Origin of the sequence: Roseovarius sp. THAF27, assembly GCF_009363655.1 — a bacterium.
In the GTDB taxonomy this organism is placed as follows: Bacteria; Pseudomonadota; Alphaproteobacteria; order Rhodobacterales; family Rhodobacteraceae; genus Roseovarius.
This window is the reverse complement of record NZ_CP045393.1, coordinates 1003677-1915897: the sequence shown is the minus strand read 5'-3', so window position 1 is coordinate 1915897 and position 912221 is coordinate 1003677. Positions and strand designations below refer to the sequence as shown.

The window sequence follows — 912221 nt, the reverse complement described above, 5'->3', positions numbered from 1 at the left end:
TGATCCTCGGTGCGCACAGCGAGGCGCTTCTGCGACGGATCGGTCGAGGGGCCCTTGGTGACGGCCCAGGACAGCAGCACACCGCCCAGTTCCAGGCGAAAGTCATAGTGCAGGCGGCTGGCATCATGTTTCTGGACAACGAAGGACAGGCGCTCGCCGCCGGCGTCGACAAGCTCGGCGCGGGGCTCCGGCGTGACGTCGAAATCCCGCTTCTCGCGATATGCGTCCAGGGACCTCACGAGGCCTTCTTGCGGCGGGTGGACTTGCCGCCCTTGCTCTGCTTCAGGCTCTTCTTCAGCGCATCCATCAGGTCGACCACGTTTTCCGCCTCGGCAACGCCACCGTCATCGGCGGCCTTGGCGCGGGGCGTCTTCTTCGATTTCATCTTGGCAGCGATCAGGTCCTTCAGGGCCGCCGCGTAGTGATCCTCGAAGGCCGAGGCATCGAAGGGCGCGGTTTTCTTGTCGATCAGCTGGGTGGCGACCTCGAGCAGTTCCTCGTCCGAGGCGTCGTCCTCGATCCCGGAAAACAGCGGGTCGGCGTCGCGGATGTCCGCCTCGTAATGCAGCGTCTCCATCAACAGCCCGTCGCCGCAGGGGCGGATGGCGCACAGGTATTCCTTGCCGCGCATGGTCAGCTGACCGAGACCCGCCTTCTTTGTCTGCCGCAAGGCATCGCGAACCACGCGATAGGCATCCTCCGCAAGCTCGTCGGAGGGAACGACGTAATAGGGCCGGTCGAACCAGATGGGCGCGATTTCCGAGGTCTCGACGAACTGCACCAGCTCCAGCGTCTTCTTCGTTTCCAGCTTGATCGCGTCGATCTCGTCCGGCTCGAGCAGGATATAGTCCCCATCGTCGGTCTCATAGCCCTTCATGATGTCATCGTTCTCGACGGGGCCGACCCCCTGAACCGTCTTCTGATAGCGCACGGGCTTGCCCGAGGGCTTGTGGATCTGGCGGAACGACACGCGCGAAGAGGAATTGCGGGCGGAATGGATTTCCACCGGAATGGACACCAGCGACAGGCGAAGCTGTCCTGTCCAGAGAGCGCGTGATGCCATGATCCTTGCCTTTCCTGCCGCGCGGGGTGCAACGTCGGGGGGACAACGCCCGAACCGGCGCAGGAGTTCAACGCGGGCCTTTCCAGGGCGCGGCGCGGGCGGCACCCGTGGAAACATCCGGTGGGAATGCGGGTTTGGGTTCGATAGGAAGGACGTCGTGCGGCAGGCCCACCTTGCCGCCACGCGCAACGAAGCGACGGACAGACCCGGGGGGGTCTGATCATGGGCAGGATCTACTGCGGACAACCGCCGCCGCCCGCGGAGCTTTGGGCAAGCTGGAACCTCGATCCGGCGGTTCTCGCAGCGCTCTGGGGCTGACGGCGCTGCTGCGCCGCGAGCCTGCCGGGCTGGCGGCTGTCGCGGTGATGTTCGTCGCGTTCGTTTCGCCCTTGTGTGCGCTTTCCTCTGCCCTGTTTTCGGCACGGGTGCTGCATCACGTTCTTCTGGTGGCGGTGGCGGCGCCGCTTCTGGCAGTGGCCTGGCGCGGGCGCGGCGGGCCCGGCCTGGCCCTGCCCTTTTCGGTTTCGACGGCGGTCCTGTGGATATGGCACGTCCCGGCAAGCTATGACTTGGCGTTGTCCAACGTGGCGGTCTACTGGCTTATGCAGCTGACGCTGCTGGGCAGCGCCGTCTGGTTCTGGCGGGACCTCTTCGCCACCCAGGATGCGCCGGTCGACCGGCTGGTCTTCGTGGTGGCGGGGTTTGCGCAGATGGGCATGCTTGGCGCGATCCTGACATTCGCCCCCGCGCCGGCTGCATGTCGCCGGGCTGACGCTGTGGTGCGGCGGACTGCTGGTTCTGCCCCTCATGCTGGCCCGCCACGACCTTGCCGTCGTCGCCGACGATTATCGCATCATCCGGCACGCCACCCGTATGACCTACACCATGATCGTCACTCCCTCCGCCGTGCTGACCGTCATCGCGGGAACCTGGCTGATCTTCCTGTGCGAGGTTTTCGTGCCGTGGCTTTATGCCAAGCTTGCTTTGGTTGCGCTCCTTGTCGCCGTCCACGCCTGGATCGGCCACGTTCTGGTGAAGGTCGCCGAGAAGCCGGGCCGGGAGAGGTGCTTCGGATCGACGCCATCGCCTATGACTGGAAATGGCTGTTCGTTTACCGCGACGCCGGTGTCGCTTCCGCCGATCGGCTGGCGCTGCCCGTGGGGCGGCCCGTCGAGCTGCGGCTGACCAGCGGGACGGCGCTGCAGGCCTTTTCGGTGCCCCGGCTCGGCGGGCAGATCTACGCGATGCCGGGCATGGCTTCGCGGTTCAACCTGCGGGCCGATGCCGAGGGGCAGTTCGCGGGGTTGAACACGCAATACAACGGGGCGCAGTTCGCGCGTCAGCATTTCGTGGCCGAAGCGGTGGCGCCCGCCGCCTTCGACGCCTGGATCGCCACCGCCCAGGCAGCGCCGCCGCTCGATGCGGGAACGCTCGCCAGGCTGGCCGAACCCGGCGTGCTGGATGCGCCAGTGGCCTTCGGGCGCGTCGAGGGCGATCCGTTCGACGAGACTGTGAAGCGGCTGAAGGCGGGTAAGGCGCCGTCTGACGATGGCTGAGCCTGCGCACCCCCGTCTCGGCCTGCTCGACTGGGGCGACATCGTCTTTGTCATCCGCAACGACACGCGGGAAGCGGACCTTCCCTTCCCCTTCGATCAGCGCTGGACGCTCAGGGGCTGGAAATGGCTGGCCCTCGACGGGCCGGGCTTCCGGGCGGATGCCGACGATCCGGTTCTGGCGCGCGGCGAATACATCGTCGAAGGCCCGGGCCATTGCGGCGCCTGCCACACACCGCGCAACGCCATCATGGCCGAGGCGGCCGTCGATGCCTCGGACGAGGCCTTCCTCACCGGGGGCGAGATCGCGGGCTGGACGGCCCCCGCCCTGCGCGGCCCCGGCAGCGCCATAGCCGGGTGGAGCCCGGAGGACCTGGTCGCCATCTTCTCGACCGGGCGCAACGCCCATGCGGCGGTCAACGGCGAGATGCAGTTGGTCATACGGGATTCCACCCAGTTCATGAGCGAAGAGGACCTTGCCGCCATGTCGGCCTTCCTCGTGGGGCTGAACGACGGCGGCGCGGCGCCGGACCGCCCCGGCGACAGGACCGGGACCGAGGCCCTGATCGCCTCGGCCGACCCGGACATGCCCCTGGGGGCCCGGCTCTACATCGACAACTGCAACGCCTGCCATTTCGCCGACGGGCGCGGCGCCGACGAGGTCTTTCCCGAGCTCGACGGCAATGCGCTGGTCACGGCGGAAAGCCCGACGGGGCTGATCTCGATGATCCTGAACGGGTCGGAACTGCCCTCGACACCCAAGCGTCCCCACAGCCTGCGGATGCCCGGATTTGCAGACCGGCTGACGGACGAAGAGGCGGCGGAACTGGCCAGTTTCGTCCGGCAGGGCTGGTCAAACGACGCCGCGCCAGTCAGTGCGGACGATATCGCCGACCTGCGCGGGGACGCGGACGCCAAGGTCGAGTGACCTGCAGCCGCCCGACTGGATGCGCAGGGCCTATTCCTTGCGCATCCACAACCGCGTCACCACCCAAAGCACCACGCCGATACCGATCAGCACCGCAGCGATGAGGTACTGCGCCGGGTCGCGGCCCGTCCACGGGCCGACAAGAAAGGCGCATGTCGCCGCGCCGGCCACGGCCACCCAGACCGGCGTGCGGAAATGCTCGTGATCGACCTTGTCGCGCTTGAGCACCAGCACCGCGATGTTGACGATGGTAAAGACACCCAGCAACAAAAGCGCCGTCGTGCCGCCCAGTTCCGGCACAGCGCCGACGAAGGTGATCAGCCCCGCCGCCAGAAGCGTCGTGAAGATGATCGCCGTCACCGGCGTTTGCCGCGCCTGGTTCACCTTGCCCAGAACGGCAGGAAGCACCCCCTCCTCGCTCATGCCGTAAACAAGCCGACTGGCCATGAGCAGGTTGATCAACGCGGAATTCCCCACCGCGATCATAGTGATCAGGCCGAAGATCCACGGCGGAAAGCCCGGAGCGCCCGCTTCCACGACCTTCAGCAGCGGCGTGTCACCCTCGGCCAGGTCGTCGATCGGAACGATCGAGATCGCGACAATCGACACCACGAGGTAGAGAATCGCCGCGATGGCCAGCCCGGCAAACAGCATCCGTGGAAAGATCCGGCTCGGCTCCTTGGTCTCCTCGGCCATGTTCACGGAATCCTCGAAACCGACCATGGCAAAGAAGGCCAGCGTGGTACCGGCGATCACCGGCCAGAAGACGCCGTCCTCGTTTTCTCCAAATTCGAAGGCCTTGCCGATGTCGGCCTCGCCGTTGCCGAACACCATCATGCCGATGACGACGATGATGATCAGCCCGGTCAATTCGATGCAGGTGAAGACCGCGTTGACCATCACGCTTTCTCCGACGCCGCGCATGTTGATCAGGGCAATCGCGGCGACAAATGCCAGGCCGATCAGGGTCACCGCCCAAGCTCCAAGCTCCAGACCGAACCCGGTCGAAAAGTTCTCGGCAAAGGCACGGGCGGCGGTGGACGAGGATGTCAGCCCCGAGGACATGACGGCGAAGGCAACGAGGAACGTGACAAAATGGATTCCAAAGGCCTTTTCCGTGTAAAGCGCCGCCCCGGCGGCCTTGGGATATTTCGTGACGAGTTCCAGGTAACTGCAGGCCGTCAGCGTCGCGACGACGAAGGCGACAAGGAAGGGCAGCCAGACGATGCCACCCACCTCTTCGGCGACTTTGCCGGTCAGGGCGTAGATACCCGTGCCAAGAACGTCGCCCACGATGAACAATAAAAGCAGGCCGGGGCCGATCGCACGCTTGAGCTTGCCCTTTTCGTCACCCGACCCTTGCGCGGCGCCCTTGGCCGCGCCATCGCTCACGGCAAGTCCTCCGCCATCGGGCGCCGCCCATACTTGTCCTGCTCATCTTCCAGAATGCGCCGAACCTCTGCGAGCAATGCCGCGGCCTTGCGGTCGGGTGCGCCAGGCTCGGCGCTCTCTGCCGCCAGGTCGGTCAGGACCGAGTTCAGGAAGTTCACTCTTTCGCTACAGGAATATCCCTCTTCGGCGAGAACCTCCTGCAACTCCTGCGGGGAAATCCAATCTCCATGCCGCGTTCGCAATTGACGGCTGTTTTCCTGCGTCATCACCCGGATCCTCCTGAAAGGGTAACCCCCTGTGATCGCGGCGGTTCCCGGCAGCGCGCGCCCTGCCCCGATGCGGCGTCTTTCCGCTCAATCCATCCGGTCTCCGGCTAGGGCGAGGCCGCCGTTGGGGCCAATACGGTTTCCGTCTTTCAAGGTGAGGCAAACTCGTGCGCTCCGTTTTCGGGTAGGGAGATTTCGGTCGAGGATGTGGTCGATACGCTTGGTCACTCTTCCTTCGCCGCGCTGATGCTGGCCTTCTCGCTGGTCCCCACCTCGCCGGCCAGCGCCATCCCCGTGATCACCGCCGTGGTGGCGGCGCTGGTCTTCATCCTCGTGGCGCAGATGATGGTGAGGCGAAAGAGCGTCTGGCTTCCGGGTTTAGTCACCCGTCGGAGGCTGTCGACCGGGAAGCTCTGCAAGGGCATCCGCTGGCTGCGGCGACCCGTCCGCCTTGTCGAGCGTTTCGTGAAGCCGCGACTGACCTGGTTGTTTCACCGTCCCTGGATGTGGCTGCCGCTGACCCTCGTGATGGCGCTCACGCTGTTCATGCCGTTCATGGAGATCGTGCCCACGTCCGGCTCCATCGCTTCGGCCGTGATCGCGCTCTTCGCCGCCAGCCTGTTGACCCGCGACGGCGTGCTGGCTCTTGTTTCGCTGGGCCTGCTGCCGATTTTGCCCGTGGCGATCTATTATTGGGTCTGACACGAGAGCGGGCAATTCGGCTTTTGCCACTGTCTGAACGGTACGGATTGCCGAACCTGTCGTGGTCGATGCCACGCGACCCTGCCAGGCGCTTGGCGCACGGCGCTTGCCGACCGAGCCTGCCGCGCGAACGGACCCCGCAGCGCTCTGAACTTCGATCTCATACGTCTCCCGGCCTAGACGAACCCTTGGCACGCCGTGAACCATCGCCATTCCTTCGACCGTTTCCGACCGGGGCGATGTCATGGCCCCGGTGCCGAAAACGCCCCGTGAAACAGGCCTCTACCCGATCCGGTAATTCGGAGACTCGCGGGTAATCTGCACGTCGTGCACGTGGCTTTCCTTCAGCCCCGCCCCGGTGATCTTGATGAACTCGCAATTGCTGCGCATCTCCTCGACCGTGGCGCAGCCGGTATAGCCCATCGCGGCCCGCAGGCCGCCCACCAGCTGGTGCAGCACCGTGGCCGCACTGCCCTTGTAGGGCACCTGCCCCTCGACGCCCTCGGGCACCAGCTTGTCGCTCGCCGCGTCCTTCTGGAAATACCGGTCGGCCGAGCCGCGGGCCATGGCGGCCAGGCTGCCCATGCCGCGATACGCCTTGAAGCTGCGCCCCTGGTAGAGGATCACCTCGCCGGGGCTCTCGTCCGTGCCCGCCAGCATGCTGCCGACCATGGCACAGGACGCGCCCGCCGCGATCGCCTTGGCGAAATCACCCGAGAACTTGATGCCGCCATCGGCGATGACCGGGGTGTCGCCCGCGGCCGCCGCGCAATCCATCACCGCCGTCAGCTGCGGCATCCCCACGCCGGCCACCATCCGCGTGGTGCAGATGCTGCCCGGCCCGATGCCGACCTTCACCGCGTCCGCACCGGCTCCGATCAGCGCGCGCGTGGCCTCGGCGGTGGCCACGTTGCCGGCGACGACCTGCACCTCGTTGGACAGTTTCTTGGCCCGCTCGACGGCCTGCGCCACGCCCTCGGAATGGCCATGGGCGGTGTCGATCACCACCATGTCCACGCCCGCGTCGATCAGCGCCTGGGTCCGCTCGAAGCCCGCATCGCCCACGGTCGAGGCCGCGGCCACGCGCAGCCGGCCCAGCCCGTCCTTGCAGGCGGTCGGGTTCAGCACCGCCTGCTCGGTGTCCTTCAGCGTCAGAAGGCCGGTCAGCTTGCCCTCGGCATTGGTGACCAGCAGTTTCTCGATCCGCCGCGCCTTCATCAGGCTCTTGGCCTCCTCGCGGTCGGCAGGCTCGGTCAGGATCGCCAGGTTGTCGCTTGTCATCATCACGTGCACGGGCGTGTCGTCGCTGGTGGCGAACCGCATGTCGCGGTTGGTGACGATGCCCACCACGTGGCCCTTCTCGTCCACCACCGGAAAGCCGGTGAAGTTGTAGCGCTCGATCAGTTCCTTGGCATCGCCCAGCGTCTGGTCGGCGCGCAGGGTCACCGGGTTGTAGACGATCCCGCTCTCGAACCGCTTGACCCGGCGCACTTCCTTGGCCTGCTCGTCGACCGTCAGGTTGCGGTGAATGACGCCCATGCCGCCCGACTGGGCCATGCAGATCGCCATGCGCCCCTCGGTCACCGTGTCCATCGCGGAACTCAGAAGCGGGATGTTGAGGTCGATCGACGGGGTCACGCGGGTGCGCGTGTCCGCCGTGGTGGGCAGCACGCTGGACTTCGCGGGAACCAGCAGAACATCGTCGAAAGTGAGGGCCTCACGAATCTCCATGGCGCATCTCCTTGGGGTGGCTCGTTTGGCGGTTCCCTATTGCACGCGCCGGAGGGAATGGAAAGGGCCGATTGGCGGGTGCGCGCAGATGACAGGGCCAAGAGGTCCGCAACTCAGCCCGCGCGGGATCAAGGCGCGGCCCCGCCGCGCCGCCGCGCCATCGCCCGCTGACCGAAAGGCGATTGCACGCAATCGCCGAAAGGGGGGCCGCCAACCGGGCTGGCGATTGGTTGCCGTATGTGCATCGGATTGGAGGTCTTGCGGAGTTGGCTGCCATAAAGTGCTCCGAAGAACCGTTGATCGCCACCCCGCGGTCTGGCGATCGCGCGGCTCTTGGTTCGTCCGAAAACCCACGCGCCACCCCACTTGCCAATACGTCCCGCGCCAAGCTAGCGTCGGCTCAACCAAAGGACACCGCGCATGAGCACACACGGATACGAAAGCGGCCGGCTCGACCTGCCCTTCGTCGGCATCTCCACCTTCGGAAAACGCCCCTATGTCTCGGACTGGGCCCGGATCGACGCCGACGTGGCCATCCTCGGCGCGCCGTTCGATGCCGGCACCCAATGGCGCTCAGGCGCCCGCTTCGGCCCCCGCGGCGTGCGCGAGGCCTCCACGCTGTTCTCTTTCGGCCACGCCGGCGCCTATGACCACGAGGACGATGCCACCTATCTGCCCGGCGAGGTCAGCATCGTCGATATCGGCGACGCCGACATCGTCCACACCGACACGGTGAAATCCCACGCCAATATCGAGACCGGCGTGCGCGCCATCCTCGCCGCGGGCGCCCTGCCCGTCACCATCGGCGGTGACCATTCCATCAACATCCCCTGCATTAACGCCTTTGACGACCAGGGCGACATCCACGTCCTGCAGATCGACGCCCATCTCGATTTCGTCGACGAGCGCCACGGCGTCCGCTTCGGCCACGGCAACCCCATGCGCCGCGCCGCCGAAAAGCCCTACGTGACCGGCCTTACCCAATTGGGCATCCGCAATGTCAGCTCGACCGCCAAGGAAGGCTATGACGACGCCCGGGCGCGCGGCTCGGATATCCTCTCGGTCCGCCAGGTGCGTGCGCTGGGACCGGAGGCCACCGCCGACCGCATCCCCGCGGGCGCACGCGTCTATGTCACCATCGACATCGACGCCTTCTGCCCCTCCATCGCGCCCGGCACCGGCACGCCCAGCCATGGCGGGTTCCTCTATTACGACGTGCTCGAGATCCTGCAACAGGTGGCCCGAAACCACGAGATCGTCGGCATCGATCTCGTCGAAGTGGCCCCGGATTACGACCCCACCGGCTCCACCTCGACCCTCGCCGCGCAGGTGCTTCTGAACCTCTTGGGCTTCATCTTTCACGCCCGCGGCTGACGACTCGCCCTTTCGGTACAGTTTTGGATCACCCTCCAACCTTGGCGCGACGCAAACTCGCGCCTGTTTTCCACCTCCAGCCATTTTTTCCTTCACATACGCCATTTTCTGCGCAACATTTAATCAAAACTAAAAACAAAGCGGGACCCGCGCCTTACTCCGGTTCACTTTTGGTTCGCCACTTGCGCGCCAATCCCGACCGGCGACGGACGGACCCGAAACCCAACAGTGGAGGACACACCCAAAATGGATCTCGCAGCCATTCAGGCCGACCAGGTCACCCTGAATTCCCTTGTCCAGAACCTCGTCTATCTCTCCGGCACCGTCGGCGCGATCACCGTCGTCGTCGGCCTTCTGATGATCGACGCCGGCACCACCCGGCGCAAAAGCCTGTTCAACTCGACCATCGAAAAGGTCATGGGCTTCTTTCTGGGCTTCGCCACCTATTTCGCCATCGGCTTCGGTTTCTGGGCGGCGCAGTATTACATCATGGAAGGCGCCACCATGGGCGACAGCTTGCGCGACTGGTGGCTCTTCGGCGGGATGCTGAACGCCAACGCCTCCACCACCGATCCGGCGACCTTCCCGGGGCTGAACACCTTCCAGATCTTCGTCTTCTTCCTCGCGGTCTTTGCCGGGATCGTGAACATCCTCTTCCACTTCGCGGTGTCCGAACGCATCAAGGCCTCGGCCTATTACGTGCTCTGCGTCGTGGCCGCCGTGGCCTCGTCGATCCTCAGCTTCTACACTTGGGGGTCTGTCGGCCCGCTCACCAATGCGGGCTTTCACGACTTCTTCGGTGTGGGCTTCGTCTATCTCTTCCCCACCGGCATGGCGCTGGCTCTGGTGCCCATGCTGGGCCAGCGCCCTGGCATGTTCAACCCGCACCCGATGGTGTCAGGCTACCACGCGCCCAGCATCGGACTGGCGGCGGTGGGCCTGCTGACCATCTTCGCGGGCCTGCCGATGGTCATCGTCTCCTGTCTCTTCTTCTTCGACCCCGAGGCGCTGGCGGTCAGCGTCACCATGGCCGACACCAGCGTGGGCCTCGCCGTGAACAACTACGCCATGGCCTGGGCCGGCGGCGCGGTGACGGGCGGGATCCTCGCCTATGCCACGCGCAAATACGCTTACCTGCTGCTGGGGCCACTGGCGGGCTACGTGGCCGGCGCCTGCGGCTTCGACGTCTACCAGCCGGGCGAGATGTTCCTGGTGGCGCTTGGTGCGCCGGTCATCTCCTACATCGTCTATGAATTCACGCTGAAGCGCGAGTTCGACGAGCACAAGCTGCTGCCGCTCTTCCTCGGCGCGGGCAGCTATGGCCTTATCATGGTCGGCATCCTCGAGGCCGGCACGCCGCGCGGCGGCTATTTCGGCATCACCGAAGGCGAATACGCCTTCCAGCACGGCCAGATCGGCCTGACCATGCAGCTGATCGGCATCGTGGTCTGCCTTGGCGCGGGCCTGGTGACCGGCCTCGTCACCGCGCTGATCCTCAAGGTGACGATCGGGTTGCGCAACACCGACGATGAAATGGCCGCCGGTCTCGACGGCCTGCGCTGGGGGCTGGAGCCCGACGTGCCGACGCGCGAGGACACGCCCATCGTCAAGGGCTGACCCGGAACCACACTCACGGTGTCGCGGCGGCGGGGTCCTTTCCGTCGCCGCGATGCGTTTCCGGCTCCCGTCCCGGGCCCGACCCGGGACCTCGTAGGGTGGGTGAAAACCCACCTGCGCATCGGTTAACAATCCGTCACGACCGGCCGCCGCGTCAAACCGTCGAAACGCGAAAATCCGCACCGTCGCGATACCACTGGAATACCGACGCGATGCCGACATGCCGTTTCGGGCCGAATCGAAGCGGTTAACCCACCCGTTTCCGCGCCCGGTGCCTCAAGGCCCCGTTAATCTTCCAACGCCGTCAGCACGTCCTCATAGCTCTCCAGCCCATGCGCCGTGCCCATGGTCTCGCGCCATTTGGCGGCATAGGCCTCATGCATCGCCGGGCTGACCTGCGCCCGCCCGGCGCCGGCGCGCCCGCTCACCACCTTGCTGGCCTCACCGCCCGGCGGCAGGCCACAGGCCGCGTCGCGCGCCTGACGCACAAGGTGATCGTCGAACTGCCGCCCATGCGCCGTCATGAAATCCAGCGTCGCCTGCGCCTGCGCCACGGCGCGTGTCCGCTCATCGGATATTCCCATGAAATCCGCCACTTGCGCGACACTCTTCACCAGATCTTGCTTCATGTGCTCATAGGCCAGCAGCAGCACGTCGTCGTGGTCGCGCACGCCCCACCAGGACACCGCATGGCTCCAGTAATCCTCGCGGCCCATGCGATCCAGGTAGTACTCCGCGAAATCCTCCAGCGAAATCGCCCCGCGCTCGAAGGTCCAGCCGTCGAAAAAGCGGTAAAGCGACACCATCGCATCCACCGGGTCGCGCAGCACGACGATATAGCGCCCGCCTTCGGGAATCACCCCCCAGGGCAGATGGCTCTTGAAGAGCCGCGGACGGTAGGGTTGCGGGTCGTTAACGTTCCGCCCCATATCGTGGGCCAGCTCCAACCACGGCACAATTTCGGTTATCTCGTCAAACGCCATGTCGCCGCCGGACCGCAGGCCGTGGGCGATCTGGCTGACCCAGGTGGTGCCGCACTTGCTGTAGGGCGAAATGAAGATGTCCGAAGGACCCGGGCGATAGGCCAGCCCCGTCTCCACGCCATGCTCCGTGGCGAAGCGCGCCAGCGCCGCGTTCATCTGCGCCAGTGTCTCAGGGCGCTTCATCGCGCGCCTCCCTTTTGCCCGGCACCGGGTCGTAGCCGCAGCCGCCCCAGGGATTGCACCGCGCGATCCGGCGCGCGGCCAGCCACCCACCCTTCAGGCCCCCGTGGGTGCGCAGGGCGTCGAGCGCGTACTGGCTGCATGTCGGTTGATAGCGGCAGTTGAACCCCACCCAGGGGCTGAAAATCAGCCGGTATCCCTTGACCGGCAGGGCCAGGATATGCGCCAGCGGACTCATCCGTGCACCGTGGCCAGCGCCCGCCGCAGATCCTCGCACAGGCCTTGGAAATCGCGGTCCACCGTGGTCCCGGCGCGCCCGATCAGCACATAGTCATGCCCGGGTTTTCCATTTGCCGTCAGCACCTTGCGCGCCACTTCGCGCAAGCGCCGCTTGGCCCGGTTACGGGTGACGGCATTGCCCACCTTCTTGGAACAGGTGTACCCCACCCGGATCTTGTCGCTGTCGTCCCGCCGGTCCCGCATTTGCAGCACCAGGCCCTTCATCGCCTGCCTGCGCCCCTTGGCGGCGGCCAGGAAATCGGGGCGTTTCTTCAGGACCTCCAGACAAACGGAAACCGCCGGGGGCGTTTTCCCCGTGTCATCCACGAGGGCCTCCGGCGGTGTCATGTCCGTACAGGTCCTGGCTGGCGCTTACGCGCTCAGCGACTTGCGGCCACGCGCACGACGCGCGTTCAGGATCTTGCGGCCGGCCTTGGTGGCCATGCGCGCGCGGAAACCGTGGCGCCGCTTGCGGACCAGGTTCGAGGGTTGATACGTGCGTTTCATCGCTCGGCTCTCCGGTGTTCTTGGCCTCGCTCAGGAATCGCGAAAGCCGGAATTCGTATTGAAGCCCGGTCTATAGGGGCCTGCGGGACCCAAGTCAAACATCCGATTGGCTTTTGCAACAAAAACCCTGCCCCGATGGCCGGCTTTGTTACAAAGCCCCCCGAATCCCGACATAAACGCCCCGAACCAATCACCCCGCATCACCCCCGCGTGAAGCGTCTGGCGCGGCGCCCGAGGATCGCGCATCTAGGGAAGGACAGTCAATCGTACCGGACCCCGACATGGCCACTGCCGACGACACCAGGCGCCCCGCCTATATCCGCCACGCGCCCCTGGTCGTGATCCTGATCGCCGCCGTCGTGGGGTATTTCACGCTGGGCGACTACCTGACATTCGACACGCTGGCCGAAAATCGCGAGGCATTGCTGGCCTTTCGCGACGAAAACCACATCCTTCTCGCAGGGATATTCATCGCCGTCTACGTGAGCATCGTGGCCTTCTCGCTGCCGGGTGCAGCGGTCGCATCGGTGACCGGCGGATTTCTCTTCGGCCTCGCGCTTGGCACCGTCTTCAACGTCACAGCCGCCGTGATCGGCGCCTCGGCCATCTTCATGGCCGCACGGTGGGGCCTTGGCCGCACGCTCGCCGCCAAGATGGACGCCTCCGAAGGCACGCTGAAGAAGATCAAGACCGGCCTGCATGAACATGAAATCAGTGTCCTTTTGCTGATGCGTCTCGTGCCCGTGGTGCCGTTCTTCGTGGCCAACCTGCTGCCCGCGCTGGTCGGGGTGCGCTTCGTCAATTTCCTCTGGACGACCGCAATCGGCATCATCCCCGGCGCCATCGTCTTCACCTGGATCGGCGTTGGCCTCGGCGAGGTCTTCGACCGCGGCGAGCGTCCTGACCTGTCTCTGCTGTGGGAGCCGCAGGTGATCGGCCCCATTCTCGGGCTTTGCGTGCTGGCAGCACTACCTATCGTGATCAAGACCGTGCGCGGCAAGAAGGACATCTAGGCCATGGCCGATATCAAGACTGACATCCTCGTCATCGGGGCCGGGTCCGGCGGCCTCTCCGTCGCCTCGGGCGCGGCACAGATGGGCGCCGACGTGGTCCTTCTGGAAGGCCGCGAAATGGGCGGTGACTGCCTCAACTTCGGCTGCGTGCCCTCCAAGGCCCTCATCGCCTCGGCCAAGGCCGCCCATGGCCAGGCACATGCCGCCCCTTACGGCGTCGCCGATGTCGCGCCCAAGGTGGACTACGCCGCCGCCAAGGATCACGTTCGGGACGTGATCGCCACCATCGCCCCGCATGACAGCCAGGAACGGTTCGAGGGCCTTGGCGTTAAGGTCATCCGCGACTACGGCCAGTTCATCTCGCCAACCGAGGTCAAGGTCGGCGACACCACCATCCGCGCCCGGCGCATCGTCATCGCCACCGGTTCTTCGCCCTTCGTTCCCCCTATCCCGGGACTGGAGGACGTCCCTTACGAGACCAACGAAACCCTGTTCGATCTGCGCGACAAGCCCGATCACCTGCTGGTCATCGGCGGCGGCCCTATCGGCATGGAAATGGCGCAGGCGCATCTGCGCCTGGGTTGCAAGGTCACCGTGATCGAAGGCGACAAGGCCCTTGGCAAGGACGACCCCGAGGCAGCGGCATTGATGCTGGATCAGTTGCGTGAGGAAGGCCTTGAGATCGTCGAGGGCGCCACCGCGGCGCAGGTGCGCGGCACCGCCGGGGCGATCGAGGTGGAAACCAAGGACGGGCAGGTTTTCAAGGGCTCGCACCTTTTGGTGGCCGTGGGCCGCAAGCCCAATATCGACCGGCTGAACGTCGAGGCGGCAGGCATCAAATCCACCAGGTCCGGCATCAAGGTCGACGCCAGCCTGAAGACCAGCAATTCAAAGGTCTACGCCATCGGCGACGTCGCGGGCGGCCTGCAATTCACCCATGTGGCGGGTTATCACGCGGGCATCGTCATCCGTTCCGCCGTGCTGGGCCTGCCCGCCAAGACCAGCACCGCGCACCTGCCCTGGACCACCTACACAGACCCCGAACTCGCCCAGGTCGGCCTGACCGAAGCGCAGGCGCGCAAGGAACACGGACAGAAGCTGGAAGTCGTGCGGGCCGAGTATGACGGGAACGACCGCGCCATCGCCACGCGCAAGACCACGGGCTTCGTCAAGGTCATGGTGGTCGGTGGCCGTCCTGTCGGCGCCACCATCGTCGGCGCCCAAGCGGGCGAGCTTATACACACTTGGGCCTTGGCCCTCGCCAACAACTTGAAAATGAAGCATATCAGCGCCATGGTTGCGCCTTACCCCACGTTGGGGGAACTCAACAAACGGGCCGCGGGGGCGTACTTTACGCCACGGCTGTTCGAAAGCGACGGGGTCAAGCGGATCGTGCGGCTGGTGCAGCGCTGGCTGCCCTGAGGGACAAGGCGACGGAACGGCAAAGATGGGGTTTCTGAAATCACTCTCGGGACGGTTCCTGATCCTGACCGTGGTATTCGTCATGCTGGCCGAGGTCCTGATCTTTTTTCCGTCCATCGCCCGATTCCGCGAAGATTTTCTGATGGACCGGCTGGAACGTGCCCAGATCGCCTCCCTGGCACTGTTGGCCAGCGACGAGATCTCGAACGAGCTGCAGGAAGAACTGCTGCAGAATGCCGGCGTCTTCAACGTGGTGCTGCGTCGTGACGAGGCGCGTCAGCTGATGCTGTCGGCGCCCATGCCCTCGCCCATCGTGGAGACGTACGATCTGCGCGATGCCACGCCTCTGGAACTGATCGGGGACGCCGTGACCCGGCTGGCCACGCCTGAACCCGAGATGATCCGGGTGATCGGTGATCCGTCGCAGATGGGCGGTCTTCTGATCGAAATCACCCTGCTGACGGACGAGTTGCGCGCCGCAATGCTGGATTACGGCCTGCGTATCCTGTTCCTGTCGGCGATGATCTCGGTCGTGACCGCCGCCCTGCTTTATTTTGCCGTGCGCGGCTTCCTGGTGCGGCCCATCGCCAGCGTCGCGCGGCACATGACCCGCTATGCCGAAGCCCCCGAGGACGCGAACCGGGTGATCACGCCCCGGTCCACCACCACCGAGATTCGCCAGGCCGAAGAGGCGCTGCACAAGCTTCAGACCCAGCTGACATCGTCCCTGCGCCAGCGCGAACGCCTCGCCCAGTTGGGCGGCGCGGTGGCCAAGGTCAGCCACGACCTGCGCAACATCCTGACCTCGGCACAACTTTTCACCGACCGGATCGAAATGAGCGAGGACCCGGCGGTCAAGCGCATGGCGCCCAAGCTGGTCAACTCCATCGCGCGCGCCGTGCACCTGTGCGAATCCACGCTGGCCTATGGCAAGGCCGAGGAACAGCCGCCCACCCTGGGCCGGTTCGCGCTGATCGACGTGGTGTCGGACGTCATCGAAAGCGAGCGTCTGGCCGTGGGCGACGCCGATATCAGCTTTGCCGAGGACGTGCCGACGGCGCTTGTCGTGCGCGCGGACCACGAACAGCTCTACCGCGTGATCGCCAACCTCGTACGCAATGCCCGGCAGGCCATCGTCAACAGCGGCAAGCCCGGAGAGATCGCCATTTCAGGACAGGAAACCGGCGACGCATGGCTGATCCATGTCTCCGACACCGGCCCGGGCCTGCCGGCAAAGGCGCGGGAACATCTGTTTCAGCCCTTCCATGGCGGCGCAACCAAGGGCGGCACCGGGCTGGGTCTGTCGATCGCCGCCGAGTTGATCCGCGGTCACGGCGGCACGCTGGACCTTGAACGGACCGACGACAGCGGCACGGTGTTTCGAATTTCGTTGCCCCGCGGCGGCCTGAAACTGGACTGACGGATTTTCCTCGGATTTTCCGCGCCGGCCCCCTTGCATTGCTCGGCGCTTGGGTCTAGATGCTCGTCCTCACGGACCGATAGCTCAGCTGGATAGAGTACCTGACTACGAATCAGGGGGTCGGGGGTTCGAATCCTCCTCGGTCCGCCATTTCACCCCGAATAAGCTAATAAATACAGAAGCTTACGCGATTTTCGGGGTGGGCGTTCCCCCACCATTTCCCCCAAACTTCTGAGACTAAATGGGACAAATTAGGTGATTTGCCTACGCGTGCCCGTGGGTGATTTGCCCCGTGATTCCGTGTGTCAGACCCAAATGCGCCAGAGGCGCTGTACGGCCCGCACAGGGCGGTCTCGGGGGTGCTGGTAGGCTGCCCTAGCCGGGAATGGCGAGAAGGCCCCCTGCTGGCGCTGCCAGCGCCTCCCCTGCGGCGCGGGGTGCCCGGCTCCTATGGCAAGGCCGCTGCGCGGCGGGGGTGGCGTTGCTGCGCTTCGCGCGTGTGGCGTGGGCGCTGCCCCATGGCGAAGCCGATGCCATGGAATTGAGGATACCTGCCGTAGCTGCGAACGGCGCACCGCGCCGGGTGCAGCAATGGTTCTCTCTATCTTCTGTCCTAATTATCTTGTCCCTGCCATAAAAGATAGAAAGAACCATTCAAACGTGGTTGAGATATACAGAGAAGACAATTCGGACAGTTATTGCCACGGCGGGCATTTTTGCCCGGTTTCCTGCCGGTGCGCCATGAATACGTCCAACGCCACGTGATGGAATTTCCGCAGGAAACCTAGGTTGGGGTGACGCAGGCGGCGGCCCACGTCGAATTGCTCACCCGGAAACATGCGTGCTGTAGCCAGCAGCGGGTCGGCCATGGCCTCCGGCGAAAACACGTCCTCGTCCAGACTGGCGTTGGCCACTGTCATTTCCAGCTTGGCCGCCCCCACGAAGTCGCCCCACCGCACCAGCGTGTGTGTCAGGATGCGCGGTTGCCAGCCCTCCGGCCACACCTCGGCTAGCCCGAACAGCAGACCGTACTCGCGGTGCGTCGTCATTTCGCGCTCCATGTGGGTGCGCCACTGCTTCGACAACGTGTTGGCCACCTTGCGCAGGTTCTGCCCCGTGGCGGGCTGTCCTATCCGCAGTAACGTCACCTTTTCGCGTGACATGCCGCGCGTCGTCGCCACCACCGGGGCGGTCTTGATGTAGCGCCGCAGGGTCCGGGGGTGCACCCCTACCCTGTCCGCCCATTCCTGCTGCGACAGCGGCGGTGCCCACGTGTACCCCTCGAAGCTGTAGGGCTGCGCCGCGCACAATTCGCGGATCAGGTCACACAGATGGTCAAACTTCGCCTGCGCGTCAGCGCGGAATGCCGGAGTTTCCTTCACTCGGCGGCGAATGTTCGGCTTGCGCTGACCTATGCTTTCGGATAGTGTCGTCACGTCATTTTCCTTGCTGTAACTGGAATGACCTCTTTGTTGGTGAAGGCCCGCTCATGTCCCGAGCGGGCCTTTTTCATGCGGCGTCCCTGTGCAGCAGCCGACGCACCGCCGCCAAGTCGATCTTGTAGACGAACGGCGGCGGACCCGCGTTGACCCGCTTTCCCCTGCCGTCCGTCCTGAACCGGATCACCACGCCCGCAGCCAACAGGCGGCCCAGAGCCGTTGTGACAGACGGCTGGGATAACCCGGTCTCCCTGAGAAAGTCCGTGCGTGAGATGGGCGCGAAGTACCGCAACTCGCCCAGCGTGTGATCGTGCACCACCGTCAGGCACTCAATCTCAGAGTTGCGGAACCGCCCCTTGCTGCGGAAAACCAGTTCCATGACCGCAGCCGATGCCTGCGTAAATTCCAGTGCTTTTTCCTCGTCCATATCAGCCTCCAAGCAATGCGAGAGAGGGCAGTGTAGGATAAGAGGCGCACGTAATCAGTGCTAAACATCGCATGTCCGGGTTATACTACAAACCGGCTTATCGTGTAGCACATGTTGTGTTGTAAATAAATTTACAACCTATATGTGGTGCTAGTTTTTGCGCACCCGGTGCGCTGCCTCCATGGAGTGTATGGCCGCGACAAGCACTTGCGGCAACGAAAGCTGGTACCCCACCGCCAGCTTGCGCAGCGTCGGCAGCCGTGGATTTTTCCCGACACCGGGAGCGCCCTTTTCGAGATCGTCTAATACGGACTTAGCGATACCGACACGTCGCGCCATGCTGGAACGACTGATACCAATTTGCGACCGGCGGGCCGTCAAAAGCGCGGACAGCGGGACGTTGCAAAGTAGGCTCTGCCGCCTGCCTACTAGAAGCCCGGCCACTTGCTCACCTATCCCGTGCTCCTCGGCCAGCGCCAAAAGCATTTCCTGCGCGGGATTAGGGTACTTCATCTTCCACCACGGGCGCATCGCCTGCCCAGCGTTTGACCGCCAGCCGCGTGCCCACGCCCAAACTGTCCTGCCCCAGCGCTCCGGTCACGCTGTACCACTGCCCGGTTTCGTCGCGAAGCGCGGCAGGCGTGAACGCCCACTCGGTCAGCAAGGTCACCTGCCCCTCGCCAACCTCACCGCCAAGGGTGCGATTGAGTTGGTCGGTATCTGCGAACTTAACCCGTCCGTGCACCTGCCCCTCCACGGCCACGAAGCGCCCCGCGACGGGCCGCCCGTGGGTCGCGTCAGTGGCCTGCGTGTAGAGCGTGAACAGATGGTAAGAGGGGCTGTGCTCGGCGGCCCGGATGAACGCTTGGCGGATATGGTCAGTCATCGGACCAGCCCACCAAGCGCATGGCCCGCTCCAAGTCCACGCCCGCCTTGACCAGTGCCCCCACAGACCGCGCCCGGCCTGCCGTGTCGCTGGCCATCATCGAAGCAGACGACATGCCCGTGACGCCAACCTTGGCAAATTCGCTGGCAAGCTGGCGTGCGATAGGTTCAAGGGTCTGCAAGACAAAGAGCCGGTACGCCTCGCGCATGGCCCCGGCGTTACCCTGCCCAGTGACAAGCGCAGGGGGCACCCCCGCCGCCGAAAGCACGCGTTGGTGCAGCGCGTCGGTAAAGGGGTTGATATCAGCCTTGCGAAGATCGGGGCCAAGTTCCGTGCGTGACCAGTCTTGCCTGTTGGGCTGCCCCACGTTGGTCGCAAAATCCGCCTTGGACCGGATCGCCGCCAGCGTTCCGCCAGCTTTGAGACCGCGTAATGCCGCCGAAGATTGATCTTCCGGCACACTGTCGGGAAAGGGAAGCAAGCCCCGTCCCATCCATTCCGTAGACCGACTGATAGCCGCCTCGATTTCCGCCACCAGCGACGGCGAACCACCGGCCATGACCAGCGGACTGCGGCCAACCCACGGGGTTTCAGCGGCGCTGTTGATCGTCAGCAGCAGCACCTCGTCAGCCAGCGCCTTCACCGTTTCGGTTTCGTTAGGCCGGGCAAGGTGAAGGTGGTACCTGTTCCGTCCAACGTGGTCCCAATACGCGACCCGGTGCAGGGTCAGGCTGTTGCCCTCCACCCTGACGTGCCAGCAGCTTTGCCCGCGCAAGCACAGGTCAAGGCCAATGGCGGCCAGCACGTCAGCCGTCAGCGGCCCAGCATCGGGGCTGGGGTCTAGCATGGCAAAGCCTCGCGACCAGAAGCCCGCGCACGTGGCCACGGTCGCAGACAGGGCCGCCCTGCCATCGCTTTGCAGGGTGGTCTGTCTATGCGACAGATAGGCTTCTGTTACCGCCGGAAAGGCCGCACGCTGTTCCATGTCGGGCTTAGTTTTCGTCTTGAAGGGCCACATCGGTTCCCACTCCCCAAATTACGTCACCGGCCAGCAAAATGCCCGCGCCCGACTGCTGGAAAAGCGGCCCCAAGGCTTGCCGCGTCAAAATGCTGTCCCCGGCTTGGATCACGCGAAACTCGCGCCGCGCCGGGCTGTGGATCAACTGGTACAAGGCGAGGCAACGCACCGCCTCCAGCACGTGAGCGCCCGGCGTTGCATCATCGTACACCTGCCCGGTGAAAGCCTCTGCCAGCTTCCAGCTTGCCGCAAGCACCGCCTCGGCGCGCTCGGCAGACACGCCTGCTTCCAGAGCGATTTCGGTATGGTCAATCTCTGGGTAACTCATGGCAACCACACCCCCGGCTTGTTGCGCACCGGGTGCGCGGCTTGCTGCAGTGCCCGCAGTTCGGCCTGACTGGCCTCGTATGCAGGCCGCGTGACCAGCGATAACTCGTAAAGAACCAGTGCCAGAATGGTCCTAATAAGAACTTTTGGATTGCCGGGTTCCGGGTCCAGCCGTTCGTTATCCGGCACTGCTTCTTTCGGTGGTACCCGAAAGCCCGGCGAAATTCCGGTTACAAGCCCAGCCCCCAGCATCGCCAGCGCATCACGGATGTGCGTCACGTCCTCCAACGCAGGATCAATCGTGGCGTCAAAGGTCAAAGCTTCATCGTCTGCCCGCAGCACCAGCGACCCGTTGCGGCGGGACGCTAGAGGCATGTCGAAAGAGTGCCCAAAGAGAAGGTTCACTTCGCGGTCCTCATTCCGCAACGTGAAGTCGAAAGCACCGGGCGCAATCCGCTCTTTTCTCACCCGCCCACGGTCCGCCAGCGTGGCTAACTCATTGAAATTAAAACGCCCCGCAATCACGGGCCGTTTCCCTTGGCGGCGGAGTTCAAGCCCCGCCGCCCATGTTGCCCGATTTTCCATGGTTACGCGCGGTCCTGCACGCCGGTCAGCTTGAAGTAGTGCGTGGCCGTGCGCTGAATGAGCACGTCGAGGAAGGCGAACATCGTCAACGCCACCTTGCCCGTCTTGCTCTCCGAATACGGGTCCACGATCAATTCCGGGCTGCCCCACGTGGGCACATAGGCATTGTTGGAACCGGCCCCGAAGTAGACGGTGGACGCGCCCTTGTCGGTTTCATCGCGTGCCCCACGGGCAGATACCTGGCTGGACCACAAAGTGGCAAAGCCTGCCCCTTTCAGCCGGTCCAGTTCGGACACAGCAGTGCCGCTGATCAGAGTATCCGCCAGCGTTTGGTGGACAATCGGCGCACCGGCAATGCGCACCTGCGACGGGGTGCTCAGCTTGGCGGTTTCCTGAATTTCCGTGGCCCGCAGCAGGAAGTCCGAAAAGCTGGCCACGTCGTCCAGAGCAGCCGTGCGCCCGCCTGTCAGGACAGTCTCAAAACCTGCCGGTTGTTCATCCGCCCCGGTGCCTTGGAAAATGGCAAGGTCGATGCCCTCGCGCAGCACCTCCGCCAAATCGCGGCGCAGGATGGATTGCAGGGCACTGTTTTGGCGGATTGCCTGCCGCGAAAGCAGGTAGCGGCCCGTCGCCGTATGAATGGCAGGCTGCTTCGCCGTGGTGCTGATAGCGTCCGCGTCGGCACCCTCGCCCTCCGCGACCCACGACAGGCCAGCGCCGCCGGTGATTTCCGGGAAGCTGGGAGCACCCGTCACCTGCATGACGTTCACGCCGAACCGGCCAGCGGCAGAGGTTTCAAAGAACCGCTCCAAGGCGTTCATGGTCGGGCGGCTGGCCAGTTCCCCAGACGTGCCCGCGCTGCTGTCCGTCACGGCGTCGGCGCGGGTTTCCAGCAGGCTTTCCCACGGGAAGCGCACGCCCTTCTGGCCAACACCGTGGCGGCTTTCCAGTTCCTCGTTCACCTCGGCCTCGCGCCCGCTCAACGGCTTGCCGTCCACCAGCGAACCGATAACGGCGGTCAGGTCGAAGCTGCGACACTCGCGGTCGAAGTCTGTCTGTTGCTTGTCGGGTTCGGCGATTTTTTCGCGCTCGGCTTCTTCCAGAACCAGCGCTGCGCGCAGTTCGACTTCCCCATCCTGATACGCTTGGGTCAACGAACGCATTTCGGAGCGGCCTTCTTCCGACAGTTCTTCGGTGTTGGACAGTTCGGCAAGGCGTTCCCGACGCTTGGACTGTTCGAGTTGGATAGATTGGCTTTTCAACATGGTGTTTCCTCTTGCTCGATTTGAGGTGTGATGCCCGCAGCGTCGAGGAATGCACCTCGTCCCTTTAAGGCGGTTCGGCGGGGCACACGCGCCCGCTTCTCGCGGCCCGCGTTGCGTTCCGCATTGGTCTTGGTGCTGTGGCAGGACTGGCAAAGGTACTGGCAGTTGGAGGGGTCAAACACCCCGATGCCGCAAGCGTTGATTGCGGACCGGGGCACCACGTGGTCCACGTCGCCAGCCATGCCCAGAAAGACGTTGCAATGCTCACAACGGAACGAAGCCCGATGCGCCACGAACGCCCGGACGGCGGCCCAGCGGGCAGTCTTAAGAGGGGCGGTACTTGTCCGGGCCATGGCTAAAGCACCTCCACGGTGTATTCCGGTTTGACCGCATCCCGCGCCCGCAGCATCGCGCTGCACGCCAGTACAAGACTGGAAACCACGTCTATCCGCGCCGTCTGGTGGGCACGTTGCAGCTGGCACGCTCCGGTGGTCGAAACCTTCACGTCCGCCTCCGCAAGACTGCCCTCCAAAAGCAATGAACGCTTGAGCGTGACCGCCCCGGCGATGAAAAGACGGCGCGTCGCGCGAATGTCGGCGTCGCCGTCTTTGGGGCCGGTGCCGCGATAGATGATTGGCCATGCAATGCGCGACCGCGCGAGGGCCGTTTCAAACTCCGCCTGCCGGTATCGGTCGCAGGACACCGAACGCACCGGGTGCGGGCCGACGCGCTCAATCAACTCCGGCAGAAACTCCGCCAGATCGGAGACGGAACCGCTCGTCTCAATGAGTTCCCCGGCGGCGGCGCACCTCGCCCATAGGTCCCCCACCAGATCGCGCTTGCCGCGTTCTTCAAGGGACAACGCCGCGCCGGGAAACGCCCCCAGCACCTTGATGATGCCAGAGGTTTCGTAGGCCACCGTGGCCGCTGTCATGCTGGCAGACCCGCCAAGGTCGATGCCGATATGCACCGGCTCACCGGGGATCGGTTCAGCGTCTTTACGATACGCCTTGGCAAGTGTTTCGTAGTCGATCAGCAATTCCCTGCCGGGCGTCAAAGGCATGTTGAGGTTCCACGCGCCAAAGGCAGTCATGCTGCCCGATTGCTCCGCCTTGTCGTGCGCATCCTTCATGAAACGGACAGGCTTGATGGTCCCAAGGCCGGGGTTCGCCTTCCGCCACACGGCGGGGTCCGACATGTCGTCGCCCTTGTCGGCGGCGTAGAGTATGACGCAGGTGCGCGGGTCCGGGTTGTCCAGAATGTCGTTGAAAAACGCGCCGTCGCCTCGCGTCCCAACATACAGGATTTGGCCGTCACGCGTAGCGATTGCGTCTGTCATACCGTCAACCATTTCGGTCTGGTTCTGCGATAGAAGCCCACACTCGTCTATGCAGATCAGGTCACAGTCCTGACCGTGCCCCTGCGAACGTGTGCCGGTGGATAGCAACAGCGTGGCGTTTCCGATGTAGATGATGCCCGGCTTAGGGTCCGCCCTGCGCTTCAATTCCTCCGCCCGCCCGGCGGCTTCCATAAGGTCGCGCATGGCGTTGGGCACGAACAAGGCATGGCGTTCGGACGGGGCCGCGATACTGCCCCGAAAGTTCGGCTGGTGCGCCGGGCTGTCAGGGCACATGAGCGCCAGAAACAGCGCGGCCATGAGCATGGTCTTACCCTGCTTCCGGGCGATGCTGTAAGCAATGGCCCGCCATTTGGGGGATTGCCCGTCCTTGGCGAAAAACTCGCGCAGCAGTTCCATCTGGAAGGGCTGCAACTCAAACGGCTGGCCTTGGCTGATACCGGACGGGATCACGAACGTTTTAGCCAGCCACCGGGCAACACGCACCTCCATGGGGGCACGTTTCCTGACCCTAGGGGCCATGCGCACCGGGTGCGCTATAGCGGTCGTTGCGTTCATCCTCACCCTCGCGAGAGATTAAAGAGTTCCCGTCATCCCCGCTCCGGTGTCTGGATCATGAGCGGGCCAACAGGGTTCCCTTAATGGGGTATCATATTACCACCATCAGGACGCAAGAGGTCAGAGTGATTCGCCGGAGTTTACTTCATTTTGCTATTAGAGCTTCCGAGCACTGCCGAAGTATCCAAAGCTACCCTTAGGGACCGATACGCACTCATTGCCACCCAGTGGGACCTAATGGGATTTGCAACATTGCTAAACTAATCCAAGTAAGTGTCACATGCGGTGCACACTTTGCACCACCCGCAAGTCATTGAAATATATGAATTTTCAAGGGTTTCTTTTAAGAAGATCACTCGGCGAGTAATTTTAGCCTTTTCTTCAGCCTTTATAATGGGGGATGATCTAGCTGTGAGGTTCGGGAACCACTAGATATAGTGGCCCCCGAGTTTCACTGGCAGGGGCAAGGTCCGCCCTGTTACAGCGTGGTCTCACATCCATAGCTTAGTAGCAGGGCGGACCGACCCGCAACACCAAAAGTGGAGAGTGGCAACTCCACACTATCCGGCAACTAACCTGCTGATTTCCTTCCCGACCTCTTTCCAGAACACGCCCTGTTGCTTGCCCATCTCTTTGCGCAGGCCCAGCCGGGCGCGAACCCTCACCTGCTTCTTGAGGGCGTACAGGGGCACGTCGCGCCGTCCACGCTTCTGCACGATCAACAGCACGCCGCGCGGAGAACGGATCACCCGCGTATTCCGCCATTCCCTCGCCCGGACCTTGCGCGGTGTGCCGTCGGGCTTGCGGGCCGCCTTCAAGGGAATTGTCATGTAAGTGACATTCCGAGCGCGGATCACCCCCCCGGTCTCCTGTAGGCCCAGCCCGGGCGTGAGTGTTACCTTGCCTTCCACCGCACCGGGTGCGCTGGTCACGTCGTAATCGCGCAACCGCCTTTCGCCGTCGCTGCCCTTGCGGGTGCGCTTGGCCACGGTGTCGGTGACGCTTGCCAGATACTTGTCCATGGCGCGTTCGCCAGCACGTAGCAGGGCGGCGTCATTGATGCGGTCGAAGCGCGGCGCGGTCTTGCCGCCTTTGCGTTCAATTTCCAGCATGGCAGCCCCCTACGCCGCGAACAGGTCGTTGGTGCGCGTCCGGTAGCGGACCTGAAATTCCACGGTTGCAGCCGCGCAATTGTCCATGTCGTCGGTCAGGTCGGGTCTGGTGCGTATCGGGGTGAAGCCGTTGGCCAGCTTCTTGCCGCCCGTGCCCTTGCCGCCCTCCTCTATCGTGTGGTCGCCTGTGAACGCCTTGATAACCTCGGCAGCCACGTTGTTGGCCACGGCCTGCGCCTCCTCGCCCGCCGCCAGCGGCACCGCAAACGACAGAAACAGTTCAAATGTCATCTCCTGTACGCTGCCCGTGGTCGGCGTGTAGACCTCGTCACCTTCCAGCACCGCCAGCAGGCTGCCCCGGGTCGCGTCGTAATCTTCCGGGATATCTGTCCGAACAACGCGGTCAAAAGCGACGTTCTCAAATTCGCTGGCTTCGACACGGCGGATCAGTTCGCGCACAATGCGCTCACGAATAGAGTTCATCATGCAGTCCTCCTACGGCGCACGTTGGGTGCGGGTTTTGGGCCACGGCTTTTTTCAGCCGCCGCCGCAATCGTTTGCTCGATTTCGGATTGATACCACCGGGCCATGCCGCCCAGTTTGATCGGCTGGGGCATGACGCCGCTAGACACCCACCGCCAGAAAGTGGACCGGGCGCAGCCCAGCATGGCCGCCGCGTCCTTGTCGTTGATAAGCTGGGTCTGCATCGTTTCACCCCGTTCCGTTAAAGCCGGACTGTTTTAGACGGAACGAGATGAAAAGTCAATCGTAAGGCACTGTTTTTGCTATGTAAACCAATTGGTTGACACTGCCTTGGGTGCTAGCGTCTGGCCAGTTTGATCACGTCGCCAGACTTGCCCGTGACGTATTGTGACCAGATTTCAAGCAGTTCGCGGCGGCGGTCAAAAAGGTCGGACCGCGCGTAGGCCCGTTCGGTGTCGTCACCCACCGCGTGCGCCAGCACTTTTTCCGCCACAACGCGGTCGGCGTGGGCACTCTCCCCGGCCCAGTCACGGAACGAACTACGGAACCCGTGCACCGTGAAGCCCTCGCACTTCATGCGCTTGAGCAACGCCTTGAACACCATGTCGCTGGCAACCCTGCCTTGCCGGTTTGGGAACACCACGTCGCCATGCAGGCCGCGCAGTTGCTCTACCACCGCCTTGGCTTCCTCCGTCAAAGGCACCCGGTGCGTTTCCCGTGCCTTCATGCGTTCCGCCGGGATGGTCCACACGCCCTCCTCCATGTCGAACTCCTCCCACCGTGCGCCCCGCGCCTCGCCAGACCTCACGCCGGTCAGGATGATCAGTTCCAAGCAGCGGGCCGATACGCCCTCGCGCGTGCCCAACTCTCCAAAGAAGGCAGGCACGTTTTGCCACGGCATGGCAGCGTGGTGCTTGGCCTTGCGCTTGACCGTGGGCAGCGATGCCTTGATGCCGGTCAGCGGGTTTTCGTCGTGGTAGTGCCCTGCGCCCTTGGCCCAGTCGAATATCCGGGCCAACCGCTGGCTCAGCCGTTTTGCCGTCACGTGCTTGGTGGTCCAGATCGGCTCCAACACCCGCAGCACGTCCGCCCGCGTGACGTCCTTGATGGGCAGCCTGCCCAAGATCGGCAGTGCGTACGTCTCAATGGTGGTGAACCACTGCGCCCGCGCCTTGTCATTGGATAGCGTCTCACCAATCTTCTTGTGCACCCGGTGCGCAGCTTGCCGGAACGTCAGTTGATCGCAGCGCCGTGCCCGGCGCGGATCGGTGCCCAGCCGCGCCTCTTTGCGCAACCGCCTCGCTTCCTCGCGTGCCTCGGCAAGGGAGAACAGACGGGCAGACCCAAGCCCCACGTCTATCCGCCGTCGCTGGAACGTAGTGCGCAGCACCCACGATTTTTGAGACCCGCCGTTCTTCACCCGCAGGTACAGACCCTCGCCATCGAACAGTACACCTTCCGTGGCAGCATTCACTTTTTTGGCAGTTAGGTTTCCCACCTTTTTCGTTCCCCCAAATTTTCCCCCAACAGCCGGGAGAAGTGATAAGACAGGGTGGGACAGCATGAGACTACCCACTCTAGGAATGTCTCCCAATTGGTTGACAATATTGAATATTTTAGGACAATTTGAGACTTACCGCAACGCAAATTCCGGCGCTCCTCGGTCCGCCACTTCCCCCCTTGTTGGACGTCAGGCGAAATTGACTTTTGCGTCATGTCGCTGACCCGGCTTGCGAACTGCACACGAAGACGGACCTTCGTGGACAGTGCAGAGACTGACGGGAGGAGCCCATTATTGCCATAGTTACAAAGCACCTGCGCGGAACAAGGGCAAAGCCCGCCGCACATCGCCGTCAGAAAACAACGTCCGCTTCGACCTGTATAGTGGACCCTCGCCAGCTCCACGCCCAAGGTCTGGTCTGGGTCGGAAATTCTCGGCGGTTGGGTCCGGCCTGCTTGCCACGGCCCGCTGTCATAACCCAGAAAACCGTAGCTTCGAGTCGCTTTCGCCCGGCATTCGACACCCCTCTAAGACACCCTGCGATGCACGCCTTTCAGCGCCCATGTCACGTGGCGTCGCCCTCGACATCCGACCGCATGAGTATACCCTTGCCATGATGTGTTCGGCAAAGAGGTCGCCATGAAATTGACCGTAGACGGCACGGTGCACGATATCGACGTCGCCGAGGATATGCCGCTGCTCTGGGTGCTGCGCGACCTACTGGGCAAGACCGGCGTTAAATATGGCTGCGGGATCGCCCAATGCGGTGCGTGCACCGTTCATATTGATGGCGAGGCCGTGCGATCCTGCCAGGTTCCGGCGCAGGATGTCTGGGGTGCTGTCACCACGATCCATGGGCTTGGCACTCCCGAGTCGCCCCACCCGGTCCAGCAAGCCTGGATCGAGACGCAGGTGGCGCAATGCGGATACTGTCAATCCGGCCAAATCATGCAGGCCGCGGCACTGCTGTCGGAAATGCCCGACCCGAGCGATGAGGAGATCGACGACGCCCTGTCCGGCAATCTTTGCCGCTGCGGCACCTATCCGCGCATTCGCGCCGCCGTCAGGGTCGCGGCTGCAAAGCTGAAGAACGCCTAGGATGAGCCGGGCCGGAAAAATAGCGCGCCGAAGCTTCCTTGTCGGGGCCGTGGCAGCCGCGGGGGGCGTGGCCTTTGGCGTCTGGCGCTACAGGACGCCCTACGCCAATCCGCTTCTGGCTGGTCTCAACGATGGCGAGGCGGCACTGACGCCATACGTGCTGATCCGTCCTGACGGGATCACCCTGATCACACCCCGCGCCGACAAGGGCCAGGGCGCCTACCAGGTGCAGGCCATGCTGCTGGCCGAGGAACTGGACGTCAGGCCGGATCAGGTCTCGGTCGATCCCGGCCCGCCTGACGTGGCCTATTGGAACCGGGCGCTGGCCGAGGAAACCGCGGCCTTCCTCGTTCCAGGGGACGGCCTTGCACAAGACGCGGCCGAGACGGTCGTCTCCGCCGCATCCAAGTTCCTGGGTTTGCAGATCACCGGCGGCTCCACCACCACCCCCGACGGGTTCGACAAGCTGCGGGCCGCAGGCGCCTCCGCGCGTGAGACGCTCAAGGCTGCCGCCGCCCGCGCGACGGGCCATGCGGTCGATACGCTCTCGACAAGGGATGGTGCGGTGCTGCTGCCGGACGGATCGAAGCTGGCCTATACGGATCTTGCCGCGCAGCTGGCCGAAATCGAGCCCGTCACGGATGTCGCGTTGCGACAGCCCTCCGAATGGCGGCTGATCGGTCATGCGACGCCGCGGCTGGACATGGTGGCGAAATCGACGGGAACGCAGGGTTACGGGATAGATGTCGAACTGCCGGGCATGGTTCATGCCACGGTCGTTCTGAACCCCGCGCAGAACGGGGCCCTGGGCAGTTACGACACCGGCGAAACCTTCAAGATTCCCGGCGTTCAGTCCGTGGTCGAGATCACCGGCGGGCTGGGCGTTGTCGCCGACACCACATGGACCGCCTTCAAGGGCGCACGTGCTCTGGCCGTAAGCTGGCCAGACGGCCCGGTGCCGCCGAACATGGACGATCACTGGCAAGCCTTGTCGGACAGTTTCGACGACGACGCCCTGGACAGCCGCAAACGCGATGACGGAGACGTCGAAGCAGCGATTGCCGCGCGCGCTGGCAACGTGATCGAGGCCGAGTACCGTGCGCCCTACCTTGCCCACGCGCCGCTGGAGCCCGTCAATGCGACCGTCCGCGTCGACGAGGATTCGGTCGAGATATGGACAGGGACGCAGATACCGCGCTTCGTTCTGGCCAATGTGGCGCGGATCACTGGCGTTGCGGAAGAGAACATAACTCTCAACGTGCAGATGATCGGCGGAAGTTTCGGCCACCGGCTCGAAGATACAGTGGTCAGGCACGCCACCGAGATCGCGATGGAGATGAGGGGCACCCCGGTCAAGCTGACCTATTCGCGAGAGGAAGACATGACCCATGACTTCCCGCGCCAGATCGCGATGGGCAGAATGCGCGGCACCGTGCGCGACGGCCGCGTCGAGGCGTTCGAACTTGGCATCGCCATGCCCTCGGTCATCCTGTCCCAGATGGCACGGCAGGGCCAAAGCGTGCCCGGCCCCGACAGCCAGATCGTGGCCGGGGCGTTCGAGCAGCCTTTCGCCCTGCCCCATCAACGCGTGACGGGCTACCGTGCTCCGCTCTTGGCACCGATCAGTTCCTGGCGGTCGGTCGGTGCCTCCACGAACGGGTTTTTCTACAATGCGGGGCTGGACGAGCTGATCCATGCCGCAGGCGCCGACCCGCTGGAAGAACGGCTTCGGCTTTGTAACGATCCGCTGGCCCGCGCAGTGCTGGAGGCCGTGGGAGAGATGAGCGACTGGACAGGCCCCAATCTCGGCGATGGCGTGGGCCGGGGCGTGGCCTTCACCAAGTCCTTCGGCGTGCCTTGCGCCGAGGTGGTCGAGGTCGAAACGACGCAATCCGGCCTGCGAATCCGCCGCGCCTGGGTCGCTGCCGAAGTGGGCACGGTGGTCGATCCGCTGAATTTCGAGAACCAGGTCGCCGGCGGTGTCATATTCGGACTGGGCCACGCGATGAATTGTGAAATCACCTATGCCGACGGCCGCGCCGAACAGCAGAATTTCGACAGCTTCCAGGCGATGCGCCTGTACCAGACGCCCCGGATCGAGGTGCGCGGCCTGGAAAACGGCGACAGAGTGCGCGGCGTCGGCGAACCGCCGGTACCACCCGCCGCCCCGGCCCTGGCGGCGGCCATTTTCGCCGCCACCGGCACGCGCCTGCGGGAAATGCCGTTCAGCAAGTTCGTCGATTTCGCGTGACGCATAAGCGGCGAATGTGACGACGCCTTGCCGTTCCCCGCAGAGGGTGGTTCAAGGGGCTCATGCACTCCCTGCTGACCACGTTCATCCTGCTTGCGCTGGCCTGTGTCGCGGCATTCGCGGCACAGGCCATGGGGTTTCCGCTGCCCTTCATGATCGGCCCACTGGCGCTGTCCGGGGCTGTCGCGACCATTTTTTCCACGCGCTTGCCAACGGGTTATCGGTTTCCACCGCAGCTCCGGCTGGTGTTCATCTCGATCATCGGTCTGATGATCGGGGCGCAGGTGACGCCGGACCTTTTCGGCGAGGCGTCGCGCCTGGCGATTAGCTTTCTGGCACTGACGCTGTTCGTGGTCGTGGCTCATGCCTACGGATATGCCATCCTGCGGTTCATCGGAGGATATGATCGCCCCACCGCCTTTTACGGCTCGGCCCCCGGAGGTCTGTTCGAGTCGATCGCCCTGGGCGAGGAAGCTGGCGCCGACCCCGCCCGCCTGACCTTGCAACAGTTTCTGCGAATCATCTCCGTGGTCACGCTGTTACCGATCGGCCTGTCGCTCTGGGTCGGGCACCCGGTGGGCAGTTCTTCGGGCGTCACGCTGGCCCGGGGCGACGTGCCGTGGCAAGCGTTTCCCTGTATTGCCGTCGCCGGCGGGACGGGTCTTGCCCTTGGCCAGTTGCTTCGATTGCCGGCCAAGCAATTGACCGGGCCTCTTGCGGTGGCGGCGCTCTTGTCGCTGACCGGGCTGTACCATGTCGATGTGCCGCAATGGCTGGTGAACGTGGCGCAGATCGTTGTCGGAACAGCCCTTGGCATGCGATTTTCGGGATTGTCCGGCGGGCTGGTCCTGCGCGGGATTGGGCTGACGATATTGTGCGTCGGCGGGATGATGGGGCTTGCGATCATCTTCGCTCTGGCCCTGATGCAAGCGCTTGACCAGCCTTTCGATGTCTTGCTGATCAGCTTTGCCCCGGGAGGTGTCACCGAGATGTCCCTCGTGGCGCTCAGCCTGTCGGCCAATCCGGCTTTCGTGACGCTGCACCACATCTTTCGTATTCTGATCACCGTCGTGAGCCTGGGACTGAGCGCCAGCTTCCTGCGCCGCAAGCTTTGACAGCGCGGGTGTTCTGGATTATCTGAACGGCTGTTCATTTCAAAGTTCCGGAGGCCCCATGCAGATCACTGAAACCGCCGCGATCATCACCGGAGGCGCCTCGGGCCTGGGCGAAGCGACGGCACGGCATTTTCGCGCTCATGGCGCCCAGGTGACGCTGCTGGATCGCGACGCTGATCGCGGAGCGGCGGTGGCAGCCGAAATCGGCGCGGCTTTCGCAGAGACGGACGTGACGGATGAGGCCTCGGTCAAGGCTGCCATTTCCACCGCCAAGCGCGAGATGGGGCGCATCACCGCCGCCGTCAATTGCGCCGGCATCGCCACCGGGGAAAAGACGCTGGGCCGCGAGGGTCCGCACAGCCTGGACGGATTCCGCCGGACGATCGACATCAACCTGATCGGAACCTTCAACGTGGCCCGGTTGGCCGCCGAGGAAATCGCGCAGAACGCTGCGGCCCCGGACGGCACGCGCGGCGTGATCATCAACACCGCGTCGATCGCCGCCTACGAAGGCCAGAAGGGCCAGACCGCCTATGCCGCCTCGAAAGGCGGCATCGTGGGATTGTCGGTCCCCATGGCGCGGGACCTGAGCCGCGCCGGTATCCGGGTGATGGCAATTGCCCCGGGCATATTCGCCACGCCCATGCTGAAGGGACTGCCGCAGGACGTGCAGGACGGGCTGGCGCAGGATGTCACCTTTCCCAAGCGGCTGGGCGACCCGGACGAATACGCGTCGCTGGCGCGCTTCATCGTCGAATGCGATTATCTCAACGGCGAGGTCATCCGGCTGGACGGCGCGTTGCGGATGCAGTGAGGGTATCAGCCGCCTGCAAGCGCACCGAACTTGGTTTCCAGATAGCTCATCAGGGGCGCGGCAGACGGGGCGGCACCACAGGCGCGCGTGATGACGTCCTTCGGCTCGAATCGGCCCCCATTCCGTTGAACCCGCTCTTTCAGCCAACCCGTCGCCGCAGAGAGGTCCCCCACGGACAGTTGATCGTCCAGATCGGGGACATCCCGGCGCAGCGCCTCGTGCAGGCAACCGGCATAGACATTGCCCAGGCTGTAAGTCGGGAAATATCCGAAGAGGCCCACGGACCAATGGACATCCTGCAACACGCCATGTGAGGGCCGGTCCACGTCATACCCGAAATCGCTTTTGAAACGGTCGTTCCAGGCCGCCTCTAGGTCCTCGACCTGAAGGTCATCTGAAAACAGTGCCCGCTCGAGATCAAACCTCAGCATGATATGAAGGTTGTATTGAACCTCGTCGGCCTCGGTCCGGATATAGCCGCGATGGACGCGGTTCACGAGCGCATAGAACGCGTCCTCGTCCGCCACGCCGAAGTCTCCGAAGACGTCGCGCATCTGTCCGTAAAGATACCCGCAGAAGGCACGGCTACGGCCCAGCTGGTTCTCGTAAATCCGGCTTTGGCTTTCATGCACGCCCATCGACACGCCCTGCCCCGCCGGGGTCAGCAGGAAGGTCTCGTCGATGCCCTGTTCGTAACAGGCGTGACCGACCTCGTGGATCGTGGAATAAATGCAGTTGAACGGATCGTCCTCTACGGTGCGGGTGGTGATGCGGACGTCGTCGCCCGAGCCGCTGGAAAATGGATGCACCGCGCGGTCGATACGCCCGCGCGTCAGGTCGTAGCCGAACGTGCGGGCCAATTCCTGACCGAGAACCATCTGTTTATCCATGTCGAACCTGGCCGACAGGGGCGCCACGGGGGGTGCGGTCAAGGCACGTTCCCGTAGCGCGACCAGCCCGGGCCGCATCTCGTCGAAGATTCGCGCGAATTCGGCCGCCTTGCCGTTAGGCTCGAAATCATCGACCAGCGCGTCATAGAGATCGCCGCCCTCTGCCAGTGCAGAAGCCTCTTCGCGCCGCAGTTTGACCACCTCGGCCAGCGTGGGCAGGAATGCGGCCACGTCGTCATTGGCGCGCGCCTCGGCCCAGATGCCCTGGGATCGGCTGGTCAGTCGCGCGAGGGCCGTGGCGAGTTCGGACGGCACCTTGACCGCGCGATCGTAGCTGCGTCGGATCAAGCGCAGCTGCGCGGCGCCGTCCTCGTCAGGCGCGACGGCCTGTTCCAGCCACTCGCCAACCTGCGGGTTTGTGCGCCGCGCGTGCAGGACGCTTTCCATCGCACCGCTTTCCTCGGCCCGCTGTCCTGCGGCCCCGCGCGGCATGACGGTTTCCTGGTCCCAGCCCAGCCGCCCGGCGATGCGGGCTAGCGCCTGGGTTTCACGCTCATAGGCCATGAGCGAGTCGTATGCGGTCGGCAAGCTCATCCGCGCACCGATCGCACGACGGGGTACTGGCTGAGGAAGCGTGCTCTGAGGATAAGAACCCACAAAATCACGGCGAGAACCTGGTGCGTGATCGCCAGTTGCCAAGGCGCGATGTAGAGGACGGTCATGATCCCCAGAACGACCTGCAGGACCAGCGCGAGAAACGCGAAATTGAACGCCCCGCGCGTCAGGGCATGGGCAGAGCGGCGCCCTCGTAACCAGACCACGAGACCGAAGGCCAGCAGCAGGTAGCCGGTCATGCGATGCATGAACTGGACCAGGCCGGGGTTCTCGAAGAAGTTCCTGATCCCAAGCTCGGGCATCCAGAAATCGACCGGCAGGAAGCCGCCCGCCATAAGCGGCCAGTCGGTAAAGGTGCGGCCCGCGTCAATTCCCGCCACAAGGGCACCGATCAGGATCTGCAGGAAGGCGAAATGCAGCCAGCCGGTGGATAGGCCGAACAGCTTGCCTTCCCGGCTGCGCCGGGCCTGCATCAGTTCACGCTCTTCGCGGCCAAGGCACATCACGTACCATGCAATGAAGCCCAGGATCACAAAGGCCAGCCCAAGATGCACGGCCAACCGATAGCTGGCCACGTCTAGCATCTGGCCCGTCAGGCCCGAACTGACCATCCACCAGCCGATCGCACCCTGAAGCCCGCCAAGCCCTCCCAATAGCAGCAAGCGGCCCGCCCAGCCGGGCGGGATTTTTCGCGTGACCAGGAACACCAGGAAACCCAACGCCCAGACGAGTCCGATCACGCGGCCCAGTTGCCGGTGCCCCCATTCCCACCAATAGATCGTCTTGAACTCGGACAGGCTCATGCCCTTGTTCTGAAGCTGATATTCGGGGATCGCGCGGTACTTTTCGAACTCGGCCTCCCATGTGGCGGCGTCCATGGGGGGCAACGCGCCGGTGACGGGTTTCCATTCGGTGATCGACAGACCGCTGTCGGTCAGGCGTGTCAGCCCGCCCACGGCGATCATCACCACGACCAGTGCGAAGAGCAGCATCAGCCACAGCCGCACCGCGCCCCGCGCCCCGCGGCGACCTGCGTCTATCATGCCGCCTCGCGGCGTCTCCCGCGGGACATCGGCGTCGGACACCTCTTGGAAAATGCTGCGTTTTTCGCTCATGCTCCGCCCCCTTCAGATGGCGCGAAAGTAATCCGCGCCGCGCCGCGCTTCAACCGCGCTCCTTCCATCGCACCATTTGCCGCAGCACCCCGTGAAGCATCTGCACATCCGCGCGCGTCAGGGCCATACGGCTCCACATGTTGCGCAGATTGATCTTCATACCGCGGGCCTTGGCCTCGGGAAAGAAAAAGCCTGCGTCCTCGAGGCGTTCTTCATAATGCGACGAGAGGGCCTCGATCTCCTGCTGGTTGGCCCATTCGGTGCCGGCCATGTCCACGCGCGTAGCCTCGACCGCCTCCGAGGCGCGACGCCACTCGTACCCGCACAGCAAAACGCATTGCGCCAGGTTCAAGCTGGGAAAGTCCGGATTCACCGGCACGCTGATGATCGCATTTGCCCGCGCCACGTCCTCGTTTTCCAGCCCCGCGCGCTCTGGCCCGAAGAGGACCGACACACGCTCGCCGCGCGACAGGCGGCGGGCGGCCTCTTGCATCGCGCCTTCCGGGCTGAGGACGGGTTTCGTCAGGCCGCGTACGCGCGCCGTCGTGGCCATCACGAAGGTGTCTTCCTCGACCGCGGCCGCGAGGTCGGGGACCAGCCGCGCCTCGTCCAGCAAACGTCCCGCGCCGCTGGCCATTGCCACGGCTTTCTGGTTGGGCCAGCCATCGCGCGGGGCGACGACCACCATCCGGTCAAGACCGAAATTCCACATTGCACGGGCCGCGGCCCCGATATTCTCGCCCATCTGCGGGCGCACCAACACGAAACGCGGCTGCATCTTGTCGTCCCTCATCCAGACCCTCCACAGGCCCTGCCATAGTCGACGCGGTGACCACGGAAAAGCGTAAACCGGCGCAATCGCGACCCGTAGACGCTTGTTCGAATCCCGGTTATAGGGGCAAAAACAGGACGACAAGACCATGGCCGAGCCCGAGCAGCCCCAGATTTACCTGATCACCCCGCCAGAAATCGAACTGGCGCGATTTCCGCAGGCCCTGAGCCGGGTTCTGGACGACCACGAGATCGCCTGTGTCCGCCTTGCACTTTCAACGCATGACGAGACGGCGCTGTGCCGTGCGGCCGATGCCTGCCGCGAGGTGGCCCACGCCCGCGACGTGGCCATCGTGATCGACACGCATTTCGTTCTGGCTGATCGTCTGGGACTGGATGGTGTTCACCTGACAGACGGTGCGCGCACCGTGCGCAAGGCCCGCAAGGAACTGGGGACGGACGCGATTGTGGGCGCTTTTTGCGCCGCGTCACGGCACGAGGGCATGAGCGCGGCCGAGGCCGGCGCCGACTATGTCAGTTTCGGGCCGGCGGGTGTGTCCGCCCTGGGCGACGGGTCGCAGGCGGAGCCGGAGCTTTACGAATGGTGGTCGCAGATGATCGAGGTGCCTGTCGTCGCGGAGGGCGCGTTGGACAAGGCCACCATGGCGCATCTTGCCAGCATGACGGACTTTTTCGGTATTGGCGAGGAAATCTGGCGCGAAGATGATCCCAGTGCCGCGCTGGCCAATCTGATCGCAGCCGGGGCCTGACCCGGATCAGGGGGCTGCAGTCATCCGGGCAAAGCGCTTTCCGGGGGCATGGCACTTCTGACCCGAGTCTCCAGGGCTTGGGCCAGTTTCTTGCGGTCGGGAAAATCGCTGATCCTGAGCGGCTCGTGATAGATCACCCGCACGCCGCCTTGGGGAAAGCGCGACAGGACCTGCACCATATGCGGACCGAGATCCATGTCGCCCCACCAGCCGTAGAAGCGCGGCTCCTCGACGCCATCGGGAGCGATATAGACGACGGTGACAGGTTGAATGCGCATCCCGGTTTCCAGATCCGCAAACGCCGCAAACAGGCTGGATTTGAAAGGCAGCACGCGCATTCCGTCAGTCGAGGTGCCTTCCGGGAAGAACAACAGTTTACGCCCCGCGTCCAACTCGGCCTTCAATTGGTTACGTTGGGCATCGGCCTGCCGCGGGTTGCGATTGATGAACACGGTGCCGACCAGTCGGGCCAAAAAGCCGATACCGGGCCAGCCTGCCACTTCCGCCTTGGACACAAAAGTGATCGCCTGACCCGCCCCGAGCGCGAAGATATCCATCCAGGACGCGTGGTTGGCCACGACCGCCCCGTGATCGCGCATCGGCTGGCCTTCGCGAAGGTAGCGCAGGCCTATGATCCGCAACCCGGCCCAGATCGCCCAGCGTTGCAACCAGGCAGTCAAGGGACGGCGCCGGTCGAAGAAATAGGGCTCAATCAAGCGCAGGATCAGCACTACAAAGACGCCAGGCACAATGATCGCGGCCAAAACGATCAGACGGAGCGCGAGGATCAGCCAGCCAATCGGGTGGACCTTCGCCATCTTCGCAGGCTGTCGCGATTCCCAGGTCGGGCTCACAGGTCGGCTCCTTTCGAATAGATCGCCTTCTGCCGTGCGTTGAGCCGCCCGGTATCCATCACGAGGCACACGTCGGTTGTATTGAAGGTTTCGTCGATGAAAGCGCCGTCACCCACGAAACCGCCCAGTCTGAGATAGGCCTTGATCAGCGCGGGCACCTGCAGCATCGCCGCGCGCCGGTCGATCTGGTCTGCGGGCACGAGGTCCAGCGGTTGGTAGTGTTCCGCCACGGTGCGGACCCGCAGGGCCTCGGGCGCGAGATGCCTGTGATGCAGAAGCGAAAGCGGCTGTGCGAGTTTTGCCGGATCGGTGCCGTGAAAGCTGGCGACGCCGAACAGGATCTCGATGTCATGCTCGGCCACGTACCGCGCGAGCCCGTTCCACAGATGGTACATCGCGGCGCCGCCGCGATACCCTTCCGCCAAGCAGGAGCGGCCAAGCTCCATTATACGCCGCCCTGATCGCTTGAGAACCGAAAGGTCGTATTCATCCTCGGAGTAGAATTGACCGGCCTTGTCTGCCTGGTCATCGCGCAGGACGCGATAGACCCCCACGATCGCGCCGCCACGGGAATCGTCGGACAACAGAAGGTGGTCGAAATGCGGGTCAAAACGATCGCGCTCCAGCTTCGCTTCGTGATCCACGAGAGGACCGTCACCGCCAAGTTCGGAGACGAAAACATCGTATCTCAGGCGTTGTGCCGCCTGCAGATCGGCCTCGTCCCGGGCCAGCCTAACGGTGAAGTGCACATCGCGAGTATACATCAGGGTCCTGCTCAGAATGGCTGCGCGGGTTTTAAGGTGTTTCCGCCCCGGGCTGCAACCACAACAGACCGTTGGCGGCTCTTGCCTGCCGAGCCACGCGGACTTGCGATGTTCCCAAGACGTGTTAACGTTCCAGTAACCAAGATCATGGTTCAGTGATGGGCAGCAACTCAATGCGGGAGCCGTCAATAACAACCTTACCTACATCCTGGAAGTTCACGGTGATCTTGCCACCGATATTCGATTGGACTTGTCCGGTTCCCCAATCCGGCTGATCGGGGTGGACGACAAGCATACCGGGTTCGAGGATGCTGTTCAGATCGGACATCGGTGGACTCCGCGGGAAAGGATACGACTTGGTCAGTGATACCAACGCCATCGCCGCATTGATAGGCTCTCGGATCTGCCACGACCTCATCAGTCCGATCGGCGCTGTCAGCAACGGCATCGAACTGCTTGAACTTTCCGGGGCCGCCGCATCGCCCGAATTGGCGCTGGTTGTTGACAGCGTGGCCCATGCCAATGCCCGCATCCGGTTTTTCCGCCTGGCCTTCGGTGTCGCCAGTCCGGATCAGGACACCGGCGCCGAGGAGGTCAATTCGATTCTTCACGACCTCCACGCGGATGAGCGGACGGTGATCGACGCGTTTCCACCCGGTCATTATCCGCGGCGCGAAGTCAGGGCGGTATTGCTTGCCCTGCTCTGTGCCGAACAGGCGGTGCCCTACGGCGGTCGGATCACGATGACGCTTTCGGACGAAGGCTGGCTCGTGCGGGCGACGGCGGACCGGATGAACTCCGATCCGGAGTTGTGGGACCTGTTGAACGGCACGCAGGGCACGGCATTGCCGGCGCCCGCTCATGTCCAGTTCCTGATCCTTCCGGCGGCGGCCTGGGATGCGCGGCTCGACTGCTCTGCCAACCTGACCGACGAGGCGGCCGAGGTCCGGCTCAGGCGCGCGTAACCCCGTCGCCTTCAACCAGATATTTGAAGCTGGTCAGTTGCGTGGCGCCAACGGGACCGCGGGCGTGCATCTTTCCGGTTGCGATGCCGATCTCCGCGCCCATGCCGAATTCTCCACCGTCGGCGAACTGCGTCGACGCATTGCGCATGAGAATCGCGCTGTCCAGTTCGGCAAAGAAGCGCTCCGCCGCGGCATCTTCTTCTGTGATGATGCAATCCGTATGCTGGGACCCGTATTTCCTTATGTGTTCAATGGCTTCCGACAAGTCTTTCACCTGTTTTGCGGCCATGACCATCGCCAGAAACTCGAATCCCCAATCCGTATCGTTGGCCGGAACGGTGCCCGAAACCGATTGCAGCGCGGGATCTGCACGCACTTCCACCCCCTTTTCGAGAAGTGCCCGGATGACACCCTGTCCGATCGTGTTGGCGGCCTCTTCGTGGACCAGCAGACACTCTGCCGCGCCGCAGATCCCCGTGCGGCGGGTCTTGGCGTTCATCACGACGCGCAGCGCCTTTTCCGGGTCGGCGTCCTTGTCGATGTAGATATGCACGATGCCCTCGAGATGGGCAAAGACGGGAACCCGTGCCTCGCGCTGCACGAGGCCGACCAGTCCCTTGCCGCCGCGCGGTACGATCACGTCGATCGTGCCGGTCATCGTCAGCATGGCCTGGACGGCAGCCCGGTCACGGGTGGGCACAAGCTGGATGGCGTCCTCGGGCAGGTTGGCCTCTTTGAGCCCTTCGACGAGGCAACGGTGCAGCGCGCCCGAGGAATGAAAACTCTCCGAGCCGCCACGCAAGATCACCGCATTGCCGGATTTGAGACATAAGGCGCCCGCGTCCGCCGTCACATTGGGACGGCTTTCGTAGATCACGCCGATCACGCCCAAAGGCGTGCGGACACGGCGAATATGGAGGCCGTTGGGACGATCCCATTCTTCGATCACCTCGCCCACGGGGTCTTGTTGCGCCGCGACGGCCCTCAGCCCATCGCAAATCGCCCCGATGCGGGTTTCGTCGAGCATGAGCCGATCCATCATGGCATCCGAAAGACCTTTCTCCGCGCCGAAGGCGAGGTCCTTGGCATTTGCCTCGAGGATATCTGCGCGATTGTCCCAGACCGCTTGCGCCGCCGAGGTCAGCCCAAGCGCTTTCGCCTCTGGCGACGCCGTTGCCAGCACCACCGCCGCCGCCTTGGCGCGCTGGCCGATCTCTTCCATCACAGCCGGAATGTTCTCGAGGTCTTTCATCGCTTCACCTGTTCGTTCGTACCGAAACTATCAGCACGCCTGTCATATGGCCATATCGTCCCGATGTATGAGCGGCCCACGGGCAGGATAACCCAGCACCTCCTCGATCTGGTCCGAGCGCAGCCGCTTGATCCGCGCAGCGTCCGAGGCGTCGTAGCGCGTCAACCCCTGCCCTAGTACGGCGCCGGTTTCGTCCGCGACCTCGACCGCGTCGCCCCGACCGAACCGCCCGGTCACATCTGCGACACCGGCCACCAAAAGGCTGGAGCCAGCGCGCAGCGCCTTGACCGCGCCCGCATCGACGATCAGCCGGCCCTTCGGTTTCATGGCGGCGATCCATTGTTTGCGCTTTTGCTGCGGGTCGCCCTGCGCGGCGAACCACGTTGCCGGCGCGCCATTTTCCAGGGCACTGATCGGGTGCAGCACCGACCCTTCTGTAATCGCCATGTCGCATCCGGCCGCCGTGGCGGTCCGGGCGGCCAGCAGCTTGGTCTTCATGCCGCCCTTCGACAGGCCCGACCCTGCAGCGCCCGCCATCGCCTCGATCTCGGGCGTGATATGCGAGATCAGGTTGAAGCGTTTTGCGCCTGGATCGACCCTGGGGTTCGCGGAGTAGAACCCGTCCACGTCGCTGAGCAGGATCAACTGGTCCGCACCGGCGGTCACCGCGATCTGGGCCGCCATGCGATCGTTGTCGCCATAGCGGATTTCATCGGTCGCGACCGTGTCGTTCTCGTTCACGATCGGCACCACGCCAAGGGACAGTAGCTGTTCCAACGTTGCCCGGGAATTGAGATAGCGCCGCCTGTCGGCGCTGTCTTCCAGCGTGACCAGGACCTGAGCCGCGATGATGTCGTGCGTGGCCAAGACTTCGGTATAGGCGGTGGCAAGCTGGATCTGGCCGACGGCGGCAGCGGCCTGGGATTGCTCCAGCGACAGATCGGCGCCGGGCAGTTTCAGCACGCCCCGGCCAAGCGCGATAGACCCCGAGGACACCAGTATCACGTCGGTTCCCCGATTTCGCAGGCGCGCCACATCCTCGGCCAGCGCGATCAGCCAGTCGTGCCGCAGCTTGCCGCTGTCACGGTCGACAAGCAATGCAGAGCCGATCTTGACGACAAGCCGCTTCGCGTCGGCTACGGTTGCCACGGGGCGTCCTCGTCGTCACCCGACCGCTCGCGCAACCGGCCCTCGTCGATATAGGCCCGCAGCACGCGCAGCACGTCCGTTACCCCTTCGCGTGAGACGCCGGACATCAGCAGAACGCGCGATCCGGTCAGGGCCTCTAGCTCTTCCTTCAGAAAATCACGTTCTTCGTCGTCCAAAGTGTCTATCTTGTTCAGCACGGTGACGCGCGGCTTTTCGGCCAAACCACCGCCATAGGCCTCAAGCTCGTTTACGATGGTGCGGTAGTCGTCGAGAAGCGTGCCGGACGATCCGTCAACCAGATGCAAGAGGACGGCACAGCGTTCCACGTGACCCAGGAAGAGATCGCCCAGCCCCCGCCCCTCGGATGCGCCGTCGATCAGGCCGGGAATGTCCGCGACCACGAACTCGGTATTGTCGACGCCGACGACACCGAGATTGGGGTGCAGCGTGGTGAAGGGATAATCGGCAACCTTGGGCCGCGCGTTGGACGTGGCTGCCAGGAACGTCGATTTGCCCGCGTTGGGCAAACCCACCAGGCCCACATCCGCGATCAGCTTGAGGCGTAGCCAGATGGTACGCTCGACACCCTCTTGCCCGGGATTGGAGCGGCGCGGCGCCTGGTTCGTCGACGTCTTGAACCGCAGGTTGCCCCATCCGCCATTGCCGCCCTTGGCAAGGCAGACACGCTCGCCCACCTCGGTCAGGTCGGCGATCACCGTCTCCTGATCCTCGTCGAGGATCTCGGTGCCCACGGGCACGCGCAGCAAGATGTCGTCGCCGTCCGCGCCGGTGCGCTGCTTGCCCATCCCCGGCTTGCCATTGTCGGCGAAGAAATGCTGCTGGTAGCGAAAATCGATGAGGGTGTTCAACCCGTCCACGGCTTCGACCCAGACCGAGCCGCCGCCACCGCCGTCGCCCCCGTCGGGACCGCCGTATTCGATATACTTCTCGCGCCGGAAGCTGATGCATCCGTTGCCGCCGCTGCCCGAGCGGATGTAAACCTTGGCGAGATCGAGAAACTTCATGTCATGCCTCAGATGGCGTCAGGACCCGTGCGTAGTGCGAAATTCGATCCGGCTCAAGACTGCGGACGCAGGAACGTGCGGCTTGAGCTTGCGCCAAAGCTTGTCGCTCGGCCCTGTGAACCGACCCGCACGCCCGACGTGAACAAGGACCATGCCAACCATTCATACGGTCCGACTGTAGGTCCAGGTGGGCACCGTCGCCTTGCGCGCAACCGAAAAGCTTTCGGCATCGCCCAGATAGCGGAACCCACAATTCGTCAGGACACGGGCCGAGGACGCGTTGTCCTGAAAGACACTCGCGAAGATCGTGCTGGACTCCTGGGGATTGGCGTCGAGCAGTGCCATCACTGCCGCGCTTGCGAGGCCGCTGTTCCAGTAGGCGGGAGCGATCCAGTACCCGATCTCGGACTGGCTGCGGTCCATGCGAGTGAGGCCGATAAGGCCCATGACTTCGCCCCCGCCGATGCGCGTGCCATCCAGAACCCAGACATCCTCGGGATGCTCCAGGTCCATCACGCGGGCGATGAACGCCTCGGCTGTACCGGGGGGCATCGGATGCGGAATGGAGGACGTGAACCGCGCCACGCGCTCGTCCCCGGCATAAAGTCCCACAAGACCCGAATCCGATGCACGGATCGGACGAAGGTCAAAGCGTTCCGTTGCGATCAGCGTCTCGGGAACAAGCTCTTCGATTTTCATGTGCTGTCTCCTCCGAAAAGCACCATCACGTCCCAGGCCAAGGTTGCGTCGACAAAGCCGCGCACCATCCCAAGTGCAGCCTGCCTTGCCATGCGGATCGGCATCGTCCGGTCTACTCCGTTTGTCCGGAACGGATGCGGTCACGGCCTGGCACATTGAAAAAGGGGACCGGCGATGTGCCGATCCCCCTGAATATCTTGCCTTGAAGGTTCGGCTTACTCGGCGGCCTCCGCCACCGGGAGAACCGAAATAAAGGTACGGCCCTTCAGGCCCTTGCGGAAATGCACGGCGCCTTCGACAGTCGCGAAAAGGGTGTGGTCCTTGCCCTGCCCCACGCCGTCGCCCGGCCAGAACTTGTTGCCGCGCTGACGCACCAGGATGTTGCCGGGGATCACGGCTTCGCCGCCGTATTTCTTGACGCCAAGACGACGGCCGATCGAGTCGCGACCGTTTCTGGATGAACCGCCTGCTTTCTTATGTGCCATATCGTCTCTCCTTAGCCTTTAGCCAGTTCTTTGGCCTGTTCGACCCAGCCTTCACGCTCGATGCGGCCTTTGAAGGACAGTTTCTCGTCCATCTCGGCGATGTCATCGGCGGTCCATGCCGCGATCTGGGCAAACGTGGTCACGCCTGCCTCATGCAGTTTCTTTTCCAGCGCCGGACCCACGCCGGACAGCTTCTTCAGGTCGTCACCACCCTCGGCCTTGGCGGCTTTCTTGGGGGCAGCCTTCTTTTCCTCGGCCTTCTTCTCGGCTTTGGGTTCGGCTTTCTTGGCGACGCTCTTTTCCTTGGCTTCGTCGTTCTTCACACGCTTGGCCATCTCGGCCTGCTCGGCCTTGTTGTCGGCATAGCGGGTCTTGCCCATGCCGACGGCCAGTGCGCTGGCGCCGACCGCAGCCTTCACGCCCGACTTGTCCGCGCCTTTTTCAAGGATCTCGGTCACGCGCAGGAGCGTCAGCTGCTGGCGATGGCCGCGCGTCCGCTGCGAGCCGTGCTTCCGGCGGCGCTTGACGAAGTTGATGACCTTGTCGCCCTTGATCTGATCGACGACCTCGGCCTGAACGGCCGCGCCTTCGATCAGCGGAACGCCGACGACCGGGCTATCGCCGCCCAGCATCAGGATCTCGTTGAACTGGACTTTCTCGCCGGCATCCGCTGCCAGCTTCTCGACGCGCAGCATATCGCCCGACTGGACCTTGTACTGCTTGCCGCCGGTTTTCAAAACCGCAAACATCTTTCGCTTCCCTTTGTCTTCCGCGTTCTGTGGCCCCGGGATCAACCGGCGTTAGGTGCCTCGAACGGCGCGCCCCCGAGGGGCGTAAAAGATTAAATCCCGCACGAGTCACCCCGCCGGGATGGCCGCTTATCCTAGGGGTGCGCTCCAAAGTCAAGCCTTGCACCCGCCGCAAAAGCGGATTTTCAGGACCCTGCCGGCATTGGCCGACTGCCGGATGGCGTCAAAGTTCTTCGCTCCGCATGTGTTCAGCCACCGCCTGCCCCAGCAGATACGAAATTTCATCGTACATCCGGTCGTAGGCGTTGAATACGGCCGTGTTCAGAACTCGGCCCTCGTCGGTGCGGTAAAGCTCGGCGTAAGAGGCCAGTTCCTGAGCTTGCAACGGTCGGTAGGCGGTCATCAGGAATGAGCCCAGCCATGCCTCGGATTCCGCGCGTATGGACGACTCCTGCGCCCAGACATCGGCCAGCATGTCGGATTCTCCCAGGTCGATGGCGCCGCCGTCGGCAAGACCGCGATAGAACATCAGGTTGGCGTTCATCGCGCCCATGACGTTGTATTCAACAAGGTCGCTGTCGGCGATGATGGTCTCGACCTGTTTGAAAAGCTCGGTTTGCTGATCCTGCGCGTCCTGGTAGGCGTCGATCGCGGCAAGTTCGGTTTCTTCGCTCAGGAACGCTTCGCGGGCGTCGATTTCGAGACCAATGATTTCCTTGCCCAGGTCGCTTTCGAAGAATGAGACCAGAGGGGCGACATCCTCGCCGTCCAGCGCGGACTCGAATCCTTGCGTGATGACCGCTTCCATCTTCTCGGCGTCATAGATACGCGACACGGTCCGATTCCAGTCGTCGGGTGACACATCGGGAAGCATCTCGGCGCCGATCTCGGCCCCATAGCGCAAGCCTTCCTCGCGCATGATTTCAACTGTATCGCCAATGCGCATGAGGGCGATAAGTCGATCGCTGTCACTGTCCTGCGCCCGCACCGAACTGCAAAAGATCAGCGCCGCCGAAAGCGTGCCGATCACAAAAGATCCTGCGCCAGTCATTGCGGTTCAGAGCTCCTGTCCAGGGTGCATTTCGGCCATGCGGGCAGCAAGGACCTCAAAGCGGTTCGCCATGATCTCGTACTGCACCGCGTTCATCAGCTGATAGACGGTCTGCATGTCGGGATGCTCCAGCGCCTTGAGATAGGCCTGCAACTCGTCGTTCGAGAAATTCTGGTACGTATAGGCTGCACCTGCGAGGGCCGAGACCCGCATCGCCTGGCGCATTTCGTCCTCGCCCGCCTTCATGGCGGCACGAAGCGCCCGTTCATCAAGGTCCTGCTCGAGAATGCCGGCATTGGATGCGGCCATCAGAAACCGAACCTGGATCTCTTGAACGGCTCGTACCGAATTGCCGTCGGAATCCACCGCTTCGTTCAGATTCTGAAGGGTCTCGACCCGTTCATCGCCCTGTTCCACCGCATCGGCCACGAGCGCACGGCCCTCCTGCTGCTTGGCCTCATCATCTTCGACCATGTGCGAGGTGTTCTCGGCTTCGACCAGCCGCTGACCCAAAGGCGACGCATAGAACTCCGCGGCATGGGACAGGTGCTCGTCGCTCAGGGTTTCGGACAGGATGTCCAAAGCCATTTCCTGCATCTTTTCGGTGTCGAAAACCTGCTGTGAGACACGGCTCCAGTCCGATCCGAAGTCGCCGGTCTGCATCCCCAGCATCGCCGGCGCGTCGCCGGCCGCGAGTGCGATACTATCGAGGGCGACCCCGAAACCCGTCACCTCGAGGAAAGCCTCAAGCCTGTCGCGGTCGGCGGCACGGGCCTGCATTGCGGCAAGCAGCGCAACAGCCAGAGCGGCAATGAAAACAAGGGGACGAATTGTGCGTGATAGGGTCACGATACCTCCTGGGGTCTCACGGTTCCCCTCAACCTAGGCAAAATCCGAAACGAAACAAGGCAATCCCCTTGTCACTCCGTTCAAAGGCGATTAAACGCACCCTCCAGACCCCCGCGGAGAGGTGCCGGAGTGGTCGAACGGGGCGGTCTCGAAAACCGTTGACCCTTCACGGGGTCCCAGGGTTCGAATCCCTGTCTCTCCGCCATTTTATCTGCCAAAGTGAGATAATGACGCAGACATTTCTCGGGTTTGCGCAACGTTTCGTGGCCTTCGCTAGACCAGCCCCATGTCTCGCCCGAGCATCGCCGCATGGGTGCGATTCCTAGCGCGCAGTTTGCGCGACAACGTCTTGACGTGAAGCTTCACCGTTACTTCCTGGATCTCCAGATCCCGGGCGATTTCCTTGTTCAGCTTGCCCTCGGCCAGCCGTCTCAGGACTTCCTGCTCGCGCGGCGTCAACGACGCGGCGTTGGTCGCGGTCGGTGCGTCTGCAAGAAAATTTTCCGGCAGAAAGGTTTCTCCAATGAGCATTTTCCGGATCGCTGTTAACAGAGCCTGGGGATCGAGCGTCATGGGAAGAAAACCCGCGGCGCCTGCACGCAAGGCGCGCCGCGCGATATCCGGTGGGGCTGTGCCCGACAGGATCGCAACCGGGCAACCCGACAGGGCACACATCCGGGTAAGACCGGACAGCGCCCCCATACCCGGCATTGTGTAATCAAGCAGGATCAGGTTGAATGGGCCTCGTTCGGCGTTGATCTTGAGCGCCTCGTCAAGCGAGCCCGCCTGCTCGACGCGAAAACCGGCATTGGACGTCAAATAAAACGCAATCGTGTCCCGGACGAGGGCATGGTCATCGGCCAGCAGTATCTTGTTCATGACCGTGCTCTGTTTACATTATCGTTTTGCGCCGTGCTTCCGCGCCGGACAGGCTTCAACCGGGACGGGCACTCTTACAGCTCATATCATCGCACTATCGCCGGCACCAATCCTATCGCAAGCAGAGGCTGAGCCGGCTTTCAAGCTGCTTGTCAAACGGGCTCCAGGATGTCGATCCTTACAGACGCAAAGCCCGCGGCATGAAGATCTTCAGTAACGGTTATTTGATCACACGCGCGCCGACGATGATTGCAACAGCCTCACCGCAGGACCGCGAGTTGGCGTATATCGCCGATTGATACGTAATTGACCCTTATCAATCCCCAAAAGCTAAGCTGACAAGGAACTTCCACGATTGTGGATCTGCAATTCTAGCTTTGCCCACGTGCGACCCACACCAGACCGGGGGCAATTTTGCGTTCTCGGTTAATGGGGTCCGACCCTGCGCAGCGCTTGCTATTCAGTCCCGTTGGATTAACCTGCTGCAACCTTTCTGCCTCGTTCTTTTTTCGCGGCGGAAAGGAGCCATGGAGCCGCCGGATGTCCGTTTTCAAACAGCTTTTGCTGATCTGCCTCCTTGGGGGGATCGGATATGGCTGCTACTGGGGTTACGAAACCTATCTGGCACCTCCGGCAGAGGCTGCCGAAGCACGCGACTCCGGCCCGGTGACCATCGAAGTTGCGGCGGCAGAAACGCAACGTGTCTATCAGACCGTGGAAGCGGTCGGCACGACCCGGGCCGCCATCTCGATCGAGATTGTACCGGAGTCGGACGGACGCATCGTCGAGCTTGCGATAACGCCGGGCGCCCAGGTCGAGCAGGGCGCGCTTCTTGTCAGGCTGGATGATGCGATCGAACGCGCCGACCTCGCGGAAGCCGAAGCGCGACTGACCGAACGGCGCCAGGTGCTGGAACGGATAGAGCAGTTGCGCAGCACCAATGCTGTCAGTCAGGCGTCACTTGAAGAGGCGGTGGCTCGTCTAGCCGAAGCCGAAGCCCAGCTTGACCGAGCCAGGCAGCGTCTCGACGACCGGACCATCCTTGCACCGTTTGCCGGTGTGCTGGGCCTGGCCGAAGTGGATCGCGGCGCGCGGGTGACAAGCGACGACGTGATCACGCGCCTTGATGACCTCAGCGAGGTTGAGCTGGAATTTTCCCTGCCGGAGACACTTTTTGCACAGGTGCGGCGCGGCATGACGGTCGAAGCGCGCAGCGTGGCCTTCGACGACCACATCTTTGAAGGGCAAATCGATACCGTCGACAGCCGCATCGACCCGGTCTCGCGGGCGTTTCGCACCCGCGCCGTAATTCCCAACCCCGAAGGGCTGCTGCCTGCCGGCATGTTCATGTCGCTGACCCTGACCCTGTCCGAAAGCGACGCGTTGATGGTCCCGGAAGAAGCCATCGTGTTTCAGGCCGCCGAGACCTATGTATTCGGCGTGTCCGACGGTGTCGCGATACGCACCCCGGTGCGCACAGGTCAACGGCAGGATGGCCAGGTTGCCATCTTGTCGGGATTGCAGCCGGGCCAGGAGGTCGCGATACGCGGCCTGGGCCGTCTGCGTGACGGTGCGGCAGTGAAGGTCAAGGCTGCGGAGCTGTCCCCGGACGCGTCCGAGGGCGACACATGACGTTGTCCGACATTGCGGTCCGCCGCCCTGTTCTGGCTGCCGTGGCCAGCCTCCTGATTCTCGTCTTCGGCCTGGCGTCCGTTCAGGGCATTCCGGTCCGCGAATTGCCGGACGTGGACAACGCCGTCGTGACCGTAACGACGGACTACCGCGGCGCGGCGCCCGAGGTTATCGACACCGACATAACTGAAACCCTCGAAGGTGCCGTCGCCGCGATAACCGGCCTGCGCTCCATCAGTTCGGAATCGCGCCAAGGGCGCAGTCGGATCACCCTGGAGTTCGAAGCCTCGCGCGATTTGGACAACGCGGCCAACGACGTGCGCAATGCAATCGGCAGGGTCACGGGCCAACTGCCGGAGGAAGCGGAAGAACCGCGCGTGGTCAAATCCGACGCGGACGCCGATCCGGTCATGCGGCTGGCCGTCACGTCGGACCGGATGACCACCGCCGAGATCACCGACTATATCGACCGCTTCATCGCCGATCGGATCGCCACGGTCGACGGCGTGGCCGACCTGAACATCTATGGCGAGCGGCCGTTCGCCGTGCGCATCTGGCTCGACCGCCGCGCGCTTGCGGCCCGCAAGCTGACCGTCGCGGATGTCGAGACGGCCTTGAGGCGCAACAACCTGGAACTGCCCGCCGGAGAGGTCAAGTCACAGAACAGGCAGCTAACCGTCCGACTGAACTCGCGCCTGAGTAGTATCGAGGATTTCCGCGATGTCGTGCTGGACCGTGTGGCAGGCTTTCCGGTACGCTTGGGCGATGTGGCGCGGGTCGAGCCCGGCGTTGCCGACGACAGCACCATCGTGCGCACCGACGGAACCGATGCGGTGGGTATCGCCGTGCTGCGCCAGAGCAAATCCAACACGCTTGCCATCAGCCAGGCCGTACGTGCCGAAATCGCGGCCATCACGCCTACCCTGCCCCAAGGGATGACGCTGATCGTGGGCTCGGACGACGCTCTGTTCGTAGGTGCCTCGATCCGCGAGGTATTGATCGCGTTGAGCATTTCGCTCGGGCTGGTTGTGTTGGTGATCCTCGTGTTCCTGCGCAGCCCGCGCGCCACGCTGATCCCATTCGTGGCGATCCCCGTCTCGCTGGTCGGCTGTTTCATCCTGATCGCGGCCTGGGGATTCTCACTGAACACGCTGACGCTCTTGGCGTTGTTGTTGGCGATCGGCCTGGTGGTCGACGATGCCATCGTCGTTCTGGAAAACATACAGCGGCGGATCGAGATGGGCGAGACGCCACTCGCTGCCAGCTATCGCGGCGCTCGCCAGGTGACATTCGCGGTCATCGCAACCTCGTTGACGCTGATGGCGGTTTTCGTGCCGCTCTCGTTCATGCCGGGCCAGGTCGGTCGCCTGTTCGTCGAGTTCGGCTGGGTGATGGCCGGAACGGTCGCGATTTCGACCTTCGTGGCGCTGACCGCCTGCCCGGCACTGGCGTCCAAGGTCTTGCGACAGCGCGACGGTGTGTCCTCGGACGACAGCGAGAGACTAGGCTGGACGCAACGGGTCTACCAATCCCTGCTGCGGCGGGCCGTAGGCGCGCCGCTCGTCGTTCTTGCGGTTTCGCTGGCAGCGACCGGCGGCGCGGCCCTTTTCTATGACGACCTGCCACGCGAACTGGCCCCGCGCGAAGATCGCGGCGTGGGCTTCGTTCCCTTGACCGCACCGCAGGGCAGCACCGTGGAGCATTCGGATATCGCGGCGCGTCAGGTCGAGGAGATCCTCGAGCCGTTGCGTCTGTCCGGCGTGATCGAGACGGTTTTCACATTTACCGGATGGGGCAACCGTCCGTGGCGATCGTTCGTGGTGTTTCGGTTGGCACCCTGGGAAGAACGCGACATGACCGTGGCGGAGGTGGTCGGCCAGATCGCGCCTCAGATGGGGGACGTGACCATCGCACGGGGCTTTCCCGTCACACCTGCGGGCCTGGGACTGCGCGGCAACTCCACCCCGGTCCGAGTCGTGGTCGGAGGACCGGATTTCGAAAGCGTAAAGGAATGGGCAGAGCTCTTGCAAGCCGAGGCCGAGACCATACCGGGTCTGGTCAATCCCGAGATCGATTTCGATCAGAACCTGCCACAACTGGACATCTCCATCGACCGCGCCCGCGCCGACGATCTGGGGATTTCGGTCGAAACCATAGCCAACACGTTGCAGACACTTCTCGCCTCGCGCGAGGTAACCGGATTTGTCAGCCGGGGACGCGAATACCCGGTCATCCTGCAAGCCGAAGAAGCCGACCGCAACACGCCCTCGGACATCGACAATATTTTCGTGCGGGCCGGTGACGGGGATACACTTGTACCGTTAGGGGCTTTGGTAAACCTGCGCGAGAATGCCGCCGCGCCCAGCTTGCGGCGCTTCGACCGGCTTCCTTCGGTGCAGTTGTCCGGCGCGCTTGAACCCGGAGCGCAACTCGGTACCGTGCTCGACACGATCGAAACCGCGGCGCTCACCATATTGCCGGTCCAGGCAAAGATCGGCTACGAGGGACAATCGCGCACCTTCAAGGACACCTCCGCCGGAGTTGGCTTTGTTCTGGTCCTGTCTTTGCTGATCGTGTTCCTGGTACTGGCTGCCCAGTTCGAAAGCTTCGTGCACCCTGTCACCATCATGCTGACGGTGCCTGCGGGCCTGGCCGGCGCGATCTATGCAATGGCCCTCGGGGGGCTGACGCTGAACGTCTACAGCCAGATCGGGATCATCCTGCTGGTGGGCCTTGTGGCCAAGAACGGTATCCTGATCGTGGAGTTCGCCAACCAGTTGCGCGGCGAAGGGCTGGACATACGCGAGGCGGTGATCCGGGCTGCCGCTCTGCGCCTGCGCCCGATCGTGATGACGGTGATTTCGACGATTCTTGGCGCCCTGCCCCTGGTCATGGCAACCGGCGCCGGTGCCGAAAGCCGTCAGGCGATCGGCACGGTGATCGTGGCGGGCCTGTCTTTTTCGGCCGTGCTCATGCTGGTGGTGACGCCGGTGCTCTATGATCTTCTGGCCCGCTTCACCCGGCCGCAGGGCGCGTTGGAAAAACGGCTCGACCGGGATCTCTCGCAAGCCAGGGCGGCGATGTAGGTTCTATGCTGCTGGTGGGCTTTCGCGGTCCTCGGCAAATACGGCGATCATACAGCCCGTTTTGGTATGGGAGGTATGTTCCGTACCTGGCGCGAGCCAGACCACGTCGCCTTGACGATAGACCATGCCGTCATTGTCGATAAGCTCGCCTTCCAGCATCAGGAATTCTTCGGCGCCGCCATGACGATGCGGTGTGGTGCGCGCGCCAGGTTCCATGCGGTAAATATAAAATCCCACATCCCGTGGCAGGTCGGTGTTGAGCTTCAACATCGATGTGCCGGGTTCGGTGACAGGGTCATAGGGCTGAAACGCATCCTCGTCCCGGATATTGGCGACGCGGCGTTCTTCTTTCTGAATCGGTTTCATGCTGCCTCCTTGGCGGTCCCGAACAAGAAGATAGGCGAAACGCGACGATTCACAAAGCGCCAGTTCGACGATGTTCGCGACGCCACGCGCCGGAATTTCGTAAGTCTGCGCCACCGGAAACCGACAGGGTCAGCCGACCTGGTTTGGACCCGCCCGCTTTGATCCCGCAGGTCCATGCTGACGCCGCCAGCGATGCCCGAGCCTGGTCTCGCCAGCGGATGAAACGTTGGAAGCTGCGGTGCGATGCTTGAAGAAGCCTGGTTGGCCCGCTGCACGACCGCACCTGATCCCGTGCGTCCAAGTCGGACCCGGGGCGCTCGCCGGCCTCTTCTTGGCTCGGCACGAGGTCCACCACAGACGCCAGCTTGACGCGCCAACACATTTTCCCGAACAGTCGCACTGTCAGCAAAGGAGCCTGCCCTTGACGCAAGATCCCCTTCTCCAGCCGTTTCAACTCAAGCATCTGACGCTGAAAAACCGGCTGATGATCACCAGTCACGAACCGGCGTACCCCGAGGACGGTCTGCCCACCGATCGCTATCGCGCCTATCATGTCGAGCGTGCGCGAGGCGGCGTTGCATTGACCATGACGGCAGGTTCCGCCGTCGTGTCCCGCGACAGCCCGCCCGCTTTCAACAATATCCTGGCCTACCGGGACGAGGTCGTGCCGCACATGAAGGCGCTGACCGACGCGTGCCACGACCATGGATGCGCGGTGATGATCCAGCTGACCCACCTTGGCTGGCGCACGCGCTGGGACAAGGGGGATTGGTTGCCCAGTCTGGCACCCGGACACACCCGGGAACCCGCGCACCGGGCATACCCAAAGAAGATGGAAGACTGGGATATCGCGCGCATCATCCAGGACTATGCCGATGCGGCCGAGCGGATGCAGGCGGCCGGCCTGGACGGAATCGAACTCGAGGCATACGGACATCTGATGGATGCCTTCTGGTCCTCGCAATTGAATCACCTCGATGGGCCGTATGGCGGCGAAAGCTTCGACAACCGGCTGCGTTTTGCCATGGACGTCCTGTCTGCCATCCGGGCACGTGTCGGGGATGAATTCATCGTCGGCATGCGCTACGTCGCTGACGAGGACAAGCAGGGTGGCCTCACCCGGGAGGACGGGATCGAAATCACCAGGCGCCTCAAGTCCTGCGGAATGGTCGATTTCCTGAACGTCATCCGTGGCCATGTCGCGACGGACGCCGCCCTGACGGACGTGATCCCTGTTCAGGGGATGCGGTCCAGCCCGCATCTGGACTTTGCCGGCGAGATACGTGCCGAGGCGCAGATTCCGACCTTTCACGCGTCAAAAATCCAGGACGTGGCGACCGCCCGCCATGCCATCGCCACCGGCAAACTGGACATGGTCGGGATGACTCGTGCCCATATCGCCGAGCCGCACATCATCGCCAAGATCATGCGCGGAGAAGAGGAGCGTATCCGGCCTTGCGTGGGCGCGAACTACTGCCTTGACCGGATCTATCAAGGTGGCATGGCACTTTGCCTTCACAACCCTGCCACGGGGCGCGAAACCGAGCAGCCTCACGAGATCCCGCCTGCGGACACCCGCGGCAGAGTGTTGGTCGTCGGCGCTGGTCCGGCCGGTCTGGAAGCCGCCCGTGTATCGGCGGCGCGCGGGCACGAGGTTGTCGTGCACGAGGCCGCAAACGAACCCGGCGGGCAGGTTCGCCTGACCGCGCAGACAGACCGTCGCAAGGAAATGATCCAACTGATCCAGTGGCGCTTCGAGGAATGTCAGCGTTTGGGCGTTTCCTTTCGTTTCAACTCGTTGGCTGACGCAGACACCGTGCGAGACCACGCGCCCGATATCGCGATCATTGCCACGGGTGGATTGCCCCACAGCGAGGTGCCAGGCGGTGGCGAGGACCTGGTGATCACCGCCTGGGACATCCTGTCGGGTGACTCGCAGCCGGGCAGCAACGTGCTGATCTACGACGAGGCGGGTGATTTCGCCGCACTCCAGGCAGCCGAAAAAATCGCCGCGACCGGCGCGAAGGTCGAGATCATGACTCGCGACCGCAGTTTCTCACCCGAGGTCATGGGCATGTCCCTGACACCATCCATGCGGACCCTTCAGAAACACGACGTGACTTTCACGGTGATGTGGAGGCTTGACGCCGTGCGCCGCGAGGGCAACGCCCTTCTGGCCACGATCGGCAGTGACTACGGAGGCGTGCAACGCGAACGCAAAGTCGATCAGGTTGTCGTCAATCACGGGACGCGCCCGCTCGACGATCTCTATTTCGATCTGCGTCCCGGATCGTCCAACCTGGGGGAAGTCGATTACGACGCGCTGATCGAAGGCCGCGCGCAGGATCTGACGCGAAACCGCGACGGCGCCTATCGCTTGTTCCGCATCGGAGACGCCGTGGCCTCGCGCAATACCCACGCGGCGATCTTCGACGCGCTGCGGCTGTGCAAGGCGCTGTGACATGCGGTCGGTCAGGACGATCCATGTCGTGTCCGCCCATGCCGAAAGTGAGGTGGGCGATGTCATCGTCGGTGGCGTTCTGCCCCCGCGCTTGAAGCGTTTGCCAATGCTGCGTAGGCGGATTCTGGACATTTTCAGTGGCTCTGGACGCGGTGCGGTCGCTCAAGTCAAGTCTTGCAGGGTTTGACACGGTTGCGCCGCCTGCCCTTGTGCCCGTCGTCGAAACCCATGTCGGCAAGCGCAGGCCGACCAGTGAGCCCTGCCCTGCGATGGATGGCTTCAGACCGTGAAAGGGTCCGGCAAGCCGCTTGAGAGCCGGCGCCGCGCGACGTTGAATAACTCGGCGCACCTCCCATGGTATCCGGTGTTCATTGCGTTCGTTGTCACCCACCCGAAGAAACCTACCCGGTTCTCGGCGGTAGGGAATCTACGCACGGCGGCACACCGTGGTTCGAGCAAGGTTCTGGGAACCGTTCCAAACCCTCCGGGTCTTCGTCGCCCGACGCAATCCGGGTCCGACCCGCTATCTGCCTATCGGTTGCCGAACAAGCCTGGGATGGTAAATGCGCGAGATCGTCGGCGCGCGGACGTCGATTTGTCAGGGTAAGGCGGGTTATCGGCAGATGTGGCAAGTGGCGGAGGGAACGGGACCAGCATCGACCGTTCTCCGCGTTCCTGTGCGTCCAAAAGCAGGATACTCGGTACAGTGCCGTCTGGTACACCCGTAACTTTCATCAAGCTTTCCAAACGAGCATGTCGCTTAGGACTTATTCTGTTGAAACACTCTCGCTTGATCGGTGGGCATCACGCTGATTCAATTCCGCAACCAAGACGATGCTGAACCGAGTGACGGCGAAGGTCGACCTGACTCCTCAACGACTGATCGCGGATACCGCCTACGGCACCGGGCCGATGCTGGGCTGGCTGGTTGGCCTGAAAACAAGCGCAGGTGCAGAAGCCACGTTTGTCCCGGGTCATAGTGAAATCGCTTGGGCGAAGGCGCTTGCTGCCGCATTCGAGGTCAATCCGGCAATTCGAAGCGCCGAGCGAGTCTACGATTGCGAAAGCACTCTCGCGTCTGAATGGTCACGATTGATCGCCCACCATATCGGTTTCCATACAGCATAAACTTCCGCCGAAAGCCTCACCCGAGAAGCGAGTGTGCAGTTGGATAATTTGATCTAGCATGACAGAAGGTTCTGATAAGCGCTCGCTGCAGTGCGGAATTCTTAATCCGTTGAATGTCGGCAGTGGGCCGGTAGCTAACCAGTTCGACTACAATACGGTTTTGAGGGTACCCGTGCTTTGCTGCAAGCTTTAATTCTTGACCTGTCTGCGATGGAGCTTCGGCAACGGCCTATGCCATCTAGAAATGAGCTACATGTCCGTCGCCAGAGTACTTCGGAGTTCTGAGGCGTTTTGGTAACGGAGGCTCAACAACGACTAGCTAAGCGTCTTCGGGTTCACCTATATCTATCGCGTAAAGGTCTGCCTGAGTGCCGCAACATGCCGGAGAGAGCCGCACTGCTACAGGCTTTGAAGCAACCCTTGCGATGGAGTGCCTGTCACAGGTAGGCCGCGGCTTTCTTGGTAGGCGCGGATTGCAGCCTCCGTGTCGCGACCAATCACACCATCCGCGCCCTGGGTATCGAAACCACGCGCAGTCAGACGCTTCTGCAGGCGCACTCGATCAGCCTTGGTTAGGCCGTTGGCATCGGGTGGGAACGCCGTCCGCAAAGGACCACCGCCGCGAATACGGTCGGACAAATGCCCGACGCCGATCGCATAGGCGTCCGAGTTGTTATAGCGCTTGATCACACTGAAATTGCGCGTGGTGGCGAAGCGTGGGCCGCCGGGCTGTGGCTGAAGTGACCCATTGCTTGTCTCAGACCCCCAGCGAACACCGCGCTGCCAACCATTGCGTTGCAGATAAGCGGCCGCAGAGGCCAAAGCATCGCTGGGGTCATCAGACCAGATGTCGCGCCGTCCATCGCCAGTGTAATCAACAGCAAATTGCAGGTAAGATGTTGGGATGAACTGGGTGTGGCCCATCGCCCCTGCCCAGCTACCCGTCATCCGGCTGGCCGGAGTATCGCCATTCTGAACAATGCGCAGTGCCGCGATCAGCTGCTGTTCGAAGAACTGCCCGCGTCGACCATCAAATGCCAAGGTCGAAGTGGCCGATATCACAGGCACCTCCCCCCGCCTTTCACCGTAGAAGCTTTCCAAGCCCCAGATAGCGGCGATGATATAGGCATCCACACCATAGCGATCTTCAAGCGCCATTAGCGTTCCGCGATGGCGAGCAAAGGCGGCCCGTCCCTTTTGGACCCGCTCCTCCGAGGCGGCAATCGCGAGGTAGTCCTCCAGGCTGCGTTTGAACTCGGTCTGATTACGGTCCCGCGTAACAACCCCCGGTAGATAGCCGGTATCACGGAAAGCCGAGGCGAGAGTGCTTTGTGAAATGCCTTTCGTCGCTGCGCGCTCGCGGAAGGAAGCAACCCAAGCATCGTAAGTTACATTTGGTACGGGCCTGAGATCGGCCGGAAGACCACTCGGAATGGTGGATCTGACCGTGCCTGGCCCTGAACTGCCACAGGCGGATACGCCCAAAGCAATCGCCCCAAGCCCAAAGTTGCGTCTTGTTATTTGTATCCGTCTGCTCATCACTTGATGCGTTTTCCCTACTAAGGAGGCCCTCCGGGACTAAGACACCGAGTGGCCGTTCTTGATGCCTAATGCAGGATTGAGCCTCGGTCCATCTAGATATTCAAACTAGCTGTGGGAGCGGCACCGGTCTATGACGTTCGTCCAGTTTGTCACGGATGGTGTGAGGTCGCAATCATCGTACTTTGCTTTCGCAGTAAGCGGAAGGTTTTATGGGCCGCGAGGCAGTATCTAGCGGACCTTATGACCGGTAGTAATGTAGCGGGAGCGAGTATGTGCCAGCTTTCGGACCAACGTCAGCTGTGCGGACAAAGCTGACGTTCCTTCTGCGCCGAAAAATGACTAGTATTGGGAAAATGAATTGAGGGCAGCGCCTAAGCTGAGCTGAGCATGATAGAACTGCATGGCTGGTCTACAATCAGAGAAGCGTTTCGCGAACAAGATGAATCTGATGAAGTGTTGTCTTCTGCAATTTCGCAAATTGAGCAGGCTATCAGTAAGTTGAGCGATTTCAATCTGGCTGCAAAGCTAATGTCGCAGAACGGGATTAATAGCCTGCTGATAAATGGAAACTTTAATCATCGAGAAATGGTGACCTGCTCCCCTTGGAGTCCACATTTATCAGTTAGCTCTGTTCAGGGTTTGGTCCTCTTCTGACCGTTGGTGATACTCCCGCGGCGTGAGCCCGTCGAGGCTCGAATGCGGGCGGTGTTGATTGTAGTCTTCGCGCCATGCCGCAATCATGCGGCAGGCATGGCGCAGAGACGGGAACAGATGCTCGTTAAGGCATTCCTCGCGCATCCGGCCGTTGAAGCTCTCGACCAAGCCATTCTGCATCGGCTTGCCGGGAGCAATGTAATGCCAGTCGACCTTGCGGTTCTCCTGCCATTTCAGCATCGCATTCGAGGTCAGCTCGGTGCCGTTGTCGCTGACCACCATGCAAGGGTAGCCGCGCAGTTCTGCGATACGGTCCAGCTCGCGGGCGACACGTGCACCGCCGATTGATGTGTCGACGACAGCTGCCAGGCATTCCCGGGTGAAGTCGTCAATGACGTTCAGCACCCGGAACCTGCGACCGTCCTCAAGCGCGTCGGACATGAAGTCGAGTGACCACCGCTGGTTCGGTCCCTGCGGTATCGCCATCGGCGTTCTAGTGCCCACCGCACGCTTGCGACCGCCCCGTTTACGAACGGTTAACCCTTCTTCGCGGTAGACACGATAGAGCTTCTTCCAATTGAGCTCCCAGCCTTCGCGCCTTAGCAGAATATGCAGCCGACGATACCCGAACCGCCGCCGTTCAGAAGCCAGTTCCTTCATCCGAGCGCGCAGCTCTGTGTCCTGCGGTCGCTTCGTCTTGCGCCGATACACACGCGGTTCGATCCCGGCCAGCGCACAGGCGCGTCGCTGATTGTAGCCCTTGGTCTTCATAGCCCAGCCCACGGCATTCCTCCTCGAACCGGGCTTCAGAAGTTTTTTCCGAGCATCTCTTTCAGGGTGGCAACGTCGAGCATCTGCTCCGCCAGCATCTTCTTCAGCTTCGCGTTCTCAGCCTCCAATGCCTTCAGACGCCGGGCGTCAGACACCTCCATGCCGCCATACCTCGACCGCCACTTGTAGAACGTGGCGTCGCTGATCCCGTGCTTGCGACACAGCTCCTTCGCACCGAAACCAGCCTGGTGCTCCTTCAGGATGCCTATGATCTGCTCTTCGCTGAAACGGCTTCTCTTCATCATCTGTCTCCTTCGTTGGAGAACAGGCTAACCTTAAATCGAGGACATTTCGGGGGAGCAGGTCAGAAGTTCCGGATCAAACCAAAGGCCGATACGGTTTGACGTTAGTCGCTATTAGTCAATCGCGACCGAAATCGAAGGCAACAGGTAGCGCGTTTGGAATGGTATTTATTATCAGCCCCTTGAAAGGCTATTCACCAAATCGGCGCAGTCATCAGGTCCAGAGACTATCGGCCCTGAGAGACCGCTTCCGGGCCTCCTCGCGCCGGGGCCAGTGCTCAGCCTCTCCCGCATAACTCTCGAAAACAACGGAAAAATCAGTCCGCAACCGGAAGGGGAGAACGCTTTCGCGAGGGCAAGTGGCGGAGAGACAGGGATTCGAACCCTGGAGACGGTTTCCCGCCTACACGCGTTCCAGGCGTGCGCCTTCGACCACTCGGCCACCTCTCCGGTCTGGCCTCTTTATCGTCAGCGACAAGTCCAGTTCAAGCGCTTTCTTGCGCGTGACCGCACCCTCGGAGCACGGCCATCCTGCAAAGCCGATCAACGGCCGTCTCCCGCTCCGCCGCCGCCATCGGCGTCGCCGTCCATGTCCGGTGGCTCGTCCTTTTGGCGTGGGGCAGTCGGAACGTTGGGGCTGGACGGCTTGGTGGCTTGCGCAGCCACCCCGTCTTCGCGGGTCCCGCCGTTCAGGACCTCGGCATTGCGGATCCAGATGTCGCGCTGGGCGAACGGTATTTCTATTCCGGCTTCCGCGAAACGGTGTGCAATCTGATGGTTCATCTCCGAATGCACGGTCAGGATATAGTTGACGTCACGCAGGATCGCCCGGATCTCGAAATCCAGTGAGTCGGCACCGAAACCGCGGAACACCACAAAGGGCGGCGGGTTCAACAACACCAGCGGGTGCGCCTCCGCGATTTCCTGCAGGATCCTGTCGACCCTCTCGGTGTCTGTTCCATAGGCCACGCCGACCGGCACGATAAGACGCCCGACGGTGTTGCCGCGGGTATAGTTCGTCACGCGGCCCGACACCAGATCGGCATTCGGGACAATCACGTCCGAGCGGTCAAAGGTCTGGATGATCGTCGAGCGCACAGAGATATCCTTGACGTTGCCGTGAATGCCGCCGACCTCGATCCAGTCGCCTTCGGAAATGGGACGCTCCACCAGCAGAATGATACCGCTGACGAAATTGGACACGACGTTCTGCAGACCGAACCCGATACCGACGGACAATGCCCCGGCGACATAGCCGAGGGCGGTTAGGTCGATGCCCGCGCTGGTAATGGCGATCACGGCTGCAAGGAATATCCCGACATACCCCACACCGGAGAGGATGGCATGGCGGCCGCCGGTGTCGATCCTGGTCTTGGGCAGGATGGTATTCTTCAGCGCCCCCTGTAAAAGACGCGTGGCGAAGTAGCCCAGTACGAAAATGAACGCGAATGTAAGAAATATCGTGGGCGATATCCGCGTCTCACCGATAAAAAAACCTTCGGCGGCCCGGCTGTAAAGTTCCGTCAGGTCTGCAACCCGAGCGCCCCACAAAAGCGCGAAAATCGGCAATGAGAGAACAACCAGAACCACCCCGGCCAGGATCGGGATCAAAGATTCGGCCGCACCGGCACGGTTCTTGGTGATAAGGACGTAGACCTCGACCACGACACGCTGCAACACAAGCAGCATCGCCAGAAGCTCAATCGAACCCAGCGAAGGATACAGCAGGGCCTGCGCCAGCCGGAAATAGCCCACCGCGCCGAGCACCGGCACAATGATGGCCAGTGCGGTCATGAGAAAGGCCAGGATGCCAGTCATGCGCGAGCGGTAGGTTTCCTCACCGTCATCCTCGGCATCGGCCTTCACATGTTCGCGCAACAGATTCGCAATCCGGAACACGAGGAGGCAGCACAAGACCATCAACGGGTACAGGATCACGACCGAGGCAGGCCTGCTCCATTGCGCGATCTCGCCGACCTGTTGCAGAAAGAAGCTTCCCGCGGCCAATCCGCCGAGAAGCATCCCGTAGAACCGACCCTTGCGGCGGCTTTGCGGCGACAGGTTCAGAGGTAACGTGCGCGCTTCCTTTGCCGGGAAAACGCGCGAGGCAAGCCAACGCGCCAGAAGGAATGCGAAGACCAGCGGCCCGAACACGTCCAGAATCCGTCCGCCGCGCAATCCCACAAAGCCACTGCTTGAAAGCGCTTCGATCAGGAAATAGACCCCGAAAAAGGGCAGGAACAGGCTACCCATCGAGACTATGAAACCGATGATCCAGCGCGCCGCGCCCGGGTCTTCTCCGAGTATCTTGCGCGTCAGGGCGTGTGTCCATTTTCGTCCCCTGCCGACCAGCACGAGGCCGATCGCCGACAGGACGAGGATGACCGGAATATCCTTCCTGGTTTCATCGCGCTGGATCGGATTGCGCCAGGCTGCGTCGGCTTCGGATCTGAGGGCTGCGAAGGTACTGCCGAGCGCGGCCAGCCCTTCCGGCCAATGGACCGGGTTCAGCGGAGACGGCCCGAATTGCATAATCTCGTCTCTCTGACGCTCCCGGATGATCGCGTCGATCCCTTGGATCAATCCGTCGGCGCGGGTATGAGCCAGTTCGGCCAAGCGTACAGGTTCACGCAACCGCGCCATGCGATCGTTGAGAAGCTTGCGCGCCGAGGCGATTTCCGCAACTTCCGACTCGCCGTCCTCGGGTGGCGGACCCAGGGCTTCGAGTTGCCGCGTCACTGTCTGTATCGCGTTTCGATTGGTGTCCTGCTCGTCCAGGAACCGCTGTCGCCAATTCGCCAGCTCGCTGCGCAGGGTCTCCAGCGCATTGGTCGAGGCACGACCGGCCTCGATCGCCTCGTCGGCGCGGGATGCCACCCGGTCCCATGCCTCGTAGTCAATCTCGGTGGATGACCCCTGCGACTGTGCCATGGCAGGCGGCGCAGTCGCGACAAGTGACACGGTAACCGGGGCGGCAAGCCCGGACATCAACAGCGCTACGGCAATCAGGCAGCGCACGAGGTGGGTCATTCGACAAAGACCCCGGGAATGCTGCGCGGCGCCTCGGTCAGCCAGCCGGGTGTCGGCAGGTTTTTCTCGCGCAGGAATTCCGGGTTGAAGAGCTTGGACTGGTAGCGCGTGCCGTAATCGCACAGAATCGTGACGATCGTGTGCCCCGGCCCCATGTCGCGGGCCATGCGCATTGCTCCTGCCACGTTCACCCCGGTAGAGGCCCCCATGCACAGCCCCTCATGTTCAAGCAGGTCGAAGACAATCGGCAAAGCCTCTTCGTCCGGTATTTGGTAGGCGAAATCAGGCGTAAAGCCTTCGAGGTTGGCGGTAATCCGCGCCTGACCGATGCCTTCGGCGATGGAACTGCCCTCGGCTTCCAGTTCTCCGGTCGTGTACCACGAATAGAGCTTTGCTCCCATCGGGTCGGCGATACCCATCTTGACGCCCTTGGACTGAAGCGCCATCGAAACGCCCGCCAGTGTGCCGCCCGACCCGCAAGCACAGATGAAGCCGTCGACCTTGCCGTTCGTCTGGTCCCAAATCTCGGGGCCGGTGGTTTCGACATGGGCCTGACGGTTGGCGGTGTTGTCGAACTGGTTTGCCCAGATCACGCCCTTCTCGGCGGTCTCGGACAACTTCTGCGCCAGCCGCTCGGAGTAGCGCACGAAATTGTTGGGGTTCGAATAGGGCGCGGCCGGAACCTGAACAAGCTCTGCGCCTGCAAGCGTCAGCATGTCCTTCTTTTCCTGGCTTTGCGTTTCCGGGATCACGATCACGGTCTTGAAACCCATGGACGCGCCGACCAGCGCCAGCCCTATGCCGGTGTTACCGGCCGTTCCTTCGACGATCGTCCCGCCCGGTTTAAGATCACCGCGAGCGACAGCATCCGTGATGATCGACAATGCGGCCCGATCCTTGACCGACTGGCCGGGATTCAGGAACTCGGCTTTGCCATAGATGTCGCAGCCGGTTACTTCGCTGGCCTTGCGCAACTTGATGAGGGGGGTGTTTCCGACCGCGTCGGCCAGATCCTTGGCGATCCGCATCGCTGAGGCTCCTTAAATCGGGTATTCCAAGTCTGATTAAGGCGGAACCGCCGTGAACTCAAGCAGATGCGCGCAGGCGCGTGCGTTCCCGTTCGAGCCAGAGCAACAATGCAAAGAGCGGGCCTATATTCACTTCGCCCGTGCGCGTCATCGCCATGGCTGCGTCAAAGCCGATGACGTGGCGGCGCAGGTCCTCATGCTCGGCCTCCAGCCCTCCATGTGTCTCTCCTGTTTCCGGCAATTCGCACAGCCCGACATAGCAGTGAAACAGCTCGGTCGAGCATCCGGGTGAGCAATAATGGGAGCTGACATGCAACAGCTGGGTCAATTCCAGATCGGCCTCCTCGCGGCATTCGCGCCGCGCCGCCTGTTCGGGTGTTTCGCCGGCATCGACACGGCCCGCGACCGGCTCAAGCACCCAGGGCAGCGGATCACCACGGTCAAACGGACCCATGCGGAACTGCTCGACAAGCAGAATTCTGTCGCGGCGAGGATCGTAGGGCAGCACGACGGCCGCGTCGCTGGCGACAAAGACCTCTCGGCTTACGGTATTGCTCATCCCGCCATCGAACTGCGGGTGACGCAGGCGATAGCTGCGGGTCAGGTAGAACCCTTCATGCGGTGTGTCGTGGGAGACTATCTCGACCTCGGCGCCACGCGTCGCACTTCGAAGGTCCGCCGGTGCCGGCATCCGTTCGGCGGCGGCTTGCGTTGCGGCGCGCGCCAAGATCATCTGACGAAGAGGTGCCAACTCTTGCAGGGATCGTCGCCCGAAATATCCCATGATCTCGTCCGCGGCGCATTCCAGTACCCTTGCGGAAAGGGCTTCATCCGCCCGAAGCACGGTGTCGTCAGACCTCTCTTTGCGTGAAAGGCCGGCGACTTCGGCGAAAAAGATCGCACGATCTGCCGCCACCCCCTCCAGCATTCGCACTGTCTCGTCGGGCACCACGGTGGTGCCAGCGACGCGCCAGATCAAAGCGTCGGTCCACGCCGGACCGTCAAGAACCACCCGCGTCATCCGGTCAGCGCCAGCGTCGCGCAACCCATTCCGAGACCAGACCGATCACGATGCCGCCCACCACGAGCAGCACGATCAGCGGTATGTGCCACATCGTGAAAAGGTAATCTATTCCGATCTCGAAAATGGCGATGATCCCTTCGACGGGACCGTCATAGCGCTTTTCCAGCGCCAGCCGCAGCATCTCGTTGAAGCTCTGCAGGAAGAGCGCCCAGAATACCAGAGCGCCCACGCCTGTCAGCCCCGCACCGATGGCGTTGCTGTAGCCATAGTTCAAACGCGATCCGATCACGATCCACCCCGAAAGAAGCCCAAGCACGACATTGACCTCGTTGAACCAGCCAAAGCCGGTGCCCTCCGGCATAAGCGGCCGGAACATTTCGGACGCGTACCAGGCCAGGATCGCCATCAATATCGCAGCGACGCCTCTTCCGGTGGTGGGCATACTGTCGGTTACGGGCATTCCTTGCAGGGCCTTGCGATTGTAATCTGTGTTACATCGCAGTTACCCGTATGAAACGCCGCCGCACAAGAGGTGAGATAAAAATTCCACATCCGCCTGAAGCGGGTATCGAAGCCCATCCTGGCGATCTGGTCCCATTTCTCGTTGAAGGTGTCGTGCCAGCGACGCAGAGTCTGGCTGTAGCTTTCGCCGAACTCGACCGACTGCCGGAACAGCAGACCGGCCCGTTCCACCTGGGCTTTTAGCGCGCCGGGGCTGGGTAACATGCCGCCCGGAAAGATGTACTTCTGGATGAAGTCGACATCGTTTCGGTAGGATTCGAAGCGATCGTCCCCCACGGTGATTATCTGCAGCGTCGCTTGACCTCCGGGTTTCAGACGCTCGCGCACCGCGTCGAAATAGACCGGCCAATATTGTTCGCCGACAGCCTCGAACATCTCGATGCTGGCGATGCCGTCGTAATGGCCTGTCTCATCGCGGTAATCCTGCAACTTGAAGGTCACGAGGTCGGACAATCCGGCAGTCGCGATTCGGTCCTGCGCGTACTTGAACTGCTCTTCGCTGATCGTCAGGCAGGTGACCCGCAGCCCCCTCGTCCCGGCGGCATACTCGGCAAACCCGCCCCAGCCACAGCCGATTTCGAGCACGTGATCACCCGGCTTCGCGCCCATCTGGTCGACCATCGAGGCATATTTCGCGGTCTGCGCAGCCTCCAGGCTTTCCTGCCCGGTTTCGAAGATGGCACTGGAATACGTCATCGTCTCGTCCAGCCACAGACGGTAGAAATCATTGCCCAAGTCGTAATGATAGCTGATGTTGCGCCGAGCCTGTTTCCTGGTATTCCGCTGAAACCAGAAGCGGAGCTTTTCATAGAGTTCGACGATTTTCTGGCCGGGATAACCATTGTACATGTCGTCGTTGTCGCTGTTGACGAGGTCCATGAAGGCCTGAAGGTCCGGCGTGGTCCACCACCCGTCCAGGTAGGCATCGCAAAAACCCAGGTATCCCTCGCGCAGCATACGGGCAAAGAGGTCGTGATTGTGAACGTCGATCCGTGCCACGGGGCCCGGCGCCTGGCCCTCGACACGAAAAACGCGGCCATCCTCGAGGCCGATATCAAGTCGTCCGTGCTGAAGTGTTCCGGCAACCTCGAACATCTTGGTGAAATACCGTGGCAGCGCGGTCTGGCCGGCCGTGTCGGTCAGGATCGTCTCACGCGCCGCCTTCGCGGTTGCAATCGGCGGCGCGGCGCCGGCAGATGGTCTCGGGGAATTCAAAACGGTCTCTCTTCATAGGCTCTCAGCGCACGCTCACGGCCTTCTGAAAGGCTGATGATGCGCTCGGGATAGGTGTCGTCTGGCCGCATCGTCCAACTACGCGGGATCGCATCGAAATAGCTGAGGGCGGTTTTCGTCGGGCGGCTTCGCCCCTCTGCGATCCAGCGACGGCGGTACGCCCCGTCCGGATCGAACTTGTCCAGCTGGGTTTCGGGGTTGAAGACGCGGAAATAAGGCGTCGCGTCCGGTCCGCTGCCCGCCGCCCATTGCCAGCCCATCGCGTTCGACGCCACATCCCAGTCCGTCAGGCAGTCGTCAAACCATGCCCGGCCCACTTTCCAATGCGTCATCAGGTGCTTGGTCAGGTAACTGGCAACGATCATCCGGGCCCGGTTGTGCATTTTGCCCGTGACGTACATCTCGCGCATGGCGGCATCGACGAAGGGTTCGCCGGTACGGCCCTGCTTCCACGCCTTGACCTCCGCGCGGCGTTCATCGTCGTTCCACGGAAACGCGTCCCATTCCTCACGCCAGTTGCGGTCTTTTATCCGGGGTGTGTGATAGAGCAGGTGATACGCGAATTCGCGCCAGACCAGTTCCTGAAGCCAGGTCTCGGCGCCCTTGCCGCCGCCGTTCTGCAACGCACGCTGCCCGGCATGCCAGCATTGTGCCGGGGAAATCTCGCCGTAGGTCAGGTTTTCCGACAGCCCCGAGGTGCCGTCTTCCGCCGGAAAGTCGCGCTGTTTTCCGTAATCGGAGATCGCCTGGCCGGTAAACCACCCCAGCCGGCCATGCGCCGCCTCTTCACCCACGCGCTGGTGCGGCCGGCAGACCTCGGCGCCCCGGTCCATTGCGGCGCCCAGGTTCCAGCCGTCCAGATCGTCGGATTTCGGCCAGCTTGAAGGCGCGGGAATTTTCGAGGGGGTAGACAACGGCGCATCCACGTCGCGGTCGCGAACGGCCCGCCACATCGGCGTGTAGACCTTGTAGAAACCGCCGGCCTTCGTCTCGACGGTCCAGGGCTCGAACAACAGGTGGCCGGTATGACTTTCGGCCTCGATGCCTGCGTCCTTGAGGGACGATTTCACCTCGGTGTCCCGTTCGATCGCGTCCGGGTCATAGGCCCGCGACCAGTAGACCGCCCCTGCCCCGGTCTCTTTCGCCAGGTCCTCCAGAACATCGACAGCCTTGCCTGCGCGGAACACGATGCGGCTGCCCTTGTCGCGCAGCCGTTTGTCGAGGTCCGCCAGAGACAGACCCAAGCGCCATTTCGACGCCGCCCCAAGGTCATCCACCAGCTTGTCGCGAACAAACACCGGAACCACGGGACCGCCACGGTCGACCGCGGCGGTCAGCGCCGGATGATCCGACAGCCGCAGATCGCGGCGCAACCAAAGAAGTGTTGGTTTTGTATCTGCCAAGCTCGTCGTCCCCCCGCGTCAGTCAGGGGCTATACGGCCTGCATTTCCCCGTGGATCAAAGACAAGTTTCCAAAGCAGTCAACAGTTTGTCCACTTCGGCCTTGTTTGTGTAATGTACGAAGCTAAGCCTCAGAACGCCCTTGTCCAGATCAATCCCCATGGATTGCAACGGCCGCGCCCCGTAGAAGTCTCCACCACCGGCCATGAGGCCATGAGCCGCCAGTTTTTCGGCCATCTCGCGCCCTGAGCCGGGCAATTCGACCGCCACTGTGGGCGCTTTCAAAGCGGCGTCACTCGGCCCGATCAGGCGTAGCGTATTCCTGTCCGCCAGATAATCCAACAAGGGTTGAAGCAACGCTGTCTCATGCGCCCGCATGAGATCGTGCACACCGGCGCTGCGCTCTGCCGCGTCCCCGGTGCAGCCATGATGTTCCGCCAGTGTGTCGTAGTAATCTGCCATTCCGGCGCAGGCCGCCACCTGCGCGTGGTCGGGCCCCGCCGGCGTGAACCGCTTGTACAGGCTGTCGGCATTGAACCAATGTGCCTGGTTGGGCAGCATCTCGCCAAGCTCGCGTCGGATCGTCATGATCCCCTGATGCGGCCCGTATGTCTTGTAGGCCGAGAATAGGTAGATATCGGCACCCAAATCGCCCACGTTGACGAAGCCGTGCGGCGCGTAAGAGACGCCGTCCACGCAAACGAAGGCGCCGGCGGCATGGGCCGCGGCCGTGATCTCGACCACCGGGTTCACCGCCCCGACGATATTCGAACAATGCGGAAAACAGACCAGCCTGACCCTTTCGTCCAGCAAAGCCTCCAGATCGTCCAGCCGCAAGAGACCCGTTTCGCTGTCGATCCTCCATTCGCGAATCTCGATACCCGCATCGCCCAGGCGTCTCCATGGGCCGGAATTCGCTTCGTGATCCTGATCCGTCACGATGATTGCGTCGCCAGGGTTCATCCAGTCACGGAAGGCCTGCGCCAGGACATATGTGTTTTGCGTCGTGGAAGGCCCAAAGCTCAGCTCGTCGGTTGCGACGCCAAGCATCGCGGCCAACCGTGTTCGCGCCTCGTCCATCTCCTCGCCGCCAAGACGACTGGCCTCAAAAGGGCCATAAGGTTGAACCTTGCGCTGATGGTAGAACCGCGTCAGCCGCTCTATCACCGGCGCACAGGTGTAGGATCCGCCCGCATTCTCGAAAAAGGCCTGTCCGTTAAGGCCGGGTTCGGCGAAGGCTGGGAACTGCGCCCGCACGAAATCAATTTCCAAAGCTTTCGTCATCCATCCCTCCCCGATTGTTCGGGCTGACCAAACAGCAAAGCCCCCCGAGGTGCAAGAACTCGGGGGGCTTCAAAGTTATTGTGGTGCCAGCGTTGTCGCTGGCTGCGTCAGGCGCGTTTCTCGGACGCCAGACCGCGCCAGATTGCGTAGCACATGACCAGCAGTACCAAGGTGAACGGCAAGCCTGTCGAAATTACCGCCGATTGCAGCGAGGAAAGCCCCCCGCCGATCAACAGCACGACGGCCACGGCGCCCTCGAAGATGCACCAGAACACGCGCTGCGCCACCGGAGCATCGACCTTGCCGCCGGCCGTGATCGTGTCGATCACAAGGCTGCCCGAGTCCGACGAGGTGACGAAGAACACGATCACCAGCACGATGCCGATTACCGATGTGATCGTCGCTAGCGGCAACTGGTCCAGCATGTAGAACAGCTTCAGTTCCAGAGCCGCATCTTGTGCGCCGGTGTATCCGTCACTGACCACCTGGTTGAGCGCGGTGCCGCCGAAGACGGTCATCCAGAGCACGCAGACAAGCGTCGGGATGATCAGGACACACGTCACGAATTCGCGCACCGTACGACCGCGGCTGACGCGAGCGATGAACATGCCGACAAAGGGCGACCAGCTGATCCACCACGCCCAATAGAACGAGGTCCAGCCCTGGCTGAAGTTCAGGTCTTCACGGCCAAGCGGATTGGACAGGGCAACGAGGTTCTGCAGGTAGGCCCAGATGCTGTCGAAAAACAGCGTGATCAGGAAGATCGGCCCGCCCACGAAGAACACGAACAACAGCAACAACGCTGCAAGGCCCATGTTGATCTCCGACAGGACCTTCACGCCGCCATCCAGACCCCGGACGACCGAGACCAGGGCAACCGCGGTAATGGCCGAGATCAGGATCACCAGCAGAAGCGGGTTGTTCTCGACACCGCTTTCCTCGTTATTGCCATAGGCGATGCCCAGGAACGACCGCGTGCCTTCAGCCGCGTCACCGCTGCCGAAGAGATAGGTCAGACCCGACGCCGTTTGTTCCGCACCGAAACCCAGCGAAGTGGCGAGGCCGAAAAGCGTGGCGAAAACCGCCAGCGTGTCGATGATATGGCCGGTCCAGCCCCAGACACGATCGCCGAAGATCGGATAGAAGGCCGAACGCAGCGTCAGCGGCAAACCTTTGTTATAAGAGAAAAGTGCCAGTGCCAGTGCGACGACCGCATAGATCGCCCAGGGATGCAGGCCCCAGTGAAAGATGGTCGCGGCCATGCCCAGACGTTGTGCCGCCGCCTCGTCACCGCCCGCGGCTCCAAGCGGCGCCCAGTCCGTCCGCACGCCCTCTTCCATCGATGTTCCACCCAGCGAACTGGAGAAATGGCTCATCGGTTCGGACACACCAAAGAACAGCAGACCAATGCCCATGCCAGCAGCGAACAGCATCGCGAACCAGCCCAAGTAGGAATAGTCCGGCGTCGCATCCGTCCCGCCGAGTCGGACCGAGCCATAGGGCGTCACGATCAGGAAAAGGCAGAAAATCACGAAGATGTTGGCAGCGCCAAGGAAGAACCAGTCAAAGCCCTTGGTGACGGCGCTGAAGAGCCAGTCAAACAGGCCCGAGGCCTGCTCAGGCAGGGCCAGCGCGTAAAAAACGAACGCGACGATGGCGAGACCCGAAATCAGAAAGACCGGATTGTGGATATCAAGGCCGAACGGCCCGATCTTGGTTTCGATATTGTCCTGACCGATCTTGTAGTCGGTCTGTATGAGGTTCGTGGTGCCTTCCGGCTCCGGGATCCCCTGGGTTGTCGTTTCGTCGGCCATGCACGACCTCCTCTGTGTAAAACTTGATTTGGGCAGCGCTAGACGCGATCAGGTGCGGACAACCATGACCGAGCATTCGGCGTGTTCCGCGATCTTTCCGCCGTTGGACGGCCAAACGTAATCCATGATGTTCGGCACATGACTGGCCATCACGACCAGATCAGCGCCGGTGTCCTTGACCGCCTTCAGCAGGATGTCGTCCACGTCGGAACTCGGATCGTGGCTGACCAGCGCGTCGCCTGACGCGGTGAAGCCGTTGGCCGATCCCTGATCTTTCGCGAACGCGTCGAGCTTTTCCGCGTACTCGGCAGGCGTGTGGGCCATGGAACTCGGGGTAGAACTTGTGACGCCGACAAAAATCACTTCGGCATCGTAGTGCTTGGCCAGGTCTGCGGTACATTTGAGCGCCTTCTCGAGACGATCCATATGTGCCAAATCGACCGGAGCCATGATCTTTTTGAACATGTGTGTCCCTCCTGTTGCGCACCGTTTGTCGCGGCTCTTTTCGGCTGCGTGCGCAGGTCCCCAGGGATCCATGGCGAACCCACGGACTGCCCTGTCTGGGCAAGACTAACCCGTTTGACGACCGAACTTCAATGAAATGCGGCCTATTTCCTGGCGCATGCGACATGACACATGCACGGCAAAGGGGATTTGCGTGCTTGTCTAAGGGCGCACTGAACGGGTGCCATGCAATTTATCCAGGCGCATCGGCAACGGATTCGCCCGAATTTTCGGCATTCATGGTCCTGCATCCCGTTGCAAAATCCCATGACGTAACTATGTTGAAGGTGTCCTTCGGGACTATGGACATAAACGCGCTCGTAATAAGCGGATCGGACCCGGGGGCGGTACCCGGCGGCTCCACCAATCACCCGTCGTTGGAGGGATACGGGGCCGAAACAGGATCGACGAACGTCTAAAGGGGTTTGCTTTGTCCCGGTGAGATACCACCGTTATCGGTTCGCTAAGCATAATTGCCAACGACAATCGTGCTCCGGTCGCAATGGCTGCGTAAGCAGTCGGAGTAACCGAAAATTAAGTCCTGGCCTCTAGCAAGGTCAGGCGGGGTTCGCAGGCACCTGGCAACAGAAGCCTGCACTTCACCTAATTTCACAAAGCTTTGGGAAGCCCCTTGATGTCGCGTCAGCGCGCGTCAGTCGGCGAGGTGTCTCGCATCCTGCACCAGCCGTGCGACCTGCCCCCGCTGGCGGCTGAGAAGCGACAGATCCTCTTCATCGCGCGCTGCGGCCATCGCCTCGTGGTAAAGCTGCATGATCCGTTCCTCGCCTTTTATCACCGAATTGAGCACATCTTCGTCGATGTCATCAAAGACCGCACGGGTCTTGATGACGAGGCGCTGCACGGTGGAAAAGAAACTGCCGTCCTCGTCTGGCACACATCCATGCGTGCGCAACTGCGCCGACAAATCTGCCTCGTGCGCCGTATGCGTCGCGGTACTCGGCAGAAGTGTTCAGTGTCATGAAATAAGCCCCATCAATCCTTATTAACGCGCCGACGTCGCATCATGTTCCGACAGGCATTGCCCGACTTTCCAATTCGCCACATCAGGTTGTGGGGCACATCTGCGACGACCCCGTGAGGCTTTGACCCAAAGTCGCATGCACTGAACCTTGCGCAATCGCGTTTCGGTCGGCCTGTCACGACAGCTTCGAAACGACCATGTGCAGTTGATATCCGGAATTCCCATCCACGATGCACTGTACCGATGGGTCCGCGACGGGTATGACGAAGGCCATGACTGGCCAGTGACGCGAGATGCGCGATGACGGTATCGCTTAGCAAGATGTTCCGCGTGTTCGGGCGGATCGGGATATTGTCCTTTGGCGGGCCTGCCGCGCAGATTTCCCTTATGCAGACAGAACTGGTGGACCGCCACAAATGGCTGACCGAGACGCAATTTCTGCAAGCGTTGTCCTTCTGCATGCTTCTGCCCGGGCCCGAGGCGATGCAACTGGCCACCTACGCGGGCTGGAAGCTGCGCGGCGTTCCGGGCGGGCTGCTGGCGGGACTGTTGTTCGTGCTTCCGGGTGCCGCGGTCATCTTCGCGCTGGCGTTCGGCTACGCCTATTTCGGCCAGTTGCCCCTGGTGCAGGTCTTGTTCGCCGGCATCAAGGCCGCCGTGGTCGTCATCGTCTTTCAGGCCCTGTATAAGCTGTCGCGCCGGGCATTGAAAGGCGGGCTCGCCTATGCGCTCGCGCTCGCCGCATTCGTCGGAATTTTTTTCCTGTCGGTCCCCTTTCCCGCCATCATCGCGCTCGCGGCCACCGTCGGCCTCGTTTTCGCGTCCGCAAACCCGCCCGAAGCCAAGGCGTCGACGCCGGTGTACCCGGGCAATACCCTGCGCACGGTTCTGCTGTGGGGGGCGGTCTGGGCCGCGCCCCTCATGATTCTGTGGGTCGTGAACGCCTCTCTGCTTTTGCAGATAGGTCTGTTCTTCTCCAAGCTCGCCGTGGTGACCTTCGGCGGGGCTTATGCCGTGCTGGCCTACATGACGCAAGAAATCGTGCAATCCTACGGCTGGCTCAGCACGGACCAGATGATCGACGCGCTCGGGCTTGCGGAAACCACGCCGGGGCCGCTCATCCTCGTGACGCAATTCGCTGGTTTCATGGCGGGCTTCCTGCAAGTTGGCCCCGGACTGGCCACAGTGGCCGCGCTCGTGACGCTTTGGGTCACGTTCGTCCCATGTTTTCTCTGGATTTTTGCCGCCGCTCCCTATGTCGAGTCGTTGTTGTCCCGCCCCCGCCTGAAGGGCGCATTCGATGCGATATCCGCCAGTGTCGCGGGCGTGATCCTCAACCTTGCTGTCTGGTTCACACTGCACGTACTCTTCACAGAGACAGCACAGGGCGGATATGGCCCCGTCCTGCTGCTCGAAAACCTTTCGCCTCAGAATGCGCTTCTGGTCGCACTTGCGTCGTTTCTCTATCTGGTGATGCGTGTGCCGATGGTTGCCGGCCTGCTGATCATGGCCTTACTCGCATGGGGCGTGGATCTGTTGATCTGAGATGCGCGGCCTCTTTTGTTTTGCTTCGAATCCCTTATTGTGAGGTGCAAGAGGTTCGGGGACCAAGATGCCGCATTCGATTGATTATGGAAAACTGATGCATCGCGCCATGCGCGGCCTGATCCAGGAGGTGCTGTGCAGCGTGCGGGACAATGGACTGCCCGGCGCGCATCATTTCTTCATCACCTTCGAGACGACCCATCCCGACGCGGAACTCGCCGACTGGCTCCGCGAACGCTATCCCAGCGAGATGACCGTGGTGATGCAGCACTGGTTCGACGATCTGGACGTCACCGACGAAGGGTTCACCGTCACACTCAATTTCGGCGACAGCCCCGAGACGTTGTATATCCCCTATGACGCGATCCAGACCTTTGTGGATCCGTCGGTCGAATTCGGGCTTCGGTTCGAGTCTCAGGAAGACGACGAAGAAGATGAGGACAACGACGACAGTGCCGGCGAACCGGACGAAGCCGATAGTGTCGAGGTCGACGAAGATGACGTCGCCAAGCCTCGGGACGCCGAGGTCGTGAGTCTCGACAGCTTCCGCAAGTGACGTGCCGACAGGGTAATTCATAAGACACGGCGTTGATCTTTCCGCTTGGTCCGGTATGAAGCCCAAAAGCAGTTCCAGGAGACGCCGACATGACCTCTACCCGTACAGAATCCGACAGTTTCGGCCCGCTGGAGGTTCCTGCGGAAAAATACTGGGGGGCACAGACGCAGCGCTCGTTGATGAATTTTCCCATCGGCTGGGAAAAACAGCCGGTTGCGATCGTGCGCGCGCTCGGCGTGATCAAGAAGGCTTGCGCCATGGCCAACAAGGAGGCGGGCGTTCTGGACGCCAAGCTGGCGGACGCAATCATCGAAGCGGCGGGTGAAGTCGTCGAGGGCAAGCTGGACGACCATTTCCCCTTGGTGGTCTGGCAGACGGGTTCGGGCACGCAATCGAACATGAACGCCAACGAGGTCATCGCCAACCGCGCGATCGAGATCCTCGGCGGAACCATCGGCAGCAAGGACCCCGTTCACCCCAACGATCACTGCAACATGGGGCAATCCTCGAACGACACCTTTCCGACCGCGATGCATATTGCCACGGCCATGTCGGTGCGTGATGTCCTGCTGCCGGGGCTGGAGAAACTCGCCGCAGGGTTGGAGGAAAAGTCCAGCGAATTCAAGGATATCATCAAGATCGGCCGCACCCATACGCAGGATGCGACGCCGTTGACTCTGGGCCAGGAATTCTCGGGCTACGCCCACCAGGTCCGCCAGGGAATCGCTCGGGTCGAGACCGGCCTTCCGGGCATTTACGAGCTGGCCCAGGGAGGCACGGCCGTGGGCACGGGCCTCAACACCCGCAAGGGCTGGGGCGAAACGGTGGCGGCGAACATGGCCGAGATCACCGGCCTCCCCTTCGTCACCGCGCCCAACAAGTTCGAGGCGCTGGCGGCCCATGACGCGATGGTTTTCCTGTCCGGCGCAATCGCGACCGTGGCAGGCAGTTGCTACAAGATTGCCAATGATATCAGGTTCTTGGGAAGTGGCCCGCGCTCTGGCCTGGGCGAGTTGATCCTGCCGGAGAACGAGCCCGGATCGTCGATCATGCCGGGCAAGGTGAACCCGACGCAGGCCGAGGCACTGACCCAGGTCGCGGCGCACGTGATGGGCAACGATTCGGCGATCAAGTTCGCAGGCAGCCAGGGGCATTTCGAGCTCAATGTCTACAACCCGATGATGTCGTATAACCTGTTGCAATCCATACAGCTTTTGGGTGACGCGGCGGACAGCTTCACCGAGCGGATGCTGCTGGGAATCGAGGCCAACGAGCCCCGGATCGAGAAGCTGATGAAGGAAAGCCTGATGCTGGTGACGGCGCTGGCGCCGACCATCGGCTATGACAATGCCACCAAGGTCGCCAAGACAGCGCACAAGAACGGTACCACTTTGAAAGAAGAGGCAATTTCGCTGGGGTTCGTGGACGAAAAGACCTTTGACGAAGTGGTGCGGCCCGAAGACATGATCGGCCCGAAAGACGCATGAGCGAGTTCGTCAATCTCAACCGCGTTCGGAAGGCGAAGAATCGCGTGAAAAAGCGGGCACAAGCTGATGAAAACGCAGTGAAATTCGGTCGAACCAAGGTTGATCGAGAGGTTGACGAGGCAAGAGCGAAAAAGGCGCGGGAAGCGCTGCGGCAGCATCGCCTGGACGACGAGTGAGCCGGCCGGTCAAACGGTCTCTGACCCTGCGCGGGCACCGGACAAGCGTGTCCCTGGAAGATGATTTCTGGAAGGCTTTCAAGGAGATAGCCGGCGAAGAAGATGTGCCGGTAAACCTGCTGGCCGCCCGGATCGACGCGGCGCGGGGCGTGGAGATGGGGCTGGCGTCGGCGATCCGGCTCTACGTTCTGCGGCATTACCGGGAAAAAGGTTAACGGATCCGGTAACGCCGAAACCCACGTCGGTATCGCGTCGGTATCCGAGTGGTAATGCGGCGGTGCCGTTGTCATTCGACGGCCCGATTAACACACCGCACGGGCTTTACCCGTTCTTAATCCTGATTGCGTCAACTTGGGGCCATGTCAGAGCTTCGTCTTTTGTTGCCCGCGGACCTTTGGATGCGGAAGATCTTCGACGCGAAAGCGGCGCGGGCTGGCGGCGTTGTCCGACGCAGCGTGAGGGACATCGAGCGGATCGTGGGGCGTGAGCGGTTCCGGCGCGAGATAACGCGACGGGGCTATCATGCGGTCGAGAACGCGGGACAGGTCGAAATCTTTTGCAATAACGAGCGTGTGTCGGTTTGGTGCTGAAGCCAAAAGCTTTGAGAAAGCTTTTGGCAAATCTTTTCTCAAAAGATTTGCCCCGGCCCAAAGTGTTTCCGGGACACATTGAATCGCTTTAGTCGCGCGGCGTGACCTTGAGCCAGATGCCGTCCTTGCCGCGCACGGTCAGGTGCGCCACCGGTATGGCGGGGCGCTCGGACACCAGATCGAAGCGGTACGCGGCGACCAGCATGGACAACAGGAGCGGCCCCTCGATCATCGCGAATCCGGCCCCGGTGCAGACCCGCTGGCCGGCGGAGAACGGCATGTAGGCATTGCGCAAACAGGTCTTGCCGTTCTCGGTGGCAAAGCGGGCCGGGTCGAAATCGTCCGGGCGCTCCCAGAGGCGCTCGTGGCGGTGCTGGTGCCACGGGCTGAGGACGATCTGGCTGCCTTTCGGAACCGCGCGGTCGCGGAAGGTTTCAGGACAGGCGGCCTCGCGCACCATCATCGGCACGGGCGGGTAAAGGCGCAGGGTTTCGCGAAAGACATCGCGCGAGACGCGCAGTTTGCCCATGTCCGAAAAACCCATGGTGCCCTCCGTCAGCACGCCTTGCGCCTCGGCCGCCAGACGGTCCTGCCAGTCGGGATGCATGGCCAGCAGGTAGAGCGCCCAGGCGAGGGCCGAAGCGGAGGTTTCGTGCCCCGCAAGAAAGAAGATCGCCACCTGGTCGACCATCTCGGGCGTGTCGAAGCGGTCGCCGGTTTCGGAGTCCGTGGTGGTCATGATCTTGGTGGCCAGATCGTCGGGCGCGGTGCCCGCAGCGATCTCATCCATTCGGCGGGTCGTCAGGCGGGTGATAAGGTCGCGGATGGTGCGGGCGGTGGCCTTGGTTTTGGCTCGGTGAAAGCGGGGGAACCAGCGCGGCAGCGGCAGGAAGGCGGCAAGGTTCAGCATGGGCTGGGTGCGCTGGTGCTCGCGGAACTCGTTGAAGACGCGGGTGGCAATCTCGTCCTCGATCGGGATCGAGAAGAGCGTGCGGAAGATCACGTCGGCGGCGACGTGGCTGGTCTCGGCCTCAATCTCGACGGGCTGGCCGGTGGCGTGCCCGGCCAGACGGGCCACGGCGCCCTGCCCCGCGGCGAGCATGGCTGGGAAGGTATCGCGCAGGCGCCCGCCCTCGAAGGCCGGGTCGATGATACGGCGCTGGCGTTTCCATGTCTCACCGTTCGTGACGAAGACGGAATTGCCGAGAAGCGGCGTGAGGCCCTCACGCACGCGGTCGGACTTGGGGAAGTCGTCGGGGCGGTTTTTCAGCACGAGGTCAACAAGCTCTGGCTGGTTGCAGAGGTAGGAGCGGAAGAACGGCGTGCGGAATTCGGCCATCCACGCGCGGTAGAGCCGTGCGGGCTGGGCCGAGAGGATGTCCTGACGGAAAAGCCGCATGTAGCGCCAGAGTGAAACGCGGCCCTCGCGCGCCGGGGGCTTGGGGGGCTGCGTCATGCCGCCATGCTCGTGAAACGGGAGGTGGCGCGGGTGATGCGGCTGGGCGACGGGGCGCGGTCGGCGTAGCGGTGGCCCAAGGTCTGCGGGCCGGCGGTGATCTGGAAATAGTCGTAGTCGCCGGGGCGGTCGAAGGCGCAGAGATACTGGAAATGCAGGCGGAAGAAGCGCCAGCGCAGGGCTTTCCAGCGCTCGGGGCTGAGTGTTTGAGTGAAGGCGGCCGACAGGATCAGCGGCCAGCGCTGGTTTTCGGGGGCGACGCCCGAGACGCCGACGGGATCGCAGAGCGCGAAGGCGCAGCCGTCGCCGGGGGCGGTGACGTCGACCCAGGTGAGTTCATCGCGGATCGAAAGGTAATGCAGGTCGGCGCGCAGGCGGTGGGCGTTTTTGAGGAAAGAGACCATGGGGACGACCTGCCCCAGCGTGAGGAAAGAGAGTATCGGGCCGTTGTGCGGTACGCGGCCCTGGCGGATCAGGTCGGCGAGGATGGAGACACCCAGATGCGCGCCGGAGGAATGGCCGACCACCAGCACCTCGTCCACGTCCGTGGTGAGCGCCGCGGCGATCTCGTCGGTGAACTGGGCCATCCGCGCCTCCAGCTCGGGCGGGTTGGCGCCCTTGGATTGGGCCGAATAGGCGTAGTCGTGCATGAGGTAGTAGGCGAAGAGCTTGTTGTCGCGGGCCTTGAACCAGTGGAGCACGGGCGGGACCACCGCGAGGCCCGCCCAGGCCGCGTAGGGGTGCAGGAGCGCCAGCAGGCGGCCCAGGGCGTAGGCCAGCGCGAGGGCGATCATAAGCTGCACGATCAGGAACCCCACCGGGTAGAGCGCGGCGATGACCGGCCCCTTGCGCAGGCGCATCAGGCGGAAGAGCGCGCCCGAGGCGATATAGGTCCAGGCGGTGCGGATGAGTTGCAGGTAGGTGCCGGCGATGCCGCGTTCCATGCTGTCGCGGACGATGTCGGACCACACCAGCACGTCGAACTCGGTATGGATGTCGTGCCCGTCGATCTGCGCATCGACCTGCCAGCCATAGCGGCCTTCGGATTTGCGGGCGGAAAGGGTGAGGTCATAGCCCGAGAGGCCCGCCTGTTCCGCGCCCTCCTTGCGGTAGAGCTCGCGGTAGCGGCGCGGGTGGATGGGATCGTATCCCGGGATATAGAACACCCGGCGGCGGGTGACGGGGGCTTGGGTGGGGCTGCTCATGCCAGACCTGTCTTGGCCTCTTCTTTGGGGAGAGGTTAATCGAAGTCTTGGGCAAGAGTAAGGCTGTTGTGCGACAGAGGATCCGGGACCCGATCGGGGATCTCTTGCCGAGGCGCGGCTGGGCGAGGTCCCGGGTCGGGCCCGGAACGGGGGCGGACAGAGGCCCCTAGCCCATCATGGCCAGCGCCGGGAACATCTCGAGCAGCCAGTAGGAGAAGGCGGCGAACCCGCCGGTCAGCATCAGCAGGCCGATGGTCCAGAGCAGGAGCCCCATGATACGCTCGATCTGGTCCATGTGGCGTTTCATCCAGGCCATGAGCCCGGAAAGGCGCGGCAGGAAGGCGGCCACGAGCAGGAACGGGATGCCCAGGCCCGCGGCATAGACCGCGAGCAGCAGCGTGCCGCGCGTGACCGAGGCCTCGGAGGCGGCGAGCGACAGGATCGCGCCGAGCTGCGGTCCGATGCAGGGGGTCCAGCCGAAGGCGAAGGCGAGGCCGAGGATATAGGCGCCGAAACTGGTGCCGCCCTTGTCGCCCACGTCGAGCCGGGCCTCGCGGTCCATGATGCCGATGCGGAAGATGCCCAGGAAATGCAGGCCGAAGATCATCACGATGAGGCCCGCGGCGGTGTTGAACCAGTCCTGGTATTGCAGCAGCTCACGGCCCATGGCCGAGGCGGCGAAGCCCAGCAGAAGAAACACGGTCGACAGGCCCAGCACGAAGAAGAGTGCGGGCAGGATCGCCTTGTTGCGGGACGTTTGCGCGGTTTGCAGGTCGGTGACGGTGACGCCGCTCATGTAGGCGAGGTAAGGCGGAACGATGGGCAGCACGCAGGGGCTGAGAAACGAGAAGACGCCGGCCACCAGCGCGATGGCCATGGCGGGGATCAGGGTGGCGTCTATGAGATCGATTCCGAACATGGACCCCCGTGTATTGCAAAACGAAGGGGGCGTCACGCGACGCGGCGTCACGGGGCGGTCACATCTCGGTGGACAGGCTGTAACGGTTGGATTACCTCCCGAGCCATGAGCGAACCTGAGATCATCGACGCCGTGGGGCTCTTGTGCCCCCTGCCCGTGCTGAAGCTGCGCAAGCGGATGAAGCCGCTGGGCACCGGCGACGTGATCGTGCTGCGGGCGGATGATCCGGCGGCGGTGATCGACGTGCCGCATTTCTGCGCCGAGGCGGGGCATGAGCTGATCGAGACGGTCGAAGACGGGACGGCCACGCTTTACCGGGTGCGCAAGGGCTGAGCCGCACGGGGGGTGCGACAACGGCGCGGCCCCCAGCGGCCCGGTTGCGCTGTACCTCGGGCCGGCTACGTCATATAATTGTTACAGTTCCGAATGGCGCGAGGCGCATGTTTCGGTGTGGTGTGCCAGATCGGACGACATTCCCGCAAAGACCGCGCCACCGCGGCCTTTGCCGAAGCTCGGAAGGAGTGGCGCAAATGGCGAAATCGACGAAAAAGACCACCGAAACCCCGGACGCGACCGACCCGGCCCATGCCGGCATGGTCGCGGCGATGGCCGCGTTCAGCCCCGTGGCCACGACGGCGTGGTTCGACATGATGCAGGAGAGCATGCGCTTTGTGACCGAGCGGCTGGAGAAGGACCTGGAGGCGCAGCGCGCGATGCTGGCCTGCAGGACGCCGCAGGAGCTGATGCAGGTGCAGAGCGATTTCATGAAGAAGGCGTTCACGGACTACACCGAAGAGACGCGACGGATGATGGAGATGATGGGCGTGGCGTTGCGGGTCGATATCAAGGACACCACCCCCACGACCCGGCGCAATTACGACGACGTGCCGGTCTGATCCGAAACCCGCCGCAGCTTTTTCCGAATATCCGTTGAAATCACGGCGACGCTTCGCTAGCCTCCCGCTTACGCAGGGGGGTCCCGCCCAGGGGACTGAGAGGCTGACGAGGGCATATGCCCGGTGACGCGACCCTTTGAACCTGACCCAGTTGACACTGGCGTAGGAAGCTAGGATCGCATCCCCGGCCCGCCCGGGTTGTCGTCCGAAGACGGGGCGCATCGTCCCCGCGTTTCCCCCAAGCCACGACTCATCTGGTGTCTTTTCGAGTAACCGCTTGAGGAGCGCCAAAATGAACGTACCCAATCCCAAGATCACCACGGGCGAGTTGCCCGCGTCGCGCAAGATCTACGTGAAAGGCACGCAACACCCCGATATCCGCGTGCCGATGCGCGAGATCTCCGTGCATCCCACGTCCGGCGAAGACCCCCTGCCCGTCTATGACAGTTCAGGGCCTTATACCGATCCGAACGTGCTGACCGATATCCGCGAGGGCCTGCCCCGCCTGCGCCGCGACTGGATCGAGGCGCGTGGCGATGTCGAAGAGTACGAGGGCCGTCATGTGAAGCCCGAGGATAACGGTTTCGTCGAAGGCGACCGCCTGACGCCGGAATTTCCCAAAATCGCCGCTCCGATGCGGGCCAAGGACGGCAAACCAGTCACTCAGCTGGCCTATGCCCGTGCGGGCATCGTGACGCCGGAGATGGAATTCATCGCGATCCGCGAGAACCAGATGCGCGAGGTCGTGGCCGAAGCCCGCGACGGCAATGACTGGGGGGCCAATATCCCCGATTACGTGACGCCCGAATTCGTGCGTGACGAGGTTGCGGCGGGCCGGGCGATCATTCCGGCCAATATCAACCACCCCGAGAGCGAGCCGATGATCATCGGGCGCAATTTCCTGGTGAAGATCAATGCCAACATGGGCACCTCCGCCGTGACATCCTCGATGGAGGAGGAAGTCGATAAACTTGTCTGGGCGATCCGTTGGGGTGCCGATACGGTGATGGACCTCTCTACGGGGCGCAACATCCACAACACGCGCGAATGGATCATCCGCAACTCCCCGGTGCCGATCGGGACCGTGCCGATCTACCAGGCCCTGGAAAAGGTGAACGGCATTGCCGAGGACCTGACCTGGGAGGTGTTCCGCGACACGCTGATCGAACAGGCGGAACAGGGGGTGGATTATTTCACCATCCATGCGGGCGTGCGGCTGCACATGGTGCCGATGACGGTGGACCGGGTGACGGGCATCGTGTCGCGCGGCGGGTCGATCATGGCCAAGTGGTGCCTGCACCATCACCGCGAGTCGTTCCTGTATGAGCATTTCGAGGAAATCTGCGACATTTGCCGGGCCTATGACGTGTCGTTCAGCCTTGGCGACGGGCTGCGGCCCGGGTCCATCGCGGATGCCAATGACGAGGCGCAGTTCGCCGAGCTGGAGACACTGGGGGAGCTGACACAGATCGCCTGGGCCAAGGATTGCCAGGTGATGATCGAGGGGCCGGGCCATGTGGCCATGCACAAGATCAAGGAGAACATGGACAAGCAGCTGGAATGCTGTCACGAGGCGCCGTTCTATACGCTGGGACCGCTGACCACGGATATCGCGCCAGGGTACGACCATATCACCAGCGGGATCGGGGCGGCGATGATCGGCTGGTTCGGCTGCGCGATGCTGTGCTACGTGACGCCGAAAGAGCATCTGGGCCTGCCCGACCGGGACGATGTGAAGACGGGTGTGATCACCTACAAGATCGCGGCCCATGCGGCGGACCTTGCCAAGGGCCTGCCGGGGGCGCAGCGGCGCGACGATGCGCTGTCACGGGCCCGGTTCGAGTTCCGCTGGGAGGACCAGTTCAACCTGTCGCTGGACCCCGAGACGGCGCGCGAGTTCCACGACCAGACCCTGCCCAAGGAGGCGCACAAGGTTGCGCATTTCTGCTCGATGTGCGGGCCGAAATTCTGCTCGATGCGGATCAGCCATGACATCCGCGCCGAGGCGCAGAAGGAAGGGATGGAGAAGATGGCCGCGAAGTTCCGCGAAGGCGGGGATTTGTACGTGCCGGTGGACGAGGCGGAGGAGTGAGTGCCGGGTTGACCCGGCACTCATCCCGGACCTGATCCGGGATCTCTTCGCGTGGAGATCCTCGGGTCGAGCCCGAGGATGACGGCGCGTGGGGGGCGAGTGGCATCCCGGACTTGAGTCGGGAGCTCTGACCGATGAGGTCCCGGGTCAGGCCCGGGACGGCGTGGGCAAGAGGCGCGCTTCGCACCATGTGCATCAAATAAAAACGCCGGGGTCCTGCCCCGGCGTTTTTCGTTTTGGTCAGAGCAACTTAGCCGCCGAAAGACCACCAGCCCTTGCGCTTGGGCTTATCATCGTCCGCCGCTTGCTTGGCGGCCTCGCCCGTGTCCGCGGCTTCGGCGGCGACCGGCTCGGGCTTCTTGCGGGTCGAGGTCGAACGCGTGCGCGGTTTCCTGGCAGGCTTGGCCTCGGCTTCGGGTTGGGGCGCCGGATCCTGAGCCGTTTCGGCGGCTTCGGGGGCGGGTTCTGCCGCCGTTTCCGCCGCCACCTCGGGTGCAGGTTCTTCCTTTTTCTTGCTGCGCGAGCGCGGCTTGGGCTTTGGCTTCTCCGCAGGTTTGTCCCCGGACGCGGCCTCGGCATTCTCTGCCGGGGCCTCGTCCTGCGCGGCCTCTTCCTTGGGCGTGTCGTCGGTCTTTTTCTTGCGGGACCGGCTCACGCGCTTGGGCTTTTCGTCTTTCGGCGTCTCGTCGGAGGCTTCTTCGGACTTGGCCGCGACAGGCTCGGCCTCGGACGGTTTGTCTTCCGTCTGCGGCGCGTCCCGGCGCTCGGACTGGTCGTTGTCCGACGCGTCGTTGTTGTCGCGGGTTTCGCCGTTCTGCCCGTTTTCGCCATTGCCCGACTTGGAGCGCGAGCGCGACCGGCGGCGGCGCCGGCGCTTTTTCTTGGGCTGGCCGTCGCCGCCGTCGTTGCGCCCGTCATTGCCCTCGTTCTCGGGCGCGGGAGGCGCCTCGGCGGGATCGGGCGTCTCGGCCTCCTCGGCGGCGTCGATATCGTCCATCAGCGAGCTGTCGACGGACACCACCGCCGCGGCGGTCTGCTTGACGTTGCGGGTGGCGGTCTTGAATTTCTCGAGCGAGAAATCGGGGCTGACCAGCGAAGGGTCGCCCTCGATCCGCACCGACAGGCCGTAGCGGCCCTCGATCTGGGCCACGTGCTCGCGCTTCTGGTTCATCAGGAAGTTGGCGATGCCCACGGGGCATTTCACCAGCACCTCGCGGGAGCGGCCACGCGTGCCCTCCTCCTCGATCTGGCGCAGGATGCTGAGCGACATGTTGTCGTCCGAGCGAATGAGGCCGGTGCCGTGGCAGGCGGGGCACGGTTGCGTCGTGGCCTCGATCATGCCGGGGCGCAGGCGCTGGCGCGACATCTCCATCAGGCCGAAGCCCGAGATGCGGCCCACCTGGATGCGGGCGCGGTCGGTCTTGAGCCGGTCCTTCATGCGCTTTTCGACGGAGGCGTTGTTCTTGCGCTCGTCCATGTCGATGAAGTCGATCACGATCAGGCCGGCAAGGTCGCGCAGGCGCAACTGGCGGGCGACCTCGTCCGCCGCTTCCAGGTTGGTCTTGAGCGCGGTTTCCTCGATCGAGCCTTCCTTGGTGGCGCGGCCGGAGTTCACGTCGATGGCCACCAGCGCCTCGGTCACGCCGATGACGATGTAGCCGCCCGACTTGAGCTGCACGGTGGGGTTGAACATCCCCGCTAGGTAGCTTTCGACCTGGTAGCGGGCGAAGAGCGGCAGGGTCTCGCCATACTGTTTCACGTTCTTGGCGTGGGACGGCATGATCATCTTCATGAAGTCCTTGGCGATGCGGTAGCCGCGCTCGCCCTCGACATGAACCTCGTCGATATCGCGATTGTAGAGGTCGCGGATCGAGCGTTTGATCAGGTCGCCCTCTTCGTAGATCTTGGCGGGCGCGATGGATTTCAGCGTCAGCTCGCGGATCTGTTCCCACAGACGTTGCAGGTATTCGTAGTCGCGCTTGATCTCGGACTTGGTGCGCTTGGCGCCTGCGGTACGCACGATCAGGCCCGCGCCCTTGGGCACGTCGATCTCGTTCGCGATCTCTTTCAGCTTCTTGCGGTCGGTGGCGTTGGTGATCTTGCGCGAGATGCCGCCGCCACGGGCGGTGTTGGGCATCAGGACGCAGTAGCGGCCCGCGAGGGAAAGATAGGTGGTCAGCGCCGCGCCCTTGTTGCCGCGCTCTTCCTTGACGACCTGCACCAGCAGGATCTGGCGGACCTTGATGACCTCCTGGATCTTGTAGCGGCGCGGGCGCGGTTTGCGCGGCGGCCGGATATCCTCGTGGTCGTCGTCATCGGCGACGGATTCGATCGTCTCGTCCTTGGAGGAGGCGTCGGTGCGCTTGGTCTCGTCGTCGTGATCATGGTCATGGTCATGATCGTGGTCGCCGCGGTCCTCGTCGCCGCGGTCCTCGTCGCCGTTGTCCTCGTCGACGCCCTCGTCCGTCTCCGGCGGCGCGGCCTCGGCATCGTTGTCGCTGGGTTCCTCGACCGGGGTTTCGGCCACGGTTTCCATGGGCGACAGGCCCTCGTCGTTGTCCGACCCGGCATCATCGAGGTCGATCGTCTCCATTCCCTCGATGTCGGACTTGGCGACCGCGTCGCCGTTGTCGGCCTCGGCCGCCTTGGACGACCGCCGCCGGCGACTGCGCTTGGGCTTGGGTTTTTCGTCTTCCTCGTCGCGCGACTTCATCGCCTCGGCATAGGCGCGTTCCTCTTCCAGGAGCGCCTCGCGGTCTGCGACGGGGATCTGGTAGTAATCTGGATGAATCTCGGAAAAGGCGAGGAAACCGTGCCGGTTGCCGCCGTAATCGACGAAGGCCGCCTGAAGCGACGGTTCGACCCGTGTGACCTTTGCGAGGTAGATGTTGCCAGCTAGCTGGCGCTTGTTCTCCGATTCAAAGTCGAATTCCTCGACCTTGTTTCCGTCGACCACCACGACGCGGGTTTCCTCCGCGTGGGTGGCATCGATAAGCATTTTCTTAGCCATGTATGTCCGTTGCATGACGAAGGCCGCCGCCCCCCGGGGGGTGCGAGCGTGCGTTGGTCATGTCTTTTTCGAGCGATATGCGACGCGCGGCAGGCCCGACCGGATCGGGTCTTGCTTTGGAACATCGATGTTCTCGCGCGCGTCATCGCGGTTCTTCTCCAGGGCTGCGGGACCTCGGCCCCTGCCCCCGTTCATGTGCCGCATCATCCCTTGGAATGTGCCGGCGTCTCGTGGTCCCTGAGGGACCCAATCGGTTGCCTCACCACCCGTCGCAGGGTTTGAAGCAGCGAAACTCGGAATTGATCCACAGGGTGGATCGTCATACCTAAATAAGGGTTTCGTGCGGTAAAACACAATGGGTAATCTTGCGCTGGCCGCAAATCGCGGCCCGGCACCGATACACGTTTAGCGAGATTGCCCACAGAGGCGGCATCCCCGCGACGGTTGCACGGCGCGGGGACCGCAGGTGTCAGGCCGAGAAGTTCGGTTGGCCGTTCGACGCCGACAGGCCACCATCCACCGGCAGCACGACGCCGTTGACGAAGACCGCGTCGGCAGAGGCCAGGAACGCGATGACGCTGGCCACCTCCTCGGGCTTGGCGCCGCGGCCCATGGGAATGCGGTCGGTGAAGCGGTCCAGAAGTGCTGCGTCCTCGCGGATGCCCTTGGACATGTCGGTTTCGGTCATCGACGGGGCCACGGCATTGACGCGGATCTCCGGCGCAAGGTCCAGCGCCATGGCGCGGGTCATGTTGCTGACCGCGCCCTTGGAGGCGTTGTAGCCGAACATCTGCCAGTCGCCGCCGAGGCCCGACACCGAGGACGTGTTGACGATGCAAGCGCCGTCGGCCTCTTTCAGATGCGACAGCGCGGCGGTGACGCAATTGAACATGCCACCGACATTGATGCGCATCTGGGCGTCAAAATCCTCGTGGCTGAGTTCGCCGGGCGCGCCGCCGCGGGCGATGCCGGCGTTGTTCACCAGGCAGGTCAGGCCGCCGAACGTGTCGACCGCCGCCTCGACCAGCCGGGCGGCATCGTCAGGCTCCGCAACGTCGCCGGGCGCGATGTGGGTATGGCGCTCGGGCAGGTCCTTGGCGACATCTTCCAGCTTGTCCCGGGTGCGTCCGTTGAGGACGACGTTCCAGCCGTCCTCGGCAAAACGGCGGGCGGTGGCGGCGCCGATACCGGAGCCGGCCCCGGTTATGATCACGGTGCGGGTCATGCTGCTCTCTCCTTTTGTGTGTTGCAGGAGAAACGCATGGCCACGGGCCGGGTTCCGGCCGGACTAGAGGTAGTCCGACCGTTGCAGGCCGTATTTCGCCATCTTCTCGTTCAGGGTGCGGCGCGGCAGGCAAAGCTCGTCCATGACGGACGCGATGGAGCCCTTGTGGCGGCGCATGGTGTTGTCGATGAGCATCCGCTCGAACGCCTCGACATATTCCTTGAGCGGCTTGCCCTCGGTCGTCATCACCGGCTGCATGTCCTGGTGATCGGACATCAGCAGCGAGGCGATGGTGCCCGAGCCCCGGCGCGATTGCAGCACGGCGCGTTCGGCGATGTTGATCAACTGGCGCACGTTGCCAGGCCACGGTGCCTGCAAGAGTTGCGCGGCCTCCTGGGCGGAGACCTGTGGCGCCTCGCAACCGTAATCGTCGGCGAAGGCGTCGGAGAAGCGGGTGAAGAGGGTCAGGATATCCTCGCCGCGCTGCCGCAGGGGCGGCACCGTGATGCGCAGCGCGCCGAGGCGGTAGAAGAGATCCGAGCGCAGCGCGTCCTCGCAGGTGCGGTCCTGTTCCTGCATGTTGGAAATGGCAACCACGCGGGTTTCGGGCGGCGTGCCTTCCTCGTTGACGAAGGTCAGCAGCTTGGCCTGCGCGGCCTCGCTGAGTTTCTCGATATCCTCCAGCACCAGCGTGCCGCCGCGGGCCTCTTCCACCGCGGGCAGGCGGGTGTCCTCGGGCTGCATCGGGCCGAAGAGGCGCTTCATCAGGGCGTCTTCCTCCAGCGCCGAGCAGGAGATCAGGACGAATTTCTTGCCCGCGCGCGCGCCGACGGCGTGCAGGGCGTGGGCCACGAGGGTCTTGCCGGTGCCGGTCTCGCCCTCGATCAGGACATGGCCGTCGGCCTGGCCCAGATCCAGGATGTCCTCCTTGAGGCGTTCCATCACCGGCGAGGCGCCGATCAGTTTCTTCATCAGCTGACCGCCATCGGACAGCTCGCGGCGCAGCGCGCGGCTATCCAGCACCATGCGGCGGGCGTTGGTGGCGCGCTTGGCCAGCTCGTTCATCCGGTCGGGGTTGAACGGCTTTTCCAGAAAATCGTAGGCCCCCACCCGCATCGCCTCGACCGCCATGGGCACGTCGCCGTGGCCGGTGATCATGATGACGGGAAGCGAGCTGTCGGTGCCCATGAGCTTTTTCAGGAACTGCATCCCGTCCATGCCGGGCATCTTGATGTCGGTGACGACGATGCCGGGATAATCGGGCCCAAGAACCTTGAGCGCCTCCTCGGCGGAGGGGAATGCCTCGGTGTCGTACCCCGAAAGCGCCAGCCATTGGCTGATCGATTGGCGCATGTCCTTTTCGTCGTCGATGATGGCGATCTTCATGGCGGTCGGCATGTCCTTCTACTCCGCTGCTCTGGTCTCATCGGGCTGAGAGTCTTCACTTAATATGGGCAGCTGCATTTCGAATACAGCCCCACCGATCGTGGCATTGCGTGCCGTGAGCCGGCCGCCAAGGTCGTTGACGATGCCCGAGGAAATGGCAAGCCCCAAGCCGACACCGTCGCCGGGCTCCTTGGTAGTGTAGAAAGGCTCGAACAGGTTCTCGATATCGGCGATGCCTGAGCCGTTGTCGCGCACGGTGAGCACGGCGGTCTCGCCCGCGGCCAGCAGCACGTCGATGCGCGGTTCGGAGGCGTTCTGGGTGGCGTCCATCGCGTTGCGCAGCAGATTGATGATGACCTGCTCGATGCGCACCCGGTCGCCCATGACCCAGACCGGGTCTTCGGGCAGGGTGCGGGTGATGTCGACCTTGCGTTCACGCAGCTGCGGCTCCATCAGGGCCAGCGCGGAATAGATCGCATCGCCCATGTTTACTGGCTGAAACTGGTTCGCGTCGCGCCGGGCGTAGGATTTGAGCTGCTTGGTGATCGCGCCCATCCGCTCGATCAGGTCGTCGATGCGCTGGAACGAGCTGACGGCCTCGTCGGGGCGGTTGCGCGACAGCAGAAGGCGGGCGCCGGCGAGGTAGGTCTTCATCGCCGCCAAGGGCTGGTTCAGCTCGTGGGAAACCGCCGCCGACATCTCGCCCAGCACGGCCAGTTTCGAGCTTTGCTGGAGGGTCTGTTCGGCCACGGCGAGGTTCTCCTGCACCCGTTGGCGCTCGGCGATTTCCCGCTGCAGCCGCGCGTTCAATGCGCGAAGCTCCGCCGACTCGCGCTGGAAGAGCGAGGCGCGCGCCGCCGTCTTGCGGTTGAGAAAGTAGAAGGCGAGCGCCAGAAGGATGGCGAAGACCATGATTTCGAGCGCCAGGACGCCGTTCACCTTGTCCCGGACCGAGGCATAGGTGGTGAACGAGGCGATGCGCCAGCCTCGGAAGGCCACCCTGCCCTCGACCCGCATCACCGCCTCGCCCTCGACATAGGCGTCGGGCGGCAGGCTGGACCAGTCGGTGGTGGCCTGGATGGCACGGAAGATCGCGGAACTGGGCGGCTCGCGCGTCAGCGCCGCCTGTTCGGTCAGGCCGCGCCAGCGCGGCTCGGTCGCCAGGATGATGCGGCCCTGCGAGTCGGTGACCAGCACGGCGTCGGAAATGCCGGCCCAGGCGCGTTCGAACTTCTGCAGGTTGATCTCGACCACGATCATGCCGGCGAGCGTCTGGTTGCTGTCTACGCGGCGCGAATAGAAGAAGCGGAAGGCGCCGGTTTCGTCCTGCACGATGGTGAAGATGTTGTCGCGGCTGCGCAGGGTATCGACGAAGTAAGGCGCGTCGCGCGCGGATTGCCCGATGCGGGCGCGGTCGGTGGCGGCCACCACCCGTCCGTCGGCATCCAGAAGCGTCAGCGAGGCGGCCTCGATCTCTTCGTTGAAGGTGATGAGGCGTTGGGACGATTGCGTGAAATTGCCCGCGTCAAGCGCGCTGATGAGCGCGGGGTCGCGGGCCAGAAGCTGCGGCACGATGGCATTCTGGCGCAACTCGGACAGAAGGTTGCCGGAGTAGAGCGCCAGGCGCAGCTCGGCCCGGTTGCGGGTGTTCTCGGTAAAGCGGTCGGTCAGCAGGCTGTTGGTGACGGCGACGACCCCGATGGCGAGCGCCACCAGCGTCAACAGCGCCAGACGCGCCCGCCAGCCCAGCGTGCGCCCGTTCCTGTCCTCGCTTGAAAAGAAGCCCGTGGCCATGCCTCAGATTACGCTGTCGCCAAGGCCGGAACAAGGGCGGTCGACGGCGCCTTTGGCAGGTTGCCGCCGGCGCGGCGCTCAGGCGGTTTCGAGGCTGCCGACAAGGCCGGAAAAGAGCGTTGCGCCCTCGGTGTTGCCGTGGGTTTCCTCGGCCATCCGCTCGGGGTGCGGCATCATCCCGAGCACGCGGCGGTTTTCCGACAGGATGCCGGCAATGTCCTGCTGCGAGCCGTTGGGGTTTTCGACGTACCGGAAGGCGACGCGATCCTCGTCGTTGAGCCGCGCGAGCGTGTCGTCATCGGTGTAGTAATTGCCGTCGTGATGCGCGATGGGAATGGTGATCGTGGTGCCCGCATTATAGCCCGAGGTGTAAGCGGAATTCGAAGTTTCCACTTTTAGATCAAGGGCTTTGCAGACATACTTCAGGCCCGAATTGCGAAGAAGGACCCCCGGCAGCAGCCCGGTTTCGGTCAACACCTGGAAGCCGTTGCAGATGCCCAGCACGTAGCCGCCCTTGTCCGCGTGCGCCTTCACCGACTGGCAGATCGGCGAGTTGGCCGCAATCGCGCCGCAGCGCAGGTAGTCGCCGAAGGAAAAGCCGCCGGGCACGCCGATCACGTCGACACCGCCGGGCATCTCGGTGTCCTTGTGCCAGACCATCGACACCTTGGCGCCCGCGTTCTCGAACGCGACCTTCATGTCACGGTCGCAGTTGGAGCCGGGAAAGACGATGACGGCGGCGTGCATCAGGCGATCTCCACCGAATAGGATTCGATCACCGTATTGGCGAGCAGCTTTTCGCACATCGCCGTGACGGTCTCTTTCGCCTTGCCGGGATCGGTCTCGGTCAGGTCCAGTTCGATGATCTTGCCCTGGCGCACGCCCTCGACCCCGTCGAAGCCCAGCGACCCGAGCGCATGGCGCACCGCCTCGCCCTGCGGGTCGAGAACTCCGTTTTTCAGCATGACGTGTACGCGTGCTTTCATGTGTAATGCCTCACTGTGGCAGCCTCAATTGACTCGGGAAAGTGCCCCTCGCAGGTTCGATACCTTTCCGGGTAACCGAAAACAACAGATCTTCGTCTTCATACTTCACTTCGCCTAACGACGGAAATAGCATTCCCAGACCTGTGAAGCATCTGTGGAAGTGAAAGGCACAAGCACCAACCGTCTCTGTTTCAGAGAAATTGTAGCGGACCTCGAACTGCGCTTCCTCGGACCAACTTCCTTGTTTGAGCGTTGCATAGTTTGGCAACGCATCCAGAATTCGCTCTAGATTGTGTTTTTCCATCGGCTGCGCGTTGGAATGCCATGTAGCGTCGATTACTGAGCCTAGTGGTAGTGGAACGCCACGCGCTTCATAAAACTGCGCGGCAACCATCCTTGCAACTTGAAAACAAATGGTGAACTGGATGTCAGGATGATCAAAGCGTATACTGACACCCTTTCTTAGTAGGCCGTTTACATGGAAATAGTCTCGCCTGCCGTTTTTGACGATTTGCAGCGTCGCATCAGGAAACAATTTCACAGCATTCGAAATGAGGTTTTCAAGCCTACTATCTCGAATTCCTGAAAGAAATGACGCTTGAGTAAACGACAGCAGCGAGAAGAAACTGTCGAACCTTGCAAAAACCGAATTGCACCGGACACAAGCTGGAACTTCGAAACCTTTTGGTCGGCGTCGTTCGTAAAAGAACGTGCGAGCTGGTACATGATCCAGGCTCTCGGTTGCCGAAGTTCCACCACAGTAGCAACAATAGGGATTGCTCTGCTTGAATTTCTCCAACCGGGTCCGAGCCTGGCCCAAATTTTTTGTTTCCGTTAGTTGATCAGCGTCGGTTTGGTCACGGGCGGGTTGGTCTTGGGCATGACGCCCAGGCGCTTGGCCACCTCGGTATAGGCGTCGGTGAGGCTGCCGAGGTCGCGGCGGAAGACGTCCTTGTCGAGCTTCTGGCCGGTCTCGATATCCCACAGGCGGCAGCTGTCGGGCGAAATCTCGTCGGCCACGATCAGGCGCATGAAATCGCCGTCATAGACGCGGCCGATCTCGATCTTGAAATCCACCAGCTTGATGCCGACGCCGTACATGACCCCGGCGAGGAAATCGTTCACGCGCAGGGCGAGCGACAGGATATCGTCCATGTCCTGCTGGGTGGCCCAGCCGAAGGCGGCGATATGCTCCTCGGTAACCAGCGGATCGCCCAGGGCGTCGTCCTTGAGGCAATATTCCACGATCGGGCGCGGCAGTTGCGTGCCCTCGTCCATGCCCAGCCGCTTGGCCATCGACCCGGCGGCATAGTTGCGCACGATCACCTCGAGCGGGATGATCTCGCAGGCGCGCACGAGCTGCTCGCGCATGTTGATCCGCTTGAGGAAGTGGTTGGGAATGCCGACATTGGTCAGGCCGGTCATGAAGTATTCCGAGAGCATGTTGTTGAGCACGCCCTTGCCTTCGATCACATCGCGTTTTTCCGCGTTGAAGGCGGTGGCGTCGTCCTTGAAATACTGCACGATGGTGCCCGGTTCGGGGCCTTCGAACAGGGTTTTCGCCTTGCCTTCGTAGATTTTCTTGCGCCGCGCCATGGGCTCTCTTTCATCTGGGGCCGCGACAAGGGACTCGCGGCATCTGGCGTTCTCATAGTCTATGCGGCGAAATGGGGCAAGGCGGCCTTATGCCCTTGCGTCTTTGTGGCCGTGCGGCCATATCTTAGAGGACTGAAATACCTGCCCGGGGAGAGCCTGATGAGCACCTTCGACGATCGTGAAAACGCATTTGAAAACAAGTATGCCCACGACGAGGAAATGAAATTCAAGGCCGAGGCGCGGCGCAACAAGCTGTTGGGCCTGTGGGCGGCCGAAATCCTGGGCAAGACCGGGTCGGATGCCGACGCCTACGCGAAAGAGGTCGTGCTGTCGGATTTCGAGGAAGCCGGGCACGAGGACGTGGTGCGCAAGGTCGCGGGCGACCTGGGCGACATGGCCGATGCCGACACGATCCGCTCGAAGATGGACGAGCTGCTGCGCGTGGCGCAGGAACAGCTGATGAAGGAAACCTGACGGCGCGTGGGTTTTCACCCACCCTACGCGGGCGACGGCCGGGCCGAAAAGGTCCGGCGAGGCCCGGCACGGTGCGGGATTCGCATTCAATTTGACACGTTAAACCGGCGGTAACGCCGTGGTCTTACCCTGTGCCGACATGGGCCAGGGAAGGATCTGAACATGACATCACCGGGGCTGCACCTCGCGATGCCCGGCGCCGGAGGCTGGGTGCGGGTGGCCGCGCCGTTCGGCCTGGGTGCGATCTGCATCTGGATTCTCGCGGGCCAGATCGAGGACGGCGCCTTCGCCGGCCTGGGGGCCGTCATGGCGCAGCTGTCGGCCTGGCAGTGGCTCGGGGCCCTGCTGGCCACCGCGGCAAGTTTCGCCGCGCTGGGCCAGTATGACGTGATATTGCACCGGCACCTGCGAACGGATCTTCCCTCGGCACAGGCACGGATCAGCGGCGCCGCCGCGATCGCCATCGGTCAGACCGTGGGCTTGGGCGTGATTTCGGGCGCGCTGGTGCGCTGGCGCCTGTTGCCCGGGCTGAGCCTGGTCCAGGCGACGAAGCTGGCCACCGGCGTCGCGGTGACATTCCTGATCGGGCTCAGCTTTGCGTTGGGGCTGGTCGCGCTTTTCGCGCCCCGGGGGCTCTTTCCACCCGCCCTGCCCGCCCTTCTGATTTTGGTGTTCGGTGTCAGCGGGGTCCTGGTCTTTCTTCACCCGCGCATCCGGCTGAGGGCGCTGACCCTGCGGATGCCCAGCCTGGGTGCGCTGGGGGCAATCGCCGGGTTGACGCTGATCGACACGCTGGGTGCGGCGCTGGCGCTGTGGTGCCTGATGCCGGACGGCATGGCGGTCTCGTTCGCGGCGCTGCTGCCGATCTACATGATCGCGCTCGGTGCGGCGCTCCTGAGCGGCACGCCCGGCGGGCTGGGGCCGTTCGAACTGGTGCTGGTGGCGCTTCTGCCGCAGGTTCCGGACACCGAGCTGCTCTGTGCCATCGTGGCGTTCCGGCTGGTCTATTACGCGTTGCCGGCGGTGCTGGCGGGGGCGCTGCTGATGCGACCGCTGCGGGCCGGAGCCCGGCCCGGCACGATACGCCGCCCGTTGAGCGAGGCCGACCTGAGCGGGCCGTGCATGGCCGAGGCTGGCCTGTGCCGCCAGAGCGGTGCGGAAATCGTGGCGCTCGGCACGGTGCTGCTGCCGGTGATCCGCCCGGGCCAGACGCTGTGCCTGCTGTTCGGTCCGCTTGCCGCCCCGGGGGCCGCCGGATCGCGCAACGCGCTGACGCTTTTGCGACGCCATGCCGGACAAGAATCGCTCGTCCCTCTGGTCTACAAGGCCGATGCGAGGCTGGCCGCCACGGCACGGCGGTTGGGATGGCGGGCGCTGCATGTCGCCGACGACATGGTGCTGCACCCGGCCGGGTTCCGCCCCGAGGGCCGCGCCTATCGACAGCTGCGCCGCAAACTGCGCCGGGCCGACCAGTCCGGGGTGAGCGTCGCGCGGGGCGCCCGCCTGCCCTTGGCCGCGATGCGCGAGACGGATGCCGCATGGCAAGCGCGCCAAGGCACGGCCCGCGGCATGACGATGGGCCGCTTCTGCCCGGTCTACCTGAGCCACCAGGCGGTGTTCATCGCGCGCCAGGACGGTCGCGTCATCGGCTTTGCCAGCTTCCATACCGGACGGCGCGACTGGTGCCTGGACCTGATGCGCACGGGCGACGATGCGCCCGAGGGCACCATGCACGCGCTGGTCACCGCCGGTATCGCCGCCGCCCGCGAGGCCGGCGTCGCACAGCTGTCGCTGGCGGCCCTGCCCCCGGAAAACGGCCCCGTGGCGCGTCTGGCCGCGCGGTTCGCGCCTTCGTCCGGCCTGGCGCAGTTCAAGGCCAGCTTCGGCGCGATCCGCGTGCCACGCTACGCCCTTGCCCGCAGCCGTGCGGGCCTGTGGCTGGGCCTGCTGGACCTCTGGCTGGCGATACGGCGGCCCGCGTCTCGCTCGGGCCAGGCCGAGGCGTCCAGGGCCGATGGTATCCCGGCTCAGAATGATGATGAAGATTTTGGGTTTGCGCAGGCAAGGAATGTATGAGATTTCCTGCGCGAGACCACAAAGGGCTGCGCATGACCAACGCATTGAGCAAGATGATCGCCGAGCGGGACTGGATCCTTGCCGACGGGGCAACGGGCACCAATCTTTTCAACATGGGGCTCGGCTCGGGCGATGCGCCGGAGATGTGGAATGTCGAGCATCCGGACCGGATCACCCGGCTTTACGCCGAGGCGGTGGACGCGGGCAGTGACCTGTTCTTGACCAATTCCTTCGGCGGCAACGCCGCCCGCCTGAAGCTGCACGGTGCCGAAAAACGCGCCCGCGAGTTGAGCCGCATCTCCGCCGAAATCGGCCGCGACGTGGCGGACCGGCGCGACCGTCCGGTGGTCGTGGCAGGCTCGGTCGGCCCCACCGGCGAGATCATGGCGCCGATGGGCAAGCTGACCCACGAGCTTGCGGTGGAGATCTTTCACGAACAGGCCGACGGTCTGAAGGAAGGCGGCGCCGACGTGCTGTGGCTGGAGACCATCAGCGCCCCGGAAGAATACAAGGCCGCGGCGGAAGCGTTCCGGCTGGCCGACATGCCCTGGTGCGGCACGATGAGCTTCGACACCGCGGGGCGCACGATGATGGGCCTGACCTCGGCCGACATGGCGACGATGGTCGAAAAGCTGGACCACAAGCCGCTGGCCTTCGGGGCCAATTGCGGCGTGGGCGCATCGGACCTGATGCGCACGGTGCTGGGATTCGTGGCCCAGGGCACCGAGCGCCCGATCGTGGCCAAGGGCAATGCGGGCATCCCGAAATACGTGGATGGGCATATTCATTATGACGGCACGCCGGAGCTGATGGCGCAATACGCGGTCCTGGCTCGCGACGCGGGCGCGACCATCATCGGTGGCTGCTGCGGCACGATGCCCGAGCACCTGTCGAAGATGCGCGAGGCGCTGGAGAGCCGCCCGCGCGGCACGCGCCCGACGCTGGAACAGATCACCGAGGCGCTGGGGGCTTTTTCGTCCGACGTGGACGGCACCGAAGACGACAGCGGCGACACGCCCCGCCCGGCGCGGCGCAACCGGCGGCGGCGCGGGTAAGCTGCGACGCGGCTTCGGGCCGGAGCTTGCCGGGCGTAGGGTGGGTGAAAACCCACGCCTGTCGGCGATCAAGCCCCGCGCCCGTCGCCCCGAGGGCGTCGCACGAGTGCGGCATCCCGACAATGCGCCATGCCGAAGGTTCTCCGTCAGAACCGGACGAGCCGCCTGCTGGAGACCCGTTGAACCCTCGCTCAAGACGCCCGCGCCGGCTCCCTCGCCTGCGGGACAACGGGCGTCATCCACCTGCGCCAGGCCAGGTTTGAAGCCCCCCGACCGGCGCAGGCAATCCGCGTTTCAGGCGCGCAGCTTTTCGCCCTTGGGATCGAACGGCGGCTCGTGCAGGATGCGGGCCTTGTGCGGGCGGCCCAGCACCATCACCTGCACGTCGTCGCCGGGTTTGACCGTGCCGGACCTGACGTAACCCAGGGCAAGGCTCATGCCCACGGTATAGCCATAGGTGCCCGAGGTGACGCGGCCCACGGGTTTGCCATTCGCGTCGCGGATCGGCTCGCCGCCCGTGGCGTCGGCGTTCGAGGCATGGGTGTCTTCCTCGTCGATGTGGATCAGCACCAGTTCCTCGCGCGTGGGTTCGGCCATGGCCTTTTCCGCCGCCGATTTGTTGAGGAAGTCCTTGTCCATCTTGCAGAGCGGCTTGAAGCCAACCTCGTGCGGGAAGTATTCGGGGCTGTATTCCCGGCTCCACGAGCCATAGCCCTTTTCGACCCGCATCGACATGAGCGCGCGGGCGCCCACGGGGCCTGCGTTGAACTCCTTGCCCGCGTCCAGAAGGGCTTGGTAAAGCTTTTCCTGGTCCTCGGTCTTGCAGTGCAGCTCCCACCCCAGGTCGCCGGTGAAGCTGACCCGCAGGGCGAGGCAGTGCACACCCGCGATGTCGATCATCTTGGACCGCATGAAGGGGAAATCCTCGGTGGCGAGGCTTTCGTTGGTCAGGCGCTGCAGCATCTCGCGCGACTTCGGTCCGGCGACGTTGAAGCCGCACATGGCCTCGGTCTTGGACTCAAAGGTGGTGCCTTCGGGCAATGGCACCATGTCGAAGAACCGCTTGTGATAGCGTTCGGCCATGCCCGAGGAGACGACCCAGAATTCATCCTCGGCCACACGCGTGACGGTCGCGTCGCCCGCGATGCCGCCACGCACACCGATGAGCGGCGTGAGGCAGGAGCGGCCCACCGATTTGGGCATCCGGTTGGCGAAGACAGCGTTCAGCCACTCCTCGGCCCCCGGCCCCTTGACGTGGTACTTGGCGAAGTTGGAGATATCGATGATGCCCGCGCGGTCGCGCAGCATCCTGCATTCCTCGCCCACCGGCGCCCACCAGTTCTGGCGGATGAACCCGTTGGTGTCCTTGGTACCGGGTGCATCGGCGAACCATTGCGGATGTTCCCAGCCGTAGTTCAGGCCGAAGACCGCGCCCATCTCTTTCTGCATTTCGTAGACCGGGCGCGTGCGCAGGGGGCGGCCCGCCGCGCGTTCCTCGTTGGGGTAATGGATGGCGAAGCGGTGGGCATAGACATCCTCGACCTTCGCCTTGACGAACTTGCGGTCGTTGGCCCAGAGGCCGAAGCGCGCGATGTCCCAGGCGAACATGTCGTATTTCATCTCGCCCTCGACGATCCACTGGCTGACCATCAGGCCCATGCCGGCGGATTGCGAAAAGCCCGGGATGATGCCGCCGACCATGAAGTAGTTCTTGAGCTCCGGCACGGGGCCCAGGATCACGTTGCTGTCGGGCGACCAGATCATCGGGCCGTTGATGACCCGCTTGATGCCCGCCTCGGCGGCGACCGGGACGCGGTCCATCGCGCGCATCACGTTTTCCATGATGCGTTCCAGATCGTCTGGGAAGAGGTCATGGGCGAAGTCGAGCGGCGTGCCATCCTCGGCCCAGAAGCGCATGTCACGTTCATAGGCACCGATCAGCAGGCCCTTGCCCTCTTGCCGCAGGTAATATTCGCCGTCGCGGTCGGCGACGGACGGCAGGCGGCGGTCCATGCCGTCGATCTCGGCGATGGTCTCAGTCACGAAATACTGGTGTTCGGTGGGTTGCAGCGGCACTTCGATGCCCGCCATTTTCGCCACCTCGCGGCCCCAGAGACCGGCGCAGTTGATGACCCATTGCGTGTGGATCTCGCCCTTGGGGGTCTCGACGATCCAGCTGCCGTCCGGTTGCGGCACGGTGGCGGTGACGGGGGTGAAGCGGTGGATCTCCGCGCCGCGCTGGCGGGCGCCCACGGCATAGGCGTTGGTCACGCCCGAGGGGTCAACGTTGCCGCCATCGGGTTCCCACATGATGCAGCGGATGCCCTCGAAATTGACCAGCGGGTGCTTTTCCTCGGCCTCTTCGCGGGTGATCTCGTAGAAGTTCATGCCGTAGAGTTCGGCCTTGGCGGCCTGAAGTTTCAGCTGGTGCTCGCGGTTTTCGGTCTGCGCGAGGTAGAGCGAGCCGGGCTGGAAGACGCCGCAGCTTTGGCCGGTTTCCTCTTCCAGGCTGTTGTAGAGGTTCATCGTGTAGTGCTGCAGGCGGCTGATATTGGCGCTGTCATGCAGGCCGTGGATGTTGGCCGCCGCGTGCCAGGTCGAACCGGAGGTCAGCTCGTCACGCTCGAGCAGGACGACATCGGTCCATCCCAGCTTGGTCAGGTGATAGAGCACCGAGCATCCGATAACGCCCCCTCCGATGACAACGGCCTGTGCGTGAGTTTTCATGTTGCTTCCCATTTCGCTGTTTGGCGGTACACTGCCCCAGCGGGGCCGCGCGCGTGTGTCGGTTCCCGACATCATCGGTCGTGTGGAGGCATTTTGCCCTGTCGTTTCCGACAGGGGATTTCGGTTTGCGTCAGGGGATTAAAGTCGGGCGTATGTTACCCGTCGCAGGCGCATCCCACGCCTTTGTGGCAGTTCTTCTCGCGGCTGATGCAACTGTTGCCGCAAGCCTTGCCTTTTCGGCATGTCTTGCAGCAGGCGGCGCGAATGATCCTGTCTTTCCCCAGCGCAAAGATACGTTCGGAGGGACTTGGCACTTCACCGGATGGCAAGGATACAGGCGCGGCCTGAACAAATGAGGTTAAGGCTGCCAAAAGAGAAGCAATGACTAATGATTTGAAATGCATGAGAAATCCTTTGAATGCAGGAAATCTAGTGAAAAATTAACGTTTTGTTAACAGATTATTTTGCCGATCGGATCATGCAGCATATCCTGCCCTGCCACCGCCGGTCGATTGAACGTCTCAGGCAGGTGTCGCGTGCGCCTTCTCTTTACGACAAAACCCGTCGCAAACGGACATGCCGCCCGACGGCAGTCATACAGTCTGGTCGCAACAGCGGACTGAAAGGAATCCCCATGAAAACCACCACCCGAGTGGCCGTGATCGGCGGCGGCGTTGTCGGATGCAGCGTGCTTTACCACCTGACGAAACTGGGCTGGTCGGACGTGATGCTGATCGAGCGGTCGGACCTGACCTCCGGTTCGACCTGGCATGCCGCCGGGGGCTTTCATACGCTGAACGGCGACACCAACATGGCCGCGCTTCAGGGCTATACGATCAAGCTTTACAAGGAGTTGGAAGAGATCACCGGCATGTCCTGCGGGCTGCACCACGTGGGCGGCGTGACGCTGGCGGACAACAAGGATCGCTTCGACATGCTGCTCGCTGAGCGGGCCAAGCACCGATACATGGGGCTGGAGACAGAGATCGTCGGCCCCGAGGAGGTGCGCAAGATCGCGCCGGTCACCAATACCGACGGCATCATCGGGGCGCTTTACGATCCACTGGACGGTCACCTTGACCCGTCGGGCACAACCCATGCCTATGCCAAGGCCGCGCGCATGGGCGGCGCCACCATCGAGACGCACTGCAAGGTATTGGAAACGAACCCGAAACCGGATGGGACTTGGGAAGTCGTGACCGAGAAAGGCACGATCCTGGCCGAGCATGTGGTCAATGCCGGCGGCCTGTGGGCACGCGAGGTGGGCGCGATGGCAGGTGTTTACGTGCCGATCTACCCAATGGAGCACCAGTACCTTGTGACCGAGGAGGTGCCCGAAATCGCTGCCATCATCGATGCGGGCGGAGAGCATCCGCACGTGATGGACCCCGCGGGCGAAAGCTATCTGCGGCAGGAGGGGCGCGGGCTATGTATCGGCTTCTACGAGCAGCCCTGCCGCGCCTGGGCGGTGGACGGCACGCCGTGGGAATTTGGCCATGAACTGTTGCCCGACGACTTTGACAAGATCGAGCACTCCATTGATTTTGCTTACAAACGTTTCCCCGCGCTGGAACGTGCCGGGGTGAAATCGGTCATTCACGGGCCGTTCACCTTTGCGCCGGACGGCAACCCGCTGGTCGGGCCGGTGCCGGGTCTGCGGAACTACTGGTCGGCCTGTGGTGTGATGGCCGGGTTCAGCCAGGGCGGCGGCGTGGGCCTGATGCTGGCGCAGTGGATGGTCGAGGGAGAATGCGAGCGGGATGTCTCGGCCATGGACGTGGCGCGTTACGGCGATTGGATCACGCCGGGCTATACCCTGCCCAAGGTGATTGAGAACTACCAGAAACGGTTCTCCGTCAGCTACCCGAACGAGGAACTGCCCGCCGCGCGCCCCTTCCGCACGACGCCGATGTACGACATTTTCGATGGCATGGGCGCGGTCTGGGGGCATCAATTCGGGCTGGAGGTCGTGAACTACTTCGCGACAGGCGACGAGCCGCGGTTCGAGACGCCGAGTTTCCGCCGCTCGAACGCGTGGGAGGCCGCGGCGCGCGAGGTGAAGGCCGTCCGCGAAGCTGTTGGAATCAATGAGGTGCACAACTTCGGCAAGTACCTGGTGACCGGCCCCGCCGCGCGCGATTGGCTGGACCGGATCATGGCCGGGCGCATCCCGAAACCGGGGCGCATCAGCCTGACGCCGATGCTGTCGCATGCGGGGCGGCTGATCGGGGATTTCACGGTGTCCTGCCTGTCGGACGAGGCGTTCCAGCTGACCGCCTCCTACGGGGCGCAGGCCTATCACATGCGGTGGTTCGAGCAGAACGCGGCGGAGGGTGTGCGCGTTGAAAATATCTCGGACCGGCTGAACGGGTTTCAACTGGCGGGGCCGAAGTCGCGCGACCTGCTGGCGGCCTGCACGCGGGCGGATATCTCGGACATGGCGTTCATGGATCTGCGGCAGATCACCGTGGGAATGGTCGATTGCCTCGTGCAGCGCGTGAGCTATACCGGCGACCTCGGGTTCGAGATTTATTGCGATCCGATGGCGCAGCGGGCGCTGTGGGACGAATTATGGAGCAAGGGCAAGGGCTTCGGCCTGAAACCTTTCGGGATGCGGGCGATGATGTCGCTGCGGCTGGACCGCTTCTTCGGCTCGTGGCTGTCGGAGTTTTCGCCCGATTACACGCCGGGCGAGACCGGGATGGATCGCTTCATCAGTTTCAGGAAAAACGCCGATTTCAACGGGCGCGCGGCGGCCGAGACAGAGCGGGCCGAAGGCGCCAAGCGTGCGCTGGTGGCGTTCGAGGTGGAGGCCACGGATGCCGATGTGAACGGGTATGAACCTGTCTGGATCGACGGGACCGTGCAGGGCTTCTGCACCTCGGGCGGCTATTCGCACCACGCCGGAAAATCCGTCGCGCTGGCGCTGATACCGGCCGAACACGCCCAACCGGGCTTGCAGGCCGAGATCGAGATCCTGGGCGAGATGTGCGCGGCGAGACTGCTGACAGAGCATCTGTTTGACCCTGACATGAGCCGGATGCGAGGATAGTCCCCGGATCATCAGCGAAAGGCCCGGAAGACGTGACATTGGGGATCGTGCTGCCCGCCGCGGGGGCGTCGTCGCGGATGCGCGGCCGCGACAAGCTGTTGGAAGAGGTGGACGGCGTTCCCCTGTTGCTGCGGCAAACGCGGCGGGCGTTAAACCTCGGTTTACCTGTCCTTGTTACGTTGCCCGCAGGGTCCGGTGCGCGCGCCGCCAGCCTTGGGGCGGCAGGCACGGGGCTTGAGACGCGGCCCGTCGCCGATGCGGTGGCCGGGATCAGTGCGTCGCTGCGCGTGGCAGCGCATTGGGCGATGGAACGGGACCTGGCCGGGCTGATGATCGTCTTGCCAGACATGCCGGATCTGACGTCCGGGGACATGCGGGCGGTTGCGGCGGTCCACGCGCACCATCCGCGCGACGTGATCCGCGCCACGGACGAGGACGGGCAGTTCGGGCACCCGACCCTCCTGCCCGCCCGGCTGTTGCCGGCGCTGGTCACGCTCAGCGGCGATACCGGCGCGCGGGAGGTGATCGCGCGGGAAAAGATACGGCCCTGCCCCCTTGGCGGGACGCGGGCGACGATGGACCTGGATACGCCCGAAGCCTGGGCGAACTGGCGGGCGGCAAGGGATTGACGCGGCCAGCCCGTGACCCGGCGCGTTTGGGTCAGATATCCGCGCGCAACGCGTGCAGGCGGGGTGCGGGACGCAAGCGCTCGGACTCGGGCCTTTGGCGCAAGTCGGGTGCGAGGGGCAAGACCTGTGCAACGCGCAAGACCTGTGCGACACACGGGGCGGCCGCAACAAGCAAGGCGCGAGCAACTCACGAGGCGAACGGGACGCAAAACGCGACGCACAAGGCCGATGCAACACACGAGGCGCGAGGCGGATACAACACGCGACATGCAACGCGCGCGCAATACGCGCCCCGTGCAAGGCACGCTGTGCACCCAACGCGCGCGGGATGCGCAAGGCGCGTGCAACATGCCAATCGCGCGCGACGCGCAAGGGGCGTTAAACACGCAAGGCGCTAGCAGGGCGCAAAGCGCACGAGGCACGCAAAGCGCGTTCGACACGCAAGGCGCTCGGGGCGCGCCAAGTGTTGAGGTCGCGCGCGGATGCGCGGTGCGTGCAGGTGCTAGCGCAGTGCCTGGTCCACCAGCAGCTTCGCCTCGTGCGCCTTGAGCGACAGGCGGGCGGAGTGGTAGCCCGCCAACCCCGCCTGCGTGGCAAGCTCGGGGAAGAGCGTGAGGATCTCGTCGCGGCTTTCCTGCCCCACGCCGCGCATCGAGTAATCGCCAGGCTGGAAGCTTTCGGACCAGGCCGCGTCGGCCAGGATCACCTCGTGATGGTCGAACATCAGGTGGATGTAGCTGACCCTGTCGGTGACCGCGCGGTCGACACCGTCGAGCCCGGTCAGGTGCTTGGCGGCGATCAGAACCTCGCGCTCGCCGAACATGACCTCGGCCAGTTCGTTGGCCAGAAGCATCCGGTGGTTCGGGCTGACAAGCATGTCGCGGTCGGGCATGTCTGCCCCGAGCGCGCCCTTGCGGATCAGGATGGGCTGGAACTTGGGCATCGCGGCCAGGTCTGCCGCGCCAAGGTCGCGACGGCCCACCCAGCGGATCTCGCGGATGCCGTTGTCGCGGGTGAAGACGCGGTCGCCGGGGCGCAGCGTCTCGACCGCGCGGGTGCCCTGCGGCGTCGCGATCTGTGCGCCCGGCGTGAAGCAGACGATCAGCTCTTCGATATCCGTATAGTTGATATTGGCCGTCTCTTGGCCGCGCTGAAGCTGGATCTGGCCGTTGAAGCCCGGATTGCCATTCGTTTCGGGATTCTTGACGAAATTCGTCACGGTCCAGCCGTCATCCAGAAGCGGCGTGATGTCGAGCGTGTCGTAGTCGTCGCCGGTCGAGCCGCCGTTCACGGTGGTGTTGTTGACGCCCGACGTACCCAGCTGGTTGATGATGAAGGTATCGCGGTCGGCGCCGCCGTTCAGGTTGTCATTGTCGCCGCCGCCGAAGATCGTGTCGTTGCCCGCGCCGCCCTCGACGATGTCGCACCCGTCGCCCGCGTCGATCCGGTCATTGCCGGCGCCGCCGTCGATCGTGTCGTTGCCCGAGCCGCCCTCGATCGTGTCGTCGCCGTCGCCGCCGGACAGGCTGTCATTGCCGCCCTGCCCGAAGATCTGGTCATTGCCGGTGCCGCCGAAGATGGTGTCGTTGCCTTCGACGAAGGGCGTGACGACCGGGTCGTCGATAAGATCGCCCGACAGGGAAAAGCCGGATTGGCCGGTGCGGGTTTCCAGGGTAAACTCGATGAATTCGCGGTTCTCGAACGAGGCCGAGAACCACGCGTCCTGATCGGACGGGTCGTTGGTTTCCGTCCCCGCGGCATTGACCACGCCACCCGAGGTGGTGACGTTCAAGGACGTGTCGCCCGAGGTCGAGAAATCGGTGAAGCTGCCGGCGTCGATGATCACGGATTCCTGGTCGCCGGGGCTGTTGCGGTCGATGTCGTTCCAGGTGGCGACGGAGTTCAGCGCGACGTTCTGGCCGGTGGCCGGGTCGAAGAACTCCAGCCGGAACGAGGCGGTTTCGCCCACGTCACGCGCGTCGAAGTCGCCATTCAGAAGGATCTCGAACCCCGCGCCGCCGGACAGGTCCACGGCAAGGTCCTTGTCGGACTTGGCGGTCAGGATCAGGCGGGCAGAAATGGGGGTGCCGTCCTCGAGGGTGGCCACGTTGCTGTAGACCGCGACATCGCCGACCTGGGCACAGTTGTTGCCCGACGAACTGTCGGAGACGAGGTTGTCGATATCGAGCACCAGCGGCGAGGCGTCGGAGCCGAGCGCGGTGCCTTCGCCGGCATCGCCGAAGAGCACGTCATCGCCGGATCCGCCGTCGATGCAATCGCTGCCGCCTTCGCCGGAAATGCGGTCGTTGCCGCCCGCGCCGGTGATCGTGTCAGGATCGTTGGTGCCCTGCAACGTATCGTTGCCGGGAGTGCCGGGAATCGTCGCCATGGCAGTGGCCTCCTGAAGGAGCGGACGGACCTCCCCCGAGATGCGCCGCAATACCGTCTAATTTGAGTCAAGATTGAGACATCATCTACCTCTGCTTCAAGGAGAATTCGAGTAAAATCCTTCATACTGTGCATAATGCGGCGTTAATTTATGCGGACGTCAATTACTTGATCTCAAAAACGAAACAATCCCGGCCAATGGCCAGGATTGTTCATTGGAACTCGAGTCAGCCCCCGTAACCGATTCCATGTGACCGGCCCCGGAAAGGGCCGGTCGGCTGCAAAGCTGTTACTTGACCAGAAGCCGGGCTTCGTGCCGTTTCAGCGACCGGCGCGCGGCGGTGTAGGCCTTCAGGCCCTCTGCCTCGGAGAGTTCCGGGAAGAGCTCGAAGATCTCCTTGCGCTGGGCGTCGCCCATCGCGTCGAGCACCGTGTCGCCGGGCTGGAAGCTTTCGGTCCAGGCACCGTTGGACAGCACCACCTCGTGCTGGTCGAACATGAAGTGGATGTAGCTGACCGAGCTGGCCTCGACCGAGGTCACACCTTCCATGCCGGTCAGGTGCTTGGCCGCCGCCAGAACCTCGCGGTCCTCGAAGTAGAGCGCCGACTTCTCGTTGTTGATCAGCAGGCGGTGCTGCGGCGAGACCATCATGTCGCGTTCCGGCAGGCCGTGACCCAGCGAACCCGCACGGATCAGGACCGGCTGCAGGTGCGGCGCGCGCGCCAGCTCCTGCCCCGACAGATCGCGGCGGCCCACCCAGCGGATTTCCTGCAGACCGTTGTCGCGGGTGATGACCTTGTCGCCTTCGCGCAGCTCTTCGACCAGCCGCTCGCCTTTCGGCGTGGCGATGACCGTTCCCGGCGTGAAGCAGGGAATGACGTCCTCGATCTCGGTGAACTTCAGCGAGCCTTCGACATTGCCGTCGGCATCGAGGAAGTTGACCTGGCCGGTAAAGCTGTTGCCGTCCGGATCGTTCGGCGTGGTCAGGTCCAGCGGGGTGACGCCGTCGCTTTGGACGATCTCGAACCGGCCGAGACCGCGCAGGTCGAGCTGGTCGTTCTCGTTGTCGGTCGTCGGGTCGTTGTCACCATCCTCGGTGCCGCCGTCGATCTCGTCGCCGAAGGCATGTTCGCGCTCGTCGAAGTGGAACTCGTCCGAGCCGGCCTCGCCATACATCGTGTCGACACCCTGGCCGCCATAGATGGTGTCGCGGCCGTTGCCACCGTAGATCAGGTCGTTGTCGATACCGCCATCGAGCAGGTCGCTGCCGCCGCCACCGTAGATGGTGTCGTCATCGTCCTGGCCATAGACCGTGTCGTTGCCCGCGCCGGCGTTGATCAGGTCGCGGCCGTTGCTTTCGTCCGGGTCGGGGCCGAAGGTTCCGCCATCGGGGGCGTTCGGGATGTTGACCTGGTCGAAGGGCACGACGTTGGGATCGAGACCGCCGTAGATGAGGTCGTCGCCTGCACCCGAAGAGATCGTGTCGTCGCCTTCGCCGCCGACGATGGTGTCGTCGCCCCAGAGCGTGTTGATCTCGTCGTCGTCGATGCCCGCGTCGACATAGTTGTCGCCTGCGCCGGCATTGATGGTGTCGTCGTCGTCGCCGGTATAGATCGTGTCGTTGCCGTTGCCGGTGTTGACAAGATCGCGGTCGTCGTTCGGGTCGGCATCCGAGGGCACGGCCGGGAACGGGCCGTAGGACGGGAAGCCGTCATCGGGCAGCGGCAGGGCGCTGTTCTTGGAGGTGTCGATGTAGTTGTCGCCGTCGCCGCCATCGACCGTGTCCGAACCGTCGCCGGAGATGACCGTATCGTTGCCGTCGCCGGTGTCGATCTTGTCGTCGCCATTGCCGCCGTCGACACTGTCGTCACCTTCGCCGGTTTCCACGTCGATCGGGCCGTCGGCATCCTTGGCGTCGATGGTGTCATCGCCGCTGCCGGTGATGATGCGCTCGATCTCCTGGAAGGTGATGTCGGGCGTATCGTCGGCATCAAGGCCGTTGACGGTGCCGTTCTCGGGATCGGCATCTTCCAGGATGACGGTCAGGTCGCCGGTCTGGTCGCCGAGGTTCAGGATGTCGCCCTCGTCGCCGTTTTCCGGGCCGTCGGGGTTGCCGTCGGTGCCGTCCGAGCCGCCGTCGATGGTGGCGTCGATATCCGCCGTCGGATCGGTGGCGTCGACGGTGAACTCGTCGTCGCCGGTGCCGCCAGACGCCTCGTCGTCGCCGCCCACGGCGACGTCGTCATCGCCCTGGCCGCCGTTCAGCGTGTCGGTGCCCGCGCCGCCCGCAAGGGTGTCGGAGCCTTCACCGCCATCGACGCTGTCGTCGCCGTTGGCGCCGGTGATTTCATCGTCGCCGGTGCCGCCATCGACCGTATCGTCGCCTTCGCCGGCGTCGATCCTGTCGTCGCCGCCATTGCCGAAGATGGTGTCGTTGTCACCGTCGGCGCCGTCGATCTGGTCGCCCTCGGCATCGCTGTAGCCGGGGGTCATCACCTCGCCGGTGTCCTTGCCGTCGACCGGGCCGATCACGTCCGTCACCTCGACCGAGATCTGCGCGGTGTCGGTCAGCCCGTTGCCGTCGGAAATCGTGTATGTGATCGTCGCGTCGCCCACAAAGGCCGGTGCCGGGGTGAAGGTGACCGTGTCGTCGGTATAGGTCACGGTGCCCTGGCTGGACGGAACGCTGGCGTTGATGATGCGGATCGGGTCGCCATCAGGATCGCTGTCGTTGGTCAGCGGCGTGACGGTGACGGCCGTACCCTGCGGCGTGGAGCCGCCATCGTCGTTCTCGGCGACAGGTGCGTCGTTGACCGGGCCCACGTTGACCAGTGCGGTGCCGGTGTCGGTGCCGCCCTGCCCGTCGCTGACGGTATAGGTGAACTCGACCGGGCCGTTATAGTTCTCGGCCGGCGTGAAGGTGACGGTGCCGTCGCCGTTCAGGACCACCTCGCCAAGCGCCGGGTCGATCGGATCGACCGCGGACACCACCAGCGGATCGCCGTCGACATCGGTGTCGTTGGCCGCCGGGTTGAAGGTGATCGGCGTGTCCTCGAGCGTGTTCTCGATATCGTCCACCGCGACCGGGTCATCGTTGACCGGCGTCACGGTCACGTCGATCTCGGCGCTGTCGGTGCCGCCGTTGCCGTCGGTGATCGTGTAGCTGATCGTCGCCTCGCCGTTGAAGTTCTCGGCGGGGGTGAAGGTGACGGTGGTGGCGGTGAAGGTCACCGTGCCCTGTTCGGACGGGACGTTGGCGCCGGTAATGGTGAGCGTGTCGCCATCGGGATCGGTGTCATTGTCCAGCGGCGTCAGAACGATCGCCGTGTCCTCGGCCGTGGTGGCGGTGTCGTCGGCAGCCTCGGGCGCGTCCTGCACCTGGCCCACGTTGACCAGAACGGTGCCGGTGTCCGACAGACCGTCGGGGTCTTCGACCGTGTAGGTCAGCTCGACCGGGCCGTTATAGTCGGTGGCCGGGGTGAAGGTGACCGTGCCGTCGCCGTTCACGACCGCGCTGCCCAGGGTGGGATCGGTGACGGTGACCGAGGTCACGGTCAGCGTATCGCCATCGGGATCGGTATCGTTCGCCGCAGGGTCGAAGGTGACGGATTCGTCTTCCAGCGTCGAGACGGTGTCGTCCACCGCTTCGGGCGCGTCGTTGACGTTGTTCACCGTGACCGCGATCTCGGCGGTGTCGGTGCCGCCATTGTCGTCGGTGATCGAGTAGCTGATCGTCGCCTCGCCGAAGAAGTCATCGGCCGGCGTGAACTGGATCTCGGTGTCGGTGAAGGTCAGCGTGCCCTGGTCGGACGGGACCGTGGCCGCCGTGATCCGCAGCGTGTCGCCGTCCACGTCGGTGTCGTTGTCCAGCGGCGTGATCGTGACGGTGGTTTCCTCGTCCGTGGTGGCCGTGTCGTTGACCGCGTCGGGCGCGTCGTTGACCGGGGCGACGTTGAACGTGATCGTCGCGGTCGAGGTTTCGCCCGAGGGATCGGTGACCGTGTAGCTGACGCTGTCGGTGCCGTTGAAGTTCTCGTTCGGCGTGTAGGTATAGGTGCCGTCGCCGTTGTCGGTCAGCGTGCCGTTGGCCGGCGTGCCGATGCTGTCCACGGTCAGCGTGTCGCCGTCCGGGTCGGTGTCGTTGGCGGTCGGGTTGAAGGTGACGGTTTCGTCCTCGTCCACCGGGACCGTGTCGTCGACCGCGGTCGGCGCCTCGTTCTGGGGATCGGTCAGGATGGTCTCGATCTGGCTGAATTCCAGGGTCGAGCCATCGGCGAATGTCACGGTGCCGGCGCGGGCGCCGTCATCGGAGGCGTCCGCCGCATCGGTGATCGTCACCTTGCCGGTGCCGCGCAAGTCCAGCGTGTCGTTGTCCAGCGTGTCGTCCGGGCCGTTGCCGCCGACGATGGTGTCGCCATCGCCATCGGAAGACGTGGAGACGACGAACGTGTCGTTGCCGCCCTCGCCGTAGATGACGTCCGCGCCCGCGCCGCCGGTGATCACATCATCGCCGCCCTCGCCATCCTGGTCGGGATCGAAGCCGGTGTCGAAATACATGTCGGTGATGTGGATGCCGGAATTGTCATGGCCATTCTGCGTGTGCGAGACCTCGACCCTCGATACCGGGCCGGGAATGGTGACCTGGACGGTCGTGTCGGGATCGTTCTGATTCTGGTACGGGCCGTTGGCATCGGCCTCGTTGCCGTTGATGACGACTTCCTTGCCGCCCTGCAGGACGACTTCGATCGCGTTGTTGTCGGCGTCATAGGCCGTGACGGTGACAAGCCCGTCGCCGTCGAGGTCGTTGATGTTGAATTCCAGATCGCCGACCGGCTTGGAAAACTCCCATTGGAACTTGCCGGTGTTGCCCTTGCCGGAAGTTTCCGAATAGAGCGAGCTGTTGGTGTCGATCGACTCGCCGCCCGTGTCGATGCCGGCGGTGTTCAGGTTGGTGTGATTGTCGACGTCGCTTTCGTGGTGCCCGGTATCGAGGATCCGGGTGTAGGTGACGTCCACGCTGCCGGTATTCTGGGTGACGGTGTTGTCGGCCTGGTGGCTCGAGACCAGATCCCAGTTGAAGCTTTCGCGCGGGCCTTCGAATGTGCCGGCGTCACCGCTGTCACCGTAAATGGTGTCGTCGCCGCCTGCGCCGTCGATCGTGTCGTCGCCGCCATTGCCGAAGATCAGGTCGCCGTCGTTGGTGATCTTGTCGCCGCCCTGGTCGGTGGGCGCGTTGGAGTCGTCATAGCCGAGGGCCATGTCCTCGCCGAAATCCTCGCCGTCGACGGCGCCATCGGCCGGGGCGTCGGAGGTATAGCCGGCATCCACGTTGAGCGCGCTCTTGTCGCCCCCTGATTTGTAGGGCGCCGCAATGGGATCGGAGAACCCGGAGTGCTGATTGGCGTCGCTGTCCTCGTTCTCGGCGCCGACATTCTGCTTGACCAGCGGCTCGCCGTTCACCTCGGTGGGGAACTTCACCACGTAGGACTTGCTGTGATACGTGTGCAGGCCGGTGAACTCGTAGGCGCCCGACGCGTCGGTGTGCGTATATCCCAGGAAATACTTGTTGCCGTGGGAATCGACCTTGTAGAGTTCGACCCGCAGGCCCGCCAGGCCGGTGTCGTACCCGCCGGTGCCATTGTTTTCAGTGTTGTCGCCATCGCTGTCCGAGAACAGGCGCCCTGAAATCGTTCCGCCGCTTGAAAAGGTCATGAAATCATACTCCCGTGGTGGCGCGAGCGCCGAAGTTGAGGAAAGTGCCACCAGTGCCGGCGACGTGTGCAAACGAGGTCGGAGAAGCGTTCGAGCCGGTGCCCATCGCCCTGCCCTCATGCACGGGCATTTTCAGACTGATCGGGTCGGACCCATGTGTGGGAACAAAAGTCACCATCGTTTTCTCCATTCGACGCCCCGCATCGGCGGTTCGCCAGACCAATAACCAAGACCCACTGCCGACGATGTGACGGTCAGGGGCAACCTGCACGAACCTCATTTCAGGAGGGAAAGACCCACAATATCGCGGGAATGGCGCAACGTTCGCACGTCGCGTCCATTCGCTCTCGGCCAGCCGCCAAAGCAACCCGACGATCGCATCTTCCACGCACCGGAATGTTGGTGCGTCTCGTGCGGTCGCCCCCGTGACCTACAGACATCGCCCCCCAGTTGGGCTGAACTCGTTGTACGGGATTGCCCGGATCGCACAAAGTGAAATTTGTCAGAAAACTGTCGATGCAGTTTCCGAAATTGCCTTTTAAATGCGTGGATTATGGCAGCCGAAAAGCTGCAAATCTGGCGATTGTTTCCGCGCGCATCCGAGGCCGCCTTGGCGTGGAGCCAACAAAACATGAGGGTTGTGCCCTGCCATTTTGCCGCCCTGCAACCTTAAGCTGTGCATTGTTTCCGAACCACCCCGAAATCTAAATCGTTTTGAATGTGGCGGGAGTTTGATGGCCGTGAAATTCGGCTGTTGGCTGACCCTGCGTCAATCGGCATCGTTTCAGGCCTTTTGTTCCGAACCGGAAACGATCGCGCCACATTTTGCCCGAATCGTCACGTTTCGGGATTGAACCGCCCCCGCTGGAGCGACCGATTGCATGGCGCGCGGGCCTGCGGACCCGCCGCGGGGGATCGCAGACCGGCCCCGCCGCCGGTGACGCCGGGACGCTCGACGACACGCGAATTGCGGGAAATCGGCCACTAATATGACGCGGCCGGCCCGGCAGATCGGAAACCAGCAGCAAGTCCACGGGAAAGCCAAGGCTCTCTGCTGGTTCAGAATTAATTTATTTGAGCGCTCAATAAAACTTGATAAGGTATGCGCAGCGACCAACCTGGAGTTAGCCATGACCCCCCCTGCCACACAGGCCATAGACCTGCCCAATGACCATGACCGCAAGGGACTGCCCGCCTGGAGTTACTTCAACACCGAGATGCTGGAGATGGAAAAGGACCTGCTGTTCCGCGCGCATTGGCAGCTTGTGTGCCATGCCAACGACCTGCCGGAGGCCGGTGATTTCGTCACGCTGGACTGCGTGGGCGAACGCGCGCTGGTGATCCGTGGCAAGGATGGCGAGCTGCGCGCCTTTCACAACCTGTGCCGGCATCGCGGATCGCGGGTGGTGGCCGGCGAACAGGGCAATTGCAAGAACGCGATCATCTGCCCGTTTCACGGCTGGGTCTATAACCTGGACGGCACGTTGCGCGGCGCGGCGCAGCCCGACACCCTGCCCGAGCTGGATCCCGTCGCCTTTGGCCTGAAGGCGATCGAGCTGGACCTGTGGCGGGGGTTCGTCTTCGTGCGGTTCCGGCCCGGCCCGCAACCGGCGATATCCGAGGTGCTGTCGCGCTTCGACGACGAGATCGACCAGTACGACCTTGAAGGGCTGATGCCCTCGGGCGAAGGCTTTTATGCCGACGTGGCGGAGGTGAACTGGAAGTGCATTCGCGATGTGGACAACGAAGGCTATCACGTGCCCATGGCGCATCCGGGCCTGCAGGACCTGTTCGGGTCCAATTACTACGACGAGGATTTCCAGGACGGCGCCTCGCGCTCCTATTCCGAGTTCCGCGAAGCCAATCACCGCCTGTGGAGCGTGCGGGCCTATACGTCCATTCTGCAAGCGCCACCCGAGCTGGACGAGAGCCACGCCAAAGCCTGGCTTTATATCGGCATTTTTCCGAATTGCGTGCTTGGCATTTACCCCGATTGTGTCAAATTCTACCAGGAATTCCCGGTGGAGTATGGCAGGACCATGCAGCGCGGAACGACCTACAGGCTGGGCAACGAAGACCGCCGGATGCGGCTGTCGCGCTATCTCAGCAGCCGGATCGACAGGCTGACCTCGGAAGAGGACGAGGAACTGGTGCGCTGGTCGTGGGAGGCTGCGTTTTCGAGCGGCTATGACGGGGTGATCCTGTCGGACCTGGAAAACACCGTGCGCAGCTATCACGACTGCCTGCGCGAGCTGTTCCCGGTGCTGAACGAGAATGAGCCGCCCAAGGGCACGGTGGCCGCGCGCAACGCCGAGTTGCTGGCGCAGAAAGTCGCCGCCGAATGAGTACCGGACCCGTCTCCGGCAGAGGCGCAACTTGATGGCATGGCGCTTTGACCGAGAGGCGGGACAGGGCCTCAAGCTGATCAGCCCCACATTCGGCTATGTGCTGGTGATGCTGGCCGCGCCGCTGTTGATGGTGGTCACCTTCAGCTTCTGGACGCAGGATTACCTGACGATCGACACGACGCTGACGCTGGACAATTACCGCGAGGCGTGGACGCAGCCGCTGTACCAGGTGCTGATGTGGCGGTCGCTGAAGATCTCGCTGATCGTGACGGTGGTGACGGTGCTGCTGGCCTTTCCCATCGCCTATTACCTGTCTTTCCACGTCAGGAAGCGCAAGGCGCTGTGGCTGTTCCTGATCACGGTCCCGTTCTGGACAAGCTACCTTCTGCGGGTGTTCCTGTGGAAGGTGATCCTGGGCTATAACGGCGTCTTCAACACCACGCTGATGGGCCTGGGGTTCATCGAGGAACCGCTGACGTTCCTGCTTTACAACCTGAACGCTGTCGTCATCACGCTGGCCCATGCCTGGGCGCCCTTCGCGATCCTGCCCATCTTCGTGGCGCTGGAGAAGATCGACCGCTCCCTGCTGGAGGCGGCGACCGACCTTGGCGACGGGCCGGTGCGGCGGTTCTTTCGCGTGACGCTGCCGCTGGCGATGCCGGGCATCGTGGCCTCGACCCTGATCGTGCTGATCCCGACGGTGGGCGATTTCATCACGCCGCGGCTGGTGGGCGGCACCGACGGGCTGATGATCTCGAACATGATCCAGATCCAGTTCGGCAAGGCCAACAACGCGCCGCTGGGCGCGGCGCTGGCGGTGTCGGCGATGGTGGTGATCGGGCTGATCAGCGCGGGCATCTTCTTTGCCGGCAAGAAACTGGGAGGACGCGTGCGATGAAATGGCTCTCGGTCAAGTGGCTGACGATCTACGCCGTGGTCTACATGATCTTTCTCTATGCGCCGGTCATCCTGCTGCCGCTCTTTGCGTTCAACACCTCGACGATCATCGCCTTCCCCCTTTCGGGCTTTACGACCGAATGGTTCGTGGGCCTGTGGCACACCGACACGCTGCATACCGCGCTGGGCAATTCGATGATCGTGGGGCTGACCACGGCGGTGCTGAGCACGCTTCTGGGCGCCTTCGCCGCGCGCGCCTCGGCCCGGTTCATGTTCCCCGGCAAGACCGGGATCGTCGGGCTGATCATGCTGCCGCTGGTGCTGCCCGAGATCATCGTGGCGGTGGCGCTCTTGGTGATGCTGAACCAGTTGGGCATGCCGCTGTCGCTGTGGACGGTGGTGGCGGGGCATGTGCTGATCTGCACGCCCTTTTCCATCGCCATCCTCAGCTCGGCCTTCCGCGGGCTGGACCGCGAGTTGGAGGAAGCCTCGTTCGATCTGGGCGAGTCGCGCTGGGGCACGTTCCGGCGCGTGACGCTGCCCTTGGTGCTGCCGGGCGTGATATCCAGCCTGCTGATCACCTTCACCATCAGCCTCGACGAGTTCATCATCGCCTTCTTCCTGACCGGAACCGACGTGACCCTGCCGGTCTATATCTGGAGCCAGCTGCGCTTTCCGGCCAAGCTGCCGTCGGTCATGGCGCTGGGCACGATCCTGCTGGCCGTTTCGGTCCTGCTGCTGATCGCCGCCGAAGCGCTGCGCCGGCGCAGTGCCAGCCGGCAGGGTGTGGACACCACGCTGGCGGGGGTTTGAACCATGAGCGGAACGAGTGACATGCAAGACGATAAGACGCCGATGATCGAGATTCGCGACGTGGTCAAGAAATTCGGCAGTTTCACGGCGCTGCACGGCATCACCGCCGATATCCGCGAGGGCGAGTTCTTTTCGCTGCTGGGCCCGTCGGGCTGCGGCAAGACGACCCTGTTGCGCACCATCGCGGGGTTCGAGCCCACGACCACCGGCACCATCGCCATCGACGGCAAGAACATGGAGGGCATTCCGGCCAACGACCGGCCCACCAACATGGTGTTTCAGAGCTACGCGATCTTCCCCCACCTGAACGTGGAGGAAAACGTGGGCTATGGCCTGAAGACGCGGAAGATGCCGAAAAAAGACATCGCCCGCGAGGTGGCCGAGGTTCTGTCGCTGGTGGACATGGAAGGCTATGGCAAGCGCAAGGCGCACGAGCTTTCGGGTGGTCAGCGTCAACGCGTGGCGCTGGCGCGCGCGCTGGTGATGAAACCCAAGGTGATCCTGCTGGACGAGCCGCTGTCGGCGCTGGACAAGAAGCTGCGCGACCAGATGCAGGTGGAGCTGCGCAGCCTGCAACGCTCTATCGGGATCACCTTCATCCTGGTCACCCACGACCAGGAGGAAGCGCTGATCATGTCCGACCGGATCGCGGTGATGTTTGAGGGGCAGATCGAGCAGCTGGACACGCCCGAGGGCCTGTACCGGCGCCCGGTCAACAAGCGGGTGGCGTCCTTTATCGGGGTGATGAATTTCCTGTCGGCCAAGGTGACTGATCAGACCGGCACGCACCTGACGCTGGATATCGACGCCCTTGGCAAGGTCGAGCTGCCGCGCGACGGTCTGGGCGACGACATTACCCCCGACAGCATCGGCACCGTCGGCGTGCGGCCCGAGATGCTGACGGTGCTCTTCGACCAGAACGACTGGTCGCAAAACAAGGTCGAGGGCGAGGTGGTCGATACCGAGTATTACGGCGACATGACCTATTACAAGGTGCGCCTGCCCGGCCGGGACGCGCCGCTGAGCATCTCGATGCGCAACACGGCGGGCCGGTCGGTAGTTCCGCCCGGCAGCCCGGTCACGGTTGGCTGGGGGGCGGAATCGATCGTCGTATTCGGGGATTGATCCGATGCATGTCACCGACCTGATCGACGCCCAGCAGGACGGCCACGCGATGGCGCAGGCGTTCTATACCTCGCCTGCGGTGTTCGAGGCGGACCGCCGCGCGGTCTTTGGGCGCGAGTGGATGCTGGCCGGACACGTGTCGGAGATACCGGACTGCGGCGACTACCTCGTGTTCGATATCCTCAAGGACAGCGTGATCGTCTGCCGCGACAACGATGGCGACGTGCGTGCCTTTGCCAATGTCTGCAGGCACCGGGGCTCTCGCCTGTGCATCGAGGCACGGGGGAACGTGCGGCGTCTGACCTGCCCCTATCACGCGTGGGTGTTCAACCTGGATGGCAGCCTGTTCAGCGCGCGGATGCTGGAAGAGCATCACGACAAGAGCGCGCTGGGGCTATTTCCTGTTGCGGTCGAGATCATGGAAGGGCTGATCTATGTCTCGCTGGCCGACGATCCGCCGGATTTCGCACCGATGCGAACGCACCTGACGCCCTGCCTGGCACCATTCGACCTGGCAAACACCAAGGTCGCACACCGCGAGATCTATCCGGTTGCCGCCAACTGGAAGCTGCTGCTGGAGAATTACAACGAGTGTTACCATTGCACTCCGGCGCATCCGGAATTCTCGCGCAGCCATGCCACCCACATGTCGGACGAGCGCGTCACACCGTTAAACGAGGCGATGGCGGCCCGATCGGCCGCCTGCAACGTTCCCACCGATTTCATCGATCGGGTCGGAAAGCACGCGCCTGCGCCCGGGGCGGATTATGCCTATAACCGCTATGCCCTTTACGACGGGTTCCTGACCGGAAGCGAGGACGGCACGCCGCTGGCGCCCTTGCTGGGGCAGATCGGCGGCCATGACGGCGGCGCGTCGGATGTGTATGTGGGGTTTCTCAACCCGATGCTGCTCTATTGCGATCACGCGGTGCTGTATCGGTTTCTGCCCATCGACACGGACACCTGCGCGCAGGAGATCATCTGGATGGTCCATGCCGACGCGCGGGCGGGCCGCGACTATGACCTGGGTCGCCTGACATGGCTGTGGGATGTGACCACGAAGGCTGACAAGCGCATCGTCGAGGACAACGCGCGCGGCGTGGCATCGCGGCACTACGTGCCCGGCCCGCTGGTGCCGATGGAGGGCTATCTCGCGCGCTTCATCGACGCCTATCAGACCACCCTGCGGCAACACGAGGCCCGGACATGAGCGACCTGAACTACGATGACCGCCACATCGCCTTGCTCGAGGCGCTGTGGGGCGAGGGATATCTGTCCTCCGGAGGGCCGGAGGAAGTGGCGCGCGTGGTCGAGCACGCGCCGGTCGCGGGCGCCCGGATGTTGGATATCGGCAGCGGCTCCGGCGCTATCGCCATCTCGCTGGTGCGTGATCATGGCGCGGCGCATGTCACCGGCATCGACGTCGAAGCACCCGTCTGCGCGGCGGCGCGGCGTCGGGTCGAGGCCGCGGGGCTGAGCGACCGGATCGCGATAGAGCTGGTCGCCCCCGGCCCCCTGCCCTTTGACGACGCGACGTTCGACGTGGTGTTTTCCAAGGATTCGATCATTCACATTCCGGACAAGGAGGCGCTGGCCGCCGATGTCTTTCGCATCCTCAAGCCCGGCGGCTGGTTCGCCGCCTCCGACTGGCTGATGTCGCATGACGACGCCCCCTCGCCCGAGATGGCGGCCTATATCGCGATGGAGGATCTGGATTTCGCCATGGCCTCCCCGGCGCGATACGAAAAGGCGCTGGCCGATGCGGGGTTCCGGCACATCGCGCTGACCAACCGCAATCGGTGGTATCTTTCGCTGGCGCGGGAGGAACTGGCCGGTTTTTCCGGCCCGAAGCGGCCCGAATGGGAAAAGGCGCATGGCGCGGACCTGATCGCGTCGTCCATCGAGACATGGGGCGCGATGATCAAGGTCCTGGAAACCGGCGAGCATTGCCCGCATCACCTGCTGGCGCAGAAGCCCGGCTGACCGGGACCACCTGCCCCAAGAAACGAAAACCGCCGCACCCGGATGGCTGCGGCGGTCTTGTTTCGGATATGGCTCGGGGTCAGAACCCGGCCTTGATGTTCTCGAATTCCGCGATCATCTTCTCGCGCATTTCCGATCCCGGAGGCGCCTGCCAAAGGGTGTTTTCACGCAACGACTCGTTGCTGTCCAGCCCGACTGATTTCAGCATCTCCTGGTCCATTTCCGCCATCTGCGCAGCGTTGGAGTGGCCGTAGCCCCAGGCGTTGACGATGTAATCGGCCGTCTTCGGCTCCAGCCATGCGTTGATGAAATCGTAGAACTTGTCGTCGGACCCTTCACCATCCTTCAGCTTGACGTAGCCGCAGACCCAGCTTGACGCGCCTTCCTCGGTGTCGCGTTTCATCGCGATTGGATGGCCCTCGCCGCTCATGGTGGCCGAGGTTTCGTTCCAGGCCCAGGCCAGCTCGACCTGGCCCGATTGCATCAGCTGCGCCAGTGACGACGAACTGTCCCAGTAGGACAGCACGTTCTGATGCACCTTGCGCAGGAAGTCGGAGGCTTTCTGGAAATCCTCGTCCGTGGCGGTGGTCCAGTCCTGCACGCCCGTGGCCAAAAAGCCGAGCGCATAGGCGTCATCCACGCTGTCGCCTATCGACACCTTTCCCATCATCGACGGGTCGGCGAAGATCTGCAAAGAACTTACCTGCTCTTCCGTCAGCTTGTCGGTGTTGTAGGTCAGCGCCGTGTTGCCCCAGTCCATCGGGACGAAGTAATATTCGCCGTCCTTCTTGTAGGCTTCGATCTCGCGGAATTCCTCGTTGAGGTCGTCCCAGCGGTCGATGCGCGAGGTGTCGAGCGGCTCCAGCAGGCCCGCCTCCATCCATTTCGGCACCGACTGCGAACAGGGGTGCGCGGCATCCGCCTTGAAGCCCGAGCGCAGTTTCTGGAACGCCTCTTCTTCGTCGCCGAAGAAGGCGAAGGTGGGCGGCGCGCCGTGCGCCTCGGTATAGGCGGTGTAGAATTCGGGGTCCTCGTAGCCGGCCCAGTCGAACACCGTCAACTCGGGATCCTGCGCCATGGCCGTCGATGTCATCAGCGCGGCAGCTCCGGCGAGCGCGGCAATCTTCAATCGTGACGTGATCATCCATTTCTCCCTGTTTCCTATTGCACCGGCCCGTCCGGCACGGATGCGGCAGGCCTCTGGCTGCAAAGGCTACGGGGGAAAGCCGGTTGACACAACGTTTATTTGAGCGCTCAAATAATACGCGTGCCAGGCACCGGGCGGCGCGTCAGTCCGAGGCCATCTGCGCGGTCACGTCTTCCAGAGCGTCCTCGAGCAGGTCGAACATTTCGTCCACCTGCGCCTCGGTGATGATCAGCGGCGGCGAGAAGACCGCCATGTTGATGAGGGGTCTCACCAGGAGGCCGCGCTTTTCGCAGGCCTCGTCCAGCAGCGCGCCCAGCTTGCGCTCGGCCGCGAGCGACGTGCCAGGCGTGTCGGGCCGCCCCTCGATACAGCCCAGAAGGCCCATGCCGCGCAGGTCGCCGACGATGGGAAACCTCTCCAGCGCCCGCAGGCGGGCCTGGAACTTCGGCGTGATCGCGCGGGCGTGGTCCAGAATGCGTTCTTCTTCCATGATCTCGATATTCTTCAGCGCCGCGACACAGCAGACCGGATGCGCCGAATAGGTGTAACCGTTGGAAAACAGCACGTTCTCGTCCGGCCCGGTCATCCGCTCCATCACGCTGTCCGAGATGATGCAGGCCCCGAGCGGCAGGTAACCCGATGTCAGCCCCTTGGCGCAGGTGATGATGTCGGGCACGATCCCGAACACGTCCTCGGACGCGAACCAGTGGCCCAGCCGGCCGAAGGCGGTGACGACCTCGTCGGAAATGTAGAGGATGTCGTGCTTGCGGCAGATTTCGAGCGTGCGCTTGTGATAGCCCTCGGGCGGGATGATGACACCGCCGGAACACAGGATCGGCTCGGCGATGAAGGCACCGATCCTGTCGGCGCCGAGCTCGGCAATCATGTCTTCCAGATCCGCGACCTTGGCGGCGCACCAGTCCTCGACGCTCATGCCGTCGGGGCGGGTGTAGGGGTTCACGTCGGGGAGAAAGCGGACCAGGCGTTTCTCGACGTCGAAACGGCTCTTGTCGCGTTCCTTGCCGGTCACGGTCGAGGCCAGGTAGGTCGAGCCGTGATAGCCCTTTTCGCGGGCAATAACGATCTTCTTGTCGGGCCGGCCCAGGGCATTGTTCATGAAATGCATCGTGCGCAGGGCGGTGTCCACGGCGGTGGAGCCGCCGGTGGTGAAGAACACGTTGTTCAGGTCACCGGGCGCCAGATCGGCGATCTTCTTGGCGAGGATCGTCGAGGGATCGGTCGTCGTGGTCCAGGGCGAGGTATAGGGCAGCCGCATAACCTGTTCGGCGATGGCCGCCGCCATGTCCTTGCGGCCGTAGCCGATATTGACGCACCACATGCCGCCCGGTCCGTCGATATAGCGCTTGCCGTCGGCATCCCACAGGTAGATGCCCTCGGCGCTTTCGATCGGGTGATAGTCGCTCTCCTGCCAGGCATCCATGGCCGCCCAGGGGTGAATCTGGTGGTTGCGGTCCCATTCGTTCAGAAGGTCCGGCGAGGTGCCGTTGGTCATGGTGCGGGGAAGCGTTGTCATGTCGTGCTCTCCAAAGTCGTCAGAACGCCCCGGGCGGTGTCGCGCGGGCGCGGTCGGGCCGCCTTGGCCCGCCCCGGGCGAGGATCGCGTCACGTGTGTTCCCGGTCATGCGCCGTTTTCCTGAGCCTTGGCAACAGTCATAGCGAAGGGCCGATTTGGCGTAAAGTTTTTTTGAGCGCTCAAACAAAAACAATTAGAATGACATTGCCGTGCCGGTATGGAAAAAACGGCACCACCCTGCGGAGGAACGGGATTGACGCAAGAAACCACGAAAAGCACCGAAAAGCCACGCAAGGAGCGCAAGGCGAACGCGGACAAGCGCCGGCGGCAATTGCTGGAGGCGACGCGGCGCTCGATCATCGAGCACGGGCTGGCCAGGACGACGCTGGCCACTGTCGCGGCGGAGGCCGGGCTGTCGCAGGGGGTCGCGGTGTTCTACTTCAAGTCCAAGAACGGCCTGCTGGTCGAGACCCTGCGGGCGCATTACGAGTTCTACGACGACACGTGGCGCGCCGCGCTGTCACAGGCGGGGCCAGACCCCATGGACCGCCTGATGGCGCTGATCACGGCGGATTTCTCGGAAGATGTGTGCTCGGCGGAATCGCTCTCGCTCTGGTTCGCATTCTGGGGAGAGCAGACATTCGTGCCGCAATATGCCGAAGTTTGCCGCGAGTTCGACCGTGACCGCGTGGCGGCGATACGCGAAGCCTGCGCCGCGCTGATGACCGACGCGCCCGAGGAAGAGGTGCACCGGGTGGCGCAGTGGATCGACACGCTGACCGACGGGTTCTGGCAGAACCTGCACCTGCAACCCACGCGCATGACCCCGGCAGAGTGTCTTGCCTCGACCCGCGCGATGATCGACGCGCTGATCTGAGCCGGGCACGGCGGCGGGCGGACGGGTCCGTGCGCCGGGTCGCGCGACGGCAATTGCACGAACCGGGGCGCAGGGCGTTGATGGGAGGGATGTCATCTGCTACGCGGTTCGAGGTGACTTTCCCAACTTGAGCCCGGGCCGACCGATGCCAACGCCGCCGAAGGCCACATGCCTTCTCTTGACCTACCAACAGCAGGACCATGTCGCCGAAACGGTGCAATCCGCGCTGCAGCAGGACTGCGCGCCGATGCAGATCGTTCTGTCGGACGACGCCTCGCGCGACGATACGTTCCTGCGCATGAAAGAGGTGGTCGACAGGTATGACGGGCCGCACGAGGTCGTTCTGAACCGCAACGAGACCAACCTGGGCGTCAACGAGCATCTCAGGAAATGCCTCGAGATGTGCCGGGAGGACATCATCATCGCCGCCGCCGGCGACGACCTCTATTACCCGCACCGCAACCGGCGGATCCTCGAGGCATTCGCGGCGCACGACCCGCTATTGGTGTTCTCACACGCGGATGTGACCACGCTGGACGGGGCCCCTGCCCCGGCGCTGTATCGCAAGGCGACGTTCTATTCGACCACCGACCCGTTGGCCGCCGCGAAATCCCTGTCGCTCTACCTTGGGGCAACCTGCGCCTGGCATCGGTCACTGTATCGCAAGTACGGGCCGATGATGTTCGACAATACCTTCGAGGACCTGATCCTCGGGTTTCGGGCCGCTCTGGAAGGCCGGGCGCATTTTATCGACGAGGCGTTGCTGACATACCGGACGGGATCGGGGCTGACCAACACGAAACCTCAGCGGTTCACCGCAGAAAGCTACCGGACGCAGCGCCTGCGCGAGATCGAAAGCAACACTTGCGTCTATCGCCAACGCGCGGCCGACGCAAAGACCTTCGGGCTTGGCCCCGATCACGAAATTTCCAAACTTCTGGCCGACCGCGTGGCCGATGGAGAGGTGCGCGCCGCCTTTGTCGAGAAAGGCTGGGCGGGCCTGGCACCGTATTTCGGCCGTCACCCGCTGCAGGCCATCTCGCGCGGCGTGTCCGAGACCCGGCGGCGCAAGAAGCGCATGGCCGCGGCCTGACGCCTGATCCCGCGCCTCAGCCGAGGTCCCACCGATATTGAGGAATAGCGAGGCTGCGCGCGCCGAACATTTCCTTCTGGCGGGACAGCCCGACATTCAATTCGCGGCCTTCGGCCGTGGTCGAGATGCCGAAGCTGAACCAGTCGCGGTCCGCGAAAGTGTCGTTGACAAGGGTCTGCACCACCAGATCCAGCGCGCCGAGGTCGCGCCCATCCCCGGACGAGGCCATGTACTGGCAATGCACGGTGCGCCCGAAATCGAAGAGGACGACACCGGCCAGCATGCGCGCGTCCTCGAAGGCCGCAAATAGACGTATCCGCTTGGGAAAGGCGGCATTGAGGCGCGTGATCTCGTCCAGCGAATGGGTTGGCCGTGCGTCGTGGCGCTGATCAAGAACCTCGCCCAGGATATCCCAGAAGGCGGCAAAATCGGTGGTCTCAGAGGTTGTCAGCCCCGCCTTGGCGGCCTTCTTGGCCCCGTATTTGCGGCCGCTGCTGAATGACAGCTTGCGGCGCAGGGGAATGGCCGCGCTCAGGTCGGTGCGGACCTGCCGGGCGCCGGCGTTGCAGAGCGCGTAGATATCCGCCTCGGCGGGTTGTGCGTGGAATATATGCGGCACCGGCTTGTAGTGCAGCGCCCCGATCCCCTGCCTGAGAAGGTCGTCGCGCAGGCTGGCGAAAATCTGAACCACCTGTGCGGCCGAGGTCGCGGGCTTGACCAGCAGACCACCGAAGGTCAGGCCGCCATGGGATTGCAGCGTGTCGTCCACCCGGTTCGCGGGCAGGCAGGCGATGATCTTGCCGTCGCTTTCGAAGATCAGGGAATGATCGTCGAAACGGTCGGAATGGTAGTCCATGAAGCGGCGGTCATGCAGGAACGTGCCGTTGGTCGCGGCGGCAACGAAGTCGTTCCACGCAACGGAAAGATCCGGCGTGTAGCGCCTGATTTCGATGTCGTCGCTCATGCCGCCTGCCACTTCGCCAGGCCGACACCGGTGCGCCCCATGTCGTTGCCGTTGTAGAACAGGTACCGTGCCCCGTCCGGCGCCCTGATATGCGCGGGATAGCAGGTCATGTCGCTGTCCCAGCTTCCGGGCGATCCCAAGGGCAGCTCGACATCGTCCGTGCGGGTGAATGCAACGCCGTCCGGCGAGGTAAAGCGGAAGGCCGCATATTGCTTGGCGCGGGTGTCGGAGGTCGCGCGCAGTTCCCATGTGCCGTCCTCCAGCCGGGTCGCACGGGGGCGGCCGATGCGGTACTCGTCGCCCGAGGGCGTGATGATGCGCTGGGCGGCCGCGTTGTCGAAGCTCACGCCGTCAGGGCTGGTCAGCGTCCAGCAATCGTAACGGGGATAGAGCCGCCCGCCGATCTCCTCCCACCCGTCGCCACGGGAAATCCATGCGCGAAAGCTGCCATCCGGCAGTCGAGCGATCGAGTGCAGCGCGCCTATGAAAGGCCCGTCCGGGCAGCGATCAAGTACGGGCGTCGCGCTGACCCGTTCAAAGCTGTCGCCACGGTCCCGGCTGATGGCGAGGCCGGTGAAGGCAAGGAATTTCGCCTTTTCCACCAGCTGGAAGCCCACGTAATACAGCCGCAATTCGTCCGGCGCGACCTCGATCACGTCGCCCAGGATAAGGCCGTTGTCGTCGAACATGCCCGGTGCGCCGAGGTCCAGCACGGGGGCCGAGGAACTGGCCTTGACCCGGGTGGGATCGTCGGCGGCGACATCGACCCAGCCGATGCGGCTGATGCCGTGTGCGTCGCGCATCCCTCCGAAGATCCGTATCGTCTGCTCGTCGCGCAGCCACGGGCATGGCGTCATGAAGGAATGCTGCGCCCAGTCGAGGCTTCCGTCGGGGCTGAAGACATGTCCCTGTTTCACCCAGGCCATATCAGGGCTTGATCCGGTAGTAGCGGTAGGAGGACACCTTGGCGGCCTCGGCCGGATTGCCGTTCAGAATCAGGCCCGGTGTGTCGAAGCTCTTGGTGACGGCGGCGGCCATGCCGACAAGGCAATCCTCGGCCAACTGCACATTGTCGGCCAGGGCGGCGTTCACGCCCAGAAAGCTGCGCGCGCCAATGTCGCAATAGCCAGAAACCACGACATGCGAGGACAGGAAGCAGTTTTCCCGGATGCGTGTCTGGTGCCCGATATGGTTGCCCGACCATAGCACGCAACCATCCTCGATCGTCACGCCATGCTGCACCACGTTGTTCTCGAAGATAAAGACGTTCTCGCCCAGTTCGGCGGTGCGCCAGACCATCGCGCGCGGGCTGATGAAATTGGCAAGGTGGTATCCGTGCGCCTTGGTCGCCTCGATCAGGCGGGCGCGGATCCGGTTGAGCTTGGTCGAGGTCACCGCCACATGGGCGTCGGTCCTGGCCGGATCGAAATGCGACGGGGCCTCTTCGAGCGGGACCACGGGAAGGTCGAACTTGACGGTTTCATCAAGGTACTCGCGTTCCACCGCGAACCCGGTAACCGTGTAGTCGCTGTCGACGGTGAAATACTCATAGGCGATATCCGCGAACTCGCCGGCTCCCACGATCAGGATATCTTTTGACATTCCAAACCTTTCTGTGCCCGGTGGTCCGGGCCGTCTCTCTTCGGTGCCCGGCTATTTCAAATCGTCGTTGCGCGGTTTATAAACATGGACCAATGCAGAAGCGAGTCGTAATCCCTTGCCGCTAAGTGACTGTCGCCTAATAGATTTACCCAAGGTTTCGGACGCGCGGGGCAACCTGACCTTCGTCGAAGGACACAATCACATCCCGTTCGACATCAAGCGGGTCTACTATCTTTACGACGTGCCCGGCGGCGCCGACCGGGGCGAGCACGCGCACAAGGACCTGCACCAGTTCGTGATCTCGATGTCGGGCAGTTTCGATCTGCTTCTGGATGACGGGTTCGAACAGAAACGGTTCCAGCTGAACCGTCCCTACTACGGCATCTATGTCTGCCCGATGATGTGGCGCTACCTGGACAATTTCTCGTCCGGGTCGGTCTGCATGGTTCTGGCGTCGGGTCCCTATGACGAGGACGATTACATCCGCGACCGCGACGAATTTCTCAGAGCGGTGGGGGCGGCGTGAAGGTCCCCTTCCTCGATCTGGCGGCGGCCCGCGCGGGCATCCAGGCGGAGCTCGACCGCGAATTGCTGCGGGTCGCGCAGTCCGGCAGCTATGTCATGGGCCCCGAACTGGAGCGTTTCGAAGACGCCTTCGCGGCCTATGTCGGCGCCGGCGTCTGTATCGGGACGGCCAACGGGCTGGATGCGCTGCACCTGGGGCTTCGCGCGCTGGGCATCGGCCCGGGCGACGAGGTGATCGTGCCGTCGAACACCTATATCGCGACCTGGCTTGCCGTCAGTCAATGCGGCGCGGCGCCGGTGCCGGTGGACCCCGTCGAGGACACGCACAACATCGACCCCGACGCCGTCGCCGCTGCGGTCACCGGGCGGACCAGGGCCATCCTGCCGGTGCATCTCTACGGTCAGCCGGCCGACATGGACGCGCTGAACGCGGTGGCCGAAACCCATGGGCTGAAGGTGCTGGAGGACGCCGCCCAAGCGCATGGCGCGCGCTACAAGTCGCGCCGTGTGGGCAGCGACGGCACCGCGGCGTGGAGCTTTTATCCCGCCAAGAACCTGGGCGCGCTGGGCGATGCCGGGGCGCTGACCACATCGAATGACGACGTGGCGCAGAGTGTCAGATTGCTGCGGAATTACGGCTCGGAACGGAAGTACGAAAACGACATCCGTGGATTCAACAGCCGTCTCGATCCCCTGCAAGCCGCCGTGCTGGCGGTCAAGCTGCGGGTTCTGGACGACTGGACAGAACGTCGCCGCGCCATCGCGCGCGACTATTCCGATGCCTTTTCCCGCGCCGGGCTGCACGTGCCCTACGTGCCCAACTGGGCCGAGCCGGTCTGGCACCTTTACGTGCTGCGCCACCCCGACAGGGATCGGTTTCAGGCGCGACTTGCCGAGGCCGGCATCGGGACCGTGATCCACTATCCCATCCCGCCCCACCGGCAAAAGGCCTATGCCGACCTGGGCCATGCCCGGGGCGCATTCCCCGTGGCAGAGCGGCTGGCGAGCGAGGTCATCAGCCTGCCCATGTGCCCCGGCCAGACCGACGCGCAGACCGAGTATGTCATCCGGCAGGTCGTGGACCTCGCCTGAGCCGGCCGGCTTAGCCGCCGGTTTGGCGCAGCGCCGCGATCATCCCGGCAAAGCGCGCGGAATATTTCCGCCTTCGCCGTGCCGAGACGATGGTTGCCGGTGACAGGGTGCGCAACGCCGTCTTCAGCACCGCCGCGGCGCAGTTGGCGCGCAGCCCGTGTTTGCGCGCGGTGTAGATCTGGGAATACCCCCAGTGCCAGTTCTTGATGCGCTCGGCTTTCACCGACCCGCCCGAGGAAGCGCCCCCGGCGTGGTGCACCGCGGCGTCAGCCACATAGACCAGGCGGCCCTGGGATCGGGACAGGCGCAGGCTGAGATCGTCGTCTTCGAAAAACAGGAAGATCGCGGGGTCGAACCCGCCAACCGCCTCGAACGCGGCCCGGCGCACGAAAAGCGCGGCGCCCGACAGAACCGGGACGACCGTGTCCCCGGTCAGCTCACGCTTGGGCAGCCATTGGGCGCGATCCACAAGGTCGCTGCGGCGTTTGACGACCGCCCTGCCCTCGTGGTCCAGGATCCGGGGGTTGAATCCCGCCGCGTCGGGGTGCCGCTCTGCCGCATCGACCAGCTGTTGCAGCGTGTCGGAACACAGCGTCGTGTCGGGGTTGAGAAACAGAAGGAATTCGGTGTCGACGCCGTCGGCGCCCCGGTTGCACGCGCTGCCAAAGCCCAGGTTGCGCGTGTTCTCGACAAGCCGTGTCGGCCCGCGCCGCGTTGCCACGAGGCGGTGTAACTCCGCGCGGTCCTCCGACGCGTTGTCCACGATCACGACGGGCGTCGCGGGCGGCACGGAGGCCAGCATGTCGGGCAGGATCTCGGTGCTGTTATAGGCGACCGTGACAATCGTCACGCGCGCTTCGGCATCATTTCGAGGCATGCGAGTGCCGTCTTGCCAAGGCACGGATCCTGTGCCGGTAAAGCGGCCGCAGGATTTCACGGCGCAGTTTTTGCAACAGGCCCTCTTTGCGGCCGATCATGCTGCCGCCAAGCTCGGCAGAAATCTCGCGCACGCCGGACGGCCATACCGTCGCCACGCGGACATTGTGCACCCATTGCATCTGCAGGAAATTGTCCACCGGCCTGTCGAAGCGCTCGGACGCGGCGAGCAGCGCACGGGCGGCATCGCGCGTGACCAGTTGCGCGACCATGCCAAGCGCGATCCGGTCGTGGACGTGCAGCCCGATCTCGTCCGACGTGGCGATTTCCTTTGTCCGCTCCTCGCGCAGCTTTATGGGGAACCGGATGAAATCCCCCGGTTGGATGTTGGCCAGGGCGAGGTTCAAAGCCCTGGGAAAAACATCCTCCTGAAGGTGCAGGTCGTCTTCGAGGACAAGCGCGGCCTCCAGATCGTCATCGAGGATCCTCTGCCAGCACGCGCGGTGGCTGTGAAAGGCGGCGATCTCTGAGGGGCGCATCGTGAAGGGATAGGTCGGACGCATCAGTTTGCGGCGATAGGCGTCGGCGTGGGCCTCGCTCATCTGCTGCCCGTCGACGGCGCTGACGACGTGGCACGCAAGCGGGACGGCCTGCATCATGGCTTCGACCTGCGGCAAACGCGCCTCGGCGCGCGCAAGGTGGATGATCATGCACTCGGCTTCCACTGCCCCGGCCTTTCCGCGTAGATGCAAGCAACAGTCAAGACCTACAAGCTCGGGAACCGAGATGCCAGCGCGGGCCGTCCTTCGGCCCGCAAAAAGCGACGGCACCAGACGGCTGTTGCCGGCGGCGCGCCGAAGCTGGAAACACACCTTCGACGACTCGTAGCGAACTTTCACCAAAATGAGGCGGTCGGATCGTTGGAGAGACTGCACGAGCCACATCGCGCATTTCGGGTTTTCGGCCTGTCGCCGGAACATATTCACGCCACGGCGCGTTCAGGTGATGAAGGTTTACGTTTTGAGTGCATGGTGCATGGGGCGGTTAGACCTAAAAGCGGGAGTTTTACATGACCCTTAACAGTACGTTTTTGAAAACCAGCTCGGTCCTCGGCCTTGTCGTTGCTCTTTCGCAGCCGGCCTACGCGATGCGGTGCGCAGAGTTCAACGAGATGGATGAGGCCGGTCAGATGGAAGCACTCGAAACCATGGGTGGCCGCGAGAACATCCGCGAAGAAGCAGTCGGTGCCGACGAAGGCGCCGACACGGATTCGTCGAGCGCCACCGCGGAACTAGGCGACCCTGATGCTGACAATGGCGGCCGCGCCGCTGCCCGCGCCGCCGCAACCGGCTCGGACGAGGAATTGATGGTCGTGCTGAGGGAAGAATGCGCAAGCAACCCCGAGATGGACATGGCCGGCATGTTCCGCGACGAAGACGAGTCGAAATAAGCGACCCGCGTCATATTGGCGGCCCTTGGATTGGGGCCGTCAAAACTTCGGCCTTTCTACGGGCCGAAACCGCAGACCACACATCCATCAGTGATATCATCGGCATACGAGGCCGGTCGCCCGCGACAAGTTCGTGCGTCGGTCGGCGTGTGTGCCAAACTGCGTTCCTGACGTCTATCGGTACTTCACTGAACAAAGTTATTCAGAAAAGCTGATTAGTGCCTGTACAAAGGTGGCCCGAGCGAATAATGCCCGGCACTTGCCGACGGCCTGAATGCCGCTCGGCCCCCACCTCTTTCCCAAGAAAAGCATAGACCTCTTGAAACACACCCTTGCGAATGCGCTGGCCCGTAAGGGCTATGACGTTTTGACCCCTGTCCAGCAGGCCGTGACCCAACCGGAGTTGCAGGGCCGCGACCTGCTGGTCTCGGCACAGACCGGATCCGGCAAGACGATCGGATTCGGGCTGGCGATAGCCTCCACCCTGCTGGACGACGCGGACACATTCGGTCAGGCCGATGCCCCGCTGGCGCTGATCGTGGCGCCCACCCGCGAGCTTGCCATGCAGGTCAAGCGAGAGCTTGCCTGGCTTTACGCCGATGCGGGCGCGGTGCTGGCCTCCTGCGTGGGCGGCATGGACATGCGGGACGAGCGGCGGGCGCTGGCGCGCGGCGCCCATATCGTCGTGGCCACGCCGGGGCGGCTGCGGGATCACATCATGCGCGGGTCGATCGACCTGTCGGCGGTGCGGGCGGCGGTGCTGGACGAAGCGGACGAGATGCTGGACCTCGGCTTTCGCGAGGACCTGGAGTTCATCTTGGAGCAGACGCCGGAGGCGCGACAGACGCTGCTGTTCTCGGCCACGGTTCCTACCGCCATCGCCAAGCTGGCGCAAAGCTACCAGCGTGATGCCGAGCGGATCTCGACCGTCGGCGCGCAGGCGCAGCATTCGGATATCGCCTACCGTGCGATGTCGGTGGCGGCGCATGACAACGAGAACGCGGTCATCAACGTGCTGCGCTATTACGAGGCCCCCAATGCCATCGTCTTTTGCAACACACGGGCGATGGTCGCGCGGATGACGACGCGGCTGTCGAACCGGGGGTTCCCGGTCGTGGCCCTGTCGGGGGAGTTGACACAGAGCGAACGGTCGAACGCGCTGCAAGCCATGCGCGACGGGCGCGCGCGGGTCTGCGTGGCCACGGACGTCGCCGCGCGGGGCATCGACCTGCCAAAGCTGGACCTGGTGGTCCATGCCGAATTGCCCAGCAGCCATGAGACTCTTCTGCACCGCTCGGGCCGCACCGGCCGCGCGGGGCGCAAGGGGGTCAGTGCGCTCATTGTCGTGCCCTCGGCCCGCAAGAAGGCGGAGCGCATCCTGAAATTCGCCAAGCTGACCGCGGAATGGACCGCCGCGCCGTCGGCGGCGGATGTGGACGCGCAGGATCAGGTGCGCATGCTGGAGGCCGATGACTGGCAGGCGGAGATCACCGAGGGCGAGCGCGCGTCGGTGGATCAACTGCTTGAACGCTTCACGCCCGAGCAGATCGCCGCCGCCTACCTGCGCCAGTACAAGCTGCGCCATTCCGCCCCCGAGGACCTGAGCCCGGTCAGTACCGGCAAGCCTGACAAGCCGAAACCGCGTGCCGCGTTCGGCCCCAGCGTCTGGTTCTCGCTGTCCGAAGGGCGCAACCAGGCGGCCTCGCCCCGGCACCTGCTGCCGATGATCTGCAAAGCGGGCGGGTTGAGCAAGGACGATATCGGGGCGATCCGCGTCGCCGATGACCTGTCCTATGTCGAGATCCGCGAGGCCAGCGTGCCCGATTTCCTGGAGGCGATCGGCCCGGGGATGACGATAGAGGGACACAAACAGCTTCGTCGCCTCGACGCGGCACCGGACCTGCCGCCCTTCCGGCCCGGCAAGCCGGAGCGCCGGTCCAAGGGCGAGCCGGGGCCTCTCAAGGGGGACACAAGGCCCGTCGATTGGAACGACACGCCCGAACCGCGCCGCCGCAAACCCAAGCCCGAGGACCGCAAGGACACGAAATCCCCGGCGCAAAAGCGCGAGGCGAAGACGTCCGATCCGGCGGTGCATGGCCCCTTGGGCAAACCCCGACACGGGGCGCGGGTCGCCAAGGACACGCCGGAAGACGCAGGCAAAGCCGGGAAGGCCAAGGCCGGTGGCAAACCTGGCTCCAAGCACGCTGGCAAGGGTCCGCCGCCGCCCAAAGGCAAGCCCAGCAGCAAGAAGAACCGGGCGCGCGCGGCGCTAAAAAGAGCGTCGACGGAAAAACCGGGACCGAAGCGGCGCTAGCATCCATAAGACTGCGGGCAAGCCCGTCTTCGCCTGCACCGCCAACGCTGTTCACTCTGCCAGCGCGCGCATCACGTCGATCAGATCTGATTTGCCTTCGAAACCGATACCCGGCAGGTCGGGCATGAGGATGTGCCCCTCCTCGACCTGCACGCCGTCCGGGAAGCCACCGTAGGGCTGGAAGAGATCGGGATAGCTTTCGTTGCCGCCGAGACCGAGCCCGGCCGCGATGTTCAGGGACATCTGGTGGCCGCCATGCGGGATGCAGCGCGACGGGGACCAGCCGAGTTCATCGAGGACATCGAGCGTGCGCAGGTATTCCACAAGCCCGTAGGACAGCGCGCAGTCGAATTGCAGCCAGTCCCGGTCGGGCCGCATTCCGCCATGGCGGATCAGGTTGCGCGCGTCCTGATGCGAGAACAGGTTTTCGCCGGTCGCCATGGGAGCGGGGTAGAATTCGGCCATCGCGGCCTGTAGCTGATAGTCCAGCGGATCACCGATTTCCTCGAACCAGAAGAGCGGGTATTGCCGCAGCATCTTGGCATAGGCGATCGCGGTCTCGAGGTCGAAGCGTCCGTTTGCATCGACGGCCAGCTGCGCCTGGGTTCCGATTTCGGTCAGCACCGCCTCGATCCGGCGCTTGTCTTCGTCGATGGACGCGCCCCCGATCTTCATCTTCACCACGGTATAGCCGCGGTCGAGGTAGCCGCGCATCTCATTGCACAGCGCGGTATCGTCCTTGCCCGGATAATAATAGCCCCCGGCGGCATAGACGAAGACGCGCGGGTCCGCCTTGCGTCCCATGCGGTCGGCCAGCAGGCGGAAGAGGGGCTTTTCCTCGATCTTGGCGATGGCGTCCCAGACGGCCATGTCGATGGTGCCGACCGCGACCGAACGTTCGCCGTGGCCGCCGGGTTTTTCGTTCTGCATCATGGCCGCCCAGATCTTGTGTGCGTCCAGGTTGCTGCCCTCGTCGTTCAGCAGCGATGCGGGGTCGGCGTTTAGGATGCGGTCGCGGAAGCGTTCGCGGATGAGACCGCCCTGCCCGTAGCGGCCATTGGAGTTGAAGCCGTAGCCGACCACGCGGCGTCCGTCCCGGATCACGTCCGTCACGACGGCCACCAGGCTTGCCGTCATCTTGCTGAAGTCGATATAGGCGTTGCGGATGGGCGACGCGATCGGCTTGGTCACTTCCCGGATGTCGACGATTTTCATGGGCGTGTTCCTTGTTCGGGCTGGTGTCGCGCCAGTTTCTGTCAGGTGCCCGATGTCACGGAAGCGGGACGTGCAGGACGTAGCGGAACAGAGCGAGGAACGCGATCATCACCGCTGCGCCGCAGCCTGCGTAGAGCAGCGCGGTGATCGGCGTCCACCTGTCATGCATCGCCGCAATGAGCCCGCCCGCGAAGGCGATGGCGCCGCTGGCCAGAAAGCCGATATGCGGGATGGCAAGGCAGCCCGCGAACATGGCCACGACCAGCAGGACCCGGCGCCACCACGTGCCTGTGCCGAAGCCGCCGCTGTCGCTGGGATGCAGGAAGCGCGTGATCAGCGATAGGCCGGCCGTCAGGATCATCATGATCGCGACGGTGCGGGGAAACACCTGGCTGTCGCGGTCGGAATAGCCGGTGGTGTCGTAAAGGGCGATGATCCCCATGAGCACGAAAAGCGCGGAAATCACCAGCGATCCGATATGGCCGTCCGGGTGGCGTTGATGGTCTGGCATCAGGTCTGCTCCCGTTCTTTCCTGCGGCGCCGGCGTGCCGTGTAGAGCGGCAGGATGAGGGTGATCAGCGTGAACGCGATGATCCCCTGCGAGATGGGCCGCCCGAAGAACATCCCGAAAAGGTTGCCCGTGGCCGAGCCGATGGTCCAGCCCTGCACGAAGCCCTGTTCGGCGATGGGGCCGAGGATCAGGCCCAGCACGATGGGCGAGGCGGCGAAGCCGAAGCGCCCCACGACCCAGCCGAAGACGCCGAGGCCCAGCATCAGGATGACATCCGTCACGCTGTTGCGGATCGAGAACGTGCCGATGATGGTCATGAAGCCCACGGTGGGCACGAGAACGGCCTTGGGGATGTTCACGATCGACTTGTAGGCGTAGCGCCCGATCAGCAGGCCCGCGGGCAGCATCAGCACCGTGGCGATCAGGAGGCCGTAGATGAAGGTAAAGACGATTGAGCCGCTTTGGCTGAACATCGTGGGGCCGGTGCGCACGCCCTGCACCAACAGAGCGCCCAGCACGATGGCGTCGGGCGGCGTGCCGGGAATACCCAGCACCAGCGTCGGGATGAAGCCGCCGCCCACGGTGGCGTTGTTAGCGGATTCCGTGGCGAGGATGCCGTCTGGCTCGCCCTCGCCGAATTTCTGGTGCGGCTTGCCGGTGCGCTTGGCCTCGGAATAGGCGACGAGGCCGGCCACAGAGCCGCCCGCGCCGGGCAGGATACCGATCAGGGTACCGATGACCGAGGACCGGATCAGGTTGATCTTGGAGCGCGCGGCGATGCGGAACGCCTCGCCGATGCGGACCGAGCGCACGTCCTCTTCCATCTTGAGGTGGCGGTCGGGCGTCGCGACGAGGTCGATCAGCACCGGGATACAGTAAAGGCCGATCAGCGCGCCGATGACGCCGAAACCGCCGACCAGCATCTGGCTGCCGAAGGTCAGCCGGATATCGGCCGAGACCTCGGCCACGCCGACGGTGGACAGCAGCATCCCGAAGGCACCCCCCGCCAGCCCCTTCATGAGGTTGCCGGTGGACAGCGACGCGATGAGCGACAGGCCGAAGATCGACAGCCAGAAATATTCGATCGGCCCGAAGGCCAGCGCCACCTTCGACAGGGGCGGCGCCAGCAGCAAAAGCGAGAATGCCCCCACCAGCCCGCCGACGACCGAGGCGAAACAGGCGAGTGCAACGGCAAGGTCGCCGTCGCCGCGTTTCGCCATCGGGTAGCCGTCAAACGTGGTGGCGATGGCCGAGGGCGTGCCGGGCGTGTTCAGCAGGATCGCCGCGTAAGCCCCGCCGTAGATCGCCCCGGTATAGATCGCGCCCAGGAGGATCAGCGCCGAGGCGGGATCCATGCTGAACGTGATCGGCACAAGCACGGCCAGCGCCATCGTTGCGGTAAGGCCCGGAATCGAGCCGACGACAGTGCCCGCCACGACACCGAACAACGCCAGAACGAGGTTGAACGGTGTGAGGGCGGACAGGAAGTGACCGAATTCCATGTGTCGGGCCTTTGCGCGGTCAGCTTAGTCGATCAGGCCCGCTTCGCGCGCGTCGCTGAGATATTCCTCGCTGCGCGCGGCCATGAAATCGTCCATGCCGTCCGCTTCGACATCGAGCATCGCAAAGCCGTTATCCAGCATCTGCTGGCGGAACTCGGGGTCGTTGTTGATCTCGGCGATCATGTCGGACCACATCTGCGTGACCTCGTCGGTGGCGGAATTCGGCAGGGCGATCCCGCGATAGGCGCCGCCCACCATGTCATAGCCCAGCTCCTTGAAGGTCGGCACGTCCGGGAAAAGCGGGTGGCGTTCCTCCATCGCGACGGCGAGCATCCGCACCTCTTCGCCCTGGGTCGCGGCGACGGTGGAATAGCCCCATTCGGCCTTGACCTGGTTGCCCAGAAGCGCGGTCACGGCCGCTCCGGTGCCTTTGAAGGGCACATAGGTGGTCTGGATATCGGCCATCTTGTCGAACTTGATATGCGCAAGGTGGTTGGCCGTGGCCTTGCCCGAGCCCGACATGGTGACCTGCGCCGGGTTCGCCCTGGCGTCCTCGACCAGGTCTTCGAGCGTCTGGTAGGGGCTGTCGGCGCGCACGATGATCGCATCCGGCGTGAAGTGGAACATGTGGAAGACGTTCAGGTCCTCGGTGGTGAATCCCACGTCCTTTTGCGCCGGCTTGATGATGATATGGGGCAGGTTGACGCCCATGATCGTCTGGCCGTCATCGCTGAGGCCGTTGAGCGTGGCCCATGCCACCGCACCGCCGCCGCCGGGCTGGTACGAGATCACCATGTCCTGGCCGAACTTGTCCTTGAAGAACGGTTGCTGGAAACGTGCGGAAATGTCGGATTCTCCCCCGGGGCCGAACGGGATGATATAGTTGACCGGCCCGTTGAGTTCGGCGGCAGCGGCGCCCGTTGCCAGCGATGCGGTCACGGCCAGCGCCGCGCCCATCTTCAGAAATGTTCTTTTCAGCATGTTTTCCTCCCAGAGTTGCTGACTATCGGCGTTTTCGCCGTCTTGATTATGCGTTGGCCTCCTTCAACGCGGTCATGAACCGGTCGCGGATCACCACCGGATCAGTCTTGATGACCGACACGGGGATGTTGCCGCTTTCGCATTTGCACACGATCACGGTCATCCTGTCACTGTCCAGCGCGTCTTTCATGACGGCTGCGCAGTCTTCGGCCTGGCACTCGATGACGTTTTCGCATCCGCAGGCCTCGGCCACCTTTGCCAGCGAGGTCTTCATGCCGGCATAGGTCGGCTGGTCGCCGGTGGAGCCATAGCTGCCGTTGTCGATGATCAGCAGGATGAAATTGTCGGCCACGTTGTTGGCGATGGTGGGCAAAGTGCCGAAATTGGTCAGCACCGAGCCGTCGCCGTCGATCGAGATGACCTTTTTCGACTGCGCCAGCGCCACGCCCAGCCCGATGGACGAGGCAAGGCCCATCGTGCCCAGCATGTAGAAATTGGTCGGCTGGTCATCCAGCATGTGCAGTTCCTGGCTGGGCAGACCGATGTTGCAGACGACGAAATGGTCCGAGATCAGCGGGAGCAGCGAGCGCAGGACGTCGGATCGGATCATGTCAGTATCCTTTCCAGAAGGTGGCATCCGTCAGGATCGCGACCGGTTTCATGCACATGAAGGTGTATTGCAGGATCCGGTCCAGTTCTTCGGCGTCGGACTCATGATGGAAGTGATAGGTCGGGATGTGAAGCTGATTCAGCAGCGCCTTGGTGTGCACGGCCATTTCCACCTGGCAGGCCACCGGCTCGCCCAGTTCTCCGCGATAGGAGATCAGCATCGGCAGCGGCATCCGGTAGAACTGTGTCAGCGTCACCAGCGTGTTGACCGTCACGCCAAGCGCGGTGTTCTGCATGATGATCGCGGACCGCTTGCCGCCCATGAAGGCGCCGGCGCAGATGCCGATGCCTTCGTCCTCCTTGTTCGCGGGGATGTGGTGGATGTCCTCGCATCGGTCGATTTCCGCAATGACTCCGGCAAGCTGTTTGCAGGGGACGGTCGTGACCAGTCCGACCTCGTGCTTGACCAGATCCGCGACGATCTTTGCGTCGATGCTCACGCGCAGGCCTCCCCCTCGATACGTTCATGTTTGATGATCTTGCGCGATAAGAGAAGCTTTAACAAACCAACAATCTTTTCCCATTTGTAAATGTCTGCTTTAGTAAATCGTGCCTTTGATCCTGTTGTGAAAGCGCCCTGCCATGTCGATCACGCTGTTCAAGACCCTTATCGCCGTCGCCGAGGAAGGCAGTTTCAACGCCGCCGCGGACCGCGTCTGCGTCACCCATGCGGCGGTCGGCCAGCAGATGAAGCGGCTGGAGGAAACGCTGGGCGTGGCGCTGTTCGACCGCTCGCAGAAATCCCCGCGCCTCAATCAGCTGGGCCGCGCGATGGTGCCCAAGGCCAAGGAGGTTGTCGCCGCCTACGAGACGATCCTCGACGATCTGACCGGCGATCCGCGCCTGATCGGGGATATCGTGTTGGGGGCGGTGCCATCGACGCTGCGCGGGCTTGTGCCCAAGGCGATGAAGGGGCTGATCGGACAGTATCCCGACTTGCGCATCCGGGTTGTGCCGGGCCTCAGCCCGACCTTGCAGGAGATGGTCGAGACGGGCACCGTCGATGCCGCGCTGGTCAGCGCGCCAAGCCGGACGCCGGCCACGATGACCTGGACGCCCTTCGCGGTGGAAAAGCTGGTGCTGCTCACCTCGGTGGAGGTGACCGAAACCGACCCCGAGCGCATCCTGTCGGCCAGGCCCTTCATCCGGCACAGCGCGCTGTCGGCCATCGGGGTGATGGCCGAGGACTGGCTGGCGCGAAGCAGGCTGAAGGTGCGCGACATGATGGAGATGAGCTCGCTCGACACGATCGCGAGCATGGTGGCGCATGACCTGGGCGTGTCGATCGGGCCGGATTTCTGCGTGCCCGACCCGATCTTCGGCAGCCTGCGCAAGCTGTCGCTGGGGCCCACGGCGCCGTCGCGTACGCTGGGCGTCCTCAGCCGGGCGGATTGTTCGAAATACCGGCTGGTCGAGCGGTTTCTGGACGAGTTGACCCGGACGGTCGCGGCGCATGGCGGGCACACCGTTTCTAAAGAGATAGCTTAGATAATCGTAAATTATCTTGCCTTGCTAAAGATCATGTTTGCCACAGAATGAGCCCGAACGAGGATCGGACGACAGGAGCATCGGGCAGTTGGTGGCTTTCAAGACCGCGGAAGACAGAACTTTGAATGATATCAGGGCGATTGTCGGGGAGACCGCCTGCAAGTCGGGCCCGGATGCCGCGCGATACTATGAAGACCCGCGCGGCAGCTTCACCGGCAAGGACTGTATCGTTGTCCTGCCCGAAACCACCCAACAGGTGTCGCAGGTCGTGCGGCTGTGCAATAGCGCCGGCATCGCGATCATCCCCTATGGCGGGGGCACCGGCGTGGTCGCGGGGCAGCTTTCGCTGGACAGCGACGCGGCCATCATCCTGTCGCTGGAGCGGATGAACCGGGTGCGCAGCGTGTCGCCGGACGATTTCGTGATGGTGGCCGAGGCCGGCTGCGTGCTGGAGAACATCCACGCCGAGGCCGAGCGGCACGACCTGATGTTCCCGCTCAGCATGGCCTCGAAGGGCAGTTGCACCATCGGCGGAAACCTGGCCACGAACGCGGGCGGCATCCAGGTGCTGCGCCACGGCAATGCCCGCGACCTCTGCGTGGGGATCGAGGCGGTGATGCCGTCGGGCGACGTGCTGGAAGAGTTGAGCCCCCTGCGCAAGAACAACACCGGCTATGACCTGCGGCACCTGCTGATCGGCAGCGAAGGCACCCTTGGCATCATCACCGCCGCCAGCCTGACGTTGAAGCCGCTGGACCCCGAGGCCGTGACGGCCTTTTGCGCCATCACGTCGCCGGCGGATGCCTTGCGGGTGCTGCGGGCCCTGCGCACGGCCATCGGCAACCGCATGAACGGGATGGAATTGATGAGCGGCTTCGGCGTGGGCCTTGTTTGCGAACATTTCCCGACGCTGAGAAACCCCTTTGCCGACGACCACCCCTGGTACCTGCTGATCGATGCCGCGGGGAACCCGGGCGTGCGGGATGAGACCGAGGCGGTGCTGGCGGAGTGTATCGAGCAGGGTTTCGTCGTCGACGTCGTGATGGCCGAATCCGAGGCGCAGCGCAGCGCGCTCTGGTCGCTGCGCGAGCATACGCCCGACGCCAACCGCAAGACCGGCGCGTTCTGCAGCAGCGACACCGCGGTCCCGATCGGCCAGATCGACGCGTTCGTGTCGGGAACGCACGCGGCGATTACCGGCGTTCACGAGGGCTTGCGGACGAACAGCTATGGTCACATCGGCGACGGGAACATTCACCACAACGTGTTTCCGCCGACAGGCATCTCGAAGGCCGATTTCCTGCAGGCCCACCCCGGCATCGCCAACCGCGTGCGGGGCGCGATCAACGAGGCGACGCTGGCGCTGGGCGGGTCGATCAGCGCCGAACACGGGATCGGCCGCCTGAAACGCCAAGACCTGCAGAAACATGCAAGTCCCAGCAAGATGGCCGTGCTGCGCCAGATCAAGCAGGCCATCGACCCCAACAACATCATGAATCCCGGCGCGCTGATAGAATAGCGCGCCGCCGCGGTCCGGGTCGGGATGAAAGTCCCGTGAGCGAGTTGGATTTGTTCAGGTGTTTCTTGCGCCACGCAACGAACCATTCCTCGGCATCGCTCCACCTTCAGCCAAGGCGGCACCGCGTCCCTGCCCGCCTGCAATTGTTCGTCGCCCCCCGCGCAAACGCGGTTTTTCAAGGAATGATCTGGAAGTCCTGTGAGGGGGGAACGTACACCGCCATAAGGCAGGCGATTGAACACCCGGGGCGCAAGCCCTCGAAGGGGTTGGTACCCAAGGCCGGACTCGAACCGGCACGGTATCACACCGGGGGATTTTGAATTCTCACAAAATTCTGGAAAAACAAATTGTTACATTTTTCAACTCCCACATGCATCGCGCTTACGTGGCCTCATGTGGGAGTCAGAGGACTTGGACAATAGACCATCCATTTCGGCTACACTCTGAGAGAGCATGCAAGAATGGCCTCAATATCTTGTATCGCTTATCCCGCCATTGCCCAAAGCGACAAGCCCAATCCCAGGGTCGCGATGAAGATCCAAGCCGACCCACCCAGCACCAACGGGCGCAGGCCCTTTTGGCGCAGCCGGCGCAAGTCTGTCTCCAGCCCCATCGCTGCCAGCGCCGCCGTCAGCATCAACGCCGTCAGCGTCACCGTGGCATCGTGCAGCCGGCCCGGCAAGCTCACCAGCGAATTGACCCCCATCAGAATCACGAACCCAAGCACGAACCACGGCACGATCGTAATCTTGGAGCCGGAAGCCCGCTGACCGCCTCGGCGGAACTGCAAGACGCCCAGCGTCAGGATCAGAGGCGCAAGCAGCAGGACCCGGGTCAGCTTGGTCACGGTACCGACGTGCCCGGCGTCTTCGCCCATTGCGAAGGCAGCGCCCACGACCTGGGCCACTTCGTGCACTGTCGCGCCCGCCCAAAAACCGTAGGTTTCCGGTGTGAGCTCCAGCATGTGAGCCGCCATCGGCCCAAGCAGCATCGCGCTCGTCCCGAACAGCGTGACGCAGGCGATGGCATAGGCAACGTCTTCGTCCGATCCTCGTGTCACCGCGTTGCACGCCAGAACCGCAGACGCACCGCACACCGACGTCCCCGCAGCGATCAACTGTGCCAGCCGGTTTTCCACGCCCAGCAGACGGCCAAGCAGGCATGTGAATGCAAATGTCGCGGCCAGGGTCGTCGTGACCGCAACAACACCGCGCAAGCCCAGGGTAGACACCTCTCCGACCGTGACCTGAAGCCCCAGCAATACGATCGCAACGCGCAGGACTGGCTTGAGGGCAAACCGGATACCGGGCTGCAGCAAGGGCGGGCTGCCCACGGCGACACGCCAGCCGATTCCGAGCAGCAGGGCAACGACCAGCGGGCTGAGCGCCGCCAGCCCGGTCGCCCTCTGCACAAGCGTGGCGATGGCGGTGATCGCCATGACCAGTGCCAATCCGGGCAAGTGCGCGTAGAGGTCTTGGAGCGCACCGGGGTGTGCGCGTTGGCTCAGGGTTTGCATGGCGTACCTCCTCGGTGTCTGCGCCTGCAAACTGCCTTAATTGCATTGTTCATTAAATTAACTAATATCGAACGTATTAATCGATTGGATTGATGATTGACTCTGGACCAGCTCCGCATATTTCTTGAAGTCGCCGAACGCGCCCATGTCACCCGCGCGGCGGAGGCGCTGAAGATGACACAATCCGCCGTCTCGGCCGCCCTGCGCGCGCTGGAGAGCACTCATGGGGTGCAGCTTTTCGACCGTGTCGGCCGCGGCATCACCCTCACCGAAGCAGGCCGCAAGTTCGTGCCCGCCGCCGAAAGCGTTCTGAACCAAGCAGAGACCGCGGAACTGATCCTTGATGATCTCTCGGCGCGGCCAAGGGGGCGACTTCGGATCGAGGCCAGCCAGACGGTCGCGACCTATTTCCTCCCCCCGGTTCTGGTACGGCTCAGGCAGGCACATCCCGACCTCGCCGTGCGGCTGAGCGTGGGCAATACGTCAAGCGTTGCCAGGGCCGTGGCGGACGGTGCTGCCGACCTGGGTTTCGTCGAAGGCGAGGTCGTGCATGGCGACCTGCGTACACGGGTAGTGGCACGCGATGAACTGGTTCTGGTGATGCGGCGCGGACATCCCGCAGCCCGCGGCGCGATGTCAGCCCAAACCTATCGCAAGCTCGACTGGGTGATGCGGGAAGAAGGCTCGGGAACACGCGCCGAGGTCGAAGTTCACCTTGCCCAGTTGGGGCTGTGCCGGGATGACCTTGCGGTCCTGCTGGAGATCCCGTCGAACGAAGCGGTGTTGTCGGCAGTGGCGGGCAGCGACTGCGTGTCCATGGTGTCACGACGCGTCGTCGACGCGCTGGCGGAAGACGGTGCAGTCCACCAGCGCCGCGTGACCTGGGCACCGCGACCGGAGCGTCCGTTTACCGTGCTGTCGCATCCGGAACGGCATCGCACCCGGGCAGTCGAAGCGCTTATGGCGCTGATCGACGCGGGCTGAGCCGAAACCGCCCCGTGCGATGGCCGCACCGACCGGCCTCAGCCGCCGGTCAGTGCCGGGGACATCCGTTGCGACAGCTTTGCCGTCAGTCGCTTGCGGTCAATCTTGCCGACATGGTTTTCCGGCAGGCGGTCCACGCGTTCGATCCCGGCCAGACAATGGGCGCGGCCAAGTGCGTCCCGGATCTTTCGGTTCAAGTCGTCAAGAGCCTCGATCTGGCTCGTGCCTTCCACGAAAGCGAACGGCACTTCTCCGAGATCGGCATGTGGCGCGGGCACCACGCAAGCCGCCCGGATACCCGGGCTTGCAAGCAGCACATCCTCTATGCTTGCGGGAGCCAGGTTTTCACCACCGCGTATGATGATCTCCTTCAGGCGGCCGGTCAGGAAAAGATAGCCATCTGCGTCGAGATATCCCAGATCCCCTGATCTGACCCAGCCCTCCGGGTCGAACGGGGGATGGCCGACATAGCCAAGAGCGGACAACGGACCGCGGAACGCCACTTCGCCGCGGCTTTCGATCGGCAAGGGCGTGTCCCCGGCAGGTTCAAGAATTGCCACCTCGGCACCAGGAATGGCGCGCCCGACAGAGCCGCGCCGGGCCGCGCCCGGCGGATTGGCGGTCGATGTGCAGGTAAACTCCGTTTGCCCATAGCTCACCAGAACCTGGCAGCCCAGATGCGCTTCGATCCGGTCCTGTGTTTCGACCGCCAGCGGCGCCGAGCCGCAGCGAAGCATGCGCAGCCGGTCCGTCGACCCTTGCGGGATCGGATGATCCAGCAACCTTTGGAACATCGTCGGCACACCGGTGACAACGGTGGGCTTGAGGTCCGCCATCGCGTCCAGCGCGGCTTCCGGCGTGAAGCGCGGCAGCAAGGTAATCTGCGCGCCGCGCATCAATGGATAAAGCAGTTGGTTCAGAATGCCGTTGGTATGGCTCAGGGGCATCATGTGCAGGTAATGATCATCAGCACCCACCGGCGTGATGTCCGACAATCCCCGCGTATTCGCCGCGATGTTTCCGTGGCTCAGCCGCACGGCCTTAGGACGTCCGCTGGAACCGGACGTAAAGATCAGCAAAGCTTCCTCTTCGGCGCTTGGAACCGGGACCGTGTAGCGGCCGGTGGCATCTTCCGGCACAGGCGGTGTCACGACGCGCAATCCGGCCGCGTCGGCCAGCGCCTGCGCCGCCTCCCGGTTGGTGTCGTCACAGATCAAACCTGTAAAACCACCATCGACCAGCTTGGCCACGACCGAGCCTTGCGCCTCGCTCCGGCTCAGAACGGTCAGTGGCAGCCTGGCGTGCAGACAGGCCAGAAGGTCCGTGCAAAGATCCACGCTGCGATCCTGCAACAAGGCGACCCGGTCGCCGGGAACAAGGCCCGAGGCCAGCATTGCCCCGGCACGGGCCACGACCCTGGCGTGCAGCGTGGCATAGCCTACCGTCTGCCCGTCCGCGGACAATGCCGGCGCGTCTCCGCGTAGTCGCGCCTGTTGCTCGAATGCGGTGACGAAATCACTCATGCGGCCAACTCCGGCATTCGAACCGCCGCATCCGCTTCGAATGTCCCATCGGGATCCAGCGCCCGAAGCGCCGCAAATTCCGCCGCGGTGGGTTCGGGGGTTGGACCGGCCTGCGACATGTCGGTTTCGAAACCGGTCGCGGCCCGTATGTCGTCCAGCGTAACATCCGGGTGATGCGAGGCCACCGCAAGCCGCCCGTCCCTCTTGTCGAAGACGCACATCGGCGTGACGACGGATTGCAGATTGCCCTTTGCGGTCTGGAAAAACAGCGTGTTGACCAGCGTGCGCGTCGAATGTTCCGTCCGCCACGTGGCGGCCCGCTTCAGCGTCGGCATCATGACGGCCGATCCACCGCCGCCCGGCAGGCGCACCTTGGGGCTGTCCCAGTCACCGATGACCGAGTTGTTGGTCGCCCCGGTGCCGTCGATCTGACTCGCGCCCAGGAAACACAGGTCCATGCCGCCGCGCGTGCAAAGGTCGTAGAAATCCTCGTTGGCGAAGATCGAGCGCGAGCCCGCGGTAAGGGCCGCGTCCCCCGACGACAGCGGCACCGGCCCCGCCAGCTCCGCATCGACCCCGCCGGCGACGTTCAGCCATGTGAAGTCGAAGTCGTAGGCCCGTTTCGCGACCAGGCAGGCCAGCATCGGAAGGGTCGAGTTCACACCGGAGAAAGTCACCTCTGACGGGCGGATCAGGCGGGCCAGATTGATGACGATGTAGGAAAACGGGGTATAGCTGGTCATGCTGGCTCCTCCTGCCTGGCTTCGGGGGCTGCCGCCATGTGCCCTGCGATGGAACCACCGGCACTTTCTTCAACGTACCGGGCGACTGCATCGTAGTTGACGTCATAAATCGGGGCGAGCGATCCCGGCCAGGCGCCTTGCGGCGCATGAACGGCGGCGGCGGTCATGAAGCCGGGCACCAGGGTCAGTTCCGGCCGCTCTGAAAAGCTCTCGGACGGGGCAAGGGTTTCGGCGGTCACCAGAACCTTGCGGGCCGCGCGTGTCAGCGCCCGGTCCCAATGCGGCGACCCCTCGACGCGGGCATTGCCATCGCGGTCCACCGCATGGGCATGAATGACGGCGAAATCCGGGCGGATGGCAGGGATAAGCCAGACCTCTTCTTCGCCGCCGTAGGGGTCCGTCATTTTCTTCCAGCCGGACACCTCGGCGATCTGGCTGCCGTGCACGCCGCCGACCGGCATGAACGGCACGCCGGCTCCGGCCGCGCGCAGCCCGGCGGTCAGCGTCATGCAGGCGTGTTCCTCCAGCTTGACCGTCCCGCTTTCGATCGCCTTGCGATACCCGCCGGCGAGACCGAAATTGCCTTCCATGGCGACGATCCCGGCCCGCACGCGCGACACGCACCCGGCCCTGCACAGGATGTCGATGTCGTAACCGGGGGAGGCCTTGATGATTTCCAGGTCGCGCTTGCCCTGCCGGATCAACTCCCGGACAAAGGCAAAGGGGCCGCGATGCAGGAAACTGCCGCCCAGCCCGATGGACGCGCCATCCGGGATCGTGGCGACCATCTCTTCCAGGGTGGTGAGTTTTTCCGAACGGGTCATGAGGGAACCTTTCGTTTCGAAGTGTCAGTTGCGGCTTTTGCGTCTTGCCGTGCCGCTTTCTGGGCCGCGACGTAGGCGGCGATCCGATCACGCAGACCGGGCCGCGCGGCAGACGCGACGAACGCGGCCATATCCGCTTGCGGATCGGCCTTGGAAACTGTGGTCGACAGGTGCGCCGCCACGTGCGGGTCAAGCTTCATCACCCCTGCACTCCACTCCTCCAGCGCCTCTTCCGGCGCGGCCGGCGTGGCATGCACGAGGCCAAGCCTCAGCGCATCCTCCGCCGCGACGGGTCCGCCGGCAGCGAGCACCCTTTCCGCGGCGTTTTCACCGATCCGCAGCGAGAGGCGATGGGTGCCGAGGAAGATGCCGAAGCCAAGCCCGGGGAACGCCATGCGTCCCCCGTCGGACAGCACACGGTGCTGACAACAGACCAGGATGTCGGCCCCCGCACCAATCGCGGCTTTCTGCGCCAGGCCAAGTGTCCGGCACGGCAAGGACCACAGCCGCTGCAGCATCAGCTCGATACGAGTCAGCAGCCACAGCATGTCCGCGTCCGACCGGCTCTCGATCCCCGCAAGGTCGAGCCCGGCACAGAAGACTGGCCCCGCACCGGTGATCACCAGGCCGCGCGGCGTTTCGGCCTCGACCCGGTCGAAGGCCGCATGCAGGGCCTCGACCATGTCGAGCGACAAGGCATTGCGCGTGTCCGGCGCGTTCAGGGTCAGGCGCCAGACGGGGCCGTCGGTGTGCAACAGTACGGCGTCCGTCATGCCACTTTCTCCGCGTCCAGTTCGGCCAGGATCGCGTCGCGATCCCCGTCCAGCCCCGGCGGGCCGCTGCGGATCGTGAACGCGCGGCCGGACATCAAAACCGGCGGGCCGAAGGTCGAGATCTCCGCTCCGGAGGGAAGTTCCGTGCGCTGGACCCAGCCCTGCGCTTCGACCTGCGGGTCGGCCAGTGCTTCGGGGTAGGTATTGATCGGCGCACAGGGCACACCGGCCGCGCTGAACCGGGCCAGCCATTCCTCTGCATCTTCCTTGACGAAACGCTCTTCCAGCAACGGCTTCAGCTCCGCCTGGTTGGTCGCCCGGTCCGAGGTGGTCAGGAATCGCGGGTCATCTTTCAGGGCCTCCAGCCCGGTAACGGCGCACACCTTTTCCCAGAGACGATCATTGCCGGCCGCGATGACGAAATGCGTGTCCCGCGCCGCGTAAGCCTCGTAGGGAGAGTTGCGCGGATGCGCCGCCCCCAGCTTTCGCGGCACGTTCCCGGTGCCGAAATACTCGGAAGTCTGCAGCGCGGCGATGCCCAGCGAACAGCCCAGCATCGAGGCGTCGATATGCGCCCCCTGCCCGCTTTGCCGCGCGGCCATCAAAGCGGACGCCACGTTGAACGCGCCGTAGAGACCGGTCGCGAAATCGGCGATAGGCACACCGCACTTGACCGGCGGAACACCCTCGTGGCCGGTCACGCTCATGATCCCCGAAATCGCCTGCATGGTCACGTCGAACGCGCCCTGCGTCGCCTTGGGTCCGGTCTGACCGAAGGCGGAGATCGAGCAATAGACCAGCGCCGGATTCCAGACTTTCGCGGTTTCGTAATCCAGTTTGAGGCGTTCCATGACACCGGGCCGCGAATTCTCGATCACCACGTCGGCGCGCGCGATCAGCGCGCGGGCGGTGTCGTAGTCACCCTGATCCTTCAGATCGAGCGCGATCGATTTCTTGTTGCGATTCAACGACGCGAAGTTCTCCGAGTAGCCGTCGGTGATCGGCGGCCATGCCCGCATGGCATCGCCGGTGGGGGGTTCGATCTTGATGACCTCCGCGCCCATATCGGCCAGAAGCATCCCGCAGAAGGGCCCGGCCGCGATCTGGCAGATCTCGACGACGCGAACGCCGGCCAACGGAAGTGTACTTGTCATGAATTGTCCTTTCGTCCTTGCAACGCAACCGAAGCTTCCTCGGCTGCTGCCATCACCAGCGGAGCAAGCTCCGCGATCCTGTCGTCGGGCATGCGTTCAGCCGGGCCGGCAATGGACAGCGCCATGCGCACACGTCCGTTCCAGCCGCGGATCGGCGCACCGATGGCACGTACGCCACCGCGCCACTCACCCCGGTTGATCGAATGACCCCTGTCGCGGGTGGCCTTCATGTCGGCGGCAAAAGCCTTGTGATCGGTGATCGTTTCCGACCCGAACGCATCCAGTGTCATCGTTCTCCAGCGCTCTTCACCAGCGGGGTCAAAGGCAAGGACGGCCTTGCCGGTGGCCACGCAATGTGCCGGCGCCCTATCCCCCACGCGCGTGAAGGTCCGCACCGCTTCCGGGCTGTCGAGCCGGTGCAGGTACAAGATCTCGTCCCCGTCGATCAGACCGAGGATGACGGTTTCCCGGCTGAGATCGCGCAGCCGCTGCATCGCCGGCAGACAGGGCGAGACGCGGTCCGGTTGCTCGGACCGCATCATTGCCACCTCCCAGATCCGCATTGTCGCGGCATAGCGCGATGTTTCCGCGTCCTGATCGACGTAACCTTCTTCCGACAATGTTTGCAGCAGCCGGTGGGCCGTGGCCTTGCCAATCCCGGTCACGCGGGACAGATCGCCAAGGCTCATTGCGCCCCTCATCGAGAGCGCTTCGACAATGCGTAGCCCGTTGCGCAGCGTGGAATCACGTCGCGGCGTCGCATCGCTGGTCGTGGTCTGTTTCGATGAAGTCTTTTCTTCGGTCATGTTTCGATCCTCTGGCCGATCGGGTGTCGCGGACGCGTCCCCCAGGCGGTAACAAGGATCAGGACAGCCCCGCCAAGGTTCGCCCAGATATGGTATGGCAAGAAGGCCCCCATGGCACCAACCAACAGCCCGGCGTAGGCCCACCAGGTCAGCGGCCCTTCGGCATGGCGTTGCAGCAGGGCGGTAACCGCGTAGATCCCGAAACTGGCAAAGACCGCGACCCGCAAGGCCTCTGCCCCGTCCCCCGATATCAGTGGTGTGTAGGCAAAAAGCAAAGGCATGATGTAAAGCCCCTTGGCGATCTTCCAGGAGGTCAGCCCGGTTGCCATCGGCTTCGATCCCGCGATGCCGGCCGCGGTATAGGCCGCAAGGCAGACCGGCGGCGTCACGTTGCTGTCCTGGCTCAGCCAGAAGATGATAAGATGCGCGACAAGAAGGAAGGTCGACAACTGGCCTTGGTCCACAAGCGACGAGCGCAACACCGCGGACACTTCCATGGGCAGGCTGCTTACGACTTCGGCCGCGCGCTCTGCGCCGAGCCCGTTGGGCAGATCCGCCTGTAGAGATGGATCGAAGAGCGCGAGCGTCCCACTGACGGCCGCATCATTGACGCCCGCCGCCAGCGCGTCGATGACGATCCGGTCGGCCAGCAGCCCCGACAGCGCCGGCGCGAGCAGGATCGCGAGGATCACGTAGGCGGCCGTCACCGGCAGCCCCATGCCAAGGATCAGCGAGGCAAGCGCCACCAACGCGATCGCGATGATCAGCGATCCTTGTGACCACTGGATGATCATAAGGCTGAAGGCCCCGCCGACGCCGGAGGTCGTGATCGCGTTGTTTACCAGGCCAATGGCAGTCAGCAGCACGGCCGTCATCACCGCGGTCCGCATCCCGAAGATCAGCGCCTGCGCGATACGCTTCGGGGTCATCTTGGTGGGTGTTGCCCAACTGACGACCACCAGCACCGCGATGGCGACCGAGGCCGCATAGTTCGGTGTACGTCCGGTCATCAACAGCCAGATCATGACCCCGAGTGGCAGCACGAAGTTCAACGCACCGGCCGCCAGTTTCTTGCGGTCTACGGGGCGCGGCTCCGCAGCAGGGATACCCGACCGCAGGACCTCGATCCGCACGAAACAGGCGACCGACAGGAAATAAAGGATGGCCGGCAGTACCGATACCGCGACGATCGTGCTGTAGGGCAATCCGGTGTAACTCGCCATTACGAAGGCACCGGCCCCCATGATTGGCGGCACCAGCTGGCCGCCGGTCGACGAGGCTGCCTCGACCCCGGCGGCAAAGGTCGGCTTGAAACCGTTGGACGTCATCGTCGGGATCGTGATGACCCCGGTGGAGGCCGTATTGGCGACCGCGGAGCCGCTGATCGTGCCGGTCAGTGCCGAAGAGATCACGGCGACATAGGCGCCACCTCCGCGCAGGCGCGCGGCGACGATCCGGCTCAACTCGATGACGAAATCCGACGCGCCGGAGTAGATCAGGAAACCGCCGAAGATCATGAACAAGGTGATGTTGGCCGACGAGATCGTGGTGATGCCGCCGAACATGCCTTCGTCGTTATAGAGCGACCGGAACAGCACGTCCGACAGCGGCAGGGACGCGGACCGGAAAACGCCCGGCAACCAGGCTCCGAGGAAAAGGATATAGGCCAAGGATATCACGATCAGCGTCGGGATGATCCAGCCCGTAAGCCGCCGGGTCAGGTCCACGGCGGCAAAGATCACCAGCCCGCCGGCGATCCAGTCCATCGGACTGAAGATCCAGCCGGACCCGCGCTGGGCCATGGAGTTCACGTATACGCCATCCTCGGCATATGCGACCCAGATGGCCGCCCCGAAAATGGCAAACCCGTAGATCACGTCGAGGGCCAGCGCCCAACGACTGTCGCGTAACCGCTGCATGGGGGCTGTTGACAAGGCCGCGATCAGCCCGAAACCGCCGAAGTGCAACGCATTCTGCCATATCCCGGCTTCGTTGATGAAAAGGTTCGTGGCGATGTGCCAGAGCGCAAAGGCGATCACTGCCCAACGTATGACATGCGCGGTCCAAGCCCCCTGCCCCAGGCTTTCCGGGTCAAGCCAGCGCCGGCGTTTTTCAGACACCTGGTCGGCATCCGAGGATACCCCGGTCATAGCGGTCGCTGATACCGGGGCGTCGGAGGCGGCTTCGATCGAGTCTTTCGGGGCGGGCATGGGCTTCGCTCCTGTTTTGCGGTGGCGCGGAGACAAGGCGACCGGCAATCATCCCGGTCTGCTTTCGCAATGTGCCGGAGGCGGCAAACCGCCCCCGGTCGCGTCCTGCGATCAGTCCTGCATTTCCGGCGGGATCAGCCGCTCGGGAATATCCAGGCCAACCTCCCGGTAATAGCGCACGGCCCCCGGATGCAGCGGCGTCGGCAGGCCGGCAATCGCCGACTCCAGCGACATCGCCTTTGTTGCCGGGTGGATCGACTGCAAGAACGGCAGGTTTTCGTAAAGCGCCTTGGTCAGCTTGTAGACGTGGTCTTCGGACACGTCGTCGTTCACCGCAAGAAAGTTCGGCTGGGCGATGGTCTGGATCGCCTCGTCCTGACCGGGATAGCTGTTGGGCGGGATGGTATAGGCAGTCCAGAGTTCACGCCCGCCGTCCATCGCTTCCGCCTCTTCCGGCGTTACGTTCAGGATCGTCACGTCATCGCCGTTGGTGGCAAGAATCTGGGTGATCGCGCCCGCAGGCACGCCGGCCGGGATCGATGCGAAATCGATTTGTCCATTGGCCATGGCATCAAGTGTCGGGCCATAACCGGAATAGATCATCTGAAAGTCTTCTTCGGCAGTCAGCCCCAGACCTTCCATCAAGAGTGTCCCGGAGCCAAGGCTGCCCGAATTGCGCGCGCCCATGCCAGCGCCGGCGCCCTTGGCGGCGACGATATCGGCGGCCGTGCCGGTATCGACCAGGTCGTTGCGCAGGATGAAGTGCTCGACATTCTGCCACAGCATGGAAACCGAACGGATATCTTCCATCGGAGTGCTCAAAGGCCCGGTGCCGCGCGCCGCGTAATAGCCGAACAACCCCTGCAGGATCGAAAAGTCGGCCGTTCCGGACGCCATGGCCTGTAGGTTCGCGCCCGAGCCCGCCGAGTTCACCGCCGTCAGCGAGAAGCCCTCCGAAGGCAGCAGCTTGACCTTGCTCAGCGTCGAGATGGCGACCCCCACAGGGTGGAACGTGCCACCCGTTGACGCGGTCTGCATGACATAGTCTTCGGCCTTCGCCGCACCGGTCATCATCACCCCTGCCATCATCAGGGTACAAATTGTTTTTCTCATCAGGACCTCCCTTGTTTTCAATGCTGATCGACCTCCTATCGTTCAGCATATCTGAATGTTGTTCATCTTATTGAAACACGACGTTGTTGTAAACACGATTCCATCCGAGAACGCGCAAACCAGCGCGGGTTGCCCTGCGGCGACAGTCGGCCGGGCTGGCCGAAGGACCTGGCACCAAGGCCTGGGGCACTCCTGCCGCGGGCCTTCACTTGGGGCAGGATGTGCGGAACATGCGGCGGCAGGAACACCAGGCATTCGCAGAGCGTCTTGATTGCGCAATCACGGCCGTGGAACAATCTTCCTATTACGAAGGCTATGACCGCGGCTGGAGCCAGGAAGAAGCACTCAGGCGAGTGGGTCAGGCTTGCAAGTCAATCCGCATTATTCCTGAAATCAATGCGCCGGTCCGAGCGAAATAGGCCCGCTGGGTTTCGCCTTATGGAGGGAGAATTCGTTGCCAGCGTGTTTCCACCAGGCAACGACAATCTCACATTGGTAGTTGGAGCCCATCAGTCCCCAGTGGCACCACCAGGACGCACCCAGCACCCCGAAACATTGGTATACCGCCCCGGCTTGTATTCCCTTATGTGGGGGCGGCGGAAGAACGGAAGCCCTGCCGCCCTTCGGCGGATCGCTTTGCCCAAGGCGCGATCCCGGGTCTCCATGGTCGCTGTGAGTCCCATCCCTGCGAGAACGGAGATACCGCTTCGACCGCCCGGGATCATGTTGAGTCCCCTTGGTGCGAGCGTGTTGGGCCCCACCATGTCCTCCTCCAACGCATAGATCTCATCTGGACTTGCCCTGGAAAAGTGGAGAGCACCAACTGAGGAACCAGGAGGTGTTCTATGGGAAACGGAAACAGACCGACGCCGGAGTTCCGGCGTGAAGCGGTGCGGCTGGCGCTGACCAGCGGCCGGACGCGACGGGAGATCGCGGAGGATCTGGGGATCGGGCTTTCGACACTGACGCGATGGCTCAGTCGCGAGCGGGACGCTGGTGGGCCGGTCGAGGCATCGGTCGATCTGCACGCGGAGCTGAAGCGGTTGCGACGCGAGAACGCGGTTCTGAAGCAGGAGCGCGACATCTTAAAAAAGGCCGCAACCTTCTTCGCGAAAGACGCAAGTCGATGAGCTTCGCTTTCATAGAGGCGGAGAAGGCCAGCTTCCCGATCCGGCGAATGTGTCATGTTCTCGGTGTCAGCCAGAGCGGGTTCTTCGCTTGGCGGGACCGCCCTGCCTGTCATCGCCAGCAGCAGGACATGATCCATCTTGCCCACATTCGAACGGCCTTTGAGCTGTCGAACGGGACCTACGGCAGTCCCCGCATGCACCGCGACCTCGTCAATGAGGGGCTCAAGATAGGGCGGCACCGCACGGCACGACTGATGCGCGAGAACCAGTTGATCGCGCGGCAAAAGCGGCGCTTTAAACGGACGACGGACAGTGAACATGCCTGGCCTGTGGCGCCCAACCTCGTGGCACAAGATTTCGCGGCGGACTGTCCGGACAGGAAGTGGGGTGCGGACATCTCCTACATCTGGACGGCAGAGGGCTGGCTTTACCTTGCCATTGTCTTGGACCTCTTCTCGCGCCGCGTCGTCGGTTGGGCCACGAGTGATCGTCTGAAGCGTGACCTCGCCATCGCAGCCCTGCGCCATGCTCTGGCCGCTCGCAACCCTGAGCCAGGACTGGTTCACCATTCCGACCGCGGATCGCAATACTGCTCGGTGGACTATCAGGCGCGGCTCCGCAAACGTGGCATCTTGATCTCGATGAGCGGGCGCGGGAACTGCTATGACAACTCAATGGTGGAAACGTTCTTCAAAACCATCAAGTCGGAGCTGATCTGGCCGGTCGCCTGGAAATCCCGCCAACAGGCCGAAAACGCCATCGCCAGATACATCGACGGGTTCTACAATCCCGTCAGACGCCATTCATCGCTCGGCTTCCAAAGCCCGATAGCATTCGAGCGAAAGGCCCGCGAAGGGAGCTAAACGCTCTCCACCAAAACCGGGCAAGTCCAACTTGGGCTGAATGCATTCGCGAGTGGCGTAGTGATGCGCGGATCCAGATGAAACTCTCGGACGGCACCAAGAAGTCGTACAACCGTGAGTTTGAGAAGATTCTCGAAAAGAACGCTGATAAGCCAATGTCTTCGACCACCAAGTCAGCTATCCGAAAAAAGCACAACGGAATGTCAGCGACGCCGAGAGCAGCCGACTGGATGTTGCAGACAGTTTCCATTCTTTGGAATTATGCGAAAAACAAGATGGACTGGCCGCTTCGAGAGAATCCGGCCCAAGGCGTCGACAAGTTTGGCTCGCAACGTGAATTCTTGGCGTGGCCAGATTGGATGCTCGAGGCGCTTGCCACCGCGCCCGAAGATGTGCGGATTGCAGGTGAACTGATCCATGGGACCGGACAGAGGCCTGCTGCGGCGATCAAGACGCCCAGAAACGCCTTGAATGGCGATTGGATTGCAGTCACGGATGAAAAGGGCGATGAGACATTCGAGATCTGTTGCCCTGTCCGTTTGCGAACGCTGATCGAGAACCTTGAGGAAGGCCCAATGCATGTGCTTGCTAAGTCGGAGAACGCGCCGCGCTCCTATGACTCTGTGGAGAAGTCATTCCGAGCATGGCGCGCGACACTTCTCGACCTTGCCAAGGAGCACGACGACGACGCAAATCGTTACACTCTACATGGTCTCCGCAAACGCGCATGCGTTGAACTCGCGGAAGCCAACTGCTCCGACGCGGAAATCCAAGCTGTAACAGGCCAGAGCGCTGAAACAGTAGCATACTACCGGAAACAGGCGAACCGCAAAGCAATGTCGCGAACCGCACAGAAGCGGCGCTTCAAAGAATGATGTGGGAGTCGCGTGTGGGAGTCACACAACGCCTGAAGACCAGCACCTCATTGCTCAGCGTGCAACCCATTGAAATCATTGGTACCCAAGGCCGGACTCGAACCGGCACGGTATCACTACCGGGGGATTTTGAATCCCCTGCGTCTACCATTCCGCCACTTGGGCACGGACCCAACCTCTACCCAACTCGTCGCCCGAGGACAATAGCAGAACTGACGCTGGCGTCGGGCCATGCGATTTGCTACCGCAGAGCCGACGACCCCTTCGCCCCTCTCTGTCCAAGGACCCCAGAGCATGACCGAGACCGCCCCGGAAGATCTTGCGATCTCGGACCGGCTGGACCAGTTGACCGCCCGCGCCGAGGGCACCGAGGTCTCGCTGGCCTGGATCCTGGAGCAGTTGCACGAACGCGCCTTCGGGCTCTTCCTGCTGATCCTGGCCCTGCCCTGCTGCATCCCGTTCCTCTATGGCGTGCCGCAGATCGTGGCCCTGCCGCTGATGTTCGTCTCGGTCCAGATCATGTTCGGTCGGCGGGTACCCTGGCTGCCGGGAAAGCTGGCCGCGCGCCGCGTCGCCACGGCCAGCCTGCGCCGGCTGGCCGAACGCGCCGGCCCATGGCTGCGCCGGATCGAGGCGGTGAGCAGGCCGCGCCTCGGGGTTCTGACCCGCAGGCCGATGGATCACTTCGTCGGCGCCGCGCTGGTGCTGTTCAGCGCGTCGATTTTGGTGCCCCTGCCCGCCACCAACACCGTGCCGGGCTTTGCCGTGGTGGTGGTGGCGATGGGCCTGCTGCAACGCGACGGTATCCTGGTTCTGATCGGCGCCGTGCTGGGCACCGCGTGGATCGCCACGCTGCTCTTCGCCGGGGCAACGCTGGTCAGCCTGATCCGGGGATGGCTGGGCCTGTGACCCGGCAAGATCCTCCCTTGCGAAGCACCGCATACCCGGTCTAATGCGACCACCCCTTACCGTTCGAGGCAAACGTGACCCGTAACTCCCTTGTACTCCTCGCCGCCGTCGGCTCCCTGGCCCTGCTTCTGGGCGCTTTGGCCTTTCAGCACCTGGGCGGGCTTGCGCCGTGCAAGATGTGCATCTGGCAGCGCTGGCCCCATGGCGCGGCGGTCGTTTTCGGGGCGCTGGTGCTGCTGGTGCCTCTGGGCGTCGGGGCGGTGCGGCTCTTGCTGGGAGCCGGATTGCTGGCGGCGCTGACCACGGCCGCGATCGGCTTTTATCACACGGGCGTCGAACGCGGCTGGTGGGAAGGCCCCTCGTCCTGTTCGTCGGGCAGCACGGCGGGCATGAGCACGGACGAGCTGATGGAACAGATCATGTCAGCGCCGCTGGTGCGCTGCAACGAGGTGGCGTGGCAGATGCTGGGCCTGTCGATGGCCAGCTGGAACATGCTGGCCTCGCTTCTCTTGGCGGTGTTCTGGCTGATGGCGCTGCGCCGGGCCGCTTAACCTGCCTGTTTCTTGGTGCTCAAGAGCAGGCTCGTCTCGGACGTCGCGACACCCTCGAAGCGCCTTATCTCGGCCAGCACCGCATCGAGCTCCTCCAGCGTTTCGGCCCCGATCTCGACGATCAGGTCCCAGCGGCCATTGGTGCTGTGCAGGGCGCGCACCGCCGAAAGGCCGCGCAGGCGGCGCTCGACCCGCTCGGTGCCGCGCCCCTCGATGCCCAGCATCATCAGTCCGCGCACCGGATCGCGGATCGTGTCCTCTTTCAGCACGACCGTGAAGCCGACGATCTTGCCCGAGGCCTTCAGCCGGTCGATCCGCGAGCGCACCGTGGTGCGCGACACGCCAAGCGTCATCGCCAGTTCCGACAGCGACGCGCGGGCGTCGTGCCGGAGGGCCGACAGCAGTTTCTGATCCACCGCATCCATTTTGCAGACCATAGCCTCCGTTTTGCCGATATTGGTTTCGGTATGAACAAAATACCTGCTTCATTCCGACCATTTTAGCAACAACATTCTGGCCAACACCAAAAGGAGCCGTGCGATGACCCAGACCAACTGTATTCTGATCGGTGCCCCCGTGGACAGCGGCAAGGCAAGGCGCGGCTGCCTGATGGGCTCGGACGCGCTGCGCGTGGCGGGGATCGAGACATCGCTGGCCTCACTGGGCCACACGGTAGAGGACTGGGGCAACCTGACCCCTGCCCCGGCCACCGCGCCCGCCTCGCTGCCCGGCCACCTGGTGCAGCCGGCGGAAACCATCGGCTGGACCCAGAGCATTGCGGACGCCGCTGAAAAGGCAATGGACAGCGGCCTGCCTATTTTCCTCGGCGGCGACCATGCGCTGTCTTTGGGCAGCGTGATCGGCGTGGCCAACCATGCCGCCCGCGTGGGCCGCCCGCAATTCGTGCTGTGGCTCGACGCGCATACCGATTTCCACACTCCGCAAAGCACGGAATCCGGCAACCTGCACGGCACGCCGCTGGGCTATGCCACGGGGCGCGACGGCTTCGACGGATTTCCCGAGGTCGCCCACCCGGTCCCCTACGAAAACATCTGTTTCCTCGGCCTGCGGTCGGTCGACCCGGACGAACGGGAATTCCTGCAATCCACCCCCGCCCATCGCCACGACATGCGCAGCATCGACGAGCAGGGCATCGCGCGGCCCCTCGCCGCCTTCCTCGACACGGTCGCGGCGGCGAACGGGATGCTGCACGTCTCGTTCGATGTCGATTTCCTCGACCCCGGCATCGCGCCCGCCGTTGGCACCACCGTGCCGGGCGGCGCCACGATCCGCGAGGCGCATCTGGTGATGGAGATGATCTGCGACAGCGGCCTGATGACCTCGCTCGACCTTGTCGAACTCAACCCCTTCCTCGACGAGCGCGGCCGCACGGCGCAGGTGATGGTGGAACTGACCGCCTCGGCGCTTGGCCGCCGCATCTTCGACCGCCCCACCCGCGCCTTCGCCTGATTTCAAAGGAGCCTGACATGCCCATCCTCGCCCCCTCCGACAAGGCGCTCGTGCCGTTCGTCTCCGTCGAGAACATGATGCGCCTCGTGCACCGGATCGGCATCGAGAAGATGATGACCGGGCTGGCCGAGTATATCGCCGCCGATTTCGCCCGGTGGGAGCTGTTCGACAAGACGCCGCGCGTCGCCAGCCACTCGGACGTGGGCGTGATCGAGCTGATGCCCACCTCGGACGGCGAAGCCTATGGGTTCAAATACGTCAACGGCCACCCCAAGAACACCAAGGACGGGCTGCAGACCGTGACCGCCTTCGGCCTCCTGGCGGATGTGGACACCGGCTATCCGGTGCTGCTGACCGAGATGACGGTGCTGACCGCCCTGCGCACCGCGGCCACCTCGGCGCTGGTGGCGAAACACCTGGCGCCCAAGGGCGCGGACACCATGGCGATGATCGGCAACGGCGCGCAGTCGGAATTCCAGAGCCTTGCGATGAAGGCGGTTCTGGGCCTGAAAACCGTGCGCCTGTGGGACATCGACAAGGCGGCAACGCGCAAGGCGGCGCGCAACCTCAAGGGTTTGGGCCTGAACGTGGTGGAATGCGACAGCGCCGAAGAAAGCATGGAAGGCGCGCAGATCATCACCACCTGCACGGCGGACAAGCAATATGCCACGATCCTGACCGACAACATGATCGGCGAAGGCGTGCATATCAATGCCATCGGCGGCGACTGCCCCGGCAAGACGGAACTTGCCCCGGCGATTTTGACCCGGTCGGACATTTTCGTGGAATACCCCGAACAGACCCGGATCGAGGGCGAGATCCAGCAGATGGAGCCGGACCATCCGGTGACCGAGTTCTGGCAGGTCCTGACCGGGGCCGCACCGGGCCGGACCAGCGACCGGCAAATCACGCTCTTCGACAGCGTGGGCTTCGCCATCGAGGATTTCAGCGCCCTGCGCTACATCCGCGACCATATTCCCGGCACGGATTGCTTTCTCGACCTCGACCTGCTGGCCGACCCGGACGACCCGCGCGACCTTTTCGGCATGGTGCAACGCGCCACGCCGTAAGGCGCCGTCACTCATACGCGCTCGGCTCGGACAATGGACCTGAAGTTGATGCCGCCTCGGTCCCGGGTGAAACCGCGTGACCTTGGCTTCTGCGTCCGGGAAGAACGGTCGCTACGTCCCTGAGGACACAAGAAAAACGGGGGGCACAAGGCCCCCCGGTGCAAGTTTCGCCGCTCAGGCTCACTCTTTATGTACCGCCCGGTTTCTGCCTGCGGCCTGAGCTGCGTCAGGGGCGAGCGCACCCGCCCCGGATCAGGATGGGTCAGAGCGATAGTCTGCCCCCACCCTAGTCTTCAGACCGTCCGCGATGTCTCGCGCCTCTGGCCTGTCTCGTCGGGGCGGCCGGCCTAACGCCAAACCGGGACCGCCCCTGCACATCCCCCAGGGATGTGTGTCTCTCAGCTACACCCGCTCGTTGCGCCGCAGGTGTTGCACTTCATGCAGGTGCCGTTGCGCACCAGCGTGTAGTTGCCGCATTCGCCGCAGGCCTCGCCTTCGTAGCCCTGCATCTTGGCCTTGGTCGCCGCCGTCATGCCAACCGTGCCTGACGAGACCGCCGTGGTGGTGGTCGCAGCGACCGATGCCTTGGTTTCCGGCACCAGCGTTTGCAGCGCGGTTTCAGGATCGCCGCTGTCCAGCGCCGTGGCCAGCGCCGCCCCGCCGTTCAGCACCACCAGTTCCTGGGGCAGACGCTTGCGCAGGTAGCCCGTGGAGCTGATCTGCTTGAGCACTTCGAGGGACTTGGACGCAGCTTCGCCCGACATCTCCTTGATATTGCTCACGCCTTCCTCTTCGCCGCGGCCCAAATCGTCGAACGACGCGCCTTCGGGTTTGACATGCGCGAGGTCCGTGCGGTCGAGGTAGCTGACCGCCAGTTCGCGGAAGATATAGTCCAGGATCGACGTCGCGTTCTTGATGCTGTCGTTGCCCTGCACCATGCCTGCCGGTTCGAACTTGGTGAAGGTGAAGGCATCCACGAACTCCTCCAGCGGCACGCCGTATTGCAAGCCGACGCTGACCGCGATGGCGAAGTTGTTCATCATCGCCCGGAACCCCGCACCTTCCTTGTGCATGTCGATGAAGATCTCGCCAAGCGAGCCGTCACCATATTCGCCCGTGCGCAGGTACACCTTGTGCCCGCCGACGACGGCCTTCTGGGTGTAGCCCTTGCGGCGCTCCGGCATCTTCTCGCGGTGCGAGCGGACCATTTCCTTGACGATCACCTTCTCGACGATCTTCTCGGCCAGCACGGCGGCCTTTTCCTGGGCCGAGCCGGTCTCCAGCACCTCGGCGGCTTCGTCGTCATCCTCGACCAGGGCCGCGGCCAGCGGCTGGCTGAGTTTCGAGCCGTCGCGGTAAAGCGCGTTGGCCTTGACCCCCATCTGCCAGCTGCGCTCGTACGCTTCCTGGCAATCCTCGATGGTGGCGTCGTTGGGCATGTTGATCGTCTTGGAGATCGCGCCCGAAATAAACGACTGCGCCGCCGCCATCATGTCGATGTGGGAGTTCACCGACAGGAAGCGCTTGCCCTTCTTGCCGCAGGGGTTGGCGCAGTCGAAGACCACGTAGTGCTCTTCCTTGAGGTGCGGTGCGCCTTCCAGCGTCATCGTCCCGCAAACGTGGTCGTTGGCCGCCTCGATATCCTGCTTGGAATAGCCCAGCGAGGCCAGCAGGTCGAAGGTCGGGTCGTTCAGCTTTTCCGCCGGGATGCCCAGCACGTTGCGGCAGAACTCCTCGCCGAGGGTCCACTGGTTGAAGACAAAGCGGATGTCGAAGGCGCTGCCAAGCGCCGCGTCGATCTTGGCCAGCTCGTTGGCGCCAAAGCCGTGGCCCGCCAGCGTGGTGTGGTTGACGCCCGGCGCGTTGCCGATGGTGCCGTGACCCACGGCATAGGCCACGATTTCCTCGATCTGCGCACTGCCATAGCCCAGCTTTTCAAGCGCGGCGGGCACCGACTGGTTGATGATCTTGAAATAGCCGCCCCCGGCCAGCTTCTTGAATTTGACCAGCGCGAAGTCGGGCTCGATGCCGGTGGTGTCGCAATCCATCACCAGACCGATGGTGCCGGTGGGTGCGATCACGGTCGACTGCGCGTTGCGGTAGCCGTGCTTTTCGCCCAGTTTCAGCGCCTCGTCCCAGCTGGCCATCGCCAGATCGGCCAGGCGGCTGTCGGGCACGTTGGCCAGGTCCAGCGGCACGGGTTTCACCGCCAGCCCCTCATAGCCCTCGGTCGCGCCATAGGCCGCGTTGCGGTGGTTGCGCATGACCCGCAGCATGTGCGCCTTGTTGCGCTTGTAGCCGGCGAACGGTCCCAGTTCCTTGGCCATCTCGGCCGAGGTGGCATAGGCCACGCCGGTCATGATCGCTGTCAGCGCGCCGCAAAGCGCCCGGCCCTCGTCACTGTCATAGCCAAAGCCCATGTTCATCAGCAGGCCGCCGATATTGGCGTAGCCCAGCCCCAGCGTGCGGAATTCATAGCTGAGCTGCGCGATTTCCTGGCTGGGGAACTGCGCCATCGTGACCGAGATTTCCAGCGTCACTGTCCACAGACGCGTGGCGTGAACATACGCTTCCGCATCGAACGTGGTGCCGTCGAAGAACTGCAGCAGGTTCATCGACGCCAGGTTGCAGGCCGTGTCGTCAAGGAACATGTATTCCGAGCACGGGTTCGAGCCGCGGATCTCCCCATCTTCCGGGCAGGTGTGCCAGGCGTTGACGGTGTCGTGGTACTGGATGCCCGGATCGGCGCAGGCCCATGCGGCATGGCCCACCTTCTCCCACAGTTCGCGGGCGGGGATTTCCTTGACCACCTTGCCGTCAGTGCGGTTGGTCAGCGGCCACATCGCGTCGTCCTTGACCGCCTTCAGGAAGGCATCGGTCACGCGGATCGAGTTGTTGGAGTTCTGCCCCGATACGGAGGCGTATGCTTCACTGTCCCAGTCGGTGTCATAGGTCGGAAACTCGATGCTCTCGTAGCCCTGGCGAGCGTAGTCCAGCACGCGCTTGACGTAGGTTTCCGGGATGGCCGACTTTTTCGCGCCGCGAATGGCGTCCTTGAGTTGTGCGTTCTTGCTGGGGTCGACCGCATCCTCGGTGCTGCCGTCCCAGGCGCGGATCGCGCCGAAGATGTCGTTCAGCTTCGCCTCGTGCATCTTGGAGCCGGCGACGATCGACGCCACCTTCTGTTCCTCGATGACCTTCCAGTTGATGAAATCCTCGATATCGGGGTGATCGACGTCGCAGATCACCATCTTGGCGGCGCGGCGCGTGGTGCCGCCCGACTTGATCGCACCCGCCGCACGGTCGCCGATCTTCAGGAACCCCATCAGGCCGCTGGATTTGCCGCCACCCGACAGCGGCTCGTTTGCCGCACGCAGCGAGGAGAAGTTGGTGCCGGTGCCCGAGCCGTACTTGAACAGGCGGGCCTCGCGCACCCACAGATCCATGATGCCGCCGTCGCCGACAAGGTCGTCCTTGACCGACTGGATGAAACACGCATGGGGCTGCGGGTGCTCATAGGCGCTGCTCGATTTGGTCAGTTCGCCCGTCTTGAAATCCACGTAGTAGTGGCCCTGGCCGGGGCCGTCGATGCCGTAAGCCCAGTGCAGGCCGGTGTTGAACCATTGCGGGCTGTTGGGCGCCGCCATCTGCCGCGCCAGCATGAAGCGCATCTCGTCGAAATAGGCACGGGCGTCTTCCTCGGTGGTGAAATAGCCCCCCTTCCAGCCCCAATAGGCCCAGGCGCCGGCCAGCCGGTCGAAGACCTGCTTGGCGCTGGTTTCGCCGGTTTTCGGCGTGTCGTCGCTGGCGGGAACCGAGCGCCACAGGAACTCGGGCACGTCCTTTTCCTTGACCTTCTTCAGCTCGGTGGGCACGCCGGCCTTGCGAAAGTATTTCTGGGCGATCACGTCGCTGGCGACCTGGCTCCATTTCGCGGGGACTTCGACGTCATCCAGCTTGAAGACGGTGGTGCCGTCAGGGTTGCGGATTTCCGAACTCGTGGTGACGAAATCCAGCTCCGCGTAAGCGTCCTGACCTGCCTTGGTAAACTTTCTTTCGATCTTCATTGTGGCTGCCCCATGATCCAGCGTTTTATGACCTGCACGACCCTTGGCCGCGACCCTCGCGTCTCAGTGGATCAGGAGGCAAAACCCATCCCCGCCGATGCGCCGCATCCGGTCGCACCTAGCCGTCCCGGCCGTGCCGGTGGAAGTCTGTGGTGTTCGTCCCTCTCCAGATCCGCGCCACTATATCTTGTGGCTTGCTGATCCGCCCGCACAACCTGACGTATCCGGCCCTCACTGGTCAACGAATTTTTTACCTTGATTCCCGAAAAATTTCCGCGCGCCGGGTTATCCACAGCACCGGGTTTGGCCCGCTGGTGATTCCTTTCCCGGCCCCGTGCGACTGACCGCTTCAGCGGGGGCCGGAAAAGCGCTTTTATCCGTGTGGCTTAGCCGGTTCTGAACGAACGAGTTCGGCACACCCACACGCAATCGCCCAGGAATCCACCACATGTGGTATCCCAAACACGCAAAACACCCCAGATAGTGCGGGCGCATGCCTCGACAACGCTCTTGGCGGTGTTATCCACAGAATCGACCGCAGGCGGTGGTGCCCGCGTGTCGGCGTCGTCATGTCGGAAAGAAGTGGTCGGGGCGGCAGGATTCGAACCTACGACCCCCTGTACCCAAAACAGGTGCGCTACCAGACTGCGCCACGCCCCGGACCGTGGCGCCGATGTAGACAGCTTTGCCACGAATGGAAAGCCCCTTTGCGACGCGCGCGAAATCCGCACGACATGTCATCCCGGACTTGATCCGGGATCTCCCGGCACGAGGTCCCGGGTCAGGCCCGGGACGGGCGCACGCAGGCCTATTCGGTGTCGCAGGGCCAGGCGGCGGCGCCGGCCCCGATCGCCGGATGGCGCAGCTCGGTGCCTTCGGAAATGCCCAGTTGCCGTGCCATGCCGCCATTGATCTCCAGCACGTACTGGATCGCGTCGCCGCCGTAGATCAGCGACTCGTCGAGGGGCTGCGCCTCGTGATGCACCTTCTGCACCGTGCCGGTGTCGTCGAGAAAGATCATGTCGAGCGGGATAAGCGTGTTGCGCATCCAGAACCGCACCGGACGCGGGGCCGGATAGGCGAACAGCATGCCCGCCGAACGCGCCATGCTCTCGCGGTTCATCAGGCCCTGGGACCGTTCAGCGTTGTCGTCGGCCAGTTCCACGGTAAAGCTGGCCGAGCCCCAGTCGCCGCGCAGATCGACCTTGTCCTCGCGGCAGGCGCCCATCGCGGCCCCCGCCATCAGAACCAGCGCCGCAGCACCCGTCAGGAGCCTTTGGATTCCTTGACCGCCATTTCCCATCCACACACCTCCGTGGCCATGCGGCCGCGTTTACCTTCTATGACACGAATGGCAAGCGCCTCGCCCGGCTGCAAGTCCGCAAGACCCGACCGGCGCAACACTTCTATGTGAACGAACACGTCCTCGTCCCGTCCGAACGTGTTGGCGAAACCGAACCCCTTGCCCTTGTCGAACCACTTGACCCGCGCCGGTTCCAGCGGCGCGGCGCGGATCACCTCGGGGTCGATGCCTTCCAGATCCGCCAGCCCGGTCGCCTCGGCATCCTCCGGTGGCTTGATCTCCAGCACCTCCACCGCCTGGACGCCGCGTTCGGTCTGCTGGACCGTCAGCAGGATGCCGGCACGGTCGGCGACGGAGCTCTGACCGAAATTGCGCAGAACGTTGGCGTGCAGCAGGATGTCCGGACCGCCCTCGTCAGCCACGACGAATCCGAACCCCTTGACGGGATCGAACCACTTTACATGGCCATGCAATTGCCTGGTGCCGTTTGCCGAGTCTTCCACGCTCACTGTCCGGTTGGGCCGTGTTCACAGGCCGTTTCGGAATATTGCGCCGAAGTGAACCACGGTTTCAAGAGACTCCCATGGTATTCAACGCCGTGCATCCCTGAACCGCGCGTCCGCTATGGGCTCAACCGTTTGATTTCCCAAGCACTTCCCTGCGTATCGCGCCGCCAGACAAACCGATCGTGCAAACGGAAGGCGCCGTCGGCCCAGAATTCGATTTCAACCGGAGCGATACGAAACCCACCCCAAAACTCGGGACGCGGTGGATTCGGCCCCTTGGCGGCGGTCACGCGTGCCACCTCGGCCATCAGCTCGGTCCGCGAGCCCAGCGGTTGCGATTGCTTCGACGCCCACGCCCCCAGGCGGCTTTTCAGCGAGCGCGACGCGAAATAGGCGTCGGCCTCGGGGCCGTCCTCGCGGGTGACGGTGCCGCGCACCCGGATCTGTCGGCGCAGCGATTTCCAGTGCAGCACCAGCGCGACCTTACCGCTGGCCGCGATCTCGGCGCCCTTGGCGCTCTCGTAATTGGTATAGAACACGAAACTGTCCGGGCCGATGCTTTTCAGCAGAACCATCCGGACATTGGGCATCCCCTCGGGATCGACCGTCGCCAGCGCCATGGCGTTGGGGTCGTTGGCCTCGGTCTTCTCGGCCTCGGCCAGCCAGACGCGCGCGATCTCGAAGGGATCGTCGCCCGCGAATTTTCCGGTTCTGTCGGTCATTCGATCTTTCCCGTCCTGTCCCCTTCCCGCGCTAGACCGCGGCGCGCGATTGCGCAAGTACAACCTGATCGGCCCGCCACGCATTCTCGCCTGCATGCCGTCGCATCCGGTCTTTGGCTTGATGCACCTTTTGCAATCGCCTAAAGCAGTCAGACAAGCGAAGTGGGCCGAGGGCACTGAATGTCAAATCAACTGATGGCGGGCAAGCGTGGGCTGATCATGGGATTGGCCAATGACAAATCCATTGCATGGGGAATCGCCAAGGCCTGCGCCGACGCCGGTGCCGAACTGGCCTTTTCCTACCAGGGCGAGGCGCTGCTGAAACGCGTCAAACCACTGGCCGAGGAACTGGGCAGCGACACCGTCCTGCCTTGCGACGTGGCCGACATGGCCTCGATCGGGGCCCTGTTCGACGAGTTGGAAAAGAAATGGGGCAAGATCGACTTCCTGGTCCATGCCATCGGCTTTTCCGACAAGAACGAGCTGCGCGGCCGCTACGTCGACACCAGCCGCGAGAATTTCATCAAGACGATGGATATCTCGGTCTATTCCTTCACCGCCGTGGCCCATCGCGCCGAGAAATTGATGACCGATGGCGGCTCGATGCTGACGCTGACCTACTATGGCGCCGAACAGGTGATGCCGCATTACAACGTCATGGGCGTGGCCAAGGCAGCTCTCGAGGCGTCGGTGAAATACCTGGCCGAGGACCTGGGCCGCGACGGTATCCGCGTGAACGCCATTTCCGCCGGGCCGATCCGCACGCTGGCCGCCAGCGGCATCGGCGATTTCCGCTATATCCTGAAATGGAACGAGCTGAACTCGCCCCTGCGCCGCAACATCACGATCGAGGATGTGGGCAAGTCCGCGCTCTATCTTCTCAGCGATCTGGGCAGCGGCACCACGGGCGAGAACCTGCACGTGGACGCAGGCTATCACATCGTCGGTATGAAGGCCGTCGACGCGCCGGATATCGACAAGAGCTGATCTGCCCCGGACGGGAGACACCGCATGACCGACCGCCTGCCCCACGAAAAAGGCTTTCACGTCAGCTGGGACCAGCTGCACCGCGATGCCCGCGCGCTGGCCTGGCGGTTGCAGGACGAGGCGCCGGCCGATGCCGACTGGAAGGCCGTGGTCGCCATCACCCGCGGCGGCATGGCCCCCGCGATGATCGTCGCGCGCGAGCTGGACATCCGCGCGGTCGATACGATCAGCGTGAAATCATATGACCACCAGACCCAAGGCAAGCCGAAGATCCTGAAATCCCCCGATCCCGACCTCGTGGGCGATGGCGAGGGGGTACTGATCGTCGATGACCTGGTCGACACCGGCAAGACGCTGGAGGTGGTCCGCGCCGCCCTGCCGAAGGCGCATGTCGCCACCGTCTATGCCAAGCCGCAGGGGCGCGAGCTGGTCCATACCTTCGTGACCGAGGTCAGCCAGGACACCTGGATCTTCTTCCCGTGGGACTTGGCCCTGCAATATGTCGAACCCTATCGCGGGGCCTGAGGGGACAACATGTCAAGCCGCACCGAGACGACCTTTTCGCCCCCGGTGATGGAGGCGCGGCGCTGGCTGGAAGGCGTCACCTTCCCGCCCGAGCGCCCGCTGATCAACGTCAGCCAGGCCGCCCCGGTGGAGCCGCCGCCTGAGCAACTGCGCCGGGTCATCGCCGAGGCAGCGCTCAATGAGCCGCAAGCGCATCTCTACGGCCCCGTGCTGGGCCGCCCGGATCTGCGCGAGGAAGTGGCCCGCCAGTGGTGCGGCGCCTATGGCGGGGCCATCGCGGCCGACCAGGTCGCCATCACCTCGGGCTGCAACCAGGCCTTTGCCGCCACCATCGCCGGGCTGTGTACCGAGGGCGACGAGGTCATCCTGCCCACCCCGTGGTACTTCAATCACAAGATGTGGCTCGACATGCAGGGCGTCACTTCCGTACCCCTGCCCACCGACGACGCGCTGCTGCCCGACCCCGAGCGGGCCGAGGGGCTGATCACCCCCCGCACGCGGGCCATTTCGCTGGTCACCCCCAACAACCCCGGCGGCGTGGAATACCCCGCCGATCTGGTGCGCGCCTTCTTCGATCTGGCGCGCCGCCACAGCATCGCGCTGATCGTGGATGAGACCTACCGCGACTTCGACGCCCGTAGCGGCGCGCCGCATGACCTTTTCACCGATCCCGCGTGGGACGACACGCTCATTCAGCTTTATTCCTTCTCCAAGGCCTATCGCCTGACCGGCCACCGGGTGGGCGCGATGGTCGCCAGCCGCGCACGGCTTGCCGAGGCCGAGAAGTTCCTCGATACCGTCACCATCTGCCCCAACCAGCTGGGCCAGATCGCCGCCCTGTGGGGGATGCAGAACCTTTCCCAATGGCTGGCCGGCGAACGCGACGAGATCCTCGACCGCCGCGCGGCCATTTCCGACAACATGGCCAGGATCGACGGCACAGGCTGGAAACTGATGGGCTGCGGCGCCTATTTCGCCTATCTCCGCCACCCCTTCGCCATGCCGTCCGATGAACTGGCGCAGAAACTGGTGTCCGAGGCCGGCATTTTGCTCTTGCCCGGCACCATGTTTCAGCCCGCCGATGCGCCCCAAGGACAACGCGAATTGCGCGTGGCCTTCGCCAACGTCAACCGCGCCGAGATCGGCACGCTTTTCGACCGGCTGGCCGCGCTTGACTGGCCCCTTGCTCCTCGCTGAAACCGGCCTTAGACAGGCCTGAACCGCAAGAGCAGCCCCGGGGGAGGCCACATGGCAGCCAAAAGCATCACGAAACCGCTTGTCTGGATCTTGATGGGTCTTCTGATCCTCGGTCTTGGCGGCTTCGGCGTCACCAGCCTGTCGGGCACCCTGCGCACGGTCGGCACCGTGGGCGAGGCCGAGATCTCGGTCCAGGACTATTTCCAGGGCCTGCAGAACGAGATCCGCGCCGAAGAGGCCGACCGCGGCGAAAGCATCAGCTTTGCCCAGGCCCGGGAGTTGAACATCCCCGAAAAGGTGATGGGCCAGCTGACCGTGCAGGGCGCGCTGGACCATGAAACCATCGTCAACGACATCTCGGTGGGCGACACGAACCTGGCCGACCAGATCACCTCGATGCGCCAGTTCACCGGGCCGGGCGGCGAATTCGACCGCGAGGCCTACCGCTTTACGCTGGACCGCATGGGCATGAACGAGTCCGAGTTCGAGGACGACATCCGCCGCGAGATCGCCCGCAGCTTCGTGCAGGCCGCGGTGCTGTCCGGCGTCACCATGCCGGATGCCTATACCGACACCGTCAAGCAATACCTCGGCGAACGGCGGGGCATCGAATGGGCCGTGCTGGGCCGCGAGGACCTCGAGGTCGGCGTGCCCGAGCCCAGCGAAGAAGACCTCGCCGCCTTCCACTCCGAGAACGAGGCGCGGTTCACCCGTCCCGAGTTCAAGCGCATCACCTATGCCTGGCTGACGCCCGAGATGATCCTCGACACGGTCGAGGTGGACGAGCAGGCCCTGCGCGACGCCTACGAAGCGCGGCGCGACGAATTCGTGCAGCCCGAGCGCCGGCTGGTCGAACGGCTGGTGTTCTCCGACACCGCCGCCGCCGAAGCCGCGATGGCGCGCATTGAGGAGGGCGAGACCAGCTTCGAGGATCTGGTGGCCGAGCGCGGGCTGGCACTGGCCGATACCGACATGGGCACCGTCACCGCCGCCGATCTGGGCGACGCCGCCGACGCGGTGTTCGGCGCCGCGCCCTCGGAAGTGGTGGGTCCCCTGCCCAGCAGCGTCGGCCCCGCCCTGTTCCGCGTGAACGCGGTGCTTCAGGCCCAGGAAACCACCTTTGAAGAGGCCGAGCCGGAACTGCGCGACATCATCGCCGTCGACCGCGCCCGCCGCGTGGTCGAAGGCCGCGTCGATGCGGTCGACGACCTTTTGGCCGGTGGCGCCACCATCGAGGATCTGGGCGCCGAGACCGCCATGCGCGTGGCCAGCATCGACTGGCATCCCGGCATGTCAGAGGAAATCGCCGCCTACGAGGGCTTCCGCGCCGCCGCCGCGAACCTCGGCGAGGACGACTACCCGGAAGTGATCGAGCTGGAGGATGGCGGCATCTTCGCCATGCGCCTGGACGAGACCGTGCCCCCCACCCTGCAACCGCTCGACGAGGTGCGCGACGCCGTCGCCGAGGCCTGGACCCAGACCAGGATCAACCAGCTTCTGCGCGAGCAGGTCGCCGGCAAGGTCGGACGCCTGGCCACCGGCGAAAGCTTCGAGGAGGTCGAGCTGAGCATCGATGGCAGCGAAGAGGTCACCCGCCGCGGCTTTATCGAGGAAGCCCCGCAGGAGTTCATCCAGACCGTGTTCGGCATGGAGGCGGGCGAGGTCGAGGTGATCAACGGCAACGGCCGCATCTTCGTGCTGAAACTCAACACGATCGAGCCTCCCGACCCCGAGGATGGCGACCTGCAACAGATCGACCGCTTCCTGCGCAACGAGACGGCGGGCAGCCTGTCGCAGGACCTGTTCCAGGTGCTGGCCAACGACATCCGCACCCGCGCCGGTGTCAATTTCGACCAGGGCGCGCTCAACGCCGTGCACAACAACTTTCAGTAAAGGCGGACGCGTTGGACCTCACCCCGTCATTCGAGGATTTCGCCGCAGGGTATGAGGCCGGGCAGAACCAGGTCGTCTACGCCCGGCTGGCCGCTGATCTGGACACGCCCGTGTCGCTGATGCTGAAACTAACGGGCGCGGCCCGCGATGCGTTTCTGCTGGAATCGGTGACCGGTGGCGAGGTGCGCGGACGCTATTCGATGATCGGGATGAAGCCCGACCTCATCTGGCAGTGCCACGGGGACACCAGCCGCATCAACCGGCAGGCCCGGTTCGACGCGGACGCGTTCGAGCCGCTGGAGGGCTCGCCGCTCGACACGCTGCGCGCGCTGATCTGCGAAAGCCGGATCGACCTGCCCGAAGGCCTGCCCGCCGCCAGCGCGGGCCTCTTCGGCTATCTGGGTTATGACATGATCCGGCTGGTCGAACACCTGCCGGACGTGAACCCCGACCCGCTGGGCCTGCCCGATGCGGTGATGATCCGCCCGTCGGTGGTCGCCGTTCTGGACGGTGTGAAGGGCGAGGTGATCGTCGTGGCCCCCGCCTGGGCCAGCGACGGGCAAAGCCCGCGCGCGGCGTATGCCCAGGCCGCCGAGCGGGTGATGGACGCGGTGCGTGATTTGGAACGCGCCCTGCCCCAGCAGGCCCGCGACCTGGGCGACGCGCAAGAGGCGGGCGATCCGGTCAGCAATTTCACCCGCGAGGGCTACAAGGCAGCCGTTGAGAAGGCCAAGGAATATATCCGCGCCGGCGACATCTTTCAGGTCGTGCCCAGCCAGCGCTGGACGCAGGACTTTCCGCAGCCGCCCTTCGCGCTCTATCGCAGCCTGCGGCGCACCAACCCGTCGCCCTTCATGTTCTATTTCAACTTCGGCGGCTTTCAGGTGGTGGGCGCCAGCCCCGAAATTCTGGTGCGCGTCATGGACGGCGAGGTCACGATCCGCCCCATCGCCGGCACGCGCCCCCGCGGTGCAACCCCGGACGAAGACCGAGCCAACGAGGCCGATCTTCTGGGCGACCAGAAAGAGCTGGCCGAGCACCTGATGCTGCTGGATCTGGGCCGCAACGACGTCGGCCGCGTGGCCAGGATCGGCACGGTGCGCCCCACGGAAGAGTTCATCATCGAACGCTACAGCCACGTCATGCACATCGTGTCGAACGTGGTGGGCGAGCTTTCCGACGAGCACGACGCGCTTTCCGCACTGCTGGCCGGCCTGCCCGCCGGCACAGTCAGCGGCGCCCCCAAGGTCCGCGCGATGGAGATCATCGACGAGCTGGAACCCGAAAAGCGCGGCGTCTATGGCGGCGGCGTGGGCTATTTCAGCTGCACCGGCGACATGGATGTCTGCATCGCCTTGCGCACGGCGGTGGTGAAGGACGGCAAACTCTACATCCAGGCGGGCGGCGGCGTGGTCTATGACAGCGACGCCGAGGCCGAGTACATGGAGACCGTCCACAAGTCCAACGCCATCCGCCGCGCCGCCGCCGACGCCACCCGCTTCACCGGCAACGGCAACACGTAGGGTGGGGTTTCACCCCACCTTGACGGGGTTTCACCCCACCACCCCCCGCCCCCCATGCTGATCCTCTTCAACAAACCCATGGGCGTCCTGTCGCAATTCACCGACAAGGGCACGCAAGGCAGTCCGCGCCCCACGCTCTCGGCCTATATCGACATGCCGGGTGTGTACCCCGCCGGGCGGCTCGACCGCGACAGCGAAGGGCTCTTGCTGCTGACCGATGACGGCAAGCTGCAGGCGCGCCTGTCGAACCCGAAATTCAAGACCGAGAAAACCTACCTAGTGCAGGTCGAGGGCGACCCCGATGCCGCCGCGCTCGACGCGCTGGCGAAAGGCGTGACGCTCAAGGACGGTCCTACCCGGCCCGCCAAGGCCCGCCGCATCGACCCGCCCGACCTCTGGCCGCGCGACCCGCCGGTCCGATTCCGCAAATCCGTGCCCGATTGCTGGCTGGAAATCACCATATCAGAAGGCCGCAATCGGCAGGTCCGCCGCATGACGGCCCACGTGGGCCACCCCACCCTGCGGCTGGTGCGCTGGCGGGTGGGCGATTTCACGCTGGACGGGCTCGATCCCGGCACGTGGCGCGAGGCCTGACCCGGGCGGTCTTGTCCGCACCGTCGCCGGGCACGCCACGATCCGCCGCCGAGTCGCGCCGGTCCGGACCGCTCTACGCCGCCGCGGGTGTGAAGGTCAGCGTCGCCACGACCCCATGGGCGCCGTTGCGCAAGTCCAGGTCCGTGCCAAGCTCCAGGCAGATCACCTCGGCGATCTTCATTCCCAGACCGGCGGACTCGATCCCGTGGTCGGGCGGAAGGCCCACGCCGGTATCCGAACAGGTCAGCCGGACCTGTCCGTCCGGTTCGAGACCCAGTTCGACCGTCACGCTGCCAGTATGCCCGTCGCGAAACCCGTGCTTGAAGGAATTCGCGACGAATTCGTTCACGAAGGTCCCCACCGCCACGGCCTGCTGCGCCGGGACCGAGACCGGCGTCGTCGCCACCTCGAGCGTGACCCCCTCAGGCGCCAGCCCCTCCAGCTGCGCGCAGACGCTGGTCAGGAAGGCGCCCAGTTCTACCACGCCGTGGTCGTCGGACTGGTACAGCATCTCGTGCAACTGCGTGAGCGCGTCGATCCGGGTCTTGACCATCGATAGGGCCAGCTTCGCGTCGTCCGACGCAAAGGCCCTGGATTGAAGATTGGTGAAGGAAGACAGCGATTGCAGCGAATTCTTGACCCTGTGATCCACCTCGCGGCGCAGGATATCGGCCGACCGCAGCGCCTTGCGCATTTCCAGCAGGGTCACGACCTGCCGCGCCAGAACGCGCAGGGTGTCACGCTGCAACGCGGTCAGTTCGCGGGGCTCGTAGTCCAGAACGCAAAGCGTGCCCAGCGGCAGCCCGTCCTGGGTGGTCAGCAGCGCCCCGGCATAAAAGCGCAGGCCGGGCTCGCCACAGCACAGCGGGTTGTCCTGCATCCTCGGATCATCCAGCGTGTCCCGGATCTCGGCAAACTCGTCTTGCAGGATCACATGCGCACAGATCGAGGTCGCCAGCGGCGTCTCGCGCACCCCAAGCCCGGTTTCCGCCTTGAACCACTGCCGTTCGGCATCGATGAAGTTGACCACCGAGATCGCCGTGCCGCAGGTCGCCGCGGCCAGCTTCACGATCTCGTCGAACTCCTGCTCGGGATCCGTGTCGAGGATCTCGAAGTCGCGCAGCGCGGCAAGTCTGCGCTGTTGGAGCGGATGGTGAAGGGCTTGCATGGAAAATGCCTGTCCTGAACTGTGGTCAACTGGGAAATGGCGCTGCCGGGTCTGCTGCGCCGCGTATCGTGGAATATCCGTTTCGTGAAGATTCTTACGACATTCCCCGGGCGCGGCGCAACCGGGGGTGCGCGCACCGTCGCGTCAATCAGGGTTGGCCTACTCTGCCGTCAGCACCGCCGAGACCGGCGCCAGCGCCACGCTGGCCGCTCGGTCCTGCAAGCCCCACAAAAGCAGCGCGCTGATCGTGTCGGGGCGCAGGCGGCCCACCATGATCACACCGCCCTCTTCCTGGCCCGCGCGAAACGCCGCCTGGTCCAGGAACCGGCGCACCGCGCTGGCGCTCTGGCCGTTGGAATCGAAGTCCCGGAACACGGTGGCCGAGGGCACGCCCTGGCGCGCGATCAGCTTTTGCACGGTGTTCAGCCCGTTGGGGAACATCACCAGGCCATGACCGCTGTCTTGCAGGATCGGCGCCAGTTGCTCGGCCGCCTCGCGGCTGGATTGCAGGCCGGTGCCGGTGCCCTCGAAGACCGCGACCGCCTCGGGGACGGCCTCGAGGTAGATGCTCATGGACGTCTCGGCATCGCTGGCGGAGGCATTCTGCGGCAGGTCGACCATGACAAGCACCTCCATCCCCGCAGCGCGATACTTGGCGGCGGTTTCGGCGGCGTTGGCATCCGACGCATCCACCGCAAAGCTGAGCGGATAGGGGAAATCGGCCAATGCGGCCGGGCCGATCGGGCTGGTGCCGTCGTCGATCAGGATGATCGACATCAGCGGCTTGTTCTCGGGGTTCTCGAACGCGGTCGCGTAGCGTTCCAGTCGCGGCAGGTCCTCCGGCGTCGCGCCCTCGGCGGTCTCTGCCTCTGTCTCCGCCGCTTCGGCGGGCGCCGGCTCGGGCTCGGGGTCGTCGATGGCCGTGGGCAGGCGGTTGGTGGTCACGCCATCGGCCAGGTCGCCGATGGTGCCGGCCGCGCCCTCCTCGCTTGCCGTGTCCACGCCTTCGCCACCTGCCTCGCCCTCGGGCGCGGTCATGTCCGCAGGCGCATCGCCCTCCGGGGCCGCTGGCGCGGTGTCTTCCACCGCCTCCTGCGGCTCGGACAGCTCGGCGCCGTCCTGCGCCTCCGGTGCGGGCATGTCGCTGGCCGGTGCCTCCGGGGCGGTCTCCGGCGCGGCGTCGGCCTGCGCCTCGGGCGCGGTCTCGCCGTCCTCCGCGGGGGCCGCATCGCTTTCGCCCGCCGGGTCATCCGCGCCGTCGTCCTCCCTCTCGGGAAAGGCCGCGCTTTCGGTCTCCGGTTCCGGCATCGCGGGCTGCGCCGGCTCGGTGGAAATCGACAGGTCGTCCTCCCCCGTCGGCGCTTCGGGGGCCTGGGCCTGCGGATTGGGCAGCACCGGCTGTTCCGAGCCGACATCGACACCGCTCTCGCCCTCGGGCGAGTCCGGTATGTTCAGGCCGGTCTCGGGCGCGCCGGTTTCGGGCTGGCCCGACGAGGTGGTGTCGGCCCCTTCCAGCGAACTGAGATCATCGGGATCGGGTGCGGTCACCTGCGGCACCGCGTCGGGCGTCTGCGTGTCCTGCAGCTTGGGCAGGGACACCGCGTCATCCTCCCGCGACTGGTCGAATTCCGAGCCCGCGGGCACTTCCACTTCGGTCGCCTCGGGCGGCGCATCGCCCGGCAGGTCGCTCAACACGGAAAGCCCGCCCAGGAGAAGCCCCGACACCGCCGTTCCCGTCACCAATCCGGCAAGATATCCGCGTAACACTGCTTTTGCCCTCATATTTCTTTCTTAACAGTTTTGCGCCTCTTGACCCTGCCGCGCAACCCTGAGCATCTATATCGCGATTGAAAGCCCGGGTCATAGGCCCGAAATGACACGGCGCAGACGGGAAATTGGCGACATGTTGCTGCTCATCGATAATTACGACAGTTTCACCTACAACCTCGTGCAATACGTGGGCGAGCTGGGGGCGGACGTGAAAGTGCACCGCAACGACGCCCTGAACGTGCAGGAGGCGATGGCGATGAAACCCGCGGGCATCCTGCTGTCCCCCGGCCCCGGCACGCCGTCCCAGGCCGGCATCTGCAAGGCGCTGATCGAGGCGTCGGCGGATACCGAAACGCCGCTCTTGGGCGTCTGCCTTGGCCACCAGGCCATCGGCGAGGTCTTCGGCGGCACGGTCACGCGCCACTCGGACATCGTGCACGGCAAGATGGGCACGATGCATCACACCGCCTCCGGCGTCTTCGCCGGACTGCCCACGCCGTTCGAGGCGACACGCTATCACTCGCTCGTCGTGGCGCGCGAGACCTGCCCCGATGTGCTCGATATCACGGCGGAACTCGAGGACGGCACGATCATGGGCCTGCAACACAAGTCGCTGCCCATCCACGGCGTGCAGTTCCACCCCGAATCGATCCGCTCGGAACACGGGCACGCGTTGCTGAAGAATTTCCTCGACGTGATGAAGGTGCCCGCGTGAGCGACAGCCTGAAGCCCCTGATCGGCGCCGCCGCCGACCGCCCCCTGACCCGGGACGAGGCCGAGGCGGCCTTTACTACGCTCTTCGAAGGCGAGGCGACACCCGCGCAGATGGGCGGCTTCCTGATGGCCCTGCGCACGCGCGGCGAGACGGTGGACGAATACGCCGCCGCCGCCGCCGTGATGCGCGCCAAGTGCCACAAGGTCCGCGCGCCCAAAGGCGCGATGGACATCGTCGGCACCGGGGGCGACGGCAAGGGCACGCTCAACATCTCGACCGCCACCGCCTTTGTCGTGGCCGGCGCGGGCGTGCCGGTCGCCAAGCACGGCAACCGCAACCTCAGCTCCAAGTCCGGCGCGGCCGATGCGCTCACTCAGATGGGCGTCAACGTGATGATCGGGCCGGATGTGGTTGAAAAGGCTTTGGAAAAGGCCGGGATCGCCTTCATGATGGCGCCCATGCATCATCCGGCCATGGCCCATGTCGGCCCCGTCCGTGCCGAGCTGGGAACGCGCACGATCTTCAACATCCTCGGCCCGCTCACCAATCCCGCGGGCGTCAAGCGCCAGCTGACAGGCGCCTTCAGCGCGGCGCTCATCCGCCCCATGGCCGAAACCCTGGGTCAGCTCGGGGCCGAACGCGCCTGGCTGGTCCATGGCGGCGACGGCACCGACGAGCTGAGCATTTCCGCCCCCAGCCAGGTGGCGGCGCTGGAAGAGGACGGCACCATACGCGAGGCGGAAATTCACCCCGAGGATGCCGGCCTGCCCGTGCACCCGTTCGAGGATATTTTGGGCGGCACGCCCGAGGAAAACGGCCGCGCCTTCCGCGCGCTGTTGGACGGCGCACAAGGCGCCTACCGCGACGCCGTGCTGCTGAACGCCGCCGCAGCCCTTGTGGTGGCGGGCCACGCGGACGACCTCAAGCAAGGCGTCGAGCAGGCCCGCGACAGCATCGACAGCGGCGCCGCCCGCGCCCGGATCGAGACCCTTGCCAAAATCACATCGGAGGCCGCATGAGCACGCCGTCCATCCTTGAAAAGATCAAGGCCTACAAGCTGGAGGAAATCGCCGCAGCAAAGGCCGACAAGCCCTTGGAAAAGCTGGAATCCGAGGCCGCGAACGCCCCGCCCGTGCGGCCTTTCGGAAATGCACTCCTGCAGGCCAGCAAGACCGGCTTCGGCCTGATTGCCGAGATCAAGAAGGCCAGCCCGTCCAAGGGCCTCATCCGCGAAGATTTCGACCCCGCGGCGCTTGCCGCCGCCTATGCCGAGGGCGGCGCCACCTGCCTGTCGATCCTGACCGACACGCCCAGCTTTCAGGGCGCGCCAGAATACCTGATGCAGGCCCGCGAGGCCTGCGATCTGCCGTTGCTGCGCAAGGATTTCCTTTACGATCCCTACCAGGTGGTCGAGGCCCGCGCCTGGGGCGCGGACTGCATCCTGATCATCATGGCCTCGGTCAGCGACTCGCAGGCCATCGAACTGGAGGAGGCCGCCATCGCACACGGCATGGATTCGCTGATCGAGGTGCACAACGAGGAAGAGCTGGAACGCACGAACCTGCTGAAATCCAACCTTCTGGGCATCAACAACCGCGATCTCAACACCTTCGAGACCTCGCTCGACACCACCAAGCGCCTGGCCCGGCTGGCCCCCATCGAGCACCTTCTGATCTCGGAAAGCGGGTTCTACACCAATGACGACCTCGCGGAAATGGCACGCTACGGCACGCGCTGCTTCCTCATCGGCGAAAGCCTGATGCGGCAAGAGGATGTCACCGCCGCAACCCGCGATATCCTGTCCGGCTCCGCGCCGGCGGCGCATTGATGGCTGGGCTCACGCATTTCGACGGCAAGGGCGACGCCCACATGGTCGACGTCTCGGACAAGGACGTGACGGCGCGCGTCGCCGTGGCCGAGGCCCATGTCAAGATGGCCCGCGAAACCTTTGATATCATTACCGAAGGTCGCGCGAAGAAGGGCGATGTCCTTGCCGTTGCGCGGCTCGCCGGCATCATGGGTGCCAAGCGCACGTCCGAGCTGATCCCGCTCTGCCATCCGCTGCCCATCGCCAAGGTCGCGGTGGAGCTGACCCCCGACCCCGACTTGCCCGGCATCCGCATCACCGCCACCGTCAAGACCACCGGCCAGACCGGCGTCGAGATGGAGGCGCTGACGGCGGCCAGCAGCGCCGCCCTGACGGTCTATGACATGGCCAAGGCCGTTGACCGCGCGATGGAAATCGGCGGGCTGCGCGTGGTGCTGAAAGACGGCGGAAAATCAGGCCGTTACGAGGCGAAATGATCACCGTCGACGAGGCCCTTGCGCACCTCTTTTCGCTCGTCTCCCCGCTGGAGCCGGAAACTGTTCCCTTGCGCGAGGCGCATGGCCGCGTTCTGGCGCAGGATGCCGAGGCGCGGCGTGACCAGCCGCCGTTCGACGCCTCCTCGATGGACGGCTACGCCCTGAAGGCGTCCGAGGCCGCTTCCGGCGCCAGCTTCGAAATCATCGGCGAATCCGCCGCCGGGCATGGCTTTGCCGGCACCGTCGGCGCGCATCAGGCCGTGCGCATCTTCACCGGCGCGCCGGTGCCCGAAGGCGCCGACAAGGTCGTGATCCAGGAGGATGTCAGCCGCGACGGCGACCGCATCACCCTCGGCGACAGGCTTGAGGACAAGCCGAACATCCGCCCCCGCGGCGACGACTTCCGCACCGGCGACCGGATCGAGGCGCCCCGCCTGCTCTCGCCCGAGGACGTGGCGCTGCTGGCGTCGATGAACGTGGCCGAGGTCACCGTCACCCGCAAACCCAAGGTGGCCCTCATCGCCACCGGCGACGAGCTGGTCATGCCCGGCGAGGACCCCGGCCCCGATCAGATCATCGCGTCCAATTCCTTCGGCCTCTGCGCCCTGCTCGACACTCTGGGCGCCGAGCCCCGCATGCTGCCCATCGCCGGCGACACGCGCGAGGCGCTGGAAACCGCCTTCGACCTCGCCAAGGGCGCCGACCTGGTGGTCACCATCGGCGGCGCGTCGGTGGGTGACCATGACCTCGTCGGCGCTGTGGCGGGCGATCTTGGCATGGAGCGGTCGTTCTACAAGGTCAGGATGCGCCCCGGCAAACCCCTCATGGCCGGTCGCATGGGCGAGGCCGCCATGCTGGGCCTGCCCGGCAACCCGGTCTCGGCCATGGTCTGCGGGCACATCTTCATGGCCCCGATGATCCGCGCCATGCAGGGACTTGGCGCACACCCTGCCCCGCGCCTTTCGGCCAAACTCGCCGCCGACATGCCCCCCGGCGGCCCGCGCGAACATTACATGCGCGCCCAGGTCGAGAATGGCAGCATCCTGCCCGAACGCAGCCAGGACAGCGGCATGCTCTCGGTCCTGGCCCGCGCCAACGCGCTGCTGATCCGGCCCGCAGACGATGCCCCCCGAGCGCAGGGCGACCGGGTCGATTACGTGCCGATCTGACCCGTATATCCACAGACCCGTTGACACAAAACAAGAACATGCGTAGAACAAATGTAAACGCATGGACCGTGGAGGCGTGAGAAAATGCTGACCAAGAAGCAGCTCGATCTGCTGGAATTCATTCACAAGCGGGTGCAGCGCGACGGTGTGCCGCCCAGCTTCGACGAGATGAAGGATGCGCTGGACCTGCGCTCGAAATCCGGCATCCACCGCCTGATCACGGCCCTGGAGGAACGCGGCTTCATCCGCCGCCTTGCCCACCGTGCGCGGGCGCTGGAAATCATCAAGCTGCCCGAAAGCATGGGCGGAGACATGATCGGCGGCAGCGGCGGCTTCACCCCCCGCGTGATAGACGGCGACCGCCCCGAGGCCGCGCAACCCGCCAATGCCCAGCCGGTCGCGCCGGTGCATGCGCTGGAGCTGCCCGTCATGGGCCGCATCGCCGCCGGTGTCCCGATCGAGGCGATCGCCCATGCCAGCCACAACGTCGCCGTCCCCGGCGACATGATCGCCGGCCCCGGCCAGCATTACGCGCTCGAGGTCAAGGGCGACTCGATGATCGAGGCGGGCATCAATGACGGCGACGTGGTGGTGATCCGCGAGACGTCGACCGCTGATAACGGCGATATCGTCGTGGCGCTGGTGGACGATCAGGAAGCGACGCTGAAGAAATTCTATCGCCGCGGCAACGCCATAGCCTTGGAGGCTGCGAACCCCGCCTACGAGACCCGCGTCCTGCCCGAGGACCAGGTCAAGGTGCAGGGCCGCCTTGTGGGTCTGATCCGCACCTACTGAAGCGTACCAGACCGCCGCCGGCGGTCCGTATTCCAAAGCCGCGCGCCCGTCATGTCGCGGGCAGTGACGGCCCTGAGCCCGCCTTTCTCGCGCCAGATTGCCAGCGCCCCCGTTTCCTTCAGCGTATCCGGATGGATCGTCCGGCATGGCAATTGGGCCTGCGGCACGTTGTTGAACACCACCCAATCCTTTGGGCCGCACTCGGTGAATTCTTCCGCCGCGCGCTTGCCCCGCACGGCGGTGATCGGCCAGCCGTCGCCGCCCGCGACCTTGGTCCAGCGGGCAAAAGCGCCCTCCTGGTCCACCGGATCGCCGTCATTCTCCAGCCAGTTCGCGGCGACAAAGCCCGACGCGCGGCCCGTGGAGAGCGCCCGGCCCTCGGGCGTCATCACACCCACAAGGCTGCCAGTGTCCGAGACGAGGATATCCGGTCGCTCCGCCTCGGCCCAAAGGACAAAGGCCAGCGCCACCGGCACCACCCCGGCAAACCGCGCCCGCCCCTGCCAGAGCACCACGAAAAGCGCCCCCAGCGACAGAAGCGGCAGCACCCAGGGCCCCGGGCGCACCACCGTGCCCCGGGCGCCGTCCAGCCCCGAGACCCAATGCGCCACGCCCAGGATCCACTCCAGCGCGGGCTGCATCACGGCGAGCGCCAGCCCCTCCACCCCCAAGGGCATCAACAGCCCCGCCAGCACCGCCATGGGCATCACCAGCACACCCATCAGCGGCACGCTCATCAGGTTCGCCACCAGCCCGTAATGCGCGATCTGGTTGAAATGCGCCGCCGCAATCGGCGCCGTCGCCAGGCCGGCCACGAAGGACGACATGACCACGGCCCAGACGGGCCGCATCCATTTCGGCCCCAGGCGCCAGTCCCGGTCGCGCAAGGCCCCGAACACCGCCACCAGCGCCGTGGTGGCGGCAAAGGACATCTGGAACCCCGGCCCCATCAGCGCCTCCGGTCGCAGCACCAGGATAATGCAGGCCGCCAGCGCCACGGCCCGCAAGCTGAGCGCGCGCCGGTCCGCCAGCACCGCCAGCAGCATCACCGCCACCATCACGAACGCCCGCTCGGTCGCCACGTTGCCGCCCGACAGCGCCAGATATCCCGCCGCCGCCAGCAACGCGCCCACCGCCGCGATCTTCTTGGTGGGCAGGCGCAACCCCCAGCCCGGCACGGCGGCCATCCCCAGCCGCAGCGCGCCAAAGACGAACCCGGCCAGCAGCCCCATATGCAGCCCCGAAATCGCCAGCAGATGCGCCAGGTTCGACACGCGCAGCGCCGTCAGCGTCTCCTGCCCCATGCCCGAGCGGTCGCCGGTCATGATCGCCGCCGCGAACGCCCCGGACTCGCCCGGCATCTGCGCCTGGATACGGCCCGACAACGCCATGCGCGTCTTGAACAGGATCTGCCCGCCCGCCGCCGGTTCCAGCAGCAGGACAGGCGTGCGGGTATAGCCCACCGCCCCCAGCCCCTTGAACCACGCGTGCCGCTGGAAATCGAAGCCCCCCGGCTCTACAGGGCCGGCGGGTGGCGACAGGTGCGCGGTCAGGATCAGCGTCTCGCCCGGTTGCGGATCGGCGCCCTCCGCCGCGCCGTGAAACGAGACCCGCACGCGCCCCGGCGTCCGCTCGGGGGCCATGTAGCGCAGCACCACGCGGTCCAGCGTCACCCGCAGCGCGTCAGAGCCCGAGCGGTCGATATCCACCACGCGCCCCTCCACCGGGCCGTAATAGCGCCAGCCCAGCTTGGCATCGGCCACGCCATGCGCCCGGGCCGCGGCGATGCAGAGCCCGATCGCCACCAGTGCCACGGCCCAGATCACCGGCGCCAGCCGCGCGCCGACATAGCGCAGCAGCGCAAGCGCCATGCCGACGCCTCCGGCCAATGCGGCGTACACCCATAGCGGCGGCTCGGACTTCAGCCCGAAATAGAGCGCGATCCCGCAGGCCAGCATCACCGGCACCCATGCAAACAGGTGCCCTCGCTGATCCAGCCAGGCGGTGATGGCACGATGCCAAGGCACCAAGGCTTGTCTCCCTTTTCATGGGCCGATAGACAGGCACCGTAACGATACGTCCCCCATGCTTACCGAAAGGTTAACCGGCCCCATGTCGCAGCCAGTTGTCACCCGTTTTGCCCCTTCGCCGACCGGATACCTGCATATCGGCGGGGCGCGCACGGCGCTTTTCAACTGGCTTTTCGCGCGGCGTCACGGCGGCAGCTTTCTCTTGCGGATCGAGGATACCGACCGTGCCCGCTCGACCCCCGAGGCAACGCAGGCGATCCTGGACGGGCTGGCGTGGCTCGGCCTCGACCATGACGGCGAGGCGGTCAGCCAGGCCGCCCGCGCCGACCGCCACGCCGAGGTGGCGAACGAACTGCTGACCAAGGGCCAGGCCTACAAATGCTTTGCCACGCAGGAGGAAATACAGGCGTTCCGCGACGCGGCCAAGGCCGAGGGCCGCTCGACCCTCTATCGCAGCCCGTGGCGCGACGCCGATCCCGCCACGCACCCCGACGCGCCCTACGTCATCCGCATCAAGGCCCCGCTCGACGGCACGACCACCATCGCCGACAAGGTGCAGGGCGACGTCACCATCCGCAACGATCAACTGGACGACATGGTCCTGCTGCGCTCGGACGGCACGCCGGTCTACATGCTGGCCGTGGCGGTGGACGACCACGACATGGGCGTCACCCACGTCATCCGCGGCGACGACCACCTCAACAACGCCGCCCGCCAAATGCTGATCTACACCGCCATGGGCTGGCCCCTGCCGGTCTACGCCCATATCCCGCTGATCCACGGCCCCGACGGCAAGAAGATGAGCAAGCGCCACGGTGCGCTCGGCGTCGACGAGTACCAGAAGCAGGGGTACCCGGCCGCGGGCATGCGCAACTATCTCGCCCGCCTGGGCTGGAGCCACGGCGACGACGAGTTCTTCACCGACGACCAGGCGAAGGCATGGTTCGACCTCGACGGGATCGGCAAATCCCCCGCCCGGTTCGACTTCAAGAAGCTGGACAATCTCTGCGGCCAGCATATTGCCGCCAGCGACGATGCTGCGCTGCTGCATGAACTGAACGGCTTCCTTGACGCGACGGCATCCGATCCGCTGCCCGAAGCGAAACAGGCGCTGCTTCTGGACGGCATGTACTGCCTCAAGGAGCGCGCGAAGAATTTTCCTGAACTTCTTGATAAGGCAGAATTTATTCTGGCGGACCGACCGATCGAACCGGACACGAAGGCCGCCGCGCAGCTGGACGCAGTATCCCGTGGTATACTGAACGAATTGACGCCGCACTTGCAAAATGCTAACTGGTCGCGCAACGATCTGGAAGAGGCGGCGAATGCGTTTGCCGCCTCCAAGGATCTAAAGTTCGGCAAGCTGGCCGGCCCGATGCGGGCCGCGCTGGCCGGTCGGGCGGCAACACCGAGCGTGTTTGACATGATGCTGGTCCTGGGCCGGGAGGAATCCCTCGCCCGACTGAACGATGCTGCCTCGAAGAGTGTTTAACACTCTTGTAAGGTGCACTGGATTAAGCAGCCAAGACGCGCCGCGCGTCACGGCTTGACGAGGGAGACCCTGATGGCAGACAGTACCAAATCCGCGAAACTGACGATCGGCGACAAGGAATACGAACTTCCGGTCTATTCCCCCACCGCCGGCCCGGACGTGATCGACATCCGCAAGCTCTACGCGCAGGCGGGCGTCTTCACCTATGACCCCGGCTTCACTTCGACCGCCAGCTGCGACAGCACGATCACCTATATCGACGGCGGCAAGGGCGAGCTTCTGCACCGCGGCTACCCGATCGACCAGCTGGCTGAGAAATCGCATTACCTCGAGGTCTGCTACCTGCTGCTCTATGGCGAGCTGCCTTCCGCCGCCCAGCTGGAGGATTTCGAGAACCGTGTGACCAACCACACCATGCTGCACGAACAGATGCACTTCCTGTTCCGCGGCTACCGTCGGGATGCGCACCCGATGGCCATCATGGTCGGCGTGGTGGGCGCGCTTTCCGCCTTCTACCACGACAGCACCGACATCTCGGACCCGTGGCAGCGCGAGGTCGCGACGATCCGCCTGATCGCCAAGATGCCGACCATCGCCTCGATGGCGTACAAGTACACGCTGGGCCAGCCCTTCGTCTATCCGCGCAACGATGTGGACTATGCGTCGAACTTCCTGCGCATGTGCTTTGCCGTCCCGGCCGAGGATTACGAGGTCAACCCGATCCTCAGCCGCGCCATGGACCGCATCTTTACCCTGCATGCCGACCACGAGCAGAACGCCTCGACCTCCACGGTCCGGCTGGCGTCGTCGTCGGGCGCCAACCCCTTCGCCTGTGTCGCGGCGGGCATCGCCTGCCTCTGGGGTCCGGCCCATGGCGGCGCCAACCAGGCCTGCCTGGAGATGCTGCAGGAAATCGGCACGCCCGACCGCATCCCGGAATTCATCGCGCGGGCCAAGGACAAGGACGATCCGTTCCGCCTGATGGGCTTCGGCCACCGCGTCTACAAGAACTTCGACCCCCGCGCCAAGGTGATGAAACAATCCGCCGACGAGGTGCTCGACCTCTTGGGGATCGAGAACAACCCGACGCTGCAAGTCGCCAAGGAACTTGAGAAACAGGCGCTGGAAGATTCCTACTTCACCGAGAAGAAGCTCTTCCCCAACGTCGATTTCTACTCGGGCATCATCCTCGAGGCGATGGGCTTCCCGACCTCGATGTTCACGCCCATCTTCGCGCTCAGCCGCACGGTGGGCTGGATTTCGCAGTGGAAGGAAATGATCGGCGATCCGCAACTGAAAATCGGCCGCCCGCGTCAGCTCTACAAGGGCGAGACGCTGCGCGATTACGTGGACATGGAAAACCGCTGAGCGCGACCTTCCTGCCGTTCCGAAACGCCCCGCCAGCGCGGGGCGTTTTCTTTGTGCCCGCAGGATGGCTAAAATTGTAGCCAAGTGATGTGCGGCGGCCGGTCGCGCATTTACCGCCGGTTCAGTCTCCTGCGCCATGATGCCCGCAACCGGGCAACTTGGGGCGCATCATGGCGATACTCGGCATCCTGATACTGATCGGCGGCGCAATGGCCGGCCTCGTGGGGCTGGGCGGGATCGACCTGCCCGAGTTTGCACCGGACGACACAACCGAAGACTCCGCCGAGGCTGAGGCGCAGGCCGCCGCGCGCAGCGATCTCCTGCTGGGCGGCGACGGCGCCGAGCTTCTGGCGGGGGGCACCGGCGGCGACTGGCTCATCGGCTTCGATGGCGACGACACGCTGACCGGCGGCGCGGGCGGCGACGTCATCATTCCCGGCACCGGGCAGGACGCGGTTGCCGCCGGCGACGGCCACGATTTCGTCGAGGCGGCCAATGTCGTGGACGAGGCTGCCCTGCGCAGTTCCGCCGCCGGGGCCGACGATATCTTCGACATCGCGTTCGCCTACGACCTGCCGGCCGCGTCCGATGCCGGCGACCTGGTCGACCTCGGCGCGGGCGACGACACCGTGGTGGCAGGCTCCGACGACACCATCGCCGGCGGTCCCGGCGGCGACGAGTTTGCCTTGGGCGACTGGATCGCCGGCGACGCCCCGGTCGAGATCGCGGATTTCGACGCGGCGGAGGATATCATCACCTTCGTCTACGACCGGGACGGGGACGCCCCCGAACTGTCGGTCGCGCGGAACGAGACGACGGGCGTCACCACCATCATGGCCGATGGCCGCTCGATCGCCGTCCTGCGCGACACCAGCCCGGACTTCTCGTTGCGCAATGTCGCCATAGGCCGCTACACGGCCTGAGCTTTCCGTGGTCCCGCCCGAAAATCAACGCTTCTTCCAAATCGGAAAAATTGTTTCGCAAGTGGCGACGATGCACCGGGCAAATGGCCCGAAAACCGATGAATCCGGCCCGAAATCGACGAATGTTCACGACGGGCCGCCAATCGAAGAGTAATCTGCAAACATGTGAGTCTCTTGGGAATTCCTTCATGCTTGGTATAGTTTTGCTCAGTCTCCTGGGCATCGGCGCGACGGCTGCCCTGGCCATCGACCTCTTCGACGATAATGACGACAATGCCCGTGCCCCTGACACCCCGGGCGAGGAAGAGCCCGAAACCGGCGGACCCGGCCCGCTGCCCGAAGAGCCGGAAACCGGCGGCCCCGATCCCCTTCCGACCGACACGATCAATCCGATCACCGGCACGGCAGGCGCGGACTCGATCACCGGAACCGAGGCTGTCGACTTCATCGACGCCGAAGACGGCGACGATGTGGTGCGCGGCGGCGCCGAAGGCGACATCATTGATGCCGGCGACGGCGACGACCGGGTGTTCGGCGAAGACGGCCAGGACGTGATCGCGGGCAATGCCGGCAACGACTTCCTGCGCGGCGGCGCCGACGAGGATATCCTGGCGGACAGTGACGGAGCCGACACCTTGCGCGGCGACACCGGCGACGACCTGATCCTGTCGACCGGCCTTACCGATCAGACCGCCTTCATCGATGCGACCCGCACTGTGGCGCGCGATTTCGCCAATGGCGACGCGGCGTCGCTCGACGACCTGCCGGGCCTCGACCTGACCCGGGATGAAGACACCGAAGGCGACGAGGTCGATGGTGGCGCCGGAAACGATGTCATGATTTTCGGTCAGGACGACACTGTCACCGGCGGCGACGGCGCCGACCTGTTCATCGGCGGCAGCCCTCTGCTTGCCGGCAATCCGGCCACGATCACGGATTTCGAGGTGAACGAGGAACTGCTCGTGCTGACCTACGATGGCGGCGACCCGCCGGACCTCAGCCTGACGGATGTAAACGGCGACGCCGTGCTCAGCCTCGACGGCGCCCCCGCCGTCATCGTGGCCGGGCTTGGCGGCTCGTTCCTGCTCAGCGACGTGGAACTGATCGAGCTCGCCGACTGATCAGCGCCCCTCGTATTCCGGCTTGCGCTTGTCCAGGAAGGCCGTCACGCCTTCCTGGAAATCCCGCGTCCGACCGCATTCGCCCTGCAACTGCGCCTCGAGGTCCAGCTGCTTGTCGAACCCGTTTTCCCAGCTGCCGCGCACCGCGCGCTTGATCCCGCCATAGGCCGCCGTCGGCCCCTTGGCCAGATGGGCCGCCCGCGCCTGCCAGTGCATCTCGAACGCGTCATCCTCGACCGCCTCCCAGATCAGCCCCCAGGCATCCGCCTGCCGCGCCGAAATCGGTTCGGCAAACAGCGCCGCGCCCATCGCCTTGGCCGCGCCCACCTGACGCGGCATCCAGTAGGTGCCGCCCGCATCGGGAATCAGGCCGATGCGCGCAAAGGCCTGCAGAAAATAGGCGCTCTCGGTCGCGATCACCACGTCGAAGGCCAGCGCCAGGTTCGCCCCCGCCCCTGCCGCCGGGCCGTTGACCGCCGCGATCGTCGGCACCGGGCAGTCCGAGATCATCCGCAGCATCGGCTCGTACTCGTCGCGCAGCACGCGTTCCACGTCCAGCGCCGCCGCCGTGCCGTTGTCCGACAGGTCCTGCCCCGAGCAGAACGCCTTGCCATTGCCGGTCAGCACCACCACCCGCGCCTCGCGCCCGGCACGCTGAACCGCGTCGGTGATCTCGGCCCGCATCTGCGTGTTGAGCGCGTTCATCTTGTCGGCGCGGTTCATCCGCAGCACGGCAATCTCGTCGCTCAGGTCGTATGTCAGGGTCTGATAGGTCGTCATCGGGCGGGCCTCCATCTGGCGTGTGCCGCCAATCAACCCCGCCCGGCCCGGAAATGCAACGCGCGACGGCGCGTCAGTCCTTCATGATTTCGCGCAGCCGCGCCTCTTCCGCCGCGCTCAGCCCCGCCTCGCCCTCCGGTTTCGCGCCCGCGCGCCCCCAGATATAGACCGCGGCCAGCAGCCCGCCCAAAAGCAGCATCACCGGCCCCGCCAGCCACAGCACAAGGTTGCTGCCGCTCGCCACCGGGTTCAGCAGGACGTATTCGCCATAGCGATCCACGACGAAGTCGATGACCTCCTCGTCGCTGTCGCCGGCCACCAGCCGCTCGCGCACCAGCAGGCGCAGGTCGCGGGCCAGATCGGCATTGGAATCGTCGATGCTCTCGTTGCGGCACACCAGGCAGCGCAGGCCGGAGGATATCTCCCGCGCGCGTTCCTCCAACGCCGGATCGTCCAAAATCTCGTCCGGCTGCACCGCCCAAAGCGGCGAGGCCAGCAGGCACAGGATCAGCACAAGCCGCTTCATTCCGCCGGCACCCCCACGGCACGGGTCTTGCGCGCCCCCGCCGCCACGCGATAGCGCCGGTCCGAGAGCGACAGCGCGCCGCCGATCGCCATCAGGATCGCGCCGCCCCAGATCCAGTTCGCCAAGGGCTTGTAATAGGTCCGCACGGCCCAGCCGCCCGCCGCCTGCTCGTCGCCGATCACCACATAGACGTCACGCAGGAAACCATTGTCGATCGCGGCCTCGGTCGTGGGCATTCCGGCCACCGGGTAGACCCGCTTTTCCGGGCTCAGCCGGCTCACCACGGATCCGCCCTTCGACAAGGTCACATCCGCCATGGTCGACAGGTAGTTCGGCCCCTCCACTTCGCGCACATCGTCGAGCGTGATGGTCAGTCCCGACACTTCGAAACTGTCGCCCACCTGCGCCACGCGGATATCCTCGGCCTCCCAGGCCAGCATCCCGGCGATGCCCGCGATGGTAATGCCGAACCCCGCATGGGCCACCGCCTTGCCCCAGTCGGCGCGCGGCAGGCGCGTCAACCGCGACAGGCGCCCCCCGCCCCGACCCGTCCGGCTCCAAAGATCGACGGCCGCGCCCGTAACCAGCCAGGCCGCCAGAAACAGGCCCACCGGCCCAAGCGCGCTGCGCCCGGTCTGCATCGCAAAGGCCAGCGCGCCCACGGCGACGGCCAGCGCGAAGGCGCCCGCAAGCGGCCGCAGCACACGGCCCAGATTGCCGCGCTTCCAGGGCAGCATCGCGCCCACCGGCAGGATCAGCCCCAAAACCACCATGAACGGCGTGAAGGCCATGTTGAAGAACGGCTCGCCCACGCTCAGCTTGCGGTCGAACATGAGCTCCGAGATCAGCGGCCAGATCGTGCCCACGAAAATGACGAAGGCCGACACGCCCAACAGAACGTTGTTGGCCACCAGCATCGTCTCGCGGCTCACCAGGCCGAAGACCCCCTTGGCCTGCATCGTCCCCGCCCGCGCGGTAAAGAGCGTCAGCCCCAGCATCATGAAGAACCCGGTGATCATCAGCAGAAACACACCCCGTTCGGGGTCCGTGGCAAAGGCGTGCACCGAGGTCAGCACGCCTGAGCGCGTGATGAACGCCCCCACCATCGAGAATCCGAAGGCGATGATGGCCAGCAGGATGGTCCAGCTTTTCAGCGACTCGCGTTTCTCCACCACGATGGCCGAATGCAAGAGCGCGGCGGCAATCAGCCACGGCATAAAGGACGCGTTTTCCACCGGATCCCAGAACCAGAAGCCGCCCCAGCCCAGTTCGTAATAGGCCCACCAGGACCCCAGCGCGATGCCGATGGTCAGGAAGATCCACGCCGCCAGCGTATAGGGCCGCACCCACCGGCCCCAGGCCGCGTCCACCCGGCCCTCGATCAGCGCCGCCAGCGCGAAGGAATAGGTCATCGAAAGGCCCACATAGCCCAGGTAAAGGAACGGCGGATGAAACGCCAATCCGGGGTCCTGCAACAGCGGGTTCAGGTCGCGCCCGTCGAAAGGCGGCACGTCCATCCGCAGAAACGGGTTCGAAGTGAACAGGATAAAGGCAAAGAACGCCACCCCGATCAGGCCCTGGATCGACAGCACGCGGGCCTTCAGCGTCGGCGGCAGGTTGCCCCCGAACCACGCGGCAAAGGCCCCGAACAGCGTTACGATCAGCACCCACAGCAGCATCGAACCTTCGTGGTTCCCCCAGACGCCGGTGATCTTGTAAAGCATCGGCTTCGCCGAATGGCTGTTGGCCACCACCAGTTCCAACGAGAAATCCGAGGTCACGAAGGCCCACATCAGCGCCCCGAACGCGCCCAGCGTCAGCACGAATTGCAGCGTCGCGGCGGGCTCGGCCACCGCCATCCACCCCGCCCATCGCTTCTGCGCGCCGATCAGAGGCACGATGGACTGAAAGCACGCCACGAAGAAGGCGAGGATGAGGGCGAAATGTCCAAGCTCGGTGATCATGGCCTGGTTATAATCGCCCCGGGTCCGGTCTCCAACGCCTTTCGGGTGCGACGGGTGATCACATTGTCGCGGGAATACGCCGCGCCATCGATGCCCCCCGGGGTGGCGATCCAACGGCACATCGGCAGACCTTTATCCCGGCCAAATCCGAAAAACGTGCAAGCGAGGCGCCCGCATCGGCCCAATCGCCGCCCCCTGGGTGGGGGGCAGCGATGGCGCGGCGGCGCGTGCCGCGCCTTTGCTCCGCGCGGGTGGCGAGATAAGCAACGCCGTCCCGGACTTGATCCGGGACCTCGCCCGCCAAGAGATCCCCGAATCAAGTCCGGGGATGACGGTCAGGCCACACGGCGGGCGTCGTGTTATGCGCCACAGCCCGCGCGGCCTTACCGCCCCTGCCGCGCGTCTTCCCAGTCCATCAGCGCCGGGTTTCGCTCTGTTGCCTCCTCCTGCACCTGCAACGCCAAGCCCGCGTCATGCCCGGTATCGGCCACGCCCACGCTGCCCGCCTCCAGCGCGCGAAGGGATTTCAGGTTGCCTACCACCTGAGGCGTCCGGGCCATGGTCGTTGCGATGGAACGTTGAAACTCCTGCCCCTTGGCCTGATGCCGCGCTCCGAAATAGAAGCTGACGATCGCGCCCAACAGCCACCACAATGGCTCGGGCACCAGCGCGATCCCCTGCATCCGCTCGGAAAACCAGATCGGGTCCACCATCGCGGCCACGAACAGCCCCAGCGTCCCAAGCGCCATCGCGGGGCGCGGCACCCGGTTCAGCCCGTCGATGAACCGGTCGTACCAGCCCTTGCGCTCGGCCTTGAACTCCGCGGCCAGCTGCGCCAGCGCCGCGCCCTGCAATTCGGCGGCGCGTTGGTCGGATTTCTCGGCATTCACCCGGAACACTTCGGCGGTTTCGGCCACGGCATTGCGCCCGCCGCCGAAAACCAGGCTTAGAAACGTCTCAATCAGTCCCATTTCGCCACCCGGTCCCGAAATTCCGCCGGCGTCATGTGATAGCGCGACGAGATGAACGCCTCGGCCCGCCGAATCCATCCGCCCTTGCCGCCCGCCCGGGTGCGCGCAAACTTGCGCGACGCGGGACGCTGATCGGCCAGCCGGAAATAAAAATTCCGCCGCGCGATGCCGTAGGCGTCGGCGATATGCAGCGGCGCCACGCCATGGGCCAGCTCGGCCGCCTCGATGGTCTGAGGCCCGATGATGCCGTCGACGGCCACCTCGTGGCCCATCTGCCGCAACAGCCGTTGCAGGATCTTCACCGCGTTGGCCCCGGCATTCACATACATGTCGAACACGCTGGCCTGCAAAACCTGTGGCAGCCGGGCGATGCCGGGCCGGTGGTAATAATGGTCGATGAAAATGTCCTGCGCCTGCGCCCGGCTCAGGCGGCGCACATCGGCCACGTCCACATCCCCGTCGCGGTCAAGGTCCAGCCCCAGCCGCCGAATCGTGTGGATGGTCACGCCATGATTGGTGGCCCCGCCCGGGTCGTCGGGATCATTCACGAACCCGCCTTCCCGCGCCAGGATATCCTCTGCGATCTCCGAGACAGTCTGCATTCCGCGCCCCCTTGGCCAGCGATTTGAACTCGCCGGCAAGGGTCGTCAGGAATGGTTAACTCGCGGCTTAGCTACCGTCCGGTTCCTGGTAGACGCCCTGTTCCTTCAGCGCATCGACCACTTCTTTCGGCATGTATTCCTCGTCATGCTTGGCCAAGATCTCGGTGGCGGTAAAGACCCCGTCCTCGTAGCGGCCCAAGCCCACCATGCCCTCGTTCTCGCCGAAAAGATCCGGCAGAACCCCGGTATAGCGCACCGGCACCGACGCCCCGCCGTCGGTCACGCTGAAGGTCACAGTCTCGCCTTCGCCGCGCCTGAGCGTGCCTTCCTCGACCAGACCGCCGATGCGGAACGTCTCGGACGGGCTGGGCGGTTCGGCCATCACCTGGCTGGGTGAACGGAAGAAGTTGATGCCGTCGCGCATCGCATAGCCGATCAGACCCGTGGCCAGCACCAGAGCAATCGCCGTCACGGCAATGATCTGCACACGCCTCTGTTTTTTCAGTGATTTCATCGCGCTACCCCGTCCTCCTCAGGGAAACTCCACAGGGACATTCACGGAAACACCGGCGCCAGCATCAGCCCCGTCGTCTCGTCGAGTCCTAGCATCAGGTTGGCATTCTGCAACGCCTGCCCGCTCGACCCCTTGGTCAGGTTATCCAACGCGGCGACCACGATGGCCCGCCCGTCGATGCGGTCCGCGACCACGCCGATATGGCAGAAATTGCTGCCCCGCACATGCCGCGTGCTGGGTCCCTCGCCATAGGGCAGAACCTCGATGAAGGGCTCGTCGGCATACGCGTTGTAAAGCGTTTCAAAAACCGCCTTCGCCTCGCCCTTCACGTATCCAGTCGCCAGAATGCCCCGGTTCGCCGGCACCAGATGCGGCGTGAACTGGATGCGCACGTCGCGGCCCGCAATGGCCGAACATTCCTGGTCGAATTCGCCCAGGTGCCGGTGCGTGCCCCCCAGGGCATAGGCGTGATACCCCTCGGACAGCTCCGCGTGCAGCAGATTTTCCTTCAGGCTCCGCCCGGCCCCGGACACCCCGCATTTGAGGTCGAGGATGATCTCGTCAAGGTCGATCACCCCGGCCTCGATCAAGGGCCGCAGCACGTATTGCCCGGTCGCGGCGTTGCACCCCGTCCCGGCCACCAGCCGCGCCTCGCGGATGGCATCGCGGTAGAACTCGGTCAGGCCATAGACGGCCTCTTTCTGCATCTCCACCGCGGCGTGGGCGTTGCCGTACCATTTCTCATAGGCGTCAGGATCGCGCAGCCGGAAATCCGCGCTAAGGTCAACGATCTTCAGATCCTTGGGCAGGCCTGCGATGACCTCCTGACTGGTCTTGTGCGGCAAGGCGCAGAAACACAGGTCGATCCCGGTAAAGTCGATCTCGTCGATCGTCACCAGCGTCGGCAGGTCGAGGTGCCGCAAATGCGGAAACGCCTGCGCCATGGTCTGCCCGGCCTTGGAATTGGCCGACAGCGCGGCAATCTCCAGCCCCGGATGGGTTGCGATCAGCCGGACAAGTTCGGCGCCGGTATAGCCCGAGGCGCCCAGAATGGCGATTTTATGGGTCATGTCAGACCTCTTTCATCAGTTGTTAGTCATTTAGGGAAGTTCGTGCGCGCCCGCAATGCGACGCGCTGGCCTTAGGCGGCCTGAAACGTGATCCCTCGTCGCAGGAACTGCGTCGCCCGGTCCGAGGTCCGCTTGGGGTCGCCCGTGGTCAGGAACCGCACGCCGGTCCCTCCCTCGGCCATTTCAGGGTGCCGCGACAGGTAATCGGCCAGGCTCGCCGCCACCAGGTTGGGCTGCGAAAACACCTGCACCTCAGGCCCCAATGCCGCCTGAAACACGTCCTCGACCAACGGGTAATGCGTGCAGCCCAAAACGGCGGCCTGCGGATTGGGCATCTTGCGCTTCAGCGCGTCCACATGGCTGCGCACCAGCGCCTCGGCCAGGATCATGTCGCCGTCCTCGATCGCGTCCACCACCCCGCCGCAGGCCTGCGCCTCCACGTCCACGCCGATGGCCCGGAACGCCAGTTCGCGCTGGAACGCCCGGCTGCTGACGGTCGTGGGCGTGGCGAACAGCGCCGCGTGCTTCACCGCCACTTCCCGCGGCGGAGAGTTGTCGCCCCACTCCCGCTCTGTCAGCGCCTCGATCAGCGGTACGAAGACGCCCAGCACACGCTTGCCTTTGGGCACGCCTTCCTCCTGCATCCGGCGCAGCGCGGCGGCGGAGGCCGTGTTGCAGGCCAGGATCACCAAGTTGCAATCCTCGTCATGCCACAGCCGCTGCACATGCGCCTTGGTGCGGACAAAGATGTCCTGCGCGTCGCGCACCCCGTAAGGCGCGTTGGCGTTGTCGCCCAGATAGACCAGCGCCACCTCCGGCAACCGCGCCTCCACGGCGCTCAGAACCGTCAGGCCGCCAAGCCCGCTGTCGAAAATCCCAACTGCCATGTCAATCGCGCTGCCCGCGCCCCTAGTCGTATTCGAAGCCAATCTCGTCCGGGTTCACCGGACGCGTGCTAAGCTCATACGTCTTGTGCCGCAGAAACGCCATCATGGATTTCGTGTCGCCGGCCCGGGCGCGCAATTCGTCCTGCGCGATGGGCTGGCCCACCACGACCTGCACGCTGGTGTCCACGCGCTTGCAGAATTCCTTGATCAGCAAGCCCATGCGCAGGGTGTAATGCAGGTGACTGGCCAGCTGAAAGAGCCGGCTGGTATGCCCCTCGAAGAAGATCGGCACCACGGTCGCATCCGATTTCGCCACCATCCGCGCCGTGAACCCGCGCCAGCCCGGGTCCAGCGGTTGGGCAAAGGGTTTGGCCGCCGTGCTGACCGTGCCGCCGGGGAAAATCCCGATGGCGCCGCCGTCCTTCAGGTAATTCAGCGCCGTCTTGCGGGTCTCGACATTCAGCGCGACCGCCTCTTTCGTCTCGTCGAAGCTGATCGGCAGGATCACGCGGTTCAGATCCTCGGCCTTGCGAAAGACCTTGTGCGCCAGGATGCGGAAATCGCCCCGCGTCTGGCTCAGGATATGGCCCATCATCAGCCCGTCGAGGATGCCGTACGGATGGTTCGCAATCAGTATCAGAGGCCCGGTGCGCGGGATGCTGTCCAGGCTGCCACCCACCACGTCCAGCGTCAGGCCATAGCGCTCCACCATCACCTGCCAGAAATCGCGGCCCGCCGCGACCTCCTGCTCGTACCCCGCCGCGCGCTTGATAAGGCGAATACGCCCCGTCAGGTTTTCCATCGTGCGGATCATGGCGCGGCCCCCGCGGGTCTGCGCCGAGTAGGCATAGCTGATGTCACGGGCCACGTGGCGTTCCTGGCGCATCTTACCTTCCGTCTCGATTCGCGTGCACCCATCTACATCGCCCTGCCACGTAACAGGGCGATGAAATTTGGGTAACAAACGCGCGGGCGGCCTACTGTGCCGCGCGCGCCACGTCCTGTCCGCCCTCGCGGATCACCTGCAACAGATGCTCGCGCTGCTTGGCCGCCTTGCGGGCATTTTCCATCTTCACCGGACCAAAGCCGCGGATCTGCAACGGCAATTCCGCCAGCGCCAAGATGGCGTCCTGCGTCTTGCCGTCCAGCTTGGTCAGAACCTCTGCCATGTCGGCCTCGTACTCGCGGATCAGCGCGCGTTCCATCCGCCGCTCCTCGCTATAGCCGAATATGTCCAGCGGCGTACCGCGCAGCCCTTTGAACTTCGCCATCAGGCGCATCGGCTTTTCCATCCAGGCGCCGAACTGACGTTTCTTGGGCCGTCCGTCCGGGCCGGTCTTGCTCAGGATCGGCGGCGCCAGGTGAAAACTCATGTCGAAATCGCCCGAAAACTCCTCCTCGGCCTTCTTCCGGCTCTGGATCAGCAGGCGCGCGACCTCGTATTCGTCCTTGTAGCTCAAGAGCTTGTGATAGCCCATCGCCACCGCTTCGCGCACCTGCTCGTTCTCGATCCCGTCGACCAGCTTGCGATACCGCTTGGCCAGCCGCTTGGACTGATAGCCGATCAGGTGATCGGCACGGAAGGCGATCTTTTCCTCCAGCGATTTCGGCTTCTGCACCACGTTCGGCGTCACCATCCGGTCCGCCTCTTCGGGGTGCACGGCGGCCCACCGCCCGATGTCGAAGGCGCGCAGGTTGCGCTCCACCGCCGCGCCGTTCAATTCGATGGCGGCGTCGATCGAGGCCTTCGACAAAGGCACAAGCCCCCGCTGCCACGCCGCGCCAAAGATGATCATGTTGGAAAAGATCGCGTCGCCCATCGCCACCCGCGCCAGCTCACTTGCGTCGAACAGCACCACGTCATCCTGCATCCGCGCCTTCAGCGACAGCGCCAGCTGGTCGGTCGGCAGCGTGAACTCCGTGTCGCGGGTGAAATCGCCGGTCATGATCTCGTGGCTGTTGACCACGCCACCCGTGCGTCCCATCCGCGTCAGGCCCAGCGTCTTGGCCCCGGCGCTGACCACCAGGTCGCCACCAATGAGCGCATCCGCCTCACCCGTGGCGACACGTATGGCACTGATATCGCACGGCTTCTCGGCAATCCGGCAATGGATATGCACCGCGCCGCCCTTCTGCGCCAGACCGGCCATTTCCATCATGCCCGCGCCCTTGCCATCAATCTGCGCCGCCTGCGCCATCACCGCGCCGATGGTCACGACGCCCGTGCCGCCCACGCCGGTAATCACCACGTTATAGGTCCCGTCGATCCTGGGCAGCGTGGGCTCCGGCAGGTCCGGCAGGTCAAGATCGGCCGAGGCCTCTTTCCGGATCTTGGCCCCTTTCAGCGTCACGAAGGACGGGCAAAACCCCTTGAGGCAGGAAAAATCCTTGTTGCAGCTCGACTGGTCGATGGCCCGTTTCCGCCCCAACTCCGTCTCCTTCGGCACGATGGCGACACAGTTCGACTGCACCCCGCAATCGCCGCAGCCCTCGCAGATGTCGGTGTTGATGAACACGCGCTTGTCAGGGTCCGGGAAGGTGCCGCGCTTGCGGCGGCGGCGTTTCTCGGCGGCGCAGGTCTGCACGTAAATGATGGCCGATACGCCCTTGATTTCCTGAAACTTCTCCTGCACCTGCATCATCTCGGCCCGCTCGTGCCAATCGATGCCCGACGGGAAGTGCGACTTCTCCGGCTCTTCCTTCTCGTCATAGACCACAGCGATGTGCTGCACGCCCATCGACTGCAATTCCCGCGCGATCCGGTCGGGTCCCAAGCCACCCTCGTTGGTCTGCCCGCCGGTCATGGCGACCGCGTCGTTGTAGAGGATCTTGTAGGTGATGTTCACACCGGCCGCGAGCGCCGCGCGAATGGCCAGCACGCCCGAATGGTTATACGTCCCGTCGCCCAAGTTCTGGAACACATGCTCACGATTGGAAAACGGCGCCTCGCCGATCCAGTTCGCCCCTTCCGCGCCCATATGGGTGAACCCGCTGGTCTCGCGGTCCATCCACAGCGACATGATGTGGCACCCGATCCCGGCATAGGCGCGCCCGCCCTCGGGCACCTTGGTCGAGGTGTTGTGCGGACAGCCCGCGCAGAAATACGGCAACCGCGCCGCCAGCTCCTCGGCATTGTCCGATTTCTTCGCCTCGTCAATCAGTTGCAGGCCGGCCTTCACGCGATCCGTGCCGCGGCCTTCCTCCACCAGGATGGTCCCGATCTTCTCGGCCACCATTACCGGGTCCAGCGCCATGCGCGTCGGGAACAGCTCTTCGGAATGCAGGCCGCCCGCGCCGCCCTTGTACCAGCCATAAACGCGCCGCCCCTGCCGGTCGTCGAAAATCGCCTCCTTGATCTGGATCTCGATCAGCTTGCGCTTTTCCTCGACCACGACGATCAGGTCCAACTCCTCGGCCCAGTCGTGAAAGCCCTTCATGTCCATCGGGAAGGTCTGGCCCACCTTGTAGGTCGTCAGCCCCAGCCGCTCGGCCTCGGCGGCATCGATCCCCAGCATGTCCAGCGCGTGGGTCAGGTCCAACCAGTTCTTGCCGGCGGCCACGAACCCGATCTTCGCGCCCGGTTTACCCCACACCCGCTTGTCGATTTTGTTCGCATGGGCAAAGGCTTCGGCGGCGTACCTCTTGTGGTCGATCATCCGGGCTTCCTGCGCGATCCAGTGATCCCCCAGCCGGATGCTCAGCCCGCCCACGGGCATGTCGAACTCCGGCAAAACGAAATTCATCCGGTCCAGACCGCCATCGACAACGCTGGTCACCTCCACCGTGTCCTTCATCGTCTTCAGCCCGGCCCAGACGCCGGCGAACCGCGACAACGCGAAGCCGTAAAGGCCGAAATCCAGGATCTCCTGCACCCCCGCCGGCGACAGCACCGGCATGTAGGCATCCACCAGCGCCCAGTCCGACTGGTGACAGACCGTGGAACTCTCGCCCGTATGGTCATCCCCCATCGCCATCAGCACACCACCCAAGGGCGCGGTGCCGGCCATGTTGGCGTGCCGCATCACGTCGCCCGACCGGTCCACCCCCGGCCCCTTGCCGTACCACAGGCCGAAAACGCCATCATGCTTGCCCTCGCCGCGCAGCTGCGCCTGTTGCGTGCCCCACAGCGCCGTCGCCGCCAGATCCTCGTTCAGGCCAGGCTTGAAGGTGACATTCGCCTCGGCCAACGTCTTTTGCGCCCGCGCCATCTGCAGGTCCACCGCCCCCAGCGGCGAGCCGCGATAGCCGGTGACATACCCGGCGGTGTTGTGCCCCTCGGCGCGGTCCCGTGCGGCCTGCATCAGCATCAGACGCACAAGGGCCTGCGTGCCGTTCAACAGGATCTGCGACTTGGACAGGTCCAGCCGGTCATTGAGGGAAATCTTCTGATCGCTCATATCGTCCTCCCGTGGCGCTTGCGCGATTCCGCGCAATTGCTATGTATATAGGCGTGTATTAGGTCAATATATGTGACCTAATGCAGATTTTCACGCGAATTCCGCGCTATCGGCTGTGAACCGCAAATGTTTTTCTGCTATTGCGCACGCGGGCATTGGATCGAATTGAAAGTTGCGAAATGGATTGGGACAAACTGAGAATATTTCACGCGGTCGCCGACGCCGGCAGCCTCACCCATGCCGGGGACCAGCTTCACCTCTCGCAATCCGCCGTCTCGCGACAGATTCGCGGGCTCGAGGAATCACTCAACGCCACGCTCTTTCACCGCCACGCCCGCGGCCTGATCCTGACCGAACAGGGCGAGCTTCTGTTCGACGCCACCCGCGCCATGGTCAAGCGCCTGGACGCCGCCACCGCGCGCATCCGCGACAGCGAGGAAGAGGTGTTCGGCGAACTCCGCGTGACCACCACCATCGGATTCGGCACGCTCTGGCTCGCCCCGCGCCTGCCCAAGCTCTTTTCGACCTATCCCGACCTCAACATCGACCTCATGCTCGAGGAACGCGTGCTCGACCTGCCCATGCGCGAGGCCGACGTGGCCATCCGCATGAAGGAACCCAGCCAGGCAGACCTCATCCGCAAGCGCCTGATGATGATCAACATGTGCCTGTTCGCGACCCAGAAATATCTCGATGAGCGCGGCACGCCCGAAGGGATGGAAGACCTCGGAACGCACCGGCTGATCTGCCAGAACCCGCGCTCGGCCCAGGTCGGCGCCGGCGCCACGCTGGTCAACGAACTGGTGACCTACGACATCCCGTCGCTGCTGACCGTCAACAACTATTACGGCGTGCTGCAAGGCGTGCTCAACAACCTTGGCATCGGCGTCCTGCCCGACTATCTGGGCCAGGATTTCGACCAGCTTGTCCGCGTCCTGCCCGACGTGCAGTCCTCCGACGTGCCGGTCTTCCTCGCCTACCCCGAGGAGCTGCGCCATTCGCAGCGCATCAAGGCGTTCCGCGATTTCGTTCAGGAAGAAATTGTGGCCTATCGCAAAAACGTCGCAAAATAAGGCGTTTCGGGCAATTTGCGCGCGCCGGAACAGCAGCCATGCGGCAACAGCATAGCAGGTTTTCGCACAGTGCGACCTGTTTACCCTTGATCGCTCGAAAAACGGGCACTAATTCCACGGCATGACGGTGATCAACCCGATCACTTCATACCTCCCTGTTGGACTATGGCCGAGCTTATCAGCTCGGCCTTTTTTTTTGCTCAGATCAACGGGATGTCCGGGCCCGCCAGCGGCGACAGCGCCCGCGGCGCGCCGTCGGTGATCACGATATTCTCCTCATGCACCATGCACAGGCCCCCGGGCCGGTCTATCCCCGGCTCCAGCGTGATCACCATGCCCGGCTCCAGCACCGTCTGATCGCGTGGCGTCAGCGACATCCCCTCGGTCAGCTGCATCCCCAGCCCGTGGCCCAGCCGCCCCGCCGTCTCGCCCGTACCGACGACAGCAAACATGGCGCGCCACAGGTCGCAGGCGCGCGCTCCGGGCCGGGCGATCTCCATCGCTGCCGCCGTGGCCTCGACCAGCCGCGCATGGGCCTCCGCCACGCCGTCGCCCACGTGGCCCACGGCGAAATTCCGGTCGAAATCGCAGAAATACCCGTCATACACCGCGCCCGTGTCCAGCATCAGCACGTCGCCCGCCCGTAGCCGCCTCTCGGACGCGGGCGAGATCACGTCCGCATAGCCACCCTGCCCCGCGCCGCCCGCAATGTACGGCACCCAGTCTGCGCCTTCCTCCAGCAGCAGGCGCTGAAAGTCGCGGAAAACCTGCGCCAGCGGCCGGCCCTCGCCCGCGATCTCGGTCACCCGGGCAAAGGCGCGCCCTGCAATGGCACAGGCCGTTTCGATCTTGGTGATCTCGGCGGGCGACTTTACCGCCCTGAGGCCGGCGACGATCCCCGCATCGCCCGTGAACGGCAGACCCGCCAGCTCCTTTATCCGCGCGAAATCCGCCAGCGGCATCCGCAAATGTGTCTCGTATCCCGATGGCACCCCCACCGGACCGCCCACCTCGCGCAGCGTGGCCGCCAGCAGGCTCACACCGTCGTCGTCCGGATCGGGGGCCGACCACGTTCGGATCTCCTCGACCCATGTGCGCCCCATCAGCGCCGCGCCGATCGAGGGAATCACCGCCTTGGGCGGCCCTTCGCGCGGCACCACCAGGAACCACGGACGGCTCGGGCTTTCCCAGAATCGCGTCAGGAACCCGGTGAAATAGCGCAACTCCGCCTCGGTCGTCAGCAAGAGCGCCCCCAGCCCCGCGCGGTCCATCAGCACCTGCGCCCGCGCTGTGCGGGTCTCGTATTCCGCACGGTCGAAGCCCCGGTTCATGCCTCGGCCTGTTCACTCAGGATGCACAGCACCCGCGCCTCCGGCCCAAGGCCCATCAACCGCACGGCCGCCAGCCCCGCCGCACCGGATTCGGTGCTCTCCAGCCCCATCAGCGTCAGTTCCGGCAGCACCGCCGCCGCCTCCTCCTCGGTGATGGTCGCAAAATCGTCCGCATCCCGCGACAGCCCGCGCAGCGCGATCAGTGACGGCTCCTTGCAGTCCAGCCGCCCCATGGCCGAGACCGGACCTTCGGTCACCACCGGACGCCCCGCCTCGATACTCGCCTGCAACGCCGGGGCCGCCTCGGGTTCCACCACGACGATGCGCGGCGCGGCGCCCCAGCGCTGCCGAAACAGCGCCGCGCAGGCACCCGCCAGCCCGCCGACCCCGGCTTGCAAAAAGACATGCGTCGGCACCTCGGGCATCTGCCGCACCGCCTCCTCGGCCATCACGAGGTAGCCTTCCATCAACCGCCAGGGCAGGTCCACGTATCCCGGCCAGGAACTGTCCGACAAGAGCGTCCAGCCGTTGTCCGAGGCCGCCGTCTCTGCCGCCTTCATGCTGGCCGCGTAATCCGTCCCAGCCCGCACCACATCCGCGCCCATGTCTCGCAGCCGCCCGGCAAAGCCTTCGGGCACAGTCTCGGCGATATAGACCACCGCCTTGGCGCCAAAGACCCTGGCCCCCGCCGCCACCGACATCCCGTGATTGCCCGCACTTGCCGTCACGTATGTCCGCCCAGCCAGCGCACGCGCCAAGTCGTCCGCCCCCGTCGCCGCGGCCTCATGCGCAATCACGTAAGCCGCCCCAAGCGCCTTGAAGCTGCCCAGCCCCATGCGCCCGCGCTCGTCCTTCACGAATACCGTCGTGCCGAACGCCTCGCGCCGCTCCAGCGGCGCCTCCCCATGCGCCGGACATTCCGCCAACAGCCGCAACGGCGCGGCGGCGTCCACGCTCGGCCCGGGGATCTCGGCCAGCACGCCATCCATCAGCCCCTGCCCGCGCCACGGGTTCTCTATGATCTTCATGGCACCTCCTTTTCGCCCAACCCGACGGCATCGCGCGGCCTCCGTCAAGGCCCATGGCACGGACCGCGCCGCACCCCCTTCCCCCCGCTGCGTTCATGTCCTAATAGGGGCGCCATCTGCACCGCACCTTGGGGGACATGTTTCACATGCAGGAACCGGCCATCACGTCCGATCTGATCGCGGCCCACGGGCTCAAGCCCGACGAGTACGACCGCATCCTCGAAATCATCGGCCGCGAACCGAGCTTCACCGAGCTTGGCATCTTCTCGGCCATGTGGAACGAGCATTGCTCCTACAAGTCCTCCAAGAAGTGGCTGCGCACCCTGCCCACCGACGGCCCGCAGGTGATCTGCGGCCCGGGCGAGAATGCGGGCGTCGTCGATATCGGCGACGGTCAGGCCGTGGTCTTCAAGATGGAAAGCCACAACCACCCGTCGTATATCGAGCCCTATCAGGGCGCGGCCACCGGCGTCGGCGGCATCCTGCGCGACGTCTTCACCATGGGCGCGCGCCCCATCGCCTCCATGAACTCGCTCTCCTTCGGCGAAGTCGCCCACCCCAAGACCCGCCAGCTGGTGCATGGCGTGGTCGAGGGCATCGGCGGCTACGGCAACTGCTTCGGCGTGCCCTGCGCGGGCGGCGAGGTCCGTTTCGATCCCGCCTATAACGGCAACTGCCTCGTGAACGCCTTCGCGGCGGGCCTCGCGGATGCCGACAAGATCTTCTACTCCGCCGCCTCCGGCATCGGGATGCCCGTCGTCTATCTCGGCGCCAAAACCGGCCGCGACGGCGTCGGCGGCGCCACCATGGCCTCCGCCGAATTCGACGAAACCATCGAGGAAAAGCGCCCCACCGTGCAGGTCGGCGACCCCTTCACCGAAAAACGCCTGATGGAGGCCACGCTGGAACTCATGGCCACCGGCGCCGTCATCTCGATCCAGGACATGGGCGCGGCGGGCCTGACCTGTTCCGCCGTCGAAATGGGCGACAAGGGCGGGCTGGGCGTCAAGCTGAACCTCGACGCCGTGCCGCAGCGCGAGGCGAACATGACCGCCTACGAGATGATGCTCAGCGAATCCCAGGAACGCATGCTCATGGTCCTGCGCCCCGAGAAAGAGGCGGAAGCCCGCGCCGTGTTCGAAAAATGGGACCTCGACTTCGCCATCGTCGGCGAGACCATCGCCGAGGACCGCTTCCTGATCATGCACAAGGGCGAAGTCATGGCCGACCTGCCGCTGGCCACCCTCTCGGGCAGCGCCCCGGAATACGACCGCCAGTGGGAAGAACCCGAAACGCCTGAGGCCCTCGACGATGCGAACGTGCCCAATGTCGATCCCATCGACGGGCTGAAGGCCCTCATCGGCTCGGTCAACTATTGCGGCAAGCAGTGGGTCTACGAGCAATACGACACCATGGTCATGGCCGACAGCGCCCGCACGCCCGGCCAGGGCGCCGGCCTCATCCGCGTGCACGGCACCGACAAGCACCTCGCCTTCACCTCCGACGTGACCCCGCGCTACGTCAAGGCGAACCCCTTCGAGGGCGGCAAACAGGCGGTGGCCGAGGCCTACCGCAACCTCACAGCACTTGGCGCCGTGCCGCTCGCGACCACCGACAACCTCAATTTCGGCAACCCGGAAAAACCCGCGATCATGGGCCAGTTCGTCATGGCCATCAAGGGCATCGGCAAGGCCGTCGCGGCGCTCGACATGCCGATCGTGTCGGGCAACGTCTCGCTCTATAACGAGACCGACGGCTCAGCCATCCTGCCCACCCCCACCATCGGCGCGGTCGGCTTGATCAAGGACCCCGAGACGGCGATCACCGGCCAGGCCCGCGACGGCCACGTGGCCCTTCTGGTGGGCGAAACCACCGGCCACCTCGGCCAGTCGGCGCTTCTGGCCGAGGTCTACAATCGCGTCGAGGGCGACGCCCCGCCTGTCGATCTAGCGACCGAGAAACGCAATGGCGACTTCATCCGCGCCAACCACGCGCTGATCAAGGCCTGTACCGACCTCTCCGACGGCGGCCTCGCGCTGGCGGCATTCGAGATGGCCGAGGCGGCGGGCGTCGGGATCTGCCTGGACAACGACGAGACTGCGACGCTCTTCGGCGAGGATCAGGCCCGCTACCTCGTGGCCTGCAACTTCGACCAGGCCGAGGCGCTGATGATCGCCGCAGGCCAGGCCGGCGTGCCGATCCAGTCCGTGGGCCGCTTTACCGGCAGCGACGTGCAGATGGGCCGCTCCAGCGCGCCACTCACCGAGCTCGCCGCGATCTACCGCGGCACCTTCGGCGACACCTTCGCCTGACGGCAATTCGGTGACCCCGCCCCGGACTTGATCCGGGGCCTCCACCACCCAAGAGGTCCCGGATCAAGTCCGGGACGTGTCTCACAGACCTCGCCGCTCGCGCCCCATCACGTTTGCGTCGGGGGCGTTGGCGGGCCTGCCATGCTCTGCCATTCTTTCGGAACCTACCCTCCGAAAGGTTCCGACCATGCTCCGCCTGCCCCTGACCCTCGCCCTCGTCACGCTGCCCCTCATGGCCACCGCCCAAGACAGCGAAACGCCCACCCCGGACACTCCGATCGAAGCCCCCATGTCGCTTGACCGGTTGGACACCATCCTGAAATCACTCGACGAGAACATCCGGACCGACGGCCGCGTCTGGCAACTGACCATCGCCGACACGCCCGTACTGATCATCACCGATCCCGACAATGACCGGATGCGCGCCCTGTCCCCTGTGGCCGATCTCGAAGACGTGCAGGTCGACACGCTTCGACGCATGATGCAGGCCAATTACGACACCGCGCTCGACGCCCGCTACGCCATCGCCAAGGACATGGTCTGGTCCACCTATATCCATCCGCTCAGCCCGCTGGAAAAGGACCAGCTGATCTCTGGCCTCGGCCAGGTGGTCAACCTTGTTCAGACCTACGGCACGCTCTACACCGGCGGCGCGATGCAGTTCGGCGGTGGCGACAGCGGCACCTTGCAGCGCGACCTCATTGACGAGCTTCTGAAGAAGGGCGAGGAACTCTGACGCGGCGCACACCCGCACCACATCGTAGGGCGGGGTTTCACCCCGCCTCCGCACCCCGGTGCCGGGATGAAATCCCGGCCTACCCTGCCCCGCGTACCGGACGACGCCCTCTGTCCGTCGAAGACCTCCGCCCCACATCGTAGGGCGGGGTTTCACCCCGCCGCCCCACCCGGATGCCGGGATGAAATCCCGGACTGCCCCGCCACGGGCGACATCGCCGGAAACCACGTCCGTCGCTTGCATCCCGGCCCTGCCCTCTCTACATCAGGGGCAGACACCAAGGAGACGCGCACATGCCCATGCAAGTCCAGGAAATCGAGGATCTGATCCGCGAAACCTTCCCAGACGCCAAGATCACCATCACCGATCTGGCGGGCGACGGAAATCATTACGCGGCCGAGGTAATCGACGAAAGCTTCCGGGGCAAGAACCGCGTTCAGCAGCAGCGCGCCGTCTATGCCGCGCTCAAGGGCAAGATGGACGGCCCCTCGGGCGACCTGCACGCGCTGGCGCTGACCACCAAGGCCCCGGACTGAGACCATGAGCTGGACGCTGATCATCCTGCTGATCCTGGTTGCCGCCGCCATCGCCGCGGTGGCCATCGTGGGCCAGCGCAAATCCCCCGGCCAGCGCGGCAGTGAACCGGGGACCGGGATGCACGTCCTTGAATCCGACTACCAATCCGGCATGGGCGGCGGCAACGTCCGACGCTGGGAAATCCCCCGCGATCCGCAGGCCTATGCCAAACTCTTTGCACCGAAGGACACCAGGAAATGAGCGACCCGAAGACGCAAATCGAAGAAACCGTCAAAGCCAACGACGTGGTGCTTTACATGAAGGGCACCAAGACCATGCCGCAATGCGGGTTCTCGTCCCGCGTCGCGGGCGTGCTGAACTACATGGGCGTCGAGTATACGGATGTGAACGTGCTGTCCGATGACGGCATCCGTCAGGGCATCAAGGATTATTCCGACTGGCCCACCATCCCGCAGCTCTACGTGAAGGGCGAATTCGTCGGCGGCTGCGACATCATCACCGAGATGACGCTCTCGGGCGAGCTCGATACGCTCTTCGAGCAGAATGGCGTCACCTACGACAAGGACGCCGCCGACAAGATCCGCGAAGCCAACGGCTGAGCCGGGTCTTTCACTCCGGTTAATTCAAGGCGCGGTCCCGTTTCGGGACCGCGTTTTTCTTTGCAAATGCTTAACGGCGCGCGGTCCGTTCACACAAGCCTTCGGACAACGGCACCGACGCGAGGCCACCAAAATACCGACGCAATACCGACGCGGGTTTTTGCCCCCGATTCGCCGTTAAGACATTGGCCACAGGATCAAAAACAGCCCCGCCGCGAACGCCGCCGCGCGCAGCGGCCAACCTTTCTTCAGCACCAGCGACAAGCTGACCAGCGCCAGCCCCGCACCCACCTTGACCATCGCCAGAACCGCCCATCCCGGCGCCTCCGCCAGCGCCGTGATGCCGGGATTTGCCACCATCCCCAACGGGATCAGGTATAGCCCCACACCCAACGTCATCGCCGTCAGCGCGACGCGCAGCCAGTTCTCGCCGATCATCCCCGCCGCGATGAACACGGCCCCGCAGACGGGCGGCGTGATGGTCGACAAAAGCGCGTACCAGAAGACGAACAGATGCGCCTGAAGCGGCTCCATCCCCAGCTCGATCAGCGCCGGCCCCGCAACCGAAACGCAGATCACATAGGCCGCCGTCGTGGGCACCTCCATGCCCAAAATCAAGCAGGCACAAGCGGTTAACAGCAGTGACGGCCACAGCATCCCGCCCGAGGCCGACAGGATCAGCGAGGTGATCTTGACCCCCAGCCCGGTCACGCCCAGCACCCCGATGACCAATGAGGCGCAAAAGATTATCGCGCCGATCAGCGCCACCTGCCGCGCCGCGGTCATCAGCGCCGTCTCGGCCCGCTCCAGCGCGCGCGCGAGGTTCACCCGCAGGTCTGACCCCAACAAGAGCAGCGCCGCCCCGGCAAAGATCGACAGGCACGCGGCGTATTGCGGCGTCACCCGCATCACGAACATGCCCCACAGCAGGATCAGGAAGGGAACAAGGAAAAACCCTGACGTTATAATCACATCGCGCCGCGCGGGCCGGTCCGCATCCGCCAGCCCCCGCAGGTCGAACCGCGCCGCATAGCCGTCGATCCCTACCCAGACGGCCCAGAAATACAAGAGCGCGGGCAGTGCCGCGGCTGCCATGACGCCGGTATAGGGCACCCCCGTCAGTTCGACCATGACGAAGGCCCCCGCCCCCATCAGCGGCGGCATGATCTGCCCTCCCGATGACGCCACCGCCTCCACCGCGCCGGCGATCCGCTTGGGGTATCCCAGCTTCTCCATCGCCGGCAGCGTCACCGCCCCGGTCGAGGCCACGTTGGCCGAGGCCGAGCCCGAGATCGAGCCGAAGAGCGCCGAACTCAGCACCGAGACCTTGGCGGCCCCGCCCCGCAGACGCCCCGCGGCGGCAGCGGCCACGTTCATGAACCCCTGCCCCGCCTCGCCCGCGTTCAGCACCCCGCCGAAGATGACAAAGATCGCCACCACGTTCACCGACACCTGTGTCAGCGACCCCCAAAGCGCGCCTTCAGCAATGGTCAGCGTGCCCAGAAAGCTCTCAATCGGCGTGCCCGAATGGCCGAAACGGCCCGGGATATATTGCCCGAACAGCCCGTATAGAAGCGCGATAGCCGCCACCAACGGCAGAGGCCAGCCAATCGCCCGCCGGGCCGCTTCCAGCACCACGAGGATCAGCACGGCGGCGATGGCCACCTGCCCTTGGCCTTCCAGAAACCCGTACTGGTCCCCCAGCATGTTGCGGTTAAGGACCACCCACAGCGCCGCGCCCACGCCAAGCCCCGCCAGCACATACCCGCTATGGCGCATCAGCCCCGCCTGCCCCCAGATAAGCACCCAGGGCAGTACGAACACCAGGTGCATCGGACGGCTGACCAGGTTCGGCACCAGACCCCAGAACACCAGCCCGATGTGAAACACCACCGAGGCCAGCGCCAGGCCAAGCCAGAAAAGCCGCGCAGGACCGGCCTGCGCGGCGGGATCGGGGGTCGTCAGGCTCACGTGGTCACTTCTGGGCGTCGGTCAGGGCCATGCCTGCCTCTTCGTAATACCGCACGGCGCCGGGGTGGATCTGGCCGGTGATGTTCTCCATCAGGGCGTCGTCCACGCCGTTCCACCAGGCCGAGGATTCCGCCAGCTTGGCCTTGCTTTCCCAATAGGTCTTGGTCAGCTGATAGGCGGTCTCGTCATCCATCTTGGTAGTCGTGTAGGCCGCCACCGGCAGCGAGGTCGTCACAATGTCCTCGTCCTGCCCAGCATAAGTGCCCGCAGGGATCACCAGCTTGGTGCGCCCGGTCTCGGCGATCTGCTCGTCGCTCATCGACAGTACCGTCACGCCGGTCGAGGCCGCCGCCTCGACCACGTTCGGCGCGGGCCACGAACCTGCGGTCACGAACCCGTCGATCTGCCCGTTCTGAATGGCAGGAACAGCGTTCGACAGTTCCACGTCGGCGATCTCGACCTTGTCAGCCAGCCCGAAAAGGTCGAGATACTTCTCGCCCTCCGTCGCGCCGAAGCTTCCCTTGCCCAGCAGGATCGTCTTGCCTTCCAGGTCGGCCAGCGTCGTGGCCCCGCTTTCCTCGGACATGACGAAATGCATGGTCAGCGACGGGATCGGGAAGAGCGCGCGGATTTCATCAAAGGCCGGGTCGCCCTTGCCCTCGAACATGGCCTTGCCGCCCTGCGCCAGGCTGACCAGCACCGGGGGCGTGGTAAAGACGTAATCGCTGCCCCGCGCGCGCACCTCCATCACGTTCTGGACCGAGCCCTGGCTTTCCTCGACGGTGACGCTGATCTCGCCGTCCGAGGCCTCCTGCATGGCCTCGGCGATCTGCACGCCCATCTGGTAATAGGACGAGGCCGTCTTGGCCGATTTGTAGGTCACGCGGGTCTCGGCGGCGGCCGGCAGAGCCAGCATCGTGCCGGCCAGAACGGCGGCGGTCATACGGTGAAATGTCATGGTATCCTCCCAACTGTCTGGGGCGCATTTATGCCTGCGCCCCGGACAGGGTCAATGGTCAGATATCCAGCGTATGGTCCTTTTCCCACTGGCTGAAATGCGCCATGTAGGAATCCCACTCCTGCCGCTTCATCTTCAGGAACGCGGCCGAGAATTCCTCGCCCAGCATCGCCTTCAACTCGCGGTCCTTGTCGTAAAGACGCAAGGCATCCAGCATGTTCAGCGGCAGTTTCGGCGCGCCCCGCACCTTGTGGCCTTCGGCGTACATGTCGATGTCGTACCGCTTGCCCGGATCGGCCTTGGACCGGATCCCGCTGAGGCCCGCCGCGATGACCACGGCTTGCAACAGATACGGGTTCGCCGCCCCGTCCGCCAGCCGCAGCTCGAACCGCCCCGGCCCCGGCACGCGCACCATGTGGGTGCGGTTGTTGCCGGTCCATGTGACCGTGTTGGGCGCCCATGTGGCCCCCGACGTGGTGCGCGGCGCGTTGATCCGCTTGTAGCTGTTCACGGTTGGGTTGGTGATCGCTGCCATGCCGCTGGCGTGCTTCATGATCCCGCCCAGGAAATTTGCGCCCCGGTCCGACAGGCCCAGCTCCGCCGTCGGGCTGCCCTCGGCCTTGTCTGCGGCAAATACGTTGGTCTTGGCCTTGGCACCGGCCGCGTCCCAGACCGAAATATGTACATGCGCGCCGTTGCCTGTAAGCCCTTCGACCGGCTTGGGCATGAAGGTCGCGCGGAAGCCATGCTTTTCGGCCACCGACTTCGTCATGAACTTGAAGAACGAATGCCGGTCGGCCGTCACCAGAGCGTCGTCGAATTCCCAGTTCATCTCGAACTGGCCGTTCGCGTCCTCGTGGTCGTTCTGATACGGGCCCCAGCCCAGATCCAGCATGTAATCGCAGATCTCGCGCACCACGTCGTAGCGGCGCATCACCGCCTGCTGGTCATAGCACGGCTTCTCGGCGGTATCGAACTCGTCACTCAGCGAATTGCCATCGGGGGTCAGCAGGAAATACTCCGCCTCCACGCCGGTCTTGACGTGCAGCCCTTCCTCGGCGGCCTCTTCGATCAGACGGCGCAGCACGTTGCGCGGGGCCTGGGCCACGTCCTCGCCTTCCATCACCGGGTTGGCGGCCACCCACGCCACTTCGGGCTTCCACGGCAGTTGAATGACCGACTCCGGGTCCGGCACGGCCAGCATGTCGGGATGCGCCGGCGTCATGTCCAGCCACGTGGCAAAGCCCGCGAACCCCGCGCCGTCTTCCTGCATGTCGGCAATCGCCTGCGCCGGGACCAGCTTGGCCCGCTGCCCACCAAAGAGGTCGGTGAAGGATATCATGAAATACTTTATGCCGTTCTTGTCGGCGAATTTCGCCAGGTCCGTGGCCATTGTCGTCTCCCCGTTTCTTGTCTTTCTGAATATTGTCGCGATTACATACCGCCCTGCCCGGGAATCCAAGAGGTTCCCGCCAGAGGCACCCGCGCCATGGCGGCGGCCTCCACGGTAAGAGCTTGTAAATCTTCTGGCTCCAGATTGTGCACGTGGTTCTTGCCACAGGCCCGGGCCAGCGTCTGTGCCTCCAGCGTCAGGACCTTGAGGTAATTGTTCAGCCGCCGCCCGGCCTCGACCGGGTCCAGGCGTTTCGACAATTCCGGGTCCTGGGTGGAAATGCCGGCCGGGTCGCGGCCTTCGTGCCAGTCGTCATAGGCCCCGGCGGTGGAGCCGAGCGCGTTGTACTCGGCCTCCCACTTGGGGTCGTTGTCGCCGATGGCCACCATGGCCGCCGTGCCGATGCTGACCGCGTCCGCGCCAAGCGCCAGCGCCTTGGCCACGTCCGCGCCCGTGCGGATGCCGCCCGAGACGATCAGCTGCACCTTGCGGTGCATGCCCAGTTCCTGAAGCGCGGCCACGGCCTCGCGGATACACGCCAATGTCGGGATGCCGACATGCTCGATAAAGACGTCCTGCGTGGCGGCCGTGCCGCCCTGCATCCCGTCGATCACCACCACGTCCGCCCCGGCCTTCACGGCCAGCGTCGTGTCGAAGAACGGGCGCGCCGCACCGACCTTGACGTAAATGGGCTTTTCCCAGCCGGTGATCTCGCGCAGTTCCAGGATCTTGATCTCTAGGTCATCGGGCCCGGTCCAGTCCGGGTGGCGACAGGCCGAGCGCTGGTCGATCCCCTTGGGCAGCGTGCGCATCTCGGCCACACGGTCCGAGATCTTCTGACCCAGCAGCATCCCGCCACCGCCGGGCTTGGCGCCCTGGCCGACAACGACCTCGATGGCATCCGCTTTGCGCAAATCGACCGGGTTCATCCCGTAACGGCTCGGAAGATATTGATAAACAAGCGTTTTCGACTGCCCACGCTCTTCAGGCGTCATCCCGCCATCGCCCGTGGTGGTCGAGGTTCCGGCCATCGACGCCCCGCGCCCCAACGCTTCTTTCGCCTGCGCCGACAACGCGCCGAAACTCATGCCGGCAATGGTGATCGGGATCTTCAGCTCGATGGGTTTCTCGGCATAGCGCGACCCCAGCACCACGTTCGTGTCGCACCGCTCGCGATAGCCTTCCAGCGGATAGCGCGACATGGACGCGCCCAGGAACACCAGGTCGTCGAAATGCGGCACCTTCCGCTTGGCCCCGCCACCGCGGATATCATAAATGCCCGTGGCCGCCGCCCGGCGGATTTCCGCGTTAACGTCCGGCGTGAAAGTATTGGAATATCTCGGCAAAGTCCGCGGAGCGGATTTTTGATTGTCGCTCATTCGTCCGTCTCCTCAATAGGCGTTGTCGATGTTGAAATTATACAGCGTCCGGGCCGAGCCATAGCGCTTGAACTCGGACGGATCGGCGTCGATCCCGGCCTTGTCCAGCAGCTCGGTCAGCTTCTCGACATGCTCGGGCCGCATTTCCTTTTCGATGCAGTCGGCGCCCAGGCTTTTGACACTGCCGCGCACGAACAGCTTCGCCTCGTACAGGGAATCGCCAAGCGCGTCGCCCGCATCGCCGCAGACCACCAGGTGCCCCGCCTGCCCCATGAAGGCCGACATATGCCCCACATTGCCGCCCACCACGATGTCGATCCCCTTCATCGAGATCCCGCAGCGGGACGACGCATTGCCCTTGATCACCAGCATTCCACCATGCCCGGTCGCCCCGGCATACTGGCTGGCGTCGCCCTCGACGATCACAGTGCCACTCATCATGTTCTCGGCCACGCCGGGGCCGACATTGCCAGCCACGCGAACCGTCGCCTGTTGGTTCATGCCCGCGCAATAGTAGCCGGTCGAGCCCTTCACGGTCACATCGAGCGGCGCATCCAGCCCCACGGCAATCGCATGACTGCCGCGCGGATTGACGACTTGCCAGCCGGTCTCGTTGCCGCTGGCCCCTTGCAGCGCGGCGTTAAGCCCGCGCAGCCCATCCGCTTCCAAATCGTATGTCTGCATCTCAATGGCTCCAGAAATAAACGGTGGCAGGCTCCGGCTCCCACACGCGGGCGTCCTCGATCCCCGGCAGGTTCACCAGCGCGCGATACTCGCTGCCGAAGGCCACGTATTGATCGGTCTCGGCCATCACGGCCGGTTTGCAGGCAATGGGATCGCGCAGCACGCCGAACCCGTCCTTGGTGCCGACCACAAAGGTATAAAACCCGTCCAGGTCCGCCAGCCCCGCCTCCAGCGCTTCACCAAGTGTATGACCTTGCTGCATTTTCCACGTCAGGTAGGCCGCGGCGACCTCGGTGTCGTTCTGCGTCTCCACCTCGATCCCTTCACGCGCCAGTTGCCGGCGCAGCGCGTTGTGATTGCTGAGCGACCCGTTATGGACAAGGCACTGGTCGGACCCCGTGGAAAACGGGTGCGCCCCCAGCGTGGTAACCGCGCTCTCGGTGGCCATGCGGGTATGCCCGATGCCATGGCTGCCGGTGAGCTTGGGAATGTCGAAGCGTTTCGCCACGTCCCCCGGCAGGCCGACTTCCTTGTAGATCTCGATGATATCGCCCGCGCTCATCACACGAATATCCGGGCGCAGCCGCTTGATCGCCTGCCGCGCCGCCGACACCTTGTCCTGCGGCAGGTCCAGCACCGCGTGAGTATCGATCACCCGCTGGCTGAGGCTGGTACCCACCTCTTTGCCGATCTCCTCGGCAAGGCCCTCGAACTGGCTTGGCTCGGCGGCTTGCAGGGTCAGCTTCGCCTGCCCGTCGCGATCCGTGCCGTAAACCGCGATGCCCGCACTGTCGGGCCCGCGGTCGGACATTGTGATCAGCATGTCGGTCAGCATTTCGCCCAAGCGCGGCTCAAGCGTCTTGTCCTTCAGGAACAGTCCAACGATTCCACACATATCGGTGTCTCCTATGTTGCAGAGACGCTAATACGGCGGGAAAGAAGACGCAATGGGGTGAATTAAATATTCTTGTGGGGAATATTTATCGTTCGCCCTGCGGATAAGAGATTACCGACAGGTAGCGGATCGGCAAGCTCAGCAATTCGTCAGGGCCATGCGGCGCGTCGGCATCGAAAAACAGGCTGTCGCCGGGCCGAAGGTGAAATCGCTGGTCACCATGGCGATACCCCACCTCGCCCTCCAGAATATAGAGCAACTCTATTCCGTCGTGCTGAAAGGTGGGAAAGACGTCCGATTCCTCGTTGAGCGTGATCAGGTAGGGTTCCACCACGACACCGCTGTTGTTGGCGCCGATGTGGCCCAGAAGGTTGTATTGATGCCCCGCCCGCGTACCGGCGCGCTCCATCTCGACGGCCTCGCCCGCCTTGACATGCACCACTTCGCGCCGCTCCTCGAACCGGCGGAAGAACGCCGTGATCGGCACGCTCAGCGCGGTCGACAGCGCCTGCAACGTGGTCAGCGACGACGATGTGACGCCGTTCTCGATCTTCGACAGCATGCCGACTGACAGGCCCGTGACGTCCGACAGGTCCGACACGGTCATGCCACGGGTCTTGCGGAACTCGCGCACGGCCCGCCCGATGGCGGTTTCCAGGTTCATGTCCTGATGCTCACGAACCTTGTGCGGGTCCTGATTCAGCTTTCCGGGGGCCATGGTATCTGCACTTTTTCTCGTTTCGGAACTTACCCTTGCACGGTCTTGGACGCGATTACGATACAAATTTCACGGCGAATGCCGCAATCCCGCCACATTTCGGCCCAACTTAAGTCCATGTTGACGGCAACCCTGTTCGGATAACCAGGCGCCGGTCGGCGCTGTCCGGCCGGTCTGACCCAAAAAAGGAGCAGGCACATGGCAACGACCCCCGACCTCCCCCAGAAGTCACAGAAACCCGCACCGACACCGCGCAACGTCGTGCGCAAGGACGCCAAGGTGGTCATCTCGAGACAGGTCTTCACCGACTTCGCCGCGATCTGAAGCGCCCGGCGCAGACAAAAACGGCGCGACCCGAAGATCACGCCGTCTTTGCTCTTCTGTCTCGGTGCGGTCAGCCGACCAGTTCGAGACCTGAAAAGAAATAAGCGATTTCCACCGCTGCCGTCTCCGGCGCGTCGGACCCGTGAACCGAATTCTCGCCGACCGACTCCGCGAATTCCGCGCGGATCGTGCCCGGGGCCGCATCGGCGGGGTTCGTGGCGCCCATCACTTCGCGGTTCTTGGCAATCGCGCCTTCGCCTTCCAGCACCTGCACGACGACCGGCTCGGACGCCATGAATTCGCACAGTTCGTCGTAGAACGGACGCTCGGAATGCACGGCGTAGAACACACCGGCCTGCGCCTTGGACAGGTGAATCCGCTTCTGCGCGATGATGCGCAGGCCGGCATCCTCGAACTTGGCATTGATCTTGCCGGTCAGGTTGCGTTTGGTGGCATCGGGTTTGATGATGCTGAGCGTGCGTTCGACAGCCATAGTAGCCTCTTTTCGTATCAGTCGTGGCGCAGACCCCATGCCTGCGCCGTCATTCGGCGCCCCGATAGCATGGGGGTGCATGATTGAAAAGCTGCGATTGACGGCGCGGGCGCGATACGTCATGCGGTGCGCATGTTGCGTCTTGATGACATAAGTTTCTCGGTCGCCGGCCGCCCCCTGATCGAGGGGGCATCGGCCGTCATCCCCGCGGGCCACAAGGTGGGTCTGGTTGGCCGCAACGGCACCGGCAAGACCACGCTTTTCCGCATGATCCGGGGCGAACTGCCGCTGGACACCGGCACGATCTCCTTGCCCGAACGCGCCCGCATCGGTGGCGTCGACCAGGAGGTGCCGGGCAACGAGGTGTCGCTGATCGACACCGTTCTGGCCGCCGACACCGAGCGCAGCGCGCTGATGACCGAGGCCGAAACCTCGACGGACGGCACACGGATCGCCGAAATTCAGACGCGGCTGGCCGATATCGACGCCTGGAGCGCCGAGGCCCGTGCGGCGACCATCCTCAAGGGTCTGGGGTTCACCGACGAAGAACAGGCCCAGCCCTGCTCGGCCTTCTCGGGCGGCTGGCGGATGCGCGTGGCGCTGGCTGCGGTGCTTTTCACCGCGCCCGATCTGCTGCTGCTCGACGAGCCCACGAACTATCTCGACCTCGAAGGCGCGCTCTGGCTGGAAAGCTACCTCGCGCGCTATCCCCATACCGTTCTGGTCATCAGCCACGACCGAGGACTCTTGAACCGCGCCGTGGGGGCGATCCTGCATCTGGAAGACCGCAAGCTGACGCTCTACCAGGGCGGCTACGACACCTTTGCGGAAACCCGCGCCGCGCGGCTGGCCAATGCCGAGGCCGAGGCGAAGAAACAGGAGGCGCGCCGCGCGCACCTGCAATCCTATGTCGACCGCTTCCGCTACAAGGCGGACAAGGCGAAACAGGCCCAGTCCCGCATCAAGGCGCTGGAGAAGATGAAGCCGATCTCGCGCCCGCAAGAGGCCGCGCTGCGCCGCTTTACCTTCCCCGAGCCCGACCAGCTGTCGCCCCCTATCCTGAGGCTGGACGGTGTCGCCACGGGCTACGACGGCGTGCCGGTATTGCAGCGCCTGACGCTGAGGATCGACCAGGACGACCGGATCGCGCTTCTGGGGCGCAACGGCGAAGGGAAGTCCACGCTTTCCAAGCTGTTATCGGGTAAACTTGAGGTTCTGGACGGCAAGAAACACGCCGCCTCGAAACTGCGCGTGGGCTATTTCGCGCAGCACCAGGTGGACGAGTTGCATCTCGACGAAAGCCCCCTCGATCACATCCGCCGCCTCTATCCCGACGACGGCCAGGCCAAGCTGCGCGCGCGGCTGGGCGGCTTCGGGATCGGCGCGGAACAGGCCGACACATTGGTGGCGAAACTCTCGGGTGGGCAGAAGGCCCGGCTGTCGCTGATGCTGGCCACGATCGACGCGCCGCACATGCTGATCCTCGACGAACCGACCAACCATCTCGATATCGAGAGCCGCGAGGCGCTGGTCGAGGCGCTGACGGACTACACCGGCGCGATCATCCTCGTCAGCCACGACATGCACCTGCTGGAACTGGTGGCCGACCGGCTGTGGCTGGTCAAGGACGGCACGGTAAAGCCCTACGAGGGCGACCTGCAAACCTATCGCGCCGCCCTGCTGGACCAGAAGCCCCCGAAAAAGGAAGCGGCAACGGCGGCGGTGGAAAAGCCTGCGCCGAAGCCAAAACGCCCCCCTCGCGACACCGTTCTGGAGTTGCGGCATGACGTGAAGTCCTGCGAACAGCGCGTGGAAAAGCTGAACGTGATGCGCGACAAGATCGCGGCCAAGTTGGCCGATCCCACGATCTACAGCAATGCCAAGGCGAACGACATGGAAGCCTGGCAGCGCAAGTATGCCGAGGTGATGGAGGGACTCGACCGGGCCGAGGCGCTGTGGCTGGCTGCACTGGAACGGCTGGACGCGGCGGAAAACTAGTCACAAGCGGTTTACAAGCTGCGCATCGCATCGCAAACCACGCGTATGGACCCCAGTTTCCTCATCACCGCCTGGGTGGCGCTCTTCGTCATCATCGACCCGATCGGGATGACACCGCTTTTCGTGGCGCTGACCCAAGGCGACAGCCCGGCGCGCCGCCGCGCCATCGCCTTGCGCGCCTGCGTTGCCGGGGCGCTTATCCTGATCGTGTTCGCCAGCTTCGGCGAATCCGTGCTGGACTTCGTCGGCATTTCGATGCCCGCCTTCCGGATCGCGGGCGGGCTTCTGTTGTTTCTGACCGCGCTCGACATGTTGTTCGAACGGCGCACCAAGCGGCGCAAGGACCAGGCCGACGAGGAAGACGACCGCGACGACCCCTCGATCTACCCGCTGGCCATTCCGCTGATCGGCGGTCCGGGCGCGATCACCACCGTGATCCTGCTGGCCGGACAGCAACCCGGGATCGAGGGACTCGCCTGGGTCATCGGCGTGATGCTGAGCGTGGTGACGCTCGTGTTCCTGCTGTTCCTGACCGCCGGCCTGCTGGAACGCGCCCTGGGGCGGACCGGCATCAACGTCATCACCCGCCTTCTGGGGATGCTGCTGGCCGCGCTGGCGGTTCAGTTCGTGCTGGACGGATTGAAGGGGTTTGGGCTGGCGGGCTGACGCGCCGCTGTTTATATCTTGCGCCATGACCGGAGATGACACCGCCCGACTGATCTACCTCGCGCTGCTCGGCGCAGCAGTCGTCGCGTGGTTTTTTGCGCAGAACCGCACCTCGCTGGGCAAGAACATGCAATATGTCGTGGTCTGGGGTCTGATCTTCGTGGGCGCCATCGCCGCCGTCGGGCTCTGGGGCGATATCCGCAATACCGCACGCCCCGCATCCTACACGAGCTTGGGCGAAGACCAGATCGAACTGCGCCGGGCCTTGGACGGGCATTACTACGTGACCGCACAGGTAAACGGGGCCCCCGTGGACTTCGTGGTGGACACCGGCGCGACGCTGATCGTGCTGACCCGGGCCGATGCCGAGAGCGCCGGCCTGAACACGGACGACCTCGCTTTCATCGGGCGGGCCGGCACCGCCAACGGCACGGTCAGCAGCGCGCCGGTGCGCCTGGACAGCCTGAAGATCGGCCCGCTGGAGGACCGCGGCATCGCGGCTTCGGTCAATGGCGGCGAACTGGACCGATCGCTTTTGGGCATGAGCTATCTCGAGCGGTTCTCGAATGTGCAGATTTCCGACGGAAAGATGATCCTGACCCGCTAGACGGAAGCGCGTCCCTCACGCCTCGGCTTTCTTCTCCCACCGGCCCGACTCCTCGGACCAGTATTGCGCAGAACAACTCGCGCCAGTCAGGGTCTTCCACTGGCCACGGGCGTGGTTCAGAGCCTGGTCGTCGTTGCCGTCGAACAGGATGCAGGTCCGTTCCAGCGCCTGCACCTCGTCGGGTGACACCTCGGCGCCGTCGACGCTCATGATGCAGACGGCGCCGTTGGTCACCGCGCCGGTGCTCAGCAGGATCGGCTGGCGGGTATCATGCGGCCCGCCCGCGCGCCCGTGCGGAAGAAAGCCCTCCTCGGGCCCCAGCCACAGTTTTTCGTCCAGCCAGTCCAGCCGCGCCTCCTGCGTGCCGCGCACCAGTACGCGCCAGCCCGCGCCGCGCGCCTTGTCCAGCAGCATCGGCAGCGTCGCCTCCAGCGGACGGCGGGTCAGGTGATAGAAATAAACCGCGCCCATCACTCCCCTTCGTATTGATCGGCCACAAGCCGGTCGAGGCTCATGACGCCCCAGCCGGTCGAGCCCTTGGGGGCGAAATCCGTGTCCTTGGTCACCCGCGCCACGCCCGCGATATCAAGGTGGATCCAGGGCGTCCCTTCCTCGACAAAACGTTGCAGGAACTGCGCCGCGGTGATCGAGCCGGCGGGCCGTCCGCCCACGTTCTTCATATCGGCGATGTCGGACTTGAGCTGCTTGTCATAGGCCTCGCCCAGCGGCAGGCGCCAGGCACCCTCGCCCTCGTTCTTGGCGGCGCGCAGGAACTTGTCGCAGAAATTGTCGTCGTTGGAAAAGACGCCCGCATTTTCATGCCCCAGCGCGATGATCATCGCACCGGTCAAGGTGGCAAGGTCGATGATCGCGGCAGGCTTGTAAGTCTTCTGCGCGTACCACAGCACATCGGCCAACAGCAGGCGGCCTTCGGCGTCAGTGTTGATGATCTCGACCGTGTCGCCCTTCATCGAGGTAAAGACGTCACCGGGGCGATAGGCCTCGCCCGAGGGCATGTTCTCGACCAGCCCGACAAGGCCCACGACGTTGGCCTTGGCCTGGCGCAGCGCGAGGGCGCGCATCGTGCCGACGACCACGCCTGCGCCGCCCATGTCCATGGTCATGTCCTCCATGCCCGTGGGCACCTTCAGCGAAATGCCCCCGGTGTCGAAAACCACGCCCTTGCCGACCAGCGCCAGCGGCGCATCGCCGTCGCGGCCGCCAGACCATTCCATCACTGCAACCTTCGTGGGCGAAGCCGACCCCTGCCCCACGGCCAGCAGCAGCCCCATCCCCTGCTTTTCAAGCTCGTCTTCTTCAAGGATGGTGATCTTCAGCCCTAGGCTCTCCATCTCCTTGATCCGCTTGGCGAATTCGGTGGTGGTCAGGTGGTTCGCCGGTTCCGACACCAGGTCGCGTGTCATCAACACGCCCTCGGCCACCGCCAGGGCGGATTTCGCCGCCTCGGTGGCCTCGTCGGGCTTGCCGACCATGATTGACACCGCGCCCGGTTCCTCGGGTTGCTTCGACTTGCGCGCATCGAACGAGTAAGCCCGAAGTGTAATCCCCTGCGCCAGCTCGCCCAGCCGCCGCGCGGTGCCCGCCAGCACCAGAAGCGGCGCCTCGCCCTTCAACTTGCCCAGGGCCGCGCCGGCCTTGCGCGTCTCGACCGGGTCCGCCCCGCGCTCCAGGCACAGCACGTCCAGCGCCTTGGCAGCCAGGCCCGTGGGCCAGGCCAAGGTCACCACTTGCCCGGGTTTGGTCTTTTCCCACGCCTCGCTTTCCAGCAGGCGCTTGACCGCCCCCTTGGTCAGCCGGTTCACACGCCGCGCACCGGGGCCCATCTTGCCGCTGGGCGTGACGATCACCGCGACGCGGCCTTCCGCTGCGGCAATGGCGTCGAGGTCCAGGTCGGTGAAGGTGACGGAAACGGGCGTGCTCATGGGATGCTCCTTGCGCGGAAATTGTCTGTCTTTCGTCACCAGACCTAGCGCCTCGCGAAGTGGAAGGCCAGTGCTGGCCGCAAACCGCCGGCCCGCGTCGCTTTATCGGTTTTCCCCCGCAATCAAATCGCATAACTTCCCCTGAAATGCTGCTAGACCGCGGGGGGAAAGCGTGACCAGATTCGACAGGTACATGCTGTCGCAATTCATGGTGCTGTTCGGGTTCTTCGCACTTGTGCTGGTGTCGATCTTCTGGATCAACAAGGCGGTGCGGATGTTCGACCGGCTGATCGGCGACGGCCAGCCTGCCTGGATCTTCCTCGAGTTCACCGCCCTGACCCTGCCCGGCGTAATCGGCGTGGTCCTGCCCATCGCGACCTTCGCCGGGGCGGTCTATGTCACCAACCGGATGACCACGGAGTCCGAGATGACGGTGATGCAGGCCACCGGCTATTCGCCCTGGCGCCTGATCCGCCCGGTGCTGATCTACGGGATCCTGATCGCGCTCATGATGTCGGTGCTCAGCCACTACCTGATCCCCAAGAGCCTGAGCCAGTTGCGCCTGCGCCAGGCCGAGGTCAGCCAGAACATCACCGCCAAGCTCCTGACCGAGGGAGAGTTCCTGCACCCGGCCCCCGGCATTACCTTCTATATCCGCGACATCACGCCCGAAGGCGAATTGCGCGATGTCTTCCTGTCGGACCGGCGCAACGCCCAGACGCCGGTAACCTACACCTCCACCCAGGCCTATCTCGTTCAGGAAGGCGGCGGTACCAAACTGGTGATGGTCGAGGGGCTGGCACAGAACCTGCGCGCCGAGGGCAACCGCCTGTTCACGACCCATTTCGACGATTTTTCCTATGACATCAGCAGGCTCATCTCGCGCGATCCCACGAACCTGAACCGCGTGGACTTCGCGCTGACCGGCGATCTGCTCTTCCGCTCGGCCGAGATGGCCGAGATCACCGGCAGAACGGTGCCCGAGGTTCTCTACGAGGCGCATGGCCGCATTGCGCAGGCCCTGATGTGCATCGTCGCCGCCCTGATCGGGTTTGCCACGCTGCTGGTGGGCACCTACAGCCGGTTCGGCGTCTGGTGGCAGATCGTGGGCGCCTTCACCTTGCTGGTGATGATCAAGATGGTCGAGGGCGCCGTGTCGGGCGCGGTCCTTGCGAGCGCAACCGCCTGGCCCCTGATCTACCTGCCGACCGGCATCGGCGCGGGGCTGACCGTGATCCTGCTCTACCTTGCGGCGCATCCCGGCTTCGTGCGGCGGCTCTGGCCGTTCGGGCCGCGCCGCGGCCCCTCGGGCCCGGCGGAGGGCGCGGCATGATCCTGCACTATTATTTCGCCCGCAAGTTCCTGTGGACCTTCGTCGCCATCGCATCGGTCTTCGTGATCCTTCTGGCCTTGATCGACCTCGTGGACGAGCTTCAGGACTTTCCCGACCTGCCCTTCGTGGATGTGCTTGGCGTCGTATTGCTCAACGTGCCGCACGCCAATTACGAAATCCTGCCGCTGGTCGTGATCCTGTCCGCCGTCGCCCTCTTTCTGCGGCTGGCGCGGTCGTCCGAACTGGTCGTGACGCGGGCCGCGGGCCGCTCGGCCCTGCGCAGCCTGGCCGCACCCGTCACGGTGGCGGCGCTGATCGGGGTCTTGTCGATCACCATGCTCAACCCGCTCGTCGCGGCGGCGTCGAAACGCTACAATGACGTGGTGAACACCTACATGGGCGGCGGCACCAGCGTTCTGGCCATCGCGTCCGAGGGCCTGTGGCTGCGCCAGGGCAGTTCCGAGGGCCAGACCGTGATCCACGCCGCCCGGGCCAGTTCCGACGTCACTACGCTCTATGACGCGACATTCATCAACTTTTCCCCCGAAGGCGAACCCGAGCAGCGCATCGTGGCCGAGACGGCCAGCCTCGCGGCCGGCCAGTGGGACCTGAAGAACGCCAAGATCTGGGATCTTTCGCCAGGCCGGAATCCCGAGGCGTCTGCCGAGGAGATCGCGCAGCTCGAGCTTCCGTCTGCCCTCACGCAGGACCGCATCATCGACAGCTTCGGCAAGCCGGAATACATCTCGCTGTGGGACCTTCCCGCGTTCATCAATCAGCTGGAAGAGGCCGGATTCTCCGCCCGCAGATATGCCGTGTGGTTCCAGATGGAACTGTCGCGCCCGCTCTTCCTTGTGGCGCTCGTCATGGTCGCCGCCGCCTTCACGATGCGGCACGCGCGGCTCAGCAACACCGGCGTCTCGGTGCTGATCGCGGTGATGCTGGGCTTTACCCTGCATTACATCCGCAACTTTGCTCAGATCCTTGGAGAAAACGGACAGATCCCGGTCTACCTCGCGGCCTGGGCCCCGCCGGTGGCGTCCTTCATGCTGGCGGCTGGCATCCTGCTGCACCTGGAGGATGGATGAGGCGCGGGCTGGCCATATGCGCGGTGCTGACTGCACTTGCCCTCGGCTATGGCGCCGGCGCCGATGCGCAGGGCCGCGTCGACGGCGCGCTGCCGGCCGGGTCCGGGGAATCGGCGCAACCGGCGGTGCTGGTGGCCGATGACGTGTTCCTCAACGGAAACGAGCAACTGGTGGCCACCGGCAATGTCGAGGCGCTCTACGACGGTCGCAGGCTCAAGGCATCACGGATCGTCTATGACCGGACAACCGAGACCTTGAGTGTCAGCGGACCGATCTCGCTGGAAGAAGCCGACGGCACCATGTTCGTTCTGGCCGACAGTGCGGAACTGGACCGCGAGATGCGCAATGGCCTGATGACCGGAGCCCGGATCGTGATGGACGACCAGATTCAACTGGCCGCCAACGAGCTGGCGCGGGTTAACGGCCGCTACAACCAGCTTTACAAGGCCGCCGTCACCTCGTGCCGGGTCTGCAACTCGCAAAGTCCACCGCTCTGGCAACTGCGCGCGCGCCGGGTCGTTCACGACCAGCAGGAAAGGCAGCTTTACTTTGACGGTGCCCAGTTCCAAGTGCTGGGCACGCCGGTCTTCTACCTGCCCCGCCTGCGCCTGCCCGATCCGACGCTTGAACGCGCCACCGGATTTCTGGTGCCGACGCTAAACAACTCGTCGCTTCTGGGCTTCGGGGCGCGGGTGCCGTATTTCATCCGCATCGGCGATCACAAGGACCTGACCGTCACGCCGTATATCTCGACCGAAACCCGCACACTGGAACTGCGCTACAGGCAAGCCTTCCGCAACGGCCTGGTCGAGGTCGAAGGCGCGCTCAGCGACGATGATATCGGTGGGCGCAGCTTCAAATCCTACGTTTTCGCCGAGGGTACCTTTGCCCTTCCGCGCGATTTCACCCTGCGCTTCGACATCGAAGCCGTGAATGACGACACCTACCTGCTGGATTACGGGTATTCCGGCAAGGACCGGCTGGACAGCGAGATCTCGGTCGAGCGCGCCCGGCGCGACGAATACATCCGCGTGGCACTGACAGGGTTTCGGTCGCTGCGCGCCGGCGAGAGCAATTCGACCCTGCCCACAATCGTGTCGAACGGGGAGTACGAAAAGCGCATCCAGCTGGCCTATGCGCCGGGCGGAGAGATTCGCCTCGGCTTTCTCAGCCACGCGCATTATCGCTCGTCCGACCTTGCGATCGACGGGCCCGATTTCGATCCCTTCGCCGATGGGCGCGACGTGGGCCGCTTTACCCTCAGCGCGGACTGGCACCGAAGCTGGACCCTTGGCCCCGGCGTGCTGGCCTCGGCGCAGGTGGGCTTGGCAGTCGACAGTTTCCACATTAGACAGGCCGGTCTCACCAGCCAGTCGGACGCGGTCGAAGTCACGCCCTCCGCCTCGGTCGAGCTGCGCTGGCCGCTTGTGAAAACCACCTCGAACGGTGCCACGCACGTCGTTGAACCGGTGATGCAGCTGGCCTGGGTCGGGGGCAGCAACTCCTTTGTGCCCAATGACGAAAGCACGCGGATCGAATTCGACGAAGGCAACCTGTTCGCCACATCCCGCTTTACCGCGCCGGACCGGCGCGAACGCGGCTTCAGCTCCGCCTACGGGCTAAGCTGGACCCGCTATGGGAACAAGGGCTGGCAAAGCACGTTCGCCGTCGGACAGGTCGTCCGCGACGAGGTGCAACTCGATCCTGCCGGCGGGTTTGCCTTTACCAATTCCTCGGGCTTGCAGGACCGCTATTCGGACCTTCTGATCGCGGGACAATTCAAGACCGACGACGGCCTGGCCATCACAGCGCGCGGTCTTTTCGACGACGATTTCGTCACGACCAAGGCCGAGGCGCGGGCAAGCTGGCGCAACGACCGCGCCCAGGTGGGCGGCACCTATATCTGGCTGCGCAATGACGTGGCCGAGGCCCGACCGAACAATATCTCCGAATGGGCGTTCGACGCCTCCTACCGACTGTCCCGGCACTGGACCGGCAGCGCCGACTGGCGTTACGACGTGGCCAGCGACGAATCCGTCCGCGCCGGGATCGGGGTCACATACACCAACGAGTGCGTGGATATCTCGCTTTCGGCCTCGCGTCGGTTCACCTCTTCCACTATCCTCGTGCCATCGACCGATATCAGTTTCACGGTGGGGCTTCGTGGCTTCACCACCAAGACAAGAGACAAGAGTTACGTCCGGACATGCGAGCAATGATGCCAAGACCTTCCTTTATTTACTCCGCGCTTCTCGTGCTGTTCGCAATTGCGGCCGGCACATTTTCCGGCGCGGCGCAGGCGCAGCAAAACCCCTTCGAGGCCGTGATCAAGGTCAACGACCTGGCCATCACCCGCTACGAGGTCGCCCAGCGGGCGCGGATGCTTCAGCTGTTCCGCGCCCCGGGCAACCCGCAGAAACTGGCCCGCGAGCAGCTGATAGAGGACCGCCTGAAGCTGGACGCCGCCACCAACGCCGGTTTCGTCCTGGAGGATGAACAGTTGATGGCCGGGATGGAAGAATTCGCCAGCCGCGCCAACCTGAGCGCGGAAGAGATGATCACATCCTTGGGACAGGCGGGCGTGGACGAATCGAGCTTTCGCGACTTCGTCCGAGCCGGGATGACATGGCGCGAGTTCTCACGCGCGCGGTTCGCACCTCAGATCAACGTCGACGAAGAGGACATCGCCCGCGCCCGGCTGTCGATCGGTAACCAGACCAGCGTGCGCGTGCTTTTGTCAGAGATCATCATGCCGCTGGGCAACGGCGACCCGCAAGCGATCCAGGACCGCGCCAACCAGATCAGCCAGTACACCACCGAGGCGGAATTCGCCGCCGCCGCGCGCCGTTACTCGGCCACTGAGAGCGCCGGCCGTGGCGGCCGCATGGAGTGGGTCGCGATCAACGATCTGCCCGAAGGTCTGCGTCCGGTCGTGCTGGGCCTTGCCCCGGGCGAGGTCAGCGACCCCTTGCCGCTGCAGGGGGCCATCGCGCTTTTTCAGCTGCGCGACATCGAGGAAACCGACCAGCCCGCGCGCGAGTACGAGGAAATCGAGTATGCCGCCTATTACATCGACGGTGGCCGCACGGAGCAGGCCCTGGCCCGCGCCGCCCGGATCGACGCCGATACCGACACCTGTGATGACCTCTACGGCATCGCCCATGGACAACCCGAGCAGGTGCTGGAACGCGGCAGCAAGGCACCAAGCGAAATCCCGGACGACATCCGTCTGGCGCTGACAAAGCTGGATCCGGGCGAAATATCGACCGCGGTGACCCGGTCGGGCGGTCAGACGCTGGTCCTGCTGATGTTGTGCAGCCGAACACCCAAGACCGACGGCGAGGCGCCCGGCGTCGAGCAGCTCACCAATTTCATCCAAAGCCGCCGTCTGGACAGCTACGCCAGTGCCTATCTCGAGGAATTGCGGGCCGAAGCGCGGATCGTCGAACTGGAATGACCGCAAGGTCCGCCGCGCTGCCTGTCGCCATAAGCTGTGGCGAACCCGCGGGCATCGGGCCTGAAATCGCGGCCCGTGCCTGGCACGCGCTGAAAGAGGAGGTGCCGGTCCTCTACCTGGGTGACCCGGACCACTTGCCAAATGATGTGCCGGTTACCCGGATCTACGCCCCGGAGGACGCGCCTCGATGTGCGACAAGCGCCCTGCCGGTGCTCGCGCATCGCTTCGAGGGGCCTTTGACGCATGGGCAGCCAAACCCCGACCATGCCCGCTCGGTCATCGAGATGATATCGACGGCGGTCACCCTGCTGCGGCGCGGCGCCGTCAGCGCGCTTTGCACCGCGCCGATCCACAAGAAAGCGCTTCAGGACGGTGCGGGGTTCGCCTTTCCGGGACATACAGAGTTCCTGGCGGACCTTGCAGGTGCAAAGCATGTCGTGATGATGCTGGCCAGCGACCAATTGCGAGTCGTGCCCGCCACCATTCACATGCCGCTGTCTCAGGTGCCCGCCGCGTTGACGCCGGACAGCCTCGAACAGACGATCCGCATAACCCATGCCGGTCTGATCCGCGACTTCGGAATCGTGGTTCCGCGCATCGCGGTTGCGGGGCTCAATCCCCATGCAGGCGAAGGCGGCAAGATGGGGCGCGAAGACATAGAGATCATCGCGCCCGTTCTGGACAAGCTGCGGGGCGAAGGCATGGACCTGCGCGGCCCGCTCAGCGCCGACACCATGTTTCACGCCGGCGCCCGAACCGGCTATGACGCGGCGATCTGCATGTATCACGACCAGGCGCTCATCCCGATCAAGACGCTGGATTTCGACCGCGGCGTCAACGTCACGCTGGGTCTGCCCTTCGTGCGCACCTCGCCCGATCACGGAACGGCACTGGATATCGCCGGAATGGGGATGGCCAATCCGACCTCGATGATCGAAGCGGTCCGCCTGGCCGCCCGCATGGGCGCCGCCCGCGCATGAGCGCGATCGACTCGCTGCCCCCCCTGCGCGAGGTCATCGCCACGCACGGCCTGACCGCGCGCAAGTCGTTGGGGCAGAATTTTCTTCTGGATCTCAACCTGACAGCCAAGATCGCGCGTATGGCCGGTGATATCGGCACCGCCGATGTCCTGGAAATCGGCCCGGGCCCGGGCGGGCTGACCCGCGGATTGCTGGCCGAGGGCGCGCGCCGCGTTCTGGCGGTCGAGAAGGATGTGCGCTGCATCCCCGCGTTGAAGGATATTGCCGCCGCCTATCCCGGGCGGCTCGACATCATCAACGGCGACGCGTTGGAGATCGACGCGGCCGCTCTTTTGACGCCGCCCATCAAGATCGCGGCCAATCTGCCCTATAACGTGGGAACCGAGCTTTTGGTGCGGTGGCTGACGCCAGCCACGTGGCCGCCTTTCTGGGACAGCCTGACACTCATGTTCCAGCGCGAGGTGGCCGAGCGTATCGTCGCGCAACCCGGATCCAAGGCCTATGGTCGGCTGGCCGTGCTGGCTCAGTGGCGCAGCGACCCGCAGATCGTGCTGCAACTGCCGCCAGGGGCGTTCACTCCGCCACCGAAAGTGTCCAGCGCAGTCGTCCACATCAAGGCGCGGCAAACCCCGCGATTCGAGGCCGCCCCCAAGGTGCTGGAACGTGTCGTCGCCCGCGCCTTCAACCAGCGGCGCAAGATGATGCGGGCGGCGCTGAAAGGTCTTGCACCCGATATCGAGGATCGGCTGATCGCCTCTGGAATCCAGCCCACCGACCGGGCCGAAACCGTCGGCCTGGAACAGTTCTGCGCCCTTGCGCGCACGTTTGACGACTGAACCACGGAACGTCCCGGATCGCGAACGCGGTCCGGGCAACGGGCACGCGGCCCCAAGGCTGCCCGGGGGCTACTCTGCCGCGGCAGACGGCTCGGAACCACCCTTATCGCCCTGCTCGCCGCCACCACCTTCGTTGCCGCCACCTTCGTTGCCGCTTTCCGGCTTCTTGCGAGGCTTGCGGGCGCGCTTGGGTTTCTGCGGTTTGTCGTCCGACTGGCTTTCCGGGGTTTCGACCAGACCGCTGTCGCCGAAGGAGTCGCTTTGCAACGAATCCGTCGACGCGTCGTTGCCGGTATCGCTCTCGCCGTTCGACTCGCGCTCCTGGCGCTGTGCGCGTTCGCGGTCGCGTTCGGCCTGACGCTCCCGGTTCTGGCGCTCCTGCTCTTCGCGCTTCTGATCCTGCTCCTTCTGGGCCGATCCCAGAAGCCGCAGGTAATGTTCGGCGTGTTGCTGGAAATTTTCGGTCAGAACCCGGTCGCCCGCCAATTGCGTGTCGCGGGCAAGCTGGTTGTACTTGTCGATGATTTGCTGCGGCGTGCCGCGCACCTTTCCCTCTGGGCCGGAACTGTCGAACACGCGGTTGACGACATTGCCCAGGGGCGAACGGTTGCGGTTGGACTTGTTCCGCGAACGTGACTTCGATGATCTCATAAGTGGTTGTCAGCCCTATTGCTTGAAGCGCTGTTTGTTCCGGGTGACGCCCCTTGCGTCTGTGAAGACCGGATCAATGTGCTGGCTTGAATTCACATACGGGTGTCGCAAGGACCCACGGCGTTGTGATACGTCCAGTAAACATGCCGCGACGGTTTTCACAAGGGCTTAGGTCGAAATTTCGGCAAAAACCATGCAAAACAGCCCGATTCAGGGGGGTCCAGCCGGCATTTTGCCGCTGACGACGCGGTCGCGCCCCTCTAAATCGCGCATCACCGCGACCTCGCGAAAGCCCGCAGTTTCGAACAGCCGGGTCACATCCGCCGCTTGCGTGTGGCCGATTTCCACCAACAGGCGCCCGTCCGGGCGCAGATGCGCAGGGGCACCGGGCACAAGTCTTCGGTAAGCCTCAAGGCCGTCGCTTTCATCGGTCAGCGCGATCCGCGGCTCGTGCGACAGCTCGGGCGCAAGCCCCGTCATTTCGTCGACCGCGATATAGGGCGGATTGGACACGATGAGATCGAACCGGCCTTCGACCGCCTCGTACCAGTCCGAGCGCAAGAGCATGACGCGGTCGGCCAGGTTCAGCCTGCGGGCATTGCGGTCGGCCACGGCAAGGGCTTCGGGCGAAATATCCGTGCCCACCCCCGCCGCGCCGGGCCGGGCCGCCAAGAGCGACAGCAAGATACATCCCGATCCCGTCCCGAGGTCCAGCACGTGTTCGAATGGCTGCTCCAAAGCGGCCTCGACCAGCGTTTCCGTATCGGAACGCGGGTCCAGAACCGCACTGCTGACCTCGAAACGGTGACGATAGAAGTCGCGCCACCCGGTCAGGTGGGTCAGCGGAACACGCGCAACGCTGCGGCGCTCAAGCAAGGCTTCCAGGCGCGCCATGGCAGCAGCCGGCGCTGCGTCCCGTGCCATCACGCTGATCCGGTCGGCCTGTGTTTCCAGGGCAAGGGCCACAAGGCTGCGCGCCTCGCGCGGCGCGTCCTGGATGCCCGCGGCCTTCAGCACGACCCCGGCGTGGCGCACGAGGTCGGCAACCGTCTGGCTCACCCTTCCATCTCCGCCAGAAGGGCCGCCTGGGCATCGGCGGTCAGCGCATCGATCACCTCGTCGAGGTCGCCCTGCATCACCTGGTCCAGCTTGTAGAGCGTCAGGTTGATCCGGTGATCGGTCATGCGTCCCTGCGGAAAATTGTACGTCCGGATGCGCTCGGATCTGTCGCCCGAGCCCACCTGCGCCGCACGGCTGGCCGAGCGCTCGTCATGCATCTTCTGGCGTTCCATGTCGAAAAGGCGCGTCTTCAGAACCTGCATCGCGATCTCGCGGTTGCGGTGCTGCGATTTCTCGGAACTGGTGACGACGATGCCGGTGGGAATATGCGTGATCCGCACGGCGGAATCGGTGGTGTTCACGTGCTGGCCGCCCGCGCCGGAGCTGCGCATCGTGTCGATCCGCAGGTCGTTGGCGTCGATCTGTATATCCACGTCCTCGGCCTCGGGCAGCACGGCCACCGTCGCGGCAGAGGTATGGATCCGCCCGCCCGATTCCGTTTCCGGCACGCGCTGCACCCGGTGCACGCCGGATTCGAACTTCATCCGCGCAAAGACGCCCTCGCCCTTGATATTGGCCACGACCTCCTTCACCCCGCCCAGCTCGGTTTCGTTGAACTCGATGATCTCGAGCTTCCAGCCCCGCGCCTCGGCATAGCGCTGGTACATGCGCAAGAGGTCACCAGCAAACAGCGCCGCCTCCTCGCCGCCCGTGCCGGGCCGGATCTCGATGATTGCAGGACGCGCATCGGCCTTGTCACGCGGCAGAAGCGCCAGTTGCAACCGCTCCTCCAGCGCCGGGCGTTGCTCTTCCAGCGCGTCCAGTTCCTCGGCGGCCAGCTCCTTCATCTCGGGGTCGTCCAGCATGGCTCGGGCGCTCTCGATCCCGTCCAGCACCGCATTATAGGCGCGGATCTCCTCGACCACCGGGCGCAGCTCCGCGTATTCCCGGCCGAGCTGCGCGATATCGCCCGACCCAGCCGACATCTGCGCCTCGATATACTCGAACCGCTGCGTGATCTCGCGAAGTTTGTCCAATGGCACCATCCGCGCGGTGTTGCCTATTCGTGGCGCTTGGTCAAGTCGGCAAAGCGTGCTAGCATCGTATCATGAAACGGATTTTTATCCTTCTTTTCGCGTTCACTCCGGTGCTGGCCACGGCACAGGGCAAAACCGTCGAATGCTACTGCACCGACAAATCCGGCGCGCGGATCGAGATGGGTGAAACAGTCTGCATGCAGGTCGACGGGCGCAGCTTCATGGCACAATGCCAGATGTCGCTGAACGTACCGATGTGGCGCAAGGTGTCCGACGGCTGCCTCAGCTCATAGACGCGCCAGCCATCCGTCCAGCCGCTTGGCGTTGACACCCATGTCAGACTTGCCGAACCGCAGCCGACCATAGAGTACGATCTGACCGCCCTGTCGCGCGACCGTAGTGTAGTCGGGGAATCCCCACAGCGCCGAACGGGTGATGTAGGTAATCATCCCCTCGTCGACCGAGCCTGCCAGCACCGTGGTCCGCGGTGTGTCGCGGATGATCGCGTCCAGCCGTTCCAGCGTTTCCCCCTCATCCGGCACCACGCGCACGGCGCGGCCTTGGCCGTCTCCCGTGCCCAAGCCATCAGGCACGACATGCCATTTCGCCGGATCGGATGGAGCCAACCGCACGTAAGCGGCGAAGGCTCCGACAAACAGAATGAAGGCAGAAACAATTATAGCTAGAGTTTTCATAGGTATCCGTCTTGATCTCGCACATGTCCAACTTTGAAATTTAAACTGAGGTCTAGCGCGACTTCGAATAAGCTCCGCTTTTGAGTAGAGGCCATGCCTCTTCGTAAGACATTATTTCTTCGTGCTTGGAACGCCAATGCGCGTCGATACCATCCCATCCATTGCCCCTGAACACGTGACCGCATTCCGGACACTGTTTCTTTTGCTCAGATTGAGTAGATGAGACGATATCTTTCCGCGTCCAGCCCCAGAGGCACAGCATCTCCATCACCACATGCGCGCCCGCAATGGCCGTGGCCCCGGTCGTGTCGAACGGTGGCGAGACCTCGACCATGTCCCCGCCCACAAGGTTGATCCCCGCGATATCGCGCAGGATGGCGGCGGCCTGCCAACTGGCCAGCCCGCCCCAGACCGGCGTGCCCGTCCCCGGCGCAAAGGCGGGGTCCAGACAGTCGATATCGAAGGTCATGTAGGTCGGCGCGTCGCCCAGCACGTCCTTGATCCGCGCGGCCACGGCGGCGGGTCCCATCTCGTGAACCTCCCGCGCGGTCAGGGTCGGCACGCCCAGGTTATCCTCGTTCACCGTGCGGATCCCCACCTGGATCGAGCGTGCAGGGTCCACCAGCCCTTCCTTGACCGCCTTGTAGAACATGGTGCCATGGTCGATCCGCTCCATGTCGTCATCCGCCCAGGTGTCGGAATGCGCATCGAAATGCAGCAGGGACAGCGCCCCGTATTTCTCGGCATAGGCGCGCAGGATCGGGAACGAAATATAGTGATCCCCGCCAATCGCGATGCTGGCCGCCCCGCCCTTCAGGATGCCGCGGATATGGTCGGTCAGGGCGGCGGGAAACTCCGACACCTTGGCATAATCGAATGCCAGATCGCCGTAATCCACGATCGCCAGCGCCTCCAGCGGGCTGTAGCCGTCCCAGTAGACCGGCGGATCGAAAGGCTGCAGGCTCGACGCCTCGCGCACCGCGCGCGGCCCCAGCCGCGTACCGGTGCGATTGGTCACCGCCTGGTCGAACGGAATGCCGGTGATGGCCACGTCCACGCCGCTGAGATCCTTGCTGTATTTCCGCCGCAAGAAGGACGGCGCTCCGCCAAAGGCGTTCTCGAACGTGAGCCCACGCAAGTCGTCCCGCGTGAACGCCTGGTCCACCTGTTTCTTCGCATCCTCAAGCGCCATCCTTGCGCCCTCCCTCGTTATCCGTTCAGCGGTTGCGCCCGCTCCACCAGCCGGGCAAAGAACGATGCTCCCACCGGCGCCACGGCATCGTTGAAGTCAAAGCCGGGATGATGCAGCGCCGGTCCCTCGCCCTGTCCCAGAAACAAGTAAGCGCCGGGCCGCGCGTTCAGCATGAAGGCGAAATCCTCCGCCCCCATCTCGCGCTGGCGGTCGGTCTGCACCATGTCGGCTCCAGACACCTCGCCCGCCACCTCGGCGGCAAAGGCAGTCTGGTCGGCATGGTTCACCGTCGCCGGATAGCCTGTCTCGATCCGCAGCGCCGCCTCGACCCCGTAAGAGGCCGCCTGCCCCGCGACGATCTCTGTCAGCCGAGTGTGCACCATCTGCTGCACCTCCAGCGCGAAGGTGCGGATCGTGCCGTTCACATAGGCCGTCTCGGGCACGATATTCTCGGCGCTGCCGGTGTGGATCTGCGTCACCGAGACGACGAGGTCCTGCAAGGCATGGTGATTGCGGCTGACGATGGTCTGGATCGCCTGCACCATGCCCGCCGCCGCAACGACCGGATCGCGCGTCTCGTGCGGAAAAGCGCCGTGCCCACCCTGCCCGGTGATGTCGATATGGAACGTGTCCACCGCCGCCATGATCGGCCCCGGCGTCGTGCAGAACCGCCCTTCGGCATCGCCCGGCATGGTGTGCAGCGCATAGACCTGTTCGATCCCGAACCGCTCCATGATCCCTTCCTCGACCATGATCCGCCCGCCGCCCGGACCCGCTTCCTCGCTGGGCTGAAAGATCAGCGCGACCCGGCCTTTGAAATTGCGCGTCTCTACTAGGTACCGTGCAGCTCCCAACAGCATCGTCGTATGCCCGTCATGCCCGCAGGCGTGCATTGCCCCAGGCGTCTGCGAGGCATAGGGCACGCCCGTCGTCTCATGAATCGGCAACGCGTCCATGTCCGCCCTCAAACCGATGGTCGGCCCCGGCCCCTGCCCCTCGATCACCGCCACCACGCCGGTCCTGGCGATCCCGGTCTCGATCTGCATGATGCCGAACTCCCGCAACCGCTCCACCACAAATGCGGCGGTCTCAAAGCAGTCGAACCCAAGCTCGGGCCGCTGGTGCAGATGCCTGCGCCACGCCGTCATGTCCTCGGCAAATCCTGCGATCCGGTTGATGATAGCCAAGCGTCTGGACTCCTCTTTGCTCTGCGGTCAGGGTCCACTCAACGCCAGAACCAAGGAGGGTGCAATGCCCGATGACCTGATCCATGACCCCAAGGGCGGGATGCCCCGGCTGCGCGCGATCATGCGGGCGCTGCGCGATCCCGACACCGGCTGCCCGTGGGACGTCGAACAGGATTTCGGCACCATCGCCCCCTACACCATCGAGGAAGCCTACGAAGTCGCCGACGCCATCGAACGCGGCCAGTGGTCCGAGCTTCGCGACGAGCTGGGGGACCTCTTGTTGCAGGCCGTGTTCCACGCCCAGATCGCCGACGACAAGGGACTGTTCGACTTTGACGACGTCGCCAATGGCATCGCCGACAAAATGGTCGCCCGCCACCCGCATGTCTTTGGCGACGAGAGCCGCGACAAGTCCGCCGAGCAGCAGACGCTCGACTGGGAAACCGTCAAGGCGGCCGAGCGGGCGGCCAAGGCCCAGACCGGTGTGCTCGATGGCGTGGCGGTCGGCCTTCCCGCCCTCATGCGCGCGGTGAAACTCCAGAAACGCGCGGCTCGCGTGGGCTTCGACTGGCCCGATGCCTCGCACGTCCTGGACAAGATCACCGAAGAAGCGCAGGAACTGCAAGAGGCCGCCGACACGCTTGGCCCCGACGAGGTCGAGGAAGAATTCGGCGATCTTCTGTTCGTCATGGCCAACCTCGCCCGCCACATGCAGGTCGACCCCGAACAGGCCCTGCGCCGCGCCAACGCCAAGTTCACCCGCCGGTTCGAGCGGATCGAGGCGCTGCTGGCCGAACAGGGAAAAACGCCGCAGGACTCGAACCTGGCCGAAATGGATGCCCTCTGGGACCGCGCCAAGACCGAGGAAAAGACCTGATCTCAGGTCGCCGCCGCGCCGTTCCGGTCGCCGCCAGTTTCGCCCGCGACACCCTCGTCGGCCGCCGCCACGATCAATCGGTAGAGGTGCCACGTGGCATGGCCCAAAAGCGGCAGCACCACGAATAACCCCAGGAAGGCCGGAACGAGTGCCACGAAGGTCAGCACGGACACGATCGCGGCCCAGCACAGCATCGGCGCCGGATTGCTCGCCACGGTCTGGATGCTGGTGATCATCGCCGTCACGAAATCCACCTCGCGGTCCAGCAGCAGCGGCAGCGCCACCACCGTCATGGAAAACAGCAACAGCGCAAAGGCGGCACCCACGGCGCTGCCCACGGCCAGCATCGTGATCCCCTCGCGCGTCAGGTAGATGTCGTAGGAGGTCGAGACGTTGGTCATGGTCGAATAGCCCAGGAACAGCGCAAAGATCATATGCGCCAGGAAGAACCAGAACAGGAACACCACGATCACCACGGCGCAGATCGACGGCAGCTGCCGGTGCCTCTGGTCAAAGATCACACCCAGAATGTCCCTCGCGACAAGTGGCTCTCCCTGCTCCAGCCGGTGACTGACCTCGTAAAGACCGACCGCCGCGAAAGGTCCCACCAGCGGAAAGCCCACGGCTGCGAAGACCAGCCAGTATGTCTGCCCCGTCACCCACGTAACCCAGATCATGACCCACCCGATGACCACGTACACGCCCGCGAACAGGATCGCATAGCCGGGCGCCCGGCACGTATCCCGCCAGCCTCGGCGCAATGCCGTGCCCAGCATGTCCAGCCGGACGTCGCCAAGCTCCGGCACACCCAGCGGCCGCGCGTGCTGTTCCCTTTCGGCCATGGCATCCTCCCTCGGGCGCCAAGCCTACAGCCTGCCCGCGCGTCGGCAAAGCCGAATTTGAGTTCGGCGCACTACAGGATCGGCGGCCGCGTCTCGGGCCAGCGCGTCGCGCGGTGGTAGGCCTCGGCCAGCTCCAGCAGCCGTGCATCATCGCCGTGCCGCCCGATCAGCTGCAGCCCCATCGGCAGGCCCTGCGGCCCGAAACCGGCGGGCACCGCAACCGCGGGCAGACCCAACAGGCTCGCGGGCACCACCACCTCCATCCAGCGGTGATAGGTGTCCATCCCCTGCCCCGCGACACTCTTCGGCCAGTCCAGCGTCTTGTCGAACGGCCAGACCTGCGCCGTGGGCAGCGCGATGACGTCAAACCGCTCGAAAAACGCGTCCGCAGCGCGCAGCCAGTCAGAGCGCAGCACACTCGCCGCATGCACGTCCAGCGCCGACAGCGCGCGGCCCTGCTCGATCTCCCAGATCGCCTCGGGCTTGAGATGCTCGCGAAGCGTTTCATCCTCGTACATCGGCGACTTGTCCGCCGCGACGGCCCAGCTGCGCAGCGCGGTCCAGGACTGCCACAGCGCCTCGCGGGAAAATGGCGCGGCGGGGCTGTCCACGGCGCAGCCCACCTGCCCCAGAACATCCAGCGCCGCCTCGCACAGGGGCAGGATACCGTCCTCGAACGGCAGCGCGCCGTTCCAATCCGCCAGCCACGCCACGCGCAAGCCTGCCGCCTCGCCGCGCAAAGCGCCGACCGGCGCAAAATCCGGGCCCCGCAGGCCACCCTTTTGCGGCACCGACATCACGTCCAGCTGCAACGCAAGGTCGCCGGGGCAGCGGGCCATCGGACCGTTGGTGGCCAAGCGATGCAAGAAGACATCGCCCTCCGACCCACCCGGCACCAGGCCCCAGCTGGGGCGCATCCCGTAGACGTTGCTCCAGCCCGCCGGGTTGCGCAGGCTGCCCATCATGTCCGAGCCGTCCGCGATCGACAGCATCCCCGCCGCCAGCGCGACCGCCGCGCCGCCCGACGACCCGCCGCAACTGCGCGTCAGGTCATAGGGGTTCGAGGTGACACCATGCACCGGGTTGTAGGTGTGGCTGCCCAACCCGAATTCCGGCGTGTTGGTCTTGCCGATGACAATCGCGCCCGCCGCGCGAAGGGGGGCGATATGCGGGCTGTCTTCGGCGGCGATCTGCCCGGCAAACGCGGGCGAGCCATGGCTGGTGGGCAAGCCCGCCGCATCCGCCAGATCCTTGACCGCGAGCGGCAGACCGTGAAGCGGGCCCTTCGCCTCGGTCTTGTCCGCCGCACATGCCTCGGTCAGCAACGCCTCACGCTCGCGCATCGACACGATGGCATTGAGCGGGCCGTTCACGGCCTCTATCCGGTCCAGTGTCGCCGCCATCAGGTCGGCCGCGCGCAACCGCCCCTCCCGAATCGCGCGCGCCTGGTCCGCGGCGGTCAGTGTCAGCGGATCACTCGACATCGGAACAGATCGGTGGACGCGGCGTGCCACGCTCGGTTGCGTTGATGCCCTCGACCCAGCCCGCGCCGATGGCCAGCATCATCATATCCATCATCGTCCAGGCATTGACCACTTCACCGTCCGTGACATCCGCCAGGGTCTGCCCCACCTCGACGGTGACCGGCGCCACGTTGGCGTCACACGTCACGCGGCTGGCATTGTCGCGCACCAGCGTGTCGAAATGCTCCAGCATCAGCGCCTGGCTGCGCCGGATGGCGTCGATTCTCGGCACATCCGCACAGGCGCCCGTCAGCACCTGAAACCCCATCGGCGTGCGCAGCGGATCGTCGGAGAAAAAGCTGACACGGCCCAACCGCACGCCCTCCGCGATGATCCTGTAATAGGCGGCCGCGGCCGCGTCGCGGGTGAGGCCGTCCTGCTGCACAAGCGCCTGCTGCATGTCCTCGCCCACGATGAAACAGCCGTATTCCTCGAACTCCGCATGGGCGTCGACCGCCCCGATCCCGCGCTGAACCACCGGCGAGGCGATGTCGTAGCGGGTGTCGATCTTCGGCGGCTGAATGGTGCAGATCCCGGGTCCAAGCACGATCCAGTCGCCGTGCCTCTCCGCCTCGCCCCGCGCCAGCGCCGCCTCGGCATAGGTTGTCAAAGTGGCGTGAAACTCCGGCGTCGGCATTTCCTGCGCCATGCGTGACTGCGGCCCGACGGCGCAGCCATTTTCCGACAGGTAGGCCCGCACCGAGGCGTCATCGGCCCAAGCGCCACCAGCGGCCAGCATCATCACGAGGCCCGCTGCGGCAATCGCCCTAGACATCCTCGCCCTGCGCCTCGGCCCGCGACTTGCCCGACACGTCCAGCGCCAGCGTGGCGGCCATGAATGGGTCCAGGTCGCCGTCCAGCACGCCCTTGGTATCGCTGGTCTCGTGCCCGGTGCGCAGGTCCTTAACCATCTGGTAGGGCTGCAACACGTAAGACCGGATCTGGTTGCCCCAGCCCGCGTCGCCCTTGGCCTCGTGCGCGGCGTTGATGTCGGCGTTCCGCTTGTCCAGCTCCAGCTGGTACAGCCGCGATTTTAGCGCCTTCATGGCAATATCGCGGTTCTGGTGCTGCGATTTTTCCGAGCTGGTCACGACGATGCCCGTGGGATGGTGGGTGATCCGCACCGCCGAGTCGGTCTTGTTCACGTGCTGCCCGCCCGCGCCCGAACTGCGATAGGTGTCGATGCGGATATCGTTGGGATTGACCTCGATCTCGATATTGTCGTCCACCACCGGATAGACCCAGACGGAACTGAACGAGGTGTGCCGCTTGGCCGCCGAATCGTAGGGCGAGATCCGCACCAGCCGGTGCACGCCCGATTCCGATTTCAGCCAGCCATAGGCGTTGTGCCCGCTGATCTTGTAGGCCGCCGACTTGATCCCGGCCTCGTCGCCCGGCGTCTCGGATTGCAGCTCGACCGAATAGCCGTGCTGCTCGGCCCAGCGGACATACATCCGCGCCAGCATGTTGGCCCAGTCGCAGCTTTCCGTGCCGCCCGCGCCCGCGTTGATTTCCAGAAACGTGTCGTTGCTGTCGGCCTCACCATTCAGCAGCGCCTCCAGCTCTTTCGCGGCCGCCTTCTTGGCCAACCGCCGCAGCGCCTCCTCGGCCTCGGCCACGACCTCGTTGTCGTCTTCCATCTCGCCAAGCTCGATCAGGCCGGTCTGGTCCTCAAGCTCCGCCTTGATCGAATCGTGCGTCTCGACCGCATCCACCAGCGCCTGCCGCTCGCGCATCAGCGCCTGTGCCTTGGTCGGGTCATCCCACAGGTTGGGGTCCTCGACGCGGGCATTGAACTCTTCCAGCCGGTGCTGCGCGGTCTCCCACCCCATGCGCTGGCGCAAAAGCTTCAGCGAGGTCTCTATCTCGGCAACAAGTGTCTGTATCTCGGCGCGCATTGTGGCGATGTCCTTGGGTCTGCTCAGGGCTTGGTGATATCAAGGCCCTTCGCCGCGGACAAGATCATGCGCACCGCCGCGACCCAGCAGGACGGCCCCTCAATAAAGCCCGCCCGAGCTCATGTTGCCGAAGCTGGATTTCTGACCCACCTGCGCCTTGTTCCCGGTCGAGGTCGTGACCTCGCGCACCTGCTCGGTCTCGCCCGCCTGGAACAGGTCGAAATCGCCGCCCATCGCGTAGCCGCCGTCGAACATGATCCCGAACAGCGGGTCTTCGCCCTCGCGGAAGCATTCCGACACGACGTTGGCGCCAGACGCGCCGTCGGGCAGGCGCGAGCCGGTATAACGGTCGATGTTGATGAAATCGCAGCCCTCGGGGACCTTGAACTCCGAGCCGCCGTATTTCTGGATCGCCTTCTCCATGAACGCCTGGAAGACCGGGCCGCACATCGACGAGCCATAAGCGCTCCGCCCCATGCCGCGCGGCTGGTCATAGCCGATGTAACAGCCCGCCGCGATCGTGGACGAAAAGCCCACGAACCACACGTCGCGCGCGTCGTTGGTGGTGCCGGTCTTGCCGGCAATCGGCACCGGAAGGTTGATCGCACCGCGGGCCGTCCCCCGGTCGACCACGCCTTTCATCATCGACGTCAACTGATAGGCCGTCACCGGGTCCATGACCCGCTCGCGGTTGGACACGATGCGAGGGCTGCGCGACCGCGGGATACCCGGATCGCCGCAATCGGTGCAATCCCGCGCGTCATGGCGATACACCGTGCGGCCATAGCGGTCCTGCACCCGGTCCACCAGTGTCGGCTGCACCCGCTCGCCGCCATTGGCGAACATCGAATAGGCCGCCACCATCTTGTACAGCGTAGTCTCCTCGGACCCCAATGCGTTGGCCAGGAACGGCTTCATGTTGTCGTAGACGCCGAATTTCTCGGCATAGCTCGCCACCGTCTCCATGCCGACCTCTTCGGCCAGGCGGACCGTCATCAGGTTCCGCGACTGCTCGATGCCGGTCCGCAGCGGCGTGGGCCCATAGAACTTGTTCGACGAGTTCTTGGGCCGCCACAATCCCTGCGGCGTATTGATCTCGATCGGCGCGTCCACGACGATCGTCGCGGGCGTATAGCCGCTGTCCAGCGCGGAGGCGTAGACGAACGGCTTGAAGCTCGACCCCGGCTGGCGCTTGGCCTGCGTGGCGCGGTTGAAGACCGAGTGCTGATAGGAAAACCCGCCCTGCATCGCCAGCACGCGGCCGGTGTTGACGTCCATCGCCACGAACCCGCCCTGCACCTGCGGCACCTGCCGCAAGGTCCAGCGAATAAAGCTGCCATCGCTGTCGGCGGTCATGCGCCGCACATGGACGACCTCGCCCCGCTCGAACGTCTCCTGGAAGTTTCCGGGCAGCCAGGCAATATCGTCGCGCGGTACCACGTGGGGCTCGGCCTCGGTCTCCTCGACACCCTCGATGCCCAGACGCATCTGCTGGTCTCCGATCTCCAGGATCACGGCGGGGTACCACGTTCCATCAAGCTCGATGTCGCGCGCAACCCGCGTTTCGGCCAGCGCCGCGCGCCACGCCTCTTCGCTTTCCAGCGCCTCTGCCGGCAGCGTCTTGCCAGTGCCGCGCCAGCGGCCTGTGCCCCGGTCATAGGTCTCGAGCTGTTCGCGTAGGGCTTCGGCCGCGATATTCTGCAATTCCCGGTCGATCGTGGCGCGCACCGCCAGCCCGCCCGAGAAAAACTCGCCTTCCCCGAAATCCTGGCTCAACTGGCGGCGGATCTCGTCGGTGAAATAATCGCGGGGCGGCAACTGTGCCGAAAACGGCTCGAAATCGCCGTTCTGAACCGACCGGAGCGGCATCACCACCTCGGTCTCGTAACTGGCCTCGTCAATATACCCGTTCTCGTACATTTCCTTCAGCACGAAGTTGCGCCGCTTCATCAGCCGCTCTCTCTCGCGCACCGGATGATAATCCGACGGTGCCTTGGGCATCGACGCCAGGAACGCCGCCTCGTGCGGCGCAAGCTCTCGCAGGGGCTTGTTGAAATAGGTCTGCGCCGCCGCCGTCACGCCATAGGAATTCTGGCCGAGGAAGATCTCGTTCATGTAAAGCTCGAGAATGTCCTCCTTGCTCAGCGTCTCCTCGATCCGCGTCGCCAGGATGATCTCCTTGATCTTGCGCTCGATCCGCCGGTCGCCCGACAGCAGGAAGTTCTTCATCACCTGCTGCGTGATGGTCGACGCCCCGCGCACGTTCTGCCCGCGCGAGCGCACCGCCTCGACCACCGCCGCGGCGATCCCGCGCGCGTCATAGCCGCCATGGCTGTAGAAATTCTTGTCCTCGGCCGAGATGAAGGCCTGCTTCACCAGGTCGGGAATGTCCTCGGCGGGCGTGAACAGCCGCCGTTCGCGGCTGAACTCGTCGATGATCCGCCCCTCGCCGGAATAGATTCGGCTGATCGTCGGCGGCGTGTAATTCGCCAGGCTTTCGTGGCTCGGAAGGTCCTTGCCGTAAATGTGAAACACCGCCCCGATCGACAGCGCGATCACCACGACGACAAGCGTCACGAGACTGAAGATCGTGCCCAGGAATGTGGTGATGGGTCTCAGCAAGATACGGGTCCTTTCAAGATCGCCTTCCTATAGGCGCCGCGCGATGCGCCGTCAAAACACATTCCGGTGCGCCCGGGCCGTCGGCGCCTCATTGCCGCACCAGTTCCGCGTTGGCCGCATCGGCCTGGCGCCAGGCCCGGACGGCGTCGCTGACCGCCTGCGCCATCCGGGCGCGCCATTCCGCGTCTGCGATGTTGGCACGGTCCCGGTCCGAACTCAGAAACCCCACTTCCAGCAGGACCGACGGAATATCGGGCGATTTCAGCACCGAGAACCCTGCCATCCGCATGGGGCGCGAATTGAGCGGCAACCCGTTCTCCCTTATGCTCATCTGGATCGCCTTTGCCAGCTGTTCGGCCCGGGGCTGCGTCTCCATCCGCGCCAGGTCCATCAGAACGTCGGCCACCACGTCATCCGATCCCGTCAGGTCGATCCCGGCCAACAGGTCGGCGCGGTCATGCCGCTCGGCCAGCGCCGCCGAGGCGCGGTCCGACGCGCTGTCCGACAGCGTATAGACCGTCGCGCCATGCGCCCGCCCCTCGATCAGCGCATCCGCGTGCAGCGAAATGAACAGCCCCGCCCCGACCTGGTGGGCAATCGCCACCCTCCGCTCCAGCGAGACGAAACTGTCATCCTCGCGGGTCAGCACCACCTTGACATCCGCCTGCCGCAACAGCACGTCCTTCAACTCGCGCGCGAAGGCCAGCATCAGGTCCTTTTCCGACAGGCCGTCCTTCTCCGCGCCCGGATCGATGCCGCCATGCCCGGGGTCGATCACCACCGTGAACAGGCCCGGATCCGCCGCGCGCGCGGCTTTGCCGGGCGACGGATCCTGCCTGTCCCAGCCCGGCACCTTCGGCGCCCCCGAGGCCGCGGCGAAGGCGGCTTCGGTCACTTCCGTCAATTCGATCGACAAGAGCGCCGCGCCCGTCTCCTGCTCAAGCGCCATGTCCGCGGCCCGCACCGCGTACGGCCCGGCCAGCGTGATCACCATGCGCGACCAGCCGGGCCGGAAACTGCCCATGCGCACCTCCCGCGCCCGTTCGGCCATGTCCAGCAGGGCCGCGTCCACACCGCGCCAGTCCACCTCGCGGAAATCCACCACCAGGCGCTCCGGCGCGTCCAGCGTGAACACCCGCCACGGCACGCCCTGGCTCAGCGCCAGTTCCAGCACCAGGCCCTGCCGCGTATCCGACAGCCGCGAGCCGTCCATGTCGACCCGCGCCAGCCCGCCGAAAGAGGACTGCGCCGCCGCCGCCACGGCCCAAAGGCACATCATCATTGCCAGAAACACCCGGATCATACTGCTCAGCCGCTTTTCGGTCTTGGTTGTCGCCAGTCTACACCAGCACGACCGATTCCCACAGCCCGCTTTTCCCCTGGCCGGAAATATCCCGGGGAGGAGGCCGAAACCCGGTTTCGGCCGGAGGGGCAGCGCCCCTCCTCTCCCGAAACCTGCGCGCCGCAGGCGCACACCCGGATCACCGCGTCGCCATGAAGGCCGCCAGCCGCCCCAGGCCATCCTCGATATCCGCCGTCGACCTCGCATAGGAAAACCGCAGCGTGCCGCCACCGCGCACCGGGTCGAAATCCAGCCCCGGCGTCACCGCCACCCCGGCCCGCTCCAGGATCTCGGCGGCAAAGGCCCGGCTGTCATCGGTCAGCTGGCTGACATCGGCATAGACGTAGAACGCACCATCGGGCGGCGCGATCCGGTCGAACCCGGCCTTCGGCAGGCCCTCCAGCATCAGCGCCCGGTTGGCGCGGTAGACGTCCATGTTGGCCTGCAACTCCGGCCCGCACTCCATCGCCGCCAGCGCCGCCACCTGGCTGGCATGCGGCGGGCAGATGAACAGGTTCTGCGCCAGCCGCTCGATCCGGCGCACATGTGTCTCGGGCGCCACCATCCAGCCCACGCGCCAGCCCGTCATGCTGAAATACTTGGAGAACGAGTTGATCACGTAGGCCTCGTCGCTGACCTCCAGCGCGGTGACCGCGCGGGTGTCATACTCGATGCCGTGATAGATCTCGTCGCTGATGAACCCCGCACCGGCCTCTTGCGCCGCCCCCATCAGCGCCGCCAGCGCGTCCCTGTCCAGCATCGTCCCCGTCGGGTTCGCCGGGCTGGCCACCAGCAGGCCGTCCAGCTTGTGCGCCGCCACATCTCCCGGCACGGGCTGATAGCGGTGCCCGGGGGTGGTCTCGATGTCCACCGGGCAGAGGTCCAGCGCCTTCAGGATCTGGCGATAACTGGGATAGCCCGGCGCGCCGATGCCGACGCGCGCCCCGGTATCGAAAAGCGCCGTGAAGGCCAGGATGAACGCCCCGGACGAGCCCGGCGTGATCACCACCCGCTCCGGCGACAGGTCGATGCCGTACCACTCGCCATACAGCCGCGCGATCCGCGCGCGCAGAGCCGGCAGCCCCAGCGCCACGGTATAGCCCATCGGATCGTCCTGCATGGCCCGCGCCAGCGCCGCCCTTGCGCCCTCGGGCGCGGGGGTGCCCGGCTGACCCACCTCCATGTGGATGATGTGCCGGCCGTCCGCCTCGGCGCGCCGCGCGGCTTCCATCACGTCCATCACGATAAAGGGATCGACCTCCGAACGGGTTGAGTTTCGCATCCTTATATCCCTACATTGCCGCCACACCCGGGTTTCACAGGGAAAACGGACGCACGTCAATGCACCTGGCCCGCCACGGCTTGACGCCATCCACGCGAAGCCCCAAACACGCCACGTAATCCGCAAAGGAGAGCCCGGATGACCCGTCCCCTCGTTACCGCGACCGCCCTCGCCCTGGGCCTTGCCCTGCCCGCACAGGCGCTCGACCTCGATGCCATGACCGATGCCGAACGCGCCGCCTTCCGTGACGAGGTCCGCGCCTACCTGATGGAGAACCCGGAGGTCATCATGGAAGCCGTCGCCGTGCTGGAACAGCGCGAGGCCGACGCCCAGGCGCAGAGCGACAAGGATCTCGTGGCCGCCAATGCAGACGCGCTCTTCGATGACGGCCATTCCTGGGTCGGCGGCAATCCCGACGGCGACATCACCCTGGTCGAATTCCTCGATTATCGCTGCGGCTACTGCAAACGCGCCCATCCCGAGGTGACGAACCTGCTGAAGGAAGACGGCAACATCCGCTTCATCGTCAAGGAATTCCCGATCCTGGGCGAGCAATCGGTCACCGCGTCGCGCTTTGCCATCGCCACGCAGCAAGTCGCCGGCGACGACGCCTACCATGCCGTCAGCGAGGCTCTCATGGCCTATTCCGGCGACATCACCGAACCGGCGCTGCGCCGGATGGCCGAACCGCTGGACCTGCCCGTGGACGACATCATCGCCGCGATGGGCAGCGAAGAGGTCACCACCGTGATCGAGGAAAACCACGCGCTCGGCCGCGCCCTTCAGATCTCGGGCACGCCCTCCTTCGTGATGGAAAATCAGATGCTGCGCGGCTACGTCCCGCAGGAAGAAATGGAAATGATCGCCGACGAGATCCGCAACGAAGGTTGATCAGGGCGTTTCCGGGCCAACCAGCCTCACGGAATATCGCGAAACGCAGTGAAACGCGCATATGATACGCGCGAAGATCACCGCGCAAGCCATTGACCGGACATCATTCCGCGGCTTGCGCTCCCTCCCCGGCCGCCTCGATCTCGGCGGCCTTTTTCTCGACCTCCTCGACGATGTGCTCGATCATCTGATCGTTCGACATCTTGTGGCTGGCCTTGCCGGCAAGATAGACCATGCCGCTGCCCGCGCCGCCGCCGGTAAAGCCCACGTCGGTCATCAGTGCCTCGCCCGGCCCGTTGACCACGCATCCGATGATGCTCAGGCTCATCGGCGTCTTGATATGCTCCAGCCGTTCCTCCAGCGCCTCGACCGTCTTGATCACGTCGAATCCCTGCCGCGCGCAGCTGGGGCAGGAAATGATGTTCACGCCCCGGTGGCGCAGGCCCAGCGATTTCAGGATCTCGTAGCCGACCTTGATCTCTTCGACCGGGTCGGCGGACAGGCTGACGCGGATCGTGTCGCCGATCCCCATCCACAGCAGGTTGCCCAACCCGATGGCGCTCTTGATCGTGCCCGAGGTCAGCCCGCCCGCCTCGGTGATGCCAAGGTGTATGGGTGCGTCCGTTGCTTCGGCCAGGGCCTGGTAGGCTGCGGCGGCCATGAACACGTCGGACGCCTTGCAGCTGATCTTGAACTCGTGAAAGTCGTTGTCTTCCAGCACCTTGATATGATCGAGCCCGGATTCCACCATGGCCTCGGGCGTGGGCTCGCCGTACTTGTCCAGCAGGTGCTTTTCCAGGCTCCCGGCATTCACGCCGATCCGCATGGAACAGCCGTGGTCGCGCGCGGCCCTGATCACTTCGCGCACCCGGTCCTGGCTGCCGATATTGCCCGGGTTGATCCGCAGGCAGGCCGCGCCCGCCTCGGCGGCCTCGATCCCGCGCTTGTAGTGGAAATGGATATCCGCCACGATCGGCACCGGGCTTTCGCGCACGATCTCCTTCAGGGCGCGGGCGCTGTCCTCGTCCGGCACCGAGACCCGCACGATATCCGCCCCCGCATCGGCGGCGGCCTGCACCTGCGCGACCGTGCCCTTGACGTCGGTCGTCGCCGTGTTGGTCATGGTCTGCACGCTGATCGGGGCGCCGCCGCCCACCGGCACGTTGCCCACCATGATCTGGCGGCTTTCCCGGCGATAGATATTACGCCACGGGCGGATGTGGTTCAGCGACATCAGTACAGGTCCAGACAAGTTTCAATCCTGCGTCCAAGGTAAGGATGCAGCGCGGCTATGACAATGAAAGGATCGCGAATTAAGGGTCCGGCCCTTCAGGCGCGGATCAGTCCTGTGTCGGCGGTGTCTCGGCCCGCGCTTCGAGTTCGGCCACGTAGCGCGAAAGGTCCTGGTCGGAGTCCAGGTTCGCCACTGGCAGCGCATCGGCCAGCATCTTCGAATCCAGCGGCAGGCCAGAGGTCACCTGCCCGCGCTGCCCGGCCGGGCCATGGTGCACGCCGTTCACGGCGAAATAGATCGCGCCGCTTTCCCCGATCCGGATCGTCGGCGCATCTTCCATCACCGGCACGTCCCAGGTGTCGCCCGCGTTCATGATCGTCTCGTAGATGACACTGCCATCGGGTGCCTGCACCCGAACCCACGCGGGACGGACGGCCACCATCTTCACGCCGGCGGGCTGCTCGGCCAGAACCTGTGGCCCCTGGCGCTCTTCGCCGGTCCGGCCCGTCTGGCCCGTCCGGGGCGCATCGGCGATCTGCGCGGCACCGGCCGTGGCCGTCGCGTAATCGGGCGAGGTCCGGTCCGCCTCCGGCAGCGTGCCGCTGAACGCCCCCACATCGGCAGGGTTCAGCGTGGAAATCGGCGCGTCGCGCGCGACCATTACGGGCACATCCAGCGCCTCGGGCCGGTACAGCCGGTCCAGCCGCTCGTCGCGCGGGGCGTCGAACACCGACGCCGTCGTCGCGGGATCGTTCTCGCGCGTCTCGCCGTCGCTCTGGGCCGGTGCGACGGCGCCGTCCAGCGGATCGAGGTCGCTCAGGACCGCAGGTGTGTTCTCGACCGGGGCGAACTGCACGCGTTGCACCTCGTTCAGGATGCTCCACGCGCCATAGCCCAGGCCGCCGATCAGCAATGTCAGCACCATCGCCGACCCGATCGCGCCCGGCTCGATCCGGGCCAGAAACGATTCAGTGGCCGGCACGAACGGTGTCTTCGGCAAGGCGATGGGATCTTCGCTGCGGGCCTTGCGCCGCATCGGCATCGCGTCGGGGCGGCGGATACTGCTGGCCTCGGCCGACATGCCATGCGCGATGGAGAACCCGCTTTCCGCGCAGAAGCCGGCAAAGGCCCGGTCGGGATCCATGTTCAGATAGCGCGCGTAGGACCGCACATAGCCGGGGATGAAGCCCGGCGTGTCGAACGCATCGGGATCGCAATTCTCGATGGCGGCGATGTAGGAGGCCTTGATGCGAAGCTCGCGTTCAACATCCAGAAGGGATTTGCCCAAAGTCGCTCGCTCACCGCGCATAAGGTCGCCCAAGCGCAACTCAAACGCGTCGAAACCACGCGGCTCGACGTCCGGTTCCCCAGTATATCGCTTGGATCGGAACCCTATCATCAGGTTCTGCCCTCTAACTTCGTGCCTGCGTTTATCCCGCCGCGCGAAACCCTTCATCCGGGTCTGTCCGATTCGCGCGATGCCCTTTTTCTTTATGCACTCTTAGCATAGCGCAAGAAACAATGCACCTGTGACGAAATTATGCTGACAGTTCGGCACGATTCAGCGCGCAATGACTCCAGAGTTCATCCATCGCGTTAACCAGATGGTCCATCTCGCGCGGGCCATGCACCGGCGAGGGGGTAAAGCGCAGCCGCTCGGTGCCGCGCGGCACGGTCGGGAAATTGATCGGCTGCACGTAGATGCCGTAGCGCTCCAGCAGCATGTCCGACAGTTTCTTGGTGTGCACCGGATCGCCCACGATCACCGGCACGATATGCGTGCCGTGGTCGATGATCGGCAGGCCCAGCCCCTTCAACCGCAGCTTCAGGATACCGGCCTGGGTCTGGTGCCGGTCGCGCAGGTCCTGATCGTGCTTGAGATGCGCAACCGACGCGGCCGCACCGGCGGCGACGGCCGGCGGCAGCGACGTGGTAAAGATGAAGCCCGGCGCATAAGACCTTACCGCATCGCACATTTTCTCGCTCGCGGCGATATAGCCGCCCATCACGCCGAACGCCTTGGCCAGCGTGCCGTTGATGATGTCGATCCGGTGGGTCAGCCGGTCGCGTTCGGCCACGCCGCCGCCGCGGGGTCCGTACATGCCCACCGCGTGCACCTCGTCCAGGTAGGTCAGCGCGCCGAACTCGTCCGCAATGTCGCAGACCGCCTCGATCGGGCCGAAATCGCCATCCATCGAATAGATCGATTCGAAGGCGATCAGCTTCGGCGCCGCGGGATCGTCCGCCGCCATCATCTCGCGCAGATGGTCCAGGTCGTTGTGCCGGAAAATCCGCTTGGACCCGCCGTTGCGGCGAATGCCCTCGATCATCGAGGCGTGGTTCAGCGAGTCCGAATAGATGATCAGCCCGGGAAACAGCTTCGGCAGCGTCGATAGCGTGGCATCGTTGGCGATATAGGCCGAGGTGAACAGCAGCGCCGCTTCCTTGCCGTGCAGGTCCGCCAGTTCGGCCTCCAGCCGCTTGTGATAGACCGTCGTGCCCGAGATGTTGCGCGTGCCGCCCGACCCTGCGCCGGTGGCATCGAGCGCCTCGTGCATCGCCGCCAGGACGACAGGGTGCTGCCCCATCCCGAGATAGTCGTTGCCGCACCAGACGGTGATCGGCTGCTCGCCCCCGTCGGGCCGCTTCCAAGTCGCGTGCGGGTACTGGCCATTCGTCCGCTCGATATCGATGAAGGTGCGGTACCGCCCTTCCTCGTGAAGTCGGTTCAAGGCGATATCGAGCTTGGCAGTGTAATCCACGCGGATCTCCTCCTGGCAGTCTGACGAGGCGCGGCGCGGAGGCGGCCAGCTTCGCCCTTGTTGCGCCGGATATAGTTTTAAGGCTTGGCGCGCAACAGGTTACAAATTGCCACGCCCCTGCCCCCGTGACAACCGCGCCCGGCCCCTCCTTTGGTCGCAGGCGCAAGGGGCTCGCGCCCCGATCCCGCTGGACAGTCCGGCGCGCGGTGGTAGGGTCCGGCCAACATTTCCTTCAGACCGGAGTTCGCGCATGTCCCTCGACGCCATCCTCACCCGTATCGACGACCAGTTGCCCGACGCGATGGACCGCCTGACGGATCTCCTGCGCATCCCTTCCATTTCCACCGATCCGGCCTTCAAGCAGCCCACCGAGGACGCCGCCGACTGGCTGGTCGCCGACCTGCAAAGCCTGGGCATCAAGGCCGAGAAGCGCCCCACCACCGGCCACCCCATGGTGGTGGGCCACGCCGACGGACCCAAGGGCGGCACCGGCCCGCACCTCCTGTTCTATGGCCATTACGACGTCCAACCCGTCGACCCGCTTGAGCTGTGGAAGACCGACCCCTTCGATCCGCAGATCCAGGACACCGACGCAGGCAAGGTCATCCGCGGCCGCGGCGCCTCGGACGACAAGGGCCAGCTCATGACCTTCGTTGAGGCCTGCCGCGCCTATAAACACGTCACCGGCGAAATGCCCTGCCGCATCACCTTCTTCTTCGAGGGCGAAGAGGAATCGGGCTCGCCCTCTCTCATCCCCTTCATGAAGGAAAACGCCCAAGAGCTTCAGGCCGATCTCGCGCTGATCTGCGATACCTCGATGGTCGCCCCCGGCGTGCCCTCCATCGCGTCACAGCTGCGCGGCATGATGAAGGACGAATTCACCATCCACGGCCCCCGCATCGACCTGCACTCGGGGCATTACGGCGGCCCGGCCCTGAATCCGCTGCGGGAAATCTCGCGCCTCATCGCCTCGTTCCACGACGACACCGGGCGCGTTGCCGTCGACGGCTTCTACGACGGCGTGCAAGAGGTTCCCGCCGAGCTTCTGCGCCAATGGGAAAGCTGCGGCTTCGACGAAAAGGAATACCTGTCCTCGGTCGGCTTCACCCAGGCGCATGGCGAGGAAGGCTACAGCACGCTCGTCCAGCAATGGGCTCGGCCCACGCTGGAAATCAACGGTCTCTGGGGCGGCTACCAGGGCGCTGGCACCAAGACGGTGATCCCCGCCGAGGCGCATTGCAAGCTGACCTGCCGGCTGGTCGATGACATGGACCCCGACGCCCTGCGCGAGAACATTCGCAAGCATGTCGAGGACCGCCTGTCGCCCGACGCCCGCGTCACCTGGAACGACGATCTCGACGGCTCGCCGGCGGCGAAGATGAACATCGACCGCCCCGAATTCGAGGCCGCCCGCCAGGCGTTGTCCGATGAATGGAACCGCGAGGCGGTCTTTAATGCGATGGGCGGCTCGATCCCCATCGCCGGCTTCTTCAAGGAAATCCTGTCGCTCGATTCCATGCTGATCGGCTTTGCCCAGGAAGACGACGCGATCCATTCGCCCAACGAGAAATACAACGTCGAGAGCTTTCACAAGGGCACCCGCAGCTGGGCGCGCGTGCTCGACCGGCTGTCGCGCTAACCCGTGCCCATCCCCGGCTTTCGCCACGCGACCGCGCAACTCAACGGCACCCGGATCGCCTACAGCATCGGCGGCTCCGGCCCGCCGCTGCTGCTCTTGCACGGTTTCCCGCAGACCCGCGCGCTCTGGGCCCACGTGGCCCCGGCACTGGCCGAGACGCACACCGTGGTCTGCCCCGACCTGCGCGGCTATGGCGACAGCGGAAAACCCCGGGATGTCGCCGCCTACAGCTTTCGCGAAATGGCCCGCGACCAACTGGCGCTGATGTCCCACCTTGGCCACGACCGCTTCGCCGTCGCAGGCCATGATCGCGGGGCGCGCGTGGCGCACCGGCTCGCGCTCGACGCGCCCGACGCCGTGACCTCGCTATGCCTGATGGATATCGTCCCCACGCACACCCTTCTGACCGAATTGCGGATGGACGTGGCGCAGACCTATTACCACTGGTTCTTCCTTGCCCAGCCCGGCGCCCTGATCGAGGACATGATCGCTGCCGACCCGGACGCCTATTACCAGTCCTGCCTCACCGGCTGGGGCTCCGCCGCCCTCGATGATTTCGCCCCGGATCAACTGGCCACCTACCAGCGCAGCTGGCGCAACCGCGACACCATTCGCGGCATGTGCAACGATTACCGCGCCGCCATTGCCCATGACGTCACCGACGATGCCGCCGATCTCGACGCCCGCATCGCCTGCCCCACGCTGATCCTCTACGGTCGCGACGGGGCGATGGCCCGCCACTATGACGTGCCGGCCACGTGGGAGCCGAAATGCGCCGACATGCGCTCCGGTACGGTCGAAGGCGGCCATTTCTTCATCGACACGGCGCCCGAGGCGACCATCGCGGCGCTGCGCCGGTTCTTCGACTGAATGTAGGGGATGACGTGGCGCGGTTGACGGGGCTCGAACCCGCGACCCCCGGCGTGACAGGCCGGTACTCTAACCAACTGAGCTACAACCGCGCGAAGGTCGTAATGTTTTGCAGCGGTGGCGCGGTTGACGGGGCTCGAACCCGCGACCCCCGGCGTGACAGGCCGGTACTCTAACCAACTGAGCTACAACCGCCCGCTGCAAACCCGAAGCCATGCCCCGAGCGTGAGAGGGTGTTTAGGCGGCGCGGCCCGTCCCGTCAAGCGTTCACCGCGTCAAATCGACAGGTTTTTCCACACCCGCTCCGACGCAGGTTTTCAAGCGTTTCGTGACGTTGCGTCAGTCTTCGGAAACAGTGTTTTTCTTTGGATTCAGGTGCACAGGTGCCAAGCGTTGGGGCTAAATACTTTACTGGCGAAGTGTCAATCGCTATTTGACGTTACTGCAATAGACCTCTTATAAATGACTCGTGATCCGTAAAACAGGATTGGTATCTCGTGCTGGATTTCCATGATCGCCTGAAGACCTACATCAAGGGCTCGTCCTACGATTACAAAGGCCTGTCTCTCGAGATCGGACAGGGCGAGCGTTATATTTCCAACCTCCTGTCCTCGAAAAGTGACCCGGGCTATTCCAGCGTGGTCAAGATCTGCTCCGCCCTCGGCATCACGCCGAACCAGATCGCCGGTCTCAACGACCAGATCACCCTGGCCGGCGGCGAGATCGACAACCGCATCGTCACGGCCCAGGCCGAGCGGATCCTGACCTCCGTCACCCGCGAGGCGCATCGCAAGCTGTCGCAACGCGGCGCCCGCCCCCTTCTGGACGACGTGCTGACCTGGTGGCACCAGCAGGGGGGCGTTCTGACCAATTTCGACACGCTCAGCGAACATGTCGATCTCTACCTTGCGCCGGACGAGCACTCGCGCCTGCCCGAACCCTACAAGATCGGCCACCAGAGCCTTGCCGCGCAAAGCTTCGGCATCCAGACGGCCGAGCACCTGCGCTATCTCTTCACCACCTTCGATGACAAGCTGTGCGAAAGCGTCCGGCTGGCCCATGTCGAGGCCACGCGCGGCGAACCCAAGCTGACGATCGAGGAAATCGACGTCATGCTGCCCGGCCACAGCTTTCCGCTGCGCTTCACCTACAAGCGGCTTTTGCTGCCGGTGCGTGATGGCGAAGGCAACAAGTACGTGCTGAACTACTCACAAGCTCTCGAGTGAGCCGGCGTAATACGCCATCATGTGCGACAGGTGCTCCGACGACAGCGCCACCAGCCATTCGCTGTCGCCCCGCCCCGCAGGCGCCGGATCGGCCCATCTCGCCACGCCCGGCACCTGCACGGTGAATCCATACGTGGTTGCGAAACCCGCCATCACGTCCCGGTCTCGCATCATCGCATAGGTCCAGTCCACCGGCCATTTCGTGGCGATACAGCAATGCAGCAGCAACATCAGCTGCCGCAGGCGCTGCCGCGACCCCCGCTGCCCCGGGGCGACGAAAAGCTCTCCGATATAGGCCATGCGCCCGTGAAACCCCGGCGGTAGCGCCGTGGTGAAGTCCAGCAAGGTGTCGCCGGACGGGTGCGGATAATGCCGGCGCATCGTCCGGCGCATGTAGTCGCCCATGTTCTCGCGTCCGACATTGTCGAACCGCGTCGCCACCGCGGCCACGAAGGTCTCGCCCTCGCGCAGCACCAGCCAGAAGCCGGACTCTTCGGTGAAATCGTTGTAATGCGCCGACAGTTTCGCGGTGACGCTGGTCTTGCCATGCTCCCGCACCAGCTGTTCCACGGCCTCGAAATCCGACACCGTCTCGATAGCGTACCCGTTGCGCGCCAGGCCCGAGACGCAGGCCCCGCCGACCTTGATCAGGTCCAGTGAATTCTGCATGTGCTCCTGCTTCCCCTGCATCGAGCCTTGCCGTGGCAACCGTCGGCCCACCGGCATCCGCAAACATGGTTAACAGCGTGGAATGCAGGTTGGAATGACTCCGATCCTCAAAAACGGAATGTTTCTCTAAGCGAAACAACCCCCGGCACGTGTTTCGACATCGGAAAGCGCGCGTCTGTCAGCCTGTTTCCATTAGGGGGAATGGTGGGCGGTGAGGGACTCGAACCCCCGGCATCTTCGGTGTAAACGAAGCGCTCTACCAACTGAGCTAACCGCCCCTCGTTGCGCTCCTCTAGCAACACCGCACTGGCCTTGCAAGATGCTTCGCACCCGACCGCCCCGCCGACTGCGCGGTCGAACTTTCCCGCAACAGGCCGGTCGAAAATGCACACGGGCCTGCCGAAATCTATTCAGAACGCCTGTGCCCGTGCCTAAGGTCGTCGGCAACGAAGAAAAAGACTGCGCACGAGCATGGCCCTCACTCTTCTTGCATTCGCACTCCCGGCGGCGCTCTTTCTGGTGCTGGCCCTCCTGCCCCATGGCCGGCCCGCCCTGCTGGCCGCCCTGGCGGTGGCGGCAGCCCTCATAATCCTGTGGGGCGCGCATTATCTCGACGTCCTGGGGCTGGGCACGCACGGTCAGGGCAATGCCCGGATCATCGCATTCTTCATGCTTCTCGGCCTCACCCTCGCCTGGTTCATGGCAACGTCGCTTCAGATCCTGCGCCAACGCTTCCCGCCGCACTGGCCAGGCTGGAGCTGGCCCGCCGTGGTCGTCGTGACCCTGCTGGTCATCGGCTACGGGCTCTGGCGGATGCTGAACGTATAGAGTGGGAAATGGTGGGCGATAGAAGATTCGAACTTCTGACATCTTCGATGTGAACGAAGCGCTCTACCACTGAGCTAATCGCCCGCCGGAGCCGCTGTTTAGCGCCCCTTCGAGATCGGTGCAATAGCAAAGCCGCATGATCCGCGCAGGGAATTTCACCCTGCAGGCGGATCCAGGCAAACCTAGCCGTTGCCGCTGGTGTCGTCGTCCTTCGATTGCCGGATCTTCGCCACGGTGACCCGCGCGTTGCCGACCTCTTTCTGGCGGTTGATCTTCACCTTGCCCAGCGGCTTGAGGTTCAGTTCGCGCCCTTCGGCCAACGCCTCGCCCAGTACTTCCAGCATGGCCTCGACCACCGGCTTCACCTTGTTCTTGTTCAGATCGGCACGGTCCGCCACCAGCTGAAGCAGCTCCTGCTTCTTGAGTTCGGTCGAAACGATCTCCGCCGCGGTCGTCTCCGTGACCACGTCCAGATCCGCCTTGGCCGGGGCGGCGGGCGCCGTGGCCGCGGCCTTGGATTTCGGGCTTGTCGTACTGCGCGATGCCATTTTGGGCCTCTAATATTTGCACTTTTGACACACGATACCGGATTTGGAACGGAATACCACCGCCGAGTTGACGTGCCGGCAACCGGGCCGCATAAACTGTCGCCAATTATCACTGGGGATCACGCAATGAAGAAAGTTATTGTCGCCGCCGCTGTCGCCTCGCTGCTTTTCATCGAACCTGGCCTTGCCGGAAACTTGTCAGACCCCGTGCTCGATCAGCAGGTTATCGCGGATGCCGCCGTCGAAGATTCCACGGCCAAGGTCGATGCGCTGATGCTGACGTTGTTTTACGTCTTCCTCTTCGCGGCGGCCGGCGGCGCGTTCTAGACTGCGAAACCGCGCAATCGGGCCCCCGAACCGACCGGCCGGCCATCCGGCGGCTGCGCCTGCGCGGCCTGCGGCAGGCGGCCTTGAATAAATCTGCCCGGATGAAAAAAGGCGCCCGACCGGGGCGCCTTTCTCTTTTCACTGAACGGTTGGGCCGGCCTAGTGGGTCACCGCCCCTGCCCCGTCATCCCGCGACTTTCGCGCGGCCTCGGCGGCAGCCGCCTCCTCGGCGGCTTCGTCCCATTCGACTGGCTCGGGCGCCTTGACCAGCGCCAGCCGCAACACATCGCTGACATGTTCGACCGGGATGATCTCCAGCCCCTCCTTCACGTTGTCGGGGATTTCGGTCAGGTCCTTCTCGTTTTCCTGCGGGATCAGAACCGTCTTGATCCCGCCGCGCAGGGCCGCCAGCAGCTTCTCCTTCAGCCCGCCGATGGCCAGCGCATTGCCGCGCAGCGTGACCTCGCCTGTCATGGCGATGTCCTTGCGCACCGGGATCCCGGTCAGCACCGACACGATCGACGTCACCATCGCCAGGCCCGCGCTGGGGCCATCCTTGGGCGTGGCGCCCTCGGGCACGTGCACGTGGATGTCCCAGTTCTCGAACCGCGGCGGTTTCACCCCGATCTGCGGACTGATCGACCGGACATAGCTTGAGGCCGCATCGATCGATTCCTTCATCACGTCGCCCAGCTTGCCGGTGGTCTTCATCCGGCCCTTGCCCGGCAGGCGCAGCGCCTCGATGTTCAGCAATTCGCCGCCCACCGACGTATAGGCCAGCCCGGTGACGACACCCACCTGGTCCTTCTCCTCGGCAAGCCCATAGCGGAACTTCTTCACGCCCAGGAACTCGTCGATATTGTCGCCGGTCACGTCGACGCGCTCGGCCTCTTTCTTGATGATCTTGGTCAGCGCCTTGCGGCAGACCTTGCTGATCTCGCGTTCGAGGTTCCGCACGCCCGCCTCGCGGGTGTAATGCCGGATGATCGCCGTCAGCGCAGAGTCGTCCAGGCTGAACTCCTTCTGCTTCAGACCGTGGTTCTTGATCTGCTTGGCCAGAAGGTGCTGCTTGGCGATCTCGCGCTTTTCGTCCTCGGTGTAGCCGGCCAGCGGAATGATCTCCATCCGGTCCAGCAGCGGCCCCGGCATGTTGTAGGAGTTCGCCGTGGTCAGGAACATCACGTTCGACAGGTCGTACTCGACCTCAAGGTAGTGGTCCACGAACGTCCCGTTCTGCTCGGGGTCCAGAACCTCCAGCATGGCCGACGCCGGGTCGCCCCGGAAATCCTGACCCATCTTGTCGATCTCGTCGAGCAGGATCAGCGGGTTGGTCGTCTTCGCCTTCTTCAGCGACTGTATGATCTTGCCCGGCATCGAGCCGATATAGGTCCGGCGGTGACCGCGGATCTCGGACTCGTCGCGCACGCCGCCCAGGCTGATGCGGATGAACTCGCGGCCCGTCGCCTTGGCGACGGATTTGCCCAAGCTGGTCTTGCCCACGCCCGGCGGGCCGACAAGGCACATGATCGGGCCTTTCAGCTTTTTCGAGCGTTGTTGCACCGCGAGGTACTCGACGATCCGCTCCTTGACCTTCTCAAGGCCATAGTGGTCGTGGTCCAGCACGTCCTGCGCCCGGCTCAGATCCTTCTTCACGCGGGATTTCGTGCCCCACGGAATCGACAGCATCCAGTCCAAATAGTTGCGCACGACCGTCGCCTCGGCACTCATCGGGCTCATGTTCTTGAGCTTCTTCAGCTCGCCCTCGGCCTTCTCGCGGGCTTCCTTGCTGAGCTTGGTGTTCTCGATGCGCTCTTCCAACTCGGCAATCTCGCCTTCGCCGTCCTCGCCATCGCCCAACTCCTTCTGAATGGCCTTCATCTGCTCATTCAGGTAATATTCGCGCTGCGTGCGCTCCATCTGGGACTTCACGCGCGTCTTGATCTTCTTCTCGACCTGCAACACGCTCATCTCGCCCTGCATCAAGCCATAGACCTTCTCCAGACGCTCGCTGACGCTCAGCGTCTCCAAGAGTTCCTGCTTTTGCGCCACCTCAATGCCCAGGTGCCCCGAAACGAGGTCGGCCAGCTTGGCGGCATCGTCGGCCTCGGTCACGGCGGCCAGCGCCTCTTCGGGGATGTTCTTCTTGACCTTGGCATAGCGCGCGAACTCGTCCGAAACGGTCCGCAGCAGCGCCTCGATCGTCGCGGCGTCGCCCGGCATCTCGGCCAGGTACTCGGCCCGCGCCTCGAAGAAATTCTCGTTCTCAAGGTACTCGGTGATCTGCACCCGCGCCACGCCCTCGACCAGCACCTTCACGGTGCCGTCGGGCAGTTTCAGCAGTTGCAGCACGTTGGCCAGCACGCCGGCCGTGTAAATGCCGTCCGAATTCGGGTCGTCCTCGCCCGGGTCGATCTGGCTCGACAGCAGAATCTGCTTGTCGTCCTGCATCACCTCTTCCAGCGCCCGGACGGATTTCTCGCGTCCCACGAAAAGCGGCACGATCATGTGCGGGAACACCACGATATCGCGCAGCGGCAGCACGGGGTAAGAGGCGTTAAGGGGATCTTGCATGCTCGGTATCCTGTATTGGCAAGAAGGCTCCGGTCCCGACTTGGCGGCAACCACCGGCCTTCTCCGTTTCGATAGGCTTAATCTGGGCGCTCTCGGACCAGTTTCAACCTCGGCCCTCAAGGGGGCTGGTGCCAGCATGACTCGCGGCGCAGACAGGCACAAGCACCAAATATACGCGTTCTTAACAGTGATTGCGCATTTTCGCGCAGGCGCGGCCCATGCGTGGACGCGCGTTCTGGCGCGTCCCTGGCGCGTCCCTGGCGCGGCACGGTCAGGCCAGCAGCACCGCCGCAAGAACCGCCATAGAGGCCCAGGTGAAGGTGAAAACCGCATATGTCATCTGATCGCTCCCAGCCTGTCACGGTGTCGTGATGCCTCTGGGTCGCGCTCTGCCGGCAAAGCGTTCAAAAAAATGAATCGGCCCGGTGCGTGGTGCCGGTCTGAAATTCAGGGCTCGGAGGGTCCGTCGCGTGCCTGAACTAGGCGAGCAGCACGGCCGCGAACAGCGCGACGGACATCCAGCTAAAGGCAAAGGCAGCATAAGTCATTGTAATAGTACTCATTTCCCCAGTAATGACATCAGGATAAGCGGAAAACCGCCCACCACCTAGAGAAATCGGATCACGTTTTGGAAACAGTTTGGAGCCAAAAGCCGGTGGATCGGCCAAGCCATTGCGATTGCAGTCAAATCGGCGGGATATCCCCCTCGGCCCGCCCGGCGTGAAACTCAGCTTCCCAGGCGGCGAACCGGCCCTCGGCGATGGCCTCGCGCATCCCCGCCATGATCTCCTGGTAGTAATGCAGGTTGTGCCAGGTCAGCAGCATCGAACTGATGATCTCCTGGCTGCGAAACACGTGATGCAGGTAAGCGCGCGAATAGTTGCGGCAGGCCGGACAGGTGCAGGCCTCGTCCAGGGGGCGCGGGTCGTCCTGGTGCCGCGCGTTCTTGATGTTCAGCACGCCGCGCCGGGTGAACACCTGCCCCGTCCGCCCCGACCGCGACGGCAGCACGCAATCCATCATGTCCACCCCGCGCTTCACCGCGCCCACGATGTCGTCGGGCTTGCCCACCCCCATCAGGTAGCGCGGCTTGTCCTCGGGCAGATACCCGGTGGCATAGTCCAGCACGCCGAACATCGCCGTCTGCCCCTCGCCCACGGCCAGGCCGCCCACCGCGTAACCGTCAAACCCGATATCCACCAGAGCCCTGGCGCTTTCCTCGCGCAGCGCCTGCGTCACGCCGCCCTGCATGATCCCGAAAAGCGCATGGCCGGGCCGGTCCCCGAACGCGTCCTTCGACCGCGCCGCCCACCGCATCGACAGGCGCATTGCCCGCGCCACCTCGTCGTCGCTCGCCGGCAGCGCGGGGCATTCGTCGAAACACATCACGATATCGCTGCCCAACAGGCGCTGGATCTCCATCGACCGCTCGGGGGTCAGCTCGTGTTTCGACCCGTCGATATGGCTCTTGAAGGTGACCCCCGCCTCGGTCAGCTTGCGCAACCCCGCCAGGCTCATCACCTGGAACCCGCCACTGTCGGTCAGAATGGGCCGCTCCCAGTTCATGAACCGATGCAAGCCGCCCAGGGCGTCGATCCGCTCCGCCGTGGGGCGCAACATCAGGTGATAGGTGTTGCCCAACAGGATATCCGCCCCGGTCTCGCGCACGCTTTCAGGCATCATCGCCTTGACCGTGGCGGCGGTCCCCACCGGCATGAAGGCCGGCGTGCGCACCTCGCCGCGCGGCGTGCGGATCACCCCCGTCCGCGCCTGCCCGTCCGTTGCGCCCAGCTCGAAAGCGAACCCGTTCGTCATGTCATCACCCTCTGACCTCACCGCGCCCTCCATAACGCCTTTGGCGAAAGCTTCAATCACTCCGGTTATCGACCCCGCACCGGGCCGCGCGGAAGAAAATGAACCAAATCGGCACGGGCCGGGTTATGCTGGCACGAAAACGACGGGACCCGTGACCAGACCGATGCACATTATCGCCGCCTCGCTGCGCAGCCTCTTGGCGGCGCTCCTCATCCTCGTGTCCGGTGCGGTCGCGTCACTTGCGCAGGAGCCTCATTTCGAGATCGACCTGCTGAATCCCGGCCTGCCCCAGCCGCCTGAATCCCTCGACCGCGACACGCCCCGCTCGACCGTGGAATCCCTCCTCGCCTTTTTCGACAAGGAAGAGTACGGCGCCGCGGCCCACCTGCTGGACCTGGGCGATCTGCCGCTCGAAATGCAGGCCAACCGCGGTGCCGACCTCGCGCGGCAGCTGAAGATGATCATCGACCGCCAGGTCCTGATCCCCTGGACCGACCTGTCGGACCGTCCCGACGGCTGGCTCGACGGGGCCGAGGAAGACCCCGGCGCCGGCCGCGTGCGCCGCTCGATCCTGCTCAACATGCTGGAGCTGGACAAGCGCCCCGTGCCCCTGCGCCTCAACCGCGTGAAACCCGCGAACGGCGATGCGGTCTGGCTCATCTCGCGGCAGAGCGTGCGCGACATCCCCGCGCTTTACGAGCGCTTCAAGCCGACCGAGCTTGAAATGGCGATGCCCCCCTGGGCGCGCGAACGCGGCCCGTTCGGGATGTATATCTGGGAATGGCTGGCGCTGCCCGTCATCACCGTCGTCGCGTTCCTGCTGGGCTACATCGCCTATCGCCTCGTCGGCTGGCTGGGCCAGTTCTCCAGCCGGCGGATCGTGCAGGCCTGCGTCCGCGCCTTCCGCCTGCCCGCCACGATCATGGTGATTTCCGCCGTCATCGGCTTCACCACCAACCGCCTGCTGGTGGTCACCGGCCCGATCAGCGTCGTCGTCGGCCCCCTGGTCCTTCTGGGCTATGTCATCGGCTTCGCCCTGGCGGCCGTGCGCGTCGCCGACGAGATCTTCGACCGCGTCAGCCTCAACAGCCCCGAGGAACTCGCCAACCCGGGCAACGCGCATTATCGCAACATGGCCACCATGCTGTCGGGCTTCCGCAAGTTCGTCATCATCCTCGCCGTCATCGCCGGCGCCGCCACGCTGCTCAGTTCGGTGCAGGTCTTCAACTCGCTGGGCTACACCCTGCTGGCCGGGGCGGGTGCGATCACCATCGTACTGGGTTTTGCCGCCCGCGAGGTGCTGGGCAACCTCCTGGCCGCCGTGCAGATCGCGCTCAACCGCTCGGCCCGGATCGGCGACCAGATCATCTTCGAGGACCGCTTCTGCACCGTCGAGCGCATCCATTTCACCTATGTCCAGCTGGCGATCTGGACCGGCAACCGCTTCATCGTGCCGGTCAGCCACTTCGTCAAGCACCCGTTCGAGAACCTCTCCGCCGGCGACCGCGAGATGACCCGACCGATCCGCCTGACCTTCGCCCAGACCGCCGATGTATCCGCCCTGCGCACGGCGTTCTTTCAGATCATGGACGAGATCGACGACGGCACGCTGGGCTCCAAGGACGACGCCGGCGTCTGGGTCGAGGACCAGGACATCTTCGGCAAGAAGGTCCTCTTCGCCCTGCCCACCCCCGACCAGTCCACCTTCTGGGATCTCGAAACCGCCTGCCGCGAACGCCTGCTGACCCGCGCCGCCGAGCTTGAACAGGAAACCGGCAAGCCCTTCCTGCCGCAGGGTCCGGTGCAGGATTATCCCGGCGGCTGACCCCGCGCGCCCGACGGATCGAAGCCTTGCATTGGCGCGCGCGCTGGCCCTATTAAGCCGGGACCTTTTCAACGGGGATCCCGATGACCGAAGACCAGATTATCGACCTGCTCTCTTCCAACCTGTCCTACATCCTGCTCGCCCTGCTGCTGTTCCTCGTGATCTTCAAGGGCGTGAAGATCGTGCCGCAATCCGAACAGCACGTGGTCGAACGCTTCGGCCGCCTGCGCTCGGTGCTGGGGCCGGGGATCAACTTCATCGTGCCCTTCCTCGACAAGATCCGGCACCGCGTCTCGATCCTCGAACGCCAGCTGCCCAATGCCAGCCAGGACGCCATCACCCGCGACAACGTGCTGGTCGAGGTCGAAACCTCCGTCTTCTACCGCATCACCAACCCGGAAAAGACCGTCTACCGCATCCGCGACGTGGACGCTGCCATCGCCACCACCGTGGCCGGGATCGTGCGGGCCGAGATCGGCAAGATGGATCTCGACGACGTGCAGGCCAACCGCTCGCAACTGATCGACACGATCAAGCAGCATGTCGAGGACGCCGTCGACAACTGGGGGATCGAGGTCACCCGCGCCGAGATCCTCGACGTCAATCTCGACCAGGCCACCCGCGAAGCCATGCTGCAACAGCTCAACGCCGAACGCGCCCGCCGCGCCCAGGTGACCGAGGCCGAGGGCAAGAAACGCGCCGTCGAACTGGCCGCCGACGCCGATCTCTACGCCGCCGAGAAAACCGCCGAGGCCCGCCGGATCCAGGCCGACGCCGAGGCCTATGCCACCGGCGTCGTGGCCCGCGCCATCGCCGATAACGGGCTGGAAGCCGCGCAATACCAGGTCGCCCTGAAACAGGTCGAGGCGCTCAACGCCCTGGGCCAGGGGCCGTCGTCGCAGACCGTGATCGTCCCCGCCCACGCGGTCGAGGCCTTCGCCAATGCCTTCACCATGCTGAAGGGCAAGCCATGATCGACCTGCTGTCGCACTGGTGGGTCTGGCTCTGCGCCGCGCTGGCCATCGCCATCCTCGAACTGCTGATGCCGGGCTACATCTTCCTCGGCATTGCCGTGGGCGCCGCGGTCATGGCCCTGCTGGTGGCTCTGCTCGGGCCGTTCGCGGCCCCCACTCTCGTCGCTCTCTTCGCCGGCGTCTCGCTCGTCGCATGGCTGGTACTGCGCCGCCTCTTTCGTGCGCCCGACGACCAGACCCGCTACTTCGACGAAGACATCAACAAGTAGCTTCACGCGCCGCGCCCGCGACCGTCATCCCAGCGTAACCTTGTGCCGACATGGATTACGTGGTGAAACTTGCAGTTCCACCGTCGACCGATCCACAATCAAAAGGCCACCCCATGACAGCATCCGCCGACAGCCCCGAGATCCTGAACTTTGGCTGGGAAGAATGGATTTCCCTGCCCGGACTGGGCGTGCCGGCGTTGCGGGCCAAGGTCGATACCGGCGCGCGCACCTCGGCGCTCCACGCCTTCGACATCGAAACCTTCGGGCCGTCCTCGAAACCCAAGGTCCGGTTCACCGTGCACCCGATCCCGGGCCGCGACGACCTCGTGATCCCCTGCTCGGCCCCCATCGTCGACCGGCGCGAGGTCGCGTCCTCGAACGGCGAGAAGGAACTGCGCTACGTCATCGAAAGCAAGCTCGAGGTCGCGGGCCAGTCCTGGCCGATCGAGATCACGCTGACCAACCGCTCCACCATGAACAGCCGGATGCTCCTGGGCCGCACCGCGCTCAAGGACCACATCTCGATCGTCGCCACCGACCGCTTTCTTCAGCCCGAGCTCAACTACGACGTCTACCACACCAAGAAGATGCGCGAGGCTCAGCCCAACCGCTCCTTGCGCATCGCGGTGCTCTCGCGCGAGGACAACTACTCCACCCGCCGCCTCGTCGAGGAAGGCGAGAAGCGCGGCCATTCCGTCGAGGTGATCAACACCACCCGTTGCTACATGGCGATCAACACGCTGGCGCCCGAGGTGCATTACGACGGCAAGCGCCTGCCCCGCTACGATGCCGTGATCCCGCGCATCGGCGCCTCGATCACGTCCTACGGCGCCGCCGTGGTCCGCCAGTTCGAAACCATCGGCACCTATTGCGTGAACCCTTCGGCCGGTATCTCGTCCAGCCGCGACAAGCTCTATGCGCATCAGCTTATGGCCCGCGCCAAGGTGGGTATGCCCAACACCGCCTTCGCCGCCTCGCCGCAGGACACCGGCAACCTCATCGGCCTCGTCGGCACCGCGCCCCTGATCGTCAAGCTGCTGGAATCGACCCAAGGCAAGGGCGTCGTGCTGGCCGAAACCAAGAAGGCCGCCGAGTCCGTGATCGACGCCTTCCGCGGCCTCAAGGCCAACTTCCTCGTGCAGGATTTCGTCAAGGAGGCCGCGGGCGAGGATATCCGCTGTCTCGTGATCGGCGGCAAGGTCGTGGCCTCGATGAAACGCACGGGCGCCGAGGGCGATTTCCGCTCCAACCTGCACCGCGGCGGTTCGGCCAAGTCTGTGCGCATCACCAAGACCGAGCGCGAAACCGCCCTGCGCGCCGCCCGCGCCTTCGGCCTGGGGCTGGCGGGCGTCGACCTTCTACGGGCCGAGGCGGGGCCCAAGGTGCTCGAGGTCAACTCCTCGCCCGGCATGGAGGGGATCGAAAATTCCACCGGCAAGAACATCGTCGGGATGCTCTACGACGATATCGAGGCCCGCGTGCGCCCCGAACCCGTGCGGCGGCGACGCACCAGCAAGTGACCCCGGGGAACGCAACGTCACCCGGCGCGCGTTAACCCTTTCGGGCCGCCCGATGCCGCGCCGCGGCGGTGCACACCCGGTGCACGCGGGGTGCACGCATGTCACCCCCGCCCGATCCGGCCGAAACCCGGGCGTTAATCCACCGCACCCCCTCTGGACGCGGCGCTCTCATATCCTTATATATTCAGTCGGATAACGGCACAGGACGTGACATGACCCAACAGCCAGAACCCCTCGAAGGCGCGCCGCTGATCGCGCCCTCCAGCACGGATCACCCGCTTTACGACCAGATCGTCGAAGCGTGCCGCTCGGTCTATGACCCTGAAATCCCTGTGAATATCTATGACCTCGGGCTGATCTACACGATCGACATCACCGCCCAGAACGAGGTCAGCGTCATCATGACCCTGACCGCGCCCGGCTGCCCCGTCGCCGGCGAAATGCCCGGCTGGGTCGCCGAGGCGATCGAGCCGTTAGCAGGTGTGAAACAGGTTGATGTTGATCTGACCTGGGAGCCGCCCTGGGGCATGGACATGATGAGCGACGAGGCAAGGCTCGAACTCGGGTTCATGTAAGGCAAGCAAAAACGCTTGCATTTTGCAAAAGCAAGTAATATTACTTGCATATGATTTGGACCGTCCTCACCGGCGATATCGTCGACTCCTCCGCCCTTTCGGCGGACCGCCTGGACGATGTCATGGCCTGCCTCGACCGGCTGTCAGATGACATTTCCGCTTGGGGCCAGGGCGCCACGATTGCCTTCGGACGACGCGGCGGGGACGGCTGGCAACTGGCGGTCAATGCGGCTGAATACACCTTCAGATCAACGCTTTACCTGCAATCCAGCCTGATGGCGCTGGATCCTGCAGTGCAAACGCGCATCGCCGTGGCGACCGGCAAAGGCACCCTCCCCGACGGACCTGACGCCAACCCCAACAGCGCCCACGGCCCCGCGTTCAGTGCGTCTGGCCGTCTGCTGGAAACGCTCTCGGGCAACACGCTCCTGGCACACGCCGACGGTGGCCCGCTCGACGCCACCTTCCGGCTTGCCGACCATATCGCGCAGGGCTGGACCCAGGCCCAGGCCCGCGCCGTGGCCGCGATGCTGCCCCCCGGAACCGGGCCGCGCCGCGTCGCCGCCGACCGCCTCGGCATTTCCCGCCAGGCCATTGACCAGGCCCTGCACGCCGCCGGTTACCCGGCCCTGCACGATGCCCTGACACTGCTGGAGACGTCGGAATGATCGAAACCCTGACCGCCCTCCTCTTTGCTCATGTCTTGGCCGATTTCGTCCTGCAAACCGACTGGATCCACCGCCACAAGCGCCATTTCGGCGTAATGCTTCTGCACAGCGCGCTGGTTCTGGTGGTCTCCATGGCCGCGCTGGGCCAGGTGGACGCTTTGCCGGTTCTGGCGCTGGCCGCCCTGCACCTCGCGATCGACTGCGCCAAAACCTACGGCAATTTCAAGGGCCTGACGGCGTTTCTCGCCGATCAGGCCCTGCACCTACTGGTGATTGTCGCCGTCGCGTTTCACGCCCCCACCCTCTGGGCCACCGGCGCCTGGGCCGACATGCCCACCCTGTTGCCGTTGATGGCGCTTCTCTCCGGCCTGATCGCGACCCTGGTCGCCGGACAATACGCCATCGGCCTGTTGATGCGCTCGCATGGCACGCTGATCCAGCAACGTGGCCTGCGCAATGGCGGCCGCCAGATCGGGCTGATCGAACGCGGGCTAATCTTCTTTTTCGTCATGGCAAATCAACCGCTTGCCGTCGGCTTTTTGATCACGGCCAAGTCCATCCTGCGCTTCGGCACCGCCGCGCGGGATCAGAAAACGGCGGAATACGTGATCATCGGCACGCTGGCCTCCTTTGCATGGGCGTTCCTCGTGGCCGAGACCACCCGCGCCTGGATGGAATTGCTGCCGCCGCTTGAGATTGCCCGGTGGCTTGCTTAGATTGAGGTCAACGCAGCGAGAAAGGCAGCACCATGTTCGGAATTCCAGGCAAGCAGGCGGTCACCATGACCCCCAAAGCGGCGTCGATGATTGCCCGCCTGATGGACAAGGACGGCCACCAGGGCCTGCGCATCGGCGTCAAGAAAGGCGGCTGCGCGGGCATGGAATACACCATGGACTACGTGACCGAGGTCGACCCCAACGACGAGGTGGTCGAGCAGGATGGTGCGCGCGTGATGATCGCCCCCATGGCGCAGATGTTCCTTTTCGGGACCGAGATCGACTACCAGACCTCGCTTCTGGAATCGGGCTTCGTCTTCAACAATCCCAACGTCACCGAGGCGTGCGGCTGCGGCGAGTCGATCAAGTTCGAAGGCATGTAGCCGTTGCCCAGCCCGGCTCGAGCCGCTACCACTCCGGTCAATTAACCGGGAGGTAAGGAATGGCGCGTAAGCTGGCGGCTGGTAACTGGAAGATGAACGGCACGCGCGGTGCCTTGCAGGAATTGTCCGCTCTCGCACAGGCGCATCCCGATCCGTCCGTGGACATTCTCATCTGCCCGCCCGCCACGCTGATACATCCGGCTGCGGCGCTTATGGCGGACGCGTCCGTTCAGATCGGCGGACAGGATTGTCACGCGCAGGTCAGTGGCGCCCATACCGGCGATATCTCTGCCCAGATGCTGGCCGACGCCGGCGCCACCAGCGTCATCCTCGGACATTCCGAACGGCGCGAAGATCACGGCGAAAGCAGTGACGCCGTCAACGCCAAGATCCGCGCGGTCCACGCCGCCGGGCTGGTCGCCATCGTCTGCGTGGGCGAGTCGCTGGCGCAGCGCGAGTCGGCCAGCACGCTCGAAATCATCGGCGGCCAGCTCGCCGCGTCCCTGCCCGATGCCTGCACCGCGGCCAATACGGTGATCGCCTACGAGCCGATCTGGGCCATCGGCACCGGCAGGATTCCCACGACCGACCAGATCGACGAGGTTCACGATTTCATCCGCGCCGACATGATCCGCCGCTTCGGCGCAGAGGAAGGCGGTGCGATCCCCCTGCTCTACGGCGGATCGGTGAAACCCGACAACGCCGCCGAGATTTTCGCCACCGACAATGTCGATGGCGCCCTCGTCGGCGGCGCAAGCCTCAAGGCCGCGGATTTCTCGCCCATTATCAAGGCGCTGGAGCAATCGACATGATCGGCTAGACCGGCAACATCGTCGTCGATTTGATCTCTTCCATCGACAAGAGCGCGGTCACGTTGTGCACTTTCACCTCTGAAATCAGCGCCTGGTAAAAGGTGTCGTAGGCCCGCGCGTTGCTGACCACGACCTTCAGGATATAGTCGATATCGCCCGCCAGCCGGTGCGCCTCCATCACCTCGGGCCGGGTTCTCAGCGCATTCAAAAACCTGTCCTGCCACTCCTTGTCGTGCTCTGACGTGCGGATCAGGACAAAGAAACAGGCCTCCAGTCCCAAGGCTTCTGGATCCAGCAGAAAAGTCTGCTGGCGGATCACACCGCCTTCCCGCATCTTGCGAATCCGGTTCCACACCGGCGTCTTCGAACTGCCCACGGATTTGGCGATATCGTCCAGCGACTGCCCGCCGTCCTTTTGCAGTTCCAAGAGGATTTTCCGATCCAGTTCGTCAAGGCGAACACTCATTCCACAATTTCCCTTTTCCCGGAACACGCCCTGTCCGCTGAAAGCATTTTGGAACGCATGTCCTTATTCGCGCCGACCAGTGGCGCAATACCGGGAATATTTTCTATATCTAAGGGCAAGTCAATCGCAGCCGGAGGCAAGCCCCCGTGAAACATTTTCCCATCTTCGTCGCGCTCGAGGGCCGTCGCGTCGTACTGTCCGGAGGCGGCGACGCGGCCCTGGCCAAGCTGCGCCTGCTGCTGAAGACCGAAGCGCACCTGACGGTGTTCACCCCGTCTCCCGCGCAAGAGATCGAAGACTGGCACGTAGCCGGCAAGCTGCGCCTCGTGCGTCGCGCGATGGAGCCGGGCGACACGACCTGCGCCGTTCTGTTCTACGCCGCGGACGAGGACGAGGCCGAGGATGCCCGCACCTCCGCCATCGCCCGCGCCGATGGCGCGCTGGTGAATATCGTCGACAACCTGCAGGACAGCGCCTTCATCACGCCCGCGATCGTGGATCGTGACCCGGTGACCGTCGCCATCGGCACCGAGGGCGCGGCCCCCGTTCTGGCCCGCGCGATCAAGGCCGATCTGGAAGAGCGCCTGCCCGCCACGCTGGGCACTCTCGCCCGGATCGGCAAGGCGTTCCGCAAGGCGGTCGAGGTACTGCCCATGGGCCGCAAACGCCGCGACTTCTGGTCGGAGTATTACTTCGGCACCGGCCCGCGTGCGATGGATGAAGGCGGCGAAGAGGCCGTCACCAACGCCCTGCCCGCCCTTCTGGACAAACATGTGAAGGCCGAAGAGCGTAAGGGTTATGTGGCCTTCGTCGGCGCCGGCCCCGGTGACCCGGAGCTGCTGACCCTCAAGGCCCGCAAGGCGCTCGACGCCGCCGACGTGGTGATCCACGACCGGCTTGTCACGCCCGAAATCCTTGAACTTGCCCGCCGCGAAGCGACGCTGATCGACGCCGGCAAAACCGGCTTTGGCCCGTCGATGTCGCAGGAGGATATCAACGCGCTGATCGTCGAACACGCCGCAACCGGCGCGCAGGTGGTGCGCCTGAAAGGTGGCGATCCGACCGTCTTCGGCCGCCTCGACGAAGAAATCGACGCGGTCGATGCCGCCGGGATCGGCTGGCACATCGTGCCCGGGATCACCGCCGCCTCTGCCGGTGTGGCCGCCATCGGCCAAAGCCTGACCAAGCGCCAGCGCAATGCCGCGGTGCGTTTCGTCACCGGCCATGACATGAAAGGCTATGCCGAGCAGGACTGGGCCACGCTGGCCCAACCCGGCGAGGTGGCCGCGATCTACATGGGCAAGAAATCCAGCCGCTTCATCCAGGGCCGCCTGCTGATGCATGGCGCCGACCGCGCCACCCCTGTCAGCATCGTCGAGAACGCCTCGCGCCCGGAACAGCGCATCGTCGCCACCACCGTGGCCCGCATGGCGCAGGATCTGGAAGCCGCCGATCTCGACGGCCCCGCCCTTACCTTCATCGGCCTGGCACCGCGTGCCGCCGAGGCAAGTCTTTCCCTCTCGACCCAGGAGTTCGCCTGATGCCCAGAGAATTTACGCCCAAGGTCGTCACCGCCAATGCGTTGCTCGAAGGCGACGTCGTCTATCAAACTGCCGATGACCGCTGGTCGCGGCACCTTTCCGAGGCTGAACTGATCAGCGACGAGGCGCTCGCCAAGCTGCGGCTGGCGCAGGCCGAAGGCCAGCCCGAACTGGTCGTCGGGCCCTATCTGGCCGATGCCAAGCCCTCTGACAACGGCCCGCAGCCGACGCATTTCCGCGAGGAATTCCGCCGCACCGGCCCGTCCAACTATGACCATGGCAAACAAGCCGAGGTAAACTGATGTATTCCTATTCCGAATTCGACGCGGCCTTCGTGGCCGAGCGCAACCGCCAGTTTCGCGCCCAGGTCGAGCGCCGCATCGCCGGCAACCTGACCGAGGACGAGTTCAAGCCGCTGCGCCTGATGAACGGCCTTTATCTGCAACTGCACGCCTACATGCTGCGTGTGGCGATTCCCTATGGCACGCTCAATTCGCGCCAGATGCGCCAGCTCGCCCATATCGCCGAGACGTGGGACAAGGGCTACGGCCATTTCACCACGCGCCAGAACATCCAGTTCAACTGGCCCGAGCTGCGTGACGTGCCGGAAATCCTCGATGCGCTTGCCGAGGTCGAGATGCACGCCATCCAGACCTCCGGCAACACCATCCGCAACGTGACGGCTGACCATTTCGCAGGCGCCGCCGAGGACGAGATCGCCGATCCGCGCCCGGTGGCCGAACTCTTGCGGCAATGGTCCACCGATCACCCGGAATTCCAGTTCCTGCCGCGCAAGTTCAAGATCGCCGTGACCGGCAGCCCGAACGACCGCGCCGTGATCAAGGCGCATGATATCGGCATCCAGATCGTCGAGCGTGACGGCGAAATCGGTTACCGCGTTCTCGTCGGCGGTGGCCTTGGCCGGACGCCGATGATCGGCAAGGTACTGTCCGATTTCGTCAGCCAGGAAGACCTGCTGCCCTATATCGAGGCCACGGTCAGCGTCTGGAACCTGCTGGGCCGGCGCGACAACAAGTACAAGTCGCGCATCAAGATCACCGTGCACGAGCATGGCATCGACGATATCCGCGCCCGGGTTCAGGAGCGGTTCGAGATTATCCGCCCCGCGTTTTCGGGCATCGACGTCGCTCTCTTCGAAGACATCAAGACCGCCTTCGCCCCGCCCGTCTTCCGGCAGGACGGCACCGAGGTGTTCGAGACCACGTACAAGACCGACCCGATCTTCCGGTCCTGGGCCGACACGAACCTCGTCGCCCACAAGGCGCCGGGATATTCAATCGTCCAGATCAGCCTCAAGGCCCATGGCGCCACGCCCGGTGACGCCACGGCGGACCAGATGCGGGTGATGGCCGACCTTGCCGAGTTCAACGGCCATGACGAACTACGCATCAGCCACGAGCAGAACGTGATCCTGCCGCATGTGCATAAGTCGCACCTGCCCACGCTGCACGCCATTCTGAAAAAGCACGGGCTGGCCACGGCGAATATCGGCCTGATCTCGGATATCATCGCCTGCCCCGGCATGGATTACTGCGCGCTTGCCACAGCGCGATCCATCCCGATCGCCCAGCAAATCGCAACCCGCTTCGACGAGTTGAAGCTGGAGCATGATATCGGCGAGCTGAAGATCAAGATCTCGGGCTGCATCAACGCCTGCGGCCATCACCACGTGGGCCATATCGGTATCCTCGGGCTCGATCGCGCAGGCGTCGAGAACTACCAGATCACGCTGGGTGGCGACCACACCGAGACCGCGGCTATCGGCGACCGTACCGGACCGGGCTTCTCGGCCGACGAGATCATTCCGGCCGTCGAACGCATCGTCGAGACCTATCTCGACCAGCGGCAGGACCGGGACGAGACGTTCCTGCAATTCTACCGCCGTGTCGGCATGGCGCCGTTCAAGACCGCCCTCTACGAACAGGACAAGGCCTATGCTGCAGAGTAAGATCGACACCAGCCTGCCGACCCGGGTCTCGGGTCTGAACGAGTGGTATCGCCTGAACTCCGCCACCGCCGTGCTGCGCCATGCGCTGGCCAGCCCCGAGGCGGGCAAGCTGGCGCTCGTGTCCAGCTTCGGCGCGGAATCCGTGGTGCTTTTGCACATGATTTCGGTGCTGAAGCGCGACACGCCGGTGATCTTTCTCGATACCGAGATGCTGTTTGCCGAAACGCTGGTCTACCAGCAGGAACTGGCCGAGCGGCTGGGTCTGAAGGACCTGCGCATCATTCGTCCCGACACCGACGCGGTGGCCCGGCAGGACCCCAACGGGACCCTGCACCAATCCGACACCGACGCCTGCTGCACCCTGCGCAAGACGGTGCCTCTGCAATACGCGTTGCAAGGGTTCGACGGCTGGATCACCGGGCGCAAACGCTATCACGGCGGTGACCGGGCGGCGCTCGATTTCTTCGAGACCGAAGAGTCCACGGGCCGGATGAAGGTCAACCCGCTGGCGCATTGGACCCGCGAAGACGTGCAGACCTACATGGAAGAAAACCGCCTGCCCCGGCATCCGCTGGTGGCGCAGGGCTATCCTTCCATCGGGTGCAAACCCTGCACCAGCCGTGTGGCCGCCGGCGAAGACGCCCGCGCGGGCCGCTGGCGCGGCTCCGACAAATCCGAATGCGGCATTCATTTCGTCAACGGAAAACCCGTCAGAACAGGAGAAACGGCATGAGCGTTATCGTGACCGATCAAGGCTTTACAAGCGACGACTGGGATGGCCCCATCGCCGCGCTGAACGACGCGCATCCTGGCTGTGCCATCGATCTTGCGTCCAGCAACGACCCCAATGAACTGGCCGGGCGGATATCTGACATCCCGATGATCCGCGTCGACTTTCCCAGCTTTTCCGACGGGCGCGGCTTCACCATCGCGCGGCAACTCCGGCTGATGGGCTTCAAGGGGCGCCTGCGGGCGCGCGGCCATGTCATCGCCGACCAGTACGCGATGGCGCGCCGGGCCGGTTTCGACGAGGTCGAAATCTCGGACGACCTGGCCCAACGGCAGCCCGAGGACCAATGGCTGTTCCGGGCGGATTGGCAGGCGCATGACTACCAGGCGCGCCTGCGCGGCGCCGAGCGCGGCAGGATTCCCGCCGAATAACCCCTGTCATCTGACCTGAATCAAAGTATACGAGGAGGCGCCCGGGCTAAGACCCCGGGCTATGATTGCTGATGAACGAGACCGTGACCGTGACCGAAGCGAAACCCGTCAAAGTCCCCACCCTGCCCGATGCCCAGACCGTGACGGCGGTCAAACACTGGACCGACCGGCTGTTTTCCTTCCGCACCACCCGACCCGCCAGCCTGCGTTTCCGCTCGGGCGAGTTCGTGATGATCGGGCTGATGCAGAAAGACGAGAAGACCGGCAAGGAAAAGCCCCTGCTGCGGGCCTATTCCATCGCCTCGCCGTCCTGGGACGACGAGCTGGAGTTTTACTCGATCAAGGTGCAGGACGGCCCCCTGACCAGCCGCCTGCAGCATATCCAGCCGGGCGATGAGATCATCCTGCGACCCAAGCCCGTGGGAACGCTGGTGCATGACGCCCTTTTGCCGGGCAAGCGCCTTTGGCTTTTCGCAACGGGCACCGGCTTTGCGCCTTTCGCCTCGCTGTTGCGCGATCCGCAAACCTATACCGATTATGACGAGGTGATCATCACCCATACCTGCCGCGAGGTGGGTGAGCTGACCTATGGCAAGGAGCTGATCGACGGCATCCGCACCGACGAGATGCTGGCCGAACTGATCGGCGAAGGCTTTCACGAGAAGCTGCGCTATTACCCCACCACAACGCGAGAGGAGAGCACGAAGATGGGCCGCATCACAGACTTGATGCGCAAGGGCGAAGTCTTCGAAGACCTGGGGGTTGAGCCTCTTACGCCCGAGATCGACCGCGCGATGGTCTGTGGCAACTTGGCGTTCAACCTCGAGATCAAGGAAATGCTGGAGGAATACGGCCTGCGCGAGGGTGCCAACTCCGATCCGAAGGAATACGTGGTCGAAAAAGCCTTTCTCGACTGAACCTCGTCAGCAAACACGAAAAAACCCGCGCTGATCGCAGCGCGGGTTTTCTTGTTTCAGCAGCCTGATACGATCAGATGTTGAGCGCTTCACGCACCGCGTCCAGCGCGCTGTCCAACATATCGGGATTGTCCCGCGCGGCTTCCAGGCTGGATTTCAGCCCTGTCTTCTGCACCGGGCCAAGGTCGGAATTGTCGATGTAGTCCGCAACCTTGTCGTAATCGAACCCCTCGGGCGTCAGCAACTGCTCGATGGAGTTCTCGGACGCCTCCCCGGCTTCGGTCGCGGCGTCTTCGGTAGCGCTCGCGGCGTCTTCCGCCGCGTTTTCGGTTGCAGTTGCCGCATCGCTCGTCGCATCCGCGGCCTCGTCAGCCGCATCCTCGGCGGTTGCTTCCGTCGCATCAGCCGCGTCGCTTGCAGTGTCGGCGGCGGCATCTGCGGCGTCCGAGGCGGCTTGCGTTGTTTCTTCGGCGACTTCCTCGGCTGTCTGCTCGGTCGCATCCGCGGCGTCGGCGGCGGCTTCCGCCGCATCATCCGCGGCTTCACTGGCCGTGTTGGCGGCATCCGACGCGGTGTCCTCGGCGAAATTGGCCGCATCGTCGCCGGCCTCGACCGCGTCCTGCGCCGCTTCATCGGCCGCGTCCCCGGCAGCATCGACAGCACCTTCTGCGGCCGCCGCGGCATCTTCGGCAGCCTCCTCGGTCGCCTCGGCAGCCTCGTCGAGCGCTTGGCCGGTGTCCTCGACGGCGTTCTCGACCGCTTCACCGGCGGCATCGCCGGCACTTTCCAGCTCCTCGGGTGTCGACACGGTCTCGGAGACCTCTTCCACGACCTCCTGCGGAGACTTGCCGGTGAACAGCATGTAGCCGCCGGCAAGAATGGCGAAGGCGACGATCAGCCACAAAATGTTTCTCATTGGTATTCCCCTCAACTGGCAGGTATCTAGAGACAGTCACAGCCTGCCTTAACGTTGCTTCGAGATGAAGCGTAAAATCGGCGTGCGCAAGGGGAAATTACCTTCGCTTGGGGCACTGACAGCCCATTTTGCCGCTTGAAACACCCCTTGGCCGCAGTTACCTTGCGACCTCAAACTTGTTGAACGATCGAAGGACAAAAACCATAGCCCGCAGACCACACAACGCGCCCCCGACGCGCGACACCGGCCCCCGCATCAACGATAAAATCCGCGTTCCGGAAATCCGCCTGATCGGCGCGGATGGCGAAAACGTTGGCGTCGTGACGCCAGAACGGGCCATGGGCATGGCGGAAGAGGCCGGTCTGGACCTCGTGGAGATTTCGCCGAACGCCAATCCGCCGGTCTGCAAGATCATGGATTACGGCAAGTACAAGTACGAACAGCAGAAGCGCGAGTCCGAGGCGCGCAAGAAGCAGAAGGTCATCGAGGTGAAGGAGGTGAAGTTCCGCCCCAACACCGATACGCACGACTATGACGTCAAGATGCGCAACGTCTTTCGGTTTCTTGAGAATGGCGACAAGGTGAAGATCACGCTGCGCTTCCGTGGCCGCGAAATGGCGCACCAGGACCTGGGCCGCGACCTGTTGCAACGCGTGGCCGAGGACATCAAGGAAATCGGCAAGGTCGAGAACATGCCGAAGATGGAAGGCCGCCAGATGATTATGATCATCGCGCCGGGCGCCAGGTAGATCCCATAATTTGCGCAGACAGGTTTTGTCGCGTCTTCGGTCTGCCCTGACCGGGCTGACCGCTTGATTTTCCGCCGGGCAAATGGTCAGATGCCGTCGTCATACGCCCGGACCCCGTCACTCACACGACCCAGGGGTTCACGACAGGCCATTGTCGGCGTCGTGGGAGGTGGCACGAACCAAAAGGGGACACGGGGATGCAGTGGGGACAGCTGACCGCGGCGGCGATGCTTGCATGTAGCGTCGCGCAGGTCTGCGCCGCGGAACGGGCAAGCGATGGACAGGTCAACGTTATCTTCTGGCAGGCCCCTTCGATCCTGAACCCCTATCTGACAGGCGGCATCAAGGACATCGAGTCCGCCAGCCTGGTCCTCGAGCCGCTGGCGCGCTACGACGAGACGGGCACGATGGTGCCGTGGCTGGTGGACGAGATCCCGACGCTGGAAAACGGCGGCGTCAGCGAAGACATGAAATCCGTCACCTGGACCCTGACCGACGGGCTGCTTTGGTCCGACGGCACGCCCGTCACCTCCAGCGATGTCCGTTTCACCTGGACATACTGCACCGCCGAGGGTGGCGGTTGCGCGCATGCCGACAAGTTCGCCGGGATCACAGGCATCGATACGCCGGATGACCGGACGGTCGTCATACGCTTCGACGAGGCAAAGCCGTTTCCCTACGACGCATTCGTGGGATCCTCGGCCCCGATCCTTCAGGCACGGCAATTCGCCGATTGCCTTGGCGACCGTGCGCCGACCTGCACAGACGCCAATTTCTATCCCATAGGCACCGGCCCGTTCGTGTTGGAGGAGTTCCGGGCGGGGGACATCGTCAAGATGTCCGCCAACCCGAATTTCCGGGAGCCCGAGAAGCCTGCCTTCGCCAGCTTGCTGATCAAGGGCGGTGGCACCGCCGAAAATGCGGGCCGGGCCGTGCTGGAAACCGCAGACTACGATTACGCCTGGAACCTGCAACTGCCGCCCGAGGTGCTGGACGGGATGCAGGCGGCGGGCAAGGGCAGCATCGTTTCGGCGTTCGGGACGCTGGTGGAACGTGTCGTTCTCAACCTGACCGATCCCTCGGCGGCGCTTGGGGACGAGCGTTCGACCCAGGCGCATGACCACCCGTTTCTGACCGATGTCGCCGTGCGCCAGGCCCTGAGCCTGGCGATCGACCGGGCGATCCTCGTCGAGATCGGCTATGGCGAGGCGGGTGCGATGACCTGCAACATCCTGCCCGCGCCGGAAATCTATGCCTCCGACGCCAACGAGGCCTGCAAGACCCAGGACATGGCAGGTGCGAAGTCGCTGCTGGACGCGGCCGGCTGGACCGACAGTGATGGCGATGGCATCCGCGACAAGGACGGGATCGATCTGCGCATTCTGTTTCAAACCTCCACCAACGCGGTCCGCCAGACCTTTCAGGCGGCGATCAAGAGCTGGTGGTCAGAGATCGGGGTCGAAACCGAGCTGCGCAGCATCGACGGGAACGTCTTTTTCGGAAGCGATCCCAACAGTCCGGACACTTATCAGAAGTTCTTTGCCGACGTGCAGATGTACGCCCAGATGTTCGATGGCACGGACCCCGAGGCGTATATGGCCAGCTGGACATGTGACCGCATTCCGACACCGGAAAACCAGTGGCAGGGCACCAACATGCCGCGCTATTGCAACGAGGCATACGACGCCCTGGTGCAAGAGTTTCGCGAAACCGCGGGCCTGGAAGCTCGTGCCGAACTGGCGCGGGCGCTCAACGACATGCTGATGCAGGATTTCGCGATTCTGCCGCTGGTACATCGCGGGCGGGTTTCGGCCCATGTAGACAGCCTGGGTGGTGTCGTCATGAACACCTGGGACAGCGAATTGTGGAACGCGGCGGACTGGTACCGCAAGTCGGCGGAGTGATCCCGAAAAGGCTACGATGGGGGCCGCCAATGGACATGGCTGAATGCTGACATTCGCTTTGCGCCGATTGCTGCTGTCGATACCGGCCCTGATCCTGATCGCGTTGATCATCTTTCTGTTGCTGGAGTTCGCGCCGGGCGACCCCATGGGCAACCTGCCCCAAACGATTTCGCCCGAGGTAAAGGCCCGGATGCGCGAGGCGCTCGGCCTTGGCGAGCCCGTGCATGTGCGGTTCTGGAAGTGGATGGTGCAATTCTTCTGGATCGAGCCGCAAGTGCTGTTGGATAGCGTGTTCGGAACATCCCTCGCCGACGGAAAGCTGCGTGTCCTGAGCTGGCAGAGCCGTGCGCCCGTCATGGCCGAGATCGCCCGCGCCCTGCCCCAGACCCTCTGGGTCGTCGGCACGGCCTATGTGGTCGGCATTCTCGTGGCGTTGCCGATCGGAATCTACTCGGCCTACCGCCAATATTCGGTCTTCGACAACGCCGGCACCTTCGTGACGATGCTGGGCTATTCCCTGCCACCGTTCCTGACCGGCCCCTTGGTCATCTATGTCTTCGCGGTTCAGCTCGACCTGCTGCCCTTCATCTACGAGACGACGCATAGCGTGAGGGATTGGGACAGCTTCATCTATCAGGTCCGGCAGATGGTCTTGCCGGTGCTGGTCTTGTCGGTGCAGACCACGGCGCAGATCAGCCGCTACCTGCGCTCTGCCATGCTGGACAACCTCGGCCAGGATTACGTGCGCACAGCGCGGGCCAAAGGGCTTGGAGAGTGGGCGGTGGTGATGGTGCACGTCCTGCGCAATTCGATGATCCCGGTCGTAACCGTCATTGCACTGGGCGCCCCGGCGGTGTTCGGCGGGGCCATCATCACCGAGCAGGTGTTCGCGATAAACGGCATCGGCGCGCAGCTGATCGGGGCGATCAAGGCCAACGACCTGCCCATGGTTCAGACGCTGACGTTCCTGTTCGCTGTCCTGATCGTCCTCGCCAACCTGGTTGCGGACCTGCTCTATGGTCTGCTCGATCCGAGAATCCGTTATGACTGACCGCTCGCCCGCGAAAACCGGCCTCTGGCGCGACGTCCGGCGCCAGTTCCTGCGCCACAAGGGCGCCGTCTTCGGCGCATATCTTTTTGCCGGTATCGTGCTGGCCGTACTGCTTGGCCCGGCCTTGTGGAGCATCGCGCCCGATGCGCTGGATTTCTCCGCCCGCAACGCGGCGCCCAGCCTGGCGCATCCCTTCGGCACCGATCAGCTGGGCCGGGACGTGCTGGCACAGGTGCTGCTGGGGGGACGCATCTCGCTGGCGGTCGGGTTGGCGGCCATGGTGCTGTCGGTATGTCTGGGCACGCTGGTGGGTGTGTCCGCCGGGTTCTTTCCCCGGCTCGACGGGCCGTTGATGCGGCTGACGGACCTGTTTCTGTCCATGCCCCTTCTGCCGTTGCTGCTGGTCATCGTGATGCTGTTCCGCGAAGCGCTGAGTGCCGCGGTGGGGACGGAGATGGGAATTTTCCTTTTGGTCGTCGCCGCGATCGGACTGACCAGCTGGATGCCCGTGGCACGGATCGTGCGGGCCGACGTGCTGAGCGTGCGGGAGCGCGAATACATCCTGGCGGCACGCGCCGCGGGAACCACGCGCTTTCGCCAGATCACCCGGCACGTGCTGCCGAACGTCCTGTCGCCGGTGGTGGTTTCCGCCACGCTCGGGATTGCCAACGCGATCATAACCGAAAGCGCCCTGAGCTTTCTGGGCCTGGGTTTTCCATCCGACTTTCCCACCTGGGGGCGCCTTCTGAGCGATGGCGTGGTCTATCTGGCAGAGTTCCCCTGGCGCGTGTTCTGGCCGGGTCTGATGATCTCGCTCACCGTCCTCAGCGTGAATTTCATGGGCGACGGGCTGCGCGATGCGCTCGACCCCAAGCTGCGCGCCCGAACCGCGCGGCTTTGATCGCGATCAAGGCGGCACGGGCTTGGTTTGCGAATATGGAGCCCGCGAAAGGGAGGCCACCATGAAGCACGAAGCCCGGAAAATCGCGTTGTTAAAACGCCGAGAAACTCTGACCACGCATCTGAGCACCGTCGAACGCACGTTGGACGAGACACCACCCAAGGACTGGGAAGACCGCGCCTCGGAGCGGCAGGGTGACGAGGTGCTCGAGGCGCTGGGTTTGGCGGAACTGGAAGAGGTCCGCCGGATCGATGCCGCGCTGGAGCGGATCAAGGTGGGTACCTATGGTATCTGCACTGCCTGCGGGGAGAGCATCCCGGAGGCCCGGCTGAAGTTCCTGCCGGACACACCGTTCTGCGCCCACTGCGCGGCCTGACCGAATCAGGCCGGCATCCGCTGTTCGATGATTCCGGCCCACCAGCTGCAGCCGGCGGGGATGACCTCGTCGTTGAAGTTGTACTCCGGATGATGAACCGGGGCCGAGGCGCCGTTGCCGACGAGGATATAGGCCCCGGGGCGTTCCTCGAGCATGAAGGCGAAATCCTCTCCTCCCATCACCAGAGGCGCCGTATCGCATTGACCTGACACCGATTTTGCCACCTCGGCGGCGAACTCCGTCTGTTCGTCATGGTTGGCCATGACCGGGTAATTGTACTCGTAATCAAGCGATATCTCGGCCCCGAAGGCCGCGCCGATATGGTCGCAGATGCCCTTCATCCGGGTCGCGGCCAGCTCTCGCGTCTCGTTGCTGAGCGTGCGCACGGTGCCCATCAGCGTGACGCGGGACGGAATCACGTTGAATGTATGCGACGAGGTTTCCATCGAGGTCACCGAGACGACGATCTGCTGGATCGGATCGGCATTGCGGCTGACGATGGTCTGAAGCGCGGTCACCAGGTGGCCCGTGACGACCGTGGGGTCGATGGTTTCATGCGGCTTGGCCGCGTGGCCGCCCTTGCCTTCGACCACGATATCGAACTTGTCGGTGGCGGCAAAGAACGGGCCGGGCCGGATGGCGAACTGGCCCGGTTCGACCCCCGGCCAGTTGTGCATTCCATAGACTTCCTGGATGCCGAAGCGTTCCATCAACCCGTCGTCGCACATCTCCTTGCCGCCGCCGCCGCCCTCTTCGGCAGGCTGGAAGATGATCACGGCGGTGCCGTTGAAATTGCGGGTCTCCGCAAGGTACCTGGCCGCGCCCAGCAGCATGGCGGTGTGCCCGTCATGGCCGCAGGCGTGCATCGCGCCGGGCGTCTTGGAGGCATAGTCGAGCCCCGTCGCCTCGTGAATCGGCAGCGCGTCCATGTCGGCGCGCAGGCCGATAGTGCGGCCTGAAGAGTTTTCGCGCCCTTTGATGACCGCCACGACGCCGGTGCGGCCCAGCCCGGTGACGACCTCGTCACAGCCGAAGCTTTGCAATTTTTCGGCAACCAGGGCGCTGGTGCGGTGGGTATCGAAGAGGATTTCGGGGTTCTCGTGAATATCACGTCGCCATGCCGTAATCTCATCCTGCATTTCTGCAAAGCGGTTCTTGATGGGCATGGGCGGTCCTTTCAGTATCCACAATCCGAAGTCAGAACGACGTGATCCCGCGAAACCTCGCGATAGAGCGACGGGCCGGGGTCGTGATCCTTGGGGTGTATCGGAGACGGAATCGGTTTGAAACTCAAATCACTTATCTGCCGCCGTTGGGCCGGGTCGGCCACGGGGACAGCGCGCAGGAGCGCCCGCGTGTAAGGGTGCCGGGGATTTTCCAACACGGCGGCACGGGGCCCGCGCTCGACGATGCGCCCGGCATACATGACCGCGACGTGATGGCTGACCCGCTCGACCACCGCCATATCATGGCTGATGAAGAGGTAGGACAACCCCAGTTCGGCCTGCAATTCCATCAGCAGGTTCAGAACCTGCGCCTGCACACTCACATCGAGCGCCGAGACAGCTTCGTCGGCGACGATTAATTTCGGGTTAAGCGCAAGGGCGCGCGCGATTGCGACGCGCTGACGCTGGCCACCGGACAGCTCGTGCGGGTAGCGGTCGAGAAAGCTGCCTGGCAGACCGACCCGGTCGAACAGGGCTGTCACGCGGTCAGTGCGTTGCGCCTTGTTCTGATTGGTGAAATTGCGCAGGGGTTCGGCCACCTGCTCGGCCAGGCGCAGCACGGGATTGAGACTGCCGTAAGGGTCCTGGAAGATCATCTGCATCTGCGCGCGTGCGCGGCGCAGTTCGGCGGCGGGCAAGGCGGTTATGTCCTGTCCGCCCAGCGAGATGCGGCCGCGATCGGGCTCGACCAGGCGCAGAAGAGAACGGCCCACGGTGGACTTGCCACAGCCGGATTCACCAACCAAGGCAAGGGTTTGACCGGCATTGATGCGGAAGGACACATCCTCGACCGCGTGAACACGACCGACGATCCGCCGCAGAAGCCCACCCCTCACCGGAAACCGCGTGCTTAGGTGCTCGACCCGGAGAAGTTCGGTGCCCTGCCCCGGTATGGGCTTCGGCGACGCTTCGGGGTCGAGCGCGAACGGCTGTGGCGCAGGTTTTCCGCGCATGTCGCCCAGCCGCGGCACGGCGGCAAGAAGCTTGCGCGTGTAAGGATGCGAAGGCGCCGAAAAGACTTTCGAAACAGGGCCTTCCTCGACTTTTTCACCGTCCTTCAGAACCACGACGCGGTCGGCCACCTGGGCCACGACGGCCATGTCGTGGGTGATGAAAAGAACGGCGGTTCCGTGGTCGTGGCGGAGACGGTCGATGAGGGCGAGGATCTCGGCCTGGGTGGTGACGTCGAGGGCGGTGGTGGGCTCGTCGGCGATCAGGAGGCGCGGCTCGCAGGCCAGCGCCATGGCGATCATGACGCGCTGGCGCATGCCGCCGGAAAGTTCGTGGGGATATTGCGAGAGGCGGCGTTCGGGTTCGGACAGGCGGACTTCTTGCAGTAATTCCAAGGCCTTGGTGCGGGCGGCGGCGCGGCTGAGGTGCTTGTGTTTACGCAGACCTTCGGTCAGCTGACGGCCGATGGTGAAGACCGGGTTGAGGGCGGTCATGGGTTCCTGGAAGATCATGCCGATCCGGGCGCCGCGGAGGCTACGCATCTGTTTTTGCGTCAGTTTTCCGAGCTCGAGAGGCCCGGAACCGGCGTCGAACATCAACCGGCCGCCGGTGATCCGGCCCCCATCAAAGCCGACAAGACGCATCAGGGCGAGTGAGGTCACAGACTTGCCGGAGCCGGATTCCCCAACGATTGCAAGGGTTTCGCCGGGCAGAATGTCGAACGAGACGTCGCGCACGGCCACGGTGTCGCCGGCATCGGACCGGAACGTCACGCCGAGGTTTTCGATCTGGGCAAGAGGCATGTCGCGCATGTCAGGGAGTTAAGCAGCGGGTTAGGAAGAGGTCAATTTCACGATGCTCCTCGACACATTGCACGGCGAAAACCAGCGTCGGTATCGCGTCGGTATCCAAGTGGTATTGCGACGGTGCGATTTTCTGGATCACCGGAGCACCAGAGCGGCGCAGAATTTGCGCAAATTCTGCAACCGGAGAATATGTATTCTCCGGACCATTTTCTGCGCAGAAAATGGCGCGCGGACCATCAGGGGGCGGCGGGTGTCAGGCGGGTGATCCCGACCGACGCGGCGCGCGCGAGATCGGCGTCGAGCGACATCGGGATGTATTCCCCCCGGCGCCAGAGCTGGGCCATGTCGTCGTAGTGCCGGCTGAGAAAGTGGCCCGATTGCCCGGTCGCGGTGATGAACACGCTGCTGTCGGGATCGGCGAAATCGTAGACCCCGCGATAGCCCGCGCCGTGCACGTTCTGGAACGGGTCGGGTCCCTGCCCGCGCGTGCGCCCGCGCAGGAGCGTGTTGTCGCCGCCCGAGGTCGACTGGCGGATGTTGACGAAGTAGCGCAGCAGCGGCACCTCGCCCAGGACCTGGTGATCGTGCGTGGCCTGGTGCGCGTCGCCCCAGCGCAGGCTTTCCAGCGCGCTGCCATAGCGTTCGTCGATCCAGATCAGCGCCGCGTCGAGCGCGATGCGGGCGATGTCGGAACAGGTTTCCTCAACCGTGGACTGTCGGATGTCACACCAGGCCGACGCGCCGTCGATATCGCGGTAGACACGCTCGATGAAGACCGGGTCGGGATGGGTGAACTCGTCCGCCAGGGGGCCGAGTTCGTCGACAATCAGGCGGCGCTGCAATTCGCGCAGCCAGGCGGCGTAGATCAGCGGCTCGGGTAGGTGCTCGTTCATCTCGCCGTTCCACTCGGACAGCAGGGTGAGCGCGCGCTGGCGCTGGCGTTCCGGCGTGCCGTCGGGCGCGGCCTCGCCGGTGAACCACAGGTCCTTGCCGATGAGCGGCAAAAGCGAGCGGGCGGTGAAACTGACGGTGTCGAGCTGCGCCTCGATGAAGCTGTCGCGGGTGTGCACCTCGCGGTTCTGCATCAGGCGGCGCCAGCGGAAGACGCGCTGCGTGTCGCCCCACTTGTAGCTGACATGGTTGGGAAAGGGGCGGTCCAGGGTCTTGTTGTTGGTGTTGCCCAGGATGCCACCGGCGGGGGCCACGAATTCGGGGTTGGCGGAATAGGCCAGCGTGCCCTGCCAGCGGTTGGTGTCTTCCCATCCGCGTGAGGGGTAGCGGCCGCGGGTTTCATGATCGGCGTCGCGTCGGGGCATGGCGCCGATGGTCTTCATGGCGATGGTGGACTGGTCCACCAGCGTAAGGTTCTGCGACGGGGCGATATAGCTCTCGCCTGCCGCGATGGCCTCGTCCACCGACGCCGCGCGCATCAGGGCCATGGCCGAGGACAGCGTCGTGTCGCTGTCCGAGAGGGCCGTCCAGCCCAGCGAGGCGACGTGGCCAGGGGGCGTCACGTCGGCGAGATTATAATGCGAGCCGGGGAGCACGGGGCCATTTTCCGTCCAGCGCAGTGTGAGCGTGATGGGCGCGGCATCCGCGATGCGGATGATGGTGCTTTCGGTACGGAAGGGCTTGTAGCCGTCGGGTGTGAGATATTCCTGCGGGTTGTCAGGATTTAGACGCTCGATGAAGAGGTCCTGATCGTCGAGATAGGAGGACGTGACCCCCCAGCCCAGATCGGCGCTGCGCCCGGCCATGACGATGGGCACGCCAGGGATGGTGGCGCCGATGACGCCCCCCGTTTGAAGCTCCAGCCGGGCGAGATACCAGATGGCGGGCGCGGTCAGACCAAGGTGAGGATCGTTGGCCAGCAGCGTGCCGCCCGAGGCCGAGCGCTTGGGCGCGGCGGCCCAGGCGTTGGAGGCGCCGGCGAAGGCGCGTTTTTTGAAGGGCGACAGCGGGTGGTCAGGGGTGCCGGGGGCATTGGCATGGGCGAATTGCGTGCCTTCGGGGAAGAGGCTGGCGTAATCGGGCAGCGCGGCGATGCCGGTGCCGGGGGCGAGCGGCATGATGTCGGCCAGGCGGTCGGCATCGTCCAGCTCAAGGGCGGCGTGGGCGTAAAGCACTTCCTCTTCCAGATGCGCGGACAGCTGCACCGCCATGAGCTTGACGATGGCGATGGAGTCGGCGGGCGTCCACGGGGCCACGGGGTTATTGAAGAGGAACATCTCGGGCGCGCCCCGGCCCAGGGCGGATTCGTTGATTTCCTTGAGACGGGCGTTCACCCCGGCGGAATAGGCGCGCAGGGCGGCGAGCGTCTGGGTGTCCTGCGCCTCGACCGATCGCTGGGCCAGCGTGTAGAGGTCGAAGCGGCGCAGGATCTTGTCGATCTCGACGGTGCGGGGGCCGAACACCTCGGACAAGCGGCCCTGTACGGTGCGGCGCATCATCACCATCTGCCACAACCGGTCCTGCGTGTGGGCATAGCCCAGGCCATAGAACGTGTCGGGGTCGTTGGTGCCGAAGATATGCGGCACGTTGGCGTTGTCGCGGACGATCTCGACCGGCTCCAGGATGCCGATCACGTCGAGGTCCTTGGAATAGTCCGGCAGCGAGCGCGACAGCAGGAAATAGACGCCCAGCAGCGCGACCAGGCCGAGCAGGATCATCCCGCCCGCGATCCGCACCAGCCATTTGAACACTTGCGCCATGCCCCACCCACGTTAGGTTGCCATTCCGGTGGGGATAGTCACAAATCCCGGCATAGACAATGGGCCGCTCTTCACAATGCGGCGCGAAGGCACGAGGGAGATCAAGATGGCAAAGCTGGCATTTCTGGGACTGGGCGTGATGGGGTATCCGATGGCCGGGCACCTGGCCTCGGCGGGCCATGACGTGTGCGTTTACAACCGGACGGCGGCCAAGGCCGAGGCCTGGGTGAAGGAGCATGGCGGGCGTCACGCCCCCACCCCGCGCGAGGCCGCCGACGGCGCGGAGTGCGTGATGGCCTGCGTGGGCAATGACGACGATCTGCGGTCGGTCTGCCTGGGCGAGGATGGCGCGTTTGCGGGGATGGCGAAGGGGGCCACGTTCGTCGACCACACGACCGTTTCGGCGCAGGTGACCGAGGAGCTTTATGCCGCCGCCAAAGAGGCCGGGATCGGCTATGTCGATGCGCCGATCTCGGGCGGTCAGGCCGGGGCCGAGAACGGGCAGTTGTCGATCATGTGCGGCGGCGATGCGGAGGTTTATGCCAGGACCGAGCCGGTGATGGAGACCTACGCCAAGCTGTGTCGCCGCATCGGCGAAAGCGGCGCGGGCCAGATGACCAAGATGTGCAACCAGATCGCCATTGCCGGGCTGGTGCAGGGCCTGTCCGAGGCGCTGCATTTCGCCGAGAAGGCGGGGCTGGACGGGCGCGCGGTGGTCGAGGTGATCAGCCAGGGGGCGGCCGGAAGCTGGCAGATGGCGAACCGCTACGAGACGATGCTGGACGACCAGTTCGAGCACGGCTTTGCCGTGGACTGGATGCGCAAGGACCTGGGGATCTGCCTGAAGACCGGGGACGAGAACGGCGCGTCGCTGCCGGTGACGGCGCTGGTGGACCAATATTACAAGGACGTGCAGAACATGGGCGGCGGGCGTTGGGACACGTCGAGCCTGATCAAGCGGCTGCGCAAGCTGGGATAAGCGCGAGGCGGGGCCGGGATGCGTGGCCCCGCCTCGGGCTGTCTGTCGGGTGCGCCGCCGCGCGCCGTCATGCGCAACTTGGTGACGAGGCGGGCGGCTGGCCCGGCAGGGAGTGGTTTGAACCTAGGCGTCACAGCGGCGGACGTCGGTGACAAAGTCACGCAAGAGGCGGAAAGATGAGCGCGGACGGGACGACAGGCATCGCGGACTGGACCGAGCGGTTCCAAGGGACACGCGCCCTGCCCCGTGCCGTGCGCGACCGGCTGATCCGGGCGGCCCGGATCGTGCAGATCGACAAAGGCACCCAGGTTTTCGGGCCGGACAACGTGCCGGACCGGCTGTTCTTTCTCTACGATGGGCGCATTCGCGTGTCGCAAACCTCGGAAGGCGGACGCGAGATCGTGCTTTACCGGGTCGAGGCCGGGGACAGTTGCGTGCTGACGACCGCCTGCATGTTGGCCGAAGAAGCGTACAACGCCGAAGGGATTGCCGAGACGGACGTGACCGCCGTGGTGCTGCCGAAGCCCGAGTTCGACCGGCTGGTGGCCGAGGCGGAACCGTTTCGCAAGTTCGTCTTTGACGCCTATTCGCGGCGGCTGATCGACATGCTGCGCGTGGTGGACGACGTGGCGTTCGGGCGGATCGACGTGCGGCTGGCCGAACGGCTGCTGGCGCTGGCCGGCGACAGGAAGGAGGTCGCGGCGACGCACCAGGACCTGGCCAGCGAATTGGGCACTGCGCGGGAGGTGATCTCGCGCGTGCTGGCGGATTTCCAGAAACGCGGGCTGGTGCAGCAGTCGCGGGGGCGGATCAGCCTGGCGGACAAGCCCGCGCTGCGGGCGCTGGCGGAGAGCGCGTGATGTGCAAGTCGCCCCCCGTCCCGGTGCCCGGATCTGTGATATAGACGTCGGAACCTGCGCGATTTCTATGAAAGGATGCTGGCATGACGGCAACGCATGATGATCTCCGTCTCGTCCGGCTGGCCGGGGCGCTTTATCTTGTTATCATCCTGTGCGGGCTGACGGCCGAGCTGGTGCTGCGTGGTCCGTTGCTTGCGGGATCGCCCGAAGAGGTCGCCCGGGCGCTAGACGCCGGTATTGCGCAACTGCGGCTCAGTTTTCTGGCTGATACCGTGATGCTTCTGGCGGATATGGCGCTTGCGCTGGTGTTCTTTAGCTTGCTGCGTCATATTTCGGCGCCGCTGGCGCTGGCGGCGATGGTGTTCCGGTTGGGACAGGCGGTTCTGATCGGCGCGAGCCTGATGGCGCTTGGCAGCGTGCCGATGGTGCTGGCGGATGCGCCGCGCCTTGCGGTGCATATGACCGACCTGCACGCGATCGGATATGATGTCGGGCTGATCCTGTTCGCGGTGAACAGCGCGATCATGTCCGTGCTGCTGTGGCGGTCGGCGGTGCCGAACGTGATCGCGGGTGGCATCGCCGCGGCTGCCCTGGTTTACGCCGCGGGCAGCCTTGCGCGGCTTGTGGTGCCCGGTTGGGTGGACGTGATCGAACCCGCCTACGTGGTGCCGATGGTCGCCGAGAGCGCGCTGTGCCTGTGGTTGCTGGTCGCGGCGCGATTGTGAGGGGCGACGGATTGGACCGTTCGAAATGCCCCTCATCATGAGGTCCGGAGTTAGACATGAGTGACTATGTCACTGACACGGGCGAGGTCCGGCGGGCATGATCGGGGTATCATTTCCATGGAGGACACGATGACTGTCAATGTAGGCACTATCGACCGTATCCTGCGCGCGGCTTTGGGTGTCGTGCTGCTCTATCTTGCGTTTTTCAGAGGATTGCCTGCGTTCGAGGCGCCGGTGTGGAAGTATCTTGCCGCGATTGTCGGCGTCGTGATGCTGATCGTCGCGGCGGTGCGGGTTTGCCCCGTCTATTCCATCCTCGGCGTCCGGACCTGCGCGCGGTAAATCATGGAGACCGCGTTCACACCATTCGCGTCGCTGGCCGGCGGCGCACTGATCGGGCTGGCGGCGGTGCTGCTGATGCTGGGGCTGGGGCGCATTTTTGGCGCGACCGGCATCCTGTCGGGGTTTGTCTTTGCCGAAGGCCGCGAGGAGCTGTCTTGGCGCGCGGCGCTGATCCTGGGGATGGTGCTGGTGCCGGTGCTGATGTTTCTGATGACCGGGCGCTGGCCGCAGATCGACGTGCCGGTCAGCCCGGCGATGATCGTGATCGGCGGGATCGTCGTGGGATTTGGCGCGAGCCTCGGGTCGGGCTGCACCTCGGGGCATGGCGTCTGTGGGTTGTCGAGGTTGTCGCGCCGGTCCATCGTGGCGGTGCCGGTCTTCATGGGCACGGCGGCGATGACGGTGTTCAACATCCGTCACATTATGGGAGGCTGAGCGATGAGGCTTCTGTTCGCGGTTCTGACTGGCATGGTGTTCGGTGCGGGGATCACCCTGTCGGGGATGATCAACCCGGCGAAGGTTCTGAATTTTCTTGATATCGCAGGGACTTGGGACCCGAGCCTGATCTTCGTGATGGGGGGCGCCGTGGTGGTGACCTTTATCGGGTATCGGTTGGTCTGGCGGCGGTCTGCGCCGCTTTTCGCCGGGCGATTCCAAGTGCCCGGCTCGGCGGTGATCGACGGCAGGCTGGTGGGCGGATCGGCCCTGTTCGGGATCGGCTGGGGCATCGCGGGATTCTGCCCCGGTGCCGCGATTCCGGCGCTTGGCACTGGCCGCTGGGAGGTTATCCTGTTCCTGGGCGCGGTCGGCGTGGGTCTGGGTCTGGCGCGGCTGGCCAAGGGGTTGCCGCTGTGGCCAAGGCGGGCGGAGACGTGAAGGGAGGCATGAGATGAACGATTATCCCGTGAACATGGGTGTGAGGCCTCAGGTGCAGGGCTTTTTCGACGCGGCGACCAATACGATCAGCTATATCGTCAAGGACCCCGGCAGCGAGGCCTGTGCCATCGTCGACAGCGTGATGGACATTGATTACGCCGCCGGGCGGATCACCTATGACCATGCCGATGAACTGATCCGGCAGATCAAGGATCAGGGCCTGCGGCTGGACTGGATCATCGAGACGCATGTCCATGCCGACCACCTGTCCGCCGCGCCCTATATCCAGGAGAAGCTGGGAGGGAAGATCGGGATCGGGTCCAAGATCATGGTCGTGCAGGACACGTTCGGCAAGGTGTTCAACGAGGGCACCGAGTTTCAGCGCGACGGGTCGCAGTTCGACTCGCTGTTCGAGGATGGCGACACCTACCGCGTGGGCGAGATGGACTGTTTCGCCATGTACACGCCCGGCCATACGCCCGCCTGCATGGTGCACGTGATGGGCGACGCGGCGTTCGTGGGCGATACGCTGTTCATGCCCGATGGCGGCTCGGCCCGGGCGGATTTTCCGGGCGGGGATGCGGGGCAGCTTTACGACAGCATTCAGAAGGTGCTGACCCTGCCCGACGCGATGCGCCTGTTCATGTGTCACGACTATGGTCCCAACGGGCGAGATATCGCGTGGGAGACGACCGTGGGCGACGAGAAGACGCACAACATTCACGTGGGCGGCGGCAAAAGCCGCGAGGAGTTCGTGAAGTTCCGCACCGAGCGGGACGCGACGTTGGCGATGCCCAAGCTGATCATACCGTCCTTGCAGGTGAACATGCGCGCCGGAAAGGTGCCGACGGACGAACATGGGAACCCGGTGCTGAAAGTGCCGTTGAACGGGTTGTAGGGCCGCGTCAGTTCCACAGCATTCGGAAGGGAGAGTATGAGCGACGATATCCTGAGCAAGACATCCGCGTCGACCGGCGCCGGCAGCCCCGAGGTGATCGGGTTTTATGACGAGGATACAGGCAGTTGCCAGTATATCTGCATCTGCCCCGAAACGCGGCACGCGGCACTGATCGACGTGGTGCAGACGCTGGACCCGAAATCTTTCTCCACCGGGTTCGCGCCGGCGCAATGGGCGCTGGACACTATCGCGGAACGCGGGCTGGAGCTGGAATGGATCCTCGACACGCATCCGCATGCGGATCACCTGATGGCGGGGGCCTGGCTGAAGGAGCAGACCGGCGCGCCGACGGGGATCGGCGAGAAGGTGCGCGAGATCGCGGCGCTATGGCGGGATTATTACAACGCGCCGCACGCCTTTCCGGTCGATCCGCATTTCGACCGGCTTTTTGCCGATGGCGACAGGTTTAAGATCGGCAATCTGGACGTGAAGGTGATGCTGTCTCCGGGCCATACGCTGGGGTCCGTGACCTATGTGGTGGGCGACGCGATCTTTGCCCATGACACGTTGATGATGCCGGACGCCGGAACGGCGCGCGCCGATTTCCCCGGTGGGACGGCGGCGGAACTTTATGACAGCATCATGCGGATCCTGGACCACCCGGACGAGACGCGCGTCTTCATCGGGCACGATTACGGCACGGACAGCCGCGAAGAGCCTGCGTGGGAAAGCACGGTGGGGCAGCAGAAGCGCGAGAACATCCACCTGAAGGACGGGGCGAGCAAGGCCGAGTACGTGGCCCGGCGCGAGACCCGGGATGCGACGCTGGCCCTGCCCGACCGGATGCTGGCGGCGTTGCAGGTCAACCTGCGCGGCGGGCGCCTGCCCGAGCCGGAGGAAGACGGCAGGAGCTATTTCAAGATCCCGGCGAACAGGTTCTAGCGATCCCCCGCGCGTGAGTTTTTACCCACCCTACGCGGATGTCTGCAGGGGTGCGCGCCCTGCCCTTTTTCATGCAATGACCGCAATCGCGCCTCAAAATGGGGCGGCCCGCGTGGCATCCCACGCAGGCTGGAGATCACGGGGTTTGGCATGGACCGCATCGTAAACCGCATTTTCCTGGCCGTGACCGCGGCCATTCTTGCCTGGACCTGGGCCGCGCCGGCGGTCTCGTTGCGGCATTTCGCGGTGCCCTTGGTGCATTACACCGGGCTGGGCCTGAGCATGTGGGCGGCGGGGGCGCTGATCCTCGTGTGTTGCGGCCTGATCCGGCAGTCGGTGCGAGGCCCGGCGCCTGTGGACCGGCTGGGGTTCGTGAAGGATTGGCTGGCGCATCAGCGGCGGGCCAGGTTTCTGAACGTGGTCGTGCCGCTGGTGGCGTTCATCGTGACGATGGCCAGTTTCACCGTGCACAAGACGGTTGTTCTGCCGAACTTTGGGTTCACGTGGGATGCGGATTTTATCGCGTGGGACCGGGCGATGTTCATGGGGCATGACCCGTGGGTGCTGAGCCACGCGGTGTTCGGCAGCGCGGCGGCGACATGGTGGATCGACCAGTTCTACCACGCATGGTTCTATCCGATGATGATCGCCTATGTGATCTGCGGGCTGATGGTAACGGGGCCGCTGGCGCGGGCCTGTTACATCGGGACGTTCCTGATCAGCTGGTTCGTGATCGGCTGCGTGCTGGCGGGAATGTTCGCATCGGCGGGGCCGGTCTATGACGGGGCGTTGTTCGAGGCCGGCGTGTTCAACCCGCTGAAAGCCCGGCTGGCGGAACAGGCGGCGGAGGTGCCGGGGATCGCCTCGCAGGTTTTCCAGGCGGAGTTGCTGGCGGGGTACAAGGCCGGGGCGATCGGGCTGGGATACGGAATCTCGGCGATGCCGTCGATGCATGTGGCGTTGGCGGCGATGTGGGCGCTGTTGTTCTTCGGGGTTGGCCGCTGGCTGGGGCTGGCGGGCGTCGTCTATACGCTCTTCATCTGGGTGGGGTCGGTGCACCTTGGGTGGCATTACGCGGTGGACGGGATTGTGTCCTCGGCGCTGGTTGTGGGGATCTGGGGGGCCTTGCGGGCGGTGATCCCCTGGTTGGCGTCGGACAAGGCGGTGGAGGACGGCGCTTTGCAGGGGGTGCCGGGGGAGTAGCCGGGGGACGCGTGGGTTGTCACCCACCCTACGCGGGGACGGCGAAACTGCGTTTGATTGCGCCAGATGAACGGCGAAACCGCGTTGGTTTCAGAGGCTGAGCTTGTCGCGCATGAAGGCGAGCGCCACGGACAGGCCATCGGGGGCGATGCCGTGGGCGGTGCCTTTCATCACATGGGCATAGACCTCTTTCCAGCCGGCGGATTGCAGCGCCTCGGCGGCCTCTGGCAGCGACTGTGGCGGCACGACGTCGTCGGCGTCGCCATGGACCAGCAAAACCGGCGGGCGGCTGACCACCTCGTCGGCCAGAAGCTCGGGCTGCAGGAGACGGCCCGAGAAGCCGACGATGCCGGCGATCTCGTCCTCGCGGCGCGGGGCCACGTGCAGGGCCATCATCGTGCCTTGCGAGAAGCCGAAGAGCACGACCTGTTCGGGCAGCACGTCCTCGTCGACCATGAGCGCGTCGAGGAAGGCGTTGAGGTCTTCCGACGCCGCTTGCAGGCCGCGATGGGCCTCTTCCTCGCTCGATCCGTCGATCCAGGGGATCGGGAACCACTGGTAGCCGGTGGGCATCATCGGGATCGTCTCGGGCGCGTCGGGCGCGACGAAGAGCGTATCCGGCAGGTGTTCGGCCAGCGGGTCGGCGAGGCCCAGAAGGTCGGCCCCATTGGCGCCGTAGCCATGCAGGAACACGACGACGGAGCGGGTCGTGCCAGAGAGAGGTTCCTTGCGGCCGGCCTGAAGTACGCGGGTCATCTGATGCCTTCCCTTTGTTTCGCCACACGGTAGTAGGCCCAGAGCTGGCGGGCTGCAACCGATCTCCATGGGCTCCAGGCGGTCGCCATGGCGCGCAGGGCGCGGTCGCGGGGGCGGTCGGGCAAGTCGTATAGGAGGCGCGCGGCCTCTTGCAGGGCAAGGTCGCCGGGGGCGAAGACGTCGGCGCGGCCGAGGCTGAACATGGCATAGATCTCGGCGGTCCAGGTGCCGATGCCGGGGACTTGCGTGAGGGTGGCGATAACCTCGTCCGTGGGAGTATCGCGGAGGGCCTTGAAGTTGATCCCGGCGTCCGAGAGCGCGCGGGCATAGCGGATCTTCTGGCGGCTGAGGCCGACGGCGCGGAGGTTGTCGTCACTGGCCCATTTGATCTTGCGCGGGCCAGTGAGACCTGCAGTTTTCATGCGGTCCCAGATGGCGGCGGCGGAGGCGGTGGAGACCTGCTGGCTGACGATGGCTGACAGAAGTTCCGCGAACCCGTCGAGTCTGCGGCGCAGGGGAAGCGGGCCGGTCTGGGCGTGGGCATGGGCCATGCGGGGGCAGATGGCGGTGAGATGCGCCACGCCTTCCGCCACGTCCGCATCGGTGCGGATGATGCGCCCCGTCACAGCGAACGCACCCATGCAAGGGCGTCCTCGACAGTTTCGACGCGGCGTGCGTCCGGCTGGGGCGGACGGTTGATCAGCGCGACGCGCAGCCCGAGGCGGCGGGCGGCGTCGAGCTTGGTGCGGGGTGTCGTGCCACCCGCGTTCTTGGCAATCAGCCAGTCGATGCCGAGGGATTTGAAAAGGTCGTATTCCTGGCGCTCCGAAAAGGGCGGATCGCCTTGCAGAAAGCGGCCGTTCGGGAAGGGAAAGGGCGTGTCGGGCACGTTGATCTGGCGGCTGATGACGGTGCAGGCGGACAGGTTGGCGAAACGGTGCAGCGTCTGGCGGCCGGTGGCGAGAAAGACGGTGGAGCCGGGCGGGATGTGGGCGGCGGCCTCTTCCTCGCGGTCGATCAGGGTCCAGTCGTCGCCCGGCCCCGGTGTCCAGGGCGGGCGCAGTACCTGGCAGTAGGGCATGCCGAGGTCGGCACAGACCCGGGCGGTGCGCTGCGAGATGCGATCGGCGAAGGGATGCGTGGCGTCGAGCACGGCAGTGATCGCCTGATCGCTCAGGTAGGTGCGGAACGCGGCCTCGCCCCCGAAGCCGCCGCTGCGCGTGGGCAGGGCCAGTGGTGCGGGCGCGCGGGAGGCGCCGGCGAGCGAGGCGGTGGCCGCGATGCCGCTTGCGTGCAGGCGGGCGGCGATGGTCTTGGCCTCGCCTGTGCCGGCGAGCAAAAGGAGCGTCACGGGCTGGGCCTTTGGTGTGAGGGAACGGGTCGTCCGGGCATGGTCGGGCGGACTATAGGGGGGCAAGCCCTTCGCGCCAATCGGGAATTTCGCATTGCGCGTTGCGCAATACGACCGATGCGAGGGGCGCTGCCCCTCGCGCTCCCCGGGATATTTCCGGCCAGAGGAAAAGCAGGGGCTGGGATTGATTTCGGGTCTTGTGGGCCTCTCGAGAGGGGTCTAGCAAGGCGACATGACCGAGACCGCCCTGCCCCTTGAAGATGACCGCCGCGCGAAGCGTAACGTGATCGTGCTGGTACTGGCGCAGGCCCTCCTGGGGGCGCAGATGGCGATGATCTTCGTCGTCGGCGGGCTGGCCGGGCAGAGCCTTGCCAGCAACGTGTGTTTCGCCACGTTGCCGATTTCGCTGATCGTGCTGGGGTCGATGATTTCGGCCAACCCGTTGTCGATGGTGATGCAGCGGTTCGGGCGCAAGGCCGGTTTCCTGATTGGGGCCTTGGGCGGGGCCACCGGGGCGGCGATTGCGGGCTATGGCCTTTATCTGGCGTCCTTTCCGGTTTACCTGACGGGCAGTTTCCTGACCGGCATCTACATGTCGGCGCAGGGCTTTTACCGCTTCGCCGCCGCCGACACGGCGAGCGATGATTTCCGGCCCAAGGCGATTTCCTATGTTCTGGCGGGCGGGCTGGCGAGTGCCATCATCGGACCCCAACTGGTGAAGGTGACGAGCCAGGCGATGGTCGTCCCTTTCCTGGGCACGTACCTGGCGGTGATCGCGATCAACCTTTTGGGCGCGCTGCTGTTCTTCTTCCTGGACATTCCGAAACCCCCGCCGCCCGCGCCGGACAGTCCCAGGGGGCGCACCCGGTGGGAACTGCTGACCACGCCGCGAATCGCGGTGGCGGTGATCTGCGCCATGGTGTCCTATGCGCTGATGAACCTGGTGATGACCTCGACACCGCTGGCGGTGGTGGGCTGCGGGTTCACCGAGAGCAACGCGGCGGACATCGTGACAGGCCACGTGCTGGCGATGTTCGCGCCTTCGTTCTTTACCGGGCATCTGATCGCGCGGTTCGGGGTGGAGCGAATCGTGGGCGCGGGCCTTGTGATCCTGGCCGCCGCGGGAATCGTGGCGCTGCAGGGGGTGGAGATCGAGAATTTCTTCATCGCCTTGATCCTGCTGGGGCTGGGCTGGAATTTCGGGTTCATCGGGGCGACGACCATGCTGGCGGGCGCTCATGACGTGCATGAGCGGGGTCGGATGCAGGGGATGAACGACCTGTTGGTCTTCGGCGGTGTCACGGTGGCGTCATTGGCCTCGGGCGGGCTGATGAACTGTTCGGGCAGCACGGCGGAGGCCGGGTGGACAGCGGTGAACCTCGCGATGGTGCCGCTTCTGACGCTGGCGGGCGGGGCGCTGATCTGGCTGGTGATGCGGCCGAAGACAGCCTGAGGCTTTTTCTTGCCGAAAATACTCCGGGGAGTTTGAGGGGCAGCGCCCCTCATTCCCCTATAGAGCGCGCCGCAGGCGCTCCGTTTACCAGCGTCCGGTCAGGGCCCGGTGCATCAGCCCGAGGCGGGAGCGGAAGGGCGGCAGGGTCAGGCGGTTTTCCGAGACGGCGGCGGGGTCGCGGCGGGCTTTTTTCAGGATCGCGTCGGTCTGCCAGAGGGCCAGCATGGCCGGACGTACTTCCGGCGCAGGGCGCGTGCGGCGGGCCTCTGCGAGGTCTGTCAGCGCATCGTCGGCCAGGGCGCGGATGGCGGCATGCGTGCCTTCGACGAGCGGGATGCGGCCCTGGCGTTCGAGTTCCGGCACGGCGCGCAGCCAGTTGGCGACGCCCTGGGCGTAGCCTGCTTTCAGGATCGGCTCTTCCGGCGCGTCGCCGAGGGTGCGGGCGGCGGCGAGCAGCAGCAGACCGGACGTGTTGGTGAGGTGGCCGCGGAAAGCGCTCATGTCCTCGAACGGGTCGCGGTAGATGTCCCAGCGGCGGGCCTCGACCAGCGCATCCAACCGTGCGGCCATGTCCGTGTCCAGCACCCTGGCAAGCGGCGTGGCGACCTCGTGGCGGCGGACCTCGGCGCCCGTGCGGATCTCTTCCAGCACGTCGCGCCACCATTGCAGGCGCATTTCGGCGATCATGCTCTCCTGCGTGACCCACGGAGCACGGGAAACCTCGACATTGAAGGCGTAGAGCGGAAAGAGCTTTTCGCGCGCGGGCACCGGGGCGGCCATGGTGGCGGCGAAACGCTCGGGGTCGCCGCGATGGACGAGGCCCGCGCAGGCCATGATGTCTGGGTCGAGCGCCATGACCGTCAGGTAGGCCCGAAACCGGGGCGCGCAAGGATGAGCGCGTAGGCGATATCGCCGGGGGCCTGCCGCCAGAGGGTGATTTCGCGCAGCGCGGTGTCGAGGACTTGGTCCAGCGCGGCGTCGGCATCGGGGCGTAGGGCGGCGATGCGGCCGCCGAGTTCGGCGTAATACTCCGCCCAGGCCCTGCCGGTGACAAGGCGGTGGTTCAGCACGTCGTAGCCGGCTGCCTCGACCCGCGCGGTGATGCCGTCGAGGTCGGAGATTGCCGGGTAGTCGGCCCAGAAATCGCGGGCGGCCTGCGGTGCCTCGGGGCTGAGGACGGGTTCGGAGAAGGCGATTGCGCCATCGGTCGTGAGGGCGCGCCTCCAGAGTGTCAGCCCTTCGGTGACGCCTAGGAAATAGAGCGCGCCGGCGCACCAGATGAGGTCGTAAAAGCCGGTGATCTGCGCCATGTCGCCGGTCGATACGGTGACGTTGGTGAAGCGGGCGGTGGCCGTGCGGGCCTCTTCGACAAGGTGGGGCAGTTGGTCGATGCCTTCGATCTGCGCCCGGGGCAGACATTCGGCCAGGGTCACGAGATCCGCACCAGGACCGCAGGCGGCGTCGAGCACATTGGGCGCATCGGGCAGGTCAAGCTGGCTGAGGGCCCATCGGACATCCTCCGATGTGCCGGGGCCTTGACGCGTCATCTCGCGGTGGAGCGTCAGGAAGGCGTCGTCCACCGCTCAGGCCTCGCCGCCGTCGCGCAAAAGTTTCCAGTTTATTGCTTCGAGCAGCGCCTCGAAGGAGGCGTCGATTATGTTGGGCGACACGCCCACGGTCGACCAGCGCCGCCCCTGCCCGTCCTCGCTGTCGATGATGACGCGGGTGACGGCCTCGGTCCCGCCTTGGGTGATGCGCACCTTGAAGTCCACCAGCCGCATGTCGGCGATGGCGTCCTGGTAGCGGCCGAGGTCCTTGGCCAGCGCCTGGGCCAGGGCGTTCACCGGGCCACGATCGGTGCCGGTTTCGTCCATGGACTCGCTGACCGACAGTTTCTTCTCGCCGTCGACTTTGACGACCACGACGGCCTCGGACAGGGACACCATCTTGTTGTACTTGTTCTTGCGGCGCTCGACCGTGACCTTGTAGCGCTTGACTTCGAAGAATTCCGGCAGAAGGCCCAGTTCGCGGCGGGCGACCAGCTCGAAGCTGGCCTGCGCCATGTCGTAGGTGTAGCCGCGGTTTTCGCGGGTCTTGACCTCTTCGAGGATGCGCGGGAGCGCGGGGTTGTCCTTTTCGATCTCCAGCCCGGCCTCGGAGAGGCGGTTGCGCAGGTTGGACTGGCCCGCCTGGTTGGACATGGGGATGATGCGGGCGTTGCCGACGGTGGCGGGGTCGATATGTTCGTAGGTGGTCGGATCCTTGACGATGGCGCTGGCGTGCAGGCCCGCCTTGTGGGCGAAGGCGGAGGCGCCCACGTAGGCGGATTGCTTCATCGGGACGCGGTTGAGGATCTCGTCCAGTTGGCGCGAGGCCATGGTGATGCCTTCGAGCGCTTCGAGGGTGACACCCGTCTGGTAGTGGCTGGCGTAGGGTTCTTTCAACAAAAGCGTGGGGATGAGCGCGGTGAGGTTGGCGTTGCCGCAGCGCTCGCCCAGGCCATTGAGCGTGCCTTGTATCTGGCGCGCGCCTGCATCCACGGCGGCGAGGCTGCCTGCGACGGCGTTCTCGGTGTCGTTATGGGTGTGGATGCCCAGGCGTTCGCCGGGGATGCCGGCGGCGATGACGTCCGATACCACGTCGGCGATGCGGTGCGGGAGCGTGCCGCCATTTGTGTCGCACAGCACGATCCAGCGGGCGCCGGCCTGATGCGCGGCCTTCAGGCAGTCGAGCGTATAGGCGGGATCGCGGGCGTAGCCGTCGAAGAAATGCTCGGCATCGAACAGCGCCTCGCGGCCCTGTTTCACGATATGGGCGATGGAGGCGGAGATGTTTTCGAGGTTTTCGTCGGGGGCGATGCCGAGGGCGGTTTCGACGTGGAAGATATCGGTCTTGCCGACGAGGCAGATCGAGGCGGTGCCGGCATTCATGACCGCCGCCAGAACGTCGTCATTTTCAGCGCTTCGTCCGGCCCGCTTGGTCATGCCGAAGGCGGTGAGGCGCGCGCGGGTCTCGGGGGCGGCGTCGAAGAAGGCGCTGTCGGTGGGGTTTGCCCCGGGCCAGCCGCCTTCGATATAGTCGACGCCGAGTTGGTCGAGCGTGGTGGCGATGGCCTGCTTCTCGGCGGTGGAGAATTGCACGCCCTGGGTTTGCTGGCCGTCGCGCAGGGTGGTGTCGTAGAGGCTGAGGCGGGTTTTGGTCATTTGGGGGCCTCGTCGAATACTGGTGCTTCGCTCGAGCTGTTTCGCCCGGCGGCACGCCGGGCCGCGCCCGACCCTCCCCCCGGGAGGGCGCGTGGGTGATGTTGCGCGCCGAAGGGGTGTTTTGCGCGTGACACCTGTCGCCCATCAAAGGAGCGTTGCGTGCGCCCACCCAGGGTCGGGCGCGGCCCTTCGCTCTGATGTGTCTGTTGGAGGATCATTTGAGGGCCTCCAATTTGGCGGGGTCGAAGTTGTACCTAAGTTCTGCTGTCGCGCCGTTTACACCATTTTCTGATTTGTGAGCGCGCAGTTCGATACCGATCGAGGCTGCCTTACTGCGTAGGCTATCTGCGTCGTCCCATGACTTTTCCCTACGAAGGGTCAACCAAAAACGCGCAATATTCATGCATTCATCAATTACTTCTTTTTGAAAGCTTCCCCACCCCATGACGCCTATGGTCGGCTGAAAGTCCACACCTTCCTCTAGTTCGACCCCCGCCTCCATCTCGACCTTGAATGGTTTTGCCCAGTTAGCTTGTTGAAGTGCCGCAAGGTCCCAACCAAGCAGAGCAGCTGACGCTGTAAGCGAGCGAGCATCACCCGTTGCGTACAACTCATGCATTCTTTGAATTGCCATTGCGGTGTTCAGATCATCGGACAGCGCCTCAAGCACTATCTCGTCGACTTCCCCCGAACAATCGAGGTCAGCAGTTTCAATCCATTCTCTCAATGTAATTTCCGCCTCCCGCGCCTTTTCTGCCGTCCAGTCCATCGGCTTGCGGTAATGCGTGCTGAGGAACACGAAGCGGATCACCTCGCCGGGAATGCCCTGATCCAACAGATCCTTCACCGTGAAGAAATTACCCAGGCTCTTGGACATCTTCTTGCCCTCGACCTGAAGCATCTCGTTGTGCATCCAGACCTGCGCGAATTGCCCCTCGGGGTGGGCGCAGCAGCTTTGGGCGATCTCGTTCTCGTGGTGGGGGAACATCAGGTCGTTGCCGCCGCCGTGGATGTCGAAGCTGTTGCCGAGCAACTCGAAGGCCATGGCAGAGCATTCGATGTGCCAGCCGGGGCGGCCCCTGCCCCAAGGGCTGTCCCAGCCCGGTTGCGTCTCATCGGAAGGTTTCCAGAGGACGAAATCCATCGGGTCTTCCTTGAAAGGGGCGACCTCGACCCGGGCGCCGGCGATCATGTCGTCGACCGAGCGGCCGGAGAGTCTGCCGTAGTCGGCGTATTTGCGGACGCGAAAGAGGACATGGCCTTCCCTCTCGTAGGCATACTCATCCGCGATCAGTTTCTCGATCATCGCCACCATCTGCGGTATGTATTGCGTGGCGCGCGGCATCTCGTTGGGTTCAAGCGCGCCGAGGCTGCCCATGTCGTCCAGGAACCACTGGGTGGTTTCGGCGGTGATGTCCGAGATATCGCGCCCGGTCTCGGCGGCGCGGGTGTTGATCTTGTCATCGACGTCGGTGAAGTTGCGGACGTAGGTGACGTGATCCTCGCCATACACGTGCCGCAACAGCCGGTAGAGCACGTCGAACACCACCACGGGCCGCGCGTTGCCCAGGTGGGCGCGGTCATAGACGGTGGGGCCGCAGACATACATGCGCACATCGTCCTTGTTCAGAGGCTCGAACACCTCTTTCTTCCGGGTGCGGGTGTTGTGGAGTTTTAGTGTTGTCATGGCGTCCTCGCGCGCGTGGTCCCGCGGCGGGCTTAGCAACTAACATTCAAGGATGGAATAGAAGACCGGCCCGCCTGACGATGTCAGCGGGTAATGCAGCAAATGGTGATGGGTGCAACGGTCATGGGGGCGACCATAGAAGGCCGCCCCCGCCCGGTCAAGCGCATCCCGCGGAGGGCGCCCGCCGGGGGACCTCCGGCGCCGGGGAGAGCTGCGCGCGGATGGTCAGGGCAATGCCGATGGCGACCACCGCCGCCCCGGCCCAGGTGAGCGGGGCATAGACCTCGCCCAGCAGCACCGTGCCGGCGGCCAGCCCCACGGCGGCGGCGACATAGCCGATCTGGCTGAGCAGCACCGGGCCGCCCGCGCGTTGCAGGGCGAAATAGGCCGGGAAGGTCAGGCCCGCGACCAGCATCTGGGGCAGGACGAGATGCGGCACGGCATGCAGACGCTCGAGCGGCACGTCGCCGGTCAGGGCGAGTTGCAGCAGGCCCAGCGCCAGGAGCGCGAAGATATGGCTCCACGCCGCGAGGGCGGCGGGGTGTGCGCCCTCGGGCCAGTCGAGCGTGCGATAGACATTGCCGATGGCCAGGATCGCCGGAAGCGCGAAGCCCAGGACCGCCCAGCCCAGGCCCCCTGCCCCGTCCGTCCCAATCGCCCCGCCCCGCGTCAGCGCCACCAGCGCCGCTCCGGCAAGGCCCAGACCGATGCCGATGATCCCCAGCCGGGGCGGCGTGGCAAGGCCTGCCAGCGCCGTCACCGCCAGCGTCGCCACCGGCGAGAGGGCGAACATCAGCCCGGCATAGCCCGCGCCGACATGCGGGATCACCCAAAACAGAAGCGCGTTGACCGCGGCAAAGCTGAGCGTGCCGGATATGGCTGCATAGCGCAGCATCCGCCCCCGGGGCAGCGCGAAGCGCCGCTGGACCACCAGCACCGGCACCAGAACGCCGGCGGCCCCGGCGGAAATCACCATGGCCCAGACCAGCGGCGGCACCCCTGCACCGGACGCCAGCTTGCCCAGCGGCAGGCCGGCGCCCAGCAGCGCCCCGGTATAGAGCAAAAGGCCGATGGCGCGGGGGGTGTGGGCGCTGTCAGTCATAGGTCACCACCTCGAATTCGATCCCGTCGGGGCCGTCGAAATAGAAGCGCCGCCCCGGTTCGTAATCGGCGTGGTTGTGGGGCGTGTAGCCGGCGGCCTTGACCTTCGCCTCGGTTCCCCCGAGGTCGTCCACCGTGACGCCCACATGGTTCAGGCCGCCGATCCGTCCATAGGTCTCGCCCGTCGGCTGAAGGTCCTTGTCGGGCGCGTAGAGCGCGAGGTAGCTGTCGTCGTCGCCGACATGAACGGTAAAGCCGTTGTCCTTGGCCGCCCCCTGCCAGCGGACGTGCCAGCCGAAGAGATCGCACAGGATCGCGGCGCTGGCCCCGGGATCGGGGACGGTGATGTTGACATGTTCGAGTTTCATGGGGCGCTCCTTTGCAAGCTTGATTCCGTTGTGAAATCAACGTAATCCTTCAAGTTAACTTGAAGCCAAGAGGGAAAATTCTCATGCCCGTCAGACCCTTGCCGGATCGCGGCCTGACGATCGGCTATGTTGCCGAGCGCACCGGCCTCGCGCCGTCGGCCATACGGTACTACGAGGACGAGGGGCTGGTGCGCCCGGATCGCAACGACGCCGGGCACCGGCGCTATGCACGGTCGGACATCAGGCGGCTGAGCTTTGTGATGATCTCGCAAGGGCTGGGTTTCAGCCTGCCCGAGATCCGCGCGGCGCTGGCCGAGCTGCCCGAGCGCCGCACGCCGGGCAAGGCGGACTGGGCGCGGATCTCGCGCCGGTTCGGGGCGGTGCTGGACGAGCGGATCGCGCAGATGCAGGCGCTCAGGGCGCGGCTGGACGGGTGCATCGGCTGCGGCTGCCTGTCGCTGAAGACCTGCGCGCTTTACAATCCCAAGGACAAGGCGAGGGTGCGCGGGCCGGGGCCGCGCTATGTGATGGGGGACCGCTCGGACGAGATTTGAGAGGGCTGGCCACCTGCTTGACTTCGCGAAGGGTGCCGGGCCATGTGGCGGCGACGGAGCGAAGGAGGCTGGCATGGCATTGTCGAAGCGGATCACGGGGCTGACGGGCGGCGGATCGGACGGCTGGGACGTCTATTACAAGGCCAAGGACATGATGGACGCGGGCGAGGATGTCGCCATGCTGACCATCGGCGAGCACGATATCGGCACCGATGACAGCATCCTGGACGCGATGCATGCCGCCACCAAGGCGGGGCATGTGGGCTATTCGATGTTCAACGGCAACCTGAACCTGCGCGAGACGGTGGCCCGGCGGGTGACCGCGCGGACGGGTGTGGCGACCACGCCGGACAACGTCTTGGTCGTGCCGGGCGGCCAGGCGGGGCTCTTCGCGGCGCATCACGCGGCCTGTGACGAGGGTGACCGGGCGCTTTACATCGATCCGTTCTATGCCACCTACCCCGGCACGATCCGGGCGGTGGGCGCGAAGGATGTGGCGGTGGCCGCGCGGCCCGAGCGGATGTTCCAGCCCGATCCGGCGGATATCGCGGCAGCGGCGGCGCAGGGCGCGAAAAGCCTGCTGATCAACACGCCGAACAATCCCACCGGCGCGGTCTATGGCCGCGAGACGCTGGAGGGGATCGGCCGGGTTTGCCGGGATCACGACATGTGGCTGATCTCGGACGAGGTTTACGACACGCAGCTGTGGGAGGGCGACCACCTGAGCCCCCGGATGCTGGACGGGATGGCCGAGCGCACGCTGGTGATCGGGTCGCTGTCGAAAAGCCATGCGATGACCGGCAGCCGCATCGGCTGGGTCGTGGGACCGGAGGAGGCGATTTCGCATATGGGCAACCTGTCGACCCACACAACCTATGGCGTGGCCGGCTTCGTGCAGGAGGCGGCGTGTTACGCGCTTGGCAAGGGCCAGGATTTCGAGGCAGAGGTGGCGGCTCCCTTCCGGCGGCGGCGCGACCTGGTGCTGGGGCTGCTGGAGGGTCAGGACGTGGTGCGCCCGATCCCGGCGCAGGGCGCGATGTTCGTGATGCTGGACGTGCGGGCGACCGGGCTGTCGGGCGAGGACTTTGCGCTGCGCCTGCTGGAGCGGCACAAGGTGGCGGTGATGCCGGGCGAGAGTTTCGGCCGCGCCGCGGCGGGGCATGTGCGCGTGGCGCTGACGGTGGCGGATGACCGGCTGCGCGAGGCGTTGGCGCGGCTGGTGGAGATGGCGTCGGAGCTGGCGGGCGTGGCGGCCTGAGCGTGTGAGAGGTCCCGGGTCAGGCCCGGGACGGGGGCTGTGAAAAACCGGCGAAGCTGCATTGCGTAATGGCGGACATGGGTGTTCGCGCGCGGCTGCCTGCGACCGCCGGTCACGTCGAAACCCTTGGCTGACCGCACAAATCCAGCATGTAACCTGGTTCAAGCGGAGGAAACACGTGTTCAAGGGTCTGGGACTTTCGATGGCGATCATCCTGGGCGGCATGGTCGGGCTGCCCGCCGCGATCCTCGCGGCGCTGTAAAACGCATCATCCTGCGTCATCGAGGCCCGCGACAGGCGCGCGGGCCGTTTTCATGTTCGCTGCCCTGCGGCGTAAGATTCTGTCGTTTTTGGACCATGCGTCGCTTTCGGGACAGATCGGACGCGAGGCTGCCGCCTTAAATCGGCCATTGGGCCCGGCGGTGCGGTCACGTGCGTGCGGGCTGGCGATGGAGGCCGCGCATGGCGCAGCGCTGCAAGATAGTTCTGAAGGTCCGCACCATCGGGGCGGAACGCGGACGGGCCGCACGGGGGCGGCCGGGACGGGGCTGAGACGCATCTCGCCTTCCCTTTTTTCCCGCGATCCAAGGACCCAAGACATGAACAACCTTTCCCCCCGCCGTACCGGAGGCCGTGCCGCGCGCCGGGCCAGCCGGGCCGCCCCGCTCGATACCTTGATGCGCCCCGTACGCCCCGGTATGGAGGGCGGCACGCTGAAGGTGCTGACCGACGCGCAGGTGGTGCGCATTCACGAGGCGGCGCTTGATGCGCTGGACCGCATCGGGCTGTCGGGCGCGCCGGCAAGCGGGATCGCCTATCTGACCGCCGCCGGAGCCGTTCAGGGCGACGACGGGCGCATCCGCTTTCCTCGGGCGCTTGTGGAGGCGACCATTGCGCGCGCCAATCGCGAGATCACGCTTTACAGCCGCGACGGTCTGAACGACCTGCATCTGGGCGGTGCCCGTGTGCATTACGGCACCGCGGGGGCGGCGGTGAACATGGTGGACGTGGACGGGCGCAACTACCGTGAGAGCACGGTGCAGGACCTGCATGATGCGGCGCGGATCGTCGATGTGCTGGACAACGTGCATTTCTGCCAGCGGCCCATGGTGGCGCGGGACATTCCCGACAACATGGAGATGGAGCTGAACACCGTCTATGCCTGCTGTACGGGCACGACGAAGCATGTGGGCACGTCCTTTACCGAGCCGCATCACGTGGGTCCGGCGATGGAGATGCTCTATATGATCGCGGGCGGCGAGGATGAGTTTCGCGCGCGGCCTTTCGTCAGCAACTCCAACTGCTTCGTGGTGCCGCCGATGCGGTTCGCCACCGAATCCTGCGAGGTGATGGAGCGCTGCATCGAGGGCGGAATGCCGGTGCTGCTCTTGTCGGCGGGCATGGCCGGGGCCACCGCGCCCTCGACCATAGCGGGGGCGATCATGCAGGCCACGGCGGAATGCCTGGCCGGGCTCGTCTATGTCAACGCGGTGAAGCCGGGGCATCCGGCAATCTTCGGCACCTGGCCCTTTGGGCTGGACCTGCGCACGGGCGCGATGTCGATCGGGTCGGGCGAACAGGCGCTGCTGAGCGCGGGCTGCGCGCAGATGCACCAGTTCTATGGCGTGCCCGGCGGAGCGGCGGGGGGTGCCTCGGACAGCAAGCTGCCCGATATGCAGGCCGGGTGGGAGCAGATGTGCTCTAACGTGATGGCGGGGCTCGCGGGCGTGAACATGGTCTACGAAGCGGCGGGGATGCACGCGTCCCTGCTCGGGTTCTGTCACGAGAGCCTGATCCTGGGCGATGACCTGATTGGCCAGGCGCTGCGCTGTGTGCGCGGGATCGAGGTGGATGACGAGACGCTGGCGCTGGACCAGATGGAGGCGGTCTGCATCGGGGGGCCGGGGCATTACCTGGGCACCGAGGCGACGCTGGCGCGGATGCAGCGGGATCATTGTTATCCCAATCTGGGGGACAGGTCCTCGCCCAAGGAGTGGGTGGAAAAGGGCAAGCCGGACCTGGTGGCGAAGGCCGTGGCGCGGAAGGAGGAGATCCTGGCGCAGCGATCGGCGGCGCGGCTGAACCCGATGCTGGATGCGGAGATACGCAAGCGGTTCGCGATACATTTGAAGGGTTAGAGGCCGCGCGATGGCCAGACCGCGGGATGGCGAACTTACGGTTTTTGAGGGCACTTTATGGCTGCTGTATCCGCGAGACTTCTGATCGGCGTGCTGTCTTCAGCCAATCGCCAGCCCGGGGGGCGGTCCCCCTTTCGGCGATTGCAGGCAATCGCCTTTCGGTCAGCGGGCGATAGCGCGGCGGCGCGCAAAGCGCGCCTTGGTTCCGCGCGGGGCGTTTTGAGCAAGCGTTGACTTCGAGTTTTGACGACAGGAGGTCCCGGGTCAGGCTCGGGACGGGTGATCGGGGTGGCGAAGTCACGCGCATGTCAAAGGCGCGACGTCATCCCGGACCTGATCCGGGATCGCTGATAGCGGGAGATCCTCGGGTCAGGCCCGAGGATGACGGGCTACGGAAAGGCGCGTGAAGGCAGCGGTTCGCGACACATCTGAAGGCGTAGAGGTCCCGGGTCAGGCCCGGGACGGGTTGGCTTGGGCGCAGAGATAAGGAGCCGCGGTGCGGCGATTAAAGCGTGGTTCGGGGCACCTTATCCCGGCCAAATCCGTAAGACACGCGAGCGAAGCACCCGGCCTCACCAAATCGCCGTGCCATCGCACCAAAGGTGCGCCAATGTTATCGGCACGCCTTCGGCGTGACGGGGCGGCCCGGCGATGCGCGGAGGCGCGGCAAGCCGCGCTTTTGTTCCGCGCGGGTGGGACAACGTTCCCGGCCCGGGCCTGACCCGGGACCGCGTGGGCAAGAGATCCCGGATCAAGTCCGGGATAACGGCAAACAGTAAGTCCACTGAAGGCCCTAAAGCCGCGACAGGATCATGTCTGTGTCGACCGCGCCGATGGCGCCGGTGGTGCGGCCGCGCTCGCCCGCGAGCCGCGTGGCGACATAGGCTTCGGCCACCGCGGGGGGCGCGTGACGGATCAGGACGGAAGCCGTGAGCAGCGTGGCGAGGCTTTCGACATACCATCGGGCCTGGGCCTCGTCCGGCAAGCGGGGAAAGCGGGTGATGTGGGCGTTGAGCGCCGCGTCATAGCGCCAGTATTGACCGGCCACCGCGCCCAGTTCGCGGCTGAGGACCTCGCCCGACAAAGGCACCTTGCGCAGGGTGCGCAGGATGTCGAGGCAGATCACGTTGCCCGACCCTTCCCAGATCGAGTTGAGTGGCGCCTCGCGGTAGAGAAGCGGAAGGCCTGAATCCTCGACATAGCCCATGCCGCCAAGCACCTCCATCGCCTCGTAGACCAGATTGGGGCAGAGCTTGTTGCCCAAGTACTTGGCCAGCGCCACGGCGACGCGGGCGAATGCGCGGGCCGCGTCGGTGTCGCGGTCGAACTGCGCCGCCACGAACATCCCAAGCGCCAGCGTGCCTTCCCAGTCGAGCGCGAGATCCGCCAGCACCGAGCGCATCAGCGGCTGGTCGATCAGCGTTTTCTGGAAGGCCGTGCGATGGCGGGCCCAGTGGACAGCATGGGACAGCGCGGCACGCATCAGGCCCGCCGGGGCCATGGCGGTGTCGAGCCGGGTGTGGTGGACCATGTCGAGGATGGTCTTCACGCCCTCGCCTTCCTCTCCCAGACGGTGGGCCACCGCGTCGGCATATTCGATTTCGGCGGACGCGTTGGCGCGGTTGCCCAGCTTGTCCTTGAGGCGCTGGATGTGGATCGTGTTGCGCCGCCCCTCCAGCCAGCGGGGCACGAGGAAACAGGTCAGGCCCCCGGGCGCCTGCGCCAGCGTCAGGAAACCGTCGGACATGGGCGCCGAGCAGAACCACTTGTGACCGCGCAGCACGTAGGCGTCGCCATCGGGCGCGGCGCGGGTGGTGTTGGCGCGCACGTCCGAGCCGCCCTGTTTCTCGGTCATGGCCATGCCAAGCGTCGCGCCGGGCTTGCGCGCCAGCGGTTTCGGTGCCGGATCGTAGGCGCGGCTCAGGAGCTTCGGCGCCCAGGCGTCGAAGAGCCCGCTATCTGCCTGAAGCGCGGGTACGGCGGCATAGGTCATGGTCATGGGGCAGCACACGCCGGGTTCGACCTGGCTGGTCAGATAGACCATCGCGGCATGGGTTGCGTGCCCGCCCGCCGCGCCCTCCCAGGCGATGGCGGCATAGCCCGCGCCGATGCCCGCGCGCATGAGGTCGTGATAGGCGGGATGAAACCGGACCTCGTCCAGCCTGCGCCCGCCGGTGTCGAAAAGCGCCAGCTCGGGCGGGTTCCGGTTGGCCGCCCGGCCCGCCTCGGCCATGGCGGCGGTGCCGACGGTTTCGCCGTAGGTGGCAAGATGCGCGATGTCGGCCCCCGCCGCCCCGGCATGGTCGGCCAGGGCCGGATCGGTGGCAAAAAGGTCCACGTCGCCACGGGCCGCGGGCTGGTTCGTCACGTCATGGGTGAGCAGCGCGGCGTCGGGGGGCAATTGTGGCATGAATGACTCTCCTCAAGGACGAGTAGTAGCCTTTAAGCGCTTAGATGTGAAAGGGGATTCACAAAGCGATTCGCCTGTGTCATTGTGCACGGGCACCGCACGCGAAGAGGCGGGCACCAGAGGCAGAAAGAGCAGTCATGAAATCGCGCAGGCGCCCCGCATTCGGTGTGTTGATCTATTTCGCCATAGCCTTCGGGCTGGGGGCGTATTTCACGTTCGCGGCCGTGCAGGGCGATTACGGCGTGTTCCGCCGCGCCGAGATCGAATCGGGCGAGGCGGAATTGCGTGAACAGCTGGCCGTGCTGGATGCCAAGGTCGCGCGGATGGAGAACCTGACGCGGCGGTTGTCGGACACGTACCTGGATCTCGACCTGCTGGACCAGCAGGCGCGTGAGGTGCTTGGGATGCTGCGGGCCGACGAGATCGTGATCCGCTGAGCCCCGCCCTGCCCCGGTATCCGGCCGGTGCTTATGGAATTTTCAGGCAAGCGGAAGATCGTGGCGGATCGAGCCAGGCACGAGCGCATGGGTTTCCTTCGTGGCGCCGGTGATTTCCAGCACGCCCCCTGGCGGCGGCTCCCCTTGCTCGGCGCGCGCGACGCGCATGGTGCAGGTCACATCCTCGGCCCTGAGCGAGAGGGACGCCCACGCGGCGCCGTCGATCCATACCCAGTCGTAATCTCCGGTGACGTGCATCCCATCGACGCTGAACGCGATCCTCGGCGGGCCGGTGGGCGCGCCGAGGGAGAACCCGTAGACCAGGCCCGGCTGCAGGCTGACGCACAGCGTCTCGCCGGTCTCGGCGAGCCGCGCCAGCAAGACGATGTGTTCCTCCGGTCCGCAGGGCGGGTCAACGCAGTCGGGGCTTGCGGAGGATGGGCACATGATGTCACTTTCGATATCGCCGGTGCGCTGCACGGCCCCGGTCGAGTGCTGGACGTGTTGCAAGCGTAGGCTAGGTGATTGGACACGAGCAAATGTGCATGCGGGAACGGGACCCGACCGCCCGCGTGCGGGAACGGCAAGGAGAGGAGAGCAAGAAATGAGTGCGCAACTGTTGGCGGCCCTGATCGTCTCGCCCTTCGCGCTGGCCTTCGTATATGCCGGGTACCACGAGTATTCGCGCTACAAATCCGAGGGCCGCGCGACTTATGGGCTGGCCTATGACGAGGAAAGCGGCACGACCCACGTGACCGGGATCGGCGACGATGAAGAGGCCTATGATCCCGAAGACTTCGATCCCAACGGGTACAGGGATCCCGATATCAAGGACGACGGGCAAGCCTGACCCGGGTCTTCGCAGCGGGGACGCGGCCCCGCCTGCCGGATCTGACGCTGCGTCAAAAACCCTCTCGAAAAATCGGAGCGAGTCCTGTATAAGATAGTTTAACGCTAAACTATTCTTTTCAGCACAGGAGCCCGCCCGCATGGCTGCCAGGAAAACGACAAAGAAACCAAACGTTTCCGCCGACGAGTTGAAGAAATACTACCGCGACATGCTGCTGGTCCGTCGATTCGAGGAAAAGGCCGGCCAGCTGTATGGCATGGGTCTGATCGGCGGGTTCTGCCACCTCTACATCGGGCAGGAAGCGGTGGTCGTCGGGCTGGAAGCCACGGCCGAAGAAGGCGACAAGCGGATCACGACCTATCGCGACCATGGCCACATGCTGGCCTGCGGGATGGACCCCGATGGCGTGATGGCCGAGCTGACGGGCCGCAAGGGCGGTTATTCCAAGGGCAAGGGCGGCTCGATGCACATGTTCAGCCGCGAGAAGGATTTCTACGGCGGGCACGGCATCGTGGGCGCGAACGTGCCGCTGGGCGCGGGGCTGGCATTGGCCGACCAGTACAAGGGCAACGGGCGCGTGACCTTCACCTATTTCGGCGACGGTGCTGCGAACCAGGGCCAGGTCTACGAGACGTTCAACATGGCCGCCCTGTGGAAGCTGCCGGTGGTGTTCGTCATCGAGAACAACCAGTACGCCATGGGCACCTCGCAGAAGCGCTCGACCTCGACACCCGAAATCTACACCCGCGGCGAGGCGTTCGGCATCCCCGGCGAGGCGGTGGACGGCATGGACGTTCTGGCCGTCAAGGAAGCCGGGGCGAAGGCCGTGGCGCACTGCCGCAAGGGTGACGGGCCGTATATCCTGGAAGTGAAGACCTATCGCTATCGCGGGCATTCCATGTCGGACCCGGCGAAGTACCGCACGCGAGAGGAAGTGCAGAAGATGCGCGACGAGAAGGACTGCATCGAGCATGTGCGCGAGCTGCTCTTGGAGGGCAAGCACGCCAGCGAGGAGGACCTCAAGGCGATCGACAAGGAAATCAAGGATGTGGTGAACAAGTCCGCCGAGTTCGCCAAGGAAAGCGCCGAGCCGGACGTATCCGAGCTGTGGACGGACATCTATGTCGAAGACACGCGCGAGGACGCCTGATGCGCAAGCCTGTCAAGCTGCTTGCGGTGCTGTTGACCGTGGTCGGCGGGCAATCCGTCAACGCCAAGGACTTCGCACGTCACGCGGATGACCTGCGCGACCTTGTCCGCTACGACGGGCCGGCGACCAGCGGCGGGCTGACCCGGACCAGTTTCGATATCCGGCCGGACTGTGTCTTCACCCAGAAGGCGCAAGGCCGCATCGACGGCGTCGATGCGGTGGTCGTCATGACCGGGGACCTGCGCGACGTGGCGCCCCAGGACATCGCCTTTGAAACCGAAGGCGACGGGCTTGCGATCAGGTTCGACGTGGCGCCCCCCGCGCCGGCCTGGAAGGTGACGACGCGGATCGAGGCCGGCAACGAGCTTTACGACCTGCTGGTGGCGGAGCCCGAGGCGCTTGGCGCGCTCATGCCGGCGGACTGCACCCGGCAAGGGTGCGAGATGACGATGACGCTGCCCGATGACGGGAGCCAGCAATTTTTCAGACTGATACTAGCGGAAATCCTGACCGAGCCGCAGGCCGAACAGGCGACGGATGCGTTCCGTGACCTGGCCGAGCTGTGCCGGGGCAAGACCCAGTAGGGAGAGAGACGACGATGCCAACAGAAATTCTGATGCCCGCCCTGTCGCCGACGATGGAGGAAGGCACCCTGGCCAAGTGGCTGGTCAAGGAGGGGGACACGGTCAACTCGGGCGACATCATGGCCGAGATCGAGACCGACAAGGCAACGATGGAATTCGAAGCCGTCGACGAGGGCACCATCGGCAAGATCCTGATCGAGGAAGGCACCGAGGGCGTGAAGGTGAACACGCCCATCGCGGTGCTGCTGGAAGAAGGCGAGAGTGCCGACGATATCGGCGAGACCTCGTCGGGCGGCGGTGATTCCTCCGCCAAGGAGGAAGACAGCGGCGGCGATGGCGACGATGAGAGCCGGGCGAAATCCGAGCCGGTCGCGGCCTCGCCCGCAGCCCCCGTGCCGCAGCCCGACGCCAGCCCCGACTGGCCCGAGGGCACGGAAATGACCAAGATGACCGTGCGCGAGGCGATCAACGCGGCCATGGCCGAGGAGATGCGGAACGACGAGGACGTCTTCATCATGGGCGAGGAGGTGGCCGAGTACCAGGGCGCTTACAAGATCACCCAAGGTCTGCTGGACGAGTTCGGCGCCAAGCGGGTGATCGACACGCCCATCACCGAGCACGGGTTTGCCGGGATCGGCGTAGGCGCGGCCTGGGGCGGGCTGAAGCCGATCGTGGAGTTCATGACCTGGAACTTCGCCATGCAGGCGATCGACCAGATCATCAACTCGGCCGCCAAGACGAACTATATGTCCGGCGGGCAGCTGGGCTGTTCCATCGTGTTCCGTGGCCCCAACGGCGCCGCCGCGCGCGTGGCCGCGCAGCACAGCCAGGATTACGCGGCGTGGTATTCGCACGTACCGGGCCTGAAGGTGGTACAGCCCTACTCTGCCGCCGATGCCAAGGGCCTGCTGAAAAGCGCCATTCGCGACCCCAACCCGGTGATTTTCCTGGAAAACGAGATCCTCTACGGCCGCAGCTTCGAGGTGCCGGTGCTGGACGATTTCACCATTCCCTTCGGCAAGGCGCGCATCGCGCGGCCAGGGGACGACGTGACCATCGTCAGCTTCGGCATCGGCATGACCTATGCGCTGGAGGCGGCGGACAAGCTGGCCGAGGACGGCGTGAATGCCGAGGTGATCGACCTGCGCACGCTGCGTCCGCTGGATTATGACACGGTGCTTGCGTCAGTGATGAAGACCAACCGCTGCGTCACGGTCGAGGAAGGTTTCCCGGTGGCCAGCATGGGCAACCATCTCAGTGCCGTGATCATGGAGCGGGCGTTCGATTACCTGGATGCGCCGGTGATCAACTGCACGGGCAAGGACGTGCCGATGCCCTATGCCGCGAACCTTGAAAAGCTGGCGCTGACCTCGACCAAGGAAGTGATCGAGGCCGTCAACAAAGTGACCTACCGGTAAGGAGAGAGCGCGATGCCCACGGAAATACTGATGCCCGCCCTTTCCCCGACGATGGAGGAAGGCACGCTGGCGAAATGGCTGGTCAAAGAAGGCGATACGGTGAATTCCGGCGACCTTCTGGCCGAGATCGAGACGGACAAGGCGACGATGGAGTTCGAGGCGGTCGACGAAGGCACGATCGGCAAGATCCTGATCGAGGAAGGCACCGAAGGCGTGAAGGTGAACACCGCGATTGCCGTGCTGCTGGAAGAAGGCGAGAGCGCGGATGATATCGGTGACGTGAGCACCCCGGCCTCCGGTGGTGGCGGCGACACGGCCGAGGCCAAGGACGAAGCGCCCAAGAAAGACGCCGAGGCCAAGCAAGCGAAGCCCGAGAGCGGCGACGTGCCCCCTGCCCCGGCAGCGCCGGTGAAGGATGGCGAGCGTGTCTTTGCCTCGCCCCTGGCGCGGCGGATCGCCAAGCAGAAGGGCATCGACCTGACCGAGCTGAAGGGCTCGGGCCCGCATGGGCGGATCGTGAAGGCGGACTTGGAAAGTGCCAAGGCCGGTGCGGCGAAGCCTGCCGAAGAGAAGGCGGCACCTGCGGCAAGCGGCGGACAGGCGGCCCCTGCCCCGGCTGGCCCCAGTACCGATGCGGTCGTGGCGATGTACCAGAACCGCGAGTTCGAGGAGGTCAAGCTGGACGGGATGCGCAAGACCATCGCCGCCCGCCTGACCGAGGCCAAGCAGACCATCCCGCATTTCTACCTGCGGCGGGATATCCAGCTGGATGCGCTGCTGAAATTCCGCGGGCAGCTGAACAAGCAGCTGGAAGGGCGCGGCGTTAAGCTGTCGGTGAACGACTTCATCATCAAGGCCTGCGCGCTGGCCCTACAGGCGGTGCCAGATTGCAACGCGGTCTGGGCCGGGGACCGGGTGCTGAAGCTGAAGCCGTCGGACGTGGCCGTGGCCGTGGCGATCGAAGGCGGGCTTTTCACGCCGGTGCTGAAGGATGCCGAGATGAAGTCGCTCTCGGCCCTGTCGGCGGAGATGAAGGACCTGGCCAGCCGCGCGCGCGAGCGCAAGCTGTCGCCAGAGGAATACCAGGGCGGGACCTTCGCCATTTCCAACCTTGGCATGTTCGGGATCGACAATTTCGACGCGGTGATCAACCCGCCGCATGGCGCGATCCTGGCCGTGGGCGCGGGCGTGAAAAAGCCCGTGGTGGGCGATGATGGCGAGTTGACAGTGGCGACGGTGATGTCGGTGACGCTGAGCGTCGATCACCGGGTCATCGACGGGGCGCTGGGGGCGGAGCTGCTCGACAAGATCCGGGAGAACCTGGAGAACCCGATGGTGATGCTGGCCTGAGGGCGCGGCTTGGCAAAAATGTAGGCCGGGGATTTCCCCGGCCTTTTTCGTTCAGGGCGGTGGTGGGTTGAAACCCACCCTACGCGGCGCGGGAATTGGGTTCAGAACGCCGGCGTACCCGTCTGCTTGGCCTTCTGCGCCTTTTTCCAGGCGAAGACCTTGCTGCGCTCGGTCCAGTCGTAGCGGCCATCCTCGCGCACGAGGCCCCAGTAAAGCTCGCCCGCACCGCGCCACGGATCGAGCACCAGGCTGTTTTCCATCGAGTCGCCGCGGCGGCCCAGGATCGTGGTGCTGTGTTCTAGCCGTATGCTGTCGTAATTGGCGATGGCCCGGTGAATTTCCAGTGTCTTGAAGTTCTCGCGCTGCAGGCGGGCGTCCATGTCATGCGCCCAGTGCCAGCAGAGACCGCGCGGCTTGGTGCCGAAATTCACCCGCGTGTTGTGGGCGAGTGCGCCGCTGTCGATCTCGTATTCGACGACCAGCTGCGCGACATAGGTGTAGGCCACGTAGGCGGCGCGCCCGGCCTCTTCGGGATCGACACCGGGGCCGAGATCGAGAAACGCCTGCTTCAGCGCGGCGATATTGGCCGCCTCGCGCTGTGCGGCGGCCTGGTAGAACGCCTTGTCGAAGCTGTGGCCATAGCGTGCCAGTTGCGCCGAGCGTTGCCATACCGCGTCGGGCATGGAAATCGCCTCGGCCAGCACAGCGGGCGGCAGGCTCATGTTTTCGGTCGCGTTGCGCGACGAGGCGAAGGACGAACCGCCGTCCTCGGGAACCTCGGTGCAGGCGCCCAGAAGCACCGCGAAGGCCAGGGGCAGAAAGCTGATGGTCTTTGATATCATGGAGCGACACCTCCCGTGGGCAGACAGGCCCGTTTTCGATCTCTTTGGCGGGCTGTCTACTGTCCGGTCGTGGCGATGTCGACAGAGGGCACCATGCGATGCGGCCCCGAAGCCCCTTTTGTGCGTCTCTTTTGCATCACGCCGGTGCAGATGCCCTTTCTTGAGTTCTGCGCGCCGGGTGGCGCCACATCTTCACGTATTACCCGAAAGGGTGGCAAGATGTTCCGGGATCGCTCATTGCCCGTTGCGCGCGTCGCTGGCGGGGCCTTTCACGATGAGTACAACGCGTTCCAAGGGGCCATGCGGCGATCATGCTGCTGGGAAAGGCGCAACAGCCCAGCGCGCGATGCGCCCGACCGCGCCGCTCGACCTCACGAAAACAGCGGCGCACCGGGCGCCGCTGTCGGAACAAGAGTCATGATGGTCCGGCGAAGGCGCGCCTCAGCGCACGCCCAGAAGCTGGTCCATGGCCACGGAAGGCTGATCGCAGCCCGCCTCGCCCACGATCTTGGCCGGAACGCCGGCGACGGTCTTGCAGGGCGGCACCTCCTGCAACACCACGGAACCGGCGGCGATGCGGCTGCAATGGCCGACCTTGATGTTGCCCAGAACCTTGGCCCCGGCCCCGATGAGGACGCCGTCGCCGATCTTGGGATGGCGGTCTTCCTCTTCCTTGCCGGTACCGCCAAGCGTAACGGAGTGCAGCATCGAGACGTTGTCGCCCACCACCGCCGTCTCGCCGATGACGATGGAGTGGGCGTGGTCGATCATGATGCCCTTGCCGATACGGGCGGCGGGGTGAATGTCGACGCCGAAGACCTCGGAGCAGCGCATCTGGAAGAAACGCGCCATGTCGCGGCGATCGGTCCGCCACAGCCAGTTCGCCACGCGGTAGGCCTGGATCGCCTGGAATCCCTTGAAGAACAGCATCGGCAGGATGAAACGGTCGCAGGCCGGGTCGCGGTCGTAGACGGCGACGATATCGGCGCGCGCGGCCTGCCCCAGTTCTGGGTCGTCCGCATAGGCCATATCGCAGATCTCGCGCAAAAGCTGCTCGGGCATCTCTTCCGCGCCCAGCTTCATCGACGTGCGATAGGCCAGCGCGGCCTCGATCGTCTTGTGGTGCAGGATCGAGGAATGGATTAACCCGCCCAGGAGCGGCTCGTCCTTGATCGCGGTTGTCGCCTCGGTGTTGATCCGGGCCCAGACCGGGTCAAGCTCTGCCAGCTTTGCATGTGTTTCGGCCATGTGCATGCTCCTTGGTGCGCCTATCGGTTATACCAGATATGCTCGATCCGTAAAATGCAAAGGCGTCATGGGTGGGTTCACGAAAATGAATGAAGCAGAGCGACAGGATTTCCGGGCGCTGATAGAGACCCGGCTGGCGGAATTGAGCGAGGAGGATGCCCGCGGCGCGGCGGGCAAGGCGACGGTGGAGCTGGACCAGCAATCTGTGGGGCGTCTGAGCCGGATGGACGCGCTGCAGAACCAGGCGATGGCCAAGGCCACCGATGCGCGGCGCGCGGGAGAGCGGGCGCGGCTGGCGGCGGCCCTCGCCCGGATGGACGAGGGCGAATACGGCACTTGCGAGGATTGCGGCGAGGAAATCGCCCCGGGCCGGCTGCGTCTGGACCCCGCCGCGACGCGCTGCGTGGACTGCGCGCGGGGCTGAAGTCGCCGCGTCAGCCGGGCACTGTCAGGCTGGAAAAACGCCCAGGCCCGAAGCGGGCCGACAGCTGGGCCACCTGCAACTCGTAAAGGCCGCTAAGCGCGTCCGCGGCCTGCGCGGCGGCGCTGTAGGTCCAGGTTGGCGCCGCGACGGTGACCTCGCGGATCACCGCGTCTGCCTGGACCACGCGCACGACATATTCCTCCTTTTCCTCGCCCAGCGGCACCTCGGCGGTGTCCCAGCGGTCGCCGCCGATCCGCGTGCGCCGGATCCAGTTGAGCGACAGGTCGCCCCCCTGCCCGGGCGCGAGCCGCAGGTGCACCGGGGACAACGGGCGCAGGCCCAGCCCATCGAAGGCCAGCCGCACGGCGCTGAAGCTGGGATCGTCCACCGGGCGCCCCGCGGGGCCGATCCGATAGTAGCGCGCCAGCCCGCGCTTGGCCTCGGCCAGGTCGATCTGCTCGGCGGTGCCATCGAGGCGCACGAGGTAGCTGCCCTCCGGCCAGGGCGCGGCGCGCTCGGTGCCCACCTGCCCGCGCAGACGATGCCGCAGAAGGTACGTGTCTGTGTCCACCAGTTCGGCCTCGCGGAACTGGATCAGCTCCCACCCGTCCGGTGTTCCGTCGCCGATGGCGCAGAGGTTGCCGCCGTTCAGCAGCGCCAGGTCGCTGATGCTTTGCAGCGTGCCCGCCAGCATCCGCACCTGGAGGTCCGAACCCCGGTCGATGCGGCCCGGATCCGCGGGAAACAGAGGTGTTTCGAGCACGCCCACGGGGGTGCGGGCCGTGACCAGCGAATTCAGCGTGTAGTTCGCATCCTCGTCCGACGCATAGAGCGCCACCGATCCCGGCCATGGCCGGGCCGTGACCGCGAGGTGCGGCGCGTGCGGCACCTCTTCGCCCGTCAGCAGCGGCAGATCGAGGAAGAACGGCGCGACCGGGGACGGTGGCACGAAGGGGCGCAGGGTGACAGCCTCCTCCGCGAAATCGGCGGGGCGATAGCTTTCGGGTTCGATACGCACCGCTTCGAGTTTCTGCGCCGCGGCCATCTGGTCGATCCGGTCGATGCGAAAGAGACCGCGCCCCTGCCCTTCGGGCAAGGCGATGACATCGCCCGCGCCGGTGTCCAGCTGCGACGGCGGCAGGGTCAGCTGGACCGTGTCGGTGGCCACGCGCGCCTCGGACAGCCAGCGTTCCACCGTCTGACGCCCTTCGGCGCGGGTCATGGCCAGAGGAAATTCCGAGGTCGAGACGGCGTGGGTGGCGTCATCGGGCAGGATCGCCTCTTCGGCGATGACTTCGAAATCGCCGTCGGCCTCGACGAACCGCAGGCGGACGCGGCCCGCCAGTTCCACGGTGCTACCGCGGGTTTCCTCCAGCACGCCGTCACGCTCGGGGTCGCGGACCAGCGTGTCGAGGTCGATCAGCCGGTCGCTCTGACCGTCGCGCATCACGAAATGCAGGCGCCCGTCGCGATCCACCGCGTCGACGCCATAGCGCAGCATCAAGGGTTGCAGGGCGCCGCGGGCCTCGGACACCTGATCGACCGTATAGCCGCGCACCAGACCGTGGGCGCGGGAGGTGTCGCAATGTTCCAGCCCGGTACGCAGGCAGATCTCGTCGATCACCGACGACAGCGTACGCGAGGAGACGCGCCCGTTCAGCCAATGGCCCCGGGTGTAGTTCTCGCCATCGCTCCAGAGCCCGCGGTTGTTGGGGAAATAGGGATAGGGCCGCATGTCCCAGGCCCAGGCATAGGCGTGATCCATGTCCAGCATCGCACCCTCGTAGACATCCGATTGCGGATTGTTGTCGGGATCGTTCCAGTAGCCGAGGAAGGCGCGCAGGTATTGCTGCTGGATCAACTCGTCGCGGCGCCCGTCCGAGAAATGCGGCAGAGTGGATTCGGAGGATTTCGGATCGAGGAACTTGTTGGGCTGGTTGGTGCCCTTGTCCACGGCGGCGCAGCCATACTCGTCCACCCAAGCGCCGTCGAATTGCGGCCCGCGCAGGCTTTCCGGGTCATGCGCCGAGAACACCTGTGCGGTGGCCCCGTTGGGCCAGATCAGCCGTTTGCGCGTGGCTTGCCAGACCGGGCGGCGGTCGGGGGGCGAGCAGGCCAGGATGCCGCTTTCGCCAAAGATCATCACGTCGCGGACCTGGTCGATGGTCTCGCCCACCAGCGCCAGGCGATGGCAATGCCCGGCATCCAGCGGGCGCGCGCCCTCGACCTGGCTGCGCACCCATTCGGCACCCGCCCGCGTCTTGCCCGCGCCACGCCCGCCCAGGATGACCCAAGCGCGCCAGTCGCCTTCCGGCGTGCGCTGGTGGTCCATCGCCCAGAAATCGAACAGGTAGGGCAGCGACAGGATCTCGCCGTCACTCAGGCTGTCCAGAAACTCTTTCTGCGTCTCGGGCCCTGCGGAGACGAGCCAGTCGACATCCGATGCTTTCGCGGGCTTCATCGAGGTCGAGGGCATAGGCACCGGCGACACCAAGCTCTTTTTCTCTTCGTTTTTCAAGTTGTGTCTCCGCTTCTATCGCGATCCTCAGCCACTGCCGGATCTCCGACGTGGCGCGTGTGGCGTTTCTCAGGTCCTCGAACTTCCCTTCCCTGATCTGGGAATAGAGCGCCTCCAGATCCGCGCGCATGTCCGCCAGTTGCGCCTCGAGCGCATCTATGGACAGCGTCACGTTGGAAGGGGTCCGATCGTGCGTGATCAGTGGCATGCGGGCCGGTACCTCGAAGTTCTTGCATCGCGGAAAAAGTGTCTCTCAAAGCAAACAGGCGACCGATGGTCATGCCACGGGTCGCCTGCAGTTTCAGAGATCTCGGTTAAACAGTCGTCGCAGCACCGTGCGGTGCCGCGCCTGCCGCCAGCTTTCGCCTACTGGTTGGCGCGCTCCGCCTCCAGCGCGCGATAGGCCGCGACGTTGCGGTTATGCTCTTCCAGCGTTTCGGCGAACAGGTGACCGTCGCGCGGGTCCAGCGTACGGGCCACGAAGAACACGTAATCCGTGTCTTCCGGGTTTACCGCCGCCTCGATGCTGGCACGGCCCGGGTTGGCGATGGGCGTGGGCGGCAATCCGTCGATGACATAGGTGTTATAAGGCGTCTCGGCGCGCAGTTCGCTCTGGCGCAGGCCGCGGCCCAGCACGCTCTCGCCATTCGTGATGCCATAGATCACGGTCGGGTCGGTCTGCAGGCGCATCCCTTGCAGAAGGCGGTTGGTGAAGACGCTGGCCACCTGCCCGCGCTCGGTGGGCACGCCGGTTTCCTTTTCGATGATCGAGGCAAGGATCAACGCTTCCTCGGGGGTCTCGACGGCGATATCCGACGCCCGGTTCTGCCAGGCTTCGGTCAGGATCAGGTCCTGCGCCTCGCGCATCCGGGTCAGGACGCTCTCGCGGGTGTCACCCACGCTGAACTCGTAACTGTTGGGCGCAAGGCTGCCCTCGGGCGGCACCCCCGCCACCTCTCCGTCCAGCGCGTCGACCGCCCCCAGCGCGTTCACCACCTGCCAGCTTGTCACCCCTTCGGCGACGGCGACGCGGTAGCGGGTGTCGGCCTGCTCACGCACCTCGGTGAACTCGGCGGGCGGCGTGACCTCCTCGGCCTGCGGATCGAAGGCCGCGACCTCGACAAATCGGTTCGTCGCCGGGTCCAGTTCGCGAACCTCGACTTCGCTGGCGTTGACGCCGATCCGGTACACCACCTCGGTGCCACAGGTGCTGGCCCCGCCGCGGGTCACGATATCGGCGATCTCGTCCATGCTGGACCCTTCGGGAATCAGCCAGCTTCCGGCTTTCAGCAACTGGGTCTTTTCACCGTAATCCGTACCGATGCGAAAAATCCGCTCACTGGTGATCGCGCCCTGCGCGGCCAGATCACTGGACACGGCCCTCATGGAACTGCCGCGCGGCACCTGTAGGCAGATGGGATTTTCCAGCGGGCCGGTGGCCTGGTACTGGTTCTGCCCCCACAGGATGACCCCGCCCAGCAGGAAGATCATCACCACCAGGAAGGTCAGGAAGTTCGACGCGATATGCCGCCACATCAGCGCACGGCCCCCAGGCAAAGACAGGCGTTGGTGCCGCCAAAGCCGAAGCTGTTGGAAATCGCCACCTTGATCTCGCGCTCGTGCTTGGCGTTCGGCGCCAGGTTCAGCGGGGTGTCCACCGCCGGGGTATCGAGGTTGATGGTGGGCGGTGCCACCTGGTCACGGATTGCGAGGATCGAGAAGATGCCCTCGATCGCCCCCGCCGCGCCCAGAAGGTGCCCGGTCGAGGATTTGGTCGAACTCATCGTCGCCGTCGAGGCCGCGTCGCCCAGCAGTTTCTCCACCGCTTTCAGCTCGATCGTGTCGGCCATGGTGCTGGTGCCGTGGGCGTTGATGTAATCCACGTCCGCCGGCGTGATCCCGGCATTGCGCAGCGCGCCCTGCATGGCGCGGAACCCGCCATCGCCGTCCTCTGCGGGCGCTGTGATGTGATAGGCGTCGCCCGACAGGCCGTAGCCCAGCACCTCGGCATAGATCTTGGCGCCGCGCGCCTTGGCGTGCTCGTATTCCTCCAGCACCACCATGCCGGCGCCCTCGCCCATCACGAACCCGTCGCGATCCGCATCATACGGCCGGCTGGCCGCCTGCGGGTCATCCGCGCGCTTGGTGGAAAGCGCCTTGCAGGCGTTGAACCCCGCGATGCCGATCTCGCAAATCGCCGCCTCGGCGCCGCCCGCGATCATCACGTCGGCATCGCCATGCTGAATGAGCCGCGACGCGTCACCGATGGCGTGGGCGCCCGTGGAACAGGCCGTCACCACCGCGTGGTTCGGCCCCTTGAAGCCGTAGCGGATGCTGACCTGGCCGCTGATCAGGTTGATCAGCGCGCCCGGGATAAAGAACGGCGACACCCGCCGCACGCCACGGTCGCGGATCAGCAGCGTCGTTTCCTCGATCGAGCGCAACCCGCCGATGCCGGAGCCGATCATCACGCCGGTGCGCAGGCGGCTTTCCTCGTCCTCGGGCAGCCAGTCCGCATCGCGCACCGCCTGTTCCGCCGCCGCCACGCCGTAGAGGATGAAATCATCCACCTTCCGGCGCTCTTTCGGCTCCATGTAATCGTCCGAGTTGAACGTGCCGTCGCTGCCATCGCCCAGCGGCACTTCGCAGGCGTATTTCGTGGCCACGTTCACAGGGTCGAACCGCGTGATGGTGCCCGCCCCGGACTTGCCATCCAGAATGCGGCGCCAGCTCTCCTCCACGCCAGATGCCAGCGGGGTCACAAGACCCAGACCTGTCACGACCACTCGACGCATGATACCTGCCCTCTTGTCCTATCTTCGTCGGTGTCCATACCGCGCCTTGGCCACCGGGGGCAAGGCCAACGACAAGGGGGCGCGGCCTTCCGCGCCCCCTTTTTCGAACCCGGGCTTCGGCTTACTGGAACGCGGCGACCGGCTCGCGCTCACCCTGCGCCACCTCCAGCGCCTCTTGCAGCGACACGTCGCGCGACAGAAGCGCCCGGCCGATCATCGTGCCCGAGATGTTGGGCACGTATTTCAGGCGCGACACGTCATCGACGCTGCGCACCGTGCCGCGCGCGATGACGGAGTGCCGGGTCAGCCCGGCAAGCCCGCTGATCACCCCCAGCGTGCCGTCGCTGTCCTCGATATCGGCGTCGATATCGGTCAGGATGATACCGGCCAGCGGCGCGTCGTCGAACGCCGCGATATAGCTTTCTGGCGTGAACGCGCTTTTCGTGCGCCACCCTTCCGTCATGACCGAGCCCTGGAAGATATCGACAGCCAGCACGATCTGGTCGGGATGGAACTTTGCCAGTTCACGCAGCGTGTCGGGGTCATAGGCGGCCATGGTGCCGACGACGATACGGCCCGCGCCCTTGTCGATCCATTTCGTGACGCTGTCGCGCGACCGGAAACCGCCGCCGACCTGCACCGGAATGCCGACCGTGCGGATGATCTGCTCGATCAGCGCGCTGTTGTCGCCTTGACCCGCCAGGGCGTCGATGTCGGTGACATGCATCCACGACGCGCCCGACGCCACGAAGGATTTCGCGGTCTCGACAGGGTCGACATGCCAGATGACGGGTTCTTCGAGACGACCGCGTGTCAGCGACACGCATTTGCCTTTGTGCAGTTCGATGGTGGGGTAGATGATCATGCGTCAGTCACCTTCTGATTCGGGCGGGTCCCGCCTTGTGTACAGGCTCCGGCCCTGTTTAGACCGGCGGCCCTGGCACGCTGGTCTCAAATCGGCATGATACAGTCTGTTCCCGAAGTTTTCTAACCCGCAAACGAAAAGACCCCGCCATCGCGGCGGGGCCTTTCCTGAAATCTGTCGCGCGTCGCGGCTTACGACGCTTCCTTGATGAACTTCACCGCATCGCCGAAGGTCTGGATGTTCTCGGCCGCGTCATCGGGGATCTCGATGCCGAATTCCTCTTCGAACGCCATGACCAGTTCGACCGTGTCCAGGCTGTCCGCGCCCAGGTCGTCAATGAAAGAGGCGTTCTCGGTGACCTTGTCCTCTTCGACGCCCAGGTGTTCCACCACGATCTTCTTTACGCGGTCTGCGATATCGCTCATGTTTCGTTCCTCATCTTCAGCCGGGTCATTCGCCCGTTTTATGTGCCCCCGCCCGACCGGACAAGCGGCTAAGTATGCCCCTGTATCGGGCGGCTTGCATGACCCGTATAACGGGCATTTGCGGAGTAATACAGTATTACCCCAGCGTAAACTGCGCCGCCTATAGCATATGCGGCGCGATTGGCAAATGGATTCCCCTGCCCTTGTTTCGTAACGGCGCGGCGGCGCGTCAGAGCATCGCCATGCCGCCGTTCACGTGCAGCGTGGCCCCCGTGACATACCCCGCCTCCGGGCTGGCAAGATAGAGCACGGCCGCGGCGATTTCCTCTGGCGTGCCCATGCGGGCGGCGGGAATCTGCGCGTTGATCTTGTCCTTCTGATCGTCGCTCAGCTTCTCGGTCATCGCCGTGGCGATGAAGCCGGGTGCAACCGCGTTGGCGGTGATCCCGCGGCTGGCCACCTCATAGGCGATGGACTTGGTCATGCCCACCATCCCGGCCTTTGAAGCGGCATAGTTCACCTGGCCGGGGTTGCCCGTCGCGCCCACGATCGAACTGATGTTGATGATCCGCCCCCAGCGCGCCTTCATCATCGGACGCATCACGCCCCGGCAGAGGCGCATGGTAGCCGTCAGGTTCACGTCGATCACGTTCTGCCACTCTTCGTCCGACATGCGCATGAAGATCTGGTCGCGGGTGATCCCCGCATTGTTCACCAGGATGTCGACGCTGCCCATGGCCTCGGCGGCCTGTTTCGGCAGCGCGTCCACCGCCTCCGGGTCGCTCAGGTTGCAGGGCAGCACATGCGCCCGCTCGCCCAGCTCGCCCGCCAGCGCCTCCAGCGGCTCGACCCGCGTGCCCGACAGGCCCACCGTTGCCCCTGCACTGTGCAGCACCTTGGCAATCTCTCCGCCGATGCCTCCCGATGCGCCGGTCACCAGCGCTGTCTTTCCCGTCAGGTCGAACATATGTCTTGTTCCTTCTCGTCTGGCGCCAAATTTCTTTCACAAAGAAATTTGACAAGAAAATCCCATTTTCTTGGTCCCGGCTCAGCCGGCCATCGACTCCGCGGCCGCTGTCACGTCCTCGGGCGTGCCGACCGCACGGGTGGCGATGTCGCGGTTGATCCGGCGGACCATGCCAATGAGCGCCTTGCCCGCGCCGATTTCCCAGATATCGTCGACACCTTGCGCGCCCATGTATTCAACCGACTCGCGCCAGCGCACCGATCCCGTCACCTGCTTGACCAACAGCTCGCGTATCTTGGCCGGATCCTGCACCGCGCCGGCCGTCACGTTGGCGACCACAGGCACGCGCGGCGCCTTGATCGTGACCTCCGACAGGGCGGCGGCCATCGCATCGGCGGCAGGCGCCATCAGCGCGGAATGGAACGGCGCACTGACCGGCAGCAACATCGCTCGCTTGGCGCCCTTTTCCTTGGCCAGCTCCACCGCTTTTTCCACTGCGGCAGCATGGCCCGAGACCACCACCTGCGCCGGATCGTTGTCATTAGCGGCCTGCACCACGCCGCCATTCGCGGCGGCGGCCTCGGCCACCTCGCTCACCGTGGCGAAATCCAGCCCCAGGATCGCGGCCATTGCGCCTTCACCCACCGGCACGGCGGCCTGCATCGCCTGGCCCCTTGTGCGCAACAGGCGCGCACAGTCGCGGATGCTCAGCGCCCCGGCAGCGGCCAGCGCGGAATATTCGCCCAGCGAATGCCCCGCCACCAGCGACGCGGCCTCGATGCCCACGCCCTCGGCCTCCAGCGCCCGCATCGCGGCCAGCGACGTGGCCATCAGCGCCGGCTGCGCGTTCTGCGTGAGTGTCAGCGTCTCCTGGTCGCCCTCCCAGATCAGCGCGCTCAGCTTTTCGCCCAGTGCGTCGTCGACCTCGTCGAACACGGCCCTTGCCGCCGGATAGGCATCGGCCAGCGCCTTGCCCATCCCGACCGTCTGCGCGCCCTGCCCGGGAAATACGAATGCCTTGCTCATGATGCGTGAACCCTCCCATTCATCGCACCCGGATAGCGTGACGCGTCGGGCGGTGCAATGACGCGGGCCGAAAAACCGACCCATCCGCACGTCCCCTGTGCGCAGGCTATCATTGCCCCTGCCCCGCGCTCGGCTAGATTGCTGCCAAAGTTTCCGACACAGCAGAGCCTTCACCATGCCCCTCGCCAATGCGCACGACCGTTACGGTGCCGTTACCAAGACCTTCCACTGGCTGACCGCGCTACTGATTCTCTCGGCCATTCCGCTCGGTCTTATCGCCAACGACCTCGCCCATGCGGTCCGCAACCCGGACATCGCCACCACCGACGCCGACGTCTCGCGCGCGGCCTTCCTGTTCTCGCTGCACAAGACCATCGGCGTCACGGTCTTCTTCGTGGCCGTGCTGCGCATCCTCTGGGCCATGGGCCAGACCAAGCCCGGCCTGCTGAATGGCGACAAGCCGGTCGAGGCACGGGCCGCCGAAACGGTGCACTGGCTGCTCTACGGCTCTCTGGTGGCCGTGCCGCTGACCGGCTGGATCCACCATGCGGCCACCACCGGCTTCGCGCCCATCTGGTGGCCGTTCGGGCAATCGCTGCCCTTCGTGCCCAAGAATGACAGCCTGGCTCATACCTTCGCCTCCCTGCACTATATCCTGAACTGGGTGCTGTGGATCAGCCTCGCCGCCCATGTCGCCGGGGCCCTGAAACACCACGTGATCGACCGCGACGCCACCCTGCGCCGGATGCTGCCGGGTCGCACCACGGCGGAGCCGACGGTGCGTCAGCCGGGGCATGTCCTTCCCGCCGTCGCCGCGCTGGTGATCTGGGCCGCCGCCCTGGGCATGGGGAGCGCATCGGGCTATTTCCCGCACGAAACCGAACCCGCGCAGAGCGCCGGGGCCGACACCGCCGAACCGGCCGCCGAGACCGCCGGCGCAGAGACCGAAAGCGCCGACACCACCGCCCCAGCCGGGACCGCCGAGAACGCCTGGACCGTCACCGACGGCACGCTTGGCCTGACAGTGGTCCAGATGGGCTCCGAGGTGACGGGCCAATTCGAGGACTGGACCGCCGACATCGTCTATGACGAGACCGCCGACAGCGACGGCAAACACGGCACCGTCGACGTGACCGTCACCATCGCCTCGCTCACGCTCGGCTCGGTGACCAGCGACGCCAAGGGCTCCGACTACCTCGCTGCCGAAGACCATCCCACGGCCACCTTCTCTGCCGACATTGTCTCGCGCGACGCCGGGCATGTCGCCACCGGCACGCTGACGATCAAGGACAACTCCGTTCCGGTCGAAATGCCCTTCGAGCTTACCATCGACGCCGACACCGCCACCGCCTCGGGCGGGCTGACCGTGGACCGGCGCGATTTCGGGGTCGGCGGACAAAGTGAGGGCAATGTCGGCGCCTCGGTCGATATCCGCTTCGAGCTTACCGCCGAACGATAAGGCCAAGTCACCCCCCGTCCCGGGCTTGACCCGGGACCTCCCCAACCACCCGCACGCATGAAAAAGGCCCGCATCCTCGGATGCGGGCCTTGGCCGTACTGGAATGACCTGCAGGCTTATTCCGCCTTCTCGGCCTCGATCGAGATCATCACCTGAACCTCGTCGCTGACTGCCGGCGCGGCATAGTCCAGCCCGTAATCCGAGCGCATCAGAGTTGTCGTGGCATCGAACCCCGCCCACTGCCTTTCCTGCATCGGGTGCGCATCGGCCTTGTTCAGTTCAGCGTCCAGCACGACCGATTTGGTCACGCCATTCATCGTCAGGTCGCCGGTGATCTCGGCGGTCGTGTCGCCGGTCACCTCGATGCCGGTCGAGGTAAACGTGATCATGTCGCCCTCTTCCGCACCGAAAAAGTCATCGCCCATGAAGTGCTCCAGCCGCTTTTCCCAGCCGGTATACATCGACATCACAGGGATCGAGACCGAGACGCTGGAATTCGCCGGGTCTTCCTGATCGAACATGATCTCGCCCTCGAACCCGGTGAAAACGTTGTAGGTGGTCGAAAAGCCCAGGTGCTCGTAGGTGAACACCACCTGGCTGTGGCTGGGGTCCAGGTTGTATTGCTCCGGCGCGGCCAGTGCGGCAGTGCCGAGGCCCGCAAGGGCCATCGAGGTCGCGAATGCGATGGATTTCATGAAGTGCTCCTTCCGTGGTGCGTTGAATATCCCGACGGAAGATGATGCATTTGACGCATCACGCAAGGCGCAAGAATTGAACATTTCGTGTGGAGCGATGAACAGCCCCGCCCGGCGCGGGCGGGCCCAGTGTCAGCTGGAGCGCGGCATTGCGCTGCGGATGGCGCTGGCCTCCTCGTCCGAGCCGAGCGGCATTTCCAGCACCAGAACGCCGGACGCATCGCGGGCCCGCAACTTGCGCCGGTTGACGGAAAGCTCCTGCAGCGCGTCGATGTCGTGGCAGGTTTTCAGGGTCGAACGGCCCTTGGCGTCGTATTCATAGACCCGCAGCTGGCGCTTCACCGGGTCGATCTGCACCTCGGGCCCGGGCGCCTCGCGGTTCAGGCCGTTGAACAGGATCAGCCCGCCCAGCAGCAACACGACCGAGGCCAGAAGCTTGATCAGCTGCATCGCCGCATCCTCGGACGGCATCAGCCACAGCCCCCCCGCCGACATGCAGAGCGCCGCCCCGGCGAATGCGGTCAGCGCCCGGCGCGCCGCGCCTTCGGGGGCATCGGCCACCGCGCTGTCGTCTGCCGTTCTGGTGCTCTGAAAGCGCGCGTCGAGTGCATGTGTCATAGGCCTGTCCTTGCCCGGTTCGGTGTCAAGGCCAGCCTGCGCAGCAATCGCGACCAAAATGCGGCAGACCCTCGGCTGCATCAGGGCAGAGCGCGGGCAATTTCGCGGCGGCCAACGCCCCTTGCCAAGCGCAGGGATGCGTCGTATACGCCCACTTCCTTTCGCACGTATATCGAACCGCGCAGTCTCTCGTGGACGGGCCGTGAAAGGATCCAAGGCCCGCCTTTGAAATGCGCCCAGACAGAAGTGGAATCCACATGCCGCTCTACGAGCATGTTTTTATCTCGCGTCAGGACTTGTCCAACACGCAAGCCGAAGGCCTTGTCGAACATTTCAGCACCGTGATCACGGATAACGGCGGCAAGATCGTCGAATCCGAGTACTGGGGCGTCAAGACGATGGCCTACAAGATCAACAAGAACCGCAAGGGCCACTATGCCTTCCTGCGCACCGACGCCCCGTCGGAAGCCGTGCAGGAAATGGAACGCCTGATGCGCCTGCACGAGGACGTGATGCGCGTTCTGACCGTCCGGGTCGACGAACACGAGGAAGGCCCCTCGGTCCAGATGCAGAAACGTGACGAGCGTGGCGACCGCCGCGAACGTCGCCCCTGATCGGCTTGAAGAAAGGACACTAACCCATGGCTGCAAAACCGTTTTTCCGTCGCCGCAAGGTCTGCCCCTTCTCGGGCGACGATGCACCCAAGATCGACTACAAGGACACCAAGCTGCTGCAACGCTACATTTCCGAGCGTGGCAAGATCGTGCCCTCCCGTATCACCGCCGTCTCGGCCAAGAAGCAGCGTGAACTGGCCCGCGCCATTAAGCGCGCCCGCTTCCTCGCCCTGCTGCCCTACGCCGTGAAATAAGGAGAAAGACCCATGCAAGTCATCCTTCTCGAACGCGTGGCCAAGCTGGGCCAGATGGGCGATGTGGTCGAGGTGAAGCCCGGCTTCGCCCGCAACTACCTGCTGCTGCAAGGCAAGGCGCTGACCGCCTCTAAAGAGAACATCGCCTCCTTCGAAGAGCAGAAAGCCCAGCTCGAGGCGCGCAATCTGGACTCCAAGAAAGAGGCCGAGGCCCTGGCGTCCCGTCTCGACGGCCAGAAGTTCATCGTGATTCGCCAGGCCTCCGATGGCGGCAACCTCTACGGCTCGGTCTCGACCCGTGACGCCGCCGCCGTCGCCACCGAGGAAGGCTACTCGGTCGACCGCAAGCAGGTCCTGATCCGTCAGCCGATCAAGACGCTGGGCCTGCATGACGTCGAGGTGCACCTGCACCCCGAGGTCGAGGCGCATATCGTCCTCAACGTCGCCCGCTCGCCCGAAGAGGCCGAGCTTCAGGCGTCGGGCCGCACCATCCAGGACGTGGCCGCCGAGGAAGAGGAAGCCGCCGATTTCGAGATCGCCGAGCTTTTCGACGACATCGGCGCCGCCGCCTCCGAGGATGAGCACATCGCCGAAGCCGTCGAGGAAGAGACCGCGTCGGACGACGCCGGCTCGGACGACGAGAGCGAAGACAAGTAAGCGCAGGCATATCGCCGCGATTTAGGGCCGCCCGCTTAGCGTGGGCGGCCTTTTGCGTCGACGGTCGGGTTCTGCGCGGCCCCTGAGGCGAAAGCGGGGCATCATCCCGGATCAGGTCCGGGACGGGTCGGCAGTGAGGGAAGAAGTTGACGGTGGTTCGTTGTCGCCGCGCATCGCGCCATTGGCGCGTGATTTAATATGCGCGCCTCCGGCGCGACGGGCCGCGGCACGGCGATTCAACGACGGTTCTACAGCACTTCATTCCCGCCAAGTGCGCAAAACCTCCGAGCGGCGCACCCGGCCTCACCAAATCGCCGGGCCGGTGGGGCGGCCCGTCGCGCCAAAGGCGCGCATATAAAGTGACACGCCTCTGGCGCGATGCGCGGCGGTGCAGCAAGCTGCACCTTGATTCCGCACGGGTGCTTCGTTTGCAAGGTCGGCAGTGCGGACGGAACTGCCATTCGCCGCAGCTTTTCCAATGTCGGCATTGCAGTGCTGGGGGGCGTGTAGGATTCGTTGTTTTATATCTCCAACACGACATCCGTTAACTGTGCGACTGTGAATTCTTCAATCACAAAGCTTACACCCTGCTCGGAAAATATCACATCCGCTCCAGTTTGTGTCATATGCGCAAGCGCCTCGGTGTTTGATGCATAGCCGAAACCCTCCAACCTGAGAATATCCCACTCCTCAAAATCCAGTACTCGGTTTCCGGTGTCCGAATTAAGATCAAAAACAAAGACATCGCTAAGAAGGCCGCCAGTCATGATATCGGCCCCTTGGCCAGAAACAAGCACATCGTCCGGGCCAATCTCCTGCAACCACGCCAGAAGGCCGGGTACGCTACTAGCCGTGAATTCCTGGCTTTGCGCAAACCCTTCAACAATATCAGCTCTGCTTTGGCCTTCTGCCAGCCTGCCTAGCCAATCAGCCGCCCCGTCGGGATCCGCAGGGCGGCCCAATACGTTCAGATAAAGCAGATTGACGAAATCGTTGTCACTGGTCCCTCCATACTTGGCCAGGAACTCTGGACTGTTGACAAAGCCAGCAACAATATCAGTATAGTCGGTGTCGCCTGCCAAACGGAATGTCCAATCCTTCAAGCCCGCTACGTCTGGATCACGACCCAAAGTGGCGTGATATAGCCGGAAGACATCATCGAACAAAAGTTGCGGATCGGTCTCTGCTAAAAATGTGGTCGTTGCGGCCTTTGTGTTGGTTTTGAACTCTATCGATTCACTGAAACCAAGGACAACTTTCGCTCGACTGGCGCCCGCATCCAGTTGCCCAACCCAATGAGCTGAACCGGCCTGATCAGCTTCACGCTCGAGCACGTTGCGGTAGAGCAAATCCACAAAGGCATCATTGTTGAGAGCGCCGTAGGTGTTTGTGAAATCGGGGCTGTTGACGATCGCAACAGCCATATCTTTGATGCTATCTCGCCCGGTCAGCATCTTTTCCCCCCAGTTGGCGCGGTCCGTCGCGTCGGGCATACGGTCCAGAGCAGCGAGGTACAGCCGTGCGATCTGGGCGGCTTCATCAGGGTTATCGCCGGTCGAATAGCCATCGCCCAGCAGAGTGTCGTCCCCCCAAGAACCTTCCAGAACATTCCCAGCCGCATTGCCGACGAGCACATCGTCGTACCGGCTGCCGACGATGTTGTTCTCTGCATCTGCGGTCAACCGGATCTGATCCCAAACACCCCTGGCCTTGAGATCGGTTAGAAAAAGGGTTTCGCTAAAAAGGTTGTTTATGCCGGAAATATCTGGATCTGGGCCACTGACGACACGGTCATTCGGCACAAAAGACTTTGAGGATTGCCAAGCGACAAAACGCCCGTCAGCTGAAAGCGTGGCTGAACTCGCACCAGGTATGAGAAGGCCATTTTCATCCGACGAAACGATATGACGCGTACCGGAATACATATCCCGCAGGACAACATGCCCTTCCAAATCTTGGTAAATGACGAAGCGCCCATCCTGTGATATGCCGCCTGTGAACGCGTCGTAAAAACCGCCTGACGACCCAACGTATTCTGCGTCGCTCACCCACGTCACATCATCCGTTTGCATGTCACGCAAATACAACTGACTGGAGCCGTCGGCAGAATCAATGGTAGACAGGACTTCTTCTGTGGCTCTTCCAGAACTTGTGAACAGAACAAACAAATTGTTGTCGCTGCTTGCAATGACGTCGTTCACGCCTTGCTCGGAAACACTGCCGGCACCCGACCATCCGGCATCTCTTGCCAGGGTTTCGCTTTGCTGTGTCGCGGTATCATAGCGGATAACGTTCTGACTGGTTGCCTCGGACTCCGGTGCAACAAAAAGATACCGGGCGTCATCTGACACATGCAATAATCGCTCGTACCCGCCGGGTAAGGGGACTGGTTGCGCCCCGTTGGCAGATGTCCACAGAAACGGACCATTGGGATACTGGTCTTGTGTCGCATCAGAGCCGTCCAGATCGCGCACAAAGTAAACGCTGTCTGAAACTCTGTTATGCGACACGAGCACGGAATCATCGCTCGGCCCATATGACGCTTCGCCTTGCAAGGGTCCGCCGCTGATATTCAGCCAGCCAGAAGCGCCGGGCACATAAATGCCATCGTCGATGTGGACTGGGATCGGGTAACCATAGCTTTCTGTGATGATTGAGCCACCGGCAACCGCAACCACCTGTCCCTCATCATTAATTTGGAAATCGTCAATGGAGCGATCGCCTACGATGTAGAATTGCGCATAAAACTCATTACGCAGCGATCCCAAGTCAATTCCCGGTGTCACGTCACGGCTTTTTCCCGTGTCAAGATTGATTGCAGCAACGGTCATGCGGTCCGCCTCACCGCCGAAAACCTCGGTCCAGGACGTCGTGAAATAGAGAATTTTCCCGTCTGGCGAGAAGTGCATCGTGTTTCCGTGCACCCTGTTGTCGATCCCAGTCGACGGCGAAGCGGCTTGGGCATAAAGCGTACCGGTCACGCTTACAATCATGGGATTTCCGGGTAGATCAAATAGGGACATCTGAACTCCTTAATTCAAGAAACTTTCCGTTACCCTATTCTGACGAGACTAGAAACATGCGTACCCGCTCATTGGAATAGACTAGCACGCTATGGCGTAGGTCGGTTACAGCAGACCGTCGCGCAGCCTACAGCAACAGTCAATATGGGCTCGAAGCGGCCATCGCTATCAGACCCATCGCCTGCCCCAGAAAAAAAGGGCCGCCCCACCGGACGGCCCTTCCCTATCCCTCAAACCGGCAGACGTCAGTCTTCCAGCTTCTCGACCTCTTTCTCCAGCTCGTCCTTGGACACCTCTTTCTCGGTGATCTCGGCCTCGCTGGCGATGTGGTCGATGACCTTGTCCTCGAAGATCGGCGCACGCAGCTGCTGGCGCATCTGCGGGTTCTTCTGCACGAACTCGAAGAATTCGCGCTCCTGCCCGGGGTATTGCCGCGCCTGCTCCATGACGGCCTGCGTCATTTCCTGGTCGGTAACCTGCACCTCGGCCTTCTGGCCCAGGTCGGCCAGCAACAGGCCCAAACGCACGCGGCGCTCGGCCAGTGTCTTGTGCTCGTCCGTCGGCTCGATCTCGGGGTGATCGTGGCCTTCGACGTCGGGGTTTTCCTCGTGCCACAGCTGGTGCGCGATCTGGTTCGCCTCGGCTTCCACCATGCTCGGCGGCAGCTCGAAACTGACCAGCCCGTCCAGCTGATCGAGGATGCCACGCTTCATCACCGCGCGGGCGGCACCGGCATACTCGGCTTCCAGCCGCTCGGCGATCTGCTCTTTAAGCGCATCCAGGCTCTCTGCCCCGAACTTCTCGGCCAGCGCGTCGTCGATCTCGGCGGCCACCGGCTCCTTCACCGCCTTCACGGTGCAGGTGAACTCGGCATCCTTGCCCGCCAGGTGCGGCGCCTGGTATTCGTCAGGGAAGCTGACCTTGACCACCTTCTCCTCGTCGACCTTCACGCCGACCAGCTGTTCCTCGAAGCCGGGGATGAAGCTGTTGGAGCCGAGCGTCAGCGGATAATCCTCCGCGCTGCCACCTTCGAACGCCTCGCCGTCGACACGGCCCACGAAATCGATCGTGACCTGGTCGCCATCCTTGGCCTTGGTGCCTTTCTTGCGGTCCTTGAAGTCCTGCGCGCTGGACGCCAGGTTCTGCAGCGCCTCGTCGACCTCGGCATCACCGGCCTTCACGACCAGCTTCTCGGCCTTCACCTTGGACAGGTCCACCTCGGGGATGTCCGGCAGCGCCTCGTAGGTCATCTCGACCTCGACATCGTCACCCGGCTTCCAGTCCTCGTTGACCATCTTGACGGCCGGCTCGGCCGCGGGGCGCTCGCCCTTGTCCTCGAAGTGCTGGCTCATGGCGCCGTCGACGGCTTCCTGCATGGCCTCGCCCATGACACGCTCACCGAACTGCTTTTTCAGCAGCGGCAGCGGCACCTTGCCCTTGCGGAACCCTTTCATCTCGACATCGGGTTGCGCTTCTTTCAGCTTGTCCATGACCTTGTCGTCCAGCTCCTTGGCCGACAATTTCATCGTGTAGCCGCGTTTCAGCCCTTCATTGAGCGTCTCTGTGACCTGCATGTTCGTCCTTCCATTGCAAAAAGGCCGCGGAGGCGTCCGCGGCGGTCAAAATCACTCCGGCTATCTATTGATGGTGGCTGGGGCGTGCAAGCGGAGTCTTGGCGCATCCGCGCCAAGACTCCGTCCCGGACTTGATCCGGGACCTCCCAGCCACGTAGCACCAACACGTCCCGGACCTGATCCGGGACCTCCTAGCCCCCCACCACGTATTTCCGCACGATCGCACTCACCTGCTCGGGCGGCAGGACGGGCGGCAGTTGCGTCAGCACCTCGCCCGCCGGGTCCAGCAGGTATATGAAACTGCCATGGCTATAGATCGGCCCGTGCTCGGGATCGTCGAACAGGTGCTCGAACTCCACCTGAAATGCGTCATAGGCCACGTCCAGCGCCTCTGGCGTGCCGGTCAGGCCCAGAAGGTCATCCGAGACCTTGGCCAGCGACGGCCCCATCGTCTCGACCGTGTCGAGCTTTGGATCGATCGTCACCACCAGCGCCGACATCTTCACGCCCTCTGCCTCCAGCTCCGCCACCGCGTCCGCCATGAGCGGCAGCGCCGCGCTGCAAATCCCCGGACAGTTGGCATAGCCGAAAAACAAGAGCTGATGCCGGCCGTCGGGATCGGCCTGCGTCCGCACCCGTCCGGTGTGGTCGACCAGTTCGAACGGCCCGCCGACCTCCCACGGCAGCGCGACCGGCGCCTCCTTCAGCGCCGCCGCCAGCCGGTCTTCGGGCAAAGTCGTCTCGCCCTGCCCGTGGTCCTCGCCGTCATGGGCCTGCGCCGCGGCCGCCAGCAGGCACGCCGCGGCGGCCAGCCTGCCCCGCATCAGAACCACTCCTCGATAAAGGCTTCGTCCGCCTCCAGCCCGAGGCCGAGGTAGCCGCTTTCCCCGATCATGTCGTTCACCCGAGGATCGCGCCGGAACCACGGCCCCTTACCTTCGGCGTCTGGGTTGGCCTCGGCCCATTTCTTCGTCCAGCTGTTGGCGGTGACCCATTCGCTTTCGCCGACCTCGCGGATCTTCTGCACAAGGTAGATATTCGTGGCCCCCAACTCCGGGTCCTCGATCATCAGCCCGTCCACCTCGACCTCGGCCCCGCAATAGGGCGCCAGTTCCAGCGCCGCGCCGGTAAAGGCGGGCTGATTGTTCTTGTTGGGATAGACAAGCACGCCGTCAGCCGCCCTGACCAGCCCCATCTGCCGCTGGCCCCCGCCGCAATTCTCGGCGCAATCGCCGGTCAATTCGCACAGCATGTCCACCACCGTCGCCTCGAACCGCGCCGGTGTCTCGGCCGCCAGATTCCAGGTCTTCGCCTCGGAGCCGTCCGAGAAATCCTGCGCCACCGCGGGCAGGCCCAGGCAAAGCGCGGCGGTTGTCATGGCAATCCGTTTCATGGTCACACTCCTCATTCCGCCGGCTCGGGGATGGCAAAGCCCGGCACCGGGCCATAGATATCGTGGCTCAGGTTGGTGATGCCGTGATCGGTCACCACCTCCTCCACCACCAGGTAATTCAGCCCGTCACGACGATAGAGCATGCCGTCCGCCGTCACCTCGTGGCTCGCCAGCCGCAGCTGGGTGTCCCCGCTGGCAGAGGCGTCGTCACCCTCGATCTTGAGAACCATGTAGACGTCGCCATCCTCACCCAGGAGCCCCACGGGGATGCCCCCGGCCGAGCACCACAGCGCGCAGGTGTGATGCGCCGTGCCGACCACCGCGTCGGGCCCGCCCATGACGCCGGAATAATAGCACCAGGTGTCGATGATCTCGCCCCTGACCTCGACCCTTTCGCCCTCGGCGGCAATTGCCGAGACCGGGGCCGAACAAGCCAGCGCCACACTCACCCAAAATCGCTTCATCCCATGATCCTCCTCGCAATGACTTGATCCCTGAACACGCCGATTAAGCCCCGGGAGCCGATCACGCGTCCAATCACATTTTCGGAAAGACTTGGTGAAGACACGCGCCGCGCTTGTGCGTAACGCTCATTTCATGGGGGAATGGTGCGGGTGAAGGGACTTGAACCCCCACGCCTTGCGGCGCCAGAACCTAAATCTGGTGCGTCTACCAATTCCGCCACACCCGCATCGAGCCGGGTCTTAGCAAAGCCCGTGAAGGGATGCGAGGGGAAAGTGTCGGGCAACACGCGCCCTGAATCGTCCCCAAACCTCAACAAAAAGCGCGACATTTGCAAAATGTTAACGTAAGCTGTCCAACAATCTGAGGCAGAAAACAGAGCGAGACAGCCCATGGAACCGAAAACGGTCGGGGGCACAGGCGGGATCAACCCGTCCGGAGCCAGAGTGCAGGCCAGCGGCTTTGCCGCAGGTGCCATCGTCATGACATTGGACGGCGAGAAAGCGATCGAGGATCTTCGGCCCGGCGACCGCGTGATCACGCGCGACACCGGCATGGCGGTGCTGCGGGGCGTGGCGTCGGCCACCCTGCGGACACGCGCCATCCGCGTGCAGGCCGGCTCGCTGGGCCACACGCGCCCGGTGCGCGACGTGCTCTTGCCCGCGGGCCAACTGCTGCTGATCCGCGACTGGCGGGCCGAGGCGATGTTCGGCGCGAAACGGGCCGTGGCCGCGGTGTCGCGACTGGTCGACGGCGAATTTATCACCGACGAGGGCGAGGCTGACATGACGCTCTTCACCCTCGAGTTCGACACGCCACACGTGCTCTATGTCGACGGGCTCGAAGTCGCCAGCACGGCCGATATCCCGGCGCTGTCCCAAGCGGCCTAACCCCTCTGTCACCGGCCGTCCCAGGCCTGTCCCTCACGTGTCCCGGGCCTGACCCGGGACCTCTCAGCCGACCCCGTCCCGCAGCACCCTGGGCAGTTCCTCCGGCAAATCCTCCGCGATCAGGCCGGCGCCGAAACTGCGCGCGCAGTCCACGTGCAACCAAGCCGCGGCCTCCGCCGCCTGCATCGGCTCCACACCCCGCGCCAGAAGCCCCGCGATGAAGCCGGCCAGCACGTCTCCCGCCCCGGCCGTCGCCAGCCACGGCGCCGCACGGTCGTACTGCGCGGAATTGATGCTGCACCGCCCGTCCGGCGCGGCGATCACGGTGTCCGCGCCCTTGAACAGCACCACGCAGCCGGCCCGCGCCGCGGCGTCCCGCGTCGCGTCCACCTTGGAATAGGCCGGGCCTTTCACCGGGGTCGCGTTCAACCGCTCGGCGATATCGGGAAAAAGCCGCGCAAACTCGCCCCCATGTGGCGTCAGCACGCACGCCGCGTGCAGCATCCCGAACAGCTCGTCCGGCGCTTCGGCAAACGCCGTCAGCGCATCCGCATCCAAGACCATCGGGCGGGGCTCCACCCCGCCACGCCCCAACGCGACGGGCACCAGCTCCCGCGCCCGCTCCACGCCCAGCCCCGGCCCCAGGCAGACCGCGCTCAAACGCACATCCTGCAGGACGTCCGCCAGCCCGTCGCCGCCCTCGACCCGGGCCAGCATGATCGACGTCACCTGGCAGGCCGCTTCCATCTGCGCGGAGGGCGGCACCCCCAGCGTCACCAGCCCCGCCCCGATCCGCAGCGCCCCGCGCGCTGCCAATCGTGCGGCCCCGGTGCGCCCCGCGCCGCCCGACAGAACCAACGCGTGACCGTGGCCGTATTTGTGTCGTTCCGCGCGCTTCTCCAGATGACCGCTGCAAGGCCTCTCGACCAGACGCACCACGCCCTCGGCGCCCGCCCCCGGCTCCAACCCGATGCCCTTGACCCTCAGCTTCCCCGACTGGTGCGGCCCGCGCGACAGGTAATGGCCCAGCTTGGCGTCGTGAAAACTTACCGTCAAATCGGCGGTCGCAAAGGTGCCCATCGCGCGACCGCTGTCGGCGCATAGGCCCGACGGCATGTCCACCGCCACGGTTCGAACATGCCTTACTGCACGAAATCCATCGAACGCCGCCAGGACCTGCGCAAGCTTTCCCTCCACCGGGCGCGAAAGCCCTGTTCCGAACACGGCATCCACGAACAGGTCAGGTGTTGCCCCATGCGCGAGGTCACGGCTCATGTCGCCAACCGCCCCCATCTCCGACCACCGTTCGTAGTTCACTCGCGCATCCGGCGGCAGCTTGACCGGATCGCCGTAGAGAAACACCGCAACATCCCAGCCGCAGTCCTTCAACAGCCGCGCCACCACGAACCCGTCGCCACCGTTATTCCCCGGCCCGCACAGAACCACCGCCCGGTGCGACGTCGCGGCCAGGTCGGGCCATTCCTCGAACACCGCCTCGACCACGCCGCGCCCGGCGCGCTCCATCAGCTCCAGCCCGGTCACCTCGCCGGACGCCATGGCGGCCTCTTCGACGGCCCGCATCTGGGCCGCGGTCAGCAATTCGGTCATTCCTGCCTCACTTCGATTCATTTTCGTACAAAATTCAGGCATTCTGCCTAAATTTTAATCACGCAAATTTATCACCCTGCCACATACCCGCCCAAACTCCCTATCCGATTGTGCCGCGTTAACAGAAATGATCTTCAAATCCCGCAAGTCAGTCGGAGGAGTCGACCCATGAAAAAAATCGAGGCGATCATCAAGCCCTTCAAGCTCGATGAAGTCAAGGAAGCGCTTCAGGAGGTGGGTGTGCAGGGCCTCTCGGTGATCGAGGTCAAGGGCTTCGGCCGCCAGAAAGGCCACACCGAACTTTATCGCGGTGCCGAGTACGTGGTCGACTTCCTGCCCAAGGTGAAGATCGACGTCGTGCTGGACGACGATCAGGTCGACGCCGCGATCGAGGCCATCGTCGATGCCGCCAAGACCGACAAGATCGGCGACGGCAAGATCTTCGTCAGCCCCGTCGAACAAGCCATCCGCATCCGCACCGGCGAATCCGGTTCGGACGCGCTTTAATCTACACCTGGAACCACAACGAAGGGATCAATGGACATGAGCGCAAAAGATCTGCTCAAGACGATCAAGGACGAGGAGGTCGAATATGTCGACATCCGTTTCACCGACCCGCGCGGCAAGCTGCAGCACGTGACGGTCATCGCCGACGAGGTCGACGAGGATTTCCTCGAAGAAGGCTTCATGTTCGACGGCTCCTCGATCGCCGGCTGGAAATCGATCGAAGCCTCGGACATGAAACTGATGCCCGACACGACCAGCGGCTACATCGATCCCTTCTATGCCGAGAAAACCATCTGCGTGCATTGCTCGATCGTCGAACCCGACACCGGCGAAGCGTATGAGCGTGACCCGCGCGGCACCGCCGAAAAGGCCGAGGCCTACCTGAAATCCAGCGGCATCGGCGACAGCGCCTTCATGGGCCCCGAAGCGGAATTCTTTCTCTTCGACGACGTGCGCTTCTCCAACTCGATCAACAAGGTTTCCTACGAGGTCGACGCGATCGACGCCTCCTGGAACACCGACACCGAGTACGAGATGGGCAACATGGGCCACCGTCCGGGCGTCAAGGGCGGCTATTTCCCGGTGAACCCCACCGACGAGGCGCAGGACATCCGCTCGGAAATGCTCTCGACCATGAAGCGGCTGGGCATGAAGGTCGACAAGCACCACCACGAGGTGGCGTCGTGCCAGCACGAGCTTGGCCTGATCTTCGGCACCGTGACCAAACAGGCCGACGAGCTGCAGAAATACAAGTACGTCATCCACAACGTCGCCGCCGCCTACGGCAAGTCGGCCACGTTCATGCCCAAGCCCATCGCGGGCGACAACGGCACCGGCATGCACGTCAACATGTCGATCTGGAAAGACGGCAAGCCGCTCTTTGCCGGCGACAAGTACGCCGACCTGTCGGACGAGGCCCTGTGGTACATCGGCGGCATCCTGAAGCACGCCAAGTCGCTCAATGCCTTCACCAACCCGTCGACCAACAGCTACAAGCGACTGATCCCCGGCTTCGAGGCTCCCGTGCTGCGCGCCTACTCGGCCCGCAATCGCTCGGGCTGCGTCCGGATCCCGTGGACCGAGTCGCCGAAAGCCAAGCGCGTCGAGGCCCGTTTCCCCGATCCGTCGGCAAACCCCTACCTGTGTTTTGCCGCACTCCTGATGGCCGGCCTCGACGGCATCAAGAACAAGATCGACCCGGGCGAGGCGATGGACAAGAACCTCTACGACCTGCCCGCCGAAGAGCTGGAAGGCATCCCGACCGTCTGCGGCAGCCTGCGCGAAGCCATGCAGGAACTTCAGGCCGATCACGACTACCTGCTGGCCGGTGACGTGTTCACCAAGGACCAGATCGACGGCTATATCGAGCTCAAGATGGAAGAGATCGAAAAGTACGAACACACGCCGCACCCGGTGGAGTTCGGCATGTATTACAGCTGCTGATCCGGCAGACATCCTGTACCGACGCGGGCGCCTTTTCCGGAAGGCGCCCGTTTTCTGTCCTGCCCGTCCGAAATCACACGAAAAACTGCCCCAGACAGGCGGAATCCCGCCCGTTTCCGAAAAGTGCCCAATCGGTTCCATATTTGAAACACACTGTCTCCATTAACTCTTCGGATGATCCAGGTGTGAGAGTGAACAACCGGGGAGTGAAAGATGGCACAGAGCGATACCCGCGTCATGGCGGGGCTGATCTTCATGGAAGAGAAATCGATCGACCTCCTGGATGCGGTCACGCGCACCGCCGAGGCGTTGAAAGGCCTCTGCGAGGACGTCCGGTCGCTCGGGTTTCTGTCCGACAGGGACGCCGGGGTCGAGACCGAGCAATACCGGGTCTGCCTGACACTCAGCGACAATGTCGTGCTGCCGGGCCTGGAGGAAGAGGCGAACACCCTGCTGCGGATCGACGTCTGCCGACGGGACCCGGCGGAACCCGGCTCCGGCCCGGCGATCGACGCCGTGCTGGCCCGCGTGGCCATCGACCTCAGCGATCACCTGCGCCCGAAGCACCTGCAATGGGTCGAGCAAGAGGCGATCCTGTCGACCGAAGAGGTCTTCGAGGCCCGCGAGCCTGCGGCCTGCGATACGCCCGAAGCCGACACGCTCAGAGACCAGACCTTGCGCGCCCGCAGCGCCCTGACCGGAATAGGCGAGCTGCACAGCAGGCTGGACGAACAGCTCGAGCGCACGCCCCCGCCGGAAATGCCGGTCCTGCCCTGGAAGGATTTCCTGGGCGAATCCGAGGGCATTATCGAAGACACGCCGCAGATGGTCGTCCCCGCCATCGAGAACATCGCCGAAGAGACCGATCGCTTGCGCCTGTCGGCCTGGCTTCTGTCCCTCGCGGTGGCCTGCATCGCACTGCCGGTCGGTGTGGCGCTGGTGATCATCAATCTGGTCAAGGGCGAGAACCTGCGCCTCGCCGGACAGGCGGCGGCGCTGTCGGGGCTCTTCGTGTCGCTTCAGGCGAACGGCGCCACCGCCGCCGCCGCACAGGTGATCCAGTCCGTTCTGGGCTGATCGGCCCGCCTCCCGCACCCATGGATAACGTGCAGGAGGCATCTTCGCGGAACACACGCGCCCGATCGACCGTTGTCGTTCCGCACGGGCGCTCGCTGAACGCCCGTTCCGATGTGCCGAACCTCTTGGAGAATTGACTTTGTTCCCCTGTCCGGCTCGGCTAACATCCCGCTTGTCTGACCTGGAGCTGCTCAATGTCTTTGAAACTCAAATCCCGTTTTCTTGCGCTTGCCGTCGCCGGCGCCGCCACCTTGACCGCCGCAGCGGCGGCCCATGCCCAGTGCGGCAATAACGCCAGCGGGTTCGAACAATGGAAAGCGGGCTTCGCCCAGCAGGCCCAGGCCGCGGGCGTCGGCCAACGCGGCCTCCAGGCGCTGGCCCAGACCAGCTATGCCTCCGGCACCATCGCCGCCGACCGCAACCAGAAAAGCTTTCGCTACTCGCTCGACAAGTTCATGCAGGTGCGCGGCGCCAACACGATCATCGCGCAAGGCCGCAAGCGCAAGGCGCAGAACCCCGGCTTCTACAACTGGATCGAACAGAATTACGGCGTCCCCGCCGGCGTCATCATCGCCATCCACGGCATGGAGACCGGCTTTGGCGGCTTCATGGGCGACAGCTCGGTCGTCTCGGCCATCGTCACTCTGACCTACGATTGCCGCCGCTCGGATTTCTTCCGCCCGCACGCCATCGGCGCGCTGAAACTGGTGGATCGCGGCTCGATCACCATCAACACGCGCGGGGCCAAGCATGGCGAGCTGGGCCATACCCAGTTCCTGCCCGGCAACGCGCTCGCCTACGGCGTCGACGGCAACGGCGACGGGCGGGTGGATTTCTACAATCAGGCCGACGCGCTGGTCTCGACCGCCAACTTCCTGCGCCAGAAGGGCTGGCGTCCGGGTGCCGGCTACCAGCAGGGCCAGCCCAATTTCAACGTGATCAAGCAGTGGAACGCGGCCACCGTCTATCAACAGGCCATCGCCATCATGGCGGCCAAGATCGACGGCTGACGGCCCCGGGGCTTGACGCAACGGCACGGCGCCCCTATCTGCGGCATTCACGGGGCGTCAGGCCCCCGCCGCCCGCAGGCCGTAGCGCCATGGTGAAGCTCTGACAGATCATTGCATTGACCCGGGGCTTCGACCGGGCAGCAACGCGGGCCCTGCCGATCCGATTTCGCCCCATCTGGGAAAACTGCAATGACACAGACCATCCTGCCGTCGCGCGACGTGCTCAAAGGGCATGCGCGCAAACTTCGTGACACTCTCGCCCGCGCCGGAACCCCGGTCAGCCACTCCGCCGCGCTGGAACACCTGGCGCATCAATGGGGCTACCGCGACTGGAACAGCCTGTCCGGGGCCGCCACGCCCCCGCCAAACCGTGCCTGGACCCTCGGCCAGCGCGTCTCGGGACGCTACCTGGGCCACGCCTTTGCCGGCACGGTCAGGTCGGCCACGGCCAAGGGGCCGGATCATGTCGAGCTGACCATCGCCTTCGACACCCCTGTCGACGTGGTCGAGTCGCCCCGGTTCAGTTCCCTGCGCCGCCAGGTGTCCTGCACCCTCGGCCCCACCGGCCGCACGGTCGAGAAAACCTCCGACGGGCAGCCTCACGTCGTGCTGGACCTGCCCTGACACCCCCCGCGCCGCGCCACCAAAAGGCGCGGCGCGCCTTCCTCGTGCACGCTCCACAGTCCCCTATACGGGACGGCGTTCTTGATTTTGCCGCAGATTCTTCCAACGCCGGACGCAGTTGCTCCCTATTCGTGAGACTCTCCCGGATTGTCGCAAAGACCGTTCACCACGGAAAAAGAATGTTCCAAGACCAGCAGGCTTCCATCGCTCTGTTCAGCTATCGCCGCGCCCCCGCGGCGCAGGCCGGCGACATCGTGCGGGCCATCGACGGGATGCTGCAAGGCACCGACGCCCAGCCGCGCCGGATCAACTGGGTGGATGACGGCGTCGCGATGATCGACCGCATCGGCGTCCGCATCGCCATTGCCCTTCTGACGCCATGCCCGGAGGATCGCTATGCCCATCTCGTGCTGGCCGTGGGCGCCCCGCCCGACGCGCACGAAACGGGTGATCACTTCGACGTCTCCTACGCGCATCTCGCCGACCGGCTGGTCTACCGCGTCAAAGAGGACATGCCCTATGACGCGATCATGCGCGGCGAGACCCCCGAAGCGGTCGATCACGCCCTCGTCCTGTCGCTCTACGATCTTCTGCGCCAGTCCTCCCCCGTCGCCTCCCCCGTCGCCCCGCCCGCCGGCCTGGCCAATCTCGGCGCGCGGCCCCGGCCCGACGCGCCCAGCGCGTCATCGCACCCCCCGGTCGAAGAGCGCTTCGACATCATCCTGTCCGAAGACGTGCCCGGCATGACCACCTCCCCGCCGGAGTGGCTCCGCAAACGCGCCGCGCCCACCAAGCCGCTGCGCCTGACCGTGCACACCATGGCGCTTTCGATCATGCTCGTTACGCCGCCCCTGGGCGCGTTTCTCTTCACCTATTCCATGCTGCGGGACATCACTGGCGACAATTGACACCCCTGCTCCGGTGCAGGTCGCAGTGAAACGGGCGGCACCGACGGGTGCCGCCCTGCCTGTATGAAGCCTCTGTATCCGGCTTTATTCTGTGCCTGGCTCGGGTCGGATGCCATGCCCGCCCGGCTCTTGTTTTTGCTATTGTCTCTCGTACCGAAACAATTTGGCCGAAATAAGGCGTGTTGTTCGCCTTCACGGTCCCGTCAAGCGGGTGAACCGGCTAACCATCCGGTATTCCTTGCGCGGCCCGCGCACCTGCCACCGCGCGCTCCAGTCCGGCCAGTCCTCGAAATCGTAGCGAACCTCGTACATGTCCGGGTCGCACCAGTGCTGCGCCGCGCCGCCTTCGGTGATCCTGTGAAAGAACCGGCCATCCTCGAACGCCACGTCGATCCCGCCGCCTTCCCGCGCCCGCCACAGATACCCCCGCTCGGCCCGCATCGGCGGTTGTCCGGCCATGCTCAGCACACCCGCCTCGCGATAGACCAGCCCGCCCTTCCCCGGCACAAACCGCGCCTCGCCCTCGAACCGCGCCGGCGCCGCACCCGCGTGCACCACGTCGCGCTCCAACCGCCATGCGCCTTCGAACTCTGCCAGGTCCGGTACCAATCGCCACGCCCGTCTTGCCGCCATCCGTTCCTCCGTCTAAACCGCGCCCGACAGCCATTCAATCCAAAGGTCCGTTCGCATGATCCCTCGCTATTCCCGCCCCGACATGGTCGCCATCTGGGAACCCGCCACCAAGTTCCGCATCTGGTACGAGATCGAGGCCCACGCCTGCGACGCCATGGCGGATCTGGGCGTGATCCCGCGCGAGAATGCCCAAGCCGTCTGGAAGGCCAAGGATGTGGACTTCGACGTCGCCCGGATTGACGAGATCGAGGCCGTGACCAAGCATGACGTCATCGCCTTCCTTACCCACCTGGCCGAGCATGTGGGCTCCGAGGAAGCGCGTTTCGTCCACCAGGGCATGACCTCCTCGGACGTCCTGGATACCTGCCTGAACGTCCAGCTTGTCCGCGCCGCCGACCTTCTGATCGCCGACATGGAAGGGTTGCTTGCCGCCCTCAAGAAACGCGCGTTCGAGCACAAGATGACCCTGCGCGTCGGCCGCTCGCACGGCATACACGCCGAACCCACCACCATGGGCCTGACCTTCGCGCGCTTCTATGCCGAGATGGACCGCAACCTCACCCGCCTGCGCACCGCCCGGGCCGAGGTCGCCACCGGCGCCATCTCCGGCGCGGTCGGCACCTTCGCCAATATCGACCCGCGGGTCGAAGAACATGTTTGCAAGCAAATGGGCCTCGAACCCGAGCCCATCAGCACGCAAGTCATCCCCCGCGACCGCCACGCCGCCTTCTTCGCGACCCTCGGCGTCATCGCCTCGTCCATCGAGAACGTCGCCATCGAGATCCGCCACATGCAGCGCACCGAGGTCCTCGAAGGCGCCGAATTCTTCTCGATGGGCCAGAAAGGCTCGTCGGCCATGCCGCACAAGAAGAACCCGGTCCTGACCGAGAACCTGACCGGCCTCGCCCGCCTCGTGCGCATGGCGGTGATCCCGGCGATGGAAAACGTGGCGCTCTGGCACGAACGCGACATCTCGCATTCCTCCGTGGAACGCATGATCGGCCCCGACGCCACCGTGACGCTCGATTTCGCCCTCGCCCGTCTCACCGGTGTGGTCGACAAGATGATCATCTTCCCCGAGAACATGCTGGAAAACATGAACAAGTTTCCGGGCCTCGTGATGTCTCAACGCGTCCTTCTGGCCCTCACCCAAGCCGGCGTCAGCCGCGAGGATGCCTATGCCATGGTCCAGCGCAACGCCCTCAAGGTCTGGGAGCAGCGTACTGATTTCAAAGAGGAATTGCTCGCCGACGCCGATGTCGTCGCCGCCCTGGGCACCGACCAGATCGAAGAGAAATTCGACATGGATTACCACACCAAGCATGTCGACACGATTTTCACCCGCGTCTTCGGGGAAAGCTGAATTTTCGGGCAGAACGGGCCATCCAATGCGACAAATGGCCGGAAACACTGGCCCGGACGCGTTTTCGTGTTACCATCGGGGTTCTAGTGAAAAGGAGTTCAACCCATGAAGTCCAAGACCATTACCACGTCCCTGGCCCTCGTTCTGGCCTCCACCCTTTCCGCCGCCGCGATGTGCCCCGGCAAATCGCACCAGGCCGCGTCCTGCGCCGAAGGCATGGTGTGGGACCGCGCATCCGGTACCTGCGTCGAACAAACGATGAGCTGACCGGCGGGCCATATCCCAAGTCGAGGCGGCGCACCCGGGGACCGGGCGGCGCCGTTTCAAATTTTAGCTTTAGAGATTTCTTCACCACTCCCGCCCTAGTTTGCCGGCACGACATCCGGGGACTGGAATGAGCAGCAGCAATTTTGGGCAACTGGCGCTTCCGGGGCCGTCCGCAAACGCGGCGGCCCAGTTGACCCGCCGGCAGAAGGCCGCGATCATCGTGCGCTTTCTCATCAACGAAGGCGCGGATGTGCCGCTTCAGGACCTGCCCGACGAGCTGCAGCGCCGCCTGACCCAGCAGATGGGCACGATGCGCTATGTCGACCGGTCCACCCTGGCCGACGTCGTGGCCGAATTCGCCTCCGAGGTCGAGGCGATGGGCCTGACCTTCCCGCGCGGCGTGGCCGGGGCACTCACCGCCCTGGATGGGCGCATCAGCCCGCAAACCGCCTCGCGCCTGCGCAAGGAGGCCGGCGTGCGCCAGTTCGGCGAGCCGTGGGAGCAGGTCCGCACCGCCGACACCGACGACCTCCTGGACATTCTGCAATCCGAAAGCACCGAGGTGGCCGCCGTCCTGCTCTCCAAGCTCGACGTGGCCCGCGCCGCCGAACTCCTGGGCAAACTGCCGGGCGACACCGCGCGCCGCATCGCCGTCGCTATGTCCCAGACCGGCGCGGTGACGCCCGATGCCGTGGACCGGATCGGCCTGTCGCTCGCCGCCCAGCTTCACAACGTGCCGGAAACCGCCTTTCCCGACAGCGCGGTGGACCGCGTGGGCGCGATCCTCAACTTCTCCCCCGCCGCCACCCGCGACGACGTTCTGATCGGCCTCGACGAAAGCGATGAAAGCTTTGCGGCCAAGGTGCGCAAGGCCATCTTCACCTTCGTCAACATCGCCGACCGGCTCAACCCGATCGACGTGCCCAAGATCACGCGGGACGTGGACCAGGCCGCGCTGGTTCAGGCGCTGGCCCACGCCCGGACCGCCGAGGACACCAGGGCGTCCGCCGATTTCATCCTCGAGAACATGTCGAAACGCATGGCCGACGCCCTGCGGGAAGAGGTCGAGGCCCTGGGCAAGGTGAAACCCAAGGACGGCGAGGCGGCGATGACCGATGTGGTCAACGTCATCCGCACGCTCGAGGCCAGCGGCGAGTTGCAGCTGATCGTCCCGGACGACGATGAAGAGGACAACGCCTGAGCCTCAGTCCACCGGAAAGATGAAACACTTGTCCCGGCGAATGGTCAGCCACATCGCCGTGCCCGCCTTGGGCAGGAACACCGCCGGCACCGTCACCTTGAAGCGCGGCCCGCCGAACGCCATGTCGAATTCCACCAGGCTTTCCCCACCCATGAACCGCGCCCGCTTCACCACCCCGCGCACCGCCGTGCCGTCGCTGATCGTGGGCGCCGGGCCCTTGCCCGCGCGGTCGAAATCCAGCTTCACGTGCTGCGGGCGCACGACGATCTCGACCACCTGGCCATCGTCCACCCCGGGCGCCAGGAACTGGCCGAAGGGCGTCTGGGCCAGCGCGCCATGCACCTCCCCGCGCACCACGTTGACGTCGCTGAAGAACGACACCGCCGCACCGTCCGCCGGTGCGTTGTAGATGTTGTAGGGCGCGCCCTGCTGCACGATCCGGCCATCGCGCATCAGCGCGATCGTGTCGGCCATGCGCATCGCCTCCTCCGGCTCGTGCGTCACCAGCAGAACGGCGGTGTCCTGCTCGCGCAGAATGTCCAGCGTCTCGTCCCGTATCCCGTCGCGCAGACGGTTGTCGAGGCCCGAGAACGGCTCGTCCATCAGCATGATGCTGGGGCGCGGCGCAAGCGCGCGGGCCAGCGCCACACGCTGCTGCTCGCCTCCCGACAGCTCATGCGGAAAATTCTGCGCATACCCGCCCAGCCCGACGCGCTCCAGCAACTCGGCGACCCGGACGGCTTTCTCGTCCGCCGTCCCGCTCAGGCCGAACGCCACGTTTTCGCCCACCCGCAGGTGAGGAAACAGCGCGAAATCCTGGAACATCAGCCCGATATGCCGCCGCTCTGGAGGCACGCGGTACACCGTGTCGCAGACCAGCTTGCCGTCGACCCAGATCTCGCCCGCGTCCTGCATCTCGACGCCCGCGATCATCCGCAGCGTCGTCGACTTGCCACAGCCCGACGGCCCCAGAAGGCACGTCACCTGCCCCGGCAGCACGGACAGCGAGACATCGTCCACCACCGTGCGCCCGTCATACCGGCGCACCAGGTTCCTTGTCTCAAGGCGCGGAATCACATCTTGCACGTCTGCCTCGTCTTTTTCCCGACTGAATGCGTCGGACTTGATGTCGCAAATAGCAACCCCGCATGGTCCGCGCAAGATACCGCCGCCACCACGGCAAACACGCGAAAGTGTGCCAAGCGGTGGAAATCCTGACTATCGCGGCGCGACGACTGGGCCTATCTGAATCGTACTAACGAGCAGCAACGACAAAAAACGACGGAGCCTACCGATGCGGAAATTCATTATCGCGATACAGGTCGCCCTGATCGCCCTTCTGGCCATAACCGGCGCCCTGGCCGGCCCGGATACACGCCCGGCCTGCCCCCTCGGGGAACAGGCCACAGCCGCGCAGACCTGCGAAAAGTAAACCGGCCTCAGCCGCCCTGCGCGCGTTCGATCGCAGGGCGGATCTGGTTTACCGTGATGGGGCGCCGCATTTGACTATTTTGCAGCGAGAGCATTTTCCAGCGCAGGGCGGAAGCGTTGTTCGTAATCACTTCCTATAAGCGGACCGGTATACTTAAAAAGTATTGTCCCACTCCCGTCGATGATGAAAGTTTCCGGCGGTGCGACAACACCCCACTCGATTGCAGTTCTGCCCTTTGGATCATACGCAACTCCAAGAAAGGGATTACCTTCATTATCAAGATACGTATTTGCTTTATCCGAAGTATCTTTGAAGTTGACCCCGTACAAATTTATACCCTCTTCTCTAAGTGCATGAAGTGTCGGGTGCTCTGCACGGCATGGTGGACACCAGCTAGCCCAGAAGTTCACGACCGTGATCTCGCCCTCACGCATATGCTTCGGTAGAAACGGTTCGCGCCCCTCAAGCGTTGCATCTGGAAGAACAGGCGCCTCTTTTCCAATGAAGGTTGAGGGCAGCGCGTCGGGGTCCTCGCGCTGCATCCCGATATAGAACACCGCGGCCAGCGCCGCGAAGATCACCGGCGGCAACACCATCAGGAACGAAGTCTTAGACATCCGTTTTCCGCTTTCTTTCAACGTCTTTCAACGCGTTCTTGACGCGCACGGACCGCCGCCAGCTGAAGACGACCAGCGCGATCAGCAGCACCAGCGACACCGCGTAGGACGACAGCACCGCCTCGGCGTATTTTCCAAGCTCGGGCATCACGCCTCCATCCGATCGCGGGCCAAAAGCGCCCGCATCCGCCGCGCCCGGATTTCCGTCTGCGTGCGCAGGAACACCAGCGCGATGAACAGGAACACGAACCCCGCGATGCTGACCAGCAGCGGGAAATAGAACACATCCGCCACGTTCTCTTCCTTGTCCAGGCTCAGCGACGCCCCCTGGTGCAGCCCCTGGTTCCAGAACAGCACCGCGTAACGGCTCAAAAGGGCAAAGACCGACCCCACGATGCACAGGATCGCGGTCAGGTCGGCCGCCGTGTCGTCATTCTCGATGGCTTCCCACAGGGCGATATAGCCGAGGTAGAACAGGAACAGGATCAGGAACGACGTCAGCCGCGGGTCCCACGCCCACCACGTGCCCCACATCGGCTGTCCCCAGATCGCCCCCGTCGCCAGCGCGATCACCGTCATCACCACGCCCACGGGTGCGGCCGCGCGGGCCGCCAGCGCGCTCACGTGGTGCCGCCGCACGACCCAGATCAGCGACGCCACCAGCATCATGATCCACGCGTTTATCGCCATCAGCGCGCTCGGCACGTGCAGATAGATGATCTTGACGGTCGAGCCCTGCCGGAAATCGTCCGGCGTGAAGAAGAACCCCCAGACCAGCCCCGTCGCCAGGCACAGCACCGCCAGCACCGACACCCACGGCAGAACCTTGTCCGTCGTGTCGATGAACTTCTTCGGGTTGGCGTATTCCCAGAGTGATGCCACGCGCGCAGATCCTTTCGTTAACGCAGGTTGACCCTCAATACCGCAGCCGATGCAAAAGGCAAAAGCGCGATGGTGCCGCAGGTGATCCCTGCCAGCATCAGCATCGGCGTGGTGTAATCCTGCCCGTCCACGCCCCGCCGCGCCATCTCGGCGCCAAAGATCAGCGTCGGCACGTAAAGCGGCAGCACCAGCAGGCTCAGCAGCAGCCCACCCCGGCGCAGCCCCACCGTCAGCGCCGCCCCGAACGCCCCGATCATGCTCAATGCAGGCGTGCCCAAGAGCAGCGACAGCACCAACGGTCCATACCCCTGCACAGGCAGGCTCAACAGCACGCCCAGCACCGGCGCGGCCAGCACCAGCGGCAGGCCCGTCGTGATCCAGTGTGCCAGGCCCTTGATGGCCGCCACCGCCTCCATCGGCAGCGGGGCCGTGGCCAGCAGGTCAAGGCTGCCGTCCTCCCAATCCAGCGCGAAGATCCGGTCGAGCGACACGAGGCAGGCCAGCAGCGCGCCGATCCACAGGATGCCCGCCGCGATCCGGGCCAGCAGCTCCGATTGCGGCCCCACGCCGAACGGCACCAGCACCACGACGATCAGGAAGAATGCAAGGCCCAGCCCGAACCCGCCCCCGGCCCGCACCGCCAGCCGGATGTCGCGCAGCAGCAGCGCGGTCACAGGAACGCCTCGTCGAAATCGTCCAGCTCCTGCCGCACGGCCCGAAAGGGCGCCACGTCCAGCGCCGTCGCCTCGTCCAGGCCCAAGTCGATATGAGTGGCCAGCACGGCGATGCCGCCTTCGGCCAGATGCGCCCGCACCACGGCGGCGAACATCGCCACCGCGCGCGCGTCCAATGATACCGTCGGTTCGTCCAGGATCCAGATCGCGCGGCCCGTCACCAACAGCCGCGCCAGCCCGAGCCGCCGCTTCTGCCCCGCAGACAGGAATCCCGCCGGCCGGTCGGCCAAAGGCTCCAGTTCATAGGCCGCCAAAGCAGGGGAAATCTCTTTGCGGCCAAAGACCTGCGCCCAGAAGCTCAGGTTCTCCGCCACGCTCAGCGCCGGCTTTATCCCGTCCGCATGTCCTGCATACACAACGCTGTCCGCCGGATACTCGACGCCGCCCGACACCGGCGGCTGCAACCCCGCCAGCGTGCGCAACAGCGTCGTCTTGCCCGCACCATTCGGACCGCGCAGCACCAGCGCCTCGCCCGCCGCCACGGCAAAGCTCAGACCGTCCAGCACCCGCACGCCGCCGCGCGCCACGCAAAGGTCCCGAACCGTCAGGCGCATCGCCGGCCCACCGCTCTCAGACCGGCAACAGGGCCACGGCCACGCGCCGCCCCTCGGATATCAGCACGTTGTAGGTCCGCGCCGCGGCGGGCGAGTTCATCGCTTCCACCCCGAGGCCCGCCTCCTCCAGCGCGGTGCGGAAATCACCCGGCACATGCGCGGTCTCGGCGCCCGTGCCGATGAACAGCACGTCGATCTCGCCCGCGAGATCCACCAGCGACGCGCTGTCCTCGTACCCGCCCCAGGCACGCACGCCGTCGGGGCCGGCGCAGATCGCGCCCTCGATCGCCTCTCCGCCCACGCGGAAAAAACCCGGCCCGTAGCCGTCGATCGGTTTCACGCCGGAAAATGTTACCTCGTTCAGGCGCATCGCGTCCTCCTCAGTCCCACAGCGGCAAGCCCGAGATGACCGCCAGCGCGATCACCCCGTAGGCGGCCCAGCGATACAGGCGCTCGCGCGTGGGGTCAAACAGGGCCTGCCCGATCAGCGTCGTGATCAGGTAGGGCACCGCCATCACCACGGCCAGCAGGGTCAGCTCCCAGGTCACCACGCCCTGCCACAACAGGTTGGCGATCAGCACCACGTCGAGCGCGGCAAGGAACAGGATCGTGTTGCCCCTGACCGAGGACACCGCCGCCTGCCCCGACAGGTAGAACAGGATCACCACCGGCCCGGTCAACCCCGTCAGCCCGCCGACGATCCCTGCCGCGGCCCCGATGGCCAGCAGCCCCGGCCGGGTGATGACCCGGGCATAGCGCCAGCCCGCGATCAGCGCGGCCAGCATGCCGCCTGCGACGCCGGTGATGATCCAGCGCACCGTGTCGTTGTCCAGAAGGTCCAGCAGCGCCAGGCCCAGCGGCACGGTGACCAGCGCGGCCAGCACCAGTACGCCCACTTCCTTGGGCTGCCCCTGCTGCCACGCCCGGCGCAGGATCACCGCGTTGCTGGCAATGCCGGTCAGCATGATGACCACGATCACTTCCTTGGGCGACAGGAAGATATTGGCCACCGGCACCACGATCAGCGCCGTGCCGAACCCGGTAAAGCCTCGCACCAGCCCCGCGACCCCGATGGCGAAGCACAGCCACACCAGTCCCGGTGTGGCCAGCACTCCGCTCAGGAGTTCAGGCATCTATGTTCGCGAACTGCGTCCCTGCATTGGCGTCGGGCTTGGACCAGTCGCGCTTGACCCCGAGCCACATCAGCACCGTGCTGGCCACGAAGATCGAACTGTAGGTGCCCACGATCACGCCCCAGATCATCGCGAAGACAAAGCCGCGGATCACGTCGCCGCCCAGCGTGAACAGCGCCAGCAGTGCCAGAAGCGTGGTGACAGAGGTCATCATGGTCCGGCTCAGCGTCTCGTTGATCGAGATGTTCAGGACTTCCTTCAACGGCTTCTTCTTGTATTTTCGCAGGTTCTCGCGCACTCGGTCAAAGACCACGACCGTATCGTTCAGCGAATAGCCGACGATGGTCAGAAGCGCCGCGATGATGGCCAGGTCGAACTGGATCTGCACTTCCGAGAATATGCCGATGGTCAGCACCACGTCATGCACCAAGGCTATGACCGCGCCCAGCGCGAACTGCCACTCGAACCTCAGCCAGATATAGATCAGCACCGCGGCGATGGCCAACAGCACCGCGATCACGGCGGTCTGAATGAGCTCGCCCGACACTTTCGGCCCCACGCTTTCCACCGAGGTGAACGTGATGTCCGGCACCGCCTCCTGCAACGCCCCCTCGACCGCCGCGATCGTGTCCTGGGTCACCGCCTCCTGGTCGTCCTGCGCCTGGATGCGGATCATGGTCACGTTCTGGTCCGGGCCGAAGGTCGGGTCGAACACCTCGGTGATGCTGATATCGCCCAGCTCCAGCGGCGCGATGGCGTCGCGGTACTGCCCCACGTCCACCGTCTCGGTGCTCTGCGTGCGGATGGTCGTGCCGCCGCGGAAATCGATGCCGTAGTTCAGCCCCTGCAACAGGAACGATCCCAGCGCGATCACGATCAGAAAGCCGGACAGCCCCAGCGACAGCTTCCACCGCTTGAAGAAATCCCAGTTGGTGAAGGTCGGCACCAGCTTCAGCGACCGGCCCTGCAACACCGTCTTGGGCCGCTTGCGCTCGAACCACATGACCGCGATCAGGCGCGTGACGAAAATCGCCGTGAAGACCGACGTGATGATGCCCAGCCCCAGCGTGATGGCAAAGCCCCGCACCGGGCCAGAGCCCATGGCGTACAGGATCAGCGCCGTGATGAAGGTGGTGATGTTGGCATCCGTGATGGCGCTCAGCGCCTTTTCATACCCCAACTCGATCGCTCGCGCAGCGCCCTTGGCCGTCTTCATCTCCTCGCGGATCCGCTCGAAGACCAGCACGTTGGCGTCCACCGCCATCCCGATCGTCAGCACGATCCCCGCGATGCCCGGCAAGGTCAGCGTCGCCCCGATCATGCTCAGCAGTCCGAATATCAGCCCCACGTTGATGATCAGCGCGATATTGGCAAAAAGCCCGAAAATGCCATAGCTCGCCCACATGAAGGCCAGCACCAGCACGAAGGCCACGATACAGGCGATCTGCCCCGCCTCGATGCTGTCGGCCCCCAGTTCCGGCCCGATCGTGCGCTCTTCCAGGAACGTCAATTCGGCCGGCAGCGCGCCCGCGCGCAGAAGCACGGCCAGGTTGGTGCTGTCCTCGACGGTGAATTGCCCGGTGATGATGCCGGTGCCGCCGGCGATATGTGCCTGGATCACCGGCGCGCTGATCACCTCGTTGTCCAGCACGATGGCAAACGGGTTGCCGATGTTCTCGGCGGTGTAATCTCCGAACTGCCGCGCCCCCGTGGGGTTGAAGCGGAACGACACCGCCGGCCGCCCGTTCTGGTCGAAATCGGGCTGCGCATCCACCAGCTGTTCGCCCGTCACCACCGGCGCGCGTTCCAGGATATAGAACACGCCCTCCTCGTCCACCGAGGGCAGGATCTCGTTGCCGCCGCCGGGGGTCTCGTTGCCGTTGGTGGTCCGGCTCACCACCGGCTGGAATGTCAGCTGCGCCGTGGTGCCGATGATGTCCTTCAGCTCCGCCGCGCTGCCCACGCCCGGCACCTGGATCAGGATACGGTCCGCGCCCTGCCGCTGGATCGTCGGCTCGCGCGTGCCCATCTCGTTGATCCGGCGTTCGATGATCTCGCGCGCGGTGCGCACTGTCTGCTCGTCGCTGGCCTGCCGCTCGGCCTCGCTCAGCGTGACGACGATGGCGTCGCCATCCACATTCACCGAGATATCGTTCTGCCCCGCGCCGGTGACACTGGCGACCGGCCGCGCCAGCCCACGCACCAGGCTCGCCGCATATTCGGCCTCGTCCGCGTTCTCCACCAGCCGCACGCGCAGCTCCGGCGCGTCGGTGTCCTGCAACCGGATCGGCCCGACCCGGTCGCGTTCCTCGCGCAGCAGGTCTCGGATCTCCGGCCACATCGCCTCGATCCGCGCCTCGTAGACATCCTCGACCTGCACTTCGGCCAGCAGATGTGCCCCGCCCCGCAGGTCGAGGCCAAGGTTCACCAGCCCCGAGGGCAGCCAGTCCGGCCACATCTCGGCCTGCTCCTGCAACCCCTCGCCCTCGCCGCCCATCTCCAGCGCCATGGTGGCGTCGTTATGGGTCTCGACGCGGGTGTAGAACGCGTTGGGCATCGCCAACAGCAGCCCCAAGGCCACCAGGCCCCAAATCACCACGCGTTTCCAAAGGTCGATCTGAAGCATCTGAAGTGCCTTTTATGTCTGTCTTGTATCTATCGAAGGGGCGGAACGCGCCCCGAAATCAGGCGGCCGGCTCGGTCTTCGACAGGACCTGGGCGACGGTATTGCGCACGACACGCACCTTCACGCCCTCGGCGATCTCCACCTCGATCTCCTCGCCCTCTTTCACGCGGGTGACTTTGCCGATCATCCCGCCCTGCGTGACGATCTGGTCGCCCTTGCGCAGCGCCGCCACCATCGCCTGGTGCTCTTTCAGCTTCTTCTGCTGCGGACGGATCAGAAGGAACCACATGATCGCGAAGATCAGGATGAGCGGGATGAATTGGCCAATGGCTTCCATGCGAATCTTATTCCTTTTCGGGCTTTGCGGGCCCCCCGGCCCGCGTTTGCGCGAACCTAAGTCCGGCTTTTGGGTTTTGCAAGGCGCGAACCGGCGGGCCTGCGGCAATGTCGCAGCGGCACCGCAACCGCCCGTTACCGGAATAAATCAGCTATTATCCCGCGCGCTTTACTTGCTACAACCCACCCCACGACTCAACCTGACCCCAAGGACCAAGACGATGCACGACATCCGCGCCATCCGCGAAAACCCCGCCCAGTTCGACGCCGCCATGGCCCGTCGCGGGGTGTCGAACGCGTCGTCCGAGATCCTCGCGCTGGACGAGGACCGCCGCGCCAAGATCCAGGCCGCCGAAACCGCGCAGGCCGATCAGAACAAGGCCTCCAAGGAGGTGGGTGCCGCCAAGGCCAAGGGCGACGAGGCCGAGTTCGAACGCCTGCGCGCCCTCGTGTCCGAGAAAAAGGCCGAGGTCGCCGCGATGCAATCCGAAGCCAAGGCGCTGGACCAGCAGCTCACCGACCTTCTGATGACCCTGCCCAACCTCGCGCTCGACGACGTGCCCGAGGGCGAGGACGAGGACGACAATGTCGAGCTGAAACGCTGGGGCACGCCCCGCGAGTTCGATTTCACCCCGGTCGAGCATTATGACCTCGCGGGCGTCAAGCCCGGCATGGATTTCGAGCTGGCCGCGAAACTCTCCGGCTCCCGCTTCGTGGTGCTGTCCGGCGGCGTCGCGCGCATCCACCGCGCACTGGCGCAGTTCATGATCGACACCCATGTCGAGGAGAATGGCCTGTCGGAGACCTGGACCCCCGTTCTGGTCCGTCCCGAAATGATGTACGGCACCGGGCAACTGCCCAAATTCGGCGAGGACAGCTACGAGACCACCAATGGCTGGTGGCTCGTGCCCACCGCCGAAGTGACGCTGACCAACATCGTCAACGGCCTCGTGGTCGACGAAGATTACCTGCCGCGCCGCTATGTCGCGCACACGCAGTGCTTCCGGTCCGAGGCGGGCAGCGCGGGCAAGGACACCGCCGGAATGCTGCGCCAGCACCAGTTCGAAAAGGTCGAGATGGTCTCGGTCACCCATCCCGACAAATCTCTCGAAGAACACGACCGCATGACGGCCTGCGCCGAAGGCATCCTCGAACGGCTCGGCCTGCCCTACCGCACCATCGTTCTCTGCACCGGCGACATGGGCTTCGGCGCGCGCAAGACGCACGACATCGAGGTCTGGCTGCCCGGCCAGAACACATATCGCGAGATCAGCTCGGTCTCCGTCTGCGGCGATTTCCAGGCCCGTCGGATGAACGGTCGGTTCAAGCCCGCCAACGGCGGCAAACCGCAATTCGTGCACACGCTTAACGGCTCGGGCCTCGCCGTGGGCCGCTGCCTGATCGCGGTGCTGGAAAACGGCCAGCAGGCGGACGGCTCGGTCGACCTGCCCGAAGCGCTTCACCCCTACCTGCGCGGCAAGACCCGGCTGCTTGCGGACGGTTCGCTGGGCTGAGGCGGGTACACGCCCCGTCCCGGGCCTGACCCGGGACCTCTCCGACTCAGAGAGCCTCGGGTCTAGCCCGAGGATGACGTCGTGTCTGTAGCGGGGCACGCGGAACCAAGGCGCGGCACGCCCGCGCCGCCGCGCGATCGCCAGACCGCCCCCCGGGCTGGCGATTGGGTGACGTGGGCGCGTCGATCATAGGTTATGCGAGAACTCGGAAATTAAGTGCCCTGAACGGTGGTCGGCTCGCCATCCCGCGGTCTGGCAATCGCGCGGCCACCTTTAAACGTCATCCTCCGGCTTGACCCGAGGATCTCTCACCCCTCCCCCATTGACCAATCCTTAATCACCCCGCGGCATCCTTACCGCCATGAAACAAATTTTGTATATACGCCGTATTGACGCAAAATATACACGCGTCATAAATTCGTTACATGACAAATGAAAAGCACACCCTGGCGGCGGCGGCTTTTCTGATAACGAGCACGCTGGCCGCTCCATCGAACGCCCTCAGCCTTGCAGAGCAGGCAGAGGCCTTCGCCACCTGCGCCGGGCGCTACTCCGCCATGGCCACCCGCCAAAGCGCGACCCACAACCCCGACAGCGACGCGACCCGGGCATTGCAAAGCAGCTTCGAGTCGCTGCTCGAAGCCATGCTGCCCCATGCCGCCGAGGCCGGCATCGACCCGCGCCGCGCCCGCAGCTGGCAGGCCTCCGGCTGGTCCGAAATGGCGCAGCTCATGCGCCTGCAACAGCGCAGCGCCGACGCCACCCATGCCGACCGCGCCTCCCGCGACATGCACAGGCGCCTGTCGACCTGCCGCCAGCTCATCCTCTGACGCGGGGCAATTTCCGCCCCGCGCCCACTGGTCATTCCGCGCCCGTCAGCCTAGGTTGCATCCCTGAAACCGCAGCGTGACAGGGTCCCCACAGAATGGCGCACTCCGACAACCCCGCCGATCCCTTCAAAAAGGCGCTGGCAGAGGCCACCAAGGTGCTGGCCGACGACCCCGACCTTAACGTCTCCTACTCGGTCGATCCCGCCGGGGTTTCTGGCGATTCCATGCGGCTGCCCCAGATCAGCCGCCGCATGACCAAGGACGAGGTTTTGCAGGCCCGCGGCACCGCCGACGCGCTGGCCCTGCGCCACAAGTATCACGATGCGGGCACCCACACCCGCTACTGCCCTCCCGGCGACATGGCCCGGGATCTTTACGAGGCAATGGAAACCGCCCGGTGCGAGGCGATGGGCGCGCGCCACATGCCCGGCACCGCCGGCAATATCGATGCCAAGATCGGCGCCGAAGCCCGCCGCCGCGGCTATAACCAGATCACCGACGCCGCCGAGGCGCCCCTGGCCAACGCCGCGGGCTATCTCATCCGCCACCTCGCCACCGGGCGCGACCTGCCCGACGGCGCGCGCAATGTCATGGAGCTCTGGAAAGGCTTCATCGAGGAGCAGGCCGGCGGCACCCTCGAGGACCTGCAGAGCAAACTGTCCGACCAGTCCGAATTCGCCCGCTTCGCCCGCCAGATCATCGACGACCTGGGCTATGGCGACCAGCTGGGCGACGACCCCGACGCGCTCGACGACGAGGACGAGACCGAGGCCGAGGCGGACCAGGAGGAAGAGGAACAGCCCGACAGCACCGGCGAGGATGACAGCGACGAGGCCGAGGCCGACGCCGACCCCGAGCAATCCCAGGATCAGCAGCAGGACGAGGCCCAGGCCCAGGTCAGCATGGACGACATGGCCGACCAGGAACAGGGCGACGAAACCGAAATGCCCGAAGGCGAGGCCCCGCTCGATCCCCCCGCGCCGCAACCCTTCTCTGACGCCGACCCGAATTACGCCGTCTACAATTCCGCCTTCGACGAGGAAATCCACGCCGAGGACTTGGCCGAGCCCATCGAGCTGGAACGCCTCCGCGCCTTCCTCGACCAGCAGCTCGAACCACTCAAGGGCGCCGTCAGCCGGCTTGCCAACAAGCTGCAGCGCCGCCTTCAGGCACAACAGAACCGCTCGTGGGAATTCGACCGCGAAGAAGGCATCCTCGATGCCGGCCGCCTCGCCCGCGTCGTGGCAAACCCCACCACGCCGCTCAGCTTCAAGGTCGAAAAGGACACTGAGTTCCGCGACACTGTCGTCACGCTGCTCTTGGACAATTCCGGCTCCATGCGCGGGCGTCCCATCTCCATCGCCGCAATCTGCGCCGACGTGCTCGCGCGCACGCTTGAACGCTGCAACGTCAAGGTCGAGATCCTCGGATTCACCACCCGCGCGTGGAAAGGCGGCCAAAGCCGCGAGAGCTGGCTGAACGAAGGCCGCCCGCAACTGCCCGGCCGCCTGAACGACCTGCGCCACATCATCTACAAATCCGCCGACGCGCCCATGCGCCGCACCCGTTCCAACCTGGGCCTGATGATGAAAGAAGGGCTCCTGAAGGAAAACATCGACGGCGAGGCGCTGGAATGGGCGCACCGGCGGCTTGCCGGCCGGCGCGAGGCGCGCAAGATCCTGATGGTCATCTCCGACGGCGCCCCGGTGGACGATTCCACCCTGTCGGTGAACCCCGCCAACTATCTCGAAAAGCACCTGCGCGACGTGATCGCCATGGTCGAACGCCGCAAGCAGGTGGAACTTCTGGCCATCGGTATCGGCCACGACGTGACGCGCTATTACAACCGCGCCGTCACCATCACCGACGCCGACCAGCTGGCCGGGGTGATGACCGAACAGCTCGCCGCGCTCTTCGACAGCGACCCGCGCGCCCGCGCCCGGGTGATGGGGATGAGGCGCGCCAGCTAGGCCCCGGAATTTGCGCAAATTCCGGGATGGAAAATGCGCATTTTCCATCCCATTTTCCGCGCGGAAAATGGTCCGCTCTCACCGCCACACTTGCACTTCATCCCGCGCGGCCCTAGCACTTTGCCCATGACAGATCTGCCCGACACCGTCTTCCAGTCCTTCACCGAAACGTCTTCGCCCGAACAGGGCCCGCCGCGCCTGAAACTCCTGCGCGCGGAACTGGAGCGCGAGGGCGTCGACGGCTTCATGATCCCCCGCGCCGACGCGCATCAGGGCGAATATGTCGCGCCGGGCGACGAGCGCCTGGCCTGGCTCACCGGCTTCACCGGCTCGGCGGGCTTCTGCATCGTGCTGCAGGACATCGCCGGCGTCTTCGTCGACGGCCGTTACCGCGGCCAGGTCCGCGCCCAGGTCGACACCGATCACTTCACGCCCGTCGACTGGCCCGATACCCGGCCTGCCGGCTGGCTGAAGACGCACCTGCCGAACGGTGGAACGGTCGCCTACGACCCGTGGCTCTACACGCCCGAACAGATCGCCGCGATCGAGGAGGGCCTCAAGGGCAAGCAGATCACGCTCACCCCCACCGAGAACCTTCTCGACCGCACCTGGCCCGACCGCCCCGCCCCGCCCACGGGCGCGGTGCGCGTCTATCCCGACGATCTCGCCGGCAAATCCCACGCCGACAAGCGCCGCGAGCTTGCCGCGACCCTGCGCGCGGACGGCCACCGCGCCGCCATCCTCACCCTGCCCGATTCCATCGCGTGGCTCCTGAACATCCGGGGCAGCGACATCCCCCGCAACCCGATCCCGCACGCCTTCGCCATCCTGCATGACGACGCCAAGTTCGATCTCTACATCGACCCCGCCAAGCTCGACGACGCGGTGCGCGCCCACCTCGCCGAGGACATCCGCCTTGCTCTGCCGCAGGATTTCGAACCCGCCATCAGCGCCCTCTCCGGCCCCGTCCGGCTCGACCACGGCTCGGTGCCCCTGCGCATCGTGACGCTGCTCGAAGACGCCGGCACCGACATCGCCTATGCCGGCGATCCCTGCATCCTGCCCAAAGCCTGCAAGACCGACGCCGAGATCGCTGCCACCACCAAGGCGCATCTGCGCGACGCCGCCGCCATGTGCACCTTCCTTGCGTGGTTCGACGCCCAGGCCCCCGGCACGATCACCGAAATCGACGTGGTGAAAAAGCTCGAGGCCTGCCGCCGCGACACCGGCGCGCTCCTGGATATCTCCTTCGACACCATCGCCGGCTCCGGCCCGCACGGCGCCCTGCCGCATTACCGCGTCTCGGAGGCGACCGACCGCACCCTTCAGGACGGCGACCTGCTCGTCCTCGACAGCGGCGGGCAGTACCAGGACGGCACCACCGACATCACCCGCACCCTGGCCGTGGGCACGCCCGGCGACACCGAGCGCGCCGCCTTCACCCGCGTCCTGCAAGGCATGATCGCCATGAGCCGCGCCCGCTGGCCCAAGGGTCTGTCGGGGCGCGATCTCGACGCCATCGCGCGCATGCCGCTCTGGCAAGCCGGGCAGGATTACGACCACGGCACCGGCCACGGCGTCGGCGTGCACTTATGCGTCCACGAAGGCCCGCAGCGCCTGTCGCGCGCCTCGACCGAACCGCTCAGGCCCGGCATGATCCTGTCGAACGAGCCGGGATACTACAGCGAAGGCGCCTTCGGCATCCGCATCGAAAACCTCGTGGTGGTCACCCTCGCCCCGGCCCTGCCCGATGGCGACGATACCCGCCAGATGCTGCACTTCACCACGCTCAACTACGTGCCCATCGACCGCCGCCTGATCGACGCAGCCGCGCTCTCGGACCCCGAACGCGACTGGCTCAACGCCTATCACGCCACCTGCCGCGACCGCATCGGGCCGCGTCTCGACGACGCCTCGCGCGACTGGCTGACCGGGGCCACCGCGCCCCTCTGACATGAAACTGTGACATGCCTGCGCGACACCGCACAGGCCAACAGCTTGACACCGGGGCCTGTCCCGGTGCCTAAAGTGGCTTCACGAGGGAAGGAAAAGACATGGCAAAGATCACGATCCACAAGGCAGACGGCACATGGACGGTCCGCGCAGGCGGCGCGGTGCTGGTCGAAAGCAGGAACGCATTGGTTCTGGCCGAGGAGGGCCTGAACGACGTGATCTATTTCCCGCGCGAAGACATCGCCATGGCCTTCCTCGACGAAAGCGATCACCGCACCACCTGCCCGCACAAGGGCGAGGCCAGCTATTTCTCGATCGTCACCAAGAGCAAGACCCTGGAAAACGCCGCCTGGAGCTACGAGGACCCCAAGCCCGACGTGGCCCGGATCAAGGACCACCTCGCATTCTACTCCTCCGACGATGTCACCGTCGAACAGGTCTGACGCGCCAGATTATTCGCACGAATAATCTCACCTGAAATTCTTCGTACGAAGAATTTCAGGCCCGCACCGCCGCCTCGCGCGGGCTGCGATGGCGCGGAAACGGCACCAGTTTGCCGCTCTCCTCGTCCCACAGTTTCAGCCGGAAACTCGCCAGCGCCTCGCGCCAGCGGATCTCATCATGCACGCGCAGGTCGTCGGGCAGGTTCTTCTGCGCCCGGCGCAGGTTGTAGGACGGGATCTGCGGGTTGTAATGGTGCAGATCGTGATAGGCGATGTTGCCGGTCCCGATATCCCACCAATGCCCCAGGTCCAGGCTCGACGAACCTTCCAGCGTCGCCTTGCGGAAATCGAGGTCCGGCTTGCGATCCCAGTAGGTGTCCTCGAAATTATGCTGCAAGTAGACAAGGAACACCCCGATCACGCCGGCCAGCACCGCGCTTGCGCCCAGCACCACCAGCCCAGGCACCCCAAGCAGCGCCCAGACCGCCGCGACATAGGCGGCGACCGCGATGTTGTGCGCCACCACGCCCCACGGGCCCACCTTCATGGTGTTCACCGGCCAGCGATAGGCGATGAAATAGGCATAGATCCCGCCCAGGCTCAGCATCACGACCGGGTTGCGATAGATCCGGTACCACACCCGCGTCCAGGCTCCGGCATCCCGCCATTCCTGCAAGGTCATGGTATAGACCTCGGTGGTCTCGCGATGCTCCAGGTTGCCCAGGTAGGCATGGTGCTGATTGTGGTTGTACTGCATGACCCGGTAGGGCGTCAGCGAAAACACCGACAGCACATGCCCCGCCACGTCGTTCGCCCACCGCGTCGCGAATAGCGAATAATGCCCGCAATCATGCTGCAACACGTAAAGCCGCACCGACGCGAAGGACAACACCACGACACACGGCAGCACCGCCCACCAGGCCGGCCAGGCCCACGCGCCGAGGCCCAGAGCAGCGCCATAGACGGCGAAGGTCGCGCCAAGGCTCAGCGCGCCCATCCCATCGGACTTTTGCGCATAATCCCTAAGATAGTCTCGGATGGTCATGATCGACTGCCCCTCAAAGGACGGACAAGAAAAAACGACACAACAGGAATGATACCGTGGACAAGTGTAATTTGAAACTATTTCAGTGATTTGCAAGGGTCGTTCGTGAAATTTCATCGCGCGCGTCGCGGCGCCGAAAACAAGGAGGCAACATGCACAAGGTCAAGGCAATCTTCGCGTTGGTGGCCGCCATTCTCTTCGCCATGTCTCCGGTCTACATCAGCGGGTTCAACGGCTTCAGCGCCGGGCAGTTCCCGATCCCCCAGGACACCCCCCCGGTTCAGCCTGCCGGCTATGCCTTCTCCATCTGGGGGCTGATCTACATCTGGCTTCTGGCAGGGGCGCTGTTCGGATTGATCAACCGCTACGACGACCCGGCCTGGGACGCGATGCGTTGGCCCTACATCGTCAGCCTCGTCCTCGGCTCGGCCTGGATCCCGGTGGCCAATATCAGCCCCGCCTGGGCCACGGCGCTGATCTGGCTGATGTGGGGCACCGCTGCGCTGGCGCTCATCCGGGCGGGCACGCGCGACAGGATCTGGCTGCGCACGCCGATCGCGCTCTATACCGGCTGGCTGACCGCCGCGTCCTGCGTGGCGCTCGGCCTCCTGCTGGCGGGCTACGGGGTCCTGTCCCAACCGACGGCGGCCCTGCTGATGATCGCGCTGGCGCTGGCCCTGTCGGCGGCAATGCTGGCCCTGCGTCCCGACACGCCGGAATTCGCCGCCGCGGTCGTCTGGGCGCTGGTCGGCATCGCCGTCACCAACGCCGATCCCGTCAACTGGCCGGTGCTCGCGCTCAGCGGCGCGGGGGTGGTCGCCCTCGCGCTCCTCGTGCTGCGCGGCCGGCCCGACCGCCTCAGCTAGGGCCCCGCCCCTTGATGTGCTTGCGCAGCTTCGACGGCCCGGCCTTCTTCTTGGCCTTGTAGGGGTTCTTGTCCGATTGCGACCGCAGAGTCAGGCGAATGGGCGTGCCCGGCATGTCAAAGTCTTCCCGCAACCCGTTGACAAGATAGCGCGAATAGCTCGCCGGCATCTTGTCGGGATGGCTGCACATCACCACAAATCCCGGCGGCCGCGTCTTGGCCTGGGTCATGTAGCGCAGCTTGATCCGACGCCCGCCCGGCGCGGGCGGCGGATGCGCCTCCAGCACGCCCGTCAGCCAGCGGTTGAGCCGCGCCGTGCTGACCCGCCGGTTCCAGACGTCATAGGCCTTCTCGACCGCGGCGTGCAGCCGGTCCAGCCCCTTGCCCGTCTTGGCCGAGACCGTCACCAGAGGCGCGCCGCGCAGCTGCGGCAACAGCCGCTCGAACGCCTCGCGCATGTCGCGCAGCTTGCCCTGCTTGTCGTCCTCGATGTCCCACTTGTTCACCGCCACGACCACCGCGCGCCCCTCGCGCTCCGCGAGGTCGGCGATGCGCAGATCCTGCTGCTCGAACGGAATGGCGGCATCCAGCAGAACCACCACGACCTCGGCGAACTTCACCGCCCGCAAACCGTCGCTCACCGACAGTTTTTCCAGCTTTTCCTGCACCTTGGCCTTTTTGCGCATCCCGGCGGTGTCGAAGATCCGCATCGGCAGTCCGTCCCAGTCCATCCGGACCGAGATCGCATCCCGCGTGATCCCCGCCTCGGGCCCGGTCAACAGCCGGTCCTCGCCCAGGACCTTGTTGATCAGCGTCGACTTGCCCGCGTTGGGCCGCCCCACCACCGCCACCTGAAGGGGGCGCGCCTTGGTGGGCTTGCGCACGCCCTCGGGGTCCGCCTCGCCATCTTCGTCCACCGCCACGTCCACCTCGGGCGCCTCCGCCTCGGCCCGCTCGGCGTACCCGTCGGCCAGCGGCAACAGCGCCGTGTAAAGGTCGTGCATCCCCTCGCCATGCTCGGCGGACAGGCGGATCGGCTCGCCCAGCCCCAGGCTGTAGGCCTCCAGCACGCCGGCATCAGCGGCGCTACCCTCGGACTTGTTGGCGGCGACAAAGACGTGATCGGCCCGCTTGCGCAGGATCTCGGCGAACATCTCATCGAGCGCCGTCACCCCGGCCCGCGCGTCGATCAGGAACAGGCACACATCGGCCATGTCCACCGCCCGCTCGGTCAGCTTGCGCATCCGACCTTCAAGGCTGTCGTCGGTGGCATCCTCCAGCCCGGCGGTGTCGATCACCGTGAACCGCAGGTCGGCCAGCCGCGCGTCCCCCTCCCGCAGGTCGCGCGTGACACCCGGCTGGTCGTCGACCAGCGCCAACCGCTTACCCACAAGCCGGTTGAACAGCGTGGATTTGCCCACGTTTGGGCGGCCCACGATTGCCAGTGTGAAACTCATCTTTTCAGGCTCCGGATCGGATGAACCGCGCGGACCCTGCGCATCAGGGCCCCTGCGAAAGCGCCCTGTTACACCATGTCCGGCTTAACGGAAAGCCATCAACTGGCCCTTGGACGACACGACATAGAGCGTGTTTCCGGCCACCACCGGGTTGGTCGTCGCCCCGCCCGGCATCTGCACCTGTCCCAGAGATGCGCCATTGGTCGGGTCGAAGAACCGCATCAGCCCGTCGCTCGACGCGATGATCAGCCGGCCCCCGGCGATGATCGGCCCGTGATGGGCAAAGATCCGCGCCTGTTTCTTGGGCTTCGACTTGGTGAAGAACGGCAGCTTCACGCTCCACAGGCGCCGCCCGTCGGATTGCGCCAGCCGCAGAAGCTCGTTGCGGTCCGACACCATGAAGATCGAGTCGCCCGCGGGCCACACCCGATAAAGCGGCCCGTCTGCTGCGGTCCACAGCCGCTCGCCATTGCCAAGGTTCAGCGCCACGGTCCGTCCGCTGTGGTTGCCGGCAAAGATCGTGTTCCCCTCGATCACGGGCTCGCCGGTCACATCCTCGATGATCCCCGAGGAATAGCCCCGCCGCTTGCCCGCGATCTGCGTGGTCCAGCGGCGCAGGCCGCCCTTCAGGAACGCGCCTTGCACCTCGCCCGAGCCAAAGCCGAAGACCACGTACTTGTCCGAAACGGCGGGCGACGGCGCGCCCAGCACGTTGCGGATGTCCGAAGTCGCCTCCAGCTGCCACGCGATGCGCCCGTCCGTGCGATCCAGCGCCCAGGCCAGCTCGTCGCCCGCGACGGCATAGACAAGGTCCCCGGCCACGGTCGGGCTGCCCGATCCGGTGGCCCGCAGGTTCTGTTGCCACTGGACCTGCCCGGTGGCGGCGTCGATCGCCGTCAAAAGGCCAAAGCCCGACGACACGAACAGCTGTCCGTTGTCATAGGCCAGACCGCCGCCGCTGCCGTCGATGGCACCGTCATTCGCGGGCACCAGGTCGCGGGTCCAGATCACTTGGCCCGAAGTGCTGACCGCCGTCACCTGGGCGCGGGAATCCAGCGTGTAGACACGACCGCCCCCGACCACCGGATCGGCGGTGATCCGCGACTTGCGGCTGTCGCCCTGCCCGATATTCGCCGTCCAGGCCAGCTGCGGCGTGCCGCGCAGCGCCGGATGCGCCACCCGCGTGCGGGCATTGGAAATGCTCTGGGCCCAGCTGGCGTTGCTGCGTGCCGCCGGCAGCGCCAGCGGCGGTACCGCGCCCGAGACCGCCTGCGGCGCCAGCGCCGAGTCACCCGGCTCGGTCTGCAGAATGTCGCTGATCTCCTGGCGCTCGCCGGTCAGGATGTTTTCCTTTTTCGCACAGGCCGCAACAAGGCACAGCGCACTCAGGCCAATCACTCCCGCTAACGTCTTCACCGCCATCGCCCCCGTACTTTTCAGCCGGCGTTGCCCTCTGGGGCCGCCGGAACGCTTAGTTGCCGTCGGTCTCGCCGACCGGCTCCTCTTCAATGTCACCGTCCAGCGCAACAATCAACTGCTCGACGCGCCGACGCAAGCCCGCTGTGGCTTCCGCGCTTTCATAGAGGCCGCGCAGCCGCTCCAGCGCCGCGTCCCGGTCGCCCGCCTCCAGGTCGACCAGCGCCAGCTGCTCCTCGGCCAGAAGCCGCACGATGCCGCCGCCCGCCGCCATGCCCTCCAGCCGGGCGCGCTTGTCCTCGGGGCTCAGGCCCGATCCGGGCAGCGCCACGGCCTTCAGCGTCGCGATCTGCCGGTAGACCAGCGGCACGTCGGCCGAGTCGGCCAGGCGCAAAAGCTGCTCGGCGGTCTGGGGGGCGTTCTCGGCCCCGCCCTCGCCCGCCGCCAGCAGACCGACGATGGCACGCGCCCCGCCGGTTTCGGGCTGGATGGCGTCCAGCGCCGCGTTGCGCGCGGCCGCGTCCTCCTCGCCCAGCGCCGCGATAATCGCGTCGCCCAGCGCCTCGGCCTCGGCACGCTCCTGCGCCTTGCGCCACTCGTTGAAGGCCGCGCCCCCCACCAGCAGCAGCACCGCCAGGATGCCGATCCAGCCATACCGCTTGAAATTCCGGTACAGCCGGTCGCGGCGGACCTCCTCGGTCACCTCGTCGATGAAACTGTCAGACTGGCTCACTGCGCATTGCCCTTCTTCGAAATTTCGCCCCTCTTACCGCGTCACTCCGGCCCTGCCAAGGGGCGCCCCGCCACATCGCGCACGCGCGCGGGCGCCCACGCGTCGCGGCGGGTTGAACAATGCCGGCAAAGAGACTAATCTAAACCGGACAGTTCAGCGTAAACCGCGTTAAAGACGCATGGCGATCGACGCCAAGCGCCCGTAAACTCACGCAAACGACTCTTGGAAAGCTATTTCATGCGCCTGTTTCCCATCTTCGCCGCCATCCTGGTCTGCGCGGCCATCTACGCGCTCGTGATGGAACGCGACAGCATCGCAGCGCTCTTCGCGCCGGTCGAGGACACCGAACTGGCCGAGGCGGTCGCGCCGGACACCGATCAGGGCGACGACCCCCTGGCCGAAACCCCCGAGGAACGCGAAGGCACCGTCGGCGTCGTCGCCCTGCGCTCCACCGCGCGCACGATCGACACCGCCGTCACCGTGCGCGGCCAGACCGAGGCCGACCGCCAGGTCGAGCTGCGGGCCGAAACCCCCGGCCAGATCGTCTCGGAACCCATTCGCAAGGGTGCCTTCGTCGAAGAGGACCAGACGCTTTGCCAGATCGACCCCGGCACGCGCGAGGCCAACCTGGCCGAGGCGCTGGCCCGCCTGGCCGAGGCCCGGTCCCGCATCCCCGAGGCAGACGCCGCCGTCCCCGAGGCCGCCGCCCGCGTCGAGGAAAGCCGCGCCCGCCTGGTCGAGGCCCGCGCCGTGCTCAGCGAGGCCGAGATCAACGCCAACGCCGCCGACAAGCTCTCGACCGACGGGTTCGCCTCCCAGACCCGCGTGGCCCAGACCAAGGCCGCCGTCGAAGGCGCCAAGGCCCAGATCACCAGCGCCGAGGCCGCGCTCAAGGCCGCTGAATCGGGCCAGGAAACCGCCGCCGCGGGCATCGAGGCCGCCCGCTCGGGCGTCGAAAGCGCCCAGGCCGCCGTCGCCTCCGCCCGCAAGGAAATCGAGCGCCTGACGATCAAGGCCCCGTTCTCGGGCCTGCTGGAATCCGACACCGCCGAGCTTGGCAGCCTTCTTCAGGCCGGATCGCTCTGCGCCACCGTGATCCAGCTCGATCCGATCATGCTCGTGGGCTACATCCCCGAAACCGAAATCGCCAAGGTCAGCGCCGGCGCGCCCGCAACCGCGCGCCTCGCCTCGGGCGGCACGGTCGAGGGCGAGGTCACCTTCATCTCCCGCGCCGCCGACCCCACCACCCGCACCTTCCGTGTCGACATCCGCGTCCCGAACGAGGATCTCGCCCTGCGCGACGGCCAGACCGCCGAGATCCGCATCGAATCGGAGGGCGTGAAGGCGCACCTGCTGCCGCAATCGGCGCTCACGCTCGACGATGACGGCGCCCTGGGCGTGCGTATCGTCAGCCCCGACAAGACGGCACAGTTCAAACCCGTGACCCTGCTGCGCGACAGCCCCACCGGCGTCTTCGTCGCCGGCCTGGAAGAAACCTCGGACGTCATCATCCTGGGCCAGGAATTCGTCGCCGACGGCGTCCCGGTCGAACCCGCCTTCCGGGAGACCATACAATGACCGGCATCGTCGACTGGGCCTCGCAACGCGCCCGGATGGTGATCGCCTTCATCATCCTGTCGATCGTCGCGGGCACCACCGCCTACATCTCCCTGCCCAAGGAAGGCGAACCGGACATCGAGATCCCGGCCCTTTTCGTGTCGGTCAACTTCCCCGGCATCTCCGCCGAGGATTCCGAGAAGCTGCTGGTCAAGCCCATGGAAACCGAGCTGTCGGATCTCGACGGCCTCAAGGAAATGACCGGCACCGCGGCCGAAAACTATGCCGGCGTGGCGCTGGAATTCGAATTCGGCTGGGACAAGACCCAGATCATGGCCGACGTGCGCGACGCCATGAACGCCGCCGAGGCCGACTTCCCCGAAGGCGCCGAGCAATACACGATCAACGAGATCAACTTCTCTGAATTCCCCATCATCATCGTGTCGCTCTCCGGCCCGGTCCCCGAGCGCACGCTGGCCCGCATCGCCAAGGACCTGCAGGACCGGCTCGAAGGGCTGGAGCCCGTGCTCGAGGCCGGCATTGCCGGCAACCGCGACGAGATGGTCGAGGTGGTCATCGACCCCCTGCGACTCGAGGCCTACAACGTCACCGCCAACGAGCTTCTGAATGTCGTCCAGAACAACAACCAGCTGATTGCGGCAGGCGAGGTCGACAGCGCCCAGGGCGCGTTCTCGGTCAAGATCCCCTCGTCATTCGACGACACCGGCGACATCTACGACCTTCCGGTCAAGACCAATGGCGACCGCGTCGTCACGCTGGGCGATCTGGCGCGCATCAACCTGACCTTCGAGGACCGCGCCGGCACCGCCCGCTTCAACGGCGAGACGGCGATTGCCCTGCAGGTGGTCAAGCGCAAGGGCTTCAACATCATCGACACCGCAGCCCTGGTGCGCGACACCGTGGCCGAGGCCGAGGACACCTGGCCGTCCGAACTTCAGGTCGCGGTGCAGGTCGACACCTCCAACGATCAATCCCGTATCATCGCCTCGATGGTTTCGCAGCTCGAAGGCTCGGTGCTGACCGCCATCGCGCTGGTGATGATCGTCACGCTGGCCGCGCTCGGCATCCGCCCCGCCCTTCTGGTCGGCTTCGCCATCCCCACCTCTTTCCTGCTGTGCTTCGCGCTCCTGGCGGTGATGGGCGTGCCGGTCTCGAACATCGTCATGTTCGGCCTGATCCTCGCCGTGGGGATGCTGGTCGACGGCGCCATCGTCGTGGTCGAATACGCCGACAAGAAAATCGCCGAGGGCGAAGGCCCGATGCACGCCTATGTCGCCGCCGCCAAACGCATGTTCTGGCCGGTGGTCAGTTCCACCGCCACCACGCTCTGCGCCTTCCTGCCCATGCTCTTCTGGCCCGGCGTGCCGGGACAGTTCATGATGATGCTGCCCGTCACGCTCATCTTCGTGCTGTCGGCCTCGCTGCTGGTCGCGCTGGTCTACCTGCCCGTCATGGGCGGCGTCACGGGCCGCATCGAACGCTGGTTCACCCAGCGGATCGAGGCCATCGCCACCACCCGCTGGTACCTGCACATCGCGCTCGCCATACTGGCTGTCGGCGCCCTGATGCTCGCCGGACAGGCCATACCGCCGCTGGCCGCGCAAGCCGGCGCACAATTCGCCGGCATGGACGGCGGCGATATCCTCGGCTCCGTCATCCCGTCGCTTCTGACGGCCTTCGGCCTCGGGCTCGGCATGGTCGTCGCGGGCGGCGTGGCCCTCGCCGGCGCGCTCACCACGCTTCTGTGCGTACTTGCGCTCTTTCGCCGCCTGTCGCTCCTGTGGGACAGCCTCGACACCTGGCAGGCCCGCAAGCTGCCCTTCCCGGTCGCACGCGGCCTGATCTTCGCGGCGGCCGCCATCGGCGTCGCATGGGGGTCGGGCATGGGATGGACGGCGTCCATCGTCCTCGCACTCATCGTCTTCGCCGCCATCGCGATCCGGCAATACACCCGCCTGCACCGCGCCCAGCGGATCGACGCGGGCTATCGCCGCTCGCCCTTCGGCTGGATCATCCATTCCATCGCCGCCAACCCGATCATGCCGCTGGTGGCCTTCTGCGCCATCTTCGTCTTCGTCGGCTCGGTGCTGATGTTCTACATCAACAACAACAACGGCACCGAGTTCTTCGTCGACTCCGAACCCGAGAACGCCATCGTCTATGTCCGCGCCCGCGGCAACCTCTCGATCGGCCAGAAGGACGCGCTCGTGCGCGAGGCCGAGGAGGTCGTGCTGGAGCATCCCAACGTCCTCTCGGCCTTCTCCTTTGCCGGCGACGGCGGGCTGAACAACAACACCGGCGGCGCCGCCCCCCCGCTCGACACGATCGGCCAGGTCCAGTTCGAACTGATCAAGTGGGAGGACCGCCCGACCACCTACGAGACCTGGTTCACCATCCCGATCCTCGGCTACGACGTGCAGCGCCGCGTCAACGACCCCGTGGCGGGCGGCGAACGCACCATCGACGAACTGACCGCCCGGCTCGAACGGATCCCCGGCATGAAGGTCGAGATCCTGTCGCTCGAACAGGGCCCCGCCTCGGCCAAGCCCGTGCACCTGCGGCTCAAGGGCGACAACTGGCAGGAGCTTCAGGACTTCACCGCCCGCGCCCGCGAAAAGTTCGAAGAGACCCGCGGTCTGGACCTGGTCGAGGACACGCTCCCCCTGCCCGGCATCGACTGGCAGATCGACGTCGACGTGGAAAAGGCCGGCCGCTTCGGCGCCGACGTGGCCACCGTCGGCGCGATGGTCCAGCTGGTGACGCGCGGCATCCTGCTCGACACCATGCGCGTGCCCTCCTCGGACGAGGAAATCGACATCCGCGTCCGCCTGCCCGCCGAGGACCGCGTTCTGTCTACCCTGGATGAACTCAAGGTGCGCACCGATGACGGCCTCGTGCCGCTGTCGAACTTCATCACCCGTCAGCCGGTGCCGAAACTGGCCCAGATCGACCGCGTCGACCAGACCCGCTATTTCGACGTCAAGGCCGCCGTGGTGGACGGGCTCACCGTCACCACCACCGGCGAAAACGGCGAGGAAACCCAAGCGCCCCTCACCGCCAACGAACGCATCGAAACTCTTACCGCATGGCTCGAAAGCGCCGACATGCCGCGCAGCGTCTCCTACGAATGGACCGGCGACGCCGAGGACCAGGAAGAATCCGGCGCCTTCCTGCAACAGGCCTTCCTGGGCGCCCTGGGCCTGATGTTCATCATCCTGCTGGCGCAGTTCAACTCGGTCTACAACGCCGTGCTGGTGCTTCTCGCGGTGATCCTGTCCACCACCGGCGTGCTGATCGGGATGCTGGTGATGAATCAGCCGTTCTCCATCATCATGACCGGCACCGGCATCGTGGCGCTGGCGGGCATCGTGGTGAACAACAACATCGTGCTGATCGACACCTACCAGGAATATTCCCGCTACATGCCCCGGATCGAGGCGATCACCCGCACGGCCGAGGCGCGCATCCGCCCGGTCCTGCTGACCACGATCACCACCATGGCGGGCCTCGCGCCGATGATGTTCGGCCTCAGCCTCGATTTCTTCGCCGGCGGCTACACCTTCAACAGCCCCACCGCGCTGTGGTGGAAACAGCTGGCCACCGCGGTCGTCTTCGGCCTGGGCATCGCCACGGTACTGACGCTGGTCTTCACGCCTTCGATGCTGGCGCTGCGCATCTGGGCCACGACCTACGTGCTCTGGGGCGCCCAGCTGCTGGCCAAGCTCTCTTTCGGCCGCTCCAGCCGCGCCGCCCGCGACTGGGCCCTCTCGCGCCAGGCCGCCCGCGTCCGCGCGCCCGAGATCATCTGGACCGAAGGCATCCCCGATATCGCCGCCTACGAGGACGACACCACCCAGCCCGAACTCGCCCTCGACGACGTCAAGGGCGTGCTGGCCGACCGCAAGGCGGCGCAGTCCGACTCGGACGACGACGACGACACACCGCCCAAGGACAAATCCCTCCGCGCCGCCGAGTAAGCCCGCGTAGGGTGGGTGAAAGCCCACGCGCCACGACGCCCGGAGGCGCGCCGCGAGCAAGCCCGCGTAGGGTGGGTGAAAGCCCACGCGCCGCAACGCCCGGAGGCGCGGCGCTCACCCCTCGTCCTGCGGCGCGATCTCCAGCGTCACGACCGTTTGCGCCTCGTCCGTCCCGGTGCTGCCGACGACGGTCACCACCATACCGACCCGCAAGTCCGGCCATAGGTCGGGAAAATCGGACGCCCGCGCCCGGAACAAGGGGTTGCCGGCCTTCGCACACCAGATATGCGCGACGCCTCCGTCATCGGAAAAATACAGGATCGTACCGCGGAACATGTCGTCTCTTGCTTTGCGCGTCTTCAGCGTCGGCCGCTCGCACCAAAACCAGAAAGAACTCTTGAAAAACGGGCCGGGAAGCACCGCTTTAACGCAGGTCGCCCACCCACTTCCACAAGGAAATAGAGGCCTGACGCGACGTATCCAGAAAAGAAATCAAGGCCGCGCGTCCCGGGCAAAACCGTCCCCCGGAACACAAGCCGAACAGGGCGCCGTCCACGGGTCCGTCGCGTCCATCAGGCTGCCTCCGCCCCCCCCCCGCAAGGCGAGGCAGAGACAACGCCGCCCCGCGCGCCACAAGCCGCCTCAGGCCGCGCGCTCGCGTTCGCTGGCCTGCCGCGCCCAGAGCCCCGCATAGCGCCCCTCCCGCGCCAGCAGCTCGGCATGGGTGCCTTCCTCCACGATCCGCCCGTCTTCCAGCACCACGATCCGGTCCGCATCCGCCACCGTCGACAAACGGTGCGCGATGGTGATCACCGTGCGCCCCTCGCCCGCCCGGCGCAGCGCGTCCTGGATCTCTCGCTCGGTCTCGGTGTCCAGGGCACTCGTCGCCTCGTCCAAGAGCAGGATCGGCGGGTCCTTCAGCAGCGTCCGCGCGATCCCCACGCGCTGCTTCTCGCCACCCGACAGCTTCAGGCCCCGCTCGCCCACCTGCGTCTCGTACCCCTTGGGCAGGCGCGCGATGAACTCGTGGATCTGCGCCGCCTTCGCCGCCGCCTCGATCTCGTCTTGCGTGGCCCCGTCGCGGCCATAGGCGATGTTGTACCCGATCGTGTCGTTGAACAGCACCGTGTCCTGCGGCACCACGCCGATGGCGGCGTGCAGGCTCTCCTGCGTCACGCCGCGCACATCCTGCCCGTCGATCTCCAGCGCGCCGCAGCTCACGTCGTAGAACCGGAACAGCAACCGCCCGATGGTGGACTTGCCCGACCCCGACGGGCCGACCAGCGCCACCGTCTCGCCCGCCGCAACGCTCAGCGACACATCGTGCAGGATCGGTCTTTCCGGGTCATACCCGAAGGAAACCTCGCGAAACCGCACCGACCCACCTTCGATTTTCAAACCTTTTGCATCCGGATTGTCGGTCACATCCGGCGTTTGCTCTAACAAATCGAACATTTGCGCCATGTCGACCAGGCTCTGCCGGATTTCCCGGTAAACCGTGCCAAGAAAGTTCAGCGGCATGGTGATCTGGATCATGTAGGCGTTGACCATCACGAAATCGCCCACCGTCAACGCGCCGCTCTGCACCCCCATCGCCGCCATCACCATCACCGCCACCAGCCCGCCGGTGATCAGGAAGCTCTGCCCGACATTCAGGAAAGCCAGCGAATAGGACGTCTGCAAGGCCGCGCTCTCGTAGCCTTCCATCGCCCGGTCATACCGCGCCGCCTCGCGGCCCTCGGCGCCGAAATACTTCACCGTCTCGAAATTCAGCAGGCTGTCGATGGCCTTCTGGTTGGCATCGGTGTCCTGCTCGTTCATCCGCCGGCGCAGCTTGACCCGCCATTCCGTCACCTTGAAGGTGAAGACCGCGTAGGTCGCGATCACGCCCATCACCACGGCAAGATAGGAGAAATCGAACAGCGTCCACAGCACGACGCCGATCATCAGCAGTTCCAGGATCAGCGGCCCGACCGAGAACACCAGGAAGCGCAGCAGGAACTCCACGCTTTTCACGCCGCGCTCTATGATCCGGCTCAGCCCCCCGGTCTTGCGCGTCATGTGAAAGCGCATCGACATCTGGTGGATATGCTGGAACGTCTCCAGCGCCAGCCGCCGCAGACCGCGCTGCGCCACGGGTGCGAATATCGCGTCGCGCAACTGCTGGAAGCCCACGTTCATCAGCCGCGCCACGCCATAGGCCACGGTCAGCCCGATGGCCCCCGCGCCCAGCATCCACGCCGCCTCCTGGCCCTCTCCGGACAGCGAATCCACCGCCGCCTTGTAAAAGAACGGCGTGCCCACCGCCACGACCTTTGCCAGCACCAGCGCCATGAGCGCCAGCACCACCCTGCGCTTGGCCCAGCTCTGCCCCTCGGGCCACAGGTACGGCGCCACGCGCCGGATCACCTGCAGGGCGTTGTCCGGCATTTCCGTCGCTGTCGTGGGTCTGCGCCGCATCTGGTCTCCTTGGTTCCTCCGCTGACATAGGCCAAGCCCGCGCCCAAGGCCAGACGCGCCGCCGCACACTTGTGTCGCAGTTTCTGCAATCGCGTTGGAACCAAACCCGCCGCGCTGCGTTTCACCGCCAACGGCAGGCAACGTGCCCGTTTAATTGGAGAAAAAACATGCGTTTCATCGCAGCACTCACCGCCCTCTTCGCCCTCGCCGCGTGCGAGACGACCGAAGGGTTCGGGCGCGACCTGTCGAATCTCGGTGACAACATCGAGGAAGAGGCTGAAGAAAACGATTGAGCCCTCTTGTAAGCGGCGTCGTGGCCCCCGATCCAAACTTCGTCACGACGCTTGCCAAGGAAAGTTGCAAGGCCCCGGCGCGCACCCCGCGTCGGGGTTTTCCTTTTGCGGGCCTATTCCACCGCCACCTGGTCGGGAATGGTAAAGACCTGGCCCGGATAGATCAGGTCCGGGTCGCGGATCCGGTCGCGATTGGCCTCAAAGATCCGCACATATTCGATCCCCTCGCCGTAATTGCGCCGTGAAATCCCCCACAGCGTGTATCCCGGCTGCACCGTCACCGCCTGCACCAGCTTGCCCGCCTGCGTGGCGTCCGCCAACAGCGCCTCGTCCTCGCGCTTGAAAGGGGTCTCGACCCGGCTGGTGACATTGCCATCGGCATCCACCTCGTCGATCCGCAGGGTATAGACGCCGGTATCCACCTCCGGCAGGTCCGATTGCCAGCTGCCATCGGCGGCAATGCGCGAGGTCGTGACCGGCGTGTTGTCCAGGTAGACCCGCACGAACCCGTCGCTGGCGCCCCGCCCCGACAGTTCCACCGCGCCGGTGTCGGAATAGCTGATCGCATCCAGCGCCACCACCGCCATCACCTCGGGGCTAACATCGCCCGGCGCGGGCTGGATCACCCGCACGCCATCCGCGTCCGACATCAGCACCGCGGCCCCCGGCGCAGGATCGGGCTGATCGGTCGCGTCATCGCCCGTCCCGCCGCCCACACGGTCGACCGCGCTGTCGGTCGCGCTGTCGGCACTCTGGCCGCCGCTCGCGGCGTCCGTCCCCTGCCCCGTAGCGGCCCCGCCTGTCGCCCGGGCGGTCTCCGCGTCGCCAGCTCCCCCCCCCGTGGCGGCCTGTTCTGTGTCGGCCTGGGCGGACGCTCCCTCATCGCGTCCGGTCCCCGCGGCGGACGGCCCGGCGTCGTCCCCTGCATCCCGCGCGGTGGCCTGCTGCGTGCTAGCCTCATCCGCCGCAGCGCCCTCGCCAGCGGCCCCGACACTCTCGGTGCCTCCGTCAGACCCGCCGCCTTCGACCTGCTCGGGCGCGGCCGTCCGCGCCACGTCAGAGCCTTCGGTGCCGCTCTCCGGCACGCCCTGCTGATCCTCCTGCGCCGGTTCCGCCGGATCCGACAACGCGGCCGTCTCGACCCCGCCCGCAGCCTCCTCCGCCGCGCGCTCCTTGGTCATTTCCGCGGCCGTTTCCTGGGGCGCAATCGCCTCGACCGCCTCCGCCGCCTGCGTCACGGACCGATCGCCAGCGCCCGCTTGCCGCACCGCGGCGTCAGGCGTCACGCTCTCCGCTTCGCTCATCCCGGCGGTCTCCAGCGCCGCAACCGTATCCCCCGGCGCGGTCTCTGCCACGTCCCCCTGGGCCACGTCCGGCGGGGCCGGCGCGCGCAGTGGCGCGATGATGATTTCCCCTTGGCTTTCAATGTCTTCGCCGGTCTCGGGCGAGGTCATGCTCAGCGACAGAACCCGCGGTTCGGCGCTCGGATCTACGGTCACGAACTCCACGAACTGGCCATCGCCCTCGGGCACGAAACTGCGCAGCACGTTCCGGTCCAGACGGATCGCGGTTTCCCAGCCCGGCTCGGCCCGCCCGGCCACCAGCATCCGGCCATCGGGATCCAGCCGAAAGGTGCTGACCCTGGGCGGCGCCGGCGTCCCGGGCGCAGTGTCGTCGGTCTCGGCATCCGGTGTCTCCGCCGCGTCGGTTTGGGCCGTGTCGGTCGCCGCCTCGCTTCCGGCGTCGGGGGCCTGATCCGCCCCGGTCTCCACCGCCTCAATCTCCTCCGCCCCGGTCTGGCCCGCCCCGGCCTCGGGCGCGGCGGCGCTCTCTCGGGAGGCGCCCGTCTCCGGCGTCGGCGCGTCCACCTCCCGGTCGAATACCCCCCCGGCGAAAAGGCCGATCACCACAACCAGTGTCCCGACCGCCGCCGCGATCGCGGTGCCGTATCCTCCGATCAGGCCAGACAGTTTGCTCATGGTTTTCGTCCCCCGGGCCGCAGGACAGCTCTGCGGTTGCAGGAGTTTAGCAACACCGGCTAGAACGGTCAAAAGAAGCCCCGTCAGCCATTGGTGATTTTCATGCCCAAGCGTTCCGTCTGTGTCTTTTGTGGCTCACGCAAAGGGCGCAACCCGGCCTACGAGGCCGCGGCGACGGCGCTTGGCACGGCCCTCGCCGCGCACGACATGCGGCTGGTCTACGGCGCGGGCGACGTGGGCCTGATGGGCGCCGTGGCGCGCGCGGCCCAGGCCGCAGGCGGCGAAACCTTCGGCGTCATTCCCGATCACCTCGTGAAATGGGAAGTCGGCAAGACCGACCTCACCCGCTACATCGTCACCGAGACCATGCACGAGCGCAAGAAGGTCATGTTCATGAACTGCGACGCGGTTGTGGTCCTGCCGGGCGGCGCGGGGTCCCTCGACGAGTATTTCGAGGTCCTGACCTGGCGCCAGATCGGCCTGCACGAAAAGCCGGTTTTCCTTCTTGATACCGAAGGTTACTGGACGAGGCTCATCCAGTTGATCGACCATGTCATCGATGAAGGATTCGCCGACGCCTCCCTGCGCGACTACACCCAGGTCGTCGACACGGTTCAGGACCTGATGGAGGGCCTTGGCGCCACGGCCCGGTAACGCCAGCGCGCCACGCTGTAAAGCGCCAGCGCGCCCCAGATCATGGCAAAGGCGACCATGTGCCAGCCCGTGAAGGGCTCGGCAAAGATCACGACCGCTACGGCGAATTGCAGGCTGGGGTTGAGGTAGGACAGCACGCCGACACTCGCCAGGTCGATCCGCCGCGCGCCATAGCTGAACAGGATCAGCGGCGTCGCCGTCATCGGCCCCGCCAGCATCAGGGTCAGCGCCAGCGGCCATGACCCGCCCAGCACCGCCCCGCCCTGCGCCGCCTGCCACGCCAGCCAGCCCAGCGCCGGCCCGACCAGCAACAGCGACTCCGCCGTCACCGACACGACCGGCCCCATGTCCAGTCGCTTTTTCACCGCACCATAAGCGCCGAAACTCAGCGCGATGCCCAACGCGATCCACGGCGCCACCCCCAGGCCCGCGGTCAGCACGATCACCGCCAGCGCCGCCAAGAGCACCGCCAGCGTCTCGCCCCGGCCCAGCCGTTCGCCAAAGAACATCAACCCGAACAGCACCACGACCAGCGGGAAGATGTAATAGCCCAGCGACGCCTCCAGCGCCTGGTCCGACTTGATGGCCCAGACGAACAGCATCCAGTTGAACCCGATCAGCAGCGACGCCGCCGCCAGGATCCGCAACGTGCGCCCCGCACCCAAGGCCCGGAACGGCACCGCCACCCGGCCCTGCACGCCCAGGATGAGCAGAAAGAACACCGCGCCCCAGATCGTGCGATGCGCCAGCACGTCCAGCACGGGCAACCCGGCCAGCAGCTTGTAGAACAGGCCCGACAGCCCCCAGATGGTACAGGCCAGAACTATGGCGGCAACGCCCTTGGCGGTTTCGGTCATGCGGGAAGGCTCCGACAAGAAAACCCCCGGCCATCCGGCCGGGGGTTGAAATCAGATTTTCTGGACTGTCGCCGGCACTTACATGCGGCTTGCGACGTTTTCCCAGTTCACGAGGTTATCGAGGAAATTCGCCAGATAATCGGGCCGCTTGTTGCGGAAGTCGATGTAGTAGGAATGCTCCCACACGTCACACCCCAACAGCGCCGTCTGGTTGAAGCACACCGGATTCACGCCGTTCTCGGTCTTGGTGACCTTCAGGCTGCCATCGGTGTCCTTGACCAGCCACGCCCAGCCCGAGCCGAACTGACCGCCGCCAGCAGCCTTGAACTCGTCCTTGAACTTGTCGACCGAGCCAAAGCTGTCGTTGATCGCCTTTTCCAGCTCACCCGGCATCTTGCTGTCCTCGGGCGTCATCATTTCCCAGAACTGGTTATGGTTCCACAGCTGGCTGATGTTGTTGAAGATGCCCGATTGCGCCACGGCGTTGGGATCATAGGTGCCCTTGATGATCTCCTCCATGGACTTGCCGTCCCACTCGGTCCCCTCGATCGCCTTGTTGCCGTTGTTGACATAGGCGTTGTGGTGAATGTCGTGGTGGTATTCCAGCGTCTCCTTCGACATGCCTTTGCCGGCAAGCGCGTCATGTGCGTAAGGAAGGTCGGGAAGTTCAAAAGCCATTTCGGGCCCCCTTTTCTTTGAGGTGATATTTCGCGACTACATGGTAGCGTTAAGGGATCAACGTCAAGGCTGATGTTTTGTTCCTGCGCTGCGGGCGGGCTGTGCAGGGGTGCAGAAGAGAAGTAAGCTGCGCGATCGCCAGACCGCGGGATGGCGATCCAACGGCCTTTCAATGCACTTTATCTTGTCAACTGCCGGAAGCCCTCAGATCGAAGCGCCAACGGCACCCAATCGCCAGCCCGTCCGGGCGGTCTGGCGATCGCGCGGCGGGCCTGAAGGCCCTTGATTCCGCGCGAACAAAGCATCTGACCCGAAACCTCGTAGGGTGGGTTTTCAACCCACCCTTGTCCAAACCACCTATGCTGCGCGAACCCTTACGCGAAGAGCCCGGTCTCGCCGCCCGGCTCCGCCGCATCCTTCAACAGGTTGAACGCGTATTCCGCCACCGAGCGGAAGCACACGACCCGGATCGTCTCGGCATCCACCATCCAGAACGCCGCCGCGATCTGCGCCATGCGCGTCCGCCGGATCTGCCCCGGCTCGAACGCGCCGGGTGCCATGTCCACCGGGCACAGCTTGGCGATGATCTCGCGCGCCGACGCGCCCTGCACCTGGAACACCGCCCGCGCGTCCGACACGTTCACGGCCAGAAAATGCTCGCCTGACAACGCCTTCTCGACCGCCGCGAGTGCATCCCCGACGCCCTCGTAAGGAACCATCAGCAACAGCTCATCCGGCGACATCCACGCCGCGCCCTTGTCGCCCGCGACCGCGATCCCGCGCTGACCGGGCAGGTCCACGCCACACGCGTCCTTCACAGCTTTCTTCATCTTGGCCGAGGACAGATCCCCGCGCAGGGTGATCATGCCCTGAAGGCCCATCTCCCGGACCTCCACGTAGCCTTGATAAACTGCGCCTTGCAAAGCACTGACAGCCTTAGACATTCTGCTTCTCCCCTTCAGGGTCGTAAAAGACCGCGCTGACGATCCGGGTGGGCACCGTGGTGCCGTCCACCTTGGCGAACTCGATCACCTCGTCCATCCGGTCCGCGCCATGCCTGACCAGGCCCATGGCGATCCCGCGATCCAGCGTCGGCGAATAATAGGTCGAGGTCACCCGCCCCTGCACGTTGCGCTGCCCGTTGGCATTGTCGCCCTCGGCCACGCAATAGGCCCCGTCGGACAGGACCGATCCGTCGACCGTCTGCAAGCCCACCAGCTGCCACCGCTCGGGATCGGCCATATGGCTGCGCTGCTGCGCCCGCTTGCCGTTATAGTCGTCCTTCTTCTTCGAGATGGCCCACTGCATCCCCAGGTCCTGCGGAATGACCGTGCCATCCGTCTCGTCCCCGATCATGATGAAGCCCTTCTCGGCCCGCATCACGTGCAGCCCTTCGGTGCCATAAGGCATCACGCCGAACTCCTTGCCGGCCTCCAGCAGTTGATCCCAGAACGCCCGGCCCTGGCTCGCCGGCACCGCGATCTCGTAGCTCAGCTCGCCCGAGAACGAGATCCGGAACACCCGCGCCTTGACGTCGCCAAAGTCGATGTCCTGCCACGCCATGAACGGCAGCGCCTCGGCGCTCAGGTCCGCATCGGTCAGCTTCTCCAGCGTCTTGCGGGCTTTCGGCCCGACCACGCCGATCTGCGCATACTGCTCGGTCACGTTGGCGACATAGACTTTCCAGTCCCACCACTCGGTCTGCAACCACTCTTCCATATGCGCATGGATGCTGTCCGCGCCGCCCGTGGTGGTGTGGCACAGGAACGTGTCCTCATCCAGCCGTGCCACCACGCCGTCATCCATCAGGAAGCCGTTCTCGTTGCACATCAGCCCATAGCGGCACCGCCCCGGCTTCAGCGTGCTCATCATGTTGGTATAGAGCATGTCGAGGAACCTCCCCGCATCCGGACCCTTCACGATCAGCTTGCCCAGCGTCGACGCATCCAGAAGGCCAAGGCTCCCCCGCGTCTGGTTGATCTCGCGCTTGACGGCGGCCGAAATCTCCTCGCCCGGATTCTGCCGGAAGGTATAGGGACGCCGCCAATGGCCCACCGGCTCCCAGTAGGCGCCGTTCGCCTCGTGCCAGTCATGCATCGGCGTCTTGCGCAGCGGCTGAAAGATCTCGCCCCGCGCCTCGCCCGCGATCGATGCCATGGAAATCGGCGTATAGGGCGGGCGGAATGTGGTCGTCCCGGTCTGCGGAATCGGCTGGTTCAGCGCATCCGACAAGATCGCCAGACCGTTGATATTGCTCAGCTTGCCCTGGTCCGTCGCCATGCCCAGCGTGGTATAGCGCTTGGCGTGCTCGACGCTTTCATAACCTTCGCGCGCCGCCAGCTGCACGTCGCTGACCTTCACGTCGTTCTGGTAATCCAGCCACGACTTCATCCGCAGCTTCACGTTGGCGCCCTGCGGCATCATCCAGATCGGCTGAATGACGTTGCACTGCACGCCCTCCGCCTTCGGTTTCTCGGCCTTCTTCGGCGTCTTGCCCACGGCCTTTGCCGCCGCACGCCCCGCCTCCTCGGCATCGGCCAGAACTGCGCCCAGATCCAGTTCGCCGCTGGCGGTCCCGGCGGTCGACACATAGGCCTCGCCCGCCGCCCCCGTAGGCGCCTTGTCCGGGTCGGGCCGGAACATCGCCTGCGTCTCGTCCCACAGCAACTTGCCGCCGCAATGCGACCACAAATGCACCACCGGCGACCAGCCGCCGGACATCGCCACCGCGTCGCAGGCGATCTCTTCCAGGGCCGAGCCTTCGCCGGCTTGTGCACAGATACCCACACCCGTCACACGCTTGCCGCCCTTGACCTTTGCGATGCCCTTGCCGGTCTCCACGCGGATGCCCGCCGCCTTGGCTTTCTCGGCCAGCACACCCGCGCCCGCCGCCCGCGCGTCAATGATTGCAGGCACGTCGAGCCCCGCCGCCTTCAGCGCCAGCGCGGTCAGGTAGGCGTCGTCGTTGTTGGTCACCACGACCGTACGGTCCCCGACGGAAACCCCATAATTTACGACGTAATCGCGCACCGCCGAGGCCAGCATCACGCCCGGCACATCGTTCCCGGCAAAGCTCAGGGGCCGCTCGATCGCGCCTGTCGCGGTCACGATCTGGCCTGCACGAATCCGCCACAAACGGTGCCGCGGGCCCTTGGCTTTGGGGGTGTGGTCGTTCACCCGCTCGTATCCCAGCAGATAGCCGTGGTCGTAAACGCCCGCGCCCATCATGCGCAGCCGCATCTCGACATTGGGCATATCGCCCAGTTCGGCGACCAATTCATCCACGAACTTGTCCACAGGCGCATCGTTGACAGTCGCACTGTAAATCGGACCATCCACCGGCGTACGTCCGCCCCACGCGGCGGTCTGTTCCATCAACAGCACCTTGGCACCTGCAGCGCCCGCCGCGCGGGCCGCCATCAGCCCCGCGACACCGCCGCCGATCACCACCACGTCGTAGAAGGCGTAAAGATGCTCGTACTTGTCGCCGTCCTTGTCCTTGGGCGCCTTGCCCAAGCCCGCCGACTGGCGGATGAACGGCTCGTAGACGTGTTTCCACAAAGGGCGCGGATGGATGAACATCTTGTAGTAAAAGCCTGCCGGCAGGAACCGCGACAGCTTGGCGTTCACCGCGCCCACGTCGAACTCAAGGCTCGGCCAGTGGTTCTGGCTCGTCGCCTCCAGCCCGTCGAACAGCTCGGTCGTCGTGACCCGCTGGTTCGGCTCGAACGTCTCGCCCCGGCCCATGTTGACCAGGCCGTTGGGCTCTTCCCCGCCCGACGCCACGATCCCGCGCGGCCGGTGATACTTGAACGACCGCCCCACCAGCATCTGGTCATTGGCCAGCAGCGCCGACGCCAGCGTGTCGCCCTCGTACCCCTTCAACCGCTTGCCGTTGAAGGTGAATTCCATCGCGTGCGCCTTGTTAACAAGACGCCCGCCATTCGCCAGACGCGTGCTCATGAAAACTCTCTCCAGCTCCAGCCCGGCACCTTCGCCGAGATCTTGTCCTTGATGTCCTTCGGCGGCTCGGTGGTCTGCGCCGAATAGGTCCCGTACACCTCCAGCGTCACCGTGTTGCGCGCGGCGTGAAACCACTTGCCGCAACCGTTGGTGTGCCGCCAGCGTTCCAGGTGCACACCCTTGGGGTTCTCGCGCTTGAACAGGTAGGCGTGGAAATCGTCATCGCTGGAGTCCGGCCCGAAACGCTTCAGATGCGCCTCGCCGCCCCCCGCGAACTCGGTTTCCTCGCCCTTCACCCCGCAATAGGGACATTCCAGGATCAGCATGCCATCCACCTTTCCATGTTGCCTGCACCGGGCAGGACGTCGATTCCGCGTGCCTTCGGCACAACTTTGAGTCCGCGTGCACGTCGCACGACAAGGGCGGGCGCCGAGTGGCACCCGCCCATAACGTTGCGATCACCTCCGCCGAAGCGGAGCGTGTTATTCTTCGACAGCAGCCGTGCCTGCCACGCCGTCCGCGGACGTGTCGGGCACGATGAAACCTTCCGGTACATCGGACAGGTCCGGCGCGGTGCCGTTGCCCAGCGATCCGGCAAAGACCAGCGCCCCCAAGGCGACGACGACGACGAGGACCCAGAAGAGGCCCGCACTGCCCGCGTCATGGACAGGCATGCCGTAGCCGCGCCTTTGCTGCCATTGTTCTTGGTCAGACATCTCTCGAACTCCTCATGGTGGAAGTTCGACAATGCGCCCCTCGGGGCACGCGCGGAAGAACCGGCAAAACCCCGCGCAGGGTTTGGGCCGGTTCCCGCAACTTCGGCGCGATTGCGTGGGCCGCTTTCCGCCACGTGTGCACGCGGCGACACAGGGGCGTCACACGCCCCTGCGTTCCGCCGTGTTGCAGGCGCGAGGCCGACTGCGGCCCCGTAGGCGTTATTGCTGAGTTTCGCCTTCGACGTTGTCAGCCGCGTCCTCGACGTCCTGGGCAGCCCCTTCGACGTCGTCGGCAGCGCCCTCGACGGCGTCGGCCGTGTCTTCGGCAGCGTCGGCCACGTCATCGGCCGCGTCATCGGACGTCTCGACAGAGACATTGACGTCCGACGGCTCCGAACCGCCGATGAGGTCATCGCCGCCGCCGCCGCTGTCACCGAACATGACCCAGGCGATGACGCCCACTGCCACGACCAGCCCGCCGACGATGAAAGCCATCGTTGCGCCGCCTCCGCCACCGCCGGGATGCTGTGGCGGCGGGGTGTGGTTATTGTTATTGTGATCGGACATGTCGGTTCTCCGTTGCTTTTGGATTCCGACACTTCAACGCCCGATATGCCAAGGCGGTTCCCCATCAGTGCGCGACCCCCGCGGCGACGCTTTCGTCGATGAACCGGCCCTCGTAGAACCGCTCCAGCCCGAATTCGGCCGTCAGCGGCGAATAGCCCTTCGCCATCAGCTCGGCAAAGCCCCAGCCACTGCCCGGGATCGCCTTGAATCCGCCCGTGCCCCAGCCGCAGTTGATGAACACATTGTCGACCGGCGTCTTCGACAGGATGGGCGAACGGTCCCCGGTCATGTCCACGATCCCGCCCCATTGCCGCAGCATCTTCAGCCGCGAAATCATCGGGAAGGTCTCGATCAGCGCCCGCACCGTCTCCTCGATATGATGGAAGCTGCCCCGCTGGGTATAGTTGTTGTACCCATCAGCGCCGCCACCGATCACCATTTCGCCCTTGTCGGACTGGCTCATGTAGCCATGCACCGTGTTGGCCATCACCACCACGTCCATGCAAGGCTTGATCGGCTCGGAAACCAGCGCCTGCAATGCAACGGATTCGATCGGCAGGCGGAACCCGGCCATATCGGCCAGATGCCCCGAATGTCCCGCCACCACGATGCCCAGCTTGTCACAGGCGATATCGCCACGGTTGGTGCTCACACCCTTGACCTTGCCGCCCTCGGTCTGAATGCTGGTCACTTCGCATTTCTGGATCACGTCCATCCCCATGGCCGAGCACGCCCGCGCATAGCCCCAGGCCACCGCATCGTGCCGCGCGGTCCCGCCGCGCGCCTGCCACAGCCCGCCCAGCACCGGGTAACGCGGGCCCTCCAGGTTGATGATCGGGCACAGCTCCTTGACGCGGCTGGGGCTGATGAACTCGGTCTTCACCCCCTGCAAGGCGTTCGCGTGCGCCGTCCGCTCGTATCCCCGCACCTCGTGCTGGGTCTGCGCCAGCATGATCACCCCGCGCGGGCTGAACATGATGTTATAGTTCAGATCCTGGCTCAGCGTCTCATAAAGGCTGCGCGATTTCTCGTACATCGCCGCCGACGCATCCTGCAGGTAGTTCGAGCGGATGATCGTCGTGTTCCGGCCCGTGTTGCCACCGCCCAGCCAGCCTTTTTCCAGGATCGCCACGTTCTTGATGCCGTGGTTCTTGCCCAGGTAATAGGCCGTTGCCAACCCGTGCCCGCCCGCGCCGATGATGATCGCATCGTACTTCTTCTTGGGCTCCGGCGAGGCCCAGGCCCGCTCCCATCCCATGTGATATTTCAGCGCTTCTTTCGCGACGGCAAAGGCGGAATAACGTTTCATCAGGCGGGTCTCGCTCATGGCTTGCACAGTGTCGGGCCCGGGGGGATTCGCCCCCGGCCCTCGTCATTGCTCCCGTATGTATCAGACAGGGCGTATCGCCGACACCTCATGCGGCACGAATGGCGTGATTTGCGACACGCCGCCGACGATCCGCTCCTGCGACATCGCGGGCGACCACTTGCCTCTTTCGGTTTGCCCGCCCAATCGTTAAATCACCCTCGAAGACAGGGAGATCACATGACATTCTGGGTGCTCGCCATCGCCTTGGGCCTCGCCTGCGCCGCCATCCTCGGGCTGGTGCTGATCCGTGGCCGCGTCGGCGACGCGCCGCCTGCCGCCTACGACCTCCAAGTCTACCGCGACCAGCTACGGGAGGTCGACCGCGACCTCGCCCGCGGCGTCATCACCCCCGAGGACGCCGAGCGCACCCGCTCGGAGGTCTCCCGCCGCATCCTCGCCGCCGACGCCCAGCTTCAGGCCACGGGCGCGGCCGGCGCCCAGCCCGCGCTGGTGGGCAAGCTCTTCGCCGCCCTCGCCCTTCTCGGCCTCGTCGGCGGTGCCGGCTGGCTCTATACGCAGATGGGAACACCCGGCTACTCCGACCTGCCCCGCACCGCCCGCCTGGCCGCCTCCGACGCGGCCCGCGCCAACCGCTTGCCCCAGGCCGAGGCCGAAGCGCGCTTCAACGCGTCCCAGCCCGTCACCCCGGACATGGGCGAGGCCGACCCGCAATATCTCGAACTCATGGACCGCCTGCGCGAGGCCGTCGAGAGCCGCCCGGACGAGCTCCAGGGCTACATCCTGCTCGCCCGGAACGAGGCCGCGCTCGGCAATCTCTCCGCCGCCGCCAAGGCCAAGACCCGCGTGATCGAGCTCAAGGGCAACGCCGCCACCGCCGCCGACTATGCCGAGCTTTCGGACATGATGGTCTCCGCCGCCGGCGGCTATGTCTCGGACGAGGCCGCCGAGGCCATCCGCGCCGCCCTCGCCCGCGACCCCAAGGAGCCCCGCGCGCGCTACTACATGGGCCTCTACATGATCCAGGTCGACCGTCCCGACATCGCGTTCCGCACCTGGGACGGCCTCCTGCGCGAAAGCGCCCCCGACGCGCCCTGGACCGCCCTCATCCGCCCCCGGATCGAGGAACTGGCCTGGCGCGCCGGCGTCAACCGCTACGAGCCGCCCGCCCAGAACGCCGCCCCCGGCCCCTCGCAGGGTGACATCGACGCCGCCGGCGACATGAGCGCCGAGGACCGCGCCACCATGATCCGCGGCATGGTCGACCGCCTCGCCACCCGCATCGACGAAACCGGCGGCACGCCGGATGAATGGGTGCGCCTGTCGAACGCCTACGCCGTCCTGGGCGATTTCGACGCCGTGCGCGACCTCATCGCCCGCGCGCAGGAGCGCTTCGACGATCCCACCGTGATCGACACCATCACCAACGCCGCCAAGCAGGCCGGTTACTCCGAATGATCGTCGAGGACTTCGCCGAATTCGCCGCCGCCCTGCCCGGCTTCCGCGCGCTCCTGGGCCTCGACCTCGGCACCAAGACCATCGGCGTCGCGTCATCCGATGCGCTTCTCTCCTCCGCCAACCCGGTCGAGACCGTCAAGCGTACCAAATTCACCGCCGACGCCGACCGCCTGCTGGCCATCGCCGCCGACCGCACCGCCGCCGGGCTCATCCTCGGCCTGCCCCGCAACATGGACGGCTCCGAAGGCCCGCGCTGTCAATCCACCCGCGCTTTCGCCCGCAACCTCGCCGCGCGCACCGATCTGCCCATCGGCTTCTGGGACGAGCGCCTCTCGACCGTTGCGGCAGAAAGAGCACTGATCGAGGCCGATTTGACCCGAAAGCGTCGCGCAGAGGTGATCGACGCCGTCGCGGCGGCGTATATCCTGCAAGGAGCGCTGGACCGAATCCGCCACCTGAAAGCCGAGACATGAACGACAGCCCCGTCTGGAACCGCAACGAGATCGAAAGCCCCTGCGTGCGCATCTGCGTCGTCCACCCCGAGGCGCGGATCTGCACGGGCTGCTATCGCACCATCGACGAGATCGGCCGCTGGTCCAGGATGACGCCCCAGGAACGCCGCGCGGTCATGGCCGACCTTCCCGACCGCGCCGCCACCCTGACCAAGCGCCGCGGGGGACGCGCCGCCCGTCTGAAGCGCGGCTGAAACCGCCCGCGCGGACTGTCTCCCTCGGCGCACCGAAAAATTGCAATTTTTCGGCCCGGAATTTTTGCAAAATTCCGCTCGCTGAAGCGCTACGACACCCACGGCCTGTCTGGATAATGCGCCGACGATTGCACCGGGACAAACACTGCGCGCGGTCCTTTCATCCCGGAAAACGGCGATACGCGCACTGTCGCAATACCACTTGAATACCGACGCGATACCGACGTGCCGATTTCGCCGTCTCATCCCGAATTAACCTTTGAGTCGCGTCCCTTACGGCGCGGTCAGCCACTGATCCCCCAGGATCGTCCATTCGGGCCGGAAATAGACGATCATCCGCCCCTCCTCCGGCGCCTCCGCGCCGTCCTCCCACGGCGCCACGCCATGCAAGGCCAGCCGGTGCACGACATAAGCCTCCCCCGGTTTCGCCGGCAGCAGAACCCGCTCGCAAGTGTCGAAAACCTCGCGACGCGCGGCCTTGTAGATATCCGTCAGGTCGACCCTGTCCCACGTCTCCGGCGGCACGCCTTCCAGCGCCTCGGCAAACGCCGCGCGCATCACTTTATGACTGCCTTCCCAGACACTTAACGGGCTGGCCCCGGCACCGCATTCGGTCAGCGGAAGCCCCAGGATATAGGCGTGCCGCTCCTTCAGGAACCGCCGCCTGTCCGGCCCTTCCAACAGCAATCCATCCACATGCGCCGCATCCCGCCGCAGCCTGTAACCAAAGGCCGCGTCCCCCTCGCCATCCTTGGGCCTGGGATAACCCGGATACATCACCGACACCTGCCCCCGATGCAGCGGCATCGGGTCATACAGCGCCGACACCGCCGCCCAGGCGTCCCCTGTCAGCGGTCCGGCGTCGCCCACCGCCCCGTCGGGCGCGTTGGGCAGGGTATCGACACCGACGAACCACGTGCCTTGGCAATACAACCAGCGCTGTTCCTCGGGCGCCTTAACCCTCTCTTTTGCAACGGAAAATGCCGCCTCTGCCCAGGCGGACACAGCCGGATCGAACGCGAACCGCGCCCAGCCTTTCTCCAGGAAATCCTTCACGCGGCAACCCCCGTCACCTGCGCCAGCGCCTCCTCCAGCAGCGCCGTCCCGGCCCCCGGTTTCGTCGCGCCTTCCGACAACACCCGCCGCCACGCCCGCGCGCCCGGCTGACCGGCGAAAAGCCCCAGCATATGCCGCGTCACCTGGTGCAGCTTACCGCCTGATATCAAATGATTTTCGATGTATGGCAGCATGGCATGCACCGCGTCCTCGCCCGTCCGGTCCGGTCCGGTCTCGCCGAACACTCGCCGATCCGCCGCCCCCAGAATCTCCGCCGGCCGATGGTAAGCCGCCCGCCCCAGCATCACGCCGTCGAACCCGGCCTCCAGGTGACCCACCGCCTCGTCCAGCGTCTCCACCCCGCCGTTGAGCGAGATGTGCAGGTCCGGAAACCGATCCTTCATCCGGGCAACCAAGGCATAGTCCAGGGGCGGTATGTCCCTGTTTTCCTTGGGGCTCAGCCCTTGCAACCACGCCTTGCGTGCATGGATGGTGAACCGTCGGACGCCCACCGCGCTGACCCGCTCGAGGAAGTCCGGCAACACCGTCTCGACATCCTGGTCATCCACGCCGATCCGGCATTTCACCGTCACCTCGGTGTCCACCGCCCCGATCATCGCCGCGCAGGACTCCGCCACCAGACCTGGCTGCTTCATCAGCACCGCCCCGAAGGTCCCCGACTGCACCCGGTCGCTGGGGCATCCGACGTTGAGGTTGATCTCGTCATACCCCGCCCCGGCCCCCAGCGCCGCCGCCTGCGCCAGTTCGCCCGGTTCCGATCCGCCCAGTTGCAGCGCAACCGGATGCTCCTCCGCGGCATGGTCCAGCAGGTGCAGCGCCCCCCCTCGCACCAATGCCGGCGCGGTCACCATCTCGGTGTACAGCAAGGCGTTCCGCGACAATTGCCGATGCAGGAACCGGCAATGACGATCGGTCCAATCCATCATCGGTGCAACGGACAGACGGGAAGCATCAGTCATGCTGCGAATCCCTTGTTTCACTGGCTGGCCCTCCGTCGATGGCGGCTACGATTTGCGATCATTCGCGACTATTCGCGACGATTTGGACAGCTGGTGCTACAATTGTAGCACTCGGAGAACATCTTGTAGCACCGGTGCCAGCGGACGTCACGCACCCGCCTGCGGGAACGCTACCAGGATTTTTTGCTCCCCAATTTCCGGGCAAAATCACTCGAACCCATCGTCCTTCCCACAAGGAAAGGGCTGGAAATGGCAACTATCACGAAACGAAACAGAACGAACGGTAAACCGAGCTTCACCGCCCAGGTGCGCATCAAGAAGAGCGGGAAGGTGATCTTCTCGAAGTCAGAAACCTTTTCACAGCGCAAGTTGGCGGAGAAGTGGGCCGCCCGGACGGAGAAAGCTTGGCATGAGGGCACTTTCTCGCTCCCGACTCCAGACGGCACCTTCGCCGAGTTGATCAAGCGCTACCGGCTGGACATCGAAAAGGAAGTCGGAAAAACGATGATATAGTGCCTGCGGACCCTTGAGGGCATGGATGAGACTTATGTTGGCTGCCACGAGGTTGATCCAACATTTCTCATTGATCTTGCACGCGCTTTGAAAAAAGAGGGCCGGTCCGCCGCAACCGTCAACAATTACATGCAGCATTTATATGGCCTCTTCACCGTTGCAGAAACGGCCTACAAGATCCCTCTAAAATACGAGGATATGCAGAACGCGATGAGGACGCTTCGCAAACTCAAGATCGTCGGGAAGGCCAATAAGCGCGATAGACGGCCGACGCTCGGAGAATTGAACGTCCTGATGGGAGAGGCCATCGCTCGATCCTCGCGAAGTAATGCCGCTCCGCTACACAAGATCATTGCTTTCGCAATTGCGTCCTCGCGCCGGCTTTCGGAAATTACAAGAATTCGATGGGCCGATATTAACTACGAAGATAAGAAAATCCTTGTCCGTGATATGAAACATCCCGGTCAGAAGAAAGGCAATGACGTCTGGGTGCTGCTCAGCGACGAAGCGCTCCAAGTCATCAAGTCAATGCCGAAGGTCGACGAAAAAATCTTTCCGTATGCATCTGATAGTCTGTCAACCGCATTTACTCGTCTTGTTGGACGCTTCGAAGGTATTGAAGATCTACACTTTCATGATCTTCGACACGAAGCGATATCTCGAGCCTTCGAAATGGGCTGGTTGGACTTGCCCGGTTTTGGTGGAGAGCGTTTAGCTCACTTCGCGGGCCTTTCGCTCGAATGCTATCGGGCTTTGGAAGCCGAGCGATGAATGGCGTCTGACGGGATTGTAGAACCCGTCGATGTATCTGGCGATGGCGTTTTCGGCCTGTTGGCGGGATTTCCAGGCGACCGGCCAGATCAGCTCCGACTTGATGGTTTTGAAGAACGTTTCCACCATTGAGTTGTCATAGCAGTTCCCGCGCCCGCTCATCGAGATCAAGATGCCACGTTTGCGGAGCCGCGCCTGATAGTCCACCGAGCAGTATTGCGATCCGCGGTCGGAATGGTGAACCAGTCCTGGCTCAGGGTTGCGAGCGGCCAGAGCATGGCGCAGGGCTGCGATGGCGAGGTCACGCTTCAGACGATCACTCGTGGCCCAACCGACGACGCGGCGCGAGAAGAGGTCCAAGACAATGGCAAGGTAAAGCCAGCCCTCTGCCGTCCAGATGTAGGAGATGTCCGCCCCCCACTTCCTGTCCGGACAGTCCGCCGCGAAACCTTGTGCCACGAGGTTGGGCGCCACAGGCCAGGCATGTTCACTGTCCGTCGTCCGTTTAAAGCGCCGCTTTTGCCGCGCGATCAACTGGTTCTCGCGCATCAGTCGTGCCGTGCGGTGCCGCCCTATCTTGAGCCCCTCATCGACGAGGTCGCGGTGCATGCGGGGACTGCCGTAGGTCCCGTTCGACAGCTCAAAGGCCGTTCGAATGTGGGCAAGATGGATCATGTCCTGCTGCTGGCGATGACAGGCAGAGCGGTCCCGCCAAGCGAAGAACCCGCTCTGGCTGACACCGAGAACATGACACATTCGCCGGATCGGGAAGCTGGCCTTCTCCGCCTCTATGAAAGCGAAGCTCATCGACTTGCGTCTTTCGCGAAGAAGGTTGCGGCCTTTTTTAAGATGTCGCGCTCCTGCTTCAGAACCGCGTTCTCGCGTCGCAACCGCTTCAGCTCCGCGTGCAGATCGACCGATGCCTCGACCGGCCCACCAGCGTCCCGCTCGCGACTGAGCCATCGCGTCAGTGTCGAAAGCCCGATCCCCAGATCTTCCGCGATCTCCCGTCGCGTCCGGCCGCTGGTCAGCGCCAGCCGCACCGCTTCACGCCGGAACTCCGGCGTCGGTCTGTTTCCGTGTCCCATAGAACACCTCCTGGCGGGGCCAGAACTTCATCGTGTTCCATGATGCCTACCAGTATTTCGAGAACCGATTCGACTTCCCGGCGAGCGGCTCAATTACCCTCGGCGACGCCTCGGATCCCAGCGCAGCGCGGATCGAAGAAATCCAGCAGAAGGTTGCCGAGCTGGGTGTCAACTGCGCTTTCACCGAACCGCAATTCAATCCCGACCTCGTCACCACGGTTTTCCGGGGCACCGACGCCCAGACAGGCGTGATGGATCCACTGGGCGCAGATCTCGAACCTGGCAAGGACCTCTACCCGCAGCTGCTGCGCAGCCTCGCGTCCAGCTTGACGGACTGCCTCGGCTGACCTCTCGGGCGCCGCGACATGCGGCGCCCTTCTGCCGACGCGGCGTTGCCAAACAGAAGACTCCGCGAGACCGGCACCGGATGCTGGTCACAAACTTTCTCATGGCGCCAATATCCACGGTGACCGGACTTTGATGCGCAAATCGCATGATGACCGCAGGTCCCCTTCCCCGGCACGTGCTCGTGCCAACGCTTTCTTGTTGGATAGCCCTGCTGGAAGACGGCGCCCCAGAGGATCAGGACATTGATCCCGGAATACTGCCTCCCTGTGCTGGCATTTCGTGGCATGGCGAGCAACGCTTGCGCCACCGCCGTCCCCCAGGGCTGAACCCAGGGCACGGGCCTCTCCTCCAGCCCTCAACCCGTCACGGAAAACCCGCCCGCACTTTCACTCTCAGGGGACGTTGCGGGGTCTCCCGCTGATGGGGGTGTGTCGGTAACGCCAGTGCCGACCAGGGGGAAGCCGTTCCCCCAGACAAGCCTCGCATTCAGCCGAGTCAGGCGCAAAAAAATGCAAAAGCCAACACTCGCGAACCCCTATCCCCGACGTGTTGTAATCCCCAGGATATCTGCGCTTATCTGAGACGCAATCGCGGTGCCTACTTTCTAGCGCCGGACGCCTTCCTTCCCGAAAGCTCGGGATCAAAGCCAACGGGCAATAAAAGAGGACCAAATGACGGATATCGATCTTAACGCCTTGTCGCTCCCCGAGCTGAAGCAGTTGCAAGAGAATGTTGCGAAGGCCATCGTGAGTTTCGAGGCCCGTCGCAAGGCCGAAGCCCGCGCCAAGGTGGACGACTTGGCCCGCGAACTCGGTTTCAGTTTCGACGAGCTTGCGGAAGCCGCTCCCACCCGGAAACGCGCAGCATCTGCGCCGAAGTACCGCCATCTGGAAAACGCCGAAATCACCTGGTCTGGCCGCGGACGCAAACCGGCATGGGTTGCGGAGGCCCTAGCTTCGGGAAAATCGCTAGACGATTTTGCGATTTGATCGGGGAGACCTGCCTTGTACAAGCCCGCGAATGCCGTCCGCCTGCATGTCTCTCTGGCGGAGATTGACCCGCCGATCTGGCGGCGACTTGTCGTGCCGTCGGACTGGACGCTCGACAGGCTGCATCTGGTGCTGCAGGTCGCGTTCAGCTGGACCGACAGCCATCTGCATGAGTTCCGGATCGGCGGGTTGCGCTATGGTGACCCCGATCAGCTCGAGGATGGATTCGGGGGCCCGCAGACCTTCGACTACACCGGGGTCAGGCTGGCGAATTTCACCGGCCAGGATCTGACCTTCACCTACCTCTACGACATTGGGGATGACTGGACCCATGTGATCCGGATCGAGGAGTGGCTATCCCTCGATCCCCTGCCCCGCCACGCAGAATGCACCGAAGGTGCCCGTGCCCGGCCGCCCGAGGACGTCGGCGGCCCCTGGTCCTATGCCGATTTCCTCGACACCATCCGCGATCCGAACCATAAGGACCACAGCTCCAACCTTCGCTGTGCCGGCGGGCATTTCGATCCGGACTGGTTCGACATCGACCTCATCAACAAGGATCTGCGCAACACCTTCCGCAAGAATACCAGCCGACGCCTGCATCAGCCCAAGCCAAAGCCTTCTGGTCGGTGAGCACAGAGGGCTCGGCTGTCCGTCGTCAGATGATTTGGAACACGTTGGCCCGACGGTCAGCGGAGGCTCTGGCTCTTTCATGGTTTAGGCTACGCGGCGGAAGCCCTCGATCATTGGCGTCTCCACAGTGCCGGGGGCAATCGCATTCACCGTCACGCCCTTGCTCGCGAATTCCAGAGCGAGGCTGCGGGTCAGGCTGACCACCCCGCCCTTCGCCGCCGAATAGTTTGACTGGCCATAGCCGCCCAGCCAAGCGCGGGACGAGATATTGACAATCCATCCCGCCCCCTGCCGATCATCACTGGCGCGACGGCACGGCAGGTCAGGAATTGCGACTCGAGGTTTGTGTCGATGACGTCGTCCCAGTCCGCCTCGTTCACGGCGGTGATCTTCTTGTCGCGGACGATGCCCGCGTCATTCACCAGAACGTCGATGGAGCGGAGGGTCCGGTGAACTTCGACCACGGCAGCCGATACCTCGGCGACCGCGGTCACGTTCACTTTCATCGGCAGGATCCGCGCATTCTGAAAGTCGGCTTTGAGCCTGGCCTGCGCCTCCCCCAGAGCCTCCTGATTCAGGTCGAAGATGGCGACGGCGCACCCGGAGGCCGCCAGCGCCTCGGCGATGCCGAGGCCAATGCCCCGCGCGCCGCCTGTCACGATAGCTGTCCTCATCGGATAAGACTCCCAGCAGATGGACGGAGGATGCCGCGTGGTCCACGCCTGCAATGCCGCCGCCTGTGCACTGCTTCAGCCCGATCTTCGCGCCTTCGACCTGACGGTCGGCGGCACGACCCTGCAGCTGCCATGTGATCTCGACCATCTGCGCGACGCCTGTTGCCCCAAGCGGATGCCCCTTGGCTAGCAGTCCGCCGCTTGGGTTTGCCGGAACCCTGCCGCCAAGCGCCGTGTCACCACGGCGCAGCAGACCGGCGCCTTCGGCGGGCGGGGCCAGTTGCAGGGCTTCGTAGTAGAGCATTTCGGCGATGGTGAATGCGTCGTGCAGTTCCACGACATCAACGTCCGCAGGCGGAACGCTGGCCTCCTCATAGGCCTTGCGAGCAGTGCGGGCGGCGATTTCCGCATCGAGAATATCCTCGCAGCCCAGTTCCTGATGACCGGATTGGAAGGCGGAGCCGAGGATGCGAATAGCCTTCTGCCTGCCCTTCGGCTGCTTCGTCGTAAGCACCTCGGCGGCCGCACCATCGACCATCGACGGGCAGCATTGCAGCAGGGTCAGCGGTTTGGCCACGGGGGCGCGAGGTCAGGACCTCCTCCAACGTGACTTCCTTGCGCTGTTGCGCATAGGGGTTGCATATGAGGCGGATAGCAGGTTCACGAAACCGAAATACCCTGCTGCCGGAGTGAGCAAATGTAATTCTGCACCTGGACGCGCGAGCAGGCCTCGGTAAAAAGCGCTCGCTTGAAGCGGCTCCAGTACATGCAGTGTCCGATCATTGCCTGGGTCTCCAACTCCAAAGCGTTTTGTCAGGCCTCACCAGAGTGTCATCGACCGGGAAGTGATCGTTCGAAAGCACCGGCGCCATTTGCGATGCCCCGGAATTACGGCCAGGATCTTGCCCGACATGTCCGTTGCAGGCAGCCGGTCGCGGTTTTTCGTTAACACCGTGGGAATGCGCAGTCTCAAGAGCCATTGGGACAACAGGTTCTGGTCGATCTTTGCCTTGAACGCCGGTCGGATCGGATCGAGTAGAAGATCTGCAGAAGGCTGGCCGGATCAGCCGTCACGGCGCGATGGAAGGGCGGCGTTTATTACCGCAGAGACGGTCGAACTCGTCATTCGGCGGGCCCAGAGCATCGTTGATAGACCGCCGACTTCTTCAGGTGTTGCATCGTTCAGACAAGCGCCGCCACGACCGCATCCCCCATTTGAGTTGTTCCAACGAGTTCGCCTTCCAGAGTGAATATGTCTTGGGTTCGCAATCCAGAGTCCAGCACTCTGTCGACAGCTTGCTCAATCCTTGTTGCTTCTTCTTCCAACCTGAAGGACATCCGCAACATCATCGCCGCCGAGAGGATTGCTGCAATAGGATTGGCGACATTTCGTCCCGCAATTTCAGGAGCGGTCGCGTGAACCGTTGCAGCTGCATCGGACAGGATGTCCCCGAAGAGGTTTTCAGTCACCATGACATCGAACTGTTTGGGGTCGCGCAACAATTCCATCGCCGCAGCGTCCACATGAAGATGGGACAGTGCAACGTCCGGATACTCCCTGGAAACCTGGGAAACCACATCGCGCCAGAGCACCATGGTCTCAAGAACGTTTGCTTTGTCGACTGACGTCAACTTCCCGGTGCGCCGTCTCGCCAACTCGAATCCTGCCCGCGCGATCCGTTCGACCTTCGACTCGGAGTTAGTCAGCGTATTCGTTCCCGCCCGTTCGCCGCCTGGCAAAGCCGAAATTCCTCGCGGAAGCCCGAAATACAGGCCCGAACTGGTCTCGCGGACGACAACAAGATCAAGGTCACGGACAATCTCAGGTTTGAGAGTCAAAGCGCCGATCAGAGCCCATTCCGCTCGTCAAGTTGGGCGATTGTCGTTCTTGTATTGAGTAGCAAAACGCATCTTGGCCCCGACCGAGCTTTCTGCCGGGATAGAGCGAGGAAATGTATCGACTTGCGATCTGAGCACTGTGGGCCTACCCGGAAATGTCCCGGAAAATGGTGCAGGAACTGGCGGCCACCTCGCGCCCGCGGGCATGGGCCTGGCGGGATCCGTGGGCATGAAACAGTCTCCTCGGGCCGGACGCCAGCATGGGCCAGCCCGTAGGATTTTTCATATTGTTTCCCGAGCCAAGCGCCACCCATCGCCCGGCGTGTCCACCTTCAGAACGTTCGGCTGAGCGACACTTTCAGGGTCCGGCCCGGCGCCTTGCGGTTGGGCGAAGACAGGTGCCCCACGTAATCCGCATCGAAGGCATTCTCGATCCCGAAACGCACTTCGCTGCCCTCCAGCCAACGCGTACCGGGTGTCCAGGTGGCGCGTAGGTTATGCACGGTCGTATCCCCCAGATCCGCGCCAAGCGCGTCAAAGCGGTCGGCGGCGTGAATGACCTCCCAGCTGAGATCGAGGTAATCGCCAACCCGTTGACCCACCGTCAGCTGCACCCGGTCTGCCGCAGAGTTGCGCCATGTCCGCGAGGTGCCGTCGGGATTGTACTCGTGCCCCTCGCCCAGATGCCCGGCGAAGTCGACGTAGAAACCCCGGGCGGTCCCGTAGGACGCCTCAAGCTCGACCCCCTCGGTCGTGACACCGTCCAGATCACCTCCCATGGCGCCGGCCACTGTATAGGTCGTGATGTCCCACAGCTTCGTCTGGTACAGGTTCCCGCGCAGCGTGAACGAGTCGCCTTCCCGGAAGATGTCGGTTCCGGTGTAGGCGGCCCCGATCTCGAACGTGTGCGATTTCTCGGTCGTGGCCAGGCGGCGCTGCGCGGTGGCGGTGTCACCCAGATCGTCGATCGGCGGCAGCCCCTCGGTATAGGCCGCGCTGCCGAACACCGAAACGCCGTTGCCGAAATCATAAGCCACGGCCAAGCCGCCCATCAGCGCGTCACTTGAATAGCTGCGAGGCGCGCTCCCGAGCGCCCCCGAGCTTTTGATCCGCGATGTCTCGTATCGGATCGCGGGGGTCACGGTCGTCTGGCCGATGGTCATCTCGTTCACCACGAAGGCGGCGAAACGGTCGTCCGTCCCGCCCGGCGCGCTATTGGCATCAAGGCGCTTCTTGTGAATGCCCTCGATCCCCGCCAGCATGTCATGCTCGATCGTGCCGGTCGTGAACATCGCCCGGTTCGACAGGGTCAGCTTGGTCGTCTGGTAGCGGTTGTCGGCACAGATCACGCCAAAGAAAGGGTTGGCGCAGAACACGGCCACCGGCTGTCCGCCTTGAAGGGGCGAGCTTCCGTCGATGTAGGTATTGTCGATCTTCTGGTCCGCATAGGACAGGTTCGCGCGCAGGTCGACAAGGTCGTTGGCGGGATTGAACCGGTACTCGACGGTCGTCTGTTTCGTGTCGGTCAGCCGGTCGACCCGGCCGAAACTGCCGGGCGTCGTCTGGAACTGGTCATAGGGCACATCCTTGTCGTCCGCCTCTGTCCGCGAATGGCTGAACGTCAGCGAATGCGCATCATCCTGCCCGAATGTGAATCTGGCCTTGGCCAGGAACGACGGCGTCTCGAACGAACTGTTGCCGATCTTGGTGCCGTCCCCGGCCTCCAGCGTGCCTTGGTCGCGCCAGGTATAGTTCAGCAGGAACTCCGCTCCCTTCGCCGGCATCCACGCGAGGTTGGTCGAGCTCACGAACCCGTTGCCATTGGTGCTGAATTCCAGCGTCTGCGATCCGCCAAAGCCCAATTCCCCGCCCGTAAAGTCGGAGGCGTCCTTGGTTTCCAGCCGGACGACGCCGCCGACGATCCCCGAGCCGTAGGCAAAGCTGCCGATCGTGCCGCGCAGCACTTCGGCCTCTTTGTACAGGAACGGATCGGTGAAGAGCTGCGTGCCGATGCGGTAAAGCTCTTCCGACCCGACCGACGCGCCGTCGATCTGCACCGCGATCTTCTGATCCGATCCGTAGGTCGTGTTCGCGCCGAAGCCCCGGATGTTTATCCCCGACCCCTGCGGCGTGGTGCCGTTGACCAGCGTGACGCCGGGCACGGAATCGATCAGCTGCGCGACCGTGCTCGCCTGCCGGTCCTTGATCTCCTCTTCGTCGATGACGGTCCGCGACAACGCCGTGCCAAAACTGAGATCCCGTTTTCCGGGTGTCAGGATCAGCGTTCCTAGGAACCCCGGCTCCTCCTGCGCGGTGGCCGTTCCGGCCAGTGACAGACAGATCAGCGCGGTCGTGCCGCGCAACATCATGGTGAGCATGCGCTCGCTCCTTTTGCAAAAGTAGAACCGTTGCTTGCAAAAGGCTGGCGCGGCGTTTTCGCGATTTTTGATGATCCCCATCGCGACGGGTTGCAGCGCTAAACCAATCCGACTAAAACAGTCAAGTAAATTCACGAGCCACGCACCGTTGGAAGACCGGGCGCAGCCATCGGACCTGCACGCTTACCGAAGGATGCCCCATGAGCAACCGCACCTCCCCAACCCCAGAAGACATCCGCGCCCACCGGGCGGATAACCCCAAGCTACGCGCCCGCGACGCGGCACAGGCGCTGGCGATTTCCGAGGCAGAACTGGTGGCCGCCGAGGTGGGCCGGGGCGTGACGCGGATCGCGGCGCATCCCGACCGGGTGATTCCCGCCGCCGAACAGCTGGGCGAGGTCATGGCCCTGACCCGCGTCGAGGCCTGCGTGCACGAAAAGGTCGGTGAGTACGGCAATTATCATCCCGGCGATCATGCCGCGATGACCCTGACCGAGAATATCGACCTGCGGATCTTTCAATCGCACTGGGTACACGGATTCGCGGTCGAAACCGAGACAGAGACGGGACCACGCCGGTCGATCCAGATCTTCGATGCGGCGGGTGACGCCATCCACAAGATCCACCTGCGCGAGTCCTCGCGGCACGATGCCTGGGCCGGGCTGGTTGCGGACCTCGCCGTCGAGGATCAGTCCGACACGCAGGCGGTCGCAGCCCGCCAGCCCACCGAAGCGCCGAAGTCGCGCCTCGACAAGCGCGATATCCTGCGCGACGAGTGGGCCCGTCTGACCGACACGCACCAGTTTCTGCGCCTGTGTTCCAAGCTGAAGATGAATCGCCTCGGCGCTTACCGCATCGCTGGCGCACCCTTCGTGCGCAGGCTTGATCCCAAGGCGGTGGACGACATGCTGCACGCCGTGCGCGATGCCGGGATCGAGATCATGCTGTTCGTCGGCAACCGCGGCTGCATCCAGATCCATTCCGGGCCGATCGCCACGTTGCACCCGATGGGGCCGTGGCAGAACGTGATGGATCCCGGCTTCAACCTGCACCTGCGGCGCGACAAGGTGGCGGAACTCTGGGCTGTCGAAAAGCCCACGCAACGGGGTCCCGCCGTCTCGGTCGAAGCCTTCGATGCGGATGGCGGCCTGATCTTCCAGTGTTTCGGCGTCGGCAAGGAAGGGCGCGATTCCCGCCCGGCCTGGGGCGAAATCGTCTCGAAGCTGAATTCGGCCGAAGAGGTGGCGGCATGACCTGCAAATCGGGTGCAAGGGCGGCATTCCTCGCGATCGGCATCTCGATGGTGGGTGCCGTCGCGGCCTTCTCTGTCAGCGGACAGCAGGCAAAGACCTCTGAAAACCCGCATGCCACGGTCCTGTCCATTGGCGGCTCCGTCACCGAAATCGTCGCGGCGCTTGGACAGGAACACAGGCTGAAGGCGCGCGATACGACGTCGACCTATCCGCCGTCCGTCGAAAGCCTACCTGACGTGGGCTATATGCGGGCGTTGTCGCCCGAGGGCATCCTGTCGGTCGGTCCGTCGCTCATCCTGTCCGAGGAAGGGGCCGGGCCGCCAGAGGCCCTTGACGTGATCCGCGCGGCAGACGTGACATTCGTCGAGGTTCCCGACGCGCTGACCACCGAAGGCATCCTGCGCAAGATCTCGGTAGTGGGCGATGCGCTCGACGTACCGGACCGGGCGGGCGCCCTGGCCGCCAAGGTCAAGGCCGAGATGCAGGCTGCAATATTGGATGCCGCGCGTCCCGAGGGGGACAAGAAGCGCGTCCTCTTCGTCCTGTCCACCCAAGGCGGCAAGATCAACGCGTCCGGCACCGGCACCGCGGCGGACGCCATCATCCGCATGGCGGGCGGGCTGAACGCGATCTCCGCGTTCGAAGGCTACAAGCAGATCACGGACGAGGCCGTGGGCCAGGCCGCACCGGACGTGATCGTGATGATGAACCGGACCGGCGACCATGCCATCACCGATGACGCGCTCTTCGACATGCCCGCGATCCGCCTGACCCCGGCGGCCCGAGAGCGCGCGGTCGTGCGGATGGACGGGCTTTTGATGCTTGGGTTCGGCCCTCGCACCGCGGAAGGTATCCGCCACCTGAACGCCGCGCTTTACGAACAGGGCATCTAGGCGATGGCGGCGATCACCGATGTGCATAGCCGTCCGCGCGACCGGGTGGCACGCGCTTACAGGCTGCATTGGCTTCTGTTGGGGATGCTGCTGCTTGCCTGTCTTGCCGGCCTTCAGGTCGGCGCCACGGATGTGCGCCTGTCCGATGTCTCGGCCCGGATACTCCAAGGCCAGCCCCTCAGCCAGATGGAACGCGTGGTCCTGTGGGACATCCGTTTGCCGCGCCTTGTCATGGGCGTGCTGGTCGGCGCGGCGCTTGCCGTCTCGGGGGCGGTCATGCAGGGGCTGTTTCGCAATCCCCTGGCGGATCCGGGCATCGTGGGTGTCAGCGCCGGGGCCGGGCTGGGCGCGATCCTGGCGATCGTGCTGGGCGCGCAGGCACCGGCCTGGCTGGCAGGCGCGGTCGGCGCTCACGCGGTGCCACTCGCAGCCTTTCTCGGCGGTTGGGGATCGACCCTTCTGCTTTACCGTGTCGCCACGCGTCGCGGACACACCTCCGTCGCCACGATGCTGCTGGCCGGCATCGCGCTCGGGGCCCTGGCCGCCGCGCTTTCGGGGGTGCTTGTCTACATGGCCGATGACCAGCAACTGCGCGACCTCACGTTCTGGGGGCTCGGATCGCTTGCCGGGGCCAACTGGGCCAAGGTGCTGGCAGCAGGTCCCATGATCCTTCTTGCGACAGGCGCGTCCCTGACTCTCGCCCGTGGTCTCAACGGCCTGGCCCTGGGTGAGGCCACAGCCGCGCATATCGGCATACAGGTGCAGCGCGTGAAATTCCTGGCCATCCTCGCGGTCGCCGCAGCGACAGGGGCCGCCGTATCGGTATCGGGCGGGATCGGCTTTGTAGGCATCGTCGTGCCGCACCTGCTACGCTTGGCGTCGGGACCGGATCACCGCGCGCTGCTTCTGAACGCGGCGCTGCTCGGCGCGATCCTGCTGGTCTTTGCCGACGTAATCGCGCGGGTCGTCATCGCTCCCGCGGAATTGCCCATCGGCATCGTCACCGCCGTCCTTGGCGCGCCCGTATTCCTGTGGATCCTTCTCAAGCGACGGGGGCTCGTGGACCTGTGAGTCTCGTCGCAACGGACATTCATGTCTCTTACGGACGCCGCCGCGCGGTGCGCGGTGTCACCCTCGACGCCGCTCCGGGCGAGGTCACGGCGATCGTCGGGCCCAACGGCTCGGGCAAATCAACGTTGCTCGGTGCGATGACGGCCGCGTCCGCCTATCGCGGCACGGTCAGCCTCAACGGTCGGGACATCGCGGGGATGAAACCGTGGGAATTGGCCGCGCAGCGTGCCGTGCTTCCGCAAGCGTCACGGCTTGCCTTTCCCTTCACCGTGATCGAGGTGGTACGCCTCGGGCAGCAGGCCGGCACCGCCGGACAACACGCCGAGGTCGCCCTGGCGGCGCTGACGCGCGTCGGTCTGGCGGACTATGCCGACCGGACGTTCCAGGAACTCTCGGGCGGCGAAGCGCAGCGCGTGATGCTGGCCCGCGTACTGGCCCAGGTCTGGACCCCGGTCGAGAACGGCCAGCCGCGCTGGCTCTTGCTGGACGAACCTGTCAGCAGCCTTGATATCGCGCACCAGTTGCAGGTCATGGAAATCGCCCGGGATTTTGCCAGGGCGGGCGGTGGCGTCATCGCGGTCATGCACGATCTGAACCTCACCGCGCTCTACGCCCACCGGGTTGCCGTGCTTTCCGAGGGGCGGCGGCTGGCCTTCGGCACGCCTGCCGGGGTCTTGACCGACAGCATCCTGTCGCAGGCCTATGGCTGCAGCTTGAGGGTTTCCGCTCCTCCCCCGTCGGGAGTGCCCTATATTCTGCCGCACGCGGCCTCTGCCTGAAAGGATCGTCCATGCGCCTCGCCACGCTTCTTCTGTGTTTCGCGGCACCCGCGCTGTCCCAGCCGGCCGCCGATATAGTCATCCTCGGCGAAGTCCACGACAACCCGGACGCGCATCTCGGCCAGGCCGCGGTGCTGGAAGAGCTGCAACCGACCGCCGTCGTGTTCGAGATGCTGACCGCCGAAGAGGCAGACAAGGCCGACGCGGACCGGACCCGGATCGAGGCCGCCTGGGAGGCCAGCGGATGGCCCGACTATCCGATCTACGCGCCGCTCTTCGATCCATTGGACGAGGCCCGGATCATCGGGGCGGCAGCGCCGCGTGACAGCGTCAAGACCGTCTATAGCGACGGCGCCGCCACCGTGTTCGGCCCTGACGCCACGCTTTACGGTCTGGACGCCCCGTTGGCGCAAGAGGAACAGGCGACGCGCGAAGCGATGCAGTTCGCGGCCCATTGCGAGGCCATGCCGCTGGACATGATGGGTGGCATGGTCGCCGTGCAACGCTACCGCGACGCAGTCTTCGCCCGCGCCGCGCTTGAGGCGCTGGAGGCATATGGTCCCCCTGTCGCCGTGATCGCCGGCAACGGTCACGCAAGAACCGACTGGGGCATTCCCGCGATGATCGCGCGCGCCGCGCCTCAGGTCACAACCCACGCCATCGGTTTCGTCGAGTCGCAAACCGATATACCGTTTGACGAGACCCGGATCGTTCCGCCAGCCGACCGGGACGATCCTTGCGCGACACTGAACAATCAATGAGGCTTTCGATGTACCTTGCCATGAACCGTTTCACCGTCCCCGAGGAAAACGCCGCCGCGTTCGAAGAGCTTTGGCTGACCCGCGAAAGCAGGCTGAAGGACATGGCCGGCTTCGTGTCGTTTCACATGCTCAGGGGGCCGCAGGAGGAGGGCCGCGTCCTCTATGCGTCGCACACCGTCTGGGAAAGCGAAGAGCATTTCCGCGCCTGGACCACCAGCGCCGAATTCCGTGCCTCCCACGCGCGCGCCGGCGAAAGCCGCAAGCTGCATGAGGGTACACCGAAATTCGAGGGCTTCAGCGCGATCCAGAAGATCGACGCCGACGCACCCGCATGACACCCCGCGTCACCCGCACCGCGCCGGTCTTCCGCAGCTTCGACGAAGGCAAGGCGCGGTCGTTCTACGTGGACTGGCTGGGATTCGAATGGACCGGCGAGGTGCGCATCTTCCCCGACGCGCCGCTCTATGCCTTCCTGCGCCTGGGGGATTTCCACCTTCATCTCAGCGAACATCACGGCGATGCCACGCCCGGCTCGACCGTGATGGTTCATGTCGACAACCTGCGCGACTGGCACGCCACCCTGCCGCCCTACCCCAACATGCGGCCCAAACCCCAGCTTTTGCCCTGGGGCCTCCAGATGGAGGTGATCGACCCCTTCGGCAACCGCCTGCGCTTTCTGGATCAGGCCGCCGGTCGCTGAATGTCCCAGGCAAGCCCGCGGCGCAGCCCGAGATTTCTTGACTGAAACAATCGGAATATTGTACGCATGACACAAACCCGAGTCGAATAGTCGGGAAATTTCGCGCAGCGATCGTCACCCGTGGTCCGGCCACCGCGAATGGCAGCCCGCATGTCATTGGAAGGAAACATGAATGATGCTCCCCGACCTTGACGTTCACGCCACGGCCCGGGCCGCAGAACAGCTTGGCCGTCGCACAGCGTCAAGCCACGCGGTGAGGCCGTGATGAGTCGGACCAGCACCGTCCCCGAGCCGCGTCAGATCGTGGACCACGACGAAGGCGCCGTCTACGACGCCCGCGACCTGATCGTGAACGGGGTAAAGGCCAATATCGTCCTCGACGGCCAGACCTACACCTTGCGCATCACCCGCGCGGGCAATCTGATCCTGACGAAGTGAGACCCGCCGCCCCGACCACCTGAACCCCATGCCAGACAGTGCTTAAACCATCTTCCAGCGAGGCCCAATGTCAAAAGTCCCAAGTCCCTGTATCGACGTCTGCAAGTTCAAGCGTGACGGCCATTGCATCGGCTGCTCGATGACCAAGGCGCAGAAATCCGCCTTCAAGCAACTGAAGAAGGACAAGCAGCGCGAGGCTTTCGTGGAACTGGTCGTCGCGCAGCAGACCGTCATGGGCCGCTACAAACACTGGGATCAGGCCTACGCGAAGAAGTGCAAGAAAAAGAAAGTGTCCCTGACCGTTCTCGACGGCGGAAAAGCGGCCTGATGCGGCGCAGGTCACACCTGCGCCGATAGCAATTCGAACCCGAGAGACAAACCAAGAGGCTCTTGAATGACATCTGCCCTGCAATGCCGCCACGGATCCGAAAGCGGCTTTGAAACCCAAGCGCTGGCCGGGCCAGGCCCGCTGATCGACCACCTGCGGCACGTCGCTCGCGATGCGCGCTGCAAGAGCTACGTCGATCTTTTCGGGGCCTGCGCCACGCTGTCTGTCAATGGGCATGTGGCCAGATACGCGGCCTCGGAGATCCTCGTGCGCTGCTTGTCCCAGGCTCTGGGCCGGCGCCCGATCCTCTTTCGCGACGGCGAATGTGAAACCTCCTTCGACGAGGACTGGCTGATGTCGCTGGCCCGCAGTATCAAGTCGAACGACCAGGCAAGCACGACGTTCCTGCTGCATTCTCGCGTCCCCAAGCACGCCCACCGCAACCTCGTCTTTCTTCTGGGGACTGTCGCTGACAATTTCGCTCGGATTTAGAAAGATTCTAAATTGGCTTGCCGATCGGGTCATTGAGACCTAACTAGGTTGTGCAAGCCAGCCATTTGCCAGCCAGCACCTTTCCCGGACACCAAATCAGGAGGCACGAATGACCCAGACGGCCCAATCCCTTTCGACCGACGCCAACGCCCAGATCGCCGAGGCACTCAACCAGTGCGTCGCGGAAACCGCCGTCGCGACGATGCTGGCGCAGAATTTCCACTGGAACGTGACCGGCATGGCCTTTGGCCCTCTGCACCAGTTGTTCCAGACAATGTACGAAGATCACTTCGTCGCCCAGGACGACCTGGCCGAACGCATCAAGGCGTTGGACGGGCACGCCGAGGGGATGCTGGCCGGCATGCTGAAGCGCTCGAAAGTGCCCGAGGCCGAGGGGGTCCCCACCGCCGAAGAAATGATCCGCCTTTTGAAGGAAGCGCAGGAAACCCTGGCCGAAACCGTAGCCGGCGCCGGCGAACTTGCCGCCAAGCATGGCGACACGCTGACCGAGGACCTGTGCATCGCACGCGGGCAGACGCACGAGAAATTCGCCTGGATGCTTCGCGCGCACCTCAAGTAAGCGTCGATACCCGATGATCCGGGCGATCTGACCCCAGACACCATTTTGGATGGCGGGCTTGCGCCATCCAAGTCTTTCAGGGTCGACACAAGACCTCAGTTTGCACGCAATACAGTCTGTCTTGGCGTTTCGATCCGATGGTCCGGGCACATGTCCGAGCAGCCCCTCAATTTCCGAGTTTTTAAATCAGGAATTGAGGTATCCGACTATTTTTGTAAGAGTCCCGGCATCAACCGATTCTTACGGCTCAACGCCGCGATCGCTCATCTGACCGAATTGAGGGACTCCAATGCCACGTTTACTTCTCGCCGCAAGCGCGATCACACTGGGTTGTGCCGGCACTGCCCAGGCTCAAAGCGCACCCGAGGTGCTCGAAACCTACGCCGATATCGCACATGCCAACTACTCGGACAGCCTGACCACGGCAGAGGCGCTTGAAGCGGCCGTGGACGCACTGATCGAAGCCCCGTCCGCCGAAACGATGCACGCCGCCCGCCAGGCATGGCTCGAGGCGCGCGTGCCCTACCAACAGACAGAGGTCTTCCGGTTCGGCAATCCCATCGTCGACGACTGGGAAGGCAAAGTGAACGCCTGGCCGCTGGACGAGGGACTGATCGACTATGTCGACGGTGCCTATGGCGGACCGACCGATGCCAACCAGTTGGCCGCGCTCAATGTCATCGCCAACCCGACCTTCACCCTGTCGGGCCAGGAGATCGACGCATCGGACATCACGCCCGCCCTGCTGCAAGACCAGTTGCACGAGGCCGACGGCATCGAAGCCAACGTGGCGACCGGATATCACGCCATCGAGTTCCTACTCTGGGGCCAGGATCTGAACGGCCATGACGACGGCGCCGGCAACCGTCCGTGGACCGACTATGCCCAGGGCGATGACTGCACCGGCGGAAATTGCGACCGTCGGGCCGACTATCTCACGGCCGCGACCGAACTTCTGGTGTCGGACCTTGAATGGATGGTGTCTCAATGGGTCGATGGCGGCGCCGCCCGCGAAAACCTGACGCAAGATCCCATGGCAGGGCTTTCGGCGATCCTGACCGGCATGGGCAGCCTCAGCTATGGCGAGACCGCGGGCGAACGTATGCGCCTGGGCCTGATGCTGAACGATCCCGAAGAAGAGCATTCGTGCTTCTCGGACAACACCCACAATGACCATTTCTACGACGGCGTCGGCATCCGCAACGTCTATCTGGGCGAATACGTGCGCACCGATGGCACGCTGGTCTCCGGTCCTTCCCTGTCGGACCTCGTGGCGCAGGATCATCCCGAGCTTGACCGCGAAATGCGCACCCGCCTCTCCGACGCCGTCCTTGCCCTTGGCCGGATCAAGTCCGCGGCCGAGGCAGGGTTTGCCTATGACGAAATGCTGGCACGCGGCAACGCGGGCGGCGAGGCACTCATCATGGGCGGCGTCGAAGGTCTGATCGAACAGACCCGGTCAATCGAGCGCGTGGTCAGCGCGCTCGAGCTTGGCGGAATCGAGATCGAAGGCTCCGACAGCCTCGATGATCCGTCCGCTGTCTTTCAATAACGCCTGCGGGCGTCATGGGGGTGCGCCCGGCGGCGCGCCCCTTTCCCTTGATGAACGACCCCCGATGACATTCAAGCCTTCCCTTTTGCTGGCATTCGCAGCGGCATCTGTCCTTCCCGCCGTCCCCCTCGCCCAGGAAACGGCCGCGTCCGCATGGGCCAATTTGCAGGACATACATCTCGACGTCATTTCCCGCACCGAGGATGAACGCCGCCGGGTCGCCGCTGTCACCGCGCCTCCAAAGGACTTCTCCGCACCCTGGACCTTTGAGGAAAACTCCGGTGGAGCGCAGACCGTTCGCGCCCGGCAGACGCCCGACGCCTTTTCCCAGCCCGCCGACAACCTGACATTCGAACAGGAGCTCGATTTCCGCGTCGGCAACGGTCTCTTCCGGCGGCTCTGGGTGTCTCCCCCGGCATCGACGATCGCGTCGGACGGCCTCGGCCCGCTCTACAATGCCCGCTCCTGCCAGCGCTGCCATCTGAAAGACGGGCGCGGCCATCCTCCCGAAGGCCCCGGGGACAGCGCGGTTTCCATGTTCCTGCGCGTCTCGGTGCCCGCATCAGCCCCGCAGGACATCGAACGTTTCATAGCCGGGACCCACGCCACCAGCCCCGAGCCGACCTATGGCAGCCAGTTGCAGGATTTCAGCCTGCCCGGCCACGCCCCGGAATACCGACTTCAGGTCACCTACGAAGAGATCGAGATCCCGCTCTCGGGCGGCGAGACGGTCACCCTGCGACAGCCCAGCTATGACGCGGTTGATCTGGGCTACGGTCCGCTGGCCGAGGACGCCATGCTCAGCCCGCGGGTCGCACCGCAGATGATCGGCATGGGCCTGCTGGAGGCAATCCCCACCGCCGACATCCTCAGCCGCGCCGATCCGGACGACAGCGACGGGGACGGCATTTCAGGACGACCCCAGGTGGTCTGGTCCGACGTCCATGATCAACCCATGCTGGGCCGTTTCGGGCTCAAGGCCGGCAATCCGACCGTGCTCGAGCAGAGCGCCAGCGCCTTCGCCGGCGATATCGGCATTTCGAACCCGATCCATCGCGCTGGCGCGGGTGAGTGCACCGATGCGCAGACCGACTGCACCGCCGCCCGGCACGGCGGCGACCCCGAACAGGGCGGGCTCGAGATCGACCAGACCGGGCTCGACCTCGTTGCCTTCTACAGCCGGACGCTGGGCGTTCCGGCACGGCGCGACGTGGACGACCCAAAGGTTCTGCGCGGGCGCAAGGTTTTTTTCGATGCGGGATGCGCATCCTGCCACCAGCCCAATTTCGTCACGCATCGTCTGGACGGCGAAAACCCGGCCAGTTTTCAGTTGATCTGGCCCTACACGGACTTGCTTTTGCATGATATGGGTCCCGGGCTGGCCGATGATCGTCCCGAAGGCCGCGCCGATGGCCAGGAATGGCGCACCGCGCCGCTCTGGGGGATCGGCCTGACCGAGACTGTTTCCGGCCGCAGCACGTTCCTGCATGACGGGCGGGCACGGTCGCTGCTGGAAGCCGTTCTGTGGCATGACGGCGAGGCGCGCGCCGCCCGTGACAAGGTGGCGGAAATGCCGCCCCGGGATCGCGCGGCCCTGATCCGCTTTCTGGAGAGCCTATGAAATACCTGTCCGCCCTGATCCTCAGCTTCGGTCTTGTGGCCGCACCGGCCCATGCCGGGGTTGATGACGCCCTCGAACAGCACATCCTGCCGGGACTGGAACGATTTACCGAGGCGTCGGAGCAACTCGTCGAAACGGCCGAAAACGATTGCCGGGCGGATGCATTGCGTCCCGTTTTCCAGGACACGTTCGACGCGTGGATGCCGATTTCGGATCTCCGCATCGGGCCGTCCGAAACGGGCGCCCTGTCGGTCGGGTTCTGGCCCGATCCACGCGGCTTCACCCAGCGCGCCCTCAATGGTCTGATCGCCGACGAGGATCCGGTCGCGCACGACCCGGACGCCTATGCCGATGTCTCGATCGCGGCACGCGGATTGTTCGCGCTGGACATGCTGCTCTACGATCCGGACTTCTCGGACTACGCCGCACAGAGCTACACATGCGCCCTCGTGACCACGATCTCCGCCGATCTCGGCAGGCAGGCCGAGGCGCTTCAGTCCGCCTGGGAAACGGAGTTTGCCCCGGTACTGCGCACGGCAGGAGAGGCCGGCAACACGACCTACATGACCGACGCCGAGGCGAAGCGGGCGATCTTCACCCAAGTCCTGTCATCGTTGGAGTTCACGTCCGGAAAACGACTGAGTCTGCCAATGGGCGATTTCGACCGGCCGCGCCCCGCGCAGGCTGAGGCGCGGCGCTCGGGGCGGTCCCTGCGCAACGTTCGGCTTGCGGTTGGCGGTGCCGTCGATCTTGCCCGCGCCCTGGCCGACCGGGATCTGCCCCGCACCGAAGACGCCCATGCGCATTTCAGAAAAATCGCGGATCGCATCGAAGACCCCGCCTTGGGCGATGTCGCGACACCGCAGGGCCGGCTGCGGGTCGAGGTGCTTCAGCAGGCCGTGAAAGCGCTGCACGACACCATTGCAAGCGAGGTCGGTGAACCGCTGGGCATCGCGCCCGGCTTCAATGCCCACGACGGAGACTGACCATGCCGACCACCCGCCGAGGTTTCCTTGCAAGCCTGCTGGCCGCCGGCAGCGTCCCCCATCTTGGCTGGGCCGCGGCCGGCAATCCGCATTTCCTGGCAGCAGCCCGGCAACCCGATGGCCAATTCGCGCTCTACGGATTGACCGATGACGCCGAAGTTGCGTTCCGCATCCCCCTGCCCGCCCGCGGACATGCCGGGGCCGGACATCCGCACCGGGCCGAGGCCGTCGCCTTCGCCCGCCGGCCCGGCAGCTTCGCCCTGGTGATCGACTGCGCGCGCGGCATTGTCGTGCACCGGCTGACCCCGCCCGAGAGGCGCCAGTTCAATGGCCACGGCGTTTTCGCCGAAGGCGGCGCGCTGCTCTTCACCAGTGAACAAGCCAGCGACACGAGCCAAGGCTACATCGGCATCTGGGACGCCAGCGCGGAATACCATCGCATCGGCGAATTTCCGACCGGCGGCACAGGCCCGCATGACCTGCGCCTCATGCCGGATGGCGCCACTCTGGTGGCCGCCAATGGCGGGATCGCCACCGATCCCACCGACCGGACCAAGCTGAACGTCGACACGATGCGGCCCAATCTAAGCTACCTGTCACTCGATGGCGCGTTGCTCGAACAGGTCGCACTTTCAGACGACCTGCACCAGAATTCGATCCGTCACCTTGCCATTCGCGCCGACGGGCTGGTGGTCTTCGCGATGCAGTGGGAAGGCCTGCCCGACAGCGCCACGCCGCTTCTCGGCCTGCATCGGCGCGGCAGCACTCCGGTCCTCGCGTCCGCCCCGCTTGCGGATGAGTTGGCCATGCAAGGATACGCCGGCAGTATCGCGTTTCGCGGCGACGGGAAGGAAATTGCCATCACCTCGCCGCGGGGCGGCAGGCTGCATCGTTTCACCGACGACGGAGACTTCCGCGGCGCCCTGTCCCGCGCCGATATCTGCGGGCTCGCGACTCGTGGCGCGGGCTATCTCGCCAGCGACGGGCTGGGCGGTCTGATCGGCATCGGCGCGGACGGCCCGCGTGCGCTCGACCGGATCGACTGCGCCTGGGACAACCATATCGTGGCGCTCTGACGCGCGCCTCAGAACATCACTCGCGGCAGCCATGTCGCCAGTGACGGCCAAATCCAGACAACCGCCACACCCACGGCCTGCAACCCGATAAACGGCAGCACCCCGCGATAGATATGGCCCGTCGTGATCTCCGGCGGTGCCGCGCCGCGCAGATAGAACAGCGAAAAGCCGAAAGGCGGGGTCAGGAACGAGGTCTGAAGGTTGATCGCCAGGATGATCCCCAGCCAGATCGGATCGTGCCCTAGCAGGATGAGCGACGGCGTCACCAGCGGCAGCACGATCACCGAGATTTCCACGAAATCCAGGAAGAACCCCATGAAGAAGACGATGATCATCGTCACGATCAGCGCCCCCGTCGCCCCGCCCGGCAGGTTCGCCAGCCAGTAGGCCACCCGGTCCTCTCCGCCCAGCCCGATAAACACCAGTGAAAACATGCCCGCGGCCAGTATCGTGGCAAAGATCATCGCCGTCATGGTCATGGTCGAGGTGACGGCATCATGCGCCACCCGCTCTGCCAGCACGTTGCGCAGCGCGGCCAGCACGCCGATCAGCCCCAGCACCGCCAGCGCAATGTACATCCCGCCCGCCACATACGATCCTGCGCCCAGATCCCCCCGCTGCAACCGCACCGGAAAGACGCCCGCCGCGATCGCCAGCGCGATCAGCGCCACGGCCGAGATCAGGATCAAGCCGCGCATCCGGCCCAGCCGCGCACCGGACATCAAAAGCGCCCCCACGGCGCCCACCGCCGCGGCCTCGGTCGGCGTCGCCAATCCGCCCAGGATCGAGCCTAGAACGGCGAAGATCAGCAGCACGGGCGGCACGATGGCCTCCAGCACTTCGCGCCCGCTCGGCTTGGACATGGTCGCATCCGCCGGCGGCATGTCCTGCGGGCGCAGGGCGCCCCGGACCAGCACGTAGATCAGGTAGAGCGAAACCAGAACAAACCCGGGGATCAATGCGGCGGCAAAGAACTGTCCCACCGACAAGGCCTCGACCGAGAACTTGCCCTGCTCGTACTGCGCCTGCTGATAGGCGTTCGACATCACGTCGGCTAGGATGATCAGCAGGGTCGAGGGCGGAATGATCTGCCCCAAGGTTCCGGCGGTACACACGATCCCCGCCGACACGCTCGGATTGTATCCCGACCGCAGCATCGTCGGCAGCGCGATCATTCCCATCGCCACCACGGTCGCGCCCACGATCCCGGTCGACGCCGCCAAGAGCGCCCCCACCAGGATCACCGAAATGCCCAGGCCCCCGCGCAACGACCCGCAGGCGCGGCCCATCGTGTCCAGAAGTTCCTCGGCGATGCGGCTTTTCTCCAGCAATGCCCCCATCAGCACGAAAAGCGGTATGGCGATCAGCACCTGGTTCGAGATCAGCCCGAACACCCGTTGCCCGAACGCGCCCAACAGCGAGATATCCATCGCGCCCAGACCCCACCCCAGATAGGCGAACAGCACCGCGATCCCGGCGATGCTGAACGCCACCGGAAAGCCCGACAGGATCGCCACCACCAAGGCCGCAAACATCAGAAGGTCGAGATACTCGGTCACGCCGGTTCCTCCCCGGCGACAAGCCGCAGCAGGATCGCGATGGATTGCAGCGCCACCAGAACGCAGAAAACCGGGATCAGGGATTTCAGCAGGAACACCGCCTCGATCCCGCCCACCGAAATGGGCCCTTCAAGAATTTTCCACGAATTACGCACCGATGGCCACGACCAACACAGCAGCGCCGCCATCGAGGGCAGCAGCAAAAACAGGTGCCCGGCCATGTCGATCCACCGCCGCGTGGCGGGGGCGGCCTTGGCATAAAAGATGTCGACCCGCACATGCTTGTCGACCAAGAGGGTATAACCGGCGGCCAGCATGAACAGCGTCGCATGCAGGTACAGCACGCTTTCCTGCACCCAGATCGAATTGACGCCGAAGACATAGCGCCCGATCACGATTCCGAATTGCACCAGCACCATCACCAGCGCGAACCAGCGCACCAGATGCGAGACACCGCGATTGATCGCGTCGATGATCCCTGCAAGTGCCAGCATGACGCGGCCTTCCCTGCCCCTGTTTTCATGACGCGCGAAGCCACCCCCGCGCGCCCGCTTTCTCAGTAGCCCATCACCTCGGCGCGGGCATTCATCTGCCCGTTGTCGGCATAGGTCATGTAGCCACCGACACTGTCGCGATAGGCGACAAAGCTTTCGGTGATCCGCTTGACCAGGTCGTCGCTGTCCTGGCGCAGCTCGTCGATCACTTCTTTGGCCGCCTCGCCCATGGCGTCGATCACTTCCTGCGGGAATTTCTTGACCTGCACGCCGTCTTCCTCGACCAGCTTCTTCAGCGACGCCGCGTGCTTGGTGGTGTATTCGGTCCAGACCGGGTTGTAGAGGCTTTCGCACGCCACCGACACGACCTCTTTCAGATCGTCAGGCAACGCGCCGAACACCTCGGCATTCACGCCGCATTCCTCGGCCGAGGACGGCTCGCCCACGCCGGGCCAGTAATAGTTCTTGGCCACCTGCTGATAGCCCAGCGCGCTGTCGGTCCACGGCCCGATGAATTCGCCCGCATCCAGCGCGCCGGTCTGCAATGCCTGGAACATGTCCGGCCCGCCCATGGCCTCGGCCGCCATGCCCAGCTTCGCGCACATCTCGGACGCAAGGCCGGTGGTGCGGAACTTCAGCCCTTTCAGATCCTCGACCGAGTTGATCTCGTTGCGGAACCAACCGCCCCATTGCGGGCCGGAATTGCCGCACAGGAATGGCTTGATGCCGAACTGGCCGTACATCTCATCGTACAGCTCTTGCCCGCCACCGTGGTACAGCCAGCCCACCTGCTCATCCGCGCGCAGCCCAAAAGGCTGCGAGCCGAACAAAAGGATGCCTTTGGATTTCGACCCCCAGTAGGCCGGAACCGCGTGGTACAATTCTGCCGTGCCTTCGCTGACCGCGTCGAACACGCCGCGCCCGGGCACCAGCTCGCCCGCGGCGAACAGCTTCACCTCGATCCGCCCGCCCGACAGCGTGGTGATCCGGTCGGCCAGCATCTGCGCCGCCACACCGGGGCCAGGCAGGTTCTTGGGCCATGCCGTGACCATCTTCCATTGCTGCACGTCCTGCGCGATGGCCGGGGTGGCCAGCGGCGCGGCGGCAGTGCCCACGGCGGCGGTTGTCAGGAATTTGCGTCTGTCCATAATGTCTCTCCTTGTTGGTCAGTGGGTTATCGTTTGTGTCGAAAGCCTAGGCCTTGCCTTCCAGCCCGTCCTCGGCCGCGTCCGACGCATTCGGAATGCGCATCTCGAAGACGTCCTTGATGCAAGTGTAGTCGTAGTACCCCATACGCGCGATCGGCTGAATTTTCGCAATGTTCAGCTTGCCCTCGGGCGTCAGAACCGCGTCGTCGACATGAATTCGGGCAACCTGCCCAAAAACTACATCGACCCAGCCTGCGTTGCTGTCGCCGCGCAGGCGATGCGTCGAAAGATAGCGGCACTCGAAATGCGCCGGGCTTTCGGCCACGCGCATCCCCGGCGCGTCGATGCAGGCCGCGCGGGTGACACCCGCCGCATCGAACTCCTCCTCTTCCGGCGGCACGGCCATGGCCGAGATGTTGACCGCCTCGCGCAACTCAAATGTCGCCATGTTCCACACGAACCAGCCGGTCTCTTCCGCGTTGATCACCGTGTCCTTGCGCCGCCCGTCGGGGTACTGGTTGGCCGCGAACATCACCATCGGCGGATCGAAGGTCAGGTTCTGCCACTGGCTGTAGGGCGCCAGGTTGTGCACGCCGTCCACGCTGACCGTCGATAGCCAGCCGATAGGCCGCGGCACCGTACAGCTCTTGAAAGGCGAAAACGGCAGCGGGCAGTCTTCCTGTCCGGGAGCGTAGTGCATTCCTCAATTCCCCAGAATACCCGGCAAGCGCAGCCCGTGATCCTTCGCGCAGTCGATCGCGGTCTCATATCCCGCATCCGCATGACGCCACACGCCCGAGGCCGGATCGTTCCACAGCACACGCTCCAGCCGTTTCGCGGCCTCCGGCGTGCCGTCCGCCACGATCACGACACCCGCGTGCTGGCTGAAGCCCATGCCGACGCCGCCGCCGTGATGCAGGCTGACCCAGGTCGCGCCGCTCGCGGTATTCACCAGCGCGTTCAGCAGCGGCCAGTCGCTTACCGCGTCCGAGCCGTCCTTCATCGCTTCCGTCTCGCGGTTCGGGCTGGCCACCGAGCCACTATCGAGGTGGTCGCGCCCGATCACCACGGGTGCCTTCAACTCGCCGCTGGCCACCATCTCGTTGAACTTCAGCCCGGCGCGATGCCGGTCGCCCAACCCGATCCAGCAAATCCGCGCGGGCAACCCCTGAAAGGAAATCCGCTCGCGCGCCATGTCCAGCCACGTGTGCAGCTTCTCGTTCTCGGGAAACAATTCCTTCATCGCCTGGTCGGTCTTGTAGATGTCCTCGGGATCGCCCGACAGCGCACACCAGCGGAACGGCCCAATCCCCTTGCAGAACAAGGGCCGGATGTAGGCGGGCACGAAACCCGGGAAGGCAAAGGCATTCTCCAGCCCCTCCTCCTGCGCGACCTGCCGGATGTTGTTGCCGTAATCCAGCGTCGGCACCCCGTCGTTCCAGAAATCCACCATCGCCTTCACATGCACCTTCATCGACGCGCGCGAGGCTTTTTCGACCGCCTTGGGATCGCTCTCGCGCTTCTCGCGCCACTCGGCCATGCCCCAGCCCCGCGGCAGGTAGCCGTTCACCGGGTCATGCGCGCTGGTCTGGTCGGTCACGATATTAGGCCGCACGCCGCGCTTGTGAATCTCGGGAAAGATATCCGCCGCATTGCCCAGCAGCGCCACCGACTTGGCCTCGCCCGCCTTGGTCCAGCGGTCTATCATCTCCAGCGCCTCGTCGAGGCTGTCCGTCTTCTCATCGACATACCGCGTGCGCAGGCGGAAATCTATGCTGTCCGGGTTGCACTCCACCGCCAGACAGCACGCACCCGCCATCACCGCGGCCAAGGGCTGTGCCCCACCCATGCCGCCCAAGCCGCCGGTCAGTATCCACTTGCCGGTCAGGTCTCCGTCGTAATGCTGACGCCCGGCTTCGGCAAAGGTCTCGTATGTGCCCTGCACGATACCTTGCGACCCGATATAGATCCACGACCCGGCCGTCATCTGGCCGTACATCATCAGGCCCTTCTTATCGAGTTCGTTGAAATGGTCCCAGTTGGCCCAATGCGGCACGATATTGGAATTGGCGATCAGAACGCGCGGCGCGTCCGCATGGGTTTTCACGATGGCCACCGGCTTGCCCGACTGCACCACCAGCGTCTCGTCATCCTCGAGGTCCTTTAGCCCCGCGACGATGCGGTCGAAGTCATCCCAAGTCCGCGCGGCGCGCCCGATTCCACCATAAACCACCAGCTCGTGCGGGTTTTCGGCCACGTCGGGGTGCAGGTTGTTCATGAGCATCCGCATCGCGGCCTCGGCCTGCCAGCTTTTCGCGGTGATCTCGGTGCCGGTGGGCGGGTAGATGTCACGCAGGTTATGGCGGGGATTGGTCATTCGGGCCTCCAACGGATCAGGTCGTCTAGAATGGTTTTCAGATGCGGGCGCAGGCGGTCCGCGCGGTCGGGCGCATAGTCCCAGGGCGGGCTTTCCTGCATGTAGGTGGACTGCGCCAGTTCCATCTGGATCGCGTGCAGGCCCTCGCCGGGCCGCCCGTAATGCCGCGTCGTCCAGCCGCCCTTGAAGCGGCCGTTCAGGATGCTGGAATAGCCATCCGCCGCCTCGCAGGTGCCGACCACCAGCGCCTCGATCTGCGGCGCGCAGGTCCGGCCGGCATCGGTGCCCACGTTGAAGTCAGGCAGAACACCCTCGAACAGAAACGGAATCTCCGACCGGATCGAGTGGCAGTCATAGAGCACCGCAAACCCGTGAATATTCCGCACCCGCTCCAGCTCCGCCGCCAGCGCGGCGTGATAGGGCGCGTGATACGCCTCGCGCCGCCGCGCGATCTCGGCCGCATCCGGCTCGGCGCCCTCGCGCCAAATGGGCTGCCCGTCGAAATCGGTTACAGGGCACAGCGACGTGGTGTTCTGGCCGGGATAAAGGCTCGCGCCCTCCGGGTCGCGGTTCACGTCGATGACATAGCGGTGGATGGTCGTGCGCACCGTGGTCACGTCGCCCACCAACCCGGCATAAAGCCGATGGATATGCCAGTCTGTGTCGGCCAACGCCTGCCCGGTCTCGTTCAATCCTTCGGCCACGTCTTGCGGCACATCCGTTCCCGTATGCGGCAGCCCCAGAACCAGCGGGCTCTGCCCGCGCGTTACTTCGAGAAAACTCACAGCCCGACCTCCACGCCAGTCTCAAATGCCAGCGCATCCTCGCGCACCAGCGTCGCGGCCCTTTCCATGTCCGGCGCCATCATCCGGTCGGTGTCCAGTCGCGGCACCTCCGCCCGGATCGTCGCAATCGCGCGCTGTAAGGCGTCCGACGTCACCAGCGGCGCGCGCGCCTCGACCCCCTGCGCCGCACAGAGCGCCTCGACACCAAGGATCATCGACAGGTTCGCGTTCATCCGGCGCAGCCGCCGTGCACCATGGGCGGCCATGCTGACGTGATCCTCCTGGTTGGCCGAGGTCGGCGTGCTATCGGTCGAGCACGGGTTCGCCAGGTGCTTGTTCTCGCTCATCAGCGCCGCCGTCGTGACCTCGGCGATCATGAAGCCCGAATTCAGCCCCGGCGCGGGCGTCAGAAACGGCGGCAGGTCATGGCTCAGCGCCGGGTCCACCATCAGCGCCACGCGCCGCTGCGCGATGGCCCCGATCTCCGACAGTGCCAGCGGGATCTGGTCGGCGGCGAAGGCCACCGGCTCGGCATGGAAATTCCCGCCCGAGACGATCCCGGCCTCGATCACCAGCGGATTGTCCGTGACGGCATTCGCCTCGATCTCCAGCGTTGTCGCGGCAAAGCGCAGAAGGTCTAGCACCGCCCCTGCCACCTGCGGCTGACACCGAATGCAATACGGGTCCTGCACCCGGCTGTCGCCTTCGCGGTGGCTTTCGCGTATCTCGCTGCCTGCCATCAGGGCCGACATCGCTGTTGCCACGTCGATCTGACCTTTGTGGCCGCGCAAGCTGTGGATCTCGGGCTGCAACGGCTGGGTCGAGCCCATGATGGCGTCCGTCGACAGCGCCGATGTCACGATCGAGGCCCTCAGCGCGCGCACGCCGTCGAACAGCGCCGCCAGCGCGCAGGCGGTCGAGAATTGCGTGCCGTTGATCAGCGCCAGCCCTGCCTTGGGGCCCAGCACCACGGGCGTCAGCCCGACCTTTCCCAGCGCGTCGGCGGCGGGCATCCGAACGCCGTCCAGCAGCGCCTCGCCCTCGCCGATCATCGCGGCGGCCATATGCGCCAGCGGCGCAAGATCGCCCGACGCGCCCACCGAGCCTTGTGACGGGATCACCGGCACCACGTCTTTCGCCAGCATCCCCTCGATCAGCGCGCAGATCTCCCATCGCACGCCCGAAGCACCCCGCCCCAGCGACAAGAGCTTCAGCGCCATCATCAGGCGCGCGGTCTCGGGCTCGATCATTTCGCCCACGCCGCAGCAATGACTGAGGATCAGGTTGCGCTGCAACGTCTCCACATCCTCGGGCGGAATGCGCACCGAAGCCAGCTTGCCAAAGCCCGTATTCACCCCGTAAACCGGCACGTCCCCACGCGCCGCCGCAGCGACCTGCCCAGCCGCAGCCTGGATCCCCGGACGCGCCTCCGGCGTCAGCACCGCCGCCATACCGTCGCGCCACAGCCGCTCCAGCGTCTCCAGCCGGGTCTCTCCCGGCACCAGCGTCAGGGTCATGCCCGCCCTCCGAAGATCCGTTTATGCAGCGGGTTCACCCCGATGCGATAGCTCAGCTCCGCCGGCTCCTCGACATCCCAGATGGCCAGGTCCGCCCGCATCCCCGGCGCAATCTCGCCCCGGTCATAAAGCCCGAGCGCCTGGGCCGCATGGTGCGTCGTGCCCGCCAGTGCCTCGGCCGGTGTCAGGCCAAAGAGCGTGCAAGCCATGTTCATCGCCAGCAGGACGGACCCCATCGGCGACGATCCGGGGTTCCAGTCCGTCGCCACCGCCATCGGCACGCCGTGCGCGCGGAACGCCGCAACCGGCGGTTTCTGCGTCTCGTGCAGCGTGTAGAACGCCCCGGGCAACAGCACCGCCACGCTGCCCGCTTCGGCCAACGCCTTGGCGTCGGCCTCATTCGCATATTCCACATGATCCGCCGACAGCGCGCCGCGCTCCGCCGCAAGCTTTGTCCCGCCGATATTGCTCAGCTGCTCGGCATGCAGCTTGACCGGCAGGCCCAGCGCCGCGGCCTTGTCGAATACCCGCGCGATCTGGGCAGCGTCGAACGCGATCCCCTCGCAAAAGCCGTCCACCGCATCGACCAGCCCCTCGGCATGGGCCGCCTCCAGCGCGGGCAGGCAGACCTCGTCGATATAGGTGTCCGCATCCGCGCCCTTGGGCACCGCGTGCGCACCCAAAAACGAGGTCACCACCCGTACCGGACGCGCCTCGCCCACCGCGCGCGCCACCCGCAACATCTTCAGTTCCGTTTCGATATCAAGGCCATAACCCGACTTGATCTCGATCGTCGTGACCCCTTCCGCGATCAGCGCATCCGCGCGGCGCAACGCCTGCGCAAGCAGCAGGCTTTCATCCGCTTCCCGCGTCGCCGTCACGGTTGAAACGATCCCGCCCCCGGCGCGCGCCACCTCTTCATAGCTCGCCCCTTCGAGGCGCATCTCGAACTCCAGCGCGCGATTGCCGCCATGCACAATGTGGGTGTGACAATCGATCAGACCAGGCGTCAGAAGCCGCCCTCCGGCGTCGATCACCTGCGCCTCCGCAGACGTGTCGCCCAGATCCGCCATCGGCCCGACCCAGTCGATCCGCTCGCCCTGCACCCGCAGCGCCGCATCCCGCATCAGGCCGTACCCGCCTTCGGAGCCGTCCATGCAGGCGATGGTGGCATTGGTGATCGTCAGATGATCGGTCATTCTTCCCTCCTTGCCACACGGCCTACGGAACGTTAATATGTAGGTACATATTTTGTCAATGGAGATCGCCCGTGCAGGAAATCCAGTCTCGTCAGACCCTTACTCCAGACGGCTGGGTCAGCGACCTTTGCCTGACTATCGACCAGGGGCGCATCACGCGAATCTCCCGCACGCCGTCGCCCGGCGCGCACACCGTCGACCTGTTGCTGCCCGCGCCGGTCAACCTGCACAGCCATGCATTCCAGCGCGCCATGGCCGGGCTGACCGAAATCCGAGGCCCCGACCCGAACGACAGTTTCTGGACCTGGCGCAAGCTGATGTACCGCTTTCTCGACCGGCTGACACCGGACCACGTGCAGGCCATCGCCGAACTGGTGTTCATGGAGATGCTCGAGGCCGGCTACGGCGCGGTGGCCGAGTTTCACTACCTGCACCACGATATCGGCGGCATACCCTATGCCGAGTTGGCCGAAATGGCCGGGCGTATCACCACGGCCGCGACGAATACCGGCATCGGCCTCACCCTGCTGCCGGTGCACTACATGCAAGGCGGCTGCGACGGGCGCGCGCTGGAAGGCGGCCAGCGCCGGTTCGGCAGCGACCCGGAGCTGTTCGCCCGCCTGCACGTCGATAGCGCGAGGCTCATTGCCGAAGCCCCGGACGACTTTGCCATCGGCATCGCGCCCCATTCCCTCCGTGCCGTGCCACCTGGCGCGCTGGCCGAAGCCCGCCAAATCTGTCCCCGAGGCCCCATCCATATGCACCTCGCCGAGCAGGTCGCGGAGGTTCAGGAGGTCGAGGCCCACCTCGGCGCCCGCCCTGTCGAGTGGCTTCTGGACAATGCCGATGTGACGGCGGACTGGTGCCTGATCCACTGCACGCAGATGACGGACGCCGAGACCCGTGCGCTGGCCGGCACGGGCGCTGTCGCCGGCCTCTGCCCGATCACGGAATCGAGCCTGGGCGACGGTATTTTCAACGGGATCAGCTACCGCGACGCCGGGGGCCGCTTCGGCGTCGGCTCGGATTCCAATATCCACATCGCGCTCTGGGAAGAGCTGGCCACGCTCGACTACTCCCAGCGCCTGCGCGACCGCAGCCGCGCGGCGATGGCAACGGCGGACTGCTCAACGGGCCGGGTGCTCTTTGACGCCGCGGCGCAGGCCGGAGCACAGGCCGCGGGCCGAGCTTCGGGGCAGATTGCCGAAGGTCGGCTTGCCGATCTCATCGCCGTATCCACCGACAACGAGTTCCTGTGCAATCGCTCCGGCGACACCGCGCTCGACAGTCTTATCTTCACGGGCCGAGGCCGCAGTTGCGTCACCGATGTCTGGAGCGCGGGGCGCCACATGGTCCAAAACGGTCGCCACGTCGCGCGTGACCGGATCACCAACGCGTTCCTGGCTGTCACCGCGCAACTGGGACAGGCGATATGACCGCGCCGCCTCGCCTGTCGTGGAGAGATGTCCGCGACCGGATCCACGACCAGATCCTGACTGGGCAATACGGCCCCGGCGATCGCCTGCCGCGGGATGCCGACATTGCCGAAGACCTGAATTGCGCGCGCTCCACCGTACAGCGCGCCATGCAGGATCTTTCCGACAGCGGTCTGGTGGAGCGTCGGCGCAAGGGCGGAACACGGGTGCGGCCCGACCCGGTCACCCGCGCCACGCTCGACATCCCGATCACCCGCCGCGAGGTGGAACAGCGCGGCGGGCGCTATGGCTATCACCTGATCCGCCGCAGTGAAGCCAATGCGCCACGCGCGGTGCTCTCGGCCTTCGAACTCGACACGCCGCGCCCCATGGTGCGCGTCGAGGCCCTGCACCTGTCCGACAGCCGGCCCTACATCCTCGAAGACCGCTGGATCTGCCCCCGGACCTCGCCCGAAATTCGCGATCTCGATTTCACCGAGCAGAGCGCGAACGAGTGGCTTGTCCACAACAAGCCCTATACAAGGCTCGATCTGCGCTTTTATGCCATCTCGGCCGGCGAGGAGATCGCCGGCCTTCTCGAGACACCTGTCGGGGCCGCTCTTATGGTGATCGAACGCACGACCTGGATCGACGGCGCGCCCATCACCACGGTCAAGGCGATCACCCGGCCCGGCTATCAGATCCAGACCGGCAGTTGAGGCCTAAAGACACTCCGCCAGGGTCGTCGCAAGATTGCGCAGCAGCTGCGGGTAAAGCGCGCGTCCCGGCTCCAGGTCCGAGCCAAGCGGATCCAACACATCCGTCCGCGCTTGCGCATCCTCCATCACCGCGTCGACAATTCCGGGGGCGAACTGGGGTTCCGAAAGCACGCAGGTCACACCCTCATCACGCACCCGTGCCTGAATTTCGGCAATCCGCGCCGGGCTGGGGTCGGCCGCGTCCGAGACCGAGATCGCCCCGGCAGCAGGCATGTTCAAGGCATCCTCGAAATACTGGTAGGCATCGTGGAACACGATGAAATTGCCGCCGCGCACCGGCTCGAGGATCGCGTCGAGCTCGGATTTCAACGCGGCAATTTCGTCGACACCGGCGGCGGCGTTTTCGCGATAGGCCTCGGCGTTCGCGGGGTCGGCCTCCGATAGCGTGGCAGCGATTGCGGTCAGCCACGTGGCGGCATTGTCGGGCGACAGCCACGCATGCGGGTCCAGCCCGCCATGGCCGTGATCGTGCGCGGCGTGGCCATCCTCGCTTTCGCCGTGCTCGGCGCCTGTCTCGTGGTCGTGCTCATGATCGTGGTCGTGCTCATGCTCCGACTCCGCGTGAGCATGTTTCTCCTCATCACCTTCGTGATCGGCATGGTCGTCGTCATGCGCATGGTCATCGTGCCCGCGCGACCCATGAGCATGGTCATGCGCTTCGAACAAGGCACTTTCACGGACCGGCAGGGTTACCGTGCCATCGACCTGCAACAACTCGACCACATCGGCCTGTCCTGCCAGCGTGTCCAGCGCATCCTCCAGCCAGGGCGTAAGGTCAGGCCCGAGCCAGAAAACCACGTCGGCCTCCTGCAACGCCCCCGCGTCGGAAGGTCGCAAGCTGTATTCGTGCGGGCTTGCCCCCGGCGCCACGATCAACGCGGGCTGGCCCACGCCGTCCATGACGCGGGCAACCAGCGAATGGATCGGCGCGATATCCACGGCGACTTGTGGCGTTTCGGCACCGGCAGTGCCTGCAACGAACGCCATCGTGGCGGACAGGGAAAGAAGGGTTCTGGACATCACGGCCTCTTGTAATTACATAACATTGCATGTCGCATATACAAAACGTTATAATATGACAAGTACCGACAAATCAGGGCCCGCTGGCCCGAGCGAACCGCTCGGTTTCGAGACGCACGATCATGCCAATTGCATCTCTGCCGCGATCTCCGAGGCCGAGGCGCATTGCGCCCGTGAAGGGCTGCGCTTTACGCCCGTGCGCCGCAAGGCACTGGAAATCCTGCTGCAGGAGCACCGTGCGCTTGGCGCCTATGACATGCTCGACCGCCTGCGCGAGGCCGGATTCGGCTCCCAGCCCCCGGTGGCCTATCGCGCGCTCGAATTCCTCGTCGCCAACGGGTTCGCGCACAAGATCGAACGGCTGAACGCGTTCGTGGCCTGCTCTCACCCCGGCGCCAACCACTCGCCCGCCTTCATGATCTGCCGCCAATGCGACTCGGTGGCAGAGGCGCAGGCGACACCCGCCAGCGGCGAATTGGGCGAGACGGCCCGCGCGGCCGGGTTCCGGATCGAAAGAACCGTGGTCGAGGCCGAGGGCCTGTGCCCCGCCTGCTCCGACAAGGCCGACACATGAGCCTCGTCTCCGTCGAGAATATCAGCGTCGGCTACGGCGCCGTCCGGGTGTTGCGCGATGTCTCGCTTTCCGTCGAACCGGGCGAGATCATCACGATCGTGGGGCCGAACGGATCGGGCAAGACCACGCTTTTGCGCGCGCTCATCGGCGCCGTTGCGCCCCTGTCCGGCAAGATCGTGCGCAGCGCCGGCCTGCGTATCGGCTATGTGCCGCAGAAACTCCACATCGACCCAACGCTGCCGCTGACCGTGAAACGGTTTTTGCGGCTGCCTTCCGGCGCGTCCCGGGCCGCGATCGAGCAGGCACTGGACCGATCCGGGGTCCCGGATCTTTCGGACCGGCAGATGGCCGGCCTCTCCGGCGGCCAGATGCAGCGCGTCCTGCTGGCCCGGGCGCTGATCGGACGTCCGAACCTTCTGCTGCTCGATGAAGCGACCCAAGGGCTCGACCAGCCCGGCTCTGCCGCGTTCTACCGCCAGATCGAGGACGTGCGCCGCGAGACCGGCTGTGCCATCGTGATGATCAGTCACGAACTGCACGTCGTCATGAGCGCCTCGGACCGCGTAATCTGCCTCAACGGGCACGTTTGCTGCCAGGGCACGCCCGAAACCGTCTCGGCCGCCCCCGAATACCAGGCCCTGTTCGGGTCGGGCACCGGCGGCGCGCTGGCGCTTTACCGGCACGATCATGACCACGCCCATGACGAGACCTGCGCGCACGACCATCCGTCGAACAGCACCGAGACCGAGGCCGCCGAATAATGCTCGATGATTTCATGACCCGCGCCGCACTGGCCGGTATCGGTGTCGCCTGCGCGGCAGCCCCGCTCGGCAGTTTCGTCGTGTGGCGGCGGATGGCCTATTTCGGTGACGCCACTGCCCACGCGGCAATCCTCGGTGTGGCGCTGTCTCTTGCGCTGCAGATCTCGGTCTTCGCGGGCGCCGTGGCCGTTTCGCTTGCCATGGCGTTGACCGTCACCGGGCTGTCGGGACGGGGCTATGCCATGGACACGCTTCTTGGTGTGCTGGCGCATTCTGCCTTGGCTTTCGGGCTGGTGGCGGTGTCGTTTCTGTCCGGGATACGTATCGACCTGATGGCCTATCTGTTCGGCGACATCCTAGCGGTGTCCCGTGGCGACCTGATCGTGATCTGGGGCGGCGCCGCGCTGGTGGTGGCGTTGATCGGCTGGCGCTGGTCCGCCCTTCTGGCCTCGACGCTCAGCGACGAACTGGCCTATGCCAGCGGCATCGACCCCCGGCGCGAACGGCTGATCCTCACGCTGGCGCTTGCCATCACCGTCGCCGTGGCGATCAAGGTCGTCGGCGCGCTTCTGATTGCGGCAATGCTGATCATTCCCGCAGCCGCCGCACGACCCCTGTCGCGCAGCCCCGAAGAGATGGCGGTTGCCGCTGCCGCCATCGGCGCGGTCTCGGCGGTCGCGGGCCTGCAATCTGCGTATCTGCTAGACACCCCGACGGGTCCTTCCATCGTCTGCGTCGCCGCTGTTCTCTTCGTGGTGACCAGCGCGCTGCGCGGTGTACGCGGCTGAACGTGCGAGGGGCCGACCGTCTAAAGCGCGGGGGCGTAACGGACGCGGTGGCACAACGTGGACGGGTCCTCGAGGATCGCGCCGTAATCCTGGGCAATCTGATCGAAAGGTGACTCGCCCGACACCAGGACATCCAGCGCCGGGTCCGCAAGAAGATCCAACGCCTTTTCCAGCCGCCTGCGATAACTCCACCTGACGCGCCTGTCCGCGGGCACCTGTCCGACCTGGCTACTGACGATCTGAAGACGGCGCTGATGGAACGCACCCCCCAGGGGCACCTCGGGCGTCTTGGTGCCGAACCAGCTTGCCTCGACAACTCGTGCCTCCATGCCCGCCAGCGCAATGGCCGTTGCCAGACCCTCCGCCGTCGCCGACGCGTGGATGACCACGTCCCTGTCGCCTGCCGCCTCTGCCGGCTGCGAGAAACCGCAGCCCATCGCGTCGGCCAGTGCCGCCTTGCGCGGATCGACATCCACCATCGTCACCTCGGTTCCCGGGATCCGCGCGCAGACATAACCCGTCAACAGACCCACCACGCCGGCACCGATCACGCTGACCCTGTCGCCCGGCGCCACACGGGCGTCCCACGTGATGTTTAGCGCCGTTTCCATGTTGGCGGCAAGCACCGCGCGCGCCGCCGGCACCGTGTCGGGCACCGGGCACGCGGCCTCGGACGGCACGGCGAACTGCGTCTGGTGCGGATGCAGCACGAAAACGGTCTCGCCCGCCCGTTCGCCCCCCTGCACGGTACCCACCGCGGCATACCCGTATTTCACCGGAAAGCTGAACCCACCCTGCTGAAACGGGGCTCGCATGGTTTCGTGCTCGCTGGCCGGTACACCCCCGCTCCAGACAAGCCGCTCGGTGCCGCGGCTGATCCCGCTGAAGAGGGTCTCGATCACAACATCCTCCGGTCCCGCACGGACATCGACCGCCCGCAGCTCGACCGTCTGCCTGTCCACGATCCACAATGCCCGGGCGTCGTCAGTACTCAAAGTGCGTGCCCGGATTTCAGCGCTTTCACAGATAGATAGCCGCTGTTGTGAATGTTTTTTCCGACCCGCAGCGGCAGTTGCTCCACGACCTCGATCCCCTGTGCCCGGAAGGTCCGCACCTTGGCCGGATTGTTGGTCAAAAGACGCACCTTCCCGACGCCAAGCTGCCGCAGGATGACAGCGGCCACGCGGAAATCGCGCTCGTCGTCCTCAAACCCCAGCGTATGATTGGCATCCACGGTATCGAGGCCCTGCGCCTGCAAATCATAGACCCGCATCTTGTTGGCCAGTCCGATTCCGCGCCCTTCCTGATTGAGGTAGAGCAGAAGGCCGGCGCCTTCCTCGCCCATCCGCAGCATCGCGGCGCGCAGCTGCGGCCCGCAATCGCATTTCAGACTGCCCAGCACGTCCCCCGTAAAGCAGGCCGAGTGCAGTCGGGCCAGCACCGGCCCCGCCGGATCCGGCGTTCCGATTTCGAACGCGTAATGCTCGGTCCGCCCGTCCGGGTCGCGAAAAACGTGCAACCGGCCTGCGTCATGCGCCTCGACCGGCAGGCCGGCCGCCGCGACGTGCGACAGCACCGGCGCCTTTTCCAGATGTCCGAGCGTCTCTGCCACGTCCACGTGCGTCATGGCCAGCTCCACGGGCAAATCGGCGGTCCGCGCCACGTCGAACACCAACGCCGCCGGCAGCAGCTCTGCCGATTTCACCAGGCTCAGCGCCACGCCATGCAGGCGCGACTCCTCCGATCGCACGCGATGCAGCGGTGCGACAGGCCCCGCCGCCGCATCTTGTCCGGCATCCGCCAGGCGCATGAACCAGCCGATATCGGCCTGTTTCGGCGGGTGGATACGCACCGGGCCATCGGTCACATCGGCGCTTTGCACAGGTGCCATGGCCGCGCGCGCCCGGTTCCCGGTCAGGACAAGCTCGGGCACGCCGAACATCTCGCGCAGCGCATCCAGACGCTCTTGGGTCAGCGGTTCGATCGCCACCACGACCGCCCGCGCCCCCGCGTCGGCCACAAGGCATGGCAGACCAAGGCGCAGATCGGCGCTCATCCGGCTCAGGCGTTCCGCGATACTGGGTCGAAGACTTTCAGGTACTGGCGACATGGAACACACTCTCAGATTATCAGGGGCGGATAGGGACATTCGAAAAACAATTTCAGTGCCGCAAAGCCGGGCGGTCGCTCAGGCGATGCGGCCACAGCATTTCGGCAGGCGGCTCGGGCACCAGCGCACAGTCGAAAAGAACGTCGGAGCCAAGGCTGTAAACCTCGGTCTTGGGGCGCAACGCCTCGGCCAAGCAGGGCACCGGCGAGGTCTTGAGGCCCGCGGGCCCTGCCCCGATCAGCAGCGGAGCCACGGCCACGTGCAGCCGGGTCAGCAGACCGGCCTCGAGGAACTGCGCGATCGTGATCCCCCCGCCCTCGACCAGAACATGGTAAAGGCCCAGGCCGCGCAGGGCCGCCAGGATCTGCGCCGGCGATATCCAGGCGCCGCGCGGCAGACGGATCACCTCGACGTCGGCGGGACGCGGCGTGTCCACCGCCTGGATGACGATGCGCCGCGCGCTCGTGTCCGTCAGCAAGCCGGCGTCATTGGGCAGCCGTCCGTTCGGGTCGATCACCACGCGGGCCGGATTGCGCCCCTTGGCCAGCCTGACGGTCAGGCGCGGATTGTCGTGCAGCGCGGTCTTCACGCCGATCACCACCGCATCCGCCAGCGCCCGAAGGCGATGCAGATGCGCCAGCCCGTCCTTGCCGGAAATATCCTGCGCATCACCCGACTCGGTCGCGACGCGCCCGTCCAGCGACTGGCCGATCTGTGCCACCACGCTTTGGCCGCTCAATGTCCGCGTCAGCCCCCCGTAAAGCGTCAATGCGGCGCGCTCGCCGGAACTCCAGTCGCCGCAGCACAAGCACGCTTCGTCGTTCCGCGCGGCGAGGATACGGGCCCAGACCCTTGGTGTGACATCCAGTGCGTCCATGCTCATCTCCGGGGTTCCCGCAATGTCTCCGCAGGCGGTCCATCCGGGATCGCCAACAGGTCGCGGTGCCCTACCACGAGGGCTGTGTGATTGACTGTTCTGCGTCTCGCTTCGGCCCAGCTTTCGGCCTGCGTTTCCCCGGCCTCGGCGGCCGCAACCGCGACGCCGGCCACGAACTCTGCCTGCAAGGCCGCATCGTCCGGGCCAAGATGCCACGCGCTGTCCGCAAGCCTGACTTCGAAACCGTTTGCCTCAAAGGCCTGCGCCGTCTGCACGGCGGCGTCCGGCCCCATCGCGACCTGCCCCCCCTTGGCGCCGCGCTGATGCCGGTTGAACGCTTGCACGATGTCGGAATCCGCCGGCAAGCCCGGGTCCCACTCCATTCGGCCATCGAAGCTGAGTGCCGCGTAAAACGGGATGGATGCCGCCGCCAACCGTTTCGCCAACGCGTCCGCCCAAGCGGCGCTCATCAGGTCCAGAAGCGCGGACGTGGTGACAAACCCCGCATCCTCGAGCGGAAGCGCCTGCACATTCTCCACGCTGCACATCGCGCAGTCGGCCGCCGGATGCCGCGCCTTGGCCACCTGCAAGTGGCTTTCATCCGTGTCCAGAAAGCGCCAACTCATCGTCTCGAACCCTGCGGCGGCAAACGCGCGTGCCGTCGATCCGGTGCCGCTGCCAAGATCCACAACCCGCGTTCCGGGCGCCATCAATGACACGGCCTCGCGCAGCAATTCGGGGGCCCGCGCCGCGTGGTCCGCCGGTTCGCGCAGGCTCAGCCAGTCGGGCTGGAATTGCGTGTCAGATATCCGATTCATACCACCCACGCGCCACGTGACTTTCATGAAGCTGGACCCGGATGCGCCTGACACGTCCGTCATCGCCCAGGCCCTTCGATTTGACCGTATCCCGAAGCTGCGTCCATATGTGGTGACACAGGAACTCGGTCGTGGTGATCTTGCCTTCGAATTCCGGCTTGTCGTCGAGATTGCCGTATTTCAGCGGCTCCAGCGCCGCGTTCAGGGCTTCGGTCGCAAGGCCGATGTCGACCACCAGGCCATTCGGGTCCAGGTCCTCTGTATAGAACGCTGCGTCGACGACGAAGGTCGCGCCGTGCAGGCCTTGGGCCGGGCCGAAGACGGGGGATGGCAAGGAATGTGCGATCATGATGTGATCGCGGACTTCAACTGCAAACATGGAACTTCCATTTTTCGGGGTGATGCGGAACGAGCGCCGCGCATTTTCGAAAGAGTAACAGGCTCATGACCCAATCCGTTCCAGAACGTCCGCGAAAACACGCGCCGTATGTGTCCAGTCGGGCAGCGACGCCGCCCGGTCTCGCGCGGCGCAGGCATAGCTTCGGGCGGTTTCCGGCGATGTCAGCAAGGTTCTGATGGCCTCAGCCAGTGCCAGGGGCTCGTCCGGCTCCACCAGCAGCGCCGCCTCGCCTACGGTTTCGGGAACCGCGCCCACACGGGTCGAGACGACCGGCAAACCGTTCTGCATCGCCTCGCTCAACACCATGCCGTAGCCCTCGTAGCGGGTCGCAAGGGCAAACACGCTTGCGCGGCCATAGGCGCGTCGCAACGCGTCTTCGCTCACCTCCCCGGCGAACCGCACGCGATCCGAAAGCCCAAGCGCCGCCGCTTCGGCGCGCAGCTTCTCGGCGGTCTCGGGCTCATGCGCCTTGCCGACGATTTCTGCCTGCCAGTCCAGGTCGGTCAGCTGGGCGAGCGCTTTGAGAAGAACATCATGCCCTTTCCTCGGCGTCAGAAGACCCACCGAAAGGATCAACGGTGGCATCGCCTTGGCCGGCTCCGGCCGGGTGTCCTCGTCCAGTTGCTCGAACCCCGGCGGCGCCACGGTCAAGCGGTCCCGCGCGACCCCAAGCTCCCGCTCCACGGTGTCCGCGATGTGCTGGCTCGGCACGATCACATGTGCCACGTGACACAGCACCTCCGCCTCGTTGTCCAGAAGGCGTCGGGCGCGGTCTGCGGGCAGACCGCTTTCCAGACCCAGCGGGTGATGCACCATCCCGACGATCGGCGCGGCGACACGGCACAGTCCTGCCGGATCCAATGCGCCCAGCGCCAGCCCGTCCACAATTATCGGACAAGAGCGCGGGATCGCCGCCAGGGCATCGAACGTCTTCTGCATGTCCATGGAAGATGGGTCAGGAAAGCTGTCCGGCAACTGCACATGCGCGGTATCATGCCCCAAAGCGTTCAACCGACGCAGCACGGTCGCGTCATAGATGTACCCTCCGGTGCGCTGCTCCTTGTCTCCGGGAATGGCGAAAACGGCGCGGGTCATTGCGATGCGGCCTCCCCTGCCGCGGATGCGCTCGCACTCGGCGCCCAAAGAAGTACCAGCGCCGGCAAGGTCGCGATCAGCATCATCGCGCCATAGCAGATGCCCATGGCCACTCCCGCATCGGACGTGAGGCCGATCAGCGGGAACAGCGCCGCCGCTGCCCCTTCGCGCCATCCCCAGCCGGCAATCGAAAGCGGCACAAGCATCGCGCAGAAGACCAGCGGCAGAACCGTCAACAGGCCGGCGGCCGGTATGACCGACCCGGTGGCCCGCGCGCAGGCGTAGAGTGCAAAAACCAACAGCCCCGCGCCGAAAAATGCATGCAGAACGATCCTGCGGTGCCCGAGCAGCCGCCGGATCAGCCCCGGAAACGACCTGGTTGCGGGAAATTGCCGTGCCACCCACAGGGCCACGCCGCACAAAAGAGGCATGATCAGCAAAAGGGTCCAGACACCGCCCGGCCAAACCGTGCCGCCCGGCACGATCACGGCACCGACCAGACCAAGGCTCAGCAGGGTGAACATTGCCACCTGCCCCATCAGTCGCTCGGCGGCAACCGACTGTCCGGCACGCGCCCAATCGGCTTGACGGCGTACCCGCACAGCACGGCCCACATCTCCCAGAACGCCGCCGGGCAGGACCGAATTGATCAACTGCGCCAGGTAATACTCCCGCAACGCGACGCCAAATCCGATCCGGATATCCAGCGCGCGCGCGGTCAGTTGCCAGCGGCGGGCCATGGAAACGGTCGCAAGCGTCAAGGCCCCGAGACTTGCCGCCAGCCATGTCCAATCCGCCTTGGCCAGGCGTCCGGCCACTTCTTCCGTGTCCGTCCACCATAGCATCGCCGCCATCAATCCCGCCGACGCCAGCAGTTTCAGTGCCCAGGCCCTCATTCCCTGACACCTGCAATCTGTTCCATCGACGTGAACGCCCGGATGAAATCGTCGCGAAAGCTGTCCATCCGGCGCACCGGCACGGCGGCGGACGGGATCAGGCCATCGCTCCAGCCCCACGCCTCGACGAACCCCAAGACCTCCGGCGGCGCGATCATGTGTACCGGCACGTCCTTGTTGTCGCTGCCCGCCACGAACCCCGCCGCTTGATGGTCGCCGGCGACAATGACCAGCGGTGCGGCCTCCCCCAGACGCGCCACGTGGGAAAAGACCGCCTGCAGCGCGTAATCCACCGATCTTCGATACGCATCGCGCACCGCGTCGCGATCCTTCCACAGCTCTCGCGGGGACGGACCCTGCCCCGCCATGTCGCTGAACTCGGACCCGTCGCCGATGGCCTCCCAGGGCAGCATCCGCGGCACCGGCGTCCACGGCGCATGAGACGAAATCAACGCGATCTGCACGAAATCGGGGCGCGGGTCTTCGGCCAGAAGGTCGCCATAGGCGGCCAGCGTGAACTGGTCGGGCATCGTGACCCAGTTGAACGGCGCGCCCTCGTAGGGGATGTCCTCGGCCTCGAAGACAAGGTCGAACCCCATGGCCGCGCTTTCCGGCCAGGCCATCGTGATCGCGGGCATGACCGCGGCGGTGCGATATCCCGCCGCCTGGGCGAAGTGAAACAGCCATTTCTGCCCGCTGGCGATCATCGCGCTGTACCGCGCATTGTCCGACGTCCACAATCCGCTGTGCAGCGCGCCATGGGCAAGCCAGCTCTGACCACCCGCCGTGGGCGAGGTAAGCCAGCCGCTCTTCATCGCCAGACCTGCCTCACGCAGGTCCGCTTCAGCGGCGCGCAGCGTCGCGCTGTGCGTGCCTGCGTACTCCCGATTGTCGAAACTCGCGCGCCCATAGCTCTCGATCCAGATCAACAACACGTCCCGCCCCTGCAGCTGATCGAAAACGCCCGCGATGTCGCGCATCGGATCGTCCTGCGCCGCCCGTTTGAACCGCGCCAGTTCCGCCACGGTTTCCCGCGCATCGCCGATCCGCGCAACGGCAACCCGGGTCGTCCGGGCCGACCCCGGCGGACTTTGAGCGAACGACCAGTAGCCCAGGTGCTGCCCGGTATCGGCGACCGCCCAACCGCTCGTCGCCAGGACTCCAACCAATGCCAGCGCTCTCGCCGGCGCCGGAAGCGCCAGCCGTTGCCATGCCTTCAGACCGCCACGCAACAGCGTGAACAGGACCGCCGTCGCCATGAAAGCGCCCAGAACAAGCAGCACGGTGCGCATCGGCCCTATGCTGTCCCTCAGCAGGCTCAACCCGGCCTCCACCAGAAAGAGGTCCGACACTGGATTGAAGCCACGGTTGTAGGCCGCAAAACTCGCCATATCCGCCAGCTTCAGCGCCGTCACCGCGACCAGCGCCAAGGCTGTCGCCGTGGCCAGGCCACGCACCTGACCCGCCGCCAACATGGCGAACAGCAGAACCGACAACTCGATCGGCCAATAGGCCACGCCCGACAATGACATCTGCCCGGGATGGTTGGGCAACGCCAGCACGCACAGCATCAGCCCCGCCGAGGAGATCAGGATCAGCGCCCGCCTCATTTGCGGTGTCGCACCAACCAGATCGTGTCCACCGCGAATGACATCGCCAGCACGGCCGCTGCCGCCACCGCGATCGGTGTCACGAGGCCCGCCGGCAGCAGGGGAAACACCAACGCAATCAGAGCCGCGATCTGCACCACGCAGATGGTCTTGCGGCGCATCGATTCCGGCAAGTCCGCGCGCAGCGCGGGCCAGAACATACCTGCCAGCACGAAGCCATAGCGCATGAATCCCAAGACCAGGATCTCGGCTCCGGTCTTGCCTGAAATCAGCAACCATAGCGCAAGCAAGGCCCCCAGCGCCGCGTCCGTTTCCATGTCGAACCGGGCTCCGAAGGCAGACTTCAACCGCGAGCGGCGCGCCAGCCAGCCATCGACACCGTCGAGCGCGAGGATCACCAGTGCCAGCCAGAAGACCACCCAGGCCGACACCGCATTCACCTCGAACAACGCGCCGAACAGCACGGAAAGAAGCGCGGCCCGGCCCAGCGTCACGGTATTGCACAGGCCGAAAACCGTGTGGGGATATCCGCCGCGCAAGCCCACCGAGACCAGTCCGACGCAAATCCCGAAGGCCATGATGGACCACAGCGGCGTCGACAACACCGTGCTGGAGAGCACCAAAAGCCCCAGCCCCATCAGCGCCACTGTCGCGGCAAACTCCGCCATCGGCGGACGAACACTTATCCCGGGACCATTCTGTTGTGGGGTTACGTCGACCATGCTTTATCCTTGCCACTGGTGGGTTTACATAGAACGTGCAACACTCGCGGCCAGATCACATTTTGGTCACCACCGACCGATCATTTCGGCGCGTCCAGGTGCACGATACCCCGGATCGGCAAATGATCCGAGGCAAGCCGAAGTTGCGGCGTACGCACCGTTTCGACCTCCCTCACAGCGCCGGCCCGGTCCGTTAGGATCCGGTCGAGCGGCAACACCGGGCGTCCCGACGGAAAGCTGCGCCTTGCAGGTCCGCGAAACCCGCGTCCAAGCAGCCGGGAATTGAACATCAGCCCGCCCCAGGGGCGCCATTCATTGAAATCGCCCAGCAGGATGGTCTGCATCTCGGGGCGGCGATACAGGTATTGCCCAAGGATCCGCATCTGCACGACCCGCAGGGGCTGAAACAACGAAAGATGCATCGACATCACTCGAAATGCCGTTCCGTCGGCCTCGGCCTCGACAACGACCGCACCGCGATGACAATGCCCGGGCAGGTCGACGACGTCTCTATACAAGACGTCGAAGCGTGGATGCAGGAACATGATCGTCCCCAGGAACCCGTCGCTGGACGGTCCCCAGCGCAGTGCCGCGCTGTCGTGCTGGTACTCCAGCCCGGTATCCGCCGCGATCCCCGCCACATCGAGGATCCGGCCATGCGGACGGCATTCTTCGTCTGCCTCCTGCAACGCCAGCATGTCTGGCGTCCACGGCGCCAAGTCCGTCCGTATTGCTTCGCGCACACGCGCCGGGTCGACCCGTCCATCCGTGCCTTTCGCACGGTGCACGTTCCAACTCACACAGCGCAGACTGGTACCAGGCCTATCCGTTTTCACCGTTGCAGGAGCCACGTGCCGCTCTACCTTTCCATTAACCGTCATTCCCCGGATGCCACAGATAGGAGACAACATGCGAATTCAAATGCTGGCCGCAGCCTTGGCCGCCCTGCCCGCCGCCGCCCAGGCCGAGATGGCCCGGTACGAACTCGACCCCAGTCACACCTCGGTCTATTTCACAATTGACCATGTCGGCTATGCCAAGACCCTCGGCATCTTCCCCGGGATCGAAGGCAGTTTTCAATACGACAGCGAAACGCAGGAACTGGGCGAGGTCACCGTGGCCATCGACGCCACAAGCGTCGACACGTTTCACGATGCCCGCAACGAACATGTGCGCAAGGCGGATTTCCTCGACGTGTCCAATCATCCTGAAATCACCTTTACTGCGAATGGCGGCGCACCAACGTCCGACACCGAAGGCACGGTCGAGGGTGAACTGACCATCCTCGGCCGGACACAGCCGGTCACTTTGAATGTCACGTTGAACAAGGCGGAGGCATACCCCTTTGGTCACGAACGCTTCGTGCTCGGGCTGTCGATGGATGCCAGCATCCAGCGTAGCGATTTCGGCATGACCTACGGCGTTGAGAACGGATTGGTGGGAGACACGGTCGACATCAACATCGAGACCGAAGCGATGCGCATGGACTAGCCGGCACATGCGCCTCCCGGCTCGGCAAATGCAGTTGATCGCCCCTTGGCCATTCGTCCTCGGTATGGCAGTTACGCGCACAGGAGTCATGTTCAATTCGAAAAAGAAACCGTGATCAATGTCTGACGTCTCTGGCAAACCCTGCATCCTGTGCTGCGCGATCACCGGCTCCGTGCCCCGCACGTCCGACAATCCGGCGGTGCCGATCACCGTCACCCAACAGGTCGAAAGCAGCCACGCGGCGGTCGAAGCCGGCGCCACGATCATCCACGCCCATGTGCGCAACGACGACGAGTCGCCCTCCTCCGACCCCGAGAGGTTCGCGGCTCTCAAGGAGGGGCTGGAAAAGCACTGCCCCGGCGTCGTGATCCAGTTCTCGACCGGCGGGCGCTCGGGCGCGGGCAAGGCACGGGGCGGGATGCTGTCCTTGCGGCCCGACATGGCCTCGCTCTCGGTCGGCTCCAACAATTTTCCCAGCCGCGTCTACGAAAACCCGCCCGATCTCGTGGACTGGCTCGCGGTCGAGATGACGACATACGGCATCACCCCCGAGGTCGAGGCCTTCGACCTCTCGCATATCCTGCAGGCGATTGCCAAGCACGACGCGGGTGTCCTGCCCGGCCAGCTCTATGTCCAGTTCGTCATGGGCGTGAAGAACGCCATGCCCGCCGACAAGGCGGTGTTCGACTTCTACGTGAACACCATGCAGGAGCGTGTGCCAAACGCCAATTGGTGCGCCGCGGGGATCGGCGCAAATCAGATCGTCGTCAACGAATGGGCCATAGCCGCGGGCGGCCACACTCGTGCAGGGCTGGAAGACAACATACGCCTCGACCGCGACACGCTGGCACCGTCCAACGCTGCACTGATCGCGCGGGCCGCCGATCTCTGTGCAAAATACGACCGGCCCGTCGCCACAATCGCCCAGACGCGCGAAATCTTGGGGCTGCGTCCGGCGTAAAATTCCTGCAATTCAGAATGTTGCGGCAATTCCTTAAGGCGTTGCCTCAGGCTGATCTGGCGAATTCGGCGGTCTCATCCAGCATCTCGGGATACCACCGTTCCAGCACCGGCGCGAATTCTTCGCGGATCCGCCCCACCTGCGCCGGCGTCAGGTCGTCCTTCCACCCGCCTGCTTTGCCCTTGGCAAAAAAGCTTTTCATCCCCGCGGGCCGTTCGGTGAACCCGTGTTTTTCTTCCTGCTTCTTCATCGCCGCGAAACTGGTGGCCTTGATCGCTTTGGCCAGTTTCGGTCGGTCGGGCTTGATGCTCAGAAAGTCCAGCAACCGCTCCATCGTCTTGGCCGGCCGGTCAAGCATGTCCTCATACCGGATCAGGTGTCGCGGCATTCCAGGCACCGTAGCCCACCGGGTGACATGGTCGTCCCACCGCCCCAGAGCATCCAGAATACCCGTTTCCGTACCCATCACGTTTTCCGGGTCGCACATCTTGGTGATCGCGGCATCCATCGGGGCAGATGTATGCCGCGCAAAGGACGGCGCGACATCGAAGGGATTGCGCATGATGTAAAGCGCCCCCGCCGTGACCTCTGGCGGAATCAGGTCCACCGGGCCCACCCGGACGGGCGTGCAATGCGTCTTGACGAAATGCTTGCCCGGCTTGGATCCCGCGATCATGTGCAGCGCCTTGGTGCGCACCTTCAGCCAGTCTTCCACGCTTTTGCCCCGGAACGGCGCGCCATTGGCGGCGTCAAAGAAATCCTGCCGGATATCGGCGGTGGTGAACTGGCGCAAGTTATTGATATCTGGCGCCATTCCGGGCGGCATGAAGTAATGCGCCAGAAGGCTGCGCAGCCAAGTGTTGCCCGATTTCGGAAACGAAGCCAGCCAGATGATACGCCGCAGGTCAGACACTGTAATATCCGTGTTTCTTCATCATGCGTTTATGCTCCCGCCGCACCTTCGTCACCAGCGCGGGGTCGAGGTCGTCCTTCCACTGGCCCGACTGTCCCTTGGCAAAAAACCGCTCCGAATTCGGGGATTTTTCCTGGAAGCCCGATCGCTCTTCCTGCTTCTTCAGTTCATCGAAGCTTGCAAAGCGGATGGCCCGCTCGAGGCGATCAGGCACGACCGGCACACCCAGGAACTCGAGCGTCTTGGCGAAATGGGTCTGGGGCTCATCCAGCAGGTCCTCATAGCGCAGCGATAAGACCGGGAACGCACCGCCTTGCGTCCAGTCCTTGACGTGATCGCTCCAACTGCCCAGGAACTGCCAGGTGGTTGTAGCGTCTGCCTGATTGGCACTGTCTGTCCGGCCGATAAATTCAACGGTCTGCTCATGTGTCATGCCGTAATGCCGGGCGTATGACAAAACCATATCCAGAGGATTGCGCAGGATGTAGATCGCCTGTCTGGTATATCGCGCCGGAATAAGTTCATGACCGAATGCCTGATTCCGACAATTGTGCGTTTTTACGAAGTTCACGTCCGCGTTGTTTGCCACGATACCCTGCAACACCCGGTCACGCACCTGAAGCGTTGCTTCAGGATCGTTTATGTCGATCCTTCTGCCGGCCGCAGCCATGTAACGATCTGGTTTCGAGTCTCCAAACCCAAATCGCTGGATCTGGTTGATATTAAGAGGTTCTTTCGAATCGGACAGGTAATTGGCCAGAAAAATCCGCATCCATGTATTGCCGGATTTCGGGTAAGAGGCCAACCAGACAATACTTCGTTTCATGTCCATCCTTTGTGGCACATCAAAAAGGGAACGGTTGCCCGTTCCCTAAAAGAAAACGGCGGGAGAGTACACTCCCCCGCCGTTCAATCTCGTTCAAGCTAAGCTTAGAAGCTCAGGTTGATCGCGGTACCGATTGCGGTGCCGTCGATGTCGCCGTTCACGACCGAGTCGTTACGGGTCTCACCGTACAGCAGGTAGGTCGTCCAGCTGACGCCCGGTCCCAGGTCACGGTTTGCAGCGAGTTTGTAGTACTCGTAGTGGTCGTCGAGACCGCCGCCATCATTGATTTCACCGATGTAGGCTTCGAGGCCAAAGGTCCAGGGACCAGCCGCGTCGTAAGCCACACCAACGCTGTAACCTTCTTGGTCGGTTGCGCCACCGGCAAGGCCGTTGTCGTTCTCAGCGTATGCTGCACCGAAGGTGAAGCCGCTGAAGCCGACTTGGAAGCCAACACCCCAGGTTTCGGGATCCGAAACACCTACAACGTTGCTGTCACCGGTACCCCAGCGCGCGGCCAGAGTGATGTCGGTGGTGCCGAAGGACTGGCTGTAGTTCACACCGATGTCGAAGATATCGGTAAGAGCAGTACCACCAGCAGTGCGGTTAGCGATGCCGTTGGCAGCGTTGCCGGTTGTACCCGGAGCATACGAGATACCGGCCGTGAAGCCCGAGAAGCTCGGCGTGTAGTATGTGATACGCGCGATGTCGTTGTTGCCTGCGACCTCAGTGTAGGACGACAGACCGGCTTGACGGAACTGACCACCTGCGAACCCGGTGAACGGGATGAACGCCGAGGCGGACGGCGAGTTGATCGCCATGGAGCCGACTTGCGGTGCGCCAACCATCATCTTGTAACCGGCCGAGTTTTCGTAACCGGCGTCGATGCGGCCGAACGTGTCGCTCGAGATCGACATGTACGCTTCGTCGATACCGTCTGCACCACCACCGCTGTTCAGAGCTTCCATCTGAACGTTGATGCCGAAGGTCATGCCGTTGTCCAGCGTGATGTTCGGGGTGAAGATGATTTCGGCGTTCGTGAACATCTGGATGCCGTCGAAGTCAGGCGCGCCGACACCACCGGGGACGCTCACATCGGCATACGCGATGTGCTGTTGGAAGAAACCACCCCAATCCAGGTTCCAGTCCTGGGCCGAGGCAGGGGCAGCAGCGACGCCGAGGGCGATTGCGCTGGTGCAGAGAAGTTGCTTTTTCAAGGTTATCCCTCCTTAAAGCAGGAAAGTTTCAAGTTCCACCGCCCCCGATCCAGGACACGGCTTGGGAGGATGAATGCTGTAAATGCCCCCTCGCTGTCAACGAACCGCCCCCGGTGCGCCGTGTTGTTGGACGCTCTGTGACGTATTTCACACACAGATCTTTGCGGCACTTCGCAAAACCCGCTGAAAACACCGATTTGCCACGTTTTTTAAGGGTTTCCCGCAACCTTCGGCTGCAGCAGGCGGGCTGCGGGTTCGGCTTTCCGGGGCCGCGGGGCGACTCGCCGGACCGGGTATTGCGCGACTCGGCGCGGCGGCGCGACATTTCCGTCACACTGCCTCCACGCGTCCGGGGCCTCGTGGCCTCGGCCCGCGCACACGACACCGGCTCCGCGATCAACGACAGGCCCTTCCGGCAGATGCGCAATCACAAACGGACCGGGTTCGCGCCCCTCCTGCGGGTGCCCGCACAGCATGACGCGCGGGCCAGGGCTCCGCCGTCCCCACGCGGGACCGCCTGTAAAGGCGGCCTTGCCGTCACAGGCCCCGCTCTTCCAGCACCTTGCGCGCGTGGCGAAAGCATTCCAGTCCCTGCGGCACCCCGCAATAGATCGCCACGACATGAACGATGGCGCGAATCTCCTCCTTGGTGACGCCATTGTTCAGCGCCCCGCGACAGTGGATCTCGAATTCGTTCATCTTGCCCAGCGCCCCGATCATGCTCAGGTTCATCATGCTCCGGGTCTTGGCGTCGATCACCTCGTCGCCCCAGCCGAATCCCCAGCACCAGGCGGTCATCGCCTCCTGGAACGGCCGGGTGAAATCGTCCGCGGCGGCAAGGTTCTTTTCCACATACTCGGCCCCCAGCGTGGCCTTCCTCTGCTCCAGCCCTATCAGAAACAGGTCCTCATCGAACAGGCTCATCGACTATCCTTTCCGTTACAGGTCGATCGGACGCAGGGCATACAGGTCCTGCGCCGCCGTTTTGATCTTGTCATGGTCGTAAAGGCGCGCGCGCCACTCCTCGGGTATACCGCCATAGCCGTAAAGACGCCCGGCCATCTGCCCCACCACGGCGCCCACCGTGTCGGCGTCGCCGCCAAGGTTCACGCCGGCCAGCACGACATCGCGGAACGTATCGCCCTGCGTCAGCGCCCAGAACGCCGCGTGCAGCGTGTGCACCACGTAGCCGCTGGCCTCGTCCGGTGGCGCCTCCGGGCAAGGCAACAGGCTTCGGTCCCCCGTCACCAGGAACTCCGCCATGTTCGCCGCCGCCCGCTGACACAGCGGGCTGGCGTGGGTCAGGCGGCTTTGCAGGCGCGCCACCGCCATCGCGCTTTCCTTCGCCGCGCCGTAGGCGATCACCACCGGCGCCAGCCGCATGATGCCGCCGTTGCCACTCTTTTCGTCCTCCACCGCTCCGGAATACGGATTCCCTGTCTGCTGAAACCGGGTCAGGGCCGCGTCGGTCTGCATGCCGATATCGAAGCACACCCGGGTCGACGACAGATAACCGTTGTCGCGCCAGTTCACGAACCTCTTCATCGCATCCTCGGCATCCCAGCCATTGGCCGAGCGCAGCATCTGCGCCAGGCACATCGCCATCGAGGTGTCATCTGTCCACTTGCCGGGGGCGAGGTTGAACGGCCCACCGCCCACCATGTCCGTGATCGGCGCGAAGGTGCCGCGTTCGCGGAATTCCAGCGTCGTTCCAACCGCGTCGCCCACGGCCAGCCCCACCAGCATCCCCACGGCTTCGTCTTCGCTGAACGGCTTTTGCATCATGACCGTGGAGCCTCGCTGACACGAGGTTCGTGGATCGCGCAGCAGACGGCCCGCAACACCTCGCGCCCGCTTATTGACTGTCGCAATCCCGTCATGCCGCCTCCCTGTCACTCAGGACATACCCGTATTGGTGACCGGCGCTGCGGGAACGTGCAAGCCCCCTGCCTCCGGCAACTCTAAAAAGACGGGGCCTCATCGTTCCCGGAAAGCGGAACCGATTCCGTTCACCCTGCGTGGTGTAGCCGATCAAATCGGTGCCACCCAAAAACAGCGCCGCATGGCATGACGCGACCGAACGATTTCCGAAGCTGCAAACCAGCGCCTCCCAACAGATTTTTTTCTTCACGGGAATTTTTTATTCACTGCGTGATTTTTTTTAATAGCAAAATGCCCAATAATTACGCATCCTGCCTTTATCCGGCCGGTCAAAAAGTCAGGCCCCACCGGACATCGGCCCCGTTCAAGAGCGGCCGGCAAATGAAATAGGTGCACCCGCCGGCGCCATCCTCCTGTCGCCTAACGGGTCGCACCACACTGGGAGGACAGTAAATTGGATACCGATATCGGTGCACTTACGGTGATCTTCACCGAGTTCTATTATTGGGTGACCGTACCGCTCATGTTCCTGATCCACGTCGGGTTCTGCATGTACGAGGTCGGCGCCAGCCGCCACAAGAACCACATGCATACCGTGATGAAGAACACCATGCTCATGCCGCTGGTGACCATCACCTTCTTCTTCTTCGGGTGGTGGATCTACTTCGCCTTCCCCAACGGCCCCGGCATCACCGGCGGCCTCACGCAATCCGACAATGCCGTGCCATGGTCCGAACTGATGGGCACGCACCTTGGCGGCCCCGGACCGGCGCTCGAAAGCGCGCAAGGCTACGGCGCCGAATTGGGCAACGGCTTCTGGAACCGCCTGAACGGTGTCTTCTGGGCGGCCTTCCTGCTGTTCAGCTGGACCGCGGCCTCGATCGTGTCGGGCGCCACCATCGAACGCATCCGCCCCACCGCCTTCTGGATCCTGGCGGTGGTCATCGGCTCGGGCACCTGGATCATCGACGCGGCCTGGGGCTGGCACCCGGATGGCTGGATGGTCACACAGTTGGGCTATCACGATGCCTATGCGTCGGGCGTGATCCACGCCATCGCCGGAGGATTTGCCCTTGGCGTGATTGTCGTGCTGGGGCCAAGGATCGGCAAGTTCGCCCCAGACGGCACCCCGCGCAACATCAACCCGCACAACAAGTGGCTGGTCACGATCGGGCTCTTCCTGATCTATTGCGGCTTCTGGGGCTTCTACGTCGCCTGCAACGTACCGATCATCGACCACGGCACGCTGGGCGGCGCGGAAGGCGTGGTGAACTTCACCGCGACAACCATCTACCTCACGCCCACTACCCTGTCGGCCATCGTGTTCAACTTCCTGATGTCGCTCTCGGGTGGGCTTCTGGCAGGCTACGTCGTATCGAAGGGCGAAGCGTTCTGGACCTACTCCGCTGGCCTTGCCGGCGTTATCACCGCCTCTGCGGGCAACGACCTCTACCACCCGATCCAGGCAATGCTGATCGGCGCCGTAGGGGCGGTCTGCGCCTACAAGCTGCATTTCTGGGTCGAACGCCGCTTCAAACTCGACGATCCGGTGGGGGCGGTGGCCGTGCACGGCTACGCGGGCTTCATCGGTCTGGTCATCTGCGGCTTCATGCTCTGGGGCCACCCGGCCACGGCGGCCTATCATGAAACCGTCGCGGTCATCACGCCCTGGGGCCAGTTCGCAGGCGCGGTCATCATGTTCGGCGTGCTGGGCTTCCTGCCCGCCTTCATCGTGTCCAAGATCCTGATGGGCCTGGGCATGTTGCGCGTACCGCCCGCGGTCGAACTCGTCGGGCTCGACATGTCCGAGGAGATCGCTGAGGAAATGGATGCCATAGAGGTATCCGAAGCCGACATCGCCGAGGCCAAGCGCCTTGGCCTGCTGACTTGAGGAGGGTCACGACATGTCAACGACAGCTGTAGAAACCTGGGCAGGTGCGGACCTGTCGCAGATCGGCCCGATCTATCCCATGGTCGGCACCGAGATGATCCTCGTGATCGTCGGCGTCCTGTTCTGGCTTGGGTTCCATGTCCTGCAGGCCAGGATCGAACGCCGGGAACTCGACGGCGACGAGGCGGCGGCCCGCAGTCCTGAACGCATAAAGCGGGTCTTCGAAGAGGAAGCGCGGGAGTAACACCTCCTCCGCACAGGCTGAACGCCGGCCCCTCCCCGGGCCGGCGTTCTTGCGTTTCGGGACAGACGCAATACCGACGAGGCGCCGACGCCTATGGACACCTTCCCGACCCCCTGCCACTGATCGCGCCATGACAGCCCGCACCGCCCTGCCCGACGACATCCAGAACCGCACGCTCGGGCTTTTCGCCGCCTTCGGCGTCCTGGTGATCTGGTCCGGCTTCATCGTCTTCTCGCGCGCCGGCGTGCAGACGGCGCTGACGCCCGGCGATATCACCGCGCTGCGCTTCATGGTGACCGGAGTGCTGACCCTGCCCGTCGCATGGGCGTGGTGGCCGCGCCACCTGGGCCTCACCCCAATCGTTCTTATCGTGCTCTGCGGCTCCGGTGCGCTTTACGCGATGCTGGTCTACATGGGCCTCAGGTACAGCTCCGCGGCCTATGCGGGCGTTTTCACCAACGGGGCGCTGCCGTTCTTCACCGTGCTGCTGGTCACCGTCTTCACGGGGGCATTGCCCAATCGGCTGCAACTGGTCAGCCTCGTGATCGTCACCCTGGGCGCAGTCCTCGTTGCGGTCACCGGCATCCGGACCACCGGCGACGGCGCCGCGCTGGGGATCGTGCTTTTCCTGACCGCTGCGGCGATCCAGTCGATCTATATCTTCGGCGTCCGCCGCTGGCGGCTGACACCGCGACAGGCGCTGGTCGTCATCAACGTGCCCAACGCGATCGTCTTTCTGCCGTTGTGGTATTTCCTTCTACCATCCGGCCTGGCGCAGGCCGACACCGGCACAATCCTGTTCCAGGCCGCCTACCAGGGCCTGGGTCCGGGCATCCTCGCCATGGTGTGCTTCGCCATTGCCGCCAACCATCTGGGCCCGACCCACACGGCGGGCTTTTCTGCGGCCGTCCCGGCCTCTGCGACGCTTCTGGCGATCCCGGTCCTGTCGGAAATCCCCGGACCGCTGGAATGGACCGGCATCGCACTTGTCACCATCGGTCTTTTCATGCTCGTGCGGGCGCGCGACGGTTAGCGCCGGCCCCCTAGGGGCACCCGAACGGCACGAACGTACTGGCCATTCCCTAGTTCATCGTCATCTTCAGCAGGGTGTCGGCCAGCGTCCATTCCTCGGGCGTCATCGGACATATCTCGACGCGCACGGCACATTGCGCATCTATGAACTCCTGGTTGCTTGTCAGGAACGCCATCCGAAGCCCTTCCGGCCCCTGCAAGGTAATCGCGTCCCGCACGGCCTGCTGGTAGAGCTCGCATTTCCGCGCCGTCCAATCGTCCGCGAACGCCTCCGTCGCCGCCCCCTGGCCAGGCCCGGCAACCGCCAGACCCATCAGCCAGGCCAGCCAAAGGCGCGACGGCTTGATGCATGTGTTTCTCATCGCAACCGCACTTTTTGCCGGTGCAGACCCCTGCACTCGTTTCGCGGCGCGAACCTCGTCACGACCGCCGCGCCTGCCATGCCTCGGCCCGGTCCACCCAGTGACGAAAAACAAGGTCGGCGGCCTTCAGGAAATGCGGCCTGTCGAACGGATGCAGCACGTGACGCGGCAGGCGCGTTCTTGCATAAGCCGTCTCGGCGCGTGCATCCCCGACGGCCAGCCAGCCCGCCTTGGCGCCAAGATACGGCGCGATCACGGTGCCCGAGCCGCTGAAGCCCATGGCGAAGCAGACGCTGTCATGTTGGCCGACATGCGGCATTTGCGCGAAACTGAACCCGGTATAGCCGCTCCAGACATGGCTCAGCTTCGCCTCTGCCAACTCGGGCCAGACCTCCACCATCGTTTGCCGTTGCCTTTGCGCCGCGATGTGCAAAGGCACGTCCCGCATGGCCGCCCGTCCGCCGAAAAGCACCCGTTTGCCATCGGGCGATATCCTGAAATAGCTGTGCCGCGCGCGGGTTTCGACCATCATGCGCCGTCCGGGTGCAAGGTGCCCGATCAGGTTCTCGGGCAGTTCTTCCGTCGCAATGATGAAGCTCGGCAGCGGAAATACGCGCCGGAGGTGCCATTGAAAAGGCCGCGTCGTATAGCCGTTGGTGGCCAATACCACCTTCTCGGACCGGATCGGGCCCTTGGCTGTCTGCGCCACCAGTCGCGTGCCCTCCCGCGTCATTGCTTCGACCCGCGCGTGGCTGACGACGGGGACACCGCGCCGCCGAACCGCCTCCAGCATTCCGCGATGATACTTCGCCGGATGCAACGCCCCGTGCTGCGGAAAGAGAAGACCGCCGTGATAGAGACCCGTGTCGATCTCGCGTCCAAGGTCGGACCGCTCGACCAGTTCCACCTCCACCCGGCTTTTCTCGCGCACCTTGTCGGCCAGCCGCTTCTGCCCATCGAATTGCGAGCGCGTGTAGGCCAGTTGCACCCGGCCCGTGACCTCGAAATCGCACTGTATCTTCTCGTGCTCGATGAACGTCTTCGCCCAGTCCAGCGCGGGCGCCGCCTCGGCCAGCAGATCGTCGGCCACATCGGCGCCGAAGGCCGCCGCCATCTTGTCCCAGCTCAACCGGGGGTGCGCCCCGACCATGCCGCCATTGCGGCTCGAGGCCCCCTCGCCCGGAACGCCCGCCTCGGCCACGACCACCCTGGCGCCGCTGTCATGCGCCGCGATGGCCGCCGACAGCCCGGTATATCCCGCGCCGATGACCAGCACGTCGCAATGATCGGGCAAGCCGTCCTCGGTGGCTTCGGGCTCCACGGCCTCCCACCACCACGGACGGCCCGGGGCCGCTTCGCCTGTCCATTCGGTCATGCTCTTGCTCCTGTCGCTGGCGACAGAATGACCGGACCATGGTCAGCGTCAAGCCATGTTGCCGACATCCACCGCACCATTGCCGACCGCCATCCGCCTTTCAGCGCTCCACCCTCAGCAAAACAAGCTCCGGCGCGGGGCCGTCCACCGGCACCAGCCCCCCGGCCGCAAGCCCCCGGGCCAACTGCGTGGCAAAGGACGTGCCGTCTCCGTAATGCGCATCCCGGCACAACAACAGGTAGTCCGCCCCGGTACGCTCCAGCGCGGCACGCAGGGTTTGCTCATCGCCATCGAACGGCACGGCACCGTTCGCGATGGCGTCCGCGCTGCGGTGATAGGGGCCGGCCAACGCCGCGTGGCCGGTCAACAGCAACAGCGGTGGCCCATAGCTGCTGGAACTCAGGATGACGCCCTCGGGCACCGAGTTCAGGCTGCGCAGGATGTGGGGTTGTCGGCACGCATCCGCATCCACAGATTGCCCGCCGGAGGCCGTCATCGTGGCGCCGGCACCGCCGCCGCCATGTGCAAGGCCATGCAGCGTCGGCGTCATCAGGGTCAGCACGACCGCCAACAGCGCCGGCACCGACCTCAGCCGCCCGAAAAGGCCTTCCCTTCCCCACTCCAGCAGCGTTGCAACGACGACCCCGACCAACATCGGTATCGCCGCCGCACCCATCAATACAAGCCGGATCTGGAACAGCGCGCCGATCACGCCAAGCCAGCCAAAAAGCAGCAACACGCCCAATTTCGCCGGTGTCCCGGCGCCGGCCCTGCCCCGCAGGCTCTGCCAGCCCCAGGTCAGGCTGCCAAGCAGCACGGCCATCGCCGCGGGCGCCACGAACCGGAAACCCAGGCCATTGGCCTCCCACAGGTAAGGCAAGGTCGGACGCGCCTCGATGATCCGGCCGGTTATCAGGTCCTGCACCTCTTGCGGCAGGCTGTCATAGGGTCCGCTTGCGCAGGGGCCTATGAGGGGGCTCAAGGCCACGATCCCGGCCGCCGCCAGCGCTACCAGCAGCACCACGCGCAACGCCAGGCTCGGCAGGCGCGGCGACAGGGCCACCACGCCGATGCAAATCGCCGCGCCCGTCCATGCCAGCGCCAGGTAGGGCAAGGACAGCTCATCGCATCGCGGCACCAGCAATCCGCCCGGGGCCGTTTGCCCCATGAAGAATAGCGTCGCGCCCCCTGCCAGCGCCAGGCTGAAGCCGGCCAAATGCCGCGCCGCGCCGTCCTGCAACATCATCGCCCGCACCGTCAGGACCAGCCCGGCCAGGGCGATCGTTATCATGGTCTCCAGCCCCACAGCCAGCGACAGCGCCGCGGCAAGGCCTCCCACTATGCCGCCTCGCATCGAAGGAGCTGGCCAAACCACGCTGATCAGCATCAGCGTGGTCAGCAGGATCTGCACGTTGTGATGGTCAATGCGTGCGGGCGCGAAATAGGTCAGCCCCGTGGGCGGCCACAACAGCACAGCCACCACAGCCACAAGCGCCGCCATACCCCCGAAAAGCCGCCGCGCCGCCAGGCCTGTGAGCACGATCAGCGCCAGCAACAGCATTGTCGGCCAGGCCACAAGTGCAACCGCCGCCGCCTGCGCCTCGGTCATCACCAGCGACAGGGGCAGGATGATTGCCGCGATCGCAAGGTCGACATAGCGCGACCAGTGCATCTCCAGCCCCTCGGGCGGCAGCATCCGGTATTGCGTGGTGTCGTACCACCCCTGCCCCGCCAGCCAGTCGCGCACCATCAGGAAGCGCATGATGTCGTCGTTGTCCGAGACACTCAGGGTGTCTATCGGCGCCATCCCGGTCGCCACCGCCCGGAACACGACCATGCAGACCGCCAGCAGCAGCACGATTGCGAATAACCTGCTCTCTCTCGCCGTATCCTGCATCCCTCGGCCTCTCTTTTCTTGTGCTGGTCACTAACCCGACGAAGCCCCGACCGCGCAAGCCTTAATGCCCGGCCGGGCGCAACACCGTCCGAAGGTGTTCCCCCTGCGCCAGAGCATTGTTTCGAAGAACCTCACAAATCCGCAGATTTGCCGCATTTTGGCCTGTTTCACCGGCTTTTCTGCATCCCGAAACCGACCGCAAGAGCGCCGCACATGTCCGTCCTTTTTCCCAGCGAATTCAACGCCGATCCGAAAGCCACCGAGGGCTCCGGCCCGCGCGTCGCCGTTCTGATCCCCTGCTTCAACGAGGCGGCCGCCATCGGCACCGTCGTGCGCGACTTCCGCGCCGCCCTTCCGCAGGCCGATATCTACGTCTACGACAACAACTCGTCCGATGGCACCGCCGAGGTCGCCGCCCGCGCCGGCGCGATCGTCCGCCGCGAACCGCGCCAGGGCAAAGGGCACGTGGTGCGCCGCATGTTCGCCGATGTAGAGGCCGACATCTTCGTGATGGTGGACGGCGACGACACCTACGACGCCGCCGCGGCCCCCGCGATGGTGTCCCGGCTGGCGGATGAAGGCCTGGATCTTGTCAACGGCGTGCGGGTTGCCGGAACCGACACCGCCTACCGCCCGGGCCACAAGCTGGGGAACCAGGTCCTCTCGGGCCTCGTCCGGACGATCTTCGGTCGTGGCAGCAGCGACATGCTCTCGGGCTTCCGCGTCTTCTCGCGCCGCTTCGTCAAGACCTTCCCGATGATGTCGCGCGGCTTCGAGATCGAAACCGAACTGACCGTGCACGCGCTCGAGCTCGACATGCCCACCGCCGAGGTGCCGGGCCGCTTCAAGGACCGTCCCGACGGCTCGGAAAGCAAGCTCAACAGCATCCGCGACGGGCTGCGCATCCTCAGCACGATCACCAGGCTCCTGAAACAGGAACGCCCGTTTCTGGTCTTCTCGACCATTGCCTCCGTCTTCGCGATGATGTCGCTGACACTCGCCGGCCCGGTCTTCGCCGAATATTTCGCCACCGGCCTCGTCCCGCGTCTGCCCACCGCCGTGCTGTCGGCAAGCCTGATGATCCTGGCATTCCTGATGGGGGCTGTCGGTCTCATCCTCGATACGGTCACACGCGGACGGCAGGAAGCAAAGCGGATGCAATACCTTTCGGTTCCCGGAGTGCTCGGCCTGCGCAGCGCCCGCCGCGATGAACGCGGGCCCTTGTTCACCCGGAAATGACCCGCCCCGCCCGATCCTTCGTCCGGTTTCTCGCCGTGGGCAGTGCCGGCTTCGCGATCGACGCCGGCCTGTTATGGTCGCTGATCACCCTGGGCGGCGATCCCTACCTGTCGCGGGCGGTCAGCTTTGCCGTGGCCATGACTGTTACCTGGGCGCTCAACCGGCGCTGGACGTTCCGGTCAACGCGTCGGAAATCGCTGCACCACGAGTATGCCGGCTATGCGGCGGTTCAGAGCGCGGGCATAGCGGTCAACTTCGCGATCTACGCCCTGATCCTGTCTGCACTCGGCGCCACAGCCGCGACTGCCGTGGTTGCGCTGGCCGGCGGATCGGTGGTCGCACTCGCGGTCAACTATCTGGGCATGAAGCACCTGGTCTTCCGGACCGCCACCTCCTGAGCCTGTCGCGCGACAGGGGCGGCGATTGCAGCTCCGCCTTGGGACCACAGGTGATTCATCCCCCTCTGCCTTCCGTAAAGAAGCGCCCTGACAATGTGTCACAGGTTATGGGTGAGCCGTTTCAGGCGGCCGGTTGCACACAACGGCATACCCGTGCCGAAAGGCGCCCAACACTAGAGCGCGGTAAACACTCGAAAATAATCGTTCTTGTAAATTTCTTCTCAAACCATCAGCCGGGACAGGGAAATTATTTACAAATAAAAGTCAATGATCTTAATGGCTAACTATAAAATTTTACTAAACCCTTTATAACACCGCCAAAGCACGGATTGACTCGACAGGACGGCTGCGAGCGTGTCACGTGCAAAGGAGGAGACAAATGACAATGCAACCGGAAACAGAAACCCAATCCTATCCGCCGAGTTCCGATTTTGTATCCAAGGCCCATGTCGACGCGGCCAAGTATGACGAGATGTACGCGGCCTCGATCACCGACCCCGAGGCGTTCTGGGGCGAGCAGGGCAAGCGCATCGACTGGATCAAGCCCTATTCCAGGGTCAAGGATGTCGATTACACCTACGGCCAGGTCTCCATCAAGTGGTTCGAGGACGGCACGCTCAACGTCGCCGCCAATTGCATCGACCGCCACCTCGCGGATCGCGCCGACCAGACCGCCATCATCTGGGAACCCGACGATCCCAATGACGCCGCCCAGCACATCACCTACCGCCAGCTCCATGCGGAGACCTGCCGCATGGCCAACGTGTTGAAAAACCTCGGCGTCGGCCGCGGCGACCGCGTCGTCCTCTACCTGCCGATGATCCCCGAGGCGGCCTATGCCATGCTCGCCTGTGCGCGCATCGGCGCCATCCATTCCATCGTCTTCGCCGGCTTTTCCCCCGACGCCCTCGGCGCGCGCGTCAACGGCTGCGACGCCAAGCTCGTCATCACCGCCGACACCGCCCCCCGCGGCGGACGCGTCACCAAGCTCAAGGACAACGTCAACCAGGCGCTCCTGCACGACACCACCGACGTCAAGTGCCTCGTGGTCAAGCGCACCGGCGATCCCATTGCCTGGCGCCGCGACCTTGACTTCTGGCTGCACGAAGAGGCCGAAAAGGTCGAGGACACTTGCGAGCCCGAGGAAATGAACGCCGAGGATCCGCTCTTCATCCTTTACACCTCCGGCTCCACCGGCCAGCCGAAGGGCGTCGTGCACACCACCGGCGGCTATCTCGTCTACGCCGCCATGACGCACGAGATCACCTTCGATTACCACGAGGGCGACGTCTACTGGTGCACCGCCGATGTGGGCTGGGTCACCGGCCACAGCTACATCGTCTACGGGCCGCTCGCCAACGGCGCCACCACCCTGATGTTCGAGGGCGTGCCGACCTATCCCGACGCCTCCCGCTTCTGGCAGGTCTGCGAAAAGCATAAAGTGAACCAGTTCTACACCGCCCCCACCGCCATCCGCGCCCTGATGGGCCAGGGCGACGAGTACGTCACCAAGTGCGACCTCAGCGACCTCAAGGTCCTGGGCACCGTGGGCGAGCCGATCAACCCCGAGGCCTGGAGCTGGTATCACAACGTCGTCGGCAAGGGCACCTGCCCCATCGTCGACACCTGGTGGCAGACCGAGACCGGCGGGCATCTCATGACCCCCCTGCCCGGCGCCCATGCCACCAAGCCGGGGGCGGCGATGAAGCCCTTCTTCGGGCTGAAGTTCGAGGTGCTCGATCCTGAATCGGGCAAGACGGTGGAGGGCAACCCCGCCGAGGGCGTGCTCTGCATCGCCGACAGCTGGCCGGGCCAGATGCGCACCGTCTGGGGCGACCACGAGCGGTTCATGAACACCTACTTCCAGCAATACAAAGGCTATTACTTCACCGGCGACGGCTGCCGCCGGGACGAGGACGGCGACTACTGGATCACCGGCCGCGTCGACGACGTGATCAACGTCTCGGGCCACCGCATGGGCACCGCGGAAGTGGAATCCGCCCTCGTCGCCCACGCCAAGGTCTCCGAAGCCGCCGTGGTGGGCTACCCGCACGACATCAAGGGCCAGGGCATCTACTGCTACGTCACGCTGATGGCCGGCGAGGAACCCTCCGACGCGCTGCGCAAGGAGCTGCAGGACTGGGTCCGCCAGGAAATCGGCCCCATCGCCAAGCCCGACCTCATCCAATGGGCCCCGGGCCTGCCGAAGACCCGCTCCGGCAAGATCATGCGCCGCATCCTGCGCAAGATCGCCGAGGACGACTACGGCTCCCTGGGCGACACCTCAACCCTCGCAGACCCAGACGTCGTCGACGACCTCATCGACAACAGAATGAACAGGGGGAAATGATCATGGACGGCGCAAAGACACCCAACACCGCTCCGGTCCTGATCCTGCTTGGCCCCCCGGGCGCGGGCAAGGGCACGCAGGCCCGCCTGCTGGAGGAAAAGCACGGGCTTGTGCAGCTTTCCACCGGCGATCTTCTGCGCGCCGCCGTCGCCGCCGGCACGCCTGCGGGACGCGAAGCCAAGGCCGTCATGGACGTGGGCAATCTGGTCAGCGACGATATCGTCATCGCCATCCTGCGCGACCGCCTGGCCGAACCCGACTGCGCGCACGGCGTGATCCTCGACGGGTTTCCGCGCACCGCCGTGCAGGCCGAGGCGCTCGATGCCCTGCTGGCTGAAAGCGGGCAAAAGATCGACGCCGCCATCAGCCTCGAGGTGGACGACGCGGCCATGGTCGACCGCATCTCGGGCCGCTTCACCTGCGGCGGCTGCGGCGAGGGCTATCACGACAGTTTCAAGCCCACGGCCAAGCCCGGCATCTGCGACAATTGCGGCGGCACCGACATGAAACGCCGCGCCGATGACAACGCCGAAACAGTGGCGCAACGGCTGGAGGCGTATCACGCCCAGACCGCGCCGCTGATCGAGCATTACCAATCCAAGGGCGCGCTTTCCCGCGTGCCCGCCATGGGCGCGATCGACGAGATCGCCGCCCGGCTGGACACCGTCCTGTCGCAACGGGTGGCATGACGAAACGCCGGTCGGGCCGCATGTCGCGGCCCGGCCATTTCACTAGGAGGAGGGACCCCAAACATGTCTCTGGACAAAACAAGCGCGCAGTATTGGAAAGCCAATGTGCGTCTCATCCTGATCAGCCTCGTCATCTGGGCGCTGGTCTCTTTCGGGTTCGGGATCGTCCTGCGCCCGCTCATTTCGGGCATCGAGGTCGGCGGCACCGACCTTGGCTTCTGGTTCGCCCAGCAAGGCTCGATCCTCGTTTTCCTGGCGCTGATCTTTTTCTACGCCTGGCGGATGAACAAGCTCGACCGTGAATACGGCGTGGACGAGGTGTAAATCATGGATCAGTTTACTCTCAACCTGCTGTTCGTGGGCGCATCCTTCGCGCTCTATATCGGCATCGCGATCTGGGCCCGCGCGGGCTCGACCAGCGAATTCTATGCCGCCGGTCGCGGCGTGCACCCGGTCACCAACGGGATGGCCACCGCGGCCGACTGGATGTCGGCAGCGTCCTTCATCTCGATGGCGGGCCTCATCGCCTTCACCGGCTATGACAACTCCTCCTTCCTGATGGGCTGGACGGGCGGCTACGTGCTCTTGGCCCTGCTGCTGGCGCCCTACCTGCGCAAGTTCGGCAAGTTCACCGTGTCCGAGTTCATCGGCGACCGGTTCTATTCGCCCACCGCGCGCCTCGTGGCCGTGATCTGCCTGCTGGTGGCTTCCATCACCTACGTGATCGGCCAGATGCAGGGCGTGGGCATCGCCTTTGGCCGCTTCCTCGAAATCGACGCCTTCTGGGGTCTGATGATCGGGGCCTGCGTGGTGTTCGCCTACGCCGTGTTCGGCGGCATGAAGGGCGTGACATACACCCAGGTGGCGCAATACTGCGTGCTGATCCTGGCCTACACGATCCCGGCCGTGTTCATCTCGCTGCAACTGACGGGCAACCCGATCCCGGCGCTTGGTCTTTTCGGTGACACCGCCGAAGGCGAGCCGCTGCTGGCCAAGCTGAACCAGATCGTGACCGACCTCGGCTTTGCCGAATACACGGCGGCGCATGGTTCGACCATCAACATGGTGCTCTTCACCCTGTCGCTGATGATCGGCACCGCCGGTCTGCCCCACGTCATCATGCGGTTCTTCACCGTGCCGCGCGTGTCCGACGCCCGCTGGTCCGCCGGCTGGACGCTGGTCTTCATCGCGCTGCTGTACCTGACGGCCCCGGCCGTCGGCGCGATGGCGCGGCTGAACATCTCGGAACTGATGTGGCCCAACGGCACCGACGGCGCCGCCGTCAGCGTCGAGCAGATCGAGACTGCGCCCGAGTACGCCTGGATGGCCACCTGGGAACAGACCGGCCTCTTGGGTTGGGAAGACAAGAACGGCGACGGCATGATCCAGTACTACAATGATGCCAATCCGGATCTTCAGGAAAAGGCCGAGGCGAACGGCTGGGAAGGCAACGAGTTCACGAATTTCAACCGTGACATCCTCGTGCTGGCCAACCCGGAAATCGCCAACCTGCCCGGCTGGGTGATCGGCCTCGTGGCCGCCGGCGGACTTGCCGCCGCGCTCTCCACGGCGGCGGGTCTTCTGCTGGCCATTTCCTCGGCTGTCTCGCACGACCTGCTGAAGGGTCAGTTGACCCCGAACATGTCCGAGAGGTCCGAGCTTATGGCGGCGCGGGTCTCGATGGCCGCCGCGATCGTGGTCGCGGTGCTTCTGGGCCTCAATCCACCGGGCTTCGCCGCCCAGACGGTGGCGCTCGCCTTCGGGCTTGCGGCGGCCTCGATCTTCCCGGCGCTGATGATGGGGATCTTCTCGACCCGCATCAACAACTCCGGCGCGGTCGCGGGCATGCTGGCAGGTCTCACGGTGACGCTGCTCTACATCTTCCTGCACAAGGGTTGGTTCTTCATTCCCGACACCAACACCTTCACCGACGCAGACCCGCTCTTGGGTCCGGTCAAATCGACCTCCTTCGGGGCGATCGGTGCCGCGGTCAACTTCGCGGTGGCGTTCTTCGTCGCCAGCATCACGAAGGAGACCCCGCAGGAGATCAAGGACCTCGTCGAAAGCGTCCGCGTCCCGCGTGGCGCCGGCAGCGCCGTCGAAGGTCACTAAGATCAACGATGGCCCCGCCGCAACACCTTGCGGCGGGGCTTTCGCTTCAAATCCGGTCCGGCCCGCGCCAAGGTGGGCCCGACCACCCCCTCAAGAGGCTCCGACCATGCCCCTTTCGAGCGATCTGACGCAGTTCCTGCGCTCCGTTCACCCTTATGACAGCCTAGATGACAGCGATCTCGATGACCTGTCCACGCGCTGCGACGCCGCCGATTTTGCCGCCGGCGCCGACATCTTCAAACTGCGCGACACTGTCGACAGCCTCTACATCGTCGTCACCGGCGAGATCGAGATAAAGGACGAGGCCGACGTCCAGCTGTCCCTGCTCGGCCCCCGCAATTCCTTCGGCGAACGCGCGCTCCTGCGCGAGGATGTCGCCAGCCGCACCGCCACCGCCCGCACCGACGCCACGCTGATCGTGATGCCGGCGGACGCGCTCTTCGCCCTCATCAAGTCCTCCGCCAAGGTCGCCCGCTTCTTCGACCGCCGCCGCCCGGCGCGCAGCGACCGCAAGGACCTCACGACCCTGCGCGTGGCCGAGTTGATGACCCGCGATCCGCTCACCTGCACGCCTGCCACTCCGATCCGCGACGCGGCGGCGCAGATGCACGAACACCACATCTCGTCGATCTGCATCACCGAGGGCGGCGACCTGCGCGGCATCCTCACCGTGCGCGACATGAACGGCAAGGTCGTGGCTCAAGGCACCGATCCGTCGGCCCCGATCTCCAGCATCATGACCGAAGCGCCTTTGACGCTCGGCCCCGATGCGCTCGGCACCGACGTGCTGCACCTCATGATGGAGCGCGGCATCGGCCACGTGCCCATCACCGATGGCACGCAACTGGTCGGCATCGTGACGCAGACCGATCTCACCCGCGTGCAGGCGCTGTCCTCGGGCGCTCTGGTGGGCCGCATCGCGCGCGCCGACGACGCCGCCACCATGTCCCGCGCCACCGCCGAGATCCCCCAACTTCTGGCCCAGCTTGTCGGCTCGGGCAACCGCCACGACGTGGTCACGCGGCTTATCACCGATATCGCCGACACCGTTACCCGCCGCCTGCTAAGGCTGGCCGAAGAAGACCTCGGCGACCCACCCGTGCCCTACCTCTGGCTCGCCTGCGGCTCTCAGGGCCGGCAGGAACACACCGGCGTCTCGGATCAGGACAACTGCGTGATCCTGTCCGACGACGTCACCGACGCCGATATGCCTTACTTCAACAGCCTCGCCAAATTCGTCAGCGACGGGCTGGACACTTGCGGCTACTTCTACTGCCCGGGCGACATGATGGCGACCAACCCGCGCTGGTGCCAACCCCTGCGCGTCTGGCGCGGCTATTTCGACGACTGGATCGCCCGCCCGAACCCCGAGGCGCAGATGCTGGCCTCGGTCATGTTCGACCTGCGCCCCATCGGCGGCGACACCACGCTTTTCGACACGCTGCAAACCGACACGCTCGCCAAGGCCGCGAAAAACTCGATTTTCACCGCGCACATGATTTCCAACTCGATCAAGCACCAGCCCCCTCTGGGCCTCCTGCGGGGTCTCGCCACCATCCGGTCGGGCGAGCATCGGCGCCGCCTCGACCTCAAGCATAACGGCGTCGTGCCCATAACCGACCTGAGCCGCGTCTACGCGCTGCAAGGCCAGCTGCGTCAGGTCAATACCCGCGCGCGGCTGGTTGCCGCACAGGCCGCCGGTCACCTCTCGACCTCGGGCGGTGCCGATCTTCTGGATGCCTACGACCTCATCGCGACAATGCGGCTCGACCACCAGGCGGCACAGGTCAAGGCGGGCGATCTGCCCGACAACTTCCTCGATCCCTCCACCCTCTCAGATTTCGAGCGCAGCCACCTGCGCGACGCCTTCGTGGTGGTCAAGACGATGCAATCCTCGGTATCGTCGGGCAAAGGCATGTTAGGGTAAGCAAATGTTCATAGAACTCCTCGCCACGATTTTCGCGGGCGTCGCCGCCGCCGGTCTTTTGATGATCGTCAACATCGCCCTGGGCCGCCGCCTGCCGCGCTGGCTCACGCCCGTGGCGGCAGGTCTCGGCATGATCGCCGCGACCATCTCCAACGAATACACCTGGTACGACCGCACCGCTGACGCGCTGCCCGAAGGCATGCAGATCGCCGTCACGATCGACGAGCAAAGCTGGATCCGCCCTTGGACCCAGATCTGGCCCTATACCGAACGCTTCGCCGCCGTCGATACCGGCAACGCCCGGCGCAACGCCAACCAGCCCGGCCAGACCATCGCCGACATCTACTTCTTCGGCCGCTGGGCGCCGGTCAACAAGGCGCCTGTCCTCTTCGACTGCACTGCCAACCGCTCGGCCCTGCTGATCGACGGGGCCGAGTTCGCGCAAGACGGCGCCGTCACCGACGCCGACTGGCAACCCCTGCCCGAGGACGACCCGCTTCTCGGTATCGTCTGCGAGACCTGACATGCTCTCCCGCCTCAGCCTCCGCCTGCGCATCTTCCTGTTTTTCTGCCTTCTGGCGACGGGCGCGGTGGCACTGGCCGGCGCAGCGCTCTGGTTCGGCTGGTCGCGGGCCCAAGGCACGCTTCCCGCCGCGCCCTTTGTCACCGCCTTCATTGTCTTCGCACTTCTCAACACCGCGCTTCTGGCCGGTGTCTGGCTGCTGTTCGATGAAAACCTCGCCAAGCCCATCCAGATGCTCTCGACCAACCTGCGCCTGCGCGCCCATTCCGGCGTCGACAAGGACCTGTGCCCCGAAAGCACGAAATACCTCGGTGATCTCGCCACCGCCGCCGACGCCGTCACCCGCACGCTCAGCGCGGGCGTCATGGACACCGCCGCACAGGTCGCCCGCGAAACCGAACGCCTGCGCACGGAATCCAAGCGCCTGACAGCCTTGCTCACCGAGATCCCCGTCGCCACGATCCTCGTGAACCCGGCCCAGGAAATCGTGCTCTACGACGGACAGGCCGCCGACATCCTCCGCCAGATCGCCCCGCCCCGCCTCAAGGCTCCGCTCGGCGACTATTTCGATGCCGCCGGCCTCGCCGCCGCCCAGGACCAAATGAGCCGGACCAAGGCCGAAATCTCCACCGAACTGCACGACCACTCCGGCGCCCGACGCTACAAGGTCCGTCTTAAACCCCTTGGCGAAGGCGGCTACATGCTCCTTCTCGACACCCAGGAAACCGAGGTCGACCCGACCAAGGCCCGCCCGCTGGTTTATGACTTCGACCTGATGGAAACCGCGCAGGCCTGCGATATCCGCGACACGCCGCTGCGGTCACTCTGCTGTGTCGCCTTCGACACCGAAACCACCGGACTTTCGCCGCAGGACGATCACGTGATCCAACTCGGTGCCGTGCGCATCCTCAATGGGCGCCTCGTCGAGGGCGAGGTCATCGACACCTATGTCGACCCCAAACGCCCGATCCCGCCCGCCTCGACGAAAATCCACCGCATCACCGACGACGACGTGCGGAACGCCCCGGATTTCGACACCGTGGGCCGCGATTTCCACCATTTCGCCCGCGACGCCGTGCTGGTCGCCCATAACGCGCCCTTCGACATCGGCTTCTTCCGCCGCTCCGCCGACCGCATGGGCGTCGCGTGGGACCACCCCGTCCTCGACACCGTGCTGCTGTCCGCCGTCGTCTTCGGCACCACCGCCGAACACTCGCTCGACGCCCTCTGCGACCGCCTCGGGATCACCATTCCACCCGACCTGCGCCACACCGCCCTCGGCGACGCGCAAGCGACGGCCGAGGCGCTGGTGAAACTCACCCCCCTGCTCGAAGGCAAGGGCCTGACCACCTTCGGCCACGTCATCACCGAAACCCGCCGTCACGGCCGCCTGATCCAGGACCTCAACACCTCGCACGGCTGATCGGTGATCCGGATGGACACACCGGCCAACTGTGTTAGCACCGTGCCCGGACCCAACCGCGCGGATCACAGCCCATGAAAACCTTCCCTCCCGAACGCATCGTCTGCCTGACCGAGGAAACCGTCGAAACCCTCTACCTTTTGGGCGAACAGGACCGTATCGTCGGCGTCTCGGGCTATGCCGTGCGCCCCAGGGGCGTGCGCCAGGAAAAGCCCCGTGTCTCGGCCTTCACCTCCGCCGACATCCCAAAGATCCTCGCGCTCCAGCCGGACCTCGTCCTGACCTTCTCGGACCTTCAGGCCGACATCGCCGCAGCACTTCTGCGCGAAGGCATCGCCGTCATGGGCTACAATCAGCGTGACCTGCACGGCATCCTCGCCATGATCCGCCACTTGGGCGCCACCGTCGGGCAAGAGGCCAAGGCCGCTCAACTGGTCGATCACTATCGCGACCGGCTGGCACAGGTAGCCGCCAACGCGGCGGGAAAACCCCGCCCGAAAGTCTATTTCGAGGAATGGGACGAGCCGATGATCTCCGGGATCGGCTGGGTCTCGGACCTGATCGAGATCGCCGGCGGGCAGGACGCCTTCCCCAAACTGGCGGCCAATGAGAAGGCGCGCGACCGCTTCGTCACCTCCGATCAGGTCATCGCCGCCGCCCCCGACATCATCATCGGCTCGTGGTGCGGAAAGAAGGTCCGCCCCGAGAAGATCGCGGCCCGCCCCGGATGGGACGCCATTCCCGCCGTCCGCGACAATCGCATCTTCGAGATCAAGTCGCCCCTCATCCTGCAACCCGGCCCTGCCGCGCTGACCGACGGTCTCGACGCGATCGTGGCGGCTTTGGCGTGACTCGCAAGGCCATCCTGTCAGGGAGGCCCGGTTTTGCCGCGCCGCTGACGCCGCACCGTGGCGCGACCAATCCGCGCGACGGCAAGGCCCGCACCGATTTCAGCCTGTCCCGTCCGTGAATTGCCGCTTGCAAACCGTGGCAATACACTAATTATCGTGTTGATGCGCGAAACCTCACTCAATCTCGACGAAGTCATCGTCTGCCCGCAATGCGATGCGGCCTACAGCCTGCGCCGGCCCGAAGCTGGCGAGCGGGCCAAATGCGCGCGGTGCGGCACGGCGCTGATCACGCCCCGGCGCAAGGCCGGGCTCCAGATCATCGCGCTGTCGCTCACCGTGGCGATCCTGATCGTCTCGGCGACGGTCTTTCCTTTCCTGACGATCACGGCCGCGGGCACGTCGAACTCGGTCTCGATCCTGGACGCGGCGCTGGCCTTCAGCGACGGCCCCATGATCGCCTTGGCCTTGGCCACCGCGGCACTGATCGTCTTCATCCCGCTGGCGCGGGTTCTGCTGTCGATGTACGTGCTGATCCCAATCGTGCTCGACCGTCCACCAGCGCGGGGCGCGACGCAGGCCTTTCGCCTGTCCGAGGCGATGCGCCCATGGTCCATGGCCGAGATTTTCGCCATCGGCTGCGCGGTGGCCCTGGTCAAGATCACGGACTTGGCCGATGTCGGCTTCGGGCCCGCCTTCTGGATGTTTTGCGCCCTGGTTTTTCTCGTAGTCGTTCAGGATAATTTCCTGTGCAGGTGGTCGGTATGGAACTCTCTGGACAAACCCAAGACATAAAGAGCGCACGCGAACTGGGCCTTGTCGCCTGCACCCGCTGCACCAAGGTCTGGCCTGCCGGAACCGAATTCTGCGGCCGGTGCGGCAAGCCCTTGCAATCGCGCGACACCGGCAGCCTGCAACGGGTCTGGGCCTTCTGGATCGTCGGCTTCCTGTGCTATATCCCGGCCAACATGTACCCGATGTTGCAAACCCGCACGCTTCTGACCGTGCAGGAGGACACCATCGTCGGCGGCGCGATCGAGCTTTTCCACTACGGGTCTCCCGGTATCGCGCTCATCATCCTGATTGCCAGCGTCGCCATCCCCGTGGCCAAGTTCCTGGCCATCGCCTTTCTGGCCATCTCGGTCCGGCGCGTCTCCAGCATCTCCATGCACCAGCGGCAGCTGCTCTACGAAGTCGTTGAATACATTGGACGCTGGTCGATGATCGACATATTCGTGGTTGCCATCATGTCCTCCTTGGTGCAGTTGAATACATTGGCGGCCATCAATCCGGGTCGCGCCAGTTTGTTTTTTGCGCTCTCGGTGATTTTCACGATGCTCTCTGCCCAAGCCTTTGACAGCCGCATGATCTGGGATGTCCAGTCCCGCGAAGCGGACGCTCTCGACGACCACACCGGCGCAGACACCACGGACCGGACCGCCTGATGAGTGAGACACCGCCCCCCGTTCAGGTCGATAAACAGAGCAAGCCGCGGCTCAGCCGTGTCTCGATCGTGTGGATCATCCCGCTGCTCGCCATCGTGATCGCCCTTGCCGTCGCCTGGCAGACCTACAGCGAGCGTGGCCCCGTGATCGAGATCGTGTTCGAGAACGGTGCCGGCATCGCCGAGCGCGAAACCGAATTGCGCTATCGCGACGTGGCCGTCGGCATTGTCGAGGAGGTCCGCTTTTCCAAGGACCTCGAGGCGGTCGTGGCCGCCGTGCGCGTCGACAAGGACGTGGCCGACTTCATCGACGTGTCCGCCAGTTTCTGGATCGTCCGCCCCGAGGTTACGGCGCGCGGGGTGACGGGGCTCGATACCGTCCTGTCGGGCGTCTACATCGAGGGCACGTGGGACAGCAAGCCGGGCACGCCTCAGACCCGCTTCGACGGGCTTGCCGACGCGCCGCTCTTCCGGGCCGGCGGCGGTGGCCTCGAGATCGTGCTGCGGACCACGCCCGAGGGAAAGATGACCGATGACAGCCCGATCACATTCCGCGGCATCGAAGTGGGCCGCGTCGGCAAGGCCAGCATCTCGCCACAGGGCAACTACGCCGTGGCCGAGGCCCTGATCTACGAAGAGCACACCCGCCTCATCTCCAGCGCCAGCCGCTTCTGGGAAACCTCGGGCTTTACCTTTTCCGTCGGCCCCCAGGGCGCCGAGATCGACTTTTCCTCGCTCGCCACGCTGGTCAGCGGCGGTCTCACCTTCGACACGTTCGTGTCAGGCGGCGATCCCGTCTCCAACGGCACCGTCTTCGAGGTCTACGCGTCCGAAGCCGAGGCCCGCAACAGCCTCTTCCAGGCCAGCGAGGTCGAGACGTTGGAGGTTCGCGTCGTCTTTGACGAGAACGTGTCCGGCCTTGCCGTCGACGCCCCGGTCGAGATCAACGGGCTGAAGATCGGCGAGGTGCAAAACGTCCTCGGCGTCATCGACGAAGAGCAATTTGGCGACAGCCGCGTGCGCCTCAGTGTCGTGATGGCGATCCAGCCCGCCCGCCTCGGGCTGCAAGACGATGTCACGCCGGAATCCGCCCGCGCCTTCCTGCAAGAGCGGATCGAAAACGGCCTGCGGGCCCGCCTGACCAATGCCAGCATCCTGACCGGCGGGCTCAAGGTCGACCTCACCCAGGTCGACGACGCCGAACCCGTGACACCCGACACGTCCCAGGCCGGCCTGCTGAACATTCCGACCACGGAAAGCGACATCATCGACGCCGCCGCCACGGTCGAGGGCGTGGTCACCCGCATCAACAACCTGCCGATCGAGGAACTTCTGGGAAGCGCGATCGACTTTCTCGACAGCGCCCAGGCCCTAGTGGCCAACGAGGATCTTCAGGAAACCCCTGGCGAGGTGCGTGCGATCCTGTCCGAGATTCGCGGAATCGTCGCCTCCGAGGAAGTGAAGAACATTCCCGTCGCCCTCAACGCGTCCGCCACCCGGCTCGAGTCGCTGCTGGCGGATATCGAGGAAACCGAACTGACGGAGCGCCTCGTTGCCGCCGTCGATGCCGCCGCGGAGGCCGCCAACGGGGTCAGCACCTCGGTCGAAGGCATCCCCGCCCTCGTCGAACAGATCGAGGCCGTGGCCGCCAAGGCCGAAGCGCTTCCGGTCGAGGAACTGGCCGACCAGCTGACCGAACTGGCCGCCTCGGCCGAGGCCATTCTCGACACCGACGCAGCACGCCAGCTGCCCGCCGACTTGGGCGCGGCCCTGAACGAGATCAACGCCACCCTGGCCGAACTGCGCGAGGGCGGCGCGGTCGAGAACCTGAACGCCACGCTGGGCTCGGCCCGTGACGCCGCCGATGCGGTGGCCACCTCGGCCGAGGACCTGCCGGCATTGGTCGAGCGTCTCGGCAATGTCCTGAATCAGGCCAGCGTGACGATCGCCGGCTACAACAAGGGCGACACGCTCAGCCGCGAGGCCCAGGCCGCCCTGCGGGACATCTCGCAGGCAGCGGATGCCCTGACGTCGCTGGCCCGAATGCTGGAACGCAACCCCAGCGCGCTTATCCGAGGAAGATGACCATGACCCGTATCCGACCCTTCGCCCTTGCCGCCATGACCGCGCTGGCCGCCGCCTGTGGCGGCCCCTCCGCCGATCTTTACCCGGTGGCCGCGCCCCAGGTCGCCGACACGATCCGCATCTCGTTCCGAACGGTCGAGGTGCGCGAGGTGTCGCTGCCCGCCTATGCCGCGGCCGATGAAATCGCGGTCGAGGATGAGGACGGCAAGCTTGTGACCGACGCGAATGTCCGCTGGGCGGACGCACCGGAACGCGCCGTGGCGCTCGAGATCGCGCGCAACCTTGCGCGGCTTTCCGGCGCCCGTGTCGCGTCCGAGCCCTGGCCGTTCGAGGAACTGCCCGACGCGCGCCTCGAAGTGCGCTTCGAAAGCCTGGTGGCGGGGGCCGATGGCAACTTCCGCGGATCGGGTCAGTATTTCGTCGGCGTTCTCGACGGCCGCCGCGAACGCTCGGGCATCTTCGAGCTTGCGGTGCCCTATGATCTCGAGGGCGGCACCCCCGCGCTTGCCCGCGCCCGAGGCCAGCTGGTCCTCGACGTCTCCCGCGTCATCGCCCGCGAAGGCCTGCGATAAAAGCGACTTGACCGACAGACGGCAACCCGATGGCTCGGCCAGGACCGCCAGTTTAAGTGCGCTGGGGGCCGAGGGAAGGTTCGTATGCGAAGGAAACCCGCGTCCTGAAAAGCCTGAAGCGGCCCAAGTCGGTGTTGATCGGGAAAATGGTGCCCCCACACGGACTCGAACCGCGGACCTACTGATTACAAATCAGTTGCTCTACCAGCTGAGCTATAGGGGCACTGACGGTCTGATTACGCATCCCGGGCACGAACCGCAAGACGAAATCTTGCGGTCCCCTGCACGGTGCCGAAAGCGGTTTAACTGCACGCAAAAGCCTCTATATTGCGGCGGCACGCTCATGACCGGAAAGTGACAGAATGCAAGTGGTTATCCACGCCGGGGCGCATATGACGGACGAGGATCGCCTGATCGAGACGTTGATGGCGAACCGCGAGATGCTGGCCGAAATCGGCACCGACGTCCCCGATCCGAAATCCTATCGCAAGCTTTTGCGGGATATCCTCAACACCGTGTCCGATAGAGGACTCACCGCCGAGACGCGCAACGAGGTGCTGGCCGCGGTCGACCACGATCCGGGCACTGACCGGCTCGTCCTGTCGAACCAAGCCTTTTTCGGCACGCCCAAGATGGCCGTGGGCCAGGGCATGTTCTATCCCGCCGCCGAAACGCGGATCGCGGCCTTCCAGGAGATTTTCGCCAACGATCAGCTCGAACTCTTCCTCGGCCTGCGCGATCCCGCGACCCATCTGCCCGCGCTTTTCGCGAAAACGCCGCATGACACGATGGCCGATTTCCTGAACGGCGTGGAGCCTTCGGCATTCCGGTGGTCCGAAACCATCGCGCGCTTCCGGCGCACCTTCCCCGAAATGCCCATCACCGTCTGGTGCAACGAGGACAGCCCCCTGATCTGGTCACAGGTCGTGCGCGAGATGGCGGGGCTCGATCCCCACGCCCAATTCGAAGGCGAATTCGCGCTGCTTCAGGAAATCATGACGTCTGCGGGCATGAAACGGTTCGAGACCTACCTCGCGTCGCATCCCGGCATGACCGAGATCCAGAAGCGCCGGGTCATCTCCGCCTTTCTGGACAAGTTCGTGAAGGACGAAGAGATCGAGGAAGAGCTCGACCTGCCCGGCTGGACGGCGGAACTGGTCGACACCCTGTCCGAGGCCTACGACGAAGACGTCTACGAAATCGAGCGCATCCAGGGCGTCCAGTTCATCGCGCCATAGACGCGGACCGGCGCCGTATCCCGTAGGGTGGGTGCCAACCCACGCATGCCGGCCTGAACGCGGGCCGGCTCACATCCCCAGCGCTTCCTTGTACATCTCCAGGACCGCCTCTTCCTCGGCGATATCGTCCTTGTCGCGCTTGCGCAGCGCGATCACCTTGCGCATCACCTTGGTGTCGTATCCGCGCGCCTTGGCCTCGGCCATCACCTCTTTCTGCTGTTCGGCGATGTCCTTTTTCTCCTGCTCCAGCCGTTCGAAGCGTTCGATGAACTGGCGCAGCTCGTCGGCGGTGACACGATAGCTGCTGTCGGCGCTGCTTTGCGGAATCTGATCGTCCATGACGGCTCTCCAAGGTCCGGGGGATGGCCCCCTGACTACAAGCGCGCCCCCGGCCCCGCAAGCCCGTTTTCGCACCCTGCGCCTTGCGACCCGGGGCGCGATGCGCTACCCGAAACGGCACCGGCAAGACCAACGCGGAGACCCCTGATGGAAATTCTGATCTGGCTCGGAGCCGCAGTCACGCTGGCCGGCCTCGCCCTGCTGGTATGGTGCATCCTGCGCGTGGTCCGCGCCCGCCGCGCGGGCCTGTCCGATGAAGAGCTGCGCGCCGCCCTGCAGCGCATTCTGCCGGTCAACACGGGTGCCTTGTTCCTGTCGGTCATAGGCCTGATGCTGGTAATCCTCGGGATCACCCTTGGCTAGGGCCTGGGGCCGGTGCCGAAGAACCGCCGACCGTACTTGACCATCTCCTCCAGCTCAACGGGCGGTGTCCACAGCGCCGGGGCAAGCGGCATAAGCGCCTTCATGGCCCGTAGGTAGCGCAACAGCCCGTCCGCATCCGCCACCAGGATCGGACCGCCCCGCGTTGCGTCAAACCCATAGCCCCGCACCATGCACAGGTCGATATCCGAGGCGCGCGCAGCGGTCCCGTCCTCCAGCATCCGCCCGGTTTCGGCCAGGATCGCGGCGTGCAGCGCCACGTCCAGAGGCACGTCCGGAAGATCGGGCAGATCGCGCTGCCCCTCGCGCCATGCCCCTACCCAGTCAGCCAGCCCCGGATCGGGCACCAGCACCTGCCCGTGCGATGCGTAAAAGCCTTGGCCGGGCGTCTTGCCGGCGGCTACGGCGTCGGCTCGGGCGTCCAGCAACGCCAGTTCCGGCACGCCGCCGAAGATCCGCCGCAATCGCGCCACGGTCACGCCGATCCCGTCCACCTCGACCAGTTCCAGCGGCCCGCGCGCAAATCCGAACCTGCGCGCCGCCGCCTCGACCGCCTCCGCCGGGGCCCCGGCCCGCATCAGCGCCAGCGCCGCCCGCTGCACCGCCCCCATCAGGCGGTGGCCAAGCATCCCGGGCCGGTCCGCACTGCGTACTACGCAGCGATCGGCCCCGGCAAAATACTGCCTCACCGTCATCACCGCGTCCGGGTCCGCGGTCTCCGGCACCGCGAGTTCGACCAGCGGGCGCACATGCGCGGGGCGATAGGCGCGCAGCGCCAGCACCGGAACCCCCTGCCCCAGTTGCGCCCGGCGCGATGCCGCTCGGTCGCGTCCCGATACAAGGCACCAGACCGCGCCCTTGCGCACCGGATATCCCCCGACATCGCCGCCACCGCCATCCAGGACCAAATCCGCCGCCATCAGGACCGCCGGATCGCCGCCGTGGCTCAGCTGGGCCAGCCGCGCGTCGCGCTCGGCCTCGGTCATGCGCTTGCGCGCCACCGCGCCTTCATAGACCGCCCGCGCGCGTGCCGTCATCGCCTCGCCTGCCGGGCCGGCCGCCAGGATGGCCACGCGCCGGTCGTTGTCCAGCGCATGGACCGCCAGCTCCGGCAACACCGGATCGGACCCCACCAGCACCACTGTCTTGATCTGCCGCGCCGTGCCCTGCTGCGCTTCGAGCCAGACACCGGCCCGCCGTTCCGCGGCGTAAAGATGCCGGGCCGCCCGCGCGTCGGCACGCGTCAGGCGCGCCTCGAAGGTCGCGGCCTCGAACTGCAGCCCCTGCGCATACGGCAACAGCTGCGCCGCCTCGACGCAGCGGACGATATCGGCTTCGGCGCTGTCGCGCGTGTCGATCCTTGCGGCCACCTCGGTCACGGCCCGGCGATAGGCGGCCGGATCTGAGAATCCCCGCTCTATCTGCCAGACACGCGCGAAATCCGGCGCCTGCGCAAAGCGCCGCGCGATGCTCAGCGCGGCCTCCAGCGGCGCCTCCGTCGTCACCTCTGCGAAAAGTTTGGCCAGCCGTGGCTCTTCCACCGCGACCGACCGTCCCGTCAAAAGGAATTCCAGCGCCGCCTGTGCCCCCAGCAAACGCGGCAGGCGTTGCGTGCTGCCGCCGCTCGGCATCATGCCAAGCCCGACTTCGGGCAAGGCGACGCGGCTTCCCGCCCGCGCGACCCGCGCGTGACACGCCAGCGCCAGCTCGAACGCCGCCCCCAGTGCGCTGCCCTCCAGCGCCGCTATCACCGGCTTGGAATGGGTCTCGATCCGCTGTGTCAGAACGTCAAGCCATGGGGGCGCCAACGGGCCGTCGTATTCCGCCAAGTCGACACCCGAGCTGAACGTGCCCCCGGCTCCGGTCAAAACGACCGCCCGCACCTCTGCATCTTCCGCGGCACGGCTCAGCGCGGCGGCCAGCCCCGCGCGCATCTCGGGAGACAGGGCATTGGCCTCGCCCCGCGCCAGCCGCAGGACGGCGACGCCATCGGCCACCTCATAATTCACTTCGGACACGGCTCTTTGCGCCCCGTGGCAACTTGAAGACTGCCGCCACTAGACAGCGCGGCACCAGCTATATGCAAATGATTTGAGCCACTTGGACGCGGTTCAGACAGGCATATTCTCGAACTGTGCCTCAATCGCCTCATCCAGAAGCGTCTCGTTCAGACGCTGCATCGCGGCGGGCACCGGCTCTCCGGCGTGGCGCATCTGCCCCAGAAGCCCTGCCAGGCGCGGCTGCAGACGGTACCGTTCACCTTCGCTCAGATCCAGAATCTGACGGTGCAATTGCTTGATCTCCTGAGATAACTTTGTCATGGCAACTCCTCCCAGTGGCGGCCTGCCGCGTCCGGTCGACATGACCGCAGGCCTCGCGCCACAACCATAGCATGAACCGTCACCTCAATAGAAGCATGCCGACCCAGGAAAAGCTGGTTTTTCCCGGTTCCGGCTCGATCCCGCTAACGTTTTGGGCGCAGGCGCGCCTGGTCGGGCCGTCCATCGGCCCTCGGCCTCACCCCGCAAGGGGGTCCGGGCCGCGTCCGCCTCTGGGTGCGGCGCCTTGCATCCGGCACGGTCGGCGGGCCTGCGTCCAGACGCAAATCTTCGCCCACACAGCGCCGCGGGTCTCATGTCACCGGCGCGCCAAGGCTCGGTCCGCCCGGCATCGGCAGGTCGTCGTCTTCCCCCTCGACCTCGAACCGCGCAGCGGCGCGGGCCAGCTCTTCCTCGACCAGCGCGTCCAGTGCGCCGTCCTCCTCGCCATGCTCCCCCCGGACATCATCAAGTCCCGGCAACTCCGGCAGGTCGGTCTCACCTTCGTCAAGGTCCGGCAGGTCATCCAGGTCCGGCAGGCCAGGCAGATCGGGCAGATCCGTCAGGTCCGACAATGCGGGCGCGTCCGGATAATCGGGCAGATCCGTCTGATCCGGCGCGGCCGCGCCCTCCCCACTCGATCGACCGCCCGCCTCCTGCATGGCAGAGCCGCCGGACCCATCGCTGCGCTCGGCGACATCATCCCCGGGTTCGGATTTCAGCACCATGCGCACGGCGCGGAACCCGTTGAGCTGCCCCAGCGCCGCAGGCGCCACCTTGTGCCCTTTCGCCCCGATCACCCGCGCGCCGGTCACGGTCTCCGGCGAAAGCTTCAGAAGCGTTCCCGGCGCCCAGCCGCAAATCTCCTTCAACGGCAGGCGCAGCGGGGCCAGGACCGCGTCCAGCATCACCGGCGCGTTCATCGCGTTCTCTTCCAGCTTGCGGGCCAGCGTGGTGCCGTCATTCGTCTCTGCCTCCGGCTCGGGCGGGCGTTCGGGCAGGATCAGTTCCATCACGCCGGTCTTCGCCCCCGGCCCGAAATCCACGTTCAGACGGTAAAGGTCATAGTCCGGCGCCCAGAGCGCCAGCGCCAGGGCACGCCCGTTGTCCAGCCGGTCGCCAAAGCGGAAGCGCGCCGCCCGCGGCATCCGATCGCACGCATCCACCTGGTCGGCATACCCTTCCAGCACCGCGTTCATCAAAGGCTGGACGATCGCCGCATCGGTCGGGGTAAACGGGCGCGGTTTCGCCGCGCCTTGCCGGACCTCCCCCATGAGCTGCACCTCGATCAGCGCCATCACGAACTGCAGGTCCAGCTTGATCGCGCCGGGCGGACCATCCAGACCGTCCAGCAGGATCAGCAGGCCGTCCTCGCCGGCGAGGGATTCGATCCCGGTCAGCGCCACGCCTTCATGCTCGACCATCCGCACGACAAGCGACAGTTCGAACTGCGCCGAGGCCGCCTTGGCCAGGGCCAGCCGCAACGCCTTGGACGGCGACATTTCACGCGCGTCGAATTCGTCGCGGGCCACCTTGGCCTTGCGATGGATGACAGATGCACTCTCCGCGGGCTCTGCGCTCATGACCAGTCGCGTTCCTTCCTGTGGTGTCGCGCGTATCGCCGTCATACCGCGCCGGTCAGGTCAGGCCACGCCTGCCGTTCGGGCCCGGTGATCGGCGGAAGCTAAGCGCAAGAAGGTTACGATAGGATTGATATCGGCCCGCAGGCTCCGCGAAAAAATGCGCCGGCCGCCTATTGCGCCGCCTGGGCCGCGGCGCCCTCCGCCAGCGGCAGATAGACCCGGAACGCGCCGCCATCCTGCCCGGGCAGGTATTCGATGCCCCCGCCCAGCCGCGCCATGATCTCGCGGCAGATCGCCAGCCCCAGGCCCGCGCCTCCCGCCTTGGTCTCGCTGACGCGCGCGAACTTCTCGAAGATCGTTCCCTGCTGGTCCGTGGGGATGCCGCTGCCATTGTCGATGAAATCCACCAACAGCGTTCCGTTGCGCTCGGCCACGCGGATGTCCAGCCGCGGGGCTTCGGCATCGCAATATTTCCGCGCGTTCGACATGAGGTTGATGAACACCTGCGCCAGCCGGTCCGTATCGGTGTGCACGCGCACCCGGTCGGCTTCGGCATCGCGGTGCATGATCATGCCGCCCTCGCTCAGGCCCGCCGCCACCGCCGCCCGATCGAGCAAGGGACCAAGCTCGGCGTCCTCGAGGCTCAGGACGATCTGCGCGTTCTCCAGCACGCTCAGGTCCAGCAGGTCGTCCAGCAGCCGCGTCAGCCGGATCGCCTCGTCATGGATGATCGAGGCATAGCGCCGCTGTTCGGCCTCCGGCATGTCGCCCCCGTCGCGCAGGATTTCCGAAAACGCCCGGATCGACGTCATGGGCGTGCGCAACTCGTGGCTGATCTGGCTCAGGAAAGCGTCCTTCTGCACCGAAATCTGGGTCAGCTTCTCGTTCACCTGCCGCAGCTGCCGCGCGGTCCGGGCCTGTTCCTCGGTCTTCATCTCCAGCTGGCTGGAATATTCCATGATCTGCGCGGTCTCGTCCGCCACCGCCATCAGGTCTTGGACCGACACGCTGGCGCCACCGACGATCTGGCTGATCATCGCATGTGCCGTCGCGGCGCCCACCGAGCCCGCCAATGACCGCTCCAGCCGGCTCAGGAAATCCGGCGTCGGTTCCGGCAGGTAGCCGCCGACCCCCTGCTCGCGCGCGGCCTCGGCGAACAGCGCCTGCGCCTCCTTCGCGCCCATTATCCGCTGCGCCATGATCATCAGGTCCTCGCTCTGCGCCAGCCCCCCGGTCCAGCCGCCCGAGGTGGCGGAATGCTCGAACACGTTGACGAACTGCGCGCCCTGAAGCCGCTCCACCGGCTGCGGGAAACTGACCAGCGACACGACGACGAAAACAACGATGTTCAGCGACAGGCTCCACATGAACGCATGCACCACCGGATCCATGCCGGCGGCCCAGAACAGCGCCTGCGGCCGCAGCCACGACAGCCCCATCATCCCGTCGTCCAGAACCGCTTGCGGCATCACCGCCGACGCGCCGAAGCTGGGCAGGAACAGGCTGTACATCCAGATCGCGAAGCCCACCGACAGCCCGGCCAGCGCCCCGCGCCGGTTGGCCCCGCGCCAGAACAACCCGCCCAGCAGCGCGGGCAGGAACTGCGCCACGCCGACGAACGAGATCAGGCCGATGGCCGCCAGCGCCGTTCCGCCGCCCGACACCCGGAAATAGAGATAGCCCAAGAACAGGATCACGCCGATCGACAACCGCCGCGCGCGGATCGCCACCTGCCGCACGTCGCCCGAAATCACGGCACTTCCGCCGGACATCCACAGCCAGACCGGCATCACCACGTGGTTCGACACCATTGTCGACAGGGCAATCGCGGCCACGATCACCATCGAGGTGGCACTGCTGAACCCCCCCAGGAAGGACAGCACCGCCAGACCTTCCTGCCCGTTCTCCAACGGCAGCGTCAGCACGAATAGGTCCGGGTTGGCACCGACGGGGCTCAGGTCCAGCCCCACCGCCGCGATGGGCACCACGAAAAGGCTCATCAGCATGACGTAGGTCGGAAACGCCCAGGACGCCGTGCGCAGATGCCCCTCGTCCTCGTTTTCCACCACCATCACCTGGAACATCCGTGGCAGGCACATGAACGCCGCCGCCGAGAGCAGCGTCAGCCCCACCCAGCGGCTTCCGGGGACGTCCCAGCGGGCGATGGCGCTCTGGTCGATCCGCGCCAGGGTCTCGTCAACGCCTCCCGCAAGGCCCCAGACCACGAAGATGCCCACCGCCAGCAGCGCGCACAGCTTCACGACCGCCTCCAGCGCGATGGCCATGACCAGACCGTGATGCCGCTCGTTGGCATCGAGGTTGCGCGTCCCGAACAGGATGGTGAAAACCACCAGCCCCACCGCGACCCACAGCGCCGTCGCCGTCTCGCTGATCTCTCCGGTGTGGATCGGATCGGCGGCGGCGAAGGCCGCAAAGGATATCGTCACCGACTGAAGCTGCAGCGCGATATAGGGTGTCGTGCCGATCACGGCGAGGAGGGTCACGAAGACCGCCAGCGCGTTCGACTTGCCGAACCGGCTGGAAATCAGGTCGGCGATCGAGGTGATCCGCTGGCTGCGCCCCACCCGCACCATCTTGCGCAGGGTCCACCACCAGCCCACCATCACCAATGTCGGCCCCAGGTAGATCGTCAGGTATTCCAGCCCCGACCGCGCGGCGAACCCCACCGCCCCGTAAAACGTCCAGGCGGTGCAGTATATGGACAGCGACAGCGTGTAGACGATGGGCGAGCGCAGCCAGGTCCCCCGGCCCCGCGCGGCGGCGCGGTCGGCGGCGAAGGCCACGCAGAACAGCAGCGCCACGTACAGCAGGCTGACCAGGACAATGACGTTCAGCGCGCCCATTCACCCCTCCCGGGACGGGCGCACCTGGTGTTCGGACGCGGTGCCGGCCCAGGGCGCGTCCGACGCGTCCGCCGGGGAGAGCCGCCGCGAGACGATCCAGCCCAGGCCGATCAGAAGAACCCAGCACAGGAAGATGTAAAACATCACGGCGACCGTGCGTGCGCCCTCGCCCGACTTCCACAGGAGCGGCAGCACGAACATGCCCGCTCCCAGCACCGGCAAGAGCCGGGCCGCATCCATCATCCGGCGCTGGAAATAGGCCCGCCGCGCCAGGAATATCGGTCCGCCGTCACGGCTCATGACGGCACCAGAGCGCGCACCGCGTCCAGGACCTCTGCATTGGAAAAGGGCTTGGTCATGTAGCGGTCCGCGCCAGCGCGCTTCGCCATTTCCACGTCCTTGGCCTGCCCGCGGGCGGACAGCATCAGAACCGGCAGCCGCTCGAACCGCGCCTCGGCGCGGATCTCGGACAGGATGTCGAAGCCGCTCTTGCCCGGCAGCATCACGTCCAGGATCACCACGTCCGGCTCTCTCGCGCGCACCGCCTCCATCGCGTTCTGGCCGTTGGCATGGGTTTTCACCTCCCAGCCGTCGCGCGACAGGATAAAGCTCACGGCCTCGATGATGTTCTGCTCGTCCTCGATCAGAAGCACGGTCTTGCCCATCTAACCGGCCTCCCCTCCGATCAATTTCGTCTCCCGTCCGACGACTATTGCGAAACTCGTGTCGCCTGTCAAAAGGTCATCACTCAGAACGCGTCCCGCAGGACGGACCGCTCACGCCGCGCTGCGCAGCCCGCGATCGGACAGATGCGGCAGGTCACCCCCACCGGCCGCGCTTGCGCCCGGTCCGTCCCCCGTGGCTCGGGAAGGATCAGCATGTAGGCCCGCATCAACGGCGGGGAGGCAAAGCTGGCAGGCACCGTCTCCTCGGCCACGGCCATCGCGCGCACGCGCAGGTCGCCCTGCAGAAGCGCCGCCTGCACCGGGCGCCCGGGCTGGCCCAGAACTTCGTAAAGAGGCCATAGCGCACAGCCCGCCCCGCTGCGCGGCGTGGTGAATCCCATGACCGTCTTGCGCAGGATCAACGCGCCCGCCCCGTCGACCACGATCAGCCCCACGGGCCCGACCATGTCCTCCGGCAGCGAGGCCAGGCGGCGGAAGACCTGCGCCAGGCTTTTGCCGGTGGCGTGCGCAATCGCGTCCGGCGCCAGGCCATGCGCGTCCAGCGCGGTCTGCATGTCGTCGCGCGGCAAGGCGCGGGCGTCCTCCAGATACTGTGTCAGCGCCGCGCGCGACAGGGCCTGCGCGGCGCGGTTCTCGACCTGCGCCAGCATCGACTCGATCCGCGACTCGGCGCCCCATCCCTCGAGCTGCGGAAAGTGAAACCCGTGCCGTTCCAGAAACGCGTGCATCTCGTCCTGCGGCGAGGTCACCTCCGCCCCGGCCTCGGGCGCGGCCTCCAGGTAGCGCATCAGCGCCTCGGCCCCCTCGGCCAGGCGCGCACCGTCCTCGTTGATGTTGCGGTGGAAGCGCATCTGCCATTCCGGCTCCAGCTCGCGCGTCTCCGCCAGGATCGACGCGGTCGAGCGGATGGATGTCACCGCCGAAATGACCTCGTGCAGCGTGGCCGACAATTCCGGGTCATGCGCCAGCCGCTCGCTCAGTGCCTTGACGGTTCTCTCCAGCGCATCGCGTTTCCGGCCCAGGTCGGCCAGCCGCCCGGCCCAGCCCGGAAACCGCCCGACGAATTCCTCGATCCGGTCCAGTTCGGGCGCGTCATGTCCCAGATCCTCCTCGGCCTCGGCGTCCCCCGCCGCCTCCTGCAAGGCCGCCAGGAGTTCGGACTCCACGCCCTCGGTCAGTGTCGCCGGTTCCACGCCCAGCGCCTCGGCGATCTGCAACAGCGTGCGACCTCCGATTCGACGCCGGTTGTGCTCGATCAGGTTGAGATAGCTGGGCGATATTCCGGCCGCCTCGGCCAGCTCGGCCTGCTTCAGCCCGGCCACCAGCCGCCGCTGCCTGATGCGTGTTCCAGCCATCCCCGGCTCGGCCATGTCCGATTCCTCTTTAATTCAATCGCTTCCGCGACAGCTGAAAAGTAATTTACAGATTTCTGCGCTGCGTTGAAGATTTTATTTACAAAAAAAACGTTTGCGGAAAGGCCCTTGTTGATCGGTTTTCAGCCGCCTCCAATAATGACGATAGCACACCTGTGCGCCCGGCCGGGCCTGAGGAGCCCCGGCCGCGGAAACACTCAAGGGAGGGATTCAATGTCCAAAACTGACCTCACGCGTCGTGGCCTGCTGAAGACCAGCGCCATCGCGGGCGCCGGCGTCGCACTGCCGACCATCTTCACGGCAAGCTCCGCCGCGGCCTTCACCAACGAACCCACCGGCGACACCGTCACGCTGGGCTTCAACGTACCGCAATCCGGCCCCTATGCCGACGAGGGCGCAGACGAACTGCGCGCCTACGAGCTGGCGGTCGAGCACCTGAACGGCGGCGGCGACGGCGGCATGATGAACACGTTCTCGTCCAACGCCCTGCAAGGCAACGGCATCCTGGGCAAGAAGGTCGAATACGTCACCGGCGACACCCAGACAAAGGCAGACGCAGCCCGCGCCTCGGCCAAGTCGATGATCGAAAAAGACGGCGCCGTGATGGTGACCGGCGGGTCGTCCTCGGGCGTGGCCGTGGCCGTTCAGGCCCTCTGCCAGGAGGCCGGCATCATCTTCATGGCTGGCCTCACCCACTCCAACGACACCACCGGCAAGGACCGCAAGGCCAACGGGTTCCGCCACTTCTTCAACTCCTACATGTCGGGCGCCGCGCTGGCGCCGGTGCTGGCCGCAAACTACGGCACCGACCGCAAGGCCTATCACCTGACCGCCGACTACAACTGGGGCTACACCACCGAGGAAGCCGTGCGCGCCTCGACCGAGGCCATGGGCTGGGAAACCGTCGCCGCGGTGAAAACGCCGCTGACGCAGACGGACTTTTCCTCCTACATCGCGCCGGTGCTGCAATCGGGCGCCGACGTGCTGGTCCTGAACCACTACGGCGGGAACATGGTGAACTCGCTGACCAACGCGGTTCAGTTCGGCCTGCGTGAAAAGCAGGTGAACGGCAAGAACTTCGAAATCGTCGTTCCGCTCTACAGCCGCCTGATGGCCAAGGGCGCCGGCGCCAACGTGAAGGGCATCTTCGGCTCCACCAATTGGCACTGGTCGCTGCAGGACGAAGGCTCCAAGGCGTTCGTCAAATCCTTCGGCACCAAGTACGGCTTCCCGCCGTCCCAGGCCGCGCATACCTGCTACGTCCAGGCGATGCTCTATGCCGATGCCGTGGAACGCGCCGGCTCGTTCAACCCCTGCGCCGTGGCCGAGGCCCTGGAAGGCTTCGAATTCGACGGCATGGGCAACGGCAAGACGCTCTACCGCGCCGAGGATCACCAGTGCTTCAAGGACGTGCTGGTCGTGCGCGGGAAAGAGAACCCTGAAAGCGAATTCGACCTGCTCGAAATCGTCGAGGTGACCCCGGTCGACCAGGTGACCTATGCCCCCGACCACCCGCAGATGGGCGGCGCAGAGGCATCCTTGGGCGAATGCAACCCGGGCGCCTGATCGCACGGATGTGACCTGACAAAATCCGACGCGGGCGCGCCTGCCGCGCCCGCGTCCACCACCAAGCCGGACCACGCGCCCCGCGCGCGTCCGTCACCATAACCGGCATCTCTGCAAATCCGAGGGGCACTTCGATGGAAGCCATTATCCTGCAAGTTCTCAATGGCCTGGACAAAGGCTCGGCTTATGCGCTGATCGCGCTCGGCCTGACGCTGATTTTCGGCACGTTGGGCGTCGTGAACTTCGCGCATGGCGCGCTGTTCATGATCGGTGCGTTCTGCGCCGTCACGCTGAGCCGTATTCTCACGCTCTCCCGTACCGTCGTCGACGACACGCAAACCGACTTCCTCGGCAACCCGCTCGAAGTCCAGGTGCCGTATGTCTACGACTGGTTCGGCCAGGCCACGGGGGACGCGATCATCGACTGGGCCGTGCCGCTCTCGATCCTCTTCGCCATTCCGGTGATGATGCTGATCGGCGTCATCATGGAACGCGGGCTGATCAAGCATTTCTACAACCGGCCCCACGCCGACCAGATACTGGTGACCTTCGGCCTCGCCATCGTCCTTCAGGAAATCATCAAGTTCTATTACGGCGCCAACCCGATCCCGACGCCGGCCCCCGACGCCTTTCGCGGATCGTTCGATTTCGGCGCGATGCTGGGGCTCGATCCCAACGTGGTGATCTACCCCTATTGGCGGATCATCTACTTCGCCTTCGCGGCCGTGATCATCGGTGCCGTCTTCGCCTTCCTGCAATTCACCACCTTCGGGATGGTGGTCCGCGCCGGCATGGCCGACCGGGAAACCGTGCAGCTTCTGGGCATCAACATCGACCGCCGCTTCACCATCATGTTCGGCCTCGCCGCCGCGGTGGCGGGCCTTGCGGGCGTCATGTACACCCCGATCAACTCGCCGAACTACCACATGGGCATGGACTTCCTCGTGCTCAGCTTCGTGGTGGTCGTGGTCGGCGGCATGGGCTCGCTCCCGGGCGCCGTGCTGGCCGGGTTCCTTCTGGGCATCCTGGAAAGCTTTGCCTCCATGCGCGAAGTGCTCGAGGTCCTGCCCGGCATCAACCAGATCATCATCTACCTGGTTGCCATCATCATTCTGCTGACACGTCCGCGTGGCCTGATGGGTCGCAAGGGCGTCATGGAGGACTAAGCCATGCTCGGTCTCGACAAGAAAGACTTCCGCCTGCTGCTGATCGTCGTCGCGATCACCCTGCTGGCCCCTTTCATCCTGAACCCCTTTCCCGAAAACTCAGGCATGGCACAGTTCAACGCGGGCTATCCCGACCTGATGCAGCGCTTCGTGATCTACGGGATCTTCGCCATCGGCTTCAACATTCTCTTCGGCCTCACGGGATATCTCTCCTTCGGCCACGCGGCCTTTCTTGGCGTCGGCTCCTACGCCGCGATCTGGATGATGAAGCTGGTCACGCTCAACGTGATCCCGGCGATCATCCTCGGCGTGATCATCGCGGGCCTCTTCGCGCTCGCCGTGGGCTACATCTCGCTGCGCCGCTCGGGCATCTACTTCTCGATCCTGACGCTGGCCTTCGCGCAGATGTCCTATGCCCTGGCCTATTCGGTGCTTACGCCGATCACCGGCGGCGAGACGGGCCTTCAGATCAAGTCCACCGACAGCCCGCTTCTGTCGAACCTGGAGCCGGGCGAGATCGGCCGGGCGAACCTTTTCGGCATGGACATGCGCGCGGGCTTTGACCTGTCGTTCGGCGATTGGCTCTTTACCATCAACGCGGGCTACTACATCGCCGCCGTGTTCATGATCATCGCCTTTTACCTCTCGATCCGCATATTCCGCTCGCCCTTCGGCACCATGCTGCGCGCGGTGAAATCGAACCAGACCCGGATGTACTACACCGGCCTCAACGCCCGCCCCTACACGCTCGCGGCCTTCGTGATCTCGGGCATGTATGCCGGTCTTGCCGGTGGCCTTCTGGTGGCGATGGACACCCAGGCCGGCCCCGAACGCATGTTCTGGACCGCAAGCGGTGAGGTCGTGCTGATGACCATCCTCGGCGGCGCGGGCACCCTTATCGGCCCCGTCCTCGGCTCGGGCGCGATCAAGTACATGGAAAACATCCTGTCGAAGATCAACAAGGACATCCTGCACGAATGGTTCGCCTTCATGCCCGACGGGCTCGAGGATTTCGTCATCACCATCGTCTATCCCTTCATCGGCAAGGGCTGGCACCTGACCCTGGGCCTCATCTTCATGGCCGTGGTCATCTTCCTGCCGGGTGGCCTGGTCGAGGGCGGACAACGCATCGGCCGTCTGCTCCGTGGCAAGAAAGCAAACCCGGACGACGAAAAAGCCACCCAATCCACACCGGCCGAATAAGGAGCGACGACAATGGGTATTCTTGAAGTCAAGAACGTCAACAAACGCTTCGGCGGCCTGCAGGCTCTGGGTGACGTGAACCTGTCAGTGGCGGAAAACACCTGCCACGCCATCATCGGCCCCAACGGGGCGGGCAAGTCGACCCTGCTCAACTGCCTGATCGGCAAGCTCATCCCGGATACCGGCTCGGTCATGTTCGACGGCCAGTCGGTGCTGGGCCGCAAGGCCTACCAGATCAACCAGATGGGCATTTCCCGCGTGTTCCAGACACCCGAGATCTTCGGCGACCTCACGGTGCTGGAAAACATGATGATCCCGATCTTCGCGCGCCGCGACGGGGCCTTCCGGATGCACGCGCTGGAAAGCACGATGGACGAAAAGCACATCGTCGAACAGGCCGAGGACATGCTGGAAAGCCTCAATCTCGCGGATGCCCGCCACGATCACGCGGCGGCCATGTCGCGCGGCAACAAGCGGCGTCTGGAAATCGGCATGTGCCTCGCGCAGAACCCGCGCCTGCTGTTGCTGGACGAACCGACGGCCGGCATGGCCCGGGCCGACACCAACAACACGATCGACCTGCTGAAGCAGATCAAGCAAGAGCGCGACATCACCATCTGCATCATCGAGCACGACATGCACGTGGTGTTCTCGCTCGCCGAACGCATCACCGTGCTGGCCCAGGGCACGCCCCTGGTCGAGGACACGCCGGACAAGATCAAGGGCCACCCCAAGGTCCGCGAAGCCTATCTCGGCGAAAGCGCCTGACCGCCCCGCCGATTGCGCAGCAACCCATGAGGTCCCGGATCAGGTCCGGGACGGGAGGACCCCAAAAATGAACGTCAAACCCGACTTTTCCAAACACCGCAACCACGCCGAAACCGCGCCGGCCTTCCTGTCGGTCTGGGGGATGCAGGCCTATTACGGCGAAAGCTACATCGTCCAGGACATTTCCTTCAACGTCCACGAGGGCGAGATCCTGGCGCTTCTGGGCCGCAACGGCGCGGGCAAGACCACCACGCTGCGCGCCATCGCCCGGATGGACAATCCGCAACTCGCGCATGGCGAAATCTGGCTCGACCATCAGCCGTTGCACAACATGAAATCTGCGCAGGCGGCCACCTGCGGCATCGGCCTCGTCCCCGAGGACCGCTGCATCATTCCCGGCCTCACCGTCGAGGAAAACCTGCAACTGGCCCAGATCACGCCACCCATCGGCTGGTCCATCGACCGCCTCTACGAGCTTTTTCCCCGGCTGCGCGAACGCCGCCGCCAGGAAGGCGTGACGCTTTCGGGCGGTGAACAACAGATGCTCGCCGTCGCCCGCGCGCTGGCGCGGGACATCAAGGTCCTGCTGCTGGATGAACCCTACGAGGGCCTCGCCCCCGTCATCGTCGACGAGATCGAAAAGACCCTGCGCATCATCAAGGAACAGGGCATCACCACGATCCTCGTCGAACAGAACGCGGTCCGCGCCCTTGAACTCGCCGATCGCTGCATCATCCTCGATACGGGTGGCATCGCCTTCGACGGAACCGCGTCCGAAGTGCTGGAAAACGAAAGTCTTCGCGCCGAGTATCTGGCCATCTGACGCCAACCTCCCTAGGCTGCCACCAGGAGGATGCCCGCCCCCGCCGCGATTTCGCCGCCGGGGCGGGCCTGCAAGACATTCAAGACCACCGAGGGAGGAATCATGTCCGATAAAACCTATGCCCCCAGTGCCGATTTCACGGCGAATGCCCATGTCGACGCGGCCAAGTACGACGAGATGTATGCGGCCTCGATCAAGGACCCCGAGGCGTTCTGGGGCGAACAGGGCAAGCGCATCGACTGGATCAAGCCTTACTCCAAGGTCAAGGACGTCGATTACACCTACGGCCAGGTCTCCATCAAGTGGTTCGAGGACGGCACGCTCAACGTCGCCGCCAATTGCATCGACCGCCACCTCGCGGATCGCGCCGACCAGACCGCCATCATCTGGGAACCCGACGATCCCAATGACGCCGCCCAGCACATCACCTACCGCCAGCTCCATGCGGAGACCTGCCGCATGGCCAACGTGTTGAAAAACCTCGGCGTCGGCCGCGGCGACCGCGTCGTCCTCTACCTGCCGATGATCCCCGAGGCGGCCTATGCCATGCTCGCCTGTGCGCGCATCGGCGCCATCCATTCCATCGTCTTCGCCGGCTTTTCCCCCGACGCCCTCGGCGCGCGCGTCAACGGCTGCGACGCCAAGCTCGTCATCACCGCCGACACCGCCCCCCGCGGCGGACGCGTCACCAAGCTCAAGGACAACGTCAACCAGGCGCTCCTGCACGACACCACCGACGTCAAGTGCCTCGTGGTCAAGCGCACCGGCGATCCCATTGCCTGGCGCCGCGACCTTGACTTCTGGCTGCACGAAGAGGCCGAAAAGGTCGAGGACACTTGCGAGCCCGAGGAAATGAACGCCGAGGATCCGCTCTTCATCCTTTACACCTCCGGCTCCACCGGCCAGCCGAAGGGCGTCGTGCACACCACCGGCGGCTATCTCGTCTACGCCGCCATGACGCACGAGATCACCTTCGATTACCACGAGGGCGACGTCTACTGGTGCACCGCCGATGTGGGCTGGGTCACCGGCCACAGCTACATCGTCTACGGGCCGCTCGCCAACGGCGCCACCACCCTGATGTTCGAGGGCGTGCCGACCTATCCCGACGCCTCCCGCTTCTGGCAGGTCTGCGAAAAGCATAAAGTGAACCAGTTCTACACCGCCCCCACCGCCATCCGCGCCCTGATGGGCCAGGGCGACGAGTACGTCACCAAGTGCGACCTCAGCGACCTCAAGGTCCTGGGCACCGTGGGCGAGCCGATCAACCCCGAGGCCTGGAGCTGGTATCACAACGTCGTCGGCAAGGGCACCTGCCCCATCGTCGACACCTGGTGGCAGACCGAGACCGGCGGGCATCTCATGACCCCCCTGCCCGGCGCCCATGCCACCAAGCCGGGGGCGGCGATGAAGCCCTTCTTCGGGCTGAAGTTCGAGGTGCTCGATCCTGAATCGGGCAAGACGGTGGAGGGCAACCCCGCCGAGGGCGTGCTCTGCATCGCCGACAGCTGGCCGGGCCAGATGCGCACCGTCTGGGGCGACCACGAGCGGTTCATGAACACCTACTTCCAGCAATACAAAGGCTATTACTTCACCGGCGACGGCTGCCGCCGGGACGAGGACGGCGACTACTGGATCACCGGCCGCGTCGACGACGTGATCAACGTCTCGGGCCACCGCATGGGCACCGCGGAAGTGGAATCCGCCCTCGTCGCCCACGCCAAGGTCTCCGAAGCCGCCGTGGTGGGCTACCCGCACGACATCAAGGGCCAGGGCATCTACTGCTACGTCACGCTGATGGCCGGCGAGGAACCCTCCGACGCGCTGCGCAAGGAGCTGCAGGACTGGGTCCGCCAGGAAATCGGCCCCATCGCCAAGCCCGACCTCATCCAATGGGCCCCGGGCCTGCCGAAGACCCGCTCCGGCAAGATCATGCGCCGCATCCTGCGCAAGATCGCCGAGGACGACTACGGCTCCCTGGGCGACACCTCAACCCTCGCAGACCCAGACGTCGTCGACGACCTCATCGACAACAGAATGAACAAAAGCTGACCTCGCAGGGTGGGCCTCCTGCCCACCTCACCGCGACAAGGGGGCCGGTGCCACAGGCGCCGGCTCAATTCGTTCCGCTCCCCCGTTCGTTTCAGCGCGCCGCCTTCCGCGTGGCCAGCAGAACCCCCGTTCCCGCCAGCGCCATGCCGCCCCAGGCCACGGGCGGCATCACCTCGCCCAGCATGACCCAAGCGATCACCGCGGCCAGCGGCGGCACCAGGAAGAAAAGCGCCGACACCTTGGCCACGTCGCCCACCCGGATCATCGCCAGCAAGAGCCCCACCGCCACCAGCGAATTACCCACCACCAGGTAAAAGAGCACGCCCACGAACGGCCAGCTCCAGTCGATCGACAGATCCTCCTGCAACGCCAGCAAGGGCAATATTCCCACCAGACCGGCGGCATAGCCCACGAGGTTCGAGGTGACCGGGTGGTGCTGCAACCCGAACCGCTTTTCCCACAGCGATGCGGTGACGATCCCCGCCAACCCGATGATCGCAAAGACAAAGCCCATCACGCTCGGCGGCTCCAGCGTCGAGCGCGCGCCGATCACCACCGCCGCGCCGATCAATCCCAGGATCAGCCCGCACCACTGTTTCCAACCGACGCGCTCGCCCGTCCAGCGCGGCGCGATCAGCCCCACAGCGATCGGCTGCAACGTCATCAACAGCGCCACCGTGCCCGCCGCCACACCCGCCTCCAGCGCGTAATACGTCATTCCGAAATAGACCGACTGGATCAGCACCCCGACGATGGCCAGGTGACCCCATTCCGCCCGGGTTTTGGGCAAGGGCGGGCGCAGCGCCGCCCACAGCAACGCCATCGCCGCCACCACCAGCGCGAACCGCATCGCCAGGATGACCATCGGCGCGGCATAGCCAAGACCGACCTTGGCCACGCCATAGCCGCCCGACCACAGACAAAGAAAGATGACCGGCGCGAGCCGCAGCCAGATCGGGCGGTCGGGTGACATAAGGGGACGGGTCCTTCGGGTTGATCCACCGTCCGTTATGAGCCGTAAGCGCCCCGAGCAACAGCCTTTTCTGCCCGCACTCGACCGCCCGAACCGGCCGGTCGACCCGCCCGGCCCGCCGATTGACGAGACCCGGTCGCAATCAGGCAAGACAGCACACGCTGTTAAAGGGGCGTCTTCAAAGCCATCCGCTCCGAAAACTGCTGTCCGCCGCAATCGGCGCCGATGCGTGGCTCTTCATCGTCGCCTCGGGGCTTTGGACCAACGGCAAAGGACTCGGGGCGACGCAACGTCGCGACGACCCCGCGTTGAGGGGCGAAAGCGTATTTCCGCCGACCGCCGTCCCGATTATGCAGATTCACGCGGATGAAAATCATGTGATCTGACTTGGAACAAGATTGCCTCTAGCTCGTTAAGGGTACAGCAGAAAGAAAGAGGACCTCATGAAAACCAAGATTACAGCCCTTGTGACCGCAGCCGCCCTGACAGTGACGGCCTGCGACAACTTGTCCGACGAAGAGCAAGGCGCGCTCATCGGCGCCGGTGCCGGCGCCATCGCGGCACAGGCATTCGACGCCAACGCCGGCTGGACCGTGGTTACCGCTGCAGCTGGTGCCGCCGCCGGCGCTCTCATTGCCCGCAACCAGCGCACCAACCAGTGCGCCTATGCGGACGGCCGTGGCGGCTACGTGACGCGCCCCTGCTAAACGCCAGAAAATTCTACGAATTTTCTCGCCCCACATTCTTCGGACGAAGAATGTGGGGTTTCTCGTTTCAACCCCGTCCGCGATAGGGCGGCACGCCCTGATCCGGCACCCAGACCCCCTGCGGCATCTCGCCGGTCTGCCAGAAGACGTCGATCGGAATCCCCCCGCGCGGATACCAGTATCCTCCGATCCGCAGCCATTGCGGCTCCAGGAACGCCATCAGCCGTCGGGCGATCGAGATGGTGCAATCCTCGTGGAACGCGCCGTGATTGCGAAAGCTTGTCAGATACAGCTTCAGCGACTTGCTTTCCACCAGCCAATGGCCCGGCACATAGTCGATCACCAGATGCGCGAAATCCGGCTGCCCGGTCATCGGGCAGAGCGAGGTGAACTCCGGCGCGGTGAACCGCACGTTATAGGCCACGTCGGCCTGCGGGTTCTCGACGCGCTCCAGTTCGGCCTCCTCCGGGCTTTGCGGCACTTTCGTCTCACCGCCCAACTGTTTGAGATTCTTGTAGATATCTTCCGCCATTCCGTCCTCCGTCAGACCCCGCGCATGTTGCCCCACAGGGTCACGTGCAATTGCGGCAGCACCCGCGCGTCATACCACTTTTCTTCCGTCACCCGATCTACCAGCCAGCGCATCCGCGCCTCCAGCCCGTCGCGGTCCACGACCGCCGTGTCGTCATCGGGGGGCGGGGGCGTATGGTTGCCCGGCTGCAGGTAGACCGGCAATTGCGGGAACATCGCCGCCGCCTCGCGCGCATAGGCGAAATCCGCCTCGTCGAACACGACCAGCTTCAGCACCGTCTGCGTGCCTTGCCCCGCCTCCACGCATTCGGCCACCAGCCCCCAGTCGGTCGTCATCCCGCTAGACGGCGGCTTGGGCGACAGCACCAGCATGTCCAGCGCCTCGAACCAGCCGCGCACGACCGACCCCTGCGTTTCCATGGCAAAGTAACAGCCCTGTTCCTGCCCCAGCCGGATCAGCTCGGCCATCGGCTGGATCGCCGGATTGCCCCCGGAGAGCGTGATCAGGATCGGCGTGCCCCCCGACAGGCGCGCCACCTCCTCCATGATCGCCTCGGGCGTCATCGGCTTCCACGTGTCGCGATAGTCGTTGTCCACCGCGTGCATGCTGTCGCACCAGGAACAGCGGAAATCGCAGCCCCCCGTGCACACGAACACCGTCGGCTGCCCGATCAGGGCGCCCTCGCCCTGGATCGTCGGCCCGAAGATCTCGGACACGCGAATGAGGCGCTTGTCGCTCACGGCCGATACTCCGCCCATGTCTTCGGGGTCTCGCTGACCTTCGCAGCGGTGACTTCCGGCCAGCGCGCACGACACCAGTCGTGCAAATGTTTCGCCAGCCGCTCGGCGGTCACGCAATCATCCCCCAGCACATCGTTCAGGTGCCGGTGATCCAGCGTCTCGTCGACATACCGCTTGAACGCGCCCAGATCGTGGTAATCCCGCACGAACCCGTGCGCGTTCAACGCCTCGGCCCGCAACTCGATCACAACGATGTAATTGTGCCCATGCAGCCGCGCGCATTGATGGTCCTCGGGCAGCCCATGCAACTGGTGGCTGGCCGAGAAATGGAACTCCTTGGTAATCGTGTACATCACGCGATCCCCGTCGCCGCTTTCCAGAACTGCGCATCGGCATAGGCGGTCGGGTCTGCGACCCCGGCCAGGTGAAACGCCTCGCGCCGCTCCACGCAGGTGCCGCAGCGCCCGCAATGCACGTCCCCGCCCTTGTAGCACGACCATGTCTCGGCAAAGGGCGTTCCCCACTTCGCGCCCTCGGTCACGATATCCGCCTTCGACCCGGTCAGGAACGGCGTATACAGCTGCACCTCGGCCACGCCCTCCAGCGCCTCGCCCTGCATCGCCTGGAACGCCTCGACAAAGCCGGGCCGGCAATCGGGGTATATGAAATGATCCCCGCCGTGGACAGCGGCCGCCACCGCCTGCGCCTTCTCCGCCGCCGCCATGCCGAACGCGATGGCCAGCATGATCGCATTGCGATTGGGCACGATGGTGATCTTCATCGTCTCTTCCGCGTAATGCCCGTCCGGCACCTCGACATCATCGGTCAGGGCCGAGCCCGACAGCGCCGCGCCCACGCCCGAGATGTCCACAACCTTGTGCGGCACGCCCAGACGGCGCGCACAGGCCGCGGCGAATTCCACTTCCTTCACATGCCGCTGGCCATAGTCGAAGGACAAAAGCCCCCGCAGCGTGCCCTCGCCCGCCACCTTGTGCGCCAGCGACACGGAATCAAGCCCGCCAGAGCAGATCACGATCGTATCCATAGATTTGGTCCTTGTTTTTTAACGCGGGTAGGCTGCGACCGCAGGGCGCTCACCTAGCGGGTTCGGCGTCTTCTTGCAAGACCCGGGCCGCCACGTTGCGCGCCGACCACCACCAGAACCGCCACATCAGGAACACGCCCGCCAGCGCCAGCCCCACCGCCAGCCCCAGCCAGATGCCCACGCCGCCCCAGCCCAGCCAGAACCCCATGGCGTAACTGACCGGCACGCCGACGACCCAATAGCTGACGGCGGCGATCCACATCGGCACGCGGGTGTCCTGCACGCCCCGCAACAGCCCCAGCGCCATCACCTGCGCCGCGTCCACCAGCTGAAACAGCGCCGCCGCCGCCAACAGGCCCACGCCCACGGCGATCACCGCCGCCCGGTCGGGCTCATCGGGGTTCAGGAACGCCGCGATCATCGGCTCCGGCCCCGCCAGGAACAGCACGACCGTGACCAAGGCAAAGAGGCCCGACAATGCCAGCACCACCTTCGCGCCGTCCCGCAATCCCGGCCCGTCCCCGCGCCCGAACGCGTTGCCAGCCCGGATCGTGGCTGCATTGCTCAATCCCACATGCACCATGAAGGTCAGCGAACTCACCTGCAGCGCGATCCCGTGCGCGGCCAGCGCGATCGTGCCCAGCCAGCCCATCATCACCGTCGAGGCCGCGAAAAGCCCCACTTCGGCCAGGCTGGTGATCCCGATCGGCCAACCCAGGCGGAACACCTGCCCGAACGCCTCCCGATCCGGCCGCCAGACCCGGGAAAACAGGGCGTGTTCCGGCGTCACCTTCGCGGCATAGACCGCCAGCGCCACGAAACTGGCACTGGTCACCACCAGCGAGGCCACCGCGGCCCCGCGCACCCCCAGCTCCGGCGCGCCCCAATTGCCGAAGATGAGCGCGTAGTTCACCACCACGTTCAACCCCACGGCCCCCACCGTGACCCAAAGCACCACCTGCGTGCGCTCCAGCGCCGCCAAGTGCGATTTCAACACCATGACCAACAAAGCCGGAAACAGCGCGAACCCCACGATCTCGGCATATTCCCCGGCCAGTGCGGCGGTCCCCGCCTCCTGCCCCGACGCCAGGAAAAGCGGCCCCGACCAGAGCATCACCGGTAACGCGCAGGCGGCAAAAAGCACCGAGGCCCAGCCGCCCATCCGCGTCACCCGCCGCACTTGTGTCTCGTCTCCCGCACCCTGCGCCGCCGCCACCAGCGGCATCACCGCCCAGGCAAAGCCCGATCCGAAAATGAACAGCACGAAAAAGAGCGTGCCCCCCAAGACCTCCGCCGCCAGCGCCTCGACCGAGTACCAGCCCAGCATCAGCGCGTCGGTCAGCGTGATCGCCATCTGCGCCAGGTGACTGCCCACCAGCGGCAGCCCCAGCTTCAGCGCGGCGCGCCCGTGCTCACGATATGTCATCCCCCCGCTCATGGCACAGCCATTAGAGGCTTTCCCGGCCCGGCAAAACCCCTTTCGACCGGCCCGCCACGTTCCGCGCACCGCCCCCCTTTTTCTTGCCGAAAATACTCATGGCGCAGCGGCGCCTACAGCACCGCCGCCACCAGTTGCAGCGACACCGCGGCGATCACCGCTCCGGCAGCCATCTCGATCACCGGCAGCGCACGCGCGCCTGCCCCGCCCGTGGCCAGCCGCGCCAGCACGCCTGTCCGCAGACTAACAGCCGCCACCGCCACCACCATGGTCACGCTCGCCGTGCCCAGCCCCATGATGAAGGCGCCGGCGATGCCCGCCAGGTCGATCCCGAAGCGCCATGTCAGGATCAGCAGGAACAGCGCCCCGGTACAGGGCCGGATCGCCACCGCGCCCACCAACGCGACCGCCTCCCGCCAGCCGTGCACATTGGCCGCTTCCTCCACGCTCGGCCCGTGCCGATGCCCGCAGGTCGAACAGATACCGTCACCGAGATCATGTGTGTGCTCGTGAGCAGCTGCATGCCCCTGGCCGTGCTCCCGCGCCCGCCACAACTTCATCGCCCCGCGCAGTACCAGCCACAACCCCACCAGCGCAATCGCGCCATAGCTCACCGCCGCCAGTGTCCGGTCTGCCAGCCCCGTCACCGCCTCGCGCCCCAGCCCCAGCGCGTAAAGCCCCGCATAGACCAGCAGCACCGCCGCCGCCGCCTGCGCCAGGCTCGATGCCAGCGCCAGGCCCACCAGCCGCTTGACCGGCACCGCCCGCCCAACGCCGTACCCGCCGATCAGCAGCTTGCCATGCCCCGGCCCCGCCGCGTGAAAGAACCCGTAGGCGAAACAGATCCCCCAAAGACCCACCAGCGCCCCGGCCTCTCCGGCCCGCAGCTTTTGCAGGTAACCCGCCATCGCCTGTTGCACCTCGCGCTGCCCGTCCAGCGCCCAGGCCTGCAACGCGGACGCACCGCCAAAGCCCCACAGCCAGACCGCCAGCGCCACCACGCCAAGGCCAAGCGCCGTCACGACCCCGCGCATGTCACCTCGGCGGTAAAGGCATAGTGGACGCCGACCTTGGCCTCCTCGAAGAACATCTCGTCGTCGCTGTTGCCCATCTCGGCCACCCGCGCATCGGCGGCCTCCTTGTCCGGCGGCACGATCCGCGCCGCGCAGCCCTCGGGCAGGCCCTCCACCCCCACAAGGCTCAGCGACGCATAGTAATAGGGGTCATACGGCTCCAGCCGCAGCATCTCGCCCGCATCTAGCTCCAGCGCCTCCACCGGCCGCCGATGCCGCGTCACCAGCGCGCCGTCCCGCATCCCAACCGACAGCGCCTCGGCCGGTCCAAGCTCCAGCGCGCCCTCCGCGTGATGGGCAAAAAGCGCCCCGTCGAACCCCTCGGGCCAGTCCTCGAGGTCGAACCCCAGCAAAAGGGCTTTTTCCTCTTCTGTCAGAACAAGATCGGCATCCGGATCCAGCCCCCGGTCGCTCAGCACCAGCATGGTAAACAGCGGGTCGTAGACCCAGGTCACCTCGATCGCATCGACGCGCCCCTCGGCATCGGTCTCGAGTGTCAGCGTCACGTTGACGAAAACATGCGGATGCGCCCGCGCCATCGGCGCGGCGATCAGGCAGCAGATCAGGATCAGGCCACGCCACATGGTCCAAAGCTCTAGGTCCTGACCGCCCCCGCCGCAAGGGCGGCGTCGCACGCCACATGCCGCGACCGGAAAATGCGCATTTTCCGGCCCATTTCCTGCCCAGGAAATGGCCCCGGCCGCCCCCGTCGCGCGCCTCGGGATCACGGAGACAAACCGACGGGGCTTGCCGCCCGTCCGCCTCCTACCTCTCAGTCCCGCGCGGGCAGCAACGCCGCATCGAACTGCCCCGCGGACGCGACAAAACTCTGAACCCACAGCGCCGCCTCTTTATCGCCCGCCGCCAGGTCCAGAACCCCGTCCGACGCCGCCACCGCGTTCAGCCAGGCGATCAGCCCCCCGCGCTCCGCCGCGCCACAATAGCGCAGCGCGAACCAGTCCGGGGCAAGCTTTCCATGCGTGCGCCTCGGCCGGCGCATCACGGCGGCCCCAAACGCCAACAGGCCGGGCCTGCCCAGCTCCGGGTGATCGAAGATCGCGTCCAACGTCCCGGTCAGCACCTCCAGCGCCCAGCCGCCGCACAGCAACGTCTCCAGCAGCGCCGAGGGCGTGTAGACCGCCCCCTCCTCTGTCGTGTCGGCCCATGCGAAATGCCACATCATCGCCCGCGCCCACGCGTCCAGAACCGCGCGCTGGCCCAAAGTGAACAGCCCCGGGTTCGCCCGCACCGCATCCCCGAACCGCAAAAGTTCCGTGCCCACGCCGATGTCATCGACCAACCCGTCCTCGGCCATGATCTCCAGGTATCGCGGCAGGAACAGCCTGAGGTCGCCCGGATCCGCCGGCACCCCATGCGCCGAGTGGGAATAATCGCGGATCTGCGCCACGCTCAGCCGGTCGTTCCGCGTCGCGATAATCGCCTTGCGCGCCGCCTCGGTCATGCAGACAGGGCACAGGCACACCTCGAGCTGCGCACTCACATACCCGCGCCCGAACGCGTCATAGGCGGCCTCGACCGCCCGCAACAGCTCTGCCTTGTAGGGTCCGTCCGTCACCGGCCCGCTCTCCGGCGCAGCCGGTGCAACCGTCTCAGTGGGTCCAGGCGCCCCGGCGATTGGTGGCGAAATTCTCGCCATAGCCGCCCTTGCGAATGTTGGGCTTGCGCTTGTGCGGCTCGGCCACGACCACGTCGATGCCGTGCTCCTTGGCGTATTCCAGCGCCGCCTCCTTGCTGGCAAAGCGCAGCTTGACCTGCGCCTGCATGTCCGACGAACTGGTCCAGCCCATCAGCGGATCGACATCGCGCCCGGACTCGTTCACATGCTCCAGCACCCAGGAATTGCTGTTGCCCTGTCCCGATTGGGTGGCAGTCCGCGCGGGCTGGTAGATACGTGCTGGCATGGCGTCTCTCCATTCTGGTCTTGCCTCCCCGATTACCCCAAGCGCCCCTCATGTCACAAGAGGCCATTTGCGCGCGCCCCCCGGCTTTTTCTTGCTGAAAATACTCGAATCCCGACGCTTACCCCTGACGAAACCCGTCACCATTGCGGGCGCCGCACCCGGCCCGCCTTGAACTCGGGCGCGCAGGCAACAACTCTAGGACAAGTCTCAAGGATTCGCCCCATGCCCTACGCCCATTCCGACAAGTCCACCGCCCTGATGCACGCGCCCGCACCCGACGTGAAGGCGCGCGAGAAACTCGAGGGCGGCAAACGGTTCGAAATGGTCACCGAATTCTCGCCCGCCGGCGACCAGCCCACCGCGATCGCCGAGCTGTCCGCGGGCGTCGACGATGGCGAGCGCGACCAGGTCCTTCTGGGCGCCACCGGCACCGGCAAGACCTACACCATGGCCAAGGTGATCGAGGAAACCCAGCGCCCCGCCATCATCCTCGCCCCCAACAAGACCCTCGCGGCCCAGCTCTACGGCGAGTTCAAGAACTTCTTTCCCAACAACGCCGTCGAGTATTTCGTCAGCTACTACGACTACTACCAGCCCGAGGCCTACGTGCCGCGCTCGGACACCTACATCGAGAAGGAATCCCAGATCAACGAACAGATCGACCGGATGCGCCACTCCGCCACCCGCGCGCTTCTGGAACGCGACGACGTGATCATTGTGGCCTCGGTCTCCTGCATCTACGGCATCGGCAGCGTCGAGACCTACGGCGCCATGACGCAGGACCTCAAGGTCGGCTCCGACTACGACCAGCGCGCCGTCATGGCCGATCTTGTGGCCCAGCAATACCGCCGCAACGACCAAGCGTTCCAGCGTGGCTCGTTCCGGGTGCGCGGGGATTCACTGGAGATCTTCCCGGCCCACCTGGAAGACCGCGCATGGAAGCTGAGCTTCTTCGGCGAAGAACTTGAATCCATTACAGAATTCGATCCCCTGACGGGTGAGAAAACCGGCAGTTTCGACCAGATCCGCGTCTACGCCAACTCGCACTACGTCACGCCCAAGCCGACGATGCAACAAGCCATCATCGGCATCAAAAAAGAGCTGCGCACCCGCCTTGACCAGCTTGTCGGCGAGGGCAAACTGCTGGAGGCGCAGCGGCTGGAGCAACGCACCAATTTCGACCTCGAAATGCTGGAAGCGACCGGCGTCTGCAACGGCATCGAGAACTATTCACGCTATCTCACGGGCCGCGCCCCGGGCGAGCCGCCCCCCACGCTGTTCGAGTTCATCCCAGACAATGCCATTGTTTTTGCGGACGAATCCCACGTCTCCGTCCCGCAGATCGGCGGCATGTACAAAGGCGACTACCGGCGCAAGTTCACGCTCGCCGAGCACGGCTTCCGCCTGCCCAGCTGCATGGACAACCGCCCCCTCAAGTTCGAGGAATGGGATGCCATGCGCCCGCAATCCGTCTTCGTCTCCGCCACCCCGGCCAAGTGGGAGATCGAGCAAACAGGCGGCGTCTTCACCGAACAGGTCATCCGCCCCACCGGCCTTTTGGATCCGCAGGTCGAAATCCGCCCTGTCGAGATGCAGGTCGACGACCTGCTCGACGAGGTGCGCCGCGTGTCACAGGCCGGCTACCGCACGCTGGTGACCACGCTGACCAAGCGTATGGCCGAGGACCTGACCGAGTACCTGCACGAACAGCGCATCCGCGTGCGCTACATGCACTCCGACATCGATACCATTGAAAGGATTGAGATTCTCCGCGACCTGCGTCTCGGCGCTTTCGACGTCCTGATCGGCATCAACCTCTTGCGCGAGGGGCTCGACATCCCCGAATGCGGCCTCGTCGCCATTCTGGACGCCGACAAGGAAGGCTTCCTGCGCTCCGAAACTTCCCTCATCCAGACCATCGGCCGCGCCGCGCGCAACGCCGAGGGCCGCGTGATCATGTATGCCGACCGCATGACCGGCAGCATGGAACGCGCCATCGGCGAGACCAACCGCCGCCGCGAAAAGCAGATCGCCTACAATGAAGAACACGGCATAACCCCTGAAACAATCAGGAAAAATGTCGAGGACATCCTCGCCGGCCTCTACCAGGGCGATGTCGACATGAACCGGGTCACGGCCAAGGTCGACAAGCCCCTCGTCGGCGCCAACCTGCAGGCCCATCTCGACGGGTTACGCACCGAGATGCGCAAGGCCGCCGAAAACCTCGAATTCGAAGAAGCCGCCCGCCTGCGCGACGAGGTCAAACGCCTCGAAGCCGTCGACCTCGCCGTCCACGACGACCCCCTGGCGCGCCAGTCCGCGGTCGAGGCCGCGTCGGACGCCGCCACGAAGTCACAGGGCCGGTCTACGGCGGGACGGCCGGGGCAACGGGGTGGGAATGTGAAGCGGAAGAAGCGCTAGCGCTCAGTTCGAATATAGGAGTTGCTTATCCAGATCTGCATCCGAGCGTCTTTGCTAGCTTGGGCAAGCAAAAATTCAGCTTCAATAAGTGTCATAGCCTTTTCGAGGCGTTGGGCAGACTGAAATTCGTTGCAACGCAGCCAAATGCGGCTCAAGCCTTTGAATCTGGTTTTTTGCCCGTCTGGAATTCGGGGCGCAATCTTTTGAAAGTCACCATCGTGTGAGACTAGGACAGCTTGTTTGTCTTCGGCAACAAAAGCAACCAAGGGGTCAACGGAACCTTCGGGTATCAGATCTCGTATAAATTCAACATCATGTGCAGTCCCCATCAAATAGTTCTTGGCCGACATGGGAACATTTTCGTCAAGCATAAATCGCATGTGGTAATTTCATACAATTTATGCCGATTTATCAAAACAATTTTCATGATCCAGAGCCGCTTGAACATCGGCTGCTGTCAACGACGGGTACTCGGTCAGGATTTGCTCTACGCTGAAACCTGCCTCATAGTACCGACGAATTGTCGATGTTGGAATTCGAGTGCCAGAAATCACCCACGAGTTTCTCGCAACGAATTTATGTCGCTCGACCGCGCCGACTTTTTCTTGAGGTCGCGAACTAAGCTCCGCGACTTTTTCTTGGACATCGTTGATTACATCTATGACCGCCAGCATAGCAAGTTGACCGTCTCGGAGGCTTTCAATGTCCCCAGTTTGCGGATTCCTAAAGTGAACTTCTTTTTTCACCACGTAAAGGGTAGTGTCCGCCCAGTGATCGAAGCCTTTTGCTTTTAGCTCTTCAGCAACGTCTTTCAGCTTTTTGAAACCAATTTTGTATTTGGATCGGAGCGTTTCGATAGTTTTCAGACCAACAACGTCCTTGAACGAATAAAAACGGCTATATGCGGCTTTTCGATCATCATAAGCAAACTTAGGCTGGAAAAAACCTTTTCTATCCCAAGCTCTAAGCTGACCCTTGGTGAGACCAGTCACTCTAGAAACGTGGTCTTCAGTAAGTGCCACTACATTGGAATTTGCTTGCGAGGTGCCCATAACAATCATCTATTGCCTACGTAATCTATTATCCAATCAAATTTTGCTGCAAAGCATTCCTCAAAACACCCCCGCCACCTCATACATCACCGGCTCGAATCGCGTGCACAGCGTCGCGATCTCCCGGTTCCGCCGCCGCATCTCCTCGGACCGCAGCATCGCCTGGAAATCCTCCCGCCGTTCCCATTGCGAGTAATTGGCGATCCGCGTCTGCGCATCGTTCACATGCAGCCCCGCCGCGATAAACCCTGCCTGTTTCGAGATGAACTCCGCATAGGCCGCCTCCAGCGCTTCCAGCAAATCCGCGCAGGTTCCGGGCGAGCATTCGAACGTGGTCACGACGGTCTGGCACGTGGCCCCGGCCTCGATCTTCAACATGGCGATTCCTCCTCGCGTTAAGCCTAGCACAGCCCCGCCTCAAAACGAGATCGTATCCACCGGCCGCACCCGCACGCCCTCGATCACCTGCTCCTGCCCCGGCACGCGCGCGACCCTCGGCGCTGCCCCGCGACAGCGCTCACCACCGCCTCCAAACCGCGCACCGTATCATGACGGCACGTTTCCGCCGATTTTTGACCTGCGCGGGAACCGGCCATGCCGATACGCGGTTATGTCGCCGAACGCCTGGAGCGGTGCGCCACGGGGCCACCCGACGTTCGCAAAGAAGGAGTTGAATGATGAAATCGTTTCTCAGAACCACCGCGCTGGCAGCCGTGCTGTCCCTGCCGCTCGCCGCGACCGCCGCAGAAACCGCCGTGTCCGACATTTCCGTCGAGGCGGACCTGAGCTCCATCCAGAACGCCACCGCCGCCAGTGTCTGGGCCAACCTGCCCGCCGACCTGCAAAACACCCTCGCCGTCCGACTGGCCAACCAGATCGCCCCCGAGGATGAGGACGGCGCCGATGTCATGATCGACATCACCTCGGTCGAACTGGCCTCATCCTTCGAGAACGCGGCGAATCTCGCCGATTCGCGCATCACCGGCGACGTCATCATCGAACGGGCCGGCTCCGAGTATGACGAGGCCTACACGCTGACCGTCAGCGCCGAGCAGGCCGCTGTCCTGCTGCCGGCGGGTGCGGATATCATGCTGCTCACCCCCGGCAGCATGGAATTCTACACCGCGATGGTTGACGCGTTCGCCGGCAACATCGTCGAGAAGTTGCAGTAAGGCACCGAACGCAGGATGCGCCGCCCGCCCCGCGATGGCTCCGGGGCGGGCGGTGCCGCTTCAGACCCGCAGCGCCCGGTCCGACAGCTTTTGGAAATAAGGCGCATGATGGTGCAGGTAGTCCCGCAGATGCGGCGCGGTCCCGACCAGCGCCTCGAATTCCATTTCCTTGCGCAGCATCTCTTCGGGGTCCGCCGTGCGGATGCCCGATGACGTGCTGGCCTCTTCGTGCCAGGCACTGACATGCTCCCAGTCCTCGGGCGGCGCCTGCCAGTTGAACGCGGCCTCGGTATAGTCCAGCCCGATCCGCGCCCAGAGCGCACGCATGATGCCCTTGGGGTCGGCCCGCACCGCCTCGGCCTCGATCACCACCGGCGACAGGTCCGCGTCCTCCGCCGCCTGGTAAAGCTGCCATTGCGCCTCGATACCGACTTCCTCGCGCGTGAAATCCGGGTCCAGCTTGTGATAGCTCAGAAGCGACGCCACCGGCGGACGCACCAGGAACACATGCGTGATCCGGCGCAGCATCTCCGGGTCGTCCAGCATCCGCGGCACCACGTAGAACGCCATGTCCTTGAAAAAGACCGGCCCGCTCTCGGCCCGTTCCCGAAGCATGTCGCAGATGCCCTCATAGGTGGTCGGATGCCCCGGCACCGGCTCGAAGCCGGGAAAGTCACGCCCCTGGCCCACGTAATAGTCGTACATGAACGGCTCGTGCAGCACATCCAGATCGCCGCGTTCGCGCATGATCCGTTCCGTCGCCGTGGACATCGAGCGGGGATGCGCCCAAAGCGCGATGATCTTGTGCATACGAAAGCCCTCCTGCCCGGACCCTACAAAGAGCGCGCGGCAGGTGCTAGGGCTTTGTCGCGCCGGGATTTCCTGTCAGAGCGATCCCTCGTCGGTCAGTGACATGGGCCGCGTGGTCGAGCCATCGCGATAGGCGATGCACTGCCACGGCGCCTGCCCCGGCCCCACGCCCACGATCACCTCGGTACCGGCCTCGGAAAACGTCGAACTCAGCAGCACCACGTCGGCGTTGCCCGTCTCTTCCGTCACCGCTGTCAGGCAGGCCTGCGCGGCGGCATCCGGCATGTCCGTGGCCTGCGCAGCCGCGCCGCTCGTGCCTGCGGCGGGATCGTCGCTGCCCTCCACAAGGTAGTCGCCCGCAGCCCATCCCTCGACCCCCGGATCGGCCAGCGTCGCCACCCGGCACCAGCGCCGCGCCTCTTCCATCCGGCACCCGAGGTTGCGGACGTTCTGCCCGTTGTTCAGCACCGTCACCACGGCAGCGCCGCCCGACGGGGCCGCACGCAGGTTCAGCACGCCACCGCCCGAGGTCGCCACGCGATAGAAATCCGGCCCGCCCTGCAGCCCGTCGGCATAGTCGTTGCGGACCACGTCCTCCGTCGCGCCTTCGATGCTGATGGAAAGCTTGTACTCCGACACTTCCTCGCGCCGTGCGGCACTGCGCATCATGTAGACCGAGATCGTGTAGGTCCCCGACGCAGGCAGCACCCCGTCGAACTGGTTCAGGTCGGGCACCATCTCGCCCATCGTCCCGGCATTGGCAATCGCCTCGTCGCCCGGCCCCTTACCGGGGGCGTAGACGTTGAAGTACGTGGCCAGGTTCGATGGCTCCAGCCGCACCTGCATCCGCTGTCCGGCCTCCGCGCTCAATGTGTAAAGCACGCTCTCATACCCGGTGATCCTGTCGGTGATCGTCGTGCCGGACGTGCCTGCGGCGAAGCGCACCGTTTGGGTCCGCGCCTCGTCCTGCGCCACCAGGGCGGCGGGTGCCCCGCAGGCCATCGCAATGGCGAAAAAAAGATTCCCTGTATTCATCAGGGACCTCCCTCCATTGAAATCATGCAGCAAAAGGCCCTGAAACATATAGAGGTAACGCGCTTTCGAAAAGAACACGGGCCTGTCCGCCGAGCCACGGACAAGCCCATCATAGCACATTCCACGCCCCAGCGACCAAAGATCGGGCCAATGGTCGGCGCGGCAAATCCGCCGCGCGGGGTCAGAAGTCGAACAGGTCTTCCAGGAACCCGCCGCGCTTCTTGCGCTTCTCGGGGCGACTGTCGGCCTGCCACACGCGGGCATCCGGCGCCTCGGGGGTGGTCCGCTCGATGATCTTGTCCAGCTCGCCCCGGTCCAGCCACACACCGCGGCATTGCGGGCAATAGTCGATCTCGACACCGGCGCGATCGGTGATCACCAGCGTTTCTCCGTCAACCGGGCATTTCATCGGGCAGTCCTCCTGTAGCCAAACTGATGGCCTTCCAGATGGGCATCGCATGCCGGTTTCTCAAGCCTCGGCCCAGGACATGGCACCGCGCAGGCGGCATGTCGCACACCACGTAACACGATGGCCCAAGGCCGCGCCCGGCCGCCGTGACATGGATCACCCCCGCCGCAGCACCCGCCCGTCCGTCACCAACAACCCCAGCGCGATCAGGCAAAAGCCGCCCCAGGCCGCAGCCCCCAGCCGCTCGCCCAGGAAGGCCGCGCCAAGCCCTGCCGCGAAGGGCGGGATCATCAGCGTCACCAGCATCAGGTTCGCCGCTCCCGCCCGCCGCAGGATGGCAAAGTAAAGCAGGTAGGCCAGCGCCGTCGACAGCGCCGCAACCGACAAAAGCGCCGCCCATACATGCCCCGACAGGTCGAGGCGCGGCACCCCGTCCACCCAAAGCGCCAACGGCAGCATCAGGACGCTCGATCCCATCAGCATCCCCAGCGCGTTCATCTGCGGCGCCTGCCCCGCCAGTGCTCGCTTGGCCCAGACGCTCGCCAGCGCATAGCTCAGCGCCCCTCCAAGCACCGTCAGCTGCGCAAGGTTGCGCAAATCCACCCCGCGCAGCAGGTCCGGCCCCATGATCGCCGCCACGCCCATCAACCCCAGCAACGCCCCCACGATCTTGCGCGGCAACAGCGGCTCGTCGCGCAAGAGCAGCCCCGCCACCACCGCGCCGAAGACCGCCGTCGTGCCATTCAGGATCGACGCCAGGCCGCTTTGCAGCTCCACCTGCGCCCAGAAGATCAGCGAGAACGGAATCGCGTTGTTCAGCGCCCCCATCACCAGGTACGCGCCCCACACCCCCGGCGCGCGCGGCAACCGCAGCCCCAGCACGCACACGACGCCCAACAGGATCGGCACCGCCCAGAAAACCCGGTGCAGCGCGATGGTGAGGGGCGGCACCTCGGCCAGCGCGATTTCTGCGAAAAAGAACGACCCGCCCCAGACGGCGGCCAGTGACAGCAGCATCACGGCCGAGGCCGCGGATATCGAAGGGCTTGTGGTCATGCCCCTTGCTGGCACGACCGCAAAGGTGTCGCGACCCGTTTCTTGCGGGAAGCACCGCCCCGTCAGCCGGTCTCGATAAATGCCGCGCTCAGGCCATCCCCTCGCCGGTGCGCTTGAGACGCACGCCGTTGATCTTCCAGCCGCCGGGTCCCTGGATCATCTCGTATTCCAGCTCGTGATACACCCCGTCCGCGCCCCGAATCAGCACGTCCTGCATCAGCGCATCGCCTTTGTCCCGCTCGCCCAGGAACTCGACCTCCGCAGGCCGCCAGACCATCGGATAGCCGTTGCGCACCATCTGCCCGAACCGCTCGGATGAGCCGAAGATGCCCTGGATCATCGGGCTGGCATGTGTAAAGGCGGTGTCGAAATCGTCCTGCTGAAACGCATCCAGCTGGTCCGAGATCACCTGCCGCGCCGCATCATCCGCGCGGGCCGGCAAGGCCAAAAGGAAGATCACTAGGAAAAAAGACAGAAAACGGGTCATGACAAAACTCCTTTTCACAGGAAATAGCCCGTCCCGCCCCCGCATCAAATCCGGCTGCGTCTACGGCGCCTGGATCGACCGCAGGAACGCCACCAGGTCCGCCACCGGCGGCGTCACCATCACCGGCTGTCCCGCCTCGGTGCGCACCGCCACCTGCTCGGTACTATCGAAGAAATCGCCGTAGACCGGCATGCTCGATCCGTGCGCCACCAGCGGGTCGCGCCCGTCGATCCGCTGCGCCACCCGCTCGACGGGAAAGGCGCCGCCATGGCGCGCGGTCAGCGTCGTCAGGTCCGACGGCTGCACCAGCAGCACCTCGCGCATCGGCCCCCGGCCATCCGCCTGCGGCCCGTGGCAACTGACGCAATGCTGCGCATAAAGCGCGGCACCCGTCCCGGCGTTCCCCTCCGCCAGAACCGGCACCGCGCCAAGGACCAGACTTGCAACCGCCCCGCTCAGCCGCAGGTGTCTGGTCCAAACCTTCTGCAAACCGAACATTTTCATGCGCTCCTCCGGGCGTTTGGCGCCGCCGCGCTCCGCGACCGGAATTTGTGCTCCGGCACGACTCAAACGGCGTACACCGGCCAGTATGCACCGATCCGAGCACGCGCACCTTGATATGGATCATGCAGGCGCCGTTCCCGCTCCCGCTGTGCTCTAGCGCACCTGCAACCCCGAGATCCGGGCCTGGATCGTGCTGCCAGTGTCATCACTGTCTCCGGACACAGCCAATCCCACCAGCGACGTCGCCTGCCCGCCGAACGCACGGGCGTAATCAGACGCCAGATCGACGCTTTCGCGCGCCTCGCCCGTGCCCGCGCCGCGCAGCACCACCGTCTTGCCCCGCGCGCCCAGATAGGGGCTGTTCAGCACCGCGCCCCGCGCGTGTTCGCCACCCCAGACATAGACCAGCACCCGCACATCGTCGTTCGACAAGAGCCGGGTCACGCGGCTGCCCCGCACGCGCTCGGCCTCGGCTTCGGGCAGAAACACGAAGTACAGGGCCAGGTTGCGGTCGTCGCCGCCCTTGCGAGCCAGATCGGTGGGCGGCACGCTTTGCGACACCTGCCAGTTCCACGACGCGCCACTGGCCTGCCATGCGCTCTGTGGCAATTCGCGGTAAAGCAGCGACACCGCGCCGTCCGACTCCACGTCCAGTGCCCCGCCCCTCCGCGCATACTCATTCCTCGAAAACAGCGAGAACCGCTGATGTTTCCAGCTTCCATCAAAGGTCACCGGCGCGGACCATGCCGCAGGCGCCGGAAGGCAGGTCAGGGCGGCCAGGGCGGCCGACAGAACAATACGCATAACAGTTCCTCCTCGTTACCCGCGGTGACCTAGCCGGCCCGCCCGCACGCGCCAGTCACCCTTGCGTGAGCCTCAGATGATCCCGTTCGGCGTTTGAACCCCTCCGGCCGCGACCCCGACCCATCTGCATCCGACACGCCACGAAGGACACGCCGCCCATGCCACCGCCTCTCGCCTTTGCCTGGAAACCTGTTCTGCGCCTCGGCGCCAGCCTGCTTGTGATGGCCCTCACCGCGCCCGACGCCCACAGCGCCGCCCTGCCCTGCGCCACGGAACTGGACCGGCTGCCGCCCCCCGGCGCCCGGGCCGCTCCGGACGACACCTGCGACCTGACAGGCTGAAACCGCTCTTCTGTTTTCGGTATCCGCGCCCTATATTTCCGGTACCAGACAACAGGAGCCTTTTGATGTACCGCGTCCTCACCATGACAGCCCTCTGCGTCAGCCTTGCCGGCGCCGCCCGCGCACAGGATTACGAAGAGCCCGACCCGGCCGACCTGGTGCCCGCCCATTTCAGCGCCGCCACCTTCGCTGAACTCGATCAGTACGATCTTTACGACGTGACACTGGCGCTCAAGCGCGGTCGCAACATCCGGTTGGCCGATTGCACCCCGTCGCAAAGCCGTGCCATCATCGAGGCGTCCTACGACCGCCGCGCCCCCGCGATGGACATGCTGCGCGCCACCTGCTCCGGCTAATCCGCGCCCGCCAGCCGCTGCGCCAACGCCCAGACGTCGGGCTCGACCGTCACCGGATCGCTGACCGCGCGCGCCTGCCCCGGCATCCGCGCGCCCTCGTCTCGCTGCACGGCCTCTGAGACCTGTGCCAACCGATCAGAAAACGCCCCGCCCGACACCTCCGGATCCATGATCAGGTAGAAATCCCCGATGTCATGCGGCGCGCCCTCGGGCGCCTTCAGCGGCCCCAGGTCCACGCCCGCGCGGCTGCCGGTCATGCCCGCCGCCAGCAGCTCGGCCATCAGGCCGAACCCCCAGCCCTTGTAGCCCCCCATGCTGACCAGCGAGCCTTTCAGCGCCGCCTCGGGGTCGGTCGTAGGCCTGCCCTCGGCATCGACGGCCCAGCCTTCGGGGATCGTCTCTCCGGCGGCCTTGGCCATGGTGATCTTGCCCAGCACCACGGTGGTGGTCTACTGGCCGAACAGCATCGCCACGCCGCCCCTGCCATCCGGCACGGCAAAGGAAATCGGGTTGGTGCCGATCACGCGATGCTTGCCGCCCGGCGGCGCCACCACCGGCGTCGCGTTGGTCATGCCCAGCACGATGAACCCGGCCCGCGCGGTCTGTGCCGTGAAATAGCCCAGGCTGGTGCAGGTATGCGCGTGACAGACCGCCAGGCTGATCGTGCCCGCCTCGCGCGCGGCCTTCAGCGCTTCCGGCAGCGCCCTGGAAAACGCCGCCTGCGCGAAGCCGAACTTCGCATCCACCTCGACGACACCGGGCCGCGGCCTGCGCACCTCGGGCACCGCTTCCCCCTTGACGCGCCCCGTCCGCTATTGCCGGCAATAGCTTTCAAGATAGTAAAGCCCGCAGATCCCGTTGCCCAAACCTTCCGCCTCGCGCACCGCCGCCGCCACTTCGCCCGCGATCCAGTCCTCGGCGCCATGCCCGACCAGGGCCGCCTTCGCCGTCGCCTCGATCTCGTCAGGCGATACCTGCATGGCACCCGCCGTTCTCGCTTGCGTAGGGTGGGGTTTCACCCCACCACGATCCGACCGTTCTCCAACTTCACAACCCGGTCCATCCGCGCCGCAAGCTCCAGATTATGCGTCGCGATCAGCGCCGCCAGCCCGGTGCCCCGCACCAGTTCCATCAGCGCCGCGAACACCTGATCCGACGTGCCGGGGTCCAGATTGCCCGTCGGCTCGTCCGCCAGCAACAAGCGTGGGCTGTTGGCCAAAGCCCGGCAGAACGCCACCCGCTGCTGCTCGCCGCCCGACATCGCACTGGGCCGATGGCCGGCCCGGTCGGCAATACCGACCTGCGTCAGCAATTCCGCCGCCCGCGCCTCGGCCACCTTGCGGCCGATCCCGTCGGCCAGCTGCGGCAGCACGATGTTCTCCTCGGCTGTGAACTCCGGCAGCAGGTGGTGAAACTGGTAGACGAACCCCACCTCCTGCCGCCGCATGATCGTGCGCCGGCGGTCCGACCGGCCCACCATGTCCTCGCCGCCGATCTCGACCGTACCGGCGTCGGCGGTGTCCAGCAGCCCCGCGATATGCAACAGCGTCGACTTGCCCGCGCCCGAGGGTGCCACCAGCGCCACCATCTCGCCCGCGCCGATCGTCAGGTCGATGCCCGACAGCACGCTCACTTCGTTGGCCTTGCCCTTGTTATAGGCTTTCTCGACCCCCGCCAGCTTCAGCATCGCCTCACTCATAGCGCAGCGCCTCCACCGGGTTCATCCGCGCCGCCCGCCGCGCGGGGAAAATCGTCACCACGAAGCTCAGGAACAGCGACAGGCCCACCGCGCTCATCACGTCCCAGAACTCCAGCTTGGCGGGCAGGAAATAGATCCCCCGCGTGTCCGGCGTCCAGATCGGCTGCTCGCTGAAACTGTCCAGGATGCCGAAGATCTGGTCAATGTAGATGGCAAAGAGACACCCCAGAACCGTCCCCATCACCGTGCCGATGATGCCGATAAAGGCCCCGCACATGAAGAACACGCGCAGCACCGACCCTTCGGTCAGACCCATCGTGCGCAGGATGCCGATATCGCGCCCCTTGTTCTTGACCAGCATGATCAATCCGCTGGTGATGTTCATCGCCGCGATCAGCACGAGGATCGACAGGATGATGAACATCACGTTGTCCTCCACCTCCAGCGCCCGCAGAAACCCGCTGCTGGAATCCCGCCAGGTCCAGATCTGCGTGTTCTCCCCGGCGGCGCGCAACAGGTCCAGTGACATCTCGTTCACCCGCTCGGGCTCCTCGATCATCACCTCTATCTCGTCGGCCTTGCCTTCACTGTTAAAGAAACTCTGCGCCTCGGCAAACGGCAGATAGACCCGCACCCGGTCGATGTCGTACCGCCCCGCGCTGAACACATAGACCACGTCATAGGCATTCACCCGCGGGCTGGTGCCCAAGGCGGTGCGGTTGCCGGTAGGGTTGATCACCCGGATCTTGTCGCCCACGCCGATGCCCAAGGTGCTGGCCACGCCAGACCCGATAGCAATGGGAAAGACGCCATCCTCGGCCGGGTCCAGCGCGAAATCCTCGATATCACCCTGCGCCGTCTCGGGGTCCGCGATGCGCGGCAAGCCCTTCAGATCCTCCAACGTGATCCCCCGCACCTCGACCCCCGCGTTGCGGTCGCCCACGGTGGCCAGAACCTGGTTCTTGATCAGGGGCGCTGCCCTCGTCACCCCCTCGACCTGCCGCAGCCGCTCCGCCATCGCCGCGTAGTCGCTGATCTGCCGGTCGATACGGCCGGTCTGCTGGTCCACCGTGCCGGCATTGTAAACTGTCACATGCGCGTTCGACCCAAGGATGGTGTCCACGAACTCCGCCCGAAAGCCTGCGCGCACCGCCAGCGTGGCAATCAGCGCGAATACCGCCAGCGTGATGCCAATGAGGCTGATCCACGTCATGACGCTGACCCCGCCCTCGGCCCGCTTGGCTCTCAGATAGCGCCACGCGATCATCGTCTCAAAGGCGGAAAACGGCTTGGGCTGAACTGCCACGATAGGACCTCTGGGTATCTTATGTGTATCTGCGGTGTATCCGGTGCCGGGAAAAGGTCAACCCCGGTTTCGCAAAGCCCGCGCGGAATCAAGGCGCAGCTTGCTGCGCCGCCGCGCGATCGCCAGACCGCCCCCCGGGCTGGCGATTGGGTGACGTTGGCGCTTCGATCCGAGGTTTTCCGGAAGCGGCAAACATAAAGTGCATTCAAAACCGCTGGGTTCGCCATCCCGCGGTCTGGCAATCGCGCGGCTCATCCGCTGCCTGATCAGACACTCTGAACCTCTCGAAGGTCTGCGCCTTCCGCGCCCCACCTACTCCGCCGGCGTCGCCTCCGGCCTGCGCCGCACCATCCGGCCCAATCCACCCAGCAGCATCCCGATCAGCGTATACCCCGCCAGGAACCCTCCAAGACCGAAACCAGCCCCCGCAATCGTCACCGGCACCGCAGGCTCGAAATCGCCCCAGGTCTTCTGCGCCAGTTCCGGGTCCAGGTATTGCCACCCGATCAGCGCCGCACTGATCGAGTTGGTCGTCCGCAGGTGCTCCAGATGGGCAGACAATCGCTCATGCCGGATCAGGACCTGCCCCATGCTCTCGCTCCGCGCCCGCGCCATGGCGGTGCCCCGCGCCAGGTCGGTCAGCGCCGCGTCCCGGCTCAGGCCAAGTGCCGCGGCATCGGCATCGAACCGCTCCACAACCCAGGCCAATTCATCCACAGCGCCCGAAAGACGCTGCTTATACTGTTGGGAAAACTCGGGAAACTGCGACGCGGCCAGTGCACAGCACAGCCCGCCCGCCAGGGCCAGTCCCTTGGTAATCATTGCTCTGCCTCGTTATGTCGTCTTTTGTTTTGAGGCAAGTATAGCGCGTTTCGCGCAAATCCAGAAACAAGATTATCGTGACCGGGCGCGGCACCGGCTCAGGCCCCGCGCCGCAGGCCCTTACATCCAGGTGTGAAACGACCGATCCGCCATCGGCTCCACCGTGCCGGCCTCACCGCGATGCGGCGCGTAGATCTCGGCGATCCTCTCGACCGCCGCGTCGGGCGCCATTTCCTCGCTCTCACCCGTACGGCGGCTGGTCAGTTCCACCACCCCGTTCTTCAGGCCCCGCGGCCCCACGGTGATCCGCCACGGCAGGCCAATGAGGTCCATCGTGGCGAACTTGCCGCCCGCCCGCTCGTCGCGGTCATCATAGAGCGGATCCAGCCCCTTGGCCTTTAGCGCCGCATACAGCTTTTCACACGCCGCATCCGCCTCGCCATCGCCCTGCTTCAGGTTCACGATCCCGGCATGAAAGGGCGTCACGCCCTCGGGCCAGATGATGCCCCTGTCGTCGTGGCTGGCCTCGATGATCGCGCCCACAAGGCGGCTCACGCCGATCCCGTGGCTGCCCATATGCACCGGCACCGGCTTGCCGTCCGGCCCCTGCACCGTGGCGCCCATCGGCTCGGAATACTTGGTCCCGAAGTAAAAGATCTGGCCCACCTCGATCCCCCGCGCCACGCGGCGGCGGTCCTCGGGGATCTGGTTGAAGATCGCTTCGTCGTGGGTTTCGTCCGTCCGCGCATAGCGCGAGGTGAACTCCTCCAGCACCGCCTGGCACTGCGCCTTGTCGGTGTAATCGATCTCGCGCTCGCCGAATTTCAGGTCGGTGATCTCGCTGTCATAGAACACCTCGGATTCGCCCGTCTCGGCCAGCACCAGGAATTCATGCGTGTCATCGCCCCCGATCGGGCCGGAATCCGCCCGCATCGGAATGGCCTGCAACCCCATCCGCTCGTAGGTCCGCAGGTAGCTGACCAGGTGGCGGTTATAGGCGTGCAGCGCGTCCTCCTTCGTCAGGTCGAAATTGTAGCCGTCCTTCATGAAGAACTCGCGCCCCCGCATCACGCCGAAACGCGGCCGGATCTCGTCACGGAACTTCCACTGGATGTGATAGAGCGTCAGCGGCAGGTCCCGGTAGCTGCCCACATGCGACCGGAAGATATCGGTGATCAATTCCTCGTTCGTCGGACCATAGAGCATATCCCGGTCCTGCCGGTCGCGGATCCGCAGCATCTCGGGCCCATAAGCATCGTAGCGCCCGCTTTCCCGCCACAGATCGGCGGATTGCAGCGTCGGCATCAGCATCGGGATATGCCCGGCCCGCACCTGCTCCTCGTGGACGATATTTTCCAGCTTGCGCAACACCTTGAAGCCCAAGGGCAGCCATGAATAGATCCCCGCGCTGGCCTGCTTGATCATCCCCGCCCGCAGCATCAGGCGGTGGCTCGCGATCTGCGCCTCGGCAGGCGTCTCCTTCAGGACCGGCAGGAAATACTTGGACAGGCGCATGGCGAACCTCTGGTCATTGCGTGATCCCGCCCCGTTTATGGCCTCAGCGCCCGCCAGACAAGCCGGAAGGCGCTTGCAACGCTGCGCCCCTTGCGCGAAAAACAGAGCGACGCGTTTTGTTCCCCCGAGGTGGCATGGCCCTTCCCGTCCGGACACAATTTCAATTCTGGGGCATCGCGATCGCGCTGTTCCTCGTTGTCATGTGGTTCCTGGGCGACGTGATCCTGCCCTTCGTGCTGGGCGGCGCCGTGGCCTATTTCCTCGACCCCATCGCCGACCGGATCGAACGCTTGGGGGCGTCCCGGGCCATCGCCGTGACGATCATAACGCTGGTGGCCATCTGCATCTTCGTCATCATGGTGCTTCTGGTCATCCCCACGCTGGTCAACCAGACTGCCAACCTGATCGACATCGCGCCGAAACTCTTTCAGGACCTTCAGGACTTCCTGACCACCCGCTTCCCCGACATCGTCGACCAGGATTCGACCCTGCGGAAATCGCTGGCTAGCCTCGGCACCACCATCCAGGAACGCGGCGGACAGGTTGTCGAAACCGTGCTGGCTTCGGTGGGCTCACTCGTCAACGTGGTGGTCCTGCTGGTGATCGTGCCCGTGGTGGCCTTCTACCTGCTCTACGACTGGGACCGCATGGTCGCCGAAATCGACCGCCTCCTGCCGCGCGAACACGCGCCGGTCATCCGCCGGCTCGCGTCCGAGATCGACAGAACCCTCGCCAGCTTCATACGCGGCATGGGCACCGTCTGCCTGATCCTCGGCACCTACTACGCCGTCGCGCTTATGCTGGTGGGCCTGCAATTCGGCCTCGTCGTGGGGGCCTTCGCCGGCTTCGTCACCTTCATTCCCTACGTCGGCGCCGTCCTCGGCGGCGCACTCGCCATCGGCCTCGCCCTCTTCCAGTTCTGGGGCGACTGGCTGTCCATCGGCCTCGTCGCCGGCATCTTCGTGCTGGGACAGGTGGTCGAGGGCAATATCCTCACGCCCAAGCTGGTGGGCGACTCCGTCGGCCTGCACCCGGTATGGCTTATTTTCGCGCTGTCGGTCTTCGGCGCGCTCTTCGGCTTCGTCGGAATGCTGGTGGCCGTGCCCATGGCTGCCGCCATCGGCGTTCTTGCCCGCTTCGGCGTGCAGCAATATCTCGACAGTGCCCTATATAAAGGGCAGGACTCACGGGATACGGAATGATGGCACAGCAGCTCAGCTTCGACCTGCCCGCCAAACCGGCGCACGGGCGGGAGGATTTCTTCGTTTCCGCCGCCAACGCGCAAGCCGTCGCCATGGTCGACACCTGGTACGCGTGGCCCGCCCGCAAGCTGGTCCTCTACGGCCCCCCCGGCGCGGGCAAGACCCATCTCGCCCATGTCTGGTCGGCACAAAGCGGTGCCCTCATCATCTCCGCGGCCGACCTCGCACAGGCCGACATCCCGGCTCTCGCTCAGAACCACGTCGCCGTCGAGGATTGCGACGGCATCGCCGGCAGCGAACCCGCTGAAACGGCTCTCTTCCACCTGCACAACCTGACCCTGGCCGAGGGCCATTCCCTGCTGCTGACCGCCAATGCCGCGCCCAAGTACTGGAACCTCGCGCTGCCCGACCTTGCCAGCCGGATGCAGGGCACGCCCGCCGTCGAACTGGACCTGCCCGACGACCGCCTGTTGACCGCGATCCTCGCCAAGCTCTTCGACGACCGCCAGCTGACCCCCACGCCGGACGTCATCCCCTATCTTCTGCGCCGCATCGACCGCTCGTTCGAGGCCGCCCGCGAAGTCGTCGCCCTGCTCGATTCCGCCGCATTGTCGCGCAAACGGGCCCTCACCCGCCCCTTTGCCCGCGATGTTCTGGACAACGCAGGGCTGTAACGGCAAAGTCGTCACCTTATCGTTACGTCGCAATCCCATAAGGGCCACATGACAAACGCAGATTTCCTCAAATCCACCGCCCCGGCCCCCGTGACGATCGACGGTCTCGACGTCACCGGCCCCGGGCGCTTCTTCAACCGGGAACTCAGCTGGCTGGGCTTCAACTGGCGCGTCCTGGAAGAAGCGCAGAACCCCCGCGTGCCCCTGCTGGAGCGCCTTCGCTTCCTGTCCATTTCCGCCAACAACCTCGACGAGTTCTACAACGTCCGCGTCGCGGGCCTGCGCGAACTGGCCCATGCCGGCAACACCACGCCCGCCGCCGACGGCCTCACCCCCGCCGAACAGCTTGTCCTGATTGACGAGGACGCCCGCAAACTGCTGGCCCAGCAGCAAGGCACGCTCGAAGACCTGCGGCAGGAGATGGAGGCCGAGGGCATCACCATCCTCGACATCGACAGCCTCACGAAAGACGACCGCGCCCATCTCAGCGACATCTTCCTCGAACAGGTCTTCCCGGTCCTGTCTCCGCTGGCCGTCGACCCCGCGCACCCGTTCCCCTTCATCCCCAACCTGGGCTATTCGCTCGCGCTCCAGATGCAGCGCAAGTCAGACAAGCGCCCGCTTCAGGCGCTCTTGCCGATTCCCAATCAGATCGACCGCTTCATCACCGTCCCGTCCGAACCGGGCCAGTTCCGCGCCCTGCCGCTCGAGGACCTGCTGCTGCTCAACCTCGATCATCTCTTCCCGGGCTACACCTACAAGGCGCACTGCAACTTCCGCGTCCTGCGCGACAGCGATCTGGAAGTCGAGGAAGAGGCCGAGGACCTCGTGCGCGAATTCGAGGTGGCCCTCAAACGCCGCCGCCGCGGCGAGGTGGTGCGCCTGAAAATCTCCTCCGGCGCGCCCGAGGAATTGCGCCGCACCATCATGCAGAAACTCGAGGTCCGCCCCGAGGAGGTGGTCGAGGTCGACGGCATGATCGGGCTGGCGGATCTCAAGGAAATGGTGCTCGACACCCGCCCCGACCTTCTGTGGCCCAGCTTCACGCCGCGCGTCCCGGAACGCGTACAGGACCATGACGGCGACATGTTCGCCGCCATCCGCCAAAAGGACATGCTGCTGCACCACCCCTACGAGACCTTCGACATGGTGATCCGCTTCCTTACCCAGGCGGCGCGCGATCCCAACGTGGTGGCGATCAAGCAGACGCTCTACCGCACGTCCAAGGACAGCCCCATCGTCGAGGCGCTCTGCGAGGCCGCCGAGGACGGCAAGTCCGTCACCGCCCTCGTGGAACTCAAGGCCCGCTTCGACGAGGCCGCCAACATCCGCCAGTCCCGGCGGCTGGAACGCGCCGGCGCCCACGTGGTCTATGGCTTTCTCGACCTCAAGACCCACGCCAAGATTTCCACCGTGGTCCGGCGCGAGGGCGACAAGCTGGTGACCTACACCCATTACGGCACCGGCAACTATCACCCCATCACCGCCAAGATCTACACCGACCTCAGCCTCTTCACCTGCGATTCCTCGCTGGGCCGCGACGCGACCAAGGTCTTCAACTACCTCTCCGGCTACGCCCAGCCCGAAAAGCTGGAAAACCTCGCCATCTCGCCCACCACGCTGAAACCCCGCCTGCTGGAAATGATCGCCGCCGAGATCGACCACGCCAAGTCCGGCAAACCGGCCGAGATCTGGGCCAAGATGAACTCGATCATCGAACCCGACGTGATCGACGCGCTCTACGCCGCCTCACAGGCCGGCGTGAAGATCTGCCTTGTCGTGCGCGGCATCTGCGGCATCCGCCCGGGGATAAAGGGCCTGTCCGAGAATATCCGCGTCAAGTCCATCGTCGGGCGCTTTCTTGAGCATTCCCGCATCGTCTGCTTCGGCAATGGCGCCGGCCTGCCCTCGAAAAAAGCCAAGGTCTACATGTCCTCCGCCGACTGGATGGGCCGCAACCTCAACCGCCGCGTCGAAACCCTGGTGGAAATCACCAACCCGACCGTCAAGGCCCAGATCGTGGGCCAGGTCATGGCCGCCAACCTCGCCGACGTGGCACAGACCTGGGTCATGGCCCCCGATGGCAGCTTCACCCGCGACCTGATCGAGGAAGGCACCTTCGCCTTCAACTGCCACCGCTTCTTCATGGAAAACCCTTCGCTGTCGGGCCGCGGCTCCGCCGGGGCGGCGGACGTGCCCAAACTCACCCACACCGACGATTGACCCTCCCGGCCCCCTGACGCATATAGGGGGCCGAGACCAAGCCGGGGATGTCATGGACGGCACGACCGATCCCGAACACAGCGAATGGGGCCCTTTCGGGCGCCCGCTTTTCGACAAGGACGCGGCCAAGGCGCTCAGCCGCGTGGGCGTGGTCGACGTCGGATCGAACTCCGTCCGCATGGTCGTGTTCGACGGCGCCGCCCGCAGCCCGGCCTATTTTTACAACGAGAAAATCATGTGCGGCCTGGGCCAGGGCCTCTCTGAAACCGGCCGGCTGAACCCCGAGGGGCGCGAACGCGCGCTCGCCGCCATGAAGCGTTTTGCCCGGCTGGCCGAGAACATGGGCACCGGCCCACTTACCGCCGTGGCCACCGCCGCCGTGCGCGAGGCCACCGACGGCGACGCCTTCCGCGAAGAGATCGAACGCGAGACCGGCGTCCACCTCTGGGTCATCGACGGCCCCGAAGAGGCCCGCCTCTCGGCCCAGGGCGTGCTTCTGGGCTGGCCCGGCTCCTACGGGCTGGTCTGCGACATCGGCGGCTCCTCCATGGAACTGGCCGAAATCAACGGCGGCCAGGTCGGCAAGCGCCTGACCTCGCGCCTCGGCCCCTTCTCCCTGCAGGAGGTCAAGGGCGGCAAGAAGGCCCGCAAGGCCTATATCAAGGACACGCTCGAGCGGATGCACGACCAGCTGGGCGAACAGAAGAACCGCCTGTTCCTCGTCGGCGGCTCGTGGCGCGCCATCGCCAAGATCGACATGGAACGCCGCGGCTATCCCCTCCACGTCCTGCACGAATACCGCATGACCCCCAAGGACGTGCGCAAGACCGCCGATTACATCGCCAAGAACGACGCCGAGGAACTGCGCAACCGCGCCGGCGTCTCGTCCCAGCGCATGGCCCTCGTCCCCGACGCCGCCGAGGTGCTGCGCCGCCTGGTCAAGACCTTCGGCCCCCGCGACATCGCCGTCTCCAGCTACGGCATCCGCGAGGGGCTGCTCTACGAACAAATGCCCCAGCAGCTGCGCGACCGCGATCCCCTGATCGAGGCCTGCCGCTTTGCCGAGGCCAAGGATGCCCGCCTGCCCGGTTATGGCCGCGCCATCTATCACTTCGTCGAACCGCTCTTCCGCAGCGCCCGCCCCGACAAGCTGCGCATCATCCGCGCCGCCTGCCTCTTGCACGACGTCAGCTGGCGCTCGCATCCCGACTACCGCGCCGAGGATTGCTTCGACAACGCCACCCGCGCCAACCTCGGGGGGCTGAAGCATTCCGAACGGGTGTTCCTGGGCCTCGCCCTCCTGCACCGCTATTCCAACAAGCGCGAGGGCACCCGGTTCGAGAAACTGGCCGAACTGCTGGACGAGCGCGGCCAGCACCAGGCCGAGGTCTTGGGCAAGGCCATGCGCTTTGCCGCGATGTTCTGGCTACGGGCCGACACCCAGCTGGGCGAGCTGACCTGGCATCCCAAGAAGAAACAGCTGATCCTGCGCCTGACCGAAGAGGCCGTGCCGCTTTACGGAGAGGTGGCGCAAACGCGCCTCGCCTCGCTCGCCGACACGCTGGGTGCGGAATTCGACGTCAAGCTGCTGCGCCCGCGCCGCGCAAGGGCCACGCCGGGCAAGTCCCCGGGCTGATCGAAACGCCAGCGGCGCGCCGCCTCAGATCTCGATTTCCTCGTCCGGGTCGATTTCCTCTTCCAGCGGGGTCTTGCGGCGGATGATGATGTCGCCATTGGGCATCATCTCGGGCGCATGGTAATTGCTCAGATCGTCGATCTGCCCCATCAGGTCGGCAAAGGCCGGGCCCATTTCCTCGACGAAACTGCGCAAGGCCGGCTGCATCTCCTTCGCCATCCCCTCGATGTCGCGCATCGCCGGTTCCATCTCGCGCATGATGCCTTCCATGAACATCTGCGCCCCCCGCTCCATCAGGGAAAAACCTTCGTCCTCTTCCTCCTGCGCCAGTGCGGGCGCGGCGGCAAGGGACAGCGACAGGGCGGCGATGGGCATGATCCGTTTCATGACCCCAATATAGCGCGTCCCGGTGACGATTTTAAGATGTCAGGTCGATATCCAGCGTCACCGGAAAGTGATCCGACGCCGCCAAGAGCGCATCGCGCAGCTCCGGCACCTTCCAGCACCCCGGGTCCTCGAACGGGTGCCATATCCGCCATTTCGGCCCCATCGCCCGCAACCCCCTGGAAATCATGATGTAATCCAGAAGCGCCTGCAAATACCGCCCCTCGTCCTTCAGATAGAACCGCGCCGAACTGTGCTGCGCGCCGATCCGCTGGTTCAGCGCCCGCCGCGCGTGCGGATCGTAAAGCCGCATCTCGCCCGGCTCGGCCCCGCCCATGATCACCTCGATCGACGAACGCCCAAAGAGGTTCTCGTACTCGTCCAGCCCCGGCCCGTCGTTCAGATCGCCCAACAGCATCAGATGCTCGCCCGCTTCCAGATGCGCGCGGATGCGCTTGCGCAGCCACACCGCCTGCGCCTGCTGCTTGCGCCGGTTGGCAATGGACAGCCGCATCACCTCGTCCCGCGTGGTGGCCCCGTGCGGCGCCTTCGACTTCAGATGCGCCCCGATCATGCGAAAGCCGAACCCGCCCTTCACCTCCACCGCCACTTCCAGCGGCGGCTTTGAGAACACCACCAGATCCTCGGTCGCGTCGATGTCGAGGTCGATGCGGAACACGCCATCGAACCGCGGCGCCTCGCTCGACCCTTTCTTGCCGGTCTCCTCGCCCCTGGGATCATGCCGGCACGTCATCACGTCCGGGTCGTACAGCAGCGCGATCTCCTGCTGGGTGTCGTTGACGAACCCCATCAGCGCCTTGCGCGCCCGCAGGTCCATCATCTTGGCGAACCCTTCCAGAGCTTTCACGGTGTCGCGCTTGCTGCCACTGTCCGGCGCCTCGATCACCATCACCGCGTCGGCATCCATCGCCGAGAACACCACGCCCAAGGCGGCCAGCTGATCGCCCCGCGTCACGCCGTACCGCGCCGATGGCCCGTCATCGTCCAACACCCGGTCATGGGCGTCGAACAGCGCGTTGAACCACTCGACGTTATAGGTGGCGATGCGCATCGGTCAGGCCGCCTCGCGCTGGATCTGCTCCCACGCGTCATTGACGTCGGTCAGCCGCTTCTCGGCCAGCTTGATCGCCTCCTGCGGCACGCCCCGCGCCACCATCCGGTCGGGATGCATCTCGCGCACCTTCGCGCGCCAGACCTTGCGGATCTCGGGCAAGGGCGTCTCGGGCGTCACCCCCAGCACGGCATAAGGGTCAGGCTTGGCATCCGGCACGAAGCGGCTGCGCAACGTGTTGAACTCCCGCTCCGGCAGGCCGAAAATCGTGGCCACCTCCGACAGAAAGACATCCTCTGCGGGATGGTATACCCCATCGGCCACCGCGATGTGAAACAGCCCCTCCAGCAGATCGTTCAGCGTCGCTTCATCTTCGCGGAACATCGCCTTGATTCTCTTGGCATATTCCTCGAACCCCGCCACGTCCTGCCGGGCGAGGTTGAACACCTTCGCCGCGCCCGCCTCGTCATCGCGGGCAATCTGGAACACCTCGCGGAACGCCGTCACCTCGTCGCGCGTCACCTGCCCGTCCGCCTTGGCCATCTTGGCCCCCAGCGCGATCACGGCAATGGCAAAGGCCACCGTCCGCTCGGGCGGCGTGCGCAGGCGGTCGAACACGCTGGTCAGCGGCTCGCCACTGGCCAGCGCCGACAGCGCTTCGGATATGCGACTCCAGATCGACATGGGCCGCAACCTAAGACGTGCGGCCCCCGGGGGACAGGGGTTTCTGCATCAACACAAGGTCGATCCGCCGCCCGAATTTCAGCCCGGCCTGCGCCACGCGCCCCACCTCGACAAACCCGATCCTGCGGTGAAACGCGATCCCGCCCGCGTTCTCGCCACTGATCCCCCCGATCAGCGAATGCACGCCGCCCGCCCGCGCGTGGTCCTCCAGCGCGTCCATCAGCGCCCGGCCCACCCCGTTGCCCTCGGCCCCGGGGCGCAGCAGCACCGTATGCTCCAGCGTCTCGCGATAGCCCGATCCGTTGCGGTACGGCCCATAGGTGGCATAGCCCAGCAGCCCGCCCGCGTTCTCGGCCACCAGGAACCCGTGCCCGGCCTCGTCGCGCGTCTTCACGGCCAAGGCGATTTCCAGCACGGTCTTCTCGTCTTCGGTGAAGCTGACCGTCGTCTCGCGGATGTAATGATTGACGATCCCGGCCAGCGCCTTTGCATCGCCCGCCTCCGCCGGCCGGATCTTCATGCCAGCACGCACGCCCCGCGCGGCGTGGTCAACTCGGCCCGCAGGCCCGCCGCGCCGGTCTCATAGACCACCCGGGCGTCGCTCAGCACCGGCGCCAGCGCGTCCTCCAGCGCCTTCGCGTCAGAGTGCGTCACCACTAGCCGGTCCAGTCGGCAGCCCGACGCCGGCAACATCTGCGCCGGGTGCTGCGCGCACTGCCATTCGATCACCGCCGGAAAAAGGTTGTCCCACGGAAGCCGCCCGTCCTGCGGCACTGCCATCTGCCACCGCAGATCGCCGCGCGCCAGCGGCACCGGCACGCCCGCCTGCGGGAACCGCGCCACCACCGCGCCGAGGTCCGGCGTGTTGCAGATCCAGTTCGTCGGTCTCGGCCGCCCCCCAAAGCGATCCAGATCGAACCACCGCGCATACTCCGGCGCGGGTGCCTCGGGATCCACCGCGATCACCTCTAGGTAAAGCCCATCCTCAAGCCCCAACAGCATGTTATGTGTCCCGAAATGCGCGTGCTGCCCGCCCGGCCGCAACGCCACGCCCAGCGCCTCCTCGGCATAGGCGCGGCCCTCGTCCAGCGTCTCGGCCGCCACCGCGAAATGATCCAGTTTCAGCATCGCTTACCCCACTGTCAGTAGCCACAGCACCCAAAGCGCCGCCAGCACCGTGGGATAGAACGTCGCCGCAAATCCGAAGGCCCGCAAGGGCGGCGCCACGTGATACCCCACCCAGAACGCCACCCGCGCCACGGCAAAGCCGATTCCCAGCGCCAGCACGGTGCCCGCGCCCAGGAAAAACCCCACCAGCGGCCAGATGCACAGCGCCAGCACCGCCTGCTCGACCGTGTTCTGCAAGACCTTGGCGTCGATCGCAGCCTTGCCGGTCAACGCCTGCCCGTCGATTGCCGCGTCGCTATTGAACCGCCGCTGCGCCAGCACGCCGATCATCAGCGCCAGCACCACCCCGGGGCCAAAAGCCGCGCCCATCAGCGTCGGCTGCATCATCGCCATTGGCACCGGGATCTGGCGTCCGATCGACAGAACGGCCACGGCCCACACCAGCCCCGCCGCGGCGCCGGTCAGTATCTTCGGGCGCGTGCGCATCAGGCCGCCCGCGCCTCGCGGATCAGCCGCAGGATATCCTGCGCCGCCTCGGGGATGTTGGTGCCGGGGCCGAAAATGGCCTTCACGCCCACGCCTTTCAGAAACTCGTAATCCTGCTGCGGAATGACCCCGCCGCAGATCACGATGATATCGCCCGCGTCCTTTTCCTTCAGCGCGTCAATGAGCTGCGGCGCCAGCGTCTTGTGCCCCGCCGCCTGGCTGGAAATGCCAATCACGTGCACATCGTTGTCGATGGCATCCTGCGCCGCCTCGTCCGGCGTCTGGAAAAGCGGGCCCACGTCCACGTCAAACCCGATATCGGCGAATGCCGTCGCGATCACCTTGGCGCCCCGGTCATGGCCGTCCTGCCCCATCTTGACGACCAGCATCCGGGGCCGCCGCCCCTCGTCCTCGGCAAAGGCCTCGACCGATTTCTGGATCGCGGCAAAGCCCTCGTCGCCCTCGTAGGCCTTGCCATAGACGCCCGCCAGCGTCTTCACCTCGGCGCGGTGCCGTCCGAATTCCTTTTCCATGGCCATGCTGATTTCCCCCACAGTCGCCCTTGCCCGCGCCGCTTCCACCGCGGCCTCCAACAGGTTGCCGCCCTCCTTGGCGCGGCGCGTCAGTTCATCCAGCGCCTTGGTGCAGGCGTCCTCGTCGCGTTCCGCGCGGATGCGCTCCAGTGCCTCGACCTGCCCCTTGCGCACCTTGACGTTGTCCACGTCCAGGATGTCGATCGGGTCTTCCTTGTCCTTGCGGTACTTGTTGACGCCGACGATAACCTCGTCGCCCCGGTCGATCATCGCCTGCCGGGTCGCGGCACTTTCCTCGATACGCAGCTTGGGCATGCCGCTGGCCACCGCCTTGGTCATGCCGCCCATCTCCTCGACCTCTTCCATCAACTCCCAGGCCTTTTCGGCCAGCTCGGCGGTCAGGCTCTCGACGTAGTAGGACCCCGCCAGCGGATCGACCACCGCTGTCACGCCGGTCTCTTCCTGCAGGATCAGCTGCGTGTTCCGCGCGATCCGCGCGCTGAAATCCGTGGGCAGCGCGATGGCTTCGTCCAGCGCGTTGGTGTGCAGGCTCTGCGTGCCGCCCAGCACCGCGCTCATCGCCTCATAGGCGGTGCGCACCACGTTGTTGTAAGGGTCCTGCTCCTGCAACGAAACACCGCTGGTCTGGCAATGGGTCCGCAGCATCTTCGAGCGGTCGTTCGTCGCCCCGAATTCCGTCATGATCCGGTGCCACAGCAGGCGCGCCGCCCGCAGCTTCGCCGCCTCCATGAAGAAATTCATGCCGATGGCGAAAAAGAACGACAGCCGCCCGGCAAAGCGGTCCACGTCCATCCCCGCCTCGATCGCGGCCTTCACGTATTCACGCCCATCGGCCAGCGTATAGGCCAGCTCCTGCACCAGGTTCGCGCCGGCCTCCTGCATGTGATAGCCGGAAATGCTGATCGAGTTGAAGCGCGGCATCTCGTTCGCCGTGAACTCGATGATGTCGCTGACGATCCGCATGCTGGGCTCGGGCGGATAGATATAGGTGTTGCGCACCATGAACTCTTTCAGGATGTCGTTCTGGATGGTGCCCGACAGCACGCTGCGGTCGTGCCCCTGTTCCTCGCCCGCGACGATGAAGCTGGCCAGCACCGGGATCACCGCGCCGTTCATGGTCATCGAGACGCTCACCTGGTCCAGCGGGATGCCGTCGAACAGCACCTTCATGTCCTCGACGCTGTCGATGGCCACGCCCGCCTTGCCCACGTCGCCCACCACGCGCGGGTGGTCGCTGTCGTAACCGCGATGCGTCGCCAGGTCGAAAGCCACCGAGACGCCCTGCTGCCCGGCGGCCAGGTTGCGGCGGTAGAAGGCGTTCGATTCCTCGGCCGTCGAGAACCCGGCATATTGCCGGATCGTCCAGGGACGCCCGGCATACATCGTGGCCTTCACGCCCCGGGTGAACGGCGCCTGTCCGGGGATGGTGCCAAGGTGGTCCATCCCCTCGACATCCTCCTCGGTATAGAGCGGCTTGACGTCGATCCCCTCCAGGGTCTTCCACGTCAGGTCCTCCAGCGGGCGCCCCTTCAGCTCGCCTTCCGCGATCTTACGCCAATCGTCGGTCTTCGATCCCATCGTCTTGTCCTCTTTTCCTCTGGTCCGGGCGCGGGGTTGTCCCCGTCTTCACCGGGCCGGTTTCCTCTGTCAGCTGCGCCAATCCCTCCGCCCCGGCACGCAGCCAGAACAGATCATCGGCATAGGCCTCGCGCATGTCGCGCAGGGCGGCGTCGTCGAACGGTTGCCACTTGTCCGCCCCTTCGGGCAGTCGCGCGGGGTCGCCACCGCGCTCGCCCACGATCCGGCGCAACTGGCCCAGGCCGGGGCCCTGGTTCCTCCAGTCCCGCGCATGGGCGCGCGGCATCGCGCCAAGCCCGGTCATGTGTTCCAGCACCCGCTCGGGCAGTCCGCCGAAGATCTCGTAGGGCATCACGCTCAGCTCCACCCCCGGCAAGGCGCAGGCCACGTCCAGCACCACGTCCCGCCACAGCCGGGGCGCGGCCGCCAGCGCCTCCAGCGCGGCACGGTCCGGCACCCTGTTGCCGCGCGCGATGCTGTAGGACACGACCGACGCCCAGAACGCGTCATGACTGCGGACCGTCAGGTGCGCCCGCGTCACCTGGCCGTCGAAGGCATGGGCAAAGCGCGCCAGGCGCTGGCCGATATCGGGATAAAGCCGCCCCTGCCGCAGGCAGCGGCGCGGCGCCCCGATCATGTTCTCGTCGCTGATCACCAGCACCTTGGCCCCGGCCCTGCGTTCGCGGGCGATGTTGATCGCCACCCTCGCGCGGGCGCGGTCCAGCTGCTCCTGCGGCGGGCGCGCGCTCTCGATCGGTATCACCCCGGTCAGCAGACCGTCACGCGTCTGTTTCGGCCCCCAGACGGCAATGCCCATCCGCCCCAGCGCCGCCCGGTTCGCCGCCAGATAGGCCTGGAACGTGGTGGTGGCCGTCCGGTGAGCCCCGATATGCAGAACAACGTCCATGATCCCGCGCCTTTCCCGTGCGGCCCGCGGCCTGCGGGCGATCGACCTTGCGTCGCGCCAGCCTGCACCGCGGGACCTGACCACGGGATTAACGGTAAAATTTTCGCGGGCCTGCGGCCAAACGGCCTTCGCATTCGGCGCGTCGGGCCTTATATCTGGTCCAGCAGGAGGCCCAATGCGCAAGCTGATCGTTCTTTCTTTTCTGGCACTTACGTCGATATCACTCGTCGCGGGCACGGCCCGCTCGACCGACGGATCGCCGGAGGACGGGATCATACTTGACGGCGAAAGCGTCGATTTGAACGAATTTCTCTGGATAAAGCGCCCTATCGTCGTCTTTGCCGACAACGCCTCGGACCCGCGCTTCATCGAACAGATGAACTTCATCACCGACCGGCTGGACGATCTGGACCGGCGCGATGTCGTGGTGCTGACCGACACCGACCCCTCCGCCGACAGCGACCTGCGCCGCAGGTTGCGGCCGCGCGGCTTCATGCTGGCGCTCATCGGCAAGGACGGCAAGGTCGAGCTGCGCAAACCCGCGCCGTGGAGCGTGCGCGAGCTGTCCCGCGCCATCGACAAGATGCCGATCCGGCAACAGGAAATCCGCGACCGGCTGAGCGGCAACTGATCCCGCGCAGCGTTCATGTCCGCTCTCCCGCCGCGACCACCAGAACCCGGTTGGCGCGGTCCATCAGCATCAGCGTGCCGTCGGTCGTCTCATAGGCCAGCACGGTGTCCGGGCGCATCAGCAGGCGGCGGAACTCCACCCCCACCTTGCCCTCCATGCAAGGCCGCGCCTCCAGCCCCGCGCGGCGCATCCCCATGCCAAGGGTCCGCTGCGTGTTGACCGCGTCCACCATCGCCGCATCCGGCGTCGTCTCCGGGTCGTCCAGCGCCGCCACGCCCCGGCGGGGCAGCGCGCGCAGCATGTCGGGCACGTTGCGCTCCACCGGCACCGCGGCGCCGATATCGGCGCTCACCAGCCGGAACGCCGCCGCGGCACAGCGCGCCCTGGACGAAAACGCCAGCGTCTCGCCCAAGGCGAACCACGGCGACAGCCGCGCGCGCATCGACGCCTCGTCATCGCGCGCGCAGGCCCCCAGAAGGACCGCGCCCGCCATCGCCGCCGGCAGGATATGAGGACCGCGCAGGGTCACCGCGTCATTCGAACTCCATGATCACGTCATCCACCGCCAGGCTGTCACCCGGACCGGCGTTGATCTTCGTCACCACGGCCTTCTTCTCAGCCCGCAGGATGTTCTCCATCTTCATCGCCTCGACGGTGCACAGCGCCTGGCCTTCCTGCACCTCGTCGCCTTCCTCTACGTTCACGCTGACGATCAGGCCCGGCATCGGGCACAGCAGCATCTTCGATGTATCAGCTGCAAGTTTCTCGGGCATTAACAGCGCCAGTTCCGCTTGGCGCGGCGTGCGCACATGCACCTTCAGGTCCGCGCCCCGGTTGCGGATGCGGAACCCGCCCGACACCTTGCCGACCTTCAGCACCACCGTCTCGCCATCCACGTCCAGCACCGCCAGCGCGTCGCCCGGCGTCCAGTCGCTCGACACCCGGTGCGTGGCGCCATCCTCGAAGGTCACCGTGGCGCCACCGCGATCGGCGGCAACGCTGACCTCGTAACTCTGGCCCTGCAGGCTGACGACCCAGTCCTCGCCCACGCGGCGCTCGTGGTTGTCCATCCGGCCCGACACCCGCGTACGCCGGATTTCCGCCACCCGGTGCATCGCCGCGCAACCGGCCGCGATCCGCCGCAGCGCCGCCTCCTCCAGTTCCACCCCCTCGAACCCGTCGGGATACTCCTCGGCGATGAAGGCCGTGGTCATGTCGCCCGACACGAACTTGGGGTGATCCATCACCGCGCTCAGGAACGGCAGGTTATGCCCGATCCCTTCCAACTCGAAGCTGTCCAGCGCCACGCGCATCGCCTCGATGGCAGCGCCCCGGTCGGGCGCCCACGTACACAGCTTCGCGATCATCGGGTCGTAATACATGCTGATCTCGCCGCCTTCATAGACGCCGGTATCGTTGCGCACCGCCGTCTCGCCGGCCTCAGCCTCATCCTGCCACTTGCCCTTGTCCAGGAGCGGGCCCGCGGCCACCTCCACCGGCGGGCGATAGCGCACCAGCCGGCCAATGGAGGGCAGGAAGTTCCGGTAAGGGTCCTCGGCATAAAGCCGGCTTTCCATTGCCCAGCCCGTCAGCGTGATGTCGTCCTGGCTCAGCGACAGCTTTTCGCCTGCCGCCACGCGGATCATCTGCTCCACAAGGTCCACGCCAGTGATCAGCTCGGTCACCGGATGCTCCACCTGAAGCCGCGTGTTCATCTCAAGGAAATAGAAGTTCTTGTCGCCATCGACGATGAACTCCACCGTGCCCGCGCTGGAATAGCCCACCGCATGGGCCAGCGCCAGGGCCTGCTCGCCCATCGCCTTGCGGGTTTCGGCGTCCAGGAACGGGCTCGGCGCCTCCTCGATCACCTTCTGGTTCCGCCGCTGGATCGAGCATTCCCGCTCGCCCAGGTACACCCCGTTGCCGTGGCTGTCACACAGCACCTGGATCTCGATATGGCGCGGTTGCGTCACGAATTTCTCGATGAACATCCGGTCGTCGCCGAAACTGCTCGCCGCCTCGTTCTTCGACGCCTGGAAGCCCTCGCGCACTTCCTCGGCATTCCACGCGATCCGCATCCCCTTGCCGCCGCCGCCCGCGCTGGCCTTCAGCATCACCGGAAAGCCGATCTCTTCCGAGATCTTCAGCGCCTCCTCGGCGTCCTCGATCAGGCCCATGTGACCCGGCACCGTGTTCACATCCGCCTCGGCGGCGATCTTCTTCGAGGTGATCTTGTCGCCCATCGCCTCGATGGCCTTCTTGGGCGGCCCGATAAAGGCCACGCCGGCGGCTTCCAGCGCCTCGGCGAACTTGGGGTTCTCCGACAGGAAGCCATAGCCGGGATGCACCGCCTCGGCGCCGGTCTGGCGGATGGCCTCCATCACCTTGTCGATGACGATATAGCTTTCCGACGCGGGCGGCGGGCCGATATGCACCGCCTCGTCGGCCATTTCCACATGCAGCGCGTGACGGTCGGCGTCCGAGTAAATCGCCACCGTCTGAATGCCCATCTTGCGCGCCGTCTTGATGACACGGCAGGCGATCTCGCCCCGGTTGGCGATCAGGATTTTCTTGAACATCTCACGTCCCCTTCAGTCTTGCCCGCCCCGGCGAGCCTGCCGGACGGGGATGATACGAAAAAACCACCGCCCCGCTGGCGCGAGGGGTGGTTTCATGCAGGTTGAGCCGCCCGGTGAAGGGCGCGGAATTCAGGCTACAGGCATTTGTCCGGGTAGACCTGGCAGAACGCCACGTTGCCCGCGGCCCCCACCGCCGCCCCGGTAAGCAGTGATCCTCCCACGACGGCCGCCGCGCCGGTGCCCGCGGCCCCGCCGAACAGCGCCTGTTCCGGCACGGTGTTGCCGCAGGCCGCCAGGAAAACCGGAAGGCACAGGAAGAGAGGAAGGGATTTACGGAACTGCATCGGATGTCGCCTCGCGCGTCTTGTTCTGAATTGCGCTCACTCAACGCCAGTTCCGCGGCGGAATCAAAGCCCGTCCTCCGGCGCCGGGCGATTTGGGCGCAACCTCGCCTATCCGCGTAAGGCTTTGACTCGCACATAAAAAAGGGCGGCCTCTGCAACAATGCATAAGGCCGCCCATCAGGGGAAGGGTAACGGTTTAGACGGTATGTCTCGGCCCATTGGGGGAAGGCCGCCACTACGATAGTGACGGTGCACGCAATCTGGCATTGCGCCAACCCCCAAGTCTCATCCTGCGGGTGATCGGCTGCAATTCGCGTGAATCCGCGGGTCGTCGGCAAAAACGTGCCCAAATAAAGGACCGGAGCTGCGCCAATCATGCCGCCCCTCCCTCCTCGAACGCATCCGGAAAGGCGCGCCTTGCCGCCGCCACGTCCAGCACCAGCAGCGCTTCGTAGCTTTCCGAATCGAACGGGTCCTCGGCCGGCAGCACTTCGCGACCGTAAAGCCAGCTCAGCCGCCCGGCATCCAGGTTGCCCCGCTCGAAGGGCTGATCGCCGAAAGCCTCCCACAGGGCGCGGACAAAGGCGGTGTCGGCGCGCTTGTCGGCCGGACGCCGGTCGCGATAGCGCTCGCGCCGCACGATGGCGGTGGCGCCCTTGGGGTTGGCGCGGCGAATGGTGAACTGGAAATCGCTGCCGGGCAGACGCCCCGGAAAGCCGCGGTGCTTGATCATGACCCGCCTCCGCAACCGCGCAGGGACCGCCGGGTCTCGCCCTGGATCAGGACAGGGCCGATCGGGACAGAGTGGATCAGGACAGGCCCGAGGGCCTGCCCCTGTCGTGCGTTCGGGTGCTTACTTGAGCTTGCCGGTATAGGTCGGCTCGACCGAGATCGGCTCCGGATCGACCACGACGAATTCTTCTTCTTGCTGCTGCTGACCGCAGGCTGCCACGATGGCAACCAGACCAACCGCGAGGATGCTCTTGATGCTGTTCGACATGTTTGTCTCCTGTCTCTGTACTCCAGCACATGGCGCGCCAAACGCCCCATCTGCCCCTCGTTCGAGGAATGGGTCACGGATATGTAACCAAGTGTGACAATAGCGGAATCCGTCAACGTTTCATATCTGCCCGGCGCGATCCCGCCTGCCTGTGTCTGGAAAGCCTCAAACCCGCGCAGGGCTGCGCTTTGATCCGCAACATATTGTGTATTCATCAGAACAGCTCCAAGATACAGGTTGCGTCCTTGACCGAGAAACTCTCGAAAATCTGCGTCACATCGGGGTCGAACCGGCCGAATTCCGACGGCCTGTCGGCCACCGAGATCACCACCCTGTCGGGCGGGCTTTCCCCCGGCGCCAGACGTGGCAGGGCATAGTCGTTGCACAGGTATTCCAGGTCCGCGGTCTGCACCTCGAAATCCTCGGTGCCGGTGAAATCCTCCGCCACGAAGCGGAACCGCACCGTCATGCCCATCGCCGCCTCGCCGGTGATGGTCTCCTGCAATTCCGCCTCCAGCCCCGATGGCAGGACAAGACGCTCCTCCTCTTGCGCCTCGCCCTGCTCTGGGGCGGCCAGCGCCATCAGCGCGGCCAGCGTCCCTGCCAACATCCCCTTCATCGCGCCCACCGCGTCCAGCGCGCCACATGGCGCGGATCGGCCAAGAGCCCCGCGACGGTCTCCTCCAGCCGGGCGCGGTCATGCCGCCCCTCGACCTGCCCGCCTGCGGTCACGGTGACGCCATCCCCGGCCTCCACGACCCTGACGACCGGCGCAAACCCCCGCACGTTTTTCAAGGCGCGCCACAGGTCCTGCCGCACCTGCTGCGCCAGCGCCAGCTTGCGCAGCAGGCCAAAGCGCGCCTCGGCGCTCACGTCGAACCGCACCGGCACCCGCCGCGCCACGGTCACCGCGCCTGTCTCGCGCAGGATATGAAACCCCCGGCTCATCTCAATTCGTACCTTCGACCAATCTCGTAGGGCGGGGTTCACCCCGCCGCCCATGGCGGGATAAATCCCGCCCTACAACGGAATATTGTCGTGCTTCTTCCACGGCAGCTTGCGCTTCTTGTTGCGCAGCGCCGCAAAGGCCCGGCTCACCCGCTTGCGCGTGCTGCGCGGCTGGATCACCTCGTCGATAAACCCGCGCTCCGCCGCCACGAAGGGGTTGGCGAACCGCTCCTCGTAATCCGCCGTGTGCTTGGCGATTTTCTCGTCATCGCCCAGGTCGCCCCGGTGGATGATCTCCGTCGCCCCCTTGGCGCCCATCACCGCGATCTCTGACGTGGGCCAGGCATAGTTGATATCCCCCCGCAGATGCTTGGAACTCATCACCACGTAAGCCCCGCCATAGGCCTTGCGCGTGATCACCGTCACCTTCGGCACCGTCGCCTCGCCATAGGCAAAGAGCAGCTTCGCCCCGTGCTTGATGACGCCGTTATGCTCCTGACTGGTGCCGGGCAGGAAGCCGGGCACGTCGACAAAGGTCAGGATCGGGATCTCGAAACAGTCGCAGAACCGCACGAACCGCGCCGCCTTGCGCGACGAGTCGATGTCCAGGCACCCGGCCAGCACCATCGGCTGGTTCGCCACCACGCCCACCGTGCGCCCTTCCAGCCGGATGAACCCCGTGACCATGTTCTTGGCGAAATCCTCCTGGATCTCGTAGAAATCGCCCTCGTCGGCGACCTTCACGATCAGCTCCTTCATGTCGTAGGGCATGTTGGGGTTGTCCGGGATCAGCGTGTCCAGGCTCGTCTCGGCGCGATCCGGGTCGTCGAAGAACGGGCGCACCGGCACCGGCTCGCGGTTGTTCAGCGGCAGGAAGTCCACCAGCCGCCGCACCTCGGCCATCGCCTCCACGTCGTTCTCGAAGGCCGCATCGGCGACCGAGGATTTTTTCGTGTGGGTCGACGCCCCGCCCAGTTCCTCCGCCGTCACCTGCTCGTTGGTCACGGTCTTCACCACGTCCGGGCCGGTCACGAACATGTAGGAACTGTCGCGCACCATGAAGATGAAATCGGTCATCGCCGGCGAATACACAGCCCCACCCGCGCAGGGGCCGGTGATGACGCTGATCTGCGGCACCACGCCCGACGCCTCGATATTGCGCTGGAACACTTCTCCATAGCCGGCCAGCGAGTCCACGCCTTCCTGGATCCGCGCGCCGCCCGAGTCGTTGATGCCAATCACGGGCGCGCCGTTCTGCATCGCCATGTCCATGATCTTGCAGATCTTCATCGCGTGGGTATGCGACACCGACCCGCCCAGCACGGTGAAATCCTGGCTGAACACATAGACCTGCCGACCGTTGATGGTGCCCCAGCCGGTGACCACGCCGTCGCCATAGGGCCGGTTCTTCTCCATCCCGAAATCGGTACAGCGATGGGCCACGAACATGTCGAACTCTTCGAAACTGTCCTCGTCCAGCAACAGGTCGATCCGCTCCCGCGCGGTCAGCTTGCCTTTCTCGTGCTGCGCGTCGATCCGCTTTTGTCCGCCGCCCAGCCGCGCGTTGCCGCGGCGCGTGTCCAGTTCCTGAAGGATATCTTTCATCGAGGCCCCCTTGATTTGCTGGCGCGACCCTACCGGCTGCCCCCACCCCATCCAAGAGGATTTCCGCAAATTTGCCAAATCCCGCGAAGCCCTGCCTGCTAACTTGCAAAACTGCAAACCGCCGATTCCATCAGCAACCCGCCGGGCATCCCTCCCGTCGCGATGCACGGCCCCTGTCGCTCGCACGCCACGCCGATCACTTGGTATAGCCGCTGTCGCCGAATGCCGCCGGATCGAGAATGGCAACACAGGCATAGTGAGTGTCATACACGCCCAGTTTCTGGCAGACGTGCCGTGACACCATGTTGTCGGACCGCACCCCGGTATAGAATTCCTCGACACCGAATTGCGCGTGCATGCTGCACGCCGCCATCGCCCCCAGATACAGCGACAGGCCCTGGCCGCGATCTTCTGCGCGCGTCGCAAGCATGCCCCACCACGCGGCCTGTCCAAAGCGGCTGTCGGAATGATTGCGCATGCAGGCCCCCGCGCAGGCCGCAACACCTCCGTCCGGGGCTTCGAGGCAGAAGTAAGCCGCCTTGCGCAACTGCCCGAACAGAACGGGCGTCATGGGTGGCAACACACCGCAGGCCGATGCGGTCTGTTCAAGCGCGTCGAGAATGGACGCCGGCGTCTCCGGTCCGACCCGGTGCAGACGGTACCGATCCGGCACGGCAAATCCCTCAAGGAAGTCCGCGCAACGGGACAAACAGTTCCGCCCTCCCATGAACTGGTCCCATCTGTCATTCGCCAGACCCAGGCGCGCATAGTCCTCGGAAAATCGCGCTTCGCGGGATTTCGGAACATAATGGTTGACCGTGGCCCCCTGCAGCCAGGCAAGCGCGGCCACCTTGTGGGTCTCGGCAAACTCGGGCGCGTCGATCCCCCACATACGGCCTTCGGTGCCGAAGTCAGGATCGTCCTCCAGCAAGAAAGAAAGCTGAAAGGCCACCTCTTGCATGCGCCTCTGCGCATCCGTCCCGAAATATCTTGGGAACATGAAATACCTGCCCCGATCGAATAACCTTGGGGACATGCTGCTCCGGCGACGCGCGTTTATCAAGGGTCCGCACCGCGCCCGCCTTTGAGCCGGGCCATGGAGATCCACTGCAAACGTGCCGGCCCCGGCCGCCCGTTCCCGGAAATCACCCGGCGGACTCCGCCCCATCTGGACATCCCCCGCACTCCGGGATAGCGCCTTTGCCATGCCCACAGTTCGCTTCCTCGACCGCACGACTCCGCCGCACATCTTTACCCTGATCGTGCTGGCGGGGATCTCGACACTGGCGCTCAACATCTTCCTGCCGTCCCTGCCCGGCATGACCGCCTATTTCGAGACGGATTACGGCGTGATGCAACTCGCCGTCGCCGGATACCTCGGCATCAACGCCATCCTGCAACTGCTGATCGGCCCGATTTCCGACCGGGTCGGGCGCCGCCCGGTGATCCTCGGCGGGCTGGTGATCTTTCTGCTGGCGACGCTGGGCTGCCTTCTGTCGACCAACATCTGGGTCTTCCTCATATTCCGCATGTTCCAGGGCGGCATCGTGGCCGCCATGGTCCTGTCGCGCGCCGTGGTGCGCGACATGGTGCCCGCCGACCGGGCCGCCTCGATGATCGGCTACGTTACCATGGGCATGTCCGTCGTGCCCATGATCGGCCCGGCCATCGGCGGGATGCTCGACGCCGCCTTCGGCTGGCACGGCAGCTTCTGGGCGCTCTTCGCCATGGGCGCGGCCGTGCTCTGGCTGGTTTGGACCGACCTTGGGGAGACCGCCCCGCTGGAAGGCCGCACCTTCGGCGACCAGTTCGCAGAATACCCCGAGCTGTTCACCTCCTACCGTTTCTGGGGCTACGCGCTTGCCGCCGCCCTCTCCTCTGGCGCCTTCTTCGCCTATCTCGGCGGCGCGCCCTTCGTGGGCACACGGGTCTTCGGGCTCACCCCGTCCCAGCTTGGCCTCTTCTTCGGCGCGCCCGCCGTGGGCTATTTCACCGGCAACTTCCTGTCGGGCCGCTTCTCCACCCGGATCGGCATCAACCGCATGGTGTTCTACGGCGCGCTCGCCAACGCCATCGGCCACGGCATCAACCTCGCCACACTCTATGCCGGGATCGGCACGCCAGTCACCTTCTTCGGCCTGATGACGCTGATGGGCTTGGGCAACGGCATGACCATCCCCAACGCCACCGCCGGCGCGCTCTCCGTGCGCCCCAGCCTCGCCGGCACCGCGAGTGGCCTTGCCGGCTTCCTGATGATCGGCGGCGGCGCGGGCCTCTCGGCGCTGGCCGGCGCCCTGCTCGGCCCCGGCACCGGGGCCTTCCCGCTGGTGTGGCTGATGCTTCTGACGGCCCTGGGCGGCATCCTCGCCATCACCCTTGTCATCCTGCGCGAACGGCAGGTGGGCGTGCCCTCGATCTGAACGCCGCCCTTGCGCGCCCCGCTTTGCAAATTTAAACCTGCGCCCACGCGAACCTGCAAAGCGAGCCGCCCATGGCCACCCAGAAACTCTATGCCGGCGCCAAGCTGCGCGAAACGCGCCAGCGCCTCGCCCTGACGCAAAAGGATTTCGCCGCCAAGCTGGGGGTCTCCCTGCCCTACCTGAACCAGATGGAGAACAACAACCGCCCGGTCTCCACCACGGTCATCCTCGCGCTGGCGCAGGAATTCGGCTTCGACGTCACGGAACTGGCCACCGGCGACGCCGAACGGCTGGTGACCGACATGCGCGAGGCGCTGGCCGACGCCGTCTTCGCCGACGACATCCCCGGCCTCAGCGACCTGCGCCTGACGGCCTCCAACGCCCCCGCCATGGCCCGCGCCTTTCTCGAACTGCACCGCGCCTACCGCGACACGCACGAACGCCTCGCCTCCCTCGACGAGGCTCTGGGGCGCGAGGATGCCCGCCCCCAGATCTCCCCCTGGGACGAGGTGCGCGATTTCTTCCACTATTGCGACAACTACATCGACGCCGTCGACCGCGCGGCCGAGCATTTCGCCGGCCCCGCCTCCGGCCCTCGCCGCATCACCGATCTGGCCGAGGCGCGGCTGGATACGCTCGGCATCAAGGTGGTGGACAGCGACGACGCCCGCCTGCGCCACTACGATCGCGACGCCCGCATCCTCTACCTGTCGAACCACGCCGAACCCGAGACGCGCCGCTTTCAACTCCTCCTGCAAGTCGCTCTTCTGACACAGGAAAAGCTGATCGAGGCCACGCTCGATTTCGCCCGGTTCCAGTCCCCCGCCGCGCGCGACATCGCCAAGATCGGTCTGGCCAATTACTTCGCCGGGGCCGCGCTGATGCCCTACACCGCCTTCCTGCAAGCGGCGCAGGAGCACCGCCACGACCTCGAGCGCCTCGCCACCCGCTTCGGTGCGTCGATCGAGCAGGTCTGCCACCGCCTGTCGACCCTGCAACGCCCCGGCGCCAAGGGCGTGCCCTTCTTCTTCGTCCGCGTCGACCAGGCCGGCACAATCACCAAGCGCCACTCCGCCACGCGCCTGCAATTCGCCCGCTTCGGCGGCGCCTGCCCGCTCTGGAACGTCCACCGCGCCTTTGAGACCCCCGGCCGCTTCCTGCGCCAGCTGGCCGAAACCCCCGACGGTGTGCGCTACATTTCGTTGGCCCGCGACGTCTCCAAACGCGGCGGACACTATGGCGCACCCGTCCGCCGCTTCGCCATCGCCCTGGGATGCGAGGTGAAACACGCCGACGCGCTGGTCTATGCCGACGATCTCGACCTGACGCTCTCGCAAGCCTACGAGCCCATCGGAATCTCCTGCCGCATCTGCGAGCGCACCCACTGCCACCAACGCTCCGTGCCGCCCCTGGAACGCCGCTTGCAAGTCACCCCAGACGAACGTGGAGTCTTACCCTACAAGGTCGGATAGCCGCGCGATGGCACCTAGATACACCCGTCCCGGACTTGATCCGGGACCTCTCGCGTAGGGTGGGTTTCCAACCCACCTCCCTCCGCCAAAAGAAAAACCCCCGGCCAAACCGGGGGTCCTCCAAATCTCACGAATAAACCCGAATGTCAGGCCATCCACCAGCGCTCCATCCAGCGCTCGCCGTCCATGTCCCAGTTCGACGCCATCTCGCCATGGGCAACCTTGTCGCCCACCGCAAAGACGTAATTGGCGAACATCGGGATCACCACGCCGCCCTGGTTGGCCACCAGGTCCTGCATCTCGTAATACATCTCCCGGCGCTTGTCCTCGTCCAGCTCGGCACGGGCCTTGACCAGCAGTTCCTCGAACCGGTCATTGCACCAGAAGCTGTCGTTCCACGCCGCCCCGCACTGATAGGCCGTGGCGAACATCTGGTCCTCGACAGGCCGGCCACCCCAGTAAACGGCGGTGAAGGGCTTCTTCATCCACACGTCCGACCAGTAGCCATCCTTCGGTTCGCGCACCACGTTGATGTTGATGCCCGCTTCCTTGGCCGACGCCTGGTACAGGATCGCCGCATCCACCGCGCCGCCGAACGCCGCATCCGACGACGACAGGTTGATGTCGATGCTGTCCATCCCCGCTTCTTTCAGGAAGAACTTCGCCTTGTCGGGGTCATAGGTCTTCTGCTCAAGCTCGGAGTTGAAGAACCGCTGCCCCTGCCCGATCGGATGGTCGTTGCCGACCGAGCCGTAGCCGAACAGGATCTTCTCTACCAGCTCCTCGCGGTTGATTCCCCATTTCAGGGCCTGACGGATGTTGTTGTCTGTATAGGGATCGGTGTTGGTGGACATCGCGAAGGTGTAATGCTGCGTGCCCGCCACCGACTCGATGGTCACGCCGGGGTTGCGGCCCAAAAGGCCCGCAGCCTTCAGGTCGACCCGGTCGATCGCCTGCACGTCGCCCGAGACCAGCGCCGTCGTGCGCGCGTTCTGGTCTACCACAGCCAGCATCTCGACCGTGTCGAACCAGGCCACGTCGTCGCGCCAATGGTTCGGGTTGCGCTCGAACTGGCTGCTGACACCGGCGTTGAAGTTCTTCAGGACATAACTGCCGCAGCCATTGCCCGACTGCCAGTCGATGCCGTCCTCCGTCGCCGGGCAGATCACCAGGTGATAATCCGACAGGATGAAAGGAAAGTCGGCGTTGCCGCCATCCAGCGTGAACACGACCGTGTCGTCACCCACGGTCTTGACGTCCGTGATCGGCGCCACGATCGGCCCCGCAGCCGAGGTCGAATCCTCGCCGCGGTGGTGGTTGATCGACGCGACCACGTCATCGACGGTCAGTGACTTGCCGTCGTGGAACGTCACACCCTGGCGGATCTTGAACCGCCACTCGCTGGCATCCTCGGACGCTTCCCAGCTTTCGGCCAGTTCCGGCACCAGCGACCCGTCCGGGGCCACCTCGGTCAGACGGCCGTGAATGCCGAAGCCAAGCGCCAGCATGTAACCGTTCTCCCACTGGCCGGGGTCCAGCGTGTCCGTCGTCTGTCCGTGGCCCTTGGCCACGCGCAGGTCACCGCCGCGCTTTGGCGTGCTCTGGGCAAAGGACGCCCCTGGCAGACCCGCCGCGACACCCGCCGCGACAGTGGTTTTCAGGAATCCGCGGCGGTCCAGAAGTCCGCTCTTGATCAATGACATGTCATGTTCTCCCTTGTTGACACGATACTCTGTTATGCTCTGCGCATGACGCGCGTATGTCCGGGGCCGCCAATTTCAGGGCTGGCGTCAAAAGCCTCTTGGCTGCGCTGAGATCCCTCGGCGTGGCCCGAAAACGACATCCCGGCAACCTTAGACGCCACGTGCGACCCCGTGCAACGCGAAAGCTTCGCCTCTCCCATTCTTGATCCCTATCCCCTGTTGACGCAGACAATACGTTTATTGATTGACGAGTCAATCAAAACTCAATACCGCATGGGGCCGTCAGTCACGGAGGACCAATTGCCCAAGATCGGAATGGAACCGATTCGACGCTCCGCGCTGGTCGAGGCCACGATCCACGAGATCGGCGCGCGCGGCTCGCTCGACGTCACGGTCAGCCAGATCGCCCGCCGCGCCGGCGTGTCCTCGGCGCTGGCGCATCACTATTTCGGCTCCAAGGAACAGATCTTCGCCGCCGCCATGCGCCATATCCTCACCCTCTACGGGGCCGAGGTGCGCGGCGCTCTCATCATGGCCAAAACGCCCCGCCAGCGGCTCGAGGCCATCATCCGCGCCAGCTTCGCGCCGGGCCAATTCCGCGACGAGATGATCGCCGCCTGGCTCAACTTCTACGTTCAGGCCCAGAAATCCGACGCGGCGCGGCGCCTTCTGCATGTCTACCACCGCCGCCTGCGCTCCAACCTGCACCACGCCTTCCGCCAACTCGCCCCGGCGGAGGAGGCCCGCATCCTCACACGCGGTCTGGCCGCGATGATCGACGGTCTTTATATCCGGCAGGCGCTGCACAGCGCGCCACTCTCGGGCGAAACCGCCATCGGTGTGCTGTTGCACTACATCGACACCTCACTCCCGGAAGGCGCCCCCACATGACACGTCCCAACATCCTCATCTTCATGGTCGACCAGCTGAACGGAAAACTCTTTCCCGACGGCCCCGCCGACTGGCTGCACGCGCCCAACCTCAAGGCGCTGGCCGAACGGTCTACCCGCTTTCAAAACGCCTACACCGCCTCGCCGCTCTGCGCGCCCGGCCGCGCCAGCTACATGTCGGGCCTTCTACCCTCGCGCTCCCGCGTCTATGACAACGCCGCCGAGTTCTCCGCCGACATTCCCACCTATGCGCACCACCTGCGCCGCGCGGGCTACCAGACCTGCCTCTCGGGCAAGATGCATTTCGTCGGCCCCGACCAACTCCACGGCTTCGAGGAACGCCTGACGACCGACATCTACCCCGCCGATTTCGGCTGGACGCCCGATTACCGCAAACCGGGCGAACGCATCGACTGGTGGTACCACAACATGGGCTCGGTCACCGGCTCCGGCGTGGCCGAAATCTCCAACCAGATGGAATATGACGACGAGGTCGCCTACCACGCCACCCGCAAGGTCTATGATTACGGGCGCGGCCATGACGACCGCCCGTGGTGCCTGACCGTCAGCTTCACCCACCCGCACGACCCTTACGTGGCGCGCAAAAAATACTGGGACCTCTACGAGGGCTGCGAACACCTGCTTCCGCAAGTCCCCGCGATGGATTACGACGACCACGACCCCCATTCGCAGCGCATTTTCGATGCCAACGACTGGCGCAGCTTCACCATCACCGACGAGGACATAAGCCGCTCCCGCCGCGCCTATTTCGCCAACATCTCCTATCTCGACGACAAGATCGGCGAAGTGATGGAGGCCCTGCGCGGCACGCGCCAGGAAGACGACACCATCATCCTCTTCGTCTCCGACCACGGCGACATGCTGGGCGAGCGCGGACTGTGGTTCAAGATGTCCTTCTTCGAGGGCTCCTCCCGCGTCCCCCTGATGATCTCCGCCCCCACGATGGAACCGGGCCTCGTCACCGAGCCGGTCAGCAATATCGACGTCTGCCCCACCCTGTGCGACCTCGCCGGCGTGGACATGTCCGAGGTCATGCCCTGGGTCGCCGGCGAAAGCCTCGTGCCCTCGGGCCAGGGCGCGACCCGCAAAAGCCCCGTGGCGATGGAATACGCCGCCGAGGCCTCCTATTCGCCCCTCGTCTGTTTGCGCCACGAGCACTGGAAATACACCAACTGCGCGCTCGACCCCGAACAGCTCTTCGACCTCGACGCCGACCCGCTGGAGCTCACCAACCTGGCCGAGGACCCCGCGCACAAATCCACCCTCGAGCGCTTCCGCGTCGAGGCCGCCGCCCGCTGGGATCTCGAGGCCTTCGACGCCCAGGTCCGCGAAAGCCAGGCCCGCCGCTGGGTCGTCTACGAGGCGCTGCGCCAGGGCGGCTACTATCCGTGGGATTACCAACCGCTGCAAAAGGCGTCCGAACGCTACATGCGCAACCATATGGACCTCAACGTGGTCGAGGAAAACGCCCGCTACCCGAGGGGCGAATGATGCGCACCGTCTATGGCCGCGCCACCTCCTCCAACGTGCAACTGGTCATGTGGACCCTCGCCGAGCTCGGCCTCGACTGCGAGCGGCTCGACTATGGCCACGACCACGGCGGCCTCGACACGCCCGAATTCGGCTCCATGAACCCGCACCGCAAGGTCCCCGTCCTGCGCGACGGCGACCTCGTGGTGTGGGAAAGCACTGCCATCCTGCGCTACCTCGCGTCGCGCTACGGCGACGGCGGCGCCTTCTGGCCCGCCGACCCCGCCGGGCGCGCCCCTGTCGACATGTGGGCCGAATGGGCCAAGACCACGCTGGCGGCGGGCTTCACCCATCCCATCTTCTGGCCCCGCGTCCGCACCCCCGCCGCCGACCGCGACCAGGCCGCACTCGACGCCGCCATAACGCGCTTCGACGCCCATCTCGCGCGCCTGGCCGAGCACCTCTCCGACCACGATTACATCTGCGGCGACCACTTCACCGCCGCCGACATCGTCGCGGGCCACCTGCTCTACCGCTGGTTCACCATCGACGTCCCCCGCGCCGCCAACCCGACGGTCGAGGCCTATTACGACCGCCTCACCTGGCGCCCCGCCTACCGGGCCCACGTCATGGTCCCCTACGACACCCTGCGGGCCGAGGGCGCCTGATGCCTTTTCCTCTGGCGATAAATATCCCGGGGGGAGCGGTGAACCGCAGGTTCGCCGTGGGGGGCAGCGCCCCCCTTTCCCGGCCACCATCCAAGCGAGGTCCCTGATGCAAGCCGATTACGTCATCGTCGGGGCCGGCAGCGCCGGCTGCGCCATGGCCTACCGCCTGTCCGAGGCCGGCAATTCCGTTCTGGTCATCGAACATGGCGGCACCGATGCCGGCCCCTTCATCCAGATGCCCGGCGCACTTTCCTACCCGATGAACATGAAGATGTACGACTGGGGCTACCGCACCGAGCCCGAGCCCTACCTGAACAATCGCCGCCTCGCCGCCCCGCGCGGCAAGGTCATCGGCGGGTCCTCCTCGATCAACGGCATGGTCTACGTGCGCGGCCACGCCCGCGATTTCGACCATTGGCGCGACGAAGGTGCCACCGGCTGGGGCTATGCCGACGTCCTGCCCTATTACAAACGCCTGGAAAACTGGACGGACGCGGGCCATGGCGGCGACCCCGACTGGCGCGGCCATGACGGCCCCCTGCACGTCACCCGCGGCCAGATGGCCAACCCCCTCACCCGCGCCTTCATCGAGGCGGGTCGACAGGCGGGCTACCCCGTCACGCCCGATTATAACGGCGAACAGCAGGAAGGCTTCGCGCCCTTCGAGATGACCGTCCACAAGGGCCAGCGCTGGTCCGCCGCCAACGCCTATCTCAAGCCCGCGCTCAGATCGGGCAAATGCGACGTCATCCGCGGCCTTGCGGGCCGCGTCGTCTTCGAGGACGGCCGCGCCATCGGCGTCGAGGTCACCCGCAAGGGCCGTCAGGAAATCATCCGCGCGAATGCCGAGGTGATCCTCTCCGCCTCCGCCTTCAACTCGCCCAAGCTCCTGATGCTGTCGGGCATCGGCCCCGGCGCGCATCTCTCCGACCACGGCATCGACGTGATCGCCGACCGCCCCGGCGTGGGCGCCAACCTGCAGGACCATCTCGAGGTCTACGTCCAGATGGCCGCCTCCCAGCCGGTCAGCCTCTACAAATACTGGAACCTGCCGGGCAAGGCCCTCGTCGGCCTCACCTGGCTGCTGGGGCGCACCGGCCCTGGTGCGTCGAACCAGTTCGAATCCTGTGGCTTCATCCGCTCCGCAGCGGGCGTCGACTATCCCGACCTGCAATTCCACTTCCTGCCCATCGCCGTGCGCTATGACGGCCAGGCGGCGGCCGAGGGCCACGGCTACCAGGCCCATGTCGGCCCCATGCGTTCCGAAAGCCGCGGGGCGGTCACCCTCAATTCCGCCGACCCCGCCGCGCCGCCCCGGATCTTCTTCAACTACATGAGCTGCGACAGCGATTGGCAGGATTTCCGCCGCGCCATCCGCCTCACGCGCGAGGTCTTCGCCCAGGACGCCTTCGCTCCGTTCTCGAAACACGAGATCCAGCCCGGCGCGGACATGCAGTCCGACGACCAGCTCGACGATTTCATCCGCGAACACGCCGAAAGCGCCTATCACCCCTGCGGCACCTGCCGCATGGGCCGGGCCGACGACCCGCACAGCGTGGTCGACCCGCAAGGCCGCGTGATCGGCGTCGAGGGCCTGCGCGTCGCCGACAGTTCGGTCTTCCCGCGCATTCCCAACGGCAACCTCAATGCGCCCTCGATCATGGTGGGCGAGAAGATGGCCGATCACGTCCTCGACCGCTCGCTTCCGGCGGACAATGCCCAGGCCTGGATTCACCCAGAATGGCAGACCGCGCAACGCTGATCCTCGCGCCGGTTTGATCCGCATCAAGGTGCGCGCCCCGGCGCGCGCCTAACCTCTCCTTCGACACGCGAACACAAAGGAGGACGCCGGATGTCACACACCCCGCACGAACTGCACGACGACTTCCCCGACATGGCCGACCGCATCTCGGCGCTGAAAAGTTCGGACGCGCATTTCGCCCGGCTGATGGAGGAGTACCACACCGTCAACCGGCAGATCCACGCGGCGGAAACCAACGTGACCCCGGTCTCGCCCGCCGCCGAGACGGACATGCGCAAGGAGCGCGCCCGGCTGAAGGACGAAATATACACGGTGCTCACGGCCTGACACGCAAACATGGATCGCCCCTTGCCGCGCCGCCCTGTGCGGCAAGGCCGCCTCCCGCGAAAAATCGCACCGACGCGATACCACCCGGATACCGACGTTATACCGACGTGCCGTTTTCGGCGTTCTTGCCAAAATTAACCAAGTAATTCAGAACTTCGTCTGATGCGCCGCCGGGGTCACCGCGCGGCGCTTCAGTACCGCCTCCCGCCAGCTGATGAAACTGACCGATCCCACGATCACCAACCCGCCCAAAATCACCCACGGATCAAAGGGTTCGGCGAAAAAGGTCACCCCCAACAGCACCGCCCACACAAGCTGCAAAAACGTCACCGGCTGCGTCACCGCCAAGGGGGCGGCGCGAAACGCCAGCGTCATGGTGTAATGCCCCCCCGTGGCAAAGGCCGCGACCCCCATCAAAATCGCCAGTTCCCAAAGGGTTGGCGGCACCCAGTTACTCAGCGCCATGGGCGCCAGCCCGATCGTCACGGTGATCGACAGCATCGCCACCACCAGCCCGGGCGCACAGCGGTCGGACAGCATCTTGGCCAGCAGGTACGACCCGCCGAAGGCCACCGCGGTGAACAACATCGCGAAATGCCCCGGCCCCAGCTCGCGGAACCCCGGGCGCAGGATGATGAACGCGCCGATCAGGGCCACGACGATGGCCATGACCCGTCTCATGGCCAGTCTTTCCCCCAGAAAAAGCGCCGCCCCCAGCGTGACATAGATGGGCGAGAGATAGTTCATCGCCGTCACGTCCGCGAGCGGGATCCGTGCCATGGCAAAGAACCACAGGCCCACCCCGGCGGAATGCGCGAGCCCTCTCGCGGCGAACAGGCCCCAGGTGCCGCGGTCCAGCCGCAGGCGGCTCAGCGTACCCAGCATCGGCAAAAGAAAGATCAGCCCCAGCACGTACCGAAGAAACGCCGCCTCAGTCGCAGGGATTCGCGTGCCCAGAAGCTTCACCATGGCGGTCACACCGACAAACAGCACCCCGGTCACGACCATCCAGAAAACACCCCAGCCGGGCCGCGCATTCAACTCTGAACTCATGACGGCATAAAGCCCGCGGCGCGCCGGGATGTCGAGCGCAAAAGTACGGAATTTTCAGACCCCGTTAACCTCCGCCTGCCAGGATGGCGCCAAGGCACGCCTTGTCGCGGCGGCAAAATTTTTTCGAAAAAATTTTGCGCCCTGCGGCGCGGCAGGCGCTCAGATCTTCTGTTGCGTGTATTTGCGCAGTTCCGCCCGCGCGACCTGCCGCCGATGCACCGCGTCCGGCCCGTCGGCCAGCCGCAGGGTGCGCAGATGCGTCCACATCGCCGCCAGCGGCGTGTCCTGGCTGATGCCCTGCGCGCCGAACATCTGGACGGCCTCGTCCACCACCTTCAGCGCCACCTTGGGCGCGACCACCTTGATCTGGCTGATCCAGGGCGCCGCCGCCCGTGCATCGCCCCGGTCCATCATCCACGCGGCCTTCAGGCACAACAGCCGCGCCTGCTCGATCTCCATCCGGGCCTCGGCGATATAATCGAAATTCGCCCCCAGCTGCGCCAGCGGCTTGCCAAAGGCCTCACGCTGCAAGGCGCGGCGGCACATCAGCTCCAGCGCCGCCTCGGCCATGCCGATGGCCCGCATGCAATGGTGAATGCGCCCCGGCCCCAGCCGACCCTGCGCGATCTCGAACCCGCGCCCCTCGCCCAGCAGCATGTTCTCGGCCGGCACCCGCACATCGCTGAACCGGATATGCATATGTCCGTGCGGCGCGTCATCGGCGCCGTAGACCTTCATCGGCCTGACCTTTTCAACACCTTGCGTGTCGGACGGCACCACGATCATCGAATGGCGCTGATGCTTGGGCAGGTCGTCATCGCCGGTCTTGACCATCACGATATAGACCGCGCAACGCGGATCTCCGGCGCCTGTGGCCCACCACTTTTCGCCGTTCAGGACATAGGAATCCCCATCCCGCACACAGCTCAGCGAAATGTTCGTGGCGTCCGAACTGGCCACATCCGGCTCGGTCATCAGGTAGGCCGAGCGGATGTCTCCCTCCAGGAGCGGCGCCAGCCACCGCGCCTTCATGTCGTCGGTGCCGTATTTCTGGAACACTTCCATGTTGCCGGTGTCCGGCGCGTTGCAGTTGAACACCTCCGCCGCCATCGGCGTCTTGCCGATTTCCTCGGCGAAATAAGCGTACTCGACCGTGCTCAGCCCCACGCCGCCTTCACCATCGGTCAGCCAGAAATTCCACAGGCCCGCCGCCTTGGCCTGGGCCTTCAGCCCTTCCAGGATCTCAGCCTGGCGCTCGGTATAGCTCCAGCGGTCGCCCTTCTCGACCTCCGCGTGGTACGGGGCCTCCATCGGCATGATGTCATCGCGCACCATCGCCCGCACCCGCTCCAGCAGCTCCGCGACATGCGGTCGGATTTCGAAGTTCATGAGGCGCCCTCCCGGTCGTGGCCTGGCCAGGCTCTGGTGATCGCATGTTGCCATGGCAGGGTCCAGTGCCCACCGTCAAATCCCCGCAAAAGCGACACAATCCGGGGGTATCCCTTGTGCCAGGCCGATCGGCCGCCCGCTGTGCCCCGTTGTGTTTTCAGGGCGGTCGTGACGCCTCTTATCTCAGCAGCCGTCACGCCCCAGAACCATCACCCAGATCCGTCCCGGCGCCTCGACCACCGCCATCTCCCGGGCCCGCGGGGCCAGCATGTTCCTGCGATGCCCGGACGATCCGGCCCAACCGTTCAGAACCGCGTCCAGCCCACGTTGTCCCTTGGCGATGTTCTCGGCAATGAAACAATAGCCGTAGCCCACGCGCCGCGCCCTGTCCCCCACGCTGCTCTTGTCCGATCCGGTATGGCTGAAAACCCCCTTTCGGGCCATGTCCGCCGCATGGGTCGAGGCCACGCGGGTCAGCCTGTCGGAAAGGCTCACAGTGGAAAGTCCGCGCGCGGCGCGAAAGCTGTTGACCCAGTCCCGCGCGGCGGCGCTCCGATCGGTCGCGTCCTGGGCCACGGCCAGTTGGCATGTCAAGGCGACGATGACCGCAAGAAGGCAGATCCGGACAGGCATGAGCCGACCCTAACCGCTGCAGCCGGATCACGCCAGACGCCATCGCTCAGAGATGGCGCAAAAGGATCTCCAGGGCGGCCTCGTGCTGTTGGCGTCCCGCGGCCGCGACGGCGCGCCCGCCCCCGTGCGCCGGCCCGCCGCTCCAGTCCGTGACGATGCCGCCAGCGGCCTCGATCACCGCGATCGGCGCCTGGATGTCGTACGCGTTGAGCCCGGCCTCGATCACCAGGTCCACCTGCCCGCAGGCGACAAGCGCATAGGCATAGCAATCGAGCCCGTAGCGGGTCAGCTGCCCCTGGCGGGCCACGTCCCGAAAGGCCGCGCCCTCGGCCTCGGTGCCGACCTCGGGAAAGGTGGTGAAGACGGTCGATTGCGACAGCGGCGCCTCCCCCCTTGTCTTCAACGCCCGCGCGCCCTGCGGTCCGCGCATCACGGCGCGGCCGAAGCCGCCCTCGAACCGCTCCCCGATGTAAGGCTGGTCGATCAGGCCATAGACCGGGCCGCCCTGATCGGCGACGGCGATCAGAACACCCCATGTCGGCGCCCCGGCCACGAAGGCGCGCGTGCCGTCAATCGGGTCCAGAACCCAGGTCAGGCCGCTCGTGCCCGGGGTTTCGCCCATTTCCTCGCCAAGGATCGCGTCGTCTGGGCGGCGCTCGGCCAACACCTCGCGCATCGCGGCCTCCGCGGCCCTGTCGGCGGCGGTGACCGGGTCGAATCCCGCCAACGCCTTGTTTTCCACGTCAATCGCCCCGGCGCGAAACCACGGCAGGATGGCGGCGCGCGCCGCATCAGCAAGCGCGTGCGCCGTGTTAACAATTTCAGAGTCGTTCCGGGTCATTTTATCCCCACCTTGTAAATTCATGGCGGGGATAAACGGCTTCTAGGACCGGCTCAAGCGACGTCGCTGAGAACCCGTGCAAGATCGAACAGGCGACGGCGCTGGTTTTCCGGGATCGCGTAATAGGACCGGATCAGATCAAGCGCTTCCTTGTCGCCCAGCAAATCCGCCGGGATCATGTCGCTCTCGTTTCTTGCGTCGCCATCGTGATCGATACCGTCAAAAAAAAAGCTGACCTCCACGTCAAGGGCATCCGCGATGTCCCAAAGGCGAGAGGCGCTGACGCGGTTCGCGCCGGTTTCATATTTCTGAATTTGCTGGAATTTGATGCCGACGCTTTCAGCCAGCTGTTGTTGGGTCATTCCAACCAGCCAGCGGCGATGGCGAATACGTTTTCCGACATGCACGTCTACGGGGTGCGGCATGGGCAGTCCTTTCCTCAGGTGCCAACCCGGTTTGAAGTCATAATTTCCCGGGCGGGCGTTAAAAAAATAATAGGCCGCGCATCCCAGCGACACTGACGAGAAAATAAGTGCTGAGATTCTGTATAGCAAGAAGTATTGCACCCCGAATAAGGGATCGGTCCCTTATACCTACAATCTAAACGGGCATATACTTCTTTTGTATAGGTTGTCCACAACCAGAGCACGCGTTTGACATCGTTTCGGGACTTCGATTATCCGGGCAAGATGCCGGTCCGATCCGACAGTTATTGATGAGGAGCATCCAGATGCGCGCGTTCCGGATCGATTCGCACGATACAACCGCAACCCTCCAGGACGTCGAGGCGCCCCGGCCCGCCGCCGGGGAGATCGGATTGCAAATCCATGCCTGCGGGCTGAATTTTGCCGATCTGCTGATGCTGAAGGGCGAGTATCAGGACACGCCCGACACGCCGTTCACTCTCGGCATGGAAGTGGCAGGCACGGTAGAGGCGCTGGGGGACGGGGTCGAAGGACCCGCCATCGGCAGCCGCGTTGCCGTTTTCGGCGGTCAGGGAGGCCTGGCGGAACGGGGCTGCTTTCCCGCCGACCGCGCAGTGGTCCTGCCCGATCAGATGAGCTTTACCGACGCGGCGGCGTTTCAGATCGCCTACGGCACCAGCCATGTCGGCCTCGATCACAAGGCCCGTCTGCAACCGGGCGAGACCCTGCTGGTTCTCGGCGCGGCGGGCGGCGTCGGTCTGACCGCGGTCGAGATCGGCAAGCTGATGGGTGCCACCGTCATCGCCTGCGCCCGCGGTGCTGACAAACTGGAGGTTGCCCGCAAGGCCGGGGCCGATCACCTGATCGACGCCGAAACCGAGGATATCCGGGAGGCGTGCCGCGCCCTGGGGGGCGTCGATGTCGTCTACGATCCCGTCGGCGGAGACCAGTTCAAGTCCGCGATGCGCGCCTGCCGTCCCGAGGCCCGCATCCTGACCATTGGCTTTGCCAGTGGTGAGGTGCCGAAAATTCCGGCCAACCACCTGTTGGTCAAGAATATCTCGGTTCTGGGGCTCTACTGGGGCGGCTACCTCGCCTTCCGGCCGCAGGTTGTCACCGACAGCCTGGCGCAGCTGTTCGCCTGGTATGCCGACGGCCGGCTGAAACCGCATGTCAGCCACATCCTGCCGCTCCAGAAGGCGCAGGAGGGGCTCGACCTGATGCGCGCGCGCAAATCCACCGGCAAGGTCGTCATCACGACCGGCTGAGACCTCGCGCTCAGGCCTGCCGCAACAGGGTCGGCGTCGCGGCCCGGTATCCCTGCCGCAGCAGATCGGCCATTTCGCGCGTGATCTCGTCGCGATTGGCCGACCCGTACATGTTGATCTGCTGATAGCCCAGCTCCGGCAGCGCCCCTTGAGTGTTGATCGCTTCCTGATGCGGCGGGATGCTGGTCTCCAGCAGCGCCCCGACCGCAAGATCCGCGCTGATCAGCGCCTCCACAGAGCGGTCCTCGTCCGACTCTATCGCCAGTTCCCAGTCGATCCCCGCCGCGTCCAGGATGCGCAGCACCGGCGCCCGGAAGATGCAGAAATTGCAGAACCCCAGCCGCAAGGGCCGTTTTCGCCAAGCCTGGCCACCCAGGGCACCGACCCATTTCAGCGGGATTTTCGTCAATGTCTCTCCGCCCGGCGTCAACGCTTTCTCGGTCGTCAGGATCAGGTCGATCTCGCCTTTCTTCAACGCGTCGTGCAGCCGGACGGTGCTGGACGATTTCAGGACGACATTCACCCTCGGGAAAACGCTGTTGAACGTCTTCAGAACCCGCGGCACGACCGGATAGATGATGTCATGCGGCACCCCCAGGGTCAGCGTGCCCTCGTAAACCTCGTCCGAAAGCCGTCCCACGGCCTCGTCATTCAAATCGACGATGCGCCGCGCATAGGTCAAGAGCTGCTCGCCCGAGGCGGTCAGCGCGATGCGCCGGTTGCTGCGATCCAGCAGTTCGATCCCAAGCAGGTCTTCCAACCGCTTGAGCTGCATCGATACCGCCGACTGCGTCAGATTCAGCACCTGCGCGGCGCGCGTCACACCGCCTTGCTCGGCGACTTCCAGAAAGGACCGCAAGGTCGTCATGTCAAGATTACGCATTCATCATGTTCCTTGATGCAATCCAAGCCAAACATTCATTTTTCATATATGACCCGGCATGCCATTTATATCAACAGTAATAATGATGCGCGCCGCGCCATCACTGAAATTGAAAGGACGCACTCATGCTCACCTTGTCATTCCGTCGTCATGCGCCCTACGCGGCTCCTCGCCGCGCCCGCCTGCTGGATGCGCTCGAGATTTATCGCCAGCGCCGTGCCTTGGCGCGTCTCGACGATCACGCGCTTCAGGATATCGGCATCACCCGCCAAGAGGCGATGGCCGAGGCCCGCCGTCCGATCTGGGACATTTCATGTCGCTGACACGTGAACCGACTGTTTCCGCACGATTTCGGTGCGGATTTTCTTGAAAAGAGACGCCGGGCACACGATATTGTCTGCAAACCTCGGCTCGAGGTTTGAATGGGATACTTATTCGGAGGCTTGAATGGCTCAATTCGAAACGATCCGGTCGGCAACTGGTGCGCGTACCGCCGCGATCGACGAAGGCTTGCGCGCCCACATGAACAAGGTCTACGGCACGATGTCGATCGGCATGTTGCTGACCTTTGCGGCCGCATGGGCCGTGGGCAACAACGCCGCCATGATGGAAACGCTGTTCACCGGCTTCACACGCTATATCGTGATGTTCGCCCCGCTGATCATGGTCTTCGCCTTCGGCGCGGTGATCAACAAGCTGTCGGCGGCTGCGGCACAACTCTTCTTCTACGCCTTCGCCGCGGTGATGGGTGTTTCGATCTCGTACATCTTCGTGGTGTTCACCGATTTCTCGATCGCCCAGGTCTTCCTGGCCACGGCTGCGGCCTTCGCAGGTCTTTCGCTGTGGGGCTACACCACGAAAAAGGACATCTCCGGCTGGGGCAGCTTCCTGATCATGGGTGTGATCGGCCTGATCGTGGCGTCTATCGTCAACATCTTCATCGGGTCCAGCGAAATCATGTTCGCGATCTCGGCCATCGGCGTGCTGATCTTCGCCGGCCTGACCGCCTATGACACGCAGTCGATCAAGAACGAGTACCTGGCCCACGCCCACCACGGCGACAGCGAGTGGCTGGGCAAGGCGGCCATCATGGGCGCCCTGCGGCTCTATCTCGACTTCATCAACATGTTCATGATGCTGCTGAACCTGCTGGGCCAGCGCGAATAACGACAGCGCACCAGGTTGAAACGAACAAGGGGCCGGTCATCAGATCGGCCCTTTTTCGTGGCCCGCTGGCGTCGAGACCACCTGTCCCGGGCCTGACCCGGGACCTCCCGTCGCAACCCCCGGCTCAGGTCGCCGGCAGTCGCCACGTCTCGGCACGCAGCTTTTGAAAGTCCCAAAGCAAAAGGCCGCGCCCATCGGCACGGCCCTTGAAAACGCTCGGAGGGAAGATCCTACTTGATCTTGCCTTCCTTGTACTCGACGTGCTTGCGCGCGACGGGGTCGTATTTGCGCACCGACATCTTCTCGGTCATGGTGCGGGCGTTCTTCTTCGTCACGTAGAAGTGGCCCGTGCCGGCGGTCGAGTTCAGGCGGATCTTGATTGTGGTCGGCTTCGCCATGGGTATCTCTCCTGCGGCGGGATGTCAGCCACCCCGCGAAATTCGTCATGAAGCCCGCCTTTTAAACGCGCGGGCCTGCATGTCAACCGGATTCTCCGCCCCGCTCAGTTCGAGCTGACGCGCGTCGGCATCCGGTAGAAATGATGCACTCCGATCGTGGTGGTCCGGGCGAAATTGCGCGACCATTTCGGGCGCACGGCCTTGGTGTGGTAATGCGTCGCTCCGGCCGTCAGGTCGCGCCTGGCGCCCTTGACCATCAGGTACGCCACCTTGCCGGCCCGTTCAAAGGCACGTTTCTCGCTGATCCGGTCGCTGGCGCCGTCACAGGTGTAGGTGAACTGGCACTGGTACTTGCGGCCCGTGCCTTGATGCACAACGCCGCAGATCGTGTCGGGGAAGCGGGCGCTGTCGACCCGGTTCATGATGACCTCGGCCACCGCGAACTGACCCTTGACGCTTTCGCCGCGCGCCTCGTGGTACAGCGCTTCGGCCAGACAACGCCACTGCTCGCCGCCCGTCTGGGCCGACTGGGCGGCCAGCCAGTCGCGCGAATACGTCACGTCCACGCCCGGACGCTCCATGTAGCGCGCCACCATATCTTCGGGAATCGAACTCAGCACGCGGTTCTCGTGCGCATATAAACGGTTGATGTCCTGCTCTGCCGCGGCCGCGGTCCCAAGGCACATCATCAAGATCATCGCGAGGGTTCTCAAGGCTCGCCTCCTTCAAAATAAGACCCTACGGGCCCGTCAAGTCGCGACGAGGTACATAAAAGGGGTATGCGAGTCCAGCCTGCGGCGCTGCAAGGGCGATATGCAGCGGGATTGCAAGAGCGAAGATCGGCGGAATTATGGCAGATATGGCGAGAACCCGCCCGGGATCTACCCGATCTTGTCCTTCACGGCCAATTGTGCGGCAGCTAGTCGCGCCACCGGAACCCGGAACGGAGAACAGGACACATAGTCGAATCCCGCCGTCCGGCAGAAGGCAATCGATTCGGGGTTGCCGCCGTGTTCGCCACAGATCGACAGGGTCAGGTCGGGGGCCACCTCGCGGCCGCGCCGCGCCCCGATCTCCAGCAATTCGCCCACCCCGTCGACGTCCAGCACGTGGAACGGGTCTTCGGGGAACACGCCCTGCTTGACGTAATGCGACATGAACCGCCCCGCGTCATCGCGGCTGAGGCCATAGGTCATCTGCGTCAGGTCGTTGGTGCCGAAACTCAGGAACGCCACGTGCGGCGCAATCTCGGCGGCGCGCAACGCGGCGCGCGGGGTCTCGACCATCACGCCCAGCCGATAGGTGAAGTCGCGGCCCGTCTCGCGGCGCACTGCATCGGCCACGTTGTCGACATTCTCGCGCACCAGTTCGACCTCGCGCATCGCCGACACCAGCGGGATCATGATCTCGGGCACGACCGGATCGCCCTCCTTGCTGGCGGCGACCGTCGCCTCGAAGATCGCCCGCGCCTGCATCTCGTAGATCTCCGGCACCGCGATGCCCAGCCGCACACCGCGCATCCCCAGCATGGGGTTGTATTCTCCCAGCGATTCCACTCGCTCGGTCACATCCGCCACCGGCAGGTCCAGCGCGTCGGCCAGCTCGCGAATGCCCTCGCGGTCGGCGGGCAGGTATTCGTGCAAAGGCGGGTCGAACAGCCGGATGCAGACCGGCATTCCCGACATGATCCGGAAAAGGTCGATGAAATCCGCCCGCTGCATCGGCAACAGCACCTCCAGCGCCGAGGCGCGGTCCTCGCTGGTGTCGGCGAAGATCATCTCGCGCATCGCCACCAGGCGGCTGGGTTCCACGAACATGTGCTCGGTCCGGCACAGCCCGATCCCCTGCGCCTTGAAGGTCAGCGCCAGTTCGGCGTCGGCCTGGGTGTCGGCATTGGCCCGCACCTCGATGTCGCGCACCTCGTCGGCCCAGCTCATCAGCGTCTTGAACGTTTCGTCCCGCGCGGCCTCCAGCAAGCGCGGCTCGCCGGCCAGAACCTCGCCGCTGGTGCCGTCGATGGTGATCTGATCCCCGGCCATCAGGCTGCGGCCGTCGGGAAAGACCAGCCGCTTGCGCTTGATCTGAAAGGTGATCGCAGAGGCGCCCACGACACAGGGCTTGCCGATGCCCCGCCCGATCACGGCGGCATGGCTGGTGATCCCGCCCCGCTCGGTCAGCACACCGGCGGCGGCGTGCATCCCGCGAATGTCCTCGGGGCTGGTCTCTCGCCGCACCAGGATCGCCGCCTCGCCGCGCGACTCCGCCGCCTGGGCGTCTTCGGCGCTGAAGACGATCTTTCCCGCGGCTGCGCCGGGGCTGGCGGCGATGCCGCGCGCCAGGACGTCGCGCTTGACCTCGGGATCGATCTGCCGGTGCAGAAGTTCATTCAGCGCCCGCGGCTCGATCCGCATAAGCGCCTCCTCACGTGTGATGATCCCCTCCTCGGCCAGCGCCACGGCGATGGCCACGGCAGCGCGGGCGTTGCGCGACACGCGCACCCCGTCCAGCAGGTAGACCTCGCCGTTCTCGATCGTGAATTCGGCCTGCATTTCCTCGCGCAGCTTCTCGCGCATCAGCTTGGTGCATTGCTTCAGCCGCGCGAACGCCTCCGGTGCCAGCTCCTCCAGCGACGGACCGCGCGGATCCTTCTGCAGGTACAGCGCCTCGTTGCTGGCCTTCAGCGCCTCGCGCCCCTGGCTCTGGCTCAGGTAGCGGCCGGTGCAGCGCCGATCGCCCGTCGCGCTGTCGACCAGTTGCATCACGCCCGAGCCGCATTCGCCCTCGCCCAGGCCAAGCGCCATTTCCTGCACCACAAGGCCAAGGCCCGCATCGGCCGGCGCGCCCTTGGCCTGCCGCAAGAGCCGTGCCGTGGTGCCCTGCCACGCCCGCGCCATGGATCGCAGCACGCCCAGCAACTGCACTTTCGCATCCTGCGGGAACTCTTCCTCGACTTCCTCTTCGTAGGCGACCAGCGCCTGGCCCACCGCCTTGACCGGATCATCGTCCAGCTCGTCGAACATGTCCGGGTCGGCGCGGGCCACGTGCACCGCGTAGGCCTGCACGAACCGCAGGTAGAGCGTCGCCGCCGCCGGCTTGCCGATCCGGTCCGACAGGTCGACGAACCGCGCATCGTTCATCCCGATGTTCAGAACCGCCCCCGGCCCGCCCCAGTCGGGGTCCTCGGACGACGGGCGCACGCACAGCACCGGCAGTTCGTCGAACGGGTCCAGCAAGGAGGCCATGTCCGGCACCTCGCCGTCCGCGATGCCCCTCACCGCGTCGAAGGACAGCGCGACCGTGCGCGGGACCGGCAAGTCCAGCCGCACGAGGCGTTGCAGGCACTTGGCCCGCCCGCCATGCGTCGGGATCGCGATGGGCGCGTCGGGAGTGATCGGCGTGATATGTTCAGGGCCCTGCTGCACTGCGGCAATTCCTTTTCTGGCCCGCAGAATACGCAAGCCGAATTTTTAGGCAAGGCCTGTCGGGTCCACCGCTGCGGTTTGCCCCACTATCCTTCCAACCGCCGCAAATCCGCCGCCTGCAGACAGATCTGGCGGATGGAATGCAGCATGTTCAAACGGTTGCGCCGCAGGATCGCATTCTCGGAATTGATCTGCACCGCCTCGAAGAACGCGTCGATCGGTGCGCGCAGCGCGGCCATGGCGCCCATGGCGCGGGCGAAATCCTCGTCCTTCCCGGCCGAGGCGATGGTTTTCTCCGCATCCTGCAACGCCGCGAACAGCGCCTTTTCGGTCGCGTCCTCGGCAAACTTGGGATCGGCGCCAAAGGAGTACTCGACCCCGTCCTTCTCCTCGGCCTGCGTCAGGATGTTGTTCGCCCGCTTGAACCCCTGCACCAGGTTCTCGCCATCCTCGGTCTGCAGCACATCCTGCAAGGCCCGCGCCCGCTTTACCAGCAGAGCCAGATCGTCATTGCCCTCCATCGCGATACAGGCGTCGATCACGTCATGACGGATGCCCTGATCGCGCAGATAGACCTTCAGGCGGTCATGGAAGAAATCCATCAAACTCACGATTGAAACGCGATCATCAAGTTCCTTTAGTTCGACGTCTTTCCTATCTGGGCTGGCCTCTTCTTTGGCACGTCTCATGGCTTGATCGAAGAAATGTAGCATGCTCGTTGAGATGCCGTTCTCCAAGACCAACCGGATCACCCCCAACGCCGCCCGCCGCAGCGCGAAAGGATCCTTAGACCCCGTCGGCTTCTCATCAATCGCCCAGAACCCCGCCAGCGTATCCAGCTTGTCCGCCAGCGCCACGGTCACCGAGACCGGGTGCGAGGGCACCGCATCAGACGGCCCAAGCGGTGCGTAATGCTCCTCGCAGGCCGCTGCCACATCCTCGGGCAAGCCCGCCTCGGCGGCGTAATACCGCCCCATGATCCCCTGCAATTCGGGGAACTCGTAGACCATTTCCGAACTCAGATCGGCCTTCGCCACCTGCGCCGCCTGCTCCGCCAGATCAAGGTCGGCCCCCACCACCGGCGCGATCTCCCGCGCCAGCGCGGCAATCCGCGCGATCCGCTCGGCCTGACTGCCCAATTTGTTGTGGAAGGTCACGTTCTGCAGGCTTTCCAGCCACGGCCCCATGCCCTCTTTCGCGATGCGCAGATCGTTCTCCCAGAAGAACTTGGCATCCGCCAGCCGCGCGGCCAGCACCTTCTGGTTGCCCGCAAGGATCGTGGCGCCGTGATCCGCGGTCTCGCGGTTGGCAACGGTCACGAACTGCTCGATCCGGCCGGTCTTGGGATTGCGCACCGAAAAGAACTTCTGATGCTCCTTCATCGACGATTGCAACACCTCGGGCGGTAGGTCCAGGAACTCGGCCCCGATCCCGCCCATCAGCGGCACGGGCCATTCCACCAGCCCCGCGACCTCCTGCAACAGCCCCTTGTCCTCGACCACCTCAAGGCCACGGGCAAAGGCCAGGTTCGTGGCCTCCTGCCAGATATGACCGGCACGTTCCTCCGGGTTCAGCACGACCTTGGCGCGCTTCAGCTTCGCCGCGTAATCCTCGAAGGACGTGACGGAAAACCGCCCAGGCGCCATGAACCTGTGCCCTTCAGTGCTTTCGCCCGCCTTGATGCCGTCCACGTCCAGCGGCACGACCTGCGCCTCGCCCGCGTCGTCGGTCAGGATGCACAGGATCGAATGCAAGGGCCGCACCCAGCGCAGGCTGCCCGCGCCCCAGCGCATCGACTTGGGCCACGGGAAGTTGCGGATCGTGTCGTCCAGAACTTCGGCCACGATTTCCGCCGCCGGACGGCCCGGCTTGGTGATGGTCGCGAAATAGACCTGGCCCTTTTTCTCGTCGCGCACTTCAAGCGCGTCGCGCGTCACGCCGGCACCACGCAGAAACCCCTCGATCGCCTTTTCCGGCGCATCGACGCGCGGCCCCTTGCGCTCTTCGCGCAAGGTCGGGCTCTCGGACAGCAGCCCTTCCAGCGCCAGCGTCAGCCGCCGCGGCGTGGCAAAGGCCGCGGCCCCCGCATAGGTCAGGCCGGCCTCGACCAGCCCGTCGGTCATCCGCTTTTTCAGGTCCTCACAAGCCCTTGCCTGCATTCGGGCCGGGATTTCCTCGGAGAAGAGTTCGATCAGAAGGTCGGGCATGATGTCACCGGAACGTCTTGGGTCAACGTCCCGGTGCTTAACGGGCCTGCCGCGGCGCGGCAAGCCGATTGACGGCAATTAGCTGGCGGCAGCGCTCCGCGCCGTGGACTTGGCCCTCGCCTTGGCGGCCTGCGCCATGCTTTGAATGTCGCTGCTGTGGCCCACGCCCGGCACGATGCGATAGCGTGCCTCGACAAAGTTCTCGATGCCGAAGCCGATGATGCCCAGCGCGATCACGCCCAGCAGGACCCGCCCGCCGGTCATGCCGCGGATGTAGTCCAGCGCACCGCCGATCCCCATGGCCGAGGACGGATCGGAATTCATCGCCGCAAGGCCAAGGAACAGGCCGACGATGGCCAGGACGATGCCATAGCTCACGAACCCCCAGCGCAACAACGGCTCGAGCTTTTGCGTTGTCTCGTTGTTCTGGATGTACCGCTTGTACTTCTTCTTCCAGCCCTTGATCACATAGTGGACGCCCGCGCCCAGAATGCCGAGGGCCGCAGCGCCCACGATCCATTTACCGCCGGGCATCTGCATGACCTTCGCCGTCCAATCGGACGCGCCGCCGCCGCCGGAACTGCCGCCGACCCCCAGCGCCACTGACGCCATCGCGAACCCGAGACCCACGTGGATCAGCCCGGTCACCACCAGCGCAAGCCGCTGAAACAGGCCCTTTTCCTCGTCGCCGCGATTCTCAAGGTCGAAATAGGCCGCGATGAAGCGCCAGATGCCGTAGCACACGAACCCCAGCGCCACGAGCCACAGCAGGATCTGCCCGAACGGCGCATCGCGCAGCGTCTGCAACGCGCCCTTGGTCCCTTCGGCGTCGCCACCCCACAGGGCGGCGGACATCGTCAGCCCGCCGAGGATAAGGTAAACCAGCCCCCTTGCGGAATACCCCGCCCGCATCATCGGAATGACCCAGTCGGGTGCTCTCTGATCGGCCATTGCGCGTCCTCCGCGGCGTGTGGACATTGGTGGGACAGCGTGCGAAGCTGGTCTAAAGTTCCTTAATCTTCTGGATTATCTTCACGCGGCGGGCATTCCTCGCCCACCACGGTGCCGTCATAGGCCTTGTCGCCGCATTCGTTCAGCTCGTGCCAGGCATAGCCGCGCCCGTCCTCGGCGACGACGACGATGCGGTCGATTCCGTAATGGATGTTCTTCTCGCCCAGAAAGGCCAGCGCTGTGCCGGACTGCAGTTCCTCGGCAATCGCCTCGGCATCGAAACAGTCGAACCAGCCGGGTGCTGTCAGCGGCTCTGCGCCCTCGTACATCTCGTAGGTCTCGGTCAGCATCGCCTGGCTCATCTCGGTGGTGAAACAGGCGCGATAGCGGATCGGGCTGCTGGCGGCGTCGATGGCCTGGAAATCGTCGTAAAGCACCGGCTCGGGCGCGCCGGTGGCCAGATTCACCATGCGCACGTCATCGGTGCCGGTCGCCTCCACCGGCTCGTAGAAATGGTAGACCTGCAGGTAATACATGGCCGCCCCGGCCAGAAGTGCGATCATGACGATCCCGATCCCGATAACCTTGCCCATCAGTCGCCCCTTCCGCGCGGCGTCACGCGGCATACCCGGCATCGGCGGTCAGAACGTAGGCGTCGGCGCATTTCTTCGCCAGCGCCCTTACCCGCCCGATATAGGCCTGCCGCTCGGTCACGCTGATCACGCCGCGCGCGTCCAGAAGGTTGAAGATGTGGCTGGCCTTGATGCACTGGTCATAGGCCGGCAGCGCCATCACGATCCGGCGGCCGGTCTTGGGGTCGGTCTCGGGCTGGTCCAGGATGCGCTCGCATTCCTGTTCCGCGTCGATGAAATGCTGCAACAGCATGTCGGTGTCGGCCACGTCAAAGTTCCAGCGCGCATATTGCGCCTCGGCCTCGCGGAAGACGTCGCCATAGGAAAGCGGGATCGGCGCATCGGGGTCATTGAACGGCATCTCGTTGCCGTCGTCATAGCCCAGCACGTACATCGCCAGCCGTTCCAGCCCGTAGGTCAGCTCCCCCGACACCGGCGCGCAGTCATGCCCGCCCACCTGCTGGAAATAGGTGAACTGGCTCACCTCCATCCCGTCGCACCACACTTCCCATCCCAGGCCCCAGGCGCCCAGCGTCGGGCTCTCCCAGTCGTCCTCGACAAAGCGGATGTCGTGCAGGCCCATGTCGATGCCGATCGCTTCCAGCGACCCCAGGTAGATCTGTTGCAGGTTCGCGGGGCTCGGCTTGATGATGACCTGGTACTGGTAATAGTGCTGCCAGCGGTTCGGACTGTCGCCGTAACGCCCGTCCGTGGGCCGGCGCGACGGCTGCACATAGGCCGCCGACCACGGCCGCGCCCCCAGCGAACGCAAGGTCGTCGCCGGGTGGAACGTGCCCGCCCCCACTTCCATGTCGTAGGGCTGCATCACCGCGCAGCCCTGCGCGGCCCAGTAGGCCTGCAAACGCAGGATGATGTCCTGGAATGACCGCGGTTTGCCGGTCCTGTCACTCATGGAATGTCCTCCGGGTCGCCCCTCGTGATGCTCGGCCCTTCCCTACGGCGCTCTCACCCAAGGGTCAATTGCCCTGAAAGGCCATATTTAGGATGCACGCGCCCGCAGATTTGCTAAAAAGCGGGGAAGAGCAGAAACAACACCGAACTCGGCAAGGGACGTACATGTCGCGCATCTTTCTTACCTTCGTATTCCTGGCCGTCGCCCTTGTGGCGCCGGTCGCCGCCAAGGCCCAGGTTTTCATCCAGATCGAGGCGCAACCCAGCCTTGCCCAGGCCGAGGCCAGCCTGCGCCGATACGCCGGACAGATGCAGGACGTGAACGGCTTTGCCTTGGGCGGCGGCTGGTACGGCATCGCCCTCGGCCCCTACAGCGAGGCGGATGCCAACACGATCCTGCGCAACCTGCGCTCGGCCCGGCTCATCCCCCGCGACAGCTACATTGCCGAAGAAAGCGAGTACCAGCGTCAGTTCTGGCCGGTGGGCGCGAACGTGCTGAACCGTCCCACCCGGCAGGCCGCCGAAGACACCGAGGATGCCAGGACCGGCACCGGCGACCAGGACACGGCCCAGGCCGATCCCCAACCCCAGCCGCAGCCCGAAGCGTCGGATGAAACCGTCCGCGAGGCCCGCGCCGGCGAGGCGCTGCTGACCCGCGAGGAACGCGCCGCATTGCAGGAAGCCCTGAAATGGGCCGGCTTCTACGGCGGCGCGATCGACGCGGCTTTCGGGCGCGGCACGCGCGGCTCCATGGCCCGCTGGCAGGAGGCCAACAATTTCGAGGCGACCGGCGTTCTGACGACCCGTCAACGCGCCGAGCTGTTCCGCCAGTACAACGCCGTGCTCGAAGGCTTGGACCTGCGCGTCGTGCGCGACACCGGCGCCGGTATCGCCATGAAACTGCCCACCGGCGTGGTGGAATTCGCCAAGTACGAGCCGCCTTTCGCCCATTACGACGCCACCGGCGACATCGACGCCAAGGTCCTGCTGATCAGCCAGGAAGGCGACCGCGCCACGCTGGCGGGCCTCTACGACATCATGCAGACGCTTGAAATCGTGCCCGAGACCGGACCGCGCAATCTCGACGGCGACGCCTTCACCCTGATCGGCGAGAGCGCCTATACCATCTCGCACACCCAGGCATGGCTGCGCGACGGCCAGATCAAGGGGTTCACGCTGGTCTGGCCCGCCGGGGACGAGGAACGCCGCACCCGGATGCTGGGCGAGATGCAGGAAAGCTTCTCGCGCCTCGACACCGTGCTCGACCCTGCCGCGGGCAGCAACGAGGTCCAGAGCATCAACCTTGTCGCCGGACTTGAAATCCGCACGCCCAAGCTCTCGCGCTCGGGCTTCTACGTCGATCGGTCCGGCACCGTCGTGACCACCTCCGAGGTCGTCGCGTCCTGCGGCCGCATCACCCTGGACGAAACCATCGAGGCCGAGATCCAGACCGCCAACGACGACACCGGCATCGCCGTGCTGCGCCCGCGCACGCCGCTGGCACCGCTGGCCGTGGCCGCGTTTCAGCAAAACGCGCCGCGCCTGCAATCGGACGTGGCCGTGGCCGGCTATTCCTACGGCGGCGTGCTGGGTGCGCCCTCGGTCACGTTCGGCCAGCTGGCCGATGTGCAGGGTCTCAACGGCGAGCGCGAGATGAAGCGCCTGGCGCTCAACGCGCTGGACGGCGACGCCGGCGGCCCCGTCGTCGATACGGGCGGCGCTGTGGTCGGCATGTTGCTGCCCCACGACTCCGGCACGCGGCAACTGCCCGAAGGCGTCAGCTTTGCCGCCAATGCGGAAACGATACGCCGGGTGCTGGAACAGGCCGGCGTCACCCCCTCGGCCACCAACGGCGACGGCCAGATGCCGCCCGAGAGCCTGTCGGAACGCGTTTCCGGCATGACCGTTCTGGTCAGCTGCTGGGAATAACGAAAAACCGTTTAAAACCGATCACGAAGCCCGCCTTGACGCCACATTCCGGCCAAAGGCGGGCCACCGGCGGCCCCGATACCACGCGTCAGGTGGTGTGGGGCCACGGCCGCACGATGCGGCCCGTCAACCGGAGTGGATCGACATGTTCAAATCAACCGTTCTCGGCGCGCTCGCGCTCGGCTTTTCCTTCGCCACGACCGCAACGACTGCCAGGGCCGACCTGGCGGCGGATGTCGCGGCTTCCCTGCACCTCGCCCGCGATGGCGGGGCCGCTCCCGCGCTGTACCACCAAGGGCAATGGTGGACCCATCCCAAGGGCTGCGAATATTCCCGCGCCGGTCGCGGCGGCGAGGTTGTCTGGTACCTGATCATCAACACCGCCCGCCCCGGCTGCCCGGCCTATATCGTCAGCTACAGCCCCTATAACGACGTCTATTGAGCGTGTCGGGCCCCGCGACCTGGGTCTTCGAGAACCGATGAAAGCCAGGGATGCGCCGCGCGTTCACCGGCCCCGACATACGCGTCGCCCGCCGTCAGCCCCCGATCCCGGCCTTGACGTGAATCAGCGTCGGGCGGTCCGCGTCGAACGCCCCGCGCACCGCCCGCCCCATGTCCTCCAGGCTGCCGGGCTGCACGGCATGGGCGCCATAGGCCTGCGCCAGCGCACAGAAATCCGGGTTGCGCGCGACCACCGCGTTGGGCGCGATCTGGGACCGGATCATCGCGTCTTCGATCTCTTTCAGCTTCCCGTTGTCCCACAGGATGATCGGCAGCGGCAGGCCATGCTCGACCGCCGTGCCCAGCTCTTGCATGGTGTATTGAAATCCGCTGTCGCCGCAGATGGCCAGTGTCGGTTTTCCATCCCGCGCGATGGCCCCGCCGATGGCGGCAGGCATACCGTAGCCCAACGTGCCGTATCCGAAGGGATGATGCCAATGGCCGGGCCGGTCCATCGGCCAGACCTCCTTTGCGGCATAGGCAAACTGCGTCATGTCCGAATAGATCATCGTCTCAGCCGGGCAAGCCTGGTGGAGCGCATCGACCACGGGCACGATCCCAGGTCGCTCGGCCACCACCTCCGCCCGCCAGCGGGTCTTGGTGGCCGCCACCTCCGCCGCATCCCATTTCGGTTCGGCGCGCTCGGGCAGGCTCTCGGCCAGCGCCGCCAAGAACGCGCCCGCGTCGGACAGGATGCACAACTCCGCGCGGGGGTGCTCCAATTCGACGGGGTCGACATCCACCCGGATCATGCGGCCCTTGTGGCCCAATTCGTCCCGCCACAGATCGATCTCGGACAGCTCCGAACCCACGACCAGAACCAGGTCGGCCCGCGCCAGCACCTCGGCGCTATCGGGCCGCGCCAGGTAAGCCCCGAAATCGAGCGGAAGATCGGCCCCCACCACACCACGCCCGGCATAGGTGGTGATCGTCGCCGCCCCGCTGCGCTCGACCACCGCCCGGGCCGCTTCGCCTGCCCCTACGCTGCCGCCGCCAAACAGGATCATGGGCGTGCTGGCCTCTTGCAGTGCCTCGGCCACAGCTGCCACGTCCTCGGCCCGTGCCACGGGCCGCTTGGCGCGCGCCTCGACAGGGGTCGGTGCTGGATCGGCAAGGCTGCCGCCCAGGGCGATCGGTACCTGCAAGTGCTTTGTGCGCGGCCTGGCGGAGGTAAACTCGTTGAACGCGCGCTCGATCAGGCCATAGGTCGCCCCGGCCGATTTCACCTCAAAGCTCCAGTCGCAGATGCAGCGCGCCGCACCCTCCTGGTCGATCATCTGGTGCAACTGTCCGCGCCGCGCCGCCGTCTCGTCCAGGCAGCTCGAGATCACCAGCATCGGCACGCTGTCCGAATAGGCCTGCCCCATCGGCGTCATCACGTTGGTCAGCCCCGGCCCGGTGATGACATAGGCCACCCCCGGCTTGCCCGAGGCCCGGGCATAGCCGTCGGCCATGAACCCCGCCCCCTGCTCGTGCCGCGCCAGCACGTGGCGGATGCCGGCCTCCTCGATGCCGCGATACATCTCCACGTTATGCACGCCGGGAATACCGAAGATCACGTCGACCCCGCGGGCCTTCAACATGTGGGATATCTGCGCACCGAGCGGTCGTTGGGTCATCAGGCTCTCCAGAATGACAGTGTGAAAATGGCGTAGACGGCCAGCATCTCCAGCCGCCCGATCAGCATCGCGGCGATCAGGATCCACTTGGCCGTGTCGTTGAGCGGCTGGAAGTTCCCCGAAGGCCCGATCACCTCCCCCAGCCCCGGGCCGATATTGGCCACTGCCGTCGCGGCCCCCGACACCGAGGTGGTGAAATCCAGGCCCGTCATGCCAAGCGCCACGGCCACCAGGCCTAGCGTGACCACAAAGAACACGAAGAAGGACATGACCGACGTCAGAACGTCATCGGAAATCGGCCGGCCGTCATAGCGCGGCGTGAACACGCCATGCGGCGAATAGATCCGCTGCAACTGCGCCCTGACCGAGGCGAACAGCAACTGGTAGCGGAAGATCTTGATCGAACAGCTGGTCGACCCGGCGCAGCCCCCGATCAGGCCAAGGAAAAAGAACACCGCGATCAGGAAGGTTCCCCATTCCATGTAGTCCACGCTGGCATAGCCCGTGCCGCTGATGATCGAGGTGATGTTGAACGCCGCCTCGCGCAGCGCCTGTTCGGGATGGTGCGGAAAGATCGACATCAGGATGACGGCGGTGCCCACGATCAGGACACCGATGGTCATCAGGAAGGCCCGGACCTGACTGTCCTTCAACAGAACGTTGCTGCCGCCCAGCAATTGCACGTAACGCACGAAGGGCAGTGCCGCGAGGATCATGAACGCCGTCGCCACCCATTCCGCCGGCCCCTGGAAGGTGCCGAAGGACGCATCATAGGACGAAAAGCCGCCCGTCGACACCGTCGTCAGCGCGTGCATGGTGGCGTCGAACGCGTTCATCCCCGTCATCATGTAGCAGGCCGTACAGGCCAGCGTCAGCCCGAGGTAGATCACCGAGATGCGCGACGCGATCTCGGTCGCGCGCGGCAGGATCTTTCCCATCGTATCGAACGCTTCCGAGCGGAAGATCTGCATCCCGCCGACACGCAATTCGGGCAGGAACACCATCGCCACGATGACGATCCCGATCCCCCCCAGCCATTGCAGGATACCGCGCCACAGGTTCAGCCCCTTCGGCAGCGTGTCCAGCCCCGACAGGACCGTCGAGCCGGTCGTCGTGAGGCCCGACATCGCCTCGAAGAAGGCATCCACCAGGCTCGAATTGGTGGCCCCGAACATGAACGGCATCGCGCCGAAGATCGGCAGGATCACCCAGACCCCGGTCGTCAGAAGAAATGTCTGCTGAATCGTCAGGCCTTCGCGCACGCCGTTCCTGCACGACAGCGCCACAAGGCCACCGACCAGAACCGTCAGGATCGCGCTTTCCGCGAAAACCTGCCAGTGGCCGCGCCCTTCCGCGATATCCACCATCATCGGCAGGACCATCGCCAGGCCCAGCGCCATGACCGTCAGGCCAATCACATATCCAACCGGGCGAAAATCCACCATGGAGCAAAGCCTTGGCCCCGGTTCTGAGCTATGTCAAGCCGCTCCGCGGGGGCCCGGCCTGGCCGGAACCCCCAAGGAACGGGGAAAGGCAATCAGGCGTAGAACAGGTCCTGGAAGACGTGGCGCACGATGTCTTCGCGCTTGATGCCCATCTCTGCCAGTTCCTCGTCGCTCTTCGCGGTGAGTTCCTCGATCAGGCTGCGACGCGACATGATGCGCGCGTGCTGGTCGAAACGGTCCACGATGCCGTGAAACAAGCGGGTGAAAAAGCCGCCTTGATCAAGATTGGTTGTGCTAGTCGCCATTTGGAAACCTCAAGAATGTTGCTTCGGTTTCCTCCCTGACACCAAGGTAGGCCAAACGATCGGTCAGCACCACTGCCATACCCGAAACCCAGACTTGCAACTGGTGCAACCCCGCGAGGTGCGCCCGACCGGCAGGACCGCATCGGCCGCCTCCGAGCGCAGGGGTGGAACGCAAGTCCTTAATGTCATGTGGGAATTTCGTCAAAGCAGCGTCTCGCCGGACGGCAGACGACACGTTCGGGCCACCTCGACGCCCTCGCCCCGATGCCCCTGTTGCCCCGCTACCGCAAGAGCCTGGTCGCGACTCAAACCGCCCTCGGGACCAGGTGCCGTTGCAGGCGTCTCAAAGGGCGGCGTCGTCATCGGGCCGGTCACACGCCCTTTCGTTCGCGATGGGTCAGTGCGCCCTGCAAGGCGCTGACAGGCACCTGCCAGACATCCCGGTCCGGCAGCCTCCGGCGCTCAGGCCGCCCATTCGATCTGGGTCTTGCGCGTCATGGCCTGGGTCAGTTTCCGCAGTGCCTCGGGAATTTTGCGAAACAGGCGATTGAGACCGTGGTCATAGTTCAGGTTGGTTGTGCTGGTAGCCATCTTGGAAACCTCGTGTGTTGATCTTTCAGTTTCCTCCCTGGTCGACAGGTATACCTGCAGACCACGGACGACCACTTTCAAGGTGGAAGCCCCGGTTTGCATTCTGTGCAAGGCTCGAAGGTCCGGGCGGGTTTCCGGCGGCCACGACCTCACCGGAACAGGAAAGCGCGGCCACCGCTTCAGCAGGGGCCGCGCCATTTCAGTCTTCGCGTCATCCGATCCGGCTGACGCCGCGTGTTACGAATCCGCGGCCTTGTCCGGATCGGCGAACCGATCGGGCATCGCCGGCGGGGCCGAGGGCTGGCGCGGGCGCTTGGCGCCGCTGTCAGGTTCCGTGCCGGCCTCGGGCTTGGGAAAGGCTGTCACGTTGCTCGTCTCGGGTTTTGCCGCGGCCTGGCTGGCTGGCTGCGGGGCCGGCGTCGGCTCAGGTTTTGCCGGCGTGTCTGCCGCCTTTGCCGGGGCCGGCTTGCTCGCCGGTTTCGCGGGCGTCTTGTCCACCGCTGGTGTCGCAGCCGCCTTGGCGGCGGGCTTGGCCGCCGGCGTCGTGGCCGGTTTCTCTGCCGGCTTGGCTGCGGGTTTCGGGGTCGTTTTCGCCGCGGCCTTCGCGGCCGGTTTGGCCCCCGCCTTGGGCGCGGGCTTGGCCGTCGCCCTTGCCGCCGGTTTCGATGCGGTCTTTTTGGGGGCCGGCTTTGCCGCGGGTTTCGGCGCGGGCCGCGACTTGGCGGCCGGTTGCGCCCGCACCGGGGCCAGGGCCGGCAGGTCAAAGGCCAGACCCATGAACTGAAGCTGGGAGTCATAGGTGGCGCGTCCAAGCACCTGCATCACTCTCAGCTGCTTTTCCACGATCATGCCGCTCAGCTGCAGGCCCATCAAGGACGCCCTCAGCGGTGCCGAATACATATCCATTGCTCTATCCCGTTTTGAATCGCCCCTGCGGACAAGATTGCACGGGAGTTATACCAGCTTTGCACGTGCAGAAAAGGTTATGCCGCGTCGCAGCTAGCGTCGCGACCGATTCCGGCGGGCTTTTGCCAAAGGTTTCAGCACAAAGCGCGCCCAAGCACCGCCACGCGGCCTAACCGACGTGAAACAGCGTCGTGAACAGCTTCGGATCCAGGCTTTCCGACGCAAAGGTCGGGCCTTTCGTCGTGATGCTGACCGCGTCGTGGCTGTGCAGGCTTTCCTGGTGGCTCGCGATCACGCGGAAATCGCCGATCCGCGCGTCGTTCAGCAATTGCTCCGAAAACAGCCGCGCCGCATCCTCGACGAAGATCGGGTTGGCCGCGTTCAACTCGGCAAAGGCCTGTTCGTCCTCGCGCTTGACCATAACCTGGGTCTCTGTCGCCACCGCCGTGCGAGCCAGTCCGATCAGGTCCTCGAACCACAGGCACTCCTCGCCCACGACCTCGACCGAAATCCGCGCCACCGAGCGCTGCGAATGCGGCGTCGCCAGCTGCCCCCGCGCCTGCCGCGCGTGTTCGCTCAGTTCCAGCGAACAGGGGCAGGTCGAAGAATAGACATAGTCGAAATGCATGAACTTGCGCCGCACCCCGTCATGCTCGACCAGCTCCATCGCGATGTCGTAATACTGGTACCCGTCCAGCCCGGACCGCAGCGAGGTGATCTTCATCGGGAAGGAAAACCGCATCTGGATGCGCGCATCTATGCTGTCCAGGTCCGAGATATAATCGTCCAGCGCCGCCTCGATCACCTCGAAGCTGAAGGTCCGCTCGGCGTGCTTGTAAAAGCTGCGCATGATGCGGGACATGTTGATGCCCTTCTTCTCGGCCTCCAGGCTGACCGAGCCGGTGACCGAGGTTTCAAGCGTCAGGTCGCCGTTTTCGCGGGTGTGAAAGTTGATCGGCAGCCGGAAATTCGAAATCCCGACATGCTGCAACTGCTGCCGCGCCCCCTTGATCAACGACGACGGGCCGTTCTGCAGATCGGGCATGCTGGCCTTGTAGGCCGCGTCAGGCTTGAAATCCTCCGGGTAGTCGCGGCGCAGAGCCGGGTAATTCGACACCTCGCCCTGCGGCAGAAGCCGGGCAATCGCCGGATCGAGATCCGCCACCTCCTCTGGCGTGGCCGTTTCCGCCCACGCGCGCAGAATGTCCAACGCCTCCTTGGCGTCGCTGCGGTCCGCAACCTTCTTCATGTCACTCGGGTGCACATTCATGGTCGGGTCCTCGCTCGCTGCCGACAGCACCGTATCTATGCCAGATCACGGTAAATTACCACTTTGACATGAGATACGTCAGAAACGCTGTCTTGGATCACTGTTGGGTCACCGCCTCCAGCGCCTGGCTCACGTCCGCCACCAGGTCCTCGGTATCCTCGATCCCCACGCTCAGCCGTATGAGACCCGGCGTGATGCCCAGCGCGTCTTTCTGTTCGTCCGAGAGCCGCTGGTGCGTCGTCGTCGCCGGATGGGTCGCGATGGATTTCGCGTCGCCGAGGTTGTTCGAGATCACCACGATCTCCAGCGCGTTCAGGAACCGGAACGCCGCCGCCTGCCCGCCCTTGATGTCCAGCGCGATGACCGTGCCGCCCTTGCCCATCTGGCGCTTGACCAGATCGTGCTGCCCGTGGCTGGGGTGCCCGGGGAAGATCACCCGCTCCAGCGCCGGATGCCCCTGCAGCGCATCTGCGAGGGCCAGCGCATTGTCGGCCTGCGCCCGAACCCGCAGGTCGATCGTCTCCAGCCCTTTCAGCATCACCCAAGCGGTGAAGGGCGACATCGAACCGCCCGTATGCTTCATGTAAGGCTCGACCGTCTTGCGGATATACTCTTCGGTGCCCAGGATCACGCCGCCCAGCGCGCGGCCCTGCCCGTCGATATGCTTGGTCGCGGAATAGACCACCACATCGGCCCCCTGCGCCACGGCACGGGAAAAGACCGGCGTGGCAAAGACGTTGTCGACCACCACCTTGGCCCCCGCGGCATGGGCGATTCCGGCCACCGCTTCCACGTCCACGACCTCCAGCGTCGGGTTGGCGATGGTCTCGAAAAAGACGACCTGAGTGTCGTCCCGCACCGCCGCGCGCCACGCCTCGATGTCGGTGCCGTCGACAAAGGTCACCTCAACGCCATAGCGCGTCAGGATCTCCTCCAGCACGTAAAGGCAGGACCCGAAGAGCGCCCGCGCCGACACCACGTGATCGCCCGCCTTCAGCATCGAGATCAGCGCGCCGCTGACCGCCGCCATGCCGCTCGCCGTGGCGAACGCGGCCTCTGCGCCTTCGAGCGCGGCGATTCGGTCCTCGAACATGGCCACCGTCGGGTTGCCGTAGCGGGCATAGATGAACTCGTCCTCGCCCGCCTGCACGAACCGCGCCGCGGCGGCCTCGGCACTGTCATAGACGAATCCCTGCGTCAGGAATATCGCCTCGCTCACCTCGCCGTACTGGCTGCGTCGCGTTCCGCCATGCACCAGCTTGGTGCGTCTGTTCCATTCGTTTTTCATCATCGACCTCCGGGCGATCCGCCCAAAAAATAAAGCTCCCAAGCCGGTCAAGCGAAAGGGAGCTTTCATCCTGACCTTTTAGCGGAGATGTTTAACGTGGCCCGCAATCCGGTAACAAATCGCCACGTCTTTGCTCTACGCCCCCAAGCGCGGCCCGTCAACCGATAGCTGCGCCGCGCCGCTGTGGCCCGGTGGCACCGTCACGGTGATGTAACCCAAGCTTCAATCAACCGTCATATGGCTGGAGTAACTGCTGCCCACAAGATGTAGTAGAAAGGGTCGAAGATGCCGCTCTTGCAGATCGACGCCACGCCTCTTGGTCCGTGCCTGCACGGCAGCGAAGAGGCGCCGCTGCCCAGCCTTCGCCGCGCCTTGGTCCGCCCCGGCCCGATCATCGTCATGACGCACGGTTTCAAATACGCCCCCGGCCATCCCGCCGCCTGCCCGCACAAGCACATCCTCGCGCTCGATCCCGACATCCGCACGTGGAAGGCGAAAAGCTGGCCGCGCGGGCTGGGGTTCGGGGCGGACAGGCCCGACGAAGGGCTGGCGATCGGCTTTGGTTGGTCCGCCCGCGGCACCATCTGGAATGCCTACCGACAGGCCGAACGGGCCGGGCTGTGTCTGGCGGAGCTCGTGACGATGATACGCCGGGTGGCGCCGGACCGCCCCGTGCACCTGGTGGCGCATTCGATGGGCGCGCGCGTGGCGCTCGGGGCGCTGCCGCACCTGCGCGCCGGCGCGATCGGTCGCGTCCTGCTGCTCAACGGGGCCGAATACGGCACCGCCGCCCGGGCCGCCATCGAAAGCGAGGCCGGCCACGCCGCCGAAATCATCAGCGTCACCACGCGCGAGAACGACCTCTTCGATTTCCTGATGGAGCGCCTGATCTCGGCCCCCGAACACGGCGACCGCAGCCTTGCGCAGGCCCTGCCGCAACGCCCCAACACCCTGACCGTGCAGCTTGACCACCCCGACACCCTGCCCTCGCTGGAACGCGCGGGGTTCCGCGTGGCGCCGGGGCGGGCGCGATTCTACTGTCACTGGTCGACCTACCTGCGCGACGGGCTGTTCGATTTCTACCGCGCCCTGCTGCGCGAGCCTCGGCATGTCACGCTGTCGCGGCTTCGCGCGCAACTGCCCGACATGCCCGATCCGCGCTGGTCGCGGGTGCTGCCCTGGCCCCGACCCGCGCTGCCTGCCTGGCCGTTCCTGTCCCGGGCGTCTCAGGCGGGGCTGTCGTCGGGCGGCATCACCAGCAATACGGTGAACCAATAGGCGGCGTGGACCGCGAAGGCCGCGATCATCATCGCCGACATCCATCGCGGCGCATGTCATGCCGCCCTGCGTGCCGGATCAATGGGGCGACAGCTTGGCCCGCAGGGTTTCATGGCCCGGACGCGGCGAAACCGCCGCCAAAAGGATCAGGACTTGCCGCCGTCATCCGTGCCATGCTCGGCGATCAGCTTGCCCTGCATCATGAAGAACACGAACATCGCCGCCATCAGGCCGAAGGTCTTGAAATAGACCCAGGTTTCCTCGCTCTGCGTGCGCCAGACCAGCTCGTTCAGCGCCGCCATGGCAAAAAAGAAGATCGTGATTCGCCGGGTCAGGATCATCCAGCCCGCGTCGGTCAGCGGCATCAGCCCGTCCATCACGTATTGCAGATAGGACCGCCCCCGCAGCAGGCCGATGCCCAGAACCGTGCCAAAGAACAGGTATATGATCGTAGGTTTCATCTGGAAAAATTTCGGATCGTTCAGCCACACCGTCAGCCCGCCGAAGACCACGACCAGAACCGCCGTCAAGATCTGCATCTTCGACAGGTGCCCCGTCAGCTTCCACATCAGCGCGGTCGAGGCCAGCAGTACCGGGATGAATACCGCCGTGATGACGATGAAGCCTTCGTATTCGGTCCCGCCGATGGTGAACACGCGGTCCTTCAGCATCAGGTAGGCCACGAAGAACCCCAGCACCGGGCCGAATTCCAGCACCGCCTTCAGTTTGCCATTCGCGTTCTTGTCGTCCATCGCCTTGCCTTTCCGTTTCAGCCGCCACTCTCAACTATGACCGCGCCGGCTGCAATCAATGCCATCAGCGCGATCCGCCGCGGCCCCACCGTTTCCTTCAGGATCAGCCACCCGATCAGGGCGGCGAACACCGTCGAGGTCTCGCGCAGCACCGCCGCCTCGCCCACCTTGTCCAGCCGCGTGGCCATCATGATCGACCCGAAGGAGAAAAACGCGATGACCCCGCCGGCAAATCCGCGCAGCATTAGCGGGCCGGGCTCGGGCGGGGTCTCCATCCCGCGCCAGCGGCGATAGGCAATGACCGGAAAGGTCAGCCCGTCGATCATGAAGAACCACGCCAGGAACGTGAACGGGTCCGCGGTGGCCCGAATGCCATAGGCGTCGTAGGTGGTGTACAGCGCCACGAAAAGCCCGGTCAGCACCGCCAGCCCCAGCGCGGCGGGCATGGTCTCCCGGTCCAGCTTGATCGTGCGCAGGTTATAGATCGCCAGGCCGTAGATCCCGGCCAGCAGAACGCCCACGCCCGTCCATTGCACCGCGTTGAACGTCTCGCCGAACAGCAGGTAGGCCCCGATCACGGTAAACAGCGGCCCGGTGCCGCGCACCACCGGGTACACGACAGTGTAGGCCCCGCGCATGTATGCCATCGCCTGCAATATCTTGTAGAGCGTGTGGATCACCCACGCCGTGGCGAATATCGGCCACATATGCGGCTCGGGCCACGGCACCACGAACAGGGCGAACGGCGCCGCCATCAGCGCGTAGGACCCGTCGATCGCCCCCCGCGTCAGCCACGGATCGTGCCGCCCTTTCTGCAACGCCCCGAAGAGCGCGTGCAGGACCGCGGCCAGCAAGGCCAGCCCGAGGGCAAGCTGGTGACCGGCCTCGGTCCCCTCAAGCGAGACGATCCATTCGCTCATGCGCCGGTGTCACACCCCCCGCGCGGTCCCGTCCGCCCTTCAGCCTTCATGCGTGCCCCGGATGGGATAATCGTTTTCCAGCACGTACCTGATCCGCGACGGCAACTTCTCCAGCTCCGGGCGCAGGAACGGCGCGTTCGAGATATCCACCATGTGCAAATCGCCCTCCGGATTGACCAGGAACAGGCCGGGTTCCGCGAAGGGCCGGTCGGTTTCCTCGGGCGAGCGCGGGTCCGAGACATAGAGCCCCAGCGCCTGCATCTGCGCCACGTCCATCCCGTACCCCAGCGGTACCGAAAGGGAAAGGTCCGCCCGCATTTTCCGCGCCTTGGCTTCCGTATCGGCCGAGACGGCCACCACCTCGATCCCCATATCCGCGAATTCCTGCAGCTTCGGCTCCAGGTCCTGCAGGTACTGGCGGCAGATCGGGCAGTGGATCCCACGATAGACGAAAATCAGGTGCCACGGCAGTGCCTCGGGCTTGCCAAGGCGGATCGTCCCGCCGTCCAGGCGGTCGATCTCGGTCACGGGAAACGCGGCGGCGGATGACAGGGCGTCGGGCATGAGAAAGCTCCTATTCCAGGGGTGCGAGCCGCGGTCTGCGGCATCGACGTCAGGCTTACCTCGTCTCGGAAACCGGCAATTCAAGCCCTGCCTCCCGCGCCATGCGGGCAAACCCGCCAAACGGCCCCTTTGGCGACGCGACGGAACCCTGACAGCACTGCAAAGTTGATCCTCCATGCAACCCATGCTCGCGGCATTCATGGACCAGATCGTGAACGAGGTGCAGGGCACGTTCTCAGTGGTCCCGGCCTCGGTCGCCTTCGCGCGCCTGAGCGTCGCCGTCGTGCTCGGCGCTTTCATCGGGTTCGAACGCGAGATGCGCGAAAAACCAGCTGGCCTGCGCACGCATATCCTGGTATCCGTCGCCGCCTGTCTCTTCGTCATTATCGGCCGTGAACTGGCCGCGCTCGACTTCAGCGGCGGCAACAGCGAGCAGCGCAACGATCCCATCCGCATGATCGAGGCGGTGACAGCCGGCGTCGCCTTCCTTGCCGCGGGGCTCATCTTTACCGCGGGCGACAAGGTGCGCAACGTCACCACCGGCGCCTCGCTCTGGCTCGCCGGCGCCGTGGGCCTTGGCTGCGGCGCGGGCCAGATCCCGCTGGCCGCCATGGCCGCTGCCATCGTCGTGATCGTGCTCTTCGTGCTGGGCCAGATCGAGAAGTTGATGGGCACGCACTGACCGTGCCTTCCCCCGCGTCGGGTCTGCGTTTCAGTCCCGGGGGATCCAGGTCGCCTCGATTCGCACGCCGCTCAACAGCAGCGCGGCCGCATCCTTCACATCCTCGTCGCTGACACTTTCCCCAAGCTTCATTCCGCCCCCGGCCAACTGGATCATGCCCAGCCCCGCCTCCGACGTGGCGCGCAGCTCCAGCGTGCCGTCCTGCGCCGGTGCGGCCTCCAGAAACGCGACCAGCGCCGCGCGGCTTTCCTCCGACACGGTGTCGTCTGGCAAAGCGCGGATCACCTCGCGCATCAGCGCCAGTTGCTGTTGCCCCGCAAGGCCCGCGCTCAGCGCCCGCGACAGGTCCGGCGTGGTGTCCAGCGACAGCGCCGCCTCGCGGATCCGCAGCCCCCCGATGGTGATCTGCATCCGCTTCAGCCCCGACAGGTCGATCCCCCCGCCAATAAGGCTGAATTTGGCCGCGCCAAGCGCGCCGAAATCAAAGTCCATCGCCTGGATCGCGAAATCCAGCGTTTCGGGGTTACGCTCTGCCAACACGGTCAGGCCGGCCATCGCGCCCGCCCGCTCCTGCGGCAAGTCCATTCCGAACGCCTCGATCATGTCGATGCCGGAAAAACGCGCCTCCAGGCTTTCCGGAAATCCGCTGGCTTCGATCGCTTGCGTCACGCCAGTCGCGCGCCACTCCAATTCCGAGAAATCCTTGTCGCGCAGATCCGCCACGCTGCGGTCGATCCTGCACCAGCCGTCATCGGTGACCTTGGGCTCGATGGTCTGGAACCTTTCCGCCTGCCCCATCGCCGCGTTGACCGTCTGCCAGCCCGCGCGACAGGTCTCGCGATCCATCACCGGCTGGGCCTGCGCGGCCACCGGCAGCGCAAGGCCCATAATCATCGCGATCCGCCGCATCATCCCTCCAGCCCTGTCAGGGCGTTGGCGAAATCCTCCGGGTCGAACGGCGCCAGATCGTCGATCTGCTCGCCCACGCCGATGGCATGGATGGGCAGCCCGAACTTATCGGCCAGCGCCACCAGCACGCCGCCCTTCGCGGTGCCGTCCAGCTTGGTCATCACCAGCCCCGAGACATCGGCCAGTTCCTGGAACGTCTTGACCTGGCTCAACGCGTTCTGCCCCGTGGTGGCATCCAGCACCAACAGCGTGTTGTGCGGCGCATCCGGGTCCTTCTTGCGAATGACGCGCACGATCTTGGCCAGCTCCTCCATCAGGTCGGCCCGATTCTGCAATCGCCCCGCCGTGTCGATCATCAGCAGGTCCGCGCCGTCCTTCTCGGCGCGGTCCATGGCGTCAAAGGCAAGGCTCGCCGGGTCGCTGCCCTCGGGCGCGGTCAGCACCGGCACGCCCGCGCGGTCGCCCCAGACCTGCAATTGCTCGACGGCGGCGGCGCGAAACGTGTCGCCCGCGGCGATCACAACCGACTTGCCCGCCGCCTTGAACTGGCTCGCCAGCTTGCCGATGGTCGTGGTCTTGCCGGATCCGTTGACCCCCACCACCAGCACCACCTGCGGGCGCTTGGGGTATAGTGGCATGGGCTTGGCCACAGGCTCCATGATCCGCGTGATCTCGCGCGCCAGAAGTTCCTTGATCTCTTGGCTCGAAAGTTTCCGACCCATGCGCCCCTCGGCCATGTTGGCGGTGACGCGCAGGGCCGTGTCCACGCCCATATCGGCGGTGATCAGCAGCTCTTCGAGCTGTTCCAGCATGTCGTCATCGAGCACGCGGCGCACCACCGTCCGGGCCTCGCCACGTCCCAGCAGCCGCCCGAACAGGCCCGTTTTCGCGGCAGGCGCGGCCTCGCTCTTCGGCGTGTCGAGCGGGATCTCGATCGGCGTCGGCATGGGTTGCGGATCAGGCTTGCGCACCGGGTCTTCCAGGGGCGGCGTCTGCGGCACTTCCTGCGGCGCGGCTGGTGGCACCTCGCTGGGCGGTGCGGGAACTTCCGGTGGCGACGGGTCGGGGCGCGGCTCCGGCGGTGGCGTCGGACGCGGCTGAGGTTTCGGCTCGGGCTCGGGCTCGGGTTCCGGCTCTGGCTCTGGCTCTGGTTCAGGCGCAGGTTCCGGCTCTGGTTCTGGCTCTGGTTCAGGCGCAGGTTCCGGCTCTGGTTCTGGCTCAGGCTCGGGTGTCGGCTGAGGTTTCGGTTCCGGCGCAGGTTCGGGGTCCGGCGCAGGTTTAGGCTCCGGCTCCGACTCCGGCTTTGGGTCCGGCTCCGCCGCTTCGGTCAACTCCTCGACTTCGCCCCCGTCCTCGACAATCGCGTCCAGCCCTTCCTCCAGCTTCGAGGAAGACTTGAACAACCGGTCCTTCAACTTGCGGAAAAACGCCATTGAGACACCCCTGCTTTCTGACCTCTCCAGTTAAACCGCCCCGCCCCCGATGAAAACCCACCATTGACAAGCGCGGCCCGCGGGCAACCATGCCGACATGCTTCTTCGCCTCCTCCTTCTCGTCTCGATGCTGGTCCCCGGCCCCGCGCTGGCGACGCCGCCCGACACGATCTGTTCCACCGACAAGTGGGGGCCGCCCCTGTGCATCCGCAAGGCGCATTTCGTCTACGACACCTGCAACGCCATCGAGACCTTCGCCACCCGGCACGGGCTCGACCCGCATTTCTTCGCCCGCCTGATCTGGCAGGAAAGCCGTTTCGATCCCAACGCGCTCAGCCCCGCCAACGCCCGCGGCATCGCCCAGTTCATCCCGTCGACGGCCAAGCTCCGCGGCCTCTCGGACCCCTATAACCCCGCCGAGGCGCTGGAGCATTCCGCGCAGTACCTGGCCGAAATGGCCCGGCGCTACGGCAATCCGGGCCTCGCCGCCATCGGCTATAACGGCGGCGAGCGCCGCGCCGAAGGGCTGATCGCCGGCACCGGCGGGCTGGCGCAGGAGACCGTCGACTACGTTCGCATCATCACCGGCGTCCCCTACCCCAACTGGACCGAAGAGCCCGTGCCGACACCCGACCTGCGCCTGTCACAAGATCTGCCCTTCGACAAGGCGTGCTTTGACCTCGCCCGCAACCGCCGCATGACCGCGCTCAAATCCTACCTGCCCAAGGTCAAACCCTGGGGCATCCAGATGGCCTTTGGTGTTACCAAGAAAGCGTCCCTGGCCAAGTTCAGGGCCCAGACCCGCGCCTGCGCCGGCCTGATCGGCAAGGAAGACCCCGACCTGCTGTTCCAGAAAAGCCGCGCCAGCCCCAAGGGCGGCTATTTCATGGCCCGCCTCGGCCGCGACAGCCGCGATGCGGCCTGGCGCGACTGCGCGAAATTCAAGAAGGCGGGCTGCATCTGCGCCGTCTACCGCAACGACTGACCGGATCACGCCCGGCCCACGGCGCACGTCTAAGCTCCCACCCACAATCAAAAGCAGAGTACACGCCCCCAAAATCATCCCTAGGGGTATAAACCTTGCTCCCTCGTCACGCCGCCACAGGTTTATCCGGCCAACCCGACATCGAAGATTGAGCGAATCGTAATCGCCCCCATGTTAAGGGTTCCGGCAAAGAAAGATCCCAGAGGCCCCATGAAAGACCTGCGTCTTTTCACCATCGCGACATGCCTGCCCGTGCTGCTGATCGGGCTGGGTGCGGCGTGGGGCGGTGCCTGGGCGTGGCTGGCGCTGGGGTATCTCACGGTACTGACCTTCCTTCTGGACCGCCTAATCGCGGTCGAGGCCGCCAATACCGACCCCGAGGCCGAGTTTCCCGCCGCCGACACGCTGCTGGCCGCGCTCGGCCTCGCGCATTTCGGCCTTTATGCCGCCGCGCTCTGGGCCATTGCGGGGCCGTCCGGCCTGTCGGGGGTCGAACGGTTTCTCACGGGCTTCGCCACCGGGCTCTTCTTCGGCCAGATCTCGCACCCCGTCGCGCACGAACTCATCCACCGCAAGGCCCGGTCCCTGCGCCTCTTGGGCCGGCTGATCTACACCTCGCTGCTGGTCGGCCACCACGCCAGCGCCCACCTGCGGGTGCACCATGTCCACGTGGGCAGCGACGGCGACCCCAACAGCGCCCGGCCCGGCGAAGGGTTCTACCGCTACGCCCTGCGAGCCAGCGCGGGATCGTTCCGCGCGGGCCTTAAGGCCGAAACCCGCCTGCGGGCCGGCCGCAAGCCGCTCTGGAGCCATCCTTACGCGCTCTACATCGGCGGCGCCGCGGCGCTGATGCTGGCCGCGACGCTGATCGGCGGCGTCCCGGCGCTGGCGGCGCTTCTGGCACTCTCGCTTTATGCGCAGATGCAGATCCTCCTGTCGGATTATGTTCAGCATTACGGCCTGCGCCGCGCCACCCTGCCCGATGGCCGGCTGGAACCCGTCGGCCCGCAGCATTCGTGGAACACACCGCACTGGTTCTCCTCGGCGCTGATGCTGAACGCCCCGCGCCACTCGGATCACCATGTCACCCCCACGCGCGGCTATCCCGCGCTGCAACTCGACCCCGCGACCATGCCGATGCTGCCCCTGCCCTTGCCGCTGATGGCCACCATCGCGCTCTTCCCCACGCTGTGGCGCCGCATCATGGACCGCCGTTGCGCCAAATGGCGGGATCGCGCCCGCGTGACCGCGGCCAGGCCCGTGCCGGGCGAATAACCCGTGGTCTCCCCCGTCCGCATCTGTCAGGATCACGCCATGCGCCTCTTGCTTGCCTGCGTCCTTGCCGCCACACCCCTTTTCGCCGTCGCCCAGGACCTCATGTCCGCCGACGAGTTCGACGCCTATACCCGCGGCAAGACCTTCTATTACGGCGCCCAGGGCGCGCCCTATGGCGGCGAGGAATATCTCGACAACCGCCGCGTGCGCTGGTCCTTCCTCGACGGGGAATGCCAGGAGGGCGAGTGGTACGAGGATGACGGGCTGATCTGTTTCGTCTACGAGGGCAAGCCCGACCCTCAGTGCTGGAGCTTCCGGCGCTCCGGCTCGGGCCTCGTCGCGCAGTTCGAGAACGACCCGGCCCGGACCCAGCTTTACGAGACGGAACAGACCGGCGAGCCGCTCCACTGCCTCGGCCCCGAGATCGGCGTGTGAAACCGCGCTAGAACAGGCTGCCCTGCTCGGGCGGTGTCTTCTTGGGCTTCGGCGCGCGCTTCGCCGCAGGCTCCCGTTCGGCGGCCCGGGACGGGGTCGCGGCCGCATCGCCCCCACCGACCGCCAGCCGCCCGTCGGCAAACTCGATCTCCAGCGCGCCGGCCGCCCGTGCCGCGTCCTTCGTCGTCACCAGCGCCCCGTCGCCGCGCACCACGGCATAGCCCCGCTCCAGTGTCGCCTTGTAACCCAGCGTCTCGCGCAAGCGGTCCTGCGCGGCCAGCCGGTCGCGCCAGGCGGTGACCTGCCGTGCGCCCACGTCCGACAATCGCTGCGTGATGCGGTCGAACTCCGTGCGTTTCTGGTTGATGTCGCGCTGCAAGGCCCGCGTGTTCACCCGCGCGGCCAGCGACGCAAACCCCTCGCGGCGGTTCCGCACGCGCTCCCGCAGCATACCGGGCCGCAGCGCCCCGGCCTTTTCCGACAGCTTGACCTGCCGCACCTGGATCGACGCGCGCAACGCCCCGGGCAACTTGTCCGACATCCCGTCCAGCCTCTGACGGGGCCCGTCCAGCAGGGCCTCGCCCCGGGGCAGCGCCCGGCTCAGGTCGCGCAGCCGTTGCTGCCGGGCCGTCACCTGCCCCTTCAGCGCCTGCAACAGCCGGCCTTCCTGCCCGTCCAGCCAGGCCAGCAGGTCCAGCCGCACCGGCACCGCCAGTTCCGCCGCCGCCGTGGGCGTCGGCGCGCGCTTGTCCGAGGCAAAGTCGATCAGCGTCGTATCCGTCTCGTGCCCGACGGCGGAAATCAGCGGAATTTCCGAGGCGGCTGCGGCGCGCACCACCGATTCCTCGTTGAACCCCCACAGGTCCTCGATACTGCCCCCGCCGCGCGCCACGATCAGAAGGTCCGGGCGCGGCAGCGCCCCGCCCGGTGTCAGCGCATTGAAGCCTTGAATGGCCCGCGTCACCTCGGGCGCGCATTTCTCACCCTGCACGGCGACAGGCCAGATCAACACCTTGCGGGGAAAACGGTCGCGCAGCCGGTGCAGGATATCCCGGATCACCGCACCCGAGGGCGAGGTCACGACGCCGATGACTTCCGGCAGGTAGGGCAGCCGCTTCTTGCGCTCGGGAGCGAACAGGCCCTCACTCGCCAGCGCCTTGCGCCGCGCCTCCAGCATGGCCATCAACGCGCCCATGCCCGCCGGCTTCAGGTCTTCGATGACGATCTGATAACGGGACTGCCCGGGAAACGTGGTCAGCCGGCCCGTGGCCACGACCTCCATCCCCTCTTCGGGCTGCACCGCCAGCTTGCTGGCGACACCCTTCCAGATCACCCCGGCCAGAACCGAGCGATCGTCCTTGAGGTCCATGTAGACATGGCCGGAGCGAGGCCGGCTCACGCGCCCCACCTCGCCCTTCACGCGCACGTGGGAAAACTCTCCCTCGATCATGCGCTTGATCATGCCCGACAGGTCGGAGACCGAGAATTCGGGGGCGTTTGCGCCGGGGTCGGGATCGTCAATCAGGTCGGACATGACCGCATCTTTGACGCATCCCGCCCCGGTTGAAAAGGTCAGGCGGCACGGGCGTCGTGACGGCCTTCGCAGATTTCCTCGATCATCTTGCCGCAGAAGTTCGGCAGGTCGTCGGGATTGCGGCTGGTCACCACGCCCTGGTCGACCACGACCGGGCTGTCTTCCCATATCGCGCCGGCATTCTCCATGTCGGTGCGAATCGAATGGAACGAGGTCAGCTTGCGCCCCTTGGCGATACCCGCCTCGACCAGCAGCCACGGCGCGTGGCAGATGGCGGCGATGGGCTTCTTGGCCTCGAAGATCGCCTTGATGAATCTCACGGCGCTCTTGTCGTTGCGCAGCATGTCGGGATTGATCTGGCCGCCGGGCAACACCAGCGCGTCGTAGTCGGCGGGGCTGGCGTCGTCGAGCGTCTTGTCGACATTCACCGAGTCGCCCCAGTCGTTTTCATTCCAGCCACGGATCTGGCCGGAATGCGTCGAGACGATATGCACCTCGGCCCCCTCGCTCAGCAGCGCATCGCGGGGCTTTTCCAGCTCGGATTGTTCATAGCCATCGGTGGCGAGTATGGCGATTCGTCGGTTCTGCAGTTTGGGCATCTCATTACTCCTGGATAACATCTACGTTCTGACCCGAAAACGCCGCCTGCACCCGATCCGTTCCCTCGACAGACGGTCGCACCTGTCCGCTCGCGCGTGCGTGCGGCGCGCCCCTGGCAGCCGCGGCACGGGATCACGGCGTGCCTCGGGCGGGGTCCTTGCCACCCCGAAGGCGACCGATTAGAGAACCAACAAAACCGGAGTCTTGGTACAGATGAATATCCTCATTCTCGGCGGCGGCGGGCGCGAACATGCCCTGGCCTGGGCGGTGATGCAGAACCCCAAATGCGACAAGCTGATCGTCGCGCCGGGCAATGCCGGGATCGCGCTGATCGCCGAATGCGCCAGCCTGGACATCGAGAACGGGGCCGCCGTGGTCAATTTCTGCGAGGCCAACGCCATCGAGTTCGTCATCATCGGCCCCGAGGCGCCGCTCGCCGCGGGCGTGGGCGACCGGCTGCGCGACGCGGGCTTTCTGGTGTTCGGCCCGTCGCAGGCGGCCGCCCAGCTCGAAGCCTCCAAGAGCTTCACCAAGGAGATCTGCGACGCCGCGAACGCGCCCACCGCCGCCTATGGCCATTTCACCGACCCCGGAGCGGCGAAGGACTACGTGACTGCCCGGGGCGCACCCATCGTCGTCAAGGCCGACGGGCTGGCCGCCGGCAAGGGCGTGATCATCGCCCAGACGGTCGAAGAGGGGCACGCCGCCATCGACGACATGTTCGGCGGCAGCTTCGGCAGCGCCGGCGCCGAGGTGGTGATCGAGGAATTTATGGACGGCGAAGAGGCGTCTTTCTTCGTGCTGTGTGACGGCCAGACCGCCCTGCCCATGGGCACCGCGCAGGATCACAAGCGCGTGGGCGACGGCGACACCGGCCCCAACACCGGCGGCATGGGCGCCTATTCCCCAGCGCCTGTCCTGACCGACGCCGTGGCCGAAAAGGCGCTGGAGGAGATCATCCGCCCCACCCTGCGCGTCATGGCCGAGCGCGACATGCCCTACCAGGGCGTGCTCTACGCCGGGCTGATGATCAAGGACGGCCAGCCCCGGCTGGTGGAATACAACGTGCGGTTCGGCGACCCCGAATGCCAGGTCCTGATGCTGCGCCTCGGGGCACAGGCGCTGGACCTGATGCAGGCCGCCGCCGAGGGGCGCCTGCACCAGGTCGAGGCCAGCTGGGCCGACGACCACGCCCTGACCGTGGTGATGGCGGCAAGGGGCTATCCCGGCGCCTATGAGAAAGGCAGCGTCATCAGCGGGCTGGACGACTGCCCGGAAGACAGCTTTCACATGGTGTTCCACGCCGGCACCGGCGATACGGACGGAAAGATCACCGCCACGGGCGGCCGGGTGCTGAACGTGACCGCGCGGGGCGACACCCTGCGCGAGGCCGCCGACCGGGCCTATGGCATGATCGACAGGATCGACTGGCCCGAAGGGTTCTGCCGCCGCGATATCGGATGGCGGGCGCTGGACTGAGGTTCGGACCGCGCTGCGCCCGGTCCGACCGATGCGGGGGCCAGCCCCCGCACGCGGGTCCAAGCGGGGGCCAGCCCCCGCACCCCCGGGATATTTACAGCCAGAGGAAGGGGCGGGTCAGATCTGTTTCTCGGGCATCTGCACGACAAGGCCGTCCAGCGCGTCGCTGACCTTGAGCTGGCACGTCAGGCGCGAGCGCTCGGGGTCGGGCTCGAACGCGAAGTCCAGCATGTCCTCTTCCATGTCGTCCTTCGCCGGCAGCTTCTCGACCCAGGCCGGATCGACATAGACATGGCAGGTCGAACAGGCGCAGGCGCCGCCGCAATCGGCCTCGATGCCGGGAATGTTGTTGTCGCGCGCGCCTTCCATCACGGTCAGGCCGTTGGCGACCTCCACCTCGTGCTTGGTGCCGTTATGTTCGATATAGGTGATCTTGGCCATGAAATCGGGCTCCCGTCGCTTGCGTTCTTCAAGGGTTCCTAGCCGCGCCATGTAGGCGATGCCAGTCCCATTTGCGACATCGCCGGGAAAAGAGTTGCTTAAAATCCTGTATGTTCTACTTTTGTTCTCATGAGAGTTCTGACCGCCGCACCCCCCCATGACTGGCCCCGCCCGCCGGCCGCGCTGGTGGCCGCGCGCCTGGCCGATCCGCCCGAAGGCGCGCGTGTGACGGTGGCGGGCCTCGTGATCCTGCGCCAGCGGCCCGGCACCGCCAAGGGCGTGATCTTTCTGACGCTGGAGGACGAGACCGGCGTGGTCAACGTCGTGGTCTGGCGCGCGCTTTACGAACAATACCGCCGGGCCGTCATCGCCGGACGGCTGTTACGCATCACGGGCCGGATCCAGCGGCAATCGGGCGTGGTGCATGTCATCGCCGAGGAGGTCGAGGATATCTCGCCCCTGCTCGACCGCCTGCTGGAGAGCGCGGATGACTGCACGCTTCCCCAAGCGGGTGAAACCGGGTAAGATGCTGCAAAACACGCCTAAAAAGGCACGAGCAGATGATCCGACCGACCCTGATTGCCCCTTGCGCATTGCTTGCGCTGGCCGCCTGTGGCGAGGTGCCCCGCACCGCCGCCGCCCCCGACGCGGTGCAACGGCTGGACACCCCGCCCCCCGGCGCGGCCCCCGGCACCTGCTGGGCCCAGGATACGTCGCCCGCTGTGGTGGAGACCGTGACCGAACAGATCCTGGTCAGCCCCGCGGAGGTCGCCGGGGACGGCACCGTCACGCGCCCCGCCAGCTATCGCACCGAGACCGCACAGAAGATCGTGCAGGAACGCCGCGTGACCCGGTTCCAGGTCCCCTGCCGGGCCGAGTTGACGCCTGAATTCAACGCCTCGGTGCAGCGCGCGCTCAAGGCCCGCGAGCTTTATCGCGGGCCGATCAACGGCGAGATGGACCGTCGCACGCGCGCCGCCATCCGCAGCTTTCAAAAGCCGCAGGGGTTCGATTCCGATATCCTGTCCGTGGCCGGGGCACGCCAGCTCGGCCTGATCGCGGTGCCCCGCGACAGGCCCGGCTGACCGGGCCGCGTTAACCTGGCATTTACCAAATCTGACCAAGCTGACCGCGTGAGGTGCCATGCCGCTCAAGCGCGTCGTCATTCCGGTCCTGTTGCTCGCCGCCCCCGTCCCGGCGCTGGCCGGACCGTGGCTGCGCGCCGAGGACCGGACGTTTCTCAGCACCTCGATCGAGATCGACGCCGAGGGCGGCCTCTCCGACGGCGGCGGCTTCTACGGCTCGATTTATGCCGAACACGGGCTGACCGACCGGCTGACGCTCGGCCTCGACGCGGGCGGCCACGAGGACGACATGTCCAAGGCCATCGCCTTTCTGCGCTGGCCCGTCGGCGCCACCGACCGCCCCCTGCGCCTCGCCGCCGAATTCGGCCTCGGGATGGCGCGGGAAACCTTCGCCCTGCGCCCCGGCCTCAGCCTGGGGCGCGGGGTCGCGCTTGGGGACACGCCCGGTTGGATCAGCGTCGACAGCCGGGCGGTGATCATCGACAGTTTCGACGGCGTGCTGGAAACCGACATCACGTTCGGCCTCAGCCCCGGCCCCGACGCCAAGGTGATCTTGCAACTGCAGACGGGCATCCCGACCGACAGCGCCCCTTACGCCAAGCTGGCGCCGTCCTATGTCCACCGGATCGCCCCGGGATATCATGCCGAGATCGGCGTGGTCGCCGGCGTGGCAGAAGCCGATGATTTCAAGCTGAAAATCGGCTTCTGGCACCAGTTCTGACAGGGGTCGCGAACGACCCTCGCGTCAGATCAGGTCGTCGATCCTGACCCGCATCGTGACCGTCCCGCTGACCGCCTTTTCCCAGCGCAGGTTGACCTGATCCTTGTTCGGGCCTTCCTTGCCGTCATAATACGGGATGCCGAAATAGGCGTCGCCATTGGCCTCGCGGATCGGCCCTTCCGGCACGATCGCCTCGACCGTCTGCGCCCAGGCCTCGAAGGGCAGCTTGGGATGCGGCGCCACGACCCAGGTCTTCTGCGCGCTGGCCTCGGTATGTTGCAGGACCAGCGGGTTTTCCACCTGGATGTTCACGTTGAAATAGGCGTTGTCCTCGAAGCGGATGTTGCGGAACCGCTCGAAATTCAGCGTGGCAAAGCTGGTGTCGATCCCCTCGAAACGGTCGATCGGCCCGTCGATCAGCCGCACCGTATTGCCCGTCACCGTCAGCCCGTTGATGAAATGCCCCGGCCCGTAGGGCTTCACGATCAGAAAGTTGAACGACGGCGCGGTGCTCTGGCTGAGGAACACGTTGCTGGTGATCGACAGCGCGCTGAACGAGAACTCGCTCGAAAAATCCGGCGCCTCGTCATACTCGTTGGTCCACTCGACCGACCCGTCGCAGATGTAGTTCCCGGTGATCGTGCCGCGATTGTTGGTCCGCGCCAGCACGAAGATCGCGCTGCGCGGGCCGGGATCGGCGCTGTCGCCCTGGAAACAGTGGTTGCCCATGATGATGCTGGACGACCCCGCCAGGATCGCGAAATGCTTGAAGAAATTGCAGCGGCAGTTGCGGATCTTGATGTCGTTGCCGTTGCAGTTGACGCCGATCGTGGTCCGGTCCGGTACCAGCAGCGGGCTTTCCCGGGACAGGAACTGGCAGCGGTCGATCATCATGCCCTGGTCGCCCTCGCCGTGGCTGGTGATGCCCCGGTCGCGCGGCTGGGTGAAAAAGCAATCCCGGAAATGGATCGCCGATCCGGCGGGCGGCAGCAGCACGGCACTGCAATCGCCGCCGCACTGGAACTCGATATTGGACACCGCGAACTTCGAAACCTGGGCGAAGCCGCTGAAATCCCACATGTATTTGAAACGCTTGAACGTATAGTTCTGCGTGCCTTCCGCGTCGTAGAGCGGCTGGCTCAACGTCACCGTCTGGGCGCCCACATTCCTGGCCCGCACGTAAACCTCGCGGCCCACCCCGTTGCCGGTCACCAGCGACCCCACCTGGATGTTGGCCACGTTGGCGACATTGATCAGCCGCTTGTTGTCATTGGCGTTGTAGGTGGCTTGCGAGGTGACGGTATCGGTGTCCCAGTTCGGCCCCGGAAAGACTGAAAACTGCGCATTCTTGATCACGTGCCGCGTCTTGTAGGTGGTCCGGTTCGGCACGGCGGCCTGCATGTCCACGGGTTCGCGCAGCGCCACCTTGCGGCCTTTCATGTCCAGCTCCACGTGGCCGGGGTTGTTCAGCAGCGCCTGGTAGGCCTTCTTGAAGGCCATCTCCGTATCGCCGCCGAACGCATCCACGTACTTGGAAAAGTCGAAATCGTTGACCAGCTCGAAGATCTTGTCGACCGGCATCGTGACCTCGCCTTCGAAACTGACCTTGCTCTGCATGGTCAGGCTGTCCGCCAGGTAATAGGTCCCCGCAGGCACCAGAACCGTGCGGCCGTTCGCGGCGGCGTCGGCGGCCTCGAAGGCGGGCAGGTCATCGGTGCTGCCGTCGCCCTTCGCGCCATAGTCGCGCACGTCCACCAGGCCGATGATGTCGCGCAGGAACACTTCGGTCACATCCTCGATCCGCAGGTCGTCGATCCGCACCACGCCACCGTTCGGCCCCGTCAGGTCGATGCCGAAATGCCCGTACAGGGGCTCGGTGCCCCACACCATGTCCACGCCGCCACGGTCGCCGCTGCCGACGATGGCCCTGACCTCGAAAACCTCGCCGTAACTGGTCAGCGTCACGCTGGGGCCGGTCTCGGTCAGCCCGGTCACGTGAGTGCCGCCCGCACCGCCGGCCCACCCCGCGATGCGCACGTTGGGCAGGCTGCCGGACACCGCCTTCACCCGCGCGGTGATCTGCAGGTAACAGCCCGGCAGGATCGGCGTCTCGCCCATGTAGCGCAGCTTCTGCGTGCCCTGGACCTTCTGGACCTCCAGCGCGCCGCCGAAATCCTGGTCGGCGGGGACGAAGGCGGCATTGGCGGCGCCATCATAGGTGTCCGACCCCGGCGTGCCGTTCTCGCTCGACCAGACATCCAGCCCGTTCGCAAAAGGCGGCGGCATGAAGACGATGCCATCGGTGATTGCCTTGTTCATGAATTTCCCTTTCCGCGCCCGGGGGCCTTCCCCCAAGGCGTCACGTGATTGCCAGCAAAGGCGCGACACGGTCCGCACCCGGGCTTCGGGAAGTATCAACGGGGGGTTAACGGGGGATCAGGCCACCGTGACGGTGGGGGCACGCTCCTGCACGCACCGGCAGCTCAGCGGACCTTTCCGCCGTTCACGACGGAAGCGAGCGTCAGCGCCTGGGGTGGCGATCCGACGGAAATTCTGAAGCACTTTATGCCTGCCAAATACATCCTCGGAAGGGTTGTTGCGCCCGGCCTCAGACAAATCGCCAGCCCGAGGGAGGGGCTGACGATGGCCGGGCAGCTTCGCGGCTGTCAACCGGCCGGGGGCTCGATGCCAGTGTCTAGCAAGGGCTCGATCCCGACATGCGTTGCGGGCGGCACGAATGTTGGCTTTGCGGACGAGACGGCCGGTGGGTTGGTAGGGGTCGCGCATCGACGGGCCGCGGCGCGGCGATCCAACGATGGTTTTGCAGCACTTTATCCCCGCCAACTCCGTAAAACCTCCGAGCGGCGCACCCGGCCTCGCCAAATCGCCGTGCCGGTGGGGCGGCCCGGCGATGCGCGGCGGTGCAGCAAGCTGCACCTGGATTCCGCGCCGGGCGTTCGCGTTGGAAGTTCGCTTTGCGGACATAGAAGACGTCCGATCTATAGCCCCGGCGCGGAGTCAAGCCGCAGGCCCCGCGCCATCGACGGGCCGCCCCCACGGCCCGGCGATGGCGCTCGGGGATGTAGATCACACTTGTCCGCAATAAACCCACATCGGACTGTCGCTGCAAACCTCGCCGACTACGCCATCCCGCCCTGCACCAACCTTTCCGCCAGCCGCGCATAGGCGTCCGACACCGCGCCGTCCTCCAGCGCCACGGGCCGCCCGGCATCGCCGCCTAGCCTTGTGTCGAGGTCGATGGGCAACGCCCCCAACAGCGGCAGGCCCAGCCTCTCGGCCTCGGCCGCCACGCCGCCATGGCCGAATATCGCCGCCTCGTACCCGCATTGCGGGCAGTGAAACATCGACATGTTCTCGATCAGCCCCAGCACCGGCGTCTTCAGCGTGTTGAACATGTCGATCGCCTTGCGCGCATCCAACAGCGCCACGTCCTGCGGTGTCGACACCACCAACGCCCCCGTGGGCTGCGCCCTCTGGCACAGGGTCAGCTGCACGTCCCCCGTGCCCGGCGGCAGGTCGACCAGCAGCGCGTCCAGCTCGCCCCAGTCGACCTGGGCCATCATCTGCTGCAACGCCCCCATCAGCATAGGCCCCCGCCACACCACGGCGCGATCCTCCTCGATCATCAGGCCGATGGACATCATCTTGACGCCATGCGCCTCCAGCGGCGTCAGGATCTTGCCGTCCGGGCTCTGGGCGCGTTCGGTCACGCCCATCATGCGCGGCTGGCTCGGCCCGTGGATATCGGCATCGAGCAATCCGACGCGCCGACCCGCCCGCGCTAGCGCCACCGCCAGGTTCGACGCCACGGTCGACTTGCCCACGCCACCCTTGCCCGACGCCACCGCGAGAATCGATTTCACCCCGCTCGGCCGGATCGAGGCGCTGCCGCCCTCGGGATGCCGCCCGACCTTCAGCGTCGGCGCGGGCGCCTCGGGCGCCTCTGCGGTCAGCGCGACCTGCGCCGATGTCACCCCCTCGACCGACAGCGCCGCACGCTCGGCGGCGGCCCGCAGCGGTTCCATCCGGCGGGCCATCTCGGGGCTGGGCGCCTCCAACACGAATCGCACCTCGCCGCCTTCGAGTCGCATCGCGCGCACCATGTCGCGCGAAATCACCGTCCCGCCGTCCGGCAATTCCAGCCGGTCCAGCTCTCGGCGCACATTTTCGAGTATTTTCGTCATGCCCGGTCTCCATGCATCTGCGGCGTTGAAAGTGGCACTTCCAGAAGCAGGTGCAACCCCCGTTTCAACCCCGCCCAAAAAACTGGCAAAGCGGTGATTTCAAACGTAAAAAATGATCCGATCTTCTATGCGCCAACTGCATAGCTGCGTTGCAGCAAAACGTATTGTGCATGCGCAGCATATCGCTATCTTTAACTCAACAGCGAACGGAAACGGTCACAGCGCCGAACGCTCGCGAAAACAATCAGGTGCCTCTCCTCCCGTTTGGTACCTGTTCGGGATACCGCCTCTCCTCCCTTGTGCGGTCCCGGCAAGACCTGGGTTCCCTTGGAACCCAAACCTGACGAACGGTCCCTTCCTCCTCCCTGGGACCCGACGTAAAGAACGGCGGCGCCTCTCCTCCTCCCTGGCGTCGCCGTTTTTTCTTTTTTACCCCGACAGCGTTCGCAAGGCCCTCGCCGCACCGCCCCCGCGCCGGAAATCAGCCAGCGACCCCGCCGCCATGCGGCGGGATCAAGGCGTTGGGATCAATGCACCACCCTTGCGGCCCGCCCGCGCCGGCCCCGCGTCATCGGCGCGGCGTGGCGCGCCTCCTCCAGCACGCGGGCAAACGCCCTCGCCGCCGCGCTGTCGGCATTCCGGACCGCGGGTTCGGCCAGCGCCTCGCGCACGACCCCCGCCGTGACGGCGCCGGGATAGCCAAAGACCCACTCCAGGAAACCCAGCCGCGCCACGGCCTCGGCCTCGGCGCCGGTGGCCCCACTGCGCTCCAACCCGTTCATGATCGGTGTCAGGCTCATGCTTTCTGCTCTTCCTCCGGCCGCACCCCGGGCCGGACTGGGGCGAGGGAAGGCCGCGCGAGAACCGCTTTTCCGGTCCACCGCCCGCACCGCCCCCCGCGGTTCGACGTCGTCCCAAAGGCTGGTTTCCGGGCTTGGCGGGGGTGCGGATACGCGCGCCTTCCCGGGGCATGTCGCCCCAGTGGCCATCTGCGGTATCCCCCATCCTTACCGTTGCGGGGGCAGCGCCGGACTTGCACCGGCTTCCCAATTCTCCGCGACCTGCGCGGCACCTTCGGGACTCTCACTTTGCCGCCAAGCGGCCCCTGACGCAACCCGCGATTGCGACGTTGAAGCGCCGCGCGACGACACGCGCCACACCTTCTAGCTCAGGCCAGAACGTCCGCCCACTCCGGGTGCCGGCGAAACTGCGACGCGGCAAACGGGCAAAGCGGCGTGATCTTGCGCCCCGCCGCGCGGGCATCCTCCACCGCGCGGGTCACCAGCGCCAGGCCCACGCCCTTGCCGCGATAGGCGTCGGGCACGCCGGTATGGTCGATGATCATGCCCGCGCTTCCCAGCTTGGAATAGGTCAGCTCCGCCTCCGGCCCGTCGTCGATCCGGGTGACATAGCGCCCCTTGCTCTCTCCGTCTTCGTGTTCGATCTGCATGTCTATACTTCCCTGGCTGCGCGCAGCATGCCGCAGCGCCGCAAAAAGGTCCACAACTCGGCACAGCGCAGGCTCCGCGTACGAAACCGCCCCGAACGCAAAACGGCGCCCCGCCGGGGCGCCGCCTCAAACCCACGCGGCCCGGATCACTCCGCCGCCAGCTGGTCCATCACCTCGTCGCTGGCCTCGAAATTCGTCGTGACATTCTGCACGTCGTCATCGTCTTCCAGCGCGTCGATCAGCTTCATCAGCTTTTGCATGCCTTCCAGGTCCAGTTCGGTGGTGGTCGTCGGACGCCAGGCCAGCTTGGTCTCCTCGCTTTCGCCCAGCTCCGCCTCCAGCGCGGTCGAGACATCGTTCAGGTCCGTGTCCGCACACCAGATCACGTGGCCGTCCTCGCCCGATTCCACGTCCTCGGCCCCGGCCTCGATCGCGGCCATCATCACCGTGTCGCCATCGCCCGCATCCGAAGGGTAGGTCACCTGCCCCTTGCGCTCGAACATGAACCCGACAGAGCCGGTCTCGCCCAGGTTCCCGCCATGCTTGGTAAAGGTCGAGCGCACCGTGCTGGCGGTGCGATTGCGGTTGTCGGTCATCGCCTCGACGATCACCGCCACGCCGTTGGGCCCATAGCCCTCGTACCGGATTTCCTCGTAATCCTCGCCCTCGCCCGCGACCGATTTCTTGATCGCCCGGTCGATATTGTCGTTGGGCATCGACTGCGACTTGGCCTGCTTGACCGCCAGTCGCAGGCGCGGGTTCTTGTCGGGGTCCGGGTCGCCCATCTTCGCGGCGATGGTGATCTCTTTCGACAGCTTGGAAAAGAGTTTCGCCCGCTGGGCATCCTGACGGCCCTTGCGGTGCTGGATATTGGCCCATTTGGAATGGCCGGCCATGACGTGCCTCCGATGACATGCGTAAAGTTCACGCCTCTATAAATCAGGCGCAGGCCCCTGTGCAATCCCGCCAATCGCCCGCTCCGCGCAGCCGCGCTGGACCAGACCGGCGGCTATCTCTTGAAGGATGACAGGCGCGCCGCCCGGCCCCGGACCGCCCCCATGCCCGGCGTGTCATGTCGCGCGATCCGGGCCGCCCGGGCCGCGCCGCCTCAGCGGCAGTGCCGCGCGATCTCGCGCTCGCGCAAGCCGGTCTGAACCAGCAGGCACTTGTCCCGCGCGGCATAGTAATAGCCCCGCGCGTACCACATCACCGCGTCGGGCTCGCTGCCGTCCGACACCAGCCATGCGCCGCGCAGGTACTTCACCGCGTATTTCAGATTGGTTTCCGCATCCAGAAGGTCGCTCGGCGCGCCCTGAAACCCCATGCCCCGTGCGGTGGCGGGCAGGATCTGCATCATGCCGAAATAGGGCCCGTTGCGCGCCCCGGGCCGATAATCGCTCTCGCGCTGCACCACCCGGTGCACCAGCGACCGTGGCACCTCGTAGTCGTCGGCATACTGGTTGATCAGCGCCCGAAGCTGCGGCGTCTCGTTGGGATAAAGCGGCGGGCTGTGCGCGGCACGCGGCTCCGGCGCCTCCTTCGCACTGCATCCCGCAACCACGCAAACCAGCATGAAGGCCATCAAACGCCGCATCAGAGAATCCCTCGTTGTTTCGGGGTTTCTTCCCCAAGCCGGCATTTCAGGCAAGCTTCTTGGCATCCGACGCGCGAAAATCCGCCCGAAACCGCGCGCGCCCCGCAAGATTTCACACCGTGCATCTTGACGCAGGGGCAGCCTCAACCGATCTTCGCTGCATCCGGGTGCGAGGCTCCACCCGGCGGCTACAAGGCGCGGGGTCGCGCCAAGAGTGCTTTCCTCCCCTGGACATACAGACATGCGCATCATCATCGCAACGGCCCTTGCCGCGTTCGCGGCCCTTCCTGCATTCGCCGACCAGACCCAAGGCAACGTGGTCTCATTCGACCGCGACACCAACGTTCTCGTGCTCTCTGACAAGACAGTGTGGTACATTCCCGGCGACATCGTCCTGCCCGCCGACATTGCCGCTGGCGACCGGCTCCAGTTCGACTATGACACCGCGGGCGAGGATGGCCTCACCAAGATCCACGCGATCACCCGCGTCGCCATGGCCGCGACTCAAGGCGCGCGTGGCGGCAGCTGACAGGTAGACCCCACTGCATGGGCGGGCGGGGTTTCCCCGCCACGCCATGCAGCCGAATGATCAAAGCGGCGTCGGCTGATCCCGTCTGCGGCAAAGGCATCGCCTTCAGCCGCCCACCGGCCCAGCCCCGCCGCGCAACAGTACCCACGACCGAATGAGACCGGCCCTGCGGCTCTGCATCTTTGGGCACAACCGGATTTGCGATCGGGGGTCGAAGACACGCTACACCCACCCCACCGCCGCACGATAAAGATGCCATGTCGCGTGGCCCAACACCGGCAGCACTATGATCAGCCCAAGGAATAACGGCACCGTCCCGATCAGCATCAGGACGGCCACGATGGCCCCCCACCGGGCCACGATGGCCGGATTCTTCTGCATCACGCGCAGCGACGTCGCCACCGCGACAGCCAGCCCGACCCGGCGGTCGATCAGCATCGGAAAGGTCGTCAGGCTGACCGCCAGTACCGTCACAGCAAAGACCGCGCCGACGGCAATGCCGACAACGATCATCGTCCAGCCCGGCCCGGTCGTCAGAACGTCCGTCATGAAACCTGTCAGGCTCTGCGGCGGCTGCGGCCCCAGCGTCCAGTCATAGATCTTCATCGCGGCCAGCATCCAGATCAGGAAGACCGCCAGCAGATACACCGCCATCACCAGCACCGGCCCGATATTCTCGGCCCGGACCACCGACAAAGCGGCGCTCCAGCCCACCTCCTCGCGCCGCTCCGCCTGCCGGCTCATCTCGTAAAGCCCGATCGCCACGACCGGCCCCAGCAACAGAAAACCTGCCGCCAATGGGAACAGCATCGGCAGCATCGCCCTGTGGAAGGCAAAGAAGGACAGGCAAAGACCGATCGCCGGATAGATCATCACCAGGAACATCACGTCGCTGCGAAAACGGCTGAAATCGGCATAGCCCTTGTGCAGCGCATCGCTCAGATCCGCGCGAGACAGCGATCTGACCTTCGGCGTAGCATCTGCGTCGCCACTCAACGCGACGGTGGCATCGCCCACCGACCGGCTCGCGCCAGACACGCCCTGAAAGAACCATGACAGCGGGTTTCCGATTGTCTTGACCATGGGACACTCCCTTCCTCCGGTCGGCCGGGTACCCCCGGTCCGATTGGGTTTGGGCGGGTCTCCTCACTTGGCGGAACACCCGCCTGTGACTACAGCGTACCACAACCAAGGCGTGCGGGTGATCACGATTTGGGGACGTCACCCGTCAGGGACGGCGCACCGGATCTTTCACTGTTCCAAAAATACTCGAAGTCCCCGCGACCGCCCTATAGCGGCCAGATGAACGGGATCAGCGCACTGGCCAGCAGTCCCACGCTCAGGTTCAGCGGCACGCCGACCTTCAGGAAATCGGTGAACTTGTAGCCCCCCGGCCCGTAGACCAGCGTGTTGGTCTGGTACCCGATCGGCGTGGCGAAACTGGCCGAGGCCGCGACCATCACCGCCACAACCAGCGCCCGCGCGTCGATCCCCATCGCATCCGCCAGCCCGATGGCGATGGGCGTCACCACCACCGCCACCGCGTTGTTGCTCACCAGCTCCGTCAGGATCGAGGTCAGAAGGTAGATCGCCCAGACGATCAGGAAGGGCGGCAGGGACGACAGCCCCGGCGCCACGTAGTCGACGATCAGCCGTATCGCACCCGACGCCTCCAGCGCCGCCCCGATGGCCAGCATCGAGAAAATCAGCGCCAGCAGCCGCCCGTCGACAAAGGAAAACGCCTCGTCCGCGTCGATGCAGCGCGACAGCAGCACCACCGCCAGCGCGATCACCGTCAGCGCCAGGATCGGTGCCACGCCCAAAGCGGCCAAAACCACGATCCCCGCCAGGGCCGCCAACGCCACCGGCGCGTGCCCACGCCGGAACGCCTTGGCCGAGGGTTGGCTCACGTCCACCAGGTCCATCTCGCCCGCCAGCCGCTTAATGTCCTCCGGCGCCCCTTCCAGCAGCAGCGTATCGCCCACCCGCACGATCAGGTCGTCCAGCTGCCGCCCGATATTCTGGTTCCGCCGGTGCACCGCCAGCGGATAGACTCCGAAACGCCGCCTCAGGCGCAGCGAGCCGAGCGAACGCCCCACCATCTTGCAGCCCGGCGTGATCAGCACCTCCACCGTCGTCGTCTCCACCGCCGACACCTGGTCGACCCGCTTCAGCTCCTTGTTGCGCTGCAGGCTCAGCAGTTCCGTCATCTGCGTGCGCAGCACCACCCGGTCGCCCACCTGCAACTCGACCCCCTGCAGGTTGCGCCGCAGCGAGATATCGCCCCGCACCACGTCCACCAGCCGCACGCCCTCGCGTTTGAACAGCTGCACGCCCGTCACCTCGCGGCCAATCAGGTTGCTGTCGGGCGGGATCACAGCCTCGGTGAAGAACTTCATCTTCGAGCGGTCCGACAGCATGTCCGCCATGCTCTCGCGGTCCGGCAACAGGCGCGGCGCGATGAAATAGAGGTATACCGCCCCCCAGGCCACCAGACACAGCGCCAGCGGCGTCACCTCGAATATCCCGAACGGCTCCATCCCCTGCGACCGTGCCACCCCGTCGACCAGCAGGTTGGTCGAGGTCCCGATCAGCGTCAGCGTGCCGCCCAGGATCGCGGCGTAACTCAGCGGGATCAGCATCTTCGAGGCCGTCACCCCCAGCGTCCGCGCCAGTTGCACGAAAATCGGGATCATCACCACGACCACCGGCGTGTTGTTCATGAAGGCCGAGCCGAAAACAACAAAGACCATCAGCATCCCGATGGCCAGCTTGGGGTTCACCTTGGCCTGCCGGTCCGCGACCGTGGTGAACGCATCCAGCGCCCCGGTGCGCACCAGCGCCCCCATCACCACGAACATCCCCGCGATGGTCCAGGGCGCGGGATTGGCCAGAACCTCCAGCCCCGCGTCATAGGGCAGCACCCCCAGCGCCAACAGCACGGCGGCCCCGCTCAGCGCCACCACCTCGGTGGGGTAAACCTCGCGGATGAACAGCACGAACATCACCGCGACCACGACCAGGGCGACCAGCGGTTGGGCGCCCTGCGAAAGTTCCATGAATTGCATCAACTCTGCCCGTCCCGGTCCGATGTCATGCCAGCTTCGGCATTCTCATCTATCACGCGCCCCGGCACAAGAACCCGTGCCGCCCGGGGCTGCACCAGGAACATGCCCAGCATCATCGTACCCAGCGCCAGCCAAACCCAGATTGCATAGCTTTCCTGCAACAGGGCCATCGACCATAACACGCCTGCCGCCGTCACCATATAGGACGTCTGCGCGGTAAAGACCGACCCGGCCCGCCCGACCATCCAGACATAGGTCGCATAGACCAGCGCGTGCAGCGCCGCCCCCGCCGCCAGCGCCAGCTCGGGCACGCCGATCCCGTCCATCGGATTGATCCACTGCCCGCTCATCACCGCCGCCGGCAGGCAGATCACCAGCCCGACAAGCGACGCGCCCAGGATCACCTGCATCGGGTCCAGGCCCTGCGTGCCCCACAAGGCCACCAGGTTGCCCTCGGTTGCGTAAAGCGCCGGCGCGCACAGTGCCAGCAGAACGAACCCCGCCGAGGCCGCGCCCGGCAGGCTCGCCTCCGGCCCCACCAGCATCACGATGCCCGCAAGGCCGATCACCACCCCGACAAGGCGCTGCCACTCGAACCGCTCATTGCCCAGCGCCACCGCGATCGGCAGCGAGAACATCGCCACGCTCGAGACAACGATCGACATCACGCCACCCGGCAGTTTCGCCGCGGCAAGATAAAAGAACACGTCGGGCAGAACCGCGCCGCACAGCGCGACCATCACGAAGAGCCGCAGATAGGCCCGGCCGAAAATAATCCTGCGGCCCCGGATCAGAGTCACCGCGCCCAGGCAGAGCACCACCACCACCAGCTGCCAGAAAATCAGGCCGACCGGCTGGTGCCCGGTGCTGACGGCGATCTTGGCCAGCGGAATCGTCAGACCCCAGCCCAACCCCATCGCAATCAGAATGGCATAAAGCCAAAGATCCGATTTCATGGGCCACCCGGCGCCAGCCGCCCGCCCTCGCGGACCATCTCGACACGCGTGGCTTTGCCGGTGGCGTCATCCGTCTCGACATACAGGCCGCACAGCGTGACCTCGCCCAGCGCGGGCGTGAACCGCTCCTTGCCCATGCCGGTCACGAAGCGGCGCATCGGCTCGGTCTTCTCCATACCGATCACGCTCAGGTAGTCGCCGCACATGCCCGCATCCGACTGGAACGCCGTGCCCCCCGGCAGGATCTGCGCGTCGGCGGTGGGCACATGGGTGTGGCTCCCCACGACGATGCTCGCGCGCCCGTCGCAATAGTGCCCCATCCCCATCTTCTCGCTGGTGGCCTCGCAATGGATGTCGATCAGGCTGGCCTGCACCGCGCCGCCCGGCACATGGGCGCGCATCACCGTGTCGACGGCGCTGAACGGGTCGTCGAAGGCGCGTTTCATGAACACCTGCCCCAGCACCTGCGCCACCATCACCTTGCGCCCCCGCGCGTCGGAAAAAACCGCCGCACCGCGTCCCGGCGCCCCCTTGGCGAAGTTCAGGGGCCGCACGATCCGCGGCTCGCCCTCGATGAATTGCAGCATGTCCTTCTGGTCGAAGGCGTGATCCCCCAGCGTCAGGCAATCCGCGCCGGCGTCCAGCAGCGCCTTGGCATGTGCCCCGCTCAGGCCCATTCCGCCGGTCGCGTTCTCTCCGTTGACCACGACGAAATCCAGCTTCCACGCTTGGCGCAGGCCCGGCAAACGCTCCGCGACGGCCTGCCGCCCGGCCCGGCCCATCACGTCTCCAAGATACAAAATCCTCATGCCGAAACTGGTAGAGACACCGCCTCCAAAGGGCAAGAGCCACCGACGCTCCCCCGCCGTCCCGGGCCTGACCCGGGACCTCCCCGCCCCCGTTCAGCCCGCCGCCACCTCGTAGCGCGCCTCGTAGACAATCGGAAACGCCACCGACCGCGCGATGAAACAGACGTCGTGAATGCGCCCGTGGATCGCGTCCGCCACCTCCAGGTCCGTGCCCTCGGGCACCGTGATCACCGGGCGCAGCACGGCCCGCGTGAACCGCCCCTTGCCGGACGGCTCCACCTCCGCCTCGCCTAGCGGATCGTCGACATAGCCCTGCACCGCGATACCCGCATCACTGGCGAAATGCAGGTACCACAGCATGTGGCACGCGCTTACCGTCGCCAGCAACAGGTCCTCGGGATTGTGCAGCTTCGGGTCCCCGCCCAGCACCGGATCGTTCGAACACGCCACCACCGGCTTGCCCGCCGTCTCGATGTTCCACGTCCGGTCATAGCCCTTGTAGGTCCGGGTGCCGTCGCCCCGGTTGCCGGTCCAGACCACCTTGGCGGTGTAGTCGTGGGTGTCCATGTTCATCTCCTTGAAAAACGGCATCGGTACGCCGCGCGAACGCCAGACCGCGGGATGGCGACCCGACCGATGGTCAGGGCACTTTATCTCTGCAACTTCCGCAAGACCTCAAATCAAATCGCCAGCGTACCCCAATCGCCAGCCCGTCCGGGCGGTCTGGCAATCGCGCGGCTCAACACGGCAGGCCGGCGGTCCCCCGTCAAAACCCGATCACCTCTTTCTCCGTCACCACCATGTCCAGCGGCTGGTCCGTGGGCTCCAGCGGCAGCCCCTCGGCCTCTTGCGCAGCAAAGGCGAACCCGATGGCCAGCGTCGCCCGCTTACCCCTCAACAGCTCCAGCGTCCGGTCATAGAACCCCCCGCCATAGCCCAGCCGACCGCCATTCCGGTCGAACGCCACCAAGGGCACGATCAGGATCTCCGGCTCGAAGAAGTCATCCACCTCCGGCACCTTCGCGCCGAACGGCCCGTCGCGCAGGGCTCCGTCCGGCTCCCAGCGCGAGAATTTCAAAGGCTTCCCTTCGGCTTCGATCACCGGCACGCCCACCGGGCCATGCGCCGCCGCCTCGGCCATCGCCGGCAACGGGTCGATCTCGGTGCGGATGGGCATGTACCCCGCCAAGGGCACGCCGCGGTACCCGGCCAGCACGCCGGACAAGAGGCCCGCCCCCGCGCCACCTGCCGCGTCAAACGCCGCCTTGCGCCGCGCAAAGGCCGCCTTGCGCGCCGCCGCCTTCACCTCCGCCAGATCGCTCACAGCAGCACCACCGCCGCGAGCCCCAGAAAGGCGAAAAAGCCCACCACGTCCGTCACCGTGGTCACGAACGCCCCCGAGGCCAGCGCCGGGTCCACGCCCACCCGGTCCAGCACCACCGGAATCACCGTGCCCGCCAGCCCTGCCATCACCAGGTTGATCACCATCGCCGCTCCGATGACATAGCCCAGCTCCGGCCCGCCGAACCACAGCACGCCCACGATCCCCATCACCACGGCAAAGATCACTCCGTTGACCAGCCCCACCAGCACCTCGCGCCGGATGAACCGCCACACGTTCGACCCTGTAAGGTCCTTCGTCGCAATCGCCCGCACCGCCACCGTCAGGCTTTGCGTCCCCGCGTTGCCGCCCATCGACGCCACGATCGGCATCAAGACCGCCAGCGCCACGATCTGCGCAATCGCCGCCTCGAATTGCGCAATCACCAACGAGGCCATGATCGCCGTCACCAGGTTCACCGCCAGCCACGGGAACCGCCGCTTGGTGGTGCTGATCACGCGATCGCTCAGGGACCCTTCCTCGCTCACACCGGCCAGGCGCAGGATGTCCTCCTCGTGCTCCTCGTCCAGCACCGCCATGGCGTCGTCGATGGTGATCACGCCGACCAGCCGCTCGTCCTCGTCCACCACGGGCGCGGAAATCAGGTGATACTGGTTGAACGCATAGGCCACGTCGCCCTCGTACTGCTCGGCCGGAATGACGTGAAACGTCTCCTCCACCAGCGAGCTCAGCATCACCTCGCGTCTTGAGGCCATCAGCTTGCCCAGCGTCACGTTGCCCACGGGTTTCAGCCGCGGGTCCACCAGCACGATGTGATAGAACTGGTCCGGCAGGTCGTCCTGGTCGCGCAGATAGTCGATCGCCTCGCCTACATTCCAGTGCTCCGGCGCCATCACCACCTCGCGCTGCATCAGGCGCCCGGCGGAATACTCGGGGTAACTCAGCGACTGCTGCACCAGCGTCCGGTCGCTGTCTTCCAGCACACCCAGGATCTCGGCCGCCCGGCTTTCCTCCATGTCCTCGACCAGGTCGACCACATCGTCCGATTCTAGGTCGCGCACCGCGTTGGTCAGAACCTCCGGCGCCAGGATCGAGATCACCTCCTCGCGGATCGTCTCGTCCAGCTCGGTCAGCACGTCGCCGTCGAACTCGTGCCCGTAAAGCTCGATCAGCCGGCGGCGGTCGAAGGAATTGATCTGCTCCAGAAGGTCGGCGATGTCGGCGGGGTGAAACGGCTCCAGCTCCTGCCACAGCATCGCCTGGTCGCCGATATCCACGGCATACATGATCCGGCCAACGACCTTCTGATCCAGCACATAGGCGCTGTCCTCGCGCTCGGGCTCCCGCTCGGGCTCGGGCTCGGGCACCTGCGCGGGTTCGCGCTCTTCGGTCACGTCGTCCTGCTGGTTTTTCTCGGCCATCGCGCGCTCCCCGGTTCTGCGGCACCATGTAGGACAAAGCCGCGGGAAATCACAACGTAATATGCGGGATTTACGCCTGTCTTCCGCGCACCTATCCTGCCCCCGGACCGGCCCCGAGGACACCACACCGCATGCCCCCCCCGCGCATCCTGACCGGACAGGTCCTCTGCTTCACCCGCTCGCCGTTCCAGGGCGACCCCGCCGGCTCCGCCCACCTCGACGAGGCCGTCCTGATCGAGAACGGCCACGTCACCCGCACCGGCCCCCTCGCGGACCTGCGCACCGCCGCCCCGGACGCCCGGATCGAGCGTTACGACAACCATCTCATCTCGCCCGGCTTCATCGACGCCCACGCGCATTACCCCCAGACTGGCATCATCGCCAGCTGGGGCAAACGCCTGCGCGACTGGCTGGAAACCTACACCTTCCCGGAGGAAATGCGCCTCGCCGATCCCGCCTACGCGCACCGGATCGCCAACCGCTACCTCGACCTCACGCTGGCCAACGGCACCACCACGGTGGCGACGTTCTGCACCTCCCACGCGCACAGCGCCGACGCCTTTTTCGAGGCCGCGCAGAGCCGCAACCTCCGCGCCGTCGCCGGCAAGACCTGCATGGACCGCAACGCCCCCGCCGCCCTCCTGGACACCGCGCAATCCGCCTATGACGACAGCGCCGCTCTCATCGCCCGCTGGCACGGCACCGGCCGGCTGACCTATGCCATCACCCCGCGCTTCTCGCCCACCTCGACGCCCGATCAGCTCTCCGCCCTCGGCGCGCTCTGGGCCGAACACCCCACTTGTCTCATGCAAACGCATCTATCCGAACAGGCCGAGGAAATCGACTGGGTCAGGTCCCTCTTCCCCTCCGCCCGCGACTACTTCGACACCTACGAAGCGCACGGCCTTCTCGGTTCCCGCGGCCTCTATGGCCACGCCATCCACCTCACCGCCCGCGAACGCGCCCGCCTGGCCGAGACCGGCGCGGCGCTCATCCACTGCCCCACCTCCAACACCTTCATCGGCTCCGGCCTCTTCGACATGGCCGCGCGCCTCGAGGACGGCCACCGCATCGGCCTTGCCACCGATACCGGGGGCGGCTCGTCCTTCTCCATGCTGCGCACCATGGCCGCCGCCTACGAGATCGGCCAGCTTTCCGGCAACGCCCTGCACCCCGCGCAGCTATGGTGGCTGGCGACAGCGGGCAGCGCCGACGCCCTGCACCTCTCGGACCGCATCGGCACCATCGCCCCGGGAATGGAGGCCGACCTTGTCGCCATAAACCTCGCCTCGACTCCGGCGATTGCCCAGCGCGCCGCCCGCGCCGAGGACCTCTGGCAGGCCGTCTTCCCCACGATCATGATGGCCGACGACCGCGCCATCGCCCAAATCTGGGTGACGGGAACGCCGCAATCGTAGGGTGAGGTTCAACCCCACCACGCGAACGCCGATTTTCGAATGAACATCCATGCCGCCCTCCACCCTCGATCATCGCGCAACGCGAAAGGGTGTTCGGCACTGGTGCGGTCGGGGGGACTCGAACCCCCACGAGTGTTAGCTCACAGCGACCTCAACGCTGCGCGTCTACCAATTCCGCCACGACCGCCCGTGACCGAAAGACGCCCGGAACGAACGCCTTGGTGCAGCGCCGTATAGGCAATCGCGCCCGGCTTGTGAAGGCCAAAAACCACGGCTTTGACAAAATCCGCGCCACCTGCCAAAGCACGCCGATGACGGAATGGATCACCTCCCCCGGCCTCGTCGACTACGAGACCGCCTGCGCCGAAATGGAGGCCCGCGCCGAGGCCATCGCGCGGGGCGCGGCCGACGAGGCGATCTGGCTCCTGGAGCATCCGCCGCTCTACACTGCCGGCACCTCCGCCAAACCCGCCGACCTCACCGATCCCGACCGCTTCCCGGTCTACCCCACGAAACGCGGCGGGCAGTACACCTATCACGGTCCCGGCCAGCGCGTGGTCTACGTCATGCTGAACGTCGGCCAGCGCGGCCGCGACGTCCGCGCCTTCGTGCAACAACTGGAATCTTGGGTCATCGCCACCCTCGACCAGTTCAATGTCACCGGCGAGATCCGCGAGGGCCGCGTCGGCGTCTGGGTCACGCGCGACGACAAGCCGCTCACCGCCACGGGGCAAAAGCCCGAAGACAAGATCGCCGCCATCGGCATCCGCCTGCGCAAATGGGTCAGTTTCCACGGCATCTCGATCAACGTCGAACCCGACCTCGATCATTTCTCCGGCATCGTCCCCTGCGGCATCACCGACCACGGCGTCACCTCGCTCGTCGATCTCGGCCTTCCCGTCACCCTGGGCGACGTGGACGTGGCCCTGCAAAAGACCTTTCCCCGGGTGTTCGGCTAAAGCGTTTCCGGGTCAGTCCGAAACACGCATAGCTTCTGGCGTTCGAAGAGGCCGCGAAACGCGATCCGGTTTTTCCCGGAAGTACCCTGATCCACGCAGGAAAAGACCCGGACGAAGCACGATTCACGGTCTTGCCTCGCCCGGGCCCACGCCGGCAATAGGCCAGCCGTCAGGCCAGCTCGGTTTTCACCTCGATATTGCCTTGCGTCGCATTGGAATACGGACAGATGAAATGCCCGCGCTCCATGATCTTCTTCGCGGTGTCCTCGTCCACGCCCGGCATCGACACTTTCAGGTCCACCTTCAGACCGAATCCGCCGTCTTCACGCGGTCCGATCCCTACCTTGGCATCGACCGATGCATCCTGAGGCACCTCGCCCAGCTTCTCGCTCTGCGCGGCAAAGCGCATCGCGCCCAGGTAGCACGCGGCATAGCCCGTCGCGAACAGCTCCTCGGGGTTGTGCCCCTTGCCGGCCCCGCCAAGCGCCTCGGGCGTGTCCATGGTAAAGGTCAGCATCCCGTTCTTCAGGCGCGCCACCCCTTCGCGGCCACCGCCAGTGGCATGGGCTTCGGTCCAGTACTTGATATCGGTCGACATGAAGGCTCCCTTTCATCGCTCAAGATTAAATCGTACACGATACATATGTCGGCAACCCGATCTGTCAACGCTTGCGATCAAATCGCGCACGATATATCTTTCCTCAATGAGCACCCTACCCCCACCCGACATGCTGTGCTTCGCGCTCTATTCCACGGCGCACCGGATGCAGCAGACCTACAAGCCGCTCCTCGCCCCGCTGGGCCTGACCTATCCGCAATACCTGTTGCTCAGCGCGCTCTGGTTCGGCGACGCCCGCACGGTCGGCGCCCTGGGCCGCGAGTTGCAGCTTGAATCCAACACGCTCACCCCCTTGATCAAGCGCCTGGAAACCCGCGGCCTTCTGCGCCGCGAACGCGACACCGCGGACGAACGCCAGGTCCGCGTGCATCTCACCGACACGGGCCGCGCCCTTCAGGCCGACGCCGCGCATATCCCCGACTGCATCACCCGCGAAACCGGCATGGACATGACAGACCTCGCCCGCCTGCGCGACGAGATCCTCGCCCTGCGCGACCGGCTCGACCGCGCCTGACGCCCCGCGCCCCTCCCGGCGCGGCCACCTTCCTCTGGCCGAAAATATCCCCGCCGGAGGCCCCGGCCCGACAACCAGGCCCGCCGGGTGAACGCGTCACATCACCACCCGCGCCCCGAGACGCCGCCTGTCGCGGCGTCGAGACATCCTGCGCGCGCGCAGCGCGCCCCTTCGGATCACCGAACCCCGACCCCGTCAAAACGGAATATCATCCGCCCCGGTCACGAACCGCGCCACCACCTTCTTGATCCCGGCCTTTTCGAAATCGATTTCCAGCTTGTCGCCCTCGATCCCGATGATCGCGCCATAGCCGAACTTCTGGTGAAACACCCGCTCGCCCATCTCGTGTGCACTCACCGCCTGCGCGTCGATCACCATGTCGCGCGCCTCCTGCGGCTGGCTCACCGGGCGCTGCTGGCTCCGCGCCTGCATCCGCTTCCAGCCCGGCGAGTTATAGACATTGGCCTCCGCCACGCGGGATTCGATCGACCCGAGGCCCCCGCCCGCCGCGCCATAGCCCCCACCATAGAGCCCCGGCGGCGTCAACACCTCGACGTGATCCTCCGGCAGTTCGTCAATGAACCGGCTCGGCATCTGGCTCTGCCATTGCCCGTAGACCCGCCGGTTCCCGGCAAAGGAGATCGTGCACACCTCCTCGGCCCGCGTGATCCCCACATAGGCCAGCCGACGCTCCTCCTCGAGGCCCTTCAACCCGCTTTCATCCATGCTCCGCTGGCTGGGGAAGAGGCCATCCTCCCAGCCCGGCAGGAACACGGCCGGAAACTCCAGCCCCTTGGCGGCGTGCAGTGTCATGATGCTGACCTTCTCGCCCACCTCCTCGCTCTCGTTGTCCATGATCAGGCTGACATGCTCCAGAAACCCCTGCAGGTTCTCGAAGCCTTCCAGCGCCTTCACAAGTTCTTTGAGGTTCTCCAGCCGCCCAGGCGCCTCAGGCGTCTTGTCCATCTGCCACATCTCGGTGTAGCCGGACTCATCGAGCACCATCTCGGCCAACTCGACATGGGACACATCCTTGTCCCCCACCAGCCGCCCCCAGCGCCGCAGACCGTCCAGAAATTTGCCCAGCTCCGCCGCGCCCTTTCCGGTCAGCCCCTTTTCTTCCAAGAGGATCGCCGCGCCTTCCACCAGCGACACGCCATTCTGCCGCGCCGTCACCTGGATCTTCTGCTGCGCCTTGTCGCCCAGGCCCCGCTTCGGCGTGTTCACCACCCGCTCGAAAGCCAGATCGTCGGCCGGACTGACGACCAAACGGAAGTAGGCCATGGCATCGCGGATCTCCATCCGCTCGTAAAAGCGCGGCCCGCCGATAACGCGATACGGCATCCCGATCGTCAGAAACCGATCCTCGAAGGCCCGCATCTGGTGGCTCGCCCGCACGAGGATCGCCATGTGATCGAGGCTCATCGGGTCCATCCCCCGCGTGCCCCGCTGCATCGCCTCGATCTCTTCCCCGACCCAGCGCGCCTCCTCGTCACCGTCCCAGTGACCGATCAGGCGCACCTTCTCGCCCTCCTCGGCTTGCGTCCACAATTCCTTGCCCAGCCGGTCCTTGTTGCCCGAAATCACGCCCCCGGCCGCCGCCAGGATATGCGGCGTCGAGCGATAATTCTGCTCCAGCCGGACAACAGTGGCGCCCGGAAAATCCTTCTCGAACCGCAGGATGTTGCCCACCTCGGCCCCGCGCCAGCCATAGATCGACTGGTCGTCATCGCCCACGCAACAGATGTTCCGGTGCCCCCCGGCTAACAGCCGCAGCCACAAATACTGCGCCACGTTGGTGTCCTGGTACTCGTCGACCAGGATATAGCGGAACCAGCGCCGGTACTGCTCCAGCACGTCGTCATGGGTCTGAAAGATCGTCACCATGTGCAGCAGCAGATCGCCGAAATCCACCGCGTTCAACTCGCGCAGCCGGGTCTGGTACTGCTTGTAAAGCGCCACGCCCTTGCCGTCATAGGCACTGGCCTCGGCGGCCGGCACCTGATCGGGCGTCCACGCCCGGTTCTTCCACTGGTCGATGATCCCGGCCAGCATCCGCGCGGGCCAGCGCTTGTCGTCGATATTCGCCGCCGCCACCAACTGCTTCAGCAGCCGCAACTGATCGTCGGTGTCGAGAATGGTGAAGTTCGACTTCAGCTCCACCAGCTCCGCATGCCGCCGCAACAGCTTCACGCAGATCGAATGGAACGTGCCCAGCCACGGCATCCCCTCGACCGCCTCGCCCATCACCCGGCCCACGCGCATCTTCATCTCGCGCGCCGCCTTGTTGGTGAAGGTCACGGCCAGAATCTCGTTCGGCCTTGCGGTGCCCGTGTTCAGCAAGTGAACCATGCGCGTGGTCAGCGCCTTGGTCTTGCCGGTCCCGGCCCCTGCCAGCATCAGCACGGGCCCTTCCAATGCCTCCACCGCCTCGCGCTGCGCGGGGTTCAGGTCATCCAGATAGGGCGTCGGGCGGGCCGCCATCGCGCGCGTCGCCAGTGACGCGCTCTCGAAGGCATCGGATTCGTCGAAACTGCTCATGGCCCAAGAATAGCGAAGCCGCGTCCCGAGGAAAAGCCAATGTTCACACTGTGTTCCAACCCGTTAACACTTATTCACCCCCCTTGACGCCGCGTAGGGTGGGTGAAAACCCACCTTTCATGCGTGAATGTAACGCCCCACGCCTACGACCCCGCGTCCCGCTTCCGCCGCAACGTCTGCAAATCGCAACGGCTGGCAACGGCCCCCGGCCCCGGCAGGTCATCCGCCCCCGCCGCGCCCCGCCGCAGGCCCGACGTGGCCGCCCAGCGCTGGATCGCCCCTTCAGAACACCGCAGGTAAAGCACACCCGCCGCCTTGGACACATGGCGCATCTCGAACTCGAACCGGCCTTCATACCCGTCCCGGTCGATCAGGATCACCACGGGTTTCTTACCCGTCAAATGCTGCGCGAAGAGCGCCTGGTGCAGCGAATCCCGCGCGCTCGCGCTGCCGTCGAGGCCCAGCTCGATCACATGGTCCTCGGTCTCGCAATCCACGCGCACATAGCGCTTCATGCCCGCGATGTCGAAATAGTGCCGCTGCTCCTCGGCGCTTCCCGCCAGGAACGCGCACAGCAAAGCGGCCAGTTCAACCTCGCCCATCCAACGCACCCTCTCGCGCCCGAAACCCGTTAACAAAGGTCAACACGGCGCCCGCCAAACCATACCCCCGATTTCACTCCCACCGACCGGGCGCGCCCGCAATAACGTTTCTCAATCAATGTTAACGTCCGCGACCGCCCCACTTCCGCCCCACAAAAGATATTCCCCACGAAAATTCGTACGAATTTTCACCCATGCCACGAACCGACCGCCCGGATCGGATCGGCGCGATCCCGCCTTCCCTGCGGCACCGATTGGAACGAACCGGCGGTATCCCCGTTAGACAGGCAATGGAAAAAGGAGGAGGATCCCCATGAAACGCAAGATGACAAGTGTGCTCGCACTATGCACCATTGCCGGTCTTTCCGGCCCCGCCCTGGCGGATTGCCAGGATGAACTGGCACAACTCACCGGCGAGGCCGGAATGGAAGTCGAAGGCGGCATCTCCAAGGACGGCAGCCTCGCCCCGCTGGAAGACCCGGATGCAAACGCCGACGCGTCCGGTAGCGTGGACGGCGCCGCCAGCACCTCGGACACGGACACGTCCGACAGCAGCTCCGACACCGACCTGTCGGCACAGGCCGAGGACATGAACTCGGACGCGGCCGAAGGCGATGGCGAGGTCGTCAAGGACGGCGACACCGCCCCGCTCGAGACCGACACATCCACCGTGGCCACCTCCGGACAGGACGCCGCCGCGCAGCAGGACGGTTCGGGCGACGCCAGCGCCACGGCCAGCTCGGAGTCCGACATGTCGCAAGAGGCCAAGGATGCCATCGAAACCGCGAAAGCAGCGCTCGAAGCCGGCGACGAGAAAGCCTGCATGGACGCCGTCGAGGAAGCGCGCAATTCGTGACGCCGCGACGCGCCACTGAACGACGCCCGAACGCCGTCATCCCGTACCGGGGTGTCGGCGTCGGTCTGTCCGCAGCCGTCCCGGACCCGATCCGGGGCCTGCCCGCCCTATGCCCGGAAAACGCCGCGGGGCGGCCCGGGCGTTAACATTCCCTCAACATTCGCGGCCTCCGGCCCGTCGCGCACCGCGCGTCGCATTAACCAGAGCAAACGAGAAAATCCGCACCGTCGCGATACCACCCGGATACCGACGCGATACCGACGTGACATTTCGAATCGATCCGCACCGTTAACCCCGCCCCTCGGGTGTTTTCCCTTTCCGGGCGCATCCCGGCTTGCTATCGCTTTGCCATGTCGCTCGATGCCCGTTTTCCCGCCATCTCCGACCTGCGCGCCCGCGCCCGTCGCCGATTGCCGCATTTCGTCTGGGAATACCTCGACAGCGGCACCGGGTCCGAGGCCACGACACGGCGCAACAAGGCGCAGATCGACGCGGTCCGCCTGATGCCCTCGATCCTGCATGGCGAGATCGCCCCGGATCTGAAAACTTCCCTTTTGGGACAAGAGTTTGACCTGCCCTTCGGCATCGCTCCCGTAGGCATGTCCGGCATGATCTGGCCCGGCGCGGAACAACTTTTGGCCCGCGCCGCGGCACGGGCGAACATCCCCTACACGCTCTCCACCGTGGCCACGCAAAAGCCCGAGGACCTGACCGATTCACTCGGCCCGAACGCCTGGTTTCAGCTCTATCCGCCGCGCGATCCCGAAATCCGCAAGGACATGATCCAACGCATCAGGACGGCCGGGTTTTCCACTCTGGTCCTGACCGTGGACGTGCCCATCGCCTCGCGTCGCGAACGCCAGGTGCGGTCAGGCCTGACCACCCCGCCCCGGATCACACCGCGCGTCCTGGCGCAGATCGCGATACGCCCCGCCTGGGCCATGGGCATGTCCGGTCGCGGCATGCCCCGGATGCGCTTCATCGACGATTATGCGCCGGATACCAAGGGGTTACCCTCGAACAAGCATGCCGGCTACCTGCTGCGCACCTCCCCGGACTGGTCCTATCTTGCCTGGCTGCGCGAGCATTGGGATGGCCCCCTGGTCATCAAGGGCGTTCAGGATCATCGCGACGTGGCACGCCTGCAATCCGAAGGCGTCGACGCGATCTGGATCTCCAACCACGCCGGCCGCCAGTTCGACGCGGCCCCGGCCACGATTGAGGCGCTGCCTCTCATCCGCGCCGAAACCGACCTGCCGATCCTCCTGGATGGCGGTATCGAGAGCGGCCTGGACATCCTGCGTGCCTTGGCCCTGGGGGCGGATTTCGTCATGCTGGGACGGGCCTGGCACTACGCGCTCGCCGCCCTCGGGCGGGACGGCCCGGGGCATCTGGTGCATATCCTCAAGACCGATCTCGAGGCCAACATGGGCCAGTTGGGCCTTGGCCGCCCCCGGGATGCCCGCGGCCGCCTGCTGCCGGACCCGGACTGAGCGACCATAGCGCCCGACCTTCACGAAGCGTTAACCTGCGTACCCGTATAGTCTCGCGGCGACTCGGCTTCGACACAACCCCCCGGGATGCGGCGCCGGTCTCCCGATCGGGTAGCTTCACTACCCGCCCGGCCAAGAAAATCGCCCGGCGGTGGATGTACCCACTTTGTCGGATTGCGCTACCCTCTTGCAAAACCTAAAAACAGGCGCAACGCTGCACTGCGGCGCAAAAACTGCTGAGCAACCGCAGCGAACGACATGACGGGAGGACAGGCCATGGCCGAGTTCAAGAAAATTCTTATCGCCAACCGGGGCGAGATTGCCATCCGCATCATGCGCGCCGCAAACGAGCTGGGCAAACGCACCGTGGCCGTCTTCGCCGAAGAGGACAAGCTGGGCCTGCACCGTTTCAAGGCGGACGAGGCGTACCGGATCGGCGAGGGACTGGGCCCCGTGCAGGCCTATCTCTCGATCGACGAGATCATCCGCGTCGCCAAGAAATCCGGCGCCGACGCGATCCATCCGGGCTATGGCCTTCTGTCCGAAAACCCCGCGCTCGTGGACGCCTGCGAGGCCAACGGCATCACCTTCATCGGCCCCAAGGCCGAGACCATGCGCGCCTTGGGCGACAAGGCCAGCGCCCGGCGCGTCGCCATAGAGGCCGGCGTGCCCGTCATCCCCGCCACCGAAGTGCTGGGCGAGGACATGGACAAGATCCGCAAGGAAGCCTCCGAGATCGGCTATCCCATGATGCTCAAGGCCTCCTGGGGCGGTGGCGGGCGCGGGATGCGGCCCATCGAGTCGGAAAAAGAGCTGGCCGAGAAGGTCCGCGAGGGCCGGCGCGAGGCCGAGGCGGCCTTCGGTAACGGCGAAGGCTACCTGGAAAAGATGATCACCCGCGCCCGCCACGTCGAGGTCCAGATCCTGGGCGACAAGCACGGCAACATGTACCACCTCTTCGAGCGGGACTGCTCGGTCCAGCGCCGCAACCAGAAGGTCGTCGAGCGCGCGCCCGCGCCATACCTGACCGACGCGCAGCGCGAGGAGATCTGCAAGCTGGGCTACAAGATCTGCAAGCACGTCAATTACGAATGCGCCGGCACGGTCGAGTTCCTGATGGATATGGACACCGACCAGTTCTACTTCATCGAGGTGAACCCCCGCGTCCAGGTCGAGCACACCGTGACCGAGGAGGTCACCGGCATCGACATCGTCCAGGCCCAGATCAAGATCGCCGAAGGCAAGACGCTGGAGGAAGCCACCCGCAAGACGTCACAGGATCAGATCACCCTCAACGGCCACGCGATCCAGACCCGGATCACCACCGAGGACCCGCAAAACAACTTCATCCCCGATTACGGCCGCATCACCGCCTTCCGCGAGGCCACCGGCATGGGCATCCGCCTCGACGGCGGTACGGCCTATTCGGGCGGCGTCATCACCCGCTACTACGACAGCCTGCTGGTCAAGATCACCGCCCACGCGCAAACGCCCGAAGGCGCCATCGCCCGGATGGACCGCGCCCTGCGCGAGTTCCGCATCCGCGGCGTCAGCACGAACATCGCCTTTGTCGAAAACCTGCTGAAACACCCCATTTTCCTCAGCAACGAATACACCACCAAGTTCATCGACACGACGCCCGAGCTCTTCGACTTCGCTGCCCGCCGCGACCGCGGCACCAAGGTCTTGACCTACATCGCCGACATCACCGTCAACGGCCACCCCGAGGTGCAGGGCCGCGTGAAACCGCGCGACGATCTCGCCCTGCCCCGCGCGCCCAAGCCCAAGAACGACACGATCCAGGACGGCGCCAAGCAGATCCTCGACCGCGACGGCCCCCAGGCCGTGGCCGACTGGATGGCCACGCAGAAACAGGTGTTGATGACCGACACCACCATGCGCGACAGCCACCAGTCGCTGCTGGCCACGCGGATGCGCTCGATCGACATGATCCAGATCGCCGAGAACTATGCCCATGATCTGCCACAGCTTTTCTCGGTCGAATGCTGGGGCGGCGCCACCTTCGACGTGGCCTACCGGTTCCTCGACGAATGCCCGTGGCAGCGCCTGCGCGACCTGCGCGAACGCATGCCCAACCTGCTGACCCAGATGCTGCTGCGCGGCTCCAACGGCGTGGGCTACACCAACTACCCCGACAACGTGGTGCAGGCCTTCGTCAAACAGGCGGCTGAGAGCGGCGTCGACATCTTCCGCGTCTTCGATCCGCTGAACTGGACCGAGAACATGCGCGTGTCGATGGACGCTGTGCGCGACGCCGACAAGGTGCTGGAAGCGGCGATCTGCTACACCGGCGACATCCTCGACCCGAACCGTGCGAAGTACGACCTGAAGTATTACCTCAACATGGCGCGTGAGCTGAAAGAAGCCGGCACCCATATTCTGTGCATCAAGGACATGGGCGGCCTTCTGAAACCCGCCTCCGCCACGGTGCTTTTCAAGGCGCTGAAGGAAGAGATCGGCCTGCCCATCCACTTCCACACCCACGACACCGCCGGCGTGGCCTCGGCCACGATCCTCGCCGCCGCCGATGCGGGCGTCGATGCCGTGGACTGCGCCATGGACGCGCTTTCGGGCAACACGTCGCAGGCCACCATGGGCTCGGTCGTCGAGGCGCTGCGCCACACCGATCGCGACACCGGGCTCGATATCGACGCAATCCGAAAGATCTCGATCTACTGGGAAAACGTGCGCGAGCACTACGCCGCGTTTGAGAGCGCCATGCAGTCGCCCACCTCCGAGGTCTACCTGCACGAGATGCCCGGCGGCCAGTTCACCAACCTGCGCGCCCAGGCCCGCTCGCTGGGGCTTGAGGCCAAATGGCCGGAAATCGCCCGCACCTATGCCGACGTGAACCAGATGTTCGGCGACGTGATCAAGGTGACCCCCATCGCCAAGACCGTGGGCGACCTGGCGCTGATGATGGTCAGCCAGGGCCTCACCTGCGAGGACGTGCTCGACCCCAAGACCGAGGTCAGCTTCCCCGAAAGCGTTGTCACCCTGATGAAAGGCTACGTGGGCCAAGCCCCCGGCGGCTTCCCCGACGATATCGTGCGCAAGGTTCTGAAGGACGAGAAACCCATCACCGTCCGCCCCGGCACCCTGCTCGAGCCCGAGGACCTAGAGGCACGGCACAAGGAGCTTCAGGACAAGTTCGAAGACGAGGAGATCGACAACGAGGACCTGATGGGCGCGATGATGTATCCCAAGGTTTTTGATGCCTACATGGAGCGCCACCAGGTCTACGGTCCCGTGCGCACCCTGCCCACCAAGACGTTCTTCTACGGCATGGAACCGGCCGAGGAGATCTCGGCCGAGATCGACCCCGGCAAGACGCTGGAAATCCGGCTGGTCGCCGTGGGCGAAACCCACGAGGACGGCGAGGCGCGGGTGTTCTTCGAACTGAACGGCCAGCCGCGAACCATTCGTGTCCCCGACCGCCGCGTCAAGGAAACCGTCCAGGCCCGGCCCAAGGCCGAGGCCGGCAATGCCGACCATATCGGTGCGCCGATGCCCGGCGCCGTCGCCACCGTGGCGGTCAGCGCGGGCCAGCAGGTCAAGACGGGCGACCTGCTCCTGACCATCGAGGCGATGAAGATGGAAACCGGCCTGCACGCCGAACGTGACGCCACCGTCAAGGCCGTGCACGTCCAGCCCGGCGCCCAGATCGACGCCAAGGACCTGCTGGTCGAGCTGGAGTGACCCATCCCGGGCGAGGCGCGCAGGCCGACGCGCCCCGCCCGTCCCCGGCCAACAGCCCCCTTTCCAAAACCCGCGAATCCGACAAAGCTGCGCCGGTCTGAACGCCGGGGGATGTCATGCAGAAAATCATCGTCTTCACCGACATCCATTTCGTGCCCGAGGGCGAGACGATCATCGGCCTCGATCCCGCCGCACGCTTCGCCCAGGGCCTCGCCCACGCGCAGAAACACCACCCGGATGCCGCCCGTATCGTCATCACCGGCGATCTCACCCATCACGGGACCGACCCCGAGTACCGCCGCCTGCAAGCCGCGCTGGCGGACGTGCAGATCCCGGTGTCGCTCATGCTGGGAAATCACGACCGCCGCGCTCCCTTCCGGTCGGTGTTCACCGATGCGCCGCAAACACCGGAGGGATTTGTCCAGGATGCGATTGACCTTGACGACACCCGCCTTGTCCTGCTCGACACCCTCAACGAAGACGCCGACGACACCCATAGCGGGCTTTTGTGCGATGATCGACTGGACTGGATGGAAGCCGCCATCGCAGGCGCACAAGGCCGCCGGGTGATCCTCTTCCTGCACCATCCGCCCATCCTGACAGGGTTCGGCGGCATGGATTGGATCGGCCTGAAATCGCGCCGCCAGCTGGCCGCGCGGCTGGAAGGGCACGACTCCGTCCACCAGATCGTCGCCGGCCATATCCACCGCACGATCCAGGGCGGGTTCGCCACCGGCGCGGGCAACCACATCCCCACCGCGATTTTCAAAAGCCCATGTCACCAGATGCCCATGGCGCTCGGTTTTCAGGATCCCAGCCTTTCGGTGGACGAGCCGGGGGCCTACGGCCTTCTGCTGCTTGGCCCGGACGGGATCGTGGTGCACACCGAGGACTTCACTCTGCCGCCCGCAGACCGCGTCTGTTACGACACCCAACGCGGCTGACCTGCGGCTTCGCGGCTTGCCGGCATGGCGCCGGCGTCCGCGTTGTCGCCCCAGGGCCAAGCGCGCTTTTCCGCCACTTGGCACCCGCCCCCCGGTTTTGCTTGCCCGATGGCTGTCAGGATACTACCCTCAGTTGCACCCTGCTGCCTTTGCCGCAGTCTCTATCGAAGGAGACGTGACGTGACCGGATTGCATGATCAAGACCCGGATGTGCCGACGCCCCCGACGAAAAAGCGTCGTGCCCTGTTTTTCGCATTTTTGCTGCTTGCCTCCACCCTTGTCTATGTCGAGCTGATCCTACGCTACGGCAACTGACGGCCGCCGCGGCAAAAAAATCCGCCCAAGCTGCGATTTTCCCTTGCAGCCCCGCGCGAGACTTTATATCTCCGCCTCACCCAACGGACGCGGGCGTAGCTCAGGGGTAGAGCATTACCTTGCCAAGGTAAGGGTCGTGAGTTCGAATCTCATCGCCCGCTCCAATTTCTCTCCAAGTTGATCGACAGAACCGGCAGAATGCCGGTTCTTGTGCCAATCGGCACCACGTTCCTCCCGACCCGTTCCACCCCCCCTTGGCGCGCCTGCCAAGCCCGCCTATAACGGCGCGGCAAACACTCAGGGACGCACCCAATGCGCAGCGCCAGCATCACCCGCAAGACCGCCGAAACCGATATCTCGGTCACGATCGACCTCGATGGCACCGGCACCTACGACAACCGGACCGGCGTGGGGTTCTTCGACCACATGCTGGACCAGCTGGCCCGCCACGCCCTGATCGACATGGACATCCGCTGCGAGGGCGACCTGCATATCGACGACCACCACACTGTCGAGGACGTGGGCATCGCGCTCGGCCAGGCCCTGACGCAGGCCGTGGGCGACAAGAAAGGCATCCGCCGCTACGGCTCCTGCCTGCTGCCCATGGACGACGCGCTGGTGCGCGCCGCGCTGGATATTTCCGGCCGGCCCTACCTGGTGTGGAACGTCGCCATGCCCACCGCCCAGATCAAGACATTCGACACCGAACTGGTGCGCGAGTTCTTCCAGGCGTTCAGCACCCATGGCGGGCTCACGCTGCATGTCGACGCGCTGCACGGCATCAACAGCCACCACATTGCCGAGGCCGCGTTCAAGTCCGTCGCTCGCGCCCTGCGCGATGCGCTCGAAATCGACCCGCGCAAATCGGATGCGATCCCGTCCACCAAGGGCACGCTCTGAGCCCATGACAACCGTCATCGTCGATTACGAATCCGGCAACCTGCATTCGGCCGAAAAAGCATTTCAGCGCATGGCGTCCGAGGCCGGTGCCGGCAAGGTCGTCGTGACCTCGGACCCCGAGACCGTACGCACGGCCACGCGCATCGTGCTGCCCGGTGACGGCGCCTTCCCCGCCTGCCGGAACGAGCTTTACGACCATCGCGGCCTCTTCGAGGCGATGAAGGAGGCGGTCATCGACAAGGGCCGCCCCTTCATGGGCATCTGTATCGGGATGCAGATGCTGGCCACGCGCGGGCTGGAATATACCGAGACGGATGGGTTTGACTGGATTGCCGGGACGGTCGTTTCGGTCGCGCCGTCGGATCCGTCGATGAAGGTTCCGCACATGGGCTGGAACGACCTTGTGATCGACACGCCCCATCCCGTGCTTGACGGCGTCAGCACCGGCGACCACGCCTATTTCGTGCATTCCTACCATTTCGAGGTCGCGGACCTCTCCCAGCGGATCGCCCACGTGGATTATGGCGGGCCGGTGACGGCCGTGGTGGGCCGCGACAACCTCGTCGGCACCCAGTTCCACCCGGAGAAAAGCCAGGCCACCGGCCTGCGCATCATCCGCAATTTCCTGGCCTGGACGCCCTGAGGCCTACTGGATGCGGGTCCAGTTCTGCGACATGCAGACCGGCCCCATGCAGCCCCGGACCGTCATCCGGTCGCCCCGAAGGGTCATGCCCGCAGGATATTCGCGCTGATGGGCCGGGATCCAGGCGCGCCCTTCGTATTTGCCATTGCCGGTCGGCGTGGCGTTCCGGATCACCTTGTGCCCGACGCTCGCGGCCGCCACCTCCTGCCCTTGCGAATTGAAGGTACGGGTGATCTTGCCGCAGACGGCGTTGCCGCAGTCGTACACATTCACATGGGCAATGATGCCCTTCTTGTCGGGCTCGGTCTGCCACGTGCCCGTCGCCGGATCGGCCAATGCCGCACCCGTGGTTCCGATCAACAGTGCAAAAGACATAGCCATACGCATTGGCCGAGCCTCCTTTTTACCTGATTTCAACATATTACAGGTAAGACGTGCGGCCCGGCCAATTCGTTCAATCACAGTTCCGTATCAGGCGGAAAAGGGCTTATTTCACCTTTGTCCACGTGCCGCCGTCGCGGCCTTCGCAACAAACTATGCCATGGACCTCAGTTGACCCGTTTCCACGTCTGTTTCGCACAAATAAGCCCGCCGGCGACACATCCGCGCAGTTGCAACGTGTTCCCGTTCAAATCAAGCTTTCCAATGTAAACCTTGTTGTTGGACGGGCGCCAGACCTTGCCTTCGTAACGTCCATTGCCTGCCGGCTTCATCTGACGCACGACCTGCTTGCCGATATTCGGTGACTTGTATTCGCCGTTCTCATTGAAGGTCCGCGTGAACACGCCACAAATCGCGTCGCCGCATTTCTGCATTTTGACATGTGCGAAAGAGCCGTCGTCGGGTTCTGTCTGCCAAGTTCCCAGAACAGGGTCAGCCAAGGCGGCGCCGGCACTCATCAAGGTGGCCACGAAGGCCAGTGTCATCGTTCTCATGCGTATCTCCTCCCGCAAATGATGCCACGCAGCATGCGGCCACCGCCCGGCCCCTATCAAGCCTGACGCCACGTCGCGTTGCAAACGCCGTCCCGTCATGGCACATCGCGGCAAAGCCCTTTGCCCGGATGACCCACCCATGATCCTCTACCCCGCCATCGACCTCAAAGACGGCCAGGCCGTACGCCTCTTCAAGGGCGAAATGGAGAAAGCAACAGTGTTCAACGACGACCCCGCCGCGCAGGCGATGGAATTCGTGAACGCGGGCTGCGAATGGCTGCACCTCGTCGACCTCAACGGCGCCTTCGCCGGTGAGCCGGTGAACGCCGCCCCGGTCGAGGCGATCCTGGAACGCACAAAGGTGCCCGCCCAGCTTGGCGGCGGCATCCGCGACATGGCGACGATCGACCGCTGGCTCGGCAAGGGCCTCGCCCGCGTCATCCTAGGCACCGTGGCGGTCGAAAATCCTGCCCTCGTGCGCGAGGCGGCACAGGCCTTCCCCGGCCAGGTGGCCGTGGGCATAGACGCCCGCAACGGCCGCGTGGCGACCAAGGGCTGGGCCGAGGAAACCGATGTCATGGTCACCGACCTTGCCCGGTCATTCGAGGACGCGGGCGTCGCCGCGATCATCTACACAGACATCAACCGCGACGGCGCCATGCAGGGTCCGAATATCGAGGCGACAGCGGCACTCGCCAACGCCGTCTCGATCCCGGTCATCGCCTCGGGCGGTGTGTCGTCCCTCGACGACCTCGTCGCGCTGAGGGATTGCGGCGCCCCACTGAACGGCGCGATCTCGGGCCGGGCGCTCTACGACGGGGCATTGGACCTGAAAGAGGCCCTGCGCACCCTCTCCGCCTGACGCGAGACCGGCACGAGTACCCCGTGTCACTGTCCTTCAAGAAGGTCCGTCACGAATCCGTGCATCGCCCGCACACGCGCCTCGTTCGGGATGTTGCGATTGGCCAGGTAGACCACGCCAAGATCCTGCCCCGGCAGCAACACGACATAGGCCCCGAAGCCGAAAGTCGCCCCCGTCTTGTTCAGGATCACGTCCTGTCCCGGCGCCCGGGCCGGAGCGATGCGCTCCATCGGCTGCGGCTCCAGTATGAAGTCATAGCTGTTGCCTCGGACCATCCGGTCCGCATCGACCGGCCAAGGATACTCTTCCCAGATCAGGTTCTGGACATAAGCTTTGGTCGTCCCGAACCCTTCACGCGTCCGCGCCAAGGCTTGCGTCAGATCATCACCCGCCTGAGCATGTCCCAGGTAGAGGTCCAGCAGCCGCACCAGATCCCGAGCCGAGGACTTGACCCCGTAAGCCTCGTCATCCAGGACACCGGGACCGACGCGGATCGCCTCTCCCGTATCGCGATCCACTCCATACGCGTAGCGCGGCATCACCGCCTCTGGCACGTCCACAAACGTGTCGCGCAACCCCATCTCGGCAAACAGGCCCTGCTCCATCAGTTCGGCATAGCTCCTGTCGGCGATCCGCGATTCGATATGACCCAGCAAACCGATACTTATGTTCGAATAACTGCGCGCGCCCTTCATCGACGGGGCCCAGTCTTTCAGCCAGGAAATCAGTGCATCGATGTCACTTACCCCGTCCGGCACCTGAAGGGGCAAGCCACCGGAATGGTGCGTCGCAAGGTCAGCGAGCGACAGAGCGCCGAACGCGCTTCCCTTCAGCGGTTCAATGTAGGCTGACACCGGATCATCCAGGTCAAGTTCGCCCCGCACCTCCATCAACGCCGCCTGGGTTGCCGTGAAGAGCTTGCTGATTGATCCCAACTCGAACAGGGTATCCGGCGTCACCGCCACGCCGTCGTCCCGCGCCGCAAGCCCGATCGTAAAGAACTGGCTGTCCCCGCCATGGGTTATGCCCAGGGCAATACCCGGAATGTCGTGCGTCTCCATCAGCGGGCCGAAATGCCGAGTCGCCAGGGCATCGATGTCGGACTCCTCGGCCACTGCCGCACCGCAAGCCAAAACGGCGACAAACGCCCCCATCAGTTTTTTCATCATTTTCTCACTCACTGCCTCGATACTGTTGCCGCCCGTCAGTACCCGGCTTTCCCGCGACCGCCAATCCGGGTCTTGCCGCGTGAGCGGGTATTCACTCCGCCACCCGGCCGAATCAGCAAAGGCCGCACGAAGCGGCCCTTGTCATTGCAATTCGAACGCCGGTTTAGCCGCCCGCCGCCTTCTCGGTCAGCTTGCCGAGCGCGCCGGTCATCTGCTGGATATACTCCGCGTCGTCGTCGATCCTGTCCAGTTCGTCGAACATTTCCTCGGGGTCCTCGTAGGCCAGCCAGACCTGCCCATCCGCATCTTCGTACACCAGCACCTTCATCGGCAGGAACAGCCCCGCCAGCGGGTCGGCCTGCATTGCCGGCGTGCCCAGCTTGGGGTTGCCGAAGATCAGAACCTCCGAGGGGGCCAGTTGCATCCCGACACGTTCGGCCCCGCCGGCATGATCGACGCGGGCAAAGACCGTGGCACCGGCACCTTCCACCGCCGCTTCCAGCGCGTCCATCGTGCTGGCCACGTCGCTGCTGGACTGCACCTTCATCAGATCGTCATCTGCGAATGCGGGGCCGGCCAGCGCGGTCACGGCGGCAAGTGTCAGAAATCGTTTCATCTCGAATATCTCCTGCAAGGGGTCCGTCCACCCTTATAGCTAAGCCGACCGCACCGCGTGGAAACAGGTATTCGCGGAATCGGCTCGATCCCGCCGGGCCCCGCCTTCACGCACGCCAACACCCGGCCGAGGACCGGGTGCTGACTTTCCATTGAAGGCGGGCCATTGAAGGCGGGCCTACTGCCAGGTCGTATAGCCAAGCGACAGCGTCTTGGGCGATCCGCCCGACACGGCGTTCACGCGAAACTGGCTGATCCGCCCTTCGTTGGTCTTGGCGCAGATGTAGGACCCCACCGGAATATCCCGCAGCGACACCCGGTTCGCGCTGTACCGCGCAGCTCGACAGCCGTCAAAGCCCCGGTTGCGCCGGTCGCCCACACCCAGCTGCGCACCATTGCGCGGCGCCACGTACAGCAGTTCCGCCGTCTCGGCCTGGAACCAGATGTCCACGCCACTGCCGCGGCCCACCGCCCCACGGTCAAGATCCGCGGTCCAGGTCTGCGGGATCTCCAGCGGTCCGGTCGAGAAGGTCCGCGCCCCTGCGCCCGAGGCCGACCCGCGGCTGCACTCGAACTGCCGACCGCGCACCCGGCAGGTCGCTCCGTCCGGCGCATAGCGCTGGATCGACCCTGCGGGTCCGTAGATGCACTGCAGCGCCGCGCGCCCGCCGATATTGGTGACCCGCGCCTCGGTCAGCGAGTTGACGATCGGCGTGTTCCACCAGCCTCCCGGAAGGCCCGTGGTCACCTCGCGCCGGATCTGGCTGTGCGGGCAGGTGATGGTCTCGGCCTGCGCCGGTGCGGCCGGCGCGGCGACGGCGGCGGTCATGGCCAGCGACAGCATGGCAAGTGTGGATTTGAAAGACATCATGGCTTGGTCCTTTCGGAAGCATTGGGTTTAGGCGCAGAACCGCGCCGACACCTGTCCGTCGCCCATCCCCCCGGCGGGGTTCAAAAATCGCCGCCTGGAGATGCGCGCGCCCAAAGCCCCATTGGCACCGCCCGCCGCCCGCGCTAGAAGGCAGGCGCGAAAGGACGGCCCATGCTCAAGATCCGCATCATTCCCTGCCTCGACGTGGCCGATGGCCGCGTGGTCAAGGGTGTGAACTTCGTCAACCTGCGCGACGCGGGCGACCCCGTGGATGCCGCCCGCGCCTATGACGCCGCCGGTGCCGACGAGCTGTGCTTTCTGGACATCCACGCCACCCACGAAAACCGCGGGGTGATGCTCGACGTGGTCACCCGCACCGCCGAGCAATGCTACATCCCGCTCACCGTGGGCGGCGGTGTCCGTACCGTCGCGGATGTGCGTGCACTGCTGCTGGCGGGGGCCGACAAGGTCTCGTTCAACTCCGCCGCCGTGGCCGACCCCGACGTGGTTCGCCTTGCCGCCGACCAGTTCGGCAGCCAGTGCATCGTGGTGGCCATCGACGCCAAGACGGTCAGCCCCGGCAAGTGGGAGATCTTCACGCATGGCGGGCGCAAGCCCACCGGCATCGACGCCATCGAGTTCGCCAAGCTGGTCGAGGACAAGGGCGCCGGGGAAATCCTGCTGACTTCGATGGACCGCGACGGCACCCGTTCGGGCTTCAACCTGCCCCTCACCCGCGCCATCGCGGACGCGGTCTCGATCCCGGTCATCGCCTCGGGCGGCGTCGGCACTCTCGACCACCTCGTCGACGGCGTCACCAAGGGCGGCGCCTCCGCCGTGCTGGCCGCCTCCATCTTCCATTTCGGAGATCACACCATCGCCGAGGCCAAGGCTCACATGGCCGCGGCCGGCATCCCGATGAGGATCGGCGCATGACCCTCGAAGAGCTGGAACAGATCGTCGCCACCCGCGCCAGCGCCTCGCCCGAGGACAGCTGGACCGCCAAGCTGCTGGCCAAGGGCCCCGAGAAGGTCGCCGAGAAGTTCGGCGAGGAAGCCATCGAGGCGCTGATCGAAGCGGTCAGGGACGACAAACCGCGCTTGACGTCAGAGGCCGCCGACGTGCTCTTTCACCTGCTCGTCATGCTGCACAGCCGCGGTGTCTCCGTGGATGACGTCATGACGGAACTCGCCGCCCGCCAATCGCAGTCCGGCCTCGCCGAGAAAGCCGCCAGGTCCGAATGATTCGCCACATCGTTTTCTTCACCGCCAAGGATCCCGCCGACCTGCCCGAAATTCGCGCCGGTCTGGAAATGCTTGGCCAGATCCCCCACAGCACCCATTTCGAGGTCGGACAGAATATACATGCCGACACCCTGACCGGCGCGGAAGTCGATCTCGTGGTCTATGTGGAATTCCCCGACGAGGCCGCGCTCGCGGCCTACAAGGCCCACCCGATCTATTCCCGCGCCATCGCCCGCGTCAAACCGCTGCGCGAAATGCGCATCGCCGCGGATATCCCCGCCGCCTGAGCGCCGTCATGGCTCCTACAATTTCGATGAAATCACGCCGGTATTGAACCCGCCCATCCGCAACTCGCCGAACAGGCGCTGGTATTCGATCTTCGGACAACGGTTCATCACCACGTCGACGCCCCGTGCCCGCGCCTTTTCCGCGGCCTCTTCGTGCGATACGCCGATCTGCATCCAGATCGTCTGCAGCGCCGGGAACCGCTCCAGCGCCTCGTCCACGATCGCGGGCACATGCTCGGGCTGGCGAAAGATGTCGATCATGTCGACCTCGCCCTCGATGTCGCTCAGCGATCCCAGCACCATTGCCCCGAACGCGGTCTTGCCAGCGTGGCCGGGGTTGATCGGAACCACTTCGTAGCCCTTCAGCTTCAGATAGCGCGCCACGTAGAAGCTCGGGCGCACCTCGTTCATCGACACGCCGACGACCGCGATGCGCTTGGTGCGCTTCAGGATATTTCGCAGATGGGACTCTGTGTACCGTTCGTTCATGGCACCACCCTAGAGCGCTCGCGAAAAAGAAAAAAGCGCCCGGGATAACCCGGGCGCCAGTCGCGGAACGAGGGACAGTGAAGAGAAACGCCGGAGTTCCAGTTCGGCGCTTCTGACATGTGAGATAGGTACTGATTTTTAGATAAAAAGAGGTTGTAAAATACGTGTGAAGAATCGGTAAGAATCCGCCGGATCTCAGTCGATGATGTCTTCCACCACGTCCCAGACCTCCTCCAGCAGCCGTCCGAACATCGGCTTGCGCCGCTTTTTCGATTTCTTCTTGCGCCGCCTCGGGTCGGCTCCACCATGCCACTCGGGCTTTTCGGCCACGGGCCGTCCCTTGCGGCGATCCACCGGCGCCTTCTTCTGTCGGACATCCTGCGCCCGGGGGGATCGCGGCATCATCTTCATGTCGTGCAACGGTGCACCGCATGCCCGGCAGGTCAGTTCATGCAGCGTTTCGTCGAACACCAGAACAGCCCGCGTTCCGCAGTAACAGCACGTGGCGATCTTCCGGCCCATCAGCCCCCCGTCGGTTGGTCAGTCGGTTTGTCCTCTGGATGCATATAGGGCCACGGCAGCCGCATTTGAGACATTGAGCGACCCGAACGCGCCGGAAAAGCCGATCCGCACCAATTTGTCGCAGGTCTCGCGAGTCTTCTGCCGCAACCCGGGCCCTTCCGCCCCCAGCACCAGCGCCACGGGACGGTCCTGTACGCCGACCAGCGCCTCTTCGATCGTTTCCCCGGCCGTGCCGTCAAGCCCAAGCACGATGTACCCCATGCCCTGAAGCGCCGCGATGGCGTCCGACAGGTTGCGCACGCGCAGGTAGGGCTGCCGCTCCAATGCCCCGCTCGCCGTCTTGGCCAGCGCCCCGGTCTCGGGCGCGGAATGGTGGCGCGGCGCGATCACGGCCGAGGCGCCGAAGACTTCCGCCGAACGCAGGATGGCGCCCACGTTATGCGGGTCCGTCACCCGGTCCAGCATCATCACGCGCGGCGGCCGGGTTCCGTCGCCCAGGCAGACATCCTCCAGCGTTCCCCAGTCCAGCGGCTTAACCTCCAGCGCGGCGCCCTGGTGCACCGATTGCGGATCCAGCGGCGCGCTGAACTTGCGCGGATCGGCCATCTCTGCCGTCATGCCCGACGTTGCGATGGCGTCCGCCAGTTTGTCGGCGGCGTTTTTCGTCACCACCAGCCGCAGCTTGTGGCGCCGTGGATTCTCCAGCGCATCGCGCACCGCGTGCAAGCCGAACAACCATACCGTTTCCGACGCGGCGGCCTTCTTGGCCTGTTCCTTTTCCACCACCCACTTGGGTTTCTTCATCGCCATCCGGGGGCCTCCTTCACAGGCGCCGGACAATGGCCCCGCACCACCGCAATCGCAAGCGATTTTCCGGTTGACGGGGCAACGGCCCGCTTCTAAACACGCGCCTCAGTGGGCGACAGGCCGCAAGGTGTGGCAGGGGACTGTAACTCCCTCGCGGAGACGCACGCTAGGTTCGATTCCTAGGTCGCCCACCATTTTTCAGGACGCAACACCAAACTTTCGAACGTCGCGGTTGCACTGGAGATCCCCACGGGTCCGCTCCACCTGTGCCCGCCCCTCATCCCCGCGCCTGGATCGACGGTATTTAAGGCAAATCCACCGCAATCTGCCTGTTGCGGAAAGGAAAACATTAATCTCCAGCGCGTACGACCTTACCCGAGTGAAGGGACCATTGCGTGTGAGGATATGCCGTGACCAAGACCAGTACCACCGTGAAAGACGACGCTTCAGGCGACGTTCAGGCTGACCGAAACCACCTGACGCAGCTCGAAGGCCTCGCCGACGCCCTGCACCGCGTGCAGGCGGTGATCGAGTTCGAGCTTGACGGCACGATCCTGACGGCCAACGACAATTTCCTCTCCACGCTCGGCTATTCGCTGGACGAGATCGTGGGCAAGCACCACCGCATGTTCTGCAACAGCGACTACGTGCGCACCGATGCCTATCGCGATTTCTGGATGAACCTTGCCATGGGCAAGTTCGAGGCGGGCGAATTCAAACGCATCACGAAGGACGGCGGCGAGATCTGGATCAACGCCTCCTACAATCCGATCTTCGACTCCACCGGCAAACCGATCAAGGTCGTCAAGTTCGCCACCGAAATTACGAAAAGTAAGCTAGATGCGCTGGAAAAGAACGCCAAGCTGGCAGCCGTCAGCCGCGTACAGGCCATGATCGAGTTCACGCCCGATGGCAAAATACTGGACGCGAACGAGAATTTCTGCGCCGCGACCGGCTACACCCTGAACGAAATCCGCGGCAAGCATCACCGGATCTTCTGCGACGATGCATACAGCGCCTCGAAAGAGTACACGCGTTTCTGGGAAAAGCTTGCGTCGGGCGAACACGATGAAGGCAAGTACCGCCGCATCGACCGCGACGGCAAGGACCTGTTCCTGCGCGCCACCTACACGCCCATTATCGACGACGACGACAAAGTCCTGAAGGTGGTCAAGTTCGCCTTCGACATCACGCCCGAGGTCGTGCTGGAACAGAACGTGACGCGCATCTCGGGCCAGTTCGCCGAGAAATCCGCAAGCATCACCGAACAGGCTCAGAAAGTGGCGGCAGGCGCTCAGACGCTGGGATGCACCACAGAGGAAATCAGCGCCTCGGTCGAGGAACTCAGCGCCTCGATCGATTCCATCGCCCAGAACAGCCGCCTGTCCGACGACATCGCCCAACGCACCAAGCAGGAGGCCGATGTCGGCGCCGGCGCCATCGACCGCTCGATCGAGTCCATGGACCTGATCAACGCCTCGTCCGAGCAGATCAACGAAATCGTGAAGGTGATCAGCGAGATCGCGGGCCAGACCAACATGCTGGCCTTCAACGCCGCCATCGAGGCCGCGCGCGCCGGTGAACACGGGCTCGGCTTCTCGGTCGTGGCCGACGAGGTGCGCAAGCTGGCCGAGCGGTCCTCCCAGGCGACGAAGGAAATCACCAAGCTGATCAACGAAACGGTCAAGCGGGTCTCGCAAGGAAGCGACGTCTCACGCGAGGCCGGAGCGGCCTTCAAGAAGATCCTCGAAGGCATCGGCGAAACCACCGACTCCATTTCCCAGATCACCGTGGCCGTCACCGAACAGCAAACCGCCGCACGCGATGTGGCGGACTCGGTTCAGCAGATCGTCGAAGCCTCCGAGGAGGCCGTCATCGCCTCCGACAACATCGCGGCCGCCACCAACGAACTCAGCACCGGCGCGGAAGACCTCAAGACCGAAGTTTCCAAACTGGGCGTGTGATCAAGGACAGGTGATACACCATGACAGCAGAAAAAGAGCTTTCGCTCAGCGAGTCGCAATTCAACAAGATCAGGGGCATCATCCACGACAGCACCGGCATCACGATCGGGGACAATCGCACGTCTCTCCTGCTCAGCCGGCTGCGCAGCCGCTTGCGTGAAACCAGAGACGAGGACTTCAAGGCGTATATCGCGCGCGTGACCTCCGACAAGGCCGAGCTTCAGGAACTGATCAACCGGGTCACGACGAACAAGACGTTTTTCTATCGAACGCCCCGCATCTGGCAACATTTCCGCGATGTCGCCATCCCGGCCTTCATGGAACGCAACACAAGACGCCCGATGCGCATCTGGTCCGCGGCCGCCTCGACCGGCGAAGAGGCCTATACCGCGGGCATGATCCTTGAGCACACGCGCAGCACGCAGGAGGGGTTCGACTACAGGTGCACGGGCACCGACATCTCGTCGAAGGTCCTGAAACAGGCCGAGGCCGGTCTTTACGCCGTGCCGGCCCTCACCCAACTGCGCGCGGATGGCACGGACCTCTTTGATCGATTCATGGGCGGCGACGATACTGCCGGGTACAAGGTCGACACCCAGATAAGGGGGCGCACCACGTTCAAGCTGCACAACCTGCTGAAACCCTTGCCGGGCGGTGCCAGTTTCGACGCCGTTTTCCTGCGCAACGTGCTGATTTACTTCACCCCCGAGGATCAGGAGGCCATCCTGCGAAACGTGCACGCCGCGATGGCACCCGATGCCTTTCTCTATATCGGCGAAAGCGAAAGCATCGCCCGGCTTCGGACCGATTTCGCGATCATCGAACCCATGATCTATCGCCCCGCGCCCAAGCGTGGAAAGCCGCTGACATGATTGGTGAAGATCAGCTCCATGTCCAGATCGGCCAGGTCAAGATCGGTCGCCCGGGACAGACACTGAACGCCATACTCGGCTCCTGCATGGGCCTTGGTTTTGTGGACAAGAAAAACGGCATCTGCGGTCTCGCCCATGCCTTGCTGGCCAAGTCCGAAGGCCCTCCCAAAGCCAAGGGCAGCGGGCGCCATGTCGATCACGCGATCGAGGCGCTTCTGCGCCAGATGAACGTCGCCGACACCGAGCGCCGCAAGATGCGCGTTTTCATCGCCGGCGGCGCAAACATGACCCTGCCCCACGAGACCGAGCCCGAACGACTGGTCGGCCAGGTCAACGCCGATTTCGCACGCGCCGCACTGCGCGACGCCGGGCTTCGCATCGTGCATGACGATACCGGGGGCACACACGGTCGTCGCGTGGCGATCGACTGCACGACCGGCGACTTCACGATCACGCCCATTCCGCGCCTTGGAGAGGGATGATGTCGCACCCGCCTGAAACGCCCCCCAACGCGACCGCGCGGGGTGGTCCGGCCCCCATACCCGGCGCGTCCTGCAAGGCCGACGCGCCGGCCGCGGCCATGGAAACGGCGCCCGGCGTGCATGCCGCGCGCAACGTCGTCTATGGCTCCTTCTGGCTTGACGAGACAGAGTTCGCGTTGCCCGTCGATGTCATCCAGGAGGTCGTGAACGCCCCCGACAGCTATTCCGAGGTCCCCCTGGCCGCGCCGCACATGGTCGGGCTCTTCTGCCTGCGCAACACGATCGTCCCGGTGATCGACCTGCGTCACATCCTGGGAATTGCGCCCGCATCCGAAACCTCCGTGCGCAAGGTGGCCATCATCGAGAACGGGGACCTCTGCGTGGGGCTTCTGTTCGACGATACCGGGGCCATCATTCAGGGCATGAATGCCACGCGGGTCAATTTCCTGCGTGACGCCCAGGGATTGAAGGACATCATTGTCGAAGGGGTGCTGAAGCTGGACGACGGCGCCCGCATGGTGCAGCTTCTCGACCCCTACGAGATCCTGCAGATCGAGAAGATCCCGCGCGTCGCCCGGATCGATCACGCTCAGCAACGCAAGACCCATCTGGGCCAGCGCTTCAACTGCATTTCCTTTCAACTCGGTCACACGACCTGCGCCCTGGACCTGCGTTTCGTACAAGAAATCACCGATATGCCGCCGCTGCAGACCTCCCAGCTCGCCCACGGCTACGTCATCGGAAACGTGGAATTGCGCGGACGCACCCTGCCGGTGGTCGATTTTCGCGGGATGATCGGCAACGAGACGCCCTACAAATTCAAGGCCGGCATGCTGGAGAAGCGAAAGCTCCTTGTCCTCGACCTGCCCGCAGGCCGGATCGGCCTGCTGGTCTACTCGATCGACAGCATCATGACGTTCTATGAAAAGGACATCCTGCCCTTCGCGAACGTGGGCCTGCCGCGGCACGACGTCGTGTCCGGCTGCCTCGTGCGCCAGGACGAAACGATCGTCATCCTGCTCGACCATCACAGCCTGCTGAAGGACGAGATGCTGGCGCTCGCCGCGCGCTCCTGCCAGGAAATCTATCCCTCGACGGATGTCGAGACCAAGCCAAAGAACTTCAGGACGGAACGCGGCCGTTCGACCTTTATCCTGTTCTCCGTGGATATCGAGATGGGCTTCGACATCTCCGGCGTCAACGAGGTCATCGACCGCCCCTCGTCGCTTTTGAAACCGCCCTACGCGCTCGCCTTCGTCGACGGTATTCTCAACCTCAGGGGCGAGTTGATCACCCTCATCAACCTGCGTGTCCTCTACGGTTTTCCCGAGACCGGAGCGCAGGCGCACAAGGTGCTGATCTTCGAAAATGGCGGGCGGAAATACGGCATCACCGTCGACTCCATCGACGAAATCGTGACGACCGGCCCCGAGGACCTTTTCGAGGTGCCCACGATCCGCGATCCGGAAGCGGCCCGGCTCGTGTCAGGCGACCTCGCGGGATGCCTGCGGGTTCCCTCACGCCCGTCACACAGCAACCCGGTCCTCGTGCTGGATCAAGCATCGGTTGTCCGCCGCTGCATCGCCGACGCGAGATTCGAAGCGGCAGCACCCGACGTCGCAACGGAAACCTGACCGGCGTCTCCGGCCTGTTCGGTCACGGCCCCTGTCACAACGATCCGTGCACGCGCGCCCGCGCACGGATGCGGGTCTTCGTACCCGGCGAATCAGCGGAATCTTGCGCGGCTGCACCGAATGCGGTAGGATTATTGCATAAAAACAAAACAGGCACCGGGCAGGTCCATGAAATACGTGATCCATCTGGGCGTCCACAGGACGGCGTCCCTGCTGTTGCAGCAAAATCTTTCCTTCAATCGTGAGCAATTGCGGGCGCAACGGGTCTTCTACGTGAATGCCGAAATGCCCAAGGCCGTGCAAAGGCAGGTCCGCATGATCCGCCGACGGCACAAGCCCGGCTCCACGCCGCAGGACTATGGCGCTTTCGCCGAATTGAACGCCGCCATCACCAGCGCTGCCTCGAAGGCCGGCGCGGAAACCGTTCTAATTTCCGACGAAAACCGGCTTGGCCCCACGATGACGCAATCCCTGCTCTGGAACGAGACGAACCCCGCGTTCTATCCGCAGGCTGCGACCAATCTGCGATATGCCCAGGCTGGTCTGCCGCTGGAGGATACCCGGCTGCTGCTCTATACGCGCAACGCCGAAAGCTATCTCGTCAGCCTGTATTCCGACGCCATTCGTCAGAACCACACGACGCTGACGCTGGAACAGTTCTGTCGCAGCGTGAACTTTAATTCCATCGACTTCTCCGCGCTGGAGCAGACGCTTTGCGCGCTTCACCCCGGGCTCCAGGTCAAATCGCGCCAGTTCGAGCGCATCAAACTCGGTCCGGAAACCTATCTGCGCAGCTTCCTGCGCGACATCGGGCTCGACCCCAAGCCGTTCGTCCTGCATCCCGCCGCGCCGCGGCCGCAGCTTGACGCGATGCAGGTCGAGGCCCTTTTGCACATCATGTCCGGACGTCAGTCGAAGCGCGGCGAAATGATCTCCGCCTTGCGCGACCAGGTTCTGAATGGCGCTCCCAACCCGCTGGCTCCGCTGGTCCTGCCGGCTTGGGTGACGGACTCCATGCGCGTGACAGACCAAGGCCGTGTCCTCGACGCCCCCGAGGCAAGAAGCGCCTGACCGGGGTCTCATCCAGGGGGCGTCAGTCCCGGCGCTTGTCCTTCGGCCGCCAGGTATCCAGCCAGCGCCGGACGCGCCCGCGTCGGTCCTCTATCGCATTCCCGGCAGCGTCGAAACGGGCCTCGACCCCGTCCCAGACCGGGTCGAGCCGCCTGGCCCGGAACCCGCGCCAGACCCGCCAGGTGCCGAAAACCACGATGGCAAAACCCGTCAGGATCAGCAGGTTCAGCCACGGGAAGGGCTTGCCCGCATCCGGCCCCGCAACCGGCCAGATGCTCACACCGTTGGGAAAGATAGACAGGAACTCGTTGCGCCAGCCGTAATGTTTCAGCGCCGCCCATCGCGGCGCCTCGGCGGTGGATTTCAGATCGGCCGCCTCGGCCTGCAGGTTGGACGTGTCGAACTTGAAGTAAGGCGGCCAGCCCCACCCGGTATCCTCGTTGCGATAGACCATCGTGCTGCCATTCGCCCGCACCGTCTGGATGAAAAAGACGTCGCGGTTGATCGGCGTCATGTCGTTGCCGGCATCCGGACTGGCCCAGAACAGGCTGTTCTCGCCGAAATCTATGCGCTTTTCATAGGTGTCCGTCACCCGCACGATATCGGTCTGTGGCAGGGTGTAGTGGAAAAAAGCGGCCACCAGCACCCAGAAAACACTCCAGAACAGCCATTTCAAGTAAACCAACGTCCCACCCCCTTCAGTGAAAATTCGTGAAGTAGATGATCGCCGCCACGATGCTGAACGGCACGACATAGACCCCGAGGATCAGCTTGCGCCGGAGCGATCCGTCATACGCCTCCAGCCCCTTTTCGATGTAGGCGTCCAGGTCGCCGGGCCGGCCTTCCTCCTCCCACCATTCGCGCAGCTTGCCTTTTCGCACGCTCCGGGAATAGATCGACAGGACGACATACAGGATCGTGCAGACGATGAACCCGATGATCAGAAGTCTCGCCAGTGCCGCCATGTCCTATCTCCTCGTCTTCCTGTCCGCCGAATAGGGCGTGCCCTTGCCAGCCCGGCGCGTCACAGGCCCCCAGGGGCCGACCCGCCGCACAACCGCCTCGAACTCCGGCTCGGGCTCGGGCGGTCTCGGCGGCGCCGGCTCTTCCATTGGGGCCTCGTGCCCGAAAAGCGCCGCGCGCGTGCCCATCTTGTCCACCTGGTATTCGTTCAGCAACAGGTCCACCACATAGGCCCTCTTGGTATCCGCCCATGTCTCGTAACGGCGGTAGAAAAGGCTCTTGTGGCAAATGAACAGCTGCCTCACGTCCTTCGGCGCCAGCTCCGCCAGAAGCATGTTGACCAGGTCCGCATCCTTGTTCGCCGCGGCCCGCAGCGTGTAGAAGTACGCCGGATTGTCCGAGCTTATCACCGGCCAGGGGCCGCCATTCTCGGCCCAGTTCAGCAGCGCGTTGAGCGTGTGAAACTCCTCCGGCAAAAGGTCCGAGTGCCGCCGCGCCAGCCGGCGCATCTCGGCGCGGCTGCGGCCCGCGAACTCCACGCCTTCATCCGCCAGCGCATCGACCAGCATGAAATCCATCTTCTGCCGCAGGATCGCCGACGCATCTATGCCGCGTGCCTTGACGATCGGCTCCACCAGCCCGTTGAGATCGAGGAAACTGGCAATCCGGTTCCGCTCGTCGATGCCAAAGACATACTCGATCCGCTCGCTCTCGAAGGGGGTCTTGTCCGAGACGCAGATCACACCCGGCAGTTCGAGGTCCTGAAACAGGTACACGCCGCCGAAATGATCGGTCCAGTAATTGCGCTGCTCGAAACTCATTTCCTTCAGGTCGATGGGATTGCGCAGCACGTCCCCGGTCTGCCCGGCCAACTCGATCATCTCGGCGATCAGCACGTCGTCGAACCAGGCGTCCTCTTCCGACATGAACCGCTCGACCTTTTCGTCCAGCTTCTCGGCCTGCCGAAGCGCCCCGTTGGTGGTGTCCGCCTCGATGGTGATACGGCGGATATCGAACAGGCGCGCGGGGCTCGACATGTCATAGACCGAATTGACCAACTCGCCCGCCACCGCGTCCCGCGCCGTCAGAGCAAACAGCGCCGGCTCGTTTTCCTCGATGAACTGCTTCAGGATGCCCCGACTGGTCGAGAACTGCGCATTCAAGAGCGGCGCGCGCTTCTGCTCCGTGGTCAATAGGATGAACTGCCGGTTCACGCCTGCATGGTTGAGGTAAAGGTCATCACCCAGCTCATGCCCCACCTCCGGCGAAAAGCCAGAGATATCGACGTAGAAATCCGTCAGGCTCGTGGTCTTGCCCGTCAGGTGCTTCAGCGCGCGATTGTATCGCTCCACCAGCGCCGGGCTGGCCACATGCACCAGGTTGCCGAACATCAGGCCGGATCTGATCAGACGTTCCATGCATCCCCTCCGTAGGGTGGGTTTTCAACCCACCACCCCCGGCCTGCCCCAAGCGCCACCGCGCCCCGGACCCGATCCGGGGCCCCTCTTTTCCGAAGCTGAGGTCCCGGGTCGCGCCCGGGACGGCCAGGTGCCATGATTGCACACGCGCCTGTCACGGCTGCCCCCTCACAACATCCTTCTCCTTCAACCGCTCCACCCGCTGCGCCAGCCCCAGCCAGACGAAGGCCAGCACCGGACCCCATACCGCCACCGCCCCCAACGAACTGCGCAAGTACATCCACGCGATGATCCCCTGCCCGGCAAGCGTCTGCCCGCCCAGAAGGCTGCGCTTGTCGAACAGCGCAAACACACACGCGCTCGCCGCCAGCAGCAGAAGCACCGACAGCACCACCGACACCAGAACCCGGCCATGCGACCGCGTCCCCCGCGGCGTCAAAAGCCACGGCAGCAACGCCGCCAACCCGCCGATGATAGCCAGCGGCAAGCCGGTGTTCACCAATGTCACGCTCGTGTCGTTCATTGCCGCTTGGCGCAAGTGCTCTCACGCACCGCTCTCCTTCTCCGCCATGTACCGCCGCTTGGCCTCTTCCGTCCGACCGAAATCGCGCACCATGGCCTCGATCGCCACCTCGTCGGACTTGTCCGCATAGCGGAACTCGCTGTCCGCGTAGCGGTTGATCTCCTGGATCACCATTTCCACCGTGATCGGCTGACGCAACTCCTCGATCATCCCCTTCTTCTCGTCATAGGATTTGAACAGGAACAGGTCGGGCTTTTCCATCCACTCGTCCGGCAGTTCGAAATCCATCGCCCGCACCTTCACCGCGTCGGTGATGTTCTTGATCGCCCGGCCCGTAAAGCCTTCGTCCGCCTCCTGGATGCCTTTCAGATAGGTTCCCAGCTTGGCAATCGTGTCGAGCCTGCCGATATCCTTCTCTACTCGCTCATAGACCCGGATCAGCCCCTCCTCATGGGGCCGCGCGTGGCTCTCGAACGAGGCCGCCACGGCCTTCTTGATCTCCTGCGCGGCATAGACCTCGTGCTGGCCCAGCGGAATGTCATGGTTCTTGCCCATCAGCAGGTAAAGGATATCGATATAATCCTCCCGCGTCTGCGGCCCGTCCACCAGGAACCGCGCCCCTGCCCGCTGGCGCAGCGCGTCGTCCACGTTCTCGGGATAGTTCGAGAACATGCCGAAGGTGCAATTTCCCCGCACCACCGTGTTGGCCCCGGCAAAGCTCTCCATCAGCACGGCGGTGATCTCCAGCTGTCCCGCGCTCGATTGCCGGTCGCCGCGCTTGCCCGCCAGCTGGTCGATATCGTCGATCGTGCCGAACCCGATCACGCCGGGATCGATCACGGTGTTGATGAACGCCTTGGCGTTCTGCGCCGACTTGCCCTGGTAGCTGTCGATGCTCTCGGTGCTGAGGTTCTGATACCTGAACGGATAGCCTGCGTTGTCGCAATAGCCCTTGATCAGCCCCGCCATCATCTGGATCAGCGTCGTCTTGCCCGTCCCCGGCTTGCCGTCGCCCATGAAGGTAAAGATGAACCCGCCCAGTTCCGCGAACGGGTTCAGCTTTCGCTCGAAATCATAGGCCATCAGCATCTTGCTGAGCTTCAGCGCCTGGTACTTGGCGATATGGTTGCCCACCACCTCGTGCGGCTGCTTGAAGGTCATGGTCAGGGTGCTGGACTTGCCCTTCGATGCCGCGTCAAAGCCGCGAATGGTGAAATCATCCGCCTCGACGCGCCAGCTTGCGCCGGTGAAGGCACTCAACCGCCCGGCATTCTGGGCGCGCAGCGCGATCTTCTCCATCAACTGCTCGGCAAAGGCGCTGACCGTCGCCACCAGCCGCGCATCGTCGCCCGCATGGGCCGCGATATCCTGGTCCAGTTCCCACAACGCGCCATGCAGGGCAAGTTGCGAATTGTCGGTCAGAACCTCCTCGACCTCGCCCACCTCGACGCTCACCTCCGAGCCGTGCGGCGCCAGCAGGAAGGCCGTCGCGTTGGCAAAGACATGCCCCACCGCCAGAGCCTCGGCCCCCAGAAGCTCGGTGAACTCGGTCTTGCGATCCGCGCCCAGCGACCCGGCCAGGTTCGCCCGCCGCAGATCCGCCAGGCCCGTGGCGTCGGAAAACTGCTCTCCCACCGCCAGCGCGATCGCAATCGCCCGCCGCAGGCCATGCAATACCGTCGCCTGCATCGGGCTGACCAGCGGGTCGTCGCCATCGGCAGCCTCGATCCGCTCCACCAGATGCACGCCCTCGGGTCGCGCGGTCGAGCGTGTCACCAGCCCAGGCGTCGTCGTCCGAAACCGCCGCCGCGTGCCCAACCCGGCCGACTTCTCCTCCTGCGGCGCGTCGCCCGGCTTGGCGATGCGCGGCGTATGATCGAACCCCGCCAGCATCGCTGCGGCAGCATCGTAATGCTTGGCGATATCCTCTTCCCGCAATTCCATTGTGTCGGCCGTCAAACTCATCTTCTTCTCCCCGGTGGTGGGTTTGAAACCCACCCTACCAAACTGGCGCAGGGTGGGGTCTCACCCCACCTCGCGTTCAATATCTCAACACCCGGCCGCCCGGGCTGACCACGTACTTGGTGACCGACGAAAACCCCGGCGGGGTCTTCTCGGCCAGAACCTGATAGGGCCGCTCCGGCAGGATGATACTGCGCTCCATCCGCGTCGCCCCGGTCTCGGCCCCTTTCCCCGAGAAGGGGTCCAGCGCGAAAACCTCGCGCTCCACGGTGCCGAACCAGCCCGCGCGCTCCTCGATCACCCGTTCGCTTTCCAGCACCTCGTCGGTCCAGGCCAGTGCCCAGTCCTGCCCCACCGGCGCATCGGCCTGCGCCAGCACCTCGCTCAGCGGCCCGGTCTGCCGCGTGAAGGCATGGCTGTACATCGGACCGACGTGAAACCGACGCAGCCGCTTGGGATGCAGGTCGTCGAAGCTCTCGTCGAACCCCTTGGCGATGGTCAGCAACTTCAATCCGCCCAGGGATTGCGCCATCAGGTGCGCCTGGCATTCCGGCCAGCGCCGCTCGTCCTTGCCCAGCGGCGCGCGGCCCGTATCCTCGACCTCCATCAGGTAGATCGTCGGCAGGTTCACCTGGCTGTCATAGACCGCCCAGTGCAGCAGGTAGCGCCGCCGCTCGTCCAGCCCGCTCACCCATTGGATCTGTGGATCGTTCTGCGCCCAGAAAAGATGCCCGCGCAGCATCTCCTCGTAGTAAAGCCGTTGCGACAGCGCGAACTGAAGGCGCGTCGGAATGGTCCGCTCGGAAATGATCTGCTCGACCATCTCGCGCTTCAGCGTTTCGGTATCCGGCATCCCGTCCAGGTGCCGCCGCGCCTGTGCGGCATCATTGGCCATCACCATCAGCTCCGAGAACATCGGAAAACCGCTTTCCCGCACATCCATCGCCAGCGAGCCGAAAAACTGCCCGGTGTCGCGTCCGACCAGCAGGTATTTCATGCTCAGCGCCTTGAACGTATAGGCGATGCCCTGAACATAGGTGGTCAGAATCTCGACCTCCTGCTTGCCCAGGTTGCCCTCGGCCTGCATCACGGCGGCCACGCGATTCAGATGCCCCGTGATCCGCTCGAACTTGGCGAAGTACCGGCGTGACGCGAAAAGCTCGGTCAGGGCGGCCCGGTCAGATGTCGGAGCATCCGCGATCATTCGCCACCCCCGCCACAGGCGCCGCCACCGCCTCCGCTACCCGCATCGGCGCCGCCGCTGAAACCGCCCTCGGCTCCATTGCCGGACGCACCCCGGCTGGCGATCACCGACCACAGGATCGCGATGAGGCAGACACCCAGCAATACCAGCGCCAGGCTGAAATGCCCCAGCCAGCCCGCCAGCATCATACCAAGGAACGCACCGCAGATAACCACGACCTCGATTGGAAACGTCTCTTTTTCGGCCATCGCGACGCCTTTCTCAGCTGTTTGGGACAGACGCACTCACGTCCCGCCTCCGCCACGCCGGCGCGACAACCCGATCAGGATCAACCCTGCAATGCCGAACCCCACCCCGACAAGGTTCATCCAGGCCGGCACGGTAAAGACGAACGACACCACCAGGCAGACGACAGACAGACCAATGGCAAGCGTTCCAAGCCCCATGCCTTAGCCGCCATACGCGTTGGCGTCATGCTTCTCGATGATCTTGGAGAACCGCCGCGCGAACCGCTCGTCGGCCTTGGCCTTGGCCTCCAGCACTTCGCGGGCAAAGACCATGTGATCCTCGTGCGCCTCCAGCATGTCGGCCATCTTCTGGTTGGTGGCCGCGCCGATGCCGGCCATGGCGCTCTGCGCCTCCTGGTCGGTCTTGACTCCGATCTCGTTGATCCGGTGCGCCACGTCCTGCTGCTGCGCGGTCTTCAACGACTTGGTCAGCGCATCATAGAGCACGACCCGCTGCTTGGTGTCCGTCTGCAGCTTGTTGATCAGCACCATCTGCGTCGCCGCCTGGTTCTGCAGCGAATCGACCCAGGTCTTGCCCTTCTCGATATAGCGCTCCAGCGTCTGCGATTTGGCCAGCTTGACCTGCTCCTGCTGGACCATCTCGTTATACTTGGCGTTCATCTCCGCCAGTTCGCTTTCCAGCTTGGTGCGGGCGGCCGCGTCGGTCTCGTTGGCGATCTTGTTTTCCAGTTCGATGATCTTGGGGTCCATCCCCTGGATGTCCGCGCGCAGCGTTTCCAGTTCGCCCACCGTCGCCTCGCGCTCGTCCAGCGTCTCGGTAAGGTTCGTCTCGACCTTCACCTTGTGCTCTTCCAGCGTGCGCAACTGACCTTCCAGCAATTGCACGATGATGTCGGACTTGGAAATCAGGTCCTGCAACTTGTCGTCGATGCTGGCGGTGCGGATCCGCTCTTGCCGCATGCTGTCGGCCTTATGGCGGTTGAAGATACCGACGAAGCTTTCCCAGCCCGTCTTGGTACGCATCTCGTCGAAATCGCGCGAGAAGCCCGCGGTCACATCGTCCAGCCCCATGATCAGCTCGGCGATGTTGGCATTCATCGTCTCAGTATGCGCGTGCACTTCGTCCAGCGTCGCGTTCTCGATATCGAGGCTCGCATCCTCGCCGCCCTTGATCTTGGACCGCGCGCTTTCGATCTTGCCGGTCAGCTCGGCAATCTTCGCCTGCGCCGATGCGACCTGCTCCTGACTTTCGCGCACCTGCGCATCCAAATTCGCCATCACCGTTCCCTTTCGCGTAAAGTTAATTACCTTAACATCAATATAGGTACGCCACGGCTGATTTGAAGGCGCGCCCGCTCTTTGGGGTTTTCGCAAAACCTTTGGCGCGGGGCAAGAAAGACGTGCGCGTTCAGGGAATCAAAACCTCTTTCCGCCCGAACACCCCCTCCGCCGTGCCAAGGTCGTCATACAGGATCTCGACCGCGATGCTCTCGATCTCCCCCAGACCGAAGCTCTTGTAGATGATTGCGTCGTCCGGGAAAGCATTGGGGGCCGCGGTCTCGGTCTGGCAGGCCGGCATGTCCCAAACCTCCATCGCCCCGCCATTCACGCCGACACTGACCTGGTGCATTCCGCAACGCCAACTCAGCAGATGCGTCAGGTACAGCAGGTCCTGCCCATCATATTCGCGCACCGCCACCCAGTTGCCGCGCGTGGCCTCGATGATCGGCCTGATCTCGGCGGCGGTGGTGAACTTGCCGGCGGGCGTCTGGTCCTCGGCCTCGAACCCGGCGGGCGGTTGGCCCCCGTCCCCTGCCGATTGCGCCACGGCGGCCCCGTCCGGGCTCCCCGTTCCGCCGCCCAAGGCCACGGCAAGGCCAACGAAAATCCACTCGATCATCCGAAAATACCTTTCGTTTCAAAAATCTGCGCAACTGCCTCTCGCGCAATCGCAGCACACGGCCTATACTGGCGCCAAAGGGCAGTTCAGGCAGGCGTGACCGGATTATGGCCGCGAAAAAGGCAAAAAACCAAGCGTTCAATATCGTGGTGGTCGGCCACGCCGGCCGGCTTCAGTTCGAGGCGGTGCTGTTCGCCGCCTCCCTGCGCGCCCGCAGCCCCGACTTCAAAGGCCGCCTTTTCGTGGCCGAACCCCACCCCGGCCCGCTATGGAAGAACGACCCGACCATGCGCGGCGACATCCGCGCCCTCCTGGAAAGCTACGGTGCCGAGATCCTGCCTTTCGAATCCCGGCATTTCGGGCAGGCCTACCCCTATGGCAACAAGATCGAATGCCTGATGGCCCTGCCCGAGGGCGAGCCGTTCGTGTTCTTCGACACCGACACCCTGGTCACCGGCGACCTGACACAGGTCCCCTTCGATTTCGACCGCCCCACCGCCTCGCTCAAGCGCGAAGGCACCTGGCCCGAAATAGAACTCTACGGCCCGGGTTACACGGCCACATGGAAGTCGCTCTACGACAAGTTCGGGCTGGATTTCGAGTCCTCGCTCGACCCGTCCCTGCCCGACGAATACTGGCGCCGCTACCTCTACTTCAACGCCGGGTTCTTCTTCTACAAGTGCCCGCATGTCTTCGGCCAGCGTTTCCTCGACTATGCGCTGGCGATCCGCGACGACCCGCCGCCGGAACTGGTTTGCCAGTCGCTCGACCCCTGGCTCGACCAGGTGGCGCTTCCGCTCGTCATTCATTCGCTGGGCGGCGGGCGCGACACGCTGCCCGACGGTCTCCTCGACGGCGAGGTCACGTGCCATTACCGCATGTTCCCGCTGCTATACGCCCGCGAAAATGACGACGTGGTCGCACTGCTGGAAGACATCAGCGCCCCCAACCCGGTCAAGAAACTGCTCAAGAACTACGACGCCATCAAGTTCATGATCTACCACGGCCGCGGCCACAAGGTGCGCGACCTCTTCGACCGCGAGAACATGCCGCGCAAGGAGCAGGCGATCCGCAACACCATTCGCCGCAACGGCTTCTGGATGCGCTGATGGCCTTGCGAGACGTGCCCGGCCTGACCCGCATCGCCCAGGTCTTCGGCCCGTCCGACGCGATGCTGGCCGTCGCCGCCCTCGAAGGCGCAGGCTTTCGCGTCTTCGTGCCGGGCTACCACACGCTCTCGAATGCCCAGTACCTTTCGGTCGCCCTGGGCGGTGTACCGATCATGGTCGAAACCGCCCGCGCGGCCGAGGCCGCGGCCTTTCTCGACGCCCTGGAAACCTCCGACGTCGAGGTGCTTTCCCCCTCAGCATTCGACAGCATTCCCGATGACGATCTGCCGCCGCCCCGCCCACGCGGCCTCATGCGCCGGATCGTGGAAAGCGCGTTCTACCTTCTCACCGGAACCGCGCCCGCCCTGCGCGGACGCTACGGGCGCGTCCCGAAAAAATAGCCATTGGTCCGGCTCTTGTCCGCGCAAGACCATTTCAATACGCTTGTCCTGCGTCCCGCCATCGCTTACCCAAATGACAAACGCCATAAGGGAGGCTTTCCATGTCCGACGACGACCGCATCCACCAATTCGGCTTCGACACGCTGCAAATCCACGCCGGCGCCCGGCCCGATCCGGCCACGGGCGCGCGCCAGACACCGATCTACCAGTCCACGGCCTACGTGTTCCGCGACGCCGAGCACGCCGCCGCCCTCTTCAACCTCCAGGAAGTGGGCTACATCTATTCGCGCCTGACGAACCCCACCGTCGCGGTGCTTCAGGAACGCGTCGCCACGCTCGAAGGCGGTGCCGGCGCCGTCTGCTGCTCCTCGGGGCACGCGGCCCAGATCATGGCGCTGTTCCCGCTGATGGGTCCGGGCAAGAACGTGGTGGTCTCCACGCGGCTCTATGGCGGCTCGATCACCCAGTTCAGCCAGACCATCAAGCGCTTCGGCTGGTCGGCCAAGTTCGTCGATATCGACGACATGGATGCCATCAAGGCCGCCATCGACGACGACACCCGCGCCATCTTCTGCGAATCGATCGCCAACCCCGGCGGCCACATCGCCGACCTGCGCGCGGTGGCAGACGTCGCCGATGCCGCCGGCCTGCCGCTCATCGTCGACAACACCTCGGCAACGCCCTACCTCTGCCGCCCGATCGAACATGGCGCCACGTTGGTCGTGCACTCCATGACCAAGTTCCTCACCGGCAACGGCACCGTCACCGGCGGCGTCGTGGTGGATTCGGGCACCTTCGACTGGTCCGCGTCCGACAAGTTCCCCTCGCTCAGCCAGCCCGAACCTGCCTATCACGGCCTGAAGTTCCACGAAACGTTCGGCCCGCTCGCCTTCACCTTCCACGGCATCGCCATCGGCCTGCGCGACCTCGGCATGACGCTCAATCCCCAGGCCGCGCACTACACCCTGATGGGGATCGAGACGCTGTCGCTGCGGATGCAGAAACACGTCGAGAACGCCGAAACCGTCGCCGCCTGGCTGGAGAAGCACGACGCGGTCGAGGGCGTCACCTATGCCGGTCTCAAATCCTCGCCCTACCACAAGCGCGTCAAGACGGTCTGCCCCAAGGGCGCGGGCGGCCTGTTCACCGTGGCACTCAAGTCGGGCTACGAAGGCTGCGTCAAGCTGGTCGACAGTCTCGAACTCTTCAGCCACGTCGCCAACCTCGGCGACACCCGCTCACTGATCATCCACTCGGCCTCCACCACCCACCGGCAGCTGACCCCGGAACAGCAGACCGCCGCCGGCGCCGCCCCCAACGTGGTGCGCATTTCCATCGGCTGCGAGGATGCCGACGACATCATCGCCGATCTCGAACAGGCGCTGGCCAAGGCGGGCGCCTGACCGTCGGGGGTCTCCGCCGATCGCGGCAACCGTGATCGGTGTTTGCCTTTCCCTCGGCGGTAAGCTGCTGTAGAATCCACGTGCGGCAGGGGGCTACCCCTGCCGGGTCCGTGGTGCCAGAGCGTTGTGAATGAAACCGAATTTTGCCCTGACCCTGTCCTTCGAAGGCATCAGCCTTCTGCATCGTGCCTTCCCCGGTTGGCACATGGTGGGCGAGGTCAGTCTCGACAGCAGCGACCTCGCCGGTGCGCTGTCCGACCTTCGAAACCGGGCCGGGCAACTCGACAGCAACCCGATCCGCTCCAAGCTGGTCATCCCCAACGACCAGATTCGCTTCCTGCAGTTCGATTCCGAAGGGCTCGAAGCGGACGAGATCGCCTCGGCCGTGCACCGCGCCCTCGATGGCGCGACGCCCTACGCGGTCGACGACCTTGCCTATGACTGGTCGATTTCCGCCGGGCAGGTGCATATCGCCGCCGTCGCCCGCGAAACCCTGGCCGAGGCCGAGGCCTTTGCCACCGAACACGGCTTCAACCCGCTTTGTTTCGTCGCCGCCCCCGAGGGCCGCGATTTCGTGGGCGAGCCGTGGTTCGGCGAGACGAAAAGCGCCCCGTCTCTCCTGCCCGAAGGCGGACGCATAGAGCGCGACACCGCCGCCATCCGGGTCATCGGCACGGCCCCGCTGCACGGCGCGGCGGCCCCCGCTTCCGGCGCCGCGCCAGAGGCCGCCCTCGAAGGCGCGACCGACGCCGCCGATGCCGCGCGCCCCCCCGCACCCGAGCCAGACTTGCCGCCCGAAGTGCCGCCCGCGCCGGACCCCGAGATCGAACCGGAGATTCAGCCCGATCCCGAGCCTGTGCCGGAGGTGCCTCCGACACCACAACCCGACATCCCGCCGGAGCCGGTGCCGCAACCGGACCCGGACATTCCGCCGAACCCGACGCCCGGCCCCGCGGTCGCGGAAACGGACGTGCAAGACGGTGACGGTGTCGCAAATGCCAGCACGGATCCGGACGCGAAAGACGAGCGCACCGACGCTGCCGGAAACACGCCCGCAGCGCCTGTCGCCTTCAGCTCGATCCGCGCGCAGCGGGACACGTTGCCGACCGCCCCGCGCCGCCTCAGCGGCGCGACCCGCGACGGCGCGTCGCCTGCCGCCGAGGCCCCGTCCCGAGAGACGCCGCGCGCCGAACCCACGCTGACGGCCGCGACGCCGTCCGTCACCGGCGCAGGCACTGGCACTGGCGCCGCCGCCAAGGTGACAGGCAAACCGCAAGACGCGCTGCCTGCCGATGCCGCCGCCCGGATCGGCGCCACGCTACGCGCCTCCGACGACACGCGCCTCACCCCACCCGATGCGGAGCCTTCCACCGCCGAGGGGCCGCCCGGGCGCGCGCACACAGATGTCGAGGACGACGGCAGCGATATTCCGCCGCCCCCCGCCTTCATGGCCGACCGCACCGGGCCCGCGCCGTTCGACCTTCCCGAAGACACCCCCAACGCACCCCTCGCCGCGCCTGCCGCCGAAGGCCAGGCCGCCGCGTCCTCCGGCGCCCTGTCGTTCTTCTCGCGCCGCAAAACGCCCAAGCCCGACAAACGTCAGCCCGCGCGCACCGACGCTCGCCCCTCGCCCGAGGCCCAACGCGAGCAGGAGCGCCAGCGCATGACCGTCTTCGGCGCGCGCAAGACCGCCTCCGTCGGGGGCAAGCCGCGTTTTCTGGGGTTGATCCTGACCGCGGTGCTGCTGATCTTCCTCGTGGGCGTGGCCGCCTGGGCGTCGATCTTCCTCGAAGACGGCATCTCCCGCGTCCTGCGCGGCAGTCCCGACCCCGCGGAACAGATCGCCGCGACACCCGACGCGGAGGTTCCGCCCGGCGATACCGACGGCGCCTCCGCCTCGAGTAGCGCCCAGACGGACGAGGGCGAAAGCGTTCTCGCCGCCCTGCCCGGCGTCACCTCCGATGGCGCCGAGACGCCCCGCGCCGACCCGCAGCCCGCGCCGAACCCGGCCGAACTGACCGAGCAACAGGCCCGCACGCGCTATGCCGTCACCGGCATCTGGCAACGCGCCCCCGACGCGCCCACCGATCCCGGCACCCAAAACCTCGACGATTTCTACCTCACCTCGATCGACCCCAAGGTCGTCGAGCAGGACGCAGTTGCCCTGCCCGCGCCCGAAAGCCTGCGCGGCGACACGCGCCCCGACACGCCGGCCGATCCCGCCGCCGCCGACACCATGTTCACCATGGACACGCGCGGCCTGGTGCAGCCGACGCCCGAAGGCGCGCTGACCCCCGATGGCGTTCTGGTCTATGCCGGTCAGCCCGCGCTCGTGCCGCCGGACCGCCCGGCAGAGACCCTGGCCCAACCGGGCGAGGACCCCGCCGAGGCCGCCGCCCGCATCGAGGCGCTCGAACGCATCGCCGCGTTGCGCCCCCGTGTCCGGCCCGGCGACCTGTCCGAAACCAACGAACGCGAAACCCTGGGCGGCCGCACCCGCAACGAACTCGCCACCCTGCGGCCCCGCCTGCGCCCGCAAAGCGCGCAGGAACTGGCCGAAGAGGCCGCCGCGGCCTCGGAAGCGGCCACCGAAGCTGCTGCCGCGACGCCCGATGTCATCTCGCCCGATCCCGATGCGGTCACCGCCGCGCTTCAGGCCGCCGCCGCGGTCCCGGCCCCCGATCCCTTCGCCGGGGCGACGGCCCAGGCGGTCAAGGTCTCGGCCAAGCCCAACGCGCGGCCCCGGAACTTCAACCGAATCGTCCAGCGCAGCCAGCGCCTGGCCGAACAGCAGGAAGCCCGCACCGCCGCCGTCGCCGTGCCTCGCAACCAGCGCATTTCGCCCAGCGGCCCGACGCCCACCACCGTCGCCCGCGCCGCAACCGAAAAGAACGCGCTGCGCATGCGCCAGGTCAATCTCATCGGCGTCTACGGCAGCAATTCCAACCGCCGCGCGCTCGTGCGCCTGGCCAATGGCAGCTACAAGAAGGTCAAGGTCGGCGACCGGCTGGATGGCGGGCGCGTCGCCGCCATCGGCACCAGCGAACTGCGCTACGTCAAATCCGGGCGGCAGGTGACGCTCACCATGCCGCGCGGCTGAGCCTCGGCGGCGCCCGCGCCGTTTCCTTCCGGCCTGAAAAATCCTCGCCGAGGGCTCCGACGACGACAATCCGGACCAACGCCCGAAAAAACACCTCCCGTGTCCTCGCGCCCGCACCAAGTCGTTTGCACAAGCGTCACCTGCGCCGCATACTCTGCCTCAAGGCGGTGCCCCGCCCGTGCTCCGAATTCCGCAAAGGACCCCGATGGAAGGATTTTTCTTTCAGGCCACCGTGTTTCTCGCAGCCGCCGTGATCGCGGTGCCCCTGGCCGCTCGTCTGGGGCTGGGATCGGTGCTGGGCTATCTCGCCGCCGGTATCGCCATCGGGCACATTCCGGGCCTGCTGGGCGGCCACGACGCCGAGGAATTGCAGCATTTCGCCGAATTCGGCGTGGTCATGATGCTCTTCATCATCGGGCTCGAGCTGGAACCCAGGGCGCTTTGGGACATGCGGCACAAGTTGATCGGGCTGGGCGGCTTGCAGATCACGCTCACCACGGCCGCCGTCATGGCGGGCTGCATGGCGCTCGGCGTGGTGTGGTCCGTGGCGCTGGCCATCGGCATGGTCTTCGCCCTGTCTTCTACTGCCATCGTCCTGCAAACCCTGTCGGAAAAGGGCCTGATGCAGACCGGCGGTGGGCGCTCGACCTTTTCCGTGCTGTTGACCCAGGACATCGCCGTCATCCCGATGCTGGCCTTCCTGCCGCTTCTGGCCCTGCCGAAAACCCCCGACATGATCCTGGGCGAGACCCTGCAACGGCTGGCCGACGAAGGCCACGCCGCCGAGGGCGACCATGGCGGTGCCCCCGCACAGGTGGCGCAGTCCATGATCGACAGCCTCCCGGGCTGGGGTGTCACGCTCCTGACACTGGGGGCGGTGGCCGGCATCATCATCTTCGGCGTCTATGCCACGCGACCCGTCTTCCGCTTCATTCACCACGCCCGCCTGCGCGAGATGTATACCGCGCTGGCGCTCCTGATCGTGGTGGGCATCGCCTTCGTGATGAGCCTCGTGGGCCTGTCGCCGGCCCTCGGGGCGTTCCTCGCGGGCGTGGTCCTGGCCTCGTCGGAATTCCGGCACGAGCTGGAAAGCGATATCGAACCCTTCAAGGGCCTGCTCCTGGGCCTCTTCTTCATCACCGTCGGCGCGGGTATCAACTTCTCGATCCTCTTCGCCTCGTTCTTCACCATCATGGGGCTGGCCTTTGCCGTCATCCTGATCAAGGGCGGCATCCTCTATGGTCTGGGGCGCATCTTCGGCCTTACGGGCCGCAACCTCTGGCTCTTCACGCTGGGTCTGGCTCAGGCCGGGGAATTCGGCTTCGTGCTGATCAACTTTTCCGGCCAGAACAACGTGATCCCGCCGGAACTGCGCGAAACCCTGCTGCTGGTCATCGCCATCTCCATGCTGATCACGCCGCTCTTGTTCATCCTCTACGACTACCTGTCGAACCGCATGACCGACCCGTCCGAGGCACAGGAAGCCGACGAGATCGACACGAAAGGCCCCGTGATCATCGCCGGCATCGGGCGCTTCGGGCAGATCGTCAACCGCATGGTCCGCTCCTCGGGGTTCGAAACCGTCGTTCTGGATCATGACCTTGCCGCCATCCAGCGGATGCGGCGTTTCGGCATCAAGGGCTTCCTGGGTGATCCCGGCCGGCCCGACCTCCTGCACGCGGCGGGCCTCGCCGATGCCAAGGTGCTCGTGGCCGCGCTCGACGATCCCGACGCCACGACCCGGCTCGTGGCCTTCGCCCGACGCGAACGGCCCGACCTGCACATCGTCGCCCGCGCCCGCGACCGCACCCACGTCTTCCGCCTCTACAAGGCCGGCGCTGACGACATCGTGCGCGAGCTTTTCGACAGCTCCCTGCGTGCCGGCCGCTACGTGCTTGAAAACATGGGACTGACCGAGTTTGAGGCGGCAGAGCTGCAAAAGACCTTCTACCACCACGACCGCGATTCTGTCCGCGACCTGGCGGCCCTGTGGGACCCCAATATTCCCACCATCCAGAACGGCGCCTACATCAAGCGCGCCAAGGAACTGGAGGCGGAATTGCAGACCATGCTGCTGTCTCAGCTGGAGGAAAAGGCCGCAGAGGACATCTCGGACGACCGCAAGGAGGCGTGAGCGCCTCATTCGCGCGGCCCAACACCCTCACGTCATCCCGGACCTGATCCGGGATCTCTCGGCGCAAGACACGAAAAGAAAAAGCCGCGCCCACCGGCACGGCCCTTCCGTTTCAGATGTCGGCTCGCATCACGCCGCGCGCGAGATCAATACCTCGTCGACTTCCTTGGCCGCCTGCACCTCGTCGCCACCGCTCACGGCAGCCACTTCGCGGGTCAGACGCTCCAGCGCCGCCTCATACAGCTGGCGCTCGGAATAGCTCTGCTCGCGCTGGTCGTCAGTGCGGTGCAGGTCGCGCACCACCTCGGCAATCGCGATCAGGTCACCCGAGTTGATCTTTTGCTCGTATTCCTGCGCCCGGCGCGACCACATCGCCTTCTTCACCTTGGCCTTGCCTTTCAGCGTGGTCATCGCCTTCGATACCACATCCGGGCTCGACAGGCTGCGCATGCCGATTTCGGTCGCCTTATGGGTCGGAACCCGCAGAGTCATCTTGTCCTTCTCAAAGGAAATCACGAACAGTTCCAGTTCGATCCCGGCGATATCCTGCTTCTCGATCGACATGATCTGGCCGACGCCGTGCGCAGGGTATACGACGTAATCGTCAGGGCGAAACTCGGACTTCTTCGATTTGCTCATTCAGGTTTTCCTCACAAGCTTCCCAGTTCAAACTTGGCGGAGCATCCCCTCGGCAGCGGGCCATCGGGGCGTGGCGTCAAGCACAAAGAAATCCACCTCCCATGCGTCAGCGCGGGCAGATGGATAATATATGGGCGGTGTCTACATTTGTAACGGTAGTGTATCACAAAAAAGGGGCCCCTGAAAGCGGACTCAGCAGGTCAGGCTGATTATACCTGCGGCGTCAGGTGGTTACCGCGCGTTCTTGTCCCAAAACCTGAGCCATCGATCGTTTGATCAAACGAATCGGTTTACGCCCGCAGCCCCTTGCGTCAGCCGCCTTCGCCCGGCGCTTCCGAGAAGTACTTCTCCAGCTTGCCGTCTTCGCCGTCACGTTCGTCCGCCTCGGGCAGCGGGTCCTTCTTGGTGACGATGACCGGCCACATCTCGGAGTATTTCCGGTTGAACTCGACCCATTTCTCCATGTCCGGCTCGGTGTCGGGACGGATCGCGTCGGCGGGGCACTCGGGCTCGCAGACGCCGCAGTCGATGCATTCGTCGGGGTGGATCACAAGCATGTTCTCCCCCTCGTAGAAACAATCCACGGGGCACACCTCCACGCAGTCGGTGTATTTGCACGCGATGCAATTGTCATTGACGATATAGGTCATCTTTCGCCCCGGTCGTGATCTCCTCGCGCTGACCTAATCCAGTCCGGCTGATCATTCAAGCGCCAGACGCCCTTCCGCGGCGCACTATCGCGTTTCCTGATCCATCTTGCGGCGATCCTTTTTCGTCGGCCGCCCCTTGCCTTCGTAACGCGGGTTCAGCGGCTCGGTCGCATGGTCGCGCGGCTTCGGCGGATCGAGATCGTCGTACAGCGCCCGCGCTTCCGGCGCCGGCCCCCGCCTTTCGCCCACCGCGACGATGCGGATCACCCGGATGTCGCGCTCCTTCGGAAACGTCAGTACATCGCCCGGCTTCACCGACGACGATGCTTTCGACACCCTTTGCGAGTTGACCCTCACATGCCCGCCCGTGACCAATTTCGTGGCCAGGCTGCGCGTCTTGAAGAACCGCGCGTGCCAAAGCCACTTGTCCAGCCGTATCTTCGGCTGGCCCGCGTCACTCATGTCACGACTTGTCCTTCAGCCCCATCAGGGCGGCGGCAAAGGGGTTGTCAGGGTCGATCTTGTCTTTCTTGGCAGGCTTCGAGGAGAAGCTCTTGGCGCCCTCCTCGCGGCGCGGCTTGCCCTTGCCTTTGGGCTTGCCGCCCTTGGGCCTCGGCTTGCCACCCTGCGGCTTGCCACGCCCCTCGCTGCGGGCCTTCGCCGCGCGCCCGGCCCAAGTGAACGTGTAGAAGACCTCCATCTCGGTCTCGTCCTTGGCCGCATCCGGCACGTCACCGACCGGCACCTCGGTCTCGGACATCTCGGGAATATCCGGCGCGACCTCCGGTTCCTCGGGCGGCACCTCGGTGACGGGCGCAAGACCGTCTTCGGCGATCTTTTCCACCGCCTCCTCGGCGGTCGTAACCTCGTCCGGCGCGCCCGTCTCCGACGGCTCCGGCGCGTCGTCCAGCGCCGCATCCACCGGCTTGACCTTCTCGCGCTCGCCCTGCTCGGCCTTGTAGCCAAGGCCCTGCATCAGGTCGGCGAACTGTTCCAGCGTCATGCCGGTGATTGACAGCATATCAGCGTTGGCCTCGAACCCGCCGCGGCTGTCCTCGGACCGCAACATATCCGCCAGCCGCTCCAGCATGTCGATCCGGATGGCCCGCTCGCCGGCGGCGCGATATCCGGACATCGAGTGATACCCTGCCGGCGCACTGGTGCCGGCGGGCACCGTCACCAGACCCGGCGGTGGCGCCTCGGGGAACTCTTGCAGCCCCATCTTCAGCGACCACAGCACCAGCCGCAGACGCGTCGGCGCGGGCTTCAGCAAAAGCGGCATGAAAATCGTAAACTGGCCGAAGCGCACACCATGCTTGCGCAACTGCCCACGCGCATCCTGGTCCAGCGCCTTGACCTCGTCGGCCACCTCGCCGCGCGGGATGATCCCGAAATTCTCGACCAGCTGAAAGCCGAAGCCCCGCGCCAGCCCGCTCAGTTCCTCGTCGCGCTGGATGTTCAACAGCGGCTCGAACAGGGTCGCCACCTTGCGGTCGATGAAATGCTGCAGCCGGCGCTGCACCTTCTGCATCACCTCGGGCCCGGCGGTGTCGTCGACAAAGGCCTCGACCTGCGGTTTCAGCGGATCGGCACCGGCCACCAGCTTGCCGACAGCACTTTCGCCCCACATCAGGCCACCCTGCTCGGTGAAATCGATCTCGGTATCGGGCGCGTTATAGAACTTGTCCGCCCGCAGGTGGAAATGCGGCGCAAGGGCTTGCAGGCTCGCCTGCGCCACCGCCTTGGCCTCCTGTCCGCCCGACGTCTTGTCCTGGCGGAACCGGAACCCTTCCAACCGACCGACGAATTCGCCCTCGACGGTCACTTCACCCTTGTCATTCACTTCGGCCACGATGGCGTCCTTCTGCTTGAGCCGCCGCATCAGCACGCTGGTGCGCCGGTCCACAAATCTTTGCGTCAGCGCGTCATGCAACGCGTCCGACAGGCGGTCTTCTACAGCGCGGGTCGTTTCGCGCCAATGGTTTTCGTCCCCGACCCAGCCCTTTCGCTGGGCAACATAGGTCCATGTGCGGATATATGCCAAACGCTTGGAGAGCGTGTCGATATCCCCGTCCGTCCGGTCGATCCGCGCCACATGCCCGGCCAGCCACTCCTCGCCGACCCGGCCATGTTCGTGCAGGTCACTGAATATACGCTCCAGCAGCCCCGCATGTTCCGCATGGCTGATCCCGCGAAAGTCCGGAACCCGGCACACATCCCACAGCAGCCGCACCGAAGCGCCGTCGCTGGCCCGTGCCGCAATCTCTGCATCTTCGGCCAGCGTGCGCAGCACGACGAGGTCATCCGCCTCGCGGGCGCGCACCAGCCAGTCGTTCTCGGGCTTTTGTTCCAGCGACGCGATCAGCGCGTCGACCGTCCCGAATTGCAGCGCCGCGTTGCGCCATTCCACCTTGCGAATGGGGGTAAAGCGATGGTCCATGATCGCCTGCGCCATATCGTCGGGCAGCTCCGGCGCCTCGCCCGTCACCCCGAACGTGCCGCTGGTCATGCCGCGCCCCGCGCGCCCGGCGATCTGGCCCAGCTCGTTGGGCGCAAGGTTGCGCATCCGCCGCCCGTCGAACTTCGTCAGGGACGAGAACGCGACGTGATTGATGTCCAGGTTCAACCCCATGCCGATCGCGTCGGTGGCCACCAGGTAATCCACGTCGCCATTCTGGTAAAGATCCACCTGCGCGTTGCGCGTCCGGGGGCTCAAGGCCCCCATCACGACCGCCGCACCGCCCTTCTGGCGGCGCAGCAGCTCGGCAAAGGCATACACATTCTCAACCGAAAACCCCACGATGGCCGAGCGTGCAGGCATCTTGCTTATCTTTTTCGAACCTGTGTAGGTCAGCTGGCTCATCCGCTCGCGGCCGACGAACTCCACCCCCGGAACCAGCGCCGCAATCGCCCCGCGCATGGTGTGCGCCCCCAGAAACTGCGTCTCCTTCTGGCCCCGCATCCGCAAAAGGCGGTCGGTGAACACGTGCCCCCGCTCGGGGTCGGCACACAGCTGGATCTCGTCCACCGCCACGAAATCCGCGCCCATCCCTTCGGGCATCGCCTCGACCGTGCAGACCCAATATTGCGTCCGCGGCGGCACGATCCGTTCCTCGCCGGTGACCAGCGCCACCACCGACGGGCCACGCACCGCGACGATCTTGTCATAGACCTCCCGCGCCAGCAGGCGCAGCGGCAACCCGATCACGCCGGTGCGATAGCCCAGCATCCGTTCGATCGCGAAATGGGTCTTCCCGGTATTCGTCGGGCCCAGGACCGCCAGGATCCTCGACTGCTCGCCCATGGGACTTGCCCCTTGTCTTTGCTGTGCTTACAGGTCCCGGCCGCCGATCTCGCGTTCGACCATCGGCAGCACCTGCGCCACGTCTTGATGATGCGGATGCAGCGCCAGCACAAGGTCGAATGCCTGCTTGGCCTTCTCGTAATTCTCGACGTGGTAGAGGATACCGCCCAGGCTTGCGATGGCGTTGTAATGGCGCGGATTCAGCGCCAGCGCCCGCTCGATGTCCGCCAGCGCGGGGCCGAACAACTCGGCATCGGCATAGGCCATCGCCCGCATGTGAAACCCTTCGGCAAAATCCGGCGCATGATCGGTCAGGGCGGTGAAATGCTCGATCGCGGCGTTCGTGTCGCCCGCCTCCAGCGCGTCGCGCCCACGTTTCAGCAACAGGTCCGCCGTGGCCGAGCCTGACCGCGTCCAGGCCAGCTCGATTTCCTTGGAAATCCGGTTCGCCTCGCGCGGTTCGGCCTCTTTCAACTGCTCGAAAAGCGGATCAAGCGCCGAATCCTGCGCCATGCCGGGTAAGGAAAACATGACTAACGGCAAAACTGCCGCGACGATATATTTGGAAAGTCGGTTCATAACGCCCATAACGTACCCAGTTTAGCGCGCATGGCCGGGAATCAAAGCCCCCGGTCGATCAAATCTGGAGGAACTGACATGAGCGACGTAACCAAATCCGCGGTCGAGGCCCTGTCCGCCAAAATGAACGGCAGCTTCGACGGCAGCGCAAAGTTCGTGATCGAGAACGAAGGCTCCATCGTGATCGACGAATCCGGCGTGCGCGAAGGCAATGACGAAACCGACGTCACCATGACCGCCGACGCCGACACGTTCCAGTCCATCCTCGATGGCGATCTCGACCCCACGGCCGCCTTCATGTCCGGCAAACTGGCCGTCGATGGCGACATGGGCACCGCGATGAAACTCGGCTCGGTCCTGTCGTAACACCTATGCTGACGGACGCGCCCTTCTTTGCCGATATTGCCGATGGCCCCGACGGTGGCCGCGCCTTCTGGTGCGACACCGCCGACGGGGTGCGCATCCGCCTGGGGCTCTGGCGCCCGCAGCAGGACGCCGGCGAAAGTGCAGGCACGCTCCTGCTCTTTCCCGGTCGCACCGAGTATATCGAGAAATATGGCCGCACCGTCCGTCACTTCGCCGCCGCGGGCCTGACCACGCTGGTCGTCGACTGGCGCGGCCAGGGCCTGGCCGACCGTCTGATCGAAGACAAGATGTCGGGCCATGTCCTGCATTTCGACGATTACCAGCACGACGTCACAGCCATGGTCGACGCCGCGCGGCAGTTGGACCTGCCCAAACCGTGGTTCGTTCTGGGCCATTCCATGGGCGGCGGCATCGCGCTCAAGTCGGTGATGGACGGCCTGCCGGTGGCGGGCGCGTCCTTCTCGGCGCCGATGTGGGGCATCCGCATCTCCGCCGCGCTCCGCCCCGTCGCCTGGTCGCTGGGCTGGAGCAGCCGCAGCGTGGGGTTCGATCACGTCTACGCCCCCGGCACCTCGCCGCAAAGCTACGTGCTGGCCGAACCGTTCGAGACAAACCGCCTGACCACCGACGTCGAAAGCTATCAGCACATGATCGCCCAGGTCACCGCGCACCCGGAACTGACCATCGGCGGCCCGTCCCTGCGCTGGCTCTACGAATCGCTGATGGGCACACGCCGCATGTGGCGCCGCCCGTCGCCCGACCTGCCCTGCCTGTGCCTTCTGGGGTCCGAGGAGGATATCGTCGACGTCTCCCGCGTGCATGATCGCATGTCACGCTGGCCCGGCGGCGAACTGGAAATCGCCCGGGGCGCGCGGCACGAGGTGCTTCAGGAAGCGCCCGGGATCCGCGACGCCCTGATCGGCAAACTGATCGACTTCTACGCAAGCGTCAGGGATCGGCGCGCACCGTCTGGCGCTGACGCCCAAGCCCCTGGATCTCCAGCTCCATCACGTCGCCAGGCTTGAGATAGCGCTTGGGGTCCCGCCCCATGCCCACCCCCGGCGGCGTGCCGGTGGCAATGATGTCCCCGGGCTCCAGCCGCATGACCTCGCTCAGATGCGCGATGATCTGCGCGACGGTAAAGATCATGGTCGACGTGTTGCCGGTTTGCATCCGCTCGCCACTTACATCCGCCGACATATCAAGACTTTGTATGTTGCCCACTGCCTCCGGCGTCACCAGCCAAGGCCCGACCGGCCCGAACGTGTCGCAGCTCTTGCCCTTGGTCCATTGCCCGCTGCGCTCGATCTGGAAATGCCGCTCCGAGACGTCGTTGACGATGGTGTAACCCGCCACATGATCCAGCGCCTCGGCCTCGGTCACATATTTCGCCTCGCGCCCGATCACCACGCCAAGCTCCACCTCCCAATCCGCATGGGTCGACCCGCGCGGCAGGACCACGTCGTCATCCGGACCGACGATGCTTGACGTGGCCTTCATGAAAACAACCGGCTCTGCGGGCGGCTCGATCCCGATCTCCGCGGCGTGGTCGCTGTAATTCAGCCCGATCCCGATCAGCTTGCCAATCCCGGCAACCGGCGGCCCCAGCCGCGGCGTGCCCTCCACCAGCGGCAGCTTTTCCGGGTCCAGTTTCGGCAAGGCCCCCAGCACGGCACCCGAAATATCCGCCACCACGCCGCTCAGGTCGCGCACCCGACCTTCGGCGTCCAGCATTCCCGGCTTTTCCCGCCCCGGCTCTCCGTATCTGACAAACCGCATGGCATCCCCCCTGTCGCTTTTGCGTGACCATACCGGGACTCCAAGTGACGGCAAGCCTTCATCCTCTGGCCACCGCCTGCCGGCACGCTAACTCCCCCGCATGGTTCTGCAATTCAAACCCCAGGGCATCTACTGCCCCGCCGGCGATTTCTTCATCGACCCGTGGCGCCCCGTGGACCGGGCGCTGATCACCCACGGCCATGCCGACCACGCCCGGCCCGGCCACGCCCGCTATCTCTCCACCGCCGCCGCGGCGCCCGTCATGCGCCACCGCCTGGGCGAGATCACCCTCGACACGGTCGACTATGGCGAGACACGCCGGATCGGCGATGCACGCGTCTCGTTCCACCCCGCAGGCCACGTTCCCGGCTCCGCCCAGATCCGGGTCGAGGTCGAAGGCGAGGTCTGGGTCGTCTCCGGCGACTACAAGACCGAGGCCGACCGCCTGTCCGAGCCGTTCGAGCCGGTGCGCTGCCACAGCTTCATCACCGAATGCACCTTCGGCCTGCCGGTCTTTACCTGGACGCCCGAAGAAGATGCGGCGCGTCAAATCAACGACTGGTGGGCCGCCAACGCCGCCGCCGGCACGTTTTCCCTGCTCGGCGCCTACTCGCTGGGCAAGGCGCAGCGCGTCCTGTCGCTGCTCGATCCCGCCATCGGCCCCATCCTGACCCACGGTGCGGTGGAAAACACCAACGCCGTCCTGCGCGACCAGGGCCTCGCCCTGCCCGACACGCTTCACGTCACGCCCGACCTCAAGGCCAAGGGCCATCCCGGCGCGCTCGTGCTCGCGCCACCCTCCGCCCTGGGCAGCACATGGGCCCGCCGCTTCCGCCCGGCCTCCACCGGCTTCGCCTCTGGTTGGATGCGCCTGCGCGGAGTGCGCCGCCGCCGTGCCGTGGATCGCGGCTTCGTCATGTCGGACCATGCCGACTGGCCCGGTCTGATCTCTGCCATCAAGGCGACCGGCGCGGAAAACATATACGCCACACATGGTTACACCGATATCTTCGCGCGATACCTGAATGAGGAAGGCTGGAACGCCCAAGTTGTCCCCACAGAGTTTACCGGCGAGTCCCTCGACTCAGCCGATGACGATCAGGCAGGAGACTCAGCGGCATGATCCGACTTGCTGCCCTGCTCATTCTGCTGGCCGTTCCTGCCGCCGCCCAGCCTGTCTGCGTCTGCCTCAAATGCCTCACAGGCCCCTTTGACAGCTACTGGGCGCCCGCCGGCTCCATGAAGCCCACTATCCTGCCCGGCCAGTGCTTCATCAGCCGAACCGATGTCACACCCGCAGACCTTGTCCCGGGCGCCGTAATCACTTTTCGGCACCCGGTCACCGGCAAGGCCTTTTTCAAGCGCATCGTCGCCACCGCAGGCCAGACTGTCCAAATGCGTTCGGGCCGTCTCTTCATCAATGACGCGCCCGTCCTAACTGAGGAGTCCGGTCCCTTCACCGAACCGAACATACCGCAAGGCCCCGGCGGCGCCCGTCCGCGATGTTCCAACGCCCCGGTGGCGGACGGTGCAGACTGCCTCAAGAACATGCGCACCGAAACGCTGGGCGGTACGGCCCATTACATTCTCGACATCGGCCCGGGCCGCCTTGACGACACACAGGTCTTCACCGTGCCGGCCGGCCATCTCTTCGTGCTCGGCGACAATCGGGACAACTCCATCGACAGCCGCGTGCCGCAAGCCGTTGGGGGCCTCGGCTTCATCCCGGTCGAAAACGTCACAGGCATCCTCGAAGAGGTGCGCCCGTGAAACGCTTCACCGCTCTTTTCACCACGCTCGACCAGACCACCAAGACGAACACCAAGGTCGCCGCGCTGGCCGAGTATTTCGCCACCGCGCCCGACGCCGACAAGCTCTGGACCGTCGCGCTCTTTTCCGGCCGCCGCCCCCGCCGCGCCATCACCACGACGAAACTGCGCGAATGGGCCGCCGAACGCGCCGGCATCCCGCTCTGGCTCTTCGAGGAAAGCTACCCCATCGTCGGAGACCTGTCGGAAACCATCGCCCTCGTCCTGCCGCCTCCCGCCCGCGACCATGACGACAGCCTCGCCACCTGGATCGCCCGCCTCCGCGCCCTCGACGTCGAGACCGAAGAGGCCCGCAAGGCGGCCATTCTCGATGCCTGGGACCAGATGCAGCCCCATGAACGGCTGGTGTTCAACAAGCTTCTGACGGGGGGCTTCCGCATCGGCATCTCGCGCAAGCTGATGACCCGTGCCCTGGCACAAGCCACCGACCGCGACGAGGCCGAGCTTGCCCACCGTCTCATGGGCGACTGGACGCCCGACAGCACCTCCTGGCACGCGCTGATCGAGGCGCATGACGCCACCGCTGACCTCTCCCGACCTTATCCGTTCTGCCTCGCCTATGGCCTCGACGACGAAGAACCCGAGTCGCTGGGCGATCCCTCCGACTGGCTGGCCGAGTGGAAATGGGACGGCATCCGCGGCCAGCTGATCCTGCGAGGGGGCGAGCATTTCACATGGTCCCGCGGCGAAGAACTGATGACCGACCGCTTCCCCGAACTGGCCCGCGCCCGCGAGTACCTGCCGCCCGGCACCGTGCTCGACGGTGAAATCCTGGCCTGGCAGGACGAGTGCCCGATGTCCTTCAACGCTCTGCAAAAGCGCATCGGGCGCAAGACCGTGCCGAAAAAACTGCTGAAAGACGCCCCTGTCATAATCTACGCCTACGATTTGCTAGAGAAAAACGGCACCGACCTGCGCGGAACACCCTTTGCCGAACGTCGCGCCCGGCTCGAAACCCTGCTGCAAGACCTTCCGCCCGAGGCCCCCATTCGCCAATCCCCGCTAATACGTTTCCAGTCGTGGGACGATCTACGCGAGATCCGCGCAAAAGCCAGGGACGCGCGCGCTGAAGGCTTAATGCTCAAGCGCAAGGGGTCGCCGTACCATTCGGGCCGCAAGAAAGGCGACTGGTGGAAATGGAAACTCGATCCCCTGACCATCGACGCCGTGATGATCTACGCCCAACAGGGCAGCGGCCGGCGCGCCAACCTTTTCACCGATTTCACCTTCGCCGTGCGCGACGGCAACGACCTCGTGCCCTTCACCAAGGCCTATTCCGGCCTCACCGACACCGAATTTCGCAAGATCACCGCCTGGGTGCGCAAGAACACCCTGCAACGCTTCGGCCCCGTTCGGCAGGTGAAGGCAGAGCACGTTTTCGAGATCGCCTTCGAGGGCATCATGGAATCCACCCGCCACAAATCCGGCGTCTCGCTGCGCTTCCCCCGCATGAAACGCTGGCGCCACGACAAACCGGTGCAGGAGGCCAACACGATCGAAGACCTCCGCGACATGCTAACCCACTACGGCTAAAGAAAATTCGTACGAATTTTCTCCCCCAAGATTATTCGTACGAATAATCTACCCCGCTCACCGCAACAAATCATCCTCGAACGGAAAGCGCGAAAGCAGCTCCACGCCCGTCTCGGTGATCAGCACCTGCTGCTCCAGTTTCACGCCCTCCGTGCCGCCCTCGGCACCGATATAGCTCTCCACGCACAGCGTCATGCCGGGCGCGATCACGCCGTCATAGCCCGCATCCGGGAAATCCCCGTGGTGATAGAGGTACGGATACTCCCCCGTCATTCCGCAGCCATGCGCCGACAGGTAATAGCGGTTGGCGTAATACTCTTCCGGGATGTCCCAGGCCGCGTCGGCATAGTCGCGGAACGTCATGCCGGGCCGCAGGATGCCCATGTTGTGATGCACCTGCTCATACGCCACCTTGTACAGCTCGCGCTGTGTGGCGTTCGGCTTGCCAGGCCCCGAATGGAAGGTGCGCGAGAAATCCGAATAATAGCCGTGGCACCCCACCACGTCCGTATCCAGCGCAATCAGTTCATTCACCCCAATCACGTTCTCGCTCGTCTCCTGGAACCACGGGTTCGTCCGCTCCCCGGCATTCAGCAGGCGGGTCTCCACGTAATCCCCGTTCTGCGCGATGATCGACTGGTGCAGCACCGACCACAATTCCGCCTCGGTCATCCCCGGCCGGATCGCCGCGCGCAGCTTGGACACGCCGATCTCGGTCGCCCGCAGCGAGGCATTGACGCATTTCATCTCTTCCGCCGACTTGATTGCCCGCGCCATTTCGACTGGTTCCTGCGCATCCACGATCCTCAGCCCCGCATCGCGCAGCGCAATGGCACTCCCGGCATTCAGCCGCTCGATCCCCAGCGTCGCCCCCTTGCCCACCAGCGAGGTCACCAGGTCCGCCATCTCGGCGGCCCAGGCCCGTTCCCGCCTGGCAATATCCGGCCCCGCCGCCACGAAACTCGCCGTGCGCGCGGCGCGCACCTCGTCGATCGTCTCCAGCCCGTCAGCCAGATGCGCGCAGCCGGTGAACTCGAACAGGATCGAGCGGCTTTCAGTCAGCAGCAGGTACCGCGACGGCGCGTTCCGCTGGCTGAACACCTGCATGTTTCGCGCCCCCGTGGCATAGCGGATGTTGACCGGATCGGACAAAAGAACCGCCGCGATATCCCGCTTGCGCATCTCCGCCCGCACCCGGCCCAGCCGGTAGCCGCGCACCGCCACAAGGTCGATCCCCTCATCCTCCGGCGCTCGGTCCAGCAGAGCCAGCTCCGCAAGGTCCGCGCGTTCCGCGTGCCAGTCCAGTTCCGCCATGTCATCCTCCTCGGGGTCACGTTTTGTCATTCCATATCCGACCAAGCGCACCTCGAAAACGCTGGAAATTCTCACGCTCATGGATAACCTGGAGGAATGAATCAGGACCGCCGAGACCTTCCCCCGCTGGAAACTCTCATCTTCTTCACCACCGTGATGAAACGCGGCGGCTTCTCCGCCGCCGCGCCCGAGCTCATGGTCTCCCAGGCCGCCGTCAGCAAACGCATCCGCCAACTCGAAGACTGGCTCGGCACGCCGCTCTTCGACCGCGGCGCGCGCCACGCGGTGCCCACCGACACCGCCCGCCGCCTGGAAGAGCCCGTGCGCCTCGCGCTCGACTACCTGACGGCATCCCTCGATACGGCCCGTGTCACCGACACCCGCACCCTCCAGATCGCCGCCAACGGCGCGGTCTCGATGTTCTGGCTCTACCCGCGCCTCCAGGCCTTCGCCACCAGCCCGGATGCCTGCAATGTCAGCGTGCTCACCGCCGACGACCCCAGTGCCCTCACCGCCGACACGCTCGACCTCGCCATCCACTACGGCGACGCACCGCCGCCCGGCTGGACCGGCACACCCCTTTTCAACGAAACGATCACCCCCGCCGCCACGCCCGCCATCGCCGCCACCTTTTCCGACCGGCCCGATCTGCCCCTGCTGGACTATCCCCGTCTCGCACCCGACTGGATCAACTGGCGTATCTGGCACGACCGCAAGCCCGGCTCTCCCCTCTCCGCGCGCCCCGTCGAGACCTGCCGCAGCTATGGCCATAGCATCGGCCGCGCCCTGACCGGCGATGGCATCGCCCTGGCCAGCCTGCCTATGCTCGACACCCTCGTCAGCAGCGGCCAGTTGGTCCCGGTTGGCGACGACACCCTGACCACCACCCGCCGCTACTGGCTGAACCACCGTGTGACCGCGCCGCTCTCGCCCAATGCCCTGCTCCTGCACCGTGCCCTTGCGGGTCCCGACACCGTCTGAGGCGCGCCGCGGCCCTTGCCAATCGGCCCCGCGTCCAATCCACCGCTTGAGCCTGCCCGCCCCGCCCCTATGTCTTGGCCAGCCACGCATTTGAGGAGACCCGCATGTTCCAGCTTCCCACCCCCGCCTTCGACGTCAACGCCGGCTCCGGCTCCGGCAATCTGGGCGACCTGCCGGAATGGAACCTCGACGACCTCTACACCGGGCAGGACGCGCCCGAACTCAAGCGCGATCTCGACTGGCTGGAACAAGCCTGCGCCGACTTCGCCGCCGACTACGAGGGCAAGCTGGCCGACCTCGACGCGGCGGGCCTCCTCGAATGCATCCAGCGGAACGAAAAGATCTCGTCCATTGCGGGCCGCATCATGTCCTTCGCCGGCCTGCGCTATTACCAGCTGACCACCGATGGCGAGCGCGCCAAGTTCCTCTCCGACTGCCAGGAAAAGATCACCAATTACACAACGCCGCTGGTCTTTTTCACCCTCGAACTCAACCGGCTCGACACCGACACCCTTTTGGCGATGTATGCTGAAAACGCGGATCTGGCCCGCTACGCCCCGGTCATCCGCCGCATCCAGGCGATGAAGCCCTACCAGCTCTCCGACGAGCTGGAAAAGTTCCTGCACGACCTCGGCGTCGTCGGCGACGCCTGGGAACGCCTCTTCGACGAGACCATCGCCGGCCTCACCTTCGACGTCGACGGCGAGGACCTGGGCATCGAATCCACCCTCAACCTGCTCACCGAACAGGACCGCGCCAAACGCGAATCCGCCGCCCGCGAACTTGCCCGCACCTTCCAGGCCAATATCCGTACCTTCGCCCGCGTCCACAACACCACCGCCAAGGAAAAAGAGGTCATCGACCGCTGGCGCGGTATGCCCACACCCCAGACCGGGCGGCACCTTTCCAACGATGTCGAGGCCGAGGTGGTCGAAGCCCTGCGCAACGCCGTGGTCGACGCCTATCCCAAGCTCAGCCACCGCTACTACGAATTGAAACGCAAGTGGCTCGGCCTCGACCGGATGCAGGTCTGGGACCGCAACGCCCCCTTGCCGATGGAGGCGCCGCGCAAGATCGACTGGCCGGCCGCCCGCGGCATGGTCATGGACGCCTATTCCGATTTCGACCCGCGCATGGGCGACCTGGCCGAGCCGTTCTTTGACAAGGGCTGGATCGACGCCGCCGTCAAACCCGGCAAGGCCCCCGGCGCCTTCGCCCACCCCACCGTGACCGACGTGCACCCCTACGTCATGTTGAACTACCTCGGCAAACCGCGCGACGTCATGACGCTGGCGCATGAACTCGGCCACGGCGTGCACCAGGTGTTGGCCGCCGAACAGGGCGAGCTTCTGTCGTCCACCCCCCTCACCCTTGCCGAAACCGCATCCGTCTTCGGCGAGATGCTTACCTTCCGCAAACTGCTGGATGCCGCCAAGGACAATGCCGAGCGCAAGGTGCTGCTGGCCGGCAAGGTCGAGGACATGATCAACACCGTTGTCCGCCAGATCGCCTTCTACGATTTCGAATGCAAGCTGCACGACGCCCGCCGCGGCGGCGAGCTGACCGCCGAGGACATCGGCGCCCTCTGGATGTCCGTGCAGGGCGAATCCCTCGGCCCCGCCTTCGACTTCATGGACGGCTACGAGACCTTCTGGGCCTACATCCCCCACTTCGTCCACTCGCCCTTCTACGTCTACGCCTACGCCTTCGGCGACGGGCTGGTGAACGCGCTCTATGCCGTCTACGAGGAAAATCCCGCAGGCTTCCAGGACAAGTATTTCGACATGCTCAAGGCAGGCGGCTCGATGCACCACAAGGAACTTCTGGCCCCCTTCGGCCTCGACGCCTCGGACCCGGCCTTCTGGGACAAGGGCCTCAGCATGATCTCCGGCTTCATCGACGAACTGGAGGCGATGGAGGACTGAACCCTGCCCCGCCCACGCGGCCCCCACAGTCTGCGCACCCGTTTCAGACGCGCCCTCGTGCGCATCCGGTCGCGCGTGCCCCCGGGGCTGCGGCTGGTGCTTGGCATTCTGCTCATCATCGGCGGGATCTTCGGCTTCCTGCCGGTGCTGGGCTTCTGGATGATCCCGCTGGGCGTTGCCGTGGCCTCGCTCGACGTGGTCCCGGTCTGGCGCCGCCTCACCGGCCGTGCGCCCAGGCGCTGAGCCCATCTCTTCCTCTGGCCAAAAATATCCCGGGGGGAGCGGCGAAACGCAGTTTCGCCGTGGGGGGCAGAGCCCCCCGCGACAGCCGCCTATTTCAGCTGGCTGTCTTTTGAGCCCCGCCGGTTGATCCCGCCCCGCGCCTGCTGCGCGCCGTCACGCTCCTGGCTGCAATCGATGCACAGCTTCACGCCCGGCAACGCCTCGCGCCGCGCCTGCGGGATCTCCTCCTCGCATTCGGCGCAATGAGTCAGGCTCTCGCCCACCGGGCGTTTCGCGGCCTTCATTCGCGCCAATTCGTCCTCGATCGAGGCTTCGATCTGTTCGGAAACCGCGCCGTCGCGCGCCCATCCACCGGCCATGTCAAAATTCCTCCTGAACGGCACATATAGGATGCCGCGGGGCCCATGTCACGGTTGCGCCTCCAGCACCATGTAATCCTCGAACGCATCCCGCCCCAGTGACGCCTGCTCCAGCATCCCGTTCAGCACCGAAATCGCCGAGGGCGAGGTGATCGCCACCGCGTGGTCCAGCCCCTCGCCATCCGCCAGCGCGGTGAAGTCGATCACCTTCACCGGCAGCCCCGCCACCGCCTCCGGCCCGTCGATCACCCCAAGCCGCTTCTTGCGCCCGGTGATCAGGCTGGCAAGGCTCAGCGCCCGGTCCTGTTGCGTGACGAATATCAGGAACGGCTGCGGCAGCTCGCCGATCGCCTCGGCCTGCCGGCGAAACACATCGGGGTCGATGTCGGGCGACATCAGCACCACGCCGCTGATCCGGTCCAGAAGATGCCGGTCGCCTTTCAGCGCCGCCTGCCGCATCACCTCCATCACCAGCTGCGCACCCATGGAATGCGCCAGCAGCGTCACCCGGTCCCGCGGCCCGCTGGTCAAGGCGTTCAGCAGATCCTCCAGGTCATCGCGGGCATATAGCACGCTGTCGCGGTCATAGACATAGCCCCGCGGATCCCCGGCCGAGGCCCAGGCGAACAGCACCGACGGTGCCGCCACCTCGAAATCCTCGCGCATCTGCGCCAGCCGGTAAAGACTGTCGGACAGCGTCGTGTTGTAGCCATGCACGAAGACCTGCGTCTCGCGCCCCGGCCGCGCGCCCTTCACATCGCCAAGGAATGCCGCGGCGGACGGATAGACATCCGTCGCCGCCACGACGAAATCGGTCGCCGCATCAGGCGGCCCGTCGGGCCACTGGACGTGACCGGCCTTATGTGTCGGGGGGATCGAGATATCGGCCCGGAAATATCGCACCTCGCCCGAGCGCTTCGCGCCAAAGGTCTGCCCGGTACGGTCCAGCGCCTTCTGCGTCGCGACATAAAGCGTCTGCAGATGCGCCTCGGGCACGCTCGGCGCATAATGCGCCGCGGGACGCGGCGCGCAGGACGCCATCACGAACAGGCATAAAACAGACAGCGCGCGCAACGGACGCCTCCTTCGGTTCCGACTCACCTGGCAACAATAAGGCCCCTCCCGCAATGCGGAAGGGGCCAATTTTCGGTGCCGTCGCGTGAGTTGCGTGCGCTGCCCGGGATCAGGCGGTCGCCATCATGCCCTTCTCCGCGGCCAGCGACCGCATGCGCTTCTGCAGCTTTTCAAAGGCACGCACCTCGATCTGCCGGATCCGTTCCCGGCTCACGTCGTACTGGCCGCTCAGATCCTCCAGCGTCACAGCCTTTTCGCTCAGCCGGCGCTGGGTCAGGATATCCTTCTCGCGGTCGTTCAGAACGTCCATCGCCTCGGCCAGCAATTCGCGCCGCGCCTCCAGCTCGTCGCGCTTCTCATAGTCGCCGGCCTGGTCGGCATCCTCGTCCTCCAGCCAGTCCTGCCACTGCATCGTGCCTTCACCCTCGGCACCCACCGTGGCGTTCAGCGACGCGTCGCCCCCGGACATCCGGCGGTTCATGCTGATCACCTCGTCCTCGGTCACGCCAAGGTCGGTCGCGATCTGCTTCACCTTGTCGGGATGCAGGTCACCCTCTTCCAGCGCGCCGATGCGGGCCTTGGCCTTGCGCAGGTTGAAGAAAAGCTTCTTCTGCGCACTCGTTGTGCCCAGCTTTACCATCGACCAGCTGCGCAGGATGTATTCCTGGATGCTCGCCCGGATCCACCACATGGCATAAGTGGCCAGCCGGAACCCCTTCTCGGGGTCGAACCGCTTGACCGCCTGCATCAGGCCCACATTGGCCTCGGAAATGACCTCGGCCTGCGGCAGGCCATAGCCGCGATAGCCCATGGCGATCTTCGCCGCCAGGCGCAGGTGGCTGGTGACCATCTGGTGCGCGGCCTCGGTGTCCTGTTCCTCGACCCAGCGCTTGGCCAGCATGTATTCCTCTTCCGGCTCCAACAGCGGGAATTTCCGGATTTCCTGCAAATAGCGGTTTAGCCCGGCTTCGGGCGACGGCGCAGGAAGATTTGCATAATTGCTCAACCCTGTGACCCTCCAATGTTTATTGTCTTAACATCCATATGGGCAGCCATCAGCCCGGATTCAAGACAGGTGAACCGAATGGTTTAATTATTTATGAATCAAACCAGACCTTTTTTCCAGTGATGTGACGTTTGCTCACGCACACGTGCTGTGCTGTCATATTAACGTCAGGCTGCGGTGCCCAGTTCCTGCAGCAGGTTTGCCATGTCCTCCGGCAGCGCCGCCTCAAAGCGCAGCATCTCCCCCGTACCCGGATGCTCGAACCCCAGCAGCGCCGCATGCAACGCCTGCCGTGGGAAACTTTGCGCGGCGTCCAGCGCGCCCGGCGACAACGCCTTCGCATTCAGCTTGCGCCGCCCACCATAAACGGGGTCGCCGATCAGGCCATGCCCCGCATGCGCCATGTGCACCCGGATCTGGTGCGTCCGCCCCGTCTCCAGCCAGCACTCGATCAGCGCCACCTGCGGCGGCACCCCGAACGGTTTTACAACGCGCGCCCGTGTCACCGCGTGCCGCCCGCCTTCGAACAGCACCGCCTGCCGCTGCCGGTCGGTCTTGTGCCGCGCCAGCTGCGTCGTCAGCTTCAGAATATTGCCCGCCTCGAAACTGGCCCCACGCACGCCGCGCAGCCGCGGATCTGCGGCATCCGGCACCCCGTGCACTACGGCCAGGTACTTGCGCTCGACGCTATGCGACTCGAACTGCGCGGCCAGCCCGTGATGCGCCCGGTCCGACTTCGCCACCACCAACAGACCGCTGGTATCCTTGTCGATCCGGTGGACGATGCCGGGCCGTTTCTCGCCGCCCACGCCGGACAGGCTGCCGCCGAAATGGTGCAACAGCGCATTGACCAGCGTGCCATCCGGGCTGCCCGGCGCGGGATGCACCACCATGCCCGCGGGCTTGTCGATCACAATCAGGTCGTCATCCTCGAACACCACGTCCAGCGCGATCTCCTGCGCCACCACGTCCACCTCGGCGGCCACCGGCACGGTGATCTCGACGATGTCGCCTTCGGCCACTTTCGCCTTGGGATCGTCGACCACCACACCACCCACGCGCACCGCGCCCTCGGCGATCAGCCGCGCCAGCCGCGTGCGCGACAGCGACGCTGCCTCTGGCACATCGCGCGCAAGCGCCTTATCAAGGCGCGGCGGCGGATCGGCCCCGATCCGCACGGTGACACTGGATTCCAGGGGGGCTGCGCCCATGAACGACACTCCTCAGCCGCCGTCGGTCGACCCCAAGATGGTGCGCTACCTGCGCACCCTCGTGACCGTCCTGACGGGCGTGATGATTCTGGGATTTCTAGTCATCGTCGCGCTCTTTGTCACCAAGTTCTCCGGCGCGTCCGGCCCGGCACTGCCCGAAGAGATCACCCTGCCCGACGGCACCACGCCCACCGCCTTCACCCGCGCCGATGGCTGGTACGCGATCGTCACCGACGCCGACACGATCCTGATCTTCGACGAAACCACGGGCGAGTTGCGCCAGACCATCGACGTCACCGCCGACTAGCCGCGCAACGGGTTCGATCTGCAAGAAAGGGGGATGGTACCACCTCCCCGGCTCGAACGGGGGACCTCCTGATCCACAATCAGGCGCTCTAACCAACTGAGCTAAGGCGGCACGCGGCACGGATTTAACTTTCCCGGTCCGCGATTGCAAGCCTCTTTGACACTTCCCCGCCCATTCCAACCCGCTTGCCTTCACGCGGCCAAGGCGGTAGGCCATTCCAATTATCCAGGAGGCGGCCGTGGGCATCAACGACGAACGCGACATCGAGGCGAATCTGCAGATCGGTCCCACCGACCAGGGCATGGTGCGCCTGTTCATCATGGCGGGCTCTACCGAGATTCCCATGGATTTCGAGCCCGACGAGGCCCGCGAGATCGCCGAGGAGATCCTCGCCGCCGCCAAGGCCGCCGAGACGAAACGCTAGCCGGCCGCACCCAAAATTTACGCAAATTTTGGGATAGAAAATACGCATTTTCTATCCCGTTTTCTGCGCAGAAAACGCCCCCACTACAGCCCCGGATCGCGCGCGCCCTGCAACCGCAGCGCCGCCTGCCGCGCAAACCGCCGTGTCAATGCCGTGCGCCGCGCGCCCGCCAGCTTGTGCTCCGGCGCCATCCGGATGATCTGCGCATCATAGGCATCCGCGATGATCAACCCTGTGCCGTCCGGCAACAGGTCCGTCGGGAACGCTTCGTCCACCGCCCAGAAATACCGATCGCACCACTCAAGATATCCGTCCCATTTCAGGTCCGAAGTGAAATCGGCCCGGCTCGACTTGCACTCCACAACCCAGATCTCGCCCTTCGGCCCCAGCGCCATCACGTCCACGCGCTTGCCCCGCTCGGGCGAAAACTCCTCGACAGTGGCGAAATCATATCCCAGCAAATGCCGGCACACGCCCCGCGCCAAAAGCTGGCCGGGCTGCATCGCAATTATGTCGCTGGCTTGGTCCTGCATGACGCCAATTTACGAACAATACGTGAACATTGGCAAGCCCCTACACGGGAATTGCTGATCACGCAGGCTTGTCTTGTGTGATTAATTAACCATTTCATAGTGATGTCCCCGGGGTCAGGCACGGTCGCGCCCCTCTTTCGCTGTAAAAAGGTCCGCCATGCCCGATCCGAAAACAGACTCCTCCCGCACACGCGGCGCCCGCTATGCCCGCGATCTCGAAGGCCATATCGACTGGCTGGAAACCTTCTCGGGCACGGCCTTGGGCGTTCTTGCCGTGGCGTCGGGCATCTACACCTATCTCGGCGTCTCGTCCCTGCTGGACGACACCGGCGCCATGTCGACCTTCGCGGCGCTGGCCTATTCCGTCGCCGTCTCGGTTGGCATTTTCGTCTTCTGGTCCTACCTTCTGCGCCTCTTTCCCGCCGTCACCTCCGCCCGCGCCCGCGTCGGCCTCTTGGGCGCGATGGGCCTCGGCTCGGTCGCCATCATCGCCATGTCCAGCTGGCTCAACGCCGCCGCCCTCGCCGGCTCGGCGGCGGTCGAACAACACCTCGCGGAAACCGTGCAGGACTACCAGCAAAGCCTCGAACGCGCGCACGAGATTGCCCTCACCGGCCAGGCCCTGGGCCGCGACGTCGCCCGCGTGCGCCAATCCTTCGAGGATCTCAGCGAACAGGAAGCCACCGGCAACCTCTCGGGCCTTGCCGGCCGCGGCGCCGTCTTCCGGGTCTTGCGCCAGAAATCCGCCGAACTTGCCGCCCTCGAACAACAGATCGCAGAACAGACCCCGCTCGTCGACACCGCCTTCGCCGAAGGCAACACCATCCTCAGCCGGATGCGCTCCCTCACGGTCGAACCGGGGCCGGTCGAGGCCCGCTCGGTCGAGTTCTCCGAGGCCGCCGTGCGCCTGCAGGGCCTTATCACCCAGATGCGCCAGCTGACCGTCGCCCCCCTCGTGGAACGCGCCGCGCAGGATCTTTCGGCCTCTGTCGTGCTACCCGAGCTTGACAGCCGCACCGCCGAGGGCCGCGGCGACCAGGCCGCCACCATCACCTCGGTGCTCGAGGTCCTGGGCCAGCGCGCCGCCACACTGGAACGCGCCGCACAGGAGGTCGCAGCACTCGAACCCGCACCGGAGGTCACCTACACGCCCATCTCGTCGGCCGACGCGGTCATCCTCTATGCCCGCAACTTCGTCCCTTCCTGGGCCGGTGCAATCGCCATCGACCTTCTGCCCGCCGTCCTGGTGCTGATCCTGTCGATCACCCACGGCATGATCCGCTCGATGCGCGACGGCACCGATATCGAGGACACCATGACCGTCGCCGAACTGCGCGCCGCCATCGCCGTGGCCCACGAGATCGAGGACACGCCCGCCCCGCGCAAACCCGGGCAGGAGGACACGCGGGAGGATGGCCACAAGGTCAAGCGCATCACCGGAACCACGCCATGAGCGACGCCGACCGGGACGAAAAAACCAAGAGCAAGCACGGCCCCCCCGTCGCACGCATCCTCACCGGCGCGCTGATCTTCCAGATCGGCATCGGCGCCCTGCTGGTGCTGGGCGATGTCAGCGTCTCGGGCCTGCGCCTGCCGGGCATGGCCCCCGACGCCCCCCGCCTGACCGAACCCGTGCGCCCCGGCGACCAGCGCCGCCTCTTCCGCCCCGACCGCGACCGCCCCGCCACGCGCCCCGCCCGCGACCCCGGCGAGCTGCCCGAGCGCCTGGTGCTGACGCAGGAAGACGGCACTACCTACCGGCTCGAGGGCGGCATTGCCGAGGGCGACGCCGCCCGCATCATCAAGCGGCTCGACGAAAGCGAACCCGCCCCCGAGACCCTCATCCTGCAATCCCCCGGCGGCACCGTGACCGAGGCGCTGGCCCTCGGCCGGCACTTCCGCGACACGGGACTGACGACACAAATGCTCTCGGGGGAATATTGCTTCTCCGCCTGCCCCTACATGCTCGCCGGCGGCGCCACGCGCGAGATCGACGAAGCCGCCCAGGTCGGCGTCCACCAGCACTATTTCGGCGAAAGCACGATCCTCCCCGCTTCCTTCGCGGTCGAGGATATCCAGGCGGGCCAGGGCGAAGTCATGAGCTATCTCGACGAGATGGGCATCGATCCGATGGTCATGACCCACGCGCTCGCCACACCGCCCGATGAGATCTACGTCCTGCTCCCCGAGCAGTTGCGGGACTACGGATTTATTTCGGATGCCGCGGAATAGCCCCTTGCCGCACCGCCTCCGACGCCTTACCTCAATGGGGTGACGGGTGCTGCCCTTCTCGTGAACGGTTGCATTCCGGTGGCCTTAAGCAATTCCGAGGGAGCTGGCTCTGTCCGGGCCCTGGTCCGGTTACCCGGCGCCCACCTGTATATACAGGTCCTCGGGAATGAGAGAACCAAACGGTTGCGTGCGGGCCCGTCACACCTTCCGCACAGTGCGCCGCGCCGTGGCTTGGAATCATACCCTTATCCCGGATGGCCCGACGCCAGAGATCCTCGGGTCAAGCCCGAGGATGACGTGGATGACCGTAGGGTGGGTGAAAACCCACGCGCGCGACGCTTGCGCAACCCCGACGCAATCCGAACAGCGTGTCTCACAAATTCAATTCGAAAAAGCCTACCGCTTGCTCCAGAACGGACGCTCGCCCTGATCCACCCGCACCGGGATGGTCGCATGGTCCCGCCGCATCACGTGCTGGCGCAGCCCGCCACCGGGGCCGTCATCGTCGTCATCGTCCTTCATCCGCATCACCGTGATGCCGAACTGCACGCCCGCAAAGACGATCCCGTTCGACACCCACAGCAGCAGGACCGCCAGCCAGCCCTTGTCGGAATGGCTGACCAGGTGCCACAGGTTGGCGATATCGAACCACAAGAGCATCCCCACGAAGACCGCCGCAAGGCCAAAGCCGATGGCGACGTTCATGATATACATGCGGATGAGCTTGGGCATTGGACGACTCCTTTGCGCGTTGCACATAAGTGTAGCACAACGTTCCCGCTCCTCAAGGAAAAGCACCCGCGCCACCGGCTGATCGGTGCCGTTCCGCCGCGACATGTCGTCCGACGGACACCTCCGAACCCGTCAGCCGGGGGCCTTAACCCGACATCCCCTCTGGCCTTCCGCAAACCCCTGCGCTATCTGGCGGGCCTGTAACCCCAGAGGCGCCAGATGTCCGAAACCCAAGCTTTCGAAAAACCCGGTCCCGTCGAGGCCGAACTGCGCTCCGCGATCTCTCCCACCGAGGAAATCATCGCCGAGGCGCGGGCCGGCCGCATATTCATCCTCGTCGACCACGAAGACCGAGAAAACGAGGGCGACCTGGTGATCCCCGCCGAATTCGCCACGCCAGAGGTGATCAACTTCATGGCCACCCACGGCAAGGGTCTCATCTGCTTGCCCATGACATCCGAGCGCATCGACCGCCTTGGCTTGCCCATGATGGCCGTGAACAACTCGTCACGCCATGAGACCGCCTTCACCGTCAGCATCGAGGCCCGCGAGGGCGTCAGCACCGGCATCTCGGCCGCCGACCGTGCGCTGACCATCTCGACCGCGATCAACGAACAGAACACCCAGGCGCATATCGCCACGCCGGGCCACGTCTTTCCCCTGCGCGCCCGCAACGGGGGCGTGCTGGTGCGTGCCGGCCACACCGAGGCCGCCGTGGACATCTCGCGCCTCGCCGGTCTCAACCCCTCCGGCGTGATCTGCGAGATCATGAAGGACGACGGCACCATGGCACGCCTGCCCGACCTGGTGGACTTCGCCAAGACTCACGGCATGAAGATCGGCACCATCTCCGACCTCATCGCCTATCGCCACAAGCACGACAACCTCGTGCGCGAGGTCCGGCGCGAGACCGTCACCTCGTCCCATGGCGGCGAGTGGGAGATGCGCATCTTCGCCGACCAGATCACCGATACCGAACACGTGGTGCTGTCCAAGGGCGACATCACCGACGGCAAGCCCGTGCTGGCCCGCACCCACGCCCTCAACGCGCTCGAGGATGTGCTCGGCATCGGCCTTGATGCCAAATCCGACGGCCCCACCGGCAAACTGCCCCGCGCCATGAACATCATCGCCCGCGAAGGCCGCGGTGCCGTGTTCCTCTTCCGCCAGCCCCGGCCCAGCCTCGCCTCGGAAATGGAAGAGGACGACACGCCCCGGACAATCAAGCAGACGGGCCTCGGCGCTCAGATCATGTCGACGATGGGCCTGCACGAACTGATCCTCGTCACCGACAGCCCCAAGACCCGCTATCTCGGGCTTGACGCCTATGGCATCAGCATCGTCGGCACGCACCCTCTCAGCGAAGGATAACGCCATGGCCGGAACCGAATACACCCTGCCCCGCGCCACGTTCGACAAGCCCGTGAAACTGCTGATCGTCGTGGCCCCCTTCTACCGCGACATCGCCGACATGATGATCGAAGGCGCCCGCGCCGAGATCGAAGCCTCCGGCGCGACCTACGACCTCATCGAAGTCCCCGGCGCGCTGGAAATCCCCACCTCCATCGGCATTGCCGAGCGCCTGTCGAACTTCGACGGCTACGTGGCGCTTGGCTGCGTCATCCGCGGTGCCACCACCCATTACGAGACGGTCTGCAACGATTCCAGCCGCGGCATCACCCTTCTGGGCCTTCAGGGCCTCTGCATCGGCAACGGCATCCTTACGGTCGAAAACCGCGATCAGGCCGTGGAACGCGCCGACCCCGAGCAGATGAACAAGGGCGCAGGCGCCGCCGCCGCCGCCCTGCACCTCATTGCGCTCACCCGCAAATGGGGCACCCGCAAGGGCGTCGGCTTCATGCCGGACGCGGAAGAATACAGGCTCGCAGGCACGCCCAAGGATACGCCCACCGCATGACCGAACTCTCCGGCAACCAGAAACGCAAGATGCGCTCCGCCGCGCGGCTCTACGCCGTGCAGGCGCTCTTTCAGATGGAACATTCCAGCCAGTCCTACGAGACGATCATCCGCGAGTTCCTCGATTTCCGCTTCGGCCAGGAAGTCGAAGAGGGTATCGACATGGCCGACGGCGATATCGACCTCTTCCGCAAGCTGGTCGAACAGGCGGTGAACTGGCAATCGAAGATCGACCAGATGACCGACCGCGCGCTGGTGGCCAAGTGGCCCATCGCCCGCATCGACCCCACCTTGCGGGCCGTCTTCCGCGCCGCCGGGGCCGAATTCCTCGAAGGCGAAGCGCCGGTCAAGGTCGTGATCAGCGAATTCGTCGATGTCGCCAAGAGCTTCTATCCCGAGGGCAAGGAAGGCAGCTTCGTCAACGCCGTGCTCGACCACATGGCCCGCGAGGCGAAACCCGAGGCGTTCTGAGAGACGGGGGGGGGCCGGTTGGCCGGACCCTAAACCGGTTCGCCTTTCACCAAAGGCATCAACCAAAGGCAAAACACGTACGACGCTTGTGTGCGCCGCGGTCTTTGGCGGGTCAGCCGTGATCCGGGTTTACCGGAAGGCGCTTCAGTGCCCGCCGCCCCCGGCCAGCCCCACGCCCGAGATGATCGACCCCCAGACCTTCAGCCGCAGCCCCGCCGCCTTCACGACGCCCGTCGCGGCCACCAGGTGCCCGCCCATTCCCGGCAGGTCGGTGCGGTAGGTCTGAACGATGCAACCCGACCCATCCAGGACGATCTCCTCGTGCTCGGGATGGACCAGTTCCATGTAGACCAGAACCGACCCGCGCTGCCGCACGCTGTTGGGATCTAGCAGCTTCGCTCCCGGCGTCACCTGCCCGGTCGCGATGGCCGGTTGAATCGCCACCACCCGCGCCGGCAGGACCGCGTTGCGGAACGACAGGTTGGCATTGGCGTCACAGGCGATCTCGGCCGGCATCCCCTCGTGCAGGTTGGCCATCGCCACCTGCGAGAACCCGGCCACGATCCGCACCGGCGTGTCCGCGCTCCGTTCCGGGATGATCACCATCGCCGGGCTCAGGATCAGGGTCGAGGCCGGGCTGCCCTCGCTCATCGCCAGCTGCGTGACCGTACCGGCGGCAAAGCTGCGCACCACGGTGCGCTCCAGTGCCACCTTGGCGCTTTCCAGCCTGGTCTCCGCCGCGCGCCGCTGCGCCGGGATACCCTCTTCCAGGTCCGAGGTGGCCGCGTCCAGTTGCGCCTGCGCCGCCGCCAACTCGGCCTGCGCTGCGTCCAGCGCCGCCTGCGCCGTGCGCACGTCGTCCTCGCGCCCAACGTTGCGCTCCACCAGGGTCTGCGCATTCTGCAAGTCCACCGAAAGCTTGGCCAGGTTCGCCTCGACCTGGCGCACCTGCGATTCCGCAACCCGCAGCGCATCCTGCGCTTTGGTCTCGGACGCCGCGATCTGTTCGAACTGCGCCTCGGCCTCGGCCACGGCGGCCTTCTGCGACGCGTCTTCGATCCGGAACAGCACGTCGCCCGCCGCGACCCGCTGCCCGTTCACCACGTTCACCCCTGTCACCGGCCCGCTGGTCTGGGCCACGACCGACACGGTGCGGAATGGCACCAGCCCGGAATAGCTCTTGGGATGGAAATAGAAGATCACCAGGAACAGCGCAAAGGCCATGACGGCCCACATCACCACCGCCGTCTTCATGTTCCACACGCTCAGCGCCTCGCCCCGCCACTTCAGCTGGAAATACCGGATGATCACCGGAAACGATGTCAGAAGAAGCTCAATCATGCGCCGTCCCCCCCGGGCTGCGCCGGTCTCTCCGCATGTGCCGTTTCCCGCGCCGTCTCGCCGTGCCCTCGAGCCCCACCTCGACATGCCCCAGGTTGAACCGCGCCCAATCCGCCATCAGCGCGATCAGGATGGCGCTCAGCGGCAGCAGGATGTTGAAATGGTCCAGCGGAAAGATCTCGTACAGCAGCGCGATGGTCAGCATCGTCGGAATGGTCTTCGCCAGCGGCGTGCCTTGCGACTGATGCTCGGCCCACCTGTCGAACGCGGCATAAAGCACGACCATCCCGTAGATTGCCAGGCACAGCAGGACCACCACGAACCATGCCAGGTAATCGGTTTCCCCGGGCCCCACGAACCACGACGGGTTCGCGTGCGCCGACTCTGAATTTGCAGCCATTTCAATGTCCCCGGTGCGAGTTCCGAATTTGCAGGTACTAAAAAAGACGGGTACGAGAACCAATCCCTCGACCTAAGGCGAGTATGCGCAACCTGTAAAGCAAAAAGCAGGGCATCGGCCCCGCGCGTCAGGCGTCGGCGTCGTCTTCCCCCTGCTCCGCCGACCACGTGCCCGCCGCCTCGACCACGAAGGCCGACGAGGCCGGCAGCACGCCCAGGTAGCTCTCGGTCTCGTCCACCGGCGTCGCGGCCCGTTTCGTCATCCGGTAGGCGGCATAGGCCGCAATCGCCGCGAACGCCGCCGCCAGCACCAGCCAGAACGCCGCCGGCCCTGATACGTCCATCACCCAGCCCGCCGCCAGCGGGCCCAGGATGGCCCCGATCCCGAAGGTCAGCACCAGCCCGCCCGACGCCGCCGCCATGTCCTCAACCGGCAGGAAATCGTTGGTATAGGCCAAGAGCAGCGAATACAGCGGCGTCGTCACGCCCCCGGTCAGGAAGGCCGCCGCCATCAGCGGCCAGAACGTCCCGCCCATGGCCCAGCCCAGCAGGCAGAACGCAGCCCCCAGCGCCGCCGCACCGAAGATCACCTTGCGCCGGTCGATCCGGTCCGACAGCCAGCCGATGGGGTATTGCAGCACCAACGCGCCCCCGAACAGCATCGCGATGAACAGCGCGATCTCGCCCTTTCCCATGCCGATCTGCGCGCCGTAAACCGCGCCCATCCCGGACTGAGTCGCATAAAGACTGCCCAGCAGGAAGATCCCCACCGTGCCCAGCGGCGAGCCGGTGAAGAGCTCCCGCAACGGCATCGCACGGATCACCTCCGCCGCCGGTACCGGCGTCACCGACAGCAGGATCGGCGCAAAGGACACCGACACCAGGATCGACGCCCCGATGAACAGCGACGCCCCCGCCGTCTCGCCCAGGTTCAACAGCCCCTGCGCCCCGATGATGCCCAGCGTCTGCGCGATCATGTAGGCCGACAGAACCTTGCCCCGCGTCTCGTTCGTCGCCGCGTTGTTCAGCCAGCTTTCCGCAGTCACGTAAATGCCCGACATGGCAAACCCGATCAGGATCCGCAGGCAGGTCCAGGCCCAGGGCTCGGCCAGCAGCGGAAAGGCAATGAGCCCCGCCGACATGAAGCTGCCCAGGGCGGCGAAGACCCGCACGTGCCCGACCCGCCGGATCAGCCGCGGCGCATAGCGCGCGCCCAGCAGAAAGCCCACGAAATAGCCCGATGTCACCACCGCCAGTTCGCCCGAGGAAAACCCCTCGATATCCCCGCGCAGACCGATCAGCGTGAAATGCATCCCGTTGCCCAGCATGATCAGCACGATCCCGATCAGCAGCGCCCAGATCCCCGCAAAAGCCTGAAACATCGCGTGCCCCTTTTCGATTCGGCAGCCCCTATGCCCTGCCGTCACTCCTGCCAGCGTCCCCCACCGCCGTCGTCCCACCGACGCCGCTTTGGCGTCCCCCCGCGACACCGCCTAAATTGGACGACAACCCACGCCGCGCCGCTACGTAGGGTGGGTGAAAACCCACCTTTGGTGGGTGAAAACCCACCTATGGCGGGTACGCCGCCCCTAATCCAACTTGTCGCGCACCCGCTTGATCATCCACCACACCGCCGCCACCACCGGCAGCGCCACGATCGCCGTCAGCATCTCCTTCGACATCCCCGTCGGCTCGGTCAGCGGGTAGAGAAGATACCCCGCCAGCGACACCGCGTAGTAACTGATCGCCACCACCGACAGCCCCTCGACCGTGCGTTGCAGGCGAAGCTGCAAATCCGCGCGCTTGTTCATGCTCTCCAGCAAATCCTGGTTCTGCGCGCTCCGCTCCACATCCACCCGAGTCCGAAGCAACTCACCGGCCCGCATCGCCCGATCCGACATCGCGTCCAGCCGTTCTTTGGTCGACAGCACCGTGCGCATCGCCGGATCATAGCGGCGCATCATGAATTCACCAAAGGTCTGCCGCCCGTTGAACCGCTCCTCGCGCAGCACCGTGATCCGCTGCTTCACGATCTGCTCATAGGCCGAAGTGGCGCCAAAGCGATAGGACGACCGCGCCACCATCCCCTCCAGCTTGGCCGAGATCTCCAGCAGATCGTCCAGCGTGTCCTCCGCGGCCACCGACCCGCCCGGCATGTTGCTGATCAGATGCGTCAGCCGCTCTTCCAGCGCGCCCATGTCGGGCCGCATCTCGCCCACCCTGGCAAAGCCCAGCATCGACATGGTCTTGTAGGTCTCGATCTCGAACAGGCGCTGCACCACGCGCCCCATGCGCCGCGTGCCGATATCGGCCGACGCATTGACCATGAACCGCAGATGCCCCGCCGGGTCGATGCGGAAATCGCCCGCGATGATGGCGCTGTCGTCCAGCACCCGTGCCACGGCCACGCTGTCGGCCACGAACCAGTCGTGGATGTTCCGGCGCACCGTGTCCTCGTCCTTCTGCGTCTCGATCCGAACCATGGCCGAGGTCATCCGGTGCCCCGGCGCCTCGCTCAGCCAGTCGCCCGGAAAGACCTCGAACTCCGCCGGATCGAAGGGCCGGTCGCTGACCCCGTCACGGAACGCGGTATAGGTGACGAACTCGGTGTGCCGCTCCCATTTCAGATGGTGCTTGCCGATATCGCCGGAATAATGCGAGGCACCCGGCTTGGGATGCACCGCGCCATAGCGGTCCAGTAGCGCCGTCAGATGCGCCAGGTCATCGCCCCGGTCCCGCGCCGCCGCCCCCTCGACCCGCTTGATCGCCAGGAAGACTCCGGTCGCCGGTGCGCTCAGGTTGGGAAAGGGCCGCGCGTGCAGCTCGTTCGACAGCTCGTATCGCAGCGGATGATCTTCAATGGGCGGCATGGCTCTCGCGTCCTGACATGTCCCGGCACCCTAGCGACACGGCCCGGAGATGAAAATAGATTGAAGCGCACTTTCAATAACTTAGCGGAATGCAACTGTATACTGGCGCAAATTTAGCCGGTTTCGGCCCTGAACGCACGTTCTCCATCCACCGCTCGGTAGGGTGGGTGAAAACCCACGCGCGCACCACACGAAAAAGGGCGCCGAACCCACGCCCGACGCCCCTTTCCAATCCTGCCCGCTTATTGCTCAGGCCGCTTTCTTCAGCGCCTTCTTGGCCTTCTTCAGCTTGGCCTCCTGCTTGGCGACCTTCTTCTTGCGGTCTGCCACTTCCTGTTTCAGCGATTTGATCTTGGCTTTCTTCGCCATCGTGTCTTCCTTTCAGATATGTCCTGCGCCTCCTGCCGTACCTACGACGAGCGCATATTAAATCTATATTCATTGTATATACGTTTTGCAACCCGCAACGGCACCCGCCCAGACGTCCCGGACCTGATCCGGGACCTCCGCCGCGCCCCAACGAAAAAGGCCCGCCAGCCGGCGGGCCCTTTCCAATTCCATAAGGCCGGGCCTTACCCGATCTTCGACAACAGCGCCGTCACGCTGTCCTTGGCATCGCCATAGAACATCCGCGTGTTGTCCTTGAAGAACAGCGGGTTCTCGATGCCGGAATACCCCGTGCCCTGCCCGCGCTTGGACACGAACACGTTCTTGGCCTTCCAGACCTCCAGCACCGGCATCCCGGCGATGGGGCTGTTGGGATCGTCCTGCGCGGCGGGGTTCACGATGTCGTTCGAGCCGATCACGATCACCACGTCCGTATCGGGGAAATCGTCGTTGATCTCCTCCATCTCCAGCACGATGTCATACGGCACCTTGGCCTCTGCCAGCAGCACGTTCATGTGCCCCGGCAGACGCCCCGCGACGGGGTGAATCGCGAACCGCACTTCCTTGCCTTGAGCCCGCAGCTTGTTGGTCAGCTCGCTGACCGCCTGCTGTGCCTGCGCCACCGCCATTCCGTAGCCCGGCACGATGATAACGCTGTCGGCTTCGTTCAGGGCATTGGCCACGCCGTCGGCGTCGATCGGCACCTGCTCGCCCTCGACTTCCGCCGCCGGACCGCTGGACCCGCCAAAGCCGCCCAGAATCACGCTGACAAAGGACCGGTTCATGGCCTTGCACATGATGTAGCTCAGGATCGCACCCGACGAGCCCACAAGCGCACCCACAACGATCAAGAGGTCATTGCCGAGGCTGAAGCCGATGGCCGCCGCCGCCCAGCCGGAATAGCTGTTCAGCATCGAGACCACCACGGGCATGTCCGCACCGCCGATCCCCATGATCAGGTGATAGCCGATGAAAAGCGCCAGCAGCGTCAGAACGACCAGCGTCCAGCTGCCCGACCCGCTCAGGTACATGATCGCCAGCACCAGCGACAAGGCTGCCGCCGCCGCGTTCAGGATATGCCCGCCCGGCAGCTTCGTGGCGGCCGAGTCGACCTTGCCCGCCAGCTTGCCATAGGCAATCACCGACCCGGTGAAGGTCACCGCACCGATCCAGATGCCCAGCACCAGCTCGACCTTGAGGATCGACACTTCCACCGCCGTCTTCTTGGCGACGATCGCGGCGAATCCGGTGAACTGCTTGGCAAAGGCCACGCCTTCCGCCGTCACTTCCTCGGGCCGCGGGAAGGGCAGGCCCGCATCGGCGAACTGCGCCGCCACGCGCCCCAGCTCGATATCCGCGTTGAAGCCCACGAAGACCGCGGCCAGACCGACGAGCGAGTGCATGATCGCCACCAGCTCGGGCATCTGCGTCATCTGCACCTTGGTGGCCAGCTGATAGCCCACCACCGCGCCGCCCGCGATCATGATCAGTGACACCAGCCAGAGGCCCGCACCGGGGCCGATCAGCGTCGCCAGAACCGCAATCGCCATGCCGGCAATGCCGTACCACACCGCGCGTTTCGCGCTTTCCTGCCCCGACAGACCACCCAGGCTGAGGATGAAGAGAACTGCCGCGACCGCATAGGCCGCAATGGTAAATCCGAAATCCATCGTCCCTTACCCCCTTACGATTTCTGGAACATGGCGAGCATGCGCCGTGTCACCAGGAAGCCGCCGAAAATGTTGATCGCCGCCATGAAGATGCCGAGACCGGCCAGCAGCGTGATGAGGTAGGAGGTCGAGCCGATCTGTGTCAGCGCCCCCAGGATGATGATCGAGGAGATCGCGTTCGTCACCGCCATCAGCGGCGTGTGCAGGCTGTGCGCCACGCCCCAGATCACCTGGAACCCGATGAAGACCGACAACACGAAGACGATGAAATGCTGCATGAAGCTCGCCGGCGCCACGGTGCCGACCAGCAGCACCAGGAACGCGCCAACGCCCAGCAGGCCCACCTGGTTCATCGTCTGCTTCTTGAAGGCCGCCACTTCCTGCGCCTTCTTCTCTTCCGGCGTCAGTTCCTTGGGCTTTTCCTTCTTCGGGGCCGCGGCGATGGCCGACACCTTGGGCGGTGGCGGCGGATAGGTGACCTCGCCCTTGTGGGTGACCGTCGCGCCCCGGATCACGTCGTCTTCCATGTTGTGATCGACCTTGCCGTCCTTTTCGGGCGTCAGGTCGGTCATCATGTGACGGATGTTGGTGGCATAAAGCGTCGAGGATTGCGTCGCCATCCGGCTGGGAAAGTCGGTATAGCCCACGATGGTCACCTTGTTGTCGGTGACGATCTTCTTGTCCTTCTCGGTCAACTCGCAGTTGCCGCCGCGCTCGGCGGCCAGGTCCACGATCACCGACCCCGGCTTCATCATCTCGACCATGTCCTTGGTCCACAGCACCGGCGCGGGCCGGTTCGGGATCAGGGCCGTGGTGATGACGATGTCGATGTCCGGCGCCAGCTCGCGGAATTTCTCAAGCTGCTTTTCCTGGAACTCGGGGCTCGAGGGCGCGGCATAGCCGCCGGTCGACGACCCGTCCTTCTGCTCCTCCTCGAAATCGAGGAACACGAACTCGGCCCCCATCGATTCGATCTGCTCGGCCACTTCGGGCCGCACGTCGAAGGCGTATGTGATCGCGCCCAGGCTGGTCGAGGTGCCGATCGCGGCAAGCCCCGCCACACCGGCACCGACCACCAGCACCTTGGCCGGCGGCACCTTGCCCGCAGCAGTGACCTGCCCGGTGAAGAAACGGCCGAAATTGCTGCCCGCCTCGATCACCGCGCGATAGCCGGCGATATTGGCCATGGACGACAACGCGTCCATCTTCTGCGCGCGGCTGATCCGCGGCACCGATTCCATCGCGATGACGGTCGCGCCCTTCTCGGCGGCGATCTTCATCTGCTCTTCGTTGCCACCGGGGTTGAAGAAGGAAATAAGGGTCTGGCCCTTGGTCAGGCGCTTGACCTCGGTGTCGGTGGGCACGCGCACCTTGACGACGATGTCGCTGGCCTTCCACAGCGCCGCGGCCGACTTGATGATCTCGACACCGGCCTCCTTGTAATCGGCATCCGAAAAACCGGCGGCCTCGCCCGCTCCGGCCTCGATGGCACAATCATGGCCCAGCTTCTGAAGTTGCAGCGCCGAGTCCGGCGTCATCGCCACCCGCGCTTCGCCTTCCATCACCTCTTTTGGTGTTCCGATCTTCAACTTTCACTCCCCCCGTTTTCTGACGGTCACTTGTGGCGGCCCCTCGGCCTGTCGCTTTCCGCACCCTAAAGGTCGGGTACGCCTTATCACACAAAATTTATCACCTTGGAATGTAGCGATTGTCGCAGGGTGTCAAACCCAACGTCGGGTCTTATGACAGTATTGCGCGAAATTCATTCGAAACTTTCGTCGCAGTCGGTCCTCCTCGGGCAGGATGAAGCGCCGCTCGATCACCCAGAGGAAAATCGGTACCAGCGGCAGGCTCAGCACCGCGTCCCAGCGCAGGATCAGCCCCGCAAGGATCAGCGCGTCGCCCAGGTAGATCGGGTTGCGGCTGCGCTTGTAGATACCCGAGGTCACCAGCCGCTCTGCCTCCAGATGCGGAATCGGCGTGGTCCGGTGGCGCCTCAGCTCGATCAGCGCCAGCGCCATCAGCACCAGCCCCGCTCCCACCAGCAGCCCGCCCGCGAAATCCGCCCAGGCCCCGCCAAAGCTCAGCGCTGCCGGATAGTGCGACGCCTGCACCCACGCCAGCGCCGCCGCCCCGGCCAGCCACACGGGCGGTATGTCGATCCATTTCAGCACGCCGGTCTCCTTCTGGGCGGGTCCAAAATTTGTGCAAATTTTGGAATGGAAAATACGCATTTTCCATCCCGATTTCTGCCGCAGAAATCGCGCCCTTGGCAAGCCGTCCGGCCTGCGGCACAGTCATGCGCATGACACTGACAGGAAAACACGCACTGGTCACCGGCGGCGGCACCGGCATCGGTCTGGCCATCGCCCGCGCGCTGCAAGACAACGGCGCCGACGTCACCATCACCGGCCGCCGCCCCGAGGTTCTGGAAAAGGCCGCCAGCGGCCACGGCCTGCACCCGCAACCGATGGACGTGCGCGACGAGGCCAGCGTGGTCGAAGGCATCGCCGCCTCCGTCGCCGCACGCGGCCCGATCCAGATCTGCGTGCCCAATGCCGGCATCGCCGAGGGCCGCAGCCTGTCGAAGACCGATACCGATTTCTGGCACCGCACCATGGCCACCAACCTCGACGGTGCGTTCTGGACCATCCGCAGCGCGATGGCCTCCATGAAAACCACCGACTGGGGGCGCGTGGTGGCGATCTCCTCCATCGCGGGGCTCAGGGGCCTCAAGGGCGCCGCCGCCTACTCTGCCTCCAAGCACGGGCTGATCGGCCTCATCCGCGCCCTTTCCGAGGATTACATGGGCAGCCCCTTCACCTTCAACGCGGTCTGCCCGGGCTATGTCGACACCGACATCATCACCCGCAATGTCGATGCCATCAGCGCCCGCGCCGGGGTCGACGCCGACACCGCCCGTTCCATGATGGTCGACGCCAACCGCCACAAGCGCCTGATCGCCCCCGACGAGGTCGCCGCCGCCGTCGCGTGGCTCTGCGGTCCGGGATCCGAAAGCGTCAACGGCCAGACCATCGAAATCGCCGGCGGCCAAGTCTGACAATGCTGCCCCGCGACGCGTTCATGACCTTCTGCGCGGCGCTGCCCGCCACCAGCCATGTCGTGCAATGGGGCAACGCGGATGTCTGGAAGGTCGGCGGCAAGGTCTTTGCCATCGCCGGCTGGAACCAGGGGCGCGTCGCCTACACGTTCAAGGCCTCCGACATCGCCTTTGACGTGCTCCGGGACCAGCCCGGCATCCGCCCGGCCCCCTATCTCGCCTCCCGCGGCATGAAATGGCTCCAGGTGCATGCCGACCCGGGCCTCTCCGACGACAGCCTGAGGGACCATCTTAGGGCCTCCTACGACATGGTCGTGGCCGGCCTGACCAAAAAGAAGCGGGCCGAGCTGGGTCTCTGACGCTCGTCTGCCGCCCGACGGTCACGCCCGCAAAAAGACCCAATTTATCTCAAAATCGCCAAAAATCTCCCGCCTTCCGGCCACGGAGGCTCTGTATCCGCGTTGGAAACAACCGGCGCAAGAGCAGCAGACGAATGCGCCTGGGTCACGCGGCACAAGACCGCGGACGGATAAAGGAAGGCAGGAAGACCATGGCCACCTATGAGGTCAAGTTCTACAATTACAACCCGGCCGGCAACATCCCGACCGGCACGGGCAGCACCTTCACCTGGAGCGGTCCCGGCACCGCCACGGGCACCGCCGTCATCACCGACAACGAGACGGGCATCCAGGAATTCACCCTCGACGACGACAGCGCGGGCGGCGAATCCGCCACTGCGAATGTCACCGTGGGCGGCAACACCTCGGTCGCATCGGACGTCGACGCCGAACTTGTCTGGACCCTGCGCGACACCGTCACGGGCCAGACCTTCCAGGTCATCCAGTTCGAGGTCGAGGACGGTGCCGCCAGCGGCAACTACACCCTGTCCGAAGTGCCGCTGGTGGCCGGCCGCAGCTATCAGGTGCAGGCCTACGACTCCAACCCCAACGCCGCAGCGGGCGACATCGCCTTCAGCGCGCAGGATTACACCGACCAGATCGTCGACGGCACCGATGGCGACGACACCATCGACGGCAGCTATAGCGGCGATCCCCAGGGCGACGTGGCCGATGGCGGCGACGGCACCGGCGCGGGGCTCAATGCCGACCTCATCCATGCCGGCGCGGGCAATGACAGCGTCGTGGCGGGGCTCGCCAACGACACCGTCTACGGCGGCTCGGGCGACGACACGATCCTCGGCGGCTCGGGCAACGACATCCTCTACGGCGACAGCGACCCGCGCGAATCCAGCAGTTCGGGCGGCACCAATATCGTGGGCAGCACCTTCAGCGTGTTCCGCCTGGGCAGCGACGCGGATGTCGACCCGACCGAGACCAACACCGCCAGCGAGAACGCCGGCAACCTGAGCGGCACCTACGGCAGCAGCGACGACCCGCTCTACCAGCAGCTTCTGTCGGCCCAGACCTTCGACAGCAACAGCGACGGCACGCTGCAATCCGACGACAACGGCCAGACGCCCGAGACCATCGTCATCGACGGCGTCACCTACCAGATCGATTCCGGCCTCGTCTACAACGCCACCGTCACCTTCACCGACGGCACCTCACAACCCTTCACCGCCGTGGTCATCCAGACCACCACGGGCGAAACCTTCATGCTGCCCGAGCTGACGAACAACGCCGACAACGCGATCCTGACCAGCCAGCCGATCCAGTCGATCACGCTCGGCACGCTCAGCAACGACAGCGCCACCATCGGCGCCAACCGGCTCGACGCCGACTACCAGCTCGGCGACGGGGCCCCCGGCGACGACAGCATCGACGGCGGCACCGGCAACGACACGATCTACGCCGAAGGCGGCTCCGACACCGTCACTGGCGGCGACGGCAACGACGTCATCTACGGCGACGACGCGCCCGCCACGGGGCAATGGGACTACCAAGTCTACAACTACGACTTCGGGGCCACCAACGGCCAGGCCTTCGACATCGAGTCGGGAACGCTTGTCGGCTCGGGCCAGTCGGATGGCTTCGATTCGAATACCCTCGTGAACGAGGCCCGAGGCACGACCGGCGACCCCGATGACTTCGGCGTGATCTACACCTCGCAGTTCCTGGCGTCCCAGGGCGGCACCTACACGTTCTCGACAACCTCGGACGACGGCTCGACCATCCGGCTACTCGATAAAAACGGTGACCCCCTCACCTTCACCAACCAGGGCGGCGGCACGGCCGACTACATGAACAACGACTTCCACCAGGGCGCGACGACCCGGTCGGGAACAGTCGAGCTGGAAGCCGGCCGCATATACACCATCGAGGTCCGGCACTGGGAAAACGCCGGAGCCGAAGTCATCTCGGGGCAGGTCACGACACCCGGTGGCGTCACCTCGGACCTTGCGGACAGCAGCCACGTCATAGGACCGCCAGTCGCGTCCGGTGGCGATGACAGCCTCAGCGGCGGTGCCGGCAACGACGCCATCTTCGGCGGGGCGGGAAACGACACGCTGATCGGCGGCACCGGGGCCGACACGCTCCACGGCGGCCTCGGCGACGACGAGATGTACCTAGCCGAGGGCGACCGCGCCTTTGGCGGCGACGGCGACGACCTCTTCGTGCTGGGCGACCTGGGCGAGGCCGGCTCAGGCACCATCACCATCGTCGGCGGCGAAGGCGGCGAGACCAACGGCGACACGCTGCGCCTGACGCCCGACGTCAGCCGCAACGACATCACCTTCACCAACACCGATGACGATACGGGCGGGCTCTCGGGCAATTTCACCCTGCCCGACGGCACCACGGTAAGCTTCTCGGAAATCGAGAACATCATCTGCTTCACCCCCGGCACCCGCATCCTGACGCCGCAGGGCGAACGCGTCATCGAAACGCTGCGCCCGGGCGATCTGGTCATCACCCGCGACAGCGGCCCCCAGCCGATTCGCTGGATGGGCCATCGCACGGTCGAAGGCCGCGGCAAGTTCGCCCCCATCGCCGTCAATTCGACGGTCATGGACGGCGCGCGCCGCCCGCTCCTGGTCTCGCCGCAGCACCGGCTGATGTTCTCGGGCTACCGCGCCCAGCTTCTCTTTGGCGAAAGCGAGGTTCTCGTGGCCGCCAAACACCTTGTCGGTCTCGAGCACGACGTGCGCATCGCCGAACGCCGGCTGGTCACCTATTTCCACATGATGCTCGACCGGCACGAAATCGTGTATGCCGAAGGCGCGGCGACCGAGAGCTTTCACGCCGCCGACGTGGGCGTGGGCGCGCTCTCGGACGCCTCGCGCGAGGATATGTTCCGCGTCTTCCCGCACCTGCGCGGCGATCTCACGGCCTATGGCGACACCGCCCGCCTTTGCCTCAAACCCCACGAGGCACGTCTTCTGGTGGAAGGCAGGCAGCGCCTTGCAATGGCCGCGTGAAACTACCTCGCATTGCAGGCAAATTCCATTTTTTGGCCTCATTTACTGCTGAATCCCGTCACCGGCGGACCCTAGCCTGAGCTTCAAATGACCGGCCCCAAAGGGCTGGCGGTTACCCAGGCAGATCGAGCAGACAGAATGAGAAACCGGGCCCCTCACAGCCCCCACCTGCCGCTATCGGTCATGGCGTCCCACCACATGCGGGGTGTTGGAGTGCCATGACCACCTATGTCGTCACCATCGCCAACTGGAACGACCCTGCCTTCTGGGCCGCCATCTCCGAAGCCGCGGGCGGCCACGCGCTCGACGTCTCCGGCCTGCCGTCGCATTTCGACATCGACATCGACAAGGCATCGGGCCGGATCATCCTCAGCGATGGCACCACGACCTTTACCGTGGGCGAAGCGGGCTATGGCGGCACCTCCGACGCCACCCTCGGCGGCGGCACCCTGCTCGACTATTTCGAAACGCTTGATGTCGGGGACGGCGATCACCGTGTCATCGGTGACACTGCGGCGGAAACCATCACCACCGGCAGCGGCAACGACACGATCCACTATGGCGACGGCGCCGATACCGTCCGCGCGGGCGACGGCGACGATTTCATCGACGACGCGCCGGGCCTCGACTCCTCCGCGACCGGCAGCCTCGTCTTCGCCGACGGCGGCAACGACACCGCCTATGGCACCGCCGGCGACGATACAATGCACGGCGGCACCGGAGACGACTATCTGGGCGGCGACGGCGGGGCGGATCACATCTTCGGCGGCGACGGGGCCGACACCATCCTCGGCGGCACCGGCGACGACCGCATCTCGGCGGATGACGTCACGCCCACCGGCCCCAACCTGATCGTCAACGGGTCTTTCGAAGACACCACCGGCATGACGACCACGGTCTATGGCTTCCAGAGCACAACCGGCAGCGTGCCGGGATGGACCGACTCCGGCGGCAGCCTTGTCGATTTTCACAATGACGGCCGCGGCGGGCTTTCGGCCACCGACGGCGCCAACTGGCTCGACATGGAAGGCGACGCAGGCCAGCACCTCGCGATCTCGCAAACCGTCGCGGGCCTTCAGCCGGACAGGATTTACCAGCTCAGCTTCGACGCGGGCGATCTGTCCAGCGCCGATGACGGCACGGCGCAGGACAACACGCTCCAGGTCTACTGGAACGGCCAGCTGGTCGACACCATCGACCCGCCCGACGGCGGCTGGCAGACCTACACCTACACCCTCACCGGCGGCGCGGGCGACGGCACCGGCACGCTGGAATTCCGCGGCGCGGGCGCCAATGATGCCAACGGTGTCTCGGTCGACGCGGTGGAACTCCACGCCGCCACCGCCGCACCGGGCGGCGCCGATTCCGTCCTCGGCGGCGACGGCGACGACACGCTGCTGACAGGCGCGGGCGAAGATACCGTCGCCGGCGGCACCGGCAACGACCGCATCGACCTGGGCGCGGAGGACGGCGCCACCGACACGCTGGTTTTCTCCGATGGCGACGGCGCCGACACCGTCACCGGCTTCGAAGGGCCCACCGACAACGGCGACGGCACCTTCGCCGGCCGCGATCAGCTCGACCTTTCCGGCGCGACCGACGCCGCGGGCAACCGGCTCAACACCCGCGACATCACCGTGGGCGACGACGGATTCGGCAACGCGCTGCTCAGCCTTCCCAGCGGCGACAGCCTCACCCTTGTCGGCATCGCCCCCGCCGACCTTTCGGACGAGGACGCGCTGGCGGCCATGGGCATGCCCGCGCCCGACGACATCGTCACCGGCACGGGCGGTGCCGACCTGATCGACGCCGGATACACCGGCGACCCACAAGGCGACGCCATCGACGCCGCCGACAACGCCACCGGCACCAACGACGATTCGGTTCAGGCGGGTGCAGGCGACGACACGCTCGTTTCGGGCGCGGGCAACGACACGATCGACGGCGGCACCGGGGCCGATCAGATCGACGCGGGCACGGGCGACGACGAAATCCTCGTCGACCAGGGCGACACCGTGCAAGGCGGCGACGGCGACGACACGTTCCGCCTGACCGATCTCGACACCACCGGCACCGGCAACGCCGCCATCGACCTCACCGGCGGCGAGGGCGACGAAACCAATGGCGACACGCTGATCCTCACCCCGGACGTCAGCCGCGACTCAATCACGTTCTCCAATACCGACGACGCGGCGGGCGGCCTCTCGGGCAGCTTCACCATGGCCGACGGCACGCCCGTCACCTTCTCCGAGATCGAGAACATAATCTGTTTCACCCCCGGCACGATGATCCTCACCAGCCACGGCGACCGTCCCATCGAAACCCTGCAACCCGGCGACCTCGTCGTCACCCGCGACCAGGGCCTGCGCCCGATCCGCTGGATCGGCAGGCGCACCGTCGAGGGCCAAGGCCGTTTCGCCCCGATCCGCGTCGGCGCGGCCGCGCTCGACCCCACGCGCAAGGGCCTGCTGGTCTCGCCCCAGCACCGCATCCTCTATACCGGCTACCGTGCCGAGCTTCTGTTCGGGGAAAGCGAGGTTCTGGTGCCCGCGACACATCTGGTCGATGGCCGCGAGGTCCTGCGCCAGCCCTGCGACCAGGTCACCTATATTCACCTGATGTTCGACCATCACGAGGTGATCTACGCCGAAGGCTACGCCACCGAGAGCTTTCACGCCGGCGATGTCGGCCTGGACGCCATCGCAGAGCCCGCCCGCGAAGAGCTGTTCGCGCTTTTCCCCGAACTGCGCACCGCGCCGGGCCACCACCTGGAAACCGCCCGCACCTGCCTCAGGAAACACGAGGCCGCCCTTCTGATCGAAGACACCGGAGGCGCGTTCTACTAGCCCGGGGGTGCCGCCCGGTGCGTCTTCACGCCGTCCCGTTCACGCCAGGCGCAGCGCGGGGCCACGCGCGCCCGCCTGCCATTTGCGGGCGGCATCGCCCAGCGCCTCGAACAGGCAGCGGCTGACCGGATCGTTCTCGGCGTTCCATTCCGGGTGCCATTGCACCGCCAGCGCAAAGCCCGGCGCGCCGTCGATATAGACGGCCTCGGGCGTGCCGTCATGCGCGTGGCCGTCAACCACGATACCCTTGCCCGGCTTGACGATCCCCTGCCCGTGCAGCGTGTTGGTCATCACCTTGTCCGATCCCATCAGCCGATGGAAAACGCCGCCCTCGGAAAACGTGACCTCGTGGCGCAGCGCGAATTTCTCCTCCAGCGTGCCGTCGGGCGGCATCCGGTGGTTGTCGCGCCCCGGCAAGTCGCGGATCTCGGGATGCAGCGTGCCGCCCAGCGCCACGTTCACCTCTTGGAAGCCACGGCAGATCCCCAGGATCGGCTGCCCTTTCGCCACGCAGGCCCGCACCAGCGGCAGGGTCAGCGCATCGCGCTCGCGGTCAAAGGCGCCATGCGCCTCGGTGGGCGCCTCGCCATATTCCTCGGGATGGATATTGGGCCGCCCGCCGGTCAGCACGAACCCGTCGCAGATCGCCATCAATTCCTCGACGCTCACCAGCGCCGGATCGCTCGCCACCAGCATCGGAATGCAGTCCGACACCTCCGACACCGCTTCCGAGTTCATCCGCCCCACCGCGTGCACGGGATAGCGGTCGTCGATGGCGTAGCTGTTGCCGATAATGCCGATCACGGGGCGCGTCATGTGTGTCCTTCGTCTGCTGCGGTTGCGACTTTAGGATAATATCACCAACGAATAAGAAAACCTCAACAGGCGCACAAGCGGGACTGCAAATTTGCCGCCCTGTTAACCCTTTCCCAAGCCCCCTCGCCTAGTTTCAGGGCGCAGGCGGAGGCACCGCACCTGTCGGGGCGCCACATTGCATCCCGGGGCCCCGGGGGGCCGGGAGCGTCCGTCTGCACCTGCCTCCCGTTTCCACGTTGCCTCCCCTTTCGCATCGCCCTACCCTCCGCACGAACCTTCCCAGACGGAGAGACACGCGATGAAAGACGCCGCCCCCCAGCCGATCTATCTGGCCGACTATACGCCCCCCGCGCATCTGGTCGATCATGTCTCGCTCACCTTCCGTCTCGACCCGGAAAAGACCCGCGTCATCAGCAAGATCGCCTTTCGCCCCAATCCCGACGGGCCCGGCGGCCCCCTGCGCCTCGACGGCGAGGATCTGACCCTGATCGCCGCCCACATCGACGGCACCGGGGTCACGCCAGAGGTCACACCCCGCGGCCTCACCGTCGCCGCCCCCGACGCCCCCTTTACGTTCGAGGCCGAGGTCGAAATCGCCCCCATCCGCAACACCGCGCTCGAAGGTCTCTACATGTCGAACGGCATGTACTGCACCCAGTGCGAGGCCGAGGGTTTTCGCAAGATCACCTATTACCCCGACCGCCCCGACGTGATGGCCACCTTTGACGTCCGCATCGAGGGCGACGAGACGATCAAGCTTTCCAACGGCAACCCTGGCGCATCCGGCGACGGCTTTGCCGCATGGCACGATCCCTGGCCCAAACCCGCCTATCTCTTCGCGCTGGTGGCCGGTGACCTGATAAACCACCCCGACAGCTTCACCACGAAATCCGGCAAGCAGGTGGAGCTCAACATCTGGGTCCGCCCCGGTGACGAGCACAAATGCGCCTTCGGCATGGAGGCGCTCAAGAAGTCCATGAAATGGGACGAAGACGTCTATGGCCGCGAATACGACCTCGACATTTTCAACATCGTCGCGGTCGACGATTTCAACATGGGCGCGATGGAAAACAAGGGGCTGAACATCTTCAACTCCTCCGCCGTGCTGGCCAGCCCCGAAACCTCGACCGACATGAATTTCGAGCGGATCGAGGCGATCATCGCGCATGAATATTTCCACAACTGGACCGGCAACCGCATCACCTGCCGCGACTGGTTCCAGCTTTGCTTGAAGGAAGGCCTCACCGTCTTCCGCGACGCCCAGTTCACCGCCGACATGCGGTCCGAGCCTGTCAAGCGCATCGACGACGTCATCACCCTGCGCGCCCGACAGTTCCGCGAGGATAACGGCCCACTCGCGCACCCCGTCCGCCCCGCCAGCTTTGTCGAGATCAACAATTTCTACACCGCCACCGTCTACGAAAAAGGCGCCGAGCTGATCGGGATGCTGAAAACCCTCGTCGGCGACGCGGCCTATTACCAGGCCCTCGACCTCTATTTCACCCGCCACGACGGCGACGCCGCCACGATCGAGGACTGGCTGAAAGTGTTCGAGGACACCACCGGCCGCGACCTCTCCCAGTTCAAACGCTGGTACGAGGACGCGGGCACCCCGCGCGTCTCGGTCACCGACGATTTCTCGGGCGGCACCTACACCCTCACCTTCGAGCAGCACACACCCCCCACCCCGGGACAGGACGACAAGCCGCCCCGCGTCATCCCCATCGCCGTGGGCCTGCTGTCGCCCAACGGCGACGAGGTGCAGCCCACCAAGGTGCTCGAAATGACCGAAGCAAAACAAAGCTTTACCTTCGACGGCCTGTCGTCGAAACCCGTCCCCTCCATCCTCCGCGGCTTCTCCGCGCCCGTCATCATCGAACGCGACACCACCAACGACGAACGCGCCTTCCTGCTCGCCCACGACACCGACCCATTCAACAAGTGGGAAGCGGGCCGCGACCTTGCCCGCGACGCCCTTGTCGCCATGATCCGCGACGGCGCCGCCCCCGACGAGGCCTACATAGACGCCGTGCACACCGTGGCCCGCGACGACAGCCTCGATCCGGCCTTCCGCGCGCTGGCTCTCGGCCTGCCTAGCCAGGACGACCTTGCACAGACGCTTTTCGACACCGGCACCACCCCCGACCCGCAGGCCATCTGGGACGCCATCGAGACCCTGCGCCACGCCCGCGCCGAACGGATGCAGGACACCGCAACGCGCCTTTACGCCCAGTTCCAGGTGTCCGAGCCCTACCGGCCCGACGCCGCACAATCCGGCGCCCGGTCGCTCGCCAACGCCGCCCTCAGCCTGATCAACCGGCTCGACGGCGGCGCGCAGGCACAGAAACAGTTCGATGCCGCCGACAACATGACGCAACAGCTTGCCGCCTTCTCCTGCCTGCTTCAGGCCGGCAAGGGCGCGGCGGCCACGCAATCCTTCTACACCCAGTGGCAGAACGACCGCCTGGTGATCGACAAGTGGTTCATGATGCAGGTCGTCCACGCCGCCCCCGAAGACGCCGCAGCCACGGCGGCCCACCTCACAGAACATCCTGATTTCACGATGAAAAATCCCAACCGCTTCCGCGCCACGCTGGGCGCGCTCACCATGAACGCGGCGGGCTTTCACCACGTCTCGGGCGCGGGCTACGACCTTCTGGCCGACTGGCTGATCCGGCTCGATCCGCTCAACCCGCAAACCACCGCGCGGATGTGCTCGGCGTTCGAGACCTGGCGGCGCTACGACGAGACCCGCCAGGGTCTCATCACGTCCCAGCTCGACCGCATCCTGTCGACGCCCAACCTCAGCCCCGACACCACAGAAATGGTGACCCGCATCCGCGGCGACTGACCTTCGATTAGAACCTTTTCGGCCACACCGCGACTGACAGATCAAGCCGCCCCGCGCATTGCCGTTGCGTCATCATGCGGGGCCGCTTAACTGACCGCACGTTGCCGCAAGGGACTTTCAGCTATGCACATTATTCTCGGCCTGATCGGCCTCTCCACGGCGGCTTATTTCCTCGTCATCCGCGCCCGCAACGCCGCACATGTCGCCTCCGACCTCTCCGACATGGCCCGCGACGTGCGCTCCGCCGCCCGCCGCTTCGGCTTCAAGCGCCAGACCAACATCCACCCGGTCGAGACCATCGAGGAGCCGAACCTCGCCATCGCCGCCCTCGGCACCGCGTTTCTGGAAATGGACGACCTGCCCACGAAGGAGCAGCGCGACGCGCTCAATGCCGCCTTGCGCGAGCAGTTGCAGATGTCCGCCGCCGACGCCGACGAGGCGCTGATCCTCGGCCACTGGTTCGTCTCCGAATGCCACGGCCCGGAAACCGCCGTACCGCGCCTCGGCCGCAAACTCTACAAGCTTGACGGTCAGGCCAGCTTCGAGCCGCTCCTGTCGGTCGTCACCGCCACGGCGCAGGCTGGAACGGGCGATCTAAACGCCAAACAGCGCGAGGCGCTCGACGAGATCCGCCGCGCCTTCCGCATCAAATGATCGGGACTATTCGCTGACGGGAATCGGCTGCGGCTCGGGCGCGGCATCCGCCGCCGCCGGCACCTCCTGCGCCTCGGGCGTCTCCGCCTCCGGCGCGCGACCCACGACATCGGGCAGGTCCTGCACCGCGGGTTCGACCCCGATCGCCTCGGGCTCGGGCGCGGGAAGCGTGCGCACCACCACCAGGTCGTCGGGCCGCAGCCGCGGACGCACGGTACTCATCGGCTTGCAATAGGTCTGCCGCCGCGTCCACGCCATCATGTCGCGCCGCTTGCTGCCGCTGTGCAGCGGCCCCCAATCGGCCGCCACGCCGCGCATCCCGCGCGACACCACGCCGTCCCGCGTCACCGTCTTGGCCATGATCCGGATCGCGCAGCTCAGGTTCGTCGGCCCGTGCTTCAGGTCCCCCCCGCTCCGGCCGCGACACCCGTAAAGCCTTGCCGTTGCGGGCAAAATCTGCGTCAGCCCGTACCACCGCCCGCCGCCGCCCACGGCGCGGGACCGATAGGTGCTCTCGTGCTTGACCAGCGCCGACAGGAACCCCACCCAGAAGGCCCGCCGCTGCGCCGGGCTGGCATCGGGATAGGCCGGGCACCACTCCTCGATGTCGCGCGGCACCATGTCGGTCAGGGGCTTGCCGTGATCCTTCAGTGCCGCCAGCGCCGCACGCGTCCACAGGCGCGACTCGCCCACATGCTCCCACCGCGTGCGCGGCACATTACCGTCGCGCGCGGGCGGCGACACCCGTGTCACCACTCCGTCCCTCAGCACCACGCCGTCCTCCTCGGCCGCGGCAAGTGACTGAAAGCACAGGCATATCACAAGGGCAGCGAACCTGAGCATCGGCGCAGTCTGCCCGGAACCCCGCGCCAAGGCAAGACTATTGAGACCATGGGCAATTTCCCTCTTGTCTCCGCGTCCCTGCCGCTTTTTGGCCGGATTGCCCTGTCACAAAGGTCCCGACATTACGAGCAGGCCGAAGGTATGGCACGACAGTCCCGACATCACGGCGCGCAAGGCGGCGCGCCCCTCCCCCCGTCCACCAAGCCGCCCCGCGGCCTGCGCAAGTGGTTCGCCGCGCGCAGCGCGCCCGCCCGCCCGGGCCCGGCGCCGCGCCGCTCGACCGAGGATATCGATTCGCTGGCCAAGCGCATCATCGTGCCCTCGCTGCCGGTCTCGGACGAGGAAATGGCCCGCGCCACCCACCAGGATCGCGGCCAGAAACTCGCCCGGCAGGAAGCGTGGCAGGCCCTGTCGGACAAGATCCAGTACGCCGATCACACCCGTCTGGCCACGCCGGGCGGCGAAACCGCCTCGCTGCTGCTGGCCCAGGGCGCGCGCGGCGATATCGTCGCCGCCGCCGAGGATTCGCTGCATGACGGCCAGCCCCCGGCGCCCGAGGCCATCGAGGCGCTGGAGGAGGTGCTCGACGAGATGCCGGGCGACTACCCCACGGCCCTCGTCGTGGCGCTGGCGCATATCGACATCGCCTGGGCCTGGCGCAACATCGCCGCCCGCGACGATCCCGCCACCGCGGCCCGCGCCATTGCCGGCCATATCGCCAGCGCCGACGCCATCCTGGAGCCCTATGACGGCCCCGTCATCGACTCGCCCTCGATCGCCGCCGCCCGCTGCGCCCTCATTGCCGCCTGCGACAAGCGCGGCCGCCGCGTGGCCGAGGAATACGGGGCCCTGATCGCGCTCGATCCCGACGGCCACCGCCATATCCGCGCGCTTGGCCGCCACATCCTGCCGCCCTATGCCGGTGGCGTGAAGGCGCTCGAGGTCGCCGCCCGCCGCGTCGCCGCCCGCACCCAGGACACCTGGGGCGCCGGCGCCTACACCTGGGCCTATCTCGACGCCCTGGCGCTCGACCCGCGCGCGTTCGACCTGCTCGAACCGGGCTTCTTCGTCGAGGGGCTGCGCGACATCCTCGCCCGCAAGGACGACCAGCACGTGATAAACCTTCTGGCCGCCTTCTGCGCCATCGCCATGGCGCCCGGCGCGGGCGACCGGGTGCTCTCGCCCCATGCCGACCGCACACGAGCCGAGATCCACGACTGCGTCGACTGGATTCTCGAACATCACCTGCAGGAACTGCATCCGCTGATCTGGTCCCAGACCCTGCTGATGCCGGGCCACGCGCCGCTTCTGCCATCGCGCCGCGCGCTCATCGCCAAGGGGCGCCAGACCGCCCTGCGCATCATAGCCGCCCGCTTTGCCGGCCATATCGCCGACGGCTCCTCGCTCGCCTTCTCGCGCCAGGGCATGTACCGCCTGCCCGCGCTCTGACAGTTGGCGGGCGGGATCGTCGCGGCACCGCCGGCATGTCGGCAATGAGCCCAATGTGACCAATGACGCAACATCCGCGGATGTCTGATATTTTTTCTTGACGCAGCAATAGCCGACACAGAAAAATCTTGCGGAAATGATATTCAAAGCAAACCCTCGTATCTTTTTTTCAAATTTTATTGGACGTTAACTCACTATGAAATTTGATCAATCAGAGCAGTCAGCGCCGAGGAGACTGTGAATGAACAACGGGTCAATGTCTTGGATTAGTTTTTTGCCTTTTGTGATCACGCTAATTGTTGCAACTGGCGGCTGGCTATTCACATACTTTCACGCTCGCTACCGGTCGCAGCAGGAAGTGCGGCTTAAGCTAGTGAACGACAAACTAAGGCTCCTATACGGGCCGCTTTACGCGAGACTGCTGGCTGGAAACGAAGCATGGTCCTCTTTTTCGAAGACCAAATGGCCGAAACATGGTCAAGCGGGTTACTTCGCCGACGGGTACCATTTGACTGAAGAAGAGCTGGCTACATGGCGGCACTGGATGAGGCACGTGTTTCACCCAATGAATAAGAAACTTGAAGCCATAATCGTTGATCACATGGACCTAGTAGAGGATGATCAGCTGCCAAAAGTATTTACCGACGTTCTAGCCCATATTCACGTTTACGATGCGGTGATCAAAGCGTGGGATGAAGGTGATTTTTCTGCCCATACCTCAGTGACCAATTTCCCTGCTCACGAACTAATGCATGCCGTTGAGCCAATCTACAAAAAGCTGAGAAGTGAGCAAGCAACCCTGTCCGGTATGGAGTTAAGTGGAGGTTGATAGCAAAGCAGAAATTCAGTCATCAGGCAAACGCGACAGGACAATCCGCACAACCGCGATTCGTGAGCAAGACTCCTTCGAGGTAGATGTGCAACATTTTAAGACGACCAAGGACCCGGACCATTATTCCATGCCTTCAGGCGTCCCCATCCCCTTCTCCCACAACCACGTGATCCTCGGGGATATTCGGCTGCGGATAATCCGCCGTCGTCCCACGCCGCACAAAGACCGAGCCATGCACCCGCGCGCCCTGAGGAATATGCCGGTACTCGCAGAGCGGCAGGTAGAACCCCAGGAACGTCCTGCGCCGGCTCAGGCTGTAGCGCGTCTTAAAGAACGGCAGGAATTCGACCACCTTCCAGCCCCACGTCATCGACTCGTTGGGCCGCGCCAGCGGATCGGGCGCCACATAGCGCCCCTCCGCATCCTCTCCCAGAACCAGCCGCCGCACCGTCGGTTCCTTGAACATCACCCCCAAGGGACGCAGCTCGTCGATCATCCATGTCAGCGGAAACTTCGCCAGTTGGCTGCGCTTTTCGGGATAGCCGCCGCCCACGTCGCCATGCACGCCCGAGAACCACACCTCGTCCACGTCCTGCGGCGCGATCTTGCTCTCGTCTTGGGGCCGGAACGCGCTGCCCCAGTACTCGCCGCCCCCGGGCCAGGGTGTCGGCAGGTACATCGTGCGCCGCTCGTCGATCGCCAGCGCGTGGCGCACCGACCGCACGGACGGGTTCTCGGACACATGCGCATGGTTGCGGATCCGCGGCAGCCGCGCGCTCCATTCGATCACCGACCCCACCGTATCGAACAGGCCCAGCGCCCGGATCGCCGGCCGCCGCGGCCGCAGCATCCGCTCGAACAGCCGCACCTCGGCAAAGGGGTTGCGCTCGGGCTCGCGCGCATCGGTCACGTCCCGCCCCGTCGCCTGCCCGATATTCTTGTAGGCCCGGTAGGCATAGTTCAGCAGGTTCAGGTTGCGCGCCTCGATCAGCCCCAGCGCATGGATGAACCCCGCCAGGACCCGCGCAGTATAGGCCCCCCGGCTAAACCCGATGATATAGATGCGGTCCGGCGCCTCGTCCGCCACGTTCTCGCGCGTGCCGTCATCGTAATGCTCCACCAGGAAGCGGTACGCCTCCTTCACGTTGGCATCCAGCCCCCAGCCGGTGATCAGGCCCCAGATCTCCACCGCCCTGCGCCAGAAGCTCAGCCAGGCATTCTCGGCCCCGAAAGTCCCCACCCCGGGATCGTAGAACACAAGCTGGTCCTCGTCCTTCTTCAGGCAGCCATAAAGCCGCAGGATATTGGTCCGGTTGCGGGCAATCTCGTTCGACGTCCCGTCGCACAGCAGGATGATGTTCTTGGGCATGGCAAAGGCCTTTCTAGAAATGACGTGTCGCCGGAAAACCCGGCACAACCATAAAGCAATGCCATCATCCTACCCCTCAACCCCTCCGGTTGCCAAGCGCGCCGCCCGCAGCCGTCCCCTCACTGCGGCCGACGCAGCCGCCCGGCGGCGGCCCGGGCGCGGACCTCCGATGGCGTCGTCCCGGTCCAACGGCGGAACGCGCGGCTGAAATGCGCCGCGTCGCTGTAGCCCAGCCGCTGCGCGATATCGGTCAGCGGCACGACCCCCGCGCGCACCATCTCCAGGGCGCGATCCCGCAACATCCCGTCCAGCACGCCGCGGAACGACACCCCCTCGCGGTCCAGGACGCGCTGCAGCGACCGCCGGCTCATGCCCAGCTTGCCCGCCGCCCAGTCGATGCGCGGCTGCCCCTCCAGCAGCGCGATCGCCGCCAACGCCGCCACCTCGCCGGCCGGCCCCCGCGCCAGCGGCAGCTCCGGCCCCCCGCCGCCCTCGGCCCTGCGGGTCTGCGGACCGGGCGCCGCCAGCAGCGACAGGTCGAACTCCACCGCCGAGACCCGCGCGCCATGCCGCACCGGCGCGCCGAAGACCCGTTCCAGCGCCGCCGCCTCCGCCCGTCCGGCGCAGGTCGCGTGCACCATCGCCGGCCGCCAGCCCGGCCCGGCATAAAAGCGCACCGCGTCGATCAGATAGCTCACGCCCAACAATTCGTTCTGGAACCGCCCGTCCCCGCCCGGATCGAGAAACCCGATCGACCAGCAGGCCCGGTCCCCGCGCACCCGCAATGTCAGGTCCGTCGCCGTCTGCAGGTATCGGTTGAGGCACCGGTTCGCCCGGTCGATCGACCCCGCCAGGGTCGGCGCTTCCCCGATCCACCGGCCGAAGTCGCTCAGCTTCGCGGCTTTAACCTCGCGCCCCAAAGTCGCGCCAAAGAACGCATCGCCGGTTTCACGCCCCGCGGCACTCAGCAACCGGAACTGCTCCTGCAGGGGGAGCGCCATCTCGGGATTGTCCAGCAGCGCCAGCGGCAGGTCGACGCTGCGAAAGACCCGTTCGATCGAACCGCCCCGCCCCTCGACGACCTCGGCGATCGGCCCCAACGCACTTGCCCGTGTATAGCCCCGCATCCGCCGCGCCTCCCCGCGCCGCGCCGGGGCCACCGCGCGCCCGGCTTCGGCAGCAAACAGCCCCTGGCACCGATTGGCAAGCGTCGCCGCCCAGCGCCGTGCTATCCTGCCGGCATTTCCACCGGAGAACAGAATGACCGACACCAACCTCAGCCGGCCCCCGACCCCATCGGCGCCCGCCGCCGGCCTTCTCGACCAGTCCAACGTCACCTGGAACACGCTCGAAGGGTTTGACCACGTCTGGTATCACATCCTGAAAGTGGACCCGGACGCGACAACCGTCGACCTGCTGCTCAAGTTCGCGGCCAACCAGCGCATCCTGCTGCACCGGCACCACGCCGATTACAGCACCCTCATCCTGCAGGGAGAGCTGCGCCTCTACGACGCCTCCGGCACCCTGACCGAGATCCGCCCCACCCTCAGCTTCGTCGAAAAACCGGCCGGCGGCCCGCCGCACAGCGAGGGTGGCGGCGACATCGACTGCATCGCGTGGTTCAGCAATCGCGGCACCGACGGCATGATCTACGAAATCCTCGGCCCCGACCTCGAAACCGTCGCCACCCTCGGCCTGCCCGATTTCCACGCCCTCTGGCTGGCCCAGGTGCCGCCAGTGCAGCCCTCGCATCCCGATTAACGCGCCGTTCCCCGTCACGGGCCAAAGGCTCAGACGCCCTTGCCCGCGCCCGCGCTCTGGCCTAGAACCGCGCTGATACCTTGAACGGAGCGCGCAACCCATGCTGGACCTGACCTATGAGACCCCGAAACCCAAGGTGATCGCCGGGGCGAAACAGGACTGGGAACTCGTCATCGGGATGGAGGTCCACGCGCAGGTGGCCTCCAACGCCAAGCTCTTCTCCGGCGCCTCCACCCGCTTCGGCGCCGAGCCCAATTCCAACGTCGCTTTCGTCGACGCCGCCATGCCCGGCATGCTGCCCGTCATCAACGAATACTGCGTCGAGCAGGCGGTGCGCACCGGCCTCGGCCTCAAGGCGCAGATCAACCTCAAATCCGCCTTCGACCGCAAGAACTACTTCTATCCCGACCTGCCGCAGGGCTACCAGATCAGCCAGCTTTACGAGCCGCTGGTGGGCGAAGGCGAAATCCTCGTGGACATGGAGCCGGGCATCGCCCGCCTCGTGCGGATCGAACGCATCCACATGGAACAGGACGCGGGCAAGTCGATCCACGACATGGACCCCGCCATGTCCTTCGTCGACCTCAACCGCACCGGCGTGTGCCTGATGGAAATCGTCAGCCGCCCGGATATCCGCGGCCCCGAAGAGGCCGCCGCCTATGTGGGCAAGCTGCGCCAGATCCTGCGCTACCTGGGCACCTGCGACGGTAACATGCAGAACGGCAACCTGCGGGCGGACGTCAACGTCTCCATCTGCCAGCCCGGCGCCTACGAGAAATACCGCGAAACGGGCGATTTCTCACATCTCGGCACCCGCTGCGAGATCAAGAACATGAACTCCATGCGCTTCATCCAGATGGCCATCGACTATGAGGCCCGCCGCCAGATCGCCATCGTCGAAGGCGGCGGCACCGTCGATCAGGAAACCCGCCTCTACGACCCGGACAAAAACGAAACCCGTTCCATGCGCTCCAAGGAAGAGGCGCACGACTACCGCTACTTCCCCGACCCCGACCTCCTGCCGCTGGAAATCGAACAGGGCTGGATCGACGACATAGCCGCGTCCCTGCCCGAACTCCCGGACGAGAAAAAGGCCCGCTTCGTCAAAGATTTCAGCCTGTCGGAATACGACGCCAACGTCCTGACCGCCGAGCACGAGAACGCCGCCTTCTTCGAAGAGGCCGCCGCAGGCCGCGACGGCAAGCTGACCGCCAACTGGGTCATCAACGAGCTTTTCGGCCGCCTGAAAAAGGACGACCACGACATCACCGACAGCCCCGTGTCACCGGCACAACTGGGCGGCATCGTCGACCTTATCGCCTCCGACGCCATTTCCGGCAAGATCGCCAAGGACCTCTTCGAGATCGTCTATACCGAGGGCGGCGACCCCGCGCAGATCGTCGAAGAGCGCGGCATGAAACAGGTGACGGATACAGGCGCCATCGAAACCGCCGTGGACCAGATCATCGCCGACAACCCCGCCCAGGTGGAAAAGGCCAAGTCGAACCCCAAGCTTGCCGGCTGGTTCGTGGGCCAGGTGATGAAGGCCACCGGCGGCAAGGCCAACCCCAAGGCCGTCAACGAGATCGTCGCCCAAAAACTCGGACTGTAAGCGGCCAGAATTTTCGTACGAAAATTCTCAAGCCCAGAAAATTCGCACGAATTTTCTGGGCGCCCCGTTCACATCACTCCGCGTTGAACTGCTGCGGCTGCTGGCCCTGCTGCATCTGTCCCGCCGGCACGGTCTGGAACCCCGCCGCCTTCCAGGCCTCGATCCCGCCGCGATACCAAAGCACGTTGGTATACCCGAGGTTGATCGCCCTGAGCGACGCGTTGTAGGACATCCAGCATTCCACCGACAAACAGTAGAACACCAGCGGCGTGTCGGTCTTGCCCTGCGTCAGCTGGGTCAGGAACTGCCCCATCTGCTGTTGGGTCTGGTCCTGGAAACTGCCCGCCTGCGAGGCGCCCACCGCGGGGATCGCCCCCGGCAGCGTCTCGTTGCCGCCCAGCACGTCAAAGAGCGCATAGGGCATCTGCCGCTGGACCATCTCCGTCAGCCCCTTGGTGGTGATCAGCTGACCTCCGGGGATGGAATTGGGCGTGGGTCCGTGCATCGCCCCGCTGTGCAGCTGGTTCGTCGCCGGAACGCCCATGTCGCGCCGCTCCTGCTCGGCCAGCGCATCCAGCTGCGGGTTCCCGGTCGGCTGGGTGGTCGGGGTATTGGTGGGCTGCGTTGTCGGTTGCGTCTCCGGCAAGGTGGGCGGCTGGTCGGGCGGCGTCTGCGTCGCCTGCCAAAGCCCCTGAAGCGCGGGCACGTTGCCCGCCTGCGTCCAGTCGGCCATGCCATTGGCCCAGACCAGCGTGGTTTGCTGCAACGCGCCGCTCTGCGCCTTGGCCGCCAGCTGGTCCATCGAATAGGGTCCGCCCTGCTGGCCGTTTTCCACCACGTAGAACGGTTCCGACTGCGCCGCCGCCGCCAGCGGCAGCACCGCCAGCATCAACCCGGTCGCAATCCTCATCGCCAGTCGTCTCATGAACATTTTCCTCTCACATAAAAATCCAAGCACATCTAGATCTTGCGCCGCGACACCGTGCCTTGCGCGTCGCGGATGGTATTGTCGTCGATCACCTCGAACTCCGCCGGCGGCACCTCTGTCCGCTCGACCCGGTCGGCCTCGGCCGGATCGTCGCTCGGCAGGGTCATGACCAGCGGCGCGGCAAAGACGATCTCGAAACGGTCCGGCGCCTTGCGCGTCACGCTATAGCCGCCCTCCGACGCAAGCCTCATGGCCCGCGCCGAGCCAGCCGCGTCGGTCAGGTCGACCTGCCCGGTGAAACTGTAGATGCCATCGGCGCGAAAGACCGTCTCGCCGGTGGCCACGCCCCGGCCCAGGCCCGGCAGTTCGGTCGTGACCGGCTCCGACCTCCAGGTGCCCTGCACGAACCGGCCGAAATCGCGCTCCTTCGGGATCGGCGGCAGGGCGGGGTCGAACAGCGCGCCCACCTCCGGCACCTCCGCCGCCGGCTGCCACGCCGCCATGCCGGTCGTCCAGACCGGCGTGTCGCGCCTGAGCCGCCCCATCAACATCCGGGTGCGCAGCTCGTCGATGAAATACGGGCCCGCCTCCCGGCCCGCATGCGCCATGTAATATTCCGTCCGCTCCGCTTGCGCGCGGGCCGCCTCCGGCCCGGCGAGACCGGCAAGGCCCGTAAACAGGAAAGCGATCAACAGGCGCAAGACGGTCCCCCCGCGGTTTCGCGCGGCCCCGGCGCCGCGCTGCATCAGACCGACTATCGCGCCCCGGCGCAGCCGCGTCCTCACCCAATTGGGTGAAGCCGCCAGACCGCCTTTTCGGGTTTACTGTCCGTCAACCACCAGCGGCCAGCCGCACAGACCTATCAGGGGGAGGCCTCCGTGCCACGTTCTCGTCTTCCATACCTTACCGGCGTGCTTGCCTGCGCCCTCGTTCTTGCCCTGCCGCTGCCCGGCCACGCGCAATCGCCGCTCGATCCGCATCTGGGCCCGCTTTCCGGCGTCGTCGAGACCGGGCGGGACGACCCCTGGACCGTCGGCACCGAAGGCGGCTGGGCCACGTTCCGCAACACCAGCGATCCCGGTGACGTGCGCTATTACTGGACCGAATTGACCGACATGGCCGATACCGATTTCTCGGTCGCCGTGACGCTCTTTGCCCAGTCGGACGAGCCCGCGCCGATGCATGCCGGCATGATCTTCAATTACGAGGCCGCCGACAGCTACTTCGCCGTCAGCATTGCCAGCGACGGAACCCCGTTCGTGATCGTGCGCAACGCCGACGGCTTCAATCCGCAGCCGCTCGACACCACTTCCGCGCAGCTCGACGGCAGCGATGTCCTCAGGCTCGAGGTCGAAGGCACCGATGTCCACGCGACGCTGAACGGCGACACGCTGATCAACGCCAGCTTCGGCGGCCCGGTGTCGCGCCGCACCGGGATCATCACCTATGGCACCGGCGTCGCGGGCTTTACCGGCCTCACGGTCGAGCCGATCCGGACCGCCAGCCCCCTGCCGACACCGGGCGGCGACACCCCCCTGCCCACGCCCGGCGGCGACGACGATGGCCCGCCCACCCCGCCTGCAAATGACGGCGGCGACGGTCCTCCTCCCATTCCCAACACTGGCGGCGACGGCCCCCCGCCGATCCCCAATGCCGGCGGCGACGGCCCTCCGCCCATCCCCAATACCGGCGGCGACGGCCCGCCACCCATTCCCAATACCGGCGGCGACGGCCCTCCACCCATTCCCAACACCGGCGGCGACGGCCCGCCACCCATTCCCAATACCGGCGGCGACGGCCCTCCACCCATTCCCAACACCGGCGGCGACGGCCCTCCACCCATTCCCAATACCGGCGGCGACGGACCTCCGCCCATTCCCAACACCGGCGGCGATGGCCCTCCGCCCATCCCCGGCCAGCAGGAAGGCGGACAGCAGACACCCGGCACGTCCCCGATTGCCGGCCTCACCGCGGACCAGGCCCAGCGCCGCATGGGCGTCGCCCTCGGCATCTTCCTGCACGAGATGGCGCACGCCGTGATCGGCGAAACCGACCTGCCGGCCACCGGCCCCGAGGAAGACACGGCCGACAGTTTCTCGGCCTTCGCGATGGCCAGCGTGATGGAAGGCGCCACACCCCAGACCGCCGAGTACATCACCGGCATCATCAGCAGTTCGACGCTGTTGTGGTACTACTCCGCCAAGGCGCTCGAACAGCACCAGGTCACCCATGACTGGCAGGACGAGCACGCGCCCGACATCAAGCGCTTCCGCAACTCCTTCTGCATCATCTACGGCTCCGAGCCGCAGGTCTTCGACCCGCTCGCCAACAAGGTCGACTTCACCGACCGCTCCCGCCAGCGCTGCGCCCAGGAATACCAGACCAAGTTCGAAGCCTGGGAAGAATTGCTGGCCCTGCGCGGCCGCAACCTCGGCCCCGACCTGCCCGGCCGCTTCCCCGCCAACCAACCCGGCGGCAAGATCAACCTCGTTTTCCAGCCGACGCAGACGGACTACGGCCGCACCACCGAGGCGCTGATGAAATTCAACGATCTGATCCCGACGCTGTTGCGGGTCTTCGAGGAGTATTTCGTCTGGCCCCGCGACCTGACCGTCACCTTCCGCGATTGCGAGGAAATCAACGCCTGGTACAACCCGAACGACAGCTCGGTGACGATGTGCTACTCGGCGATCGAATTCTACGAGACCTTCCTGGCAAGGGGTCTCACGTCGGGCAACTGAACGGAATGCGGTGCCGCTCCGTGGGGGAGGAAAGGCGCGTTGCGCCTAACGCCGGCGCCGCAATCCCATGCCGCGTCCCGCCGTTTCGGGGCGCGGCAGTTTCCCGTGCTGCTCGGCCACCTGCCGCAGGCGCGCCAGGATCGCCTCGGGCATCGGCGCCACCTTCGGTCCCGACTGGTCCACATGCAGCGCGATCCCCTCGCCCGTCGCCACCACGGTGCCATCTTCGCGGATCAGCTCCTGGTAGCTGTGAAACCGCTTCTCGTCATGGTCGAGGATGCGGAACGCAGCCTGCACCCGGTCGCCCAGCTTCAGCTCGCGCAGGTAACGCACGTGAAACTCGGCAGTGTAGGTGGTGCAGCCGCTGGAGTCGCGATACTCCGGCCCGAACCCGATCTCGGCATAGGCCTCGTCGGCGGCGCGGTCGAACAGGACCGTGTAATACCCCATGTTCATATGCTGGTTATAGTCGATCCATTCCGCCTCGACGGCGTGAAAGCTGGACATCAGGGGCGCAGGCTCGGTCATGGAAGATGCCATAGCATGGGCCCTAAGCGCATGACCACGCTTTACGCGCCCACCAGACCAATTTATACCAGTTACACCGAAATTGGTCTGGTCCGATGAGCACAGAAACCCAAGACACCGCCCCCGAACTGCGCCTCGCCCATCCGGTCGGCGCCACCGTGCAGATCGTCGTCGACACGCTCTTCGCGCGCATCAAGTCCGAGGAATACCCCCGCGACACCCGCCTGCCGTCCGAGCGCACGCTCGCCGCCGAACTGGGCGTCGCCCGCAACACCGTGCGCGAGGCGCTCGACGTGCTCGAGGGCCAGGAGGTGATCCGCCGCCGCCCCGGCGCCGGCAGCTTCGTTACCTACCGCTCCACGCCCCAGGCCGCCCCCTCGCCCGATTCCGTCGCCGGCGAGACCAGCCCCCTCGACCACCTCGTTGTGCGCGGCATCCTCGAGCCCGAAATCGTCCGGCTGGCAGTTGTGAACATGACCCCGCGGATGCTGACCGCGCTGTCAGAAACCCTGTCGCGGATCGAGACCGTCACCACCGATATCGACGCCTTCATCGCGCTCGAGGAACAGCTCTACCTGCAGATCGCCGAAGGCACCGGCAACGCCCTTCTGGCCTCCTGCTACCGGCTGGCCATCGACACCTACCGCGAAAGCTATCGCACCCGCCTGCGCCGCCGCGCGCTCACGCCGCGCCGGATGCAGGACTACCAGAAACGCTACAACACGCTCTACAACGCCATCGCCTCGCGCGATGTCGGCCAGGCGGTGGAGTTCATCAAGCTGCATCTCGTCGAGGAACAAAAACTGCTTCTTCAGGATGATTGACGCGCATTAACCCCGGTTAACGCAAGGCCAAGACTTTTCAGAAAAGTCTTGGCAAAAGCCTTCAAAAGGCTTTTGCACCGCCCGCCCCGTTCACTTGCCAAATCAGCAAAAAACGCACCGTCGGAATACCACCCGGATACCGACGCAATACCGACACGCCGATTCGGCCCGATTCGCCCGCGTTTACCCTTCAGTCGCACCCTCGCCCTGCACCACGCGCGCCCCCAGCGCCAGCACCCGCTCATAGGACAGCCGCTGCTGCCACATCTGCCCCAGGTCCTGCATCTCTGCCCGCAACAGATCCTCGTGCCGCCGCAGCCATCCCGGCACCGACCCGAACGCCACGACCCTGGCCCGCCCCTCCTCGATACGCACCACCGGCCAGTCGCCCACCAGCGCGTTGTCAATCCCGAACATCTCCGTGCCCCACCACTCGGCGGGACCGAAAGCATGTGTGACTTCGCCCAGCTGTTTCATCGCCGCCAGCACGCTTGCCGGCGCCACGCTGTCGGCCTTTTCGACCGCGGCGTGCCAGATATCCAAGATCGCCGCGTATTCCCAACTCACGGCCGTCCAGCTGTCGGGATAGGCGGCGTTGTATTCCTCGTAGAACGCATGCGGCCGGTTGAAGAAAAACGCCTTCTCGCTCAGCGCCGGATCGTCGAAATCGGGGAACTGGAACACCACGCCTTCCATGAACTCCGCGCCCAGCTTCTCCACCAGGTGACCGTAATGATCGCAGGTGCAGGACAGGATTTGTCCTTTGAATCCCTTGGCATGTGCATATTCCGTCATCGCGTGCACCATTGGCGTATAGCTCGTGCACCAGCACAGGATATCGGGGTTCGCGGCCAGCATCGGCCCCACCACGTTCTCCGCCGGTGCGCCTTCCGCGGGGTACTGCACCTCGTGCACGATCTCGACCCCCGCCGCCTTGAACGCCGCGCGGTAGGTGGCCAGCGACGGAAGGCCCATGCCGTCCTGCTGCGCGCAAAGCGCGACGGTCTTCAGCTCCGGATGCCGCTGCGTCAGCCACTCCACTCCCGTGACCACGTAAACCGGATGCACCTCCGACGGCGCAATGAGGTAAGGCGCGTCCGGCGACAGGTCCGAGGGCAGCAGGGTCGAGGTCAGGATGCGCCTGTCCATCAGGTCCTGCCCCACCGCGCGATAGGCGTCGCCGCCCAGCATCATCATCAGCTTGATGTCGTGGTCGCGCATGAGCGCCTGCGCCCCCTCGCGCGCCGCGTCAGCACTTTCTCCACTGTCATATGAGTGAATGCGGATCGGATAACGCCGCCCCCCGATCAGCACCCCGCCCGCGTTGTTCAGCCACCGCTCCCAGATGCGGCAGCCCTGCAATCCGGGCAGCCCCCAGCTTTCCGCCTGCCCCGACAACGGCGCCAGGAAACCGATATCCACCGTGCGCGCCATGCCCACCGACAGGCGCGGCATCACCCCCGAAAGGGCCAATCTCTGAGCAAAACTTGATGTTTCCGCGGCCACCGCACGCTCCCTTAAGGAATCCTTGACAGACTGGTCCAGTCTTTGGCTTAGTAAAAGGAACCAAAAGAACCAAAGTCAATAATTGGTCCACACCAATCTAGGGAGATAAGATACAATGGCCAAGAAAAGAGTTGCCGTCATCGGCGCGGGACCGTCCGGACTGGCGCAATTGCGCGCCTTCCAATCCGCCGCCGACAAGGGCGCCGAGATCCCCGACATCGTCTGCTACGAAAAGCAGAGCGACTGGGGCGGTCTCTGGAACTACACCTGGCGCACCGGCGTCGGCGCGGATGGCGAGCCCTGCCACGGCTCGATGTACCGCTACCTGTGGTCCAACGGCCCCAAGGAAGGGCTCGAGTTCGCCGATTACACGTTCGACGAACATTTCGGCAAGGAAATCGCCAGCTACCCGCCCCGCGCCGTGCTCTTCGACTATATCGAGGGCCGGGTGAAAAAGGCCGGCGTGCGCGACTGGATCCGCTTCAACAACGTGGTCCGCGACGTGCGCTACGACGACAAGACCGAGAAATTCAACGTCACCGCCCGCGACTCCAGCTCCGACACCGAAACCGAGGAAGAGTACGACCACGTCATCGTCGCCACCGGCCACTTCTCCACGCCCAACGTGCCCCACTACCCGGGCTTCGACACGTTCAACGGCCGCATCCTGCACGCCCACGATTTCCGCGATGCCCGCGAGTTCGAGGGCAAGGACATCCTGCTGATGGGCGCGTCCTACTCGGCCGAGGATATCGGTTCGCAATGCTGGAAATACGGCGCCAATTCGATCACCACCTGCTATCGCTCCGGCCCCATGGGCTATGACTGGCCCGACAATTGGGACGAGGTGCCGGCACTGGAGAAGGTCGAGGGCAAGACCGCCCATTTCTCCGATGGCCACACCCGCGAGGTCGACGCGATCATCCTGTGCACCGGCTACAAGCACCACTTCCCCTTCCTGCCCGACGACCTGCGCCTGAAAACCGCGAACCGCCTGGCGGCGGACGACCTCTACAAGGGCGTCGTCTGGATCGAAAATCCCCGTATGTTCTACCTCGGGATGCAGGACCAGTGGTTCACCTTCAATATGTTTGACGCTCAGGCCTGGTGGGTCCGCGACTGCATCCTGGGCCGCATCGCCCTGCCGGACACCGCGACGATGGAGGCCGACTGGAAAAAGCGCCAGGCCGACGAGGACGCGCTCGAGGACGATTACGCCTGCATCCGCTACCAGGGCGACTATACCGAGGAGCTGATGGCCGAAACCGACTATCCCGGCTTCGATGTCGAGATGGCCTGCCAGCAGTTCTACGCCTGGAAGAAGCACAAGAAGAAGGACATCATGGCCTTCCGCGACCACGGCTATGTCTCGCCCATGACAGGCAAACAGGCGCCCGCGCACCACACGCCGTGGAAAGATGCGCTGGACGACAGCCTGGAAAGCTACCTGCAAACCAGCTGAACCGATTACACGCCGGCCCGCCATGCCGCGGGCCGGTGCGCTCCTTGCCACAGCTCTTCCTCTGGCCGGAAATATCCCGGAGAGCGCGAGAGGCAGCGCCTCTCGCCCCGGTCGGCGCGGGCGCAGCCCGCGGCGAAACCGCTCTTAACCGGCCTTCACCGCCGCCCCCAGCCGCGCCGCGCGGCGCCCCGGCTCTTCACGCCCGATCGACCGGCAGAGGATGATCACCGGCAACAACCCGAACGCCACCAGCACCAGCGACGGCACCGCCGCCTCGTGCAGCCGCTCATCGGCGGCCAGCCGGTGCGCCTGTACCGCCAGTGTCTGAAAGTTGAACGGATGCAGGATCAGCGTCGCCGGCAACTCCTTCATCACGTCCACGAATACGATCAGCAGCGCCGTCAGCACCGAGGATCGCGCCACCGGCAGATGCACCCGCATCAACAGCTTCGGCCCCGATTGCCCCAGCGACCGCCCGATGGCATCGAAATGCCCCGGCACGGTCGCCATGCCGCTGTCATAGGCATTCAGCGCCGCCGCCATGAACCGGGTCATGTAGGCCAGCACCATCAACCAGATCGACCCGGTGATCAGCAGCCCGGTATCGATGCCGAAATTGCTCTCCATGATCCGGTCGATCAGGTTGTCGAGCGCGGCCATCGGCACCATCAGGCCCACGGCGATGACGCCTCCGGGCACCGCGTATCCCAGTCCCGCGCCCACCACCAGCGCCTTGCTGCCCCGCGTGGGCCGGGTGCGCGCGCGGAACCCGATCAGGATCGCGCCCATCACCGTCAGGACCGCCGCGACCGAGGCCAGCAGGACCGAATTCTGCATGAAGCCGATATAGCGCGCCGCAAAGAGGTTCTGGCCCGACCCCACCGCCATCGTGCCCAGCATGATGACCGGGACAATGAAGCCCAGCAGCACCGGCACGAGGCAGACCAGTGTCGCGATCCATCCCGCGCCGCCGGTCAGCCGCGGCTTCTCCAGCGTGTCGAACCGTGCCCCGCGTCCCGCCGTCTGCGCGCGGCCCCGCTGCGCCCGCTCCAGGCCCGCCACCAGCAGCGCGAACATCAAAAGGCACAGCGACAGCTGCGCCGCAGCGGGCCGGTCCCCCAGGCTGAACCAAGCCTGGTAGATCCCCGTGGCGAAGGTCTGCACATTGAAGAATGCCACCGTGCCGTAATCCGCGATCGTCTCCATCACCGCCAAAAGCGCGCCGCCGGCAATGGCAGGGCGCGCCATCGGCAGCGCCACCCGCCAGAACGCCGCCATCGGCGAGCGCCCCAGCGTGCGCGCCACCAGGAATGCGTTCGACGATTGCTGCCGGAACGACGCCCGCGCCAGCAGGTAGACATACGGGTAAAGAACGATGATCAGCATCAGCGCCGCACCGCCCAGGCTGCGGATCTCGGGGAACCAGTAGTCGCGCGGCCCCCACCCCGTCACATCCCGCAAGAGGGTCTGCACCGGGCCGGGATGATCCAGCAGATAGGTATAGGCATAGGCCAGAACATAGGCCGGAAAGGCCAGCGGCAGCGCCAGTGCGATCTCCAGCCAGCGATGTCCCGGAAAGCGATAGACCGTCACCAGCCACGCGGTGACCGAGCCTATGACGGCGGTGGACAGCCCCACCACGACCACGAGGATCAGCGTCGTCGCGGTATAGCGCGGCAGGACACTCGACAACACGTTGCGCCAGGTGTCGAGGTCGCCGGTGAACGCCGCCAGCGCGGACGCGATGATCGGCGCCACGCAGAGCGCGACGACGATCCAGGCCAGGCGGTGCAGCAGGCTTTCCGACATGCGGCGAGCGGGTCCTCAAAGGGTGTTGGCGCCCTTCGCTGCCACATCCCGCCGCGACTTGCCAGCAAAAACCCGACAGAAACGTTTGGCCGGGCGTCACGTCGCGCGGCCGCCAAAGATGCAGAGCCATCCCGGACGTGATCCGGGATCGCCCGGACCGCCCTCACTTGGTCAGGATCAGCTTGCCCGCCCGCGTGATCCGCAAGGTGTAGACCTTGTCGTCCAGCGTGATCTGCGCGGTCGTGCGACCTTTCGTTAACTCCCTTGCGTCAAACAGGGCTTCGCTGGTTTCGGTATCGGCCACCAGCTGCGGCATCGCCTTGGTCTGTGCGCGGATCATGCCCGGACCTCCCCGGCGCGTTCCAGCAGCCGTTCGATCATCAGGTCAAGGCACAGCCCGCTGGCCATCGCCGACCCGAGAAGGGGAAAGTTCACGTCCGGCACGCCCGCGTGCCGCGGCTCCAGGCCTGCCGATTCTGTCTGTCGGATCACATGCATGATCGCGCTCCATTGCTTGCGATTTCAGGGGGTGGCTGACCGATCCGGCTGGCTTGACCTAATTTCTGATCGATTTAGTCAGAAATGTCAACTCGCAGGATCTACCCTGCCTGCGAGGGCACGGCACCGCCGATGCTGCCGCGCGGGATCGCGGTGGCGTTCAGGATCGCGAAACAGGCCTTGCCGGGGGCCAGGCCCATCTCCGACGCCGCCCTCTGGGTGATGCGCGCCAGGAACATGTCATCGCCCGCCCGCAACTGAACCGCCACCCCCGGCCCCATCCCGCGATGCAGCGCCACGACCCCGACCGGCAGCAGGTTGTGCGACGACAACCCCTCGGGCCGCGCCTGTGACAGCAGCACGTCCCCCGCCAGCACCCGCAGCCGGATCATGCTGCCCTCGGGCGCGGTGACGCCGGGCAGCAGCAACTCCCCGCCCGACAGCACCAGGCGGCTCAGCCCGTCGGCCCCGTGTTCGGCCACCCGCGCCGGCAGGATCGCCCCGGCCTCGCGCACGCCAACCAGGGGCAGCGCCTTGGGATCGCTCAGCACGGCCTCGGCCCTGCCCGACAGCACCACCTGCCCGCGCTGCATCACCACCAGGTCATCTGCCAGCCGCGCCACCTCGGCCAGGTTGTGCGAAACGTAGACGATCGGCACCTGCGCCACGTCCCGCAGCCGCTCCAGATAGGGAAAGATCTCGTCCTTGCGCGGCTCGTCCAGCGCCGCCAGCGGCTCGTCCATCAACAACAGGCGCGGCCGCGACAGCCAGGCCCGCGCCAGCGCCACCCGCTGCTTCTCCCCGCCCGAGAGCGTGCCGGGTCGCCGGCCCAGCAGCGCCTCCAGCCCCAACAGCCCCACGACCCGCCCCATCTCGGGCCGGTCCAGCCCACCGGGCGCAAAGCGGGCGCCGTATTCGATATTCGCCCCGACACTCATATGCGGAAACAGCCGCCCGTCCTGAAAGACATAGCCGATGCGCCTGCGCGCCGCCGGCACGTGCACGCCCCCTTTGCCGTCGAACAGCACCGTATCGTCCAGCGCGATCCGCCCGGCATCGGGACGCAGCAATCCGGCGATGGCATTGACGACGCTGGATTTCCCCGCACCCGATGGCCCGAAAAGCGCGGTCACCCCGGCCCCGGCCTCGAACGCCACGTCCAGCTCCAGCCCCGGAAATCGATGCCCGATCTCGACGCTCAGGCTCATCGCGTCACGTCCTGACCGATGCGCCGCGCCACGCGCCGGGCCAGCCATTCCGACACCAGCACCGCGCCCAGCGCCACGACGGTCGCCAGCACGACCAGCCGGATCGCCGCCGTCTCCCCGCCCGGAACCTGCAGAAAGGCATAGATCGCCGACGGCAAGGTCTGCGTCTCACCGGGGATGTTGGCCACGAACGTGATGGTCGCGCCAAATTCGCCCATCGCCTTGGCAAAGCCCAGCACGACGCCCGCCAGGATGCCCGGCGCGATCAGCGGCAGCGTCACGGTGCGAAACCGCGCCATCCGGCCCGCGCCCAGCGTCTCCGCCGCCTCTTCCAGCCTGGGGTCCACCGCCTCGATCGCCAGCCGTATCGCCCGCACCATCAGCGGAAATCCCATGATCCCCGCCGCCAGCGCCGCGCCGGTCCAGCGAAAGGCGAACACGATCCCCCAGTCGGCCAGCACCCGGCCCACCGCCCCGTTCATCCCGAAGGTCAAAAGCAGAAGATACCCCGTGACCACCGGCGGCAGGACCAGCGGCAAATGCACCAGCGCGCTTAGCAGCGCCTTGCCCGGGAACCGCTTGCGCGCCAGTACCCAGGCCATCGCGACAGCCAGCGGCAGGCTGACCAGCACCGCCCAGAACGACACCTTCAGCGACAGCGCCAGCGCCGCGGATTCCGCTTCGGTCAGGCCAAAGGTCACCGATCGTCCCCAAGCACCACGAATCCATGCCGCTCGAACGCCTGCCGCGCCGCGTCGCGCTGCAAATGCGACAGCACCCCGCGTGCGGCCTCGCTGTCGCGCCCCGCAATCAGGGCGGCCGGATACACGATCGGGGCGTGCAGGCGCGCGTCGATCTCCGCCAGCACCACGACGCCCGGATCGGCCTGCGCATCGCTGGCATAGACGACGCCCAGCGGCGCCTCGCCGCGCGACACCAGCGCCAGCGCCGCGCGGACGTTCTCGCTCTCGGCCAGTTGCGGGCGCAGCGCCTGCCAAAGGCCCGCCGCCTGCATCCATTCCCTGGCATAGATGCCCGCCGGAACGGCCTCGGTGTGGCCCACGGCCAGCCGCCCCCCGGCCAGCCTGCCCGTCAGCGCGGCGGCATCCGCGCGGTCCAAAGGCGCCGCGCCTTTCGGGCCCACCAGAACCAGCCGGTTGCCCAACAGGTCCCGGCGGCTGCCGGCGTCCACAAGGGCCTGCTCCTGCAGCCAGTCCATCCAGGCCACGTTCGCCAGGATCACCACGTCCGCGGGCGCTCCCTGCGCGATCTGCCGCGCCATGGTGCCCGACCCGCCATAGGACACGCGCACGTGCGTCTCTGCCCCCTCCAGCGCGGCATCGAGCGCCCCGCGCAGGGACGCGGCGGCGAAAATGGTGACCGGCGCATCCGCCCGCCCCGGGGCGATCGTCGCCAGCATCGTGCAAATGATTGTCAGAAGGCCGAAAATGCGTAACATCGGCGCAAGTATCCTGCACCTGCGGAGGCGACACAAGAGCCGTGGCACAGCACCATTTACGTTTCGGACCCGACGGCGCGCTGCATCGCGGCAAGGAAATGCGCGGCTATCATGGAAAATTCATGTGAATCGAATAAAATCGTGCTAATACTTCGTATATACATTCCGGTCTGAGCAGACGGGCAGGAGAGAACCCGATGACCCTACACAGCAAAGATCAGCTTCCCCTGGCGCTGCAGATTCCCGACAAGCGCGACGTGCGCACCCAGTTCGGCGCCTTGTGTTTCCGGATGAAGGCGGGCCAGCCGCAGGTCCTGATGATCACCTCCCGGCGCACCGGGCGCTGGATCATCCCCAAGGGCTGGCCGATCGAAGGCAAGACCCCCGGCGACAGCGCCCTGCGCGAAGCCTGGGAAGAGGCCGGCGTGCGCGGCAAGATTGCGGGCCCGTGCCTTGCGCTCTTTTCCTATTCCAAGGGCGTCGGCACCGTTGACAAGCTGCCGTGCGTCGTCATGGTCTACCCGGTGAAGGTCAACGCCCTGACCGATGATTTCCCCGAGGCCGGACAGCGCAAACGCCGCTGGATGAGCCTCAAGAAGGCCGCGAAACGGGTCAATGAGCCCGAGCTTGCGCACCTGCTGAAAACCTTCGACCCGCGCAAGTTGTAAATCGCCCGGCACCGCGCTTCTGCTTGATTGTACCGGGATTTTGCCTATTTGTTACACGTCGGATAGCGGAGCGGAACGGTGATCAAGTTCACCCTGAAATGCAAGAATGACCACCAGTTCGAAAGCTGGTTCCAGTCGGCTGCGGCCTTTGACAAGCTCGACGCCGCCGGCATGGTGTCCTGTGCCGTGTGCGGAAACGGCTCGGTGGAAAAGGCGATGATGGCCCCCAGTGTCCGCGCCAGCCGAAACGCCGCCCCGGCCCAGCAAGCCCCGTCGGCAGGCGGCGGCCTTTCCGCCCCCACCGACGACCGCGCCCGCGCCATTGAGGCCCTGAAACGGCAGGTCGAGGAAAACTCCGAATATGTCGGCACCAGTTTCGCCAAACGGGCCCGCGACATGCATGACGGCGTCACCCCGGACCGCCCCATTCATGGCGAGGCGAAACCCGAGGAAGCCCGAAAGCTGATCGAGGACGGCGTGCCGATCCTGCCCCTGCCCTTCGTTCCAAGCCGAAAGTCGAACTAGCCTCTCGCAATGCCGCCCCCCGGCATGGCGCAGACCCCCACCGCGACCCCAAGGAGCCTTGCCATGCATGTTGTCATAACCGGCGCCAACCGCGGCATCGGCGCCGCCCTCGCCAAGGGTTATGCCGCCCGGGGCGACGACGTCACCGGCACATCCCGCGACCCCGAGGCCGAATACACGCTCGACGTGACCGACCCGGCCAGTCACCGCGCCTTCGCCGCGCGGCTCGACGGCGCGCCGGTGGATCTGCTGATCTGCAACGCCGGCGTCTATCTTGACAAGGGCGAGACCCTGCCCGACGGCTACCCGGCCAAGATGTGGGCGGACAGTTTCGCCGCCAACGTGACCGGGGTCTTCCTGACCGTTCAAACCCTGCTGCCCTGCCTGCAGGCGGCACAGGCGGGCAGGATTGCCATCATTTCCAGCCAGATGGCCAGCCACGAACGCGCGCCCGGCGGCAGCTACATCTACCGCGCCTCCAAGGCGGCCGCCCTGAACCTGGGGCGCAACCTGTCGAAGGACCTGGCGCCCCTGGGGCTTGCGGTCGGGATCTACCATCCCGGCTGGGTGCGCACCGACATGGGCGGCGACAGCGCGGACATCTCGGTGGACGAGGCCGCCGCGGGCCTGATCGACCGTTTCGATGCGCTCGACACCGACAGCACCGGCTGTTTCAAGACCTGGGACGGCCAGGACCACCCGTTCTGACGCGCCATTTTCTTCACCGAAGAAAATGCCCAGGAAAATTCGTACGAATTTTCCTGGCCGCGCCCGACCCACGCTCCGCTCTTGCCCTTCCCCGCGCACCCGCGTAAAGCACCTGCGATCTGACCCAAGGACGCAGCCATGCCCCTGCTCGTGATGAAATTCGGCGGCACTTCGGTGGCCAATATCGACCGCATCCGCCGCGCGGCGAAACGCGTGGGCGTCGAGGTGGCCAAGGGCTATGACGTGATCGTCATCGTCTCGGCGATGGCCGGGCGCACCAACGAACTAGTGGGCTGGGTCGACGAGATCTCGCCGCTCTACGACGCCCGCGAATACGACGCCGTGGTCAGCTCGGGCGAGGCCGTGACCGCCGGTCTGATGGCCCTGACCTTGCAGGAAATGGACATCCCGGCGCGCAGCTGGCAGGGCTGGCAGGTGCCGCTCAGGACGAACTCGTCCCACTCCGCCGCCCGGATCGAGGAAATCCCCACCGACAACATCAACGCCAAGTTCGGCGAAGGCATGCAGGTCGCCGTGGTCGCGGGCTTCCAGGGCGTCAGCCCCGAGGGCCGGATTACCACGCTGGGCCGGGGCGGCTCGGACACGACAGCGGTGGCCTTCGCCGCCGCCTTCGGCGCGGAACGCTGCGACATCTACACGGATGTCGACGGCGTCTACACCACCGACCCGCGCATCACCGACAAGGCGCGCAAGCTCGACAAGATCGCCTTCGAGGAGATGCTGGAACTGGCCTCGCTCGGCGCCAAGGTCCTGCAGACCCGCTCGGTCGAGCTGGCGATGCGCTACAACGTGCGCCTGCGCGTGCTATCAAGTTTCGAGGAACAATCGGACGACGCAGGGACCCTGGTCTGCGCCGAGGAGGAAATCATGGAATCAAACGTGGTCAACGGCATCGCCTATTCCCGCGATGAGGCGAAGATGACCCTTATCTCGGTCGCCGACCGGCCCGGCATCGCCGCCGCCATCTTCGGGCCGCTGTCGGACGCGGGCGTCAACGTGGACATGATCATCCAGAACATTTCCGAGGAAGGCCGCACCGACATGACCTTCTCGTGCCCCACCAACCAGGTGGCCCGCGCCGAAAAGGCGCTCAAGGGCGCCAAGGAAAAGGGCGAGATCAACTTTCACGACCTCGTGGCCGACACCAACGTGGCCAAGGTCTCGGCCGTAGGCATCGGCATGCGCAGCCAGTCGGGCGTCGCCGCCAAGATGTTCCGGACGCTGCGCGACGAAGGCATCAACATCAAGGTCATCTCGACCTCCGAGATCAAGATCTCGGTGCTGATCGACCGCAAGTACATGGAACTGGCCGTGCAGTCGCTGCATGACGCGTTCGAGCTGGACAAGACCGCCTGACGGGCCGCCCCGGCGCCCTGCGGCGGGGCAGCGCCAGCGACGGCACGCCCGCTTTCGACAGCCCCGCGCCGGCCCGCTCTTGCGGCAGGGACAAGCGCGATCCGACACCGATCGGGCAATATAGAGGCAATTCACCGGGCTGCGCCGCCCCGCGCGTCGCCGCGTGACATTGCCATTTCACAATGCCGGCAACCTGTGATTTAAACGTCCCGGCTCCGGCCAGAACGGCCCAATGGAAAGGCTTCCGAACGCCATGTCACCTTCCGGCGATCATATCGAGACGGACAGCCGCCAGATGCTCTCGCGCCTGCGCGCGCTCATGGCCGAGGACGCCGCCGGACAGGCCCGGCTCGACGCGATCACCGCGCTCATCGCCGAGGAAATGCGCACCGAGGTGTGCTCGATCTACCTCTTCCGCGACGAGGACACGCTGGAGCTCTGCGCCACCGAAGGTCTCAACCGCGACGCCGTGCACCAGACCCGGATGAAGCTGGGCGAGGGCCTGGTAGGCCGCGTGGCGCGCACCGGCAAGGTTGTCAACACCGACAACGCGCCCGCCGCCCGCGGCTTTCGCTACATGCCCGAAACCGGGGAAGAGGCCTATTGCTCGTTCATGGGGGTCCCGATCCAGCGGCTGGGCGAAACCCTGGGCGTGCTGGTGGTCCAGTCCAAGCAGGCCCGCGAATATTCCGACGAGGAGCTTTACGCGGTCGAGGTCGTCGCCATGGTCATCGCAGAGATGGCCGAGCTGGGCGCCTTCGTCGGCGAAGGTGCGGCCATGTCGGCCCGCCACCAGCAGCCCGTCCTGTTCCGCGGCGGCATCGCCCAGGAAGGGGCCGCGCAGGGCCATGTCTGGCTGCACGAGCCGCGCGTCGTGGTCACCAACCCCATCGCCGAGGATCCCAACCGCGAACTGGAACGTCTGGAAGAGGCCGTGGACACCCTGCGCGTGGGCGTCGACCGCATGCTCTCGACGGCGGCCACCGGCGACAAGGAACAGCTCCAGGTGCTCGAAGCCTACCGCATGTTCGCCAATTCCAAGGGCTGGATGAAGCGGATGGAGGAGGACATCGCACGCGGCCTGTCGGCGGAGGCGGCGGTGGAAAAGGAACAATCCACCACCCGCGCCCGGATGACGCAAGTCACCGACCCCTACCTGCGCGACCGGCTCCACGACCTTGACGATCTCTCGAACCGCCTCTTGCGCATCCTCACCGGCCAGGGGTCGGAAACCGGGGCGGAAATGCCCGACGACCCGATCCTGATCGCCCGCAATATCGGCCCCGGCGAGTTGCTGGATTACGGGCGCAAACTGCGCGGCATTGTGCTCGAGGAAGGCTCGGTCGGTAGCCACGCCGCCATCGTCGCCCGCGCGCTGGCGATCCCGCTGGTCATTCACGCCAGCCGCATCACCAACGAGGCGCTCAACGGCGATTTCATCATGGTCGACGGCGATCAGGGCATCGTGCACCTGCGCCCCGACGACAACGTGGTCACAGCCTTCCGCGACAAGATGGCGATGCAGGCGCAGGCCCAGGAACGCTACGCCTCGATCCGCGACAAACCGGCGGAAACACTCTGCGGCACCCGGCTCGCGCTTCACATGAACGCCGGCCTCATGGCCGACCTGCCCAGCCTCGAAGGCTCGGGCGCCGAAGGCGTGGGCCTCTTCCGCACCGAGCTTCAGTTTCTCGTGCGCGCCCACATGCCCCGCCGCTCGGAACTGAGCGAGCTATATTCCCACGTCATGGACGCCGCCCGCGGCAAGCGCGTCTGCTTCCGCACGCTCGACATCGGCTCCGACAAGGTGCTGCCCTACATGAAGGTGGTGGACGAGCCCAACCCCGCCCTCGGTTGGCGCGCGGTGCGCGTGGCGCTCGACAAGCCCGGCGTCATGCGCATGCAGCTGCAAGCGCTCGTGCGCGCCGCCAAGGGCCGCCCCCTGTCGGTGATGTTCCCCTTCGTCGCCCAGCGAGAGGAGTTTTCCGCCGCCAATGCCGAGATGCAGAAGGCGCTGGACCGCGAACGTATCCTGGGCCACCCCCTGCCCTCGGACATCGAGGTCGGCGCGATGCTGGAAACGCCGTCGCTGGCCTTCGCGCCCGACGCCTTCTACAACGAGGTCGATTTCCTTTCGATCGGCGGCAACGACCTCAAGCAGTTCTTCTTCGCGGCCGACCGCGAAAACGAACTGGTGCGGCGGCGCTACGACACGCTAAACGTCAGCTTTCTGACCTTCATCGAATCCATCGTGAAACGCTGCGAGGCGCATGACACGCCGCTCAGCTTCTGCGGCGAGGATGCCGGCCGCCCGGTCGAGGCCGCCTGCTTTGCCGCGATCGGCCTCCGCAGCCTCTCGATGCGCCCGGCCTCCATCGGGCCGGTGAAATCCATCCTTCGCCGGGTCGATCTGGAGGAGCTCTACGAGGTGATCGACGGTGTGCGCATCGCGGGCGACCAATCGGTCCGTCCGGCGGTCATGGACTACCTCAAGGGCAAGCTCTGAGCCGCAGAAAATTCGTACGAATTTTCTCCGGCCCGGCCCTCAGGCGCGCTTGACGCTCGGAAGCGCCACCAGTTCGCGAAAATCCTCCAGCAGTTCGGCATGGTCGCGGTCGGCCTCTATGGCCAGGCGGCGCAGGCCGAAATGCACATGCGCCATCTGCTGGTAATAGCTGGTGAAGGCGTAATTCGTGGCGGCCCCCGCCGCCGCCCCCAGGATGGGGACCGTCTGCGCCGCCAGCTTCTGGCCCAGCACGGTGGCCAGCCGTGGCGCGACCTTGGCCACCAGCGCCTGAACCGCCTTGCCGGTCACCGCCACGCGGGTGCTGAGAAAGGCCAGATCGCTGCCGTCGTCGTGGTCCAACGGCCCGGCTGCAGCGAATACCTTGATACAGTCGTATTGCACGCCCGGCTCGTCCGGGTCGAAGCCGTATTCCGCCGCCACGTCCTGAATCGCGCGCAGCAGCACCGTCGTCGTGACGGGCAGTTCCGCCAGCGCCGTCGGCAGTCCGCCCGCGCCACCCGCCGCCCCCATCGCCGTGGTCATCGCGCGGCTCAGCCAGCCAGGGCTCTCAGCCACGTATCCGCGCGAGCGGTGCGCCGTGTCCATCGCCAGCCGCAGCGCCCGCTCGGTGCTGTCGTCCAGCCGCGACCGTACCGGCGCCGGCAGGCGCGACAACAGGCCTTCCGCCTGGCTGCCGATCATGTTGAGCACCTGGATGCCGACATTTCCGGCCCGCCGATGCCGCTCGGCCAGCGCCTTCAGGCGCGCCTCCACCGCGGTCGCATCAATCGCCGCCGGCAAAATCTCGGAATAGGTTCTCTTGCCCATACCTGAAAGATCGGGCACCGCGCCCGCATTTTCAAGCGTCGCGCACCACTTTACCGGCAATCCCGTCCCAGGCCCCGGGGGTCAGCGCGTATCCGAGCACCCGTTCGGGGTTGGTGGGCGGCGGCATCTTCACCTTGTCCAGCCGGGTAAACCCGAACCGCGCGTAATAGGGCGCGTCCCCCACCAGCATCGCCCTGTCCCAGCCGGCCTCATGCCCGATCCGCAACGCCTCGCGGATGAGGTACCCGCCCAGGCCCTCGCCCTGCCGCGTCGGGTGCACCGCGATGGGGCCCACCAGCAACGCCCGCGCCGTGCCGATCCGCACCGGCCAGACCCGGATCGCCCCGGCCAGGATGCCCCCCTCGTCGCGCGCCACCAGGCACAGCGCCGCCACCGGCGCCACGCCCTCGCGCAGCCGGTAGGACGACAGCGCCTCGCGTCCGGGCGCAAAGCACAGGTCATAAAGCGCCTCGACCTCCCACCAGTCCTCGCGTGTCTCTTGGTGCAACTCGTACACGGGGGCGCATTATCCTTCGAAAAACAGGTGGATCGTCGCGTAGCACGCGTTTAGGCCTATGTCCAAACGCATTCGTCCCAACCCGGAAAGTTGCTCATGTTCTACCGCCCCGAAGACGGCCACGGCCTGCCGCACAACCCGTTCAACGCCATCGTCGCACCCCGGCCCATCGGCTGGATCTCCACCCGCGGCAGCGACGGTGCGGAAAACCTCGCGCCCTATTCCTTCTTCAACGCCGTGGCCTATGTGCCGCCGCAGGTGATGTTCTCCTCGACCTCGACCAAGCCTGACCGGGGCGACACCAAGGACAGCGTCGCCAATATCCGCGACACCGGCGTCTTTTGCGTGAACATCGTGGAATACGCCCTGCGCGACGCGATGAACCGGACCTCGGGCCCCTGGCCCAGGGACACCGACGAGTTCACCGATGCCGCCCTCGAACGCGCCGCCTGCGAGACCATCCCCTGCTCCCGCGTGGCCGCCGCGCCCGCAGCGCTAGAATGCAAGCTGACGCAGATCGTCGACCTGCCCGGCGAGGCCAACAAGGTGGTGTTCGGCGAGGTCACCGGCGTCTACATCCGCGACGACTGCCTGAAGGACGGCATCTTCGACGTGCTCAGCTTCAACCCGCTCGCGCGGATGGGCTACAAGGATTACACCGTGGTGCGCGAGAAATTCGCCCTCGCGCGTCCGGGGGAAAACTGAAGAGACCGGCCGCGCATTGCCGGGCCGCGGTGCGGCGATCCAACGGCCCATCTAAAGCGCTTTATCGCTGCCAAATCCGAAACACCTGCGAGCGGAGCACCAAGCTGTACCAAATCGCCGTGCCGTTGGGGCGGCCCGGCGATGCGCGGCGGCACGGCAGAGCCGTGCCTTGACTCCGCGCGCAAGTGCAGGACGCGGGCGCCGTCCCGGGCCTGACCCGGGACCAAGATGGCAAGGAGATCCCGGATCAAGTCCGGGATGCACCGTTACGTAGGGTGGGTGAAAACCCACGCGCCCCGCCCCGGCAGACCGTCAATGCCCCGCGCCCAGGACCCCCGTCTTGACGTCGTAATCCACTGCCAGCCCGTAATCGGGGTCGTCGTCGCTGTCGACCATCAGGTGCCCGGCCTTGTTCAGCATCCGGTGGCAATCCCGTGTCAGATGCCGCAATTGCAACCGCTTGCCCGCCGCCAGGTACTTGCCCGCCACCGCCTCGATGGCCTGCAACGCCGACTGGTCCACGACCCGGCTTTCGGCGAAGTCCACGATCACCTTGTCGGGATCGCTGTCGGGATCGAACAGCTCAACGAACCCGCTGGCCGAGCCGAAAAACAGCGGCCCCTGCACGCGATAGACCTTGGTGCCGTCCATTTCCTTGCCGGTGATGGCATGGATGCGCTTGGCGTTGTTCCAGGCATAGGTCAGCGCCGACACGATCACGCCCACGACCACAGCGATGGCCAGGTCGTACTGCACCGTCACCACCGTCACCAGAACGATCACCAGCGCGTCCGACAAGGGCACCTTCCGCAGGATGCGCAGCGAGTTCCACGCAAACGTCCCGATCACCACCATGAACATCACACCCACCAGGGCGGCCAGCGGGATCTGCTCGATCAGCGGCGAGGCGAACAGGATGAAGATCAGCAGGAACACCGCCGCGCAGATCCCCGCGATCCGCGTGCGCCCGCCCGATCTCACGTTGATCATCGACTGGCCGATCATGGCGCAGCCGCCCATGCCGCCGAAGAACCCGGTCACGGTGTTGGCCACGCCCTGCGCGATGCATTCCTGGCTTGCCCCGCCGCGCTTGTTGGTCATCTCGCCCACCAGGTTCAGGGTCAGCAGGCTCTCGATCAGGCCGATGGCGGCCAGGATCACGGCATAGGGCAGGATGATCTCGAACGTCTCCAGCGTCAGCGGCACGGTCGGAACATGGAAGGGCGGCAATCCGCCCTGGATCGACGCGAGGTCGCCCACGCGCGGCACGTCCAGCCCGAACACCACGACGATCCCCGCCACCAGCCCGATGCCCGCCAACGGCGCCGGGATCACCTTGGTCACGCGCGGCATCAGCCAGACCACCGCCATGGTCAGCGCCACCAGCGCCAGCATGGTGTAAAGCGGCGCGCCCGACAGCCATTCGCCACCGCTCATCCCGTGGCCGGTGTTCTCCATAGTGCCTGGCACCTTGAACTGGCCCAGTTGCGCCAGGAAAATCACGATGGCGAGCCCATTGACGAAGCCCAGCATCACCGGATGCGGCACCAGCCGGATGAACTTGCCCCAGCGCAAGACCCCCGCCGTCATCTGCAAGATCCCCATCAGAACGACCGTGGCGAAAAGATATTCCACCCCATGCTGCGCCACCAGCGACACCATCACCACGGCCAGCGCGCCCGTGGCCCCGCTGATCATGCCGGGCCGGCCGCCGATCAGCGCGGTGATCAGCCCGACGATGAAGGCCGCGTAAAGCCCCACCAGCGGATGCACCCCGGCGACAAAGGCGAACGCCACCGCCTCGGGCACCAGCGCCAGCGCCACGGTCAGCCCCGACAACAGCTCGATCCGCAGCCGCGTCGGGCTCAGCCGCTCTCCGGGCGTCAGGCTCAGTTCGGACAGATCGAAGCGTTTGGCCCAGTCGGCCAGCAAGGTGCGTTTCACGGGGGGTATCCTGAATGGTATTTTTCGCGCGAGCGTCCCCCTAACGCGAACCCGCCCGTTTGACCATTGCCAATTTCAGGACCCCGCCATGAACGTGGCGGAATTACTTGCCGTAATACTCGCGGAACCACGCCACGAACTGCTTCACGCCGTCGCGCACATCCGTATCGGGGCGATACCCGGTCAGGCTGTGCAGCAGGCTGGCGTCGGCCCATGTGGCGGGCACGTCGCCCTTCTGCATGTCCATCAGGTTGCGCTCGGCGGTCATGCCCAGCGCCGCCTCGATGGCGTCCACGAAATCGGTCAGGCGAATGCTGTCGGAATTGCCGATATTGACCACCCGGTAGGGCGCCACCGGCGACAGGCTGTCGCCCTCGGCGATGTCCTCGGGGCGGTCGGGCCGCACCGGCGCTGCGTCCATCAACAGGCGGATGCCGCGCACCAGGTCGGTGACATAGGTGAAATCGCGGTACATTTCGCCGTGGTTGTAGACGTCGATGGGACGCCCCTCCAGGATCGCGTCGACGAACTTGTAAAGCGCCATGTCGGGCCGCCCCCAGGGCCCGTAGACGGTGAAAAAGCGGAACATCGTCGTCGGCAGGTTCCACAGGTGGGCATAGGAATGGCCCATCGCCTCGGTCGCCTTCTTGGTGGCGGCATAGATCGTCATCTGCGTGTCGGCCTTCTGCGTCTCGGCATAGGGCATGTCGGTCTCGGCCCCGTAGACCGAACTGGTCGAGGCCATCAGCAGATGGCGCACCTCGTGCCGCCGTGCGGCCTCCATCACGTTGAACGTGCCCACCACGTTGGCGTCGATATAGGCGCGCGGGTTCTCCAGGCTGTAGCGCACGCCGGCCTGGGCGGCCAGGTGCACGATGATGTCGGGCGCGCAGTCATCGACCGCGTCGTCCAGCGCCGCCACGTCCTCCAGCATCGCCTCGTGCGCCTTGAACTCGGGCGATTGCAACAGCATCTGGTGCCGCCGCGCCTTCAGCCGCACGTCGTAGTAGTCCGTCAGCCCGTCAAAGCCGTGCACGACCATGCCTTCGTCCAGCAGCAGCCTGGCCAGGTGAAAGCCGATGAACCCGGCGGTGCCGGTGATGAAGACCCGTGTCATATGACCGCTGTCCGTCTTGCCCCGATTTGCGCCCAACGGTTAAAGGGCACGGTCCCGTTGCACAAGACCCCGGCCCGTGCTCAGTCGCCCGTCGCGGCATCGACGGTATGCCGCGCGACCGCGCGGCGCAGGTCGGGCGCAAAGGCCACGTGACAGCCCCGCCCGGCCTCTTTCGCGGCATAAAGCGCAAGGTCGGCATCGTCCATCATCACCGCCAGCCGCGGCGTGGCGTAGTTCGCGCTGCGCGTGGTCCCGATGCTGCCGGAAATCCGCGCCATCTCGCCGCCGATGCTCAAGGGTTCCTCCAGCCGCCGGATCAGTCGCCGCGCCAGCTCGGCCAGCCGCGCGTCCGAAGGTGCCTCGGCGAAGATCAGAACGAACTCGTCCCCGCCGACGCGAATGACCGTGTCCTCGCTGCGGGTTTCCTCGCGCAGGATGCGCGCCACGCGGCGCAGCACATGGTCGCCCGCCGCATGGCCCAGCGTGTCGTTCACGGACTTGAAGTAATCCAGGTCCAGATGCATCAGCGTGAAATCCGCGCCGCGCGCGATCAGGCGGCGGATCACGGGGTCGAGCGCACGGCGGTTGCGCAATCCGGTCAGAGTGTCGGTATGGGCCTCTTCCTCGGCCGCGGCCTTCGCGCCCTGCAACCGCTGGCTCAGTTTCTGAAAGGCGTCCATGACGGCCGCTTTCGCCTCGACAAGGTACAGCATCTCGACCGCAAGGTCGGTCGCGGCGAAATCGCGGCTGGTCAGGTCGTGGCGGCCCACGGCGTCGATCAGGCCGATCCCGAAGGACAGGTCCACGATCAATCCGCCCGGCGGCCCGATCCCCCGGTCCCCTGGCAAGGGGGCCGCGACGCCTTTCAATTCGATTCCGGGCGCGCCGCGCAACACGCAGTGCAGCCGTCGGCCCACCGCCGCGCGCAGGCCCGCCACCCCCGGCGCCAGGCGGGGCCGCTTCACGTCGAAAAGCTCCAGGAACGCGCGGCCGACCGGGCCCGCAGGGCCCAGGACCTTTTGCGCGGTGGGTCCCGCATGGACGATCCGCCCGTCCGCATCCAGCACCAGGTGCATCGGACACAGCACATCCAGCAGCGTCCCCGACGCCGCGCTCCTGTCGCTCGTCACAGGGCCGCCCCCAGCGAAAAGCTCCGCCCCCGGGCAAAGGCCGTCTCCAGCACGCGCACCTCGATGGTCTCGACCCCGTCGCGGCGCCCCTTGTGATCCAGCGTCACCAGCACGCCGTAATCGTCCGCCATCGCCCGCAGCAACCCCAAGAGCACGTAACCAAAGGACAATCCGCCGGACCGCCCCGCGCCGACGGCGACCGAAAACCTGTGCCCGTCGTGATCGTGCAACTCGATCGGCGGCAGGATCAGTTGCGGCACCGCCAGACGCGCCCGCGCCGGCAGATCATCCAGGGAATGCAGGAAATCGGTGAAATCCGTGCCGGAAAACCGCAGCAGTCGCCGCAGCGCCTCGGCGGTGGGATGCGACACCAGGTAGGTGCCGATATCCTCCAGTATCGCGGCCTCGGGCTTGTCCAGAACCCGCGACACCCCGGCCAGCACGTCCCGCGTCACCGCGTCAGGATAGTCCAGCATCGCCTCGAAGTCCTGTGGCACCAGCTCCGACCGGCCGGCCACCTCGCCCCAGGTGTCCTGCCCATAGGTATCGCGGATGAAAAGTTCGATGGCCCGGTTGATCAGCCCGTGCATGTCACGCTCCTGCTTCCGGCAAAGCCTTTGCAGAACGGCGTTAACAAGCCGTGGACGTTTCCAATTGTCGCTATTTCCGGCCGGCGCACGCGTCAGAAATCGGTCGGCGCGCCGCCTTCCTCCTTGCGCCGGGCGACGAAGGCTTCCAGTTCCTCGCGCACCGCGTCGTCGATCGGGGGCGCCTCGAAACTGGCGATGATGTCGCGAAAGACCTGGTGCGCGCGTTGCGGGGTCCATGCCGCGCCAGACGCCTCCCATGCCTCGAAATTCCGCCAGTCGCTCAGGAACGGCTGGTAGAACGCCGTGGTATAGCGGTCCTGGGTGTGCTGGATGCCGAAGAAATGCCCCTGGTTGCCCACTTCGCGCACCGCCTCCAGCGCAATCTCGTCGGGGCCGGTCGCGGTCAGCATCGGGTCCATGTAGCGCTGGATATGCTGCAATATCTCGCAATCCATGATGAACTTCTCGGGGCTGGCGATCAGCCCGCCTTCCAGCCAGCCGGCGGCATGATAGACCATGTGCGCCCCCGACTGCACCGCCGACCACAGGCTGTTCGAGGTCTCCCACATCGCCTGCCCGTCCGGCACGTTCGCCGCGCACACACCTGACGCCCGCATCGGCAGCCCGTAAAACCGCGCCATCTGCCCCGTCATCTGCGTCGCGCGCATGTATTCCGGCGTCCCGAAGGCCGGCGCGCCCGATTTCATGTCGACATTGCTGGTGAACGTGCCGATGGCGCAGCCCACGCCGGGCCGGATCGCCTGCGCCAGCACGATCGCGCACAGCCCCTCGGCCAGGCTTTGCGCCACCGCCCCCGCCATGGTCACCGGCGCCATCGCCCCGGCCAGCGTGAACGGCGTCACCACCAGCCCCTGGTTGCGCCGCGCCAGGCGCATCCAGCCGTCCAGCATCGGGAAATCATGCTTCAGGGGCGAGGTGGAGTTGATGTTGGAATACATGTGCGGGCTGGCTTCGAACTCTGCATCCGTAAACCCGCCGGCAATGCGCACCATCTCCATCACATCCTCGACCCGCTCCCGGCCCAGGCAATAGGCATGCGCCACCTTGTCGGTCAGCGTCAGCTTGTCATAGAGCACATCGAGGTGCCGCACGCTGGCATGCACGTCCTGCGGCTCCACCGGGTAGCCACCGACGAAATGCACGCAGTTAAAATACTGGCTCAGTTTCAGCAGGTTGGCGCACATCTCGCGCGTGCCCGTCACCTTGCGCCCTATCCCCATGTCCCAGTAACTGGGCGGCGACGACACGTTCCCGAAATTCAGGTGCCGCCCCCCGATCGTGATGGCATGATCGGGGTTGCGCGGCGTGATGGTGAACTCGCTCGGCGCCTTGCCGATCATCTCCATCACGAAATCGCGGCCCATCCGCACGTTCTCGCCATTGATGTCGCACCCGCCGGTGCCGCGCAGAACCTCCACCGCCTCGGCGTTCAGGAACTCGATGCCGATCTCCTCGAGGATGCGCATCGCACCGTCATGGATCGCCTGGATCCCGGCCTCGTCCAGCGGCTCGACCGGCCGGTCGATGTTGATCGGCGGGTTCCAGGGCATCTGCTCGATGACGGCGGTGCCCCGGCGTGTCGCGTTTCCGGCCCGCCCGCCACTGCGTTTCCTGCGTAAGGCTGTCTCTGCCATGGTGAGTCTCCTCGAAAGGCTGCCTTCCATGCAATCACCGCGCGGGGGCGCTCGTTTGCCGCTTTGCGACAGAACCTGTCGCAGGTGAACTATCGCGGCACGATTAGCGCCGCCCGCCGCCGCAGGATCGACAGATACGCCGTCAGGCTGCCCACCACGATGGCACCGCCGACCAGCATCGCCACGGTCGGCCGCTCGCCCACGCCGATCCAGACCCACAGTGGCCCCAGCACCGTTTCCAGCAGCATCAACAGGCTGACATTGGCCGCCAGCGTGTGGCGCGCGGCCAGCGACAGCATGAAGAATGATACCGGCAGCACAACGCCCCCGGTGATCGCCATGGCCCAGACCCGGCCCTGAAACATCGCCTCCACACCGGTCACCGACCATCCGATCCCGCCCGCGATCCACGCGCCGACCCCGATGGCAAGCAGGATCGGCAGGTCGGGGCTGGCCCTCACCGTGACGAAATTCAGCGCCAGCACGAACGCCACGCCCAGGCCAAAGCCCGCCCCCGTCACCGCGGCCCAGTTCAGGGCCACGTCGCCATGCCCGCCGCCCAGCACGGCGATCCCGATTCCGGCCATCACCGCCGCGATGGCCGCCCAGGTCAGCGCCGAGGTCGTCTCGCCCGTCACCACCCGGCTCAGCAGCGCCGAAAAGACCGGCACCGCCGCCACGCCCATCAGCACCACCGCCGCCGGGGCCGACGCGATGCCCATACAGAACAGCATCGAGTTCAGCACCTGCGCCACGACGATCATCGCCCCCGGCCCGCTGCGCAGCCGGGCCATGTCGCCGCCGCGGTCCCGGCTGGAGACCGCCCAGGCCAGCAGCATCATCGTGCCCATGAACAAACCGCGCCAGCCGGTCATCTGGATGCCTTCCATGCCCGACAGCCGCATCAGCATCGCGTCCGGCGTCAGCACCAGCGTGCCGACCAGTGCCAGCAGAACCCCGCGCGAGACGCCCGAGCTCACGCGATCATCCAGGCCGGGATATGCCCGATATCCGGCAGCACGACATCGGCAAGGGGCGCCAGGTCGGCCCGCGTGGCCGTGCCGGTCAGCACCGCGACGGTCTGCATCCCCGCCGCGCGTCCCGCCAGCAGGTCATGGGTGCTGTCGCCCACCATCGCCACCCGCCCGGGCGCAAGGCCCATGGCGCGGGCGAAGGCCAGGCAGGGTCCCGGCGCGGGCTTGGCGCCGTGGCCCGAATCGAACCCGGCGATGAAATCGAACTTGTCCACCACCCCGGCCTTGCCCAGGTGCGCCCGCGCGCCATGCTCGGTGTCGTTGGTCGCCACGCCCAGCGCCAGCCCCTCGGCGGCCAGGGCCTGCAGGAACGCCGCCAGCGGCACGGTCTCGGCCTGCGGCGCGGCGGCCGAGGTCTCCATCAGGAAGATCTCCAGCTCTTCGACCTTGCGGTCTGGCACGGCACGCGCCACGCATTCGGCGGCCTCGCGGTTCGTGCCCGCGACGATCGGGCTCATCGGGCGAAACCGCCGCTCGTCCAGGTCGTAATGCATCTCAGACGCCAGTCTCGCCCGCACGGCGGCGTCGCCCTGCGCCAGGTCCTCGATCAGGTCACCGGCCCAGGCGCTCCAGGTGGTGTGGAAATCGAACAGCGTGCCATCCTTGTCGAACAGCAGCCCATCAACCTTTCTTGCGGGTTTGTTCACCTTATGGTCCTCGAAATTAATTTACGTCCAATGGGTCTGGACCCCGCCCGGAAGCGCGGCGCGGGCCTCGACAACCGCCTCGGGCGGCACGTTCGCGGCCTCGCTGAACTCCATGATCCACGCGTCGTCCATCAGCAGAAAATCCAGCAAAGAGGCAAGAAAATCAGGATCTTGCGCACCCGTGAGCAGATCGTCCCGCCCCGCCCCGGTCGCGCCCATGAACACGTCCAGCAGGTTTTCGTGCCCCGCGATCCACGTCAGCGCCTTGAGCGCGATCGTCTCGGCGGCTTCTCGCTGGTTGGCCATATTGCTTAACTCCCGGCAAGGATTTCTTAACCAATGACAGGGATAGTCTTGCCATAGCAAAGAGCAAGTCGGAAAGGCGGCGGCACATGCCGGGCACTGTTCTCATCGTCGATGGTCTGGCGACCAACCGGATCGTGCTGAAGGTCAAGCTTTCAGCCGCCTATTTCCACGTCGAACAGGCCGGCAGCGCGGCAGAGGCGCTGACGCTGATCGCGCACGACAGGCCGCAGGCGGTTCTGGTGACCGATGGACTGCCCGACAGCTCCGCCTGCGACCTGGTCCGCGACATCCACGCCCTGCCCGGCTGCGACCGGCTGCCGGTGCTGGTCCTGACCGCGAAACGGGCCCCCGACGCGCGGCGTGCCCTGCTGAAATGCGGCGCCTGCGACGTCTTGCTCAAACCCTACAGCGAAAAGGTGCTCCTGGCGCGGTTGCGCTCGCTGTCGCGGCAGGCGCCGGTCGAGGTCGATCTCGATCTCACCAGCGGCGCCGCCCACGCGCTCGGGCTGGCCGAGGCGCAGGCCGGTTTCGCCCCGCGCGGGCTGGTGGCGGCGCTGCACCGCGGGACGGCAACGGACCAGGCGCTGTGTCACCGGCTCGCGCAGGACATGCGCCACCGGCTCGAGACCTTCCGCATGGACCGCGCAGGGCAACTCTCGGGGCTGACCGCACCGCCCGACGTGCTGCTCGTCTCCCTGCCCGCAGATGCCGGCGAGGCCGCGCTTGTCCGCCTGGCCGAACTCTGCAGCGCGCCGCGCACCCGCCAGTCCCGCGTGCTTGCGCTGCTGGACGCCGCCGATGACAGGCTTGCGGTCAAGCTGCTGGACATGGGCATCGACGATTTCGCCACCCGCGATGCCGATCCCCGGGAAATCGCCCTTCGCATCGACGCGCTCTTGCGCGCGAAACAGGCCGACGACCTGCAGCGCGCCCGCCTGCGCACCGGCCTGAACGCCGCGGTTACCGATCCGCTGACCGGCCTCTACAACCGCCGATATGCGTTGGCGCAGATGGCCCGCCTGATCGAGACCGCCCGGGAGAGCAAACAGACCTTCGCGCTGATGGTCGCCGATCTCGATCACTTCAAGAGCGTCAACGACACGTATGGCCACGCCGCCGGCGACCATGTCCTCACGCGCGTCGCCAGCGCCCTGCGCGACGCGCTTCGCCCCGGCGACAGCCTGGCGCGCATCGGCGGCGAGGAATTCCTCGTGCTGATGCCCCAATCCGGGATCGCCGCCGCACGCGCCATGGCCAAGCACCTGTGCCGTACCGTGCGCGAGACCGCGATTGCCATCCCCGGGGTCGAGGCCCCGCTCTCCCTGACCGTCAGCATCGGCGCCACCGTTGCCAACCCGGCGGTGAAGGACAGCGACCTCGAACCGGAAAGGCTCCTGGCCGATGCCGACCACGCGCTCTACGCCGCCAAGTCGGGCGGGCGCGACACGGTCACGATCTCGCATTTATCCGCCGCCTGACAGCGGCCGGGCCTCAGCGTTTGCGCCGCTGCATCTCGGCCTCCAGCCGGTCGGCATAGGCGGCCCGGTCGGCCGCGCTCATCTCGCCCCAGTACTCGACCAGCAGACCCTGGGCCGAGGCCATCCGGCCGTCGAACATCTCCCGCAGCCGCGCCATCCGCTCTTCCGCCGCGGCCCCGTCGAACGTCTCGGCCCGCAGCAGCGCGACCAGCCCCTCCATCTCCTGGTGGAACGCCGCGCGTCCGCCCTTTTCGGCCCGGAACGTGCGGATCATGCGTTGCTTCAGCTCCGCCCGGTCCGCCTCGCTCAGCGCCCGGTGCATGGCGCCCGCGCCACCCGGCGGGCCGCCGCGCCACTTGGGGCCGCCCTTGATCGCGAAACCGGCAGCCACGCCGATGACCAACAGGTTCAACGCCAGCGACACCACCAGCAGGATCTTCATCCAGCGCGGTGCCCCCGTACGCGGGGTCATGTCCGTTCCGTCGCTCATGCTCATCCTCCCTCGCCGGGAAAGAGATCGGTGCCAAGGTCCGGCTCGAAGGCCAGCGTGACATCCTGGTCCCAGACACTCTGCGCCGCCGTGCTCAATCCCTCGGGCGGCGCGACCCCGATCCAAACTCCGGTCAGCGCCGCCGCGCCAAGCCCCGCCACGGCGGGCCATCCGCCCAGTGCCGCGAAGACCCCGCGCAGCCCGCGGGCCGGCGCAGGGTAGAGCCGCGCGGCCCCGGCCCCGGCACTGGCGCTGGCCATGTCCCCGGCCCTCTCCGCGAACCCGGCCTGCACGGCCTCCGCGTCGCCCAGCACCCGCGCCAGGAAATCCGCGTCCGGTTCCGGCGCGTGGGTGCGGGCCGCGGCGAACATCGCCTCCATCCCGTCGTCAGGTTTGCCGGTCTTGCTCATTCCGCGTACCCCAGTTCATCCTTCCTGGCGCCCAGCACCTCGCTCAGCGCCCGTTTCCCCCGCGCCGTCAGGCTTTCCACCGCCTCGACGCTGATCCCCATGATCTCGGCAATCTCCGGATTGCCCAGCTCTTCGATATGGCGCAGCACCACCGCCTGTCTCTGCCGCTCGGGCAAGGCCTGCAGCGCCGCCTGCAACGCATCTGCCCGGGCCCGCTCCTGCATGTCCTCGGCCGCACTGGCCCGGTCTTCCGCCGGATCGCCCGCCGCCTCCAGCGGCCTGGTGCGCCAGCCCCGGCGCAGCCGGTCGGTACAAAGATTCGCCACAACGCGGTAAAGCCAAGTGGTCACCTTTGCCTCCCCCTGCCGCCATTCCGGCGCCACCCGCCACAGCCGGAGCAGCGCCTCCTGCGCCACGTCCTCGGCCTCGGCCCGGTTGCCCAACAGCCGGAAGGCATGGGCCAGAACGCGCGGGCTCAGCCGCAATGTCAACGCCCGCGCCGCCGCCCGCTCTCCGTTCGCGAAGAGCACCAGCAGCGCCTCGTCGGGCACGTCGTCCATGGCATCGAGCGGCATCGTCATGTCCCGGTCGTCTATCCTGCCCCGTCACCTTGCGTCCGGTTCTTACGCCGGATCGGCCCGCCCCGGCCAGCGATTAAGCCATCGCCGGGGCGCAACCGCGCGGATCACTCCGCGTTCTGCCCGGTCTTCTTGCCGTGACGTTTGGCGTGCATCTCGCGCATCTTCTCGCGCGCGGCGTCGAACTCGGCCTGGCTGATCGCGCCATCACCATCGGTATCGGCCCGGTCGAACATCTTGCCACCGCGCCGCGCCTGCGCTTCCTCGAAGCTCACGCCGCCATCGCCATCGCTGTCCAGCCGCTCGATCATCTTGGCGGCACGCTTGGCCGCCCTTTCCTGCCCGCGGGCCTGCATTTCCTCCAGGCTCATCACGCCGTCGCCATCGGTGTCGGCTTCATCGAACCGCTCCTTCATGCGCGCCTGCATCTCGCCTTTGGTGATCTGGCCGTCCCCGTTCGTGTCCAGGTCCTCGAACGAATGGCGCGGGCCCTTGCCCTCGCCCGACGCGGCGACGCCCTGCACGGCCCCGCCCAGTGCGATCGTCATGCCAAGGGCGCTCATGATCATCAGGTTCTTCATCTCTATGCTCCATCTCGGTCAGGTCTGCTGCAACGCGATCTTGCGCCGCGTCTTGGGGTTTGCGACCGCGCCTGCCGTCGCGATCTACCTTCCTAAACGACAGCGCCCGCGCGTTCCGTCGCCCCGCACCGATATTTTTCCGGGCAGACCCGGCCCATCCTTTGCGACATCCCGACGCACAGACAGCCTGTCACCTTCCAATTTGGTCCCGGACGGCGCACCTCTGTTGCCATTGACGCGCGAGGGCACATGACCAGCACCGATCACGACACGCACGGCTCCACTTCCGTGGCGCCGACGACGCCGGGGAAACAGGACACCACCGAACGCGAGCTCTGGCCCGCGGTCTTTCGCGGATTTCGCCGCACATGCCCCAATTGCGGGTCGGGCCCGATCCTCAAGAGCTATCTCAAGCTGCGCAAGACCTGTCCGGTCTGCCGCGAAGATCTCAGCCATGCCCGCGCCGATGACGGCCCGGCCTACCTGACGATTCTGGTCGTGGGTCACCTCATGGCTCCGCTCCTGCACATCGCCTTCACCACGTGGCGGCCCGAACCCCTGGTGCTTTTCACCATTTTCGCTATTGGCTGCGTCACGCTCTCGCTTTACCTTCTGCCCCGGCTGAAAGGGGCCATCGTCGGCTTCCAGTGGGCGCGCCAGATGCACGGCTTCGGGGACGACACCTGACCCTTCGGCCCCGAAGGACAGGACTTGAATGACCGCAAGCTACCCGAAACATTCCGACAAGACCTCCATCCGCGACGCCGCCACGGTGATCGTGCTGCGCGACCGCATGACGGACCCGCGCGTGCTGATGGGCCAGCGCGGCGCCAGGGCCGCCTTCATGCCCAACAAATTCGTCTTTCCCGGCGGCGCTGTGGATGCGGGCGACGCGGACATCCCGCTGGCCCGCCCCATGCCCGACGGCTGCGCCGCCCGACTGCGCGACGACAGCGAAACCGACCGCTCGCACGCGCTCGCCGCCGCCGCGATCCGCGAACTCTGGGAAGAAACCGGGCAGGTTCTCGGCCAGCCCGGCGACTGGTCCGGCCCACCGCCCGCCGATTGGGAAGGTTTTGCCGCCACCGGCCACCTGCCCGACGCTTCCGCGCTGCAATTCGTCTTCCGCGCCATCACGCCCCCGGGCCGCCCCCGGCGCTTCGACGCGCGGTTCTTCCTGGTCGACGCCACGGCGCTCGCCTCGGACCCGGACGATTTCTCGCCCGCCTGCGACGAGCTCAGCCATCTTCAGTGGGTGCCGCTGGCCACCGCCCGCCACGACTATGACCTGCCCTTCATCACCGAGGTCGTCCTGGCCGAGATCGAGGCCCGCGCCCACGATCCCGCGCCGCCCGCCTCGGTGCCGTTCTTCCGCAATGACGACGAAAGCAACCTCTTCAAACGCCTTTACGGTGCGCCGCTTCAAGACTGACCTGCTGGCCTATCCCAGCAACACCAGCAACAGGATGCTGGCGCTCACCAGAACGATCCCGACCAGTTCGCGCCGCGTCACCGTCTCGCGGAAGAACAGCACCGAGGCTATCAGCGAAAAGATCACCTCCACCTGCCCCACCGCAAACACGTAGGCCGCGTTCTGCAAGGTGAAGGCCGTGAACCAGCCGACACTGCCCAGCAGGCTCGTCACCCCCATCCACACCGCGCGGCCCCGCGCCGCCCAGACGCGGGCCAACTGCCCCGGCTCGCCCCAACACAGATAGGCCGCCATGCCAAGGCTCTGCGCCGCCGTCACCGCCGCCACCGCGATCATCGCCCGCAGGAACGCATCGTCGCTGGCCACTTCCAGCGTCGCCCCCCTGTAGGTCACCGCCGACACGGCGAAAAACGCGCCGGAGGCCAGCCCCAGCGCCGGCGCCCGGCTGGTCACCCGACGCCACCAGCCGCCCGCGCCCCCCGGCACGTCCGACAACACCAGCACGCCGATCAGCCCAAGGAAAATCGCCACCAGCCCCGGCAGGCTGGTGCGGTCGCCCAGCACGATCAGCCCCACCAGGGCGGTCTGCACCACCTCGGTCTTCTTGAACGTGATCCCCACCGCGAAGTTGCGCTCGGCAAACAGCAGCACCACGCACCACGTCGCCAGTATCTGCGCCAGCCCGCCGCTCAGCACGTAGATCCAGAACCGCCCGCCCACCGCCGGCAGCCCCTGCCCGGACCATGCCGCATAGCCCCCCGCCAGCACCGCCGCCAGCGGCGCGGCATAGGCGAACCGCGCGAAGGTCGCGCCCAGGGCGCTCAACGTCCCCATGCTCAGCGATTTCTGCAACATGAAGCGCAGCGTCTGGAAAAACGCCGCCATGACGGCAAGAAGGATCCACGGTTCTAGGACCAATTGAGCTTCATCCCGCACCACCGGCGCGTGTCGGATTTTGCCGCCCGCCAGGAGATTTGCGCGCCGCGATCTGGTTGATCGCAAGCGCAGATCGACGCCGCGGGAGGCAAAATCCGCCGCGTCGCTCTGCGATTTCGCCAAAATTCATGCTCTCTGCGTTGTTTCCGCTTGAAAGGGGGCCACCCTTCCTGCGCGAAAACGCCTGGAGAGTCCGAATTTTGAACTGAAACCGGTGATGCGGGATGAAGGTCAATTGGTCCTGTCATGGGTCCCTATTGCCGGTCTTTTACTTCCTCCGCCAGAGCGGATGCGCCACCGGGTCCTTCGCCCGCAACAGGTGCCGCGCGAAAATCTCGGCGTAAGAGCGGTAGTAATACCCGCCATTGCGCCGCAGGTAGGTCTCGCGGTTCTGCCGCCACATCGCCGGCAGGCGGTACCACGCCACGCGCGGGTGCATGTGATGCACCACGTGCAGGTTGTTGTTCAGAAAGAGGAACGCCAGCGGCCCGCCATCCTCGACCACCACGGTGCGCCCGCTGGCGCGCTCATGCGCCCGGTGCTCCAGGAAGGTGCGGATCTTCAGGATCGCATAGGCCGCGTAGGCACTGACCAGGTAGGCCCAGACCGGCATCGGCGAGACAGCGACGACCCCCAGCACCGCCGCCACGCCCAGCCCGTGCAACGCCCAGGCCAGCGCGACGCCCCGGTCCCCGGCCCGGATCGCGGCCCAGTCGCCGCGCATGAACACCACCTGTCCCAGCACCGGACCCACGATCATCCGCCCCAAGAGCGTGTTGTTGAACCGCAGCACGGCACGGAACCAGCCCGGCAGCCGCCCCCAGACCTCCGGGTCCAGGTAGTTCGATTCCGGGTCGTCATAGGGATCGGTCAGCAGGCTGTCACGGTGATGCGCCAGATGCAGGTCCATGAACCGCCGGTAGGGCACGCACAGCCCGAGGCTGAAAAACCCAAGCGCCTCGTTGACCCTGTCGTTTCGGGTCGGGTGCCCGTGGATCATCTCGTGCACCAGCGACGAATGCAGCGTGATCCCGATCGCCGCCACCGCCACGCCTGCCGGCAGCCAAAGCCCTGCCAGCCAGAAAAGCGCCACGCCCCAACCCGCGTAACAGGCGGCCAACAGTCCCAGTGTCGGCCATTCCACGTCCGCCAGCGCACGCGCTTCCGGCCCCGGCACCGGTCCGGCGCCGCCTTCCAGTTCCACTTTCATCTTGTCCCCAATTCCGTCCTTCACAAAACCGTTACGACAAATCCTGTCAGCGGGGCAGTCAGAGAATGATTAACAAACCTCCCGTTTGTTGATAAAATCCAACATATGATCCAGAAATCCGACAAACGCGACCGCGCCACCCTGTTCCGCACCCGCCTGAACGAGGCGCTGCGCCTGCGCGGCACCTCGCAAAGCGCGCTGGCGCGGACCGTCGGTGTCGACCGTTCGACCATCTCGCAACTGCTCAAGGGCACCGGCGCGCGCCTGCCCAACGCACAGGTGGTGGGCGAATGCGCGAGGGCGCTCGGCGTCTCCGCCGACTGGCTCCTGGGCCTCACCGACCGGCCCGAGACCGCCGCCGACATCCTCGCCAACACGCTCTCGCTGACCGAGGCGCCCCGCGCGCTCGTCGACGAACAGATCTTCACTTGGCACCGCGAGGCTGCGGGCTACAAGATCCGCCACGTCCCCGCCGGCCTGCCCGACATGCTCAAGACCCGCGATCTGCTGGAATGGGAATACGCGCCCCACCTGGGCCGGTCCACCGAACAGGCCATCGGCGCGTCAGAGGACCGGCTCGACTGGATGCGCGGCACCCGCTCGGATTACGAGATCGCCCTGCCGCTCTTCGAGATGCACAGCTTCATCGCCGGCGAAGGCTATTACCACGGCCTGCCCCGCCAGATCCGCCAAAGCCAGGTCGACTACCTGCTCGAGATCACCGAACAGCTCTACCCGCGCCTGCGCCTCTATCTCTTCGACGCCCGCCGGCTCTATTCCGCGCCCGTGACGATCTTCGGCCCGCTCTTGGCCGTCATCTATATCGGCCGCAACTACCTCGCCTTCCGCGACACCGAACGGGTCGAGGCCCTGACCCTGCATTTCGACAACCTGGTCCGCGAGGCCGCCATCGGCGCCCGCGACCTGCCGGACCACATCCGCCATTGCTGGGCCGAAACCTCGGACTAGCTCCGCCCCGCCCCTTCCTCTGGCCGAAAATATCCTGGGGGAGCGGCGAAACACCGTTTCGCCGCGGGGGCAAAGCCCCCGGCAACGCCCGCCACAAAGGCGGTTTCAGTCGGATATCGCGTAGGCTGGGTGAAAACCCACCACCCCGACCCCGTCGCTCCCACGCTGCGTAGGGTGGGTGAAACCCACCACTCCCACGCCTCAATACGGCATCGGATGCGCCTTGTGCGTGTCGTTCAACGCCTCCAGAACCTCGTCGGACAACGTCACCTCCGCCGCGCCCAGCGCCAGGTCCAACTGCTCCAGCGACGTCGCCCCGAAAATGACCGAGGCCATGAAGGGCCGCGTCAGGCACCAGGCCAGCGCCATCTGCACCGGGTCGAGCCCGAACTGCCGCGCCACCTCCAGGTATGCGTCCACCGCCTCAAAGGCCCTGTCGGTCTTTCGCCCGCCCAACGTCTCGTTCAAAGACAGGCGCGAGCCCTCGGGCACCGCGCCGCCCTGGTACTTGCCGGTCAGCAACCCCGCCGCCAGCGGCGAAAACGCCAGCAGGCCCACATCCTCGTTCACGCTCAGCTCCGCCAAATCGGTGTCGAACAGCCGACACATCAGCGAATACTCGTTCTGGATCGAGGCCACCCGCGGCCCGCCCACCTCTTCGGCCACCCGCAACCACTGCGCCGTCCCCCAGGCACTCTCGTTGGACAGGCCAAAGGCCCGGATCGTGCCCCGCTCCACCTCGCGCTGCAACGCCCCCAGCGCATCCTCCATATGCGCCCGCGTCGCGGCCGGGTCTTGCCCCGACGGATCGAAGGTCCAGTTCTGCCGGAACATGTAGCTGCCCCGGTTGGGCCAGTGGAACTGATAAAGGTCGATCACGTCAGTCTGCAACCGCTTCAACGATCCCTCGATGGCCTGCGGGATCGTCGCGGACGAGATCGGCGCGCCGTCCCTCACATGCTGCATCCCCGCGCCCGAATGTTTCGTGGCCAGCACCACGTCACCGCGCCGCCCCGTCCGCGCGATCCACGTGCCGATGATCTCCTCGGTGCGCCCGATGGTCTCCTTGGCGATCGGGTTCACCGGGTACATCTCGGCGGTGTCGATGAAATCCACGCCCCGGTCCAGCGCCATGTCGATCTGGGCATGGCCCTCGGCCTCGGTATTCTGCGTGCCCCATGTCATCGACCCGAGGCAAAGCGCACTCACCTCGATCCCCGTCCGTCCCAATTGCCTGCGCTGCATGTCCCGCTCCGTCTTGCCTGTCGTCAAAGCCCCATATGTAGCGGCTCTGTCACGGGCGTCACCCCTATTTCGCGATTGAGAACAAAACACGAACAAACTACATTTAAAGGCATGGACACCACCCTGCTCACCCGGCGCAGCAGCCACCGCACCCGCCCCGCGCTCACCGTGCTGGGCGAGATGGCCCTGACCCCCGCCCGCCTGCATGAACTGTGCGGTCCGGCGCGGCACATGGCGGCGATGCTCGTGGCCGCCGCCACCCAAGGCCCGGTGTTCTGGATCGCGCCCGACTGGGCCGCCGACCGGCTCAACCCCGACGGCATGGTGGCGCTGGTGGGCCCCGAACGCTTCACCTTCCTGTCGCCGCGCCAGCCCATCGACCTGCTTTGGTGCCTCGAGGAAGTGCTGCGCTCCGGCGCCGTGCCCCTCGCCGTGGCCGAACTGCCGGACCTGCCCAACCTCACCCAGGTCCGCCGCCTGCATCTCGCGGCCGAAACCGGCGCGGCCGAAGGTGCCGGCGCGCCGCTGGGCCTCATTCTCACCCCCGGCGAGGGCGGCGCCCCCGGCGTCGAAAGCCGCTGGCACATGGCCCCCGCCCATGCGCCCGGGCGGCTGGGCTGGACCCTCTCGCGCCGCCGCGCCCGCACCCTGCCCCCGGCGACATGGGCCGTGACCCGCGCCAGGGGCCGCTTTGCGCTTGATCCCTGCAAGGAACCTGGCAATCCTGCCTAAGTGAAAGATGGGACACGCAAAACACCCGGCCTCGCCGCCGCGCTCTGGCGCGACCTGCTGGGGCGCCGCGCCTTCTGGGCGTCAGCCCTGCTGCTTGCGGGTACGCTTGTGCTACTCGCGATCTTCTTCGTCCGCATCCCGGCCAGCGTCGGCTTAATGATTGCCCGCATCGACAGCATCACCCAGATCGAGACCGATCTCGGCACCCGCCCCGCCTATACCGCCACCACCGACACCGGCCGGCATTTCCCGCTCGTTGCCCCGAACCGCCTGACCCCGCTGCTCGCGCCCGGCGACCGGATCTGCCTGCGGGTCCAGACCGACCGCTTCACCGGCCGCGTCATCGCGCGCCACGCCGTCGAGGCGCCGAAGTGTCGGCCCGCGTCGGCCACCTGACCGCCTTACGCCGCGCCGCCCATCTCGCGCAGCGCGGTCAGCAGCCGCGCCACCTCGACCTCGGTATTGTAGTGACACATCGAGATGCGGATGCAGTCGCTCAGCCCCAGCGGCTTCAGCACGTTACCGCTGTAATGATCGTCCTTGCGGATATGCGTGCGGATGCCCTGCGCGTTCAGCCGCTCCACCACCTCCGCCGAGGGCACGCCCGGGACCACCACCGACACCAGCCCCTCGCGCGCCGGGTTGTCGGCCCCGCCCAGGATGCTGACGTGATCCATGTCGCGCAGCCCTGGCAGGTTGCCGGTGCCCTTGATCATCGCGTCCGTCAGGTGCGTCTCGTAGGCATGTATGGCCCGCCCCGCCGCCTCGATCCGGCGGCGGCGGTCGGTCTCGCCCGACACCTCGCCGCCCAGCCAGTCGAAATAGGCCACCACGTCCGACACGGTGGCATAGCACCCCGCATCGCGCGTGCCCAGTTCCCAGGCGTCCTCGGGCGACCCGATCAGCCGCTCATGCGGCATCACCGCCAGCCGGTCCGAGATCCAGCCGATCCCGAACCCGTGCCGCGAAAACACCTTGTAGGGCGAAATCGCATAGCCATCGACGCCGTAGCTGTCGAGGTCCAGCTGCCCGTGCGCCGCGTGCTGTATCCCGTCCACGATGATCACCGCGTCGGGCGCCACGTCGCGGATCGCCGCGCTGATCGCTGCCACGTCCATGCCCATCCCCGTCACCGGCGAGGCATGCACGATGGTCGCCACCGCCACGTCGGGCGTCATCCGTTCGGCATAGGCCTCGGCGGTCACGACACCCAGCGCATCGTTATGCGGTACCTCGACATATTCGAGCCCCGCCACCTCGGCCCAGCGCCGCGCCGCGCTGCGCGACGCCGGATGCTCGATCGACGACCCGATCACCTTGCCCCCCTCGGGCACGTTCACGCAGGCCGTGCGGATCATCCGAAACAGCAACTCCGTCCCGCTTTCGCCCGCAAAGAACTGCCCCGAGGAAGCGTTCATGAACACCGCCAGATCCGCCTTGGCGCGGTCGATCACGTCCTGGATGCCCTGCCCCGCCGGGTTCGCCCGGCCCGGGTTGTCCGGGATCGCGGCGTAAAAACCGGATGTCTCAACCACCTTTTTCAGCGTCAGCGCCCCGCCCGCGTTCTCGAAGAAAATCCGCTCGCCCTGGAACGGGCAGCTCTCCACATGGGCAAAGCGGTCCCGGATGGCGTGGATCAGTTCGGGGGTCTCTTGGATCATGACGTCTCCTGTCGCATTGAAGGCTTTGCGCCATATGCCGGGATTCCCGCACCGCATACAAGCCGCCTGCCTGCCGGCCCGTGAACGCGGCAAAATCAGGCACTTGGCCAAAGCGGCGCACGCGTCAGGGCTTTGCACCCACATACGCCGAAAACGACGCCCTTCTGTCGAAAACGCGGCAGGACATCGCCGCGCCCGCATGCCAAGTTGGCCCCATGCGCATGATCATCTCCTTCGCGGCCCTTTTCCTGTCGGTCATCCTGTTGCAGCTCTCCACCGGCGGCGTGGCACCGCTCGATGCGCTGTCAGGGCTGACGCTCGACTTCTCCACGCAGGAAATCGGCTTTCTCGGCTCGGCGCATTTCTTCGGCTTCTTCATCGGCTGCTGGTTCGCGCCGCGCCTGATGGGCTCTGTCGGCCATTCCCGCGCCTTCGCCGCCTTCACCGCCGCCGGGGCCATCGGCCTTCTGATGCACATGATCATCATCGACCCTCTGGCCTGGGCGCTGATGCGCGTGGCCTCGGGCCTGTGCATCGCGGGCTGCTACACGGTGGTCGAGGCCTGGCTGCAAGCCAAGGTCACCAACGAGACGCGCGGCCGCACCATGGGCATCTACCGGGTGGCCGACATGGGCGCGTCGCTGGTGGCGCAAATGCTGATTTCCGTTCTGGAACCGGCCTCCTACGTCTCCTACAACATCCTCGCCATCATCTGCTGCGCCTCGCTCCTGCCGCTGACGCTGACCACCGTGCGCCAGCCCGAAACGCCCAAGGCGCCCCGCCTGCGCCCCATGCTGGCGGTCGAATGCTCGCCGCTCGCCGCCGCCGCCGTAATCGTCGCGGCGCTCTCCAGCGCCACCTTCCGCATGGTCGGGCCGCTCTATGGCCAGCAGGTAGGCCTCGCGCTCGACCAGATCGCCTGGTTCCTCGCCGCCTTCGTCCTCGGCGGGGCGCTGGCCCAGTATCCGGCGGGCTGGCTCGCCGACAAGTTCGACCGCCGCCACGTGATGATCGCGCTGTCGCTCGCCGCCATCCTGTGCTGCATCGTCACCGCGCTGGCCGGACCCACCTCGCCCAACGGCGCCATGATCGCCGCCTTCTTCTTCGGCTTCACCGCCTTTCCGATCTATTCCGTCGCCGCCGCCCACGCCAACGACTTCGCCACCTCCGAACAACGGGTCGAGCTCTCCGCCGCGCTGATGTTCTTCTTCGCCCTGGGCGCCATCGCCGCGCCCTACGTGTCCTCCGCCCTGATCGAACGTTTCGGCCCGCAGGCGATGTTCGTGATGATCGCCACGGCCCACGCCGTGCTCATCGTCTTCAGCTTCGTGCGGATGCTGGCCCGGCCCAGCGCCGGCGCCCGCACCCGCTATGTCTGGTCGCCGCGCACGTCCTTCCTGATCGGGCGGCTGACCCGCACCGCCCGCGAGGACGACACGCGCACCGATCCCTGACGCCAACCGCCTCTGGCACAGGCCGCGCCATTGCGTTACATGGACGCTCAAAGCCCCAAGGACGTCTCGCAATGGCCCGCCACCTCATCACCTCCGCCATTCCCTACATCAACGGGATCAAGCACCTCGGCAATCTCGTGGGCAGCCAGCTGCCTGCCGACCTCTACGCCCGCTATCTGCGCGGCCGGGGCCACGAGGTGCTGTTTCTCTGCGCCACCGACGAACACGGCACACCCGCCGAGCTGGCCGCCGCCAAGGCCGGCAAGCCCGTGGCCGAGTATTGCGCCGAGATGTGGCAGGTGCAGGACAAGTTGAGCCAGGGCTTTCGCCTGTCGTTCGACCATTTCGGCCGCTCCTCGTCCGAGCAGAACCGCAAGCTCACCCAGCATTTCGCCGGCAAGCTCTATGACGCCGGCCTGATCGAGGAAGTGACCGAGAAACAGGTCTATTCCAACGCCGACGGTCGCTTCCTGCCCGACCGCTATATCGAGGGCACCTGCCCCAATTGCGGCTTCGAGAGTGCCCGCGGCGACCAGTGCGACAACTGCACCAAGCAGCTTGACCCCGTCGACCTGATCAATCCGCGCTCGACCATTTCCGGCTCGACCGACCTCGAAATGCGCGAGACGAAGCACCTCTACCTGCGCCAGAGCCAGATGAAGGACCGGCTGGAAGACTGGATCGACACGCGAGACGGCTGGCCGGTGCTGACCACCTCCATCGCCAAGAAATGGCTTAATGACGGCGACGGCCTGCAGGACCGCGGCATCACCCGCGATCTCGACTGGGGCGTGCCGGTACAGCGCGGCGACGCGCCCTGGCCGGGCATGGAAGGCAAAGTCTTCTACGTTTGGTTCGACGCGCCCATCGAATACATCGCCTGCGGCGCCGAATGGGTCGAGGCCGGCAAGGGCGACGACTGGGAACGCTGGTGGCGCACCGACAAGGGCGCCGAGGATGTCCGCTACACCCAGTTCATGGGCAAGGACAACGTGCCCTTCCACACGCTCAGCTTCCCGGTCACGATCCTCGGGTCGGGCGAGCCGTGGAAGCTGGTCGACTACATCAAGTCGTTCAACTACCTCAACTATGATGGCGGGCAGTTCAGCACCTCGCGCGGGCGCGGCGTCTTTATGGACCAGGCGCTGGACATCCTTCCGGCCGATTACTGGCGTTGGTGGCTGCTCAGCCACGCCCCTGAAAGCTCAGATGCCGAGTTCACCTGGGAAAACTTCCAGGCAAACGTCAACAAGGATCTCGCCGACGTCCTGGGCAATTTCGTCTCGCGCGTGACCAAGTTCTGCCGCTCCAAATTCGGCGAAGCCGTCCCCGAGGGGGGCAACTACGGCCCCGAAGAGGCCGCGCTGATCGACACGCTCACCACCCGCGTCCGCGCGTATGAGAAACACATGGAAGCCATCGAGGTGCGCAAATCCGCCACTGAACTGCGCGCCATCTGGGTCGCGGGCAACGAGTACCTGCAAACCGCCGCCCCGTGGTCGACCTTCAAGGAAGACCCCGAAAAGGCCGCCATGCAGATCCGCCTCGCGCTCAACCTCATTCGGCTATATGCCGTGATCTCCGCGCCCTTCATCCCCGACGCCTCCGCTGCGATGCTGCAGGCCATGCAGACCGATGATTGCCACTGGCCCGACGACGTGGATCAGGCGCTGCAAAGCCTGAAACCCGGCGACGCCTTCACCGTCCCGGACGTGCTTTTCGCCAAGATCACCGACGACCAGCGCGAGGAGTGGGCGGCGCGCTTCGCCGGCACCCGCACCTGAGGGCACCCGGCAAATCTTTTCTGAAAAGATTTGCCAAAAGCTTTCTCAAAGCTTTTAGCCCCTGCCCGTGGTACCCGCGGCCGGACTCGAACCGGCACGGCCTTTCGGCCTGGAGATTTTAAGTCTCCTGTGTCTACCATTCCACCACGCGGGCTCAGGCCCCCGTCGTAGCGTGACACTTGCGCGATCACAACTCCTCTTCGCCCTGCTCCAGCACCGGCAACAGGTGCCGCTCGCCCAGCCACGGGTTCAGCGCCAGCGCCGCGCGCAACGCCAGCGCCGCCTCGCCGTTGCGGCCCAGCGCGTGCAGGGTCAGCGCCTGCCCTGTCCGCGCCGCCACGTGCCGCGGCTGCAACTCCAGCGTCCGTTTCAAGTCCGGCAAGGCCGCCTCGAAATCCTCTCTCAGGAAATGGATGAACGCCCGCTGGTTGTACCCTTCGGCATAATCCGGGCAATACGCCACCAACGCCTCGGCCGCCGCCATCGCCGCATCGTAGTCATAGACCTCACGCCGCGCCATCGCCTCGTCCAGCAGCCCCTGCGCCCTGGCGTCCGGCGCCTCGGCCCACAGCGCCCACATCTCGTCCGACAGCGCCCGCCCCGCTGCCTCGTCCGGCGCATCCTGCGCCGCCTCGATCAGTCGCGACAACTCCGCCGAATGGTCAGGCACGTCAGGACAGGTCTCGGCCCAGGCCGGGGCGGCCAGGATGCAGGCAATCAGCAAATGTCTCATGGACATCAATGATGCGCCGCGAGCCCGCAAAATCAACGCGCAAATGCGCCCCGCTCAGAACACCTCGGACAGCGCGTTCTCCTTCACCGCCTCCATCGCCACGTAGGTCGAGGTCTTCGACACGTGCGGCAAGGTGCTGATCTGTTCGGCCAGCACCCGGCGGTAATCCTGCATGTCCTGCGTGCGAATCTTCATCAGGTAATCGAAATTCCCCGCGATCAGATGCACCTGTTCGATCTCCGGGATCCGCTTCACCGCCGCGTTGAACTCCGCCAGCGCGCTTTCCCGCGTATCGGTCAAACTCACCTCCACAAAGCTCACATGGTCCAGCCCCAGCCGGATCGGGTCCACCAACGCCCGGTAGCCCGAAATCACGCCCTCGCGTTCAAGCTTGCGCAGCCGCGCCTGGGTGGGCGACTTCGACAGGCCGATGCGCCCGGCCAGCTCAGTAATGCTGATCCGCCCCTCCGCAACCAGCACACGAAGAATCGCCTTGTCGAACTGATCCAGCTCGCTTGCATCCATTTGACTTGCACCTCCGCCGAATTACCGTCTCTTTATCCCGCGAAATGACACCAATCGGGAAATCAGATCAGATATACAGTGGTACACTAGTCCAAACCGCCATCCCCCAGCAAGAGGACCGCAATGCCTTACGATTCCGACCTGCGCCGTGTGATCGACCAGACCACCTATGCCGAAGAGGCCGAAACCGTCGCCCGCCTGACCGAGGTGGCGGGCCTCACGGAAGAGGACCGCGTGCGCATCTCGAAATCCGGCGCCGACCTTGTCCGCCGCATCCGCAATCAGTCGGACCCCGGCCTGATGGAGGTCTTCCTGGCCGAATACGGCCTTTCCACCGACGAAGGCATCGCGCTCATGTGCCTCGCCGAGGCGCTCCTGCGCGTCCCCGACGCCGACACGATCGACGCGCTGATCGAGGACAAGATCGCGCCCTCGGACTGGGGCAAGCACATGGGCCACTCCACCTCGCCGCTGGTCAACGCCTCCACCTGGGCGCTGATGCTGACGGGCAAGGTTCTCAAGGACGACAACCCAGGCCCTGTCGGCCACCTGCGTGGCGCGATCCGCCGCCTGGGCGAGCCGGTGATCCGCACCGCCGTCGGCCGCGCCATGCGCGAAATGGGCCGCCAGTTCGTGCTGGGCGAAACCATCGAGTCCGCCATGGACCGCGCCGCGAAGATGGAAAAGAAAGGCTACACCTACTCCTATGACATGCTGGGTGAGGCCGCGCGCACCGACGCCGACGCCATCCGCTATCACCTGGCCTATTCCCGCGCGATCAGCGCCATTTCCAACGCCTGCACGCACAAGGAAATTCGCAAGAACCCCGGCATCTCGGTCAAGCTCTCGGCCCTTCACCCCCGTTACGAGGTCGCGCAAAAGCATCAGGTCATGGACGTTCTGATGCCCCGCCTGCGCTCGCTCGCCATCTTGGCGAAATCCGCCCGCATGGGCCTCAACATCGACGCCGAAGAGGCCGACCGCCTGTCGCTCTCGCTCGAAGTGATCGAGGCCACGCTCTCTGAGCCGTCGCTGGCCGGATGGGACGGCTTCGGCGTCGTGGTACAGGCCTACGGCCAACGCGCCAGCCACGTGCTCGACTATCTCCACGACCTCGCGCAAAAGCTGAACCGCCGCATCATGGTCCGTCTGGTGAAAGGCGCCTACTGGGACACCGAGATCAAGCAGGCCCAGGTCGAAGGCATCGACGGCTTCCCGGTCTTCACCTCGAAATCGGCCACCGACATTTCCTACATCGCCAACGCCCGCAAGCTCTTGTCGATGACCGATCACATCTACCCACAATTCGCCACGCACAACGCACACACCGTGGCCGCCATCCTCGATATGGCCAAGGAAATGGACAAAGGCGTTGAGACCTTCGAATTCCAACGCCTGCACGGCATGGGCGAGGCGCTGCACAACATCGTCATGAAGGAGCACGGCACCAACTGCCGCATCTACGCCCCCGTCGGCGCCCACCGCGACCTGCTGGCCTATCTGGTGCGCCGCCTTCTGGAAAACGGCGCCAACTCCAGCTTCGTCAACCAGATCGTGGACGAGGATGTCGCCCCCGAAACCGTCGCCCGCGACCCGTTCGAGGCGTACCGCGACGACCGCCCGAAACTGCCCACCGGGCCGGAACTCTTCCTGCCCGAACGCCCCAATTCCAAGGGCTTCGACCTCAAGCACCAACCAACGCTCGACGTGATCGAGGCCGCCCGCGGCCCCTTCGCCAACGCCACTTGGGAGGCTGCACCGCTGATCGCGGGCAAAGCCAACCCGGAAGACCCCGAAGCTGTTTCCAACCCCGCTGACCCCTCCGACAGCCCCGGCACAGTCGCCTCGGCCAGCAAGAATGACATAGAAAACGCCCTGTCCGCCGCCGCGCCTTGGGACGCCCCGATCGAGGAGCGCGCAAAAATCCTCAACGCCGCCGCCGACCTCTACGAGGAAAACTTCGGCGAGATATTCGCCATCCTCGCACGCGAGGCCGGCAAGACCCCGATGGACGCCGTGGCCGAACTGCGCGAGGCGGTGGATTTCCTGCGCTACTACGCCGCCAACGCGCCGCAGGACCCGCCCGTGGGCATCTTCACCTGCATCAGCCCGTGGAACTTCCCGCTGGCGATCTTCACCGGCCAGATCAGCGCCGCCCTGGCCGCCGGCAACGCCGTGCTCGCCAAACCGGCCGAGCAGACCCCCCTGATCGCCCATTACGCCATCTCGCTGATGCACAAGGCGGGCGTGCCGAGCACGGCGGTGCAACTCCTGCCCGGCGCGGGCGACGTGGGCGCCGCGCTCACCTCGGATGCCCGCATCGGCGGCGTGGCCTTCACCGGCTCGACCGAGACCGCGCTCAAGATCCGCGCCACCATGGCCGAGAATCTCGCCCCCGGCGCGCCGCTCATCGCCGAAACCGGCGGGCTCAACGCCATGATCGTCGATTCCACCGCCCTGCCCGAACAGGCCGTGCAGGCCATCGTCGAATCCGCCTTCCAGTCGGCGGGCCAACGCTGCTCCGCCCTGCGCTGCCTCTACGTACAAGAGGACGTGGCCGAAGGCTTCACCGAAATGCTCACCGGCGCGATGGACGCGCTTTCCATGGGCAAACCGTGGTCTCTGTCCACCGACGTGGGCCCCGTCATCGACGAAGAGGCCCGCCAGGGCATCGCCGCCCATATCGAACAGGCCCGCGCCGACGGCCGCCTGATCCACGAGATCCCCTCACCCAACTCGGGCTGCTTCATTGCGCCCACGCTGATCAAGGTGAACGGGATCGAGGACATGCAGCGCGAGATCTTCGGCCCGGTCCTGCACATGGCCACCTTCAAGTCGCGCAACCTCGACAAGGTGATCGGCGCCATCAACGGCACCGGCTATGGCCTGACCTTCGGCCTGATGACCCGGATCGACGACCGCGTCCAGCACGTGACCGAGGCAGTGCACGCCGGCAACATCTACGTCAACCGCAACCAGATCGGCGCCATCGTCGGCAGCCAACCCTTTGGCGGCGAAGGGCTTTCCGGCACCGGCCCCAAGGCGGGCGGCCCCAACTACCTCGCCCGCTACACATCCCGCCCGGCCGATCATACGGATGCCACCTGGGACGGCACGATGGACGCCAAGGCGGTCCAATCGGCACTCGACAAGGCCGCCAAAAACCACACGCCCCAGCCAGTCGAGGCCATCGTCCTGCCCGGCCCCACCGGCGAGTCCAACCGGCTCACGGCCCATGCCCGCCCGCCGCTTCTCTGCCTCGGCCCGACGAAGGAAATGGCCGAGGCGCAGGCCAAAGCGGTCGAAGCCTTGGGCGGCCGCGCCCTGCGCGCCACCGGCAAGGTGGACGCCGAGGCGCTCACAACGCTCTCTGGCTTCTCCGGCGCGCTCTGGTGGGGCGATACCGATACGGCCCGCGCCTATGCATCGGCCCTCAGCCAGCGCAAGGGTCCGATCCTGCCCCTGATCACCGGCCTGCCCGATACCGGCCATGTCATGGGCGAACGCCATGTCTGCGTCGACACCACGGCGGCAGGCGGCAACGCGGCCCTCCTGGGTGGCGTCGCCTGAGCCAAAGCCGACACCCCGGCTTTTTCTTGCCGAAAATACTCAGACCCCGCCGCCCGCCACCGGGCGCGGGGTCTGAGCCATGGCACAGCGCCCGCCACCCCGCCCATTTTCCGCGCGGAAAATGGCCTGGAGAATACGCATTTTCCAAAGCAGAATTTGCGCAAATTCTGCCCGCCCCACTCCACGCGCCCGCTTGACTGTCCCGCGGCGCGCGGCCACTTTGCGCCCATGATCCCGATCCGCGACCATAACCCCTCGGGGCGCACCCCATTCGTCACCTACGGGCTGATGGCGCTCAATATCGGCATCTTTCTCAGCTACTTCCCCGCACTCTCGGGCGATCCCCGGGCGCTGATGCTGTTCTACTACGACTGGGCCATGGTCCCGGCGCTGGTCACCGCCGAAGGCACCTACAGCACGCTTCTCACCTCGACCTTCCTGCATGGCGGCTGGATGCACCTTGCGGGCAACATGCTCTTCCTGTGGATCTTCGGCGACAACATGGAAGAGGAGTTCGGACACGTGGGCTATCTCCTCTTCTACCTTGCCTGCGGGTTGGCCGCCAGCGGGGCACAGCTGGTCTCGGCTCCGCTCAGCCAGGTGCCCACCGTCGGCGCCTCGGGGGCCATTGCGGGCGTGATGGGCGGCTATCTCCTCCTGTTCCCCAAGGCCAAGATAGACATCTTCATCTTCCTGGTCTTCATCATCCGCATCATCTCGGTCCCGTCCTGGATCATGCTGGGCCTGTGGTTCATCTTCCAGCTTTTCGGCGGCGCGGGCAGCAGCGCCGATGATGGCGGCGTGGCCTACTGGGCCCATGCCGGCGGCTTCGTCGCGGGGCTGATCCTGACCCTGCCGCTTTTCCTGCGCCGGGGCGGTCCGGCCTATTGGGACCGCACCGAAGGCCACCCGCCGCACCCGGAGGCGAAATACAAGCTCAGCCGCACGAACATCCCCAGGGTCACCCGCAAATGACCCTGCACAAGGCCAGCTGCCATTGCGGCGCGGTGCGCTTCACCGTCGATATCGACGGCACCATCGAGGGGGCGATGCGCTGCACCTGTTCCTTCTGCCGCCGCCGCGCCGCGCCCAATATCAGCGTGCCGCTCGACCGCCTGACCATCACCGATGGTACCGACAACCTGACGCTCTACACCTGGGGCACCGGCACGGCACAGCACTATTTCTGCAAGACCTGCGGGATCTACACCCACCACCAGCGCCGCTCGGACCCCACTGAATACGGCGTGAACCTGGGCTGCATCGACGGCCAGAACCCGGCCCATTACGAGCCGATCCCGTGGAACGACGGGATCAACCACCCCTCCGACGCGAAAAAGACCTAAGGCGTTTCCGGGTCAGTCTGAAACATGCATCGCTTTTTGCGTCTCAAGAGGCAGCGAAAAGCGATCCGGTGTGTCCCGGAAATGCTCTGGACCGGCCTCAGGTGTTGCGGATGATCCCGGCGAACTTGTCGAAAATCGCCTCGTTGGCGCACACCACGTCGCCCCGCTCCAGCAACTCGGCGCCCGGCGTCAGCGGCTCGACGAACCCGCCCGCCTCTTTCACGATGATCACGCCCGCGGCAATGTCCCAGGCGTTCAGCCTGCGCTCCCAGAACCCCTCGTAGCGGCCCGCCGCCACATAGGCCATGTCCAGCGCCGCCGAGCCCCAGCGCCGCACGCCGGCGCAGGTCGGCATCAGCCGCGCCAGGTCCTGCAAGGTCGCCGGCAGGTCGCCGCGCCCGCCGAACGGCACGCCGGTGGCAAAGATCGACTCGATCAGCTTGGACCGCCCCGACACCCGCAGCCGCTTTTCGTTGATGAACGCGCCCTCGCCCTTCTCGGCCAGGAACATCTCGTCCTTGGCGGCGTCAAAGATTACCCCCGCCACGACCTGCCCCTTGTGCTCCAGCGCGATCGAGACGCACCAATGCGGCAGCCCGTGCAGGAAATTCGTCGTCCCGTCCAGCGGGTCCACGATCCAGCGCCGCGTCGGGTCCTGGCCCTCTTCCTCGCCGCCTTCCTCGGCCAGCCAGCCATAGGTCGGCCGCGCGCCCATCAGCTCTTCCTTCAGGATCGCCTCGGCGGCGATGTCGGCGCGGCTGACGAAATCGCCCGCGCCCTTCATGCTGACCTGCAGGTTCTCGACCTCGCGGAAATCCTTGACCAGCGACCGCCCCGCCTTGCGCGCGGCTTTCAGCATGATGTTGAGATTGGCACTGCCGGGCATGTCTGGGGCTCCTTTGGGGTCAGGCCGCGCGTATACGCGGGCCTGCTCCAGCCTGCAAGAGGCCGCAGACGCCGGCGCGGCGACACCCCCTTTCCACGCAAGCACCCTGCCCCTAGGTTGGCGCCGAAACGGCAACAGGAGTCGGCGCCATGGACAAGGTCAGCTTCACCCAGATGAAGGACGGCACCAAAGAGGATTACGAGTTCCTCAACGAGCACGAGATCAACCACACGAAACACACCGCCAAGCGCCTGATGAAGGCGCTGGTGGAGCTGGACGAAAGCCTGTCGGGCTACCAGATCACGCGCCTCGGACATTCCCTGCAATCGGCCACCCGCGCCTGGCGCGACGGCGCGGATACCGACTGGGTCGTCGGCGCGCTTCTGCACGATATCGGCGACATCTACGCGCCCTACAATCACGACGAATACGCCGCCACGATCCTGAAACCCTTCGTGCGCGAACAGGTCACCTGGTGCGTCGCCACCCATGGCGATTTCCAGATGCTCTATTACGGCCACCACCTCGACGGGGCCGACCCCAACAAGCGCGACCGCCACGCCGGGCATGCGTATTTCGACGACTGCGCCGAATTCTGCGAACGCTGGGACCAGGCCTCGTTCGACCCCGGCTACAACACCTTGCCGCTCGAGTTTTTCGCGCCCATGGTCGAGGAGGTCTTCGCCCGCACGCCCTATGATCCTCAGGTGATCCGACCCGGCGCACGCGAACCACTGGTGAACCCGGAGGTGGCGGCGGCGCGCTGAGTCCGAAGACGGGTTAAAGGGGCCAGCCCCTCACGTTGAAACTGCGTTTCAACGCTCACCCCGGGATATTTTCGGCCAGAGGAAAAGCCTGCCTCTTTCCCTTGCCCCGCGCTTTCGGTATTCGACCCAAGACCTTATTTCCAAGCACGGGACCTGCATCATGGCGATGGAAAAGACCTTCAACGCAGCCGAGGCCGAACCGCGCCTCTCGACCGCCTGGGAAGAGAGCGGCGCCTTCAAGGCCGGCGCCAATGCCAGGCCCGGGGCCGAGACCTTTTCCATCATGATCCCGCCCCCCAACGTGACGGGCAGCCTGCACATGGGCCACGCCTTCAACAACACGTTGCAGGACATCCTGATCCGCTGGCACCGGATGCGCGGCTTCGACACGCTGTGGCAGCCCGGCACCGACCACGCCGGCATTGCCACGCAGATGGTGACCGAGCGCGACATGGCCGCCAACGGCGAGCCCACGCGCGTCGAGATGGGCCGCGAAGAGTTCGAGAAACGCGTCTGGCAACAAAAGATCAAGTCGCGCGGCACCATCATCGGCCAGCTGAAGCGCCTCGGCGCTTCCTGCGACTGGTCGCGCGAGGCCTTCACCATGTCCGGCGCGCCCTCGGCCCCCGAGGGTGAGGAAGGCAATTTCCACGACGCCGTCATCAAGGTCTTCGTGGACATGTACGAAAAAGGCCTGATTTATCGCGGCAAGCGGCTGGTCAACTGGGACCCGCATTTCGAGACGGCCATCTCCGATCTGGAAGTCGAGAATACCGAGGTTGCGGGCCACATGTGGCATTTCAAATATCCGCTGGCGGGCGGCGCGACCTACACTTATGTCGAGCGCGACGACGATGGAAATGTCGTGTTGGAGGAGACGCGCGACTATATCTCCATCGCCACCACGCGGCCTGAGACCATGCTGGGCGACGGCGCGGTCGCAGTTCACCCGTCGGATGAACGCTACGCGCCAATCGTGGGGAAACTCTGCGAAATTCCAGTCGGACCGAAAGAGCATCGTCGCCTCATTCCCATCATAACGGACGAATATCCGGACCCCGATTTCGGCTCGGGCGCGGTCAAGATCACCGGCGCGCATGACTTCAACGACTACGGCGTGGCGCAGCGCGGCGGCATCCCCATGTACCGCCTGATGGACACCAAGGGCGCGATGCGCGACGACGGCTCCCCCTATGCGAAGATGGCCGAGATCGCCATGGCCGTGGCCAAGGGCGAGCGCAGCCTTACCGAGGCCGAGGCCGACACGATCAACCTCGTCCCCGACGACCTGCGCGGCCTCGACCGCTTCGAGGCGCGTGAAAAGGTCGTCCAGCAGATCACCGATGAGGGTCTGGCGGTCATGGTCCCCGTCCAACACGAGGACAAGAGTAGGCCGGGGTTCACCCCGGCCCCCGAGGACGGCGCCGAGCCGGGGTCAACCCCGGCCTACCTCCCGCTCGTTGAATCGAAGCCAATCATGCAGCCCTTCGGCGATCGCTCGAAGGTGGTAATCGAGCCGATGCTGACCGATCAGTGGTTCGTCGCCACCGACAAGATCGTCGGCCCCGCCATCGAGGCGGTGAAATCCGGCGACGTCACCATCATGCCAGAGCAGGACCGCAAGGTATATTTCAACTGGCTGGAAAACATCGAGCCCTGGTGCATCTCGCGCCAGCTCTGGTGGGGGCACCAGATTCCGGTCTGGTACGGCTTTGACCTCAGCGCACCCGATTTCCGCGACCGCGAAGGCGATGGCGCGCTGGATCTCGTTGAAATGCTTGAGGTTCTCAACGAAAGCCACTTCGCCCCGCTGATGGAATGCGGCCACGATTTCGAGGCGACCGCACAGGCCTTCACCGCGCAGCTGACCGACCTGCCCACGCCGCTGGCCTCGATGACCGTGGTCGAGGCGAAGGACCGCGAGGATGCGCTGCACAAGCTCGCCTCCAGCCTTGCCGACTACACGGCCAGCCAGGATCCCACGCATCTGGTCTACCCGGTCTGGCGCGACCCCGACGTGCTCGACACCTGGTTTTCCTCGGGGCTCTGGCCCATCGGCACGCTGGGCTGGCCCGAAAAGACGCCCGAACTGGAAAAATACTTTCCCACCAGCGTGTTGGTCACCGGCTTTGACATCATCTTCTTCTGGGTCGCCCGGATGATGATGATGCAATACGCCGTCGTGGGCGAAAAGCCGTTCTCGGACGTCTATGTCCACGCCCTCGTCCGCGACGAGAAGGGCAAGAAGATGTCCAAGTCGCTCGGCAACGTGCTCGACCCGCTGGAGCTGATCGACGAGTACGGCGCCGACGCCGTCCGCTTCACCCTGACGGCCATGGCCGCCATGGGGCGCGACCTGAAGTTGTCGCCGCAACGCATTGCAGGATATAGGAATTTCGGCACCAAGCTCTGGAACGCCGCCCGTTTCGCCGAAATGAACGAGGCGGTTGGCAGCACCGGCGCCATTCCGCAACCGAAACAGACCGTAAACCGTTGGATTCTCGGCGAAACCGCCAAGACCAAGGCGCTCGTCGATTCCGCGTTGTCGCAATACCGCTTCAACGATGCCGCCAACACGCTTTACGCCTTCGTCTGGGGCACGGTCTGCGACTGGTATGTCGAGTTCTCCAAGCCGCTCCTGCTGGACGGCACGGGCGAGGTGAAGCAGGAAACGCAGGACACAATGGCCTGGGTCATCGACCAGTGCCTGATCCTGCTGCACCCCATCATGCCCTTCATCACCGAAGAGCTCTGGGGCACGCTGGCCAGCCGCGACGAGATGCTGATCCACGCCGACTGGCCCGGCTATGGCGACGAGCTGATCGACGCCGAGGCCGACGCCGAGATGAACTGGGTCATCGCCCTGATCGACAGCGTCCGCTCGGCCCGCGCGCAGGTCCATGTGCCGGTGGGCCTCTACACGCCGCTTCTGGTCACCGAGTTCTCGAAATCCGCGCGCCTTGCCTGGGACAACAACGCCACGATGATCAAGCGCCTTGCCCGGATCGAGGCCCTGGAAGTCGTCGAAAGCTTCCCCAAGGGCTGCATCACCATTCCAGCCGAGGGCGCCAGTTTCGGCCTGCCCCTGGCCGATGTCATCGACGTGGCCGAGGAAAAGGCCCGGCTGGAAAAGACCCTCAGCAAGCTGGAAAAGGAACTGGGCGGTCTGCGCGGCCGGCTGGGCAATCCCAAGTTCGTCGAAAGCGCCCCCGACGAGGTGGTCGAGGAAGCCCGCGAGAACCTCGCCGCCCGGGAAGAGGAAGAGAGCAAGCTGCGCGCCGCCCTCGACCGTCTGGCCGAACTGGGCTGAAAAATCCCGGCTTTTTCTTGCTTGAAATACTCATAACGCCACGTCCGCCCCGGGCGTGGCGTTAACCTTTCCGGGTGCCGGACAATGGCACCGACGCGATGCCACCCAAATACCGACGCGATACCGACGCGGGTTTCGGGCGTTAACCTCTCTCCCCTTCGCCTTGCACCCGGCCCGGCTTTGACGTTACCTCTCTGCATGACCGGCCCACGCTACACCGATATCGTCCGCGCCCTGCCCGCCTCGGTCCCCTTCGTCGGCCCCGAGGTCCGCGAGCGCGAAACAGCCACCCCGTTTGCCGCCCGTCTCGGCGCCAACGAGAACGTCTTCGGCCCCTCGCCCGAGGCCATCGCGGCGATGCAGGAGGCGGTGGGCGACATCTGGAAATACAGCGACGCCACCAGCCATGATCTGCGCCGCGCCCTGGCCGCGCATCACCGCGTGGACCCTGAAAATATCGTTGTGGGCGAAGGGATTGACGGGCTTCTGGGCTATCTGGTGCGCTTGCTGATCGAACCCGGCGATGCCGTCGTCACCTCCGACGGGGCCTACCCCACCTTCAACTACCACGTGGCGGGCTTCGGTGGCGACCTGCACAAGGTGCCCTACAAGGACGACCACGAGGATCCGGCCGCGCTCTTAACCAAAGCGAAAGAGGTTGGCGCGAAACTCGTCTACCTCGCCAACCCCGACAATCCGATGGGCACCTGGCATGACGGGGCGACACTCCGCGCCGCGCTTGACGACCTGCCACCGGGCTGTCTTCTGATGCTGGACGAAGCCTATATCGAATTCGCCCCCGACGGCACCGCGCCGGAGATACCCATATACGACCCGCGCGTCATCCGAATGCGCACCTTTTCAAAGGCTTACGGCATCGCAGGCGCCCGCATCGCCTATGCCATGGGCGCGCCCGACCTGATCCGCAGCTTTGACAAGATTCGCAATCATTTCGGCGTCAATCGCGTGGCCCAGGCCGGTGCCCTGGCCGCCCTTCAGGACGAGGACTGGCTGGCCAAGACGATCGCACGCATGGCCGAGGCCCGCGACCGCATCGCCGAGATCGCCGCCGCCAACGGCCTGCACAGCCTGCCCTCGGCGGCCAATTTCGTCGCCGTGGATTGCGGCCGCGATGGTGATTTCGCCCGCGCGGTCCTGAACGATCTGATCGGGCGTGGCCTTTTCGTGCGCATGCCGGGTGTCGCCCCGCTCAACCGCTGCATCCGCATCAGCTGTGGCCGCCCGCAGGACCTCGATCTGCTGGCAGAGACCCTGCCCAAGGCGTTGGCCGCAGCCCGTGCGTAGAAATTAACTGACAGCAGCGGGTCCTGCATTAAGATCACGGGCATGAGACGCCGCCAGATGCCCGAAGCACCGAATTACACCAATGCCGCACTGGTCATGGGGCTGGTCAATTTGCTTTGGATTTTCATGGCCTTGTGGATGGTGTTCGGCCTGCCGGTGGTGATGGCGGTGGGCTATGGGCTGAACCTGCTGATCACCCGATTCAGCCGCTCGAACGCCTAAGGCGCGGCCAGAACCTGCGCCGCCCTCTGCACCGCGCCGTCGCCATGCGCGATATTCAGCGCAGTCAGCCCCGCCTCGGCAGCCCCCAGCACGCCCAGCAGCGCGTGACCGTTCAGATGCCCCATATGCCCGATCCGGAAATAGCCGGTGCTGCGCGGGTCATCCTCGGTCTGCATGCCCAATCCGATCCCCAGCGTGACGCCCATATGCGCCTCGACCCACTGGCGCAGGTCTTCGCCCAAGGGCTTGCCAACCGCCAGCGAGGTCACCGCTCGACTGCGCTGTGCCGCGTCCGCAATGTTCAACCTCAGCGGCCCCTCCGCGCCCCAGACCTCGCACGCGGCCCAGACCGCGCGGGCCAGCCGCTCGTGCCGGGCCCAGACGGCCTCGACCCCCTCTTCTCCAAGCATATCAAGGGCTTCGCGCAGACCGTACAGGTGATGCGTCGGCGCCGTGCCACCGAAATACTGGTAGAACAATTCCGGCTCGGTGCGCGGCACCCAATCCCAATACCGGCTGACGCGCGGGACCGTCCGGCGCACATCCGAGGCCTTGTCGTTGAAAAATACGAATCCCAGCCCCGGCGGCGTCATCAGCCCCTTCTGGCTGCCCGCGACCATCACGTCGACGCCCCAAGCGTCCATCTCGAACCGGTCACAGGCCAGCGAGGCAATGCAGTCGGCCGCCAGCAGCGCGGGATGCCCCACCGCGTCCATCGCCGCCCGCACCGCAGGCACATCGTTCAGAACCGAAGAAGACGTGTCCACATGCGTGACCAGCACCGCCTTGATTTCATGTGCTTTATCCGCGCGCAGCGCGTCCTCGACCGCCTGACAGTCAACCGGCGCCTGCCGCCCGAAATCCAGCAACTGCACCTCGATCCCGCGCGCCTCGGCGACCTCGGCCCAGCCATGCCCGAACCGCCCCGTCGCCAGCACCAACACCTTTTCCCCGGGCTGCACCGTGTTGGCCAGGCTCGCCTCCCACGCGGCGTGTCCGTTGCCAATATAGATCGCCGCGTGGCCCCTGGTGCGCGCGACCCCGCACAAGTCCGCCACCAGCTTCGGCATCATGTCCACCAGCTCGCCCGCATAGATGTTGGGCGAGGCGCGGTTCATCGCGCGCAGCACCCGGTCGGGCATGACCGAAGGGCCGGGAATGGCCAGGTAGGGGCGTCCGCCGGCACCGCTCATTACACGTCTCCACGTCAAGAATTGCGTGCAACTTAGCCGCATCCCGGGCGCCGTCAATCGCCGTTCCTTGCCACGGGCGCGACCTGCCCCTACATGGGGGCGTCACCGGACCATGGCGAAGGGCCCAGATGAATTTCTTCAAGCGGATCAGCAACTGGGAACGCGACTTGCGCGCGTCTTACAACACCGACCTGTCGACGCCGGAAAACCGCCGCCGTGCGCGTATCTACAACCTGTGGTTCGACCACGAGATCCTGCGCACCGTCTGGACCAACTTCTTTCAGATCGCACCGGGCGTCTATCGCTCCAACCACCCGACGCTGAAACGTTTCGCCAGGATGAAGGCCAAGGGCATCAACACGGTGCTCAACCTGCGCGGCGATTACCCGTCGGCGCATTACCACACCGAGGTCGAAACCTGTCGCAAACTGGGCCTGAACCTCGTCAGCATCAGCCTTCAGGCCCGCCATGCCCCCCCTGCCGAGGACCTGCTGGCGCTGATCGACACGTTCCGAACGCTGGAGAAGCCGTTCGTCATGCATTGCAAGTCCGGCGCCGACCGGGCCGGCCTCGCCTCGGCGATCTATCTTCTGGTGATCGAAGGGGCACCGATCGACATCGCCCGCCGCCAGCTTGGCCTGCGCTATCTGCATGTCCGGCGCTCCAAGACGGGCACGCTCGACCATATCTTCGACGTCTACGAGGCCCGCAACGCGCAGGCGCCCATCTCGTTCGAGGACTGGCTTCGGACCGAATACGATCACCTGGGCCTGCAGGCCGATTTCCAGGCCACGTACAAACCGTGGTTCTGAACGCGCGTCAGTAGCGCCGCGCCAGCTCCTCGGGGCGCGCCCCCGCAAGATACCGCAGCAGCAACAGCAGGTTGCGCCCGCCCCGGCGCAGCCACCCCTCGCGCCTGTAGCGCTCCGCGCTGGTGGTCGCGACGGCACCAAGCAGCGTGATCCGCCGCCCCAGCGCCTGCGCCATGGCCACGTCTTCCATCAACGGGATGTCGCGGTAGCCGCGCGCCGCATCATACATTATGCGCGGGATCAACAGCCCCTGATCGCCATATGGCAACCCGAAGAGCCTGCTGCGCAGATTGGCCCATCCCGCCACCAGCCTTGGCGCCACGCCCCTGGCGTCGAACGCCAGCCGGAACGCCGCCGCGCCGCGCCCCGCCGCGATATGGTCCTTGACGATCTCGGCCCAGCCTGGCGACAAAACGCTGTCGGCATGCAGAAACAGCAGCCAATCGCCCTGCGCCACCGCTGCCCCGCGTCGCAACTGCCCCCCGCGGGACGCCGCCCCTTCGACCAGCCTCGCGCCGGCAGCCTCCGCGACCCGAACCGTCGCGTCGTCGGATCCCCCGTCGGAAATCACCAGCTCCCGGATCAGCCCGGCCTCCAGCCCTTCGGCCAGGGCGGGCAACGAGCGCCGCAGCCCGGCTTCGGCATTCAGTGTCGGCATCACCACGGAAAGTTTCGCGCGCATCGCTGCTGGCCCTGTCAATTCACACCGATTTTCTTATATGACGGCCATGACAAAGACGAGGCCCTCCATGACCCGCAGGATATTTCAGATCACCGGCCCCGAGGCGCGCGATTTCCTTCAGGGGCTGGTCACCAACGACATCAGGAAGCTGGACCACGGATTGGTCTACGCCGCGATGCTGACGCCGCAGGGCAAGTACCTGGCCGATTTCTTCCTTGTGCCCCGGGACGGCGAGATCCTCCTGGACGTCGCGGCAGACCTGGCCGATGGCCTGGTGCAGCGGCTCAACATGTACAAGCTGCGCGCCGATGTGCAGATCACCGAGACGGATCTTGCGGTCTGGCGCGGCACCGGCGAACGGCCCGACGGGGCCTTCGATGATCCGCGCCATTCGGCGCTTGGATGGCGTCTCTATGGCGCCGAGGCGGGCGATGACAGCAGCGATTTCGACGCGATCCGCGTCGCCCATTGCATCCCGGAAACCAACATCGAACTTACGCCCGACACCTTCATCCTGGAAGCCGGGTTCGAGCGGCTGAACGGCGTGGATTTCCGCAAGGGGTGTTACGTCGGGCAGGAAGTGACCGCGCGGATGAAGCACAAGACCGAATTGCGCAAGGGGTTCGCCTCGGTCGATCTGGAGGGCAGCGCCCCGGTCGGCACGGCGATCACGGCCGACGGCAAGCCTGCGGGGACGCTGTTCACCCAATCGGGCAATCGCGCCATCGCCTATCTTCGATTCGATCGGGCCACCGGAACGATGCAGGCTGAGGACGCAACCCTGCGCCTGCCCGACTGATGCGACGTCTCGCCGCAGCCGCCGAGGCGGCCGGGCGGTACCGGCTCAGGCGCGCTCGGCGTATTCCATCGTCTCGGTGTTGACGACGATCTCTTCGTCGGGTCCGACGAAGGGCGGCACCATGACCTTGACACCATTGTCCAGAATGGCCGGCTTGAAGCTGTTGGCGGCCGTCTGTCCCTTCACGACCGGCTCCGTCTCGACCACGCGGCAGTTCACTTTCTGCGGCAGGGTCGCGTTCAGCGCCTCGTTTTCATAGAATTCTACGGTGATTGTCATGCCATCCTGCAAGAATGGCCGACGCTCGCCCAGAAGGTCGGCAGGCAATTCGATCTGTTCGTAAGTCTCTGAATCCATGAACACAAACATACCGTCGGTTTCATAGAGAAACTGCTGATCCTTCTGTTCGAGGCGCACACGTTCGACTTTGTCCGCGCTTCTGAACCGTTCGTTAAGCTTTGATCCGTTACGAAGGTTGCGCAGTTCGACCTGGGCGAACGCGCCACCCTTGCCGGGCTTGACGTGGTCGACTTTGACGGCGCTCCAAAGGCCGCCATTGTGTTCCAGGACATTACCGGGACGTATCTCGTTTCCGTTGATTTTGGGCATTGTGGCGAAACCATGACAAGAGGTTGATCGATGTTCGCCCAAACCTATATCTAGTCGTGTGATGTCATGCAAGACGACGACATATCGTGCTGCATTCGCAGCAAGCCATGCAAACCGCGCAGACGTGTTATGCGTTTCGGGACTATCCGAATCGCTGAAAACCCGTCATAACCGGCGCCACGCCTGAGACACAAGAGCAATAAAAACAAGGACGAAACATGAAAGATTTCGTTGACGGTACGGCTTTCAATGCAGAGCAAGGAAACCGTGCCCGCAAACTTTTCGCAGCCGTCGTACTGGCTGCTCTGGACGACGCGATTGCCGACGACAAGAAATACGGCAATGGCCCGGAACAAATTGCCCGCTGGGCGCGCTCTCGCGATGGTCGCGAAGTGCTGTCCTGCGCGGGCATTGACCCGAACGAACGGGTGGTCTCCGGCCTGATGGATTTTGTGGGCAAGGGTGTGCGCACCTCGGTTGCCCTGTCGCGCGAGGAAAGCGAGCGTCGCAACGCCGCCGCGCAGGCCGAAGCCGCCTGATCCTCCACGTCGTCGAATTAGAATTTGCCCCGCCTCACTGGCGGGGCTTTTTCGTTCCTGGGGTCATGTTGCGACAACGAAGGCGCCACGGAACTCCAGCCAAGGCCGCAGCCCCCGGCCCGGCGCTCTCCGATCTTGTCCTGACACCCGGCAGCAAGGCCACCCTCGCCGTTCTGGCGGCACTCCGTGCCGATGGCAGGGATGTGAGCCTCGCCGCAAGTCTGCGGCAAGGCGCCGCGGCCATGTCCTCGGGCTTTGCGGCGGCGACCATGTACCTGGACGCACCCGGCATGGCTCCCGGTCTCGGCCACCTGGGCCACGCCCATCCTGCATTCGGAAAATTGCCTGACGCGCCTGCAAGCGGACGACGGGCGCCAGGCTGGATGGCTATGAATTCACCCCGGCCGGACCGAAAGCGTCGCCGTTATTCCAGTTCCTGGCCCATCAACGCGCGATGGATCTCGCGGCGTACCAGCTTGCGGACGTTTCTGGTGATACGCTCCCCCAGGGTGCCCTGCAATTCCTGCCGAACGATTTCACTCACCAGGTCGCGCAGGGCGTCCTCGTCGAGAACCGCATCGGTGTCTTCGCGGTACCAGGTCTCCGCGCCCCGGGCCGTGTCCGCGCCCTGCTCCTCCGGGCTCTCACCGAAAGACCCGTCAGCCTCGCCCGGCGATGTCGACTCGCCGGAGGCGGAGGTGTCGGGCGACGGCATTTCATCTGGGGCGTCGTCCTGCGACGACTCCGCCGTGTCGTGATGCGCGGCCCTCGGAATGAAAACCGGGGTCGCGGTCTCGACGTGATCTTCCCAGGGAAGAGGCTCGGTCCGTCCGCCGGCATAGGCGTCTTCGGAGGCGCCATCGGGCTCCCACTGGTCCTCACGGGCGGCCACGGCGGCTTCGACCTCCGCGATCCGCGCCTCGAGTTCCGATGTTTCCGGCTCGCGGTCCAGTGCTTCGGTTGCGTCCTCGGGCACGTCCGGATCGGTATAGTCGAAGGCCACGTCGTCGTCGACAAAAGCCGCGGTTTCGAAATCCGCGCCTGTTTGCGCATCCCCGTCGTCCGGCAGAGTATCATCCTGCCGGTCATCGGCGGAATCGTCAGACGTGTCTTCGGCCGTATCTTCGGCGGTCAGCCAGTCCTTGAGATGCGCATCATCCTCCGTCCGCATGTCGCCATGCGACGCGGCCATGGCATCGTCGTCGGCCTCGGGCCAGGGTTCGGCCGTCTCGCCCACCTGCGAGTCATCCTCGCTATGGTTGTCCCATGCGTCCGCGGATTGGTCATCAACCTCCTCGGTGTCTGACCCGGCGGCCTCGACAGTCGAGTCGGGCGTGACCTGCCACTGTTCCAGCGCCAGGTGCTCGGCGTCGTCCCCCGCTGGGTCGGCGGCGACATCTTCCTCCTCCGGCCTGACCCGGAATGACGGTGTCAGCACCAGCCGCGCTTCGCCAGGCCCGGCGGCACCCTGGGGTTCCAGCGCGCGGTCTTCCGCGTCTGCGCTCTGTGTCGATGTACTCGGGCCCGATGCCCCGTGCCGTGGTTCCGCCACGTGCGATTCGAAACGTTTATCAGCCGAGACCAGCCGGCGGATAGACGACAGGACGTCCTCGATTTCCGCATTCGAGACGGGATCAGACATGCTCAACTACCATTCTTGCCTGCGCGACAGTCTAGCGACTGGCGCAAATTCGCACAACATTTTAGAACGCCGCCTTTTAAACGCTTTTGCGCACCGGGCGGTATCGTCCCGGGCCGTTACTGCCGCCCGAGCGATTTCAGGACCCGGTCCAGCTGCTTGCCCTGCCTGCTGATCGGCACCGGAGCGTCCTTCACCAGGTTGTAATAGGCCGCCGGATCATAGGTCTGCACGTTGAGCTTCAGGTCCTTGGCCGTCAGCTGTCCGATGGCCGAAAGCACCTGGTAGGCTGCAACCGCCACGTCCACATCGGCCGAGATCAGGTTGCTGCGCGCGTTCAGAAGTTCCTGCTCGGCGTTCAGCACGTCCAGCGTCGTCCGCGCTCCCAGCGTCGCTTCCTCGCGCACACCGCGAAAGGCGACCTGCGCCGCACGCACCTGCTCGCGGCTCGCCTCGCGCACGACCCGCGCCGATTGCAGGATCGCAAAGGCGTTGCCCACATCCTGAATGACGGCGCGACGCACCACGTGCAGATTGCCACGCGCCGCGTCCCGCTGCGCCTGTGCCTGGCGCTTGGCCGAGCTCAGCAGACCGCCCTGATAGATCGGCGCCTGCATGTTCAGCCCCACACTGCCCGAGCGCGTGTAATCGCTGCTGTCCAGATCCTCGCCGACTCCCAGCCGCCCCTGGGCCGTGAACCGTGGCTTCATCGCGGCGTCGGCGGCAAGGATCGTCAAATCGGCCGAGGCAACCTGCCGCTGGGCCTGCAGGATATCCGGATGATTGCGGGCCGCGATGTTCTTCGAGGCCTCGATCCCGGCGGAAAGATTCGGCAACCCACCCGGCGTCCGCAAGGTACCCGGCGTGCGCCCGACGACGGCGCGGTATTCCTCCACCGCTTGCGCAAGATTGCCCTGCGCTTCCGCCAGTTCACCCTCGGTGCTGGCAACCCGCGCCTCGGCTTGCGCGACATCCGTGCGCGTGACCTCGCCGACCTCGAAACGGTCCCGCGCGGCCCTCAGCTCCTGCCGCAGAAGACGCAGGTTGTTTTGCCGCAAGGACACGAACTCGCGGTTGCGCTGCACATTGTAAAACGCCGCAACGGCGCGCAGCAGAACCTGCTGCTCGATGCTGCGCAACGACTCACGCGTCGCCAGAACCGTCTCTTTCGCCGCATCGATGCGGAATCGGGTCTGTCCGAAATCGAACAACAACAGTTCCAGCACGATGCCGGTGTTGAAATTCGTACTGCGGACCGGATTGATCAGGCCACTGGTCTTCGCCTTGCCGAAATCCCGCGTGATGTCCGCGGTCCAGTTGATGATCGGGCGCAACTGCGACACGGCCTGCGCGACATCCTCGTCGGCGGCCCGCAACAGGGCGCGGTTCTGTTCGAGCAACCCGCTGTACTCGTAGGCCCAGGCCAGCGCCTCGCCCAGCGTTTCGGATTTTGCAGCCCCCGCCAGGCCGGTCATCCCGGCCACCGCAACCGCACCCGCGAGCAAACACGCTCTGATCGACGACAGCGCGCGCCCCTTGGAAACGCGGCCCCTACCGGCCGTCACTTGCGCCCCGCAGGTCATAGCGAAAACGCCGCTTGTCGTTCGAAGCCCGGCAGAACCGGGGCCCCGGCGTTGAAGTCGAAACGCCAATTCATCGCGCCATCCACCTTGTAGCCCACACGTACCGCTCCCAGCCGGCCCTCGGCGAAGAGACAGGCCATGCGGCCGCCCTCCTTCAGCTGGTCGGTGATCGTCTCCGGCAGTTCGTCAACCGCGCCCTGGATCATGATCACATCGTAGGGCCCGTGCTCGGCCGCGCCCTCGGCCAGGGGGCCCTCATGCACGATGACGTTGTCGGCTCCACGCTCCGACAGGATCGAGCGCGCCTCCTCTGCCAGGTCTTCGTTCTCCTCGACCGCGACGACCGCCTCGGCCATGCGGGCCGCGACGGCAGAGGAGTATCCAAGCCCGCATCCCAGATCGAGCACCAGCTCGTTCGACCGGATATCCAGCGCATCCAGCATCTTGGCCAGGGTCCGGGGTTCGAGCACGACGCGCCCGCCCCCGAGGTCGATGTTCTCCCCGACATATGCCGCCTCTCTCAGGTGGCGGGGCACGAACGCCTCGCGGGCAACCGCGAGCATCGCATCGATGATTGGAAACTTGGTGACGTCGGCCGGGCGCACTTGCGTATCGACCATCATGGTCCGGCGTGCGGAGTAATCCGTCATTGGACGTTCCTGTAGCTGCATTGTCCTCACGGAGTTTCTGCCACAAACCCTCGACCCTCACAATGCCCATAACCCCGTAAGCGTCAGAGCGACCCTTTGAAGCAACACTGCGCGCGACGCCGCAAAGGCACGCCGCGCCCAGGTCCGACGTGACCGCCCGCGTCCCCCGTCCCACCCGGCGGACGCGATCCCCATGCGCGGATCGTCCCGGACGTCGTTATGAGCGCGGTGGTATCGCAGCGCTCGGAAGACCGAAACACCGGCCAGAACGCGTGCGTCACGCCGGTCTTCACCGACGGCAAAGGCGACCGCTGGCACCGAAGCTTTCCAGATCCGCGCGCGGGGTCTGGACAACGCCTGCACGAAACACTAATCAGGCATCTCAGGCCGATCGGCCCACCACGGACGGCGAGTTGGCGGAGTGGTGACGCAGCGGATTGCAAATCCGTGTACACCGGTTCGATTCCGGTACTCGCCTCCAAATTCTCCCCGTGAATGACAGCACCCTAGGGGGAACTTCCGCTGTCATTAACGCATTCAGCCCCATCTTTGGGCCTGATTTAGCAGATTACTTGCAGTAAACCCTCTTGAACAAGACCCGGGTCAGTGGCGCCGACACAAGGGTGCGGACACCGTGGTTGGCCTTCACGACGCTTCCAGAAACCGGCTGCCACGCGGATCATGCGTTGTCTGCCGGGGCGGCCCGCAGATGATCGGCCAGCCTGTGAGCCAGGGCAACGATCATCAGCGTTGGATTGGCATGCCCGCTGGTTGCGAAGACCGAAGCGCCCGCGATGTAAATGTTGGAAAAGCCGTGCACGCGGCAATCCGCGTCGACGACGCCTTTCCTCGGATCCGTGGCCATCCGCGTCGTACCGGAGGAATGCGCCATGTCGATGATCGTCGCCGGAGCATCGCCGCCATCGCGCACCCAGGGGTCAAGCCTCGGACATGGCAGCCCGGCACGCTCGAACTCAAGCGCGACCAATTCGCCCAGTCGCGCCAATGTGCGCGTTTCCCGCTCTCCCACGCGCCACTGTACGAGAGGCAGTGGCTGACCGAAGCGATCGACCCGGTCCGACAAGGATACTCTGTTCTCGGCATTCGGAGCCTGCTCGCATATCGCCTGAACGGCCAGACCCGTAAGCTTGTGCGGCATGCCGCCGGTAAGGTACTCCTCGGCGGCGAAATTCGGGCGGAAGCGAAGAACCTGTTCGACGGCGAAACGGGTCAAGCCGGTGGGAAATCGCGGGTGCTGCGCTGCCATGCGCGCGAGACCCTTTGCGATGATACCCGGTGAGCGCAGGACGTTCGCGATATCCTGCAACGTGTTTTCGCTTTGCCCTTTGAGAATCCGCTTCGCCGCCGGAAGCGGATCGTCAGCCGCGCGTTCGCTCGGCATGAACACCGCGCAGTTCAGCAATTCTTCCTTCTGCTGAACTGCGGCCGTCGGGGCCAGGCCCCGCATGTACATGCTGGTGCCGTGTTCGGTTCTCAGTCCGAAAAAGCCGAACATCCTGGACATTGGTATGATCGCGTCGTCTTCGAAATGTGCGACCACCGCACTTGGATGATCCATAAGATAGCGCCCGACGACACCATGACGGTTCCCCAGCCCACGACCGGGTTGGTCCGGGGAATTCAAAAGAAGCCGGGCGTTCTCGATCGCGCTCGCCGCGAGCACGACCTGCCGGGCAGGAATGACCCGGGTCGCACCTTTAGCATCGGCGACACGCATCCCCGTGACACGCCCGCCCGCGGCATCGCACAAAATGGTCAGCGCGGTCGCCCCGGTCACGACGCGGCAGTTCCGTGGCTGGTTCTTCCGAAATTCATGGCCCATCTGCATGACTTCCATCGGCGCGATACGCGAACGCGCGAACTGCCAGAAATACGAACCAAGCACATCCCGGTCCGGGCAAGGCACTGGCGCCTCTCGGTTCATCAGCGCCCAAAGCTCTTCGTCATAGCAGTTCGGACCCAGATTGAGGGTACGTGCCGCGCGCTCGAGCGGCTCGGCAAGGTCGCCGGCCGAGATGGGCCAACCACTGTCTGGCAACCAGCTACGGGCGGAGAAGTCGATCGCGTCGAAGGCTGCCGATTTGCCCGCCCAGGCTTGAGTGGAACCACCCAGCACACGGCAACGAACACCGAAGCCCTGCCTGGCGTGATCCCACAAGTCCGTTTGCGCACCGTGAAAATCGCGGCGACGGGCTTGCTGGTCCTCGTTCCAGAGCCCCGGCTCGGTATCGACGGCATTCAGGGCCTCGGCCGCTTCGGTTTCCTCCAGACCGCCGCTTTCCAGCACCAGCACCTCGCGCTCTGTCCCCGCGAGGCCCTGTGCCACGGTCAGCCCTGCGGCCCCGCCGCCGACGATCACGACATCCGACGGCAATTCCTCGCACGGATCGATCTCGTGCAGATCACGCATGCGCCACGTCTGCCGGCTCGGCCGGGCGGGCACGCGACGGGCGCCGTCGCCTTCAACCATGGCGAATCATGTCGTCGTCGACCTGCTGAAAGCCCGGATCGCGGGCGCGCAGCGACCTGTCGGCTTGCGCCAACCGAAGGTTGGCTCGCAGTTTTCGCAGCTTGTTGCGCGCGCGATGCGCCAACCAGGCGAGCCGCTCGCGCGGAGACAGCGGCCCATACTTGTTCATCGGCACCGAGCTCGCCGAGAAACGCTCGATCACCGGAAACGGATAGACCGAGTAGATCGGAAGCCCGGTCTTCCAGAACTCGTCAAGCGACAGATCCCAGGCCGTCTCGATGTCGCGGCATGTCTCCATCACGCGTGCCGCGCCTTTCCGGGAAAGCATATACGCCTGCGCGCCTGCCGGGGACGACCGATAGCGCACGATTGACCTGTCGAAAAAGAAATTTAGCTGTTTGGCCGCCGCGTAATACATCCCGAATAGCCGTATGTAATCGATCCCTGTGTCGCTGCAGTATCGGGTGAGTGCATCAAGAGGGAACGCGGTGTCGAAGAGCACGTCATCCTCAAAAACCAGCAGATAATCGCCTGCACCGTTTTCGGCAAAGTCGGCAATCGCGGTGTAATGACTGGAAAAAAGCGCAAGCTGTGATGGTGTCATCTGGCGCGCATAAGTGCGCAGGATCCGAGCGGGATCATACCGCAGAGCGGGGTTGGTGAGCGTCGTATGCGCCTCGAAGAACCGCCACGGGTGACCGAGCGTGGCGAACTGAGCCGTGATACGACGTCGTCGTTCCTCCGCCTGCCTCACGTTGATGACCACGATTTCGAGCGCCGGCGCGGACGGCAAGGTCACAGGTTTGCTGACCGATATGCTGGGTTCATGGATCATGCCAAAGCCTTGCCGGAAATGCCGGGTGCGCGCTGCAAAGCCCGCGCCACCGCGCGCCGCCGAAACTTCATTATCGGCAGCGGGTACTGCGCGCCTAGCGCGACCCGACAGGTGCGCCGCAGGATATCGAGTGTCCTCTCGAAGTCCTCGACGCGGTATTCGATGTCGCGCTTGGCCCACTGATAGGGGTTCATGCGCGGGTCGAACCAGCGCTTTGAAAAGATCACTTCCCAATTGGTAAAGACATGCCGATCGGTTTCGATCAACCGCTCGAAGCCGCGAAGCTGGCCGAAGGCCCGTGCATCCGCCTCGCGGTCGAAGATCACCGCCATGCCGACAGCGTTTTCCGGATCATGATGCGGTGACAGGCGCACACCGGGCGCGTCTTCAAAGACCTCCGCCATCATGCGGTGACGTCGGCGTAGTCGCGTCAGAAGCGGCTCCAGCCGTGCCAACTGCGCATCCAGCATTGCGCCCGTCAGCTCCGACACCCGCATGTTCAGACAGGAAAACAGCGGCTCGTTGTTTCGCTCGTGACCCCGGATGAAATTGCCTGGATCGTGAAACATCCGCGCCCGCGTGAAAAGCCGGTCGTCATTGGTCAGAACGGCGCCGCCTTCGCCGGACGTCATGTTCTTGTAATGGTTGAAACTGACGGCGTTGACGTCGCCGATGCTGCCGACCCGGCGGCCCTTGTAGGTCGCGCCGATCGCCTGGCAGGCATCCTCGATCACCTTCAGGTCATGGGCGCGTGCGATCTGCATGATCCGGTCCATGTCGCAAACGAGGTTGAGCATGTGCACCGGCATGATGGCCTTGGTCTGAGGCGTTATGTTGCGCTCTATGTCCTCGGGGTCGATTGTCAGGCTTTCGTCGATGTTCACAAGCACCGGCACGGCCCCGACGGCCATGGGGGCGATTGCCGTGGACACCCAAGTATAGGCCGGCACGAGAACTTCGTCCCCCGGCCCGATGCCGGCCGCGGCCAAAGCCGCGACAAGCGCGTTGGTGCCGCTGTTGACGGTCAGGACATGCTCGACGCCCATTGTCTCTGCGAAGGCGTTTTCAAACCGGCTGGTGTATCCGCGGTCTCCTTTCGCATAACGGAGCAGTTGTCCGTCGGCGACCACGTGAGCCAACCTGAAAAGTTCCTTGAATCCGACTCTCGGCATGGTGTTGTCCAATGATGTAAGGCGCCTTTTTTTTTGCGCCGAATAAGTATTAAAGCATCGTCGAAAGGCGTTGCCAGAGTGTCGCCCCGGCCTGATCCCAAGTCAATTGTTGCGCACGCACCCGCCCCCGGGCCTCAAGCGCCGATCGTGCGGCGTCGTCCCCCAGGTATTTCAGCACTGCATCCGCCCACGCATCGGGATCACGCGTCGGCAACACGCAAGCACCCGGGCCACTGACCTCCGGGATCGCGCCGCCGTCCGACACCAGCGCGGCCGTCCCGCAATGCATCGCCTCGATCGGAGGCAGGCCGAACCCTTCCGTGACCGACGGAAAGAGAAAGGCCGTTGCCTGCGTATAAAGCGCACGCAATTCCGCGTCGTTTACCGGCCCCACGAAGACTGCGTTTCTCGGCGGGGACCACCCGCGCGCCTCGTAGTCCCGGCGCCCGGGCTGCCCGACCAGCACCAATGGGACATCGGCCAGTTGCGGAGCCTCGAAAGCCCGGAACAAAGTCGCCAGGTTCTTGTGCGGTTGCAGCGATCCCAACGCCACTACAAAGCGCCGGTCGGCCAGGTTCATCCGTTGCAGTATCGTTTCGTCCGGGGCGGTGCGCAGGATATGGTCCGTCCCGTTATGCACCACGAACGTCTTGTCGAGAGGCGCAAAACCCAGCTCCGCGAGTGTCTGGCGCGAATGCTCTGACACGGTCAGTATCGCGCGCGCGTGCCGCGAGATCTGCCGCCAGAGCAGCCGGTACCCCAGCACCTGCCGCCGGCTGTAGGACTGGGGCTGTGTCAGGACCTGCGCGTCATGGATCATCACGACGCTGTTGCGATGCAGGATCGGACCCAGATTGCAGAAATTGACCAGAAGTTCCCCACGGGTCAGCGCCGGCAAGGTCAACATCTCCCACCCCTGGCCCTTGCCAAGCCGGCCGGCGAACACTTCAGGCTCCAGGCCAAGCATGCCTACGGTCCTCACATCGTTCACGTGCGGTGCCACGATCCTGGCCGGGATGACCCCTTGCGCCCGCCGCAGGATCTGGGCGGAGAAGTTCAGGGCGGTCCGGTGCACGCCGTTCCGCATCAGATCACCTTGCAGGAACTTGCCGTTGATCGTGATACGGCTGACAGACGAGACGCTGTCAGTGTGTGCAAGAGCGAGATCAGACCTCTGGAGCTGTGTCACCGTTTCAACCGATCGCATCGAGGCAACGCCTTTTACCGGGATCTATACGCCATCATACAGCACCGCGACGTGCCAGAACAATTCCGATTGTTTGAAGCAGGATCTTCAGATCCGACGAAAGGGATGCCGACCGAATATAGCGTACATCAAGTGCGACACGTTCGGGATAATCCGTATCGCTGCGTCCGCTGACCTGCCACAGGCCGGTCAACCCCGGGCGCACGGACTTGTAGTACGCTGCGTGCAATCCGTAGAATTCCAGCTCCGCCTGGGTGATCGGCCGCGGTCCGACCAGCGTCATGTCGCCGCGCAGCACGTTGATCAGCTGTGGCAGCTCGTCGATGCTGGTGCGCCGCAGAAACCGTCCAACCCACGTGACACGGCTGTCATTCTCGAACTTGTAGTTTGCCGTCCATTCGGCACGCGCGACCGGGTCCGTCTTCAGAATGAACTGAAGCAGGTTCTCGGCATCCGGAACCATCGTGCAGAATTTGAGGCAGCCGAATTGTTGCCCGCCGAGGCCCACCCTTCGATGCTGGAAGAACACGGGACCGCCAGTTGTAAGCCTGATCGCTACTGCTGCCGCCAGCATCACGGGAAAAAGAGCCAGAAGAGCGGAACCGGCAATGACCTTATCGAGCAATAACTTGGTTACAGATGCGGATCTTCGGGCGTCAGTGCGACCGCTCAAATATGACGGAACTTCGACCTTTCCATTAGGCAATACCTCAACTGGACCCTGCTTAGCAGGATCTTCAAACACAAACATAGTATTTCCCCCAATTTTCGGGCCGCTATCGCCCGAAACCTTTCCTTAAAATGACATCAAATTGCCGCAATCCAACATATCACATGTTTTAACTTTCCATTAAGGAAATTCGACTCCACACACGCAGAGCGCGCATCCGCCTCTCGCAACTCTTCTTTCGCGACAGATTGCACTGCAGGCTTGAAAAAGATTGTTTCCAATACCTTGTGACACCGCTTCAAACCGGGTGCTTGCGGACAAAAATCGTCCCTGAACAAGAGCGGTAGAGCAAAATCGCTCGATCGCGATGACCGTCGAAACGCCTTTAGAGCGAATCGATTCTGCCTGGAGTCGCCCGCCCGAGCAGCACATCGCAGAGACCGCGCCAGTTCCCACGCATCCGGCCCGCACGGTCGATCCACGGCTCCGGCCGGAGCGCCTTGACGTGGTTGGCCACCACGTTTCTCAGGACGAGGTTCAGGGCGTGACCGGCAGTGACCGTGCCCTTCCGCCACAGGTAGTGCAGGTTCACGACCTGGCTGTACCCAAGAAGCTCACCGCGACTCTCTCTTCCTGCCTTGGTTCCCAGATGCACACCCGTGAAGTTCTCGATCTGAACGCAGCGCCCAGGCAGTCTCGCACCGAAATCGACATCTTCCTGCCATCCATAGGCCGGCAGCACTTCATCGAACCGCAGACCATGAGCGGCACTGCTGCGTATGGCCATGTTGCAGCCGTAAAGCCCAAGTGTGTCCCGAACGATCCGCGGGGGGGCCTGAGGATCAGGGTCGAAAGCGGTGTCCCAATCGCTCAGCATGGTCGCGGCCTCCTGGGGCGACAGCCCGGGCCCGTTGATGCCGTCTGCGACAAGCGTCCCGGTAATGCCATCCACATCTTCGTGAAACTCGAAGCCCCGCACCAGTTCGGACAATGCATGACGGGACGGGTAGAAATCGTCGTCGTAGAAAACGCAAAAGTCGATGTCGTCCCCCAGCCTGTCCAGGGCGCGATTGCGTTGCTTGCACGCCCCGGCCGCGCTGATGATCACCTCACCCGAGATTGCCGGGTCCAGAAGGGTCTCAAGGTCGAAATCGGCATCGGCAGGACTGGTGACCGCGAAAACCAGTTTCGCCGGTTTCAGGGTTTGCCGGTTGATAAATGGAACAAGCCCTTGCAATACGTCCGATCGCCCCTTCGAAGCGACAATTATGGCAACACGGGCTTCGGACTGGGACGTGAACATCGGGCGAATTGCTTTCCTGCGAATGGCGCACCCAGCTAGAAAGAATTTGCCGCGCGCGTCAATCCATCGCCGCATACGAAACAAGGCAGCGCCCGCCCTGCGGGAACCCGGTTACACGCGTATCTCGGCAGGCCTTTTTCAAAGGGCCCCGAGTTTTGCTCACTATACGCACCCAATGCCGTCCACTACTGTTGCCGACATGAACCCTATCTCAAGCAAGCTCCGGCCTGGTATCGAATTGATCGACCCGTCAGACCTCGATTCCGGGCTCATGCAGACATGGCGCCAGCTGCAGGCAGGCAACCCTCTGTTGCGCAGCCCGTTCTTTTCGCTCGCGTTCCTTCAGGTCGTTGCCGACGTCCACAGTGACGTCAAAATCGCCATCCTGCGGGACGGCGACACCATAAAGGGGTTCTTTCCATTTCACCGTCGGCCCGGCGCGCGTGGGGCACCACTGGCCGCGCCGATTGCCGATTACCAGGGCATCGTGGGCGAGGCGCCAGAGACCGTGAGCCCGCGCGATTTATTGGTGGCGTGCGGCCTCACCACATACGATTTCGACCATGCGCTCCGCGACACGCCCTTGTTCGAAAGAAATGCGTTTCGACGGACCGGGTCACCATTGATAGACCTCTCGGACGGGATCGAGGCTTGGCGTGCGGGGCGGATGAACTCTGGCAGCGCACTCAAAAACGTCGAGCGCAAACTGCGAAAAATGGAGCGCGAACTTGGGCCGGTCCGGTTCGAAACGGATGACAAGGCAGCCGATACCTGGACAACCTTTCTGACCTGGAAGCGCGCGGCGATCGCTGCGATGGGCGCGCGGTTCGTGCTCGATCAGCCGTGGGCGATGCAGGTCCTCGAACGGATTCGCGGCACGGATCAGCCGGAATTCTCGGGCCGCCTCTCTTCGCTTTATGCGGGCGACCGCCTTGTTGCGGCGCATTTCGGAATGAGGTCGGAAAACACCTGGCACTGGTGGTTTCCCACCTACGACAACGCGGCGTCTCGGTACACGCCCGGGCTCGGGTTGCTGCTGCATTGTGTCCGGCAGGCCGCGAAAGAAGGACTGATCGAGATAGATCTGGGGCGCGGCGACGAGCGTTACAAAAAGGAATTCGCCAACGAGACGCGCGCGCTCTGCGAAGGGTCACTGGAACGCGGCCTGACACCGCCCGGCGCGGCGCGGCGTTTCCGCAAGTTCACCTATCGCACCGCGGAAACCGTGCTTCCGCCCCGGTATCTCGATCTCAAGCGACGCGCGTTCAACCGCCTTCTTCGGGCCGGAGAGGTATAGGCACGACGCCGGCTTTCCGTCACTCAACGCGCCACGGCAGCACCATAGAGTTCGACCAGCATGTCAGCCCAACTGTCCGGTGTCGTCGACAGGCGTGATCCGTCGGAGAAACCTCGTCTGCTCATTCCGGCGACCTCCGCGCTGTTCATATCCCGGATGCGTGACAGCTTGGCATCGACGTCCGCAGGATCGAACACATCAAAGGCCAGCCCGCAGCCCAGGCGTTCGACATCCGCGGCCAACGCCGTCTGGTCCGAGACAAGCACCGGAAGGCCGCATTGCGCGGCCTCGGCAATCACGAGACCAAAGGTCTCGGGATGTCGGGAGGGCATGACAAGCGCGCGCGCATCGGCGACCAGCGCACCGATCCGGTCCGCGGGCTGCCACCCTGCCAGTTCAACCATGGGATAGTCTCGTTCGATCCGGTCATGCAGATCGCCAACCCCGATCAGCCTCAATCGCTGGCCGGTGCGTGCCGCGGCCTCGACCAGGTCCATGACCCCCTTGTCCCGTTCCAAGCGGCCGACATAGACCAGAAGATCATTCTCCTCCGCCTCGACCCGCGTAGCGGTGTAGGGTTCGGCCGGGTTGCGCACGACCCGCAACAGACGTTCCGGGTACCCCGCGCGTCGGAACTTTTCCACCTGCTGCTCGTGGATCGCGATGACACCGGCCCAGGGTGCTTGCCGGTCAATGTGCCGGAACAAGACCGCGTGGCGTGCAGCACGCCAAAGCTTGTGCCCATAGTTGCGTTTGTCGCAGTTCGTCATCCAGCAGGCCGCGCTCAGCGGCACCAGCGGGCAACTATGACCACGGCGATAATTCATGTACATCCCGTTCGGACAGGCCAGAAAATTGTCGTGGGCATGCAGGAATACCCGGTCCGCGACCGGCCTCAGGGCCCGAAAGACCGACGGCGAAAAGATCTGGGACCAGTTATGCATGTGATAGACCGTTCCCGGCCCATCCAGCCCGGAAACGGCCCGGGCGACAAACTTCTCCGCCGCAGCGTCATGCAATCCCCGGGCAAGGGCCTCCCCCTTCGACCGGCTCAGCAGATCGCTGCCACCATATGCGATCACGTCGACGCCCAGATCGGCAAGTTCCGGATTGTCGCCCGCATCCCCGGTGACGAAACGTACGGCCAGCCCGCGTTCCCTCAGCTTCTGGATCAGAAGCAGCGCAAGGATCGCGGCCCCGCCGTTGCGGCTACTGTGATCGTTGAACACCACCACGCGCTCGACCCTGTCGTCAGCAGCGTACCGCGACTGCGTCGATGCCATGACCTCTGTCATTGCGCACTCAGTACGGTCACGCGCCAGCGCGTGTGGTCCCCCTCGGCGCTGCGGTTTGGCCCCAGGATGACCTCCACGCCTTCACCGGCACCAAGAGCTATCCCGTCGGATCGCAGGGTCGTCGGCGTCGAAACGACGGTCTTCGACAAGACGCGCCCCTCGTGCCGCACTGTCACCAGAACCCCGTCCGTGCTGTCCGCGTCCGGCGCGACCTCTACGCGCAGATCGACCTTGCGCGGCGCGCGCGTGTCGTACCGATAGACAACCGACACCGGGTCGTCCGGCCCCCAGGATGACGGCACGGTCCAATCCGCGCCAACCCGGACCGTCCCGTCCTGCGGCAGGGCCAGATAGGGGGTCCAGGGGACGCCGTCGCTCTCCTGCCCAGGACGCGGTTCCAGCGGCAGGTCGGTTTCACCCCGCCGGACGAACAGGGACCTGTCCTCGACCTCCAGGTACGAAAACCCGTCATAGCTGTCGGCCAGCACCCTCTGCGGACCGAGCCTGACCGTGTCACCCAGCTCGACCGGGGGGCCATCCGAAAGGATCAAGAGCGTCTTGTCGCGCGACAGCCGCAAAGGTGCCTCCAGCATGAGGCCCGCGCTGTTCAATGCCCGCAAACCCGGGGCCAACATGACCTCGCGCGGCGCGCCCCATATCACCAACGCGCTCTGGCCGAACTTGCACGCATAGGTAAAGGGGTCGGGTGCGACATCGCTTGCGACCCGGCCTTCGAGATGCGCACGGATAAGCGCGAAAGCCTGCCCCGTGGCCGTCGGCGTCCCGTCATCGTCAACGATAGGGACCAGCCCGTCGCCACGCGGGCTGAACGGATACCAGATCGCACGGTTCACGCCGCCAAGCGCCATCTGGCAATACATACGCACAAGATAATCCGGGGCCTGGTCGGCATCGGTGGTGCCGAACTCGGTGATGGCGATCGGCATGTCCGACAGGCCCGGCACCTGGCGCAGCACGTCGATCTGGCGCCCGATCATTTCCGGCTTACTCGTATAGGGGTGCAACACGAAGGCATCCATGTGCGCCAGACCACCGGCGGCAACCACGGCTTCGGCCCACGCCACGGGAACCGAATGCGCCGCTCCGCCCAGGATCTCGATCTCCGGCCTGATCGCTCGAACGGCGCCTGCGGTGGTCGCAAGCAGGTCCACATAGGCCTCCGCCCGCGCCTGAAGGTCGGGTGGCCAGCCTTCGAGCTCCGCAAACTCCCACGAATTGAACTCGTTGCCGATCTCGATCGCCTCTATGGCGGGAAACCGCTGCAGGATCCGCGTCTGATAATTCGCGAACGCCGCCTGCCCCTCTGCGTCTTGCGGCACATGCCCCTCCTCCCAGTTCGGGTGCCCGCTATAGGCCAGAAGAAGCAGATTCGCGCCAAGCTCCGCAAGCATCTCCGGGTATGCCTCGCGCATTGACCCGAACTCCAGCCGTCCGTCCGACTGTTCCACGTGGTTCCAGATCACCTCGTCGCGAAACACCTCGACGCCCAGCTTTCGACCTCCCGCGAGCGCCTCCGGCTGCCAGCTTTGGCCCAAATTCGACGCCGCACCCAGCAAAGGCCCCCGCAGCGGCTCGGCTGCAACGGCGCTCGTCATCGCCACGAAGGCCAGAACCCAAGGTCGCACGGCGCGGATCAAGGCACTTGCCTCTGGCGCAGTCCATGCGAGGGTCGCGGGTGCGCAAGCCACTGGGAGGCGTTGTCCGCCCGCACCACGATCCGGCTGCGCGACAGCCCGACAACCAGGCCCGCGAAGATGAAAAAGAGCGTGCCCAGGTTCGGCGTGGCTGCCGTCAGCATTGCCGCGATGATCTGCGCCAGACACGCCACCTTCAGGGCTTGAATGACGTTGTCGCGCGGTTTCGACCCGGTTCTTGCCGGTGCCGAAAACAACGAGGCCAGGAACAAGAGATAAAGTGCCGTACCAAGGACCCCCAGGCTGCCGAGGCAGGCCATGAACCAGTTCGATGCCCGCACACTGCCCAGCCCCGCCCCCATCAGCCACGTATCCGTGAAATTCTTGTACGCCTGGGCATTCCACGCCATCCGCTCGACGCCCGAATCGCTTTGAAGCTTGCTGAAAAGCGTTTCGTTCAGGAACCGCTCCACGACGTCGAACATATGGTACCCGACCAGCATCGCGATGCCGGCCAGCCACGCGACCGCGATTGTCGTGACAAGATAGAAGGCCACCCGTCTCGGGAACGCCCCTCCGGCCGATCTGAACAGTACCGCTATGGAATAGTATACCAGCAGCAATACCAGCGCGACATAGGCCCCCGACGAGGTCGAGCGCAGGACACAGAAAAGCGCGATCAGGAGCATCGCCGTGACCAGCCGTGACCTGGCCGACACCGTCCAGTAATGTAGCCAGAACCCGAAGAGCACGACAGAAAAGGAACCGAACGCCGAAGCTTCGGGCATGCCGCCCACCATGCGTTTGATACCCGCCATTTCATGGAAAACAGCCATGGCGTAATTCGCCGTCCGAAGCGGGTCCATCAGTGTCTTCAATCCGGCAGCGGCAGAGACCACGTCGATCATCCCGAGCGCGAAATTGACCGATGTGCAAATCACCAGTGCCTTGAACACCGCCCCTTCATCCGGCCGCAGGCGATAGAGCGTCGCCAAGGCCAGAAAGACGAGGGACGACAAAAGGAAATAAAAGCTCTGCGTGATGTTGCCGCTCGATGGCGCAAGAGGGATGGAGATGATCCGATCTTCGTTCACCGCGCGCGACAATCCGAAGATTTCCGTATCGCCCGCAAAGATCCGCGGAAAGAACACAGCCGAGATGAAGCAGTAGATCAGGAGCAGAAGCAGGAAGAAACCGGGCTGCAAGGGCCTCAGGGTCCCAAGAATACGATCCGGCCCGCCATGACGGGCAATGGCTATGAAGAAGACGATGCACAACGTGAATTCGAGCTGCCCTATCGTGGCCCCACCGAGCGCCGGTAGGTTGAAGGCGGCCGCGGCGCCGAACGGCGCCAGTCCGACGAATGCCCAAAGTCCCCGGAACGGGCCGATCCAAAGCAGCGTTGCGGCAGCAACAAGCGCAAGAAATGTGCTTGGAACGATTTCCAAATCAGGCCCCTACAAATAATCGACTGCGCAGTTCATCGACGAACTTTGAAAAAACGCACCGCCCCGCACCTTGGCGCGTGTCGCGGTACCAAGACTAGACGATCCCGCGCTCAAACAAAGAAAATTGTCCAATTTCGCTCAAACCGCGCGCCATGCACCCCAAGCGCGTAAGCAGTGCGGTGGCATCGCGTGAATTGGACATGATTTGGCAACGATAAGACCTTCGACCCCGGTCCGCGAAAGCGGCGCGAAAGCCGTATGCCGACAAGCCTCGATTATCGTGCGGCTACCAGGAACCAGACATGACAGATGGCGAAACCCAGCAGGTTATGCCACAGAATTGCCTTCACAAAGACACCAAAATGGTCTTGGGACGAGAGCGATCGTCGGCTCTATCGCACAGCGCGAATCATCATGCAGAACACCCGAAACCTGATTTCCCGAAACCCCGCTCAGCGTTCACTTTTACGCACGAATAGCAACAATTCTCCAAGACTGTTCACATTCTGACCCAAGATCAAATGCATTTCCCGGTATTCGTTGACTCGAAGCGGGGCTCCCAAGCTTAATTGGACGGGGGTTTTTACGAATTTAGTATCCCAGCCGCATTCGGATCGGCATGTATACGTGTCTGTCCGTCCGCTTGAAAAGCGGCGTGATTTTGACGGCAGGGGAAGACAAGTGATTGTAAACTGGAGTGGTCTCGGATGAATACGGTCTTCCCGGAGTCCGACCGGATGCGGGTCGACGCGTCGATGCACGGCGCAAGCAGATCGCGTGATCCTGACGCCGTCGACATGCGCGCGCTTCTGGGACAGTTCTTGCGCCGCTGGAAGCTGATCCTGGGCCTGAGCGCGTTGGCCGCATACACGGCATATTTCCTCGTCAGCCTTCTGCCCTTCTCCTATAGCGCGACAACGAAAATCCTGCTCGACCCCAGCCGTGCCCAGTTTCTCACCGGCATCGAGGTTCTTGAAAACCGCGAACCGTCGCAACAGGTGATCAACGGCGAAATCGCGATTCTGACCTCCAATCTCCTGCTTCAGGATGTCATCGAAACGGTCGGGCGCGAGCGTATCCTCGCCCTCGTTCCGGAACTGAACGAGCTGCCGCAGGAAACGCTCATGGACGGGCTTGTCTGGGCGGTGCGCGAACGATTGACGGTCTGGGCCGAAAACGAAAGCTATGTCATCGTGATGTCGTTTTCGTCGCGCGATCCACAGCTCACGATGGACCTGCCCAACGTGCTGGCAGAGCGTTACCTCGCCAATCAGGTCGACACCCGCAGGCAAACGATCCGACAAGCCGGAAGTTGGCTCGAAGAGCGGCTGGAAGCGCTTGGCGCTGAAGTGGCCAAGACGGAAGAAGATGTCGCCAAGATGCGGACCGAAAGCCTGCTTGCGAATGGCGGCACGCTGGAAAACGCCAGCGAACAGATATCGAGGCTGAACAATCAACTGGTCGAAGCGCGCGCCGCGCGCACGACGGCCGAGGCGCAGATGCTTCAGCTGCGTCAGGTCATGGAAAACCAGGGCCCGCTTGCGGCCGCGGCCCTGGTGCCAAGCACTGCCATGGACGACCTGCAAGAGCGCGCTGTCGATCTGCGTCAGCTTGATGCCGGATGGGCCGAAACCGTGGGGCCCGATCACCCCCGCCGCGCCCGCATCCTCCGCGATCTGAAACAGATCGAGGACGAAATCGCCCTGGAAGTGCGTCTCGAACTGGAGAATCTCGAAAGCGGATACGAGGTCGCGCGGCTGAGTGAGGACGCGATCGGCGAGACCATCAGCCAGATGGAACGGCGCGTCGTCGAAATGTCCCGCGGTGAAATCGCCCAGCGCAAGACCGAACGGCAGGCACAGGCCGCACGCCAGACCTACGAGGCATTGCTTTCAAAGCTCACCGACGCGCGCACCCAGGAACGCCTGCAAAACGCCGAGGCCAAGCTGATCGAGCGCGCCACCCTGCCGTTGAGCCCCTCTGCGCCGAGGCCGAAACTGATGGCCGCGCTGGCCGGCACCACGATGTTGGCCCTTGTATCCGTCTGGGCCTTCATGGCCGAATTGACCGCAACGACCTTCCGAACGCCGAGGGAGGTCGCCGACGAGATCGGCCTTCCCGTTGTCGCCACCTTGCCCGCCGAACGCTGGTTCTCGACTCGCGGTTTCCTGAAACACATTCGAAAGAAGCCGTATTCGCCTTTCGCCGAGAATATTCGCAAGCTCATGACGACGCTGCTGATGCGCGATGAATTCGCGATCTCCACAAGCGTGACGGTGCTGTCCACGAAGCCAGTCGAAGGCCGCACGACCACGGCGCTGGCCCTAGCGGAAGTGTCGGCGCGCTCCGGTCGCGCCGCGATTTTCGTGGATTTCGACCTGCGCCAGGCAACCGTGGCACGGCAATTCCATTGGAAGGTTCAGCATGACCTGGCAGACGTAATCGCAGGCGAGTGCGACCTGAAACAGGCCATCAGCACGCCTGAAGACATGCCGTTCGACGTTCTGGTGTGCGCACGCCCCTCGCCCGAAATCGCAGAGGAGCTTTCGAGCCTGGATATCGAGGCGATCGTCGAAGAACTCAAACAGCTCTACGACATGGTCATTCTGCAGGGACCTGCGCTCCTGTCCTCGGCCTTTTCCGTCATCGTCGCCAAGGCATCGGACAATCGCGTTCTTGTCATCGAAAGCGAAAAGACCAGGCGCAGCGAAGTGAAGGAAGGGCTGGCCATGCTGCAAAAGCTGCGACTGCCGGTCGAAGGCATTGTGTTAAACAAGTTGCGCACGTAGGCGAAAAGGTCCCAATGGCATGAGTACGGTCGACGCATCACTCGTTCAACCCCTCGATCCCGGGCAATCCGGCCGGTCCGAGGCCGAGGTGCGTGGCTCTGCGTCCCACGGCCCCGCAATTCTGCACGGGGCGCAACCGCGCGTCGCGCTGATACATTACTGGCTGGTCGGCATGCGCGGCGGTGAAAAAGTGCTTGAAGCCCTCTGCCGCCTCTTTCCCGATGCCGACATCTACACGCATGTCTACGATCCTGGCAAAGTCAGCTCCACGATCCGGCGCCACCGGGTCTTCACGACGAACATCGCGCGGCTGCCGATGGCGCGGCGCTTTTACACCAAGTATGTCTCGAAGATGCCGCGCGCGCTGGAAGACCTGGATTTGTCCGCCTACGACCTTGTGATTTCGTCCGAATCCGGTCCCGCAAAGGGGGTGATCCCGCAACCCAATGCCCTGCATCTAAGCTATGTGCATTCCCCCATGCGCTACATCTGGGACCAGTACGGCCTCTACCGCAAGAACACCGATCCGCTGACCAGGGCCCTGATGGGGCCCTTGACCAGCCGGTTGCGAAGCTGGGACGTCACGAGCGCTGCACGGGTCGATGATTTTGTGGCGAATTCGCATTTCGTGCAGCGCAGGATCATGAAGTACTGGCGGCGCACGTCGCACGTGATCCATCCGCCCGTCGACGTGTCGGCTTTCGCCCCTTCGCCCGATACCGAAGTCGGATCGTTCTACCTCTATGCCGGCGAACTGACCTCCTACAAACGCCCCGATCTCGCGATCGAGGCGTTCAATCGCCTCGACAAGCCCCTGATCGTCATCGGCGGACCTGACAAGGCGCGACGTGCCCTGGCCCGGGGCGCCGGGCGCAATATCCGCTTCCTGGGTCGTGTCTCGGACGACAAGCTGAAATCCTACTTTGCCGCGTGCCGGGCCCTGATCTTTCCCGGCGAAGAGGATTTCGGCATCCTGCCCGTGGAAGTCATGGCGGCGGGTCGGCCCGTGATCGCGTATGGTCGCGGCGGCGTGCTCGACACCGTGGTGGACGGAGAGACCGGCCATCTCTTCCACGACCAGACGGCCGATTCTCTGGTCGACGCGGTGCGACTGTTCGAATCCGAACAGCTGCAACGGCTGGACAGCCGGCTCATTATGTCGCATGCCGCGCGTTTCGACGAGACCCAGTTCCGAGACAGGTTCATCGACCTGTTGGAATCACACGGAATTCAGACAGTAAGGCCAAAGGGGCCCTGAGCCTTTGGCGCGATCGGATCGGGAAGGGATTTGATGCTGCGGACCCTCTTGTCGCCTTTCGCCGTCGGCGTCGCCTCCAGGGTGGTTTCTCAGGTCTGCGCCTTCGTGCTCATCCTCGTGGCGTCTCGCGCGCTGGACCTTGCGGAATTCGGCAGCTTCGCAATCGCCTCGGCACTGTGCGTCATCTTCACCACCCTCATGTATACCGGCGTCTATCAGACGATCCTGCGCACCAAGGACCTGATAGCGGATCGCGACACGCTATTCGCGTTGCAATTCGCGATCGGCGCCGCCGGGTCGATGACGATGGTTCTCATCGGTCTGTCCATCGGCAACCTGTCGGACCTTGGAACGGCCTTCGCCCTGGTCGGCCTCGCCCCTATTCCGGTCCTCGCCTCGTTCAGCGCATGGCTCGAAGCCCATCTGGTGCGCGACGGTCGGGTTCGGGCCACCGCAATCCTGGTTCTGCTGTCAGAGCTGGTGGCCCTGGCGACGGCTGTTGGCATGTTCCGGGCAGGCTTCGGCATCGAGGCTTTGGTCATGTCGCGTCTGACCTCGATGGCCTTCATTCTGGTGCTCTATGCAGCGCTCGTGCGCATCGTGCCGAAACCCCGCATCAAGCGTGCGACCATCCGCAGCGGCCTGCGCGAGGCCTGGCCGCTCTGGGGCTCGTCCTCGCTGGGCATGCTGTCGAACTATGGCGCGGACCTGATCCTCGGCGCCTTTCTCAATCCCGCAGCGGTGGGCGCCTACCGGGCCGGCTCGCGCATCGCGAACACGGCCGCGGACGTCGTGACACAGCCGATGGGCATCATCAGCTGGGCACAATTCGCGCGCAAGGAAGCGTCGGACAACCAATCTGACATCCGAACCCTCTGGAAGAACAATGTCGCGCTGTGCTTCGCCCTCATGGCGCCGGCCATGATCACCGTCAGCGTCCTGGCGTCCGATATCGTCACGGCTGTGTTTGACCCCTCCTGGGCGGCCGCCGTCACGATCATCTCGATCATCGCAATCGCGCGCCTCATAGAAAGCCTCAGCTTTCTTCTCGAGCCGACGCTGACATGCCTGGGCCGTTCAAAGCAGCAGTTCTTCGTGCGGCTGGGCGACACGCTGTTGCTTGTCACGCTGCTCCTTGCCATCGGCCGGCACTCCCCCGAAGCCGCGGCGCTGGCGGTACTGCTCAAGACCTGTGTGACCATGTGCGTATCGGTGACCCTGATGATGCGTGCCGCCGGAATCACCGTGTCCGACCTGGTAGAGATCACGCTGCCGGGGCTTGGCCTGACCGCCTTGTGCCTGTCGGTGATCTACATTGTCGGCCTGTTCCCGCTTGCGGGCGGTTCGGCGACCCTCTTGCTGGCCACTGCCGCAGCCGAGGTCACCGTCTGGTCGATCTGCATCGCTGCTCTGTTGCGCAGCCGGATACTGGTGATGCCCGCGATCTGACCTGCCCGTTCAGCGTTTGCGAACGTCGAAGATCACCTGTCCGTCCAACACGTCGATATGGTGGATGCCGATGGTCCCGGGCACCTCCCGCGGCGTGATATGGCGCACCAGCCTTTCCTGGTAGCGGTCCATGTCCAGCGCCTCGATCTCCATGATGTTCAGCCCGTACCCATACGTGCCATGCGAATTGTCCTGGCTCGGGCGAAACAACCGCCCGTCCTGCTGAAACACGCGCCCTCCCCCGCGTGCGGTGCGCGAGTTGACCACGACCGGGTTCATTGGATGCGGGGTGATCTCGGCCAGGTCCGGCCCATCGACACGAAACAGATGCAACTCGGAGCAGAAATCATCGAAACTGTCCTCGCAAAGATTGGTGAACAACCACCAATCCCCGCCCACCTTGGCCAACGTGCTGTCGGACGCGCTTACACCCTCCATCGCCGTTGCATGCAACGTCCACCCCAGCGGAAAGTCGGTCGCACGCCAAAGTTCCAGCCTTTTCCCTTCGCTCGTCTCGGGCAGCATGAAGATGTCGTCGCCGTGCTGAAACACGAACGGATAGGACAAGTGATAAGAGGTCCGGATGGCATCCCCGACGAAATGCAGCCGCCCCGCGTTCAGACGGCCTGCCGCGATATGTCCGCGCCCCGAGCGGTAATCGAACACCTCGAAAAACACATGGACCGCGCCCTGATGCGCAATCAGAAACGGATCTGCCCAGTACGACCCGGCAGGCGCGTCGAACTCGACCGCCGAAACCGGATCGAAGGTCAGCGCGGTGCCCTCCGCCAGCCGCAAGCAAAATCTCCCGGGACGCCCGCCCATGCGCGCACGGATCGTGTTGGCGCTGCGCACTGCGGCTTCCGCCGCAACGCGCCCGACATATTGCGGCAGCTGAAGAACCGACGCCGCCTTGTCGTCAGGCACCTCGTCCGGCAGCGCCTCCAGCGCCGGCACCTCGCACAGTGCAAGGCGCGCCAACTGGCCGGTCAGAAAGCGCACGGCCTTCTCTCGTTGAAACAGCAGGTTGCGCGAAGCGAGGAACTTGGTGTCGAACTCCGTTTCGGCAATCCTCCGCCAGCCCTCTTCCTCCGACGTGAAACTCCACAGGCGGACCGGCGTGACCGGCGCATTGGTCACCGCAGCATGAAACCCACTCTCCGGATCGACCGTCGAAAGCCGCCAAATTCCATGTTCCGCGTTTCCGGCAAGCTCTTCGACGGCGGGAATTCCCGAATCATCGAGGATAAGGTCAAGGTCCGGCACGATCCCGGGATCCGCGGGCAGGATGTCCCGGTCATGCAGGCCGGGTATCGGTACGTCCCGCGCGGTTTGCCGGGTGACGGCCGTTTCAAGCGCCAAAGCGGACGACATAAGGCTGGTTGCGCTTGTGGCCTCCTCGCCCGAGGCGACGATGCACACCAGGTCGACCAGGTCCATGTCATCGAGGATTTCGACCAGACGCGCACTGTCAGGTCTTGCCGCGTTGGGATCGCCGAGCACCAAACCGACGCGCAAGGCCCGTTGCTCATCCTGCATTGCAGTATCCGACTAGTCGACACGACTTACCGTCGCGGCCGCGGTCAACGCACCGTCGGCCCGTGTGGAATTTCAAATCGCTCAGATCCGTCACCGTTTTATCCCTGTGGCACTCGTTTCGACAAGTCACCTTGCATCCCTGACCCGCTCGCGTGCAGCCTGTCGAAAATGGTAGCTATCGCAAGCACACCAATCTACCCCAAAGGCGATCACACGCGACACTTCCCTTCGGCTTTCGGGTGACTGCTCCGGTCGAGGCGCACGCCCGGATCGGGCCGATGCCCTGCCGGATTCGCGTCCGATCCCGTCAGACCGGCGCCGACGCTCCATAGGTCCGATCCTTCAGCGCGGTCCGTGACAGGCTGTCCTCGACCGCCTCCAGGAACTTCGCCTCCGCCTCGGAGTGCCGTCGCGACGGGTTGCTCAGCAAGTATATGTCGACCATCGGCAGATCATCGAACGGGGGCAGCTGGCGGATTCGACCCGCCGCCACGTCCTGCGCCGCCACGTGCAGCGGCAGCGCCCCGATCCCCACATTCGCCATGATCATGCGCCGGATCTCGTTCAGGCTGGACGACACGCCGCGCCAGTTGCGCGACAGGTTCAGCCGGGCGCGCAGCTGCGAGATCGCCTCCAGCGGTCCGCCTTCCGCCTCGGTCTGGAAGGCCACGAACGGCTCGCCCTCCAGATCCTCCGGCAGGATCGCATCCGCCCCGAACAACGGATGCCGCGCGCCGCAGTAAAGGCCGAAATATTCGCGGTAAAGCACCATCGTCCTCAGGTTCTTGGGCATCGTCGTCAGCAGGCAGATCCCGAAACTGGCGCGGTTGAGCTTTATCATCGTCTCGACCTCGTCGCTCTCGAACACCGTGAAGGAATAGGTCACGCCGGGATGCGCCTGCGCAAAGCGGTTCAGCACACCGTCGAAATGTTCCGATATCACCGAAGAGGTGATCGCGATGGACAAGTGCCCGCGCAGCTCGGCCTTGTCCTCGTCCAGGATCGCCGGGATCTGCGACACCGTGCCGAAGATCGTCGCGCATTCGGTATACAGGACCTGCCCCGCCCGCGTGATGGTGAACTCGTTGGGTTTGCGGATCACCAGCGTCTTGCCGATGCTCTGCTCCAGCCGCTTCAAAGCCGCCGAGACCGTGGGCTGTTTCAGGCCCAGATGGCTCGCCGCCTTCGAGATGCCGCGCTGTTCGACGATCACCATGAAGGTGCGCAACAGGTTCCAGTCCAGGTTCCAGGGAAAGCGACGGCGCTGCGGCAGGCTCATAGATTTGCTCTATAATAAGAATGCTTATTATTTATTTGCGCGATAATTCAGACCATGCAAGGCTTTTGCGCAAGCGGCGCAGGCCGCCAATGCCGCACGGGCAAAAGACCCGGCGCCGAAAATCAACATGGAGACACATATGACAATCCGCCGAACCGTTCTGAAATCCGTTGTCGCGGCCATGGGCCTTGCCGTGGCGGGCCTCGCCCCCGCCGCCGCGGAAGAACTTGAAACCCTTAAGGAAAAGGGTGTCATCCGCATTGCGATGTCCGGCGCCTACCCGCCGTTCAACTTCGTCAACGACCAGAACGAGGTGGTGGGCTTCGACCCCGCCATCGGCACCGAGATGGCCAAGCGCATGGGGCTCGAGGCCGAGATCGTCACCACCGCGTGGGACGGAATCATCGGCGGGCTTCTGTCCAACAAGTACGACGTCATCGTCGGCTCCATGACCATCACCGAGGAGCGGGACGAGGTCGTGGATTTCGTCGGCCCCTATTATTCCGACAAGCGCGCCATCTTCACCCAGCCCGGCTCGGGCATCACCAGCCTCGAGGATCTCGAAGGCAAGAAGGTCGGCCTGACCCTGGGGGAAACCCACGAGGACTGGGCGCGCGAGCGTGGATACAACGTCAGCACCTACAAGGGCCTGCCCGAACTGCTCCTGGAGCTTGAAAACGGCCGCGTCGACGCCATCGTGAACGATTCCATCGCCGCCATCCTCGCCATGGGCGAGAAGGGCCAGGAATACGAGATGTTCGCCGACCCCACGACCGAACCCTTCGGCGCGGGCATCGCCATCCGCGAAGGCAGCCCCGAACTGGCCGCCGCCATGCAGGAGGCGCTGGATTCCATGATGGAAGACGGCACCTACATGGAAATCGCCGAAAAATGGGTCGGCGCGGACATCCGCTAAGCCCTTTTGCCCCGCCGCCATCGCAGGTTGGCGGGGCCTTCCGGACTCCTGCCCCGGATTGGACCGGCTGACGGCCCGGGCGCGGTGCGTCTTGCCCCTGACCCGTTCAGCCACGCTCCCGATTTCGCCGGAATGTCTTCGCCACGCCCCGGCCCCGCGACCTGCCAGAAGGACACGCCATGGACATAGAGTTGATGCAAAGGGTCTATCCCTTCTTCCTGCAGGCCGCCTGGGTCACGATCCAACTGTCCGTGCTGACCGCCCTGCTCGGCCTTACGTGTGGCGCGCTCGGCGCGGCGATGCGCCTGTCGCGCCTCGCGGTCTTCCGTTTCCTCGGCGCGGCCTATGTCAGCGTCTTTCGCGGCACGCCCGCGCTCATCCAGCTTTTCATCCTCTATTTCGGCGGCCCCCAGGTCGGCATCCAGCTCGACGCGTTCGAGGCGGGCGTCATCGGCCTCGGCGTCAACGTGGGCGCCTACATGACCGAAACCATCCGAGGCGCGATCATCTCGATCCCCAAGGGCCAGCGCGAGGCGGCCCGCACCCTCGGCCTCAGCCGCTGGCAGGCGTTCTACAACACGACCCTGCCCCAGGCCGCGCGCCTGATGGTCCGCCCGCTCGGCGTCAACCTCAACATGCTGATCAAGTCCACGGCGCTGGTCGCGGCCATCTCGGTCGTGGAACTCACCTACACCGCCCAGCGCTACATCGGCTCCACCTACAAACCGTTCGAAATGTTCCTGCTCGCGGGCCTTCTCTACATGATCATCATCTACGCCACCGGCCGGGCCGTCGCCTGGCTCGATCGCCGCGTCCAGATCAACTGACCGGAAAGGAAAACCAGAATGGGCCTCGACTTCACGGTTGTTCCGGAACACCTCGACGTGATCCTGCTGGGTTGCCTCTGGACGATCTTCATCGCCGTCGCCGCCGCGCTCGTCAGCTTCTTCGGCGGCATCATTTTCGCGGTCATCGCGCTTTACGCGCCGTGGATCATCCGCCAGCCCTTCCGCCTGCTGGAATGGGTCTTCATGGGCACGCCGCTGCTCCTGCAGCTCTTCCTGATCTATTTCGGCCTCGTGCAGATCGGCATCGACCTGCCCGCCTTTGTCGCCGGCATCATCGGGCTGGGCCTGCACTTCGCGGTCTACAATTCCGAACTGATCCAGACCGCCATCCTGTCCGTCGACAAGGGCCAGATGGAGGCCGCCCGCACCGTCGGCCTCAGCCGTGGCCAAGCGCTGCGCAAGGTGGTCATCCCGCAAGCCGTGCGCGACGTGATCCCGCCCATCGGCAACAACATGATCGCGCTTCTGAAGGACAGCGCGCTGGTGTCTGTGATCGGCGTCAGCGAACTGACCCTCTCGGCCCAGCGCGCGATCGGCGCGACCTATCGCCCGTTCGAGTTCTACCTCGTCGCCGCCGCCTTCTACTACGTCATCAACCTCTGCATGGAATGGGTGCAGCGCCGCATCGAGCGCCGCATCGCAATCTCGCGCTGATCGTCAGGAGACAGACCATGACCGACACCGAACATTTCGTCGAAATCAAGCACGCCCAGAAATCCTTCGGCAAGCTCGAGGTGCTCAAGGACATCAGCCTCAACGTCGCGCGCGGCCAGATCGTGGCGATCATCGGCCCCTCCGGCTCGGGCAAATCCACGCTTCTGCGCGCGATCAACGACCTCGACGCGCTGACCGGCGGCGAAATCTGGCTCGACGGTGTGCAGGTGAACCGCGATCTGCCCTACCGCCAGTACGAAAAGCACATCAACCAGATGCGCCAGGACATCGGCATGGTGTTCCAGCACTTCAATCTTTTCCCCCACATGACCGCCCGCGACAACGTCACCATGGCGCCCAAGCTGCTCAAGGGCCTTTCCAAGGCCGAAGCCGACGCACTGGCCGAGGAACAGCTCGACAAGGTCGGGATGCTGGAACGGATCGACTATTACCCCTCGCAACTCTCCGGCGGCCAGAAGCAGCGCGTCGCCATCGCCCGCGCGCTCGCCATGAAGCCCAAGCTGATGCTCTTTGACGAGGCCACCTCCGCCCTCGACCCCGAATTGGTGGACGAGGTGAACCAGGTCATGAAGAAACTGGCCGAGGAACACATGACTATGATCATCGTCACCCACGAGATGGATTTCGCGGCCTCGGTCTGCGACCGCGTGCTCTTCATGGACAAGGGCGTCGTGGTGGAGGAAGGCCCGCCCAGCGTGGTCTTCAAGAACCCCACCAAGGAACGCACCCGCGAATTTCTTCGCAAACATCTTGCAGGCGCCAAGTGACCGACACCACGTCCTACCTCTTCTACCAGTCGCGCAACCCGCGACCGTTCCTCGACCACGGCGAGGGGATCTACCTGATCGACGAGTCCGGCAAACGCTATATCGACGGATCTTCGGGCGCGATGGTCTCCAATATCGGCCACTCCAACCCGCGCGTGCTGGCCAAGATGAAAGCGCAGATGGACAAGGCCACCTTCGGCTATCGCCTGCATTTCCGCACCCACCCGTCCGAGGATCTGGCGGCGAAAACCGTCGCCATGACACCCGATGGACTTGACCGCGTCTTCTTCGTCTCCGGCGGCTCCGAGGCGGTGGAAAGCGCCGTGAAACTCGCCCGCCAGTATGCACTGACCCAGGGCCATAACGGCCGCTACAAGGTCATCTCGCGCTTTCCCTCCTACCACGGCTGCACTTTCGGCGCGCTCGACCTCACGGGCTATGCCCCCCTGCGAGACCCGTTCGCCCCGATGCTGAGCGGGATGCCCAAGGTCGCCGCCCCCACCACCTATCTCGACCGCGACAACCTGACGGAAGAGGCGCGCGGCCTGAAATACGCCGAGCTTCTGCGCGACAAGATCCTCGCCGAGGGCCCCGACACCGTGCTGGCCTTCATCATGGAGCCCGTCGGCGGCGCCTCCACCGGCGCGCTGGTCGCGCCCGACAGCTATTACGGCCGCATCCGCGAAATCTGCGACGAGTTCGGCGTGCTCCTGATCTACGATGAGGTCATGACCGGCGCGGGCCGCACCGGTAAATTCCTCGCCGCCGAACACTGGGGCATCACCCCCGATATCGTCTCCATGTCCAAGGGCTTCGGCGCGGGCTACGCGCCCCTTGGCGCTATGGTCGCGGGCCGCCGCCTCGTCGATCCGGTGCTTGACGCGGGCGGCTTCGCCCACGGCTTCACCTATGCCGGCAACCCGCTGGCCTGCGCCGCCGGCCTCGCCGTGCTGGAAGAGATGGAGGACCACGACCTCATCGGCAACGCCGCCCGGATGGGCGACGTCCTGATGACCGAACTGCGCGGCCTGATGGACCGCTACCCGTTCATCGGCGACGTGCGGGGAAAGGGCCTGCTGACCGCGTTCGAGTTCGTCTCCGACCGCACCACGATGGAACCGCTGGACCCCGCGCTCAACGCCCATGACCGGCTTGTCGAACTGGCCTACGAACGCGGTCTCATCCTCTATTCCCGCCGCACGCGCGGCGGCACCAAGGGCGACCATTTCCTCGTCGCCCCGCCCCTTATCATCACCGAAGACCAAATCGCCGAGATGATGGCAATCCTCCGCGACGCCCTCGACGCCTTCGCGTCAGAGATCGGCCTGCCCGTGGAGAACGCGGCATGAGGCTCCCCGACAAGCGCACCTCCATCGAGGCCGCTATCGCCCAGATCAAGGACGGCGCGACCGTCATGGTCGGCGGCTTCGGCGTCCCCGGCACGCCCATGACCCTGATCCGCGCCCTCGTCGCGCACGGCGCGCGCGACCTCACGCTCATCAAGAACGACGCCAACGAGCCCGGCATGGGCATCGACCACCTGCTGTTAAGCGGACAGGTCAAGCGCCTCATCACCACGCATCTCGGCCTCAACAGCCACGCCATCAGCCTGATGAATTCCGGCGCGATCGAGGTGGAGTTCAACGCCCAAGGCATCCTGGCCGAGCGCATCCGCGCAGGCGGCGCCGGCATCGGCGCGATCCTCAGCGATATCGGCATCGACACCGAACTCGCTCGCGGCAAGCAGGTGGTCGAGATGAACGGCACGCCCTACCTCGTCGAGCCTGCCCTGCGCGCCGACGTGGCCCTCATCCACGCCGACACTGCCGACCCGTTCGGCAACCTCGCCTATGTCGCCACCGCGCAAAACTTCAACCCGCTCATGGCCATGGCCGCGCCCTTGGTGATCGCCGAGGCCGAGCGTGTCGTGCCCCTGGGACAGCTTGACCCCAACGCCGTCCACACCCCCGGCGTCTTCGTCGACCACGTCACGGAACTGCTTGAGATATCAGAGGATTACGCTGTTGTCCGACGCTAGGGATCGCATGGTCGCCCGCGCCGCGCGCGAGATTGCTCCGGGCATGGTCGTCAACCTCGGCATCGGCCTGCCGACACGCGTCGTGAACCACCTGCCCGCCGATTTCCCCGTCTGCCTGCACACGGAAAACGGCATGACCGGCATCGGCCCCGCCCTCTCTCCCGACCGGGCCGACCGCAACCTGATCGACGCAGGCGGCGCCTATGTCACACCCGTTCCCGGCTCCGCCTACTTCGACAGCGCCACCAGCTTCGCCGTGGTCCGCTCGGGCCGGCTGGATCTCACCATGCTCGGCGCCTTCGAAGTCAGCCAGACCGGCGACCTCGCCAACTGGAAGATCCCCGGCAAGTTCAGCCCCGGCGCGGGCGGCGGCATCGAACTGGCGCAAAAGGCCCGCCGCGTTGCCGTGCTCACCACCCACACCGACCGCGCCGGAAACCCCAAGCTGAAGCAAACCTGCGCCCTGCCCCTCTCGGCCAGCGCCTGCGTCACTCGCATCTTCACCGACCTCGCCGTGATCGACGTCACCCCTGACGGCTTCGCCCTGACCGAACTCGCCGAAGGCACCAGGGTTGACGACGTGCAACGCGCCACCGACGCCCCCCTTTCGATTCCCGACACGCCAATTCCGACTTTCTGAGCCGCCCCATGACCGAAGACCTCAAGACCCGCCTCTGCGCCGCCGTTGATGCCGGTTTCGACCGGCAAGTCGCGTTCCTGACCGACCTCACGTCGCACCCCTCGACACGCGGCAACGAACAATCGGCACAGGACTTCATGGCGACCGAACTCGCCGCGCGCGGCTACGACATCGACCGCTGGCAGATCGACCTCGACGACATCCGGCACCTCCCCGGCTTCTCTCCCGTCCTCGGTCCCTACGAGGACGCCGTGAACGTCGTCGCCACCCACCGCTCCAAAACCTCCAAGGGCCGCTCCCTCATCCTCAACGGCCATATCGACGTGGTCCCCGCCGGCCCCCTCGATATGTGGGACAGCCCCCCGTTCGCGCCGCATGTGACAGACGGCTGGCTCTACGGTCGCGGCGGCGGCGACATGAAGGCGGGCCTCGCCTCCAACCTCTTCGCCCTCGACGCGCTCCGCGCCTGCGGCCTCGCCCCGGCCGCGGACGTCCACTTCCAATCCGTCGTCGAGGAGGAATGCACCGGCAACGGCGCGCTCGCCTGTCTCGCGCGCGGCTACAAAGCCGACGCCGCGCTCATCCCCGAACCCTTCGCCGAACAACTGGTCAGCGCCCAGCTTGGCGTCCTGTGGTTCCAGGTCCACCTCAAGGGCCTGCCCACCCATGTGGCCTATGCAGGCACAGGCGCCAACGCCATCGAGGCGGCCTTTCCACTGATCCAGGCCCTGCACGACATGGAACACCGCTGGAATGACGCGGCCAACCGCCCGCCCGAATACGCCCACATGGACCACGCGCTCAACCTCAACATCGGCAAGTTCCAGGGCGGCGACTGGACCAGTTCCGTCCCGGCCTGGGCCGTCTTCGACGTGCGCATGGGGCTATTCCCCGGCCAGTCTCTCGACAAAGCAAAACAGGAAATCGAACAGGTCATCCGCGACGCCGCACAACAAAACGCCTTCCTGCGCAATTCCCCGCCCGAGCTCGTCTATCACGGCTTTCACGCCGAAGGGTACGCGCTCTCCCGCGACACCTCGCAGACCGCCACCAACGCCGTCGCGTCACTGGAAAACGCCCACCAAAGCGTCACCGGCACCCCCCTCACCCGCGAGCCCATCACCGCCACCACCGACGCGCGCTTCTTCGGCCTCTACGCCGACACGCCCGCGCTTGTCTACGGCCCCCGGGCCGAGGCGATCCACGGCTTCAACGAACGGGTCGACCTCGAAAGCCTCCGCCGCGTCACCCAAACCACAGCACTCTTTATCGCCGACTGGTGCGGCACCGAGGAGGCCTGAGCCATGCGCGACTCCGTCATCGTCTCCACCGCCCGCACACCCATCGGCAAGGCCTATCGTGGCGCCTTCAACAATCTCACGGCCCCCAGTCTGGCCGCGCCCGCCGTCCGCGCCGCGCTCGCCCGCGCCGGGCTTGAGGGTGCCGAGGTAGAGGACGCCATCTTCGGCTCCGCGCTCACGCAAGGCACCTCCGGCGTCAACGTCGCCCGCCATATCGCGCAAGCATCCGGCCTGCCCGACAGCGTCGCGGGCGCCACCATCGACCGCCAATGCGCCTCGGGCCTGAACGCGCTCGCCATCGCCTCGCACATGGTCCGGGCCGAGGGCGTGGACGTGGCCCTCGCCGGTGGCCTCGACAGCATTTCCCTCGTCCAGAACGATCACTGGAACGCCCACCGCTACCGCGACCCATTGGTGCCCGACAGCTATTACATGGCCATGCTGGACACCGCCGAGGTCGTCGCCGCCCGCTACGGCGTCACCCGCGCCGCACAAGACGCCTATGCCCTGCAAAGCCAGCAGCGCACCGCCAAGGCGCAGGAAGCCGGCCTTTTCGCCGACGAGATCATCCCCGTCGAGACCACCAAGCTCGAAACCGACAAGACCACCAAGGAAACCTACGAAGAGCCCGTCCGCCTCTCCGAGGACGAGTGCAACCGCCCCGGCACCACCGCCGAGGGGCTCGCCAACCTCCAGCCGGTACGCGGCGAGGGCAAGACCGTCACCGCCGGCAATGCCAGCCAGCTCTCCGACGGCGCCGCTGCCCTCGTCGTGATGTCCGAAGCCGAAGCCACCCGCCGCAACCTCACGCCCCTGGGCGCCCTGCGCGGCTTCGCCGTCGCCGGTGTCGCGCCGCAGGAGATGGGCATCGGCCCCGTCCACGCCATCCCCCGCCTGCTCGACCGCGCGGGCCTCTCCACGGACGACATCGACCTTTGGGAAATCAACGAGGCCTTCGCCGCGCAGCTTCTCCATTGCCGTGACACGCTGGGCATCCCCGACGACAAGCTGAACGTCAACGGCGGCGCCATCTCCATCGGCCACCCCTACGGCATGTCCGGCGCCCGCATGGCCGGGCATATCCTGCTCGAAGGCCGCCGCCGGGGCGCCAGATGGGGCGTCGTCTCCATGTGTGTCGGCGGCGGCCAGGGCGCCGCCGGCCTTCTTGAAATCTTCTGAGGATCCCATGACCACGCTGCCCTCCAACCAGATCGCCTACCTCACCGCCCTGCGCCAGGACCTGCACCGCCAGCCCGAGGTCTCCGGCGACGAGGTCGAGACGGCAAAGCGCATCACCCGCGAACTTACCGCCCTCGGGGCAGACCGCATCTGGCAGGGCCTCGGCGGCCACGGCGTCGCCGCCGAATTCACCGGGCGCGCGCCGGGCCCCACGGTCCTTTTGCGCTCTGAACTCGACGGTCTGCCGATCCGCGAGATCAACGACATCCCCCATGCCTCGCAGATCGACGGCAAGGGTCACCTCTGCGGCCATGACGGCCACATGGCCACGCTGATGGGCGTCGCCATGCGCCTCGCAACCCGCCCCGCCAGGGGCCGCGTCATCCTGCTCTTCCAGCCGGCCGAGGAAACCGGCGCGGGCGCGCAGGCCGTCATCGAGGACCCGCAATGGCCCCAGATCCGGCCTGACTACGCCTTCGCCTACCACAACGTCCCGGGGCTGCCCTTGGGCGAGATCGGCCTGCGCTCCGGCCCCGCGAACTGCGCCTCGCGCGGGATGCAGATCCTGTTCACCGGCAAAAGCTCTCACGCCGCCGCGCCCGAGGACGGCCTGTCGCCCGGCCCCGCCATGGCGACGCTGATGATGGCCCTTCCCGCGCTCAGCCAAGGCACCATTGCCGACACAGATTTCGCCCTCGCCACCCTCACCCATGCCAACCTGGGCGAGCCCGCCTTCGGCATCGCCCCCGCCGATGGAGAACTGCGCGTCACCCTGCGCACCATGACCAATGAGGGCATGGACCGGCTGATCGAGGCTGCGACGGCGCAAGTAACAGCCGCCCGGGGCGATCTGACGCTCGATATCCATTGGCACGATGTCTTTCGCGGCGTGGTCAACGACACCGACGCCACCGACATCGCCCGCCATGTGGCCCATGATCTCGGGCACGAGGTCAACGAGATGCCCACCCCCATGCGCTGGTCCGAGGATTTCGGGCGCATCGGCGATGACGGCGCCAAGGCCACGATGCTCTATGTCGGCGCGGGCACCGACATGCCCCAGCTGCACAACCCCGATTACGATTTCCCCGATGCGCTCCTGCCCGTCGTGATCGACCAGTTCGCCGGCATCGTCGACCGCCTCCTGGGCCTGCCAGACACATGACCGACCCCGCGATCCCCGACGCCTGGTGCGAGGTGCATCGCGACCGGATCGACGCCAACATCCGAATCGCCCTGGCCCGCGTCCCCAAAGGCCGCCGGTTCTGCGCCGTGCTGAAGGCCGACGCCTATGGCCACGGCATCGCCACCGTCGTCCCGCTGGTCCGCGCCCACGGCATCGACTGCATCGCCATCACCTCGAACGCCGAAGCCCGCGCCGTGCGCGCCGCCGGCTACACCGGCCAGCTGATCCGCCTGCGCGCCGCCACGCCGATCGAGGCCCGCGCCGCCCTGCCCGACCGGGTCGAGGAACAGGTCGGCACGATCGAGGCGGCCGAGAACCTCGCCGCGCTGAAAAATTCCGGCGCGCCGGTCCGCGCCCACCTGTCGCTCAACGCCATGGGCATGTCCCGCGACGGGCTGGAAATCGGCACGGAAGAGGGCCGCGCCGCCTGCCGCGCCATTCTCGACCGGCTGGGCGACAGCATCACGGCCATCTGCACTCATTTTCCCGACAATGCGCCCGACGAGTTGCGCGCCAGCGCCGCGCTCTTTCAAAAGCACGCCGACTGGGTCCTGGACCAGGGCAACCTCTCGCGCGAAGGCACGCTCGTCCACGCCGGCAGTTCCCTGACGCTGGTCTCCGATCAGCCGGTCCGGACCGACATGTATCGCTGCGGCGCCGTGCTCTATGGCATCCTCAAGCCTGAATGGGGCTTTCAGACCACGATGACCCTCAAGACCCGCGTGGTCAGCGTCACCGATTACCCCGCGGGCGCCACGGTGGGCTATGACCGCACCTGCGTTCTTGACACGCCCCGCCGCCTGGCGTGCCTGTCCATCGGCTATGCCAACGGTGTCCGCCGCGCCGGTCAGAACACCGGCACCGTCCTGATCGGGGGGCACGAGGCCCCCATCCTGGGCCGCATTTCCATGAACACCACCGTGGCCGACGTCACCGGCCTCGACGGTATCTCGGTCGGCGACCCGGCGGCGATCTTCGGCGGATCGCACGACACGCGCGGCGCGCTGGACACGGCCGAGGCACAGTTCGGCACGATCATCGCCGATCTCTATACCGACTGGGGCCTGAGCAACCACCGGATCGTCCGGTAAGCGCCGTCAGCTGCCCTTGATGTTGATCGAGAAACTGGTGCGCGCGCCTGCGGGCGGCGGCGGGAAGGGCGCGGCGCGCTGCACCATCCGCAGCGCCGCCTGGTCCAGCTTGGCCGAGCCCGAGCTGCGGGCAATCGACAGTCCCGCCAGCCCGCCATTGCCGCCGATGCGGAACGCCACCACCGCCGTGCCCCGGCTGCCCACCCGCGGACGCGGCACGCGAGAGATCTTCCGCATCACCTGTCCGGGATAGTTGCTGGCGGCGGCATTGCCCGCGGCCTGCGACTTGCCCGATCCCTGCGCCGTCGATCTGGTCTGCGTCTGTGTCCCCGAGGCACTGCCCGCGCGCGCGTTCTGCTGCGCGTTGCCCTTGGGCTGGGTCTTGGGCTGGGTCCTGGGCTTTGACTGCGTCGTGCGCTGCGGCTTCGGTTCGGTCCGCTTCGGCTGCGCCTTCGGCGGCTCGGGCTTGTGCGCTTCCTCGAACTCCGCACTGCGCGGCTTGGGCCGCAACGACCGGGTCACCGCGCTCGGCGCCTCGTCCACCGGCTCCAGGATTTCCGCCTGCTCCGGCTCTGTGGGCTGCACGCTTTCCTCCGGCACGGGCTCCGACGGGGTCACGGGCACCAGCGGCACGTTCGGCGTGATCTCCGCCTGCTCGACAGGCTGGGTCTCGACCGGCTCCGGCACGTTTTCGACAGGCGTTTCGGTCGGCGTCACCGGCGCGGTCTCGGCCTGCTCGACAGGTTCGGCGGTCTCCTGCGGCGCGACTTCGGGCGACGTGTCCTCGGGCCGGTCCTGTGCGGTTTCCTCGGGCATGTCCTGCGCCGAGACCTCTTCCGGGGGCGTTTCCTCGACGACTTCCTCGGTGGCGTCGGGCGTCATCACCCCCGCCGCCATGTCGGCAAAGCTGTTGCCGATGCTGGCCTCGACGCCGCCCGCATCGCCCTCGATCTCTATCGCCTCGCCCTGGAACACCGCCGCCACCACGGTGCCGTGCACCACGAGCGCCGCCGTCACGGCCACGGTTTTCACGAGACGCGACGACGCGATCATTCCAGCCCCCTCTGCGTGACGATCACCACGCGCTCCGCCCCGGCGCCGCGCAGGTCCCGCGCCAGGTTCACCAGCGTCTGCGCCGACAACTCCTGGTCCGGCACCACGCGCACCAACGCGCGGTCTTCCTCGCTGCGCCGCGCCAGGAAGTCTTCTGCCGAGGCAACATCGTCGCCCCGGAAACTCATCCGCCCGTCGGGATGCACCACCAGCGTGTCGGGCGGCGACCGCCCTTCCAGGTCCGCCGTCCGCACCAGGCTCAGATCCTTGTCCAGCGGTTGCGACAGGGTGCCCGCCACCATGAAGAAGACCAGCATCAGGAACACGATGTTGATCAGCGCAATGGTCGGCTCCCGTCGCGAGGATGTCTTGACCTTGCGCATCTCAGGACCCCAGCACGCTGATGCTGACGCGCTCGATGCCGCGCAGCACGACCAGCAGATCGGTCAGGCGCTGCGCCGTCACGCCGTCGCGCAGGCTGACCACCACGGGCCGCGCCTCGTCGCTTTGCGGCATCTCGGCAAAGGCGGCGCTCAACCCGTCCAATTCGACCTGCTGTCCGTTCAGGCTCAGGTCCTCGTCGCTCAGGCGCAGAAAGCTGATCTTGGTCTCGCTGCTGCCGCTGCCCCCCGCTCCCGCTGCGGCCAGCTCGACCTCCGCAAAGCGCGAAAAGGTCGATGACAGCATGAAGAACAACAGCAGCAGGAAGATCACGTCGATCAGCGACGTCATCGACAAGCGCCTGCGCCGCGAGGTCTTACGCACGGCCCGGCTCCGCTTCGAAATCCGCCGCAGGCGCCGGGCGGCCCTGTGGATGCAGCACCGTCGAAATCGCCCGCTCTGCGGTGACACGCTCGCCGTCCATCCGGCCCTCCAGCCAGCTTAGCACCATCGAGGTCGGCATCGCCACGGCCAGCCCCACGGCGGTCGTCAGCAGCGCCACCCAGATACCACCCGCCAGAAGCGACGGATCGACCTGCGCCCCGGCTTCCTGCAGCGACTGGAACGCCTCGATCATGCCCAGAACCGTGCCGAACAGGCCCAGCAGCGGCGCCAACTGCGCCACGCTGTCCAGCAGGCGAAAGCCGCGCTCCAGCCGCGCGAACCGCGATTCCGCCTCCGCCTCCAGCCGCTTGCGGTCCTGGGGCTGCGCGGAAAACGCCATCTCGACGACCGGAGCGAGGTAGCTCTTCGATTGCTTCAGCGCCGCCAGCGCGGCCGCCAGGTCACCCTCGTCCCACGCCTCGACCGCCTCTTTCATCGCCTTGTGCCGTCCGACCCCGGCAGCCGAGAACTGCCACAGCTTGTAAAGCACCGTTGCCAGCGTGACCACCGAGACCGCCAGCAGGATCATGACGACCGGACCGCCCAGGTCCGCAACCTGGCGCAGGCTTTCCAGAATCCCGTTCATCCCGTCACCTCGATATTCGTGCGCGTCTCCAGCTTCAGCCCGGTCTCGCAGGCGGTGTCGGGCAGCTCGGCCGCCTCGCAGGTATGCGCCCCGTTGATCAGCACCTGGCCCAGCCCGTCACAGGCCATGCCGGGCACGGAAAACTGCCGCACACGCGGCCGCCCCGGGGGCAGCGCGCCGAAATCGAACAGGGTCAGGCGATCCACCTGGCCCTCGCTGTCGAACAGCACGGTCTCGTAAACCGCCTTGTCGATCTGGGTGGGATGGCCGTTTATCACCAGGAAGGTCAGCGTGCAGCTGCTCTCGTTCGCCTTGGTGGCGTTCAGCTCGATCAGGACGGCCTCGCCCAGCTCTTCTTCCTGCGCCACTGCGGCCTGCATGCCGGCGATCCCCGTCAGCATCGCCATGAGGGCGGTGGTGAACCTTTTCATCTCGCGTCTCCCTTTCACGTGATCCGCGCCGCATCCCGCAAGATGCAGGCCGGGCCACGTTTCAAACCAATTCTCGGCGCGGTCAAGCGCTTCACGGCCGTGACTATCGCGAAAGATGGGGGATTTGGAACGCCGCTTGCCCTGAAGTCGCGCTTTCGTGTGCATCCCCGGTCTTCTGCAGCCGGCCATGTTCGTGCGTCGGCCTGGCAAAAGACGGGTCTCGGCTTGGGGACGCTTTGGCGAATGTCTCTCACATCCGGCCCGGACACTCAATACCCAAACAAATCTATCAGAAATAGAAGTCGCCCGTCCTTGCCCCGGACGGCGCGAAACGAAAACGGGGCGCATCCACCGGATGCGCCCCGCAAATTCAGAATTTCAGTACAGTTATACCTTCGAGGCCGCCGCGCTGCGCGGGCCTGCGATCAGCCAGATGATGAAGCCGATAATCGGCAGGATGATCACCAGCAAACTCCACAGGACCTTCTTGCCGGTCGAGGCGCCCGAGCCGATGATATTCACCAAGGCCCAGATATCCAGGACCAGAACGATAAGGCCACCAAGGCCACCAATCTCCAACATGCTTGTCTCCTTTTCTGCGTGTCTAACGCGTCAGTCTCACGTTTGTTTCAGGCTTTGCGGATTTCGCTGGCACTTTTCAGCACCTCGTCGCCGTCTTCCTGTTGGATCAGGTACGCCGGGCAGTCGTCGTCGGCCTCCCGCGTAATCTCCGATCCTTTGATCTTGACGGTCGTCTTTTGGGTGTAGACTTTCTTGACCTCACCCTGACCGGTGCCATTGCCCCAGTCCCATTCAACGGTGTCGCCCTGGGAAAACGCCATCTCAGTCGCGCCTCAGCGCATCGATCAACTCTTCCTTGGTCATGTCCGACCGACCCTCGATGCCGACGTTCTGGGCCTGATCGTAAAGGTCGGCTTTCGACCATTCCTCGTAAGGCGGCGCCTTGCCGCCTTTCTTCGACGGGGCCATGTCGTCATTGGCCTGGGCATTGGCGATCCGCGCGGATTTGGACTTGCTGTAGCCCTTGTCGCGCAGCGCCTCGTAAGTGTCTTCGTCCTTGATGGACGAACCGTTCGACTGTGCCATGACGGTGTCTCCGAATAATGCTGGAGATAAAACGTCGCGCAGCCCTATTTGTTCCCGCAAACGTGGTGTAACCGCGATACGTGCAGCCAATGAGCCGATGACCGGAGTGGGTAATGTCGAAGTCCGATAACGATCTGATCAAGCAGGAAAAGGAAAAGGAAGCCATCGAGGAAGCCGCGGCGCTGTCACCGCGCCTGATCTTCGAGTCGATCCGCCGCAACGGCGAGGAAGAGCTCGAACGGCCGATGACCGCCCTGTGGTTCTCGGGCATCGCCGCGGGCCTTCTGATTTCCTTCTCGGTCCTGACCGAGGCGATCCTGCGCTCCCACCTGCCGGACGCGGAATGGGCCTACATCGTCGAGAATTTCGGCTATTCGCTGGGCTTCGTGCTGGTCATCATGGCCCGGCTTCAGCTGTTCACCGAAAACACCATCACCACGGTCGTCCCCGTCATGATCGACCCGTGCGCCCACACCATTGGCCGCACCGCCCGGCTGTGGAGCGCGGTTCTGGTGGCCAACATCGTCGGCGCCTTCATCGTCGCCGCGTTCTTCGCCTTCGGCGGTGTCCTGTCCGATGACGTCGCCGCCGCCTTCACCGATCTAAGCCGCCACGCCACCAGCTTTCCTCCGTTCGAAGGCTTCATGCGCGGTATTCCCGCCGGCGTGCTGATCGCCGCGATCGTCTGGATGCTGCCCTCGTCCAAGCGCAACGAGATCGGGCTGATCGTGCTCTTCACCTGGCTCATCGCGCTCGGCGACTTCACCCATGTCATCGCCGGATCCGTCGAAATGGCCTACCTCATGGTCCAGGGCCAGCTCGCGGTCGGCCCCGCCTTTCTGGATTTCTTCCTGCCCGTCCTGCTCGGCAACGTGGTGGGCGGCACGATGATCTTTACCGTTCTGACCTACGCCCAGGTCATGCCGGAAGTAGAAGAACAGCGCTGAGAAGCGCCGCGCAGGAAAAATGCGCGCGCCCGGGCTGCGGGCACGCGCATGTCGGGCGCTCAGTTCCAACGATTTCGTTCAGTTGAGCGAAGCCAGATCGACCTGCGCCTCGCCTTCATCCAGCGGGCCGCCGTGAATGTCGACATCGCGCAGCGCGTTGTTCCGGTCAAGAACGGTGTGAACGCTCAGCACCTTGTTGCCATGGCTTTTGGCCGGATCGTCCATGATGGTCCGAAGCTCGGCGCGGGCCTCGTCGTCCAGCGCGGCCACGTCCACAGCAACCACGTAGGCCTTCAATTCGTCCGCCAGTGATCCAGCGGTCGCGGTCACGGGCAGGGTTCCCATCAGTACGGCAAATGCAAAGCGTTTCATCGTTACTCCCCTCTCATAAGGTTCATCCTGTAAACGACTGAAATCAAATACGGTTCCCAGAAAATAAAGCACCGCAGTCTGGGACGGACTGCGGTGCTGGGCGCGTCGCGCGCGCCGCGCTGACAGGGGACGGGGATGCAGTCAGCGCTATGTCTTGGCGTCAGTCGCGCACTCCGCGCGCTCTTGCCGTTTCATTCTGTTCTTCGACGCGATGCCGAATGCGACGAGTACAAGGTTCAGAGCCACGAACAGACCCGGCACGATGATGTCTGCCGCGGTGCCGGTCTGCACCGCTCAGTTGGTGTCCTCGGCGGCTGCAGGTTCCTCGCTGGTCGCTGCAGGTGCGGAGGCACCGTCATCTGTCGGGTCGTCGCTGGTTGCGAAAATGTAGAACAGCCCGAACAGGATCGCGGCGAACGCAACCACCAGCAACATACCGCCAAGCGGACCGATATGGCGTTTCTTCTGCGTTTCCAGATTTGTTTCGGGTGCTGACATATCGTCTCCTATCCGTCTCGTTTCACTGGCCCAACGCCGCGGCTGGTGCGCGGTTCCGAAAAAATTGGCGATCACGAAAGAAACTTGATCAGCGCTTCCTCGCCGCGCCGAAACCCGTCCCGCGCGGTCTTGATTGGCGGCAATTTCCGCTTGCGCGCGCCCGTTTCCGCCCGCGCCAGATCCAGCACATCGGGGTGGACGTAACTTTTCTGCGCGATGGCGGGCGTGTTGTGCAGCCGCTCCGAGGCGGCGCCTGCCAGCATCTTGATGCTGATCTCCTCGGCGTCCTCCGCCGCCAAGAACGCCGCCAACGTGCCGTGCCAGGTGCGTAGCGTCTTGGCCGTGGCGCGCGTCTCGCACAGCGCCTCCAGGCGCGTGTTCAATTGCTCGGACGATACCGCGCGGGCGGCTCCGTCCTCATCCACCCACGACACCAGCGATGGCCCGGGCAGGTCCTGGCACGCTTCCAGCACCTTGGCCAGCTTGGTGCCTCTCAGGGTCTTCTCGACCGGCTCTCCGCCCTTCCCCTTGAACGACAGCTCGACCGAGTCTCCCTCGATGCTCATGTGGCGCGCCTGCAACGTGGTCGCGCCATAGGTCCGGTTCTCGTCCGCATAGCTCTTCGCGCCGGGCCGTAACGCCGCCCGGTCGATCAGCGCAAGCGCCGCGGCCACGGCCATGTCCTCGCTGCCCACGTCGCCCGACAGGTTGTGATCTATCCAGCGCCGCAGGCGCGGCAGGCTCCGGGCGAACGTGCCCAGACCGTCGAACTTGGTCTGCGACCGCTGCGCCGACCAGTCAGGGTGATACCTGTATTGCTTGCGTGTCCGCGCGTCACGCCCGGTGGCCAGCAGATGCGCATTGGCCATCGGTGCCATCCACACATCGGTATAGGCCGGCGGCACCGCCAGCGCCTTCAGCTCGCGACGCTTCCTGGGGCAGTCGATGCGCGTGCCGTCCACGTTGATATACGAAAAGCCCCGCCCCCGCTTCTCGCGGCGAATACCGGGGTTGCTGTCCGGGTAATAGACCAGCCGCTCTGCCACGGGCGATATCCTCCATCATTCAGATAAGAGGACGCAAAGAGATCGTATTGGGTTCCACGTTGCCCAGGCGGGCCAATTCCTGTTCCTTGTGCACGACCAGGAAATCGTCCTGCCATGTCGCCACGCCCGCTTCTCGCAGACGCGTCAGGGTCTTGTTTGTATGCACCAGCGACAGGCCCACCGCATCGGCCAGGTCCTGCTGGCGATAGGGCAGCGGAACACGGCCATTCTTCATCATGTCCAGCGCCCGCAGCCGCTGGAAGAACCTGTAAAGCGCCCAGGCCACGCGCGTGACCCCGTTCATCTGCCCGATCGTGACCAGCGCCTCGCCCAGCATCTGCTCTTCCCGCGCGGCCAGGTGCGTCAGGTCGAACGCCCGCCTGGGTTGCGACTTGAACAGCCGCCAGAAATCCGACCTGTTGAACACGCACAGCTTCATCGTCGTCGTGGCCTCGACCGAATGCTGCATTTCTCCCATGACGCCGCTCTGCAATCCGACAAAGTCGCCCGGCAGCACAAAGCCCACCACCTGCCGGCGCCCGTCTTCCATCGTCTTGTAGCGTATCCCCATCCCGCTCAGCGCGGTGTAAAGCTGCGTCGACGAGGCCCCCTCGGCCAGGATCTCGGTGCCCTGCTCGGCCGTCAGCTCGCCGGTCTTGAAACTTTTCATGAATTCAAGCTCTTCGTCCGACATCGGCGCGAACAGCTCAAGCTCTCTCAGTGGGCAGGCAGCGCAGTCGATGGCCATCTTCTCAATCTATGTCGCAGTTTAATGTGGACGTCATGATTCTGTGTCATATTCAACCAATACCGAGGGGGTAGTAAATGCAAAATACATCGCCGCGCGAGGACCTTGTGCTGGTGTCTTCACGTAAAACGCTCGAAGCCGCCGATCTGGCGGACTTCGCTCAGTCGCGCTCACTCGGAGAGGTGATCGTCGAGAGCGATACCGACCGTGCGCGTGTACTGCTCAGCGAAAGACACTTCTCCTTCGCCTTCATCGGCCTGCCCGATACCGAGGATCGCGGCACCCTGCTGACGGCGCTCAGCGCCGAACGCACGCACATCGTGCTGCTGGACGACAGCGGCGTCGCGGCGGGCTCTCCAAGCCTGCGCGTGGTGTCGCGGCCCTTCACGGACATCGATCTCGAAGGGGCGATTTCCGGCGGCATCACGGCCGTGGACGTGCAGGACCCGCAATAGGCAACTCTCCTCCAACGCGCGAAAATCCACCGGAACCCGCGCGCAGCTTGATCGTTATGGTCGCGTATCGACTGTAATCGAAGGATCGAGCAAATGTTTCATTGGGCCCTTATATTTCTGGTCGTGGCCTTCATCGCCGGGATTTTCGGCTTCGGCGGCATCGCGTCAGCTTCGGCCGGCATCGCTCAGGTGCTGTTCGTGGTCTTCATGGTGCTCTTCGTGATCGCCCTGGTGGCGCGGGCTTTCAACCGCACCCACTGGTGACCCGCCCGCACCACCGACGCAGCGGCAGGGGCCCGCGACACCGCTGGCCCTTTCTTGCGTCCCTGCCCAACGAAAAAAGCCCCGGCCTACGCCGGGGCTTTTTCAATGAAACGCGCTGACGCGGGTGTCAGGCCTTCAGCGTCTCGGTCGACGAAAAGAACATCGCCTGACTCACCGCCGAGCGGACCTGGTCCGACTGGTAGGGTTTCGGGATCAGGAATGCCGGCTCCGGCCCTTCGCCGGTCAGCAGGCGTTCGGGGAACGCCGTGATGAAAATGACGGGAACATCCGGCGCATTTTCCATAATGCCATTGACGGCGTCGATCCCGCTGGAACCGTCGGCCAGCTGGATGTCCGACAGGATCAGGTCGGGCGTTTCCTCGTTGAACAGCTTCAGCGCATCGGCCTCGGTGCGGGCGATGCCCGTCACGCGGTGCCCCATGTCGCCGACAATCCCCTCAAGGTCCATCGCGATGATCGCCTCGTCCTCGATGATCATCACGCGTCCCGACAGAACGCTCGACATCTCGTCATAGGCGATATCGACAAGCGACCGCGCCTCGTCTTCCGAAATGTCCATGATCACACCCACTTCGGCAAAGCTGAACTCTTCGATCGTATGAAGCAGCAAAGCCTCGCGCGTGTTAGTCGTCAACTTCGCCAGGTGCGCCTGGGCTTTCGCCTGAAGCCCGGTCTCGTCGTCCGAAAACACCGCGCCGGACGTCGCCCAGATCGGTTGAAAAACCTTGAACAGGGCCGTCTTGGACGCGATCGAGGCGTCGAAAACGCTGGGATCGCTCAGTACCGCTTCCAGCGCCGCCACCGCGTACTGATCGCCGCGTTCCTGCGACCCGGTCAATGCACGTGCATACCGGCGCAAATAAGGCAAATTTGCACCGATCTGTTCGCTAAGTTCCGCGGAGTTGGTTTCGCTCATTTGATAGCTTCCAGTTTTATTCTACTTTCATGGAACCCAACACGCATAGCGTGGTTAAGTTCCAGACACACTATACAAATGTGGCCAAAAGACAAAATGACTCGAGATAAACGGAATTCAAGAGTGCAAAATACCATCGACGAAAACCTCAAGCGCGCATTCGAGGATGTGGCCAGTGAGCCTTTGCCGTCTCGCTTCACTGACCTGCTGGAGCAGCTCAAGACAAGCGGGCACGGTGCGGACAAATCTTCCGGGACGGACGACAATTCATGAGCGACCCGCGTGAAGAACTGGTCGAACACCTCGGGCCCATGCGGGCGTTCGCCATGAGCCTGACGCGCAACTCCGCGCTGGCCGACGATATGGTGCAGGACGCCCTGGTTAAAGCCTGGACCAATATCGAAAAGTTTCAGCCCGGCACGAACATGCGCGCCTGGCTCTTTACAATTCTGCGCAACACGTATTATTCCCATCATCGCAAGGCGCGCCGCGAGGTGTCCGACACCGACGGCGAACTGGCTGCGTCGCTGGCGAAAAAGCCGGACCACGATGGCAGATTGCAGATGCGCGACTTTCACGTTGCCTTCGACAAGCTGCCCGACGAACAGCGCGAAGCCTTGGTGCTGGTCGGCGCCGGCGGCTTTTCCTACGAGGAAGCCGCGGAAACTTGCGGTGTCGCCGTGGGTACGATCAAGAGCCGTGTCAACCGCGCCCGTGCGCGACTGGTGGAATTGATGCATCTGGACGAGGATCAGGTACTCGAAACGACGGACGCGGTCACCGCGGGCATCGTATCGGCGAACAAAAGCGTTGCCTAAGAAGTCCAAAGCCCTGCTCGACGCATACGGAACGATGGTCAACCGGCTGTCGTTCCGTCTTTTTGCGTTGCTGGCGCTGGCGCTGTTCCCGCTCGGCGTCATCGCCGTCTATCAGACCGACCAGGTCCTGGACGAGACTGAGAACCTGCGCCGCAACGCACTTTTCTTCGAAACCACCTCTGCGGCCCGGGACGAACGCGAACTGATCCAGCAGACTCTCGGCTCTGCCGAAGGCCTGGCAGCGCTGTCGATCCTCGATGACGCCCCCGCCTGCCGCGAGGTCATGCGCGAATTCGCCGAAACCAACGCCCACATCGCCTTCGCCGGCTACACCAAGCTTTCGGGCATCATGGAATGCGGCTCCGAGGGAGACGAGGTGCGCGACTTCCGCACGCTCGAGCGCCTGCAACGTGCGCTCGACGCGGACGGTCCCAGTGTCTATGTCGCGCCGCTCGGCTCCATAAGCCAGCAACCCGTGCTGGTCGTGAACCATCCCGTCTACGTCGATCGCAGCCTGACGGGCATTGTCTCGCTCTCGGTTCCGCTACGCCTCACCTACCAGCCGCTCACATCGCCCCGGTACGACCATGAACTGCGCTTCGTCACCTTCACCAACGATGGCCAGACCATTTCCGCCAGCGGCGGCCGCGAGAATGCCGATGACATCCTGCCGCAGATGATCGACCCCGAGGATCTCACCCGCCATGTCGGCACCACCTTCACCGGCGAGGACGGCCTTGGCGAGGAACGCATCTACGCGGTGGCCAGCATCTTCCAGGACCAGGTCAGCGTCATCGCAAGCTGGCCCGCGCGCACCTCCGTCTGGGGCGGCGCGCTCGCATTCTACGTTCTGAATCTTCTGTTTCCCTTTGCGATCTGGGCGGCCGGGCTCGCCTTCGCCTGGTACGAACTGCGCCGCGTCGTGATCCGCCATGTCCGCGATCTGCGCTCGGCCATGCGCCGCTTCGCGCTGGGCCAGCGTGACGGCTTCCCCCTGCGCCTGCAAAACCCGCCCGAGGAATTTGCCGAGGCCGAACGCGCCTTCAACCGCATGGCGATCATCATCGCCGAATCCGAGGCGCGGCAGGACAAGGACCTCAAGGACAAGGAGGTGCTGCTGAAAGAGGTGCACCACCGCGTCAAGAACAACCTGCAAATGATCGCCTCGATCATGAACATGCAGCTGCGCAGCGCCAAGACGCCCGAGGCGAAGTTCATGCTGGCCAGCCTGCAACGGCGGGTCAATGGCCTCGCCATGCTGCACCGCACACTCTACACCACGCCCGACCTGCTGACGATCGAGGCCAACGAGCTGCTCGAAGCGGTCGTCACCGACATCTCCACCATGATGACCGTCCCCGGCATCAAGATCGAGCGCGAACTCGATGCGCTGCCGCTCTACCCCGACCAGGCGGTGCCGCTCTCGATGCTGCTGGCCGAGGCACTGACCAACGCGCTGAAATATGTCGGGGCGAAAAAGGATGAAACCCCGTCCGTCCGGGTTACGTTGAAAGAACAGTCCGGCGGGCAATATCAGCTCAGCGTCATCAACTCCAAGGGTCCGATCATGCTCCGGCCCATCCCCGAGGTCGAGACCATCAGCGGCCTTGGCACCAAGTTGATGAAGGCGTTTGTCAGCCAGCTTGACGGCCACCAGGAGGTGACGGAAGACGACGACCACTACGGTCTGCACGTCACGTTCGAACGAAAGGACTTCGAGTCGGCAACGTGATGCAGAATGGCGACGATCCAGACTTCCAGGTGATGATAACCGCGCAGGAGGCGTGGCCCGTGTTCGAGCGCGCCGTGCTTGCTGCCAAATCGCATATCTGGGGCTCCTTTCGCATCTTCGACCTGGCCACGCAGCTGCGCAGCCCGGAGGCCCGCGAAATCGGCGAGACGTGGTTCGACCTTCTGGAACACGTCCTCTGCCGCGGCGTGCGCATCCACATCACCGTCAGTGATTTCGATCCGATCTTCGCCACCGAACTGCACCGACTGACCTGGCGTACCGTGCGCCAGGCCGCCGCGCTGGCCGAAGTCTCCGATTGCTCGATCCACAATCTGCGTGTCACCCCGCACCTCCACCCGGCCAAGGCCGGGCGCCTCCCCTGGCTGGCCTTCCTTCCGGCTGTCCTGCGGCGCCGGTCCAAGCGGCTGATGGCGCTCAGCGACGACCAGAAACTGCGCGAGGCCGTGCGCCTGGACAATGGCGCCCTGCCCGAGCTGCACACCACGTCGCATCACCAGAAGATCGCCGTGATCGACGACGAGGTGGTCTACGTCGGCGGGCTCGACCTGAACGAACGGCGCTACGACACGCCCCAGCATGACCGGATCGCCGCGCATACATGGTCCGACGTCCAGCTTCTGGTACGCGGTCCCGAGGCGATCGAGGCGGCGCATCACGTCAAGACCTTCCTCACCAGCATCGACGCCTGCCGCAAGCCCGCGCCGATGAAATACATCCGGCGCACGCTCTCGGCCCCGCGTCCGACGCAACTGCCCTACGTCTCGCCCAAGACGCTGCTGCACGAGATCGAAGAGGATCATGTCCGCGCCTTCAAGCGCGCCAAGGACATGGTCTATATCGAGACCCAGTATTTCCGCGCTCGTGGCCTGGCCCGGCGGCTGGCCAAGGAAGGCCGCCGGCGGCCCGATCTCCACGCCATCCTCATCCTGCCCGGCCTGCCCGACGAGGTCGCCTATTCCAGCGAGATCGGCGTCGACGCCCGCTATGGCATGTCGCTTCAGCACGATGCGATCGAAATGGTGCGCGACAGCTTCGGCGACCGCATCATCGTCGCCACGCCGGTGCAGCCCCGGTTCGCCGCCCGCGACACGATCCAGACGCTCTCGGGCTCTCCGCTGATCCACGTCCACAACAAGATCCTCGTGCAGGACGACTCGTTCGCGCTGGTCGGATCGGCCAATCTCAACGGTCGCTCGCTCTACTGGGATACCGAAGCGGCGGTGCGCGTCACCCGGCCCGAGCGCATCCAGACCCTGCGCGAACGGCTCATGGCGCACTGGTGGTTCGAGGATCTGCCGCCCGAGGCACGCGCACATGACACCATGTTCCCCTGGTGGTCCAAGAAGATTGCCGAGAACAGCGTCATGACCCCCGAGAACCGCCACGGTTTCCTGGTCCATCATGACAGTGCCCAATTGCGCGATACTTGGCTCAATCTGCCCGGCGTGACGGAAAATATCGTCTGACGGCGGCAACGGCTGGAACTCCGGCCAGCGAATTGCGTTTTCCCTATACAGACGAGATGACGGGCCGCCCCGCGGTGGGACGGCTCAAACCCCTAGGATTATTGGAGAATTCGAGATGGACCAAGATCGCATCGAAGGCAACTGGACCCAGATCAAAGGCAAGCTCCGCGAGATCTACGGTGACCTCACCGACGACGACCTGGAAGAAGCGCGCGGCGAGCGCGAACAGATGATCGGCAGGCTGCAGGCCAAGGTCGGCAAGGACAAGGACGAGGTCCGCCGCGACGTCGACAACATTCTCTCGGGCTACTGATCTGACCCCGAACGACCCAGGAAGGGCGCCCTTGCGGCGCCCTTTTTCATGCGTCCTTCAAAACCGCGTCGACCTGTGCGCGTGACGCGCGATAGGCCCGTGCGGCGGCCACCAACGCCTTGAACAGCAGCCGCTGGCGCCTGGCATAGAACAGGTGTTCGGGATGCCACTGCACCCCCACCGCGAACGGGTCGGTCGGACGTTCTATCGCCTGGATCATGCCCCAGGTGTCGCGCGCCGCCACCCGCAATCCGCGCCCCAGGCTGTCGACGGCCTGCGTGTGCAGCGCGTTCACCCGCATCCGCTCGGGCCCGCAGATCCGCGCCAGAAGTGTGTCTTCCAGGACGTCCACATCGCGCTTTGGCAGGATCGTCTTGATCTTTTTCGCCTTGCCGAACGTCTGCCACGCATTCTGGTCAAGCGATCCGCCGAAGGCGACGTTCATCATCTGCGCGCCCCGGCAGATACCCAGGACCGGCACACCCTGGTCCAATGCCTCGGTCGCCAGTCCGCGCTCCAGGTCGTCGCGGTCGCGGTCCAGTTCCGCCGACAGGCCGATCGTGCCGCCGTAAAGCTCCGGTCCCACGTCGTCCCCGCCGCCGATGATCAGGCCGTCGACCTCTTCCAGGTTCGCCGGACGTCCCACCCCCCAGCGCACCGCGCCGCCACCGGCCAGCCACAGGTTGAACCACACCAGAGGAAAGATCCGCCACCCCGACCGCTGCGAGGTCGTCACGGCAATGACCGGCTTTGTCGTCATGCGTCGTCGCGGCTCAGGATATCGCTGGCGACTCGCACCCATGCGCTGTCGCGGCGCAACACGCCGTGCGCCCGCTTTCGCTCGGTCCACTCCTCCTCCAACCGCTCCAGCCGATCCGACGCCGCCACCTCCTCGACCGTGCGCCACATCTCCCACGGCTCCCGCAGCGACCAGCCCGGCTCGTTGATCCGGCTGTCGGGCAGGCGAAAATGAAAGGCCGGCCGCGCCGTCGTGCTCTGCTCGTCGGGATAGCTCGCCTCGAACAGTTTCGGCCGAGCGTGTTTCAGAAGGGGCAGCAGGTCCAGCGCGTGGTTGCGGCTGCGCACATACGGGTCGATGAGGTCGATCAGCGCCGCCAGGCGATCCGGCTTTTCCTCGATCAGAAGGTCCACCAGCGCCCTTGGCCAGGATGTCACGAAAGGCAGCACGCGGCGGGTCACGTCAATGCCCTTTTCGGCCCGCAGCACCGGGTCGAGCAGGGCAAAGGCCCGGATCGTGCGCATCGTGTGCGGGTCGGCCGGCGCCACCACCTCGGCATTGAGATGCACGCCGAAGCCCAGGAACACCCCGTCCCGTGATCCGCTCGCGCCCGCCTCGCGCAGCACCGGCATGACCGTGTCGAACAGCGCCACCTGGTCGGGAAGCAACGGTTCGGTGACGATCTCGACCGGCACCAGCCCGCGCAGCAGGTCCTTCAGCCGACTTTGGCTCTCCGCCCCCATCCCCGTCTTGCCAAGCACGGTGTCCAGCTCGACCTCCAGGTCGCCAAGCGCACCGCCGCGCACAAACAGCTGATGAGGGTTGCTGTCGTCAAGTTCTCCGCCGAAGGTCTCCTGCAGGATCGACGCGGCGCGGCGCTCGCTCAACCCCGAAAACTCCACCTCCACGCCGACACGCCGCGCCGCGCCTTGCGCGTTCGTCTCGATGGGCAGTGGCGGGAAACGATATGCGTCAGCGTCCTGACATGTCATGCAACCTGTTCCATCTTGTATTCGGACGCGGTCCCGCGCTTGGATTGCGCGGTGGTCAGGGCATAGGCCCAAATCACCACCGGCAGCGCGACGATACCGCCAAGTGGCCCCCAAAGCCACAGTCCGAATACGATGGACAGGAAAACGACAAGTGGATTGACCTTCAGCTGTGCGCCCACCAGCGCCGGTGTCACGAACTGCGCCTCGATCGCGTTCAGCATCAGGAACGACGCCGGCGCCACCATTGCATAGGCCGAACTGAAGGCGATCAACCCCGCCAGCAGCAGCGACAGCATGATGGCAAGCGGCCCCAGGTACAGCACGAAGTTGGCCAGGAACGCGGCCGCCCCCCACAGCATCGGATTTGGCATTCCGATCAGCATCAGGACGCCGCACAGCGCGGTGCCAAGACCCAGGTTGATCAGCGTGATCGTCACGAAATAATGCGACACGGCGCGATCCGCCTGTTGCAGCGCCACTCGGTACTGGGGCACCGCGCGGTAGATTTCGTCGCGGGTCAGCAGAAAGAAGAAGAGCGTACCCGAAAAGATCAGCAATTGGCCCAGAAGGTTCGGCGCCAGCCACAACGCTTCGGCAACCGATGGAATCGCTTTTTCGACCGCGTCCTCGCCCCCTTCCGAGATCGTCCGCTCAAGGTCGATCGTCATCCCGCCGAAACTGCGCAGCATGAACGTCAATTCGTTCATCCATCCGCGAAACTGCTGCTGGATGCGCGGGACCTGTTCGATCAGTGCCGACAGCAACGGCCCCAACGCGACAATCAGCAAGAAGATCAACGCGGCCGCCATGATCAGCGCACAGGCCGCGCTGACAGAGCGCGGCACGCCAAGACCGTGAAGCCGACTGGCGACAGGCGACAGAACGACGCCCAGCACGATGGCAAACGTCGCCGGAGCCAGCAGGTTCTGTGCCTGTCTGGCCGCGGCGACGGCTGCGATGAAGGTCAGGATGACAAGGCAGGTGCGAACCAGCTTTGACGACGCATGATCCATGGCCACCTTTGGTATTTACCCTGCCTTGGTCTGGAATTGCTCGGAACCGGCGCGAACCGCTTCGTTGACGGCAGCCTTGCCCCGGGTTTCGAGCTCGGCGATCTCGGCGCTCAGCCGTTCCTCGGCCGCGCGCAGAAACGCGTCGCGACGCGCCCCCATGATCTCGGCTTCGCGGCGGGTGCTGGGCAGAAGGGCGCCCAGAAGCCCGCCGATCCCGGCAGCGACCAGCCCGGTCACCAGCGGTTGCGAATTATGCGTGTCGACCGCCGATTTCGCGGCACCGCGGGCATAGCGCTCCGCAGCTTCCTGCGCGTCGACCGCTTTCAGCCGCATCGAGATCACGCGGTCGCGCGCCTCGGGTCCAAGCCGGTCCAGTCCGCTGTCCAGCATCCGGCGCATCCGCGAAGAGGACGGGCTGGCGCGGCCCACCGCGACCTGGGCGCGCTTGGCGTTCCGGTCGGCGGCCCGGGCAATGCGCTCGTCCTGGCTCAACTCGCTGTTGCGCCGCAGGTTCGGCAACGCACCTTTCTGATGCGCGGCGCCCCCGGCAACCAGCATGGCGGCACCGATGCCGACCAGCGCGAGGCCCACGGGATGGTCCTTGGCCGATTGCGCGATGCTGTGCGTGGCGCTGCGGCCGTACTCGGCGACGTCGTGCACCGTCTGGCGGCCCAACCGCGCCGGGTTCACGGTGTCGGCGAAATCACCGATCGCATCGGCCAGGCCGGTGCGATGCTCTTCTGCATCTTTCTCAAGCTTTTCCATAGACTTCGCGGTCATTGTGACTCTCCTCGAATATTGCAATGTCTGACTTCAGGCTGTCGATCGTCCGCCGCGGCATCATCGCGCGGGCAGACAGGCGCCGCATCCCGATCATGGCAAGCACGATCGTCACCACGACGAACACGCCGAACACGATCGCCGCCGCCGTACCCAGCCCCAGGCCCATGTCCGCCAGCGCCAGAACGGCGACGACGCCAAGGGCGTGGATGCTGACCAGGGCGAACAGCATCGCACCGGCGAGCAGGATAAGACCCGCCTTGGCCGAGCGAACGCTTTGACGCATCTCGCGCCCGGCCAGGTCGGCGTGGGCCGCCAGCAATCCCCGCGCCTCGCGCAGGATGCGGGCCACAACCACGCCAAGCGGTTGTTTCGGTCGGTCCGTCATCAGTCGCGGCTTTCCGCCTTCGGCGCTTCGGGCAGATAGCCCGACCACACGTCTTCATCCGCCGTGATCAGTTCGGGTTCGTCCTCCGCCGGGGCGCTTGCACTCAGGAAACGCGCCGCGGCGAACCCCGCCAGGGCGGCACCGCCCAGAAACAGCAGCGGGTTGCGGCGGGCAAAGGCCGACACATCGTCGACCAGATCGGGGATCGACCGTTCGCGCAGGCGGTTGGTCGCGTCTTCAACCGCTTCGCTCGCCTGGGTCAGGATCGAATTCACGGCATCGTAATCCTCGAACTCGCCAGCGGCCTTCCGGGCCGCACTCGAAACGGTATCGGCATGCTCGGCCATGTCGTCGCGCACGTCATCCATGCGGGCTTCGGCTTCCTTGGTGACGGCTTCTTTTCCGTCGTTCACCATATCTTTCACTTTGGTCTTCGCGTTCATTTTTCCGTCTCCTCACGTAGGTGTAACGTGTTGCGATCTGTATTGCTCTCACAACGCCCCCACCCGTCAGAGGTTCCGCTCCGGCCGCAATATCTTTGCCGTCGCCACCGGGCCCAGAGCACCGGCAAAACCGCGCTCAGAACACAAAAAAACCGGGGCGCCGAAGCACCCCGGTTCATACTCGCTACGTCACAGCTGGCGTTAGCCGCGGTTGATCGCGTCGGCAATGCGGTCACGCAGGTAGTCGACCGAAAACGCGTACTCGAGCGCTTTACCTTGGTTGGTCGTCTGCAGCGACTTCACCTGAATGCCGACGGTCGGCACCTGGTAGCCGGCTTCGGGGTCGAGGTCGACAAAGACCAGACCACCCATCTCACCGTTGTCCTCGGTGTAGGACACGGTACCGACCGGCTCGCCCGTCACGGTGAAGATCTGGGTGCCCGGCTCTGCGATCAGCAGGATGTTTTCGCCCTCGGTGTTCTCCGAGCCGGTTTCGTCCTGTGCGACCTCGTCGTCGACACCTTCATCGGCCGAACCCGACGTTTGCGATCCAATCACGACGATGTCGTCGCCATCTTCAGAATAAGTTTTCGTCTCGACGGTGGTCTTGCCGTCCGTCACTTCGGCGGCGTTTTCGAGAACCTGACCTTTGTTGGTCACATCTTCGCCGACGGTGGAATCAGCGTAGGCGGCAAGGGCGCCTGCGGTCGAGAATGCGGCTGCGAGTGCAATCGTACGGTTAAACATAGTAATCTCCTTCGCTAGTGCAGCACCGTGCTGCGATCTGGGATAAGAACCACGTGCCCTCGTCCGAGTTCCCAAAAATTTCTTGCATGGATGATTTTATCCGATTGCTCACGGTGAAGAGAACCGCTGGGGCTTGACATGAATCCCACATAAGCATCTAAAAATACTTTACTTTTTGTCTTGCCAAAGCAGATTCTCGTGCACGCTCCTCACTGGCGCAAACAATATCGTGAACCCGCGAAACCGCTGCAGACGTGCCGTCACCGCGCGCACCTGTGCATCTTTTCGCCGAGCCTCACGGTGTCATTCCCCGACGCTCCGGGCTAACCTGAGTGCCGCACCATCTCGAACGGGACCCGATCATGCACGCCTACCTCGCCACGGCCCAGTCCGATCACGCGCCGCAAACCTTCCTGCACCAAGGCGTGCCGAAGCCCTCGCCCGAGGCGCCCGAACGCATCGGCATCCTTCAGGAGGCCGCCCTGGCCGCGGGCTGCAGTTTTGCCGACCCACCCGATGCCGGTCTCGCGCCCATCGCCACGGTGCACAGTTCCGAATACATCACCTTCCTGCGCACCATCCACGCCCGCTGGTCGGTTCTCGACGGCGCCGCGGCCGAGGTCGTTCCCAATATCCACCCGCGCACGCGCGGCGACAGCTACCCCACCTCGCCGGTGGGCCAGGCCGGCTATCACCAGGCCGATACCGCCTGCCCCATCGGGCCGCACACCTGGGACGCCGCCTATGCCTCGGCTCAATCCGCCATCGCCGCCGCCGATGCGGTGGCTTCCGGCGCACCCCACGCCTACGCGCTCTGCCGCCCGCCCGGGCACCACGCCTATGCCGACCAGGCCGGCGGCTTCTGCTTTCTCAACAACTCCGCCATCGCCGCGCAGCGCCTGCTGGGCGCGGGCCACCGCCCCGCCATTCTGGATATCGACGTGCACCACGGCAACGGCACCCAGGGCATCTTCTACGACCGCGCCGACGTGTTCACCGTCTCGATCCATAAAGACCCGTCGGATTTCTACCCGTTCTTCTGGGGCCACGCACACGAACGCGGCACCGGCCCCGGCCTCGGCGCCAATCTCAACCTGCCCCTTCCCCGCCTGACGGATGACGACGGCTATGCCCCCGCCCTCGACACGGCACTGACCCGCGTCACCGATTTCGGCACCACCGCGCTGGTCGTGGCGCTCGGCCTCGATGCGCATCAAAACGACCCGTTTAAGGCGCTCGCCCTCACCACCCCCGGTTTCACCCGCATCGCCCGCACCTTGGCCGATACCGGCCTGCCGATCGTGCTGGTGCAGGAGGGCGGCTATGTCTCCGACCATCTTGGCCCGGCCCTCTCGGCCTTCCTCTCGGGCCTCTGACATCTGTCACGAAACCATCAAACTCCCCCGCTAGACCCGACCGAACCGCCACGAGGGACCGCTTTCATGATCCGCTTCACCGCCGCCGTGTTCGACTGGGCCGGCACCACCGTCGATTTCGGCTCCTTCGCGCCCATGGGCGTCTTCGTCGAGGCCTTCGCGCAGTTCGGCATCACCGCCACCATCGAACAGGCCCGTGCACCGATGGGCGCGCCAAAGTGGGACCATATCCGCGCAATGCTCGACATGCCCGACCTCGCTCACCAATGGCAGGATCGGCATGGCCGCGTGCCCACCGACGCCGATGTCGATGCCGTCTACAAGGTCTTCGTGCCGATGAACGAGAAGGTGGCGGCGGAGTACGCCACGCTGGTACCCGGCTGCGCCGAGGCCATCGCCGAGCTGCGCCGGATGGGCCTCAAGATCGGCTCCACCACCGGCTACACCCGCTCGATCATGACCCACGTCCTGCCCGTCGCGGCCGCACAGGGCTACGCCCCCGATAATCTGGTGTGCTCCGACGACCTGCCCGAGGGCCGCCCCGGCCCGCTTGGCATGTACAAATGCATGATCGACCTCGTCGCCTACCCGCCCTCAACGATCCTCAAGATCGACGACACCGCCCCCGGCATCAAGGAAGGCGTTGCGGCGGGCTGCGTCACCGTGGGCGTCGCCCTCTCCGGCAACGCGGTCGGCAAGACGCCCGAGGAACTGGCGGCCCTCACCGAGGCCGAGATCGACCCGCTCCGCGCTCACGCTACTGCCCTGCTGAAAGACGCGGGCGCCGATCACGTCATCGACACCGTCGCCGACCTACCCGCCCTCGTCCGCCGCCTGGGCCACGTCTAGCCACCCGTGATAGCGCAGCACCGGCGCGCGCCCCCAGGGCAACCCGATGGAGATCTCGAACAGGTACCGCCCCGCGTCGGGACGCTCGCGCGCCGCGACCTTCGGCGCGATCCACCCCGGCACCGGCAGCCCCAGGCACCGGAACCGCCAGTCTGTCAGGTCCAGGCCCCCCTCCGCAGGCACCAGCCTGCTGATGGCCACCATCGCCCCCAACCGCTCGGCCAGCCTGCCCTCGGGCGTGGCCCATTGCACGGTCTCCATCACCTGACCGTCCATGCGGCGCGTCCAGACGTCCCTGTCGCCGCGCCCGCGCTTTTCGAACCGCAGTTCCGCATCCTCGACCTCCAGCGGAAACCCCGCCATCCGCAGCGCCGCCCGCAGCACCGGGTTGCGCGTCACCTCCACCGTGATCCGCCCGTGAAACACCCCGTCGCCCTTGTGCAGCGCCAGACATTCCGGCGCCAGCGCGGCCAACCCGTCCGCGCCCAGAAGCCGCGCATAGACCGTCACCGCAGCAACCGTCTGTGAACTTCCGCATCCGGCAGAGCACACAGGTCCGAATATCCGAACACCGCGTACCTGTTCCGCGCGATCCGCGCATAGATCCAGTCGCGCAAGCCCACCGGCAACGCCCACACCAGCCGCATCGGCGCATAAGCCCAATGCAGCCGCGGAAACAGCAGCGCCATGCCCTCCAGCGACCCCCAGGCCCGCCCCTCCTCTATCATCAGCCAGGACGCCGGGTCCTCCGCATCCAGCCCGTAATGCTCCAGCAGCGCCCGCCCCAGCCCGCCCTGCATCGGCGCGATCCGCACCCGGTCCTCCTTGTCCAGCCGCGCAATCCGACGCGCCGCGCGGGAACAGAGCGCACATCCCGCATCCATCACCACGACGATGCGGCCGTCATCGAAACCCGGCACCGCCGGATCGTCCCGAAACGAATAGGGCTGCCGCGCTTCGGGCTGCATCACCGCAGCCCGGGCTTTTTCTTGCCAAAAATACTCACAATCCCTCCGCCCACGTCCCGCACCGCCGCCGGATCATCGCACCGGCAGGGTGTCACACTCCCGGAATTACTCAAGAGACGTCCTCAGTCCACGCCCAGCGTATCCAGAAGCGCTTTCAGCGCCGCGTGATCGTCCGGGTCATGCGCCACCCGGCGCGAGCGAAACAGCGTCGCCTGGCTGCGCAGGATCATCCCGTCCTCCAGCGTCTTCAGGTGATTGGCCCTGAGCGTATCCCCGGACGAGGTGATATCCGCAATCGCCTCCGCCGTCTCGTTCTTCACCGTGCCCTCGGTCGCGCCCTGGCTGTCGACCAGCTGGTAATCCGCCACGCCGTTGTCGCGCAGGAATTCCCGCACCAGCCGGTGATACTTCGTTGCGATCCGCAGGCGATACCCGTGTTTTTCCCGAAACGCCGCCGCCACCGCATCCAGGTCATCCAGCGTGCCCACGTCCACCCAGGCCTGCGGCACCGCCAGCACCAGGTCCGCGGCGCCAAAGCCCAGCACCTCGACCTCTTCCACGACCTGCTCCCAGCCGCCCAGCTTCTCGCGCACCAGGTCCTGCCCGGTCACGCCCAGATGGATGCGCCCGGCGGCCAGCTCGCGCGGGATCTCTCCCGCCGACAACAGCACCAGCTCGACATTCTCGACCCCGCGCACGAACCCCGCGTACTCGCGTTCCTCGCCGCTCCGGCCCAGCTCCACGCCCCGGTCCGCGAACCAGCCAAAGGTCTTCTCCATCAACCGGCCCTTCGAGGGCACACCGATCTTCACGCTCATGCCCCGCCTCCCAGCGCCAGCACCTGGTCGGGGCGGATCACGCCACCCACGGCAGGGATCTCGTGCCCCCCGCCCAGCCGCCGGGTCAGCGCGTCATAGCGCCCGCCCGTGGCCACCGGAGGCAGGTCCGGGCGCTTGGGCACCGAAAAGCCGAAGACGAAGCCGTCGTAGTATTCCATCTGGGTGCGGCCATAGCTGGCCTCGAACTCCAGGCTATCGGGCGCCAGTCCCGCGCGCTCCAGCGCCTCCAGCCGTTTGGCCAGAACCTCCACCGCCCCGGCAATCGCCGGCATGTCCACCGCGATGTCGCGCAACTGCTCCAGCGCGTTGTCGGCGGTCTCCCGCACCGCCAGCACGGCGTCCAGCAACTCGACCTCCCGCGCCGCCAGCGGCGCGGTCCCGGCGTCCTCGCGCAGCGCCTTGATCCGCGCCGCAATCTCGTCCGGCCCGCGCAGGCCGATCATCGGCGCATCAGAGGCCATCGGGTCCTTCGCCTTCAAGAGCGCCGCCCGGCTCTGCGGCACCGGCGCCCGGCCCGAGAACCGCTCGATCAGCGCGCGGAACCGCCGGGGCCGCCAGATATGACGGCGCAGCGCCACCTTGCGCCGCTCGGTCGTCTCCAGCCCGTCGACCGCGGCCATCAGGATGCCGATATCGCCGATCACCGCCTGCAAGGGCAGATCCTTCACCGCCTCGTGGATCACCGCGAAGACCCGCGCATCCGCCTCTTCGGGCGCGCGCCGGTCGAACATCTCGAACCCCACTTGCAGGTATTCGTTGGCCCGATCCCGGTCGTCTTCCTGCCGGCGAAAAACCTCGCCCGCATAGGTGTAACAGGCCGGCTCGGCCCCGTGCGCCATGTGCATCTGCACCACCGGCACGGTGAAATCGGGCCGCAACATCTGCTCGCCGCGCAGCGCGTCCGAGGTCACGTAGGCCCGCGCCCGGATATCCTCGCCATACAGATCCAGAAGCGTGTCCGCCGGTTGCAGTACCGAGGTCTCCACCGGCACCGCGCCCGCCGCCTCGAACATGTCGCGCAGCCGCGCCGCCTCGGCCTTGACCGCCGCTCGGTTGTCCGGGGTCGGTCCCATCAGCCCTGTCCGTTTTCCTGCCCGTCCAGCATCTCGCGCACCTTCGCGACCAGTTGGTCGCGCGGCACCTCGAACTGGCTCGGGCGTTCCTTCCATTCCTCCAGCGTGGCGTTCTCGGCAATCTGCGCGCCCAGGACCAAATCCTTGATCTGCACCTTGCCCGCATCGAACTCGTCGCTGCCCGCAATGACCGCGACGGGACTGCCCCGCCGGTCCGCGTATTTCATCTGGTTGCCAAAGTTTTTGGGGTTGCCAAGGTACACCTCGGCCCGGATGCCTGCGCTCCGCAACTCCGACACCATCGCCTGGTAATCCGCCATCCGGTCCCGGTCCATGACGGTCACCACCACGGGACCCTCGACCGAGCCCCCGATCCGCCCCTTCTCGCGCAAGGCCGCCAGCAGGCGATCCACACCGATGCTGACCCCCGTCGCCGGCACCGCCTGCCCGGTGAACCGCTTCACGAGGTCGTCATACCGACCACCCCCCGCGACCGAGCCGAACTGCCGCTTCCGGCCCTTGTCGTCAAAGATCTCGAAGGTCAGCTCCGCCTCGTAAACCGGCCCGGTGTAATACCCAAGACCTCGCACCACGCTCGGGTCGATGACGATCCGGTCCGGGCCATAGCCCTGCGCCGCCAACATGTCGGCAATCGCCTCAAGCTCCTGCACGCCCTCCGCGCCCATCGCGCTTTCGCCCACCGCGTCGCGCAGGTTGGCCAGCGTCTCCGCCGCGTCCTCGGCCTTGGAGGTCAGAAAGGCCAGCACCGGCTTGGCCTGCGCATGGGTCAGCCCAACCCCGTCGATATAGGCCCCCGACGCATCCAGCCGCCCTTCGGTCAAGAGCGCGCGCACGCCCTCCTCGCCCACCTTGTCGAACTTGTCGATGGTGCGAAGAACCGCGTCGCGCTGGTCGCCTTCGTCAAGGCCCATGACCTCCAGCACCCCATTCAGAACCTTCCGGTTGTTCACCCGAATGAGGTAATCCCCCCTCGGAATGCCCACCTCTTCCAGCGTATCCGCCAGCATCGCGCAGATCTCCGCGTCGGCGGCCATGCTGGCCGTGCCCACCGTATCCGCGTCGCACTGATAGAACTGCCGGTACCGCCCCGGCCCCGGCTTTTCATTCCGCCACACCGGCCCCATGGCATAGCGCCGATACGGCGTCGGCAGATCGTTGCGATACTGTGCATAGACCCGCGCCAGCGGCGCCGTCAGGTCATAGCGCAGCGCCATCCAGTCGCCCTTGTCGTCCTCGTCGAACTCCTGCCACGCAAACACGCCCTCATTGGGCCGGTCCACGTCGGGCAGGAACTTGCCCAGCGCCTCGACCGTCTCGACCGCGCTCGTCTCCAGCGCGTCGAAGCCATAGCGATGATAGACCCCGGCGATCTTGCGCAGCATGTCGGCGCGCTCGGTGACTTCGACACCGAAATAATCGCGGAACCCCTTGGGCGTTTCCGCCTTGGGGCGCGGGGCCTTCTTGGTCTTCGCCATGTCCTTAATTCCTTGGCTAAGGGCTTTGCGGCGCGGTCTAGCCCAAGGCGGGGTGCGGGGCAAGCACGGCGCGGGCCCGACTGTGACCTAGCGTCACTTGTTTTCCCCTTGATCGCGGGCAGACAAGGTTTGATCATGTTTTGGCACACAGCCCCAAGGTCGCATATGCAAGATCTCGAAGAGAAAATCGCCCACCTGATCCGGGCCGTGGACGACCTGTCCGACACGGTCGCCCGGCAGGAAACCGTGATCGCCCTGCTCAATCGCCGCGTTCAGCTGCTGCTGGAGCGCGAGGCCGAACGCGAGTCGACGATGGACGGCCAGAGCGTCGTCGGCGACAGCCGCCCGCCCCACTGGTAGGCAAGACCGGATGCGAAGGGCGCTCAGCCCCCCTTGCGGTCCTGCGCCACCACCGCGCCGTCATGCACCAGCACCGTGTTCCACTGCGCATTGCTGCCGAACCGCTCGTAGATGCTGACGAACACCGTGTCCCGCTCCATCCGGTTGATCCGGGTGCCGCAGGGCTTGCCCCGTCCCACCCGGCACACGCGAGACTTGAGGTCCTCATAGGCCTTGTCGGTCGTGCTGTAGGGCTGCACCTCCGCGGGCAGACCATAGCGCAGCTGCTCGTGCGACTCGGCCCCGGCCAGCACCGCGACGGCGGCCGAGAACTGCCGCGCGCAGCCGTCGTCGAACCCGGTCAGGTAAAAGCTCCGCAGCGCCGTGCTGCCCGGTGCGCTGTCGTAAAGCGCGTACCTGCCCCGCCCTTCCGGCAGGGTCTCGACCCGCTTGCCCATCTGCCTGTCGCTCAGCCCGCAGATCCGGGCGACCTTGCCATAGGGCAGCACCGTGCCCGGCGCGATCTCGCTCGTGGCGCCCTCGGCGGGGGTGTCGCTCCCGCCGCCGCCCAGCAGCCCGAAAAGACCGCGACGCTGCGGTGTCCGCTCGACCTCGCGCGTGGCGCCATAAGTTTCCGGGGGCGTCAGGCTGGCCGTCTCCACGGACGCACCGGCCTCCGCGTCTTCGGGATTGTCCGCGGCCTCCGCCTTTGGCGCGTTCCCGCCCAGAAGGCGCGCCAGGAACCCGCCGCTCTCGGCCTCTGCCCGCGCTTCGGGTCCGGGCACCGCGCCCATGGTCCGGGCATCCTCGGCCAGGTCCTGCTCGGACAACCGGCCGATCTCGGCCTCGGGCGCGCCACAGCCCGCCAGGGCCAGCACGCAAAACAACGCAATTTTCCGCATGGTCCTCCCGGGGTCCCATCGCATCCGGTCAACGACTTAGCCCAGAACCGCGATCCGGTCCACTGGCCCGCCGCCGCGCCGGTGAAGTGTTGCCGATCCGAATCACTCGGGCCCGGTTCAGAGGTCCTCGACCATCACCACGCCGTCGAGGCTCTTGATCGCGCCCTTGATCTGGGGCGTCACCGGAAACTCGCGGCCCGCGTCGATCTCCACTTCGCCGGGCAGTGCCTGATCCATCAGGCAGAACCGGATCGGCCCGCGCCCGCCGCGCGCCGCGGTCGCCGGCGCATTGCTCAGCACCTGCGCGACCGACCCGATCGCGGTCTCGCTGTCGACAAAGATCTTCAGCCCGCTGGCGCCCGCATCCGCGACCACCGCATCGGCGGGCTGCACCGACCGCGCCAACAACTTCAGCTGATCGCTTTCCATCGTCGCCTCGACCACGATCACCACCTGGTTGCCGGTTTCCAGATGCTCGCGCGCCACCTCCAGCGTGTCCGAGAACATCGTCACCTCGTAACCGCCCGTGACATCGCTCAGCTGCACGAAGGCAAAGCGGTTGCCCCGCGCCGATTTCCGCTCCTGCCGTCCGGCGACGACGCCCGCCATCTTAGCCACGACGGCGCCCGACCGCGCGGCCATCTCGTTGACCTCGTCCAGCGTCTTCACGTCCTTGCGCTTCAGCGCGGCCATGTAATCGTCCAGCGGATGCCCCGACAGGTAGAAACCCACGGCGGCATATTCCTCGGTCAGCCGCTCTGCGGGCAACCAGTCCTCGACCGGGCTCAGCCGCGGCTCCGGCAGGTCCTCCCCCGCCTCGCCGAAGAGCGACACCTGCGCCGAGCCCTTCTGCTCGTGGATCGCCGCCGAATAGCGCATCAGCGCCTCCAGGCTGTCGAACACCCGCCGCCGGTTCCGATCCAGCTCATCAAAGGCACCCGACCGCGCCAGCATCTCCAGCGGCCGCTTGCCCACCGCCTTCAGATCCACCCGCCGCGCGAAATCATAAAGCGTCACGAACGGCTTCTCGTCTGCCGCGCCCCGGACCTGATCCGGGGCCTCCTCGCCCCCCTCACGCCGCGCCGCCACGATCAGTCGCATCGCCTCGACGCCCACGTTCTTCAGCGCGCCCAAGCCATAATGCAGCACGCCGTCCTTCACCTGGAACGTCGCGTCCGACCGATTCACGCAAGGCGGCGCCCAGGGCAATTCCAGCCCCTTCTTCACTTCCTCGAAATAGACGGCCAGCTTGTCCGTCAGGTGGATATCGCAGTTCATGACGCCTGCCATGAACTCCACCGGGTGATTGGTCTTCAGCCACGCGGTTTGGTAACTGACCACCGCGTAGGCCGCCGCGTGCGACTTGTTGAAGCCATAGTTGGCGAACTTGTCCAGAAGGTTCCAGACTTCCAGCGCCTTGGCGTCGTCCACCCCGTTTTCCTTGGCCCCCGCGATAAACTTGGGCCGCTCGGCATCCATCGCCTCCTGGATCTTCTTGCCCATGGCCCGGCGCAAAAGGTCCGCACCGCCCAGGGAATACCCGGCCATCTCCTGCGCGATCTGCATCACCTGTTCCTGATAGACGATGATGCCCTGCGTCTCGTCCAGGATATGATCCACCGACTTGTGCAGGTAATCGCGCTCGCTCAGCCCGTTCTTCACCTCGCAATATTTCGGAATATTCTCCATCGGCCCGGGCCGGTACAGCGCCACCAGCGCCACGATATCCTCGATGCAGGTGGGCTTCATCCGCTTTAGGGCATCCATCATGCCCGAGCTTTCCACCTGGAACACCGCGACCGTCTTCGCCTTGGCATAAAGCGCATAGGTCTTCTCGTCATCGAGCGGGATCTGCCCGATATCGTTCTCCGCCCCCTCGTTCGGCTCGTAAATCTGGCTCCCATCCGCCGCCGTATGCAAATCCCGCCCTCCCGCGTGAATCTGCTCGATCGCGTTCTGGATCACCGTCAGCGTCTTCAGGCCCAGGAAGTCGAACTTCACCAGCCCGGCCTGCTCGACCCATTTCATGTTGAACTGCGTCGCCGGCATGTCCGAGCGCGGGTCCTGGTACAGCGGCACCAGCTCATCCAGCGACCGGTCCCCGATCACCACGCCGGCCGCATGGGTCGAGGCGTTGCGCAACAGCCCCTCCACCTGCATCCCGTATTTCAGCAGGCGGTCCACGACCTCCTCGTTGCGGGCCTCCTCGCGCAGGCGCTCCTCCTGCGCCAGCGCCTTCTCGATGGAAACGGGCTTCACCCCCTCCACCGGGATCATCTTCGACAGGCGGTCCACCTGCCCATAGGGCATCTGCAAAACCCGCCCGATATCACGCACCGCCGCCTTGGACAAAAGGGCACCGAATGTGATGATCTGCCCCACCTTGTCGCGCCCGTACTTCTGCTGCACGTACTGGATCACCTCTTCCCGGCGATCCATGCAGAAGTCGATGTCGAAATCCGGCATGCTGACCCGCTCGGGGTTCAAAAACCGCTCGAAGAGCAGCGAGTACCGCAGCGGGTCGAGGTCCGTGATCGTCAGCGCATAGGCCACAAGGCTGCCCGCGCCCGACCCGCGCCCCGGCCCCACCGGGATGTCGTGGTCCTTGGCCCACTTGATGAAATCGGCAACGATGAGGAAATACCCCGGGAAGCCCATACCCTCGATGATCCCCAGCTCGAATTCCAGCCGCTCCTCGTATTCCTCGACCGAGGCCGCGTGCGGGATGACCGCCAGCCGATCCTTCAGCCCCTCCTGCGCCTGCCGCCGCAGCTCGTCCACCTCGTCATCGGCAAAGCGCGGCAGGATCGGGTCGCGCCGATACGCGCCAAAGGCGCAGCGTTGCGCGATCTCCACCGTGTTCTCCAGCGCCTCGGGCAGGTCGGCGAACAGCGTCGCCATCTCGGCGGGCGACTTGAAATAATGCTCCGCCGTCAGCCGCCGCCGCGGCTCGGATTGGTCCACATAAGCGCCTTCCGCGACGCAGATCATCGCGTCATGCGCCTCGTACATCCTGGTGTCGGGAAAATAGACGTCATTCGTCGCCACCAGCGGCAGGTCCATGGCATAGGCCATCTCGACGAACCCGCGCTCGGTCTGGGCCTCGGCCTCCGGCACCCCGGCCTCGCCGCGATGCCGCTGCAATTCCACGTAGAGCCGGTCGCCGAAAATCCCGGCCAGCCGCTGCATAAGCGCCTCCGCCGCCGGGCGCTGGCCCAGCTGCAAGAGCTTGCCCACCGCGCCCTCCGGCCCGCCACTCAGGCAGATCACAGACGCGCCATGCGCCTCCAGATCCTCGACCGTCAGATGCGCCAGCTGCCCGTCCCCACGCAGGTAAAGCGCGGAATTGAGCTTCATCAGGTTCTCGTAGCCTTCCTCGTTCTGCGCCAGCAGAACCACCGGCGCGGGCGGCACGGGCCGCTTGCCCGGCTCGGGCGTCATGTATTGCAGGTCCATCTGGCAGCCCATGATCGGCTGCACGCCCGCCCCCTGCGCCGTGACGGAAAATTCCAAAGCGGCGAACATGTTGTTGGTGTCGGTCACGGCCACCGCGGGCATCTGATGCTTTGTACAAAGGTCGGCCAGCTTTTTCAGCCGAACCGCCCCTTCCAGCAGGGAATACTCGGTATGGACGCGAAGATGGATGAATCGGGGGGAACTGCTCATACCGACACACTATCCAGCGCCGCGCCCCTCGCCAAGCCCGACATCTGCCCAAATCCGCATCACCCGCACCCGCCCGACGCCGCGTCTCCCACGCGCGCCATTGCCGTGCCCGCCCGCCTTGCGCTAACAGGGACGGGGGACCGCGAAACCGGGGGGACAACGGCGCGTGACGGAACCGCTGCTCAGCATCGACGGGCTGACCAAGGCCTATCCCGGCGTGGTCGCCAACGAGGACGTCAGCTTCGACATCCGCGCGGGCGAGGTGCACGCCCTTCTGGGCGAAAACGGCGCGGGCAAGTCCACGCTGGTCAAGATGATCTACGGGCTGGTCAAGCCGGACAGCGGAACCATGCACCTGCATGGAGCTCTCTTCGCACCGTCCAAACCCAGCGACGCGCGGCAACAGGGCGTGGCCATGGTGTTCCAGCATTTCTCGCTTTTCGACGCGCTCACCGTGGCCGAAAACGTGGCGCTCGGCATGGAAGCCCCGCCGCCCATGCGCACCCTCGCCGCCCGGATCCGCGAGGTCTCGGAAACCTACGGTCTGCCGCTCGACCCCGGGCGCATCGTGGGCGAGCTCTCGGCAGGCGAACGCCAGCGTGTCGAGATCATCCGTTGCCTGCTTCAAGAGCCGCGCCTTCTGATCATGGACGAACCCACATCCGTCCTGACCCCGCAGGAGGTCGAAATCCTCTTCAAGACCTTGCGGAAACTCACCTCCGAGGGCGTGGCGATCCTCTATATTTCCCACAAGCTCGAAGAGATCCGCACGCTCTGCGACCGCGCTACCGTCCTGCGCAGGGGCCGCAACGTCGACACCTGCAATCCCGCGCAGACCACCGCGCAAGCCATGGCCGAGATGATGGTCGGCAGCGCCTTCGCCACCCCGGCAAAGCGCGACACGCAACCCGGCGCGCCACGCCTGACGCTCAATAAGCTTTCCGCCCGCGCGCCCTCGGCCTTCGGCACGTCGCTCCGGGACGTGTCCCTCACCCTGCACGCCGGCGAAATCCTTGGCATCGGGGGCGTCGCGGGCAACGGGCAAGATGAACTCCTCGCCGCGCTCTCGGGCGAGCTGCCGGTGACGTCCGACGCCCTGCGCCTCAACGAGAAACCCATCGGCCGCCTGCCCCCGCAGGCCCGTCGCAACCTCGGCCTGTTCGCCGCTCCCGAGGAACGGCTGGGCCACGCCGCCGCGCCCGAGATGAGCCTGACCGAAAACACCATGCTCACCGGCGCCACCAAGCAGAATCTCTCCAACCGCGGCTTCCTCCACTGGCCCCGCGCGCAAGGCTTTGCCGAAACGGTCATCGCCGCCTTCGACGTACGCACCCCGGGGCCGAATACCGCCGCGCGCGCCCTCTCGGGCGGCAACCTGCAAAAATTCGTCATCGGCCGCGAGATGGCGCACGACCCCGAGGTGCTGATCGTCAACCAGCCCACCTGGGGCGTCGACGCCGCCGCCGCCGCCTTCATCCGGCAGGCGCTGATGGACCTTGCCGCCAAGGGCGCTGCCATAATGGTCATCAGCCAGGATCTCGACGAGCTGATGCAGATCTCCGACCGCTTCGCCGCGCTGAACGCAGGTCGCCTGTCAGAGATCCATCCCACCGCCGACCTCACGACAGAGCAGGTCGGCCTGATGATGGGCGGTGCCCACGACATGGAGGTGGCACATGTCTGAACCCGCGCAGAAAGAGTATCTTGCCTCCGGCGGGGATATTTTCGGCCAGAGGAAGACACGGGATTTCGCCCCCCGTACAGGACAAACCCCATGCTGAAACTCGAACGCCGCCCCCAGCCGTCCCGCACCTGGTCCGCGCTGGCCCCGGTGCTGGCCGTGCTGATCACCATGATCGCCGGCGGCGCGATGTTCGCCGCCCTGGGACAAGACCCGGTCGCGGCCATCCGCACGATCTTCTGGGAGCCGCTTTTCGGTGAATTCGCCTTCTACTACCGCCCGCAACTGCTGGTGAAGGCAGCGCCGCTGATCCTCATCGCCATCGGCCTCGCGCTCGGTTTCCGGGCGAACATCTGGAACATCGGCGCCGAGGGGCAATACATCATCGGCGCACTCACCGCGGCGGGCGTGGGGCTGGCCTTCTATCCCATCGAGTCCGCCCTGATCTTCCCGCTGATGGTCGTCGCAGGCGCGCTGGGCGGCTGGGCCTGGGCGATGATCCCGGGCCTCCTGAAGGTGCGCTTCGGCACCAACGAGATCCTCGTCTCGCTGATGCTGGTCTACGTGGCGGAACAGCTTCTGGCCAAGATGTCGCTCGGTCTTCTGCGCAATCCCGAGGGGCGCGGTTTTCCCGGCTCGCGCAACCTGCGCGACTATCCGTCGGCCCACAATGCCGAGATCTTCGCCGATACCGGCATCCATTGGGGGGTCGTGGCCGCCACAATCGCCGTGATCTTCGCCTATGTCCTGCTGACCCGGCACATCCTCGGCTTTCATATCAGGCTGACAGGCCAGGCCCCCCGGGCCGCGCGCTTTGCAGGGGTAAACCCGGCCCGCCTGACGCTGATCTGCCTCGGGATTTCCGGCGCGCTGGCGGGCCTTGCCGGCATGTTCGAGGTCGCAGGCCCCGCGGGCCAGATCAATATCGAGTTCAACGTGGGCTACGGCTTCACCGCCATCATCGTGGCCTTCCTCGGGCGCCTCCACCCCGTCGGCATCCTGCTGGCCGGGCTCTTGATGGCGCTGACCTATATCGGCGGCGAGGCTGCCGAGTCGAACCTCGGCCTGCCCGCCGCCGCCATCCAGATGTTCCAGGGAATGCTGCTCTTCTTCCTGCTGGCCGTGGACGTGCTGACCCATTTCCGCCTGCGGTGGAAATCGGCGGAGGTGGCCTGATGGACCTCTCCGCGATCGACCCCATCCTGCTTCTGGCCTCGCTCATCGTGGCCTCCACCCCGATCCTGCTGGCCGCGCTGGGAGAACTGGTGGTGGAGCGCGCCGGTGTCCTGAACCTCGGCGTCGAGGGCATGATGATCACCGGCGCGATCTGCGGCTTCGCCATCGCGGTCAACACCGGCTCGCCCTTCATCGGCTTCGTGGCGGCAGCCCTCGGCGGGGCGGTCCTGGCGCTGCTCTTCGGCCTCCTGACCCAGGTCGCGCTCGCCAACCAGGTCGCCTCGGGCCTTGCCCTCACGCTTTTCGGCCTGGGGCTCAGCGCGCTCCTGGGACAGGGCTACCAGGGCATCAAGCCGCCCCCCACGCGCAGCCTCGACATCCCCGTCCTGTCGGATCTGCCCGTCGTCGGCCGCATCCTCTTTTCCCACGACCCGATGGTCTACCTCGCCCTCGCGCTTGTCGTCGCCGTCTGGGCGATGCTCAAATACACGAGGCTGGGCCTCATCCTGCGCGCGGTGGGCGAGAACCACGATGCCGCCCATGCGCTGGGCTACAAGGTCGTGCGCGTGCGCCTTCTGGCCATCCTCTTCGGCGGCGCCTGCGCGGGGCTGGGCGGCGCGTATCTCAGCCTCGTGCGCGTCCCGCAATGGACCGAAGGCATGACCGCCGGCTACGGTTGGATCGCGCTGGCTCTCGTGGTCTTCGCCAGCTGGAAGGCCGGCCGCGTCCTCCTGGGTGCCTGGCTGTTCGGCGGCATCTCGGTGCTGCAACTCAACCTTCAGCCCACCGGCATCCCGATCCCGGTCGAATACCTCTCGATGTCACCCTACTTGATCACCATCCTCGTGCTGGTCATCATGTCCGGCGACAAATCCCGCGCGCCCGGCTCGCTGGGCCGCACGTTCCATGCCTCGCAATGAGGCCAAAAACCTTAACAGGGAGACCTCAATGATCCTCACCCGAATTCTGGCAACGGCGGCGCTGTCGCTCGGCCTCGCCCTGCCCGCGCAGGCGCAGGACAAGACCAAGGTCGGCTTCATCTATGTCGGCCCCGTCGGCGACGGCGGCTGGACCTATGAACACGACCGGGGCCGCCTCGCCGTCGAGGAACATTTCGGCGACCAGGTCGAGACAGTGTTTCAGGAAAGCGTCCCCGAAGGCGCCGATGCCGAGCGCGCCGTCACCCAGATGGCCCTGCAGGGCGCGGATCTCATCTTCACCACCTCCTTCGGCTTCATGGACGCCACCATGGCCGTGGCGCAGAAATTCCCCGATGTGAAGTTCGAGCACGCCACCGGCTTCAAGACGGCGGACAACGTCTCGGTCTACTCCGCCCGCTTCTACGAGGGGCGCGCGATCCAAGGTCACATCGCCGGCAAGATGACCGAATCCAACATCATCGGCTACATCGCCTCATTCCCGATTCCCGAGGTCATCCGCGGCATCAACGCCGCCTATATCCACGCGAAGAAGGTCAACCCGGATGTCGAGTTCAAGGTGATCTGGGCCTACACCTGGTTCGATCCCCCGAAAGAGGCCGACGCCGCCACCGCGCTCATCGACCAGGGCGCCGACGTGATCCTGCAACACACCGACTCGACCGCGCCCCAGGCGGCGGCGGAAAAGGCCGAGGGCGTCATCACCTTCGGGCAGGCGTCCGACATGGCCGAATACAAGCCCGCACCGCGCGTGAGTTCCATTATCGACAACTGGGCGCCCTACTACATCGCCCGCACCCAGGCAGTGATCGACGGCACCTGGGAAAGCACCGAGACCTGGGACGGCATCGCCCCCGGCATGGTCGAGATCGGCGAGATCACAGACGCCGTGCCAGCAGACGTCAAGGAAGAGGCGCTGGCGATGAAGGACGCCATCGCGTCGGGCGAGTATCACCCCTTCACCGGTCCGCTGAACCGCCAGGACGGCTCGAACTGGCTGGCGGAGGGCGAAGTGGCCGATGACAGCACGCTCCTGGGCATGGATTTCTTCGTCGAAGGCATCACCGCCGAGATCCCGCAATAAACATCAAGGCCCCGCCAACCCGGCGGGGCCCACGGTCATCCTCGGGTCCAATCGGGAATGACCTCCGCGCTTTCGTAGGGTGGGTGAAACCCACCTCTTTGATGGGTGCCAACCCGCCTCTCTGGTGGGCGACAACCCACGCGCCGCGCCGTCCGCCAACTCCGACACCCATCGGCGCCCTATGCCTCCCGCGCCCACCCGTCCCGGGCCTGACCCGCGACCTCCTGTCCGCAAAATCGCCCTTGCACCATGGCGCGATCCCGTCCCAACTGTCCCCCATGACAGACACGCCCCCCCGCATCTCCGTCGCCCACAAGGGCACAGGCGCCCGCCTGCACGCCCCCGCCGCCGAGCGCAACGCGGGCGCACTTCTCGACCTGCTCAAGACCCACGCTCCGGCGTCGGGCACGGCGCTCGAACTCGCCAGCGGCACCGGCCAGCACGTCACTCATTTCGCCACCCATCTGCCCGGTCTCACTTGGCAGCCCACCGACATCACCGACGACCGCCTCGCCTCCATCGCCGCCTGGTCCGCCGACGCACCCCAAGGCGCGATCCTGCCGCCGCTTGCCCTCGACGCGACCCGAGCCGGCTGGTCTGGCACCCACAACGGATTTGCCCTCGTCCTGCTGGTCAACCTGCTGCACCTCGTCTCGACCCAGGCCGCCCGCACGCTGATCGCCGAGGCCGGCCAGGCCCTCGCCCCGCAGGGCCGCTTCATCACCTACGGCCCCTTCCTGCGCGATGGCCGGGCTACATCTGACGGCGACGCCCGGTTCGACGCGGCGATCCGCGCCGATCATCCCGAAGCGGGCTACAAGAACGACGTCGACATGTTACGCTGGGCGGGCGAGTCAGGTCTGGACGTCATCGCGCGCACCGAGATGCCGGCCAACAACCTCGCCCTGGTAATGGTACGATCAAAGGACACTGCATGATCCGGTTTCTTGTCGCGGCACTGACCCTTTGCCTGCTCACCCTGACCTCCGCCTGCGCAGGCCCCCAATTCGGCGACAACGATCCGGTCGACTGGGACGGCCCTCCGCCCTGGGCCTACGACATTCACGGCATCGACGTCGCCCGTTTCCAGAACGACATCGACTGGGCCCGCGTCCGCCAGTCCGGCATCGAGTTCGCCTTCATCAAGGCGACCGAAGGCGGCGACAGGCTCGACCCGAAGTTCGCCCGCAACTGGGCCGGCGCGGGTCAGGCCGGCATCCCGCGCGGCGCTTACCATTTCTACTATTTCTGCACCCCGCCCGAGGTGCAGGCCCGCTGGTTCATCCGCAATGTCCCCCGCGAAAGCGGCGCCCTGCCGCCGGTGATCGACCTGGAATGGAACCCCTATTCGCCCACCTGCACCACCCGCCCGCCGGGCGCCGAGGTGCGCCGCCAGGCGCGGGTCTTCATGGACATTCTTGAACGTCACTACGGCCAGCGCCCGATCATCTACACCACGCTGGAATTCTACCGCCAGACCGGCATCGGCCAGCTGAACGAGGAGTTCTGGCTGCGCTCCACCGCCCGCACGCTCGCCACCACCTATCCGGGCCAAAGCTGGAGCTTCTGGCAGTACACCGGCACCGGCGTGGTGCCGGGCGTGGCGGGCGGCGTCGACATCAACGTCTTCGCCGGCAACAGCAGCACCTGGCAACGCTGGCTTCGGGCGCGCACGCGATAAGGCGCGCCCAGGTTAGATCGCCTTAAGTCACGCGGCTCTTTCCCGATGGTGTCGATAGACCAGCGCCATCGACGGGCCGCGGCGCGGCGATCCGACGGTGGTTCGGCAACACTTTATCCAGGCCAAATCCGAAACAGGATCGAGCGATTCACCGTATTTCACCCAATCGCCGGGCCGTGGGGGCGGCCCGTCGATGGCGCGGGGCCTGCGGCCCGTTTCCGCGCCGGGGCTGTCGATCGAGCGTCTTCTTTGTCCGCAAAGACCACATCCGAAGCGACGACGCCCCTATTCCATCTGCGCCGACGGGGTGGAGCGTGAAATCTCCGCCTCCTCCTCGGTCATCTCCTCCGGCACGCCCTCGAACAGAGGCGTCGACAGGTACCGCTCGCCCGTATCCGGCAGCATCACCAGGATCACCGATCCTTCAGGCGCGGTCTCGGCCACCTGCATTCCCACGGCGAAACTCGCCCCGCCTGAAATGCCGGTAAAGATGCCTTCCTCCGCCGCCAGCCGACGCGCCCATGTCACCCCGTCCGCCCCGGCAACCGGGATCAACTCGTCATAATAGCTGTTGTCGATCGCCTCCTGGATCACGTAGGGAATGAAATCCGGCGTCCAACCCTGGATCGGATGCGGCTCGAAATTCGGGTGGCTTTCCGTGGGCTGATGCTGGTCGTTGCGGGTATTGACATACCCCGAAGAAATGATCGCCGCATTGGCCGGCTCGCTCAGGATGATCTTCGTGTCGGGACGCTCGCGGCGCAGCACCCGCGCCACGCCCGTCACCGTCCCGCCCGTGCCATAGCCCGTAACCCAGTAATCCAGCCGCTCGCCCTCGAAATCGCCCAGAATCTCGCGCGCCGTCGTGGCCTCGTGGATATCGGCGTTGGCCTTTGTCTCGAACTGGCTCGCCAGGAACCAGCCGTTCTCCTCGGCCAGTTCCTTGGCCTTGGTGTACATCCCGAACCCCTTCAGCGCCTTCGGCGTCAGCACCACCTTCGCCCCCAGCATCCGCATCAGCTTGCGCCGCTCGACCGAGAAACTCTCGGCCATCGTCACCACCAGCGGATAGCCCTTGGCGGCGCAGACCATCGCCAGCCCGATCCCGGTATTGCCCGACGTGGCCTCCACCACCGTCTGCCCCGGCTTCAGGCTGCCATCGGCTTCGGCGGCCTCGATGATGTTCAGCGCCAGCCGGTCCTTGACCGAAGCCGCCGGGTTGAACGCCTCGGCCTTGACGTAGACGGTCACGCCCTTGGGCACGATGCGGTTCACCCGGATCACGGGCGTGTCGCCCACCGTGTCCAGAACGCTGTCATAGCGGCGGCCGCGGCCCTTTGTTGTTCGGCGTGTCATGGTATCCTCCCGGGGTCTGGTTTCCCCCGAGTCTTAACACAGTTTTAACCGCTTTTGGGACGCTCCATTAAGAAACGCGCCGGTGCGCAAGGCACCGACGCGTTACCACTGAAATACCGACGTGATACCGACCCGGGTTTCAGGCGTTAACACCCCGAGTCGCGCACCCCTCACCCATCCTTGCGGATGGTCTCGTTTTTCGGGTCATACGGGCTGTCGCAGGTCACGGTCGCGTCCCACAGCTTGTCGAACATCTTGACCTTCAGCCTGGTGCCTTCCACGGCCAGATCGGGGGTGACATAGCCCATCCCGATGGACTTGCCGAAATGCACCGAATACCCGCCCGAGGTCAGCCGCCCGACCCGCGTGCCGTCTTCCGAATAAAGCACCTCGCGGCCCCACGGATCGGCATCCTCCGGCCCGTCGATCAGAACGGTGCAGCACTTGGAACGGACACCCGTCTCCTGCAATTTATCCTTTCCGTGGAAGTCTTTATCCAGATCGACAAAGCGCGGCAGGTCGGCCTCCAGCGGGGTCGCGTCGCGGCCCAGCTCGTTGCCAAAGGCACGATAGGACTTCTCCTGCCGCAGCCAGTTCTGCGCCCGTGCCCCGACCAGCTTCATGCCGTGCTTCTCGCCTGCCTTTTCCAGCAGATCGAACAGGTAGTTCTGCATCTCCATCGGGTGATGCAATTCCCAGCCCAGCTCGCCGGTATAGGCCACGCGGATCGCCTTAACGGGGCACATGCCCAGCTCGATCTCGCGGCACGACAACCACGGAAAACGCTTGTTGCTCAAGGCCGTAGCCGGATCCGCGTCCTTGATCACCTCGTTCAGAACGGCACGCGATTTCGGCCCCGCGATGGCGAAGACACCCCATTGGCTCGTCACGTCCTGGATCTCGATATACCCGAACTCTTCGGCCTTGTCGGCGGCCGCCTTGCGCAGGTAATCGGCGTCATATTCCGTCCAAGCCCCTGCAGAGACACAGTAATACGCGTTCTCGCCGGTCCGGACGATGGTGTATTCCGTGCGCGTCGTGCCATGATCCGTCAGCGCGTATGTCAGGTTGATACGGCCCACCTTCGGCAGCTTGTTGCAGGTGAACCAGTCCAGAAACGCCGTCGCCCCGGGTCCCTTCACCACGTGCTTGGTGAATGCGGTCGCATCGATCAGGCCCACGCCGTTCCGCACCGCTTCCGCCTCGGCCTTGGTGTGCTCCCACCAACCGCCGCGGCGGAACGAGCGCGCGTCGTGATCGAAATTGTCATCGGCACCCAAGGGCCCGAAATAGTTGGGTCTTTCCCAGCCGTTGACGAATCCGAACTGCGCGCCACGCGCCTTTTGCCGGTCATAGGCTGGCGCCGTGCGCAGCGGACGGCAGGCGGGCCGCTCCTCGTCGGGGTGGTGCAGGATATAGACGTGCTCGTAGGCTTCCTCATTCTTGCGCGCGGCGAACTCGGTCGTCATCCAGTTGCTGGAATACCGCTTGGGATCGAGGCTCGCCATGTCGATCTCGGCCTCGCCCTCGACCATCAGCTGCGCCAGGTAATAGCCCGTGCCGCCAGCCGCCGTGATGCCAAAGCTGAAGCCCTCTGCCAACCACATGTTGCGCAGCCCCGGCGCCGGCCCGACCAGCGGGTTGCCATCGGGGGTATAGCAAATCGGACCGTTGTAATCGTCTTTCAGACCAACGGTTTCCGTCGACGGGATCCGGTGGATCATCGACATGTATTCTTCCTCGATCCGCTCCAGATCCAGCGGGAAGAGGTCAGCGCGGAACGTGTCCGGCACCGAATACTCGAACCGCGCCGGCGCGTTCAGCTCGTAGGGGCCAAGGATCCAGCCGCCACGCTCCTCGCGGACATACCACTTGGCGTCGGCGTCGCGCAGAACCGGGTGCTCCTCGCCGCCGTCCTGACGGTACTTGACCAGCTCGGCATCAGGCTCGGTCACGATGAACTGGTGCTCCACCGGGATCGCCGGCATCTTGATGCCCAGCATCCGCGCGGTGCGCTGCGCGTGGTTGCCGCTGGCGGTCACAACATGCTCTGCGGACACGACAATCTGCTCGTCCGAGGACACCAGGTTGCCGCCCTTCTCGACCATCTTGGTCAGCGTCACATCCCAGTGATCGCCCTTCCATTCAAAGCCGTCGGCCTGCCACTTGCGCTCGATCATCACGCCGCGCTGGCGCGCGCCCTTGGCCATCGCCATGGTCACGTCGGCGGGGTTGATATAGCCGTCGGTCGGGTGATAGATCGCGCCTTCCAGATCGTCGGTATTGACCAGCGGCCACCGCTCCTTGATCTGCGCGGGCGTCATCCACTCATACGGCACGCCACAGGTCTCGGCGGTCGAGGCGTAAAGCATATATTCATCCATACGCTCTTTGCTCTGGGCCATGCGCAGGTTGCCCACGACGGAAAAGCCGGCGTTCAGCCCGGTCTCTTCTTCCAGCGTCTTGTAGAACTTGATCGAGTAGTCATGAATATGCGTCGTCGCATAAGACATGTTGAAATACGGCAAGAGACCCGCGGCGTGCCAGGTCGAGCCGGAGGTCAGCTCGTCACGCTCGATCAGCATGACGTCTTCCCAGCCTGCGCGGGCCAGATGATAGGCGATCGAGGTCCCGACGGCACCGCCGCCCACGATCAGTGCTTTTACTTGGGTTTTCATGACATCCGACTCCCTTGGCAGGCATGCTGGCGAGCGTTGTATCACGCCTGTAAACATGCGGCGGGTCCATCCGACATGTCACCGAACAAAAACGACGCGCCGCGCCCATACTCGGGCACGGCGCCTTCAGGATTCGTTAAGACAGCTCTGGTCTAGTCGCAAAAACTTCCGACGCAGCGTTGGCCGGACTTTCCGCTGCCACTGGACAACTCGAGCCGCTTGGGCATGGCCGCGGGTTCCGTGGGTTGGGGCGTCAACGACGCGGCTTCCTCGCCGCCGGTGACCTGGGTGATCAGCTTGGACAGCAGGCCGCCGGGTTGTATTCCCTTCGACGTGTCGCATTCCACCCGCAGCGCAGCCATGTCAAAGCCGCAACTGCCCTGCGGCAGGTCGTGCCTGCTTTCGAAGCCCGAGGCGGCGATGGCCATGCCCATCTCCATTTCCTCGTCACTGGCATTGCGCGCAGCGCGGAATGTTTCGAATTCGACAAGGCCGATAGCCTTGGAAAAGATCATCCCGGCGTCGCGGTCGCTGTTTTCCTCGTCGACCTGCATCAGGATCTTGCCGCCCGCCGATGCCTCCATGTCCCGTGCCCGGTTGGCGGCGGCAATCGCTTCCGTGCCGAGCGCGTTCGATGCCGGAGCGGTCTTGAGCGGCATGTTCGTGGCCTCGCTCAGCGCGCCAAGCTCGGCCTGCAGCTCGGGCGACATTTCCGGCTCGGGCGCGTTGGCGGCGCGGGCTGCCGCGGCTGCGGTCTCGGCATCGGCCACCATCATCACGGTGTCGACCATCTGCTTGACCTCGGCCTGCACCTCCTCGGCGGATTTGCCCGCCATCACGGCCTCACGGCCCCGGTAATAGCCGAGCTCGATCAACCCGCTCAGATCGGTGACCTTGCCGCCTGTGATGTCGATGTCGCCGCCCATGCCGCCAAGGCGCGTCGAATAGGCACTGAGAACCATGGCGCCGGTGTCGATATTCTGGATCTTGTACTGCGCCTCCAGCGCCCGCAGGCCCAGGAACTCCGTCTTCAGGCGGCGCAACTCCAGGCTCAGCGCGACCGGGTCGATGCCGTCGGGCAGGCCCACGTCATTGCCCACGCTCGGCACCGGACGCGGCAGCAGGCTGTTCAGGCCGTCATAGTCGATCCGGCTCAGGATTTCCTGCGTGGCGTCGCGCGACGCGTTGGCGTGGACCCGCAGGTGCACTTCGTTGCCGAAGCCGATCGACCCTTCGAGATAGCGGAAGTGATAGGGCCGCTCGCCGTCATGCGCCAGCTTCTCGGTCAGGCCGAACCCGCCGGTCACGCCGTATCCCACATTGCGCTCGAAGGCGTTCATCATGGCGCCATCCATCGCACTGGCCACGACACCGAAAAGCGAGTTCGAGCTGGGCCGCTTCACCAGCCGCACCTCGACAAGGACGGTTTCGGTTCCGCGCTGATAGATCCAGGACTGCTTGGCGCGCTCCTTGAGCTGCTTGACGTGGTCGCGCGCCTCCATCTGTTGCAGAAACCCCTTGCCGGCAGAGCTGCTCATGGAGCCGTCCACCCCGGCCTCGGGCGGCAGGATCGCACTGTCGTCGCCTTCCAGCAGGGCGCGCCGCTCCCAGCCTTCGGGTGCCTCGGGCAGATAGAGCTGGCCGCCCTGCCGCCAGCGGCTCTGGCGCTCGCGCTCGGCCTGCTCGGCCAGCTTCTCATCCTTGGCGGCGCTGAACCTGTTCGGAATGGTCTCGATATAGGCCCCAGGCGTCATTTGCCCGAACGAAAAGCCGGCCCTGTTCGATTGATCGTAATAATCCACACCGGCCAGGATGGTCCCGGCGGTCAGAACGAACCCGATGGAATATGCGTTAATCATGCCCTGCTCCGCAACGTGTTTGCGACATGGCATGCCAGTCAATTCGGGCAGGATTGGGATGGCTGCGGGGCGATTTCCCGGCGCGGTTTATTCGCCCAGGGCAATACCTTCGCGCCGCGGATCGGCCCCGCCTTGCAACGTCTCGCCAATGGAAATCGCGTGCAGCCCGGAGACGAGCACTTGCGGTGCCATCTCGAAACCCAGCGCTTCCAGTCCCGGCAAAAGCTCCATCGCCCCGGTCCCCACTTCCACGTCATAGGTGCCGAACCTGTTGACGAGATGGGGCAATTCCACCGCCGCCTGCACATCGAGCCCCCAATCCAGATGCGCGATGATCGTCTTGGCCACGTAACCGATGATGCGGCTGCCGCCGGGGCTGCCCACGGCCAGCACGGGTGCGCCGTCCTTCATCACGATGGTCGGCGCCATGGAAGAGCGCGGCCGCTTGCCCGGCTCCACCCGATTGGCGATGGGCCGTCCATCCTCGTGGCTGCGAAACGAGAAATCCGTCAGCTCGTTGTTGAGCAGGAACCCCCGCACCATGAGCCGCGAGCCGAAGGCATTCTCGATCGTGGTGGTCATCGACGCCACGTTCCCGAAGCGGTCCACGATCGAGACATGCGAGGTCGAGGGCAACTCGATCGAGGCATCGTCCCCGAGATCGAGCGCATGGTCGAACTCGGGCTCTCCCGGCGAGACGTCCGGCAAAGCGGTGTCGCGGTTCAGACGTTCCGCGCGACCGGCCAGGTATCCCGGATTCAGCAGGCCTTTCACTGGCACGGGCACGTAATCGCTGTCTGCCATGTACCGGCCCCGGTCGGCAAAGGCGAGACGGCTGGCATCTCCGATCAGCCGCCATGCGTCCAGGCTGTCGGGTCCCAGATCCCCGATATCGAACGGTGCCAGCAGACCCAGGATCTGCCCGACGGTCAACGCACCCGAGGATGGCGGGCCCATCCCGCACACGTCGAAGCCCCGGTAGGGCGCACAGACCGCGGCACGTTCCTTGACGCGATAGATCGCCAGGTCGACTGCCGCCATCACCCCGGGGTTGCCCTCCGCCTGCGTCACGGCGGTCACGATGTCGGCGGCGATGTCTCCGGTATAGAACGGCTCCGCGCCCTCTTCGGCAAAGCGGCGCAAGGTGTCGGCATAGGCCGGATTCTTCAGGCGATCACCGGGCTCGATGCGCTGGCCTGCCGGAAAGAAATAATCGCGCGTCGCCCCGAACCTGAACAGGCGGACCGCGTCCTGCACCACCATCGCCGCCAGCCTTGGCGACACCTCGAACCCGTCCCGGGCAAGGGTCGTGGCCTCGGTGAACAGGCTTTCCCAAGGGGCGCGTCCCCAGCGTTCATGGGCTTCCTGCAAAAGCGCAGGTGTACCGGGAATCCCCACCGACCGCCCGCCCACGACCGCATCGTAAAAGGACAACGGCTCACCCGCCTCATCCTGGAACAATGTCGGCGAGGCGGCCAGCGGCGCGGTCTCGCGACCGTCGAGCGTGGTCAACGCGCCGCTTTCGGCGTCATACCAGACAAGGAACGCCCCGCCTCCCAGGCCGGAGCTTTGAGGCTCCACCAGCCCCAGCACCAGTTGCACCGCCACGAGCGCATCCGCCGCCGTGCCTCCCTCGCGCAAAATCCGTGCCCCGGCCTCGACCGCCAGCGGATTGGCCGCCGCCACCATCCAGTCTTGCGCCTCGACCGGACGGCCCGCCTGTTTCGCGTCCAGCGCCGCGGCCACGGTTTCGGAGGTGACCACCGCGCCCGCGCCTTCGCCTTCAGGCTGGACCCCGTCGGCGGCCTGCTGGGCCACCGCCATCCCGGCAAGAAACACGGCGAGACTGGCAAGAAGCAGGCGCATGGGCATTCTCCGGTTTTTGCGACGCTCGCGCGAAGCCTTAAAGCATGGACGGTACGACCTGGTCCGGCGGGCGGTGGCCGTCGTCGAAAGTCTTGATGTTCAGCAGGACCTTCTCGCCCATTTCCAGCCGCCCCTCGACCGTAGCCGACCCCATGTGGGGCAACAGGACCACGTTCTTTAGCTCTCGCAGGCGAGGGTTGATCGCGCCGGCGTTCTCGTAGACGTCCAGTCCGGCGCCGGCAATCTCTCCCGCGCGCAGCATCCGCGTCAGGGCGTTTTCGTCCACCACCTCGCCCCGGCTGGTGTTCACCAGCACCGCGTCGGGCTTCATCAGTTTCAGGCGTCGGGCATTCATCAGGTGAAAGGTCGACGGCGTGTGCGGGCAGTTCACGCTCAGCACATCCATCCGAGCCACCATCTGGTCGAGGCTTTCCCAGTAAGTCGCGCCAAGCTCGTCCTCGACTTCGGGCCGGAGGCGATGCCGGTTGTGATAATGCACCTGCATCCCGAACGCCGCGGCGCGCCGCGCCACCGCCTGCCCGATCCGGCCCATTCCGAGGATACCCAGGCGCCGTCCGGCGATGCGGCCGCCGAGCATGGCGGTCGGGGACCAGCCGGGCCAGTCCTCCTTCTGCATCAACGAAAGCCCTTCGGGAATGCGGCGGGTCACGCTCAGGATCAGCGCCATCGTCATGTCGGCGGTGTCGTCTGTCAGCACACCCGGGGTGTTCGACACGAGAATGCCGCGCTGCCGGGCGGTATGCACGTCGATATGGTCCACCCCCGCGCCGTAATTCGCGATCAGCTTCAACCGTTCGCCCGCCTGCCCGATCAGCCCGCCATCGATCTGGTCGCTCAGCGTCGGCACCAGCACATCTGCCGACTTGACAGCCTCGACCAGCGCGTCACGGCTCATCGGCCTGTCGTCCTCGCGCAGCGTGACGTCGAACAATTCCTGCATACGCCGCTCGACAGCCTCCGGCAGGCGTCGCGTTACGACAACACTCAGTCGACCAGATGGCATATAGCGTTTCCCCCGTCTTCCATAATGCGTGTTCTTCTGTACAGTGACGCAGGACGACCGAGGGCACAAGAACCCCGGGTCATATGAGTGAGCAGTATTGACGCCATGAAACGGTTTTCCGCCTCAATCGGGGCCGCCCTGATCGCGGTGCTGGCAATGCCCGCCCTCGCTCAGGACACAGAGGAACGCGGCCCGGTCACGAACCTTCCCCTGCCGCGTTTCGTGTCGATGAAGGCCGCCGAGGCCAACGTCCGGCGCGGACCCAGCCTGACACACCGCATCGACTGGGTGTTCAAGCGGCGCGACCTGCCTTTGGAGATCATTGCAGAGCATGGCCATTGGCGCCGCGTCCGCGACCGCGACGGTCAGGGTGGCTGGATTCACTATTCGCTTCTGTCCGGCACGCGCACGGTGATAGTCGAGTCCGACATGGCAAACCTATATTCTAAGCCCGACCCCGGCGCGATGATGGTGGCGCAGCTGGAAATGGGCGTGGTCGCACGGATTGACGAGTGCGCGATCGACTGGTGCCGTCTGATGGCCGGCGGCTATCGCGGCTGGGCGGAAAAGGCGGCCCTGTGGGGCGTGGAATCGGGCGAAATTCTCGAGTGATCTCGCGTCCGACCACGGGCATCAAGAAACCGCCAAATAAATTCATCTCAGCCCTTGAACCGCACCGAAGAGCAGAGTAATTAGCGCGGCACCGTTGGGGTGTAGCCAAGTGGTAAGGCATCGGTTTTTGGTACCGTGTATCGTAGGTTCGAATCCTACCACCCCAGCCATCTCTCTCCGATCCTTGCCCCGCTGAGACCGCGACGCCGTCCGGGCGGCGAAGTGCCCCGGAAAGTGCCCCCGCCGGGTGCCGCGGGTGAGCGGCTCGGTGGTTCCGGCGGAGGCATTCCCGCTTGGCCGTCAGAGGAAGTCCGGGTCCGTTCCGTAGGCCCAATGCTCCCAGTCGTCGTGCTTGTTGTCTCTCTGCGACCCGATCCGGAGGTGGTCCGGGTTGACGCATCGACGATTGTGGCAGCGGTGACGCACCACCCGATCCCGCGACGCGACCTCGCCGGTCAACACGCAGCAGATGAAGCGGTAGGCGTCGATCGTGCGCCCGTGGAAGCGTATCTTCTGAGGTCGTTCGGTGTTTGTGACGAAGCACCCGTCCTCTTGCTTCACGGCGTTTTCGATGATCGAGAAAGCCCGTTTCCGGGCCTCCTCAATTTGGTCATCGATGACTTCTCTGAACCACACCTCGCTGTCGTCTTCGTATCGAAGCATTTCGGCTCCTTTCTAGATTTTGCTCAGTGTGCGTTAAGGATCATCTGGACTTGCCCTGGAAAAGTGGAGAGCACCAACTGAGGAACCAGGAGGTGTTCTATGGGAAACGGAAACAGACCGACGCCGGAGTTCCGGCGTGAAGCGGTGCGGCTGGCGCTGACCAGCGGCCGGACGCGACGGGAGATCGCGGAAGATCTGGGGATCGGGCTTTCGACACTGACGCGATGGCTCAGTCGCGAGCGGGACGCTGGTGGGCCGGTCGAGGCATCGGTCGATCTGCACGCGGAGCTGAAGCGGTTGCGACGCGAGAACGCGGTTCTGAAGCAGGAGCGCGACATCTTAAAAAAGGCCGCAACCTTCTTCGCGAAAGACGCAAGTCGATGAGCTTCGCTTTCATAGAGGCGGAGAAGGCCAGCTTCCCGATCCGGCGAATGTGTCATGTTCTCGGTGTCAGCCAGAGCGGGTTCTTCGCTTGGCGGGACCGCCCTGCCTGTCATCGCCAGCAGCAGGACATGATCCATCTTGCCCACATTCGAACGGCCTTTGAGCTGTCGAACGGGACCTACGGCAGTCCCCGCATGCACCGCGACCTCGTCAATGAGGGGCTCAAGATAGGGCGGCACCGCACGGCACGACTGATGCGCGAGAACCAGTTGATCGCGCGGCAAAAGCGGCGCTTTAAACGGACGACGGACAGTGAACATGCCTGGCCTGTGGCGCCCAACCTCGTGGCACAAGGTTTCGCGGCGGACTGTCCGGACAGGAAGTGGGGGGCGGACATCTCCTACATCTGGACGGCAGAGGGCTGGCTTTACCTTGCCATTGTCTTGGACCTCTTCTCGCGCCGCGTCGTCGGTTGGGCCACGAGTGATCGTCTGAAGCGTGACCTCGCCATCGCAGCCCTGCGCCATGCTCTGGCCGCTCGCAACCCTGAGCCAGGACTGGTTCACCATTCCGACCGCGGATCGCAATACTGCTCGGTGGACTATCAGGCGCGGCTCCGCAAACGTGGCATCTTGATCTCGATGAGCGGGCGCGGGAACTGCTATGACAACTCAATGGTGGAAACGTTCTTCAAAACCATCAAGTCGGAGCTGATCTGGCCGGTCGCCTGGAAATCCCGCCAACAGGCCGAAAACGCCATCGCCAGATACATCGACGGGTTCTACAATCCCGTCAGACGCCATTCATCGCTCGGCTTCCAAAGCCCGATAGCATTCGAGCGAAAGGCCCGCGAAGTGAGCTAAACGCTCTCCACCAAAACCGGGCAAGTCCATAGAGATGGGGACGACGACGCATGAGATATCCAGCCTCTGAAAAGCTGGAGATCATTCGTATCGTTGAGCAGTCTCACCTGCCGGTTAAGCGCACACTTGGGATGCTCGGCATCCCGCGGACCACCTTTTATCGCTGGTACGACCGCTACCTCTCGTTGGGCGAAGCCGGTCTTGAGGATCAGTCCTCGCGGCCTGGTCGGGTCTGGACCCGTATCCCGGACACCGTGCGCCGCCAGATCGTGGACCTGGCCCTGGATGAACCGGAGCTGTCGCCACGTGATCTCGCGGTCCGGTTCACGGATACGAAGCGCTACTTCGTCTCCGAGGCCAGCGTTTACAGGCTCCTGAAGGCCCATGACCTCGTCACGAGCCCGGCCCTCGCGGTGATCAAGGCAGCGGATGAGTTCCACGAGAAGACGACCCGGTCGAACCAGCTCTGGCAGACCGACTTCACCTATCTGAAGGTTATCGGTCACGCCGGAGGCGTGCCTTCGGCACGACGGCTGGTTCTATCTCTCGACGATCCTCGACGACTACAGCCGTTACATCGTTGCCTGGCAGCTCTGCACGACGATCCGCGCCGGGGATGTCACATCGACCTTGGAGGATGCCTTGGCTGCCTCAGGATGCGACGGCGCGACGGTCGCCCATAGACCGCGGCTGCTCAGCGATAACGGATCGTCCTACATCTCTGGCGATCTGGCCGCCTGGCTCGAACAGCAGGGCATGGATCACGTCCGCGGCGCGCCGAACCATCCCCAGACCCAGGGCAAGATCGAGTCCCTCTCGGCAGATTGCTTTGCAATCGCCTGCCGGGCAGTGGCTGGCACCAGACCCTGAAGGACCGCATCCTGCTCGAGAACTACTACCTGCCCGGCGCGCTCGAGGAGTCCATCGGCGACTTTGTCGAGCAATACAACCACCAGCGGTACCACGAAAGCCTCGGGAACCTGACCCCGGCCGACGTCTACTTCGGCAGGGCAGACACCATCCTCAGACGACGAAAGGAGATCAAACAGAAGACAATCGAGAAGCGGCGCTTGCTTCATCGCCAGACAGCCGCGTAGCCTAAACCATGAAAGAGCCAGAGCCTCCGCTAACCGTCAGGCCAACGTGTTCCAAATCATCTGACGACGGACAGTTCGCCGGTGAAAAGAAGGCTGCACGCCGTCTGCGAAGTGCCGCAAAGACCATGGACTTTCCGGCAAGCGAACTTTACATAACCGCGTTCTGGGCCATGTGAGGGGCCTCGGCGACCTGCACATTTGGTGCACTGATAACAGCACCGAACCCTTGGTAAATTCCCGAACCGATGGGCGACCGGAAAGGGGCAGCCTGCTGCGCGAAGATGCAGCGTCCAGCATAGGTTTTTTCGCGAGCGTTTGAATTGCAGTGCCAACCGCCAGCGCCAAAACACATCAAACCGATGCAATACATGGGGTGTGGATGACCCCTGTAAGGGGCTCCGGCCGCCGCCTGTGATCGGGGTGGCCGGAATTCTACTGCCGCAGGACGTCAGTCGGGCGCTTCGACCAGGATTTTCACATGAGACTTCTCCGCCGCAAGCGCTTCAAAGCCCTTTGCGACGATTTCATCCAATGGAATCCGCTTGGTGACCAGTTGATCGGCGCTGAAATACCCTTGGGTCATGAGCGCCATTACCGCCGGGTAGACATTGCGATAGGCGATGGTACCCTGCAACTGCCTCTCCTTGAGTACGACTGTGTTGGGCTGGAAGGAGGCCTCCTGTTCCCAGATCGACACGACCAGAACCTGTCCCTCGTGGCGCGTGGCGTCGATGCATTGCGGCAGTACCTGAGGTACGCCGGTCACCTCGAAGGCAACATGAACCCCGCCCGTCACTTCTCGAACCTCCGCGACAGCGTCGGTCGCGGTTGGGTCTATTGCCGACGTCGCGCCGAGATCCAGCGCCTTTTTCCGCCGCACGTCAGAGGGTTCCACAACGTGAATCTCCGACGCGCCGGCAACGCGCAGCGACTCCAAAACCAGAAGTCCGATCGGACCCGCGCCGAAGACAGCGGCCTTGTCACCCGCCTTGATCTTCGAAAGGCGCACCGCGTGCAGGGCGACGGCAGCAGGCTCGACGAGCGCGCCTTGCTCCATGGATAGCGCCTCGGGCATCTTGTGCACCATGCGGGCGGGGACAACGCTGTGGGTGGCAAAACCACCGTGCCCGCCGGACAGGCCTACAAAACCGAGGCTGTCACACAGGTTGTATTTCCCTTCCAGGCAAGCGGCGCACTCACCGCAGGCAAATATCGGTTCGATGGCGACGCGGTCGCCCACCGAAATATCCGTGACGCCCTCGCCCAGTTCCGCGACGGTACCACAATATTCGTGCCCCATGGTGATTGGCGCCTTGTCGTGGCTCAGGGGGTGATCGTCATCCACCGGCACGAAAATCGGCCCGGCCAGATATTCGTGCAGGTCGCTACCGCAGATCCCGGTCCATGCCACCTTGACCTTCACCTCGCCTTTGCCCGGTTTTGGTTCCGTGATGTCTTCGACGCGAATATCCTTCACGCCATGCCAACGTGCTGCTTTCATTTCTTTTCTCCAGTGTCAGTTAAGGGTGCGCCCGGCGGGAGGAAGGTGCCGGGCACTTGGGCGCGCCATGTTAGGTGCTGCCCGGACACGGCATCACGACAGGTGATGCACCTCTTGCAGGCCGTAGACGGGGGTATCGATGCCTTCCATCCGCGCCTTCAGTTGCAACGCAAGGTACAAGGAATAATGGCGAGACTGGTGCAGATTGCCGCCATGGAACCAAAGATTGTCCTGCTGAGTCGGCTTCCACATGTTGCGTTGCTCGCCTTCCCAGGGGCCGGGATCCTTGGTTGTGTCGGAGCCCAACCCCCAAACCTTGCCAACCTTGTCTGCAACGTCCTGGCTGATCAGGTCTGCGGCCCAGCCGTTCATCGAGCCGTATCCAGTCGCCATGACCACCAGGTCGGCGTCCAGATGCGTGCCATCCGACAGTACCACGCCGGTCGCGTCAAAGCGCTCTACCTGGCCTTTCACCAGCTTTATCTCGCCATCAATGATCAACTGGCTGGCGCCCACGTCGATATAATACCCCGAGCCGCGTCGCAGGTATTTCATGAACAGGCCAGACCCGTCATCGCCCCAGTCGAGTTCAAACCCGGCTTTCTCAAGCCCGGCATAGAACTCGGCATCCCGCTCGCGCATCTGGTCATAGAGCGGGATCTGGAATTCATGCATGATCCGATATGGCAGCGAGGCAAAGATCATGTCGGCCTTCTCGGTCGTCACGCCATTGGCCACCGCCTCCTCGGAGTAGAGCGCGCCAAGCCCGATATCCATCAACGTATCGGACCGCACGATATGCGTAGACGAGCGCTGAACCATCGTCACATCAGCATCTGCCTCCCAGAGCGCGGCACAGATGTCATGGGCCGAGTTGTTCGATCCGACGACGACCACTTTCTTGCCGCTCCAGGCGTCCGGGCCTTCATGCTGCGAGCTGTGCTGGATCGTGCCGTTGAAGCTGTCCATGCCGGGAAACTCCGGCATGTTGGGCTTGCCGGACATGCCCGTGGCCAGCACCAGCTGCGTCGGATGCAAGGTGACGTTTTCGCCGTCGCGGTTGACGGTGACGGTCCAGGTGCCTGCGGCCTCGTCGAACTTGGCGCTGGTGACTTCGGAGCGGCTCCAGTAGTTCAGTTCCATGACCTTGGTGTACATTTCCAGCCAGTCGCCCACCTTGTCCTTGGGCGTGAAGACCGGCCAATTATCGGGGAACTTGATGTATGGAAGGTGATCGTACCAGATCGGGTCATGCAGGCAGAGCGACTTGTAGCGCGACCGCCACTGGTCGCCGGGCCGGTCGTGTTTGTCGAGAACTATGGCCGGCACGCCCAGCTGGCGCAGGCGCGCGCCAAGGGCGATGCCGCCCTGCCCGCCACCGACGATCACGGTGTATGGCTGCTCGGAATATCCAAGCTCGGCGGCCTCGGCTTCGCGCTTTTCCTTCCACGACTTGCGGTTCTTGGCGGCGCCGTGTTCTGCCCCCAACGGACGGCGCTTGCCGCTGTTTTCCTCGAAGCCCTTCAATTCCTGCAGCGCAGTCAGCAGTGTCCAGATCCGCCCATCCTTCAGGCGCATCAGGCCCCAACCGCGGCCCACGGCGGTTCCAAAAGTGATCCATGCGGTGACGACACCGCCATCCTCGCCGGGAGCTTCGTCTTCTTGGATAGCGAACGCGTGCGGCTTGGTGTGTTTCAATTGCGCCGTCAGCATGTCCTGAACTCCAGACGGTCCTTCTACCGTCTTGAGGTTCCAGGTCACGGCGACCAGGTCGCGCCAGTAACTGTCGGTGGCAAACAGAGCGCTTGCTGCCTGCACGTCGCCTTCCTCCAAGGCAGCGTTCAGGCTGTCGAGCACCTCTTGCACCTGTAAGGTGACTGTCGAATCGAGCATTGCGGTTCCTCCTCATCAGCAATGTGATGAGCAAAGAGTGGCGAATGGCCCTGCGGCCATTCCACGGAAATCCGATCAATGTCGTCCTATGTGTGATTGCCGCGCTCCAGCATGTTGCACACGCAACAAGACGCAACATTTCAGTCGGGCGCCCGCAACCCTTCTTTGCGGATGCGGCGCAGAATCGTGGAACGGTTGACCCCCAATCGACGTGCGGCACGGGCCATGTTCCAGTTGCAGGCGTCCAGAACCGCCTCCAGATCCTGCTCGTGCGCCCGAGACTGCGGGGCGGGAGGTAGATCGGGCAGATCGATCACGTTGGTTTCCGCCATCGCGCAGGCCACATCCAGCACATTGCCAAGTTCGCGCAGGTTGCCTGGCCAGGTGCGCGCAGTCAGTTCGGCCCGCGCCGAAGGTGTCAGGCGCATTTCCCCGCCGCGGCGACGTCTCAGCAGGCGGTCAATTAACCAGCCAAGGTCTTGCCTTTCGCGCAGGGGCGGCAGTTCCAGTGCGGAGCCAGAAAGCCGGAAGTACAGCGCAGATGGCATGATCTCCTGCGCCATCAGGTCCGACGGCGCGTATGTGGTGGTCGAGATCGGGCGCAAATCCGGGTTCGCATCCAGAAGCCCCGCCAGAACCCGCGCGGTGTCCGGCTGCAGATCCTCGATTCGGCGCAGCAGCAACGTTCCCGGCCCCGACTGACAGTTAAGCGCGTCACGCATCTCTTCGGGCTGCGTTCCGGCGCAATCAATGGCAACGAAACGCCCGCGGCGGGATGCCATGTGAATGGCGCGGGCCAGCTTGGTCTTGCCGCTGCCGCTTTCGCCGCAGATGAGCAACGGCACCTGCGTCGGCGCGAGCCGGTCCGCCTGCGTCAAGAGCCGGATCAAGGTTGGATCGCTTCCAGCGAGGGTTGCATGGAAACCGCTCAGCGCACGTCTTTCCGAAGCCTCCGCACCCACAGACGCCCTGCGCGGAGCCTGCGGTGATATGGCATGGCCGAACACGGCGCCTCCGTCTCCCAAAGCCACCACCCTTTCTTCGGTGGGACGATCCCGCATCAGGTCAGGCAGGTCATCGACGTTCAACCCCAGAAGACTGTCGATCTTTTCACCGATAAGGCTCTTGCCACGCGACAGCATCCGTGTAGCGGCGCGCGTGGCCCCGATCACCCGACCTGACCCGTCGAGGGATACGGCCGCTTCCGGGTCCACGTCGAGGAATTCGGGGCTGGAGGAAAACCTCAGCACCCACTCGCGACGGCTGGCCGCCATGAGGTTCGCCATTTCGACCCGCCGGGCGGCCGCCGTAACCAGGGACATGGCCAGGTTCTGGCTGCTTTTCGGGGCCGGAGAGCGCAGCAGAGAGATATCCAGCACTGCCGCAAGTTGCCCAAGGCTGTCGTAGATCGGCGCTGCGGTACATGACAGCCCCGTGTGGGCGTTTCCGAAGTGGTCGTCCTGATGCACGGTCACCGGCTCGCCCGTGAAGATGCAAGCCCCGACACCGCAGGTGCCGGCAAGGTCTTCGGACCAGTTCGAACCGAGATAAAGACCTGCGTTGCGCAACTCGTCGACAAACAGATCATCGCCGAAAAAGTCGACACAGACGCCTTTTGCGTCCGTCAGCAGCAGAACGTAGTTCTGTCCTGTGACCTGCCGAAACAGGCTTTGCAGGCTGGAGCGCGCCGCGCCGATCATCCAGTCAGCCTGATCGCGATGTATGCGAAACTCCGTGTCCGTTACGATATGGGCCGGATCGCTGCGCGTCGGGTCCATCCCGTAAAGCTCGACACACCGACGCCAGGAGGCATCTACGTAACCGTCCCGACCAGACGCATGACCGTCCAGAACCTGCGCGATCTCCTCGACATGATGACGCTCAACCATGAGACCCTCCTGACGAACACGATAGCACAATCAAGACATGCCCGCACAACCGAAGACCGTTCGTCAGGTTTCGGGGCCCCGCTCGGTGCTTCGCCGAAGATCGGAACATCACAGTCTATGCTTTGCGAAACAGGCGGCAGGCCAGCGGCATGAACGGCCCGCGTTGCGGCATGCCGCCCCAAGGCAACGGCTGAGACGCTCCGCTCAAGCTTGGCGACCTTAGCCTCCGAATCCTAAGCGGGAAGACGCCAGGAATCCGGACGGGCTTGTTCATACCGCCACGAAGGTCCGCCCGCCGATCCTGTGCACCACTGCGTCGGTTCCGAAAATGTCCTGCATTAGCCTGCCGTCCACCAGTGTTTCGGCATCCCCCTGCGGGCCGATTTGCCCGCCTTTCATGGTCACGATATGATCGGCATAGGCGCAGGCATAGTTGATGTCATGCAGCACGATTACCACTGTGCGCCTGTGCTCCTGCGCCAGCCTCTGCAACAGCGCCATGAGCGACCGTGACGCCGCGATATCGAGATTGTTCAGCGGCTCGTCGAGCAGCATGTAGTCGGTGTCCTGCGCAAAGATCATCGCCAGAAGTGCCCGCTGCCGCTGCCCGCCCGACACCGTGTCCAGCGTCCGCTGTGCCAGCGGGTCCAGGTCGAACAGGGTCAGCGCCTCGGCCACCTTTTCGCGGTCGTGCTTGCCCGGCCGCCCCAGATGGTGCGGATAACGCCCGAAGGCGACCAGTTCCGCGATGGTCAGGCGCGGCGCGATTTCGGAACTTTGCGGCAGGATCGCCAGCCGCCGCGCCAGCGCGTTCGACGCGCAGACGCCCACCTCCAGCTCGTCCACCATGATCCGCCCCGTGCGATGCCGCGCCAGCCGCGCGATCAGCGACAGAAGCGTGCTCTTGCCCGCCCCGTTCGGACCGATCAGCGCGGTCACCTTGCCCTTAGGGATTTCCAGCTCGATATCGTGCAGCACCATGGTGCCGCCCAGGTCGTGGCTCACGCCCGTCACGGAAATCATCGCTTCAATCCTTTCATCACCAGCACTAGGAACAGCACGCCGCCCGCAAGGTCGATTACCACGGTCAGCGGTGTCACCAGCCCGAACACACGCTCCAGAAGGGCCTGTCCCCCGACCAGCGTCGTTGCCGAAATCAGCGCGGCCGAAACCAGCAGCACGGCATGTCGCCCCGTAGGCGTCACCGCATGGGCGATGCTGACCACCAGCAGCCCCAGGAACGCCGTCGGCCCGACCAGCGCGGTCGCTACCGACACCAGCACGCCGATCAGGAACAGCACCTGCAACGTGCCGCGCCGTACGTCCTCGCCCAGATTTATCGCCGCCTCGCGCCCCAGCGACAGCACGTCCAGCCGGTGCCGCATGGCCCATGCGCCGACCAACGCCGCGCCGATGGTCACCGCCGCGATGGCCAGCAGCCCGGTCTCGATCTGGTGGAACCGGGCATAGGACGACACTTGCACCACGCTGAACTCGTTGGGGTCCAGCATCCGCACCAACAGCGTGCGCAGAGATCGGAACAGCACGGTCAGCACCAGCCCGGTCAGGATCATCCGCATCAGGTCGGGGCGCTCCTGCAACAACAGCGTCCCGAACAGCAGCATCGACGCCCCGGTCATCAGCACCAGCGACACCACGAACTGCACCCACGAGGTTACGAGAAGGTAATCGGTCATCCCGAAAACGAAGACGCCCATCGCCACGATCAGCACGAACAGTTCGTCGAACCCCATGATCGACGGCGTCAGGATGCGGTTCTGCGTGATCGTCTGAAACAGAACCGTCGAGGTCGACAGCGCCACCGCCACAAGGCACAGCGCCGCCAGCTTCGCGCCGCGAAACTCCAGCACGAAGCCCCAGTTGCCGCGTGCGCCGATCGTCATGTAGGCCACCGCCGACGCCACGAACAGCACCGCAAGAACGATCAGACGCCTACGGTGCATGGCGCGCCGGACGGTAAAGCAGCCAGATGAACACAACCGCGCCCACCACCCCCAGCACCGTGGCCGAGGGCATCTCGAACGGATAGCGCAGCACGCGGGCCACGATATCCGCCGCCAAAACCAGCCCCGCGCCCATCATCGCGATCACCGGCAGCGTGCGGCGCAGGTTGTCGCCCATCATGCGCGATACGATGTTGGGCACGATCAGACCCACGAAAGGAATGATCCCCACGCTCACAACGGTCAGCGCGCAGACCAGCGACACGGCCAGAAGCCCGAACAGCATCACCTGCCGGTAATTGAGCCCAAGGTTGATGCTGGCCGCGTGCCCCAACCCCAGGATCGAAAACTGGTCGGCGGCCACGAAGCACAGCACCGCCGCGACGGCGGCCAGCCACAACGTCTCGTAGCGGCCCTGCAACACGGCCGAGAACTCTCCGGTCACCCAGACGCCGATCATCTGCAACAGGTCGTTCTGGTAGGCCACGAAGGTCACAGCCGCCCCGATCACCCCGCCATAGACCAGCCCCACGAGGGCGACCATGTAGGGCTGCGTCGGCGGCAGCCGCCGGGCAATGGCCAGGAAACCGGCGGTCGAGGCGAACGCCGTCGCCGACGCCATCGCGATCTTTGCAAAAAGCGATGCCGCCGGCGCATAAAGCGTGACCAACAGGATGCCCAGCGCCGCGCCTTCACCGCTGCCCACCGTCATCGGCTCGACGAAACGGTTGCGCACCAGCATCTGCAGGACCGTCCCCGCCACCGCCAGCGACGCCCCGGTGATCAAAACCGCAAACAGGCGCGGCGCGCGGCTCACCGCGATCAGCTGCAGCGCCGCGGGGTCCTGCAACAGCGCAGCCGGGCGCAAGTCGATCACGCCGATGAAAAGCGACACGACCGACAGCGCCAGCAGCGCCACCACCCCGAGGACGATCTTCCCCACAGTTCAGCTTCCGGAAAATGCGGCCAGCAACTGGTCCATGGTGAGATTGAGCGCCTGAACCCCGCCCGCCGCGATGTAGATCGGCGCACTATCGAGGGTGATGACCTTGCCGTTGCGCCACGCTTTCGTCTCGCGCACCAGCACGTTGTCCAGCGTCGATGTCGCCGTCTCCACGTCGCCGATCGCGGCGCTGCGGTCGATCACCAGGATCACGTCGGGATCGACCTGACGGATGAATTCGAAACTGATCGCCTCGCCATGGTCCGAGCCCGCCACCTCTTCGGCGGCCACCTCCAGCCCGAAGGCCGTGTGCAGCCAGCCGAACCGCCCGGACGGGCCGTAGGCCGAAACCTTCGGCCCGTTCGTCATCACGATCAGCGTCCGGCCCGCGCCAGCGGCGGCCTCGGTTACTTCGGCCTGCTTGCGGGTCAACTTGTCAGCCAATGCCGCCGCCTCGTCCTGCCTGCCGAAAATCGCGCCGTAGGCCTCCAGCCGCTTCAGCCCCGTCGCCAGCGTCTCCACATGGATCGTCATGTCGATCGTCGGCGCGATCTTGGCAAGATCGGGCACCTTGTCATGGCTGCGCCCCCCGGCCACAATCAGGTCCGGCTGCAACGCGTAAAGCGCCTCCATATCCGGCTCGAACAGGGTGCCGATCCGCGCCGCGCCCTCCGCCGCGTCTTCCAGGTAGTCCAGGTAAACATTGGAAATCGTACCATCCACCTCGACACCCAGCGCCTCCAGCGTATCGAGCGCGGCCATGTCGTATACGGCGACTGTCTCAGGGGTCTGCGCAACGGCCACAGCGCCGCGAAAGGTCTCGACGGTCACATCCTGAGCACCAACCGGCCCTGCCGTAAGGCAAAGCGCAAAAGCGAATTTTCGAAGCATGTCTTCCCTCTGTCTTGAAAAACCTGCATGGCTGGGAAGTCTGGCTTTGCAGGCGCGGTCGCGCTGTGCTTAACCGCAGCGAAAAGAAGAGTCTACGCCCAACACTTCACGAAAAGGAGCCAGCCATGCCAACCCTCATCGGACGCATCGAAACCGAGCACGGCGCCAAATACCTCACCCAGCTCTGCAAGCATTTCGCCCACAAGATCGACGCCACCTGGGACGGCAACCACGGCCGTGCCGATTTCGTCTTCGGCCGCGCGATCATGGAGGCCGACCCTCAGGGCTTCACGATCTGCTTCGAAGTTGACAAGGACGAAAACGTGCCCGCCGCCAAGGGCGTCATAGACAGCCACCTCGTGACCTTCGCCCACCGCGAAAAGATCGCAGGCATGGAATGGACCGCAGCGTGACCCTGGTGCTGCGCCGCGCCCCCCAACGGCTGTCCGCTCAGCGGAACGAAGCGGACGTTATTTTGCCACGGTGAGGAGACGCGCATCGACGGGCCGTGGTGCGGCGAACCGACGATGGTGATGGGCAGTTTATGCCTGCCAGGCACATCCAACCTGAGAGCGTGGCACGTCACCTGCCAAATCGCCGTGCCGTCGCACCAAAGGTGCGCCAACTATAGTCGGCACGCCTCTGGCGAGACGGAGCGGCCCGGCGATACGCGGCGGGCTTCGCCCTTGTTCCGCGCCAGCGCTTTGTTACTATGGCAAATATGGGTTCGCACCGTACATTCGCTGCGATGAAAGTGAATGGCCGAGATGCAGGTCTTGCTGCCGTTCACGACGGAGGCGAGCGTCAGCCCCTGGGATGGCGATCCGACGGGAATTCTGACGCACTTTATGCCTGCCAAAGACATCCTCAGTATGATGATTGCGCCCAGCCTCAGCCAAATCGCCAGCCCAAGGGAGGGGCTGACGATGGCCGGGCCGCTTCGCGGCTGTTCACCGGCTAGGTGCTCGACGCCTTTGTCTGGCAACGGGCTCACAACGGACTTTCGCCCTTTGATGACCGCGACCCTTACGGTCGCGATAATCAACACGCCTTGCACGGACCCCCGCCCACACGGGCAGGCCCATGCTCAGAACCGCAGCGTGGCCCGCAGGTTGAAGGACCGGCCCGGCTCCCGCAGCGGCGTCACCGTCGCGAATTCCTGACCGTAGGTCGCCCGCTCGGTATAGGTCTCGTCGAAGATGTTGTCGATCTCCGCCCGCACGGTCAGGTTCTCCATCCGGCGCGGCGTGTACTCGGCAAAGGCGTTGACCACTTCGAACCCGTCGATCTCGCCCCCGGGCGCGCCCGCCGCCGACTTGTCGAACACGATCTGCGCATCCGCACCCAACGTCAGACCCAGCCGATCCCACGTGTTGGCCACCTCGAACACAAGGTTGTCCCCCAGGGGCGTGGTCAGGTAACGCCCGGTGTAGCTGTCGGCAGGACCTCCGTTGATCTTGGTGTCGATATCGGCATAGGCGATGCGGGCGAACCCGCTCGACCATGTATAGGCCGCGCCGATCTCGTACCCCTCGGTGTCGAGGTCCGAAACCTGCCCCGGCCCGCCGTTGAACAGGCCTGTCGTGGGGTCCAGCAGGGTCCGCGCGTTGTCGATATCGGTCTTGAACAGCTTGGCGTTGAAGTCCCAGTTGCCCACCCGGTAATTGGCCCCGAGGTAATAATTCTCCGAGGTCACCGGCTCGATCGACGCCGGATAGGTCCAGGCGGTGTCGAACAGGAAGCTTTCCGCCAATGCGATACCGCCCCACACGCGCGAGGCCCCGGCACTGACCGTGATCGCGTCGGTCACGTCGAAATCCCCGGCGATGTTCGCCGACAGCCCGTCATTGTCATAGGTCGTGCCGTCGACGCCCTCGAACTCTTGGAAATCGTATCGCGCGCCTGTCGACAGGCGGAACCGATCCGTCAGGTCCAGCTCGGCCTGCACGAAGAGGCCGATATTCGTGGCCTTCTCCTCGGCAAAGAATACCGCCGTGCCCTCGCCGTTGATATCCGCCACGTCGCTGTAAAAATCGAGACCCGCATTCACGGTGCCATTCGCCACCTGGAACTCGTTCTGGATCTTGCCCGTGAAACTCGTGGTCTTGCCCGCATAGGCGTCCGTGGCGCCCGGCATCGGCCCGGTGTAAAGGTCGGTCGAATTGTAGGCGATCTGCACCGACGGATTCCACATCGCCGTGGTGTTCCCGAACTCATAGGACAACACCAGGTTCTGGCGCTCCAGCGTATAGGTCCTCGTGTCCAGAACGCCGCGCAAGCCCGCGAAATCCGCCCGCAGGGGACGCTGCGCATCGTCGCGCACGATCTCGTACCCCAGTTCCAGCCGCCCGCCGTTGTCGGCGTTGAACGCCACCTTGGCCAACCCGCTGGTCAGCCCCGTGCCCGAGCCGGTAATATCCACGCCGGAGCCGTCCTCGCGCAGACCGCCATCGGCATACTTCCCGAAGGCCAGATACTCGAACCGCCCGGACACGCCAAAGAGCGCCAGGCTGTTGGTAAAGACATCACCATTGCTCTGATACTCGGTGATGAACCGCCCGCCGAACGTGCGTCCCTCTTCCAACAGGTCGCCCACGTCCTTCGTCTCGAACGCGATCGCGCCGGCCATCGCTCCGGGTCCCGCATCTGCCGGCGCCACGCCGGGGTCGACCCGCACCGCCTTCAGCAGTTCTGGGTCGATATAGGTCGTGGCGCTGTGGTGAAAGATTCGGTTGTTCTGCCGCGCGCCATCGATTGTGACGTTCAGGTTGTTCTCCTCGACTCCGTTTACATAGATTTTCTGCGATATCGGCAACGAACTACCCACCGACACCGACGGCTCGGACTTGAAGACCTCCTGCAGATCCTTCGGCGTCGTGCGCGTCAGGTCCTCGTTGTCGATCCCGATGGAGGTGGTGGCATCCGAACCGATATAGATCGTGCCCAGAACGAACGGTTCGGGCGCTTGCGCAAACGCGCTCCCGGTTCCGATGATGAAGATAGCCGACGCATACGGCGTGACAGTGCGCATAATCCATTCCCCAGTAGATTTGATTTTTCTGGGTAGCGGATGACTGGCTGCCTAAGGGTGGTCCATTTCACAGGCAGGTGCGGATTGCAATTCAGAACGGCACGCGGCCCAGCACGCTGAAGGAATGCGCAGCTATCCTGTGTCGTTCCGAGAACGTGCTTTCACTCTGCACGGAGAGACGACCATTAAGATCGTCGAGCGAATGCCAAGCCCTTGAGCAGAGTGCATTCGGTTGATTGACCCGCGCCTAGTGATTGATCGATTTCAACGCGACCAACTCTGCCTCTCCCGACGCAATATGCGAACCTTGACAGTTCGCGCCGAGAACCGTTCATCCCTTGGGCGTTGACGGCGGGCGGTGCGGCGGGCGTCCTGCGCCCGACGCCCGGCCGGTCCCTCAGGACACCGAAAGTCCGCCCACGTGAAACGCCTTGGTCTCGAGATATTCCTCGATGCCTTCCCGCGCCCCTTCGCGGCCAAGCCCCGATGCCTTGACCCCGCCGAACGGGCTTTCGGCATGGCTGACCACCCCGGTATTCAGCGCAACGATGCCGAATTCCAGCGCCCCGCCCACCCGGAACGCGCGGGCCAGATCGCGCGTGTAGAAATAGGCCGCCAATCCGAAGGGTGTCCCGTTGGCAAGCGCCAGCGCCTCGTCTTCAGTCTCGAACCTGAAGATCGGCGCCACGGGGCCAAAGGTCTCTTCCCCGGCAAGCTGCATGTCGGGCGTGGCGTCGGTCAGCACCATCGGATCGGCATATTGCATTCCCAGTTCGCGCACTTCGGTACTGCGCCTCGCGCCCTTCGACAGGGCGTTCTCGACATGGGCGGTGATCTTCTGGATCGCCGCCTGGTTGATCATCGGCCCGATGTCGCTGCCTTCCGCATCCCCCGGCCCGACCTTGAGGGCGTTCACCCGCTCTGACAGCGCCGCCACGAACGCGTCGTGTATCCCCGCCTGCACCAGAATACGATTCGCGCAAACGCAGGTCTGCCCGCCATTGCGGAATTTCGACAGCATCGCCCCTTCGACCGCCGCGTCGAGATCGGCGTCGTCGAACACGATGAAAGGTGCGTTGCCACCCAACTCCAGCGAGAGCTTCTTGAGCGTGGGGGCGCATTGCTCGGCCAAAAGAGCGCCCACGCGCGTCGAGCCGGTAAAGGACAGTTTCCGCACCACCGGCGATGATGTCAGCGTCTTGCCAATGACCTCGGGCCGCCCGGTCAGAACATTCACCACCCCCTTCGGCAGACCGGCCCGCTCTGCCAGAACGGCCAGCGCGAGGGCCGAGTAAGGCGTGAAATCAGACGGTTTGACCACCATGGTGCACCCCGCAGCCAGACCGGGCGCGACCTTGCGGGTGATCATGGCGATGGGGAAGTTCCAGGGCGTTACGATCGCGCAGACACCCACCGGCTCCTTCATTGCGAGGATCTTCTTGCCCTGTACCGGCGACGGGATGATTGACCCGTCAATGCGACGGGCTTCTTCGGAGAACCAACGGATGAACGATGCGCCATAGGCAACCTCTCCCCGCGACTCGGCCAGCGGCTTTCCCTGCTCGGCGGTCAGGATTTGCGCCAGATCCTCGGTATGCTCCAGCACCAGGTCGTGCCACCGCATCAGGATATCGGCACGCGCGGCATGGGTTCGCGCCCGCCAATCCCGCATCGCCGCCTCGGCGGCCTGAATGGCGCGCTCAGTCTCGTCGGCCGTCGTGTCGGGCATGGTGCCCATGACCGCGCCGGTCGCGGGGTTGGTAACCTCCATGTCAGGGCGCGCAATCCACTCACCGTCGATCAGCGCGGCCTGGCGAAAAAGATCGGGGTCGGATAGCTTCATCGTTCAACCTTTCATCGCGGCAATCACCGCATTGGTGATATCGTCCGTACCGTGGCTGCCGGGGCGTATGCCGATGCCCTGAGCCGTCGTCGCGGATATGGCCTCTTCCACCCGATCGGCGGCACCGTCTTCGCCCAGATGGCGCAGCATCATCGCCCCCGACCAGATGGCCGCAATAGGGTTTGCAATCCCCTTGCCCGCGATATCCGGGGCCGAGCCGTGCACCGGCTCGAACATCGAAGGCGCGGTCCGGTCAGGACAGATATTGGCCGACGCGGCAAACCCAAGCCCGCCCTGAATGGCCGCGCCCAGGTCCGTCAGGATGTCGCCGAACAGGTTGGACGCCACGATCACGTCGAGATCCTCGGGGTTCATCACCATCTTGGCCGCCATTGCGTCGATATGCACATGGCTTACCGTGACATCGGGATAATCGGCCGCAACCGCACGCGTCATGTCATCCCAGAAAACCATGGAATACTGCTGAGCGTTCGACTTCGTGACCGAGGTCAGGTGCCCGCGCCGTGCTTGCGCCTGCTCGAAGCCAAAGCGCAGGATGCGCTCCACCCCCTGCCGCGTGAAGACCGAGGTCTGCACGGCCACCTCGTTGTCGCGCCCCGGGTGCACGCGCCCGCCCGCGCCGGCATATTCGCCTTCGGTGTTCTCGCGGATGCACAGGATATCGAAGGCGTCGGATTTCAACGGGCCTTCCACGCCCGGCAACAGACGATGCGGGCGGATATTGGCATATTGATCGAACGCCTTGCGGATCGGAAGCAGCAGACCGTGCAGTGAAACCGCGTCCGGCACCGTCTCGGGCCAGCCGACTGCCCCCAGAAAGATCGCGTCGAAGCCGCGCAAGGTCTCGATCCCGTCCTCCGGCATCATCGCGCCCGTCTCGTGGTAATAGGCGCAGGACCATGGGAAGGTCCCGGTGCGAAGCGTGAAATTCTCCACCTCGGCGACGGCGTGCATCACCTTCATGGTCGCCTCCGTCACGTCAACTCCGATCCCGTCGCCGGGGATCAAGGCAATCTGGTGCTCGCTCATTGAAATTCCTTTGTCTTACTCATTCAGATAGTCGCCAGCACGGATTTCGTGCGGCGGTTGGCGGTATAGGCTTCGCGACCAAGGTCCTTGCCCAACCCGCTGGCCTTCCAGCCGCCGGTGGGCAGGATGTGGTCGCGCGATCGGCCATAGCGGTTGATCCAGACCGTCCCCGCCTCGATGCGGCCCGCAACGCGCAGCGCGCGGGCCAGGTCGCGGGTGAAGATGCCGGAACACAGACCGTATGTCGGATGCGCCGCCATGGCGATGGCTTCTTCCTCGGTCTCGAACGTCTGGAAGGTGGCGACGGGACCGAAGATTTCTTCGGTGACGGCCGGATTGTCCGGCGACGGCCCCGCCAGCAGCGTCGGCCGGTAATAGCTGCCCTCACGATCGAACCGCGCAGCACCGCACAGCGGCTCGGCCCCGTGCTCGCAGGAGGCGCGTACAAGGCTGTCGATACGGCCAAGCTGCGCCTCCGAGATGATCGGGCAAAACCCGGATTGTGCGTCCCAGGTGGCTGCGGGCTCATGCCGGTTGAACCTTTCGGTCAGGCGCCCGGCCAGCTCGTCGGCGATGCTGCGGGCCACGATCATCCGCGACCCTGCCACGCAGAACTGGCCCGCGTTGGGCAATATGCCACGCTCCAGGCACTCTGTCGCAAGGTCGAGATCGGCATCCTCGAAAACGATCATCGGGCTCTTGCCGCCCAGCTCCAGCGTCATTGGCTTGATGCCGCAGCGTGCGACGTTTTCCATGATCGCGGCACCGGCGCGGGTAGACCCGGTAAAGGAGATCTTGTCGATCCCGGGATGCCCCGTGATCGCCCCGCCGGTTTCGGGACCGTCCCCGAGAACCACGTTGACCAGCCCTTCGGGCAGACCGGCACGCACTGAAAGCTCGGCCATGTAAAGCGCGGACCAGGGCGTCATCTCGGACGGTTTGAGAACCACTGCGTTGCCGGCTGCAAGCGCAGGTCCCAGTTTCCATCCCGCCATCGAGATCGGGAAATTCCACGGCGTGATGGCGCCCACCACGCCATGCGGCTCCGAGGTGATCATACCCAGGCTTCCCTCTGCCGTGGGCGCCAGCGCGTCGCATTCCTTGTCGGCGAACTCGGCGAAGAACCGGATCTGCTCGGCGGTCACGGGGATGTCCCCGGCCACCGTGTCGGACACGGGGCGGCTTGAACAGACCGCTTCCAGCCGGGCCAGTACGGGGGCCTCCTCTTCCATCAGGTCGGCCCACCGATGCAGCGCGCGCAACCGTTCGCGCGGGGCCGCACGCCCCCAGCCGGACGTGCGCAGAGCGGTGCGCGCGGCCTCGACCGCGCGGTCCACCACCGCCATGTCCGCTTGGGGCACTGCGCTCAGCGTGGCACCGTTCGACGGGGCCGTCACTGTGATTTGGTCGCGGGCGGGCACATAGCGTCCACCGATGTAATGCCCGCGGGGCAGCGTCAGCTCCGCAGGATCGAAGGCAAGTGTCATGGTCACCTCTCGTTGGTTGTCCACAGTCTGACGTGATCGGATTGGCAACACTTGCCGAAAGCGTTCGGATGGCGGCATTTTTCGCCGCCAACGCCATCATGGGACGCAGAAGATTGTGTCGCTCATTCGCGCGCGTCGGCGCGTGCGGCCAACAGGCCAAGCGGCGCTGGACGCACCGGCGGCTGTGTCCGCAGACGGCCCACCGAGGCGGGATCGCACCCTGCCTGTGCCGCCATCACCTCGGCCCCCGCAATCTGGCAGTACCGACCCTGGCAGCGCCCCATGCCGACACGGCTGAGCGACTTGGCCCGGTTCGCCTCCTTTCCGGACAGGCTCAGGCTCCGGCGCAGCTCGCCCGCGGTGATGCCTTCGCAGCGGCAAAGGACCGCTCCGTCCGGCACGGCCCGGACCATCTCCGCAGGCCAGGGAAACGCGGCGGCGACCGCCTTGGCGAAACGGGCCATGCGCCGCATCCTTCGAATATCGCCATCCTGCTCCCCCGTGTCCACGGGATGCCCCAGATCGGCAAGGCAGGCGCGCGCGGCCAACCGCCCGGCGATCTCCGCTCCGTCGGCTCCCAAAAGACACATCCCGTCCCCCGCCAGATACAGCCCGTCCCGGACCCGTCCTGCCATGTCCGTCCGGGGCAGCCACTGCGCCCACGTATCCGACCACGCGAACTCTGCCCCCGCCAGATCGGCCAGCGCCGTCTCGGCGCGCAGGTGCCACCCAAGCGCCACGGTATCGCAGGGCGTGCGATGATGCCGACCGCCTGCGTCCCGCCAGGTGATCGCGGCAGGGCCGCTCCCATCGCCCTCGATCCCCGTCAGGTTGACACCGGCCGAGTATCGCCGACCCAGCCCGATCCGCAGCCGCAGACCGCGCAACGTGACCCCCGGCCGGGCCAGCGCCATACCGATACCGCCCCGGACTTGAGCACGCCATGGCGCGGTGTCCAGCACCGCAGCCACCGTCGCCCCCGCGGCAATCAGCTGCGAGGCCACCAGCGTCAAAAGCGGCCCGGAGCCCGCCAGCACGATCCGCCGTCCGAGCGCCACGCCCTGGGACTTCAGCGCTATCTGCGCGGCGCCCAGCGTGTAGACGCCGGCCATCTGCCATCCCGGCACCGGCGCCAGCCGATCGGTCGCGCCGGGCGCGAGCAGCAGGCAATCGTACGGCAGCGACAGGACACCGTCAGGAGAGAGCACCTGAGCGCTCCCGTCCTGGAGACCCAGGACACTGCACCGAGGGTGATAATCGATCTGCCGGTCACGCACGAGGGCATCGAACGTCTCGTGTAAGTTCATGGCCTTCCCGGCCTCGGATCCGTACAGGGTACGCGGCGGGCGCAGGAAGCCTTCGGGGGGGCGACGATAGATCTGGCCTCCGGCGCGTGCACCCTCGTCCACGACAACCGGGCACAGACCGGCGGCGACGAGCGTTTCCGCCGCGCGGATGCCCGCCGGCCCCGCCCCAACAATCAGAACGCGCGTCATGGCCCGGGCCAGCGGTCGGGCGGGGCCGGGTGCAACCGCATCCCCTCTTGCAGCAATGTCGAACAGGCGCGCAATCGCGGGCCGTTCTCTTGCCAGAGCCAGCAATCCTGGCACGCGCCCATCAGGCAGAACCCCGCACGCCGTTCCGGTCCGAATTCCGCGTCCCGCAGCGAGGGCTCCGACGCCAGGATCGCCGTCAGCACCGTGTCGCCTTGCAAACCGAAAAGCGTACGGTCTCCGAACGTAAAGGCCAGAACGGGACGGTCCGCCTCGGCCACCCGTTGCAGGCGCCCTGTTTCCGTCGGACCGGCCTGGCTCATTCCGCGGCCTCGACAGTGGCCTGCAAGTGCGGGATATCCGGAAAACGAACGCAGGTCTCTTCGAACGCGGCACTGACACCTTCCGCGCCTGCGCGTCCGTCCATCCTGCGGAATATCTCCGTCTTGACGAAAAAGCGCCAATGCACGGGCAGCGCCATCAGGATATCGGTCAGGCGCGCATAGGCCGGGGCCGTCCATTGCGCTTCAAACGCCTCTCGCTCGGGTCCGAAATGGAAATGTCCTTCATGCGCACGGGACTCGGCCCGCAGCCTGGCGGTCGCCTCTTCGTCCACCGCTCCAGCGACGATCACCACGCCATACTCGCTTCGGGCAGCCTCTTCGGATACATGCCCGCGCCGCACGTCCAGGGCGACACGCCAGGCTTCGCGCTCCATCGGGTCGCCGCGACCACCACCGCCGGCCGACCGCAGCGAAAGCACATCGCCCGGCTGCAGGATTGCGGTGTCGGCGCTGCCCATCCCGCGGGCCTCCGGCGTGCCGGGATTGACCACCATCTCGGCCAGCCCCGCCGCGCGCCCGCCCAGAACGCCCCAGGGGCGGAAACGCGAACGGTCGCGGTTGCGCGCCGTGATACGCGTGTCGGGCGCAAAGACGCGGAACGCCATTTCCGTGGCCAGCCCGCCGCGCCAGCGCCCTGCCCCGCCGGTATCTTGGGCCAGACCGTATTTCACGAATTCCACCGGCACCTCGGTCTCGGTGATCTCAATCGGCGTGTTGCGCAGATAGGCGGCGTCCGCGCCCGACCCGTTGGTGCCGTCACGGTCGGGCATCCCGCCGCCGCCGCCCACCACGGGGTTCACCGCCGCGATGATCTTCTGTCCGCTGCGCTCGTCATGGGTCATGACGTTGACGATGCAGTTGTTGCCCGCGGGCGCGGCGGGCATCCGCTCGGGCACCGCCCGGCTGAACGCACCGAAAATGACCGAGCGCAGCCGCGCACAGGTCAGCGACCGCATCCCCACCGCCGCCGGTGCGACGGGGTTCAGCACGGTCCCCTCAGGCGCGATGCAGGTGAATGGCCGCGTGATGCCGGTATTCAGCAACAGCTGCGGATTGAGGGTGTAAAGCACATAGTAGATCCCCACCATCAGGATCGTGTGGCGCGGGTCGCCACCCGACGGCACGTTCAGCGACGAGCCGAGTTGCGGGTCCGATCCGGTAAAATCCAGCTCCGCGGTGTCGCCACGGATGCGCAGGGTCAGGTTCAGACGGCAGGGATTGGCGAAATCGCTGTCCTCGTCGGCGTAATCGGCGAATGTATACTCACCGTCGGGGATCGCCTCCAGAATCTCGCGCGCCTGCGCTTCCGCCTGATCCTTGAGTGCCGCGACGCCTGTCAGAAATCCGTCCCGCCCGAAGCGGTCCAGCATCGCATGAACCTTGCGCTCGCCGGTGTTGAGCGCGCCCACCAGCGCTTTGATGTCGCCGATATTCAGGCCCGGTTTGCGCACGTTTGTCTCCATGATCCGCAGGATCTGCGCATCGAAAACACCTTCGTTCACCAGTTTCATGGGCGGGAAACGTACCCCTTCCTGGTGGATCTCGGTCAGCGACCGCGACAGTGACGCAGGCACAGCGCCGCCCATGTCTGTGTTGTGGATATGGCCGCCGGTCCAGGCCACGATCTCGCCGTCGCAAAAGACAGGCTTCCACAGGTGCGTGTCCGGTGCGTGGGTCGCCACGTGCCCGGAATAGGGGTCGTTGGTAAAGGCCACGTCGCCGGGACGGTAATCGTCGATCATGTCGATGGCCCGCCCGTAGGTCAGTCCGGGATACCACGTCGCACCCAGTTCCATAGGCACGGCAAAGGTATCGCCCAGGCGGTCCATGATCATGACCGTGAAGTCCTGCGTCTCCTTGACGAAGGCGGAATGCGCCGTGCGGTGCAAGGTAAAGGCCATGTTCTCGGCCGCGGCGCGGGCGTGATTTGCCAGAACCCGAAGGGTCATCTTGTCGGTCATGGGGTCACTCCGCGAATTCAAGGTGTATATTGAGATGGCGGTCGACATGCGCCGCGGCGCCATCTGGGATCGCCAGCGTTGTGTCCTCCTGGCAGACCACGGCCGGACCGTGGAACGCCGCCCCCGGCACAAGGTCGGTCCGCATGAACAGAGGAATGTCGCGGGCGCCGTACAGATGCACCTGTACGTGCCGCGCGGGCAACGCGGGCGCCGCGCCTGTGTCAGCCTCTTCGGTCATGTCGGGCTTGGGCGTGATGCCGATGGTCGAAAGCCGCAGGTTCACAATCTCGATTGCGCCATTTCGGTCCTCGAAATCATAGATCTGGCGGTGCGCCTCATGAAACGCCCCGGCGATGCGTGCCGGATCGGTCAGCCAGTCAGGCTCCAGCGCCGTTTCGATCTCATAGCTCTGCCCGGCATAGCGCATGTCCGCCGACAGCCGCACCTCCGCCGGGCCATCGTGACCTTGCGCCGCGAGCCAGGCCTGCCCGTCGCGCCGCAGCGCTTCGAACGCGGCCCGCAGTTGAGGCACGGCGCCGGTATCAAGCCCGGTAAAGACGGTCTGCAGGAAATCGCCCCGCATGTCTGCCACGAGGCCACCCAGTGCGGACACCACCCCTGGCCGTCGTGGCGCCAGCACCCGCGCCATGCCCAGCTCACGCGCAAGAAACGCCCCCAGCATCGGCCCGCCACCGCCAAACGGCATCAGCGTGAAGTCCCGCAGGTCCACCCCGGCCCGAGAGCCCAGCTTCTCGACCTCGACGAACAGTTCCGACACCGCGATATCGAGGATGGCTTGAGCGGTTTCTTCCACGCTGCGACCCACCGGCCCGGCAAGACGCGCAACCGCCGCGCGGGCAAGGTCGCGGTCGATGTTCAGTTGGCCATAGGCCATTTCAACCTGCCCCAACCAGCCGCAGACGGCCATCGCATCGGTCACGGTAGGTGCGGTGCCGCCGCGCCCATAGCATGCAGGCCCCGGGGTCGATCCGGCGGATTCCGGCCCGACACGCAGCACGCCCTGGCTGTCGACACTGGCGATGGAGCCACCGCCGATGGCGATGGAACTGACCGAGACCGACGGGATATGCAGCGGGAAGTCGCCAATTTTCTCGTCCGAGCCGTACTGGACCTCTCCGTCCACGATCAGCGCAAAATCCGCCGACGTCCCGCCGATATCCAATGTCAGGATTCTCGATGCCCCCGCTTGCCGCGCCAGCCAAGCCGCGCCCATCACTCCCGAGGCCGTGCCCGACAGGAGCATCGAAACACAGTCGCGTCGCCCCTCGAAGGCGCTCATCAGGCCGCCGTTCGACTTGGTCAGCAACGCCTTCGCCGGCACCTCGCGCCCCGCCAGTCTTTCCTCCAGCGCCGCCAAATAACCCGATACCCGCGGGTGGACATAGCCGTTCAGGATCGCCGTGGAACTGCGCTCATATTCCCGGATGACCGGCCAGACCTCGGATGAGGTGAAAACAAAGAGGTCCGGCGCCTCGGCCTCGATCATGCCCTTCACCGCTGTTTCCTGCGCCCCGTTGCGCCAGCTGTGAAGGAACGACACCACGATCCCTTCGGCACCGACACCGCGCGCGTGTTCAACCGCCTGCCGCACGGCTTCGGAGGTCGGCGCCAGTGGTTCGCTGCCGTCAGCCCGCAGTCTTACCGGAATACCGAACACTCGGTCGCGCGGCACCAGCGGCTCTGCCCTGTGACAGAACAGCGAGTACATGTCGGGCATGGCAAGCCGCGCCAGTTCGATGACGTCCTCGAAACCCTCGTTCGTGATCAGCGCCAGCGTCGCGCCCTTGCGCTGAAGGATGGTGTTGATGCCCACCGTTGTCCCGTGCACGAACCGCGTCACGCAGGCAGGGTCGAGCCCCTCGCGCTCGGCCAGAATGTCGAGGCCAGTGAGAAGTTCGGCCCCCGGATCATCGGGCGTGGTCAGTACCTTGAGCGACGCAATGCGTCCGCTGGTCGTGTCCAGCGCGCAGAAATCCATGAAGGTGCCGCCAATATCGACGCCGACCTTCCAGTCCGCCGGGGCGCGAGTGCCATCCATCTTGCCTGGTCCTTTCCGTGATTTGCCATGACAGGACCAGATAAGCCGCACGCCGTCCAAGACTGATCGCGCGGCGGCGCATAAGGATGACTTATGGTTCGGTCAAGGGTGTCGCGTGGAGCAGCTTGCGCATCGCCTCCTCGGCGCGGGAAAGGCTCCTGTCGCGCGCCACCAGGAGCGACACGGGCAGGCTCGGCGTGTCGCTCAGCGGTCTCGGCACGACGCCGGGAAACTGTGCCCAGGGCAATAGCGCATCGACCAGCGCCACGCCCAGCCCGGCGCGCACGAACCCCGCCGCCGAGATCGAACTGTCGATTTCGATCTGCGGCGCAAAGGTCTCGCCGCGCCTGCGCATCGCCATGTCCAGCTCGTCATGCGGTCGGGTCTGGCTGCGATACGAGATGATCGTCTCGTCCTTCAGGTCGCTGTAGTCGAGCGCCTCTGCTTCCGCGAGAGCATGATCTTCGGGAAGCAGGCAGCAGAAATGCGTCGTGCCGATATGTTCGACCGTGATATCAGGCGGCAGGTCGTCATCCAGCGCAAGTGCCATCGACGCATCCCCTGTGCGCAGCAGATCCACCATCGCCGCCAGCGGCGCCACGTGAGTCCGCAGCACCACCTCGGGGTGATCCGCGCGAAACGCCCGAAGCGCCCGAGGCAGCAGCGACATTCCCGGTGGCGGCGACGCGGCGATGCGCACCAGGCCCGCCCGGCCCAGTCGCAAATCCGACGTCTTGCGCCGCAACCCTTCGAGCCCGGCAAACAGGCGCTCGGCCTCGGGGTAAATCTCGAACGCTTCGGGCGTCGGCCGCAAGCGGCCTTTTTCCCGGTCGAAAAGGTCGAAGCCCAGTTGCGCCTCGGTGTGAATAAGGATCTGGCTCAGCGCGGGCTGAGATATGTTGAGCAGTCGCGCCGCTCCTGTGACGGTTCCGGCCCGCATGACGGCGGTAAAGACTTCAAGCTGACGTGCGCGCATCATTCATATCCTATAGGTGCGACTTATAGCGTGCCACGTATCCGGTCTTTGACACAAGCGGCCTTGCAGCGTCTCATTGCGCAAATTCCTGTGTCGAAAGGACAGTGCTGCATGGATGCAATCGTTCTCGGTGGCGGTCTTATGGGAACGGCCTCGGCCTATTTCCTGACCCGTCGCGGAGTCCGCGTCACCCTGATCGAGCGCGCCCGGATCGGAGCCGGGGCGACCGTGGCCTCCTTCGGCAACATCCGGCGCAGTGGGCGTCACCTGTCGCAACTGCCCCTGGCCGCCCGCTCGCTGGCGCTCTGGAACGAGGCGGAGACACTCCTCGGTCGTGACGTGGAATTCCAGCCCACCGGGCATCTGAGACTGATTTTCGACGCCGACAGCCTGGAGGATATGCGCAGCTACGCCCAGGCGGCCCAAGCCGAGGGCCTGGTCCTCGACGAACTCGACCCGGCGGAACTGCACGCCCGGTTTCCCGGCATCGGCCCGGACGCCATCGCGGCCTCGTTCTCGCCGCGCGATGGATCCGCAAATCCCCGGTTGATCGGCCCGGCCTTCGCGGACGCGGCGGCACGGGCGGGCGCGTCGGTGATCGACGAAGCCCCGGTCTCGGACATCCGCAGGACCGGCACGGGCTTCACGGTCGAGACCGCCAAGGGCACGTTTCACGCCGCCCACCTGCTGAATTGTGCCGGCGCTTGGGGCCGCGCCATCGCCGCACGCTTTGGCGAGGACGTGCCCCTGGAAACCTGGGGCCCGCAGATGGCGGTGACCGAGCCTCTGCCGCACCGTATCGCGCCCGTGGTTGGCGTCTGGTCCCAGGCGCACGGCGCCTATCTGCGCCAGGTCGAACGCGGCAACGTCGTCTTTGGCGGCGCTGTCGACCGCGTGCGCGTTGCGGAGGAGCCGGGCTATGCAAGACCCGATCCCGCCCGCCTGCCCGCCCAGGTGGCGGCGGTCCTCAAGCTGGTTCCGGCGCTGGCGGACGTGGCCATCATACGTCAATGGTCGGGCTGTGAAGGCTACGTGGCCGACGCTCTGCCCGTCATGGGGCCCTCGGGGACGACACCGGGCCTCTTCCACGCCTTCGGGTTCTGCGGGCACGGGTTTCAGCTGGGTCCAGGCGTCGGCTCGGCCATGGCAGAACTGATCGCGGCGGGGCAGTGCGAGACACCGCTGGAAGATTTCTCCATCACTCGATTCGCGGCATGAGATCAGAAGTCGGCAACCTTGCCCCACTGCCCTTTGCCGAAACGGGCAAGACGATATTGCCGGGTCTCGGTGATCGGCGTGCGCCCAAGAACCAGGTCCGCCACCAGGTGCCCGACGCCTGGCCCGATACCAAAGCCATGCCCGGACAAGCCCGCGGCCAGCACCAGCCCGGGCGTGCCGATATCGGCGTCGATCACCGGCACGCCGTCCGGCGTGCTGTCGATATAACCCGCCCATTGCGCCTGCACCGGCAGCCCGGCCAACCCGGGCAACAGCGCACGCGCGCGCTTCAGCGTCAGGTCGATCAGCGCCTTGCTGGGTCTTGGATCCAGAATGCGGGTGTGCTCCATCGGCGTCTCGCGGTCGAACGCCCAGGCCTTGCGCGTCTCGAAACCGGCGCGCCACGCCTGTGCGCCACCGGGGCGCAGAACCCGCCATCGCCTGGCGAACATGGGCAGGAAATGTCGCGCCCCGGCTATGGCCCCCGGCGTCGGATCGAGATTGGCCAGCCCCGAGACCGCCAGCGTATAGGCGCCGTCCCGGCGCCGCGTGGCGGACACCTTGGCAGTGTGCAGCGCATCCGGAATGTCCGTCGCGCCGGGCGCCACCGACAGGATCGAGCTGCGCGCCGAGGCCTGCGGGAACCCTATGCCGTGGCAGTACATGAAGCTGCCGGCCCAGGCCCCGCCGGCCATCACCGCCACCCGGGTGCGGATCGTCCCGCGCTCTGTGATCACCCCAGAGACCGCGCCGCCTTCGGTTTCCAGCCCGCGTGCCGCGCATCCCTGCACGACAGTGCCGCCGTGCTGGATGATCCCCGTCGCAATCAGCGGTGCCGCGCGCGACGGGTCCGCAACCCCGTCACTGGGCGACCAGACACCGCCCTGCCAGCCCTTGCCGGTGGCCGAGCCGCGCTGCGTTGCCTCGTCCGCGTTCAACATCCGCGTGTCCACACCCTCACCACGGGCGAACCGGCCCCAACGCGCCCAGCCGTCCAGTTCGGCGGCGTCGTTGGACAGGTACAACAGCCCGCAGCGACGAAACCCCAGGTCCGCGCCGATATCCGTGCTCATCTCCTCCCAGAGGTTCAGGCTCCGGGTCGACAGAGGCAACTCGCGCGCATCGCGGTTCTGCTGGCGGCACCAGCCCCAGTTTCGGCTGGATTGTTCGGCGCCGATCCGGCCTTTCTCCAGCAGGACGACGCTTTGTCCCGCGCGGGCCAGCCAGTACGCGGCGCTGACGCCGACGATCCCGCCGCCGATGACCACGCAATCGGCGTGCTTCGGAATTTCGCTGTGCGTTTCGATTTCAAGCAAAGGTGCAGGCATGATTATTCCATGTGTTTCTCGAAACCTAGCTGTAGAGTTTCGGTGCTTTGTGCCGCATATGGGAATTTGACCGGCAGATCGTTGCGTATTTGCCGGGGCTCGTGGGCGGGCAAACCACGGCATGGCGTGGGGCGCCGTTTCATGCAAGGACAGGACTGATGAGCAATTCGCAAAAGCTGGACCGCATCGACGTCAGGATACTGGCCGAGTTGCAGCGCAACGGCCGGATCACGAATGTCGAACTGGCCGATCTCGTCCACTTGTCGCCCTCGCCCTGCCTGACCCGCGTGAAGAAGTTGCAGAAATCTGGCTACATCACCGGCTATTCGGCGCTGATCAACGTGGCCAAGCTGGGCGAGACGCTGACCGTCTTCACCGAATTCACGCTGAAGAACCATCGTCAGATAGATTTCGCCCGCTTTCAGGAGGCCCTTGAAAAGATCGACAACTGTGTCGAATGTCACCTGATTTCGGGCGGTTACGACTATCTGGCAAAGTTCGTCACGTCCGGTATCAGCGACTATCAGGAAATCATCGAGGACCTCATCGACCGCAGCGAGGTCATCGACCGCTATTTCAGCTTCGTCGTGATGAAGACCCCGTTCGTCAAGCGGCAACTGCCACTGACCCGGCTCTTTGCCGACACCCAGTGACACGCCGCGCTCGCGCTATCGGTCCGAGAATGCCGCCAACAGTTCCGGATCCTGCTCGAGGCCGGAAAGCCAGCCAGTATCCAGTTGCGGCACTGAAGAAACCAGCAGACGCGAATACGCATGTTTGGCTTCCTCGGACATGCGCGCGGCCGGCAGAGCCTCGACGACCTCGCCCTTGTACATGACCAGAACGTCGTCGCAGATCGCCTCGACCGTCGACAGGTCGTGGCTGATGAACATGTAGCTGAGGCCCAGCTCCTGCTGCAGTTCCTTCAGCAGCTCCAGAATCGCGGCGGCCACGACGGTATCCAGCGCCGAGGTGATCTCGTCACACAGGATCAATTCCGGCTCGGCCGCCAGCGCACGCGCGAGGTTCACACGCTGTTTCTGCCCGCCCGACAGTTCCGACGGCAGGCGGTGCCGCAGAGCCGGTGGCAAGTGGACCATGTTCAAGAGTTCGATCACGCGCTTCTCGCAGGCCTCTCCGCGCAAACCCTTGTAGAACTTCAGGGGCCGCGCGATGATCGCACCCACCGAATGCGCCGGGTTCAGCGCCGTATCGGCCAACTGAAAGACGATCTGAGCACGGCGCAATTCCTGCTTGCTGCGCTTGGCCAGCGACGGATCCAGTACCTTTCCATCCAGCAGCACCTCGCCGCGATAGGCCGGCAGAATTCCGGCGACGGCCCGCGCCAGTGTCGACTTGCCAGAGCCCGATTCGCCGATCACACCCAGATTCCGACCGCGATACAGCTCGAAATTCACATCTTTCATCACCTTGGCAAGAGGCTCACCATCCTTCATCGGGCCGTAGCCCGCGCACAGGTTCCGAACCTCCAGGATCGGCGTCTCCTTCTCGGGTTCGACCTGGGCGACGGCCTCGTGCGGCACCGGGTCGAAAGCCGCGAGCAATTCCTTGGTGTAGGGATGTTTCGGCGCGTTCAGGATCTGCTCGGTCGTGCCCTGCTCCTGGATCTCGCCGTTCTTCAGCACCACGATCCGGTCCGCGATCTGCGCCACGACGGCCAGATCGTGGCTCACATAGACACCGGCCATCCCCCCGTCTTCCATCACTCGCTTGAACGCGCGCAAGACCTCGATCTGCGTGGTGACATCCAGCGCCGTCGTAGGTTCGTCGAAGATCACGAGTTGCGGATCACCGATCAAGGCCATGGCCGCCGACAGGCGCTGAAGCTGCCCGCCCGACACCTGGTGCGGATACCTATCCCCGATCGTGTCGGGATCGGGCAGCGCAAGCGCTCGAAAGAGCGACCGCGCACGTTCGCGCGCCTTGTCCAGCGGCATCAGGTCGTGAATGCGCGTGGCTTCGACCACCTGGTCCATGATTCTTTTCGAGGGGTTGAACGCCGCCGCCGCCGATTGCGGAACGTACGAGACGTCCGAGCCACGCAGCCGCGCCCGTTTACGTTCGCTCATGCCGGTGATGTCATGCTCGCCCACCCGGATCGTGCCGCCCTTGATGTCGCAGCCCCGGCGCGTATGGCCCATTAGCGACAGTGCGATCGTCGTCTTTCCCGACCCGGATTCGCCGATCAGCGCCAGCATCTCGCCCGGCGCAATGTCGAAATCCACGCCGCGAATGATCTCGACTTTGCGGCCCGAGTCGGTCACCGCGCCGATGTGCAGGTCGCGGACGGAAACAAGTGGTGTATCTGTCATCAGTCTGCCCTGTCTCTGATCTTGGTGGGAAGGTTGTCGATGAACATGTTCACCGAGATGGTCAGCGACGCGATGGCGATGCAGGGAAAGATCACCGCCGGCGCCCCAAGGCTCAGCCCTTCGATATTCTCGCGCACCAGTGCGCCCCAGTCCGCATAGGGCGGCTGCACGCCGAGCCCCAGGAACGACAGTCCCGACAGGACCAGAACGATAAAGACGAACCGCAAGCCCAGGTCCGCAAGCACGGGCCCCAGGATGTTGGGAAAGATCTCGCGCGCGATCATGTAGGGCGGGCCCTCACCCCTCGCGCGCGCCACGGTGACGAAATCCATCGTGTTGATATTGACCGCCAACGCCCGTGCGAACCGGTACGAGCCGGGCATGTAGATAGCCGCCAGCGTCAGGATCAGAACCGGGATCGAGGAGCCCACGGCAGCCACGACAACAAGGCCGAAGAGCAGCGAGGGGATGCCGTTGAAGGCATCCAGCAGCCGCGACAGCAGCGTGTCGAACCAACCACCGATGACCGCCGCGATCATCCCCAGGATGACCCCGATCGAACAGGCCAGCGTCACCGCCGCCAGGGCAATCCCCACCGTGTAGCGTGCGCCCATCAGGACCCGCGAGAAGATGTCCCGGCCCAGGTAATCCGTGCCCATCCAATGCGCCGCGCTGACGCCGCTGAAATAGTCCCAGTCGACAATCTCGCCCACGGGATAAGGGGTGATCCAGTTGCCGACCAGCGCGACGATCGCCCAGAACAGTATGATCGCGGCGCCGATCCTGCCGACCCAGCCAAAGCTGTAGCCCATGTTTCCGGGTGTCGGCAGGCGGAATTTGCGGGAAGAGCCGTTGGTTGTCGTCATCACTGGCGTAGCCTTGGGTTCGAGAGGATTGCGACCATGTCCGCCAGCGTGATCAGCGTCAGGTAGCTGACGCAGAAGACCATCGCGCAGGACTGGATCAGTGGCAGGTCCCGGGTCGAGACGGCATCCACCATCAGCTTGGCGACCCCGGGATAGTTGAAGACGGTCTCGACGATGATCACCCCGCCCACGAGATACGAAAGCGACAGCGCCACCGCGTTGGCAATGGGTCCTAGGGCATTTGGCAGGGCGTGAACCAGGACCATGCGCTGGCGCGACGCGCCTTTCAGCAGCGCCATCTCGACATAGGGCGTCTCGATCGTCTCGATCACGGCGGCGCGGGTCATGCGGATCATCTGCGCCGACACGACGAAGCTCAGGGTGATGACCGGCATCGCATAGGCCCGCAACATCGCGCCGATGCTGTCCACGTTGACGCCATAGCTCAGTGCCGGCAGCCAATCGAGCCAGACGGCAAAGACCAGAACGGCCAACGTTGCGACCATGAACTCCGGCACCGAGATGACCGAGATAGTCGCCACCGACACGGCCCGGTCAAGCCACGAGCCGCGGTACATCGCGGCGACGATCCCCAGGGTCAGCGCCACCGGCACGCAGATCGCGGTCACGATCCCGGCCAGCCGCAACGAATTCTGCAAGCGTCCGCCCAGCAACTCGGCCACATCGATGCCATTGACGTAAGAACGCCCCATGTCGCCCGTGGCAAGGCCCGCCAACCACCCCAGGAAGCGCTGCAATGCAGGTTCATTCAGGCCCATCGCATCGCGCAGGCCGGCCACGGCCTCGGGGGTCGCCGCCTGCCCCAGCAGGATCTGCGCCACGTCACCCGGCAGCATTTCGGTCGCGAAGAACACCGCGAAGGACACGATGATCAGCGTCAGGAACGCGATACCCAGCCGTTTGCCGACAAGGATCCATGTTGTGGTCGAGCGGAGCATGAGGCGCCTCGCGTGTCAGGAATGAAAGTGGCCCGCGCATGATACCACGCGCGGGCGTTTGGTTCAGCCGGGGCCTCAGGCGTCCAGCCAGACGTACTCTGCAAAGGCATAACCCATCTGCCCGCCAAGCGGGTTCGGACGCATGCCCTTCACTTCCTTGGCCATGCCGTCGACGTTCGAGATGTAGGTCGGGATGATCGTGCCGGCCTCGTTGGCGACCATCTCCTGCATCTCCCAGTACATGTCGGTCCGCTTGGTCTCGTCCAGCATTCCGCGCGCCTCGACCAGCATGCTGTCGAACTTCTCGGACTTGTACTGGCTTTCGTTCCAGGGCGCCTCGGAATGATACAGAAGCGAGAACAGGATGTCCGGCGTCGGCCGCGGGTTGATGTTGCCAAAATGGACAGGCGACTTCAGCCAGTAGTTGGACCAGTAGCCATCCGACGGCACCCTCTGCACATCAAAGGTCATGCCGATTTCGGCACCGGCCTGTTGCACCACGGTCGCCATGTCGATCGACGCGTTGGCGGCGTCCGACGCGATGATCGGGATCGTTTGGCCCATCAGACCGGCCTTCTCGAACAATGCCTTGGCCTTCTCGGGATCATAGGCCTTCGGCGCCAATTCGCTGTTGTGATAGCGGTTCGCGGGCGAAACCGGCTGGTCATTGCCGATCTCGGCCAAGTCCCGCAGGACCGATTTCTGGATCTGCTCACGGCGCACAAGGTGCTTCATGCCCTCGATGAACCCGGCCTTCGCACCCGGCTCCAGGTCCAGGCGGATATTCAGGTTGGTATAGTTGCCGGAGGTGCTGATCATCGTCTCGACGTTCGGCTGGCCTTCCATCATCCGCAGCGACCGCGCGTTGACCGCCGCGGCCAGGTGGATGTCCCCGGACAAGAGCGCGTTGACGCGGGCATTGTTGTCGGGAATCGCGAAGTATTCGAAGCTGTCCAGGTAGGGCCCGCTTTCTTTGAAGTAATCCGGGTTCTTCACCAGGATCGACCGGACGCCCGGCTCGAACTCCTCCACCTTGAATGCGCCGGTGCCGTTGCCCTTGGCGAAATCCGTGGTGCCATCGGCCACGATCATGAAGTGGTGCAGCGACAGGATGGTGGGCAGGTCGGCGTTGGGTTCCGACAGAACGATCTTGACGTTCAGATCGTCCACCGCCGAAATCTCGGCCATCTGCGACGCGATCGAGTTCACCTTCGAGCCGACATCGGGATCCAGGTGCCGCTTCAGCGTGAACACCACATCGGCAGAGCTCAGCGTCTTGCCATCGTGGAAGGTGACGTTCGGTCTCAGCTTGACGTTCCAGGTCTGTGCGTCTTCGGACTCGACCGCTTCGGCCAGTTCCATCTCGACTTCGCCCGCCTCGTTAAGGAAGGTCAGGCGGTTGTAGATCGCGCAGCAGCGGGTGTAGTCGGTCGACAGCGACGCCTTTGCGGGGTCAAGCGTGTCAGCGGTCGAGGCGGACCAGCCCGCGGCCTTGAGGTGACCGCCGCTCTTGGGCGTCTCGGCCACGGCGCGGCTTGCACTCATCAGCAGGCTGCTACCGGCGCCAAGGGCGATACCGGAGCCCATGAGCATCTTCAGCAGATCGCGGCGCGAGGCACCGCGGCGAATCGCATCCTCGACCATGGCGTCGTCGCGCCCGGTCCAGTTGTTGGGTTTCTTGTGGGTCATGTCTTGTCTTCCCTGTTGCTAAGTCGGTTTCTGGTTCAGGTTTGGCCACGCCCGGCTCTGGCGGCCGGTTCGCGACTGGATGCCGGGCTCAATTCCCGGCGGCGCGGTCGGCCGCATCGGCCAGTTCCGCAAGAGATTTGAAGTGGTAATCGGGTTCGGTAACGGCCTCGGGTTTGATGGTGCCGCCGTACCCGGCCTGCCCGTGGCGACGCTCGATCCAGGCATTCGTCATGCCAAGCTGCCGCGAGATTCCGATGTCGTGATACTGGCTTTGCGCCGCGTGCAGGATCTGCTCCGGCGTACCGCCTGTCGCCTCGACATGGGCGAAAACCTTGTGAAAGAAGGCCGGGTCCGGCTTCTCCGTGCCCGTGTCATCGGTCGTGAAACCGGCCCAGAAGGGATGACCCAGCTTGGCGTCGTAGCGCTCGAAAGCCCACCGGCGGGCGTTGGTCATGGCAATCAGCCGGTAGCGTTCGCCCATCCGCGCCAGCGCCTCGGCACTGTCGGGGAAAGGGTCGGCATCCCCGACCGCCTCGACGATGCGTGTGCGCAATTCGGGTGTGTCGGGCAACCCGAACTCGGCGGCGATACGGCCATAGCACCGTGCCAAGTCATCCGGGAAAAGTTCCGCCTCGGGCTCGCTGCGCAGTGCGCCGTAGAATGACAGCACCTTCTCCAGATCGAGGTCGACACCCGCCTCCACCGCGACGCCGTCAATCGCCCCGGTGATCGCGGCTTCGAAATCGATCAGCGTTCCGACCACGTCGAAACTCACGTAGCTGAAGGTGGTCAAGGGTTTTGTCGCTGTCATCTGTGCCATATGAACCTTTTCTTTGCCTGCCACCGCGTTACCTGCGTAGAAGGCGCCTTTCCTTCATTGATACTGGCCGCGTCAGCAGGCGGTGTGGGATCGAAAGTTGCTTGCGAAGCGGCAGATTCTTTCGTTTTGCCCGGTTGCGCGGTGCGAAATGCCGGGGCATTTCCTTGCGTCAGTACCCCTTTTTTCCGTGTACGAGACCCGGCAGATCATCGCCCGTCCGGCTGGCGCGAATGACAGCCAGGGCGTGACGCGCCCCTTCTTCCGAATCCGTCTGCCCGCCGATATGCGGCGTGACGATGACCCGCGGATCCTGCCAGGCCCAATGGTCCTTCGGCAGGGGCTCGGGCTCTGTCACGTCCAGCATCGCGGACTTGAGGTGTCCGTCGTCCAGCGCAGCACGCATCGCCTCCATGTCCAGCTGCGCGCCGCGTCCCGCATGAACCAGCGCAGCCCCCCGGGGCAGCATTGCGAAAACGCGTGAGGACAACAGCCCTCGCGTCTCATCGGTCAACGGCAGCAGGCAGATCAACAGGTCGGTCCGCGCCAGGAATGGCTCCAGATCATCCGGCCCGTAAACATCGACGCCGGCGACGGGCGCGCCCGACCGGCTCCAGCCCGCAACATCGAAACCCAGCGCCCCCGCGACCTCCGCGACCGCGCGTCCGATCCGGCCCAGGCCCATGATCCCCACCCGGCCGGCACTGGCCCGTTGCGGCGGATGGGCGCGCCATTCGCCCTCGGAGGCCTGCGCAAGATAGCGCGGCATGTCGCGGTACAGCATCAGGGTGGCCATCAGGACCCAGTCGCGAACCATCTCGTCGACGCTGGGCGCCAGCGTGCGCACAAGGGCGACGCCTTGCGGCATGGGCGGCATCTGGTCGACCCCGGCACCGACACTGATCACGGTCTTCAGGTTGGGATAGCGCCCCAGGTCATCGGACGGGTTCCAGCAGGCCAGGTGAGAGACCGCCTTCGGATCGTCCACCGCGTCCTCGCCGAATACCATCGGCTCCCCGGCCTCATCGAAGATCTGGCGCCAGACCCGCCCCCGTTCGGATGGTCCGATCAACAGCAAGGTCATGCGCGCATCACCTCGCGGATCTCGGGATCTTCCAACGTCAGGTCCAGCACCCGGCGCGTGCGCTCGATGATCTGATCGATCTCTCCATCGGTGCAACACAGCGGCGGGGCAAAACCCAGTATGCCCTGGGCAAAAGCCCGTACGATCAAGCCGTTATCGTAGGCGCGGTCGAACAGCCGCGTACCGCCCTCCAGCGCAGCTGCGGGCAGCGGTGTCTTTTTGTCCTTGTCCGTGACAAGCTCCACCGCCGCCAGCATTCCGCGTCCCCGCACATCCCCCACCAGCGGGTGGTCCGAAAGCCCGGCCAGCCCGGCCTGCAGTCGTGCGCCTTGCCGGCGGCCGTTTTCCAGAAGCCCGCCTTCGTAGAGTCTCAGGACCTCCAGGCCCACCGCCGCGGAGACCGGGTGCCCCGAATAGGTAAACCCGTGCCCGATCAGCTTCTGGCCCGCGCCTTCGGCGATCGTCTGGTAGACGTGGTCGCGCATGAACACGGCGCCCATGGGGGCGTAACCCGAGGTCAGTCCCTTGGCGACCGTCATCAGGTCGGGCACGATCCCTTCCTCTTCGCTGGCGAACAGTGGCCCGGTCCGGCCGAACCCGGTGATCACCTCGTCGGCCACGAACAGGATGCCAAGCTCGGTGCACACCTCGCGCATTGCCTTGATCCATCCCTTGGGCGGGACCAGGACCCCGCCCGATCCCTGGATAGGCTCGACGAAAAACGCGGCGACGCGCTCGGGGCCAAGTTCCTCGGCCTTGGCACGCAGGGCCGCGGTCGAGGCGGCGATGATCCCGGCCTCGTCCGATCCAACCGGATTGCGATAGGCATAATGCGACGGGATCTTGTGCTGCCAGTCATAGGGCACACCGAACCCCTCATGGAAAACCGGCAGCGCCGTCAGACCCGCGCCCGCCGAGGTCGAACCGTGAAACCCCTGCGCGACCGAGATGAACTGATCCCGCTCGGGCTTGCCTTGCGCATGCCAGTAGTAGCGGATGAACCGCACAGCACTGTCCACCGCATCCGACCCGCCCAGGCTGAAATAGACGTGGTCCAGATCGCCCGGCGCCCGCTCGGCCAGTTCCGCCGCCAGCCGGATCGGTGCCTCCGCGCCCAGATTGAAATACCCGGTGGCATAGGGCAGTTCCCGCATCTGCGCCGCGGCGGCCTCGACAACGCTTTCCTGGCCGTAGCCTGCATTGACACACCACAGTCCAGCGAACCCGTCGATCAGTTCATGCCCCTCGTTATCGGTCACCCGCGCCCCTTGCGCGGACCGCATGACGCGCACGCCGCGCGCCTCATGCCCGCGAAAAGAGGAAAGCGGGTGCACCAGGTGCCGGCGGTCAAGTTCAACAAGCGAATTTGCGAGCATGTTTATCTCCGATTATCCAAGGGCTTGGGATACAAGCGCATAAGTCGTGTAGTCTGAGGGCGTTGCGGGCGCGGGCGTGCGAACCATCGCGGTTCCTCCGCCTACATGTTCCAGCCCCAGCGCGGTGACGAATTCCGAAAGTCCAGCCGCCTCGGGCAGGTCGATACGCAGGAAGCGGCCCTCTGTCCGGCTTGCCGCTTCGGCGATCAGGGCCCGCGCCACGGCCGCGTCCTTCGCCACCACCGGCCCGACCACGTGCCCGCGTCCGAATTCCCGCAACAGCGCAAAGCCTTCCTCCGCCAGAAGCACCTGACCCTGCGCCGCAATCCGCTCCAGCAGAGCCTGCCGTTCCAGCCCGCACGCTCCCCGGTCCAATTCCGCAAGGCGGCCGATGTCGGACAGGCTGCCGTCGCGCACGACAAGCTGCGGTGCGGCGGCTCGGGCGATGCCCTGATGCTGCAAGATCTGGTGCGTCGCCGTGAATCCCAGCTTCTCGTAGAGGGGCAGTCCCTCGCGCGTCGCCACCAGACGCATCTCGTCGCCTGCGCCCAGCGCCATCGCGGCCTCCATCAGGCGCCGGCCAAGGCCACGCCCGCGCATCGCCTCGTCGACGATGATCATGTTGATCAACGCGACGGAACCGAAGCGGCTGCAACAGGCGGTTCCCGTCACCCTGTCGCCCTCGGTCGCGACAACCCCCTCCGAAACGGCCAGGGCAAGGTCCCAGTCCTCTTTCCGGTGCGGCCAGCCAACCTGGCGAGACAGCGCCAACGCGCCGTCCACATGTTCTGGCCCAAGCGGCCGGATTTCCAGTTTCTCTGCGGGCTGCGTCTGCACGGGTGCCTCGGACATGAACTCACTCTTGCTGATTTTTCTGGATGCTAGGCCGCACGGATCGGCATGTTTCGCCTGATGCGAAATGCGTCCGGCAGTTTTCTGTCGCACCCGGTGTCTCGCGCCGCAGGAAATGCCGCCCTAGGCGGCACAGCGTTGGCCCAGACCCAGAATCATCGCATGGCAGGCGTGCAACTCGGACCGTGTCAGGTATTCCTCGGGCCGGTGCGCCCGCTCGATGTCGCCAGGTCCGCAGATGATCGCGGGCATGCCAGCCTGCTGGAAAAGTCCCGCCTCGGTCCCGAAACTGACGGCGCGGACGAAAGAATTGCCCGACAACTCCGCCACCAGCGAGGCCAGCGGATCGCCCGCGTCCAGCGCCAATGGCGGGTAGCTCGACAGCCACTCGGTGCCGACACCCGCCTTCTCCGCCGCATCAATCACCGGCGCCAGCAGCGACCGGGGCTCGACACCGGCGATGGCGCGTGCCTCGATCTCCGCCTCCGCCCGCTCGGGAATGATGTTGAGCGCTTGGCCACCCGCCACCGTGCCGATCTGCAGGCTGGACCACGGCGGCGCAAAGCGGTCGTCCCGCGGACCCTCGGCCTCCAGCGCTTGCGCCTGCGCCCGGGCCGCGAGCAGCACCGGCAATAACGCATGGATCGCGTTCGCCCCAAGGTCGGGCCGCGAGCTGTGACCGGCCACGCCCGTCGCACGCAGGCGCAGCGCGGCCTTGCCCTTGTGCGCCAGCACCGGCACGAGCCCCGTGGGTTCGCCCACGATGCAGCCCAGCGGCGGCGCACATAACTCCGGCATCGCCGCGATCATGTGCGGCACGCCCTTGCACCCCGCCTCCTCGTCATAGGACAGCGCGATGTGGATCGGAACGGCGGGCCTCATCTCGGCCAACCCGGGCGCCGCCGCCAGGACCGCGGCAACGAACCCCTTCATGTCGCACGCGCCCCGCCCGATCAGCCGGTCGTCGCGCCTGCGCAGGCGGAACGGATCGCCCTGCCATTCCGGCTCGCCCGCCGGCACCACGTCCACATGGCCCGACAGAACATAGCCTGGCCGATCCGCGTTCCCGATCGTGGCGAAAAGGTTGGCCCGGTCGCCCTCCGGCCCAACCAGGATACGGCAGGATATGCCGTGACCCACCAGCCAGTCCGCCACCGCCTCGATCAAAGACAGATTCGGGCGCCCCACGACCGTCTCGTGGCCCACAAGTTCTTCCAGCATATCTTCGGGTGCGCACGAAAATGGCATGTCGTCTCGACTCCTCTTGTTTCGGCTTGCAAGCCTGCATGGTGTATCCTGGATGGAAAGCGGCGATCAGGGGCATCGCATCGCCACGATACCACGGCACCTTTTGCCGCATCCCGCCCGATCAACGCGATATCCTGCGGCAGGCGCGGAAAACCCGGCAATCCATTCCGTCCGGATACGGCGAGGATGAAAGCATCTTGAACCCTTCGGAGACCCCCATGCCTTTCACCCCCAAGTTCATCACTTTCGACTGCCACGGCACCATGATCTTTTTCGACATGGGCCAGGCCGCGCGCGATCACTACGGCAAGGTGCTGTCGTCCGACGCGATGGAGGTCTTCATCCGCGATTTCTCCGCCTACCGCCTGGACGAAGTTCTGGGGGCCTGGAAACCTTATGCCGAGGTTGTGCACAACGCGCTTGAACGCACCTGCAAGCGCAACGGCGTGGCGTTCGACCCTGCTGTCGCCACCGAAATCTATGAACGCGTGCCCACCTGGGGGCCGCATCCCGACGTCACCGCCGGGCTCTCCAAGATCGCCGGCAAGATCCCTCTCGTTGCGCTGACCAACGCGATGAACAGCCAGATCCCGCACAACATCGCCAACCTCGGCGTGCCCATCACGCATGTCTTCACCGCCGAGGATGCGCAGGCCTACAAACCCCGGATGCAGGCCTTCGAATACATGTTCGACCAGCTGGGTTGCGGCCCCGAGGATATTCTGCACGTCTCCTCAAGTTTCCGCTACGACCTGATGACGGCGCATGATCTCGGTATCACCCACAAGGCCTGGGTCAATCGCGGCCACGAGCCCGCCAATCCGTATTACGGATATACCGAGATTCCGGACATCTCCGGATTGCCCGCGCTGGTCGGGCTTTGATGCACGCGGAGACGAACATGAAATACACGTCCTATTGGCTCGACACCGCCCCGCCCTTCGAGGGCGGCCAAGATGGCCCGGTCGAGGGACGGTTCGATGTCGCCATCATCGGTGGCGGCTTCACCGGCCTCAGCGCCGCGCTGCGACTGGCGCGCGCGGGCGTGTCGGTGGCCCTGCTCGAGGCACAGCATGTCGGCGCAGGCGGATCGGGCCGCAACGGCGGGCATCTCAACAACGGCATTGCGCATGGCTATGCCGCCGCCAAGGCACATCTGGGCGCAACACGCGCCCACGCGCTTTACAAGGCCTACGATCGCTCGATCGACATGATAGAGGATATCATTGCCGAGGAACGTATCTCCTGCGATTTCCGCCGCTCGGGCAAGCTCAAGCTCGCCTCCAAACCCGGCCATGTCGCCGGGCTGCGCGCGAACTGCGACCTGATCGCCCGCGAGGTCGACCCCGAGGCGCGCTGGCTCGAGGCGTCCGAACTGCGCGATGAAATCGGCTCTCGCGCCTTCCACGGCGCGACGCTTCAGCCGAAATCGGCGATGATGCATATGGGCCGCTACGTCACCGGCCTGGCCCGCGCCGCCTCCGGCCACGGAGCGCGGATCTGGGAAGGCGCGCCGGTGACGGCCCGGCACAGGCAGAATGGCGGCTGGCGGCTCGAAACTCCGCGCGGTCACCTCCAGGCGGAGCGTGTGATCGCCGCGACCGACGCCTACTCGGGCGTCCACGGCGCCGCACCACTCAAGCCCTTCCGCAAGCGCATCATCGCGGTCGGCTCCTTCATCGTGGCCACGCGCCCGCTCGACGACGACGAAGTCGCGGCGACCATGCCCGGCAACCGCACCTGCGTGACCTCCATGAACATCGGAAACTATTTCCGCCTGTCGCCCGACAACCGCCTGATCTTCGGCGGACGCGCGCGGTTCTCGGCCACCTCCGACCAGCGATCCGACGCCAAGTCGGGGGCCATCCTGCGCGCCGGCATGGCGCAGATCTTTCCGCAGCTTGCAAATGTGCCGATCGACTATTGCTGGGGCGGGCTTGTGGGCATGACCAAGGACAGGCTGCCCCGCGCCGGCGAGATGGACGGCATGATCTACGGGATGGGGTATTCCGGGCACGGCGCACAAATGTCGACCCTGGTGGGCGCGTCGCTCGCCGATCTCGCCATGGGCCGCGAAGACACCAACCCTCTGGCCGGACTCGACTGGCCGACCGTGCCGGGTTACTCGGGCCGTCCCTGGTTCCTGCCCTTCGTCGGCATGTGGTTTGCGCTCAAGGATCGTCTGGCCTGATGCCCGCCGCGCTCAGCCAAGCGAGTGGGCCGCCAGTCCGAACATCCGCGGGCCGTCCAGCGGTCGACGCTGCCGGCCCAGGTACATTTCGGTGACGGTGTCGTAGACCCCCATACCGATGGCCGACAGGAAAGCGCTGAACTTCTCGCTTTCCACTGGCGTGTCAAGGCGCACGAAATCGCCTTCACTGCGCTTGATCAGCGGGGCGGCCAGCATCATCGCGATGTCCTCGGTCTCGGCGACCACGGGTCCTATGACCCACCCGCGCCCGAAACGGCGGCGCAGCGCAAAACCGCAGATCGTGCCCTCCCGCTCGACGACCATGCCATCGGACAGGCGCAGCATCTCCGCCAGGATCCTGTCCCTTGCCGCCCCATACGCTTGCGTATCCAACGCCGCGATTGCGGCGGTGTCTTCCACCTCCATCGCGCGCGCGGTGACGCCAGGCACCGGATCGGGCGACTGAACCCGCCGCGTCATGCCCTGATGCTGCCGGATCGTCGTCAGCGGCACAAAGCCCGCTTCCTTGTAAAGCCGGTATCCCTGCCGCGTCGCGCTGAGCCGCAAGTCCGCCTTGGAGCATTCTTTCATCACCCTGCGCAACAGCCAACGCCCCGTTCCCATCGTCTGAAGCCGCGGCGCGGTCACCATCATGCCCAGCATCGCGAAATCCGGCTCCGCGCGAAAACACATGGCCGACCCCATGGCGCGACCGATCTCGTCGACCGCCAAGTACCCTTCGCCCAGCGAAATGAAGACATCCAGATCACGCCATCGGTGCGGCCAGAAAACCCCGACGGTCAGTTCGTGCAACAGCGCCCGGTCGGCCAGGCTGATCCGGTGCGCGGTGGCCACGAACTTGTCCACGCGAAAGCTGTCGTCCGTCGACGCGTCTCCCGCGGACAATGCGTCATTTCCGGGCTCGCCAACCTGTCTTACCATGCGTACGCATATCCCTCATCTTCCGCGGCGCAGGCACGTCGGGCCGTGCCGCGCGGGGTCGAATACCACTTCCTACACAGTATCGACCAATCGTCACGGTTTTTTCTGCGGTTTCCGGCCCGGATACCACAGCATATGCGCTTTGTTTTTTGCAAAGCTGCCCTTGAACCCCGCGCGCTCGGGATCGCACCGGCCCGGGTGACAAGACAACCGCCACCAACGAGGATAGACCGACCCATGCGCGAAGACCCATTGATGCAGCCCTTCCAGATCGGGCCGCTGACGCTCAAGAACCGCCTGCTGATCACCGGGCACGAGCCGGGTTACTCCGAGGACGGGCTGCCCAAGGAGCGCTATCGCGCCTATCATGTCGCGCGGGCCCGCGGCGGGGTGGCGCTGACGATGACGATGGGCTCCGCCGCGGTCTCGCCCGACAGCGCCCCCAGTTCAGGCGGCGTGCAGGCCTATCGCGACGAGATCGTACCGCTGATGCGCAGATTGGCCGACGAGTGCCACGATCATGGCTGCGCGGTGATGATCCAGCTCACCCATCACGGCCGGCGCACCCGCTGGGACCGGGGCGACTGGCTGCCGACGATTTCCGCCAGCCATGAGCGTGAGGTCGCGCACCGGCACGCGGCCAAGCTGGCCGAGGACTGGGACATCGCCCGCATCATCGACGATTACGCAACCGCCGCCGAACGGATGCGTGATGCAGGCCTCGACGGGCTCGAATTTCTCGCCACCGGCCACCTGCTGGATCAGTTCTGGTCGCCACGCTCCAATCACCTTGACGCGCCCTATGGCGGATCGCTCGAAAACCGCATGCGTCTCGCGATGGAGGTGCTGACCGAGACCCGCCGCCGCGTCGGCCCGGACTTCCTTCTGGGGCTGCGCTATGCCGGCGATGAAATGTGCGCCGACGGCGTCGACGCCGAAGAAGGGGTGGAAATCTCGCGTCGCCTCCGCGACAGCGGCCTCGTGGACTTCCTCAACGTGACCCGAGGCCATATCGACACCGACGCCGGACTGACCGATATGATCCCGGTTCACGGAATGCCCAGCGCGCCGCATCTCGACGCCGCGGCCAGCCTGCGCAAGGCCACCGAAATGCCCGTCTTTCATGCCGCCAAGGTGGCCGATGTCGCCACCGCGCGGCACGCCATCGCCTCCGGCATGGTGGACATGATCGGCATGACCCGCGCCCATCTGGCCGACCCCGATATCGGACGCCGGATCGCCGCCGGCGAAGAAGAGCGCATCCGCCCCTGCGTCGGGGCCAACTTCTGCCTCGACCGCCGGTTTCAGGGGGCCGCCGCGCTCTGCGCCCACAACCCCTCGACCGGGCGGGAACGCGAACAGCCCCATCGCATCGAACCCGCCGAAACGGCCCGCCGCGTGCTGGTGATCGGCGCCGGCCCCGGCGGTCTCGAAGCGGCGCGCGTCGCCGCCCTGCGGGGCCACCGGGTCGAGCTTCACGAAGCCGCCAACGACCCCGGCGGACAGGTGCGGCTGCTGGCCCAGTCGCCGCGGCGGCGCGAGATCCTGTCGCTCATCGGCTGGCGCATGGCCGAATGCGAACGGCTGGGCGTGCGGTTCCACTTCAACAGCTTCGCCGAGACCGAAACCGTCACCGAGGCCGGCGCGGACGTGGTGATCGTCGCCACCGGCGGTTTGCCCCATGAGGTACCGCTCAGCTCCGGTCAGGACCTGACCGTGTCCAGCTGGGACATCCTCTCGGGGGATGCGCAGCCGGGCCGCAACGTTCTCGTGTTCGACAATTCCGGCGACGCGGCCGGCCTTCAGGCCGCCGAGATGATCGCGGCCACCGGCGCAAGGGTCGAGATCGTCAGCCCCGAGCGCGCCCTGTCAGCCGAGGTGATGCCGATGACGCTGACGCCCTTCCTGCGCGAAATGCAGGCGCGCGATGTAACCTTCACAGTCACGTGGCGGCTGCGATCGGTCGAGCGCGCGGGCAACCGTCTCCTGGCCAGGCTGGGCAGCGATTTCAGTGCCGCGCAGTCCACGCGCGAGGTGGACCAGGTCGTGGTCAACAATGGCACCATTCCCCTGGACGACCTCTATTTCGACCTCAAACCCCTCTCCCGCAACCTGGGCGAGGTGGATAGGGACGCTCTCTTGGCCGGACGCCCCCAGACCCTCATCCGCAACACGCAATCCAGTTTTTCGCTCTTCCGGATCGGCGACGCCGTTGCCTCCCGTAATATCCATGCGGCCGTCTATGACGGTCTTCGGCTTCTGAGAACATGTTGAAACCCGCATGGTCGACGTCAGCACCGAAGGAACGAGGTGCCTCGGCACATCCGCTGGTCTCTAGCGTCTCAGCCGCAAGACTCGCACAGGCCCGTCGTCCCGAAAAAGTGAAGACCTCACTTCAGAAATCCCAGTCTTCGTCTTCTGTCGCGACGGCCTTCCCGATGACATAGCTGGACCCCGAGCCCGAGAAGAAATCGTGGTTCTCGTCCGAGTTGGGCGACAGGGCCGCCATGATCGCCGGATTTACCTTGCAGGCCTCGTCGGGAAATAGCGCCTCGAACCCGAGGTTGTGCAGCGCCTTGTTGGCGTTGTAATGCAGGAAGGCTTTCACATCCTCGGTCAGTCCCAGCGGATCGTAAAGCTGCTCGGTATAGCGCGCCTCGATCTCGTAGAGGTCAAACAGCAGACCGAAGGCAAAATCCTTGATCTCCTGCCGTTCGGCCTCGGGCAGACGCTCCAACCCGCGCTGGAACTTGTAGCCGATGTAATAGCCATGGATCGCCTCGTCACGGATGATCAGGCGGATCAGGTCGGCGGTATTGGTCAGCCGTGCCCGGCTGGACCAGTGCATCGGCAGGTAGAAGCCCGAGTAGAACAGGAAGGACTCCAGAAATACGCTGGCCACCTTCTTTCGCAGGGGCGAGGCGGTGGCGTCGTACTCGTCGAGGATCAGGCGCGACTTCGCCTGAAGGTGCTCGTTCTCGGCCGACCAGCGGAACGCCTCGTCCACCTCGGCCGTCTGGCAAAGGGTTGAAAACACGGAAGAATAGCTGCGAGCATGGACCGCTTCCATGAAGGAGATATTGCTCAGCACCGCCTCTTCATGGGGCGTGATCGCATCTTCCATCAGGCTCGGTGCGCCCACGGTGTTCTGGATCGTGTCGAGCAGCGTAAGCCCGGTGAACACCCGGATTGTCAACTGTCGCTCGTCCTCGGTCAGCTGCGACCAACTGGGGATGTCATTTGACAACGGCACCTTTTCCGGCAGCCAGAAATTGACCGTCAGGCGGTTCCAGACATCGAGGTCGATCTCGTCCTCGAGGCGGTTCCAGTTGACGGCGCGGGGTATGGCGCGGGTGGTTTTGGCGAGGTCTTTCATGGCGGTCTCCGGGCCTTTGGGGGCGGATTTTCGACGTCGGCATCACGTCTGTATCGCGTCGGTATTGCGGCGGTGCGGTTGCGGGGCGTCAGGTCAAAGAGAGCACGAGACGCAGCCCTGCACCTCGGTCCCTTCCAGGGCCATCTGGCGCAGGCGGATATAGTAGATTGTCTTGATCCCCTTCTTCCACGCGTAGATCTGCGCCCGGTTGATATCGCGGGTCGTGGCCTCGGCGGGGAAGAACAGCGTCAGCGACAGCCCCTGGTCGACATGCTGCGTGGCCGCGGCATAGGTGTCGATGATCGCCTCGGGCCCGATCTCGTAGGCGTCGCGGTAATACTCGAGATTGTCGTTGGTCATGTAGGGCGCGGGATAATAGACGCGCCCGATCTTGCCTTCCTTGCGGATCTCGATCTTCGACGTGATCGGATGGATCGAGGAGGTGGCGTAGTTGATGTAGCTGATCGAGCCGGTGGGCGGCACCGCCTGAAGGTTGCGATTGTAAAGCCCGTCCGCCATCACGGCGTCGCGCAGGTTCGCCCAGTCCTCTTGGGTGGGCACGGCAACACCGGCCTCGGCGAATAGCGTCGTCACCCGCTCGGTCTCGGGCACCCAGTCGCGGCTGACGTATTTGTCGAAAAAGGTACCGTCGGCATAATCGGAGGCCTCGAACCCCTTGAACGACCGCCCCCGCTCGCGGGCCAGCGCGTTCGATGCCCGCAACGCGTGATAGAGCACGGTGCAGAAATAGATGTTGGTGAAGTCGATCCCCTCGGGCGAGCCATAGTGGATGCGCTCGCGCGCGAGGTAGCCGTGCAGGTTCATCTGGCCCAGCCCGATGGCGTGGCTGTCCTCGTTGCCCTTGCGGATCGACGGCACGCTGTCGATGGCGCTCATTTCAGACACCGCGTTCAGCGCCCGGATCGCTGTGCCGACCGCCCCGGCGAGGTCGCCGCCGTCCATTGCGCGGGCAATGTTCATCGAGCCGAGGTTGCAGGAAATATCAGCGCCCATATGGGCATAGCTGAGGTCGTCGTTGAATTCTGATGCCTCGTTCACCTGCAGGATTTCCGAGCAGAGGTTCGACATGGCGATGCGCCCCGCGATCGGGTTGGCGCGGTTCGCCGTGTCCTCGAACATGATGTAGGGATACCCGCTTTCGAACTGGATCTCGGCGATGGTTTGAAAGAACGCGCGGGCGTTGATCTTCTTCTTGCGGATGCGCGGGTCGTCGACCATCTCGTGATATTTCTCGGTCACGGAGATGTCCGAAAACGCGCAGCCATAGACCTTTTCCACGTCATGCGGGGAAAACAGGTACATGTCCTCGTTCTTCTTGGCCAGTTCGAAGGTGATATCGGGGATCACCACGCCAAGCGACAGCGTCTTGATGCGGATCTTTTCGTCCGCATTCTCGCGCTTGGTATCGAGGAAGCGCAGGATATCGGGGTGATGCGCATTGAGATAGACCGCCCCGGCCCCCTGCCGCGCCCCGAGCTGGTTGGCGTAGGAGAAGCTGTCTTCCAGCAGCTTCATCACCGGGATAACGCCGGAGGACTGGTTCTCGATCCCCTTGATCGGGGCGCCGTGCTCTCGGATGTTGGTCAGCATCAGGGCGACGCCGCCACCGCGTTTGGACAGTTGCAATGCGGAATTGATGCCCCGCCCGATGCTTTCCATGTTGTCTTCCAGCCGCAGCAGGAAACACGACACGAACTCGCCCCGCGCCTTCTTGCCGGCATTCAGGAAGGTGGGCGTGGCGGGCTGGAACCGGCCCTCGATGATCTCGGTCATCAGTTGCAGCGCCAGCGTCTCGTCGCCGCGCGCCAGCGCCAGCGCGTTCATCACGACGCGGTCCTCGTACCGTTCCAGGTAACGCTGCCCGTCCCAGGTTTTCAGCGTGTAGGAGGTGTAATACTTGAACGCCCCCAGAAAGCTGGGGAAGCGGAACTTCTTTCCATAGGCCGCGTCCCAGATCCGGCGCTGGAAGTTCTTCGAGTACTGGTCCAGCACCTCGGGCTCGTAATAGCCTTCGTCGACAAGGTAGCCCAGCTTTTCGTCCAGCGAGTGGAAGAACACTGTGTTCTGGTTGACGTGCTGCAAAAAGAACTGCCGCGCCGCCATCCGGTCGGCCTCGAACTGGATGCGGCCCTGATCGTCGTAAAGGTTCAGCATCGCGTTCAGCGCGTGATAGTCGAGGTCGGCGGTCAGGCTGGCGTCAAGCATGTCTCTCTCCAGAATATGTCGAGCCCGGCGCGCACGCGGGCGATGTCGGTGTCGGTGCCGGCCAGTTCGAACCGATAGAGCACGGGCACGCTGCATTTGGCGGCGATCACGTCGCCGGCCATGGCGAAGGTCTTGCCGAAATTGCGATTGCCGCTGGCGATGACCCCGCGCAGCAGGGCGCGGGCGGCGGGATCATTCAGCAGGCGGATCACCTGCTTTGGGACTGCGCCCTTGCCATGCCCATCGGCATAGGTCGGGCAGATCAGAACGAAAGGCGCGGTGATCTGCGGGACAGGATCGCTCGCGACACGCGGCAGCCGCCGTGCCGGCAGGTCCAGCTTTTCGACGAAGCGCCGCGTGTTGCCGGACCCGCTCGAGAAATAGACCAGCCCCGCCATGCGCTCAGCAGAGCCGGCCGATCATGTCGGGACGGAACCCGGCCCAGTGATCGTCTCCGGCGACGACGACAGGCACCTGCCGGTAGCCCAGGTCCTGCACGTGCTCCATCGCGGCGGTGTCCTCGGTCAGGTCGACGATGTCATAGGCGAGGCCACGGGCGTCCAGCGCTCGGGTCGTTGCGGTGCACTGCACGCAGGCAGGTTTGGAATAGACGGTGATGCTCATGGTGCTCTGTCCCTTGTTTTGGTTTGCGAATGGCGGGACAGGACACGGGAACAGCAGGCCACCAGGGCCCCTGACACGCGCCCGGGCCCTCCGCCCGCGGTCGTCGTTCACTGCGCCTTGGCAGGTCTCCTGGCTCGCGGCTCTTGCGCCTTGGTCCGCCTTCCCGGTGTTGCCTCACCAGTGGTTCCGGACCTTGGCTTGCCGCTTACAGTTGCGGGGGCAGCGCCGGTGTCGCACCGGCTTCCCTTTTCACCCACAATGTCGAGTCGCGGGCACCAAAGCAACACCATATTGGGTACTGGCACACGAAACTGTCAATATATAGTTTACCTTGCTGCAGCGATTTTTGTCCCATCGTGCAGGATGTCTGATTCACTTCAGCGAGTGTCGCAATTCTCATATTGCGCCGCCCGGCCTGTGATAATCGGGGAAGTTGCAAGGTGCCGCCTGCGGGCGGAGAATTGGGAAGCCGGTGAAATCCCGGCACTGCCCCCGCAACGGTAACGGTGTTGCAACGGGCGCGGTCACGACCACTGGGGAAGAGGAGCCCCGGGAAGGTTTCGCGCCACGAGGTCCCGCACAAGGGCCGCACCGGAGTCCGGAAACCAGCCTTGCAATGACGTCAAACCGCGGGAGGCGGTGCGGGCGCTGCTTCGGGTCCGGCTCCTCGCTTGCCGCACCTGTGGACCGCGCGTGCCGACCTCCTGCCCGAATTTGCCGCGGGGCGCGGCAGGAGGCCAAGGATGAACACCCAACCGATCAGCGAATTGCTGGCGCGGCGTCGGCCGGGCCATGCGCTGGAGCAGGCATTCTATACCGATGCGGACGTGTTCCGCGCGGACATGGAAAACATCTTCTACCGCGACTGGCTCTTTGCCGTGCCGGCCTGCGAACTGCCCAAGCCGGGCAGCTTCGTGACCCACCGCGTCGGCGACTATGGCGTCGTCATCGTGCGCGGCGCCGATGGCGAGATCCGCGCCTTCCACAATTCCTGCCGCCACCGCGGCTCGGTTCTGTGCAAGGTGGCCAAGGGCAACGCGCCCAAGCTGGTCTGCCCCTATCACCAATGGACCTACGAACTGGACGGGCGGCTGCTGTGGGCGCGGGAAATGGGGCCTGACTTCGACCCCACCAAGCACGGGCTGAAGCCGGTGCATTGCCGTATCCTCAGCGGGCTGGTCTATATCTGCCTGGCCGACGATGCGCCCGATTTCGACGCCTTCGCCGAACTGGCGCAGCCCTACCTGCAGGTGCATGACCTGACGAATGCCAAGGTCGCCTTCGAGACCTCGATCGTCGAGCACGGCAACTGGAAACTGGTGTGGGAGAACAACCGCGAGTGCTATCACTGCGGCGGCAACCATCCGGGCCTCTGCCGCTCCTTCACCGACGACCCCAACGTCACCGGCATCGAGGAAGGCGTCACCCCGCCCCATCTTCAGGCGCATTTCGACCGGCTGGAGGCACAGGGCGTCCCGTCGCAGTTCCGCATGTCGGACGACATGCAATACCGCCTCGCGCGGATGCCGCTGCTGCCCGGCGCCAAGAGCTTTACCATGGACCTCAAGCCCGCCGTGTCGAAATGGCTGGGCCGGGTCAGCGATGACACGGCGGGCACGCTGCTGAAATACCATTACCCCACGACCTGGAACCATTTCCTGCCGGATCACTCCATCGTCTTCCGCGTCACGCCCCTGACGCCGATGACGACCGAGGTCACCACCAAGTGGCTGGTGCACAAAGACGCGGTCGAGGGCGTGGATTACGACGTCACGCGCCTGTCCGAGGTCTGGGTCGCCACCAATGACGAGGACCGCCGCGTGGTCGAGGACAACCAGCTTGGCATCCTGTCCCCGGCCTACGAACCCGGCCCCTATTCCCCGATCCACGAAACGGGCGTGATCGGCTTCGTCGAGTGGTACTGCAACACGATGCGCCAGCGGCTGGACCCTGTCGCGATGGCGGCGGAGTGATCCGATGAACGATCTGTCCCACGTTCCCGCCCGTGCGATCTGGTCGGATGACGAGATGCTGGAATGCGTCTCGGTCATTCCCGAGCGACCGAACACCGCGACCTTTACCTTTCGCGCGCCGTCGGGGGCACTGTTCGACTATCGCCCGGGCCAGTTCCTGACGCTGGAAATCCCCGCGCCGGGCGGCACCGTGCACCGGACCTACACGATATCGTCCTCGCCGTCGCGGCCGCGGTCGGTCTCGGTCACGGTCAAGGCGCAGGCCGACAGCGTGGGCACGCGCTGGATGCTCGACAACCTCGTGCCCGGCGTTCGGATCAGAGCCTTGGGGCCTTCGGGCCTCTTCACCCATCTCGATCACCCCGCCGAGAAATACCTGTTCATCTCGGCCGGCTCCGGCATCACGCCGATGATGTCGATGACGACATGGATGTTCGACCTGGGAACCGAACCCGACATTGTCTTCATCAACTGCGCCCGGCGCCCCGGCGAGATCATCTTTCGCGAACGGCTGGAACACATGTCCAGCCGCGTGCCGGGCATCGACCTGCACTGGGTGGTCGAAACCCCTGACCGCTATGCGCCCTGGACCGGCTATCGCGGCACGTTCAACCAGTTGATGCTGGGGCTGATGGCGCAGGATTACCTCGAACGCGAAGTCTTCTGCTGCGGCCCCGAGCCCTTCATGCAGGCGGTGCGCGAGGCGCTTCAAGGTCTCGGCTTCGACATGGCGCATTACCACCAGGAAAGCTTCCACGCACCGGCGGCGACCGAGGCCGAGATCCCCGAGATCGACGATGTCGTCCCCGACCAGGCCGCACAGGCCGAGGTCGAGTTCGCCCTCTCCGGCGTCAGCGCGAATGTCTCGGAGACAGACACCATCCTGTCGGCGGCGCGGGCCAACGGGCTGAACATCCCGTCGGGCTGCACCTTCGGCGTGTGCGGCACCTGCAAGGTCCGCAAAAGCGCGGGCGAGGTGCACATGGTGCATAACGGTGGCATCTCGGAGGACGATATCGCCGAGGGTTATATTCTCGCCTGCTGTTCGCACCCCATCGGCAAGGTGTCGGTGGACGTGTGAACGCAATGATGAACCGGCAGCTGCCTCGGGCAGCGGCCACCTCCTGCCGGCGGCGGCCTTGAACTTCCGCCGGTTCTGGCGACACCAAGGCCCGCTCGCTGACATCCTTTCCGACGAAACAACGCCAGTCTGTTCCCAACGCGCTGACGGGTGACGCCAATTCCAGGCGCTCTCCCGGCAGCACGTTCGAGAAACACTTCAGCAGGACGTCCCATCGAAGTCCTGTTCGCCCCAAGGATATTTCCGGGCCGTCACCACACCTCGCAAGGTCCGGACCAATGTAAAAACCCGGGTCCGAACCGCATACTGCTTTGACACAGCTGCCAGCCCGTCCCGGGAGCTTTGGTACTAAAAAATGATGCTTCCTATTTACAACTTCGGCCAGCTAGTATCCTGCCAACCCGAGAGAACAGTTCTCACAGACCACTCACTGTCTTGCCCCCGGTTTGCCCAGACGGCCTTGACCGCCCTAGCCTGAATCGCAGTTGGCTAATACCCAAGGCTGCTACCAGAAATCCCGGAGGTAAGCTCTGTCCCCCTGTTAAGCATTATTAACCAAAGCCAAGCGCCCGACTGTGAACGGGATCACATGTTTTCGATTTTGTCGTCACCGGCCGGGTTTGAAACAATTTTGTTGCGCAAACCGACACCACAGCGGTCGCGAAGATCTCCCGGCCTGTGCATGGGGTCAAACAGCTCGCAAGGATTCAACGACCGGGCGTGTTCTTGACGATATCCGCAGGTGACATGATCTGAATGACGCCTTTGCGCATCGAGATCTTTCCCTGGTCCTGCAAAAGCTTCAACTGCTTGTTGATCGCCTCTCGCGTGACGCCCAGCATCTCGGCCAACGCGCTTTGGGAAAACTTCCGGCCCAGGTCCAACACCTCGTCGTCGAGCGTGCCGTGTTTCAACCCCAGCTCCGCAAGCTTCTGAAGCAGCCGTTGCGACAGGTTGTCGAATGCGAATTTCTGAAGCGTCTCGTTCGACTCCCGAAGCCGCTGCGACAGAAACCCGATCAGGTGCGCCGCAAGCGCCGGTTCTTCGGCCAGCAGCGCGACCATGGTGCCCGTCTCAAGGTGAAGCAGGCTGGAATCCTCCATCGCGGTCACCGTGGCCGACCGGGGATCGGGGCTGACCAGGGTCATCTCGCCCAGGGGCGCCCCCCGTTCCGGCACCGCGAGGGTCAGGACGTCACCGTCCGTATTGACAATGCTGACCCGGACCATCCCGGTGCAGTGCACGTAAAGGCCGTCCGAGGGATCGCCTTGGTGAAACAGGACTTTTCCACGCGGAAGGAACACACCCTGTGCCCGCGCCGCAATGCGCTCGACCACGTCTTTCCCGAGGTTCGAGAACAGCGGGCAGGCACACAGGTACTTCTGTTTCTGCTTGTCCGCGATCTTCATTGGATGCTCCGCAAACACGTGCCTGTTCCGACCGGCAAAGCCAACTACAGCAGACCGATCGCAAGTATCGCCACATAGGTCAGCTGATGTGCGGCCTGATCCAGCCCGACCAGCCTCCAGAACCCGGCCTCGCCAAGATCAGCATTTGCTTTCTGAAGGTTGGCCTTTTTCCAGTCGATCACGTGATGCACGAAAACCTCGGCCAATGCCAGCCCGACGATCAGACCGGGCCCGCCCAGACCCGCAAGCGCCATGACCGGCACGCTCAGCAGACCGTGAAGCCCTGCATGCGCTAACCCGGCCGGGTGCAGGAACTCCCCCTTGTGCGCAAGCATGTCACCCGTCTGCCATCGGAAGTCCGCGAGATAATGTTTGACCTGTATCAGGACCAGAAAGATCAGGATCCCGCTCTCGGTCACTCTGCCGCTGCCTTCTGTCGTGTCAGGGCCTTGTTGGCGGCAACCAGCTTGCTGCGGGTGTCAAGGTTCATCCCGCTTTCCAGCCCGCGCCGGAATTCGACATCCGTCGCCGCCAGCTCCGCCAGGGCCTCGGACGATATCATGAAGATGCGGCTTGGCTCTGCCGTGCGCACGGTCGCGGATGCGGGCCCCTTCTGCATGACGTTCAATTCGCCGACCAGCCCGGAAACAACCCTGCCGATCCGCTCCGACGACGAGAATACGTCGGCCGAGCCGCGGGCCAGGAAGGTCAGATGCGTGACCGGCTCGTGTTCCTGCGTGATCCTGATGCCCGGTTCGGCATCGAGCCAGATACCATGGTCAAGAAACCTGCGCGCCGTTGTCTTGGAGAACTCCGGAAAGATCTTGTCGACAAAAGCGCTTTCCTCCTCGTTCAATCGGGCCATGCGATCCAGCAGCAACATGCGGACAAGCCCGACGACGCTGATCAGGATCCAGAGGATCGGAACAATCGCCAAGGACAAACTGAACGCGACCGTCAAACCGACAAGAACGAAGGACGCCGCGAGGAAATTCAGGATCACGTAAGCATAGCCGTTCCCGCGGATCACCCCGGTCTGCAGCAAGGCATACGCCCCGAGATACAGCGCGACACCAAGATATCCGATCCAGTGATAAACGTCTTCGGGAATACCGTTCAGCATCCGTTGGCTCCGTTCGGTGGGCTCCGGCCTTCGTCGGTTATACCACTTTTTCGAAATCTGGAGAATGATGCGGGCAAGACATCGTTCGTCATCGGCCACATTGACCGGCGACGGGCGATGGATCACTCTTGCAAGCGGAGATGTGTCATCGCCGCATTTGATTACCGATTTCCGTCGAAGCCGCTGAAAGCAAAGTCATTCGCATGTCGTCCAGGAAAGAATACCTGCTTGATACGCATCGCCTGTGCGATCCCGCCGAAACGCTGGAGCGCGTCCGGCCGCATCTGTCCCGCATGGGCATCACCCGCATCGCCAACCTGACGGGCCTCGACCGTATCGGCTTGCCGACGGTCATGGTGACGCGGCCGAATTCCCGCTCGGTCGCGGTGTCGCTGGGCAAAGGGCTGTCGCTGGAGGCGGCGCGGGTTTCGGGCGTCATGGAGGCTGTCGAGACCTGGCACGCTGAAAGGGTCGTACGACCGATCCGCCGCGAGTCCTTTGCCGGGTTGCAGGCCGAGGTGGCGGTCGCGGACGTCATGCGCCTGCCGGACGTCACCGGCGCCAGGTTCGACCCGCATCGCCGGATCCTGTGGGTCGAAGGGCGGGATCTGGGTCAGGATTCCGCCTGCTGGGTGCCGCTGGAGATGGTCGACACCGACTATACCGGGCCACCCGATGGCGGGCACGGAACGTTCCCGCGTACCACGAACGGCCTTGCCTCCGGCAACGACACGACCGAGGCGACCTGTCACGCGATCTGCGAACTGATCGAGCGGGACGCGACAACGCTTTGGCATCACGGGTCCGGGGACACGCGGATCGACCCCGCATCGGTTGACGACCCCCGGTGCCGCGACGCGCTCAATCGAGTGGTCGGGGCCGGCTTGGACATCGGGCTGTGGGAGACAACGTCGGATATCGGCGTGCCCGCCTTTCGCTGCATGATCTGCGAGGCAGGCGACATCCAAGGCCATATCGGGATCGGGGACGGCTGCCACCCGGACCGCGCCATCGCCCTTCTGCGCGCGGTGACCGAGGCGGCGCAGACCCGGCTGACCTACATTTCCGGCGCACGCGACGATCTCGATCCTTCGGAATTCACGACCCGGGCCGTGGCGGCCAGGGGGCGCTACGTGCGTCACCTGATCGCCGGCGCAAGGCCGGAGCGCCGTTTCACCAACGCCCCGAACGCGACGACGGAAACCTTCGAGGATGACCTGGCATGGTTGCTGCAGCGCCTGTCTTCCGCCGGCATGGACCAGGTCGTGACGGTCGACCTGTCGCGCCCGGACATCGGGATTTCCGTGATCCGCGCGGTCATTCCGGGGCTCGAGGCACCGCATGACGACCCGGATTTCGTCGCCGGCCCAAGGGCACGGGCATTGCAGGCAGGTGCCGCATGACGCCCGTGATCTTTGCAGGCCCGACCATCGCCGCCCAGGATATTCGGACCGTGCTCGATGCCGAGGTGCTGCCCCCCGTGGCCCAGGGCGACGTCTATCGCGCGGCGCGTCGGCGCCCACCGGCCATCGGTATCATCGACGGCTATTTCGAAGGGGTGCCGTCGGTCTGGCACAAGGAAATCCTCTGGGCGATGGAGCAGGGCATTCCGGTCTTCGGAAGCGCCAGCATGGGCGCCCTGCGGGCCGCCGAACTGCACGACTTCGGCATGATCGGCGTCGGTGCGATATTCGAGTCCTACCTGCAAGGCGAGATCGCCGACGATGACGAAGTCGCCGTCCTGCACGGTCCGGCAGAGCTTGGGTTCGTGGCATTGAGCGAGCCCATGGTCTCCGTCCGCGCCACGGTGAAACGCGCCATCTCCGCGCAGGTCCTGACGCCCGACGCGGCCGCGCTTCTGACCGAAACCGCAAAATCGCTCCACTACAAGACCCGCACCTGGGACGAAATATCGGCGCGGCTTCTGCATGAGCCGGGCCTTGCAGCGTTCTTCGCTTGGCTTCCCGATGGAAAGGTCGACGCCAAAGGCGACGATGCCCGATCCATGCTGGACCACATGGCCGCATTCCTCGCAAGCGAGGCCCGAAGCGACGGGACAGAGGCGCAGAGGGTCGAGCGCACGCTGGTCTGGCAGGGTCTCGTGCGGCGTATCGAGGCGGAAGGCGAAACCGGAACCGCCGCCGCCGGGGCCGTGCTGGACGAACTGCGACTGGACCCCGAAAGATACGAAGCCACACGTGACCGGGCCATGTTGCGCAGCCTTGCCCTGGAGGATGCCGCACGTCGCGGTGCGCAGGCGGACCGCGACACCCTGCGCGCGGTGATGGACAGCCATCGGCGCCGGAATACCCTGTCCCGCCGTGACGCCCTGCTCACCTGGCTCGACGCGAACGACCTTGACGGGCAAAGCTACGAGACCCTGCTGACGGAGGCCGCCCTGATAGAAGACACACGCGCCGCACGGTCGCCGGGGCTGGACGCGCATATCCTGTCCGAGCTGCGCTGGACGGGCGCCTATGCCAAGCTGAAGCACCGGGCCGAGGCAAAGGCCCGGACCACCGCCGAAGATGCCGGCCCGCAGGCATCGCCGGACCGGCTGCGCCTGCTGGTCTGGTTCTTCGAAACCCGTCTCGGCCGCGCGGTGCCTAACGATCCGGACAGGTTCGCCCGATCGCTCGGGCTGGAAGGCCGCGACGAACTTATCGCGCTCATCGCACGCGAGTTCCGGTATAACCCAGATGAAGGTGACACCCAGAGCGCCGGGAGCCGGGGCTGACCCGCGCGCATGGAGCACGCGCCAGGACGAAACGGAGGATCTGATGCAGTTTCCGGATTACGCCGCAGAGGACGAAGCGCCGGGCACGCGCTTTCTTCTGTTTCCGCAATCCCCGTTCGGAGAGGCCGCCGCGGAACTGGAACTGGTCGAAATCTCGGCCCCGCCCGGCACGATCGGCCCCGGTCCGTCGGGGCCGCGCATGTACGTGGTCGACCCAGTCGGCAAAACCATACCTTATGGCGCCATCGTTCCCGGGCCCGTAGGGCCGGGTATGTACCTGCCGCCCTGGCACGGGCAGCGCAACGCGCCGGCCATCCCGGATGAATACGGCAACTTCATCCACATCGCGCCCGATGCCCCGGAATTCGAGGCGGCGCATCTATTCGGCTCGGCGCATTTCACGATGGATGTCTGGGAAGGGTATTTCGGGCGCCGGATCCCGTGGCACTTCGAGTCCGACTACGACAAGCTGGAACTGTCCCTGCTGCCCGGCCTCGACAATGCGCATATCGGTTGGGGGTTCCTTGAAACCGGCGGCACCACGGAACACGGGGGAGAATACAGGCCATACAGCCTGAATTTCGACGTCGTCGCCCATGAAATCGGGCACGCCTTGATCTACAGCGTCATCGGCCTGCCCTCGGACGAAAACGCATCGGGCGAATATTACGGCTTCCACGAATCCGCCGCCGACATGGTCGCACTTCTGGCGTCGCTGCATTTCGGGTCGGTGGTCGAGACGCTGCTCGACGAAACGCGGGGCAACCTCTACACCTACAATCGCCTCAATCGGTTCGCCGAAACGGCACAGACGGCCCAGATCCGCATGGCGGCCAACGACAGGCTCCTGTCCGATTTCGCGTGCGGCTGGACAAGCGAACACGCCTTGTCGGAACCGCTGACCGGCGCCTTGTTCGATATCCTGATCGACGTGTTCCACGAACGGTTGCTGGACCACGGCCTGATTACGCCCGAGATCGAAGACCTGTCCGATCGGCTCGAAGGCACGCCCGACTACAGCACCGTGATGCAGGCCCTATTCGACGAGCGCTACGCGCGGGATCCCGAAGGTTTCCGCATCGCGCTCCTGGAAGCGCGGGACCTGATGGGCTCTTATCTTGCGGACGCGTGGGATATGCTGGACGCGGACGGGCTGAGCTATTCGCATGTCGAAGAGGCGCTGCTGGCCGTTGATCGCGATATCTCCGGCGGGGCGTACCAACAGATCATCGAAGGCAATTTCCGCGTGCGCGACATTGGTCTGGCGCGGGTGGGGCCACGACTTGCCGATCCCGATGGCAACAGCCACGCGGCGTCGGTCCGGACGCGTGTGCCGCACCCGTAGCGGCGCAAATACCTTTGGCGATCCTCCGAGTTTGTGGCATCCTGCCTGAAATACATTTTAAAAGAGGACATCATGTCGGAGTCATTGTTGAGCTTTTCAGAAGTGCTGTTGTTCGGCCGCATTCTCGATGATCTTGTCTACAAGCGCAGCCCGTCCAGAAGCCTTGGCGGCAACAAGCATCTCGACGAACAGTTCGCCCTGGCCGACGACAAGGAATGCGAGCAGTCGCCCGCTTTCGCCAAGATCTACGGCTTCGCCCACGAAGGCACGTATTTCGATCTGCCGGAACCCGTGATCTTTCTCGTTCATGGCAAGGGTCAAAGCGCCACCGATGGCGACCTGCCCGGTAACCTGGGGGCACGCGCCCCCAGCGACCCCTCGAAAAGCGGCGTTGCCGCCGCCGACTTCCAGATCGCGAACGACATCCGGGTCTGGAACTATGACAAGGCCGATCAGACCATGCGCATGGACGTCTCGACCGGCATGTTCGAGCAGGTCCTGCTGGAGGCCTACTTTGCCGGTGACGGTGGCGGCGTGAGCGGCGCGAAGGTCAGTGGGGCCAAGGTCAGCGGCGCTAAGGTCAGTGGTGCCAAGGTAAGCGGCGCAAAGGTAAGCGGTGCCAAAGTGAGTGGCGCGAAAGCACGTGGATCGGGCGACTGAAGCGCCACTTGAACCTTGGTTAATGGCAGTTGGTTTCAAGGATGGGTCCTTGGCGAGGCCTGATAGCCCCGTCAGAACCCGGCCTTCTTCAGACCTTCCAGGAAATGCTGCGTGTCCTCTTCCAGGCGGTCGGGAATGATCTGTTCCCACCGCTTGATCGAAAAGTTCGGATGCACGGTGCGGTGCTTCTCCGCGATCTTGCGCGCCAGTTCGGTCTGGCCCAGCTGCGCATAGCTCGCCGCCAGCATCCGCTGCCCCTCCGTCGGGTTGTTCATCTTGCTGACGGTTTCGATCACCGCGTCATATTGCTTGAGGTTATAGTAAGCCCCGCCAAGGTGCCACAGGTACTGGTCCGGGAAGAACGGGTTCAGCCGCATCGCCCGTTGCAGGTGCTGGATCGCCTCCTCGTTCTGCCCGGAATGCGCCAGGGCATCCGCGTAATCCGACAAAAGGTCTGCATCGTTCGGATTAAGCTTGAGCGCTCGATCATACGCCCCCAGCGCCGCTTCGTGTTCCTTTCGATACAGGTGCACGAAACCGAGTTCTCCGAAGGCGCGAGCATCCGTCGGGTCCTGGTCGGCGGCGCGACGGGCATAGGAAAGAGCGGTGTCGAGCGCCTCGTCGCCGTCCGCGTTCCAGGAATAGCGCCAGTCGATGTTCAGGGTCCGCGACAAGGCCGCCGAGGCACGGGCATATTTCCCGTCCAGTGACAGGGCCTGCTCGTACAGCATCCGCGCATGCTCGTTGTCCTGCCGGGTGTATTTGAAGATCAACTGCTGGGCCCGCAGCACAAAGCCGTAGGCCGCAAGATCCGAAGGGATCGACGCACTGAACCGGCGACGTTCCTCTGCCTCGACCAGGACCGCCGCCGCTCCGACGATCGACGAGGTCATTTCGTCCTGGATCTCGAAGATGTCCTCGTGATCGCGTTTGTAGGTTTCGCCCCATATCGTCCGGGATGAATCCGTATCGATCAGTTCGACCTTGATCCGCAGCTTCGTCTTCGCGCGCTGAACGCTGCCGCGCACGACATAGCGCACCCCCAGCTTCGCCGCGGCCTGGCTTGGGGGCAGGTCCTGCGTCCTGAACGCAAAGCTCGTGTTCCGATTGATGACGAACAGGTTCTTGAACTTTGACAGCGCCAGAATGATGTCCTCGGTCAACCCTTCCGCAAACCAGCTCTCGGAGTCGTCGCCGCCGCGAATATCGAAGGGAAGAACGGCAATCGAGGGCGTGTCCGGCCGGCTATACTGCATCGACGGCGACGATGGTCGAACCGTGGCCGCCATGGTGGCGCCCTCGACTTCGGTGCGGATGCAGAAGATGGGGATCGGCTGCTCGATGTTCTTGAGCATCTGCGGGCCAAGAAACTCGTAGCCCAGGCGCAGCTTGTCGCGAACCTGCTCGTACACGCTGGAACTGACGAAGACACGACCGGGGTCTGCGATCTCCTGCAGTCGGGCCGCGATGTTCACGATGTCGCCATGAATGCCGCGGTCGTCGAGCAGGAATTCACCAAGGTGGATCCCGACCCGAAAGCTGATCTTTTTGGCCAGGGGCACGGCGGCATTGCTGCGCTCGGTGATGCGTTGCAGTTCGACGCCGAACAGCACCGCATCCGTCGCCGTGTCGAACCGCGCGAGGATACCGTCGCCCTTGACGTCGACGAACATCCCGCCGTGCTCGACACAGGCCGCCTCGAGCCGTTCCAGAAGGGCGCGCAGGGCCTTGTAGGTGTCGATCTCGTTCCGCCCCATGAGCCGGGAATACCCGACGACATCGGCAAACAGGACAGCCCCGAGCCGCTGTCTGAAAATAGGTTCCTGCGGGGTCAACTATCCTGCTTCCATTCAGAGCGCTGCGGACCTCTGCGGTGGCCATTTCGATCCCGACGTCATCCCGTCGCCGAACGCGATCACCGTTTCTTCTCCAAGTTCATGTGCGAGCGCGTCCCGCCGCGCGTTCCAGTTCTCCGCCAAAAGACCGACTACGATCATGTCGTGGTACTTCCCGCCGGAAAACCAGGCCTGCCGCATCGTGCCCTCGACTTCAAAGCCGGCCTGGCTGGTCAGGTCGCGGCTGCCCGCGTTGTCCTTGCGGTAATAGGATGTCACCCGGTTCAGCCCGAGCTGCCGGAATCCGAAATCCAGCACCAGCGCAGATGCCCGAATGCCCAGTCCCTGTCGCCGGATCGCGCGGTCGACAAAAAGCGCTATGACCGCGTCGCGATTGACATGCGAAATCCGTTCCAGGCCGACGATACCCGCAACGCCGGCGGCCTCGGATGTGATCGTGAACCAGCACTTGTCGTCCTGGTCCTGGGGCGTGTCAGTCATGTTCCACAGTTTCTCACAGGTCGCCATATCGTAGGGGACGCGCGAGTTGCGATCAAATAGCGCCAGATCCCCCACGTCCTGAAACCACTGTGTAATCGCAGTCAGATCCGGCTTTTCCAATGGTCTGAGAGAGTATGAATTCGAAGTATTGTCAGGCATGTGTCAAAACCATTCAATAAAGGTTGAGTAAGTCAGCGTAGCATAAAATCCGTGCAATCAAACGACCTGCGTTGCCAAACACCATCGCGGCTTCTTGGGGCTTCGGCGCCCGGCCCGCGACCGAATCAGCAGGCCCCGGATCGTGACCGAACGCGGAACGGATTGCCAGACGGGACGGGCCTGCCGCCTTCCCGGACTGCGAAATCTCGGCCCGTGCCAAATCCGCCAAGTGTCAAAGATGTGGCCCCGGGGAGGTCCGAGCACCAACCACGGATGCACACCTGGCCTCACGGTCCCGACCTCCGGAACGTCTCTGGAGGAAGAGACGCCCTGGACATCTCCCCGACCGTTCGGGGGACTCTGCGGTCAGGCTCTGCGCCGCCGCCGCGAGATGGCCGACAGGATCGGCAGGAGGATCAGCCCGAGCGTGGCAAGGGCGATCACGGCAGAGATCGGTCGCGTCACCAGCTCCGTGACATCACCGCGACTGATCAGAAGCGCGCGGCGCACGTTCTGCTCCGCCATGGGGCCAAGGATCAGGCCAAGGACGATCGGCGCAAGCGGGACGTTCACCTTCTCGAAAACATAGCCCGCAAGACCGGCGGCAAACATGATCCACAAGTCCACGATCCGGCCGTTGATGACATAGACGCCGACGGCCATCAGCACGAGGATCGTGGGAACCAGCAGCACACCCGGCAGCCGCTGGACCTGGGCAAAGACCTTGGTTGCCGCCGCCCCGCCCACGGCGAGGATCAAAAGCGACGTCAGCAGCATCTGCACCATGAACCCGCCGACAAGGCTCGGGTTCTGGTGGAACAGCTGCGGTCCGGGCTGCAGACCGTGGATCAAAAGCGCGCCCAGCACCAGCGCGGCGACCACGTTGCCGGGAATGCCAAGTGTCAGCGCCGGGATCATCGAGGCCGCGTTGTCGGCATTGTTGCCGCATTCCGCCGCCGCCACGCCGGCGGGATTGCCCTTGCCAAAGCTGTCGGGGTCGTCGCTGGCACTCTTGGCCGCATTGTAGCTCAGGAAGGCCGCGATGTTGCCACCGGCGCCGGGCAGGATGCCCACACCGATGCCGATCAGCGACGAGCGGATCCAGGTCGGGACGAAGCCGCGGATCTCGGACCACGGCACCTTTGCCGGTTCAAGTTTCAACTGCGCGGCCGACAGCCCCTTGAGGTCCGCCGACTCGGCCAGCGCGATGACCGGCGGCAGGGCGTAAAGACCGACGAGGATCACGATCAGGTCCAGGCCGCTCAGCAGCCAGACCTGGTCGAATGTAAAGCGCGCCGCGCCGGACAACTGGTCGAGGCCGACCGTTCCAAGCAGCAGGCCCAGGGTCGCGGCCATCAGGCCCTTGGCCGCATCGGACCCCACCAGCACGCCGATGGAGGCCATGCCGAACATCGCGATCCAGAAATACTCTGCCGGTCCGAAGGCCAGCGTGGCCCGCGCCAGGATCGGGCCGATCGTCATCAGCGCGATGGCCGATGCGGTGCCGCCGAGCGCCGAGGACCAGCAGGCGATCTTGAGCGCGCGGGCCGCCTCGCCCCGCTGCGCCATCGGATAGCCGTCGAACGTGGTCGCGATGGCCGCCGGCGTGCCGGGAATGCGCAGCAGGATCGCCGGAATCGCGCCGCCATACATCGACCCGTTGTAGATCCCCGCGACCATGCCAAGCGCGACAAGCGGTTCCATCGAATAGGTCAGCGGCAGCAGAAGCGCGATGGCCATGACCGGGTTGAGGCCCGGCAACGCGCCGATGAACACGCCCAGGATGGACGCGCCGAGCATCGCCGCCACCGGCCCGAGCGCAAAGACGCCCGAAAGAACTTGGGTCACGATATCCATGAAATCGCCTCGGTCAGAAGGTTTGCCGGAACTCTGTCGGCAGCGGCTTTTCGAGAACAATCGAGAAGACGGCCCACACGATGCCGATGAAGACGGCGGTCGCCAACGCCAGAAGGACGGGCTGCCGGAAGCCCAGGGCGACCGGCAGGGCAAGGACGACAAGCGCCGATGCGGTGTAGAACCCGAGGATCGGAACGATCGCCAGATAGACAGCGCCGATCGCAACGGTGATGAAGACGCGCCCGGTATGGTTGGTCAGCGGGCGCGGCTCGGCCCGCCCCCGGACCACGCCCCTGCCCGCAACCAGCAGGCCGAAACCGGACAGCACCAGGCCAAGCACCATGGGATAGGTGCCCGACGCACCGGAATACGCGGCGGCCTTGACCGCCGCGAAGATACCAAGGGCGGCAAAGACAGTGCCGAGAACGATATCCTGCCGCCGTTCCATCAGCCGCCCAGGCCCAGCTTTTCGGCGACCTTGGCAAGCGCGTCGTATTCGTTGCGCAGCCGCACGGCGAGCGCGTCGCCGGTCACGACATTCGGGATCTCGCCTTTCGTCGCAAGGAACTCGACATAGGACGGATCGTTCACGGTTTTCTCCAGCGCCGCGGACAGGCGCTCCGCAATGGCCGGATCGAGGCCTGCAGGTGCCAGCACCATCCGCCACAAAAGCGTTTCCTCGTCGCCAAGCCCCAGCGTTTCCAGGCCCGCGGCCTGCGGCAACGCGTCAACCGGAGCGGCCGAGGTCACGATCAGGCACTTGGCCTCGCCGGACTCGGTATAGGGCAGCACCGGCGAGATCGAACCGCCATAGATGTCGACGTGCCCGCCAAGGAAGTTCTGCAAGGTCTCGCCCGCCCCGCCAAAGGGAATGGCGACAGCCTCGATCTCCTTGGCCTGGAAGATGCGCTCGGCGGCCATCTGCATCGTGCCGCCGATGCCGTCGTTGCCATAGGTGTACTTGCCCGGATTGGCCGCAAGCTCGGCCAGGAATTCCTCGCCGGTCTCGGCTGGAAAGTCGGGGCCCACGCACATCGTGTAGGCGGTCTCGGAGGTCGACGCGATGGGGCTGAAGCTGTCGATGTCATAGGCGACGCTCTGGACTTGCGGCACCGTGGTGATCGGGCTGTTCCAGGTCGCCAGCAGCGAGTATCCGCTGGGCTTGTCCATCATGAACTGGGTCACGCCGACAGAGCCGCCGCCGCCGGCCACGTTCAGGATCGCGATGGACTGGCCAAGCTCTTCCTCGAGCAGGGTGGCCAGCTTGCGCGCGCTCGTGTCGGTGCCGCCGCCGGCAGGGGCCGGGATCGTCACCTCGATGGCGCGTTCGGGGTATTCTGCAAAAGCCGCCACGGTGGACAGGGCCAGCGCACTGGCGCCGATAAGCAGGGTCTTCATGGGTTTCCTCCCTCTGGTGGTAAGTCTCAGCCGATACGGCTGCGATAGCGAAATCGGTCGGCCCGCCCGTAGGCGACCCGCCATTCAACGGCTTCGCCGGTCATGGCAAAGGCCGTGCGTTCGATGGTTGCGACAGCAGCGCCCTCGCCCAGCCCGAGACGCTGGGCGACGGCGTGATCTGCGGTGCCGAAACTGACTTCGTCCTCGGCCCGCGCCACGAAGACGCCGAAACGCTCGAAATAGACCGGGTAGAGCAGCGGACCGATCTCGTCCGCCGGGATCGTCGCGAATCCGGGAAAGCGGGACTGCGGAATGTATATCTCCTCGAACAGCAGCGGCTGCTCGGACAGGCAGCGCAGGCGTTCGATGCGGATGACCTCGGTCGTCCCCAGCGCGGCGGCCACATGCTCGGTTGGCGTCACCAGCGCGCGCGAGATCAGGCGGCTGGTGGGAATGCTCTGTTCCGAACCGTGCTCGCGCACCTGGAAAAACCGGAACAGCGTCGCATCGAAGGCGGGCTTGCGCAGGAACGTCCCGGCGCCCTGGCGCCGTTCAAGAAGTCCCTCGTCGGAGAGTTTTTGCAAGGCCTTCCGCACGGTGCCGACCGAAAGCGCGTGTTCCGCCGCCAAGCGGTTGTCGGACGGCAGAGCCTCGTCCGGTTTCCACTCGCCCGCGGCAATCCGGCGGGCGATATCGTCGCGCAGACGCAGGTAAGCCGGAAGCCGGTCGTCGCTGACGTTCAATGCCTGGGCCATGTGGTCTCCTCCGACGCCGGGTATACGCGTGTTGACCACGCCAGTCAACTAGTTCTATATATAAGTATATAACTTGAGGACTCCCGGTGATAAATTTCGACTGTCACGCCCATGTCTACGAACACATCCGTGCGGTGCCGGGCGCCCGGTATGTCCCGCACGCGCCCGCACCGCTCGACACATGGCTGCGGCTTCAATCCGATCATGGTTTGCGCGGCGGAGTCATCGTGCAGGTCAGCTTTCTGGGAACGGACAACTCCCAGCTTCTGAAGGCACTGTCGCTGCTCGACCAGGATCGGTTCGCCGGCATTGCATGCCTCGGCATGGACACGCCCGAATCCGACCTCCGCGACCTCGCAGTGGCGGGGGTGCGCGGCGTGCGCTGGAACCTCGTCGCCGGCGCGGCGCTGCCGGATCCCGCGGACAGACAGGTGCGCCGGTTCCTCGACCTTCTTCGCGCGCACGGGATGCATGTCGAGGTCCAGCTCGAAAGCGACCGATGGGCAGATTACCTGCCTGCCCTGGCCGGGTCGCCCGTCGCCGTCGTCATCGACCACATGGGCCTGCCGATATCGCAGGACGCGCAGGCCGAGCCCTGGCTCGATGCCTTGGAGGCCTGCCCGAACCGGGAACGCTTCTTCGTCAAGCTGAGCGCGCCCTATCGCGGCACGCGGGACACCCGCGCGCATCTCGACCGGCTGACCGGCCTTCTGCCCGCCGGTCGCTTCGTCTGGGGCAGCGACTGGCCGCACACACGGTTCGAGCACGCCGCCTCCTTCGCCGAAGGCCTGCAGGAGGTCGCGGCGCGTTTCGACGACACGCAAGCCGCCCGATCCCTCTACGGCATTCGGGTCTGAAGCGCGACCGGGGCTTCGCCCCCGTCGCCCCCGGCCAACACCAGAGCGCGGTCAGTCGGACGATCGGATATCAAGGACGAAACCGCTCCGGTGTCCTGGCGCCGGGGCATCCCGTCCTGACCTGCTGACCGGCGCGCTTCAGTCGCGAGTGACAAACCCGTCCAGGTCGCTCATCCCCACGACGTGGCAGTAGATCATGTTGATGATCTTCAGCTCCTCTTCGTGCAAGGCATCCGTGGCCGCCGCGCAGGCATCATGCACGACCAGCACCTCGAAGCTCTCGTCGGCCAGAGAGCGGACCGTCGAGCTGACGCATTGATCGGTGAAGATGCCTGACACGATCACGTGGCGGATGCCGATATTGTGCAGCATCAGCCGCAGGTTGGTCCCGGTGAGCGCGCTGTCGGTGGTCTTGGTGACCACGATCTCGTCGCCTTTCGGCGCGAGCGCGTCGACGATCTGGCAGTCTTCGCGCCCCTTGGGCAAGAGCAGATAGTTGAACCCCGGTTTCTTCTGGCTGAGCGAGCGGTCGCGGCCGTCTTCCGTCTGGCAGGCGATCCGGGCGAACATCACTTCGATCCCTTCCGCACGCGCCCATTCGATCAGCCGCGCGTTGTTCGGAATGACGATATCGTTCATCCGGTCGAAAAACGGCTGCCAGCGTCGGGCCTCGGTGTCGTCGTCCGGAGCTTCGAGATAGGTGTTCTGGATGTCGATCACCAGCAGCGCGGTGCTCGCCGGATCGAGCGCGATGTCCTCGGGCTCTTCGGCGGTCTCGTAGTAAAAGCTGCGGAACGCGGTTTTCCAGTTGCTCATGTCGGTCCCTCTTGCCAACGGGGGCTAGGCCCCGATCCTGTCCATAAAGGCCTGGCCCAGCCGCGCCGTCACGGCCGCGAAACCCGGCGCCAGTTCCTGCGGCTCGGGCGCCTCGATATGGCTGCCGATCCAAGCCAGCAGCGCCATCCGCCGCAGCATCACGAACGTGTCGATCTCGGCCTCTTCCTCGTCGCTCATTTCGCGGACGGAGCGATAGCCGCGCACCCAGGCCTCGCGCATGGCGGGAATGCGCGGGTCGTCTTCGATAAAGCTGATGGCGGCGGCGAAATCGTAAAGGAACCACCCCCAGCCGCAATCGTCGAAATCGATCAGGCGGGTGCCGTTGGCATCCACCAGAAGGTTGGCCAGACGCATGTCGGCGTGGATCAGGTTGAAGCGGTCGGGCGCCTTGCCGAACGCATCGAGCCGATCGCGGATCGTCTGCTCCACCTTTTCCAGCACCTGCGCGACCTCCGGCGTGACCTCCGGCGCGTCGCGCCAGTCGCCCCATGTCGCCTCGGGGCCGAACATCGCGTCGGCATCCCATGTCAGGCGCTCGAAGTCCTTCGGCTTGTCCCATCCCAGCACGTGGTCATGACAGCGCGCGGCAATGGTGCCCAGTTCCTCGAACCCCTCGGTCATGTCACCGCTTTCATCGGGCTCCGAGCCTTCTACGAAATGGAACAGGACCATGTAGCGGGCATCGGGCAGGCCATCGACCTTGCCGCGCTGGATCGGGTCACCGTTCCTGCCGGTATAATAACCGGGCGTGGTGACCACCCCGTCGCGGTCGAGCGCTTCGAGCCAGGCAAGCTCGCACTCGATGGCGCGGTGCGAATGATAGTTCTCGCGGTGGATGCGCAGGACGGACCTGTAGCCGTCCGGCGCCTCCACCAGGTAGGTCGCGTTTTCCGATACGTTGATCAGCCGCGCCTTGGCCCCGTCGGGAACGTCCCACAGCGAGAGCGACTGCTGCGCGAGCCGGTCAAGATGGCGCAGCAATTCTTCCAGTGGCATATCCGATCCGGACATCGCGATCTCCCTTCCTGTCGTCTCTTTCGGTCGTCAGATCTCTTCCATCGCCTCGAGCGATTCGGGCAGGATCTGGCCACCGTCGATAACGATTTGCTGGCCGGTGATGTAGCCGGCTTCGTCCGACGCGAAAAAGAGCGCGGCATTGCCGATATCCTCGACATCCCCCAGGCGCTTGAGCGGGATCGACGCGGCCATCGTGTCGAGATAGTCCTGGCCGAGATCCTGCAAACCTTCGGTATAGATGTTGCCCGGCATCACGGCATTGATCGTGGTGTTGTAGCGCGACAATTCCATCGCCGCCGTCTTGATGAAGCCGAGTTGACCGGATTTCGAGGCCCCGTAATGCGCCCAGCCCGGAAAGCCCGTATGCGGTCCGGTGATGGACGAGGTGATCACGACCCGGCCCTTGCCCGCCTTCTCGAAATGCGGAATCGCCGCTTTCACGCAAAGGAAGGACGAGCGCAGGTTCGTGGCCATGACCTGGTCCCATTCGGCGGGGTCCATGTCGATCATCTTGGTCTGCGGGAATGCGCCGGCATTGGCGCACAGCACGTGCAGGCCGCCCTGCGCCTCGGCGGTGCTGTCCACCATGGCCTTGACCGAGTCCCAGTCGGCCACGTCGCACACTTCGTAGCGGACATCGCCCTCGATCTCGCTTGCGGCCTTTTTCAGGTCATCCTCGTTGCGGGCGGCGATCGTCAGCTTCGCGCCTTGCCGCGCAAAGACCGTGGCGATCCCGCGGCCAATGCCCTTGGACCCGCCTGTGACGATGACGCTTTTGCCTTTGAGTGACGTAAGCATGAAATTTCCTCCGTGTTGGTGTGGTCTTGTGTTGGTTCAGTCCTGGGCCGTTCTGGCCTCTTTGTTTGCCCGCATCAGCCAGACCACCGCGAAGGCGAACAGGATCAGCAGGAACGATCCGACCACGGACATGATGCCAAGCGTGGGCACGAGCGGCGAATAGCCCGACACCATCTTCGCATAGAGCCATTCGGGAAGGGTCGAATCCGCGCCGGTGGTGAACAGCGACAGGGGGAAGTTGCCCCAGCTGAGAAGGAAGGCGAACAGGCCCGCCGACACCAGTCCGGGCATAAGCAGCGGCAACGTGATCTCGCGCAGGACGGTGAAGGTGCCTGCGCCCATGTCGCGCGCCGCTTCCTCCAGCGCCGGGTCGAAGCTGTAGGCACGGATGGCGACGATCAGCGTGGCGATCGGCGTGATCCAGACCAGGTGGGCCACGACCGCCGTCTTCCAGGTGGGAATGATGCCAAGCGAGTTGAACCACATCAACAGCGCCAGGCCCAGAACGGTCTGCGGAAAGAAGATCGGCAACAGGATCAGTTTCTGAAACGCGTTACGAAAGCGCCACTGATACCGGGCAAAGGCCAGCGCGCCGAAGAACGCGAAGACCAGCGACACGATGGTGACCACGACCGCGACCGAAAGCGAGGTCAGCAGCAACTCGCTGACGGTGCTGCTTTCCAGTGCTTCGCCGTACCACTTGGTCGAGTAGCGCCGGATCGGAAAGGTGAGATACCGCGCCTGCGACACGGACGCGAAGCCCACCGACACCAGCGGCAGGTACAGAAACGCGATCATCGCGATCCCGTAGATGAACAGGACGGTCCGGGTCAGACGACTGGCGTTCATCAGCGTTTCCTTCCCATGATGGCGTCAAGATCGACCTTCGAGACACCGAAGAGCGCAAGCGTGCCGATAATCACGATCAGCACCATCGACAGGGCAGAGCCCAGCGGCCAGTTCTGGCCGAAGGTGAACGCGGTTTCGATGTCGTCGGCGATGGCGATGACGGCCTGCCCGCCGAGGATCTTGGATTCGGCCAGCGCCCCCGCCGCCAGCACGAAGCTGAGCAGCGAGCCCACGACGATGCCGGGCGCGGCCAGGGGGATCTCGATCTGCCACAGGACCTGCCAGCGCGACGCGCCAAGGTCATAGGCGGCCTGGCGTGTGTCGTCGGGCACCATCGCAATGCCCTGCGCCAACGGGAACAGCATGAAGGGCAGGTAGACATAGACAAGACCGAAGACGATGATCGGCACGCCGTAAAGCGGGCTGTCGAACCCGACGCCGGTGAAGGCACGGAAATGTCCTTCGATCAGGCCGCCTTTCATCAGGGTCAGGACCCAGCCGAAAAGTCGGATATTCTCCGACACGAACAGGCTCATGACGATCGCGATGGTCAGCACCAGCGTGAACCGCTTGAAAATCTTGGCCATGGCGTAGGCGAGCGGCCAGCAGACGATCAGCAGGATCACGGTGGAGGCCAGCGCCATTCCCAGCGACCACAGGAGCGACTTGTAATAGCCCTGCTGGACGAACACCGCATAGGCCGAAAAGTCCGGCGTATTGGCGAGCGAAAAGACCTTGGGCGGCATGATCGAGAACAGCGCCACCACCAGCAGCGGCGCAAGAAACGCCAGCCCCAGCAGCACCACCACCGGCAGGGCCGAGAAGAGCCCGAGTTTTTGATCGAGGGTCTTCATGGGGCCTCGTCGATGAAATGCGTGTTTTCGACATTGAAACCGACGGTCAGCGTTTCGCCCTCGGACACGCTGCGCCGGTCCTCGCGAAGCTTTTCGACCGTGACCATGCCGGTCGGGGTCTCGATTTCGTACTGGATGCGCGATCCAAGCGCGTATTCCCCGTGCAGCGGACCGGACAGGGTAAAGTCGAAGGCATCGGCGGAGTCCGCAAATCCCACATACTCGGGGCGCACCATGAGCAGGCCACGCGCCCCCTGCCCCGCCGGTTTCAGTTTCACTCCGGACCGGCTCGACAGAACATCGCTCGACACCGACCCATCGGCGGCAACCGTCACGTCGAACAGGTTCACTTCGCCCATGAACTCGGCCACGAACCGGCTGACCGGCGCGCCGTAGATCTCGTCGGCCACCGAGATCTGTTCGATCCTGCCCTGTTTCATGATGGCGATCCGGTCCGACATCACCATCGCCTCTTCGAGGGAGTGGGTGATGTAGACAAAGGTCTTGCCGGTGCGGGCGTGCAGGTCCTTCAGCTCTTTTTCCAGCGTCTTGCGCAGCCGGTAATCGAGCGCCGAAAGCGGTTCGTCGAAGAACAGGATCTCGGGGTCGAAGGCCAGTGCGCGCGCCAGGGCGACGCGTTGCTTCTCGCCGCCGGAGCATTGCGAGACGCGCTTGTCGTAATAGCTTTGCGGCAGGCGCAGCAGGTCAAGCAGCTCCAGCGCCCTGGCCTTGCGGCGGTCCGGGGCTTCCTTGCGCAGTTTCAGCGGAAACTCGATGTTCTGGCCGACCGTCATGTGCGGAAACAGCGCCAGCGACTGGAACACCATGCAGGTCGGACGCTTGTTCGCGGGGGTGTCGTCGATGCGTTTGTCACGCAACCGGATTTCACCGCCCGTCAGGTCGTCCATGCCCACGAGCAGGCGGATGAGCGTCGATTTACCGCTGCCGGAGGGGCCGACGATCGTGAAGAACTCGCCCTCTATGATGTCGAGATCGATCCGATCAAGTGCGGTGAAGTTCCCGAAGGACTTCACGACGCCGCGCAGGCTCAGAAAAGGCGAGGAATTCATGCTCTACCCTTGAAAATAGGAAAATCAGAAGAGACGGTCCCGGCGCCCCAGGCGCCGGGACCGAACGCGCCTACGAGCGGCGCTCTTGGGTGTAGATGTCGATCAGCGTGTCGTAGGAGGCCACGACCTGGTAGTCGAGCGAGCGTGACATCTCCTCCTCGAGCGAATCCATCTGGATCGCGTCCAGTTCATCCGCGTCGAACAGCGCCATGACGGCCTCGTCGCCCATCTGGCTGACCGGGTTGTACGTGCCCTCGGTAAAGGCCACGGCCTTGGAGATTTCCGGCGTCTGCACGAATTCGAGGAAGTCCTGCGCCAGGTCGCTCGGGTCCGGGTTGTTGACCAGCGAGGTCAACTCGATCCAGACCACGCCGCCCTTGCCGTCGACCGGCCCGGACAGGGGCGTGATCGCGCGGACATTCGTGGCGCCGTCATAGCGCGCGGGCGATGCGGTATAAGTGCCGCCGGTGAAATAGGCGTCGATCTCGCCGTTGATCAGGGCGGTGTTCATCGCCACCAGATCGTCCGTCATCAGCTTGGCGCCGCCAAAGATCGTCCGGGCGGTTTCGCGGAACTTCTCGACATTGTCGCCCTCGACAGGCTCGAACGGGTTCAGCCCGGCGGTCAGGCACATGTGCATGACGTTCCAGTTGTCATAGGTCAGAACGCCGTAACGGTCCTTCATCGCCGGATCGAGGAAGAGGTTCCAGCCCTGCTCCTCGGCGGTTTCGCGGCTGATCTTGTCGGTGTTCACCACAAAGCTGAACGGACCGTAGCGCTGCGGCATCCCGATCAGTTCCCCGTCATCCGCGAAGGACAGCTCGTAGGGCGGGTTCTTGAAGGACGGCAGCATCTTGTCGAAATACGGCAGGAAGCGATCCTTATCGAGCGGCTTGATCAGGTTCTCCGGGTAAAGCCGGTCGCGCGCCCAGGGCTGGTTGACGTTGATCAGGTCCCAGACCGAGGTTTCCCCGGCGCGAAGCTTGTTGATCATGTCGGGGTCGGACGTGCCGCTTTCGGCACGCACCGTCGCGTCGGGATGCGCGTCGCGGAACGGTCCAAGCACTTCGTCCGAGTTGTAGCCTTCCCAGCAAAGGATGTTCATCCGGTCGCTGCGCGCCGCGAAAGCGGGGCTGAGTGGACCTGCGGCGACCAGGCCGGCCAATGCGGCCGAACGACCGACGAACTGTCTTCTAGAAATTCCCTTTTTCATTTTTCTCTCCTGTTGGTTGGTTTATTGCGCTCCGTTCAAGCGGAGCGGCCTTTGATTTCGTTCAATGTCTCCGTGATCCGGTCCCTTGCGACCTTCATGTCCTCCAGGCTGCCGGACATAAAGACCCGCCCCGTCGCGCCCATCATCTGGACGTCGTTGATCACCGCCTCCGGCGCGGCCTTCTCGGCCTCGTTGGCGGCGACGCAGGCAAACAGCGCCGGCGTCATCTCGTAGATCAAGAGCGCCACGCCGGGCACGAGAATGGACCCGTCACGCGATCGGTTCAAGATGATGGCGTGCTGGTCCGACAGGTCCTCGATGATGTCATGGTACAGCACCTTCGGCGCAAGCTGATCGGTATGCTTGGCACCGATCCCCTTCAGGATCGCCCGCCCCGCGGCGTCGAGATCCTTCATGTCGTCGGCATGCAGCTCCAGCAGCCCGAACTGGCGCTCGGTAAACAGGATGCCCGGCTCCATGTCCGGGGCCTCCTTCAGCGCCAGGTCGGCGATGCGGTGGATGCTGAGCGCGGGCGCGACCTCGATGATCAGCGAGTTCTGCCCGCGGAACGGCGGATAGGCGCGCGCCCGCAGGGGCGAGGACAGATAGGCCGCGAACTGCGGCTGCAGATCCTTGATCGGCAGATATACGCGAAGTTCCGTCATGATCCTGTCCTGTCCCCCTGCCCGGGATTACTTGGAAACGGCCGCGGCCGAAAAATGCTTGCCAAGATCGGCATGCGGACGCGGGATGACATGCACCGCGGTCACTTCGCCGACCTGGCTGGCCGCCTCTGCGCCCGCC

Annotated in this window: 871 protein-coding genes, 18 tRNA genes, 1 other RNA gene, 7 pseudogenes and 5 riboswitches (2 of these 902 cut by a window edge); of the genes and pseudogenes, 382 read left to right on the top strand and 515 right to left on the bottom strand. The window is 64.9% G+C overall.

Annotation, left to right across the window (positions count from 1 at the left end):
• Window positions 1–239: the 5' end (the start) of a DNA ligase D gene (ligD, locus tag FIU89_RS09510; protein WP_152492372.1), read on the bottom strand. 2206 nt of this gene lie to the left of the window's left edge; only the first 239 of its 2445 coding nucleotides appear in the window; its start codon is at window positions 237–239; the stop codon falls past the left edge of the window.
• Entirely contained in the window at window positions 236–1063 is an 828-nt protein-coding gene (locus tag FIU89_RS09505; protein WP_152492371.1) for a Ku protein, read from the bottom strand. Before FIU89_RS09505 ends, ligD begins: the two co-directional genes overlap by 4 nt.
• A gap of 365 nt (window positions 1064–1428) precedes the next feature.
• Between FIU89_RS09505 and FIU89_RS22590 the strand changes: the two are divergent.
• The 3 genes and pseudogenes from FIU89_RS22590 to FIU89_RS09495 form a co-directional block, all read left to right on the top strand.
• Window positions 1429–1761, top strand: a pseudogene (locus tag FIU89_RS22590) (cytochrome c oxidase assembly protein); the annotation flags it as partial.
• A 109-nt stretch (window positions 1762–1870) separates the two neighbouring features.
• Window positions 1871–2248, top strand: coding sequence for a CopD family protein (locus tag FIU89_RS22250; RefSeq protein WP_254701868.1), 378 nt, complete (start codon window positions 1871–1873; stop codon window positions 2246–2248).
• A gap of 363 nt (window positions 2249–2611) precedes the next feature.
• Entirely contained in the window at window positions 2612–3544 is a 933-nt protein-coding gene (locus FIU89_RS09495) for a cytochrome c (RefSeq protein WP_152492370.1), read from the top strand.
• Window positions 3545–3574: 30 nt separating this feature from the next.
• On the opposite strand, the gene FIU89_RS09490 is transcribed toward FIU89_RS09495, so the two are convergent.
• Both FIU89_RS09490 and FIU89_RS09485 read right to left on the bottom strand, forming a co-directional pair.
• On the bottom strand, window positions 3575–4936 hold the full coding sequence (locus FIU89_RS09490; RefSeq protein ID WP_152492369.1) for an APC family permease: 1362 nt from the start codon (window positions 4934–4936) through the stop codon (window positions 3575–3577).
• The gene (locus tag FIU89_RS09485; protein ID WP_152492368.1) at window positions 4933–5202 is read right to left on the bottom strand and encodes a hypothetical protein; all 270 of its coding nucleotides are present in this window, start codon (window positions 5200–5202) and stop codon (window positions 4933–4935) included. The genes FIU89_RS09490 and FIU89_RS09485 overlap by 4 nt, the downstream gene beginning before the upstream one ends.
• Window positions 5203–5409: 207 nt before the next feature.
• Here FIU89_RS09485 and FIU89_RS09480 point away from each other — a divergent pair, with 207 nt between their 5' ends.
• A complete protein-coding gene (locus FIU89_RS09480; RefSeq protein ID WP_254701843.1) occupies window positions 5410–5904 on the top strand; it encodes an exopolysaccharide biosynthesis protein in 495 nt (164 codons plus the stop codon).
• Window positions 5905–6186: 282 nt separating this feature from the next.
• Here the strand turns inward: FIU89_RS09480 and guaB are convergent, their stop codons facing one another.
• Complete coding sequence (gene guaB / locus FIU89_RS09475; protein WP_152492366.1) at window positions 6187–7635, bottom strand: IMP dehydrogenase; 1449 nt, start codon at window positions 7633–7635, stop codon at window positions 6187–6189.
• A gap of 420 nt (window positions 7636–8055) precedes the next feature.
• Between guaB and speB (FIU89_RS09470) the strand changes: the two genes are divergently transcribed.
• Window positions 8056–9009 carry an agmatinase gene (speB, locus tag FIU89_RS09470; protein ID WP_152492365.1) on the top strand — a complete coding sequence of 318 codons (954 nt, stop codon included), beginning with the start codon at window positions 8056–8058 and terminating at the stop codon, window positions 9007–9009.
• 246 nt (window positions 9010–9255) lie between these two features.
• On the top strand, window positions 9256–10626 hold the full coding sequence (locus FIU89_RS09465) for an ammonium transporter (RefSeq protein ID WP_152492364.1): 1371 nt from the start codon (window positions 9256–9258) through the stop codon (window positions 10624–10626).
• A 287-nt stretch (window positions 10627–10913) separates the two neighbouring features.
• On the opposite strand, the gene FIU89_RS09460 is transcribed toward FIU89_RS09465, so the two are convergent.
• From FIU89_RS09460 to rpmH, 4 genes are read right to left on the bottom strand one after another with little or no spacing between them, the layout of a single operon-like run.
• Window positions 10914–11792, bottom strand: coding sequence for a sulfotransferase domain-containing protein (locus tag FIU89_RS09460; protein ID WP_152492363.1), 879 nt, complete (start codon window positions 11790–11792; stop codon window positions 10914–10916).
• Window positions 11779–12027 (bottom strand): membrane protein insertion efficiency factor YidD, encoded by a 249-nt coding sequence (yidD, locus tag FIU89_RS09455; protein WP_152492362.1) that lies wholly within the window; start codon window positions 12025–12027, stop codon window positions 11779–11781. The genes FIU89_RS09460 and yidD overlap by 14 nt, the downstream gene beginning before the upstream one ends.
• Entirely contained in the window at window positions 12024–12416 is a 393-nt protein-coding gene (rnpA, locus tag FIU89_RS09450; RefSeq protein ID WP_152492361.1) for a ribonuclease P protein component, read from the bottom strand. The genes yidD and rnpA overlap by 4 nt, the downstream gene beginning before the upstream one ends.
• Window positions 12417–12440: 24 nt before the next feature.
• Entirely contained in the window at window positions 12441–12575 is a 135-nt protein-coding gene (gene rpmH / locus FIU89_RS09445; RefSeq protein WP_005980833.1) for a 50S ribosomal protein L34, read from the bottom strand.
• 281 nt (window positions 12576–12856) lie between these two features.
• Between rpmH and FIU89_RS09440 the strand changes: the two genes are divergently transcribed.
• The 4 genes from FIU89_RS09440 to FIU89_RS09425 all read left to right on the top strand — a co-directional run bounded on the left by FIU89_RS09440 (window position 12857) and on the right by FIU89_RS09425 (window position 16580).
• Complete coding sequence (locus tag FIU89_RS09440; protein ID WP_152492360.1) at window positions 12857–13588, top strand: TVP38/TMEM64 family protein; 732 nt, start codon at window positions 12857–12859, stop codon at window positions 13586–13588.
• A gap of 3 nt (window positions 13589–13591) precedes the next feature.
• Window positions 13592–15010 carry an NAD(P)/FAD-dependent oxidoreductase gene (locus tag FIU89_RS09435; protein WP_152492359.1) on the top strand — a complete coding sequence of 473 codons (1419 nt, stop codon included), beginning with the start codon at window positions 13592–13594 and terminating at the stop codon, window positions 15008–15010.
• Window positions 15011–15035: 25 nt separating this feature from the next.
• Window positions 15036–16430 (top strand): sensor histidine kinase, encoded by a 1395-nt coding sequence (locus tag FIU89_RS09430; RefSeq protein WP_152492358.1) that lies wholly within the window; start codon window positions 15036–15038, stop codon window positions 16428–16430.
• A 73-nt stretch (window positions 16431–16503) separates the two neighbouring features.
• Window positions 16504–16580, top strand: a tRNA-Arg gene (locus FIU89_RS09425).
• Window positions 16581–17125: 545 nt separating this feature from the next.
• Here the strand turns inward: FIU89_RS09425 and FIU89_RS09420 are convergent.
• The 14 genes from FIU89_RS09420 to FIU89_RS09355 all read right to left on the bottom strand — a co-directional run bounded on the left by FIU89_RS09420 (window position 17126) and on the right by FIU89_RS09355 (window position 27451).
• Entirely contained in the window at window positions 17126–17866 is a 741-nt protein-coding gene (locus tag FIU89_RS09420) for a hypothetical protein (protein WP_152492357.1), read from the bottom strand.
• Between the two features lie 73 nt (window positions 17867–17939).
• Entirely contained in the window at window positions 17940–18296 is a 357-nt protein-coding gene (locus FIU89_RS09415) for a MarR family transcriptional regulator (RefSeq protein WP_152492356.1), read from the bottom strand.
• Window positions 18297–18446: 150 nt separating this feature from the next.
• Window positions 18447–18782, bottom strand: a complete 336-nt coding sequence (locus FIU89_RS09410) for a helix-turn-helix domain-containing protein (protein WP_216647065.1) — start codon at window positions 18780–18782, stop codon at window positions 18447–18449.
• A gap of 13 nt (window positions 18783–18795) precedes the next feature.
• Window positions 18796–19182, bottom strand: coding sequence for a hypothetical protein (locus FIU89_RS09405; RefSeq protein ID WP_152492354.1), 387 nt, complete (start codon window positions 19180–19182; stop codon window positions 18796–18798).
• Window positions 19175–20200, bottom strand: a complete 1026-nt coding sequence (locus FIU89_RS09400) for a phage portal protein (protein WP_152492353.1) — start codon at window positions 20198–20200, stop codon at window positions 19175–19177. The genes FIU89_RS09405 and FIU89_RS09400 overlap by 8 nt, the downstream gene beginning before the upstream one ends.
• Window positions 20175–20528, bottom strand: coding sequence for a hypothetical protein (locus FIU89_RS09395; RefSeq protein ID WP_152492352.1), 354 nt, complete (start codon window positions 20526–20528; stop codon window positions 20175–20177). The genes FIU89_RS09400 and FIU89_RS09395 overlap by 26 nt, the downstream gene beginning before the upstream one ends.
• Window positions 20525–21112, bottom strand: a complete 588-nt coding sequence (locus FIU89_RS09390) for an HK97 family phage prohead protease (RefSeq protein ID WP_152492351.1) — start codon at window positions 21110–21112, stop codon at window positions 20525–20527. The genes FIU89_RS09395 and FIU89_RS09390 overlap by 4 nt, the downstream gene beginning before the upstream one ends.
• Window positions 21113–21114: 2 nt before the next feature.
• Window positions 21115–22377: a phage major capsid protein gene (locus FIU89_RS09385; RefSeq protein WP_152492350.1), complete on the bottom strand. Its 1263-nt coding sequence runs from the start codon at window positions 22375–22377 to the stop codon at window positions 21115–21117.
• Window positions 22371–22619, bottom strand: a complete 249-nt coding sequence (locus FIU89_RS22930; protein ID WP_172978073.1) for an HNH endonuclease signature motif containing protein — start codon at window positions 22617–22619, stop codon at window positions 22371–22373. Before FIU89_RS22930 ends, FIU89_RS09385 begins: the two co-directional genes overlap by 7 nt.
• Window positions 22620–22732: 113 nt before the next feature.
• Window positions 22733–24226, bottom strand: coding sequence for a terminase TerL endonuclease subunit (locus FIU89_RS09375; protein WP_172978072.1), 1494 nt, complete (start codon window positions 24224–24226; stop codon window positions 22733–22735).
• Between the two features lie 626 nt (window positions 24227–24852).
• Window positions 24853–25404 (bottom strand): hypothetical protein, encoded by a 552-nt coding sequence (locus FIU89_RS09370; protein ID WP_152492347.1) that lies wholly within the window; start codon window positions 25402–25404, stop codon window positions 24853–24855.
• 9 nt (window positions 25405–25413) lie between these two features.
• Window positions 25414–25863, bottom strand: a complete 450-nt coding sequence (locus tag FIU89_RS09365) for a hypothetical protein (RefSeq protein ID WP_152492346.1) — start codon at window positions 25861–25863, stop codon at window positions 25414–25416.
• Window positions 25864–25886: 23 nt separating this feature from the next.
• Complete coding sequence (locus FIU89_RS09360; protein WP_152492345.1) at window positions 25887–26111, bottom strand: AlpA family transcriptional regulator; 225 nt, start codon at window positions 26109–26111, stop codon at window positions 25887–25889.
• A gap of 113 nt (window positions 26112–26224) precedes the next feature.
• A complete protein-coding gene (locus FIU89_RS09355; protein ID WP_152492344.1) occupies window positions 26225–27451 on the bottom strand; it encodes a site-specific integrase in 1227 nt (408 codons plus the stop codon).
• A gap of 576 nt (window positions 27452–28027) precedes the next feature.
• On the opposite strand from FIU89_RS09355, the gene FIU89_RS09350 reads away from it, so the two are divergent.
• From FIU89_RS09350 to FIU89_RS09335, 4 genes are all read left to right on the top strand, one after another.
• Window positions 28028–28486 (top strand): (2Fe-2S)-binding protein, encoded by a 459-nt coding sequence (locus tag FIU89_RS09350; RefSeq protein ID WP_152492343.1) that lies wholly within the window; start codon window positions 28028–28030, stop codon window positions 28484–28486.
• Window position 28487: 1 nt separating this feature from the next.
• The gene (locus tag FIU89_RS09345; RefSeq protein WP_152492342.1) at window positions 28488–30737 is read left to right on the top strand and encodes a xanthine dehydrogenase family protein molybdopterin-binding subunit; all 2250 of its coding nucleotides are present in this window, start codon (window positions 28488–28490) and stop codon (window positions 30735–30737) included.
• 62 nt (window positions 30738–30799) lie between these two features.
• Complete coding sequence (locus FIU89_RS09340; RefSeq protein ID WP_152492341.1) at window positions 30800–31852, top strand: AbrB family transcriptional regulator; 1053 nt, start codon at window positions 30800–30802, stop codon at window positions 31850–31852.
• A gap of 58 nt (window positions 31853–31910) precedes the next feature.
• Complete coding sequence (locus FIU89_RS09335; protein WP_152492340.1) at window positions 31911–32666, top strand: SDR family NAD(P)-dependent oxidoreductase; 756 nt, start codon at window positions 31911–31913, stop codon at window positions 32664–32666.
• 5 nt (window positions 32667–32671) lie between these two features.
• On the opposite strand, the gene FIU89_RS09330 is transcribed toward FIU89_RS09335, so the two are convergent.
• Genes FIU89_RS09330 through FIU89_RS09320 form a run of 3 tightly spaced genes read right to left on the bottom strand, consistent with a single transcriptional unit; the run spans window position 32672 to window position 36079 of the window.
• Entirely contained in the window at window positions 32672–34150 is a 1479-nt protein-coding gene (locus FIU89_RS09330) for a carboxypeptidase M32 (protein ID WP_152492339.1), read from the bottom strand.
• Window positions 34147–35286: a heme A synthase gene (gene ctaA, locus FIU89_RS09325; protein ID WP_152492338.1), complete on the bottom strand. Its 1140-nt coding sequence runs from the start codon at window positions 35284–35286 to the stop codon at window positions 34147–34149. The genes FIU89_RS09330 and ctaA overlap by 4 nt, the downstream gene beginning before the upstream one ends.
• A 49-nt stretch (window positions 35287–35335) precedes the next feature.
• Window positions 35336–36079, bottom strand: a complete 744-nt coding sequence (locus FIU89_RS09320) for an RNA methyltransferase (RefSeq protein WP_152492337.1) — start codon at window positions 36077–36079, stop codon at window positions 35336–35338.
• Window positions 36080–36206: 127 nt separating this feature from the next.
• Between FIU89_RS09320 and FIU89_RS09315 the strand changes: the two genes are divergently transcribed.
• Window positions 36207–36827, top strand: a complete 621-nt coding sequence (locus tag FIU89_RS09315; protein ID WP_152492336.1) for a thiamine phosphate synthase — start codon at window positions 36207–36209, stop codon at window positions 36825–36827.
• A gap of 20 nt (window positions 36828–36847) precedes the next feature.
• Here the strand turns inward: FIU89_RS09315 and FIU89_RS09310 are convergent, their stop codons facing one another.
• From FIU89_RS09310 to FIU89_RS09300, 3 genes are all read right to left on the bottom strand, one after another.
• The gene (locus tag FIU89_RS09310) at window positions 36848–37681 is read right to left on the bottom strand and encodes a 1-acyl-sn-glycerol-3-phosphate acyltransferase (protein ID WP_254701842.1); all 834 of its coding nucleotides are present in this window, start codon (window positions 37679–37681) and stop codon (window positions 36848–36850) included.
• Window positions 37678–38445, bottom strand: a complete 768-nt coding sequence (locus tag FIU89_RS09305; RefSeq protein ID WP_152492335.1) for a GNAT family N-acetyltransferase — start codon at window positions 38443–38445, stop codon at window positions 37678–37680. The genes FIU89_RS09310 and FIU89_RS09305 overlap by 4 nt, the downstream gene beginning before the upstream one ends.
• 145 nt (window positions 38446–38590) lie before the next feature.
• Window positions 38591–38773, bottom strand: a complete 183-nt coding sequence (locus FIU89_RS09300) for a DUF3553 domain-containing protein (protein ID WP_152492334.1) — start codon at window positions 38771–38773, stop codon at window positions 38591–38593.
• Window positions 38774–38801: 28 nt separating this feature from the next.
• Here FIU89_RS09300 and FIU89_RS09295 point away from each other — a divergent pair, with 28 nt between their 5' ends.
• Window positions 38802–39410, top strand: coding sequence for a histidine phosphotransferase family protein (locus tag FIU89_RS09295; protein WP_254701841.1), 609 nt, complete (start codon window positions 38802–38804; stop codon window positions 39408–39410).
• Here FIU89_RS09295 and FIU89_RS09290 read toward each other — a convergent pair.
• The 8 genes from FIU89_RS09290 to FIU89_RS09255 all read right to left on the bottom strand — a co-directional run bounded on the left by FIU89_RS09290 (window position 39397) and on the right by FIU89_RS09255 (window position 46669).
• Complete coding sequence (locus tag FIU89_RS09290; RefSeq protein ID WP_152492332.1) at window positions 39397–40662, bottom strand: glutamate-5-semialdehyde dehydrogenase; 1266 nt, start codon at window positions 40660–40662, stop codon at window positions 39397–39399. The two genes, FIU89_RS09295 and FIU89_RS09290, sit on opposite strands and share 14 nt — an antisense overlap.
• A 42-nt stretch (window positions 40663–40704) precedes the next feature.
• Window positions 40705–41811, bottom strand: a complete 1107-nt coding sequence (proB, locus tag FIU89_RS09285) for a glutamate 5-kinase (protein WP_152492331.1) — start codon at window positions 41809–41811, stop codon at window positions 40705–40707.
• Window positions 41799–42836, bottom strand: coding sequence for a GTPase ObgE (obgE, locus tag FIU89_RS09280; RefSeq protein ID WP_152492330.1), 1038 nt, complete (start codon window positions 42834–42836; stop codon window positions 41799–41801). The genes proB and obgE overlap by 13 nt, the downstream gene beginning before the upstream one ends.
• A gap of 162 nt (window positions 42837–42998) precedes the next feature.
• Window positions 42999–43535, bottom strand: coding sequence for a GNAT family N-acetyltransferase (locus FIU89_RS09275; protein ID WP_152492329.1), 537 nt, complete (start codon window positions 43533–43535; stop codon window positions 42999–43001).
• A gap of 215 nt (window positions 43536–43750) precedes the next feature.
• Window positions 43751–44020 (bottom strand): 50S ribosomal protein L27, encoded by a 270-nt coding sequence (gene rpmA, locus FIU89_RS09270; protein ID WP_152492328.1) that lies wholly within the window; start codon window positions 44018–44020, stop codon window positions 43751–43753.
• A gap of 11 nt (window positions 44021–44031) precedes the next feature.
• Window positions 44032–44769 (bottom strand): 50S ribosomal protein L21, encoded by a 738-nt coding sequence (locus FIU89_RS09265; RefSeq protein ID WP_152492327.1) that lies wholly within the window; start codon window positions 44767–44769, stop codon window positions 44032–44034.
• Between the two features lie 223 nt (window positions 44770–44992).
• Window positions 44993–45820: a DUF2059 domain-containing protein gene (locus tag FIU89_RS09260; protein WP_152492326.1), complete on the bottom strand. Its 828-nt coding sequence runs from the start codon at window positions 45818–45820 to the stop codon at window positions 44993–44995.
• Between the two features lie 6 nt (window positions 45821–45826).
• Window positions 45827–46669 carry a DUF2059 domain-containing protein gene (locus tag FIU89_RS09255; RefSeq protein WP_254701840.1) on the bottom strand — a complete coding sequence of 281 codons (843 nt, stop codon included), beginning with the start codon at window positions 46667–46669 and terminating at the stop codon, window positions 45827–45829.
• Window positions 46670–46784: 115 nt separating this feature from the next.
• On the opposite strand from FIU89_RS09255, the gene FIU89_RS09250 reads away from it, so the two are divergent.
• Window positions 46785–46874 (top strand) — tRNA-Ser (locus FIU89_RS09250).
• 68 nt (window positions 46875–46942) lie between these two features.
• Here the strand turns inward: FIU89_RS09250 and FIU89_RS09245 are convergent.
• A complete protein-coding gene (locus tag FIU89_RS09245; RefSeq protein ID WP_152492325.1) occupies window positions 46943–47548 on the bottom strand; it encodes a response regulator transcription factor in 606 nt (201 codons plus the stop codon).
• Window positions 47549–48088: 540 nt separating this feature from the next.
• On the opposite strand from FIU89_RS09245, the gene FIU89_RS09240 reads away from it, so the two are divergent.
• Entirely contained in the window at window positions 48089–49180 is a 1092-nt protein-coding gene (locus FIU89_RS09240; RefSeq protein ID WP_152492324.1) for an efflux RND transporter periplasmic adaptor subunit, read from the top strand.
• Window positions 49177–52266 carry an efflux RND transporter permease subunit gene (locus tag FIU89_RS09235; protein ID WP_152492323.1) on the top strand — a complete coding sequence of 1030 codons (3090 nt, stop codon included), beginning with the start codon at window positions 49177–49179 and terminating at the stop codon, window positions 52264–52266. The genes FIU89_RS09240 and FIU89_RS09235 overlap by 4 nt, the downstream gene beginning before the upstream one ends.
• Window positions 52267–52269: 3 nt before the next feature.
• On the opposite strand, the gene FIU89_RS09230 is transcribed toward FIU89_RS09235, so the two are convergent.
• Entirely contained in the window at window positions 52270–52632 is a 363-nt protein-coding gene (locus tag FIU89_RS09230; protein ID WP_216647064.1) for a cupin domain-containing protein, read from the bottom strand.
• Window positions 52633–53053: 421 nt separating this feature from the next.
• Between FIU89_RS09230 and FIU89_RS09225 the strand changes: the two genes are divergently transcribed.
• Together FIU89_RS09225 and FIU89_RS22925 are read left to right on the top strand one after the other, a co-directional pair.
• Window positions 53054–55093 (top strand): NADH:flavin oxidoreductase, encoded by a 2040-nt coding sequence (locus FIU89_RS09225; protein ID WP_152494461.1) that lies wholly within the window; start codon window positions 53054–53056, stop codon window positions 55091–55093.
• Window positions 55094–55927: 834 nt separating this feature from the next.
• On the top strand, window positions 55928–56221 hold the full coding sequence (locus FIU89_RS22925; protein ID WP_152492321.1) for a hypothetical protein: 294 nt from the start codon (window positions 55928–55930) through the stop codon (window positions 56219–56221).
• A 399-nt stretch (window positions 56222–56620) separates the two neighbouring features.
• Here the strand turns inward: FIU89_RS22925 and FIU89_RS09210 are convergent, their stop codons facing one another.
• Window positions 56621–57760, bottom strand: a complete 1140-nt coding sequence (locus FIU89_RS09210; protein ID WP_152492320.1) for a lytic murein transglycosylase — start codon at window positions 57758–57760, stop codon at window positions 56621–56623.
• A 390-nt stretch (window positions 57761–58150) separates the two neighbouring features.
• Here FIU89_RS09210 and FIU89_RS09205 point away from each other — a divergent pair, with 390 nt between their 5' ends.
• On the top strand, window positions 58151–58417 hold the full coding sequence (locus tag FIU89_RS09205) for an Imm7 family immunity protein (protein WP_152492319.1): 267 nt from the start codon (window positions 58151–58153) through the stop codon (window positions 58415–58417).
• Here FIU89_RS09205 and FIU89_RS09200 read toward each other — a convergent pair.
• The 11 genes from FIU89_RS09200 to FIU89_RS09150 all read right to left on the bottom strand — a co-directional run bounded on the left by FIU89_RS09200 (window position 58382) and on the right by FIU89_RS09150 (window position 71291).
• A protein-coding gene (locus tag FIU89_RS09200) for an IS3 family transposase (RefSeq protein ID WP_152492318.1) occupies window positions 58382–59490 on the bottom strand; the annotation gives its coding sequence in 2 pieces (ribosomal slippage) (window positions 58382–59235 and window positions 59235–59490; 1110 coding nt in all). The two genes, FIU89_RS09205 and FIU89_RS09200, sit on opposite strands and share 36 nt — an antisense overlap.
• Before the next feature lie 360 nt (window positions 59491–59850).
• Window positions 59851–59940: transfer RNA gene (locus FIU89_RS09195), tRNA-Ser, on the bottom strand.
• Window positions 59941–60033: 93 nt separating this feature from the next.
• A complete protein-coding gene (locus tag FIU89_RS09190; protein WP_254701867.1) occupies window positions 60034–62478 on the bottom strand; it encodes a DUF3772 domain-containing protein in 2445 nt (814 codons plus the stop codon).
• A gap of 38 nt (window positions 62479–62516) precedes the next feature.
• A complete protein-coding gene (locus FIU89_RS09185) occupies window positions 62517–63548 on the bottom strand; it encodes a cysteine synthase A (RefSeq protein WP_152492317.1) in 1032 nt (343 codons plus the stop codon).
• A 58-nt stretch (window positions 63549–63606) separates the two neighbouring features.
• Window positions 63607–64569 (bottom strand): NUDIX domain-containing protein, encoded by a 963-nt coding sequence (locus tag FIU89_RS09180; protein ID WP_152492316.1) that lies wholly within the window; start codon window positions 64567–64569, stop codon window positions 63607–63609.
• Window positions 64570–64573: 4 nt separating this feature from the next.
• Window positions 64574–64978, bottom strand: a complete 405-nt coding sequence (locus FIU89_RS09175; protein ID WP_254701839.1) for a TrgA family protein — start codon at window positions 64976–64978, stop codon at window positions 64574–64576.
• Between the two features lie 44 nt (window positions 64979–65022).
• Window positions 65023–66189 carry a cyclopropane-fatty-acyl-phospholipid synthase family protein gene (locus FIU89_RS09170; protein WP_152494458.1) on the bottom strand — a complete coding sequence of 389 codons (1167 nt, stop codon included), beginning with the start codon at window positions 66187–66189 and terminating at the stop codon, window positions 65023–65025.
• A gap of 116 nt (window positions 66190–66305) precedes the next feature.
• Window positions 66306–67730 carry a deoxyribodipyrimidine photo-lyase gene (locus tag FIU89_RS09165; RefSeq protein ID WP_152492315.1) on the bottom strand — a complete coding sequence of 475 codons (1425 nt, stop codon included), beginning with the start codon at window positions 67728–67730 and terminating at the stop codon, window positions 66306–66308.
• Between the two features lie 55 nt (window positions 67731–67785).
• Window positions 67786–69012: an aminotransferase class V-fold PLP-dependent enzyme gene (locus FIU89_RS09160; protein WP_152492314.1), complete on the bottom strand. Its 1227-nt coding sequence runs from the start codon at window positions 69010–69012 to the stop codon at window positions 67786–67788.
• A gap of 107 nt (window positions 69013–69119) precedes the next feature.
• Window positions 69120–70826, bottom strand: a complete 1707-nt coding sequence (locus tag FIU89_RS09155) for a BCCT family transporter (RefSeq protein ID WP_152492313.1) — start codon at window positions 70824–70826, stop codon at window positions 69120–69122.
• Window positions 70827–70874: 48 nt separating this feature from the next.
• Window positions 70875–71291 (bottom strand): universal stress protein, encoded by a 417-nt coding sequence (locus FIU89_RS09150; protein WP_152492312.1) that lies wholly within the window; start codon window positions 71289–71291, stop codon window positions 70875–70877.
• Window positions 71292–71580: 289 nt separating this feature from the next.
• Between FIU89_RS09150 and ssrA the strand changes: the two genes are divergently transcribed.
• Window positions 71581–71929: a transfer-messenger RNA gene (ssrA, locus tag FIU89_RS09145) on the top strand.
• A gap of 53 nt (window positions 71930–71982) precedes the next feature.
• Here the strand turns inward: ssrA and FIU89_RS09140 are convergent.
• Window positions 71983–72225: a DUF2383 domain-containing protein gene (locus tag FIU89_RS09140; RefSeq protein ID WP_254701838.1), complete on the bottom strand. Its 243-nt coding sequence runs from the start codon at window positions 72223–72225 to the stop codon at window positions 71983–71985.
• A 387-nt stretch (window positions 72226–72612) separates the two neighbouring features.
• Here FIU89_RS09140 and chrA point away from each other — a divergent pair, with 387 nt between their 5' ends.
• The 5 genes from chrA to FIU89_RS09115 all read left to right on the top strand — a co-directional run bounded on the left by chrA (window position 72613) and on the right by FIU89_RS09115 (window position 76291).
• Entirely contained in the window at window positions 72613–73857 is a 1245-nt protein-coding gene (gene chrA, locus FIU89_RS09135; RefSeq protein ID WP_152492310.1) for a chromate efflux transporter, read from the top strand.
• Window positions 73858–73924: 67 nt separating this feature from the next.
• Complete coding sequence (locus tag FIU89_RS09130) at window positions 73925–74413, top strand: SspB family protein (protein ID WP_152492309.1); 489 nt, start codon at window positions 73925–73927, stop codon at window positions 74411–74413.
• Window positions 74414–74502: 89 nt separating this feature from the next.
• Window positions 74503–75900, top strand: a complete 1398-nt coding sequence (fumC, locus tag FIU89_RS09125; RefSeq protein ID WP_152492308.1) for a class II fumarate hydratase — start codon at window positions 74503–74505, stop codon at window positions 75898–75900.
• Complete coding sequence (locus FIU89_RS09120) at window positions 75897–76076, top strand: DUF4169 family protein (RefSeq protein WP_152492307.1); 180 nt, start codon at window positions 75897–75899, stop codon at window positions 76074–76076. Before fumC ends, FIU89_RS09120 begins: the two co-directional genes overlap by 4 nt.
• A complete protein-coding gene (locus FIU89_RS09115) occupies window positions 76073–76291 on the top strand; it encodes a ribbon-helix-helix domain-containing protein (RefSeq protein ID WP_152492306.1) in 219 nt (72 codons plus the stop codon). Before FIU89_RS09120 ends, FIU89_RS09115 begins: the two co-directional genes overlap by 4 nt.
• Before the next feature lie 147 nt (window positions 76292–76438).
• On the opposite strand, the gene FIU89_RS22920 is transcribed toward FIU89_RS09115, so the two are convergent.
• The 4 genes from FIU89_RS22920 to FIU89_RS09095 all read right to left on the bottom strand — a co-directional run bounded on the left by FIU89_RS22920 (window position 76439) and on the right by FIU89_RS09095 (window position 80246).
• Window positions 76439–76708, bottom strand: coding sequence for a hypothetical protein (locus FIU89_RS22920; RefSeq protein ID WP_172978068.1), 270 nt, complete (start codon window positions 76706–76708; stop codon window positions 76439–76441).
• Window positions 76709–76754: 46 nt separating this feature from the next.
• On the bottom strand, window positions 76755–78122 hold the full coding sequence (locus tag FIU89_RS09105; RefSeq protein WP_152492304.1) for a cytochrome P450: 1368 nt from the start codon (window positions 78120–78122) through the stop codon (window positions 76755–76757).
• A complete protein-coding gene (locus FIU89_RS09100) occupies window positions 78119–79327 on the bottom strand; it encodes a hypothetical protein (RefSeq protein ID WP_152492303.1) in 1209 nt (402 codons plus the stop codon). Before FIU89_RS09100 ends, FIU89_RS09105 begins: the two co-directional genes overlap by 4 nt.
• Window positions 79328–79493: 166 nt before the next feature.
• Entirely contained in the window at window positions 79494–80246 is a 753-nt protein-coding gene (locus tag FIU89_RS09095; protein ID WP_152492302.1) for a cytochrome c biogenesis CcdA family protein, read from the bottom strand.
• Between the two features lie 105 nt (window positions 80247–80351).
• Here FIU89_RS09095 and FIU89_RS09090 point away from each other — a divergent pair, with 105 nt between their 5' ends.
• From FIU89_RS09090 to thiC, 3 genes are all read left to right on the top strand, one after another.
• Complete coding sequence (locus tag FIU89_RS09090) at window positions 80352–80579, top strand: sulfurtransferase TusA family protein (protein ID WP_152492301.1); 228 nt, start codon at window positions 80352–80354, stop codon at window positions 80577–80579.
• Window positions 80580–80776: 197 nt separating this feature from the next.
• Window positions 80777–81142, top strand: coding sequence for a phasin family protein (locus FIU89_RS09085; RefSeq protein ID WP_172978067.1), 366 nt, complete (start codon window positions 80777–80779; stop codon window positions 81140–81142).
• A gap of 64 nt (window positions 81143–81206) precedes the next feature.
• Window positions 81207–81328, top strand: a riboswitch (TPP riboswitch).
• A 106-nt stretch (window positions 81329–81434) separates the two neighbouring features.
• Window positions 81435–83234: a phosphomethylpyrimidine synthase ThiC gene (thiC, locus tag FIU89_RS09080; protein WP_152492299.1), complete on the top strand. Its 1800-nt coding sequence runs from the start codon at window positions 81435–81437 to the stop codon at window positions 83232–83234.
• 250 nt (window positions 83235–83484) lie between these two features.
• On the opposite strand, the gene FIU89_RS09075 is transcribed toward thiC, so the two are convergent.
• From FIU89_RS09075 to purC, 8 genes are all read right to left on the bottom strand, one after another.
• Window positions 83485–86244: a ribonuclease E/G gene (locus tag FIU89_RS09075; protein WP_152492298.1), complete on the bottom strand. Its 2760-nt coding sequence runs from the start codon at window positions 86242–86244 to the stop codon at window positions 83485–83487.
• 469 nt (window positions 86245–86713) lie between these two features.
• Window positions 86714–87469, bottom strand: coding sequence for an SDR family NAD(P)-dependent oxidoreductase (locus FIU89_RS09070; protein WP_152492297.1), 756 nt, complete (start codon window positions 87467–87469; stop codon window positions 86714–86716).
• A 63-nt stretch (window positions 87470–87532) separates the two neighbouring features.
• On the bottom strand, window positions 87533–88867 hold the full coding sequence (locus tag FIU89_RS09065) for a sigma-54 dependent transcriptional regulator (RefSeq protein ID WP_152492296.1): 1335 nt from the start codon (window positions 88865–88867) through the stop codon (window positions 87533–87535).
• Window positions 88868–88873: 6 nt separating this feature from the next.
• The gene (locus tag FIU89_RS09060) at window positions 88874–90649 is read right to left on the bottom strand and encodes an ATP-binding protein (RefSeq protein ID WP_152492295.1); all 1776 of its coding nucleotides are present in this window, start codon (window positions 90647–90649) and stop codon (window positions 88874–88876) included.
• Window positions 90650–90727: 78 nt separating this feature from the next.
• A complete protein-coding gene (gene purQ, locus FIU89_RS09055) occupies window positions 90728–91396 on the bottom strand; it encodes a phosphoribosylformylglycinamidine synthase subunit PurQ (protein WP_152492294.1) in 669 nt (222 codons plus the stop codon).
• The gene (purS, locus tag FIU89_RS09050; protein ID WP_103761394.1) at window positions 91396–91635 is read right to left on the bottom strand and encodes a phosphoribosylformylglycinamidine synthase subunit PurS; all 240 of its coding nucleotides are present in this window, start codon (window positions 91633–91635) and stop codon (window positions 91396–91398) included. Before purS ends, purQ begins: the two co-directional genes overlap by 1 nt.
• Before the next feature lie 10 nt (window positions 91636–91645).
• Entirely contained in the window at window positions 91646–92434 is a 789-nt protein-coding gene (locus FIU89_RS09045) for a hypothetical protein (protein WP_152492293.1), read from the bottom strand.
• A 35-nt stretch (window positions 92435–92469) separates the two neighbouring features.
• The gene (purC, locus tag FIU89_RS09040; RefSeq protein WP_152492292.1) at window positions 92470–93231 is read right to left on the bottom strand and encodes a phosphoribosylaminoimidazolesuccinocarboxamide synthase; all 762 of its coding nucleotides are present in this window, start codon (window positions 93229–93231) and stop codon (window positions 92470–92472) included.
• 159 nt (window positions 93232–93390) lie between these two features.
• Between purC and FIU89_RS09035 the strand changes: the two genes are divergently transcribed.
• From FIU89_RS09035 to bmt, 3 genes are all read left to right on the top strand, one after another.
• Window positions 93391–93705, top strand: coding sequence for a DUF1476 domain-containing protein (locus tag FIU89_RS09035; RefSeq protein ID WP_057796751.1), 315 nt, complete (start codon window positions 93391–93393; stop codon window positions 93703–93705).
• Between the two features lie 162 nt (window positions 93706–93867).
• Window positions 93868–95781 carry a phosphatidylglycerol lysyltransferase domain-containing protein gene (locus FIU89_RS09030; protein WP_152492291.1) on the top strand — a complete coding sequence of 638 codons (1914 nt, stop codon included), beginning with the start codon at window positions 93868–93870 and terminating at the stop codon, window positions 95779–95781.
• Window positions 95782–95813: 32 nt separating this feature from the next.
• Complete coding sequence (gene bmt / locus FIU89_RS09025; RefSeq protein WP_152492290.1) at window positions 95814–96836, top strand: betaine--homocysteine S-methyltransferase; 1023 nt, start codon at window positions 95814–95816, stop codon at window positions 96834–96836.
• A 294-nt stretch (window positions 96837–97130) separates the two neighbouring features.
• Here the strand turns inward: bmt and FIU89_RS09020 are convergent, their stop codons facing one another.
• Window positions 97131–99563: an FAD-dependent oxidoreductase gene (locus FIU89_RS09020; RefSeq protein ID WP_152492289.1), complete on the bottom strand. Its 2433-nt coding sequence runs from the start codon at window positions 99561–99563 to the stop codon at window positions 97131–97133.
• A gap of 155 nt (window positions 99564–99718) precedes the next feature.
• Window positions 99719–99967, bottom strand: coding sequence for a hypothetical protein (locus FIU89_RS09015; protein ID WP_152492288.1), 249 nt, complete (start codon window positions 99965–99967; stop codon window positions 99719–99721).
• A gap of 230 nt (window positions 99968–100197) precedes the next feature.
• On the opposite strand from FIU89_RS09015, the gene FIU89_RS09010 reads away from it, so the two are divergent.
• A complete protein-coding gene (locus FIU89_RS09010) occupies window positions 100198–102615 on the top strand; it encodes an FAD-dependent oxidoreductase (RefSeq protein WP_152492287.1) in 2418 nt (805 codons plus the stop codon).
• A 32-nt stretch (window positions 102616–102647) separates the two neighbouring features.
• On the top strand, window positions 102648–103244 hold the full coding sequence (locus FIU89_RS09005) for an NTP transferase domain-containing protein (RefSeq protein ID WP_152492286.1): 597 nt from the start codon (window positions 102648–102650) through the stop codon (window positions 103242–103244).
• 502 nt (window positions 103245–103746) lie between these two features.
• Here the strand turns inward: FIU89_RS09005 and FIU89_RS09000 are convergent.
• Window positions 103747–105633 (bottom strand): Hint domain-containing protein, encoded by a 1887-nt coding sequence (locus tag FIU89_RS09000; RefSeq protein WP_152492285.1) that lies wholly within the window; start codon window positions 105631–105633, stop codon window positions 103747–103749.
• A gap of 288 nt (window positions 105634–105921) precedes the next feature.
• The gene (locus FIU89_RS08995; RefSeq protein WP_172978066.1) at window positions 105922–111345 is read right to left on the bottom strand and encodes a tandem-95 repeat protein; all 5424 of its coding nucleotides are present in this window, start codon (window positions 111343–111345) and stop codon (window positions 105922–105924) included.
• A gap of 1130 nt (window positions 111346–112475) precedes the next feature.
• Between FIU89_RS08995 and FIU89_RS08990 the strand changes: the two genes are divergently transcribed.
• From FIU89_RS08990 to FIU89_RS08965, 6 genes are read left to right on the top strand one after another with little or no spacing between them, the layout of a single operon-like run.
• A complete protein-coding gene (locus FIU89_RS08990) occupies window positions 112476–113690 on the top strand; it encodes an SRPBCC family protein (protein WP_152492283.1) in 1215 nt (404 codons plus the stop codon).
• A gap of 34 nt (window positions 113691–113724) precedes the next feature.
• Window positions 113725–114591 (top strand): ABC transporter permease, encoded by an 867-nt coding sequence (locus tag FIU89_RS08985; RefSeq protein ID WP_152492282.1) that lies wholly within the window; start codon window positions 113725–113727, stop codon window positions 114589–114591.
• Window positions 114588–115403, top strand: coding sequence for an ABC transporter permease (locus FIU89_RS08980; protein WP_152492281.1), 816 nt, complete (start codon window positions 114588–114590; stop codon window positions 115401–115403). The genes FIU89_RS08985 and FIU89_RS08980 overlap by 4 nt, the downstream gene beginning before the upstream one ends.
• Window positions 115404–115424: 21 nt before the next feature.
• Window positions 115425–116528 carry an ABC transporter ATP-binding protein gene (locus FIU89_RS08975; protein ID WP_254701837.1) on the top strand — a complete coding sequence of 368 codons (1104 nt, stop codon included), beginning with the start codon at window positions 115425–115427 and terminating at the stop codon, window positions 116526–116528.
• A 4-nt stretch (window positions 116529–116532) separates the two neighbouring features.
• Complete coding sequence (locus FIU89_RS08970) at window positions 116533–117738, top strand: SRPBCC family protein (protein WP_152492280.1); 1206 nt, start codon at window positions 116533–116535, stop codon at window positions 117736–117738.
• The gene (locus tag FIU89_RS08965; protein WP_152492279.1) at window positions 117735–118511 is read left to right on the top strand and encodes a methyltransferase domain-containing protein; all 777 of its coding nucleotides are present in this window, start codon (window positions 117735–117737) and stop codon (window positions 118509–118511) included. The genes FIU89_RS08970 and FIU89_RS08965 overlap by 4 nt, the downstream gene beginning before the upstream one ends.
• A 79-nt stretch (window positions 118512–118590) precedes the next feature.
• On the opposite strand, the gene FIU89_RS08960 is transcribed toward FIU89_RS08965, so the two are convergent.
• A complete protein-coding gene (locus FIU89_RS08960; protein WP_254701836.1) occupies window positions 118591–119604 on the bottom strand; it encodes an extracellular solute-binding protein in 1014 nt (337 codons plus the stop codon).
• Between FIU89_RS08960 and FIU89_RS22240 the strand changes: the two genes are divergently transcribed.
• Window positions 119588–119761, top strand: a complete 174-nt coding sequence (locus FIU89_RS22240; RefSeq protein ID WP_172977967.1) for a hypothetical protein — start codon at window positions 119588–119590, stop codon at window positions 119759–119761. The two genes, FIU89_RS08960 and FIU89_RS22240, sit on opposite strands and share 17 nt — an antisense overlap.
• A gap of 39 nt (window positions 119762–119800) precedes the next feature.
• Here the strand turns inward: FIU89_RS22240 and FIU89_RS08955 are convergent, their stop codons facing one another.
• On the bottom strand, window positions 119801–121192 hold the full coding sequence (locus FIU89_RS08955; protein ID WP_254701835.1) for an aminotransferase: 1392 nt from the start codon (window positions 121190–121192) through the stop codon (window positions 119801–119803).
• A 253-nt stretch (window positions 121193–121445) separates the two neighbouring features.
• Here FIU89_RS08955 and FIU89_RS08950 point away from each other — a divergent pair, with 253 nt between their 5' ends.
• Together FIU89_RS08950 and FIU89_RS08945 are read left to right on the top strand one after the other, a co-directional pair.
• On the top strand, window positions 121446–122069 hold the full coding sequence (locus FIU89_RS08950) for a TetR family transcriptional regulator C-terminal domain-containing protein (RefSeq protein WP_254701834.1): 624 nt from the start codon (window positions 121446–121448) through the stop codon (window positions 122067–122069).
• A 178-nt stretch (window positions 122070–122247) separates the two neighbouring features.
• Window positions 122248–123162, top strand: a complete 915-nt coding sequence (locus FIU89_RS08945; protein ID WP_172978065.1) for a glycosyltransferase — start codon at window positions 122248–122250, stop codon at window positions 123160–123162.
• Window positions 123163–123178: 16 nt separating this feature from the next.
• Here the strand turns inward: FIU89_RS08945 and FIU89_RS08940 are convergent, their stop codons facing one another.
• Genes FIU89_RS08940 through FIU89_RS08930 form a run of 3 tightly spaced genes read right to left on the bottom strand, consistent with a single transcriptional unit; the run spans window position 123179 to window position 125728 of the window.
• Entirely contained in the window at window positions 123179–124126 is a 948-nt protein-coding gene (locus FIU89_RS08940; protein WP_152492275.1) for a GNAT family N-acetyltransferase, read from the bottom strand.
• On the bottom strand, window positions 124123–125052 hold the full coding sequence (locus FIU89_RS08935; protein WP_152492274.1) for a hypothetical protein: 930 nt from the start codon (window positions 125050–125052) through the stop codon (window positions 124123–124125). The genes FIU89_RS08940 and FIU89_RS08935 overlap by 4 nt, the downstream gene beginning before the upstream one ends.
• 1 nt (window position 125053) lies before the next feature.
• A complete protein-coding gene (locus tag FIU89_RS08930) occupies window positions 125054–125728 on the bottom strand; it encodes an acetyltransferase (protein ID WP_152492273.1) in 675 nt (224 codons plus the stop codon).
• Window positions 125729–125843: 115 nt separating this feature from the next.
• Between FIU89_RS08930 and FIU89_RS08925 the strand changes: the two genes are divergently transcribed.
• Together FIU89_RS08925 and FIU89_RS08920 are read left to right on the top strand one after the other, a co-directional pair.
• On the top strand, window positions 125844–126254 hold the full coding sequence (locus FIU89_RS08925) for an FdtA/QdtA family cupin domain-containing protein (RefSeq protein ID WP_152492272.1): 411 nt from the start codon (window positions 125844–125846) through the stop codon (window positions 126252–126254).
• Window positions 126251–127345 carry a DegT/DnrJ/EryC1/StrS aminotransferase family protein gene (locus FIU89_RS08920; protein ID WP_152492271.1) on the top strand — a complete coding sequence of 365 codons (1095 nt, stop codon included), beginning with the start codon at window positions 126251–126253 and terminating at the stop codon, window positions 127343–127345. The genes FIU89_RS08925 and FIU89_RS08920 overlap by 4 nt, the downstream gene beginning before the upstream one ends.
• Window positions 127346–127355: 10 nt before the next feature.
• Here the strand turns inward: FIU89_RS08920 and FIU89_RS08915 are convergent, their stop codons facing one another.
• Both FIU89_RS08915 and FIU89_RS08910 read right to left on the bottom strand, forming a co-directional pair.
• Window positions 127356–128222 (bottom strand): glycosyltransferase family 2 protein, encoded by an 867-nt coding sequence (locus FIU89_RS08915; protein WP_152492270.1) that lies wholly within the window; start codon window positions 128220–128222, stop codon window positions 127356–127358.
• The gene (locus tag FIU89_RS08910; RefSeq protein WP_172978064.1) at window positions 128209–128931 is read right to left on the bottom strand and encodes a glycosyltransferase family 25 protein; all 723 of its coding nucleotides are present in this window, start codon (window positions 128929–128931) and stop codon (window positions 128209–128211) included. The genes FIU89_RS08915 and FIU89_RS08910 overlap by 14 nt, the downstream gene beginning before the upstream one ends.
• 359 nt (window positions 128932–129290) lie before the next feature.
• On the opposite strand from FIU89_RS08910, the gene FIU89_RS08905 reads away from it, so the two are divergent.
• Window positions 129291–129671, top strand: coding sequence for a hypothetical protein (locus tag FIU89_RS08905; RefSeq protein WP_152492268.1), 381 nt, complete (start codon window positions 129291–129293; stop codon window positions 129669–129671).
• Window positions 129672–129945: 274 nt separating this feature from the next.
• Complete coding sequence (locus FIU89_RS08900) at window positions 129946–131985, top strand: DEAD/DEAH box helicase (protein ID WP_152492267.1); 2040 nt, start codon at window positions 129946–129948, stop codon at window positions 131983–131985.
• Window positions 131986–132036: 51 nt separating this feature from the next.
• On the opposite strand, the gene FIU89_RS08895 is transcribed toward FIU89_RS08900, so the two are convergent.
• The 6 genes from FIU89_RS08895 to comD are packed head-to-tail and all read right to left on the bottom strand — an operon-like array spanning window position 132037 to window position 137303.
• Complete coding sequence (locus FIU89_RS08895) at window positions 132037–133200, bottom strand: mandelate racemase/muconate lactonizing enzyme family protein (RefSeq protein WP_152492266.1); 1164 nt, start codon at window positions 133198–133200, stop codon at window positions 132037–132039.
• Window positions 133201–133255: 55 nt separating this feature from the next.
• Window positions 133256–133711: a tripartite tricarboxylate transporter TctB family protein gene (locus FIU89_RS08890; RefSeq protein WP_152492265.1), complete on the bottom strand. Its 456-nt coding sequence runs from the start codon at window positions 133709–133711 to the stop codon at window positions 133256–133258.
• On the bottom strand, window positions 133711–135213 hold the full coding sequence (locus tag FIU89_RS08885; protein ID WP_152492264.1) for a tripartite tricarboxylate transporter permease: 1503 nt from the start codon (window positions 135211–135213) through the stop codon (window positions 133711–133713). The genes FIU89_RS08890 and FIU89_RS08885 overlap by 1 nt, the downstream gene beginning before the upstream one ends.
• Before the next feature lie 24 nt (window positions 135214–135237).
• Window positions 135238–136194: a tripartite tricarboxylate transporter substrate binding protein gene (locus FIU89_RS08880; protein WP_152492263.1), complete on the bottom strand. Its 957-nt coding sequence runs from the start codon at window positions 136192–136194 to the stop codon at window positions 135238–135240.
• A gap of 46 nt (window positions 136195–136240) precedes the next feature.
• Window positions 136241–136804, bottom strand: coding sequence for a sulfopyruvate decarboxylase subunit beta (gene comE, locus FIU89_RS08875; RefSeq protein WP_152492262.1), 564 nt, complete (start codon window positions 136802–136804; stop codon window positions 136241–136243).
• Window position 136805: 1 nt separating this feature from the next.
• On the bottom strand, window positions 136806–137303 hold the full coding sequence (comD, locus tag FIU89_RS08870; protein ID WP_152492261.1) for a sulfopyruvate decarboxylase subunit alpha: 498 nt from the start codon (window positions 137301–137303) through the stop codon (window positions 136806–136808).
• A gap of 142 nt (window positions 137304–137445) precedes the next feature.
• On the opposite strand from comD, the gene FIU89_RS08865 reads away from it, so the two are divergent.
• Together FIU89_RS08865 and FIU89_RS08860 are read left to right on the top strand one after the other, a co-directional pair.
• Entirely contained in the window at window positions 137446–138351 is a 906-nt protein-coding gene (locus FIU89_RS08865; RefSeq protein WP_152492260.1) for a LysR family transcriptional regulator, read from the top strand.
• A gap of 121 nt (window positions 138352–138472) precedes the next feature.
• On the top strand, window positions 138473–139870 hold the full coding sequence (locus FIU89_RS08860; RefSeq protein WP_254701833.1) for an FAD-binding oxidoreductase: 1398 nt from the start codon (window positions 138473–138475) through the stop codon (window positions 139868–139870).
• A gap of 484 nt (window positions 139871–140354) precedes the next feature.
• Here FIU89_RS08860 and FIU89_RS08855 read toward each other — a convergent pair whose 3' ends face one another.
• Window positions 140355–141386, bottom strand: coding sequence for a YeiH family protein (locus tag FIU89_RS08855; protein WP_152492258.1), 1032 nt, complete (start codon window positions 141384–141386; stop codon window positions 140355–140357).
• A 96-nt stretch (window positions 141387–141482) separates the two neighbouring features.
• Between FIU89_RS08855 and FIU89_RS08850 the strand changes: the two genes are divergently transcribed.
• On the top strand, window positions 141483–142370 hold the full coding sequence (locus FIU89_RS08850) for a LysR family transcriptional regulator (protein ID WP_152492257.1): 888 nt from the start codon (window positions 141483–141485) through the stop codon (window positions 142368–142370).
• A 38-nt stretch (window positions 142371–142408) separates the two neighbouring features.
• Here the strand turns inward: FIU89_RS08850 and FIU89_RS08845 are convergent, their stop codons facing one another.
• From FIU89_RS08845 to FIU89_RS08810, 8 genes are all read right to left on the bottom strand, one after another.
• Window positions 142409–143893 (bottom strand): class I adenylate-forming enzyme family protein, encoded by a 1485-nt coding sequence (locus FIU89_RS08845; protein WP_152492256.1) that lies wholly within the window; start codon window positions 143891–143893, stop codon window positions 142409–142411.
• Window positions 143890–144636, bottom strand: coding sequence for a CoA-transferase subunit beta (locus FIU89_RS08840; protein WP_152492255.1), 747 nt, complete (start codon window positions 144634–144636; stop codon window positions 143890–143892). Before FIU89_RS08840 ends, FIU89_RS08845 begins: the two co-directional genes overlap by 4 nt.
• Window positions 144633–145460, bottom strand: coding sequence for a CoA transferase subunit A (locus FIU89_RS08835; RefSeq protein WP_152492254.1), 828 nt, complete (start codon window positions 145458–145460; stop codon window positions 144633–144635). The genes FIU89_RS08840 and FIU89_RS08835 overlap by 4 nt, the downstream gene beginning before the upstream one ends.
• The gene (locus FIU89_RS08830) at window positions 145457–146233 is read right to left on the bottom strand and encodes an enoyl-CoA hydratase/isomerase family protein (protein WP_152492253.1); all 777 of its coding nucleotides are present in this window, start codon (window positions 146231–146233) and stop codon (window positions 145457–145459) included. The genes FIU89_RS08835 and FIU89_RS08830 overlap by 4 nt, the downstream gene beginning before the upstream one ends.
• A complete protein-coding gene (locus FIU89_RS08825) occupies window positions 146230–147387 on the bottom strand; it encodes a CaiB/BaiF CoA-transferase family protein (RefSeq protein ID WP_152492252.1) in 1158 nt (385 codons plus the stop codon). Before FIU89_RS08825 ends, FIU89_RS08830 begins: the two co-directional genes overlap by 4 nt.
• Window positions 147384–148193, bottom strand: a complete 810-nt coding sequence (locus FIU89_RS08820) for an IclR family transcriptional regulator (protein ID WP_152492251.1) — start codon at window positions 148191–148193, stop codon at window positions 147384–147386. Before FIU89_RS08820 ends, FIU89_RS08825 begins: the two co-directional genes overlap by 4 nt.
• Complete coding sequence (locus tag FIU89_RS08815; RefSeq protein ID WP_254701832.1) at window positions 148190–150403, bottom strand: TRAP transporter fused permease subunit; 2214 nt, start codon at window positions 150401–150403, stop codon at window positions 148190–148192. Before FIU89_RS08815 ends, FIU89_RS08820 begins: the two co-directional genes overlap by 4 nt.
• A gap of 111 nt (window positions 150404–150514) precedes the next feature.
• A complete protein-coding gene (locus FIU89_RS08810; protein ID WP_152492250.1) occupies window positions 150515–151516 on the bottom strand; it encodes a TAXI family TRAP transporter solute-binding subunit in 1002 nt (333 codons plus the stop codon).
• Window positions 151517–152361: 845 nt separating this feature from the next.
• Here FIU89_RS08810 and FIU89_RS08805 point away from each other — a divergent pair.
• Window positions 152362–153509 (top strand): IS3 family transposase gene (locus FIU89_RS08805; RefSeq protein WP_152492249.1). Its coding sequence is split into 2 segments (ribosomal slippage): window positions 152362–152635 and window positions 152635–153509, totalling 1149 coding nucleotides; the frame shifts between segments, so codons are not numbered across the junction.
• A 77-nt stretch (window positions 153510–153586) separates the two neighbouring features.
• Entirely contained in the window at window positions 153587–154384 is a 798-nt protein-coding gene (locus tag FIU89_RS08800) for a hypothetical protein (protein ID WP_152492248.1), read from the top strand.
• A gap of 79 nt (window positions 154385–154463) precedes the next feature.
• On the opposite strand, the gene FIU89_RS08795 is transcribed toward FIU89_RS08800, so the two are convergent.
• Window positions 154464–154549: transfer RNA gene (locus tag FIU89_RS08795), tRNA-Leu, on the bottom strand.
• A gap of 129 nt (window positions 154550–154678) precedes the next feature.
• On the opposite strand from FIU89_RS08795, the gene FIU89_RS08790 reads away from it, so the two are divergent.
• Together FIU89_RS08790 and FIU89_RS08785 are read left to right on the top strand one after the other, a co-directional pair.
• Window positions 154679–155293: an exopolysaccharide biosynthesis protein gene (locus FIU89_RS08790; protein WP_152492247.1), complete on the top strand. Its 615-nt coding sequence runs from the start codon at window positions 154679–154681 to the stop codon at window positions 155291–155293.
• A 74-nt stretch (window positions 155294–155367) separates the two neighbouring features.
• Window positions 155368–155844 carry a disulfide bond formation protein B gene (locus tag FIU89_RS08785; RefSeq protein ID WP_152492246.1) on the top strand — a complete coding sequence of 159 codons (477 nt, stop codon included), beginning with the start codon at window positions 155368–155370 and terminating at the stop codon, window positions 155842–155844.
• On the opposite strand, the gene FIU89_RS08780 is transcribed toward FIU89_RS08785, so the two are convergent.
• Window positions 155841–156269, bottom strand: a complete 429-nt coding sequence (locus FIU89_RS08780) for an Lrp/AsnC family transcriptional regulator (RefSeq protein WP_152494454.1) — start codon at window positions 156267–156269, stop codon at window positions 155841–155843. The two genes, FIU89_RS08785 and FIU89_RS08780, sit on opposite strands and share 4 nt — an antisense overlap.
• Window positions 156270–156384: 115 nt before the next feature.
• Here FIU89_RS08780 and rocF point away from each other — a divergent pair, with 115 nt between their 5' ends.
• Window positions 156385–157314 carry an arginase gene (gene rocF, locus FIU89_RS08775; RefSeq protein WP_152492245.1) on the top strand — a complete coding sequence of 310 codons (930 nt, stop codon included), beginning with the start codon at window positions 156385–156387 and terminating at the stop codon, window positions 157312–157314.
• 23 nt (window positions 157315–157337) lie between these two features.
• Complete coding sequence (locus FIU89_RS08770) at window positions 157338–158384, top strand: ornithine cyclodeaminase (protein ID WP_152494453.1); 1047 nt, start codon at window positions 157338–157340, stop codon at window positions 158382–158384.
• 398 nt (window positions 158385–158782) lie between these two features.
• Here the strand turns inward: FIU89_RS08770 and FIU89_RS08765 are convergent, their stop codons facing one another.
• The 5 genes from FIU89_RS08765 to pdxH all read right to left on the bottom strand — a co-directional run bounded on the left by FIU89_RS08765 (window position 158783) and on the right by pdxH (window position 164982).
• Entirely contained in the window at window positions 158783–162451 is a 3669-nt protein-coding gene (locus FIU89_RS08765) for a vitamin B12-dependent ribonucleotide reductase (protein WP_152492244.1), read from the bottom strand.
• Window positions 162452–163034: 583 nt separating this feature from the next.
• A tRNA-Pro gene (locus FIU89_RS08760) sits at window positions 163035–163111 on the bottom strand.
• 148 nt (window positions 163112–163259) lie between these two features.
• The gene (locus tag FIU89_RS08755; protein ID WP_152492243.1) at window positions 163260–163754 is read right to left on the bottom strand and encodes a DUF192 domain-containing protein; all 495 of its coding nucleotides are present in this window, start codon (window positions 163752–163754) and stop codon (window positions 163260–163262) included.
• A complete protein-coding gene (locus FIU89_RS08750; protein WP_152492242.1) occupies window positions 163718–164263 on the bottom strand; it encodes a cold-shock protein in 546 nt (181 codons plus the stop codon). The genes FIU89_RS08755 and FIU89_RS08750 overlap by 37 nt, the downstream gene beginning before the upstream one ends.
• A 113-nt stretch (window positions 164264–164376) precedes the next feature.
• On the bottom strand, window positions 164377–164982 hold the full coding sequence (gene pdxH / locus FIU89_RS08745) for a pyridoxamine 5'-phosphate oxidase (RefSeq protein ID WP_152492241.1): 606 nt from the start codon (window positions 164980–164982) through the stop codon (window positions 164377–164379).
• Between the two features lie 180 nt (window positions 164983–165162).
• Here pdxH and fabI point away from each other — a divergent pair, with 180 nt between their 5' ends.
• From fabI to FIU89_RS08715, 6 genes are read left to right on the top strand one after another with little or no spacing between them, the layout of a single operon-like run.
• On the top strand, window positions 165163–165969 hold the full coding sequence (gene fabI, locus FIU89_RS08740) for an enoyl-ACP reductase FabI (RefSeq protein ID WP_152492240.1): 807 nt from the start codon (window positions 165163–165165) through the stop codon (window positions 165967–165969).
• A 24-nt stretch (window positions 165970–165993) separates the two neighbouring features.
• Window positions 165994–166494 carry a xanthine phosphoribosyltransferase gene (gpt, locus tag FIU89_RS08735; protein WP_152492239.1) on the top strand — a complete coding sequence of 167 codons (501 nt, stop codon included), beginning with the start codon at window positions 165994–165996 and terminating at the stop codon, window positions 166492–166494.
• Window positions 166495–166503: 9 nt separating this feature from the next.
• Window positions 166504–167691: an aminotransferase gene (locus tag FIU89_RS08730; RefSeq protein WP_152492238.1), complete on the top strand. Its 1188-nt coding sequence runs from the start codon at window positions 166504–166506 to the stop codon at window positions 167689–167691.
• Between the two features lie 51 nt (window positions 167692–167742).
• On the top strand, window positions 167743–169584 hold the full coding sequence (locus FIU89_RS08725) for a peptidylprolyl isomerase (RefSeq protein WP_152492237.1): 1842 nt from the start codon (window positions 167743–167745) through the stop codon (window positions 169582–169584).
• Between the two features lie 11 nt (window positions 169585–169595).
• Window positions 169596–171107, top strand: a complete 1512-nt coding sequence (trpE, locus tag FIU89_RS08720; RefSeq protein WP_152492236.1) for an anthranilate synthase component I — start codon at window positions 169596–169598, stop codon at window positions 171105–171107.
• A gap of 54 nt (window positions 171108–171161) precedes the next feature.
• Window positions 171162–171701 (top strand): pseudouridine synthase, encoded by a 540-nt coding sequence (locus FIU89_RS08715; RefSeq protein ID WP_152492235.1) that lies wholly within the window; start codon window positions 171162–171164, stop codon window positions 171699–171701.
• Window positions 171702–171774: 73 nt separating this feature from the next.
• Here FIU89_RS08715 and FIU89_RS08710 read toward each other — a convergent pair whose 3' ends face one another.
• Window positions 171775–172869, bottom strand: coding sequence for a sensor histidine kinase (locus FIU89_RS08710; RefSeq protein WP_152492234.1), 1095 nt, complete (start codon window positions 172867–172869; stop codon window positions 171775–171777).
• A gap of 159 nt (window positions 172870–173028) precedes the next feature.
• Complete coding sequence (locus FIU89_RS08705; RefSeq protein WP_254701831.1) at window positions 173029–174651, bottom strand: divergent polysaccharide deacteylase family protein; 1623 nt, start codon at window positions 174649–174651, stop codon at window positions 173029–173031.
• Window positions 174652–174772: 121 nt separating this feature from the next.
• On the opposite strand from FIU89_RS08705, the gene FIU89_RS08700 reads away from it, so the two are divergent.
• The 6 genes from FIU89_RS08700 (at window position 174773) to lexA (ending at window position 179622) form a co-directional block, all read left to right on the top strand.
• The gene (locus FIU89_RS08700) at window positions 174773–175354 is read left to right on the top strand and encodes an aminodeoxychorismate/anthranilate synthase component II (RefSeq protein ID WP_152492233.1); all 582 of its coding nucleotides are present in this window, start codon (window positions 174773–174775) and stop codon (window positions 175352–175354) included.
• Complete coding sequence (trpD, locus tag FIU89_RS08695; protein WP_152492232.1) at window positions 175351–176373, top strand: anthranilate phosphoribosyltransferase; 1023 nt, start codon at window positions 175351–175353, stop codon at window positions 176371–176373. Before FIU89_RS08700 ends, trpD begins: the two co-directional genes overlap by 4 nt.
• Window positions 176370–177182: an indole-3-glycerol phosphate synthase TrpC gene (trpC, locus tag FIU89_RS08690; protein WP_152492231.1), complete on the top strand. Its 813-nt coding sequence runs from the start codon at window positions 176370–176372 to the stop codon at window positions 177180–177182. Before trpD ends, trpC begins: the two co-directional genes overlap by 4 nt.
• Window positions 177182–177658: a cyclic pyranopterin monophosphate synthase MoaC gene (gene moaC / locus FIU89_RS08685; RefSeq protein WP_152492230.1), complete on the top strand. Its 477-nt coding sequence runs from the start codon at window positions 177182–177184 to the stop codon at window positions 177656–177658. Before trpC ends, moaC begins: the two co-directional genes overlap by 1 nt.
• Window positions 177655–178827 carry a gephyrin-like molybdotransferase Glp gene (gene glp, locus FIU89_RS08680; protein WP_152492229.1) on the top strand — a complete coding sequence of 391 codons (1173 nt, stop codon included), beginning with the start codon at window positions 177655–177657 and terminating at the stop codon, window positions 178825–178827. The genes moaC and glp overlap by 4 nt, the downstream gene beginning before the upstream one ends.
• Window positions 178828–178911: 84 nt before the next feature.
• Window positions 178912–179622, top strand: a complete 711-nt coding sequence (gene lexA, locus FIU89_RS08675) for a transcriptional repressor LexA (protein ID WP_152492228.1) — start codon at window positions 178912–178914, stop codon at window positions 179620–179622.
• Here the strand turns inward: lexA and FIU89_RS08670 are convergent.
• Window positions 179616–181649 (bottom strand): ComEC/Rec2 family competence protein, encoded by a 2034-nt coding sequence (locus tag FIU89_RS08670; protein ID WP_254701830.1) that lies wholly within the window; start codon window positions 181647–181649, stop codon window positions 179616–179618. The two genes, lexA and FIU89_RS08670, sit on opposite strands and share 7 nt — an antisense overlap.
• Before the next feature lie 85 nt (window positions 181650–181734).
• Between FIU89_RS08670 and gltX the strand changes: the two genes are divergently transcribed.
• From gltX to FIU89_RS08650, 4 genes are all read left to right on the top strand, one after another.
• Window positions 181735–183144: a glutamate--tRNA ligase gene (gene gltX, locus FIU89_RS08665; protein ID WP_152492227.1), complete on the top strand. Its 1410-nt coding sequence runs from the start codon at window positions 181735–181737 to the stop codon at window positions 183142–183144.
• A 72-nt stretch (window positions 183145–183216) separates the two neighbouring features.
• Window positions 183217–184512, top strand: a complete 1296-nt coding sequence (gene gltA / locus FIU89_RS08660) for a citrate synthase (RefSeq protein WP_152492226.1) — start codon at window positions 183217–183219, stop codon at window positions 184510–184512.
• Window positions 184513–184682: 170 nt separating this feature from the next.
• Complete coding sequence (locus tag FIU89_RS08655) at window positions 184683–185435, top strand: calcium-binding protein (RefSeq protein ID WP_152492225.1); 753 nt, start codon at window positions 184683–184685, stop codon at window positions 185433–185435.
• A 188-nt stretch (window positions 185436–185623) separates the two neighbouring features.
• On the top strand, window positions 185624–186556 hold the full coding sequence (locus tag FIU89_RS08650; RefSeq protein ID WP_172978063.1) for a calcium-binding protein: 933 nt from the start codon (window positions 185624–185626) through the stop codon (window positions 186554–186556).
• Here FIU89_RS08650 and FIU89_RS08645 read toward each other — a convergent pair whose 3' ends face one another.
• The 10 genes from FIU89_RS08645 to FIU89_RS08600 form a co-directional block, all read right to left on the bottom strand.
• A complete protein-coding gene (locus FIU89_RS08645) occupies window positions 186557–187336 on the bottom strand; it encodes an enoyl-CoA hydratase-related protein (protein WP_152492223.1) in 780 nt (259 codons plus the stop codon).
• Between the two features lie 73 nt (window positions 187337–187409).
• On the bottom strand, window positions 187410–187862 hold the full coding sequence (locus FIU89_RS08640) for a cytochrome c-type biogenesis protein (RefSeq protein ID WP_152492222.1): 453 nt from the start codon (window positions 187860–187862) through the stop codon (window positions 187410–187412).
• Window positions 187859–189826: a heme lyase CcmF/NrfE family subunit gene (locus tag FIU89_RS08635; protein ID WP_152492221.1), complete on the bottom strand. Its 1968-nt coding sequence runs from the start codon at window positions 189824–189826 to the stop codon at window positions 187859–187861. The genes FIU89_RS08640 and FIU89_RS08635 overlap by 4 nt, the downstream gene beginning before the upstream one ends.
• Window positions 189827–190209: 383 nt before the next feature.
• Complete coding sequence (locus FIU89_RS08630) at window positions 190210–190797, bottom strand: holin family protein (protein ID WP_172978062.1); 588 nt, start codon at window positions 190795–190797, stop codon at window positions 190210–190212.
• Window positions 190788–191399: a holin-associated N-acetylmuramidase gene (locus tag FIU89_RS08625; RefSeq protein ID WP_152492220.1), complete on the bottom strand. Its 612-nt coding sequence runs from the start codon at window positions 191397–191399 to the stop codon at window positions 190788–190790. The genes FIU89_RS08630 and FIU89_RS08625 overlap by 10 nt, the downstream gene beginning before the upstream one ends.
• Before the next feature lie 67 nt (window positions 191400–191466).
• Window positions 191467–191913, bottom strand: coding sequence for a cytochrome c maturation protein CcmE (gene ccmE / locus FIU89_RS08620; RefSeq protein ID WP_152492219.1), 447 nt, complete (start codon window positions 191911–191913; stop codon window positions 191467–191469).
• Window positions 191914–191954: 41 nt separating this feature from the next.
• Complete coding sequence (gene argC / locus FIU89_RS08615) at window positions 191955–192983, bottom strand: N-acetyl-gamma-glutamyl-phosphate reductase (protein WP_152492218.1); 1029 nt, start codon at window positions 192981–192983, stop codon at window positions 191955–191957.
• Between the two features lie 71 nt (window positions 192984–193054).
• Complete coding sequence (locus FIU89_RS08610) at window positions 193055–193870, bottom strand: glutamate racemase (RefSeq protein WP_152492217.1); 816 nt, start codon at window positions 193868–193870, stop codon at window positions 193055–193057.
• A 22-nt stretch (window positions 193871–193892) separates the two neighbouring features.
• On the bottom strand, window positions 193893–194756 hold the full coding sequence (locus FIU89_RS08605; protein ID WP_152492216.1) for a lysophospholipid acyltransferase family protein: 864 nt from the start codon (window positions 194754–194756) through the stop codon (window positions 193893–193895).
• Between the two features lie 91 nt (window positions 194757–194847).
• Window positions 194848–198267, bottom strand: coding sequence for an indolepyruvate ferredoxin oxidoreductase family protein (locus FIU89_RS08600; protein ID WP_152492215.1), 3420 nt, complete (start codon window positions 198265–198267; stop codon window positions 194848–194850).
• A gap of 179 nt (window positions 198268–198446) precedes the next feature.
• Between FIU89_RS08600 and FIU89_RS08595 the strand changes: the two genes are divergently transcribed.
• A complete protein-coding gene (locus tag FIU89_RS08595) occupies window positions 198447–199340 on the top strand; it encodes a LysR family transcriptional regulator (protein WP_152492214.1) in 894 nt (297 codons plus the stop codon).
• A 200-nt stretch (window positions 199341–199540) separates the two neighbouring features.
• Here FIU89_RS08595 and FIU89_RS08590 read toward each other — a convergent pair whose 3' ends face one another.
• Window positions 199541–200671 (bottom strand): Xaa-Pro peptidase family protein, encoded by a 1131-nt coding sequence (locus FIU89_RS08590; protein WP_152492213.1) that lies wholly within the window; start codon window positions 200669–200671, stop codon window positions 199541–199543.
• A complete protein-coding gene (locus FIU89_RS08585) occupies window positions 200668–201699 on the bottom strand; it encodes a pyridoxal-phosphate dependent enzyme (protein WP_152492212.1) in 1032 nt (343 codons plus the stop codon). Before FIU89_RS08585 ends, FIU89_RS08590 begins: the two co-directional genes overlap by 4 nt.
• A gap of 146 nt (window positions 201700–201845) precedes the next feature.
• On the opposite strand from FIU89_RS08585, the gene purL reads away from it, so the two are divergent.
• The 5 genes from purL (at window position 201846) to grxD (ending at window position 205883) form a co-directional block, all read left to right on the top strand.
• A complete protein-coding gene (purL, locus tag FIU89_RS08580) occupies window positions 201846–204011 on the top strand; it encodes a phosphoribosylformylglycinamidine synthase subunit PurL (protein ID WP_152492211.1) in 2166 nt (721 codons plus the stop codon).
• A gap of 187 nt (window positions 204012–204198) precedes the next feature.
• Window positions 204199–204747: a type III secretion system chaperone gene (locus tag FIU89_RS08575; protein WP_152492210.1), complete on the top strand. Its 549-nt coding sequence runs from the start codon at window positions 204199–204201 to the stop codon at window positions 204745–204747.
• A 293-nt stretch (window positions 204748–205040) separates the two neighbouring features.
• Window positions 205041–205283, top strand: coding sequence for a BolA/IbaG family iron-sulfur metabolism protein (locus tag FIU89_RS08570; RefSeq protein WP_057793905.1), 243 nt, complete (start codon window positions 205041–205043; stop codon window positions 205281–205283).
• A 4-nt stretch (window positions 205284–205287) separates the two neighbouring features.
• Window positions 205288–205524, top strand: coding sequence for a hypothetical protein (locus tag FIU89_RS08565; protein WP_152492209.1), 237 nt, complete (start codon window positions 205288–205290; stop codon window positions 205522–205524).
• Window positions 205521–205883, top strand: a complete 363-nt coding sequence (gene grxD, locus FIU89_RS08560) for a Grx4 family monothiol glutaredoxin (protein ID WP_152492208.1) — start codon at window positions 205521–205523, stop codon at window positions 205881–205883. Before FIU89_RS08565 ends, grxD begins: the two co-directional genes overlap by 4 nt.
• Before the next feature lie 177 nt (window positions 205884–206060).
• Here the strand turns inward: grxD and FIU89_RS08555 are convergent, their stop codons facing one another.
• The 7 genes from FIU89_RS08555 to FIU89_RS08525 form a co-directional block, all read right to left on the bottom strand.
• Complete coding sequence (locus FIU89_RS08555; protein ID WP_254701829.1) at window positions 206061–207854, bottom strand: TRAP transporter fused permease subunit; 1794 nt, start codon at window positions 207852–207854, stop codon at window positions 206061–206063.
• Window positions 207855–207858: 4 nt separating this feature from the next.
• Window positions 207859–208812, bottom strand: coding sequence for a TAXI family TRAP transporter solute-binding subunit (locus FIU89_RS08550; RefSeq protein WP_152492207.1), 954 nt, complete (start codon window positions 208810–208812; stop codon window positions 207859–207861).
• A gap of 58 nt (window positions 208813–208870) precedes the next feature.
• Entirely contained in the window at window positions 208871–210205 is a 1335-nt protein-coding gene (gene glnT / locus FIU89_RS08545) for a type III glutamate--ammonia ligase (protein WP_152492206.1), read from the bottom strand.
• A gap of 41 nt (window positions 210206–210246) precedes the next feature.
• Window positions 210247–211584: an FMN-binding glutamate synthase family protein gene (locus FIU89_RS08540; protein WP_152492205.1), complete on the bottom strand. Its 1338-nt coding sequence runs from the start codon at window positions 211582–211584 to the stop codon at window positions 210247–210249.
• A 12-nt stretch (window positions 211585–211596) separates the two neighbouring features.
• Window positions 211597–212268, bottom strand: coding sequence for a GXGXG domain-containing protein (locus FIU89_RS08535; protein ID WP_152492204.1), 672 nt, complete (start codon window positions 212266–212268; stop codon window positions 211597–211599).
• Window position 212269: 1 nt separating this feature from the next.
• Window positions 212270–213163, bottom strand: coding sequence for a glutamine amidotransferase family protein (locus tag FIU89_RS08530; protein ID WP_152492203.1), 894 nt, complete (start codon window positions 213161–213163; stop codon window positions 212270–212272).
• 85 nt (window positions 213164–213248) lie between these two features.
• Entirely contained in the window at window positions 213249–213881 is a 633-nt protein-coding gene (locus tag FIU89_RS08525) for an XRE family transcriptional regulator (RefSeq protein WP_152492202.1), read from the bottom strand.
• Window positions 213882–214079: 198 nt separating this feature from the next.
• On the opposite strand from FIU89_RS08525, the gene FIU89_RS22805 reads away from it, so the two are divergent.
• Complete coding sequence (locus FIU89_RS22805; RefSeq protein WP_302849012.1) at window positions 214080–214205, top strand: hypothetical protein; 126 nt, start codon at window positions 214080–214082, stop codon at window positions 214203–214205.
• A gap of 70 nt (window positions 214206–214275) precedes the next feature.
• Here the strand turns inward: FIU89_RS22805 and ndk are convergent, their stop codons facing one another.
• The gene (gene ndk, locus FIU89_RS08520) at window positions 214276–214698 is read right to left on the bottom strand and encodes a nucleoside-diphosphate kinase (protein WP_057793921.1); all 423 of its coding nucleotides are present in this window, start codon (window positions 214696–214698) and stop codon (window positions 214276–214278) included.
• 132 nt (window positions 214699–214830) lie between these two features.
• Between ndk and FIU89_RS08515 the strand changes: the two genes are divergently transcribed.
• The 3 genes from FIU89_RS08515 to FIU89_RS08505 are packed head-to-tail and all read left to right on the top strand — an operon-like array spanning window position 214831 to window position 217969.
• On the top strand, window positions 214831–216696 hold the full coding sequence (locus FIU89_RS08515) for an ABC-F family ATP-binding cassette domain-containing protein (RefSeq protein WP_152492201.1): 1866 nt from the start codon (window positions 214831–214833) through the stop codon (window positions 216694–216696).
• A 45-nt stretch (window positions 216697–216741) separates the two neighbouring features.
• Window positions 216742–217362 carry a MarC family protein gene (locus FIU89_RS08510; protein WP_152492200.1) on the top strand — a complete coding sequence of 207 codons (621 nt, stop codon included), beginning with the start codon at window positions 216742–216744 and terminating at the stop codon, window positions 217360–217362.
• A 25-nt stretch (window positions 217363–217387) separates the two neighbouring features.
• On the top strand, window positions 217388–217969 hold the full coding sequence (locus FIU89_RS08505; RefSeq protein ID WP_152492199.1) for a TIGR02281 family clan AA aspartic protease: 582 nt from the start codon (window positions 217388–217390) through the stop codon (window positions 217967–217969).
• Between the two features lie 15 nt (window positions 217970–217984).
• On the opposite strand, the gene FIU89_RS08500 is transcribed toward FIU89_RS08505, so the two are convergent.
• Window positions 217985–218440 carry a DNA polymerase III subunit chi gene (locus FIU89_RS08500; RefSeq protein ID WP_152492198.1) on the bottom strand — a complete coding sequence of 152 codons (456 nt, stop codon included), beginning with the start codon at window positions 218438–218440 and terminating at the stop codon, window positions 217985–217987.
• Window positions 218440–219912: a leucyl aminopeptidase gene (locus tag FIU89_RS08495; RefSeq protein ID WP_152492197.1), complete on the bottom strand. Its 1473-nt coding sequence runs from the start codon at window positions 219910–219912 to the stop codon at window positions 218440–218442. The genes FIU89_RS08500 and FIU89_RS08495 overlap by 1 nt, the downstream gene beginning before the upstream one ends.
• Window positions 219913–220105: 193 nt before the next feature.
• On the opposite strand from FIU89_RS08495, the gene lptF reads away from it, so the two are divergent.
• The 6 genes from lptF to rsmA are packed head-to-tail and all read left to right on the top strand — an operon-like array spanning window position 220106 to window position 227606.
• Window positions 220106–221245 (top strand): LPS export ABC transporter permease LptF, encoded by a 1140-nt coding sequence (lptF, locus tag FIU89_RS08490; protein WP_152494448.1) that lies wholly within the window; start codon window positions 220106–220108, stop codon window positions 221243–221245.
• The gene (gene lptG, locus FIU89_RS08485; RefSeq protein ID WP_152492196.1) at window positions 221242–222333 is read left to right on the top strand and encodes an LPS export ABC transporter permease LptG; all 1092 of its coding nucleotides are present in this window, start codon (window positions 221242–221244) and stop codon (window positions 222331–222333) included. Before lptF ends, lptG begins: the two co-directional genes overlap by 4 nt.
• Window positions 222330–224552: an LPS-assembly protein LptD gene (lptD, locus tag FIU89_RS08480; RefSeq protein ID WP_152492195.1), complete on the top strand. Its 2223-nt coding sequence runs from the start codon at window positions 222330–222332 to the stop codon at window positions 224550–224552. The genes lptG and lptD overlap by 4 nt, the downstream gene beginning before the upstream one ends.
• A 35-nt stretch (window positions 224553–224587) precedes the next feature.
• Complete coding sequence (locus tag FIU89_RS08475) at window positions 224588–225790, top strand: peptidylprolyl isomerase (protein ID WP_254701828.1); 1203 nt, start codon at window positions 224588–224590, stop codon at window positions 225788–225790.
• Window positions 225787–226770, top strand: coding sequence for a 4-hydroxythreonine-4-phosphate dehydrogenase PdxA (gene pdxA / locus FIU89_RS08470; protein ID WP_152492193.1), 984 nt, complete (start codon window positions 225787–225789; stop codon window positions 226768–226770). The genes FIU89_RS08475 and pdxA overlap by 4 nt, the downstream gene beginning before the upstream one ends.
• On the top strand, window positions 226767–227606 hold the full coding sequence (rsmA, locus tag FIU89_RS08465) for a 16S rRNA (adenine(1518)-N(6)/adenine(1519)-N(6))-dimethyltransferase RsmA (RefSeq protein ID WP_152492192.1): 840 nt from the start codon (window positions 226767–226769) through the stop codon (window positions 227604–227606). The genes pdxA and rsmA overlap by 4 nt, the downstream gene beginning before the upstream one ends.
• A 69-nt stretch (window positions 227607–227675) precedes the next feature.
• Here the strand turns inward: rsmA and FIU89_RS08460 are convergent, their stop codons facing one another.
• From FIU89_RS08460 to prfA, 3 genes are all read right to left on the bottom strand, one after another.
• Entirely contained in the window at window positions 227676–228257 is a 582-nt protein-coding gene (locus tag FIU89_RS08460; RefSeq protein ID WP_152492191.1) for a DUF4167 domain-containing protein, read from the bottom strand.
• 210 nt (window positions 228258–228467) lie between these two features.
• A complete protein-coding gene (prmC, locus tag FIU89_RS08455) occupies window positions 228468–229316 on the bottom strand; it encodes a peptide chain release factor N(5)-glutamine methyltransferase (protein WP_152492190.1) in 849 nt (282 codons plus the stop codon).
• A complete protein-coding gene (gene prfA, locus FIU89_RS08450; RefSeq protein ID WP_152492189.1) occupies window positions 229313–230362 on the bottom strand; it encodes a peptide chain release factor 1 in 1050 nt (349 codons plus the stop codon). The genes prmC and prfA overlap by 4 nt, the downstream gene beginning before the upstream one ends.
• Before the next feature lie 62 nt (window positions 230363–230424).
• On the opposite strand from prfA, the gene FIU89_RS08445 reads away from it, so the two are divergent.
• The gene (locus tag FIU89_RS08445) at window positions 230425–230646 is read left to right on the top strand and encodes a hypothetical protein (protein WP_152492188.1); all 222 of its coding nucleotides are present in this window, start codon (window positions 230425–230427) and stop codon (window positions 230644–230646) included.
• Here FIU89_RS08445 and FIU89_RS08440 read toward each other — a convergent pair.
• The 3 genes and pseudogenes from FIU89_RS08440 to FIU89_RS08430 form a co-directional block, all read right to left on the bottom strand.
• On the bottom strand, window positions 230641–230946 hold the full coding sequence (locus FIU89_RS08440; protein ID WP_368373299.1) for a DUF1499 domain-containing protein: 306 nt from the start codon (window positions 230944–230946) through the stop codon (window positions 230641–230643). The genes FIU89_RS08445 and FIU89_RS08440 overlap by 6 nt on opposite strands.
• A 343-nt stretch (window positions 230947–231289) precedes the next feature.
• Window positions 231290–232240: pseudogene (speB, locus tag FIU89_RS08435) on the bottom strand (agmatinase); the annotation flags it as partial.
• Window positions 232241–232257: 17 nt separating this feature from the next.
• Window positions 232258–233427 (bottom strand): M20 aminoacylase family protein, encoded by a 1170-nt coding sequence (locus FIU89_RS08430; RefSeq protein WP_152492185.1) that lies wholly within the window; start codon window positions 233425–233427, stop codon window positions 232258–232260.
• A gap of 64 nt (window positions 233428–233491) precedes the next feature.
• Here FIU89_RS08430 and mazG point away from each other — a divergent pair, with 64 nt between their 5' ends.
• Window positions 233492–234304, top strand: a complete 813-nt coding sequence (gene mazG / locus FIU89_RS08425) for a nucleoside triphosphate pyrophosphohydrolase (protein WP_152492184.1) — start codon at window positions 233492–233494, stop codon at window positions 234302–234304.
• A gap of 2 nt (window positions 234305–234306) precedes the next feature.
• Here the strand turns inward: mazG and FIU89_RS08420 are convergent, their stop codons facing one another.
• The 7 genes from FIU89_RS08420 to FIU89_RS08390 form a co-directional block, all read right to left on the bottom strand.
• The gene (locus tag FIU89_RS08420) at window positions 234307–235146 is read right to left on the bottom strand and encodes a DUF2189 domain-containing protein (RefSeq protein ID WP_152492183.1); all 840 of its coding nucleotides are present in this window, start codon (window positions 235144–235146) and stop codon (window positions 234307–234309) included.
• Window positions 235147–235217: 71 nt separating this feature from the next.
• Entirely contained in the window at window positions 235218–236630 is a 1413-nt protein-coding gene (locus FIU89_RS08415) for an amidase (protein ID WP_152492182.1), read from the bottom strand.
• Window positions 236620–237444, bottom strand: a complete 825-nt coding sequence (locus FIU89_RS08410) for a hypothetical protein (protein WP_152492181.1) — start codon at window positions 237442–237444, stop codon at window positions 236620–236622. The genes FIU89_RS08415 and FIU89_RS08410 overlap by 11 nt, the downstream gene beginning before the upstream one ends.
• Window positions 237437–238567 (bottom strand): peptide chain release factor 2, encoded by a 1131-nt coding sequence (prfB, locus tag FIU89_RS08405; protein ID WP_152492180.1) that lies wholly within the window; start codon window positions 238565–238567, stop codon window positions 237437–237439. Before prfB ends, FIU89_RS08410 begins: the two co-directional genes overlap by 8 nt.
• Window positions 238568–238666: 99 nt before the next feature.
• Entirely contained in the window at window positions 238667–241189 is a 2523-nt protein-coding gene (locus FIU89_RS08400; RefSeq protein WP_152492179.1) for a penicillin-binding protein 1A, read from the bottom strand.
• A gap of 88 nt (window positions 241190–241277) precedes the next feature.
• On the bottom strand, window positions 241278–242492 hold the full coding sequence (locus FIU89_RS08395) for an N-acetylmuramoyl-L-alanine amidase (RefSeq protein ID WP_152492178.1): 1215 nt from the start codon (window positions 242490–242492) through the stop codon (window positions 241278–241280).
• Between the two features lie 178 nt (window positions 242493–242670).
• Window positions 242671–243813: a pyridoxal phosphate-dependent aminotransferase gene (locus FIU89_RS08390; RefSeq protein ID WP_152492177.1), complete on the bottom strand. Its 1143-nt coding sequence runs from the start codon at window positions 243811–243813 to the stop codon at window positions 242671–242673.
• Window positions 243814–243951: 138 nt separating this feature from the next.
• Between FIU89_RS08390 and FIU89_RS08385 the strand changes: the two genes are divergently transcribed.
• Entirely contained in the window at window positions 243952–244704 is a 753-nt protein-coding gene (locus FIU89_RS08385; RefSeq protein WP_152492176.1) for a DsbA family protein, read from the top strand.
• A 103-nt stretch (window positions 244705–244807) separates the two neighbouring features.
• Here the strand turns inward: FIU89_RS08385 and ispG are convergent, their stop codons facing one another.
• The 3 genes from ispG to hemA form a co-directional block, all read right to left on the bottom strand.
• A complete protein-coding gene (ispG, locus tag FIU89_RS08380) occupies window positions 244808–245938 on the bottom strand; it encodes a flavodoxin-dependent (E)-4-hydroxy-3-methylbut-2-enyl-diphosphate synthase (RefSeq protein WP_152494447.1) in 1131 nt (376 codons plus the stop codon).
• Window positions 245939–246044: 106 nt separating this feature from the next.
• Window positions 246045–247337: a helix-turn-helix domain-containing protein gene (locus FIU89_RS08375; protein ID WP_152492175.1), complete on the bottom strand. Its 1293-nt coding sequence runs from the start codon at window positions 247335–247337 to the stop codon at window positions 246045–246047.
• Between the two features lie 139 nt (window positions 247338–247476).
• Window positions 247477–248700 carry a 5-aminolevulinate synthase gene (gene hemA, locus FIU89_RS08370; RefSeq protein ID WP_152492174.1) on the bottom strand — a complete coding sequence of 408 codons (1224 nt, stop codon included), beginning with the start codon at window positions 248698–248700 and terminating at the stop codon, window positions 247477–247479.
• A 250-nt stretch (window positions 248701–248950) separates the two neighbouring features.
• Here hemA and FIU89_RS08365 point away from each other — a divergent pair, with 250 nt between their 5' ends.
• The gene (locus FIU89_RS08365; RefSeq protein WP_152492173.1) at window positions 248951–250339 is read left to right on the top strand and encodes a dipeptidase; all 1389 of its coding nucleotides are present in this window, start codon (window positions 248951–248953) and stop codon (window positions 250337–250339) included.
• Between the two features lie 3 nt (window positions 250340–250342).
• Window positions 250343–251209, top strand: coding sequence for an alpha/beta fold hydrolase (locus tag FIU89_RS08360; protein WP_152492172.1), 867 nt, complete (start codon window positions 250343–250345; stop codon window positions 251207–251209).
• A gap of 15 nt (window positions 251210–251224) precedes the next feature.
• On the opposite strand, the gene FIU89_RS08355 is transcribed toward FIU89_RS08360, so the two are convergent.
• Both FIU89_RS08355 and FIU89_RS08350 read right to left on the bottom strand, forming a co-directional pair.
• Window positions 251225–251301: transfer RNA gene (locus tag FIU89_RS08355), tRNA-Asp, on the bottom strand.
• A 26-nt stretch (window positions 251302–251327) separates the two neighbouring features.
• Window positions 251328–251404: transfer RNA gene (locus FIU89_RS08350), tRNA-Asp, on the bottom strand.
• Between the two features lie 302 nt (window positions 251405–251706).
• Between FIU89_RS08350 and FIU89_RS08345 the strand changes: the two genes are divergently transcribed.
• Window positions 251707–252435: a helix-turn-helix transcriptional regulator gene (locus tag FIU89_RS08345; protein WP_152492171.1), complete on the top strand. Its 729-nt coding sequence runs from the start codon at window positions 251707–251709 to the stop codon at window positions 252433–252435.
• Here FIU89_RS08345 and FIU89_RS08340 read toward each other — a convergent pair.
• Window positions 252418–253104: a hypothetical protein gene (locus FIU89_RS08340; RefSeq protein ID WP_152492170.1), complete on the bottom strand. Its 687-nt coding sequence runs from the start codon at window positions 253102–253104 to the stop codon at window positions 252418–252420. The genes FIU89_RS08345 and FIU89_RS08340 overlap by 18 nt on opposite strands.
• Window positions 253105–253306: 202 nt before the next feature.
• A tRNA-Val gene (locus tag FIU89_RS08335) sits at window positions 253307–253382 on the bottom strand.
• A gap of 193 nt (window positions 253383–253575) precedes the next feature.
• Here FIU89_RS08335 and FIU89_RS08330 point away from each other — a divergent pair.
• Entirely contained in the window at window positions 253576–253932 is a 357-nt protein-coding gene (locus tag FIU89_RS08330; protein WP_152492169.1) for a hypothetical protein, read from the top strand.
• A 9-nt stretch (window positions 253933–253941) separates the two neighbouring features.
• Here FIU89_RS08330 and FIU89_RS08325 read toward each other — a convergent pair.
• Both FIU89_RS08325 and FIU89_RS08320 read right to left on the bottom strand, forming a co-directional pair.
• Window positions 253942–254016, bottom strand: a tRNA-Val gene (locus FIU89_RS08325).
• A 98-nt stretch (window positions 254017–254114) separates the two neighbouring features.
• On the bottom strand, window positions 254115–254480 hold the full coding sequence (locus FIU89_RS08320) for an HU family DNA-binding protein (protein WP_152492168.1): 366 nt from the start codon (window positions 254478–254480) through the stop codon (window positions 254115–254117).
• A 126-nt stretch (window positions 254481–254606) separates the two neighbouring features.
• Here FIU89_RS08320 and FIU89_RS08315 point away from each other — a divergent pair, with 126 nt between their 5' ends.
• Window positions 254607–254807: a hypothetical protein gene (locus tag FIU89_RS08315; protein ID WP_152495785.1), complete on the top strand. Its 201-nt coding sequence runs from the start codon at window positions 254607–254609 to the stop codon at window positions 254805–254807.
• A 159-nt stretch (window positions 254808–254966) separates the two neighbouring features.
• On the opposite strand, the gene lon is transcribed toward FIU89_RS08315, so the two are convergent.
• From lon to tgt, 3 genes are all read right to left on the bottom strand, one after another.
• Window positions 254967–257378, bottom strand: a complete 2412-nt coding sequence (gene lon / locus FIU89_RS08310) for an endopeptidase La (protein WP_152492166.1) — start codon at window positions 257376–257378, stop codon at window positions 254967–254969.
• A gap of 479 nt (window positions 257379–257857) precedes the next feature.
• On the bottom strand, window positions 257858–258046 hold the full coding sequence (locus FIU89_RS08305) for a hypothetical protein (protein ID WP_152492165.1): 189 nt from the start codon (window positions 258044–258046) through the stop codon (window positions 257858–257860).
• A gap of 16 nt (window positions 258047–258062) precedes the next feature.
• Window positions 258063–259193: a tRNA guanosine(34) transglycosylase Tgt gene (gene tgt, locus FIU89_RS08300; RefSeq protein ID WP_152492164.1), complete on the bottom strand. Its 1131-nt coding sequence runs from the start codon at window positions 259191–259193 to the stop codon at window positions 258063–258065.
• Between the two features lie 151 nt (window positions 259194–259344).
• Here tgt and FIU89_RS08295 point away from each other — a divergent pair, with 151 nt between their 5' ends.
• The 9 genes from FIU89_RS08295 to tpiA all read left to right on the top strand — a co-directional run bounded on the left by FIU89_RS08295 (window position 259345) and on the right by tpiA (window position 266935).
• On the top strand, window positions 259345–261018 hold the full coding sequence (locus FIU89_RS08295; RefSeq protein ID WP_172978061.1) for a mechanosensitive ion channel family protein: 1674 nt from the start codon (window positions 259345–259347) through the stop codon (window positions 261016–261018).
• Between the two features lie 83 nt (window positions 261019–261101).
• On the top strand, window positions 261102–261992 hold the full coding sequence (locus FIU89_RS08290) for an SPFH domain-containing protein (RefSeq protein WP_152492162.1): 891 nt from the start codon (window positions 261102–261104) through the stop codon (window positions 261990–261992).
• Entirely contained in the window at window positions 261989–262261 is a 273-nt protein-coding gene (locus FIU89_RS08285; protein WP_152492161.1) for an NfeD family protein, read from the top strand. Before FIU89_RS08290 ends, FIU89_RS08285 begins: the two co-directional genes overlap by 4 nt.
• A 113-nt stretch (window positions 262262–262374) precedes the next feature.
• Complete coding sequence (gene rimK, locus FIU89_RS08280; protein ID WP_152492160.1) at window positions 262375–263781, top strand: 30S ribosomal protein S6--L-glutamate ligase; 1407 nt, start codon at window positions 262375–262377, stop codon at window positions 263779–263781.
• Window positions 263782–263993: 212 nt separating this feature from the next.
• The gene (locus FIU89_RS08275) at window positions 263994–264356 is read left to right on the top strand and encodes an SUF system Fe-S cluster assembly protein (protein ID WP_152492159.1); all 363 of its coding nucleotides are present in this window, start codon (window positions 263994–263996) and stop codon (window positions 264354–264356) included.
• A 50-nt stretch (window positions 264357–264406) separates the two neighbouring features.
• Window positions 264407–265024, top strand: coding sequence for a MarR family transcriptional regulator (locus tag FIU89_RS08270; protein ID WP_152492158.1), 618 nt, complete (start codon window positions 264407–264409; stop codon window positions 265022–265024).
• Window positions 265021–265740, top strand: a complete 720-nt coding sequence (locus FIU89_RS08265) for a DUF3307 domain-containing protein (protein WP_152492157.1) — start codon at window positions 265021–265023, stop codon at window positions 265738–265740. Before FIU89_RS08270 ends, FIU89_RS08265 begins: the two co-directional genes overlap by 4 nt.
• A 32-nt stretch (window positions 265741–265772) precedes the next feature.
• The gene (locus FIU89_RS08260) at window positions 265773–266123 is read left to right on the top strand and encodes an iron-sulfur cluster assembly accessory protein (protein ID WP_057794005.1); all 351 of its coding nucleotides are present in this window, start codon (window positions 265773–265775) and stop codon (window positions 266121–266123) included.
• A 59-nt stretch (window positions 266124–266182) separates the two neighbouring features.
• Window positions 266183–266935: a triose-phosphate isomerase gene (tpiA, locus tag FIU89_RS08255; protein WP_152492156.1), complete on the top strand. Its 753-nt coding sequence runs from the start codon at window positions 266183–266185 to the stop codon at window positions 266933–266935.
• 4 nt (window positions 266936–266939) lie between these two features.
• Here tpiA and FIU89_RS08250 read toward each other — a convergent pair whose 3' ends face one another.
• Window positions 266940–267401 (bottom strand): Lrp/AsnC family transcriptional regulator, encoded by a 462-nt coding sequence (locus FIU89_RS08250; protein WP_057794009.1) that lies wholly within the window; start codon window positions 267399–267401, stop codon window positions 266940–266942.
• Between the two features lie 146 nt (window positions 267402–267547).
• On the opposite strand from FIU89_RS08250, the gene cysG reads away from it, so the two are divergent.
• The 6 genes from cysG to FIU89_RS08220 all read left to right on the top strand — a co-directional run bounded on the left by cysG (window position 267548) and on the right by FIU89_RS08220 (window position 272989).
• Window positions 267548–268942, top strand: coding sequence for a siroheme synthase CysG (cysG, locus tag FIU89_RS08245; RefSeq protein WP_152492155.1), 1395 nt, complete (start codon window positions 267548–267550; stop codon window positions 268940–268942).
• On the top strand, window positions 268942–269244 hold the full coding sequence (locus FIU89_RS08240) for a DUF2849 domain-containing protein (protein WP_152492154.1): 303 nt from the start codon (window positions 268942–268944) through the stop codon (window positions 269242–269244). Before cysG ends, FIU89_RS08240 begins: the two co-directional genes overlap by 1 nt.
• On the top strand, window positions 269244–270911 hold the full coding sequence (locus FIU89_RS08235) for a nitrite/sulfite reductase (protein WP_152492153.1): 1668 nt from the start codon (window positions 269244–269246) through the stop codon (window positions 270909–270911). The genes FIU89_RS08240 and FIU89_RS08235 overlap by 1 nt, the downstream gene beginning before the upstream one ends.
• Complete coding sequence (locus tag FIU89_RS08230) at window positions 270898–271644, top strand: phosphoadenylyl-sulfate reductase (protein WP_152492152.1); 747 nt, start codon at window positions 270898–270900, stop codon at window positions 271642–271644. Before FIU89_RS08235 ends, FIU89_RS08230 begins: the two co-directional genes overlap by 14 nt.
• Window positions 271641–272072, top strand: coding sequence for a DUF934 domain-containing protein (locus FIU89_RS08225; protein ID WP_152492151.1), 432 nt, complete (start codon window positions 271641–271643; stop codon window positions 272070–272072). Before FIU89_RS08230 ends, FIU89_RS08225 begins: the two co-directional genes overlap by 4 nt.
• 71 nt (window positions 272073–272143) lie before the next feature.
• A complete protein-coding gene (locus FIU89_RS08220) occupies window positions 272144–272989 on the top strand; it encodes a ferredoxin--NADP reductase (protein ID WP_152492150.1) in 846 nt (281 codons plus the stop codon).
• Window positions 272990–273062: 73 nt separating this feature from the next.
• Here the strand turns inward: FIU89_RS08220 and FIU89_RS08215 are convergent, their stop codons facing one another.
• Window positions 273063–273905 carry a translation initiation factor 3 gene (locus tag FIU89_RS08215; protein ID WP_152492149.1) on the bottom strand — a complete coding sequence of 281 codons (843 nt, stop codon included), beginning with the start codon at window positions 273903–273905 and terminating at the stop codon, window positions 273063–273065.
• 203 nt (window positions 273906–274108) lie between these two features.
• Between FIU89_RS08215 and infC the strand changes: the two genes are divergently transcribed.
• The 5 genes from infC to FIU89_RS08190 all read left to right on the top strand — a co-directional run bounded on the left by infC (window position 274109) and on the right by FIU89_RS08190 (window position 278886).
• Entirely contained in the window at window positions 274109–274654 is a 546-nt protein-coding gene (infC, locus tag FIU89_RS08210; RefSeq protein ID WP_216647080.1) for a translation initiation factor IF-3, read from the top strand.
• 227 nt (window positions 274655–274881) lie between these two features.
• On the top strand, window positions 274882–276558 hold the full coding sequence (locus FIU89_RS08205; RefSeq protein ID WP_254701866.1) for a peptide ABC transporter substrate-binding protein: 1677 nt from the start codon (window positions 274882–274884) through the stop codon (window positions 276556–276558).
• Between the two features lie 43 nt (window positions 276559–276601).
• The gene (locus FIU89_RS08200) at window positions 276602–277609 is read left to right on the top strand and encodes an ABC transporter permease (RefSeq protein ID WP_152492146.1); all 1008 of its coding nucleotides are present in this window, start codon (window positions 276602–276604) and stop codon (window positions 277607–277609) included.
• Entirely contained in the window at window positions 277602–278510 is a 909-nt protein-coding gene (locus FIU89_RS08195; protein WP_254701827.1) for an ABC transporter permease, read from the top strand. The genes FIU89_RS08200 and FIU89_RS08195 overlap by 8 nt, the downstream gene beginning before the upstream one ends.
• A 61-nt stretch (window positions 278511–278571) precedes the next feature.
• On the top strand, window positions 278572–278886 hold the full coding sequence (locus FIU89_RS08190; protein ID WP_152492144.1) for a TraR/DksA family transcriptional regulator: 315 nt from the start codon (window positions 278572–278574) through the stop codon (window positions 278884–278886).
• 5 nt (window positions 278887–278891) lie between these two features.
• On the opposite strand, the gene FIU89_RS08185 is transcribed toward FIU89_RS08190, so the two are convergent.
• The 3 genes from FIU89_RS08185 to FIU89_RS08175 all read right to left on the bottom strand — a co-directional run bounded on the left by FIU89_RS08185 (window position 278892) and on the right by FIU89_RS08175 (window position 284580).
• Window positions 278892–280052 carry a M20 aminoacylase family protein gene (locus tag FIU89_RS08185; protein WP_152492143.1) on the bottom strand — a complete coding sequence of 387 codons (1161 nt, stop codon included), beginning with the start codon at window positions 280050–280052 and terminating at the stop codon, window positions 278892–278894.
• A gap of 11 nt (window positions 280053–280063) precedes the next feature.
• Complete coding sequence (locus tag FIU89_RS08180) at window positions 280064–281875, bottom strand: ABC transporter ATP-binding protein (RefSeq protein WP_152492142.1); 1812 nt, start codon at window positions 281873–281875, stop codon at window positions 280064–280066.
• 230 nt (window positions 281876–282105) lie between these two features.
• On the bottom strand, window positions 282106–284580 hold the full coding sequence (locus FIU89_RS08175) for a penicillin acylase family protein (protein WP_152492141.1): 2475 nt from the start codon (window positions 284578–284580) through the stop codon (window positions 282106–282108).
• 106 nt (window positions 284581–284686) lie between these two features.
• On the opposite strand from FIU89_RS08175, the gene FIU89_RS08170 reads away from it, so the two are divergent.
• From FIU89_RS08170 to FIU89_RS08130, 9 genes are all read left to right on the top strand, one after another.
• Window positions 284687–285559: an NAD(P)-dependent oxidoreductase gene (locus FIU89_RS08170; RefSeq protein ID WP_152492140.1), complete on the top strand. Its 873-nt coding sequence runs from the start codon at window positions 284687–284689 to the stop codon at window positions 285557–285559.
• A gap of 176 nt (window positions 285560–285735) precedes the next feature.
• Complete coding sequence (locus FIU89_RS08165; protein ID WP_152492139.1) at window positions 285736–286419, top strand: Crp/Fnr family transcriptional regulator; 684 nt, start codon at window positions 285736–285738, stop codon at window positions 286417–286419.
• 83 nt (window positions 286420–286502) lie between these two features.
• The gene (locus FIU89_RS08160; RefSeq protein ID WP_152492138.1) at window positions 286503–287144 is read left to right on the top strand and encodes a DUF4386 domain-containing protein; all 642 of its coding nucleotides are present in this window, start codon (window positions 286503–286505) and stop codon (window positions 287142–287144) included.
• 129 nt (window positions 287145–287273) lie between these two features.
• A complete protein-coding gene (locus FIU89_RS08155; RefSeq protein ID WP_152492137.1) occupies window positions 287274–287486 on the top strand; it encodes a DUF2892 domain-containing protein in 213 nt (70 codons plus the stop codon).
• Between the two features lie 3 nt (window positions 287487–287489).
• Window positions 287490–287921: a YeeE/YedE family protein gene (locus FIU89_RS08150; RefSeq protein ID WP_152492136.1), complete on the top strand. Its 432-nt coding sequence runs from the start codon at window positions 287490–287492 to the stop codon at window positions 287919–287921.
• A gap of 3 nt (window positions 287922–287924) precedes the next feature.
• Window positions 287925–288362 carry a DUF6691 family protein gene (locus FIU89_RS08145; protein WP_152492135.1) on the top strand — a complete coding sequence of 146 codons (438 nt, stop codon included), beginning with the start codon at window positions 287925–287927 and terminating at the stop codon, window positions 288360–288362.
• Window positions 288363–288375: 13 nt separating this feature from the next.
• Window positions 288376–289260, top strand: a complete 885-nt coding sequence (locus FIU89_RS08140) for an MBL fold metallo-hydrolase (RefSeq protein ID WP_152492134.1) — start codon at window positions 288376–288378, stop codon at window positions 289258–289260.
• Window positions 289261–289296: 36 nt separating this feature from the next.
• Window positions 289297–290202 (top strand): MBL fold metallo-hydrolase, encoded by a 906-nt coding sequence (locus FIU89_RS08135; RefSeq protein WP_152492133.1) that lies wholly within the window; start codon window positions 289297–289299, stop codon window positions 290200–290202.
• A gap of 150 nt (window positions 290203–290352) precedes the next feature.
• The gene (locus FIU89_RS08130) at window positions 290353–291405 is read left to right on the top strand and encodes a phosphatase PAP2 family protein (RefSeq protein ID WP_152492132.1); all 1053 of its coding nucleotides are present in this window, start codon (window positions 290353–290355) and stop codon (window positions 291403–291405) included.
• Between the two features lie 90 nt (window positions 291406–291495).
• Here the strand turns inward: FIU89_RS08130 and FIU89_RS08125 are convergent, their stop codons facing one another.
• The 3 genes from FIU89_RS08125 to FIU89_RS08115 are packed head-to-tail and all read right to left on the bottom strand — an operon-like array spanning window position 291496 to window position 293512.
• Window positions 291496–292161: an alpha/beta hydrolase gene (locus FIU89_RS08125; protein WP_152492131.1), complete on the bottom strand. Its 666-nt coding sequence runs from the start codon at window positions 292159–292161 to the stop codon at window positions 291496–291498.
• Complete coding sequence (locus FIU89_RS08120) at window positions 292158–292802, bottom strand: DNA-3-methyladenine glycosylase (protein WP_172978060.1); 645 nt, start codon at window positions 292800–292802, stop codon at window positions 292158–292160. Before FIU89_RS08120 ends, FIU89_RS08125 begins: the two co-directional genes overlap by 4 nt.
• Entirely contained in the window at window positions 292784–293512 is a 729-nt protein-coding gene (locus FIU89_RS08115; RefSeq protein ID WP_152492130.1) for a cobalt-precorrin-6A reductase, read from the bottom strand. Before FIU89_RS08115 ends, FIU89_RS08120 begins: the two co-directional genes overlap by 19 nt.
• 232 nt (window positions 293513–293744) lie before the next feature.
• On the opposite strand from FIU89_RS08115, the gene FIU89_RS08110 reads away from it, so the two are divergent.
• Window positions 293745–294965, top strand: coding sequence for an MFS transporter (locus FIU89_RS08110; RefSeq protein WP_152492129.1), 1221 nt, complete (start codon window positions 293745–293747; stop codon window positions 294963–294965).
• An 84-nt stretch (window positions 294966–295049) separates the two neighbouring features.
• Here the strand turns inward: FIU89_RS08110 and FIU89_RS08105 are convergent, their stop codons facing one another.
• The 6 genes from FIU89_RS08105 to FIU89_RS08080 form a co-directional block, all read right to left on the bottom strand.
• Window positions 295050–295820 carry a squalene/phytoene synthase family protein gene (locus FIU89_RS08105; RefSeq protein WP_152492128.1) on the bottom strand — a complete coding sequence of 257 codons (771 nt, stop codon included), beginning with the start codon at window positions 295818–295820 and terminating at the stop codon, window positions 295050–295052.
• 5 nt (window positions 295821–295825) lie between these two features.
• Window positions 295826–296545, bottom strand: coding sequence for a trans-aconitate 2-methyltransferase (locus FIU89_RS08100; RefSeq protein WP_254701826.1), 720 nt, complete (start codon window positions 296543–296545; stop codon window positions 295826–295828).
• 3 nt (window positions 296546–296548) lie between these two features.
• Window positions 296549–298168: a citramalate synthase gene (gene cimA / locus FIU89_RS08095; protein WP_152492127.1), complete on the bottom strand. Its 1620-nt coding sequence runs from the start codon at window positions 298166–298168 to the stop codon at window positions 296549–296551.
• A 214-nt stretch (window positions 298169–298382) separates the two neighbouring features.
• Window positions 298383–299855, bottom strand: coding sequence for a cysteine--tRNA ligase (gene cysS / locus FIU89_RS08090; protein WP_152492126.1), 1473 nt, complete (start codon window positions 299853–299855; stop codon window positions 298383–298385).
• A 157-nt stretch (window positions 299856–300012) separates the two neighbouring features.
• The gene (locus tag FIU89_RS08085) at window positions 300013–300957 is read right to left on the bottom strand and encodes a DMT family transporter (protein ID WP_152492125.1); all 945 of its coding nucleotides are present in this window, start codon (window positions 300955–300957) and stop codon (window positions 300013–300015) included.
• On the bottom strand, window positions 300950–301324 hold the full coding sequence (locus FIU89_RS08080) for a VOC family protein (RefSeq protein ID WP_152492124.1): 375 nt from the start codon (window positions 301322–301324) through the stop codon (window positions 300950–300952). Before FIU89_RS08080 ends, FIU89_RS08085 begins: the two co-directional genes overlap by 8 nt.
• An 83-nt stretch (window positions 301325–301407) precedes the next feature.
• Here FIU89_RS08080 and soxR point away from each other — a divergent pair, with 83 nt between their 5' ends.
• The 3 genes from soxR to FIU89_RS08065 all read left to right on the top strand — a co-directional run bounded on the left by soxR (window position 301408) and on the right by FIU89_RS08065 (window position 305274).
• Entirely contained in the window at window positions 301408–301878 is a 471-nt protein-coding gene (gene soxR / locus FIU89_RS08075; RefSeq protein ID WP_152492123.1) for a redox-sensitive transcriptional activator SoxR, read from the top strand.
• A 73-nt stretch (window positions 301879–301951) separates the two neighbouring features.
• Window positions 301952–303136 carry a pyridoxal phosphate-dependent aminotransferase gene (locus FIU89_RS08070; protein WP_152492122.1) on the top strand — a complete coding sequence of 395 codons (1185 nt, stop codon included), beginning with the start codon at window positions 301952–301954 and terminating at the stop codon, window positions 303134–303136.
• 599 nt (window positions 303137–303735) lie between these two features.
• A complete protein-coding gene (locus FIU89_RS08065) occupies window positions 303736–305274 on the top strand; it encodes a trimethylamine methyltransferase family protein (RefSeq protein WP_152492121.1) in 1539 nt (512 codons plus the stop codon).
• 793 nt (window positions 305275–306067) lie between these two features.
• Here the strand turns inward: FIU89_RS08065 and FIU89_RS08060 are convergent.
• Entirely contained in the window at window positions 306068–307684 is a 1617-nt protein-coding gene (locus FIU89_RS08060) for an acyl-CoA dehydrogenase family protein (protein WP_152492120.1), read from the bottom strand.
• Between the two features lie 137 nt (window positions 307685–307821).
• On the opposite strand from FIU89_RS08060, the gene FIU89_RS08055 reads away from it, so the two are divergent.
• The gene (locus tag FIU89_RS08055) at window positions 307822–308121 is read left to right on the top strand and encodes a septum formation initiator family protein (protein ID WP_152492119.1); all 300 of its coding nucleotides are present in this window, start codon (window positions 307822–307824) and stop codon (window positions 308119–308121) included.
• A gap of 42 nt (window positions 308122–308163) precedes the next feature.
• Here the strand turns inward: FIU89_RS08055 and FIU89_RS08050 are convergent, their stop codons facing one another.
• A complete protein-coding gene (locus FIU89_RS08050; RefSeq protein WP_152492118.1) occupies window positions 308164–308631 on the bottom strand; it encodes a hypothetical protein in 468 nt (155 codons plus the stop codon).
• Between the two features lie 94 nt (window positions 308632–308725).
• Here FIU89_RS08050 and FIU89_RS08045 point away from each other — a divergent pair, with 94 nt between their 5' ends.
• From FIU89_RS08045 to FIU89_RS08025, 5 genes are all read left to right on the top strand, one after another.
• On the top strand, window positions 308726–308971 hold the full coding sequence (locus tag FIU89_RS08045) for a hypothetical protein (protein WP_152492117.1): 246 nt from the start codon (window positions 308726–308728) through the stop codon (window positions 308969–308971).
• 139 nt (window positions 308972–309110) lie between these two features.
• Window positions 309111–310121: a pyruvate dehydrogenase (acetyl-transferring) E1 component subunit alpha gene (pdhA, locus tag FIU89_RS08040; RefSeq protein ID WP_152492116.1), complete on the top strand. Its 1011-nt coding sequence runs from the start codon at window positions 309111–309113 to the stop codon at window positions 310119–310121.
• On the top strand, window positions 310121–310705 hold the full coding sequence (locus tag FIU89_RS08035) for a hypothetical protein (protein WP_152492115.1): 585 nt from the start codon (window positions 310121–310123) through the stop codon (window positions 310703–310705). The genes pdhA and FIU89_RS08035 overlap by 1 nt, the downstream gene beginning before the upstream one ends.
• A 14-nt stretch (window positions 310706–310719) precedes the next feature.
• Window positions 310720–312123 carry a pyruvate dehydrogenase complex E1 component subunit beta gene (locus FIU89_RS08030; RefSeq protein ID WP_152492114.1) on the top strand — a complete coding sequence of 468 codons (1404 nt, stop codon included), beginning with the start codon at window positions 310720–310722 and terminating at the stop codon, window positions 312121–312123.
• 12 nt (window positions 312124–312135) lie between these two features.
• A complete protein-coding gene (locus FIU89_RS08025) occupies window positions 312136–313473 on the top strand; it encodes a pyruvate dehydrogenase complex dihydrolipoamide acetyltransferase (protein ID WP_152492113.1) in 1338 nt (445 codons plus the stop codon).
• Window positions 313474–313574: 101 nt separating this feature from the next.
• Here the strand turns inward: FIU89_RS08025 and FIU89_RS08020 are convergent, their stop codons facing one another.
• The gene (locus FIU89_RS08020; RefSeq protein WP_152492112.1) at window positions 313575–314315 is read right to left on the bottom strand and encodes a hypothetical protein; all 741 of its coding nucleotides are present in this window, start codon (window positions 314313–314315) and stop codon (window positions 313575–313577) included.
• A gap of 441 nt (window positions 314316–314756) precedes the next feature.
• Window positions 314757–315563: a serine O-acetyltransferase gene (cysE, locus tag FIU89_RS08015; protein ID WP_152492111.1), complete on the bottom strand. Its 807-nt coding sequence runs from the start codon at window positions 315561–315563 to the stop codon at window positions 314757–314759.
• Window positions 315564–315648: 85 nt separating this feature from the next.
• Here cysE and FIU89_RS08010 point away from each other — a divergent pair, with 85 nt between their 5' ends.
• Entirely contained in the window at window positions 315649–315987 is a 339-nt protein-coding gene (locus FIU89_RS08010; RefSeq protein ID WP_152492110.1) for a TraR/DksA C4-type zinc finger protein, read from the top strand.
• Window positions 315988–315997: 10 nt separating this feature from the next.
• On the opposite strand, the gene FIU89_RS08005 is transcribed toward FIU89_RS08010, so the two are convergent.
• From FIU89_RS08005 to fabD, 8 genes are all read right to left on the bottom strand, one after another.
• Complete coding sequence (locus FIU89_RS08005) at window positions 315998–318463, bottom strand: glycoside hydrolase TIM-barrel-like domain-containing protein (RefSeq protein WP_216647079.1); 2466 nt, start codon at window positions 318461–318463, stop codon at window positions 315998–316000.
• Entirely contained in the window at window positions 318363–318713 is a 351-nt protein-coding gene (locus tag FIU89_RS08000; RefSeq protein ID WP_152492108.1) for a hypothetical protein, read from the bottom strand. Before FIU89_RS08000 ends, FIU89_RS08005 begins: the two co-directional genes overlap by 101 nt.
• A 158-nt stretch (window positions 318714–318871) precedes the next feature.
• Complete coding sequence (gene mltG, locus FIU89_RS07995; protein WP_152492107.1) at window positions 318872–320041, bottom strand: endolytic transglycosylase MltG; 1170 nt, start codon at window positions 320039–320041, stop codon at window positions 318872–318874.
• Window positions 320041–321300, bottom strand: a complete 1260-nt coding sequence (gene fabF, locus FIU89_RS07990; protein ID WP_152492106.1) for a beta-ketoacyl-ACP synthase II — start codon at window positions 321298–321300, stop codon at window positions 320041–320043. Before fabF ends, mltG begins: the two co-directional genes overlap by 1 nt.
• Window positions 321301–321421: 121 nt before the next feature.
• Window positions 321422–322165, bottom strand: coding sequence for a 1-(5-phosphoribosyl)-5-[(5-phosphoribosylamino)methylideneamino] imidazole-4-carboxamide isomerase (locus tag FIU89_RS07985; RefSeq protein WP_152492105.1), 744 nt, complete (start codon window positions 322163–322165; stop codon window positions 321422–321424).
• 191 nt (window positions 322166–322356) lie between these two features.
• On the bottom strand, window positions 322357–322590 hold the full coding sequence (locus FIU89_RS07980; RefSeq protein ID WP_057794165.1) for an acyl carrier protein: 234 nt from the start codon (window positions 322588–322590) through the stop codon (window positions 322357–322359).
• Window positions 322591–322819: 229 nt separating this feature from the next.
• Window positions 322820–323557 carry a 3-oxoacyl-[acyl-carrier-protein] reductase gene (gene fabG, locus FIU89_RS07975; protein WP_152492104.1) on the bottom strand — a complete coding sequence of 246 codons (738 nt, stop codon included), beginning with the start codon at window positions 323555–323557 and terminating at the stop codon, window positions 322820–322822.
• An 81-nt stretch (window positions 323558–323638) separates the two neighbouring features.
• Entirely contained in the window at window positions 323639–324583 is a 945-nt protein-coding gene (gene fabD / locus FIU89_RS07970; protein WP_152492103.1) for an ACP S-malonyltransferase, read from the bottom strand.
• Window positions 324584–324758: 175 nt separating this feature from the next.
• Between fabD and FIU89_RS07965 the strand changes: the two genes are divergently transcribed.
• Complete coding sequence (locus tag FIU89_RS07965; RefSeq protein ID WP_152492102.1) at window positions 324759–326042, top strand: cytochrome b/b6 domain-containing protein; 1284 nt, start codon at window positions 324759–324761, stop codon at window positions 326040–326042.
• Window positions 326043–326158: 116 nt separating this feature from the next.
• Here the strand turns inward: FIU89_RS07965 and FIU89_RS07960 are convergent, their stop codons facing one another.
• Both FIU89_RS07960 and FIU89_RS07955 read right to left on the bottom strand, forming a co-directional pair.
• Complete coding sequence (locus FIU89_RS07960; RefSeq protein WP_152492101.1) at window positions 326159–326737, bottom strand: YceI family protein; 579 nt, start codon at window positions 326735–326737, stop codon at window positions 326159–326161.
• A gap of 132 nt (window positions 326738–326869) precedes the next feature.
• Window positions 326870–327355 (bottom strand): hypothetical protein, encoded by a 486-nt coding sequence (locus FIU89_RS07955; protein ID WP_152492100.1) that lies wholly within the window; start codon window positions 327353–327355, stop codon window positions 326870–326872.
• A 257-nt stretch (window positions 327356–327612) separates the two neighbouring features.
• On the opposite strand from FIU89_RS07955, the gene rpsF reads away from it, so the two are divergent.
• Genes rpsF through rplI form a run of 3 tightly spaced genes read left to right on the top strand, consistent with a single transcriptional unit; the run spans window position 327613 to window position 328880 of the window.
• Window positions 327613–327969 carry a 30S ribosomal protein S6 gene (gene rpsF / locus FIU89_RS07950; RefSeq protein WP_152492099.1) on the top strand — a complete coding sequence of 119 codons (357 nt, stop codon included), beginning with the start codon at window positions 327613–327615 and terminating at the stop codon, window positions 327967–327969.
• A gap of 26 nt (window positions 327970–327995) precedes the next feature.
• Complete coding sequence (gene rpsR, locus FIU89_RS07945) at window positions 327996–328223, top strand: 30S ribosomal protein S18 (protein WP_093029287.1); 228 nt, start codon at window positions 327996–327998, stop codon at window positions 328221–328223.
• A 12-nt stretch (window positions 328224–328235) separates the two neighbouring features.
• Window positions 328236–328880 carry a 50S ribosomal protein L9 gene (rplI, locus tag FIU89_RS07940; RefSeq protein WP_152492098.1) on the top strand — a complete coding sequence of 215 codons (645 nt, stop codon included), beginning with the start codon at window positions 328236–328238 and terminating at the stop codon, window positions 328878–328880.
• 521 nt (window positions 328881–329401) lie between these two features.
• Here the strand turns inward: rplI and FIU89_RS07935 are convergent.
• The 6 genes from FIU89_RS07935 to FIU89_RS07910 all read right to left on the bottom strand — a co-directional run bounded on the left by FIU89_RS07935 (window position 329402) and on the right by FIU89_RS07910 (window position 335561).
• On the bottom strand, window positions 329402–331903 hold the full coding sequence (locus FIU89_RS07935; protein WP_152492097.1) for a DUF4214 domain-containing protein: 2502 nt from the start codon (window positions 331901–331903) through the stop codon (window positions 329402–329404).
• 245 nt (window positions 331904–332148) lie between these two features.
• Window positions 332149–333477, bottom strand: a complete 1329-nt coding sequence (tig, locus tag FIU89_RS07930) for a trigger factor (protein WP_152492096.1) — start codon at window positions 333475–333477, stop codon at window positions 332149–332151.
• 191 nt (window positions 333478–333668) lie between these two features.
• The gene (locus FIU89_RS07925; protein ID WP_152492095.1) at window positions 333669–334301 is read right to left on the bottom strand and encodes an SCO family protein; all 633 of its coding nucleotides are present in this window, start codon (window positions 334299–334301) and stop codon (window positions 333669–333671) included.
• On the bottom strand, window positions 334301–334870 hold the full coding sequence (locus FIU89_RS07920; RefSeq protein ID WP_254701825.1) for a hypothetical protein: 570 nt from the start codon (window positions 334868–334870) through the stop codon (window positions 334301–334303). The genes FIU89_RS07925 and FIU89_RS07920 overlap by 1 nt, the downstream gene beginning before the upstream one ends.
• A gap of 11 nt (window positions 334871–334881) precedes the next feature.
• Window positions 334882–335334, bottom strand: a complete 453-nt coding sequence (locus tag FIU89_RS07915; RefSeq protein WP_152492094.1) for a hypothetical protein — start codon at window positions 335332–335334, stop codon at window positions 334882–334884.
• Window positions 335335–335476: 142 nt separating this feature from the next.
• Window positions 335477–335561: transfer RNA gene (locus FIU89_RS07910), tRNA-Leu, on the bottom strand.
• A 163-nt stretch (window positions 335562–335724) separates the two neighbouring features.
• Between FIU89_RS07910 and FIU89_RS07905 the strand changes: the two genes are divergently transcribed.
• Window positions 335725–336222, top strand: coding sequence for a Hint domain-containing protein (locus tag FIU89_RS07905; protein WP_152492093.1), 498 nt, complete (start codon window positions 335725–335727; stop codon window positions 336220–336222).
• 63 nt (window positions 336223–336285) lie between these two features.
• Here the strand turns inward: FIU89_RS07905 and FIU89_RS07900 are convergent, their stop codons facing one another.
• Entirely contained in the window at window positions 336286–337830 is a 1545-nt protein-coding gene (locus tag FIU89_RS07900; RefSeq protein WP_152492092.1) for an NAD(P)H-hydrate dehydratase, read from the bottom strand.
• Window positions 337831–337998: 168 nt separating this feature from the next.
• On the opposite strand from FIU89_RS07900, the gene FIU89_RS07895 reads away from it, so the two are divergent.
• From FIU89_RS07895 to FIU89_RS07870, 6 genes are all read left to right on the top strand, one after another.
• Window positions 337999–338337: a P-II family nitrogen regulator gene (locus tag FIU89_RS07895; protein WP_103764005.1), complete on the top strand. Its 339-nt coding sequence runs from the start codon at window positions 337999–338001 to the stop codon at window positions 338335–338337.
• Between the two features lie 36 nt (window positions 338338–338373).
• Entirely contained in the window at window positions 338374–339780 is a 1407-nt protein-coding gene (gene glnA / locus FIU89_RS07890; RefSeq protein ID WP_152492091.1) for a type I glutamate--ammonia ligase, read from the top strand.
• Between the two features lie 213 nt (window positions 339781–339993).
• A complete protein-coding gene (locus tag FIU89_RS07885; RefSeq protein WP_152492090.1) occupies window positions 339994–340857 on the top strand; it encodes a hypothetical protein in 864 nt (287 codons plus the stop codon).
• A gap of 194 nt (window positions 340858–341051) precedes the next feature.
• Entirely contained in the window at window positions 341052–341867 is an 816-nt protein-coding gene (locus FIU89_RS07880; RefSeq protein ID WP_152492089.1) for a lytic transglycosylase domain-containing protein, read from the top strand.
• A 189-nt stretch (window positions 341868–342056) separates the two neighbouring features.
• On the top strand, window positions 342057–342491 hold the full coding sequence (locus tag FIU89_RS07875) for a glyoxalase superfamily protein (RefSeq protein ID WP_152492088.1): 435 nt from the start codon (window positions 342057–342059) through the stop codon (window positions 342489–342491).
• 179 nt (window positions 342492–342670) lie between these two features.
• Window positions 342671–343399 carry a hypothetical protein gene (locus FIU89_RS07870; protein WP_152492087.1) on the top strand — a complete coding sequence of 243 codons (729 nt, stop codon included), beginning with the start codon at window positions 342671–342673 and terminating at the stop codon, window positions 343397–343399.
• A 192-nt stretch (window positions 343400–343591) separates the two neighbouring features.
• Here the strand turns inward: FIU89_RS07870 and FIU89_RS07865 are convergent, their stop codons facing one another.
• On the bottom strand, window positions 343592–344032 hold the full coding sequence (locus FIU89_RS07865; RefSeq protein ID WP_152492086.1) for a DUF6314 family protein: 441 nt from the start codon (window positions 344030–344032) through the stop codon (window positions 343592–343594).
• A gap of 55 nt (window positions 344033–344087) precedes the next feature.
• Here FIU89_RS07865 and purB point away from each other — a divergent pair, with 55 nt between their 5' ends.
• The 3 genes from purB to FIU89_RS07850 all read left to right on the top strand — a co-directional run bounded on the left by purB (window position 344088) and on the right by FIU89_RS07850 (window position 346863).
• Entirely contained in the window at window positions 344088–345395 is a 1308-nt protein-coding gene (gene purB, locus FIU89_RS07860; RefSeq protein WP_152492085.1) for an adenylosuccinate lyase, read from the top strand.
• 105 nt (window positions 345396–345500) lie between these two features.
• Window positions 345501–345662 (top strand): adenylosuccinate lyase, encoded by a 162-nt coding sequence (locus tag FIU89_RS07855; protein ID WP_152492084.1) that lies wholly within the window; start codon window positions 345501–345503, stop codon window positions 345660–345662.
• Between the two features lie 127 nt (window positions 345663–345789).
• Window positions 345790–346863: a flagellar motor switch protein FliG gene (locus FIU89_RS07850; RefSeq protein WP_152492083.1), complete on the top strand. Its 1074-nt coding sequence runs from the start codon at window positions 345790–345792 to the stop codon at window positions 346861–346863.
• A gap of 3 nt (window positions 346864–346866) precedes the next feature.
• On the opposite strand, the gene FIU89_RS07845 is transcribed toward FIU89_RS07850, so the two are convergent.
• On the bottom strand, window positions 346867–347949 hold the full coding sequence (locus tag FIU89_RS07845) for an ABC transporter ATP-binding protein (protein ID WP_152492082.1): 1083 nt from the start codon (window positions 347947–347949) through the stop codon (window positions 346867–346869).
• Between the two features lie 208 nt (window positions 347950–348157).
• Here FIU89_RS07845 and FIU89_RS22230 point away from each other — a divergent pair, with 208 nt between their 5' ends.
• Window positions 348158–348295: a hypothetical protein gene (locus FIU89_RS22230; RefSeq protein ID WP_172978059.1), complete on the top strand. Its 138-nt coding sequence runs from the start codon at window positions 348158–348160 to the stop codon at window positions 348293–348295.
• A gap of 74 nt (window positions 348296–348369) precedes the next feature.
• On the opposite strand, the gene FIU89_RS07840 is transcribed toward FIU89_RS22230, so the two are convergent.
• Genes FIU89_RS07840 through yajC form a run of 9 tightly spaced genes read right to left on the bottom strand, consistent with a single transcriptional unit; the run spans window position 348370 to window position 355178 of the window.
• Complete coding sequence (locus FIU89_RS07840; RefSeq protein ID WP_254701824.1) at window positions 348370–348912, bottom strand: DsbE family thiol:disulfide interchange protein; 543 nt, start codon at window positions 348910–348912, stop codon at window positions 348370–348372.
• On the bottom strand, window positions 348905–349063 hold the full coding sequence (gene ccmD, locus FIU89_RS07835; RefSeq protein ID WP_152492081.1) for a heme exporter protein CcmD: 159 nt from the start codon (window positions 349061–349063) through the stop codon (window positions 348905–348907). Before ccmD ends, FIU89_RS07840 begins: the two co-directional genes overlap by 8 nt.
• Window positions 349060–349794 carry a heme ABC transporter permease gene (locus FIU89_RS07830; RefSeq protein WP_152492080.1) on the bottom strand — a complete coding sequence of 245 codons (735 nt, stop codon included), beginning with the start codon at window positions 349792–349794 and terminating at the stop codon, window positions 349060–349062. The genes ccmD and FIU89_RS07830 overlap by 4 nt, the downstream gene beginning before the upstream one ends.
• A 17-nt stretch (window positions 349795–349811) precedes the next feature.
• Window positions 349812–350468, bottom strand: a complete 657-nt coding sequence (gene ccmB, locus FIU89_RS07825) for a heme exporter protein CcmB (RefSeq protein WP_152492079.1) — start codon at window positions 350466–350468, stop codon at window positions 349812–349814.
• Window positions 350465–351082 carry a heme ABC exporter ATP-binding protein CcmA gene (gene ccmA / locus FIU89_RS07820; protein WP_152492078.1) on the bottom strand — a complete coding sequence of 206 codons (618 nt, stop codon included), beginning with the start codon at window positions 351080–351082 and terminating at the stop codon, window positions 350465–350467. The genes ccmB and ccmA overlap by 4 nt, the downstream gene beginning before the upstream one ends.
• A gap of 16 nt (window positions 351083–351098) precedes the next feature.
• Window positions 351099–351452 (bottom strand): Mth938-like domain-containing protein, encoded by a 354-nt coding sequence (locus FIU89_RS07815; protein WP_152492077.1) that lies wholly within the window; start codon window positions 351450–351452, stop codon window positions 351099–351101.
• Window positions 351453–351462: 10 nt separating this feature from the next.
• On the bottom strand, window positions 351463–352215 hold the full coding sequence (locus tag FIU89_RS07810) for a sulfite exporter TauE/SafE family protein (protein ID WP_152492076.1): 753 nt from the start codon (window positions 352213–352215) through the stop codon (window positions 351463–351465).
• Complete coding sequence (secD, locus tag FIU89_RS07805; protein WP_152492075.1) at window positions 352208–354841, bottom strand: protein translocase subunit SecD; 2634 nt, start codon at window positions 354839–354841, stop codon at window positions 352208–352210. The genes FIU89_RS07810 and secD overlap by 8 nt, the downstream gene beginning before the upstream one ends.
• Window positions 354842–354899: 58 nt before the next feature.
• Window positions 354900–355178, bottom strand: a complete 279-nt coding sequence (gene yajC, locus FIU89_RS07800; protein WP_152492074.1) for a preprotein translocase subunit YajC — start codon at window positions 355176–355178, stop codon at window positions 354900–354902.
• Window positions 355179–355398: 220 nt separating this feature from the next.
• Here yajC and serS point away from each other — a divergent pair, with 220 nt between their 5' ends.
• The 5 genes from serS to FIU89_RS07775 all read left to right on the top strand — a co-directional run bounded on the left by serS (window position 355399) and on the right by FIU89_RS07775 (window position 361887).
• The gene (gene serS, locus FIU89_RS07795; protein ID WP_152492073.1) at window positions 355399–356691 is read left to right on the top strand and encodes a serine--tRNA ligase; all 1293 of its coding nucleotides are present in this window, start codon (window positions 355399–355401) and stop codon (window positions 356689–356691) included.
• A 425-nt stretch (window positions 356692–357116) separates the two neighbouring features.
• A complete protein-coding gene (locus FIU89_RS07790; protein ID WP_152492072.1) occupies window positions 357117–357521 on the top strand; it encodes a hypothetical protein in 405 nt (134 codons plus the stop codon).
• Window positions 357522–357616: 95 nt separating this feature from the next.
• Entirely contained in the window at window positions 357617–359491 is a 1875-nt protein-coding gene (gene cobT, locus FIU89_RS07785) for a cobaltochelatase subunit CobT (protein ID WP_152492071.1), read from the top strand.
• 126 nt (window positions 359492–359617) lie between these two features.
• Window positions 359618–361444, top strand: coding sequence for an aminopeptidase P family protein (locus FIU89_RS07780; RefSeq protein WP_152492070.1), 1827 nt, complete (start codon window positions 359618–359620; stop codon window positions 361442–361444).
• Between the two features lie 101 nt (window positions 361445–361545).
• A complete protein-coding gene (locus FIU89_RS07775; protein ID WP_152492069.1) occupies window positions 361546–361887 on the top strand; it encodes a DUF427 domain-containing protein in 342 nt (113 codons plus the stop codon).
• Window positions 361888–361942: 55 nt separating this feature from the next.
• Here the strand turns inward: FIU89_RS07775 and FIU89_RS07770 are convergent, their stop codons facing one another.
• On the bottom strand, window positions 361943–362932 hold the full coding sequence (locus FIU89_RS07770; protein ID WP_152492068.1) for a fatty acid desaturase: 990 nt from the start codon (window positions 362930–362932) through the stop codon (window positions 361943–361945).
• 152 nt (window positions 362933–363084) lie between these two features.
• Between FIU89_RS07770 and FIU89_RS07765 the strand changes: the two genes are divergently transcribed.
• The gene (locus FIU89_RS07765) at window positions 363085–363798 is read left to right on the top strand and encodes a TspO/MBR family protein (RefSeq protein WP_152492067.1); all 714 of its coding nucleotides are present in this window, start codon (window positions 363085–363087) and stop codon (window positions 363796–363798) included.
• Here the strand turns inward: FIU89_RS07765 and der are convergent.
• The 3 genes from der to FIU89_RS07750 form a co-directional block, all read right to left on the bottom strand.
• Window positions 363791–365254 (bottom strand): ribosome biogenesis GTPase Der, encoded by a 1464-nt coding sequence (der, locus tag FIU89_RS07760; protein WP_152492066.1) that lies wholly within the window; start codon window positions 365252–365254, stop codon window positions 363791–363793. The genes FIU89_RS07765 and der overlap by 8 nt on opposite strands.
• Window positions 365255–365338: 84 nt before the next feature.
• On the bottom strand, window positions 365339–366676 hold the full coding sequence (locus FIU89_RS07755) for a PQQ-like beta-propeller repeat protein (protein ID WP_152492065.1): 1338 nt from the start codon (window positions 366674–366676) through the stop codon (window positions 365339–365341).
• Window positions 366677–366725: 49 nt separating this feature from the next.
• Window positions 366726–367403 (bottom strand): hypothetical protein, encoded by a 678-nt coding sequence (locus FIU89_RS07750; RefSeq protein WP_152492064.1) that lies wholly within the window; start codon window positions 367401–367403, stop codon window positions 366726–366728.
• 237 nt (window positions 367404–367640) lie between these two features.
• Between FIU89_RS07750 and FIU89_RS07745 the strand changes: the two genes are divergently transcribed.
• Window positions 367641–368981 carry an efflux RND transporter periplasmic adaptor subunit gene (locus FIU89_RS07745; protein WP_152492063.1) on the top strand — a complete coding sequence of 447 codons (1341 nt, stop codon included), beginning with the start codon at window positions 367641–367643 and terminating at the stop codon, window positions 368979–368981.
• The gene (locus FIU89_RS07740; RefSeq protein ID WP_152492062.1) at window positions 368978–372958 is read left to right on the top strand and encodes an efflux RND transporter permease subunit; all 3981 of its coding nucleotides are present in this window, start codon (window positions 368978–368980) and stop codon (window positions 372956–372958) included. The genes FIU89_RS07745 and FIU89_RS07740 overlap by 4 nt, the downstream gene beginning before the upstream one ends.
• A 114-nt stretch (window positions 372959–373072) precedes the next feature.
• Here FIU89_RS07740 and FIU89_RS07735 read toward each other — a convergent pair whose 3' ends face one another.
• Together FIU89_RS07735 and FIU89_RS07730 are read right to left on the bottom strand one after the other, a co-directional pair.
• A complete protein-coding gene (locus tag FIU89_RS07735) occupies window positions 373073–373294 on the bottom strand; it encodes a hypothetical protein (protein WP_152492061.1) in 222 nt (73 codons plus the stop codon).
• 306 nt (window positions 373295–373600) lie between these two features.
• Window positions 373601–375418 carry an ABC transporter ATP-binding protein/permease gene (locus FIU89_RS07730; RefSeq protein WP_152492060.1) on the bottom strand — a complete coding sequence of 606 codons (1818 nt, stop codon included), beginning with the start codon at window positions 375416–375418 and terminating at the stop codon, window positions 373601–373603.
• Between the two features lie 167 nt (window positions 375419–375585).
• On the opposite strand from FIU89_RS07730, the gene FIU89_RS07725 reads away from it, so the two are divergent.
• Window positions 375586–375711 carry an entericidin A/B family lipoprotein gene (locus FIU89_RS07725; RefSeq protein ID WP_152492059.1) on the top strand — a complete coding sequence of 42 codons (126 nt, stop codon included), beginning with the start codon at window positions 375586–375588 and terminating at the stop codon, window positions 375709–375711.
• Between the two features lie 113 nt (window positions 375712–375824).
• On the opposite strand, the gene FIU89_RS22800 is transcribed toward FIU89_RS07725, so the two are convergent.
• Window positions 375825–377690, bottom strand: coding sequence for a LysM peptidoglycan-binding domain-containing protein (locus tag FIU89_RS22800; RefSeq protein ID WP_302849011.1), 1866 nt, complete (start codon window positions 377688–377690; stop codon window positions 375825–375827).
• A gap of 102 nt (window positions 377691–377792) precedes the next feature.
• On the opposite strand from FIU89_RS22800, the gene FIU89_RS07715 reads away from it, so the two are divergent.
• On the top strand, window positions 377793–378344 hold the full coding sequence (locus FIU89_RS07715; protein ID WP_152492058.1) for a TIGR00730 family Rossman fold protein: 552 nt from the start codon (window positions 377793–377795) through the stop codon (window positions 378342–378344).
• On the opposite strand, the gene rarD is transcribed toward FIU89_RS07715, so the two are convergent.
• The 8 genes from rarD to FIU89_RS07675 form a co-directional block, all read right to left on the bottom strand.
• Complete coding sequence (gene rarD, locus FIU89_RS07710) at window positions 378305–379201, bottom strand: EamA family transporter RarD (protein WP_152492057.1); 897 nt, start codon at window positions 379199–379201, stop codon at window positions 378305–378307. The two genes, FIU89_RS07715 and rarD, sit on opposite strands and share 40 nt — an antisense overlap.
• Before the next feature lie 78 nt (window positions 379202–379279).
• The gene (locus FIU89_RS07705; RefSeq protein ID WP_152492056.1) at window positions 379280–379879 is read right to left on the bottom strand and encodes a superoxide dismutase; all 600 of its coding nucleotides are present in this window, start codon (window positions 379877–379879) and stop codon (window positions 379280–379282) included.
• A gap of 374 nt (window positions 379880–380253) precedes the next feature.
• A complete protein-coding gene (locus FIU89_RS07700; RefSeq protein WP_152492055.1) occupies window positions 380254–380823 on the bottom strand; it encodes a sarcosine oxidase subunit gamma in 570 nt (189 codons plus the stop codon).
• Entirely contained in the window at window positions 380816–383842 is a 3027-nt protein-coding gene (locus FIU89_RS07695; protein WP_152492054.1) for a sarcosine oxidase subunit alpha family protein, read from the bottom strand. The genes FIU89_RS07700 and FIU89_RS07695 overlap by 8 nt, the downstream gene beginning before the upstream one ends.
• Window positions 383839–384168, bottom strand: coding sequence for a sarcosine oxidase subunit delta (locus FIU89_RS07690; RefSeq protein WP_152492053.1), 330 nt, complete (start codon window positions 384166–384168; stop codon window positions 383839–383841). The genes FIU89_RS07695 and FIU89_RS07690 overlap by 4 nt, the downstream gene beginning before the upstream one ends.
• 156 nt (window positions 384169–384324) lie before the next feature.
• Window positions 384325–384558 (bottom strand): hypothetical protein, encoded by a 234-nt coding sequence (locus FIU89_RS07685; RefSeq protein ID WP_152492052.1) that lies wholly within the window; start codon window positions 384556–384558, stop codon window positions 384325–384327.
• Between the two features lie 219 nt (window positions 384559–384777).
• Window positions 384778–385125 carry a hypothetical protein gene (locus FIU89_RS22460; protein WP_216647062.1) on the bottom strand — a complete coding sequence of 116 codons (348 nt, stop codon included), beginning with the start codon at window positions 385123–385125 and terminating at the stop codon, window positions 384778–384780.
• A 64-nt stretch (window positions 385126–385189) separates the two neighbouring features.
• Window positions 385190–386434, bottom strand: a complete 1245-nt coding sequence (locus tag FIU89_RS07675) for a sarcosine oxidase subunit beta family protein (protein ID WP_152494441.1) — start codon at window positions 386432–386434, stop codon at window positions 385190–385192.
• Window positions 386435–386671: 237 nt separating this feature from the next.
• Between FIU89_RS07675 and ccmI the strand changes: the two genes are divergently transcribed.
• Genes ccmI through FIU89_RS07660 form a run of 3 tightly spaced genes read left to right on the top strand, consistent with a single transcriptional unit; the run spans window position 386672 to window position 388616 of the window.
• Window positions 386672–387910, top strand: a complete 1239-nt coding sequence (gene ccmI / locus FIU89_RS07670; protein ID WP_152492051.1) for a c-type cytochrome biogenesis protein CcmI — start codon at window positions 386672–386674, stop codon at window positions 387908–387910.
• Window positions 387907–388383, top strand: a complete 477-nt coding sequence (gene ruvX / locus FIU89_RS07665) for a Holliday junction resolvase RuvX (protein ID WP_152492050.1) — start codon at window positions 387907–387909, stop codon at window positions 388381–388383. The genes ccmI and ruvX overlap by 4 nt, the downstream gene beginning before the upstream one ends.
• Entirely contained in the window at window positions 388380–388616 is a 237-nt protein-coding gene (locus tag FIU89_RS07660) for a DUF1289 domain-containing protein (protein ID WP_152492049.1), read from the top strand. Before ruvX ends, FIU89_RS07660 begins: the two co-directional genes overlap by 4 nt.
• Before the next feature lie 273 nt (window positions 388617–388889).
• Here the strand turns inward: FIU89_RS07660 and FIU89_RS07655 are convergent, their stop codons facing one another.
• Window positions 388890–389672, bottom strand: coding sequence for a hypothetical protein (locus tag FIU89_RS07655; protein WP_152492048.1), 783 nt, complete (start codon window positions 389670–389672; stop codon window positions 388890–388892).
• Window positions 389669–390652, bottom strand: coding sequence for a tRNA dihydrouridine(20/20a) synthase DusA (gene dusA / locus FIU89_RS07650; protein ID WP_152492047.1), 984 nt, complete (start codon window positions 390650–390652; stop codon window positions 389669–389671). The genes FIU89_RS07655 and dusA overlap by 4 nt, the downstream gene beginning before the upstream one ends.
• A 249-nt stretch (window positions 390653–390901) precedes the next feature.
• Between dusA and FIU89_RS07645 the strand changes: the two genes are divergently transcribed.
• Both FIU89_RS07645 and FIU89_RS07640 read left to right on the top strand, forming a co-directional pair.
• Window positions 390902–391165: a hypothetical protein gene (locus FIU89_RS07645; protein WP_152492046.1), complete on the top strand. Its 264-nt coding sequence runs from the start codon at window positions 390902–390904 to the stop codon at window positions 391163–391165.
• Between the two features lie 21 nt (window positions 391166–391186).
• Window positions 391187–391936: a tyrosine-type recombinase/integrase gene (locus FIU89_RS07640; RefSeq protein ID WP_152492045.1), complete on the top strand. Its 750-nt coding sequence runs from the start codon at window positions 391187–391189 to the stop codon at window positions 391934–391936.
• Here FIU89_RS07640 and FIU89_RS07635 read toward each other — a convergent pair.
• A protein-coding gene (locus FIU89_RS07635; protein WP_254701823.1) for an IS3 family transposase occupies window positions 391877–393024 on the bottom strand; the annotation gives its coding sequence in 2 pieces (ribosomal slippage) (window positions 391877–392749 and window positions 392752–393024; 1146 coding nt in all). The two genes, FIU89_RS07640 and FIU89_RS07635, sit on opposite strands and share 60 nt — an antisense overlap.
• A 32-nt stretch (window positions 393025–393056) precedes the next feature.
• Here FIU89_RS07635 and FIU89_RS07630 point away from each other — a divergent pair.
• A complete protein-coding gene (locus FIU89_RS07630) occupies window positions 393057–393371 on the top strand; it encodes a zinc ABC transporter substrate-binding protein (protein ID WP_368373296.1) in 315 nt (104 codons plus the stop codon).
• A gap of 200 nt (window positions 393372–393571) precedes the next feature.
• Here the strand turns inward: FIU89_RS07630 and FIU89_RS07625 are convergent.
• Window positions 393572–393709 (bottom strand): annotated as a pseudogene (locus tag FIU89_RS07625) (ArdC-like ssDNA-binding domain-containing protein); the annotation flags it as partial.
• Between the two features lie 334 nt (window positions 393710–394043).
• Between FIU89_RS07625 and FIU89_RS07620 the strand changes: the two are divergent.
• Both FIU89_RS07620 and FIU89_RS07615 read left to right on the top strand, forming a co-directional pair.
• A complete protein-coding gene (locus FIU89_RS07620) occupies window positions 394044–394361 on the top strand; it encodes an H-NS family nucleoid-associated regulatory protein (RefSeq protein WP_152492042.1) in 318 nt (105 codons plus the stop codon).
• Window positions 394362–394376: 15 nt separating this feature from the next.
• Window positions 394377–394994, top strand: coding sequence for a plasmid pRiA4b ORF-3 family protein (locus tag FIU89_RS07615; protein ID WP_152492041.1), 618 nt, complete (start codon window positions 394377–394379; stop codon window positions 394992–394994).
• Between the two features lie 84 nt (window positions 394995–395078).
• Here the strand turns inward: FIU89_RS07615 and FIU89_RS22455 are convergent.
• A pseudogene (locus tag FIU89_RS22455) lies at window positions 395079–395668 on the bottom strand (SDR family oxidoreductase).
• A 19-nt stretch (window positions 395669–395687) separates the two neighbouring features.
• On the opposite strand from FIU89_RS22455, the gene FIU89_RS22450 reads away from it, so the two are divergent.
• A complete protein-coding gene (locus tag FIU89_RS22450; protein ID WP_216647097.1) occupies window positions 395688–395858 on the top strand; it encodes a hypothetical protein in 171 nt (56 codons plus the stop codon).
• Here FIU89_RS22450 and FIU89_RS22915 read toward each other — a convergent pair.
• A pseudogene (locus tag FIU89_RS22915) lies at window positions 395805–396005 on the bottom strand (hypothetical protein); the annotation flags it as partial. The gene FIU89_RS22450 and the pseudogene FIU89_RS22915 sit on opposite strands and share 54 nt — an antisense overlap.
• Between FIU89_RS22915 and FIU89_RS22445 the strand changes: the two are divergent.
• Window positions 395949–396278 (top strand): hypothetical protein, encoded by a 330-nt coding sequence (locus tag FIU89_RS22445; RefSeq protein WP_216647096.1) that lies wholly within the window; start codon window positions 395949–395951, stop codon window positions 396276–396278. The pseudogene FIU89_RS22915 and the gene FIU89_RS22445 sit on opposite strands and share 57 nt — an antisense overlap.
• A 572-nt stretch (window positions 396279–396850) precedes the next feature.
• Here FIU89_RS22445 and FIU89_RS07595 read toward each other — a convergent pair.
• Window positions 396851–397507, bottom strand: a complete 657-nt coding sequence (locus tag FIU89_RS07595; RefSeq protein WP_216647060.1) for an isocitrate/isopropylmalate family dehydrogenase — start codon at window positions 397505–397507, stop codon at window positions 396851–396853.
• A 332-nt stretch (window positions 397508–397839) separates the two neighbouring features.
• Entirely contained in the window at window positions 397840–399885 is a 2046-nt protein-coding gene (locus FIU89_RS07590) for a TonB-dependent receptor (protein ID WP_152492038.1), read from the bottom strand.
• 200 nt (window positions 399886–400085) lie between these two features.
• On the opposite strand from FIU89_RS07590, the gene FIU89_RS07585 reads away from it, so the two are divergent.
• The 15 genes from FIU89_RS07585 (at window position 400086) to FIU89_RS07515 (ending at window position 412415) form a co-directional block, all read left to right on the top strand.
• Entirely contained in the window at window positions 400086–401138 is a 1053-nt protein-coding gene (locus FIU89_RS07585; RefSeq protein WP_152492037.1) for a hemin-degrading factor, read from the top strand.
• Window positions 401135–402031, top strand: coding sequence for a hemin ABC transporter substrate-binding protein (locus FIU89_RS07580; protein WP_254701822.1), 897 nt, complete (start codon window positions 401135–401137; stop codon window positions 402029–402031). Before FIU89_RS07585 ends, FIU89_RS07580 begins: the two co-directional genes overlap by 4 nt.
• Window positions 402032–402034: 3 nt before the next feature.
• Window positions 402035–403102 carry an iron ABC transporter permease gene (locus tag FIU89_RS07575; protein ID WP_152492036.1) on the top strand — a complete coding sequence of 356 codons (1068 nt, stop codon included), beginning with the start codon at window positions 402035–402037 and terminating at the stop codon, window positions 403100–403102.
• Between the two features lie 47 nt (window positions 403103–403149).
• Entirely contained in the window at window positions 403150–403881 is a 732-nt protein-coding gene (locus tag FIU89_RS07570; RefSeq protein ID WP_254701821.1) for a heme ABC transporter ATP-binding protein, read from the top strand.
• 11 nt (window positions 403882–403892) lie between these two features.
• On the top strand, window positions 403893–404642 hold the full coding sequence (locus tag FIU89_RS07565; protein WP_152492034.1) for a ChaN family lipoprotein: 750 nt from the start codon (window positions 403893–403895) through the stop codon (window positions 404640–404642).
• Between the two features lie 8 nt (window positions 404643–404650).
• On the top strand, window positions 404651–404977 hold the full coding sequence (locus tag FIU89_RS07560) for an antibiotic biosynthesis monooxygenase (RefSeq protein ID WP_152494438.1): 327 nt from the start codon (window positions 404651–404653) through the stop codon (window positions 404975–404977).
• Window positions 404974–405342, top strand: a complete 369-nt coding sequence (locus tag FIU89_RS07555) for a glyoxalase superfamily protein (protein ID WP_152492033.1) — start codon at window positions 404974–404976, stop codon at window positions 405340–405342. The genes FIU89_RS07560 and FIU89_RS07555 overlap by 4 nt, the downstream gene beginning before the upstream one ends.
• 264 nt (window positions 405343–405606) lie before the next feature.
• Window positions 405607–405780: a hemin uptake protein HemP gene (gene hemP, locus FIU89_RS07550; protein ID WP_152492032.1), complete on the top strand. Its 174-nt coding sequence runs from the start codon at window positions 405607–405609 to the stop codon at window positions 405778–405780.
• A gap of 67 nt (window positions 405781–405847) precedes the next feature.
• Window positions 405848–406108 carry a DUF1289 domain-containing protein gene (locus FIU89_RS07545; protein ID WP_152492031.1) on the top strand — a complete coding sequence of 87 codons (261 nt, stop codon included), beginning with the start codon at window positions 405848–405850 and terminating at the stop codon, window positions 406106–406108.
• Between the two features lie 66 nt (window positions 406109–406174).
• A complete protein-coding gene (locus FIU89_RS07540; protein ID WP_152492030.1) occupies window positions 406175–406600 on the top strand; it encodes a hypothetical protein in 426 nt (141 codons plus the stop codon).
• Between the two features lie 109 nt (window positions 406601–406709).
• Window positions 406710–407180 (top strand): Dps family protein, encoded by a 471-nt coding sequence (locus FIU89_RS07535; protein WP_152492029.1) that lies wholly within the window; start codon window positions 406710–406712, stop codon window positions 407178–407180.
• A gap of 289 nt (window positions 407181–407469) precedes the next feature.
• Window positions 407470–408732 (top strand): imelysin family protein, encoded by a 1263-nt coding sequence (locus FIU89_RS07530; RefSeq protein WP_152492028.1) that lies wholly within the window; start codon window positions 407470–407472, stop codon window positions 408730–408732.
• A gap of 64 nt (window positions 408733–408796) precedes the next feature.
• On the top strand, window positions 408797–410353 hold the full coding sequence (locus tag FIU89_RS07525; protein WP_152492027.1) for a di-heme oxidoredictase family protein: 1557 nt from the start codon (window positions 408797–408799) through the stop codon (window positions 410351–410353).
• Complete coding sequence (locus FIU89_RS07520) at window positions 410350–411339, top strand: imelysin family protein (protein ID WP_152492026.1); 990 nt, start codon at window positions 410350–410352, stop codon at window positions 411337–411339. The genes FIU89_RS07525 and FIU89_RS07520 overlap by 4 nt, the downstream gene beginning before the upstream one ends.
• A gap of 2 nt (window positions 411340–411341) precedes the next feature.
• A complete protein-coding gene (locus tag FIU89_RS07515; protein ID WP_152492025.1) occupies window positions 411342–412415 on the top strand; it encodes a DUF1513 domain-containing protein in 1074 nt (357 codons plus the stop codon).
• A gap of 8 nt (window positions 412416–412423) precedes the next feature.
• On the opposite strand, the gene FIU89_RS07510 is transcribed toward FIU89_RS07515, so the two are convergent.
• From FIU89_RS07510 to hutI, 8 genes are all read right to left on the bottom strand, one after another.
• Window positions 412424–413974: a TRAP transporter large permease subunit gene (locus FIU89_RS07510; protein ID WP_172978058.1), complete on the bottom strand. Its 1551-nt coding sequence runs from the start codon at window positions 413972–413974 to the stop codon at window positions 412424–412426.
• Complete coding sequence (locus FIU89_RS07505) at window positions 413971–414468, bottom strand: TRAP transporter small permease subunit (protein WP_152492024.1); 498 nt, start codon at window positions 414466–414468, stop codon at window positions 413971–413973. Before FIU89_RS07505 ends, FIU89_RS07510 begins: the two co-directional genes overlap by 4 nt.
• 62 nt (window positions 414469–414530) lie before the next feature.
• Window positions 414531–415616: a TRAP transporter substrate-binding protein gene (locus FIU89_RS07500; protein ID WP_152492023.1), complete on the bottom strand. Its 1086-nt coding sequence runs from the start codon at window positions 415614–415616 to the stop codon at window positions 414531–414533.
• A 46-nt stretch (window positions 415617–415662) separates the two neighbouring features.
• Window positions 415663–416316: a flavin reductase family protein gene (locus FIU89_RS07495; protein WP_152492022.1), complete on the bottom strand. Its 654-nt coding sequence runs from the start codon at window positions 416314–416316 to the stop codon at window positions 415663–415665.
• Window positions 416317–416319: 3 nt separating this feature from the next.
• Complete coding sequence (gene hutU, locus FIU89_RS07490) at window positions 416320–417993, bottom strand: urocanate hydratase (RefSeq protein ID WP_152492021.1); 1674 nt, start codon at window positions 417991–417993, stop codon at window positions 416320–416322.
• Window positions 417990–418778, bottom strand: a complete 789-nt coding sequence (hutG, locus tag FIU89_RS07485; protein WP_152492020.1) for an N-formylglutamate deformylase — start codon at window positions 418776–418778, stop codon at window positions 417990–417992. Before hutG ends, hutU begins: the two co-directional genes overlap by 4 nt.
• Window positions 418775–420295, bottom strand: a complete 1521-nt coding sequence (gene hutH / locus FIU89_RS07480) for a histidine ammonia-lyase (RefSeq protein ID WP_152492019.1) — start codon at window positions 420293–420295, stop codon at window positions 418775–418777. The genes hutG and hutH overlap by 4 nt, the downstream gene beginning before the upstream one ends.
• Window positions 420292–421452, bottom strand: coding sequence for an imidazolonepropionase (hutI, locus tag FIU89_RS07475; protein ID WP_254701864.1), 1161 nt, complete (start codon window positions 421450–421452; stop codon window positions 420292–420294). The genes hutH and hutI overlap by 4 nt, the downstream gene beginning before the upstream one ends.
• Window positions 421453–421565: 113 nt before the next feature.
• On the opposite strand from hutI, the gene FIU89_RS07470 reads away from it, so the two are divergent.
• Window positions 421566–422930, top strand: a complete 1365-nt coding sequence (locus FIU89_RS07470; RefSeq protein WP_152492017.1) for a formimidoylglutamate deiminase — start codon at window positions 421566–421568, stop codon at window positions 422928–422930.
• Window positions 422927–423628 (top strand): GntR family transcriptional regulator, encoded by a 702-nt coding sequence (locus FIU89_RS07465; protein ID WP_152492016.1) that lies wholly within the window; start codon window positions 422927–422929, stop codon window positions 423626–423628. Before FIU89_RS07470 ends, FIU89_RS07465 begins: the two co-directional genes overlap by 4 nt.
• A 3-nt stretch (window positions 423629–423631) precedes the next feature.
• Here FIU89_RS07465 and FIU89_RS07460 read toward each other — a convergent pair whose 3' ends face one another.
• A complete protein-coding gene (locus tag FIU89_RS07460; protein WP_152492015.1) occupies window positions 423632–424708 on the bottom strand; it encodes a zinc ABC transporter substrate-binding protein in 1077 nt (358 codons plus the stop codon).
• A gap of 55 nt (window positions 424709–424763) precedes the next feature.
• Here FIU89_RS07460 and FIU89_RS07455 point away from each other — a divergent pair, with 55 nt between their 5' ends.
• From FIU89_RS07455 to FIU89_RS07445, 3 genes are read left to right on the top strand one after another with little or no spacing between them, the layout of a single operon-like run.
• A complete protein-coding gene (locus tag FIU89_RS07455) occupies window positions 424764–425282 on the top strand; it encodes a transcriptional repressor (protein ID WP_152492014.1) in 519 nt (172 codons plus the stop codon).
• The gene (gene znuC / locus FIU89_RS07450; protein ID WP_152492013.1) at window positions 425279–426043 is read left to right on the top strand and encodes a zinc ABC transporter ATP-binding protein ZnuC; all 765 of its coding nucleotides are present in this window, start codon (window positions 425279–425281) and stop codon (window positions 426041–426043) included. The genes FIU89_RS07455 and znuC overlap by 4 nt, the downstream gene beginning before the upstream one ends.
• On the top strand, window positions 426043–426831 hold the full coding sequence (locus FIU89_RS07445; RefSeq protein ID WP_152492012.1) for a metal ABC transporter permease: 789 nt from the start codon (window positions 426043–426045) through the stop codon (window positions 426829–426831). The genes znuC and FIU89_RS07445 overlap by 1 nt, the downstream gene beginning before the upstream one ends.
• Before the next feature lie 20 nt (window positions 426832–426851).
• On the opposite strand, the gene FIU89_RS07440 is transcribed toward FIU89_RS07445, so the two are convergent.
• From FIU89_RS07440 to FIU89_RS07395, 10 genes are all read right to left on the bottom strand, one after another.
• Entirely contained in the window at window positions 426852–427826 is a 975-nt protein-coding gene (locus FIU89_RS07440; RefSeq protein WP_152492011.1) for a zinc-binding alcohol dehydrogenase, read from the bottom strand.
• Window positions 427823–428941, bottom strand: a complete 1119-nt coding sequence (ribA, locus tag FIU89_RS07435; protein ID WP_152492010.1) for a GTP cyclohydrolase II — start codon at window positions 428939–428941, stop codon at window positions 427823–427825. The genes FIU89_RS07440 and ribA overlap by 4 nt, the downstream gene beginning before the upstream one ends.
• A 52-nt stretch (window positions 428942–428993) precedes the next feature.
• The gene (locus tag FIU89_RS07430) at window positions 428994–429824 is read right to left on the bottom strand and encodes a RibD family protein (RefSeq protein WP_254701820.1); all 831 of its coding nucleotides are present in this window, start codon (window positions 429822–429824) and stop codon (window positions 428994–428996) included.
• Window positions 429821–430645, bottom strand: coding sequence for a class I SAM-dependent methyltransferase (locus FIU89_RS07425; protein ID WP_216647059.1), 825 nt, complete (start codon window positions 430643–430645; stop codon window positions 429821–429823). The genes FIU89_RS07430 and FIU89_RS07425 overlap by 4 nt, the downstream gene beginning before the upstream one ends.
• Window positions 430620–431015, bottom strand: coding sequence for a 6-carboxytetrahydropterin synthase (locus FIU89_RS07420; protein ID WP_152492007.1), 396 nt, complete (start codon window positions 431013–431015; stop codon window positions 430620–430622). The genes FIU89_RS07425 and FIU89_RS07420 overlap by 26 nt, the downstream gene beginning before the upstream one ends.
• 63 nt (window positions 431016–431078) lie before the next feature.
• The gene (locus FIU89_RS07415) at window positions 431079–432131 is read right to left on the bottom strand and encodes a glycosyltransferase family 4 protein (RefSeq protein WP_152492006.1); all 1053 of its coding nucleotides are present in this window, start codon (window positions 432129–432131) and stop codon (window positions 431079–431081) included.
• On the bottom strand, window positions 432128–433027 hold the full coding sequence (locus FIU89_RS07410) for a lysylphosphatidylglycerol synthase transmembrane domain-containing protein (protein WP_152492005.1): 900 nt from the start codon (window positions 433025–433027) through the stop codon (window positions 432128–432130). The genes FIU89_RS07415 and FIU89_RS07410 overlap by 4 nt, the downstream gene beginning before the upstream one ends.
• Window positions 433024–434637 carry a sulfatase-like hydrolase/transferase gene (locus FIU89_RS07405; RefSeq protein ID WP_152492004.1) on the bottom strand — a complete coding sequence of 538 codons (1614 nt, stop codon included), beginning with the start codon at window positions 434635–434637 and terminating at the stop codon, window positions 433024–433026. Before FIU89_RS07405 ends, FIU89_RS07410 begins: the two co-directional genes overlap by 4 nt.
• A complete protein-coding gene (locus FIU89_RS07400; RefSeq protein ID WP_254701819.1) occupies window positions 434634–435359 on the bottom strand; it encodes a CDP-alcohol phosphatidyltransferase family protein in 726 nt (241 codons plus the stop codon). Before FIU89_RS07400 ends, FIU89_RS07405 begins: the two co-directional genes overlap by 4 nt.
• 80 nt (window positions 435360–435439) lie before the next feature.
• Entirely contained in the window at window positions 435440–436147 is a 708-nt protein-coding gene (locus tag FIU89_RS07395) for an endonuclease/exonuclease/phosphatase family protein (RefSeq protein WP_368373305.1), read from the bottom strand.
• 121 nt (window positions 436148–436268) lie between these two features.
• Here FIU89_RS07395 and FIU89_RS07390 point away from each other — a divergent pair, with 121 nt between their 5' ends.
• A complete protein-coding gene (locus FIU89_RS07390) occupies window positions 436269–436850 on the top strand; it encodes a YceI family protein (protein ID WP_152492002.1) in 582 nt (193 codons plus the stop codon).
• A 118-nt stretch (window positions 436851–436968) separates the two neighbouring features.
• Complete coding sequence (locus FIU89_RS07385; RefSeq protein ID WP_152492001.1) at window positions 436969–437811, top strand: 3-keto-5-aminohexanoate cleavage protein; 843 nt, start codon at window positions 436969–436971, stop codon at window positions 437809–437811.
• 46 nt (window positions 437812–437857) lie between these two features.
• Here FIU89_RS07385 and FIU89_RS07380 read toward each other — a convergent pair whose 3' ends face one another.
• The 5 genes from FIU89_RS07380 to FIU89_RS07360 form a co-directional block, all read right to left on the bottom strand.
• Window positions 437858–438724 carry a sulfotransferase domain-containing protein gene (locus FIU89_RS07380; RefSeq protein ID WP_152492000.1) on the bottom strand — a complete coding sequence of 289 codons (867 nt, stop codon included), beginning with the start codon at window positions 438722–438724 and terminating at the stop codon, window positions 437858–437860.
• Complete coding sequence (locus FIU89_RS07375; protein WP_152491999.1) at window positions 438717–439550, bottom strand: sulfotransferase domain-containing protein; 834 nt, start codon at window positions 439548–439550, stop codon at window positions 438717–438719. Before FIU89_RS07375 ends, FIU89_RS07380 begins: the two co-directional genes overlap by 8 nt.
• Before the next feature lie 104 nt (window positions 439551–439654).
• The gene (locus tag FIU89_RS07370; protein WP_152491998.1) at window positions 439655–440764 is read right to left on the bottom strand and encodes a porin; all 1110 of its coding nucleotides are present in this window, start codon (window positions 440762–440764) and stop codon (window positions 439655–439657) included.
• 537 nt (window positions 440765–441301) lie between these two features.
• Complete coding sequence (locus FIU89_RS07365; RefSeq protein ID WP_152491997.1) at window positions 441302–441688, bottom strand: carboxymuconolactone decarboxylase family protein; 387 nt, start codon at window positions 441686–441688, stop codon at window positions 441302–441304.
• Between the two features lie 15 nt (window positions 441689–441703).
• Window positions 441704–442546 carry an ADP-ribosylglycohydrolase family protein gene (locus FIU89_RS07360; protein ID WP_152494435.1) on the bottom strand — a complete coding sequence of 281 codons (843 nt, stop codon included), beginning with the start codon at window positions 442544–442546 and terminating at the stop codon, window positions 441704–441706.
• A gap of 553 nt (window positions 442547–443099) precedes the next feature.
• On the opposite strand from FIU89_RS07360, the gene FIU89_RS07355 reads away from it, so the two are divergent.
• The 3 genes from FIU89_RS07355 to FIU89_RS07345 all read left to right on the top strand — a co-directional run bounded on the left by FIU89_RS07355 (window position 443100) and on the right by FIU89_RS07345 (window position 445813).
• Window positions 443100–444536, top strand: a complete 1437-nt coding sequence (locus tag FIU89_RS07355; RefSeq protein WP_152491996.1) for an ammonium transporter — start codon at window positions 443100–443102, stop codon at window positions 444534–444536.
• Window positions 444537–444549: 13 nt separating this feature from the next.
• Window positions 444550–444780, top strand: coding sequence for a hypothetical protein (locus tag FIU89_RS07350; RefSeq protein WP_152491995.1), 231 nt, complete (start codon window positions 444550–444552; stop codon window positions 444778–444780).
• A 130-nt stretch (window positions 444781–444910) separates the two neighbouring features.
• A complete protein-coding gene (locus tag FIU89_RS07345) occupies window positions 444911–445813 on the top strand; it encodes a DMT family transporter (RefSeq protein ID WP_152491994.1) in 903 nt (300 codons plus the stop codon).
• A 49-nt stretch (window positions 445814–445862) separates the two neighbouring features.
• Here FIU89_RS07345 and FIU89_RS07340 read toward each other — a convergent pair whose 3' ends face one another.
• The 3 genes from FIU89_RS07340 to FIU89_RS07330 form a co-directional block, all read right to left on the bottom strand.
• On the bottom strand, window positions 445863–446174 hold the full coding sequence (locus FIU89_RS07340) for a hypothetical protein (RefSeq protein WP_152491993.1): 312 nt from the start codon (window positions 446172–446174) through the stop codon (window positions 445863–445865).
• 58 nt (window positions 446175–446232) lie between these two features.
• Window positions 446233–447549 carry an FAD-binding oxidoreductase gene (locus FIU89_RS07335; protein ID WP_152491992.1) on the bottom strand — a complete coding sequence of 439 codons (1317 nt, stop codon included), beginning with the start codon at window positions 447547–447549 and terminating at the stop codon, window positions 446233–446235.
• A gap of 100 nt (window positions 447550–447649) precedes the next feature.
• A complete protein-coding gene (locus FIU89_RS07330; protein ID WP_152491991.1) occupies window positions 447650–449446 on the bottom strand; it encodes a hypothetical protein in 1797 nt (598 codons plus the stop codon).
• A gap of 213 nt (window positions 449447–449659) precedes the next feature.
• Here FIU89_RS07330 and FIU89_RS07325 point away from each other — a divergent pair, with 213 nt between their 5' ends.
• The 15 genes from FIU89_RS07325 to FIU89_RS07260 all read left to right on the top strand — a co-directional run bounded on the left by FIU89_RS07325 (window position 449660) and on the right by FIU89_RS07260 (window position 465056).
• Window positions 449660–450685 (top strand): glycosyltransferase family 2 protein, encoded by a 1026-nt coding sequence (locus tag FIU89_RS07325; protein WP_152491990.1) that lies wholly within the window; start codon window positions 449660–449662, stop codon window positions 450683–450685.
• Complete coding sequence (locus FIU89_RS07320) at window positions 450682–451083, top strand: GtrA family protein (protein WP_152491989.1); 402 nt, start codon at window positions 450682–450684, stop codon at window positions 451081–451083. Before FIU89_RS07325 ends, FIU89_RS07320 begins: the two co-directional genes overlap by 4 nt.
• A gap of 379 nt (window positions 451084–451462) precedes the next feature.
• Entirely contained in the window at window positions 451463–453433 is a 1971-nt protein-coding gene (gene acs, locus FIU89_RS07315; RefSeq protein ID WP_152491988.1) for an acetate--CoA ligase, read from the top strand.
• Window positions 453434–453435: 2 nt separating this feature from the next.
• Window positions 453436–454122 (top strand): adenylate kinase, encoded by a 687-nt coding sequence (locus FIU89_RS07310; RefSeq protein ID WP_152491987.1) that lies wholly within the window; start codon window positions 453436–453438, stop codon window positions 454120–454122.
• Window positions 454123–454185: 63 nt separating this feature from the next.
• Window positions 454186–454446 (top strand): DUF4212 domain-containing protein, encoded by a 261-nt coding sequence (locus tag FIU89_RS07305; protein ID WP_152475359.1) that lies wholly within the window; start codon window positions 454186–454188, stop codon window positions 454444–454446.
• Between the two features lie 3 nt (window positions 454447–454449).
• Entirely contained in the window at window positions 454450–456234 is a 1785-nt protein-coding gene (locus FIU89_RS07300; RefSeq protein ID WP_152491986.1) for a sodium:solute symporter family protein, read from the top strand.
• A gap of 106 nt (window positions 456235–456340) precedes the next feature.
• Window positions 456341–458161: a DUF294 nucleotidyltransferase-like domain-containing protein gene (locus FIU89_RS07295; protein ID WP_152491985.1), complete on the top strand. Its 1821-nt coding sequence runs from the start codon at window positions 456341–456343 to the stop codon at window positions 458159–458161.
• Between the two features lie 4 nt (window positions 458162–458165).
• Window positions 458166–458684 (top strand): hypothetical protein, encoded by a 519-nt coding sequence (locus FIU89_RS07290; RefSeq protein WP_152491984.1) that lies wholly within the window; start codon window positions 458166–458168, stop codon window positions 458682–458684.
• A 1-nt stretch (window position 458685) separates the two neighbouring features.
• On the top strand, window positions 458686–460107 hold the full coding sequence (locus tag FIU89_RS07285) for a 3'-5' exonuclease (RefSeq protein ID WP_152491983.1): 1422 nt from the start codon (window positions 458686–458688) through the stop codon (window positions 460105–460107).
• 74 nt (window positions 460108–460181) lie between these two features.
• Window positions 460182–460958 (top strand): cobalamin-binding protein, encoded by a 777-nt coding sequence (locus FIU89_RS07280; RefSeq protein WP_152491982.1) that lies wholly within the window; start codon window positions 460182–460184, stop codon window positions 460956–460958.
• Window positions 460955–461077, top strand: coding sequence for a hypothetical protein (locus FIU89_RS22795; RefSeq protein WP_302849010.1), 123 nt, complete (start codon window positions 460955–460957; stop codon window positions 461075–461077). The genes FIU89_RS07280 and FIU89_RS22795 overlap by 4 nt, the downstream gene beginning before the upstream one ends.
• A 43-nt stretch (window positions 461078–461120) precedes the next feature.
• Window positions 461121–461750 carry a paraquat-inducible protein A gene (locus FIU89_RS07275; protein WP_152491981.1) on the top strand — a complete coding sequence of 210 codons (630 nt, stop codon included), beginning with the start codon at window positions 461121–461123 and terminating at the stop codon, window positions 461748–461750.
• On the top strand, window positions 461720–462400 hold the full coding sequence (locus tag FIU89_RS07270) for a paraquat-inducible protein A (protein ID WP_172978057.1): 681 nt from the start codon (window positions 461720–461722) through the stop codon (window positions 462398–462400). Before FIU89_RS07275 ends, FIU89_RS07270 begins: the two co-directional genes overlap by 31 nt.
• Window positions 462400–464484: an MlaD family protein gene (locus tag FIU89_RS07265; RefSeq protein WP_152491980.1), complete on the top strand. Its 2085-nt coding sequence runs from the start codon at window positions 462400–462402 to the stop codon at window positions 464482–464484. The genes FIU89_RS07270 and FIU89_RS07265 overlap by 1 nt, the downstream gene beginning before the upstream one ends.
• 2 nt (window positions 464485–464486) lie before the next feature.
• On the top strand, window positions 464487–465056 hold the full coding sequence (locus FIU89_RS07260) for a membrane integrity-associated transporter subunit PqiC (RefSeq protein WP_152491979.1): 570 nt from the start codon (window positions 464487–464489) through the stop codon (window positions 465054–465056).
• A 147-nt stretch (window positions 465057–465203) separates the two neighbouring features.
• Here the strand turns inward: FIU89_RS07260 and FIU89_RS07255 are convergent.
• Window positions 465204–465279, bottom strand: a tRNA-Thr gene (locus FIU89_RS07255).
• A 139-nt stretch (window positions 465280–465418) separates the two neighbouring features.
• Here FIU89_RS07255 and FIU89_RS07250 point away from each other — a divergent pair.
• Window positions 465419–466294 (top strand): hypothetical protein, encoded by an 876-nt coding sequence (locus tag FIU89_RS07250; protein WP_152491978.1) that lies wholly within the window; start codon window positions 465419–465421, stop codon window positions 466292–466294.
• 69 nt (window positions 466295–466363) lie between these two features.
• On the opposite strand, the gene FIU89_RS07245 is transcribed toward FIU89_RS07250, so the two are convergent.
• Entirely contained in the window at window positions 466364–466633 is a 270-nt protein-coding gene (locus tag FIU89_RS07245; RefSeq protein WP_152491977.1) for a DUF2312 domain-containing protein, read from the bottom strand.
• A gap of 147 nt (window positions 466634–466780) precedes the next feature.
• Between FIU89_RS07245 and FIU89_RS07240 the strand changes: the two genes are divergently transcribed.
• Entirely contained in the window at window positions 466781–466996 is a 216-nt protein-coding gene (locus FIU89_RS07240) for a hypothetical protein (RefSeq protein WP_152491976.1), read from the top strand.
• Here FIU89_RS07240 and FIU89_RS07235 read toward each other — a convergent pair.
• The 7 genes from FIU89_RS07235 to FIU89_RS07205 form a co-directional block, all read right to left on the bottom strand.
• The gene (locus tag FIU89_RS07235) at window positions 466993–469032 is read right to left on the bottom strand and encodes an enoyl-CoA hydratase/isomerase family protein (protein WP_152491975.1); all 2040 of its coding nucleotides are present in this window, start codon (window positions 469030–469032) and stop codon (window positions 466993–466995) included. The two genes, FIU89_RS07240 and FIU89_RS07235, sit on opposite strands and share 4 nt — an antisense overlap.
• Before the next feature lie 93 nt (window positions 469033–469125).
• On the bottom strand, window positions 469126–469335 hold the full coding sequence (locus tag FIU89_RS07230; RefSeq protein WP_152491974.1) for a hypothetical protein: 210 nt from the start codon (window positions 469333–469335) through the stop codon (window positions 469126–469128).
• Window positions 469336–469646: 311 nt separating this feature from the next.
• Window positions 469647–470915, bottom strand: a complete 1269-nt coding sequence (locus FIU89_RS07225; RefSeq protein WP_152491973.1) for a FliM/FliN family flagellar motor switch protein — start codon at window positions 470913–470915, stop codon at window positions 469647–469649.
• 170 nt (window positions 470916–471085) lie between these two features.
• Window positions 471086–473779, bottom strand: coding sequence for a sensor histidine kinase (locus FIU89_RS07220; RefSeq protein WP_152491972.1), 2694 nt, complete (start codon window positions 473777–473779; stop codon window positions 471086–471088).
• Window positions 473780–474079 carry a hypothetical protein gene (locus FIU89_RS07215; RefSeq protein WP_216647058.1) on the bottom strand — a complete coding sequence of 100 codons (300 nt, stop codon included), beginning with the start codon at window positions 474077–474079 and terminating at the stop codon, window positions 473780–473782. It lies immediately after the preceding gene.
• Entirely contained in the window at window positions 474076–474444 is a 369-nt protein-coding gene (locus FIU89_RS07210) for a response regulator transcription factor (protein ID WP_152491971.1), read from the bottom strand. The genes FIU89_RS07215 and FIU89_RS07210 overlap by 4 nt, the downstream gene beginning before the upstream one ends.
• 83 nt (window positions 474445–474527) lie before the next feature.
• Window positions 474528–475835, bottom strand: a complete 1308-nt coding sequence (locus tag FIU89_RS07205) for a helix-turn-helix domain-containing protein (RefSeq protein WP_152491970.1) — start codon at window positions 475833–475835, stop codon at window positions 474528–474530.
• Window positions 475836–476051: 216 nt separating this feature from the next.
• On the opposite strand from FIU89_RS07205, the gene FIU89_RS07200 reads away from it, so the two are divergent.
• From FIU89_RS07200 to acs (FIU89_RS07175), 6 genes are all read left to right on the top strand, one after another.
• On the top strand, window positions 476052–477404 hold the full coding sequence (locus tag FIU89_RS07200) for a substrate-binding protein (protein ID WP_152491969.1): 1353 nt from the start codon (window positions 476052–476054) through the stop codon (window positions 477402–477404).
• Window positions 477405–477538: 134 nt separating this feature from the next.
• A complete protein-coding gene (locus FIU89_RS07195) occupies window positions 477539–478570 on the top strand; it encodes a branched-chain amino acid ABC transporter permease (protein WP_152491968.1) in 1032 nt (343 codons plus the stop codon).
• A 3-nt stretch (window positions 478571–478573) separates the two neighbouring features.
• Window positions 478574–479773: a branched-chain amino acid ABC transporter permease gene (locus FIU89_RS07190; RefSeq protein ID WP_152491967.1), complete on the top strand. Its 1200-nt coding sequence runs from the start codon at window positions 478574–478576 to the stop codon at window positions 479771–479773.
• Between the two features lie 12 nt (window positions 479774–479785).
• Window positions 479786–480541, top strand: a complete 756-nt coding sequence (locus tag FIU89_RS07185; protein WP_152491966.1) for an ABC transporter ATP-binding protein — start codon at window positions 479786–479788, stop codon at window positions 480539–480541.
• Window positions 480542–480608: 67 nt separating this feature from the next.
• Entirely contained in the window at window positions 480609–481364 is a 756-nt protein-coding gene (locus FIU89_RS07180) for an ABC transporter ATP-binding protein (RefSeq protein ID WP_152491965.1), read from the top strand.
• A 102-nt stretch (window positions 481365–481466) separates the two neighbouring features.
• On the top strand, window positions 481467–483416 hold the full coding sequence (gene acs, locus FIU89_RS07175; protein ID WP_152491964.1) for an acetate--CoA ligase: 1950 nt from the start codon (window positions 481467–481469) through the stop codon (window positions 483414–483416).
• Window positions 483417–483507: 91 nt separating this feature from the next.
• On the opposite strand, the gene FIU89_RS07170 is transcribed toward acs (FIU89_RS07175), so the two are convergent.
• Complete coding sequence (locus FIU89_RS07170; protein ID WP_152491963.1) at window positions 483508–484389, bottom strand: DMT family transporter; 882 nt, start codon at window positions 484387–484389, stop codon at window positions 483508–483510.
• Between the two features lie 122 nt (window positions 484390–484511).
• On the opposite strand from FIU89_RS07170, the gene FIU89_RS22440 reads away from it, so the two are divergent.
• Together FIU89_RS22440 and FIU89_RS07160 are read left to right on the top strand one after the other, a co-directional pair.
• Window positions 484512–484775 carry a hypothetical protein gene (locus FIU89_RS22440; RefSeq protein WP_216647057.1) on the top strand — a complete coding sequence of 88 codons (264 nt, stop codon included), beginning with the start codon at window positions 484512–484514 and terminating at the stop codon, window positions 484773–484775.
• A 57-nt stretch (window positions 484776–484832) separates the two neighbouring features.
• Entirely contained in the window at window positions 484833–485096 is a 264-nt protein-coding gene (locus tag FIU89_RS07160) for a glycine zipper 2TM domain-containing protein (protein WP_152491961.1), read from the top strand.
• A gap of 67 nt (window positions 485097–485163) precedes the next feature.
• Here the strand turns inward: FIU89_RS07160 and queF are convergent, their stop codons facing one another.
• The 9 genes from queF to FIU89_RS07115 form a co-directional block, all read right to left on the bottom strand.
• Window positions 485164–485628: a preQ(1) synthase gene (gene queF / locus FIU89_RS07155; protein WP_152491960.1), complete on the bottom strand. Its 465-nt coding sequence runs from the start codon at window positions 485626–485628 to the stop codon at window positions 485164–485166.
• A gap of 11 nt (window positions 485629–485639) precedes the next feature.
• Entirely contained in the window at window positions 485640–486386 is a 747-nt protein-coding gene (queE, locus tag FIU89_RS07150; protein ID WP_152491959.1) for a 7-carboxy-7-deazaguanine synthase QueE, read from the bottom strand.
• Entirely contained in the window at window positions 486365–486721 is a 357-nt protein-coding gene (locus FIU89_RS07145) for a 6-pyruvoyl tetrahydropterin synthase family protein (protein ID WP_152491958.1), read from the bottom strand. The genes queE and FIU89_RS07145 overlap by 22 nt, the downstream gene beginning before the upstream one ends.
• On the bottom strand, window positions 486721–487413 hold the full coding sequence (gene queC, locus FIU89_RS07140; protein WP_152491957.1) for a 7-cyano-7-deazaguanine synthase QueC: 693 nt from the start codon (window positions 487411–487413) through the stop codon (window positions 486721–486723). Before queC ends, FIU89_RS07145 begins: the two co-directional genes overlap by 1 nt.
• Before the next feature lie 49 nt (window positions 487414–487462).
• A complete protein-coding gene (locus tag FIU89_RS07135; protein ID WP_152491956.1) occupies window positions 487463–488851 on the bottom strand; it encodes an MATE family efflux transporter in 1389 nt (462 codons plus the stop codon).
• Window positions 488852–488964: 113 nt separating this feature from the next.
• A complete protein-coding gene (locus FIU89_RS07130; protein ID WP_152491955.1) occupies window positions 488965–489885 on the bottom strand; it encodes a nickel/cobalt transporter in 921 nt (306 codons plus the stop codon).
• Complete coding sequence (locus FIU89_RS07125) at window positions 489870–490559, bottom strand: DUF1007 family protein (protein WP_172978056.1); 690 nt, start codon at window positions 490557–490559, stop codon at window positions 489870–489872. The genes FIU89_RS07130 and FIU89_RS07125 overlap by 16 nt, the downstream gene beginning before the upstream one ends.
• A gap of 137 nt (window positions 490560–490696) precedes the next feature.
• Complete coding sequence (locus tag FIU89_RS07120; RefSeq protein ID WP_152491953.1) at window positions 490697–491500, bottom strand: hypothetical protein; 804 nt, start codon at window positions 491498–491500, stop codon at window positions 490697–490699.
• A gap of 34 nt (window positions 491501–491534) precedes the next feature.
• Window positions 491535–491846, bottom strand: a complete 312-nt coding sequence (locus FIU89_RS07115) for an ETC complex I subunit (RefSeq protein WP_152491952.1) — start codon at window positions 491844–491846, stop codon at window positions 491535–491537.
• Between the two features lie 222 nt (window positions 491847–492068).
• On the opposite strand from FIU89_RS07115, the gene uvrB reads away from it, so the two are divergent.
• Window positions 492069–494267: an excinuclease ABC subunit UvrB gene (gene uvrB / locus FIU89_RS07110; RefSeq protein WP_152491951.1), complete on the top strand. Its 2199-nt coding sequence runs from the start codon at window positions 492069–492071 to the stop codon at window positions 494265–494267.
• On the opposite strand, the gene FIU89_RS07105 is transcribed toward uvrB, so the two are convergent.
• From FIU89_RS07105 to FIU89_RS07095, 3 genes are read right to left on the bottom strand one after another with little or no spacing between them, the layout of a single operon-like run.
• Complete coding sequence (locus tag FIU89_RS07105; RefSeq protein WP_172978055.1) at window positions 494264–494647, bottom strand: DUF5615 family PIN-like protein; 384 nt, start codon at window positions 494645–494647, stop codon at window positions 494264–494266. The genes uvrB and FIU89_RS07105 overlap by 4 nt on opposite strands.
• 18 nt (window positions 494648–494665) lie before the next feature.
• Entirely contained in the window at window positions 494666–495319 is a 654-nt protein-coding gene (locus FIU89_RS07100; protein WP_172978054.1) for a DUF433 domain-containing protein, read from the bottom strand.
• A gap of 60 nt (window positions 495320–495379) precedes the next feature.
• Window positions 495380–495697 carry an antibiotic biosynthesis monooxygenase gene (locus tag FIU89_RS07095; protein WP_152491948.1) on the bottom strand — a complete coding sequence of 106 codons (318 nt, stop codon included), beginning with the start codon at window positions 495695–495697 and terminating at the stop codon, window positions 495380–495382.
• Between the two features lie 299 nt (window positions 495698–495996).
• On the opposite strand from FIU89_RS07095, the gene FIU89_RS07090 reads away from it, so the two are divergent.
• Window positions 495997–496491 (top strand): hypothetical protein, encoded by a 495-nt coding sequence (locus tag FIU89_RS07090; RefSeq protein ID WP_152491947.1) that lies wholly within the window; start codon window positions 495997–495999, stop codon window positions 496489–496491.
• Between the two features lie 60 nt (window positions 496492–496551).
• Here FIU89_RS07090 and FIU89_RS07085 read toward each other — a convergent pair whose 3' ends face one another.
• The 7 genes from FIU89_RS07085 to FIU89_RS07055 form a co-directional block, all read right to left on the bottom strand.
• Window positions 496552–497301 carry a hypothetical protein gene (locus FIU89_RS07085; RefSeq protein ID WP_152491946.1) on the bottom strand — a complete coding sequence of 250 codons (750 nt, stop codon included), beginning with the start codon at window positions 497299–497301 and terminating at the stop codon, window positions 496552–496554.
• 75 nt (window positions 497302–497376) lie between these two features.
• Complete coding sequence (locus FIU89_RS07080; RefSeq protein ID WP_172978053.1) at window positions 497377–498336, bottom strand: SH3 domain-containing protein; 960 nt, start codon at window positions 498334–498336, stop codon at window positions 497377–497379.
• Window positions 498337–498517: 181 nt separating this feature from the next.
• On the bottom strand, window positions 498518–498745 hold the full coding sequence (locus tag FIU89_RS07075) for a zf-TFIIB domain-containing protein (RefSeq protein ID WP_152491944.1): 228 nt from the start codon (window positions 498743–498745) through the stop codon (window positions 498518–498520).
• A 156-nt stretch (window positions 498746–498901) separates the two neighbouring features.
• Window positions 498902–499801: a DMT family transporter gene (locus tag FIU89_RS07070; protein WP_254701816.1), complete on the bottom strand. Its 900-nt coding sequence runs from the start codon at window positions 499799–499801 to the stop codon at window positions 498902–498904.
• Window positions 499802–499889: 88 nt separating this feature from the next.
• Window positions 499890–500288, bottom strand: a complete 399-nt coding sequence (locus FIU89_RS07065; RefSeq protein ID WP_152491943.1) for a DUF4864 domain-containing protein — start codon at window positions 500286–500288, stop codon at window positions 499890–499892.
• A 60-nt stretch (window positions 500289–500348) separates the two neighbouring features.
• Window positions 500349–500792, bottom strand: a complete 444-nt coding sequence (locus tag FIU89_RS07060; RefSeq protein WP_254701815.1) for a cytochrome c — start codon at window positions 500790–500792, stop codon at window positions 500349–500351.
• Between the two features lie 153 nt (window positions 500793–500945).
• The gene (locus tag FIU89_RS07055) at window positions 500946–501596 is read right to left on the bottom strand and encodes a DUF3047 domain-containing protein (protein WP_152491942.1); all 651 of its coding nucleotides are present in this window, start codon (window positions 501594–501596) and stop codon (window positions 500946–500948) included.
• Between the two features lie 158 nt (window positions 501597–501754).
• Between FIU89_RS07055 and FIU89_RS07050 the strand changes: the two genes are divergently transcribed.
• Both FIU89_RS07050 and FIU89_RS07045 read left to right on the top strand, forming a co-directional pair.
• Window positions 501755–501937: a hypothetical protein gene (locus FIU89_RS07050; RefSeq protein ID WP_152491941.1), complete on the top strand. Its 183-nt coding sequence runs from the start codon at window positions 501755–501757 to the stop codon at window positions 501935–501937.
• A gap of 65 nt (window positions 501938–502002) precedes the next feature.
• A complete protein-coding gene (locus FIU89_RS07045) occupies window positions 502003–502293 on the top strand; it encodes a hypothetical protein (protein WP_152491940.1) in 291 nt (96 codons plus the stop codon).
• Here the strand turns inward: FIU89_RS07045 and FIU89_RS07040 are convergent.
• The 6 genes and pseudogenes from FIU89_RS07040 to proS all read right to left on the bottom strand — a co-directional run bounded on the left by FIU89_RS07040 (window position 502290) and on the right by proS (window position 507635).
• Window positions 502290–503069, bottom strand: a pseudogene (locus FIU89_RS07040) (Ldh family oxidoreductase). The gene FIU89_RS07045 and the pseudogene FIU89_RS07040 overlap by 4 nt on opposite strands.
• A 36-nt stretch (window positions 503070–503105) precedes the next feature.
• A complete protein-coding gene (locus FIU89_RS22910) occupies window positions 503106–503273 on the bottom strand; it encodes a hypothetical protein (RefSeq protein ID WP_368373293.1) in 168 nt (55 codons plus the stop codon).
• Window positions 503274–503308: 35 nt separating this feature from the next.
• A complete protein-coding gene (locus tag FIU89_RS07035; protein ID WP_152491939.1) occupies window positions 503309–503992 on the bottom strand; it encodes an ABC transporter ATP-binding protein in 684 nt (227 codons plus the stop codon).
• The gene (locus tag FIU89_RS07030; RefSeq protein WP_152491938.1) at window positions 503985–505298 is read right to left on the bottom strand and encodes a lipoprotein-releasing ABC transporter permease subunit; all 1314 of its coding nucleotides are present in this window, start codon (window positions 505296–505298) and stop codon (window positions 503985–503987) included. The genes FIU89_RS07035 and FIU89_RS07030 overlap by 8 nt, the downstream gene beginning before the upstream one ends.
• Window positions 505299–505610: 312 nt before the next feature.
• Window positions 505611–506120, bottom strand: a complete 510-nt coding sequence (locus tag FIU89_RS07025; protein WP_152491937.1) for a DUF2937 family protein — start codon at window positions 506118–506120, stop codon at window positions 505611–505613.
• A gap of 120 nt (window positions 506121–506240) precedes the next feature.
• Window positions 506241–507635 carry a proline--tRNA ligase gene (gene proS / locus FIU89_RS07020; RefSeq protein WP_152491936.1) on the bottom strand — a complete coding sequence of 465 codons (1395 nt, stop codon included), beginning with the start codon at window positions 507633–507635 and terminating at the stop codon, window positions 506241–506243.
• 134 nt (window positions 507636–507769) lie between these two features.
• On the opposite strand from proS, the gene FIU89_RS07015 reads away from it, so the two are divergent.
• From FIU89_RS07015 to FIU89_RS07000, 4 genes are read left to right on the top strand one after another with little or no spacing between them, the layout of a single operon-like run.
• Entirely contained in the window at window positions 507770–508837 is a 1068-nt protein-coding gene (locus tag FIU89_RS07015; protein ID WP_152491935.1) for an AI-2E family transporter, read from the top strand.
• Complete coding sequence (locus tag FIU89_RS07010) at window positions 508837–509511, top strand: DnaA/Hda family protein (protein WP_152491934.1); 675 nt, start codon at window positions 508837–508839, stop codon at window positions 509509–509511. Before FIU89_RS07015 ends, FIU89_RS07010 begins: the two co-directional genes overlap by 1 nt.
• Window positions 509512–509559: 48 nt before the next feature.
• Entirely contained in the window at window positions 509560–511734 is a 2175-nt protein-coding gene (locus tag FIU89_RS07005) for an RNA degradosome polyphosphate kinase (protein WP_152491933.1), read from the top strand.
• 52 nt (window positions 511735–511786) lie between these two features.
• Window positions 511787–513370: a Ppx/GppA family phosphatase gene (locus tag FIU89_RS07000; RefSeq protein WP_152491932.1), complete on the top strand. Its 1584-nt coding sequence runs from the start codon at window positions 511787–511789 to the stop codon at window positions 513368–513370.
• Window positions 513371–513394: 24 nt separating this feature from the next.
• On the opposite strand, the gene FIU89_RS06995 is transcribed toward FIU89_RS07000, so the two are convergent.
• The 8 genes from FIU89_RS06995 to FIU89_RS06960 are packed head-to-tail and all read right to left on the bottom strand — an operon-like array spanning window position 513395 to window position 520163.
• Window positions 513395–513757 (bottom strand): hypothetical protein, encoded by a 363-nt coding sequence (locus tag FIU89_RS06995; protein WP_152491931.1) that lies wholly within the window; start codon window positions 513755–513757, stop codon window positions 513395–513397.
• A gap of 31 nt (window positions 513758–513788) precedes the next feature.
• Window positions 513789–514826: an endonuclease/exonuclease/phosphatase family protein gene (locus tag FIU89_RS06990; RefSeq protein WP_152491930.1), complete on the bottom strand. Its 1038-nt coding sequence runs from the start codon at window positions 514824–514826 to the stop codon at window positions 513789–513791.
• Between the two features lie 3 nt (window positions 514827–514829).
• On the bottom strand, window positions 514830–515510 hold the full coding sequence (locus FIU89_RS06985; RefSeq protein ID WP_152491929.1) for a molecular chaperone DjiA: 681 nt from the start codon (window positions 515508–515510) through the stop codon (window positions 514830–514832).
• A gap of 10 nt (window positions 515511–515520) precedes the next feature.
• Window positions 515521–516030: a GNAT family N-acetyltransferase gene (locus tag FIU89_RS06980; protein WP_152491928.1), complete on the bottom strand. Its 510-nt coding sequence runs from the start codon at window positions 516028–516030 to the stop codon at window positions 515521–515523.
• The gene (locus FIU89_RS06975) at window positions 516027–516638 is read right to left on the bottom strand and encodes a VOC family protein (protein ID WP_152491927.1); all 612 of its coding nucleotides are present in this window, start codon (window positions 516636–516638) and stop codon (window positions 516027–516029) included. The genes FIU89_RS06980 and FIU89_RS06975 overlap by 4 nt, the downstream gene beginning before the upstream one ends.
• A 3-nt stretch (window positions 516639–516641) precedes the next feature.
• A complete protein-coding gene (locus tag FIU89_RS06970; RefSeq protein WP_254701814.1) occupies window positions 516642–517124 on the bottom strand; it encodes an MAPEG family protein in 483 nt (160 codons plus the stop codon).
• The gene (gene scpA / locus FIU89_RS06965; RefSeq protein WP_152491925.1) at window positions 517124–519256 is read right to left on the bottom strand and encodes a methylmalonyl-CoA mutase; all 2133 of its coding nucleotides are present in this window, start codon (window positions 519254–519256) and stop codon (window positions 517124–517126) included. The genes FIU89_RS06970 and scpA overlap by 1 nt, the downstream gene beginning before the upstream one ends.
• Window positions 519228–520163, bottom strand: coding sequence for a hypothetical protein (locus FIU89_RS06960; protein ID WP_152491924.1), 936 nt, complete (start codon window positions 520161–520163; stop codon window positions 519228–519230). The genes scpA and FIU89_RS06960 overlap by 29 nt, the downstream gene beginning before the upstream one ends.
• Window positions 520164–520338: 175 nt before the next feature.
• On the opposite strand from FIU89_RS06960, the gene FIU89_RS06955 reads away from it, so the two are divergent.
• Window positions 520339–520794, top strand: coding sequence for a DUF4174 domain-containing protein (locus tag FIU89_RS06955; protein ID WP_152491923.1), 456 nt, complete (start codon window positions 520339–520341; stop codon window positions 520792–520794).
• A 13-nt stretch (window positions 520795–520807) separates the two neighbouring features.
• On the opposite strand, the gene FIU89_RS06950 is transcribed toward FIU89_RS06955, so the two are convergent.
• The 9 genes from FIU89_RS06950 to FIU89_RS06915 form a co-directional block, all read right to left on the bottom strand.
• On the bottom strand, window positions 520808–521323 hold the full coding sequence (locus tag FIU89_RS06950; protein ID WP_152491922.1) for a hypothetical protein: 516 nt from the start codon (window positions 521321–521323) through the stop codon (window positions 520808–520810).
• 4 nt (window positions 521324–521327) lie between these two features.
• Window positions 521328–523373, bottom strand: coding sequence for an acetyl/propionyl/methylcrotonyl-CoA carboxylase subunit alpha (locus FIU89_RS06945; RefSeq protein ID WP_152491921.1), 2046 nt, complete (start codon window positions 523371–523373; stop codon window positions 521328–521330).
• A gap of 134 nt (window positions 523374–523507) precedes the next feature.
• Window positions 523508–523717 carry a hypothetical protein gene (locus FIU89_RS06940; protein WP_152491920.1) on the bottom strand — a complete coding sequence of 70 codons (210 nt, stop codon included), beginning with the start codon at window positions 523715–523717 and terminating at the stop codon, window positions 523508–523510.
• A gap of 373 nt (window positions 523718–524090) precedes the next feature.
• Complete coding sequence (locus FIU89_RS06935) at window positions 524091–524450, bottom strand: hypothetical protein (RefSeq protein WP_152491919.1); 360 nt, start codon at window positions 524448–524450, stop codon at window positions 524091–524093.
• Window positions 524451–524570: 120 nt separating this feature from the next.
• Window positions 524571–524717 carry a hypothetical protein gene (locus FIU89_RS22225; protein ID WP_172978052.1) on the bottom strand — a complete coding sequence of 49 codons (147 nt, stop codon included), beginning with the start codon at window positions 524715–524717 and terminating at the stop codon, window positions 524571–524573.
• A 214-nt stretch (window positions 524718–524931) separates the two neighbouring features.
• Window positions 524932–525336: a DUF6497 family protein gene (locus FIU89_RS06930; protein ID WP_254701813.1), complete on the bottom strand. Its 405-nt coding sequence runs from the start codon at window positions 525334–525336 to the stop codon at window positions 524932–524934.
• Window positions 525333–525665 carry a hypothetical protein gene (locus tag FIU89_RS06925; protein WP_152491918.1) on the bottom strand — a complete coding sequence of 111 codons (333 nt, stop codon included), beginning with the start codon at window positions 525663–525665 and terminating at the stop codon, window positions 525333–525335. Before FIU89_RS06925 ends, FIU89_RS06930 begins: the two co-directional genes overlap by 4 nt.
• A gap of 72 nt (window positions 525666–525737) precedes the next feature.
• Window positions 525738–527270 carry an acyl-CoA carboxylase subunit beta gene (locus FIU89_RS06920; RefSeq protein ID WP_152491917.1) on the bottom strand — a complete coding sequence of 511 codons (1533 nt, stop codon included), beginning with the start codon at window positions 527268–527270 and terminating at the stop codon, window positions 525738–525740.
• Window positions 527271–527466: 196 nt separating this feature from the next.
• Complete coding sequence (locus FIU89_RS06915) at window positions 527467–528201, bottom strand: hypothetical protein (protein ID WP_172978051.1); 735 nt, start codon at window positions 528199–528201, stop codon at window positions 527467–527469.
• A 274-nt stretch (window positions 528202–528475) separates the two neighbouring features.
• Between FIU89_RS06915 and FIU89_RS06910 the strand changes: the two genes are divergently transcribed.
• Window positions 528476–529690, top strand: a complete 1215-nt coding sequence (locus FIU89_RS06910) for a multidrug effflux MFS transporter (RefSeq protein WP_152491915.1) — start codon at window positions 528476–528478, stop codon at window positions 529688–529690.
• A 71-nt stretch (window positions 529691–529761) separates the two neighbouring features.
• Window positions 529762–531162 carry a short-chain fatty acyl-CoA regulator family protein gene (locus FIU89_RS06905; protein WP_152491914.1) on the top strand — a complete coding sequence of 467 codons (1401 nt, stop codon included), beginning with the start codon at window positions 529762–529764 and terminating at the stop codon, window positions 531160–531162.
• Between the two features lie 146 nt (window positions 531163–531308).
• Here the strand turns inward: FIU89_RS06905 and FIU89_RS06900 are convergent, their stop codons facing one another.
• Window positions 531309–532865: an ABC transporter substrate-binding protein gene (locus FIU89_RS06900; protein WP_152491913.1), complete on the bottom strand. Its 1557-nt coding sequence runs from the start codon at window positions 532863–532865 to the stop codon at window positions 531309–531311.
• A 315-nt stretch (window positions 532866–533180) separates the two neighbouring features.
• On the opposite strand from FIU89_RS06900, the gene betI reads away from it, so the two are divergent.
• The 5 genes from betI (at window position 533181) to FIU89_RS06875 (ending at window position 538003) form a co-directional block, all read left to right on the top strand.
• Entirely contained in the window at window positions 533181–533756 is a 576-nt protein-coding gene (betI, locus tag FIU89_RS06895; RefSeq protein WP_152494430.1) for a transcriptional regulator BetI, read from the top strand.
• Window positions 533753–535267, top strand: a complete 1515-nt coding sequence (gene betC, locus FIU89_RS06890; RefSeq protein WP_152491912.1) for a choline-sulfatase — start codon at window positions 533753–533755, stop codon at window positions 535265–535267. The genes betI and betC overlap by 4 nt, the downstream gene beginning before the upstream one ends.
• Window positions 535267–535914 carry a glutathione S-transferase family protein gene (locus FIU89_RS06885; RefSeq protein ID WP_152491911.1) on the top strand — a complete coding sequence of 216 codons (648 nt, stop codon included), beginning with the start codon at window positions 535267–535269 and terminating at the stop codon, window positions 535912–535914. The genes betC and FIU89_RS06885 overlap by 1 nt, the downstream gene beginning before the upstream one ends.
• 106 nt (window positions 535915–536020) lie before the next feature.
• Window positions 536021–537676 carry a choline dehydrogenase gene (gene betA, locus FIU89_RS06880; RefSeq protein ID WP_152491910.1) on the top strand — a complete coding sequence of 552 codons (1656 nt, stop codon included), beginning with the start codon at window positions 536021–536023 and terminating at the stop codon, window positions 537674–537676.
• Between the two features lie 90 nt (window positions 537677–537766).
• Window positions 537767–538003: a YdcH family protein gene (locus tag FIU89_RS06875; protein WP_152491909.1), complete on the top strand. Its 237-nt coding sequence runs from the start codon at window positions 537767–537769 to the stop codon at window positions 538001–538003.
• A 147-nt stretch (window positions 538004–538150) separates the two neighbouring features.
• On the opposite strand, the gene FIU89_RS06870 is transcribed toward FIU89_RS06875, so the two are convergent.
• The 5 genes from FIU89_RS06870 to FIU89_RS06850 all read right to left on the bottom strand — a co-directional run bounded on the left by FIU89_RS06870 (window position 538151) and on the right by FIU89_RS06850 (window position 542344).
• Entirely contained in the window at window positions 538151–539056 is a 906-nt protein-coding gene (locus FIU89_RS06870) for a DMT family transporter (protein ID WP_254701812.1), read from the bottom strand.
• Between the two features lie 159 nt (window positions 539057–539215).
• Window positions 539216–540445, bottom strand: a complete 1230-nt coding sequence (locus FIU89_RS06865; RefSeq protein ID WP_152491908.1) for an acyl-CoA dehydrogenase family protein — start codon at window positions 540443–540445, stop codon at window positions 539216–539218.
• Between the two features lie 183 nt (window positions 540446–540628).
• Window positions 540629–541078: a CAP domain-containing protein gene (locus FIU89_RS06860; protein ID WP_152491907.1), complete on the bottom strand. Its 450-nt coding sequence runs from the start codon at window positions 541076–541078 to the stop codon at window positions 540629–540631.
• Window positions 541079–541124: 46 nt separating this feature from the next.
• Window positions 541125–541919 carry a histidinol-phosphatase gene (gene hisN / locus FIU89_RS06855; protein ID WP_254701811.1) on the bottom strand — a complete coding sequence of 265 codons (795 nt, stop codon included), beginning with the start codon at window positions 541917–541919 and terminating at the stop codon, window positions 541125–541127.
• Window positions 541920–541972: 53 nt separating this feature from the next.
• Window positions 541973–542344 (bottom strand): helix-turn-helix domain-containing protein, encoded by a 372-nt coding sequence (locus tag FIU89_RS06850; protein ID WP_152491905.1) that lies wholly within the window; start codon window positions 542342–542344, stop codon window positions 541973–541975.
• Window positions 542345–542649: 305 nt separating this feature from the next.
• On the opposite strand from FIU89_RS06850, the gene FIU89_RS06845 reads away from it, so the two are divergent.
• Complete coding sequence (locus FIU89_RS06845) at window positions 542650–543612, top strand: NADPH:quinone oxidoreductase family protein (RefSeq protein WP_152491904.1); 963 nt, start codon at window positions 542650–542652, stop codon at window positions 543610–543612.
• Between the two features lie 10 nt (window positions 543613–543622).
• Here the strand turns inward: FIU89_RS06845 and FIU89_RS06840 are convergent, their stop codons facing one another.
• A complete protein-coding gene (locus FIU89_RS06840; protein ID WP_152491903.1) occupies window positions 543623–544495 on the bottom strand; it encodes a LysR family transcriptional regulator in 873 nt (290 codons plus the stop codon).
• Between the two features lie 125 nt (window positions 544496–544620).
• On the opposite strand from FIU89_RS06840, the gene FIU89_RS06835 reads away from it, so the two are divergent.
• Together FIU89_RS06835 and FIU89_RS06830 are read left to right on the top strand one after the other, a co-directional pair.
• The gene (locus FIU89_RS06835; RefSeq protein WP_152491902.1) at window positions 544621–544818 is read left to right on the top strand and encodes a DUF1127 domain-containing protein; all 198 of its coding nucleotides are present in this window, start codon (window positions 544621–544623) and stop codon (window positions 544816–544818) included.
• Window positions 544819–544942: 124 nt separating this feature from the next.
• Entirely contained in the window at window positions 544943–545662 is a 720-nt protein-coding gene (locus tag FIU89_RS06830; protein ID WP_152491901.1) for a Bax inhibitor-1/YccA family protein, read from the top strand.
• A gap of 230 nt (window positions 545663–545892) precedes the next feature.
• Here the strand turns inward: FIU89_RS06830 and rpmG are convergent, their stop codons facing one another.
• From rpmG to FIU89_RS06795, 7 genes are all read right to left on the bottom strand, one after another.
• Window positions 545893–546060: a 50S ribosomal protein L33 gene (gene rpmG / locus FIU89_RS06825; RefSeq protein ID WP_050927593.1), complete on the bottom strand. Its 168-nt coding sequence runs from the start codon at window positions 546058–546060 to the stop codon at window positions 545893–545895.
• A gap of 104 nt (window positions 546061–546164) precedes the next feature.
• Window positions 546165–546746: a cell wall hydrolase gene (locus tag FIU89_RS06820; RefSeq protein ID WP_254701863.1), complete on the bottom strand. Its 582-nt coding sequence runs from the start codon at window positions 546744–546746 to the stop codon at window positions 546165–546167.
• Window positions 546747–546941: 195 nt separating this feature from the next.
• On the bottom strand, window positions 546942–549482 hold the full coding sequence (locus FIU89_RS06815) for a putative PEP-binding protein (RefSeq protein ID WP_152491900.1): 2541 nt from the start codon (window positions 549480–549482) through the stop codon (window positions 546942–546944).
• 86 nt (window positions 549483–549568) lie between these two features.
• Window positions 549569–551689 (bottom strand): glycine--tRNA ligase subunit beta, encoded by a 2121-nt coding sequence (gene glyS, locus FIU89_RS06810; protein WP_152491899.1) that lies wholly within the window; start codon window positions 551687–551689, stop codon window positions 549569–549571.
• A 78-nt stretch (window positions 551690–551767) separates the two neighbouring features.
• Window positions 551768–552640, bottom strand: a complete 873-nt coding sequence (locus FIU89_RS06805) for a DUF1206 domain-containing protein (RefSeq protein ID WP_172978050.1) — start codon at window positions 552638–552640, stop codon at window positions 551768–551770.
• A 62-nt stretch (window positions 552641–552702) separates the two neighbouring features.
• Window positions 552703–553233, bottom strand: coding sequence for a DUF6446 family protein (locus FIU89_RS06800; protein WP_152491897.1), 531 nt, complete (start codon window positions 553231–553233; stop codon window positions 552703–552705).
• A gap of 22 nt (window positions 553234–553255) precedes the next feature.
• Window positions 553256–554185, bottom strand: a complete 930-nt coding sequence (locus FIU89_RS06795) for a glycine--tRNA ligase subunit alpha (protein WP_152491896.1) — start codon at window positions 554183–554185, stop codon at window positions 553256–553258.
• A 164-nt stretch (window positions 554186–554349) separates the two neighbouring features.
• On the opposite strand from FIU89_RS06795, the gene FIU89_RS06790 reads away from it, so the two are divergent.
• Both FIU89_RS06790 and FIU89_RS06785 read left to right on the top strand, forming a co-directional pair.
• The gene (locus FIU89_RS06790; protein ID WP_152491895.1) at window positions 554350–556113 is read left to right on the top strand and encodes a serine protease; all 1764 of its coding nucleotides are present in this window, start codon (window positions 554350–554352) and stop codon (window positions 556111–556113) included.
• A 145-nt stretch (window positions 556114–556258) separates the two neighbouring features.
• Window positions 556259–556555 carry a hypothetical protein gene (locus tag FIU89_RS06785; protein ID WP_152491894.1) on the top strand — a complete coding sequence of 99 codons (297 nt, stop codon included), beginning with the start codon at window positions 556259–556261 and terminating at the stop codon, window positions 556553–556555.
• A gap of 94 nt (window positions 556556–556649) precedes the next feature.
• On the opposite strand, the gene FIU89_RS06780 is transcribed toward FIU89_RS06785, so the two are convergent.
• From FIU89_RS06780 to metZ, 7 genes are all read right to left on the bottom strand, one after another.
• Complete coding sequence (locus FIU89_RS06780) at window positions 556650–558233, bottom strand: 5-guanidino-2-oxopentanoate decarboxylase (protein ID WP_152491893.1); 1584 nt, start codon at window positions 558231–558233, stop codon at window positions 556650–556652.
• Window positions 558233–559678 carry a TrkH family potassium uptake protein gene (locus tag FIU89_RS06775; RefSeq protein WP_152491892.1) on the bottom strand — a complete coding sequence of 482 codons (1446 nt, stop codon included), beginning with the start codon at window positions 559676–559678 and terminating at the stop codon, window positions 558233–558235. Before FIU89_RS06775 ends, FIU89_RS06780 begins: the two co-directional genes overlap by 1 nt.
• A gap of 92 nt (window positions 559679–559770) precedes the next feature.
• Window positions 559771–559983 (bottom strand): hypothetical protein, encoded by a 213-nt coding sequence (locus FIU89_RS06770; protein WP_152491891.1) that lies wholly within the window; start codon window positions 559981–559983, stop codon window positions 559771–559773.
• A gap of 462 nt (window positions 559984–560445) precedes the next feature.
• Window positions 560446–560574, bottom strand: coding sequence for a hypothetical protein (locus FIU89_RS22790; RefSeq protein ID WP_302849008.1), 129 nt, complete (start codon window positions 560572–560574; stop codon window positions 560446–560448).
• 237 nt (window positions 560575–560811) lie between these two features.
• A complete protein-coding gene (locus FIU89_RS06765) occupies window positions 560812–561480 on the bottom strand; it encodes a hypothetical protein (protein ID WP_152491890.1) in 669 nt (222 codons plus the stop codon).
• A gap of 169 nt (window positions 561481–561649) precedes the next feature.
• Window positions 561650–562750, bottom strand: a complete 1101-nt coding sequence (gene folE2 / locus FIU89_RS06760) for a GTP cyclohydrolase FolE2 (RefSeq protein WP_152491889.1) — start codon at window positions 562748–562750, stop codon at window positions 561650–561652.
• A 97-nt stretch (window positions 562751–562847) separates the two neighbouring features.
• Window positions 562848–564038: an O-succinylhomoserine sulfhydrylase gene (gene metZ, locus FIU89_RS06755; RefSeq protein ID WP_152491888.1), complete on the bottom strand. Its 1191-nt coding sequence runs from the start codon at window positions 564036–564038 to the stop codon at window positions 562848–562850.
• Between the two features lie 58 nt (window positions 564039–564096).
• Window positions 564097–564174: riboswitch (SAM riboswitch) on the bottom strand.
• Between the two features lie 149 nt (window positions 564175–564323).
• On the opposite strand from metZ, the gene FIU89_RS06750 reads away from it, so the two are divergent.
• Window positions 564324–565316: an alpha/beta hydrolase gene (locus FIU89_RS06750; protein WP_152491887.1), complete on the top strand. Its 993-nt coding sequence runs from the start codon at window positions 564324–564326 to the stop codon at window positions 565314–565316.
• 146 nt (window positions 565317–565462) lie between these two features.
• On the opposite strand, the gene FIU89_RS06745 is transcribed toward FIU89_RS06750, so the two are convergent.
• The 3 genes from FIU89_RS06745 to FIU89_RS06735 are packed head-to-tail and all read right to left on the bottom strand — an operon-like array spanning window position 565463 to window position 567552.
• Window positions 565463–566068: an inner membrane-spanning protein YciB gene (locus FIU89_RS06745; RefSeq protein ID WP_152491886.1), complete on the bottom strand. Its 606-nt coding sequence runs from the start codon at window positions 566066–566068 to the stop codon at window positions 565463–565465.
• Window positions 566069–566085: 17 nt separating this feature from the next.
• Window positions 566086–566988, bottom strand: a complete 903-nt coding sequence (locus FIU89_RS06740) for an EamA family transporter (RefSeq protein ID WP_152491885.1) — start codon at window positions 566986–566988, stop codon at window positions 566086–566088.
• Window positions 566989–567027: 39 nt separating this feature from the next.
• A complete protein-coding gene (locus FIU89_RS06735; protein ID WP_152491884.1) occupies window positions 567028–567552 on the bottom strand; it encodes a peroxiredoxin-like family protein in 525 nt (174 codons plus the stop codon).
• Between the two features lie 175 nt (window positions 567553–567727).
• Here FIU89_RS06735 and FIU89_RS06730 point away from each other — a divergent pair, with 175 nt between their 5' ends.
• Entirely contained in the window at window positions 567728–568234 is a 507-nt protein-coding gene (locus FIU89_RS06730; protein WP_254701810.1) for an MgtC/SapB family protein, read from the top strand.
• A gap of 30 nt (window positions 568235–568264) precedes the next feature.
• Here the strand turns inward: FIU89_RS06730 and FIU89_RS06725 are convergent, their stop codons facing one another.
• On the bottom strand, window positions 568265–569128 hold the full coding sequence (locus tag FIU89_RS06725) for a hypothetical protein (RefSeq protein ID WP_172978049.1): 864 nt from the start codon (window positions 569126–569128) through the stop codon (window positions 568265–568267).
• 14 nt (window positions 569129–569142) lie between these two features.
• Entirely contained in the window at window positions 569143–570576 is a 1434-nt protein-coding gene (gene ftsY, locus FIU89_RS06720; RefSeq protein WP_152491882.1) for a signal recognition particle-docking protein FtsY, read from the bottom strand.
• Window positions 570577–570673: 97 nt separating this feature from the next.
• On the opposite strand from ftsY, the gene FIU89_RS06715 reads away from it, so the two are divergent.
• The 3 genes from FIU89_RS06715 (at window position 570674) to FIU89_RS06705 (ending at window position 573271) form a co-directional block, all read left to right on the top strand.
• Entirely contained in the window at window positions 570674–571561 is an 888-nt protein-coding gene (locus FIU89_RS06715) for a lytic transglycosylase domain-containing protein (RefSeq protein WP_152491881.1), read from the top strand.
• A 210-nt stretch (window positions 571562–571771) separates the two neighbouring features.
• Entirely contained in the window at window positions 571772–572836 is a 1065-nt protein-coding gene (locus FIU89_RS06710; protein ID WP_368373292.1) for an alkane 1-monooxygenase, read from the top strand.
• Window positions 572837–572875: 39 nt separating this feature from the next.
• The gene (locus FIU89_RS06705) at window positions 572876–573271 is read left to right on the top strand and encodes a hypothetical protein (protein ID WP_152491880.1); all 396 of its coding nucleotides are present in this window, start codon (window positions 572876–572878) and stop codon (window positions 573269–573271) included.
• 7 nt (window positions 573272–573278) lie between these two features.
• On the opposite strand, the gene xseA is transcribed toward FIU89_RS06705, so the two are convergent.
• Together xseA and FIU89_RS06695 are read right to left on the bottom strand one after the other, a co-directional pair.
• Window positions 573279–574805, bottom strand: coding sequence for an exodeoxyribonuclease VII large subunit (gene xseA, locus FIU89_RS06700; protein ID WP_152491879.1), 1527 nt, complete (start codon window positions 574803–574805; stop codon window positions 573279–573281).
• 38 nt (window positions 574806–574843) lie between these two features.
• A complete protein-coding gene (locus FIU89_RS06695; RefSeq protein ID WP_152491878.1) occupies window positions 574844–575404 on the bottom strand; it encodes a type 1 glutamine amidotransferase domain-containing protein in 561 nt (186 codons plus the stop codon).
• 214 nt (window positions 575405–575618) lie between these two features.
• On the opposite strand from FIU89_RS06695, the gene purD reads away from it, so the two are divergent.
• Window positions 575619–576884 (top strand): phosphoribosylamine--glycine ligase, encoded by a 1266-nt coding sequence (purD, locus tag FIU89_RS06690; protein ID WP_152491877.1) that lies wholly within the window; start codon window positions 575619–575621, stop codon window positions 576882–576884.
• A 117-nt stretch (window positions 576885–577001) separates the two neighbouring features.
• On the opposite strand, the gene FIU89_RS06685 is transcribed toward purD, so the two are convergent.
• The gene (locus FIU89_RS06685; RefSeq protein WP_057793755.1) at window positions 577002–577325 is read right to left on the bottom strand and encodes a 2Fe-2S iron-sulfur cluster-binding protein; all 324 of its coding nucleotides are present in this window, start codon (window positions 577323–577325) and stop codon (window positions 577002–577004) included.
• Between the two features lie 129 nt (window positions 577326–577454).
• On the opposite strand from FIU89_RS06685, the gene FIU89_RS06680 reads away from it, so the two are divergent.
• From FIU89_RS06680 to FIU89_RS06670, 3 genes are read left to right on the top strand one after another with little or no spacing between them, the layout of a single operon-like run.
• A complete protein-coding gene (locus FIU89_RS06680) occupies window positions 577455–577850 on the top strand; it encodes an OB-fold nucleic acid binding domain-containing protein (protein WP_152491876.1) in 396 nt (131 codons plus the stop codon).
• Window positions 577851–577885: 35 nt separating this feature from the next.
• Window positions 577886–578410, top strand: a complete 525-nt coding sequence (locus FIU89_RS06675) for a peptidoglycan-binding protein (protein WP_172978048.1) — start codon at window positions 577886–577888, stop codon at window positions 578408–578410.
• Window positions 578411–578468: 58 nt separating this feature from the next.
• Window positions 578469–579131 (top strand): hypothetical protein, encoded by a 663-nt coding sequence (locus tag FIU89_RS06670; RefSeq protein ID WP_152491874.1) that lies wholly within the window; start codon window positions 578469–578471, stop codon window positions 579129–579131.
• A 24-nt stretch (window positions 579132–579155) separates the two neighbouring features.
• On the opposite strand, the gene FIU89_RS06665 is transcribed toward FIU89_RS06670, so the two are convergent.
• The 6 genes from FIU89_RS06665 to FIU89_RS06640 all read right to left on the bottom strand — a co-directional run bounded on the left by FIU89_RS06665 (window position 579156) and on the right by FIU89_RS06640 (window position 586380).
• The gene (locus FIU89_RS06665) at window positions 579156–581450 is read right to left on the bottom strand and encodes a glycosyl hydrolase family 28-related protein (RefSeq protein WP_152491873.1); all 2295 of its coding nucleotides are present in this window, start codon (window positions 581448–581450) and stop codon (window positions 579156–579158) included.
• A gap of 821 nt (window positions 581451–582271) precedes the next feature.
• Window positions 582272–583336: an Mrp/NBP35 family ATP-binding protein gene (locus FIU89_RS06660; RefSeq protein WP_152491872.1), complete on the bottom strand. Its 1065-nt coding sequence runs from the start codon at window positions 583334–583336 to the stop codon at window positions 582272–582274.
• A gap of 527 nt (window positions 583337–583863) precedes the next feature.
• Window positions 583864–584136 (bottom strand): hypothetical protein, encoded by a 273-nt coding sequence (locus FIU89_RS06655; RefSeq protein ID WP_254701809.1) that lies wholly within the window; start codon window positions 584134–584136, stop codon window positions 583864–583866.
• A 101-nt stretch (window positions 584137–584237) separates the two neighbouring features.
• Window positions 584238–584427, bottom strand: a riboswitch (cobalamin riboswitch).
• Window positions 584428–584504: 77 nt separating this feature from the next.
• Window positions 584505–584786, bottom strand: coding sequence for a GNAT family N-acetyltransferase (locus FIU89_RS06650; protein WP_152491871.1), 282 nt, complete (start codon window positions 584784–584786; stop codon window positions 584505–584507).
• A gap of 146 nt (window positions 584787–584932) precedes the next feature.
• Window positions 584933–585682, bottom strand: coding sequence for a YebC/PmpR family DNA-binding transcriptional regulator (locus FIU89_RS06645; RefSeq protein WP_152491870.1), 750 nt, complete (start codon window positions 585680–585682; stop codon window positions 584933–584935).
• A gap of 212 nt (window positions 585683–585894) precedes the next feature.
• Window positions 585895–586380: a lytic transglycosylase domain-containing protein gene (locus FIU89_RS06640; RefSeq protein ID WP_152491869.1), complete on the bottom strand. Its 486-nt coding sequence runs from the start codon at window positions 586378–586380 to the stop codon at window positions 585895–585897.
• A gap of 241 nt (window positions 586381–586621) precedes the next feature.
• Between FIU89_RS06640 and FIU89_RS06635 the strand changes: the two genes are divergently transcribed.
• Window positions 586622–586909, top strand: a complete 288-nt coding sequence (locus FIU89_RS06635; protein ID WP_152491868.1) for a hypothetical protein — start codon at window positions 586622–586624, stop codon at window positions 586907–586909.
• Between the two features lie 222 nt (window positions 586910–587131).
• On the opposite strand, the gene FIU89_RS06630 is transcribed toward FIU89_RS06635, so the two are convergent.
• From FIU89_RS06630 to mgtE, 7 genes are all read right to left on the bottom strand, one after another.
• The gene (locus FIU89_RS06630) at window positions 587132–587992 is read right to left on the bottom strand and encodes a DUF2189 domain-containing protein (RefSeq protein ID WP_152491867.1); all 861 of its coding nucleotides are present in this window, start codon (window positions 587990–587992) and stop codon (window positions 587132–587134) included.
• Window positions 587993–588198: 206 nt separating this feature from the next.
• A complete protein-coding gene (locus tag FIU89_RS06625; RefSeq protein ID WP_152491866.1) occupies window positions 588199–589977 on the bottom strand; it encodes an SLC13 family permease in 1779 nt (592 codons plus the stop codon).
• A complete protein-coding gene (locus FIU89_RS06620; RefSeq protein ID WP_152491865.1) occupies window positions 589977–590933 on the bottom strand; it encodes a DMT family transporter in 957 nt (318 codons plus the stop codon). Before FIU89_RS06620 ends, FIU89_RS06625 begins: the two co-directional genes overlap by 1 nt.
• Window positions 590930–591742, bottom strand: coding sequence for a TIGR00282 family metallophosphoesterase (locus tag FIU89_RS06615; RefSeq protein WP_152491864.1), 813 nt, complete (start codon window positions 591740–591742; stop codon window positions 590930–590932). Before FIU89_RS06615 ends, FIU89_RS06620 begins: the two co-directional genes overlap by 4 nt.
• Window positions 591743–591835: 93 nt before the next feature.
• Entirely contained in the window at window positions 591836–592309 is a 474-nt protein-coding gene (locus FIU89_RS06610; RefSeq protein WP_152491863.1) for an OsmC family protein, read from the bottom strand.
• Window positions 592310–592508: 199 nt separating this feature from the next.
• On the bottom strand, window positions 592509–593066 hold the full coding sequence (locus tag FIU89_RS06605; RefSeq protein ID WP_152491862.1) for a 5-formyltetrahydrofolate cyclo-ligase: 558 nt from the start codon (window positions 593064–593066) through the stop codon (window positions 592509–592511).
• Window positions 593063–594505, bottom strand: coding sequence for a magnesium transporter (gene mgtE, locus FIU89_RS06600; protein WP_152491861.1), 1443 nt, complete (start codon window positions 594503–594505; stop codon window positions 593063–593065). Before mgtE ends, FIU89_RS06605 begins: the two co-directional genes overlap by 4 nt.
• 131 nt (window positions 594506–594636) lie before the next feature.
• On the opposite strand from mgtE, the gene guaD reads away from it, so the two are divergent.
• On the top strand, window positions 594637–595923 hold the full coding sequence (guaD, locus tag FIU89_RS06595) for a guanine deaminase (RefSeq protein ID WP_152491860.1): 1287 nt from the start codon (window positions 594637–594639) through the stop codon (window positions 595921–595923).
• A 100-nt stretch (window positions 595924–596023) separates the two neighbouring features.
• Here guaD and FIU89_RS06590 read toward each other — a convergent pair.
• Window positions 596024–596110: transfer RNA gene (locus tag FIU89_RS06590), tRNA-Leu, on the bottom strand.
• Window positions 596111–596234: 124 nt separating this feature from the next.
• Here FIU89_RS06590 and lipB point away from each other — a divergent pair.
• A complete protein-coding gene (gene lipB / locus FIU89_RS06585; protein WP_152491859.1) occupies window positions 596235–596882 on the top strand; it encodes a lipoyl(octanoyl) transferase LipB in 648 nt (215 codons plus the stop codon).
• Between the two features lie 169 nt (window positions 596883–597051).
• Here lipB and FIU89_RS06580 read toward each other — a convergent pair whose 3' ends face one another.
• On the bottom strand, window positions 597052–597480 hold the full coding sequence (locus tag FIU89_RS06580; protein WP_152491858.1) for an organic hydroperoxide resistance protein: 429 nt from the start codon (window positions 597478–597480) through the stop codon (window positions 597052–597054).
• 106 nt (window positions 597481–597586) lie between these two features.
• Here FIU89_RS06580 and FIU89_RS06575 point away from each other — a divergent pair, with 106 nt between their 5' ends.
• A complete protein-coding gene (locus tag FIU89_RS06575; protein ID WP_254701808.1) occupies window positions 597587–598015 on the top strand; it encodes a MarR family winged helix-turn-helix transcriptional regulator in 429 nt (142 codons plus the stop codon).
• Window positions 598016–598210: 195 nt separating this feature from the next.
• On the opposite strand, the gene FIU89_RS06570 is transcribed toward FIU89_RS06575, so the two are convergent.
• Together FIU89_RS06570 and FIU89_RS06565 are read right to left on the bottom strand one after the other, a co-directional pair.
• Complete coding sequence (locus FIU89_RS06570) at window positions 598211–600556, bottom strand: ATP-dependent helicase (protein ID WP_152491857.1); 2346 nt, start codon at window positions 600554–600556, stop codon at window positions 598211–598213.
• A gap of 143 nt (window positions 600557–600699) precedes the next feature.
• On the bottom strand, window positions 600700–601158 hold the full coding sequence (locus FIU89_RS06565; RefSeq protein WP_152491856.1) for a hypothetical protein: 459 nt from the start codon (window positions 601156–601158) through the stop codon (window positions 600700–600702).
• A gap of 313 nt (window positions 601159–601471) precedes the next feature.
• Here FIU89_RS06565 and FIU89_RS06560 point away from each other — a divergent pair, with 313 nt between their 5' ends.
• The 8 genes from FIU89_RS06560 (at window position 601472) to hisH (ending at window position 610029) form a co-directional block, all read left to right on the top strand.
• Window positions 601472–602014, top strand: a complete 543-nt coding sequence (locus tag FIU89_RS06560; RefSeq protein ID WP_152491855.1) for a hypothetical protein — start codon at window positions 601472–601474, stop codon at window positions 602012–602014.
• A 350-nt stretch (window positions 602015–602364) separates the two neighbouring features.
• The gene (locus FIU89_RS06555) at window positions 602365–603507 is read left to right on the top strand and encodes an alpha-hydroxy acid oxidase (protein WP_152491854.1); all 1143 of its coding nucleotides are present in this window, start codon (window positions 602365–602367) and stop codon (window positions 603505–603507) included.
• A 276-nt stretch (window positions 603508–603783) separates the two neighbouring features.
• Entirely contained in the window at window positions 603784–607227 is a 3444-nt protein-coding gene (gene pyc / locus FIU89_RS06550; RefSeq protein WP_152491853.1) for a pyruvate carboxylase, read from the top strand.
• 116 nt (window positions 607228–607343) lie between these two features.
• Entirely contained in the window at window positions 607344–608171 is an 828-nt protein-coding gene (locus FIU89_RS06545) for a phosphodiesterase (RefSeq protein WP_152491852.1), read from the top strand.
• A 180-nt stretch (window positions 608172–608351) separates the two neighbouring features.
• A complete protein-coding gene (locus tag FIU89_RS22785) occupies window positions 608352–608486 on the top strand; it encodes a hypothetical protein (protein ID WP_261391105.1) in 135 nt (44 codons plus the stop codon).
• Window positions 608487–608575: 89 nt separating this feature from the next.
• A tRNA-Gly gene (locus FIU89_RS06540) sits at window positions 608576–608650 on the top strand.
• A 148-nt stretch (window positions 608651–608798) separates the two neighbouring features.
• The gene (hisB, locus tag FIU89_RS06535) at window positions 608799–609386 is read left to right on the top strand and encodes an imidazoleglycerol-phosphate dehydratase HisB (protein ID WP_152491851.1); all 588 of its coding nucleotides are present in this window, start codon (window positions 608799–608801) and stop codon (window positions 609384–609386) included.
• A gap of 4 nt (window positions 609387–609390) precedes the next feature.
• Window positions 609391–610029 (top strand): imidazole glycerol phosphate synthase subunit HisH, encoded by a 639-nt coding sequence (gene hisH / locus FIU89_RS06530; RefSeq protein WP_152491850.1) that lies wholly within the window; start codon window positions 609391–609393, stop codon window positions 610027–610029.
• A gap of 3 nt (window positions 610030–610032) precedes the next feature.
• On the opposite strand, the gene FIU89_RS06525 is transcribed toward hisH, so the two are convergent.
• Both FIU89_RS06525 and FIU89_RS06520 read right to left on the bottom strand, forming a co-directional pair.
• Window positions 610033–610410: a DUF2147 domain-containing protein gene (locus tag FIU89_RS06525; protein ID WP_172978047.1), complete on the bottom strand. Its 378-nt coding sequence runs from the start codon at window positions 610408–610410 to the stop codon at window positions 610033–610035.
• Window positions 610411–610577: 167 nt separating this feature from the next.
• Entirely contained in the window at window positions 610578–610964 is a 387-nt protein-coding gene (locus tag FIU89_RS06520; RefSeq protein WP_152491848.1) for a DUF2147 domain-containing protein, read from the bottom strand.
• Between the two features lie 139 nt (window positions 610965–611103).
• On the opposite strand from FIU89_RS06520, the gene hisA reads away from it, so the two are divergent.
• A complete protein-coding gene (hisA, locus tag FIU89_RS06515; RefSeq protein WP_152491847.1) occupies window positions 611104–611826 on the top strand; it encodes a 1-(5-phosphoribosyl)-5-[(5-phosphoribosylamino)methylideneamino]imidazole-4-carboxamide isomerase in 723 nt (240 codons plus the stop codon).
• A gap of 26 nt (window positions 611827–611852) precedes the next feature.
• Here the strand turns inward: hisA and FIU89_RS06510 are convergent, their stop codons facing one another.
• The 3 genes from FIU89_RS06510 to FIU89_RS06500 all read right to left on the bottom strand — a co-directional run bounded on the left by FIU89_RS06510 (window position 611853) and on the right by FIU89_RS06500 (window position 614481).
• Window positions 611853–612992 (bottom strand): serine hydrolase, encoded by a 1140-nt coding sequence (locus FIU89_RS06510; protein ID WP_152491846.1) that lies wholly within the window; start codon window positions 612990–612992, stop codon window positions 611853–611855.
• A 166-nt stretch (window positions 612993–613158) separates the two neighbouring features.
• Window positions 613159–613611 carry a DUF302 domain-containing protein gene (locus tag FIU89_RS06505; RefSeq protein WP_152491845.1) on the bottom strand — a complete coding sequence of 151 codons (453 nt, stop codon included), beginning with the start codon at window positions 613609–613611 and terminating at the stop codon, window positions 613159–613161.
• Window positions 613612–613788: 177 nt separating this feature from the next.
• Window positions 613789–614481, bottom strand: coding sequence for a hypothetical protein (locus tag FIU89_RS06500; protein WP_152491844.1), 693 nt, complete (start codon window positions 614479–614481; stop codon window positions 613789–613791).
• 171 nt (window positions 614482–614652) lie between these two features.
• On the opposite strand from FIU89_RS06500, the gene hisF reads away from it, so the two are divergent.
• Genes hisF through FIU89_RS06485 form a run of 3 tightly spaced genes read left to right on the top strand, consistent with a single transcriptional unit; the run spans window position 614653 to window position 616012 of the window.
• Complete coding sequence (hisF, locus tag FIU89_RS06495) at window positions 614653–615417, top strand: imidazole glycerol phosphate synthase subunit HisF (RefSeq protein ID WP_152491843.1); 765 nt, start codon at window positions 614653–614655, stop codon at window positions 615415–615417.
• The gene (locus tag FIU89_RS06490; protein WP_152491842.1) at window positions 615414–615725 is read left to right on the top strand and encodes a phosphoribosyl-ATP diphosphatase; all 312 of its coding nucleotides are present in this window, start codon (window positions 615414–615416) and stop codon (window positions 615723–615725) included. The genes hisF and FIU89_RS06490 overlap by 4 nt, the downstream gene beginning before the upstream one ends.
• The gene (locus tag FIU89_RS06485) at window positions 615722–616012 is read left to right on the top strand and encodes a Dabb family protein (protein WP_152491841.1); all 291 of its coding nucleotides are present in this window, start codon (window positions 615722–615724) and stop codon (window positions 616010–616012) included. The genes FIU89_RS06490 and FIU89_RS06485 overlap by 4 nt, the downstream gene beginning before the upstream one ends.
• A gap of 15 nt (window positions 616013–616027) precedes the next feature.
• Here FIU89_RS06485 and FIU89_RS06480 read toward each other — a convergent pair whose 3' ends face one another.
• From FIU89_RS06480 to rlmB, 3 genes are all read right to left on the bottom strand, one after another.
• Window positions 616028–616501 (bottom strand): CoA-binding protein, encoded by a 474-nt coding sequence (locus FIU89_RS06480; protein WP_152491840.1) that lies wholly within the window; start codon window positions 616499–616501, stop codon window positions 616028–616030.
• 195 nt (window positions 616502–616696) lie between these two features.
• Window positions 616697–617023, bottom strand: a complete 327-nt coding sequence (locus FIU89_RS06475) for a hypothetical protein (RefSeq protein ID WP_152491839.1) — start codon at window positions 617021–617023, stop codon at window positions 616697–616699.
• An 18-nt stretch (window positions 617024–617041) separates the two neighbouring features.
• A complete protein-coding gene (gene rlmB / locus FIU89_RS06470) occupies window positions 617042–617827 on the bottom strand; it encodes a 23S rRNA (guanosine(2251)-2'-O)-methyltransferase RlmB (RefSeq protein ID WP_152494423.1) in 786 nt (261 codons plus the stop codon).
• Window positions 617828–617940: 113 nt separating this feature from the next.
• Here rlmB and FIU89_RS06465 point away from each other — a divergent pair.
• From FIU89_RS06465 to FIU89_RS06440, 6 genes are all read left to right on the top strand, one after another.
• Window positions 617941–618024: transfer RNA gene (locus FIU89_RS06465), tRNA-Tyr, on the top strand.
• 216 nt (window positions 618025–618240) lie between these two features.
• Window positions 618241–619794 carry a PAS domain-containing methyl-accepting chemotaxis protein gene (locus FIU89_RS06460; protein ID WP_152491838.1) on the top strand — a complete coding sequence of 518 codons (1554 nt, stop codon included), beginning with the start codon at window positions 618241–618243 and terminating at the stop codon, window positions 619792–619794.
• Between the two features lie 20 nt (window positions 619795–619814).
• A complete protein-coding gene (locus FIU89_RS06455; protein ID WP_152491837.1) occupies window positions 619815–620666 on the top strand; it encodes a protein-glutamate O-methyltransferase CheR in 852 nt (283 codons plus the stop codon).
• The gene (locus FIU89_RS06450; RefSeq protein ID WP_152491836.1) at window positions 620663–621148 is read left to right on the top strand and encodes a chemotaxis protein CheD; all 486 of its coding nucleotides are present in this window, start codon (window positions 620663–620665) and stop codon (window positions 621146–621148) included. The genes FIU89_RS06455 and FIU89_RS06450 overlap by 4 nt, the downstream gene beginning before the upstream one ends.
• The gene (locus FIU89_RS06445) at window positions 621148–622782 is read left to right on the top strand and encodes a chemotaxis protein CheW (RefSeq protein ID WP_172978045.1); all 1635 of its coding nucleotides are present in this window, start codon (window positions 621148–621150) and stop codon (window positions 622780–622782) included. Before FIU89_RS06450 ends, FIU89_RS06445 begins: the two co-directional genes overlap by 1 nt.
• 168 nt (window positions 622783–622950) lie before the next feature.
• Window positions 622951–623853 carry a hypothetical protein gene (locus FIU89_RS06440; protein ID WP_152491834.1) on the top strand — a complete coding sequence of 301 codons (903 nt, stop codon included), beginning with the start codon at window positions 622951–622953 and terminating at the stop codon, window positions 623851–623853.
• 22 nt (window positions 623854–623875) lie between these two features.
• Here the strand turns inward: FIU89_RS06440 and FIU89_RS06435 are convergent, their stop codons facing one another.
• The 10 genes from FIU89_RS06435 to FIU89_RS06395 all read right to left on the bottom strand — a co-directional run bounded on the left by FIU89_RS06435 (window position 623876) and on the right by FIU89_RS06395 (window position 632071).
• Window positions 623876–624538: a DUF1523 family protein gene (locus FIU89_RS06435; RefSeq protein ID WP_152491833.1), complete on the bottom strand. Its 663-nt coding sequence runs from the start codon at window positions 624536–624538 to the stop codon at window positions 623876–623878.
• Between the two features lie 13 nt (window positions 624539–624551).
• Window positions 624552–624818 carry a hypothetical protein gene (locus FIU89_RS06430; protein WP_152491832.1) on the bottom strand — a complete coding sequence of 89 codons (267 nt, stop codon included), beginning with the start codon at window positions 624816–624818 and terminating at the stop codon, window positions 624552–624554.
• 3 nt (window positions 624819–624821) lie between these two features.
• Complete coding sequence (locus FIU89_RS06425) at window positions 624822–626234, bottom strand: DUF6638 family protein (protein ID WP_152491831.1); 1413 nt, start codon at window positions 626232–626234, stop codon at window positions 624822–624824.
• A gap of 154 nt (window positions 626235–626388) precedes the next feature.
• Window positions 626389–626757: a hypothetical protein gene (locus FIU89_RS06420; RefSeq protein WP_152491830.1), complete on the bottom strand. Its 369-nt coding sequence runs from the start codon at window positions 626755–626757 to the stop codon at window positions 626389–626391.
• Between the two features lie 21 nt (window positions 626758–626778).
• A complete protein-coding gene (locus FIU89_RS06415) occupies window positions 626779–628722 on the bottom strand; it encodes an ATP-binding protein (RefSeq protein WP_152491829.1) in 1944 nt (647 codons plus the stop codon).
• Between the two features lie 76 nt (window positions 628723–628798).
• Window positions 628799–629923: a hypothetical protein gene (locus FIU89_RS06410; protein WP_152491828.1), complete on the bottom strand. Its 1125-nt coding sequence runs from the start codon at window positions 629921–629923 to the stop codon at window positions 628799–628801.
• Window positions 629920–630171 carry a hypothetical protein gene (locus FIU89_RS06405; protein WP_152491827.1) on the bottom strand — a complete coding sequence of 84 codons (252 nt, stop codon included), beginning with the start codon at window positions 630169–630171 and terminating at the stop codon, window positions 629920–629922. Before FIU89_RS06405 ends, FIU89_RS06410 begins: the two co-directional genes overlap by 4 nt.
• A 36-nt stretch (window positions 630172–630207) precedes the next feature.
• Window positions 630208–630369 carry a hypothetical protein gene (locus tag FIU89_RS22220; protein WP_172978044.1) on the bottom strand — a complete coding sequence of 54 codons (162 nt, stop codon included), beginning with the start codon at window positions 630367–630369 and terminating at the stop codon, window positions 630208–630210.
• A gap of 3 nt (window positions 630370–630372) precedes the next feature.
• On the bottom strand, window positions 630373–631449 hold the full coding sequence (locus tag FIU89_RS06400) for a hypothetical protein (RefSeq protein WP_152491826.1): 1077 nt from the start codon (window positions 631447–631449) through the stop codon (window positions 630373–630375).
• A 130-nt stretch (window positions 631450–631579) separates the two neighbouring features.
• The gene (locus tag FIU89_RS06395) at window positions 631580–632071 is read right to left on the bottom strand and encodes a hypothetical protein (RefSeq protein ID WP_216647055.1); all 492 of its coding nucleotides are present in this window, start codon (window positions 632069–632071) and stop codon (window positions 631580–631582) included.
• A gap of 107 nt (window positions 632072–632178) precedes the next feature.
• Here FIU89_RS06395 and FIU89_RS06390 point away from each other — a divergent pair, with 107 nt between their 5' ends.
• The 5 genes from FIU89_RS06390 (at window position 632179) to FIU89_RS06370 (ending at window position 640218) form a co-directional block, all read left to right on the top strand.
• Window positions 632179–633180 carry a hypothetical protein gene (locus tag FIU89_RS06390; protein WP_152491825.1) on the top strand — a complete coding sequence of 334 codons (1002 nt, stop codon included), beginning with the start codon at window positions 632179–632181 and terminating at the stop codon, window positions 633178–633180.
• Window positions 633180–633581, top strand: coding sequence for a hypothetical protein (locus FIU89_RS06385; RefSeq protein WP_152491824.1), 402 nt, complete (start codon window positions 633180–633182; stop codon window positions 633579–633581). The genes FIU89_RS06390 and FIU89_RS06385 overlap by 1 nt, the downstream gene beginning before the upstream one ends.
• A 101-nt stretch (window positions 633582–633682) precedes the next feature.
• The gene (locus FIU89_RS06380) at window positions 633683–634984 is read left to right on the top strand and encodes an O-acetylhomoserine aminocarboxypropyltransferase/cysteine synthase family protein (RefSeq protein ID WP_152491823.1); all 1302 of its coding nucleotides are present in this window, start codon (window positions 633683–633685) and stop codon (window positions 634982–634984) included.
• A 130-nt stretch (window positions 634985–635114) separates the two neighbouring features.
• Complete coding sequence (locus tag FIU89_RS22215) at window positions 635115–638084, top strand: hypothetical protein (protein ID WP_172978043.1); 2970 nt, start codon at window positions 635115–635117, stop codon at window positions 638082–638084.
• Window positions 638085–638289: 205 nt separating this feature from the next.
• Window positions 638290–640218 carry a cation:proton antiporter gene (locus FIU89_RS06370; protein ID WP_152491822.1) on the top strand — a complete coding sequence of 643 codons (1929 nt, stop codon included), beginning with the start codon at window positions 638290–638292 and terminating at the stop codon, window positions 640216–640218.
• 129 nt (window positions 640219–640347) lie between these two features.
• Here the strand turns inward: FIU89_RS06370 and FIU89_RS06365 are convergent, their stop codons facing one another.
• The 5 genes from FIU89_RS06365 to FIU89_RS06345 form a co-directional block, all read right to left on the bottom strand.
• Complete coding sequence (locus tag FIU89_RS06365; RefSeq protein ID WP_103762416.1) at window positions 640348–640857, bottom strand: CarD family transcriptional regulator; 510 nt, start codon at window positions 640855–640857, stop codon at window positions 640348–640350.
• A 311-nt stretch (window positions 640858–641168) separates the two neighbouring features.
• The gene (fdxA, locus tag FIU89_RS06360) at window positions 641169–641507 is read right to left on the bottom strand and encodes a ferredoxin FdxA (protein ID WP_152491821.1); all 339 of its coding nucleotides are present in this window, start codon (window positions 641505–641507) and stop codon (window positions 641169–641171) included.
• A gap of 84 nt (window positions 641508–641591) precedes the next feature.
• The gene (locus tag FIU89_RS06355; protein WP_152491820.1) at window positions 641592–641969 is read right to left on the bottom strand and encodes an RNA-binding S4 domain-containing protein; all 378 of its coding nucleotides are present in this window, start codon (window positions 641967–641969) and stop codon (window positions 641592–641594) included.
• A 1-nt stretch (window position 641970) separates the two neighbouring features.
• On the bottom strand, window positions 641971–644811 hold the full coding sequence (locus tag FIU89_RS06350) for a helicase-related protein (protein WP_152491819.1): 2841 nt from the start codon (window positions 644809–644811) through the stop codon (window positions 641971–641973).
• Between the two features lie 27 nt (window positions 644812–644838).
• Window positions 644839–645342 (bottom strand): tetratricopeptide repeat protein, encoded by a 504-nt coding sequence (locus tag FIU89_RS06345; RefSeq protein WP_172978042.1) that lies wholly within the window; start codon window positions 645340–645342, stop codon window positions 644839–644841.
• A 126-nt stretch (window positions 645343–645468) separates the two neighbouring features.
• On the opposite strand from FIU89_RS06345, the gene FIU89_RS06340 reads away from it, so the two are divergent.
• Complete coding sequence (locus tag FIU89_RS06340; RefSeq protein WP_152491817.1) at window positions 645469–645756, top strand: SCP2 sterol-binding domain-containing protein; 288 nt, start codon at window positions 645469–645471, stop codon at window positions 645754–645756.
• Between the two features lie 5 nt (window positions 645757–645761).
• Complete coding sequence (locus tag FIU89_RS06335; RefSeq protein WP_368373288.1) at window positions 645762–646781, top strand: alpha/beta fold hydrolase; 1020 nt, start codon at window positions 645762–645764, stop codon at window positions 646779–646781.
• On the opposite strand, the gene FIU89_RS06330 is transcribed toward FIU89_RS06335, so the two are convergent.
• Entirely contained in the window at window positions 646705–647535 is an 831-nt protein-coding gene (locus FIU89_RS06330) for a fumarylacetoacetate hydrolase family protein (RefSeq protein ID WP_152491816.1), read from the bottom strand. The two genes, FIU89_RS06335 and FIU89_RS06330, sit on opposite strands and share 77 nt — an antisense overlap.
• 100 nt (window positions 647536–647635) lie before the next feature.
• On the opposite strand from FIU89_RS06330, the gene FIU89_RS06325 reads away from it, so the two are divergent.
• From FIU89_RS06325 to FIU89_RS06315, 3 genes are read left to right on the top strand one after another with little or no spacing between them, the layout of a single operon-like run.
• On the top strand, window positions 647636–648658 hold the full coding sequence (locus tag FIU89_RS06325; protein ID WP_152491815.1) for a ligase-associated DNA damage response exonuclease: 1023 nt from the start codon (window positions 647636–647638) through the stop codon (window positions 648656–648658).
• Entirely contained in the window at window positions 648655–649305 is a 651-nt protein-coding gene (gene lepB, locus FIU89_RS06320; protein ID WP_152491814.1) for a signal peptidase I, read from the top strand. The genes FIU89_RS06325 and lepB overlap by 4 nt, the downstream gene beginning before the upstream one ends.
• Window positions 649302–650897 (top strand): ATP-dependent DNA ligase, encoded by a 1596-nt coding sequence (locus tag FIU89_RS06315; protein ID WP_152491813.1) that lies wholly within the window; start codon window positions 649302–649304, stop codon window positions 650895–650897. Before lepB ends, FIU89_RS06315 begins: the two co-directional genes overlap by 4 nt.
• A 57-nt stretch (window positions 650898–650954) precedes the next feature.
• On the opposite strand, the gene FIU89_RS06310 is transcribed toward FIU89_RS06315, so the two are convergent.
• Window positions 650955–652241, bottom strand: a complete 1287-nt coding sequence (locus FIU89_RS06310) for a Xaa-Pro peptidase family protein (RefSeq protein ID WP_216647054.1) — start codon at window positions 652239–652241, stop codon at window positions 650955–650957.
• A 66-nt stretch (window positions 652242–652307) separates the two neighbouring features.
• Here FIU89_RS06310 and FIU89_RS06305 point away from each other — a divergent pair, with 66 nt between their 5' ends.
• The 3 genes from FIU89_RS06305 (at window position 652308) to FIU89_RS06295 (ending at window position 655360) form a co-directional block, all read left to right on the top strand.
• Window positions 652308–653192 (top strand): LysR family transcriptional regulator, encoded by an 885-nt coding sequence (locus tag FIU89_RS06305; RefSeq protein WP_152491812.1) that lies wholly within the window; start codon window positions 652308–652310, stop codon window positions 653190–653192.
• Between the two features lie 104 nt (window positions 653193–653296).
• Window positions 653297–655117: a M3 family oligoendopeptidase gene (locus FIU89_RS06300; protein ID WP_152491811.1), complete on the top strand. Its 1821-nt coding sequence runs from the start codon at window positions 653297–653299 to the stop codon at window positions 655115–655117.
• A 57-nt stretch (window positions 655118–655174) separates the two neighbouring features.
• On the top strand, window positions 655175–655360 hold the full coding sequence (locus FIU89_RS06295) for a hypothetical protein (protein WP_254701807.1): 186 nt from the start codon (window positions 655175–655177) through the stop codon (window positions 655358–655360).
• A gap of 89 nt (window positions 655361–655449) precedes the next feature.
• Here the strand turns inward: FIU89_RS06295 and FIU89_RS06290 are convergent, their stop codons facing one another.
• From FIU89_RS06290 to FIU89_RS06275, 4 genes are all read right to left on the bottom strand, one after another.
• Window positions 655450–655719 carry a DksA/TraR family C4-type zinc finger protein gene (locus tag FIU89_RS06290; RefSeq protein ID WP_103762405.1) on the bottom strand — a complete coding sequence of 90 codons (270 nt, stop codon included), beginning with the start codon at window positions 655717–655719 and terminating at the stop codon, window positions 655450–655452.
• A 48-nt stretch (window positions 655720–655767) separates the two neighbouring features.
• Window positions 655768–656793, bottom strand: a complete 1026-nt coding sequence (locus tag FIU89_RS06285; protein ID WP_254701806.1) for an alpha/beta hydrolase — start codon at window positions 656791–656793, stop codon at window positions 655768–655770.
• Between the two features lie 109 nt (window positions 656794–656902).
• Entirely contained in the window at window positions 656903–657799 is an 897-nt protein-coding gene (rpoH, locus tag FIU89_RS06280) for an RNA polymerase sigma factor RpoH (RefSeq protein WP_152491809.1), read from the bottom strand.
• A gap of 167 nt (window positions 657800–657966) precedes the next feature.
• On the bottom strand, window positions 657967–659010 hold the full coding sequence (locus tag FIU89_RS06275) for an RluA family pseudouridine synthase (protein WP_152491808.1): 1044 nt from the start codon (window positions 659008–659010) through the stop codon (window positions 657967–657969).
• Here FIU89_RS06275 and FIU89_RS06270 point away from each other — a divergent pair.
• Window positions 659009–659317, top strand: coding sequence for a DUF6476 family protein (locus tag FIU89_RS06270; RefSeq protein ID WP_152491807.1), 309 nt, complete (start codon window positions 659009–659011; stop codon window positions 659315–659317). The two genes, FIU89_RS06275 and FIU89_RS06270, sit on opposite strands and share 2 nt — an antisense overlap.
• Before the next feature lie 34 nt (window positions 659318–659351).
• Here the strand turns inward: FIU89_RS06270 and FIU89_RS06265 are convergent.
• Window positions 659352–659428 (bottom strand) — tRNA-His (locus FIU89_RS06265).
• 127 nt (window positions 659429–659555) lie between these two features.
• Here FIU89_RS06265 and FIU89_RS06260 point away from each other — a divergent pair.
• Window positions 659556–659741 (top strand): DUF6324 family protein, encoded by a 186-nt coding sequence (locus tag FIU89_RS06260; protein WP_057792785.1) that lies wholly within the window; start codon window positions 659556–659558, stop codon window positions 659739–659741.
• Between the two features lie 83 nt (window positions 659742–659824).
• On the opposite strand, the gene FIU89_RS06255 is transcribed toward FIU89_RS06260, so the two are convergent.
• Entirely contained in the window at window positions 659825–660274 is a 450-nt protein-coding gene (locus FIU89_RS06255) for an MmcB family DNA repair protein (protein ID WP_254701805.1), read from the bottom strand.
• Window positions 660275–660431: 157 nt separating this feature from the next.
• Here FIU89_RS06255 and FIU89_RS06250 point away from each other — a divergent pair, with 157 nt between their 5' ends.
• Both FIU89_RS06250 and FIU89_RS06245 read left to right on the top strand, forming a co-directional pair.
• Complete coding sequence (locus tag FIU89_RS06250) at window positions 660432–661727, top strand: hypothetical protein (RefSeq protein WP_152491805.1); 1296 nt, start codon at window positions 660432–660434, stop codon at window positions 661725–661727.
• Window positions 661724–662506: a hypothetical protein gene (locus FIU89_RS06245; RefSeq protein ID WP_152491804.1), complete on the top strand. Its 783-nt coding sequence runs from the start codon at window positions 661724–661726 to the stop codon at window positions 662504–662506. The genes FIU89_RS06250 and FIU89_RS06245 overlap by 4 nt, the downstream gene beginning before the upstream one ends.
• A 396-nt stretch (window positions 662507–662902) precedes the next feature.
• Here FIU89_RS06245 and FIU89_RS06240 read toward each other — a convergent pair whose 3' ends face one another.
• Window positions 662903–663238 (bottom strand): hypothetical protein, encoded by a 336-nt coding sequence (locus tag FIU89_RS06240; protein WP_152491803.1) that lies wholly within the window; start codon window positions 663236–663238, stop codon window positions 662903–662905.
• A 219-nt stretch (window positions 663239–663457) separates the two neighbouring features.
• Here FIU89_RS06240 and ribB point away from each other — a divergent pair, with 219 nt between their 5' ends.
• From ribB to nusB, 3 genes are read left to right on the top strand one after another with little or no spacing between them, the layout of a single operon-like run.
• Complete coding sequence (ribB, locus tag FIU89_RS06235) at window positions 663458–664609, top strand: 3,4-dihydroxy-2-butanone-4-phosphate synthase (RefSeq protein WP_152491802.1); 1152 nt, start codon at window positions 663458–663460, stop codon at window positions 664607–664609.
• A gap of 4 nt (window positions 664610–664613) precedes the next feature.
• Window positions 664614–665156 (top strand): 6,7-dimethyl-8-ribityllumazine synthase, encoded by a 543-nt coding sequence (locus FIU89_RS06230; protein WP_152491801.1) that lies wholly within the window; start codon window positions 664614–664616, stop codon window positions 665154–665156.
• Window positions 665153–665626 (top strand): transcription antitermination factor NusB, encoded by a 474-nt coding sequence (gene nusB / locus FIU89_RS06225; protein ID WP_152491800.1) that lies wholly within the window; start codon window positions 665153–665155, stop codon window positions 665624–665626. Before FIU89_RS06230 ends, nusB begins: the two co-directional genes overlap by 4 nt.
• Before the next feature lie 144 nt (window positions 665627–665770).
• Here nusB and FIU89_RS06220 read toward each other — a convergent pair whose 3' ends face one another.
• The 7 genes from FIU89_RS06220 to FIU89_RS06190 all read right to left on the bottom strand — a co-directional run bounded on the left by FIU89_RS06220 (window position 665771) and on the right by FIU89_RS06190 (window position 674464).
• Window positions 665771–666967 (bottom strand): HlyD family secretion protein, encoded by a 1197-nt coding sequence (locus FIU89_RS06220; RefSeq protein ID WP_152491799.1) that lies wholly within the window; start codon window positions 666965–666967, stop codon window positions 665771–665773.
• Window positions 666960–667367 (bottom strand): hypothetical protein, encoded by a 408-nt coding sequence (locus FIU89_RS06215; RefSeq protein ID WP_254701804.1) that lies wholly within the window; start codon window positions 667365–667367, stop codon window positions 666960–666962. Before FIU89_RS06215 ends, FIU89_RS06220 begins: the two co-directional genes overlap by 8 nt.
• A 127-nt stretch (window positions 667368–667494) precedes the next feature.
• Window positions 667495–668748, bottom strand: a complete 1254-nt coding sequence (locus tag FIU89_RS06210) for an MFS transporter (RefSeq protein ID WP_152491798.1) — start codon at window positions 668746–668748, stop codon at window positions 667495–667497.
• Between the two features lie 207 nt (window positions 668749–668955).
• Entirely contained in the window at window positions 668956–670236 is a 1281-nt protein-coding gene (locus tag FIU89_RS06205; protein WP_152491797.1) for a DUF3422 family protein, read from the bottom strand.
• Between the two features lie 572 nt (window positions 670237–670808).
• Window positions 670809–672293 (bottom strand): NAD(P)(+) transhydrogenase (Re/Si-specific) subunit beta, encoded by a 1485-nt coding sequence (locus FIU89_RS06200; RefSeq protein ID WP_152491796.1) that lies wholly within the window; start codon window positions 672291–672293, stop codon window positions 670809–670811.
• A 14-nt stretch (window positions 672294–672307) separates the two neighbouring features.
• On the bottom strand, window positions 672308–673882 hold the full coding sequence (locus FIU89_RS06195; RefSeq protein WP_152491795.1) for a Re/Si-specific NAD(P)(+) transhydrogenase subunit alpha: 1575 nt from the start codon (window positions 673880–673882) through the stop codon (window positions 672308–672310).
• Window positions 673883–674014: 132 nt separating this feature from the next.
• Entirely contained in the window at window positions 674015–674464 is a 450-nt protein-coding gene (locus FIU89_RS06190) for an isoprenylcysteine carboxylmethyltransferase family protein (RefSeq protein ID WP_254701862.1), read from the bottom strand.
• Window positions 674465–674598: 134 nt separating this feature from the next.
• Here FIU89_RS06190 and FIU89_RS06185 point away from each other — a divergent pair, with 134 nt between their 5' ends.
• From FIU89_RS06185 to FIU89_RS06170, 4 genes are all read left to right on the top strand, one after another.
• The gene (locus FIU89_RS06185; RefSeq protein WP_152491793.1) at window positions 674599–675354 is read left to right on the top strand and encodes an SDR family NAD(P)-dependent oxidoreductase; all 756 of its coding nucleotides are present in this window, start codon (window positions 674599–674601) and stop codon (window positions 675352–675354) included.
• Window positions 675355–675359: 5 nt separating this feature from the next.
• A complete protein-coding gene (locus FIU89_RS06180) occupies window positions 675360–675713 on the top strand; it encodes an MmcQ/YjbR family DNA-binding protein (protein ID WP_152494418.1) in 354 nt (117 codons plus the stop codon).
• A gap of 191 nt (window positions 675714–675904) precedes the next feature.
• Complete coding sequence (locus tag FIU89_RS22780) at window positions 675905–678733, top strand: Hint domain-containing protein (protein WP_172978041.1); 2829 nt, start codon at window positions 675905–675907, stop codon at window positions 678731–678733.
• 218 nt (window positions 678734–678951) lie between these two features.
• Entirely contained in the window at window positions 678952–681579 is a 2628-nt protein-coding gene (locus FIU89_RS06170; RefSeq protein WP_152491791.1) for a Hint domain-containing protein, read from the top strand.
• A gap of 39 nt (window positions 681580–681618) precedes the next feature.
• Here FIU89_RS06170 and FIU89_RS06165 read toward each other — a convergent pair whose 3' ends face one another.
• Window positions 681619–682395 carry a gamma-glutamyl-gamma-aminobutyrate hydrolase family protein gene (locus tag FIU89_RS06165; protein WP_152491790.1) on the bottom strand — a complete coding sequence of 259 codons (777 nt, stop codon included), beginning with the start codon at window positions 682393–682395 and terminating at the stop codon, window positions 681619–681621.
• Between the two features lie 298 nt (window positions 682396–682693).
• Here FIU89_RS06165 and pepN point away from each other — a divergent pair, with 298 nt between their 5' ends.
• Both pepN and FIU89_RS06155 read left to right on the top strand, forming a co-directional pair.
• Window positions 682694–685246 (top strand): aminopeptidase N, encoded by a 2553-nt coding sequence (pepN, locus tag FIU89_RS06160; protein ID WP_152491789.1) that lies wholly within the window; start codon window positions 682694–682696, stop codon window positions 685244–685246.
• 123 nt (window positions 685247–685369) lie between these two features.
• Window positions 685370–685900 (top strand): hypothetical protein, encoded by a 531-nt coding sequence (locus FIU89_RS06155; RefSeq protein WP_152491788.1) that lies wholly within the window; start codon window positions 685370–685372, stop codon window positions 685898–685900.
• A 6-nt stretch (window positions 685901–685906) separates the two neighbouring features.
• Here FIU89_RS06155 and FIU89_RS06150 read toward each other — a convergent pair whose 3' ends face one another.
• Window positions 685907–686743, bottom strand: coding sequence for a transglycosylase SLT domain-containing protein (locus FIU89_RS06150; RefSeq protein WP_216647053.1), 837 nt, complete (start codon window positions 686741–686743; stop codon window positions 685907–685909).
• A gap of 141 nt (window positions 686744–686884) precedes the next feature.
• Between FIU89_RS06150 and FIU89_RS06145 the strand changes: the two genes are divergently transcribed.
• Together FIU89_RS06145 and FIU89_RS06140 are read left to right on the top strand one after the other, a co-directional pair.
• Window positions 686885–688192 (top strand): hypothetical protein, encoded by a 1308-nt coding sequence (locus FIU89_RS06145; RefSeq protein WP_152491787.1) that lies wholly within the window; start codon window positions 686885–686887, stop codon window positions 688190–688192.
• A gap of 241 nt (window positions 688193–688433) precedes the next feature.
• Window positions 688434–689021 carry a hypothetical protein gene (locus FIU89_RS06140; RefSeq protein ID WP_152491786.1) on the top strand — a complete coding sequence of 196 codons (588 nt, stop codon included), beginning with the start codon at window positions 688434–688436 and terminating at the stop codon, window positions 689019–689021.
• Window positions 689022–689157: 136 nt separating this feature from the next.
• Here the strand turns inward: FIU89_RS06140 and FIU89_RS06135 are convergent, their stop codons facing one another.
• Window positions 689158–690393, bottom strand: coding sequence for a DUF2235 domain-containing protein (locus FIU89_RS06135; protein ID WP_152491785.1), 1236 nt, complete (start codon window positions 690391–690393; stop codon window positions 689158–689160).
• 119 nt (window positions 690394–690512) lie between these two features.
• A complete protein-coding gene (locus FIU89_RS06130; RefSeq protein ID WP_172978040.1) occupies window positions 690513–691520 on the bottom strand; it encodes an AraC family transcriptional regulator in 1008 nt (335 codons plus the stop codon).
• Between the two features lie 133 nt (window positions 691521–691653).
• Here FIU89_RS06130 and FIU89_RS06125 point away from each other — a divergent pair, with 133 nt between their 5' ends.
• Both FIU89_RS06125 and gatB read left to right on the top strand, forming a co-directional pair.
• Entirely contained in the window at window positions 691654–692154 is a 501-nt protein-coding gene (locus tag FIU89_RS06125) for a regulator (protein ID WP_152491783.1), read from the top strand.
• Between the two features lie 100 nt (window positions 692155–692254).
• Window positions 692255–693766, top strand: coding sequence for an Asp-tRNA(Asn)/Glu-tRNA(Gln) amidotransferase subunit GatB (gene gatB, locus FIU89_RS06120; RefSeq protein ID WP_152491782.1), 1512 nt, complete (start codon window positions 692255–692257; stop codon window positions 693764–693766).
• A gap of 73 nt (window positions 693767–693839) precedes the next feature.
• Here gatB and FIU89_RS06115 read toward each other — a convergent pair whose 3' ends face one another.
• Both FIU89_RS06115 and FIU89_RS06110 read right to left on the bottom strand, forming a co-directional pair.
• The gene (locus tag FIU89_RS06115) at window positions 693840–694691 is read right to left on the bottom strand and encodes a GYF domain-containing protein (protein WP_172978039.1); all 852 of its coding nucleotides are present in this window, start codon (window positions 694689–694691) and stop codon (window positions 693840–693842) included.
• Window positions 694692–694726: 35 nt separating this feature from the next.
• Entirely contained in the window at window positions 694727–695395 is a 669-nt protein-coding gene (locus tag FIU89_RS06110; protein WP_172978038.1) for a DUF4339 domain-containing protein, read from the bottom strand.
• 177 nt (window positions 695396–695572) lie between these two features.
• On the opposite strand from FIU89_RS06110, the gene FIU89_RS06105 reads away from it, so the two are divergent.
• Window positions 695573–697435, top strand: a complete 1863-nt coding sequence (locus FIU89_RS06105; RefSeq protein WP_152491779.1) for a DUF4344 domain-containing metallopeptidase — start codon at window positions 695573–695575, stop codon at window positions 697433–697435.
• Window positions 697436–697480: 45 nt separating this feature from the next.
• Here FIU89_RS06105 and FIU89_RS06100 read toward each other — a convergent pair whose 3' ends face one another.
• Entirely contained in the window at window positions 697481–697963 is a 483-nt protein-coding gene (locus FIU89_RS06100) for a thioesterase family protein (protein WP_152491778.1), read from the bottom strand.
• Window positions 697964–698058: 95 nt separating this feature from the next.
• Between FIU89_RS06100 and FIU89_RS06095 the strand changes: the two genes are divergently transcribed.
• Window positions 698059–698787 carry a FadR/GntR family transcriptional regulator gene (locus tag FIU89_RS06095; RefSeq protein WP_152491777.1) on the top strand — a complete coding sequence of 243 codons (729 nt, stop codon included), beginning with the start codon at window positions 698059–698061 and terminating at the stop codon, window positions 698785–698787.
• Between the two features lie 183 nt (window positions 698788–698970).
• On the opposite strand, the gene FIU89_RS06090 is transcribed toward FIU89_RS06095, so the two are convergent.
• A complete protein-coding gene (locus FIU89_RS06090) occupies window positions 698971–700242 on the bottom strand; it encodes an ABC transporter substrate-binding protein (RefSeq protein WP_152491776.1) in 1272 nt (423 codons plus the stop codon).
• 166 nt (window positions 700243–700408) lie between these two features.
• Here FIU89_RS06090 and FIU89_RS06085 point away from each other — a divergent pair, with 166 nt between their 5' ends.
• Window positions 700409–701755, top strand: coding sequence for an NAD(P)-binding domain-containing protein (locus FIU89_RS06085; protein ID WP_152491775.1), 1347 nt, complete (start codon window positions 700409–700411; stop codon window positions 701753–701755).
• A gap of 144 nt (window positions 701756–701899) precedes the next feature.
• On the opposite strand, the gene FIU89_RS06080 is transcribed toward FIU89_RS06085, so the two are convergent.
• The 6 genes from FIU89_RS06080 to modA all read right to left on the bottom strand — a co-directional run bounded on the left by FIU89_RS06080 (window position 701900) and on the right by modA (window position 706690).
• Window positions 701900–703564 (bottom strand): iron ABC transporter permease, encoded by a 1665-nt coding sequence (locus FIU89_RS06080; RefSeq protein WP_152491774.1) that lies wholly within the window; start codon window positions 703562–703564, stop codon window positions 701900–701902.
• Between the two features lie 163 nt (window positions 703565–703727).
• Window positions 703728–703880: a hemin uptake protein HemP gene (gene hemP / locus FIU89_RS06075; protein ID WP_254701860.1), complete on the bottom strand. Its 153-nt coding sequence runs from the start codon at window positions 703878–703880 to the stop codon at window positions 703728–703730.
• Between the two features lie 20 nt (window positions 703881–703900).
• Window positions 703901–704062, bottom strand: coding sequence for a hypothetical protein (locus FIU89_RS22210; RefSeq protein WP_172978037.1), 162 nt, complete (start codon window positions 704060–704062; stop codon window positions 703901–703903).
• A gap of 101 nt (window positions 704063–704163) precedes the next feature.
• A complete protein-coding gene (gene modC, locus FIU89_RS06070) occupies window positions 704164–705270 on the bottom strand; it encodes a molybdenum ABC transporter ATP-binding protein (RefSeq protein ID WP_152491772.1) in 1107 nt (368 codons plus the stop codon).
• Complete coding sequence (gene modB / locus FIU89_RS06065; RefSeq protein WP_152491771.1) at window positions 705267–705971, bottom strand: molybdate ABC transporter permease subunit; 705 nt, start codon at window positions 705969–705971, stop codon at window positions 705267–705269. Before modB ends, modC begins: the two co-directional genes overlap by 4 nt.
• Entirely contained in the window at window positions 705968–706690 is a 723-nt protein-coding gene (modA, locus tag FIU89_RS22435; RefSeq protein WP_254701803.1) for a molybdate ABC transporter substrate-binding protein, read from the bottom strand. Before modA ends, modB begins: the two co-directional genes overlap by 4 nt.
• Window positions 706691–706926: 236 nt before the next feature.
• Here modA and FIU89_RS06055 point away from each other — a divergent pair, with 236 nt between their 5' ends.
• The 5 genes from FIU89_RS06055 to ptsP all read left to right on the top strand — a co-directional run bounded on the left by FIU89_RS06055 (window position 706927) and on the right by ptsP (window position 712513).
• Window positions 706927–707397: an NUDIX hydrolase gene (locus tag FIU89_RS06055; RefSeq protein ID WP_152491769.1), complete on the top strand. Its 471-nt coding sequence runs from the start codon at window positions 706927–706929 to the stop codon at window positions 707395–707397.
• A gap of 78 nt (window positions 707398–707475) precedes the next feature.
• On the top strand, window positions 707476–707922 hold the full coding sequence (locus tag FIU89_RS06050; RefSeq protein ID WP_152491768.1) for a DUF1178 family protein: 447 nt from the start codon (window positions 707476–707478) through the stop codon (window positions 707920–707922).
• A 63-nt stretch (window positions 707923–707985) separates the two neighbouring features.
• Window positions 707986–708630, top strand: coding sequence for an SDR family NAD(P)-dependent oxidoreductase (locus FIU89_RS06045; RefSeq protein ID WP_152491767.1), 645 nt, complete (start codon window positions 707986–707988; stop codon window positions 708628–708630).
• Window positions 708631–708768: 138 nt separating this feature from the next.
• Window positions 708769–710007, top strand: coding sequence for an aspartate kinase (locus FIU89_RS06040; RefSeq protein ID WP_152491766.1), 1239 nt, complete (start codon window positions 708769–708771; stop codon window positions 710005–710007).
• 232 nt (window positions 710008–710239) lie between these two features.
• Window positions 710240–712513 (top strand): phosphoenolpyruvate--protein phosphotransferase, encoded by a 2274-nt coding sequence (gene ptsP / locus FIU89_RS06035; protein ID WP_254701802.1) that lies wholly within the window; start codon window positions 710240–710242, stop codon window positions 712511–712513.
• A 39-nt stretch (window positions 712514–712552) separates the two neighbouring features.
• On the opposite strand, the gene FIU89_RS06030 is transcribed toward ptsP, so the two are convergent.
• Entirely contained in the window at window positions 712553–713341 is a 789-nt protein-coding gene (locus FIU89_RS06030) for an EcsC family protein (protein ID WP_152491765.1), read from the bottom strand.
• A 31-nt stretch (window positions 713342–713372) separates the two neighbouring features.
• Window positions 713373–713858 carry a GNAT family N-acetyltransferase gene (locus FIU89_RS06025; RefSeq protein ID WP_152491764.1) on the bottom strand — a complete coding sequence of 162 codons (486 nt, stop codon included), beginning with the start codon at window positions 713856–713858 and terminating at the stop codon, window positions 713373–713375.
• Between the two features lie 96 nt (window positions 713859–713954).
• Here FIU89_RS06025 and FIU89_RS06020 point away from each other — a divergent pair, with 96 nt between their 5' ends.
• The gene (locus FIU89_RS06020) at window positions 713955–714563 is read left to right on the top strand and encodes a flavin reductase family protein (protein WP_152491763.1); all 609 of its coding nucleotides are present in this window, start codon (window positions 713955–713957) and stop codon (window positions 714561–714563) included.
• 312 nt (window positions 714564–714875) lie between these two features.
• On the opposite strand, the gene FIU89_RS06015 is transcribed toward FIU89_RS06020, so the two are convergent.
• From FIU89_RS06015 to FIU89_RS05980, 8 genes are all read right to left on the bottom strand, one after another.
• Window positions 714876–716492, bottom strand: a complete 1617-nt coding sequence (locus FIU89_RS06015) for a SulP family inorganic anion transporter (RefSeq protein WP_254701859.1) — start codon at window positions 716490–716492, stop codon at window positions 714876–714878.
• A gap of 118 nt (window positions 716493–716610) precedes the next feature.
• On the bottom strand, window positions 716611–717624 hold the full coding sequence (locus FIU89_RS06010; RefSeq protein ID WP_152491761.1) for an NAD-dependent epimerase/dehydratase family protein: 1014 nt from the start codon (window positions 717622–717624) through the stop codon (window positions 716611–716613).
• An 80-nt stretch (window positions 717625–717704) separates the two neighbouring features.
• Window positions 717705–718754: a GGDEF domain-containing protein gene (locus tag FIU89_RS06005; protein ID WP_254701801.1), complete on the bottom strand. Its 1050-nt coding sequence runs from the start codon at window positions 718752–718754 to the stop codon at window positions 717705–717707.
• Window positions 718751–719344 (bottom strand): heme NO-binding domain-containing protein, encoded by a 594-nt coding sequence (locus FIU89_RS06000; protein WP_152491760.1) that lies wholly within the window; start codon window positions 719342–719344, stop codon window positions 718751–718753. The genes FIU89_RS06005 and FIU89_RS06000 overlap by 4 nt, the downstream gene beginning before the upstream one ends.
• Before the next feature lie 92 nt (window positions 719345–719436).
• Entirely contained in the window at window positions 719437–720999 is a 1563-nt protein-coding gene (locus tag FIU89_RS05995; protein ID WP_152491759.1) for a trimethylamine methyltransferase family protein, read from the bottom strand.
• A gap of 89 nt (window positions 721000–721088) precedes the next feature.
• Entirely contained in the window at window positions 721089–721979 is an 891-nt protein-coding gene (locus tag FIU89_RS05990; RefSeq protein ID WP_152491758.1) for a DMT family transporter, read from the bottom strand.
• Complete coding sequence (locus FIU89_RS05985; RefSeq protein WP_152491757.1) at window positions 721976–722680, bottom strand: HAD family hydrolase; 705 nt, start codon at window positions 722678–722680, stop codon at window positions 721976–721978. Before FIU89_RS05985 ends, FIU89_RS05990 begins: the two co-directional genes overlap by 4 nt.
• Before the next feature lie 21 nt (window positions 722681–722701).
• Window positions 722702–722986: a DUF3572 domain-containing protein gene (locus tag FIU89_RS05980; RefSeq protein WP_152491756.1), complete on the bottom strand. Its 285-nt coding sequence runs from the start codon at window positions 722984–722986 to the stop codon at window positions 722702–722704.
• Window positions 722987–723072: 86 nt separating this feature from the next.
• Here FIU89_RS05980 and FIU89_RS05975 point away from each other — a divergent pair, with 86 nt between their 5' ends.
• Window positions 723073–724464 carry a diguanylate cyclase gene (locus FIU89_RS05975; RefSeq protein WP_152491755.1) on the top strand — a complete coding sequence of 464 codons (1392 nt, stop codon included), beginning with the start codon at window positions 723073–723075 and terminating at the stop codon, window positions 724462–724464.
• A 13-nt stretch (window positions 724465–724477) separates the two neighbouring features.
• On the opposite strand, the gene FIU89_RS05970 is transcribed toward FIU89_RS05975, so the two are convergent.
• The 4 genes from FIU89_RS05970 to FIU89_RS05955 all read right to left on the bottom strand — a co-directional run bounded on the left by FIU89_RS05970 (window position 724478) and on the right by FIU89_RS05955 (window position 726523).
• Window positions 724478–724954: a periplasmic heavy metal sensor gene (locus tag FIU89_RS05970; RefSeq protein WP_172978035.1), complete on the bottom strand. Its 477-nt coding sequence runs from the start codon at window positions 724952–724954 to the stop codon at window positions 724478–724480.
• Window positions 724955–724956: 2 nt separating this feature from the next.
• Window positions 724957–725364 carry a hypothetical protein gene (locus FIU89_RS05965; protein WP_152491753.1) on the bottom strand — a complete coding sequence of 136 codons (408 nt, stop codon included), beginning with the start codon at window positions 725362–725364 and terminating at the stop codon, window positions 724957–724959.
• Window positions 725361–725945: an RNA polymerase sigma factor gene (locus tag FIU89_RS05960; RefSeq protein WP_152491752.1), complete on the bottom strand. Its 585-nt coding sequence runs from the start codon at window positions 725943–725945 to the stop codon at window positions 725361–725363. Before FIU89_RS05960 ends, FIU89_RS05965 begins: the two co-directional genes overlap by 4 nt.
• A 104-nt stretch (window positions 725946–726049) precedes the next feature.
• Window positions 726050–726523, bottom strand: coding sequence for an EF-hand domain-containing protein (locus tag FIU89_RS05955; RefSeq protein ID WP_152491751.1), 474 nt, complete (start codon window positions 726521–726523; stop codon window positions 726050–726052).
• 249 nt (window positions 726524–726772) lie between these two features.
• On the opposite strand from FIU89_RS05955, the gene FIU89_RS05950 reads away from it, so the two are divergent.
• Window positions 726773–727210, top strand: coding sequence for a DUF983 domain-containing protein (locus FIU89_RS05950; RefSeq protein ID WP_152491750.1), 438 nt, complete (start codon window positions 726773–726775; stop codon window positions 727208–727210).
• A 28-nt stretch (window positions 727211–727238) separates the two neighbouring features.
• A complete protein-coding gene (locus tag FIU89_RS05945; protein WP_152491749.1) occupies window positions 727239–727955 on the top strand; it encodes an NUDIX hydrolase in 717 nt (238 codons plus the stop codon).
• 9 nt (window positions 727956–727964) lie between these two features.
• Here FIU89_RS05945 and FIU89_RS05940 read toward each other — a convergent pair whose 3' ends face one another.
• Entirely contained in the window at window positions 727965–728840 is an 876-nt protein-coding gene (locus tag FIU89_RS05940; protein WP_152491748.1) for a DMT family transporter, read from the bottom strand.
• 319 nt (window positions 728841–729159) lie between these two features.
• Window positions 729160–730101 (bottom strand): fatty acid desaturase, encoded by a 942-nt coding sequence (locus FIU89_RS05935; protein WP_152491747.1) that lies wholly within the window; start codon window positions 730099–730101, stop codon window positions 729160–729162.
• 105 nt (window positions 730102–730206) lie between these two features.
• Here FIU89_RS05935 and FIU89_RS05930 point away from each other — a divergent pair, with 105 nt between their 5' ends.
• On the top strand, window positions 730207–731070 hold the full coding sequence (locus tag FIU89_RS05930; RefSeq protein WP_152491746.1) for a helix-turn-helix domain-containing protein: 864 nt from the start codon (window positions 730207–730209) through the stop codon (window positions 731068–731070).
• 201 nt (window positions 731071–731271) lie between these two features.
• On the opposite strand, the gene FIU89_RS05925 is transcribed toward FIU89_RS05930, so the two are convergent.
• Complete coding sequence (locus FIU89_RS05925) at window positions 731272–732315, bottom strand: aldo/keto reductase (protein WP_152491745.1); 1044 nt, start codon at window positions 732313–732315, stop codon at window positions 731272–731274.
• 111 nt (window positions 732316–732426) lie between these two features.
• Between FIU89_RS05925 and FIU89_RS05920 the strand changes: the two genes are divergently transcribed.
• Together FIU89_RS05920 and FIU89_RS05915 are read left to right on the top strand one after the other, a co-directional pair.
• A complete protein-coding gene (locus FIU89_RS05920) occupies window positions 732427–733047 on the top strand; it encodes an ImuA family protein (protein ID WP_152491744.1) in 621 nt (206 codons plus the stop codon).
• Window positions 733048–733443: a hypothetical protein gene (locus tag FIU89_RS05915; RefSeq protein WP_152491743.1), complete on the top strand. Its 396-nt coding sequence runs from the start codon at window positions 733048–733050 to the stop codon at window positions 733441–733443.
• 5 nt (window positions 733444–733448) lie between these two features.
• Here FIU89_RS05915 and FIU89_RS05910 read toward each other — a convergent pair whose 3' ends face one another.
• Window positions 733449–734708 (bottom strand): aminotransferase class V-fold PLP-dependent enzyme, encoded by a 1260-nt coding sequence (locus FIU89_RS05910; RefSeq protein ID WP_152491742.1) that lies wholly within the window; start codon window positions 734706–734708, stop codon window positions 733449–733451.
• 215 nt (window positions 734709–734923) lie between these two features.
• Here FIU89_RS05910 and FIU89_RS05905 point away from each other — a divergent pair, with 215 nt between their 5' ends.
• A complete protein-coding gene (locus FIU89_RS05905; RefSeq protein ID WP_152491741.1) occupies window positions 734924–736162 on the top strand; it encodes an MFS transporter in 1239 nt (412 codons plus the stop codon).
• Window positions 736163–736233: 71 nt separating this feature from the next.
• The gene (gene metG / locus FIU89_RS05900; protein WP_152491740.1) at window positions 736234–737946 is read left to right on the top strand and encodes a methionine--tRNA ligase; all 1713 of its coding nucleotides are present in this window, start codon (window positions 736234–736236) and stop codon (window positions 737944–737946) included.
• A 68-nt stretch (window positions 737947–738014) separates the two neighbouring features.
• On the opposite strand, the gene FIU89_RS05895 is transcribed toward metG, so the two are convergent.
• The 3 genes from FIU89_RS05895 to FIU89_RS05885 all read right to left on the bottom strand — a co-directional run bounded on the left by FIU89_RS05895 (window position 738015) and on the right by FIU89_RS05885 (window position 739204).
• A tRNA-Leu gene (locus FIU89_RS05895) sits at window positions 738015–738100 on the bottom strand.
• 33 nt (window positions 738101–738133) lie between these two features.
• Window positions 738134–738679, bottom strand: coding sequence for a hypothetical protein (locus FIU89_RS05890; protein ID WP_152491739.1), 546 nt, complete (start codon window positions 738677–738679; stop codon window positions 738134–738136).
• 54 nt (window positions 738680–738733) lie between these two features.
• Window positions 738734–739204, bottom strand: coding sequence for an Lrp/AsnC family transcriptional regulator (locus tag FIU89_RS05885; RefSeq protein WP_057792645.1), 471 nt, complete (start codon window positions 739202–739204; stop codon window positions 738734–738736).
• Between the two features lie 123 nt (window positions 739205–739327).
• On the opposite strand from FIU89_RS05885, the gene putA reads away from it, so the two are divergent.
• The 3 genes from putA (at window position 739328) to FIU89_RS05870 (ending at window position 744120) form a co-directional block, all read left to right on the top strand.
• Window positions 739328–742774 carry a bifunctional proline dehydrogenase/L-glutamate gamma-semialdehyde dehydrogenase PutA gene (putA, locus tag FIU89_RS05880; protein WP_152491738.1) on the top strand — a complete coding sequence of 1149 codons (3447 nt, stop codon included), beginning with the start codon at window positions 739328–739330 and terminating at the stop codon, window positions 742772–742774.
• 228 nt (window positions 742775–743002) lie between these two features.
• The gene (locus tag FIU89_RS05875) at window positions 743003–743749 is read left to right on the top strand and encodes a rhomboid family intramembrane serine protease (protein WP_152491737.1); all 747 of its coding nucleotides are present in this window, start codon (window positions 743003–743005) and stop codon (window positions 743747–743749) included.
• Window positions 743746–744120: a GFA family protein gene (locus tag FIU89_RS05870; RefSeq protein ID WP_152491736.1), complete on the top strand. Its 375-nt coding sequence runs from the start codon at window positions 743746–743748 to the stop codon at window positions 744118–744120. Before FIU89_RS05875 ends, FIU89_RS05870 begins: the two co-directional genes overlap by 4 nt.
• Before the next feature lie 97 nt (window positions 744121–744217).
• On the opposite strand, the gene FIU89_RS05865 is transcribed toward FIU89_RS05870, so the two are convergent.
• Entirely contained in the window at window positions 744218–745006 is a 789-nt protein-coding gene (locus FIU89_RS05865; protein WP_152491735.1) for an inositol monophosphatase family protein, read from the bottom strand.
• A gap of 149 nt (window positions 745007–745155) precedes the next feature.
• Here FIU89_RS05865 and FIU89_RS05860 point away from each other — a divergent pair, with 149 nt between their 5' ends.
• The 4 genes from FIU89_RS05860 (at window position 745156) to FIU89_RS05845 (ending at window position 750610) form a co-directional block, all read left to right on the top strand.
• On the top strand, window positions 745156–745773 hold the full coding sequence (locus FIU89_RS05860) for an HD domain-containing protein (RefSeq protein WP_152491734.1): 618 nt from the start codon (window positions 745156–745158) through the stop codon (window positions 745771–745773).
• A gap of 160 nt (window positions 745774–745933) precedes the next feature.
• Entirely contained in the window at window positions 745934–749083 is a 3150-nt protein-coding gene (locus FIU89_RS05855) for a valine--tRNA ligase (protein ID WP_152491733.1), read from the top strand.
• Window positions 749084–749281: 198 nt separating this feature from the next.
• Entirely contained in the window at window positions 749282–750388 is a 1107-nt protein-coding gene (locus FIU89_RS05850) for a pyridoxal phosphate-dependent aminotransferase (protein ID WP_152491732.1), read from the top strand.
• 42 nt (window positions 750389–750430) lie between these two features.
• A complete protein-coding gene (locus tag FIU89_RS05845; RefSeq protein WP_152491731.1) occupies window positions 750431–750610 on the top strand; it encodes a hypothetical protein in 180 nt (59 codons plus the stop codon).
• Here FIU89_RS05845 and FIU89_RS05840 read toward each other — a convergent pair.
• On the bottom strand, window positions 750607–751803 hold the full coding sequence (locus FIU89_RS05840) for an alanine--glyoxylate aminotransferase family protein (RefSeq protein ID WP_152491730.1): 1197 nt from the start codon (window positions 751801–751803) through the stop codon (window positions 750607–750609). The genes FIU89_RS05845 and FIU89_RS05840 overlap by 4 nt on opposite strands.
• A gap of 128 nt (window positions 751804–751931) precedes the next feature.
• Between FIU89_RS05840 and FIU89_RS05835 the strand changes: the two genes are divergently transcribed.
• Window positions 751932–752615 carry a tyrosine-protein phosphatase gene (locus FIU89_RS05835; protein WP_152491729.1) on the top strand — a complete coding sequence of 228 codons (684 nt, stop codon included), beginning with the start codon at window positions 751932–751934 and terminating at the stop codon, window positions 752613–752615.
• Window positions 752616–752622: 7 nt separating this feature from the next.
• On the opposite strand, the gene FIU89_RS05830 is transcribed toward FIU89_RS05835, so the two are convergent.
• Window positions 752623–753297: a TIGR04283 family arsenosugar biosynthesis glycosyltransferase gene (locus FIU89_RS05830; protein WP_152491728.1), complete on the bottom strand. Its 675-nt coding sequence runs from the start codon at window positions 753295–753297 to the stop codon at window positions 752623–752625.
• Window positions 753298–753364: 67 nt separating this feature from the next.
• Here FIU89_RS05830 and FIU89_RS05825 point away from each other — a divergent pair, with 67 nt between their 5' ends.
• Window positions 753365–754096 (top strand): folate-binding protein YgfZ, encoded by a 732-nt coding sequence (locus tag FIU89_RS05825; protein WP_152494415.1) that lies wholly within the window; start codon window positions 753365–753367, stop codon window positions 754094–754096.
• Between the two features lie 45 nt (window positions 754097–754141).
• On the opposite strand, the gene efp is transcribed toward FIU89_RS05825, so the two are convergent.
• Window positions 754142–754705 (bottom strand): elongation factor P, encoded by a 564-nt coding sequence (gene efp, locus FIU89_RS05820; protein ID WP_152494414.1) that lies wholly within the window; start codon window positions 754703–754705, stop codon window positions 754142–754144.
• A gap of 218 nt (window positions 754706–754923) precedes the next feature.
• Here efp and FIU89_RS05815 point away from each other — a divergent pair, with 218 nt between their 5' ends.
• Window positions 754924–755244, top strand: a complete 321-nt coding sequence (locus tag FIU89_RS05815) for a DUF6280 family protein (protein ID WP_152491727.1) — start codon at window positions 754924–754926, stop codon at window positions 755242–755244.
• Between the two features lie 424 nt (window positions 755245–755668).
• Here the strand turns inward: FIU89_RS05815 and FIU89_RS22205 are convergent, their stop codons facing one another.
• The 3 genes from FIU89_RS22205 to FIU89_RS05800 all read right to left on the bottom strand — a co-directional run bounded on the left by FIU89_RS22205 (window position 755669) and on the right by FIU89_RS05800 (window position 759116).
• Window positions 755669–756886: a hypothetical protein gene (locus FIU89_RS22205; protein WP_172977966.1), complete on the bottom strand. Its 1218-nt coding sequence runs from the start codon at window positions 756884–756886 to the stop codon at window positions 755669–755671.
• Between the two features lie 116 nt (window positions 756887–757002).
• A complete protein-coding gene (locus tag FIU89_RS05805; protein ID WP_172978034.1) occupies window positions 757003–758358 on the bottom strand; it encodes a TolC family outer membrane protein in 1356 nt (451 codons plus the stop codon).
• 104 nt (window positions 758359–758462) lie between these two features.
• On the bottom strand, window positions 758463–759116 hold the full coding sequence (locus tag FIU89_RS05800; RefSeq protein ID WP_152491725.1) for a protein-L-isoaspartate O-methyltransferase: 654 nt from the start codon (window positions 759114–759116) through the stop codon (window positions 758463–758465).
• A gap of 407 nt (window positions 759117–759523) precedes the next feature.
• On the opposite strand from FIU89_RS05800, the gene FIU89_RS05795 reads away from it, so the two are divergent.
• A tRNA-Cys gene (locus FIU89_RS05795) sits at window positions 759524–759597 on the top strand.
• 198 nt (window positions 759598–759795) lie between these two features.
• Here FIU89_RS05795 and FIU89_RS05790 read toward each other — a convergent pair.
• The 6 genes from FIU89_RS05790 to FIU89_RS05765 form a co-directional block, all read right to left on the bottom strand.
• Complete coding sequence (locus tag FIU89_RS05790) at window positions 759796–761607, bottom strand: GMC oxidoreductase (RefSeq protein ID WP_152491724.1); 1812 nt, start codon at window positions 761605–761607, stop codon at window positions 759796–759798.
• Entirely contained in the window at window positions 761600–762442 is an 843-nt protein-coding gene (locus FIU89_RS05785) for a glycosyltransferase family 25 protein (protein WP_152491723.1), read from the bottom strand. The genes FIU89_RS05790 and FIU89_RS05785 overlap by 8 nt, the downstream gene beginning before the upstream one ends.
• Window positions 762439–763488: a DegT/DnrJ/EryC1/StrS aminotransferase family protein gene (locus FIU89_RS05780; protein WP_216647052.1), complete on the bottom strand. Its 1050-nt coding sequence runs from the start codon at window positions 763486–763488 to the stop codon at window positions 762439–762441. Before FIU89_RS05780 ends, FIU89_RS05785 begins: the two co-directional genes overlap by 4 nt.
• Before the next feature lie 175 nt (window positions 763489–763663).
• Window positions 763664–764821 carry a glycosyltransferase family 1 protein gene (locus tag FIU89_RS05775; protein ID WP_152491721.1) on the bottom strand — a complete coding sequence of 386 codons (1158 nt, stop codon included), beginning with the start codon at window positions 764819–764821 and terminating at the stop codon, window positions 763664–763666.
• Window positions 764822–764855: 34 nt separating this feature from the next.
• Window positions 764856–765446, bottom strand: coding sequence for a sugar transferase (locus tag FIU89_RS05770; protein WP_254701800.1), 591 nt, complete (start codon window positions 765444–765446; stop codon window positions 764856–764858).
• Between the two features lie 430 nt (window positions 765447–765876).
• A complete protein-coding gene (locus tag FIU89_RS05765) occupies window positions 765877–766728 on the bottom strand; it encodes a glycosyltransferase family 2 protein (RefSeq protein WP_254701799.1) in 852 nt (283 codons plus the stop codon).
• A gap of 58 nt (window positions 766729–766786) precedes the next feature.
• Between FIU89_RS05765 and FIU89_RS05760 the strand changes: the two genes are divergently transcribed.
• Window positions 766787–768091: a GNAT family N-acetyltransferase gene (locus FIU89_RS05760; protein ID WP_172978033.1), complete on the top strand. Its 1305-nt coding sequence runs from the start codon at window positions 766787–766789 to the stop codon at window positions 768089–768091.
• A gap of 23 nt (window positions 768092–768114) precedes the next feature.
• Here FIU89_RS05760 and FIU89_RS05755 read toward each other — a convergent pair whose 3' ends face one another.
• Genes FIU89_RS05755 through FIU89_RS05745 form a run of 3 tightly spaced genes read right to left on the bottom strand, consistent with a single transcriptional unit; the run spans window position 768115 to window position 772489 of the window.
• The gene (locus tag FIU89_RS05755; protein WP_172978032.1) at window positions 768115–769374 is read right to left on the bottom strand and encodes a glycosyltransferase family 4 protein; all 1260 of its coding nucleotides are present in this window, start codon (window positions 769372–769374) and stop codon (window positions 768115–768117) included.
• A gap of 8 nt (window positions 769375–769382) precedes the next feature.
• Entirely contained in the window at window positions 769383–771032 is a 1650-nt protein-coding gene (locus FIU89_RS05750) for a hypothetical protein (RefSeq protein ID WP_172978031.1), read from the bottom strand.
• 8 nt (window positions 771033–771040) lie between these two features.
• A complete protein-coding gene (locus FIU89_RS05745) occupies window positions 771041–772489 on the bottom strand; it encodes a hypothetical protein (RefSeq protein WP_152491715.1) in 1449 nt (482 codons plus the stop codon).
• A 707-nt stretch (window positions 772490–773196) separates the two neighbouring features.
• Between FIU89_RS05745 and FIU89_RS05740 the strand changes: the two genes are divergently transcribed.
• Genes FIU89_RS05740 through FIU89_RS05730 form a run of 3 tightly spaced genes read left to right on the top strand, consistent with a single transcriptional unit; the run spans window position 773197 to window position 777985 of the window.
• Complete coding sequence (locus FIU89_RS05740) at window positions 773197–775278, top strand: polysaccharide biosynthesis tyrosine autokinase (protein ID WP_152491714.1); 2082 nt, start codon at window positions 773197–773199, stop codon at window positions 775276–775278.
• A 19-nt stretch (window positions 775279–775297) separates the two neighbouring features.
• Complete coding sequence (locus FIU89_RS05735) at window positions 775298–776536, top strand: glycosyltransferase (protein ID WP_152491713.1); 1239 nt, start codon at window positions 775298–775300, stop codon at window positions 776534–776536.
• Between the two features lie 33 nt (window positions 776537–776569).
• Entirely contained in the window at window positions 776570–777985 is a 1416-nt protein-coding gene (locus FIU89_RS05730) for an oligosaccharide flippase family protein (RefSeq protein ID WP_152491712.1), read from the top strand.
• A 9-nt stretch (window positions 777986–777994) separates the two neighbouring features.
• On the opposite strand, the gene FIU89_RS05725 is transcribed toward FIU89_RS05730, so the two are convergent.
• Both FIU89_RS05725 and FIU89_RS05720 read right to left on the bottom strand, forming a co-directional pair.
• Window positions 777995–779524 carry a hypothetical protein gene (locus tag FIU89_RS05725; RefSeq protein WP_152491711.1) on the bottom strand — a complete coding sequence of 510 codons (1530 nt, stop codon included), beginning with the start codon at window positions 779522–779524 and terminating at the stop codon, window positions 777995–777997.
• A gap of 307 nt (window positions 779525–779831) precedes the next feature.
• Entirely contained in the window at window positions 779832–780803 is a 972-nt protein-coding gene (locus FIU89_RS05720; RefSeq protein WP_152491710.1) for a LysR family transcriptional regulator, read from the bottom strand.
• A 139-nt stretch (window positions 780804–780942) separates the two neighbouring features.
• Between FIU89_RS05720 and FIU89_RS05715 the strand changes: the two genes are divergently transcribed.
• The 11 genes from FIU89_RS05715 (at window position 780943) to FIU89_RS05665 (ending at window position 791444) form a co-directional block, all read left to right on the top strand.
• Window positions 780943–781719: a transporter substrate-binding domain-containing protein gene (locus tag FIU89_RS05715; protein ID WP_152491709.1), complete on the top strand. Its 777-nt coding sequence runs from the start codon at window positions 780943–780945 to the stop codon at window positions 781717–781719.
• A 179-nt stretch (window positions 781720–781898) separates the two neighbouring features.
• Entirely contained in the window at window positions 781899–782546 is a 648-nt protein-coding gene (locus FIU89_RS05710; protein ID WP_152491708.1) for an amino acid ABC transporter permease, read from the top strand.
• 18 nt (window positions 782547–782564) lie between these two features.
• Window positions 782565–783221, top strand: coding sequence for an amino acid ABC transporter permease (locus FIU89_RS05705; RefSeq protein WP_152491707.1), 657 nt, complete (start codon window positions 782565–782567; stop codon window positions 783219–783221).
• A 17-nt stretch (window positions 783222–783238) separates the two neighbouring features.
• Window positions 783239–784009 carry an amino acid ABC transporter ATP-binding protein gene (locus FIU89_RS05700; RefSeq protein WP_152491706.1) on the top strand — a complete coding sequence of 257 codons (771 nt, stop codon included), beginning with the start codon at window positions 783239–783241 and terminating at the stop codon, window positions 784007–784009.
• Window positions 784006–785358: an aspartate aminotransferase family protein gene (locus tag FIU89_RS05695; protein WP_152491705.1), complete on the top strand. Its 1353-nt coding sequence runs from the start codon at window positions 784006–784008 to the stop codon at window positions 785356–785358. Before FIU89_RS05700 ends, FIU89_RS05695 begins: the two co-directional genes overlap by 4 nt.
• Window positions 785355–786047: a CoA transferase subunit A gene (locus FIU89_RS05690; RefSeq protein WP_152491704.1), complete on the top strand. Its 693-nt coding sequence runs from the start codon at window positions 785355–785357 to the stop codon at window positions 786045–786047. The genes FIU89_RS05695 and FIU89_RS05690 overlap by 4 nt, the downstream gene beginning before the upstream one ends.
• On the top strand, window positions 786034–786687 hold the full coding sequence (locus FIU89_RS05685) for a 3-oxoacid CoA-transferase subunit B (RefSeq protein WP_254701798.1): 654 nt from the start codon (window positions 786034–786036) through the stop codon (window positions 786685–786687). The genes FIU89_RS05690 and FIU89_RS05685 overlap by 14 nt, the downstream gene beginning before the upstream one ends.
• An 8-nt stretch (window positions 786688–786695) precedes the next feature.
• Window positions 786696–787988: an ArgE/DapE family deacylase gene (locus tag FIU89_RS05680; RefSeq protein ID WP_152491703.1), complete on the top strand. Its 1293-nt coding sequence runs from the start codon at window positions 786696–786698 to the stop codon at window positions 787986–787988.
• 3 nt (window positions 787989–787991) lie between these two features.
• Window positions 787992–789167, top strand: a complete 1176-nt coding sequence (locus FIU89_RS05675; RefSeq protein ID WP_152491702.1) for an acetyl-CoA C-acyltransferase — start codon at window positions 787992–787994, stop codon at window positions 789165–789167.
• 7 nt (window positions 789168–789174) lie between these two features.
• The gene (locus FIU89_RS05670) at window positions 789175–790332 is read left to right on the top strand and encodes an amidohydrolase (RefSeq protein ID WP_152491701.1); all 1158 of its coding nucleotides are present in this window, start codon (window positions 789175–789177) and stop codon (window positions 790330–790332) included.
• Entirely contained in the window at window positions 790329–791444 is a 1116-nt protein-coding gene (locus FIU89_RS05665) for an alanine racemase (protein WP_152491700.1), read from the top strand. The genes FIU89_RS05670 and FIU89_RS05665 overlap by 4 nt, the downstream gene beginning before the upstream one ends.
• 6 nt (window positions 791445–791450) lie before the next feature.
• On the opposite strand, the gene FIU89_RS05660 is transcribed toward FIU89_RS05665, so the two are convergent.
• From FIU89_RS05660 to FIU89_RS05625, 8 genes are all read right to left on the bottom strand, one after another.
• On the bottom strand, window positions 791451–792497 hold the full coding sequence (locus FIU89_RS05660; RefSeq protein WP_152491699.1) for an energy transducer TonB: 1047 nt from the start codon (window positions 792495–792497) through the stop codon (window positions 791451–791453).
• Complete coding sequence (locus tag FIU89_RS05655) at window positions 792494–792880, bottom strand: biopolymer transporter ExbD (RefSeq protein ID WP_152491698.1); 387 nt, start codon at window positions 792878–792880, stop codon at window positions 792494–792496. Before FIU89_RS05655 ends, FIU89_RS05660 begins: the two co-directional genes overlap by 4 nt.
• Window position 792881: 1 nt before the next feature.
• Window positions 792882–793229 carry a biopolymer transporter ExbD gene (locus FIU89_RS05650; protein WP_152491697.1) on the bottom strand — a complete coding sequence of 116 codons (348 nt, stop codon included), beginning with the start codon at window positions 793227–793229 and terminating at the stop codon, window positions 792882–792884.
• Window positions 793230–793254: 25 nt separating this feature from the next.
• Complete coding sequence (locus tag FIU89_RS05645; protein WP_152491696.1) at window positions 793255–793908, bottom strand: MotA/TolQ/ExbB proton channel family protein; 654 nt, start codon at window positions 793906–793908, stop codon at window positions 793255–793257.
• On the bottom strand, window positions 793905–794339 hold the full coding sequence (locus tag FIU89_RS05640) for a hypothetical protein (protein WP_152491695.1): 435 nt from the start codon (window positions 794337–794339) through the stop codon (window positions 793905–793907). The genes FIU89_RS05645 and FIU89_RS05640 overlap by 4 nt, the downstream gene beginning before the upstream one ends.
• Before the next feature lie 387 nt (window positions 794340–794726).
• A complete protein-coding gene (locus tag FIU89_RS05635) occupies window positions 794727–794921 on the bottom strand; it encodes a PLDc N-terminal domain-containing protein (protein ID WP_152491694.1) in 195 nt (64 codons plus the stop codon).
• Between the two features lie 47 nt (window positions 794922–794968).
• Window positions 794969–795181: a DUF2945 domain-containing protein gene (locus tag FIU89_RS05630; protein ID WP_152491693.1), complete on the bottom strand. Its 213-nt coding sequence runs from the start codon at window positions 795179–795181 to the stop codon at window positions 794969–794971.
• Between the two features lies 1 nt (window position 795182).
• Complete coding sequence (locus FIU89_RS05625) at window positions 795183–795446, bottom strand: Rho termination factor N-terminal domain-containing protein (RefSeq protein WP_152491692.1); 264 nt, start codon at window positions 795444–795446, stop codon at window positions 795183–795185.
• Between the two features lie 113 nt (window positions 795447–795559).
• Here FIU89_RS05625 and FIU89_RS05620 point away from each other — a divergent pair, with 113 nt between their 5' ends.
• Window positions 795560–796393, top strand: a complete 834-nt coding sequence (locus tag FIU89_RS05620) for a formate/nitrite transporter family protein (RefSeq protein ID WP_152491691.1) — start codon at window positions 795560–795562, stop codon at window positions 796391–796393.
• 78 nt (window positions 796394–796471) lie between these two features.
• On the opposite strand, the gene FIU89_RS05615 is transcribed toward FIU89_RS05620, so the two are convergent.
• From FIU89_RS05615 to FIU89_RS05600, 4 genes are all read right to left on the bottom strand, one after another.
• Window positions 796472–796765, bottom strand: coding sequence for a hypothetical protein (locus FIU89_RS05615; protein WP_152491690.1), 294 nt, complete (start codon window positions 796763–796765; stop codon window positions 796472–796474).
• Window positions 796766–797059: 294 nt separating this feature from the next.
• Entirely contained in the window at window positions 797060–797263 is a 204-nt protein-coding gene (locus FIU89_RS05610) for a hypothetical protein (RefSeq protein WP_152491689.1), read from the bottom strand.
• A 71-nt stretch (window positions 797264–797334) separates the two neighbouring features.
• On the bottom strand, window positions 797335–798309 hold the full coding sequence (locus FIU89_RS05605; protein ID WP_254701797.1) for a DNA topoisomerase IB: 975 nt from the start codon (window positions 798307–798309) through the stop codon (window positions 797335–797337).
• Between the two features lie 19 nt (window positions 798310–798328).
• Window positions 798329–799057, bottom strand: coding sequence for a Crp/Fnr family transcriptional regulator (locus FIU89_RS05600; protein WP_152491687.1), 729 nt, complete (start codon window positions 799055–799057; stop codon window positions 798329–798331).
• A gap of 77 nt (window positions 799058–799134) precedes the next feature.
• Between FIU89_RS05600 and FIU89_RS05595 the strand changes: the two genes are divergently transcribed.
• Both FIU89_RS05595 and FIU89_RS05590 read left to right on the top strand, forming a co-directional pair.
• Window positions 799135–799512 carry a hypothetical protein gene (locus tag FIU89_RS05595; protein ID WP_152491686.1) on the top strand — a complete coding sequence of 126 codons (378 nt, stop codon included), beginning with the start codon at window positions 799135–799137 and terminating at the stop codon, window positions 799510–799512.
• A gap of 93 nt (window positions 799513–799605) precedes the next feature.
• On the top strand, window positions 799606–799776 hold the full coding sequence (locus tag FIU89_RS05590) for a DUF1328 domain-containing protein (protein WP_152491685.1): 171 nt from the start codon (window positions 799606–799608) through the stop codon (window positions 799774–799776).
• A 127-nt stretch (window positions 799777–799903) separates the two neighbouring features.
• Here the strand turns inward: FIU89_RS05590 and FIU89_RS05585 are convergent, their stop codons facing one another.
• Entirely contained in the window at window positions 799904–800713 is an 810-nt protein-coding gene (locus FIU89_RS05585) for a response regulator (protein ID WP_152491684.1), read from the bottom strand.
• Between the two features lie 123 nt (window positions 800714–800836).
• On the opposite strand from FIU89_RS05585, the gene FIU89_RS05580 reads away from it, so the two are divergent.
• From FIU89_RS05580 to FIU89_RS05560, 5 genes are all read left to right on the top strand, one after another.
• Entirely contained in the window at window positions 800837–800986 is a 150-nt protein-coding gene (locus FIU89_RS05580) for a NepR family anti-sigma factor (protein ID WP_315899485.1), read from the top strand.
• Window positions 800983–801531: an RNA polymerase sigma factor gene (locus FIU89_RS05575; RefSeq protein ID WP_152491682.1), complete on the top strand. Its 549-nt coding sequence runs from the start codon at window positions 800983–800985 to the stop codon at window positions 801529–801531. Before FIU89_RS05580 ends, FIU89_RS05575 begins: the two co-directional genes overlap by 4 nt.
• The gene (locus tag FIU89_RS05570; protein WP_152491681.1) at window positions 801524–803263 is read left to right on the top strand and encodes a sensor histidine kinase; all 1740 of its coding nucleotides are present in this window, start codon (window positions 801524–801526) and stop codon (window positions 803261–803263) included. Before FIU89_RS05575 ends, FIU89_RS05570 begins: the two co-directional genes overlap by 8 nt.
• On the top strand, window positions 803263–804750 hold the full coding sequence (locus FIU89_RS05565; RefSeq protein WP_152491680.1) for a phospholipase D-like domain-containing protein: 1488 nt from the start codon (window positions 803263–803265) through the stop codon (window positions 804748–804750). The genes FIU89_RS05570 and FIU89_RS05565 overlap by 1 nt, the downstream gene beginning before the upstream one ends.
• Window positions 804751–804865: 115 nt before the next feature.
• Window positions 804866–805063 carry a CsbD family protein gene (locus FIU89_RS05560; protein WP_152491679.1) on the top strand — a complete coding sequence of 66 codons (198 nt, stop codon included), beginning with the start codon at window positions 804866–804868 and terminating at the stop codon, window positions 805061–805063.
• A 46-nt stretch (window positions 805064–805109) separates the two neighbouring features.
• On the opposite strand, the gene FIU89_RS05555 is transcribed toward FIU89_RS05560, so the two are convergent.
• From FIU89_RS05555 to FIU89_RS05525, 7 genes are all read right to left on the bottom strand, one after another.
• Entirely contained in the window at window positions 805110–805823 is a 714-nt protein-coding gene (locus FIU89_RS05555) for a gamma-glutamyl-gamma-aminobutyrate hydrolase family protein (RefSeq protein ID WP_152491678.1), read from the bottom strand.
• Window positions 805820–806794, bottom strand: a complete 975-nt coding sequence (locus tag FIU89_RS05550) for an amidoligase family protein (RefSeq protein WP_152491677.1) — start codon at window positions 806792–806794, stop codon at window positions 805820–805822. The genes FIU89_RS05555 and FIU89_RS05550 overlap by 4 nt, the downstream gene beginning before the upstream one ends.
• Window positions 806791–807807 (bottom strand): AI-2E family transporter, encoded by a 1017-nt coding sequence (locus FIU89_RS05545; RefSeq protein WP_152491676.1) that lies wholly within the window; start codon window positions 807805–807807, stop codon window positions 806791–806793. The genes FIU89_RS05550 and FIU89_RS05545 overlap by 4 nt, the downstream gene beginning before the upstream one ends.
• 15 nt (window positions 807808–807822) lie before the next feature.
• Window positions 807823–808587 (bottom strand): hypothetical protein, encoded by a 765-nt coding sequence (locus FIU89_RS05540; protein WP_152491675.1) that lies wholly within the window; start codon window positions 808585–808587, stop codon window positions 807823–807825.
• Entirely contained in the window at window positions 808559–808975 is a 417-nt protein-coding gene (locus tag FIU89_RS05535) for a phage holin family protein (protein WP_152491674.1), read from the bottom strand. The genes FIU89_RS05540 and FIU89_RS05535 overlap by 29 nt, the downstream gene beginning before the upstream one ends.
• Window positions 808975–809418 (bottom strand): hypothetical protein, encoded by a 444-nt coding sequence (locus FIU89_RS05530; RefSeq protein ID WP_152491673.1) that lies wholly within the window; start codon window positions 809416–809418, stop codon window positions 808975–808977. Before FIU89_RS05530 ends, FIU89_RS05535 begins: the two co-directional genes overlap by 1 nt.
• Window positions 809419–809619: 201 nt before the next feature.
• Window positions 809620–810165: a hypothetical protein gene (locus tag FIU89_RS05525; RefSeq protein ID WP_152491672.1), complete on the bottom strand. Its 546-nt coding sequence runs from the start codon at window positions 810163–810165 to the stop codon at window positions 809620–809622.
• A gap of 362 nt (window positions 810166–810527) precedes the next feature.
• Between FIU89_RS05525 and FIU89_RS05520 the strand changes: the two genes are divergently transcribed.
• Window positions 810528–811541: a histone deacetylase family protein gene (locus FIU89_RS05520; RefSeq protein WP_152491671.1), complete on the top strand. Its 1014-nt coding sequence runs from the start codon at window positions 810528–810530 to the stop codon at window positions 811539–811541.
• 66 nt (window positions 811542–811607) lie between these two features.
• Complete coding sequence (phnX, locus tag FIU89_RS05515; RefSeq protein WP_152491670.1) at window positions 811608–812390, top strand: phosphonoacetaldehyde hydrolase; 783 nt, start codon at window positions 811608–811610, stop codon at window positions 812388–812390.
• Here the strand turns inward: phnX and FIU89_RS05510 are convergent.
• The 5 genes from FIU89_RS05510 to hisS all read right to left on the bottom strand — a co-directional run bounded on the left by FIU89_RS05510 (window position 812355) and on the right by hisS (window position 816766).
• Window positions 812355–812900 carry a DUF4166 domain-containing protein gene (locus FIU89_RS05510; protein ID WP_172978030.1) on the bottom strand — a complete coding sequence of 182 codons (546 nt, stop codon included), beginning with the start codon at window positions 812898–812900 and terminating at the stop codon, window positions 812355–812357. The two genes, phnX and FIU89_RS05510, sit on opposite strands and share 36 nt — an antisense overlap.
• Window positions 812897–813358 carry a thiol-disulfide oxidoreductase DCC family protein gene (locus FIU89_RS05505; RefSeq protein WP_152491668.1) on the bottom strand — a complete coding sequence of 154 codons (462 nt, stop codon included), beginning with the start codon at window positions 813356–813358 and terminating at the stop codon, window positions 812897–812899. Before FIU89_RS05505 ends, FIU89_RS05510 begins: the two co-directional genes overlap by 4 nt.
• 122 nt (window positions 813359–813480) lie before the next feature.
• The gene (gene hisG / locus FIU89_RS05500; RefSeq protein ID WP_152491667.1) at window positions 813481–814176 is read right to left on the bottom strand and encodes an ATP phosphoribosyltransferase; all 696 of its coding nucleotides are present in this window, start codon (window positions 814174–814176) and stop codon (window positions 813481–813483) included.
• Window positions 814173–815270, bottom strand: a complete 1098-nt coding sequence (locus FIU89_RS05495; protein ID WP_152491666.1) for an ATP phosphoribosyltransferase regulatory subunit — start codon at window positions 815268–815270, stop codon at window positions 814173–814175. The genes hisG and FIU89_RS05495 overlap by 4 nt, the downstream gene beginning before the upstream one ends.
• A complete protein-coding gene (gene hisS / locus FIU89_RS05490; protein ID WP_152491665.1) occupies window positions 815270–816766 on the bottom strand; it encodes a histidine--tRNA ligase in 1497 nt (498 codons plus the stop codon). The genes FIU89_RS05495 and hisS overlap by 1 nt, the downstream gene beginning before the upstream one ends.
• 165 nt (window positions 816767–816931) lie before the next feature.
• On the opposite strand from hisS, the gene FIU89_RS05485 reads away from it, so the two are divergent.
• Window positions 816932–817126, top strand: coding sequence for a SlyX family protein (locus FIU89_RS05485; RefSeq protein ID WP_152491664.1), 195 nt, complete (start codon window positions 816932–816934; stop codon window positions 817124–817126).
• A gap of 23 nt (window positions 817127–817149) precedes the next feature.
• Here FIU89_RS05485 and FIU89_RS05480 read toward each other — a convergent pair whose 3' ends face one another.
• Both FIU89_RS05480 and dnaE read right to left on the bottom strand, forming a co-directional pair.
• Complete coding sequence (locus FIU89_RS05480) at window positions 817150–818007, bottom strand: hypothetical protein (RefSeq protein WP_152491663.1); 858 nt, start codon at window positions 818005–818007, stop codon at window positions 817150–817152.
• A 117-nt stretch (window positions 818008–818124) separates the two neighbouring features.
• Window positions 818125–821673: a DNA polymerase III subunit alpha gene (gene dnaE / locus FIU89_RS05475; RefSeq protein ID WP_152491662.1), complete on the bottom strand. Its 3549-nt coding sequence runs from the start codon at window positions 821671–821673 to the stop codon at window positions 818125–818127.
• A 166-nt stretch (window positions 821674–821839) separates the two neighbouring features.
• Here dnaE and FIU89_RS05470 point away from each other — a divergent pair, with 166 nt between their 5' ends.
• The 6 genes from FIU89_RS05470 (at window position 821840) to FIU89_RS05445 (ending at window position 828233) form a co-directional block, all read left to right on the top strand.
• Window positions 821840–823357: an ABC transporter ATP-binding protein gene (locus tag FIU89_RS05470; RefSeq protein WP_152491661.1), complete on the top strand. Its 1518-nt coding sequence runs from the start codon at window positions 821840–821842 to the stop codon at window positions 823355–823357.
• 90 nt (window positions 823358–823447) lie between these two features.
• Complete coding sequence (locus tag FIU89_RS05465) at window positions 823448–824530, top strand: ABC transporter permease (protein WP_152491660.1); 1083 nt, start codon at window positions 823448–823450, stop codon at window positions 824528–824530.
• The gene (locus FIU89_RS05460; protein ID WP_152491659.1) at window positions 824530–825450 is read left to right on the top strand and encodes an ABC transporter permease; all 921 of its coding nucleotides are present in this window, start codon (window positions 824530–824532) and stop codon (window positions 825448–825450) included. Before FIU89_RS05465 ends, FIU89_RS05460 begins: the two co-directional genes overlap by 1 nt.
• Before the next feature lie 28 nt (window positions 825451–825478).
• Window positions 825479–826552: a BMP family ABC transporter substrate-binding protein gene (locus FIU89_RS05455; protein WP_152491658.1), complete on the top strand. Its 1074-nt coding sequence runs from the start codon at window positions 825479–825481 to the stop codon at window positions 826550–826552.
• Window positions 826553–826830: 278 nt separating this feature from the next.
• On the top strand, window positions 826831–827490 hold the full coding sequence (locus FIU89_RS05450; RefSeq protein ID WP_152491657.1) for a DUF938 domain-containing protein: 660 nt from the start codon (window positions 826831–826833) through the stop codon (window positions 827488–827490).
• Window positions 827487–828233 (top strand): GH25 family lysozyme, encoded by a 747-nt coding sequence (locus FIU89_RS05445; RefSeq protein WP_152491656.1) that lies wholly within the window; start codon window positions 827487–827489, stop codon window positions 828231–828233. The genes FIU89_RS05450 and FIU89_RS05445 overlap by 4 nt, the downstream gene beginning before the upstream one ends.
• A 285-nt stretch (window positions 828234–828518) precedes the next feature.
• On the opposite strand, the gene cysK is transcribed toward FIU89_RS05445, so the two are convergent.
• The 5 genes from cysK to FIU89_RS05420 form a co-directional block, all read right to left on the bottom strand.
• On the bottom strand, window positions 828519–829589 hold the full coding sequence (cysK, locus tag FIU89_RS05440) for a cysteine synthase A (RefSeq protein ID WP_152491655.1): 1071 nt from the start codon (window positions 829587–829589) through the stop codon (window positions 828519–828521).
• 170 nt (window positions 829590–829759) lie between these two features.
• Window positions 829760–832267, bottom strand: a complete 2508-nt coding sequence (locus FIU89_RS05435) for an FAD-dependent oxidoreductase (RefSeq protein WP_152491654.1) — start codon at window positions 832265–832267, stop codon at window positions 829760–829762.
• Window positions 832268–832419: 152 nt separating this feature from the next.
• Entirely contained in the window at window positions 832420–834126 is a 1707-nt protein-coding gene (locus FIU89_RS05430; RefSeq protein WP_152491653.1) for a hypothetical protein, read from the bottom strand.
• 87 nt (window positions 834127–834213) lie between these two features.
• Window positions 834214–835992 carry a gamma-glutamyltransferase gene (gene ggt / locus FIU89_RS05425; RefSeq protein WP_152491652.1) on the bottom strand — a complete coding sequence of 593 codons (1779 nt, stop codon included), beginning with the start codon at window positions 835990–835992 and terminating at the stop codon, window positions 834214–834216.
• 37 nt (window positions 835993–836029) lie between these two features.
• Window positions 836030–837016 carry a D-glycerate dehydrogenase gene (locus tag FIU89_RS05420; protein ID WP_152491651.1) on the bottom strand — a complete coding sequence of 329 codons (987 nt, stop codon included), beginning with the start codon at window positions 837014–837016 and terminating at the stop codon, window positions 836030–836032.
• Window positions 837017–837172: 156 nt separating this feature from the next.
• Here FIU89_RS05420 and FIU89_RS05415 point away from each other — a divergent pair, with 156 nt between their 5' ends.
• Both FIU89_RS05415 and FIU89_RS05410 read left to right on the top strand, forming a co-directional pair.
• Window positions 837173–837628 (top strand): SH3 domain-containing protein, encoded by a 456-nt coding sequence (locus FIU89_RS05415; protein WP_254701858.1) that lies wholly within the window; start codon window positions 837173–837175, stop codon window positions 837626–837628.
• A 95-nt stretch (window positions 837629–837723) separates the two neighbouring features.
• A tRNA-Gln gene (locus FIU89_RS05410) sits at window positions 837724–837798 on the top strand.
• 130 nt (window positions 837799–837928) lie between these two features.
• On the opposite strand, the gene FIU89_RS05405 is transcribed toward FIU89_RS05410, so the two are convergent.
• Window positions 837929–838291: an HNH endonuclease gene (locus FIU89_RS05405; protein WP_152491649.1), complete on the bottom strand. Its 363-nt coding sequence runs from the start codon at window positions 838289–838291 to the stop codon at window positions 837929–837931.
• 99 nt (window positions 838292–838390) lie between these two features.
• On the opposite strand from FIU89_RS05405, the gene FIU89_RS05400 reads away from it, so the two are divergent.
• Together FIU89_RS05400 and FIU89_RS22430 are read left to right on the top strand one after the other, a co-directional pair.
• A protein-coding gene (locus FIU89_RS05400) for an IS3 family transposase (protein WP_152491648.1) occupies window positions 838391–839538 on the top strand; the annotation gives its coding sequence in 2 pieces (ribosomal slippage) (window positions 838391–838664 and window positions 838664–839538; 1149 coding nt in all).
• Between the two features lie 35 nt (window positions 839539–839573).
• Window positions 839574–840635, top strand: a pseudogene (locus FIU89_RS22430) (DDE-type integrase/transposase/recombinase); the annotation flags it as partial.
• Window positions 840636–841083: 448 nt separating this feature from the next.
• On the opposite strand, the gene FIU89_RS05380 reads toward FIU89_RS22430, so the two are convergent.
• The 7 genes from FIU89_RS05380 to FIU89_RS05350 all read right to left on the bottom strand — a co-directional run bounded on the left by FIU89_RS05380 (window position 841084) and on the right by FIU89_RS05350 (window position 849716).
• Window positions 841084–842136 carry a 2,3-butanediol dehydrogenase gene (locus tag FIU89_RS05380; RefSeq protein WP_152491646.1) on the bottom strand — a complete coding sequence of 351 codons (1053 nt, stop codon included), beginning with the start codon at window positions 842134–842136 and terminating at the stop codon, window positions 841084–841086.
• Between the two features lie 93 nt (window positions 842137–842229).
• Entirely contained in the window at window positions 842230–844029 is a 1800-nt protein-coding gene (locus FIU89_RS05375; protein WP_152491645.1) for an NAD(P)/FAD-dependent oxidoreductase, read from the bottom strand.
• A gap of 140 nt (window positions 844030–844169) precedes the next feature.
• On the bottom strand, window positions 844170–845918 hold the full coding sequence (locus FIU89_RS05370; RefSeq protein WP_152491644.1) for a sigma-54-dependent Fis family transcriptional regulator: 1749 nt from the start codon (window positions 845916–845918) through the stop codon (window positions 844170–844172).
• Between the two features lie 270 nt (window positions 845919–846188).
• A complete protein-coding gene (locus FIU89_RS05365) occupies window positions 846189–846941 on the bottom strand; it encodes an ABC transporter ATP-binding protein (protein ID WP_152491643.1) in 753 nt (250 codons plus the stop codon).
• Complete coding sequence (locus tag FIU89_RS05360; RefSeq protein WP_152491642.1) at window positions 846938–847882, bottom strand: iron chelate uptake ABC transporter family permease subunit; 945 nt, start codon at window positions 847880–847882, stop codon at window positions 846938–846940. The genes FIU89_RS05365 and FIU89_RS05360 overlap by 4 nt, the downstream gene beginning before the upstream one ends.
• Window positions 847872–848825 (bottom strand): ABC transporter permease, encoded by a 954-nt coding sequence (locus FIU89_RS05355; protein WP_152491641.1) that lies wholly within the window; start codon window positions 848823–848825, stop codon window positions 847872–847874. The genes FIU89_RS05360 and FIU89_RS05355 overlap by 11 nt, the downstream gene beginning before the upstream one ends.
• A gap of 3 nt (window positions 848826–848828) precedes the next feature.
• A complete protein-coding gene (locus FIU89_RS05350) occupies window positions 848829–849716 on the bottom strand; it encodes a siderophore ABC transporter substrate-binding protein (RefSeq protein ID WP_152491640.1) in 888 nt (295 codons plus the stop codon).
• Window positions 849717–849841: 125 nt separating this feature from the next.
• Between FIU89_RS05350 and FIU89_RS05345 the strand changes: the two genes are divergently transcribed.
• Complete coding sequence (locus FIU89_RS05345) at window positions 849842–850129, top strand: DUF2218 domain-containing protein (protein ID WP_152491639.1); 288 nt, start codon at window positions 849842–849844, stop codon at window positions 850127–850129.
• Window positions 850130–850803: 674 nt separating this feature from the next.
• Here the strand turns inward: FIU89_RS05345 and FIU89_RS05340 are convergent.
• The 9 genes from FIU89_RS05340 to FIU89_RS05300 all read right to left on the bottom strand — a co-directional run bounded on the left by FIU89_RS05340 (window position 850804) and on the right by FIU89_RS05300 (window position 863960).
• Window positions 850804–852747, bottom strand: coding sequence for a TonB-dependent receptor (locus FIU89_RS05340; RefSeq protein ID WP_152491638.1), 1944 nt, complete (start codon window positions 852745–852747; stop codon window positions 850804–850806).
• Between the two features lie 397 nt (window positions 852748–853144).
• Window positions 853145–854590, bottom strand: coding sequence for an NAD-dependent succinate-semialdehyde dehydrogenase (locus FIU89_RS05335; RefSeq protein WP_152491637.1), 1446 nt, complete (start codon window positions 854588–854590; stop codon window positions 853145–853147).
• A 3-nt stretch (window positions 854591–854593) separates the two neighbouring features.
• Window positions 854594–855640, bottom strand: a complete 1047-nt coding sequence (locus FIU89_RS05330) for a tartrate dehydrogenase (protein ID WP_152491636.1) — start codon at window positions 855638–855640, stop codon at window positions 854594–854596.
• 23 nt (window positions 855641–855663) lie between these two features.
• The gene (locus FIU89_RS05325; protein ID WP_152491635.1) at window positions 855664–857127 is read right to left on the bottom strand and encodes an aldehyde dehydrogenase; all 1464 of its coding nucleotides are present in this window, start codon (window positions 857125–857127) and stop codon (window positions 855664–855666) included.
• 122 nt (window positions 857128–857249) lie between these two features.
• On the bottom strand, window positions 857250–858623 hold the full coding sequence (locus tag FIU89_RS05320) for an FAD/NAD(P)-binding oxidoreductase (RefSeq protein WP_152494411.1): 1374 nt from the start codon (window positions 858621–858623) through the stop codon (window positions 857250–857252).
• Window positions 858620–858943, bottom strand: coding sequence for a (2Fe-2S)-binding protein (locus FIU89_RS05315; RefSeq protein ID WP_152491634.1), 324 nt, complete (start codon window positions 858941–858943; stop codon window positions 858620–858622). The genes FIU89_RS05320 and FIU89_RS05315 overlap by 4 nt, the downstream gene beginning before the upstream one ends.
• A complete protein-coding gene (locus tag FIU89_RS05310; RefSeq protein ID WP_152491633.1) occupies window positions 858940–860925 on the bottom strand; it encodes a hydantoinase B/oxoprolinase family protein in 1986 nt (661 codons plus the stop codon). The genes FIU89_RS05315 and FIU89_RS05310 overlap by 4 nt, the downstream gene beginning before the upstream one ends.
• Window positions 860926–860929: 4 nt before the next feature.
• Window positions 860930–862984 carry a hydantoinase/oxoprolinase family protein gene (locus FIU89_RS05305; protein ID WP_152491632.1) on the bottom strand — a complete coding sequence of 685 codons (2055 nt, stop codon included), beginning with the start codon at window positions 862982–862984 and terminating at the stop codon, window positions 860930–860932.
• 91 nt (window positions 862985–863075) lie between these two features.
• Window positions 863076–863960, bottom strand: coding sequence for a LysR family transcriptional regulator (locus FIU89_RS05300; protein WP_152494410.1), 885 nt, complete (start codon window positions 863958–863960; stop codon window positions 863076–863078).
• 111 nt (window positions 863961–864071) lie between these two features.
• Here FIU89_RS05300 and FIU89_RS05295 point away from each other — a divergent pair, with 111 nt between their 5' ends.
• Complete coding sequence (locus FIU89_RS05295; RefSeq protein ID WP_152491631.1) at window positions 864072–865178, top strand: FAD-binding oxidoreductase; 1107 nt, start codon at window positions 864072–864074, stop codon at window positions 865176–865178.
• 2 nt (window positions 865179–865180) lie between these two features.
• Here the strand turns inward: FIU89_RS05295 and FIU89_RS05290 are convergent, their stop codons facing one another.
• A complete protein-coding gene (locus tag FIU89_RS05290; RefSeq protein ID WP_152491630.1) occupies window positions 865181–866506 on the bottom strand; it encodes an FAD-binding oxidoreductase in 1326 nt (441 codons plus the stop codon).
• Window positions 866507–866664: 158 nt separating this feature from the next.
• Between FIU89_RS05290 and FIU89_RS05285 the strand changes: the two genes are divergently transcribed.
• Window positions 866665–867159, top strand: coding sequence for an Lrp/AsnC family transcriptional regulator (locus FIU89_RS05285; RefSeq protein ID WP_152491629.1), 495 nt, complete (start codon window positions 866665–866667; stop codon window positions 867157–867159).
• Between the two features lie 15 nt (window positions 867160–867174).
• Here FIU89_RS05285 and FIU89_RS05280 read toward each other — a convergent pair whose 3' ends face one another.
• The 9 genes from FIU89_RS05280 to argE all read right to left on the bottom strand — a co-directional run bounded on the left by FIU89_RS05280 (window position 867175) and on the right by argE (window position 877730).
• On the bottom strand, window positions 867175–868839 hold the full coding sequence (locus FIU89_RS05280; protein WP_152491628.1) for an ABC transporter ATP-binding protein: 1665 nt from the start codon (window positions 868837–868839) through the stop codon (window positions 867175–867177).
• On the bottom strand, window positions 868839–869705 hold the full coding sequence (locus FIU89_RS05275; RefSeq protein ID WP_152491627.1) for an ABC transporter permease: 867 nt from the start codon (window positions 869703–869705) through the stop codon (window positions 868839–868841). Before FIU89_RS05275 ends, FIU89_RS05280 begins: the two co-directional genes overlap by 1 nt.
• Window positions 869705–870664, bottom strand: coding sequence for an ABC transporter permease (locus FIU89_RS05270; protein ID WP_152491626.1), 960 nt, complete (start codon window positions 870662–870664; stop codon window positions 869705–869707). Before FIU89_RS05270 ends, FIU89_RS05275 begins: the two co-directional genes overlap by 1 nt.
• 75 nt (window positions 870665–870739) lie before the next feature.
• Window positions 870740–872353, bottom strand: a complete 1614-nt coding sequence (locus tag FIU89_RS05265) for an ABC transporter substrate-binding protein (protein ID WP_152491625.1) — start codon at window positions 872351–872353, stop codon at window positions 870740–870742.
• A gap of 88 nt (window positions 872354–872441) precedes the next feature.
• Entirely contained in the window at window positions 872442–873164 is a 723-nt protein-coding gene (locus FIU89_RS05260; protein ID WP_254701796.1) for an HAD-IA family hydrolase, read from the bottom strand.
• A 178-nt stretch (window positions 873165–873342) separates the two neighbouring features.
• Window positions 873343–874254, bottom strand: a complete 912-nt coding sequence (locus FIU89_RS05255; RefSeq protein ID WP_152491623.1) for a glyoxylate/hydroxypyruvate reductase A — start codon at window positions 874252–874254, stop codon at window positions 873343–873345.
• On the bottom strand, window positions 874251–875630 hold the full coding sequence (locus tag FIU89_RS05250; RefSeq protein WP_152491622.1) for an aspartate aminotransferase family protein: 1380 nt from the start codon (window positions 875628–875630) through the stop codon (window positions 874251–874253). The genes FIU89_RS05255 and FIU89_RS05250 overlap by 4 nt, the downstream gene beginning before the upstream one ends.
• A gap of 12 nt (window positions 875631–875642) precedes the next feature.
• A complete protein-coding gene (locus tag FIU89_RS05245; protein WP_152491621.1) occupies window positions 875643–876482 on the bottom strand; it encodes a GNAT family N-acetyltransferase in 840 nt (279 codons plus the stop codon).
• A gap of 123 nt (window positions 876483–876605) precedes the next feature.
• Window positions 876606–877730: an acetylornithine deacetylase gene (gene argE, locus FIU89_RS05240; RefSeq protein WP_152491620.1), complete on the bottom strand. Its 1125-nt coding sequence runs from the start codon at window positions 877728–877730 to the stop codon at window positions 876606–876608.
• Window positions 877731–877948: 218 nt separating this feature from the next.
• On the opposite strand from argE, the gene FIU89_RS05235 reads away from it, so the two are divergent.
• Window positions 877949–878614 (top strand): haloacid dehalogenase type II, encoded by a 666-nt coding sequence (locus FIU89_RS05235; RefSeq protein ID WP_152491619.1) that lies wholly within the window; start codon window positions 877949–877951, stop codon window positions 878612–878614.
• Between the two features lie 17 nt (window positions 878615–878631).
• On the top strand, window positions 878632–879921 hold the full coding sequence (locus tag FIU89_RS05230; protein WP_152491618.1) for an FAD-binding oxidoreductase: 1290 nt from the start codon (window positions 878632–878634) through the stop codon (window positions 879919–879921).
• 12 nt (window positions 879922–879933) lie between these two features.
• Here FIU89_RS05230 and FIU89_RS05225 read toward each other — a convergent pair whose 3' ends face one another.
• Window positions 879934–880863: a GNAT family N-acetyltransferase gene (locus tag FIU89_RS05225; RefSeq protein ID WP_152491617.1), complete on the bottom strand. Its 930-nt coding sequence runs from the start codon at window positions 880861–880863 to the stop codon at window positions 879934–879936.
• Between the two features lie 237 nt (window positions 880864–881100).
• On the opposite strand from FIU89_RS05225, the gene FIU89_RS05220 reads away from it, so the two are divergent.
• Complete coding sequence (locus tag FIU89_RS05220) at window positions 881101–883137, top strand: NADH:flavin oxidoreductase (RefSeq protein ID WP_152491616.1); 2037 nt, start codon at window positions 881101–881103, stop codon at window positions 883135–883137.
• 121 nt (window positions 883138–883258) lie between these two features.
• Here the strand turns inward: FIU89_RS05220 and nrdF are convergent, their stop codons facing one another.
• The 4 genes from nrdF to nrdH form a co-directional block, all read right to left on the bottom strand.
• Window positions 883259–884239 (bottom strand): class 1b ribonucleoside-diphosphate reductase subunit beta, encoded by a 981-nt coding sequence (gene nrdF, locus FIU89_RS05215; protein WP_152491615.1) that lies wholly within the window; start codon window positions 884237–884239, stop codon window positions 883259–883261.
• A 93-nt stretch (window positions 884240–884332) separates the two neighbouring features.
• A complete protein-coding gene (gene nrdE / locus FIU89_RS05210) occupies window positions 884333–886465 on the bottom strand; it encodes a class 1b ribonucleoside-diphosphate reductase subunit alpha (protein ID WP_152491614.1) in 2133 nt (710 codons plus the stop codon).
• On the bottom strand, window positions 886447–886863 hold the full coding sequence (gene nrdI / locus FIU89_RS05205; RefSeq protein WP_152491613.1) for a class Ib ribonucleoside-diphosphate reductase assembly flavoprotein NrdI: 417 nt from the start codon (window positions 886861–886863) through the stop codon (window positions 886447–886449). Before nrdI ends, nrdE begins: the two co-directional genes overlap by 19 nt.
• Window positions 886864–886867: 4 nt before the next feature.
• Window positions 886868–887089 carry a glutaredoxin-like protein NrdH gene (gene nrdH / locus FIU89_RS05200; RefSeq protein ID WP_152491612.1) on the bottom strand — a complete coding sequence of 74 codons (222 nt, stop codon included), beginning with the start codon at window positions 887087–887089 and terminating at the stop codon, window positions 886868–886870.
• Window positions 887090–887190: 101 nt separating this feature from the next.
• A riboswitch (cobalamin riboswitch) is annotated at window positions 887191–887384 on the bottom strand.
• Window positions 887385–887510: 126 nt separating this feature from the next.
• Window positions 887511–887718, top strand: a riboswitch (cobalamin riboswitch).
• A 114-nt stretch (window positions 887719–887832) separates the two neighbouring features.
• Between nrdH and FIU89_RS05195 the strand changes: the two genes are divergently transcribed.
• Window positions 887833–889062: an aromatic ring-hydroxylating dioxygenase subunit alpha gene (locus FIU89_RS05195; RefSeq protein WP_152491611.1), complete on the top strand. Its 1230-nt coding sequence runs from the start codon at window positions 887833–887835 to the stop codon at window positions 889060–889062.
• A 4-nt stretch (window positions 889063–889066) separates the two neighbouring features.
• Window positions 889067–890143, top strand: coding sequence for a hybrid-cluster NAD(P)-dependent oxidoreductase (locus FIU89_RS05190; RefSeq protein WP_152491610.1), 1077 nt, complete (start codon window positions 889067–889069; stop codon window positions 890141–890143).
• Between the two features lie 707 nt (window positions 890144–890850).
• Here the strand turns inward: FIU89_RS05190 and FIU89_RS05185 are convergent.
• Genes FIU89_RS05185 through FIU89_RS05175 form a run of 3 tightly spaced genes read right to left on the bottom strand, consistent with a single transcriptional unit; the run spans window position 890851 to window position 892675 of the window.
• The gene (locus tag FIU89_RS05185) at window positions 890851–891552 is read right to left on the bottom strand and encodes a Crp/Fnr family transcriptional regulator (RefSeq protein ID WP_152491609.1); all 702 of its coding nucleotides are present in this window, start codon (window positions 891550–891552) and stop codon (window positions 890851–890853) included.
• Between the two features lie 44 nt (window positions 891553–891596).
• The gene (locus FIU89_RS05180; protein ID WP_152491608.1) at window positions 891597–891971 is read right to left on the bottom strand and encodes a DUF3307 domain-containing protein; all 375 of its coding nucleotides are present in this window, start codon (window positions 891969–891971) and stop codon (window positions 891597–891599) included.
• Window positions 891968–892675, bottom strand: a complete 708-nt coding sequence (locus FIU89_RS05175; protein WP_152491607.1) for a cyclic nucleotide-binding domain-containing protein — start codon at window positions 892673–892675, stop codon at window positions 891968–891970. The genes FIU89_RS05180 and FIU89_RS05175 overlap by 4 nt, the downstream gene beginning before the upstream one ends.
• 203 nt (window positions 892676–892878) lie before the next feature.
• Here FIU89_RS05175 and FIU89_RS05170 point away from each other — a divergent pair, with 203 nt between their 5' ends.
• The 4 genes from FIU89_RS05170 (at window position 892879) to FIU89_RS05155 (ending at window position 897417) form a co-directional block, all read left to right on the top strand.
• Window positions 892879–894078 carry a YcaO-like family protein gene (locus tag FIU89_RS05170; RefSeq protein ID WP_152491606.1) on the top strand — a complete coding sequence of 400 codons (1200 nt, stop codon included), beginning with the start codon at window positions 892879–892881 and terminating at the stop codon, window positions 894076–894078.
• Complete coding sequence (locus tag FIU89_RS05165; protein ID WP_152491605.1) at window positions 894075–895412, top strand: TfuA-like protein; 1338 nt, start codon at window positions 894075–894077, stop codon at window positions 895410–895412. Before FIU89_RS05170 ends, FIU89_RS05165 begins: the two co-directional genes overlap by 4 nt.
• 43 nt (window positions 895413–895455) lie before the next feature.
• Entirely contained in the window at window positions 895456–896757 is a 1302-nt protein-coding gene (locus FIU89_RS05160) for a hypothetical protein (protein WP_172978029.1), read from the top strand.
• A 72-nt stretch (window positions 896758–896829) separates the two neighbouring features.
• The gene (locus tag FIU89_RS05155; RefSeq protein ID WP_152491604.1) at window positions 896830–897417 is read left to right on the top strand and encodes a hypothetical protein; all 588 of its coding nucleotides are present in this window, start codon (window positions 896830–896832) and stop codon (window positions 897415–897417) included.
• A 71-nt stretch (window positions 897418–897488) separates the two neighbouring features.
• Here the strand turns inward: FIU89_RS05155 and FIU89_RS05150 are convergent, their stop codons facing one another.
• From FIU89_RS05150 to FIU89_RS05125, 6 genes are all read right to left on the bottom strand, one after another.
• Window positions 897489–899174, bottom strand: coding sequence for a tetratricopeptide repeat protein (locus FIU89_RS05150; protein ID WP_152491603.1), 1686 nt, complete (start codon window positions 899172–899174; stop codon window positions 897489–897491).
• Window positions 899175–899267: 93 nt separating this feature from the next.
• Window positions 899268–899912 (bottom strand): GNAT family N-acetyltransferase, encoded by a 645-nt coding sequence (locus tag FIU89_RS05145; protein ID WP_152491602.1) that lies wholly within the window; start codon window positions 899910–899912, stop codon window positions 899268–899270.
• 366 nt (window positions 899913–900278) lie between these two features.
• Window positions 900279–901769, bottom strand: coding sequence for a tripartite tricarboxylate transporter permease (locus tag FIU89_RS05140; RefSeq protein ID WP_152491601.1), 1491 nt, complete (start codon window positions 901767–901769; stop codon window positions 900279–900281).
• A 13-nt stretch (window positions 901770–901782) separates the two neighbouring features.
• Entirely contained in the window at window positions 901783–902217 is a 435-nt protein-coding gene (locus tag FIU89_RS05135; RefSeq protein ID WP_152491600.1) for a tripartite tricarboxylate transporter TctB family protein, read from the bottom strand.
• Entirely contained in the window at window positions 902217–903167 is a 951-nt protein-coding gene (locus FIU89_RS05130; protein ID WP_152491599.1) for a tripartite tricarboxylate transporter substrate binding protein, read from the bottom strand. The genes FIU89_RS05135 and FIU89_RS05130 overlap by 1 nt, the downstream gene beginning before the upstream one ends.
• A gap of 26 nt (window positions 903168–903193) precedes the next feature.
• On the bottom strand, window positions 903194–903922 hold the full coding sequence (locus FIU89_RS05125; RefSeq protein WP_152491598.1) for a GntR family transcriptional regulator: 729 nt from the start codon (window positions 903920–903922) through the stop codon (window positions 903194–903196).
• An 86-nt stretch (window positions 903923–904008) separates the two neighbouring features.
• Here FIU89_RS05125 and FIU89_RS05120 point away from each other — a divergent pair, with 86 nt between their 5' ends.
• Complete coding sequence (locus tag FIU89_RS05120) at window positions 904009–904779, top strand: amidohydrolase (protein WP_152491597.1); 771 nt, start codon at window positions 904009–904011, stop codon at window positions 904777–904779.
• Between the two features lie 138 nt (window positions 904780–904917).
• Here the strand turns inward: FIU89_RS05120 and FIU89_RS05115 are convergent, their stop codons facing one another.
• From FIU89_RS05115 to FIU89_RS05075, 9 genes are all read right to left on the bottom strand, one after another.
• A complete protein-coding gene (locus FIU89_RS05115) occupies window positions 904918–905595 on the bottom strand; it encodes a cysteine hydrolase family protein (RefSeq protein ID WP_152491596.1) in 678 nt (225 codons plus the stop codon).
• A 24-nt stretch (window positions 905596–905619) separates the two neighbouring features.
• Window positions 905620–906627 carry a phosphotransferase enzyme family protein gene (locus FIU89_RS05110; protein WP_216647050.1) on the bottom strand — a complete coding sequence of 336 codons (1008 nt, stop codon included), beginning with the start codon at window positions 906625–906627 and terminating at the stop codon, window positions 905620–905622.
• Between the two features lie 33 nt (window positions 906628–906660).
• The gene (gene fabG / locus FIU89_RS05105) at window positions 906661–907431 is read right to left on the bottom strand and encodes a 3-oxoacyl-ACP reductase FabG (protein WP_152491595.1); all 771 of its coding nucleotides are present in this window, start codon (window positions 907429–907431) and stop codon (window positions 906661–906663) included.
• Window positions 907432–907467: 36 nt separating this feature from the next.
• Window positions 907468–908280, bottom strand: a complete 813-nt coding sequence (locus FIU89_RS05100) for an ABC transporter permease (RefSeq protein ID WP_152491594.1) — start codon at window positions 908278–908280, stop codon at window positions 907468–907470.
• Window positions 908280–909134, bottom strand: a complete 855-nt coding sequence (locus tag FIU89_RS05095) for an ABC transporter permease (RefSeq protein WP_152491593.1) — start codon at window positions 909132–909134, stop codon at window positions 908280–908282. The genes FIU89_RS05100 and FIU89_RS05095 overlap by 1 nt, the downstream gene beginning before the upstream one ends.
• Window positions 909131–910204, bottom strand: a complete 1074-nt coding sequence (locus FIU89_RS05090) for an ABC transporter ATP-binding protein (RefSeq protein WP_152491592.1) — start codon at window positions 910202–910204, stop codon at window positions 909131–909133. Before FIU89_RS05090 ends, FIU89_RS05095 begins: the two co-directional genes overlap by 4 nt.
• 70 nt (window positions 910205–910274) lie before the next feature.
• Window positions 910275–911417 (bottom strand): PotD/PotF family extracellular solute-binding protein, encoded by a 1143-nt coding sequence (locus FIU89_RS05085; protein WP_152491591.1) that lies wholly within the window; start codon window positions 911415–911417, stop codon window positions 910275–910277.
• Between the two features lie 35 nt (window positions 911418–911452).
• Window positions 911453–912082 carry a microcompartment protein gene (locus FIU89_RS05080; protein WP_152491590.1) on the bottom strand — a complete coding sequence of 210 codons (630 nt, stop codon included), beginning with the start codon at window positions 912080–912082 and terminating at the stop codon, window positions 911453–911455.
• A 27-nt stretch (window positions 912083–912109) separates the two neighbouring features.
• Window positions 912110–912221 carry the 3' portion of a BMC domain-containing protein gene (locus tag FIU89_RS05075; protein WP_152491589.1) on the bottom strand. It continues 176 nt past the right edge of the window, so only the last 112 of its 288 coding nucleotides appear in the window; its start codon lies off the right edge, out of view; it ends in the stop codon at window positions 912110–912112.

Coding starts and splice junctions, on each gene's coding strand:
- FIU89_RS09505 (WP_152492371.1), bottom strand. CDS start 1,063: ATGGCATCACGCGCTCTCTGGACAGGACAGCTTCGCCTGTCGCTGGTG.
- FIU89_RS22250 (WP_254701868.1), top strand. CDS start 1,871: ATGCTGGCCCGCCACGACCTTGCCGTCGTCGCCGACGATTATCGCATC.
- FIU89_RS09495 (WP_152492370.1), top strand. CDS start 2,612: ATGGCTGAGCCTGCGCACCCCCGTCTCGGCCTGCTCGACTGGGGCGAC.
- FIU89_RS09485 (WP_152492368.1), bottom strand. CDS start 5,202: ATGACGCAGGAAAACAGCCGTCAATTGCGAACGCGGCATGGAGATTGG.
- guaB (WP_152492366.1), bottom strand. CDS start 7,635: ATGGAGATTCGTGAGGCCCTCACTTTCGACGATGTTCTGCTGGTTCCC.
- speB (WP_152492365.1), top strand. CDS start 8,056: ATGAGCACACACGGATACGAAAGCGGCCGGCTCGACCTGCCCTTCGTC.
- FIU89_RS09465 (WP_152492364.1), top strand. CDS start 9,256: ATGGATCTCGCAGCCATTCAGGCCGACCAGGTCACCCTGAATTCCCTT.
- FIU89_RS09460 (WP_152492363.1), bottom strand. CDS start 11,792: ATGAAGCGCCCTGAGACACTGGCGCAGATGAACGCGGCGCTGGCGCGC.
- yidD (WP_152492362.1), bottom strand. CDS start 12,027: ATGAGTCCGCTGGCGCATATCCTGGCCCTGCCGGTCAAGGGATACCGG.
- rnpA (WP_152492361.1), bottom strand. CDS start 12,416: ATGACACCGCCGGAGGCCCTCGTGGATGACACGGGGAAAACGCCCCCG.
- rpmH (WP_005980833.1), bottom strand. CDS start 12,575: ATGAAACGCACGTATCAACCCTCGAACCTGGTCCGCAAGCGGCGCCAC.
- FIU89_RS09440 (WP_152492360.1), top strand. CDS start 12,857: ATGGCCACTGCCGACGACACCAGGCGCCCCGCCTATATCCGCCACGCG.
- FIU89_RS09435 (WP_152492359.1), top strand. CDS start 13,592: ATGGCCGATATCAAGACTGACATCCTCGTCATCGGGGCCGGGTCCGGC.
- FIU89_RS09430 (WP_152492358.1), top strand. CDS start 15,036: ATGGGGTTTCTGAAATCACTCTCGGGACGGTTCCTGATCCTGACCGTG.
- FIU89_RS09415 (WP_152492356.1), bottom strand. CDS start 18,296: ATGGACGAGGAAAAAGCACTGGAATTTACGCAGGCATCGGCTGCGGTC.
- FIU89_RS09410 (WP_216647065.1), bottom strand. CDS start 18,782: ATGCTTTTGGCGCTGGCCGAGGAGCACGGGATAGGTGAGCAAGTGGCC.
- FIU89_RS09405 (WP_152492354.1), bottom strand. CDS start 19,182: ATGACTGACCATATCCGCCAAGCGTTCATCCGGGCCGCCGAGCACAGC.
- FIU89_RS09400 (WP_152492353.1), bottom strand. CDS start 20,200: ATGTGGCCCTTCAAGACGAAAACTAAGCCCGACATGGAACAGCGTGCG.
- FIU89_RS09395 (WP_152492352.1), bottom strand. CDS start 20,528: ATGAGTTACCCAGAGATTGACCATACCGAAATCGCTCTGGAAGCAGGC.
- FIU89_RS09390 (WP_152492351.1), bottom strand. CDS start 21,112: ATGGAAAATCGGGCAACATGGGCGGCGGGGCTTGAACTCCGCCGCCAA.
- FIU89_RS09385 (WP_152492350.1), bottom strand. CDS start 22,377: ATGTTGAAAAGCCAATCTATCCAACTCGAACAGTCCAAGCGTCGGGAA.
- FIU89_RS22930 (WP_172978073.1), bottom strand. CDS start 22,619: ATGGCTGGCGACGTGGACCACGTGGTGCCCCGGTCCGCAATCAACGCT.
- FIU89_RS09375 (WP_172978072.1), bottom strand. CDS start 24,226: ATGGAGGTGCGTGTTGCCCGGTGGCTGGCTAAAACGTTCGTGATCCCG.
- FIU89_RS09370 (WP_152492347.1), bottom strand. CDS start 25,404: ATGCTGGAAATTGAACGCAAAGGCGGCAAGACCGCGCCGCGCTTCGAC.
- FIU89_RS09360 (WP_152492345.1), bottom strand. CDS start 26,111: ATGCAGACCCAGCTTATCAACGACAAGGACGCGGCGGCCATGCTGGGC.
- FIU89_RS09355 (WP_152492344.1), bottom strand. CDS start 27,451: ATGCTGTCCCACCCTGTCTTATCACTTCTCCCGGCTGTTGGGGGAAAA.
- FIU89_RS09350 (WP_152492343.1), top strand. CDS start 28,028: ATGAAATTGACCGTAGACGGCACGGTGCACGATATCGACGTCGCCGAG.
- FIU89_RS09345 (WP_152492342.1), top strand. CDS start 28,488: ATGAGCCGGGCCGGAAAAATAGCGCGCCGAAGCTTCCTTGTCGGGGCC.
- FIU89_RS09340 (WP_152492341.1), top strand. CDS start 30,800: ATGCACTCCCTGCTGACCACGTTCATCCTGCTTGCGCTGGCCTGTGTC.
- FIU89_RS09335 (WP_152492340.1), top strand. CDS start 31,911: ATGCAGATCACTGAAACCGCCGCGATCATCACCGGAGGCGCCTCGGGC.
- FIU89_RS09330 (WP_152492339.1), bottom strand. CDS start 34,150: ATGAGCTTGCCGACCGCATACGACTCGCTCATGGCCTATGAGCGTGAA.
- ctaA (WP_152492338.1), bottom strand. CDS start 35,286: ATGAGCGAAAAACGCAGCATTTTCCAAGAGGTGTCCGACGCCGATGTC.
- FIU89_RS09320 (WP_152492337.1), bottom strand. CDS start 36,079: ATGAGGGACGACAAGATGCAGCCGCGTTTCGTGTTGGTGCGCCCGCAG.
- FIU89_RS09315 (WP_152492336.1), top strand. CDS start 36,207: ATGGCCGAGCCCGAGCAGCCCCAGATTTACCTGATCACCCCGCCAGAA.
- FIU89_RS09305 (WP_152492335.1), bottom strand. CDS start 38,445: ATGTATACTCGCGATGTGCACTTCACCGTTAGGCTGGCCCGGGACGAG.
- FIU89_RS09300 (WP_152492334.1), bottom strand. CDS start 38,773: ATGTCCGATCTGAACAGCATCCTCGAACCCGGTATGCTTGTCGTCCAC.
- FIU89_RS09290 (WP_152492332.1), bottom strand. CDS start 40,662: ATGAAAGACCTCGAGAACATTCCGGCTGTGATGGAAGAGATCGGCCAG.
- obgE (WP_152492330.1), bottom strand. CDS start 42,836: ATGAAGTTTCTCGATCTCGCCAAGGTTTACATCCGCTCGGGCAGCGGC.
- FIU89_RS09275 (WP_152492329.1), bottom strand. CDS start 43,535: ATGAAAATCGAAGAGCTTGTTCCCGAGACGCTGATCGCAACGGAACGC.
- rpmA (WP_152492328.1), bottom strand. CDS start 44,020: ATGGCACATAAGAAAGCAGGCGGTTCATCCAGAAACGGTCGCGACTCG.
- FIU89_RS09265 (WP_152492327.1), bottom strand. CDS start 44,769: ATGTTTGCGGTTTTGAAAACCGGCGGCAAGCAGTACAAGGTCCAGTCG.
- FIU89_RS09260 (WP_152492326.1), bottom strand. CDS start 45,820: ATGACTGGCGCAGGATCTTTTGTGATCGGCACGCTTTCGGCGGCGCTG.
- FIU89_RS09245 (WP_152492325.1), bottom strand. CDS start 47,548: ATGAACAAGATACTGCTGGCCGATGACCATGCCCTCGTCCGGGACACG.
- FIU89_RS09240 (WP_152492324.1), top strand. CDS start 48,089: ATGTCCGTTTTCAAACAGCTTTTGCTGATCTGCCTCCTTGGGGGGATC.
- FIU89_RS09235 (WP_152492323.1), top strand. CDS start 49,177: ATGACGTTGTCCGACATTGCGGTCCGCCGCCCTGTTCTGGCTGCCGTG.
- FIU89_RS09230 (WP_216647064.1), bottom strand. CDS start 52,632: ATGAAACCGATTCAGAAAGAAGAACGCCGCGTCGCCAATATCCGGGAC.
- FIU89_RS22925 (WP_152492321.1), top strand. CDS start 55,928: ATGCTGAACCGAGTGACGGCGAAGGTCGACCTGACTCCTCAACGACTG.
- FIU89_RS09210 (WP_152492320.1), bottom strand. CDS start 57,760: ATGAGCAGACGGATACAAATAACAAGACGCAACTTTGGGCTTGGGGCG.
- FIU89_RS09205 (WP_152492319.1), top strand. CDS start 58,151: ATGATAGAACTGCATGGCTGGTCTACAATCAGAGAAGCGTTTCGCGAA.
- FIU89_RS09190 (WP_254701867.1), bottom strand. CDS start 62,478: ATGTCCGGGCTTGCCGCCCCGGTTACCGTGTCACTTGTCGCGACTGCG.
- FIU89_RS09185 (WP_152492317.1), bottom strand. CDS start 63,548: ATGCGGATCGCCAAGGATCTGGCCGACGCGGTCGGAAACACCCCCCTC.
- FIU89_RS09180 (WP_152492316.1), bottom strand. CDS start 64,569: ATGACGCGGGTGGTTCTTGACGGTCCGGCGTGGACCGACGCTTTGATC.
- FIU89_RS09175 (WP_254701839.1), bottom strand. CDS start 64,978: ATGGCGATCCTGGCCTGGTACGCGTCCGAAATGTTCCGGCCGCTTATG.
- FIU89_RS09170 (WP_152494458.1), bottom strand. CDS start 66,189: ATGTTCGAGGTTGCCGGAACACTTCAGCACGGACGACTTGATATCGGC.
- FIU89_RS09160 (WP_152492314.1), bottom strand. CDS start 69,012: ATGACGAAAGCTTTGGAAATTGATTTCGTGCGGGCGCAGTTCCCAGCC.
- FIU89_RS09155 (WP_152492313.1), bottom strand. CDS start 70,826: ATGGCCGACGAAACGACAACCCAGGGGATCCCGGAGCCGGAAGGCACC.
- FIU89_RS09150 (WP_152492312.1), bottom strand. CDS start 71,291: ATGTTCAAAAAGATCATGGCTCCGGTCGATTTGGCACATATGGATCGT.
- chrA (WP_152492310.1), top strand. CDS start 72,613: ATGACGGTATCGCTTAGCAAGATGTTCCGCGTGTTCGGGCGGATCGGG.
- FIU89_RS09130 (WP_152492309.1), top strand. CDS start 73,925: ATGCCGCATTCGATTGATTATGGAAAACTGATGCATCGCGCCATGCGC.
- fumC (WP_152492308.1), top strand. CDS start 74,503: ATGACCTCTACCCGTACAGAATCCGACAGTTTCGGCCCGCTGGAGGTT.
- FIU89_RS09120 (WP_152492307.1), top strand. CDS start 75,897: ATGAGCGAGTTCGTCAATCTCAACCGCGTTCGGAAGGCGAAGAATCGC.
- FIU89_RS09105 (WP_152492304.1), bottom strand. CDS start 78,122: ATGACGCAGCCCCCCAAGCCCCCGGCGCGCGAGGGCCGCGTTTCACTC.
- FIU89_RS09100 (WP_152492303.1), bottom strand. CDS start 79,327: ATGAGCAGCCCCACCCAAGCCCCCGTCACCCGCCGCCGGGTGTTCTAT.
- FIU89_RS09095 (WP_152492302.1), bottom strand. CDS start 80,246: ATGTTCGGAATCGATCTCATAGACGCCACCCTGATCCCCGCCATGGCC.
- FIU89_RS09090 (WP_152492301.1), top strand. CDS start 80,352: ATGAGCGAACCTGAGATCATCGACGCCGTGGGGCTCTTGTGCCCCCTG.
- FIU89_RS09085 (WP_172978067.1), top strand. CDS start 80,777: ATGGCGAAATCGACGAAAAAGACCACCGAAACCCCGGACGCGACCGAC.
- thiC (WP_152492299.1), top strand. CDS start 81,435: ATGAACGTACCCAATCCCAAGATCACCACGGGCGAGTTGCCCGCGTCG.
- FIU89_RS09075 (WP_152492298.1), bottom strand. CDS start 86,244: ATGGCTAAGAAAATGCTTATCGATGCCACCCACGCGGAGGAAACCCGC.
- FIU89_RS09070 (WP_152492297.1), bottom strand. CDS start 87,469: ATGACCCGCACCGTGATCATAACCGGGGCCGGCTCCGGTATCGGCGCC.
- FIU89_RS09065 (WP_152492296.1), bottom strand. CDS start 88,867: ATGCCGACCGCCATGAAGATCGCCATCATCGACGACGAAAAGGACATG.
- FIU89_RS09060 (WP_152492295.1), bottom strand. CDS start 90,649: ATGGCCACGGGCTTCTTTTCAAGCGAGGACAGGAACGGGCGCACGCTG.
- purQ (WP_152492294.1), bottom strand. CDS start 91,396: ATGCACGCCGCCGTCATCGTCTTTCCCGGCTCCAACTGCGACCGTGAC.
- purS (WP_103761394.1), bottom strand. CDS start 91,635: ATGAAAGCACGCGTACACGTCATGCTGAAAAACGGAGTTCTCGACCCG.
- purC (WP_152492292.1), bottom strand. CDS start 93,231: ATGGCGCGGCGCAAGAAAATCTACGAAGGCAAGGCGAAAACCCTGTTC.
- FIU89_RS09035 (WP_057796751.1), top strand. CDS start 93,391: ATGAGCACCTTCGACGATCGTGAAAACGCATTTGAAAACAAGTATGCC.
- FIU89_RS09030 (WP_152492291.1), top strand. CDS start 93,868: ATGACATCACCGGGGCTGCACCTCGCGATGCCCGGCGCCGGAGGCTGG.
- bmt (WP_152492290.1), top strand. CDS start 95,814: ATGACCAACGCATTGAGCAAGATGATCGCCGAGCGGGACTGGATCCTT.
- FIU89_RS09020 (WP_152492289.1), bottom strand. CDS start 99,563: ATGAAAACTCACGCACAGGCCGTTGTCATCGGAGGGGGCGTTATCGGA.
- FIU89_RS09015 (WP_152492288.1), bottom strand. CDS start 99,967: ATGCATTTCAAATCATTAGTCATTGCTTCTCTTTTGGCAGCCTTAACC.
- FIU89_RS09010 (WP_152492287.1), top strand. CDS start 100,198: ATGAAAACCACCACCCGAGTGGCCGTGATCGGCGGCGGCGTTGTCGGA.
- FIU89_RS09000 (WP_152492285.1), bottom strand. CDS start 105,633: ATGGCGACGATTCCCGGCACTCCCGGCAACGATACGTTGCAGGGCACC.
- FIU89_RS08995 (WP_172978066.1), bottom strand. CDS start 111,345: ATGACCTTTTCAAGCGGCGGAACGATTTCAGGGCGCCTGTTCTCGGAC.
- FIU89_RS08990 (WP_152492283.1), top strand. CDS start 112,476: ATGACCCCCCCTGCCACACAGGCCATAGACCTGCCCAATGACCATGAC.
- FIU89_RS08985 (WP_152492282.1), top strand. CDS start 113,725: ATGGCATGGCGCTTTGACCGAGAGGCGGGACAGGGCCTCAAGCTGATC.
- FIU89_RS08980 (WP_152492281.1), top strand. CDS start 114,588: ATGAAATGGCTCTCGGTCAAGTGGCTGACGATCTACGCCGTGGTCTAC.
- FIU89_RS08975 (WP_254701837.1), top strand. CDS start 115,425: ATGCAAGACGATAAGACGCCGATGATCGAGATTCGCGACGTGGTCAAG.
- FIU89_RS08970 (WP_152492280.1), top strand. CDS start 116,533: ATGCATGTCACCGACCTGATCGACGCCCAGCAGGACGGCCACGCGATG.
- FIU89_RS08965 (WP_152492279.1), top strand. CDS start 117,735: ATGAGCGACCTGAACTACGATGACCGCCACATCGCCTTGCTCGAGGCG.
- FIU89_RS22240 (WP_172977967.1), top strand. CDS start 119,588: ATGGCCGTCGATGTCATCAGCGCGGCAGCTCCGGCGAGCGCGGCAATC.
- FIU89_RS08960 (WP_254701836.1), bottom strand. CDS start 119,604: ATGACATCGACGGCCATGGCGCAGGATCCCGAGTTGACGGTGTTCGAC.
- FIU89_RS08955 (WP_254701835.1), bottom strand. CDS start 121,192: ATGACAACGCTTCCCCGCACCATGACCAACGGCACCTCGCCGGACCTT.
- FIU89_RS08940 (WP_152492275.1), bottom strand. CDS start 124,126: ATGAGCGACGACATCGAAATCAGGCGCTACACGCCGGATCTTTCCGTT.
- FIU89_RS08935 (WP_152492274.1), bottom strand. CDS start 125,052: ATGGCCTGGGTGAAACAGGGACATGTCTTCAGCCCCGACGGAAGCCTC.
- FIU89_RS08930 (WP_152492273.1), bottom strand. CDS start 125,728: ATGTCAAAAGATATCCTGATCGTGGGAGCCGGCGAGTTCGCGGATATC.
- FIU89_RS08915 (WP_152492270.1), bottom strand. CDS start 128,222: ATGCCTCGAAATGATGCCGAAGCGCGCGTGACGATTGTCACGGTCGCC.
- FIU89_RS08910 (WP_172978064.1), bottom strand. CDS start 128,931: ATGATCATCCACCTTGCGCGCGCCGAGGCGCGTTTGCCGCAGGTCGAA.
- FIU89_RS08905 (WP_152492268.1), top strand. CDS start 129,291: ATGACCCTTAACAGTACGTTTTTGAAAACCAGCTCGGTCCTCGGCCTT.
- FIU89_RS08900 (WP_152492267.1), top strand. CDS start 129,946: ATGCCGCTCGGCCCCCACCTCTTTCCCAAGAAAAGCATAGACCTCTTG.
- FIU89_RS08895 (WP_152492266.1), bottom strand. CDS start 133,200: ATGAAAATCGTCGACATCCGGGAAGTGACCAAGCCGATCGCGTCGCCC.
- FIU89_RS08890 (WP_152492265.1), bottom strand. CDS start 133,711: ATGCCAGACCATCAACGCCACCCGGACGGCCATATCGGATCGCTGGTG.
- FIU89_RS08885 (WP_152492264.1), bottom strand. CDS start 135,213: ATGGAATTCGGTCACTTCCTGTCCGCCCTCACACCGTTCAACCTCGTT.
- FIU89_RS08880 (WP_152492263.1), bottom strand. CDS start 136,194: ATGCTGAAAAGAACATTTCTGAAGATGGGCGCGGCGCTGGCCGTGACC.
- comE (WP_152492262.1), bottom strand. CDS start 136,804: ATGATCCGATCCGACGTCCTGCGCTCGCTGCTCCCGCTGATCTCGGAC.
- FIU89_RS08865 (WP_152492260.1), top strand. CDS start 137,446: ATGTCGATCACGCTGTTCAAGACCCTTATCGCCGTCGCCGAGGAAGGC.
- FIU89_RS08855 (WP_152492258.1), bottom strand. CDS start 141,386: ATGCAAACCCTGAGCCAACGCGCACACCCCGGTGCGCTCCAAGACCTC.
- FIU89_RS08845 (WP_152492256.1), bottom strand. CDS start 143,893: ATGAGTGATTTCGTCACCGCATTCGAGCAACAGGCGCGACTACGCGGA.
- FIU89_RS08840 (WP_152492255.1), bottom strand. CDS start 144,636: ATGACCAGCTATACCCCGTTTTCCTACATCGTCATCAATCTGGCCCGC.
- FIU89_RS08835 (WP_152492254.1), bottom strand. CDS start 145,460: ATGACCCGTTCGGAAAAACTCACCACCCTGGAAGAGATGGTCGCCACG.
- FIU89_RS08830 (WP_152492253.1), bottom strand. CDS start 146,233: ATGACGGACGCCGTACTGTTGCACACCGACGGCCCCGTCTGGCGCCTG.
- FIU89_RS08825 (WP_152492252.1), bottom strand. CDS start 147,387: ATGACAAGTACACTTCCGTTGGCCGGCGTTCGCGTCGTCGAGATCTGC.
- FIU89_RS08820 (WP_152492251.1), bottom strand. CDS start 148,193: ATGACCGAAGAAAAGACTTCATCGAAACAGACCACGACCAGCGATGCG.
- FIU89_RS08815 (WP_254701832.1), bottom strand. CDS start 150,403: ATGCCCGCCCCGAAAGACTCGATCGAAGCCGCCTCCGACGCCCCGGTA.
- FIU89_RS08810 (WP_152492250.1), bottom strand. CDS start 151,516: ATGAGAAAAACAATTTGTACCCTGATGATGGCAGGGGTGATGATGACC.
- FIU89_RS08800 (WP_152492248.1), top strand. CDS start 153,587: ATGAAACTCTCGGACGGCACCAAGAAGTCGTACAACCGTGAGTTTGAG.
- FIU89_RS08790 (WP_152492247.1), top strand. CDS start 154,679: ATGACCGAGACCGCCCCGGAAGATCTTGCGATCTCGGACCGGCTGGAC.
- FIU89_RS08780 (WP_152494454.1), bottom strand. CDS start 156,269: ATGGATGCGGTGGATCAGAAACTGCTGTCGGCCCTCCGGCACGACGCC.
- rocF (WP_152492245.1), top strand. CDS start 156,385: ATGACCCAGACCAACTGTATTCTGATCGGTGCCCCCGTGGACAGCGGC.
- FIU89_RS08765 (WP_152492244.1), bottom strand. CDS start 162,451: ATGAAGATCGAAAGAAAGTTTACCAAGGCAGGTCAGGACGCTTACGCG.
- FIU89_RS08755 (WP_152492243.1), bottom strand. CDS start 163,754: ATGGGAAATGGCGGTCAAGGAATCCAAAGGCTCCTGACGGGTGCTGCG.
- pdxH (WP_152492241.1), bottom strand. CDS start 164,982: ATGACCGACAGAACCGGAAAATTCGCGGGCGACGATCCCTTCGAGATC.
- fabI (WP_152492240.1), top strand. CDS start 165,163: ATGTCAAATCAACTGATGGCGGGCAAGCGTGGGCTGATCATGGGATTG.
- gpt (WP_152492239.1), top strand. CDS start 165,994: ATGACCGACCGCCTGCCCCACGAAAAAGGCTTTCACGTCAGCTGGGAC.
- FIU89_RS08730 (WP_152492238.1), top strand. CDS start 166,504: ATGTCAAGCCGCACCGAGACGACCTTTTCGCCCCCGGTGATGGAGGCG.
- FIU89_RS08725 (WP_152492237.1), top strand. CDS start 167,743: ATGGCAGCCAAAAGCATCACGAAACCGCTTGTCTGGATCTTGATGGGT.
- FIU89_RS08715 (WP_152492235.1), top strand. CDS start 171,162: ATGCTGATCCTCTTCAACAAACCCATGGGCGTCCTGTCGCAATTCACC.
- FIU89_RS08710 (WP_152492234.1), bottom strand. CDS start 172,869: ATGCAAGCCCTTCACCATCCGCTCCAACAGCGCAGACTTGCCGCGCTG.
- FIU89_RS08705 (WP_254701831.1), bottom strand. CDS start 174,651: ATGAGGGCAAAAGCAGTGTTACGCGGATATCTTGCCGGATTGGTGACG.
- FIU89_RS08700 (WP_152492233.1), top strand. CDS start 174,773: ATGTTGCTGCTCATCGATAATTACGACAGTTTCACCTACAACCTCGTG.
- trpC (WP_152492231.1), top strand. CDS start 176,370: ATGAGCACGCCGTCCATCCTTGAAAAGATCAAGGCCTACAAGCTGGAG.
- moaC (WP_152492230.1), top strand. CDS start 177,182: ATGGCTGGGCTCACGCATTTCGACGGCAAGGGCGACGCCCACATGGTC.
- glp (WP_152492229.1), top strand. CDS start 177,655: ATGATCACCGTCGACGAGGCCCTTGCGCACCTCTTTTCGCTCGTCTCC.
- lexA (WP_152492228.1), top strand. CDS start 178,912: ATGCTGACCAAGAAGCAGCTCGATCTGCTGGAATTCATTCACAAGCGG.
- gltX (WP_152492227.1), top strand. CDS start 181,735: ATGTCGCAGCCAGTTGTCACCCGTTTTGCCCCTTCGCCGACCGGATAC.
- gltA (WP_152492226.1), top strand. CDS start 183,217: ATGGCAGACAGTACCAAATCCGCGAAACTGACGATCGGCGACAAGGAA.
- FIU89_RS08655 (WP_152492225.1), top strand. CDS start 184,683: ATGGCGATACTCGGCATCCTGATACTGATCGGCGGCGCAATGGCCGGC.
- FIU89_RS08650 (WP_172978063.1), top strand. CDS start 185,624: ATGCTTGGTATAGTTTTGCTCAGTCTCCTGGGCATCGGCGCGACGGCT.
- FIU89_RS08645 (WP_152492223.1), bottom strand. CDS start 187,336: ATGACGACCTATCAGACCCTGACATACGACCTGAGCGACGAGATTGCC.
- FIU89_RS08640 (WP_152492222.1), bottom strand. CDS start 187,862: ATGAAGCGGCTTGTGCTGATCCTGTGCCTGCTGGCCTCGCCGCTTTGG.
- FIU89_RS08635 (WP_152492221.1), bottom strand. CDS start 189,826: ATGATCACCGAGCTTGGACATTTCGCCCTCATCCTCGCCTTCTTCGTG.
- FIU89_RS08630 (WP_172978062.1), bottom strand. CDS start 190,797: ATGGGACTGATTGAGACGTTTCTAAGCCTGGTTTTCGGCGGCGGGCGC.
- FIU89_RS08625 (WP_152492220.1), bottom strand. CDS start 191,399: ATGCAGACTGTCTCGGAGATCGCAGAGGATATCCTGGCGCGGGAAGGC.
- ccmE (WP_152492219.1), bottom strand. CDS start 191,913: ATGAAATCACTGAAAAAACAGAGGCGTGTGCAGATCATTGCCGTGACG.
- argC (WP_152492218.1), bottom strand. CDS start 192,983: ATGACCCATAAAATCGCCATTCTGGGCGCCTCGGGCTATACCGGCGCC.
- FIU89_RS08610 (WP_152492217.1), bottom strand. CDS start 193,870: ATGGCAGTTGGGATTTTCGACAGCGGGCTTGGCGGCCTGACGGTTCTG.
- FIU89_RS08605 (WP_152492216.1), bottom strand. CDS start 194,756: ATGCGCCAGGAACGCCACGTGGCCCGTGACATCAGCTATGCCTACTCG.
- FIU89_RS08600 (WP_152492215.1), bottom strand. CDS start 198,267: ATGAGCGATCAGAAGATTTCCCTCAATGACCGGCTGGACCTGTCCAAG.
- FIU89_RS08595 (WP_152492214.1), top strand. CDS start 198,447: ATGGATTGGGACAAACTGAGAATATTTCACGCGGTCGCCGACGCCGGC.
- FIU89_RS08590 (WP_152492213.1), bottom strand. CDS start 200,671: ATGAACCGGGGCTTCGACCGTGCGGAATACGAGACCCGCACAGCGCGG.
- FIU89_RS08585 (WP_152492212.1), bottom strand. CDS start 201,699: ATGAAGATCATAGAGAACCCGTGGCGCGGGCAGGGGCTGATGGATGGC.
- purL (WP_152492211.1), top strand. CDS start 201,846: ATGCAGGAACCGGCCATCACGTCCGATCTGATCGCGGCCCACGGGCTC.
- FIU89_RS08575 (WP_152492210.1), top strand. CDS start 204,199: ATGCTCCGCCTGCCCCTGACCCTCGCCCTCGTCACGCTGCCCCTCATG.
- FIU89_RS08570 (WP_057793905.1), top strand. CDS start 205,041: ATGCCCATGCAAGTCCAGGAAATCGAGGATCTGATCCGCGAAACCTTC.
- FIU89_RS08565 (WP_152492209.1), top strand. CDS start 205,288: ATGAGCTGGACGCTGATCATCCTGCTGATCCTGGTTGCCGCCGCCATC.
- grxD (WP_152492208.1), top strand. CDS start 205,521: ATGAGCGACCCGAAGACGCAAATCGAAGAAACCGTCAAAGCCAACGAC.
- FIU89_RS08550 (WP_152492207.1), bottom strand. CDS start 208,812: ATGACATTTCACCGTATGACCGCCGCCGTTCTGGCCGGCACGATGCTG.
- glnT (WP_152492206.1), bottom strand. CDS start 210,205: ATGGCCACGGACCTGGCGAAATTCGCCGACAAGAACGGCATAAAGTAT.
- FIU89_RS08540 (WP_152492205.1), bottom strand. CDS start 211,584: ATGAGCGACAATCAAAAATCCGCTCCGCGGACTTTGCCGAGATATTCC.
- FIU89_RS08535 (WP_152492204.1), bottom strand. CDS start 212,268: ATGCAGACATACGATTTGGAAGCGGATGGGCTGCGCGGGCTTAACGCC.
- FIU89_RS08530 (WP_152492203.1), bottom strand. CDS start 213,163: ATGTGTGGAATCGTTGGACTGTTCCTGAAGGACAAGACGCTTGAGCCG.
- FIU89_RS08525 (WP_152492202.1), bottom strand. CDS start 213,881: ATGGCCCCCGGAAAGCTGAATCAGGACCCGCACAAGGTTCGTGAGCAT.
- FIU89_RS22805 (WP_302849012.1), top strand. CDS start 214,080: ATGGCAACGACCCCCGACCTCCCCCAGAAGTCACAGAAACCCGCACCG.
- ndk (WP_057793921.1), bottom strand. CDS start 214,698: ATGGCTGTCGAACGCACGCTCAGCATCATCAAACCCGATGCCACCAAA.
- FIU89_RS08515 (WP_152492201.1), top strand. CDS start 214,831: ATGTTGCGTCTTGATGACATAAGTTTCTCGGTCGCCGGCCGCCCCCTG.
- FIU89_RS08510 (WP_152492200.1), top strand. CDS start 216,742: ATGGACCCCAGTTTCCTCATCACCGCCTGGGTGGCGCTCTTCGTCATC.
- FIU89_RS08505 (WP_152492199.1), top strand. CDS start 217,388: ATGACCGGAGATGACACCGCCCGACTGATCTACCTCGCGCTGCTCGGC.
- FIU89_RS08500 (WP_152492198.1), bottom strand. CDS start 218,440: ATGGGCGCGGTTTATTTCTATCACCTGACCCGCCGTCCGCTGGAGGCG.
- FIU89_RS08495 (WP_152492197.1), bottom strand. CDS start 219,912: ATGAGCACGCCCGTTTCCGTCACCTTCACCGACCTGGACCTCGACGCC.
- lptF (WP_152494448.1), top strand. CDS start 220,106: ATGCTGTCGCAATTCATGGTGCTGTTCGGGTTCTTCGCACTTGTGCTG.
- lptG (WP_152492196.1), top strand. CDS start 221,242: ATGATCCTGCACTATTATTTCGCCCGCAAGTTCCTGTGGACCTTCGTC.
- lptD (WP_152492195.1), top strand. CDS start 222,330: ATGAGGCGCGGGCTGGCCATATGCGCGGTGCTGACTGCACTTGCCCTC.
- pdxA (WP_152492193.1), top strand. CDS start 225,787: ATGACCGCAAGGTCCGCCGCGCTGCCTGTCGCCATAAGCTGTGGCGAA.
- rsmA (WP_152492192.1), top strand. CDS start 226,767: ATGAGCGCGATCGACTCGCTGCCCCCCCTGCGCGAGGTCATCGCCACG.
- FIU89_RS08460 (WP_152492191.1), bottom strand. CDS start 228,257: ATGAGATCATCGAAGTCACGTTCGCGGAACAAGTCCAACCGCAACCGT.
- prfA (WP_152492189.1), bottom strand. CDS start 230,362: ATGGTGCCATTGGACAAACTTCGCGAGATCACGCAGCGGTTCGAGTAT.
- FIU89_RS08445 (WP_152492188.1), top strand. CDS start 230,425: ATGAAACGGATTTTTATCCTTCTTTTCGCGTTCACTCCGGTGCTGGCC.
- mazG (WP_152492184.1), top strand. CDS start 233,492: ATGCCCGATGACCTGATCCATGACCCCAAGGGCGGGATGCCCCGGCTG.
- FIU89_RS08420 (WP_152492183.1), bottom strand. CDS start 235,146: ATGGCCGAAAGGGAACAGCACGCGCGGCCGCTGGGTGTGCCGGAGCTT.
- FIU89_RS08415 (WP_152492182.1), bottom strand. CDS start 236,630: ATGTCGAGTGATCCGCTGACACTGACCGCCGCGGACCAGGCGCGCGCG.
- FIU89_RS08410 (WP_152492181.1), bottom strand. CDS start 237,444: ATGTCTAGGGCGATTGCCGCAGCGGGCCTCGTGATGATGCTGGCCGCT.
- prfB (WP_152492180.1), bottom strand. CDS start 238,567: ATGCGCGCCGAGATACAGACACTTGTTGCCGAGATAGAGACCTCGCTG.
- FIU89_RS08395 (WP_152492178.1), bottom strand. CDS start 242,492: ATGATCCGGGTGTTTCTGGCAATGATGATGTGCCTTTGGGCCGTGGCG.
- FIU89_RS08390 (WP_152492177.1), bottom strand. CDS start 243,813: ATGCGAAACTCAACCCGTTCGGAGGTCGATCCCTTTATCGTGATGGAC.
- FIU89_RS08385 (WP_152492176.1), top strand. CDS start 243,952: ATGACCCGTCCCCTCGTTACCGCGACCGCCCTCGCCCTGGGCCTTGCC.
- ispG (WP_152494447.1), bottom strand. CDS start 245,938: ATGTCGCTGAACCACATCCGCCCGTGGCGTAATATCTATCGCCGGGAA.
- FIU89_RS08375 (WP_152492175.1), bottom strand. CDS start 247,337: ATGATAGGGTTCCGATCCAAGCGATATACTGGGGAACCGGACGTCGAG.
- FIU89_RS08365 (WP_152492173.1), top strand. CDS start 248,951: ATGTCCCTCGACGCCATCCTCACCCGTATCGACGACCAGTTGCCCGAC.
- FIU89_RS08340 (WP_152492170.1), bottom strand. CDS start 253,104: ATGCAGAATTCACTGGACCTGATCAAGGTCGGCGGGGCCTGCGTCTCG.
- FIU89_RS08330 (WP_152492169.1), top strand. CDS start 253,576: ATGGCCCTCACTCTTCTTGCATTCGCACTCCCGGCGGCGCTCTTTCTG.
- FIU89_RS08320 (WP_152492168.1), bottom strand. CDS start 254,480: ATGGCATCGCGCAGTACGACAAGCCCGAAATCCAAGGCCGCGGCCACG.
- FIU89_RS08315 (WP_152495785.1), top strand. CDS start 254,607: ATGAAGAAAGTTATTGTCGCCGCCGCTGTCGCCTCGCTGCTTTTCATC.
- lon (WP_152492166.1), bottom strand. CDS start 257,378: ATGCAAGATCCCCTTAACGCCTCTTACCCCGTGCTGCCGCTGCGCGAT.
- tgt (WP_152492164.1), bottom strand. CDS start 259,193: ATGACGAACGGGTTCGCTTTCGAGCTGGGCGCAACGGACGGGCAGGCG.
- FIU89_RS08290 (WP_152492162.1), top strand. CDS start 261,102: ATGACCGAAGACCAGATTATCGACCTGCTCTCTTCCAACCTGTCCTAC.
- FIU89_RS08285 (WP_152492161.1), top strand. CDS start 261,989: ATGATCGACCTGCTGTCGCACTGGTGGGTCTGGCTCTGCGCCGCGCTG.
- rimK (WP_152492160.1), top strand. CDS start 262,375: ATGACAGCATCCGCCGACAGCCCCGAGATCCTGAACTTTGGCTGGGAA.
- FIU89_RS08275 (WP_152492159.1), top strand. CDS start 263,994: ATGACCCAACAGCCAGAACCCCTCGAAGGCGCGCCGCTGATCGCGCCC.
- FIU89_RS08270 (WP_152492158.1), top strand. CDS start 264,407: ATGATTTGGACCGTCCTCACCGGCGATATCGTCGACTCCTCCGCCCTT.
- FIU89_RS08265 (WP_152492157.1), top strand. CDS start 265,021: ATGATCGAAACCCTGACCGCCCTCCTCTTTGCTCATGTCTTGGCCGAT.
- FIU89_RS08260 (WP_057794005.1), top strand. CDS start 265,773: ATGTTCGGAATTCCAGGCAAGCAGGCGGTCACCATGACCCCCAAAGCG.
- tpiA (WP_152492156.1), top strand. CDS start 266,183: ATGGCGCGTAAGCTGGCGGCTGGTAACTGGAAGATGAACGGCACGCGC.
- FIU89_RS08250 (WP_057794009.1), bottom strand. CDS start 267,401: ATGAGTGTTCGCCTTGACGAACTGGATCGGAAAATCCTCTTGGAACTG.
- FIU89_RS08240 (WP_152492154.1), top strand. CDS start 268,942: ATGCCCAGAGAATTTACGCCCAAGGTCGTCACCGCCAATGCGTTGCTC.
- FIU89_RS08235 (WP_152492153.1), top strand. CDS start 269,244: ATGTATTCCTATTCCGAATTCGACGCGGCCTTCGTGGCCGAGCGCAAC.
- FIU89_RS08230 (WP_152492152.1), top strand. CDS start 270,898: ATGCTGCAGAGTAAGATCGACACCAGCCTGCCGACCCGGGTCTCGGGT.
- FIU89_RS08225 (WP_152492151.1), top strand. CDS start 271,641: ATGAGCGTTATCGTGACCGATCAAGGCTTTACAAGCGACGACTGGGAT.
- FIU89_RS08220 (WP_152492150.1), top strand. CDS start 272,144: ATGAACGAGACCGTGACCGTGACCGAAGCGAAACCCGTCAAAGTCCCC.
- FIU89_RS08215 (WP_152492149.1), bottom strand. CDS start 273,905: ATGAGAAACATTTTGTGGCTGATCGTCGCCTTCGCCATTCTTGCCGGC.
- FIU89_RS08205 (WP_254701866.1), top strand. CDS start 274,882: ATGCTTGCATGTAGCGTCGCGCAGGTCTGCGCCGCGGAACGGGCAAGC.
- FIU89_RS08200 (WP_152492146.1), top strand. CDS start 276,602: ATGCTGACATTCGCTTTGCGCCGATTGCTGCTGTCGATACCGGCCCTG.
- FIU89_RS08195 (WP_254701827.1), top strand. CDS start 277,602: ATGACTGACCGCTCGCCCGCGAAAACCGGCCTCTGGCGCGACGTCCGG.
- FIU89_RS08190 (WP_152492144.1), top strand. CDS start 278,572: ATGAAGCACGAAGCCCGGAAAATCGCGTTGTTAAAACGCCGAGAAACT.
- FIU89_RS08185 (WP_152492143.1), bottom strand. CDS start 280,052: ATGCCCATCAAGAACCGCTTTGCAGAAATGCAGGATGAGATTACGGCA.
- FIU89_RS08180 (WP_152492142.1), bottom strand. CDS start 281,875: ATGCGCGACATGCCTCTTGCCCAGATCGAAAACCTCGGCGTGACGTTC.
- FIU89_RS08175 (WP_152492141.1), bottom strand. CDS start 284,580: ATGGCGCAAGTGTTCAAATGGCTGGTGCGGATCGCGGGCGGGATGATC.
- FIU89_RS08170 (WP_152492140.1), top strand. CDS start 284,687: ATGGCAAAGCTGGCATTTCTGGGACTGGGCGTGATGGGGTATCCGATG.
- FIU89_RS08165 (WP_152492139.1), top strand. CDS start 285,736: ATGAGCGCGGACGGGACGACAGGCATCGCGGACTGGACCGAGCGGTTC.
- FIU89_RS08160 (WP_152492138.1), top strand. CDS start 286,503: ATGACGGCAACGCATGATGATCTCCGTCTCGTCCGGCTGGCCGGGGCG.
- FIU89_RS08155 (WP_152492137.1), top strand. CDS start 287,274: ATGACTGTCAATGTAGGCACTATCGACCGTATCCTGCGCGCGGCTTTG.
- FIU89_RS08150 (WP_152492136.1), top strand. CDS start 287,490: ATGGAGACCGCGTTCACACCATTCGCGTCGCTGGCCGGCGGCGCACTG.
- FIU89_RS08145 (WP_152492135.1), top strand. CDS start 287,925: ATGAGGCTTCTGTTCGCGGTTCTGACTGGCATGGTGTTCGGTGCGGGG.
- FIU89_RS08140 (WP_152492134.1), top strand. CDS start 288,376: ATGAACGATTATCCCGTGAACATGGGTGTGAGGCCTCAGGTGCAGGGC.
- FIU89_RS08135 (WP_152492133.1), top strand. CDS start 289,297: ATGAGCGACGATATCCTGAGCAAGACATCCGCGTCGACCGGCGCCGGC.
- FIU89_RS08130 (WP_152492132.1), top strand. CDS start 290,353: ATGGACCGCATCGTAAACCGCATTTTCCTGGCCGTGACCGCGGCCATT.
- FIU89_RS08125 (WP_152492131.1), bottom strand. CDS start 292,161: ATGACCCGCGTACTTCAGGCCGGCCGCAAGGAACCTCTCTCTGGCACG.
- FIU89_RS08120 (WP_172978060.1), bottom strand. CDS start 292,802: ATGGGTGCGTTCGCTGTGACGGGGCGCATCATCCGCACCGATGCGGAC.
- FIU89_RS08110 (WP_152492129.1), top strand. CDS start 293,745: ATGACCGAGACCGCCCTGCCCCTTGAAGATGACCGCCGCGCGAAGCGT.
- FIU89_RS08105 (WP_152492128.1), bottom strand. CDS start 295,820: ATGGCGCTCGACCCAGACATCATGGCCTGCGCGGGCCTCGTCCATCGC.
- cimA (WP_152492127.1), bottom strand. CDS start 298,168: ATGACCAAAACCCGCCTCAGCCTCTACGACACCACCCTGCGCGACGGC.
- cysS (WP_152492126.1), bottom strand. CDS start 299,855: ATGACAACACTAAAACTCCACAACACCCGCACCCGGAAGAAAGAGGTG.
- FIU89_RS08085 (WP_152492125.1), bottom strand. CDS start 300,957: ATGACTGACAGCGCCCACACCCCCCGCGCCATCGGCCTTTTGCTCTAT.
- FIU89_RS08080 (WP_152492124.1), bottom strand. CDS start 301,324: ATGAAACTCGAACATGTCAACATCACCGTCCCCGATCCCGGGGCCAGC.
- soxR (WP_152492123.1), top strand. CDS start 301,408: ATGCCCGTCAGACCCTTGCCGGATCGCGGCCTGACGATCGGCTATGTT.
- FIU89_RS08070 (WP_152492122.1), top strand. CDS start 301,952: ATGGCATTGTCGAAGCGGATCACGGGGCTGACGGGCGGCGGATCGGAC.
- FIU89_RS08065 (WP_152492121.1), top strand. CDS start 303,736: ATGAACAACCTTTCCCCCCGCCGTACCGGAGGCCGTGCCGCGCGCCGG.
- FIU89_RS08060 (WP_152492120.1), bottom strand. CDS start 307,684: ATGCCACAATTGCCCCCCGACGCCGCGCTGCTCACCCATGACGTGACG.
- FIU89_RS08055 (WP_152492119.1), top strand. CDS start 307,822: ATGAAATCGCGCAGGCGCCCCGCATTCGGTGTGTTGATCTATTTCGCC.
- FIU89_RS08045 (WP_152492117.1), top strand. CDS start 308,726: ATGAGTGCGCAACTGTTGGCGGCCCTGATCGTCTCGCCCTTCGCGCTG.
- pdhA (WP_152492116.1), top strand. CDS start 309,111: ATGGCTGCCAGGAAAACGACAAAGAAACCAAACGTTTCCGCCGACGAG.
- FIU89_RS08035 (WP_152492115.1), top strand. CDS start 310,121: ATGCGCAAGCCTGTCAAGCTGCTTGCGGTGCTGTTGACCGTGGTCGGC.
- FIU89_RS08030 (WP_152492114.1), top strand. CDS start 310,720: ATGCCAACAGAAATTCTGATGCCCGCCCTGTCGCCGACGATGGAGGAA.
- FIU89_RS08025 (WP_152492113.1), top strand. CDS start 312,136: ATGCCCACGGAAATACTGATGCCCGCCCTTTCCCCGACGATGGAGGAA.
- FIU89_RS08020 (WP_152492112.1), bottom strand. CDS start 314,315: ATGATATCAAAGACCATCAGCTTTCTGCCCCTGGCCTTCGCGGTGCTT.
- cysE (WP_152492111.1), bottom strand. CDS start 315,563: ATGGCCGAAACACATGCAAAGCTGGCAGAGCTTGACCCGGTCTGGGCC.
- FIU89_RS08010 (WP_152492110.1), top strand. CDS start 315,649: ATGAATGAAGCAGAGCGACAGGATTTCCGGGCGCTGATAGAGACCCGG.
- FIU89_RS08005 (WP_216647079.1), bottom strand. CDS start 318,463: ATGCCCTCGACCTCGATGAAGCCCGCGAAAGCATCGGATGTCGACTGG.
- FIU89_RS08000 (WP_152492108.1), bottom strand. CDS start 318,713: ATGCCACTGATCACGCACGATCGGACCCCTTCCAACGTGACGCTGTCC.
- mltG (WP_152492107.1), bottom strand. CDS start 320,041: ATGTGGCGGCATATCGCGTCGAACTTCCTGACCTTCCTGGTGGTGATG.
- fabF (WP_152492106.1), bottom strand. CDS start 321,300: ATGCGTCGAGTGGTCGTGACAGGTCTGGGTCTTGTGACCCCGCTGGCA.
- FIU89_RS07985 (WP_152492105.1), bottom strand. CDS start 322,165: ATGATCATCTACCCCACCATCGAACTGCACAAAGGCAAATGCGTGTCG.
- FIU89_RS07980 (WP_057794165.1), bottom strand. CDS start 322,590: ATGAGCGATATCGCAGACCGCGTAAAGAAGATCGTGGTGGAACACCTG.
- fabG (WP_152492104.1), bottom strand. CDS start 323,557: ATGTTCGACCTGACGGGAAAGACAGCGCTGGTGACCGGCGCATCGGGA.
- fabD (WP_152492103.1), bottom strand. CDS start 324,583: ATGAGCAAGGCATTCGTATTTCCCGGGCAGGGCGCGCAGACGGTCGGG.
- FIU89_RS07965 (WP_152492102.1), top strand. CDS start 324,759: ATGCCCCTCGCCAATGCGCACGACCGTTACGGTGCCGTTACCAAGACC.
- FIU89_RS07960 (WP_152492101.1), bottom strand. CDS start 326,737: ATGAAATCCATCGCATTCGCGACCTCGATGGCCCTTGCGGGCCTCGGC.
- FIU89_RS07955 (WP_152492100.1), bottom strand. CDS start 327,355: ATGACACATGCACTCGACGCGCGCTTTCAGAGCACCAGAACGGCAGAC.
- rpsF (WP_152492099.1), top strand. CDS start 327,613: ATGCCGCTCTACGAGCATGTTTTTATCTCGCGTCAGGACTTGTCCAAC.
- rpsR (WP_093029287.1), top strand. CDS start 327,996: ATGGCTGCAAAACCGTTTTTCCGTCGCCGCAAGGTCTGCCCCTTCTCG.
- rplI (WP_152492098.1), top strand. CDS start 328,236: ATGCAAGTCATCCTTCTCGAACGCGTGGCCAAGCTGGGCCAGATGGGC.
- FIU89_RS07935 (WP_152492097.1), bottom strand. CDS start 331,903: ATGTCCCTATTTGATCTACCCGGAAATCCCATGATTGTAAGCGTGACC.
- tig (WP_152492096.1), bottom strand. CDS start 333,477: ATGCAGGTCACAGAGACGCTCAATGAAGGGCTGAAACGCGGCTACACG.
- FIU89_RS07925 (WP_152492095.1), bottom strand. CDS start 334,301: ATGCGGGGCAGGCTGGCCGCCGCGGCGTGCCTGCTGGCGGCCGCGGCG.
- FIU89_RS07920 (WP_254701825.1), bottom strand. CDS start 334,870: ATGAAACGGATTGCCATGACAACCGCCGCGCTTTGCCTGGGCCTGCCC.
- FIU89_RS07915 (WP_152492094.1), bottom strand. CDS start 335,334: ATGAAGCGATTTTGGGTGAGTGTGGCGCTGGCTTGTTCGGCCCCGGTC.
- FIU89_RS07905 (WP_152492093.1), top strand. CDS start 335,725: ATGGAACCGAAAACGGTCGGGGGCACAGGCGGGATCAACCCGTCCGGA.
- FIU89_RS07900 (WP_152492092.1), bottom strand. CDS start 337,830: ATGACCGAATTGCTGACCGCGGCCCAGATGCGGGCCGTCGAAGAGGCC.
- FIU89_RS07895 (WP_103764005.1), top strand. CDS start 337,999: ATGAAAAAAATCGAGGCGATCATCAAGCCCTTCAAGCTCGATGAAGTC.
- glnA (WP_152492091.1), top strand. CDS start 338,374: ATGAGCGCAAAAGATCTGCTCAAGACGATCAAGGACGAGGAGGTCGAA.
- FIU89_RS07885 (WP_152492090.1), top strand. CDS start 339,994: ATGGCACAGAGCGATACCCGCGTCATGGCGGGGCTGATCTTCATGGAA.
- FIU89_RS07880 (WP_152492089.1), top strand. CDS start 341,052: ATGTCTTTGAAACTCAAATCCCGTTTTCTTGCGCTTGCCGTCGCCGGC.
- FIU89_RS07875 (WP_152492088.1), top strand. CDS start 342,057: ATGACACAGACCATCCTGCCGTCGCGCGACGTGCTCAAAGGGCATGCG.
- FIU89_RS07870 (WP_152492087.1), top strand. CDS start 342,671: ATGTTCCAAGACCAGCAGGCTTCCATCGCTCTGTTCAGCTATCGCCGC.
- FIU89_RS07865 (WP_152492086.1), bottom strand. CDS start 344,032: ATGGCGGCAAGACGGGCGTGGCGATTGGTACCGGACCTGGCAGAGTTC.
- purB (WP_152492085.1), top strand. CDS start 344,088: ATGATCCCTCGCTATTCCCGCCCCGACATGGTCGCCATCTGGGAACCC.
- FIU89_RS07855 (WP_152492084.1), top strand. CDS start 345,501: ATGAAGTCCAAGACCATTACCACGTCCCTGGCCCTCGTTCTGGCCTCC.
- FIU89_RS07850 (WP_152492083.1), top strand. CDS start 345,790: ATGAGCAGCAGCAATTTTGGGCAACTGGCGCTTCCGGGGCCGTCCGCA.
- FIU89_RS22230 (WP_172978059.1), top strand. CDS start 348,158: ATGCGGAAATTCATTATCGCGATACAGGTCGCCCTGATCGCCCTTCTG.
- FIU89_RS07840 (WP_254701824.1), bottom strand. CDS start 348,912: ATGTCTAAGACTTCGTTCCTGATGGTGTTGCCGCCGGTGATCTTCGCG.
- ccmA (WP_152492078.1), bottom strand. CDS start 351,082: ATGCGCCTGACGGTTCGGGACCTTTGCGTGGCGCGCGGCGGCGTGCGG.
- FIU89_RS07815 (WP_152492077.1), bottom strand. CDS start 351,452: ATGCGCCTGAACGAGGTAACATTTTCCGGCGTGAAACCGATCGACGGC.
- FIU89_RS07810 (WP_152492076.1), bottom strand. CDS start 352,215: ATGCCTGAACTCCTGAGCGGAGTGCTGGCCACACCGGGACTGGTGTGG.
- secD (WP_152492075.1), bottom strand. CDS start 354,841: ATGCTTCAGATCGACCTTTGGAAACGCGTGGTGATTTGGGGCCTGGTG.
- yajC (WP_152492074.1), bottom strand. CDS start 355,178: ATGGAAGCCATTGGCCAATTCATCCCGCTCATCCTGATCTTCGCGATC.
- serS (WP_152492073.1), top strand. CDS start 355,399: ATGCACGACATCCGCGCCATCCGCGAAAACCCCGCCCAGTTCGACGCC.
- FIU89_RS07790 (WP_152492072.1), top strand. CDS start 357,117: ATGACAAATGAAAAGCACACCCTGGCGGCGGCGGCTTTTCTGATAACG.
- cobT (WP_152492071.1), top strand. CDS start 357,617: ATGGCGCACTCCGACAACCCCGCCGATCCCTTCAAAAAGGCGCTGGCA.
- FIU89_RS07780 (WP_152492070.1), top strand. CDS start 359,618: ATGACAGATCTGCCCGACACCGTCTTCCAGTCCTTCACCGAAACGTCT.
- FIU89_RS07775 (WP_152492069.1), top strand. CDS start 361,546: ATGGCAAAGATCACGATCCACAAGGCAGACGGCACATGGACGGTCCGC.
- FIU89_RS07770 (WP_152492068.1), bottom strand. CDS start 362,932: ATGACCATCCGAGACTATCTTAGGGATTATGCGCAAAAGTCCGATGGG.
- FIU89_RS07765 (WP_152492067.1), top strand. CDS start 363,085: ATGCACAAGGTCAAGGCAATCTTCGCGTTGGTGGCCGCCATTCTCTTC.
- der (WP_152492066.1), bottom strand. CDS start 365,254: ATGAGTTTCACACTGGCAATCGTGGGCCGCCCAAACGTGGGCAAATCC.
- FIU89_RS07755 (WP_152492065.1), bottom strand. CDS start 366,676: ATGGCGGTGAAGACGTTAGCGGGAGTGATTGGCCTGAGTGCGCTGTGC.
- FIU89_RS07745 (WP_152492063.1), top strand. CDS start 367,641: ATGCGCCTGTTTCCCATCTTCGCCGCCATCCTGGTCTGCGCGGCCATC.
- FIU89_RS07740 (WP_152492062.1), top strand. CDS start 368,978: ATGACCGGCATCGTCGACTGGGCCTCGCAACGCGCCCGGATGGTGATC.
- FIU89_RS07735 (WP_152492061.1), bottom strand. CDS start 373,294: ATGTTCCGCGGTACGATCCTGTATTTTTCCGATGACGGAGGCGTCGCG.
- FIU89_RS07730 (WP_152492060.1), bottom strand. CDS start 375,418: ATGCGGCGCAGACCCACGACAGCGACGGAAATGCCGGACAACGCCCTG.
- FIU89_RS07725 (WP_152492059.1), top strand. CDS start 375,586: ATGCGTTTCATCGCAGCACTCACCGCCCTCTTCGCCCTCGCCGCGTGC.
- FIU89_RS22800 (WP_302849011.1), bottom strand. CDS start 377,690: ATGAGCAAACTGTCTGGCCTGATCGGAGGATACGGCACCGCGATCGCG.
- FIU89_RS07715 (WP_152492058.1), top strand. CDS start 377,793: ATGCCCAAGCGTTCCGTCTGTGTCTTTTGTGGCTCACGCAAAGGGCGC.
- rarD (WP_152492057.1), bottom strand. CDS start 379,201: ATGACCGAAACCGCCAAGGGCGTTGCCGCCATAGTTCTGGCCTGTACC.
- FIU89_RS07705 (WP_152492056.1), bottom strand. CDS start 379,879: ATGGCTTTTGAACTTCCCGACCTTCCTTACGCACATGACGCGCTTGCC.
- FIU89_RS07700 (WP_152492055.1), bottom strand. CDS start 380,823: ATGTCTAAGGCTGTCAGTGCTTTGCAAGGCGCAGTTTATCAAGGCTAC.
- FIU89_RS07695 (WP_152492054.1), bottom strand. CDS start 383,842: ATGAGCACGCGTCTGGCGAATGGCGGGCGTCTTGTTAACAAGGCGCAC.
- FIU89_RS07690 (WP_152492053.1), bottom strand. CDS start 384,168: ATGCTGATCCTGGAATGTCCCTATTGCGGGGTGAAGGGCGAGGAAACC.
- FIU89_RS07685 (WP_152492052.1), bottom strand. CDS start 384,558: ATGTCTGACCAAGAACAATGGCAGCAAAGGCGCGGCTACGGCATGCCT.
- FIU89_RS22460 (WP_216647062.1), bottom strand. CDS start 385,125: ATGTCCGATCACAATAACAATAACCACACCCCGCCGCCACAGCATCCC.
- FIU89_RS07675 (WP_152494441.1), bottom strand. CDS start 386,434: ATGAAACGTTATTCCGCCTTTGCCGTCGCGAAAGAAGCGCTGAAATAT.
- ccmI (WP_152492051.1), top strand. CDS start 386,672: ATGACATTCTGGGTGCTCGCCATCGCCTTGGGCCTCGCCTGCGCCGCC.
- ruvX (WP_152492050.1), top strand. CDS start 387,907: ATGATCGTCGAGGACTTCGCCGAATTCGCCGCCGCCCTGCCCGGCTTC.
- FIU89_RS07660 (WP_152492049.1), top strand. CDS start 388,380: ATGAACGACAGCCCCGTCTGGAACCGCAACGAGATCGAAAGCCCCTGC.
- dusA (WP_152492047.1), bottom strand. CDS start 390,652: ATGACTGATGCTTCCCGTCTGTCCGTTGCACCGATGATGGATTGGACC.
- FIU89_RS07645 (WP_152492046.1), top strand. CDS start 390,902: ATGGCAACTATCACGAAACGAAACAGAACGAACGGTAAACCGAGCTTC.
- FIU89_RS07640 (WP_152492045.1), top strand. CDS start 391,187: ATGGATGAGACTTATGTTGGCTGCCACGAGGTTGATCCAACATTTCTC.
- FIU89_RS07620 (WP_152492042.1), top strand. CDS start 394,044: ATGACGGATATCGATCTTAACGCCTTGTCGCTCCCCGAGCTGAAGCAG.
- FIU89_RS22450 (WP_216647097.1), top strand. CDS start 395,688: ATGGACGGAGGATGCCGCGTGGTCCACGCCTGCAATGCCGCCGCCTGT.
- FIU89_RS07590 (WP_152492038.1), bottom strand. CDS start 399,885: ATGCTCACCATGATGTTGCGCGGCACGACCGCGCTGATCTGTCTGTCA.
- FIU89_RS07585 (WP_152492037.1), top strand. CDS start 400,086: ATGAGCAACCGCACCTCCCCAACCCCAGAAGACATCCGCGCCCACCGG.
- FIU89_RS07580 (WP_254701822.1), top strand. CDS start 401,135: ATGACCTGCAAATCGGGTGCAAGGGCGGCATTCCTCGCGATCGGCATC.
- FIU89_RS07575 (WP_152492036.1), top strand. CDS start 402,035: ATGGCGGCGATCACCGATGTGCATAGCCGTCCGCGCGACCGGGTGGCA.
- FIU89_RS07565 (WP_152492034.1), top strand. CDS start 403,893: ATGCGCCTCGCCACGCTTCTTCTGTGTTTCGCGGCACCCGCGCTGTCC.
- FIU89_RS07560 (WP_152494438.1), top strand. CDS start 404,651: ATGTACCTTGCCATGAACCGTTTCACCGTCCCCGAGGAAAACGCCGCC.
- FIU89_RS07555 (WP_152492033.1), top strand. CDS start 404,974: ATGACACCCCGCGTCACCCGCACCGCGCCGGTCTTCCGCAGCTTCGAC.
- hemP (WP_152492032.1), top strand. CDS start 405,607: ATGAGTCGGACCAGCACCGTCCCCGAGCCGCGTCAGATCGTGGACCAC.
- FIU89_RS07545 (WP_152492031.1), top strand. CDS start 405,848: ATGTCAAAAGTCCCAAGTCCCTGTATCGACGTCTGCAAGTTCAAGCGT.
- FIU89_RS07540 (WP_152492030.1), top strand. CDS start 406,175: ATGACATCTGCCCTGCAATGCCGCCACGGATCCGAAAGCGGCTTTGAA.
- FIU89_RS07535 (WP_152492029.1), top strand. CDS start 406,710: ATGACCCAGACGGCCCAATCCCTTTCGACCGACGCCAACGCCCAGATC.
- FIU89_RS07530 (WP_152492028.1), top strand. CDS start 407,470: ATGCCACGTTTACTTCTCGCCGCAAGCGCGATCACACTGGGTTGTGCC.
- FIU89_RS07525 (WP_152492027.1), top strand. CDS start 408,797: ATGACATTCAAGCCTTCCCTTTTGCTGGCATTCGCAGCGGCATCTGTC.
- FIU89_RS07520 (WP_152492026.1), top strand. CDS start 410,350: ATGAAATACCTGTCCGCCCTGATCCTCAGCTTCGGTCTTGTGGCCGCA.
- FIU89_RS07515 (WP_152492025.1), top strand. CDS start 411,342: ATGCCGACCACCCGCCGAGGTTTCCTTGCAAGCCTGCTGGCCGCCGGC.
- FIU89_RS07505 (WP_152492024.1), bottom strand. CDS start 414,468: ATGCTGGCACTTGCAGGGATCATCGACGCGATCAATCGCGGTGTCTCG.
- FIU89_RS07500 (WP_152492023.1), bottom strand. CDS start 415,616: ATGGACAGACGCAAATTCCTGACAACCGCCGCCGTGGGCACTGCCGCC.
- FIU89_RS07495 (WP_152492022.1), bottom strand. CDS start 416,316: ATGCACTACGCTCCCGGACAGGAAGACTGCCCGCTGCCGTTTTCGCCT.
- hutU (WP_152492021.1), bottom strand. CDS start 417,993: ATGACCAATCCCCGCCATAACCTGCGTGACATCTACCCGCCCACCGGC.
- hutH (WP_152492019.1), bottom strand. CDS start 420,295: ATGACCCTGACGCTGGTGCCGGGAGAGACCCGGCTGGAGACGCTGGAG.
- hutI (WP_254701864.1), bottom strand. CDS start 421,452: ATGGACGGCTCCGAAGGCGGGTACGGCCTGATGCGGGATGCGGCGCTG.
- FIU89_RS07465 (WP_152492016.1), top strand. CDS start 422,927: ATGACCGCGCCGCCTCGCCTGTCGTGGAGAGATGTCCGCGACCGGATC.
- FIU89_RS07460 (WP_152492015.1), bottom strand. CDS start 424,708: ATGTCCAGAACCCTTCTTTCCCTGTCCGCCACGATGGCGTTCGTTGCA.
- FIU89_RS07455 (WP_152492014.1), top strand. CDS start 424,764: ATGACAAGTACCGACAAATCAGGGCCCGCTGGCCCGAGCGAACCGCTC.
- znuC (WP_152492013.1), top strand. CDS start 425,279: ATGAGCCTCGTCTCCGTCGAGAATATCAGCGTCGGCTACGGCGCCGTC.
- FIU89_RS07445 (WP_152492012.1), top strand. CDS start 426,043: ATGCTCGATGATTTCATGACCCGCGCCGCACTGGCCGGTATCGGTGTC.
- ribA (WP_152492010.1), bottom strand. CDS start 428,941: ATGTCGCCAGTACCTGAAAGTCTTCGACCCAGTATCGCGGAACGCCTG.
- FIU89_RS07430 (WP_254701820.1), bottom strand. CDS start 429,824: ATGAGCATGGACGCACTGGATGTCACACCAAGGGTCTGGGCCCGTATC.
- FIU89_RS07420 (WP_152492007.1), bottom strand. CDS start 431,015: ATGTTTGCAGTTGAAGTCCGCGATCACATCATGATCGCACATTCCTTG.
- FIU89_RS07415 (WP_152492006.1), bottom strand. CDS start 432,131: ATGACCCGCGCCGTTTTCGCCATTCCCGGAGACAAGGAGCAGCGCACC.
- FIU89_RS07410 (WP_152492005.1), bottom strand. CDS start 433,027: ATGAGGGCCTGGGCACTGAAACTGCTGGCGTCGGCGGGATTGATGGCG.
- FIU89_RS07405 (WP_152492004.1), bottom strand. CDS start 434,637: ATGAGGCGGGCGCTGATCCTGATCTCCTCGGCGGGGCTGATGCTGTGC.
- FIU89_RS07400 (WP_254701819.1), bottom strand. CDS start 435,359: ATGGTCGACGTAACCCCACAACAGAATGGTCCCGGGATAAGTGTTCGT.
- FIU89_RS07390 (WP_152492002.1), top strand. CDS start 436,269: ATGCGAATTCAAATGCTGGCCGCAGCCTTGGCCGCCCTGCCCGCCGCC.
- FIU89_RS07385 (WP_152492001.1), top strand. CDS start 436,969: ATGTCTGACGTCTCTGGCAAACCCTGCATCCTGTGCTGCGCGATCACC.
- FIU89_RS07375 (WP_152491999.1), bottom strand. CDS start 439,550: ATGAAACGAAGTATTGTCTGGTTGGCCTCTTACCCGAAATCCGGCAAT.
- FIU89_RS07365 (WP_152491997.1), bottom strand. CDS start 441,688: ATGAGCCTGTTCGATGAGGACCTGTTTCTGATAGGGCTGGAGCAGAGG.
- FIU89_RS07360 (WP_152494435.1), bottom strand. CDS start 442,546: ATGCAAAAGCCGTTCAGCGAAGACGAAGCCGTGGGGATGCTGGTGGGG.
- FIU89_RS07350 (WP_152491995.1), top strand. CDS start 444,550: ATGTCAACGACAGCTGTAGAAACCTGGGCAGGTGCGGACCTGTCGCAG.
- FIU89_RS07345 (WP_152491994.1), top strand. CDS start 444,911: ATGACAGCCCGCACCGCCCTGCCCGACGACATCCAGAACCGCACGCTC.
- FIU89_RS07340 (WP_152491993.1), bottom strand. CDS start 446,174: ATGAGAAACACATGCATCAAGCCGTCGCGCCTTTGGCTGGCCTGGCTG.
- FIU89_RS07335 (WP_152491992.1), bottom strand. CDS start 447,549: ATGACCGAATGGACAGGCGAAGCGGCCCCGGGCCGTCCGTGGTGGTGG.
- FIU89_RS07330 (WP_152491991.1), bottom strand. CDS start 449,446: ATGCAGGATACGGCGAGAGAGAGCAGGTTATTCGCAATCGTGCTGCTG.
- FIU89_RS07325 (WP_152491990.1), top strand. CDS start 449,660: ATGTCCGTCCTTTTTCCCAGCGAATTCAACGCCGATCCGAAAGCCACC.
- FIU89_RS07320 (WP_152491989.1), top strand. CDS start 450,682: ATGACCCGCCCCGCCCGATCCTTCGTCCGGTTTCTCGCCGTGGGCAGT.
- acs (WP_152491988.1), top strand. CDS start 451,463: ATGACAATGCAACCGGAAACAGAAACCCAATCCTATCCGCCGAGTTCC.
- FIU89_RS07310 (WP_152491987.1), top strand. CDS start 453,436: ATGGACGGCGCAAAGACACCCAACACCGCTCCGGTCCTGATCCTGCTT.
- FIU89_RS07305 (WP_152475359.1), top strand. CDS start 454,186: ATGTCTCTGGACAAAACAAGCGCGCAGTATTGGAAAGCCAATGTGCGT.
- FIU89_RS07300 (WP_152491986.1), top strand. CDS start 454,450: ATGGATCAGTTTACTCTCAACCTGCTGTTCGTGGGCGCATCCTTCGCG.
- FIU89_RS07295 (WP_152491985.1), top strand. CDS start 456,341: ATGCCCCTTTCGAGCGATCTGACGCAGTTCCTGCGCTCCGTTCACCCT.
- FIU89_RS07290 (WP_152491984.1), top strand. CDS start 458,166: ATGTTCATAGAACTCCTCGCCACGATTTTCGCGGGCGTCGCCGCCGCC.
- FIU89_RS07285 (WP_152491983.1), top strand. CDS start 458,686: ATGCTCTCCCGCCTCAGCCTCCGCCTGCGCATCTTCCTGTTTTTCTGC.
- FIU89_RS07280 (WP_152491982.1), top strand. CDS start 460,182: ATGAAAACCTTCCCTCCCGAACGCATCGTCTGCCTGACCGAGGAAACC.
- FIU89_RS07275 (WP_152491981.1), top strand. CDS start 461,121: ATGCGCGAAACCTCACTCAATCTCGACGAAGTCATCGTCTGCCCGCAA.
- FIU89_RS07270 (WP_172978057.1), top strand. CDS start 461,720: ATGGAACTCTCTGGACAAACCCAAGACATAAAGAGCGCACGCGAACTG.
- FIU89_RS07265 (WP_152491980.1), top strand. CDS start 462,400: ATGAGTGAGACACCGCCCCCCGTTCAGGTCGATAAACAGAGCAAGCCG.
- FIU89_RS07260 (WP_152491979.1), top strand. CDS start 464,487: ATGACCCGTATCCGACCCTTCGCCCTTGCCGCCATGACCGCGCTGGCC.
- FIU89_RS07250 (WP_152491978.1), top strand. CDS start 465,419: ATGCAAGTGGTTATCCACGCCGGGGCGCATATGACGGACGAGGATCGC.
- FIU89_RS07245 (WP_152491977.1), bottom strand. CDS start 466,633: ATGGACGATCAGATTCCGCAAAGCAGCGCCGACAGCAGCTATCGTGTC.
- FIU89_RS07240 (WP_152491976.1), top strand. CDS start 466,781: ATGGAAATTCTGATCTGGCTCGGAGCCGCAGTCACGCTGGCCGGCCTC.
- FIU89_RS07230 (WP_152491974.1), bottom strand. CDS start 469,335: ATGACAAAGTTATCTCAGGAGATCAAGCAATTGCACCGTCAGATTCTG.
- FIU89_RS07225 (WP_152491973.1), bottom strand. CDS start 470,915: ATGAGCGCAGAGCCCGCGGAGAGTGCATCTGTCATCCATCGCAAGGCC.
- FIU89_RS07220 (WP_152491972.1), bottom strand. CDS start 473,779: ATGGGCGCGCTGAACGTCATTGTCCTGGTCAGCCTGCTGTACGTGGCG.
- FIU89_RS07215 (WP_216647058.1), bottom strand. CDS start 474,079: ATGAGCCGTGACGGCGGACCGATATTCCTGGCGCGGCGGGCCTATTTC.
- FIU89_RS07210 (WP_152491971.1), bottom strand. CDS start 474,444: ATGGGCAAGACCGTGCTTCTGATCGAGGACGAGCAGAACATCATCGAG.
- FIU89_RS07205 (WP_152491970.1), bottom strand. CDS start 475,835: ATGGCCGAGCCGGGGATGGCTGGAACACGCATCAGGCAGCGGCGGCTG.
- FIU89_RS07200 (WP_152491969.1), top strand. CDS start 476,052: ATGTCCAAAACTGACCTCACGCGTCGTGGCCTGCTGAAGACCAGCGCC.
- FIU89_RS07195 (WP_152491968.1), top strand. CDS start 477,539: ATGGAAGCCATTATCCTGCAAGTTCTCAATGGCCTGGACAAAGGCTCG.
- FIU89_RS07190 (WP_152491967.1), top strand. CDS start 478,574: ATGCTCGGTCTCGACAAGAAAGACTTCCGCCTGCTGCTGATCGTCGTC.
- FIU89_RS07185 (WP_152491966.1), top strand. CDS start 479,786: ATGGGTATTCTTGAAGTCAAGAACGTCAACAAACGCTTCGGCGGCCTG.
- FIU89_RS07180 (WP_152491965.1), top strand. CDS start 480,609: ATGAACGTCAAACCCGACTTTTCCAAACACCGCAACCACGCCGAAACC.
- acs (WP_152491964.1), top strand. CDS start 481,467: ATGTCCGATAAAACCTATGCCCCCAGTGCCGATTTCACGGCGAATGCC.
- FIU89_RS07170 (WP_152491963.1), bottom strand. CDS start 484,389: ATGTCACCCGACCGCCCGATCTGGCTGCGGCTCGCGCCGGTCATCTTT.
- FIU89_RS07160 (WP_152491961.1), top strand. CDS start 484,833: ATGAAAACCAAGATTACAGCCCTTGTGACCGCAGCCGCCCTGACAGTG.
- queF (WP_152491960.1), bottom strand. CDS start 485,628: ATGGCGGAAGATATCTACAAGAATCTCAAACAGTTGGGCGGTGAGACG.
- queE (WP_152491959.1), bottom strand. CDS start 486,386: ATGGGCGGAGTATCGGCCGTGAGCGACAAGCGCCTCATTCGCGTGTCC.
- FIU89_RS07145 (WP_152491958.1), bottom strand. CDS start 486,721: ATGTACACGATTACCAAGGAGTTCCATTTCTCGGCCAGCCACCAGTTG.
- queC (WP_152491957.1), bottom strand. CDS start 487,413: ATGGATACGATCGTGATCTGCTCTGGCGGGCTTGATTCCGTGTCGCTG.
- FIU89_RS07135 (WP_152491956.1), bottom strand. CDS start 488,851: ATGAGCGGGGGGATGACATATCGTGAGCACGGGCGCGCCGCGCTGAAG.
- FIU89_RS07130 (WP_152491955.1), bottom strand. CDS start 489,885: ATGCGCGGGGTCGTGACGGCGCTTGGCCTTGGCGTGGTGGCGCTGGCG.
- FIU89_RS07115 (WP_152491952.1), bottom strand. CDS start 491,846: ATGCCAGCACGTATCTACCAGCCCGCGCGGACTGCCACCCAATCGGGA.
- uvrB (WP_152491951.1), top strand. CDS start 492,069: ATGCCCTACGCCCATTCCGACAAGTCCACCGCCCTGATGCACGCGCCC.
- FIU89_RS07105 (WP_172978055.1), bottom strand. CDS start 494,647: ATGCGATTTATGCTTGACGAAAATGTTCCCATGTCGGCCAAGAACTAT.
- FIU89_RS07100 (WP_172978054.1), bottom strand. CDS start 495,319: ATGGGCACCTCGCAAGCAAATTCCAATGTAGTGGCACTTACTGAAGAC.
- FIU89_RS07095 (WP_152491948.1), bottom strand. CDS start 495,697: ATGTTGAAGATCGAGGCCGGGGCCACGTGCCAGACCGTCGTGACCACG.
- FIU89_RS07090 (WP_152491947.1), top strand. CDS start 495,997: ATGAAATCGTTTCTCAGAACCACCGCGCTGGCAGCCGTGCTGTCCCTG.
- FIU89_RS07085 (WP_152491946.1), bottom strand. CDS start 497,301: ATGCACAAGATCATCGCGCTTTGGGCGCATCCCCGCTCGATGTCCACG.
- FIU89_RS07080 (WP_172978053.1), bottom strand. CDS start 498,336: ATGAATACAGGGAATCTTTTTTTCGCCATTGCGATGGCCTGCGGGGCA.
- FIU89_RS07075 (WP_152491944.1), bottom strand. CDS start 498,745: ATGAAATGCCCGGTTGACGGAGAAACGCTGGTGATCACCGATCGCGCC.
- FIU89_RS07070 (WP_254701816.1), bottom strand. CDS start 499,801: ATGACCACAAGCCCTTCGATATCCGCGGCCTCGGCCGTGATGCTGCTG.
- FIU89_RS07065 (WP_152491943.1), bottom strand. CDS start 500,288: ATGACCCGTTTTCTGTCTTTTTTCCTAGTGATCTTCCTTTTGGCCTTG.
- FIU89_RS07060 (WP_254701815.1), bottom strand. CDS start 500,792: ATGAAAATGTTCGGTTTGCAGAAGGTTTGGACCAGACACCTGCGGCTG.
- FIU89_RS07055 (WP_152491942.1), bottom strand. CDS start 501,596: ATGCGTATTGTTCTGTCGGCCGCCCTGGCCGCCCTGACCTGCCTTCCG.
- FIU89_RS07050 (WP_152491941.1), top strand. CDS start 501,755: ATGCCACCGCCTCTCGCCTTTGCCTGGAAACCTGTTCTGCGCCTCGGC.
- FIU89_RS07045 (WP_152491940.1), top strand. CDS start 502,003: ATGTACCGCGTCCTCACCATGACAGCCCTCTGCGTCAGCCTTGCCGGC.
- FIU89_RS22910 (WP_368373293.1), bottom strand. CDS start 503,273: ATGCAGGTATCGCCTGACGAGATCGAGGCGACGGCGAAGGCGGCCCTG.
- FIU89_RS07035 (WP_152491939.1), bottom strand. CDS start 503,992: ATGAGTGAGGCGATGCTGAAGCTGGCGGGGGTCGAGAAAGCCTATAAC.
- FIU89_RS07025 (WP_152491937.1), bottom strand. CDS start 506,120: ATGATTACCAAGGGACTGGCCCTGGCGGGCGGGCTGTGCTGTGCACTG.
- proS (WP_152491936.1), bottom strand. CDS start 507,635: ATGCGCCTGTCCAAGTATTTCCTGCCGGTCCTGAAGGAGACGCCTGCC.
- FIU89_RS07015 (WP_152491935.1), top strand. CDS start 507,770: ATGGCCCTTCCCGTCCGGACACAATTTCAATTCTGGGGCATCGCGATC.
- FIU89_RS07010 (WP_152491934.1), top strand. CDS start 508,837: ATGGCACAGCAGCTCAGCTTCGACCTGCCCGCCAAACCGGCGCACGGG.
- FIU89_RS07005 (WP_152491933.1), top strand. CDS start 509,560: ATGACAAACGCAGATTTCCTCAAATCCACCGCCCCGGCCCCCGTGACG.
- FIU89_RS07000 (WP_152491932.1), top strand. CDS start 511,787: ATGGACGGCACGACCGATCCCGAACACAGCGAATGGGGCCCTTTCGGG.
- FIU89_RS06995 (WP_152491931.1), bottom strand. CDS start 513,757: ATGAAACGGATCATGCCCATCGCCGCCCTGTCGCTGTCCCTTGCCGCC.
- FIU89_RS06990 (WP_152491930.1), bottom strand. CDS start 514,826: ATGCGCATCGCCACCTATAACGTCGAGTGGTTCAACGCGCTGTTCGAC.
- FIU89_RS06985 (WP_152491929.1), bottom strand. CDS start 515,510: ATGTCGATCTGGAGTCGCATATCCGAAGCGCTGTCGGCGCTGGCCAGT.
- FIU89_RS06980 (WP_152491928.1), bottom strand. CDS start 516,030: ATGAAGATCCGGCCGGCGGAGGCGGGCGATGCAAAGGCGCTGGCCGGG.
- FIU89_RS06975 (WP_152491927.1), bottom strand. CDS start 516,638: ATGCTGAAACTGGATCATTTCGCGGTGGCGGCCGAGACGCTGGACGAG.
- FIU89_RS06970 (WP_254701814.1), bottom strand. CDS start 517,124: ATGCGCACGCGCCCGAAGATACTGACCGGCGCCGCGGCGGGGCTGGTG.
- scpA (WP_152491925.1), bottom strand. CDS start 519,256: ATGGGATCGAAGACCGACGATTGGCGTAAGATCGCGGAAGGCGAGCTG.
- FIU89_RS06960 (WP_152491924.1), bottom strand. CDS start 520,163: ATGGACGTTGTTCTGCATATCGGGGCTCACCGGACGGCCACCACCACG.
- FIU89_RS06955 (WP_152491923.1), top strand. CDS start 520,339: ATGCGCAAGCTGATCGTTCTTTCTTTTCTGGCACTTACGTCGATATCA.
- FIU89_RS06945 (WP_152491921.1), bottom strand. CDS start 523,373: ATGTTCAAGAAAATCCTGATCGCCAACCGGGGCGAGATCGCCTGCCGT.
- FIU89_RS06940 (WP_152491920.1), bottom strand. CDS start 523,717: ATGCAGTTCCGTAAATCCCTTCCTCTCTTCCTGTGCCTTCCGGTTTTC.
- FIU89_RS06935 (WP_152491919.1), bottom strand. CDS start 524,450: ATGATCAAGCACCGCGGCTTTCCGGGGCGTCTGCCCGGCAGCGATTTC.
- FIU89_RS22225 (WP_172978052.1), bottom strand. CDS start 524,717: ATGTCGAACAGCATCAAGAGCATCCTCGCGGTTGGTCTGGTTGCCATC.
- FIU89_RS06930 (WP_254701813.1), bottom strand. CDS start 525,336: ATGAAGGGGATGTTGGCAGGGACGCTGGCCGCGCTGATGGCGCTGGCC.
- FIU89_RS06925 (WP_152491918.1), bottom strand. CDS start 525,665: ATGAGCCGGGGGTTTCATATCCTGCGCGAGACAGGCGCGGTGACCGTG.
- FIU89_RS06920 (WP_152491917.1), bottom strand. CDS start 527,270: ATGAAAGATATCCTTCAGGAACTGGACACGCGCCGCGGCAACGCGCGG.
- FIU89_RS06910 (WP_152491915.1), top strand. CDS start 528,476: ATGCCCACAGTTCGCTTCCTCGACCGCACGACTCCGCCGCACATCTTT.
- FIU89_RS06905 (WP_152491914.1), top strand. CDS start 529,762: ATGGCCACCCAGAAACTCTATGCCGGCGCCAAGCTGCGCGAAACGCGC.
- FIU89_RS06900 (WP_152491913.1), bottom strand. CDS start 532,865: ATGTCATTGATCAAGAGCGGACTTCTGGACCGCCGCGGATTCCTGAAA.
- betI (WP_152494430.1), top strand. CDS start 533,181: ATGGAACCGATTCGACGCTCCGCGCTGGTCGAGGCCACGATCCACGAG.
- betC (WP_152491912.1), top strand. CDS start 533,753: ATGACACGTCCCAACATCCTCATCTTCATGGTCGACCAGCTGAACGGA.
- FIU89_RS06885 (WP_152491911.1), top strand. CDS start 535,267: ATGCGCACCGTCTATGGCCGCGCCACCTCCTCCAACGTGCAACTGGTC.
- betA (WP_152491910.1), top strand. CDS start 536,021: ATGCAAGCCGATTACGTCATCGTCGGGGCCGGCAGCGCCGGCTGCGCC.
- FIU89_RS06875 (WP_152491909.1), top strand. CDS start 537,767: ATGTCACACACCCCGCACGAACTGCACGACGACTTCCCCGACATGGCC.
- FIU89_RS06870 (WP_254701812.1), bottom strand. CDS start 539,056: ATGAGTTCAGAGTTGAATGCGCGGCCCGGCTGGGGTGTTTTCTGGATG.
- FIU89_RS06865 (WP_152491908.1), bottom strand. CDS start 540,445: ATGAACTTCGAAATCCGACCGCATGTCGCGGAGCTGCTGGAGCGGGTG.
- FIU89_RS06860 (WP_152491907.1), bottom strand. CDS start 541,078: ATGCCTGTCCGGATCTGCCTTCTTGCGGTCATCGTCGCCTTGACATGC.
- hisN (WP_254701811.1), bottom strand. CDS start 541,919: ATGACCCGGAACGACTCTGAAATTGTTAACACGGCGCACGCGCTTGCT.
- FIU89_RS06850 (WP_152491905.1), bottom strand. CDS start 542,344: ATGCCGCACCCCGTAGACGTGCATGTCGGAAAACGTATTCGCCATCGC.
- FIU89_RS06845 (WP_152491904.1), top strand. CDS start 542,650: ATGCGCGCGTTCCGGATCGATTCGCACGATACAACCGCAACCCTCCAG.
- FIU89_RS06840 (WP_152491903.1), bottom strand. CDS start 544,495: ATGCGTAATCTTGACATGACGACCTTGCGGTCCTTTCTGGAAGTCGCC.
- FIU89_RS06835 (WP_152491902.1), top strand. CDS start 544,621: ATGCTCACCTTGTCATTCCGTCGTCATGCGCCCTACGCGGCTCCTCGC.
- FIU89_RS06830 (WP_152491901.1), top strand. CDS start 544,943: ATGGCTCAATTCGAAACGATCCGGTCGGCAACTGGTGCGCGTACCGCC.
- rpmG (WP_050927593.1), bottom strand. CDS start 546,060: ATGGCGAAGCCGACCACAATCAAGATCCGCCTGAACTCGACCGCCGGC.
- FIU89_RS06820 (WP_254701863.1), bottom strand. CDS start 546,746: ATGTGCCTTGGGACCGCGGCCGCGGCAGAGCAGGACATCAACCGTTTA.
- glyS (WP_152491899.1), bottom strand. CDS start 551,689: ATGCCCGACCTTCTGATCGAACTCTTCTCCGAGGAAATCCCGGCCCGA.
- FIU89_RS06805 (WP_172978050.1), bottom strand. CDS start 552,640: ATGGCCGATCAGAGAGCACCCGACTGGGTCATTCCGATGATGCGGGCG.
- FIU89_RS06800 (WP_152491897.1), bottom strand. CDS start 553,233: ATGGGCAAGGTTATCGGGATCGGGATCGTCATGATCGCACTTCTGGCC.
- FIU89_RS06795 (WP_152491896.1), bottom strand. CDS start 554,185: ATGAGTGACAGGACCGGCAAACCGCGGTCATTCCAGGACATCATCCTG.
- FIU89_RS06790 (WP_152491895.1), top strand. CDS start 554,350: ATGTCGCGCATCTTTCTTACCTTCGTATTCCTGGCCGTCGCCCTTGTG.
- FIU89_RS06785 (WP_152491894.1), top strand. CDS start 556,259: ATGTTCAAATCAACCGTTCTCGGCGCGCTCGCGCTCGGCTTTTCCTTC.
- FIU89_RS06780 (WP_152491893.1), bottom strand. CDS start 558,233: ATGACCCAACGACCGCTCGGTGCGCAGATATCCCACATGTTGAAGGCC.
- FIU89_RS06775 (WP_152491892.1), bottom strand. CDS start 559,678: ATGGTGGATTTTCGCCCGGTTGGATATGTGATTGGCCTGACGGTCATG.
- FIU89_RS06770 (WP_152491891.1), bottom strand. CDS start 559,983: ATGGCGACTAGCACAACCAATCTTGATCAAGGCGGCTTTTTCACCCGC.
- FIU89_RS22790 (WP_302849008.1), bottom strand. CDS start 560,574: ATGGCTACCAGCACAACCAACCTGAACTATGACCACGGTCTCAATCGC.
- FIU89_RS06765 (WP_152491890.1), bottom strand. CDS start 561,480: ATGGATATGTATTCGGCACCGCTGAGGGCGTCCTTGATGGGCCTGCAG.
- folE2 (WP_152491889.1), bottom strand. CDS start 562,750: ATGAATGTGCACCCGAGTGACATGAAGAAGGTTGCGGACCGCAGCGAC.
- metZ (WP_152491888.1), bottom strand. CDS start 564,038: ATGAAAAACGAATGGAACAGACGCACCAAGCTGGTGCATGGCGGAACG.
- FIU89_RS06750 (WP_152491887.1), top strand. CDS start 564,324: ATGCCGCTCTTGCAGATCGACGCCACGCCTCTTGGTCCGTGCCTGCAC.
- FIU89_RS06745 (WP_152491886.1), bottom strand. CDS start 566,068: ATGGACGACAAGAACGCGAATGGCAAACTGAAGGCGGTGCTGGAATTC.
- FIU89_RS06740 (WP_152491885.1), bottom strand. CDS start 566,988: ATGAGCGAATGGATCGTCTCGCTTGAGGGGACCGAGGCCGGTCACCAG.
- FIU89_RS06735 (WP_152491884.1), bottom strand. CDS start 567,552: ATGCCCGACGCCCTGTCATCCGCCGCCGCGTTTCCCGTGACCGAGATC.
- FIU89_RS06730 (WP_254701810.1), top strand. CDS start 567,728: ATGCAACCCATGCTCGCGGCATTCATGGACCAGATCGTGAACGAGGTG.
- FIU89_RS06725 (WP_172978049.1), bottom strand. CDS start 569,128: ATGATTATGGGCCTTGCGCTGCCGGTGGCCGCGCAGGCCCAGCCGGTG.
- ftsY (WP_152491882.1), bottom strand. CDS start 570,576: ATGGCGTTTTTCCGCAAGTTGAAGGACCGGTTGTTCAAGTCTTCCTCG.
- FIU89_RS06715 (WP_152491881.1), top strand. CDS start 570,674: ATGCTTCTTCGCCTCCTCCTTCTCGTCTCGATGCTGGTCCCCGGCCCC.
- FIU89_RS06710 (WP_368373292.1), top strand. CDS start 571,772: ATGAAAGACCTGCGTCTTTTCACCATCGCGACATGCCTGCCCGTGCTG.
- FIU89_RS06705 (WP_152491880.1), top strand. CDS start 572,876: ATGCGCCTCTTGCTTGCCTGCGTCCTTGCCGCCACACCCCTTTTCGCC.
- xseA (WP_152491879.1), bottom strand. CDS start 574,805: ATGTCCGACCTGATTGACGATCCCGACCCCGGCGCAAACGCCCCCGAA.
- FIU89_RS06695 (WP_152491878.1), bottom strand. CDS start 575,404: ATGCCCAAACTGCAGAACCGACGAATCGCCATACTCGCCACCGATGGC.
- purD (WP_152491877.1), top strand. CDS start 575,619: ATGAATATCCTCATTCTCGGCGGCGGCGGGCGCGAACATGCCCTGGCC.
- FIU89_RS06685 (WP_057793755.1), bottom strand. CDS start 577,325: ATGGCCAAGATCACCTATATCGAACATAACGGCACCAAGCACGAGGTG.
- FIU89_RS06680 (WP_152491876.1), top strand. CDS start 577,455: ATGAGAGTTCTGACCGCCGCACCCCCCCATGACTGGCCCCGCCCGCCG.
- FIU89_RS06675 (WP_172978048.1), top strand. CDS start 577,886: ATGATCCGACCGACCCTGATTGCCCCTTGCGCATTGCTTGCGCTGGCC.
- FIU89_RS06670 (WP_152491874.1), top strand. CDS start 578,469: ATGCCGCTCAAGCGCGTCGTCATTCCGGTCCTGTTGCTCGCCGCCCCC.
- FIU89_RS06665 (WP_152491873.1), bottom strand. CDS start 581,450: ATGAACAAGGCAATCACCGATGGCATCGTCTTCATGCCGCCGCCTTTT.
- FIU89_RS06660 (WP_152491872.1), bottom strand. CDS start 583,336: ATGACGAAAATACTCGAAAATGTGCGCCGAGAGCTGGACCGGCTGGAA.
- FIU89_RS06655 (WP_254701809.1), bottom strand. CDS start 584,136: ATGAGCCTGACACCGATCATGAACGGGTTGGAGCGCAGTGGGGCCACC.
- FIU89_RS06650 (WP_152491871.1), bottom strand. CDS start 584,786: ATGCAGATCGAACACGAAGACGGAGAGAGCAAGGGGCGCTATGTCACC.
- FIU89_RS06645 (WP_152491870.1), bottom strand. CDS start 585,682: ATGGCCGGCCATTCCAAATGGGCCAATATCCAGCACCGCAAGGGCCGT.
- FIU89_RS06640 (WP_152491869.1), bottom strand. CDS start 586,380: ATGCGGCGTTTGATGGCCTTCATGCTGGTTTGCGTGGTTGCGGGATGC.
- FIU89_RS06635 (WP_152491868.1), top strand. CDS start 586,622: ATGCGCATCATCATCGCAACGGCCCTTGCCGCGTTCGCGGCCCTTCCT.
- FIU89_RS06630 (WP_152491867.1), bottom strand. CDS start 587,992: ATGGTCAAGACAATCGGAAACCCGCTGTCATGGTTCTTTCAGGGCGTG.
- FIU89_RS06625 (WP_152491866.1), bottom strand. CDS start 589,977: ATGCAATTCATGGAACTTTCGCAGGGCGCCCAACCGCTGGTCGCCCTG.
- FIU89_RS06620 (WP_152491865.1), bottom strand. CDS start 590,933: ATGAAATCGGATCTTTGGCTTTATGCCATTCTGATTGCGATGGGGTTG.
- FIU89_RS06615 (WP_152491864.1), bottom strand. CDS start 591,742: ATGAGGATTTTGTATCTTGGAGACGTGATGGGCCGGGCCGGGCGGCAG.
- FIU89_RS06610 (WP_152491863.1), bottom strand. CDS start 592,309: ATGGACACCCACGACTACACCGCCAAGGTGGTCTGGACCGGCAACCGG.
- mgtE (WP_152491861.1), bottom strand. CDS start 594,505: ATGGCCGAGAAAAACCAGCAGGACGACGTGACCGAAGAGCGCGAACCC.
- guaD (WP_152491860.1), top strand. CDS start 594,637: ATGCCCCCCCCGCGCATCCTGACCGGACAGGTCCTCTGCTTCACCCGC.
- lipB (WP_152491859.1), top strand. CDS start 596,235: ATGACGGAATGGATCACCTCCCCCGGCCTCGTCGACTACGAGACCGCC.
- FIU89_RS06580 (WP_152491858.1), bottom strand. CDS start 597,480: ATGTCGACCGATATCAAGTACTGGACCGAAGCCCATGCCACTGGCGGT.
- FIU89_RS06575 (WP_254701808.1), top strand. CDS start 597,587: ATGAGCACCCTACCCCCACCCGACATGCTGTGCTTCGCGCTCTATTCC.
- FIU89_RS06570 (WP_152491857.1), bottom strand. CDS start 600,556: ATGAGCAGTTTCGACGAATCCGATGCCTTCGAGAGCGCGTCACTGGCG.
- FIU89_RS06565 (WP_152491856.1), bottom strand. CDS start 601,158: ATGGGCGAGGTTGAACTGGCCGCTTTGCTGTGCGCGTTCCTGGCGGGA.
- FIU89_RS06560 (WP_152491855.1), top strand. CDS start 601,472: ATGAAACGCAAGATGACAAGTGTGCTCGCACTATGCACCATTGCCGGT.
- FIU89_RS06555 (WP_152491854.1), top strand. CDS start 602,365: ATGTCGCTCGATGCCCGTTTTCCCGCCATCTCCGACCTGCGCGCCCGC.
- pyc (WP_152491853.1), top strand. CDS start 603,784: ATGGCCGAGTTCAAGAAAATTCTTATCGCCAACCGGGGCGAGATTGCC.
- FIU89_RS06545 (WP_152491852.1), top strand. CDS start 607,344: ATGCAGAAAATCATCGTCTTCACCGACATCCATTTCGTGCCCGAGGGC.
- hisB (WP_152491851.1), top strand. CDS start 608,799: ATGCGCAGCGCCAGCATCACCCGCAAGACCGCCGAAACCGATATCTCG.
- hisH (WP_152491850.1), top strand. CDS start 609,391: ATGACAACCGTCATCGTCGATTACGAATCCGGCAACCTGCATTCGGCC.
- FIU89_RS06525 (WP_172978047.1), bottom strand. CDS start 610,410: ATGGCTATGTCTTTTGCACTGTTGATCGGAACCACGGGTGCGGCATTG.
- FIU89_RS06520 (WP_152491848.1), bottom strand. CDS start 610,964: ATGAGAACGATGACACTGGCCTTCGTGGCCACCTTGATGAGTGCCGGC.
- hisA (WP_152491847.1), top strand. CDS start 611,104: ATGATCCTCTACCCCGCCATCGACCTCAAAGACGGCCAGGCCGTACGC.
- FIU89_RS06510 (WP_152491846.1), bottom strand. CDS start 612,992: ATGAAAAAACTGATGGGGGCGTTTGTCGCCGTTTTGGCTTGCGGTGCG.
- FIU89_RS06505 (WP_152491845.1), bottom strand. CDS start 613,611: ATGAAACGATTTCTGACACTTGCCGCCGTGACCGCGCTGGCCGGCCCC.
- FIU89_RS06500 (WP_152491844.1), bottom strand. CDS start 614,481: ATGATGTCTTTCAAATCCACACTTGCCATGCTGTCGCTGGCCATGACC.
- hisF (WP_152491843.1), top strand. CDS start 614,653: ATGCTCAAGATCCGCATCATTCCCTGCCTCGACGTGGCCGATGGCCGC.
- FIU89_RS06490 (WP_152491842.1), top strand. CDS start 615,414: ATGACCCTCGAAGAGCTGGAACAGATCGTCGCCACCCGCGCCAGCGCC.
- FIU89_RS06485 (WP_152491841.1), top strand. CDS start 615,722: ATGATTCGCCACATCGTTTTCTTCACCGCCAAGGATCCCGCCGACCTG.
- FIU89_RS06480 (WP_152491840.1), bottom strand. CDS start 616,501: ATGAACGAACGGTACACAGAGTCCCATCTGCGAAATATCCTGAAGCGC.
- FIU89_RS06475 (WP_152491839.1), bottom strand. CDS start 617,023: ATGGGCCGGAAGATCGCCACGTGCTGTTACTGCGGAACGCGGGCTGTT.
- rlmB (WP_152494423.1), bottom strand. CDS start 617,827: ATGAAGAAACCCAAGTGGGTGGTGGAAAAGGAACAGGCCAAGAAGGCC.
- FIU89_RS06455 (WP_152491837.1), top strand. CDS start 619,815: ATGACAGCAGAAAAAGAGCTTTCGCTCAGCGAGTCGCAATTCAACAAG.
- FIU89_RS06450 (WP_152491836.1), top strand. CDS start 620,663: ATGATTGGTGAAGATCAGCTCCATGTCCAGATCGGCCAGGTCAAGATC.
- FIU89_RS06445 (WP_172978045.1), top strand. CDS start 621,148: ATGTCGCACCCGCCTGAAACGCCCCCCAACGCGACCGCGCGGGGTGGT.
- FIU89_RS06440 (WP_152491834.1), top strand. CDS start 622,951: ATGAAATACGTGATCCATCTGGGCGTCCACAGGACGGCGTCCCTGCTG.
- FIU89_RS06430 (WP_152491832.1), bottom strand. CDS start 624,818: ATGGCGGCACTGGCGAGACTTCTGATCATCGGGTTCATCGTCTGCACG.
- FIU89_RS06425 (WP_152491831.1), bottom strand. CDS start 626,234: ATGGAACGTCTGATCAGATCCGGCCTGATGTTCGGCAACCTGGTGCAT.
- FIU89_RS06420 (WP_152491830.1), bottom strand. CDS start 626,757: ATGAACGACACGAGCGTGACATTGGTGAACACCGGCTTGCCGCTGGCT.
- FIU89_RS06415 (WP_152491829.1), bottom strand. CDS start 628,722: ATGAGTTTGACGGCCGACACAATGGAATTGCGGGAAGAGGATATCGCC.
- FIU89_RS06410 (WP_152491828.1), bottom strand. CDS start 629,923: ATGATCGCGGATGCTCCGACATCTGACCGGGCCGCCCTGACCGAGCTT.
- FIU89_RS06405 (WP_152491827.1), bottom strand. CDS start 630,171: ATGGCCGAAAAAGAGACGTTTCCAATCGAGGTCGTGGTTATCTGCGGT.
- FIU89_RS22220 (WP_172978044.1), bottom strand. CDS start 630,369: ATGGGGCTTGGAACGCTTGCCATTGGTCTGTCTGTCGTCTGCCTGGTG.
- FIU89_RS06400 (WP_152491826.1), bottom strand. CDS start 631,449: ATGGCGAATTTGGATGCGCAGGTGCGCGAAAGTCAGGAGCAGGTCGCA.
- FIU89_RS06395 (WP_216647055.1), bottom strand. CDS start 632,071: ATGATCGAGTGGATTTTCGTTGGCCTTGCCGTGGCCTTGGGCGGCGGA.
- FIU89_RS06390 (WP_152491825.1), top strand. CDS start 632,179: ATGGCCGCGAAAAAGGCAAAAAACCAAGCGTTCAATATCGTGGTGGTC.
- FIU89_RS06385 (WP_152491824.1), top strand. CDS start 633,180: ATGGCCTTGCGAGACGTGCCCGGCCTGACCCGCATCGCCCAGGTCTTC.
- FIU89_RS06380 (WP_152491823.1), top strand. CDS start 633,683: ATGTCCGACGACGACCGCATCCACCAATTCGGCTTCGACACGCTGCAA.
- FIU89_RS22215 (WP_172978043.1), top strand. CDS start 635,115: ATGAAACCGAATTTTGCCCTGACCCTGTCCTTCGAAGGCATCAGCCTT.
- FIU89_RS06370 (WP_152491822.1), top strand. CDS start 638,290: ATGGAAGGATTTTTCTTTCAGGCCACCGTGTTTCTCGCAGCCGCCGTG.
- FIU89_RS06365 (WP_103762416.1), bottom strand. CDS start 640,857: ATGAGCAAATCGAAGAAGTCCGAGTTTCGCCCTGACGATTACGTCGTA.
- fdxA (WP_152491821.1), bottom strand. CDS start 641,507: ATGACCTATATCGTCAATGACAATTGCATCGCGTGCAAATACACCGAC.
- FIU89_RS06355 (WP_152491820.1), bottom strand. CDS start 641,969: ATGAGTGACGCGGGCCAGCCGAAGATACGGCTGGACAAGTGGCTTTGG.
- FIU89_RS06350 (WP_152491819.1), bottom strand. CDS start 644,811: ATGGGCGAGCAGTCGAGGATCCTGGCGGTCCTGGGCCCGACGAATACC.
- FIU89_RS06345 (WP_172978042.1), bottom strand. CDS start 645,342: ATGTTTTCCTTACCCGGCATGGCGCAGGATTCGGCGCTTGATCCGCTT.
- FIU89_RS06340 (WP_152491817.1), top strand. CDS start 645,469: ATGAGCGACGTAACCAAATCCGCGGTCGAGGCCCTGTCCGCCAAAATG.
- FIU89_RS06335 (WP_368373288.1), top strand. CDS start 645,762: ATGCTGACGGACGCGCCCTTCTTTGCCGATATTGCCGATGGCCCCGAC.
- FIU89_RS06330 (WP_152491816.1), bottom strand. CDS start 647,535: ATGCGGTTTGTCAGATACGGAGAGCCGGGGCGGGAAAAGCCGGGAATG.
- FIU89_RS06325 (WP_152491815.1), top strand. CDS start 647,636: ATGGTTCTGCAATTCAAACCCCAGGGCATCTACTGCCCCGCCGGCGAT.
- lepB (WP_152491814.1), top strand. CDS start 648,655: ATGATCCGACTTGCTGCCCTGCTCATTCTGCTGGCCGTTCCTGCCGCC.
- FIU89_RS06310 (WP_216647054.1), bottom strand. CDS start 652,241: ATGACAAAACGTGACCCCGAGGAGGATGACATGGCGGAACTGGACTGG.
- FIU89_RS06305 (WP_152491812.1), top strand. CDS start 652,308: ATGAATCAGGACCGCCGAGACCTTCCCCCGCTGGAAACTCTCATCTTC.
- FIU89_RS06300 (WP_152491811.1), top strand. CDS start 653,297: ATGTTCCAGCTTCCCACCCCCGCCTTCGACGTCAACGCCGGCTCCGGC.
- FIU89_RS06290 (WP_103762405.1), bottom strand. CDS start 655,719: ATGGCCGGTGGATGGGCGCGCGACGGCGCGGTTTCCGAACAGATCGAA.
- FIU89_RS06270 (WP_152491807.1), top strand. CDS start 659,009: ATGAACGACACTCCTCAGCCGCCGTCGGTCGACCCCAAGATGGTGCGC.
- FIU89_RS06275 (WP_152491808.1), bottom strand. CDS start 659,010: ATGGGCGCAGCCCCCCTGGAATCCAGTGTCACCGTGCGGATCGGGGCC.
- FIU89_RS06255 (WP_254701805.1), bottom strand. CDS start 660,274: ATGCAGGACCAAGCCAGCGACATAATTGCGATGCAGCCCGGCCAGCTT.
- FIU89_RS06250 (WP_152491805.1), top strand. CDS start 660,432: ATGCCCGATCCGAAAACAGACTCCTCCCGCACACGCGGCGCCCGCTAT.
- FIU89_RS06245 (WP_152491804.1), top strand. CDS start 661,724: ATGAGCGACGCCGACCGGGACGAAAAAACCAAGAGCAAGCACGGCCCC.
- FIU89_RS06240 (WP_152491803.1), bottom strand. CDS start 663,238: ATGCCCAAGCTCATCCGCATGTATATCATGAACGTCGCCATCGGCTTT.
- ribB (WP_152491802.1), top strand. CDS start 663,458: ATGTCCGAAACCCAAGCTTTCGAAAAACCCGGTCCCGTCGAGGCCGAA.
- FIU89_RS06230 (WP_152491801.1), top strand. CDS start 664,614: ATGGCCGGAACCGAATACACCCTGCCCCGCGCCACGTTCGACAAGCCC.
- nusB (WP_152491800.1), top strand. CDS start 665,153: ATGACCGAACTCTCCGGCAACCAGAAACGCAAGATGCGCTCCGCCGCG.
- FIU89_RS06220 (WP_152491799.1), bottom strand. CDS start 666,967: ATGATTGAGCTTCTTCTGACATCGTTTCCGGTGATCATCCGGTATTTC.
- FIU89_RS06215 (WP_254701804.1), bottom strand. CDS start 667,367: ATGGCTGCAAATTCAGAGTCGGCGCACGCGAACCCGTCGTGGTTCGTG.
- FIU89_RS06210 (WP_152491798.1), bottom strand. CDS start 668,748: ATGTTTCAGGCTTTTGCGGGGATCTGGGCGCTGCTGATCGGGATCGTG.
- FIU89_RS06205 (WP_152491797.1), bottom strand. CDS start 670,236: ATGCCGCCCATTGAAGATCATCCGCTGCGATACGAGCTGTCGAACGAG.
- FIU89_RS06200 (WP_152491796.1), bottom strand. CDS start 672,293: ATGGATTTCGGATTTACCATTGCGGCCTATGCGGTCGCGGCAGTTCTC.
- FIU89_RS06185 (WP_152491793.1), top strand. CDS start 674,599: ATGACACTGACAGGAAAACACGCACTGGTCACCGGCGGCGGCACCGGC.
- FIU89_RS22780 (WP_172978041.1), top strand. CDS start 675,905: ATGGCCACCTATGAGGTCAAGTTCTACAATTACAACCCGGCCGGCAAC.
- FIU89_RS06170 (WP_152491791.1), top strand. CDS start 678,952: ATGACCACCTATGTCGTCACCATCGCCAACTGGAACGACCCTGCCTTC.
- FIU89_RS06165 (WP_152491790.1), bottom strand. CDS start 682,395: ATGACGCGCCCCGTGATCGGCATTATCGGCAACAGCTACGCCATCGAC.
- pepN (WP_152491789.1), top strand. CDS start 682,694: ATGAAAGACGCCGCCCCCCAGCCGATCTATCTGGCCGACTATACGCCC.
- FIU89_RS06155 (WP_152491788.1), top strand. CDS start 685,370: ATGCACATTATTCTCGGCCTGATCGGCCTCTCCACGGCGGCTTATTTC.
- FIU89_RS06150 (WP_216647053.1), bottom strand. CDS start 686,743: ATGCTCAGGTTCGCTGCCCTTGTGATATGCCTGTGCTTTCAGTCACTT.
- FIU89_RS06145 (WP_152491787.1), top strand. CDS start 686,885: ATGGCACGACAGTCCCGACATCACGGCGCGCAAGGCGGCGCGCCCCTC.
- FIU89_RS06140 (WP_152491786.1), top strand. CDS start 688,434: ATGAACAACGGGTCAATGTCTTGGATTAGTTTTTTGCCTTTTGTGATC.
- FIU89_RS06135 (WP_152491785.1), bottom strand. CDS start 690,393: ATGCCCAAGAACATCATCCTGCTGTGCGACGGGACGTCGAACGAGATT.
- FIU89_RS06130 (WP_172978040.1), bottom strand. CDS start 691,520: ATGCGGGGCTATACACGGGCAAGTGCGTTGGGGCCGATCGCCGAGGTC.
- FIU89_RS06125 (WP_152491783.1), top strand. CDS start 691,654: ATGACCGACACCAACCTCAGCCGGCCCCCGACCCCATCGGCGCCCGCC.
- gatB (WP_152491782.1), top strand. CDS start 692,255: ATGCTGGACCTGACCTATGAGACCCCGAAACCCAAGGTGATCGCCGGG.
- FIU89_RS06115 (WP_172978039.1), bottom strand. CDS start 694,691: ATGAGACGACTGGCGATGAGGATTGCGACCGGGTTGATGCTGGCGGTG.
- FIU89_RS06100 (WP_152491778.1), bottom strand. CDS start 697,963: ATGACCGAGCCTGCGCCCCTGATGTCCAGCTTTCACGCCGTCGAGGCG.
- FIU89_RS06095 (WP_152491777.1), top strand. CDS start 698,059: ATGAGCACAGAAACCCAAGACACCGCCCCCGAACTGCGCCTCGCCCAT.
- FIU89_RS06090 (WP_152491776.1), bottom strand. CDS start 700,242: ATGCCGCGCCTGTCGGTGGGCATGGCGCGCACGGTGGATATCGGTTTC.
- FIU89_RS06085 (WP_152491775.1), top strand. CDS start 700,409: ATGGCCAAGAAAAGAGTTGCCGTCATCGGCGCGGGACCGTCCGGACTG.
- FIU89_RS06080 (WP_152491774.1), bottom strand. CDS start 703,564: ATGTCGGAAAGCCTGCTGCACCGCCTGGCCTGGATCGTCGTCGCGCTC.
- hemP (WP_254701860.1), bottom strand. CDS start 703,880: ATGCCGCAGCTGGTGGCCGATACCGAAACCAGCGAAGCCCTGTTTGAC.
- FIU89_RS22210 (WP_172978037.1), bottom strand. CDS start 704,062: ATGCATGTGATCCGACAGACAGAATCGGCAGGCCTGGAGCCGCGGCAC.
- modC (WP_152491772.1), bottom strand. CDS start 705,270: ATGAGCCTGAGCGTCGAGATCGGGCATCGATTTCCGGGGCTGGAGCTG.
- modA (WP_254701803.1), bottom strand. CDS start 706,690: ATGCTGGCGACGATCGCCCCGGGGCGGGCGGATGCGCCGGTCACCATT.
- FIU89_RS06055 (WP_152491769.1), top strand. CDS start 706,927: ATGACCCTACACAGCAAAGATCAGCTTCCCCTGGCGCTGCAGATTCCC.
- FIU89_RS06045 (WP_152491767.1), top strand. CDS start 707,986: ATGCATGTTGTCATAACCGGCGCCAACCGCGGCATCGGCGCCGCCCTC.
- FIU89_RS06040 (WP_152491766.1), top strand. CDS start 708,769: ATGCCCCTGCTCGTGATGAAATTCGGCGGCACTTCGGTGGCCAATATC.
- ptsP (WP_254701802.1), top strand. CDS start 710,240: ATGGAAAGGCTTCCGAACGCCATGTCACCTTCCGGCGATCATATCGAG.
- FIU89_RS06030 (WP_152491765.1), bottom strand. CDS start 713,341: ATGGGCAAGAGAACCTATTCCGAGATTTTGCCGGCGGCGATTGATGCG.
- FIU89_RS06020 (WP_152491763.1), top strand. CDS start 713,955: ATGTTCTACCGCCCCGAAGACGGCCACGGCCTGCCGCACAACCCGTTC.
- FIU89_RS06010 (WP_152491761.1), bottom strand. CDS start 717,624: ATGACACGGGTCTTCATCACCGGCACCGCCGGGTTCATCGGCTTTCAC.
- FIU89_RS06000 (WP_152491760.1), bottom strand. CDS start 719,344: ATGCACGGGCTGATCAACCGGGCCATCGAACTTTTCATCCGCGATACC.
- FIU89_RS05995 (WP_152491759.1), bottom strand. CDS start 720,999: ATGGCAGAGACAGCCTTACGCAGGAAACGCAGTGGCGGGCGGGCCGGA.
- FIU89_RS05980 (WP_152491756.1), bottom strand. CDS start 722,986: ATGGCCAACCAGCGAGAAGCCGCCGAGACGATCGCGCTCAAGGCGCTG.
- FIU89_RS05975 (WP_152491755.1), top strand. CDS start 723,073: ATGCCGGGCACTGTTCTCATCGTCGATGGTCTGGCGACCAACCGGATC.
- FIU89_RS05970 (WP_172978035.1), bottom strand. CDS start 724,954: ATGAGCGACGGAACGGACATGACCCCGCGTACGGGGGCACCGCGCTGG.
- FIU89_RS05965 (WP_152491753.1), bottom strand. CDS start 725,364: ATGAGCAAGACCGGCAAACCTGACGACGGGATGGAGGCGATGTTCGCC.
- FIU89_RS05960 (WP_152491752.1), bottom strand. CDS start 725,945: ATGACGATGCCGCTCGATGCCATGGACGACGTGCCCGACGAGGCGCTG.
- FIU89_RS05955 (WP_152491751.1), bottom strand. CDS start 726,523: ATGAAGAACCTGATGATCATGAGCGCCCTTGGCATGACGATCGCACTG.
- FIU89_RS05950 (WP_152491750.1), top strand. CDS start 726,773: ATGACCAGCACCGATCACGACACGCACGGCTCCACTTCCGTGGCGCCG.
- FIU89_RS05945 (WP_152491749.1), top strand. CDS start 727,239: ATGACCGCAAGCTACCCGAAACATTCCGACAAGACCTCCATCCGCGAC.
- FIU89_RS05940 (WP_152491748.1), bottom strand. CDS start 728,840: ATGGCGGCGTTTTTCCAGACGCTGCGCTTCATGTTGCAGAAATCGCTG.
- FIU89_RS05935 (WP_152491747.1), bottom strand. CDS start 730,101: ATGAAAGTGGAACTGGAAGGCGGCGCCGGACCGGTGCCGGGGCCGGAA.
- FIU89_RS05930 (WP_152491746.1), top strand. CDS start 730,207: ATGATCCAGAAATCCGACAAACGCGACCGCGCCACCCTGTTCCGCACC.
- FIU89_RS05925 (WP_152491745.1), bottom strand. CDS start 732,315: ATGCAGCGCAGGCAATTGGGACGGACGGGGATCGAGGTGAGTGCGCTT.
- FIU89_RS05920 (WP_152491744.1), top strand. CDS start 732,427: ATGGACACCACCCTGCTCACCCGGCGCAGCAGCCACCGCACCCGCCCC.
- FIU89_RS05910 (WP_152491742.1), bottom strand. CDS start 734,708: ATGATCCAAGAGACCCCCGAACTGATCCACGCCATCCGGGACCGCTTT.
- FIU89_RS05905 (WP_152491741.1), top strand. CDS start 734,924: ATGCGCATGATCATCTCCTTCGCGGCCCTTTTCCTGTCGGTCATCCTG.
- metG (WP_152491740.1), top strand. CDS start 736,234: ATGGCCCGCCACCTCATCACCTCCGCCATTCCCTACATCAACGGGATC.
- FIU89_RS05890 (WP_152491739.1), bottom strand. CDS start 738,679: ATGAGACATTTGCTGATTGCCTGCATCCTGGCCGCCCCGGCCTGGGCC.
- FIU89_RS05885 (WP_057792645.1), bottom strand. CDS start 739,204: ATGGATGCAAGCGAGCTGGATCAGTTCGACAAGGCGATTCTTCGTGTG.
- putA (WP_152491738.1), top strand. CDS start 739,328: ATGCCTTACGATTCCGACCTGCGCCGTGTGATCGACCAGACCACCTAT.
- FIU89_RS05875 (WP_152491737.1), top strand. CDS start 743,003: ATGATCCCGATCCGCGACCATAACCCCTCGGGGCGCACCCCATTCGTC.
- FIU89_RS05870 (WP_152491736.1), top strand. CDS start 743,746: ATGACCCTGCACAAGGCCAGCTGCCATTGCGGCGCGGTGCGCTTCACC.
- FIU89_RS05865 (WP_152491735.1), bottom strand. CDS start 745,006: ATGCCCGGCAGTGCCAATCTCAACATCATGCTGAAAGCCGCGCGCAAG.
- FIU89_RS05860 (WP_152491734.1), top strand. CDS start 745,156: ATGGACAAGGTCAGCTTCACCCAGATGAAGGACGGCACCAAAGAGGAT.
- FIU89_RS05855 (WP_152491733.1), top strand. CDS start 745,934: ATGGCGATGGAAAAGACCTTCAACGCAGCCGAGGCCGAACCGCGCCTC.
- FIU89_RS05850 (WP_152491732.1), top strand. CDS start 749,282: ATGACCGGCCCACGCTACACCGATATCGTCCGCGCCCTGCCCGCCTCG.
- FIU89_RS05845 (WP_152491731.1), top strand. CDS start 750,431: ATGAGACGCCGCCAGATGCCCGAAGCACCGAATTACACCAATGCCGCA.
- FIU89_RS05840 (WP_152491730.1), bottom strand. CDS start 751,803: ATGAGCGGTGCCGGCGGACGCCCCTACCTGGCCATTCCCGGCCCTTCG.
- FIU89_RS05835 (WP_152491729.1), top strand. CDS start 751,932: ATGAATTTCTTCAAGCGGATCAGCAACTGGGAACGCGACTTGCGCGCG.
- FIU89_RS05830 (WP_152491728.1), bottom strand. CDS start 753,297: ATGCGCGCGAAACTTTCCGTGGTGATGCCGACACTGAATGCCGAAGCC.
- FIU89_RS05825 (WP_152494415.1), top strand. CDS start 753,365: ATGACCCGCAGGATATTTCAGATCACCGGCCCCGAGGCGCGCGATTTC.
- efp (WP_152494414.1), bottom strand. CDS start 754,705: ATGCCCAAAATCAACGGAAACGAGATACGTCCCGGTAATGTCCTGGAA.
- FIU89_RS05815 (WP_152491727.1), top strand. CDS start 754,924: ATGAAAGATTTCGTTGACGGTACGGCTTTCAATGCAGAGCAAGGAAAC.
- FIU89_RS22205 (WP_172977966.1), bottom strand. CDS start 756,886: ATGTCTGATCCCGTCTCGAATGCGGAAATCGAGGACGTCCTGTCGTCT.
- FIU89_RS05805 (WP_172978034.1), bottom strand. CDS start 758,358: ATGACCGGCCTGGCGGGGGCTGCAAAATCCGAAACGCTGGGCGAGGCG.
- FIU89_RS05800 (WP_152491725.1), bottom strand. CDS start 759,116: ATGACGGATTACTCCGCACGCCGGACCATGATGGTCGATACGCAAGTG.
- FIU89_RS05790 (WP_152491724.1), bottom strand. CDS start 761,607: ATGGTTGAAGGCGACGGCGCCCGTCGCGTGCCCGCCCGGCCGAGCCGG.
- FIU89_RS05785 (WP_152491723.1), bottom strand. CDS start 762,442: ATGATCCATGAACCCAGCATATCGGTCAGCAAACCTGTGACCTTGCCG.
- FIU89_RS05780 (WP_216647052.1), bottom strand. CDS start 763,488: ATGGGCGTCGAGCATGTCCTGACCGTCAACAGCGGCACCAACGCGCTT.
- FIU89_RS05775 (WP_152491721.1), bottom strand. CDS start 764,821: ATGCGATCGGTTGAAACGGTGACACAGCTCCAGAGGTCTGATCTCGCT.
- FIU89_RS05755 (WP_172978032.1), bottom strand. CDS start 769,374: ATGGCATCGACGCAGTCGCGGTACGCTGCTGACGACAGGGTCGAGCGC.
- FIU89_RS05740 (WP_152491714.1), top strand. CDS start 773,197: ATGAATACGGTCTTCCCGGAGTCCGACCGGATGCGGGTCGACGCGTCG.
- FIU89_RS05735 (WP_152491713.1), top strand. CDS start 775,298: ATGAGTACGGTCGACGCATCACTCGTTCAACCCCTCGATCCCGGGCAA.
- FIU89_RS05730 (WP_152491712.1), top strand. CDS start 776,570: ATGCTGCGGACCCTCTTGTCGCCTTTCGCCGTCGGCGTCGCCTCCAGG.
- FIU89_RS05725 (WP_152491711.1), bottom strand. CDS start 779,524: ATGCAGGATGAGCAACGGGCCTTGCGCGTCGGTTTGGTGCTCGGCGAT.
- FIU89_RS05720 (WP_152491710.1), bottom strand. CDS start 780,803: ATGAGCCTGCCGCAGCGCCGTCGCTTTCCCTGGAACCTGGACTGGAAC.
- FIU89_RS05715 (WP_152491709.1), top strand. CDS start 780,943: ATGACAATCCGCCGAACCGTTCTGAAATCCGTTGTCGCGGCCATGGGC.
- FIU89_RS05710 (WP_152491708.1), top strand. CDS start 781,899: ATGGACATAGAGTTGATGCAAAGGGTCTATCCCTTCTTCCTGCAGGCC.
- FIU89_RS05705 (WP_152491707.1), top strand. CDS start 782,565: ATGGGCCTCGACTTCACGGTTGTTCCGGAACACCTCGACGTGATCCTG.
- FIU89_RS05700 (WP_152491706.1), top strand. CDS start 783,239: ATGACCGACACCGAACATTTCGTCGAAATCAAGCACGCCCAGAAATCC.
- FIU89_RS05690 (WP_152491704.1), top strand. CDS start 785,355: ATGAGGCTCCCCGACAAGCGCACCTCCATCGAGGCCGCTATCGCCCAG.
- FIU89_RS05680 (WP_152491703.1), top strand. CDS start 786,696: ATGACCGAAGACCTCAAGACCCGCCTCTGCGCCGCCGTTGATGCCGGT.
- FIU89_RS05675 (WP_152491702.1), top strand. CDS start 787,992: ATGCGCGACTCCGTCATCGTCTCCACCGCCCGCACACCCATCGGCAAG.
- FIU89_RS05670 (WP_152491701.1), top strand. CDS start 789,175: ATGACCACGCTGCCCTCCAACCAGATCGCCTACCTCACCGCCCTGCGC.
- FIU89_RS05665 (WP_152491700.1), top strand. CDS start 790,329: ATGACCGACCCCGCGATCCCCGACGCCTGGTGCGAGGTGCATCGCGAC.
- FIU89_RS05660 (WP_152491699.1), bottom strand. CDS start 792,497: ATGATCGCGTCGTCGCGTCTCGTGAAAACCGTGGCCGTGACGGCGGCG.
- FIU89_RS05655 (WP_152491698.1), bottom strand. CDS start 792,880: ATGCGCAAGGTCAAGACATCCTCGCGACGGGAGCCGACCATTGCGCTG.
- FIU89_RS05650 (WP_152491697.1), bottom strand. CDS start 793,229: ATGACGTCGCTGATCGACGTGATCTTCCTGCTGCTGTTGTTCTTCATG.
- FIU89_RS05645 (WP_152491696.1), bottom strand. CDS start 793,908: ATGAACGGGATTCTGGAAAGCCTGCGCCAGGTTGCGGACCTGGGCGGT.
- FIU89_RS05640 (WP_152491695.1), bottom strand. CDS start 794,339: ATGAAAAGGTTCACCACCGCCCTCATGGCGATGCTGACGGGGATCGCC.
- FIU89_RS05635 (WP_152491694.1), bottom strand. CDS start 794,921: ATGTTGGAGATTGGTGGCCTTGGTGGCCTTATCGTTCTGGTCCTGGAT.
- FIU89_RS05630 (WP_152491693.1), bottom strand. CDS start 795,181: ATGGCGTTTTCCCAGGGCGACACCGTTGAATGGGACTGGGGCAATGGC.
- FIU89_RS05625 (WP_152491692.1), bottom strand. CDS start 795,446: ATGGCACAGTCGAACGGTTCGTCCATCAAGGACGAAGACACTTACGAG.
- FIU89_RS05620 (WP_152491691.1), top strand. CDS start 795,560: ATGTCGAAGTCCGATAACGATCTGATCAAGCAGGAAAAGGAAAAGGAA.
- FIU89_RS05615 (WP_152491690.1), bottom strand. CDS start 796,765: ATGAAACGCTTTGCATTTGCCGTACTGATGGGAACCCTGCCCGTGACC.
- FIU89_RS05610 (WP_152491689.1), bottom strand. CDS start 797,263: ATGTCAGCACCCGAAACAAATCTGGAAACGCAGAAGAAACGCCATATC.
- FIU89_RS05600 (WP_152491687.1), bottom strand. CDS start 799,057: ATGGCCATCGACTGCGCTGCCTGCCCACTGAGAGAGCTTGAGCTGTTC.
- FIU89_RS05595 (WP_152491686.1), top strand. CDS start 799,135: ATGCAAAATACATCGCCGCGCGAGGACCTTGTGCTGGTGTCTTCACGT.
- FIU89_RS05590 (WP_152491685.1), top strand. CDS start 799,606: ATGTTTCATTGGGCCCTTATATTTCTGGTCGTGGCCTTCATCGCCGGG.
- FIU89_RS05585 (WP_152491684.1), bottom strand. CDS start 800,713: ATGAGCGAAACCAACTCCGCGGAACTTAGCGAACAGATCGGTGCAAAT.
- FIU89_RS05575 (WP_152491682.1), top strand. CDS start 800,983: ATGAGCGACCCGCGTGAAGAACTGGTCGAACACCTCGGGCCCATGCGG.
- FIU89_RS05565 (WP_152491680.1), top strand. CDS start 803,263: ATGCAGAATGGCGACGATCCAGACTTCCAGGTGATGATAACCGCGCAG.
- FIU89_RS05560 (WP_152491679.1), top strand. CDS start 804,866: ATGGACCAAGATCGCATCGAAGGCAACTGGACCCAGATCAAAGGCAAG.
- FIU89_RS05555 (WP_152491678.1), bottom strand. CDS start 805,823: ATGACGACAAAGCCGGTCATTGCCGTGACGACCTCGCAGCGGTCGGGG.
- FIU89_RS05550 (WP_152491677.1), bottom strand. CDS start 806,794: ATGACATGTCAGGACGCTGACGCATATCGTTTCCCGCCACTGCCCATC.
- FIU89_RS05545 (WP_152491676.1), bottom strand. CDS start 807,807: ATGGATCATGCGTCGTCAAAGCTGGTTCGCACCTGCCTTGTCATCCTG.
- FIU89_RS05540 (WP_152491675.1), bottom strand. CDS start 808,587: ATGACCGCGAAGTCTATGGAAAAGCTTGAGAAAGATGCAGAAGAGCAT.
- FIU89_RS05535 (WP_152491674.1), bottom strand. CDS start 808,975: ATGACGGACCGACCGAAACAACCGCTTGGCGTGGTTGTGGCCCGCATC.
- FIU89_RS05530 (WP_152491673.1), bottom strand. CDS start 809,418: ATGAACGCGAAGACCAAAGTGAAAGATATGGTGAACGACGGAAAAGAA.
- FIU89_RS05525 (WP_152491672.1), bottom strand. CDS start 810,165: ATGTTTAACCGTACGATTGCACTCGCAGCCGCATTCTCGACCGCAGGC.
- FIU89_RS05520 (WP_152491671.1), top strand. CDS start 810,528: ATGCACGCCTACCTCGCCACGGCCCAGTCCGATCACGCGCCGCAAACC.
- phnX (WP_152491670.1), top strand. CDS start 811,608: ATGATCCGCTTCACCGCCGCCGTGTTCGACTGGGCCGGCACCACCGTC.
- FIU89_RS05505 (WP_152491668.1), bottom strand. CDS start 813,358: ATGCAGCCCGAAGCGCGGCAGCCCTATTCGTTTCGGGACGATCCGGCG.
- hisG (WP_152491667.1), bottom strand. CDS start 814,176: ATGAGCGTGAAGATCGGTGTGCCCTCGAAGGGCCGGTTGATGGAGAAG.
- FIU89_RS05495 (WP_152491666.1), bottom strand. CDS start 815,270: ATGGGACCGACCCCGGACAACCGAGCGGCGGTCAAGGCCGAGGCGGCG.
- hisS (WP_152491665.1), bottom strand. CDS start 816,766: ATGGCGAAGACCAAGAAGGCCCCGCGCCCCAAGGCGGAAACGCCCAAG.
- FIU89_RS05485 (WP_152491664.1), top strand. CDS start 816,932: ATGCAAGATCTCGAAGAGAAAATCGCCCACCTGATCCGGGCCGTGGAC.
- FIU89_RS05480 (WP_152491663.1), bottom strand. CDS start 818,007: ATGCGGAAAATTGCGTTGTTTTGCGTGCTGGCCCTGGCGGGCTGTGGC.
- dnaE (WP_152491662.1), bottom strand. CDS start 821,673: ATGAGCAGTTCCCCCCGATTCATCCATCTTCGCGTCCATACCGAGTAT.
- FIU89_RS05465 (WP_152491660.1), top strand. CDS start 823,448: ATGCTGAAACTCGAACGCCGCCCCCAGCCGTCCCGCACCTGGTCCGCG.
- FIU89_RS05460 (WP_152491659.1), top strand. CDS start 824,530: ATGGACCTCTCCGCGATCGACCCCATCCTGCTTCTGGCCTCGCTCATC.
- FIU89_RS05455 (WP_152491658.1), top strand. CDS start 825,479: ATGATCCTCACCCGAATTCTGGCAACGGCGGCGCTGTCGCTCGGCCTC.
- FIU89_RS05450 (WP_152491657.1), top strand. CDS start 826,831: ATGACAGACACGCCCCCCCGCATCTCCGTCGCCCACAAGGGCACAGGC.
- FIU89_RS05445 (WP_152491656.1), top strand. CDS start 827,487: ATGATCCGGTTTCTTGTCGCGGCACTGACCCTTTGCCTGCTCACCCTG.
- cysK (WP_152491655.1), bottom strand. CDS start 829,589: ATGACACGCCGAACAACAAAGGGCCGCGGCCGCCGCTATGACAGCGTT.
- FIU89_RS05435 (WP_152491654.1), bottom strand. CDS start 832,267: ATGAAAACCCAAGTAAAAGCACTGATCGTGGGCGGCGGTGCCGTCGGG.
- FIU89_RS05430 (WP_152491653.1), bottom strand. CDS start 834,126: ATGATTAACGCATATTCCATCGGGTTCGTTCTGACCGCCGGGACCATC.
- ggt (WP_152491652.1), bottom strand. CDS start 835,992: ATGCGCCTGCTTCTTGCCAGTCTCGCCGTGTTTCTTGCCGGGATGGCG.
- FIU89_RS05420 (WP_152491651.1), bottom strand. CDS start 837,016: ATGCCATCTGGTCGACTGAGTGTTGTCGTAACGCGACGCCTGCCGGAG.
- FIU89_RS05415 (WP_254701858.1), top strand. CDS start 837,173: ATGCCCGCCCTCGCTCAGGACACAGAGGAACGCGGCCCGGTCACGAAC.
- FIU89_RS05405 (WP_152491649.1), bottom strand. CDS start 838,291: ATGCTTCGATACGAAGACGACAGCGAGGTGTGGTTCAGAGAAGTCATC.
- FIU89_RS05380 (WP_152491646.1), bottom strand. CDS start 842,136: ATGAAAGCAGCACGTTGGCATGGCGTGAAGGATATTCGCGTCGAAGAC.
- FIU89_RS05375 (WP_152491645.1), bottom strand. CDS start 844,029: ATGCTCGATTCGACAGTCACCTTACAGGTGCAAGAGGTGCTCGACAGC.
- FIU89_RS05370 (WP_152491644.1), bottom strand. CDS start 845,918: ATGGTTGAGCGTCATCATGTCGAGGAGATCGCGCAGGTTCTGGACGGT.
- FIU89_RS05365 (WP_152491643.1), bottom strand. CDS start 846,941: ATGATTTCCGTGACGGGCGTGAGCCACGACCTGGGCGGCACCATGGTG.
- FIU89_RS05360 (WP_152491642.1), bottom strand. CDS start 847,882: ATGCACCGTAGGCGTCTGATCGTTCTTGCGGTGCTGTTCGTGGCGTCG.
- FIU89_RS05350 (WP_152491640.1), bottom strand. CDS start 849,716: ATGCTTCGAAAATTCGCTTTTGCGCTTTGCCTTACGGCAGGGCCGGTT.
- FIU89_RS05345 (WP_152491639.1), top strand. CDS start 849,842: ATGCCAACCCTCATCGGACGCATCGAAACCGAGCACGGCGCCAAATAC.
- FIU89_RS05340 (WP_152491638.1), bottom strand. CDS start 852,747: ATGCGCACTGTCACGCCGTATGCGTCGGCTATCTTCATCATCGGAACC.
- FIU89_RS05335 (WP_152491637.1), bottom strand. CDS start 854,590: ATGAAGCTATCCGACCCCGATCTTTTTCGCCAGGCCGCGCTGATCGAC.
- FIU89_RS05330 (WP_152491636.1), bottom strand. CDS start 855,640: ATGAGCGAGCACCAGATTGCCTTGATCCCCGGCGACGGGATCGGAGTT.
- FIU89_RS05325 (WP_152491635.1), bottom strand. CDS start 857,127: ATGACACTTGCCTTCGATCCTGCGGAGCTGACGCTGCCCCGCGGGCAT.
- FIU89_RS05320 (WP_152494411.1), bottom strand. CDS start 858,623: ATGACGCGCGTTCTGATTGTTGGGGCGGGGCCGGCGGGCATCCGCGCG.
- FIU89_RS05315 (WP_152491634.1), bottom strand. CDS start 858,943: ATGAGCCAGGCCGGTCCGACGGAAACAGGGCGCCTGCAACGGGTGGCC.
- FIU89_RS05310 (WP_152491633.1), bottom strand. CDS start 860,925: ATGACCGACAAGATGACCCTTCGGGTTCTGGCAAATCACGCCCGCGCC.
- FIU89_RS05305 (WP_152491632.1), bottom strand. CDS start 862,984: ATGGATGGCACTCGCGCCCCGGCGGACTGGAAGGTCGGCGTCGATATT.
- FIU89_RS05300 (WP_152494410.1), bottom strand. CDS start 863,960: ATGCGCGCACGTCAGCTTGAAGTCTTTACCGCCGTCATGCGGGCCGGA.
- FIU89_RS05295 (WP_152491631.1), top strand. CDS start 864,072: ATGGATGCAATCGTTCTCGGTGGCGGTCTTATGGGAACGGCCTCGGCC.
- FIU89_RS05290 (WP_152491630.1), bottom strand. CDS start 866,506: ATGCCTGCACCTTTGCTTGAAATCGAAACGCACAGCGAAATTCCGAAG.
- FIU89_RS05285 (WP_152491629.1), top strand. CDS start 866,665: ATGAGCAATTCGCAAAAGCTGGACCGCATCGACGTCAGGATACTGGCC.
- FIU89_RS05280 (WP_152491628.1), bottom strand. CDS start 868,839: ATGACAGATACACCACTTGTTTCCGTCCGCGACCTGCACATCGGCGCG.
- FIU89_RS05275 (WP_152491627.1), bottom strand. CDS start 869,705: ATGACGACAACCAACGGCTCTTCCCGCAAATTCCGCCTGCCGACACCC.
- FIU89_RS05270 (WP_152491626.1), bottom strand. CDS start 870,664: ATGCTCCGCTCGACCACAACATGGATCCTTGTCGGCAAACGGCTGGGT.
- FIU89_RS05265 (WP_152491625.1), bottom strand. CDS start 872,353: ATGACCCACAAGAAACCCAACAACTGGACCGGGCGCGACGACGCCATG.
- FIU89_RS05260 (WP_254701796.1), bottom strand. CDS start 873,164: ATGACAGCGACAAAACCCTTGACCACCTTCAGCTACGTGAGTTTCGAC.
- FIU89_RS05255 (WP_152491623.1), bottom strand. CDS start 874,254: ATGACCTTGCTGTTGATCGGACCATCCGAACGGGGGCGGGTCTGGCGC.
- FIU89_RS05250 (WP_152491622.1), bottom strand. CDS start 875,630: ATGCTCGCAAATTCGCTTGTTGAACTTGACCGCCGGCACCTGGTGCAC.
- FIU89_RS05245 (WP_152491621.1), bottom strand. CDS start 876,482: ATGTCCGAGGCACCCGTGCAGACGCAGCCCGCAGAGAAACTGGAAATC.
- argE (WP_152491620.1), bottom strand. CDS start 877,730: ATGCCATTTTCGTGCGCACCCGAAGATATGCTGGAAGAACTTGTGGGC.
- FIU89_RS05235 (WP_152491619.1), top strand. CDS start 877,949: ATGCCTTTCACCCCCAAGTTCATCACTTTCGACTGCCACGGCACCATG.
- FIU89_RS05230 (WP_152491618.1), top strand. CDS start 878,632: ATGAAATACACGTCCTATTGGCTCGACACCGCCCCGCCCTTCGAGGGC.
- FIU89_RS05225 (WP_152491617.1), bottom strand. CDS start 880,863: ATGGTAAGACAGGTTGGCGAGCCCGGAAATGACGCATTGTCCGCGGGA.
- FIU89_RS05220 (WP_152491616.1), top strand. CDS start 881,101: ATGCGCGAAGACCCATTGATGCAGCCCTTCCAGATCGGGCCGCTGACG.
- nrdF (WP_152491615.1), bottom strand. CDS start 884,239: ATGAAAGACCTCGCCAAAACCACCCGCGCCATACCCCGCGCCGTCAAC.
- nrdE (WP_152491614.1), bottom strand. CDS start 886,465: ATGCTTGACGCCAGCCTGACCGCCGACCTCGACTATCACGCGCTGAAC.
- nrdI (WP_152491613.1), bottom strand. CDS start 886,863: ATGGCGGGGCTGGTCTATTTCTCGAGCGGGTCCGGCAACACGCGGCGC.
- nrdH (WP_152491612.1), bottom strand. CDS start 887,089: ATGAGCATCACCGTCTATTCCAAACCTGCCTGCGTGCAGTGCACCGCA.
- FIU89_RS05195 (WP_152491611.1), top strand. CDS start 887,833: ATGAACACCCAACCGATCAGCGAATTGCTGGCGCGGCGTCGGCCGGGC.
- FIU89_RS05190 (WP_152491610.1), top strand. CDS start 889,067: ATGAACGATCTGTCCCACGTTCCCGCCCGTGCGATCTGGTCGGATGAC.
- FIU89_RS05185 (WP_152491609.1), bottom strand. CDS start 891,552: ATGAAGATCGCGGACAAGCAGAAACAGAAGTACCTGTGTGCCTGCCCG.
- FIU89_RS05175 (WP_152491607.1), bottom strand. CDS start 892,675: ATGCTGAACGGTATTCCCGAAGACGTTTATCACTGGATCGGATATCTT.
- FIU89_RS05170 (WP_152491606.1), top strand. CDS start 892,879: ATGTCGTCCAGGAAAGAATACCTGCTTGATACGCATCGCCTGTGCGAT.
- FIU89_RS05165 (WP_152491605.1), top strand. CDS start 894,075: ATGACGCCCGTGATCTTTGCAGGCCCGACCATCGCCGCCCAGGATATT.
- FIU89_RS05160 (WP_172978029.1), top strand. CDS start 895,456: ATGCAGTTTCCGGATTACGCCGCAGAGGACGAAGCGCCGGGCACGCGC.
- FIU89_RS05155 (WP_152491604.1), top strand. CDS start 896,830: ATGTCGGAGTCATTGTTGAGCTTTTCAGAAGTGCTGTTGTTCGGCCGC.
- FIU89_RS05150 (WP_152491603.1), bottom strand. CDS start 899,174: ATGGGGCGGAACGAGATCGACACCTACAAGGCCCTGCGCGCCCTTCTG.
- FIU89_RS05145 (WP_152491602.1), bottom strand. CDS start 899,912: ATGCCTGACAATACTTCGAATTCATACTCTCTCAGACCATTGGAAAAG.
- FIU89_RS05140 (WP_152491601.1), bottom strand. CDS start 901,769: ATGGATATCGTGACCCAAGTTCTTTCGGGCGTCTTTGCGCTCGGGCCG.
- FIU89_RS05135 (WP_152491600.1), bottom strand. CDS start 902,217: ATGGAACGGCGGCAGGATATCGTTCTCGGCACTGTCTTTGCCGCCCTT.
- FIU89_RS05130 (WP_152491599.1), bottom strand. CDS start 903,167: ATGAAGACCCTGCTTATCGGCGCCAGTGCGCTGGCCCTGTCCACCGTG.
- FIU89_RS05125 (WP_152491598.1), bottom strand. CDS start 903,922: ATGGCCCAGGCATTGAACGTCAGCGACGACCGGCTTCCGGCTTACCTG.
- FIU89_RS05115 (WP_152491596.1), bottom strand. CDS start 905,595: ATGAGCAACTGGAAAACCGCGTTCCGCAGCTTTTACTACGAGACCGCC.
- FIU89_RS05110 (WP_216647050.1), bottom strand. CDS start 906,627: ATGTCCGGATCGGATATGCCACTGGAAGAATTGCTGCGCCATCTTGAC.
- fabG (WP_152491595.1), bottom strand. CDS start 907,431: ATGCTTACGTCACTCAAAGGCAAAAGCGTCATCGTCACAGGCGGGTCC.
- FIU89_RS05100 (WP_152491594.1), bottom strand. CDS start 908,280: ATGAACGCCAGTCGTCTGACCCGGACCGTCCTGTTCATCTACGGGATC.
- FIU89_RS05095 (WP_152491593.1), bottom strand. CDS start 909,134: ATGAAGACCCTCGATCAAAAACTCGGGCTCTTCTCGGCCCTGCCGGTG.
- FIU89_RS05090 (WP_152491592.1), bottom strand. CDS start 910,204: ATGAATTCCTCGCCTTTTCTGAGCCTGCGCGGCGTCGTGAAGTCCTTC.
- FIU89_RS05085 (WP_152491591.1), bottom strand. CDS start 911,417: ATGAAAAAGGGAATTTCTAGAAGACAGTTCGTCGGTCGTTCGGCCGCA.
- FIU89_RS05080 (WP_152491590.1), bottom strand. CDS start 912,082: ATGACGGAACTTCGCGTATATCTGCCGATCAAGGATCTGCAGCCGCAG.